Here is a 922,746-nt window from a genome sequence, read left to right as displayed (position 1 = left end):
AGTCTCACGCGGCTCGGCGACACGCTGCGCGAAGTGCGCCGCATCTCGCACGCGCTGCGGCCCGCTATGCTCGACGATCTCGGCCTCGCTGCCGCGCTCGAACAGCTGACGCGCGAACTCAGCGACCAAGCCGGCATGGGTATCGGCTTTTCGCAGACTGGCCAGACGAGCGCAACGCCGCTGCCGGATGCGGTCAACATCGTGCTGTTCCGCATCGCGCAGGAAGCGCTGACCAACGTCGTGCGTCACTCGCGGGCCACCCGCGCAACGCTCTCGCTCGACATCTCGGCCGATGCCGTCACGCTGTCGATGTTCGACAACGGTTGCGGCTTCGACGTCGCCTATGCATTTGCCGGTTCGCGTGGCGGCGTGGGGCTGCGCAACATGCGCGAGCGGCTCGAGCGGCTCGCCGGCACCTTGTCGCTGGCGTCGCAGGCGGGCCATACGATCCTCACCGCGCGCGTGCCGCTCGCAAATGGCGCGCAGCGTCTACCGGTCTGAAGGACATTCAACATGAACGACGTTTCATCCTCCCCTGCGCGTCTGATGCTGGTCGACGATCATCCGCTCGTGCGCGATGGTTTGCGTGCGCGGCTCGATGCGGTGCCGACTTTCACAGTTGTCGGCGAAGCGGGCAATGCCGACGAGGCGCTCGCGCTCGCCGCGCAACATGAACCCGATCTCGTCCTGATGGATGTCGGCATGAAGGGAATGAACGGTATCGAACTGGCAGCCGTCTTTCACGAGCGCTTCCCTGCGATCCGCGTGCTGATGCTCTCGATGCACGACAACGTTCAGTACGTGACGCAGGCAGTGCGCGCCGGTGCGAGCGGGTACGTGCTGAAGGACTCGCCGGCGACGGAGATCATCCACGCGATCGATGCGGTGCTGCGCGGCGAGCGGTTCTTCAGCACGGAACTCGGCGCGCGCATGATCCAGGCGTCCGCGATGCAGATGCCGGTCGAACAGCTGACGCCGCGTGAGCGCGAGATTCTCGACGCCCTCGCCGACGGCCTGTCGAGCAAGCAGATCGCGCAACGCAATGGGCTATCGGTACGCACGGTGGAAACGCACCGGCTCAACCTCAAACGTAAGCTCGATATCGAAGGACAGGCGGAGCTGATCAAGTTCGCGGTCGAGTACCGGCGCAAGAACTGACCCTGCGCGGCGAGTGGATCGCCGCACCGCTATCCCACCACATATGTACACGGAATGAATCGGCGCACGCGCATTCGCGTGACGCGACGTCATTTCGTGTTGTCCCGCCAGGCGCCGCGCTGCACTGCTCTAATGGGCACCCATAGATAGACGGATGCCATGGTTCGGCGGCACGGTGTTTCGAACGCACACACATGCGTCGAAGCATTTGCGAAAGGTTCGAGCGTTCGTAGCACGAGCAGCACGCACTCCCCGAATGACATGCGAAGGTCCGGTTTTTTTCGCCATTCATATCAGGAGGAGCACCATGGCCCACGGCAACGGAATCGGCTCGACGCCGTCCAGCCCTTCGTCCACTCATTTTCCGGCAACGGTCGATACAACGGCCGCAGCGTCGACGAGCCGCCCTGGCACGCCGTCACAGAGCCGGCTTTCGAAGGAGCACCTGCCGCTGGCGGGTGCTCCACCGCGAAGTGGCCCCGAAGGCGATCCGTCGCTGTCGCGCGTCTCGACCGGAACGCGACGACGTGCCTCGCTGGAGTCTCTTCACTCCCCCGCGTTGCGCGGGAGTGAAGAGGCACCGGGCGCGCAGTCGGGTGACGTTGTGGAGATGCAGCCCGTTTCGCGGCAACTGAGCGTGCGCTCGCTCCAGCCGGTGCAGCAGCAGTCGTCCGGTGCCTTGTCGAGCAATCGGGAGCGGGGCGATATCGAGAGCGCGATGGACCACCTCTCCAACCAGGCGCTACCACAGAACGTGGATTCACCCGCGCGTCTCTGGGACTATGTTAAAGCGGCACTGCCGGTGGCGGCCGGTGGCGGTGTCGGTGCAGCGATCACATTCGGTGCATTCCGAGGCGTCGGATCGACTATCGAGCACACGGTAAACCCGGAGTTCGGCCAGCAGGTGCTCAAACAAATGGAGGCCGTCTTGATCGGTGCCGGGTTGGGGGGCGTCGGCAATACGGTGGCGGCGGCAGCAGCGGCGCCCGCTGCAATCGCACTAATGTCGAAGACCCTGGGCACCGGCACGAAGTTGGCACCGGCAGACGCTGAGCTAATGGTGCCGCATGACGCCCCAAACCGTTCCGCGCAAATCGAGGCGATCCGCACGGCGCAGGACGCGGCGAAGTCGCAATATGCTGTCGACTCCTGGAGAAACATCGCGGCTGGCATCCTGTCCTTCGGCGGCCTCAATGCGGTACGCGGCGCGGTAACGGCAAACGCGGGGCTGTCAGCGGGCGCCGGCTATGCCGTAGCCATATTGACATCGCTTCTAGCCGGTGCCCTCACTCCGATTCTGATGCAGGCCCTCCAGGCCAATAGCCGGATCGAGATTGAGGGCCTGACGGCAAGTCGCAGTCGAAGCTGCTCTTCAAGCCGGGGGCGAATCCCACGCCGGACATTGGCGCCGCAGTCGAAGCGGCGATGGGAACCTTTAATGATGGTCGTGAGGGCCTACAGCAGGTCGCGCATGTGATCTCGCAGGTCACGCAACGAATGGGGATCGTCGGGGCTTCGACGGTTGGGTATGGCTTGATACAGTCCGCGATTCCCGCCGTTCGCGAAGAACTCATGAAGCGCGGTCAATCACGCGAAATGGCCAACATGAACGCCAATGCGATGATGGACGGACTCAGCTTCATCCCCGTCGTGATCTGCTACTTCACCTTGCTCGGCAAACTCGCCGGAACGCTACCGCAGCGAAACCGTGCACCCGCTACAGATGAACCCGCGGAACCCGCTTCCGCGCCTCGCTAGCCCATACCGCGATGCACGGCCGCGCCGCCTGGCGCGGCCGGCTCCGGGTTCTTTTCATCTGCTGTCGTTTCCGGGCGCGATTCGTTTCGTATTACGCGACACGAGCCGAGCCTTCGGCTGACACTTGCTTCTTTGGAGAAACATCATGCGTTCCAATTCGGTCCGCCAGCTCGCCGGTCGCCTCGCAACCGGTTTCGCCGAATCGACCACCAACGCGGCGAAGAACACAGGAACGCGTGGGCCGACGAGCCCTACGAGTCCGACCAGCCCAACGAGCTCGGTGCCGCCGCAGCTTGCCGGGATCTCCGGCACGGGCGCAGGCTTGCGCCGGATGTCGTCAAGCGCCCCACGTCCGATGTCCTCACTGCCGGGGTCGCCGAGGCAACCGTACGCGGCAATGGCGAACCGCTACGGCAAACTCGGACGTCTCAACGCCATGCCGGATCGCCCGGCACAGCCGACGTCCGAAAACGTGAAATGGGCCGCATCCAGCGAAACGCAGAAGTCGGCTGAGGCGGTCCGCAATGTGGTGGTAATCGGTTACGCGGAGGGCAACGAATTGCTGGCCGCGAAGACACACTATCCGAACGCCGCGGTCAAGGGCATCGAAACGGATTCGGAAGCGGTAGCCCACGCGAAGGGCGAGAAAAGCGGACTTGGCAACAACAAGGACATCGAAGTCACAGCCGCGATGGACTTCTCGAGTGCCGTCCTGAATGGGCACGTGAAGCCCGGCGAAGCCGATCGCATCGTGATGGCCTACGTGGCGCCTTACATGAACGACAACGAACTCGCGAACACCTTCACCCATGCTGCTCACGTGCAGAAGGACGGCGACAGATTTTCTCTGTCGACGTACGGCTCGCAGCACGCGTACACCGAATCAAAAGGCCTGAACATCCGGTCGGCGAGCGATCTGCTCGATATGGCGAAGGAAAACGGCTACGTGCTGGATCGGGCACAGGTACGTGTCGCGAGAGAAAATCCACCGGAGAACGATGCGCAAATCGTCACATCGCGGGAGAGTCTGATCAACCTCGACAAAACGATGGGCAAGCCCGGTCAGGCCGACGCGTGGCACACGATGGAATTGACCTTCAAGAAGGACGATAGCGTGCGGGACGAGTAATCTGCACCACGCTGCGCGAGCGATGCTCGCGCAGCAAACCGCTTGCGCTCACGCGCAATGCTTTAGCGCAACGCGTCAGCCCAGCGCTGCCCGCGCCGCCTTCACCGCCGCCAGCACCTGTTCCGGCGCCGTACCGCCCGGATGATTGCGGCTCGCCACCGACCCTTCCAGCGTCAGATACTCGAACACATCGTCGCCGAGCAGATGCGCGACGTTCGGTAGTTCGCTGCGCATTTCATCGAGCGTCAGATCGGCGAGATCGCAGCCGCGATCCACACAGATCCGCACCGCGTGCGCAACCGCTTCGTGCGCATCGCGAAACGCAAGACCGCGCTTGACCAGATAGTCGGCGAGATCGGTCGCCGTCGAGAAGCCCTGCAACGCGGCCGCGCGCATGGCCTGCGGCTTCACCGTGATACCCGCGGCCATCTCGGCAAAGATACGCAGCGTGTCGGCGACTGTATCGACGGTGTCGAACAACGGCTCCTTGTCTTCCTGATTGTCCTTGTTGTACGCGAGCGGCTGGCCCTTCATCAGCGTCAAGAGACCGATGAGGTGACCGTTCACGCGCCCCGTCTTGCCGCGCGCGAGTTCAGGCACGTCCGGGTTCTTCTTCTGCGGCATGATCGACGAGCCGGTGCAGAAGCGGTCCGCGAGATCGATAAAGCCGACGCGCGGGCTCATCCACAGCACGAGTTCTTCCGAGAAACGCGACACGTGCGTCATCACGAGCGCAGCGGCAGCGGTGAATTCGATGGCAAAGTCGCGGTCGGAAACCGCATCGAGCGAGTTGGTGCAGATGCCGTCGAAGCCGAGCGTCTTCGCGACCGCGTGACGATCGATCGGATAGCTGGTGCCCGCAAGCGCCGCCGCGCCGAGCGGCAGACGGTTCAGGCGCGCGCGGCAGTCGCGCATGCGACCGGTGTCGCGCGTAAACATCTCGACGTACGCGAGCAGATGGTGGCCGAACGTGACCGGCTGCGCGACCTGCAAATGCGTGAAGCCCGGCATGATCGTGCCGGCATGCTGTTCCGCGAGATCGATCAGCGCACGGCGCAGTTCGCCGAGCAGACCGACGATCCGGTCGATCTCGCCGCGCAACCACAAGCGGATGTCGGTCGCGACCTGGTCGTTGCGCGAGCGGCCGGTATGCAGGCGCTTGCCCGCATCGCCGATCAATGCGGTGAGGCGCGCTTCGATGTTCAGGTGCACGTCTTCGAGATCGAGTTGCCACTCGAACTCGCCCCGCTCGATTTCACCCTTGATCTGCGTCAGGCCGCGCTCGATGGCGGCGAGGTCGGCGGCGGCGATGATCTTCTGCGCGGCCAGCATCGAAGCATGCGCCAGCGATCCTTCGATATCGACGAGTGCGAGACGCTTGTCGAAGAAAACCGACGACGTATAGCGTTTGACGAGCTCCGACATCGGCTCCGAGAAGCGAGCCGACCAGGCTTCGCCTTTTTTGTGCAGTTGGGACGTCATGGTGATGAGCAGTGAACGTGCGGTGAAGCGGTTCGCGCGGGCCTAAGGCGCTCGCGAACCGGGGAAGTCGAGGATTTTAACACCCGGGGCCGTTGCCGCAGCCGCCGCGGCACTTGAGCCGGGCGTCACACCTCGCGCACCAGCACGACGAGCTTGAGGTCTTCGCGATGCGCAGGTTTGAACGTGATCTGGTCGTAGACGACGCGACCGTCGCGCGGATGATTGAATTCGCGCCGTCCGCCCTCGCGCTCGCCGACGTCCTGCGACGCCCAGAAGCGCGCGAACGCATCGCTAGCGGCGCTCAACGCGTCGATCAGGCCGCGCGTCGGCGCGTCGTTCAGATGGCGGATCGAATCGGCGCGAAATTCGGCAGCGAGCCGTCGCGCGCGCGTCTCCCAGTCGACGATCAGGTCGCGCGCACCCGGCTCGGTGAACGTGAAGCGCAGCAGGTTGCGATCGTGCGTGTCGTCGAGCCAGCCGACGAACAGGTCCGCCGCGCGCGCATTCCACGCCAGCGCATTCCACTGACGATCGAGCACATAGGCCGGTGTGTCGACGAGCTGGACGGTTTGCAGCAGCGTGTCGGGAGCGTCGGCGGCGCTCGGGTCCGGCTCGGCCGGATCGCGCTGCGCCGCGAGTTCGAACAGATATGCACGCTCCGCACGCGAAAGCTGCAACGCCACCGCGATTCGCGCGAGCGCATCCGCCGAAGCCGACACCGGCCGACCCTGCTCGATCCAGGTGTACCAGGTCGGGCTCACGCCGCACAGCTGCGCGACCTCTTCTCGCCGCAGACCCGGCGTACGGCGCCGCGGCCCCGGCGGCAAACCGACCGAGGCCGGCGACAGGCGCTCGCGATGCGCGCGGATGAAATCGCCGAGCGCGCGGGCAGGCGTCGCGTCGAGTGGGGGCGGTGGATCGGCGGGAGACGTTGTGTGGATCATCGGTCAGGCGCGCCGGCGGGGTGCGCGTGGGCATCGTGAGTGAGTGGGGTAGCGGGTGCACCAGTACCGGGATAACTGTATAGCTAGTACCAGTACTGATCTGGACTCCATTGTAGCCGCTGCTGTGCAATCCGCTTCGCCCTCTCCCGCAACCGAGCCGGCCGTGGGCCGAAGCGCGGGCCGCACCGCGCCCAAACGACGCACCGCCAGCCGGTCATCGGCCGCTAACGCATCGGCGATAATGACCCCATCGTCTCTCACCGTTCGCTCTGCTCCCCCGCCCATGATCGTCCGCCCGAATCTGCACTGGTTCCGCATGCTGCTCGCGTGGCGCGGCTCCGTTCTGCCGGAACTGCTGCCACGTCTCTTTCTGATTTTCTGCATCTCGGTGCTTGCTGTGGTCGCGCATACGCATCGGCTCGCGGTCGGACTCGAGCTGAGCCCCACGCCGTTCTCGCTGATCGGCATCGCACTCGCGGTGTTTCTCGGGTTTCGCAACAACACGAGCTACGACCGCTATTGGGAAGCCCGCAAACTGTGGGGACAGTTGCAGATCGACACGCGCTCGCTGACGCGTGAGGCGCTCACGCTGACGCGTAGCAATGCCAGCGCAGACGCTAACGCAGCCGAGGTACGTGAATTCATCGCCGTGCTGGGCGCACTACCGCATGCATTGCGGCACCAGCTACGCAGGACAGACCCGCGCAACGATCTCGCAGCCCGGCTACCCGCAGCGCTCGTCGAACGCGTCATGGCCTCGCGCTACCGTCCCGCGAAGTTGATGCTCTGGCTCGGAGAATGGGTGCAACGTCGCGCGCGCGAAGGCACGCTCGACCCGTGGGCCGTGCTGGCGTTCGATCGCAATCTGCATGGTGTGTCGGAGGTGATTGGCGGATGCGAGCGCATTGCCTCGACGCCGCTGCCGTTCGCGTACTCGGTGATGATCCACCGCACCGTCTATTTTTTCTGCGCGGCGCTACCGTTCGGCCTTGTCGACAGCATCGGCCTGTTCACGCCGGTGTTCAGCGTGTTCGTCGCGTATACGTTCATGGCGCACGAAGCGATTGCCTCGCAGATCGAAGATCCGTTCGGCACCGAAGACAACGATCTCGCGCTGAACATGCTATCCGCGTCGATCGAGGACGCGACGCGCGATCTGCTTGGTGAACCGTCGCTCGAAGCTCACCCGTCGGGGAAACCGGCCTTCGTGCTCGACTGACAACGGCATCGCACCGCTGCGTACACCGCGTACGCAGCTCAGTCGTTGCCGACCGTTTCCGACAGCCGCTTGAGCGTCGCAATCCGCGCACCGATGATATCGATCCGGCTATGCGCATCGATCACCGGCGTGGTCCCATCGCGGAACGCAACCCACGCGCGCTGCGCCTGCACGAGCGTCGCACGCGCGCCCGGCGGCATCCGCGCATTGAGCCGCCGGTAGTAGCGGTTCAGGTCGAACATCGCGTGTTCGCATTGCGCATCGGCAGAGCAGGCGCGCAGACGCGGCAGCGGATCGCCGCTGCCTTCACGCAGCGCCGCACGCCGCAACGCGAGCGCGCGGTCACGCACCGGTTGCAGTTGCATGTCGGCTTCAAACAGCACATACATCGTGCCGTGCGTCGTTTCGAAAACCGCGCGCTGCATCTTCGCTTCGGCATCGCGCCATTGCGTCCAGCGCTTCTGGCTCGTTTCCCAGCGCCTGTGCTGCGCGCCCGACGACTTCGCGAGCACCTGCTGATACGCCATATCGAGCGCAGCCTGCCACGCGGTGCGCGCCGTGTTCATGCACTGCACCTGCCCCGCCGTCGACGACATATCGCTGCGCGCAAGACACGTACGCATCGTGGCATCGATTGGATCGGCGGCGGCAACCTCTGCGCGGGCAACACGCGCGACCTGTGGCGCGGCGAACGCGGCTAGCGCGAGCACCGCCGCAACCGCAATCGACGCGAACTTCCGGTTCACCATCGTCAGCCGCGTACGCAATCGACGAAGTATTCGACGCGCCCGTTGATCGTCTCGCCGACAAGCCCGTGAATGTCCGTATGGAAACCCGGGAAGCGCTCGTTGAACTCGCGCGCAAAACGCAGGTAATTAACGATCGTGCGGTTAAAGCGCTCGCCGGGAATCAGCAACGGAATGCCCGGCGGATACGGCGTGAGCAGGATCGACGTTACGCGACCTTCGAGTTCGTCGATAGGCACGCGATCGACCTCGCGGTGCGCGAGCTTCGCGAACGCTTCGGACGGTTTCATCGCGGGTTCCATACTCGACAGGTACATCTCGGTGGTCAGACGCGCGATGTCGTTTGCACGGTAAACGCTGTGGATCTGCTCGCACAGATCGCGCAGGCCCATGCGCTCGTACGCGGGATTGTGCGCGACAAACTCGGGCAGCACGCGCCACAGCGGCTGGTTGTTATCGTAGTCGTCCTTGAACTGCTGCAGCTCGGTAACCATCGAGTTCCAGCGACCCTTCGTGATGCCGATCGTGAACATGATGAAGAACGAATACAAACCGGTCTTCTCGACGATGATGCCGTGCTCGGCCAGATACTTCGTGACGATCGCGGCCGGAATGCCGGTCGCGCCGAATTCGCCGTCCACGTTCAGGCCCGGCGTGATGATCGTCGCCTTGATCGGGTCGAGCATGTTGAAGCCTTCGGCGAGCGGACCGAAGCCGTGCCAGCGCTCGTTCGGCCGCAATATCCAGTCTTCGCGCGAGCCGATGCCTTCGTCAGCGAGTTCTTCCGGGCCCCACACTTCGAAGAACCAGTCGTCGCCGTACTCCTTGTCGACCTTGCGCATCGCGCGGCGGAAATCGAGCGCCTCAGCAATCGATTCCTCGACCAGCGCCGTACCGCCCGGCGGCTCCATCATCGCCGCGGCAACGTCGCACGACGCGATGATCGCGTACTGCGGGCTCGTCGACGTGTGCATCAGATACGCCTCGTTGAAACGATGGCGGTCGAACGTGCTGTTCTCCGAGTCCTGCACGACGATCTGCGAAGCCTGCGAGATACCGGCGAGCAGCTTGTGCGTGGAATGCGTCGCGAACACCAGTGCGCCGGTGCGCGGACGCCCCGCGCCGATGGCGTGCATGTCCTGATAGAACTCGTGGAACTCGGCGTGCGGCAGCCACGCTTCGTCGAAGTGCAGCGTGTCGAGCAGATCGCCGAGCAGGTCCTTGATCATCTCGACGTTGTAGATCACGCCGTCGTAGGTGCTTTGGGTGATCGTCAGGATGCGTGGCTTCGCATTCGGATTCTTCTCGAGCGCTTCGCGCGCGAACGGGTTCGCCTCGATCTTCTTGCGAATGTTCTCCGGCTTGAACTCATCGCGCGGAATCGGCCCGATGATGCCGAAGTGGTTGCGCGTCGGCGTGAGGAACACGGGGATCGCGCCCGTCATCGTGATCGCGTGCAGGATCGACTTGTGGCAGTTGCGGTCCACCAGCACGATGTCGCCCGGCGCGACCGTCGCGTGCCAGACGATCTTGTTCGACGTCGACGTGCCGTTGGTGACGAAGAACAGATGATCCGCACTGAAGATGCGCGCCGCGTTGCGCTCGGAGGCCGCGACCGGGCCCGTGTGGTCGAGCAGCTGGCCGAGTTCGTCGACGGCATTGCAGACGTCCGCGCGCAGCATGTTCTCGCCGAAGAACTGGTGGAACATCTGGCCGAGCGGATTCTTCAGGAACGCGACGCCGCCCGAGTGGCCCGGGCAGTGCCACGAGTACGAGCCTTCGTCCGCGTACTTGACGAGTTCCTTGAAGAACGGCGGCGCAAGCGCATCGAGATACACCTTGGTCTCGCGGATGATATGGCGCGCGACGAACTCCGGCGTGTCCTCGAACATGTGGATGAAGCCGTGCAGCTCACGCAGGATGTCGTTCGGAATGTGCCGCGACGTGCGTGTTTCGCCGTACAGGAAGATCGGGATATCCGAGTTGCGGCGGCGCACTTCGGTCACGAACGCGCGCAGGTCGATGATCGCCGACGCGAGTTCGGGCGTGTCGTCTTCGTTGCCGGGGTTTTCGATGAACGGCAGCAGTTCGTCGTCGTCGATGGAGAGAATGAAGCACGACGCGCGGCTCGATTGCTGTGCAAACGACGTGAGATCGCCGTAGCTCGTCAGCCCGAGCACTTCGACGCCTTCTTTCTCGATCGCTTCCGCGAGCGCCCGGATGCCGGAACCCGAGATGTTCTCGGAACGGAAATCTTCGTCGATGATGACGACGGGAAAACGAAACTTCATGGGCGATTCTCCAAAAAGAACGACCGCTGCTTGTGTTGCGCAGCGGTCACCCGGCAATCCGGTGAGTCAATGCGCTCGCGCGTCACGTTTTAGGCAACGTCACGCCACGTTGACCTTGATATTTGCCGCCGCGATCCGCGTACGACACCTCACAAATTTCGTCGCTTTCAAAGAACAGCACCTGCGCGACGCCTTCGTTCGCGTAGATTTTGGCAGGCAAAGGTGTCGTATTCGAGAATTCGAGCGTGACATAGCCTTCCCATTCCGGCTCGAACGGCGTCACGTTGACGATGATGCCGCAACGCGCATAGGTCGATTTGCCGAGGCAGACCGTCAGCACGCTGCGCGGAATACGGAAATATTCGACCGTGCGGGCGAGCGCGAACGAGTTCGGCGGGATGATGCAGACGTCGCCCTTGAAGTCGACAAACGACTTCTCGTCGAAGTTCTTCGGGTCGACGATCGTGGAATTGATGTTCGTGAAGATCTTGAATTCGTCCGCACAGCGGATGTCGTAGCCGTAGCTCGAGGTGCCGTAGCTGACAATCTTGCGGCCATCCTCGGACACGCGCACCTGATCGCGAACAAACGGCTCGATCATCTTGTGCTCTTCGGCCATGCGCCGGATCCACTTGTCGGATTTGATTGCCATAGAGTCGAGTTGAACGCTGGTTGGTCGCTACCGGCGGGTTGTGCCGGATCGCTACGGTGACGTGGGGACCGGCTGACGCGCCCGTGGGGCGCGGGTTGCCGGACGAAAGGCGGTTATTTTACGCGATCGGGAGAAAGCTGCTGCTCATCGGGCCGGCGCACCGGCTGGGCGCGCTACGTGGACCACTCGGACCACGCGGCACATCGACCGCGCTCACTGGCGGATGGCGCCGCACGCGAGCGCAGGACCCGCGCTGTGCTGCGGGTACGCGTAAGGATCGCCCGCATCGCGATGGACCAGCACGGAACGCTGCAGCACCGAGCGGATGCCGTCGAGCGACACGTCCGGCGCGACGATGAAGCCGGCCGCGACGCCGTTCGCATCCGCGTGGATGTTGCCGAGATCGCCCTCGACCCGGGCGCCCGCCTTCAGGCGCTCGGCTGCGGGCGAAAACACCGGGCCGGCCGCCGAACCATCCACTGAGTTGCAGTCGCCGCGCTCGTGTACCTGCAGCGCGTGGTCGGAGTTCGCGGGCAGGCCGGACAGATTGTAGGTAACCTGCACGCCATCCGAACGCTCGATAAAGGTCACCGTGCCGCGCGCCATGCTCCCCACGGTCGGCAGCAACTGGGCATCCGCGCGCTTTTCCTGCGGCCGCAGGAAAGTCGAGCAACCGCACAGTAGCAACCCGCTCGCGGCCATCACGATGAACGTATGTGTCGCGCGCCCGTCGATTCGTTTTCTCATGCAATCCTCTTGTCGGCCGCCGGCCGCCCCTGCGGCCAGTCTGCCGGACCTGACGAAGCCCACATGATACCGCGAGCGACGGCCCGGATTGACGCCTTCGACGACCGTGCCGAAGGCGCGCTCAGGTGTTCTGGATCACGATGTTCGGAAACTTCGAGGTCATGTCGCGCGCGCGCTCGGCAATGTGGATCGCAACCTTGCGCGCGATCGCCCCATAAACCCCGGCGATGCGGCCGTCCGGGTCGGCTGCGACGGTGGGCCGGCCCGAGTCGGTCTGCTCTCGGATCGCGATATCGAGCGGCAGGCTGCCGAGCAGTTCCACGCCGTATTCGCGCGCCATCCGGTCGCCGCCGCCGGCGCCGAAAACATGCTCCTCATGACCGCAGTTCGAGCAGATATGCGTGCTCATGTTCTCGACGATGCCGAGAATCGGAATCCCGACCTTCTCGAACATCTTCAGACCTTTCTTTGCGTCGAGTAACGCGATGTCCTGCGGCGTCGTCACAATCACCGCACCGGTGACGGGCACGCGCTGCGACAGCGTGAGCTGGATATCGCCGGTGCCGGGCGGCATGTCGACGATCAGGTAGTCGAGATCCTGCCAGTTCGTCTGCCGCAGCAACTGTTCGAGCGCGGACGTGGCCATCGGACCGCGCCAGACCATCGGATTGTCCTGCTCGATCAGAAAGCCGATCGAATTGGCCTGCATGCCGTGGCCGACGAGCGGAATCATCGATTTGCCGTCGGGCGATTCGGGGCGACCTTCTATGCCGAGCATCATCGGCAGCGACGGGCCGTAGATGTCTGCATCGAGTATGCCGACCGACGCGCCTTCACTCGCCAGCGCGAGTGCGAGGTTCACGGCGGTCGTGCTCTTGCCGACACCGCCCTTGCCCGACGCAACCGCTACGATGTTTTTCACGTTCGGCAGCAGTTTCACGCCGCGCTGCACGGTATGCGCCGCGATTTGCTGCGACACCGTCACACGGGCTTCAGCGACACCCGGCACGGCACGCAGTGCCTCGGTGACGAGCGCATTCAGCGCTTCAAACTGGCGTTTTGCCGGATAGCCGAGCACGAGGTCGACACCGACCGTCGAACCATCGATTGCCACATTGCGGAAATTTTTTGCCGCCGCAAACGGACGGCCAGTGTTGGGGTCGGCGACGGCCGCGAGGGCGGCGTCGACCAATGCCCGATCGATACTCATTGAAACTCCGTGGGAACGCTTGCGGCGCGGGGGAATCGAAGCTTCCGCCAGCCGCCGGAAATTGAAAGAAATTGTTAGTCGCCATTGCGCAAAACAGGCTTGCCAGGCACCCTTCGCCAGCAGCAAGCTATAGGGCCCTGCCCGGGTGCCTCGAGGCTTTGCCGCTGCAGGCTCAAGCCGTCATTGTAGTGGCTGCCGCGTGCTGCTGCCGGAAGACCCTGTTGCGTGGTGTGTCGACGGTCCGGCTTCTGTCGTCGTCGAGCCGTCTTACTCAAGAGAGGAATCAAAAATGAATGCAAAAATCATGACTCGCATGTCGGTACTCACCCTCGTCGGCGCGCTGCTTGCCGGCTGTGCCACTCCGCAGGGCACCAACACCGCGGTCGGTACCGGTGTGGGCGCCGGTCTCGGCGCCGGCATCGGTGCGCTGATTGGCGGCGGCAAGGGCGCGGCGATCGGCGCAGGCGTAGGCGCGGCGGCCGGCGGTATCACCGGCTACAACTGGCAGGCCATCCACAACAAGCTGACCGGCGCCACCGCCGGTACCGGCACGCAGATCACCGAGCAGCCGGACGGCTCGCTCAAGCTGAACATCCCGAGCTCGGTCACCTTCGACACCAACCAGTACACGATCAAGCCGAGCTTCGCGCCGGTGCTCGATCAGGTCGCACAGACGCTCAACCAGAATCCTGAAGTGATCGCCCAGGTGATCGGCTATACGGACAGCACGGGTCAGGCGGCCTATAACCAGACACTGTCGGTGAATCGCGCGACAAGCGTCACGACCTACCTCGTGCAGCGCGGCGTCGCGGGGGGGCGTCTGTCGGCAGATGGCCGCGGTGCGTCCAATCCGATTGCCGATAACAACACGGAAGCGGGTCGCGCGCAAAATCGTCGCGTCGAAGTCTATCTGCGTGCCACGGCACAGCACGCGCAGTAACGTGCGCCAGCAACTGGTCGAAAGAGGGGAATGATGGTTGTGGGCCCGGCTGATCGGGCCCGTAACGAGTGCAGTAACAAGCGCAGAAAAATCGCCGCGGACGAAACGAAAAATTTTTCGAACTCTTGCGATTTAGCCGTGTCTGTATTTACGGTACGTGGCTGGCGATGCCGCCGCGTCACCATTCTCCTCTTGTCGTTGTTGCTCCGGGGCCGAATCGCCCCGGTTTTTTTTGCCTGTCGTTTTTGCTGGTCTCCGGTCTTTCCGGTCGCTTCTCCCGCTGCACTTCCCCGCCGGTGTTTCCCGATTCCTCGCGCCAAGTCGCCGTTTTGTCACATCGCGCATACCGTGCGTAGTGCTACCGCGTGCTTTCGGCCCGCGGTGTCGTCGTAATCTCTACCAACCATAACGCGCGCCCGGACCCGGCGAGCCCCACCCGCGTTGTGCGGCCGCCCTGCTAGAATCGCTGTTTCGTCCCCCGCCAAGCCCCCGGAATATCCATGTCAGCCCCCGCCACCGGCCCCAGCGCCGTCGACGCGCCGTCAAAGCCCCGCCAGATCCTTGTCACCTCCGCGTTGCCGTACGCGAACGGGCAGATTCACATCGGCCATATGGTCGAGCATATCCAGACGGATATCTGGGTCCGGACGTTGCGCATGCATGGACACGAGGTCTACTACGTCGGCGCCGACGATACGCACGGCACGCCGATCATGCTGAGCGCAGAGCGGGAAGGCATCACGCCGAAGCAACTGATCGACCGCGTGTGGCAGGAACACACGCGCGATTTCGCCAGCTTCGGCGTGCAATACGACAATTACTACACGACCCATTCGGAAGAGAACCGTGTGCTGTCGGAGTCGATCTACACCTCGTTGCAGGCCGCCGGCCTGATCGAGGCGCGCGACATCGAACAGGCGTACGACCCGGTCAAGGAAATGTTCCTGCCGGATCGCTTCATCAAGGGCGAGTGCCCGAAGTGCGGCGCGAAGGATCAGTACGGCGATAGCTGCGAGGTCTGCGGTTCGACCTATCAACCGACCGACCTGATCAATCCGTATTCGGTCGTCTCGGGCGCGACGCCGATCCGCAAGGTCTCGACGCACTACTTCTTCCGCCTGTCCGATCCGCGCTGCGAGAATTTCCTGCGCGGCTGGGTCGGCGGTCTGGCGCAACAGGAAGCCACCAACAAGATGCGCGAATGGCTCGGCGATGCGGGCGACGCGAAGCTCGCCGACTGGGACATCTCGCGCGATGCGCCGTACTTCGGCTTCGAGATTCCCGGCGCGCCCGGCAAATACTTCTACGTGTGGCTCGACGCGCCGGTCGGCTACTACGCAAGCTTCAAGAACCTGTGCGAGCAGCGCGGCATCGATTTCGACGCATGGGTGCGCAAGGACTCGACCACCGAGCAGTATCACTTCATCGGCAAGGACATCCTGTACTTCCACACGCTGTTCTGGCCGGCCATGCTCGAGTTCTCGGGCCATCGCACGCCGACCAACGTGTTCGCGCACGGCTTCCTGACGGTGGACGGCACGAAAATGTCGAAGTCGCGCGGCACGTTCATCACCGCGAAGAGCTATATCGACACGGGCCTGAATCCGGAGTGGCTGCGCTACTACTACGCCGCGAAGCTGAACAGCACGATGGAAGACATCGACCTGAATCTCGGCGACTTCCAGGCGCGCGTGAACAGCGATCTCGTCGGCAAGTACGTGAACATCGCGAGCCGCGCGGCGGGCTTCCTGATCAAGCGTTTCGACGGGCGCATCCAGGACAGCGCGATGCGTCATCCGCTGCTCGACACGCTGCGCGCAGCGATTCCGCAGATCGCCGCGCATTACGAAGCACGCGACTACGGCCGCGCGCTGCGTACGACGATGGAACTCGCCGACAGCGTCAATGGATACGTGGATACCGCCAAGCCGTGGGATCAGGCGAAGGACCCGGCAAACGCGGTCGCGCTGCATGAAACCTGCAGCGTCAGCATCGAGGCGTTCCGTCTGCTGTCGCTCGCGCTGAAGCCGGTGCTGCCGAAGCTCGCGCAATCGGTTGAAGCGTTCCTCGATATCGCACCGCAGGTGTGGGCCGACGCGAATACGCCGCTCACATCGCAGCGTCCGATCAACGCATATCAGCATCTGATGACGCGCGTCGATCCGAAACAGATCGATGCGCTGCTTGCTGCAAACCGCGAATCGCTGCAAGCGACGGGTACGGCCACCGCTGCGGAACCTGCTGCTGCGTCCGGCGCGAAAGCGTCGGCAAAAGCCGCTGCGTCTGCCAAGACCGCCGCTCAGGCCGCAACGGACACGCCCGACGTCATCTCGATCGATGACTTCGCGAAGATCGATCTGCGCATTGCGAAGATCGTCGATTGCCGCGCGGTTGAAGGATCGGACAAGTTGCTGCAACTGACGCTCGACGTCGGCGAAGAGAAGACGCGTAACGTGTTTTCGGGCATCAAGTCCGCGTATCAGCCGGAGCAACTGATCGGCAAGCTGACCGTGATGGTCGCGAACCTCGCGCCGCGAAAGATGAAATTCGGTCTGTCGGAAGGCATGGTGCTCGCGGCTTCCGCGACCGATGAAAAGGCCGAACCGGGTCTTTACCTGCTCGAACCCAACAGCGGTGCGAAGCCGGGCATGCGGGTGAAGTAAGTCGCGTAGATCAAAGCGGTAAAAAAGCGGCGGGCTCTAAAAAAGCCCGCCGCTTTTTTTCATGGCTGCAACGACACTACCAGTGAAATCGATCGAAACGCCGCGTGTACAGCAGGTCGATACCCTGGAACGTCCCGCCATATGCGGCGATCGACCAGAAGCGCGTCAGGTTGACGGTTGCCTTGATCGCATTCGCCGCCGACTGCAGGCCCTGTTCGTAGCCGAGCACGAGCCATTCGCTGATCGCCTTCGACACCATCACGACCTGCGGGTCCGTCAATCCGACTTCGCTGCGCCCCACCGTCACCTCGTCGAGCCCGAACGTCTGCGCGATCCGCTTGCCGCTCACACTGCCGAGCAGCGCAAGCGCGGTCGTCATCGTGCTCTGCTGGCCGAGGTTGTTGCCCTGGTCGGTGCCGTGACCGAACAGCAGCCATGAGAGCTTTTCGTTGTCGGGCACGTTCGGCTCCGACACGAGCTTCGCGTTCGGCGCCTGGACCGTGCCGGTCACCTGCACGCCGGCTTCGACCTGCTGGTTGCGGCGCATCGCGAGAATGTTGATGCCGGGATTCGACACCGGTCCGTTGAACGTGAAGAAACCGTTCTCGATCGCCAGCTTGCGACCGAACGCCGTGTAGGTCGAACCTTCCGTCACACGCACATTGCCGACCGCGCGCAGCGGCTGGTTCGGCGCGCTCATCGCGGTGATCGTGCCGCGCAGGCCGAGATCCGCGCCCTGGCCGCGGAAGCGGAAGTTGTTGCCGAGATCGAGGTCGATGTTCGCGCGCGGCGCAAAACGGCCGACGGGCTTGTCGGTGGCGGCCACCGCATCGGGCTTCTTCTCGCCGCGCACCGTGCCATCCGCCCGCACGATCACGACATCGTCGCCGAGACTCGGCGAGGCTTCTTCGGGCAGATCGAAGAGCGCGTGGTCGACGTTAAATTTGCCGTTGATCGCCATGCCGCCCTGCGGTCCCGCATTCGCAACGCTCGCGCTACCAGACAGCGACAACTCGCGGTCCGGCGCCGCGAACAGTTCGAGCTTGTCGGCAACGATGCTCGCGGTGAGATCGGGTTCCGCGCCGTCGAGCCGCACGCGACCGGTCGCGCGCAGCGTACCGCTCGCGCCATGGAATTCGACCTGCTGGAAATCGACGAGATTTTCTGACAGCGCGATGCGGACCACGCCGCCCTTCAGTTGTACGCCCTGGTCGACGAGTGTTGCCGACAACCCATCGCCGGTCAGCGAGCCCGACAGGTTCGGTTTCGCCACCGTCCCGCCGAGCGCGAGCTTCAAGGCCAGGTGGCCATCGAGCAGATAGCTGGGCCCGAACAGTCCGCCCGTCGTCTTCAGCGACGGCAAGTCTGCGTCGACCTTGCCGGTGAGCGGCGCGTCGTCGTCGACGGTCAGTGCGCCATCGCGTAGCGCCAGCGCCGTGTGCGCGTCGGCATCGATGACGCCGAGCCGGCTCGCCTGCGCATGCACCGTTGCATTGACGCGATTGCCGCCGCTGAAGTCGGCACGCGCAGCGATATCGGTAATGCCCAGCGATGCAATGCCGCGGCCCACCTCGACCGTCACATCGCCACCGCGGCGCTTCAACTGGACGTGGCCGCTCGCCGTGTCGCCAAGCGCAAAGTCCCAGTCGCCGTCGAATACGAGGTCGGTCTTCACCGGCGACGCATCGCCGGTGATCTCTTCGCGCAGTGCCAGCAAGCGCGCGAGCGACACGTCTGTCAACGTGCCCGCCGAGCGGATGCGTCCGTGATCGAGTGCGAACGATTTCAGATCGAGCACCGCACCTTCGAGCGTGAGCCGCGTCGCGCCCAACGTCACCCGTCCGGCACCGGCACTCACCGTGAGCGGCGTTTCGAGATTCACCGCCGGCGTGCCGCGATTCTGCAGGCGCGTGACCGTGCCGTCCCAGCGCGTGCCGTCGCGTGCTTCGGTCAGGTGGCCGTTCGCGCCGAGTGTCAATTCGACGGTGCGGCCTTCCACCTTGCCGGACGCGGCGGCTTCGAGCGTGTGATTCGCGCGAGTGCCGCCGAGGCGCGCGGTCAGCGTCGCGAGATCGACACCGGCCGCGCTGAGATTGCGCGCGTCGGTGGTGAAGACGAGCGCGCCGTTTGCGCCATCGCGCAGCTCGGCATGGCCCTGCGCATGACCGAGCCGGGTCGTGCCGAACGCGACACTGTCCGCGTTGTAGTCGAGCACGACGTTCGGATGCGCAAACGAACCTGTCAGATCGCCGTTCGCGGCCACGACACCCGCGAGGCCGAAGCCGAGCCGTTCGAGTTGCGGCGCGTCGATGCGAAAGCGCAGCCGGTCACCGGGCGCGCCGAAGCTGCCCTGCAGATCCACCTGGTTGCCCGCCACCGACAGGTTCGCGCGGCTCGGCAACAGTCGCGTGCCGGCGAGTTGGATCGTGCCACCGCCGGTCAGCGGCAGGCCGTCGTAGACGCTGTCGCCGAGCTTGAAATCGGCCTTCGTCGTGAAGCCCGGGGCGAGTACGCCCGCTGCGTTCAGCGTGCCGGTGACGCGTGCTTCGATCTTGCCCGTCTGTGCTGGAGCTGCGCTGCGTTTTGCGGAGTTGGTGGCGGAGTTGGCAGCGCTCTTTGCCGCGGGTTTTGCCGCGGATTCCGCGCCCGATTTCGCGCCTGATCGCGCAACGGCCGGTGCGGCACGCGCCGGTGTCTGTACGGTCAGCGCGAACGGATCGAAATCGGTTAGCGCAGCCTTCAGGTTGTAGGTCGAATTCGCGTCGTGCTTGATCGCGCCGGACAGATCGATACGGCCCTTGCCCGCGCTGACCTTCACGTCGTTGAAGCTCATCCGCGCGGGGTCGAACGTTATCTTGCCTTGCGCGCGAAGTGCGGCCTTCGGGTCGGCGAGATCGAGCGTGATGCTCTGCACGTCGTCGTTCAGGCGGATGCCGACCGGGCCGCTCAACTGCGTCGCGCGCACGCTCGCTTCGAGCGCGTTCAGATCGAGGTTGGCCACCTTCAGATCGAACTGGCCGTACTTGCCCTTCAGCGCACCGCCACCGGTGATGGTCGCGTTCTTCACGAGCCGTACGTTCAGGTTCGACAGGCGCTGGCTTGCAGCATCGAGGCGAATGTCGGCATGCGCATCGATGAGGGGCAGCAGATGCTGGTCGATCGCGCCGGGCTTCGCGTTGACGATCGAGACGGTGCCGGCTACGGCGAAAGCGGGGGCGGTGTTGTTTGCCGCCGCAGCGGTCAGCGCTTTCTGGGCGACAGCCGGGCCGCTTGCCGTGCTTGCCGTGCTTGCCGTGCTTGCCGTGCTTGCCGTGCTTGCCGTGCTTGCCGTGCTTGCCGTGCTTGCCGTGCTTGCCGTGCTTGCCACCGCCGCCGAAGCAACAACCGCTTCCCCACTCGCCGGCTGCAACTCAGCCCGCACCGCGAGATCCGCCTGCGGCGCCCCCGGCGCAAATGCCTGCGGATTCACATGATCGAACGTCAGCGTCGCGCGTTGCAACGGTACCGCGGCGAACGGCGTCGCCTCCACATGCGCGTGCCCCGTGAGCTTCATCCCGCTCGCATCGAGTTCGGCGACGAGCGTTTCCAGCGATCCAGTCAGGTTGCCGCGCACCTCGACCGCTTCCTCGTTAACCTTGCCCGCATAACCGATCTCACCGGTTAGCGGAAACGGCCGCACACCGTCGAGCTTCGCATGCGCTGTCAGCGCGCCGAACGGCGTGTCGAGCCGCTCCACCGCCGCCTCGTGATGCCGGCCGTCGCTACGCCCATGAAACAACAGCCGGGAGAACTCGGTCGTCGATGTGCCTTCGTGCAGCAACAAGCGCTCGACGCGCAGGTCGCGCACCTCGAGCTGCATCGGCAGTTGCAGGTCCTGCGGCAACTTCGTCGGCTCCGAAGACGACGATGTCGACGGCACGAGCCGCGCGTCGATGGTGCCGATGTGCAGGTAGTCGATCGAGTAACGCCACGGCGCTCGCGTGAGCGCCCACTTGCCCGCCACACTGTCGACCTTGATGTCGGTGCCGTCGGCGCCGCGCCATTCGACATGGCGCAAGCGCACGCCGGTGGCGAGCGCCCCGCCGTCGAGCGTGCCGGACAACTGGCCGCCCAGCAGTCTCACCGCCGCGCGCCAGACGTAGCCGGTACCGCGCTCGGTTGCGAGCGCGCCGTACACCAGACCGACCGCGAGCGCCGCGAGCAACACCAGTACACCAACGGTCCACGCCAGCACCTTCCACAGACGCCGGCCGCGCGGACGCCCGGACGGCGGCGGCGTGCCAGCGCCGTCGGGCGAGGCGTCGTCCGGTGCGGGCTGTGGCGGGAGTGCGGAGGAATCCGTGGTCATGCTCGATACAGGCGAATGGGCGATGCAGTGGAGGAAGTCATCAGAAGGCAATCCCGAGCGTCAGATAAGGCCGCACGCTGCGGTTGCGAATGCCGTAGGCAACGTCGATGTTTACCGGTCCGACCGGGCTGCGCCAGCGCGCGCCCACACCGACACCGGAAAAGAAGACCTTTTCGGCCCATGTATCGGTGGCGGTGCCGATATCGAAGAACGTCGCGGCGCCCCAGTCGTGGCTGAACCAGTGCTGGTATTCGACGCTGCCCGTCATCAGATATTTGGTCGGCAGCGTCGAGCCGTCGACCTCGTCACCGATGCTCTGGAAGCTGTACCCACGCACCGAGTTCGAACCGCCCGCGCGAAACAGCAGCGACGCCGGCACGCCCGACGAACTGCCGCCCGTGAACACGCCGCCGAGTTCCGCGCGCAGCACCACGAGGTCGGTCTTGCCGATCGGCAGGTATTGCTGGCCACGCGCATAGCCGCGGACGAAGCTCTGTTCGGTTGCCGCACCCTTCACCGCAAACCCCGCTTCCGCGTGAATCAGGTTGCCGGAGCGCGGGAACAGCGGGTCGTCGGTATTGCGGCGCGTCCACGACCATGACGGTACGAGCGCGTGGCTCGTGGTCGGGTTACCGTTGTTCTGCTCGAGCCGGTCCTGGTAGTAGAGGATCGAGTAGGAATAGTCGATGTTCTGCGACGTGCGGGTTCGCTGCACACCGACACGCGCGCTATAGATCGTCGTGTCCGACACGTCGGTGCTGGTGTACGACGCGAGCACGCTGTTGGTCCACGCGCGCTCGCCGGGCGGCATCGACAGCTGGATCTGGCCGTAGCGCTGGATGCGGTCGACGCGCCCCTGGATCGAGAACGGATACGCATGGCCGAACGTGTCGAGGTACGAATAGGAACCCTGCACATGCGGACCGGTATCGGTCGAATAACCGACGCCGCCGCGCACGCTGTTGTACGGATACTCGCTGACCTTCACGTGGATCGGCGTATCGGCGGGTTTCGTGGGGTCGTTGTCGACGTCGATGGCAACGCTCGCGTAGTACGGCGTGCCCTGCAACTGGCGCTGCAGTTCGTTGATGCGCTGTACATCGTAGATCTCGCCGACCGACACCGGATTCACGTTATCGACGATCTTCTCCGGATAGCGCCGCGTGCCCGATACGTCGAGCTTGCCCATCGTGAACGTCGGGCCGCTGTCGTACAGGACGCTGAGCGTTGCGCGGTGCGTGCGCGGATCGATACGTGCCTCCGACTGCGCGATTTTCGCCCCCAGGTAGCGGCGTGCCTGCAGCGCCCTCAGCGACGCGCTCTTCGCATCGTCCCAGCCGGACTGCGAGAACGGGTCGCCTTCGCGCAGCGAAAAGGCGAAACGGGTGGCGTTTTCCTGACTCGGGTCTTCGGTCAGCACGGCGCCGCGAAACGTCAGTGTGATCGCCGAAACCGTCGTGCGCGGGCCGGGATCGACGCTGATCTTCACGCTTTTCTTGCCGTCGACCGTGCGTACGTCCGTCCGTACTACCGGCGAGAAATAGCCCTGCGTCGCGGTGAGATCGCGCACCTGCTGCGGCGTCGCGGTGACGAGAAACTGGAACTGGTCGTCGCTGATGTCATCGCGCTTCGCAAACCGTGCGATGTCCAGATGCGCTTCGAGCAGCTTGCGCAGCGAGCGCGGCGAGGTCTCGATGTCGACCTTGTAGGCGGCGCGCGCCGCGTGTGCGTCGCTGGCGGCAAACATGAATGCGAGGACCAGCAGGCATCCCGCCAACCACGCGCGCAACGGCCACGGCGCATGGCGCGCCGCTCCGCGCTGCCGCGGGCTGCCGTGACCGGGCCCCCAGCCAGGGCGGCGCACGTACGACGGTTCGATCGGACACCCCGCCAAACAGGACCTCCCAGGCCGTGGTTGATATGAATGGTTAATTCGGCGCTGCGAGCGTGGCCGAAGCTCGCTATTTGACCACATCGGCAGGGCCTGGCCTCCGCTGACCTGCGTGCGCTGCTCGCCTTGGACGCGCGCCCCCGGCCGATGTTCCGCAAATTCGACCGCGCGCTTTCGCATGCTGTAAAATTCCGCCACACCGCGCGAAAAGCCGCCGGGCAGACCTCCCGCCCCGCTGCCGCCCTCCTCTTTCACGGACGTCGAGCCATGTATCAATCGGACATCACCCAGTTTCTGAACCAGCTCAAAGAACAAAAGCCCGCCCTCGAAGCGGAACAGCGCCGTGGCCGTTCGCTGCTGTGGGACAAACAGCCGGTCGATCTCGACGAACGCGCGCACCAGCAAGCCTCGCGCGTAGAACAAACGCCTTACGTCTACTACCAGAACTTCTGAGCGTGACGACCGCCGACGAGGCCCGCCCGGCGCAGGATCAGTCCGACGCCGCGCTCGCTGCGCCCGTAACCGATACGACACCCGATACCGTCGACGGTATCGCGTTCGCGCGCCTGTACGGCGAACCGCTCTTCAAGCTCCCGCAAGACCTGTATATCCCGCCGGATGCGCTCGAGGTCTTTCTCGAAACGTTCGAAGGCCCGCTCGATCTGCTGCTGTACCTGATCCGCAAGCAGAACTTCAACGTGCTCGACATCCCGATGGCCGACGTCACCGTGCAGTACCTCGGTTACGTCGAACAGCTGCGCGAGTCGAATCTCGAACTGGCATCCGAATACCTGCTGATGGCCGCGATGCTGATCGAGATCAAGTCGCGCATGCTGCTGCCGGTCAGAAAAGCCGATAGCGGCGAGGAAGCGGAAGATCCGCGCGCCGAACTCGTGCGCCGTCTGCTCGAGTACGAGCAGATGAAGCTCGCGGCGCAGCGTCTCGACCAGTTGCCGCAGCTCGGCCGCGACTTCCTGCGCGCCGAGGTGTACATCGAACAGAGCATGACGCCGCGCTTTCCGGACGTGAACAGCGACGATCTGCGCGCGGCCTGGGCGGATGTGATCAAGCGGGCGAAGCTCGTCCAGCATCACCGCATCTCGCGCGAGGAACTGTCGGTGCGCGAGCACATGAGCACGATCCTGCGCCGGCTGCAGAATGCGCGCTTCATGGAATTCTCGGATCTGTTCGACACATCGCGCGGTGTGCCGGTGGTCGTGGTGAACTTCATCGCGATGCTGGAGCTGTCGCGCGAATCGCTGATCGAGATCACCCAGGCCGAACCGTTTGCGCCGATCTACGTGCGCCTCGCGTATCTGCCGGCATAACTACGGAGACCCGCCACCCCGCCCCGTGCGAGGAGTGCACCGCCGATCATGAAAATCATCAGCTCGATCCACGAATTGCGCGACCAGTTGCGCGGCCAGAACCGCACTGCGTTCGTCCCGACGATGGGTAACCTGCACGAAGGCCATCTTTCGCTGATGCGTCTTGCGCGCCAGCACGGCGATCCGGTTGTCGCGAGCATCTTCGTCAACCGGCTGCAATTCGGCCCGAACGAGGACTTCGACAAATACCCGCGCACGTTCGAAGAGGACGTCGAGAAGCTGCAGAAGGAAAACGTCTACGTGCTGTTCGCGCCGACCGAGCGCGATCTGTACCCGGAGCCGCAGCAATATCGCGTGCATCCGCCGCAGGATCTTGGCGACATCCTTGAAGGTGAGTTCCGGCCGGGCTTCTTCCAGGGCGTGTGCACAGTGGTGATGAAGCTGATGTCGTGCGTGCAACCGCGCGTCGCGGTGTTCGGCAAGAAGGATTACCAGCAGTTGATGATCGTGCGACAGATGTGCCACCAGTTCGCGCTCCCAACCGACATCATTGCGGCGGAAACCGTGCGTGACGCCGACGGGCTCGCACTCAGTTCGCGCAACCGCTATCTGCAGCCCACCGAGCGCGCCGAAGCACCGCAACTGGCCATCGCGCTGAACGGTGTGCGCACCGCGGTGCTGGCCGGCGATCGCGACTTCGCGAAGATCGAGCAGCAGGCGATGGCCACGCTCGCCGCACGCGGCTGGCAGCCCGATTACATCGCCGTGCGCAAACGCGTGAACCTGCAGGCACCCGCCGCGCATGAAACCGACGCACCGCTCGTCGTGCTCGCCGCCGCGAAGCTCGGTGCGACGCGCCTGATCGACAACCTCGAAATCTAAAACCCGCCTGAACCTCCCGCCGGCCCGGCGCGCCGCATGCGCCCGGGTCGCGACTACTTGTCCACGGAACGCCCGCCCATGCAACGCCACATGCTGAAGTCGAAGATCCATCGCGCCGCCGTCACGCACTGCGAACTGCACTATGAAGGCTCGTGCGCAATCGACGAGAACCTGCTCGAAGCCGCGAACATCGTCGAAAACGAACGCATCGACATCTGGAACATCAATAACGGCGAGCGTTTTTCGACCTACGCGATCAAGGGCGAGCGCGGCAGCGGCATGATTTCGCTGAATGGGTCGGCGGCGCGCCGGGCGCAACTCGGCGACCTCGTCATCATCGCGGCGTTTGCCACGGTCGACGAGGCGGAGCTAAAAGCGGGATGGAAACCGGACCTGGTGTTCGTCGACGGCGACAACCGGATCAAGGGCAGTCGCGACCACGTGCCGACGCAAACCTGGACCTGATGGCCTTGCGCGTCGGGCCGATCGTGGCCCGAACGCTTCACCGTGCCGCGCGTGGCGGCGTCAGGTTTTCTTGCTGGCCCAATCGATGATCGATTGCCACTGCTCCAGGTCCTTCTCGACCCGGCTCTTCGCCACGTCCCACAACGTAAGGCCGTGCGCGGCAAGCTGCACGTAGTTCTGCGTATCGCGCACAAAGCCGAGCACCGGCAGCTTCAGCCCCTCGACAAAACGATGCAACTGATCCGCCGAGCGCGTACGCGCATCGACGCGCATCCCGACCACACCGACCTCGATGCGGCCCTTCCGGATGGCTTTTTCTTTCGCGAGGTGTTCGAGAAATTCCTGAGTGGCGAGGATATCGAACAGCGACGGCTGCAGCGGCACGATGACCTTGTCGGCCAGATCGAGCGCAACGCCGAGGCGGTTGCCGTGCAAGCCGGCAGGCGTATCGATGATCGCGTGCTCGAGGCCCTTGGGCGGTTTGGCCGGCGCCTCGGGGTCGACCTCCCAGATTTCGATCGGCGGGAGCGTGGCGGGCCGCAGCTCGAGCCACGCATGCGCTGAATGCTGTTTGTCCAGATCCGCGAGCGCAACCCACTCGCCCGCGGCGGCGAAATAGCCCGCCAGATTGGTCGACAGCGTGCTCTTGCCCACGCCGCCCTTCGGATTCGCCACCACGATTACCGTCATGAATGCCCCCGGAAGATGGCTGGCGCAGCCAGCCGGTTTGCCGTTTCTTGCCGTCAAAAGTCGATCCAGCCGTTGATAATATCGGCAAAACCCGCCGCACCGAAACAAGAACGACCATTCGGTGTGCATTTCTTTCTACGAGGACACCAGACCATGACGAAGCTTCGCCCCGAATACACCCTCGAGCGCATGCAGGAACGCCAGCGCGGCACGCTCCCCGCGCTGATCGGTTTTCGGGCTATTTCGCTTGAAGAAGGCTCATTGAGCGCCGAACTGACGGTACGCCCCGACCTGCTGGCGCCGAACGGCTTCCTGCACGCGGCGACCGTGGTCGCCCTCGCCGATACCGCCTGCGGCTATGCGTGCCTCGCGCACCTGCCGGAGAAAGCTCAGAGTTTCACGACCATCGAACTGAAGAGCAATTTCCTCGGCACCGCGCGGGAAGGGACGATCCGGGCGGTGGCGAAGGGAGTCCATATTGGGCGCACCACGCAGGTCTGGGATGCGACGGTGTTGGACCCGAACGGCAAGACCATTGCGCTGTTTCGCTGCACGCAGATGGTGTTGTATTGAGGAGGGAGTGGCGCGGCGCCTTGTGCGCCTCGCCCAGGCAGCGACTCAGGGCGGGCCAGGCACCAGCAAGCTGATTCAGCGATCTCAGGCCACCGCAGGACGTGCCGCCTTCACCCCAGTGGTTGCGAAAAGACCGTTGCCCAGCAACGACTGCACCACCAGCGTCACCGCCCAGAACGCGGGATATTCCCAGCCGCCGTTCGGCGACGCGAAGCCCCAGCCGTTATGCAAATGGGCGGACATCGCACCGAGCATGAACGGCAGCAGCACCAGCGCGACCCAGCGCACCTGCACGCCGAGCAGCAAGGCGATGCCGCCGAACAGCTCGACAAACGCCGTCACGTAGCCCAGCCAGCCCGGCAGGCCCAGTGAAACGAAAAACTGCGCGGTGCCCGGCAGCGTGAACACAAAGATCTTTTGCAGGCTGTGGGCGAGATACAGCACCCCTAGCGCCACGCGCAGCAGCAGCGCGGCCGCATCGGTGGAACGGTTCGAATGCATGGCGACTCCTTGATGGGTTGAACGGACGGCAAGCAATGCCGTCGTTGGGTCGCACTATATTCGAACCATTGGAGCCGAAAAACGGGCTATGGCGCTTAGATTATTTCCTGCCAGGATTTAATCGATTCACCGATTCGTGGGCTCGCGCATCGACGCGAATAGCCGGGGCAGGTCCAGATGCGCCTCCAGCGTGTCGGCGAGGCGGTCCAGCGAGGCTTCCCGCAGCGCCGGATAGTCGATTTCCTCGGCGGCGCCGAGGCCGGCCCACGCGAGCAACGCCGCGCAGGCAGCCGGCGTGTCGAACAGGCCGTGGACATAGGTGGCGAGAATCTGGTCATCCGCAGAACGCGCGCCGTCGGGACGCGGCCCGGCAACGCTCGCGAGATGCAATGCCGGCGAGGCAAGCGCCGGCCCCTGTGTCTCACCCATGTGGATCTCGTAGCCGGCCGCAGCCGGCGCGCCCGGCAACGCCAGCGTGCCGGTTACGTTGGCGAGCGTTTTCTCGCGTGTCAGCGTCGTCGAAAAGTCGAGCCAGCCGAGCCCAGCCACTGTGCATGGCGCGCCCTCGACGCCATGCGGATCGGCCACTTCGCGCCCCAGCATCTGCATGCCTCCGCAGATACCGATCACCTTGCCGCCGTAGCGCAGATGCCGTTGCAACACCGCGTCCCAACCCTGCGAGCGCAGGAACGCGAGATCGCCCTGCACGTTCTTCGAGCCCGGCAGCACGATCAGATCGGCCGGCGGCGGCGTGCTGCCGCTGCGTACATAGTGAAAATCGACCTGCGGATGCGCGCGCAATGCATCGAAATCGGTGTGATTGCTGATATGCGGCAGCACCGGTACGACGACGCGCAGCACGCCGTTCGCCGTGCCCATGCCCGCGCCCGCGTGGGCGGCCCGCAATTCGCGCGGCAGCATGTCCTCGGCGTCGAGCGTGAGGCCATGCAGATACGGCAGCACGCCGAACACCGGCTTGCCAGTCTGCGCTTCGAGCCAGTCGAGCCCCGGTTGCAGCAGCCCGATATCGCCGCGAAAACGATTGATCACGAAGCCCTGCACTCTTGCCCGTTCGCTGGCCGACAGGCACGCAAGCGTTCCCGTCAGATGCGCGAACACCCCGCCGCGGTCGATATCAGCCACCAGTACCACCGGACAATCGACCGCTTCCGCAAAACCCATGTTCGCGATATCGCGATCACGCAGATTGATCTCGGCGGGACTGCCCGCGCCTTCGACGAAAATCGTCTCGAACCGCGCCTGCAGACGCCGATACGACGCGAGCACTGCATCGAACGCGACCGGCTTGTAGTCGTGATACGCGCGCGCATCGAGATTCATGCGCGCCTTGCCATGGATGATCACCTGCGCGCCGCGGTCGCTGGTCGGCTTGAGCAGCACCGGGTTCAGATCGGTGTGCGCGTCGATCCCCGCGGCGACTGCCTGCAATGCCTGCGCACGACCGATCTCGCCGCCGTCCACCGTGACCGCGCTGTTGAGCGCCATGTTCTGCGGCTTGAACGGCGCGACCTTCGCACCCGCGCGACGGGCGAGCCGGCACAGGCCCGCGACGAGTGTGCTCTTGCCGGCATCGGAAGTCGTGCCCTGGATCATCAGCGTGCCACTTGGCACGGTTGGCACGGTTGGCACGGTCAAACCTGCGGGCGATGGGGCGTCGGATAGCGCAGTCACGGGGTGGACCAGGTGGTAACGAGGTGAACAGGAAAGAGCGCGCATTATCCCATCGCGCGAGCCCGCGACGAGGCTGAACGCGAACCCAAGCCGGTACAATCACGCGATGATTTCCCTCGACCTTACCTTCGTGCTCGGCGGCGCCCGCTCGGGCAAGAGCGCGCACGCCGAACAGCTCGCGAGCGACAGCGCGCTCCCGGTCACCTACATTGCCACCGCACGCATCGCGGATGCCGAATTCGCCGAGCGGGTCGCGCATCATCGCGAGCGACGTCCTGCGCACTGGCGTCTGCTCGAAGCGCCGCTCGATCTGGCCGGCGCTGTCACCGCCACCGATGCGCCTGGGCAATGCATCCTGATCGATTGCCTGACGCTGTGGCTTGCGAACCTGCTGTGTCCACCCGACGGTACGCCCGCCCCGGATGACAGCGTGCAACGTTTCACCGCCTTCGAACACGCACTCGCCCACGCGGTGGGCAAGATCATCATCGTGAGCAACGAGATCGGCCTCGGCGTCGTACCGCTCGGCGCGGCGACGCGTCTCTATGTGGACGAACTCGGCCGGCTCAATCAACGGATCGCCGCGTTGAGTAGCGAAGTCACGATGATGGTCGCGGGCCTGCCGCTCACGCTCAAGACCGCACGCCCATGATCATGCTGTCGCTCCCGCTGACCGCCGCGCTCGCGACGCTTGCCGTCGCCATCGACCGCTGGACCGGCGAGCCGCGCACCGCTCATCCGCTGGTCGGTTTCGGCAAGCTGGCTGGCGCGCTCGAAGCGCGTCTGAACACCGGCCGGCGCGGCCGGCTCGCGGGGCTGCTCGGCTGGCTGCTCGCAGTCGCGCCGCCGGTGGCTATCGCCGCGTGGCTCGTCGCGGTGCTGCCGTTGCCGCTCGCGTGCGCGGTTCACGTCGCGCTGCTCTGGTTCGCACTCGGCGCGCGCAGCCTGCACGATCACATCGCGCCGATCGCCGCCGCGCTTGCGCGGCGCGATCTGGCGCAGGCGCGCGTGCTGACCTCGCGCATCGTGTCGCGCGAAACCGCAACCGCCGACGAAGCCGCGCTCGCGCGCGCCGCTGTCGAATCGGCGCTCGAAAACGGCAACGATGCGATCTTCGGCGCGCTGTTCTGGTTCGCGATCGCGGGTGGTCCTGGCGCGCTCGCGTTCCGTCTTGCCAATACGCTCGACGCGATGTGGGGCTACCGCACGCCGCGCTATCTGCGCTACGGCTGGGCCGCGGCACGCATCGACGATGTGCTCAACTGGATTCCGGCACGGCTGACGGCGACGAGCTACGCGCTGCTCGGCGACACGCGCACCGCGTGGCGCTGCTGGCGCGATCAGGCGCGGCGCTGGGACAGCCCGAACGCGGGGCCGGTGATGGCGGCGGGCGCGGGGAGCCTCAATGTGCGGATCGGTGGGGCGGCTGTGTATCACGGCGCGCTCGAGCAACGTCCGACGCTCGGCGCCGGCGAGCCTGCCGCGGCCCGACACGTTCCAGCCGCGCTGCAACTGGTTGAGCGCACTGTCACACTCTGGCTGGCTGTGTTGATTGTGCTGGCGCTGCTGAGTGTGCCGTTTCATGCGTAGAGAGATCGGTACTGCTACTTCGAACCCGGGTACCGTGCCGGGCGCGGTGACGCACGGCGGCAATCTGCACGAGGCTGCGCGCCTGTACGGCATTCCGTACGCGTCATGGCTCGATCTGTCGACCGGTATCAATCCGTACGGTTATCCCGTACCGCCCGTGCCGCCCGATGTATGGCGACGTCTGCCCGACGAAGGCGACGATTTCGCCGAATGCGCCGCGCGCTATTACGGCGCGCCGGACGCGGAGCATGTGCTGCCGGTGGCCGGCAGCCAGGCGGCGATCCGCGCGTTGCCTGCGTTGTTGTCTGCGTTGCTGCCTGCGCAGCCTGCTTCATCGCCCGGATCGCGACCCGAGTCGTCGACGCGCGCAACCGTCGGTATCGCGCCGCTCACTTATAGCGAATATGCGCCGGCGTTCGCACGCGCAGGCTACGCCGTGAGCCCACTCGACGTAGCGTGCGAGAACCTGCCCGACGCGCTCACCCACGCGGTCGTCGTCAATCCGAACAACCCGACCGCCGCGTATCTCGATGCGAAAAAACTTCTGCGCTGGCACGCGCAGTTGTCAGCACGCGGCGGCACGCTGATCGTCGACGAAGCGTTCGCCGATGCGATGCCGGATATCGCGCCGCGCGCATCGCTGGCCGATCGCGTCGCGTTGCCCGGTCTCGTCGTGCTGCGTTCGCCCGGCAAGTTCTTTGGCCTCGCGGGCGTACGCGCGGGCTTCGTGCTGGCTGCGCCGACGCAGCTTCGCGCATTGCGCGAAGCGCTCGGCGCATGGACGGTCAGCGGTCCCGCTCGTCACGCAGTAAGCGCAGCGTTCGCCGATCGCGCATGGCAACAGCAGATGCGCAACCGCCTCGCCGTAGACAGCGCACGGCTCGTCGATCTACTGCATGCGCATCGTCTGGTATCGCAAGCCACTCCGCTCTTCGCATGGACCGACGACGTGCGTGCCGCTGCGTTGCATCGTGCGCTTGCCGAGCGTGGTATCTGGACACGCCTGTTCGCGCAACCGGCCAGCCTGCGCTTCGGCCTGCCCGCCACACCCTCGGACTGGCAGCGTTTCGAGCGAGCATTGCAGGAGAGCATCGAAGCAATCGATGCGCTGCACAGTTGAGCGCACCGCAACCACCCTGCTCCCTACATTCATCGCAATGATCCGCTCCGTTCGTCTCGCCGCCGTATTTACTCTTGCCTGCGCGACCTTGCTGCCATTCAGCCGCGCTGCGCACGCGGCCATCGCCGTTACCGACGACAGCGGCGCAACCGTCACGCTCGCAGCGCCCGCACAACGCGTGATCAGTCTCGCGCCGCACGTCACCGAGCTGCTCTATGCCGCGGGCGGCGGCGCGAAGCTCGTTGGTGCGGTCACCTACAGCGACTACCCGCCCGAAGCGAAGCAGCTGCCACGCGTCGGCGACAACAAGGCGCTCGACCTCGAACGCATCGTCGCGCTGAAGCCGGACCTGATCGTCGTATGGCGGCACGGTAATGCACAAGTTCAGCTCGAGCGGCTGCGCGAGCTGCACATCCCGCTCTTTTTCAGCGAGCCCAAACATCTCGACGACATCGCGAGCACGTTGACAAAACTCGGCGTGCTGCTCGACACACAGCAAACCGCCGATGCAGCCGCAACTGCATTCCGCCAGCGCATTGCGCAGTTACGCACGCGTTACGCGACGCGGCCGCCCGTGAGTGTGTTCTACCAGGTGTGGGACAAACCGCTGATGACGCTCAACGGCACGCACATGATCAGCGACGTGATCGCGCTGTGCGGCGGGCGCAATGTATTCGGGCAATTGGAACCGCTGGTGCCGACCGTATCGACGGAAGCGGTGCTCGCGGCGAATCCTGAGGCAATCGTCACGGCGTCGCAAGGGGCGACCGCGCCGGACCATCCGTTGTCGCAACTCGACACATGGCGCGCGTGGCCGGCGCTGACAGCGGTCGCGCGCAACAATCTGTTTGCGATCGACGGCGATCTGATCAACCGGCCCGCACCGCGTATCGCGCAGGGTGCTGCGCAGCTGTGCGAGGATCTCGACACGGCGCGCTCGCGTCGACCGGCTGGAGCGGCCGGCAGCGTGCAATAACAACGTCTGAGCAACGCCGATACCTACCGCAAGCGCTGAACGCTTACGCGTTCCAGCGCACCAGCGTCCAGCGCCCGTTCGCTTCGTCGCGCCGCAGCCAGACGATGGCGGCCATCTCGAGCGCCCACTGCACGCAGCGCTCGACCGGCAGTTCCAGCGCAAGCGCCGTAGCGACACGCATGACGCCGGCGTGCGTCACGACATAGGCAACCGACGACGCTTCGCACGCAGCCACCGCGTCATCGAGCCACGCTCCGACGCGCGCCGCGAACTGCGCGACGCTCTCGCCGCCGTGCGGTCGCGCATGATCGAAATCGGCGGCCCATGCATCGAGTTGCGCGCGTTCGATCGCATTCCAGCGCTGCATTTCCCATGCGCCGAAGTTCATCTCTTCGAGACGCGTATCGATACGGCAGGCGCAGTCGAAGTGTCCGGCAAGCGAAGTCGCAATGCTCGCGCAACGCGTCAGCGGACTCGTGAATAGTGCGCGAGGATGCGGCGCGCGCAGCGCAGCCAGACGCGCGACAGCGGCTGCCGATGCAATTGCCGGCTCATGCGCGAGCGGCACGTCGGTGCGGCCGTAGCACACGCCCGCAGCAACGGAAACGGCCGCATGACGGATCAGGACGAGATCCATGCGAGCCCCGTCAGATAGATTGCCAGTTCGAAGATCTGCTGCGCGAAGCCGAGGCAGTCGCCGGTATAACCGCCGATGCGCCGTACCCAGTAGCGACCGATTAAAACGCGCAGCACGACAAGCACCGCGAGCATCGCAAGGCCGCAGCGCCAGTCCGGCCATAACAGCCACGGCAAACCGAACACGGCAGCCACGCCGAAGGCCACTACGCCCATGCGCTGCGCTACCGGTTTTGCCTTGCCTTCGGCGCGCACGTAATCGAGCGTCGTCAGATAGCTGATCGCGCCCGTGCGGCTCGCCGCGTGCGCGGCGATCATCAGCCACGCGGCACGTGCCGGCGGCAACGCCGCGAGCGCCTGCCATTTCAGCGTGAGCGCAAGCACGAGACCGATCGCACCAAATGCACCGATACGCGAGTCCTGCATGATGCGCAGCACATCGTCGCGGGTATAGCCGCCGCCGAACCCATCGCAGCAGTCCGCCAGCCCGTCCTCATGAAACGCACCGGTGACGACGAGCGTCGCGACCATCGACAGCAGCACCGCCACGCCTACGGGAAACAGATGCAGTGCCGCCAGATACACGAGCGCGCCAAGCGCCCCCACCATCGCGCCAACAAGCGGAAAATAGCGCGCCGCCGCATTCAGATAATGCGGCTCGTAGCCGACCCAACGCGGCACGGGCACGCGCGTGAAGTAGCCGAGTGCAGTGAAGAAGTAACGCAGTTCGGTCAACGGATGCATCGACGCCTGCCTCGGATAAGCGCTGCGTTCAGGGCCGGCGGGTGGCGACGCCGGCCGACTCAAAGCTCGCCATCTCGTTGACGATCGCAACAGCTGCACGCAGCAGCGGCACCGCGACCGCGGCGCCCGTGCCCTCGCCGAGCCGCATATCGAGCGCGAGCAGCGGCATCGCGCCGAAGTGATCGAGCATGCGCCGGTGCCCCGCTTCGTTCGACGCATGCGCAAACACGCAATACTCGCGCACGCCCGGCACCAGCGCATCGGCTACCAGCAGCGCGGCCGTCGCGATGAAGCCGTCGACGAGCGTCACCATGCGCGCTTCCGCCGCGGCCATGTAGGCGCCCGCCATCATCGCGATCTCGAAACCGCCGAACGTGGCGAGCACATCGAGTGGATGGATCGACGCCGGATAAAGCGCAAGCGCCGATGCGAGCACGTTGCGCTTTTTCGCGAGTCCGGCGTTATCGAGCCCGGTGCCGCGACCGACACACTCGTCGATCGATACGCCGCACAGCCGGCTCATCAGACACGCAGCCGACGACGTATTCGCAATCCCCATCTCGCCGAAGCCGATCACGTTGGTGCCGAGCGCCGCGTGGTGCCGCACGCGCTCGATGCCGGCCTGCACTGCTGCGATGACCTGGTCGCGCGTCATCGCGGGTTCGTGCATGAAGTTGCGCGTGCCGTATGCGACTGGAATATTGACGAGCCCTTCGCTGTCGGGCAACGGTGTTGCGATACCGGCGTTGACGATCTCGAGCGTCAGGTCGGCAACGCGGCTCAGCGCATTGATCGCGGCGCCGCCCGCGAGGAAGTTCGCGACCATCTGCGCGGTCACCTCCTGCGGATAGGGGCTCACGCCCTCGGCAGCAATGCCGTGGTCGCCCGCGAAGACGATCATGGTCGCGCGGGTCACGCTCGGCTGCGTGGTCTGCTGGATCAGCCCGATCTGCCGCGCGAGCGTCTCCAGGCGGCCCAGACTGCCGGGCGGCTTGGTCTTGGCATCGATGATCCGTTGAAGATCGTCGCGCAAAGAGGAATCGAGCGGCTCGACGACGGGCAAGACAAGAGGTGAAAAGATCATGTTGTCCGGTTGAAAGAAAAACCGTCTGCGCCGATCACCGCGATGAGGGCCGGGCGTTGTCGGACGAATAACGGGACTGTACCGCGGGGATCAGCGCTTCGTGCTCCCCTTCGCGAATCAATATCAGCGGGTAGCCGAACGCGCGGCTCGCCAGTTCGGGCGTCAACACATCGCGCGCGGCGCCGGCCTGCGCATGGCCATTGCCGTCGAGCAGCAACGCATGCGTCGCATAACGGCGCGCGAGGTTCAGGTCGTGGCACGAGAACACGACCGTGCGCCCGGCCTCGCGCGCCCACGCTGTCAGCACGTCGAGACACTCGATCTGATGATGCAGGTCGAGATGCGCAAGCGGCTCGTCGAGCAGCAGCAGGGGCGCATTCTGGCACAGCACAGCGGCAAGCGACACCCGTTGCCGTTCACCGCCCGACAAAGACAGCACGTCGCGCGAAGCGAGTGCGGTGAGTCCGAGCATCGCGAGTGCCGACTGTGCGGCGGCAAGATCGTCCGCGCGTTCCCAGCCCCAGCCGGCCAGGTGCGGAAAGCGATTCAGCATCACGATATCGAGCACGCTCGCGCTGAACGCGTCGTGCAGGCTCTGCGGCATCAGCGCGCGTCGTTGCGCGAGCGGTACGGCGGCCCAGCGATCGAGCGCCACGCCGTCGATCTCGACGTGCCCGGCGGCGGGCCGCAGCAAACCGGCCAGCACCGACAGCAACGTCGTCTTGCCTGCACCGTTCGGCCCGGCGATGCACCACAGCTCGCCGGGGCCGAAGGTCTGCGTGACGTCGTCGAGTAACACGCGCTCGCCGGCGCGCAGCGTCACGTGTTGCATCGCAAGCGTCGCTGCCTGCGGTGCATTCCTGGATGTCGCGTCGTGGCCGGTCATCCGCGCCGCCTGTGCAACAGCATCCAGAGAAACACCGGCACGCCGATCAGCGCGGTGATCACACCGACCGGCAGTTGCGCAGGCGCAATCGCCGTGCGCGCGACCAGGTCGGCGCCCATCACCGCGAGACCGCCGCCTAACGCCGCGGCGGGCAGCAACATCCGCTGATCGTTGCCGAACGCGAGCCGCACCATATGCGGTACCACCAGACCGACGAAGCCGATCGTGCCGCCCGTCGTCACGGCAGCAGCCGCGGCAAGCGACGCGACCAGATAGATGCGCAGGCGCAGCGGCACGACGGCGACGCCGAGCGCCTGCGCGGCCGCATCGCCGCGCAGCAATACGTTGAGTTGCGGCGCGGCGGGCACGATCGCGAGGAGTACGACGACGAGTGCGGCGAGCGCGGTCCACGGCATGCCGCCGCCGTTCAGATCGCCGGTCAGCCAGAACAGCATGCCGCGCAGACGGTTGTCCGGCGCGACGGTGAGCAGCAGCGTGATCGCCGCGCCCCAGCCCGCCGCGACCACGGCACCGGTCAGCAGCAGACGCGGCGATGTGTCCTGCGGTTCGCCGCGCCACAGTTCGCGACGGGCGAGACCGAGCACAAGCAGGATCGATGCAAACGCGCCCGCGAATGCACTTGCATCGACGAGCCATACTGCACAGCCGGCGCTCATCGCCAGCAATGCAAAACTCGCGGCGCCGCCGGACACGCCAAGCACATACGGCTCGGCAAGCGGATTGCGCAGCAGCACCTGCAACAGCGCACCGCCGAGCGCGAGCAGCGCGCCGCACGAGAACCCGGCAAGCGCGCGCGGCAGCCGCAGCGAGCGCACGATCTCGACACCGAGATCGGCGGGCACGGCGTGCGCAGGCAACAATGCGGCGAAGACACGGGCAGGCGGCACAGATACGCTGCCGAGCGACAGCGACGCGACGAACACGGCTGCCGTGCATGCGGCGAGCACGGCCCAGATGACGGCCGCGCGTTGCGCGCTCATGCGTCGAACGGTTCGCGTCGCGATGCGGTTCATCCGTGCAGCATGATGGAGGTGAACGGACTAATCGACGGCGTAGGGCTCGCAGCGCATACCGAGCTGCTGCCGCCCGCCAATCGAGAGACTCGCGAGATTCGTGTGACGGACGCCGCGCCGCGATGTGTTGTAGATAGAGGCGAGTTCATAGTCCTTGTCGAACAGGTTTCGAAAACTCCCCCTGTTTCCCGTTTAACTACGCACGATGCGAAAAAACGCGTGGGCGCCAAAGTGCCGCAAGTGTAGGAGCGCGTACGATGTCGCGTCAAGAAACGGCAATTGCGGTCGTACGTCGGGTGCCGCGGCGACTGAAAAACCGCCGGACATCGGCAAACAACATGACAAAACCCCGCGAAAAACCTGTAAAAAGCACGACTGTTACGTCTCGAAACGAGACAATTATCGGAACCCGCGGCATTCCGCGCTAAAATGTCCCGTCTTAAGAGGACGCAGCACATGCTCACCGAACTCGAAACACTCTCACAGAACATCGGCCGGCTGATCGCGGTCAGCCAGCGTCACTACGCGGCACGCCAGGCGCTCGAAGAGCAGCTCGCGCAGGCCCGCTCGGATTGCGACGCAACGCGCGCCGAACTCGAACACATGCGCGAAGAGCGCAACGCGCTGCAAGCCGAACGCGACGCGCTGTCGGCAAAGATCGACGACGCGCAGGTCAGGCTCAACGCGATCCTCGAAAAACTGCCGCGTGCCAAAGGTCAATCCGAGCAGGACAGTCAACTCGATCTGCTCGCCGCCGCGCAGCACGAGGAAGAAGAGACCCGCAGCGATGCGGCCCGCCACGGAGAAAATGCATGACCACGAAGCAGATCGAAGTCGCGATTCTCGGCCAGACCTATCGTCTCGCCTGCTCGCCGGAAACCGAAGCGGCGTTGCTCGAAGCGGTTGCGCGGGTCGATGCGGAAATGTCAAAAATCCGCACGCACAGCAATGTGCGCGGCATGGATCGCATTGCGGTGATGGCCGCGCTGTCGCTCGCATCGGAACTGCTGAAGCTGCAAGCCAGCGTGCGTCATGGAGAATCGTTTCCCGCCGAAGAAATCCGGCGTACAATGCACCAGATGAACGAGCAGCTCGATACAGTCATTGGCCAGTACGGCGTGCAGTAGTCGCAGCGTAGTCCGAGTCTGGCAAGCATCTCGATTCAAACGGTTTAGTGGGTTGGTGGAACATACCGGCCCAGTTGTTAGCTTCCCTGCCTGGTTTGCCAAGGTCATATATTCCTTGAACCAATGCCATGTGCACGGTTGTGGAAATTTGCAGCACGGGTGTGCGCGTCACTCTGTCTGATGTACCCGAAGTGCTGCTAACTGCGACCAATTCTGAATCTCCGGTTCAGGATGCCGGCCTAGCGGCTATGGCGGGGACTTATTCGAACGGCATCGGACACTCGTCCGGTGCCGTTTTTCTTTGCGCCGCAGTTTGTCTGGTCGCTGTCGTAGTCGCTTTCGTTGTGGTTCTCCCATCCACCCTCACGTTCCTTCGATTCATATGCGCTACTGGCTAATGAAGTCCGAACCGGACGAAGCAAGCATCGACGACCTCGCCCACGCGCCAAAGCACACGCTGCCGTGGACGGGCGTGCGCAACTATCAGGCACGCAACTTCATGCGCGACACGATGCAGCTCGGCGACGGCGTGCTTTTCTATCATTCGAGCTGCCCGGAACCCGGTATTGCCGGGCTGGCGGAAGTGTCGTCGACGGCTTACCCGGACCCGACCCAGTTCGATCCGAAGAGCCCGTACTACGATCCGAAATCGAAGCAGGAAGAGCCGCGCTGGGTGCTCGTCGACGTGGTGTTCAAGAAGAAGACCCCATTGGTCGCACTCGCCGCGCTGCGCGAGCACCCGGAACTCGCGCAGATGCGTGTGCTCGCAAAAGGCAACCGCCTGTCGATCACACCGGTGACGAGCGAGGAATGGCGTTTCATTCTCAAGCGGCTGATGTAAGGCCGTGCCGCCGTCTCAAGCGACGAAACTGAATGACGAAACTACCGGATGACGGGAACCTGTCGGTACGAATTCGCACCTAAGTGACTCGCAAGCGTCGTGCCATTCAGCGTGCCGGACCGCGTCTCCGTCACGGGCATGGAGTGCTACGCGAGCGTGCGCAGCGGCGACCAGCCGGCTGCGCACATACCCTGTTCACGCAAGGAGTCACACAATGACCAGAAAAACTACCATCGCGTTCGCGCTTGCCCTGGCTTCGGCCGCCCCGCTCATGCTGTCGCTCGTACCGTCCGCCGCGCAAGCCCAGGGCGTCGCGCCGTATCAGCCGTCGGGCGTGTTGTCGCTGAACGCGCAGGCCAGCGCCGATGTGCCGCAGGACGTGGTGAACATTACGCTGTTTTACGAGCAGGAAGCGAGCGACCCGGCGTCGCTCACAAACACGCTGAACCAGCATGCCGATGCCGCGCTGCGTCAGGCGAAAGGCGTCAGTGGCGTGACGGCGCGCACGGGCTCGTTCTCGATCAGCCCGTCGACCGATCGCAACGGGCATATCTCCGGCTGGCGCGGCCGCACGGAGATCATCCTCGAATCGCACGATTTCGCCGCGGCGTCGAAGCTCGCGGGCCAGATTGCATCGAACATGCAGGTCGGCGAGGTGCAGTTCTCGTTGTCGCCGGAAGCGCAGCGCGCAGCCGAACAGAAGCTTGCCGGCGAAGCAATCGCCTCGTTCCGCCAGCAGGCTACCGCCTCGGCACAGGCGTTCGGCTATAGCAGCTATACGATCCGTGAAGTCAATATCGGCCGCAACGGCGTGATGCCTCGCCCGATGATGATGATGGCCCGCGCCGCGAGCTTCGAGGCGAAATCCGATTCCGCGCCGGTGCCTATCGAGGCTGGGACGTCGACGGTTACGGTCAATGTGTCGGGGTCGGTGCAGATGAAGTGATGTCACCGGTCGCGCACACGGCGTTCACAACCGCGTGTGTGACGAAAAACGCCACGGTATGCCGTGGCGTCGCGTGACCGAAGTCCCTGTCTTGCATGCAAGACAGGGACTTTTAACTTTCAGGCTGCCCCCTCAGCGCGCCCCAACCACCTGCGATGCCGCCCGGCCGCCGCGCCGATAAGCCCAGACCAGCATCGCGATACCGGCGATGATCATCGGCAGCGACAGCCACTGCCCCATCGACAGCCCCAGCGCGAGCAGGCCGAGAAAGTCGTCCGGCTCGCGGGCGAATTCGATGGTGAAGCGCGCAAGGCCGTAGCCGATCAGAAACACCGCGGAAATCGCGCCAACCGGCCGCGGCTTGCGCGCGAAGAACCACAGCACGAGAAACAGCGCGATACCTTCGAGCGCGATCTCGTACAGCTCGGATGGATGACGCGGCAGCATGTGGTACTGCGCAAACACCTCGCCGAGATGCCACTGCGCAGCCTTCGCCGGATGAGCGGCCAGCCACGCGGCGTCTTCGTTGGCGGCGCCCGGAAACAGCATTGCCCACGGCGCGGACGGATCGGTCACACGGCCCCACAGCTCGCCATTGATAAAGTTGCCGAGGCGGCCCGCGGCCAGACCGGTCGGCACCATCGGCGCGACGAAATCGGTGACCTGCATCCACGTGCGCTTGCGCTGATACGCGAACAGCATCATCGCGAACAGCACGCCGAGAAAGCCGCCGTGGAACGACATGCCGCCTTCCCACACCTTGAAGATGTCGAGCGGATGCGCGAAGTACCAGCTTGCCTTGTAGAACAGCACATAGCCGAGCCGCCCGCCGAGTATCGTGCCGAGCACGCCGTAGAACAGCATGTCGTCGATGTCCTTCGCGGTCCAGCCTTGCGCGGCCACATACGGCAGGCGCAGGCGCAACCGTCCTACGACGATCGCCGCAATGAACGCGACGAGGTACATCAGGCCGTACCAGCGCACAGCGAGCGGCCCTAGATGGATGGCGACAGGATCGAAATTCGGGTGAATGAGCATCGTGTGGTGGTGGAGGTTCGGGTTCTTCGGAGTGCTGTCTGGGTTTTGCCGCGCTATGCCACTACGCCGTTATGCCGTTACGCCGTTACGCGACCGGATGAGCTACCGCCGCCGCATGGGCCCGCACGATCTCGATGAAACCGGCAAGCACTGGGCTGACTTCAGCCGTACGCCATACCAGTCCTGTTTCGATCGCCGGCACCGATTCGCGCAGCGGCCGGTACACAACGCCGGTGCGCCGCAGGTTACGCAGCGACTGCGGCACCATTGCGACGCCCATGCCCGCCGAAACAAGGCTCACGATCGTCTGCATCTGGATCGCCTCCTGGCCGATACGCGGCGCGAGGCCGGCCACGCCGTAGCAATCCATAATGATGTCATAAAAGCCTGGCGCCAAACGACGCGGGAAGACGACGAGCGGCTCATCGGCGACTTCGGTGAGGCTGACCGGCTGCCGATGCCATCCTGTATCGACGGCATCGGCACTCGCATCGGGCGCGGACAGGCGGCCGGCGGTTTCGTCGAGACGCGCCGCCAGCACCGATGACATCGCAATGACCAGCGGCTCGCGTACGATCGGCAGCCACGACAGTTGTGCGGCGTGGCGCGGCGGCAGCGGCGCGATGACGAGCCCCGCATCGATGCGGCCGGCGACGAGTTCCTCGATCTGCACGTCACTGGTCGCTTCGGTCAGCTGCAGCCGCACGCGCGGATGGCGCGCGCCGAAATCGCGCAGCAACGGCGGTAGCAGACCATAATCGGCGGTCGAGACGAACGCGAGCGACAGCACCCCCGCCTCGCCTCGCGCGAGACTCTGTGCGAACGGCCGCAGGCTCTCGGCGGCGGCCAGTAGCCGGCGCACTTCGGGCAGCAGATCGGCGCCCACCGGCGTAAGCTCGACGGAGCGCTTGGTGCGGGCGAACAGCTCGACGCCGAGCGTTTCTTCGAGTGCGCGGATCGCCTGCGACAGCGGCGGCTGCGTCATCGACAGACGCGCGGCGGCCCGGCCGAAGTGTTTCTCCTCGGCGACGGCGATGAAATAGCGCAACTGCCGCAGGTCAGGAGTAACAGCGGGGGTGACAACGGGGGTGGCAAATAACATCGATATCTTTTACGACCTATTAGATCGCTAATAATATATTAGACACGCATCTACGAACATCGCATTCTTGCGCGGAACACCGGCGCCCATGCCTCGTGGGTACCGATCAAAACAAACTGGATGGAGCTCCCCATGCCGTACAACCGTCGTTCGAAGAACATCACGCAAGGCGTCGCGCGGTCGCCGAACCGCTCGATGTATTACGCGCTCGGCTATCAGAAGGAAGACTTCGACAAGCCGATGATCGGTATCGCCAACGGCCATTCGACCATCACACCGTGCAACTCGGGGCTACAGCGTCTCGCCGACGCGGCGGTCGGCGCGATCCGCGACGCCGACGCGAATCCGCAGATCTTCGGCACACCGACGATCTCCGACGGAATGTCGATGGGCACCGAAGGCATGAAGTACTCGCTCGTCTCACGCGAAGTGATCTCGGACTGCATCGAGACCTGCGTGCAGGGCCAGTGGATGGATGGCGTGGTCGTGATCGGCGGCTGCGACAAGAACATGCCCGGCGGCATGATGGCGCTGGCCCGCCTGAACGTGCCCGGCATCTATGTGTACGGCGGCACGATCCGTCCGGGCAACTGGAAGGGCAAGGATCTGACCATCGTGTCGTCGTTCGAGGCGGTCGGCGAGTTCACGGCCGGGCGCATGAGCGACGAGGATTTCGAAGGCATCGAGAAAAACGCGTGCCCGTCGTCGGGTTCGTGCGGCGGCATGTACACGGCCAACACGATGAGTTCGTCGTTCGAGGCGCTCGGCATGTCGCTGCTGTATTCGTCGACGATGGCCAATCCCGACGAGGAAAAAGTGCATTCCGCAGCGGAATCGGCGCGCGTGCTCGTCGAAGCGGTGAAGAACGACCTGAAGCCGCGCGACATCATCACGAAGAAATCGATCGAAAACGCGGTCGCGCTGATCATGGCAACGGGCGGTTCGACGAACGCCGTGCTGCACTATCTCGCGATCGCGCACACCGCCGAAATCGAATGGACCATCGACGACTTCGAACGCATCCGTCGTCGCGTACCGGTGCTCTGCAACCTGAAGCCGTCGGGCCAGTACGTCGCGACCGATCTGCACAAGGCCGGCGGCATTCCGCAGGTGCTGAAGCTGCTGCTCGACGCGGGCCTGCTGCACGGCGACTGCATGACCATCACGGGCCAGACGATGGCCGAAGCGCTGAAGGACGTACCGTCGGTGCCGCGCGCGGACCAGCAGGTGATCTTCCCGATCGACAAGGCGCTCTACAAGGAAGGCCACCTCGCCATCCTGAAGGGCAATCTGGCCACCGACGGCGCCGTGGCGAAGATCACGGGCCTGAAGAACCCGGTCATCACGGGTCCGGCACGCGTGTTCGAGGACGAACAGAGCGCGCTCGCCGCGATCCTCGCGGACCAGATCAAGGCCGGCGATGTCGTCGTGCTGCGCTACCTCGGCCCGAAAGGCGGCCCCGGCATGCCGGAAATGCTCGCGCCGACCTCGGCGATCATCGGCAAGGGGCTCGGCGAAACGGTCGGTCTGATCACCGATGGGCGCTTCTCAGGTGGCACATGGGGCATGGTGGTCGGCCACGTCGCGCCGGAAGCGTTTGTCGGCGGCACGATCGCGCTCGTCGAGGAAGGCGATTCGATCACGATCGATGCGCATCAGTTGCTGCTGCAACTGAACATCGACGACGCCGAACTCGCACGCCGCCGCGCCGCATGGCAGCAACCGAAGCCGCGCTACACGCGCGGCGTGATGGCGAAGTACGCGGCGCTCGCGCTGCCGGCTCACAAGGGCGCCGTGACCGGTTAAAGGGCGCGAGGCAGGTGCCGTAAACGCAGAGGGGCGCACGGTTATCCGTGCGCCCCTCTGCTTATAATGCGTCCACCACACCACCCGCCCAACCGGGCCCCGTACCGGCAGAAACCAGAATGAGATCAACGATGTATGTGGCACTCGCTCTGGCGGCTGCCCTCGCAACCGCGACCGCAGGTGCCGCGCATGCGGAACCGGCCAGCGGTCTCGCGCTTGCCCAGCAGCAGAACTGCATGAGCTGTCATTCAGTGAAACGTCCGTTCATGGGGCCGGCGCTGCATGACGTGGCAGCGAAATATGTGGATCGCAGCGATGCGGCAAGCTATCTCGCGCACAAGATCCTTGAAGGCAGCACGGGCGTCTGGGGTCCGGTGCCGATGCCAGCCAATACGCAACTCACGCCCGATCAGGCGGCGAGCCTTGCCGGCTGGATCCTGACGCTGAAATAACCTTCGCGGTACAGCGGCGCAGTACGGTTGCGCAGTACGGCGGGACCCGGCGGCCGCTCAGCGGTGGTCCGCGCCGCGTCGCGCCATCTCATCCCTGACCGCGTCGCGTACCCAGCCGGTCAGCTCCGTTTCGAGCGCAAGCGCCACTTCGCGGGTGATCTGGTTCACGAGCCAGGTGGAGTGGTCCTGCAGCGCATCCCGGCAACGCGTCTCGATCACGCTGCGCCCTTCGCCAGTCAGATAGCTCGCGAACCGGCCACGCAGCCGCTCGGCCAGCGCCTCGGGGTCGTAACCGTGGGGATCGTGAGAATCGCGCAGATCGGCGGCGACCAGCGCGGGCGCCATCGACGGCGGCGGCACGAAGCTCGCCACCGGTGCGTCCGGCGCCGCAGTGGGCGTAGCACCGCCGCTGAGCGGGCCGATCGCCGATTCGGCGGCAAACCCGCCGTCGGCCTCGAATGGCGCATGTCCGGCCGGCGCCCATTGCGGCGCCCGTGCATGTGCGGGGTTGCCCGGCACCAGAATGTCGGTCAGAAGCGGGATCGAATGGTCGTCAAGATCGGACACGAGAGCACTCCGTCGAAAGATCGAGTGAGCCAGCGGCCCAGCTTCAGGCTGCCCGGCATGACCGGCGCACGATGTGCGGACCGGAACTCAACCGCCCTGCTTGTGATTGTTCAGAGCATAGCCGCGGTCGCGGTAGAAGCGGTAGCGCTCGCGGCCCGCCGCGAGTTCGTCGGGCGCATTGCCGACGATCTCCAGCAAGCGCTCGAAGCGCGCAAACTGCGCCGGCACCTCCGCCCCCAGATTCAGCAGCACCTGATGATGCGGTGCATCGTCGAGGTTCGAGGTCAGCACGATCGGTGTCTGCGCAACCACGGCCGCGCCGGCCATGCAGTGCGGCACGAAATCGAGCGGCGAAAACGTCCACAACTGCTCGTCGAATGCGTGCAGACGCGGCGGTTCGGCCAGCACGACGGTCGGCTGGCCGGCCTGATACGCCTTGCGTACAAGGCGGCACGCATACAGCAGCGCGTCGCCTACGTTCGTATGAAAGTCGATCCGCGTCATGGCCCGCTCCACCGCGGGGCAGGCGCCCCGCTGTTGCGCTGCTTCATTAAGCCGAGCGGTCGATCAGGAACTGCGTGAGAAGCGGCACCGGCCGTCCCGTCGCACCCTTCGCTGCACCGCTCTTCCAGGCCGTACCGGCGATATCCAGGTGGGCCCACGGATACGCTTCGGTGAAACGCGACAGGAAGCACGCGGCGGTGATACTGCCGCCCGGACGGCCGCCGATGTTCGCGAGATCCGCGAAATTCGACTTCAGCTGTTCGTGGTACTCCTCGTCGAGCGGCAGGCGCCATGCCGGGTCCGACGCTTCCTTCGAGGCATCGAGCAGTTCGCCCGCGAGCGCATCGTCCTTCGAGAACAGACCGCTGTTGTGATGGCCAAGCGCGATCACGCAAGCGCCGGTCAGCGTTGCGATGTCGATCACCGCCGCCGGCTTGAAACGTTCGGCGTAGGTCAGCGCGTCGCACAGGATCAGACGGCCTTCGGCATCGGTATTCAGCACTTCGATCGTGAGACCGGCCATGCTGGTGACGATGTCGCCGGGCTTCGTCGCGTTGCCCGCGGGCATGTTCTCGCAGGTCGGGATGATGCCGACCACGTTGATTTTCAGGCCCATTTCGGCGACTGCGCGCAGCGTGCCGAACACCGAGCCCGCGCCGCACATGTCGTACTTCATCTCGTCCATGCTTTCGCCGGGCTTCAGCGAAATGCCGCCGGTGTCGAACGTGATGCCCTTGCCGACCAGTACGATCGGCGCGGCCTTCGCAGCGCCGCCCTGGTACTGCATCACGATGAACTGGGGCGGTTCGACCGAGCCGCGCGTGACCGACAGGAACGAGCCCATCTTCAGCGCTTCGAGCTGCTTCTGGCCGAGTACGTCGACCTTCAGCTTCCAGTCCTTACCGAGCTTCTTCGCGGTGTTCGCCAGATAGGTCGGCGTACACACGTTGCCCGGCAGATTGCCGAGATCGCGCGTGAGGTCCATGCCGTTGGCGAGCGCGGCGCCCTGCTTCGCAGCAACCTTCGCAGCCTTTTCGTCGACGGTATCGACGCTGAACACGACACGCTTCAACGCGCGCGTGCTGTGGTCGGGCTTGCTCTTCATCTGCGTGAAGCGGTAGGTCTGTTCGCGCAGCGCGAGGATCGCAGCACGCACGGCCCAGTCGGCCGAACGTTCGAGCACCGGCAACTGCGCCAACGTGAAGGCGACCTGAACGATCTTCGTGCCGAGAATTGCGCGCCATGCGGCGCGTGCTGCATCGCCGTACGCTTTCTGGGTGAATTTGTCCTGCTTGCCGAGACCGACCAGCAGCACGCGGGACGCGCCAATGCCGGATACTTCGTGCAGAACCAGTGTGGTACCGCTCTTGCCGTCCATGTCGCCGGCCTTGATGATGCGTGTCAGCAGGCCTTTGGTGGCCGCATCGATTTCCAGCGCCGCGCCCGACAGCGTCTGCGATTCGAACACACCGATCACGATGCAATCCGATTTGCCGGTCGGGAACCCGGTTGACGAGCCTTTGCTCCAATCACAGGCTTTTATGCTAAAGTCCATCGCGCTTGTCCTCGGATAAAATCTGGGCTTAGGATGAAAGCCGCAATTATCCGCTATTTTTCCCGCGGCGGCTGCAAGGATGGTGCAACGGGTACCATCTGGAGCACGCCTTCTCGTCATCAACAATGATCTTCGAACGCTCCCTCCAGCGCGAACTCGCGTATACGGCTGGTGCCGTGTTCATGGTTCTGCTCACGCTCGTACTGACGACGATGATGATCCGCATCGTCGGCTTCGCGGCCTCGGGCGAAATCGATCCGCGCGACGTACTGGTCCTGATCGGCCTCACTGTGATCGGCTACCTGGCGATCATGCTCGTCGCGACCCTGTTCGTGTCGATCCTGTTCGTCCTGACGCGCTGGTACCGCGACTCCGAAATGGTGGTGTGGCTCGCGTCCGGCGTGAGCCTCACCCAGTTCATCAAGCCGGTCGGCGTATTCGCCACGCCGATCATCATCCTCATCATGTTCTTCGTGTTCGTCGGCTGGCCGTGGTCGAACCAGCAGAACAAGCTGATCCGCGCGCGTTTCCAGCAGCGCGACGAGGTCTCGTTGCTCGCACCGGGCCAGTTCCGCGAATCGGCAGTGAGTCATCGCGTGTTCTTCATCGAGAAGATGACGCAGGACCAGGCGCGCGTCGAGAACGTGTTTGTCACGAGTACCGAAGGCGGCAAGGTCAACGTCGTCGTGTCGAAAACGGGTCACACGGAAACGCATAAGAACGGCGACCGTTTCGTCGTGCTCGAGAATGGTCGGCGCTATGACGGCGAGCCGGGCCATCCGGACTTCCGCATCATGGAATTCGACCGCTACGGTGTGAAGATCGAGAGCCAGCCGGTCGTGAGCACGCCAAGTACAACGGGTACCCCCACCCTCGATCTGATCCGCGACCCGACCCGCGACAACCTCGCCGAGCTGGCGTGGCGCATCGGTCTGCCGCTCATCGCGATCAACCTGATGCTGCTCGCCATTCCGCTCGCCCACCAGAATCCGCGCCGCGGTCGCACCATCAACCTGGTGATGGCCGTGCTGATCTACCTGACGTACTCGAACCTGCTCAACGTCATCCAGTCGTGGATCGAGCAAGGCAAGATGTCGTTCGTCGTCGGGCTGATCGGGTTGCATATCGTGGTCGCCGCGATCGTCGTGTTCATCTTCTGGATGCGCGTGCGCAACCGGCCGCTGTTCACGTGGGCGATGTTCCGCCGTTCGTCACAGGGAGCGTGATCGATGCGGATCTATGAACGGTACTTCGCGCGCCAGATCTATCTCACCTTCGTCTTCATCCTGTTCGCGTTCTCGGGCCTGTTTTTCTTCTTCGACCTGATCAACGAACTGAATTCGGTTGGACACGGCAACTACAAGTTTACGTATGCGGTGCTGCGCGTCGCGCTGCAGACGCCCTCGCGTTTCTACGAAATCATTCCGGTCGCGGCATTGATCAGCTCGATCTATGTGTTCGCGCAGATGGCCGCGAACTCCGAGTACACGATCTTTCGCGTCTCCGGTCTCGCGACCAACCAGGCATTGCGCTCGCTGCTGAAGATCGGTATTCCGCTCGTGATCGTCACCTATCTGATCGGCGAAGTGGTCGGCCCGTACACCGACCAGTTGTCGGAACGCGTGCGCCTCGAAGCGCTTGGATCGTCGGTGTCGAGCAACTTCGAATCGGGCGTCTGGGTGAAGGACACGCTCACTGCACGCGCGGACGGCGAGCAGGTGACGCGCTTCGTCAACGTCGGCAAGCTGCAGCCGGACGCGACGATCAGCGACGTGCGCATCTACGAGTTCGATGCGAAATTCCGGCTCTCCAACGTGCGCATTGCGAAGAGCGGCAAGTATCAGCCGCCCGGCCACTGGCTGCTGAAGGATGTGACCGATACACAACTGATCGACGTTCCCCCGCCGACGGGCGCCGGCACCAAGCCGACCGATGCACTCAACCCGGTGTACCGCGCGGAGCAGGTCACAGTGCCGGAATACTCGCTGCGCTCGGAACTGACGCCGCAAATCCTGTCGGTGCTGCTGGTATCGCCGGAACGGATGTCGATGTTCAACCTGTTCCGCTATATCCAGCATCTGACCGAGAACCATCAGGATTCGCAGCGCTACGAGATCGCGCTGTGGCGCAAGCTGCTCTACCCGTTCGCAGTGTTCGTGATGCTGGTGCTGTCGCTGCCGTTCGCCTATCTGCATACGCGTGCGGGCGTGGTCGGCGTGAAGGTGTTCGGCGGGATCATGCTCGGGATGAGCTTCCAGCTCTTCAACACGCTGTTCTCGCACATCGGTACGCTGAACACGTGGCCCGCGCCGCTCACGGCGGCGACGCCGGGGTTGATCTATCTGGTGCTCGGTCTCGTCGGGTTGAAGTGGGTCGACCGGCATTAGGAGCGAAGCGATGAGCGCGCATGGCATCGTATTGTTTGGTCACGGCGCGCGCGATCCGCGCTGGGCGGAGCCGTTTGAGCGGCTGGCCGGAAAGCTACGAGCCCGGCACGGCAACGCTGGTCCGGTTTCGCTGGCCTTCCTCGAACTGATGACGCCCGACCTGCCCGCAGCCATCGCGGCGCAAGCCGCCGCTGGCTGCACGACGATCAGCGTCGTGCCGGTTTTCTTCGGCCAGGGCGGTCACGTGCGGCGCGATCTGCCGGTTATCGTCGATGCGTGCCGGGCTGCGCATCCGGGCGTGACGATACATTGCGCGACCGCTGCCGGCGAAGACGAAGGCGTGCTCGACGCGGTGGCGGACTACTGCGTGCGGCAGATTACCGGCGGCTGAATCCGCTGCGATAACTGCTTCGATCGATACAAAGCAAAACGCGCCTGCCGGCGCGTTTTTTTCATACGGTCTTGACGTCTTTAGTGTCAGGCGGCGTTCAGCAAATCGCCGTTCTGTTTCGGCTCGGCTTGCTGCGCGTCGCGCTCGCCGAATGCTGCGCCGATCATCAGCAGGCTCGGTTGAGCCGGATCGAGCCACGACTGTGCATCGCCGGCTGCGAGTGCTGCGAGCGTCAGCGTGAGCGAGCGTTCGCGCGACGTGCTGCATGCTTCGACGATCGCGACCGGGGTCGCAGCAGGACGTCCGGCGTCGATCAGTTCCTGGGCGATTTCCGGTGCGCTGTCGCGGCCCATGTAGAACACCAGCGAATCTGCATTGACGTGTTCGCGAATCGCCGCACTATCGGGCGCGCGACTGTGGGTGGCGAGCGCGACGCTGCGCGAGACGCCGCGCAGCGTCAGCGAACGCCGCAGCGTGGCCGCACCCGCCAGCGCCGCCGTGATGCCCGGCACCACTTCGTATTCGATGCCCGCGGCTTCGAGCGCACGCATCTCCTCGTCGGCACGACCGAACAGCATCGGATCGCCGCCCTTCAAGCGGACCACGACATCGTGCTCGAGCGCCGCATCGACGATCTGCTTGTTGATGAAGTGCTGCGCCGTCGAGCGCTGACCGCAACGCTTGCCGACCGCGATCCTGCGCGCATGCGCCGGCGCATGATCGAGCATCGCCGGTTCGACCAGCGCGTCGTGCAGCACGACATCCGCGATGCCCATGAGCCGTGCGCCGCGCACCGTGATGAGGTCCGCAGCGCCTGGTCCTGCACCGATCAGATACACCTTACCCATTTATTCCAATCCCACGTTCGTGCGGTTAATCCGCTTGATCCGCACTGTTGGCTGACCACGCGGCCCACTGCCGCGTAGCGTCTACGCCGAAAACGCACGAATCATACCGGCTGCAACCGTGTGATGCGTCGCTTCGTCGATCAGCACGAATGCGCCGGTGCCCGGATGCGTATCGTACACGTCGCAGACGAGCGGCTTCTGCAGCGTCACCGTCACACGGCCGATATCGTTCATCGCGAGATCGTGGCGATCGACTGCATGCGACAGCGTATGCACATCGAGCACCTCGCGGATCGCGCCGATTCGCGCGAACACCGTGTTGGTGGTCTGCTTCAGCAGGTACTTGCGTTGCGTGGACAGCGGCACTTCGTCGAACCAGCAGAGGTCGGCTTCGAGCTTCTTCGCGGGTTCGGGTACGGCTTCGAGTGCCGCGCCAGTCGCGCCTGCCACTGCGTAGTCCCGCAGCACGAACGTATCGCCACGCGACACATCGACATCTTCCGCGAGACGGATCGTCACCGTCTGTCCGGCAAACGCGCGATCCACCTGCGAGGTACCGCCCGGCACCGGCGCAATGATTTCGCTCACCGTTGCTTCGCGGTTCGCAGGCAGCACGACGATCGTATCACCGAGCTTCACTTCGCCAGACTCGACACGGCCCATATAGCCGCGGAAATCGTCAGCCTGGCTGCCGTCCTGGCGCGCCACCCACTGCACCGGGAAACGCAGCGCCTGGCCGGTCGGCTGTTCGACGGGCAAGGCTTCGAGCACGTCGAGCAGCGGCTCGCCCGCATACCACGGCATGCGTTCGCTGGCCGTGACGATGTTGTCGCCCTTCAGCGCCGACACCGGCACGAAACGCACATCGGCAAGACCCAGATGACGCGCGAGTTCGACATACGCATCGCGGATCTCGTTGAAACGCGCTTCGCTGTAGTCGACCAGATCCATCTTGTTGATCGCGACGATCGCGTGTTGTAGACCGAGCAGCTTGACGAGCGCGCTGTGGCGCTTGGTCTGCGGCAGCAGTCGCGCAACGCCGTTCTCGAACGTGACGCGCGTCGCGTCGACGAGAATGATCGCCGCATGTGCGGTCGACGCACCCGTCACCATATTGCGCGTGTACTGCTCGTGGCCCGGCGTATCGGCGATGATGAACTTGCGCTTGGCGGTCGCGAAGTAGCGATACGCGACATCGATCGTGATGCCCTGCTCGCGCTCGGCTTCGAGGCCGTCAGTCAGCAGCGACAGGTCGATCTCGTCGCCGACGGTGCGCTTGTTTTTCGCGCGCGACAACGCCGACAGTTGATCCGACAACACAGCCTTGCTGTCGTACAGCAGGCGGCCGATCAGCGTGCTCTTGCCGTCGTCGACACTGCCCGCAGTGATGAAACGCAGCACGCCGAGGTCTTCTGGTTGATGAATGCTCATGATTACCGGTGCCTTAAAAATAACCCTGCTTCTTACGCTGTTCCATCGCGGCTTCCGACGTCTGGTCGTCCATCCGCGTCGCGCCGCGCTCCGTGATTTCCGTCACGGCCGTTTCGGCGATGATCTTCTCGAGATCGTCGGCATCGCTTTCGACCGGGCATGTGCAGCTGATATCGCCAACCGTGCGGAAACGCACCAGCGCGGTTTCGCTAGTCTCGCCCGCGCGAATCGGCGTGAGCGGCGTGACCGGCACCAGCAGACCATTGCGACGCACGATCTCGCGCTGATGCGCGTAGTAAATCGACGGCAGTTCGAGCTGCTCACGCGCGATGTATTGCCACACATCGAGTTCGGTCCAGTTCGAGATCGGGAACACGCGCAGGTGTTCGCCTTGATGCAGGCGTGCGTTGAAGAGGCTCCACAGTTCGGGGCGTTGCGCCTTCGGGTCCCACTGGCCGAATTCGTCGCGGAACGAGAAGATGCGCTCTTTCGCCCGCGCCTTTTCTTCGTCGCGGCGCGCACCGCCGATCATCGCGGTATAGCCGTGCTGCGCGATCGTCTCGAGCAGCGTGACGGCCTGCGCGGCATTGCGCGAATCGGTTTCGCGGCGCAGACGCACAGTGCCGCGTTTGATCGAATCCTCGACATGACCGACCACCAGTTCCGCGCCGATTTCCTCTGCACGGCGATCGCGGAAGTCGATCACTTCAGCGTAGTTGTGTCCCGTATCGATGTGCACGAGCGGAAACGGCAGCGACGTCTTGCGGTTCGCACCGAGACCGAAGGCCTTCAGCGCAAGATGCAGCACGACCACCGAGTCCTTGCCGCCCGAAAACAGCAGCGCGGGCTTGCTGCATTCGGCGACCAGTTCGCGCAGGATGTGAATCGACTCGGCTTCGAGCCAGTCGAGGTGATCCATCCGGTTCGCGGTATTGGCAAGCGGAGCGTTCACAGTGGAATCGAGCGTCGTGCTCATGTTCAGGTCCTTCGTCGGTTCGCACAGCGGGGGTCACCCGCGGCGCGGAAATAATCTGTAATCTGGCCGGATCGGCGGCGAACAGGGCGATATTACGCGGATGCGGATTCGGTGCTCACCGCAATCGGAATCGTCGTGATGTGCAGCCCGCATTCCTTCGTATCGCGCGACTCCCACCACCAGCGCCCCGCCCGGCTGTCTTCGCCGGGACGAATCGCGCGGGTACAGGGTTCGCAACCGATGCTCGGGTAGCCGCGCGCATGCAGCGGATTGACCGGCACGTCGAATGCCTGCAGATACGCCCACACATCGACCTCGGTCCAGTCCGCGAGCGGATTGAACTTGGCGATGTTGCGCGCGCCGTCGTGTTCCTCTTCGTGTAGTTCCGCGCGCGTCACTGACTGCTCGCGGCGCTGCCCCGTCACCCACGCGCTCACATCCGACAGCGCGCGATTGAGCGGCTCGACCTTGCGGATCTCGCAGCAGCGCTTGCGCAGATCGATGCTTTCGTAGAACGCGTTGAGGCCGTTCTGCGCGACGTATTCGTCGATGGCATCCTGCTGCGGATGAAACTGCTCGATCTCGTAACCGTAGCGTTCGCGCACGCGATCGATCATGCCGAGCGTTTCCGCGTGCAGACGACCGGTGTTCAGCGAGAACACACCGATCGCCACGCCGCGCGAGAGGATCGCGTGCGTAAGTAGCATGTCTTCTGCGGCGAGGCTGCTGGCGAGCTTCACGCGAGTATGACGTGCCGCGATCGAATCGAGCAGTGTGTCGAGTCGCTCGATTTTCGCTGCAAGTTCTGGCGTGATGGACGGGTGGTCGGTGCTCATGCGGCCGCCTTCGAAGCTGCCGCGTCGCGCCGCCGGAACAGCGGTAGCGGATTGTCGAATGCGCCCTGGTACTGCACGGTGAATTCGTCGAACGCTTTCAGCGCGTCGTGAATGTCCTTGTCCTCGCGTACTGCGTATGCGTCGAAGCCGCAGCGGAACATGAACCTCAGCTGATCGCGCAGCACGGCGCCGATCGCGCGCAATTCGCCTTTGTATCCGTAGCGTTCGCGCAGCAGCCGCGCGATGCTGTAGCCGCGGCCATCGTTAAACACGGGGAAGTCCACCGCGAGCAATGCGACCTTGTCGAAATCGCCGGTGATGTCGGCGGGTTCGCTGTCGGGCGCGAGCCACACGCCGAGTTCCGTTGCGCTGCGCGTCGCGCTCAGCGCCTCGCGCGAGGCCTGCCACAGTACGAGCGGCACCACGATCTTGCCGGCCGGCAACGCGTCGAGCGCGGGCAACGTGCCGTCTTCAGCTGCACGCACGATGGTCCAGTCGTCGGAGACAATCGAGCGGTTCTTGATAATCGAAGCCATCTGCCTGTATTCCTTTTGTCTCGGGTTACGCGTGAGCCGGCTGACGCGATGCGTACACGCGTTCCTTGAACGGTGCGAGGCCGATGCGCTGATACGTATCGATGAAACGCTCGCCGTCGAGGCGGTGTTCCACGAACGTGTCGATCACCTTCGACACCACGTCCGGCATCTCTTCCGCCGAGAACGACGGGCCGATCACACGGCCAAGATGCGCACCGGTCGCGCCCGTGCCCTGCTCGCCGCCGAGCGTCACCTGGTACCACTCGGAGCCGTCCTTATCGACGCCGAGCACGCCGATGTTGCCGACGTGATGGTGACCGCACGCGTTGATACAACCCGAAATGTTCAGCGATATGTCGCCGAGGTCGTACACAAAGTCGAGATCGTTGAAACGCTCCTGAATAGCGAGCGCAATCGGAATCGACTTCGCATTCGCGAGCGAGCAGAAATCGCCGCCCGGGCACGCGATGATGTCGGTCAGCAAGCCGATGTTCGCCGTTGCGAAACCTTGCGTCTTCGCTTTTTCCCACAGTTCGAACAGATCGCGCTTCTTCACGTTCGCGAGAATCAGGTTCTGTTCGTGCGACACGCGGATTTCGCCGAGCGAATACTGATCGGCCCAGTCGGCGACCGCTTCCATCTGCGTATCGGTAGCGTCGCCGGGAGCGATCGTGGTCGGCTTCAGCGACAGCGTCACCGCCGCGTAGCCCGACACCTTGTGCGGCCGCACGTTACGCTCGACCCAACGCGCAAACGCGCGGTTTTCGAGCAGATGCTTTTCGAAGGTTGCTTCGGTGTCCGGCAGCTTGTCGTACTGCGGCGGCGCGAAGTACTGCGACACGCGCTCGACTTCAGCCTGCGTCAGCGTGGACGGGCCGTCCTTCAGGTGTTGCCATTCTTCCTCGACCTGCTGCGAGAACTTCTCCGGGCTCAGCGCCTTCACGAGAATCTTGATGCGCGCCTTGTACATGTTGTCGCGCCGGCCGTAGCGGTTGTACACGCGCAGCACGGCTTCGCAGTACGTAAGCAGATGCTGCCAGGGCAGATCCTCACGGATGATCGCACCGATGATCGGCGTACGACCCATGCCACCGCCAGCCAGAATGCTCGCCACCACTTCGCCGTCTGCGTTCTTCTTCAGATAGACGCCGAGGTCGTGAATCTGCACGGCTGCGCGGTCTTCTTTCGAACCCGACACGGCAATCTTGAACTTGCGCGGCAACCACGCGAATTCCGGGTGGAACGTCGACCATTGGCGCAAGATCTCAGCCCACGGACGCGGATCGACGACCTCGTCGGGCGCGACGCCCGCGAACTGGTCGGCGGTGATGTTGCGGATGCAGTTGCCCGACGTCTGAATGCCGTGCATCTGCACCGACGCGAGCTTCGCGAGCAGATCGGGCGTTTCTTCGAGCTTGATCCAGTTGTACTGGATGTTCGAGCGTGTCGAGAAATGGCCATAGCCACGGTCGTGCTCGCGTGCGATCTGGCCGAGCATGCGCATCTGGTCGCTGCGCAGGTTGCCGTACGGAATCGCGATGCGATGCATGTACGCGTGACGCTGCATGTACAGGCCGTTCTGCAGACGCAGCGGGCGAAACTCGTCTTCGCTCAATTCGCCGGACAGGCGGCGGCGAACCTGGTCGCGGTACTGCGCGACGCGTTCGTCGACGATGGTCTGGTCGTACTGATCGTATTGATACATTCGGGGACCCCAGTTCTCGTAACACGCGGCGTTCCGGTTACGCCGCGTCTGGATATCTGATTGGCCTCGCGCGCGGGCGATCGTTCAGAGCGATCGCTCATTTGCTAATGACAAAAACAGATAACCATATTGGAAAAGTTGGGGTAATCGTAATAAACTCGCTATATATTTCAAACGACTAAAAAATTCTTTTTATATGCGTAGGGGTTATAAATGAACCTGCACCAGTTCCGCTTCGTCCGCGAGGCCGTGCGGCAGAACTTCAACCTCACCGAGGCCGCCAAGGCACTGTATACAAGCCAGCCGGGCGTCTCGAAGGCCATCATCGAGCTGGAAGACGAGCTGGGCGTCGAGATCTTCACCCGACACGGCAAACGTGTGCGCTCGCTGACCGAACCGGGCCGGATTATCCTCGAGTCGGTCGAGCGCATCCTGCTTGAGGTGGAAAGCCTCAAGCGCGTCGGTAAAGACTTCGCGGCGCAGGACCAGGGCAACCTCGTGATCGCCGCCACCCACACCCAGGCGCGCTACTCGCTGCCGACCGCGATCGCCGAGTTCAAGAAGCGTTACCCCAAGGTGCACCTTTCAATTCTGCAAGGTAGCCCGACCCAGGTCGCCGAGATGGTGATCCACGACCAGGCCGACCTCGCCATCGCCACCGAGGCCATCGCTAACTATAAGGAACTGGTCTCGCTGCCGTGCTTCCAGTGGCACCACGTAGCCGTGATGCAGCCAGACCACCCGCTACTCGACCGCAAGCTGCTGTCGCTCGACGATCTGACACAGTACCCGCTGATCACCTACGATAACGCGTTCGCCGGCCGCACCAAGATCAACGAGGCGTTCCGGCTGCGCGGGCTGCAACCGGACATCGTGCTCGAAGCCATCGATGCCGACGTGATCAAGACTTACGTCGAACTCGGCCTCGGGGTTGGGATCATGGCCGACATCGCGTTCAACGCGGAGCGCGATAGGCATCTGCGGGCGATGCCGGTCGGTCATCTGTTCGGCAGCAATGTGACGCGTGTGGCGCTCAAGCATGGCGCGTATCTGCGCAGCTATGTGTATACGCTTGTCGAGCTGCTGTCGCCGGGGCTGAACCGCAAGCTGATCGAACAGGCGCTGAAAGGCGAGCACGAGACGTACGAACTTTGAGCGCGTGACCCTGAACACCAGATGAAGCGCTACACAAGCGCCGCCCGGACCACACCGCATTTCTCGCCACGGAGACCCTCGATGGACCCCAAGAAGAACCTGCGCCGCGCCATCGCGCTCGGCGCCCTGCTGATCGCCGGTGCCGCGCACGCGGACCTGAAAGTCGGCATCGACCTGTCGAGCACCGGCCCGGCCGCGACGATCGGCATTACGAGCAAGAACGCGATGCTGATGTGGCCGAAGACGATTGCCGGCCAGAACGCGCAGTACATCGTCCTCGACGATGGCTCGGACCCCGGCACCGCCGTGAAAAACATCCGTAAGCTGATCAACGAAGACCATGTCGACGTGATCGTCGGGCCGAACATCACGCCGGCCGCGATGGCCGCGCTCGATCCGGTCGCCGAAAACCAGACGCCGATGATCACGCTGATCGGCTCGGCCAGTGTCGTCGAGCCGCAGGAAGGCAAACGCGTGTGGGCGTTCAAGATGGCGCAGACCGACAGCGCAATGGCCGACGTGATGACGCGCTATATGGCCAATCACAACGTGAAGACGGTGGGCTTCATCGGCTTCGCGGACAGCTACGGCGATAGCTGGCTCAACGAGTTCACGAAGTTTGCAACGCTGCGGCACATCCAGGTGGTCGCCACCGAGCGTTTCAACCGGACCGATGCAAGCGTCACCGGGCAGGTGCTCAAACTGCTCGCGGCTAAGCCCGATGCGGTGCTGATCGCCGGGGCGGGCACGCCGACAGTGTTGCCGGAGCGCACGTTGATCGAGCGTGGCTTTAAGGGGCCGATCTATCAGACGCATGGCATTGCGACACCGGAATTCATCAAGCTCGGCGGTAAGGATGTCGAGGGGACGTTGTTTCCGACGCAGCCGGTCGTGGTCGCGCGGACGCTGCCGGCCGATCATCCGGCGAAGAAAGCGGCGCTCGCTTTCGTCGATGCCTACGAAGCGCAGTACGGACCTGGCTCGGTCACGCAGTTCGCCGGCGATGCGGCGGGTGTTTATCCACGGCTGCAGGATGCGGTTGCGCGTGCACTGAAAACTGCGCAGCCGGGTACGGTGGCGTTTCGTGTTGCGCTACGCGACGAGCTGGAGCATGCACATGAACTGGTCGTGCCGAATGGTGTAGTCAGTACCAGCGCAAAGGATCACGTCGGGCTCGATCAGCGGGCGAGCGTGATGGGTGTGATTCGCAACGGCAAGTTCACGTATCTGAGCCAGTGAGTTGTTGCTGGCAAAGTTGTTAAAGTAGCCGTCTCTCTTCCGTACTTCCGGTGTTCCTATGCGCACTACCCGAGCCATTCATGCCGTCGAGCGGTTAAAAACCCGCAGCGGCAATCCGCAATACGCGGCCATCAGTCTCGCGGGTGGCGTCTTTTTTCTGGTGGACCGTTCGAGCGGCGGTGAGGTGCGGCTTTGCGAACCGTTGCCGCTCGACGATTTCGTGAAGTTCGTCGATGGGGTCGGGCCTGCGAAGCCGCGCAAGGCGAGCAAGCTCGATATCGCTTTTGAAGAGCAGATCAGGAAGAGCAGGAAGTAGGCGTTCGTTGCTTCGATCGCCTAACGCTGCAGCCTGCCCTCGCGCTCAGCCCTTGAGTTGCGCCAGAACCCCCGCGATATCGCCCATCCCCCAATGCTCGACGATCAACCCATCGGCCACGCGAAAGATATCGCACGACGTGAACCTGAGTTTCTTGCCGGTGGGCGCAACGCCAAAGAAGACTCCCTCGTGCGTGCCTTCGTAGACGAAGCTTGCGGCGCACTTGTCCCCGTCGATCACCGTCGTCTCAATGGTGACGTTCAGATCAGGCAGCCCCGTCAACCGCGCGCGGAAAAAATTCACCGTCGCGGTTTTGTTGGAGACGCCGGCGGGCGGTGTCGCTGCGGCACTGAGCTGATGGTTGATGTAGTGCTCGGAGAAGAGCGCGGCGAACGCATCGATGTCGTGCGCGCTCAAGGTCCCTCCGAAGCGCGTCGCCACATTCTGCGTGGATTGTGCGTGCAGCGGTGTCATGACTGCGACAGCGGCGCCGGCCAGACTTCCTGAGATCAACGTTCTTCTGTCCATCGATACTCCTCGCTGAATTTAAACCGCCACCCAAGTCCCGCCGGCACCGTGACTCGAGATCACCGCGTCGATAAACTTCAATCCCGCCACACCATCGTCGACTGTGGTCAACAAGCGGCTCTCGACGGGCACGGGTAGCCCGTTATCGATCGCCTCGATCTGCAACGCAGCATCCTTATACAACTGCGCGAATGCTTCGAGATACCCCTCGGGATGCCCCGCCGGCACGCGTGTCGCATGCGCGGCCACCGCGCTCTTCACCCGCGCGCGCGTCAGGCGCTGCGCCGAACCGCCGAGCGGTGTGAACCACAAGTCATTCGGTTGCTCCTGATCGAACGCAAGATTCGCCTTCGTTCCATACACGCGCAAACGCAGCGCGTTCTCCGCACCGCTCGCCACCTGACTCGCCCACAACATACCGCGTGCGCCATCCGCATAACGCAGCATCGCCTGTACGTGATCGTCGATACGACGGCCGGGCACGAACGTATGCAGTTCGGCGGCGAGCGTTGATGGCGTCATGCCTGTGACGAACGCCGCAAGGTGATACGCATGCGTGCCGATGTCACCGAGGCACCCCGCCGGCCCCGCGAGGCTCGGGTCCGTGCGCCACACCGCCTGCCGATTCGCACCCGTCGCCTCAATCGGTTCGGCGAGCCAGTCCTGCGCGTACTCGACCTGTACGATGCGCACGGTACCAAGTTCGCCAGCTTCGATCAGCTCACGTGCATGACGCACGAGCGGATAGCCCGAATACGTATGCGTCAATGCAAACAAGCGTTGTTTGCTGCGCGCGAGCGCGGCCAGCGCTTCGCCCTCTGCGAGCGAGATAGCCAGCGGCTTGTCGCAGATCACGTGTATGCCCGCTTCGAGAAACGCGGTCGCCACCGGCGCATGCAGATGGTTCGGCGTGACGATCGCGACGGCATCGATACCGTCGTCGCGTGCTGCCTCGGCGCGTGCCATCTCGCACCAGTCCGTATAACTGCGTGCGATGCCCGCTTCCGCGGCGCTGCTCTGCGCGCGTTGCGGATCCGACGACAACGCACCCGCCACCAGTTCGAACCGGTCGTCGAGGCGCGCAGCAATCCGATGCACCGCGCCGATGAACGCGCCCTGTCCGCCACCCACCATGCCCAGCCGTAGCCTGCGCGTCATGCCATCCCCTTGTCGTGCGGTTCAAAGACCTAGCAGTTGTTTTACTTGCTGCGCATCGACACCGCTGCCCGCGAAATCATCGAACGCACGCTCCGCAACACGAATGATGTGCCGCCGGATAAATTCGGCACCTTCACGCGCACCGTCCTGCGGATGCTTCAACGCACATTCCCATTCAAGCACCGCCCAGCCCGGAAAATCGTACTGCGCGAGCTTCGAGAAGATCGCGCCGAAATCGATCTGCCCGTCGCCGAGCGAACGAAACCGGCCCGCCCGTTCGACCCAGTCGCTATAGCCGCCGTACACACCCTGGCGTCCGTTCGGCCGGAACTCCGCGTCTTTCACATGAAACGCCTTGATGCGCGGATGGTAGAGATCGATAAACGCGAGGTAGTCGAGTTGTTGCAGTACGAAGTGACTCGGGTCGTACAGGATGTTCGCGCGCGGGTGCTGCTTCACGGCATCAAGAAAACGCTCGAACGTCACGCCGTCGTGCAGATCTTCGCCCGGATGCAGCTCGTAGCAGACGTCGACGCCTGCGTCTTCGAACGCATCGAGAATCGGCGTCCAGCGGCGCGCAAGTTCATCGAAGGCGGCTTCGACAAGCCCGGCCGGCCGCTGCGGCCACGGGTACAGATACGGCCACGCCAGCGCCCCGGAAAACGTCACGTGCGTGCAGAGCCCGAGCCGTTGCGATGCCTTCGCGGCAAACTTCAGCTCGCGGATCGCCCACTCGGTGCGCGCCACCGGATTACCACCGACGCTCTTCGGTGCAAAGCCGTCGAACAGCGTGTCGTAAGCGGGATGCACCGCGACGAGTTGCCCCTGCAGATGCGTCGACAGCTCGGTGATCACGATGCCTTCGTTGTCGACCACCGCGCGTATGTCGTCGCAATACGTCTGGCTCGTCGCGGCCAGTTCAAGATCGACGAGACGCGGATCGGCAGGCACCTGGATGCCTTTATAGCCGAGACCCGCGGCCCAGCCCGCCAGATGCGCGAGACTGTCGAACGGCATCGCATCGCCCATGAACTGCGCGAGAAAGATCGCCGGCCCTTTGATTGTTTTCATGGTGCGTCCCCCGAGGAATGGATGCGGCGTACGCCGCATCGGTCAACCCATGCGTCGTTTGTTTAGAACGGCGAATCCGGGAAATAGAACTGCTGCGCGTTCTCTTTGGTGATCAGCACCGACGGAATGATCGTTGTCGACGGCAGCTTCTCGCCCTTCAGTCGCGCTTCAGCGGTCAGCTTGATCGCGTCGTAGATGAACTTCGGCGAATACGACACGTCAGCGTGAATCAGCGGATCGCCGTCTATCAGCTTCTTCACCATCACCTTCGAGCCCGCTCCGCCGAACACTTCCTTGATGTCGGTGCGCTTTGCCTGGTCGATGGCTTTCAGTACGCCGATCGCCATGTCGTCGTCGGCGGCCCAGACGGCGTCGATGTGCTTGAAGCGCGTCAGGTAATCCTGCGTCACCTTGAATGCGTCGTCGCGATTCCAGTTCGCGTACTTCGCGTCGAGAATCTTCATGTTCGGGTAGCTCTTCAGCACGGCCTCGAATGCGCCGTAACGTTCGTTGTCGAGCGTCGTCGGAATGCCGCGCAGCACGACCACGTCGCCCTTACCGTTGAGCGTCTTCGCCAGATACTCGGCGGGCAGCTTGCCGAACGCGGTGTTGTCGCCGGCCACATAGGCATCCTGCGCGCTCGTGTCGGTCAGCCCGCGGTCGACCACCGTCACGTACACGCCCTTCTTCTTGACCTGCGCGACCGGCTGCGTGAGCGACGCCGATTCGAACGGGAAGATCACGAGCGCATTGATCTTGTTCACGGTGACGAGATCCTGCAACTGGTTCGCCTGCTCCGGCGAGCCTGCCGCGGTCTTCACGATGACTTTCAGATCCGGATGTGCTTTCTCGAGATCGCTCTTCGCCTTGTTCGCCCACCACACGATCCCGCCGGTGAAGCCGTGATCCGCGGTTGGGATCGCGACGCCCAGCGTGACTTTCTCTTCTGCCTGCGCGCCGCCCGCGATGCCCAGCAACCCCAGCGCCAGCATGCCCGCGCCAACCGCCCGAATGACCTGCTTCATGTTGACTCTCCTGTCGTAGGCGTCTCGCGCCCCGTTGATTGTTGAACGACCCATCATGTTGAATATCGTCGTGCTGTTGCGTTACTTCTGTTGCGTTATCGTTGTTCTGTCTACTCGCTGGCCTACCCGTCACCGGCATGACACCAGACGGACGAATCTACTCATGTGCTAGCGCCGCCCGCGCTGCAGGAACGCGACGACGATGATCACCGCGCCCTGCACCGCCGCATTCAGATACACACTGATGATGCTGGTCAGGTTGAGAATGTTCGCGATCACCGACAACAGCACCGCACCGATCACAGTCCCGACCACGCGCCCTTCACCGCCCTTCAGCGCTGTTCCGCCGACCACCACCGCTGCAATCGCTTCGAGTTCCCACAACAGGCCGGTGGTGGGCGTTGCGGAACCGAGTCGCGGCACGTACAGCACGGTGGCCACGCCGACGCAGATACCGAGCAACACGTAGGTAACGATCTTCACCGCATCGACGTTGATCGCCGCATAGCGCGCCACCTGTTCGTTCGAACCGATCGCCTGCACATGCCGGCCAAAAGCGGTGCGGTTCAGGATCAGCGCGCCGCCGGCCGCAACGATGAGAAAGACCCAGATCGGTACCGGCACCCCGAACAGGCTCGCGTAATACACAGGGCCGTACAGATCGGACAATGAGTTATCGAGTGTCAATGCACCGCCATCAGCGAGCCACGTCAGCACCGCGCGAAAAATGCCGAGCGTACCGAGCGTGACGATGAACGGTTCGATCCGCCCTTTCGTGATCAGCAAGCCATGCGCGCAGCCGAACAACGCACCGAGCACCAGTGCACACACGATGCCGATCAGAACGATCGCGAGCGGCGCGAGCGCATGACCGGCCAGAGCGTTCATCAGCCAGATCATGCTGCCCGCGATCAGCGCCGCCATCGATCCCACCGACAGATCGATGCCGCCCGAGATGATCACGAACGTCATGCCGACCGCGATGATGCCGATGAACGACGTGCGCGTAAGCACGTTCATCATGTTGTCGAGCGTCGCGAAGTCGCGATTGAGCAGCGTGCCCGCGACGCACAGCAGGATGAGGCCCGCTAACGGCCCGAGGCCGTGCAAACGCCGCGCGAGCCGCCATGCGCGGCCGGACGGTGCGGCTTCAGTGGGTGCCGGTCGCATGAGCGATCAATTCCTCTTCGGTGAGATGGTCGAGACCGAGCGTCGTCTGCAGCGTGCCCGCGCGCATCACCGCGACGCGATGGCAGAGCCCGATCAGTTCGATCAGTTCGGACGAGATGACGATCACCGCACGCCCCTGCGACGCGAGCCGGTGAATCAGAAAATAGATGTCGCGCTTCGCACCGACGTCGACGCCGCGCGTCGGTTCGTCGAGTACGATCACGTTCGGATTGGGTTGCAGGAACTTGGCAAGCGCGAGCTTTTGCTGGTTGCCACCGGACAGCATGCGTGCGCGGCTACCGGGGTCGCCGGTACGAATGCCGAATTCATCGAGCGCATCCAGCAACGTCTTGCGCGCCGCTTTCAGGTCGATCAGCGGATGCGCGTAACGCTCGAGTGTCATCAGCGTGAGATTGTCCTGCAGGTTCAGGTTCACATGCAGCCCCTTGCCCTTGCGGTCCTCGCTCAGGTACGTGAGGCCGCGGCGCATCGCATCGCGCGGATTCTTCAGGTCCGCCGCGCGCCCTGCCAGCTCGATACGGCCTGCGCTGCGCCGGCGCAGTCCGATCAGCGCTTCGAACGCTTCGGTGCGGCCCGCACCCACGAGGCCCGCAAAGCCGAGCACTTCGCCGGCGCGCACCTCGAAGCTGAGGTTATCCACCCAGCCCGGCACGCTCAGGCCATCCACTTTCAGCGCAAGCGGCGCATCGGCGGGGACGGCGAGCTTGTCGGGAAACATGTCCGACACCTCGCGCCCGACCATCAGGTTCGCCATCTGCTGACGCGCAAGCCCCGCCGTTTCGCTGCGCGCGACGAAGCGGCCGTCGCGCATCACGATGACTTCGTCGGTGATGCGCTCGACCTCGTCGAGTTTGTGCGAGATGTACACGAGCGTCACGCCGTCGGCCTTCAGCTTCGTCATCAGCGCGAAGAGCCGGCCCGTTTCGGCAGGCGTCAGCGTCGCGGTCGGTTCATCCATGATCAGGAGACGCGCGCGCCGCGACAGCGCTTTAGCAATTTCGACCAGTTGCTTTTCTGCGACGATCAGGTCGCGCACTTTCGTATCGGGGTCGCGCGCGAGACCGACCTGCGCGAGGAACTGTTCGGCACCGGCACGCATCGCCGCATCGTCGACGAACCAGCCGCGCCGCTTCTCGTGACCGAGGTAGATGTTCTGCGCGATGCTCAGGTGCTCGGCGAGGTTGAATTCCTGGTGGATCAGCACAATCCCCGCGGCTTCCGCAGCGCGCGATCCGTCGAACTGCTGTGCATGGCCGTCGATAAACAATGCCCCCGCGCTCGCCGTTTCATAACCGGCGAGGATCTTCATCAGCGTCGACTTGCCCGCGCCGTTCTCGCCGAGCAAGCCATAGATCCGACCCGGCGCGAGATCGAAACTCACGCCGTGCAATACCCGCACCGGACCGAAGTCCTTGCGGATGTCGTCGAAGCGTACGGCGACGCTCATCGCTCGTGGCTCATCTTTCAGGCCTCATCTGTTTCACGCGCTCTTGCGCACGACGAGCCGGTGCGGCAGCAGCACGCCCGGCACGCTTGCGTGCGGATTCGCGAGCCGCTGCAACAGGAGACGCGCGGCGGTTTCGCCGAGTTCGCGCATCGGTTGGGCAATCGTCGTGAGCGGTGGGTCGACCTGCGCGGCCAGCGAGATATCGTCGAAGCCGACCACCGCGATGTCGTCGGGCACGCGCCAGCCTGCTTCGCGCAACCCGGCGATCACGCCGATCGCGAGCGTGTCCGACACCGCGAACACCGCGTCCGGCGGATCGGCCAGTTGCATCAGCGCGGTCGCCGCCGCGCCGCCCGCCGCGTAGTCGAGATTCGTAACGGTCATGCGCCAGCGCGGGTCGGGCGCAATGCCCGCCGCGCACAGCGCACCGAGGTAGCCGAGCTCTCGGTGCTGCGCGTAGAGATAGCTGTCGGCGGAATTGATCAGCCCGATACGCCGATGGCCGCGCGCGAGCAGGTGTCGTACCGCGTCGCCCGCAGCGGTGTAGTTATCGATACCGACGTACGGCACACCAACCGACGTATCGAATTCGCAGCACGCGACCCACGGCAGCGTGTCCGAGTCTTCCGCGAGCGCCTGATGAATCGCGGCCGGATCGAGACAGATCGCGCCGTCCGCGCGATGTTGCCGCAGCAGGTCGAAGTAACTGCGCTCACGCCCGAGGTCCGCACCGGTGTCGCACAACAGCATGAAGTAACCATGCTCATGCGCCACACTGTCGATGCCGCGCAAGATCTCCGCATAGAACGGATTGCCGATGTCGGGCACCATCGTGAGCAGCAGATGGCTTTCGGCGGTACGCAGGTTGCGCGCGAGTTCATTGACGCGATAGCCGCTCGCCTTGATCGCGGCGAGAACGCGATCACGCGTTGCCGGGCGCACGTTGTCGTGGCCGTTGAGCACGCGCGATACCGTCGCGACCGACACACCCGCCTGCTCCGCAACGCCGGCAATGGAATGGCGGCCGAATTCGGGTGCAGCGGTGGACAGATCCGCTTTTCCGGAGCGTAAGGCCTCGACCGAAGAGATTGAACGCGAGGAGCGCGATAGACGCGACGAAGTCGCCACTGCGGTACTCCAAAATGTAATCGATTACATTTTTGCCTGGCCGGCGCGTGCTCCGCAAGTACCATCGCCTAGGTATAAACACCGAGGCCGTGTGTCGGCAACCCGACAAGGCGTCCGCCCGGTTTGGTACAATCCTGCCGTTGCGCGCCACTGTCCACCGGCTTTCCCGGCTCCATCCAGCCAGACCGCCGCGCCCGCCACACGCCGCCCCTCCAGATCGGGCCGCATTCAACCTAAAACCGCCGAACCCACCATGAATATCGAGCAAGCGCGTTTCAACATGATCGAACAGCAGATCCGCCCCTGGGAAGTGCTCGACCAGGACGTGTTGAACCTGCTGTCGATCGTCAAGCGCGAGAACTTCGTTCCCGCCATTCATCGCGATCTCGCCTTTGTCGACTTCGAAGTGCCGCTGCCGGCCGGTCAGCACATGCTGGCGCCGCGCGTCGAAGCGCGCGTGCTGCAGGAACTGGCGGTGAAGAAGCACGAAAGCGTGCTGGAAATCGGCGCGGGTTCGGGCTACATGGCCGCACTGCTCGCGCACCGCGCGCAGCATGTGCTGACCATCGACATCGAACCGGAACTCGCCGGGCTCGCGAAGCAGAACCTCGCCGCGAACGGTGTGCTCAACGCCGAAGTCGCCACCGGCGACGGCGCACTGGGCTGGGCCTCGGCGGCACCGTACGACGTGATCTGCGTGTCGGGCGGCCTGCCGGTGCTGCCACAAGAGATTCTCGAACAACTGAAGGTGGGCGGCCGTCTGGCCGCGTTCGTCGGCACGGCGCCGGTGATGAAGGCACAGATCATCACGCGTATCGACGAGAAGCAGTACCGCGTTGCCGACGTGTTCGAAACCTATGTCGAGCCGCTGACCAACGCGGTGCAGCCGCCGCGCTTCAAGTTCTAAAGCCAAATCTGGCTTGGCCGGCCGCGTTCCGTCTGTTCGACACTGCGCGGCCGGCACACTTCACTTCTTTGCTTTACTACCTGCCCGTTCATTCCCCGCTCCGGATCAATCGATGCAAAACCTGACCGCCCCCGCCCTCGCCGAATGGCTCGCCGACAAGTCGCGTGCCGCGCCTGTCCTGCTGGACGTGCGCGAGCCGTGGGAAGTCACGACAGCGCACATTGCCGGCAGCGTGTCGATTCCGATGCGCGAGATTCCCGCGCGCAGCGAAGAACTCGAAGACGATGCGCAGATCGTCTGCGTGTGCCATCACGGCGCACGCAGCGCGCAAGTCGCGATGTTCCTCGAATCGCGCGGCTATCAGCACGTGTTCAATCTGCAGGGCGGCATCGACGCGTGGTCGCGTCAGGTCGACGCTTCGGTTCCTACGTACTAACTCACTCCGTCTCGCGCAATACCTCCGCAACCGTGCGGAAGATTTCGTCGATCTGCCCTTCCTCGATGATGAGCGGCGGCGAGAACGCAAGGATGTCGCCGGTATAGCGCGTCAGCACACCCTTCTGATAGCAGCGCAGGAACACTTCAGCCGCCCGTGCGCCGGGCGCGCCATCGCGCGGTGCGAGTTCCACGCCACCCACCAGCCCAAGGTTGCGCACGTCGATCACATGACGTTCGCCGCGCAGCCGATGAATAGCCTGCTCAAAGACCGGCGCCATGCGTGCCGCGCGTTCGAATAACCCCTCGCGTTCGTAGAGATCGATCGTGGCGCAGGCCGCGGCGGCTGCAATTGGGTGCCCCGAATACGTATAGCCGTGAAACAACTCGATGCCCGCGGGCGCCCCATCGACAATCGAATCGTGAATCCGTGCGCTCGCGGCAACGGCGCCCAGCGGAGCCGCGGCATTGTTGGTGCCCTTGGCCATCGTCAGCAGATCGGGCGTGACGCCGAAATACTGTGCGGCAAACGGCGTACCGAGCCGCCCCCAACCCGTGATCACCTCGTCGAAGATCAGCAGGATGCCGTGCTTCGTACAGATCTCGCGTAGCCGTTGCAGGTAGCCCTGCGGCGGAATCAGCACGCCGGTCGAGCCGGCCACCGGCTCGACGATCACCGCAGCGATCGTCGACGCGTCGTGCAGCGTGACGATGCGCTCAAGCTCATCCGCCAGATGCGCGCCCCACGCAGGCTGGCCTTTCGAGAACGCCGCCTCCTTGATATTCAGTGTGTGCGGCAAATGATCGACCGCAGGCAGCAGACCACCGGAAAACGTCTTCCGGTTCGGCGCAATCCCGCCGACCGAAATCCCGCCGAAACCCACCCCGTGATACCCGCGCTCGCGTCCGATAAAGCGCGTACGCTGCCCTTCGCCACGCGAACGATGATAGGCGAGCGCAATTTTCAGCGCGGTATCGACGGCCTCCGACCCGGAGTTCACGAAGAAGATGTGCTTCAGGTCGCCGGGCGTGTGCTTCGCGATCTTCGTCGCGGCTTCGAATGCCTTCGGGTGGCCCATCTGGAAGGTCGGTGCGAAGTCCATCTCCGCAGCCTGTGCCTGCACGGCGGCAACGATCTCGTCGCGGCAGTGCCCCGCGTTGACGCACCACAGCCCCGCCGTGCCATCGAGAATCTGCCGTCCGTCGTGCGACGTGTAGTACATCCCCTTCGCGCTCACGAGCAGGCGCGGCGCGCTCTTGAACTGTCGGTTGGCGGTGAACGGCATCCAGAATGCGGACAGATCGGGGGTGCTGGCGGAAGGCGTGGAACACTCGGTCATGTTTCATTCTCCTTGAAGTGGCGAAGGTCGAGAGTCGGTCTTCCAGTGTAGGCAGACGCACGCGCGTGCACAACGGGGCGGCGGCGATGCACCGCAGCCATTCATCGCGATCGATACACGCTTCGTTGCGGTGCGCACCGCGCCGCAACGAAGCGGCGCAATCTCCGCTGCACCAGTTTCGCGCCCAGCGCGCATCGAACCGCGCCGTGCACAGCCGCGTCGCCGCACGACTCGCACGTCTGAACCCCATCCACTCACGCTGGCATATGCCTTGCAGTAACGGTCCGGCAAGCCATGCGGCGCCACACATTTCACGCATGCCGCCGCCGTCGCGGTCGTCGCTGACGTCCATAACACTCAACCATCCATGGCAAGGGGAAATACATGAAACGTCGTAGTCTGCTGAAGCTCGGCTCCATGAGCGGCGCACTTGCGCTCGCGGGTCAAAGCCCGTTCGCGCGTGCGCAGTCGGGCACCGGCCCGATCAAGGTCGGCATCCTGCACTCCCTGTCGGGCACGATGGCGATCTCGGAGACGTCGCTGAAAGACACGGCGTTGATGACCATCGCCGAGATCAACGCAAGCGGCGGCGTGCTCGGACGCCAGATCGAACCGGTTGTCGTCGACCCCGCGTCGAACTGGCCGCTGTTCGCCGAGAAGGCGCGTCAGTTGATCACCCAGGACAAGTGCGCGGTCGTGTTCGGCTGCTGGACTTCGGTGTCGCGCAAGTCGGTGTTGCCGGTGTTCGAGGAACTGAACGGCCTGCTGTTCTACCCGGTGCAGTACGAAGGCGAAGAGATGTCGCGCAACGTGTTCTATACCGGCGCGGCGCCGAACCAGCAGGCGATTCCCGCCACCGAATATCTGATGAGCGCCGAAGGCGGCGGTGCGAAGCGCTTCTTCCTGCTCGGCACCGACTATGTGTATCCGCGCACGACGAACAAGATCCTGCGTGCGTTCCTGAAGTCGAAAGGCGTGCAGGACGCGGACATCCAGGAGGTCTACACGCCGTTCGGCCACAGCGACTATCAGACCATCGTCGCGAACATCAAGACGTTCTCGCAAGGCGGCAAGACGGCCGTGATCTCGACGGTGAACGGCGATTCGAATGTGCCGTTCTACAAGGAACTCGGCAACCAGGGTTTGAAGGCGACCGATGTGCCGGTCGTCGCGTTCTCGGTTGGCGAAGAAGAACTGCGCGGTATCGACACGAAGCCGCTGGTCGGCAACCTCGCAGCATGGAACTACTTCATGTCGCTGCGCAATCCCACCAACGAGAAGTTCAAGAAGCAATGGGCCGACTGGGTCAAGTCGCAGAATCTGCCGGGCGGTACGAAGCGCGTCACCAACGATCCGATGGAAGCGACTTGGGTCGGCATTCATATGTGGAAGCAGGCCGTCGAAAAAGCGAAGAGCACCGATGTCGACAAGGTGCGCGTCGCGATGATCGGACAGAAGGTCGCAGCACCGTCGGGCTTCACACTCGAGATGGACGGTAACCACCATCTGCACAAGCCGGTGATGATTGGTGAAGTGCGCGCCGATGGGCAGTTCAACGTCGTGTGGCGCACCAAGACGACGATCCGTGCGCAACCGTGGAGTCCGTATATCGCGGGCAATGCGGGCAAGCCGGATGTCGTCAGTTCGATCCCCGCGTTCTTGCGGCGCTCGCGTGTTGCGTAAATGAGGCGACGGTACGGCATCGGCTTTCAAAGCGATGCCGTACCGACTGCAGTGCAGTTTTATTTCTGAAGGCCACTATGGCGTTTCCTTTTTCAGGGCTGCTGCGCCGATCCGTCGGTACCGTCCTAATAGCGGTTCTCGCCAGCGCGCCGCTCGCCGCATTCGCGCTAACGCCAGCCGATGTCGCACCGCTCGCCGCCGACGACTTCGACGCGAAGTCCGCCGCGATCGACAAGCTGATCGCCACTCACGACGCAGCGTCGCTTGCACTGCTGAAAGCGCTGTCCGAAGACACCGCGCTCGCCACCGACGGCGGCGAAGTGCTGATCCTCGACGGCGACACCGCACACGATGCCGCGACCGGCAAGACCGTCGCCGCCGGCGATGCGCAGCCTGTCACGCTGAATAACCTGCTGCGCTCAAAGGTAACGGGCGCACTGTCGGGTCTGCAACTCGATTCGCCCGACCTCGAAACGCGCCGCGCCGCAATCGGTGCGCTGCTGAAAAACCCCGACCCCGCGATGAAGCCGCTGATCGACGCGGCCCGCGCGAAGGAAACCGATCCGACGCTGAAGAAGCGTCTCGACACGCTGTGGGCGATGACCGCCCTGCACAATCCCGATGTCGCGACACGGCTCGAAGCGGTCAAGCTCGTCGCCGCACGCCACGATCTCGACATGTACGAACTGCTGCGACCGCTCGTGGCGAAGAAGCCTGACGGCAGTTTTGCGGAGAGCGATGCGGGTATTCGTGCAGTTGCTCAGCAAGGCATCGATGCACTCGATTCGATCCAGCGCCGCAGCGAGATCGCCGGTACGTTGTTCGCGGGGCTGTCGCTCGGCAGTGTGTTGCTACTCGCGGCGCTCGGCCTTGCGATCACGTATGGCCTGATCGGCGTGATCAATATGGCGCACGGCGAATTCCTGATGATCGGCGCCTATGCGACCTATGCGGTGCAGAACTTCATCCAGCACCATGCGCCGGGTGCGTTCGACTGGTATCCGCTGTTCGCGGTGCCTGCTTCGTTCGTTGCCGCTGCGGTTGTCGGCATCGTGCTGGAACGGCTCGTGTTGAAACATCTGTACGGCCGTCCGCTCGAAACGTTGCTCACGACCTTCGGCGTGAGCCTGATCCTGATCCAGGCGACGCGCATGATCTTCGGCGCGCAGAACGTGCAGGTCGTCAACCCGTCGTGGATGAGCGGCGGCGTCACCGTGCTGCCGAATCTGATCCTGCCGTACAACCGCCTCGCCATTCTTGCTTTCTCGATGATCGTCGTCGGCATTGCGTGGGCTGTGCTGACAAAGACACGGCTTGGCTTGTTCGTGCGCGCGGTTACGCAGAACCGGCGCATGGCCGCCTGCGTCGGCGTGAAAACTGCGCGTGTCGACTCGTATGCGTTTGCGTTCGGCGCGGGCATCGCCGGGCTCGGCGGCTGCGCGCTGTCGCAGATCGGCAATGTCGGCCCCGACCTCGGCCAGAGCTACATCATCGATTCGTTCATGGCGGTCGTGCTGGGCGGTGTCGGACAACTGGCCGGTACTGTGCTCGGCGGGTTCGGGCTCGGGCTCGTCAGCAAGGCAATCGAACCGTTCTGGGGCGCCGTGCTCGCGAAGATCGCGGTGCTCGTGCTGATCGTGCTGTTTATCCAGAAGCGTCCTCAAGGCATGTTCGCCCTGAAGGGCCGCAGCGCGGAGGCTTGAGATGACTGCTGTCTCTACCTCGGCTTCTGCCTCCTCATCCTCTGCTGCGCTACCGGCGGCCACCGCCGCTGCTCGTGCGGTACAGAGCGGCTTCGCGCTCGGCCTGCCGCCGCGTCCCGCGCTGCTGTCGCGTCGCGCGTGGCTTGCATTAATCGCGCTGATTATCGTCATCGGGTTCGGCGTGCCATTCGCCGCGCTCGTACTGCCTGAATCGAGTGCGTTCCATCTGTCGGCGTATGCGATGACGCTTGCCGGCAAGTTCATGTGCTATGCGATTGCGGCGCTCGCGCTCGATCTCGTGTGGGGTTATTGCGGCATTCTGAGTCTTGGTCACGCGCTGTTTTTTGCGCTCGGCGGTTATGCAATTGGTATGTATCTGATGCGTGCGATCGGGCATGAAGGCAAATACGGCAGCGACCTGCCGGACTTCATGGTGTTCCTCGACTGGCATGCGCTGCCGTGGTACTGGCAAGGCACCGAACATCTCTGGTATGCGCTGCTGCTGGTGGTCGTGGTGCCTGCCGTGGTCGCGTGGGTGTTCGGCTTCTTTACGTTCCGTTCTCGTGTGAAGGGTGTGTATCTGTCGATCATCACGCAGGCGCTTACGTTCGCTGCGATGCTGCTTTTTTATCGTAACGAAACGGGCTTTGGTGGCAACAACGGCTTCACCGACTTCAAGCGCATCGGCGGTTTTCCGATCACTCATCCGGGCACGCGCACGGCGCTGCTGCTGATCACCTTTGCCGTACTCGTGCTCGCGTTTCTTGGCGCGCGCGCGGTCGTTACGTCGAAGCTCGGGCGTGTCGTCACCGCGGTGCGCGACGGCGAAACGCGCCTGATGTTTCTCGGCTATAGCCCGCTCGCCTACAAGCTGTTTGTGTGGACGGCGTCGGCAGTGCTGTGTGGCATCGCTGGTGCGCTGTATGTGCCGCAGGTCGGCATCATCAATCCTGGCGAGATGTCGCCGGGCAACTCGATCGAAATGGCGATCTGGGTTGCGGTGGGCGGGCGCGGTACGTTGATCGGGCCGATCATCGGTGCGTTTGCCGTGAACGGTGCGAAAAGCTTTTTTACGGCAAATTTTCCTGAGTACTGGTTGTTCTTTCTGGGTCTGATCTTCGTGCTAGTGCCGCTCCTTCTGCCGAACGGCATCATGGGATTGATCGAACTCGCGACGCGCAGGAGGACCCGCTCATGATTCAGGACCCGTTGGTGGTGGGTCTCGCGTTGCCGGAAGAACCCGCCGAGCGGTCGTTGAGTGGCGTGGCCGGCATGGGTCACGCGGTCGTGCCCGGTGAGATCGATGTGTCGCACGGCACGATTCTGTATCTCGAGGATGTGACCGTCAGTTTCGATGGTTTTCGTGCGCTTAATGCGCTGTCGCTGTCGATCGATGTCGGGGAATTGCGTTGCATCATTGGGCCTAACGGCGCGGGCAAAACCACGATGATGGATGTGATTACCGGGAAGACTTCGCCCGATTCGGGCAAGGTCTTTCTTGGGCAGACGATCGATCTGACGCGGATGAACGAGCCTTCTATCGCTCGTGCCGGGATTGGGCGGAAGTTTCAGAAGCCGACTGTGTTCGAGCAGCATCCGGTTTGGGAGAATCTCGAGCTGGCTATGAAGACGGATAAGGGGTGGTGGGCTTCTCTGCGGGCGCGGCTTGATCGTTCTGCGCAGGCGCTTATTGAGGAGACGCTTGCTGTGATTCGGTTGGAGAGTGAGGCACTTCGGTTGGCCGGTGAGTTGTCGCATGGGCAGAAGCAGCGGCTTGAAATTGGCATGTTGCTTATGCAGCGGCCCGCTTTGTTGTTGCTTGATGAGCCTGCGGCTGGGATGACTGACGATGAGACTATGGAGCTGGCTGCGTTGTTGAATCGTTTGCGTGGGTCCTGTTCCATGATGGTTGTTGAGCATGATATGGAGTTTGTTGCTGCTCTGGCTGGTGATACTGGGCGGGTTACTGTTATGGCTGAGGGGCGGGTTCTTGCTGATGGGACGCTTGATAGTGTTAAGAGGGATGAATCTGTGATTGAGTCGTATCTGGGGAGGTGATCGCTTTTTCCTTGGCCGGCGGCTCTTCGTTAGCGTCTCTCTTTTGCCTATGCAGGCGGCTGCGATTTTGCGCCTCGCGGCGCAGGCGTTGCCCCTGTGCGGGGCGGCACCTTCTTTCTTTGCCGCGGCAAAGAAAGAAGGCAAAGAAAGCCGCTCGAAACGTTACTTAGTCCTTTCCGTGTGTAGCTCTCGTGGCCCGCGCCTAAGTGTGGCCATCGCTCCGAAACGGTAGTGGTCCGAGACGAGATCATCCCTCGCACTTTTAACGACAGTGACAAGGCAGTCATTCATCCCACTCCACACTGTGTGTGTCGTGGTTGGGTAGTTCAGTAGCTTTGAAGCGCAGCCCTTGCTGGTTTGTCGTTGCTGGTTTGTCGTCGTCGCTCCGTTGTTGCTCCGCTCGTGTCTGGTTTTCGCTTGTGTAAAGGACTGTCATGCTTGAAGTCGAAGGTCTGAATCAATACTACGGTGGGAGCCATATCCTCCGCGATGTGAAGCTCTCCGTTCCCGATGGCAAGCTGACTGTGTTGCTCGGGCGCAATGGCGTCGGTAAGACCACGCTGCTGCGCTGTCTCATGGGTGTCGTCAACGCCCGCAGCGGGTCGATCGCCTGGCGCGGTGCGCCGCTCGCCAAGTTGCCGCCACATGCCCGCGTGTCGCAGGGTCTTGCCTATGTGCCGCAGGGACGCGACATCTTTCCGCGGCTTACCGTTGAAGAGAATCTGCTCGTCGGGGCCGCTAGTCGTAAAGCACCCTCGAAAATTCCCGAGCGTATCTATGAGCTCTTCCCCGTGCTCAAAGACATGCGCTCGCGACGCGGCGGCGATCTGTCCGGCGGGCAGCAGCAGCAACTCGCCATCGGGCGCGCTCTGATGAGCGAGCCGCAATTGCTCATTCTCGATGAACCCACCGAAGGTATTCAGCCGTCCATCATCCAGGATATCGGGCGCACCCTGCGACAACTCGTCGAGGAAATGGGACTCACCGTCCTCCTCGTCGAGCAGTACTACGACTTCGCTAAAGCTATCGCCGATCAATACTGGGTGATGAGTCGCGGAGAGATCGTCGCAGGTGGCGAAGGGAAGAATATGGACGCCGACGGTGTGCGCGAACTCATCGCGGTCTGAGTCTCGTCGCGATGCGGAGGCTCCGCTGATCTTGTATCGCTGATCTTGCATCGCCGAGGTTGAGTCGCTGAAGTTGGGTCGCTGGTATTAGTCGCCGCACGCGTTCGGACACGACACACTCCTTTCCTCGCCAGCCGTCGCCAGTCCACACGCGTGCTATTCTCGGCGCATCGTTGCGCCCCTCTCCCCTCGATCCGCATGTCGCTGCACGAACCTCACGCCACGCTGCACCCCGCGCACTCCGTCCCGCACGCCGAATGGCACGCGCGGCTGGAGCTCGGTTTCACGTTGCAGCAGGCACGCACGGCGCTTACGCATCGGTTGCATCGCGGTCCGTTGCGCGTGCAACGGCCGCTCTATCCCGAAGGCGATGCGGTTTGTCATGCGGTGATCGTTCATCCGCCAGGCGGTGTCGCCGGCGGCGATCGGCTCGACATCGATATCGCGCTTGCCGCCGGTACCCACGCCGTGCTCGCGACGCCCGGTGCAACCAAGTGGTACAAATCGAACGGGCGCGTCGCGCAGCAGCACATCGATATCCGCGTCGGCGCCGGCGCGAAACTGGACTGGCTGCCACAGAACAACATCGTGTTCGAACACGCTCACGCAGAACTCGGCTTCACACTCACGCTCGCCGAGAACGCCACCGCCATCGGTTGGGATGCGATGCAACTCGGTAGACAGGCTGCGGGGGAGCACTGGTCCGCCGGCACGTTGCGCAGCGATGCGCGCATTGTCGGCCCACATGGCGAGACGCTGTGGCTCGAACGCGCACGCGTCACCGCCGCAGATACGCTGCGCACCGCGCCTCAGGGCCTGGATGGTTTTCCCGCCTACGGCACGCTGTGGGCAATCGGTCCCGCCTGCGACGATACGCTCGCCGAATCGATCACGGCCACACTGCCCTTCGACGATACGATTCGCGCCGCCGCGACCTGCGTATGTCCGAACGTGCTGCTGGTGCGCGCGGCCGCGCGATCGATGGAGCCGCTTCAGCAAACGCTCACACAATGCTGGCTGCGTTTGCGGCCGGTCGTGCATGGTGTCGAGGCCGTACCGCTGAGACTGTGGTCGACGTGAATGATCAGCCACACTGCGATCACACGAGGTGACTGGCAATAGCGGCGATAAAAGCAGGCGCACCCTCGAGGTTCGGACCTTTGCGTACCTATCCTTGAAGTTCACACCTGGGTAACGGTCGGCTTCAACTTCACTGCTCAACGGAGTCCGGCGTGACGATCCGCGAGAATGTTCTCTTGACTGCGGTTATTCTCGCGCTGCTCCTCGCTATGTATGGCGTGATGTGGGTGAGCCTGATGCTCGGCTCTCTCCTATACGGTGCCGCGGCGCTCTTCGTGATTGCTGCACTCTGGGTAGGCGCGATCCTCACGCGCAATCACATGAAGAGACAGCGCATCGTGCGACACGGGACTCCCGGACGCGTGCGGGTTATCCGTGTCGAGGACGGCAGCCTCGCGGTTGCCAACGACTGGCCGTACTGCGTGCTGACAGTCGAAGTGCTGGAGGGTGGCCCGCGACGAACGATAACCATCAGCGAGACCTACCATTTCATGGAGGTACCGGAGATCGGCGACGAACTGGACGTACTGTTCGATACCCGATCGCCCGACCTCGCAATTATTCATCCGGACTAGCGGGTTTCCCAGGTCGGAAAGGCAGCGCTTCGCTCTCGTTGGGTCGAGAATCTCAAACGCACCATCAGAGTGCAATTCACCTCACGATCACGCATCGAAACGGTGCGCGTCGCCAACTGAGCCCCGCCTGACAACGCTGAGCCACAACGCCTTTCGCTTGGCATACGCCTTGCTCAATACAGCCCCACGCATCTGCCGCATCCGACGGCAGGCGATCCGCTCGCTGGAGACCTCCCGTCGATGAACCCGAATCAACCGCCGTCCCACCGCCGTATACCCAACACACGCCGCGCCTCGCTAGCTTCACTCCTGCTCGCTCCGCTCTTCGCGTTCACCACGTTCACCGCACCCGCCGCCCACGCCGATGCGCTCGACTCGATCGCGAAAGCCGGTGTACTGAAAGTCGCCGTGCCCGAAGACTATCCGCCGTTCGGCGCAGTCGGCCCCGATCTCAAGCCACAGGGCTACGACATCGACACGGCCGCGCTACTCGCGAAATCGCTGAACGTGAAACTCGAACTCGTGCCGGTGAACAGCGCGAACCGCATTCCGTATCTGCAGACCAACAAGGTCGATCTCGTCATCTCGTCGCTCGGTAAGACACCCGAGCGCGAGAAGGTCATCGATTTTTCGACCGCCTATGCGCCGTACTACCAGGGCGTGTTCGGCCCCGCCGACGTGAAAGTCGCCAGCCCCGCCGATCTGACCGGCAAGACCGTCGGCGCAACCCGTGGTGCACTCGAAGAAATCGCTCTCACGCAAATGGCGCCGAACGCCACGATCAAGCGCTTCGAGGACAACAACGCGACCATCGCCGCGTTCCTGTCCGGTCAGGTTCAACTGATCGCCGCAGGCAACATCGTCGCCGCCGCGATCCTCGCGAAGAATCCACCGCGTCGCCCCGAGCCCAAGTTCGTGATCAAGAATTCGCCGTGCTTCGTGGGTCTGAACAAGAACGAGCCGCGTCTGCGGCAGAAAGTCGATGCAGCGATCGCGCAGGCCAAGCAGGACGGCACGCTGAACACGATGTCGAAGAAGTGGTTCGGCGCCGCGTTGCCCGCCGACCTGTAAGCGTCCCGTTAAGCCAGCTTGCTATCTTCAGCACACCCTCCATTCCCCGCGCAGATTGCGACTGACCCGACCCGATGAAGCTAACCCCTCGCGAAAAAGACAAACTGCTGATCTTCACCGCCGCCCTGCTCGCCGAGCGGCGCCGCGCGCGCGGTCTGAAGCTCAATTACCCGGAAGCCATCGCGTTCATTTCGGCGGCGCTGATGGAAGCCGCGCGCGACGGCAAAACGGTCGCCGAGGTGATGTACTACGGCACCACGCTGCTCACTCGCGACGACGTCATGGAGGGCATCCCCGAGATGATCCCCGACATCCAGGTCGAAGCCACGTTCCCCGACGGCACGAAGCTCGTCACCGTCCATCATCCGATTCCGTAAAGGAGCGCCTCATGATTCCCGGTGAACTGCTCATCGACGATGGCGAACACGAACTGAACGTTGGGCGCGCAACCATCAGCGTCACGGTGTCGAACACCGGCGACCGGCCCGTGCAGGTCGGCTCGCACTATCACTTCTACGAGGTCAACCCGGCGCTCGCATTCGACCGCGAGGCCGCACGCGGCTTCCGGCTGAATATCGCCGCTGGTACCGCCGTGCGCTTCGAGCCAGGACAAGCGCGCACCGTCGAACTCGTTGCGCTCGCCGGCGAGCGCGTCGTCTACGGTTTCAACGGCAAGGTAATGGGCAAGCTGTGAGGCGGTAACGCCCCGCTCGCTCCACGCCGTCGAATCTTCATGCTTTCCTCCGGACCCACACCATGACATTACGCATCGGCCGCCGCGCATACGCGGAAATGTTCGGCCCCACAACGGGCGACCGCGTCCGCCTCGCCGACACCGAGCTACTGATCGAAATCGAACGCGACTATACGATCTACGGCGAGGAAGTGAAATTCGGCGGCGGCAAGGTCATTCGCGACGGTATGGGTCAGTCGCAACGCGTCGCCGCCGACGTCGTCGATACCGTCATCACGAATGCGGTGATACTCGATCACTGGGGCATCGTGAAGGCCGACATCGGTATCAAGGGTGGCCGGGTGGTCGGGATCGGCAAGGCGGGTAACCCGGACATCCAGCCCGGCGTGACGATTGCGATCGGTGCGGCCACCGAAGTGATTGCCGGCGAAGGGAAGATCGTCACCGCGGGCGGCATCGATACGCACATCCACTTCATCAGCCCACAGCAGATCGACGAGGCGCTCGCGAGCGGCGTGACGACGATGATCGGCGGCGGCACCGGGCCGGCTACCGGCACCAACGCGACCACCTGCACGCCTGGACCCTGGCATCTCGAACGTATGCTGCAGGCCGCCGACGGTTATCCGATGAATCTCGGCTTTCTCGGCAAGGGCAACGTGAGTCTGCCCGAACCCGCCGAAGAACAGATCGCCGCCGGTGCGATCGGCCTGAAACTGCACGAGGACTGGGGCACGACGCCGGCCGCGATCGACAACTGCCTGTCGGTTGCGGAAGCCACCGATACGCAAGTCGCCATCCACACCGACACGCTCAACGAAGCGGGCTTCGTCGAAGCAACCGTTGCCGCGTTCAAGGGTCGCACGATCCACACGTATCACACGGAGGGCGCGGGCGGCGGCCATGCGCCGGACATCATCAAGGTGTGCGGCGAGCCGAACGTGCTGCCGTCGTCGACGAATCCGACGCGCCCGTACACCGTCAACACGCTCGACGAACATCTCGACATGCTGATGGTCTGCCATCACCTCGATCCATCGATTGCCGAGGACATCGCGTTTGCCGAATCGCGCATCCGCCGCGAGACGATCGCCGCCGAAGACATCCTGCACGATCTCGGCGCGCTATCTATGCTTTCTTCGGATTCGCAGGCGATGGGTCGTGTCGGCGAGGTAATCATCCGCACGTGGCAGACCGCGCACAAGATGAAGGTGCAACGCGGCGCGCTGCCCGAAGACACTTCACGAAACGACAACTTCCGCGCAAAACGCTACGTCGCGAAGTACACGATCAATCCGGCGATCACGCACGGCATCGCACACGAAGTCGGTTCCATCGAACCGGGCAAGTGGGCCGATCTGGTGTTCTGGGAACCGGCGTTCTTCGGCATCAAGCCGGCGTTGATCCTCAAAGGCGGGATGATCGCGCTCGCGCAGATGGGCGACCCGAACGCATCGATTCCAACGCCGCAGCCGGTGCACTACCGCGAGATGTTCGCGACGCGCGGCGGTGCGCTCGCGCGTACGTCGCTGACTTTCGTGTCGCAGATGGCCGCCGCTGCGGACATCGCAGGCCGCTACGGGCTCAGCAAGCGGATCGTGCCGGTGCGCAACTGTCGCTCGGTGACAAAGGCGCATATGATCCACAATGCGTGGCAGCCGTCGATCAGCGTCGATCCGGAAACCTACCAGGTCATCGCGGACGGCCAGTTGCTGACTTGCGAGCCTGCTACCGTGCTGCCGATGGCACAACGTTATTTCCTCTTCTGATATGAGAACGCTCGATAAACGCATCGATCCGCACGTCAAGCTCGCCGCTGTGCTCGTGCAGCGCGCGCCGACGCTAACACTCGCCTACGACGAACGCTGCAAGAGCCGGCTGGCCGCGACGCTGGATAACGGCGACGAGGCGGCGGTGCTGCTGCCGCGTGGCACGATTTTGCGCGATGGCGATGTGCTGGTTGCTCAGGACGGCGGGCTCGTGCGTGTCATCGCTGCGCCGCAGGCGGTGCTGCGCGTCACCGCATCTGACCGCCTCACGCTGACGCGCGCCGCCTATCACCTCGGCAATCGTCATACGCCGGTCGAAGTCGCCATCGATGCACTGACGCTCGAAGCCGATCCGGTACTCGAAGACATGCTGTTACGGCTCGGCGCGCAGGTCGAACATGCGACGCTGCCGTTTCAACCGGAAGCCGGCGCCTACGGCGGCGGTCATCGGCATGGTCACGACGAGAGCTTCGCTGAAGACTACGCACTTGCACAGCAGGTGTACGGCGAGCATCACGGGCATGCACATGATCATGGTCACGATCATTCGGACGATCACGCCGCCGCGGACGACCACGATCACGACCATTGCCACGATCATGCGCACGGCGACGGTCCCGGGCATAGCCACAGCCACCACTCGCACCATGCGCATCGCTGAACTCACTGCGCTGCTGCATCTCGCGTCGCCCGCACTGCCGATCGGCGCGTTCAGTTATTCGCAGGGACTCGAAGCAGCGATCGAAGCACAACACGTAGTCGATGCCGACACTGCGCGCGACTGGATCGCGAGCGGGCTACGCGACGTGCTCGCGCGCGGTGAATTGCCGTTCCTCGCGCATCAGATGGAACGCTGGCGCACGCATGACGAAGCCGGACTCGCTGTCGCCAATAGCGACTTCCTTGCGAGCCGCGAATCGGCGGAGCTGCGTCGCGAGACCGAGCAGATGGGCTGGTCGTTGCGGCAGCTCTGCACATCGCTCGAATGGGGCGACGCTGCACGACGCGCGACGCTCGATCGGCTAATACCGATCGCACAGCCCACCGCGTTTGCATACGCAGCATTCACGCAAAACGCCGCCCCCGATGCGACGCTCGCCGCTTATGCGTTCAGTTGGGTCGAGAATCAGGCCGCCGCCGCGCTGAAGGCCGTGCCGCTCGGCCAGGTCGCCGGGCAGCGAATCATCGTCGCACTGCGCGAGGCGATCGACGACGCCGTCGCACGCGCACTCGCCACCACTCCCGACGACATCAATACGTTCGCGCCGCAGCTCGGTATCCTCTCGGCGCGCCACGAGTCGCAGTATTCGCGGCTCTTCCGTTCTTAAGCATTGCAGGTTCATCGAATATGAATACGCCTCACGCAGTTCACACGTCTCACGCCGCCCGTCGCACGAAGAAACTACCTCCGCTGCGCGTAGGCGTCGGCGGCCCGGTCGGCTCCGGAAAAACGACGCTGCTGGAAATGCTGTGCAAAGCCATGCGCGAGCGCTACGACCTCGTCGCGATCACCAACGACATCTACACAAAAGAAGACCAGCGCCTGCTGACGGTAGCCGGTGCACTGCCCGCCGAGCGGATCATGGGCGTCGAAACGGGCGGCTGTCCGCACACGGCGATCCGCGAAGACGCGTCGATCAATCTCGAAGCCGTCGACCGTATGCTCACGCGTTTCCCCGATGCAGACATCGTGTTTATCGAATCGGGCGGCGACAATCTTGCGGCGACGTTTAGTCCGGAACTGTCCGATCTGACGATCTACGTGATCGACGTCGCGGGCGGCGAGAAGATTCCGCGCAAGGGCGGCCCGGGCATCACCAAGTCGGACCTGCTCGTGATCAACAAGACCGATCTCGCACCGATGGTCGGCGCGAATCTCGACATCATGGCGTCGGATGCGAAGAAGATGCGCGGCGAGCGGCCGTTCGTGATGAGCAATCTGAAGTCGCTCGACGGGCTCGCTCAGGTGGTTGCGTTTATCGAGAAGAAGGGGTTGCTCAGTTCGCAATGAGTGCGTGCCATGACAAAACCTCCGACTTACCCGGCCTGCAGTAAGGTCTCGCGAAGTTCGGCCTTGATCCATTCCCGGAATGCCTGCAGCGCAGACCAATCTTCAAGGTTAGCCGGATAGACCATGCTGTGCGGCAAAGCAAGTTCGTGGGTAATCGAAACAGACGATATCTTCACCAGCCGACCCGCATCGAGTGCATCGCTGACATAGAGCACTCGGGCGATCGCGAGCCCCAGGCCCTGTTCGGCGGCCTGCAACATCAGCCCGATGTCGTTGAATGCCATGACCGGCTCCGGCTGCGCAATCAGTCCCGCGGCCGAAAACCAGCACCGCCATAACTCACGATCACCGAGCAAGGCAGCTTGCGTGAGCGCATCCGCGGGCTGTTGCGCCAGACGAGCGGCTGTCTCAGGCGAGGCTACGACTACCAGCCTCGTGGGTTCGTCATACAACGGCTCGCCGGTCAAACCGGGCCACGGCCCGGCAGCGTTGCGGATACCCGCATGAAAGCCTTCCCGCGCGATATCGACTGCGCGCTGGCTGGCATCGATATCAAGCGTAATGCGCGGATACCGGCTACGCCAACGCTCGATGCGCGGCAAAAACCAGCGATTGGCGAAAGTGGGCGACATCGCGATCCGCAAATGCGTCTCGGCTGCGGACGATGCTTTGGTCGCGTCCGCGATCCCCTCGTGAATGATGTCCAGCGCGGGCACGACCTTTTTCAGCAGTGCCTCGCCCGCCGGGTTCAACACCAGGCGGCGCGCATGTCTATCGAACAACTGAAACCCAAGCCGGGCCTCCAGCGCAGCGATCTGCTGGCTCAAGGCACTGTGCGTCAGGTGCAGCCTTTCGGCCGCGGCTCGCACGTTTTGTAGCTCGGCCACGGCAACGAAAGCTGGCAGGAGATTGAGGGGCATCCGCGTCATGGCTGGTAAGTATACGTGACCACCAGGGCGTGAATCGATTGATTTCATCGCTTGCGACTACCGGTTACGCTCGACGCATAGATAACAGTTCAACATTCAGTTGCACTCATGGAGCAGAGGTATGCCGGAAATCATGACTAGCGAAACCCGTTCGGATCAGCGACCGCAAACCCCATGCGGCATCAATCACATCGTGCTGGCGGTCAGGGATATCGAAGCGTCCCATCGCTTTTATGCCGACCTGCTCGGCTTTGTGCACGTAGGATCATCCAGCCGGCCGGACCCCGGTGGCCTACCTCCAACCCGGTTTTACAGCGGCAGGCGCGACCAGAAATTGCACCACCACGATCTCGCACTGGAACAGCAGGCAGAGGACTGGGACCGCCATGGCGGCAGTACCCTCGATCATTTCGCTATCGAATACCCGACACTGGACGCCTGGACCAAGCAGATTGAATTTCTGACAGCGAACGACATCGCACTTTCACGCAGGATTAAACGCGGCGTGACGTATAGCGTGCATCTTCGGGACCCTGATTCGAATATCGTGGAACTTGTATTCGAGTTGCCGCGTTCGGCTTGGGAAAACGATATTGAAGGCGCGCTGAATCGCGAGCCTGTCGCACTGTAGCGCACGTTGGCCTGCATCGATCGGGCTCGCACCGAGCACCGATCGAGCCGGGTTCATTCCGGCAGCAACGTAGTCAGCACATCCACCGTACGCGCAGTTGCACCGCGATGCCGCGCCGCGAACGCCGATGCCGCCGCACCCATCGCCGTACGGCGCGGCCGGTCGCGGAATAGATCGCGCAGCACGCGTGCGAGATCGGCGGGGTCCTGCACCTGCACGGCTGCACCGACTGCCACTGCATCCGCGGTAGCTTGCGTGAAGTTGAACACGTGCGGCCCAATCAGTACCGGCACACCCACCGCGCACGCTTCGATCAGATTCTGCCCGCCAAGCGGCAGCAGGCTTCCGCCGATAAACGCAAGATCCGACGCCGCATAGTAAGCAGCCAGCTCGCCCATCGAGTCACCGAGCAGCACCGTCACATCGGCCGGCAGCAGGTGGTCCGGCGTACGTCCGGCCACCACCGCGCTGTCCGGCGCCCACTCCGAGCGCCGCTCGCAGCGCAGTCCCTTCTTCGCGACCAGCGCCGCCACTTCGTCGAAGCGCTGCGGATGACGTGGCACGAGAATCAACAACGCGTCTTCCACCGCGAGCGCGGCAAACGCCTGCAGCACGAGTTCTTCCTCACCTTCACGCGTGCTGGCCGCGACCCATACCGGCCGCGTGCCGATCGCCGCACGCCACGCACGGCCGCGCACCGCGAGTTCCGGCGGCGCCGCCATATCGAACTTCAGGTTGCCGAGCACCGCGACGTTGCGCGCACCGAGCGCAGTGAGCCGCTCAGCATCCGACGGGCTCTGCGCAAGCACACGAGAAAAACCGCCGAACACCTCGCGCGTCGCACGGCCAAACTTCGCCGCGCGCCGATACGAACGGGCAGACATGCGCGCATTGGTCAGCACGAGCGGCACGTCGGCACGCCGGCACTCATCGATCAGCGCGGGCCACACCTCGGTCTCCATCACAAGACCGAGTGAGGGACGCCACGCGCGCAGGAAGCGCCGGATCGCACCCGGCATGTCGTACGGCAGAAAGCTACGCAGCACGCGGTCGCCGAAAATCTGTTCGCCAGTGGCGCGACCGCTTGGCGTCATGTGCGTGAGAAGGATGCGTGCGTCTGGGCGCGCTTGCAGCAACGCATCGATCAGCGGTTGCGCAGCACGCGTCTCGCCCACCGACACCGCATGCACCCAGATCAACGGCGCGTCGTCTTCCGGCAGGCGTCCTGGTGCATAGCCAAAGCGCTCGCCGATATGCTCGCGATAGCCGCGCTCGCGACGCGAGCGAATCAGCAGGCGCAGCACCGCAAGCGGCGCAACGATCCACCACAGCGCGTTATAGATCGGCCTCAGCATGTGCGCTCCGCGGGGAGGCATGCATACAGAAGACAGAAGACAGAAGAAGCGCGGCTCGCGCGAGCGGCGGCGCTCAAACGAGAGCCCTACCCTGCAGACGTTCGAGTATGCCAAGCGGTGCGCACTCGGGCTGCGCCATCGCCTTGACCGGCAGGAAGAAAGTTTGTTCGAGCATGAACTGACCGGACATCACCGCATGCGAAGTCTGATCCGAGAAGCAGACCCACACGCAACCGGGCGGAAACGGCATGGTCTCTTGCGGCGAGACCTTCTGATAATCGAGGTCGGCCTTCATGCCGTCGTGAAGATTCAGCATCAGATGATCGTATTCGCTACGACGCGATTTGGTAACGTGCAGCAGCTTCAGCAGCCATGCGGAGCCCGGCATCTGCGGCTTGATACGCGGCAGGAAACGCTGCGCCATATCCTCGAACGGCTCGCCGACACGCCACACACGCGGCGCGCCCTGCGGGTTCACGTTGGTGAAGACGCGCAAGATGCGCTCGCCGTAATTCGGCCGTGAAGGAAATGCATCGACGTGCAAACGGCTATCGTCCTTGCGCCACGACGTCTGCCGCGTTTCGACCTGATGCAAGCGCAAACTGGTCGGCGCAACGCGCAACTTGCCGTCGTATTCAGGGAATAGCCCATCGACGAGCGTGCGCGCATTGATCTGGTAACGCGCGATCAACGCACGCACCGCCGATTGCGTCACCGCGTCGCCCAGCACGCCATGCAGCGCGCCGCCGTTCGGCTCGAGGCTGATGTTCTTGCGCTTCGGATCGGCGAGCGCGGGATCGAGCAACGCCTGCTCGCCGCCTTCGATCGCGAAGGACAGATTCGGAAAGTACAGCACCTTGCCGCGTTCGACGCCGGCCAGCAGCGTCTCGCGCGGCACGGACAGGTTGTGTCCATGCCAGTCGCCGGTTGCCACTTCGATGATCTGGGATTCGTTCATGGTCGCCCTTGAAAACGGGTGCAGCGGTTGCGTGCGGCGCTAACGCCCGGAATGTCGCTCACAGCAGGCCAAAGCCCGACAGCGTCGCCTTCACCTGATCGAGCGTCGGCGGCTGGCCCGCGGTGCCGAGATTGACGACATTCGGCGACCAGTAGCCGCCGGTGCGCCACGCGGTGGCGAAATTGTACAACTCGACCGTCGGCCGCTTCAGTGCTGCGGCAATGTGCACAAGGCCGGTGTCGACACCGACCGTCGCAGCCGCACCGTCGATCAACCCGACCACCGCCGGCAGCGACAGTCGCGGCGGCACGATGGCAGCCGCGCCGAACTCCTTCGCGAGCCGTTCGCTCGTCGCGCGTTCTGCGTCGCTGCCCCACGGCAACACGATCGATGCGCCGCGCCGTATCAGCGCCTGCCCCAGTTCGATCCACGCGGCGTCGGGCCATTGCTTGTCGGCGCGCGACGTTGCATGGACGAATACGACGTACGGCACCGGCAGATTCAGCCCGGCTTCGCTGAGCGCGAGCGCGGCGCGGCGTGTGTCGATGCCGAAATCGATGTCGTCGGTGGGTTGGGGTGGCGGGTCGCCGAGTGCGGCCGCAACCAGTTGCCGGGTTCGCTCGACCACATGCGTGCGCGGCGCGATCGGCACGCGCTTGCGGTAAAAGAAGCGCACCGGCCATTCGTAGCCCGCGCCGTCGGTGCGGTTGCCGAGGCCGACCACCGGGCCGCGCGCCATGCCCGCGACCCACGCGGTCTTGATGAGCCCCTGGCAGTCGATCACGAGATCGTAGTGCTCCGCAGCGAGCGCCCGCCGGAACGCGCGGATCTCGCGCCAGTTGGCCGGCGAAAACAGCCGTTTGCGCCAGCGCCGCAGCGATACCGGAATCGCGCGGTGCACACCGTCGACGAACTGCACCAACGAGACGAAGCTCTCTTCGACCAGCCAGTCGATCTGCGCATCGGGATGCCGCCGACGAATGTCGGCGATGACGGGCATGTTATGCACGACGTCGCCGAGCGACGACACCCTTACGATCAGTATCTTTTGCACGCTCAAGAGTGGAACGCCGGCAATCCGGCCCGAAGATGCGTTGAAAGGACGCAATTTTAGCGCGCTGCGGACACCAGCCTTGCATAAAACGCATAAAAAACGCGGCGCCGGGGGTGCCCCCCGCGCCGCGTCGAACCGCGACCGGTACCTTAACGCCCGGTACCGCCGCGGTTATTGCCATCAAAACGGCAGTTTTGCGTCCGGCTTTTCCGCGAGAATCACGCGGCGGAAATCCTCCTGGATGCGCGAAAGTGCCGCGTCGTTATCGGCTTCGAAGCGCATCACGACGACCGGCGTCGTGTTCGACGAACGCGCGAGACCGAAGCCATCCGGATACTCGACACGCAGACCGTCGATCTTCACGACTTCGTCGGCGCCGGTGAACGTCGCGCTCTTTTGCAAACGCGCGATCAGCTCGAAGTTTTCGCCTTCTTCGAGTTTCAGTTGCAATTCAGGTGTGGAGTGCGAGTTCGGCAAGCTGTTCAGCAACGCGCTCGGATCGCTCACCTTCGAGAGAATTTCGAGCAGCCGTGCGCCCGTGTACAGGCCATCGTCGAAGCCGTACCAGCGGTCCTTGAAAAACACGTGGCCACTCATTTCACCGGCGAGCGGTGCGCCGGTTTCGCGCAGCTTTGCCTTCACGAGCGAGTGGCCAGTCTTCCACATCAGCGGCACGCCGCCCTTGTCGCGCACCCACTTCGCGAGATTACGCGTGCACTTCACGTCATAAATAATTTGCGCGCCCTTGTTGCGCGATAAAACTTCTTCGGCAAACAGCATCAACTGGCGATCCGGATAGATGATCTGCCCGTCCTTCGTCACGACGCCGAGACGATCGCCGTCGCCGTCGAACGCGAAGCCGATTTCCGCATCGGTTTCCTTCAACGCCTTGATCACGTCTTGCAGATTCTCCGGGTGCGCCGGGTCCGGATGGTGATTCGGGAACGTGCCATCGATCTCGGTGAACAGCTCAACGAGTTCGCAACCGAGCGCCTTGAAGAGTCGCGGAGCCAGACCGCCGGCGACACCGTTGCCGGTGTCCACGACAATCTTGATCGGCCGCGCGGGCTTGATGTCGCCGACGATGCGCGCCAGATACACATCCGCGATGTCGTAATCGGCGTAGCTGCCGCTGCCGGTTTCGAAGCGATTGTCGACGATGCGCTGATACAGCGCCTGAATCTGCTCGCCATAGATGGCCGCGCCGCGCAACACCATCTTGAAGCCGTTGTAGTCGGGCGGGTTGTGGCTACCCGTCACGACGATGCACGAATCGATGCGGCGTTCACCACCGGCCAGTGCGAGCGGCACGCTCGCGGCGAAATAGCCGACCGGCGTCGGCACCATGCCGACGTTCACCACATCGACACCCGCAGAGCGCAGGCCATCGGACAACGCGGCGATCAGCTCGGGCCCGGACAACCGGCCGTCACGCGCGACGACAACGGCATCGCCGCCCTGCGCGCGCACTTCGCTGCCGAATGCACGACCGATCGAACGGGCTGTGTCGGCGTCGAGCGTCTTGCCGATCACACCGCGGATGTCATACGCCTTGAAAATGGACTGGGAGATCATGGATAGGCTCACTTGCGTGCAAAGGAAATTTTGACCGGCGCGGCCGGCGGTGTCGGTAGACACCGCGTGGTGCGTTTGCCGGAAGCGATCGGAGGTCTACCTCTATCCAACCTTATAATTGCGGTTTTCAGATTACGCCATGCAGGTGCCTATTCTAATGCCTGGACGCGCTCCACTCATAACGTTGCCATCGGTCATGGCAAGGCGGGCCTGTTCCCGGACCCCTGCAAAGCAGCCCAGCGGCAGGCCAGGCACCGGATGCCGGCCGTGAGGCGCTTCGCCAATCCCGACGTCGCGCGGGCTCTCGCCAACATCGTCTGGCTTGGGCTCGAGCGGGTCACGCAGATCGTCGTCGCGATCGCGATCAGCGGCATGCTGGCGCGTTACTTCGGACCCGACGTGTTCGGCAAATGGCAATACGCGAACACGCTGCTGCTCGTGCTGTCGCCGATCACGTGGGTATGCGGCGCCGAAATTCTCGTGCCGACCATCGTGCACCGTCCACAGGAACAGCTGGGCACCGTGCTGGGCAGTGCGTTTGCGTTGCGCGTGACGGTGTCGGCGGGCGCGTTGCTGCTGACGTGGGCCGGTATCGCCGCGGGCTTCACCGATCCGCTCGTCGGCGCAATGCTCGCGGGTCTCGCGCTGACGATGCTGTTTCGCGAACCGCTCGTCGGTGTGATCAACTCGTGGCTGCAGAGCATGACCTACAGCAAGCCGCAGTTGCTCACCAGTATGACGACGGCGGTGCTGAAAGCGGGCCTCGTGTTCGTACTCGTGCGTGCGGCGGCAAGTCCCGCACGCTTTGGCTGGCTGTGGGCACTCGAAGCGGCGACGATCGGTATCGTGCTCGTGCTGTATTACGTGCGCCGTCATGGCTCGCTCGGATGGCGCGTCGACCGGTCGCTGTTCCGCCACTTCGCGACGGCGGGCACCGTGTTCTGGATCGGCCTGATCTGCATGTACCTGTTTCTGAAGCTCGACCGGTTGATGCTCGAACGCACGATTTCGTTTGCCGATCTCGGTCGCTATTCGGCCGCGCAGCAACTCAACGAAAACTGGATCACGCTCGCGTTGATGCTCGCACAGACTATCGCGCCTGCCTTCGTCTATCGCGTGCAGGACGCGGTGCAGCTTAAGCGCAACATGTGGCGGCTCACCGGTATGACCGCGGTGCTGATGATCGGCGGCGCACTGGTGCTGGACCTGCTCGCGGGCTTCATCATCCGTCGGGTGTTCGGGCCCGCATATGAAGGTGCCATCGATATTTTCCGCTGGGCCGTGTGGCTGTCCGTGCCCGCGGGCATCGAGGCGATCGGCAACCTGATCGTGCTGAAGTACCAGGCGAAGTTCGTGCTGCTGTCGAAGTGGCTGCTCGCGCTTGCCGTAGCGTTCGTCGTGAACCTGCTCGCGATTCCGCGGCTCGGCGCATATGGCGCGCTGGTTGGGCTCGCCGCTGGATATCTCGCAGCCGCCAGCGTGAATCTCTACTACATCCGCTTCAAGCTGCGCCCATGACGCCCACATCCTCTCCTTCCGGCGCACTAGACGACGTAGCCGTACTGATGCCCGCGTATAACGGCCACGCGGACGTCGAGCGCACGCTGGCGTCGTTCAGCGAGGACGCGCTGGTGCACGTGCTGATCGTCGACGACGGCAGCACGCCGCCAATCGTCGCGCCCACGCTACCGAACCTGTCAATCGAAGTACTGCGCATGCCGCAAAACGTTGGCATCGAACGCGCGTTGCAGGCGGGTATCGACGCACTCGCCGCGCGCGGCTACCGTTACGCGGCGCGTATCGACGCCGGCGATCTCACGGTGCCTGGTCGTCTCGCGAAGCAACGCAAGTATCTCGACACGCATCCCGAAGTGGCAGGACTCGGCATGTGGGCGCAGGTGGTGACGCGTACCAGCGCGCCGCTTTTCATGCTGACACCGCCCGCCACACCGGCTGGAATCCGTCGCATCCGTTTTTTGCGCGGCTGCTTCGTGCATCCTTCGATGATGCTGCGTATCAACGCAGTACAAGCCGTCGGCAACTATCGCGCGGCCTACCCCGCCGCCGAAGACCTCGATCTGTTTCTGCGGCTGATGGAACGCTACGACTGCGCGAATCTGCCCGAACTGGGCCTGTACTACGAGCTGAACGAAGGCGGTATCAGCGCGACGAAGCGGCGTCGGCAGATCGCGTCGACGTTGCGGCTGCAGATGCACTACTTCAACGCACTCAATCCGTACGACTGGCTCGGTCTCGCGAAGAATCTGCTGCACTTCGTTACGCCTTACCGGACGTTGCAGTGGGTCAAGCGCATGCTGTTTGCGCCGCGTGCGGGTACCTCGCAAGGGTCGCGTGAGTCGTGAATCACGTTCCCGCTCATCGCTCTCCCATTCCTTTAGATACCCGGCTTCGTCGCCCTGCATGAAATCCAGCCCCGCACCCACTCCTGTCGGTTCCGCACTGCGCATCAGCCTCGTCTGCAATACGGCGTGGGCCATCTATACGTATCGTCAGGGGCTGATCCGCACGCTCGTCGCCCGCGGTGTCGAAGTCACCGTGATCGCGCCACGCGACCGCACGTTCGAACCACTCGCGCAGATGGGCTGCCGCTGCGTCGATCTGCCGGTTGCATCGAAGGGTACGAATCCGCGCGACGACCTGCGCACGCTGTGGGCGCTGTATCGCCACTATCGCGCGATCCGGCCGCATGTCGTGTTTCACTACACGATCAAGCCGAATATCTACGGATCGATTGCGGCAAAGCTCGCGGGCGTTGCGTCGGTCGCGGTCACGACGGGGCTCGGTTATGTTTTCATTCAGTCGAGCCGCACTGCGCAGATTGCGAAGAAGCTGTACCGCTTCGCGTTCCGCTTTCCTCGCGAAATCTGGTTTTTGAATCGCGACGACATGGCCGCGTTTACCGATCAGCATCTGCTCGTGCACCCGGAGCGGGCACGCCTGCTGCACGGCGAAGGCGTCGACCTCGAGCAGTTCGCGCCGACGCCGATGCCCGAAAGCAATCAGGTCACGTTCATATTAATTGGCCGTTTGCTGTGGGATAAAGGCGTAGGAGAATATGTCGACGCCGCGCGGCAACTGCGCGCACGCTATCCGAATGCGCGCTTCCAGTTGCTCGGACCGGTTGGCGTCGACAACCCGAGCGCGATCTCGCGTGAAGAAGTGGCCGCCTGGGAGCGCGAGGGCGTCATCGAGTACGGCGGCGAAGCGCACGACGTGCGCCCGTTCATCGCCGCCGCCGATTGCGTCGTGCTGCCGTCGTATCGAGAAGGCGTGCCGCGTACGCTGATGGAAGCCGCGGCAATGGGCCGCCCGATCGTCGCAACTGACGTACCCGGTTGTCGCGAAGTGGTAGCGAACGGTATCAACGGATTGCTGTGCGAAGCAAAGAGCGCAGCGAGCCTCGCAGAGAAAATGGCACAGATGCTGGACATGAGCGGCGCCGCGCGCCGCGAGATGGGCGAACGCGGCCGGCAGAAAGTCGCGGCGGAATTCGACGAGCGGGCCGTCGTCGAGCGATATACAGACCTGATTCGAAACTTGACGGGCGTCTCACTCTAATGGAGCACAGCATGGCCACGAAGGGCACGATTCTGGTGACGGGCGGCGCGGGTTTTATCGGCTCGCACACGTGCGTCGAGTTGTTGAACGGCGGTTTTGACGTCGTGGTGGTCGACAATCTCGTGAACAGCAATCGCGAGTCGCTTGCACGCGTCGAACGGATTACCGGCAAACAGGTCGCGTTCTACGAAACCGATGCGCGCGACGAAACCGCGCTCCGTGCGATCTTCGATAAACATCCGATTACCGGTGCGATTCACTTTGCGGCGCTGAAGGCCGTGGGGGAATCGGTTGCGAAACCGATCGAGTACTACCGTAACAACATCGACAGTCTGCTCGTGCTGCTTGCCGTGATGAACGAGCGCAACGTCAGGCAGTTTGTGTTCAGTTCGTCGGCAACGGTGTATGGCGTGCCGCAAAGCTCGCCGATCGATGAATCGTTCCCGCTGTCGGCCACCAATCCGTATGGACAGTCGAAGCTGATCGCCGAGCAGATCCTGCGCGATCTCGAAGTATCGGATGCGAGCTGGCGCATCGCGACGCTGCGCTATTTCAATCCGGTCGGCGCGCACGAAAGCGGCCTGATTGGCGAGGATCCGTCCGGCGTGCCGAACAACCTGATGCCGTATGTCGCGCAGGTCGCGGTCGGCAAGCTCGCGAAGCTACGCGTGTTCGGCGGCGACTACGACACGCCGGACGGCACCGGCGTGCGTGACTACATCCACGTGGTCGATCTGGCGCGCGGGCACCTTCTGGCGCTCGATGCGCTGGTTGCGCGCGATGCGAGCTTCGTCGTGAATCTCGGGACGGGCCAGGGGTATAGCGTGCTCGACGTGGTGCGCGCGTTCGAGAAGGCGTCGGGTCGGCCGGTGCCGTACGAGATTGCCGCGCGGCGGCCCGGCGATGTTGCGCAGTGCTATGCGGACCCGGCGGCGGCGGAACGGATTATCGGCTGGCGGGCGGCGTTCGGGATCGAGCGGATGTGCGCGGATCACTGGCGCTGGCAGGAGCAGAATCCGCGGGGGTTTGCGTAGTCGTCACCCCTGCCCCGCCGGTTGCGCGAACTGCGCGATCACACGTTCGCGAATCGACGGCTTGATATTCGACTGCTCCATGTTGCCGCGATAGTGCGCGACGACGCGCGGGTTCATCACCTTGAACCACAGCGGCGGCACGTACGCGAACATGATCATCGTCGCGTAGCCGGACGGCAGTTGCGGCGCACCGTCGAAGTGGCGCAGCGCCTGATACGAGCGCGTCGGATTCGCGTGATGATCGGCGTGACGCTGCAACTGATACAGGAACAGGTTCGTCACGATGCGGTTGCTGTTCCACGAGTGCTCGGGCATACAGCGCTCGTAGCGCCCGCTCGCAAGACGCTTGCGACCGAGCCCGTAGTGCTCCAGATAGTTGACCACTTCGAGCAGCGACGCACCGTACGCGGCCTGGATCAGCAGAAACGGAATCACGTGTTTGCCGAACACCGCGACCATCGCGCCCCACAGCACCACGGTCATCGCCCATGAATGCAGCACCTCGTTGCGCCAGCTCCACGGCGACTTGCCGAGACGCTCGAGGCGATGCTTTTCGAGCCGCCATGCCGAGCCAATGCTACCGAGCACCGTGCGCGGCAAAAACGCCCAGAACGATTCGCCGTAGCGCGCGCTGGCCGGATCGGGCGGCGTTGCGACGCGCACATGATGGCCGCGGTTGTGTTCGACGAAGAAGTGGCCGTATGCAACCGGCGCAAGCGTGATCTTCGCGAGCCAGCGCTCGAACGGATCGGTTTTGTGGCCAAGTTCGTGCGCGGTATTGATCGACACGCCGGTGGCCGCACCGAGCGACAGCGCAAAGCCAAGGTAGTCGTACCAGGTCAGCGCATGCGTGCCGACGACCCACACCGCCCCGAAGAACGAGATGTACTCGATCAATGTCGCGAGGTAGACGATGCGCCGGTAGTAGCGCTCGCGTTCTAGTGTGGGGACGACTTCATCGGGAGGATTGCTGGGGTCGTCGCCGATCAGATAGTCGAGCACCGGGATGATGCCGAACACGAAGATCGGACCGAACCACCAGAAGATGTGCCAGCCGGTCAGCAGCGCGAGGTGCGCCGCGTGCAGCGGCAGCGTGATGGTCAGCGCGCCGAGAAGCCACAGGTAGCGCTTACCGTCAACCCAACGAGCCGGTGCCGCTTGCGTCGATGCCATAACGTCTCCCTCCTTGTTTTCGTCCCGCCCGGCGTACTCCGCAGGTTGCACTGCAGCGTCGCCCGGTCTGTTCCGATCTTCAAATTTATATAGCGCTGCGCGGGCCGGGCCAAGCGATCGCTCCAGGAGCGGGGCTCCAAACAGCGGCGAACCGGTGGAGGACGCCGGGGCCTGCTTTGAGTGCGTGAATGAAACAGGCGTATGACGGGCTGAAGTGGGTGCGAAATGGTGGAGCGGTGGGGCGTGGTCTGTCGGCAGCGCGTGTAGCCGTGGGTGGGAAGCGTCGTTGGCCGGTTTCGCGGCGGCGCACAATTCAAGTGCCGCGCTCATATGGCCGCTCATGTGCCCGCTTAGATCGCCCTGCTTATCATCCCATTCACGCACGCCTGCCGATAAACACATGCATCGCACGTTCACCCGCAACGTGACGTTTGCATTCGTAACCGAGCGCATGCATATCGATCCCGCCGAGCAGGCTTTCGCCGGAGCCCAACAAAACCGGCTGCACAGCCAGATGCAACTCGTCGATGAGACCGGCAAGCAGATACTGCCGGATCACCGACGCCCCCCCGCCGATGCGGATATCGCGCTCGCCCGCCGCCGCGCGCGCCTGCTCCAGCGCCGCGTGAATTCCTTCGGTAACGAAGCGAAACTCCGTGCCGCCCTGCATCGTGAGCGGTGCGCGCGCGTGGTGCGTCAGCACGAAAGTCGGCGTGTGATACGGCGGCTCGTCGCCCCACCAGCCTTTCCAGTTTTCGTCGGGCCACGGGCCGCGAACCGGTCCGAACATATTGCGCCCGAGTATCCACGCGCCCATACCGGACATGCTCTGCTCGGCCAGTTCGTTATCGATGCCGGTTTCTCCACCGTCGAGACCCTGCATCTTGCGCCAGACGCGCGTCTGAAAGAACCACGCCATCAACTCGGGACCACGTACGCCCAGCGGATTCTGCAGATCCTGGTTCGGCCCGGCGCCGTAACCGTCGATGGAAACAGCGAAGCTCATAACGCGCACTTTCGACATGATGTTCTCCGTGCCTGGACGGGCCACCTGTGAGCGGGCCTGCGTCTGGATAAGGGTAGTCTGCGCGCCGCAGGTTCGCCGCGGGCCGCCGCGTATGATCGCCGATTGTGCCGGGCGCGTCGATGGTGCGCTGCACATCGCCATGCCGCGGCGGGCGCCGCAAAACAGCGAGTTTTTGCGCGGATCAGATCGTATCGAATCCGTATAGCGATGCCGGATTGTCGACGAGTATGGTCCGTCGCACCGCTGGATCGGGTGCCCATCGCGACAGCAGGTCGAGCATTGCGTGGTCGTCGGGGACCGGCTTACGGTTCGGATGCGGCCAGTTGCTCGCCCACAGGCAACGCTCGGGATGCGCGGCCGCAAGCGCCTGCGCCAGCGCGCTGACGTCGTCGTAATGCGGTGGACCGACGCGCGACGTCTCATACGGCGCCGAGATTTTCACCCACGTGTTGCCGCCATCGAGTAACTCAAGCAGGCTGCGAAACGCTGCATGTTCCGGTGTGACCGGTTCGAGAAATTTGCCGGTGTGATCGAGCGACAACTTGCACGGCAGTGCGCGCAGTTTCGCCGCATAGTCCGGCAGCTCGCGCCCGTCGAGTTGCAGGTTAATGACCCAGCCGAACTCCGCAATCCGCGCGGCAAGTCCTTCGAGATCGCCCCACCCGAGCAGGCCGCCCGCGCCCGGAATCATCATGAAGCGCACACCACGTACGCCGGCGTCGTGCATTGCCTGCAGTTCCGCTGCAGGTGTATCGGGACGAATCACGACGATGCCGCGCGCGGCGCCATCGGCAAGCGTGAGCGCTTCGAGCAGGCAGCGATTGTCGAAACCGTAGCCCGTCGGCTGAACCAGAACCGCGCGCGTGAGACCGAGACTGCGCTGTACCGCCGCGTACTGTGCCCACGAAGCCTGCGGTGGAGCGAACGTTGCAGTGCCAGCAAGCGGGTAGCGTTCGAGTTCGTAGATATGCACGTGGCAGTCGCACGCGCCGGCCATCGGGTTCGAAGACGTCGTGCTCATTGGCGCGCTCCCTGCGCAGTGTTAGAAAAGCCAGTCAGGCGCGCGAGCCGCGTCGCGTGCTCCGCATTGACCGCGTGCGCAGGCAGCCGGCCCTCGACGAGCGCGCGGACCTGTTCGACGGTATCCATCGCTTGATGTTCGATTGCGGGTGGCGTGAGGCCGCCGACGTGCGGCGTCGCTACGACTTTCGGATGGGCCGCAAGCACTGCGGCCGGCATCTGGTCGGTCGCACGGCCGACATCGATGGCGGCGCCCTTGATAACGCTTCGATCCAATGCGTCGATCAGCGCGTCGTCGTCGACGAGTTCGCCGCGCGACGCATTGATGAAGAACGCCTCGGGCTGCATCCGCGCAAACGCAGCGCGGCCAAACAGATTCGCAGTCTCCGGCACGGCGGGTGCGAGGCAGACGACGTAATCGCTATGCACGAGCACGTCGTCGAACGAAGCCGCTTCGACATCCGTGTCGTCGATCGTCGCGTGCGGATCGTAGACACGCACCGACATATCGAGCGCTCGCGCGAGCCGCGCAAGACGTCGCCCGATAAAACCATAGCCCACGATGCCGAGCGTCGAGGCCCGCAACTCCCGTCCCATCGCAATCGCGGGTGCGCGCTGCTGCCAGTAGGCTGCCGCCGATGCACTAAGCCCGCGACTCAAATCGATCATCGCACCGACGACCCATTCCGCCACCGACGTGTCGAAGCCCGGCGTCGCTCGCGTAACGAGCACGCCGTGCCGGCTCGCCGCCTCGACATCGATGTTGCGGATATCCACGGCGACACGACAGATCGCGACGAGGTCCGGCAACCGCTCGAAGAACGCCGCGGGCGCCGCGGCGTCGCGACTCGCGACAACGATGTCATGTCCGGCCGCGACGTCGACAAACTCGTCGAGCGTGAGCAGCCGTCCGTGCGGATTGAGCGTCACGTCGCCGAGCGCGCGCAGTTGCGCAAGCGCGCGGGCGCCGTAGTAGTTTTTCAACGCATCGGGGGTATGCGTCAGATAGATCCGGGTCATAGCGTAGTGGCAGTCTTTCTGGCGCGAGCCGGCGCAGCAACCGACTGGCGCGCGATCAGAACGGGTTGAAAGAGAAAATCGGATGGCGGCAGATCCGGGTTGGTCGAGCGCTGGATGGCCCGCTCGACCATCGCATCGGCCATTTCCGCGAGCGGCATCGCCACCGACGTCAGCCCCGGATTGACGAACCCCGACACCTGCAGGCCATCCATGCCGATCACCGAGACGTCTTCCGGCACGCGCAGCCCGAGCCGCGTCAGGCCCGACATCAGGCCGATTGCGAGCATGTCGTTGACGGTCACGATGCCGGTCGGCATCGGTCGCAGCGCGGCGACCTGGCTCGCCATCGCGAAGCCGAGATCCGCCAGTTCGGAGTCGCCAAACGCTTCCGACACCTGCCCTTCGACCACGCTCGCCGAATAGGACGCGCCCGGGCACAAGGACACACGCTCGCGAAAACCCTCGATCTTCTCGCCACGGCTAACGGTCTTGCCGTGCGGCAGCAGAAACGCGAGCTGGCGGTGGCCGTGGCTAATCAGGTGATCGGCGGCAAGATAGCCGGCCTGATAGTTGTCGGGCGACATGTGATCGACGCGCGAGTGCGTATCGCCGCCCGCGCCGCGGTCGTAGCTGACCACCGCGAGGCCGCGCGACACCGCTTTTTCGAGGTGACGTTCGTCGTCGAGCGACGAAATCACGATCACGGCGCGCACGCCGAACGACAGCAAATCGTCGAACATGCGCGCTTCCTGCTGCTTGTCGCGATGCGTGTTGCCGAGCAGCAGCCGGTAGTTGAAGCGTCGCTGTGCAGCCGCTTCGATGTTCAGCGCGAGCTGGCCGTACATCGGATTGGCCGTGGAGGGCACCAATAGTCCAAGCATCGGTGTGTGGCCGGTTTTCAGCTGGCGCGCCACGCGGTTCGGACTGAACGACAGCGTGCGGATCGCGTCTTCGACACGCGACCATGTCTGGGCGCTCAGTTTGTCGGTACGGCCGTTCAGCACGTTCGATACCGAACTCGTCGATACGCCGGCGAGCGCGGCGACATCGTGAATCGTTGCCGTGGTCCTGTCGGTTGCCATAGGTTGTCTGTCTCTTTGCGTACGGGGTTTCCAGGTCAAGCCATGTTGAAATGCCGTGGCAGCCACAGCGAAATCGACGGCACCAGTACCAGTAACGCGAGCATCACGGCCAATAGTGCGAGGTACTTGAGCATGTGGCGCGCCACGTCTTCACCGCGCGTGCCTGTCATCGCGCAGGTTGCGAAAAGCCCGAGGCCGAACGGCGGCGCGAACAGGCCGAGCCCCATCGCGGTCACCGCGATCGTGCCGAAGTGCAGCGGATTGATGCCGAGTTGTACGGCGATCGGCACCAGCAACGGTCCGAAGATAATCAACGCGGGCGCGCCTTCGAGCACCGCGCCGAACACGATCATGATCAGCACCGACACACCGAGAAACGCGACGCTGCCGTAGTCGTGTGCAAGCGTCAGCATAGTGGCCGACAGCAGCGCTGGGATCTGCATGACGGTCAGCGCATAGGCAACGCCCGAGGCCGCCGCGACGATAAAGAGAATGCCCGCCGCCATCGATGAAGCACGCACAAACAAACGCGCGACGGAACGCACCGTGAGTTCGCGAAACGCAAGGCCACCTACGACAAGCGCGTACACCACCGCGAACGCCGATACCTCGGTCGAAGTAGCGACACCCGATGTCACGCCCTTGCCGATCATCACGACCATCACGAGTGCGACCAGCGCGCCGCCAAGCAACCGCAGCAACGGCGTACGCGCGGGAAACGCGGCGCGCGGATCGATCTTCTTGCCGAAGATCACGACCATCGTCGACAGCGCGAGCGCCATCACGATGGCAGGCACGATGCCCGCGAGAAACAGCCCGCCGATCGAGATGTCCGCGACAAAGCCGATGATGATCATGTTGATGCACGGCGGAATCGTTTCGGCCATCACCGCCGATGCCGCGAGCACAGCCGCCGTTTCGTTCGCATCCTGACGTGTGCGACGCACGGCCGGCACGACGATCCCGCCGACCGCCGCGATATCGGCAAGCTTCGAGCCCGACACGCCGGAGAAGAACGCGGTGGCAAGAATCGCAATCAGGTTCATCGAACCGCGCACGCGGCCGAAGATGCGCACCAGCAATTCGATCAAGCGCGCCGACATGCCGTTCGCTTCCATCAGCAGGCCCGCCAGCACGAAGAACGGAATGGCGAGCAGCACGAAGTGGTCGATGCCGGCCATCACCTGTTGCGAATAGATGATCATCGGCAGGCTCGGTTCGCTGATGAAGAACAGCAGTGCGGCGAGAGCAAGCACGAAGGCGATCGGTACGCCGACCGCGAGGCTGCCTGCAAAGCCCGCGAGCAGCAGTACCCACGGCGCAATTGCGTACGCGTCGAACAGCGTATTCCATCCATATACCGCAGCGACGATCGCGCAGCAGCCGGCTAGCGTGAACCATGTGCCCCGCGTTGCGCCGCGCACGGCGTTCGCGATGCCGACGGCCGTCATCAACAGTGCGCCCAGCAGCACCGGCAACACACCGATCCATTGCGGCAGGCCCATCGGCGTGGTGACGTTTGCCGCATCGCCGAGCAGTTGCCACGCCGACCACGCAAGCCCTCCAGCAGTACCGGCGACGATCCAGCTGCCGGTCTGCGTAGCCGCCCGCCGCCAGGCTGCGGGCAGCAAGCCGCGAAAGAAATCGATGTGCACATGCTGGCCGCGCGCGAGCACCGTCGCGCCGCCGAGAAACACCAGCATCACCATCAGGTCGCCCGCGATTTCCTCGGCCCAGTCGACCGGGTGATGAACGAAGTAACGCAGGATCACCGACACGAAGACGACCAGCACGTCGAGTGCGAGCACCACCGCGCACAGTCGCTCGACCAGAACGCACAGCGCGGCGAGCGTGCGGCCGACGAAGCCGCCTGCGCCGAAACTCCAGGTGCCCGACGTTGCGCCGTGCGTGCCGCTTGCCTCGCTCGCTTCGTCACGCAGGCCGACGCCGCGCATCTGACTCAGTGATTCGTTCATGTCCCGACTCCCGTGGTTATGCGCGAGTCTTGTCGATCGCGGCCAGCACCGGCGCGGTCACCGGATACGTGCGCGTGAACGGCACCCACAACTGATCGCGCATCATCTTGCGCACGGTGTCGCGCTCCGCGGTCGCCATCGGGTAGAAAGTCATGCCCTGCTTTTGCAGCGTCGCGAGCGCGTCGGCGCCCTTGGTGACGGCTTCCTTGCGCTGATACAGGCTCGCCTCGCTGGCTGCGGCACGAAACGGTTGTTGCAGCGGTGCGGGAATTTTCGCGAGACCACGCTTACCGATCACGACGATGCACGGACTGAACAGATGATTGGTCTGCCAGCTGTTCCGCACGACCTCGTTCAACTTGTTCGACAGCACGCTCGCCGCGTCGTGTTCGAAGCCCTCCACCACGCCGGTCTGCACCGCCGTGTAAACCTCGTTGAATGCAATCGGCGTCGGGATCGCGCCCATCAGCTTGAACGTTTCGACAAACGCCTGAGTGGGCAGCACGCGCAGCTTGACGTTCTTTAGCTGCGCGAGATTTTTGATCGCGGGCTTCGTGTACACGCTGCGACCGTTGAAGTGCGAGCCCCAGCCGATCACCGAACAACCGGTGCGCGTTTGCAACAGATTGTCGTAGACGCCGGCCACGCCACCGTCCACCGCACGGGCAACGTGCGCATAGTCGTCGAACAGAAAGCCGAGATCGAGCAGTGCGAGTTCGGGCAACGCGGTCGCCCAGATCGAACTGCCCGTAATCATCATGTCGATTGAACCGAGCCTGACCTGCTGCACGACGTCGGCTTCCTTGCCCAGTTGCCCGTTCGCGAAGAAGTCGACGCGGATCTGCTCGCCGACGCTTTTCTTCAGGTTCTCGGCGAAGCGCTGGTACCAGATGTAATGCGCGGAGTTACCGTCGGCCGTCATCGTCGACGAGAAGCGCAGCGCGATGGGCGCGCTCGCGCGGCCGATCGCCGGCACCGACAGCGCCGCGGCAGCGGCTGTCGCGCTCTGGATAAAACGGCGACGGGTGACCTGCATGACGGTGTCTCCTATGTTTTGTAAAACGTTCTACCAAACCGTTTGACTCATCATAGAGAGGACAGCGGGGGGCTTCAATGATCGAGGGTTAACACGGAATATGAGGGAATACCCCCAGTCTTTTCGTCGACGGAATCGTCCTGGATGGCCTCGCGCACCTCGGTCGTCTCACTCGCCTCGCTCATCGCCGACCCGTTCCCGCGCCTGAATTGCGCAACATCCCGTAGCGGCGGCGCCCCGAACAGCCGGCTGTATTCGCGGCTGAACTGCGAAGGACTGTCGTAACCCACCCTGATCGCCACCGAGCGGACATCCCCGCTGTGCCTGAGCAACAACCGCCGCGCCTCATGCAACCGCAGTTGCTTCTGATACTGCAGCGGGCTCAACGTCGTGACGTTCTTGAAGTGATGATGCAGCGACGACACGCTCATGTTGACCTGCTGCGCGAGCGTCTCCACCCGTAGCGGCTCGGTGTAGTGATGCTGGATCCATTCGATTGCCCGCGCGATCCGGTATGTCTGGCTGCCGGTCACGGCCACGTGTCGCAAGCGCGTTCCCATCTCGCTCGTCATCAACCGGTAGAGCAATTCCTTCTCGATGAGCGGTGCGAGGATCGGGATGTCGCCAGGAGTATCGAGCAATCGGGCGAGCCGTAGTGCGGTATCGAAAACGGGTGTCGACAACAGACCCACTGCGATCCCCTCTTCCGCCGGCACGGCCTCCGGCTCCGGCAGATGCAACTGCGCCGCCAGCTCGACGATGCGTTGTGGATCGAGTGCAAGCTTCATGCACAGATAAGGCTCGGCGGCGGACGCTCGGGTCACTTGCGACATCGTCGGCAGGTCGACGGACGTCACAAGGCAATGCAGGTGATCGTACTGATACGCGTGCCCCGCGACCACCACCCGCTTGGCGCCCTGGGCTGCGAACACGAATGCCGAGTGCGAAACGCCGCAGCCGAGATCGACGGGCGCCGAACAGCGGTAGAACGACAGCGAGGGAATCGCCGTCTGATGGCCGCCGTCGCAGGGCGCGAAGCGACCGATGAGCGCGGCCAGTTCGCGGCGGGCCGTTTCGCGCGATGCCGAAGCATCGAACCACGAGGCATTCTGTTCCATACGCATTGAAATCGGTTGAGGACATTGAGCATACTGAATCCCCAGCGGACCACCCGCATCCGCCCGCCGGATTTGCAGCATTGTTCAATATTTTTGCAGGATTGTGTAAGCACAACGGCGCGCCGTCCTTCACACTCCCGCCTACACCCGGCGCCAAGTCCGGGCTTTCCCCCACGGAGAGAGTTCATGTCCACATCGTTTGTCCTGAACGGCAAGAACATCACGCTCGATGCCGATCCCACTACCCCACTGCTCTGGGCGATCCGCGAGGACGCCGGCCTGCACGGCACGAAGTTCGGCTGCGGCATGGCGCAATGCGGCGCGTGCACGGTTCACCTGGAGGGCGAGGCCACGCGTTCGTGCGTGCTGCCGCTCGCTGCGGTGGCCGGCAAGCGCATCACGACGATTGAAGGCATTACCAGCGCGCCCGCCAAAGCGATCCAGGCCGCGTGGATCAAGCTGCAGGTGCCGCAGTGCGGGTACTGTCAGTCCGGACAGATCATGTCCGCGACCGCTTTGCTCGAACGCAATGCGACACCGACCGACGCCGATATCGACAGCGCGATGAGCGGCAACCTGTGCCGCTGTGCGACCTACAACCGCATTCGTGCGGCCATCCACGAAGCCGCCGCTACCTTGAAGGTCTGAGCCATGACGACCGATCTCGATCTCAAGGATGTGGTGCGCCCGTCCCGCCGGACTTTTCTGAAAGCAACCGGCACTGTCGCCGCAGTGGGTTTGATCGTTGGCTTCGAGTGGGTGGGCACCGGCCGCCGCGCACTCGCCGCCACGCTGCCCAACGCGGAGTTCGTACCGAATGCGTTCGTGCGCGTGGCGCCCGATAACAGCATCACGATCATCGCCAAGCACGTCGAAATGGGCCAGGGTGCGTACACCGGCCTCGCGACGATCCTCGCCGAAGAACTCGATGCGAACTGGCAGGACGTACGTGTCGAAAGCGCGCCCGCCGATGCGAAGCGCTACGCGAATCTCGCGTTCGGCACGATCCAGGGCACAGGCGGCAGCTCGGCGATGGCCAACTCGTGGATGCAGATGCGTGAAGCCGGCGCGAAAGCGCGTGCGATGCTGGTATCGGCTGCGGCCGCGCAGTGGCAGGTGCCCGCTACCGAATTGACGACGCGCGACGGCAGCGTTCATCACACGGCCAGTAACCGTACGGCGACGTATGGCTCGCTTGCGTCGGCGGCGGCCCGTTTGCCGGTGCCGGACAAGGTCACGCTCAAGTCGCCGCAGGATTTTCGTCTGATCGGCCAGCAGCTACCACGCGTCGACGTGCCGCCGAAAACCAACGGCACTGCGCAGTTCACACTCGACGTAACGTTTCCCGGCATGCTGGTCGCGCTGCTGCAACGGCCGCCGCTGTTCGGCGCGACGGTTAAATCGTTCGATGCATCGGCGGCGAAGGCCGTGCCTGGTGTCGTTTCGGTCGTGCAGGTGCCGGGCGGTGTCGCGGTGGTTGCGAAGGGCTTCTGGGCGGCGAAACAGGGCCGCGATGCGCTGAAGGTCGAGTGGGACGATACGAAGGCCGAGAAGCGTAGCTCCGACGCGATCATGAGCGAGTACCGGCAGCTCGCCGAAAAGCCAGGCGCATCCGCGAAGAAGGTCGGCGATGCGACGCAGGCGCTGGCGGGCGCGGCGAAGAAGGTCTCCGCGACCTACTCGTTCCCCTACCTCGCGCATGCACCGATGGAACCGCTCGATGCCGTCGTCAAGCTCACCGCCGACAGCTGCGAGATCTGGGCCGGCGACCAGTTCCAGACCGTCGACCAGGGCAACGCCGCGCGCACGGCAGGGCTCGACCCGCAGCAGGTGAAGATACACACGCTGTATGCCGGCGGAAGTTTCGGACGACGCGCGAACGTCTGGTCGGACTACATCGTCGAGGCTGTGTCGATTGCGAAAGCGCTCGGTGCAAACGGCACGCCGGTCAAGCTGCAATGGACGCGCGAGGATGACATCCACGGCGGTCTCTATCGGCCGATGTATTTCCACAAGCTCGACGCCGGACTGAGCGCCGACGGCAAGCTGGTGGGCTGGCGGCACAGGATTGTCGGTCAGTCGATCATCGCCGGCACGCCGTTCGCCGCCGGCATGATCAAGGATGGGATCGACGCGACGTCCGTCGAAGGTGCTGCGAACATCGCCTATGCGATTCCTAACCTCTCCGTCGAACTGACGACGACGAAGACCGGTGTGCCGGTGTTGTGGTGGCGCGTGGTCGGCAGTTCGCACACAGCGTTCGCGGTGGAGGCGTTCATCGACGAAGCCGCACACGCCGCGGGCAAGGACCCGTTCGTGTTTCGCCGCGATCTGCTTGCGGAAGAACCGCGTATGCGGGCCGTGCTTGAACTCGCGGCGCAGAAAGCCGGTTGGGATCCGGCTACGCCGTTACCGAAAGGACGCGGCCGCGGCATTGCAGTGGCCGAAGCGTTCAAGACGTTTGTCGCCCAGGTCGCGGAAGTCTCCGTCGACAAGGACGGCAACGTGAAAGTGGAGCGCGTTGTCTGTGCGGTGGATTGCGGCACGCCGATCAATCCCGACATCATTACCGCGCAGATGGAAGGCGGTATCGGTTTCGGCCTGGGCGCCGCGCTGCACAGTGCGATTACGTTGAAGGATGGTCGGGTCGAACAGAATAACTTCGACACCTACCAGGTGCTGCGGATGTCGGAGATGCCGAAGGTCGAGGTGCATATCGTGCAATCGGGCGAAGCGCCGACCGGTGTCGGGGAGCCCGGGGTTGCGCCGGTTGGGCCTGCGGTGGCGAATGCGATTTTTGCGGCTACGGGGAAGCGGATTCATGTGTTGCCGTTTCCGGGGGAGGCGGAGAAGAGTGCCTGATTGACTGATATGAGCATGTGCGCTGGCGCAGGTTTGGCCGGCGCCAGGGCAATTGTGCAGCAGGCTGCTGCACAATTGCCCTGGCGATGCAAACCCGCACCGCTGATACCTCCCCCACCTACTTCAACCACTGCCCAACCACCCCCTGATTCTTCGCGATCCACAACGCAGCCCCCTTCTCCGGCTGCGTATCACCGGCACTCCGAATCTCGTTCATCAGATCGCCGAGCGTCTGGTCGTCCATCTTCCATTGATGCAACCAGCGCGACACGTCCGGCCACGTAGCACTCAGGTTCGACGCAGCAATCGCATAGATCGCGTCCGGTGTACCGAACGTCCCCTTCGGGTCTTTCAGGTAATGCAGTTTCTCTTTCGCCCACACCCAGTGCGGATTCCACAGCGTAACGACGATCGGCTCCTGGCGCTTCCCGGCACGCTGCAGCGCAAGCAACATCGCAGCTTCCGACGAAGGCAGCACCGCGTAATCGAGCGCATAGTCGACCTTCGCTTTTGCGGTGAGCTTCATCAAGCCGCTGCCGGGTTCGATGCCGAAGATCGTCGGTTTGCCGTCATGGAGAAACTGGCCGCTGCTCGCGTTCAACTGATCGACGCTATCGATCTTCACGTAGTCCGGCACCGCGAGACCGAGCTGTGCCTTGTCGAACCACGGGCCGATCTTCTCCACACGCGTCTTCACGCTGTCGTACGGCGCGGCATCGGCGGAAGGTAACCAGACCTCGAACGTGAGATCGAGCTTGCGTTGCGCAACACCGCTGTAGATGATCGCCTTGTCGCCCGACTGCAGATTCACCGTATAGCCCCTCTGTGTGAGCAGTACCTTCCACAGATTCGCGACGGCGATGTTCTCCGCCCAGTTGTTGACGCCGATCGATATCGTGCGGTCGGCGGCAAACGAACCCGCAACCGGTATGGCGAGCAGATACAGTGCGAGCAGCGCTCGCCTGAACAGTGTGGTCATGATGATTTCCAGGAAAGGAACGCGCTCGCACGCGCCGTTAAGCAAGCAGACGCGCTTCGAACGGATAGTCGGACAGCAGCTCGACGCGGCCGTCGTCGCGCACATACACCTGCTCTTCGAGCTTCACGCCTTCGCCACCGTCTTCGTGACCGATGTAGCTCTCGATGCACAGCGTCATGCCTGGTTCGATCACACCGTCATAGCCTTTCGCCTCGTTGTCCTCGCGATGCACGATGTACGGATATTCGCCGGTCATACCGACGCCGTGTGCGAGCGCGAAGTAACGTCGTGCCTGATACGGCCCGGGGATCTTCCACGCTTTCGCAATGAACTCCTGAAACGTCGTGCCGGCACGTACGTTCTCCATGTTCGAATGCACCTGCTCGTAGGCGAGGCGATACAGGTTCTTCTGCGCGGCTGTCGCCGGTCCGTCGCCGCACAGGAACGTGCGTGAGAAGTCGGCGTAGTAGCCGAAGCGTCCCACCACATCGGTATCGAGACCGACGAGTTCCCCCGCCTGAATCTTGCGCGGGCTGCTTTCCTGGAACCAGGGGTTGGTACGCGGGCCCGAACTGATCAAACGTGTTTCGACATAGTCGCCGTCGGTCTCAATGATGTGTTTGTGCAGATGCGACCACAGCTCGTTCTCGCTGATGCCCGGCACCAGTGCCGCCTCGAGTTTGCGCACGCCCTCTTCGGCTGCGCGCAGCGACGAGCGGATCATCTTGATCTCGTTGGGTACCTTGATCGCACGCGCGCGTTCCAGTGGCTCCTGGGCGTCGGAGATCTGGTAACCGCGCGCTTGCAGTGCAAACGCCGCCGCCGAGGTCGCACTTTCGATTGCAAGGCGTTTGCCGCCACCCGATTGCCGCACCAGCTCATCGATTTCGTCGGCCCAGCGCTCGGTCACGCGACCGAGCATGTCGTCGCAGAAGTAATAGGAAATCGCAGTCGCCGGCCGCACTTCGTCGACGGTATCGAGACCGTCGGCCAGAAAATCGCAGCCGGCATACTCGAACAGCACGACCTTGCCTTCGGCCGGCACAAACACATAGCGCGCCGGATTGCGCATCGAGTAGACCTGCATGTTGCGCGAGCCTGTCGCATAGCGCATGTGAGTGGGATCGAACAACACGGCTGCGGTCAGGTCGCGCTTCTTTAGCTCACGGCGCACTGCAGCGAGCCGGTCGCGCTGGATCTGCGCGATCTCCTCTGCAGTCGGTTCGCAGTCTTCGGGAAGATGAGTTGGGCGAAGTAAGGTCATGGTGTCTGCGGGGGTTTATTTAATAAGGTGAAGGTCAGTCGACCAAGTTGTCCGCACGCACGAGCCGTTGCTCGGCTTCGAGATGCATTTCGGAAACGCGCCCGTAGAGCTGGCGCGTACGCTCCAGCCGCCCAATCACGCCAGGCTTCTTCGAGTACGCGAAGATCGCTGTATGACGTTCGATCGAACCCTCCACCTGCGTCACGCGATGCAGCGAGAACCGTCCCTTGAACAGTTGCAGGTCGCCCGGCTGCAGCGTGATCACGTTGATCGGTGCGCGCGTCTCGCCGCGCACGATACGTCCGACTTCGCCGTAGTTCTCTCCCTCCGGCGAGCGGATACCCGGGCAATATTCGAAATCGCCGCCGGCCTCCGGCTGCTGCGTCATCATCGACACGATGAATTCGTTCGTGTCGTAGTGCCACGGCTGCTGAGTGCCCGGCGGCATCACGTTCTGCACGAGCCCCGCATATGGGTCCGCGTATTCCCAGATGCGCGCTTCGTCAAGACATGCAGCAACGAAACGCTTCATCGCGTGTGCGACATAGATGCGATGAATGATCGCGTCGGCGGGAATCACATCGCGTGTGACGAAGCCGCTGGTGCGGTCCATGAAGACGCGCCGCGGATCGCCTTCGGGGAGAGAGGGATCGTCGGCAGTGAAATACGCGTTGACGCGGCGGCTCGAAAAGTAGGTCTTGTGGGCGAGTGCGACACCTTCGTCGCGCGCCTGGGCGAGTGCCGCCGGACGCAGAAAACCGTGCAACACGGCGCTGCCCGTTTCAGCAAGACGCGCACGACAACTCTCGATCAGCTCGCGCATGCGCGGACCGTCCGGTTCATGCAACGGAAAACGCTCGGCGTCGACGATATCGCCGAGATCGCTGCATTCGGCATCGGCAAGGGCAGGACTGACTGGCACGATATTAGCTCCCGGTTCCGGTATGGATGGCGGATCGATGAAGGGTGTGAGGTATCGCGAATCGCGATCCGTTAGTGACGCTTCATCTTTTGTTCGCCAATTTCTTCTGGAAAGCGAGTAATTCCGATGGCTGCGATGAGCGAACCCGATTGGTCACGGCTCAGTGCGCTCGACCCCGAACTGCTGCGCGCATTCGTTGCGGTGGTCGACAGCGGCGGCTTTACGGCCGCCGCGAAACAGCTGCACCGCACGCAGTCCACTATCAGCCTGCGCATTCGCACGCTCGAAGAGCGACTCGAGACGCACGTGTTTCTGCGCAATAGCCGGCGCCTGTCGTTATCGCGTGATGGGGAGAATTTCCTGATTCACGCGCGGCGCATTATTCAGGTGCAAAACGACGCTATCGCCGCACTGAATCGGGGCCGACGCGAGGGCGTGATCCGCTTTGGACTACCGGAGGACTATGCGGAATTGTGGCTACCCGATCTGCTAAAGAAGTTTTACGCGCTGCGGCCGGACGTGCGGCCGCATATTCATTGCCGGATGTCGCTCGAACTGCTCGAACGCCTGCAGGCAGGCGAACTGGATCTGGCGCTCGTCGTACGGCACGGCACGCAAACGGGCGGCCGGCATCTCGGTAGCGAAGACGTGGTGTGGGCCGCGCATCGGGACTTCGCGCTGGATAAAGCGGCGCCGGTGCCGCTCGCGTTGTTTCCCGAGACCTGCTGCTACCGGCAGCGCGGTCTAGAAGCACTGGCCGCGCTCGATCGTCCGTGTCACGTGGTCTATACGAGCCAGAGCCCGACCGGTATCAAGATCGCCGTGAATCATGGTGCCGCGGTGACGATCATCGATCGCTGCACGTTGCCGCCGAACTGGCGCGTGCTTGGCGAAGACGAAGGATTGCCGCCACTGCCGCCGGCCGATCTCGAACTGCATCGCTCGTCGGGGATCTGCGACCCGGCCGCCGATGAACTGGCGACGTTGATCGAGGGGATGATCGAGGAGCGACGGCGGTAACAGGACCATCGTCTGGCGTCACACGATGCCACGCTATCACCGCGACTCACCGCTTATTCACGGCACTCGATGTAGCCGCCGAATATGCCTCACGAATTAACTTACCCACATTAAAAAGGCGATGCAGCGATCTGATTTGCGCACGCAATCAGTCATCGTTCAAATTAAAATTAACAATCCTCTCGTCGATTACTATACTGCGGCAATCAGTCGACGCGATTAAAACGGTCTTATGCGCGAATCATAAAACCGCTTCACCTGTCGTGATCGCCTCAATCAAAAAACAAGGAGACGTAAAGGTGCCGCTCGGTACCGCCAACCTTCGCACGCGGGCTCGACCCAGCGCACGATCCACGCTGCGCGTCGTATTTCCCTTGGTTGCTCCTCTTTTCCCTGGCCGTTTATAAGTTCTCACCCCTCAATCAACCGGCAAGGAGAATCCTCAACGAACAATCAATTCCAATTCAAATTTTAATTTCCCCTGTCAGCGTATCGATTCGTCGATGCGTATTGTGTCAAACAACGCTCCCATGCCCGCCACCAAGAAAATAAATGTCCGTTCGCGCGCATGGAATCAGAAGCGAGGTATTTACTGTGCATAAAACCGATATCAGCTGGAGCTCCGAGAATGCGGATCAGTTCTGGCGCATGGCGGACACCCTGCAGGAACAGACTGTCGAACGTGCAGGCGAGCTTTTTTCATTCGTCGAAACCGCCAGCCCCGAGCAGCTCAACGCCATCCTCATCCAGTACCGCTACTTCACCGTCTACTACATTCCGGATATCGCGATCCTGGTTGCGCGCCTCAAAGACGGCAAGCTGCGCAGCTTCATGGCCGATGTCCTGTTCGACGAACTGGGCCGCGGCGATCCTGCCGGCGCGCATCCGCGGCTCTACGACGACTTTCTGAGAAGCCTGTGTAGCCAGAACGAAGAACTGGATACGCTGGCGCTCGCCGACAACATCGACATGCTCGACGGAACCCGGACAAAACTCGTCAACAACAACACGAGCAACGCCTATGCGGTCGGATTGCGCGGGATGGGTGGCGAATGTGTGTGCCAGATCTATCTGGCGAAACTGTACGAACACGTCATCAAGAATCCGTATGTCCAGCAGAACCGCGCGTCCATCGACTGGAAGTTCTGGGACCTGCATATCGGCGAGCACGATATCGAACACCGGCTCCGAACGCGCCAGCTCATCAACGAGGAAATCATTCAGCAAGGCGGCGACGCGGTGACGGACCTTGGTCGTGGTTACCAGGAGAGCATGACCTCGTGGGGACTTTTCTGGAGCAACATTTTTGCGTCCATTCGCTCCACCGACGTCAAACGCACGCGAGTCGCTCCCTCCTGCAACTTCCAGCTGCAAGCCGCGCCTGTCGGCGCAGCGGACAGCGTCGCGCTTTCCTAGATCTTCTACTGCGGAGCCCTCACATGAAACAGATTCACACGCAGTTCCATCTCGCCATACCCGTCACCGATCTCGAAGCATCACGACAGTTCTATCGCGACGTGCTGGGCGGACACGAAGGACGCTCTACCGACAACTTCATCGACTTCAACTTCTACGGCCATCATCTGGTGCTGCATATCGCGCCGCAAAGTTATGACCGGACGCCCGCGATGTTCGAATCGAAATTTCATAACGAGAAAGTCATCGTGCCGCACTTCGGTCTGAATCTCGACCGGCAAACGTGGGGCGACATGGCTGAGCGCATCAAGACGCAGAACTATCCGTTCTTCGATCCGCCGCACGTTCGCATGGCGGGCATGCCGGGCGAGCACGCGACGATGTTCGTCGTCGACCCTTCAGGCAATGCGCTCGAGTTCAAGGCGTTCAAGAACCACGATGAAGTGTTCTCGAAGATATTCGATCCTAAGACCAAGGATCTGAGTAGTCTTGAGACGGTGGTGGCGGACGCTAGTTATCAGGCTTAGTGGCCTGTATGTGATTGCTCGCGTGAACCGGGCCCGATGAGCCCGGTTCGCGAAGCGCCTCCTGCTTCGTCACCTCGTGCTGGAGATACGACACCACTGATACGGATAGACACCCCTGCCGATATGCGCAAGAAAAGTCTTACATGAGCCAACGTCAAGCAAAAAGCCGTAGTCAGCCAACGCCTGACCCGAATCGACGAGTTCCGCTGCATCCTTCGCTGCATCTGCCTGGCCGTCGGACCAGTAACCTGGGATTAGCGCGTACACAGGACCGCCTCGCTGCCGGACGATGTCGTGAATCTTGTTGTCGTACGCCGGTCGAGCCTGGGGAAACGCCGACCTGGTCGTTGCGAATGCGACCGTGTCGGGGAACATCGGCACCAGCCAGCCGAGCGGTGGATCGCCTGCGGTGAGCAGCACCGTCGTCGTCCGAGGTTCGGGAAGCGGTGGCACATCCACCTCGAACATCCTCTGCGCCCACGCATCATGCCCCCACGAGTGGGCGCCTCCAACCAGAACAACAGTCGTGCAGACCACCAGCAACGCCCTGGTCAAATGACGCGCGACGCGATAGGCAAACAACTGTGTGAGCAGAAGATAGATGAAGAGGGGAACACACAACTCGATTGCCACCAGATACCGCTGGATACTGAACAGCATCATCCACACGAGATACCCAATGGCAACATACGCGACAACGTAACGCGCGGCAGGGGCGAGGCTCGTCGTAAGCGCACCCTTGCGACTACGCACAAAAGCCACGATCACCCAACACCAGAAGATGACGTATGCAACGGCCCAGATGCCTTGATGTAGCCTTGCCTGCCCGACGCGGAAAGGGTTGAGTGAGAATACGAACGGAAAAATCAAGGCTTCCCAGAGGCTCTTGGGGAACCACCGCGTGTCGACCACTCCAACGCTCGACGTCAGTGCGCTTGGGAAAATGGAGCTGTATTGTGGATAAAGCGGGTTCCCATACAGGCGCCACATCTCCACGAACCAATACCCCCCCGTTGCCGCTATACCGAGAAGTACGCCAACCCCGAAGGTAAACGCGACGCGCAGACGAGCTGTCGCCGATATCGGCGCAAACAACAGTCCCACGCACAAAGCGACCGAATACACGACAGTCGTGAGCTTGAGTCCCGCCCCCAGCCCAGAGATGATCCCGCCGATTGCGATGACCAAAAGGACACGCGTCCTCACCTCGGCCAACCGCGGCCAGACCGTCATGACGACAAGCAGCGCCCCGAGGCTGAAGAGCGAAGTAGTGTTGTCGCCCATCGAGTTGCCTATGGCCGACATGAAGTTTGCGGTAAGGCAACCTGCGAGTGCGAGCCAGAATGACGTCCTGTTCCGCTCGTGTTCCGGCAGATCGACAAGCGTCAGACGGCATATTCCCAGGAGCACGACAAAGTTGAGACCGTGCACCACACCCATGATGAATCCCACCAGCATCGCCGGCAGGTGCATCGACATCAGGTAATACGGAACATCCAGCAACGGGTTGAAGTAACTCTGCATTCCCGCCGGCGCCAGATCGATCGCTATCTTTCCGTGGAGCAGCGCGAAAGCGTTATAAAGATGATAGTTGCGGATATCCCAGTTCGAATCCGCACCCTGCATTACTGAATAGACGCCGTATATCAACGGCACAATCCAGCACGCGATCAGTAGAGACCGACGGCTGTTCATCCGTGTCCGGAAGAGCCCGTTCCGGCATGCCGTGAAGTGTGTGTTCATCTGGTTTTACCGCAGTGATGTGTCGAACTATTTCTTGAATGCCCAGCGCTTCGCGGCAAAGAAGTTAACAAACAGTCCCGCGACCGACCCGCAAGCCACAGCAATCAGGGGAACAAGTCGCCAGCCATGCACGATGAGCACGACAGCCGAGTAAGTCGCGTAGTTCACGCTGGCGCCCCCGAGCATGGACAGAAGATAGCGCCACCATTCGACCCATGCGGACCTCTCGGCGCGCTCGCGAAAGGTATGCCGCCGGTTGATACGCCACGTTACCCAGACCGCTGCGATGAATGAAACGGCCCGCCCCGCGAACAGGCCAAGCCCACAGGCTAGCGCGAGGTAGAGAACGGACGCGTCGACAACGAAACCGATCACGCCGGCAATGGCAAACCGGATGAATTGACTGCCGATCACGAGCGGCCTGGCCCGGGAACAGCGAGGTAAGCCAGACGCTTGGCCTCGGCCCTTCCGTGCGTGACCGTGTCGAGGACCATGCCGCAAGTCAGCAGGATGCCGCCGAACAGCACGAGTGCCACGCACATCAATGCCGTGGGAAGGCGCGGCACGAGCCCGGTCTCCACGTACGTCTCCAGCAGCGGAATAGCCAGTAAGACCGAAACGAGCACACACAACAACGAGCCCGAGGCGAAGAAGGCAAACGGCTTTTCCGACTTCAGCAGCTTGACGATAGTGACGAGAATACGAAAGCCGTCCCGGTAAGTATTCAGCTTGCTGCACGAACCCTCCGGGCGCGACCGGTATGCTGTGACGACTTCGGATACAGGCATCCTCAGTTCCAGTGCGTGGACCGTTAGCTCGGTTTCAGTTTCGAAGCCAGACGCGTGCGCGGGGAACGACTTGACATAGCGCCGGGAGAAAACGCGAAAGCCCGAAAGCATGTCCGTAAATGTTCTGCCGAAAATCGACGAGACGCAGCGGGTCAGCGCAACATTGCCGAACCGATGACCGAATCGATAGGCACACTGCTCCTGGCTGATACGGGTTCCCACAACCATGTCCAGACTGTCGTCGATTAGCGCCGAAACCATCCTGGGTGCAACGCGAGCGTCGTAGGTATCGTCACCATCGACCAACACATAGATATCCGCATCCACGTCCGCGAACATGCGCCGAATGACGTTGCCCTTACCTCGCAGCGGAACCTTGCGTACTGTCGCACCAGCCGCCCGCGCCACTTCGATGGTTTTATCCGTGGAGTTGTTATCGAAGACAAAGACCTCTGCGCCTGGCAACGCCTCTCTGAAGTCGCGAATCACATTCGGAACGGTCAGGGCTTCGTTGAGGCAAGGAATCAGGACTGCGATTCGACAGGTGGACGATGCGGTCATTCTATTCAGGCGGAAGTACAAAAGTTGATCGGGCGAGGAGTGGATTTGCCAGCTCAGCCGCGATCGGTCACCACAGGAGACAACCCCATATTTCTCTCTGCCGGAGGCTTGCTTACAAACAGCAAGCAGTATAGGGATCGATCTGGCTGTGTGCAATGGAATCGGGATATCTGTCTGTGTGTCCAGGTAATCGCGTTCACATAGTGAGTAACAACGCCTTCTCACCGCGATTCGGCATTGCATCCTTCCCAACGCTTACAGCCGTCGAAAAATTTCCGAACCTTGATATTCGTAACGCCGTCTTGCGCCCGTTACGCAAACGAGTGCTCATACGCGTTCGATCCGCCGCTCCTGCACAATTCCTCCAACCCAATGACAAATCCTGTAAAGAACAGCGAGACGACAGTAACAAACCAACGAACACCATCGGCTATCGTGAGACTGCCCCTTCCTGCTACAGCGAGGTCAGACAGTCATCATGAAATCATTCCTCACCCCTTGTGTACTTGCCGCGGTGCTGAAGGTCAGTTCCGCTCCGGTGTACTCCGCGTTCCTGGCCTCGATCTCCACGCATAGCACGCTGACGGTCTCGGGTTACCGCGAGGCCAACGCGGTGTCCGACGACAGGCTTCATGCTTATTCGTCGCACATGGAAGATAGACCGCGCATTTGATCCCGCAACGCTCGCCGTCCAGTCGAGCATTTCGGGCGCCCTCGCCCGAACCATCACAACGCCGGTCTCACGCCGTCTGGTTTGAATCGCACATCGTTCGACACTTATCTTGACTCTGCGCAGCACCCTGCGAGGTTTTCGTCTGAAACCTCTGATTTCGCTCGTGCTGCTCACCGCAGGCTGGGTGCCGCCGGCTGTATATGCGCAACTGACGGGCACAGCTGCAGCGCCGGAATCCCTCGGTGGTCAATGGGACTTGCGTCTTGCGCCGCAGCTCGCCGAACACTCACTGCCCGCCAATCAGAAGGCTGCCACGCTGACATTGGGCAACAGCGAGACTGCTACGACTGACACCGATCTCGCGCTCAAGGGCAACGCGGAATTGCGACGCTACACGTCGGCGGTCAAGGGCGACTATGTGCATTACGCATTCGACAGCGACATGGCCGACGCGTACGGAGCCGTGCAGATCGTGAACGACGGCGACGTGTTTACGGGACCCGAGGCGCATCTGCGCGTAGATGCAAACGAAGGCTACATGACGGTGCCGAAGTATCGCTTCAGCCTGACTGGCGGTTGGGGCAGCGCGCAACGCATCGACCTGATCGACAACGAACGATCGGTAATACATGACGGGACCTACACCACGTGCCCGTGCGACGGCCAGCCTGCGTGGTACGTGAAGGCGTCGCAGTTCAATATCGACCAGGGCGCCGACGACGGCATCGCACACGATGGCGTGCTGTTCTTCCAGGGCGTGCCGATCTTCGCGAGCCCGTGGCTGTCGTTTCCGCTTTCCAACGATCAGCAAAGCGGTCTGTTACCGCCGACGTTTTCGATCGGTTCAACCAACGGCATCGATATAGCGTTGCCGTACTACTTCAACATCGCACCGAACTACGATCTCACGCTGACACCGCGCTATATGTCGAAGCGCGGCGAAATGTTGAGCGCCGACTATCGCTATCTAACTGCGAAGTCTTCCGGCACGATGGATGTCGCGTATCTGCCCGACGACGCGATCACGAAGACGAACCGTTACTCGATCGCTGTGGTGCAGAACTGGACGATCGCCCCGGGTCTCGCCGGGTACGTCAATTACAACCGGGTGTCGGATGCCTCGGTGACAACCGATCTTGCGTCGGGTACCGCCTTCCCCACCAGTTCGACCACGTTGTATCAGCAGGAAGCCGGGCTCACCTACAACAACGGACCGTGGTCCGTACTGGCACGCGAGCAACGCTGGCAGACGTTCTCGACCGACACGACGTATAACCGCGAACCGCAGGTAGACGTTCGCTACTCGCAATACAACGTGGATGGTTTCGACTTCGGTACCCAGGCCGATGCAACGCGATTTACGTTGCCGGGAACCGGTGTGACCGAAGGCAACCGTTTCACCTTCACACCGTATATCAGCTATCCGATCGTTCGGCCTGGCTGGTTCTTTACGCCGCAACTGAAGTGGCATTTCGTCGACTACGACCTGTCGTCGATAGGCAGCGATGCGCCGGCCGGGCAACCGAAGACCTTCAGCTTCAACGTGCCGACGTTGAGTCTCGATTCGGGCATGACCTTCGAGCGCAGTGTCCGGCTGTTCGGACACGCGTTCATCCAGACGCTGGAACCGCGGCTTTATTACGTCTACACACCGTATCGCAATCAGCAGTTCGCACCGCTGTTCGATACGGCGGAAGCCGATTTTGGGTTGTCCGAGATCTTCACCGACAACACGTTTGTGGGCGGCGACCGCGTAGCGGACGCGAGCCGTATTACCGCTGCGGTGACGAGCCGCCTGATCGATCCGTCGAGTGGCGACGAGAAGGCACGCTTCACCGTTGCACAGCTATACGATTTCCGGGCGCCGCAAGTGACGCTGGTAGACGGCGAGCCGATCTCCGACATGAGCCGGACCGGGATTATCGTGGGTGCGTCGTACAAGATCGGCCCCGGTTTCAGCGCCGAGCAGGCGGTCCAGTACAACGAAATCGAACACTACCTGTCGCGCGCGACCGTCGGGTTCGGCTGGGCACCCGCTACCCGCGAGGTGTTGAACTTCGCCTATCACTACACGCGCGAAGACGAGACACTCGATTACGAACCGGTCAACCAGTTCATCGTCTCGGAACAGTGGCCGCTCGCGCGCCAGCTGTCGAGCGTCGCGCGCATCAACTACGACATGGTCACGCACCGGTTGATTGCCGGCTTGCTTGGTCTTCAGTACGACGCCGATTGCTGGGCGGTCAGCATCGCGTTCGAAAAGTATACGAACGCGTCGAGTACGACCGAGCCAAGCACCGGCACCCGGGTTCTGATGCAACTACAGCTCAAAGGATTTTCAAAGATCGATAACGGGCTGCTCGATCAGTTTCGTGCGAATGTACCGGGCTATACGCCACTGCCGGCGAGCGACGCGCCCACGTCGCGCTTCTCGGACTATCCGTGACGGCGGTCGTACGTCGCACGAAGCTGTGTTCAGGTGGTGACGATTTCAGTCTGATGTTCGAGGGCCGGGTGTTGCCTGTACCCGATCGCACCCGCTTGCTCCGGCAACTTCGGCACTTTGGAAACCACCGGTTCGGAGTCGACGACCGACCGGTCAATGCGAAACACCGCTACGGCTTCCCGCAATACCTCCGCCTGCTCTTCGAGCGACTTCGCCGCGGCCGCCGCTTCCTCGACGAGCGCGACGTTGTTCTGCGTCACCTCATCGATCTGCGTGATAGCCTGGTTGACCTGCTCGATGCCGGCACTCTGCTCGCGCGCCGCCGCTTCGATTTCGGCCATGATGCTCGTGACCTGCTCCACCGCCTGCATCGCGTCTTTCATCGTGCCGCCCGCCTGCACGACGAGCGCTGCGCCCTGCGCGACCTGTGCGGCCGAATGCCCGAGCAGTTCCTTGATCTCTTTCGCGGCGGTTGCCGAGCGCTGCGCGAGACTGCGCACCTCCGATGCCACCACCGCGAAACCGCGACCCTGCTCGCCGGCGCGAGCGGCCTCGACCGCGGCGTTCAACGCGAGGATGTTGGTCTGGAACGCGATGCCTTCGATCATTCCGGTGATCTCGGTGACCTTGCGCGACGACTCGGTGATGCCGTCCATGGTTTGCGTTACGCGGTTGACGACCTCGCCGCCGCGCGTGACCGTATCGAGTGCGCCGTGAGCGAGACGACTGCCCTCCTTCGCGTTGTCGGCGTTCTGCTTCACCGTCGACGACAACTCCTCAATGCTCGCCGCCGTACGTTCGAGCGCCGCTGCCTGCTGCTCGGTGCGGCGCGACAGATCCAGATTGCCCGCGGCGATTTCCTTTACACCGTGTGCGATTGCGCCGGTACTGCCACGCACCTTCGATACCGTGTCGACCAACCCGTCGCGCATGTGCGCGAGCGCGCCGAGCAGTTGCCCCATTTCGTTGCGCGAACGCGTGCGGACCGAGATCGTCAGATCGCCTGCTGCAATGCTCTGGAAGTGCGCGATCGTGCGCTTGACCGGTTTGACCAGTGCCGCCGACATCATTGCGCGCGCAACCACACCAACCACGAGCGAGATCACGCCAATCGCTGCAAACAGCAGACCCGTGATGCGGAAGCGTTGGGCGATGTCGTCGGCGTCGCGCCGTTGGGCGTCGGCTTGCAGATGCTCGAGGGCATCGATCGCCTTCGCGTAGACCTTGTAGTAGCGATCGGCGGTTTCGCCCTGGATCGTGCGGAACGTGTTGAAGTCGTTGTCGACGAGCGCTTTGTGCTCGGGCTCGATTGCCTGCTTGACGAGTGCGTCGCGGGCCTGCGCAACCGCCTGGGCCAGCTTCTGCTCGTCGGCACTCGCGAACGGACCGCTCGCGTAGGTACCGAAGTCCTTGTTCGAATCGACCAGCATCGTGTGAGCGGCTTCGAGCAGTCCGTCGGTGTCCTTGCCGATGCTGAACAGCGTCTCGTAGCTGCCGAGCGCGAGACGCACCTGCAGCAGCTTCTCGGAGCTCGTCTTCAGCGACGCGAGCGCGGCCGAGCTGCGTTGCAGGTCGCGCAGGCCGTCGCTGGTGTGCTTCAGTGCGCCGTAGCCGACTCCGATCACCGTCAGCAGAAATGCGACGAATACGCAGATGATCAGGGTCAGGCCACCGCGAATGGTGAGGTTGTTGAGCATGATGGGTCCGTGGCGGTCTATCGGTTGCGTGCGGGGTGCGTGGTTGCCGGCGCGGCCTCCCTGAGCGGGATATCGGCGTTTGGGCGCGGTGGGTGTATAGGGGATATCCATGAGGGCGGCTGGTCTGCCTGCGTGCCGCCGGCACCTGTCGATCGGGGACTTGTCGGGATTCGTTTGTATAATCTGGCGTTTGCGTACTGGCCGGCCACATTCATGCTTAGTTTTGCGCTCGGATTTATCGTTTCGCTGCTGGTCACGCTGCTGATCGTGCGTTATGCGCATCTGCACGAAAAATTTTCGACCGACACCGATCTGGCCGGCGTGCAAAAATTCCACGTGCGACCCGTGCCGCGTATCGGCGGGACCGGCATCCTGATTGGGTTGATTGTCTCGGCGGTGCAGCTGCATCACACGTATCCAGCTGTTTCGGCGGGGATACTCGGCCTGGTGGCGTGCGGCATGCCGGCGTTCGCATCAGGCCTCGTCGAAGACCTGACCAAGCGCGTCTCGCCGCTCATGCGGCTCGTCTGCACGATGGTGGCAGCGGCGCTTGCCTACTTCCTGCTGCATATCGCCGTGACGCGAATCAGCGTGCCACCGCTCGATTTCCTGCTCACGTATGCGGTAATTTCCGGCGCGATCACCGTGCTGGCGGTCGCGGCGCTGGCTAACGCGATCAACATCATCGACGGCTTCAACGGGCTCGCCTCGATGGTCGCGTTCATGATGTTCGCGTCGCTTGCGTATGTCGCGTTTCAGGTATCGGACCCGATCGTGCTGTCCGCGTCGCTGATCATGATGGGCGCGGTGATGGGCTTCTTCATCTGGAATTTTCCGGCCGGGCTGATCTTTCTTGGCGACGGCGGCGCTTATTTCATCGGGTTCATGCTGGCCGAACTGTCGATCATGCTGGTGATGCGCAATCGCGACGTGTCCGCGTGGTACCCGGTACTGCTGTTCATGTACCCGATCTTCGAGACGTGTTTCTCGATCTACCGGAAGAAATTTATTCGGGGGATTTCACCGGGGATACCCGATGGTGTGCACCTGCATATGCTCGTTTATAAGCGGCTGATGCGCTGGGCGGTGGGCGTGCGGACAGCGCGGGAGTTGACGCAGCGGAATTCGCTTACCTCGCCTTATCTTTGGCTACTGTGTCTCGTGGCTGTGATTCCAGCGACGTTGTTCTGGCGGCATACGGTGCATCTGTTCGCCTTTGTGGTGGTGTTCGCTTTTACGTATGTCTGGCTTTACGTGAGTATTGTGCGGTTTCGGGTGCCAAGGTGGTTGGTGGTGCGAAAAAAGCGGGGGTAGCAACGAAAAAGGCGCGTGAGCGCCTTTTTGTTTATCGCTGTGAGCGGGGCCTACTCGTTACTTCAACGCGCGAATCCCCGTCACTGGCGTGATGCTCTGGAGCGGCGGTGCGAGCGTCGGTTGATACTCCGGCACCCAGCGCCGTAGGTCGCGACGAACCTCGTCGACGGTCAGCACGCGGTGCTGCATCAACCACGGCAGCAATTCGTCCAGCAGGTTGTCCGCTACTTCCCGTGCCTGCGCGATTCGCAGTTTGGGATGAGGTGTGCGAGTTGTCGTTTCATCGTCGGCGAGTAGCTCTTCGTATAGCTTCTCTCCGGGGCGGAGTCCGGTAAACACGATCCGGATCTGCTCTTCGCTAAATCCGTACAGCTTGATCAGGTCCCGAGCCAGGTCGACGATCTTGACCGGTTGCCCCATATCGAGGATGAAGATCTCACCGCCGTGCCCCATGCTCGATGCCTGCAACACCAGTTGCGAGGCTTCGGGAATGGTCATGAAGAACCGCGTGATCTCAGGGTGCGTGACAGTAACCGGGCCGCCCTTCGCGATCTGCTGCTGGAACTTCGGAATCACACTACCCGCGCTTCCCAGCACGTTTCCAAAGCGCACTGTCTCGAACTGCGTGCGCTGGCTACTTTGCTGCAGCGCCTGGCAGGCCATTTCGGCGAGGCGTTTGCTCGCGCCCATCACGTTCGTCGGGTTGACTGCCTTATCCGTCGAAATCAGTACGAAGTGTCGGACGTCATGGCGAATCGCAGCACGTGCCACACGGTAGGTACCAAGTACGTTGTTGCGTACCGCTTGCCACGCGTTCTGCTCTTCCATCAACGGAACGTGCTTGTAGGCCGCTGCATGAAACACGATATGCGGGGTGTGGCGCGACAGCACCTGGTCGAGCAGCAGCGAATCTTTGGCATCGCCAATGACCGGGATCACCGACACGCCCTGGTAGCGCTCGTGCAATTCCTCGGTGAGCTTGTACATCGCGTATTCGGATAGATCGTAGGCGATGAGCTGCGCAGGTTCGAAACGCAGGATCTGGCGGCACAGCTCCGAGCCGATCGAACCGCCGGCCCCGGTGACCATTACCACCCTGTTTCGCAGCAGTGCCTCGACGTGCGGTGTGTCGATCTTCACCGGATCGCGGCCCAGCAAATCTTCAAGGTCAATGTGTCGTACACGCGAGAGGAACGCCTGGCCCTGTGTCAACGTCGTCAATGCAGGCAGCACCATCGCGCGGACACCCGCACGGACGCACAGCGTGGCTACGCGTCGCTGTGCTTCGACGGTTGCAGAGGGGATCGCGATGATCGCGTACTCGGTTTTCATCGACTCCGCGAGTTGCGGAAGGTCGCTGATGGGCCCTAAAACCTTGTAGCCGTAGATTTCGCGGCCGTGCTTGGCTACGTCATCGTCCAGTAGACCGACGAGGCGCCATTCGCTCGAGCGCGACAGTTCGCGAGCGAGGCTTGCGCCGGCACGGCCTGCGCCCAGAACGATGACGGGTTTGCCTTGCGCGACGAGGCCACCGTATAGATAGAACTCTTTGGTCGCGCGGTAGAGGGCGCGAGAGCCGCCCATTGCCAGAAACAGCAGCAAGGGGGAGACGACCAGTACTGAGCGAGGAACGATCGGATGTGGCTGAACCATCACCAGAACGACCATCGCGATCAACGCACCCGACACGACTGCTTTGGAAATCCGCATCAGGTCCGGCAAACTTGCGAACACCCACATGCCGCGGTAAAGGCCGTAGATATGGAACATCACCGCATACACAGGCAGCACCCACAGCAACGAGTGCACCGCCCCCATTCGAAATTCGATCGGGATGACGCCGTTGAAGCGGATGACGTAGGCGACCAGCCACGCTGCGGCGACCGCACAGACATCGAAAAGGAAAGCGCTGAAAGACAGCCATGAGGCTCTGGATCTAAACATCAGCGTCATACCTCAGAGTGTTCGGACTGTGTTGACTGGAAACGACGCCAGCGGAAATCGACTGCCGCGCCCATCAAACACAAAGCAACGATCCATGTGGCAACGAGACTCCACTGGACAATCGAAGGTCGGTCGAGTGCATAAACAGCAAGCATTATGCCAACAACCATCACGAGATACCAAACACAAGCGGTGCCGGCGTGACCAATGCCGGAGCGCACCATACGTTGATAGTAGTGCTCCCGGTGCGCTTGCCAAAATTTCTTACCGCGCAACAAACGTCTTGTAAGGGTGATTGAAGCGTCCGTAATAAATGGCGAGAACACCAGTACCGGGAACCAGATCGGCCAGACGCCGTGAAGCCAGCCCCAGTAACCGAATGCGCCAGCCAGGAAGCCTGTGGAGATGGACCCTGCGTCGCCCAGGAAGATACGTGCGGGGTGGAAGTTGAACAGCAGGAAGCCGATTGCCGCTCCTGCTACCGCCGCCGATGCCAGCGCCAGTTCGGGTAGCGGATGGGCGCTGATCAACGCTGCAGCGGCATATCCGGAGAAGCCGAATAGTGTCATGCCGCCGGCAAGTCCGTCTGCGCCGTCCATGAAGTTGTAAAGATTGACTAGCCAGAGCATTAAAAATGACAAGGCGGCGAGCATCCACCACGAGACCGCTGCTGGGTAGAGGACAACGAGTCCCACTACTGCGATCAGGTGCGCGGCGAACCTGACCCGAGCAGGGAGCCCGCGGCGATCGTCGATCTGCGATATCGCTGCGAGGAAAGCCGTTGCGGCCGCCGCGAACCACAGGCTGGGCGCCGCGATCAATATTGCCAGCACAGATACCGGGACGATCCCCCAGCCACCCACTCGCGGCGTGGGGCGAGCATGCAGCGAACGGTCGTTCGGAATGTCGGTGGCGAGACGCCATGCCAGGCCGGTCTTGAGCAGCATGGACAGGATCAGGGCACATACGCATGCCGCACCAAGCGCGGCAAGTATTGCGCTGAGCTGAGGAGAGATCGCCATAAAAGCTTGTGTGGCCATGAACGGTCTCAATGTGTCGAGCGGTACCAGCGAGCTGTTGCAGCGAGCCCGTCGTCGGTTGAATAGCGTGGCTGCCAGCCAAGAACCGTGCGAATCCGTGTCGTATCAACCTGCAAACTTCCGATCAAACGATCGATCTGCGGCAAACGACCGGTCAGTCGGCCCGCCAGTTGAAGCAGGCCCACTGGCACGGGGAACAGACGCGCCGGCTTTTGCAAATGCCTGCCGAGCATGCGCGCGAGTTCCGCTACTGTCGAATCGTCGCTATCGGCAACATGAAAACACTGGTGAGCCGCCCGAGGGTCTGTGGCGCAGCACACAAGTGCATCCGCGAGATTGCCCACGTAGACGAGACTGCGCCTCGCTCTCACCGTACCCAGCGGCAAAGGCATGCCACGCCAGATACCGTCCATCAGACGCAGGAAATTCGCGCGTACCTGCGGGCCATACACCAGCGGCGGGCGCACGATCACAACGTCGAGCCCCGTCTCGTCGCCATAGCGGATCAGCGCCTGCTCGGCTTCCCGCTTCGATCGCCCGTAAGCGTCTTCGGCGCGCACGTCGTCGTCCTCGCGAAGCGGACGTCCGCCATCCGATTCAGCCACCGCCTTAATGCTGCTGACGAACACAAAGCGTCGCGCGCCGTTTTGCCGCGCCGCGGCCGCGAGTCGCAATGTACCTTCGACATTGGTCGCGCGGAACGCGGCGTCGGGATCGAGGGCATCGTCATGCATGACATGAACGCGGGCCGCAAGATGCACGACACAGTCCGGCCTCAACCCCTGAGGCCACACATCGGCCAGGCCGGCGAAATCCTTGCCGCCGTGAACCCATTCCGCTACGCCGTCCGCACAGCTGGCGGCGCGACGGACCAGCCCGGTCACGCTGCAACCTGCGTCAACCAGCGCGCGCGTCAACACTTGCCCGACGAAGCCGTTTGCGCCGCTCACCAGGACATGTGTCATAGGAGCTTCCAACCGAAACGGTTAAAGAACTTGACCGCTGATGCCGCGAACATCCTGATATGCGACGAACCTTTGCGCGCTGCGCCTCCACCGTGATGCTGCACGCGAACGGCGGGCAGATACGCGACACGCGCCACGTCGTGGGTGCGCAAACTCAAATCGTAATCTTCAAAGTACAGAAAATAACGTGGATCAAAACCAGCAAGTTTTTTCAACACGCTCGTTCGAAACAGCATAAAACAGCCGCTGACAATCGGCGGATCCCAAACGATGTCGCGTTCGTTAATGAGGTCACGCATTTCGTAGCGCGCCAGTCGCCGTGAGAAAAACCTGCGCACGCTGCCGGGCAAAAAACCGCGGATAAAAAGGTCGAGCACCGTCGGATACCGTCGGCACAGGTACTGAATGCTGCCCTCGTGATCGCCGATTCTCGGCGTGAGCAGACCCACCTCCGGGTGCTCGTCGAGGAACGCCATCGCCTGCACGAGCGAATCGCGCTCAAGGTCGATGTCGGGATTCAGCACGAGGTGATAGCGGCTGGCGGTGCGGTCGATCGCCAGGTTGTGCCCGCGCCCGTAACCGACGTTGCCGTGCCCCGCAATGACCGTGCATGTCAACTGGTGGGCACGTAACTCATCGAGCGAAGGGGTATCGTCCGGCAGGCCACCGTTATCGACAATATAGACGCCGATCGGAACACCGGGTTTCGCCACCCTCAGGGCGTCGCATGCGAGCGCGAGACTATCCAGCGTTTGCGCCAACTGCGCCGGGTCCGGTCGATATACGACCACAGACACGGACAGACCCTCGACTTCGGAAATCAGCGCACTAATATTCATGTAAACGAGGCAGCGTGCCTGGGTCGCGACACTTGTGTTTTTCGACGACGCGCTGGCGGAGACATCAGTCTCCTCAAAACAGGCGAGTCGGACAACCAGCTTTTCCTTTTGTTACGTGGGGAAACAACATCCGACCCTCCGTAAGCGTGCGTATTTTAGCCCATTGGGTGCATACGAAGATTCTCGCAACGAGGGCCTCGCCCGAACCGGGTGTGGGCGCCCCCGGTGGCCGGCAGTCGCGGATAGCAACAAGGCAACCTGCTAGACTGTCGGGCCGTCGGAGTAATGCCCGACTGGACTAGCGCGTGAAGGATGCGGTCTGGCACGCGTGATAAGAGTGAAGAGAGATGCCCTATGAAACAGCGAGCTTTATTCCTTGACCGGGACGGCGTGGTCAACGTCGATTCCGGATACACGCATCGGCAGGATCAATTCGAGTTCATCCCCGGAATATTCGAACTGGTAACCGAAGCGATGCGTCGGGAATACAAGACGTTTATCGTAACGAACCAGGCGGGCATCGGCCGGGGCTACTACACCGAGGAAGATTTCTGGACCTTGATGAACTGGGTGACTCAAAAGTTCGCCGAGGCAGGTGGACCGATAGAACGAGTCTACTTTTGCCCGCATCACCCGGAACATGGGGACGGTAAGTATCGTCAGGAATGTGCTTGCCGCAAACCCGCTCCGGGCATGCTGCTGCAGGCCGCGCGCGACTATGAAATAGACTTTGGCGAGTCTGTCTTTCTTGGCGACAAGAAGACCGACATGGATGCAGGACGCGCAGCCGGAGTGGCTACGTTGCTTTATATGGGCGATGAGTCGAACTACCAGCCGGCGATCAAGGTGGCGTCTCCGCTCGACGCCATTGCATATCTTCGTCTACCTGGCCGATAGACAGCATGGAAACTCGCGCCTCGACTCGCCCCCTTCTTACGATCGCTATCCCTACGTTCAACCGCGCCGCGTATGTTGAACTGTGTTTGCGCCAGTTCCTGCCGGACCTCGATCTGCTTGATGATGGTTCAGTGGAGATCGTTGTTTCCGACAACTGTTCCTCCGATCACACCGCGGCAACCGTAGAAGCGATCCGTCAACAAGGGTTGAACATCCGCTCGATACGCAATGAGCAAAACATCGGGTCCGATGCCAATATCGCGCAATGCTTCAATGTCGCCCAGGGACGCTACGTGCAGATTCTGGGCGATGACGATCTTTATCTTCCCGGGAAACTTCGACAAGTCGTTGATCTGCTACGAAGCAACGACTACGGCGTCGTTTGTTTGAAGGCGTATGGATACGAACACGATTTCGTCAAGGAGCGACCGACCGGAACCAGCGGCAGGCGTGATTTCACCGACATCTCGGACTTTCTGTATGAAGTCGGCTCGCTCGTCACATTCATATCCGCCTGCATTATCAACAAGGACCTGCAACGCGAGATCGATGCGCGAGTGTTTTGCGGAAGCAATCTGGTTCAGGTACACCTTGTCATCCTGCCAGCGCTTAGAGCAGGTCTGAACGCGTACGTCCTTGACTACATCCTTGCGTGCAAACGGGCCAACTCCGGTGGTTATGATTTTTCCGAGATTTTTGTCGAAAAATTTTTCGACATCCTGAAGTCGTATGAGCCAGCGGGATTGCAACCCGAGGCAGTCAATCGGCTGGGCAACAAGATGCTGATCAGCTATTACCCGTTCAACCTGCTAAGGCAACGCCTGTCCGGCGGCGGAAACGCGCCTGCGACGCTGCGACGCTTCAAGACACAGTTCGGCCATCGGGCGGCGTTTCTGTTTTTCTGCGCACCGATTATCGCCTGGCCCAAACCGCTTGCAATTCTGTGGGGATGGGGCGCCGTTCTTACGGGAAGGATATGGAATGGGGAGCTGAAGCGCGGGATGCATTTTGCGCGACACCGCCTGTCTTTGTTGATCAGTCGACCTTGAGGACCGTCCGGAACGAGGGCGATGCATGCCAGGCGCAAAGCCTCTCCGTATGACAATCTGCGGGACAAGTACCTTAATTGACGAACGTCGTCTTTCAACCTCCACCGTCGGTGAGCAGAAACCGCTGCAACCGACGACGAAATATAAGTCCCTTTCGAGCGCATTGCTCGTTTCAAAAGGCCACCGGCGACGACAACTTCAACCTTGGGGACGGGGATTGGTTATTTGCTCATGAACCTCGTTGAGTAGCGTCGCCAGGTATTTCGCATCGGCTTTTGCGCACGCTTCTGCTTCGTCCTTGTTGATGGGACCAAGCAGCTTGATAGCATCGCTTCTTAAAGCATCTCTAACAATATCGACTGCGATATTTACAGCCTGGCTTCCAACGAATTTTCCCATCTCGGAACTCTCCTTTGTGTACCGGACCATCCGGGCATCCGATTCTACTGCGAGTAAGACGATTAGCGACACTGCATAGTGAAAGACACTCCACAATGGCGGCAAATCGTAAGGAACCCGATGGGTAATCTGTTTTAGACAATCAGGCTCAAGCTGAGGGGGAATTTTCGCTGTTGTCGAGATCTTCGAATCAATACCAGTTCATCTTGTTTCCGTGGTGATCAAGCTGTCGCTTACGTGAAATTGCTCTCGAATCGATCGAAAAGAACCTTCAAGCTCACAGAATCGGCCTTGAGGTTTTAGCGTTTTGTCAATGCTGTATGACGCCGGTCATCGACCCGGACGTCTGTCGGTCATGGTGTTAGTATTCACGAACGCGTTTGTCGAATTCATCGGCTGCTTACTCGTCTGCCGGAACATCTGGGCATGTGCCGAGCAGTCCTTTTGAACCAACTTCCAGACTGGCAGGGATGACGAATCTCCATCTCGCAGGAATCTCGCTCCTCAGAAATCAAACTCACGGGCCCGATCTCGAGCACGCGCTCCGTCAACTTCACATCAACACATCGAACAGTGTTGTCGCCGGCAGGAATGTGACGGCCGGCTACGTGCGATCGTGGGGACTTCAGTCACCCGAGGGGATTGCGCCCGCGATCGCGCAGGATCCCATCTACAAAGAGAGCATGGAGTTGGCGCGGGGCTGGACCGTGGTCGACGAGCACAAGCTCATGAATCTGTTTCTGATCCTGAAGTATGGCCTGGCCGGTATCGAGGGCGACATCGTCGAATTCGGGAGCTACAAGGGTGGCTCGGCGATCTTCATGGCGAATATCGCGCGTCGGCTCGAGACGAAGGCCAAGGTCTATGCGCTCGATACCTTTGAGGGAATGCCTGAAACGGATACCGCACGCGACCTGCATATGGCGGGAGACTTCAAGGACAGCTCACTTGACGCGCTACGTACATTTGCGCAAGAGAATCAATTGGTCAATCTGATCCCTGTCCAGGGCTTGTTCGAGCAGACAGCGCCGGCGCTGCTCGAAAAGATCGACGCCGTCACTCTCGCGCATATCGATTGCGATATCTACTCTGCAGTAAAGTTTGCGACTGAGGTTGTGCGGCCGAAGATGCATGCCTCCGGTGGCTACCTCGCATTCGACGATCCCCTGCAAGCAACATGTCTCGGTGCGCTGGAAGCGGTCGAAGGAATGATTCAGGCGACAGGATTGCATGCGGAACAAGCCTACCCGCATCTCGTCTATCGTTTTCCGGCGCCGGCGATCAGTGCAGCAGGGGAATCCAGCGAAGAAGCGGTCAATACGACGCCCCTCAAAGAGACCCCATTTGCGAATGCACAGGCCCGTATCGATACCCTCGAGACGGCGTTGCGTGACAAGGAGGAAAGACTGCACGCCATCGACGAACAACTGTCCGCCCTGAACGGACAGCTTCATGACAAGGACGAGCAACTCCGCGCTCGCAACGGAAGAATCGATGAACTACAAGGCAGCGTCCTCGCGCTGCACGCGTCGACCAGCTGGCGCTTGACAGCGCCGCTGCGGGCGTTAAAAGCAGTTTTCACTGGCGGGCGATAATCGAACATAGAGGCCTGAGAGACTAGCGTTCGATCGCGTGTCGAGGTGGCTCAACCTGATTGATATGAGGCACCAGTCTTGCCCAGCCGCTAACGATTCGATACAACGGCTCATCTATGCGACGAGCCACCCAGGTCGTACAATCACGCAATATTGGCGAGCACGGCCCACATTACGCCGCCCGGAGTGGCACGATATGCCCCGCCACTAATTGTGCATGCGGTCAGTGGGCGCCCTGGAAGACGGCGAAACACAACAGACCCACTCTCCGCGTCAAAGCCTCCGGTGCCGCAACAGACCCTATGCGGGCGCAAGTTTTTGCGCTTTGACCCACTCTGATCCGAGAGCCACCGCACATTTTCTAACGACAACCGCGCAATCAACCAATGACTAATGCTATGACAAGCCCCTCCAGCCCCGTAGATATTCTACAAACCAATACAGCCCAATCCATCCGCGCGAAAGAAGCGCTGCTCAACGACGCGCGCTTACTCGAAACCTTTTCGAAAGCGGCATCGCATGTAATCGACTGCTACAAGGCAGGTGGTCGACTTTATATCGCTGGCAACGGTGGCTCCGCTGCAGACTCCCAACACCTCGCCGCGGAATTCGTCAGTAGGCTCGCGCGGGACAGAAATCCCCTCCCGGCAGAATCCCTGACAACAGATACGTCCATTCTTACCGCCATCGGTAATGACTACGGGTACGAACACGTATTTTCCAGACAATTGATCGCGAAGTTGAAGCCCAATGACGTGTTTCTGGGCATCACGACATCCGGAAAATCGAAGAACATCCTGTCTGCGTTGCAGGTGTGCAAACAGGCTGGAGTGAAGTCGATCGTCTTTACGGGCTTTGGTGGCGGCGAAGCCGCAACGCTCGCGGACTACGCATTGGTTGCTCCCGGCAGCCGCACGAGCACGATCCAGGAGTTGCATATCCTGCTGGCACACAGTGTGTGCGAAGCGGTTGAACTGGCGATGTTTCCCGTAGAAGCAGCGCACTGACTTTCATGCGCCGGCTTGCGGGCGTTGTCCGCAAGCCCACAAACCGTCCTGACGCGCTTCAGGCTCGGCGCCCTGACCGGAAACGATCGGGGCATCCCTCTCTTGCCCGGAAACGCTTCACCCCTGCTTGCCTCTGCGGTATGATCTCGGGTTAGCACGTGCATTGCCAGCGCACGTTTTGGTTAGCTCAGTTACACAATTTACAATATTTGCGAATCTTGGCCGCAGCGTTTTCAGCCCTATGCAGCAGGACGCTCATCGGTCGGGATGCCCTCCCCGATGTCAATCATCGCGCGTGTGCGTCAATATTGGACGGTGCAACCCGAACCAGTGCGCATGTCGCCGTCGTCAGGCCTTACCCCTGAACTCAAGGGCTTCGCCGCCTCGATAACCTGTAACTTCCTCGGTCATTTGCAACGATATCTAACGTTCCTTTGAGGCCCAGAACTCTAATCGTACAATCAGGCATCTTCTGATACGGCTTTATCACAGGGTGCCCGGTTTTTGAAACCACTATCGTCGCGCCGATCGTGACCACTTTTATTTTGGCGATGTGCATCGCTTGTTAGCGTGACCGGTCACTGCGGGACTGCCCCAAATCATTATTTCCGAGGAGCTGAGCCTAGATGAAAGTTGTACTGCTTGCAGGGGGTCTCGGGACCCGAATTTCGGAAGAAACGTCTGTCCGACCGAAGCCAATGGTCGAAGTCGGCGGCAAGCCGATCTTGTGGCACATCATGAAGATCTATGCCGCACATGGCTTGACTGATTTTATTGTTTGTTGCGGCTACAAAGGGTATCTGATCAAGGAATACTTCGCCAACTATTTCTTGCACATGTCCGACGTAACGATCGACCTGGCAAAAAACTCCCTGGAAGTCCATCAGAAAAAGGCCGAACCGTGGCGCGTGACGCTCGTCGACACCGGCGAGACAACGCAGACTGGCGGCCGTCTTCGCCGTGTACGCGATTATATCGACGGCGATTTTTGCATGACGTACGGCGATGGCGTTGGCTCCGTCAACATCACTGATCTGCTCGCCTTCCATCGCGCGCATGGCAAGCAGGCGACGATGACTGCCGTTCAGCCTCCGGGCCGGTTCGGAGCGCTTGAACTGAACGGCACACAAGTGCGCTCATTCGTCGAAAAGCCGACCGGCGACGGTGGCTGGATCAACGGCGGGTTCTTTGTACTGCAGCCGTCCGCTATCGATCTCATCGAAGCGGACGAAACGCTCTGGGAGCGGCAACCGCTCGAAGCCCTCGCGAAAAGCGATCAACTGCAGGCCTACTTTCATCCCGGCTTCTGGCAGCCCATGGACACACTGCGCGACAAAAACCACCTCGAAGAGTTGTGGACGTCGGGCAACGCACCGTGGAAAACGTGGGAGTGACGATGGTCGTTGATCCGGCGTTCTGGCAAGGCAAACGCGTGTTCCTGACCGGCCATACCGGTTTCAAGGGTGGCTGGATGTCGCTGTGGCTGGCGTCCATGGGTGCCAAAGTGGCCGGCTATGCGCTGCAGCCCAACACGCAGCCGAGTCTTTTCGACACAGCTGGTGTGCTCGCTACGCTTGAGCAAAATCACTTCGGCGATGTTTGCGACCGGGAGAAACTGACGGCCGCAATGGTCAAGTTCCGTCCCGATGTCGTAATTCATATGGCAGCGCAGGCTCTCGTGCGCTATTCGTATGCAGAGCCGGTTGAAACGTACGCGACCAATGTCATGGGCACCGTCCATGTACTCGACGCGATCCGGCAGTGCGACTCGGTGCGTGCCGCCGTCATGGTGACCTCCGACAAGTGCTATCAGAACAACGAGTGGCCCTGGGGCTACCGCGAAAACGAGCCGATGGGCGGACATGATCCGTACAGCAATAGCAAGGGCTGCGCGGAGCTGGTGACGGCCGCTTACCGCGAATCGTTCTTTCCGGCCGCACGTTATGCAGACCACGGTGTAGCCATCGCGTCTGGAAGAGCAGGCAATGTGATTGGCGGAGGCGACTGGTCTGCAGACCGACTGGTTCCGGATGCCATTGCTGCATTCCAGAAAGGCGTGCCGTTGATGATCCGCAACCCCGGTGCCGTGCGCCCGTGGCAGCACGCACTGGAACCCGTATCGGGCTATCTGGTATTGGCGCAGGCCCTCGCACAACAGGGTACTGCCTTCAACGGCGGCTGGAACTTCGGCCCCAACGATACCGACGCGCGCAGCGTGCGAGAAGTCGTCGAGCTCGTCATCGAGCAATGGGGCGAGTCGGCTCGCTGGCAACAGGATGGCGCAGAACAACCCCACGAAGCCAACTTCCTGAAGCTAGATTGCTCTAAAGCCAAACAATACCTGGGCTGGGTTCCGAGCTGGAATTTGCCCACGGCGGTTGAGGCAACGGTTGCATGGCATCGCGCGAAGACCGGCGGCGAAAACATGCAGCAAGTCTGCCTCGCGCAAATTCAACACTATTCAGTCGCGGCGCAACAACGCGCAGCGAACAAGTAATCAAGATTCCTACAAGGTCCTCCCATTATGGCTATCGAAATCATCGACTCCGGCAAACAGGCACAAGCCGAACTGCGCCGAAAGATCGCGGCACTGGTTGACGAATATGCTGCGCTTGCCTACGCAGACAAACCTTTCGTAGCGGGCCAGACGACCATTCCGCCGTCGGGCAAGGTGATTGGCGCACCGGAACTGCGCAACATGGTGGAGGCGTCGCTTGACGGCTGGCTGACAACCGGGCGCTTTAACGACGAGTTCGAAAAACGCCTTGCCCAATATCTCGGCGTCAATCATCTGATCACCGTTAATTCGGGCTCCTCTGCCAATCTGGTTGCATTCAGCACGCTGACATCGCCGAAGCTCGGCGAGCGCGCCATTCTGCCGGGCGACGAAGTGATCGGCGTAGCAGCGGGATTCCCGACTACGGTCAATCCGATTCTGCAGTTCGGCGCCGTGCCGGTCTTCGTCGACGTCGAACTCGGCACCTACAACATCGATGCATCGAAGATCGAGGCTGCGCTTTCCAGCAAGACCAAGGCCATCATGCTGGCCCATACGCTGGGTAATCCGTACAACCTCGGCGTGATCAAGGACATCTGCACGCGGCACAACCTGTGGCTAATCGAAGACTGCTGCGATGCGCTCGGCGCGACGTACAACGGGCAGAAGGTCGGCACATTCGGCGACATCGGCACACTGAGCTTCTACCCTGCGCACCACATTACGATGGGCGAAGGCGGCGCAGTGTTCATGAACGACCCCGATCTGAAGATGATCGCGGAATCGTTCCGCGACTGGGGCCGCGACTGCTATTGCGCCCCGGGCAAGGACAACACGTGTAACAAGCGCTTCTGCTGGAAGCTCGGGAATCTGCCGGAAGGATACGACCACAAATACACGTATTCGCATCTCGGCTACAACCTGAAGATCACCGACATGCAGGCCGCGTGTGCGCTTTCACAGCTCGACCGGATCGACGACTTCATCGCAAAGCGCCGCGCCAACTTCGATTTCCTGAAGGCGCGCCTCGCAAGCTGCGAAGAATTCCTGCTGCTGCCGCATGCCACGCCGAACTCCGATCCGTCCTGGTTCGGTTTCCCGATCACGCTGAAGGACAATGCTCCTGTTAGCCGCCTCGAGTTGCTGACTTACCTCGACCAGAACAAGGTCGGCACCCGCCTTCTGTTTGCGGGCAACCTGACGCGTCAGCCTTACATGCTCGGCCGGAATTATCGCGTGGTTGGCGATCTGACCAACAGCGACATCGTCATGAATCAAACTTTCTGGCTCGGCATTTACCCAGGATTGACGAGCGAGCACCTCGAGTACGTTGCAACGAAGATCGAAAATTATCTCGGCATCGGATTCTGAGTATGACGTCGCCCAATGAGATGCAGGCATCGCAGCGCCCGTTTTTTGAGATTGCAAGTTCCGACTTCGCAAGACTGACGGCGCATATCGATTGCCACGACATCGACGGCAAGACAATCCTCGTCTCTGGTGCGACCGGTTTTTTTGGTGCGTGGATCCTTGCGCTATTCGAATGGCTGAGAAAGACCCGCAACATGCAGTTCCGTGTGCTGGCCATCTCCCGCGACCCGCAGAGCTTCAAGCGCAAACATCCGTGGGTCGCGGACGCCGAATGGTTGCAGTGGATCGTCGGCGACATCCAGGACTTCGTTTTTCCCGAGCAATCCGTCGATTACGTCATCCATGCAGCGACCGACACGTCGGCGGCTGCAGGCAGGTCGCCGGCTCTCCTGCTGAACTCGATCGTGCGCGGCACCGAGCGCATCCTTGCATGCGCTAAAGCGTGCGGGGCAAAGCGCGTGCTGCTGGTAAGTTCGGGTGGCGCGTATGGCGGGCAGTCCGTCGACACACCGCGGTTGCTCGAGTCGTCAAGAAATGCGCCTTCGACGATGGAAGTCGGCAGTGCGTATGGCGAAGGCAAGCGCGTGATGGAGCTGCTCGGTGCAATCCATGCGCATGAGAACGCATGTGAAGTCGTGATTGCCCGATGCTTCGCATTTGTCGGTGCGGGTCTGCCTCTCGACGGACATTTTGCGATCGGCAACTTCATTCGCGACGCGCTGACGCAGGATCAAATCGTGATTCGCGGCGATGGCAAAGGCGTCAGGTCGTATCTCTACGCAGCCGATCTCGCGGTCTGGCTAAACCATCTGCTGTTGAACGGGCGCAATCGCGGCATCTACAACGTGGGCTCCGATCATGAAGTCACGATCGCCGAGCTGGCGCGCCAGGTGATTGCCACGCTGGCGCCCGCCAAGACAGTAATTGTCGAGGGTGCCAGCAACAGTCCAGGCGCCGGCAACCGATACATTCCGTCGATCGACGAAGCGCGCAGCGAACTCGGCCTCGACGTCTGGACCGCATTACCGCAGGCGATTCTCAACACTGCTCTTTGGTCTTCGAAAAACTCATGAAAGCGCTGATACTGTGTGGAGGACTAGGCACTCGCCTGCGTAGCGTGATTGGCGCATCGCAGAAGGCGGTAGCCGATATCGACGGGCGCCCGTTCCTTTCCTTTGTCATCGAACAGCTCGCCATGGCCGGCATTCATGACCTCGTTTTTTGTACCCATTACCAGTCCGAACAGGTCGAAGAGGTGGTGACGAACCTGCCCTCCGACCCTGCGCGCAAAGTTGCCATCGTGCGCGAGCCGTCCCCGATGGGAACCGGCGGCGCCATTTTGTATGCGCTGTCCGAGCTTCGGTATGAAGGCCCGTTTATCGCGCTGAATGCGGACACTTATCTGGACGCCACCGCCTATCGCGCCGCTGCAGAGGCTGCGCCGCCTTCGATCGTCGTGACCCCGATCGACGATTGCGAACGGTATGGCGCTGTGCAATTCAACGAGGACCGTCAGGTTCAGGCGATCACCGAGAAAGGCAAGACCGGTCCGGGGCTGATCAGCGCCGGCGTCTACGGTTTGCATACGCGCAATCTGTCCGATTTCCCTGTCGAGACGTTATCCATGGAACAGGTCATCATCCCTGCACTGATCGCGCAAAAGCTCCTGACAGCGCAGGTGTACGAGGGACCGTTCCTGGATATTGGCACGCCAGACAGCTTGAAACTCATTCGTGAACACGGTGTGCGGAAACTGTAATGAAAGACCACTTCAAAGATCTTGTTGTCAAACACGACCAACCCGTCGTCGACGCGATTGCCGCCATCGAACGTGGGCCGACGCAAATTGCGCTCGTGGTCGACGCCGAGAACGTCCTCGTCGGCGTCCTGACCAATGGCGATATCCGACGCTTCCTGGTGGGCGGTGGACAAACGTCGACCCCGGTTCACGAGTGCATGAACCGCAAGTTCCACGCCCTGCCCCACGGGACCTCGCGCGAAGAACTGTTGAAGCTGTTCGACATTGGCTATAACGCAGTGCCTCTGCTTGATGAACTCGGCAAGCTGGTGGAGTTCGCGACCCCGGATTTCTTTCCGCCCGCGAAAGAGGTGGCGGTGCTCTCGCGTGCCCGCGCGCCGGTCCGCATCAGCTTCTCCGGCGGCGGAACCGATCTCACGTATTACTTCATGAAGAACGGCGGTGTCGTTCTGAACGCGTCGATCGCGTTGTATGCACACGCAACATTGATCCCTTCCGCGGGTCCCGAGATCAATGTCATTTCTCATGACATCGATCGGCATGAACACTATCCGTCGCTGCGCGCTCTGCTGGACAACCCGGACAAAGGACTTCTGTCCTCGGTAGTTTCGGTCATCCGTCCGGACTTCGGCTTCGACCTGTTTGTGCACTCCGACTTCCCGGTGGGCTCCGGCCTCGGCGGCTCGTCAGCCGTGGCAACAAGCGTAGTCGCGGCATTCAACGAGTTGCGACTGGACAAATGGAGCACCTACGAAATTGCCGAACTGGCGTTCCAGGCAGAGCGGCTCTGCTACGCCATCTCCGGCGGCTGGCAGGATCAGTATGCGTCGGCCTTTGGCGGGTTTAACCTGATCGAGTTCGACGGCAAGCGCAATCTCGTGCATTCGCTGCGCCTCGAGCCGGCGACCAGCAACGAACTGGAAGAGTGCCTGGTGCTGTGCAATACCGGTATCGAGCACAACTCAGGCAAGATTCATAAGCAGCAACGCGAAGACTTCAATAACAATGTCGATCGTAGCCAGCAACTGCTCGACATGGTGGATTTGTGCCGGCGCATGCACAAGCATCTGATTCGTGGCGACCTCAACGATTTCGGCACCAGTCTGCATGAAGCGTGGACGATCAAGCACGGGCTATCTAGTGCGATCAGCGGCAACACGCTGGATACAATCTACAAAGCCGCGCTGGACGCGGGTGCATCAGGCGGAAAATTACTGGGCGCAGGGGGTGGCGGTTTCTTCCTGTTCTACGTGCAACCGCGCTTCCGCTCCGCGGTCAGCGCAGCGCTCAAGGCGCACGGCTGCACGCTGAGCACCATCCGTTTCGAACAAGAGGGCGTTACATCGTGGAGAACCAAAGTAGCATGAACGAATCGACATTCAAGATTGGCGAGTTCACTGTCGGGGGTCCGCGTACGTTCGTGATCTCTGAGATTGGCAACAATCATAACGGCAGCGTTGAGCTTGCGAAAAAACTGGTGGACGCATCGATCGAAGCCGGTGCGGATTGCGTCAAATTCCAGCTCAGAAACCGCGCCGCGCTCTACCGGACGGCACCTGGCGAAGAAGGCTCGGAAGATCTCGGCGTCGAGTACATTCAAGACCTTCTGAACAAGGTCGAGCTGACGAATGACGAGCACCGCGAGATGCGCGACTACTGCACGCAGAAGAATATCGCGTACATGTGCACGCCGTGGGACGAGCCGAGCGTCGATGTTCTGGCGGAGTTCGACGTGCCTGCGCTGAAGCTGGCATCGGCCGATCTGACGAACCCCTACCTGATCCGTAAGGCAGCCAGCCTGGGCAAGCCGCTGGTCCTGTCGACCGGCATGTCGTTTGAGCCGGAGATCGAGGCAGCCGCGAAACTCGTCAAGAGCCTTGGCGTGCCGTTTGTACTGCTCCACTGCAATAGCGCCTATCCCGCACCGGAAGGCGATATTCACCTCGGCTATATCAAGCGTCTGCAGGAAATTCACAGCGTCATCGGCTATTCCGGTCATGAGCGCGGTGTGGCTGTGACGATCGCGGCCGTCGCACTTGGTGCGAAGGTCGTCGAACGGCACATCACGCTCGACCGCAGCATGGAAGGCCCCGATCACGCGGCAAGTCTCGAACCCGCGGAATTCAAGTTCCTGGTGGATGGCATCCGGCAGGTCGAACAGGCATTGCCCTGGACCGGCCCAGGACGTCTCGCGAGCCAGGGTGAACTGCTGAACCGAGAAAATCTGAGCAAGAGCGTCATTGCCGCTCGCGCAATCAAGCACGGTGAGACGTTCACCGAAGAAAGCCTGCGCGTGGCGAGCCCAGGCCAGGGGTTGGCCCCTTACCGGTTGCCCGAGTTGCTGGGCAAAGTCGCGCACCGTGATATCCGTATCGGCGACTTCCTGTATGAGGGCGATCTGACTGCGCAGAAGACGGTCAAGCGCACGTATCAGTTCCCAGGGTACTGGGGCGTGCCGGTTCGTTATCACGACTTCGATCAGTATGTGAGCATGATCGATCCGGACCTCTGGGAATTCCACCTGTCGTATCGCGACATGTCGCTGACACCGTCGAAGTACCTGAAGGAAAGCAACTGCAAGCGCCTAGTCGTTCACGCGCCCGAACTGTTCGAAAACAGCGAGTTGCTCGACCTTACCGCCGACGACCTGGCCTATCGCCAACGCTCGATCGACAACCTCAAACGTGTGGTTGAAGTCACCGAACAGATTCGCAGCTTCTTCCCGGCGGCCGATTCGGCGCTGATCGTTGCGAACGTGGGCGGATTCTCGATGGACGCGCCCTTCCCGCTCGCGCATCGCGCCGAACTGTACGACCGCTTCGTCGAGTCATGCGCGAAAATCGATTTCGGTTCCACCGAACTGACGCCGCAAAACATGGCACCGTTCCCGTGGCACTTCGGCGGCCAACGCCATCAGAACATCTTTATGATGCCGGATGAGCTGGCTCAAAAGGCCAAGGAACTGAACCTGCGCCTGTGTACCGACCTGTCGCACCTGCAGATGACCTGCAGTCATTTCGGCCTGGACTTCCAGGACGCCCTGGCGAAGCTGCTGCCCCATAGCGTGCACCTGCACGTCGCTGACGCGCTCGGCGTGAATGGCGAGGGTGTGGTGATCGGCACCGGCGATGTCAACTGGCCGCAGACATGGAAGAAGATTTCGGCTTATCCGTCAGTCAGCTTTATCCCCGAAGTGTGGCAGGGCCACAAAGACCATGGTGCCGGATTCTGGCACGCGCTGGATTTCCTCACCAAGCTTAACTAGAACGCCATCATGAACGTCGCTGAATTTATTCTTGCCAACATCCAGAAGCTGGGCACCGATACCGCGTTTTGCCTGACCGGCGGTATGGCGATGCACATCAATCGCGCAGCCGATGCAGCGCCCGACCTGCGTGTGATTTATTGCAACCACGAGCAGGCAGTAGCCGCCGCGGCTGACGGCTATGCGAAGGCAAAGGACTACGTGACGCCGGGTCTGGCCATCGTGACATCGGGTCCGGGTGTGACGAACACCATCACGTCGGTGGCTTCCGCCTACTATGACTCGGTGCCGATGTTCGTGCTCGCCGGTCAGGTGAAGCGTGCCGACATCAACGGTCACGGTGTACGCAGCCGTGGCGCGCAAGAAACGCCCCACCTCGAGCTGATGCAACCGATCACGAAGTGTGCGTTCCGCTACGTGCCGTCGGAGATCGACGACACGACGCTGGCGACCAATCTGGCGCAGGCCGTTTCGGGTCGTAAGGGACCGGTGTTCATCGACATCCCTCTCGACGTTCAAGCCGAGACCGTGCCCGATGCAGAAACACGACTGGCGAACATTGCCGCACTGATCGCAGACGCGGTACACAAAGATCACGACGTGCCGGAAGCGGCGGTGTCGGCCATCATTTCTGCGTTGCAGGGCGCGCGTCAACCGGTGCTGGTGGTCGGCAATGCGCTACGTATTGCTGGCATCTCCCGTTCGTCGATCAAGCAGCTGGTTGAGAAGATCGGCGTGCCGACTCTGTTCACGTGGGCAAGCTTCGACCTGCTCGCGCACGATCACAAGCTGAACTTCGGCTGTGCTGGCGGCCTTGCACCGACGCATTCGAACAAGATCATGCAGTCGGCCGATGCAGTGATTTTCCTCGGTACGCGCCTTGACCTGCTGACCACTGCGTTCAATCCGCAGAACTACGGCAAGAACGCAAAGCGTATCGTCGTGGAACTGGACGAAAAGGAAATCGCGAAGAACGAGGGAATGACGAACACCACGTTCTTTAACGTGAACGTTGCGGGTGTCGTGGATGCCCTGTTGACTCGCGCACCGACGGTCAATGTCAAAGAGTGGCTGTCGAATTGCGAAACGTTGCAGGCGCAAGATCAGCAAGACGAACTGGCGGCATTCGGCAATCCTAGGCTGACGACGTATCAAATCTCAACCGTGTTGTCCCGGTCGCGTGTTGGCAAGTATGTGGTGCCTACCGCATCCGGCTATGCAATCGAAGGCATTGCGCGGTTCTTCAAGCCGACCGAAGGCGCGAGCTTTGCATGGGCCGGACATGTGCTCGGTTCGATGGGCCTGGGGCTGCCGACTGCAGTTGGGGCGGTGGCCGGGCTCAAGCAACCCGTGGTGTGCCTGGAAGGCGACGGTGGGTTGCTGTTGAACGTGCAGGAGCTCTTCACGCTTGCGGCAAATCCGGACCTTCCGCTTACCGTGATCGTGCTGAACAACCGCGGCTATCAATCGATCATGAAATCGCAAGCGCGTGCGTTCAATAAGGAATTTGGTGCGTCCAAGGCGTCTGGACTGTACGAGTTGCAATTCGATCTGCTGGCGAAGCTTGCAGGTCTGCCTTATGAGAAATGCGACACGCTGGAACAACTCGAAGCGAGTCTGAACAGTGGTGCTCCGCGTCGTCTGATCGATGTCTCGGTCGAAGAAGACGGTTACCGCGGCCCGGCTGTGATGACGAAGTTTGATGAGAACGGTAAGCCGTATTCGACGGATATCGCGGATGTGAGCTGGGCGCGGTAAGCGTCGAATTAAACATAGATTGAGGATGGCAGCATGGGAAGTCCGTTGGTTTCTTTGATTGTTCCGACAACAGGAAAGGAGAAGAATCTCTTTCGCTGCCTGAATTCGTTGGTCAACCACGCGCCACCCGCAATGTTGGCGCGTGCAGAGGTCGTTGTTTTTTTGAATCCCGATCCTCTATCCCCAATCGATTATCCTCGCATCGAGAGCCGCCTCGAAACCATCCGGGGGCGATTCCAGGAGTTGAAGATCGTGCGCTCCGAGCGTTTCGAACTTACGGCGGAGGAATCGGCCTACGCCGCATCCGCATACGCTCACGGCGACTTCATCTGGCTTGTCGGTGACAAGAGAATATTCCTCCCTGAAGGGCTGCGACGACTGGCAAGCTGGCTAGAAAATCCGACAGCCCCAGCGGCATACTTCAATTCAAACTGGATCGATCAAAACGGGAAGACCAATAGTCACCCGTCTACGCACATGTTGGCGAATCAGGGATTGATGCCATACAAGCGTTTCGTTATGAGTACCGGGATAAACTTCATCGCAACAGGCATGGGCACCTGGATCTTTGAGCGCAAACGCCTGGATCGCACGATATGGAAAGATATCATCGATAATTGCGGTCCTCACTTTTCGCATGTGACGACGACGTTGGCGACACTGCACGACGAGACGCTGCAGTATTTCTCATCCTATCTGTGTCAGATTGAAAGTAAGGCATATCACGCCGGTGACGATAGTGAGTGGAAACGATATTCGGGCCTTGCAAAGACCTATCGATTCTATGCGTGGACCTTTGGGTTAATCAGGCAATTTAGGTTCCTGATAGACAGAAACGCATACAGCTATGCTGATGTGCGGCGCTCAATGTGTTCGGAAGGCACATTGCTTCGTCGGCAGATCGATGAACTGTATTCTCATCTGGTAGCTCAGATTCGATATGGCTGGTTCAAGAAAGAAGAAAAAATGACCTCGGCTGAATTCGACGAGGCTTATGATTTTTTGTGTCGGACATGCCCTGAAAAAGCCATCGCTAACGAGATGCTGCGTGATTTGTATGCTGGTTGCGATTCCTTAACGGAAAAAGATTTTGTCAATAAACTCAGCCTTATATTCGAGGCAATTGGCGTAGATAGTCTCGCCCTTCGATTCGGCTCATTGATTGTCAATCAGATGGGTGACCGCTTTGTTCGACTGCATCCCCGTGGATATGTAGTGTCCAGTGTTAAAGATAATGATGATTATCTTCTCGCATACAAACTCATCGATGCACCAGCTATCGGCCCGGCGTGGGAAATTCTCAACCAGGAAGAAATGGACGTCTATGAATTGACTGAAGTGACAAAGTATTTCGGCGATATATATCCGATCAATGTTCTACCCGGCCGGCCGCAGACTCTCTTGAGAAAGCTGACTTCGACCATGGTTGTACGATTCTATCGTCATCGCATCGCGTTCAAAATTGCAGCAGCCCTGCCCGGAAAACTAAAAAGCAAACTGAAGGCCGCGTTGATTTGATGCGATGTAGAAAGTACCGCGCGCAATCGTCTTGGAATACGAATACCCAAGCATTGCCGATAGAGAATAGACAACTGGACCGTTCGCCATCTGAATGCAGCAGTGCCGGACCTACTTGCTGATTGACCGGCGAACGGCCAGGTTACGTTTTCATTAATCGTATCCATTCAACGACCTCAGAGGAAGCTTTAGGAAAGCCATGACACACCTCTCGTCGACTTCCTGCCGAAATCGTATGCAGTGGCGGCAAACATGTCATGGCGCTCGATTAGCGTAGTGGACTGCTCCTTCGTAACGAGCTGAAATGTTACGACACGAGGACAAGCACGGCTCCAGCTCATCGATCAAGTACGATTGATGAGGGGTGTTTTTGCCCCCGATCTGCGATCGTGCCCCGCGCATCTGATCAGGTTCTTACTGCATTTTGTAGGTCGGACTCCGGATGAGGCATACTTCGCGAAGATACTCAAGACGCAATCGATGACACGTCCACTTTGGCGGTTCCAGCTAAAAGCTGGGATCGCATCCGGACCCTGAGGCCTCTGCTAATTGCAGATCGATTTTTGTTAAATTGAAGCTCATCTTTAAGCGAAATGGAAAATCAAATATCGAAGCTTCCTCCATATGCGAGTGATACCTTTTTAACTCAATATGGTGAAAAAGTTGGGGATTATTTCTTTTCCCCTCTTCGAAAATATACATTTACTGAGCAAGGGATCAAGCGCTGGTACGCTCCACACCTGGCCAGCCGCCCTCAAGACGGAACCGGATTTGCGGCTACTAGCTTCGGGAGCGCGCTTACTACCTACGAGCTTGTCCCAATCCCACCTCATCGAACAGTGCTGGTTTCTCACGCGTTTGAAACAATGGCTGCTCGGGTTCTCATTTCATCGCCTGGCACTTACTTCGTAGCAATCTCGTTTACCCCCACGACATTTGAAGGGGAATACGTCGTCACGGTCTGTGCAAATGGGAAACGACTCTGGGAGGAGAGTATATCGGAACCTGCAGCGAACCCTAGATACTCAGCGTTCCTGAGATTAAGCACTGCAGGTTTTATTGATTTTTCGATAAACACTAAAAAGGAAAATCAAACCGTCTCATGTCGAAGCTTTATTCAATATACGATTATTAGATGTAATGAAGCGACTGGAAATCCGGAACTTAGATACGATGATCACGCCTCCGGTTTCGACGAACGTGAGATCATTGATTTTTACTCGAACACTACTTTTGTGCCTCGTGAAATTTCGCCACCTGAGGTCGAAGTAACCGAAAGAGTCGCCTTGTTCGAAAAGGAATGGACTCTGCCAATCGAATATATAAAATCGCAATTCCGGCGCTCCCCCAAGGAATTAATCGAGTTTATTTTAAAGAACGAGAAAAATGCATCTTTAAAATATTGCATTTTCATGATCCCACGCTCGGGATCTACGTTGCTTACCGAAATTCTGGCTGGCACGGGTAAGCTAGGGTTTCCTGGAGAGCATTTTGTCCCAGATGTGTTGAGAACTTTTTCTCTTGCATTCTCGGATATTTCCTCTTCATATGAAGATTTCCTCATGTCCAGATTACATTCGGAGAATGGGGCATTTGGAGTTGAAATTGAATCAGAGCGCTTTCAGGAGGAACCCGAGTTTTTCGCTTCCGTCAAAAACTGGCGACATATATATATCTGGAGGAATGATATCCTCGCTCAAGCAATCTCTTATCAAATATCGATAGAGACCGGCGTTTGGCACAATTTCTCCAATTCGCGACATGACGAGACGTTTCACTACATATCCAGGGATTCCATTTTAGATAAAATCAATTTTCTTTTGAATGCGGAGAAATTCTTTCTTGATTTTTTCAACAAGAACGGACTCTCTCCATACAAAATATCGTACGAAGAATTAATCTCCGATCCTATTCATCACGGGCGGAGCATTGCTGAATATATAGGAATTTCAGGCTCAAGCCTGGACGGTGCTGATCAAAGTAAATTTGTGCTTCAACCTACCGCGAAGGCACGCAATTTATACTATAAAGCTCTTGCAATCGTTGGTGGGGGCGAATTATGGGGCTACGATATTCACGAGGCAAACGGTCAGTATATGGCTGTCCTCCACGGAGTGGATCTTTCATTGTTGGACATCACAACTCAACGTGCCCCCATATTGTTCGTGTCAAACGACAGAAAGGAGTTGTGCGATAGGGTGAGTCGTTATGTGACGCAGCAGATGTCATCCTTACCTCCTCTTATCGACGGGGCGTAATCAGGCTTGACTCTGCGTCAATTGCGCGCCCTGAGATGCGCACTCGCTCGGCACGGTCGGTCTAGAACCTCGACACTCGAGGACTAGCCGACTATTCAGATGGATGCGCAAGCGCATGATAAGTGGGTGTACCGCGTCAATCATTGATGAGGGGGCCAGCGCGATGCACGGAAAATCCGGCCGCCGTTGGCTTTTCTCGCCCTAGACACGCTCTTCGCACGTACGACGGCGATGTTACTGTCGTGCACAAACGGCGCTCCCGCAAGATCGCGCTGGTAAATTCTCCTCCGGCTCCCTGTCGCGTTAGCAGAAACTCATTTGGCACTATAGAGTACCTGTTTCTTCGAGCGACCTAGACCAACCACAACGAGAAACCATTTACGTGACGGAAGCTCCACCCACAGATAAACCAAACGGGACAACAGCAGGCTACAAATCAAGAAAATCAATATTTTCAACGACGGATGAGATTCCATTCCAAATTTATGGAATACCGCGGCCATGACACCCAGAAGCAACGCGTGCGTCATATACAGTGAAAAGGACGCTTCTCCGATCTTCTCTATCAGGCCATGACTCAAAATGGTCCGCTTCCCCTTCAAATCATCTGTCGCACCTCCAATGATAATTGCCAGAAATGCGGGGGTGCACAAATCAATCATCACAATGGCGTTACGCACTTCGTTATGGTAAACATAGAAGAAGATTGGAACAAACAACATCAATTTTGTACCAGTGTTTGGTGAAAACTCAAACCCTCTTTGAATAAAGATAGCCGCAACAATCCCATAAATGAAGGTTGGCATGTATGCAATGGGATGATATTGCATAAAATCCAGCACCTGCGGGAACTGAAAGCTACTCGCAACAACACCAATCGTCAAATGCAGGAAATATAGCGCTTGCCCGATTCTGATTAAATTCTCTTCTTTTATACGATTCAGCCTCGATATAAACCATGGAGCCAATAGATAAAAGAAAAACTCTGCACTTAACGACCACGAAACTCCGTTCCATGACTGCCTTATCTCGGGGTGCCCCGGCACAAAATCATGAATCAGGAAAAATTGAGTAACCGTGCCGACTCGGGTCCCTATATAGCCCCCTAATGCATGGCCAAATATTGCAAAGAACGCGAGTGAAACCAACAAGGTAACGAGATGCAGCGGGTAGATTCGTGCAATGCGGTATAAAATAAATTCTCGATAGGATCTATCGGGAGAAAATGCCCACGTCAATACGAAACCCGATAATATAAAGAAATACGTGACCCCAAGCCAGCCGACGTTGCCGATGGGCACTAGTGCACCACCCCAAGTCAAGCAACCGTGGTGAACGGCAACTAACAGAGCTGCAACTCCGCGCCCTCCAGTCAGTGAGGGCAAATTTTTATAACCTCTACTCATATAAATCTTCGCCAGCAGTCATTTTCGCTCACTTAATATTGGCTATTAGCCTTCCAGCGGAACATCAATTTTCCATTCGAACTATCTGCGGCTCTTCACCACAGCGCTCTTTTCAACAGGCTCTAGATAGTCTTTTGCACACCTTCAATCCCATTTTCAATCTCACACAACATATATAACATCAAGACTGGCTCCGGTCTTTGCTATTCCCTATGACTGTTAGGCAACGGTAATGTCTGAGCATCGACGAGCATGTTGTCCCAGCTGGCGAGCGAATTGTAGTCCGGACGAAACGTACAGCTCGGCACCTATCAGCTTACTGTGCTTCGTACTAGCCATGCCTTCCTGCGGCAGAACCTATTGGTGCGGCCCAGCAGGCGAAGCCCGTGTGATGGAATGTAGCGCACCAAGACAGCCAACTATGCGATCGCCCATCAAACACGGCGTGTCTGCGCGACAAGATATCGACTCTCGCTGCCGGTGTTGATGTTGATGATGGCCACAATAAACCAGTATCGCCAGCGAACCAGACAGCGTTCCGCGCATGGCACAAATGTGAAATTGGACAAGCGCTCATTATAGGGCTGGTACCGCTTAGATCGAAAGTCCTCTATCACCGCAACAATCCTACACCGGTTGCGCGCAACCGCTGTCCATCACCCGGCAGTTATGCGCGATCTCCATACTTGAGTCATCCACGTCGAGAAGGTCGCGACACTACGACAATTCCGTGTTTAGCGTTCGTACATATTGAGCGTCGCGGTTCCCACCACTGGCCACGACACTTGCGCAAAAGGACTCCCGGGGACCGGCCGCCAGGGCGCCAGCGCTCTTGTTTAGGGTGTAGCCCACCATGTCAGCGACGGCTACAACGTACATGAACGATCCCTACATTGAGATCGAAGCAGTCTCGTAAGATACGCCCCCTGCAAGGGGTTACCGGCGACGGGCCCAAGTGCGCCGCTTATCGAATCGACGGCGTAGGTATTGATTCCACCTTGGACCAGATCGAAGGTCCCAGCGTGTACGAGTGTCCCAGCAGCGTTGACCTCGATGCTGGTGTACCCGATACCTTTTCCGATAGTCTCGATTGGGGTGAATGCGCCCGTTGTCTGATCGATCGACCAGGCGGAGATACCGTCATTGCCGGAACCTGGATAGCCGATGGTAATGCTACTCGCCGCATAGACGGTCCTGCCTATGGGGGTTAGCCGTGGTCGCACTAGCAGAGCCTGCTGCAAGCGCACTTATCCGGGGCATTAAGGATCCGGTCGCCGCATTGACTGCGTACCTGTAGATGTTTCCAACCGAAGCGGCTACGTAGATGAATTTCCGGTTGATTGAATTTGTCTGATTAATTTCACCGTTACACACGACGAGATCGAGAGAAAAACTGCGGCAACCGCGACACAGCCCGCGTGCGGCTATTTTTTTGCTGATGCAACACCACTTCCAGCGCACCGATAGGGATTGCAAAAAGATAACCCCAGATTACGTACACTCAAACGCAACATGAGGCGCGCCCACGGAGAACCAAGGCTTCACAGCACGCTGGTTCGTCGTGTGGCGACTGCTCGGCAAATAGCACAGCGCGCATGAGATGAGGGTTCGCGTGGAACACGTTTCGTGCTACGGTTCGGCAGAGAGATCTACATCTCAGAAGACGCATGAAATTTTACGAGGATGCAATTGATACCCCCAAATAAACCCAACTCACAGTGGACTGTCCTCGCTGGACTACGCTTTGTATTAGCCTTGTGCGTCGTTATAACGCATTCTGGTATCGTGGCCCCCGGATATTTCTTGTGGAGGCATGTAGGGAATACCGGATACCCCGCAGTATTCGGATTCTTCATGATCAGTGGATACAGCATCGCCGCGAGCCTTATATCGAAACCCAGCGGCTATTTCTGGCGCCGAGTGCGACGCATATATCCGACTTACATCGTTGCGCTTTTATTTTCAACAATTGTCCTGCTGCCACACCCGCTGCACCTTCCTCTGGGTCAAGTGATAGTACTAAGCAACTGGCAAACAATTCTCAGCAACGTCTTTATGATGCAGGGGACGCTCACTCAGTCGGTAAGCGGTGACGGCGCTGTCTGGTCGCTCTCTGTCGAATGGTGGTGCTACATGCTCGCCATAGTACTAATTCGATACAGCGTCAAATGGACATCCGTTCTGATCGGATTGTCTTTCGCCGCTTTGATGATCTATATGAGATCAAAGGGCTATTTGGTCGGTGATTCACATATGCCGCTTGGCTTGGATTTCCTCCTCCTTGCATGGGCATGGATGACGGGATTTTCATTTTACAGAGCGCCGACGAAAATCAATTTCGCGCTCATGCTGATTCTGCCAGTAATAATGTTTGATATGGGTGATCATCTGCCACTCGCATCGGTCACAGTTGCAGCTACAGCTGCGCTTGTTTATCTATCGAATGAAATTCACATCAAGAACGATAAAATAAATAAATGTATAAAATGGCTCGGTGATATGTCATATCCCTTGTACCTGCTACATCCGCCTCTTCTCTACTGGTTGTCTTCGGAAGCATCGATTCGAAATGGGAATGTTTTGATCATTTGCATCGTTTTAATTGTATCGATTTCTTATTATATTGGATCAACTCTAATGAATAAGATAGAGCCACAATTGAGGCATCTCATTTCGGGCAGCAGATCAGAAGTCTCTTCGAGCAGGACAGGTACCGTATGAGTATCCTGAAATTAATTGAATGTGACAGGTCTTAAGAATTGTATGGGCGGCCGGGGGATAAGGTTCAACCCGGTTTAGATATCCGCCGCACAGGTGATGCGGCGGACTCACATAGCAAGCAATGGCAGCGGCTAAAATCAATCAGACGATTCACCAAGCGTAATCTGCAAAACATGAGTGCATTCGCCGCAACCAAGGCAACACCAGCATCACTCAACCGCAGCAATCCTTCCATGCGCCATCGTGACGCGCCGAGTCGCAAGACGATCCGCCAACCCAGAGTCATGCGTCGCAATCACGAGGATTCCAGCATCGCTAATGAACTGCTCAAGACGTTGCTCCGCCTTGTGCTTAAAGTGTTCATCACCGACGCTCATCCACTCATCCATCAGCAAGACTTCGGGCTTGATGATCGTAGAAATCGAAAACGCCAGACGCAGCGTCATCCCGGACGAATACGTGCGCACCGGCACATTCAGAAAATCGCCAAGCTCGCTAAACTCCGCAATCTCGTCCGCTAGCGCTGCAATCTGCTTAGCCTTGAGACCAAGGAAGAGTCCGCGCAGATACATGTTTTCGTAGCCGGTGGACTCGAGATCCATACCCAGCATCGAATCCAGCAAACTGGTCACGCGGCCCTGCACGCGAACGGAACCTTCATCAGGGTGGTACACCCCTGCTAGCACACGCAGCAAGGTCGTTTTGCCCGCCCCGTTATCGCCAAGCAACGCTATCCGATCGCCCTCGGCAATCTCCAGATTGATATCGTGCAGCGCCTCTACGACGGTGTGCCCAGACTTGCCAACAAATTGACCGCCCGTCGCGGCCGCCATCACCGCACGCTTGAACGATCGCTGCTTCGCATCGTAAATGGGAAACCGTACGGTCACGTTCTCAAGAGAAATATGCATTCGAACGCTCCGTCAAAGCCAATATGTAACGCGATGCCGGAGCTTGCCGAGCATATACAGCGCCACCGCAATTCCAACCACTGCCATCCCCGCGGCGCGAAGCCAGATTGCAGGCGCCGGCATCATGCCAAGCAACGGCTCCCGCAAGAGTTCCAGAAGATAGAAGAACGGATTGAGGTGAATCAGGTGTTGCCGCGCGGGGGAGAGCTGTTCCGCCCTCCAGATAATCGGTGTGACGAAGAACATAACCTGCACCAGGTTACCGATCACCGGTTGCATGTCGCGGTACCGCGTACAAAAGATACTGGTGATGACGCCGATCCAGAAGATATTGGCCAGCACAAGAAGTACCGCGAATGGCAGAACCAGCAGGTTCGCATTCAGATGGACCGGCAAAATTGCCCAGACCACGACAAAGACGAGAATATTGTGCGCAAGGATGATCGAGTGTCGACACATCACCCGAAGCACGAACATGGAAAGCGGCAGCTTCATTTGCCGCAGATAATTCGTCGAATTCGAGAACGCCTCTCCGAAGTCGCTGATCTGCCCAGCAATGAAACCCCAAAAGATCAACCCAAGCGCAAGGTGGGGAATGAAGACCGCAGCGCTATATCCGAACAGCGCTCCGTACAACGGCCCCATAGCGCCGATCATGACGCCCATGCTAATGGTCAGCCAGAACGGCCCCAGCATCGAGCGGCGATAGCGCTGGCGAATGTCCTGCATGCCAAGGGCGAGCCACAGTTCGCGGCTACGGATACCATCACGGACGTCATTTAACGCGATCAAATACTTCACACTCGAGAACTCGAAAGATCAGCCTGCCAGGCTGTGTTGTTCAACTTTGAATGGAGCAAACAGAGCATGGCGTGTGCCACGCATTGACGTGCCGCCCGCCCTGACCTGCTGCAGTTGGCGACTGCGCTCCTTCGCTTGTCGTTCGTTGCTGCGGGCGCAGCAAGCCCGCTACTGCTACTTCTACGAACTGACCCAAAGGTTTGAAGCGGAGGCATTCTGAAAGAAAAGGCATCCCAAATTTATCGCCCGGGGAGTATCCCGCACATATATGGCATTGTCAACGCGTCGGGGTTGACCCGGACCGGGACGTTCGTGTAGCTACTACGTAAAGTCTGCCAGCGCGAGCGCGAGCAAAATCAGCCCGTGCAATTGATGCTTCCGACCGGATGACCGCACAATCAAGACTTGCCAAAAAGACGCAGCTGCGCGTACTGCAACAACATGATCGTCTTGGCATCAACAATCTCACCGCTCTCGATCATCGTCAACGCATCGTCGATTGATAGTTCGATCACGGAAATATCTTCGCCCTCTTCCAGTAGTCCGCCACCCGCTGCAATCCTGTCCGCCGGCGTATACGGTGCAACGAAACAATGCACCGTGTGGGTCATACAACCCGGCACCATCAACGCCTCGAACACCTTCTTCGCCGAAGCCACACGATATCCGGCCTCCTCCATGATCTCCTCGCGCACACGCTCTTCCGGCGAAACACCGTCGAGAAAACCAGCTGCCGCTTCGAGCGTGAATCCACTCGCCCCTTGCAGGTACGCGGGCAAACGGAACTGCCGCACAAGCACAACGGTACGGCGCTCAACGTCATAGAGCAGCCCTGCGGCCCCATCGTCTATGTGGTAGATCTCATTGGTGAGCTGCTGCGTGCTGCCGTCGCTGCGATCGTATTCGAAAGTCAGCTTTTCCAACCGTCGTCGTTCACTCGACAATGTCTCTCGTGCTATCACACGAACACGCTCGCGACCCGGCATCTTCATACTCCTGCATCAGTTTTGAATAGGTGACGCGCCTTCGCGCACCTGCTCACGCGTCACCGCGTTGCCATGCAAAGGCGCAACGCGTCGCGCCAATCCGGCGCGCGAACTCCGAATACGTCGGCGAGCTTGTCGTTCGAAAGGCGGGAATTGGCCGGCCTTATGGCTGCCGTGGGATAGGAAGCGGCAGGAATCGGTTTGACTAGCGGTTTCGTCGCCAGATCGGACAGTTCGAAAATGGCCTGCGCGAACTGATGCCAACTTGTCTCGCCCGATGCTGTCAGGTGATAGATGCCCGAGTATGACGACCACCAGTTATCCCAATCCGCTGCACTTCCTCTTACCGCCTGTGCAAGCACGTTCGAAGTCAGCGCGGCAATGGTGTTAGCCCATGTCGGAGCACCATATTGATCGTCCACCACGCTCAACTCGCTACGCTGCGCGCCGAGGCGCAGCATGGTTAGCAGAAAGTTCTTGCCGCGCGTCCCATACACCCAACTGGTGCGAAAGATCAGATGCGCGCAGCCGGACTCGATGATCGCCTGTTCGCCCGCACGCTTGGTGCGTCCATAAACGTTCTGCGGATTTGCCTCGTCCTGTTCGACATAGGCCGTGGTCTTCGTTCCATCGAAAACGTAGTCAGTCGAATAATGCACAAGCGCGGCGCCCAGGCGCTTTGCTTCCTCAGCCAGCACGCGGGGGCATCGACATTAAGCTGCGTTGCCGACACCACGTCGGCCTCGGCTTTGTCGACTTCAGTGTACGCCGCGGGGTTCACGATCAGCGCCGGCTTGAGTGTCCGCACGGTGTCGCGAATCTGCGCTGTATCAGCAAGATTCAGGCTGTTGCGGCCAGTCACAACGACTTTCCCCAATCCCTGCAAACTACGGACCAGTTCAAAGCCAACCTGGCCCGTCGAGCCTGTGAGCAAGATAACCCGTTCCTCACGCATCGACGTCGTCTCTTCAAGCATAGTGTTCGGCTTCTGCAAGCGTCTTACCCGCTGCGTCTTTTGCCGCTAACACCGGCTCACCGTCGATGGGCCATTCGATACCTACCTGCGCGTCATTCCACACGAGGCAGCGCTCGTACTCCGGGAGCCAGTAGTCCGTCGTTTTATAGAGGAACTCCGCGCGCTCGGACAATACGAGGAACCCGTGCGCAAATCCTGCTGGAATCCACAGCTGTCGCTTGTTCTCGGCGCTTAGTCGCACACCGGTCCATTTGCCGAAGTTTGGCGAACTTGCCCTGATGTCGACCGCGACATCGAACACCTCGCCAGCCACCACTCGCACGAGCTTTCCTTGCGGTCGTTCAACCTGATAATGCAATCCTCGCAGTACGTTCTGTGTCGATAGCGAATGATTGTCTTGCACGAAGTCCACCTGTTCACCGACGCCTTCGGCAAACTCCCGCGCGTTGAAACTTTCGAAAAAGAAGCCACGCGCATCCCCAAAGACTTTGGGCTCGATGAGTTTGACTTCGGGTAGCGACGTTGGGGTAACAATGATCTTCATGCAATGGGTTCCGAAAGCAGCTTGATGAGATATTTGCCATAGCCATTCTTGGCAAGCGGTGCTGCGAGCCGCTCCACCTGCGCCGCGTCGATCCACCGGTGCCGGTACGCGATCTCTTCGGGACACGCCACCACCAACCCCTGCCGTTTCTGCAAGGTTGCAATGAACGTTGCAGCCTCGATCAACGAATCGTGCGTTCCGGTATCAAGCCACGCATAGCCGCGTCCCATCATCTCGACACGCAACTTGCCCGCACTCAGGTACCGTGAATTGACATCGGTAATCTCGAGCTCTCCGCGCGGAGAAGGTTTGATATCTGCTGCAATATCGCAGACATCGTTGTCGTAGAAGTAGAGCCCCGTCACCGCATAGTTCGAGCGCGGCCGCGCGGGTTTCTCTTCAATGGAAAGCGCACGGAATTGATCGTCGAACTCCACGACGCCGTAACGTTCGGGGTCGTTGACATGGTATGCAAAGACTGTCGCGCAGTCGTGCGTAGCACTGGCAGCTGCGAGCTGTCGCGCCAGATCATGGCCGTGAAAAATGTTGTCGCCGAGTATCAGCGCGGACGGATCGGCACCGATGAACTCGCGCCCAATGATGAATGCCTGTGCAAGCCCATCGGGAGAAGGCTGTACCGCATATTGCAGGTTCATCCCCCATTGCGCGCCATCGCCAAGCATCGCCTGGAAGCGCGGCGTGTCTTCAGGCGTGGAAATAACGAGTACGTCACGAATGCCCGCGAGCATCAGCGTCGACAGCGGATAGTAGATCATCGGCTTGTCGTACACCGGTAACAGCTGCTTCGAGACGACATGTGTAATCGGATAGAGCCGCGTGCCCGATCCACCCGCGAGAATAATGCCCTTACGTGCCATGACTTTGCCTTTACGCGCGCTGCGCGTAGTTCGTCTCGACCCATTTGCGGTAGTCGCCAGATACCACTTCGTCGACCCACTCCTGATTGTCGAGATACCACTGCACTGTCTTTTTCAGACCGGTCTCAAAGGTTTCAGCTGGCTTCCAGCCGAGTTCGCGTTCGAGCTTGCGGGCATCGATTGCATAACGGCGATCGTGGCCCGGGCGATCGGTCACATACGTGATCTGATCGCGATACGAGCCCGCAGCCTTCGGACGAAGCTCATCGAGCAGGTCGCACAGGGTGTGCACGACTTCAAGATTCTTCTTCTCGTTCCAGCCGCCCACGTTGTACGTCTCGCCCGATGCGCCGCGCGCAAGAACCTCGCGGATCGCGCTGCAGTGATCGCCGACATACAACCAGTCGCGCACATTCTGACCATCGCCATACACGGGTAGAGGTTTGCCGCCCAGCGCGTTGGCGATGATCAGTGGAATCAGTTTCTCCGGAAACTGGTAGGGACCGTAGTTGTTCGAACAGTTCGTCGTCAGTGTCGGCAAGCCGTACGTGTGATGGTATGCGCGAACCAGATGATCGGAACCCGCTTTAGTTGCGGAGTACGGACTATTCGGCGCATAGGACGTCGTTTCCGAGAATTGCGGGTCGGTGCTCGACAGCGAACCGAACACCTCATCGGTCGACACATGCAGGAAGCGAAATGCCGCCTTATCATCGTCGCCTAGCGTATTCCAGTATGCGCGCGTGGCTTCAAGCAGCGTAAATGTGCCGACCACGTTGGTCTGCACGAAATCGGCCGGACCGTGAATGGACCGATCGACATGACTTTCGGCCGCGAAGTGCAGCACTGCACGCGGCTTATGCTCGGCGAATAGCGCATCGAGTGCTGCCCGATCACAGATATCAGCTCGCACGAAGATGTGTCGCGCATCACCCTGCCGCGGCTTTAGCGTACTCAAATTACCGGCGTAAGTCAGTTTGTCGAGGTTGACGACAGGCTCGTCCGATGTATTCAACCAGTCGAGCACAAAATTGGCTCCGATAAAACCGGCGCCGCCCGTTACCAGGATCATGGAATTCCTTTCAAGATATCCGGGATAGATGCAGCCGGAGCATGTCGTTCGGTTGCCTGGAGTGCGTGCGCATCATTCGACTCCTGACCCCGCCATACGAAACTGTTCACAACAAACAAGCATTCAAGCGCTTAAGTATCGGGCTCAATTATAAATCTGTGTGGGGTAAAAAAAAGACCCGTAACAACTTGCGACAACTTGACAAAATTACCCTTTGCCCGGCGACGATGAGTAATAATGTGCGCGTTGCTAAACTTCGCAACGTCATTAGACGCAGCGCTCGTGCGCGGCACTGATATCGCAAACAGCCCTGGCATCTTGTCGGCGATAATAGCGTCGTCATACACGTCAATGTGTTACCTCACGACTATGCCTGTCGTCACTGATCCGCCCACATAATGACCGTCGTTACTTCGCCGTCCCCGTCCCCCTCGCCTTCGGCGACCTACAAGGTTGCCACACCCAGTTCCAGCAACTCCTCGCAAAAACCGCCCCCCCCGCCAACACACCACTATGGTTTGCCGGCGACCTCATCAACCGCGGCCCCGAATCGCTCGCGACATTGCGCGCCGTAATCGCGCTGGGCGACCGGGCAGTCACGGTGCTAGGTAACCACGATCTGCACCTGCTGTCGGTCTCAGCGGGCATTCGCAAATCGAAACGAGGCGACACGCTCGACGACATCCTCGCCGCCCCCGACGCCGCCGATCTGCTCGACTGGATCCGTCATCGTCCGATCGCGCACTTCGAGCACGGCATGCTGCTGGTCCACGCCGGCGTGCTGCCGCAGTGGGACGTGACGCTAACGCTAGAACTCGCCGACGATCTGCAACGCGCGCTGCGCGCACCGGACTGGAAGGAAACGCTCGCAGGTCTCTACGGCAACGAGCCGAACCGCTGGACGAAGCATCTGAAAGGCACCGAGCGTCTGCGCATTACCTGCAGCGCGCTCACCCGGCTGCGCTTTTGCGACAAGGACGGCGTGATGGATTTCTCATCGAGTGGCGGACTCGATGCCGCTCCGGAAGGCTACATGCCCTGGTTCGACGTCCCGTCGCGCAAGACGGCCGACATTACGATGGTATTCGGCCACTGGGCCGCGCTCGGCCTGACCCTGCGCGACAATCTGGTCGGCCTCGATTCGGGTTGCGTGTGGGGCAATCGGCTTTCGGCCGTGCAACTGGCAAGAGACCCCAGCAAACGCACGGTCACGCAGGTGGATTGTTCGGCCTGCCGCTCGGAATCCGACGCGTCTTCGAAGTAGACATAACCGGCTCGCGGTTGCCGCAACCGTCGCTACGTCTGATCGACCGAACGAACCATCCACCGGATCGTCTCGACAAAATCAACCGGTTGAACCTCGGGCACGAGCTTGCGCAACCGCGCCACCGAACCAACCAGCAACTTCACTTCGTTATCCCTGACGAAAGCCGGGTTGACGCGAATCTCCAGGTCGTGCCCTGAAGCTTCGCGGACCATGTCCACGACATCGTGCAGCGTACGAGCATGCTCACTGCAAACGTTGACAACTTCCCCCGCCACCGCCGATTCAAGCAGCGCCCGATAGGTTTGCGCCACCGTCCGCACGTCGGAAAAGTCGCGCGCCACATCCAGGTTGCCGAGCTCGATAAAAGGCCGACGCTGCACGAAATGCTCGACGATCTTCGGCACCAGAAAACGCGGTGCCTGCCCCCGCCCCGTGTAGTTGAACGGCCGCGTCACGACGATCGGCAGGCGTTCGAACCACGTCCGCACGAGATGCTCCATCGCCAGCTTGCTCGCCGCATAGTGATTAACGGGCGCGGGAACCACGCTCTCGTCGATCACGCCGCCGGCGTTGCCATACACATTCGCGCTGCTCGCAATCAGTATCTTGTCCGGCCGTACGCCAACGTCCACGCAAGCCTGCAAAAGATTCAACGTACCGAGCACGTTGACGTTGTACATCTCCAGCGCATCATCGTGTGCAACGAAGCTGATAGCGGCGAGATGGACGATATGCGTGGGCCGTACTTCGCCGATCACGCGTCTGCAGTCGTCGAGCGACGTAATGTCGAGCACGTACTCGTTCGGACCCGGTGTCTCGTTGCCGGCAAGTGTGCCCACCACTTCAAATCCCGCGCGCTGCAATTCGTCGCGCACATACGCGCCAGTGAAACCGCGCGCCCCGGTGATCAGTGCGCGCCGGGGCGTCAGTTCGGAAGAAAAAGTCACTCGCTACTCCTCTGGCCCATGTTCGCAATCGCCCTCGCTGTGGGTCGATCGCGCGATGATCGAATCCTCGCTGTCGCGCGAGGCTAGTCCTTCTTGTAGACGTGCGTAGCCTGTTTCACCCCTTTCGGAAACAACCGCCGCACCATGCCACGCGCGGCCGCGTCGGCCTGCAGCACGACATCCTTGACCGGTTCGTCGGGCCGCCCGCGAAACGAGGTCGGATGAAAGTATTCATCATCCCCGACCGGATGATCGGAGAAGTAGTAATTCGACACGCAGCAACGCTGCTGGTCGGTCAGATTCTTCGAAACGGAGTGCCACGAATGCTGGTTAGTGACCATCACGACGAGCCGGTTGAACTCGCTCACGATCGTCGTCGGTTCGGCCTTCGTACCGTTGGGCCACACCTCGAGATTGCCGCCGTTGCCGGCCTGCCAGTCGGGCGAAACGTAATAGAGCAGGTTCAGCACGCGGTAACGCGCGCGATCCTTGTCATGCGAGTTGTCCAGATGCGGGTTCAGAAAATGACCGTTGCCCATCATCGAGATGCCGCCCGCGTACAGATGCTCGTCGGGATACAGCGAGCGTAAGCCGCTGATCTGCTGCACGAGCTCGACGACCGCGGGCTCCTGGAACGCGAAGATGATTTCTTCGAGCAGCGGCGCGTGCTGGTTCATCTGCGCCGTGACGTACTTCAATTCACGCAGGCTCTTGCGAAGCATCATCTTCGATGCATCCGGAAAAGCACGGCGGATCTCGCTGGCCAGTTCGACGGGCAGCAGGTCGTCGACAACGAAGAAGTGGATGGGAGCCGCGCGAAGCCACTGCTCATGTGCCTCCGCTACGACAGGCGCGAGGCGTTGCGCGATCAGCGCGCCAATTTCAGTTCGGTTCATGAGGGCCGGTCCGCTGTTCATATCGCCGGTAGTTTACTCGAACGAACAAACGGCGTTGCCGCCGCTCAGCTAGCTTCAGCTAGCCGTGCTCGACTGGAAGCAGTGGCGTACTCTGCGCGCCGCGCATGGCTTCGAGCGCACCGCGCACCGCCGCCTCCGCCTGCCCCGCCAGCACCCGCCGGTCTTCACCCGCCGCCAGCGGCGCGCCTACATAAACATGCGCAGTCAACGGCCCTTCGCGCAGCAACGCATTCAACGAATCAGCCAGCGTCAGGTCGTCGATATACGCAGGCGCAGTCGACTGCCGCCCCTGCGCATCCTCATACATCAGACACAGCGGCTGCACCGGTGCCGACGCGAGTACCGCCGCCTGAAACATGTTCGCGTGAAACGGCAGCAACCCGAGGCCATCGGACGTCGTGCCTTCCGGAAACACGCACATCAATTCGCCTGAACTCAGTCGATCGGCCAGTTCATGCATGATCCGCTTTGCATCGCTGCGCTTCTCGCGCTGGATGAACACCGTGCCGAGCTGTTGCGCCAGCCACCCCACCACCGGCCATTGACGGATCTCCGCCTTCGACACGAACGGTGTCGGCCGCCACGCATTGATCACGTAGATATCGATCCACGACACATGATTCGCGACCACCAGTGCGCCATGATCGAGCCGCGCGCCGTCGTTGTGCACAACGAGCCGCAAGCCCGCGAGCCGCAGCATCTTCAGCGACCATGCACGGTTCAACTCGAGCCGTTCGTCCGCGGATGCGCGCGGAAAACGCGTCGCCACCACGAACATCCCGACCAGTAGATGTACAACGAGTCGTGCCTTGCGAAACGCGAGTTTCATGCTGTGACGTGTTCTCTATCTATCCATTGAAGCGCGGCGCCCGTGCAGCATCAACGCTGCTCGAACGCCACATGCCCGGCCACCACGGTAGCGCGCACGCGCGCCGACAGTTCGTAGCCGAGGAACGGTGTGTTGTGCCCCTGGCTCTTCAGCGCCCGCGGTTCGACGCGCCAGTGCGCGTCGCGATCGAACACGCACAGGTCCGCAGCCGCGCCGACACCGATGCGCCCTGCGGCAAGCTTCAGCACGTCCGCTGGCGCAGTTGTGATCCGGTTCAGTGCCTTCGCAAGCGGCACGTGCGCTTCGTTCGCCCACTTCACGGTCAGCGACAAAAACAGCTCGAGCCCGGTCGCCCCCGGTGTCGCTTCGGCGAACGGCAGCAATTTCTCGTCATCGTCGACGGGTGTGTGGTCGGAGCAGATCGCATCGATCGTGCCGTCCGCGAGTCCCGCGCGGATCGCCTCGCGATCGCGCTGTTGACGCAACGGCGGGTCGAGCCGGAACTGCGCATCGAAGTAGCCGATGTCGACGTCGATCAGATGCACGTGGTTGATGGTCACATCGCAGGTGACCGCCAGACCCTCGGCCTTCGCTTCGCGCACGAGCGCCACACCCGCGGCCGACGATACATGCGACAGATGCACACGCGCACCCGTCACGCGAACCAGTTCGAAAATCGTATGCAGCGCGATCGTCTCCGCGGAAACCGGTACGCCGGACAAACCGAGCCGTGACGCCAGCGCGCCGCTTGCCGCAACGCCACCCTGCGCGAGGTACGCATCCTGCGGCCGTAGCCACACGGTATAGCCGTATGTGGTCGCATACTGCAGCGCGCGCAGCAGCACCTGCGTATCGACCACCGGCACATCGGCCTGCGAGAAACCGATGCAGCCTGCTTCGGTCAGCTCGACCATCTCCGTGATGGTCTGCCCTTTCAAGCCAACAGTAAGCGCGCCGAGCGGATACACATGCGCCTGATTCAGGTTGCGCGCGCGAAACTTCAGCATTTCGACAAGGCCTGGCTCATCGAGCACCGGGTCGGTATCGGGTGGGCATGCCAGCGTCGTCACGCCACCCGCAAGCGCCGCGGCCATTTCGGATTCGAGCGTCGCCTTGTGTTCGAAGCCTGGTTCGCGCAGCCGCGCCGACAGGTCGACGAGCCCCGGCGAAATATGCAGCCCGCGCGCATCGATAGTTTTCGCTGCATGGAAATCCGCGGGCGCACTGCCGAGCCCGACGATCTTGCCCGCCGCAATGAATATGTCCTGCTGCTGTTCGGTGCCGGCCGCCGGATCGATCAGCGTGCCACCCTGAATATGAATCTTCATGCGCTGCCTTTATTCTGCATGGTCTGTCTGATCTGCCACTCGCCGTACATGGGCGTTTAGTCGTGATTGCTAGCAACGATCCCCATCACCGCCATCCGCACGGCAATACCGAACGTCACCTGATTCAGGATCACCGATTGCGGCCCGTCCGCCACCTGCGAGTCGATCTCGACGCCGCGATTCATCGGGCCTGGGTGCATCACGATCGCATCGGGCTTCGCAAGCGCGAGCCGTTCAGGCGTAAGCCCCCAGCTCTTGAAGTATTCCTGCGCCGACGGCAGCAACGCGCCGCTCATCCGCTCGTTCTGCAGACGCAGCATGATGATCACGTCGACGTCCTTCAACCCTTCGTCGAGATTGTGGAACACACGCACGCCCATCTGTTCGAGTCCGCCCGGCAGCAACGTGCGCGGGCCGATCGCGCGCACTTCGGGTACGCCGAGCGTAGTGAGCGCATGAATATCCGAACGCGCAACGCGCGAATGCAGGATGTCGCCGACAATCGCCACGCACAGATTCGTGAAATCGCGCTTGTAGTGGCGGATCGTGTACATGTCGAGCAGGCCCTGCGTCGGGTGCGCGTGGCGGCCGTCGCCGGCGTTAATCACGTGCACGTGGGGTGCGCAATGTTCGGCGATCAGATACGGCGCACCGCTCGATGCGTGGCGCACGACGAACATATCCGCATGCATCGCCGACAGGTTGTTGATCGTGTCGAGAAGCGACTCGCCCTTGCTCGTCGACGAAGCGTTGATGTTCAGGTTGATCACGTCTGCCGACAGACGCTTCGCGGCGATCTCGAAGGTCGTGCGCGTGCGTGTGGAGTTTTCGAAGAACAGGTTGAACACCGACTTGCCGCGCAATAGCGGCACTTTCTTCACTTCGCGGTCGGTGACGCTGACGAACTGCTCGGCGGTATCGAGAATGTGATTGACGATTGCCCGCGGCAATCCTTCGATAGTCAGCAGATGTTTGAGCTCGCCGTTCTTCGTGAGCTGCGGGTTGCCTTTCAGGAAGCCGTAGCGGAACGGTTCCGCGGCGTCGCTGCTGGTGGAACCCTGGGTAGCGGTGTTCATGGGTGTGCCTGGGGTATATCGGGTGAATCAGGAATCGACGCGTGCCTCGGTGTGGAACGTGAAGCGCGGCGCGTCGTCGGTGCCGCCTTCGCCGCGTGCGAGCACGAGCGTCGTATGCGCCGGCACGTCGACCACGCCGCCGACAAAACGCGCCGCCACCGGCAACTCGCGCCCGCCGCGATCGGCGAGCACCGCGAGTTCCACCGATGCCGGCCGCCCGTAGTCATACAGCTCATTCAGCGCGGCGCGGACCGTGCGCCCGGTGTACAGCACGTCGTCGACGAGCACGATGCGTCGCTTGTCGACTTCGAACGGCAATGAAGTCGGGCTCGCCTGCGTATGCAGCCCCTTCTTCGCGTAGTCGTCGCGATGCAGCGCCACGTTGACGACGCCGAACGACGCGACCTTCAGGTCGCGCGCAAGGCGCTGCGCGAGCCACGCACCGCCGCTATAGATACCGGCCAGCACGACCTCGCCCGTACCCGCGGCCAACGCTTCGCCATACGCGGCACGAATCTGTTCGAGCACGGCGCTGTAGAGCGCTTCGGCGTCAATGGAACTCATGATCTTCGGAAAGCCCGTCTAGATATTGCTGGAGGATGATGCGTGCGGCCTCGGCGTCGACCAGCTCGGTGCGCGCGGTGCCGGCGCGGATGGCGGCTTCTGCTTCAACCGATGAATAGCGCTCGTCGACCCACGTCACCGGCAGATTGAAGCGACCGTTCAACTGATTGCCGAAGCGTTTGGCCTGCTGGGTCATTGCGTGGGGAGTGCCATCCTGGTGCATCGGTAGGCCGACCACCAGTGCGTCCGGTTTCCACTCGCCGATCAGCTTGCCAACGGCCTCAAAGCGATACTCGCGATTGCGGTTTTGCAGCACTACGAGGGATTGCGCGTGACGGGTCAGCGAATTGCCAACCGCCACACCGATGCGTTTTTCGCCATAGTCGAACGCAAGCAGCGTTGCCTCGCGTCCAGCCGCACTGCTCATGCGTGACCTGCTTCGCCCGAGAGCATCGACAGCGAAATGCCGAGCAGCGCGAGCGCGGCTTCGAGACGTTCTTCGGCGGGGACGTCGAAAACGATTTTCGGATCGGCTTCCACCGAGAGCCAGCCGTTCTTCAGAATCTCTTCCTCGAGCTGGCCGGCGCCCCAACCCGCGTGGCCCAGCGTGAGTAGAAAGCGCTGCGGGCCGCTGCCGCTCGCCACCGCTTCGAGCACGTCCTTCGAGGTGGTCATTTCGAGGCCACCCGGCACCGACATCGACGACGTGTACGTGTTGCCTTCCGCGGGATCGTGCAGCACGAAGCCGCGCTCGGTTTGCACCGGGCCGCCGAAGTAAACGGGGACATGCAGCAGGGGTTCGATTTCGAGCTTGAGGTCGATGCGGTTGAAGAGCGCCTGCAGATCGATGTCGGTCGGCCGGTTGATGACGAGGCCGAGTGCACCACGCTCGCTGTGATCGCAAAGGTAGACCACCGTTCCTGAAAACGTGGGGTCCGCCATGTTCGGCATGGCGATCAGGAACTGGTTGGTCAGATTGATGCGATCGGTACTCTTGGACATAGTTCGGATTTTAGCAAAGACGATGCGGGATGGCGGGCCTTCGGCACCCGCCGACCGCACAGGCGGATGGGGTTTGCCGCGATCCGGGAAATGCGGATCATGTTGCAACACTCTATCACGCGCCCAGCCCCGGCCGGCGGCCCTGTATCGAGCCGCGCGAAGTATGCGCAACCGGACAATCGCAAGCGGTGGGCAGCCGCGGGCACGCTAGGTGCCGCCGCGCTCGATTGCGTGTGTGAGTACGGCGAGCGCGGCGCTGCCGTCGGTGGGCGCGATGCCGGCGGCGATCTTGTGCAGGATCGCGCGCAACGCTTCGGCGGCCTGCTCCAGTGCGGGGGCATCGGGTGCTTCAACGATGGGATGCGCTGGGCGCGCCGCTGCGGTTTCGCTCGCGCTCGCATGTGCGCGCCGCCGCCAGGCTACGCCGAGCGCATCGGCCAGCAGGCCAATGTGGCCAAGCCCGAGGGCCGCCGCGGCCGCACCGAGCCGGTAGGCGGCGTCGCCCGCCTGCAGTGCCGCACTGGGGTCTGCCCGGTCGGGTTGCAACGCGGCACGCGCATGATCCGATAGTGCGGCAATCGCTGCGTCCGCGGTTTGCAGGAAGTCTTCAAACGCATGGGCGTTGACCGTCAGCACGCCGAGTTCGCGGGTTGCACCGTCGCCGCGCAACGCGGTTGCATCGGCGGCAATCGTGCCGGCTTCCCACAGTGCTTCCGATGCCTGCGTGCCCGCGACGTGCCAGTCGGTCGTCAAGCCGTAGTCGCGCAGCAGCGTGACGTGGTCCGCATCCTCCGCCGCAGCGCCGAACAGCGCGTAATCGCGCCACAGCAAGGCGAGCGCCAGGCGCACCAGCGAGCGCGGCGCGAGCACGATGCCGCGTGCGTGATCGGCGAGCGCGAGATTGCAGCGTGCATGGAAACGTCGCAGGTCTGCGTCGCCCGATACATGGGCGCTCGTGCGCAGCGCATCCGCGCAGGCGGCCGCGAGGCGCCAGAAATCGTAGGGATCGGGACCGGCGAGTTCGGTCAGGCACGCGCCGAGCGTATCGAGTGCGGCGCGGGTATCGGTGGCTCCGGCTGCCTCGGCTGTTTGTACCGCGGCGCCGGCCGGCGCACGTAGCACCGGCAGCAATGCCTGCTCGTAACGGGCACGCAGATGCGCGAGCCGGTCGGCGGGTTGCGGGCTGAAGGTTGCCGGCGGAATGGGGCGCCCGGCGAGCGCGAGATCCTCGAACGCAGCATTTACGCCCGGGGTGCGCTGCGCGAGCAGCAGATCGAGCGCGCGGTAGTGCGCAAACAGCGCCGGCGAACAGGACAACTCGCGCAGATTGCGCCGCTCGACGGCGACGCGGAAATTGTCGAGTGCAGCCGCGAAAACGGCCCGTGCACGCTGGGTGTTCGTCGGTTCGACGTGCGCCGCCGCGAGCGGCGACACCAGCACGAGCGTGTCGGTAAACCGTTGTGCCGCCAACCACCCTGCTTCGCGCAAGATCCACGCGGCACGCAGCAGCGGTGCCGCGAACTCGTCACCCCGCGCGAACGCGTGCGCGGCGTCGGCCAATGCGGCCTCCGCCGTCCGCACCGCGCCGCCGCGCGGATTGGGTAGCGCTTCGAACGACGCGGGGGAAACGGCAGGAGGGATCATGGGCAGGCTGCAGGAACGCTGACGGGCCGCAGCGCGGCCCGGGATCAGATCTGGACCATCTCGAAGTCTTCCTTGCGGGCACCGCATTCGGGACAGGTCCAGTTGATTGGGACGTCTTCCCAGCGCGTGCCCGGCGCGATTCCTTCATCCGGCAATCCGGCTTCTTCATCGTAAATCCAGCCGCAAATCAGGCACATCCAGCTCTTATGGTCCATTCTTGTATCGCGTCGAAAAGCACGTTAATTCGGGAGCCATGATGGTACCGTGTTGCCGCCCCACTGCCTAGCAATCGGCCCTCGGTTCCTGACGGCGTGAAAAAATGCCCTGCCGGCAGAATAGGCCGCATAATTGAGCCGACTGCCGAGTCGTTGCGCGCGTGGCGCGCGGCGGCTTCCGCCCGACAATCCGCTCACTCCTGCCCCCGATTTTCATGCCCAGCGAGACCCCTCCGATCGTCCTCACCTTCGGCCTTTCCGACCCAACGGGTGGCTCCGGCGTACAGGCAGACCTGATGACACTCGCCAGCATGGGCTGTCACGGCGTCACGGTACTCACCGGCTATACGGTGCGCGACTCCGCGAACTGCGACGAAGTCACCGGGCTCGACCCCGACATCGTCGCGACGCAGGCCCGCATGCTGCTCGAAGACATGCCGATCGCGGCGTTCAAGGTCGGCGCGGCGACGCGCGCAGAAGTGGTCAGCGCAATCGCCGAAGTGGTTGCCGACTACGACGACATCCCACTGATCCTCGCACCCGACTTCACGCTCGACGACGAACACGTACTCGCCGCCGACGACCTGCGCGAGGCAATCGCCGATCTGCTCGCCCCGCAGACCACGCTGCTGGTCGCCGACCACGCAACACTGCTCGCGCTCGCGCAACCGGACGGCGATGCCGAAGCCCCGAGTCTCGACGCGGCGATCTCGCATCTGCTGTCACAAGGTTGCGAATACATCCTTTCGACACAGACCGGCACGCACCGGCTCGTCAATACGCTCTTCAGCGAAGACGGCCAGTTGCGCGAAGATATGTGGGATCGTGGGCCGCATCGCCTGATGGGGCTGACCGACACGCTCGGCTCGGCGATCGCGGCACTGCTCGCGAATGGCCAGGACCCTGCCGAAGCCGTGCGCGAAGCGCAAGAGTATCTATATCAGGCAACCCTGAATGCGTACCGTCCCGGTATGGGTGCGTATCTGCCGGATCGCTTTTTCTGGGCTCGCGCCAGCGAGGATGAAGCGCCGGTGGCGAGCGCGAAGGATGCGCCGCCTGGGGAAGCGCGGCACTAATCTTTGCCGCCAACGCGAGCACGCGTGAGTGAGTGAGCCGGGCACATTCGTGTCGCGGCTCTTTCTTCATGGGTCTATTCAGACCGCAATTCATTACGCTCTATTGCAGACACGGGTCCGTTTCCGGGCGTCCCTACGCTGGGGTATTTCTTTATTCGTCGCGTCGCATGACCCGTGATCCGCTTACATCCACATAACTGACGGGCATCGACGGAGCATCGTCCCCTCGGATCATTGACAAGCGCCTGGCCAAAACGCCAACACCTTGCCGACGTTTGTCCATTACGTCTGTAATTTGCCGTTACAGCGCCGTCTATTTCAATGCGATATATAACTAAAGGGCGCGCGCGATTCTTCGCTTATTACGTGTCATACACGTGATTCGGGAAATATGTCCGCGCCCTCGCGACAAACAGGAGAAATGACCGGCTACAGGTTTTGTAGAAGAACCGGCAAGAGAGATAACCCAAATTGAAAACCCCTCACTTACACCCGTCGGCCGTCGAACCCCATTGTGAAAGCGGTGACACAGCACCCGAAGATGGAACGACTATTGTTGCCGCTCGCACCCAGCCCTTCCTGCAGCGCTTCAGTGGGATCATTACCAGCAACGAGAGAACCCAGGTGCTTGGACAGAAATCGATGACCGTGTGGCTCACGGGTTTGTCGGGAGCAGGCAAGTCCACGCTCGCATTCGAACTGGAACGCCAGCTCATGTCGGAGGGTCGCGCATGCTATGTGCTCGACGGCGACAGCGTCCGGCACGGCCTCACCAGCGATCTTGGTTTTAGCGCGGAAGACCGGCACGAGAATATTCGTCGGGTTGCGCATGTCGCACAGCTCATGAACGATGCCGGGCTGATTGTGATCGTCGCGCTGATATCGCCGATGCGGGAAGATCGCGCGATGGCTCGCGAGATTATCGGGCACGACAAATTTATCGAGGTGTACGTTGCCGCGTCGGTAAACGACTGCGAGCGCCGCGACCCGAAAGGTCTTTATGCGAAGGCACGCTCCGGCGCAATTCCATCGTTCACCGGCGTATCCGCGCCCTATGAGCCGCCAGTCGATCCTGACCTGACTGTGGACACGACAGCGTTGTCGAAGGCCAGCGGTGTTGCGCGCATCTTCGATTATCTGCAGGACCGGTATCTCTCGGCGCCCTGATCCACGCGTAACGAAGCAAGCATCGATGCAATAAAAAAACCCGCAATCGCTTGCGGGTTTTTCGTTTGGGGGACACGCCTCGCGGCGCGTCTCCCACATGCAATCCGGCAGAAGCCGAAATTACATGTCCATGCCCATACCGCCCATGCCACCCATGCCGCCACCACCAGGCATCGGTGCATCTTCCTTCGGCAGTTCGCAGACAGCTGCGTCGGTCGTCAGCAGCAGGCCAGCTACCGAAGCGGCGTTTTGCAGCGCCGTGCGCGTTACCTTCGTCGGATCGACCACGCCTGCATCGACCAGATCGACGTACTCGCCGGTTGCAGCGTTGTAGCCGTAGTTGCCCTTGCCTGCTGCAACTGCTGCCACCACGACGCTGGCTTCTTCGCCGCCGTTCGTGACGATCTGACGCAGCGGCTCTTCCATCGCGCGCAGCACGATCTTGATACCTGCGTCTTGATCGGCGTTGTCGCCCTTGATGCCGGCGATTGCCGAACGCGCGCGGATCAGTGCCACACCGCCGCCAGCCACGATGCCTTCTTCAACAGCTGCGCGGGTTGCGTGCAGTGCGTCTTCGACACGTGCCTTCTTTTCCTTCATTTCCATCTCGGTCGCAGCGCCGACCTTGATCACTGCCACGCCGCCGGCCAGCTTGGCCACGCGCTCTTGCAGCTTTTCACGGTCGTAGTCCGACGTCGCTTCTTCGATCTGCGTACGCACTTGCTTCACGCGCGCTTCGATGTTCGCGCCTTCGCCAGCGCCGTCGATGATCGTCGTGTTTTCCTTGCCCACTTCGATACGCTTCGCTTGACCCAGTTCGGCCAGCGTTGCCTTTTCGAGCGTCAGGCCGGTTTCTTCAGCGATGACTTGACCGCCGGTCAGGATCGCGATGTCTTCCAGCATGGCCTTACGACGATCGCCGAAGCCCGGAGCCTTGACAGCAACGGTCTTCAGAATGCCGCGGATGTTGTTCACAACCAGCGTAGCCAGCGCTTCGCCTTCGACATCTTCAGCGATGATCAGCAGCGGACGGCCAGCCTTGGCGACTTGCTCGAGGACCGGGAGGAGGTCGCGAATGTTCGAAACCTTCTTGTCGTGCAGCAGCACGAACGGGTTTTCGAGCACAGCAACTTGCTTGTCCGGGTTGTTGATGAAGTACGGCGACAGGTAGCCGCGGTCGAATTGCATCCCTTCGACAACGTCCAGCTCGTCTTGCAGCGACTTGCCGTCTTCGACGGTGATGACGCCTTCCTTGCCGACCTTGTCCATGGCTTCAGCAATGCGATCGCCGATCGACGTGTCGCTGTTTGCCGAGATCGCGCCGACCTGGGCGATTTCCTTGTTGGTCGTGCAGGGCTTGCTGATCTTGCGCAGTTCTTCGATCGCTGCGTTCACAGCCTTGTCGATGCCGCGCTTCAGGTCCATCGGGTTCATGCCCGATGCAACGTACTTCATGCCTTCGCGAACGATGGATTGTGCGAGGACCGTTGCGGTCGTCGTACCGTCGCCGGCGTTGTCGCTGGTCTTGGAAGCCACTTCCTTGACCATTTGCGCGCCCATGTTCTGGAGCTTGTCCTTCAGCTCGATTTCCTTCGCGACCGACACACCGTCCTTCGTGATCGTCGGGCCGCCGAAGCTGCGCTCGAGCACGACATTGCGGCCCTTGGGACCGAGCGTGACCTTCACAGCGTTGGCGAGGATGTTCACGCCTTCAACCATCTTGGCACGGGCGGAATCACCGAATACGACGTCTTTAGCTGCCATCTTCTAACTCCTTGAATTCTTGAAAATAACCGGGCGCGAAACTTACTTCTGCACCACAGCCATGATGTCTTCTTCGCGCATCACGAGCAGTTCGTTGCCATCGACCTTGACGGTCTGGCCAGCGTACTTGCCGAACAGGACGCGGTCACCGACCTTCACGTCGAGCGCGATCTGTGCGCCCTTATCGTCACGCTTGCCCGGGCCGACGGCCAGGATTTCGCCTTGATCCGGCTTTTCTGCTGCAGCTTCGGGGATCACGATGCCCGAGGCGGTTTTCGTTTCCTGATCCAGACGCTTGACGATCACGCGATCGTGCAAAGGACGAAGGTTCATACACACTCCTCTCTTGATTGAGACTGAAGAACGCTGAGAAAACCCGGCTGGCGGGCCAACCGGCGATGTTGTTAGCACTCTCGTGCGGTGAGTGCCAATTATATGGACGAGGGATGACAAATTCAAGAAGTGGGTGAAGTTGGGGTGGCGAGAATCGCGTTACTTTGGATTTCGCTCGCTTGAAATTGCACCCTGCACCGTAGCGAAACAGCAGGAATTCAATTAAATATCCTTTATAAACAGCAGGATAATCTCATCCTATCCCTACCCGACGTCACTCACTGGAGCCGACACCGGCCCCTCGCGCGCGCTGCCCCTATCTGAAGAACGCCCTATGACCAGGGAAATCCCCTAGTCAGCGAAAAAACGGCAAATCTGACCGGGCCCTTCGGCGGATAGCAGCTTCGATGGTGCGGTGCCGTCATGTTTCTGGGGCTATCGATAGCGGCCTGACGGCACATTAGCGGGCGGGGGCTTGAATCATGGTCACGCCATCGGCAGGTTCACTATTTCGCAGTGCAGATCGATCTGACCTTATCTGGTTCGCGCGCCTATCTGGAACGCATACCATTCCGCGTCAACGCTCAGAGACCCGGTTTCGTTAGAAAGGAGCACGGTAAGCAGCCTCACGGCTCTCCGGCATACCCCCGGGAATGGCAGTACATCGCCGCCCGCCTAGCATGTGCCCCCAAAGGAGAAAATCATATGAAGCGCTTCGTTCTGAGTACCGCGGTTCTCGCAGCGACCTTGTGCAGTTTCTCGACGTTTGCCCAAACCGCACCGAAGAGTACCGGCGACAGACACCCCAACCTGCGTGTCGCGCAGGGTCTGGTCGCAGAGGCGAGCACGCGAATCAACGATGCACAGAAGGCCAATGAATGGGACCTCGGCGGACACGCCGGAAAGGCACGTGCGCTGCTTGTCGAGGCTAGCGACGAACTCAAGAAAGCAACAGAAGCCGCGAACGCCCATCCGAACTGAGCCCTGCACAAGCGGACTTTCACAGCACGGGAGCAAGGAGGCGACGCTGGCCGCGCTGCGTCCTTGCTCCAAGGTTTCACGTGAGCTCCGTCGCTCGCCCAATTCGATGATCGCGCGTCGCTACGTGCTCCCCGCTTTATGAAGCGCATCGCCAATCTGCCGCAGCGCTTCGATAAGCGAGTCGACTTCGGTGGTTTGCGCAATCTGCTGGGTCGCCACGCCATAGCCGTACCCCGTCTCCAGATGTTTCACCAGCTCTGAAACGGGCAAGACTCCATTGCAGTCGAGCGCCTTCGCGAGAGCGAGGTAACCCCACATTACTGCCAGCACTTCACCTGATCGATCGTCCACGGGGCGTTTCCTTTATCTTGCTTGCGGGCATGACTACACGGTTAGCAGACCAGTCAAGGATGATCTCCCGGCGATTCGATCTTCGAACCGACGCCGCTCGCCGAAGCAGGTGCAGGAGCCGCCGCCTTGGGCGCCATCTGCTGACGACGCATCTGATCCAGATTGAACAGATTCATTGCGGGCGAGCCGCCCTCGGCAGGACCGAGCGGCATCGGCGGAACGACCGGATCGTCCTTGTCCTTGATCAGGTTGTTGTCCGACTTGTACGCGCCCTGCACACCCTGGATGTAGTCGTAACGGTTCTGCGTCACCGCCCGCGCAGTCGCGCTGTCGTTGATGATCACAGGACGCAGGAACACCAGCAGATTGGTCTTCGAGCGGGTCTTCGATTCCGAGCGGAACAGCTGGCCGACCCACGGAATATCGCCCAGCAACGGAACCTTGCTGTTGCTGACCGCGTAGCTGTCCTGCATCAGGCCACCGAGCACGATGATCTCGCCATCGTCGGCAAGCACCGTCGACTGGATCGAACGCTTGTTGAACGTCGGACCGTTCGGATTGGACGTCGGATCGGTCGTGCCGCTCACAACCGACGAGTCTTCAGTAGCAAGCTGCAACTTGAGGATCCCGCCGTCGGTGATCTGCGGTTTGATATCGAGCGTCAGGCCGACGTCCACGCGATCGACCGTGTTGAACGCCGAGGCTGTGCTACCGCTGGTGAGATTCGAATACGACCCGGTGGTGATCGGCACATTCTGGCCAACCACAATCTTGGCTTCTTCGTTGTCGAGCGTGACGAGGTTAGGGGTGGACAGCACATTGACGTCGCTGGACTGCGACAGTGCCTGCAACAACGCCCCGAGCCCCTGGACGCCGAGAAAGTTGTGCACCCAACCGATGTTGAGCCCCTGCGACAGGCTCCCCAACGACGACGCAAGACCACCGGTGGTCGCCGTCGCCGCGGCCGACGTCAGATTGATGATGCTGTTGGTGCCGCTCGCCGCGAGATTGGTGCCCGCAACGAGAGAGTTGTTCCCGATCTGCCACTGGATCCCGAGGTCGGCATTGTTGTTCGCCGCCAGTTCGACGATCAGCGCTTCGATGTACACCTGTGGACGCCGCGCGTCGAGCTGGTCGATCACTGCCCGCAGGTTGCGGTACACCGCGTCCGGCGCCGTGATGATCAGCGAGTTGGTGGCCGCATCGGCCTGGATCATGCCACCCTGCTGGTTGTCGTCACCCTTGTCCTTGTCGCCGCCAAGCAGCCCCGCGGCTGCCGTGCCGCCGCCGGTGGTCGAACTCGATGAGCCACTCGATGAAGACGACGAGCTACTCAGCCCCGAAGGCAGCGGCGGCGTGCCCGACGTCCCTGTCGAGAAACTGCCGCCGCCCGACGACGAGTTGCCGCTCTGGTTGAACGAGTTCGCATCGTTGGAACTGGCCGACGAACCGCTGTCGCCGCCTTTGCCCAGCATGCCGTGCAAGGTCTTCGCGAGTTTCACTGCATCCGCGTTGCGCAACGGTACGACGTGAATGTTGCCGGGCTGCGCGGTCGGCGCATCGAGCTTCTTCGCGAGCAGCTCCGCTGCATTGAGCCGCGCTGCATTCGATGCGCGCAATAGCAGCGAGTTAGTGCGGACGTCGGCCGTGACTGAAACCTTCAATGTCGTATCCGTACTACCGATCGCACCCGGATCGAGCATCTTCGACAGCGACTGTGCGGTGTCGAGTGCGTTCGCGTTATGCAGCGGTACAACATCCACCTGCTGACCCGCTGCCGAATCTATGCCCGCGATGATCTGCGCGATACGTCGCACGTTATCCGCATAGTCGGTGACGACGAGCGTGTTGTTCGCAGGGTAGGCGGCCACTGTGTTGTTCGGCGAGATCAGTGGGCGCAGTACCGGCAACAGATTGTTGGCCGATTCGTTCTTCAGCTGGAACACCTGCGTGATCACCTGGTCGCCGCGTGCCGAAGGTGCATTACCGACATAAGTCGGTACCCCCTGCAGCTTCGCATCGGCTTCCGGCAACACCTTCAATACGCCGTGATCCTGAACCAGAGAGAACCCTTGCATCCGCAACGCGGATTGCAATGTCTTGAGTGCCTGCTCTTCAGGCACCGGGTTCTCCGAAACGAGATTGAGTTGACCCTTCACGCGTGGATCGACAATGATCGTTTTACCAGTCGCCGCACCAATTGCTTTCGCCACCTGGTCAATGTCGGCGTTGACGAAATTGAGTGTCACCTGTGCGTGTCCGCTTTGCGCGGTAATCAGACCAGCTACGAACAACATCGAGGACAGGCCGCACAATATCTTACGATTTCTTCTCATGGGTGTAATGTCGATGCCTGCAAAAGTGCTTCAAAGTGTCATATATCGCTCGCTCCCCGACGATCTGAAATTCTTAACATTAATTACGTATTTGTTAGTTGTACTGCAATCTCCGTGTATACAAATTTTGCATGCGCTCCATCCCAAGTCAATCGATTAAGTTGAATGGGTAAGATCTTGGAATAAGTGATCGTTCTATGAGCGGGCGAGGAGATCCCACGCCTCACATTCGAGCGTAGGTTGATCGTCAGTTATGAAACGATTCGGCGCTGGTGCGATAGGCTCGACGCCGTTCGCGAGCGCCGCACACGTGAGGGTGATGGGGCATAGTCAACTAGAATGCGCCATGGCCTTATTCCTCAGCCTGCTGGCAGGCATCCTGTTTGTCACGATCGCGCTCGCTCTGCCTGGTCTGAGGCAATGGCGCGCGGCGAGACTGCTGCGTGCCCAGCAGCGGGCCTATAACAGGCAATTTCTGGCGACCCTTCCGCCCGAACGCATGGCGCGACACAAAGCGCACCTGGAGGCGCAGAAAAAAGCGGATCGCGCAGGCAACCGAGCGCTGCAGCTCACCTATTTACTCCAAGGCGCTGCTTGCCTCAGTTACTTCTACGTCTTCTTCTGGCTCGACGATCTCGCGGCACGTCTCATCACCTCTCGTGCCCAGGAGCTTCGCATCATGCGCATTTTGTTGCTGGAGTGCGCCCTCATGTTGCTGGCCGGAATCCTCTGGCTCCAGCTCAAAAATCGCAAACCACGCTCTTTCGTGGATCGCCTGAAACGTATCGGCATCGACTGCTTTGGGATGCTGCCGGTGATCTTCTTCACCGGGATTCCGCTCTATTCCGCGACGTGCGTCGTCCTTTTCCATGTGGCCACAAAACCTGAGACCATTGCCGGCACCGTGACTCGCGCCGGGCTGCGTCACGTCGGCAAAGTCACCAACGCTTACTACGCCGACATCGCCCCGCTAGACGGAAGCGACGAAGTCACCGCCAGATCCTACCGGTCGATCCACTCGTGGCTCACGGGCTATACGGTCCTTGTCAACCGCGAGTGCGCCATTCAGGACCTTCCCGTAGGGCTCCCGGTCGTTCTCCACGGCCGTCGTTCCGAGTTCGGGTTCGCTCTCGACGAAATCACCTCCACCGCGCCTTGCAGTCACGGTGGAGGATCATGACAGGGAGCAGGTACAGGCTCGCTTGACAATGCGGTGCGGTGAAGCGTATCAGCATCAATTGGCAACGACATTCAAATATGCCGTCGATACCGTAATGGCTACAGCGAGGCAGCCTGCTGCGCTATGTACTCTCTCATCCAGATCTGCGCGGGATGATGGTCGCTGCGACGATGCCAGATGAGGTCGAACACTATCTCCGGCAATGCAACCGGCGGAGGAAACAACACCAGGTTTCGGCTGGCCGGCGAACTCAGCGCGACCCGCTTCATCACGGTAGCGGCCATGCTCGTGCGCGCTACGACCCCAGGCACCGCAAACATGTGCGGCAACGTAAGTGCGAGACGACGCTTCTTGCCTTGCTGCGCCAGAACCTGATCAACAAGGCCATGCCGGTCTCCTTCCGGAGACGCAAGCACATGCGATAGCGCCAGGTAGGCTTTCATGCTCATCGCTCGGCGCGCCGACGAATGGCGCCTGGCGATGATCGTCACGAATTCGTCACGCAGGATGGGGCGTGTCTTGATTCGCCCGTCTGAACGCGTTGGCGGCACGCCGATAGCGGCATCGATGGTCCCCGCATCCAGCAGATCAACCGCATGATCCCGGTCGCTAAATGCATGTACGGTGATCGTGATACCGGGCGCCTCTTGCTCAAGCGACTGCAGTAAAGAAGGTAACAAGACAAACGCCGGGTACTCCGACATGCCAAGGCTGAAAGTCAACGATGCACTTTCGGGCAAGAACTCGGGCTTGCTCACGAGTGTGGCCTCGATCTCGCGCAGGGCGTGCGCGATCGGCCCGGCCAGATCACGCGCACGTGGCGTCGGCCGCAGCCCGTCCGCACCGCGGAGAAAAAGCGGATCGCCCAGCAGTTTGCGCAGCCTCGACAGGGCTGCGCTCATCGCCGGCTGGCTGACGCCGACCTGGACCGCCGCGCGGGTCACGTTCAGCTCGCCCATCAAGGCATCGAATGCGACGAGCAGGTTCAGATCGATTCCGTGAAAATCCATAAAACGAATAGAGATATATATAGGTTATTTGTTGGACGGATTTTAACGCAGTTCGCACAATGGGCTCTCCTCTCACGCAATCGATGACAACACCATGAACGCATCAGGTACCGACCTCTCTACACGGCTCCGCGTGGAACGCGCTGCGGTGGAAACCCTTTATCGCGCATTCAGCGAGAAGAATCCCGATCTCGTCGACGAAGTGCTCGCTTCCGACTGGGACGACATTCCGCTCGCGCCCGGTCAGCAGCCGGGACCCGAGGGCATCAAAGTCATTATTCGCAGTTTCACGCAGGCGTTTCCCGATCTTCAGATCGCGATTCACGACATGATCCAGGAGCCCGGCAGGATTGGCGTTCGCGCCGAGATCAGCGGTACCCATCGCGGCGAAATATTCGGCATCGCATCGACGGGGAAGGAAGTGAAGTTCCGCCTTCATGAGTTTCATACACTCGACGGAAAGCACATCACCACCACGTGGCATATGGAAGACTGGTTCGCCCTGTTCCTTCAGCTTGGCCAATTCCCTTCGCAAGCCTGATCAAACTATTTTCTGGAACGAACTATGAAGACAGTCTTCATCAACGCGTTCGGTGGCCCGGACGTCGTCACGCCTGGCGAAGCCGCTCTACGCGACCCGCAACCCCACGAAGTTGTTGTCCGTGTCGAAGCCGCGAGCGTTAACCCGCTCGACCTGAAGATCATCGCTGGCCACATGCAGCAGGTATTTCCCGTCCAGTTTCCGTATGCGCCTGGTACGGATTTCAGCGGCGTGGTCCAGGCTGTCGGCGATCAGGTGACCGGTTTCACACCGAGTGATCGTGTGGTCGGCCGCACTGCGCCAGGCGCAGGTGGCGCATTTGCGAAGGCACTCGTAGCCTCTGCCGCCGGGTTGTGCCTCATCCCGCTGGAGATGAGCTTCGAGCAGGCAGCGGCTCTCCCTACCGCTTTCGGCACGGCCAGCCAGAGTCTTTTCGACATCGGTCAGTTGCAACCGGGGCAACGGGTACTGATTCATGCCGCGGCCGGTGGAGTAGGTAGCGTGGCGGTCCAACTCGCCCATCACGCGGGTGCCTACGTCGTTGCGACAGCCTCAGGCCGCAACGTGGAGCTGGTCAAGAGTCTCGGTGCGAACGAGGTCATCGACTATCGCACGCAGGATTTCACGGCGATACGCGACATCGACCTGGTACTTGACACCATCGGTGGCGAAACGCTGGAAAGGTCGTGGTCGGTACTCGCTGCGGGCGGACGCATCGCGACTCTGGTGGAGTTCGGGATTCAAGCCAGAAACGGTCATGCAGGCGAGTCCGTGTTCTTTGCGGAAGCCGCTTCGTATCTGCGGGACGCCGTGCGCCTGTTCCAGGCGGACCAGCTACAGATCATCGTCGACTCGGTCTTTCCGTTTGACGAAGCGCGTTCCGCGCTAGAGAAGGTGGCCACCGGACACGCGCGTGGCAAGGTACTGATCGGAGTGGGCCACTAGCGGGCGTCGTGCAAAAACGGCGCCACCGTCGGTTCCGGGCGACGCGGATACGAGGTAGCGGCCGGCCAGTCTGGTGTAAAGCGTGGAGGCCGGCCGTTCTTTTACCCCTTAGTCCTGCCACGCGTGAGACTGGAACAGTTCTTCCAGCGGCGGCTGCGTGACGCTCGCCGTGTAATTCGTCATGGTCGATGCGGCGACCACGAGAATCACATCGAGTACACGCGATGCTTCGAAGCCTGCTGCGGTAAACGCAGCAACGTCCTCATCACTGACACGGCCGCGCTTTTCAATCAGCGTTCGTGCAAGGCGTGACAGGGCGGCGAGTTTGTCGTCCTGCGGCAGTCGACGCTCACGGATAGCCTGCACGTCGACCTCGCTCAAACCTTCCTTGAGTGCGAGAAACGAGTGGAAAGCGACCGGCCACGTTGCGGCATTTGTCACCGCATTGGTCAGCAGCAGCGTCTGAACTTCCGATTCAGTGAAGATGCCGCTGTGTGCCTGCTGGAACACCGCGACCAGCCCGTTGATCAACCTCGGTGACCCAGCAATCGCGCCGGCGATGTTAGGCACCATGCCGAATGCCTGAGCGAGACCATTCAGCGCGGGCTTCGATTGTTCGGGCGCGGAGTCGAGCGTGTAGATGGGAAATTGAGTCATGACGTTTCCTTGAAAGTTGGGTGTGTCGATGAGAATCATCAAACGACACGCACACTTTAGTGAGCCACGTCAGGCTCAACAATTACGCGCGAGGTAATAGCCGCCCTTACTGCGCATGCTGCAATTACCGGGGGAGGCATCATGATTACATCGCAGGTAATAGACATGCGATAGCGTCTTCTCCAACATAGCTTCTCAAGGAACACACGCCCCGAAACATTGATTCGACCAGGACGCAGAGGTAACCACCATGCCTATTCCATTAGACATCCCCCTGAAAATCGGCGCCCTCATCTTCCCGAACATGGATCAGTGCGACTTCACCGGTCCGTTCGAGGCACTCGCACGCGTGCCGAACTCGACGTTCTTCACGATCTGGAAAGAGATAGAACCGGTGCGCGATCTTGCCGGCATGAAGCTGCTGCCCGATACGACAATCGACGAAGCACCACAGCTCGATGTGCTGCTCGTGCCCGGTGGTCACGGCCAGGAAGCACTGATGCACGACGAAGCCGTGCTGTCGTTCATCCGCCGGCAGGCCGCCGGCGCACGCTACGTGTATTCGGTCTGTACCGGCGCGTTGCTATGCGGTGCAGCGGGGCTGCTGCAAGGAAAGCGTGCTACGACGCACTGGACCGCCATGAACGTACTGCCGCTGTACGGTGCGATTCCGAGTGAAGAGCGTGTGGTGATCGACAGTCAGTTCATCAGCGCCGGTGGCGTGACCTCCGGCATCGACGGCTCGTTGATCGTCGTGTCGCTGCTGCGTGGCGAGACGGTCGCTCAGGAGCTTCAGCTGTATATGGCTTACGATCCGAAGCCGCCGTTTCAGGCGGGGTCGCCCGCAACAGCGCCGGCAGCGATTCTCGAGACCGTCACGGAGCGGGCGCGGGGCATTACCGAGCAGCGCCTCGCAACGGGTCGAGCGTATCGGGCCCGTATGGAAAATGCCTGAGATCAACTTGCCGCAGCACTCCCCGCGCTCGTTCGCGTCATATCGATGCCGCGCCGTTCAGGGCTAAACAGAATCAGCACTGCGATAACTACAGCAACGATTCCAGTGACGAGTGCGAGCGCCAAACCATAGTTGCCACCGTGATTCACCGCGATTTGCGCCTGCAGCGCGGCGTTGCCGCTCGCCAGCAGATTACCGAGCTGGTAGACGAAACCGGGGAACGTCGCGCGTACTTCCTCGGGAGAAATTTCGTTCAGGTGAACCGGTATCACGCTCCATGCGCCCTGCTCGAAGATCTGCATCAGGACCGCGCCGATAGCGAGCGCGACTGCGCCACTCGAGAACGCCCACAGCGGCAATACCGGCAGCGCCATCAGCGCCGCGATGAAAATCGCCCGGCGGCGACCGATCTTTTCCGATCCCCAACCGAAAGCGAGACCACCGGCGATCGCACCGAGGTTCAGCGCGATCGAGATCCAGGTCACCATATGCGGAGCGAAATGATGCTGCTCACGCAGAAACGTGGGGTACATGTCCTGCGTGCCGTGCGAGAAGAAATTGAACGCGGTCATCAACACGACCGCATAGATCGACAGCTTCCAGTTGTGCTTGAGTGTCGACATGAGGCTCGGGCGCGGCCGCTTCGCCATCTGCTTCCAGCCTGGCGACTCCGGCACGTTCGAGCGCACATAGAGGACCAGCAAGGCAGGCAGTACGCCAATCATGAACATGCCGCGCCAGCCGATGTGCTGATACAAAACACCAAACACAACGGATGCAAGCAGATAACCGCTCGGATAGCCGGCCTGCAAGATACCCGACACGAGGCCGCGCGAACGGGTCGGCACGGTTTCCATCGTCAGTGCGGAGCCCACGCCCCATTCGCCGCCCATCGCAACTCCGAACAGCGCGCGAAGCACGAGCAGCGCGGTCAGGCTCGGTGCGAAGCCGGAGGCAAATTCCAGCAACGAGAAGCACGCGACATTGATCATCAACGTGGGACGTCGGCCGAAGCGGTCCGCGAGGTAACCGAAGATCAGGGCACCGATCGGCCGCATCGCGAGCGTCAGCGTCACCGCCAACGCGACCGCCGGGATGCCGGTATTGAATTCCGTCGCGATGTCCTTGAGGACGAACACCATCAGGAAGAAATCGAAGGCATCGAGCGTCCAGCCGAGGTAGGCTGCGATCGTCACATTGCGCTGTTCGCGGGTCCAGCTCATGTCAGTCGTCTCCAGGGGTATTTTCTTCGAACGGTTTGCAGCGGATTGTTGTGCGCTCACGCACGACATTGCGGCTGCGTGCTGTCATACCGCGCCGGTCGAAGCCAACCGGCATTCAGATCATATGCATGTGTTTCTTGAGGCGGGACCGGGATGACGGTCAGTCCTGCAGCGGACGACGAGCGCGCTGTTGACGTAAAGCGCGTGCTCCCGCGTATTGAATCGGGCAGCGCAGTTTCCAGAATTGGGGGACGTCAGTCCAACAAGAAAACAAATAGGCTGTGATCAGTTTTTTCTATCGCTTACGTACCACTCCCGATCACATTCTTTATGCTGGTAATCTCTGTTTGCCAACACTCAAATGGAGAACAATATGACGTCATCGAATACAAGAAAGCTGGCAGTTCTGCTCACCTCGGGCGCATTGATGCTGGGTCTCGCCGGGCTCGCGCAAGCCCAGGCCAGCGACAGTGCCGCCACCGACAGCACGTCCGCCTCGGCCCCTGCTACAAAAGCGCAGCAAAGAGCACAGAAAAAAGCAGCGCGAAAGGCGGCCCGCAAGCAGGCCCGTGCGAAAAATTCCGCCGAACTGAAAAAGCTGGAGAGCAACGGATACAACCCGGCCCAGAACGATCCGAACTATCCGCAGAACCTGCAAAACGCTGAGAAAAAGGCAAACGCAGCTCAAGCAGCGAGTCAATAACGCATCCCGGCAGCAACCGACCCGATGAACTGGGAGTGGCGCCATCGCGCCACTCCCAGGGAAATCCCTTAATACATACTCAGAAAACATAGACCGGGCACCATACCGGATCGCACAACCGCGTCCGTCGAGCAAGTAGCGGCAGACCTATAGCTGACGTTTATATTCCGCATTATTCTGGCGAGGCCGCAGAACGAAAGTCGCAAGCGAACGACCAGGCGACCGACCGCAGCACGCGTTGCCCCAGGCAGTGACACCCGATCAACCGAAACGCGGCGCAGAGCCCCACACATCGACAGGACCGGATGGACAACGCTCCCCGCTTCGAAGAAGAAAGCGACTACACATTAAAGCCGCATGAGCGGCCGTTGGTACTGGGCGGCCCTGCCAGCCCCGATCATCCGGCGGGAAGACGCTATGCCTACTTCGCAATCGGCTGCCTGATCTGCATCACCCAAGGCCTCGGCAACGGGCTGGTGTCGGTGAACCTGAATTACGCGCAGGGCACGCTCGGCCTCTACAGCGATGAAGCGACCTGGCTCACCGCCGCCTATTTCATGGTCTATGCGACCTCCAACCTGATCCTCGTGAAATTTCGCCAGCAGTTCGGTCTGCGGCGCTTCGTCATCTCCCTGCTCGTCACCTACGTCGTGTTCGCGATGCTGCATGTGTTCACGCGGGGATTCGCCTCGGCGGTGGTGGTGCGGGCCGTCAGCGCGATTTCCGCAGCGGGCCTTTCGTCGACGGGCATTTACTACATGATGCAGTCGTTCCCAGGGCCCAAGAAGATGCTCGGGATGCTGATCGGCATCAGCGTGCCCCAACTGGCGACACCGCTCGCGCGCGTCCTGTCGCCCGGGCTGCTGGAAACAGGCAACTGGCATCGGCTCAACTGGTTCGAACTGGGCATGGCGCTGGCGACGCTGGCAGCCGTGATGGCCCTGCCCTTGCCGCCCAGCGAGCGCCGCAAGGTCTTCGAGCCGGCCGACTTTCTGACTCTCGCCGTGCTGGGGACAGGACTCGCACTATTCGTGGCGATATTCTCCGAAGGCCGGATCGAATGGTGGACGGAGCGCGTCTGGTTGGGCTGGGCGCTCGTCGGCAGCATCGCCCTGATCACCGCGGGCCTGATCATCGAACACTTTCGCGCCAATCCACTGATCAATACGCGCTGGCTGGGTACCCGCGAAGTCGCCCGCATCATGCTGATCGCGGCGGCGATCCGCATTCTGCTCTCGGAGCAAACCTTTGGCTCGGTCGGTCTGCTCACGCTGTTCGGCATGCTCAACGACCAGATGATCACGCTCAATACGATCATCCTCGTGGCATCGATCGCCGGCATCGTCTTTAGCGCGCTGACGCTCGATCCAAAGAATCCCGGCAAACCGATCGCGGTTGCAGCCGTGCTGATTGCGATTGGCGCCTTCATGGATGCGGGCGCAACCAACCTGTCGCGGCCGGAGAATTTCTATCTCAGCCAGGGGTTGATCGGCTTCGCCTCGCTGCTGTTCCTCGGGCGCGCAATGGTGATCGGCGCCGCGCGCATGGTCGTGGGCGGCAGCCAGAATTATCTGGTGAGCTTCATCGTCGTGTTCAACATCAGCCAGAGCGTAGGGGGCGTTGTCGGCAGTACCTTGCTGGGCACGTTTCAGACGATTCGCGAACGGTTTCATTCGAACGAACTCGTTCAGTCAATCGTCATGAGCAATCCGGTGGTCGCCGCGCAGATGCACGCGGGTGCGGGGCAACTGTCGCAACGCGTGGCGCGCGAAGCCAATATTCTGGCCTACAACGACGTTTTCTTGCTGGTAGGTGTGCTGGCCAGCATGACTGTTCTTTGGGGTGTGGTAATCCAGTGGTCGATGTGGCGACGTCGCGAGGTCTCGCCGCTCATCCTTCTCCAGCAGCAAGTGATGAAAGCACAACAGGCGCAAGCTAACAGGAAGAGCCCGGAATGAACGAGCCTAAGAAAGAACTGCCGGCAAGCAACGCTCAGACGCAACCTGCTGCCCCTCCCGCTGCGGCGGCCGAGCCCAGCGGCTGGCATCCGCCGAAGAAAAGCCTGCTGACGATCATCATCATCGTAGTGCTCGCGCTGTGTGCGATCGGCGTGGTCCTGCGCGCGTGGCGTCTGCCGCCCTTTGCCGGGCCTGTCGAGGATACCGACAACGCCTATGTGCGTGGGTTCGTGACGACCATCAGTTCGCAGGTGAGCGGCTATGTCACGAGCGTGCCGGTCGACGATTTCCTCGAAGTGAAGGCCGGCCAGATTCTCGTCACCGTCGACGACCGCATCTATGCGGCGAGAGTCGCGCAAGCCCAGGCCAATCTTGAGGCGCAGCAGGCGGCATTCGATAATTCCGCGCAATCGCAACGCTCTCGCGAACTGGCGACACGCAGCCAGGACGCGAACATTGCCGCCGCGCGTGCACAGCAGGTCCGCGCCGAAGCCGACATGCGCCGCGCAGATGCACTCGTCAAGGATGGATCGCTTTCGAAACGCGAGTACGACCAGACGCGCGCCACATTGCTCGCGGCGCAGGCCGCGCTGCAACAGGCCGTCGCGGGCCGTTCGATCGGTACCGAAGACGTGCGCACCGTGCTGGTCGCGCGTCCGGGATTGAAGGCAGCGATCGATTCCGCCAAGGCGGCCCTGCGCAGCGCACAGGTCGATCTCGAGAACACCGTGATTCGCGCGCCCGTCGATGGACAACTTTCCGAAGTCGGAGTGCGCAACGGCGATTACGTCACGGCGGGCACGCAGATGATGTCGCTGGTCCCGCACTTTGTATGGATCGTGGCCAATTACAAGGAAGCGCAGACACATCGCATGCGCCCCGGCCAGCCCGTGACGTTCCGCGTCGATGCGCTCGGCGACGCGAAGCTGCATGGTCATGTCGAAAGAATCTCGCCGGCAACGGGATCGGAGTTCGCGGCGATCAAACCCGACAACGCGACCGGCAATTTCGTCAAGGTCGCGCAGCGCATTGCCATCCGCATCAGCGTCGATCCGGGACAGGAACTGGCGAAGCGGCTACGACCCGGCATGTCGGTCGAAACCGCGGTCGACACGCGCGATGGTGACAAATGAAGCGCCGCGTTCTTCGTTGCGTTTCTAGCTGCGTCCCTGGCCTCGGCGTTGCATTGCTGCTATCCGCTTGTGCGGGACCGCCGGTCAAAGTCTCCGCCGTGCCCGCCGTCGTCGAACCGGCGACATGGCAAGGCGATGCCGCGCAGACGATGTCGCTGGACAAAGACTGGTGGCGACAATTCGGCGATCCGGTATTGACCGCTCTCGTCGAGAAAGCGCTCGCCAACAATAGCGACATCGGCAAGGCAGTCGGCCGCGTGCGCGAAGCGCGCGCAGACGCAAGAATCGCGCGTGCCGCGTTGCTGCCGACACTCAACGCCGGCTTCGACAACGCCGGGCGCTCGCAGATCGTCAGTCCGTTTGGTACGCCGCTCCTGCTCAACACCGCGCAGTGGGAGCTCGACGCTGCGTGGGAGGTGGATCTGTTCGGCCGGCTGGCGGATCAACGCGCCGCCGCGCGTGACGCGTACCTCGCCAGCGCGGCAGCACGCGATGCCACGCGACTGTCGGTCGCGAGTTCGACGGCGAGCAGCTATATCACGCTGCTAAGCCTCGACGCACAGTTGAAAATTGCCGAGGCCACGCTAACCGCGCGCGCGAATTCGCTGCGCCTCGCCAAAACGGAATTCGCGAACGGCTATTCGTCGCGGCTGGAATTGCAGCAGGCGCAGTCGGAATACGATTCGACTGCGCAGCTGATCCCGCAGACCAAGCTCGCGATCACGCGCGCCGAAAATTCGTTGAGCGTGCTCATCGACGATCTCCCCGGCGATATCCCACGCGGCGGCGTGCTCGACAAGCTGACCGAGCCTGTCATTCCGCAGACCTTGCCATCCGGATTATTAAGGCGGCGCCCCGACGTCGCAGCAGCCGAATATCAGCTCGCCGCCGCGGACAAATTTCTCGCCGCGGCGCGCAAGAACTTCCTGCCGCAGTTCAATCTGGCGGCCTCGTTTGGTCGCTCCTTTGGTACCGAGCAGATTTACCCATTCAACATCTGGTCGATAGGCGGGAGCATTCTTGCGCCGCTGTTCGAAGGCGGCAAGCTGACTGCGCTCGCCGACAAGGCCGGTGCGCAGCGCGATCAGGCCGCCTTCGCCTATCGCGGCACGGCGTTGACTGCGATCAGCGAGGCCGAGAAAGCGCTGGCAGCAGTTCAGCGTCTGGATGAGCAACTGGTGCTGGCCATCGCCCAACGCGACTCCCTGTCTGAGCAGTTGCGGATCGCCACCAATCGCTATCGAGAGGGCTATGCGGGCTATCTGGATCAGCTCGACGCGCAACGCAATCTGCTCTCTGCGGAACTCGGTGTGGTGCAGCTTCGTGCCGATACGCTTGCGGCGCGCGTGACGCTGTATCAAGCGATGGGTGGTGGGTGGAGCGTCGAGATGATCGGTAAGGCGGATGCGGACTAGTTGACGCCTGCCACTGCGTTCTGATCTCGACGTTTCGGCCCGCTGCGCTGCGAGCTGTTAGAGATCGACAGTTATCGGCGCTCCGTCGACCAGAGAACAGCATGCGACGGCGAGTAAGCCGTTGCAGACGAACCCGAGATCTCGCCAAGATCGTTGATCCCGCTAGCGTTACTTCCGTCGCCACCAGGCAGCGTGCCCAGATCGGTCATCACGCCTCTCTCGTACAGAAACGCGTGCGAGTTTCCACTGGCGATGGACGACGATCCGACTATCTGACCGCGCTCGTTGATCGAGTGAGCCGTACTGCTGTTGCCGCCGGGTAGCGTGCCGAGGTCGATCATCACGCCCTTCTCGTACAGAAACGCGTGGTCGTTGCCGCCAGCAGTAGACGACGAACCAACCACCTGACCTCGATTGTTGATCGCGTAAGCGGCACTGCTGTTACCGCCGGGCAATGCGCCCAGGTTGGTCATCACGCCCTTGTCGAATAGAAACGCGTGCTGGTTGTTGTCGCTTGTCGTCGACCAGCCGACTATCTGGCCGCGATCGTTGATCGAGTTAGCCGAGCTGTAGAAGCCACCGGGAAGCGTGCCCAGATTGGTCACCACACCTTTCTCGAACAGAACGGCGTGCGACGCCCGGGTTGAATCGAACGAATAGCCGACGGCCGCGCCGCGATTGTTGATGCCGTAAGCGGTACTGTTGTCGCCTCCGGGCAGCAGGCCAAGGTCGGTCACGGCACCTTTGTCGAACAGCGCCGCGTGCGGGTACTCCGTTGCGATGAACGCGTAGCCGACCGCCTGACCACGCTCGTTGATCCCGTAGGCGCCGGCGCTGGTACCGCCATCGAACAGGCCGAGGTCGATCACCTTGCCGTGTTCGTACAACGTGGCGTGCTGCTCCCCGTTTGCGAGAATCGAGTAACCGACCGTCTGGCCGCGCTCGTTGATGGGGCCAGCGGTGCTGAGGTCGCTACCGGGCAGTGTGCCGAGATCCTTGATCGTGTAATTCTGATGGGCTGCGGCTGGCTGGAATGCAGCGATTGTGAGCAGAATGAAAGCAGTTAGCGTGCGGTGAACGTAATGCACATGGATCATTGGCTTGCATGCGGTTTGCACGGCGATCTCCTTTCCTGGGTGTGCCATGAACGGCGATACGACGCCGGTTCATGGGCTGCACAAAGCGGTATGGCTTGTGACGCGATGTCGGGTGGGGTCGACGGGGAATTGCGTCTTCTTGTGCGGGAAACTGGATATGCATGCAGCGAGAGGTCATCGACCAGTCTAGTCGATGGGATGGTTTCTTCAACCGATTAAATCGCGAGGCAAATTACTTAGCGCGCGCGATTATTGCAGCGACTACTCCACAGGCAACGCGACCGGGACACGCATCCTGTACAAGGAAAAGACCTGTATTGCGAGCGCACAAAGAATCGCGCTGCCATATGCGGCAAGCAGATTCAACCGTGTCAACGTCAGACTTAGTACATAGAAGAACACGGCGAAGCCCAGCAGTGCTGTCACGACGCCGCGCATCAACGGCCGCACGGCTGCGTGACCGATCATGCGATGACCGAATACCGCGAGGATGATGACCATGAACGGAAACGACGCGAGCACACCGCTCGTTTTAGGCCCGACATAAGGTGCGATCAACGTCACCCCGACCACCAGCGCAGCGATCAGCACCATGCGGGAAGGCAAATCCCACCACGGCGGATCGAGCCTGACGGTTCTAACGATGTGGTTGGGAATGAGGTTGAGCGCGAGCGTAACGGTCAGAATGGCGATCAGAAACAAGACCGTTTGCGGCAGCGCGCTCCATTGCAGAAGACCGGCCACGACGCAAAACGTCGCGCATGCGCCCGCGAGCGCCGCGAGCCATCCGCGCGGCGCCAGCCTGTAGTACGCAAAACAAAAGACCGCTTGCGCTGCCGTTGCGACCAGCGATCCCGCTGTAGCTTGCGCTGCAAAGGCAGGTCCATGCTCGAGAGCGAGGAACACCGAAATCGGCCCCGATGTGAGTGGCAATCCCACCAGCAATCCACCGATCGCTTCGCCCCAGCGACGCACCGCAATGGAAGCGGCCAGTAACAACAGCGGCGTAACAGCGAGCTTGAGAACAAGAAGATTCATGAATGACGGCACAACTCAGAGGATGTCGGCGTAGGGCAACGTACGCGGGTCGGTAGCTGCTTCGGAGTGGCTACGCTTCGATATTGAGGACAGCGCCTTCGGCTGACAAACCATTTGTCGTCATACAATGCGTGAGTACGACTCACGCATATGACTATTGTGTTCGATCGACTTCCACCCCTGCAAACGCTGCGCGCCTTTGAAGCAACCGGCCGGCTGTTGAGCATGACGCTCGCGGCCGACGAACTGCACGTCACTCACGGCGCAGTGAGCCGGCATATCAAGACGCTCGAGAGTCATCTCGGCACGCCGTTGTTCCAGCGCCTGACGCGGCGCATCGTCCTGACCGAAGCGGGCGCCGAATTCCTGCTGGCGGTGACTCGTGTGCTGGGAGAACTGACGAAGGAATCCGAACGCCTTCGTGCCCACGACAATGTTGCGCGCCTGAAGATCAACGCCAGCGTGTCATTTGCAAACAAGTGGCTCGCGCCGCGATTGCATCGATTGAAGGCGCTTCATCCGGAGCTCGATGTGCACCTCGATGTGACCGACACGCATATCGATCTGAACGACAGCGACGTCGATGTCGCTATCCGTTATGGAAGTGGTCGTTATCCGCGGGTTCTTGCCGAGCGGATTCTGGAAGAAACCGTGACGCCGGTTTGCAGCCCGGCTTATCAGGCGAAGATGGGCGGGCTGACTTCTGTCGCGAGTCTTGCGCGGTGTACGTTGCTACACGAGGACCGCATGCTGGCCAACTGGGAGCAATGGTTTGCACTGGCGAACGTGGACAGCGTTCGTAGCGATCGCGGTTCGGCCTACAGTCACGGGAGCCTCGCTATCGAGGCGGCGATTCGTGGCGAAGGCATCGCGCTTGGGCGTAGCGTGATTGTGGCTGACGATATTGCGGCGGGATATCTGGTTGCGCCTTTTCCGCAGTTCCGCCTCAAGGCCGAGCGCGGGCATGATCTTCTTTATCGGATCGGTAGTCGGGATGATGCGAAGGTGTGTGCGTTGCGCGACTGGCTGGCTGATGAAGTGCGGGTGTTTCTTGCGCGTGGGGGTTGATGGTCGGGCGAGCACTTCAAGATGCTTCGCACCTGCGGGCACTGCACCGACCGCGAGCCGGCGGTCGAACGTGATGAGCGCGCCATCGTGCGCCCGTGCAAGTGCGAATAGCCTGGTCGTCAGGTCATCTCATCGCGTAGCCGGTTGACAAGATCGAGCGTAACCGGCCGATAGCCGGCTATCGCGTGCAGCACCGGAGCCCGTTTCGTACCGCGGGCGACGCTACACTGGCAGGCAGTTGCAAGGCGGTCCGGGCGAGTTCCGACAATACCCGCCCGATGCTGGAGTGCTCACGCCTGGCACGCAAACGGACAATGGCAAGCACGTCGTCGTCGATATCGAGAGTAGTACGCATATTCATCGCCTTATCATCACACATGAGACATTGGGTGCTTCATTGTAACGGTGCCACCATCCGTAGAGAGTCGAACCAGAGTATCAATCCGATCCGACTTCAGAAACGAGGAAAAATGAGCGAAGCCCTGGAACATCATCTTGTTCAGGCCATACAAAGGAACCGATGGAACGCGCTCATTCTGAGTCGTGCGGCACAACTGGGCTTTGAAGACTGGTGGTTGACCGCAGGTTGTATTGCGCAGTCTGTCTGGAACGTCGCGTGTGATCGGGACATTCACGCGGGCATTCTGGATTACGACTTGTTCTACTTTGATCCGGATACATCATGGGATGCGGAGAACGAGGTTATCTCCGAGGCCGCGCGAATATTCTCTGACGTTCCTGTCGAAGTGCAGGTCCGCAATCAGGCGCGTGTTCCGCTGTGGTACGAGAAGAAGTTCGGAATTTCGTTTGGTTCAGTGCATCGGGCTTCGGATGGTATCGATCGATTTCCATGTGCCACGGTTGCTGTCGGAGTCAGGCTCCTGAACGAGAAGCTTGAGGTCTATTCGCCCTTTGGCCTGACATCTCTGTTCGAAGGCGTGCTGAAACCGAATCGCACGCTTCCCATACCGGATGTATACGAAGAAAAGACGAGGCGCTGGCAGCGCGAGTGGCCACATCTTCGGCGGGAACCCTGGTAGGCAATCGAGCTTGAGTCGCCCGCACGACGGCCTATAAAATGAATAAGCGTCTTACGGCCTGGAGGAGAACATGAAAATCACCGGTAGCTGCCACTGCGGCGCAATCGCCTACGAGGCCAACGTCGATCCGCAAAAAGCAGGTCTTTGCCACTGCACCGATTGCCAGACCTTATCGGGCGCACCGTTTCGCGCAAGCGTGCCCGCCTTGGCCGCAGACTTTCATCTCCTGCGCGGTCAGCCAAAAATCTACATCAAGACAGCGGCATCCGGGGCGAAACGCGCTCAAGCGTTTTGTGCTGAATGTGGCACACCAATCTACGCAGCAGCTGCCGAGAATCCTACTCAATACAATCTGCGACTCGGCGCAGTGGCGCAACGTGCGGAAATCCCGGCGCTAAAACAGGGATGGTGTGACTCGGCACTTTCGTGGGCTCAGAACATCGCGCCGCTACCAGGGCGCCCACAACAGTGATGCGCATTTGAGAACTCGTCATTCCAGATTCGTATGCCGGACACGCATGGACGCCTCATCGACATCAAGACGGCCCGCAAGCTGCGCAACGATGTACTCGCATAGCAGGAACAGGCCACCTTCATACGCGCTACCCATCGGAAGCGCCAGTGGTCCCGACGTATACGCCACCGGACGCGCCATGGTCCGGGCGGGTAAAACAATCGTTAGATCCGCGCAATGCCGCAACGGTGCATCAGGTTCCGCGGTGAACAGTACAGTCTTCGCGCCCGCCGCCTGTGCGATCCGCATCAGCGCGGCGACAGTGTCGAAGTGTCCAGGACCGGCGCTCGCGATGAAGAGATCTCCGCCTCCCACGGCAGGCAACGCCATATCGCCAACAGGCGTCGCGCGCAGCCCCAGATGAAACAGCCGCATGCTGAACGCCCGCATCATGAGCCCTTCCCTGCCGAGTCCATGTAGCGCGATAACGCCTGCTTGCGCGAGCAGACCACACAATGCATCGACGTCCTCTACCGCGACTGCTGCGACGACCGCCTGCAATTCACGGCACGCGTTCGCGGCCCATTCCGGTAGATCGACGGCAGGAACCTGACCGGTAGCAGTGTTCTTCATGGTGTCTACCTCTGAAGGTCAGGAATTGAACCCGGGCGATCGTATGCGACGCTACGCTACCCGTGCTCTGCTAAGCCAACGGAAAAACCAGATCCGCACGCGCCCGCGTCGACTCGATCAGCACCGCGTTAACCTCGTCAGTGTGCTGAACCCAGTTTCTTGCCGCAACTTCATCGCGACCAAACCGCATATGACGTTCAACAAGCCGCTGCCTGCGCAACTCCGGATCGACATCGACATACCACGCTTCATCGAGCAACGGCCGAACATCCTTCCAGTGACCGCGATCGAGCAACAGATAGTTGCCTTCGGTAATCACGAGCGGCGTATCCGGCATGACGGGAATCGCACCGGCGATCGGCTCTTCGATCTCACGACGAAACGTAGGCGCGTAAATCACTTCATCGGAGCGCTGGGCGCGCAGACGACCCAGCAGCGCAACATAACCCGCACTGTCGAACGTATCTTCCGCGCCTTTACGAGCAGCGCGGCCGAGCCGTTCGAGTTCGACGTTCGCAAGATGAAACCCGTCCATCGGCACGATAACCGCACGGTCACGCAGCGCTTCGAGAATGGCCTGCGCCACCGTCGATTTGCCCGCACCCGGTGCACCCACCAGTCCAAGAATACGGCGCTTGCCGTCGGCGACAAGCTGTTCCAGCCTTGCAATAAAACGATCTTCGATCATCGAGACAATGAGGTGTCGTGTTGAAAAACCGGCGCATCGTCCTAATGGTGCGCCCTCGCTTTAGCCGCAGCATTCACGCCGCCAGCGATAAATGCCCGTGCATGCGTGGCCAGATCCATGCCGTCGTCCCACAGGTTCCGCCAGATCGCCAGCGCGTTGGACAACTGCTCGTTCACGACGCTCGACGAAAAACTCTCGAACGTGATCACGCCCTGGTAGTCGATCATCGCGAGCGCATGGAAAAACTGCGTAAAGTCGATGGTACCCGAACCCAGATAGCCCCGGTTGCTCTCGCCGATATGGACATAACCAAGGCGTTTTCCGCACGCGAGAACCGGTTGCATGAAATCGGATTCCTCGATGTTCATGTGATAGGTGTCGAGATGCACGACGACGTTCGGTGCACCGACTTCATCGAGCATCGCAAGCGCTTGCGATGCAGTGTTCAGCAGATTGCTCTCGTAACGGTTCACCACTTCGAGACCGAGCGTGACGTTTCTCTTGTGCGCGAAGTCCGCCACGCGCTTTAACGCATCGACCGCATTGCGTCGCCCTTGCGCGGTAAGCGGCGCGGAATACTTCCCCATCGCGCCGTACAAGATGCCACCGAAGTAGTTGCCGCCGAGTTCGGCGGTAATGCCGATGCCCTCTTCGAGCAACGCTAGTCCGCGTGCGACGGAAGCTGGATCGTCGCTGGATACGTCGGCATCGAAGGTCAGGCCGCGCGAGCAGCCAAGCTGTAGACCGTGCTCCTGCAGCAGATCGCGCGTGAGCGCGAGATCCATGACCTTCGGCCCATGTAACGACAGTTCGACGAGATCGAACCCCGCGGCTTTAGTCTGGCTGATCACCTTGCGCGTCGACTCCGGCGTCAGATCGCCGGACCATACCAATGCATGCACGCCTAGCGTATTCATTGAGTCTTTCCTCCTGATGCGGTCACGCGTCGGCGGACCATGAATTGAATAGAACCGTGCGCCCACGCCCAACGGATGAGCATCACGGCAAGCAAAAACACACCCCATAGGGCCGTAGCAAGATGCTGGCTGGCACCAAGCAAATTGAGGCCGGACGCGATCGCCTGCAGGATGACGAGCGCAATCACCACCGGCACGACACGACCGAAGCCGCCGAACGGATCCACACGCCCGAGAAAACACGCGAGTACGGAGATCAGCAGGAACGCCTCGCCATGGCCGACCCGCACCGAATTGAAGCTGCCGAGCATCACGACGCCGGCGATGCCGCACATCAAACCCGAGAGCATGTAGATGCGCGTGACCGCGCGCGTCGTCGCAATGCCTGAGTAACGCGTGGCCTCCAGATTCGAGCCGATCATTCGCGTAGCGAAGCCGAGACGGGTGCGCGTCATGACGACGTGCCAGAGCGCTGCGCAACCGGCGAAAATCCATAGCGGCACCGGGACGCCGAGCAGCAACCCGTTGCCCAACGACAGCACGAACGGCGGGAAACCCGAAATATCGCCACCGTGCGTGAGAAATTCACCGAGGCCGCGCAGGAAGATCATCATCGATAGCGAAACGAGAATCGGACTTGCGCCGGTCCGCGCGATGATCGCGCCCATCACCCAGCCCGAAGCGGCGCCTGTTGCAAGCGCAGCGGCGATGCCGAGCACGATGGCGCCCGCGCCCGCATTCACTCCGCCATGCGAGTGCAGCACCCACGCCATCGCCAGACCGGCGATGTTGGCGGTAAAGGTCGCCGCTAAATTGAAACCGCCGGAAACCAGCGGCATCAACATCGCCAGCGTGAATAGCCCCAGCTCCGGTAGTTGAAAAGCCACCGAGGTGAAAGTATCGATAGAGAAAAAGCGCGGCGAGGCAAGACTCATCGCCACCACGACGAAGACGAGAAAGCCGAGCAAACCGACGACATCCGCAGGCACGTGCGGCACGAAGGAGCGTCGCGACGAAGAGGTACTCATGACGATGCCTTTGCACGCGGCAACATGAACCGCGATCCCGCGAGCTTCGCAAAACCGTCGCTCGACAATGTGATCGCAATCAGGATGATGGCGCCGATGATCATCTTGAACGCGTAAGGCGAGATGCCAAGAAGGTTCAGCCCGTTCGCGGTGATCGCGGTGAGCAGAATGCCAAGAATCGCGCCGAGGATCGTGCCTCGCCCGCCCCCCAGTCGGGCACCGCCGAGCACCACCGCTGCAAGCACCTCGAGCTCACGTCCGTACAACGCGTTAGGCACGACTTCCTGCACATAGTGAGCCTGCATCAACCCAGCCACACCGGCCATCATGCCGAGCCAGCCGAAGGCCACGTAGTGCATCGTGCCGAGGTTGATCCCGACACGGCGCGCAGCCTCCGGGTTATCGCCCATCGCGTAGAGTTGCCGCCCCGTGGTCGTGCGCCGAAGCAGAAACCAGGTCGCTGCGACCATGACGGCCATCACGGCGACGGGAAGTGCGAGGTCTGCCACACCGCTCGCGGTCTTCACCTGCACGAGTGAAACGCGGTTCATCCACCAGTCGGGCAGATCGTAGATCGACACGCCGCCGGTGACGAACATCAGACCGCCGAAAAATACATTGAAGGTGGCAATCGTCACCACGATCGAGACGATACGAAAGCGATAGATGAAGGTAGCGTTGATTGCGCCCAGCAGAAATCCGAAGCCGGCGGCCGCCACAAAACCAATCGCCCAGTTGCCGCCGCCGAGATGCATAACGGTCAACGCCGTGAGGTACTGAACCACAGACGCGCCCACCGCAAACGAAATGTCGATTCCACCGGCGATCAACACCACCAGCAGCCCAACAGCGAAGATCAGGTTGACCGCACTCTGGTTGAGCAGATCGAACAGGTTGGGCAGCGTAAGAAAGGTCGTCGTCGAAACGCCGAGTCCGATCGACACGACGGCGATGACGAGAATCAGCAGGGCTTCGGTTGAGCCGATCCCCCATTTGCGCAAATCAGGCATGGACGTCTCGCTCGATCTGATCGATGGTCGTGGCACCCGGCGCGTAGTGCGCGACGATCTGGCCATTGCGCATATGCAGCACACGGTCGGCGTTGAAATAGACCTCGGGGATCTCGTCGGAGATCAGCAGGATGGCCATGCCTTGTTCCGCAAGTTTGTGAATGATCGCGAAGATGCCGGCCCGCGCGCCGACGTCCACACCGACTGTCGGCGAATCGAGGATCAACAGCTTCGGGTTGGTCGCGAGCCACTTGGCAAGCACGACGCGCTGCTGGTTGCCGCCGGATAGTGTCGACACGGCGTCGTCCGGTTTGCCGATCTTGATCGCCAGCCGCTCTATCCAGCCGCGAATCAGATCGTCACGCTTGCGCGGCGCGATCAGGTGCGTGGCATCGAGCAGGCCGTCGAGTACCGCAGCCACGGTGTTGTCGCCAATCGATTGCTGCTGCACCAGGCCGAGCTGCAAGCGATCTTCGGAAACGTAAGCAATGCCCGCCCGAATCGCGTCGCGGTTAGAGCGCAGCGCTAGCGGCTTTCCGTCGAGAGCGATCGTGCCCGCATCAGGCCGCGTCATGCCGAACAGCGACAGCGCGAGCTCGGTGCGCCCTGCGCCGAGGCGGCCCGTCACGCCGACGATCTCGCCTCGCTTCACATCGAGCGACACCGAATCGTATTCGCCGCGCCGCGACAGATTGTCGATCCGCAATACAACCGGCGCCGCCGACAGATCCGTCGTGCGTACCGCGTAGTCGAAAGTGCGACCGGTCATGAGTTCCGTCAGCCGCGTTTGTGTCATACCCGCGGTCGGGAATGTGCCGACATAACGGCCGTCGCGCAGTACCGTCACACGCGTGCAGACGTCGAGCACTTCCGCGAGCCGGTGACTGACGAACACGACAGCGATGCCGTCGGCGGACAGACGCCGGACGATCTTGAGCAGCGCTTCCGTTTCGGCGTGACTCAGCGATGCGGTCGGCTCGTCCATGAAGACCAGCCGCGCATCGGCAACGAGCGCGCGGGCGATCGCCACGACCTGGCGCTGCGCAATCGACAGCGAGCGCACCGACCGGTTGAGCGCAATATCGACACCTAGCCGCTCGAGGATGCGGTGCGCCGCAATCTTCATCAGGCTGTAGTTAACGAGGCGCGGACGCGGACCGAGGTTCTGTTCGAAAGCGATATTCTCGGCAACCGTCATCTCGGGAAATAACGCGAGATCCTGCCAGATCACCTGGATGCCGAGGTCCCGTGCCTTCGCCGGATCCAGTCCTTCGATCGATTGGCCGTCCATCAGCATCGCGGCATCCGGCTCGGGTTGATAGACGCCGCTGATCACCTTGATCAGCGTGCTCTTGCCGCAACCGTTTTCTCCGGCGAGGCACAGCACCTCGCCGGGCATCACGTCGAACTTCACGGCCTGCAACGCTTTCACGCCGCCGAATAGCTTCGAAATGTTCTCGAGCTTGAGCAACGCGGTGCCTTCAGCATGGTCAGTGTCGACAACCGCTGGTACGTCGCTCGCATGACCTCGCTCAGACGAGCGAGGTGCCGTGGAAGCAGATGGATTCATCGATTGATTCCGCTCGGGCGACCCGATCAAAGGCCCGATTTGGCGAGCGCGTCGATGGTGTTCGCGTTGAGTTCCACCAACTGGTCGACGATCAGGTTATGACCATCGGGATGGACGACGCCGAGACCCGGGATAGTCATGCCGTCCTTGATCGGCTGACCCTTCGCCACCATCACGCCCAACGTCACGAACACTTCGCCGGCCAGCTCGGGGTTCCACATAAAGCCACCGGTCAAAACGCCGTCGTGCACGAGACGCTTGCCCTGCCCCGGCGAGAACGGCCCAAGCACAACGATCTTTCCTTGCTGGTGGTTTTCTGCAACTGCGCGCGCCGCTCCAATCGGGCCCTGGCTGCCGAAGGCGAGAATGCCCTTCAGGTCGGGATGGGCGCGCATCAGATCGAGTGCGGTCTTGCGCGATGCGTCGACATCTTCTGCCACGCCATAGCGGTCGCCGACCGGTTTCATGTCGGGATAGTTAGCCTTGAGGTACGCAATCGCCGCATCGGCCCATGCGTTGTGCAACGGCACCGTCAACGAGCCCACGAAGACCGCGTACTCGCCCTTGCCGCCCAGCGCGGTAGCCAGGCGCTTGGCATACGCTTCACCGAAGCCCTTCACCGATGCAAGTTCGAAATCCCAATCGGTGTTCTGCTGCTTCGGAGACTCGTGTGTGATCACCTTGATGCCTGCTGCACGGGCGCGTTGCAAGACCGGCTCCAGCACTTGCGCATCGTTAGGCACGACACCGATCACGTCGACGTGTTGCGCGATCAGATCCTGAATGGCCCGCACCTGCAACGCCGGGTCCGCACTGGTCGGCCCGACCATGAACGCCTTGACGCCGAGCTGATCGGCGCGCTTCTTGATCCCCGCTTCCATCGCGTTGAACCATGGAATTCCGCCGATCTTGACGACGATGCCGATGACCGGGTGATCGGGCGAAGCGCTTGCCACGCCGGTGCTTAACGCAAATGCCGCAAATGCAACGACGCCTGCGCACAGAATGCGCACGAGATTCTTTGACATGTCTCCTCCGCTGGACCACGGACCACGCGCTACGCTCGCCGGCCGTCCAAGTAGGGGTTATGAAAACGTACGGTCAGCTCGTTGCTGTAAACTTGCTGAATCCATTCAGCAATCGGCTGAAGTGCATGCTGTATCCATTCAGCACGTACGTCAACTAGGTGAATACCCGAAATGGATTGATCCGGCAGAAGCGCTACCGTCTGCCGGACAAGAACGAGATCGATCTCTGGAGTGAACCGCCGATGGCCCGCAACCCCACGAACCGCAAGTCCACGATCTACGACATCGCGAAGGCAACGGGTTCTTCGATATCCGCGGTGAGCATGGTGCTGAACGGCACCTGGGCGCGCTATCGCATCAAGGAGGAAACTGCGCAGCGCATCCTCGCGAGCGCGGCGCAGCTCGGCTACAACGTGAACATGAAAGCGCGCGGGTTGCGACTCTCGCGTTCCGGACTGGCCGGCATGATTCTTCCGCACTATCGCAATCGTTTTTTTGCGGGGCTTGCCGAGACTTTCGAAGACCATGCGCGCAACCGCGGGTTGTGCCCGATCGTGGTCAGTACTCAGCGCGATCCTGCTGTGGAAGCGAGCGTGACCGAGACGCTGATTTCGCAGCAGGTGGAGTTGCTGTTTATCGCCGGTGTGCGAAATCCGACGCCGCTCGATGCACTCTGCTCGGCAGCGGGGATTCCCTGCATCAACGTCGATCTGCCTGGCGAAGGTGCGCCTTCGGTGGTGTCCGACAATCGCGGCGGCGCTCGTGCGCTGGCAGACGTGTTGATGGACAAGATGAAGGCGCGCGGTAACGCGCCCGATGAACTGCTCTTTCTTGGCGGCGTGACCGACGAGTATGCGACGGATATGCGCATCGCCGGCTATCGCGATGCGTTCGAAGCGCGGGGCATCAGCCCGGCCGCCGATGCCGTGGAATGCTTCGGTTATGCCGCGTCGTCGGCGAGGCTTGCGCTCGCGCGCCGCTATGAGAGCCTGGGCCGGCTTCCCGCCGGCTTGCTGATGAATTCGATTACCGCGTTTGAAGGGCTGGTGCAGTTCGCGTCGAGTTTGTCGCGCGATGCCTGGCAATCGACGGTGGTCGGCTGCTTCGACTGGGATCCTTTTGCTGCGCATCTGCCGTTTGAGGTGACGATGATGCGTCAGGACGTGCAGAAGATTATTTCCGAGGCGTTCGCACTGGCCGACAAGCACGACGACAGGCATGACGCGACCGCGCACCCACTCGTCGTCGTGCCGACGGGTTTTGGACCGATGTCGGGTGAGGACGACCGGATGGTCGAGCCGGAGAGTGTCGGGAAGGTCAGCGTATCGGGTCTTTGAATGCGGCTACGCCGCTCGACGCTCGATCCAGTTACGCAAGTGGCCGGCCAGAACAGCACCGATGATCAGCGACACGTAGAGCACAAGGAGATTGTGACGCCAGGCATCGAGAGAGAGCCGATGCTCGACCAGTACCGCATCGGGCCGCGGAAGGATGACATGCGCTGCTTCGACCGCGCGGGTCATCTGAATGAATCCGACCGCCGACAACAGCGGCAGAAGAATCAGTACAGCAAGCAGTATCGGCTTCGCGCGACGCACCGTCTCGTGGTGTCGAAAGCGCAGCCACAGTCCAAGGCAACCGTGCACCCAGCCCGGGGCGAGCAGCGCAAGTTGCAAGCCTTGCGTGCCGCCCGTAATCAGCGATATCACGATCCGCTCATAGTTCGGTTCGAATCCATAGAGCGAGGCAGCAAGGCGCGTCGACACCGCATGGCCAATGAGCAGAAGCGGAAGACTTAGGCCGGCCCAAAGACGGACCCAGTCGGTGAGCGGCAGTGTCCAGTGGCGACGCCCGTACAGCGTATGCATAGCCAGTGAAAAATGCAGAGCAGCTGAGCCGTACAGCAGGATCGTTCCGGGCACGCTGTGCCAGAGTCGTATGGCAAGCGTCAGGCCCTGTCCGGCAAGTTCAAGCGACCAGATGCCGAGCGCGTGATTGACCAGATGGAGAAACACGTAGACGAGCATCACCACACCGGAGGTGAGCTGCAAACGGCGCAGTATCAGTTGCACTTGCGTTTCCTCCTGGCGGTGCGTGTGGGGAGAATACCGACTCTGGAGCGGCGTATGGTACGACATGCCCTGAGGAGACACGGGCTCGTTGCCGGATATTCCCGTGAAACGGGCAGCGACACTTTGTCGTCACGCGCGACGCTTTTCAAGGAAGATACGGCAGGCGCATGCCAAAGACCATGCGAGTCCGCCAAATAGAGGGCATACGAAGATGACAAAGCTTTCTACAATGAAACGCTGGGTGACTCTCGTGGCGATGCTGTCCGTCTCGCTGACAGTCGGTATCGTCCCGCCCAGTTCCGCATTCGCGCAAACCACACAGCACGCAGGTGAATCCATGACGAAAGTATTTGCGCCACACGGCACGCTACGCGCGTCGATCAATCTCGGGAACCCGGTACTGGCCAGTCTCGACCCGGCAACCGGCAAAGCGGTTGGCGTATCGGTTGATCTCGCCACCGAACTCGCTAGCCGTCTCGGTGTGCCGCTGCAACTCGTCGTGGTCAAGTCGGCGGGCGCGTCCGTCGATAACGTCAATCAAGGCAACGCCGACGTCGGCTTCTTCGCCGTCGATCCGAAGCGCGGCCAGGAAATCAGTTTCACGAAGCCGTATGTGTTGATCGAAGGCTTTTATCTGGTACGCGACACGTCGCCGATTACGACCAACGATCAGGTCGATCAACCAGGCATAACGGTCGCGGTTGGCACGGACAGCGCGTACGATCTGTTCCTCACGCGCGAATTGCATCACGCGAAGATCGTGCGGATTCCACTCTCGCCCGCTGTGGTGCAGGGATTTCTCGATCAGCATCTCGACGTGGCCGCAGGCGTCAAGCAACAGCTGGAAAGCGATGCCGCAAAGACCGGTGGGTTACGCATACTCGACCAACGGTTCATGGTGATTCGCCAGGCGATGGGCGTGCCGAAGGCAAGAGGCGAAGAAGCGGCCGCGTACCTGTCCGGGTTTGTCGAAGAGATGAAAGCATCGGGGTTTGTCGCGGCGTCGCTGGCGCGTCATCGGATTGCGGGTGCAATCGTGGCAAAAGGCGACGACTAACACGCTTCAAGGAGGAGACATGACACAGCCGGATTCAACCGGGAATCAGCCTGCATCTGAACTGATCGACCAGAAAATCGTCGAGCTCGGCGACTGGCGTGGAGCGACCTTGAGCCGGATGCGCGAGCTCATCAAAAACGCGGTCCCGGATGTCGTCGAAGAATGGAAGTGGCGCGGCACGCCGGTCTGGTCGCACGACGGAATCATCTGCACCGGGGAGTCCTACAAGGCGGTCGTCAAGTTGACCTTCGCCAAGGGCGCTTCGTTGAAGGACCCGGCCGGGCTCTTCAACTCGAGTCTCGATGGGAACACGAGACGTGCGATCGATATCCATGAAGGAGAAGAGATCGACGCGAAGGCGTTCAAGGCGCTTATTCTTGCTGCGGTCGCGCTCAATGCATCCGGTGCAAAGGCGAAACCTAAGCGTGCGAAGTGAGGTATGTGCACGAGGTGCGGTGTACATTTTCTGGAATGCGTTTACACCTTGTGTTTTGCGCGAGCTGGACCGGATGATTCGAACGCTGTCGAGTGATGACATATACAACAGCGCCCAGGCTTCCCCGAGGTGGAGTGAGCACCAGGCTGCATCTGGCGGTGGACGCGGCACGCAGGCCATTGCGATTGACCATCTCTACAATTTCTTAAGCCGCTCGGCGTCAAGCCAGCTGTTGCTCTGAATAATTTCGTCGACCACATCGAGCACGAGCCGCCGACCCTCACTAACCGCTGGCGAGTGTGAGCGCGCAGAATTTTCGCAGAGCGCCCACGTCATGTGGAGGCCTCGAATGGGGCTCCACGAAATCGAATCGTCCCAGTATGCATTGCCGCTAACTGCACAGCACGGCGACACCGTGTCCGCGATACCTTGACTCGCCAGCTCCATCGACAGATGCATCGCGTCCAGTTCGAACAGCAAGTTGAACTGGAGATTGCGACGAGCCATCGAATTCTCAATGGTTGTTCTGATGACGTTCTGCCTGCTGGCAAGAGCGAGTTTGCGATTGTCGAGTCGCGATAGCGGCACGGGCTTGTCTGGCCGTAAGCCGCTGTCTTTCGCTCCAACAAGAATGAGTGGCTCCCGTACCAGTGGCTTATGAACATAGCCCTGCGGTGGTGAACCTTCAAACGGGACTATCGCAAGGTCGAGCATTCCGGCATGCATGGCTTCACGCAACTCATGGCTTACACCCTCGTGGATGCGCAATCGTACGCCCGGGTATTGGGCGACAAGTCGCTGGATAAATTTCGTTGTGAAGAGATGTCGCCAGGACGGCGCAACGCCTAGAGAGAGCTGTCCGGCCGCGCGGTCACCCACCTGTTCAACCAGGGACGACAGTTGCCGAATAATCGGTCGCGCGCGTTCCTGCAGTAATTCACCGGCCTCGGTTAGCCGGACACCGCCTTTGGTGCGCGTGAAGAGGGTCGCACGCAGCTGATGCTCCAGCTGCCCGATGTGGCGCGACAACGCCGGCTGCGACAGTCGTAAGTCCGCTGCGGCCTTGTTGATGCTGCCAAGTTCCGCAACACGCAGGAAGTACTCGATGAACTGCGATTCCACTGCCGCCTCCCTAAATCCTGAGTTGATTAATCTCGATCCTTCTTACCCGAAAATTGGATAACACGTATTCTGCTTCAGCATTATCCGGATAACTATCGGATCGCTAGTATCGAATCTACTCCGCATCAAGAGACGAACCATGAACCCGGTCCACGCGTATCGCACGCCCCTCCCTCACGACGACCCGTCGCATCGACCGAACGCCACCATCGAACATCGCTTCGCTCTGCCGGCGGACATGGAATGAGTCTCGCGACCACGACACCGATGGACTGGCGCACGCATCGCGGGTTGGTCGCCCTCGCTGTCGGCTATCAATGGTTCTACAACGGCGCGAACTTCCTGGCGTTCAAGGTAGCCGGGAACGCCATGCATCCCTTGATGGTCGCAACACTTCGCTTCTCGCTCGCAGCGCTCTTCATGCTTCCGTTCGGAATTACGCGCTGGCGGCGCGCGCCTGCGTCAGCACGCGAGGTGGCGGGTGCCGCACTCATCGGCATCACGATGCTGGTTGCGAGTCAGGCGCTCGCCGTCTGGGGAACCCATTTTCTGCCAGCCGGCGTGGCTGCGATCTTCGGCTCATCTTCACCGCTCTTTCTGGCGCTCTTCGCATGGGCCGTTTTTCATCGGCCCCTGGCGGCTCGCCAGGTAGCCGGAGTCGCCGTCGGCATTGTCGGCCTTGCACTGATGGGCTGGACATCCGCAACCGGCAGCGACTTCCGCCCAATGGGCGCAGCGCTTGCACTGACAGCATGTGCGGCATGGGCAGCAGGTTCACTGCTGGCGTCTCGCGTGGCTTTGCCTCGCGACCCCGTGCTCAGTCTCACAGTACAACTCGTGTCGGCCAGCGTGGTCCTCAGCGCAATCGTCACGGTGTCGGGCATCGCAGCTACAACTCACCTCGCGAATGTTCCAGCGTCCGCGTGGGCCGCGATTGCGTTTCTCGTCGTAGCCAGCACGCTCATTGGCTACGCCGTGTTCCTCAAGCTCAATGCAGAAGTTTCATCAACCCTTGCAAACACCTTCAACTACGCCGCACCCGTGGTCGCGCTGGGTCTCTCGGCGGTCCTGCTACACGAGCCTTTGACCCTGGTGAAGCTGGTTTCGGGCGCGATAGCCTTGATGGGCGTCGCGCTAATGATTGGTGGCACGAAGCGCGTGTAATGCAGCGACTAAACCGGAGAATTCAACCATGACGAACTCGAATCGAACCACGCTAGTTTCGCGTACGTTCAGCATGATTGATCAAACGACGCACTTCCTCGAGTGCGGGCCGGCTAACGGACCGCTGATGATTTTTCTTCACGGCTGGCCGAGTATCGGCTTGATGTGGCGGGCGCAGCTGGACGCTTTCGCCGCTGATGGATGGCACTGCATCGCGCCCGATTTGCGCGGCTATGGTGGCTCGTCAGTTCCTTTGGTAAACACTGCCTACACCATAGAGGCAATCGTGGCAGACATGGTGGCGCTCCACGACCACCTTGGCGGCGAGCCCGCTGTCTGGGTCGGTCACGATTGGGGCAGCGTGGTCGCCGCCGAGCTAGCCGCCCATGAGCCTCGACGTAGCCGCGGCGTAGTACTGACTTCCCTCGCATATCAACCCGACGGACATGCCCTAAGCACCGTTGTCCCTCTGGTCGACCGCGCGATTTACCCCACTGAGCAGTATCCGGATGGTCAATGGGACTATTACCGCTACTACATGAACCACTTCGAATCTGCGGTCGCCGACCTTGATGCAGACCGGGTCGCATCGTTGGCTTCTATTTTTCAAAAGGGAAAACCAGACGGCGTTGGCAAGATATCGCCCAGCGCGGAAGTCACGAGAAAGGGAGGACGCTTCGGCGAAGCGCATCGTGCCCCTCCGACTCGACCTGATCCGGACATCTGGCCGCCAGCGGACTTCGAGGTGCTCGTCGAACGGTTCAACGTGCATGGTTTCCGTCCCGCATGCGCGTGGTACCTGAACGATGATGCCAATATTGCCTATGCGCGCAAGGCAGCCGATGGCGGCCGTCTGTCGCAGCCGGTGCTCTTCGTCAATGGTCATTTCGACCAGATCTGTACCATCGTCGGCAATCGTCAGGGCGAACCCATGCGGACCGCCAGCACAGACCTCTCCGTGATCGATTTGCCCGCCGGGCATTGGCTGCCCCTTGAGTGCAAGGCAGAGCACATTCAGGCTATTCGTTCCTGGCTAAAGACCAAAGCTCTGTGATGGCGTCAAAGAAGAAGCGGCGGGCGCAGTGCAAACGAGAAACCTCCGTCGCTTCACGGTTTATCCGTATCATCGCCAGGGTATGTGTCGTTTGCCACGAACGTACTGTAAAAGATCTACCTGACAGTCTCATTCCGTCGCGAAGAACACGTCCGTCCAAACGACTCTATCCACTGCATCTAACCCGATCGTGCCGACTGCTACAGACATTCGCCTCATCTGCGTGCCCTTGCGGGCCATCGCGCCTGCGTATCGAGTGAAGGGTCGACATTTCTCATGAGCACCACCGAGACCACCCAGAACGTCCCCGTCGACGCCACGCTCGATTCCACCGCGGCACGGCACGCTCCGCTGCCGCTTGCCCCCAAGATCGCGTATGGCGCAGGCGCGTTCGTCGACACGGTGACCAACAACGGGTTGACCGTGTTCGGGCTGTTCTACTTCACTAGCGTATGCGGCGTGGCTGGCGGCCCCGCGGGACTCGCACTGTCGGCCGGACTGGTCGTCGACGCGGTGCTGGACCCGCTAATCGGTTCCGTTTCCGACCGATGGCGCTCCCGGCTCGGCAGACGCCTGCCGTTCATGCTGCTGGGCCTGCCGCTCGCAATGATTGCATTCGTGCTGATTTTCTCGCTGCCTGCCGGCGTATCTGCCACGACGCTGTTCGTGATGCTGCTTCTGTTGTCGGTGATGCTGCGGCTGTCAGTGTCGCTGTTCAATCTGCCGTACCTCGCGCTCGGCGCGGAACTGACCGACGACTACGCGGAACGCTCGAAGGTCGCCGCGTGGCGCTGGGGTCTCGGCATGGTCGGTGCACTCGCCGCCGTGCTGATCGGTTTCGGTTTCTTCTTCAAGGGTGCGGGTGGCCTTTCGCATCGTGACGCGTATTCGCCATTCGCCTTGACGTGCGCCATCGTGGCAACGCTCGGTGCGCTGGTCGCGATATGGGGCAGCTTCAAGCTGCGGCATCGCGCGCATGTCGTTACCGAAGATCGTTCGGACTGGCTGCGTGCATTGCTCGCAGGCGTCGCCGAGATTTTTCGCAACCGGTCGTTTCGCATCCTGTTCGGTGCGTCGGTGCTGTTCTTCGCGGCGCAGGGCGTCGCGATGTCGCTCGGCCTGCATGCGAATACCTATTTCTGGCGACTTCATGCCGATAGCATCAAGCTCGTCACGGTCGCGTATTTTTGCGGGCTGCTGATCGGTGCGCCACTGATCGGCCTCGTCGCGCCACGCTTCGACAAGAAACGGATGCTGCTGCTCAGTGTGTGCGTCCTGATCGCCACGCAGACGTTACCTGCCACGCTGCGACTCGTCGGGTTGCTTGCGCTGGAGGGCCCGCCGCTCGTGCTGCTGCTCGTCGCGAATGCCGCGATCGGTGGGCTTGCTCTGACTGCCGCGGCGATTGCCGCTTCGTCGATGCTCGCCGACGCCGCCGACGAACACGAGTACCTGTTCGGTCACCGCCGCGAAGGGCTCTACTTTGCGGGCTGGTCGTTCGCCAGCAAAGTCGCGACGGGCGGCGGTGCGTTGATAGCAGGTCTGGTGCTGGAGTTCAGCGGATTGCCGAGTGGCGCTGCGGCGCAAGCAGGTGTCGAGGTCGCGTTGCGCCCGGAGACGGTCGCCGTGCTCGGCCTGGCCTATGGCCCTGGTGCCGCGCTCCTTTCCATTACCGGCGTGCTGCTCATGCTGCTGTACCGGCTCGATCGATCGGCGCATGCACGCATCCTCGAGCAACTGGCGCAACGACGCGCCGCCGGTTGACCGCGGTCTCGTCTCTCGTCGAGATCCGCAATCACACCTCCCAGCGGCGCGCCAGGTCTGCTTATATCCGCCCCAACAGCAGCAACACAACCAGGACGATCAGCACCACGCCTAACGTGCCGCTAGGCGCATAGCCCCAGGAACGACTGTGCGGCCAGGTCGGGAATGCACCGATCAATACCAGTATCAATACGACAATCAAGATTGTTCCCAACATGGCGTGCCTCCTTCCGGTTCGTTGTTCGAGCAACCCATCGCCGCTCTCCCCGGTCATCAGCAATCCTCGTGCCCCCTGCCCGGCCTACGCGCAAAACTCAACGCTGGGAACACTCCGTATCGATCCGACCGCCCACTGGTAAGCCACCAGAAGACTCAGGCACAATCGGCGTGAGAACCGACGCTCGAACCCGGATCGGTAGCGCCGCCATCGCCTTACCGGCATGCGCGGCGCATTCAAAATCCTGAGAGGAAAAATTCTTATGACGGCCAATGCCGCGCAATGCACCACGGCACATATCCTGATGCCGCTCCCTTCCCGCGATTCCGATCCGAGCGAAGTCGCCGTGAGCTGGCAGATTCTGCGGGCGCGTGGACACCGCGTCAGTTTCGCCACGCCGGACGGCCGCCCCGCCGAATGCGATCCGTTGATGATCGATGGCCGCGGCCTTGATCCGTGGGGCTGGGTTCCGGGCCTACGCTGCCTGCCGCTGGTCGGTTTGATACTGCGGGCGCGGCGCGACGCTCGCAACGCTTACGCGCAACTCCGCGCAGACACCGCGTTTCAAAACCCACTGCGCTGGGATGCAATCGACATCGCGAACTTCGATGGCCTGCTGCTGGCGGGTGGTCACCGGGCGCGCGGCATGCGCGAGTATCTTGAGAGCGAACAGTTACAGGCAGTCACCGCCGCGTGCTTTGCTGCGGAGATGCCAATTGCTGCGATCTGTCACGGCGTACTGCTGGCCGCTCGCAGCCGTCGCCCCGACGGACGATCGGTACTGTACGGATTGCGCACGACCGCCTTGACGTGGGCACTGGAACACAAGGCCGCATCGCTCACGCGATTCACCCGCTTCTGGGATCCCGACTATTACCGCACCTACAGCGAGTCGCCTGGTCAGCCCGCCGGCTACATGTCGGTTCAGCAGGAAGTGACGCGCGAGCTGGCCCGCCCCGAAGATTTTCTCGACGTACCACGCGATGCCCCCGACTATCGCAGCAAGACCGATGGCATTGCACGCGATAGCGACAGCGACGAGCGGCCCGCCTTCGTCGTGCGCGACGGCCGCTATGTATCGGCGCGCTGGCCTGGCGACGTGCATCGCTTTGCGCGAGAGTATGCCGAGCTGCTCGAAGAATGCGCGCTCACGAAAACGCAACCGAGAATTTCTTCTTGAACTCGCTAGGCGTCAACTGCACATTCTTTTTAAAGAAACGGCAGAAATACGCGAAGTCGTCGAAGTTGAGTTGATAGGCAATTTCGGCGACATTCAATTCCGACTGCGCCAGCAAGCGCTTTGCTTCCATGAGCACCCGGTCGTGGATCAACTGGGTCGCCGTGCGTCCCGTCGTCGCCTTGACTGCTTCGTTGAGTTTTCGATCGGTGACGAACAGCAGCGACGCATAGTCCTGCACCGAACCGAATTCGAGGTAGTGGTCCTCGATCAACACCTTGAAGCTGCGCGTCAGACTATAGCTGCGCGGCAGTACCGACTCCGTGGCGTGCGGCCGATGCAGTCGACGCAACCGGATCAGGAGAATCTGCAAGAACGAGCGCACGACATCGTAGCGCCAGCGCTGCTGGTTCTTGAACTCTTTCTCGAGTTCGAGCAAGAGCGGAAACAGCTCGGCATGCTGCTCGGGCGTGAGATACAGAACCGGGTCCGTGTGGGCAATATGGAAGAAAGGAGAATCGGCGGGCTCTTCCGCACGCGGAAATAGTTGCAGGAAAAACTCCGCGCTGAAATTGATCGCGTAACCGCTGGCGTCGATCGTCGACGTCCATCCGTGGATCTGCCCCGGCGAAATAAAGAAGACCGAATACGGCTTGATTTCGTAACTGTCGAAGTCGAGCACATGTCGGCCTTGCGCATTGCACATCCAGAGAATGTGGTAGTAGCTATGCCGATGCAGGAAGGCCCGCGGCAGTTCGTTGCGCCCCTCCAGCTTCACCAGGTCGAACAGGAAATCGCTCCCCGTCCCGCCAAAGTCGGAGACCTCGAAGTTTGGAGTGGCTTCAGGTTGGCGCCCCGCTTTCATGTCTGTCTCGCGAAGAAAAATCCAATAGAAAGTACGTTAAGTCCTACCGCACCGAGCGCTACGCTCAGTAGCATTTTCTTCACCTCGAAGCGCGCGCGAAGGCACTCGTCCCCACGACGATAGCGTTGCCGCGGCGTTCGCGCCCTCCCGTTTACCCTGATACGAGCTCATTCATGCTACTCGATGTTCGCACCTATACCGCAAGGCCTGGCGCACTGCACAAGCATCTCGCGCTCTATGCCGAGCACGGCTTCGACATTCAGCGCAAACATCTCGGGGAACCGCTCGCCTATATGGTTGCCGAGTCCGGCCGCCTGAACTGCTACACGCATATCTGGGTGTTTCAGGACGCGGCGGATCGCAGCGCGCGTCGCGCACAACTTCAGGCCGATCCGGACTGGATCGCCTATCTGGAAAGAAGCGCGCAGGCAGGTTATCTGGTTGCACAGGAAAACCAGTTGATGACGCCGGCTAAATTCGCGCCGCTACCGCGCTGACTTTCATCGCTGTTCACACATGACCGACGCCGCCAGGGCCCGACGACTATGAGGAGATAGCACGCCGGCATAGACGATAAAAACTGGAGGAGACAATGTTCCATCAAACCTACAACCCCGCTTACGGGTCGCTCCTGGTGTCGTCGTTATTCGCGGCGCTGCCCCTCGCTTCGATGTTTCTGATGCTCGGATGGTTGAGAATCTCACCGCATCTATCGGCGGTAATTGCGCTTGTGTTCGGCGGGATGGTTGGCGGTTTCGTCTACGGCATGCCGGTATTGACGATTCTCGACGTCGCGGCATACGGCGCGGTTTTTGGCCTGCTGACCGTGTGCTGGATTATCGTCAACGCGATCTGGCTGTACAACCTCACTGTTCAGTCGGGCCACTTCGCGATCCTGCGCGATAGCTTTGCTCTTGTCAGCGACGATCCGCGCATCCAGGCCATCCTGATCGCCTTCTGCTTCGGCGCTCTGATCGAGGCGCTCGCCGGTGCCGGTACGCCCGTTGCCATTGCCGGCGCGATGCTGGTCGCGATCGGTGTCAAACCGGTCAAGGCTGCAACGATTGCACTGGTCGCGGACACCGCACCGGTTGCATTCGGCGCGCTCGCCGTGCCGATCACGACGCTCGCCCAGGTCACCGGCATTTCCTTCGAAGAGATCGGCAAGCACGTTGGGCGGCAGACGCCTGTTGTCGCTGCGATCGTGCCGCTGGTGCTGATCTGGATCATGGACGGCAAACGCGGCTTACGCCAGATCTGGCCGGCCGCGATTGTGTCCGGGTTTGCGTTTGCCATTACGCAATGGCTTAGCGCCAGTTACTTTTCGATTGTCCTTGCCGACGTTATCGCTGCACTGGTTTCCGCCGGCGCCATCGTGATGTTCCTGAAAGCGTGGTCGCCTGTCAGGCTGCCCGCCGGTGCATTCGAGAATGCGGTAACTACGGCGCCCGTCGGTGCTGCGCTCAGGCATTCGCGCAAGGAGTTGATGACAGCGTACGTGCCGTATGCCCTGATCGTCGTCATTTTCGCCATTGCACAGTTTCCCGTCGTGCAAAAAATCCTGGCGACTGGCACGCTGAAATTCGCGTGGCCCGGTCTCGCGATTACGACAGAGGACGGCACCGCGATTAGCGTCGTCTTTACACTCAACACGTTTTCCGCCGCCGGCTCGCTGCTGCTGTTGTCGGGAATTCTCTCGGCATTCGTGCTGAAAATCCCCCTGCGCGCTTCCATCGACATCTATCGTCGAACCCTCGTGCAACTGCGATGGGCTTTTCCAACCGTACTCGGTGTCATGGCTCTTGCGTTTGTGATGAACTATTCTGGGCAAACGACTACGCTAGGACGATGGCTGGCAGGGACCGGTTCGGGATTTGCGTTTCTTTCGCCGGTGATCGGGTGGCTCGGTGTCGCGGTCACAGGTTCAGACAACTCGGCGAACGCGCTATTCGGTGCGTTGCAGGCTGCGGCGGCACACGAAACCGGCTTGTCGGCTGCGCTGCTCGCGGCGGCCAACGCGTCGGGCGGCGTACTCGGCAAGATGATCTCGCCGCAGAGTCTGGCGGTGGGCGCTGCGGCCGTGGGCATCATCGGGCAGGAAGGTCTGATCTTCCGTAAAGTAATCGGCTGGAGCATCGCGTTACTGACGGTCCTGGCCGCGTTGGTCTATCTGCAATCCACACCGGTGCTGGCGTGGATGTTGTGAACGATCGTCGCTTACCTCATTGCCCGATCGAGTCGGGCAACCTCGGAGCCGAACATGCAAGACTATCGAAAACTGTTTGATCTCAGCGGTAAGACGGCGGTCGTGATCGGTGCGGCATCCGGTATCGGCAAGGCCGCCGCGGAAGCGCTAGGCAGCCTCGGTGCCTATGTGGTTTGCGCCGATGCGGATATCGACGGCGCGAAGGCTACTGCCGATGAGATCAACAGTGTGAGCGAAGCAGAAGCAGTCGAGATCGATGCCGCCGATGGCAAGCAGATCGAAGCGCTGGCAGCCGATGTCGTGCGCGCACGCCGCGTCGTCGACGTTGCGGTGAGTACTCCCGCGTTGAACATCCGCAAGCTGATCATGGATTACACGGAAGAAGAATACGACCGTGTCATGACGCTGAACCTGAAAGGCACGTTCCACTTTCTGCGTGCTTTTGGACGTCCGATGCAGCAGCAAGGTTCGGGCAGCATCATCGCGTGTTCGTCGATGCGTGCGGTCACCATCGAGCCTGGATTGGGCATCTACGCCGCGTCCAAAAGCGGCATCGCGCAGATGGTGCGAGCGTTTGCCGCGGAAGTCGGACCCTACAACGTCCGCGTGAACGCCATCATGCCGAGCATCATCGAGACGAAGCTGACCGCGCCGATCAAGGAACGTGCCGACATCTACAACGTCTATGCGGCGCACACCGTGTTCAACCGTTGGGGACAGCCGTCTGAAGTGGGTGCGGCGATCGCTTTCCTTGCATCCGACGCGGCGAGTTATATCAGCGGCAGTTCGTTGTCGGTCGACGGTGGGTGGACAGCCGTCGATGGGCCGCCGACAGGTCTCACATCGACGAGGCCATCGACCTAAGCACGATGCTGAAGATCAGCGGAACACCACCGTCCGGTGCCCGTTGATAATCACCCGATGCTCCAGGTGCCACTTCACCGCCCGAGATAGCGCGACACATTCGACGTCGCGCCCGATCATCGTCAGATCGTCGGGGTCCATCGCGTGGTCAACGCGTTCGACGGCCTGCTCGATGATCGGTCCTTCGTCGAGATCGGTGGTGACGTAGTGGGCCGTTGCGCCGATCAGCTTGACGCCGCGATCGTAGGCCTGCTGGTACGGCCCTGCTCCCTTGAAGCTCGGCAGAAACGAATGATGAATATTGATCGCGCGGCCCGCGAGCTTCTCGCACATATCGGCGGATAGCACCTGCATATAACGCGCGAGCACCACGAGATCGATCGCCTGATCCTGTATCACGTCCCAGATCTTCGCTTCCTGCGCAGCCTTCGATTCAGGCGTCGCCTTTAGCAACGGAAAGTGATGATAGGGAATGTTGTAGCTCGCAGCCAGCTGATAAAAGTCCTTGTGATTCGACACGATCGCAGGAATTTCGATGTTCAGCTGCCCGGTGCGATAGCGAAACAGCAGGTCGTTCAGACAGTGGCCGAACTTCGACACCATCAGCAGCACACGTGGCTTGTGCGATGCGTCGCCAATCTGCCATTGCATCCCCCACCGTTGCGCAAGCGGTTCGAACTTTGCGCATAGATCGTCATACGTCGCATCGCTCGCGAGCAACTGGAAATGCGTGCGCATGAAAAATTGCGCAGTGCGCCGGTCGCCGAATTGCGCGGAATCGACAATGTTCGCACCGCATTCGAGCAGCGCCGCCGACACGGCATTGACGATACCCGGCTGGTCCGGACACGACAGTTTCAGGATGTAGCTGTTTGCAGGCGCGGCCATGAGCGGGTTCCGTTCGATCAGCTTTTCACGCGCTCGGAGCGCGGATCGTACGGTGCTTTCAGATGCACCGTGGCGGGCAGCAGTTCGCCTGCGAGATCGATCGTGTAGTGACCGCTGTTCAGGTAAGAGGCATCGGCGACACCGTCCGGATTGCTGATGTAGCCCATTGCTACCGGGCAGCCGAGCGTATGCCCGAACGCTGCGGAGGTGACGAAGCCGACCGGTTTGCCGTCACGCAGGATCGCTTCGCTGCCCCACACCATGCGATCGCTTGCGCCATCGACGGTGAGCACCACCATACGACGCCGCAGCGGTTCGTCGCGCAGTTTCAGCAACGCTTCGCGACCACGGAACGGAATGTCCTTGTTGAGCTTGCACGCAAACGACAGCCCTGCTTCGAACGGGTTGTAATCAGGCGTGAGTTCGCGGCCCCACGCGCGATATCCCTTCTCGATACGCAGCGAATCGATGGCGTAATAGCCCGCGTTGACGAGACCAAACGGCTTGCCTGCCGCATGCAGCGTTTCGTACACGCCGGCCGCGAATTCGACCGGCACGTAGAGTTCCCAGCCCAACTCGCCGACGTAAGTAAGGCGCGTTGCGCGAACGGTTGCATAACCGATATCGACCTCGCGGCTCTGGCCGAACGGAAAGGCTGCGGGGCTCCAATCGGCCTTCGATACGCTCTGCAACAAATCGCGAGCGCGCGGCCCCATCACCGCGAGCACCGCATACTGGCCCGTCACATCGACCAGCGTGCAATGCTTGTCGTGTGGAATCGATTTTTCGATGTAGTCGAAGTCGCGTGTGGTTTGTGCGGAGCCTGTGACGATCAGGTATTGATCGTCGGCAAGACGCGTCAACGTGAAATCGGATTCGTAGTTGCCGCGCTCGTTGAGCATGCCGGTATAGACGGTCGTGCCGACCGGCACGGCGACATCGTTAGCGACGATGCCTTGCAGTACCGCTTCGGCGTCGCGTCCCTTGACGAGCAGTTTCGAGAACGACGTCATGTCGAACAACGCGACGCCTTCACGGCACGCACGATGTTCCGCACCGCTCCACGGCAGCCAGTTCTGCTGGCCGAATCCGTATTCGACGCGCGCTTCGGCCGGGCTCGGCGCGAAGAAATTCGGGCGCTCCCAACCCATCTTGCTGCCGAAGTACGCACCCTCGTCGCGCAGCAATGTGTAAAGCGGCGAACGACGGAACGGGCGCGCGGTATCGAGTTCGCGATTCGGCCAGGGCATCGCGTAGTGCAGACCGAGCGTCTCCTTCACGCGGTCGTGCAGCCACGTGTCGTTGCCGTTGAATCGTGCGAAGCGACGGATGTCGACGGGCCACAGGTCCATCGTCGGTGAACCCGCGACGATCCATTCGGCAAGCGCCATCCCTGCCCCGCCCGCCGACGCGATCCCCATCGAATTGAAACCCGCGCCGACGAAGAAGCGTCGCAATTCAGGTGCTTCACCGAGGATGAAGTTGTTGTCCGGTGTGAACGATTCCGGCCCGTTGTAGAACTGCTTGACCTGCGCGGTTTCGAGCGCGGGAACGCGCTGCAATGCGTTTTCCATCAGGATCTGGAATTGATCCCAGTCGTCGGGCAGCAGCTGGAATTCGAAGTTTTCCGGAATGCCATTCATGCCCCAGGGCTTCGCGTTCGGCTCGAAGCCACCCATCACGAGGCCGCCCACTTCTTCCTTGAAATAGATGTAGCCGTCCGGATCGCGCATCACCGGCAGATCGGGATGCACTCCCGCGATGCGCTCGGTCACGATGTAGTAGTGCTCGGCGGAATGCAGCGGCACGGTCACGTCGCACATCCTGCCGATCGCCTTCGCCCATTGGCCCGCGCAGTTCACGACGATCTCTGCGGCGATGGTGCCTTCTTCGCCGTCCTTGTTGCGCCACGCGAGGCCGCTGACTTCGCGGCCCGCTTCAGCTTGCCGCGTATGGATCGCAGTAACGCGTGTGTTCTCGACGATGCGTGCGCCGCGTGTGCGTGCGCCGCGTGCGAGTGCTTGTGTGAGATCGGTGGGATTTGCCTTGCCGTCGCCGGGCAGCCAGACCGCGCCGAGCAGATCGTCAGTGCGCATCACCGGCCATAGATCGCCGGCTTCCTTCGGGCCGATCACATCACAGGCCACGCCGTAGGCGCGCGCTACCGCGGCAGTGCGTTTGAGTTGCGTCATGCGTTCGGCTGTGCGCGCAACCGATAGCGAACCGCATTGCTTCCAGCCGGTAGCGAGACCGGTGTCGGCCTCCAGCTCGGCATAGAGCGCAGTCGAATAGCGAATCAGTTTGGTCATGCTTTCCTGCGCGCGCAGCTGCCCGACGAGGCCAGCCGCGTGCCAGGTGGTGCCGCAGGACAGCTGGCCCTGTTCGAGCAGCACGACGTCGGTCCAGCCCAGTTTGGTCAGGTGATAGGCGACGGAGCAACCAATGATGCCGCCACCGACGATCACTACGCGGGCGTGCCGAGGAATATTTGTTGACATATGTGGATATCTGTCCGGTATTACGTGTGATTTTGCTACTCAATGTGGGTTTAGTGTGCCTTACGATGACGCAAAATGCAAGATAAAACCACAAATGCCACAGGAAAGCGGCCGGATTTCGGCTTACGGTCCTCGGAGTAAGATCATCATCGAATCCACACTCAGACCGTTGATTTACGTTGATTCGTGTTGATATAGGTAACCAACCTTACAACTCCCGCTTCCAGCACACATGCCTGTCGGGAAATTCGTGAGATCCAGCGCTGCCGGTCCGCCTGGTCAGACGGATCGAGCGCTGCCCGGAAACCCTTGCGTTTACTAGCTTTTCGGCCCACGCCACCTCAATTGTGAAGCGCCACCTGGCAAGATCTAACAATTTGCCGGGCCGATCTTGCGTTTCTTTGCAATCTTTCAGTTCTATCTCATTTATCTTTCGCAACTGTTACATCAACCAATGTTAATGAGATCGAGATGAAAGCCTTTTTGAACCGACTGATCGCCGTTGAAACAGCCACCGGCACGAACAACCAAGACGCGGCAACGACTCGCGGATTCATCCTCCGGAAATCGAATGGCACCTCGGTGTCAGCGCGCGTGCCGTTCGAGGCAAGCGTACTCGCCATCGTCGCCACGACACTATTCCTCGGGCTCTCCGTGCCCGCCCACGCCAATACCTACAAGTCCGTCGAGGACTGCGATTCAACCGGCACGGGCACTGTCGGGCGCTCCGGCGTACCCGGTGAAAGCGTACAACCCGTCAACGGGTCCGGGACCTATTCGAACGTAGCCGGCTGCAACGCGAGCGGCAACGATCAACTCGCCGCCACGGTCTATGGCTCGTATTCCCAGGTCACCGGCGAAGGCGGCTCGGCCTTTGGCTTCATGACCTCCGCAGGAAAATGGGGCACTGCGGCCGGTACCGAGGCGAATGCGTCCGGTACGGCAAGCACGGCAGTCGGCTTCGGCAGTGTGGCGAGTGCGACGAATTCTGTTGCGATCGGCGGGGCTGGCGGTGACGGTACGACGCCGCTGTCGGCTGCGGATTCGACGGTTGCTTCGGGTGAGGGCGCGGTTGCAATCGGTAGTAACGCAACGCGTGGGGCGCAGGCGAGCGCGGCGGATGCGATTGCTATTGGCGGTCAGGCGAGCGCATCGCAGTCGGCGGCTGTTGCAATCGGTCTGGGCAGCGCGGCAAACCACGCAAACGATGTCGCACTCGGCGCGGGCTCGACGACGTCGGCCGCTGTCGGTACGGCAAGCACGACGATCAACGGTACGAAGTACAAGTTTGCCGGTACGTCGCCGTCGAGCACGGTAAGCATCGGTGCGGCAGGCAACGAACGCACGATTACCAACGTTGCAGCCGGACAGATCAACGCAACGAGCACGGATGCCATCAACGGCTCGCAACTCAATGCGACGAATCAAGCCGTCACGGGCCTCGGCAAACGCATGACGACGACGGAAGCGAATGTCACGACGCTGCAAGGCAACGTGTCGACGAATGCATCGAACATCAACGGCTTGCAACAAAACGCATTGCAATGGAACAGCACACTGGGCGCCTATGACGCGAGCCACGGTAGCAGCGCACCGCAGAAGATCACCAACGTCGCGGCCGGCGCAGTCAATGCAACCAGCACCGATGCGGTCAACGGTGCACAGCTGAATGCGACCAACCAGGCCATCGATTCGGTCACGAACTCCGTGCAGAACATCAATAGCGGTGCGGGCATCAAGTACTTCCACGCGAATTCGACGCAACCGGATAGCAGCGCGACCGGCACCGATAGCGTAGCGATCGGCCCGTCGGCAAGCGCGACGGGTAACGGTTCGATCGCGACGGGTTCGAATGCGATCGCCAACGGCGATAACAGCATTGCGCAAGGCACCGGTGCGGTGGCTGGCGTGGCCGGTTCGAATGCGACCATGACTCATGATGTCGCACTCGGCTCGAACGCAAGCGCAACGGGCGGCTCGTCGCTCGCGCTCGGCGCGAATTCCAGCGTGACGACAGCGGGTGGCGTTGCACTGGGCTCGGGATCGATCGCGAATCGCGCAGCAGGAACGTTCACCGATCCGATTTCCGGCGCCAACTTCACCACGGCACTCGGTGCGGTATCGGTCGGTCTCGCCGGTTCGCTGCGCCAGATCACCAACGTCGCCGCCGGTACGCAGGCAACCGATGCAGTGAACCTGAGCCAGTTGCAAGCCGCAATGAGCTCGCTGTCGAACAGCATCAAGCCGGTTGCTCCGGCTGCATCGAATGGTGCAGGCAACAATGCTTCGTCCGCTGGCGGATCGTTGATCGCCGGCAATCCGTCTACCTATCAGGCACCGGTCGCGAATGCAGCCAATGCGACCGCGGCGGGAAGCGGAAGCGTTGCGTCGGGCACGGGCAGTACCGCGCTCGGTAACGGTGCTCACGCAAGCGGCACGAACTCCGTCGCGCTTGGCAACAACTCAGTCGCCTCCGAAGACAACACCGTATCGGTCGGCTCGGTGAGCAACGAGCGACGCATGACCAATGTCGGCAGTGGCGTAAGCGGCACCGATGCGGTCAACGTGAACCAGCTCAACTCCGCGCTTTCGCAGGCGAATGGCTACACGGACCAGCGCTTCGGACAATTGCAGCAGAGCGTCAACGACACGGCACGCAACGCCTACTCGGGCGTAGCGGCAGCGACTGCGCTGACGATGATTCCCGAAGTCGACAAGGGCAAGACCCTGTCGCTCGGCGTCGGCGTCGGATCGTATCGCGGCTATCAGGCAACGGCGATTGGCGGCACAGCCCGGATCACCGAAAACATCAAGGTGCGGGCCGGCGCGAGTTTGAGTGCGGGTGGTACGGCGTTTGGTGTCGGTGGGTCGATGCAGTGGTAAGTGCAGGCCATCACCCGGCTTACGGCTTAGGCCGCTTCCGGTGCGCCGTAGCAAACTTCGACACCCGCCGCGGCCAGCACCTGAGCCAGTGCCGGCGACGGCGCCTCGTCGGTGATCAGCAGATTCACCGCCTCCGCGCCGAACGCATGCACCAGTGCGCTGTGTCCAAACTTCGCGTGATCCGCGACGACCACGCGACGCTCCGCCTGCGCAAACGCGGCAAGCGAATACGCGACATCGGCGGGTTGGGCGTCCATAAAGCGGCCTTGCGCATCGATCGCAGTTACCGAGACGATCGCATAGCGGACATAGAACTGACGCATGAAGGCCAGCACGCTTTCGCCGAACGCCGCTGCGTCGTCGGCACGCAACTCGCCGCCGGTGATGAACACGCGATTGTCGTTGCGCGTGGCCAGCATGTGCGCGATCTCGGTGGAATTGGTGACGACGGTCAGACGCGAACGGGCGCATAACGCCTGCGCGACGTGGACGCAAGTGGTGCCGCCGTCGAGAATCAGTGAGTCGCCGTCGCGTACCAGTTCGCCGACCTGCGCGGCGATCACCCGCTTCGCCGCGTCGTTTTCCTGCATCCGGCGCTGGAACGGCGGTTCGTCGAGCCGGTCGGGCAACATGATGCCGCCATGGACCTTGACCAGCAGCCCCTCGGCAATCAACGGCTTGATGTTGCGCCGGATGGTCTCGTCCGATACGGCGAAAACTTCTGCAAGCTCGGTGATCGTGCAGGTCTGTTTCGCGCGCAGCATGCGCATGATTTCAGCTTTGCGTTGGGTCGAGAACATGGGGGCCGGCGGAAGATGCGATGGCGGCCAGTCTAGCAAAGGCGGCCATCGGACGATAGCCGTTCCCTCGCATTTCCAATCAAACCCATATTGGAATGACAGATACGCAGTGTGATCAGCCTAGATATAAAAAGGCCAAGACCTGGCGGTCTTGGCAAAGGTCCCGTCGAGGGTGCAAGCGGGACCTGAGAGACAACACCGCGTTTATAGGAACACTGCACTGGCTGCCGCGCCCCACGGGATCGCAGCAGCCAGTGTGTTATCAAGCGTGGTGAGTTGAAATCGGCCCCGCTTCTCCAGTCAGGTTGAGAACACTGTCGAGCCACGCGAGGAAAGTCGAGAACGTGAAGTCGGACCACTGCTCGGTCCGGAACGCCTTCATGACCGGCGTATCGGACGGGTCCTTCTGGTTGAGCAGGTCGTTGACGAAATTGCCGACGTCCGCGTTGATACCGTTCTCGTGAATCCCCGAGCCTGTGAAGCTGACCGCGGTGACCTGATGGTTGTCGATGAAGTCGTTACGCGCCCACGGCATGTAATAACCGAAATTCGGCAACGGGTTCAACGCCTGCTTGAGTCCATCCAGCTCGTTGTCGAACATGGCGAGCGACAGCGAGTCTTTAGTCGTGTCATCCGGCGCCGCGATGACCGCCGGCACGAACGCGCGGTAGTGATACGCCGCGATGATCTTGTCCTGCTGATACGACGCAAAGCCGAAACGGTCGTGCGGGAACGTGGCAGAGAGTGCCGCGTACGCACTACCCATATTGTTGGGGTCGAAGTTCTTGAGCAGCTTGCTGTTCACCGCAATCATGCTGCCCTGTCCCGTCAGGTTCCATTCGGTGCGAACCTTGTCGTATAGCCCCACCGAAGGATGCGTCGTCGGATCGGCATTGAACGGCGTGATGAATACGGTACCGGCGTCATCCAGCAGCGAGCTATGCAACTGCGGCTGCAGCGTATTGCGGATCGTCGCGTAGTTGGCGAGTGTGCCGTAGCCGCCCGCGCTCATGCCGTACACGAGCAAGCGGTTTGGTTTGCTCAACCCGTGATCGACGAGCCACTGGCTCACCGCCTGAATGTTCTTGGTTCCGCTGAAGTGCTGAATGCGCCAGTCGCCGGTTGGCGATGTGTAGTTGCGTACCGAGTTGCCCATGTGGATATCGCCGCTGCAATACGGAACATAGACCTGGGTCCAGTTCTGCGTTTCAACCGACGGCTCGCCGACCAGAATGTGCTCGAGGTCCATGCGTGTGAGCAGCGGCGATAGGAATGACGTCATCAGGCTTTCGTCGGCCGTACCGTTCACGTAGTTGTGCGGAATGCCGTCCGGATTGAAGCCGCCCAACCCTGCTTCGGCACCCGTCGACGTCTGCGTGCAGGTGCCGTAGTCCCAGCACGCGCCACCCGGCTGCATCATGAAAAGCACGCTGTCGGACTGCGCGCGGTTCACATAGAACCGCAGCGGCGTGCCATTGCCGCAGTTCGCGCCGGTGCTTTCGGGCAAGGTCACTTCGAACCACGAATAGTACGGAATGGATGGGTCAGGCGCAGTCGTGTCGGCCGCGTGACCGCTTGCCATTGCCATGCCGAACAAACCCGCTACGCCCAGTTGCTTGATGTATTTGAATGCGGACATTTCTCCTCCTTGTCGATGGATACAGGGTGTTCTTTCATTCGCAGCGGGCGAGCGGGCTACTGCGTGGTTATGTCGAATCGATGCGCGATAGCTCGGCTACCGCGCGTACGCCGGCGTCATATCAGATTGACGTTAAAGAGGCTCATAAGAAACCCGGCAACCGATGTCCACGCAAAGTCGGACGACTGATCGGTTCTGAATGCCTTCATCACCGGTGTGTCCAGCGGATCTTTCTGGTTGAGCAGGTTGTTGACGAAGTCGCCGACGTGGGCATCAATACCGTTCTCGTTGATGCCAGTGCCGGAGAACGTCACCGCCGTAACCGTGTGGTTGTCGATGAAGTCGCCGCGCGCCCACGGGATGTAATAACCGAAGTTCGTGAGCCCGTTCAGTTCTGTCTTGATCCCCGGCAGCTCTTCATTGAACAGCGCCAGCGAAGCCGCGGATTTCGATGCGATATCGGGCAACGCAGCGACCGTTGGATCGAACAGGAAGTAGTGGAACGCGGAGATCACCTTGTCCTGCTGGAAGCTCGCGTAACCCAGACGATCGTGCGGATACTTCTCGCTCAGTGCCTGATAGATGCTGCCCACATTGTTGGTATCGAAAGCCTTGCCCAGCATACCGCGCAGAGTCTTCAGGAAACCTGCTCCGCCTGCCCAGTTCCATTGCTGCCGGATGACGTTATAGATGCGAACGGAAGGATGTGTGGACGGATCGGCATTGAACGGCGTAACGAAAACCGTTCCCGCGTCATCGAGCAACGAGCTACTGGCCTGCGGCTGCAACGTGTCCCGAACCGGAGCGTAGTTGGTCAGTGCTCCATAACCACCCGCGCTAAGCCCCCACACCAGCAGGCGTTGTGGTTTCGCGAAGCCATGGGACGCAAGCCATTGCATGACCGCCTGAGTGTTTTTCACACCCGCGAAATGCTGCAGGCGCCAGTTACCATTTGGCCCGTTGTAGTTCTGGATCGCGTTGCCAGTGCTGATATCCCCACTGCAATAGGGTAGAAAAACCTGGGTCCAGTTCTGGGTTTCTACCTGAGGCTCACCTACCAGCCACGTGAGGAAGTTGATACGCGTCATGATCGGCGACTCGAAGGTCGACGTAAGCGACTCGACTGTCGTACCGTTCATGTAGTTGTGCGGGATACCGTTGGGATTGGATGCGCCGATCTTCGACTCTATGCCGGTCGTGTCGCCCGAGCAGGAACCATAGTCCCAGCACGCACCACCACCCTCGAAACCGATCAGCATATTGTCCGACTGCGCGCGATTGATATAGAAGCGCATCGGCGTGCCGTTGCCACAACTCGCACCTGTGTCCTCCGGCAGCGTCACTTCGTACCACGAGTAGTACGGAATCGATGGATCGGGCGTAGCCGGAGCGGTTGCTGCATGAGCGTTGAACACGGTCAAGCTCAACAAGAATGCGACGCACAGCCGCAAGATGAGGCGTATTGAAAGCATGTCTCTTCCCTGTTTATGGATGCGACTGTTCTAACGTCCTCTGACGGGACGCTATAGATGCGACTAAGCGACGTTCAGTTCGTACCGGACGGAGCGCCGCCGTCGTAGATCTGCGTGCGCAGCGTCTGCAAGCGCTGGCCGATGATCGTTTGCTGCTGGTCGGGATCGCGCACGGTTGCCTGCACCTGGTCGACGATCTGTTTGGCCTGCTGCGAGTAAGTCTGAAAACGCGGGTCCTGCGCAGGCGACGGGCCAACCGTCTGTTGCGCGTAGCTGTTCCACTGCTGCTGCATGTTCTGGATCGCGGCATCACGCGTAGCCGGATCGGGCTCGGCATCCATCAGCAGCGCCGCGCTCAGTGCTTCGGCCTGCACCGGAACGATCTCGTTGCGCGCAACGTGCTCGGGCAGTTCGCCAAGGATCTGTTGCGCGAGGATGCGTTTATCCTGGTCGGACATGTTCTTGCGATTAGCACCGTAGTCGGCAACCTGATCCTGGAAGCGCGCAAACGCGAGGATGCGTTGAACTTCCGCTTCAGCGTCGGGGCGGCCGGCCAGACTCTTGCGCAAGGCCGCGATATCGAGGCGCCGCTCCGCAGGGCCGGCTGTCGATGCTGCCTGTGTCTGCCCGGACGGCGCTGCCTGCTGCGTGGGCACGGCAGCACTGGCGGGCTGCGTAGCCGCTGCACTCGATGACGTGCTGTACCACCATGCCGCGGCGATGGTGCCGCTCACCAGTAGTACTGCCAACAGACTCCATGAAAGCCTCGATTTTTGCATCACGTCTCCCTGCTTTATTTTGCTTCTTTATGTTGCAATTTGTTGCATTATGCGGCAATAATAGACGGAAATATTCTGCGTGGCACGCCGAAATTTAGAGGTTGAGCACTATCGGCTATCCGGATGTGTGCTCGGTGACAATGCGTCACCGTGAAGTCGGGCGAGTCTGCGCAGCAATGTCATTTCGCATAACGATGGATCGCGCTGTCGTACCAACGATAGCCATCGCCGCGCAAACCACGCCCGACACTGAAGGATAGAAACAGCACGACACGCGAACAAGTGCACAGGTGGCCGTTCAATGGGTCCGATCCGGACAGCGTGTCATGCTGCGGCTGTTATCGCGAGCGCCCTGCATCTGCATCGCCGTAAATGCGCTTGCGCAGATCGCGCAAACGTTCATCGATCTGCACACGCTGCTCGGTTCGATCCGAAACACTCGACGTGACATCGGCGATCACCTGCCGGCTCGCTACCGCATACGACTGATCTTGCTGCTCACGTTGCGGAGACGGCGTCACAGGCGGCATCGCGATGTCACGCAACGTCTGGTGCAATGCGTCGCTGCGCGCGACGCGCTTCGTGGCATCCGGTTCCGCATCGGGCCATAGCATGTCGGCAAGATCCGACGCGTGGCGCGGATCGATCGTGCCCGCCTGCGCGCCTTGTTTAAGCTCGTCGATCAACCGCTGCGCTTCTGTACGACGTGCATCGGCAGACAACTGGCCGCGCTTGAGTCCATATGCTTCGAGTTGCGCCTGAAAATCCGCCGGCGTTGAGGACGACATGGTGTTCACCTTGCTGTTCTGCACTGAAGACGCATCGCCCGCCAGCGAACTGGCGGGCTGTTGCGCACTACTATTGTGGCCGCTGCCAGGACCGCTACTGAGCAGCACGCCAGACACCGCGGCACCCGCCACGACAATCGCAGCGGCCGCCCATAGCAAGTTCTGCCGGTTCATCGCTTACACCTGCCTCGCCTTGAATAGCGGATCGGTCACACTGGCGCTGCCCGTTTCGACATGGCCGGCAAGCCTTCTCAGGTAACCCGTCTCGACGTTCGTCGTGACGCTCAGGTCATACCATCCGCCGCTTGCCGACGTATTCCACTCCATTCTGCCGGTGCTCCCAGGCGCGATCTGGCCGGTACGTGTAGCGCCGCCATAAGCGTTGTCCACCACCGTCACGGTGCGCACGGTCTTGCCGGTATTGCGCGCCATGACGATCAGATTGCCATTGGGCAGATAGGCGACGGTGACTTCGAGCGTCGCCTGTCCCGTGACGTTGCCCGTGAACGCACGATAGAAACCGTTCGGCCCATACACCGACAGATCGTAGAGCCCCTGTGAATCGCGCACAGGCGACCACTGGTCCGCCAGCTGGTTGCCGCTCTGAATCGTATAGAACCGCGGACCATCGCTACTCTTTGCGTCGTTCACCTGGAACACCGCGGCGGAAACGCCTTGCGCGTTGCCTGGAATGGCCTTGCCGTTGTTGGTGAACGCAAGCTGGATCGTGCCGGCAGTCAGGTTCACCGCGGCTTCCGCAAACAGCTCGTACGGTACGGGCCGCGCTTTGCGCTGTCCTGGCTCCTGGACAGGCAACGGTGCGTTCTGCGCCGGATAGGAAGACGGATATGCGGGCGACGCGAAATAGAACTGTGTCCAGTACGCGTAGTCGAGCTGCGCCTCGGTGGCATTTGTGTTCAGCAGGTTCTGCGGTACCGATGCATCGGCGGTGCCAGCGAAATCGAATACCGATGTCAGATCGCCGCAAACAGCCCTGCGCCATGGCGTGATATTGCTTTCGTAGACGCTCGGATACTGACCGAGGAAGCGCTTTTCGATAAAGCGGATGACCGACGTGTGGTCGAACACTTCCGAACTGGTCCAGCCGCCCTTCGACCACGGCGATATCGCGAGCAGCGGTACGCGCGGGCCAAGGCCGATAGGCAGGCCCGACGTCTGTTCGATCTCGCCTTCGACGCTCACTGTCGACAAGCCCTTGCCGGCCTTCCACGGCGGTACCGGTGCCGTAACGTGGTCGTAGCCACCATCGCCTTCGTCGTAGCAGATCAGGAACACCGTCTTCGCCCATACGTCGGGATTGGACGTCAGCGCCTCGAGAATGCGCGAAACGTACTGCTCGCCAAACGACGGCCCCCACCACGGGTGCTCGGACGACGAAAACGGCGGAATGATCCATGACACCTGCGGCAGACGGTTGGCAAGCACATCGTCGCGCAGCGTCGAAATGCCGCGCACGCTCATCCCGCGTTGATACAGGTCCGACGTAGTCGCCGCGGATCTGAACTGCGAAAACCACGCTAGCGCATTGCAGTCGAAATTGTTCTTGTTGTCGATCCAGTTGTGGCTGGTCAGGAAGTTCGCGACTGCATTGTACGATCCGGCGCCGCCGTCCTGATAGATGCGCCAGTCGATACCGGCCTGTTGCAAACGTTCGGGAAACGTGTTCCAGGACACCGTCGTCCCCGTATCGCTCATGAAGTTGCTGGTCGCGACGTTCGTGCCGTCGCTATTCGGCGATGCGGTACCCGTCATCAGGTACAGGCGATTGGTATTGGTCGGCCCGAGCATCGACTGATGGTAGGCATCGCAAATCGTGAATGCTTCGGCGAGCGGATAGTAGTACGGCAGATCGGTGCGCTCGTAATAGCCGATCGCGGTCGGCCACTGCACCGCCATCCACTTGTCGCAGCGGCCTTCGTTCCACAGGTTGTGATACGAGGTCCAGTCGTGATAGTCGGACGACAGCCATTGCGCCGAAGTAGTCGACGTATCGAAGTGCCATGGCACGTAATCGCGTCCGTTGTACGCCTGATACCAGTTCAGCTTGCCGTCGGCGCGCAGCACCGTACGCGGATCGTTGAAGCCTCGAACGCCGGGAAACGAGCCGAAATAGTGGTCGAAACTGCGATTTTCCTGCATCAGGACGACGATATGCGCGACATCCTCGACGGTGCCCGTCACGCGGGCCGGTTCGATCGCGAGGGCGCGCCGGATGCTCTCCGGTATCGCGCCCGCTAGCGTTGCCGCGCCGGCCGTCTGTGCCGCGCGCTCGAGGAATGTACGTCTGCTTATCTTTGCCATGTAAAGCACCACCTTTGTAGGGTTGTTTCACCAGGGGTTTGCACAACGATGACAAGACAGGTATTCGCGTACCCGTCGTAACGGCAGCTTCTTCAGTGCAGGGCAATTCTGGAAGGCATGGGCCGCATGTCTTCCGCTAATCTAGCGACGCGATATGACAGGTATACGTTCTTTAAGACAACTCCGTTACGGATGCCTTAGTGGATGCATTAGCAGATGCGTAGTACATCGCGGATGCTAATTTTTGGCGGGCATATGACCTTCGCTGAAGCGACGCGGTCTGGTCCAAACGCGACATTGGATGTCATCCTCTAGTGTGACAAAGAGGACTTTGGCACAACGACATGATTATTAATTTTTTGTCCTATGCTTCTCAGTGTTGGCTTGAGCGCCTCGATGCTCATCCGACCACCAGAATCTGCCTGCAGACTAGCGGTCAAAATAACGCCTTGTGCTAGGCAACGGATGTAAAGCGTACCTGGGCAGATGAATAACGGCCAATTTCATTTGAATGGATCCGACATCATGCAAGCCAGATCTCCCCACATCATTTCGTTGCTCGCCGCTAAACCCGTCTTCGAAAGCGAGGACGGTTTCATCAGTGCGGTGGATGCAAGTGTCCTGCCTATTCTGAAGTGCCTGTCCATCAAGCGCATCGTTCTGAATCCGGGCGCGCTCCGCGAACCGCAGTGGAACGTCAACGCCAACCAGCTTGCGTACTGTGCATCGGGCACCGTGCTCGTATCGACCTTAGGAAACAGCGCATCGTTCTCGTCGTTCGTGGTGAAACCCGGTCAGATGTATCACGTTGAATCCGGCGCGATTTACCACATCGAGAACATCGGCCAGGATCCTGCCGAGCTGATCATCGCGTTGCGCAACGAGCGCCCTCAGCACTTCTCGCTGCATTCCACCTTCAATGCGATGACCAATGCGGTGTTAGGAAACACTTACGATCTGCCTGCATCCGCGTTTGCGGCATTCGATCGCTCATCGGCTAAACAGATTGTGCGTCGGCAAGGCAATGCCGTCGTGCCATCGACCACCGGATTACCCAATGCGCGTCTGTTCGATGTCGAAGGACAGCATGCGCCGCTCTCCTACAACTTTGGCTCCGCGCATCTTGCGCGCAAACAATACTGGGCGGCACTCGAAGACATCTCCATGTACTCGCTGCGTATCAAGGAGAACGGTATGAGAGATGTGCACTGGCACCCCGAGACCGCTGAAATGGGCTATGTCGAGAAAGGTAGCGCCAGAATGCGCGTGCTGGACCCCGATGGTTCGCTCGACGAGTACGAACTCAAGCAAGGCGATGTATATTTTGTCCCTCGTGCATATCCTCACCACATCGAAACGCTCGGTGACGATGGTTTTCACTTTTTGATTTTCTTCGACCAGCCCACGCCGGGAGATATCGGCTGCAGGACCAGCGTGACTGCATTTTCACGCGAGGTGATCGGAGCGACATTCGGTGTGCTCGAGCGTAACTTGCCGCAGTTTCCGTTTACGCCGTCCGATCCCTTGATGGTTGGCCGTCTGAATCCGCGCGATGCAGCAATGAATGCTTGAGTACAGGGGCGGTTGATAGCTGCCCCACCTTGCTATCGATCACAAGGAGTTCATCGATGAAAAAATTCGTGTTGTCTGTCGCAGCCGGTCTGCTGCTCGCGTCCAGCGCAATTACCAGCGCATTTGCCAGTCCCGCCGATGAAAGCGCGGTCAACGACGCGATGCAACGCTTGAGCGCAGCGATGATCGCGGGCGACGCACAACAGATGAAGGACGCGACCGCCGACACGCTATCGTACGGACACTCCAATGGACTCGTGCAGAACCAGACGGAATTCGTCACGACGATTGCGAGCGGACAGACAAAGTATCGGCGGATCGATCTGACGCAAAGCGTGACGGCCGTCACCGGTGATACCGCTGTGATGCGCGATCACTTCGCCGGTACGGTCGAGTCCGACGGCAAGGTGAGCGACGTCAACCTCAACGTCCTGCTCGTGTGGCAGAAGCAGCATGGCGCATGGAAGCTGCTGGCGCGCCAGGCATTTCATTGACGTCGCTACACGCGACATCTCCACACCGAGACCCCGGCTGGATCGATAGCAAACTGGCAGCGATCGCTTTCGTGCCGACCGTCATCTTCGTTGGCAAACTCAAGGCAGACGCTGCCCACGTTCACGCTGACGTAGCGTTCGCCGTGCCGTAACCCGACCGCGCCAATCACGCCTACGTGCACTCCGTTCGGCGATGGCACGATTGCATGCGACGACACTCGCCACATCACCTCACACCCCGACGGGATTGAACGATCGGCCGTTTCCAGCACGAATCCACCGCGGGCTTCAATCAACCCCGGCGCCTTGATCACGCCCTGCCCGACATTGTGCAAGCCTAGCAACTCGGCGACGCGCATCGTGGCCGGTTGCTCGAAGACCTGTTCGACTGGACCGCTTTGTAGAACGCGTCCGTGTTCGATTACCAGTACTTCGTCGGCGAGTAGCGCAGCCTCGTCGGGATCGTGCGTGACGATGACCGTGACCGCGGAGATTTCCCGCTGTAGATCGCGCAACGATTGCTGTAAGCGCCGCCGCCGCGGTGTATCGAGTGCTGCAAACGGCTCGTCGAACAGCAGCAACTGGTTGTGACGCGTCAGCGCGCGAGCGAGCGCAACGCGCTGGCGCTGACCGAATGACAGCTGATGCGGCAAACGATCGACCAGTGCAGCGAGACCAAGATGTTCGAGCCAGTACTGTGCGCTCGCTGTATCGGCATCGACGGGAAACGCGAGTTGCTGTGCGACCGTCATGTGTGGAAACAGGCCGTAGTCCTGCGGCATATAACCGATCTGCCGTCGCTCGGGCGGCTGCCCATCTAGATCGATTCCGCCGAGCGTCACCGCACCGCCCTCGTTCGGCTCCAGCCCGGCGATCAGGCGCAGCGCCATCGATTTGCCCGACCCTGAAGGACCGATGATCGCGAGTCGTCGTGTCGATGGTGCCCACGCGATGTCGAGACTGAACGTGCCGAGGTGTCTGGCTAGCTGCACAGCAAGCCGCAGATCGGGCGCAGCACTTGCGGTTGCCGAAGTCGCTGCGATGACTGGCGGTTCGTCGCCGTTGTCCATCTTTGCAAGTGTGCCTGCGCGATTGCCGCGACTATAGATCGATAGTGCGGCACACACTAAAGCGATCGCCAACGTCGGCAACAACAACGGCATCATCGCGGGCAGACCCTGACCGCCGAACACGACGTACGTGTAGACCGGCAACGAATACGGGTGATAGGCAACCATCACTGTCGCGCCGAATTCGCCAAACGCACGCAACCACGCAAGCGCGAGACCGGCACGTATCGCGGGCCATGCAACGGGGAGCATTACGCGGAAAAAACGGCTGCCTGCATGATGACCAAGCGTGGCCGCTACATCGTCGAACACGGGATCGACCGCGGCGAACGCCGAGCGCGCTGCCACGATCAGGAACGGCGCAGCAACAAACGTCTCGGCGAGGACAATGCCGGCAAACGAATCGGTCAACATGCCACCGAACACGCGACCGATCCAGCTATACGGCCCGAGCAGAAACAGCAGCAACACACCGCTCGTGAGCGGCGGCAACGCGAGCGGCAGTTGCACCACGAAACCGAGTAACGCCGTCCAGCGCGACGACGATCGCGCGAGCCAGTAACCGAGCGGCACGCCGCCCGCGAGGATGATCAGCGCCGCGACGCTCGCACTGGCGGCAGACACGCCAACGGCCGACCACGTCGCCCGCCAGTCGACGCTCGCCCAGTCCGCGTGACCGATCTGCGGAATGCTCGCGAGAAACGGCGCACACAGATAAACCGCGAGCAGCGCGGCGAGCCACAGCAAGGGCCGCGGCGCGGAACGCATCATTGCGCCGCGTCGATCACGGCCTGCAACGACGGCGGCACGGCGCGCGCATCGCCGGTCACCACCGGCTTGATCACGTCGACGCCATGTTCCTTCAGCAACGCACGCCCTTTCTCGCTCAACAGAAAATCGACGAAGCGCGTCGCGCCGGCGGCATTCGCCGCATCGCTCAAGATGGTCAGCGTATAGCTGGCCTTGGCCTGCAGTTCAGGCGCGGGACGGAAGGCGGGAATTTTCAGGTCCGATGTTTCGGTCGAATAGAAAAACCCTGCATCGAGCTGGCCCGATTGCAAACGTCCAACGAGCGTCTCTTCGGGCAGTACCTGCTCGGGGTTGTCGGGCGCTCCAAGCGTCTTCTCGACGAGATCCGGCTGATGATAAAGCTCGGCCGCCTTGTTCATCATCTCGACGGTAAACGCGCCCTTTGGATCGAGCTTCGGATCGGTTCGGCCGATACGGATGCCCGGTTCCTGCAGCACCTGGTCCCAGCGTTTCTTCTTGAAGTCGGCGGCGAAGCGGCTTTGCGGGTTGTAGCCGATCATCAGCGGCGATTCGGCGAAGCTCACATACCAGTTCACATGATCGCCGTTGGCCGCACCCATGAGGCTCGTATTCACCTTCGGGCTCGCGCTGATGAACACGTCGCCGCGGCGCAGCTTGCCCTTGATCTCGTTGGCGATCTTGTTCGAGCCGGCCGCATAGCCCTGGAAGTGCAGGCCGGTTTCCTTCTCGAACGCCGGACCTACGCTGCGCTCCATCAGGTTGACCAGCGAACCGGCGTACAGCACGTTGACCGTTGTATCGTCGGCAGCGTGGGCGCTCGCGCTCAACACACCTGTCAACACCGCACACGACAGCAGCAGCTTGCGAAACATGTCATTCCCCGTATCGTTATAACGGCCCATATATTACGACGAGCTGCGGGCTTTCTGCTTGAAGACGGGGGAAACGAAGCGTGGCGTTACTGGCCTGCGGAATCGTCCGGGTGCCAGGCGGTATAGAGGAAGGGTTTGGTCGCTGCGGCGGGGTTGGCGTTGGGGTTTGCGTTGGCCACGCTTTGAAAGTGCGCGTTGAACTGCTGCATCCGCTGGTCCACACGGCGCGCATATCCTCGTCCGCCGCCGCTATATCGATGTAGCGCGGCGCCGAGATCGCCGTCGGCGTCGTCGAGATAGCCGCGCAGTATCGCCGACCCAAGGTGCACATTGGTCGCGGGATCGGACAGATCGCCGGCGCGCGCAAGCAGTTGCGGATGCGCGGCCGGCAGTATCTGCATGAGCCCCCTCGCCCCGGCCACACTCACTGCGTGACGGTTGAAACCCGATTCGACCGCCATCACGGCCAGCAGTAAAACAGGTGACATGCCGTAGCGGTTCGCTTCGGTGAGCACGGCATGAGCGATCTTGATCGAATCGGCTCGCGTCACGCGAAACTGTGCACAAAGCGCGCTGACGATATCGTCCAGTTCGGGGGCAATCGGTGTCGCTGCGGCATCGGCCGCGCTATCGCTTGCAACCAGCGGAGCCGGGATCGACTGTGCGTTGGTAGCTGGCGAGAAACCGGCCAGCAAAAAAACGATCGTCACGAATGCAGCCTTGAGAACCGATGCCAGGCGCAAGCGCGCGCCGGCCATTCCGTTCAGTGCGTTGATTCCATGCATAGGGTTCGCCTTCTTCCGGATTCAGCGACTCTACGCAAGGCGGCATAGCGAATTTCGAAAGAAGTGCGAGTTTGGTGTAAAGCGGACGTAAACGAAAGTGCGCTGTAATCTGCGGTGCGGTCGCCCGGTCTATGATTCACGGGAGAATCTGAATCCCTCGAGTCTCGCCTACTGTGGAGAAGCAATGTCCGCTCATCAAACTACCGATCACGGAATCGTTACGGTCGCCAGCGGCCATTCGGTGCAGGAAACCGTCGCGAGGTTTGAATCGCTGATCAAGGCAAAGCAATTGACGCTGTTCGCGCACATCGACTTCAGCGGCGACGCGCAACGCGAAGGTCTTGCGATGCAACCGTCGCAGTTGCTCGTGTTCGGCAATCCGCGCGCCGGTACACCGCTCATGCAAACGGTGCCCACTGCGGCCCTCGATCTGCCGCTCAAGGTGCTGGTGTGGGAGGACGCGGAGAAACACGTCTGGGTCTCGTACAACGCGGCGCAATATCTGCAGCAGCGGCACGGCTTGCCAGATGATCTGGTGAAGCCGCTTAGCGGTGTGGCTGCGTTGGTGAGCGCTGCGGTCTCCAGCGACGCTATTTGATCGACTGGATCTGCGCCTGGCTCAACTCCCACGTATGCGGCGGCAGCGGAATGAAGTGCACGGTGTCGAGGTACGCTTCATTCGTTTCGGACGGCACGATCGACCACAGCAGGAATCTGCGTAACGCAGCGGCAGTCGTCGCGTCGGCTTGCTTCGTCGACACAATCGCGTACTCATAGTTGACGAGCGGATACGTACCCGGTGCAGGCGCAAACACGAGGCTCAGACGTTCATCGGCCGGCGTACGCGGACCGAGCGAAGCAGCTCCCGCAGTAATCGTCTCCTTGCTCGGCAAGACAAATTCTCCGGCACCGTTCTTGAGTGCCGCAGTGCCGAGTTGCGCCGCCGATAGTTTGTCAGTGAAGCTGACACCGACGTACCCAATCGACCCAGGCGTCGCCTGCAACGCCTTCACCATGCCATCGTTGCCCACCGCCGTCGCACTACCCGGCACGCTCGGCCACGCAATCGTCGTACCGTATCCGTGAGCGTTTTCCCAGTCGGACGTCGCGAACGACAGGAACTGCGTGAACACAAACGTATCGCCCGATCCCTCGGCACGATGAATCGGCACGATCGCCTGATGTGGCAATTTCACGCCCGGATTGAGCGCCGCGATCTGCGGTGCGTCCCAGTTGCGAATCGCACCTGAATAGATCGCGGCGAGCACCGTGCCGTCCAGCTTCAGATGCGTTGCGTTCAGCCCCGCCACGTTGTAGTTGACCGTCTGCGCCGCGATAGCGAGCGGCACGTTGATGACTTGCGGGTGTTGCCGCATTTCGACATCGGACATGTACGCATCGGATGCGCCGATCTCCACCTTGCCCGCCAGCACCTGCTCGATACCGTTGCCCGAACCGGTCGCACCCACGGTGATGTGCACGCCGGGATGTGTCTTCGTGTATGCATCGACCCACGTCGTAAAGAGCGGGTACAGCAGCGTCGAGCCGGTTTCGCGCAACGTGAGGTCTTGCGCGTGGGTCAACGAGCTTGTCATCAAGGTAAGCGCGGCCACGCACAACGGTGCCGCGACGAGTGGTCGCCAGCGTTGTTGCCAGGACAAGCGCAACGCGTGTTTCTTACGGTGGTCGGTCATCTATGTCTCCGTCGATACGCGAAAATCATCTCTTCTGCGAGAAGCCTGACGATGTGACTCAAGCGCGCCTAGCGCCCGATCTCGTCAAGACTCACCCCGTTCGTTTCGATGCGGTATAGCCACGTGACCACCGCGCCGAGAATCGACGTGCCCACGAGGATGTAGAGCAGCGGCGCCGTACCGATGCCCGTCAGCAGAATCGGAAACAGGAACGCAGTCGCGACCGCGCCGATCTTGCCGACCGCCGCCGCAAACCCCGCCCCCGTACCGCGAATCGCGGTCGGAAACACTTCACCGGCCAGCAGATAGGTCTGCGCGTTAGGGCCCAGGTTGGTCATGAAGTTGAACAACATGAAGCCCGCGAAGATCACCACCGTCTTGGTCGATCCTTCAAAGCCATCGGAAAACGAAGCAACGAGCAAACCCGCTGCGCAACCGATAAAACCGACCACCTGCAGCCAGATCCGCCCAACCTTGTCCGCGAGAATCACCGCGAACACAATGCCGACGATCAGCAGCATGGTGATGAGCGCAGCCCCTTTTGCGGCGAGGATGTCGTTGAGAATCAGATCGGTGATGCTGCGCACATGGTCGGGCTTGCTACCGAATGCCGCGGCAAGAATGGTCGGTGTAAAGATGCCGATGCCATACGTACCGAGATCCTGCAAAAACCACGGCACCGAAGCAAGGATCGTCGCGCGCCGGTTGCGCTTTGCGAACAACGCGAGAAAGCTCCCCTTGCCGCCGTGGCCGGCAGCGGCCAGTTCGACTTCACGCGATAACGCGATGCTCGTCGGATACTGCGGCGCGCGTACGAGCAGACGACGTGTGGCGGCTTCGGCGCGGTCGACGGCGCCACGAATATGCAGCCAGCTCGGGCTCTCTGTGATGAAGAAGCGACCAATGGTCACGGCGAGAGCCGGGATGATCGCCGTGCCGTACATCCAGCGCCACGCATCGAGATTCGGAATCGTCGACAGGACGAGGAAGCCCACCGCCGTGCCACCCAGCGCGCCTAACGCCTGGAAACCGAACGCAGCCAGCACGAGCTTGCCGCGCGCGCTGCTGGGAATACTTTCGGAGATGATCATGTGCGCGGTCGGATAGTCGCAGCCGAGCGCGACGCCGAGACCAAACAGACAGATCACCAGCGAAACGAAATTCGTGCAGAACACCAGCAGCACGAGAAACGCGACGAAGATGATCATCTCGACGATGAACATCCGCTTGCGCCCGAAGTAATCGGACATGCCACCGAGACCAACCGCACCGACCAGAATCCCCATCAAGCTGGCCGCGCTGATCAGGCCGTTCTGCGCGGCACCGATGCCGAACTCGCGCGAGATCAGCGGGAGCGCGACGCCCGTCATGAACACCACGAAGCCTTCGAAGAATTTGCCGGCGGCCGCGAGTGCCCAGATGCGCCACTGCATGCCGGTCATCGGTACCGTCGGGAGATGCGTTCCGTCGGGCCACATCGGGCGTTCGTCGATGTACTGCTGGACCGACTTCGTACTGCTGGGCCGCAAGCCTTGGGGATCTGCCGCGTCATGCATAACTCGCTCCTTGCTTGTGGGGTTGCTGCTGTCTTCGCGTTTGCTTTTCTGCCGACGGAGTGCGAGAGGCGCGCCTGAACGGCACACGGATCTGGAATCGGGGATCGGAGTGATGCGATGCCAGCGTACCTGCGACCGGCTTGTCGCTCTGGCATTGATCGGCCAGTCAGGCGGACATGCTGCCGATGGCGGATGTCGAATGCGTGACATCGGGCAAGAGAAGGCGGTGGTGCGGGTACGAAGGGAGCGTACCCGCGCGCGGAAGCGCTTGGATTAGCAATTACGCTTACAAGGCTTTCAATTCGCGCTCACCACGCGCACTACGAAACAAACGGAAACTTCACATCGCGAGCCGCTGCGAGCATCGACAGTGTGATCTTGCGCACTTCAAGCTTGCTCTGCGTAATATGCGCACGCAACAGGATGCTGGCCTCGGCCACCCTCGCGCGTTCGATCAGTTGCAGCATCTTCCCGTGTTCTTCGTAGGTTGCGCTGGTGCGATGCGGTTTCAGAAAATCGAGGCGTCGCACAATGCGAATCCGCTCGGTCACGTCGTTGTGCACCCGGAGCATTTCGCCGTTACCGGTCGCCGCCACGAGTTGCCGATGAAAATCCTCATCCATCGCGAACATCACTACCGAATCGCTTTCGCGCTGCTCGGGCTCGATGCACCATATCGCCTTGAGTGTATCGATGGCGGCATGCGGCGCATCGCCGGCGCCGAGGCGCTCGAGCGCAGCGAGTTCCAGCACGATACGCAGATCGTAAAGCTGATCGAGCTGATCGAAGTCGATCTGCGCAACCTTCCAGCCGCGCCGAAAACCGACCTCCAGATAACCCTCGCGTTGCAGCCGGAACAGCCCATCGCGCATCGGTGTGCGCGACACGCCGTAATACTGCGCGATATCGTTCTCGGAGAACCGGTCGCCCGGAAATAGCCGGAAACTGAAGATGTCGGTCTTCAGCCGCTGATAGACCTGCTCGGCCAGCGCGTTCGGTGCGTTCGGCACATTCGTCGCGTCAGACTCTGCGTCTGCCGGTGTCGTGTCGCTCGTCTCGTGTTCGGACATGGTGCGCGATCTCCTCGCCGGGTTTTCAGGGTTGATCATTCGGGAGCCGCAATCAGACTGACGTGCGCAGCCACGATCTTCCAGCCCGCGCCGGTTTCCTGCGGGGCACCGAGTCTCGCCCACGTCTGCATCTGCCTGCCGAGCAGCGGTGTCGCATCGCTCGTGAATTCGGTGCTGACTGTCGCATAGTCGCTACCGAACGTCGTCACTACCGTGCGATGCAACCGTCGCGAGACCGGCACCGGTTCGCAGTCTGCGCGCCACGCGCGGATCGCTTCACCGCCATGCTGAACTTCGGCAATGCCGTAACGCACGGTCTGCGGCGTATGCCAGAACAAGGCGTTCATCGTATCGACTTCGTGTGCAACGAGTGCGCGCTCGTAGTCGGCAAATGCCGCCGCCACTTCGGCGACGATTTCGGGGCGGTTCACATCCATGGTCATCGCTCCATCGTGAACGCCGCAAGCGGCGCTGTCCAGCCGACAATGCCGCCCTGCGAACGGATCATCTCGAGACTCGCCTGTTTGAACGCAGGAAAATAGCTTGCCGTTGCGTCTTCGACGAGTAGACAGGTGTAGCCGCGATCGTTGGCTTCACGCATTGAGGACTGCACGCACACTTCCGTCGTCACGCCCGCAAACACCAGATGCGTGATCTCGCGTGCGCGCAGTTCGTCGTCGAGCGTGGTCACATAGAACGCGCCTTTGCCGGGCTTATCGATCACGATTTCGCCCGCGGCCGGCGCGAGCGCGTCGACGATCGCATTGCCCGGTTCGCCGCGCACGAGAATGCGCCCCATCGGTCCCGGATCGCCGATTCGCATGCGTGGTGTGCCGCGCAGCCGCTTCGCGGGCGGACAGTCGGACAGATCCGGCGCATGCGACTCGCGTGTATGCACGATCGTCCAGCCGTCGGTCCGCGCGAGCGCCAGCAGTTCTGCAACGGCCGGCACGATCGCGGCAAGCAGCGAGACATCATTGCCGAGCGACTCGCCAAAGCCACCGGGTTCGATGAAATCGCGCTGCATGTCGATCACGATCAACGCGGTGTGTGACGCGTCGAATGCGAACGGTCCCGGTTGTGCGGCGATTTCGACGGTCATGGTTTAGCTCCGGAGTAAGCAGACGCACGTGACGATTGCGGCGCCACGGCGGCTCGCTCCGACGTATGCGTTGGCTCGCTGCTGTGCCCCGCCATGTGTTGACCCAACACCGCACGCTCGGCCTGCTCTGCCGGTGTTTCGAACACCAGTCGGCCTTCCGCCATCACCGCGATCCGGTCCGCGAGTTCGAGCAGCTCATCGAGATCTTCGCTAACGAGCAACACCGCCGCGCCTGCATCGCGCGCTGCGAGCAAGCGTGCATGAATGTCGGCCACCGACGCGAAGTCGAGACCAAACACAGGATTCGCGACGATCAACACGTCCACCGGTTGACCGAGTTCGCGCGCCAGCACCGCGCGCTGCACGTTGCCGCCCGAGAGCGTGCCGATCGCACGCTCGGGGACCGGCGGCCGCACGTTGAAATCGTGAATCCGGCGTTCGGCGCGTGCGCGCAATGCGGCGCGGTCGAGTCGCCAGCCGCCGCGGCGAACCGGCGCGCGATCGAAATCGCGCAAGGCCAGGTTCTCCGCAATGCTCATGCCGGCCACGCAGGCATTTTTCAACGGCTCTTCGGGGATCGCGAACACGCGCAGCGCAGTCATTTCTTCGCGAGTCGCGCGATACGGCCGGTCGGCGATCCGCATTTCGCCCGCTGCAAGGTGCCGTTGGCCGACCAGTGCTTCGACCAGTTCTTTCTGTCCGTTCCCCGATACTCCCGCGAGACCGAGAATTTCGCCGGCACGCACATCGAGCGTGACGTGTCGTACCGCTGTGTGGCCGCGATCGTCGTCGATCGAGACATCGCGCATCGCGAGCCGTACCGGTGCCTCGCGATCGACCGGTCGGCGTGCGGCGCGTTCTGGCGCGGCCGGCACATGCAACGGTGCTGAGCCGGACGACGCATCGGCGGTGCCCATCATCCAGTTCGCGAGTTGCTCGCGCCCAGTGTTCACCACCGCCGAGGTGCCCACGCAGCGCCCTTTGCGCAACACGGTCACATCGTCGGCGTACGCCATCACTTCGCGAAACTTGTGCGTGATCATCAACACGGTCAATTCGCAGCGCGTCGTCAACGCGCGCATCAGGCCGAGTACTTCATCTGCTTCCTGCGGCGTCAGCACCGAGGTCGGCTCGTCGAGAATCAGGAAGCGTTGTTGCAAGTACAACTGCTTCAAGATCTCGAGCTTCTGCTTTTCTCCCGCGGCTAACCCTGCGACCGGCGCATCAAGCGGCAACCTGAACGGCATGCGTTGCATGAACACGGTCAGTGCCGCGCGCTCGGTTTTCCAGTCGATCGTCCACGGCAGGCTACCGCGCGTGAGCAGCAGGTTCTCTTCTACCGACAACCCCGCGGCAAGCGTGAAGTGCTGATACACCATGCCAATGCCAAGTGCCTGCGCATCGCGCGGCGATGCAATCGCGACCTCACGACCGTCGACGACGATCTGCCCTTCGTCGAGCAACCCATACCCGACGAGTCCCTTCACCAGCGTGCTCTTGCCTGCGCCGTTTTCGCCGAGCAGTGCGTGTATCGTGCCCGGAGCGATCTTGATCGAGACGTCGTCGAGTGCGCGAAACGCGCCGAACGATTTCGACGCACCCAGCACTTCGATGCCCGCGGCGCCGGAACGCGCCGGCAACTGTCCGATGGCAGCCATGATCAGCCGCCGAGCGCTGCGAGCAGCGCTTGCGAATCGGACACCGTGCCGAACACACCGCCCTGCATCGTGATCATATGCAGCGCGGCAGCGTGATTGCTCTGGTCGGTCGCGCCGCAGCAGTCCGCCAGCACGGTGCATTCGAAGCCGCGATCGTTTGCTTCGCGCATCGTGGTGTGGACGCAGACATCGGTGGTGATGCCGGTCAGCACGAGATTCTCGATGCCGCGTGTGCGCAGGATCAGTTCGAGATCGGTGGCACAAAACGAGCCCTTGCCTGGCTTGTCGATCACGATCTCGCCGGGCAGTGGTGCGAGTTCGTCGATGATCTGCCAGCCCGGTTCGCCGCGCACGAGGATCTTGCCGCACGGACCCGCATCGCCGATGCCGACACCGTCGGTCCCCGCGCGCCGGCTACGCCAGCGTTTATTGGCGGGGAGATCGGAGAGGTCCGGACGATGCCCCTCGCGCGTATGAATGATCGTGAAGCCCTGTGCGCGCATCACCGCAAGCACACCGCGAATCGGTTCGATCGGTGCGCGCGTCAGCGACAGGTCATACCCCATCTTGTCAACGTAACCGCCGTAGCCGCAGAAATCCGTCTGCATATCGATGATGACGAGTGCAGTGTTCGCGGCTTGCAGATCGCCGTTATACGGCCAGGGGTACGGTCTGGCTTCGATGTATCGGTTCATGTTTATCGATCCTTGCGGAGAATCTCAGCGCGTCAGACTCAGCTCGCCCGGCGCGCCGGCAAGCGTGCGGTCCGGGCGACAGTTGACGATCATGATCAGCAGCGTCAGCACATACGGCGCCGCGTTGTACAGGTAGTAGCCACTCGTCACGCCGATCGCCTGCAGCGCGGGACCGAGCGCACCGGCCGCGCCGAACAGCAACGCCGCGTACAGACAGCGCAGCGGCTGCCAGCGCGCGAAGATCACGAGGGCCACTGCCATCAAGCCCTGCCCGCTCGACAGTCCTTCGTTCCAGCTGCCCGGATAGACAAGCGACAGATAAGCGCCGCCGACACCCGCGCAGAAACCGCCCACCGCGGTGGCCGCGATACGGATGCGTGTGAGCGGATAGCCCAGCGCGCGCGCCGCCTCCGCGTGATCGCCGACGAGCCGGAGCGTCATGCCCCAACGCGTATTGCGCAGTCCCCATTGCAAGACGAAGGCAAGCACCACACCGATCGCAAACAAGGGGTTGATGTGCAGCGCGTTGTGCAGTTGCGACGAGGCGGTCCAGCGACCGAAATCGAGCGACGCCAGCATCGGCGCCTGCGGTTCGATAAACGGCTTGCCGAGAAAGAATGCGAGACCCGTACCGAGCAGCATCAACGCAATCCCGAACGCGATATCGGACACGCGCGGCAACGAACACACAAGACCGTGCAGGCAACCGAACAGCAATCCGACCAGTCCCGCGGCAAGCACACCGAGCCACGCCGAACCGGACAGATAGCTCGCCGCATAGCCGCTCATCGCGCCGGACACGAGAATGCCCTCCAGCCCGAGATTCACGCGACCGCCTTTCTCGGTCAGACACTCGCCGAGACTCACGAACAGATACGGCGTGCTCACGCGAATCGCACCTGCGATCAACGACAACAGCAACACCACAAGCGGCGAATGCATGTCAGGCATGAGTCTTCTCCATCTGAACCGGTACCGCTGTCGCCGCCAGCGCCTGCAACTTCACGCGCCACGCGGCGAGCCGTCCGCCAAGCGCTTCCCACGCGAGCAAATTCGCGAACAGCAATCCCTGTAGAACCAGCGTGGTCGCATCGGGTAGACCGAGGCGCCGCTGCAACAAGCTGCCGCTCGCCTCGATACCGCCAACGATCACCGCGCAAACGACAATCGCCAGCGGATTCTGGCGCGCGGCAAACGCAACGAGAATGCCGCTATAGCCGTAACCGACGAGCAGAGCCGCATTCGCACTGCCTTGCACGGCTGCGACTTCGAACATACCGGCCAGACCGGCCGCCGCACCGCCGAGCACGCACGCAGCGAGCGCGAGTCTCGCGACCGGCAAACCAACGAGACGCGCAGCCCGCACGTTGCCGCCGACCACGCGCATCGCGAAACCGCGCGTGCTGTGCCTGACGAACACCCACGCCGCGACGCATGCGAGCACACCCCACAACAAGCCCCAATGCACATCGAGCCCCGGCAGCGAACCGATAGTCAGCGCATCCGGCACCGGCAACGTCGACGGTTTGTTCAGACTCGCCGGATCGCGCAACGGTCCTTCGACAAGAAACTTGAATAGCGCGATCGCGATATACGACATCAGCAGGCTGCTGATCGTCTCGTTGACACCGCGCCGGTGACGCAGCGCGCCGACTGCGCCGATCCATGCGCCGCCGGCCAGCATGCCTGCGAGCGCCATCAGCGGAGTCGCGACGAACCACGGCGTAGCGGTCGGCAACCACTGCGGCATCACGGCGGCCGCGAGCCCGCCAAGCGCAAGCGCCCCTTCGCCGCCGATCACAATCAGGCCAACCTGCGCCGGCAACGCCACGCATAACGCGGTCAGCATCAGCGGCGCAGCGCGCAGCAAGGTGCTCTGCCACGCAAACGACGAACCAAACGCGCCTTCGAAAATCAACCCGATCGCATCGAGTGCAGGCGCACCCTGCACGAGCAGAAACAGCATGAACAGCAGCAGCGTGCCGGTCAGCGCGAGCAAGGTCGGCAATGCGGGCAGCACGCCGAGAACCAGCCGCGCGGCATTTGCGTTGGTACTTGCGTTGGCATTTGCGTTAGTAAGCATCGACGCTCCTTGAGAAATGACACGCCGCAACGAAGCACATCAAATCTGCCCAACCACACCCGCCACGAGATAGTTCATGCTTTCGAGCACGTAGTCCGTCTGCACATGACTCACGCCATCGGCAATCGCAACACCGCCCTTGTTGTCCTTGACCGGTCCCTTGAAGATCACGAACTGACCGGCCATCATCTTTGCCTTGACTGCGTCGGCGTTCGACTTCGCTTCGGGCGTCACCTTCGTGCCATATGGCGACATCTTCACGAAGCCTTCTTTCAGGCCGCCGCGCAGGATGTTCGGTTGCGGCTTGCCCGCCTGTGCATTGGCGACGATGAGCCGGAACGGTGTCGCCCAGTCCCATTCCGCGCCGGTCAGGTAGCCCTTCGGCGCGAGCGCTGCCTGGCTTGCGTGATAACCGCAGCTCATTGCGCCGCGCTTCTCGGCAGTTTCGATCACGACCTTCGGACTGTCGACGTGGCAGGTCAGTACGTCGCATCCCTGATCGATGAGACTGTTGGTCGCTTCTGCTTCCTTGACCGGCATCGACCAGTCGCCGGTGAAGATCACGTGAGTCGTGATCGACGGATCGACCGATTGCGCGCCCAATGTGAACGCGTTGATATTGCGCAGCACCTGCGGGATCGGCTTCGCGGCAACGAAGCCGAGTTTCTTGCTCTTGCTCATATGGCCCGCGACGACGCCGTTCAGGTACTGGCATTCGTCGATATAACCGAAGTAGCTCACGATGTTCGGCGGGTTGCCCTGCTTCCACAGGCCGCCACAATGCGCGAAACGAACCTTCGGATACTTCGCGGCAATCTTCAGCACATGCGGATCGAAGTAGCCGAACGAGGTCGCGAAGATCAGCGTCGCGCCGTCCTGTTCGATCATCGCCTCCATCGACTTCTGCACCGCGATCGTTTCCGGCACGTTCTCTTCTTCGACGACTTTCACATTGGGCAGCTTCTTCACGACGTTCGCCGCCGCGGCTTCCGCCTGGTTGTAACCGTAGTCGCCGCGCGCGCCGACATAGATCGCGCCGACCGTGAGCGGACTCGCCGCGAAGATCGATTTGAAAGGCAGCATCGAGCCGAGCGTCAGCAGGCCTGCGTGCTTGAGGAAATCGCGACGATGGGTCATGGCGTGATCCGTTTCAGAGTGTTGGAGAAAGTTGGTTATTGAATCGGTGCAGCGACGCTGTCCAGATAGGCGAGCCATCCGCCGTGCGCGGTGATGTCGAGCGCACCGGCTTGATCGGCAAGCGCGGCCGGCTCGCAGATGAAACCCTTCACGCTGCGGCCGTCGGCAACCTGCACGGTGCCGATCCCGAGCGGTGCCGGAATCTGCGCGACAAACGAGCCGAAGTGGCGCAGCGGCACTTGCCATAGTTCGATGGCGATTGCATTTGTGTGTGCGGTGGCCACCGACATGCGCGCGAGTGCGGGCTTCGGTGGTGTCGTCCCGGCTAGTGCGAAGAGCTGATAGTCCGGTGTCGTGCGGGTCGCTTCGATAAATCGCGCCCCTGCTTCGTGCAATTGCCGGTTCAACGGCTGACCGCGCAGATGCGCGCCGACTACAGCAAGCACGACCGACGGCTCGCTGCTGGGCAACGGTTGCGATTCGATGCAGGCGGCTTCGTGCGACTCGGACTCGAAGAAACGCGCCTGAATGCGCGCACCCAATACCGCCAACCGATGATCCGCGCCGGCCGGTGCGATCAGCGTGACGCCGGCAGGCAGACCGTCGCCGCGGCGCACACACGGCACCGCTAACGCACACAGGTCCAGCAGATTGACGAAGTTCGTGTAGTAACCGAGCTGGCTGTTCAGTTCGATCGGGTTGGCCTGCACCGCGGCGATGGTCGGATGCGTTGGCGTGGTCGGGACGATCAGCACATCGATGTCATCGAAGAGCTTGTCGGCCTGCCGTTTCAATTCGGCGAGACGGTATTGCGCGTTGAACGTATCGACTGCGCTGTAGCGGTCCGCTTTCGCGATCACGGCGGCGACGACCGGGTCGATCGCATCGCGCTGCGCGTCGAAGAATGCGCCGATAGCCGCGCGCCTCTCCGCGACCCATGGGCCGTCGTAGAGCAACGCGGAGACTTGCGTGAGCGGCGTGAGATCGATGGGCAGCGGTTGCGCCTGCAACACCTCCGACAGTCCATCGAGCGACGCCTGAAATGCCTGAGCCGCCTCGCCATCGCCGAAGAACTCCGCACGCGCGGGCACGCCGATGCGCGGCGGCGCCGAAGTCGGAGCGAGCACGCTCACCTCGCGCGCGAAACTATCGGACGCGTCGAAGCGCGCGAGTTGTGCGAGGACGTGCCAGGCGTCGGCGACATCGTTGGCGAAAATCGATACGCAGTCGAGGCTTTTGCACGCCGGCACGACGCCGCGCTTGCTGACCAGCCCAAGCGTCGGCTTCAGGCCGACGAGTTCGTTAAAGCCTGCGGGCACGCGCCCCGATCCTGCCGTATCGGTGCCCAGCGAGAACGCGACGCAACCGCTCGCGACCGCGACCGCCGAACCCGAACTCGAGCCACCCGACACACGTTCGGGAAACTCCACCTGGCGCACCGCGCCGTACGGCGAACGCACGCCGACGAGACCCGTCGCAAACTGATCGAGATTGGTCTTGCCGACCAGAATTGCACCGGCCTCCAGCAGAAGCTGCACGGCAAACGCAGATTCATGCGGCGTATACGCGAACGCCGGGCAGGCCGCCGTAGTTGGCATGCCCGCCACGTCGATGTTGTCCTTCACCGCGAACGGCACGCCGAACAGCGGCATGAGTTCCAGCACCGAGACGCCCCCGGCGCGGTATAGCGCTTCGAGTTCTGCGGCGCGCGCGTATAGCGCTTCGGCGGCGACGCGTTGCGTCCATATCTCGGGCCGGTCGATCGACTCGATTCGCTGTAACACTGCCTCGACACACTGTGTCGGCGTGAGGGTGCCTTGCGCGTAGCGATCGCCTAGCGTTTCGATCGAAAGAGCGGCCCGGGTGTTGAGTTGATCGTTCATGAGTCCAATCTTGAATACAAGATTGGATGCGTATTGCAGAAAGCGTGCCATTGCGCATATCCGTGCGGCGATCGAGCGCGTCCGGTCTTATGCAGCAAGGCTTCTACGGCGTTTGTCTCAAGGGCTCAGTGGGCACCTGGCCCATCCTGACGAGGTCGCAGCAAGATCGACGAATGTGCATCGATCCCAACAACGGTGCGATGGGGCGCCACCATGGATCTTCCGTCGGAACGGGCACCGGCTACGTTAGGCCTAAGCGTGCCGCCGCGTTCTTTCAGGGTTAGTCCTGATAGAGATATCTCTTAGTAATAATATTATTCATCATCTAAATTCATTACCAAAACTTCCCTGCAAGCGCCTGCGGTTCTGGCGTAGCACTGTATCGTCCGTCCAAAGGACGTTCGGAATAAATTAATAATAATGACCCAGACCTCTTATTAGACGGGATCTCAGGAGATACAGGTGCGCAATTATCTGGTGCTGGCGGCAGCAGCGATGCTGGCCGCTTGCGGCGGCAATGGCGATTCGCCATCGGCCGTCTCGACATCAAACAAGCAGGTGTCGGTGGCCGCTAACGCGGCGGCTGCATCGGCTGCGGCGGCGTCGAATGTAGAAAGCGAATTCAAGGCGGCGCAAGGCGTTGCGCTCGGGATGAAGACCACCACGCCGCCGGTCGTGATCCGCGATCCCGACCAGAACCTGCCGCCGTACACACCGCCCCCGCCGCCCCCTGTGCTGTCGACTACGACGCTCAGCTTCGGCGACTTCACGAGCTATCTCTCGCCCGGTTCGACCCAGGGCTGGGCGCCGGGCACGACGAGCGGCAGCGTAACGATTCCCGCCCCCGCGACCAACGGTACCGGGGCCGGCGACAAGGCCGTCGCGCTCGCGAATACGTATACGACCGCCTCGTACGAAGCCGACGTGACGGTTACGCCACCGGTCGGCAACGGCCCGGCAAACGCGGGCTTTATCGTCCGCACGACCAACCCGACGGCCGGCGGCTTCGACAGCCTGACCGGTTACTTCATCGGTCTCGACACCGCCGCGCACACGCTCGTGGTGGGCCGCGAGAACAACAACTGGACCAACTTCATCGACTATCCGATCAGCACGATAGTGGGTGGCAGCACGCACCATCTGAAGGTCACGACGAGCGGCACGGCGATCACCGTCGATCTCGACCAGCAACGCGTGCTGAGCCTCAACGACGCGACCAACGCACTGCCTGCGGCGTTCGCGTCGGGCAGCTTCGGCCTGCGCCGCTTCGGTGTCGGTGCGACGTTCAGCAACATCACGATCAAGACGTACCCGACGGTCACCTCGCCGACCTACGATTTCTCGAAGGTGGTCGGCATGGTGTACTCGTCGTCGACCGCGGTGAACGCAATCGACTTCTGGCAGAACTACGATCCCGCCGTCGTGAACCGCGAACTGACCTACGCGCAGACGTACGGCATCAACACGATCTCGGTGTACCTGCACTACCTGGTATGGGCCAACGATCGTGTCGCGTTCCTGAGCAAGTTCGAGAACCTGCTCGAGATCGCCGCGCGTCACGGCATCAAGGTGTCACCGATCTTCTATGACGACTGCTGGAACCAGACACCGGAATACGGTCCGCAGCCCGCGCCGATCTGGGGCGTGCATAACAGCCGGTGGGTACAGTCGCCAGGTACACCGATCGAACAGGCGTACTTCCAGCCGAGTGCGTCGAATCCGAACGTGACGTACAAGGCGAGCCTCGCGAACTACATCACCGACTTCGTCGCGCCGCACCGGAACGATCCACGTATCGTCTTCTGGGAGCCGATGAACGAACCCGGTTGCAGCGGTAACGGCGCACTGCAGGAAACGCGTGCGGTGATGATGAACGACGCGCGCATTGCGATCCTGAATGCGGGCGCGACGCAACCGATCAACTCGCCGCAGGTGCAGGAAGACGAAGGCAGCTACTTCTCCGACTTCTACGCGTTCCACCCGTACAACAATCCGTACACCGGTCCGATCAACGGCAGCAGCGTCAATGCGTTGAACTCGGAAACGCTGCAACGCGGTTTTCCGGGGACGACCGGCCAGACGATGGCGGGTATTGTTTCGAACTACGGCGGCACGACGGGCTTCATCATCTGGGAGTTGATGATCGGTCGCACGAATACGCGCTTCCATTGGGGGCAAGTACCGAGCGCACCTGCTACCGTCGAACCGGCGACGCCGTTCCAGGGGACGATCTATCCTGACGGGCACCCGTGGTCGACGGCGGAGATGCAGGCGTTGACCGGTGGGTTCTATGTGAAGCTGCCTGTGCTGAATGTCGGGTACTACAACGATCCGACTTTCAATAGTGCTCCGGTGAAGACTTCGATTACGCCGTTGATCGACTTCGATCTGAATACTGAGCGCGGGACTGATTCGCCGGATGCTTCGGCGGGGGTGAATGCTACCGGCTATGGCGTGCGGTGGACTGGGGCAATCGAAGCTGCGGTTAACGGGCCGTACCGGTTCTCGATCAATAGCGATAACGTGGCGCGTCTGTGGATCGATGGCGTGGAGGTGATCAACAAGAAGAGTGCGTCGCTGTCGACGGTGAGCGGTACGGTCTGGTTGAAAGCGCGGCGACATGCTTCGATCAAGGTCGAGTATGTGCATAACACCGGCGCGGCGAGTATGCATCTGACGTGGTGGAGTCCGTTTGCGCGTAGGCCGGATGGGTTGCGGATTGTGCCTTCGGGTTCGCTTGTGTCTTCGGACTGAAGTGTCATCAGGTACTGCAGAAAGTGAGAACTGTGGCGGATAGGTGAAAAACCATCGCCACAGTTCGTGCAAAAATCCGTGCGGCCGATACTTCCTGCTGGAACCCGGCCGCCCGCCACTACCGGGCTCCTCTCATTCGCCGACGTTCGTCGCGAACTGCCTCTCTACCCTGCGCCGCCGATCGACGCTATCGCGCGGCGTCGTCGACTATATTTTTGTTCGCCTGCATCCGTCGATCCATCCGCTCCGTAGAGGTCAATGAGGACTCGCCGTCTCTCCGGAAGGTGATTTCGCTCTTCGTTGAAAGACGGTTTGTCTTCGCGCCTGCGATGACGGTTCGTGACAATGTTGCCGGCATTTGTTGTAATCGGTTTTGGTGCGAATCCGACCCGGGCCTTGATCGTCAGTCAGGTGGTACTCAGTATTGCGCTTCCGGTACCGATGGCGATGATCGTCTGGTTTTCGTCGAGCAGGCGATGACCACATGCGCAGACAGCACGCGCTTTGAGTGGCCACCACACGGCGACGTTGCTGTTATTCCCGATTACGCGCAGCCAACCCGCAGGGAGCGCGATGGACATGCAACGAAATGCAGCGACCGATGACGACCGTCTGTTGAACGGAGTTGAGGCCCATCGCCGCAATGAGCTGAACCGCCTGTTGCATGAGGCGGGCGAAGGCGACCAGGCAGCATTCGCCGCGCTCTATCAACGCACCTCCGCCAAACTGTTCGGCGTGTGCGTGAGAATGCTGCGCGATCGCGGTGAAGCCGAAGAAGTGCTTCAAGACGTCTATGTCACGGTATGGCGCCAGGCTGCAAGCTTCGACCCAGGGCTCGCCAGCGCCGTTACCTGGCTCGCGACCATCGCGCGCAACCGGGCCATCGATCGCTTACGGCGCCGCCGCGAGGAACCGCTGGACGCATCGATGGAAGAGGAACTCGCCGACGAGCATCCTTCGCCGGCCGCAATGGCAGAGCGCAGTCAGGAGAAGCGGCGCCTGGAACGGTGCCTCGACGCACTGCCCGCCCAGCAGGGAACCCTCGTACGAGAAGCCTTTTTTACGGGTGCGACGTATGCCGAACTGGCTGTGCGCCTGAGCGTGCCGCTCGGTACCATGAAAAGCTGGATCCGGCGTAGCCTGATTCAGCTCAAAACCTGCCTCGATCAATGAATACGCCCTCACACGATCCCGACGAACTGCGGTGCGCCGAGTATGCACTGGGCGTGCTCGACGCTGACGAGCGCAGGCAGATCGAGGAGGCGATGCAGCACGACCCCCGGCTCGCCGCGAACGTAGCGCGCTGGCAGGAACGCCTGGTGCCGCTGAGCGAGGATGTCGGCGAGATCGCGCCGGCGCCCTATGTGCTGGCGCGCATCCAGTCCGAACTCGGTTTCGCGTCGGCCGCGCCGTATCGGCCTCGCGCGAGGCTGTGGGACAACGTTCGCTTGTGGCGCTGGGTCGGTATCGGTTCGAGCGTCGCGGCTGTGGTGCTGGCAATCGTGGCCGTGGTGCCTGTCTGGCGTGGACCCGTCGCGGTGCCGGAGGTGCCGGGCAATAGCGGCTACCTGGTTGCGAATATCGGCCGTGAAGACGGTGGAGCAGGATGGACCGCTACCGTCGACGTTCAGCGTGCCCGCATGGTGATCGTTCCGGCGAGCGGCACGGCAGTCGCCGCCGGTCGTTCCACCGAGCTGTGGCTCATCCCGTCGGGCGCTCGACCTGTCTCGCTCGGTGTGATCGCCGCCGACCGGCCGACTATCGTCACGCTGCCGCCAGCCCGACTCGCACAACTGGACCCTCGGGCCATCCTCGCTGTGTCGCTGGAACCGTACGGCGGGTCGCCTACCGGACAGCCAACCGGGCCCGTGCTCGCGAAAGGGGGAATTGGTGGTGCATAAGCCGTTTCTGCGGCAACGCACTTCGCATGTCTGTGTATTTATCGAAGTACGTGCATCCGTCGGTTCGTTCGACCCGTATCTCCGATTGCTTCCAGTCCGGAAGCGTCGATCTTTCGGGGAGAACCGAAATGCAATCCTGTAACCAGATGAAGACCATCGGTGCGATGCTCGCGCTCGCACTGGCGTTGGGAACGGTCGTGCCCGCCGCGACGGCCGGATCGATGTCCACCGACAATACGGTAGAAGTCGGCGGCGCCGCGATGTACCCGTCGAAAAATATCATTGCCAACGCGGTGAATTCGAAAGACCACACGACGCTGGTAGCAGCCGTCAAGGCAGGCGGTCTCGTGGATACGCTGTCGGGCACCGGACCCTTCACGGTCTTCGCACCGACCAACGAGGCATTTGCCGCATTGCCGCCCGGAACCGTCCAGACGCTGCTCAAGCCGGAGAACAAGGCAACGCTCGTGAAAGTGCTCACGTATCACGTCGTACCGGGTCGCATCACCGCGCACGACCTCGCGATGGCAGTCGATCAGGGTGGCGGCAAGGCGAGCCTGAAAACGGTCGAGGGCGATTCGCTGATCGTCAGCAAGGACGGCAAGGGGTGGGCGATCACCGACGACAAGGGCGACGTCGCGCATGTGACGATTGGCGACGTGATGCAATCGAACGGCGTGATTCATGTCGTCGACACGGTACTGATGCCTTGACGTCGGTGTGAAAAGCTCGGCGAGGTCTATGGCTGACGTTACTCGCCCCACGAATCAGGGTTGACGTTTGCCACGACCACCGGCGGATTTGCCAGCCGGCTTACGTGAACCCGCAACCGGCTTGCTGGCGGGTTTGCTGCGTGGTTTTTGCACGCTGAATGGATTACCGCCGGAGAAGCCTGTGCCGCTTGTACTTTTACCTGCAGCCAGAACGCGCTGCGCCGCAGGCTTGCGTTTGTCTTCGCCACTTTGCACCCGCGGTTTTTTGCCAGGCACCTGCACAGCACCCGGCGCAGCTTGCAGCACCTTAGGCTTCTTAAGCTTTTTAGGCTTCTTGATAATCTCGCCTGTAGAACTAGTCTGCGGCACGCGATGCTCAGCTTCAAAACCCGGCTCCTCTTCCCGCCGCAACGTCTGCCGGATCAGCGCTTCAATCGCGGCCAGTTGCGGCGCTTCATCGGCACACACAAGCGACACCGCCACACCACTAGCACCCGCACGACCAGTACGGCCAATACGATGCACATAGTCTTGCGCCACGATCGGCAGATCGACGTTGATCACGAGCGGCAGGTCGTCGATATCGAGCCCGCGCGCAGCCACATCGGTGGCGACCAGCATCTGTACTTCGCCGGTCTTGAAGCGCTCCAGCGCACGCAGACGCGCGGGTTGCGGTTTGTCGCCGTGGATGGTGTCGACCGCATAGCCCGCTTCATCGAGCATGGCCGCCAGGTACTCCACGCCGTTGCGCGTTTTGACGAACACCAGCGCATGCTGCCAGTTGTTCTCCGCCACAAGGTGCATGAAGAGGTCAGGCTTGTTCTTTTTATCCACCGTCACCACCCACTGCTTGATCCTGCTGGCCGTGGCATTGGGCGGGCTGACGCTGATATGGACCGGGGCGCGCAAAATGCTCGCCGCCATGGCACGAATCTCATCGCTAAACGTGGCCGAAAACAGCAAGGTCTGGCGTTGAGTGGGTAACGCAGCAAAGACGGCGTTGAGTTCGCGTGCAAAGCCCAGATCCAGCATGCGATCGGCTTCATCCAGCACCAGCGTTTGCACCTGATCGAACTGCACTGCGTTCTGGCGATTCAGATCCAGCAAACGGCCAGGCGTAGCAACGAGCACATCGACGCCTTTGCGCAACGTCATCATCTGCGGGTTGATACTCACGCCGCCATAGGCGGCAAGAAATCGTAAGTCGAGCCCTTTGCCGTAATCGATAAAGCTTTGCAGCACTTGCTCAGCCAGTTCGCGCGTGGGCACCAGCACCAGAGCACGCGCTCGGTTGCTGAACACTGCCGGGCCGTGTTGCACCAGCCGTTGCAGCAGCGGCAGCGCAAAACCGGCCGTTTTACCCGTGCCGGTCTGCGCCGCAGCCATGACGTCCTTGCCATCGAGCACAACAGGAATCGCCTTGGCCTGCACCGGCGTAGGGGTCTGGTAATCGAGATCCTGCAGATTACGCAGCAACGGCTCGATCAGGCCAAGCGAGGCAAAAGACATGGGCGTTTTTCCGGGCTAAAACCGCGATTCTAGCGGTTACCGCGCTCAATGCCCGAGCGACGCCTCGACTGCCAGCGCGACGCCTTCCGCCGTCGCCGCCGAAAGCGTCCAGCCAAGGTGCCCATGTCCCGTGTTGTAGAACACGCCGCGCCGCCTGCCCGGTCCTACTTTGGGCAGCATGCCCGGCATCATCGGCCGCAGCCCCGCCCACGGCACGACGCGCGACGTCGACACTTCCGGAAAATGCCGACGCGTCCAGTTGATCAACGGCGCAATGCGTTCCGCGCGAATGTCGCGATTGAAGCCGTTGATTTCCGCTGTGCCCGCAACGCGAAAGCGATCGGCGCCCAAACGACTGGTGACGATCTTCGCGCCATCGTCGAGCAGGCTCACCCACGGCGCACTGCGGCGGCTGGTTTCATCGTCGAGACAGACGGTGATCGAGTAACCCTTCACCGGGTACACATTCACGTGATCGCCAAGCATCGCCGCAAACTGTCGGCTATGCGCGCCGGCACACACGATCACGCTGTCGTAGCGATCGCCGTTCGACGGTGCGTCCGGCTGCGTTGCAACGATTTCGAAGCGACCGTCGCTACGCTGCGTGATGTCGGCAATCTCCGTGTCATACAGAAAACGCACACCGTCGCGCACGCACGCGTCGCTGAGGCCGCGCGTGAATTTGTGAATGTCGCCGGTGGAATCGGACGGTGTAAAGAAACCGCCGTAGAAGTTGCTGGTTAGCGTCGGTTCGATCGCGTGGATCTCGCCATCGGTGACGGCACGACGATCGAGCCCGCCTTCACGCAGCAGCACGTTCACCTTCGACGCCGCTTCGAACCCGCGACGATCCGGATACAAGTGCAGAATGCCGCGCGTTTCCAGATCGAAATCGATGTGCTCGCGTTCGGCGATCGAGAAAAGAAACTCGCGCGCCTTGATCGCGAGCCTGACGGTCTCGACGGTATTCGCGCGATACCGTGGAATCTGCGCGAGAAACTCGGCCATCCACGAGTACTTGTGCCAGCTCGGTTTGAGGCTGAGCAGGAGCGGGGCATCCGCGGTGAACATCCAGCGCAGCCCTTTGAGCACGGTCGACGTGCTGTTCCACACTTCCGCGTTACTCGCGGACAACTGGCCGCCATTCGCAAACGAAGTTTCCATCGCGGCGTAGCGATGGCGCTCGATGAGGGTGACGTCGAATCCGCGTTTGCGCAGGGCGTAGGCAGTCGTGACGCCGGTAATACCGGCGCCGATGATGGCGATATGGTGCATGACAAGGTCCAGAAAGAGTTGAGCATCGCCGGTTGGCGTCGATGCCCCATCTGTCCGTGGACCTGAGAGTTTCTTCCCTGCCGTGGCGGCGCGGAAATCCCCTTCGGTGGGCGCGTGAACAACAGCGCCGCTCTCCAGATGTTCTTGCTGCGCGGTCCTGGGTGCCTGAGAGTTTCCGGGGCGGTTGCTCCGTCGGCGTCGTCCGTGAAAACCGGGCGATCTCTTCCGCGCTGCGTTGATGAACACCGGAACGTTATACAAAGCGCGGGGTTTGTGCAAGAGGGGCGCTTTGGCGGTGGCGTTTCTGACTAGGCGTTTTTGATCTTCGACAAGTCGATGTCGATAAGCATCCACGCACCGCCCTGGTAATCTGGATGGCTCAACCACTGCTCGAGCGCTGACGGTGCCGGAACCGGCTCACCATCTGCAAAATGAGCTTCCGCAGCTTCCTGTGCATTGGCCGGAATATCGGCCCAGTCGTCAGCGGCCGAATAGCAGCCGGGAAAGTCGGGAAACTCGATGCCGTGCGCGTGTTTCGCGTCGCCGGGCTGGATATAGGTGGGATACAGCACGATGCCCTCCTTGGCCTTGGGTCCAATCACTTCAGACCCGCATATTTCAGCAGTACACAATCACGAGAGCAAGCAGCGGCCCGCGATACACTTGCCACCTACGTATCCGCGCCCCCACCGATACCCATGCCCGCGTCGCCCCCCACCCCGCTCGACACGCTGCTGCGCGAAATCCGCGCGTGCACGGTCTGCGCCGCTCATCTTCCACACGGCCCGCGTCCGGTCGTAAGGGCGTCTACGAAAGCGCGCATTCTGATTGTCGGACAAGCACCCGGTGCCCGCGTACACGCGAGCGGTATCCCGTGGAACGACGCAAGTGGCAAGCGGCTGCGCACATGGCTCGACGTCGACGACACGACCTTCTACGATGAAACGCAGTTCGCAATTGTGCCGATGGGTTTCTGCTATCCAGGCAAAGGCAAGAGCGGCGACTTGCCGCCGCGGCCCGAGTGCGCGCCGCTATGGCTCGACAGGGTGCTTGCGTTGATGCCGCATATCGAGCTGACGTTGCTGATCGGCCAATACGCACAGCGGCATTTCCTCGCGGAGCGCCGCAAGGAATCGCTCGCCGACACGGTCGCGGCATGGCGCGACTATGCGCCAGCCGTCATCGCGTTGCCTCATCCGTCGCCGCGCAACGTGGCCTGGTTCGTACGACACCCGTGGTTCGATCGTGAAATTCTGCCGATGCTGCGCGCAAGAGTCGGCGAACTGCTGGCCGACGGCGCAACCGGGGCGCTGGCGCAGAGAGCGCGGTAAGAGCGGTAAGCGCGTAACGCACCGCAAGACGATACGAAAGTCGCCGCACCCCGCGCTTTACAACGCCAGCTTGTAACCCTCATGACTCGCAGTGAAACCAAGCCTGTCATAAAACCGCTGCGCGTCCGCCCGGCTCTTGTCGGTAGTCAGTTGAACGAGCCCGCAGTGGCGCGCCCGGCATTCTTCGATGGCCCATTCGATCATGCGCTGGCCAAGACCCGAAGCACGGCGATGCGCCGCGATGCGCACCGCTTCGATCTGCCCGCGCCACATGCCCGTCCGGGCGAGCCCCGGAACAAACGAAAGTTGCAGCGTGCCGATCACCTCGTTGCCGTCGACCACGACCACTAACCGCTGGTTCGTATCGGCTTCAATGGCGCGAAAAGCCTCGACGTACCGGCTGTCGAGCGGTTCGCCCAACACTTCGCGGTGACTGCCGATTGCGTCGTCGGCAAGCAACGCGACGATAGCGGGAACATCGGAGAGCAACGCCGAACGAAAAACAATAGATTCCACAACAACACCTTGTGACTGAAAAGAAGGGTTCAGCGCGTCGCGCCGCCCGCGTAATTGCGCTGTCCGCGCAAACGCTTCACGATCCGGCCAAACGCGTACCACTGTTGCGCAAGCAGACCCTCGCCATACGAACGGGCCGCACCGTGCGGCACCGGCAGCTGGTCGCGAATACCGGTTGGCTCGACGGTACGGTTCCACGACACCGTTCCGAACATCATGTCCCACCACGGAAACAGCACGCCGAAGTTGCAGCCGTAGCGCACGCCTTCGTGACCGTAGCCGATCGCATGATGCCGCCGATGAAAGATCGGGCTCACGATCACGCGTTCAAGCAGCCATCCATAAGGAAGCCGTGCGTTCACGTGCTGCACGCTCTGCATGAAGTTGCCGACGGCGACGAGCACCACGAACTGGGCCGGCTGCACGCCGATGAACAGCGAAATCGCCGCGAAGAACGCGGCCTGAATGATGTCGTCGAGGAAGTGATTGCGATCGTCGGCCCACAGCGACATCTGCTGCTGGCTGTGGTGCACGGCATGCAGTTCCCACCAGACGCCGAAGCGATGCTGCCAGCGGTGATACCAGTAGCCGAAGAAGTCGAGCACGATCAGGTAGATCAGGAACGACACGACCGGTTGATCGGTCACGCCGGGCCAAAGGCTGTCCACGTCGATGTTCGGCACGTTGTAGATCGCCATCAGGCTTTGCCAATGGTTAAACAGTGGCTGCAGCATGAAGAAGAACGCGATGTTGATGATGCCCAGCTTGGCGATCCACGTGTAGATCACGTCCGAGCGCAGTGCCTTGCGATCGGACCAGGCCTCGATGGGTCGCAGCGCTTCGAGTGGCCGCAGTGCGAGATAGGTAACGACGATTTCGAGCACGCCGACAATCACCCAGTAGAGCGCGTCATACGTATCCTCGTCGTAGCCCATCAGCCCGAAACGGTAGAAAAACGGCTGCACCACATCGACGTACAGCAGCGTTTGCAGTGCCGAGATGCCGTTGTCGAGTTGCCCGAGAATTTCGTGAATCATCGAAAACCTCTTGAATTGCGGGTGTTACTCAAAGCTACTGCCCAGACCAGTACCCAAAACCGGAAGCCGCCTCAGTCCGGGTTAGGCGCGTAAATCGGCGCACGGTTCGCAAAAAACAGTCCGTGCGGCGAACGTCCGACCGCAATGGTATCGATAAGTTTATGCGTCGTCAGGTCGATGATGCCCACATGCTTGGCGAAACGAAACGTGACCCACAGGTAGCGGCGATCGGAGGACAGCTCCATATCGTCGGGGCCTGGCATCAGGCCGGTGATGTCCGCGACTTTTGTCAGCGCGTTGTAATCGAGAATACTGATCGTGCTCTCCACGCGGTTCGTGACCGCGATGTGCTGGCCGTCATCGAGATTGCGGAAGTTGTGCGCGCCGCGCCCGGTCTGGATTCGTTTGACGACCTGCTGCTTGTGCCAGTCGATAACCGCAACGTCGTCCTCGCCGGTCATGCCGATCAGCAGATAGCGATCGTTGGGCGTCATCCACAGGCCGGCCGGCGTGTTGCCGATGTGCAGCTTCCACAGCACGGTCTGCGTCGGCAGATCGATCGCGGCGACTTCGCCGGTGTCCTGCAGCGTGACGAATACGGTGCGGTTGTCGGAGGCGAACGTCATGTGGCTCGGCGTCTTCGCGAGCGGCACGCGTTTCGCGAGCACGAGGTTCTGGCCGTCGTAATGGTAGATGTCGACCCGGTCGAGTCTGAGCCCGGCCGTGACGAACCACTTGTGATCCGGTGAGAAGCCAAGCTGATACGGGTCCTCGATATCTTCGAGGCGACGCTGCACCTTGCCCGTGTGCGGATCGAGAAACAGCAGGTCGTTGGACACCGAATCGGCGACGATCAGCGACCGGCCGTCGGGCGTGATCTGCAGATGGTGCGGTTCCTTGCCGGTCGGCTCCGTGCCGATGACCTTATGCGTGGTTTCGTCGATCAGGTTCAGTTGTGCTTCGCCGGAATCGAGCACGATGACGTTGTCGGCGGCATACGCGTGATCCGCTGTGACAAACAGGACGCAAAGCGATGCGGCCAGCGCAGCGGCCCTCTTGATCGAAACGATAGAAAATGACATGAAGATCGGGCTCGTGCGGAAGAGATAAGCGAATCGGAAACCTGCGGGCTAACTAACGCGAGCGAAAAGCGTTGGATGTCGGCGAAATCACGCGACGGCGCGACGGTGCCCTGGGGATCCCAGTGCTCCTCTAACGCGTGAACCCACGCCGCCGATGACACAAAGACCGCAACAAAACGCTGAATTCCCGCGAAATAACGGCTTCGTTTGGCCCAACACTCTACTACGCCGCGCCCGCAGTTCGCCTCGAACCCGCCCAAGCCGTGGTAACTTTGCTGCCTATGTACGGCTGGCCGTCTGGCCTCCAAACGGCTTACGCCGGTTCATCGTTTCATTGCTGCCCGGATACTGACGCTTCGACGCTTCGGCACCTCGACGCTCCACGGTTCCGCTCGATAACTCTTATATACCCAATCTCTTTGGGAAACGGCGATGCGACTTCATCTGTTAAAGGGTGTACTTCCTCTTGGCCGCGCGGCTGCACTGCGCGATGCGCTAGCGGGCATCACGCTCGCGTCGATGAATATTCCCCAGGTGCTCGGCTATGCCCGCATAGCCGGCATGCCCGCGGTAACCGGCCTGTATACGGTATTGCTGCCGATCGTCGCCTTCGCGATTTTCGGTGCCTCCCGCCACCTGGTCGTCGCCGCCGATTCCGCGACCGCAACCATCTTCGCGAGCCAGCTGTCCACCATGGCGCCGATCGCGAGCGGCGCATACGTCGCGCTGGCCGGCGCGGTGGCAATGCTGACCGCGGGGATGCTGCTGCTCGCGCGTATCTTCAAGCTCGGTTTTCTCGCCGATTTTCTGTCGCGCACGGTTCTGGTCGGTTTTCTGTCGGGCGTCGGTGTGCAGGTCGGCATCGCAATGCTCGGCGACATGCTCGGTGTTCCAGGACACGCGTCGCGCACGGTCACGCAGCTCGGGCTGATCCTGCTGCATCTGAACCAGATCAACCTGCCGACGCTGGCCATTTCGTTACTCGTCGTGATCTGCGTCCTGATCAGCAAGCGGTTTGCGCCGAAGCTCCCGGTGTCGCTCTTCGCGGTCATCGCCGGGATCGCCGCGAGTTACTTCTATGACTTTGCCGGCCACGGCATCTCGGTGATCGGACCGGTGGCGGGCGGCTTGCCGTCGCTGCATCTGCCGTTCGTCAGCTTGCGACAAACGCTCGACCTGTTGCCTGTCGCCGCGTCGTGCTTCGCGATGATCGTCGCGCAAAGCGCCGCAGCAGGACGTGTCTTCGCAGAGAAGTATCACGAAACCGTCGATGAAAACGCCGACATTCTGGGGATCGCCGTCGCCAATGCAGCGGCCGCCTTCACGGGCGCGTTTGTCGTCAACGGCAGCCCGACACAGACGGCGATGGCCGAGCGCGCCGGCGCGCGCAGCCAGTTCGCGCAAGTGGTGTTCGCCGCGGTCGTCGTGTTCGTGCTGCTGTTTCTGAGCGGATGGCTGCAGTACCTGCCGCACTGCATTCTGGCCGGCATCGTCTTTACGATTGCAATCGGGCTCGTCAACCTGAAAAGCCTGAGCGCGATTCGCCACGAGACCCCCAGCGAATTCACGCTGGCAGTCTTCACCGCGGCCGCCGTCGTGTTGATCGGTGTGGAACAGGGCATCCTGCTTGCCGTCGTGCTGTCGCTGCTGATACACGTGCGGCACAGCTACCGCCCACACACGATGATGCTGACACCAGGCCCCGATTCGCTGTGGGTGCCGGTGCCGGCCACGCCGGGCTGCGAGACGGCGCCGGGGCTGATCGTCTATCGCTTCGGCGCCGATCTGTTCTACGCCAACGATCATTTCTTCGTCGACGAAGTGCAGAGTCTTGTCGAGCGCGCGCCGGACCCGGTGCACACGTTCATCGTCGACGCCGGGGCGATTACCGATCTGGATTACTCCGCGGCACGTTCGGTCAGCGATCTGTGCGAGTCGCTCAAGGAGCGCGGCATCAAGGTCATCTTCGCGCGCGTGAACCAGTACTTGCGCTCGGACATGAACCGGCATGGCATCAGCAAAGTGCTCGGTGAGACGCAGATCTTCCGGACCATGCACGAAGCGCTGGATGCGGTCGGCATCAAGCCCACGATGGTGAAGACGCGCGAGGCATAGCATCGGTTCGGGCGCTATTCCATCACCGATAGCGCCACGTCCTTTTGCGACTCCAATACCTTGAGCCTGCCGAGCAGCGCCTCGCGAATCGAATCGTAAGCGGAGCGGCCTAACGGCAGCCGGAACGGTGGGTTCGGACTGTCGATCGCCGCAATCATCGCGTCGACAGTCTTTCGCGCGTCGCCAAAATGCGCGAAGTACCCGGTTGCGATCGCGCGCCGGATTTCGCCAGCAGGCGTGTCGTCGTAACAACTCATCGGCGTGGCGTGATCGAGACCGGCTCCAAAATTAGTCCGGGTCGGACCGGGTTCCACGATCAGGAAATCGATCCCGAAAGCAGCGACCTCTTTGGCGACGGACTCGACGAAGCCCTCGATACCCCATTTGGTCGCGTGATAAAGATTGAAAGCCGGGTACGCGACCTGCCCGCCTTCAGACGACACCTGGACGATGCGCCCGCCGCCCTGATTCCGCAAATAGGGAATGGCCGCGCGTATCACCTGAATCGAACCGGTCAGATTGGTCGCAATCTGACGTTCGATCTGCGTATCGGTCAGTTCCTCGGCGGCACCGAATAGCCCGTACGCGGCATTGCTGACCACCACGTCGATTCGTCCCATGCGTTCGAACGCCTGCGCAACCGTTTCCCTGATAGCTGCGACGTCAGTGACATCGCACCCGGTTACCTGCAACCGGTCGCGATAGCGCGTCAGCAGATCGTCGAGCGCACCGCTCTTGCGTATCGTCGCGACGACACCATCGCCACGCTCGAGCAGCCGCTCGGCGAGTCCGCGTCCAAGTCCGCTCGATGCACCGGTAATCAACCAGTTCTTTGCCATGCTCAGCTCCTGTTGAGTTCACATGGTCGATGCTAGAGCAGTATGATTGCGTTTAGAATCATCGCCAATCGGCATGAACCGGTGAGGAATTTTCACCAATGAATCAACCTACTCTGTCCGACCTCCAGGCATTCATGGAAGTCGCCGCCAGGCGCAGCTTCCGCCAGGCCGCCGACCAGCTCGGTGTATCCCGTTCAGCGCTGAGCCACGCCATGCGTGGACTGGAAAACGACCTGGGCGTGCGCCTGCTGCACCGGACGACGCGCAGCGTGTCGCTGACCGATGCGGGCGAGCGCTTGTTGAAACGGCTCAATCCGGTGCTAAGAGATCTCGATGAAGTGCTGGAGGATGTCGCGCAGATCGACGGGCACGTGAGCGGAACGCTCAGAATCAACGGCAACGAAGGGGCCATCAGGCAACTGCTGCAAACCGTCGTGCCACGCTTTCTTGCACTCTATCCGGACATCGAACTCGACCTCGTGGCAGACGGCAGGCTGGTCGACATCGTCGAAGAAGGATTCGATGCGGGTGTCCGGCTCGGTGAAGCCTTGCACAAGGACATGATCGCGGTCCGCGTCGGTGGCGATGTGCGGTTTCTGGCAGTTGCGTCGCCAGGCTACTGTCGCAAACATGGGCGGCCGGTCGTGCCGGAAGAGCTTCTGCAGCACCAGTGCATCCGGCAGCGTCTGCCGGGTGGGAAACGATATCGCTGGGAGTTTGCGCGTCATGGGCAGGAATTCACCATCGATCCGCCCGGCGTGCTGACGCTCAATAGCAATGCGCTGATGGTCGACGCAGCGCTCGACAGCCTGGGAATCGCTTACGTGCCGGAGCCTTACGTGCGCACCGCGCTTGCCCGTCGACGGCTCGTTGCCGTGCTTGAAGACTGGTGTCCAGTCATCCCTGGCCTGTTCCTCTACTTCCCGGGCAATCGTCACATTCCAGCGGGATTGCGTGCGCTCATCGACTTGTTGAGAGAATCGGCCAGCAGCCACGGTCCCGCAGACGCGACCCTTATCTAGTCGTCGGTGACGAACACCTGCACCGGCGTCTCGATCGGCAGCACGAAGCTGTCGATACGCCCAGCCCTGAGATCGAAGAGCAGCTGTTCGACAGCAGCGAGCGTGGCGCCCGACGCAGCCGCACTGCTGCCCGGCAGGCCGTTGCGAATTTCGAGGAGTCGTGCGACCGCTCGCCCCCTTAGCATGAACACGCGTTCCATCGATGCTCCCAGCATTGCCGCCGCGCGAAGGTCCTGCGGCGCGGCCTCGCTATTGAATCATGGGATCGAGTCGGGCGGTGGCGCAAAGCGACTGTCGCTCTGCGTGTTTTGCGGGAACGGATTGGCTTTCATCCGGATCGCCGCCTCCGAGTCCTTCTCGGCAAACAGCGCGACGCCGATCACACCGACATTGGCGACATCGCCATTCGACGTGTTCGCGACATAACTGTGCGGAACCGACGAAAAGCGGAATGCCGCCACTTCCCTTTCATTCTTCCGGAAGCCGTCGATTACCAATGTCTTGCCCGGATAGAGGATATATCCGCCTGTGTGATAACTGCCGGGCCGCCCCGAGATAACGTCGAGACCGTCCACACTGGAAACCACTTCATAAGGCGCCCGGCTCTTGTTATATAAAACCATCTCGTAGTGATCCCCGGCTTTCCCGACGATATTCCACCGTCCATTGCCGCCGCGCAGCAGATTCAGCGTGTTGTTGTTGCCGTCGCGAAACCGGAGATTGATCGCCCCGCTTGCCATCGAGAGACTGGCGCGCGAATCGCCGGCATTGCTCTTAATCGTGTCGTTGTAATAGATCGCCGTGATGTCGTCGGGGGTGTTGTTGTCGGCGCGCTCGAACTTGACGCTGTGGGTCACCGAGCTCACGGTCTCGCCCCAGGCGGTGCCGAGCCCGGGGCGATCGGCGGCGGCATCGGTCGGCGCCAGCGGCGATGCGGCGGACGGAAGACCGGCCTGGCTACAGGCGGCAAGCCAGAAAACCAGGGCAAGCATCAAAATGCGCTGAAGGATTTTCATTTTTAGATGACTTTGGGATGATGGTTAATCTGATTTTTCAAAATCTTCCGGTCATGCGAATATTATCGAACTGCCGATTTCACCCATACCGCTTCATCGATTTTGCCGCTTATTTCCACCTCGCGCAGTCTACCGTAAGCGATCTGTTATGTCCGCGTCGCCACGACGCAAAAGCCCGACAAGAGAAATATCCTTTCCGATGCGCTCGTGAGATATTCGCCATACTCGATTCACGCCACCCTCTCTTGTCCTGGTACGGAGTCCGTTAGTGCAACGACGTCAATTTCTACGTCACGCCGGCGCAACGCTGGCAGTCGCAACGACCGCCGTCACCGCATCGTGCGCGAGGCAGCCCGTGGCGCCCCCGCCCACGCGCACTCGCGACACCACCGCACCGCCGCTCACCACCCGCCTGCAGCCGGACGACGTCGTACTCGCACCGATCAGGGCGCAGGTCGACCGGATCACCGGCATCTATGTCTGCACGCGGCCGTTCCGCGCCGCCGGACCGCGCATCGAAATGGAACGTGTCGGGCACACGGCGATCGTGCACAACTACGGGCACGGCGGCAGCGGCTGGTCGCTGTCGTGGGGGTCGAGTGCGCGTGCGCTGCACATTGCGCAAACTACCGGCGTACGCAATCTCGGCGTGATCGGTTGCGGTGCGCTGGGCCTGACTTCCGCGTTGCTCGCGCAGCGGGCCGGGCTCACGGTGCGCATCTACGCGAAGGCTCTGCCGCCCGATGTCTATTCGATGCGCGCCTCCGGGCTGTGGACACCCGACTCGCGCATCTGCGACGCGCAGCATGCAGACAGCTTCGGTGCGACCTGGGAAGAGATGACGCGTGCGTCGTTCGGCATGTATCAAAGCTTGTTAGGCCTGCCCGGCCGACCGATCGAGTGGATCGACGGTTATTCGCTATCCGACACGCCGTTTAGCCAGCCCGGCGAAACCGTATCCGACGAGCCCGCGTACGGCGAACTCTACGACCGCGTGCGCGATCTCACGCCGCGCTCCGTGACCCTGGCGCCGGGAAGTTATCCGTTTCCGCAGCCTCATGTACGCCGCTACACGACGTTGATGTTCAACATCAGCACCTACGCACGCATGCTGATGGCCGATTTTCTCGCGGCCGGCGGCAAGATCGAGGTACGCGAGTTCAACGAGCCGCACGAACTGCTGAAGCTCCCCGAGCGCACGCTGATCAATGCAACGGGCTACGGCGCGAAAGCGTTGTTCGCCGACGATTCGATCGTGCCGGTACGCGGTCAGACCGCGCGGTTAATTCCACAACCGGAAGTGAAATACGGCTTGAGCACACGGCACTTCAGCGTGGTGCCGCGCAGCGACGGTGTGCTGGTTCAGGTACTCGGCGACACCGGCAACTACAACAACAGCGACGTCACGCCGGATCGCGCGGCATCCGAAACAGCGGTTCGACAGGTCGCGGAACTGTTCGAGCAGATGCAGCATGGAGCCACGGTGAAGAATCCATGAGCCGCGAGGAACCCACCTGGGGACGTGAGGCGACACGCTTCCCCGACACCGCCGTCGAATCCCCCAAAGCGGACCGCTACGACATCGCCTACGGTTCGGGGCTGTATCAACGGCGCGGCGAGTATCGCGCGCGCTCGTTCAGCGCGCGCGGCGCAATCCTGTTTACAGGCAGCGACGTGCGCATTCTCGCGCTGGCCCGGCGCATGTTCGGAGCCGATGTCGAAATCGATCTGCAGATGCCGCTGCGAGCCATCCACAACGTCGTCGTCACCGGCAGGCTCGTGCGCTTCGAAGCCGCTACCGAAACAGGCAAGGCCCGCGTGATCCTGATCCAGGCGCAGAGTCGGCCCGACGCGCGCGCAATCGCCGCGCAGTTGCCCAACACGATGACGCCCGGCTTCGCCGCCGCAGCCGAGACGCTGGAGCGCTTCCTCGACGGCGTGGAAACGCGTACCCCCTACGTCTGGGTAACGTGGGCAATCATCGCGCTCAATGTGCTCGTGTACGCGGTCATGGTGGGCAATGGCGCTGGCTTCCCGAACATCCGTAGCAGCGCGGCGCTCGCTTTCGGTTCCAATTTCGGCCCCAATACGCTCGACGGCGAATGGTGGCGGCTGATCACGGCGGTCTTCGTCCACTTCAGTCTCACGCACGTCGCCTTCAACATGATCGTGCTCGCCCAGGTGGGCATGATCGTCGAGCGCCTGTTCGGCAACCTGCGCTTCGCCGCGCTTTATCTATTCTCGGGGCTTACAGCGAGTCTGGTCAGCCTTTACTGGCATCCCAATCTCAACAGTGCGGGTGCGTCGGGGGCGATCTTCGGCGTGCTCGGCGCGTTGCTGGCGTATGTGATCCGCTATCGTTCGAGCATGCCAGCGACGATCCGCGCGCAGCGATTTCGCTCGGCCATTCTCGTGGTGGCGTTTGGCCTGTTCAACGGCCTCACGAATCGTGGCACCGATAATGCCGCGCATGTCGGCGGTCTCTGTGCGGGCCTGCTGATGGGCTGGTTGCTGGCTCAGCCCGTCGATCCCGCCGAGGCCCGCAGCGATCCACGCGATACCGCACTCCTCGCGGTATCGCTTGCCGCGTTCGTCTCGGCTGCGCTCCTTTTCCTCGCGGTACGCTCGAATACAAGTCCGGAGGCACGCGAGGAACGAGCCTTCGCGCTCGCGCTGCAGCAGCAGTCGGCTGCGGAACAAAAGGCGCTCATGGACCTGCAGAGCGTGGCGAAAATGGCGCACGTGCCAGCGCAGCGCACCGAGTTCGAAGCCAAGATACGCACTGCGCTCTGGCCGGAGTGGGATGCGCTGTATCAGCGGATCAACAACACGCCGTTGCCTCCGGGCTCGGCGCGCGAGCCACTGCGAGCCGCGTTGCTTCGCTACTACGACGACATGCGACACGCGATGCTCGGGCTCGCCGACGCTTCCACGACGCACGAAAGTATCGATTCGCCCCATGCGCAGAAGATCAAGGCCGTGCTCGAGGATGCGAGACGCGAGCATGCGCTGGTCGTGAAGCTGGCTGCGCGTCGCTGAGCGTGAGCCAAACAATGACCTTGCAGGAACGAAAGACGTGACGCGCGCACTCTTCATCTGTAGCCGGAACCGCTTGCGCAGCCCGACTGCGGAAGAAGTGTTCTCGAGCTGGCCCGGCATCGAGACAGATTCGGCAGGCCTCGCGCCCGATGCAGTGACCGTGCTGTCGATCGAGCAGCTCGCATGGGCCGATATCGTCTTCGTGATGGAGTCGGCGCACAAGGCCAGACTGTCGAAAGCCTTCGCTGCGCATCTGAAGAGCAAAAGACTGGTGTGTCTCGACATCCCGGACCGCTATACCTTCATGCAGCCTGAACTGATCGCGTTGCTGGAGCGAAAGGTCGGGAAGTTCCTGCGTTAGCACAAACCCGCCGCCGGCCGATCTATCATGTTCAGCAGCCGCAACAGGCACCTGAAAAACGCCGGCCACTTTCAGCGCTTCCAACGCCTCCCAGTCTTCCGAGGATCCACCCGACCATGAAAAAACTCATCAACGATGTCGCCTCCGTCGTACCCGAGATGCTCGACGGACTGGCCGCGCTGAACCCGAACCTGGCGTTGCTACAAGGCACCACGATCGTCGTGCGCGCAGACGCCGCAGCGGCTGCCGCGCGCGGCGAAGTCGCGCTGATTTCGGGAGGCGGCTCCGGCCACGAACCCGCGCACGGCGGCTATGTCGGCGCGGGCATGCTGAGCGCGGCGGTCGCGGGCGAAGTGTTCACGTCGCCATCGGTCGACGCGGTGCTCGACGCGATCCGGGCCGTGGCCGGCCCTGCGGGCGTGCTGCTCATCGTCAAGAGTTACACCGGCGACCGCCTGAACTTCGGTCTCGCCGCAGAAATCGCGCGCGCCGAAGGCATCGCCGTCGAAATGGCGGTCGTGGCCGACGACGTGGCGCTCTCGGCGGGCGGTGCGCACGCGGGGCGCCGTGGGCTCGCGGGGACGGTGCTGGTGCACAAGATCGCCGGAGCGGCCGCCGCCGAAGGCCGTTCGCTCGACGAGGTCGCGCGGGTCGCGCGCGCCGTCGCCGCGGAACTCGGCACGATGGGCGTAGCACTCACGTCCTGCACGGTGCCGGCCGCCGGCAAGCCAGGGTTCGAACTGGCCGGCGACGAGATCGAATGGGGTCTCGGCATTCACGGCGAACCCGGTGTGCAGCGCGGCACGCTCGAAGCGGCCGACCGGATCGTCGAGCGTCTGCTCGCACACATCGCCGACGATCGATCGCTACGCGCCGGTGACCGCGTCGCATTGCTCGTCAACAACCTGGGCGGCACGCCGTCGAGCGAACTGAACATCGTCGCCGGTGCAGCGTTGCGCTATCTCGGCGCGCGTCAGCTCCAGGTCGAACGTGCGTGGGCCGGTACGTTCCTGAGCGCACTCGAGATGGCCGGTGTATCGCTCACGTTGCTGCGCGTCGACGATCAACGGCTTGCATGGCTCGATGCCCCTGCGCTGACGAGCGCGTGGCCGACCTCAGGTGGGCGTGTGGCACGTGCTGCAACGAAGGCTGCCCCGGTCGCCCCGGCTGTGCCAACCGGCACGCACGTCGCCGGGCTCGCGCCCAGCTCGACCCTGCGTCGGGCCATCGAAGCGGTATGCGCGTGCCTGCTCGAGGCCGAGCCAGAACTGACCACGATGGATCAGCGCGTCGGCGACGGCGACCTCGGCATCAGCCTCGCGCGCGCGGCGCACGGCATCCTGGACGAGATCGACGGTTATCCGGCGGCCACGTCGCCGGGTGCGGTATTGCGTGCCCTGGCCGCGACGGTCAGACGCGTCGTGGGCGGCACCTCGGGGCCGCTCTATGCAGTGATGCTGATGCGCGCGGCCGCGGCACTGGATGCATCCTCCGCGGTCGGCGCCCCCGCTGCCGGCAACTGGTCGACGGCATTCACGGCGGCCGTCGATGGTGTAATGGAACTGGGCGGCGCCCATCCCGGCGACCGCACGATGGTCGACGCGCTGCACCCGGCGGCCGACGCGCTGCGGGCCGCGCTCGCGCAATCGCACAACAACGGCGCTGCGTTACAGGCCGCCGTCGATGCAGCCCGCACAGGCGCAGCAAGTACCGCTTCGATGCAACCGCGCCTTGGCCGCTCCAGCTACGTCGGCGATCGCGCATTGGGTTTTGCCGACCCCGGCGCGCATGCGGTGGCCCTGTGGCTCGCCGCCGTCCGCGACGAACTGGCCCGTCACTGACCGTTCATGCGACGCTTACACGATCCATGCGATCATGTGCGCACGTCATCGCATCGTAGCCATCGGGTCCCAGACCTCGAACGGCCGCGCCGCGAGCGTAACGCTGGCCGTGTCACCAGCCCGCTGGCCTGGGGCTTGCGCACCGACACTGCCTGTACCGTCATCGACTCCCTTATCGAGAGACACGTACATGAAGACAAAAACGATCGCACAGCTAGTCCTGGTTTCGCTGCTGGGAACAACCTCAGCCCTCGCCCAGCAACGTCCGGATGGTCCGCGGCAAGGCCCAGAGCACGGCGGCCCCCGCGGCGGCCATGGCTACCATGACGCCGATGTTCATAGAGAAGGCGGCCCTATTCCGCATAGCGACTGGCATCGCGGCGACCGCCTCCCGACCGAGTACCGGGACCGCAATTACGCAGTCGACGACTGGCGTGGCCATGGGCTACGCCAGCCGCCGCGCGGCTATCACTGGGTCGGGGTGAATGGCGACTACGTGCTGGCCGCCATTGCGACCGGCGTCATTGCGGACGTCCTGGTCTCCGGGCAGTAAGGCCGGAGACTAGCTAGTTCAGCCGATAGCGACGGACTGCCCACGACGGGCAGTCCGTACGCATTTTCTCCCACACGTACAGTCCCATCGGCATCGTCCGGTGAGCACCGCCACACACGACGCACTTCATGTCTAGCGCGCGCTCTGAAAAACCCTCGCTGGTAGACGCGCACGAAACGCAGCAATACAACCGTCGCGCTCGTCATCCTGCATTTCGTTGAGGCCGATTTTCACGCGCGTCGGTCTGGCAGTGCCGACAACGTTGTGCTTGCGGTAGTAGAGCGTCAGCAGTTTGCCTTTCTGCTCCACTTGCGTCACTTCGGAATAGAGCACCGAATGCCAGCCCACAGCCGGTGCGACCTTCGTTTCGAAGTGATCGTGACGGAAGGTCACGCGTGCGCTCTTCAATCTCCAGATACCGACCACGATCATCACGGCAGCCGACGTACCGAGACCGCCCAGGCCGGCGAGGCCATACAGATCGTCGAGCGCGATCACCAGAAAGATCGAGACGAGCAGCAGAACGCCGCCGAGCACGATCGTCGACGATGCACCACGCGTCGCGCGTACTTCCAGGATGTCGGGCATCCGGCCACTGTCGTTCATGGTCGCACCCGCGCTCGATCCGGCGTCATACGGACGGCGGCGCAGCGTCGCCGCCAGGCGCCAGCTTGCGGCGCGCGTCGAGATCGTTGCCTAGACTCTTGATCACGTTGCGGGCACCGATGATCGCAATCAGTCCCACCGGAATCACAATGATCGAACCGACGATCACCATGATCGCGCCAGGCTTCTTCTTTCCAGTAAGGATCAGGATCAAACCGGCCAGAGAAAGCGCCCAGAAAAATACCAGCACATAAACCAGGGCGCTTGTTATCGATGGGGGCAAACCCATGGCCGCCATGTCCGCAAAATCGGAGTAGGCCGCGTACGACATCAGCAGGTTCGCAAGCAGGCCAATCACCACGATCCACATAGCACTCTCCATTCCCGGTCTTATCGAATGTTCTTGCGAATCTCAATGCGGCTGCGATTGGCGGAGCAAATCTAGCATATCCATTGGGTGCTTCAAAGGTCCGAGCCGAGCCGCGGTCGTCCATTCTGTGCTTATTTTTGCAAACTTGTGATTTTGTGTATTTGAATTTATGCTCGTCGCAACCGACCGAGACCGAGGTACCCAGGTTCCCAGGTTATCGGATCCGCAAACGACGGGCGTCCGCTGTCTGCGCCGACCTTTTCCATGATTCCCATGAAGGAGACCACTTGATGAAACGCGTCGTACAACTGGCTGGCGCATGCCTCGCATCGCTTGCGCTGCTCGGCAGCGCCTATGCGCGGGACCCAGAAGCCTGCCGCAGCGTAACCTTCGGCGATGTCGGCTGGAGCGATATCGCCGCGACCACGGGCATCGCGAGCGCGCTGTTGCAGGATCTCGGTTACCAGCCGACCAAAACGATCGCGTCGCCGCCCATCGTCTTCGCCGGGATCAAGAAAAAGCAGATCGACGCGTTCCTGGGTTACTGGGACCCGAGCATGACATCGACGGTCGTGCCTTTCGTGCAGGCCGGTGCGCTGAAGGTGCTGGAACGACCGAACCTCGTGGGTGCGAAATACACGCTTGCGGTCCCCGCCTACGCAGCCGACGCGGGTCTGAAGAGCTTCGCCGACATCGCGAAGTTCCGCGATCAACTGGACGGCAAGATCTACGGAATCGGCGCGGGCAATAACGGCAACGCGCATGTGCAAAAGATGATCGACACCAACCAGTTCGGGCTGGGTGGTTTCAAGCTGGTGGAGTCGAGCGAGGCTGCGATGCTGGTGCAGGTCGGCAGGCAGATCCGCGATCACAAGATGATCGTGTTCCTCGCGTGGGAGCCGCATCCAATGAACGTCGACTACAAGATCGCCTACCTGAGCGGCGGCGACGACGTGTTCGGTCCGAACTACGGCTCGGCCAAAGTCTTCACGGTCGTGCCGACCGACTATATGCAGCGTTGCCCGAACGTCGGTCGGTTACTGACCAACCTGCAGTTCACCACCGACATGGAAAACCATCTGATGGTGCCGATCATGGATCATCAAGACCCGACGGTGGTTGCGCAAAGCTGGCTTAAGGGCAATCCGCGGGCGCTCGATGAATGGCTGGCCGGCGTGAGCGCGTTCGACGGCAGTAACGGGATCGCCGCGGTGAAGCACGCGCTCGGCGTGCAATAACGACGCAACATCTGCGCGATCAACACGCGCTGCCGCACCAAAAACCGAAGGGCTCGCAAGCGAGCCCTTCGGAGCAAATACTCACCGCTATCGCACCATCAACGGCGGCGCAACAGCCACATCAAATACGGACCACCGATCAACGTCGCCAGCACACCCGCCGGCATCTGCTGCGGGAACACGAGATTGCGCCCGAGCCAGTCGGCGACCACCATCAACAGCCCGCCGAGCATCGCCGCGATCAGCATCTGTGAGCGCGCGCGCGGAAAGCCGAGCAGCCGCGCAAGATGCGGTGCCATCAACCCGACGAACGACATCGGCCCCAACACCGTAGTCGCGCCCGCAGTCAGTATCGCCGCGATCACCAGCAGCGTGAGCCGCGCTCGCCGCGTGCCGACACCGAGCGCATCGGCGACGTTCGCGCCGAGCGGCAGGATATCGAGCCAGCGTCCGCAGAGCCACGCAACGGCGATGGCAAGCAACGCACACACGCACACGACGAGCGCAGTCGCCGGACTGACGAGGTACGTCGAGCCGTACATCAGCGTGCGCAACAACGTCGCGTAGCCACTGCCGCTCGCGGTCGCAAGAACGATCACCGATTGCGACAGCGCACTGAGCGCGACACCCGCAAGCAGCAGATGTCCCGGCGCGAACTGATTGCGTCGTCCGAGCATGACGATTGCGAGCAGAAACAGCAATGCGCCGACGCCCGCTGCGCCTAGCAGCCCGAGCGCCGACGGCGCGGGCATCAGTACGGCTCCCACGAGCGTGCCGAGCATCGCCCCGCCGCTCACGCCGAGCAGTTCGGGGCTCGCCATTGGATTGCCGGTCACGCGTTGCAGCAGCGTGCCGGCCAGCGCCAGCATCACACCCGCCGACACCGAGGCGACGAGCCGCGGCACGCGCCAGAATTCGACGCGGGCCCATTCGGCGGCGCCGGTCCAGTGCCAGCCGTGCAGCGTCTTCGCAAAGCGCAGCGACACGACGATCGCCACTACCAGCAGCGCCCCGAGCAGCAGGCCGAGCGGCAACGGTGCACGACGCGGCGCGGCTGCATCGGCGGCTACGGGGCGCGGACCTTCGATACGAAAGCGCCGCAGCAGCCACAACAACAACGGCCCACCGAACAGAGCGAACGCCGCACCGGTAGGTAGCAGTTCGCCGAACGCGCCGGGCAGGCACTGCACCGCCTGGTCGGCGAGCGCAAGCAAGGCCGCGCCGGTAAGCGGCGCCCACAGCAGTTGATCGCGCAGACGTCGCGCGCCCGCGAGCCGCGCGAGCGCCGGTCCCGCCAGGCCGATAAAGCCGATCACGCCGACGGCGCTGGCCACGAAAGCGCTGAGCACGACTGCGACTGCGAGCGCAGCCGGGCGTGCCCACGCAAGCGACAGACCGAGCTGCGACGCACTGCGATCGTCGAGCGAAAACAGCGTGAGCGGACGCACCAGCAGCACGACGCCGATTGCGCAGACAACAACGCGCGGCAGCATCCACAGCACGGTCTGCCAGCCGGTCTGACTGAGCGAACCGCCACCCCAGATGAATACCGCAGCAAGCGAACGCTCGAACATCACCGTGAGCAGCACCACGATCGCGCCGCAGTACAGATTCACGATCATCCCGGCCAGCACTACCGAAACAGCAGCGAAGCCCTTGCGCCAGGTCAGCGCCATCGTCGCGAGCATGGCAAGCGCGGCGCCCGCGAGCGCGATCGTGAAGCGCGCATCGGCGACGAGCGCCGGTGCCCACACGGCCGCGATCGTCAGCGAGAGATACGCCCCTGCAGATACACCTAGCGTCAACGGCTCGGCGAGTGGATTGCGCAGCACCTGCTGGAACACGACACCCGCAAGCGACAGCGCCGCACCCGCGAGCAATGAAATCGCGAGACGCGGCAGCCAGCTGTATTGCACGACGAGTTGCGGCAGCGTCGCAGCGGATGGATCGGCGAACGCGGACAGCATGCCGGACCATTGCGAGAACGGCAGGCGCACCGACAACGTATGAGCCGCAAGCAGCAACGCGAGAATGGCGAGCAACGCCGGCAGGCGCCACGGACGATGGGCAGCGGGAGCAGCAGATACGCCGGCCACGTGATTCATGAAGACACTCCTTGCAGCGCCTGCGCAAGCGCGGTCGCGAAGCGCGTCGCCGCCACGAGGCCGCCGGCAGTCGGAAACATGCCGATCTGCCGCACGCGATGCTGCGCGACGAACGGCAGCGAACGCCAGAGCGGACTGCGCGACAACTCCGCGAGGACACCAGGCGGCGTGCCGGACAATACGACCTGCGAGTCGGCATGTTGCGCGAGCGCGGCGAGATCGGTCTCGCCCATCCCGAGCGGATCGGTCGAACCCTGCCACGCGTTGACGAGCCCGAGTTCGCCCATCACACCGCCGAACAGACTGTGCGGACCGGCCACCGCCACGTGCCGGCCGTCGAGCGGCCGCAGCAGGTACAGCGGCCGGCGCACGTCGCGCGTCGTGGCGATAGCTTGCGCGGCTGTAGCGATCTGCTGGTCCGTACGCTGCAGCAGCACATCGGCTTCGGCGTCGCGGCCGAGCTTCGCGGCCAGTTGCCGCGTTGCCGTGCGCACCGTGGAATAGATATCGAGGCCCGGACCGAACATCGTCACCGTGAAGGTCGGTGCGACGCGCTCGAGCAACCCACGCAACGGCGCGTGCCACGGCGTCACGACGATCAGATCGGGCTTGAGCGCTTCGAGCACTTCGAAATTCGGCTGGAACAGCAGGCCGGTATCGACGACCGTCGCGGGTAGCGGCGGATTGCCGTCGAGCCGCGTGTACCACACGGGTCGCGACACGCCGACCGGCACGACATCGAGCGACAGCACGACTTCGATCAAGCCCCAGTCGAGCACGACGATGCGCGCGTTGCGCGGCAGTGCGGGCGACATCGTCGACGCCGCCGGCGTAGACGCAGCACTAGCCACAGACGAAACCGCCGCGGAGACCGCGGCAGAAGTCGACGCGGCAAACGCCACCGCGCCGAGACCGGCGAGCGCCTGGCGGCGCCCGCGGTTAACGCGTTTAAGCGACTTTCCGTTCAGCATGACGACATGGGCCGCCTGCCTTGCATGTGAATCGACAGCATCTGACCATCACCATTGATAACGCGCGGTGCCGAGAACCGTCCGCGTCGAACCCCAGAAACATACGGACGAGAGGTTACAGTAGGCGATGTACTCGCGGTTGAACAGGTTGTTGACGTTCAACGCGAGCGTCCAGTCCTTCAGCGTGTAGTGCGCGCCGAGATCGACGAGCACGCGCGACGGCACCTGGAACGAATCGAACTGGTCGCCCTCGCTCTGGCTCACATAGCGCACACCCGAGCCGAAGCCGAAGTTACGCAGCGGCCCTTGATGGAACGTGTAGTCGGCCCACAGCGCGGCGGTATGGCGCGGCGCATAGGTCGGGCGCTTGCCGTAGTTGGCCGTCGTGCTCTCGGTGACGATCTGGTTCAGGTACGAGTACGACGCGATCAGCTTCACGTTTTCGGTGACGTTCGCGTGCGCTTCCATTTCGATACCGCGCGAGCGCACCTGGCCCGTCTGGATCGAGAACTGCTGGTGCTGCGGGTCGGTCGTCGAGACGTTGTCCTGCGTCAGGTTGTACGCCGACAGCGAGAAGTAACCGTCGAATCCCTTCGGCTGATAACGCACACCGGCTTCGACCTGCTTGCCGGTGGTCGGCGTGAACGCCGCGCCGCTGTACGTCGAACCGAGGATCGGCTGGAACGACTTCGCGTAGCTGACGAACGGCACGATGCCGTTGTCGAACTCATACGCAAGACCGGCGCGGTACGTGAACGCGTGATCGTTTGCGTGATTGAGACCTGTCGGAGGGAACGAGTTGGCCGGCGAAGTGAACTGCTGGTTCGTGCCGACGAAGTCCTCGCGCAGGCCGACTGTGAGCACCCAGTTGCGATAGCGCGCTTCATCCTGCAGATAGAGACCCACCGTGCTCGACGACCAGTCGCCGCGCTGGTTGGCCGTGATCGTTTTCAGGCCCGAGACATTCGGATTGAAAATGTTCACCGTACCGGCAATGCCACCGCCGTAACTGTCGCCGAGCAACGTACGTTGATAGTCGAGGCCGAGCAGCACCGTGTGCTGAACCGGACCGGTCGCGAATTTCGCCTGTCCGTGCGTATCGACTTCGAACTGCGAGTAGTGCTCGTCGTCGGTATTCGACCACAGGTACACCGTGCGATTGTCGGCCGCGGGCGCGCTCGTGATCGAGGTCTGGTAGTAGCGCTCGTCGATGTGCAGATAGCGCAGGTTCTGCGAAATGCTGAAGGTGTCGTTCAGGCGCTGGTCGAACTGGTAGCCGAACCAGTACTGCGTGCGCTGCATGTCGTCGGTATTCGGATTGCCGAAGTACTGGCCCGGGCTGATGTGGCCGTTCGGGTTCGAGATGATCGTGCCGCTCGCGGTGACCGGATTGAACAGGCCGCCGTTCGGATCGCGCTGGAAGCTGCCTTGCAGCGTAAACGTCGTGTCGCGGTTCGGGCGCAACGTCACGGACGGCGCGATCGCGATTCGCTGGTCCTTGATCGCGCTGACCTGGGTTTCCGCCGTGCGGCCAATACCCGTCACGCGATACAGCACCGTGCCGGCTTCATCGACCGGACCGCTGAAGTCGAAGCCCAACTGGTAGTTATCGTGATTGCCGGCCTGCATCATCACTTCGTGATACGGCTCTTCGGTCGGCAGCTTGCTTACGTAGTTGACGAGACCGCCGGGGCTACCTTGCCCGTACAGCACCGACGCCGGCCCGTGCAGCACTTCCATGCGTTCGAGGAAGTACGGGTCGATACGCGGTGTCGCGAAGCGCGGCGACTGGTACAGATGCAGCCCGTCGAGGTACGAATCGAGATCGAAGCCGCGGCCGCGCAACTGGTCGAAACGCACGTCGGTGCCATCCTGGGTGTAGACACCCGCGCTGTAGCGCAGCGCCTGATCGATGGTCTGCGCGCCGAGGTCGTCCATCTGCTGGCGCGTAACGACCGAGATGCTCTGCGGATTCGTGATCAACGCGGAGTCGGTCTTCGTGCCGGTCTTCGAGCGTTTTGCGACGTAGCCGACACCGGGGCCTTGCGGGTTTTGCGCCGAACTATTGACCTTGATCGCCGGCAGCGTGTGCGAGTCCGTCGCAGTCGCCGACACGGACGAAGCACCCTTCGCCGGTGCCGGCGCGGTAGCGGCAGGCGCGACCTCCTGCGCCCGCGCGGCGAGCGCCATGACGCCGAGCATCAGCGCGACGTGACCCGGCCGCAAACGCAGCCCAAAAGACTTTCCGACCTGTTGCTTCCTCATTTTTTTTGACTTCCCCGATTGAACCGATAACGAGCCGGCAGTGCCGCCGATGAGAGTTTTCCGATGGGTTTTTGCGATAAACGCTGCATATTAATACAAACGAGAATCAATATCATTCAAAATCAATAAAACCCCTGAGGGCAGTACAGCAATTCGGGCAAACGCCCGCCAGGAAAGGGGTGGCGGCAAATCGGCGCTAGTCTGGAACGGGGCGGCGAACCCGCGTTCGCCACCCTTTCCCGTCTTTTTCCCGGTTCAGGAGAACCGTGCGACCAGCGCGTCGAGCAACGCCGGGTGATGGACGATGCTCGTGTGTGTCGCGTCGACCGGGTGGTCGACCGTGCGTCCCGTGGTCTGCTGCGCCCAGTCCATCCGGCGACGCGGATCGGCGGTATTGCGCAGCGCACGCCACACGTGCAGATCGGTGGCGACGTGCGGCAGCACGTGCTGCTCGAGCAGCTGCGTGTGCAGTGCGTCGGCGGCGAATGCGGCGCCGAGTAACGACGACGTTGCGTCGAGTGCCGCGCGTGCGTCGGTGGTCGCCGGATCGTCGTCGGGCGATGTGTCCGACTCCGCGTCGCGCTCCCAATGCGTCGCCGTATCGACGATGCCGACAAACGACACCTCGCGGCCACGTTGTGCGAGCAGCGCGGCCATGGCGATCGCGAGCCGTCCGCCAAACGACCAGCCTAGTAGCGCGACCGGGCCCACCGGCTGCACAGCTTCGACGCTTGCGACGTAATGCGCCGCGAGTGCCTCGAACGTGTTGCCGTGCCATGGCTCATCGCGCAAACCAGGTGCCTGGATCGCGTGCAGCGTGGCGCGGCCGTTGAGTGCGTGCGCGAGCGTCCGGTATTCGCCGATCATCCCGTGCCCCGGATGCGGACAGAACAACGTATGCGGTGCGCCGAGCGCGTTGAGCGGCACAACCGGCTGCAACGCGGTCCGCGACGAAGCGGTGCTGCGCAACCATTGCGCGAGTGCTTCCGGCGCGGGTGGTGCAAACGACGCCTCGAGCGACGCGCGTTCGATCCAGCTCGTCATCACACCATCGTTGACACTGCGTGGATCGATAGACAGCGGGATAGCCGGGCGTGTCGCCGGTTCGTCCGCGTTCGCGGCGGCTGCGCACAGATGATCGAGCGCCGCGGCAAGCGCTGCATCGAACGCCGCCACGAGTTTCGCGGCGAGCGCATCGGACACGTGTTGCGGCGCGTAGCCCCACGTCAACTCGAGCGAGTCGCCGGCAATCCAGCCGTTGACGTCGAGCGCGCGATCCGGCGGTAACGTCGATGCCGCGACCGCTTCGCCCGACGATTCGCCCGCAAAGTCGAAACGGCTCGCCGACTGGAACGTCTGGTCGAAGCGGCCCAGGTAGTTGAAGCTGATTTCGGGCACCGGCAGCGCGGCAAGCGCAGCGTGGCTCGCGGCATCCGCGCCGTTGAACAACAGCCCCCAGTTCAGGCCGCGCCGCGGCACGCTTGCGAGCCGCTCGCGCACGCGATGCAACGCTTCGCCAGGCTCACCGTGACACGGCAACGCAACCGGATACTGCGTCGTGAACCAGCCGACAGTACGACTCAGATCGACACCGTCGATCACGTCCTCGCGGCCGTGCCCTTCGAGTTCGACGAGCAGTTCGCTACGGCCCGTTTCGCTCCCGACGACGCTCGCCAGCACTGCGAGTAGTACTTCGTCGACGCGCATGCGGTACGCGCGCGGCGCCTCGCGCAGTAGCGTCGAGGTGCGTTCGGGCGATAGCTTCCACGATAGTGTTTTCTGCGGCGTGGCCGTTGGCGTAAGTGGTGCAAAGACGGGACCGCTGCGCAGCGACGGTGTATCGAGTGTGGCTTGCCACCACGCGAGTTCTGCGACGCGATCGGCCTGGCCTGCGTAGTCGTGCACGCGGCGTACCCATGCACTCCATGATGTCGATGGTGCGGGTAGTGCGACTGTCTCGCGACGTTCGGCCTGTGCGTACGCCGTCTGCAATTCCTCCAGCAGTACGCGCCACGACACGCCATCTACCGCCAGGTGGTGGATGGCCACCAGCAGCCGTGTTTCGTTTTGTGGCGCCTCGAAGTAACCGACACGCCACAGCGGACCTTCCGTCAGGCTCAGGCTCGACTGCACGCGTTGACCTGCTGCGTCGAGTTCTTCCAGCGAGTTCAGCGTCTCGCGATGGATCAGTGCGTGTTCCTGTGCGTTCTGTTCAACATCGGTTGCGGGAATCACCCGCTGACGCCAGCCCGCTTCCGTCTGCACGAAACGCAGCCGCAACGCATCGTGCCTTGCGCCCAGTGCGCTGACCGCCTGCTCCAGCGCCTGCGGATCAAGCTGCCCTTCCACCTTCAGCAGCACCGACTGGTTCCAGTGCGACTCGCCCTGCGGGTAGCGCTCGAAGAACCACTGCTGGATCGGCGTGAGCGGGAGCTCCGTGGTGATCTCTGCTTCGTCCTGTGCGCCTGCTTCGACCGCTTCGGCCCGCAACGCCAGCCGCTCCACCGTCGGATGCTCGAACACCTGACGCGGCGTGAGCTTCAATCCTGCCTCCCGCGCCCGCGCAATGATCTGCAGGCTCTGGATCGAATCGCCTCCCACCTCGAAGAAGTTATCCGTCACGCCCAGATCGTCGCGACCGAGTACCGCCGACCAGATCGACAGCAGGTTCGCTTCTGTCGTATTGCGTGCGCCCACCTGCTCGCGCTCGCGTGCCTGCGGTACCGGCAGCGCCGCGCGGTCGAGCTTGCCGTTGGGCATCGCCGGCAGCTTCTCCAGCACCGTCAGCGTCGACGGGACCATGTAGGCCGGCAGCTTCTGCTCCAGTTCGCGTTGCACCACGCCCGTGTCGATATCGCCTGCGATATAGCCAGCAAGCCGTTGCCGCTCGCCCGCTCCCGTGACGATCACCGCCGCCTCGCGCACACCCGCGCACTGGCGCATCACCGCCTCGATCTCGCCCAGTTCGATACGCTGCCCACGCAGCTTCACCTGCTGGTCCAGACGTCCGAGGAACTCCACCGTGCCGTCCGCCCGCATGCGACACAGGTCGCCACTGCGGTACTGCCGCGAGCCCGGCTCACCATACGGGTCCGGCACGAAGCGCTCCGCTGTCTGCGCTGCCCGTCCCAGGTAGCCGCGGGCCACGGTCGGCCCACCGATGCACAGCTCTCCAAGACCGCCCGCCGGTGCCGCATCGCCGAACGCATCGATCACGCGCGCCGTGCGACCCGGGTACGGTTTGCCAATCGGCACCGTCACCTGCTGTACATCCTCTGTCAGTGTTTCGCGGTACAGCGCGGCCACCGTCGTTTCCGTCGGTCCGTACAGGTTATCCAGCCGGATCCCGCCAAGCGGTCCCGACTGCCAGCGGCCCAGCGCATCGCCCGGTAGTGCTTCACCACCGACTGTCACCTGGCGCAGCGCCAGCGACTCGCGCGCCGGCGCCGAGCGCTGCCACTGCTGCCACAGCGCGGTCGGGATACGCGCAAACGTCACCTGACGCTGCACCAGACGCTCGCTCAGGCTCTGCAGATCCCATGGCTGGACGCCGCGCATTTCTACCGTCGCGCCCATGAGCAGGGCGGGCAGCGTTTCGTGCAGTGCCACGTCGAAGTTGATCGTCGACGAGTGCAGCACCGTATCGGCGGAGGTGATGCGGTATGTCTGCAGGAAGTCCTGCAGGTGGGTCCACAGCGAGCCGTGGCTGACTGCTACGCCCTTGGGTTTGCCGGTCGAGCCCGAGGTGTACAGCACGTACGCCAGCTGGTCCGGGTGCAAGGCAACCACAGGTGCAGCCGCAGGTACGCCATCGAGCGACACCGGCACCACTTCACAACCCGCCAGTACATCGGCTACCTGTCGTGCACTCGCGTCATCGGCGAGCACCTGCACGATCCCCGCATCCTCAATCATCTGCGCGAGACGCGCGGCCGGATACTCCGGGTCGAGCGGCACGAACGCGCCACCCGAGCGGATCACGCCGAGCAGCGCCGCGAGCATCGCCGGGCCACGCGTCACGCACAGGCCCACGCGTGTTTCGGCGCGCACGCCGCGCGCGACCAGGCGTGCAGCAATCGCACCCGACCATGCGTCGAGTTGCGCGTAGCTTAACGAGGCGTCCTCGCAGCGCACCGCGATTGCATCCGGTGAACGCGCTGCCTGCGCGCCCAACTGCTCGCCCAGCGAGGCAAACGCGTACTGCTGTGCGACATCCACTCCAGCAGAAGAACCCAGCGTCAGCGCCCCCACCCGCACCCCATCCCCCGCCGCCAGTTGCTCCAGCACCTCAACGTAATGCACCGACAACCGCTCGATCGTCGATCGATCGAACACATCAGTCGCATAGTTGAACATCAGCTTCAGCCCGCTGCGATCGTCGACCGCGTTCAGCACGAGATCGAAGCGCGCCGTGTCCGTACCGCCTTCTTCGGCTTCGACGGTCACACCAGGCATCGTCGCCGCAGCTTCATTGCCGCCCGCCTGCTCGAGATTGAACATCACCTGAAACAGCGGCGAACGGCCAAGGTCGCGCGCAATTTTCAGCTCGTCGAGGATGCGGCCGAATGGCACCGTCTGATGCGCCTGCGCGTCCAGCACGCGCGTATGCAGCGTATCCAGCAGCGCATCGAACGGCAGTGCGCCATCCACTTCCGCTTCGATCACCAGCGTGTTCACGAAGTAACCGATCAGCCCTTCGGTCTCGCTGCGATCTCGCCCTGCCGAAGGCACGCCGATCCGCACATGCCGCTGTCCTCCGTAGCGATGCAGCAGCACCGCATACGCGCCGAGCAGCAATGTGAACAACGTCGTACGCCGACCGCGCGCGCGTTCGCGCAACCGGCCCGCCAGCCATGCATCGACATCGATCCGGCAACGCCCGCCATCGATGCCGCGCACCGCATTGCGCGGACGGTCGAGCGGCAGTTCGAGCACCGGCCGGTCGCCGCCGAGCTGTTGCGTCCAGTACGCGAGATCGCTCTCGATCGTGTTGTCGAGCCATTCGCGCTGCCATGCGGCCACATCGCCGTAATGGATCGGCAGCGGCGGCAAAGCCGCAGCGAGATCCGCGGTGTCGCCCTGGCGCGCCGCGCGATACAACGCGACCAGCTCGCGCACCAGCAGCCCCTGCGACCAGCCATCCGACACGATGTGATGGGTGGCGATCAGCAACGCGTGACGCTCGCCACCGAGTGCGACGAGACTCGCGCGCAGCAACGGCCCGGCGGAAAGATCGAACGGTTCGCGTGCCAGCTCACGCAGCGTGTCGCGCAACGCGTCGGGATCGTCGAGCGCAATTTCACGCCAGCTGTAGCTGGCCGTCGCATCGATCCACTGCGATGCGACGCCCTGCTCTTCGACGAACCGCGCACGCAACGCTCCATGCCGCGCGACAAGCGCCGCCATCGCGCGACGCAACGCGGGCACATCGAGCGCCCCTGTCAGCCGCACCGCGCGCGCGAGGTTGTACGCGGGGTTCTGCGGATCGAGCTTCCACAAAAACCACAGACGCTCCTGCGCATGCGACAGCGGATAGCGCGATGCGTGACTGGAAACGAGCGGCACCACCGGCAAGCGCGCGGGATCGATGCCCTGCTGCTGCGCCTTCTCGCGAAAGAGACGTCGCCGGTCTTCCGGCAACGCCGCGTATTTCCGCGCGATTGCATAGGCGCGCTGCTGCGCGGACGCGTCGGCGGGCTGGTCCGGAGTCACGGAACTCGCGGAATTCGCAGAACCCGCGGGTTTCGCAGAATCCGCGTCGCCGGGCGTGCGGCGGTCAAGCGTCAAGGTTGTGTCACTCGGCATGGTTCGAAGCACATGCGGTACACCGCACGTGCGAAGTCAGTGGGTCGGATGGATGAAGCGCGTTTCGCATCGCTATGTGCGTCATGTCAGTCCAGTGCATCGAACAGATCGTCGAGCGCCTGCATGTCGGCATCGCTGCCGGCCTCGCTTGCACCCTGTTGAGTGTTCACGTCATGCGTATCGAGCAGCGCGCCGAGCGAAGCAGGCGTCGGGTGTTCGAACAGCAACTTGAGTTCGACCTTGCGTCCTGCGCGCTCCGATAAGCGCGCCACGACACGCACGGCCGCCAGCGAATGACCGCCAAGCGCGAAGAAATCGTCGTGCGCACCGACTCGCGCGACGCCCAGCATGTCGCCGAACAGTTGCGCGACGAGCCGTTCGCTGTCGCTGGCCGGTTCGACCCACGACGCGTCGCTCGCAACTTCGAGCCGCGCCAGCGCGTTGCGATCGAGCTTGCCGTTCGCGGTACGCGGCAGCGCGTCGACGCGATGCAGCGCCGCCGGAATCATGTACGTGGGCAGTCGTCCCGCGAGCATGCGGCGCCAGTCGTCGGGCAGCGCATCGCTCGCACTCACGACGTAACCGACGAGCCGTGCCTCCGCTCCGCCACTCGCCGCAACGAGCGTCACCGCCGCGTCGAGCACGCCTTCGTGGCTGCGCAACACCGCTTCGATCTCGCCCGGTTCGATCCGGTAACCACGCAGCTTCACCTGCTGGTCGACGCGGCCAAGACAGTCGAACGTCGCATCGGGGCGCTCGCGGCACAAATCGCCGGTGCGATACATGCGTGCACCCGGCGCGCCCCACGGATCGGGCACGAAGCGCTCCGCCGTTACACCCGGCCGGCCGAGATAGCCGCGCGCGAGATTCTCGCCGCCGATACACAGCTCGCCGGTGCCGCCCGAGGGCGTCGCCTGGCCGCTCGCATCGACGATGCGCAACGTGGTCGCGTGCAACGCACGGCCGATCGTCACCGGTGCGTGCGCGGGCACCCGGCCACCGGTCGACCAGATCGTCGTCTCGGTTGGACCGTACATGTTCCACACTTCGACGCCGCGCGCATTGAGCGCTTCCGCCAGATCGGGCGGCAACGGCTCACCGCTCGCGAGGCCCACCAGCTTGCCGCTTGCCGGACCTGTCCAGCCCGCTTCGAGCAGCAGACGCCAGCCGCTCGGCGTCGGTTGTAGAAACGTTGCGCCGCTGCTGTCGATCAGGCGCGCGAGCGCGGCACCGTCGCCAGTTGTTGCGGCATCCGCGAGTTCGATGCACGCACCGCTCACGAGCGGCAGACAGAACTCGTTCAGCGAAATATCGAACGATGCGGTCGTCACCGACAGCAGCACGTCGTCAGGTGTGAGCCCAGGCACGTGACCGACACTCGTGAGCAACCGGTCGAGCGCACCGTGCGGCACACCAACACCCTTCGGCCGACCGGTCGAACCGGACGTGTAAATCACGTACGCCAGTTGCTGATCCACGAACGGCAATGCAGCGGGGGCAACCGTAGCTGGCGGCACATCGTGCACATTGCCGACATCGATCGCGATGCGCCCGTCGAGCAACGCACCGAGCCGTTGCGTCCCATCGGCGTCGGTCAGCACGCGTGTGACGCCCGCATCGACGAGCATGTGCTGCAGACGATCGAGCGGGAACGCCGGATCGAGTGGCACGTAGACCGCGCCGCTGCGCCACACCGCAAGCATGCTGGCGAGCATCGCCGGCGCGCGACGCATGCACACGGCCACGCGTTCTTCACGCGCAACGCCGCTGTCGCGCAGTCGCGCATCGAGCGAGACCACCCAGTTCGCAAGCGATGCGTAATCGACCGACGTCTCGCCCTGACGCACCGCGATGCGTTGCGGCGTGCGGGCGGCCTGCTCTTCGAAGCGCGCATGCATCGGCTTGAACGTGTAGGCGGGCAGCGCCTCCGCTTGCATCGCATCGTGCGGCACCGCGAGATCGCCAAGCCGGCGCGGCGTGTCGTCGCTCAGTTGAGCGAGCAGCGCAACGTACTGCCGCTGCAACGCTTCGACCTGGGCGCGCGCCAGCCGTCGGTTGTCCCAGCCCCAATGCAGATCGAGCCCGTTCGACGGCAAGATGGTCAGCGTCAGCGGATAGTGCGTACGCTCCACGGCATCCACACCGTCGATGCGCAACGCGTCCTGCGCGGGCGTTCCCGAACGCGCGGCGACCGGGTAGTTCTCGAACACGACGAGGCTGTCGAACAGCGCATCGCCGCTGCGGCCCGCCCACTGCTGCAACGACGACAACGGCGTGTGCTCGACCTCGCGCATCTGCGTGTTGTAGTCCTGCAAGGAACGCAGCCACGCAGGCACGCTTGCATCGCCGGGCACGCCGATAAACACCGGCAGACTATTGATGAACAAGCCGAACATCTCGTCCGAACCCGCGAGTGCTGTGGGTCGCCCCGACACCGTGACACCGAACGCAACCGACCGTTTGCCGCCGAGCCGCGCGAGCAGCACGGCCCACGCGCCCTGCATCAGCGTGTTGAGCGTCACCTGATGACGCTGCGCGGCACGACGTACGCGCGCATCGAGTGCGGCATCGAGCGTCACTGTGAATTTCTGCTGCACGTTCGTCGCCGTCGTGTCGGCCTGCGGTGCGGCGAGACTACCGGTGAGCGTCGCGGCATCGTCGGCGGCCGCGAGACGTTCGATCCACCAGTCGCGCGGATCGGGTTGCTTCGCGAGCCATTCGACGTAGCGTCGATACGGCGGCGGCGATGCGGGCGCGGCCTTCGCACGGCTCGTGTCGGTGCGCTGCGTTCTACGCTCATAGTCGTCGAGCACTTCGGCGAAGAGCCGTGCGCCGCTCCAACCATCGGTCAGCACGTGATGATGCGTGCGCACCAGATCGTGGCCGCCATCGGGACGACGGAATACGTTGATGCGCATCAGCGGTGCGCGCGAAGGTTCGACGCCCGCGGACAGATCTTCTGCGCGCCATGCAGCGAGGCGCACGTCGTAGTCGGCGAGATCCGACACGTCGCTCCAGTCGTGCATCGCGAACGGCAGCACCGCCTGACGCTCGACGATCTGCAGCGCGTTGCCGCCATGTCGCCATTCGAAGCGCGTCCGCAGCATTTCGTGGCGCGCCACTGCGGCCTGCCACGCGTCGCGCAGTGCGGCTGCATCGAGCGGTCCGCGCAGTGTCAACTGCAGCTGATTCAAGTAGACGCCTTGCCCCTGCTGCAACTGGCTGTGATACAGCAGCCCCTGCTGCAACGGCGTGGCCGGGTAGATATCGGCGACCCCGCCAAGTGCGAGATCGAGCGACTGCAACTGCGCCTGGTCGAGACCGGACAGCGGGAAATCCGACGCGCTCGCGCCAGGTGCCGCCACGACGCAATGCGCGATCATCGCGAGCACTTCGCGATCGAACGCGGCAACGAGTCGTTCCACCGTCGCACGATCGATTCGCGCGGGATCGAAACGCCAGCGCAGCACCAGTTCGTCACCGCTGACAAGGCCGTTCAGATCGAGCGCGTAGTCGAGACGCGCGGCGGCGCCGAGGCTGCTGCCTGCCCGTTCGGCGCTGAACGCGAAGCGCGAATCTTCGTCGAGCGACTGGTCGAAACGGCCCAGATAGTTGAAGCTGACTGGCGCGCGACGCTGACCTTGTGCGGCATCGAGCCAGCCCCAATGCATGCCCTTGTTCGGCACCGCGCGCAGGCGCTCCTTCACTGCGACGAGCGCGGTCCCCGCGATGGCCTGTTTCGCCGGCAACGTCACCGGGAAGCGTGTCGTGAACCAGCCGACAGTGCGGCTCAGATCGACGCCGTCGATCAGATCCTCGCGACCGTGTCCTTCGAGTTCGATGGCGATTTCATCGAGCCCGCTCCAGGCGCCGAGCGCCTGCGCGAGTGCGGCGAGCAGCAGTTCGTCGGTGCGCGTGCGATAGGCGCGCGGCACGGTTTGCAGCAGTTCGCGCGTGCGGTCGGCGGCGAGCGTCCATTCGATCGTTTCGCTGTCGGCGATGCGCGTGTTGGTGGCAGGGAGCAACGGCAGATGCGCGGCGTCGAGTGCTTCCGATACCTGCTGCCATTTTTCAGCTTCGGCTTGTACCGCGGGTGTGTGTGCGTAGTCGTGCACGCGGCGTACCCATGCACTCCATGATGTCGATGGTGCGGGTAGTGCGACTGTCTCGCGACGTTCGGCCTGTGCGTACGCCGTCTGCAATTCCTCCAGCAGTACGCGCCACGACACGCCATCTACCGCCAGGTGGTGGATGGCCACCAGCAGCCGTGTTTCGTTTTGTGGCGCCTCGAAGTAACCGACACGCCACAGCGGACCTTCCGTCAGGCTCAGGCTCGACTGCACGCGTTGACCTGCTGCGTCGAGTTCTTCCAGCGAGTTCAGCGTCTCGCGATGGATCAGCGTGTGCTCTTCTGCTGCCGCTGCGGGAATCACCCGCTGACGCCAGCCTTCCTGTGTCGTTCCGAAGCGCAACCGCAACGCATCGTGTCGTGCACCCAGTGCGTTGACCGCCTGCTCCAGCGCCTGCGGATCAAGCCGCCCTTCCACCTTCAGCAGCACCGACTGGTTCCAGTGCGACTCGCCCTGCGGGTAGCGCTCGAAGAACCACTGCTGGATCGGCGTGAGCGGGAGCTCCGTGGTGATCTCTGCTTCGTCCTGTGCGCCTGCTTCGACCGCTTCGGCCCGCAACGCCAGCCGCTCCACCGTCGGATGCTCGAACACCTGACGCGGCGTGAGCTTCAATCCCGCCTCCCGCGCCCGTGCAATGATCTGCAGGCTCTGGATCGAATCGCCTCCCACCTCGAAGAAGTTATCCGTCACGCCCAGGTCGTCGCGACCGAGTACTGCTGACCAGATCGACAGCAATGAGGTTTCCGTTGCGTTGCGCGGTACGACCTGCTCGCGCTCTCGTGCCTGCGGTGCCGGCAGCGCCGCACGGTCGAGCTTGCCGTTAGGCATCGCCGGCAGTTTCTCCAGCACCGTCAGTGTCGACGGGACCATGTAGGCCGGCAGCTTCTGTTCCAGTTCGCGCTGTACGACGTCCGTATTCACGTCACCCGCGATATAACCCGCGAGCCGTTGCCGCTCGCCCGCTCCCGTGACGATCACCGCCGCCTCGCGCACGCCCGCGCACTGGCGCATCACCGCCTCGATCTCGCCGAGCTCGATACGCTGGCCACGCAGCTTCACCTGCTGGTCCAGACGTCCGAGGAACTCCACCGTGCCGTCTGCCCGCATCCTGCACAGGTCGCCACTGCGGTACTGCCGTGAGCCCGGTTCACCATACGGGTCCGGTACGAAGCGCTCCGCTGTCTGGGCCGCCCGGCCCAGGTAACCGCGGGCCACGGTCGGCCCACCGATGCACAGCTCTCCAAGACCGCCCGCCGGTGCCGCATCGCCGAACGCATCGATCACGCGCGCCGTGCGGCCCGGGTACGGTTTGCCGATCGGCACCGTCACCTGCTGTACATCCTCTGTCAGTGTTTCGCGGTACAGCGCGGCCACCGTCGTTTCCGTCGGCCCGTACAGGTTGTCCAGCCGGATCCCGCCGAGTGGCCCCGACTGCCAGCGGCCCAGCGCATCGCCCGGTAGTGCCTCGCCACCGACTGTCACCTGGCGCAGCGCCAGCGACTCGCGCGCCGGCGCCGAGCGCTGCCACTGCTGCCACAGCGCGGTCGGGATACGCGCAAACGTCACCTGACGCTGCACCAGACGCTCGCTCAGGCTCTGCAGGTCCCACGGCTGGACGCCGCGCATTTCTACCGTCGCGCCCATGAGCAGGGCGGGCAGCGTTTCGTGCAGTGCCACGTCGAAGTTGATCGTCGACGAGTGCAGCACCGTATCGGCGGAGGTGATGCGGTACGTCTGCAGGAAGTCCTGCAGGTGGGTCCACAGCGAGCCATGGCTGACTGCTACGCCCTTGGGCTTACCGGTCGAGCCGGACGTGTACAGCACGTACGCCAGCTGGTCCGGGTGCAGTGTCACAGCGGGCGAAACCACAGCGACACCGTCAAACGCCACCGGCACCACTTCACAGCCCGCCAGCACGTCAGCCACGCGTTGCGCACTCGCGTCGTCGGCCAGTACCTGCACGATCGCCGCATCCTCAATCATCTGCGCGAGACGCGCGGCCGGATACTCCGGGTCGAGCGGCACGAACGCGCCACCCGAGCGGATCACACCCAGCAGCGCCGCGAGCATCGCCGGGCCGCGCGTCACGCACAGGCCTACCCGTGTTTCGGCTCGCACGCCGCGCGCGACGAGGCGTGCAGCAATCGCACCCGACCATGCGTCGAGTTGCGCGTAGCTTAGCGAGGCGTCTTCGCAGCGCACCGCGATTGCATCCGGTGAACGCGCTGCCTGCGCGCCCAACTGCTCGCCGAGCGAGGCAAATGCATACTGCTGTGCAGCCTGACCTTCGCCCACCGAGCCTAGCGTCAGCGCCCCCACCCGCACCCCCTCTCCCGCCGCCAGTTGCTCCAGCACCTCAACGTAATGCAACGACAACCGCTCGATCGTCGATCGATCGATACGCTCGCCATCCCACGCCCATTCCAGCGAAATCCGTTCGCGCGGAATGATCGATAGCGCGAGCGGGTAATGCGTCGGATCGACCGATTCAGTCGCGCTCACACGCAGTGCGTCGTCTGCGCCGCGCGCAGCCGGATCGACCGGATAGTTCTCGAATACGACGAGGCTGTCGAATAGCGCATCGCCGCTACGGCCGGTCCACTGCTGCACGCGCGAAAGCGGTGTGTGCTCGTACTGACGCAGGTCGGTCAGATCGCGTTGCAGGGTGCGCAGCCAGTCGCCGACCTGCGCGTTCGGATCGACGTCGATCCACACGGGCAGCGTGTTGACGAAGAGACCCAGCATCTGCTCGACACCAGGCAGATGCGCGGGACGTCCCGCGAGCGTCGTCCCGTATGCAATGCCGCGGCGATGTCCGTAGCGCGCGAGCACCACAGCCCAGGCGCCTTGCATCAGCGTGTTCAGCGTCACCTCATGACGGCGCGCGACATCGGTGAGACGTTCGCCAAGCGATGTATCGAGCGCACGGCGTACCGCATGCGCGCCCGGTTCGATGACCGCGGGCGCGCCGAGGCTCGAGGTGAGCGTCGCCGGTTCTTCGATCTGTGCGGCGCGCTTGCGCCACCATGCTTCGGTAGCGGCATCGTCGGCCGATTGTTGCAGCCAGTCGACGTAGCGGCGATACGGAGCCGGTGCGACGAAGGTCGCCGGCGCAGGAGTCGCACCATCGGTCCGCGAACGATAGTCGCGCAGAATCTCGCCCAGCAGTTGCGCAACGCTCCAGCCGTCGAGCAGCAAGTGATGATGCGTCCACACGAGGTCGACCGTCTGCGCATCGCGGATAAACAGCGCAGTGCGCATGAGCGGCGCCACATCGAGCTCAATGCCGGCAGCGAGATCGCGCTCGCGCCACTCTGTCAGACGCGCGTCGTAGTCGGTTGCCGCCGACCAGTCGTGCACCGCGAACGGCAGCACGAGCCGACGATGCACGATCTGCGAGCCGGCCGAACTGCGAGTCGAGCCATGCCGCCACTCGAAGCGCGTACGCAGCACCGCATGACGCTCGAGCGCTGCCTGCCACGCGGCTTGCATTGCCGCGCGATCGAGCGGTCCCGACAATGTCAGACGCAACTGGTTCAGATAGGCACGCTGCTCCGGTTCCGCGAGTGCGTGATACAGCAGCCCGGTTTGCAGCGGCGTCGCCGGATAGACGTCCTCGATGTGCTCCGGCGTCAGACCGAGCGCACGCCACAGTTCGCTGTTCGCGCTGCGCTCGTCGTCGGGCAGCGCGGCAGTCGCGACCTGCGTCGACATCTGCGCGGCTTTCGCGAGTCGCTCGACGGTGGGCTCTTCGAATACCTGACGCGGCGTCAGATGCAGTCCTGCTTCGCGCGCCTTCGCGACAATCTGCAGACTCAGGATCGAATCGCCGCCGATCACGAAGAAGTTGTCGGTCACGCCAATGTCGTCGCGGCGCAGCACGTTGCGCCACACTGCGAGCAGCGTTTCTTCCGCGGGCGTGGACGGCGCGACTGCGGCGCTCGTCGTGGCCACCGTTTCCGGTGCCGGCAACGCACGCCGGTCGAGCTTGCCGTTCGGCGTCAGCGGGAAGCGCGCGAGCGCGACGAACGCGGACGGCACCATGTGCGCGGGCAATCGCGCGGACAGCCAGGTCTGCCAGTCTTCGGCGTTGCCCTGTGCGTCCAGATCCGGGTTGGTCGGGACCACATACGCAACCAGCCGACGATCGCCACCGGCCGTATCGAGCGCAAGCACCGCTGCCTCACGCACATCCGGATGCGCCAGCAGCGCCGCCTGGATTTCACCGAGTTCGATACGGAAGCCGCGAATCTTCACCTGATGATCGTTGCGGCCAAGATATTCGAGGTCGCCGTCCGCGAGACGCCGCGCAAGATCGCCCGAGCGATACAGCCGCGCGCCCGGCGCTCCGAACGGGTCCGGCACGAAGCGTTCGGCCGTCAGCGCCGCGCGGCCCAGATAGCCACGCGCGAGCCCCGCGCCGCCGACGTGCATCTCGCCGCTCGCACCGAGTGGCACGCGGTTCAGGTCGGCGTCAAGTACATGCAGCGTCAGATCGTCGAGCGCTGCGCCGATCACGCTGCGCGCATCGTGCAACGCGGTCGCGTCGATGTCGCGATGCGTGACGTGCACGGTCGTTTCGGTAATGCCGTACATGTTGACGAGTGCCGGCAGCACACCGCGTGCACGCGCCCCGTCGGCCCAGCGAGCGAGCGCCGCCGGATCGAGCCGCTCGCCGCCGAAGATCACGGCGCGCAGCGAATCGAGCGTATTGTTTTCGTCCTCGTGGATCAACTGCGTGAACGCGGACGGCGTCTGGTTCAGCACCGTCACGCGCTCATCGCGAATCAAGCGATGGAATGCGGCAGGTTCGCGCGCAGTCCAGTGCGGCACGATCACAAGACGACCGCCGTGCACCAGCGCGCCGAAAATTTCCCACACGGAGAAGTCGAACGCGTACGAGTGGAACAGCGTCCATACGTCGTGCGCATCGAATGCGAAGCGCGCCGCAGTGGCATCGAAAAGCCGCGCGACGTTGCGATGCGTGATGCCGACACCTTTCGGCAAACCGGTCGAACCCGACGTGTAGATCACGTACACAAGCTGCTCAGGATGCGGTGCACGGAAATCGGCGCCGGCGGATGCCGTGAGTTTCCTATCACGCAGCGCGTCTGCATCGAGCGTCGCATGCGCGGCGAACAACGCCGCGTGCTGCTCGAGGCTCGCTGCATCGGCGACGATCGGACCGAGCTGTGCATCGCTGACGATATGCGCGAGACGTTCGGCGGGATACGACGGATCGAGCGGCACGTAGGCCGCGCCCGCACGCAGAATGCCGAGCAACGCAGCGACGAGACCCGCCGAGCGCTGCATGGCCACACCGACACGCGTTTCCGCGTGCACACCCTGCAGCAGCAGTTCAGCAGCAATGGCGCGCGACCACGCATCGAGTTGCGCGTACGTAATCTGCGTAGCGCCGTCGCTGAGTGCAACCGCATCGCCATGCTGCGCCGCCTGCTCGATGAAGCGCGACACGATGTCGAGCGGGTCTTTCCGGTCGTGCACTACGGCCTGCGAATCCGCTTGTTCTGCCAGCTTGAACGATGCAAGCGGTGTATGCGGCGTAGCACTCCATTGCGTCAGCAAGCCGACGAAATTATTCGCAAGCCGATCGATCGTCGTCGCATCGAACACGTCCTGTGCGTACGTCAGCGTCAGGTCGAGCGCACCGTCATCCGCGGTTTCCGCGATGTTCAGCATCAGATCGAACTGCGCCTCGCCACTCTCGACCTCGCGCGGCGTGACGCGCAGCGCGTCGCCGAACAGCGTGCCGAAGTCATGGTGCTGCTGATGATTGACGAGCACCTGGAACAGCGGCGTCTGCGCGAGATTGCGCTCCGGCTGCACCGCATTCACGACGCTCGCAAACGGGACATCCTGGTTCGCGTGCGCAGCCAGCAGCCGCTCGCGCACGTCGTCGACGAGGCGCTCCGCGCGCATCTCGCCGTCCGGCGCCGTGCGGATCACCACCGTGTTGACGAAGAAGCCGACTACATCGGCGGCGCCCGGTGCATCGCGGCCCGCGAGCGGCACACCGACGCGAATGTCGCGCTGCCCCGAGTAGCGATACAGCAGCCCGTTGAACGCGGCCAGCAGGGTGATGAACAACGTCGTGCGACGTTCGCGCGACTGGGTACGTAGCGCGTTCGCGGTGTTTGCAGGCACACGCACGTGTGTCCTTGCACCGCGCACATAGCGACGCGCACCGCTACGTGTGCGGTCATACGGCAGCGCGAGCACGTCGTCACTGCCGGATTCGGCTGCCAACGCATCGCGCCAGTAGGCGAGCTGCGCGGCGTCGCGCCCATCGGCAAGACGGGCGGCCTGGGCGCGCAATACGTCGCGGTAGGCGGCATCCGCAGCAGTATTCGCCGCGTGGGGTTGCACTGCGCCGCTCAATCGACGGCGATACGCCGCGGCGAAATCCGCGAACAGAATACCGACCGACCAGTCGTCGCTGACGATGTGATGCAGCACCAGATGCAGCACATGACGATCCGCTGCGGTACGCAGCAGCGTCGCGCGAATCGGCGCATCGACGGTGAGATCGAACGGCTTGCGTGCGAGTTCGGCGAGCTGTGTGTCGAGTGCGGTCGCCACGTCTTGCTCATCGCACAGATCGGCGACCAGCAGCGCACAACGGCTCCCGGCACCAATCGTCTGATACGGCACACCCTGCGTTTCACCGAAGCGCATCCGGAGTGCCGGATGACGCGCGACCAGTTCATCGAGCGCACCTTGCAGCGCGGCCACATCCAGCGCGCCGTCGAATTGCAGCGCACCGTTCACGTTGTACGCGGCGCTGTGCGGATCGAGTTTCCACAGGAACCACAGTCGTGTTTGCGCCGCAGACAGCGGCAAATTGACAACGTCTTTCGTCGCGTCCGCGGCAGGCGCAACGATTGCGCTCGCTTCGCCGGTTCGTTGCGCATCGCGCACACTCGCCGCAAGATCCGCCAGCACCGGTTGCTCGAACACCGCACGCAGGGTCGGCGCATGGCCGAACGTCGCACGGATCGCCGAAATCACCCGCACCGCGAGCAGCGAATGACCGCCGAGCAGGAAGAAGTCATCGTGTGCACCGACACGCTCGACGCCCAGCACCTGCTGCCAGATCGATGCGAGCGCGGCTTCGGTGGCATCGCGCGGCGCAACGTACGGCGCGCCAGCCGCGCCATCTTCCGGCGCGGGCAACGCGCGCCGGTCGAGCTTGCCGTTCTGCGTCACCGGCAGACTGTCGAGCAGCACATACGCCGACGGCACCATATGCGCAGGCAGCGTGCGTGCGGCAAACGCACGCAGGGCATCCGCGGTCAGCGCGGAACCTGCGGCCGGCACGATCCACGTCACCAGGCGCTGATCGCGCACCAGCACGACAACGTTGCGCACGTCAGCATGCGTGCGCAGCACCGCCTCAACCTCACCCGCTTCGATCCGGAAGCCACGCACCTTCATCTGACTGTCGTTGCGGCCGAGATAGTCGATGTCGCCGCTCGCCAGACGTCGCGCGACGTCGCCCGAGCGATACACGCGCGCCCCCGGCGCACCGGCAGGATCGGGCACGAAGCGCGCGGCCGTCAGCCCCGGCCGGCCAAGATAACCGCGCGCGAGCCCCGCACCGCCGACATGCAGTTCACCGGCCGCACCGACCGGCACCGGCTCGCCGAACGGATCGAGCACCGTCAGCGTCAGGTCCGACAACGGACCGCCAATCACGCTCGGCGCCTCGGCACGCACGATATCGCCGCGCCCGAGGGAGCGGAACGTTACGTGCACTGTCGTTTCTGTGATGCCGTACATGTTGATCAGCGCTGGCACTGGAATGCCGTTTTCCTCGCGTGCCACGAACCAGTTAGCGAGCGCGGGTGGATCGAGTTTCTCGCCAGCGAAGACGACATAGCGCAGCGTTTCCATCGTTGCAAGCGGATCGCGCCGCGCAATCTCCGCATCGATCTCGCACAGCGGCATGAACGCCGACGGCGTCTGGTTCAGCACAGTCACGCGCTGCTCGCGCAGCAGGCGTTGCAACGCAGGTGCATCGCGCGCGATATCGTGCGGCACGACCACGAGCCGGCCGCCATGCGTCAGCGAGCCGAACAGCTCCCACACCGACACGTCGAACGCATACGAGTGGAACAACGGCCATACATCGGACGGCCCAAACGTGTAGAAGCGGTCGCCTGCGGTGAAGAGACGCGTCAGGTTGGCGTGCGTGATACCGACGCCCTTCGGCCGCCCGGTCGAACCGGACGTGTAGATCACATACGCAAGCTGCTCCGGATGTGGCACGCGGTCGATTGCGACGTGCGCATGCTCGCCGTTCCGATCCGCGGACACCGCGTCGATCAGGTCGATGCCCGGTACGAGCGCTGCGAAGCGCGCACGTTCCGCATCGGTGGTGACGATCGCATCGAGACCGGCGTCGAGCGCGATGTCGCGCAACCGGTCGTCCGGGTAAGCGGGATCGAGCGGCACGTAGGCCGCATCGGCACGCAACACGCCGAGAATCGCGGCGACGAGCGCGGGCGTGCGGCCCATGGCGATGCCGATACGGCGTTCGCCGTCGCGGCGCGTTTTCGTAACGACCGCCGCGCAGGCGCGCGCGATGCGCGCGGACCACGCGTGCAGTTCGCTATACGTCAGCGTCGATACGGCGCCGTCCGGCTGCGGGAACACCAGCGCCACCGCATCGGGCTGCGCGCCGACCTGCGCGGCGATGCGTGCGAGCGCGGGTTCGAAGGCGAACTGCGCGGGCGGTGCATCGGTGGAAGCTTCTACGTCAAGCGCGATGTCGCGCAGACGGATCGGCGTAGCGTGTGCATCGTGCGCTTCATGCGATGAAGTCAACGCCGCCGCGATCCGGTCGAGCGCGGCATCGACATGACGCGCAAGCCGCGCAATGCCGTCGGCCTCGATGCGTGTCGCGTCCCAGCGCCACTGCATCGTGAGACCGTTCGCACCGGCGGCCGCATCGCGTGGAGCGACGACGAGTGTCAACGGTAGATGTGTGCGGTCCAGCGCTTCGACTGCGCGTACACCGAGCGCCGCGTTCGCGGCATTGACCGCTTCGTCGAGTGGATAGTTTTCGAACACGACGAGGCTGTCGAACAGCGCATCGCCGCTCAAACCCGTCCACTGACGCAGGTTTGCGAGCGGTGTGTGCTCCACTTCGCGCAGCTCCGCATTGCGGTCCTGCAACGCGGCGAGCCACGTGGCGAGCGGCGCATCGGGCGCGACGTCGACCCACAGCGGCAAGCTGTTGATAAACAGGCCGACGATCTCCTGCGCGTCCGACAGATCCGCCGGGCGGCCCGATACGGTCGTGCCGAACACGACCTGCGGGCGACTCGCGAAACGCGACAGCACGAGCGCCCATGCGCCCTGCACAAGCGTGTTGAGCGTCACGCGCGCGCGGCGCGCCGCATGCAGCAGTGCCGCGTGACGCGTCGCACCGAGTTCATGCGTGAGCAGACCGGGGGCATGGTCGCTGTCTTTGTACCCGGCCGCGCCGGCCTTCGAGACCGCCGCATGGAAATCCGGACCGAGTGCGTCGACGAGCCGAGCGGGGTCGTCGAGTGCGGCGAGACGCGCGCGCCAGAAGGCGCCCGTGTCCGGTTGACTGCGCAGCCATTGCACGTAGTTCGCATACGGTGCGCCTGGCGTTTGATCGGGCGTCTCGCCCGCGACGATCGCACCGTACGCGCGTGCGACATCCGCAATCACCTGTGCGGTGCTCCAGCCGTCGGTCAGCGCGTGATGGTGTGTCCACAACAGATCGCAGGCGCCGTCGGCACGCGTGAACACGTCGACGCGCATCAGCGGTGCATGGACTGGATCGAAGCCGCGCGCGGCTATCGCATCGCGTGTGGCGGCGAAGCGTGTGTCGTATTCATCAGCGGCGAGTGCGATGGTGTCATGCACGTCGAATGCAATCGTTGCATTGCGTTCGACTACCTGCAGCGGTTCGCCGCCGGCCGGCCAGAAGAAGCGCGTGCGCAACACCGGATGCCGCGCGACGACCGTTTGCCACGCGCTTTGCATATCGTCGATACGTAGCGCGTCGAGTGTAAGCCGCAGTTGTCCGATGTACAGACCCGGCACGCTGTCGAGCATGCCGTGGAACAGCAAGCCCTGCTGCATCGGCGTCGCAGGATAGACAGCTTCGACGGTGTCGCGTGTCACGCCGGCTTGTGCGAACCATGCATCGTCGGGACGGGCTTGCGGTGCAGAAGGTGCAGCAACGGCAGGCGCCGCCGTCATCGGTTGCGCAATCCGCGCCGCCGCTTCGATCGTCGGATGCTCGAACATCTGCTTCGGCGTCAGTTTGAGCCCGGCGCGGCGCGCCTTCGCGATGATCTGCAGACTCAGGATCGAATCGCCGCCGATCTCGAAGAAGTTATCGGTGACGCCGATGTCGTCGCGCTTCAATACCTGTTTCCAGACGTCGGCAAGCGTGCGCTCCGCGTCGTTGCGCGGCTCGACATGCGTCGATGCGGCGACATCGTTCGTCGCCGCGGACGTGACCGTCCCTTCGGCCGGCAACGCCGCGCGATCGATCTTGCCGTTCGCCGTGAGCGGCAACGCGGCCAACACCATGATCGACGACGGCACCATGTAGTCAGGCAGATCGGCAGCGAGGGTTGCGCGCAACGTATCGCCGTCGAGCGGCACCGACGACGTCACGTAACCGACAAGCCGCAGCGGCGCGTCCTCGCTGTCCGCACGCGCAATCACGATCGCATCGCGCACGCCGTCCGCCTGGCGCAAACGCGCCGCGATCTCTTCGGGCTCCACGCGGTAGCCGCGAATCTTCACCTGATCGTCGATCCGTCCGAGGAACGCGTACTCGCCGCTCGGCAACCGGCGGCTGCGGTCGCCGGTGCGATAGACGCGCGTGCCGTTGCCTTCGGCATCCGGCACGAAGCGCTCGGCGGTCAGCGACGGCCGGTTCAGATAGCCGTCCGCGACACTCGCGCCACCGATGCACAACTCACCGGTCGCGCCCTTCGGCACGCTGTTGCCGTCCGCATCGACAACGCGCGCACGCACGTGCGCGAGCGGCGTGCCGAGCGGCAAGGTTGCCGAGCGGCTTTCCGCCCCGCTGCGCGTGAGTACACCGACTGCCGTTTCGGTCGGCCCATAGTGATTGATCAACCGGCACTCGGGCCGTAGTTGTGCGATGCGTTCCGCGAGGCGTGTCGGCGCAGCCTCGCCGCCGACCAGCAGACAGCGCCCCGGCAACACCGCTTCCGGCGACTGCGCCTGCATCAACGCGTCGAGATGGCTCGGCACGATCTTCAGCAGATCGATGGCCTGCGTCTGCATGTAGGTGGCGAACGCATCGGGATCGGCCGCAACCTGCGCGTCGATCAGATGCAGCGTCCAGCCATGCCATAGCGCGCCGAACAGCGCGGTGTGGCCGAGGTCGGCAGCGGGCGTCGACAGGTAAGCCGCGCTGCGGATGCCTTCCGGCAGCCGCTCGCTCACGCCTTGCAGATACGCGGACAGAGCACGATGGCTCAGCACGACGCCCTTCGGCCGGCCGCTCGAACCCGACGTGTAGATCACGTAGGCGGGCCACGCAAAGGCGCGCTCGTCGGCGGCATCCGCGGCGAAGGTGTGAGTGGCATCGGATTGCGACTCGCGGGTCGCTGCCGGATCGAGCGTGCGTACACCGTCGGGCAGCCAGCCTGCCACCGACGCGTCGCTCGCGATCACCGTCCGTGCGCCGCAATCCTCCGCCTGCCAGCGCAAACGCGCGGTGGGCAACGCCGGATCGAGCGGCACGTAGCAGGCGCGCACGCGCCACACGGCGAGAATGCTCGCGACGAGCGCCGCGCTACGCGGCAGCGCGAGCGCGACGCGCTCGCCGGACTGCGTGCCCGCGTCAGCGAGCGCAGCCGCGAGGCGGCCGGACCATGCCCATAGCGTCGCCCAGTCGAGCGTGCCGTCGGTGTCGACGAGTGCAGTCGTAGCAGGCGTCTGGACGGCAAGCCGCGCCACACGCGCGGGCAGAAAGTCGGTGTCGAAACGATAGTCTTGCATGATGTCTCTACTCTGGATTCCGGTGGGCCGGCGCCGGCCATGTCGGCCGTTCGCCCGGCGGCAACAGTAAAAGGGGGTTACGTCAGGACATGCCGAAGCTCGGCACCGGCAACGCGTCGGCGACGACTTCGTCGCCGTCTTCCGTATCGCGCAGCGTGAAATCGCCGAGTGCGCGCTGCGGCGTGTCGACCGCCTGCACGAGCAGGTCGGCGTAGTGCTGTGCAAACTGCACGATGAACGCTTCGTCGTACACGCCGGTTGCGTAGGTAAACGTGCAGTCGAGTCCGTGCGGACCGCGCGCCACATCGAGTGCCAGCTCGAAACGCACGTCGCTTGCATCGGCATCGAGCAGGCGGCATTGCACGCCGTCCAGATCGACCGATGCATCGAAACCGTCGTGCAGCATGAACTTCACCTGCGCGAGCGGATTGCCGGACGCGCGCCGTTCGAGCTGCAATTCGGCAACGATGCGATCGAACGGTACGTCGCGATTCGCCTGCGCAGCGATGCTGTCCGCGCGCACCTGATCGAGCAGCGTGGCGAACGGTTGCGCACCTGAGAGTGAAGTGCGCATCACCAGCGTGTTGACGAAGAAGCCGATCAGCCCTTCGGTCTCGAGCCGGTCGCGGCCGGCAACCGGTACCGCGACAGGCACATCGGTGGCGCCGCTGTAGCGGTACAGCAGCACGTCGAGCGCGGCGAGCAGCACCATGAAGAGCGTCGCGCCCGCTTCGCGCGCGAGCGCTTCGGCACGCGCCGCGAGCGGCGCGGGAATCCGCATCGCAACACGGGCGCCGCGCGCATCGTACGGGCGACTGCGGTCGTGTTCAGTCGGCAGATCGAGCACCGACGACAAACCCGCGAGGCGTTCGCGCCAGTAGCCGAGTTGCGCGTCGAGCAACGCGCTGCCCGCGCCGTCAAAACGCTCGCGCTGCCAGGCCGCGTAGTCGGCGTACTGGACCGGCAGCACCGGAAGATCGGCAGCTTCGCCGCGGCGTGCCGCGCGATAGCCCGCGGCAAATTCGCGCAGCAGCACGTCGATGGACCAGCCGTCCGACGCGATGTGATGCATGACGAAATGCAGTACGTGACGCTGTGGCGCCAGAGCGAATAGCGTGGCGCGCAATAGCGGACCGTGTTCGAGATCGAACGGTTCGCGCGCCCGCACGCGCAACTGCGTGGCGAGCGACGCGCGATCGGCTTGCTGTAGATCCACCGTTTCCCAGCGCCATGCAGCGGCGCTGCGTTCCGGTGCGAGGATCAGTTGACGCGGTACGTCGTCGATTTCACCGAAGCGCGTACGCAACATGCCGTGACGCTGCACGAGCGCATCGATCGAGCGTTGCGCGGCCTGCGCATCGAACGTGCCGTCGAGTTCGAGTGCGCCCGACACGTTGTACGCGGCGCTATCCGGATCGAGCCGCCACAGTACCCACAGACGCTCCTGCGGCAACGACAACGGCGCATCGCGCAGACCGCGTGCCGACAGCGCGCGCTCTTGCGAAATAGTAGTCGAAGTAGCATCGAGCGCCGCAGCGAATGCGCTGAGCGTCGGATGTCTGAACAGCAGATCGGGCGGCACGTCGCGCGACAGACGCTGCCGCAGTCGCGATACGACCTTCAACGCGAGCAGCGAGTGACCGCCAAGCTGGAAGAAGCTGTCGGTCCGGCTCACCTGCGCCACGCCGAGCAACTGCGACCAGACGTCGGCGAGTGCCTGTTCGGTTTCACCGTGCGGCGCCTCGTAACGACGAGCCGCATAAGCGTCGCCTTCCGGCGCCGGCAGCGCGCGGCGGTCGAGCTTGCCGTTCGGTGTCAGCGGGAATGCGGCGAGCTTCACATACGCCGACGGCACCATATATTCGGGCAACACGGCGCCTGCATGCGTACGCAGGCGTTCGGCGTCGACGGGCGTTGCGGCCGTTGTGTTGTGCGTCGGTTGTTCCGCCACCGTGTAGTACGCCACGAGTCGCTTATCGCCCGCGGTATCCTCGCGCGCGATCACGACGGCCTCGCGCACACCGTCGTAACGCGACAGCCGTGCCTCGATCTCGCCCAGCTCGATGCGGAACCCGCGCAGCTTCACCTGGTGATCGTTGCGCCCCAGGTACTCGATGTTGCCGTCCGGCAGGAAGCGCGCCAGATCGCCCGTGCGGTACATCCGCGCACCGGGTGCGTCGCTGAACGGGTCCATGAGGAACCGCTCCGCCGTCAGATCGTCGCGGTTGAAATAGCCGCGCGCGACCCCTGCTCCGCCGATATACAGCTCGCCCGACACGCCCACCGGCACCTGCTGGCCCGCGCCGTCGAGAACATAGATCTGCGTGTTCGCTATCGGCCGCCCGATCGGCGCCGATGCGTGCGTGTCGACGTGCCGCGAATTCACCAGCGCCGAGGTCGACCAGATCGTCGTTTCGGTCGGGCCATACACGTTCCACAACGATGCCACCTTCGGCAACAGGCGCTGCGCCAGTTCGCCGGGCAATGCTTCGCCACCGCACAGCGCCTTCAACTCCGGCGCACCGGACCAGCCGCTGTCGAGCAGCATCCGCCAGGTCGCCGGCGTCGCCTGCATGATCGTCGCGCCGCTTTCGCGGATTGCTGTGTCGAGCGCAAACGGGTCCAGCGCGGTGGCGCGATCGAGCAGAACGATTTGCGTGCCGCTGACGAGCGGCAGGAAGAGTTCGAGCCCGGCAATGTCGAACGCGAGCGTCGTCAACGCGACCATGCGCGCGGGTACCTCGGGGCGCAGTGCCTGCCGCATCGAATGCAGCAGATTCGCCACGTTGCGATGCTCGACCATCACGCCCTTGGGCTGCCCCGTCGAGCCCGACGTATAGATCACGTAAGCGAGATGCTCAGCGGTCAGGCCAGGGACGACGGGGTTATGCGTGGGCGCGTCGCCGGAAATGTCCGCATCGAGGTCGATCGCCGGTACCGCCTGTTCGCCGAGCAAGTCACGTGTATCGCGTTGCACGAGCACGGCCACCGGCGCGCTGTCGCGCAACGTATAGGCGAGCCGTTCGGCCGGGTACGCCGGGTCCAGCGGGACATAGGCGGCGCCCGCCTTCAGGATGCCGAGCAGTGCCGCGACCATCGTCGGACTGCGTTCCACGCAGATCGCCACGCGGCTGTCCGGCTGCACACCGCGCGCAATCAGCTTGTGCGCGATGCGGTTGGCCTGCGCATTCAGTTCGGCATACGTCAGGTGGCGACCTTCGTGCCCGAGCGCGATGGCATCCGGTGCTTCGGCTACACGCGCCTCGAACAGGCGGTGCAACAGTTCGTCCTGCGGCAAGTCCGCGGCCTCGGCGTTCCACTGCTTGAGCTGACCGGATTCGGCCGGTGTCGGCAACGCGAGCGAGGCAAGCGCCACGCGCGGATCGTCGAGCACCTGGTGCAACAGATGTTCGAACCGCGCGCCGAGCGCTTCGATTTCGCCGCGCTCGAAGTACGCGCGGTTATACGTGAAATGGATCCACGCCTGCTCATCGAAGCGGTTCTCGCGGATATTCAATGCGAGCGGCAACTGCTCGTGGCCGTTCGAACACCGGTAGCCATTCGCCCCGCTGCTGCCGAAGCGCAGATCGTGGTCATCGCGTTCGTACGAGACAGACAGGTCGAACACCTGGGCGCGCTGCGACTGTCGCAGGCCGAGCGACCGGTTCAGCTCGCTCACGGGAAACCGCTGATGCCGGTAGTCCTGCTTGAGCACCTGGGCGATCGAGCGCAGCAGCTCGTCAAAGCGCAGCGCGCCGTCGAACTGCAAACGCACCGGGCTCACACCCGTGAACATGCCGGCCGTCAGTTTCATTCTGGCGGTGGGGCGATTCAGGACCGGCACGCCGACAGCAAAATCGTCACGCTGCGCCGTGCGCGAAAAATAAACGTACAGCACGCCGAGCATCACATGGAACGGTGTCGATTCGCAGTTGCGAGCGAGCGCAATGATGCGCTCGTAGAACGCACGCGGCAGCGCCAGCGTGTGATAGCCGGCCGGCGCGGTCAAGCCGTTGAAGCGTTCGCGGTAGCGCGGCTCGAAAAGCGGATCGGGTACCGAACGATACTTGTCGAGCCAGTACGCACGGTGCCGTTCGAATTGTGGCGAAGTGCGCAGCGCAAGATCGTGTTCGATGAATTCGACGTAGGACGGAGTGTCCAGTGTGGGGACCTCGTTCGCTTCGAGCGCGCTGTAGATCTCCGCGAGCGAACCGGTGAGCAGCTCGATCGCCCAGCCGTCGACGATCAGGTGATGGAAATTCAGCACGAGACAGAAACACGCGTCGCCCAGCTTCGCCAGCTCGAAACAGAAGAGCGGCTCGCCGTTCAGCGGAAACGGCGTGGCCAGTCGCTGCGCGGCCCAGGCGCGGGCGGCGGCGTGCGGATCGGCGGCGGACGAGAAATCGTGCAACGGCACACGGACGGTGACCGCCTTCGCAATCGCCTGCTGCGGCACACCGTCTTCGTCGCGACCGGGTACGAGCACGAGGCGCAGCGTGTCGTGCGCCTGCACGAGCAGATTCACCGCGCGCTCGAAACGCGCTGCGTCGATGGGACCGTCGATCTGCGCATAGCCGCCGATCTTGTAGATCGGCGCGTTGCCGTGCACGGCCTGGTCGAACCAGATTTCGCGTTGCACGGCAGTCAGCGGATGAACGTCGCCCAGCAGGACTGTCTGGTTCACAGCACACGCTCCTTCATGCGAGGCGTCACAGCATCGTTCGCCGACGCACAGCCGGCCTTGCGGACCGCGCACTGCGTGCCGGCCCCACTGGCCTGCCGGCGCTGCATGTCGATCAGTGACATCGTTCTCTCCTCGTGTTCGTCGACCGTCGCGGCCGTTCCTCGCATCTGCGGCAGAACGGCGAAGGCGACAGGAAATAGCGCGCCCCGGCCACCGCAGAGGGTGGCGGGCGCTCAATCGCTCAAGTTGTGGGGAGAAAAACGGCGTCTTCTTTGAAACGCCTGATGCAGCAGGTACAACAGAAGCGGGTAGACCAGCGCCCGCGTGAAGCAGATATCAGTACGCGAAACTGATCGGCAGGCCGCCGCGCGGATGCGGCACGGTACCCATCGGCACACCATAGATCGCACCGAGCGTCTCGCCCTCGATCAACTGGGCGGTCGTGCCGCTCGCGAGCAGGCTGCCGCCTTTCAACGCGATCAGATCGTCGCAGAAGCGGCCGGCCATGTTGATGTCGTGCAGCACGACCACGACACCGAGGCCGCGCTGCTGGCTCAGATTGCGCACGAGATCGAGCACTTCGATCTGATGCGCGATGTCGAGCGCCGAAATCGGTTCGTCGAGCAGCAGGCATTCGCTGTCCTGCGCGACCAGCATCGCGATCCATGCGCGCTGCCGCTCGCCGCCCGACAGACTGTCGACGGTGCGATCCGCGAAGCGCAAGAGGTCGGTGAGCTGCATCGCTTCGTGCACCTTCTCGCTGTCGCGCCCCGTGAAGCGACCGAGCGCGCCATGCCACGGGTAGCGCCCGAGCGCGACCAGTTCGCGCACGGTCATGCCTTCGGCGGCCGGCGGCTGCTGCGGCAGATACGCGACCTTGCGCGCGAACGCGCGGTTGTCCCATTCGCGCAGCGAACGTCCGCCGAAGCGCACGGTGCCGCTCGCCGGTTCCTGCTGGCGCGCAAGCAGCTTGAGCAAGGTGGATTTACCGGAGCCGTTGTGGCCGATCAGGCCGCACACACGCTGCGTCGGCAGCGTGAGCGTGAGCGGATGCAGCAACGTGCGCTCGCCCACCCGGAACGACACGTCGTCGAGTTCGTACATCGGCACGGCAGTCGCGACGCCTGTTTCGGTGACGACTGCGTCGGCTTCGAGCAGCGATGGGTTTGCGTTCATGATGAATTCGTTCGGGTGGGGGCTTCAGGTCGCAGCTTCAGGCGCAGCAAACGCGCCGTGCCCGGCATGCGATTGCGTGGCACCGTGGTGGCCTGCCGCCTGCAGTTCGCTGCCGCTTCCCTGTTCGACCACCTGACCGAAATCGAGCTTGATATAGCGGTCGGCGAGATGGAAGTAGCGGTCGTCGTGGGTGATGACGAGGACCGTCTTGCCCTTCGCCTGCAGTTCGGGCAGCAGGCGCTTGTAGAACACTTCCTTGAACAGCGGGTCCTGGTCGGCGGCCCATTCGTCGAACACGTAGAACGGCCGGTTCTCGAGATACGCGACCAGCAACGCGAGCCGCTTGCGCTGACCTTGCGAGAGATCGATCGTCGAAAACGCGCCGTCCTTCACCGTGACCTTGTGATCGAGCTGCAGCTCCCGCAGCAGTTGCTGCGCGTGCTGATCGAGTCCGTCCACGCGCATGCCGAGCAGGTTGTCGAACAGATAGAAGTCGTTGAACACGACCGAGAAATGCTGACGATAGATGTCGCGATGCGCTTCGTCGACCGGCTTGCCGTTCAGCAGCACCTGCCCGCTTTCCGGCACATACAGGCCGACCAGCATTTTCGCGAGCGTGGTCTTGCCGCTGCCGTTGCCGCCGATCAGATACACGAGTTCGCCAGGACGGAACGCCAGGTTGATCGGGCCGAGCGTGAAGACCTCGTTTTCCTTTTCGCGGAAGTAGCTGTGCGTGGCGCCTTCGAGCGCAATGCTGTCGAATGAAGTGGCCGGTGCGGCGTCGAGCGTCTGTTCGATCGGCAGTTCCGCGTTGACCTGCTCGATGCGCTCGAGTGCCACGCGCGCGGACCCGATGTTCGGAATCGCCGAGAGCACGCCGTCGATCGGCGCAATCATGTAGACGAAGACGATCGCGTAGCCGGACATCACGTGCAGATCGACCGGCACGAAACGCCGCGCAAGCACGAAGATCGTAATGCCGATGAACGCGAACAGCACGAAACTGCCCCAGCTTGCCGCGGCCGCGTACAGCACGTAGCCACGCGTACGCTGCACGCGCACGGCTTCGACGTTGGTCGCGAGCGTGTCGTCGATGAAGGCCTGCTTGCGCGCACGATGCAGCTTCAGTTCCTTTGCACCGTCGAACAGCGCGCGGAAATACTTGACGAGGTCGTCCTCGCGACGCCGCGACGCGCGCAGATGGAACATACCGCGCGCATTCACAAGGCGAAAACCGAGCGCGCCGATGAAGATCGTCACGATAGCGGCAATGAGGATCGGCCACGACAGGTAGCCGAGATACACGAGACAGCCGAGGATCACCGCGCTTTGCATGGCCAGCGTCGGCATGCTCGTGAAGAAAATGACGATCTGGTCGAGATCCTGCGTAAGGATCGCGAGCGACTTCGCCGCACCCTGCTTCTCCAGATGCGGAAACGACGCTTCACCGAGGCGGTGGATCGTGTGCATGCGCAGTGTCGCCTTCGCTTTCTGACCGAGGTACATGAAGAGCGTCGCCGACAGCGTGCGCGTAACGAGCACGACAATCCCGATCACCAGAAACTGCAAACCGAGTCTGGTGATGCTGTCGGCGGGTGCGCTGAGCGCCTGGTTGATCAGCGCCAGCAGTGCCGCGTTGCCGAAGCCGCTGACAAGACTGGTCAGCAGTGCGACCACCAGCACCCAGCGTGAATGGCGGACCAGATACCAGAGCAGGGACATGAAATTCCTTTATGTGCTGCGACTACGTGACGCTAAAAAGCTTCTCAAGAGCGCCAATGGTAACGAAACGATGCGTTCACGACAATGACAATCATTCTTATTTACAGTGACCGTCGAGCCGTGGGGACGCGTTTTTCACGTGACGAAATGACCGCTACGTCCTATTCGTCGTTGTTGCCGTCGTGCCTGTCGAGAGCACCTGCGTGAGGCCGCTCGGCAGCGCGCCGCGCATCGCCATGTTCGAACACACCCGCGCGCTCGCCGGACACCACCGGCCGCCACGACGTGCCGGGTGCGTGGCTCGCCTCGGCTTCGGCGGACTGTTGCGCATGAGCGTGGGCATGCGGGTGCGGATGGGCATGCGGCAGATGCGGCGTGTCGCGGTGGCCATGCAGCGGCTGCGCGGCGTGTGCGGCGTGCGAGGTGTGAACCTGCGGCACCTGTAGCACCGGCTGCGCATGAGGCACGTGCGGAACCTGCGATACCTGCGCCGTCGCAGGAACAACGGCGTCTTTCTGCCTGCGCAAAAACGGACAACGATCGGCGGCAGCGGTGTTGTCGTCGGAGAGGAAGTACTGCTTCCACTCGAGGTTGCCCGGATCGCCGTAGAAGCCGAGGTCCGGATGCGCGGACACGTCATCCCACGTCTCGAGGCGCTTGCGCACCTGGTTGCGCGCCTCGCGGCCGATCACCTTGTTCGTGATCGTATCGACGAACACGCTACGCGGCTGAAACAGCAGCACCATGCCCGGCCCAAGATTGCGGCTGTGCCGCTCGTTGAACGACGGGCATGCGCACACGACGAACATCTGCACGCCCGCGAACGAAAACTCCCAGTCTTCGTGCGACGGTTCGGGCTGGTCCGCGGCGCTCGGGTCCGGGTCGACGTTATGCAGGGTCTGCAGGATGTTCCAGAACAGATCGTGATACGTGTCATGCGTGAGCGGCTGCGCGTCCGGCTCGAAAAACACCGCGATGTTGTTCTTCCGGTACTGCGGCAGCGACGCGAGTTCGGCGAACGTCTGCATCGTCGCGGGCAGCGTGCCGATGTCCTTGCCGTTCACGAACGCGTAGAACATCTCGCCGCGTTTTTCCGCCATCGTGCCGAAGAAACACGGGTACTCCGGATGCATTACCTGTTCGCGCAGCGTCTCGTACGACGCGTCGAGCCACGCGGGCAGCGTCACCGCGGCACCGGTCGCGCGGCCGTCGATGATGCGGCTTTTCCAGTCTTCGGCCACGAAGCCGTCGAAATTCGTCACGCCGACATTGCTTGATTCCATCGTCATCTCTCTCGTTCTCAGCCAACGGTTACGCATGCGCCGCGCGCATGCATAGGGCCCCGCGCACTCGGCTGGGGCAGTCGATACAGCACCTGTGGGGAGAACCGGCGCCTTCTGTCGAGGCGCATCGGAGAGAGGCGGCGTAGCGCCTCGTTCACAAAGCTTCAGGCAGCCGCTTCCGCGGGCTGCTCGAGTTCGGCGACGAGCGCCTGAACCCAGTCGTCCGGAATGATCGGCTGGTGATACGTACATTCGCCCGACACCACCGTCGACCCGTGCAGCCGGCCATCGGGAATCAGCACCATGTCGCCCTGGTTCATCTTCAACTGCATGCCGACGTTGCCCCAGAACAGCATCTCGCCTTCCTGGATCGTGACGAGCCGGTGATCGTTGTGCACGTGCGTCGTCGAACACATTTCGTGCGGCTCGATGAAGGTTTCGCGATCGATGTCGGGACACTCGGCATCGATGCGCGTGCTGATGCGCTGCGCGAATTCGACGTAGCGGCGAATCGACGACAACCAGCGTAGCTGTTCGCCGAGATCCCAGCGGCCGCGCTCCGCCAGTCGCTGTCCGGCAATCGCGCCCTGCACACATTGACCCGACGCGGCCGCGCCGAAGCGCTCGGCGATGCGCCGCTGCGCGTTCGCGAAACGCGCGACCAGTTCGGCCTTGCGTGCGGCGGCATCAGCGGGCTGGCGCGCGGCCGGTTGCAGATGCGCGCACGCCCGTTCCAGCGCGAGACCGAACGCGACCCATTCGGCTTCGGCCGCAAACACCGCGCCGATGAAACCGAACGCGCGGTCCGGCCGGCGCGCGAGCGCATACAGCAGGTTGCATTTCGCCATGCTGGTCGGCAGATAGAACTGCCAGTACGCATGCTGCTGGCGCGTCACGCCACAGGCGGCGGCAACCCGTTCGAGCAGCGCGTCGTCGGGCAGATCGCCCGTGAGCGACGGCCGCTCTTGCGGCGGCAGCATGTCGAAGAAACCGCTCGCCGCGGCCTGCGCGACCGCACGACGCTTCGACAGCGCGAGCGCCCAGCGCTGAACCATGATGAAGCGCAAGCCTTCCTCGAGGTAGTCGTTGCGCATCAGCCGGCCGAAGGTTTCGCTCCAGAACGCGGTTTCGTCGTCGACGATCTGCGCAAGGCGTGCGCTTGCCGACGACACGTCTTCGGTCCCATCGACGCCTTCGGCCAGGTATTCGAACGCATACGCTTCGAGGAACGGCGCGATCTGCGCGCCGAGCACTTTGGTGTCGTCGCGATAGAAGTCGGAGAAGTGCTGCCATTCGGCGGGCTCGCCGCTGCGCGGCAGACGCATCACGTCGAGCTCGTAAATCGACAGCAGGGTGCGGTTCGACGCGAGCGCCGGCAGGCGGCTCACGTTATGCGGCCGCACCGGCTTCATGAACTTCAGGAACTCGAAGTCCTCGGGACGCAGCGGGCGACGATGGTAGTCGTCGTCGAGCAGCAGTTCGTCGACAGTCGCGCTGCGGAACGCATGCGCGGCGGAGAACTGCTTGATGAGCGAGACGTAGTGTTCGCTCTGCCCGTCGAATGGCGAGAAGGCAAAGAGCGGTGGCAGTGATTGCGTCATGATCGGTCGATCCTTTTGCTGGGGTCCTGGCGTAGGAGGCATACGGAAGTGAATGGGGGCGCGGCGCGTACGGCATCCGGGGCGCGTCGCGCGACGGCGGTCAGCCGGTCATCGCGACCAGCACGCGCCGCTTGCCCGAGAACGGCGCGCGGCCATGCGACATCAACATGTTGTCGAGCAGCAGCGCGTCGGCGGGCTGCCAGTCGAACGACAGCATCGTGTCGCGATACACCGCGCGGATTTCGTCGAGCAATGCGAGGTCGATCGGCGTGCCGTCGCCGAAATACGTGTTACGCGGCAGGCGGTCTTCATCGACCACATCGAGCAGGGTTTCGCGCAAAGTCAGCGGCAGATTCGAAATGTGGAACAGATGCGCCTGGTTGAACCAGACCGTTTCGCCCGTCACCGGATGACGCAGCTCCGACTGGCACACCTGCTTCGTGCGCAGCGCGTCGCCGTCGTCGAGCCATTCGAGGTCGATCCGGTGCACGCGGCAATACGCTTCGACCTCGTCGCGATCGTCGGTGCCGAACACCTGCTCCCACGGCAGATCGAGTCCGTTGCCGTAATTGCGCACGTACATCACGCCGCGTTCGGCGAACAGACGCCGCAGCGCGGGATCGAGCCGCTCGTACACCTTGCGGCTATCGGCGATCGGCGTGGCCCCGCCCTGCTCTGCCGCGATTTCGCAGTAGAACCAGATCGTCGCGGGCCACTTGCGCGTGTACGACTGCTCGTTGTGCTGGTCGATCCATTGATCGGCTGGATACTCGGTCGACGAATACACGCCCTTCTCGACACGGCTGCGCGGCGTCGAGCCGAATTCGTACGTAAGCAGCGGCGAGCCGAAACTCGCGACGAAGCGGTCGAGGCCGCCCGCGCCGAGTGCGTCGAAGCCGCGCAGCAACACGCCGCCGTAAACCGGCTTCGCCCGTGCGGCGATGGCGTGGATCTGCGGCAGGCAGGTGTCGAGGCTGATGCGCTCCTTCGCGCTCACCACCAGTACGCGGGTGCCGTTTTGCTCGAGCACGCTTTCGCCGAGCACATCATTGCTGATCAATGCATCCATGCTTCGCCTTTGGTCGGTTGCGCAGGCGTGACGTGAATCGGTGGCGCAAGCGCGCCCGCGAGAGAAGTGGCAACGCACGCGAGGACCCGGTCCGGCGTGTCGTCGAGATAGAAGTGGCCGCCGTCGAACGTGTGCGTCGTGCACGGGCCGCGCGTTTCGTGCGACCAGGCCGCGACGTCGTCGGCATTGGCGGTCGCTCTATCGTCGCGACCGATCAGCACCGACACCGGACAGTCGAGCGGCGCGCGCGCGGCCTGCGCCACATGCCGCGGATGCAGCCCGCACAGATGGAAATCCGCGCGCATCGCCGGCATCACGAGGTCGAGGAAATCGCGGTCGGCGAGCAGCTCGGCGGGCGTGCCGCCGCGCTTGTGCAGCATGTCGACCATGAGGTCGTGCGGCGCATCGATCCAGTGCGTTTCGGTCTTGCGCCGCAGCGGCGCGACCGTGGCGGACGCACCGAACCACACCGGCGAACAGCCGTCACGCTGGCGCAGCGCGTGAATCAGTTCGAGTCCGACGAGCGCGCCCATGCTGTGACCGAATACCGCGAACGGACGCGCCGTATCGACGTGCCCGCGCAGATCCGCGCAGAGCTGGTCGATCAATGCAGGCCATTCGGTATGAGCGGGCAACATGCGGCGGGCGCCGCGGCCCGGCAATTCGAGCGTATGCACGCGCACCGACGACGGCAGACGCCGCTGCCATTCGCGATACAGCGCAATGCTGCCGCCGGCGTGCGCGAGACAGATCAACGTAACGGACGGCGTCACGGCGGACGGTCCAACGGTAACAGTCATCGGTCAGGCCGCCGGCGATCCCGAACGGGCGGCGGGGTTCGCATCGCTCTCGGCCATTGCCTGGCGCAGGCTGAGCGGACGCATGTCAGTCCACACCTCGTCGATCCACGCGAGGCATTCGTCCTTCTTGCCCGACTTGCCCGCTTCGCGCCAGCCGGCCGGGATGGCCTTGTAGTCCGGCCAGATCGAGTACTGCTCTTCGTCGTTGATCACGACGTGAAAATTGGTGTTCTCGTCACCCCAGCTCATTCGAACGCTCCGTAAATGTGCGAAATGCTATGCGAAATAAGTATCATTCAGCTTCTCATCGACTATGCCGCGCGACGGAAACGAGGCGGGCCGGTTAGCCCGGAAAACTCATGCATTCTCATGACCTGCCGCTATGCGGCTTGGTGCAAATGAGAATCATTGTTGTTTAAGACGCGTAAATTAGTGCCGCGCCAGACCTTTGTCAAGGAGTTTCAAGATAAATGGTGACAGGAAAAAGAACCTCGGCGAGTTCGTTCTAGCGCGATGAGAGATATGCCGCGCGGCTTTGAACGGTTATGCGCATTGAGCCCAACGGCGGGCGGAAAGCCGATAAACTCCGGCGCTGGCGTGGTCGATCCGACGACGCCGTGTCCGTTCTTCTTCGATGGCGAACCGCCGCATGAGCAACAACCGACGCAGTCAGCAGATCGACATCACCCGGGGCATCGCCATCCTCGTCGTGCTGTTCCATCACTTCAACATCGCGTACCCGTTGCGCGATACCTGGCTTGCGAGCACCTTCGGCTGGGATGCGGTACGCGCCGTCGCGCGCAACGGCAACTACGGCGTCACCGCGTTCTTCGTCGTGTCGGGTTTCCTGATCACGTCGAATGCGTTGCGTCGCTGGTCGTCGTTGCGCAATGTCGACGCGCGCACGTTTTACACGCTGCGCGCGGCGCGCATCCTGCCCTGCCTCGTACTGTTGCTCGTCACCGTCAACCTGCTCGCGTTCGCGGGCATCGAGATCTTCCAGAACCGGCCCGAGAACGGCGACATGCTGTCGTTCTGGCTCGTGAACTTCGCGTCGCTGACGTTCTGGATGAACGTGCTGATCGCACATCACGGCTGGTTCAACTACGCGCTCGGCGTGCTGTGGTCGCTTTCGGTGGAGGAAGTGTTTTACCTGTCGTTCCCGCTGCTGTGCCTGCTGTTACGCCGCGAGAAAGCGCTGTTCGTGTTCTGGACGCTGATCGTGATCGTCGGGCCGCTGTACCGCTTCGCGCATCGCGGCGACGAGGCGGGTTTTCTCTACGCCTACTTTGCATCGTTCGACGGCATCGCGATTGGCTGCTGTGCCGCGCTGCTCGACGCGCGCATCGTTCTGCAACGCAGTCATGCGTACTTGCTGCGCCTCGTCGCGCTGGTGGGCATGGTGGCGCTGTACCTGTCCGGGCCGATCGGCGAAACCCATGTGTTCGGTGTGACCGCGATGGCGCTCGGCACCGCCGTGCTGATGCTCGGTTCGCTCGACGAGCCGGCTGCTGTGCGCAACCGCCTGGACCCGCGTGTGTGGGCCGCCGCACTGCCTGCCTGGTTTGGGCGCCACAGCTACGAGCTGTACCTGTTCCATCTGATCGCGCTCGGGGCGCTGCGCACCGTCTATCCACCGCACCAGACGGCAGGTAACGACAAGCTGGTTCTGATGGCGCTGTTTTTCGCGCTCGCGGCTGTGCTGGCCGCGGCGATCGCGCGGTTCTATGCGGAGCCGTTGAACCGCTACTTCAGGCGTCGACTGGCCGGGCGGCCTGTCGGTAGCGCTGTGCGCGCGGGATAACGGTCGGCGTCTTTCACACCCGCCTTTCACACCCGCCTTTCACACCCGCCTTTCACACCCGCTTTTCACACCCTTACCCGCGCCCCATTCCTTCCACCCCGCAACACCCCGTAAGCCCCGCCAGACATCCCACGCTGTTCCCCCCATTCCATCGCAGCGGCATAACGATAATTCGATCCGGACGTGATCGAGCGACGCTGCATCGCGCAGCGCTCGACGTATCGAAGGCACTCTCTGCGGGCTTCAGGACATGCGGCGATCCATCGTTGTTTTATTCATCGTTTCCCTGCTGAACATGCAGGGCTGCGCCACGTCCTGGCAGACGTTCCTCGCGGGCAGCGCGGTCGGAGCGGTAGCGGCCGTGAGCAGTATCGCCTGCACCATCACCTGCCACTGACAACGCTGGAGCCACACGTCGATGCCATGCAGAGGCCTCACCCGGCCAGCCGGATCGAATTACTTGAAGCGGCCTTTAAACCCCTAAACGGAGCGATCAGCATGAGGACGAAAACCCTTATCGACACCACCGGGCAAGCACGCCTCGCCCGACATTCTCTCGGCGCCGCGGTGCTGCTGGCGGCGCTGTCGGCGGGCAGCTACGCCACGCTCGCACAGGCGGCGAGCTTTCAGTGCCCGAAGAATGCGTCGAGTTCCGAACGGCTCGTGTGCGGCGACCCGACGCTGTCGTCGCTCGACGACAAACTCGCCACCGTCTATCAACGCGCGAAGGATGCGACACCCGACCGCGATGCGCTCGAAGCGGACCGCGTGAACCAGTGGCAATGGCGTCAGCACAACTGCAAGGACAAGACCTGTGTGGTCAACTGGTACAACCGTCGCATCGGCGAACTCGAAGCCGACCTCAATGAAGGTCAGCAGGCCCAGGTCGTGGCACTAAAGACGAGCGTTGCCGAGCAGGACCTCGACCCGTCCGCGCGGGACGCGATCCTCAAGCTCAAGGCCGCCGACCGCGCCACGCTACACGCACAGCAGTAGGTTTTCAGCGTGCGGTGGGGGCGTCGCCCGCTCCCTCAGCGGTGGTGCGACAGGTGTCGGTGAGCCGGTGTCCTCGTCATCGGAAGCCATGAACCGCCAGCCGCGAGGATCTTCCCTCGCGGTCCCATCGCACGTGTTTTTAGATGACGAGCCGCGAGATCTTGGTCCCTTCGAGCGAGATGCCGGCCATCAGCCCTGCGTTGGTCAACACGAATGCCTCGACCGGACTGGCTGCCGTCGACGTATCGATGTTGCCGTTCGCACCGACCTTCACGACGGCGACCGTCGCATCGGCACCTGCTGCCCAGCCCTGGCTTTGCAGGAAACGATCGAGCGCTTCCTGGTTCATGAACGCGAAGATGATCGCTTTCGACTGCGCGCCGATCTGCAAACCAAACGACCCGCCCACCGTGGTGTAGTAGCTCGTCGTGCGGCCGTCCACGCGCAGCGCGCCCTCGCCGTATTGCCCGCCGATCCAGAAGCCGGCCGCAATCACCGAGGGGAACACGAGCACGCCGCGCGCCTTGCCGATCAGTTCGCGCGAGCCGTTGACCGAGTTGTAGAGACGCGCGAGCGTGGAGTCGATCCCCGTGTTGATCGTCGCGCGCTTCGCGGTGTCTTCGCTCGTGCCGTCGCGCGCGCTCAGCGACGTAGTCGTACAACCCGTCAGCGCAAGCCCGCCCGTTGCAAGAATTGCACTGCTGCCCGCGATGAATTGACGTCGACGCATGGTCTTGTTTCCTTTAATAAAGAGTTATCGCATTGAAGTCTGTTTTCGATTCGTCCGCAACCGGTTGGGTACACTCGGTTTCCCCGATATCATCGATAGCGGAGTATGCGGACTGTGCGTGACTCCGTCGACCCCGTTATGGACCGCGCCATGAGCATGAGGTTCGCGACGTTCAACTACCCGATGCAGGCACAGGAAGTGCAAAGACACCCAACACGCCGGACAAAATGGCAATCAAGCATAGAGCGACGGTGATCTGTCACGAGGCCGGCCATGTGCTGCTGGTCGCGCGGACATTGAGCCGCTGGGCGTTGCCGGGCGGCAGGGTCAAGCCTGGTGAAACGCTGCGCGATGCCGCGCTGCGCGAACTGCGCGAGGAAACGTCGCTGCATGCGACGAACGTGACCTATCTGTTCCAGTTCGGCGGCATCCGCACCCGGCACTACGTGTTTGTTGCGACGCTGCCGGGCGACGCCATCCCGAAGCCCGCCAACGAGATCGAACGCTGCGGCTGGTTTCCGGTCAGCCGCATCGCGTCGCTGCCCGCGAGCGTCTCGACCCGCGGCATCGTCCAGTTGATGGGGCACGCAATGGGACACGCGCACGCGTCGCTCAAACGGCCGCATGAAGGAATGCGGGCCGCCCGACGCCGACTGCGCAAACAGAACGCCGGCACGCTCGGGGCACACGAGCATGCGCCGACAAGGAAGCGCGGCCATGCCGTAAAACGCGGCAAGCAGTCGCTCCGATAAGCAAAACCCGCTCCTGGCCGGGTGGTACACTCCGTGCATCGCTTCGACTTTTACGTCGTATGAGTGTCGATTCCCGCCCTGTCGCGATTGCGCGCGGCACGCCGAAATCCTCTTCCCCTACCCCGTTCATCCCGGTTCGTTTCCAGAGGAAGCGACAGTCCGACAGCCCGGTCTCCTGGCCGCCGATTCAATCCCTGCGCTGCGCGATAGCGGGTTCGTTGCGTAACCCGCGGCACGTGCCGCCTGACCGATCCGTGCGCCGTCCGCCCGCGCCGCCCTGTCAAGCCGCCCGTTCATTGAAGGCGGCAGCGCTAACCCTGGACTTCATCATGAACGACACTGTCAGAACCTACCGAGGTCTCGAGATCCATCCACTCGTCTACCCTCACACGCCGCGCGGCGCGACCGGATCGTATGACTACGCTGCGGGCTTCGACGCCGCCGTGAAGATATGCCGCCGCGGCGACGACGATTCGCAGACCGCGAGCCGTGTGTACCCGATTCCGCAGCAGACACCGTTCTTGTCGGCGGGCGAGGCGCGCAAGGCGTCGACCGCGTACGCCGAGCGGCTGATCGACGGCGAAGTGGACGGGCAATCGGTCCACGACATATGTTGAGGTTCGCGCTGCCCAGCGAAACTCGCCGCGACACCAGAACAGGAGCCGCCCATGCAGCACCGTGAGCGCAGCCGCGACGATTACGCGGTGGCTGCGTCGTACAGACGCACGTCGAGCGGTTCCATTCCGACGCTAAAAGTAATCCGCCTGTCCGACAAACGCGTGATCTATCCGTTTCGCGGCTGCGCGGACATGCCGTTGTGCGCGGACGCGGAAAGCGCAATCAGTTTTGCCGAGACCTACGGGCGGCAACTGGTCGACGGCGACATCGCAGTGCCGGAATGAAACCGCGCTGCCAATGGCAGCGCGTGTCGACAGTCCTCATAGCCTCACTTCAGGACCCCGCTGCCTCGACATCGGCGGGCAGTTCCTCCTTCACTTCAGGCGGCCCCGTAAAGCGCGAGCGCACGCCAAGCCCATACCAGCACACCGCCATCGCCACCACCAGCGCGAAGCTGATATACAGCACCTTCTCGTTAGGCGGCTGGATGCCGACGTACACCAGCACGGCCCCGCCGAGCACCGCTAGCAGCGCCACCGGTTTCGACCAGACGCCGAGATTGAACGGCCCCTTGTGCACCCACGTGCGGCCTTCCGCGCTGAGCCCGGCGGCCACTGGCATCACATACGACACGTAGAGAAACACCGCGCTGCCCGTCGACAGCACCGCGAACGCATCGCCGTACAGCGTCACCGCGATGGCCAGCACCGCCGACACCCAGATCGCCGTGCCCGGCGTGCGATGCGTATCGTTGACGCGACGCAATGCACGCGATGCCGGCAAGCCGCCGTCGCGCGCAAACGCATACATCATGCGCGAACACGAGGTCAGACACGCGAGACCGCACAGGTAGTTCGACAGAAAGATGCCGATGCCGAGCGGCACGCGCAGCCACGTCGGCAGCGTGCCGAGCAGCGCGTTGAAAAAGCCGCCGCCGGCCTTCACGCCTTCCTTGATGTCGGGCATCACCAGCAGGAATGCGCAGACCATGATGTAGCCAAAGAGCGCGGACCAGCCTACCGAGCGCAACATCCCTTTCGGTACATTGCGCGCCGCGTCGTGGGTTTCCTCCGAGGTGTGCGCGGACGCATCGAAGCCGGTGATCGTATAGACGGTCAGCAGCAGACCGGACAGGAACGCCGAGACCATGCCTTCTTTCGGCCACGCACCGCCGTCGAAGCCGGTGTAGTTGGTGAAGTCGACGAGCCGCCCGAAATCGAACGGCGTCTTCGAAAAACCGAGCAGCGCCAGCGTGAGAATCACCGCGATCGCAAAGATCAGATAGCCGGAAATGTCGGTGAGCAGCGTCGTGATCTTGATACCGCTGTGATTGAGCCACGCCTGGCTAAACGTGATCACGGCAATGAAAGCGGTCTGATGCCAGAACGTCAGCGAGTCGGGATTGATGCCGAAGAGCGGCGCCACGAGCGTCTTGAAGAACGGATCGTAGACGCCGAAATTCACCGATGCGACGACGAAGATCAACCCGAGCAGGTTGAACCACGCAGTCGCCCAGCCCCAGCCCTTGTTACCGAGAATCGAGCTCCAGTGATACAGCCCGCCCGCCGTCGGGTACGACGACGCGATCTGCGCCATCGCGGCCGCCACGACGCCGGCAAAGAGAGCGCCAAGCGGCCAGCCGATCCCCACCGATGCGCCGCCCGCCGCACTCAGTGCCTGCGGAAACGCGGTAATACCGCCCGCGAGTATGCAGATGATCGAAAACGAAATCGCGAAATTGGAAAAACCGCCCATCCTGCGCGACAGTTCCTGCTTGTAGCCCATTCTTTGCAGTTGCCTGGCGTCGTGGTCGAGCGCGCCTGGCGCGTCGCCCTGCTGCAGAGGTTCCATGATTTACCTCGTGATCGGTTGGACTACCAAGATGGATGAACCAAAGGCCACTACCACTACCACTACCACTACGTGACCCGGCACTACGGCACTACTCGAACTTCGCCATCACATGACGCGCGCACGTATAGTCTTCGAGCGCATACACCGACATGTCCTTGCCGTAGCCGGAGCGTTTCATGCCGCCGTGCGGCATCTCGCTCACCAGCATGAAATGCGAGTTGATCCAGGTGCAACCGTATTGCAGTTCGGCGGCGACCTTGAACGCGCGGCTCACGTCGCGGGTCCAGACCGAACTGGCGAGACCGAAGTCGGAATCGTTGGCCCAGTCGATCGCCTGCGCGGGGTCGTCGAAGCGCGTCACCGACACGACCGGGCCGAACACTTCGCGCCGCACGATCTCATCGGCCTGTAACGCTCCGGCGATCACCGTGGGTTCGTAGAAGAACCCGCGCGACCCGGCGGCCTTGCCGCCCGCGGTCACTTCGATATGACTCTGGCTCGCCGCACGCTCGACGAAACTCGCGACGCGGCTGCGCTGGCGCTCCGAGATCAGCGGTCCCATCTCCACACCTTCGCTGTGCTGCTCGCCGAAGCGGATCGTGCTCACCGCGCTCGACAGGTCCGCGACGAGCTTCTCGTAGATCTTCGGCCCGGCATACACGCGGCACGCCGCCGTGCAGTCCTGCCCTGCGTTGTAGTAGCCGAACGTGCGCAACCCGTCGACCACCTGCTGCAGATCGGCATCATCGAACACGATGACCGGTGCCTTGCCACCCAGCTCGAGATGCGTGCGCTTCACGGTGCGCGACGCGGCCTCGAGCACTTTCTGTCCCGTCGATACGTCGCCCGTGATCGAGATCATTCGCACGTCCGGCTGCGAGATCAGCGGCGCGCCGACCGTGTCGCCGCGCCCGGTCACGACGTTGACCACGCCCGGCGGAAAGATCGCGGTGATAAGTTCGGCGAGCTTGAGTGTGGTGAGCGGGGTTTGCTCGGACGGCTTCAGCACAACAGTGTTGCCCGCTGCGATGGCTGGGGCGATCTTCCAGGCGGCCATCATCAGTGGGTAGTTCCACGGCGCGATCGAGGCCACCACACCGAGCGGATCGCGTCGCACCATGCTGGTATAACCCGGCAAATATTCACCGGCAAGCTGACCGTGCTGCGTGCGACAGGCTCCTGCAAAGAAGCGAAACACATCGGCGACTGCGGGAATTTCATCGCTGAGTGCGCCGACATACGGCTTGCCGCAGTTCAGCGATTCGAGCCTTGCGAATTCGGTGGCGCGCGCTTCGATTGCGTCAGCGAGCTTGAGCAGCAACGTCGCGCGATCCTTCGGCACGGTCTTCGCCCATGCGGGGAACGCCTGGCGCGCCGCGGCAACCGCTGCCTGCACCTGGTCGATCGATGCTTCGGCCACCCGCGCGATGGTCTCGCCGGTGGCGGGATTCAGGATGTCTTCCAGTTCGCCTTCGCCTGCGATCAGCGCGCCGCCGATCAATAGTCCGGTCTGTTCGAGTTGTTCCATGTGCCTGTCTCTCATGTCGAAGAAAGGAAGGAGCTGCGGCCGGCCGGCTGGCAAAAAACGTGACTGCCATTGCAAAGACGACCGCGAATGGAGCGATTCTAGGATCGCGATTTTTTTGAACGCCAGCCCGAAACGCAGATACGAGTCATCTGGAAAACCGAATTCGCGAAGGCATCCAGCGACATGCTGCGGTTGCAGCAACGCACGGCTTGCGGGATTACCCTCGAAAGCGCCGCAACACGCTGCGCTGTCTTCCGTCAAACAGAATGCAGTACGAGCACTATCGGAAAACTATATGGGGGATTTCGCGTGACTGCGCGTGTATTCGCGGGCGACGACGAGAAAATTCTGTGCCGTCTCGGACTGGGTGAGCCCGCGTCGCCATGCAATGCCGATGTCGATCTTCGGCATGTCCTCGGCGATATCGCGCACTTCGAGGCGATCGCCATCGAGCGACCATGGCCGGTACAGGATGTCCGGCAGGATCGCGAGACCCGCGCCGGTCGCGACCAGACTGCGCACGGCCTCGACCGACGCCGTGCGCATCACGACGTTCGGCTTGAGCCCGGCTGCGCGCCAGTAGGCGGTGGTGTTGTCTTCGAGTTCGTCGACCTTCAGCATGATCATCGCCTCGCTGGCGATGTCGCGCAGCGATACGCTTTCCAGCCTGCGCAGTGCGTGGTTGGCCGGCATCCACAGTCGCCACGCGGCACGGATCAGCGATTCGCTTTCGATTGTCTGAACGTTCTCGATGTTCGACGCGATCAGCACGGCGACATCGAGTTCGCCGTTCACGAGCAGGTGCTCGATATAGCTGCGCTGGTCTTCGGTGACGTTGATCTGTACCTGCGGAAATACGCGCCGGTAGTGATCGAGCAGATACGGCAGAAAGTAGCCGGTCATCATCGTCGTGACGCCGATGTTCAGGCGCCCTACCACCGTATCGGGCCGCGACGACATCGCCTGTTCGGCGTTGCGCACGGCGACGAGGATCTGCTGGGCGTGGCGCAGGAACTGGTGGCCCGCATGCGTGAGCACCATCCCGCGCGCGTGACGCACGAACAGCTGCGTGCCCACTTCGGTCTCCAGACTTTTGATCGCGTCCGTGATGACCGATTGCGAAATGTTCAGCGACTGCGTCGCGCCCGTGATCGATTCGGCTTCGGCGACCGCGATGAAATAGCGCACGCTTCGGAGTGACAGGGACATGGGCGTCGACCGGGGCAACGAAGCGCAAAGTATATCGGAGCCACCGGACTGAACTCCGGTGGCTCCGTCGTGCCTTCGTGTGCTCGTACGGTCACGCCGTCACTTACACACCGTAACGCGCAGCCGGCTTGCTACGCGACAGATTCGGCCCGAGCGCCGCACGCGCCGATTCGAACGCGGTCCAGTCGGCCAGTTCGGGCAGCGACGGAACGGTCGCGAGTTCGCCCTGATCGAAACCGGCGAGTGCCGCGTCGACGAGATCGCCGGCGCTCATCACGATTTCCTGCGGCAGGTTGTCGACCGGGTGGCCTGCCACGTCCCAGAACTCCGTGCGTGTCGCGCCCGGCAATACCGCCTGCACGCGCACGCCCTTGGCGCCGAGTTCGTGATGCAGCGACTGGCTGAACGCGAGCACGAATGCCTTGGTGCCGCCGTAGACGCCGTTGAGTACCTCCGGCGCCACCGCTACGATCGATGCGATGTTGACGATCGCGCCAGCGCCCCGCGCGACGAACTTCGGTGCGACCGCGTAGGTGAGCCGCGTGAGCGCGGTCACGTTCAGATCGATCATCGCTTCCATCTGGTCTGCATCGGACTGGAGCAGCGGCGCGGCGCCGCCGATGCCGGCGTTGTTCACCAGCAATGTGATGCTCGAATCCGTGCGCAGGATTTCCTCGATGCGACGTACGTCCTCGCGCTTGCCGAGATCCGCGGCGACAACTTCGATCGAGCGGCCGGTCGCGTCCGTCAGTCGGCTGGCCAGCGTGTCGAGCCGTTCACGGTTGCGGGCGACCAGGATCAGGTCGTAGCCGCGGCGCGCGAGACGGTCCGCATAGACCGCGCCGATGCCCGATGAAGCGCCGGTGATTAGCGCGGTGCCGGGGTGTTGCGTCGTGTTATCAGTTGTCGTGCTCATGTCTGTTCTCCAGTAGGGCCGACCGGTATCGGTCTGCATGAAACCGAGAATAGAGGCATAATCGAGCGGCACAAATGTCGTAGATGCCTCTTTTTAGGACATCGCTGGAGCAAACCCATGCTGCGTATCGGACTCGTGCTGTATCCCGGCTTTCAGGTGCTGAATCTCTCCGTCACGACGGTGTTCGAGTTCGCCAATATCACCGCCGGCGAAGCGTTCTACGACGTCGTGCTGCTGTCGCCACAGGGCGGCCCGGTGCTGAGTTCGGCGGGCTTTGCGGTGGCGACCCAGGCGTTCGACGACAGCCGCTTCGACACCGTGCTGGTGGTCGGCGACAACGACGTATCCGAGCCGCCACCCGGGCTGACCGCCTTCCTGCAACGGGCGGCGCAAACCTCGCGGCGCATCGGTTCGACCTGCACCGGCGCATTCAACCTGGCGCAAGCGGGTCTGCTCGACGGGAGACGCGCGACGACGCACTGGGCGTTCGCCGCGCAGTTCCGGCGCACCTACCCGGCGGTAAAACTGGAGGAAGACCGCATCTTCATCATCGACGGGCCGGTATGGACCTCGGCGGGCATGACCGCGTGCGTCGATCTCGCGCTCGCGCTCGTCGAAAAGGATATGGGCGCGGAGCTCGCGCGGCTCGTCGCGAAGAAGCTCGTGGTGTATCACCGGCGCGCGGGCGGCCAGTCGCAGTACTCCGCGCTGCTCGATCTCGAACCGCGTTCCGATCGCATCCAGACCGCGCTCGCCTACGCGAAGCAGCATCTGCATACCGAGCTGTCTGTCGAGCAGCTCGCGCAGGCTGCGCATCTGAGTCCGCGGCAGTTCAGCCGGGCGTTTCGCTCGGAGACCGGACAATCGCCGGGGAAAGCGGTCGAGCATCTGCGCATCGAAGCCGCGCGGCTGATGCTCGAATCGGGCCGGCATCCTATCGATGTGATCGCGCGCGACACCGGCTTCGGCGATCGCGAGCGGATGCGGCGTGCGTTTTTGCGTGCGTTCGGTCAGCCTCCGCAGGCTATCCGGCGTGCGTCGCGTACCGAGGATGAGCAACCCGCGTGAACGGTGCGCGCATCACGTGCGCGGTTCACGGAAATTCTCGCGGCTTGCCGATAGAATGTCGGCAGCCATGCGCGTTGCGCGTTGGAAGGGCCGTCGAACCAGTGAGAGCGTGATGCCGATTTACGACTATGAGTGCGCGGATTGCGGTGCCTTCGAGGTGATGCGTCGCATCGCGGAGCGCGATGATCCTGTCGATTGTCCGCAGTGCAGTGGTGCGGTCGAACGTATCCACACCGGTGCGCCGATGCTCGCCTCAAGCGACGGCAACAGCGACGGCGAGGGGGCGTACGGCATGCGACACCGCGCAGGATGCTCGTGCTGCTGACTACGCGAGCACCGCGCGTGGCAGAAATTACCGTTCTCGCAAACACCAGGGCCGCGCTGCAGGGAATCTACTTAATGTAGGGTCCCTATGTTCAGTTATGCCAACTCAGCGGATGATTCATGCCATAAATCAAGCATGAATGACGGGGTAAAAAATGCTGATCGCTTTTCTGATTGCTTCGCCAATTGGTATCCTGGCGCTCGTTGCATTCGCAACGTTCATCGATCCTTCCAGCGGCCATTTCCGCCGCCGATAAATCGCCTGTCCTGGCCGACCGCCGAGGTTTGCCGGCACCCCTCTCTACATTCAGCCGTGCGTCGGTAGCCGTAGATCCGGATTGCGCTGCACGAGCTCGCTAAACCAGTCCGCAAAAGCCCGCAGCCGAGAGCTGAGATTGCGCCGATGCGCGTAAAGAATAGATAGCGGCGTGGAAGGACAGCGATACGACGTCAGGATTTCCCGCAACGCACCTTGCTGGATTAACTCAGCCACCATGAAGCGCGACGGCTGGATAATCCCGTAGCCCTGCACACCGGCACCGATGTACACGTTGCCGTCGTTCACCGCGAGCACACTCTTCATCTGCACCTTGACGCTCTCGCCGTCCACCTCGTACTCGAACGGAAAGGTTCTGCCGCTGCGCGCGGACACGTAGTTCACTGCGCGATGCTGGTCGAGATCGTCGAGCGTCTCCGGTACGCCGTAGCGCTCGAGGTAAGCCGGCGAAGCGCACGTGACGATGCGCGAATCGCCGATGCGCCGTGCAACAAGACTCGATTCTTCGAGCGCACCCATGCGGATCACGCAGTCCACACCGTCCTGGATCAGATCGATGTTGCGGTCCGCGAGACCGAGCCGCACTTCGATGCCCGGATACTTCTGGTAGAAATCGCCGAGCGCGGGCAGCAACAGTACCCGCGCAAGCGTGCCCGATGTATCGACGCGAATCATGCCGGTTGGATTGTCGCGCTTGCTCGAGAGCGACGATTCCGCATCGACCACTTCCGCGAGAATCCGCACGCAGCGTTCATAGAACAGTGCGCCGTCTTCGGTGACGCTGACCTGGCGTGTCGAACGGTTCAGCAGCCGTACGCCGACGTGTTCCTCGAGTGCCTGGATCGTCCGGCTCACTTTCGCGCGCGGCAGGTCGAGCAGTTCGGAAACCTTGGAAAAACTATTCGCCTCGACGACGCGAGTAAAAATCTCCATTGCTTCGAAGCGGTCCATATCTATGCCCTGAAATTCCGGTTAATCACGAGCGTCTCCGGACGATGCGCGCAGGCGGATAGCCGTTGCCGGTCGACGGGGGGTGACAGAGACGTCAAGCTTACACGACGGGAGGGGGTGGATAGAACAGATGGCGTCTGGCTCGTTGGGGTATCCGGACATGGCGCGCACCGCGCGTTTGTCACACTACGATTTCCCCCCATGGCTACCCGTAGCGACGTATGGCAACATCGCGATGCTCTTTAAATCACGTCGGGCCTCGCACAAGCCCATATATCTCAGGAAAACTCATGTTCGACCACGTCAAATTCGGCGTCCGCGATTATCCCGTGAGCAAAGCGTTCTACCTCAAGGCCCTCGCGCCGATCGGCGTAGCAGTGATCGGCGAACGGCATGCGCCGCCGGAATACGGTGTCGAGATGAGCGCACCGGGTGAGTCATCGTTGTGTCTGTACCAGACTACGGAAAAACCGGCGCATCTTCATCTGGCGTTCGTCGCCGAGAATCGCGAGCAGGTCGATGCTTTCTATCGCGCGGCGCTGGAAGCAGGTGGGAAAGACAACGGTGCGCCGGGTCTTCGTCCGCAATACCATGCGAACTACTATGCGGCCTTCGTGTTTGATCCGGACGGGCATAACGTCGAACTGGTTTGCCACAAACCCGGCGCCTAGCCGCTCCATCGAGCGAATTCGGGCGGCTGCTTTGCGCAGCCGCCCGCCAGAAACAACCCTTCGACAGGCGCATGCGAATCGTCGCATATCGTAGCGCGCCCTCGCGGCGCTCTAACCGCCACTGGCGCCGGAATTCGCACGCTTCGTCGCAAGACGCTCGCAGGGAATCGGGCTATCGCACAGACTCCGGCCATCGAGTTATCTCGTCCCGCCAAGGAGTCCAGCATGCCTCCCCCTATCGCCGTGCATCTCGCCGCTGCGACCCTTTCTGTCATACTCGGCGTAGCTGTGCTCGTGCTCGAAAAAGGTACCGCGCGCCACAGGTTGCTGGGCCGCATCTGGGCAATGGCCATGTTCGTCACGGCGCTCAGTTCGTTTGGCATCCGGGTGTTGAATCCCGGCCATTTCTCCTGGACACACGCGCTGTCGCTGCTGACGTTGGTTAGCCTCGCACGTGCAATCTGGGCGATTCGGCGAGGTAACGTTCGCGGCCACAGAGCCGCCATGCGAGGCTTGTTTGTCGGTCTGGCGGTGGCCGGTATCGCGGCTGTAGCCACACCCCACCGTCTGCTGAACGTCATCGTCACTGGATGGATTGCATGACTCCCCGCAGCAACAGCAAGCCGCCAGGTGCATACGTCGATCTACCCGCCCGGCGAAGACAACTACTCGCCGGGTATGCGCGCGAGTTTATGCTGGTCGCAGGCGGCAATGCGTTGATCGCGGCGGGTCTTACTGGAGCCGGCGGTGGCCTTGATTTCGGTGAAAACCTGATCTTCAGCGAAGCGATCGGGCTGTCGATCATGCTGCTGATCCAGCTCGGCCGTTTTCTCCTCCAGCGTCGACACGCACTGACCGCGCCGCGACACGCCGTTCTGACGATCGCAGCGGTCGGTGGCGGCACGGCGATTGGAGTGGGGTTGGCTAGCGCACTGCTGGGCCTCGAGATCAACAAAACGTTTGCCACCCAGGGGCTAGCCATGACTGGCTGGATCGCGCTTGTGGCAACCCTGCTGGCCACCTGGTACGGCTGGTCGCGGGACAGGATCGCCGGTCTGAGTGAACAGGTGGTTCGCACTGCGCTATTGAAGGAAATCGCCGAAAAGAACGCACTGAGCGCCCGTTTGCAGGCATTGCAGGCACAGATCGAACCGCACTTTCTTTTCAACACACTCGCGACGCTCGACAGCCTGATCGCCTCCGATCCGCCCAAGGCAAGAGAGTTGCTAGGTAGCCTCAATCGGCTGCTGCGGGCAACGCTTGAAGCATCGAGAGCCGAGCGCGAAACGCTTGCGGACCAGTTCGCGGTACTCGAATCGATGCTCGGCGTGCAGGCAATACGGCTCGGCTCGAGGCTTTCCTATGTGCTCCATCTTCCTGCCGATTGTGCGAACCTGCAGGTCCCGCCGATGCTCCTGCAGCCGCTCGTCGAGAATGCGCTGAAGCATGGTATTCAGGTCGCGGTAGCCGGCGGCCGGATCGAAGTGCGCGCGATGCGCAGTGAACAACAAGTCGAACTGACCGTGAGCGACACAGGCCGCGGCTTCGGTGTGACTCCGGCCACGCAGGGCTCCGGCGTCGGACTCGCGAATGTACGCGACCGGCTTGCAGCGCTATACGGCGAGCGCGCGTCGCTGGTTCTCAGCGAGAATCTGCCGCACGGCGTCGTCGCCAGGGTCTTGCTTCCCGTAGACGACGATCCACGTAAAGAGGGGATGAATTCATGAGGGCTGGTCGAGCGCGGGCTCCGGCTTCGAACGATAGCGACATGACGCGCCCGGCTGCTGCATCCGACGCGCCGAGCGCGCTGATCGCCGAAGACGAACCGCTGGTAGCAGCCGCGCTTCAGCGGGAACTGGAGGCGGCCTGGCCCGAGTTGGAGATCGTCGCGACAGTCGGCAACGGCGAGGATGCAATCGAGCGAATCGTCGCATTGCGGCCAGACGTCGCGTTTCTTGACATCTCGATGCCTGGCGCAACGGGTCTCGACGTCGCGCGTGCGTGCGCAGCGCTCGCGGCGCCGCCGCAGATCGTATTCGTGACCGCCTACGACAAATATGCGCTCGCCGCATTCGACGCTGCGGCCATCGACTATCTTCTGAAGCCCGTCGATACCGCGCGGCTGACGCGCACTATCGAGCGGTTAAAGACGCAACTTCGGCACCCGGCATCAGCAGAAACATCCGGCGTCAACGTTCAGGCGGACCTGCAGCGCCTGCTCGGGCAACTTGAGCGGATTACGCTAAACCTCGACGGGAAGAAACGCACACAGGACGACGGCCACGGTGCACCGCTACGCTACCTGCGCGCATCCAGCGGCAACGACGTCCGGATGGTCCCGGTAGAGGATGTATTGTTTTTCGAAGCAGCGGACAAGTACGTCGTCGTCACGACGCGCAGCGGCGAGTTGCTGATCCGTTCGAGTCTCAAGGAACTGTGTACGCAACTCGATCCCGAGCGCTTCTGGCAGGTACACCGCGGCACCGTGGTGAATGTCGATCAGGTGGAGAGTGCGTCCGTCAGCGCGCTGGGGAAGACATCGTTGAAACTGCGTGGTCGTGGCGAAGCAATCGCGGTGAGCAGGCAATACGCACACCTGTTCCGGCAAATGTGACGCGGTGAACGCGCATCGGGTTGACACACCCGCAGCGGCATCGAGACTTTGCAACAAACTACCCGGCAATCAGCGCCCCTGCGCATGATAAGCACCCAGCCGCTCGATCAACCCGCCCACGTTCACATGGCTGAACACATCTTCTAGCGCGAGAAACGCCGCGCCGAAAAGCACGCTGTCCTTAGGCGGATCAGCCAGAACGATCTGCAGTTCGCGCGTGGCAAGCGGCAGGCATCGCTGGTAGACAAGTTCGCGAATACCTGAGAGCAGCACTTCCCCGCCCCGGGCGAGCGTGCCGCCCACCACGATCAAGCTCGGATTCAGAATACTGACCACGTCGGCAGCAACCTCACCGATGACGCGTCCTGCACCGCGAAGCAACATCAGCGCTTCGGGCTGCTGCGTTTCGACCAGCGAGATGACATCGCGCGCATTCTCCGCCTTGAAGCCTTGACTGGACAGATGCCGGGCAATCGCCCAGCCACCCGCGCGCGCTTCGACACAACCAAGCTTGCCGCAGCGGCACAAAGGCGCGTCGTCGGAATTGAACTGTATGTGGCCGATATCGCCGGCCGCACCCTGAGCGCCGCGAAAAATCTTGCCACCCGTCACGATACCGCTGCCTATGCCGGTACCGGCCTTGATGAAAAACATGTCTTCCACGTGCGGGAAGTTCTGGCGATGTTCGTAGATCGTCATCAGGTTCACGTCGTTTTCGACGTAGATCGGCGCGTCGAAGCGCTCGCGCAGCCAGCCGATGATGTCGAATTCGTCCCACAGATGCAGCACCGACGGCCCGACGATACGACCGCGTTTGAAATCGACCGGCGTGGGCAGGCTAAGGCTGATACCGAACAGCATCCCGTGGGTGGCACGAACCTTCTTCGCCAGTTTGTCGAACTCGCGGGCGATCTGCTCGAGCGTACTGGCCGGCCCATCCGAAGCACGAAACGGTACCGTGCTCTGCGCGATCACCGCGGGTTCGAGATCCATCGCGGCGAGATGAATATAGGTCTCGCCGATATTGGCGACCAGCAGGAAACCCGCCCGTTCGTTGATGCGTAACACGCGCGTCGGCCGCCCGCCGCTCGGGATGGTTTGCGCGGCTTCTCGCACCACGCCGGAGTCGATCAGGGCATTCAACCGAAGCGTGACGGTCACCCGCGACAATCCCGATGCATCGAGCAGCGCGGGACGCGACGTTGCCGCCCCGGTTGCGATCAACGAGAGAATTTCGCCGCTGTTCTCGAGCGCGGGACGCTCCGCCACGCTATTCACCTTCGACATTTCTTCCACGCTCCGAATTGGGTCACCTGCCCGGCCTAGGCCGCCTCCATAAGACCGGGGTATGTTTTGAACATTAATATACAAAACATATTTGACTTACGCCTAATTTATTGCTTAACTTGCCGTCAACAACACGATGCGGCGCGCCGCCATCATCGCAAATCTTGCGGCACGGAGACAAAGAGCATGACCGAGACTTATATCGTCGGACTCGACTACGGCACGAGCTCAGCCCGCGGCGTATTGCTCGACGCGGCGACCGGCGAGCAGATCGGCAGCCATATGCACGCCTACCGGCACGATGTCATGACGCGGAGCTTGCCCGACGGTACGCCGTTGCCCAGAGCCTGGGCCCTGCAGAACGCCGCGGATTATCTCGAGGCGGCGCAGGAAATCCTCAGCAAACTCGGGCGCGGTCGCAACATCGCGTCGATCGGGCTCGGCTTCTCCGCCAGTTCGCCCATGCCCGCGAGGCAAGATGGCACCGCCCTTTCCGAGCTGTATCCCGGCGAGCCTCACGCCTACGTGAAGCTATGGAAACACCACGCCGCACAACCGTACGCCGACGAGATCAACCGTCGCGGCGGGTCTTTTCTGCGCAATTTCGGCGGCAAGCTCTCCGGTGAATGGCTGCTGCCGAAGGCCGCCCAGATCGCCGACGAAGCACCGCACATCTGGGATGCCACAGATCGGTTCATCGAGTCGGGCGACTGGCTCGTCTGGCAGTTGACCGGCACGGAAGCGCGCAGCCTCGGCTTTGCTGCCTACAAGGCTCAATACTCCGCCATGGATGGCTATCCGCACGGGATCGTGCCTGGTCTGACGGACAAACTGGCGGAGCCGCATCGTATCGGCAGCGCGGCCGGCAGCCTGTCCGAAGGCTGGCGCCAGCTCACCGGGATCAGCGGCAACGCCGTCGTGGCGGTCGCGGTCATCGATTCTCATGTGGTCCTGCCGGCGGCCGGCGCGGTCTCGAATGGCTGCCTCGTCGGCGCACTCGGCACTTCAGCCGCCTATCTCCTGCTGAACGAGCGGTTCCAGCCGTTGCCACCCGGTATCGAAGGTGTCGCCAAAGACGGTTCGATTCGCGATCTCTGGTGTTACGAAGCGGGCCAGGCGGGTTTCGGCGATACGCTCGGCTGGTTCGTCAATGCGTTTCCGCGCGGCGCCGATTCAGCGGAGAGCTTTCGTCACTACAACCGCGAGGCCGCTCAGCTCGAACCGGGCGCGAATCATCTCGTGGCGCTCGACTGGTGGAACGGCAATCGCGTGCCGCTGGCGGATTCGAGTTTGAGCGGCCTGCTGGTCGGCCTCACGACAAATACGACCGCCGTCGATATCTATCGCGCACTGATCGAGTCATTGTGTTTCGGCGCGCGCGCGATCGTGGATCTCTTCGAAAGTGGCGGACTCGCGATCAATCGCGTCGTCCTCACGAGCGGACTCGCGCAGAACAATCCGTTTCTGGTCCAGACCATGGCCGACGTACTGGGGCGCGAAGTGGAAGTGCCGGACATTGCGCACGCAACGGCCGTCGGCGCGGCTATCCATGGAGCCGTTGCAGCCGGACTCGTCGCCGGTTTCGTGGCGGGCAGCGCGAAGTTTGGCGCGCAACGCTTCGAGCGATTCCAGCCCAACCCGAATTTCGCGGTGATCCATGCCGAACAGTACGGCCAATACCGCGAACTGAGCGCCGACGAAACGATCCTTCATTCGATGCGGGTCTTGAACGGCCTGAAAGACTCGTTGAGCGATCCAGCCTGCGAACACCTGGCCTTGAGCGGCCAGGAGCACTGATGTCGACACGCATACCGAAAGCAAGCGAAGCACCGATCGTCATTCACGAGCATTAAAGAAACAACCTAACGAGACAGACCCGAACCGTACAAGGTCGAACAGGAGGCGAACATGGAGTTGCATCGTAAAACCACACACAGGCCGCGTTATTTGCGTGCCCGCGCGGCGCTCACACTGCTGAGCCTGCTGATATCCGCTTCGTGGCACGTCGCTCATGCAGCCGACGCCCAGCCCACGATCGGAATCGTCGAGTTGCAGTTGTCCAATCCGTTCTTCGACAAGCTGGAAAAATCGGCGGTCGAAACCGCAACGAAACACGGCTGGAAAGTCATGACCGCCGAGGCAACGGTGGCCGGCGACTCGTCCACGCAGATCGCGGCGATCGAAAACATGATCAATCGCGGCGTGAAAGGCATTACGCTCGATAACGCCAATGCCTACGCGCTGGTTCCGATTGTCAGGAAAGCACGCGCCGCCGGCATCGTGGTCGTCACCGTGAACAGCTCCCTGAACCCCATGACCGCTGCAGACGCGTCGTTCGAAACGGACAACGTCACCGCCGGCAAACTGATCGGCCAGTGGGCCAAGGCCCGGATCGGCACGACTGCGCCTCACGTTGCCATGCTCGACTACGATCTCGCGGACCGAACCGCGAATGCACGCCACGTCGGTTTCCTGCAGGGCTTCGGCATTGCCGACGGTTCGCCGCAGATCGCCGGCACCGCGCTGACGTTGGGCAATGTCGAGACCGGTCAGGTGACGATGGAAAATCTTCTCTCCGCGCATCCGGACATCAATATTCTCTACACGATCAATGAGCCGACTGCGCAGGGCGCATCGCTCGCCATCAAGAAAGCGAAGCGCGACATCATCGTGACGTCGATCGATGGAAGCTGCTCGGGTGTACGCAGCGTGGCGAGCGGTCAGATCGGCGCCACGGTGATGCAGTTCCCGTCGAAGATGGGTCAACTGGCCGTCGAATCGATTATCCAGGCGGCCGGCGGAGGAAAGAAGCCGACTGGCTTCAACAATACGGGCACCGTGCTGATCACCGACCATCCCGTGCCGGGTCTCGATTCAAAAGATTCGAAATGGGGTCTCGCCAATTGCTGGGGAGGATGAGATGAACTCGAACCGTCATTCGAGTGGCGACCTTCCAGTGATCAACGAGCCCAGCGATCGCCGTAACGGGATGCGCGACGTCATGCGTACCCTGCTCGCGCAACCGATGTCGGGGCCGCTGTTCGCGCTGGTCGTCATCACATTCGTGTTCTCGGTGACGACCTCGACTTTTCTCAACGTCGGCAACATCTCGCTGCTGTTTCAGCAGTCGGTGGTGGTCGGCACGATTGCGCTGGGCCAGACGCTGATCGTGCTAGTTGCCGGTATCGACCTCGCGTGCGGAGCAATTCTGGTGCTCGGCACCGTCCTCATCGGGAGCCTCGCGGGGCACGGCGACATGGCGGCGATTGCGGCCGGTCTGGTCGTGTGTCTCGCGGCAGCGTCGCTCAACGGGCTCGTCATCACGCGTTTCAAGTTGCCGCCGTTTATCGTCACGCTTGGAACGCTGACCATTCTTGCGGCCGCCTCGCGTCTCTATACGCACTCGCAAAGCTATCCGGTCTCGTCCGATTTTCTGACCATTCTGGGTAGCGGATTCACAAGCGGCGTCGTGACCTTCACTTACGGCAGCCTGCTCTGGATCGTTCTGACGCTGGTGCTCAGCTATGTGATGAACCAGACAGCCTGGGGCGTGCGCGTGTATGCGATCGGCAATTCGTCGAGCGCTGCGAGGCTGAACGGTATCCACGTCGGGCGTATTACGTTCAGCGTGTATGCACTTGCGGGGCTGTTCTATTTCTTTGCTGCGTGGCAGGCGTTGGGCCGCACGCCCATTGCCGATCCAAGCGCTTATCAGACGGCCAATCTGGATGCCATTACCGCGGTTGTGATCGGCGGCACGAGCCTGTTCGGCGGGCGTGGCGGCGTAGCAGGAACGTTCGTCGGCGCGCTGATCGTGACGGTGCTGAAGAACGGCCTCACCCAGGCCGGCATCGACTCGCTGTATCAGCAGATCGCCACGGGCATTCTTGTGATCCTCGCGGTCGGCGTCGATCACTACCTGAGCAGGAGGAAACAATCGTGAATCCGCAAAGCTCAACGGTTCAGCTGGTCCTCCAGGCGAAAGGATTGACCAAACGATACGGCCACGTCGTCGCCATGGACAGCGCCGACTTCGAACTCGCACAAGGCGAAATCCTCGCGGTTGTAGGCGACAACGGCGCGGGCAAATCGAGCCTTATCCGTGCGCTCACCGGAGCGGTAAGTCCCGACAGCGGCGAGGTATTCATCGATGGCGAAGCGGTCCGGTTTCGCAGCCCGCTCGACGCGCGACTGGCAGGGATCGAAACCGTCTATCAGGAACTCGCGGTCGCGACCGAACTCGACATTACGCAAAACCTGTTTCTAGGCCGCGAGTTGCGCAAGCCCGGTGTACTCGGGACTCTCTTTCGCCAGCTCGACAAGGCAGGCATGCGCAAACAGGCCGCCGAGCACATGAAGAACCTCGGTATCCGCGTGCAGTCGATCCGGCAGAAAGTCGAGACGCTCTCAGGCGGACAACGGCAAGCCATCGCGGTTGCGCGGGCCGCAGCGTGGGGAAGAAAAGTTGTCATTCTCGACGAGCCGACAGCCGCGCTCGGCGTCAAGGAAACGCGACAGGTACTCGACCTGATCCTGAAGGTGCGCAGCCACGGGCTGTCGATCGTTCTGATCAGCCACAGCATGCCAAACGTGTTCGAGATCGCCGATCGCATTCACATCCACCGGCTGGGCCGGCGCGCCACCATCGTGGAGCCGAAGTCCACGTCGATGAGCGAAGTCGTCGCGGTCATGACGGGCGCACTCGATCCCACTGCCGTCAAGCCGGCCGTCTATTCCACACCATCGCTTGCAACGCTTTAATCGGAGAAGGAAAACATCGTATGTCCATACTGGATCGTTTCTCGATGCGCGGGAAAGTCTCCATCGTTACCGGCGGCAATCGGGGCATTGGCCGGGCAATTGCACAGGGGCTGGCCGAGGCCGGCTCTGCGATTGCGATCGCTGCCAGAGACGAGGAACAGAGCGCGATCGCCATCGGCGAGCTGCAAAAGCTGGGCGTGGAAGCGATCAGCGTCAAGGCGGATGTTTCGAATCGCGAAGAACTGGAAGCGATGGTCAATACGGTGACCCGTACCCTCGGACCCATCGACGTCCTCGTCAACAACGCAGGCATCGGCTTCCACGCTAACGCATTGACGTTGGAAGACGACGAATGGCAACGGCTTTTCTCGATCAATCTCGACGGTGTCTGGAAAGCCAGCCAGATCGTCGGACGACAGATGGTCAAGAACGGACGCGGCTCGATCATCAACATCGGCTCGATCTCGGGGCTCATCGTCAACCGGCCGCAATGGCACTCGCCCTATGGCATCGCCAAGGCCGCGGTCCACCATCTGACGCGTTCGCTCGCGGCCGAGTGGGCGCAATCGGGTGTGCGCGTCAATGCCATCGCGCCGGGCTATGTGAAGACCGAGATTGCCAGCACCGAGTACGAGGATTACCGGCACTACTGGCGCGACGAAGTACCGATGCAACGCTATGCGACGCCCGAAGAAATCGCACCGGTTGCGCTGATGCTTGCGAGCGACGCATCGTCGTTCATGACGGGCTCGGTTCTTGTTGTCGATGGGGGTTATACGCTCTGGTAATACAATGGCTCACTAACGGACGTTCGAAGGAACAGGTAGTGAACCGCACACACTCGTCGGCGCATTCCGATGCGCCTCGCGACGAAGGGCATCGACAGATCCTGGATACCCTTCAAGAACATGGCTGGTCGGAACAGGACAATTTTCTTCCCCATGATTTGACGCTCGCGCTCGCGCAGGAATGTGCCGGGCTTGCGGCGTCCGGGGCGCTCGCATTGGCGCGGGTCAGCCAGGGTGCGGCGCGTGCGCTTCAGCCCGAGATACGCGGCGACCGGATTCGCTGGCTGGACGCGGGACAATCCGCAGCCTGCGATCAATATCTTGCGATCATGGAAACGCTGCGTACGGCGTTGAATCGCAGGTTCTTCCTCGGACTCGAAGAATACGAAAGCCATTTCGCGTTCTACGCACCGGGCGATTCCTATCGACAACATCGCGATCAGTTTCGCCACGACGACAGCCGCATCGTGTCGGTTGTCGTCTATCTGAATGCCGACTGGCTGCCTCACCACGGCGGCGAATTGCGACTGCATCCGGAAGGCTCGAGCATGCGGGACATCTTGCCGGTCGGTAGCCGGATCGCGGTATTTCTGTCCGCCGATATGCTGCATGAGGTATTGCCCGCGACACGCGATCGCCTGTCGCTCACCGGATGGTTTAAACGCCGCACTTAATGTTCAGGAAATCATCCTCGTCCTGTAACGTGTCGACGGTACGCTAGACGCGATACAGAATGTGCCGGACGGTTTCGAGGGCGATTTCACCGATCACGGATTTCAGGAAACCTGGCTGGCCGACTATTCACGTGAATGATCAACATTCAGGAGAGGATGAGTCATGGTCGCAAGAAAACGCATTCATGCTGTGCTTCTCGCCACGTTTCTCGCCGCGGCATTCGCCACGATTGCGCCGGCCTCTCAGGCCGGAAACACCATCGGCTGGCTCGCGAACACCTACGGCACGCTGGCCGCTCAGGTGGGCAACACCGCACGTTCCATGTGGGTCGCGCCCGAGGGCGTTATCTATACGGCATCGATGTGGGACGAATACGAGGGCGGTGTCGCCATCTATCAGAACGGCCGCAGCGCCGGCTCGATCGGTATTCACGGCGAGTTCCAGGGCAGCGCGATTACCGGCAATGCCACATCGATTTTCGCGGCGCTCCAGTTCAGCACGGTGTACGGAAGCGGCGCTGTAGGGCGCTACAACCGCACGACAAAAGCGCGCGATGTTCTGATACACGTCAGCGCGACGACCAATCAGCAGAAGGTCGACACCATCACCGGACTCGCCACGGCGGGCACGCTCCTCTATGCGAGCGACTTCTATGGCAATCGTGTCCGCGTCTACACCACCGACGGTGTCTGGCAGCGCGACATCAACATCTCGGGCCCGGGCGCGCTCGCTGTGGATGGCACAGGCAACCTCTGGGTCGCACAGAAGAGCGAGGGTGCGATCGTCGGGTTCAGTCCTACCGGCGCCCTGCTGAACACCATCCGGATGTCGACCAGATCGCGGCCGTCGGCGCTCTATTTCGATGCGTCATCGAAGCAGCTCATGATCGGAGACGAAGGCCCCGACATGAACATCAAGCGCTACACGCTCGCGGGCACGCCGACGCTGGCCGGTACCTTCGGCGTTCAGGGCGGCTATCTCGACACCACGACAGGAATCAAAGGCCAGGTCGGTGCGAAGCGTTTCACGCGTGTCGCTGGCATCGGCAAGGACACTGCGGGCAACCTCTATGTGCTCAACAACCCGTGGGGCGGCGGCTGGGATCTCGCCCGCGACGGCGGCACCGACATTCATGCGTATAACAGCGCCGGCAACCTGCGCTGGACGCTTCAGGCCCTGAACTTCGAGGGCATCGCGACCCCAGACCCGGCCACGGACAGCACGCTGTTCTATGGCGGCACCAACATCTACAACGGCAGCGGCAGCGCCGGGGGCACCTTCGTCGCCAACACCGTCGATCCGTTCACCTACCCGACGGACCCGCGCATCGCCACCAACGGCGACCGGGATGAGCACTTCAGTCAACTTGCCGCTGTCGGCGGCAACCGGATCCTCGTGGTGTCCGGCCAGAACCCCGAGACGTTCTACTTCTTCCACTTCAACGCGGCGAATGGCGACATCGCCATTCCGGACGCCGTGCTTCCCAGTCCGGCGTTCAACGCGACCACATGGGTCAGACATGGATTCTGTCTGGATAGCAAAGGCGGTATATGGGTCGGTCTGGACAAGACCGGTTACATCGACCACTACCCGCTGACCGGCTTCGACGCCAGCGGCAAGCCGACATGGGGACCCGCAATCCGCTACGCCATTCCGAAGACCATCCAGCAGTTGACGCGCATCGTCTACCTCGCGGACAGCGACACGATGATTCTCGGCCAGGGCGTAACGGGAAGTACGGACTGGACCGCGATCGGCACGCGGATCGAGGTGTATCACGGCTGGAGCGCGGGCAACACCACGACGCCCAACCCGGTGATCACCCTTCCCCATGCCAACGCCAAGGCGATTGACGCAGCCGGCAACTATCTCTTCGTCGGCTACTGGTTCAGCAGTGGCGATGCCCTGTCGAACATCGACGCCATCAATCTCGCGACCGGCAAGCTCGACACGACGCTGACCAACCCCAGCCCCAGCACCGTAGACGCCAGCAGCGCCATCGATTCGATGTACGGCGTCAGGGCGTATCTACGAACGACCGGGGAATACGTGGTCACCAAGAACAACGTCAAGGGCGACAGCGTCACGGTTTATCGCTGGACGCCCTAACTCAAGAAATCCGCGCTGCCTGCCGTTATGCAGGCGTACTTCGTGGACAAGGGCCCCACGTCGGCAAGGTATTGCCCCACGGATGCGGAGAAGGCACATCCGCACCAACCCTATAAAAACGACTATCTGAGAGACCTCCATGAAACAGCCGGAAGAGTTGTTGCATACGGTTTATGTGAAGGCCGACAGGCTCATGATTATTGTCGTCTGGAGCCTGTTCGCGATTTCCTGCCTGCTGGCGATACGCGACTACAACCTGCGCGCCGTCCTGTCGATCGGATTACCTGTCGCCGCCGTTGCGTCGGGGCTGGTTTACTGGCGGCCAGGCACACTCGTCACACGCCTCTTTCTCGCTGCGAGTCTGATGACGTTCGCCGCGCTGCAGATTCATCAGGCACACGGTCTGACCGAATTGCATTTTGGCGTTTTCGTGCTGATGTCGTTCCTGCTGGCCTATCGGGACTGGCGGCCAATCCTCTGCGCCGCCGCTGTCATCGCGGTGCATCACTTCACGTTCAATTATCTGCAGCTGGCGGGACTGGACGTCTATTGCTTCACCGAACCCGCCTGGTCGATCGTGCTGTTGCATGCAGCGTACGTCGTGGTCCAGGCCGGCTTGCTGATCTTCATCGCGTTGCATATGAAAGCCGATGCGCAAACGGGCCGCGAACTCGCCGTGCTCGGCGAAAACCTTGCGCGGCAAACCGGTCGATTCGACCTGCGTCTTCCGCCCATGGAGCTCGCGGGAAGCAGCAGCCGCACGTTCAAGAACACGCTCCACGCGATCCACGATGCGATGCGGGAAATCACCCGGACGATCGATCAGATGGCGGCATCGTCGGACAACATCGCTGCCGAAAACCACATCCTGTCGCAGGAATTCACCACCCAGGCCGAAACGCTCAATGCGACCAACACGGCGATGGAGCAAATCGCACAACGGGTCAGGGAAAGCGCGGAGCATGCCGCATCGGCAAACAGCCTCGCGCGGCAAACGTCGAGCGCGGCGAAGCAAAGCGAACAGGTGGTCAGCGAGGTCGTTGACAAGATGGGCGAGATCGATCAGGCCGTGCACCGGATGGGCGATATGACCGCGATGATCGAGAGCATTGCGTTTCAGACGAACCTGCTCGCGCTTAACGCGTCGGTCGAGGCGGCCCGCGCGGGTAACCAGGGACGCGGCTTCTCGGTGGTGGCCGAAGAAGTTCGCACGCTCGCCCATCGGAGCGCGAGCGCCGCGCGCGAGATAAAAAGTTTGATCGTCGATTCGCTGCAACGGGTCGAGCACGGCTCGACGCTCGCGATACGCGCCGGCACGGCGATGCGCGACGTGGTGGGCGATGTGGAAGACGTCGCGAGGTTGATCGACCAGATCAGTACGTCGAGCGATGCCCAGAGTCACGATGTCGACCGGCTCAGCAAGGGCATGGGAACGATGGACACGATGCTCGGGCGCGATGTCGAACACGTGAAGGGAGTTGCGTCGGCGTCGGCGGGCTTGCGCGAGGAAGCGCGAACGTTGCGCAGGGCAATGTCGATTTTCCTCGTCGAGCAGGAAGTGAGCTAGACCTGTGGGTGGTCTACGCGCGCTGTGCGGTCTCATGCTTAGGCTTCATGCTTCGGTCTCGTAGTGCAGACCGTAGCCCCCGCTCGTTCGCCTGATTCGCGCGAAGCCCAGTTCGCCCAGATGCATGCCTGCGACTAGTAGCCCCTCCGCACTGACCAGATCCAGAAGCTGCGATCGCGTGGCGGCTGCCAGCGAAGCATCCTGATCGAACGCAATCGATACGTCTGGCCGCTCGATCTGGATGTGAGGAAAGTGAACGATATCTCCCCAGACAAGCAGGCTCTGATCGCGGGATTCGAGAAGATATCCGGTGTGTCCATCGGTGTGGCCCGGTAGCGGCAGCGCACGGATGCCGGGAAGCACGTCACCTTCATCGAAAGTGCGAAGCCTGTCGCGGTAGCCGTCGAACACCCGACGCGCGATCAGGAAGTTACCGCGCGCCCGCTCGCTGGCACGCGCCAGATTTCCGTCGTCCTGCCAGAACGCTAGCTCGCGCTGATGAACAACCAGCTCCGCATTCGGAAACGCGATGTGTCCGGCTGTGTCGACGAGTCCTCCAACATGATCAGGATGCGCGTGTGTGAGCAGGATCGTATCGATTCCGGACGGTTCGACACCCGCCAGCGATAAATTGCTTCTCAGCCGGCCGCCCCATTGCTTGATGCCACCCGCTCCACTGTCGATGAGCACTGTGTGCCCCGCTCCGCGTACGACGTAGCAGTTGATATGCACAGCGGAAGGCTCCTTCTGTCCTGCATCGCTTTGTATTCTCGCGGCCTCTTGTGGATCGATGTTCGAAAGAAAGTCGAGGCTAGCGGTGAGGTAGCCGTCGCTGATTGCCGTGACTGTGAAATCCCCGGTTCGCTGATCTGGAAAGACAACGTTGGACACTATGCTTCTCCCTAAAACTTTCTAACTTCGAGCGTGAATGTTCGACGCGCCATAACCAAAACAGCGGATGCGTGCCGTCAGCCCCGTGCAGCGCGCGATGGCATCCTCCAGGGCTTCCATGAACCTGTTCATGACCTCGGGCGTGCGAAACGTCTCAAGACGATATTGGACTTCCGCGAAGACCGGATGCCCGCGCCCATGTCGTACGTCGACAAAGATGACGTGAACGTTGTCGAGCTCCGCTGCAAGGACTCTCGTACAGAGTTTGGTGCAGTCGCTTGAAAGCTCGGCAAGCCTCTGGTCACACGGCATCTGCTCCATAGGAATATAGATAGTGACGTTGGGCATCGCGGACCTATTGCTGCTGTTCTGTCGAAACAGTGCGGGAGCGTGTCAGCTGTTCCGTCATCGGCGCATAGAGGTGAATGCCTTCAGGCACGCTCTCGATAAACGGAGCGTTGCGCCGAGGCAATGTTGCGATCCAGCGACGCTCCGGAAATTTCTCCAGCGCAACGGCATGCATGGCCAACGGTTCGAGACCCATCTGGGTCATGGGATCGGGACCGCTTGCGCCAAGCACGAGTAGTTCGTTTGCATTTATTGCCGGCGCAAGGCCGATATCGCTGTAGAGATTTCGATGCCAGTCGGTGATGTGTTGCTGCCACCTTGCGAAATTACCGCCGCCTTTCTGGCGATACTCATCTCCCGTCAGAACTTCGAGACCGTCGATCGTGTGGACCGCGAGGTAGAGCGGGCAACCCTCGCTTAGCGACTTGAAGCGCTGCGACGTGCGAAAGCCGCTAACCGAGATGAGCGCGGGCAGTTTTTCGAGGCTGTAGAAGTCGTTCCATTCGGCTTCGCTGCTGGAATCGGCGAAGCTGCATTCCACGGTGTAGATCATCGGATTGTCCTTCGTGACGGGTGAGCGTATTGCAGCAAATGACTCACGCTCATTGCATTGAGGTAATGCTAATCTGACATTTACCGCGTATATATCGATATAAAGTCAGCTTTCAGTGACGTTTTATCAAGCTGACGTCGAATGCATACCCACCGCAGAGACTCCAATGCGACGTAAGATTCCAAGCAATTCCGCGCTCATGGCTTTCGAGGCCGCGGCTCGACACGGCAGCTTCGCTCGCGCCGCCGAGGAACTCGCGCTGACCGAGGGCGCCATCAGTCGTCAGATTGGTCGACTGGAGGCGTTTTTGAATGTCACGCTATTCGAGCGCGTTGGAAATCGGGTTCGGCTAGCGCCCAATGGCACGCGATACGCGGTGCAGGTTCGCGAGACGCTGGACCGGCTGGAACGGGACAGCCTGTATCTGATGGGTCAGCCCATCGAGGGGGCGAGCATTGATATCGCCGCCATTCCTACCTTTGCTACGCGCTGGTTTATCCCCCGGCTAAAGCGCTTCCAGGACAAGCATCCGAACATTACCGTGCATATCGCCGAACGGATGGAGCCCTTCCTTCTCGCTGGTAGCGGTTTCGACGCGGCCATTCACTTTGAAAATCCTGCGTGGGCGGGTATGCATCTGCATCATCTGCTGGAGGAAGTGCTGGTGCCGGTCTGTAGTCCGGCGCTCCTCGCAGGCACCAATGCGAACGTATCGCTAGATGATTTGCCACGACTTCACCGGCGACAAAATCCCGACGCGTGGCAGCTTTATGCACAGGAGGTCGGTATCGAGTTGACCAATTCGGCAGTTGGCGCGCGTTACGATCTTCATTCCATGCTGATCGAAGCGGCGTTATCCGGTCTGGGTGTGGCATTGGTGCCGCGCCTTTACGTCGAGGCAGAACTTGAAGAAGGTCGTCTGGTTGCGCCATGGCCGGACGGCAAGGCGATTACCAAAAACTTCTGCCTCGTGCTTCCTGAGCCGATTGAGTTGAGTGAAGCGCCAGTGCAGGCGTTTGCTAGATGGATTCTTGAGGAAGCCCGGAGTTAGCGCCCTAAAGTAACGCCTGATGTCCGTCGCAAAACACGAAACGCTCCTGTTCACCCGAGAAGATCAATCGATGTTCGACAAGTATTTACAGCAGTGGGATCTGACGATAGATGGCGATCCGTTTGCTACACGCAGCGGCAACCTTCTCCCGGTACGTCAAGGCTGCGTACCTGCCATGCTCAAGATTTCGCAAGCAACTGAGGAGCAGGCGGGAAGCCGTCTAATGGTGTGGTGGAACGGTGACGGTGCGGCGCCTGTACTCGCTCACGACGACAAAGCGTTACTCATGGTGCGCGCGCAAGGCCTTGGCTCGCTCACACAGATGGTCAAGCTCGGTCGCGACGACGACGCGACGCGCATCTTGTGTACAGTCATCTCGCGCCTGCATGGACCGCGTGCCAAACCACTTCCCGCGCTGGTTCCGTTGACACAATGGTTCAACGCGCTGTTGTCCGGGACCACCGGGCGCGGTCGCATTTTCGGGCACTGTGCGCGTACGGCATCCGATTTGCTGGGCGCGCCGCGCGACGTTACGGTGCTACACGGCGACGTTCATCACGAGAATGTGCTCGACTTCGGACAGTCTGGCTGGCTTGCTATCGACCCAAAAGGTTTGCTTGGCGAGCGCGGTTTCGACTATGCCAACCTCCTTTGTAACCCTGACAGCAAGGCTGCCCTGGCGCCAGGTACCTTCGCGCGTCGCCTCGCGTTAATCGCTGAAGCCTCCAGTATCGAGCATCGTCGACTTCTGCAATGGGTACTCGCGTGGAGTGGGTTATCGGCAGTATGGATGCTCGACGATGGGGAAGACGCAGGCAGTAGGCTGGAAATAGCGAAACTCGCAGCATCTGCGCTTGGCATCGTCGATTGAGCATCGGGCTGGGGCATTTTTGGCAACTGCAACTGCAGATGGATCGACGGGTCGCAACGCGCAACGAACTCATCATTTTTTCGACCATGCTCTTAGCCGTACAATCTGGCAAAAATCGCAGCACCCCGGAGAAAGCAATGTTCACCGAAGCAATCAAGCGCATCTTATGGATTCTGGTTCCCGCTGCATTGATCACCTTCGTCATTCAGTACCGTGAAACCGGCAACGTGAGTGCTTTGGGAATCGTGGTGTACGTCATCGCGTTCCTGGCTACGACGATGGCCTTTGAAGGACTGAACGTGTTGTGGACACGGCGCTTCGGGACAAGCAAGGCCTCGGGCGCTGCGCGAGCCGCGGTCTGGTTCGCTGTGGCAGTCTGCATGTATTTGTTCTTTCGCCACTTCGACAAGGGATGATCATCCGTGGTCGTCGATCAACTCCCTGGCATATCTGGCAAGCGAGCGGTTGTACCTTGGCAGATGGCGAGACAATCTGTCGAGAGCGAGTGCAACCGCTTCTCGCTCGCGTCCGGTGTCTACCAGCGCCAGAGCGAGAAATGCGGCAACCGCGTCGTCCAGTTCGTCCGAACCCGCGTTGCGCTCCGCAGTAAGAAGGGCGACGCTCTCTTCGGCCTCACCGAGGTTACGCAGCGTGCTCGACAACTGGATGACGGCACGGCGACGCCGTATTCCAGCGAGCCCGGCAGCAAGCGCCTGCCGATAAAGCGGGGCAGCTTGCTGCTCGTGACCGGTCGAGTCGTTTGCCGATGCGAGTTCAAATAAGGCAATTGCATTGCCTGCAGGCAGTTCGTCGGTGAGCAGGCGCATTTTTTCGACGAAGTCATCGGGCGTGTAGCTGTCGATGTTGGCCCACAGACCGGCGATACGTTGCTCCCAATCGGGTTGGCCAGTTTTCTCGTCTGTCGTCATGTTTTGATTTCACCTCTTAGGGGAGAAGTAACTGCAACTACAGATCGTGCAAAAGCATCGCACACTTTCACTCATTGCCCGATAAGGCATTGCAGCAAATACCGGAATCGGTTATAAAAAAGCGTCTGGGCCACGAACCCGGACACTCTTTTTCCTACGCCTACCTTCGGAGGATGCTATGTCACCGTTAAACGTAACGACGCTCTAATCGCCGCAACAACCTCACCGTCTACCGATCATTCCCACCCCGAACGCACGCGTCATTGCGCGCAGCGTTATCCAGTTCCCCTTGCTGGTTCATCAGAGCTTTTTGCCACCGCTAGCGTGATGGCGAGCCCTATTCGCGTTCCGGACAAGCCGCAACTCGAAGGCATCGAAGCGCGATGGTCCGCGCAATGGGAAGCGCAGCACACGTATGCGTTCGATCGTAACGCCGGTCGTGAAGCAGTCTTCTCGATCGATACACCGCCGCCAACCGTGTCGGGTTCCCTGCACGTCGGTCACGTGTTCAGCTACACGCACACCGACATCATCGCCCGCTTCCAGCGCATGACGGGCAAGACCGTGTTCTATCCCATGGGTTGGGACGACAACGGACTGCCGACCGAGCGGCGCGTGGAAAACTTCTACGGCGTCATGTGCGATCTCGAGACCGCCTACGATCCGGACTATCGCGCCCCCGAACCCGACACCGTGCCGACGCGGAGATCGTCGTTCGCCCGCATCAGCCGGCGCAACTTCCTTGAGCTTTGTCATCGCCTGATCAAGCTCGATGAAGTGGCGTTCCGCGATCTGTTCACGCGCCTCGGCATCTCGGTCGATTGGAGCCTCACCTACGCGACCATCGACGAACGCGCCCAGCGCGCCAGTCAGCGTGCGTTGCTGCGAAATCTGAAACGCGGCGAACTTTATAGCCAGCAGGCACCGTGTCTATGGGACGTGACGTTTCAGACCGCAATCGCCCAGGCCGAACTCGAAGATCGCGACGCGGTTGGGGCTTATCACGATCTCCGTTTCATCGGCGCTAGCGGCCATGCAGTGACGGTGTCCACCACGAGGCCCGAATTGCTGCCGGCCTGTGTGGCACTGGTCGCGCATCCCGAGGACGAACGATTTCGCTCGCTGATCGGCAGTCTCGTTCACTGTCCGCTGTTCGGCATGGACGTTCCCGTGCTGGCACATCGGCTCGCCGATCCGACAAAAGGAACCGGCCTCGCGATGATCTGCACGTTCGGCGATCTGACCGACGTGATCTGGTGGCGCGAACTTCACTTGCCGACGCGCGCGATCATCGGCAAGGACGGTCGCTTGCAGCGCGATGTGCCTGACTGGCTCGCGTCGGAAGGAGGTCGCAACGCGTACTCGAACATCGCGGGCAGTACCGTTGCAGAGGCACGTCAACAGATTGTCGAGCTCCTGACTTCGAGCGGCGATCTGATCGGGTTGCCACGACCGCTCACGCACGCCGTCAAGTTCTTCGAGAAGGGTGAACGCCCGCTGGAGATCGTCGCAACGCGGCAATGGTATCTACGCAACGGCGGCCGTGACGCCGCGCTACGAGACGAACTTCTGGCGAGCGGCGAAGCGCTGGGCTGGTATCCCGGCTTCATGGGGAGCCGCTACGCGAACTGGGTCGGCGGTCTGAATGGAGACTGGCTGATCAGCCGTCAGCGCGTTTTTGGCGTGCCGATTCCGTTGTGGTATCCGCTCGATGCACAAGGACAGCCCGACTTCAGCGCGCCGATCTGTCCGGACGAATCTACGTTGCCGATCGATCCGCAGTCGCACGTGCCGCCGGAATTTACCGCGCGCGAGCGAGGCCAACCGGGAGGATTCATCGGCGACACCGACATCATGGATACGTGGGCGACCAGTTCCCTGACGCCGCAGATCGCGGCAGGTTGGGAAGAGACCGACAGTTGCTTCGAGCAGGTGTTTCCAATGGACCTGAGGCCACAGGCACACGACATCATCCGGACGTGGCTCTTTTCGACGCTCGTCAGATCGCATCTGGAAGCGCAGCAGTTGCCGTGGAAGCACGCGATGCTGTCCGGCTGGATTCTCGATCCCGATCGCAAGAAGATGTCGAAGTCGAAGGGCAACGTGGTGACACCAATCGCGCTGCTCGACGAATATGGATCGGACGGTGTGCGCTATTGGGCCGCGCTCGGTCGCCCCGGCATGGACGTCGCCTTCGACAAAACGCAGATGAAGAACGGCCGGCGACTCGCGTTGAAGCTACTGAACGTGTCGAAGTTTGCGCTCGGTTTTGCCGATGCCGCAGACACTGCCTACACCGCCGACGGCACGCTTACCGAAGCAACCGATCGCGCGATGATTGCGCGACTCGCGAAGGTCGTCGCGCTCGCTACCGCTGCGCTTGCCGCATTCGACTACAGCAAGGCGATCGAGCACACGGAGACCTTCTTCTGGTGGTATTGCGACGATTACGTGGAACTGGTGAAGAACCGGGCGCGCGGCACGGACATCGGTGCAGCATCGGCTCACCGGGCGCTAACGGAATCGCTGTCGGTCATCCAGAGGCTATTCGCGCCGTTTCTGCCTTTCGCTGCCGAGGAAAGCTGGTCGTGGTGGCAAGAGACCACGATTCATCGTGCTGCGTGGCCCGATGCCGCTGCACTTGAAGCACTCGCCGGACAGGATGCAAGCAGCGCCACGATCGATGTGCTTTCCGATGTCTTGCGCGAGATTCGTCGCGCCAAGTCGGAGGCAAAGGTGTCGATGAAGGCGGTCGTTGCTCATCTCGCCGTCAGCGATTCCGCGCAACGGCTAGCGTTGTTGGAACAAACGGAGAACGATCTGCGCGATGCGGGGCAGGTCGCACAGATCGAAATGATCGCATCTGAGACGTTTCAGGTCAGCGTCACGCTAGCCTGAACGACGGCGCGCAACGCGCACTCAACGCTCCCAAGGCGGCGCCTCAACGGGCGCCGCCGCCCGATACCGCCGCAACGCATCGTCAGCCACCTGCGCATCGATCGCACCGTCATCGGCCAACGCCCGCAACGCCGCGATCACAATCGAATACCGGTCGACCTCGAAGAACGCACGCAACGCCTCGCGCGTATCGCTACGACCGAACCCATCGGTGCCGAGCGTCACATAGCGATGCGGCACATACGCGCGAATCAACTCGGGCAACGCGCGCACGTAATCGGTCGCAGCGATCACCGGACCTGCGGCACCTGCCAGCGCAGCCGTCACGTACGGCACGTTTCCGCGTTCGCCAAGACGTACCTGCCGCTCGACGGCGATACCGTCGCGCTGCAACTCGGTGAAACTCGTCACGCTCCACACCGCGGCATCGATGGCCCATTCGTCTTTGAGGATCTGCTGCGCGGCAATCGCCTCACCGAGGATCGCCCCCGCGCCAAGCAGTTGCACCTGCGCATGTCCAGACGACGCAAGCGGATAAATGCCCTTCAGAATGCCTTCGCGCAGCACGGAAAGATCGCCATCCGGCGCCGACGGCTGCGCATAGTTTTCGTTGGTGACCGTCACGTAATAGAACACATCGCGCTGACGCTCGACCATCTCGTGCATCCCTTCGTCGACGATCGCCGCCAGTTCATACGCAAACGCAGGATCGTACGCACGGCAGTTCGGAATCGTCGACGCGCTCAGATGGCTCGTGCCGTCCTGATGCTGCAAGCCCTCGCCGCCAAGCGTCGTCTTGCCCGACGTCGCACCGATCAGAAAACCGCGCGCCCGCTGGTCCGCGGCGGCCCAGATGATGTCGCCGATCCGCTGGAAGCCGAACATCGAGTAGTAGACGTAGAACGGCAGCATCGGCAGATCGTGCACGCTGTACGCGGTCGCCGCGGCGATCCACGACGACATCGCGCCCGCTTCCGAAATGCCCTCTTCGAGAATCTGCCCGCGCGTATCTTCGCGGTAGTACAACATCGAGCCAAGATCTTCGGGCTCGTACAACTGGCCGAGCGGCGAGTAGATACCGACCTGGCGGAACATGTTCGCCATGCCGAAGGTACGCGCCTCGTCGGCGACGATCGGCACGACACGCGGGCCTAGCTCGCTGTCTTTCAGCAGCGCGGTCAGCATGCGCACGAGCGCCATCGTCGTGGACATCTCGCGGCCGTTTGCCTCCAGCGAAAATTGCCCCCAGGACGGCAGCGAAGGAACGGTCAATCCCTTCGACGCCACTCTCCGCCTTCTGGGCAGATAGCCTCCCAGGGCAGCCCGGCGCGCGTGCAGGTATTGCATCTCCGGGCTGTCTTCCGCTGGCTTGTAAAACTTCACCTGTTCGACGTCGTCGTCCGAGAGCGGCAACCGGAAGCGGTCGCGAAACGCCTTCAGATCGTCGAAGTCGAGTTTCTTCTGTTGATGGGTCGTCATGCGGCCCTGCCCCGACGCGCCCATGCCGAAGCCTTTCATCGTCTTCGCGAGCACCACCGTCGGTTGGCCGCGATGCGCGAGCGCCTGCGCATACGCTGCGTGCAGCTTGCGCACGTCGTGACCGCCGCGACGCAGCCGGTCGATGTCGTCGTCGCCGAGCGATGCGGCGAGCGCCGCGAGTTCGGGGTTCTGACCGAAGAAGCGCTCGCGGTTGTACGCGCCGTCGTTTGCGGAGAACGTCTGAAACTGCCCGTCGACGGTATGCGCGAACGCGCGCAATAACGCGCCACTGCGATCGCGCTCGAACAGATCGTCCCAGTCCGAACCCCACACCACCTTGATCACATTCCAGCCCGCACCGGCGAACTGCGCTTCGAGCTCGTCGATGATGCGGCCGTTGCTGCGCACCGGACCGTCGAGCCGCTGCAGATTGCAGTTGATCACGAACACGAGGTTGTCGAGCTGCTCGCGCGCCGCGAGCGACAGCGCACCGAGCGACTCCGGTTCGTCCATCTCGCCGTCACCGAAAAAGCCCCACACTTTGCGGCCTTCGGTGTGCGCAAGCCCGCGGTTCTGCAGGTAGCGCATGAAGCGCGCCTGGTAGATCGAGTTGATCGGGCCGATACCCATCGAGCCGGTTGGGAACTGCCAGAAATCCGGCATCAACCACGGATGCGGGTACGAACACAGCCCAGGACCTGCGATCTCACGCCGGTAATGTCGTAAATGCTCTTCGCTCAGAAATCCTTCGAGGTACGCACGCGCATACACACCTGGCGACGAATGCGGCTGAAAGTAGACGAGATCGCCGTCCGCGCCATCGTCGGCCGATGCGCGGAAGAAGTGGTTGAAACCCACCTCGAACAGATCGGCCGCCGACGCGTAGCTCGCGATATGACCACCGAGTTCGCCGTACGCGCGGTTCGCGCGCACCACCATCGCGAGTGCGTTCCAGCGCAGCGCTGCCGCGAGCCGCGCTTCGAGTTCGAGGTCGCCCGGATAGCGCGGTTGCTGCGTGACAGGAATCGTGTTCGCGTACGGCGTCGCACGCGAGCGCACCGGGCGCACGCCGAGCGACTGCGCATGGGCGGCCAGACGCTCGAACAGATACTGCGCGCGCTCCGGGCCGACATGCGCGATCACGCCGTCGAGCGCACCGAGCCATTCGGCGGTTTCCGCGGGATCGCTATCGTCTTCGGCGCCGGCAATACGCCGGATCGGGTCGCTGCCGCTGGATAAATCCGTCATCGTCGTATTCCGCAAAGGGCGTATTCAAGCCATCGAACATTCGAAATATGCTACCCGTCCGCTCGCAGAATATGCGTCTCATCTGCTTGTCAGAATGGCTTTCTATAGTGTATTTATTCCGGTTATCCGCCAATCAACAGAATATTTAGACTATGAACTCCCCTCGTCGGCTGGATCGTATCGATATTGGCATCCTGAGCCAGTTGCAGCAGAACGCCCGCATCACCAATGCCGAGCTGGCGCGCGCGGTGAATCTGTCGCCCACGCCGTGCTTCAACCGCGTGCGGGCGCTCGAAAAACTCGGGCTCTTCAAACAGCAGGTCACGCTGTTGAACCCGGAGCCGCTCGGGCTGCGCATCAACGTGTTCATTCAGGTCAGTCTGGAGAAGCAGGTGGAGGACGCGCTGCGGCGCTTCGAACAGGCGATCGGCGAGCGTCCCGAAGTGATGGAGTGTTATCTGATGACGGGCGATGCGGACTACTTGCTGCGCGTCGTCGTGCCCGACATGCCGACGCTCGAGCGTTTCATCCTCGATCAGTTGACGAAGATTCCTGGCGTGTCGAATATCCGCTCGAGCTTTGCACTCAAGCAGGTGCGCTACAAGACGGCGCTGCCGCTGCCGGCGTCGGGGCTCACGCTGATCGATCCGGACGATGTCGCGACCGACTGGCGTTGAACGCGCGCTGCGGCTTTAGTGGTTAGCGGTTGTCGGTAGCCGCTCGCGCCAGCGCCCGACCGCGTTGCACCGTGCGGTTGTACAACGCGCCGCCCGCCATCAGCACGCAGGTGCCGAGAAACACCGCACGCATGCCGAGATGACCGCCGACGAACCCGCCGAGCAGCGGCCCCACCACCTGCCCCGCGTACTGCGAAGAAGTCGAATAACCGAGCAACGTGCCGGCTACGCGATCGGGCACGTTGTGCCGGATCACGCTCGCGATGCACGGCAGCAACCCGCCCAGTGCGAGTCCCATCAGAAAGCGCAGCACGATGAGTTGCCACGCAGCGGTGACATACGCCTGTGGAATCAGCAACACGGCCGCCACCGCGAGGCAACCGACGATCACGTTCCAGTGCCCCACCCGGTCAGCGAGCTTGCCGAGCCGCGACGCGGACAGAATGCTGCCAAGCGCCGCGCCCGACATCACGAACCCGGCCACCATCGTGACGTGCTGCACGCTGACGAGCTGCGCGACGTAGACCGTGATGATCGGTTCGATCGACATGTTCGCGACCATCAGCAGCAACCCGGTGACGAGCATCGCGACGGCGGGGCGGCGATCGTCGACGGAAGCCCACGCGCCCTGCTGACGTTGCTTCGACGAACCGGCTGAACGCGGCGGACGCGGCGCCTCGCGGATCAGGAACGCCGTTGCGAGAAACGCGACAAAGATCGCGGCGCCGGCGGCGAAGAACGTTTGCCGGATGCCGATCAGCGGCGGCAGTATTCCACCGATCAGCGGGCCGACCAGGTTGCCGGCCATGATGCCCGACGCGAGCACGCCGAGCGCCCAGCCGGTGCGCCCCTTCGGTGTCTGTGTGGCGACCAGCACCGTCGAGCCCGATGCATAGCCGCCCAGCAACCCCGCGAGCAGTCGCAGCGCGGCCAGTTGCCAGACGTTGTGCGCCATGCCGATCAGCGACATCGCGACGGCCATGCCGAGGCTGGAGCGGATCAGCATCAGCTTGCGGCCGTAGAGATCGGCGAGCCGGCCCCACAGCGGCGCAACCAGCGCCGCACTAAAGAACGTCGCGCCGAACGCGATACCGGACCACTGGACGATCGCCGCATGATCGGTCACGCCGAGATGCTCGACGTACAGCGGCAGAAACGGCAGCAGCAAGGTCATCGCGACGATCGTCGTGAACGAGCCGAATACGCAGACGATCAGGTTGCGCTGCCAGTGCGGCGCGCCGCCGTCGTTGTTATCGGTGGCCTGCGCAATACTGCGGGGAGAGGGAGTCATCGTGAGGCCCTTGCATGATGCGGGCACGCGGTGCAGGCCCGGTCCCCGATCGTATAGGCGTTGCACAGGTGCAACCAGTTCACGCGCGATTCCGGTATCGGGACTACCCGGAAAAGGCGTTACAGCCCTACGGTTGCCCCGCGTCGGGGTACGTTGCGACCTCGTGAGGTAAACGCCCGGCTCAGCGATGCAGTTGCTGCGCGGCAATATCCTCGAGCGAACGGCCGCGCGTCGGCACGCCCATCAGCACCACGGCCAACGCGCCCACGAGCAGCACCGTCGTCGTCGCACCGAACACGCCCGCGAAACCGAACACCGGATACAGATAGCCGACGAGGATCGGCGCCGCAATCGCACCAAGCCGCCCGATCGACGAAGCGAGTCCCGAACCGGTTGCGCGCACATCGGTCGGAAACACTTCCGGTGTGTACGCATAGACGCCGGCATAGGTGCCGTTCATGAAGAACGACAGCAGCACACCTGAGGCCATGATGCCCGCATCGCTGCGCGTGAGCGCGAGACCGAGCGCCGACACACCGCCCAGCACCATATAGCTTGCGATGGTCGCCTGGCGGCCGATCTTCTCGTTAAGCCACGCACCTGAAAAATAGCCGGGAATCTGCGCGAGATACATCACGAGCGAATACGAAAAGCTGCGCGTGATCGTCATGCCGCTTTGCACGAGCAGGCCGGGAATCCATGTGAAGAACGCGTAATAGCTGAAGGTGATCGAGAGCCACATCAGCCAGGTCATCGCGGTGATACGCGCGAGCGAGCGCGACCACAGCGCCTTCACGTTCGCGACAACCGATGCGCGTTCGGCGGCGATCGGCACGGCGCCCTCGGTTATGGCGTCGGGCGGCAATGGGTCGAGATGGATGCCCTCGGCGAGCATCTCGGCTTCCGCGGCGGCGATGATCGCTTCGGCTTCGGCGTGTCGCCCGCACGCTTCGAGCCAGCGCGGCGATTCGGGCAGCGCACGGCGCCACCACAGCAGCATCACGATCGGCAGCGCGGTGATCACCATGACGACGCGCCACGCTTCAGAACCAAGCGGAATCACGAAATAGCCAAGCAGCGCAGCAGCGACGAAGCCAAATGAGAAGAACCCCGCGAGGCTGCCAGTGAACGCGCCGCGATAACGGCGCGCCACGAACTCCGACAGGAACGGCGCGACGATCGCGCTTTCCGCGCCGGTGCCGAGCCCCGCGACGATGCGCGTCGCGAGGAAGAACGGCCAGTCGTGCGCGGTCGCGCTGGCCAGCGACGCGACGCAGTAAATGACAAGCGCCCACATCATCACGTGACGTCGCCCGATCAGATCGCCGAGCATCCCCGCCAGCATCGCGCCGACGAAGTAACCGATAAACGTACCGCTACCGAGTACGCCGGTCTGCACGCTGGTCAGATGCCATTGCTGACGCAACACCGGCAGCAGGAACGCGAGCACCGCGGCATCCATCGCGTCGAAGGTGTAGCCAAGGCCACCCATCAACAGCAACCGACGATGAAAGCGCGCGAACGGCATGCGCTCGATACGGGCAGAAATCGAAGTCATGGCGGCCGCTCCCGGCTATCGACGGATCGTGACAGGCACACTGCGTTCACACGTGCCCGCGCAGTGTGCCCCCGTGTCTAGCCGTGCTGCAACTCGTCAAAATGAATGTGGCCGCCTTTCATCACGAACGGGATGTGTTCGCCTTGCCCGAGCAGGCAGTCGATCGATTTGAGCGGGTTGCCGTCCACGACCAGCACGTCGGCAAACGCGCCCGGCACGAGTTGCCCGAGCTTGCCGGTCATGCCGAGCACTTCGGCACCGATCAGCGTCGCGCTCGCGATCACCTCGCCGGGCGTCAGCACTTGCGCGCGCAGGCGGAACTCATCGCTCTGCAGACGCTGCGATTCGCCGAGCAGATCGGTGCCGAACCCCATTTTTACGCCGGCTCGCTTGAGTATTTCGAGCGAGCGCAAGCCCGCTTCGTGCACGTCCGCGACCTTCGCAATGCTCGCCTCCGGCAGGCCGTACTTCGCGCCTTCGCTTGCGAGCGCATCGTAGGTGACGAGCGTCGGCACGACGAACGCATCGTGTGCGGCGACGACGCGTGCGGTCGCGTCGTCGATCAGGTTACCGTGCTCGATGGTGCGCACGCCGCAGCGCACGGCGCGGGCAATCGCATCGGCGGTGTACGCATGCGCGAGCACATAGGTGTGACGCGCCTGCGCTTCGCCGACTATCGCGCGAATCTCGTCTTCCGAATAGCCCCATGCGCCCACCGGATCGGTCGGTGATGCGACGCCGCCGGACGCCATGATCTTGATCTGGTCGGCGCCCATCTGCAGCTCTTCACGCACGGCGCGACGCACTTCGTCGACGCCGTCCGCGACGCGTCCAAGTGCGCCGACCCGCACGCAGCAACCGCACGGTGCATCGGGCGCGATGTAGTCGCTACGTGCGCGTGGATCGCCGTGACCACCGGTCTGACTCAGCGCACGGCCGGAGACGAACATGCGCGGCCCTTCCGCGAGCCCGGTTTCGACGGCCTGCTTGAACGGATAACCGGCGCCGCCCGCATCGCGCACCGTCGTGAAGCCGCGGCGCAGCATCGCGCGCATCAGCGGTACGGCGCGCAGCGTAACGAGCACGTTCGGTAAGGTCGCGACGCGCGGCAGATTGAATTCGACGGCGACGACATGCACGTGCAGATCGATCAGGCCCGGCATGATCGTCTTTCCTTTCAGATCGACGACACGGGCACGACCGCTCGTAATAGGCCGGTCCGATACTTCGCGGATAAGCCCGTCTTCGACCAGTACATCGTGGCCGGGTAACAGTTCGGGTTGGGTGGGGTCGAGCAAGGCGCCGTTGCGGAACAACACGGGATCCATCGTGAGCCTCCGGAGAAAAACAGCACGACATATGAGGGCGCGTGGCGTGCGCCGCTATCTCGCATCGTACACAGACTGCGGGTTGAGATGCGGATGTCCGACGTGCTTTGTTTTACAGCGCAGCGCGCGGACCCATTCGCTTACGAACGGGTCACGCGCCGCGATCCATCGATTACCGGCTACGCGCCGGCGCCCGGTTATCGAGCTGCGGACGCACCGCTTCCCGCCCAAGCCGCGTGATCTGATACGGCCGACCATCGATGCTTGAAATCAGGCCACGGCGCTTCAGTTTCCGGAAAACAGAAGGCGTGCAATCGCTGAGCCTCAGCCCGTAACGGTTGAAGCAATCTACGTCGATGATCTGGTTATCGATACGCTGAAGGCGAATTTCGCCACCCTGCGCGAGTACGTGCAGAACACGTTGTTCCTGCCTGGAAATATTCATGTTGGAGCATAGGTTGTAACCGCGAACGCAAATAGCGCTGCCCGCTGTGCGCGGGCACGCTGCCAGGGTTCGGCTAACGCGGCTTCATTGAAACGAAGCGGTTAGCAGGCGGCTACAAGCTCCAACATAGTTCCTCGGACAATCCGCAATTGAAGTGCGGAAGGGTGAGATGAAGGCGGAATGCTACCTTCGGTTTGTCGTGTGGTCAAACGTACACTGTGGCGCGCGGCTCACGCAGCACGCGAAGCGTCGGTCCAACCCGCAAGCAGCGCATGCAGCTGGTTCATATCCTCGAACACCGCGACGGCGCCTGCCGCGCGCAGCGCATCTGGGCTTTGCTGCCCGACGACCTTGGGGCTGTAACCGAACACCGTCGCGCCGGCCGCGACGCCGGCGGTTATGCCGGTCGCCGTGTCTTCGACCACGGCGCAACGGGCCGGATCGACACCGAGCGCAGCCGCGGCTGCAAGATAAACATCGGGGTAAGGCTTGCTGCGCGCCATGTCGTGACCGCTAAACACGTGGCCATCGAAGCACTCGAGAATGCCGACCTTCGCCAGTTGCATTTCGACCTTGGGCTTGTCGGCGCCCGACGCCACGGCGATCCGTCCGCCCAGCGTACGGTGCAACGCGCGCACCGCAGCGGGTGCGCCACGAATCTCGACCAGATCGCGCTCGAGCGCTTCGTTGCGGCGCGCACGAAACTGCGCGAGCCACTCGGACGTGACGGCAAAACCGGTGTGTGCTTCGATTTGTGCCGCTTCGTCTCGCACCGTCTTGCCGACGAAAATGCGCATCGTCTCTTCGATGCCGATCGACCAGCCCAGTTCGTTGAGCATTTCGCTGATCACGCGGTTGGTGATCGGCTCCGAATCGACGAGCACGCCGTCGCAGTCGAAGATGACGGCATCAAAAGGGAAATCGGACATCGAACAGTAGCGAAGAGTGAGCGAAGCGCACAAGCATACCGCAGCGTCGCTCATTACATCGTTCACGCTGCCATTCACTTCAGATAGAACGCCCCCGGCAGCAGCGCGTCAGCGCTAGTCACCTCGACGGCGCCGGTCAGGTTGCTCAGCACGACAGTAAGCGCCGGCGTACCCAGTTCGATCATCACCTGACGGCATGCGCCACACGGCGCGATGGGATCGTCCGTCGCGCCGATCACAGCGATCGCATCGAACTGTCCGGGTTTGTATCCCTCGGCCACCGCTGCGAAAAACGCTGTGCGTTCCGCGCAGTTGCACAACCCGTACGACGCATTTTCGACGTTGCAGCCGTGAAAGATCCTGCCGTCTTTCGCACGCAGCGCAGCGCCGACGTGGAAATTCGAATACGGCGCATAGGCGCGCGTGCGTGCCTTGCGGGCTTCTTCGATCAGTTGTTCGTGGGTAGTCATAGCGACTCCTGAGTTCGGTTCATTGCGGCGCGGAAGGAGCATGAGGTGCAGGACGTGCGCTGAGGAACGACACACCGTCCGCAAACGGCGTGAGTCCGAACCAGTCGGCCAGACTCTGCCCGACATCCGCAAAACTCTCGCGCACACCGAGGCTACCCGGCGTCACGCGCTTGCCGTACACGAGTACCGGCACGTGTTCGCGCGTGTGGTCGGTGCCCGGCCACGTCGGATCGCAGCCGTGGTCCGCGCTCAGAATCACCACGTCGTCGTCCGCGAGCAAGTCGTAGAGTTCCGGCAACCGCGTGTCGAAGTATTCGAGCGCCGCCGCATAGCCAGGCGTGTTGCGGCGATGTCCGAAGTTCTGATCGAAGTCGACGAAGTTCGTCATCACGATGCTGAAGTCGGGCGTCTCGCGCACCGCATCGAAAGTCGCCTGCCACAGCCCGTCGAGTCCATGCGCCTTGATCTTGCGCGTGATGCCGACGTGCGCGTAGATATCGGCGATCTTGCCGATCGACACCACTTCGCCGCCTGCCGCAGCGAGTTTCTCCAGCACGGTCGCAGCGGGCGGCGGCACCGCCAGGTCGCGGCGATTCGGCGTGCGTGTGAAGCCGTGTTGCGCGTCGCCGGTAAACGGCCGCGCGATCACGCGGCAAATGTTGTAGCGGTCCACTTCCTCGCGTGCAATCTCGCACAGGTCGTATAGACGCTGCAGGCCGAACGTCTCTTCGTGGCACGCAATCTGGAACACGGAATCGGCGGATGTGTAGAAGATCGGCTTGCCGCTCGCGCGGTGTTCTTCACCGAGCGCATCGAGTATCGTCGTGCCCGACGCGTGGCAGTTGCCGAGATAGCCGGGCAATCCCGCACGCCGCACGAGCGCATCGAGCAGTTCGGGCGGGAAAGTATGAGTGGGTTGCTCGAAATAACCCCAGTCGAAGCGCGCCGGCACGCCTGCCAGTTCCCAGTGCCCCGATGGCGTGTCCTTGCCCGACGACAGCTCACGCGCCGCACCGTATGCGCCGATCAACGTCGGCGTAGCGGTAAAACCCGGCGCCAGCGCGCCGGTCGCCAGCTGATTGGCGAGGCCGATGCCGAGTTGCTCGAGATGCGGAATCCGCAACGGTCCGCTACGCCCCACCTCTGCCTCACCGCGTGCACAACTCGCAGCGATGTGGCCGAGCGTATCTGCACCGACATCGCCGAAACGCACAGCGTCCGGCGCGGCACCGACGCCAAGCGAATCGAGGATCAAAATGATTGCACGCATGACGACGTCCGTTGAACTAGTCGATCACATCGTACAGCGACGGCGGAACGTTCGCATCGGCGTCGGCGATCGTGCAGGCGGCGAGAATCTCGCTTGCCGCGCGCTGTGCCGCTGCGGTGTCGCGCGCGTGGACAAGCGCGAGCGGTTGCCCGGCTGAGACGCGCTCGCCCAGTTCGACGATATCCGTGAGCCCTACCTGGTAGTCGATCGTATCTTCGGGACGACGTCTGCCGCCACCAAGACCCACCACCGCGAGACCCATTGCACGACAATCGATCTGCGCAACAACACCCGCACGCGGCGCAGCCACCGGCAACACAACCGGCGCATGACCGAGCTGACGATCGTACGTCTCGAGCAGATCGGCGGGACCGCCTAGCGCCGTCACCATCTGCGCGAAACGCTCGGCGGCCGCGCCGGAATCGAGTGCGGCGATGAGCTTGTCGCGGCCTTGCGCGACATCGCTGGCGAGACCGCCGAGCACGAGCATCTGCGCAGCCAGCGCCAACGTCACCTCGTGCACGCGTGTGGGCCGCGTGCGACCGGTCAGGTAGTCGATCGAAAAACGCACTTCGAGCGCGTTGCCCGCGCACGGTGCGAGCGGCTGGTTCATGTCGGTCAGCACGGCCGTCGTCTTCATGCCCGCTCCGTTGCCGACCGCGACGATACTGCGCGCGAGTTCCACCGATTTCTCATAGCTCGGCATGAACGCCCCCGAACCGACCTTGACGTCCATCACGAGAGCGTCGAGCCCAGCCGCGAGCTTCTTCGAGAGAATCGACGCGGTGATCATCGCGACCGATTCCACCGTAGCAGTGACGTCGCGGATCGAATAAATGCGTTTGTCGGCGGGCGCCAGCTGCGCGGTCTGGCCGATGATCGCCACACCCACATCGCGCACCACTCGACGAAACGCGTCGGTGTCGGGCGTCACGTTGTAGCCGGGAATCGACGAGAGCTTGTCGAGCGTGCCGCCGGTGTGACCGAGCCCGCGCCCCGAGATCATCGGCACGTAACCGCCGCACGCGGCCACCATCGGTCCGAGCAGCAGCGACGTCAGATCGCCGACACCGCCGGTGGAATGTTTATCGAGTACCGGCCCCGGCAGCTCGAGATCGCGCCAGCCGAGCACCTGGCCCGAGTCGCGCTGCGCGAGCGTCATCGCCACGCGCTCGGCAATGCTCATATCGTTGAAAAAGACCGCCATCGCAAACGCCGCGACCTGTCCTTCGCTGACACTGCCGTCCGTCACGCCGCGCACGAATGCTGCGATCTCGGCTTCATTCAACGGCTGGCGGTCGCGCTTCTTGCGAATAATTTCCTGGGTCAGAAACATGTTGATTCACTTGCTCGAATGGATTGGACACTGCTCAGTGTAAGGACAGGAACGTGCCGGCGATGGCCGCGCTCATCAGGTTCGACAGCGTGCTCGCCGCGACGACGCGCAGGCCGTAGCGCGCGACTTCCGAGCGGCGCTCGGGCGCAACCGCGCTGAAACCGCCGGCAAGAATCGCAATCGACGAAAAATTGGAGAACCCGCACAGCGCGAACGTGACGATCGCGATCGTCTTCGGGTCGAGCACTTTGAGGCCCGCTGCGGCCACGTCGTGCGCGCTCCTCAGGTACGGCGACAGATCGACGTACGCAACAAACTCGTTGAGGATCAGCTTTTCGCCGATGAAGTTACCCGCGAGCGGCGCATCGTGCCACGGCACACCAAGTATCCACGCGAGCGGCGAAAACACGTAGCCGAGAATAAGCTGCATCGTGAGATCGGGGTGGCCGAAGAGCCCCGCGATTGCGCCGACAATCATGTTGAGCAGCGCGATCAGACCGATGAACGCAATCAGCATCCCGCCCACATTCAACGCAATGCGCAGGCCGACGGCCGTGCCGGACGCGACGGCTTCGATGACGTTGGCCGAGCGTCGTTCGTCGAAGCTCAGTTTCTCGGGGATCGGTTGCGGTGCTTCGGTCGTCGGAAAGATGATCTTCGCGAACAACAAGCCGCCCGGCACCGCCATGAACGAGGCGGCGAGCAGATAGTCGAGCCGCACACCAAGCCCGACGTAGCCCGCCAGCACCGAGCCGGCCACCGATGCCATCCCGCTCGTCATCACCGTGAACAGTTCGGCGCCCGTCATCTGCTTCGCGAACGGCTTGACGAACGCGGGCATTTCGCTCTGTCCGAGAAAAATTGTCGCCACCGCGGAACACGCTTCGATGCGGCTCACACCGAGCAGTTTTTCGAACAACCCGCCGAAGCCGTTGATGATCAGTTTCATCACGCCGATGTGATACAGCACGGCGATCAGCGCAGTGACGTAGATGATCATCGGCAGCACACGCAGCGCGAACACGAAGCCGTTGTCGCCGAACACCTTGAACATCTGGTCGCCGACCAGACCGCCGAACATGAACGTTACGCCGCGATCGCCCATCTCGAGCACACGGTTCACGCCGTGCGCGGCACCCGCGAGCGCCTCGCTACCGAGCGGCACGAATAGTACGAATGCGCCGATCGCCACCTGCACCGCGAAGGCCGCGATCAAGGTGCGCGGGCGAATGGCTCGCCGGTTGGCCGACAGCGCATACGCGATCAGCAACAGAAACGCCATGCCAGACAGGCTGCGGACGATATTCACGTTGGGCTCACAGGGATAGTTAGGTTGACTGCCGGACGAGGCGACCGGTGCAGGGGGAGTGTCGTTATGCTGTGTGCCACCTGGGCGAAGCAGCCGATTCCGGGTTTTCTGATAGTTACATAACAAAAAATGTTTCGAAATTCTCATCACGATTCGATGCAGTCACAATGCGGGTTTCCACCGAGCGGGCGCTGGGCAAACCGGGAGTGGCGCGATCGTGGAGGAAAGTGCGGCGACACGCAAATCGATGCGTATTGCATGGTGCGGGCGGGACGGACTGGCAGGAATATCGGTGGGGTTCGAAGCGGACGAGTGGAATTCGAAGGGGCGGTGCGCGTCGGCCGGGGGACAGCCGACGTGTTACGAAGCTAACGGACCCGAGCGGGTCCGGATGGAATGGCGGCTTTCGATGTTAACTTCATCGCGAGCGGGAGAGCGAACAAGAGCGCACAAATGCGCAAGACTCAGCGATCGAAAGCGGCAAGCTGCGCGACAGCCTGGTCCACTGCGGCCGAACGCGTCGCGCGCCGCTGCGCCGACGCCGCCAGCAGGCGTTCGACGACTTCCGGCGGCGCGACATCGGGCGAACCGGCGTTGAACGGCGGTGCCGGATCGTACTCGATCTGCAACTGGATCTGCTGCGCGATGTCGTCGCCGGCCAGCTCCGCCACGACGCGCAGCGCCATGTCGATGCCGGCCGTTACGCCGCCCGACGTGAACAGCTTGCCGTCGACCGTGAGTCGCTCCGTGCTCACTGTCGCGCCGAACTTCGCGAGCTGTTCCCGTGACTGCCAGTGGGTGCCCGCACGCCGTCCGCGCAAAAATCCGGCCGCACCGAGCAACAACGAACCGGTGCAGATGCCGAACACGTACTCGGCGCGCCGGGCCTTGTCGCGGACGAACTCAACGGTTTCGCGATCAAGCATCGCCACGTTCACGCCCGGACCGCCGGGCACCACCAGCAGGTCGTAATGCGCCGCTTCGGCGAAGGTGACGTCGGGCTGGATCACGAGGCCGCTGTCGCTGCGCACCAGCGCACGCGACGCCGCAACGAGTTCGGCTTTCCAGCCCGGCATGCGCGTCAACACCTCTTGCGGCCCGGTCAGGTCGAGCTGCGTCACGTTGGGAAACAGCAGAAAGCCGGCGGTGCGGACGGGGCTGGTTTGCGACATCGCGTTCATCCTTGAGGTTGGCGGTCCAAAGAACCCATTGGAGCATCTCCGCCGATGGCAAGAAAGACAACCAACCTTCAGTTTCTGCCAAGCACCCGTTAGGCTCGCGCCGCCGTCAGATTGAGCGCGAGCGCCTGCGCTACCTCGATGCCGTCGATGGCCGCCGAATAGATCCCACCCGCATACCCCGCGCCTTCGCCGGCCGGATACAGACCTTCGACGTTCATGCTCTGGCAATCATCCTTGCGGCGCACCCGGATCGGCGACGAAGTGCGCGTCTCGACGCCGGTGAGTACGGCGTCGTGCATCGCAAAGCCGGCAATCTTTCTATCGATCTGCGGCAATGCTTCGCGGATCGCTTCGATCACGTAGTCGGGCAGCGCCGTGCTGAGATCGGTGGGATGAACACCCGGCTTGTACGACGGCACGACGGAGCCCAGCGACGTCGACGGTCGGCCCGCGATAAAGTCGCCGACCAGTTGACCGGGTGCGTGATAGTTGCTGCCGCCTAGTTCGAATGCGCGCTCTTCCCATTTGCGCTGGAACGCGATGCCTGCCATCGGGCCGCCCGGATAATCTTCTGGCGTGATGCCGACGACGATGCCCGCATTCGCGTTGCGCTCGGCCCGGGAATACTGGCTCATGCCATTGGTGACCACGCGGCCCGGTTCGGACGTCGCCGCGACCACCGTGCCGCCTGGGCACATACAAAAGCTGTAGGCGGAACGTCCGTTACTGCAGTGATGGACCACTTTGTAATCGGCCGCGCCGAGCAGCTTGTGGCCCGCAAACGTACCGAAACGGCTGCGATCGATCACACCCTGCGGATGTTCGATGCGAAACCCGAGCGAAAACGGCTTGGCTTCGATATACACGCCACGATCGTGCAGCATCTGGAAGGTGTCGCGCGCGCTGTGGCCCACGGCCAGCACGACGTGGTCGCAGCGCAGCGTGTCGCCGTTCGAGAGCTTGAGCGAGCGCACCTTGCCCTGATCGATTTCGATGTCGTCGACCCGGGTTTCGAAGCGCACTTCGCCGCCCAGTTCGTGGATCGTGGCGCGCATCTTTTCCACCATGCTGACAAGGCGGAACGTGCCGATGTGCGGCCGGCTCAGATACAGGATGTCTTCCGGCGCGCCTGCCTTGACGAATTCTTCGAGCACCTTGCGGCCATAGTGATTCGGATCCTTGATCTGGCTGTACAGCTTGCCGTCGGAAAACGTTCCAGCGCCGCCTTCGCCGAACTGCACGTTCGATTCAGGATTGAGTACGCCCTTGCGCCACAGGCCGAAGGTGTCCTTGGTGCGCTCGCGCACGGCCTTGCCGCGTTCGAAGATGATGGGACGAAACCCCATCTGCGCGAGGATCAGCCCCGCGAACAGACCGCACGGTCCCATACCGATCACCACCGGGCGCAGGCGATCCGTGTGTTCGGGAGCCTGCGCGACGAAGCGGTACGTCATGTCGGGCGTTACCGCGCAATGCGGTTTGCCAGCGATCCGCTTGAGCGCAGCCGCTTCGTCCTTGACTTCGGCGTCGACGATATAGGTCAGCCGGATATCGGAGCGCTTGCGCGCATCGTGCGCACGGCGAAACACCGTGTAGCGGACGAGGCCGTCTGCCGCCACGCCGAGCTCCGCGAGGCGCGCGCGAACCGCGGCTTCGAGATCGGCTTCGGCATGGTCCAGAGGGAGTTTGACTTCGCTTAAACGTAGCATGTGTATTGGGGGCGGCCACCGCGGGAATCGCGGCGAAACCGTATTTTATAGGTTCGGCGGGTTTTCGAAGGGAAAGCGGCCGTACGACGCGGTGCACAGGCTTCAACGGCACCCTGAGTTGCAGCGAGAATAGATTCAATCTATCGATTCATAAGAAAACAAAATTATTTTTATACGCACGAGCTTCGTATAGTCCGGTTCACAGCGCGTTACTTCACTTCCACTGCCCGGGTCACGATGAAACTCCGCAAGCTCACTCCGCTGGCGATGTTCAGCACGCTCGCCGCCACCGCTGCTGCGCCGGCCTGCGCGCAAAGCAGCGTGACGCTCTATGGCCTGATCTCCGCGGGCGTGGGCTTCGCGTCCAACCAGGGTGGCAAGAACGCCTGGCAGGCGCTGAGCGGCACCAACCAGAACCCGCGCTGGGGGTTAAAAGGCAAAGAAGACCTCGGCGGCGGACTGAGCGCGATCTTCCAGCTCGAAAACGGCTTCAACGTCATGAGCGGCACGGCCTCGCAGAACGGCCGCGAATTCGGCCGCCAGGCATTCGTCGGGCTGTCGGACAAACACTACGGCACGCTGACTTTCGGTCGTCAGTACGACACGATCCACGACTACATCGGACCGGTGATCATCGCCAGCAACGGTGTGAACATCGGCGACAACGACAACGGCTATAACGACATCCGCGTGCAGAACTCGGTGAAGTACGTGAGCGCCGCCTATCGCGGCCTGAAGGCGACGGCGCAATACGGCTTCAGCAATACGGTGGGCTTCAGCAACAACAACGCGTACAGCTTCGGCGTCGGCTACGAGAACGGTCCGCTGCGCTGGAGCGCTGTCTACGCGCAGTACAACCATCCGTACAGCAGCACGAATCAGGACGGCGCAATCGCCAACGACTACGCATCGTCGCTGCTGATCTTCGACAAGAGCGCGACGAACCCGTCGGTATTCGCGAGCAAACAGCGCATTCTCGGCACCGGCGGCTTCTACACGATCGGCCGCGCGCAGTTCGCGGCGCTGTTTACCGATGTCCATTACGACTACCTCGACAACTCGCACCTGCATCTGCAGAACTACGGCCTGAACGTCGTCTACACGCTGACGCCGGCGCTCTTTCTCGGCGCTGCATATGGCTATACGGCCGGCAAGTACGACGTGATCGACACGCATCCGAAGTGGCATCAGGTCAATCTGCAGGCAGACTACTTCCTGTCGAAGCGCACCGATGTCGCGTTGACGGTGATCGGACAGCTCGCCGCCGGCGACGCGAAATACGCGCAGATCTTCGCCTATGCCCGCTCGACCAGTACGCGCCAGGTCATCGCGACGGTCGGCATCCGCCACCTGTTCTGACTATGAGCGATACTGACGACTTCCCGCGCCGTGCGTTTCTCAAAGGCTCGCTTGCGCTTGCCGCCGGCGCCCTGCTCCCCACTACTGCATGGGCCTCCACCATGAACCCGACTCCACGCCGCCCGGTCATCATCGACACCGATCCTGGTCAGGACGACGCGATTGCGATTCTCTTCGCGCTCGGCGCAAGCGACCGGCTCGATGTGCGCGCGCTCACGGCCGTTGCCGGCAACGTGCCGCTCGATCTGACCGAACGCAATGCGCGCATCATCCGCGACTGGGCCGGCCGCACGACGACACTGCCCGTGTACGCGGGTTGTCCGCGGCCGTTGGTGCGCGAGCTCGTCACCGCCGCCAACGTGCACGGCAAGACTGGCCTCGAAGGCGTCACGCTGCATGAGCCACTGGCGCCGCTCGCGCCCGGACATGCGGTGAACTATCTGATCGAAACCTTGCGCGCGGCCGCGCCGCATAGCGTCACGATCTGCTCGCTCGGTCCGCTGACCAACCTCGCCACCGCGCTCACCGAAGCACCGGATATTCGCGACCATCTAAGCGAAATCGTGCTGATGGGCGGCGCTTTCTTCGAGCGCGGCAACATCACGCCGGCCGCGGAATTCAACGTCTATGTCGATCCGCAGGCGGCGCAAATCGTCTTTTCGAGCGGCGTGCCGATTGTCGTGTTGCCGCGCGATGTCGCGGTCAAGGCGCCGATCACGCCCGCGCGGATTGCCCCGTTCCGCACGCTCGGCACGCGTTGCGGCACTGTCGTAGCGGACATCATGACCGCGGAGGTGGCGTATCAGAAGGGACGCCACGGCGTCGAAGAAGCGCCGATGTACGACCCGACCGCCACCGGCTATCTGATCGATCCGACGCTCTTCAAGGGCAGGCAGGTCAACGTGGAGATCGAGACGACCGGCGAATGGACGCTTGGCGAAACCGTCGTCGACTGGACTGGGCACAGCGGCCGCGCGCCGAACGCGCTGTGGATCAACGAAGTCGATGCGGACGGCTTCTATGCGGCGCTGCGCGCCAACATCGCCAACCTGCCCTAAGCGCGTTTCAGATATGCGCGGCGATCCACTCACGGCAGCCGCGCACATGCGGGCCGCGATCCTCGCCCGCCAGAGAAATCAGCGCAATCGCGCGCGCGACATGTGGCCGGTTGAGTCGCACCGCCACCAGTTCGGGGTCGTGCAGATGCGTCGTGTAGAGGCTCGGCAGTACCGCGATCGCGAGACCGTTGCGCACCAGCGCGTAGAGCGGCTCGGTGTATTCCATCCGGTAGCTCACGGTGAGCCGCAGGTTTTCCGCACCGCCGGTGCGCTGGAGCGCTTCGCTGACACTGCCGCGCACAAACACCGCGAGATCGCGCCCGACGAGTTTCGCCCACGCGATGGCCTTGTGCTTCGCAAGTGGATCGTCGCGCCGTACGACCACGACGATCTGGTCTTCGAACAGATCGTCGTACCGCAGCACCGGGTCGTCGGCACCCGGCTCATGCACACCGATGCCGAGATCGACGACGCCCTCGCGCACCGCATCGATCAGCGCGGTATTCGGCAGGTCGGTCAGCGTGAAGCGCAGGGTTCGCGCACGCGTGCCGAATGCGGTCAGCGCCGGTAGCAGGCGACCGGCCACTGAAGGGATCAGCCCGATGCGCACCGTTTGCACGCGGTCAGCGAAGGTGCGCGTCATATCGTCGAAAGTGCCGCGCGCCTGGTTGAGCAGGCGCTCGGCCAGCGGCAGCACGCTGGCACCAGCAGCGGTCAGTGTCAAACGGTGTGCGGACCGCGCGAACAGCGGGCCGCCGAGCAGGAATTCGATCTGCCGGATCGCGGCAGTCAGCGCGGGTTGCGTCAGCGAAAGCGACTGCGCGGCCTCGGTAAAACTGCGGGCATGCGCAAGCACGACGAAGTACTGGACTTGCCGCAGCGTCAGGGCCGGCAACAGAGACGAACGGTCGGACATGAGGCCTGCGCAGTCGGGACAGAATGCGTTGGAGTATAGAACGCGTCAAAGTACGGGATACAGGACAAATTAAATGCTGAACAAGGACTCGTCGATGTCATCGTCCGGCGCGATGTTTCACCGGAGCGGTAGCTCATGGCTCGAGCGGCGCTTCGCACTTGCCGCGCGCAACACGACCGCACGCACCGAAGTGCTCGCTGGCATCACATCGTTTCTCGCGGCCGCGTACCTGCTCGTCGTGATCCCTTCGCTGCTGGCAACGGGCGGCATGGAACGCGGTGCGACGACGACGGCGACGATCATCGTGTTCGTGCTGGGCACGGTGCTGATGGGGCTCTACACGAACCTGCCGTTTATCGTGGGGCCGGGGATCGGTGGATCAGTCGTACTGGGTGTAACGCTCGCCGCTACCGAACACGTCGCATGGCAGACCGGCCTCGGTATTGCGTTCATTTCGGGTGTGCTGTTTCTCGTCCTGACATTGGCCGGCGCACGCAGCCTGGTGGTCCGGCTGATCCCCGCGCAGATCAAGCTTGGGCTCGGCGCATCGATCGGTCTCTTCATCGCGTTGCTCGGCTTTCGCAACGCGGGCATGGTGATCGCCAACGCGAAGACCAACGCGCTCGCGCTAGGTGACTTCACGCGGCCCGGCACGCTCGTCGCGCTAGTGGGCCTCGCCGCCGCAGTCGTGCTGCAAGGGCGCCGCGTGCCCGGTGCGATCCTGTGGGCCATCCTGATCGCGGCTGCTGCGGGCATCCCACTCGGCGTCACGCATCTGCCCGCGTCGCCGATGGCGTGGCCGCATAGCATCGCGCCGGTCGCGTTCAAACTCGACATCGCGAGTGCGCTCACCGTGTCCGCGATTCCGTATCTGTTCGTATTCTTCGCGTCGGAGTTCTTTTCCACGCTCGGCACCACACTCGCGGTCGGCGCCAAGGCGCAACTGCTCGATGAACACGCGAACCTGCCCAACATCAACCGGCCGTTTCTCGTCGATTCGATTGCCGCAACGCTCGGCCCGGTGCTCGGCATTCCGGCGTTGACTGCGCTGGTGGAATCGGCGGCGGGCGTCGAGGCCGGCGGGCGCAGCGGGTTATCGTCGCTGGCGGCGGCCGCGATGTTCGCACTGATGCTGCTATTCGTCCCCGTCGCACTCGCCATTCCCAAGGAAGCGACCGCGCCCGCGTTGATCCTGATCGGCCTGTCGATGTTCGGCACGATCCGCCACACGCATTTCGACGATTTCACCGATGCGCTGCCCGTGCTTTCGATGGTGCTGCTCACGCTGATGTCGAACAGCTTCGGCACCGGCATCGCCGGCGGGTTGCTCTGCTACGTACTCGTAAAGCTGCTGGCCGGACGCTTTCGCGAGGTATCGTGGGGGCTCGTCGTACTCGCCGTGCCGCTCGGCTATTACTTCTGGACCGTCGTCAAACCGCATTGACTCAACGTGCCGTAACTGTTTCCCCCTTTGGCATGACCCGCACTACCGAGCACCATATCGACATGAACGAGACCCTGGGTAACGTGCCCGCATCGCGTAGTGGCGTCGCCATCACGCCCGCACACCGACACTTCTTTCGCGCGCTGCCGAAGGCCGAACTGCACTGCCATCTGCTCGGCGCCGTGCGACACGACACCTTCATCGCGCTGGCCGAACGGACCGGCGCGCCGATCGCGCGCAGCGAAATTGACGCGTTCTATACGCGCGGCGAAAAACCGGTCGGCGTATTGCGTGTGTTGCGCGCCCTCGACGAATACCTGCTTACGCGTGCCGACGACCTGCACCGGATCGCCTACGAATATCTGCAGGACGCGGCCGGGCAGAACGTACGGCATAGCGAGTTCTTCTGGAATCCGACCGGCACGGTGCGCGTCTCGAAGATCGCCTATGCCGACGCGCAGGCCGCGATCGTCGCGGCCATCCGCGACGCCGCGCGCGATTTTCGCATCAGCGCACGACTCATTCCGAGTATCGATCGCGAAGCGGACCCCGATGAAGCCGTCCAGGTTGTCGCGTGGATGAAAGCGCATCGGGCTGACGAAGTCGCGGGACTCGGCATCGATTACCGCGAGAACGATCGTCCGCCGGAACTGTTCTGGGAAGCGTATCGCGACGCGCGTGCGGCGGGATTCAGGACCACCGCACACGCGGGCGAATTCGGCATGCCTGCACGCAATGTGGAAACCGCGGTCGACCTGCTCCAGTGCGAGCGCATCGATCACGGCTACACGATCGTCGACGATCCGGCGCTCGCCGCGCGCTGCGCCGAACGCGGCATCGTGTTCACCGTGGTGCCGACCAACTCCTATTACCTTCGCACACTGCCGCCCGAACAATGGGCCGAGCTGCATCCGCTGCGCCGCATGGCCGCCCTCGGCCTGAAAATCCATCCGAACACCGACGACCCGACCTTGCACAAAGTCGACCCGGCCGGTGCCTGGCAACTGATGTTCGATCATTTCGGCTTCGGTATCGCGGATCTGCGGCGATTTATGTTCAACGGTATCGATGGCGCGTGGGTGGATGAATCGCAACGCGCGCAGTGGCGGACCGCGTGGGCGGCGGAGTTTGACGCGCTGGCTGCGGCGTTACCGTGAATCCGTAAAAAATTTTCCCCGCCGACCACAATATTCCCGCTCGCGAAACGTCTTCAGCCCCATGGAACCGCCGCGCACCCCGGACCCGATGGTCGAACGAGATAGCGAGATCACCGCCACCGTGGTGCGCGAGCGGGCTCGGCTCGGCAATTTCATCCGCCAGCGCGTGCGCGATCCGGGCGACGCCGAAGACATCCTGCAAGACGTTTTCTACGAATTCGTCGAAGCGTACCGGCTGCCCGCGCCGATCGAGCAGGCCAGCGCGTGGCTGTTTCACGTTGCGCGCAATCGCATCATCGATCGCTTTCGCAAGAAGAAGGAGCTACCGATTGCCGATATGGCGGGGAGTTCCGGCAGCGATGACGACGACAGCGAATATCGCCTCGATCTCGCGTTGCCGTCCCAGGAGGCCGGCCCCGAAGCCGTCTATGCACGCTCGGTGCTGCTGAAAGCGCTGCAGAACGCGCTCGACGAACTGCCGCCCGAACAACGCGAAGTCTTCGTTGCGCACGAACTCGATGGAAACAGTTTCAAGGAGCTGGCAGCCGCAAGCGGTGTCGGCGTGAATACGTTACTGGCTCGCAAGCGCTACGCGGTATTGCATCTGCGTGCGCGTTTGCAGTCCGTGTATGACGAACTGGATATTTGAAGGAGCAGGTCGATGAAATTCAGAATGAGATGTTTTGCCAAGGCACTACTGGTGCTGGTCGGCATCGCGGTGCTGGGATGGATGACGATGCTGCTATGGAACTGGGTGGTCCCCGCGCTGTTCGTGAGCGGCCGGATCATCGACTTCCCGCATGCGTTGGGGCTGCTGGTGCTGAGCCGTATCCTGTTCGGCGGATTCCGCGGACACGGTGGCTGGGGCGGTCGGCGGGCCTGGCGTCGCTGGGAGAAGATGACGCCCGAAGAACGCGAGAAATTCCGTCAAGGCACGCTGTCGCGCCACGACGATACGCCGCGAGACCCGACATGAGCGCCGCATCCCCTGCTGTCTGCAAGCAACCCGCGGGCGTCATCGTCCCGGTCGTCAACCTGAAGCGCTGCGAAGGCAAGGGCGATTGTGCCGAGGTTTGCCCGGAAAATGTCTTCGTCATCCGCCGCATCGACACGGCCGACTACGAGAACCTCGGCGCGATGAACCGATTCAAGTTGCGCGTACACGGCATGAAAGTCGCGTACACGCCGAACGCCGATGCATGCCGCTCGTGCGGCCTGTGCGTGACCGCGTGTCCCGAGCACGCCATCACGCTGGCGCGGATGAAGTGATCTGATCGGGCGCGCGGTCGGAACTACCGGGCCTCAGAACGATGCGCACGCATCGGTGAGCACCAGCCCGACCGACTCCTGATGGAACTGGTTGATATAGGCGTTGCGCACTTCCGATATGTGGTCGAGCGTGTCCTGTGTGCCGCTCGCCACGATCTGGATCACGAAGCTTTCTTCCTTCGTCACGTGGTTCTTGTCCTTGTCGAGCCATTGCCCCTGGGTTCTCCAGGTGGTGAAGCCATCGGGAAAGCGCGGCGTCACGACATCGGCGAGGAACTGGCGAATCTCCTTGTCGCTGACCGGCTTGCGGCCCTTCACATTGCGACCGAACAGCAGTTCGGCGGAAACTTCCTGGACACCGTTCACCCTCGGACACAGTTGCGCCGCCGACACCGGGTCGGACGCGCCGACCGGCGCGGCGGCCGCATTCGTAGTTTGCGTGTCCGCGCCCGCGGCGCCGGCTGCGCCGGCCTGGGTGCCGCCCAGCTGGCAAGCGGAGAGCGCGACGAGCGAGAGCGATGCGACAAGCATCTTGATCTGGAGAGTCTGCATGTTGCCCCCTGTTTTCATATAGGTGATAGATAAACCAGACGAGCGCCACCGGGATAAATTTGAAACGCCGATTGGCGGGCTGTACGGGTGGCGATCTGCGCGCACCCCGACGATAATCACGCCTTCGACGTTTCCGCTCTTATCCGCCATGACGACTACTGCCACTTTTGTGCCGTTCGCGCCGCTCGCTTCGCTCGCGCAAACCTTGCTCCAATACGTGAAGGACAACGACAACGACGGCGACGGCTCGCACGATGTTTCGCATCTGCAGCGCGTCTGGAAGAACGCAGCCACGATACAGGCCGGAGAAGGCGGCGATGCGGAAATCCTGCTGGCGTCGACAGTACTGCACGACTGCGTTGCCGTCGAGAAGAATTCGCCGTTGCGCGCGCAGGCCTCGCGGCTCTCCGCGGAAAAGGCTGCGCGTGTGTTGACGGCTCTGCGCTGGCCCGAGCAGAAGGTGCTTGCGGTCGCGCATGCGGTCGAGGCGCACAGCTATTCGGCGGGTATTGCACCGGTCTCGCTCGAAGCGAAGATCGTGCAGGACGCGGATCGACTTGATGCAATCGGCATGCTCGGTGCTGCGCGTTGCTTCTATGTGGCTGGGCGCATGGGTAGTGCGCTGTATGACTCTAACGATCCGCACGCGCAGGCACGACCTTACGACGATGCGCGCTACGCGATCGATCATTTTCATACGAAGCTGTTTAAACTCTCGGCGGGGTTTCAGACGGCTACTGGGGCGCGGCTTGCCGCGGTCAGGCAGGAACGGCTTAAGCGGTTTCTTGAGGAGTTTGCTGAGGAGATTTGAGGTGTGTGACGCGTTCACAGTCGTCGTCAAGATGAATGACAAGGTCGTGCCGCTTCCGGGCACAGTCTTTGGATAATTAGCATCACCTCCGCAGTAACCCCCTGTAAGCAATCCATCACAGCGCCACCCCCGGCCAGTAAGTAGCGAGTAAGTCGACCGACCCTACAGTCTCTCGCGTCGACGACTCCGGAACTTCACTGTGAACAGATTCATGCGCCACGCGCAACCGCTGCTACTTGCCGCCGCTTTTCTCTGGCTATACGCCGCACCGGCCCAGGCCGACGGACCCGACGCCTCAACGTCGGCGGCGGCAACATCGCCCCCGGTCGCCACCGACGACGACTCCGGCTTCACCGTCCTCAGCAACGCCACCAACGTCACACATTGGGGACTCGGCGCGGGCACCGGCTACCGGCAGCAGCCCTACACCGGCGACGGCGCGAAATTCACGCCGATTCCGCTCTTCTACTTCGACGACAAATGGGTCCATGCGCTCGGCACGACACTCGACCTGAAAATCGGCAAGTGGGCCGGCGTTGCCTTCAGCCTGCGCGGCAAATACGCGCTCGGCGACGGCTACGACGGATCGGATGCGCCGATCCTGAACGGCATGCAGGATCGCAAGGGTGCGTTCTGGTACGGCCCCGCGTTCTCGTGGCAAAGCACCTACGGCACGCTAACCGGCGACTTCCTGACCAGCGCGAACAAGGGGCAGCAGGCGCATATCGAGTTCGGCAAGTCGTTCCAGTACGGCAAGCTCGGAATCGAGCCACACGTCGGTGCCGAATGGTTGAGCCACACCTACGTCGATTATTATTACGGGGTTCGCGCATCGGAAGCGCAGCCCGGCCGGCCCGCCTACACCGGCACGTCGACCATCGACGTCTCGCTCGGCGCCCGCTTCAACTACAGCTTCACCACGCACCAGTCAGCCACCGTCGATATCGGCGTCGCGCGTCTGGGCGGCGGCATCACCGACAGCCCGCTCGTCGACAGGAAGTTCATTCCGCAGGCGACCGTCGGCTATCTCTATCGATTCAACTGAGCCGGTTCAATTGAGCAAAGCGCCATGTCGCGAGTCGCCCTGATCGAAGACCACGAACGCCTCGCCGCGATGGTGCGCGAGGCGCTATCGGGAGCGGGCATCGAGGCCGATCTGTTTCACAGTCTCTCCGAAGCCGAGTATGGCGTGAGTCTCGCGCACTACGCGGTGCTGATCGTCGACCGCGGTCTGCCCGACGGCGACGGACTCGCGTTGCTACGCTCACGGCGCGCCGCCGGCGACATGACGCCCGCCCTGATGCTGACGGCGCGCGACGCGCTGCACGACCGCATCGACGGGCTGGAGAGCGGCGCCGACGACTACCTGACCAAACCGTTCGCGATGAGCGAGCTGGTCGCACGTGTCCGCACGCTGATGCGCCGGCCACCGGCGCTGGCCGAGCTGGTGGTGTCGTTTGCCGACCTGACGATCGACCCCGCACAGCGTGCGCTCCGTTGCGGCGCCGATTCTGTCCTGCTCGCGCCGGCCGAACTGCAGATCATGCTGTGTCTCATCCATGCCGCGGGCGCACGGTCCGACACGGTGTGCTCGAACACGCAGCGTGGGGTCTCGGCGAAGCGGTCACGCCGAACGCACTCGAGGTCACGCTGCATCGCTTGCGCAAGAAACTGACGACACTCGGCGCGCTGACCCGGCTCGTCAACGTGCGTGGTACGGGGTTCGCACTGCATGCCGGCGCCGAAGCCTGAGGCCTCAGCCGCGCCGCCAACCCGCACGGACGACCGGTCCGCGCGGCCGTCTGCCGGTCCGCGTATCGTCGTGATGCTGCACCGCTGGGTGCACAGCCTGTCGGCGCGACTGTGGATCACGAGCGTCGTTGCACTGGCCGTGTGCCTGAGCCTGCTCGCCGCGCTCGTTCTGTACGCGGTGAATAATTTCCCGCAGCAGGTGATCGGCCAGCACGGGCAACTCGAAGCCGTGCGGCACCTTGCGGACGGACTCGTCTTCGATGCGGCGGGCCGCCCCGTGTCCGTGCAGCTCACCGATCCGCCCGCGTGGATGTTCGAGTCGTTGCCGACCGAAGTGAAGTACCGCGTGACAGATACGCACGGTACCGTGCTGCTCGCGTCGCCGGACGCGGGCGGCCCGCCTTGGCTCAACGTGCCGCGCAGCGGACATCCGCCGACAGTCGACGAAGCGACTATCGACGGTCGCCCGTTCTACGTCGCCACCCTGCAGATCGTGCACGCAGGCACCGTATTTCGCGTGCAGACCGCAATGAGCACGCGTCTGAACGCCATCAGCGTACAAGTAAAGATCAAACCATTCCCGCGCATCGTGAATGTGACGTTCCTCGCGGCGACGATCATCTTCGGGCTGTCGCTGACGATCACACTGCGCCGCATACTCCGGCCGCTGCGCAACGTATCGGATGCCGCGGCGCTCATCACGCCGCGCAACCTGACGACACGCCTGTCGACACGCGACATTCCCCACGAGATCCGCCCACTCATCGACGCGTTCAACGCGGCGCTCGACCGGCTCGAAAACGGCTTTACCGTGCAACAGCAGTTTCTCGCCTCGGCTGCGCACGAATTGCAAACGCCACTCACGTTGATTCGCGGGCAGATCGAGCTGCAGAGTGACATTCAGGGTAAGGAACCGCTGCTACAGGAGGTCGATCTGATGGCGCGGCAGGTGCGGCAACTGCTGCATCTCGCGGAAGTCAGCGAAGCGCAGAACTTCAGCTTCGGCGCGATCGATCCCGCCGAAGTCGCTCAGGACGTGCTCACGTATCTGTCGCGCAAGGCCGAAGCGCTGCATGTCGGGCTGCAACTGGAAGGCGCGGCCGCCACGCTGTCGATCTGGGCAGATCGCAGCGCGCTTTTCATCCTGCTGAAAAACGTGGTCGAGAACGCGATCAACGTATCGCCGGCTGGGAGCACGGTGCGCATGATTATCGACGGCCGCTCGATCCAGATCCGCGACGAGGGACCTGGCATCGACGACGCGCATCTGCCGTTTCTGTTCAAACGATTCTGGCGCGCGCCGGGCGCACGGCACGACGGTGCGGGGCTGGGTCTAGCGATCTGTCGTGAGATTGCAATCGCACACGGCTGGCGGATTGCGGTCAACCGGTTGGGGACGGGCACCGGTATCGTTGTGAAATTTTCGGACGACGTGTAGGCGCCGTCCAGGTCAACTCAGGACCTGCGCCTACGCAGTCTCCGCAGTAGCCCCCGCCTCTTCCAGCTCACGCACCAACGGCAACACGCGCTTGCCGAAATACTCGACCTCTTCGATGAAGTGCAGAAAGCCACCGAGCACGAGATCGACACCAATCGCCTTTAGCGCAACGATCTTGCCCGCGATCTGTTCTGGCGTGCCAATCAAGCCAGTCTTGAAACCATCGTTGTACTGCACCAGGTCTTCGAACTTCGAGTTCGACCACATGCCCTGCGCTTCCGGTGAAGCGCTGCCCGCCTGTTTGACCGCATGCCCGAACGCGTTCACGGCTTCGGTATCGGCATGTCGGACGATGTCGTGCAGCACCTGCTGCGCTTCGTCCTCGCTATCGCGCGCGATGATGAACGCGTTGACACCGAAGCGCACCGTACGTCCCTGCGCGGCCGCGGCGGTGCGTATCTCGTCGATCTGCGCGCGATGATTCTCAAGCGAATTGCCGTTCATGAAGTACCAGTCCGACACCGCTGCAGCCATGCGCCGCGCGGCTGCCGAATTGCCGCCCTGGAACACTTCCGGATGCGGTTGCTGTAATGGCTTCGGCTTGAGCGTGTAGTTGTTGAAGCGATAGAAATCGCCCTTGAACGTGAAGTCGTCTTCGGTCCAGACGCCCTTCACTGCGCGAATGAATTCCTCGGAGCGCCGGTAGCGTTCGTCATGTTCTAGCCAAGGTTCGCCGATCGCGGTGAACTCGCCCTTGAACCAGCCGCTCACCACATTGATCGCGACGCGGCCGCCGGTAAGTTGATCGATGGTGGCAAGCTGCTTCGCGACGACCGCCGGGTGCCACGGCCCTGGCAGAATAGCCGCGATGACTTTGAGCTTTTCGGTGGCGGCGAGCAGCGCGTGGCTGAACGCGACCGACTCATGCTGATACTCGGCGCCGTATCCCGCGGTAAAGCGGATCTGCGATAGCGCGTACTCGAAGCCGCTGCGCTCGGCGGTCTGCGCGAGCCGGCGGTTGTAATCGATATCCCAGCTCGTGCGCTGCTCGATCTTGCTGACCACGAGGCCGCCGCTGACATTCGGCACCCAGTAGGCGAATTTCACTGCGCGTTCATGATCGGTTGTCATCGGGTTTCCCTGCTGGCCCGCGAACGGACCTCCTGTTGAATGAAAACGGCTGCCGTATACCGTATCGGCGCCAACAGGTGCGGGGAAACAATAAAAACTGCTATGAATAGACGCTCGATCGGTTTTACGTTTTATTGCGGGTCGGCTTGCCGTCATGCGGCCCTATCTCGCGTACCGGCCAGTCGATCCAGCGATCAGGACGTTTGGCCTCATGCGCTTCGTTCTTCGGATAGCGGATGCGGTTTTCATCCTTAGGCGTTTCGCCGATCACCAGCAAACGGACTTCATGCTCCGTGTTGTTGAGGAAGGTATGGCAAATCCCGGTGCCGGCTGGAAACGCAACCGAATCGCCAGGCTTCAGTGCATGCAGATGACCGTCGATCCAGACATCCGGTGTGCCTTCGAGCACGTAGACGAACTCCTCTTCCGCGCTTTCCGCATGCGGGTACGAGGTACGACGTCCAGGCAGCAGCCGGTTGTGGTGAATCCCGATGCGCGTAAGTCCGAGCGCATTGGCAAGCGGTGCGCCGATCGCCATCAGCTCGGTATCGCCCGTGTAGTGCGAGTCGTCCGCGCCCTCCAGCTCGGTCCAATGACGAATGAAACTGGGTCGTTCCATGAAGTCTCCGTGACATTTTTATCGTGTGGGGTTCCCAGGCGCACTCGATTCGGCGCGCCGGTGTGCAGCAATTCTACTGCGGGCCCTATCGGGCAGATACGATGTTTGGTCCGCGCGATTCGTAGTGCGTCGCGTCTGGATGATGTAGAGGGTCTACATCGCTACTACGAGGGCGCAGCAAATGCTTGAGCGCAACTTATGCGCCGTTGGTTGCAACACCCGCTGCGGCCAGTTCAAAGGAGAACGTCGTGCCCGGACCCGCGCGTTCGATCAGGCGAATCTCGCTGCGATGCAACTGCAGCATGCGCTGCACGATCAGCAATCCCAGTCCGCCGCCACGATGCGCGCCGCCCGAGCTGAACGGCCGCTGAAAGAGGCCCTCGCGCAGCGCCTCGGGAATGCCCGGCCCGGTATCGCTGACCGTCACCGTCACCCTGCCTTCGCGGCTCGTGAGGGCGATATCGATCGTACCGTCGGCGGGTGTGTGGCGAATCGCGTTATCGAGCAGATTGGTCAGCACACGTTCGATCATGCCGAGATCGGCGCTGACGTTCGGCACGCGCTGCGGTACATCAGCGCGTAGACGGACATGGCGTGCCTCGGCAGGTAGTTCGAACTTCTGCAGCACGTCCTGCACGAGATCGACGAGCGAGAATTCTTCGAGCACAGGTTGCACGAAACCATATTCGAGCCGCGCGAGTTCGAACAGCGCCTGCGCGAGCGCACCGACCTTCACGCTCTGCGCGAGCGCGATGGCCAGATAGCGCTTGCGTTCGGTCTCGCCGAGCGTGTCGGACTTCAGCGACAGCGTCTCCAGATAGCCATGCAACGACGTGAGCGGCGTACGCAGATCGTGTGAAATGTTCGCGACCAGTTCGCGCCGCTGCTGGTCCTGGCGCGTCAGCGCGCGCCACTGTTCGCCGATGCGCTCGGCCATTTGCGCAAACGCCGTTTCGAGCACCACGATTTCGTCGCCGCGCCCGAGCGTCGATACGCGCGGCGTTCCCGCCGATGTAACAGCGACTGGTGGCACACGTGGCTCGCCGTCGGCATCGAAATGCCGCATCGCCTCGGTGAGCCGGCGCAACGGCCGCGTGATCAAACGGAACGCCACGAGCCCCGCGACGAGCCCGAGCAGTGCTACAAGCGCCATCGACCACAACGTCGTACGCAACACCGAACTGGCCGCGACGCGCGCCGCGAGTTCGTCGTGTGCCTCGCCGAGCAGCACCACGTAGATATAGCCGGCCGGCGCCTGCCCGTTCATGCGCAACGGGGCGGCGCTAAACACCTTGCGACCATCGACGCTGCGCGGATCGTCGCCGAGAATCGGCAGCGTATCGCCAGCGATAAAGCGCCGCAGCGGCTCGAGATTGACCTGTTCGCGCTTCAGATGACCAGGCGGCGCATCGTCTCCCTGCACATGACCTTCGCTGTCGAGCAGATACACCTCAACGCTCGGATTCACCACCATCAACTGGCTGAACAGGCGCCGCACCGCATCGGGACGCAGGCCGTTATCGTCCATCAGTGGCGCACTCTGCGCGATGTGCTGCGCGAGCCCACGCGACAGGCCCTGGACGACCTCTTTCTCGTGCAGATCGCTGGAACGGATCTGCAGCCATGCCGACGCACCGCAACACGCGAGCAGCAGCGCCGCGAAGACAATCGACAGCCGTTGGGTAAGCGTCAGATTCACGGCGCATCCTTCGGTGCGGCATCGGGTGCGTCTTTGGCGCCTTCTTTCGATCCAGCGGCGAGTTTGTAGCCGTGCCCCCATACGGTCAGGATGCAGACCGGCTGCGCCGGGTCCGCTTCGATCTTGGCGCGCAGCCGGTTGATATGCGTGTTGACGGTATGTTCGTAGCCCTCGTGCTGATAGCCCCATACCGCGTTCAACAGATCCATACGCGAGAACACCTTGCCCGGATGGCGCGCGAAGTAATACAGCAGGTCGAATTCGCGCGGCGTCAGCTCGATGCGCCGACCGTCGACGGCTACTTCGCGCGCGAGCGGATCGATGGTCAGACTGCCGAGTTCGAGCGTCCCTGCGTCGATGCGCGAATCCTTCGCCAGCGCATCGACGCGCCGCAGCAACGCCTTCACGCGCGCAACCAGTTCGAGCACCGAGAACGGTTTGGCGAGGTAGTCGTCGGCGCCGAGTTCGAGACCGAGGATGCGATGCACCTCGCTGGAACGCGCGCTCGTGATGATGATCGGCGTATAGCGCGCCATCGCACGGGCGCGCCGGCAAATCTCGAGACCGTCGACGCCAGGCAGCATCAGATCGAGGATCAGCGCATCCCAGCCGCCCTGTTCGAGCAGGCGCAGGCCCTCGTTGCCGTCCGCACTGTGGACGACCTCATAGCGTTCGTCGCGCAGGTGCAGGCTCAGCACGTCGGCAATGTCGACGTCGTCTTCGACGATCAGTACGCGCTTCGGTTGATCCATATGGGGGCCTTCGGGCGCGGCGCGAACCGCGCAGGAACAACGGGGACAGGCTGTCATTGTGCAGAAATTCGGCGCGCCGAAGTATCACATTTAATTTAACTTTCTGTGAGGACTTCGGTATCGCGCCGGGCATACGATGCCGACATCGACCCGCCGGGTCCAGCAAGGAGCGCATCATGCAAGGCAGGAGACGATTTCTGGTGTCAGGCGGTAGCGCCGCCGCAGCGCTGTTCGCCCTCACCCGCTGGCGTGGCCTCGCGGCCGCCCAGAACACCGCACCGGCAGCGGAAACCTTCACCGTGGTCCACACCGACGCCGAATGGCGCCGCGTGCTGACGCCCGCCCAGTACATGGTGCTGCGCCAGGAAGGGACCGAACGGCCGTACACCAGCCCGCTCAATGATGAACATCGCGCGGGCACGTTCGCTTGCGCGGGCTGCCGGCTCGACGCGTTCGCCTCGCGCACGAAATTCGACAGCCATACGGGCTGGCCGAGTTTCTGGGCGCCGCTCGATCATGCGGTCACGACGCGTGAAGACCGCTCGTTCGGCATGACCCGCAGCGAAGTGCATTGCGTGCGCTGCGGCGGGCATCTCGGCCATGTGTTCGACGACGGTCCGCGGCCGACCGGCCTGCGCTACTGCATGAACGGCGTCGCGCTGACCTTCACGCCGGCCGCTACCTGAAGCCCTGACTAAACCTCACACCCCGAACCCCGAACGGAACCACCATGCTCCTCATCGTCCTGGCCTACCTGGGAGGCGTCCTCACCATCCTGAGTCCGTGCATCCTGCCGGTGTTGCCGTTTGTATTTTCGCGCGCCGACCAGCCGTTCGTGCGCAGCAGCCTGCCATTGCTCGCGGGCATGGCGCTCACGTTCGCGCTCGTCGCGACGCTGGCGGCCGTCGGCGGCGGCTGGGTGACGCAGGCCAACCAGTACGGACGGTGGCTCGCCATCGTGCTGCTCGCCGTGTTCGGCCTGACGCTGCTGCTGCCGAAGTTCGCCGAGCGTCTGATGCGCCCGCTCGTGAACGCAGGTAGCCGGCTCACCGAGTTCGCTCAGGCTGACCGCAAGGCAAGCGCGGGGTCGTCGTTCCTGCTCGGCATCGCGACGGGTCTGCTGTGGGCGCCCTGCGCCGGCCCGATTCTCGGCCTGCTGCTGACGGGCGCCGCATTGCGCGGCGCGAGCGTCGGTACGACGATTCTGCTGGCTGCGTATGCTGCGGGCGCGGCGACCTCGCTGGCGGTGGCGCTGCTGATCGGCGGAAAGGTGTTTGCTGCGATGAAGCGCTCGCTGGGTGCCGGCGAATGGATCCGGCGTGGCATTGGCGTTGCAATGCTGGCCGGCGTCGCGGCGATCGCGCTCGGACTCGATACCGGCGTGCTGACACGGCTGTCGACGATCGCTACCGGTGGTCTCGAACAGCGTCTGGTGGACCGGTTGTCACCGAATGCGAATGCAGCGGGTGTGGTGGGGTCGGGTAATGCGGCGGATGGTGGTGCGATGACGGCAACGAACCCTGCCATGCAGCGTACCGCCGATGCCGACGGCAACAACGCGGCGAACGGATCGTCGGGAGCGATGATGCGTGCCGCCGATCCGGTCGCGGCCTCTGACGCACCGTTGCCTACGCTGCCTGTCGAAGGTGCGCTGCCCAGCCTCACGGGCGCCGTGCAATGGCTAAACTCGCCGCCGCTCACCACCCAGGCGCTGCGCGGCAAGGTCGTGTTGGTCGACTTCTGGACCTACTCGTGCATCAACTGCCTGCGCTCGCTGCCGTATGTGAAAGCGTGGGCGCAGAAGTACCGCGATCAGGGGCTCGTCGTGATCGGCGTGCATGCACCGGAGTTCGCATTCGAACGCAATATCGGCAACGTGAAGCAGGCCGCCCACGATCTCGGCGTCGACTACCCGGTCGCCATCGATAACAACTACGCGATCTGGCGCGCATTCGGCAACCAGTACTGGCCGGCGCACTACTTCATCGACGCGCAAGGGCAGATCCGCTATCACCACTTCGGCGAAGGCGACTACGCGCATTCGGAAAAAGTGATTCAGCAACTGCTCGCGGAAGCCGGACACGCCGGCGCGGAACACGTCGCAACAGGCCTGACCGGTAACGCGCAAGGTGTGCAGGCCGCTGCCGACGACGCCGACATGCAATCGCCGGAAACCTACATCGGGTACAACCGTGCGGAAAACTTCGCGTCGGCAGGAGGCGAAACGAAGGATCGTCCGCATACGTATGCCGCGCCTGCGCAGCCCGCGGTGAACGACTGGGGGCTGGCCGGCACGTGGAACGTCGGCGGCGAACACGCGACGCTCGATCACGCGAACGGCAGCATCGTCTACCGCTTCCACGCACGCGACCTGCATCTGGTGCTTGGCCCAGGCAAGGACGGCAAGCCGGTGCGGTTCCGCGTGAGCGTCGACGGCGCGGCGCCCGGTGCTGCACACGGCACCGACACGACCGCCGACGGCACCGGCACGGTGACGGAACAGCGTCTGTATCAACTGGTGCGGCAAACCGGCGATGTCGCCGACCACACGTTCACCATCGAGTTTCTGGACCCCGGCGTCGAAGCGTATGCGTTCACGTTCGGTTAAACGTCGCGCAGTACATTGATCACTCAAGGAGCAGCAATCGTGACCTCAACTTCTCTTAACCGTGCGCGTCGCTGGGTCCGTTCGCCGGGCGCCCGCATCGCCAGCGCACTTGCTGTCGCTATCGGCGCACTGGCCTGGCACGGCATGGCGAACTCCGTCGAAGAAGCGACGAAGATTCCCGCGCCCACCGTCGACGAACACGTCGCCGCGACGCACAGCGAAACGGCTGTGTTCGCGGGCGGCTGTTTCTGGGGCGTACAGGGCGTGTTTCAGCATGTGCGCGGCGTGACGCAAGTGACCTCGGGCTACTCCGGCGGCGCGGCCGACACCGCGCAGTACGAGACAGTGAGCGGAGGCGATACCGGGCATGCGGAGTCGGTACGGATCACGTACGACCCGACGCAGATCGCATACGGCCGTCTGCTGCAGATATTCTTCTCGGTCGCGCACAACCCTACCGAACTCGATTACCAGGGCCCGGATCACGGCACGCAATATCGTTCGGCGGTCTTTGCGGTCGATGCGGACCAGCGTCATATCGCCGAGTCCTACATTGCGCAACTGAATACCGCACATGCGTACGCGCAACCGGTTGTTACGCGCGTCGAGGCCTTCAAGGGCTTCTATCCGGCAGAGAGTTATCACCAGAACTACCTCACGCTGCATCCGGACCAGCCGTATATCGCGATCAACGATCTGCCGAAGGTCGGTTATCTGAAGCAGATGTTCCCGGCTGTTTATCGTACTCAGCCGGTGCTCGTTAAGACGTCAGGGTCTTAAGCGCGGCGGCCGCTGTGCTCCCGGCTTCCCGTTTGTTCTCTTGAGCAAGCTTGCGACACCCAGAAATGGGTGTCGCGCTTTTACGTGAATTTTGCAAGAAGACCGAAACTTTTTCGATGAATTGAGGCGCCATTCTCCATAAACTCTCCGAGCCTTCGGCAAACAATCAAGGAAATTCGTGGAGTATAAGAAAGTGAGAAGCAAGCTTGTTGGCGCAGCAACCTTGTCGGTCTTTGCAGTGGCGGCTCATGCGCAGAGCAGCGTCACCCTCTATGGTTTGATCGACACAGGTATCGTCTATACGAACAATCAAGGTGGCCACAACGCGTGGCAGGAACAAAGCAGCATGCTGTCGAACGAGGTATGGGGCCTCAAGGGCAGTGAAGATCTCGGCGGCAATCTGCATGCAATCTTCCGGCTCGAAAACGGTTTTAACATCCAGAATGGCCGACAAACCTACTCGGGCACGATGTTCGGCCGCCAGGCCTACGTTGGTCTGCAAAGCGACCAATACGGAACGTTGACGCTTGGTCGTCAGTACGACGCTGTGGTCGATAATCTCGGGGCGATTGCGTTGGCGAATAACGGCGATGGCAACAACCTGGCCGCGCATCCGTTCGACAACGACAATATCGACGATTCGTTCTATATCAACAACTCAGTCAAGTACGCGAGCCCGACGTACAACGGACTGCAGGCGGAGGCGCAGTACGGCTTCAGCAACGCGGCTGGCGGTTTCTCGAACAATCGCGCATATAGCTTCGGAGTGACCTATGGAAACGGCCCGATCAACCTGGCCGCCGCATACCTCCAGCTCAATAGCGGTGGTTTGACCGCAGGTGGCGCGCTGACGGACAACGACTTTGTGAGCTTCCCTGCAGCGCGCCAGCGCGTAATGGGGGTGGGCGGAAACTACACATTCGGTCCAGCCATTGTCGGTCTGCTATGGACGCATACCCTGTTTGACAATACCCAGCCCGGTGCAAACTCCACGATCGCGCAATCGTTCAACACGCTGCACTTCGACAACTATGAAGTCAACGTGCACTACTCGCTGACGCCTGCGATTTCGCTTGCCGGCGCTTACACGTTCACTCAAGGTGCGTTTAACACTGGCACAGGTTCGGTGGATCCGAAGTGGCATCAAGTAACGATGATGGCGGACTACTCGTTCAGCAAGCGCACGGATGTCTATCTCGAGGGCGTGTATCAACACGCGTACGGCGCCGCCGGCACTGCGTTCGAGGGCGCATATATCAATGGCTTGTCACAAGCCTCGACCGGCAATCAAGTTGCAGCGACTGTGGGCATTCGGACGCGCTTTTAGTATCCACGGTGCTTGTTTGAGTTAGAGACTGGCTCCGGCATCGGCGCATTACGTCGGACACCCGACTTCGATGCGCCGGTGTGCTTGTTGTCGTTCGTTTTCTGGCTATCCGAGCCCGTGCCGGATAGCCAGCGCGAGGCCCGCGGGATTGTCCCAGGCCATCGAGTGTCCTGCGTTTTCGACAATGGCAATGTTCACGCCTCCTGCTGGAAGACGCTCGGTGTCCGCGTCGGGCAACGAGCGTTCGCCAAACACAACCGTTCTCGGCATCGTCATGGCAAAGAGTTGCTCGCGCCAGCTGGGATCACTTCCTTCCACGAGCGACGCCGCGCCTCGATGCACTGCATAGGGGGCGCTGACCAGCATCGAAGCGGCCCAGATGTCGTCGCCATCTTTCGCGGATGCCGTTATCAGTTCTGCGTGCCCCGTCCACACATAGTCGGCCTCTGAGAACGTCGCGATTTTTCTGCTGTAGAACCCACCGCCGGGCTCCATATTGGGTTCGCTAAGCACCAGACGCCCTACACGCTCACCGAGCACGCGAGCCGCAGCGATGGCAACCGCGCCGCCCATGCTATGACCGAACAGGTTCAGCGCTGAAAGTGAAAGATGATCGGCGAGTGCCACGATCGTTTGTGCGTGGTCCTCGACGGTGTAGGCAAAGTCGGTCGGGCGGTCGCTAAAGCCATAGCCCAGCAAGTCGACCAGCAGCATTCGATGCCCTGCTAAAGCTGGGGCTGTCGCCACGCCTGGGTAATCGCAGGAGGATGCGCAGCCTAGTCCGTGGATGAACAGGGTAGGTGTTCCTGGCCCGGGGAGGTCGTGGTATCTGAGAGTTCCTTGAGCTTCATCTATAGCGAAGGTTTTCATTTTCGGTGTTCAACTTTTATATGCAGATGTGGTAGTGACAGCTCGTTAATGAAGCATTGGTTATGCGCCTTTAGTGAAATCTCCGCGCTCAGGCCGCATAGTTCACATGCGACGCATAAGTCGACGATATCGTCAAAAGAGTTTCACAGATCATTGGCACGCTATCCTTATTTTTTCTTCCGGAGACAGGATATGCGCAATCGATTGCTGTTGCTCTTGCTGTGTTTTCTTCCCGCGCTGGGATGGGCCGACGATCACAAACAACAAGATGGCCTCGCGGATACGACGGTGCTGATCGTACGTCACGCCGAAAAGCCTGACAGCGGTTCTGGATTGAGTCAGCAAGGCGAGCAACGCGCAGTGGCTTATGCGGACTATTTCGATCCACTGGAGCTAAGCGGCCAGCAGCTCACGCCGCAAGTACTGATCGCAACCGAGGACAGCAAGCACAGCGATCGTCCCCGTCTGACCTTGACGCCACTTTCGCAGCGCCTTCAATTGCCTATCCAGCAGAACTACAGCGACGATGAGGCGGACGATCTGGTGCAATCGCTTCATCAACAGAGCAGTGCGAAGGTCGTCTTGATCGCGTGGCATCACGGCGAACTCGGCAACATGATCGACGACTTCGGGGGTGACTCCAAAAAACTGCTCGGCCACAAACAGTGGCCCGGTAGTGTGTATAACTGGCTGATCGTGCTGCACTTCGATCACGATGGGCAACTGGATCAAAGCCAGCGAGTAGTGGAGCATTTGTTGCCTGGCGATCAGTGAGTCTGTCTTCACTGGTTTGACCGATTCTGCTTTATACCGGCGTGTGAGGCGCAAGCTTCGACGCCGGAATTGCGTCTTCCGCAGGTGGCCATTTATGCGGGCTCACGCGACCACGTGAAGTAAAGAAAGAGCCAGCAAGCGAGACCGCTCACCGCTCCAATGGGCACGACGAGCTGGACAAACGCATTAAATGTAAAGACTGCCCGCTCACTGGGAATCGAAGACAGAAGGGTCACACTCGCCCAAACGCACAGGAGCAGCGCGATGCCCATCGTTGTGAAATAAAGCCAGTGCGCCGTGCCGATTTTTTTGGCGATGATCATTCCGACAATGTAGAGCGGCAGCACCGGCAACGCGAAAAACAGAAGGCCAAACCAGGCAGCGCCCAGTTCAGCTAGCGCAAACTCAGCGATGCTATCGAAAATCCTGTGATTTGAGGCGCTGCCTGCGGTTTCGGCCATCAGAACAGGAAACAGTGCCATTGCGCCCGCAACCATGGAGATCAGATAGGCGATGGTTGACCGCCCAACTGTGATGAATTGCTTGTGCTTTGTCATTGCAATCTTGTTCCCAGTTTTCACGACACTCCGGCGATAGTCGGCGCTCCGAACCCTACTTGCCCCTATGTCGCTCGATCCCCGCGCGACAAATCCGCTCACACAACTCGGCAAACGAGATCCCACTAGCCCCCGCCGATTGAGGAAGCAAGCTCGTCGCCGTCATCCCCGGCAAAGTGTTCACCTCAAGACACCACAAGCGCCCGTTCGCATCGAGACGAAAATCCGCCCGACTATAGCCTTCCAGCTTTAACGCACGGTGCGCCCGCAGCGCTGCGTCTTGTGCGGTCGCGACGACGTGGTCAGGCAGATCGGCCGGAAATATTTCGCGAACTGCCCCGGGTTGGTACTTCGCTTTGTAATCGAAAATCGCGTCCGGTTCGATCACGATCTCTCCAACGGACAATGCCCGGTCACCGAGCACACCTACGGTCAGCTCCCTTCCCGCAATGAACTGCTCCAGCATGATCTCGTTGTCGAATTGAGAAGCGTGTTCGATAGCGGCACCAAGCGCATCGGGATTCCTGACCACCGACAAGCCGACCGTCGAACCTTGCCGATTCGGTTTAACAACCAGTGGATAGCCAATCTCCCGCAAGATCTCTTCTGGCGCGGATGGCGCCATCAACCAGCGAGGTGTCGCGATGCCAGCTGCGACGAACAGACGCTTCGACATGTCTTTGTCCATGGCGATTGCGCTGCCCAGATGGCCACTACCTGTATAAGCCATCCCAGCCATGTCCAGCATGGCCTGGATTGTTCCGTCCTCGCCGGTCCCGCCATGAAGTGCCAGAAAAACGACATCGACATCAGCAAGCGCGGCAGAGCGGATCAGACCTGCTTCGGCTGACCGAAGTACCGCGAGCGCATCGGATGCAGGTGGCACTTCGTCGACCCGCGAACTCAAGAGACGACCTTCCTCTTCGGCCGTCAAAAGACCTCGCGACGTTTCAATGGCAAGTACTTCATGCCCCACACTGCGTAGCGCATTGATGACCTGCGCCCCGCTCGCAATCGAGACTGCGCGCTCTTCGCTCGTTCCTCCAAAGAGCACCGCTACCTTGAGTTTCGTTTCCGGCATGTTGTTTCGGCTCACTCACATTTTGAATAGATTCGTGTGTTTCGCAAACTACCGTCCGGAGCCCGTCGCTCCTGCCGTAACACGCCTTCTAGTTGCATGCCGATGCGTTCGCAAACTCGAATGCTGCGTACGTTCAGATCGTCGCAGATTGCCTCAACACGCTTTGCGTCGAAACTGGCAAAGGCAAAGTTCACTAAAGCATCCGCGGCCTCGCTGAACAAGCCGCGACCCACAAACGAAGACCTACCCCAGAAACCGAGTTCAAAAGCGGGAACGGTCCATCTTGGCCGGTGAAGACCTCCGGCGCCCACGACAATGCGCGAGGTCTTATCGATAAACAAAAACGGGAAATCTTTTCTCGCCTGAAAACTCTCGGAGCCGGCAACGCAAAATGACTCCGACTCATCAACAGATGGCATTTCCATCGCCCAAGGCAAGGACGCGGGAAACTGCCTTAGGTCCGCTAACGCATCGACAACCGCATCGAACAGGTCGGGACCGTCCCCAGGTTGAGGGGATCGGATGATCAAGCGGTCTGTCTCAAGCACCGCAGGTAGATCTGGAATGGCCAATGTCATCGAGAACGCCGGAAAGATGCAGGTGCATCGAATTGTCGGCGATTCGGTATGCCTTGTCGACTGAACCGTTGAAAGCAAACAAGGCGGAATCGATGATGCGCTTTGCCGTTAGCTGTGCCATCCTGTCTTTGCGTGGGTACTCGTCTGTCTGGTCAGTATAAAAACGGATCAATCATGAACCTAAAATATCAAATCTTGCCTGCCATTCCCTTCATGTTTGCAGCTTGCGGCGGAGGCATTCAGACCGCACCTCCCGCGTACACCAACGCACCGAAGATCATCATCGATTCCGATTTCAATACGATGGGCGACGACGGTCAGCTCTTCGCGATGACGACCCAGTTGATGGGACAAGGAAAGGTGAACCTGCTGGGTCTCACGGTCGTAACCGGGAATGACTGGTTGCTCCAGGAGGAAGCCGGTGCGCTAAAGGCGGTAGAGCGGATGGGCGTACAGAACACCGTTGGCGTGTACGGCGGCGCGGATTATCCGTTGCAGTACAACGTCGCGAGTATTCGCGCACAACAGGCTGCCAATCCGCAAGGCTATTTCGGTGCATGGAGCCGACCGGAACCGACCACGCAGTCGCAGCTTGTCGCACCGCCGGACGGCTTTGCGACGTCCACCAAACTGCAGGCGCAAAGCGCCGCGGATTTCATGATCCAGACCATCAAACGCTATCCGAACCAGGTCACGATTCTCGAGGTCGGACCGCCTACGAATCTCGCCACGGCAATCACGAAGGCACCGGAGATCGTGCCGCTGATCAAGCAGATCGTCTACATGGGTGGTGCGATGGCGGTACCAGGCAACGCAAACGCGGTAGGGGAACTCAACTGGTGGTTTGATCCGCTCGCGGTGCGCACGGTTCTGCAAACGACGATCCCTCAGAGCGTCATTCCACTCGACGTGACGAACACCGTGCCGCTGACGCAAACCATCTACAACGAGATCGTGAACAACCCGAGCAAGCAGACGGCGGTGACGAAGGTGTACGGCACGATCAACGCGGGGGCGGTCGACGAGAACACCAATATTTACGACACCTTGACCATCGCCTACTTCCTGGATCCAACCTACGCCGTGCAGACGAAAAGCGCCTACCTCGATATCGACACGACGAGTGGCGAGGATCAGGGGCACGTGACGGTGTATCCGGATCAACCGGCTGCAGGGGCTTCGCCGCAGAAGATCACGTATGTCACGCAGTTCGACAACAACCGGTTCTTCAATCTCTATGTCGATTTGCTGACGCGGCCGGTGCCGGTTGTTACGGTTCTTCAGTAAGGGCGGCGTTGACGAGGCGGAGCAGTGGAGCTCAGGCAGGGCATCAGCGCGACATCTGTTCGATGCCCTGTTTCCAGCTCACTCTAGGGATGTAGCCAAGATCGCGACGCGCCTTATCGAAGCGAATCGTGAACGGCTTGCCGATCAATCTGAGCATCTGCCGGGTAATGGGCGGCTCGCCGCGAAGACGGAACAGACGCCAGACTCCAGCCATGAGACCCGCTATCGTCCACGCCATACGAAAAGACACTGACTTGTTCGAGGCCGTGACATTGCGGGTCGCAAGCAGGTCGCTCAAGATACTTTTCAACGTACCTGTCTCAGCGTCGGCGACGAAATACGCCTCGCCACCGCGGCCGTGATCGGCCGCGAGAATCAAGGCTTCGACAAGATTGTCGACGTGGCAGGTCGAGGTGGGTTGTACACCTTCGTCCACCCATTGCCAGTTCCCGGCCTTTACGGTTTCCACCATCTGATCGAGCATCGGCATGTCTGTGCCCCAGATCATCGGCGGTCGGATCGCGATTGTCTCAAGCCCTTTGCGTCGGCCGTTCGCAGCCAGCAACACCTTTTCCGCTTCCGCTTTGGATGACCCGTATGGCGCGAAACTCCGCGTCTGAAGAGGAAGACTTTCGTCCGCTTCCAGTATCGGCTCGGGGTCGCCCATCACGACCGCTGCGGCGCTCACCGCGATGACCTTCCGGACGGATCGACCTGTTGTTGCGGCCTCAACGATGGCTTGCATACCGCCGACGTTGACCTCGTCAAACGCTTTGCGCTCACCCCAAAGCTTGAAGTGCGCGGCAACGTGAAAAACTACCTCGCTGCCGGCCATTCCTTGCGACAGCGCTTTTACGTCGCCGAGCCCGCCAGGAACCGCAATCGCGCCGACCGCCCTGACTGCTGCCATCGCGGCTTCGCTTCTGGCCAGGGCGCGCACCTCCCAGCCTTGCGCGACCAGTGACTGGATCAGTCGCTTCCCTACAAACCCGGATCCTCCGGTAACAAAAGCCGTACGGTGTGTACTGTCGGCGTCATTCATCGCTGCCTCCCGTTGAGTGCATTGGCCGTAGTGTACACGAACAATTAACAACGAACAAATTCTGTATTTTGTTCGTTGTTCCAATTCACTGGAGGATGCGATATCCTCACGGCACTATGGACACGACAGACAAGACAGAACCCGGTGACGACGCGCTCACGACAGAGCGGATCCTCGATGCGGCCCGCACACATGTGCGGCGTTTCGGGGAGGCAAAGACGAACGTAGTAGACATCGCGCGCGTACTTGGCACATCGCACACCACGATCTACCGCCACTTCCGTTCCAAAGCGGAGGTCTTCGACGCAATCGTCACAGCGGCGATGCGCGATGAGGAAGAACTGGCGCGCTCGTTCACAGGCACGCCGCAGCCGGCCTCCGAACGGCTGACCGGATTACTTCTCGCACTCCACCGCCGCAAGCGCGAGCGGTTCGCCGACGACCCTGAGCTGTACCAGCTTTATCGGCGGGTCGTTGACGAGCGCCCGGACATCGTTCGTGACTACGCTGAGGCAATTACTCGCCTGGTGGTCGAGATTCTCGCGGACGGTGTGAGCCAGGAGGAGTTTCAGATCGACGACGTTCAGGCTGCAGCGGAAGTCGTTCGCGATGCCGTCACTGTGTTCGTGCATCCGGCACATGTTGAAGCCGCCGCGAAGGCCGGAATTTCGATGGAACCTGCGGCGCTTCGGGTAATAGCAACACTCATTCGAGCGTTCACGGCTGGCGTTTCGTTTGCAGAAACCGATTCGCAGGGCGGGAAAGCGAAGCGCCCGCGAAAGACTGCGGCTCGCAAAGGCGCGAAGCTATAGCGCGAGGACGTACACAGCGAGGCAGTCGCACGCGTGTCTTCGATTATTCGACGTGCAGCGAACCCGACATTTGCTCGTCGAGGGAAGTGTCCCAAAGCCGGACACTTCATCAGCCACTGAAACGTATCCCCCGGTTTAGCGTCAAGAATGCATGACATCGAATCCCCAGGAGACTGTCATGCAGACCAGCATTGCCGAACTACCCGTTCTCTATTTCGGAACTCCCGTGGCGTTGATTTCAAGTGTGAATCCCAACGGAGCGACGAATCTGAGCCCCATTTCTTCGTACTGGGCGCTATCGGACACGATCTTGATCGGCTTGAGTACAACCGGTCGATGCTATCGCAATGTGCTTCAACGCCCGGAAGCGGTGCTCAATCTTCCAGATGCATCACTGTGGAAGAACGTCGAAGCGATTGCAGCCACGACGGGCTCCGAGATCGTGCCCGACGACAAGCAACGCATGGGCTATCGATTCGAACGTGACAAGTTTCAATGCGCCGATTTGAGTACCCGGGCAAGCGAATGCGTAGCACCCGATCGGGTGGCGGAATGTCCGGTTCAAATCGAGGCGAAGGTTGTGCGCATTCACAAGATCGGGAGCGACGACGATCAGATGGTTGCCGCAGAACTGAAGGCTCTGCGTATCCACGTTCATACGCGATTGCTCACACCAGGTGGCCGGATCGATGTCGAGCGGTGGAAGCCGTTGCACTATGTCTTTCGACACTACTACACGCTCGGCGGTTGGCTGGGCAAGAACTTCAGAGCGTAGCAGGCCCGATACCCAGGTGGCGAGCACGCCTCAACCGCGAAGCGCCACAGTAGCCGCTACAAGCGCCGAAAAAACCAGCGCCGGCGCAAGATGCGCAAACGGCTCGCGGTTTCGTAGCAACGTGAAAAGCGCGCCGATCATGATCGCACTGGCCAGCACGAGGCCCAGAACCCTGGTTTGTTGCCCAAACAGAAGTGCCGCGCCAAGCAACTCAAGCGCGCCGCAAAGCCATCGAAACCATGCTGGGTAACCCCAGCGTGCGAAGTCGGACTTCACCGCGCCGCGTCCTGAGAGATTGATCGCCCCGGCGACCACGAACAGAACCGCGACGATCATCGCGAGAATCGATTCAAGAGATGCACTGTTCCACGCCATGATCATGCTCCGTCAATTTGCTGAAAGTGCTTTTGTACGGAGAGGTCCGCAATCAGACCAAGGCTGTGGGGCTTCCACGCAAGAACCTGCCGGGCATGCTGGCCGCTTACTGTCTGATCGAGCGCGAGCGCATCAGCGAACGGTCCAAACGATTGGCGAGCATCGTCGAGCGGCCACGGTTCGACACGATCGGCGCCGACCGAGACCCGAATCGCTTCACCGATTGCGGCAACGGCAACGGCATCTTCCGCAACGACGTTGAAGATCTGTCCAGCGACCCGATCGTCCCCGCTTGCCGCTCGCTCCACCGCGCTCACGTAGGCGGCGGCGAGATCATCGACGTGCACCGCAGGCCAGTGGTTTCGACCATCGCCGATCACCCTCACACTGCCGGTCTGACGCGCCATGCCGGCCAGCATGCCGAAGACGCCACCGCCGTAGCCGTACACCATCGCCGGCCTGAGGATCACTGCGCCAATCGAGCGACGTGCGGCCAGCGCCAGCACCTGTTGCTCCACTGCGGGCCGCCACGCGATGAGCGGCGTCGGGTTCAGCGCCGACGCTTCCGTCGCAGGTTCTCCGTCCGTATTGCCGTAGACCCAGGTGCCCGACGTATAGACAAACGCCGCGCCCGGACGCAAGTGCGCAAGTATCGCTAGAGCGGCGGCCTCATCAACAGCAGCGGCGGAAGCATCGTTGGTTGACGCGACGTGCACCACGCCATCGGCGGCACCGGCAGTTGCAGCGAACGACTGCGGCTCGCGCAGGTCGCCGGAATGCAGGGTCACCCCAAGACGGACCAGCGCGCCGGCGACCGCCGAGCTGTCCTCGCGCACCAGCGCCGTTACCTGATGGCCGAGGCTGATCGCCTTGCGTGCGACCGCTTGCCCGATAAAGCCGGTACCACCTGTCATGAACAGTTTCAAAGCGTTCTCCAATGATTAGCTGCGAAGTCGTTTCGTCATACAACGAGACTCATCAGTCTCGTTGTGGCGAATTTAAACGAGACTACCCAGTCTTGTCAACTACTCGACGATCTGCTATTTCTCTCGCATGGACACTTCTTCCCTCTCCGACCTGAGCCCGCTGCAATCCCGCAAGCGGTCTGCAATCCTCGACGGTGCAAAAGCCGTTTTCTTACGCGAAGGCTTCAGTCTGGCAACCATGGACGATGTCGCCGCGGCCGCCGGCGTCGGCAAACAAACGGTCTACCGCCACTTCAAGTCGAAGGAAGCGCTCTTCGTTGGGCTGGTGAGCGCGATGTGCACTCAGGAGGGTGCGTTGCTTGCCGGCGCTGTGGGCGAGCGATCCGAAGGCGCACCGGAAGGCGAATTGCGCGAGTTGGGATGGTTGCTGGCACGCAGCCTGATCACGCCGGATCTTTTGAGGCTCTACCGGGCCGTCGTTGCGGAGGCCGAGCGTCTTCCGGAACTCGGCCGGGTGTTTTACGAAAACGGTGCGAAGGTCGTGCGTGCCATCGCCGCACAGATTCTGCGCAAGCGATTTGACGAATCGACCGCGGCATTGCGGGCGGCGACGTTCGTTCAACTGGTGTTAGGCGACGCGTATCTGGAACTGTCGATTGGCTACACGGTGCCCGATGTCGAAGCGCGCTTTGCGCTGCAGATTGACGAGGCGATAGCGGCTGCGCTTCGCTAAGGAGGGCCGCAGAAGAAGCACTTCGAATTGGAGCTACAAATTATCGGTTGTTGCCGAGCAAAATATTGCTGTAGTGCAATCGAGCGACATAGATGGAAGCTTGCGAAAAGACGAACCCGCCCACTCCGCCGCCGACGGCTGCACCGAGCAAAGAATGACCCCAGAGAATCCCCAGATAGCATCCCAAGGCGGCGCACGCAGCGCAACCAGCCATGCCCATCCAGGTTTGCCAATGGTGGAATGTCGATAGATATGTCCGCCGCCATGCCAGGCGTCGCTCTTTGGCTGTGAGTTGCGAAAGTTCTGGAATGCTCTTGAGGGTCCAGTAGATAGCCATGCCTGCGTCCCCGAATGTTAAAAAACACTATACGAAGCGACGTTTCTATTGAGGCGAGTGTTCCGTCGCCGAAGTGTACATGACAGCAGATTTGCATCCTGTCTGCTAGCGAATAGCTGGATTGAAGGTCATCTCGCAGCTCCCCGCCACTGCCGCACTTCACCCCCCGCCCGCAAACCCCCGAGGCTCCATAAACGTATGCCTGAAGTACTCGCGCACCGCATGCATCGCCGGGCTCAACCCGGTACTTCTGCGCCATGCGAGCCCGACGCTCATCGGCGGCACCGGGTCGCGTAGCTGCACGGTCTCGATGCGCCTGCCCTCCAGCGACCACGGGCGATACACCATGTCCGACAGGATCGCCACACCGCTGCCATTCGCGACCATGCTGCGCACCGCCTCAACCGATGACGTGCGTAGCTTCACGTTCGGTCGGTACGGCGTCTCGTTCCAGTAGCGCAAAGCCGTAAAAGCCGCCTCGTCGACGGTCAACATCACGTAGGGCTCGGGAGCGACGTCGGCAAGCGTCACGTTCTCGCGTTTGAGCAACGGATGTTGCGCACACAACCACAGACGTCGCACCGAATGAATCACCGGCTCGAGTACCAGTTCGGGATTCGCCACGTTCGAGGTCAGCAGCACGGCCATGTCGTAGCGCTCCGCGATCAACCCCTCTTCGATCGACTCGCGGTTCAACTCGTGCAACTGGATGGTGAGCCGCGGATAAAGCGTGTTCAGCCGTTGCAGATGATGCGGCAGAAAATAGCCCAGCACGGTATAGCTCGCGGCGAGCGTGAGGGTACCCGTGAGCGTGCTTTCGAGGTTTGGCGTACGCATGGCCTCGTCCACCGACGACAGGATCGTGTACGCCTGGTTCAGAAAACGCTGCCCCGTCGTGGTCAAGGTCATCCCGGAAGCGGTACGCAAAAAGAGCTGCGTACCGAGGCTGTCTTCGAGGTCCTTGATGGCAGTGGTCACAGCCGACTGCGAAATCGTCAATTGAATGGCCGCCTGTGAGATCTGACCGAGTTCGGCCGTGGCGACGAAGTATTTCAGTTGCCGAAGCGTCAACGCCATAACGTCCACCTGAAAAAGTGATATTGCATCGCTCAATATCTTACCTTCGCAAGCGATCAAAAGCGTCCCTGGTCGCTCGGCCCTTAGCTCGCCTGCCCTATGTGCGATTTCCTCAGACCAGATACCACGGAGCCTCATCTAAAAAACAGATAACGAGCCATATAAAAATAGAACTATTTTGGCGACCGGTGAGCGGTTAACGTTCATCCGAGCAGATCGGGCAAGCGTCCTTTCTAGCCGGCAAGACTGTTGACCAGGAGGAAATTCCGTATGAAGAAGCGCAGCGTCGACCTGAATTCCGACATGGGGGAAGGTTTCGGCCCATGGAAGATCGGCGATGGCGTCGATGAGGACATCATGCCGCTCATCAGCTCGGCCAACATTGCGACGGGGTTTCATGCAGGGGACCCCAACATCATGGCGCGCACGGTGCAACTTGCGAAACAGGCAGGCGTCGGTATCGGCGCGCATCCGGGGTTTCGCGATCTGGTCGGCTTCGGCCGCCGCAACATCACCGAGACGCCGCAGGCGCTCGTCAACGACATCGTTTTTCAGCTTGGCGCACTGCGCGAATTCGCGCGCCTTTACCACGTCAGCGTGCAGCACGTGAAACCGCATGGAGCGTTGTACATGCTCGCCGCGCGCGACGAAGCACTCTCGCGCCTGCTGATCGAAACGCTCCAGGCGCTGGACCCCACGCTATTGCTGTATTGCATGGAAGCGTCGGTGACCTACCGGATTGCACGCGAACTCGGCCAGCCGGTGATCCGCGAGTTTTACGCGGACCGTGACTACGATCGCAGCGGTTCGATCGTCTTCACACGGCACGTCGCGCGACTCGATCCGGCGCACGTAGCGGCGAAAGTGCTGCGCGCCTGCGTGGAAGGACGGGTGACCACGGTCGATGGCGACGACATCGATATCGATTTCGACTCGGTCTGCATTCACAGCGACACACCAGGCGCATTCAAACTCGTCGAGGCTACGCGCGCCGCGCTGACAAGTCACGATATCCGTGTGGCGGCCCCGGTATACACAATCGCCCGCTAGTTCGAGCTACCCCCAAAAAAACAGAGGAGCCTACCCATGCCACTACACGACATCGTCAGCCCATTGCCTGGCACCTTCTATCGACGCGCCTCGCCGGAAGCCGCGCCCTACGTCGAAGCAGGTGTGTCGATCGAAAGCGGCGCGGTGGTCGGGCTCGTCGAGGTGATGAAGCAGTTCAACGAAGTCGAGGCGAGCATGGCTGGGCGCGTTGTCGAGATTCTCGTCGACGATGGCGAGCCCGTCGATGCAGGACAAGTCTTGATGCGACTCGAAGGATGAACACGATGACCCCGTCTAACACGGACCGATCCACAAACCCGTTCTATCAACCGAAGCGCATCCGCACGGTGCTGGTTGCCAATCGTGGCGAGATCGCGGTGCGCGTGATCCGCGCGGCGCATGAGCTCGGTATGCGGGCCGTCGCCGTAGTAAGCGATGCCGATCGCGAGAGCCTGGCCGCCCGCATGGCCGACGAGGCCATTCACATCGGCTCCGCGCATGCCGCAAAAAGCTACCTGAACCCCGCTGCGATTCTCGCCGCGGCCGAGCAGTGCGGAGCGGATGCCATTCATCCGGGCTATGGCTTCCTCTCCGAAAACGCGGCGTTCGCAGCTCAGGTCGAGAACGCCGGGATCATCTTCGTAGGCCCATCGTCGAACGTCATCGCCACCATGGGCGACAAGGCGAAGGCGCGAGAAACCGCGCAGCGCGCCGGCGTACCGACGGTGCCCGGTAGCAACGGTGTCGTCCTGTCTCTCGATGAAGCGCGCGAGATCGCGGCAAGAATCGGCTACCCGGTGATGATCAAGGCCGCAGCCGGCGGCGGTGGACGCGGCATCCGCGTGGCGCACGACGCCGCGCAACTCGACACTGAGCTGCCGCTTGCGCAACGCGAGGCACAGGCAGCGTTTGGCAACGGTGGGGTGTATCTCGAACGATTCATCGCGCGTGCCCGGCATATCGAAGTGCAGGTACTCGGCGACGGCGACAATGTCGTCCATCTGTTCGAACGCGAGTGTTCTCTGCAACGGCGGCGCCAGAAAATTCTCGAAGAAGCGCCGTCGCCGTCGCTCACGCCGGCAGTGCGTCACGCGCTATGTACGTCCGCGACGCGGCTTGCGAGGCAAGTTGGCTATCGCAGCGCGGGCACACTGGAATACCTGTTCGATGAAACACGCGATGAGTTCTACTTCATTGAAATGAACACGCGCATCCAGGTCGAGCATCCGGTCACCGAGGCCATCACCGGAATCGATCTCGTGCGGGAGACGCTGCGTATCGCCGACGGCGAGCCATTGCGTTTCACGCAGGACGACATCGCGATGCGCGGTGCCGCGCTCGAATGCCGGATCAACGCGGAGGACCCCGAGCATGACTTTCGTCCGTGCCCCGGTCGCATCGAGGAACTGGTCTGGCCGACAGGTCCCGGCGTGCGCATCGATTCGATGCTCTACCAGGGTTACGTCGTTCCGCCGTTCTACGATTCGTTACTCGCCAAGTTGATTGTGTTTGACGAGAGCCGGTCTGCCGCGCTCGCACGGCTTAAGCGGGCATTGAACGAACTGCGTATCGCGGGCATCAAGACCACCGCGACGCTGCACTGCGCGCTGCTCGAAGACGACGATATCCGCGCCGGGCGTTACCACACCAACTACCTGGAAGCGTGGATGACGGACTGGCGCGCCAGAACAGCGACAGCAGCCGGCGACGAGGAGGCCGCATGACGATCCGCTACACATTCGGTGGCGACGAGTTCATTTTCGTGGAAATCAGCGAAGACATGTCGCTCGAAGCGTTCTTCAAGGGCACCGCGATCACGCGCGAACTGCAGCGTCGCAACGTGGATGGCGTCACCGAAATCTGTCCCGCCAACGCGTCTTACCAGGTTCGCTACGATCCCGATGTAATCGAACCGGATGCGCTGCTCGCATTGCTCCAGCAAATCGAGGCCGAGGTCGCCGGCGCAACGGATCTGGACATGGCGACGCGTATCGTCGAAGTACCCGTGCTTTACAACGATCCGTGGACACACGAGACACTCATGCGCTTTCGCGAACGACATCAGGACCCGACCTCGACGGACCTGGAGTACGCGGCGCGGATCAACGGGAAGAAGGATGTCGACGACTTCATCGCGGCGCACTCCGGCTCGCCCTGGTTTGTCTCCATGGTCGGCTTCGTGGCCGGCTTGCCGTTCATGTTCCAGATGGTCGAACGCGCCCGTCAGTTGCAGGTGCCGAAATATCTGCGACCGCGCACCGATACACCGAGGCTGACGGTCGGCCATGGCGGCTGCTTCGGTTGCATCTACTCGGTGCGCGGCGCGGGCGGGTATCAGATGTTCGGCGTGACGCCCGCACCGATCTTCGATCCGGCACAACGTCTGGATTACTTGCACGACTTCATGGTGTTCTTTCGTCCGGGTGACATCGTCAAGTTCAAGCCGATCGATCGCGACACTTACGACAAAACCGTGATCGCGGTCGATGCAGGGACCTTTTCATTGCGCGTGCGCGACGTGAATTTTTCGCTCGCATCATTCATGCGCGACCCGGAGGCCTACAACCGCTCGTTGATCGAGGTGCTCAATGCCGACTAACCCGCTCTACGCCATCGAGGTCGTCAAACCCGGCCTCGCCACATCGGTGCAGGACACGGGCCGGCTCGGGTATTACCACGTCGGCATTCCACCGTCCGGAGCGCTGGATCAGTACGCATTGCGCGCCGCCAATCTTCTGGTGGGCAATCCCGAAGGCGCGGCCGTGCTCGAATGCACGCTACTCGGCCCGCAACTTCTGTTTCATGTGGACACGCTCATCGCCGTGACGGGCGCTGAGATGCAGCCCAAGATCGACGGCGTTGCCCACGCCTGCAACGTCGCGTTACGCATCAAGGCTGGCAGCACGCTGACGTTCGAATATGTGAAGGGCGGCGCGCGAGCCTGTCTCGCGGTGGCCGGTGGCATCGACGTACCGGTGGTACTCGGAAGCCGCTCCACTTACACACTGGGTGCGTTTGGCGGCCACGAGGGTCGTCGCCTGCAAAAGGGCGACCAGTTGCGGATCGGAAAAACGCGCGGCCCCGCTCGCGAAGGCACCGAGCTGCCCGAGAGACTGCGTACACCGCTCGCCCGCGAAGTCGAACTGCGGGTGCTGCCGGGTCTCTACTTTCATCGGTTGACGGACGAATCGTCGATCACGTTTTACGAGGACACGTGGACCGTTGCGCCCGAAGCGGACCGCATCGGTTACCGCTACAAGCAGGGCCGACCGCTCAAGTTCCGCGAGCGTGAACAGCCGTTCGGCGCCGGTTCCGATCCCTCGAACATCGTCGATGCCTGCTATCCGATTGGCTCGATTCAGGTCCCAGCCGGGCTCGAACCGATCATCCTGCATCTCGATGCGGTGTCCGGTGGCGGCTACGCCACGATCGGCACGGTCATCAGCGCCGATATGGATCTGATCGGGCAAATGCAGCCGAACCACCAGGCGCGCTTCCTGCCGGTCACCATGACGCAGGCGCTTGCTGCCCGTCGCGATGCTCAACTGCGACTCGCGCGGTTGCGCGAGGTGTTGCTGCGCTAGCGCATTCGTAGCGCGTTCGTGGGGCGGCGGTATCACGCGTCGACCCCACGATCTTCAGATGCAATTCCGTGAGTCGGGTCGCGCAGCGCCATGCGCCGCACGGGACGCATGCATTCGTCGTTTTGTACTGGTCCGTTGGTCTCTCCTTCATACGTCGCCATAGCGCCGGTCACGGTCGCTATCGCGACGCCGTTCCTAAAACCCGCAAGTGCACTGAGGAATACGATCATGGCTAACCTCGCGCAGGAACCCGCCACAAGCCAGCTCGATCTATCGACCATCGCCATACCCGAGCACGCCCGCATGCCGGCGTTCTCGCTCACCATGGCCTGGTGGGCAGTGTGCAGCGCAGTGTTTTACATCGTCGTCGGTGCGACGCTCGCGCTCAATTACGGCGCGCGCAATGCATTGATCGGGATGGCGTTGTCGGTCGTGTCGTACGGTCTCGTCAATTCGATCATTAGCCGCTATGCGGTTCGCACCGGCCTGTCGGTTGCGTTGTTTTCGCGCGTGCTGTTCGGCAGTGCGGGCGCCGCGCTCGCTACGTTGATCTTCTTCGCGACTGCGATCTATTACGCGGTATTTGAAGGATCGGTGATTGCCGTTGCGGCACACAGCCTGTTTCCGGTGCTCGACTACCGATGGGCGGCACTGCTCGTCGTTTGTTATAGCGTGCCACTCGTGTTCGGCAGCGTGCAGCACTGGCTCGACAAGTTCAACGGCGTTCTGCTGCCGTTCTATCTGCTCGGACTGATCACCGCTGTCGCGCTGGCCACCCATGAATACGGCTACAACGCAGCGTGGCTCGACTTCGGCCCGAAAGGCAATACGCCGGCCAATGGCTGGTGGAGTTGTTTTGTGTATTACATGGGTGTCTGGGTACTGATGATGTTCACCTTCGACTACGCCCGCTTCGGTCGCACGAAGGACGCGATCTACCACGGTCGCTTCAACTTTGGCATGCCGTTCTATCTGGTCACGTTCCTGCTGAATGGCGCGGTCGGCATCTATCTGGTCAGTACGATTCCCGGTCTCGGCACGCTCTCGGAGGTATCCGTCGTGCTTGCACTGCTCAAACTGATGGGGATCTGGGGTTTGCTGTTCGTATGGGTAACGCAATCGCGCATCAACACTGCAAACTACTATCTTGCGGCCATCAACATGCAGGCTTTCTTTCAGAAACTGGCAGGGCTTCGTGCGCCAAAGTTCGTGTGGGCACTTGTCGTCGGTGTGGTTGTTTATGTCTTGATGATGGCCGACGTGTTTTCGAAGATCCTGCAGGCGCTCGCGTATCAGGGGATTTTCGTGGTGGCGTGGGTCGGCGTGGCACTTGCACACATTCTTTCGACGCGTTACGACGAACTGATCGGTGGTGAAGTCGAATGCCGCGATTCGCATGTGCCCGCTTTTAATCCCGGTGGCCTGACCGCCTGGTTTGCGGGTGCGCTCGCCGGTCTGGTGTTGATGAATGTGCCGGGCACTGTGCAATCGTTTTCCGCGCCGGCGAGTTTTGTCGTGTCGTGGCTCGTGTATCGGGGCATGCTCAATTCGGCCAAGCGAACGTGGTTCGTGCGCGGCTAGCGCGCGGGTAGAAGCAGATAGAAGCGGGAGGTGGCGAGCCACCTTCCCGGACTTCGATCCGCGGTTTGCATGGGACGTTGGATTTCCTCATACCTATTAAAAATCGTATGCGATTTAATCTTATACGCTTGACATCGATGACTTCATTGTCCATTATTCGACGCATGCGATTACATCGTATACGAGTTAAAAGCTTCTTACCCCTCACTCACGAAGGAATCCATCATGACCAGGATCGAAAAAATCATTGTCTCAGGCAACAGCCATGCCACGATCAACCACGACCCCGATGTCGAGCACGGTGAACTCGGGGTTCTCGACCTCAAGCTATCGGCGCCCGATGGCGACGCCAGCGAGTTCATCGCCACCGGGTTGCACCCAAGAGCGGAGCAGCTGTTTTCGGGTGCATGGTCTGCCTGTTACATCAGCGCGTTCGAAATCGCCGCGTCGATGAAGAAGATTACGCTGCCGGCCGACTACTCCGTGGACATCAAGGTAAGCATTGGGGAGACGGGGACAGGATGGTGCCTTGGCGCCGGGTTCACCATTCGCGCGCCGGGTCTCGCGGCGGAAGTAGTCGAGGCACTCGCGCACCGTGCCCATCAGATCTGTCCGTACTCGAAGGCTGTGCACGGCAACATCGAAGTCACCCTGAACGTCATCACTGCATGATCGGGCAAGTAGAGCGGTTTCCGCCCAACGCAAGGTTCATTCTGCGCACTTAATATCGCATACGATTTAATCGGTAGAGATTTAAATTCATCTAACGTCCTAACGTCAACTCACGAAGGAATCCATCATGGAAAAGATCCAGAAAGTCCTCGCCGCAGGCAACTCCCACGCTACGGTCAATCGCGACCCGAATCTCCAACGTGGCGAGTTCGGCGTCTACGACCTCAAGCTGACAGCACCGGGCCTCGAAAACGTCGAGTTCATCGCCGCCGAGCCGCACCCGAAAGCCGAGCAGTTGTTTGCAGGCGCCTGGTCGGCCTGCTACACCACGGTGTTCGGAATTGCTGCCTCGATGAAGAAGGTCAAGCTGCCTGCCGATTACTCCGTGGACCTCCAGGTCAACATCGGGCAGACCGGTGCGGCCTGGTTCCTCGGTGCCCAGTTCACCGTTCGTGTCCCAGGAGTGGAAAAGGAGGTCGTCGAGGCAATCGCGCACCTTGCCCATCAGATCTGCCCGTACTCGAAATCCGTACACGGCAACATCGAGATCGAAACGAACGTCGTCGCGGCGTAATCCACGAGGGCATGTGCCTCGCCGACTGAGGCACGTGCCTTTCAATGAACACTCTGTTGCGATAAAATCGCACGCGATGTATTGTGCGATTTCCACAGAACGCGGTGCTCTAGCCAGAAAGGATACAAATGAAAACTGCAAACCAGGCACCGGCTACCGCCAGACCGCTTTCAGATTACCTGTGCTTCGCCGTCTATTCCGCGAACCTCGCATTCGGCAAGGCCTACAAACCGATCCTCGATGAACTCGGGATTACGTATACCCAATACATCACGATCATTGCGCTGTGGGAGGAAGAGCACCAGACCGTCAGCGGTCTAGGCGAAAAGCTGTTCCTCGAATCCAACACGCTCACGCCGATCCTGAAGAAGCTCGAGGCGTCGGGTTATGTCGAAAGGCAGCGCGACCCCGAAGACGAGCGTCAGGTGCGCGTCAGCCTCACGAAAAGCGGTCGAAAGTTGCGTGAGAAAGCCCTGACCATGGATCTCGCCAAGGCGACGGGCCTGACACCTGACGAGTTTGCGAAAGTGCAGCAAGCGATCGTGACACTGCGCGACAACCTCGTCAGGTCCGTGCAGGAAGGTTGATGAGCATCGAGTGGTCTGGATGACGCAATCTTGTCTGCGCGATGCTCAATTGAAAGCGCTGTGGCCGTGACGCAGTTGTCCTGCCACGCGACGTGCTTCAATCCTTATAGCCCGGATCCAGTCGGTCCAGCCGGCGCAGCAACGCGGGCCAGATAAGCGCACCGTCGTTACCTTTAGTCACCCGACGCACATCTTCCCGCAAACGCTCGCGCGCCGCGGGAGCCACGACGGCAAGAGCGGCTCCGCCCGATTGCGCCATGATCTGCGTCTCGCACGCACGCTGTAGCGTGTACATGCGCTTGAACGCGTCGGCCACTGTACGACCTACAGTGAGCAGACCATGGTGACGCAGCATCAAATATTCATTCTGGCCGAGACTCTTCACGAGGCGCGGCTTCTCGTCGTCGTGAAGAACCAGCCCTTCGTAATCGTGGTAACCGAGCGAGCCGAGCACGAGCATGGCCTGTTGAGAAACCGGCAGAAGCCCATCGCGCTGCGACGATACCGCGATGCCCGCCTGAGTATGGCAATGCACCACGCACTCGGCGTCGGGTCGATTCTCCTGAATCGCACTATGGATGACCAGTCCGGCAGGATTGACACGCAGCTCCCGAACAACCGCCTCGTCGCCGGAAAAATCGACCTTCACCAGATTCGATGCCGTGATTTCCTCGAAGGTGAGATCGAACCGGTTGATGAGGAATTGATGCCCCGACCCCGGCACGCGCACCGAGATATGCGTGAAGACAATGTCGTCCCATCCGTACAGATGAATCAGGCGGAAACAGGCGGCTAGATCAACGCGCAATTCGGCTTCGGTTTGCATGTTCGATGCTCCTGAATGACAGACGATTTCTAGCGCGGATTTAATGGCATGGATCGTTTCGCCAGGCGAAAGCAAGCGTTCCGCTCTACCGATTTTGTCTCTTGTAAATCATCAGACCTATCCTAGACTTGTTTCTAGCCACCTGCCTCAAAACCCGAATCAGTTCGCCTTTTCTTTTTCCGCTCGCGTGCATGCGCGATAAGCGGACGGCTCCGCTTTGCGTAGCGATACACGAAAGAACGCAACGCGCGAACCGATATGCGGCGCTCACAAGTCTCAGCTCACTCGCATCAGTCTGCGCCTCGACGAGGCCGCCTGGCCCGACGACCAGGATCTTTCCTCAACGGCTCCTTTCATTCGCACAGGAGACATCGTATGCAACCGCAACGCACATTACTGTGGATGGTTCTCGTCGCACTCGGACTATCAGGTGCCGCCACTGTGCAGGCCCAGACCACCGTGGTGGTTGACAATGGGCTGGGAACCCAGGTCTCCAGCCTTCAGACCGATCCAGGTCAGCCGGATAACGTGAACGTGCCCATCCTTGGGGGCGAGCTCCTGATGATCAATCCCAGTGGAACACTCACCGCGTTCAGCGATTTCGGCAACCCCGCCCAGGGCCCGATTGGCAGTGGCAATCTCGGCGGCACGGCCTGGGTGCCGTCTGGGCCGCCGGGTGAAGGTGGCGGCAGCGTGGCAGTCACGGATGCATTTGCGGGCAGCAACGGAGCGGGAGCCCTGTTTCTGGTCAACCCCAGCAACGGGCAGCGCACACTCCTGAGCGACTTCGGTAACGGCTGGCAGGGTCTCGGAGAAAACCCGGTAGGCGTCGCATACGTCAGGGGACCATCCGGGCAGGGCGGCACACTCTATGTCGCCGACAGGAACTCCGGCACGGGCCACAACGGTGCCATCTTCGCGGTCGATCCGGTTAGCGGGAATCGAATCTATGTGAGCGATTTCGGCAACGGCTCGCAAGGCGCGTTAGGCGTGAATCCCATTGCCATCGCTGCCGTACCACCCGGGGTGTTGAGCGTGTTCGGCGCGAGTGGGGGACTCGTCGTGCTGGATAACGATGCGGGCCTTGGGCGTGTGGGGGCGATCTTTACCGTGGACTTCCTCGGCAATCGCACCTATCTCAGCGACTTTAGTGACAGCACGCAGGGACTACCGATCCCTGGAGCGCAGGCCATCGCCGTAGTCCCCACCGTGCTGGGCACCTCGATCCTGGTGACGGACAATCTCGGTGGCACCAATAGTCAGGGCGCGTTGTGGCGTATCTCCAGCAGCGGTGTCCGCACGCTGATCAGCGATTTCGGCGTTAGGTCGCAGGGGCCCGAGGGAATCACGCCAAGCGGAATTGCGCCGACCACCGACGGTAGCGGAAACGTCCTTGTGACAGATGATTTCGGTGACCAGCTTCCGAGCCAGGCGCAAATATTTCTGGTGACGCCCGGCGGGCAGCGCACGATTTACAGCAGATGCGCCGTCGCCCGCCTCGCGCCATGCCGGGCCCCTATGGCGATTACCCAGTACTGAACTGGCGTCTGCCCATCCGCCTGCCCGTTGCCCGTTAAAACGCCACGATTACTCCATGAGCACAAAGCGAGGAGTTAAAACATGAACACGCACATCAGCCGGCCCGACGCGTCCAGACGCGCGCTATCCCTGTCTGGAATCCCAGTCCTCACGCTGGTACTGCTGTTGGGATTGATGGCGGGACACCCAGCATGGGCACAGGGGAGTCCCAAGGGACCCGCTGCGTGTACGACCTCGTCCGCCAAGGTGGCATCGCTGATATTCCCCCCCGGCGTTCTACTGGGGGGCGTCGCTGGCTATTGCCAGAAATCCCCGTCGCAGTGGTTCTGGCGTCTCGAGGGCGACTCAACCGTTGCGAGCCACCCCGCCCTCGCAATGTGGTCCCAGGTGCGGAACATATGTACGCAGGCGGGTGGGATATCCGGCACACCAGACGTGTTGTATACCCTCACCGTGCTTTGCAGATTCCCAGTCCCCAGTGAACGCGTCACTCAACTCACGCCTCGCGCGCAGCCGTAAATCGCGCCTTGATATAGCGAGGCGTCTCAAGCTCATCGACGATCGCCACGGCGAGGTCGGCTACCGAAATACCGGCCGGCTTGTCGCCGTCCATTAGCAGGTTCTCTGCGCCAAGACGATAGGCACCCGTGCGCTCGCCTTCTTCAAGGAATGCCGGCGGGCTCACGAACGTCCAGTCGAGCGTGGTGTTACTGCGCATCGTATTTAGCGCGTCGCGTGCCGCTCTCGCGCCAAGCTGGATGTTCGGCGGGACATGTGCGGTAAAGTCCTCCGTGTCGACGAGCTGGACACCAGGCGCGACAAAAAGACTACCCGCGCCGCCGACAATCACAAGACGCCGTACCCCACTCGCTTCCACGCCACGAACAATCGCGTCGTGCCCACGCAGGAAGTTATCGAACAGTTCCGTATCGTTCCAGCCGGGGTTGAACGCCGACACGACAGCATCGTGGCCGCGCACGGCGCTGGCAACCGACTCCGACGAGTAAGCGTCGCCGGTCACGACATCGAGGCCCTGCTGCGGCGCAATCCCCGCGCTCTTTCGAACCATCACCGTGACCTCATGCCCACGCTGCAGCAACTCCTTCTGCACGTGTTTGCCGACAAAGCCCGACGAGCCAATCAATGCAACTTTCATGGTCTTTCTCACAAGTAGAGATGAAAAGGCCATGCTACCGATCCATCTTCGACTTTAAAATACACTACAAACTACGATCTCTTTTAAGCCTGACTTCAAAATGAACGATCTACGCCAACTGGTGGTCTTCGCGGAGACGGTCTCGCACGGTTCGATGAGTGCGGCCGCGATACGGCTGGGGATGACGCCTTCGGCGGTCAGCCAGACCATCAAGGCACTGGAACGGCAGGCAGGCGTCACGCTGCTGCATCGTTCCACACGCAAGCTGACGCTCACCGAAGACGGCAAGCAGTGTTATGCGCACTGCCTGCAACTGATGGCGTCGTGGAAAGCGGCAAGCGATTCACTGAGCGAGGCTCGCGACGCCCCAACCGGCGAGTTGCGCATCGCCGCGCCCTTGGGCCTTGGGCCGTACATCGCGCCGGCGCTGGCGTCGGTCCTTTCCACCTGGCCGCAACTCCGCCTGCGCCTGTTGGCGAGTGACGATATGGTCGATCTGATCGATGCGCGCGTCGACCTCGCGATCCGGATCGGCAACATGGCCGACTCCGACTGGACTGCCCAGAAGCTCTGTGAACTCGAAACGATCTTGTGCGCATCTCCTGCTTATCTGGCGCGCAACGGCACGCCCAAGAATCCGCAGGAGTTGAGCGACCATCAATGGATAACCCTCGAGATGCAGGTTGAGGCTGCCCGCTCCGTCAGTTCTTCCGATGGTGCGGCGCCAGTCATACCCATGACGCTCGTCGGTGAGAGGCGGACGAAACAGACGGTGCAGGTTAGCGTGCGCGTGATCAGTACGACTCAACCCGCGGTTCAACAGATGTGCGAAGAGGGGCTGGGGATAGCATGTCTTTCGTATATCGAGGTGCTGAGTTCTCTCAAGCACCACAATCTGGTTCACATCTTGCCGAAGTGGGCACTGCCGACTCGCCCCGTAACACTGGTGACACCGCGCAAGGATGGCCAGCCGGCAAAGGTACGGGCCGCCGTCGAGGCGTTGCGGTCGTACTTCCGCGACCTCCCAACGGTGCGTCCATCCTCGGGTTGATCTCGCGCAGGCAAATGCACGAGCGGATAATCCACTGCTGCGGTGGTGGCGGCGGGCAGAAGACGTAACCCCGATTTGACGAAGCACTGGCTCCGATAGACGGTGGCCAGAGCGAACAAGGAAATCAACTTGATCCATGACGTTGTAATCGCCGGCGCCGGCCCGGTCGGCTTGTTTCTCGCGTGCGAGCTGCGCCTCGCGGGTCTCTCGGTGCTGGTGCTGGAGCAGGCCGCTAGTCCTGATTCGCCCTTGAAGCGCCTGCCGTTCGGCATGCGCGGCCTGTCGGTGCCGACCATCGAAGCCTTCTACCGTCGCGGCCTGCTGAACGACATCGCGATGCCGCAACGCGCGCAACCGGCGCGTCGTCAGGCTGGCCACTTCGCCGGCATCCCGTTTGACTTCGACAACATCGATACGTCGAAGTGGGCGTATCGCCTGCCCAGTCCCGCCGACACCAACATGGCCGCCGATATGGAGCGCATCGAATCCGCGCTCGCCGCTCGCGCAGCGTCGACAGGCGTCGAGATCAAACGGGGTTTCGGCGTCGAAGGCTTCGATCAGACGGACGAACAAGTGACTGTTCGCGCAGGTGGCGAGACTTTTCGCGCGCGCTGGCTGGTCGGTTGCGATGGCGGCCGCAGCGTCGTGCGCAAGGTGGGTGGCTTCGAGTTCGTGGGCACCGATCCTGAGTTCACCGGTTATTCCGTTCAAGTCGAGCTGGCCGATCCGGACAAGCTGAGCCTGGGCCGCCACTACACGCCGACCGGCATGTATTTCCAGTCGCAACCGGGGATCATCGCGATGGTCGCATTCGATGGCGGCGCGTTTCATCGAACCGAGCCGATCACGCTCGATCATGTACAGACGGTGTTGCGTCATATCTCCGGCGCCGACGTCACGTTGGCGGCCCTGCACCTTGCGACGACCTGGACCGATCGCACGTATCAGGCAACGGCTTACCGCAATGGGCGAGTGCTACTCGCCGGCGACGCCGCCCACATCCATTCCCCGTTAGGCGGCCAGGGGCTCAATCTCGGGCTCGGCGACGCGATGAACCTTGGCTGGAAGCTTGCCGCTACCGTTCGTGGCGACGCACCGGACGGCCTGCTCGACAGTTATGCGAGCGAGCGGCACGCGGTGGGCGCGCAGGTACTCGACTGGTCGCGCGCGCAGGTTGCGCTCATGCGGCCCAGCCGGAGTTCGCGCGCACTCGAAGCGATCGTCCGCGACCTCATCGACACACGCGACGGCGCCACCTACTTCGCCGAGCGCGTGTGGGGCGTTTCGCTTCGCTACGACCTGGGCGGCAACCACGCGCTGGTGGGCCGCAGCGCTCCCGATTTCGAGTTGCTCGATGGAGCAAAGCTCGGCGAGTTGCTCGCAAATGGAAGAGGCCTGCTTCTCGACTTCGACGCTCGCCCAGCGCTTGAAGCGCTGGCAAGCCGCTGGCGCGACCGGATCACGTACGTTGGAAGTGACGTCAAGAATCGACTCGGCTTGAGCGCGGTGCTCGTGCGTCCCGACGGCTTCGTCGCCTGGGCGTGCGATGGGAATGTGTCTCCCGATCGTGACGAAGCTGCACAGATCGCATTGCGATTATTCGGCGAACCGCGCGAATAACATCTGCGCAAACCCGCGCATCGATGCAATAATCACGACTCGCGCTCACCCCTGTCTCACCACCCCACGCTGTCCATGTCGCTTGTTCCGAAGGCTTTCATTGCCCCCATGATCGTTGCGTGTGCAATGTTCATGGAGAGCGTGGACGCCAACGTGATCGTCACCGCGTTGCCCGAGATGGCACGTGCATTCGGACGCGATCCAGTCACCCTGAAAATCGCCGTGACCAGTTATGTGCTGGGGCTCGGCGTGTTCATTCCCGTCTGCGGCTGGCTCGCCGACCGCTTCGGTGCCCGCACGGTGTTCCGCACGGCCATCGGCATCTTCGTCGCCGGTTCGCTGCTGTGCGCAGCCTCCACTTCGCTCTTCACCTTCACGCTTGCGCGCTTCGTACAAGGCGTGGGCGGCGCCATGATGGTGCCGGTCGGGCGGATCATCATCTTTCGCGTCGTCGATCGCTCGGAGTTCGTTCGCGCGATGAACTACCTGAGCCTGCCCGCGATGCTCGGGCCCGCGGCCGGTCCGCTGCTGGGCGGTTTCATTACGACTTACCTGCACTGGCGCCTGATCTTCTTCATCAACATTCCGATCGGCATTCTCGGCATCTACCTCACCAACAAGCACATCAAGAACACGCGCGAGCCGCACCCTGGGCCGCTCGACTGGACCGGCTTCGTTTTGTCGGCCGGTGGCGCATCGCTGTTCCTGCTCGGGCTTTCGCTGGTGGGCAGCGAACTCGCGTCCGGCGCGACCGCCACGGAGATGACGGTGCTCGGCGCCGTGATGCTCGGCCTGTACGTTCTGCACGCCCGCCGCGCGACGCTGCCGCTGCTCGACCTGCGCTTCTTCCGCGTGCCGACCTTTCAGGCAAGCGTGCTCGGCGGATCGCTGTTTCGTATCGGCCTCGGTGCGGTGCCGTTCCTGCTGCCGCTCATCTTGCAGGAAGGGCTCGGTATGAGCGCGTTCAAGTCGGGGCTCATCACGTGCGCATCGGCGTTCGGCGGCATGTTCATGCGTACGCTCGCCACCACCACGCTGCGCCGCTTCGGCTTTCGCACCGTGCTGATGTACAACGCCGCGTTCTCCGGCATCGCGATTGCCGCATGCGGCGCGTTCGTGCCGGGCACGCCCACCTGGATCATCTGGGTCGTCGTGCTGCTGGGCGGTTTCTTCCCGGCGTTGCAGTTCACCAGCCTGAACTCGATGACCTACGCCCAGATCGAGAGCCGCGACGTCGGCCGCGCGACCAGCCTCGGCAGTGTCGTGCAACAGATTTCGCTCGGCCTCGGCGTGACGATCGGCGGGATCGTGCTGCAGATCACACGCTCGCTGCACGGACATCCGGCCATCACGTGGTCGGACTTCTGGCCGGCATTCCTCGTCGTCGGCTTGTGCTCGTTCGCGTCGATCCCGGTCACGCGTCGGCTCGCGCACGATGCCGGCGATGAAATTGCGCGCGGCAGCCGGGGCCCGGCCCCGGCAAAGACCTAGCCGAACCTGCGTGTGGCCTCACTTCGGGCCTCACCACAAACATGCGCAACCGATATGTTTATCGGCATTTAATATTTAAGCTTTGCATGGCCCGGTGTTAACCTGCGAGGCAGTCGGCAGGTGCTCGGCGCTTCGCTCGCAGCACGCTGCCTGTTGCTATCCGTACGACGCCTCGCGGCGTCGGCGCGCAGACAAGGAGCCAGCGTGAGCGTCGAATTCATCGGCATGATCCAGCCGCAGAAAGTCTCGGAAACCCATCTGGCGCAAGGCCCCGCCCTCGACATCGATTATCTGCGCCAGTTCGCCCAGGCCCACGAAGCGGCCGGATTCGACCGCATTCTCGTGCCCTACCATTCGACTAGCCCGGACGCGATGCTCACGGTCGCGTATGCGGCGAGCGTGACCACACGGGTGCATTTCATGCTCGCGCACCGGCCCGGCTTCGTTGCGCCGACGCTGGCCGCGCGGCAACTCGCGACGCTCGATCAACTATCTGGCGGCCGGCTCGCGGTGCACTTCATCTCCGGCGGCAGCGACACCGAGCAACGGCGCGACGGCGACTTCCTCGCGCACGACGAGCGCTACGCGCGCACCGACGAGTATCTGCAGATCCTGCGCCGCGTCTGGACCGAAACAGCACCGTTCGATCACGAAGGCCGCTTTTATCGCTTCGAGAAAGCGTTCTCCGAAATCAAGCCGAAGCAGTCGCCCTACGTGCCGATCTATTTCGGCGGTGCGTCCGCACCCGCGCTCGAAGTGGCCGGGAAGCACGCGGATGTGTACGCACTGTGGGGCGAATCGAAACAGCAGGTGCTGGAGCAGGTCACGCGCGTACGTGCCGAAGCCGCGAAGCATGGCCGCAGCGTGCGTTTCTCGGTGTCGTTCCGGCCGGTTCTCGCTGCAACGGAAGCCGCCGCCTGGGAACGCGCCGAACACATCCTCGCCGAAACGCGGCGCCTGCGCGAAACCCAGGGGCTCGGCACGGGCGCACCGCTCGAAAGCGAAGGCGCGCGCCGGTTGCTAGCCGCATCGGGCTCGGGTGTGCGTGCGGATGAGCGGCTGTGGACCGCGGTCGCGAAAGAAATCGGCGGACGCTCGAATTCGACGGCACTGGTCGGTACACCGTCCCAGGTCGCGCAAACGCTCGCCGAGTATCACGAACTCGGCGTGACAACGTTTCTGATCCGCGGTTTCGATCCGCTCGAAGACGCTGTCGACTATGGCCGCGAACTGATTCCCGCGACTCGCGAACTCACGTCGCGCGTGCGCCACGCTGCCTGAACTCAAGGACATTCCACGATGAGCACCGCTATTTCCGCTGCGCCCGCTTTCGCTCCCACAGTCGCGCTACGCGATACACCGATACGCAAGTTCTGGTTCGACGAAGTGCCCACCGCACCGACACTCGCCGCCGAACGCCGCCACCGCCAGGAGCGACTCGCCGGCGCGTTCCGGTTGTTCGCGCGTTACGGTTTCGATCAGGGGCTCGCCGGTCATATCACCGCGCGCGATCCGGAATGGCCCGATCACTTCTGGGTCAACCCGCTCGGCCGCCACTTCGCGCGAATCCGCGTATCCGATCTGCTGCTCGTGAACAGCCACGGTGAGATCGTGGTCGGCGAAGGGCCGCTCAATCAGGCCGCGTTCGCGATCCACTCGGCGATTCACGAAGCGCGCCCCGACATCGTCGCCGCCGCGCACACGCATTCGCTGTACGGCAAGGCCTGGTCGACACTCGGCCGGACAATCGATCCGCTCACGCAGGACTCGTGCTCGTTCTACGAAGACCATGCACTGTTCGACGACTTCCAGGGTGTCGTGCTCGACACCAGCGAAGGCGCGCGCATCGCCGAAGCGCTTGGCTCGAACAAGGCCGTGATCCTGAAGAACCACGGCATCCTCACCGCGGGCCCGAGCGTCGGTGCCGCGGCCTGGTGGTACATCGCGCTCGACAACGCATGCCATACGCAACTGCTCGCCGAAGCGGCCGGCAAACCGCAACTGATCCCACACGACGTCGCTGCACTCACACATGAACGCGTCGGCCGTCCAGGCGGCGCGTACTTTTCATTCGAGAGCCTGTACGAAGGACTCGTCGAAGCCGAACCGGACCTGCTCGACTGATGACGATCGGCAAACTGCGGCACTTCGTCGGTGAAATCGCGGCGATCGTCGACACAGCACGCGCCGAAGCCGAGCTGATCGAACGAGGTTCGGCCGCGCTGCGCCAGCTCGTCGCCGTCGACGACTGGCTGCCCGATGCGTACGCACAACCATCGCCGGATCGCTATCAACAGTTCCTGCTATACGCCGATGCGCGGCAGCGCTTTTCGGTGGTCAGCTTTGTCTGGGGGCCGGGCCAGCGCACACCGGTTCACGATCATACGGTGTGGGGCTTGATCGGCGTGTTGCGCGGCGCCGAGCGCGCAACGTCGTATCGACGCGATGCGCATGGTGTATTGCACACCACCGGCGACGACGTCCTGCTCGAACGCGGTACCGTCGACGCAGTCTCGCCCGATCTCGGCGACATCCACCGCGTCAGCAACGCCTACGACGACCGCGTGTCGATCAGCATTCACGTGTACGGCGCAAATATCGGCGCGGTACATCGCTCGGTGTATCCGCCCGACGGGGCGCCGCCGAAGCCCTTCGTCTCCGGCTATTCGAACGACACCCTGCCCAATCTCTGGAATCTCAGCAAGGAAGCCCTCGCCACATGAGTTCATTTCCGCTGCGCACCGTTCATGACGTGCGCGAAGCCCTGCTCGCCCGACGCGAGATCGCCCTGCTCGACGTGCGCGAAGAAGATCCGCATGCGCAGAGTCATCCGTTGTTCGCTGCCAACCTGTCGCTGTCGAAGCTCGAACTCGAAGCGTGGACGCGTCTGCCGCGCCGCACGGTGCCGATCGTCCTGCTCGATGCGGGCGAAGGCTATGCCGAACGTGCTGCACAGCGTCTGAGCGAACTCGGCTATACCGACGTTGCGCTACTGGACGGCGGCTTGGACGGCTGGGTTCGCGCGGGCGGAGAAACGTTTCGCGACGTCAACGTGCCGAGCAAGGCGTTCGGCGAATTCGTCGAAGCGCAGCGGCATACGCCGTCGCTATCCGCGCAAGCCGTCGACGCGTTGCTGAAAAGCGGCGAAGACGTCGTCGTGCTCGATGCACGCCGCTACGACGAATATCAAACGATGAACATCCCCGGCAGCATCAGCGTGCCGGGTGCCGAACTCGTGCTGCGTGCCCGCGCGCTGGCGCCGAACCCGGCAACGCGTGTGATCGTCAATTGCGCGGGGCGCACGCGCAGCATCATCGGTACGCAGTCGCTCGTGAATGCCGGGTTGCCGAATCCCGTGGCGGCACTGCGTAACGGCACGATCGGCTGGACGCTCGCGGGCCAGACGCTCGAACACGGCAGCGCGCGCCAGTTCGAACCACAGGCCGGCCATGCCACCGACGATCTCGCGCAGTCCCGGCGCGCCTCACGCGCACTCGCCGATCGCGCAGGCGTAAGCCGGACGACACTCGCCGAAGCGGCGGCATGGAGCGCAGACGCGTCGCGCACCACGTATCGCTTCGACGTCCGCACGCCCACCGAATATGAAACCGCACACGCGCCCGGTTTTCAGGGCGCGCCGGGCGGCCAGCTCGTGCAGGAAACGGAGATGTTCGCGCCGGTGCGGGGCGCACGCGTCGTGCTGTTCGACGACGATGGCGTGCGCGCCAACATGACGGCGTCGTGGCTCGCGCAGATGAACATCGATGTGTACGTCGTCGACGAGGCGAGCCACGAGGCGTTGACCGAACATGGCCCCTGGCGAGGCCCAAAGCCACAACCGGTCGCGACGCAGACCGTCGCACCTGAGGTGCTGGCGACGTGGCTCGCCGATCCATCGAGCGGTACCGTCGTGCTCGACTTCACCTCCAGCGCGAACCATGTGAAAGCGCATATTCCAGGCGCATGGTGGACGCTACGTTCACGACTCGCCGGCGACGCTGCGGACCTGCGCGCGCTGCCCGATGCGAAACGCTATGTGGTGACCTGTGCGACCAGCGCACTCGCGCCGTTCGCGGCGCCGGAAATCGCCGCACTCACGGGCAAGCCGGTGCATCTGCTGGCAGGCGGTACGGCAGCGTGGATTCAGGCCGGCCTGCCGCTCGAGGCAGGGGACGCGCGGCTTGCGTCGCCGCGCATCGATCGCTATCGGCGGCCGTATGAAGGCACCGACAGCGCACACGAAGCGATGAATGCGTATCTGGAGTGGGAGTACGGTCTCGTCGCGCAACTCGAACGCGACGGCACGCATGGGTTCTTCGTGATCTGACGGCGGGCCTTGATTGCGGGCCGCGCGGACACACTCAGGCGGCGCGCGCCACCCGCGCCGCCTTGAAGCGCTGCTCGATACTCGCCGACAGCACCGCAAGCGCGGCCTGCAGTTTGCCGAGCGCGCGCGAGCGCACCATCCACACGGCAATTTCCGGCTTGAAGTCGCTCAGCTGGATCACGTCGAGTTGCGCCGCGTGCGGACTTGCGTGCAACAACGGCAACGGCACGAGACCGAGCCCCACACCTTCGGCCACCAGCCCCAGTTGCAACTCGGTGCCGAACGTTTCGAGGTTCAGTTTGAGCGTCAACCCCTGACTCGCGAGCGCATGCTGCAGCCCCGCGCGAAACCCGCAACCGTCCGGGTTCAACACCCACCCGAAGGCGTGACATTCCGCCAGCGAATACACGCGCCGCTTCAAGCTGCCCTTCTTCGCCACCACGGCAAGCTTCAACGCACCGAGCGCGTCGGCCTGCAACGTGTCCGGAAAACTGCGGTTTGCCGGCAACAGCATCACGGCCGCATCGAGCGTGCCTTCATCGAGTTTTTGCAGCAACTGCGCGCCCCACCCTGTGGATATGCGCGCCTGCAACTCCGGATGTGCGAGCTTCAGTTCGCGCAATGCGTCGAGCAGCGCGACGTCGGCAACCGTCTGCGCAACGCCGAGCCGCAATACACCGGCAAGCGGTGCATCGACTGCAACGAGTTCGCGCAGCACGTCCATCTCGCGCACGATCGCGCGACACTGTTCGTAGACCACGATCCCCATCGGCGTCGGCTTCAACGGTTTGGTATTGCGATCGAGCAGCTCGACGCCGAGCGCTTCCTCGAAGTTCTGCAAACGCCGCGTCACGGCAGGTTGTGTCAATTCAAGCGAACTGGCTGCCTGGTTGAGCGACTGGCAACGCACGACGGCGACGAACGCCTCGATGTCATCGAGCTTCATTGAATCGATTCTCTGTTGAAAAAAGCCGGCCGGATCGCGGCAATGCGAATGAGCGTACCGTACGCGCGGCGCGTTCGTCCAGAGAAGCGCACGCATCCGCGGCATTTCGTCTTTGCATATTTAGAAAGCAGAACAATGCGTTTGCCTTATAACGAGCGCGTACGTATCGTGGACTGCCTGTTTGTCCGCTCCTGTCTCTTCATCGGTTCTCTATGCGCGTTCTGCTCGCCTCCCTGTTGCTCGCCGTGCTGCCTTCCGTGCTTCCCGCGGCAAGTCACGCCGCTACCGAAACCGTGCTCAAGGTCGGCGACCAGCAACTCCAGACGCGCGGCGTGCTCGAAGCATCCGGCCAGTTGAAGGACGTGCCGTACAAGATCGAGTGGTACAACTTTCCTGCGGCGCAGCCGCTTGGCGAAGCGCTGAACGCGGGCGCGATCGACGTCGGCGGGCTCGGCGACGCGCCGCTGATCTTCGCGTATGCCGCCGGCGCGCGCGTGCGTGCGGTGGCCGCGACGCGTTCGCAGCCGGTCGATTTGGCAATCGTCGTGCCCGAGAATTCACCCATCAAAAGCGCCGCCGATCTAAAGGGCAAGCGCATCGCTACCACGCGCGGCTCGATCGGCCACTACCTCACCATTGCGACGCTCGAACGCGCGGGCATCAAGCTCTCCGATGTCTCGTTGCGCTTCATGCAGCCCGCGGACGCGAAGGCCGCGCTCGCTACCGGTAACGTCGATGCATGGTCGACGTGGGACCCGTACGTGGCCCTCGCCGAACTGCGCGACCACGACCGCAGCATTGCGAACGGCGTGGGCGTATCGTCGGGTCTGAGCTTCCAGGCAGCGACTGACGAATCGATCAAGGCCAAGCACGCGCAGATCGAAGACTTCCTGCACCGTGTGGCGATCGGGCAGCGCTGGGCGCTCGCGCATCCCGATGAGGTCGCGGCGATGCAGTCGCAGGTCACGGGCCTGCCCACCGACGTGCTGAAGACCGTCTATCAACGCGCACAGTTGCATCCGGTTGCCATCGACGACAGCCTGATCGCCGAACAGCAAAAAACTGCCGACCTGTACCACCGCGCCGACGTCATCAAGGCACCGTTGAACGTGACGCCGAGCTTTGACCGGCAATTTGGTTTTAGTGACCACTAGCAAGCACTGATGTGCCCTGATGCGTGCTGACGCTTCATGGTCGCACGCCCCTGGAACCACCGATGACCATCCGCCACCCCGACACCGCGCTATCCGATGTGCGACCCGACGCCGACGCGCACGCTGCGCTCGCGGACCTCGACAGCGCAGCCGCCGATGCATGGCTCTCCACGCTCAGCGATACATTCGCCGCAGGCGCCGCAGAACTCGACCGTGGCGCACTATTTCCGCACGACAATCTCGCGCGTCTGCATGGCGCCGGTCTTCTTGCGTTGACGGTGCCGAGTGCGCTCGGCGGTCGTGGTGCAACGCTCGCGCAGACGCTCAAGGTGATCCGCGCGGTGGCACGCGGCGAGCCGTCTACCGCGTTGATACTCGTCATGCAGTACCTGTATCACCTGCGTCTGCAAGCCAATCCGAACTGGCCCGTAGCGCTCAAAGAGCGCGTGGCGCGCGATGCCGTCGAGCACGGCGCACTGATCAACTCGTTGCGCGTCGAACCGGAACTGGGCTCGCCATCGCGGGGGGGTCTGCCTGCTACTGTCGGTGCGCGGACCGGTGACCATTGGGTACTCAACGGCCGCAAGATTTATTCGACCGGCAGTCCCGGCCTCACCTGGTTGGCAGTGTGGGGGCGCACTGACGAAATCACACCGCGCGTTGGAACGTGGCTCGTGCATCGCGATTCACCGGGCATCCGTTTCGGCGAACCGTGGAATCACCTGGGCATGCGCGCCACAGGCAGCCACGAAGTGATCTTTGAAAACGTACGCGTCCCATTCGATCAAGCCGTCGATCTACAGTTACCGGGACCCGGCATCGGCAGTCTCGATCCGCTCACCGCGGTGTGGATGAACGTGCTGCTGCCTGCTGTCTACGATGGCGTGGCACGCGCCGGGCGCGACTGGTTCGCACAATGGGCCGCTACGCGCGTGCCGTCCGGACTCGCCGCGCCGCTGTCGAGCCTCGATAGTTTCCAGCAGACGCTCGGACGCATCGATGCGTTGCTCTTCAACAACCGCGTGCTGCTCGATGCAGGCGCGCGCGGCGACATCGCGTCTACGGATGCGCCGGTTATCAAGTATCTGGTCAGCCGCCAGGCGATCGAGGCCGTCGAACTCGCACTGGAAGCGAGCAGCAATCCTGGCTTGAGCCGCAACAACCCGCTCGAGCGCCACTATCGCGACGTGCTGTGCGCACGCATCCACACGCCGCAGAACGACACCGTGCTCGGCAATCTGGGCCGCGCGGGTTTCGCGGCACGCTAACACTCTGCCGGAATCCGGCGCATTCGAAACAGGAGTCGAGATGATGAGCGTCGAATTCATAGGCTACGTGAGCCACCAGGAGTCGAGTGAGATCCGTCTGCCGCACGGGCCAGCAGTGAATCCGCCGTATATCGCGGCTGTTGCGCAGGCGCATGAATACGGCGGCTTCGATCGCGTGCTGATCGCGCATTCGAGCGCATCGCCGGATGGTTTTCAGATCGCATCGTTTGTCGCACAGCAGACGAAACGCCTCGGCATCCTGCTCGCGCACCGGCCCGGTTTCGTTGCACCGACGCTCGCCGCACGCCAGCTCGCGACGCTCGATCACTTCAGCGCGGGCCGCGCGGCCGTGCACATCATCTCGGGCGGCGACGACGTCGAGCAGCAGCGCGACGGCGATTTTCTGACGCACGACGAACGCTATCAGCGCACCGACGAGTATCTCGACGTCGTCAAGCGCGCATGGACCAGCGACACACCGTTCGATCACACCGGCACGTACTACCATGTGGTCGGCCATCGGTCGCAGGTACGGCCGCTGCAGCAGCCGCATCTGCCGGTGTACTTCGGCGGCTCGTCCGACGCGGCGATCGCGATAGCCGGCAAGCACGCCGACGTGTACGCACTGTGGGGTGAATCGCTTGCGCAGGTGGCCGAGACGATCGCACGCGTGCGCGCGGCGGCCGCGGTTTATGGGCGCGACAAACACATCCGCTTCAGCCTGTCGCTGCGTCCGATCATCGCGGCCAACGAAGAGGACGCATGGGCGCGCGCGGATTCGATTCTCGAACGCGCGAAGGAAGTCGTCACACGCTCACCGAATTTCACGCGTCGGCCGAAAGATCCACAGAATATCGGTTCGCAGCGCTTACTGGCCGAAGCCGCGAAAGGCACGATCGTCGATACGCGTCTGTGGACCGGCATCGCCGCACTGACGCGTGCCGCGGGCAATTCGACAGCGCTGGTCGGCACGCCGCAGCAAGTAACGGATGCGCTGCTCGAATATCGCAAGCTCGGTGTGTCGACGTTTCTGATCCGCGGTTTCGATCCGCTCGAAGATGCGCTTGCATATGGGCGCGATCTGTTGCCGCTCGTGCGTGCGGCCGTGGCGCAAGCCGATGCGCAGGTCTCATCGCGTGAAGTGGCAACGGCGTAAGCCGGAGTAATCTGCGGCAGGGTCGTAAAAAGACACGCGATTGGCAATAGCGCTAACATAGCGAACGGTTTGTGCTTACAGAAATTACATCGCCCCGTTCACTGTTTTCGTATATAGCCGATGGATCCATCCGCAACCTTGCTGTCGTCATCCGCGTCGGTGCTGCTCGTCGACGATCAACCGATCGTCGGCGAGATGGTCGCGCGAGCACTGGCAAACGAAAGCGATATCGAGCTTCATCTCTGCTACGACGGCCGCGAAGCCGTCTCGGTCGCGCGCGAACTCAAGCCTACGGTGATCTTGCAGGATCTGGTCATGCCTGGCGTCGAAGGACTCGACGTCGTACGTAGCTATCGCGCCGATCCTGCTACGGCGCACATTCCGGTCATCGTGCTGTCGTCGCGCGAACAACCGATCATCAAAAGCGCGGCCTTCGTTGCCGGCGCAAGCGACTACCTCGTCAAGCTTCCCGATGCGATCGAGCTGATCGCGCGGATTCGCTACCACTCGAACTCGTATATCGCGGCGCTTCAACGCAATGAAGCGCTCGACTTTCTATCGCACGACATGCGCTCGCCGCTTGCTTCGATCCTCGCATTGATCGAAACGCATCGCGGCAAACCGGAACCACAGCAGGCGCTGCTCGAACGCATCGCGTCGCACGCCAGCACTGCGCTGGCGCTCGCGGATGGCTTCGCTCATCTGGCGAGAGCGCAATCCGAATGGTTGCACGTCGAAGAATTCGATCTCGGCGATCTCGTTGAAGTAGCCGCCGACCAGTTGTGGGAGAAGGCGCAGGCGAGGCACTCGCGAATCTCGGTGAACATACCTGCGCAGGCGCATCCTTTTGTCGGCGACCGGTTGATGTTGACGCGCGCCGTGTCGAATCTCATCGACAATGCGCTCAAGTACGGGCCGGCTGGGTCGGAGGTACGTTGCACGCTTGCTGGATCTGAGGGTACCTGGTCGATCAGCGTCGAAGACGAAGGACCCGGTATTCCGGAAAGCGCACACGAGAAAGCGTTGCAGCGCTTCGGCAGATTGCCTTCGCATGTGGCGAGCAACGTCGACGGTTATGGGCTCGGTCTCGCCTTCGTCAACGTCGCGGCGATGAAACATCATGGGTCGGTGGCAATGCGGCGGGCGGACACGGGGTTTGCGGTGACGCTGTTGCTGCCGCGAACTGCTGCTGCGTAGCCGATACTGCTGCTAAGCGAGCACGTCCGAAAACACCCGTGCCGAAAACCGGTTTGAATCCGTCCCGCTGTTCAGCACACCGACCGTCTTCAGATCGTCCGCATAGAGCGCGATCTCTTTCCTGAACGCATCGCCAACCGGATGATGTTTGTCGGTATGACTCTTCAGCATCGCCGTGAGCTGCCCGACGTCCGCCGACGGCGCATACGCGGAGAATATCGCCGCCGCATCCGCCGGGTTGTTTGCTGTCCACTCAGTCGCCTCAAGCAACGCTTGAGTCAGCGCCTGCGCGGTCGCGCGGTCCTTGCGCACCAGCGTGCCACGCACACCGAGTACGCAACAGACGCGGTTCTGATATTCGCCGCACAGGTTGTTCGACACTTCGTATAAGTGATCGGATTCGCGCAGCGTCCAGATGGTCGGATCGCCATCGGCGATGGCGTGCACCTCGCCCTTCTTCAACGCAACGCCGAGCAGGTTGGCCGGATACTGGCGCCATTGCACCTCGTTGTCGGGATCGATGCCGATCTTCTTCAGCGTGATCGCAAAGAAATTCTTCGCGGGACTCGCCATGTCGCTGACGCCGACCGTGCGTCCTTTGAGCCCGGCCAGATCGACGATGCCCGACGTGCGCGTAGCGAGCAACCGCATGCAACCGCCATGAATGCCCGCGGTGAGTTTGACGTCGAAACCTTGTTCGAGCGGCTTGATCCAGCGCAGCGCCATGCCGACGCCCGCATCCGATTTGCCGGTGGCGATCGCTTCGAGCAGCTGATCGGTGGAACCGGCGAAGTTGATCAGCTCGACCTGCAAGCCGTGGCGTTTGAAGAAGCCCTGCTTCACCGCGACCGGTACCGGGGCGGTACAGATTGCGCCGGCGTTCCACGACAGCTTGAGCGGCTTGAGTGTGTTGTCGGCCGCATTGTCCGCGTACGCGAGTGGTCCCGACAGACCCAGCGACACACCGCCTAGTGCGGTTGCGCCCGCGGCCCACGCAGTTCTACGCAACCAGGCACGGCGCTCGGAGTTGATCGGTGTTGTATCGTCGAAAGTGTCCATGGTGCTGCATTCCCCTTTGTGTAGCGTTCTATGTTGTGACGTGCGGGCCGCTCATGCGTCGAGCCCAAGCTGCGCCAGCACCTGCCGGCGCAACGCCACCAGCTTCGGATCGTCGCGATGCCGCGGATACGGCGCGTCGTTGCGCACCTCAGTGAGGATGCGTGCCGGTCGCTCGCTAAGCACGATCACGCGGTTGGCCACGACGAGCGCTTCTTCGACGTCGTGCGTGACGAACAGCACCGAGAAACGCGCGGCCTGCCACAAGCGCACGAGCTCCCCCTGCATGCGGATACGCGTCAATGAATCGAGCTTGCCGAATGGCTCGTCGAGTACCAGTAGCGCCGGGTCGTTGACGAGCGCACGGGCGAGCGCCGCACGCTGCGCCATGCCACCCGATAACTGATGCGGAAACGCGTCGGCAAACTCAGACAAGCCAACCAGTTCAAGCGCGGCATCGATCCGTTCGTCGATGTTGCGTGAATCATTGTTATCGCTGCGCTTGCCGCCACGCCGCGCGCGCCGTTGCGCCTCAGGTCCGATACCGACGTTGCCGCGCACCGTGCGCCACGGGTACAACGTCGGGTCCTGAAACACCACGACACGCGAAGGATCGGGCCCGTCGATCGGCGCACCATCGGCGAGCAGGCTGCCGCGCGTCGGCTTGTCGAGCCCTGCGACCAGTCGCAGCAAGGTCGACTTGCCACAGCCACTCGCGCCGAGTAGCGCAACGAATTCACCCGGTTCGACGGACAGGTCGATGTCGTCGAGCACATCGAGCGCCGCACCGCGCAACGCAAACCGGTGGCTGACGTGGCGCACGTCGATACGTGCGCCGGCGCGTTGAGTCGCGGTCTTATCGCTGACCACAACGGAAGCGGAAGCCGAAGAGGAAGTCACCATTTGAGCAAACCCTTTTGCCACGCGAGCAAGCGGTCGCGCAACCGGAACAGCAGCGTGATCAGACCCGAGCACATCAGTGCCATCACGAGCAGTGCGGCGTACATGTTCGAGTAAGCGGCCCAACCTTGTGCCCATTGCAGATACCAGCCGAGCCCTGCTTTCACACCCATCATCTCGGCGACGATCAGCACCGAGAACGATGCACCAAGCCCCATGAACAACCCGACGAACACCGACGGCAACGCCGCGGGAATCGCCACCTTCAGGATCAGAAAACCTGGGCGTGCACCGAGCGTGCGCGCAACGTCGTAATACGCCGGGTTGACGCCGGCCACACCCGACCACGTCAGCACGGCAACCGGAAACGCAGTGGCCAGCGCGATCAGGAACACGCTTGCGCTAAAGCTCGACGGAAAGAAGAAGAAGGCGAGTGGCAACCAGGCGGTGGCGGGCAACGGCCCGATCAGCCGCAGCACCGGATGCAGCCAGTAGCCGACGGCGCGCGACCAGCCGATGCTCACGCCGGTGACGAACCCGGTCGCCGCGCCAATCACATAGCCATACGCGAGCAGCCCGAGCGAATGCGCGACACTCGATGCAAGGCGCGGAAAGTCGTCGAAGAACACTGCGATCAACGCTTGCGGCGGTGCGAAGAACGGGCGCGGCAACCATTCGAGCTTCGCGGTCGCTACTTCCCACGCACCGATGCCCAACGCAAGCGCGAGCAACCAGGGTGCCGCGACGAGCCACGTTTCGGCGTACGTGCGCTTGCTTTGCGCATCGTGTTTGCTGTCTGCTTCATTGGTACGTTCGGCCGCTATTACCGCGGCGCGCCAGCCCGCAATCCCAATCGATGCGGCAAGTACCGCCAGCACGAGCTTCAGAACGAGCAGCTCCTGCGTATACGGCCAGTCGTCGAGATTCGGCCACCACTGCGTGAGCGCAGCGCTACCGGCCCACGCGAACGCGGCCAGCGCAGCGATCCGCACGCGACGTGTCGTCTCGCGAGACAACACGATTGAACGCCGCGATGCGACCGGAGAATCGAGAAACTCGGATTGTGTGGACATGACGGTCGGAGTGGCTTCACGCCGCGGCGAGTTGAGTATCGGAGATCGATCGCACGTCGATGCGACGTGGCAGGATTGCGTCGCGATACGCGCTGTCGGCGACCTTTTGCAGCGACGCGATGTCGGTGGCGCTGACGAAGTGCTGCTTCAACGATGCGCGCGCGGTGATCTGCTTCGCTGCTGCAAGTGGTGCGCGGGTGAGCGACGCGTAGATCTGCGCATACGCATCGGGGTTCGCAAGCGCCCAGTCGCCGGCACGCTGAAAACGCAGCAGAACATCCGTGATGGCAGCGCGTTTGTGCGGGTCCGCGGCCGCGCTACCCGACGCCGTGATAAAGCCAAGCCCGCTATTGATACCGGTGCCGTCGCGCAGGATGCGCGCGCCGCGCTGCACGGCGATGCCGTAGTACGGATCGAAGGTGGCCCACACGTCGATCGCACCGGATGCGAACGCGGCGAAAGCATCGACGGGTAGTACGAAGCGCACCGATACGTCGTTGCGCGACAGCCCCGCTTCGGCGAGCGCACCATACAACTGGTACTGCGAAATGCTGCCGCGCGCCGACGATACGAACACCGTGCGCCCCTTCAGATCGGCAACGCTGCGCAGCTTCGAATTTTCCGGCACGAGGATGCCGAGCTGCGAGCCCGAACCGACGCGTGCCGCGACGATCTTCAGCGTCGGATCGCCGACCGCAGCGGCGAGCACCGGCAGGTCGCCGGCCGGCGCGAGATCGACAGCACCCGAGCGCTGCGCTTCGAACAACGGCGCCGCGCCCTGGAAGTTGGCCCAGTGAAATGCGTAAGGCGTGCCGTCCAGTACTTTTGCCGCTTCGGCGAGCGCACGTGTGCCGCCGGCTTGATCGCCGAGCACGAGCGTGACGGAGGAAAGATCGGTGGTCGCCGCGCGTGCGTCGGCGCTGGAGAATGCACCGAGGGCAACCGCTGCTGGTGCCGCGCCGAGCAGGCGTAGCGCGCGTCGGCGAGTCAACAGAAATTCGTGGTCGGGAACGGTCGTAAAAGCAGGAACGGAAGCGGCCATAAATCCTCGCGGGGCAATGTCATCGCACAGAGTAGCGAGCCATCGCGCCGTTGAGAATTATCCAATTCCGATATGTTTATATCGCTTTAATATTTATGCTTTGCATATTTTGAAATGCTGCTTCAGCGTCGGGATTGTCGTTGATGCTAGGGTAGGTGCGACTGCCGCCACAGTTGTGCGACTGAGAGTCGAAGTTGGTGCGACTGGTCTACATGGTCGTGTGGCGCCAGAATCGCGTCGTCTGCTGCACCTTGACCGAATCGGGCCGCATCGACCCTGTCTCCAGAATTAGCGACAATGGTGCCAGTATCCACAGCCTACTTACCCCAAGCTGCTACCAATCCATTCGGAAGAGCCCATGCGAGAAACAGACACAATCGCGCTAATCGTCGACCCCGATTTCGGTGCCTTAGTTGATGATATTGCCGCGAAGGTGGCCCATACGTGGATCGTTGACTCTGACGAGAACTGCGCAGCCGTCAAAGAGATCTGGCAATCATCAACGAGGCCGCTCGACCAGACGATGAAGAACGGAATCACGACTTTCCGCCGATACGGTGCGGATCGAGAAAGCTGGTGTGACGCTGTTCTGGATTCAATAGAAGACCACCACGATAGTCGCAGAGGAAATCCCGGTTACGCTCTGCTCGAGGTCTACGGAACACCTCTTACTGATCGACTCCGGAGCTCACTTATCGAATGCGGGTTCTCGACGTTCACCGCAACTGATTTCGGCTTCCGTGCTGAGAAAGTCGAGTAAACCGGCATTTCCTAGGTTAGGCATTCCATGCCGCGCGAATCCTATCTGCGACCTACAACGATAGCCTGGTGGTAAATAGCTCTCAGGCGAACGATCCGAATCGTAGCCCGCGACCGGCCGTTAATGAGAAAGCTGAAAGTCTGACGTGGGTCGACCTCAGCCCGCTGCGTGGGGCGGTACTCGGCCATCATGAGCCGCTCGTCGAGAGGTTTGGCTGGACATTCCAGCGGCGGAGGCAACTGGAAAGCGGTCACTCGTTTGGTATCATCAATCGACCTTAACCCGTTTTTCCCAATCAAAAATTCTGTGGCACGCGATCGACGTGCGGAGCTTTGCCTTCGCCAGGCAAGAAGATCGCACCCAGGAGGTGCGTAGGCTATACAAAATGCGCCAGAGAACATCGCCGACAGAACTCTCGCGTCGGTGATCTCCGATGACCTTTGCGTTTCTGTGCCGTTTATCGGACTTGCGAATGGCGCAGCGTGGGATGATTGTGTCGAATACTATTTTCGCTGCCCGAACGGCAATGAAAATTCTTCATTGCATGCGGAAACGTACCGCGGCAACGGTGGTTACTGCAAACCGCCAGGCGTCCATTTCACCGATTCCACCACTTGAGCGTTACTAACCATGACTACGACAGAACACCGTGTTGCGCTGTCCAGCCCCTTCCCTGTCGAACGATTGGCGTCGTTCGCAGATGGCAATGCCGGCGGCAATCCCGCCGGGGTTGTAATTTGCGAGGCGCTGCCGGATGCCGCCGCCATGCAGGCAATCGCAGCGGAGGTCGGCTATTCCGAAACGGCATTTGCTGCGCCGCTTGACGGTACCTGGCGGGTACGTTATTTCGCACCCGAAATCGAGGTTCCGTTCTGTGGACATGCGACCATCGCGCTGGGAGCTGCACTTGCTCGGCGTGAAGGAGATGGCTTGTTCCACCTGCGCCTCAACCAGGTGGAAATCACGGTCGAAGGAAGGCGGGACGGTGCAACATTGGTCGCCGCCTTACAGTCGCCGCCGACCCACAGTGAGCCAGCACCGCCTGATTTGGTACGCGATGCACTGGTACTGTTTGGCTATACGCAGGCGGACCTTGATCCGCGTCTACCACCTGCGATTGCGGAAGGTGGCGCGAAGCACCTCGTCCTTGCACTCGCCACGCGTACCCGCTTATCTGAAATGCATTATGACCTCGATGTCGGCCGCGAACTGATGCTTGCACATGGGTTTGCCACTATCGCGCTGGTGTACGCAGAGCACCAACGGTTGTTTCACGCTCGCAATCCGTTCGCTGCGGGCGGTGTGTACGAAGACCCTGCGACCGGAGCCGCAGCGGCGGCCCTAGCTGGCTATCTACGGGATGCAAGGTGGCTACGAGATGGAGCTGTCGACATCATCCAAGGCGAGGACATGGGGATGCCGAGCCGTATTCACATGGAGATTCCACCTGAAATGGGCTCCAGCATACGGGTGTCAGGCGCGGTTCGCTCACTGGATTAATGCGGCCCACGAGCATTATCGGCCGCTCTGGCACCACTGACGCAATTTGACCGATATCGATTGACTGCATCTCCACTGTCCCGGTATCAGTTCTGATCTAGACTGCGCGGCCGGTCGACCTCCGAAACCAGCCAGTCAATTCTCCGCTCGCGAGTGGCAACTTCGGGTCGATTTCGGCCGATCGACTCCGCGACATGCGACAACATTGACACGAGCGTAGACCAGTCGCACGAACTTTGGCGCTCCGCTCCAGCAAATGCGGCGCGGCTACGCGTAAGCCTTTGCATATGCAATGTGCGCGCTCGCGTTAGCCACGACGCCCCACGATAGCAATTCATGCAACTTGCGAAACGTCACCGCTTCTTCCCGCGCCCCTTCTTCGACTGTGCCGACACCGCCCCAACCGAGGCGCGCATCGTCACCGTGATCGGGAACTCGCGCACGATGTCGTTCGTGGTTCCGTAGCATTGGTTCAGCAGCCAGCGCACCGCGTTCTGCGTGAGCTCCGCCGTGGGCATGTGCACCGAGGTCAGCGCCGGCGACGAGTATGGCGCCGAATAATCGTCGTCGTAGCCGATCACCGAAACGTCCCCGGGTATCGACAGCCCCGCCTGCTGCAAACGGGCCAGCGCGCTCACCGCCATCGAGTCGTTCGCGCAGAACAACCCGGTAAACGACCGCCCGGTGTCGAGCAGCGTCTGTGCCGCGGCATAACCGCCTTCAGCCGAGAAGTCCGATTCGATCAACACGACATCCTCGCGCTCGATACCCGCGCGCGCCAGTTCCGCGAAAAATCCGTCAAGCCGGATCAGGTTGTCCGACGCGCTCGACGGCCCCGCGATCACCGCAATCTCGCGATGCCCGTGATCGAGCAGCGTGCGCGCCGCCAGTTCGCCGCCGCGCCGGTGGTCCGGGCAAAACGACGCATCGGGCAACTGTGCGAAGCCACGGTTGAGGAACGCCATCCGCGGATGCAACGCGTGCAGCATGATCAGATCTTCGTCATGCAGATCGTGGCTGATGACGACGACGCCGTCGCAATCGCGGGCAATCAGAAAGCGCACTGCCTCGATCGCCTGCTCGCGGGCCGACACCTCGCCGCAACCGGTCGCGACCACCACGTGACGATGCACGTTGCGTAGTTCGGTATCGGTCTGCTTGAGGATCGTGCCGTAGTACGGGCCGAAAAAAGTCGGCACGAAGATGCCGATCACGCCGAGCGAGCGCGTCGCCATCGCGCGACCGATCGACGAAGGCCGGAAGTTCAGCTCCGCGATTGCGGCCTGGACGCGCGCCACCGCATCGGCCGATACCGGTCCTTTGCCGGAAAGCGCGCGCGATGCGGTCGAGAGGCCGACGCCCGCGCGCTCTGCCACGTCTTTCAAGGTTGCCACGCACACTCCATCGGATCTGAACGCAACTAAAAACGCCGTCTATCGATGCATCGTGGCTACGCTACAGGCGCGCGCCACTGGCTTCGTCGAACAGCGAAATATGCGCGCCGTCGAACGAGAATCCGAACGCATCGCCGGAAGCGACGGGTGTCTTGTCCTGATCGATCGACGCGATCTGTATGCCATGATAGTCGAGCCAGATAACCTGATGGTTGCCCATCGGTTCGACGAGGGTGACGGCGCCGCGTTGCGTGCTGTTGGTGTCGTGGCCGTTCGCCCCGTTGATCGCAGCGTTGATCCGCACGTCTTCGGCACGCACACCGAGCACGCAAGGCAGATCTTCCGCAGGCGGACGCTCGAAGCGATACGCAGACACGTCGAGATCGAGCTGCGCCGTACGAAAGCGCACGCTATCGCCATTCCGCTGCAACCGGCCGTTCAACAGGTTCATCGCCGGCGAGCCCAGAAAGGTCGCGACAAACAGGTTATCGGGCCGCGCATAGACTTCGGCTGGCGTACCGATCTGCTGGATCACACCGCCGCGCATCACTGCCATTCGCGTGGCGAGCGTCATCGCTTCCACCTGGTCGTGCGTCACGTAGATCATCGTCGCACCGAGCCGCTGATGTAGCTGCTTCAACTCGCGCCGCAACTCGGTGCGCAGTTTCGCATCGAGATTCGACAACGGTTCGTCGAACAGGAACACATCGGCTTCGCGCACGATCGCGCGGCCGATTGCCACGCGCTGCCGCTGGCCGCCCGATAACTGAGCGGGCTTGCGACGCAGCAGCGGTCCCAGTTGCAGCATCTCGGACGCGCGATTGACGCGCCGTGCGATCTCCGCCTTCGGCGTACCGTTGATCCGCAACGCAAACGAGAGGTTGCGCTCGACGCTCATCGTCGGATAAAGCGCGTACGACTGGAACACGAGCGCGATGCGCCGGTCCTTCGGATCGGCCCACGTCATATCCTCGCCGCCGATCTCGATGCTGCCGCCGGCCACATCGATCAGCCCGGCAATACTGTGCAGCAACGTCGACTTCCCGCAGCCCGATGGCCCGAGCAGCACGACGAACTCGCCGGCCCGCACGTCGAGATCGAGCGCATCGATCACGGCGTTCGCGCCGAGCTGGATTTTCAGGTTGCGGATCGACACATTCGCTACGTTGGCCATGCCCTATCCCTTGACTGCGCCTGAAGCAATGCCGCGGACAAACCAGCGGCCTGAAATAAAGTAGATCGCGAGCGGCACCATCGACGTCAGTATCGTCGCGGCCATGTTGACGTTGTACAAACGCTCGCCGGTCGTCGTGTTGATGATGTTGTTCAGTTGCACGGTCATCGGCAGATTCTTCGTACCGGCAAACACGAGGCCGAGGATGAAGTCGTTCCAGATACCCGTCACCTGCATGATCAGCGCGACGACGATGATCGGCGTCGACATCGGCAGCATCAACTGGATGAAGATGCGCCAGAAGCCGCCGCCGTCGATGCGCGCGGCCTTGAACAGCTCAAGCGGAATCGCTGCGTAGTAGTTGCGGAACAGCAGCGTCATCACCGGCATGCCGAAGATCGTATGGATCACGATGATGCCCGGCAGCGAGCTGAACAGATGCACGCTTGCGAGCACTCGAACGAGTGGATAGATCATCACCTGCACGGGAATAAACGCGCCCATCATCAGCACCGCGAACAGCACACCGGCGCCGCGTGGCCGCCAGAACGATAGCGCATAACCATTCACCGCGCCGATGAAGATCGACACGATGGTGCTCGGCACGACGATGCGCACCGAGTTCCAGAAGCCGACGCGAATCCCGTTGCAGTCGAGCCCCGTGCAGGCCGATTGCCACGCGACGCTCCACGGTTGCAGCGTGAAATGCGCCGGCAGCGCGAGCAGATTGCCGAGCCGGATTTCTTCCATCGGCTTTACCGACGTCACGAGCATCACGTACAACGGCAACAGGAAGAACAGCGCTGCGGTAAGCAGAAACGCGTACACGCCGACGCGTGCCGGTGTGAAACGCGAACGGCGCCGCGCCGCAGTACGCGGCACGCTGGGAGTGGAAATCGTGGTGCTCATCAGACGTCCCTGCGCAGCGCGACACGGCTGCGTGCGTAGAAGATCGGCGCGAGTATTGCGAGCACGGTAGCGAGCAACACGATCGATGCCGCCGACGCGAGCCCGATGTTCGCGCGGCCGAACAGATAGTCCATGATGAACTTCGCCGGCACTTCGCTCGCGGTGCCGGGACCGCCTTGCGTCATCGCGACGACCGCGTCGTACAGCTTGACGACCATCACGAACAGCAGCACGAAGGCGGTGGACATCGACGGTCCGAGCATCGGTATGACGATGCTCGCATAGACGCGCCAGCGCGGAATCCCATCGATGCGCGCAGCCTTCCACAACTCATCATCGATACCGCGCAGCCCTGCGAGCAGCAGCGCCATCACGAGGCCGGACGCCTGCCAGACCGTCGCGATGACGAGCGTGTAGATCACGAAGTCCTGATCGACGATCCAGTCGAAGCTCGCGTGCACGAAGCCGAGCCGGTGCAGCACCTGCTGCACGCCCAGTTCGGGATTGAGGATCCATTGCCAGACGAGCCCGGTCGCGACGAACGACATCGCGTACGGATACAGGAACACAGTACGCAGCGCGCCTTCGGCGACGACACGCTGGTCGATGAAGATCGCGAGCAACAACCCGATCACCATGCACGCGACGATAAAGCACGCGCCGTACACGACGATGTTCTGCAGCGAAACGATCCAGCGGTCGTTCTCGAACAGCCGCACGTACTGCGTCACGCCCGCAAAGCCGCCCGACGGGAACGTACGCGAGAAACTGAGCGAAACGCGCGCCGTCCACAGCATCGTGCCGAGATACGCGAACAGCACGGTCAGCGCCATCGGCAGCAGTGCGACCCACGCGGCCCACGGCAAGCGCCGGCCGAGCGGCTTCGGGCCCCGCTGGATCGTCACGCTACTCATGGCGCGCTCAACCTCCGCTCTTCAGCGCACTGGCGAATGCCTTCTGCGCATCGTCGACGGATTCGTCCTTGTTCCAGAAGTTCGTGATCACGTCCGTCAGCGCGCCTTGCAGGTCAGGCGGAATCAGCATCTCTGGGTTCGGCAGCTGACGCGACTTGTCCTTCATGATCGCGATGCCTTCCTTCGCGCAGATATCGAGGCTGCTCGCATCGACGTCCGGGCGAATCGGGATCGAGCCTTTCTTCGCGCTAAACGCGACCTGCGCGGCCGGCGACGTCATCACCGTCGCGAGCAGTTGCTGCGCCTTGATCGTGTTCGGGTTGTCAGACTTCGGGAACACGAACACGTCGCCCGCCACCATGTACGGCGAATGCGGACCGAAGCCCGGGAAGCAGCCGAAGTCCTTGCCCGCCACCTGGTGCGCCGCCGAGAACTCGCCTTTCGCCCAGTCGCCCATGATCTGCACGCCGGCCTTGCCCGAGATGACGAGCGCGGTTGCGTCGTTCCAGTTACGCCCCGGCGAACCCGGATCGACGTACGCGTGCAGTCGCTTGAAGGCGGTCAGCACGTTCTTGAACGCCGCCGACTTCACCGCGTTCACATCGCGGTCGCGATAGACCTTCAGATACAAATCGGTACCGCCGACATCGGCAAACACCGCATCGAAGGTGATTTTTTCCTGCCACGCCTGACCGCCGAGCGCGAGCGGAATCAGACCGGCGGCCTTTAGCTTGTCGAGGTCGGCGAGGAACTCGTCGTAAGTTTGCGGTTCGCGCGCAATGCCGGCCTTCTGGACCGCCGCCTTCGAATAGAAGAACCAGCTCTGCATGTGGATGTCGACCGGCGCCGCGTAGAAATGGCCGTTCGCCTTGATGCTGTCGAGTATCGATTGCGGGAAAATCGCGTTCCAGTTTTCCTTTGCTGCAACCGAATCGAGGTTGTTCAGCAGACCCTGGTCGATCAGGTCGTGAAACTGCTTCGATGTGTTGAACTGGGCGGCGGTCGGCGCATCGCCGCCGACGATGCGGTTGATCGCCGTCGCACGTGCCTGATCGGCGCCGGCTACCGCGTTGTCGACCCACTGGCCACCGGCCTTGTTGTAGGCATCGGCGAACTGACGGATCGCCGCCGACTCTCCCCCCGAGGTCCACCAGTGAATCACGTTGGCCTTCAGCGGTGCATCGGCCTGTGCCACGATGCCGTGCAACATCAATGCAGCAACGACAGCCGTCACCGCACCCGCGAATTTTCTTCTGCTGTTCATTCCGTCTCCTCCAGGCTTCGTGCCCGAATGTTCAGTCGAGATGCCAACCAGCTCCAACAGACTCAGCCGCGCGCACGGCGCTCGGCAAGAAACTTCGCAATCAGCTCGCCGCTATGTTTGATCGTGCGTTGCTGCGTATCGTAGTCGACATGGACGACACCGAAACGCGGCGCGTAACCGTACGCCCACTCGAAGTTGTCCAGCAGCGACCACACGAAGTAACCGCGAATATCGACTCCCGCCTTGATCGCCTCGTCCACCGCGGCCATATGGCGCTTCAGGAACGCGATGCGCTGCGAGTCGTCGACACGCCCACCGACCACCGCATCGTCCGACGCCATGCCGTTCTCCGTAATATAGACCGGCGGCAGATTGGCATACGTACGATTGAAGCCGATGAGCAGATCGCGCAAGCCGTCCGGGTTCACTTCCCAACCGAGCTGCGTGCGTTCCACGCCTTCGAGCGGCACTTCCGTGAAACCGTGCGCACCATCGCTCTTGACGTTCGAGCGGAAGTAATAGTTTGCGCCGAGAAAATCCATCGACACCGAGATCGTCTCCATATCGCCTTCCAGCACGAGCGGCTCGGTGCCCGGCCACAGCTCGAACAGGTCTTCGGGGTAGCTGCCCTTGAGCAGCGGATCGAGAACCCACGCGTTGTGCTGTACCTCGAACAGATGCGCGGCACGCTGGTCGGCGGGGTGCTCCGAATTCGCGGTGCCTCTCCCGAAGTTCGCGACGAGGCCCTTCTGCGAGCGCGGATCGTTTGCACGCAGTGCCTGCACCGACAGCCCATGACCCAGCAACAGATGATGCATCGCCTGCGTCGCATAACGGCCATTCGTGCGGCCCGGCGCATGACGCCCTTCGGCATAGCCGAGATACGCGGAGCACCACGGCTCGTTGAGCGTGGCCCATGAATCAACCTGGCCTGTCAGTTTGCGGCTCGTCAGGTCGGCGTAATCGGCGAGACGGTACGCAGTGTCGCGATTGAGCCAGCCGCCGCGATCCTCGAGATGCTGCGGCAGGTCCCAGTGGTACAGCGTGACGAAGGTCTTGAGTCCCTTCTCCTTCAGCCGGCCGAGCAGTCGCTTGTAGAAGTCGATTCCCTTCGCGTTCGGCCGCCCTGCTTCGTCCATCACGCGCGGCCACGCGATCGAGAGACGGTACGCCTCGAAGTTCAGTTGTGTCAGCAGGTCGAGATCGCTCTCCCACCGATGATAGTGATCGCAGGCGAACTCGCCGGTCTGGCCGCCGACCACCTTGCCCGGCGTCGCCGAGAAGGTGTCCCAGATCGACGGCAAGCGACCGTCTTCGTGAATCGCGCCTTCGATCTGATACGAAGCCGTTGCCGCGCCGAGCAGGAAGTCCTTGCGCCACAGAGACGAATCGGCGGGCGGGGTGAAGGCGTCGGGTTGGGACGTTGCCGCGCTGCCTGCGTGCGGATCGGTGGGGGCGATGGTTGCGTCGTGTATCACAGGCTCTCCTGCGCGAAATCGTTGAACGGGAGTCACCGCACGGAACCGGTTACGGATGACAAAAAATGGCTGTGGAAGCGCTTCCACAAGAACAGCGTACGATAGCAGTGGCGAATTCGCCGCTGCTATCGGGGTTTGTCTGGATAGGGGATGACGCGTGCGGAAGCACGCGCTGCATTTACTGAAAGGATCTGCCAGACGAGCGTCAGAGCGCCGTCAGATGGCGGACGAAACGTCGCTCAAGCAGGCGGTCTCTGCACGACGACGCCATACCAGCCGAGCCCGCGATAACTCTCGTAACCGGGCGTCGCCGCGAACGAGACCGTGGTGCGCCCATCGGCCGCGCGATAGAAGCCGGTGCGATGGCCCTCGGTGACGAGGCGGAACTGTTCGTTGAGTCCATCCGCCTGATCCGAACTCGCGATGATGCGAAACGCGGAATCGACGATCATGCAGCGCGTGCGCTGCCATTCCTCGTCGGTAAGCCGCACGCCCTTGACGACCGCGGATGCCTGCGTGGCCCAGTCGAAGAAGATCACCAGCGCGCCGAGCGGTTGTCCGTCCACGGCACCGTGTTCGCGGATCGCGGTGGCGTAGGTGGCGACGTGGGCGTTTTTCAGCAGCGGCAACGCTTCGATGTCACCGGCGACGAAGTCCGCACCCGATGGCGTTTTCATCGCCTCCTTGAACCAGCGCGCGTCGGCAATATTGCGGCCCGCCACCGAGTAAGTCTGCGGCCGGCCGTTGGCGACGACCGTGCCCGATGCATCGACGATCCACAGGTCCAGGTACACGGTGTAGCTGTCGAGTATCACCGACAGCCGGCGCGACGCATGCTCGCGCTCCTGCCCGCCGCCTGTTGCGAGACAGTCGACCACGGCCGAATCGGTGGCCCACCAGCGCACGTCGCACGAGCGCTCGTACAGGTTGCGATCGACGATGTCGATCATGTTCAGCGCGAGATCGGCACAGCGCTGCCCTTCGTGCGAGCGCAGCCGCTCGATCATGCTGTCGCCGAGATCGGTCAGCTTCGACAGCGAACCGGCGAGTTCCTTGTTCAGCACCGTGGTGATGTCGGAGATACGCGCGGAGACATGCTTGACCTGGTTGGCGACGACCGCGAAGCCCTTGCCTGCATCGCCGGCGCGAGCCGCTTCGATCAGCGCGTTGAGTGCGAGGAAGGTGGTCTCGCGGTTGATGTCGTTGATGTCGGAGATTTTTCCGGTGGCCAGCTTCTTGACCTGATGAGTGAGTTCGACGATTTCTTGCGGATTCGACATGGCGCGGCCCCGAGTGGATAACTGGTTGTTTTCCACGTTGCAGCAAGTATCAGGCCGAGCGCGTGCTGGCATGGCGGCAGGCATCGGCTACGACGCAAACGTTTCGTATGTGCATTGCGCAGGTTTGCTCAAGCGCCCGGGCCGCTATGGACGGCACGCTGTAGCACCACCGATGTGCAGGTCTGCGCGATAAAGGTGACGCCGCCGCGGCGCGCCTGGATGACCGAATCTGCGCCACCACTCCGTTTTTTGATACCGTTCGTCAATCATTGCCATTGTTCAGGTCGTTCCCATGTCGCAACCCAGACCGCCTAACCGCGTCTTTCCCACCGGCGCCCCAGGCATCCAGACCCTGACGACGGTGATCATCAGCGTCGTGGTCGTGTGCGGGCTGTACTTCGGCCGCGCGGTGCTGGTGCCGATCACGCTCGCGGTGCTGCTGAGCTTTCTGCTCGCGCCGCTCGTCGGTGTGTTGCGGCGGCTGCGCATCGGCCAGGTTCCGTCGATCGTCGTCGCCGTGGTCATCGCGCTCGTCACGCTGCTCGCCGTCAGCACGCTGATCGCCGCGCAGTTCGCGCAGCTCGCGACCGATCTGCCGCAGTACCAGGTCGCGATCGAAGCCAAGATCGAAACCGTGCAGGAGAAGACCATCGGTCGCGCCGACGCGCTGCTGAGCCGCGCGTCCACCGCGCTGCAAGGCGTGATGCCGAAGGCCCGTCCGCAACACGGCGGCCGCGCGCAACGCCCGACCGCCGCCGCGCCGATGCCGGTCGAAGTGCACGAACCGATGCCCTCGCCGCTCGAACTGACGCGCCGCGTGTTCTCGCCGGTGGTCGGGCCGCTCGAGACGATGTTCATCGTGATCGTGGTGACCATCTTCATCCTGTTTCAGCGCGAGGATCTGCGCGACCGGTTGATCCGCCTGTTCGGTTCGAGCGACCTGCACCGCACGACGACCGCGCTCAACGACGCGGCCAAACGCTTGAGCCGCTACTTCGTCGCGCAGCTCGGCGTCAATCTCGGCACCGGCGCGGTAATCTCGACCGGCCTCGCGATCATCGGCGTGCCGGGTGCATTGCTGTTCGGCGTGCTGACCGCGCTGCTGCGCTTCGTGCCGTATATCGGCACGTGGATCGCGGCGATCCTTGCCACCGTTCTCGCGGCCGCGATCCAGCCGCAATGGACCATGGGCGTTCTGACTCTCGTGCTGTTCGTCGTGGTCGACATCGTCGCGGGTCAGATTGTCGAGCCGTTGTTGTACGGCCATAGCTCGGGGCTGTCGCCGCTCGCGGTGGTCGTCGCGGCAATTTTCTGGAGCTGGCTGTGGGGGCCGATCGGCCTCGTGCTGTCGACACCGCTCACGCTCTGTCTCGTCACGCTCGGGCGCTACGCGGACCGTCTCAAGTTCATCGCGGTGCTGCTTGGCGACCAGCCGGCGCTCACCCCTGCGCAGATGTTCTATCAGCGGTTGCTCGCCGACGATCCTCAAGAAGCCATCGATCAGGCCATGCGGCTGCTGCGCGACCTGCCGCTGATCGACTACTACGACAACGTCGCGCGCGAAGGTCTGCGGCTCGCGCGCACCGACACGCTGCGTGGCGTCTTCTCGCCCGAGCAGCTCGTGCGGATGAACGAATCGCTGCTCGATATTGTCGAGAGCCTCGAGGATATCGGTGGGGCGCCGGACGAACGCTTGAAGCTCGAAATCGCGGGCGCGGTGGAATCGGCTGGACCGGCGGCAGACGCCAATGCCGACGGAGCGCGAGAGCGCGAGCACGACCTCGCGGCTCTGATCGCGCCGGCGCGTGGCGCGAACGTGCTCTGCATCGCGGGCCGCGGCGCCTTCGACGATGCCGCTGTCGCGATCGCCGTGCAGTTGCTCACACGCTTCGGACTCGCACCGGCCGCCGCGACCTACGAACAGTTCCGCAAGCGTCACACCGATCCGGATGCCACCGGCGATGCGACGATCGTCTGCGTGCTCACGCTCGATGCGGCGGAAGCGCCGCTCTATCTGCAGAACCTGCTGCGCCGTGTGCAGGAACGCGCGCCTGCGGCGACGTTGATCGTCGGTGTGGGTGGGCCGGGAGAGAGTGTGGCGGGCGCGAGTGCCGATAGCGATGCGCGCAGCGCCGCGACGTTCCGCGATCTGGTGGGCCTGTGCCTGCTTGCGGGTGGGGTGGCGGCGCGGCCCTGAACAGAGCTCAACAAGCGGACCGCAATCGATGCGCCCGCCTTGCCGCGAATCACGCAACAAGGCACGATATGCCTCCCACCGCCCCTTCTTCTCAGGAGACCTTCCGTGAACGCCTCAACCGCCATTGCCGCTATCCTCGCCGCGCTGATGCTCGGCGCGATGAGCCCGGGTCCGAGTTTCATCGTCGTTGCCCGCAATGCGATCGGCGTGTCGCGTCGCGACGGGCTGGCAAGCGCGATCGGCATGGGGCTAGGCGGCGTGTGTTTCGCGGGGGTGGCGCTGGTCGGCCTGTACACGCTGCTGGAAGCGGTCGCCTGGCTGTATGCGGGGCTGAAAATCGCGGGTGGTTTATATCTCGTGTATATCGCGCTGAAAATCTGGCGCGGTGCAGCGGCGCCGTTTGTCTTCGACCGTACGGAGGCCGGTGCGCGCGGCAATCTGCGCAAGTCGCTGTGGCTCGGGCTGAGCACGCAGTTGAGCAACCCGAAGACGTCGATCTACTACGGCAGCATCTTCGCCGCGCTGCTGCCGCAGCATCCGCCGATGTGGTGTTACTTCGTGCTGCCGCCGGCAGTGTTCTGTATCGAGGCGGGCTGGTACACGATAGTCGCGCTGGGCTTCTCGAGCCGTCGTCCGCGCGAGTTGTATCTGAATTCGAAAGCGTGGGTGGACCGGATCGCGGCGACGGCGATCGCCGCACTTGGTCTGCGTTTGATGTTCACTGCTTTTAGACGCGGTATCTAACCAAGGCGATTGTGCGGCGTGTGGCGCGGCGCGTAGTCACGCGCCTTCTTTGATCGTGCAGAACGCCGCCGTTTCATAAGGCAGCGTGACGATGTCCTTGCCGGCAAGTTCCGGCTCCGCGGCAATCAGCGCGCGCACTTCGGCATCGATCTGCGCGCGTGCTGCTTCCGGAAGCGCCGCAATGAAGCTGGTCGAACGGACCCGCGCCACGATCACATCTTCGGGCGACCCGGTGTGACCGATCGAAAAATGCGCTTCCTGCAGCGTGCTGAAACCCGCAAACGGAAACACGCTGCGCCACGCACCCGTGTAGTAACGCGGCGTGTCGCCCTCAGCACGGTTGACGATGCGATCGAGCTGCGCCACCCAGCCCACGCGTGCATCGCGCAGATTCCACACGAGCCCTAAGCGCCCACCCGGCTTCAACACGCGATGAATCTCGGCGAGCGCCTCGCGGGTCGCGAACCAGTGGAACGACTGCGCGCACACCACGGCATCCACTGACGCATCGTCGAGCGGAATCGCCGCGGCCGTACCGGCCAGCGCTTCGACCTGCGGCAATGCCGCCGACAGCTTGTCGCGCATCTGCTCGACGGGCTCGACGGCGATCACCGTGGCGCCGGTTTCCAGCAGACGCGGTGTGAACTTGCCGGTGCCCGCGCCGAGATCGATGACCGTGCGGCCCGCTGCAAGGCCCAGCGTCTCGCGCAGCCAGCCGGCGACGGCCGGCGGATAGTCGGGACGACCGCGTACGTAGTTGTCGGCGGTCGTGGTGTAGCCCTGCGCAGCGGCGTGATGAACATCGCGATTCGATGGCGTCATGGTGTGCTTGTGCTCCTGCCTGATGGATGCCTTGCCGGATAGGGCGACGTGTGCGGCGACGATGCGTGCGCCGGAAACGGCACTAGCATACCCATGCGCGAGCTGTTCTACCATGCGGGCTTCGGAGATGAGTTAACCGTGGGCGCAGATCCATTCCTGATCGCGCTCAGCAACTGAAGTCCCTCGTGCAACCCGCCTGACAACGCTAAAGGAATCCGCCTCATGATCCGCCGATCTTCTCTTCGCGCTTTCGTGCGTCCGATGTTCGCTGGTGTGTTCGCGATAGCGACGCTGCAGGCGGTGGCTGCACCCGCGCCCGCAGCCGATGCGTTCACGTTGTCGTCACCGGGTCTCGCCGACGGCGCGACGCTCGATTCGCGTCATGCATCCAGCGCCAACCAGTGCGGCGGCGCGAATGTTTCGCCCGCACTGCAATGGCAGCACGTACCGGCAGGCACACGCAGTTTTGCGGTCACGATCTACGACCCCGACGGAGCGAAGGGGCTCGGGGTCGTCCATTGGGTGCAATACGGCATTCCGGCAACGCTGAATTCGCTCGATGAAGGACACCCCGCGCCGGAGGGTAGCGTCGGCGGTACGAATCGCACGGGGCATTCGGGCTACTACGGTCCATGCCCGCCGGTCGGGGAGATTGCGCATCACTACGTGGTGCAGGCATACGCGCTCGATCTTGCGCCCGACGCATTGCCGGCCGGACTCACGCGTGACGCGTTGCTGGCGGCGTTGAAGGACCATGTCCTTGCGGCGACGAGTATCGTGTTGCGCTACGGGCGATGACGCTGCGCATCGCAACCTGCCGATGCGCAGCGCCAGATGGTCAATACACTACTAGCGTCTAGTTAGACGTGTACGCGACATACGGGCCCGTACCACCGCCCGTCGACGCCGTCCCCGCAATACCCTGATAGACATTCTTGCCATAGAAGAACGGCATACCCAGATCGAGGCCGCTCGGCGCCGCCCCGGCGAGATTGTTGAACGCATAGTTGCCGGTGTTGAACAAACTGTCCGCGTTCGCAACGTTGAATTGCACGGTCGCCGATGTCGAGTTCGCCGCGGTCAGTACCGCGCTCATGGCCAGCGTGCTCGACGGAGTGAAGAAGGTGTTGCTGTCCGTCGATAGCGAAGGATCGTTGAAGAAGATGCCGTTCGAACCCGAATCGAGGAACGCACCCGATGAACCTGCCGGATAGGACGTGCCGTTGAAGGAGACAGCCATGTTGCCGTTGCCGTCCGTGGGCAGGATCGTCGCCCCCGTGCCGGCAAGCGCGTTGTTCGACTGCGTATCGATGCCGAACACGAGCGTGCCGGTTGCGGTGGCTGCGCCGGAATCCGGTACCTGTGCGAATTCGACGATCACGCCGTTGTTGTCGTTCGGAAACAGCACGACGGGGTTCGCGATGACCTGTGTGTTTGTCGGATTCGTCCGGGTGCAGCTGGTCCCCGAACACGAGAAATACGTGCCGGCGCCAAGATCGCTCTGCGCGGCGCCGATGCCGAGAATGCCGTTGGCCCCGAGCACCGAAGGCGTGTTGATGCTGGGGCCGGTCGTGCAACCACTCGGCATCGACGCGGCCAGCGACGAATCCTGAATGACCTGGATCGGCAGGTTCGTCGCGATTTCTCCCGACATCTTGATGTCGGCGGCACGCACAGTGCCCCACGTGTCGCCCGAACCGAAGCCCGTGCATTCAGCCATCGTCTGCGTCGTGGCAACGTTCGGCATGCCCGAGAGCGTGGCGCTCGGAATCTGCGAAGCGAAGATACGCAGCCCGTACGACCCCGTGTCGACCAGCACATTGTTGACCGTCGAACAGTTCGACGATGCATTGCTGTTCGCCGCGCAGATCGTCACGCTCACCATCGGATAATTCCGCACATTGCCGCCCGCGGGCGAGACGGTGATCTGCACCGTATTCGCCGCATTGGACGACGTGCCGGTTGAAGTACCCGTGCCCGTATTCGTACCCGAGTTACCCGACGACGAACTGTTATTACTCCCGCCGCCACCACCGCACGCCGTGAGCCCTGCACACAATCCCGCTACTGCGGCCAGCCAGATAATCTTGCGCATCATGTTTCCCCTGATCACTGGATGTCGTTAGCGCTCACGCCTGCCGGCAGAGCCGGCGGCAACCACGCGCGCCCTGCGAACGCGCCCATATGTCCGCCGCTCTGGACCACGAGGTCCGAGCTCTGCACGCTCGCTGCACCGAAGCCGGTGCCGTGCGCGGCCCGCGCGGTATTGAGAGATTGCACGTAACCCGGAAAGTACGTACCGAGCAGCGTGTCGAGTTCGGGAACCTGCGGTCCTTGCCATGCAACCGCGAACACATTGCCATTCGAGGCGAGGTACTCGCGCACGACGGTGCCGCCTGTCAGCGTGGTCGTATTGACCGTGTAGGGCGTCGCGTTCGCGCTCATGCGACGTGCGGCGAGCGTGGCGGAGGTGCCGGACGTAGCCGATGTCGAAGCGGTTGCGCTCGAGGTTGTGGCGCCGGCCGACCACGTGGGCGCGCCGCCAAGTTCGGCATGGGCGGGCAGTGCGGCAATCGCAGCCGCGACTGCCATCGCACTGCAAACGATGCGAAGGTTCATGTCTTCTCCAGACGTTCTCGATTGAATACCGATTGACCGGCAGGACTGCCCTGCCAGCGATGAAGAGTGTTTGGCATACGTGGCCGCGCAGGTCTCGTGGACCGCGACGCGAATACACGCAAATCGGTACGCGCAATTATCGGTGCGCCAAATGCCGACTTCAAACCGTGTATCCGATATTTTTATTACGAAATCATTACGCAACGCCGAAAAGGCATCACACCCAACGATACGTCGACACTCAAGCTGTCGATTCCATGCCAATCGAATGCCATTGAGTTTACGACGGAGCTTAGGAACCCCAAAGAGGGAATTCATTTCCTTCAGTTACCAAATGTAAGTCGAGAAAAGATTTCTCTGCAAAGCGACGGATTCCGGATAGCGCTGCGTATAAACGAAGCACAGCCCCAACCCGGCAGATCGATATCCGATTCCGCATAAACCGCGTATCGAGAAATCCGGGTACCTCGACCATACAATCGGCCATATCGAGCTATGAAAATCCGCACTCAGCAGTTGCAGCAAACGAACGTCCGGATGTCCGCCATTCTTGCCATCCTGATTGCCACGTGCAGTCTCGCTGCATGTGGCGGCGGCGGAGGCGACGACGACTCATCGCCACCGCCCACCAACCCCAACGCTCCGTCGATCAGCGTCTTCGCAGGGCAACCGGACAACCCGGGCTCGACAACCGGCGCGCTCGCCTCGGCCCTGTTCGACACGCCCGTGGGTCTCTTCGCGGACAACAGCGGCAACCTGTTTGTCGCCGACAACGGTAACTTCACGATCAGCAAGATCGCCAACGGTGCAGTCACGACGCTCGCAGGCACGGCCGGCGCGAACGGTTCCGCGGATGGCGTCGGCGCTGCCGCACAGTTCGGCGGCCCGGAGGAACTGGCCGTCGATTCCGCGGACAACGTCTACGTCACCGACGATGTGGCCGGTTCCGATTTCCTGGCCGTACGCAAAATCGCGGCGTTGGGTCAGGTGACGACCGTGATCGACCCTGCAACCGGCCAGGCGCTCCTGACCGACGGTAGTGCGGGCATTGCAGTCGACCAGCAGTCCAATGCCTATGTGTTCACGACGAACACGAGCACCGGCGCGAGCGTGCTCACGCAGATCACGCCCACGGGAGCGATCAACGTCATTCAACTGGTCAACTCGTCGGGCACGCCGATTGGTCTCATCGATCCTCAGGACATGACCGTCGACGGCACCAACCATCTGTATATCTCCGACGACGACACCAATGCGAACGGCGGCGTGCTCTACCAGGTCGCGCTGAACGGCACGACCGGTGTAGTGACGGCGCTCGCTGGATCGACGGCGACATCGGGCGCGACGGACGGACCGGGCAGTACCGCTACGTTCGACGGGCTCGGCAATCTCACCACCGATTCCGCAGGCAACGTCTACGCGAACGACGTCAACAACGGCACGATTCGCGAGATTTCGCCGGCGGGGATCGTCACCACGGTTGCCGGTATCGCGGGGCAATTCGGTCTGAACCTCGGGCAATTGCCGCAGCCGTTACCGACGATCGACGCACTGGCCATCGTCGGACAAACGCTCTATACGACCGCGCCGAATCGCAGCGTAGTGCTGCAGATTTCGCCGCTGCCCTAACTTTGAGGAACTGAAATGCGAATGCTAAGAACGTTGTTGCTCGTTAGCGTGATAGGTAGCGCTTTCGCGATGGTAAGCGGATGCACGGTGAGTCCTGTGACGGGACTCGTGTGTCCGCCCGGTACGCATCCGGGTCCTTATGGGCATCGCTGTTTTGCAGACTAGATTTCCTGAGTGCGTCGCGACGCATGCGCAAACACGAGTGCACTCAGCGATCTTCTTTTACCCAACCCGCACATTCGTAACAAAGTTTTTTCTCACGACGGATCGCCGGTTTCAGAGCGTTGAAGATCATGTGGACAGCTTGATCAGCGTCGTCTGCATCCAACGTTCGTTAGGAGAATAAATCGTGAAATCCAGACACATGTTGTTGCTTTCCTGCGCCGGCGCAATTGCGATGTTTGCGTCAACCAGTTCCTTTGCGTGGGTACACGTGGGCGTCGCAGTCGGTGTCCCCGTTGCGCCGGTGGTGGTCGCGCCCGCTGTCGTCGCTGTGCCGCCTCCGCCGCCCCCTGTCGTCGTCGCGGCGCCGGTCGTCGTAGGCGGCCCGGTGATCGCGGTCGGCTGGTACGGCGGTCGCTACTGGGACGGATATCGCTACTGGGATCGTGGCGGATGGTATGCCGCTCATCCGGGCTGGGGCGGTGGTTGGGGACCGGGCTGGCACCCAGGCTGGAGACGAACCGGCTGGCATCGCTGGTAAGCGAGCGACGGATTTTTTATTACCGCCCGTTTAACGCAACGTCACATACGACGTTCGCCCGTTCGTCATTACCCCTGGAAGTATCGAAATGAAAGTCAGAACCCTGCTTGCCGTGCTGAGCGCTGCGGCTGCGATCGCCAGTTTGAGCGGCTGCGTGGTCGTTCCCGCGCAGCCTGGATATGCGCCCTACTGGCATCCAGCGCATTATGACGTGTACGGGTACTACCACCCCGGACACTGGTAAACCGCACTATGCCCTCTGAATCGAACGTGACGAATCGTCTGCCGCGCGCCCTGGTCTGGTTGATCGGGGCCGCAGCAGCGTCCGTGATCGTGCTGTGTCTGGCCGGTACGTACACGTTGCTGGTTCTACCGGGCATGCTCACGCACTCCGCTTCGTCACACGCGCCTGCACCTGCATCGGCAACGATGTCCGGTGCGGCACCCGACGTCACGAACATGCCGCCACTGCCTGCAACCGCATCGGTGCCTGCACCCGTACCGTCAATAGCCACTTCGCCAACACCCGTGCGTAGCAAACCAGTGAGCCGGACGCCGGTACCCCGGCACGCTCAACACGTTGTCAGCCACCATCGAAAGCCAACGGTCCGGACTGTCGCTCCGACCGTAAAGCGGACCGCACCGAAAGCGCCCAACGCGCTGTGGTCGCCCGCTTATATCGACGACGACGGTTACTGGCATCCTGGTTACTGGACGACACCGGATGGAAGCGAAGTACAGCCTTGAACCGTAGCCCACTCCGTATGAGAGAGCGCTTTCAAAATGGCAACCCGGATACTTGTCGTCGATAGAAATGTCGAACTGTGCAAATCGCTTGGCGATTTTCTGGAACGCCATGACATCGAGGTCAGCACGCTACCGAATGCGGGTCTGCTCGAGCGGTGTCTGGAGCACAGCACACCCGATCTCGTGATACTCGATCACATGCAACCCGGTGGCGAGGGGTTGACGGCACTGGGCAATCTGAGAGCATCGGGTAACGAGATTCCGGTGATCATGCTGGCCGAGTCGGCCGACGATGTCGACCGCATCATCGGTCTCGAGATGGGCGCCGACGACTACATCGGCAAGCCGCTCAATCTGCGCGAAGTGCTTGCGCGCGTGCGAGCCGTGCTACGGCGAGCGGGTACGGCGCGGCCCGTTAGTGCCTTGCACGAATCGTGGCGCGTGGCGTTTGGCCCCTTCGCGCTCGATATCCGTTCGCGTATGGTGCATCACGACGAACAGCCGATCATGCTGTCCGACCGCGAATTCGAATTGCTGAGGATTTTCGTCAATCAGCCTATGCGTCTGTTCAAGCGGGAACAGTTAGCCGAGTTGATGTTCGGGCCGAAAGACGATCGCATGGCGCGAGGACTCGACGTCCTGGTGTGGCGACTGCGTCAGATGATCGAAGTGCGCCCTTCCACACCGAAGCTGATCCAGACGATTCGCGGCCACGGGTACATCTTCGTGCCCGACGGCGAGCAGTATGTGCCGCGGCCGCGTGAGGTCGTCGCTCGGGTGATGGATGAGCAACGCGCACGATAGCGCGCTCAAAACGTATCAATCGAGCAGCGAACCGCACACCCGCGCAACCGCATTCGATATTTCGCCACGCACCACCGCGCCACGCAGCGTATCGATATCGCCATGCACCCAGCGGTCGCTTTCGAGCGCCGCGGGCACATGAGCGCGCACGGCATCCCACGCGGCCCGCGTGCCCTGCCCAACCGGATAGCCCGCGAGATCGCGCTCGATCAGATCGAGCGCCTGGCACGCGAGCAGCATCTCGGCGGTGACGATCGTCTGCGTGTTCTCGACGATCGTGCGCGTGCGTCGTGCTGCGTAGCACGAGTTGCTGATGTGATCTTCGGTATTACCTTTGGCCGGCAGACTCGTTGCGCTCGAAGGCGAACAGAGTCCCATGTTCTCGAGCACGAGACCCGTGCCCATGCTTTGCACAACCGAGTAGCCGGAGTTCACACCCGGTTGCGTCGCGATCAACCCCGCTGGAATGCCGAAGTTGCATGCGGGGTCGACGAGGCGCGCACTGCGCCGGTCGCAGATCGCGCCGAGATCGGTCACGGTCAGTGCGAGCAGATCCATCGCTTGCGCTACGTATTGCCCATGAAAATGCCCGCCTGAGATGACGCGATAGGTGTCGTCGCTTTCGGGGAAGATCAGCGGGTTGTCGGTGGCGCTGTTGATCTCCGTCTGCAGAATGCCGTCGACGTAATCGAGCGCATCGAGCACCGGGCCATGCACTTGCGGCGCGCAACGCAGCGAGTACACGTCCTGGATGCGCGGTGCGAGGGGCGGTACGTGCGGTGCGCCGGCATCGGCGGGGTCGAGCCCTGGCGTGCCCCACAGCCGCACCTGGCGGGACGATTCGGTGCAACGCAGGCTACCGTCCACCACGCGACGCAGCGCCAGCGCAACGCGGAGCTGGCCCTTGTGCGGACGCGCCAGCATCACGCGCTCGTCGAAGCACGATAGCTCGCCGCGCAATGCCTCCAGCGACAACGCCAGCGAAACCGTTGCGTCATCGAGCAACGCACGCGCATCGTGTGCGGCGAGCACCGCGTAAGCCAGCGAAGCCGTCGACCCGTTGATCAGCGCGGACGCATCTTTGGCGAGCACATCGAAGGTGGGCGGCAAACCCGCGAGCGTGAACGCATCCGCGGCGGACATGATCTGCGAACGAAACTCGACGCGACTCTGCGGCAAGCCCATCATCGCGCCGCTCATCAACGCGAGCGGGGCGAGATCGCCGCTCGCACCGACACTGCCCTTCGCCGACACGACCGGTGTGATGCCGTGGTCGAGCATCGACATCAAGCGGTCGAGTACCTCGATCCGTACACCCGAATAATTGCGTGCGAACGCATTGACGCGCAGCGCCATCATCGCGCGCACGACTTCGTTCGGCATCGGCTCGCCTGTGCCGGCCGAGTGCGCGAAGATCAGGTTCCGTTGAAACTCCGCAATCGATGCGACACCGATGCGCCTGTTCTTCAATGCGCCGACACCGGTGTTGAAACCGTACATCAGCGGCGCGTCGTCGGTAAGCCAGTGGTCGTCGATGTAGCGACGCGTTGCTTCGAGCTGTGCACGCGCATCGTCGTGCAGCACGACGCGGGCGCCGTGCCGTGCGATCGCTACGATGTCCGCGGCGCGCACATTCGCGCCATCGAGTACCACTTGCTGCACAGCATTGCCTGTCATGGAACCGCCCTTTCGATATGTGTCTCAACGTGCGCTGCACGTGTCGGCTTTTTGTCGAACCCTGCCGCACCGATCGTGCCTGAACGCAGCGAGGCGTCAGCTTATCGCAGCGTTGCTGCGCGGTACCGGTACGGTCAGGCACGCGAACCGCCGATACAGATTGGTTCGCGTGCGATTCGGTTTGTGGGTTTGTACTGGCGGCAACAAACCGCCTTGTTATAGAGCTTCCCATAAGCCCGAGCATTGCTCACTTAAGCCTGAAACTTGCCCCACGGCAAGATTTGTTAGAACTCGTGCTCGTAGAGCCCCCTACCCGGCACATTCGAGTAATCAAAGAAGTTTTATTTTTGTTCGCCTCAAGCTAAATAGTAGAATAATTTTCGTTAGACCAAACCGAGAAAAATTACAATGCCGTGGATTGAAATGTCTCGCAATCCGGATGAGCGGCCGGAATTGTGGCGCGTAGGTCAGTGCTTATGGTCGCCTAGGCGGAACAAAATCGGTCGTCCTTGGGCATTCTGGGAAACCATGCGTGAGGTGCAACCCGGCGATACCATCTTTCACCTGTGTGGTGGATCAGGCAAGGCAGCTTTTGTGGGATTCTCAACCGCTGCGTCGAGCTGCTTGTCTATTGACGAGGGACCGGACGGCCCGCAAGAACTGTATAGAATTCAGCTGACTGACTTCGAATCGCTCTCAAGTCCTTTGCCGCTAGGTACGATATTCAGGGAAAACGAACACGGCTTGCGTGTATATTTCAACGAAAACCGCAATACTGAGTCGTCAAAAGAAAGGCTTTTCTACGTCGAACAAGCAGGACGACTGCAGTGCCTCAACGGCGCGTATCTTTCATTCCTGAGCGAGCGGCTATTAAGTCTTCTGCTCGGTATTGAAGCCAGCGCAACACCTTCGAGTTCAATCGCAGTTGCAAACTCGACGGTCACTGGCGTCATTTTGAGGGAAGCGGCGTCCCGTGTAGGACAACAAGGTTTCGCGCGAAACGTCAAACGGAACTACGGCTATCGATGCTGCTTCCCTAGTTGTGGCGCCGATGACAGACGATTCCTCGTCGCAGCCCATATAGCCCGATGGGCGGATCTTCCGCAGCTTCGTGGGGAAACGAGCAACGGGCTTTGTCTATGCGTGCTTCACGATCGGGCATTTGAAGTAGGCGCATTCACGTTTGATGCTAACGGGCGAGTGGTACTTCGTCGTAGTGAAAATTCAACATCATGGCTTACGTCAATCTTGGAGTCCGCCGTTGGAAAGCTGCTGGTACCGGGAACGATATCACCGTCGCCACGAGCATTAGCTCATCACTGGGTCACACACGGATATGATGTTCGGGATATGTCCAACCGACCGTAACTCAAATCGAAGCCGGAAGGGATGTGTAGTCGCTCGTTCAAACGATGTTCCATACATTAAAGGTGTCACCGCGATACGGTCCGAAATGGCTACAGCCGCTCTGCATCTGGAGGAAATGGTTGATGCGCCAATCACGCGATAGCGAAACTTGACGTTAATCGGAGTAATGTCCATCTACCCTGCGCAGCAATGGTCGTCGTGGTCTGTCGTCCTCGCTAAGCGTATTCTTGCGAGCGCTCCGCGCAAATTGCGCCGCTTTCGGTCAGGTATGAGAGGCGATGGATTCAGTCCTGTGCATGCATGCGCTCGAAGGGTTAGTTGAACGCAAACGCCTTAGGGCTAGCGAAACCGACAAAATGGCGTCCATGTGCTCTTCGGTCACGCCACGCTAGTCCCGCCTAAGTCAACATAGGTAACGTTAGCTATATGAGTGAACCAAATTTCCTTGATGCGTTTGGACTGAGTGTCAACGAAGTCATCAACATGCAAAGCTTGGCACACGCCCAGACCTTCAGTGACAAAGGACGGCTTGCTCGCTTCGCGACAGCTCAACGAACTCGCGAGGCCGGGGCCTACATTGCTCAACAGCTTTGGGAATGCAGGCAAATTCTCTCCAAGGTTGGTATATACAAACGTGTGTATTTGATCCAGCAGGAACAGGTGACGCAACCCACATGGGAACAAATTCTCGAACGAATATATGATGAACCGGTGGCGACGAGGAACGGGACAATCTGGCTCCTTTTCCACGCATGTCTGCAAGCAGAGAGAGATTTCTCTCTCGACGTTTGCCCCGCGCACTCACGCGAGGATGTTCTGACGGGGCGATTACTCGAAGGAATCAAGGCAGCGTGCACAATTTGGGCTGAAGCGTCATCATCCTATTTGAATCGCATAAAAAATACACTTGAGATCAGCAGTATTGATCTGACAGTTGGTGGCGGCGAACAAGAGACCGGTGGTGATTTCGCATTGATCTTAGATATCAAGGAGAATGCATCAAGCTTGGAGGATTCGGAACCTGACATCACTACACTCACCGGAGAGCGCCGCGGCGATGCGTTTGTGCCGCTTGTTTTTCAGGCTAAGCGCTACGTCGGTTCAAACGCAGATATTTCACAAAAGCACGATACCCGAGGCTATCAATTCAACAGCCTCCGGCAAGTAAACTGCGCTTCGAACTACATCTTCTACGAGAACGACAAAGAGCACATTTCTACTCCTGCGCTGCCGATGGTAAAACCTGTTTCCGCTTGCAAGGCGATCGAAACAAGTCGAGTCACCGGGGTTTTTTCAGAAAGTGTCGACTTCGCCACTTATATTTTGCGAGCTGCGAATGGGTTCAGTGACATCCCGGCGGCTCGCACTCGGGAGGATGCGCTAAACATGATCCTCGCCAATACCTCACCTAGCAACGTCAGTAGACTTACCATTCTTGGAAATACAAGTGATCTCAGCGCTAAATATCGCGATGCGCTCCGACAACTTCAGACCGAAATCAAGGAAGGAATACGTCAGGAATCACCCCAAGACGACCTTTCGGACGACACAAGACTGTCTTCGTTTGAACCTTGATCAGCAAATCTCATCCTGCCGACCCCCGGCACTCTGAAACACATCCCGCAGCCACTGCACGAACACCCGCACCCGCGACGATAGCTGCCGGTTGTGCGGATAAAGCACGGAGACCGGCATCGGCGGCGGCGGGCAATCGGCCAGCACGACAACCAGCCGGCCGTCGCGCAGCTCATCCGCGATCCGGTAGCGCGGTACCTGCACGAGCCCCAGTCCCGCGACCGCCGAGCCGGTATAGAGGTCCGCGCCCGTCACCGAGATCACGCCGCCCATCGCGACGTCCATCACGCGCCCGTCGACCACGAATTCGAGCGGCACGTTCTTGCCCGTGCCGCTCGATACATAGTTCACCGCACGGTGCGCAGTCAGCGCCGCCAGCTCCGTCGGCACGCCGAAGCGCGCGAGATACGCGGGGCTCGCCACCGTCACCTGCTCCATCTGCGCGACACGCACCGCTACCATCGACGAATCCTGCAGATACCCGGCCCGCAACACGCAATCGACACCCTCGCGTACCAGGTCGACGAGCCGGTCGTCCTCGCCGACCTGCAGCTCGATCTGCGGAAAGCGCTCGAGAAACGCCGGCAGCGCCGGCACGACGAAATGCCGCGCGAGCGTGCCCTGCAGGTTCACACGCAGCAGCCCTTTCGGCTCGACATTGCGAAACGATCCTTCCGCTTCCTCGAGGTCCGCGATCAGCCGGATGCAGCGGCGGTAGTACGCCTCGCCATCGGGCGTGAGGCGCACCGTGCGCGTCGTGCGTTCGAGCAGCCGCGTGCCGAGCCGCTGCTCCATGCGCTTGAGCAGGTTGGTGACGGTGGCGCGCGGGATCTGCAGGTCGTCGGCGGCCTGGGTGAAGCTTTGCCGGTCGGCGATCCGCACGAATGCCTGCATTTCCTGAAAGCGGTCCATCGGGGCGGCTCGCTCCTATTGTTAAAGTGAATGGAATTATAATAACAAAATTTACCCGATTATCTAATCGTCGATAAGCACGATGATTCGTTCACCCACCACCCACTTGAGAGGAAACGAATCATGAATACGCCCACCCAACCCCGCGTTGCCATCGTTACCGGCGCCTCGCGCGGCATCGGCGCCGCCGTGGCGCAGCGTCTTGCCGCCGACGGTTTCGCTGTCGTCGTCAACTACGCCGCCGGTGCGGCGAGCGCCGAAGCGCTCGTCGAGCAACTGCGCGCGAGCGGTGCTAAAGCGATCGCCGTGCAAGCCGATGTCTCGCGCAGCGACGATGTCCATCGCCTGTTCGAAACCGCCGAAGCGCAACTCGGCAAGATCGACGTGCTCGTCAACAACGCGGGCGTCCTGAAGACACTGCCGCTCGCCGACACCAGCGACGCGCTCTACGACCAGACCTTCGACATCAACGTGCGCGGCACTTTCAACACGCTGCGCGAAGCGGCGGCGCGTCTCACCGACGGTGGCCGGATCATCAACTTTTCCAGCACGACGCTGGCGCTGAATCTGCCGGGTTACGCGGTCTACAACGCGACCAAGGCTGCCGTTGAAGCGTTCACGCACGTCTTCGCGAAGGAACTGCGCGGCCGCAACATCACCGTGAATGCGGTGGCGCCTGGCCCGATCGCGACGTCGCTGTTTCTCGATGGCAAGACCGAGGCGCAGATCGAAACGTTCGCGAAGATGCCGCCGCTGCAACGGCTCGGCCAGCCGGACGACATCGCATCGGTGGTCGCGTTCCTCGCCGGTCCCGACGCGGGCTGGGTGAACGGCCAGATCCTGCGCGCGAACGGCGGCATCGCCTGAGCGCGGTCCGCCGCACAGCACCGACTACCGGCGAATCTCGCCGAACTCATCCAACGTAAAAGGAGCATCACCATGCAATCCGTCATTCTGGTTACCGGTGCAGGCACCGGCATCGGCAAACTGAGCGCACAGGCGCTCGCCGAAGCCGGCCATATCGTCTATGCAACGATGCGCGACATCGAAGGCCGCAACCGCGCACGTGCCGACGAAGTGCGCGCGCTCGCCGCGCAACGCAACATCGCGCTCTATCCGCTCGAACTCGATGTGCTGTCGCAAGCTTCCGCCGATGCCGCGGCCGCCGCAATCGTGCACGCCCAGGGACGCATCGACGTCGTGATGCAGAACGCCGGCCACCTCGTCACCGGTCCGACCGAAGCGTTCACGCCCGAGGAAATCGTCAAGGTGTTCGACACCAACGTGCTCGGCGCGCAGCGCGTGAACCGCGCGGTGCTGCCGTACCTGCGCGCCCAGGAAACCGGGTTGATGCTGTGGATCAGCAGCACGACGACGAAGGGCGGCTTCCCGCCGTTCATGGGGCCGTACGGTGCGGCAAAAGCAGCGATGGATTCGCTGGCCGTCACGCTCGCCTACGAGCTGGTGCGCTTCGGCATCGAAACGTCGATCGTGGTGCCGGGTGCCTTCACGCAAGGCACCGACCATTTCCCGAGCGCCGGCAAACCCGCCGATGCCGACACCGTTGCAGCGTACGCGCGCTATGACGGCGTGATGGACCGCATCGGCGAACGCCTCACCGCGCTCACGCCGCCCAACGCCGATCCGCGCGCGGTGGCCGACGAGATCGTGCGCATCGTCGGTCTGCCTGCCGGCACGCGACCGATGCGTTCGCTGATCGATTTTGTCGGGGATGGTGCAACCGAAGTGTTCGAGGTGTCGGAGCGCGTGCGCATCGACTTCGCGAAACGCATCGGCATGGGCGATCTGCTCGAGGCACGCGTGCAACGTTAAGCACGCAGCGCGCGGTTTTGCGACAATGGCGGACTTTCGCCGCGCCACCGGACGCGCGTTCGCCTGAGCGAACGCGCGGCTTCGGACACCGCACTTCGCAACCTGCATCCGACAACCGTCCGCGGTCCGCGCAATGGCCTTTCCCCACATCGAACTGCTGTACTCCGTCTCCGGTCTGGGCGTCGGATTCCTGGTCGGGCTGACGGGTGTAGGCGGCGGCTCGCTGATGACGCCGATCCTCGTGCTGCTGTTCGGTATCCACCCGGCCACCGCGGTCGGCACGGATCTGCTGTACGCCGCCGCGACGAAGGCGACCGGTACGCTCGTGCATGGACTGAAAGGCACCATCGACTGGCAGATCACGGCGCGCCTCGCAGCCGGTAGCGTGCCCGCCACGACGATCACGCTGATCGTGCTGCATCGCTATGGCATGGACACGCCTGGCGCCAGCCGGTTGATCCAGGTCGTACTCGGCGCGGCACTGCTGATTACTTCCGTGGCGCTGGTGTTCCGCCCGCAGCTTGCGGCGCTGGCCGCAAAGCGCGACCGCGCGCCGAGCCAGGGCCGCACGCTGGGCCTGACTGTGCTGACCGGCGCGGTGCTGGGCGTGCTGGTGTCGCTGACCTCGGTGGGAGCGGGCGCGATCGGCGTGACGGTGCTGTTGCTGCTGTACCCGGCACTGCCGACCACGCGCATCGTCGGCTCCGATATTGCGCACGCGGTGCCGCTTACGTTGCTCGCGGGCGCCGGGCACTGGCTTCTCGGTTCAATCGACTGGTCGATGCTGCTGTCGCTGCTGGTCGGTTCGTTGCCCGGAATCGCGGTGGGCAGCCTGCTGTCGTCGCGGGCGCCGGATGCGCTGTTGCGCAATATTCTTGCGGCAACGCTGACGCTGGTGGGGGTGCGGCTCGTGCTGGCGTAGTGGCGGGAGCGGCGCAGCCTACTTGAAAAACCGGCAGTTCAGATCGGTCTCGAACTGCCTGACCCAGTGGCCCGCTTCGTCGGCGAAATACGACTGCGCCCAGCCGCCCCGCCGGATCGTCACGAGCGGACGATGAGCCGCATCGTCCGGATCGGCGCCTGCAATCACCTCGAAGTGCGCGGGCGCAAATCCGTGCCGCGCGCAGACCAGTTCGAATGCCGCCCGTGCGCCGATCGGCAGGTCGGTGTAGCGCTCAAGTGCCCTTTCCATGACGTCCGCTCCCATTGCACGTTCACACAGTACGCCGGAAGCTGCGAAATTTGTGTGTCATCGGCCACGTGCGGACATCGTCGGCGTTTAAACATTCGCGACGCATCGACGCGAGCTTACGCGCCATAGAAAACGGGCCCCGGTGAAACACCGGAGCCCGTCTTGGGTTCAGCCTGTCTGTGCCCGCCGCACCCGCGCGATGCGCGAGCCGACGCGGACAAATGCTGGACGCTTACTGCTGCACAACCGACAGCTTGTTCGATACCGACGTCACGCCAGCCACGCCTTGCGCCGCAGCGCCGGCCTTGTCGATCTGGCCTTGATCGGGCACCGAGCCGGTCAGCGTGACAGCGCCGCCACGTGCACGCACGGAGATGTTCGACACGTCGACGCCTTGCGCCTTGCTGATCGCAGCGCGCACCTTGCGGCCCAGCTGGCGGTCAGCCTTCTTGACGGTTTTGGCGCTCGTCGTTGCAGCGGCCGGCGCCGCTGTCGTGTCCGCACCGCTTGCCTGCGCATACACGTTGCACGCCACCACAACGGCTACTACACCACTCAACGCCTTCAGAAAATCGACCGATTTCATGATTTCTCCTTTTGTACTTCGGTTTGGACCGCATCTACCCAGCGGCTTTGTTACGACTACCGGCGGCCCGAACGCGCGGCGCCTGCAAGGCGCGGCAGCGACGGCCGACTATGGCTGCGACACGGTGTGCGAGAGGCGAGAGGCTGCGGCCGCGCCGAACGCCATACGATGCGCCGGCCGACCTGCCGCGCGGACCTGCGACGCGCCCGGTTCTGCTTGTTCCTTGCCGGGTCGCGCCGGGAACCTTCAATCGCGGCAGCGATGCACAATTTAATCTAGCCGCGCGAGAAGCGCAAAGGGTTTAGTGAGCGGGTTTGCCCGCCACAGCCGTGAATCTCACCATCTGGTGCACTGCATCGCGGGCATCGACCAGAGGTGAAAACGTGGTCGTCGGCCGACATCCCCATGTCGACCGGCGCGCGCCGATTCACCATTTGTTACGGGTTTGTGACGCCGTGCCGCCGTACGCTGTAATCTCATGTACCATCGGCGCGAACCTGTCGTACAGCGCCGGCGGCCCGCGCCATACGGCTTTTAAGCGCCCGCTGCCTGTTGCTAGGACGTCATCGCTACCTATCCAATGAAACCTTCAAAAGGTCCCGACTCCGCTCCCAGGGCTTCGCGCAAGCCCCGCCTCGTCGCCCGCTTCGTGGCGATTTCCTGGCGCGATCTGGCCGTCTCGTTTGGTCCCATCCTGCTGGTTAGCGTTATCGCGATCTGGTTCGCCTTCCGGCTGATCCAGCCGGCGCCGCCCGACACCCTGACGATCAGCGCCGGCCCGCGCGGCAGCACGTTCTGGGTCGCCGCGGAGAAATACAAGAAGATCCTTGCGCGCAATCGCGTGACGCTCGTCGTGCTGACCTCCGAAGGCTCGCTCGATAATCTCAAGCGGCTGTCCGATCCCAACGCGGACACCGACGTCGGCTTCGTCCAGGACGGCATCTCGCCGTCGACGTCGCGCGACGGACTGGTGTCGCTCGGCAGCGTGGCGTATGTGCCGCTGGCCATTTTCTATCGCGGCCCGACGGTCGCGCGGCTCTCCGAGTTCAAGGGCAAGCGCCTCGCCATCGGCGCCGAAGGCAGCGGCACGCGCGAGCTGGCGCTTGCAATGCTGAAGGCGAACGGCATCACGCCCGACGCCGGTCCCACGACGCTGCTGCCGCTCTCCGGCGACGAAGCGGCCCAGGCGCTGATCTCCGGCAAGATCGACGCCGCGTTCCTGACCGGCGATTCGGCGCAACCGCCGGTGATGGGCAAGCTGTATCGCACGCCCGGTGTGCAGTTCTACAACTTCACGCAAGCCGACGCGTACACGCGGCGCTTTCCATACCTGACCACGGTCGACCTGCCGCCGGGCGCATTCGATCTCGGCAAGAACCTGCCGTCGGCGACGATCCACATGGTCGCGCCGACCGCCGAACTGGTCGCGCGCGACTCGCTGCATCCCGCGCTGTCGGACCTGCTGATCGAAGCCGCACGCGACGTGCACGGCAAGGCGAGCGTGCTGCAACGGGCCGGCGAATTTCCCTCGCAGCTCACCCACGACTTCCCGCTCAGCGACGATGCCGCGCGCTACTACAAGTCGGGCAAGAGTTTCCTCTACCGCGTGCTGCCGTTCTGGCTCGCGAGTCTCGCGGATCGTCTGCTCGTCGTGCTGGTGCCGCTCGTCGTCGTGCTGATTCCGGGTTTGCGGCTCGTGCCGTCGCTGTATGCATGGCGGGTGAAATCGCGCATCTATCGCTGGTACGGCGCGCTGATCGCCATCGAGCGCGGCGCGCTCAGCGAGACCTCGGCGGCCGAGCGTGACACGTTGCTGGAAAAACTCGACTCGATCGAGGAATCGGTGAACGGGCTGAAGATGCCACTCGCCTATGCCGACCAGTTCTATGTGCTGCGCGAACATATCGGTTTCGTGCGCACGCGGCTCTCGCGTGTGCCGCGCGATAACAGCGATAGCGGTGACGCCAGCGATACGGCCGGGCTGTCGGGGCCGTCTGAAGCCGGTCCTGGGGCCGATAACGCGAACCCGGCGGCGCCGACGCGATCCGCTTGAATCCGGCGCGTGGGTCTGGCGGACGGGTCTGGCGCATGGATCTGCCGCACGGGTCTGGCGTGTGCATCGTCGAACACCTGAGCAGCCACACGCACCCAACGCATGCGCGGCCCCCCGCACCCGACGCCGCCTTGCCAAAACCAGTGCAGCAGCGCCTTGCACCGCGTAAGATCGACACAGTTCCGGCAAGCCAGCAGCGACGGCCCGCCGGGACGAACGCATTCCGGGAGACATCCATGACCGATGGCATCGACGCCAGACAGCCGCTGTGGTTTTACGATTTTGTCTCGCCGTTCACGTACCTGCTGCTCGAACAACAGGACAAATGGCCCGGCATGCCGTTCGTGCCGGTGCCCGTCTCGCTGCACGACCTGTACCGCCACTGGGGGCAACGGGTCGCGGCCGAGATACCGGCCAAGCGCATCTACACGTACCGCCACGCGCTGTTTCGCGCGGACCAGCTCGGCATCCCGTTCCGCATGCCGCCCTCACATCCGTTCGATCCGACCCGGCCGCTGCTGCTCGCAATCGCTGCGCACGGCGACCTTGCTTTCGTGCGCGAAATTTTCCGCTTCATCTGGCGCGAAGGCCGCGATCCGTCGACTGACGAAGGCTTTGCGCTGCTGTGCGAGCGTGTCGGCGTGCCCGACGGCGCACAGCTGATCGCACGCGAGGAAACAAAGGCGCAATTGCAGCGCAATACCGCCGAAGCGATCAAGCTCGGCGTGTTCGGCGTGCCGACGTTCCGCATGAACGATCAGTTGTTCTGGGGGGAAGACGCGTTGCCGATGGTGTTGTACTGCGCACGTACGCCGAACTGGCTGGAATCGAAGGAAGTGAAGCGGATCAGTACGCTGCCGCTGGGCATCACCACGACCTCGAAGTCCTGATTCATCGACGCATCGACACGCCCCGTGATGCCGGCCATACCGCTCGCGCTATGCCGGCGCGCCTGAAACAGCCTAAGGTTATGGACTTCGCGACCCTGCGCGCGAACTGTCCGGCAAGCCGGTTACGCGCACCGCTTCATCCGGACCCGCCTTGCCCTGTTTGATCATGGACGACGATACCGCCGCCTCCCTCGATATCTGGCTCGTGCGCGTGCTGCGCACGCTGCTCGTCGAGCGCAGCGTCACGCAGACAGCGTTGCGCCTGAACCAGACGCAGCCGGCGATCAGCACCGCGTTGCGCAAGCTGCGCGAAACGCTCAACGATCCGATACTCGTGCGCGGCAAATCGGGCATGGTGCCCACCGAATATGGCGCGTCGCTGCTCGCCGCAGCTCAGCGCGCGTTGCGTGAGGTGGACTTCGTCGCGACGCCGCACGGCGATTTCGATCCGGCGCGCTCGCGGCGTACGTTTCGCGTCGCCGCACCGGACTATCTGAACGACTTCTTCATGCCGACGGTCATCGCGCAGTTCCGCGAGGCCGCACCGCATGCGCATCTCGAGATCGACTCGCTGAATCCGATGCTCGATCACACCGCTGCACTCGATGCCGGCGAACTCGATCTCGTGATCGGCAACTGGCCAAAACCCGATGCACGCTTTGCTCGCAGCGATCTGTTCTCCGATACGGTGGTCTGCATGATGCGCGCCGATCATCCGCTCGCGCAGACGCCGCTCACTCGCGATGCGTATCTCGCGGCTCCGCATCTCGCACCGACGCCGTATAGCGGCGGTCGCGGTGGCGCAATCGATATCGGCCTCGCGCGAGCGCATGCCGAACGGCATATCGTGACGACGTTGCCGTACTTCGGGCTCGTGCCGCAGGTGCTGTTGCAATCGGACCTGATCTTTACGACGACGCGGCGCTTCGCGATGCACTACGCGAACCTGTTGCCGCTCGCGGTCGTCGAGGCGCCGATTCCGTTTCCGCGGATCAAGTGTTATCAGCTGTGGCATCCGCAGCCGGACCGGCCGAGCGATATCGGCTGGTTGCGCGGTTTGATGGCGCAGGTGTCGGAGACGCTGATTGCGAAGGGGGCGCGGCGCAAGCGTGCGTCGGTTGTTTGATTCCGGGCACGTTAGACGTTCGCAGTGACGCCGTGTGACGACGCGCCTGGGTTAGCGTTGGCGCTAGCGTCGAACGCGGCACGCGCAGCCTCGCGCGTGCGGATTTGCAGCAACTCCGCACACACAGCCAACGCGATCGCATGCGGCGCCTTGTCGACGATCCCTGCCACGCCGATCGGACAGGTCATCTGCGCGAGCCGCCCGGGTTCGACACCACGCTCGATCAAACGACGCTCGAACTTCACACGCTTCGTCTTCGAACCGATCATGCCGAAGTACGTAAAGTCGCGACGCCGCATGATGCGCGTCGCAAGCGTGAAATCGAGTGCGTGGTTGTGCGTCATCACCAGGAAGTAGGCGCCTGCCGGCACGTTATCGACGATCGCATCGGGCGTGTCGGTGGCTTCGATCTGCACGTTGGCCGGCACCTCGTCGGGAAACAGCTCGTCGCGTTCGTCGACCCATTGCACGACACACGGCAACATGCCGAGCAGCGTGATGAGCGCGTGCCCGACGTGGCCCGCGCCGAACAACACGATGTGCATCGGTTTGCTCGGCTGCGACGGCGCACTACTACGACGTCCGATCCGCACCGGCGCATCAGCTGCGCTTGCAGACGATGAACGCAGACCGGCAATCATGCTGCCCTCGCCCGCGCCGCTTCGCGCACCGCACCGACCGCTCTAAGAATCTCCGCAGCGGTGGCCGGTGCGTTCAACGGCGGATTGACCGCATAGTCGGCGACACTCGCTACCGCATCGCGCACCGCGAAGAACACCGAGAAAGGCAGCAGCAGCGGCGGCTCGCCGACCGCCTTCGAGCGGTGAATGCTGTCCTCCGCGTTACGGTTCTTGAAGAGCCGCACGCGGAAGTCGGGCGGTGTGTCGTTGACGGTTGGAATCTTGTAGGTGGACGGCGCGTGTGTCATCAGCTTGCCGCCCGCGTTCCACCATAGTTCCTCGGTGGTGAGCCAGCCCATGCCCTGGACAAAGCCACCTTCGACCTGGCCGACATCGAGCGCCGGGTTCAGCGACGCCCCGACGTCGTGCAACGCATCCGCGCGCAGCACGCGCATCTCGCCGGTCAGCGTATCGATCACGACCTCCGACACCGCCGCCCCGTACGAGTAGTAATGGAACGGCCGACCCTGCAGTTTCGCCTGGTCCCAGTAGAGTTTCGGCGTCGCGTAGAAGCCATCGGACCACAACTGCACCCGCGCGAGATACGCCTTGGCAACCAGTTCGTCGAACGGCACGATCGTCCCGCCGACACTCACCGCGCCATTGCCGAAACGCACTTCGGCGGCGCTGACCTTGCCTTCCCCATAGCGCTCGGCGGCCAGTGCGGCGAGGCGTTCGCGCAACTGCCGCGCCGCATCCTGCGCGGCCTTGCCGTTCAGATCCGAACCCGTCGATGCCGCCGTCGCCGATGTATTCGCGACCTTGCTCGTATCGGTTGCGGTGACCCGTACGCGTGCAAACGGAATGCCGAGTTCGTGCGCAACGACCTGCGCGACCTTCGTGTTGAGCCCCTGGCCCATCTCGGTGCCGCCGTGATTCACGAGCACCGAACCGTCGGTATAGATGTGGACGAGCGCACCCGCCTGGTTGAAGTGCGTCACGTTGAACGCGATGCCGAACTTCACGGGCGTGATCGCGAGGCCCTTCTTCAGGATCTCATTGTTCGCGTTGAACTCACGAACCGCGGCACGGCGCGCGCGGTAGTCGCTGGTCGCTTCGATTTCGTCGAGCAGTTCGTGGATCACGTTGTCGTCGATGACCTGGCCGTACGGCGTCTGGTTCTGTTCGGTCTTGCCGTACAGGTTGCGACGACGCACATCGAGCGGATCGAGCCCGAGCGAACGCGCGACGTCGTCCATGATGTACTCGATCGCAAATGCACCCTGCGGGCCGCCAAACCCACGAAACGCAGTGTTCGACTGCGTATTCGTCTTGCCGCAGAAACCCGCAATCGATACATCCGGCAACCAGTACGCGTTGTCGAAGTGGCACACGGCGCGCGTCATCACCGGTCCCGACAGATCCGCCGAGAAGCCGCAGCGCGATGTCATATCGACCCCAACGCCTTCGATCGTACCGTCATCGGCGTAACCGACTTCATACGTGTAGTGGAAATCGTGGCGCTTGCCCGTGACCATCATGTCGTCGTCGCGATCGGGACGCAGCTTGACCGGACACAGCAGCTTCCACGCAGCGAGCGCCGCGCAGCACGCGAACAACCCCGACTGCGACTCCTTGCCGCCGAACCCACCGCCCATGCGCCGACATTCGACCAGTACGTTATGCGACGCGATACCGAGCGCGTGTGCAACGAGGTGCTGCATTTCCGTCGGGTGCTGGGTCGAGCACCAGATGTGCATGCCGTCGTCGTCCTTCGGCACCGCATACGAAATCTGTCCTTCCAGATAGAACTGCTCCTGACCGCCGAGCAGCATCTCGCCTGCATCGCGGTGTGCCGCGCGGGCGATCTTTGTGCCGGCGTCGCCGCGCGCGAGCTTCATCGGCGGCAGGACGCGTGAATCGGCGGCGCGGGCTTGCTGCGCGGTCATGATCGCGGGCAGCTCTTCGTAGACGATCTCCGCTCGACGCGCACCGAGGCGCGCCGTGTCGTGCGACGTCGCAACGACGATGAAGAACGGCTGGCCGACGTACTGCACGATCCCGTCGGCAAGAATCGGATCGTCGCCGTGGATGATCGGGCCGACGTCGTTGGCGCCGGGAATGTCTTCGGCGGTGAGCACGGCGATCACGCCCGGTGTCGCGCGCACGGCATCGAACGACATCGAGACGATCCGCGCGTGCGCTTTCGTCGACAGACCGAGCGCGGCGTGCAACGTGCCTGCGACGACGGGAATATCGTCGGTGTAGGTGGCGCGGCCGCTTACATGCAGGTGCGCGGATTCATGCGGACGCGACACGTGGACCTGCGTGAAGTCGTTGATCAGGTCGTCGAGATTCTGCGCGTCCTTCAGGAACGGCTCAGCTTGCTGGTTCATTCGAATGGTTCTCCGTACCTCGGTATTACTGTAGCCCGGCTGTGGCTCTCTTACGCACTCGCACCGGCGGCTTCGACGGCGCGCACATCGAGCGCGGCCTTCGGCAGCGGATTGTGCGGGCGCGTTTCGAGCCAGAAGCGGTACAACGTGTTTTTCGCGGCTTCGACGCGGTAGTCGCTGGTCGCGCGCATGTCGCTAAGCGGCGCGTAGTCTTTCGCGAGTGCGAGCATCGCGGCCTGCGCAGTGGCTTCGTGCCACTCGGCGTCGTTGAGCACCGCTTCCACGTGCGTCGCACGCTTCGGCGTCGCGGCCATGCCGCCGAATGCGATGCGCGGCTCGCGCACCGTGTCGCCATCTGCGATGAACGAAAACGCCGCGCACACCGCCGAGATATCGGAATCGAAGCGCTTCGACAGCTTGTACGTGCGGAACTGCAGATTCGCGCGCACACCGGTACGCGTCGGCACACGCAAGCCGACGACGAACTCGTGCGCCTCCATGTCTTTCTTCTGATACGCGAGGTACAGGTCTTCGAGCGGCATCTCGCGCTCGATCTCGCCGCCTCGCACGACAACCCGTGCACCAAGCGCGATCAGCCCCGGCATCGAATCGCCGATCGGCGAGCCGTTCGCAACGTTGCCGCCGAGCGTGCCCGCATTGCGGATCGGCAGCGACGCGAAGCGCTGCCACATTTCGTTCAATTCGGGGTAATGCCTCGCGAGTTCCGCGTAGGCCTTCTCGACGCTGACACCGGCGCCGATCTCGATCCAGCCGTCGGTCACCGCGATACGCTGCAGTTCGGCGATCTGCCCGACATACACGATGTCGCCCAGTTCGCGCATCTGCTTCGTGACCCACAGGCCAATGTCGGTGCTGCCCGCGAGTATCCGCGTAGCCGGTTGCACGCTCTTGATCTGCGCGAGCGCTTCGACGGTACGTGGTGCATCGAATTGCTGGCCGGCGTGCGCATAGTGGAACGTGTCGTGACGCTCGAGCGTGGCGAGCGTGCTCGCAAGTGCTTCGAGATCGACCGGTGCTTTCGGCGCGGGGGCTTCGAACATCTGCACGGCGGCATCGACGATCGGCCGGTAGCCGGTGCAGCGGCACAGGTTGCCGGTCAGCGCATTGCTGATTTCAGTGCGCGACGGCACCGTGCGGTTCGCGCAGCTCTGCTCGTGGCCATGCTTTTCGTACAACGACCACATCGACATCACGAAACCCGGCGTGCAGAAGCCGCATTGCGAGCCGTGGCATTCGACCATCGCCTGTTGAACCGGATGCAGCGAGCCGTCGGGCTGGCGCAGGTCTTCGATCGTGAAAAGCGCGCGGCCATCGAGCGTCGGCAGGAACTGGATGCACGCGTTGACCGCCTTGAAGCTCACGCCGCCCGCGGCGTTGCGCTCGCCGATCACGACGGTACAGGCGCCGCAGTCGCCTTCGGCGCAGCCCTCCTTGGTGCCGGTGCAGCGCGCGTCTTCGCGCAGGTATTGCAGCACCGTGCGGGTGACTGGCGTATTGCGGATCTCGCGGATCGCATTGCGGTGATAGAAGCGGATCGGCTGGCTCATGTTTCGTCTCGATTGTTCTGGCCTGCTGGGCCGTGCTGCGGGGACGGTTCGAACGCTATCACCTTCAATATTGGCAACCCATAGGCGCATCCGCATGCGGGATATATGGCTGGAGCGATAAATCTCGTGGTTCAGTGGCTTGATGACTTATAGAAGTAGCGTATTTTTGGACTATTTTTTGTATTTATATCTACAAAATGACATTTCCAGATCGACGGATGCTCGCGGAAATGCCCGCTGTGCGGCCCGATACGCGGTTTTCGCCGCTCTATACACATCCGACACCGTTTTTTGCGGGCCAAAATTATTAAGTGCTCGCTGCAAGAGAACCGGTTCCATGGGAAAATCACGCCTTCCCGCCGATTTCAAGTCTCGTTTTCCCCATGTCCGCCGACTCAATCACGCCCCGCAGCCAGTTCGCGACGACTCTGCAGATCATTCCGGTCGTCTTTTTCACCTTCATCTGCTACCTGACGATCGGCCTTCCGCTCGCGGTGCTGCCCGGTTACGTGCACAACGACCTCGGGTTCAGCGCCGTGCTCGCCGGGGCGGCGATCAGCGTGCAGTACCTCGCGACCCTGGCGTCGCGTCCGCTGGCGGGTCGCTCGGCCGATACGCTCGGGCCGAAGAAGACGGTGTCGATCGGTCTGCTCGGCTGCGGCGCGAGCGGCATCTTGCTGCTGCTCGCGGTGCTGTGCGGTAAGTGGACCGGCGTGAGTCTCACGTTGCTGGTGCTGAGCCGGCTCGTGCTCGGTTTTGGCGAAAGTCTGTGCGGGACCGGCGCGATTCTGTGGGGCATCGGCCGGGTCGGCACGACGAACAACGCACGCGTGATCTCGTGGAACGGCATCGCGACGTACGGTGCGCTCGCGATCGGTGCACCGCTCGGTGTCGGCATTGCGCATGGCATCGGTTACTGGGCGCTCGGCGTCGTCGTGATCGCGCTCGCAGCGCTCGGCTACTACCTCGCGCGGCCGATCGCACCGGTTCCTGTCGTGCATGGCGAACGGATGTCGTATCGCAGCGTGTTCAGCCGCGTGTTGCCGCATGGCATCGGGCTCGCGTTGGGGTCGGCGGGCTTCGGTTCGATTGCGACGTTCATCACGCTGTTCTACGCGGCACGGCAGTGGCCGAATGCGGCGCTGTCGCTGACGGTGTTTGGCACGCTGTTTGTCGGTTCGCGTCTGCTGTTCGCCAACACGATCAAGACGTATGGCGGTTTTCGCGTGGCGATTGCATCGTTTGCGTTCGAGTGCGCCGGGTTGCTCATGTTGTGGCTCGCGCCCGAGCCGCACATCGCGCTGCTTGGCGCGGCATTGACCGGTTTCGGTTTCGCACTGATCTTCCCGGCGCTTGGCGTCGAGGCCGTCGCGCTGGTGCCGCCGGCAAGCCGCGGCGCGGCGCTGTCGGCTTACTCGGTGTTCCTTGATTTGTCGCTGGGGATTACCGGGCCGCTTGCCGGTTATGTCGCCGGCGAGTTCGGGTATGGCTCGGTGTTTCTGTTTGCGGCGCTGGCGGCGGCCGGTGGTGTCGTGCTGTCGGCGATGCTTTATACGCGCAATACGAAAGTGCCGAATGCGCCTGCGGCGCTGTAGTACGTTTCTTTCATCGGCTCGCAGTCAATGCACTGCGAGCCGATCTTCTCTCTTGCTGTTCATGCAAGGACACAAGCGCTTGTCGCTGCAGATCGCAACAATCGCACGTGGGCTAATCCGCCCAGCTTAAAAAAACTTTAATCCAACGATCTCACTGTTTCAGACTGCGCCCCACTTCGCCACTCCATAATTTCCGCATCGGGACAGGTACCAGGAGTCGAGCGATGACGCGCCCCATGAGCATCGAAGTAATCAACCAGTACGGCACGAGCACAGTCCGCATCGCCATCGAGCAGGCCTCCGTGTTGCTCGAAGCAAGCGACGTCGATGCCGTTATCGAGCATCTCAGTCTGATACGTGCATCGATGAAACCCGAACTGCCTAAAGAGCCTTCGCGTTCGCACCAATATGTGATCGAGCTGGACCCGTGCTGGCACTCCGAGATGCATCCGATGTACGACGGCGCGGTGGTGTTTCTGCGTCATTCGGGTCTGGGCTGGGCCGGCTTCGCACTACCGACGCACAGCCTCGAGAAACTCCACGACGCGTTATCGAAGCATCTCGACACGCTCGCCGAAACGCATAGTCTGCCCAACTAGTTCAGGCATTCACGCCGCTGCGCAATGCAGGCGGCATGCGCATTCATCGCGATGCGCGACCCCTCTTCTCTCTCACGCGCGTGCATTCGCATGCGCGTCTCTGCGTTTGCTCCACCGCTTCGATACGCGTCGTTCGCCTCCGTCTTTCAAGGTTGCGAGTCGCCGCGCATATCCATTGCACATCCAACGCCCCACTCTCTTTCATTCTCACGATGAAGGCTTGTGAATCGTCAAATGAAAGGTCTCCTTTGCAATCTTCATGAACATTGCAGCAAGTTAAAAAAGGCTTAATCCACGTAGCGACTTTGTTTTACACGCCATCGCCGATCATCTACGCGTTGCCCTAACTCGCGCGAAATCATGAACCAACTCCAGGCGATGCGTGCCTTCATCCGCGTAGTCGATCTCGCCAGCTTCAATCTCGCGGCGCGACAACTGGGTATGTCGGCGGCTGCGGTGACGCGCAGCATCGGCACACTCGAAGCTCATCTGAACGTGCGTCTGCTCAACCGCACGACGCGCAGTCTGTCGCTCACCGACATGGGCAAGGAGTATCTGGACGGCTGCCGCGCGATCGTCGAAAAGCTCGACGAGGTCGAATCGAATCTCGTGCAGACCACACGCGATCCGTGCGGCACGCTGCGCATCGCGAGCACGATGACGTTCTCGACGACCAACCTCGGCATCCTGCTCGCGTCGTATCGGGCGTTACATCCACGCGTCAACTTCGACGTGACGACGTTCGACACGCATGTCGACATGATTGAAGGCGGCTTCGATGTCTGTTTCTCCGACGACCGACGCCTCGCAAGTTCGACGCTGGTCAGCCGCACGCTGACAACGGTCGACGATGTCGTCGTCGCATCGCCCGCGTACCTCATGCGTTGCGGCACGCCGCGCGATCCGTCCGCGCTGGCGCGGCACGACCTGCTCGCGATCTCGGATGGTCTGTCGCGCACGTGGGAATTTTCGGGCGTCGACGGCATTCAACGCGTCAGCGCCGGCAACGCACTCACAACGACGAGTCACGCCACCGCACGCGCTGCCGCACTCAACCACATGGGTATCGCGCTGCTGCCGCGACCACTGATCACCGACGATCTCGCGCACGGCGCGCTCGTGCCGGTGCTCGAACAGTTCGCGGTCAACGGCGGCGCGCATCAGGTGTCAATCCTCTACTCGGGCCGCAACTATCTGTCGATGAAGGTACGCAGCTTCATCGACTTCGTGGTCAACCGGTATCGCTCGCCGGACAAGGCAGTGACGCTGCGCGCCGTGGCCTGAGCGCGTGCAACGAACAGGCGCTATCGATGCCGAAAATTCTCACGATTGAAGACGATGAACTGATTGCGCACGACATCGTGCGCACACTCACCGCGGGCGGTTTCTCCGTCGATCTCGCGCGCACCGGCCGCGAGGGCATGGCCAAGGTGATGGGCGGAAGCTACGACGTCGTAACGCTAGACCGCATGCTGCCGGACCTCGACGGCCTGACGATCGTCGCAACGATGCGCGGCGTCGGCATGGAAACGCCGGTGCTGGTGATGAGCGCAATGTCCGATGTCGATCAGCGCATCAAGGGGCTGCGCGCAGGCGGCGACGATTACCTGACCAAACCGTTTTCACCCGACGAGATGTTTGCGCGCGTCGAAGTACTGCTGCGACGGCGCCCACGCGGCACGAAAACCGAAACCGTGCTGCGCAAGGATTCGCTCGAACTCGATCTCGTGCGTCGCCGGGTCACCTATCGCGAACGCGAACTCGATCTGCAGCCCACCGAGTTTCGCGTGCTCGAATTCATGATGCGTCATGCGGGCCAGGTGCTGACGCGCACGATGATCTTCGAAGCGGTATGGGGTTGCCGCTTCGATCCGGGTACGAACCTGATCGACGTGCATGTAGGGCGTCTGCGCAAGAAGGTCGATGTGCCGGGCGAACGCCCGATGATCCGCACGATACGCGGCTCGGGTTATCTGTTCGGTTGATTCGGGCATCGCCTCTCCCGGCGGCTTCCGGAATGTTCACGTTCCGATGCCGCGCGCAGCAGGCCAGGGCAGGACCGATGTTGCCTGAATGGCGCACGCTGGCTCGCACAACGCGAGGACCGCAACAGGCGTCAGCAGGAAACGAGCAGTGGCATGCGTATACGCGTCAGCAGATCATGCGTGACGCGGCCCAGCATCTTTTCCCACAGGCGGGGCCGGCCATGCGCGCCGCAGACGAGCAGGTCCGCGCCAACTTCGAGCGCCGCGTCCTGCAACAGATCGCCGAGTGCGCCGTTCGATGCCTGCAGCGGCCGATACTCGACATGCGCGGTATGTCGCCCAACATGATCGAGAATCGACGCCGGGTCGACCCGATCGGGATGCGCGAGGCGACTCGGTTCGGCCACGAAAACGGTCGTGCTCGCTGCCAGCTGCACGAGCGGCAATGCATCGGACAGCGCGCGCGCCGATGCGCGACTACCGTTCCACGCAATCGCGATACTGCGCCCGAGCGTATCGGGTACCGCTGCGGCCAGTTCTTGAGCCGGAACGATGACTAGCGGGCGCCCCGTCGTGAAGAGCATCGTTTCAGCAAACGAATAGTCGTCGGGGAGTGCCGCGTTGTCGAAAGGGTTGTGACCGATCACGGTCAGATCCGCGTAACGCGATTGCTGTGGCACGACCTTGCTGGCCATCCCGTCGACACTACGCCACGCGACATCGATGGCGAGGTTCTGCTGCAAACGCGAGAGCAACGCACGTAACAGGTCTGCGTTGCCGTCCAGTTCGCCGACGATGTCGCGTGTCAACGCATCGGTGCGTTGCCCCGAGGCGAGCCCGAGTTCGGCGGCGCGCAACCGATGCTGCTGCTCGATGCTGTATTCGCGCACGAACAGCGCAGTGAGTCGCGCGGCGTGCCGGTGCGCCAGATCGGCTGCGAGGCGCAGCCTTCGCTGGCCTGCATCGCTCGCGTCGACGTGCACGAGAATGTCCCTGAGTGCCATGTTTCGTTTTCCGTTTCAGTCGCTACGTCGGCTGCTTCGTTGAAATTCCGGCTGCGTTGTCGCGCGGTGAGCGCAGACCGATGGGGCTGAACGGAATGGTCTGATCGCGGGTGGGTAGATCGGCCGCGCTCCAGCCGCCGCCGAGTGCGCCGATCAGTGCGACTGCCGTCTGCAGGCGACGCGTCTCCACCTCGACCTCGGAAATCTGCGCAGTCAGCGCCGCGATCTGGGCGACCGTGACGTTCAGGTAATTGTCCAGACCATCTGTATAGAGGCTCATCGAAATTTTCTGCACCTTGAGCGCGGCCTGTAGCGCGGCCTCCTGCTGGTCGGCTTCGGTGGACAACTTGCTGGTGAGCACCAGGTCGTCCTCGACCTGCTGGAACGCGGCGAGTACGACAGCCTTGTATTCATCGCCCGTTTGCGCAAATTGCGACCAGCTCGCCTGCAGCTCGGCCTTTCTCAGACCGCCCTCGAACAGCGGCAGCATGGCCGACGCCCCGACGGCCCACAGCGAGTTGGGCAGTGCGGCGAGCGCGCCCCCGGTATCCTCGAAGCCGGCCATCGCATTGATACGAATGTTCGGATAGAACGCGGCCCGCGCAATGCCGATTGCCGAATTGGCTCCGGCCATCGCGCGCTCCGCTCCAGCGATGTCGGGGCGGCGCTGCAGCAGCTCCGACGGTACGCCGGCGGGAACGTCGGGCAACGTGATGTGGGAGTCGGTGCGAACCGGCAGCGTGAATGTCGTCGGATTCCGGCCTGCCAGTACCGCAACTGCATGTTCGAGTACCGCGCGCTGCGCCTGTACGTCGGTGTCCTGCGCCTGCGCAGCCGAAAGCTGGTTTTCAGCCCGGGCGACGTCGAGGCCGGACGAAATCTTGCCCGCATAACGCATCTGCGTAATCCGCACGGCGTTGCGGTACAGATCGATCGCGCGTACGTAGGCTGCGTGCTCGGTATCGAGACCGTGTGCCGCCATGTAGTCGTTCGCGAGTTCCATTTCGAGGCTCAGCTGCGCGGACGCAACGAGCGCCGCCTGGCCCTGCGCATACTGTGCTGCGCGTTTCTCGCTATTGCTTACCTCACCCCAGAAATCGGGTTCCCAGGATAGCGATGCGCCGTACCCGTTTGAAGGCTGCTGCAGCGGCCCCGTCCCGGTGTGAAACAACGTATGCAGCGACTCCTTGTTCTCACTGGTAAACGCGTTTGCATCGATCTGCGGGAAGAGTCCGGAGCGGGCTTCGGCGACCACGTCGCGCGCCTGCGTGTACGTTTCCTGTGCGGCTTTCAAGTCAGGATTGGCCGCCTCGAGTTCGCGCTCGAGCCGATCGAGTTCGGGGTCGGCAAACATCTGCCACCAGGGCCCGCGCGGAATCTGATCTTGCGGGGCGGCCTCGACGAACGGGCCGGCGCCGCGATAGTCCGCGGGCAGCAGCATCTGCGGTGCGTGATAGACCGGTGCCAGGTCGCAACCCGACAACGCCACGACAAGTGCCAGTCCGACGAAGTATCGGATACGTGAGAGTCGATGCATCATTTGTTCACGTCGTCGTGTGCCGCTTCCATCTTCGCGCGCTGCTCGTCACTGAGGTTGGCGGGAACCGGCGGTGGCGCGAGGCGTTGAGAGGACAGCGCAACGCCCGGTGTGCCCGGTACGACGCGCACTTTCTCGCCTTCGAGTATCCCCGCAGACGGATTGACGATGAGGCGGTCTGTCGGTTTCAGACCGCTGATCACCTGGACGGTCTGGCCGAGATTGAGACCGAGCTTGACGTTCTGCAGATGAACCTTGCCGTCCGCTCCGACAAGCGCAACCTGCATGCCCTCGGCGCGAAACAGCAGCGCCTGTTCAGGGACGATCAGGATGTGCGGATCCGACGGGATCACGAAGTGCACATCCGCATAGGTGCCCGGCCAGATCAGATGATCCGGATTCGGCACCAGCAGTTCCGTCACCACCGTCCGGGTCTGTGGATTGAACGCATTCGCTGTGGTGTCGAAGGTCGCCTGGAACGTGCGGCCCGGGTACTGCGGCAGCGACAACGCTGCGGTAAGGCCCGGTTTCAGAATCTGCGAATAGTCCTGCGGCACCGACACGAACACGCGCATCTCGTGAATATCGGACACGCTGAACAGTTCATCGGCGGCACCGCGCGCGCCGACGTCGCCACCCGCCGCGTTCACGTAGTTTCCTTCGTCGGTATTGCGCGACGTCACGATGCCGTCGAACGGTGCGACGATGTCCTTGAAGCCCTCCAGTACCTTGAAGCGCGCAACCTGATGTTGCGCCGCGCGCACCTTCGCTTTCTGTGCTGCCGCATTGGCAACCTGCACGTCGACTTCCTGCTGGGAAACCGCTTGCGTTCCCTCGAGCGCGGTCCAGCGTTTCGCGGTGACGTCGGCGAGATTGTAGTTCGTGCGCGCGACATCGAGATCCGCCTGCGCGCCTTCGTATTGCTCGTCGACGGTCGGCGCATCGATGCTGGCCAGCAGTTCACCGGCCTTCACCTGCGCGCCGTAGTCCTTGTACCACTTCTTCACGTAGCCGGACACCTGCGCATAGATCGGTGCCGAATACCATGCCTGGATGTTGCCGGGTAGCGTCATCGAGCGCGTCGGCGGTCCTGGCATCGGAAGGATCACCTGCACGGGGGGAACCGAGCTCTCGTTGGCGACGTCCTGCAATTCGACGACGTTGGCGTGCCGCTGCACGATCCCGAGCGCGACGAGTGCGGCGAGGCCGAGGGCAACGGCGATCCCGAGCACGCGCGCTTTGGGATAACGGGTGACAGGTGTTTCGCGAAAAGTGTTCATACGTGCAAATCCCGGTTTGCCCTGTGGTCGCGATGCATGAATGCAAAGACACACGGCACGAACAACAGGGTGGCGAAGGTCGCGACCAGCAAGCCGCCGATCACGGCGCGTCCAAGCGGTGCGTTCTGGGTGTTGCTAAAGGACATGGGCAGCATGCCGATGATCATCGCGAGAGCGGTCATCAGCACGGGCCGGATGCGTGCGTACCCGGCTTCGATCGCGGCGGCAATGGGGTCGCCGTACTGGGCCAGATGATCGCGTGCGAATGACACGACGAGGATCGAATTGGCGGTCGCCGTCCCCATACACATGATCGCACCGGTGAGCGCCGGCACCGACAGTGTGGTGTGCGTGAGAAACAGACTCCAGACGATGCCGGCAAGCGCACCGGGCAACGCCGTGATGATGATGAACGGATCGAGCCACGACTGGAAGTTCACGACGATCACGAGGTACACCAGCAGAACCGACAGTGCGAGCCCTGCGAGCAACTGCGTGTAGGCGCTGCTCATGGTCTGCGCCTGGCCGCGCAGATGCACGCTGGCACCGTGCGGAACCTGATCCTTCATCTCGTCGACGACCTTCTGAACCGCATCGTGTACGGCGCCGAGATCGCGGCGCTGATTGCTCACGAAGATGTCGATGGCCGGCAGGATGCTGTAGTGCGACGCGAGCAACGGCGTGCCGGTTTGTGTGATGCGGCTGAGCGCACCGAGCAGTTGCACGCCGTCGCCGCCCGGATCGCCGTTTCCTTTGTCGATCGGAATGGTTTCCAGATCGTTCATCGACGTGAGCTGATCTTGTGGCGTCTGCATGTTCACGAGATGCGACACACCGCTCGACGTGTCGAGCCAGTAGGTCGGCGCGGTCTGTCCGCTGCCCGACAGCGTGGCGAGCGCGTTGTTGGCAATGTCGGCTTCGGTAAGACCGATCCCCGAGGCGAATGAACGCGATGCGGCGATCTTTAGCGTCGGCTCGTTGAAGGCCTGCTGGATATGCACGTCGGCCGCGCCCGGAATGCTTCGGATGCGCGCAGCGAGCTTCTGCGCGAACGCGTAATTTGCGGCCTGACCGCGTCCCGCTACCTGCACATCGATCGGCGCGGGCAGACCGAAGTTCAGGATCTTCGCCGTGATGTCACCCGGCAGAAACGTGAAGGTCGTGCCCGGGAAGAGAGCGGGTAGTTGTCGACGCAACTTGAAGCGATAGTCGTCCACCGGCGAACGTTCGCTCTTCAGGCTGATCGTGATGTCGCAGTCTTGCGGTCCGATCGTGCCAGTCGAACTGTAGGCTTCGTTGATGCCGCTCGAAGGCAAGCCGCAGTTGTCGAGCACGTTCGTCACCTGGCCTGGCAGGATCTCGCGGATTTCCGCATTGACGAGCACCGCGAGCCTCGACGCTTCCTCGAGCCGCGTGCCGACCGGCGCACGCATGTGCATGTCGATCTCACCCGACTTGATGGACGGGAAGAAGTCTCGCCCGAGAAAGCCGATCAGACCGAGCGAACACACCGCGACAGCGAGGAACATCGCGATGAAGCGGCCGCGATGCGAGACGACTCCGGTCAGCACTTCCTTGTAGCCGTTGCGGAAACGGTTGAAGCGCTGCTCGAAGCCTCGCTGGAAGCGGGTGAACGGTCCTGGAATACCGACGTGGCCGCGTTTGTGCTGTTCGACCTGGCTGCGCAGAAGGTACGCCGCCATCGTCGGAACGAGCGTACGCGACAGGATGAACGAAGCGATCATGGCGAAAATGATCGCTTCGGCGAGCGGCAGAAACAGATAGCCTGCGACGCCGGAGAGCTGGAACAGCGGCAGCCACACGATACAGATACACAGCGTCGCGACGAACGTCGGCACGACGATCTGGTTGGCAGCCTCGATGATACCGGGCTCGAGTTCCGCGCCTGATTCCAGATGTGAATCGATGTTCTCGATCATCACGGTCGCGTCGTCGACCAGAATGCCCACCGCGAGCGCGAGTCCTCCCAGCGTCATGACGTTGATGGTCTGTCCGAGCCACGATAGCGCGAGGATCGAGCACAGGATCGCAAGCGGTATCGATGTCGCGACGATCAGTGTCGAGCGCCAACTGCCGAGAAACAGCAGCACGGTGAGCCCGGTCAAGATCGCGGCAGTGACCATCTCCTGCACCACTTCGCGAACCGAATCGCGTACGAAACCGGATGCATCGTTTAGGGTGGTGATCTTCACACCGGGCGGCAGCGTGCGGATGATGCCCGGCAGCGCCTTCTTGATACCGTCGACCACCGCGAGCGTCGAAGCATCGCCGCTCTTCAGCACCTGGATCAGCACTGCCTGCTTGCCCTTTACAAGCACCGCATTGATCTGCGGCGGAGAACCGCGATGGACGTAGGCGACATCGCGCAGATAGACAGTTGCGCCATCGACGGTCTTGATCGGCAGGTTGTTGAAGGTGGCGACTTCCACCGGGCTCGCGTTGGTCTCGACCATAAAGTCGAGTGCGCCGATCTTCTGGTCGCCCGCCGGGAGCACGACGTTCTGCGAACTGAGCGCGTGAGCAACATCGGTCGCCGACAGGCCGTGCGCGAGCAAGCTCGCCTGGTCGAGATCGATCTCGACGTTCAGCGAGGCACCGCCATAAGGTGTCGGAATCGCCGCGCCGGGTACCGCGACGAGTTGCGGGCGGATCAGGTTCGACGCCATGTCGTAGACCTGCGCCGCCGTCATGCCGGGGGCCGATACCTGAAGGTTCAGCACCGGCACCGAAGATGCGTTGTACGACATGATCTGCGGTGGCGTGATGCCTGCCGGCATCTGCTTCAGCACGGTCTGCGACGCGGCCGTGATCTGCGCCTGAGCTTCGGCGACATTGGTACCTGGTTGCAGAAACACCTTGACGATGCCGCGTCCGTAAAGCGACTGGCTCTCGATGTGCTCGATGTTGGCCACCGTCGACGTGAGCGAGCGTTCGTAGTAGTAGATCACGCGACCCGACATGTCCTGCGGAGACAGACCGTTATAGGTCCAGACAACCGCGACGACCGGTATACGGATGGCCGGGAAGATGTCGGTCGGAGTCTTGAACACCGCCATGCCGCCGAACAGCACGATCAGGATGCTCATAACGACGAAGGTCAACGGCCGGCGAAGCGCGACCTGGACGATTGCATTCATGTGGTGCCGTCAAGGAAATACGGAAACCCGGCTGGGCGGGCGGGACAAACATGTCCAGAGAAAATCTGCAGCGTGATCCATGGCGGCATTCTGCAGAGCCAGCACTAACAGTCGATCACCAGAAACATGAAACAACTTTTAAGCCTTGCGGTCCCGCGCGGACCTTGAGGCGATGAATGCAAACTAAAAGGCCTGAGTCCCATGCATATGGGACTCAGGCCTTGAACACTCGTGCTTTCGCAACCGCCGCATCCTGTGAGGCCGGTCCTGACGGCGCCTTTTTTCATGCGCGCCGCTACGCTCAGAACTTGTGTCGCATACCCACCGTGATCACGGCCTGATGGTTACCGGATGCCGCCGCGAGCGAATAGATCGACGCATTGCCCAGTACCGCAACGCCGTCGGCACCCGTCACGCGCTGATAAACCCCTTCCAGATAGACATCGGTGCGGCGCGACAGCGCGTAGTCCGCCTGCAGCATGAACTGATTCCACTTCGGCGATATGCTGCCGCCGCTGCCGCCGCCGAGATGACCGTCGGTAAACGTATACGAGCCGCCCACGTTGAACGCCGGTGTTACCGCATAGCGCGCGTTCAGCTCGTAGTTGTTGAACGTCAGATAGTCGCCGTTGATCGTCGAGTACGAGCCGCCTTGAGCCAGTTGATGCGGATCGTCGAGTGTCGTGCGCGTGAACACGAGGCCGACCGTCGCCGGGCCGAATACATAGCGCCCTGCTGCACCGAGAATGCGTTGCCGCACACCGGTCATCACTGCATCGTTGTCGCTGCTACTCAGTGCGCCACCCGTGTTGTCGGGTGCATTTATGCCGCCAGGCTGGTTACCCTGGAAGTACGCGAGCGCGAGATCGACGGGACCGCCCGACCACTTCGCACCGAAGCTGTACGCGTTGTTGTCGGCGAAACCGCCGGCCGCATTGCTAAACGCATAAGCGCCGCCCACGGAGAACCCGTCGTAGGTCGCGCTATGAAACTTCACCGCGTTGTTCATGCGGAAGTCGTTGTTCAGGTTGTCGTTGTCGAACGGATGATCGGCGATGTTGCCGCCGAATCCTGAGCCGGTCGCCGACAACGGTGCGACGAAATCGACCAGAAAGTCGTATTGACGACCCATGGTTAGCGTGCCCCACTGGTTGCTCGACAGACCGACCCACGCCTGCCGGCCGAACAGATCGCCGCCGTTGCCGAGCTTGCCGTTGTCGATGTTGAAACCGTTCTCGAGATCGAAGATCGCGCTCAGACCGCCGCCCAGATCTTCCTGACCGCGCAGACCCCAGCGGTCGGTGCTGACGTTACCGCTTTCCATCATCCAGTTGCTGTGCCCCGAGCCGCCTGCTGCCTTCTGGTTGCTGATGTAGTCGATGCCGGTGTCGAGCGTGCCGTACAGCGTCACGCTGCTTTGGGCGGTAGCGGCTGTGCTGACGGTCCCCACGAGCGCGAATAGTGTGATTGCCAATGCCTTTTTCATATGCGTTTCCGGGTGAGAGAAGCGATTGAGCCGCGCATCGCTCGTCATCCCACTCGCCGATGCCGATGCGCAGTCATCCTGCGCATCGCGCAGGTAGCCGCAATTTATGCGTACCCGGTGACGTGCCCATGATCGAAACAGGCAGTTTGATGAAACGGTTTTTAATCTTCTGACACGTTCCCTTTAAGGTCTTGAATACGTGGCCTCCGGCACGATGCAATAGATAAATTTCTTTTCATCCGCACACCATCGATCCGCTATACCCCGACGACTATTCTCTTAATCAACCGGTCTACGAAAGCCTGACAGCTTGCCGGCTAGGTTAGTTACCCTGACTATAAATGAGGATGCCTATTATGAAATCGTTGATGATCGCTATCGCCCTTGTCGGTGCTGCCAGTGCCACGTCCGCATTCGCACAGACGAACGTTCCCACCCAGCAACCGGCTGCCGCCGCTACTCAAGTCGCATCGGACAACACACAGGCCGCCGCGCAAGCCGGCCAGTGGGTGGCGCCTTATGGCCAGCCTATCGTCGGCAAGACGCGTGCGCAGGTCTACCAGGAGCTCGTGCAGGCAGAGAAAGACGGCCAGCTCGCGTATCTGAACTCGACGCTGTACTCGCACTGAAGTGGCATCGCGGAAGAACACGGCCCGGCATACCGCGTTGCGTAGCGCGCTCGGACAGTCGGTCCGCTACGCCATCGCCGCGTGCGCGGTCGGGCTGCTTCTGTCCGGCTGCGCAACGGGCACGACGCATAGCACGAACGAATGCGTCGGCCCGCCGGATTTCTGTACACCGTATTTCGGATCGTAGGGTCGCACAACAGAGAGAGCACATTACCCGTTAACGGGTAATGTGCTCTTTTTACTTTTCCGGATCGACGGCTTTAGAAGCTGTGGCGCATACCGATGCGGCCGACCACCTGCTTGCCGTCCGACGACGGATCGAAGCCGGCGATCTGCGCGACCGCTCCACCGGTTGCCCGTTGCAGCGCGGCGAGTGCGTAGACGGCGGTACGCTTCGACAGTTCGTACTCGACGCTCAGGTTGAGCTGCTCGTACTTCGGCTCCTGCCCGGTCGCATGATCGCGGCCATCGGTGTACGTGAAGCCTGCCGCGAGATTCAACTGGCTGGTCGCGGCAAAGGTGCCAGCAATTTCATAGTTCTGGAACTTCACGTCCTGCCCCGCATCGCCTTGCTGGAAGTCGACGTCGGAGAAATTGCCCATCGCCTTGAACGAGCCGAACGTATACGACGCGCCCGCTACGAAGATATTCTGGCTGCGCGCATTCTGCAGATACGTGCCATACACCGCGTTGGTGTAACCGGCACCGTTCTGGTAGCTCTGCACAGCTTCCTCGGGGTCGTTCACGCGCAGATAGCCGACGCCGATCGAGAACGATCCGTTCGTATAGGAACCCGCCGCGCTATACGCTGAATCGTTCGAGAACTGCCCAGCCTGGCCGCCGAACGAATACAGCGCCTCGCCGGTAAATCCACCGATAGTCGGGCTCGTGTACTTCACCGCATTGCTGATGGCGAAGCCGTTGTCGAGATTGTCCATGTCGTTCGGGTGCGAGAAGTACCAGCCGCCGTACGTGCTGTTGAGCGAATACGGCTCCAGCAGATCGACGACAGGGTCCCACTGGCGCCCGAACGTCACGGTGCCGCTCGTCGTGCTGGCTAAGCCAACGTAGGCATTGCGCGAGAACGCGAGACCGCTGCCGAGGCTGCCGTTCGTCGAGCTAAAACCGCTCTCGAGGTCGAACACCGCAGACAGGCCACCGCCAAGATCTTCATGACCGCGCACGCCCCAGCGGCTTCCGGCGCTCACACCGCTCGCCATCTGCCACAGGTGTGAACCATTCACGTTGCTCGCAAAATCGATGCCGGTATCCAGAATGCCGTATAGCGTCACGCTGCTTTGCGCATGCGCGGTACTGAACGCGCCGGCACAGACAAGTGCTCCCACGATGCACTTCATTTTCATTGCGACTACCTCCAGTTTAATAATTAGGGATGCCTGATCTGTCGATCCGTCTTTCATCCGGATTCGCGCTGCCAATATATCGACTCCATAATCGTGCGAGTCTGGAACTCAGTCTTTCAGTTTTTATGTGGGGAAATGCATAGCGCAGCGTTGACGTTCATGCAGGCGCATGCGTTGCCGGTGTGGTGCCGAGGAAGGGGAACAGCGGGGAAACTGCGCGAAGAAGGTGTGCGCCTAGCGCGGCCGGGTCGTGATCTGATAGCCGTAGCGGCTGACCGTTTCGATCTGCACGTCCGGCAGTTCGTTCACGAGTTTGCGACGTAGCCGCGACACCACCAGGTTGACGCTCGACGGATCGACGTCGTCTTTCTCGGGCCACGCGTAACGGATCAACTGATCGCGCGGCACTGGGGCGTTCACCTGGCGCATCAGGCATTCGAGCAGCAGGTACTCGCGCCGCGTGACGATCAGCCGGCGCGTGCCGTCGGTCAGCTCGCGTGTGAGCGCGTCGAGCGCGAGCGCGCCTGGGGCGGGCGGCCCGGACACTACGCCAGCGTTGACGCCCGCCGTGCGTTGCAGCGCCTGCATGCGCTCGTGCATTTCGATGAACGAATACGGCTGGCCGAAACATGCATCGGCGCCGGCGCGCAGCGCCTGGGCTCGCTGCTGCGAGCTTGCCACACCGAGTACAACAACGATCGCGGCGCCGGCGGCTGCCGCCGCGAACTGCGGCAGCATGTCGAGCAGCGCCGCGTACGATGCGGGATCGAGCGACATCATGACGATCGCGTCGAACGGTTCCTGTGCGGCGAGAAACGCACCGTCTCGCAGATCGTCCGCGCGCTGCAGGCTATGCGCGCTTTCCTGCAGCGCCTTGAAGAGCCATGCGGATTCGGGATGCGGTGCGGAAACGAACAGAATGCGCATTCAGCGAGCCATCGGAACGTGAGAGAAGTTTAGGCCGGTCATTCGAGCGTTTTCATCCAGCATTCGATCGTGACCCGCGTGCCAGGATCGGCGTTACCGATGCGCATCGTGAAGTCGTGCACATGCACGATCGCCGACACGATACTCAATCCGAGCCCCGAACCCGTGATATGGCGCGTACTCTCGCCGCGATAGAAACGCTGCAGCACTGCATCGCGTTCGTTCGCCGCAATGCCTGGGCCGTTGTCGACGATTTCCACCTGAGGCCCAAGCGGTGTCTGCGTCAGCACGACGCGCACCGTGCCGCCCGCCTCGGTGAACTTCAGCGCATTGTCGAGCAGATTGCTGAGCGCCTCGAACAGCAGCGCATGATCGCCGTGGATCGGCGCGACGGGCGATGCCTGCACGAGCAGTTCGATAGTGCGGCTCTCGGCGAGCGGCTCGTACAGTTCACCGACCTCGCGCACCAGCGTTTCGAGTTGCACTTCGCCAAAACCGCCGCGCCGTTGCAACGTGCCGATCTCAGAGATGCGCAGCATCGCGCGAAAGCGGTTGAGCAATCCATCGGTTTCGCCGCGGGCACGATCGACGAGGCCTGACAGCGCCGCTTCGTCGAGCTTGTCGGTCTGCTCGGCGATATGCGCGAGCAGCGTGCGCACATGCGCAAGCGGCGTACGTAGATCGTGCGCGATGCCGTCGCAAACACTTTTCACCTCGTTCATCAGACGCTCGACTTCGGCGAGCATATGGTTCACGAGGTGCGACAGCATGTCGATTTCATCACGCCCGCCGATCGGCAGACGCTGTCCAAGATCGCCCTGGGCGATCCGCTGCGTGACGCGGCGAATCGCCTTCAACCGGCGCATCTGCCGCACGCTCAAACCGAGACCACCGGCGATGCCCGCGGCAAGACAAAATATGCCGCCACCGACCAGCGCATTAATGATGGTTTCGCGAATATTCAGAATGTGCGTGAGGTCGCGCGCGACCACGAGCGTTTCGCCGCTCTTCATCCGCTCGGCCATCGCCCGTACGACCGGGGCATGCTGATCGCCTTCGATCACGAGCGTATGTTCGAGCGTCCTGCCGCGTCGGTGTCCCGCCAGCTCCGGCGGCAATTTCAGAATGTCGCCGGCGATATGCTGGCCATCCGCGGAGAAAAGACCGTAGAAGTTGGTATGCATCCGCTCATGCTCGAGCCGCCGATGGATCGCGTCGGCGAGTTGCTCCTGCGGCATCGAGTCGAGGTAGATGAGTTGCCAGTCCATCGGCACATCGGTTTCGCGCTCCATGTCGCCGGTAACAGCCCAGCCGATGAAGCCCAGCAGCAACATCACCGAGAGCGAGAAAATCACGGCGTAGACGGTGATCAGACGAAAGGTCGTCGAATGCCAACGATGCTCAAGGGCGGATTGCGCCGGCAAGGAATGGTCCGTCAAGGTAAGCGGCTCACGCGAGGATATATCCCGAACCGCGCACGGTTTGAATCATCGGCTTCGCGTCGGGAAGATTGATTTTTTTGCGCAGGCGGCCCATATGCACATCGATCAGATTCGTACCCGGATCGAAGTGATAGCCCCAGACCGCTTCGAATAGCATCGTGCGCGTGATGGTTTGCCCGGCGTGCCGCATCATGAATTCGAGCACCCGGTATTCGGTGGGCAGCAGCGCGATTTCCTCGCCGTTGTATTGCACCTTGCGCGAGATCAGATCGAGTTCGAGCGGGCCGACACGCAGCGACATCGCCGTTTGCGCCGTCGGCATCTGGCTGCGGCGCAGCAGGACTTCGAGGCGCGCGGTCAGCTCGTCGGGATCGAACGGCTTGGTCAGATAGTCGTCACCGCCGGCACGCAGGCCGCGCACGCGTTCGTCGACATCGCCGATCGCGCTTAACATCAACACCGGTGTCTGCACGCCGATACTGCGCATGGTGGTGAGAATGGTCAGACCGTCCACACCTGGCAACATCCGGTCGAGCGTGATCACATCGTATTCGTCGCTGATCGCGCGAACCATGCCGTCGCGGCCGTTCGCAGCCCAGTCGACTGTGAAGCCGCGATTTTTCAGTTGCCCGACAATTTCATTCGCGGTGATTTCATCGTCTTCGATCGTCAGTACTCTTGACATGATCATTCCGCACGCCGCAGCGATTTCAGCTTGCGTAGCTGATGGGTGCGACAGGTTGTCAGTAGACGGACATGATGCCATATTCGGCCTGCGGGCACAGTGCGCGACAGGCGGTCTTGCCTGTCGCAGGGCGGGAAACAAGCTTGCAGGCTACGCGCATCGCGCTAACTGCCGCGCATCGGCTTCATGAAAAAATATTTAAGTTTGCTGCGCGGAGGGGCCTGGGTTCAGCCCGGATTCGACCTGAACGCGCCGCCGGCCCCGTTTGCCTTATGGCACCGCCGCATCGCCAGCACGCTCGTTGCTGTGCCGGCGCAGGTAGCGGGCGTCGTTGTCCACGTGATGGGCACGCTCGATTCGGGCCTGTTCGAGCGTCGTATCGGCAATCGCGCCGCCCGTGCCCTGCACTTTCGCCAGCGCCGCCAGCGGCGTGGCAAACAATGCTGCCAATAACATCCATCCTGTCAGTCGTTTCATCGCAGCCCCCGCGTTCCAGTACATCGCCGGCGGATTCGCACGGTGCGCGTACCTGATACGCATCTTCCGCCTGATCGTAAAGATACGCCTGACTACCTGACTGTTCGGTGGCGGAAACATGAAGATCTGGTCATCCGTCTACGGCGCCGGTTCGATAAAACAATCTTCATCCGCGGTCTGTCGTTCCGATAGATGCGCCTGCCTATGCTTCCCCTCAACCGGTTGCGCGCCGCACGTTCGCGAACGCAGAGAGACCGGTGGCCGGCGCGGCGCATCGCCCCGCCGTTCACACCATCGAGAGGGAAATCATGAAACTGACCTGCCGCACGGCCGCCTGCACGCTGTTGATGCTCGTGAGCGCCTCCGCCTTCGCATCGTCGCGGCTCACGCCGCAGCAATGCAACGACTACCCGTTCAAGCCGTTAAGTGCACCCGCTACCCACGCGCAACTGATGAACGAACTGTCCGAACTCGAATCGGTCGGTTATGACCCGTCGGCCGGTGACGACGACAACTACCCCAACGACATCCAGCAGGCCGAACAAAAGTTGCAGGTTAAATACCACGAGGATTGTGGCGCCGTCGCGCCGCTTTCGACGGCGCAGTCGGCGAACCAGGGCTCAGCGAACTGAAGGCCGCGCGCCACCTGAGAGCGACTTCTCGAGCGCCGCCACACCTGCCGGCAGATCCACCGCGACGCCGAGATCCACCATCGTTCGGCCCAACGCGTGCAGTGTCCTGAACAGGTTATGTTCGCGGCACTGCTCGCCCATCTGACCGATCCGCACGATCGGCAAGCCAAACGAGCCGGATATTTCCACCTGATGCTGCCGCGAAATGTGGCCGCAGATGTCGCCGGGGCTCAGGCCCTGCGGCGCCTCGATGCCGACCACCGAATTGAGCCGGCAAGCTTGCGGCGTATACAGCGTGAGGCCGAGCGCGGTGATCCCCTCTTGCAGCGCCACCGAGCACTTCAGGTGACGCGCAAAACGCTTTTCGAGCGTCTCCGCGCAAACCAGACGTAGCGCCTCATGCAGCGCGAGCACACCCGATACCGGCGCCGTGTAGTGATAGCCCGCGTTGTGCCAGAAATTTTCGGCGAGCGATGCATCGAGGCACCAGTGCGCGTTCGGCTGCTCGCGATGCTTCACGCGCTCCCATGCCGCTTCCGAAAACGCGACCAGCGACACCCCCGGAATCGACGACAAGCCCTTCTGGCCGCCGGTAATCACCGCATCGATACCCCACGCGTCCATCTCGAGCGGCATCGTGCTGAGCGTACACACTGCATCGACGATAACGAGCGCGCCCGCCGCCTTCGCCAGTGCGGCGATGTCCTTCAGATGGTGGTTCCACACCGTGTTCGATGTCTCGCCCTGCACGATCGTCACGATCTCGGGACGCACGCGGCGCAGCGCCGCCTCGACCGTTTCGAGGCTCGCCACCGCACGGTCCTCGACGTCGAGGATCGAGACGTCGGCGCCGACGCGGCGGCCCATTTCCGCCATCCGCTCGCTGAAGAAGCCGTTCTTGATGCTAAGGACGCGCGTGCCGCTCCACGCCAGATTGGAAATCGCCATTTCCATCGCCGCGGAACCGGGACCTGCCACGCCGAGCACCCATTTCGAATTCGTCTGGAACACATAGCGCGCCATCGTCTTTACCTGCCCGACCACCTTCGCCATCGTGCCGCCCAGGTGATTGATGACGATCGTGTTGGCCTTCGCAACGGCCGCGGGAATCGGCACGGGGCCGGCGCCCATCATCAGCAACGGTTCTTCGGGGAGGATCGCGTCGAGCGACTCGACGTCCGGGCACGGTACGGAGAAAGACGGGGTGAGGGGCATAGTCGGTACGGATGAAATCGGCAAGGTCGGAAACTTCAGAGAATAGCGCAAGTCCGGCTTTGACCTTTGACAAACCGCCAGTCTCTCGTCGCCTTGAATTGTGCGACGTATTTTCGTCTTTCTCGCACGCAATACGGCATTCCGGGTTCGCCATTGTGACAAAAATACGATGCCACGGGGATAAATGCGCACCGGCTACCAAAGCAATTTACCGGGAGCGGTGGAAATAATGAAAGAAGCAAACCTGCTATGGAGTTTTTTAAGCGGATTGCGTAGGTAGAGGTTCAGTGAGATTTGGCGGGCACCATTCAAGTCGGGTTTATCGCACGCGAATAAGCGAGGTAACGCACCAACTGCGGCGTAGCGGAGGAATCGCAAGGCAGCATGCGGTTCTTCACGCGCTCAGGAACAATGCGGTGCGCGCCCATTGGTTGAATCGGCGAAGGCGCGGCGATCCACGCCGTCACTCCATTAATTGCATTGCGAATTATGCCGGATCGGTAGATTCAATTCCACGCAACCTCGGCCGTCTTTATACCTGGTAAAGCGCCGCAGTATTTTTTCAATAAATATTGAAATTCCAGACAACTGCCAATATGATTTTAATCCGGAATCGCAGTTGTCTGACTGAATGCTTCTCGACATCGGCTGACATGTTGCCGCACGGTTTAACTCTGGGCGGACGTGATACCCATCTACGAGGCGAAATTTCATGAACCAGATTCACGCAATGCGTGTTTTCGTCAGAGTGGCCGAAACCGAGAGCTTTCGCCGCGCCGCGCAGCAACTCGATGTGTCCAATGCGCTCGTCACGCGTTCAATCGCCATGCTCGAAGCGCATCTGAGTACCCGTCTCATCAATCGCACCACGCGCAACCTGTCACTGACCGAAGCCGGCGTGCGCTATCTGGAAGGCTGCCGCGGGCTGCTCGAAGAACTCGATCATCTGGAAGGCACGGTCGCCCATACCGAACGCGAACCCGGCGGTACGCTGCGCGTCGTCGTGTCCGGCACGCTGTCGCCGGCTGTGCTGACACCGCTGCTCGACGGCTACCGGCGCACGCATCCGCAGGTCCGGCTACGGCTCACGCTCGCCGATCGCCCCGTCGATCTGCTCGAAGACGGCTACGACGTCGGCATCGTCACGGCGTTCTCGATATCGGGCAAGGATCTGATCGAACAGCCGATCGGCACCAACACGCTGGTGCCGTGCGCCGCGCCCGGCTATCTCGCCGAACGCGGCGAACCGCGCTCGCCGCTGGAGCTCGCGCAGCATGCCTGCGTCGGGTTGCCGCCGGGGCAACGCAGCCCGACGTGGCACTTCGCCGGGCTCGACGGACGCTCGCTTCCAGTTACGCTGCACCAGGTCTACACGGTCAACAGCACGCTGATGGTCCGGCTCGCCGCGCTCTCGGGGATGGGCATCGCGATCCTGCCGGCGCAGCTCGTCGCGAGCGATTTTGCCGCGGGTACGTTGACACGCATCATGAGCGATTACACCGTCGACGATCCGGAAGCGAATCTCTCGATCGTCTATCCGGGGCGCCGCTTCCTCGCGGCCAAAACCCAGTCGTTCATCGACCACACGATCGAGTACTTCAGCCGCGACATCGCGCCGCTCCCGACGTTGATCGAGCGTATGCCGCAGCAGGCAAATGGGTGGAGCGTCGCGCCGCACGTGTAACGGTGGGCTTGCACAGCGGCTCGCGGGATCGCTGACGGCGTGCGCCGCCGGCCACGTTCCCACGTTCAGTTCGCGCCCGGGTCCGGCCGCAACGCGGTACGCGCATCGTCAGGCGCGCCGCATACTTCGCGCAGCAGCACAGCCTCGCGCTCGTGCACTTCGACCGGCATCCAGCGCGCGCCCGCCTCGGCAAGATAGCGCGTTCGATGCTGCCCGTTGCGAAACGCCACGACGCCTTCGTGGTCCAGTCCCAGCCAGCCGAAGAGCCCCGGCGCGCGCCGCTTCGTCACCGTCACATACGGCATCTCGGGGATGCGTTCGTTCTCAGGATCGAGAAACTCGCGGATGCCGCGCACCTTACCCGAGTGCCATTCGTTAACGGGCTTCAACACGTAGTCGGTGTTATCGCGATCCGCACACACCAGCAGTTTGCGCATGTCGACCAGCACGACCTGATGACGCGTGCCGGCAGCACCGAACACACGTTTCAGACGTACGTGGTCGTACCACCCATGCTCGGGCAGAGGAACGATCCAGACCGGTTCGGCCCCGGACGGCACAACGCTGGATGCGGGCGATGACATGGATACGGGCATGCAATGAGTTCGATCTGCCGGCGCGGAGCGCCAACGCGCACCGACGTCTAAAAAGCGCCTAAGCTACGAGTGCATCATGAAAGCCGCGTGACAGCGGCCGTGCAAACTGCGGGTGTTTCGCGCTCAGGCTTACCCCTTCGTACTGACGGCCAGACTGCCTCGCGAGTCATTTCGCATACGGTATGCCCGTTTTCGTTCCAACGATACTGCAATCGCATATCGCGAGTACGGATCGACATGGCAGCGGTGCAGCGAGATCGATGGAGAAACCGATGATCATGGAAACGTTCGGCGAGCATGTCCGGCTCGAAGCAGTCGATGCGGTCGATACGGTGGTGACGATCGTGCTCGAGCGTCCGGCGCGCCGCAACGCCGTGGATCGCCCAACCGCCGATGCACTGAGCGCCGCGTTTCGCCGCTTCGACACTAACCCTGCCTGGCACGCGGCGGTCCTGTTCGGCGCGGGCGGCACGTTCTGCGCGGGAGCGGATCTCACCGCGCTCGGCGACGACGCGCGTCGCAACGAACTGCATGCCGACGGCAGCGGCCCCGGTCCGATGGGACCGACGCGCATGACGTTCGGGAAACCGGTAATCGCTGCGATCGCCGGTCATGCGGTCGCGGGTGGGCTCGAACTGGCGGCGATGTGCGACCTGCGCGTCGTCGAGGACGATGCGGTGCTCGGCGTGTTCTGCCGGCGGGTAGGCATTCCGTTGATCGACGGCGGGACGATCCGGCTGCCTCGGCTGATCGGCCTGTCACGCGCACTCGATCTGATCCTGACCGGCCGCCCGGTCGACGCGCAGGAGGCGCTCGCGTTCGGCCTCGCCAACCGGGTAGTCGCGAAGGGTACGGCCCGGGCCGCGGCCGAACAGCTTGCCGCCGCGTTAGCCGCGTTCCCGCAGGCAGCGCTGCGGGCCGACCGCCGCTCGGCGTTCGAAAACAGCGCACTCGACGATCTGGCGCTCGCGCTGCAGCGCGAAGGCGCCGGCGGCTACGACGCGGTATTTGCCGAAGGAGCCGCTGGCGCCGCGCGCTTTGCGGCCGGGGCGGGTCGCCACGGCGCGGCCGTTCCGCCCTCTGCCCATCCCGCCGATCCCAGCCCCGACTAGAAATCTGCAGGAAAAACAACACTTCGCTTACACATCAGCAAGGCGATTTTGGGTTAGGTACAATCCCCTACTGCTTTACCCTGGCGCCCGCGTTTTCGGCCCGAAAACACGCGCCGCATGCGCCGCTCACCCGCCGCGCTCCTGTACCGATCCGTCCCATCATGCCTTTACCCCTGCTCGCCCTTGCCATCGCCGCCTTTGGGATCGGTACCACTGAATTCGTCATCATGGGGCTGCTACCCGACGTCGCGCGCGATCTCGCCGTGTCGATTCCGGCTGCCGGCATGCTGGTGTCGGCCTACGCGCTCGGTGTCACGATCGGCGCACCGATCGTCGCGATCGCGGTCGCCAACATGCCGCGCAAGAAAGCGCTGATGAGCCTGATCGGCGTATTCATTCTCGGCAACCTGCTGTGCGCCATCGCGCCCGGCTACGCGGTGCTGATGGTCGCGCGCATCGTCACGGCGTTCTGTCATGGCGCTTTCTTCGGCATTGGATCGGTGGTGGCGGCTGGGCTCGTCGCACCGAATCGCCGCGCACAGGCCATTGCGCTGATGTTCACCGGTCTCACGCTCGCCAACGTGCTTGGCGTGCCGCTTGGTACGGCGCTCGGCCAGGCCGTGGGCTGGCGCGCGACGTTCTGGGCCGTGACCGGCATCGGCGTGCTCGCTGCCGCGGCGCTCGCCGTGTGTCTGCCCGCGCGTATCGAAATGCAGAAGGCGAGCCTCGTACGCGAATTCAGCGTGCTGAAGAACCCGCAGGTGCTGATGGTGCTCGGCATCAGCGTGCTCGCATCGGCGAGTCTCTTCTCGACCTTCACCTACATCACGCCGATTCTCGAGGACGTCACCGGCTTCACGCCGCATGCGGTCACACTCGTGCTGCTGCTGTTCGGTCTCGGGCTGACGGTGGGCAGCACGCTCGGCGGCAAGCTGGCGGACTGGCGTTTGATGCCGTCGCTGCTCGCGTTCCTGATGGCGATCTGCGTGATTCTCGTGGTGTTCGCCGGGACGATGCATTCGCCGGTCGCTGCCATGATCACGATCTTCGTGTGGGGCGTGCTCGCATTTTCGATCGTGCCGCCGCTGCAGATGCTGATCGTCGATCGCGCGAGCCATGCGCCGAATCTTGCGTCCACGCTGAATCAAGGCGCATTCAATCTCGGCAATGCGACGGGCGCGTGGCTGGGCGGTATGGCGATCGGGGCGGGTATTCCGCTCACGTCGCTGCCGTGGGTCGGTGTGACGATGGCGTTGGCTGCGCTGCTGCTGACGGTGTTCTCGGTATCGCTGGAACGGCGTGCGCAGCGGTTGCCGGCGGGTTCGCCGGGCTGAAGCTCACTGAAGCGCGTCACACGCCTCGCGAGTCGAAACACCCGATTCCCCTCACTGCAACACGGGCCGACGCCGCTGCGCGACAACGCGCCGGTGTAGCATTCCCGCCGATGAAAGTCATCTTCACCCGCGATTTCCTCGCCCTCATTCTGAGCGTCGCCGTAGTCGGCCTGGGCAGTGGCGCCACGCTGCCGCTCACGGCGCTCGCGTTGACCCAGGCCGGCTACGGCACCGATGTCGTCGGTCTGCTGACCGCCGCGCAAGCGGGCGGTGGCCTCGTCGTCGTGCCGCTCGCAGGCTGGATCGCTGCGCGCTTCGGCGGCCGTCAGGTGATTGCGGGCGCGGTACTCGTCGTCGCAATCGCGACTGCGGGCATGCAACTCACGACCAACCTGTACGCCTGGGCTGTGTTGCGCATCGCTTGCGGCGCGGCGCTGATGCTGCTCTTCACGATCGGCGAGGCATGGGTCAACCAGCTCGCCGACGACACGACACGCGGTCGCGTCGTCGCCATCTATGCGACGACCTTCACGTTATTCCAGATGGCCGGGCCGGTGCTCGTGAGCCAGATCGCTGGATTCAATAGCGGACGCTTCTTGCTGTGCGGCGCGATCTTCCTGCTCGCGCTGCCGACGCTCGCGACGATCCGCGCCACCCCGCACACTGCCGGCGCACCCGAAGCTCACGACAGCTGGCGCCATGTGCTGCCACGTATGCCGGCCATCGTGATCGGCACTGCGTTCTTCGCGCTGTTCGATACGATCGCGCTGTCGCTGCTGCCGCTGTACGCGATGGCGCATGGCATCACGGTTGAAGTTGCCGTGCTGTTTGCGTCGGCGCTGCTGCTCGGCGATACGACGATGCAGTTTCCGATTGGCTGGCTCGCGGACCGGTTTGGTCGCGAGCGGGTGCATCTCGGCTGTGCCGCCGTCGTCGTGCTGTTGTTACCGTTGCTGCCGTGGGCGATCGGCTCGCTGTGGCTGTGCTGGCCGTTGCTCTATGTGCTCGGCGCCGCGGCGGGTGCGATCTATACGCTGTCGCTGGTGGCGTGCGGCGAACGCTTTCGCGGCGCCGCGCTGGTATCGGCGAGTTCGCTCGTCGGGGCGTCGTGGAGTGCCGCGAGTTTTGGCGGCCCGCTGATCGCCGGTGCGTTGATGAAGGGTATCGGCAACGATGCGCTGGTCGGCTTGCTGCTGGCTGGCGCGCTCGCGTTTGGTGGCGCGGCGTTGTGGGAAAGACGGCGTGCGGGAGTGCGGGTGGTGCGTTAGCGTACACGCGGGAAGCTGGAATCTGTTGCGCACGACCTCAGTGGTTGCGCGGTTGTGCGGATACCGCATCGCGCACAACGTCAATCACGCGCCGGCACAATCACACCACTACACGTTCCAAAGCCCACGCGATAACCCTCGCCCTGGCACCACCCAGCGAGCGTCAGTTCATCGCCGTCTTCGATAAACGTCCGCGTGCCGCCCTCTTTCAGTTCGAGCGGCTGCTTGCCGTTCCACGTCAGCTCGAGCAGGCTGCCATATGAATCGGCGGTCGGCCCGCTGATCGTCCCCGAACCCATCAGATCGCCCACCCGCGTATTGCAGCCCGACACCGTGTGATGCGCAAACTGCTGCGCCATCGTCCAGTACATGTGGCGAAAATTCGTGCGCGAGATCGTCGTCGCTTCGCGGGCGCGCTGCGGACGCAACCGCACTTCGAGTGCGATATCGAACGCATGCGCGCCGTCGTGCCGCAGATAGTCGAGCGGCTGCGGCACCTGTTCCGGCTGCGCGACGCGGAACGGTTCGAGCGCGTCGAGCGTGACGATCCACGGCGAGATCGTCGTCGCGAAGGTCTTCGCGTTGAACGGCCCGAGCGGCACGTACTCCCACTGCTGGATGTCGCGCGCACTCCAGTCGTTCAGCAGCACCATGCCGAAGATGTGCGCTTCGGCCTCGGCACACGCCACCGGTTCGCCGAGCGCATTGCCGCGCCCAACGATAAACCCGGTTTCCAGTTCGATATCGAGCTTGCGACACGCGCCGAACACCGGGCGCTCCACATCGGGCAACTTCAGTTGCCCATTGGGCCGCCGCACCGGCGTGCCGCTCACCACCACCGACGAAGCGCGTCCGTTGTAGCCGATCGGCATCTCCGACCAGTTCGGCAGGAGTGCATTCTTCGGATCGCGGAACATCGAGCCGACGTTCGTCGCGTGTTCTTTCGACGAATAGAAATCGGTGTAGCCGGGAATCTGCACGGGCAAGTGCAACGTCGCATCGGTTGCAGGCACGAGCGCGCGTTCGCGCAGTGCCGCGTCGTCACGCAGCGTGACCGTGTCGCGCGCGAGCAGGCTGGATAACTGAATCCGTACGCTGCGCCACGCATCGCGACCCAGCGCGATGAACGCGTTGAGCGAGTCCGAGCGGAACACGCTGGAAGCACCGGATTCGTTCGCCGACGTCGGCGGCAAAACAAGCAAGCCCGCTTCCTCCAACACCGCCAGATCGACGATGCGATCACCGATCGCGACGCCCACGCGCCAAACCGCATCGTGAGAGTCGCTAAAGATGCCGAACGGCAGGTTCTGGATCGAAAAGTCACAGGCTGGATCGTTCGCCGCTTCGACCCAGCTTCGGCGCGACGGATCGAGCGTCGCCTGCAGATCGCTCGATACGCTCATGGCTGCTCCGGGTTGAAGTGTTTCTGGATGCCTTGCCAGCACTCGAAGTAATCGGCTTGTAGCTGTGACGTTTCGAGCGCAAAACGGGTCGGGCGGATCAGCGTGCGGGTTTCGAACATGAACGCCATCGTGTCGCCGACCTTGTGCGGCTTCGACGTGTCGCTGTGCGACGCCTTCTCGAACGTATCCGCATCGGGACCGTGACCCGACATGCAGTTGTGCAGGCTCGCGCCACCAGGCACGAAGCCCTCCGCCTTCGCGTCGTACACGCCATGCACGAGACCCATGAATTCGCTCGCGACGTTGCGGTGAAACCAGGGCGGCCGAAACGTGTCTTCAGCTGCAAGCCAGCGCGGCGGGAAGATCACGAAGTCGATCGTATCGACACCGGGCGTATCGCTTGGCGAATGCAGGACGAGGAAGATCGACGGATCGGGATGGTCGTAGCTGATCGAACCGATCGTGTTGAAGTGACGCAGATCGTATTTGTACGGCGCATAGTTGCCGTGCCACGCGACGACGTCGAGCGGCGAATGGCCGATGTCCGCGCGCCACAAATGGCCGTTCAGCTTCGCGACGAGTTCGAAGTCGCCTTCGCGGTCTTCATAGGCGGCGTGCGGCGTGAGGAAATCGCGCGGGTTGGCGAGCCCGTTCGAGCCGATCGGCCCGAGATCCGGCAGACGCAACAGCGCACCGAAGTTCTCGCAGATATAGCCGCGCGCCTCGCCATCGGGCAGCGTCACCGTGAAGCGTACGCCGCGCGGAATCACCGCGATCTCGAACGGTTCGATGTCGAGCCGGCCGAGTTCGGTCGCAATCGCGAGACGGCCCTGTTGCGGCACGATCAGCAGCTCGCCGTCGCCGCTGTAGAAGTAGCGGTCCCGCATCGAGCGGTTCGCTGCATACAGATGGATCGCGCAACCGTTCATCGATTCAGCGGAACCGTTGCCCGCCATCGTCACCCATCCGTCGATGAAATCGGTCGGCGCGGTGGGCATCGGCAGCGGGTTCCAGCGTAGCTGGTTCGGCGGGGTCGGCGGTACTTCATGGAAGTTCGCCACGAGCCGGTCGGCGGGATGCGACGGTGACGGTGGCAGCGGCGTGAACGGCCGGTGCATCGCCGCCGGACGAATGCGGTACAGCCACGAGCGGCGGTTATGACTGCGCGGTGCGGTGAACGCGGTGCCCGACAACTGCTCTGCGTAGAGTCCGTAGGCGACACGCTGCGGCGAGTTGCGGCCCTGCGGCAGTGCGCCTGGCAGCGCCTCTGTCGCGAACTCGTTGGCGAAGCCCGATTGATACGTGGAGCGTTCGCCTGAGGGGGAATTCGTATCGTGAGTCATGTGTTTCTCCACCAATACCTGCCATGAATACCTGCCATGAACGCCTAAGCGGTTCGCGCCGACGCAACGCGGTGACCCCGCGTCGCGCCCGCAAGCACGACTACGAACAACGCCGAGCACAACACCGGCACCGCGGCCACGTGAAACAGCGCCGCATTCGACCAGTTCAGCGCGATCATCTGCCCACCGACAAGCGGCCCGATCACCGAGCCGATACGGCCGATGCCGAGGCTCCAGCCGATGCCGGTCGAGCGCAGACTGGTCGGGTAATAGTGTCCTGCAAGCGCATTGACCGCCGGCTGCCCACCGACTACACAGAAGCCGCCCGCGAACACCGCCACCAGCAGCCACGGCAGCGCATGCGCGACACTGCCGATCGCACCGACGAACCCAGCCGCGCACGCAAAGCAGACGAACAGCACTCGTACGAAACCAAACCGTTCGATAAACCAGCCGAGCGACAGCGTGCCGATCACCCCGCCGGTCTGCAGCACCGTGCCGACGATCACCGCGGTGGCTGGCGTGTAGCCCGCATCGCGCATCACGGTCGGCAGCCAGTTGGACAGGAAGTACAGATCGATCAGATTCATGAAGCTGATCGCCCACAGGATCAGCGTGACCGGCGTGCGGCCCGCGCGGAACAGCTCGGCGACCGGCGCGCCACCATCGGCTTTTTCGCGCACGACGATGCGCGTCTGCGCGTCGACGTGCAGGCTCGGATCGAATGTCGCGAGCCAGCGCCGGGCGCGCTCGGTACGACCTTTGAGTACGAGAAACTGCAGCGACTCGGGCAGCGCGGCGAGCATCGCGAATGCGAGCAGCAGCGGCACCGCACCGCCGACCCAGAACACCGCGCGCCAGCCAAACGCTGGGATCAACGCAGCGCTGACAAAACCACCGAGTGCCGCGCCAAGCGTGAAGCCACACGACACCAGCATCATTCGCTTCACTCGATGCGCAGGCGTGGAAAACTCGCCGACCAGCGCCATCGCATTCGGCATGATGCAACCGAGCCCAAGACCCGTTATAAAGCGCAGCGCGATCAGCGCAGGCACCGTCGATGCAAGCGGCGTCGCGATCATCGCTGCGGCGAAGAAGAACGTCGCGCCGATCAGTACCGGTCTCCGGCCGATCCGGTCGGCCAGCACCGACAGACCCAGCGCGCCGAGCAGCATGCCGAACAGACTCGCGCTGAACACCGGCCCGAGCGCCGCCTTCGATACGTTCCACTCGGCGATCACGCTCGGTGCGACGTAACCCATCGCCTGCGCATCGAAGCCGTCGATCACGAGACACAGTCCGCACAGCACAAGCAGCATGAGCTGGAACGCAGGGTGATGCGTTTCGCCGAGCACGCGCTCGACTTCGATCACATTCGACGACGCGGGTTGGGCGCTCATGGATAGTCTCCTCATCGTTATGGTGCCAGGCGGGTTGCCGGCAGTACCGGCTCGGGACATGAAGCGACTTTCCAGGCACACACGGCTCCGCTCTCGCCACACGCGTAATTTACGAATAGTAAAACTAATTACGTATAGTAAAACTATCGTAAACCCTGACCCGGTGCGCACCGACCCATATCGTTATGAGCATTTAGTTCATGCGCGCGCTACGCCGACTGCTAACATCGTTAAATGAGTGCGGCATGGCGCCGCAACCGACAAGAGACGCGTGCTTGCGCGCGACCTGCCCCGTTCATGATTCCCCCGACCATCTCCGACCTCGTTGCGCGTGCCGCCAGCCACCCGTTTCTCGGCGAGCATCTGGCACGCGGCACGGGCGAGCACAGCGACAGCGCGATCGCCCGCTTCAACGGTTTCCAGCTGGGCAGCACGTATGAGCCGATCTTCGATATCAGCGTGCATGCGTATGGACAGTCGCTCGGTTCGGCGCCGGAGCGTGCCGACCGGTTCGGCGACGAACTCGGTTTTCAGGCGGTGACGCAGCGCGTCGACGGCGTGCCGTTCGATGCACAGGACACCTTCGAGCGCATCGCCGACGACCAGGAACTGGTCGCGCTAGACCGCATGTCGCGGGCACTGCACGCAATCAATTTCTTCGGCGCACAGCGGCACGGACTACTGTTTCTACGGGTCCACGAACGGTTGCTGAAAAGCGTGAAGTACGACCACGGCCGGCATTTCTCGGCGGTGCTCGTATCGTTTGGATTGAACCCGTCACGCATCGTGATCGAACTGCCGGCGGCGGCGGTTGCGCATCGCAACTTCCTCGGCTATCTGACGCGCAGTTATCAACGCTACGGATTCAAGGTGGCCGGTAACCTGCCGAATGCCGGGCAGATTCTTTCGGTGTCGGACATGGCGCGGCTCGATTTCATCAAGATGGATGCGGGCTCGGCACTGCGCGACTCGATGGTGAAGCCGCTGGTCGGATATGCGAACCGGTTGCGCATTCCGTTGATCTTCAATCGCGTCGCTGATGAAGCGCAGTTTGATCTGTTGCAGCAATATGATGTGCGGTTTGTGCAGGGGCCGCTTTTTGCGGCACACGATCACGACCGCACGGCGTAAAGCGCAAACGCGCCGCCATTAGAGGCAACGCTAGGCCGTATCGCCCAACCTGCAAGCCAGCGCCTTCAACCGCGGCGCGACGCTCTCGCGAAACACCTCATCCCCCATCGACGATGCCGGCCCGCTGCAACTGAGCACCAGCCAGCGTCCATCGCGTGTCTCGCGAAAAGGCACCGCGACCGCGTTCACATCGTCATTCCACGCGCGAAACGAGAAGCAGCAGCGCGCGTCGGCAAACGCGTCGATCTCGAACTGCGCATCGGCCACGAGCGCGGCGCCGTCCGCGCCGGCCGCCTTCTTCAGCTCGGCGAGCAAGGCTGCGCGCGCATCGGCGGGCAGCACGGCGAGATAGGCACGGCCCATCGAACTGGTGAGCATCGACAGCCGCGAACCCGACGCGAGACCGAGCGTGAGCGCGGTCTCACTGCGGATCGTCTCGAGATAGATCATGTCGAGCCCATCGCGGCAACCGAGTGACACAGCCGCGCCCACTTCGCGTGCGAACGTGCGCATGTGCGGCCGCGCGAGTTCGAGCGTGTCGGTTCCCGACAGCAGTGCGAACCCCAGCGACAGCACGCCGGCATCGAGTGCGTACTTGCCGAGCGTTTCGTCGAAGCGCAGATAGCCGAGCACCGTCAGCGTGTACGCGAGCCGGTTCACGGTTGCCTTCGGCAGGCCGGTCCGCTCGACGAAATCGCGATTGCCGAGCATCGTTTCGCCGGGACGAAACGCGCGCAGCAGGTCCAGCCCACGTGCCAGGGCGGTGACGAATTTGCGTTCGTCGATGGAAATGGCGGGGGTGGATGAAGGCGTCATCGGATGGTACACTCGGGTCTAATTTGCAAAACATTGTTCCGCATAGCGGAACTAAAGTCAAGGAACAGGAGAGTCGCATCATGGCCGACGCCGCGCAGTTTCATTGGGAAGATCCGCTGTTGCTCGATCAGCAGTTGACCGGGGAAGAACGCATGGTGCGCGACGCCGCCCAGGCCTATTCGCAAGACAAACTGGCGCCGCGTGTGCTCGAAGCGTTCCGTCACGAGAAGACCGATGCCAGCATCTTCCGCGAGATGGGCGAACTCGGTCTGCTCGGCCCGACCATTCCCGAACAGTACGGTGGCCCCGGTTTGAGCTACGTGAGCTACGGGCTCATCGCGCGTGAAGTGGAACGCATCGACTCCGGCTATCGCTCGATGATGTCGGTGCAGTCGTCGCTCGTGATGGTGCCGATCTTCGAATTCGGCTCCGATGCGCAAAAGGAAAAATATCTGCCGAAGCTCGCCACCGGTGAATGGATCGGCTGCTTCGGCCTGACCGAACCGAATCACGGCTCGGACCCGGGCAGCATGGTGACGCGCGCGAAGAAGGTCGACGGCGGCTATTCGCTGTCGGGCTCGAAGATGTGGATCACCAACTCACCGATCGCTGACGTGTTCGTCGTCTGGGCCAAGCTCCAGGAGGACGGCAAGGACGCGATTCGCGGCTTCATTCTCGAGAAGGGCTGGAAGGGTCTGTCGGCACCGGCCATCCACGGCAAGGTTGGTCTGCGCTCGTCGATCACCGGCGAGATCGTGCTCGACGAAGTGTTCGTCCCCGCCGAGAACCTGATGCCGAACGTGAGCGGTCTGCGTGGTCCGTTCACGTGCCTGAATTCGGCGCGCTACGGCATTGCCTGGGGCGCGCTCGGCGCCGCGGAAGCCTGCTGGCATACCGCGCGGCAGTATGTGCTCGATCGCAAGCAGTTCGGCCGGCCGCTCGCTGCCAACCAGTTGATCCAGAAGAAGCTTGCCGATATGCAAACCGAGATCACGCTCGGACTGCAAGGCGTGCTGCGTCTCGGCAGGATGAAGGACGAAGGCACCGCTGCAGTCGAGATCACGTCGATCATGAAGCGCAATTCGTGCGGCAAGGCACTCGACATCGCGCGGCTCGCACGCGACATGCTTGGCGGCAACGGTATCTCGGACGAGTTCGGCATTGCGCGGCACCTCGTGAACCTCGAGGTCGTCAACACGTATGAAGGCACGCACGATATTCATGCGCTGATACTGGGGCGCGCGCAGACGGGGATTCAGGCGTTCTTCTGAGCAGCGTAGTCGCGATAGCACATCAAACAAAAACCCCGCATCCGCGGGGTTTTTGTTTCGTACCGGTTGCCGCGCGGCCAAGCCAGGCCGCGCCGCGCGAACCGCGTTACTTGTTCGGCTGCGGCGTGAGACGCAGATACGGGCGTATCGCCTTGTAGCCCTTCGGAAACCGCTGCTTGATTTCCTCTTCGTCCTTCAGCGACGGAACGATCACCACGTCGTCGCCCTGCTTCCAGTTGCCCGGCGTCGCGACCTTATGGTTGTCGGTGAGCTGCAGCGAATCGATCACGCGCAGCACTTCGTCGAAGTTACGGCCGGTGCTGGCCGGATACGTGATGATCAGGCGCACCTTCTTCTTCGGATCGATCACGAACAGCGAGCGCACCGTCAGCGTTTCGTTCGCATTCGGGTGAATCATGTCGTAGAGTTCCGAAACCTTGCGATCGCCGTCCGCGAGAATCGGGAAGCCGACGCTCGCCGCCTGGGTTTCGTTGATGTCCTTGATCCATTCCTTATGCGATTCCGCGCTGTCCACCGACAACGCAATCGTCTTCACATTGCGCTTTTCGAATTCGCCCGCGAGCTTCGCCGTCAGACCGAGTTCGGTCGTGCAGACCGGCGTGAAGTCGGCGGGATGCGAGAACAAAACGCCCCAGCTGTCGCCGAGCCATTCATGGAAACTGATGCGGCCGATGCTCGAATCCTGTTCGAAATCTGGTGCGATGTCGCCGAGACGCAGACTCATGGTGCAGCTCCTTGAAGTGAACGGACGAATTTGCGAATAGTACCCGCAAGCTTCGCAAAGAGTTGAAGCATACGGGAAGCCACGGTTCTGTTGAACAAACATCGCGTCAGAACTTTATGAGTTTTTGTAATTTTCGCCGGCGCGGGGGAAACTTTACGGGGCAGATCAACTCCATCAAGCTGCGGATCAACCGCCGTATCAATGCAACGACGCTGTAGGGGCGCTTTTTAGCAGCCGTCGTTCGCAGAAAACAGCAACGGGAACAGTTCGTGCATACCCCACCAGACAGTGCGTTGACCAGCGCACTCGCCAGCGGACGTTTCTTTGGTTACGATTCACGCGTGGCGTGATACGAAGGGAGCAGTCAATGTCGGAAGTCAACAAGGAGAGATTGATGTCGGATATCAAAGCCGTCCTCGCGGACGCTGAAGACCTGTTGAAGCAGGCCGCAAGCGCAACGGGAGAGCGCGCGTCGGAACTGCGCGAAACGGCGCTGTCGCGTCTGAAGCAGGCAAAGGAAAAGGCCGCCGACGTGCAGGTCGTCGTCGTCGAGAAAGGCAAGAAGGCCGCGCGCGCCACCGACGACTACGTACACGAACATCCGTGGGCGTCGATCGGCATCGCAGCCGGCGTCGGCGTTCTGGTCGGGTTGCTGATCAACCGCAAGTAAGCACGCGACAGCGTGCGGCGGCTGACGGCCGCTCACGGCAACTCACATACCAGTCGACCGGCGCGCGCCGGTCGACTCCTTCTGGTGCATCTGCACGCGCAACGCGCTTAGGCCATGACGATCGATACCCACACGCGCGCTGAGCACGGGCCATTGCGCCGCCTTCTCGGCTCCGTATTCTCCATCCTCCAGACGCGCCTCGAGCTGATCGGCATCGAACTGAGCGAGGAGAAAGACCGCCTGCTGGCGGTGCTCTTCCTCGGGCTCGCGGCCATGATGCTCGCTACCATGGCGCTGATCGCACTGACGGCGCTCGTGGCCATCGCTTTCTGGGACACCTGGCGCTGGCAGGCGCTCGCCGGCATTACGCTGGTCTATGCGCTCGCCGCGTTGTTCTGCGCATTGCGCGCACGCAGCGGTTTGCGCAACGCGCCGATCATATTCGAAGCGACGCTGAAGGAATTCGAAAAGGACCGCGACGTCTTCCGCAAGCAATAAAGCCGGCGAGTACGCCGCCCGCTTCCGTCATTTCTCCACCGCCATCGCTATCGAGATCTCATGAGCCAGCCCCGTCCGGACACCGCCTTTCGCAGCCAGCATTCCGGCGCAAAAGAATTGAGTTCGCCGCATCTGCGCGCACTGCGCAAGGAACTGCTGATCGTGCGCGCGGATATCGAACGGATGGAATTCGCCCAGGCAACGGTAGAACTACGTCAGTCGGTCTCGCATTTCAGCTGGCTCAAGTTTCTGCTGCCGGGCCTCCGCGGAATGAGCTGGGGCGCAGGCAAGAGTGCGAATGCGGGCATCGGCGCACTGCTCAAGCAGTATCCGTTGATCAGTTCGCTTGCTTCGCTCCTGCTCGCCAGACCGCTGCGCTCTACGCTGCTTGCCAGTGCGAAACCGCTGCTCAAATGGGGCGGACTCGGGTTTGCCGCGTGGGAGGCTTACCGCATATGGCAACAGATGAAGAGCGACGACGATACTGCGCCAGCGGCGAAATCCGGCCGCACGGGTCGCGGATCGTAACTCCGCTGAACGCTTAAGCAGCGCTCGTTCAACGCGTATTCCAGCATTCGTCTGCGGCGAGCGCTGTCGGATTGCTGCTGCGATTCGCACGCACGCCGGTCGCGTCGAGCACGAACGTGCCGCATGCATCGCCATGCATCGGACCATCCTCCACGGGTACCGCCTCCAGCGTATAGCCACCGTTCGTCGCATTGGCCGGCAGCACGCCAAGCCGATACAGCGCGGTGCCGAACTGCGGTGCGCGGTCAAGACCGACAGGCAACGCATTCCGCTCACCGCCCGCATCGTTCTCCACGAACTGGGCTGCGCGATACAGTGCGGCTGCGGCATCCGTTCGATGCGTCCGCGCGATCTGACTGCGATACGCCGGCACCGCGAAAACCGCGAGCGTCGCGGCAATAGCGAGCGCGATGACCAGTTCGAGCAGCGTGAAGGCGTGGATCCGTGAGGTCATAAGAAGGTTGTCTCGCCGTTCAAAAGGGACGTGCGACGACCTGCCGCCAGTGGCGCTCCGTGCGCCCGTCGTCGACCACGAGTGTCAGTTGCATCCATGCCTGCGATGCCAGCGTCGCGCCAAAGCCGCGCGCAGTGATCAGCCATGCGCGTGCCTCGGGGCGTGTTGCAAGCTGCCATCCTTCGATCAGACATTGCGGCGGTCGCACCGACCCGGGCCATTGCGCTACCGGGGTTTGCACGCCCGCCTCGAAGGTCGCGGCACGCCGCCAGCCCTCGGGTTCGCCCGCGACGTCCGGCAACGCAGTGGCCGTGTTCGCCAGCGTCATCTGCGCACATAGGGCGAGCGCCGCATCGGCAGCATGAAATGCCTGCAGATGGCCCTGCGTATTCGCGGTACCGCGTGCGCTCGCGAGCGACGTCTCGAACCACGCCGCCGATGTGACGAGCATCATCGACGACAGCATCAGGACGACAGGTAGTGCAACGCCATGCGACCGGCTACGCGCCCGGTAGCTTCGTCGCGTTCGGGTATCGCGTGTCATGACGGCCTGCGCGCCTGGTTGCGAACTGCGACGCGCCGCCAGAACGCCTGCCGCACACGCGTATCTGTCGCGAGCGTCGACACGCCGTCGCAATCGACATAGCGCGTGCGGCGCCCGAGCGGTGCGCCACGCACCAGCACACACAGGTCCACGGCGACGATCTGTTGCCATTGATCCCGCGCGATAGCGGAAGCATCGAGCGCGGTGTGCGCGTCCTTCAGCCAGTAGCGAACCCGCAATCCTTCGACACCTTCCACCAGCGGTTGCGCCACGCCCGGTCGGCCACTGCCGTCGCAATACAGTTCCGGTTCGCCGGCGCTGCCGGTTCTCGCATGGAAGCGGTTGACGATCGGTATGCGCTGCGGATCGCTTCCGGCTGCGTCGGTGGTCACGCTCTGGCCGAGACAGTCAGTGGGTCGACCGGTCGACGATGGCCATGTCGATATCGTGTCGCCGATGTAACGCACCGCGATGCCGTCCGAATGCGTGCTCACCGTTTCGCAACTGCGACTCTCGAAGCTGCCAACCGTGCGTGCGCCCGAGCAACCGAACAACCCGGCTGACGTATCGGCCGGCGCCATATCGGCGGGCACGAAGCCGGCCATGCGGACCTGCGCGGCGATCAGTGCGAGCGCGGTCGTTCCGGCGTCGTGTATCCGCAGCGCATCGGTTGCGCGCACGAACGCGACACGCTGTGAGCGGTACATGGAGACAGCGCCGGCCACCACGACGAGACCGAGTGCGGCGGCAATCATCAACTCCAGCAGCGTGTGACCGCGCGAGCGGAATCTTGCTACGGTCATCGGGTGAACGCGATCGCGACACAGGCGGTCCGCGGCGGTACCGCCATGCCGCCGCAAGACTCGGGCATATCAATTACCTCGCCACGCACCGAAGGCGCAGGCGGCAGCCATGTGACCTGTGCCACCGCGGCTCCAGCGCGTTGATCGCGAATCGACACCTCGCCCTGTGGGAACAAACGCGCAGCGAGCACCTTCCATTGCGACAACGCTGTGTCTTCAGGCACGTTGGCGCGCGCCGTTTCAGCCACCGCGTCCGAGATCATCGCCGCGTGTTCGCGCAGCGTGACCGCTTTCGCCTCACCCGCGGTCCACCATTGCGTGGCCGTCAAGCCGAGTACCGTGACGGCCATCAAGGCAACCGCCAGCATCACTTCGAGTAGCGAATTGCCGCGACATGCAGCGTGTTCGCGCCGGCTCATGATGCAGCTCCACAAGCACCGTCGGAAATACGCGGTCGACCGCCGGCGGCAATCCTGATGCAACGCCGCCAGTTGTTACCCTGAGTAGCGCGCAATATCGAACGCGGCGCGACATCGAAGTTGCGAAAGCCGCCGATCACCTGTCCCGCCGGCGGCGTGAACGTGAGATTGCTGAGGGTGCCGTTCACGCTCACTGCAGCGAGACCCGGCTGCACACGCAACGCGGACAGCACCGTCGAACCCGGTTGCTCGGCCATCACGGCCCAGCCGCACGACCAGTCCAGGGTACCGCTGCGGCAGGCTTCGCCGACCGGCAAACAGCGATGCGCGCTATCGATGCGACACACCGTGACGCGCACGCCGCGCCGCAGCGCTTCGCTGCGTGCGTAGGTGAGTGTGGAGAGCATCGCGCGCGCCCGGGCGTCGACCTGATCGCGCACGTGCCACGCGACAAACGATGGCGTAGCCAGAACCGCAAGCGCGGCAAGCAGCGAGACGACGACGAGCATTTCGGCAAGCGTGAAGCCGCCGTACGCTTGCGGCGGAAAAACATGGGGGGTCATGGGTCACTCACTCCTGACTGGTCCGAAGAACACAGTCAATCTAGCGACCCATGCGAAACGCGACAATCGACCGAACGGCCAGGTAGCGAGGGGGAGTGAGAGGAACTGAGCGGAACAGTCAGCGCTTGCGCGAAGACTTGACGGGAGCAGGAGGCGATGAAGCGCGGCGGAATTCCTCGATCACGTCCTCGAATTCGGACACGTCTTCGAAGCGTCGGTACACAGAAGCAAAGCGCACATACGCAATCGTATCGAGCGCACGCAACTCGTTCATCACGAGTTCGCCGAGCCGTTCGCTGCGCACTTCACGCTCGCCGCTGCCGAGCAGTTGATATTCGATGCGGGCGACTGCCGTATCGATTGCCTCGGCGGCGACCGGCCGCTTTCTCAACGCGAGCTGCATGCTCGCGACGATCTTGCGGCGGTCGAACTCCCTGCGGCTGCCATCCTTCTTGACGACCGCCGGCAACGCCAGTTCGGTCCGCTCGTACGTCGTAAAACGCTTGTCGCAGGCCGAACAGCGACGCCGCCGACGGATTGCCGCGCCGTCTTCCGACACGCGGGAATCCACGACCTGCGTATCGTCATGCCGACAGAAGGGGCAGCGCATGATCGCCTAGCGGTAAACCGGGAAGCGCTTCGTCAGGGCCGCAACCTGGGTACGCACGCGTTCGATCGTAGCGGCGTCTTCCGGATTGTCGAGCACATCGGCAAGCAGGTTGCCGACCTGCTCGGCTTCCGCCACGCCAAAACCGCGCGTCGTCATGGCCGGCGAGCCGAGACGAACACCGCTCGTGACGAACGGCTTTTCCGGATCGTTCGGGATCGCGTTCTTGTTGACCGTGATGTGCGCCGCGCCGAGCGCCGCTTCCGCGGCTTTACCCGTGATGTTCTTTGCACGCAGGTCGACCAGCATGACGTGGCTCTCGGTGCGACCCGACACGATACGCAGCCCGCGCTTTACGAGCGTTTCGGCAAGCACGCGTGCGTTGTCCAACACCGCCTGCTGATACGTCTTGAATTCCGGCGACAGCGCCTCCTTGAAAGCCACGGCCTTGGCGGCGATGACATGCATAAGCGGACCACCCTGGATGCCCGGGAAGATCGCCGAGTTGATCGGCTTTTCGTATTCGGCCTTCATCAGGATCACGCCGCCGCGCGGACCGCGCAGGCTCTTGTGCGTGGTGGTCGTGACGAAGTCGGCGTGCGGCACCGGGTTCGGGTAGACGCCCGCAGCGATCAGACCGGCGTAGTGCGCCATGTCGACCATCAGGTACGCGCCAACCGACTTCGCGATCTTCGCAAGACGTTCGAAGTCGATGCGCAGCGAGAACGCCGATGCGCCCGCGACGATCAGCTTCGGCTTGTGTTCCTGAGCGAGTTTTTCCGCGGCGTCGTAGTCGATGTCTTCGGCTTCGTTCAGACCGTAGCTGACCACGTTGAACCACTTGCCCGACATGTTGACCGGCGAGCCGTGCGTCAGATGGCCGCCGTGCGCGAGGCTCATGCCCATGATCGTGTCGCCCGGCTTCAGCATCGCGAAGAACACGCCCTGATTGGCCTGCGAGCCCGAGTTCGGCTGCACGTTCGCAGCTTCGGCGCCGAAGATCTGCTTCACGCGATCGATGGCGAGCTGCTCGACGATGTCCACGTATTCGCAGCCGCCGTAGTAGCGCTTGCCGGGATAGCCTTCGGCATACTTGTTGGTGAGTTGCGAGCCCTGGGCGGCCATGACGGCCGGGCTCGTGTAGTTTTCCGACGCGATCAGTTCGATGTGGTCTTCCTGACGGCGGTTTTCCTGTTCGATCGCCTTCCAGATTTCGGGATCGACGCTGGCGATAGTGCTTTCGGCTCTGTCAAACATACGGGTTCCGTTGAGTGAGTTCAGTTCAGGTTGACCGGATTGCGCGGGATAAGCGTAGCGGATACGCAGCGCTGCTGGCGGCTGGGCCAGCCTTGACATGGCGGAGAAGGAGCGCCGCACACGCGAGGCAGGACAGCCACCGGCGGCGCCAGACTACGACGCGCGGATCACGGCTGCCCAGGCGAACGGCAAAACGGCACCCTGCGCTTCACGGTGGGTTGTTCCACCTTTGAACCCAGAAGGGTTCTATCGCCAGTCACGCAGGATTGAGCGCGTTAGTTTATTGGAACCTGCACCAATAGGCAACAGCGGGCGAGCGCCAGCCGGCAACGCCCCATGCCGCTGCAAGCCCCACGGGACGGCGCTTCGGCGCCAGCGCACACGGCAGACGGGCCGCTCCTCGTCCTTGCCGCAGCGCCGCATTGGAAGTAGGCTGATGCCCTTTCCATCTTTCCGACCATGGAGCAGCAATGATCGTGTTCGTCACAGGCGCGTCCGCAGGGTTCGGCGCCGCTATTGCAAGGGCGTTCGTCAACGGCGGCCATCGGGTCGTCGCCACCGCGCGCCGCAAGGACCGCCTGCAAGCGCTCGCCGACGAGCTGGGCGAGCGCCTCCTGCCGTTCGAACTCGACGTGCGCGACCGCGCCGCCGTCGAAGCCGCGCCCGCCGCGCTGCCGCCGGAGTTCGCAGCCATCGACGTGCTGGTCAACAACGCCGGCCTCGCGCTCGGCCTGGAACCCGCCCAGCGCGCCGTGCTGGACGACTGGCAAACGATGATCGACACAAACTGCACCGGCCTTGTGCAGGTCACGCGGGCGCTGCTGCCGGGCATGGTGGAGCGTAACCGCGGGCACGTGTTCAACCTGGGTTCCGCGGCGGCCAACTGGCCGTATCCGGGCGGCAACGTCTACGGCGCGACCAAGGCGTTCGTGCGGCAGTTCAGCCTGAACCTGCGCGCCGATCTGACCGGCACCGCGGTGCGCGTCACCGATGTCGAGCCGGGGCTGTGCGGCGGCACCGAATTTTCAAACGTGCGTTTCCGCGGCGACGACCAGAAGGCGGCGAATGTCTACCAGAACGTCCAGCCGCTGACAGCCGAAGACATCGCGGAATCGATCTACTGGATCGCCACGCGGCCCGCCCACGTGAACATCAACACGATCGAGCTGATGCCGGTTGCCCAGTCGTTTGCGGGGCTGTCGGTTCATCGCGGCTGAGCGTTCGCGCCGCGCGTGCGTGTGGCGACCGGAAAAAGAACAAATCGTGACAAATCGCGAGGCGCGTCTGCGTTCCGGTAAAATGCGCGGCATGAATATGTCCAGCAGCCAGCCCGGCACGGAAATTGGCTTCACGTGGCCGATCCGGGTGTATTACGAAGATACCGATGCCGGCGGCATTGTGTACTCGGCGAATTACCTGAAGTTTTTCGAGCGTGCGCGCACCGAATGGTTGCGCGCATCCGGAATCGACCAGCGGCAACTCGCCGACGAAACCGGCACGATGTTCATCGTGTGCAGCACCGCGCTCAATTACCGGGCGCCGGCGCGGCTCGACGACCTCGTCACCGTGATCAGCAGGGTCGAGCGGCTTGGCCGCGCATCCGTCGATTTCGCGCAGGAAGCCTGGCGCGACGACACGCTGCTCGCCACCGGCAACATCCGGGTCGGCTGCGTCGAACGTGCTGCGTTCAGACCTGCCGCCATTCCTCCACCGGTGCTCGCCGCATTGCGGCGCGGACCAGCTACGACGACCGGCGTGTCAACGACAGACGACTGAACACCGTTGATACGTCGCCAGTGAACTCGTATCGATCAATGCCACACCAAGCATGGTTCGGCGAAGGATACGCCGAAGCTTCCGGTTTCCCGACCGCCAGCTTCGACGGGCCTTGCAGCCGGACGCCCCTTCCGGGACGTTACAACGAACCTCTATGAACACTACCCAAGATCTATCGATCGTATCCCTCGTTCTCAACGCGAGCCTGCTGGCCCAGGCCGTGATGGCGCTGCTGCTGCTGCTGTCGCTGTTGTCGTGGACATTCATCTTCCGCAAGTGGTTTGCGATCCGCCGCGCACGCGCGCAGACGGAGCGTTTCGAACGCGAGTTCTGGTCGGGCGGCGACCTGCAGGCGCTGTACCAGAGCGCCGCGAACAACCGCCACTCGATCGGCGCGCTCGAACGAATCTTCGAATCCGGCATGCGCGAATTCCTGAAGGGCAAGGAAAAACGGCTCAACGATCCGGGCGCGATCCTCGACGGTGCACGACGCGCGATGCGCGCCGCGTTCCAGCGTGAAATGGACGTGCTCGAAGCGAACCTCGCGTTCCTCGCATCGGTCGGTTCGGTCAGCCCGTATATCGGTCTGTTCGGTACCGTCTGGGGGATCATGAACGCGTTCCGCGGTCTCGCGAACGTGCAGCAAGCCACGCTTGCGAACGTCGCGCCCGGCATCGCCGAAGCGCTGACCGCCACCGCGATCGGCCTGTTCGCAGCGATTCCGGCGGTGGTTGCCTACAACCGCTACGCTCACGATATCGACCGCCTCGCGATCCGCTTCGAGACCTTCATCGAAGAGTTCTCGAACATCCTGCAACGCCAGGCGCACTAAGGAGCACACCATGGCCGGTTCCTCGTCATCCAGCATGCGCGGCAGCCGTACGCGCCGCGCGATGGCCGACATCAACGTCGTGCCGTATATCGACGTGATGCTCGTTCTGCTCGTGATCTTCATGGTGACCGCCCCGCTCGTCGCGCCGTCAATTGTCAATTTGCCGACCGTCGGTGGTGCCGCGCCCCAGCAGCAGACGCCGCCAGTCGTCGTCAACATCCGCGCCGATGGCAACATGAACGTCAAGTACAAGGACGATGGCGGCGCGACCCAGCAGGAAAGCATGACGCGCGCCGATCTGAATGGCTTCATCACCGATCGCGCGCAGACCCATCCCGATCAGCCGGTCGTGATCGCCGCGGATAAAACCGTGAAGTATGAAGTCGTGATGAACGTGATGTCCGACCTGAAGGCCCGCGGCGTCAAGCGCGTCGGGTTGCTCGTCAAATCGCAATGAAACGCCAGGAATCCTCGTACCCGCTCCAGCCGCCGCGTGAACGCGGCACAGGACGTGCTATTGCGCTAGCGGTGGTGATGCATCTGTTGCTCGGGTACTTCCTGTATCACGGCATCCAGTGGCAGAACAGCACGCCCGCAGGCGCCGAAGCCGAACTGTGGACCGAAGTGCCCGACACCGTATTGCCGCGGCCGGTCGTGACGCCGCCCATCAAGGTTGCTCCGCCGCCGGTCGACAACACGGAAGCGGACATCGCGCTGCAGGAAAAGAAACGCCAGCAACAGGAAGCGGCACGTCAGGCGCAGCTCGCCGAGCAGCAACGTCAGAAACAGCAGGCCGATCAGGAAGCGCAGGCGCAACGTCAGCAGCAGCTTGCTGCGCAGGCGGCACAACTGGCCGCGCAGAAAGCCGCCGATGCGAAGCAAAAGCAGCAACAGCAGCAGGCCGACAAGCTGCGGCAGCAACAGCTAGCTGACCAGCAGAAGCAGGATCAGTTGAAGCAGGCGCAGGCTGACGCGAAGAAGAAAGCCGATGCAGATAAGCTCGCGAAGGCCAAGACCGATGCGCAGCAGACGAAGAAGCTCGATCAGGAACGTCGTGCGCGGCTTGCACAGATGCAGGGGCTGGCCGGTGGCGGCGACGCTTCGAGCGGCGATGGCCTTGCGAAGAGCGGCACCGGCAGCGGCTCGGGTGGCACGGCTGCATCAGCGGGCTATGCGGAGAAGGTGCAGCGACGCGTACGACCTAACATCGTGTGGGCCGGCGATACACAGGGCCTCGAAACCGTGGTCGCAGTGCACTGTGCGCCCACCGGCACGCTGCTGAGCGCGACGGTGACGCGTAGCAGCGGCAATGCACAATGGGACGACGCGGCGTTGCGGGCGGTTCAGCGCTCCGATCCAATGCCGCTCGATACGAACGGCAAAACACCAGCGAGCTTTACGATTACATTGCGTCCGGCAGCCTGACAGCAGCCCGCGCCCCGGCCCACATGGCGTTCCGGGGAACGAATCGGGCGTTTGCAGGTCTGTCTGCTGTCGTAATCTGTTAGATCATCTGTTTTTTTTGGGAATCGATAAAGCATGAGTTTGATGACCAAGCTAGGCCTGCGAACACTGGTCGCGTCGTGCCTGATTGCGGCAGGAAGCGCTGCGCACGCACAGCTCAACGTGCTGGTAACCGGTGTCGGGTCGACGCAGTTCCCGATCGCCACCGCGAATTTTGCGAATGAGACGAATTCCCCTCAGCAGATCAGCACAATCGTGCGTCAGGATCTGCAACGCAGCGGCAAATTCACCAATATCGATGCAGGCAGCGCACCCATTTCCGAAAACGATTCAGTCGACCTCGGCAGCTGGAAGGCCAAGGGCGCGGACGCGTTCGTCGCGGGCAGCGTGAACCAGCTCGCGAACGGTCAATACGAAGTGCGTTTTAAACTGTACGACACCGTCAAGCAGCAAAGCCTTGGCGGTCTCGTGCTGGTGAGTCCCGCGAGCGGACTGCGCATGAGCGCGCACAAGGTTGCCGACTACATCTATGCGAAGCTGATGGGCTCGCGCGGCGTGTTTGCCACGCGCCTGTCATACGTGATCAAGACCGGTGGCCGCTACCAGTTGCAGATCTCCGATTCGGACGGACAGGACGCGCACATCGCGCTGTCGAGCCCCGAACCGATCATCTCGCCGGCATGGTCGCCGGACGGTACGAAGGTCGCATACGTATCGTTTGAAAAGAAGAAGCCGATCGTCTATATCCACGACCTGCCTACCGGTCGTCGCGTGATCGTCTCGGACCAGAAGGGCAACAACAGTGCGCCGGCATGGTCGCCTGACGGTCGCACGCTCGCGGTCGCACTGTCGCGCACCGGCAATACGCAGATCTTCGCGGTCAATGCGGACGGCAGCGGCCTGCGCCGGTTGACGCAAGGCACCTCGATCGATACCGAACCTGCCTTCTCTCCCGACGGACAATCCATTTATTTCACAAGCGATCGCGGTGGCGCACCGCAGATCTACCGCATGTCCGCCCAGGGCGAAAGTGCCGGCGGCGCGCAGCGCGTGACGTTCACGGGCAACTACAACACGAGCCCGCGCGTGAGTTCGGACGGCAAGCAGCTTGCCTATATCTCGCGCGTCGGCGGCGCATTCAAGCTATACGTGCAGGATCTGCAGTCCGGCGTTGCGACCGGGCTCACCGACACGACACATGACGAATCGCCGAGCTTCGCAGCGAATGGTCAGTACATTCTTTACGCCACTCAGGTGAACGGCCGTGGCGTGTTGGCGGCAGTGTCGACCGATGGTCGCACCCGGCAGGTCCTGTCCGTTCAGGGCGGTAGCGTACGCGAGCCGTCCTGGGGCCCGTTTATGCAATAACACACAAGGAGAGTTAAAAATGATGTCCAAACTTCGTATCGCATTTGCGGTCCTGATGGTCGGTGCACTGGCTGCGTGTCATTCGGGCGTGAAGCTCGACGACAACGCCAACAAGGGCGGCGCGGTCCAGACGCAACCGAACCCGACCGACGTGGCCCAGGTCAACGTCGACCCGCTGAATGATCCGAACAGCCCGCTCGCCAAGCGCAGCGTGTACTTCGACTTCGACGCTTACTCGGTGAAGGACGACTACCAGCCGCTGCTGCAGGCACATGCGCAATATCTGAAGAGCCATCCGGAACGTCACGTGCTGATCCAGGGCAATACCGACGAACGCGGCACGAGCGAGTACAACCTGGCACTGGGCCAGAAGCGTGCTGAAGCTGTGCGTCGCGCGCTGTCGCTGCTCGGCGTGCAGGATTCGCAGATGGAGGCTGTGAGCCTCGGCAAGGAAAAGCCGCAAGCGACGGGTCATGACGAATCGTCGTGGGCCCAGAACCGCCGTGCTGACCTCGTGTATCAACAGTAATCGCAACGGGTGATAAGCCGTATGACGCATCGTTTCTTCCGGCTGCGAATTGCCACAGCCGCGGCCGCCTGTGCAGCGGGCATGGTCCTCGTGACCGTGCCTGCGCACGCGGGCATCTTCGACGACGACCAGGCCCGTCAGGCGATTCTCGACCTGCGCACGAAGACCGACAGCCTGTCGAGCCAGTTGTCCGCTGCACAACGCACGATCCTCGATCAGTCCAACCGTCTCGACCAGCTCAACCAGCAGGTCGCGACATTGCGCGGACAGAACGAGGACATGGCGAACCAGCTGACGACACTGCAGAAGCAGCAGAAGGACTACTACACCGACCTCGATGGCCGGCTGAAGAAGTTCGAGCCGCAGCAGCAGACAGTCGACGGCGTGCAGGGTACCGTGCAGCCCGGTGAAACGGATGCGTTCAACGCGGCGTCACAGCAGTTCCGTGCCGGCGACTTCAAGACCGCGGCCTCATCGTTTCGCAGCTTCATCGCGAAGTATCCGCAGAGCCCCTACCAGCCGACTGCGCAGTTCTGGCTCGGCAACGCGCTGTATGCATTGCGCGACTACAAGGGATCGACGGCGACGTGGATGGGTGTCGTGAAGAATTACCCGCAGCATCCGCGCGCGGCGGACTCGCTGCTGGCAATTGCGAACAATCAGCTCGAACAAGGTCAGAAGGCTGCGGCAAAGAAGACCCTCGAGCAGATCGTCGCGCAATACAGCGGTTCGGACGTTGCGCAGTCGGCGCAGGACAAGTTGTCGCAGATCAAGTAGGAGGCGCCTGCTGTGGCTGGCCGGGTTTGGTTTGTATCATCGGCCGGTTGCAGGAAAGCGCAACGCGTAGTGCTGGACGTCATCAACACGCGCGCCTCTCGCTGAAATGCCCGGAGCATGTCGTTCATGCTTCGGGCTTTTCTTATTGGATTTCGGTGGTCTTCGCCGAGGGTCCGGTTGACACTTCAGCGTAGCGCCCGCTATAATTCCGCTTCTCTTTTTGGGTCGTTAGCTCAGTTGGTAGAGCAGCGGACTTTTAATCCGTTGGTCACGTGTTCGAGTCACGTACGGCCTACCAAAAGATTCAAGGGCTTAGCTTCGGCTAGGCCCTTTTCATTGCTACGCAATCCCGCCTCCGCTCCGCAATCGTCATCGGCGAAGCACAGTCTCGCCTCACAAGCCCAAGTCGGCTCACTTGCCACGCGACGAGTAGTCGGTCAGCGCGACCTTACGGCTGCTTGAGCGCCAAAAGTGTCCTAACCAACGCGTGGTATTTCTGTGGACGGGTTCCGCTCCCCAGTGGCCAAGGCATCTGCCGCTGCTGCATCGGCATTCTTAAGCGCATCGCCTTGCCGATGTTGCAACATCTCATAGATGTCCCTTTGCGCCTTCTGATACGGGCTACGTTCCCAGTTCGTTTGCGAGAGCGTCGACGAGGACTCGTCAGACGCCCTCGCTTTCGAGTCGACAGGGTGAGACTTCACTGAACCTTACCCTGCGGACAAGCCTCCCGCGCAGCCCGAACCCCCTCCGCGTAAGCCGCCTCAAACACACCAGCCTTCATCCCCGCACCAAACTGCGCCTGCAACCGCTCGCGAGACCATTTGCCATTCCCCGCCGCTGCCGCCAGCAAATCGAACGCAATGGCCTGGGAGGGGTCCTGCGCATTGAACTTCCCTGAGCTATAGCTCGTGGCAAGTAATCCAGCCGCAAACGGATCGCACTGCTCCGCCGCATCTTTCAGATGATCCAGAGCGTCGTCCTTCCAGCGCTTGACGTCCGGACTTTCCGGATCGCTTCCCACCGCCGGAATTTTCCCCGTCCCGTCGGGCCCTTCCAGAAAGAAATCGACCTGCGCGCCCGCTTGACCTGTGCGTGCAGCAAGCGCGAGAAATTTCAGACGCTCCTGGACTTCGGCAGGTGTGACCGCCGCGCATAAATGCGCTGCGTCGAGCTGTGCAGCAGACACAGACGCCGCAGATGAAGCATGCTCGCCCTGCTCCACATCGCGTTGACCAGAACCGGCTGCACAAAGCGACTCGGCCAGATAGACCTTATAGGCAGCAGCCGCGTCACCGAGACGCGCAGCACCTTCGTACTGCGCAACGTACTGCGCGACAGTTTTACCGCCCAGATCGACTATCCGCCCGCTGCTGCCGATTAAGGACGGCCGCGCCTGATCAGCAGTTCCTGTCGCACCGGAAGGATCAAACTGCGAAAAAACCGAAGCACCGCCCGCACTGCTTCGCGAGCCACCAGCCGACGTAGCAGCCAGCGCCAACGGCGCTGACCCATGAGCGGTGTAATAGACAGCAGCCAGGACCATGCCCGTGAATCCAGCAGCAACCAGTAGCGTACGCGTCGGGTTCATGAGGATGGCCTGACCTTGCGCCCGTCGTTTACTGCCAGAGATAGCAGTACGTTTCGTTGCTCTCGAGATTGTTGCCCAGCGCCGGCTGCGACAGATCTTTGGTCCAGCCGTTCGGATCGGTCGGCGTCGGCGTATCGCCGCAATTCGTGTGGACCCAGTGAATCCCAACGTCACCACCGGTATAAAGCTCGCCACACAGTTCAAGCTGATCGCCGACGAGAATCTGGTTCAACGGCGACGGCACGCTAGCCTGATTTTTTTGATAACCGTTGGCGAACACGTCGTCCATTGCAACGTCGTAGACCTGGCCGTCGGTCCCTTGCAGACTCACGTGCGTGTGGTCCAGGTAAATACCATCGAGCTTCGATCCCGCTTTATACGTGGGCGCAGTCAGAACCGTACCGGTCAGCAAGGTACCCCCTTGACATACGTCGGCGGCCAGCACGGGAAGGGATGCAACGGACAATGCCAAAGCAAGAAGAATGTTCTTCAATTAAACCCCCTCTAGGTTTGAATGGAATGTGCGACGTGGAATCTTCCCGCATCGTTAAGATGCAATGCTTGCAATTGAATAACGAGCAACGCTCGTCAAGATTCCATTTTCCAAGATACACAACCGACGATGACTAAGGAATGAAATTCTCGTAGATAGGTGCTTTTAGATGCGGTGATTCTTCCTGATTCAGGTTTATCTCAGCTAGCCACACGCTTGAACGACATGCACTTAATTTGAGTTTCCTTTGAGTATTTGTCTTTTAGCGAATTGCATGTAAACCCGGCTAAAAACAAGAAGAACCGCTTCCTTTAAGCATCAGTTTATGCAGGACGCAAAGCTGAAGAATCGTGCACCTGCTTAAACGACTAAAGGATTCTTGGGTACGCTCAGCAAAACCATGCGCAGTGGCTAGGTATCTGGCGCGTGCGCTAAGAGATCATTTTTTGGGAGCATCGACTCTTAGGCTCCACTTTCTTGTGTCTTAACCTTAAGCGTAGGCACGACGCACTGACAGGAAGCCGCAAGCATCTGCGGCCTCCAACGCTATAGCGTTTCGATCCCGATCAATCGGTTCCAAATTTCGTCGAACGCGGACCGTACAACAAGCCGTTCGGCGGCCCGGCAGACAATAGTCGCTGGCTCGTCAACGCTGCGACATCGACACTGTCATCGCTCAGCGTATGCGCAATCTGTTTGACGGCTGCCTGCGCCATCATCACGATCAGTCCTAATCCGCCACCCACGTTGAGATTGGCATTGGCGCCGACCTCCTTGCCTGTCGCTCGCCCGGTTCCCTGCCACAACACATCGCCCGTTTTCAGATCGATGAGTTTCGCCGATGCCGAGACGACCGTTGTGCTGTCCAGCACGGTATAAACCGAACCATACTGCGTCACCGTCATATACAGCGCTGCGTCGGCGCCGAAGATGTCGTGAAGCTTCGCGGGTGCGACCTGCTGGATGTCCGTCGCCGCGGTCAGACCGTTGTGCTTGAACGTCTCTTCCATCGGTGCGACCGGAATCACGTAGTACCCAGACTCGGCAAGCGGCAACGTCACTTGCGACAGTACCCCGTACGTCGCGTTCACGTCCGCCGTGTTGTTGATCGGCGGCAGTACCAGCACGGAACGCGGCTGGCTCTTCTTGAATGCGGTGTAGTCGGGACGCTGCGCGGGCCCCGCGCATGCAGCGAGCAAGGTCAGCACAGCAGCAGCCGACAGAAGCTTTAGTGAAATGAGTTTGAACATGGCAGCGCTCTTATTGTTGTGCGGATTTTTTCAGCAAAAAATCCATATAGGTCGACGATTCCGGGAACGACTGCTTTTCCGCCTCGAACTCGCTCGCGGCCTGCTGATCTTTCCCGACGCTCGCGTACAGCATCCCGAGGTGCGCATGAAATCCGGGCGGCGGCCGATTACCCTTCCCGCGGATCTGCTGCAGCGATTTCTCCAGTACGTCGATCTGCGCCTGCGGATCGGTTTTCCCCTTGAAGTATTCGTAGACCTGCGGTTGATAACCATCCCATTGATACAGCGGCGGAGTCGAACGGTTAGTGGCGCACCCGGTTAGCAAAACGCTCGCTGCAACGAACGATAGCCACGCGCCTTTAGTAGAAACACTGGTCTGCATGTTGTTCTTGAATTAAATGATTGAGAAAGTGCGTACGGCGGAATTACTTCGGCGTATTGAGCGCGCCGGCGTCGACCTGTTCGACAAGATGGTTAACCGCTTCCTGGATTGCCAGATCGAGCACCTTGCCGTTTAGCGTGGAGTCGTAGCTGGCGGTTCCACCGAAGCCGATAATCTCGCGATTCGACAAGCTGTATTCGCCCGCGCCCTGACTCGACAGGACGACTTCGGAGGTCGTCGTGTTGACGATGTTGAGGTTGACCTTCGCGTAGGCGACCTGCTCTTTACCGCGCCCGAGGATGCCGAACAGTTGCTGGTCACCCACTTCCTTGCGTCCGAACTCGGTGACATCTCCGGTCACGACGAAATTCGCACCTTTTACTGCCTGAGCCTTTTTCAGGAACCCCGCTTCCTGCTTGATCTCATCAAGATTGTCGCGATCCAGCACATTGAAGCGACGGCTTTGCTGCAGGCTGGTGATCAAAATCGTCTTCGCCTGGCCGCCGAGACGATCGATACCGTCGGAGAAAATGCCGCGCATATAGCTTGACCGGTTATCGAACTTGCCCACTGCAATTTCGGTTGGCTTGCCGGCAAACGGTGTTTGCGCGCTGCTGATAACCGGTACCGGTAGTGATCGCGATGCTTCGGTCGCGCAGCCACTCAAGGTAATGGCAATCGCCGTTGCCGAAATCAGGGTGCTGTAAGTGCTAGTTATTTTCAAAGGGATCTCCTTGCTAAATCTGCGCACTGCTAAAGCGCACGGGTTCGGATCGCTCGTGACCTTCGCTGTCCGATGCGCCACAAACAACCCGACGTGATTGTTAAACCGGCTTGAGATGTCGATTCAGTCCGAAGACCGTCTACCGACGTTTTTCAGGCTGGTGAAAGGTAACCGAAATGCGCGCTATCGCGTTGTGAACAATTGCAAAATGCGCGGCAGGCGCGGTGAGCCCGCGGATTGAGGGAAAGCGGGATCGTGAGGTATCGGGCGTCAAGGGCGCAACAACCCGCTCGCACACCACCGCACGAGCGGCACACAAGCGGCACGCAATTGAAGGTCTGAACTTACTGCTGTTGCGAGCCCTGCTGATGCGCCTTCACCAGGTCGCCCATGCTATCGAAGCGAAAATCGAACGTCGGCTGCGTTCCCGGATTCAGCGTTGCGCCGAACCCCTGCTTCGCGTGCCGGCGATTAATCCAGCACGATGCGAGGCCCAGTTCATTCGCGGGCTTGTGATCGTGGAACAGACTCTCCGCCGTATGCAGGATCTTTTCTTTGCGAATTCCGCGATCGCCGAGTTTTTCCAGCAGGTATTCGAAATTGCGTAGCGATGGCTTGTAGGACCCGACGTCCTCGGCTGTGATCACCCCGTCGAATTCCACCTGCAGTTTTGCATTGCTATAGGCAAAGCTCTCGTTATCGATGTTCGACAGAATGACAAGCTTGTAGTGCTTCTTCAGATATTGCAGCGCGCCCGGTGAATCTTCGAATGCCGGCCAGTTCTGTATCGACTTGCCGTATGCGATGCATTCGGCAAGCGTGGCAGCGACCTGCCATTCCTCGGCTAGCCGTTTGTAGACGATCGCGAGCAGTTCCTGGTATCGCTTCGCAGGGGTGTAGATCTGTTGCGACGCTTCGTGCCGCGCGTGCGCTTCGAGCACCTGATCGCGCGTCAGAGGCCGCTTGACGCGTTCCAGAAGAGGCCGCAGCCCATCGAGGATGCCAGTCTCCCAGTCGATCAAGGTTCCGTAGCAGTCGAACGTCAGCGTATCGAAGTCGGCGAGATTCATACCAGGTCCGTCCAGTTGTTCGCAGGATCCGTCCATGATAGCCAACGCCCGCGCTCTGCGCCGATCTCTAGACCACAACCACCGTCGCGCCCGCACTTTCAAGACGCTGTCTCGCGAACTGCGCCTCGTCGGTCGATGCATAGTCCTTTAGCTTCTGCGGCGCGGATTCGACAAGGTCCTTCGCATCTTTCAAATCCAGCCCAAGAAGTTCGCGCACCTCCTTGATCACGCTGATCTTGTTGCGCCCGGCGCTCATCAGGATCACCGTATGACCGCTCGCCGGTCCGGTAGTCGTGAAACGGGTCACCTTCGTGGTCACGAACGGTCCAGCCGATTTCAGCGCTTCAGAGGGATCGCCGTAACCCATTTCGATCGGGTCGATTGCGATGGTCTTCGGGTCGTTGGGATCGACCCGCAGCGGCAGTTCCGCACCGGCGTGCGCGATACGCGCGGCCTTCTCGGGCGTCGACAAGGTAGTAGTCAGTTCCGCGCGATACGGCCAGCCACCCTGAGGCGTGACCTCGATCTCGAGATTCCATTTGCTGAGGCCGCGCGACTCGAGCAACGGATTGCCCAGCGGCATGATTTCCGCCGACTTCACGACGCCCTTCGCCTTGTCGCCAGCCCGCAGGATCTGCGGCCAAAGCACCAGCGGATCGAGCCGGTTCGCGCCTTCGGGCGGCGTCTGCCCACCGGTCAGCGATGTGGGTGCAAGCGAGACCTTCGACGGATCGTCCGAATCGAGCACGACGTAAAGGCGGTCGCCGCGCGTCACCGATGCCCCTTCCGGCACACTCATCGTCACCCGACGCTTAGGCGCACCGATCGCATCGAGTTCGAGCTGCGCCTCCGGGCTGCCCGTGAACGACAACACCGACAGCACTTCTGCCACACCAAGCATCGATCTATCGACCGATGTCTCGCTGCTGGACTCCTCACCCTCAGAAGTCCCCAATGACCTCGCTTTCGCGAACAGATCGGCAACCGCCGCCGCACTGAGCCCCGCGCCTGTCGTCGTCCCCGACGCAGATGCCTTCGCGAGCGCGTCGGCAACCGCTGCGCTGACTTGCGACTGAAACGCGCTGTTCTTGCCGAAACTGGTATTCACCACCGACTCGAACTCGCGCTCTCTCGCGCGCGTCCGTTTTGTCGAGCGCCGGACCGACAGGAAAATTGCCAGACCGACGACAGCCAGAACCACGACAACTACAAGCGCTTCCATGCCGCACCTCGAACGTTATTGGAGAACGGCGTGCGACCGCGCCGTGCATTGAATGTATCGATGTTTCCCCCGGTGCTGCACGAAGCAACACCGCTCGCGTGCCATCCGCCGTTACCCGCGACGCGCTACCCAGCGCGATCGTGCAACACCGCTTCCCGGCTACGCAGTGTCTGCTGGAGCGCAGTCAGCCCCTCCTGCAGTTCGATGAGATGCTCGAGCATCCAGACGCCCGTGCGCCCATCGGTCAGCGCGTTCAGCAGCGCGCACTGGCCCACGAGCCGCTCGTCCCAACCGATCAGCGCCTCAAGCGTGCCCGCTTCGTTGCGATAGCGCTGCGTCATGCGATCGTTCTCGGGCACCGGCTGCGCCTGCAGCCGGCCGCCGATCACACCGATATCCGCCGCGAGCCGCTCGAGCTTGCGCGCATCGGCGGCGAGCGCCGGGTCGGGAAACGGCTTCTCGCGCGTCGGTGTCGGAAAGAACTCGCGACGGTACGCGGCCTCGGCGGCCTCTACCGTCGCGCGCGCGGTGCCGAGCAGCCAGCCCGCCTTGCTGCGCACCAGTTGATCGTCGGCGCGCAGCTGGTTCTCCTTGCGATAGAAGTTGTAGCCCCAGCCGTGAAACAGATTGATCGCGGCCTGCCGCAGCGCCCCTTCGTCGTAGAAGTCCTGGCTCATGATCAGGTGGGTCCTGTCAGTCCCGTGCCGGCCGTCACCGGATAGATCCCGGTGGCCGGACTGCCGATCTGGAAGGGCAATCCCGCAGCCGCATTGGGCGCGGATACGAGGCCCTTCTCGGCCATGCGCAGCGCGAGGTAGTAACGGACCGCTTCGATCGGCGTAAGGCCGATTGCCTGTAGCGAGATCAGTTCGCGCATCCGTTCGTCCTTCGGCACGATCAGCACCTTCAGGTCGTTCAGCATGATGCCGAAGATGCGCAGGAAATCGGCCAGATGCGTCTTCACCGATTCGCGGATCTCGTTGATGTGTTCGTTGATGTTTTCCATCTTCGTGACCTGCACGATCTGGTTGATCGCCTGCTCGATCGCCGGGCTCGCGTAATCGGCGACTTCCTGCGTATCGATCACATGGCCGTTGAACGGCAGATGCGTAATCAGATCGAGCGCCGCTTCCTTCGAATCGATATGAATGTAGTAATCGACCTGATACGCCATTTCGGCCATTTCCGCGCTGGTCGCAACACCCTGGCTGCGCACCAGCAGTTTGGAACGGTTCACGTAAATGACTTCGAAAATCCACGGCGATGCGCCGCCGAAAAAACCCTGCGCAATCGAGCCCAATATCGGTTTATCGGGTGTGGTCAGCGCATATTGGCCGGTTTCGTAAACATTCAAAACCGCACCGCGCGATTTGAGCACGCAGAAATGATTGCTTTCGACGGTGAGCAGCGAGCCGGACACAATGCTGTCGTCGACGATCTTGACAGCGAGACTGCGTGTGCCGAGCATATCGGTGCCGTCGCGCTGCAGCGACGTGATGACCTGCCTCGTAATTGCCATGCGTTCCTCCGTGGTATTCAGATATATGCGCATCGGGTGACGCTAAAGATAGTCGATCCGTCAGTGCTTATCCAGCGCTCATCTGTAGCATTCAATGTCATTACAAAATCGATCCGGCGATTTTTAGAAAATCGTTCTGAAACCAGGCTCATACGCTTGAGTGTTGTTTCATGAAACAGACACGTCCCGGCAGTTCCCACATCGTTGCGCGGACAATCAATCTAGAATCGACCCGGTGACAGAGCGCACCGGCTGCGCACCTCTCCCCTTCCTCCGGAGCTTTTTCATGCGCTACACCTACACCGCCACCGACACCGGCTTCGTCGCACTGGTCGACGGCTACCGCGTGTGCATCGTCGGCGGCCCTTCTCCGATTGCGGATCATGTGGACTATCGCTGGACCATCGAGGAAGACGACGCCGAAGACGACGAACAGGCGTTTGCGTCCGCGACCGGCGAAGTGCTCGCCAGCGGCGAGACCGTCACGCCGCGCCAGGCCGACGCCCAGATTGCCGCGTGGCTCGATGCTTACGGTTGAGCGCCGGAATCGTCTGCACCCTGTCGCGCCGCAGGCCGCCTGCATTCACCTTCAGCCAACACCATAGCGCCAGGGAAAGTCCCAGCGACGAGAACTATTGACGCCAAATTGTTCACAGGAGAACATCAGATTCATCAATAAATACATACAAACCCGTTTTGGGGCGGTTTGCCACGTCGTGCGCCGACCCTGGCGCCAGGCGCCGCTAGCAGGTAATCAGGAGACGAGGAATGAGAACCAGAGTTGCCTGCAGCACGCTTGCCGTCGCGCTGTTATGTCTCGGCATGGCGAGCTTTGCCGGCGCACAGACGGCGACCCGCGACACATCGTCGGTGAAGATCGCGCTGTCCAACAACTACGCGGGCAACAGCTGGCGTCAGATGATGCTCAAGAGCTGGTCGAACGTCGCCGATGCCGCGGTCAAGCAGAAGATCGTTGCAGCCGCACCGACTTTCACCACCGCGGAGAGTCAGGCAACCGAGCAGGTTCAGCAGATGCAGAACCTGATCCTGCAAGGCTTCAAGGCGATCGTCGTCGATGCCGCTTCGCCTGCTGCGCTCAATGGCGTCATCAAGCAGGCGTGCGGTGTGGGCGTCACGGTGGTGTCATTCGACGGCATTGCTACCGAACCCTGCGCATACCGGATCGCCGTCGACTTCCGCAAGCTCGGTTCGATGCAGGTCGACTACCTGGCGAAACGCCTGAACGGCAACGGTAACCTGCTAGAAATTCGCGGCCTGGCCGGCGTGTCGGTCGACGACGAGATTCATGCGGGCATCGTCGACGAGCTGAAAAAATATCCGGGTCTCAAGCTGGTCGGCTCGGTGCATGGCGACTGGACGCAGACGGTGGCGCAGAAACAGGTCGCCGGCATTCTGCCGACGTTGCCGAAAATCGATGCGGTCGTCACTCAGGGCGGCGACGGTTTCGGCGCGGCGAAGGCGTTTGCAGAAGCGGGACGTCCCACGCCAATCATCATTCTCGGTAACCGTCAGGAAGAACTCGCGTGGTGGGCGCAGCAACGCAAGAGCGGCTATCAGACGATGTCCGTGACGATCCCGCCAGGTGCGTCGACGTTCGCGTTCTGGGTCGCGCAGCAACTGCTCGCGGGCAAGAAGCTGCCGCACGACATCCGCATGCCGCTGCTCGAAGTCAAGGCGGAAGAACTCGATGCGGTCCTCGCGAAGACGCCGCCCGGCTCGCTCGCCAACAAGGAATACACGCGCGACGAAGTCATCAAGATCGTCGAGGCTCAATAGCACACCGCCCACTGACGACGGAGAACACACATCGTGGTCGCTGACAGTCGCCCGGGCGTCGCACTGATCGGTCTCGCCGGCATCGGCAAGACCTTTGGGCAGGTCAAGGCACTGAGCGGTATCGACTTCATCTTTCGCAGCGGCGAATGTGTCGGCATCGCCGGACACAACGGCGCGGGCAAGTCCACGCTGATGGCGGTACTGGCCGGTGTCTACACACCCGATGAAGGCACGCTGTCGGTACATGACCGCCCCGTTGCGCACTACGACGCCAACGCCGCACGCGAAGCCGGTGTCCGCTGCGTTTTTCAAGAGCTGTCGCTCTGCGCGAATCTCTCAGTGACCGAGAACATGTGCATCCTGCATCCCGAACTCAAGGGATACGGCTGGCGCAAGAAAGCGACCGCGCTGATGCGCGAACAACTCGATGAAATCTTCCCCGGTCATGGATTGAACGGCGCTGAGCTGGTGGCCGATCTGACGCTCACGCAGCGCCAGATGGTCGAGATCGCGCGGGCGTTCACGGTCGTGCGCGCACCGGTGAGACTCGTGATTCTCGACGAGCCGACGTCGAGTCTCGATGGACATACTGCCGCACAGTTGCTGACGTTCGTTCGAGCAGTCGCGCAGCGAGGCATTACCTGCATTTTGATCAGCCATATGCTCGGCGAGATCGAACGCGTGGCCGACCGTGTGCTCGTGATGCGCGACGGTACGACTGCGGCGCTGCTGCCGCGCGCAGGGCTCACGCAGGAAGCCATCGTTCGCGCGATGGGGCAGCACGTGGAAGCCGATCCTCAGACACGTGCAGCGAATCGCGCGCCACGCGAGGCCGCGCACTTCACCTGGCACATCGGCCCCGCTGCACGACGCTCGACGATCGAAGCCACACGCGGCGAGATCATCGGTTTTGCCGGTCTCGCGGGACAAGGCCAGACCGAAGCGCTGCTGGCCATCTATCGAAGCGCCACGCGACGCGGTGCGCAACAGCGCGTCGCCTTCGTCGCAGGCGACCGCGCAAGCGACGGTGTGTTTCCGCTCTGGTCGATCAGCGAGAACCTGGTATTGCGTTGGCTCAACGGAGCGCAACCAGGACGGCGCAAGCGCCTGTTCGTCGACGCAAATGGCGCACGCGCGCTCACTAGCGACTGGCAAACGAAGATCGGGATTCGCGGTGCGGCAATGAACGCGGGCATCCTTTCTCTCAGCGGTGGCAACCAGCAGAAAGTGCTGTTCGCCCGCGCCCTGGCTTCGGACGCCGACCTGATCCTGATGGACGATCCCACGCGCGGCGTCGACATCGGCACCAAGCACGACATCTATCAACTCGTGCGCAGCGAAGCGGCACGCGGGCGCACGTTCATCTGGTACACCACGGAAAACGACGAACTTGCGCACTGCGATCGTGCGTACGTGTTCCGTTCCGGTCGCGTCAACCGCGTACTCGATGCGCAAGAATGCGATGAAGAAACGCTGCTCGCCGCCAGTTTCGAGGAGCGCGCTGCATGAGCCGCGTGGCATCGTCCGCCGCAATGTTGCGACAGGTACCGCTGCGCGCCCTGCTGCCGCTGTTTTCGCTGATTGCGATCCTCGTACCGATCTTCATCCTGCAGCCCGCTACGTTTAGCTATTTTGGCCTTGGCCTGCTGCTCAACCTCGCGGTGCCGATCGTCTTTGCGACGCTCGCACAACTGGCCGTCATCACCGTCAACGATCTCGATCTATCGATCGGTTCGTTCGTGAGTCTCACGGCGTGTATCGGTGCGACGCTGCTCGTGCGCGAACCGTGGCTCGGCGTTGCCGCACTGGCCGGCTGCGTGCTGCTGTATGCCGCGATAGGCGCACTGATCGAGTACCGTCAGATACCGTCGATCGTCGTCACGCTCGGCCTGTCGTTCGTCTGGACCGGGCTCGCGGTGTTGCTGCTGCCTTCGCCCGGCGGGACAAGTCCCGCGTGGCTCACCAGTCTCATGACATTCCAGACGCCGCTGATCGCGGCACCTGTCGTGTGGTCGGTGGCGATCGCGCTCGTCGGGCATCTGCTGTTGATGCGTTCGTCGGCAGGCGTACGTGTGCGGGCCGCCGGCGGTAATCCGCGTGCGATGAGCCGCTTCGGCTGGTCGATGATCAAAAGCCGCGCGATCCTGTACGGCATCGCCGGTATCTTCGGCGTGCTGGCGGGACTCTCGCTGCTCGGCCTCACCACTTCCGCCGACTCCAATCTCGCACTCCGCTACACGCTGCTCTCGATCGCGGCCGTGATACTCGGCGGCGGCGAGTTCGTCGGTGGCCGCGTCTCGGTGTGGGGTGCCGTGCTCGGTGCGATCACGCTGACCATCGCCGCGTCGTTCCTCGCCTTTCTCGACATCGCGCCCGACTGGCAGGTCGGCATGCAAGGCGCGATCCTGATCGTCGTGCTGTCGCTGCGCGTCGTACTGCAACGTCGGGGAGACCGCCGATGAATGCGCCGTCGCCATTGCAGTCCGAAGCCGCTGCCGCCCCCGTGTCGGGCCTCGTAGCAAGCGGTGGGCGCCTGCGAGTGTTGCGCGCACCATGGGCATGGTCGTTCGCCGGTGCGGCGATTGTCGGCGTGGTCATTGCGAGCGTGTTCGGCTTGTCGATCGCCGGCAATGTCGTGCTGACGGCCCTCGTGTTCGGTACGTTCATGGTGCTGGTCGGTCTCGCGCAGATGCTCGTCATCACATCGGGGCCGGGCAATATCGATCTGTCCGTGCCATCGGTCATCGCGCTCGCCGGCATGATCGGCATGCACGTGATGGCTTCGAGCGGTGTCGTTGCCGGTTTCGCTGCGGCAGTTGCGTCCGGCATCGCAGTAGGGTTCGCGAATTATCTGTTGATCCGCACCCTGCGCATTCCGCCGATCATCGCGACGCTCTCGTCGAGTTTCATCGTGCAGTCGCTTGCGATCACACAGAGCCACGTCATGAACGCGCCGCCCGCCGCACTCGAAGCGTTCGCCAACGGGCGCCTGCTCGGCGTGCCGCATCTCGCGTTGATTGCCCTAGTGCTGTCGGTGGCGATCGCGATCCTGCTGCATCTGAGCGTGTTCGGGCGCGGTCTTTCCGCCGTCGGCCAGAATCCGCGTGCTGCGTGGCTCGCCGGTGTCGGCGTAGAAAAGATGCGCTGCGCGGTCTACCTTCTATCGGGTGCGATCGCCGCGTTCACGGGCGTGCTGCTCTCAGCGGTGTCGGGCGGCGCGACGCTCGACATGGGCGTCGAGTACATGCTGATCTCGATTGCGGTTGTCGTGATCGGCGGCACACTGGTAACCGGCGGGCGCGCGACCGTGACCGGTGTATGGGGCGCGTCGATGTTCCTGTTTCTCACCAATGCCGTACTCAACGCACTCGGTGCGGGCGCGGGCATACGCTCGATCGCCTACGGTGTGTTGATCATCGCTGTGGTCGTCGCGGCCGGCGGCCGCACCGCGCGCTGATTACCCCGACTGCTTTTACAACGGACGATAACCGCCATGCATGCACACGATTTCGAAATTCACGACGCCCGGTTTCGCGCGCTGCTGCTACCCGATGCACCGCTCGAGAAGCTCTACGGCGATTGTCTGTGGGCCGAAGGTCCGGTCTATTTTCCGGCCGGTGACTATCTCGTCTGGAGCGACATTCCGAACAGTCGCATGCTGCGCTGGGTACCGGGCATGGGCGTCGGCACGTTTCGCGCGAATTCGAATTTTTCCAACGGCAATACGCGCGACCGCGATGGCCGGCTGGTGACGTGCGAACACCGCACGCGCCGCGTTACCCGCACCGCGCACGACGGCACCATCACCGTGCTGGCCTCGGCCTACCATGGCAAGCGACTCAACTCGCCAAACGATGTCGTGATCAAGTCCGACGACACGATCTGGTTCACGGACCCCGACTACGGCATTCTGAGCGATCGCGAGGGCGGTATTGCGGAAAGCGAGATCGGTCGTTGCAATGTCTATCGCATCTCGCCTCATAACGGCGAAGTCACGCTGGTTGCCGACGATTTCGTCAAGCCGAATGGTCTCGCGTTTTCACCGGATGAGTCGCGCCTCTACATCGCCGATTCGGCTGCCTCGCATATCGAGGGCGCGCCGCACCACATTCGCGTCTTCGATGTGGTCGATGGAAAACTGCGCAATGGCCGCGTGTTTGTCGAGATCGCGCAAGGTGTGCCCGACGGCATGCGCATCGACGAACATGGCAATGTGTGGACCAGTGCGCACGACGGTGTGCATTGCTATACGCCCGACGGCGAACTGCTCGGCAAGATCCTGACGCCTGAAGTGGTTGCGAATCTGACGTTCGGCGGTGCGTTGCGCAACCGGCTGTTTATTACCGCCAATACTTCGTTGTATTCGCTGTCTGTAGCGGTGCGACGGTTTGATTCATCGTAAGCGGGTAGTGTCTCCAGTCGCTGCGAGACACCACCCAGTCAATCTGCACACACAGCATTCACACGCAATTCACACGCGACTTATGCGCCGCGCGTCAGCTCCGCATCGATCGCTTCGATGAGACGCGGATCGTCGGCGGTAATGTCCGGCGCAAAACGCCCGATCACGCGGCCGTCGCGGCTCACGAGAAATTTCTCGAAATTCCACAACACATCGGGGCAGGGTTCGGCGCAATACCGTAGCCCTTCAGCCGCTCGCGAAACGGACCGTCGCCCGATGCATCCGGTTGCGCCGCGGTCAGTGCGCCATACAGCGGATGCTGGTCCTCGCCGACCACGGAGATCTTCGAGAACAGCGGAAAGGTCACGTCATACGTCGTGCTGCAAAACTGTTTGATTTCGTCGTCGCTGCCCGGCTCCTGCCCCTTGAAGTTGTTGGCCGGAAACGCCAGCACTTCGAGACCTGCAGCGCGCTTCTGTTCGTAGAGCTTCTCGAGCCCGTCGTATTGCGGCGTCAAACCGCATTTCGACGCAACGTTAACCACCAGTAGTGCGCGACCCTTGAACTGGTCGAGCGTGAGTTCGGTGCCGTCGATCGACTTCACCGGAATGTCATAGATAGCTTCGCTCATGGTGCTGCTCTCTCCTGGACTGAAATATCGCCGGATCGGCGGATGTTCACACGCGGGTTGCAGCGCAGTGGCCGCGGAGTAGTACGTTGCCTCGCAGCCACGGTCGGCAGGATCGATGATGCCACGCCGCCGTGAATCCTTCAGACGGCGCAACAGCAGCTCGACTCAAATCAGATCAGAACCGGTGACGAATACCGACTGCGGTTACTTCCTGGCTGTTGGTCCCCGAATTGACACCGAAGTCGCCGACCGATGCCTGCGCGCTCACCACCGCACCCGATGCATTGAGCGTCTTGCCGCTCGCCTTCTGATAGCCAAATAGCGCATACAGTTCGGTGCGCTTCGATAACGCATAGTCGGCGCCGAGATTGACCTGGTGATAATGCGCCGAAGTCGGGCCGGTCAACGCCGTGTAGTTGTAGCCGATACCCGCACGCGCCGCCGCCGTGAACTGATAGTTGAAGAACGCCGAGCCGCTGTTGAACTTCGCATTCTCATGGAACACCGATGCCGAATCGCTGCCGTACTGCGTGTTCGAATAGGCGGCGCCGAGCGTCGCCGCGCCGATCGCATACTGCCCGCCCACGCGCACGATCTGAATCGATTTCGCGCTCGCAAAACCTTGATTGATCACCGTGTTGAAGAGACTGTCGGAGCTGCTGCTCCAGGTGCGCAGACCGTTAGTAAGTGTGTTGCCGCCGTTGGCGTAGAAGTAACCCGCGCCGAGCGCGAGCGGCCCGTTCGTGTACGCCGCGCCGAAGCTGTAGGTGCGCCCGCTGCCGGTTGCACCGGCCACGCCACCCAGGCCGTACAGCGCCTCGACCTGAAAGCCTGCATACAACGGGCTCACATACTTGACCGAATTGCTGACACGCAAGCTGTTGTCGTAGTTGTCGAGGTCGCCCGGCGTGCCGAACGCACCGCCGAAGTAGTTGTCTTCGGTGAGGCCCTGTACGAGATCGACGATCGGGTCGTACTGGCGGCCCAGCGTGACCGTGCCCCACTGGTTGCTCGACAGGCCGACCACCGCCTTACGTCCGAACTCGCGTCCGCCCTGGCCGAGCGCACCGGTACCGACGTTGAAGCCGTTCTCAAGCTGGAACACGGTCGACAATCCGCCGCCGAGGTCCTCGGTACCTCTGAGCCCCCAGCGGCTGCCGGACATGTTGCCGCTGCTGAACTTGACGAGTGTCGACTGGTTTGTGCCGTTGCTGCCCTGCGCGTTGTGCACATAGGCAATGCCGGCATCGACGATGCCGTACAGCGTTACGCTGCTCTGCGCGTGCGCAGTGGCGGAAAGCAGCAGCGTGGCAGGTAGTGCGAGCGAAGTGATGCGCTTCATGACCGGATTCCCGTAGTTGTCGTCGTTAGTCTGGATATCGGCACGAACGATAAGGGAATCGCAGGGAGCGGAGAACAAACGAATTCTTAGATCGTTATCACGCGCCAGACCGCTTGACAGGCGGCACATGTTGATCGCAGACCTCACCCGCGCGACAATCCCGCAGCCGATAGCAAACTGTAGGGTTCGTCGCAGTTACCATGCATCTTTTGCGCGAAGCGAAACACGGGGTGTCGCTTTGTTCGCCATCTTCGAGGTAGACCATGACCCGACCCACTGCCCGCAGAATCGCGGCCTTCACACTTGGCGTTCTCATGATGCCGGGGCCAGGCTTTGCCACGACCGTTGCTGCGAGTGCGCAGCTCGCGCCTTCATCCGTCAATCTCGTGGCATGGCCGCGTATGTCCGCGCGCGATTTCGGCTGTTACATGGAGAAGACCTTCGGTCATCGCGACAAGCGCTTCAACTGCGCGATGAAGCGTTATAGCAATCAGGGGGATCCATGCAAGAACACGCGGGCCTACTACGAAGGGCCGACCTTTCCTGACTCGCTGGCCGCGCGGGTGCATCCGCTCGCAACGCATGTCGAACTGAGCTGGGAACATGGCGAGCTTCAGCAAGTGAGCGTCACGTTGCGAGGAACGTTTGCTGAACCGATCGCGCGCCGCGCATTCGGCCTTCCCGACGCACAGGCGGCTTCGCTACCGGTCAATGTGATGAGTACGGATATCCAGCAGCCGGGTAAGGGGCTCACGGATGTGTCTCTGACCGGCTTCGATCATATGGGTGCGGGGGATGTCGATTGTGGCGGCTAGAACCAGGCCGTAGGCCCAAGCAACACTCGCTTGCCCGATTGCCGCTGCAGCGTCGCCGGCACCAGGATCATGACCGTCGCGATCCGCAGCATCGCGCCGACAATCCACAAGGAAACCGGGAACGTAATCGCAGCGACAAAGAACAGCAACCCTTGCGTACCGAAGAAAAACGTCGCCACCTGATACGGCACGAGTAGAACCGGCACGATCGCCATCACGATGCGCGTATGCCAGATCGAGAAAGCGCTCTTCTGCTCGTACATGTCTTCGAATATTTCGAAGAGCCTGTCGTCACAAACGATTGCGTTGCCCGACGCATCGAAGGCCCGCTCGACGAATGTCGAGTGCTTGATGAAGCGGCGCAGATCGAAATACGAAAAGCCTAGCCAGTAGCCCGTCAACGCCGCGCCCAGGGCGAGACCCACGAGGTGCGCGCGATCCGGCATCGGTGCGAAGGCGAAAAAGAAGAAGTAGAACGTGACGCCGAACAGCGCGTAGATCGACAGCGCGCCGAGCAGCTTCACGATGCCCACCACCACGAGGCTCGTCGAACGACGAAACATCAGCAGCATCAGCAGCGGTCCGCCCAGGCACACCGCTGCGATCGCAATACTGATCCGTCCGGGCAGCAGCGACATACCGAGATCGCACCAGTAAGCGAAGTAGGCGAGCACGATCGCAAAGACGTTGAGAATCGCACCCGATACGACCGTTCGAAGCACGGCCGCCCGTAGCGAATATGACGTCTTCGTGGCTCCCGCGCTATGCGTCACGGCACCCTCAGATCCGGGAAATGTCGGATTGTACGGTCGGCATGGCAGATCGCGTCAGGAGTCGTGTTCCTGCCCGCTGTGCTCGAGCGCTTCGAGAAAGCTCGCGCACCACCAGTGCACATCGTGTTCGCGAATCCGCTGCGTGAGCCGCGTATGCCGGTTGATGCGTTCGTCGAGTGGCATCGTCAGCGCGCGCTGGATCGCCTGCGCGGTGCCTTGCGCGTCGTAGGGATTGACGAGCAACGCGTCGGTCAACTGTTCGGCTGCACCGGCAAAGCGCGACAGCACGAGCATGCCAGGATCGGCCGGGTCCTGCGCCGCGATGAACTCCTTCGCGACGAGGTTCATGCCGTCGCGCAGCGGCGTGACGAGCGCGACGCGGCTCGCGCGGTACAACCCCGGCAGACGCTTGCGCGCAACATTGCGGTGAATGTAGCGCACCGGCATCCAGTCGAGTTCTCCGTAGTCGCCGTTGATCTCGCCACACAGGCTGTCCATCTGCCGGCGCAGATCGTCGTAGGCACCGACGTCCTCGCGGCTTGGCGAGGCAATCTGGATCAACGTCGCGCTGTTGTGATTCTCCGGATATTGCGCAAGCAGTTCGCGAAACGCATGCACGCGCTGCGGCAAGCCCTTCGAATAATCGAGCCGGTCGACACCGATCAACAAACGTCGCCGTGAATACTCCTCGCGCATGCGCACGAACATCTCGCGCCCTTCCTTCCCTTGTGCGAGCCCCGCGAATTCGTCGACATCGATACCGATCGGATACGCGCCCACACGCAGCGTGCGCTGAAACGCCCGCAGACGACCCGGCTCCAGCCGGTGCGCCTGAGCTTCCGATTCGACGTAGTGCGCGAAATGCGTGACGTCGGCTTCGGCCTGAAAACCCACGAGGTCGTAAGCGAACAGCGAGCGCATCAACCACTCGTGCTCGGGAATCGCCGCCATGATGAGCGGCGGCGGCATCGGAATATGCAGGAAGAAACCGATGCGGTTCGTGCATCCCATCGCGCGCAGTTCGGCCGCGAGCGGAATGAGGTGGTAGTCGTGAACCCAGATGAGATCGTCGGGCCGCAACAGCGGCATCAGCTTGCGCGCAAACAGCTGGTTGACGCGCCGGTAGCCGGCCGCGAAGCGGACATCGAAGTTGGCGAGGTCGAGCCGGTAGTGAAACACCGGCCACAAAACATCGTTTGCGTAGCCGAGATAGTAGGTTTCGTAGTCGCGCTGATCGAGATCGAGCGTGGCGAGCGTAACGCTGCCTGTCGTCTGTACGCGTACATCGGGTTGGCCGGCTGCTGCGTCCGTCTCGCCGCGGATTTTCCCGCTCCAGCCGAACCATAAACCGCCGGTCTGCTGCAGGCTTTCCCGCACCGCGACTGCCAGCCCGCCCGCTGCGGTCTTGCGCGGGTCGGCAGTGCGGTTGGAAACGACGACCAGACGGCTCATCGAGCGAATGGCCGCTGGACTAGCTGTTCACTACGTCCTTGAATGCCTTGCCCGGGGTGAACTTCACTGTTTTTGCCGCGGCGATGTTGATGGTGGCGCCCGTGGCGGGGTTACGCCCGGTTCTCGCAGCACGCGAGCCCTGGCTGAAAGAACCGAAGCCGACGAGCTGTACACCGTCACCCGAGGCAACCGCCTGGGTAATGGCGTGAATTACCGCATCGATGGCTTCTCCGGTGGACGATTTGCTCGCACCTGTGGACGCTGCCACAGCGTCGATCAGTTCCTGCTTGTTCATGGAATCTCCGTGGTGGTCATGTTCGGTTCAATGGCAATCCGCTGCCAGGACACCCTTGATCTGCGGTGGCGCCTGCGCTCTCAGACGCTGGGCAGAGACAGAGCCCGTCCATACCGTAACCCAACCGGCCTGCATTGCACAAGCCTGAGGATCGTGGCAAGGACGCCAGCCCTACCGCCAGGATCGGCCTCCGGCGGGCTTTTCGCCGGGTTCCGACTGGCTGCCGCAAAGCCTGCGCGGCGTCGAATCATACGGCATGTTGGGCTATATACCATGCGATTTCGATGAGATTTCGCAGGATTTGCGTGCTGGATGCACGTCGAGCCGGGCGCGCCCTGGCAGTCCGCGCACCGCCTGGAAGCGCGGATTCGCCGGTCGTTGCGCCTGTCGAAGAGCCAGAACCGATCGCCTACTTCGCGACGGTTTCGCCTTCCCACTTCGCATCGGCGTGCGCCGGATCGTGCGGCAGGATCAGGTGAGCGGGCATGCTGCGCTGCGCCCGGCGTGCAAGCCAGAAGTAAAGGAGCGCGGGTACGACAAGCCCGACGATCCACGAAATATCCGTGCCGCCGAGCCGGTCGACGAACGGTCCGGTATAGAAGCCGCTCGATATGAACGGCAGTTGTACGACCACGCCGATCACATAGACGGCGATCCCGGTCGCGTTCCAACGGCCGTAGCGTCCGTTCGGATCGTATAGCGCGGGCACGTCGTAGCGGTCGCGTGTGATGAAGTAGTAGTCAACGAGATTGATCGCGCTCCACGGCGTGAAGAACGCGAGCAGGAACAGGATGAACGATGAGAACTCTTTCAGGAACGCGTGACGCCCCGCGAGCGCGAGCCACATCGCCGCGCCGATCATCACGACGACATACGCGAGCCGCCCGCGTTGCGAAAAGCGGTTGTCGCCACGAAAACCGCTGACGATCGTCGCCACCGACATCACGCTGCCATACGCGTTGAGCGTCGTGATCGTGATCTTGCCGAACGCAATCGCGAAGTACAGCAGCGCGGCGATCGCGCCTGTCGCGCCGAGCCCGACGACGAACGACACCTCATGCCCGGAGAACTGCTTGCCGGCGAGCGCCGCGGCAAACACGCCGAACGTCATCGAGGTCTGCGCGCCCAGCACCGAACCGGCGCCGATCAGCCAGAACGTCTTGCGCGGAGAAGTCGTGCGCGGCAGATAGCGCGAGTAGTCGGCGACATAAGGACCGAATGCAATCTGCCACGACGCCGACAGCGAGATGGCCAGCAGGAAGCTGCTGATCGAGAAATGACGGATCGCTAACAGTTGCCCGACGTCGTGCCCGATCAGCAGTTGCGCGAACAGGTACACGAACGCGATCACACCGATCACGCTCGCAATGCGCCCGACCGTATGAATCAGCCGGTATCCGAACACCGTGAACGCAACGATGACCGCCGTGAACAGAACAATTCCGGCCTCGTCGCCCACATGCAGCAGTTGCGCGACGGCCTGGCCGGCGAGAACCGTTCCGCTCGCCGAGAAGCCGACGTACATCAGACACACGAGCACGATCGGAATCACTGCGCCATACACGCCGAACTGCACGCGACTCGAAATCATCTGCGGCAGGCCGAGTTGCGGGCCTTGCGCGCCATGCAGCGCCATCACCGCGCCGCCGAGTACCTGGCCGAGCAGCAGTCCCACCAGCGACCAGAACACATCGCCACCCAGCACCACAGCGAGAGCGCCGGTAACGATCGCGGTGATCTGCAGGTTGGCTGCAAGCCACAGCGTGAACTGGCTGATCAGATGGCCATGACGTTCGGCATCGGGAATGTAGTCGATCGTCCGACGTTCGACGACGGTGCGCTCCTGCGCTTCGTGGGTGGGTGCAGCCATGACAGTCCTTTCGAGTGCGGCGGTTTCGAAACGACTGACTGTATGTGGTCAAATTTGTATAGACAACTATTTTCTGCGCCGAATTCACAAACGTTCAAAGTCCAACGTACCGACGATGCCTAAAATCGGCACGCCGCACGCGTGAAATGTTTCGCGCCATCGGTATCGCGCAAACAGGCACGCATCCGGAACACCTCATGTCGAACCACGTAACGCCCACCGCATCCACCGTCGCTCCCATCGCACAACGTCCACGCTGCAACCCGGATAGGCTTGCCCGTCTTCAGGCGGCCGCTGCCGCGCACGGCGGCGCATGTCTCGACGAGGTGTGTGCGAAGCTGCAGGCAAAGTATCGCTTTCGCTGCGCCAAGGGACACGAGTGGCTTGGGTGGGGCCATCTCGTGCTGGTCGGTAAGTGGTGTCGACTCTGCGCCAACGAACGTCAACGTCGCACGATCGAAGACATGCACGAAGCCGCCCGTCGACTCGGTGGCCAGTGTCTGAGCACGGAGTACCTGGGCCACGCGGCGAAGCTCACCTGGAGGTGTGAATTCGGCCACGTCTGGCACGCGACACCACGAACAGTCCAGCAACGGGGCACGTGGTGCCCGCATTGCACGCGGTTACGCCGGCGTGCCGCTTTGCGAGAAAGCGCTCTTTCCGCGCCACAGACCAATCAACCCGCGGAACCCAGCAAGGTCTTCGGCTCGAGATAGGCCTCGAGTCCGAACGCTCCATACTCGCGGCCAATCCCCGACTGCTTGTGACCGCCGAACGGCGCCAGCGGATCGTGATGCACACCGTTAATCAGCACACGTCCCGCGTCTAGCCGCGATGCCACGCTACGTGCACGCGCCGGGTTCGACGAGAACACGCTGGCCTGCAGACCATAGACGGTATCGTTGGCAATCTCGATCGCTTCTTCCTCCGAGCGATACGCGAGGATCGACAGCACCGGCCCGAAGATTTCTTCGCGGGCGATCGTCATGTCGTTGGTGACGTGCGCGAAGACTGTCGGCTTCACGAAGTAGCCGCGCGTCAGTCCATCGGGGCGTCCCGCACCACCTGCAATCAAGGTCGCGCCCTCTTCTTCACCGACCCGGATGTAGTGCTGCACACGCTCGTATTGCTTGCGGTTGACCATCGGCCCGATCGTGGTAGCCGGATCGTACGGATCGCCCGACTGGATCGCAGCGATCAGCGTCCTGACCCGCTCGATCACTTCGTCGAGCCGCTGCTCCGGTACCAGCAGACGTGTACCCGCAATGCAGGCCTGACCGCTGTTCATGAACGCGAGACTGAGGGCAAGCGGCAACGCTTCGGCGAAGTTCGCATCGTCGAGCAGCAGCGTCGGCGATTTGCCGCCCAGTTCGAGCGTCACGCGTTTCATCGTCTCGGCACCCGTGCGCAGGATCGACTTGCCGACCGCCGTCGAACCGGTAAACGAAATCTTCGCGATCTTCGGGTGCGCGGCCAGCGTCGCGCCCACCACACTACCCAACCCATTCACGACGTTGAACACACCGGGCGGCAAGCCGGCTTCGTGCAACGCTTCGATCACGATCTGCGTCTGCAGCGCGCTCATCTCGCTCGGCTTGATGACCGTCGTGCAGCCCGCGGCGATCGCCGTCGCGAGCTTGTTGCAGATGAAGCCGGCGTTGGCGTTCCACGGTGTAATCAGGCCGACCACGCCGACCGGCTCCATCACCACCTCGGCCGTACTCACGCGCCGCGTGAATTCATAGGTCTCGAGTGTGGTCGCCATCGAGAGGAACGCCTCCGCGGCATAGCGCGTGCTCCACTGCGCACGCGCTTGTGGCGCGCCGTATTCCTCGATGGTTGCTGCGTTCAGATCGTCGCTGCGCGCCATCAGCGCGTCGTGCAGCCTGTGCAGCATCGCAATGCGTTCGCTGCGGCTGGTGCGTGAAAACGCCGGGAACGCGCGCACGGCCGCGTCGACTGCATTTTGGGTGTCGATTTCGTCGCCGAGCGTCACCTGGCCGATGACGGCTTCGGTCGACGGGTTCACGAGATCGAAACGCTCGCTCCCGTGCGGTTTCACGAACGCGCCGTCGATATAGATCGTGTCGATGAGCTTCACTTTGTTGCCTCCGTGGCCTTGCGGCCGATTTCAGTGAAGCCAGTCTAGACTTCGACCATTGATTTGATAAGCTACACAAATCCGCATGAGCCATTTTGGAAATCGGGACAATGCATCGCTCAGGCCTGACCGAACTCGAAGCCGTGCTGGCCGTCGCCAGGCTCGGCAACTTCCGCGCGGCGGCGACCGAACTCGGTATGTCGCCTTCCGCGCTGAGCCAGGCGATCGCCGGCATCGAGGCGCGCCTTAACGTGCGGCTGTTCCATCGCACGACGCGCAGCGTCGCGCTGACCGAGGCCGGCGAGCAGTTCGTCGGCAAGATCGCGCCGGCGCTGTCCACGATCCGCGATGCGATCGACGCGGTGAATTCGCATCGGCAGACGCCATCGGGCACGCTGCGCATCAACATGGCCGCGAGTGCGGCACACCTGATCCTCAGGCCGGTCGTGCTGGAATATCTGCGCCGTTATCCGGAGATGAAGGTCGACATGGTGACCGAGGGACGGCTGATCGATATCGTCGCCGGCGGTTACGATGCGGGCGTGCGATTCGCCGAGACGGTTCCGGGCGACATGATCGCCGTGCCGCTCACCACCGAACTGCGCTTCGCCGTGGTGGGCAGCCCCGCCTATTTCGAGCGATACCCACGGCCGCGCACCCCCGACGATCTGCGCAACCACGCACGTATCCGCTCGCGTATGCCGGGCGGCGGGCTGTATCGCTGGGAATTTGCGTGGAAAGGCGAGGTGCTCGATGTCGACGTGAACGGCCCGCTCACGCTCGACGAATCGACGCTGATGCTTGAATCCGCTCGCGCGGGTGTGGGCCTCGCGCATCTGGCGGAATGGCACGTCGCCCGCGATATCGAGCAGGGACGTCTTGTACGCGTGCTCGAAGACTGGACACCGACGTTTCCGGGGTTGAGTCTTTACTATCCGGGTCGTCGGCATGTACCCGCGGGGTTGCGCGCGTTTGTCGATCTGATACGAGAAGTCGGGCCGGTCTCTTCGTCGCACGAACACGCATGAGGCGCTCGTTACGCTTCTTCCGCGAAGCCGGCTATCCGGCGCTAACCGGTCAGCCCTTGCGCTGATCGCTCGCAGACGCAGGCTTACGCAGCATCTTCCACAGCGCCCCAAGCACAACCGGCACGACCGCCGCACCGATACCGACCAGCACGATCACATTCAGGTACTGACGAATAAACGGAATATTGCCGAAGAAGTACCCGAGCAGCACGAGCAGCAGCACCCAGAACAGCGCACCGGTGACATTGAACAACTGGAAGCGGCGCACCGTCATCGCAGATGCACCCGCGACGAACGGCGCAAACGTGCGCACCACGGGAATGAAACGCGCCAGCACGATGGTCTTGCCGCCGTGCTTCTCGTAGAAGTTGTGCGTCTTCTGCAGCGCCGCGCGGTCGAGGAATTTCTCCAGCACCGGAATGTGCGAATTGAATACCTTCGGCCCGATCGCCCGTCCAATCAGATAGTTGACGGTATTGCCGGTGACCGCCGCTACGAGCAGCAGGACGATCAGAAGCCCAAGGCTCATTTCGCCGCTCGCGCAAAACGCTCCGCCGATAAACAGCAGCGAATCGCCAGGCAGAAACGGCAGCACCACCAGCCCGGTTTCGCAGAACACGATCAGGAACAGCACCGCATACACCCACGCGCCGTATTGATTGATGAAGACTCCGAGAAACTTGTCGATGTGCAGGACAAGGTTCACAAACTGCAGCAGCGTATCCAAGGAACGTCCCTTATGAGCGGATGAGGTGACCGGCCCGCGAGCATGAAAACACGCGGGCGGCGAAGGCGCGCCCGATACTGCGGCGCCAAGCCGGAAAATTGACCGCGCCATGATACCGAAAGTGCCTGGCCGCAATAAAAATATGGTGTGACCACCGCGGCGGCGCCGCCCCGGAGCGTCAGCGGGAAGTGCGGCAAATCGCTATAATCCGTCCATGTCCGAGTTCTCAGAATTCTCCGAAAAAGCCGCCGAAGCCACCGGCTCCACCGCAGCGCAGCCGTCCGAGAGCGCCGCGCCGCGCCGCTTGCGCACGATCCAGCCGCTACCCGATCAGTTGATCAGTCAGATCGCGGCCGGCGAAGTGGTGGAGCGCCCGGCATCGGTCGTCAAGGAACTGCTCGAAAACGCTATCGATGCCGGTGCGAGCACCCTGCGCATCCTGCTCGACGAAGGCGGCGTCAAACGCATTTCGATCACCGACGACGGCTACGGCATCCCCGAAGCCGAACTGCCGCTTGCGCTGATGCGCCACGCGACCAGCAAGATCCGCTCGCTGGCCGAGCTTGAATCGGTTGCAACGCTCGGGTTTCGCGGGGAAGCGCTGGCTTCGATTGCATCGGTGGCGGAGATGTTCATCACGAGCCGCACCGCCGATGCGCCGCACGCGGTACGCATCGATGCGCAAACCGGCGTGCTCGCGCCCGCGGCCGGCACTCAGGGCACGACGATCGAAGTACGCGAGCTGTACTTCAACACGCCCGCGCGCCGCAAATTCCTGAAGAGCGAGCAGACCGAACTCGGTCATTGCCTCGAAACGATTCGCCGCTCGGCACTCGCGCGGCCCGACGTCGCGATCTCGGTGCTGCACAACGGCCGCGCCGTCGAACACTGGAACGCAACCGATCCCTCCGGGCGCGTCGCGAAGATTCTCGGTGAGACGTTCGCGACCGCGCATCTGCCGCTCGACGAATCGGCGGGCCGCTCGCCGTGTATGGCTGCGCGGGGTTGCCCACCGCGAGCCGCGGGCGCGCCGATCAGCAATATTTCTTCGTCAACGGACGCTTCGTGCGCGACAAGCTGCTCACGCATGCCGTGCGGGCCGCCTATGAAGACGTGCTGCACGGCGACCGCTATCCGTCCTATGTGCTGTTCCTCGACATTCCGCCCGAAGCGGTCGATGTGAACGTGCATCCGTCGAAGATCGAAGTGCGTTTCCGCGATTCGCGCTCGATTCACCAGTTCGTGTTTCATGCGGTGCAGCGCGCGCTGGCGCGGCATGCGGGGGCATCGCCAGAGACGACTGCGGGTGGGCATGCTGCGCATATCGCGCCGGTTGGCGGAGCGCCTGGTACGTCTGGCGCCTTCGGCCCAATGCCCACCGGTTTGCCCGGCACGGGGTTCGGCAATCGCGGCGACAGCGGTAGTGGTGGTGCCGACGCCGGCAACACCTGGCTCAGACAGGCGCGGATGACGCAGGGCACGCTACCGGTTGCGCAGCCGCTCGCGCTTTACGATGCGCTGTTCGGTCGTCGCGACACCGGTGCCGGCACCCCGCAAGGCTCGACGACGCTCGAAGCCCGCGAGGGAACGACGACGCCGTTTGCTGCGCCCACAACGTTCGGAACGCCCGCAGTACACACCTTCGCCGACGACGAGCAACCGCTCGGCTTCGCGCTCGGCCAGATCCATGGCATCTACGTGCTAGCGCAAAACGCGCAAGGGCTCATCATCGTCGACATGCACGCGGCGCACGAACGCATTCTCTACGAGCAGTTCAAGAACGCGCTCGCCGATCGTACGATTGCGGTGCAGCCGTTGCTGATCCCGCTATCGATGCCCGCCGACGCCGTCGAAATCGGCATCGTCGAGGAAGAGCGCGAGACGCTCGATGCGCTCGGCTTCGATCTCGCGGTGCTGTCTCCGACGTCGCTCGCGATCCGCGCCGTTCCCGCGTTGCTGAAGGATGCCGACCTGCAGGCGCTCGCGCGCGCGGTGCTCACCGATCTGCAGGCGTACGGCGGCTCGCGTGTGCTGACCGAGCGCCAGCATGAGTTGCTCGGCACGCTCGCGTGCCATCACGCGGTGCGCGCGAACCGGCGCCTCACGCTCGACGAGATGAATGCGCTGTTGCGCCAGATGGAAGCCACCGAGCGCGCGGATCAGTGCAATCACGGGCGGCCGACATGGTATCAACTGACGCTGACCGACCTCGACCGCCTGTTCATGCGCGGGCAATGAGCGTGCTGCGTTGTTTGCTACGTCGAAGAGCCAGCCTGCGATGATGTCCGCCTCCCCCCTCGCACCCATTCCCGTTGCGTGCCTGCTCGGGCCGACCGCCTCCGGCAAGACCGCGGCCGCGCTCGCTTACGCGGCGCGGCGGCCGGTCGAGATCGTCAGTGTGGATTCGGCGCTCGTCTATCGCGAGATGGATATCGGCACCGCGAAGCCCGATGCCGACGAACGTGCCCGCGTGCCGCATCACCTGATCGACATCGTCGATCCTGCCGATGCCTACTCCGCCGCCGATTTCCGCACCGACACGCTGCGCCTGTGCGGCGAAATCGCGGCACGCGGACGCATGCCGTTGCTGGTGGGCGGCACGATGCTGTACTACCGCGCGTTGACGCAGGGACTGAACGAACTGCCCGCCGCCAACCCTGAGGTGCGCGCCTCGCTCGATGCCGATGCGGCCCGCGAGGGTTGGCCCGCGATGCACGCGCGGCTCGCCACAATCGATCCCGAGACCGCCGCGCGGCTCGCGCCGAACGACTCGCAGCGCATCCAGCGTGCCCTCGAAGTCTTCCTGCTGGCCGGCCAGCCGATGTCGGCGCTGCTAGCCGCGCCGTCGCGTGAAGACACAGCGGCATCGGCAGCGACGCACTGGCGCTTCGTGCCGGTCGCGCTGGAGCCGTCGGATCGCAGCGTTCTGCACGAACGGATCGCGCGCCGCTTCGATGCGATGCTCGCGAACGGTTTCATCGATGAGGTGGAACGGCTACGCGCCCGCGGCGATCTGCATGCGGGCCTGCCGTCGATGCGTTGCGTCGGCTACCGGCAGGCCTGGGAGTATCTGGACGGCGCCGTAGATTACGCGACGATGCGCGACAAGGGCGTCTTCGCTACGCGGCAGCTCTGCAAGCGGCAGTTGACGTGGCTGCGCTCGATGCCGGAGCGTATCGTCGTCGATTGCTGTGCCGACGATGCTGTCGAGCGTGCGTTGACTGCGCTGGAGCTGGCGGTCGGCTGACGCTGCGGGTTTGGCGTGGGAGGGTGTGCTGCGGGAAACAACAACCGGCAACGCATGAAACGTTGCCGGCAAACCTACGTCGCTACTTCAAACAACGACCGTCTGCGCTTCACCTTCGCGGCTCTCGCGCACGGTACCGATCTTCCAGACCTGTTCGCCGGCAGCGGACAGCAGCCCGATGGCCGTTTCGGCATCGGCAGCAGATACAACCACCGCCATCCCGATCCCGCAGTTAAACACGCGATGCATCTCGGCATCCGCCACACCGCCGTGCTTCTGCAGCCACGAGAACAGCGGCGGCAGCGGCCATGCGCGATGGTCGAGCTCGGCGGTGAGGCCGGTCCTCAACACACGCGGAATATTTTCGACGAGACCGCCGCCGGTGATGTGCGCCATACCCTTCACCGCGATCTGCTGCATCAGCGCGAGCAGCGGCTTCACATAGATGCGCGTAGGCGCCATCAGCGCATCAGCGAGCGTCCGGCCGTCGAAGTCAGCGTCGAGGTCCGGCTGCGCACGCTCGATGATCTTGCGCACCAGCGAAAACCCGTTCGAATGAATGCCACTCGACGCGAGCCCCAGCACGACGTCGCCGGGAGCGATCGTGCTGCCGTCGATGATCTTGCTCTTCTCGACCGCACCGACCGCGAAGCCCGCCAGGTCGTATTCGCCATCCGGGTACATGCCCGGCATTTCGGCCGTTTCGCCGCCGATCAGCGCGCAACCCGCATACTCGCAGCCTTGAGCGATGCCCTTGACGACCGTCGCCGCCGTACCAACGTCGAGCTTGCCGCAGGCGAAGTAGTCGAGGAAGAAGAGCGGCTCGGCGCCCTGCACGAGGATGTCGTTGACGCTCATCGCGACGAGATCCTCGCCGACCGTGTCGTGGCGGTTCAGGTGAAACGCGAGTTTCAGCTTCGTGCCGACGCCGTCGGTACCGGACACGAGCACCGGCTCGCGATACTTCTTCGGCACCTCGAAAAGCGCCCCGAAGCCGCCGATGCCGCCCAGCACGCCGTCGCGCATCGTCTTTTTGGCAAAGGGCTTGATGGCGTCGACAAGGGCGTCGCCCGCGTCGATGTCCACGCCGGCGTCGCGATACGACAAACCTTGGGCGTCAGAGGCGGATTTCGGTTGATTCATGGGGAAGCGCGAGAAGGTCGGTAAAATGCGATTTTACCCGATGCGGACCGGTCGGCTGGAATTTGACTGCGGGTTAGTCCGGTTGCCGGCCAGCGGTCAGCCTGGCTGTCGGCCCGGCGGCCGCCCGCGCGACGTACCGCAACCGCGCCCGGCTGTCGCCCTATCTACCCGCTCAGTTGCCTGCGCAGCTGTCCATGCAGTTGCCCAATCACCAGGGAAATACGCCTTGCAGCAAAACTCTCCGCTTCTGACCCAGTACCAGCGCCACGTCTTCATCTGGCTCGCCATCGCGCTCGGCACCGGCATCCTGCTATGGCTGCTGAGCCCGGTGCTGACCCCGTTCCTGCTCGGCGCGATCCTCGCGTACATCCTGCAGCCGGGCGTCGCGTGGCTCGTGCGACGGCGGGTGCCGCGCGGTCTCGCCGCCCTGCTGATGATGCTGCTGTTCGCGCTGCTGATCACCCTCCTCGTCCTGCTGATCCTCGCGGTCGTACAGAAGGAAGGGCCGCAATTGCGCCAGCAGGTGCCTGGCTTTTTCACCCACCTGCACGACTGGGTGCAGCCGAAACTCGCGGTGCTCGGTCTGGCCGATTCGCTCGATTTCGCGAGCATCCGCGATCTCGTGATGGGTCAGCTCGAAGGCAGCGCGAAGACCGTCGCCCTGTATGCGTGGACCTCGGTGCGCACCAGCGGCAACGTGATGATCACCGTGATCGGCAACGTCGTGATGGTGCCGCTCGTGCTGTTCTATCTGCTGTACGACTGGAACGACATGCTGCGGCGCGCCCAGAATTTCGTGCCGCGTCGCTGGCTCGACAAGACGCTGCAACTCGCCCACGACATGGACCAGATGCTGTCGCAATACCTGCGCGGCCAGTTGCTCGTGATGGCCGTGCTGGCCGTGTTCTACGCGCTCGCGCTGTGGATCGCCGGCTTCGAGATCGCGCTGCCGGTTGGCATCTTCACCGGCATCGCCGTGTTCATTCCGTACATCGGCTATGCCACCGGTCTCGTCCTTGCGCTGCTCGCCGCGCTGCTGCAATTCGGCAACTGGTACGGCTTCGGCGCGGTGGCGGTGATCTACGGTATCGGCCAGGTGCTCGAAGGCTTCTTCCTGACGCCGCGCCTTGTCGGTGAACGAATCGGTCTGCACCCGCTCGCCGTGATCTTCGCCCTGCTCGCATTCGGTCAACTGTTTGGCTTTTTCGGCGTGCTGCTCGCGCTGCCCGTCAGTGCGATCCTGTCGGTCGCAGTGCGCGAGCTGCGGCTGAGCTACCTGTCGAGCACGCTCTACAAGAACAACTGATTGTTTTCATTTTCAGCCCACCCCTACGCACCCGACCTATCGTGCTTCGACAGCTGACGCTCGATCTCGGCACTCCGCCGCCATCGACATTCGACAACTTCTTCGCCGGTGCGAACGCCGAGCTGGTGACGCGCCTGCGCGAACTGGACGGCGCACTCGCGGCCGGCCCGGTCGCCGATCGCACGTTCTATGTGTGGGGCGAAGCCGGCAGCGGCCGCACGCACCTGCTGCAGGCGTTCATCCACGAAGCGGCGCCCGGGCATGCGCGCTTCGTCAGTCCGCAGAGCAGCCTCGCGGCGTTTGCGTTCGATCCGCGGGTCGCGCTGTATGCGGTCGACGATTGCGATGGGTTGTCGGCAGCGCAGCAGATCGCGCTCTTCAACCTGTTCAACGAAGTGCGCGCGCAGCCTTCCAGTGCACTCGTCGCCGCGGGCAACGCCGCGCCGATCGGCCTTACTGTGCGCGAAGACCTGCGCACGCGGCTCGGCTGGGGGCTCGTGTTCCATCTTGCGCCGCTGCCCGACGAAGGCAAGGCGGCAGTGCTGAAACACGCGGCGCGCGAACGCGGCATCGCGCTCGCCGACGACGTGCCCGCCTACCTGCTCACCCATTTCCGCCGCGACATGCCGAGCCTGATGACGCTGCTCGACGCGCTCGACCGCTTCTCACTCGAGCAGAAACGCGCGGTCACGCTGCCGCTGCTGCGCACGATGCTGGCTTCACCCTCCGGGGCCGAAGACCTGCGCGCGGCAGCCTCGCCCGCTGCCGGTAGCCGCTTCAAGTAAAATGTGCCCCCATGGCTAATCTCGCACTCTTCGACCTCGATCACACGCTCATCCCCACCGACAGCGACCACGAATGGGGCCGCTTCATGGTCAAGCTCGGCATCGTCGACGGTGCCAGCTTCGCGCGTGAAAACGACCGCTTCTATGCCGACTACAAGGCCGGCAAGCTCGATATCCATGCCTATCTGGTCGCCATGCTGACGCCGCTGGCCGGGCGTTCGCGCGCGCAACTGAAGGAATGGCACGACCAGTACATGCATGAAGTGATCCGCCCGGCCATCGTGCCGGCCGCCATGGAACTCGTGCGTCAGCACCGCGATGCCGGCGATCTGTGCTGCGTGGTCACCGCAACCAACGAATTCATCACCGCGCCGATCGCCGAAGTGTTCGGCGTCGACAACCTGATCGCCTGCGAAGTCGAAACCGTCGACGGCGATCCGCACTCGGCCTACACCGGCCGCCCCACGGGCACGCCGAGCTACAAGGAAGGCAAAATCCTGCGCACCGAGGCATGGCTCGCATCGCTTGGCAAGACATGGTCCGATTTCGGACGCAGCTACTTTTACAGCGATTCGCATAACGACATCCCACTGCTCGAACGGGTGACCGACCCCATCGCGACCAACCCTGACGATACGCTGCGCGCCCACGCGCAGGCGCACGGCTGGCGCATCCTGGAACTCTTTCAATCCACGTGATCAAGAAACTCATTCGCAAGCTGTTCGGACAGGACACGACGCCCGCCGACGCATCCCCGGCGGAAGCCGCCGAGACGTCCACGGCGCCCACGAAAACGCGTCGCAAGCCAGCGGGTAAAGCCGCGCCGGCCAAGCGCGACCCGGACGTGCCCGTCATCATCCCGTCCGAGATTCACGGCATCGATCCCTCGCTGATCTCGAAGAACGCGATCCGCGTCACCGACGGGCTGCAACAGGCCGGGTTCCGGGCGTTTATCGTCGGCGGTGCGGTGCGTGACCTGCTGCTCGGCATCGCGCCGAAAGACTTCGACGTCGCCACCGACGCGACACCCGACGAAGTGCAGAAGCTGTTCCGCCGCGCGCGCATCATCGGCCGGCGTTTTCAGATCGTGCACGTGCAGTTCGGCCAGGAAATCATCGAGACCTCGACGTTCCGCGCACTGGTCGACCCGCCGGCCGCCGACGCTCCGCCGCAGAAACGCCTGCGCCGCGACGAACTCGATCGCCGCACCCATGCCGTCGACGCCAGCGGCCGCGTGCTGCGCGACAACGTGTGGGGCGAGCAACACGAAGACGCGACACGCCGCGACTTCACGATCAACGCGATGTACTACGACCCCGCCACGCAGACGGTGCTCGACTATCACAACGGCATGGCCGACATGCGCGCGCGCCTGTTGCGGATGATCGGCGACCCGGCCACGCGTTACCGCGAAGACCCGGTGCGGATGCTGCGCGTCGTGCGCTTTGCCGCGAAGCTCGGCTTCGAGATCGAAGATTCCACGCGCGCACCGATCAAGGCACTCGCCGACCTGATCAACAACGTGCCGGCCGCGCGCCTGTTCGATGAAATGCTCAAGCTGCTGCTCTCGGGCCACGCGTTCGCGTGCCTGCAGCGGCTGCGCCAGGAGGGCCTGCATCACGGCCTGCTGCCGCTGCTCGACGTCGTGCTCGAACAGCCGCAGGGCGAGAAATTCATCACGCTCGCGCTCACCAACACCGACGACCGCGTACGCGCCGGCAAACCGGTCTCGCCCGGTTTTCTGTTCGCGACGCTGCTATGGCACGACATGCAGCAGCGCTGGCAGCAATACGAAGCAAACGGCGAGTATCCGGTGCCCGCGCTGCACCGCGCGATGGACGACGTGCTCGACATGCAGACCGAAAAACTCGCGATTCATAAGCGCTTCTCGTCCGACATGCGCGAGATCTGGGGCCTGCAGTTGCGCCTCGAAAAACGCTCGGGTCGCGGCGCCATCAAGCTGCTGGAACACCAAAGATTTAGAGCGGGGTATGATTTCCTCCTGTTGCGCTGCGAATCCGGCGAACTCGACGAGTCGGTGGGGGCGTGGTGGACGGAGTTCATCGAAGGAGACATCGCCGCGCGCGAGGCATTGCTCACGCAGGGCGGGAAGGACCGGGCACCCAAAAAACGACGGCGGCGCGGTGGCGCCAGAAACCGCAATGAGGGTGGCGGAATGGAGGGCGGTACGACAGCAGGTACTCGCGCAGCAAACGACGTGAGCCCCGGCGGCGGCGCTCACGAGGATTGAGGCGGCACCGGCACTCGCCGTCGAACGAAAGTCGTAGGAAGTTATGCCATGACGGTTGCTTATCTCGGCCTCGGCGCGAATCTCGGGGACGCGCGCCAGACCCTGAAAGACGCAGTGGTGTGCCTTGCACAGCAGCACACCATTGCCGTGCTCGCGAAGTCGAGCCTCTATCGCACCGCCCCGATCGACGCGGGCGGCGACGATTACTTCAACTGTGTCGTGCAGCTCGACACGACGCTCCCCGTGCGGCATCTGCTCGCGCTGTGCCACAAGATCGAGCATCACTTTGGCCGCGAGCGCCCGTTTCGCAACGCGCCGCGCACGCTCGATCTCGACATCCTGCTATACGGCGAGCAATCCATCGAAGAACCCGATCTGATCGTGCCGCATCCGCGGCTCGTCGAGCGCGCGTTTGCACTGGTGCCGCTCATTGAAATCGCCCCGCAGCTGATCATCCCGCAGCACGGCCGCGCGGACACGTTCCTCGCCGCGGTGGCCGATCAACGCATCGAAAAGATGAAGAACCCGTGTCAGTGCCCGATGCTTGGCGCGAGCGCCGACAAGGGCGAGCGCCTGTGAGTCCGTCTTCCCCTTCTTCCATCACTCGCCGGATAAACCGCCGATGAGCACACCGCTGACCGTCACCGCCCCCGTTCTGCGTCCGCCGTTCCGCTATCTGGCGATCGAAGGTCCAATCGGCGTCGGCAAGACCTCGTTGACGCGGCGACTCGCCGAACGCTGGTCGATGCGCACGCTGTTCGAACGGCCGCAGGACAACCCGTTCCTCGAGCGCTTCTATCGCGACACCGCGCGCTATGCGTTGCCGACGCAGTTGCATTTCGCGTTGCAGCGCGCCCAGCAGGCGCAGGAAATCGCCGCTGCGCACGCAAGCGGCGTCGCGCTGGTGGCCGACTTCATGACGCAGAAGAACGACATCTTCGCGCGGCTGACCTTGCCCGACGACGAATGGAATCTGTATCGCGCGCTCTCTACGCGCATCGATGCGCACTCTTCCGCAAGCGAAGGAAATGCGCGCGGCGCGCTCGAAGGAAGCGCCCGTACGGCGCCCTCACCCGATCTGGTCGTCTATCTGCAGGCAAGCCCCGAGGTGCTGTTCGCGCGCATCCAGAAACGCGCCGTACCGATGGAGCTGCAGATTCCGGATGCCTATCTGCGCGCGCTGTGCGATGCGTACAACGACTTCTTCTACCACTACGACCGCACGCCGGTGCTGACGGTCAACGCGGAACATCTGAACCCGCTCGACTCCGATGCGGACCTCGCGCTGCTGGTCGAACGTATCGAGACGATGCGCGGACGCAAGGAGTTCTTCGTGAAGGGCACCTCGCTATAAGCGACGTCGCGCCAGACACCGCGCATCCGCACGACGACTTTTCAACGCACCTCCACTGGATTATTCATGACCTATCTGCAGGAAGCGGCCCGGAACGCGATCACGGTCCCGAAGCTTCAGGCGATGCGCGACGCCGGCGAAAAAATCGCCATGCTCACGTGCTATGACGCGAGCTTTGCCGCGCTGCTCGACCGCGCGGGCGTCGACGTGCTGCTGATCGGCGATTCGCTCGGCAACGTGCTGCAGGGACATGCGACGACGCTGCCGGTTTTGCTCGACGACATCGCGTATCACACCGCGTGTGTCGCGCGTGCGCGGCCAGCGGCGCTCGTCGTCGCGGATCTGCCGTTCGGTACCTACGGCACGCCTGCCGATGCGTTCGCTAGCGCGACGCAGGTGATGCGCGCCGGTGCGCAGATGGTGAAGCTCGAGGGTGGGGAGTGGCTTGCGGAGACCGTGCGGTTTCTGATCGAACGCGCTGTGCCGGTCTGTGCGCATGTCGGGCTTACGCCACAGTCCGTGCACGCTTTTGGCGGCTTCAAGGTGCAGGGCAAGACCGAAGCCGGCGCGAGCCAGTTGCTACGTGATTCGCGGGCGTTGCAGGATGCGGGCGCGCAACTGGTCGTGATCGAAGCGATCCCGACGCTGCTCGCCGCCGAAGTCACGCAGCAACTGCGCATTCCGACTATTGGCATCGGCGCTGGTGTCGACTGCTCCGGTCAGGTGCTCGTGCTGCACGACATGCTGGGGATTTTCCCCGGCAAACGGCCGCGCTTCGTGAAGGACTTCACGCAGGGGCAACCGGGCATCTTCGCCGCCGTCGATGCGTATGTGCGTGCGGTGAAGGATCGGTCGTTTCCGGGCCCTGAACATACGTTTTGAGCAGTGGTGTCTGCTGCGTTTGCGGCAGGGCGCCGCCGGTTACGCACTCGTCACACCGACGGACAGTGGGCCGCACAATGCGTTGCCGGGCACTAGCGCGTCGGGGTGAAGCAGGTCCCCGGCCGTTTCCGTTAGGTCGTTGCCGGTGCGCTGACAATGCGAGCCGGCAACACACCACGCAATGCATTACTGAGTATCAGCGCGTCGGCACGCAGCAGGTCTGTGCGTGTGAGCACGCGCTCCGCCGCGCGAAGCGTCGGGTCTTCGAGTAACACTGCGCGCATCACACCTGGCAACACGCCCGAATCCAGCGGCGGCGTCCACCACGCCCCATCGAGCTTCACGAATACATTCGTACGGCCACCTTCGGTCAACTCGTCGCGCTCGTTGAAGAACAGCGTGTCGAATGCGTGGTGCGCTTCCGCTTCGCGCCAGCCACGATCGTAGTCCGCGCGGCGTGTCGTTTTGTGACGCAGCAATGGGTCGTCGGCCTGCGTCGCGGCGAATCCGCGCTCGGGCGCGAGCAGCACGCCGACCTCGCCGGCGGGCAACACCGCGAGTGGCGCAGCGACGATCTGCGCGTCGCCGCTCTTGCCAACCGCGAGCCGCACGCGGTGCTCGACACCCGGTGGCAACGCAACGCGTTGCGCCTCGAGCTGCTCTCGCACTGCGTCGACGTCAAAGGGAAAATCGAAGTAGCGCGCACTCGCGGACACGCGCGCGAGATGGCGTTCGAGGTGGCGAATACCGTCCTCGTGCGTCGCGTACATCGTCTCGAACAGCTCGAAGCCGGGATCGGCTTCCGTCAGGAAACGGGCTTTCAACTGACACTCCTCGTATTCGTCGGCGGCGACACTGTCGAGCACGATGCCCGCACCGACGCCCATGGTTCCATGGCGCTTGCCGGTGCGATCGGCGGCCTCGAGCGTCAAGGTGCGAATCGCAACCGACAGGCAGAAATCACCACAAAGCTCTTCTTCGACTGAATCAGGCACAGGTGCATCGAGCCAGCCGATCGCACCTGTGTACAACCCACGCGGCGTCGTTTCGAGCGTGTCGATCAGCTGCATCGTACGGTGCTTCGGCGCACCCGTGATCGATCCGCAAGGAAACAGCGCGCGCAGCACATCGGCGAACGACGTGCGTGAACGCAATGCAGCCGTCACCGTCGACGTCATCTGCCACACCGACGCATACGGCTCAACCGAGAACAGCGCCGGCACCCGCACCGAACCGATGTGCGCGACTCGCGACAGATCGTTGCGCAGCAGGTCGACGATCATCACGTTTTCGGCGCGGTTCTTCGGATCGCTGGCTAGAAAGTCGGCGGCGCGTCGGTCGAGCAGCGGATCGGCGGCACGCGGCGCGGTGCCCTTCATCGGGCGCGCGAGCAACGTCGTTCCCGTCTTGCCGACGAACAACTCCGGCGAACACGATAGCACCCAACGGCCATCCGGCAATGCAATCAGCGCGCCAAACGGCACCGGCTGACGGTCGCGCAGACGCCGGTAGAGCGCGAGCGGCGCACCGAACACATCGAATGCAAGCCGGTAGGTGTAGTTGACCTGATACGAATCGCCGTCACGCAGCGCCGCGTGGATCGCTTCGATCGCGGCGGCGAACTGCTCGTTATCGACGCTCGCCCGCAGGTTCGCCGTGCCAGCCACCGACGGCTGCGTTGCGCCGCCGTCGCGCTGCGCGAGCCATGCATCGGCGGCTTCGCGCGACAGCCTGGCGCATCGTTCGAACAATAAAAAACGCAGCGGGGCGTCGCCCCGCTGCGTTGCTTGAAACTGCGCACTACCAGTGTCGGTATGGATACCGGCCAGGCCGTGGCCAAACTCATAGTCCGCGAGCACGACCACATGCAAGCCCGCCCGCTGATCCGCTACGACATCGGCCACAACCGCATCGAGTTGCGCGGCATCGGTACACACACGCTCGCGCACAAACCCGGTGTACAAACGGGTCGACGGACAAAGCGCCGTCGCCTCGCTATCGTCAAGCAACGCGAATACCGCATCACGTTCTTCAGCCGCCATCTCGACCACCGGCATCAAACCGCCATCAACCACAGCACATCAATCGAAGAAGCTCTTCACCCGATCGAACCAGCTCTTGCTTTGCGGGCTATGACGCGCGCCGCCTTCGACCAGTGACTTCTCGAACTGCTGCAGCAGTTCGCGCTGCTGGTCGGTGAGCTTGACCGGCGTTTCGACCTGCACGTGCACGTAGAGATCTCCGGCGATGCTCGAACGCAGCCCCTTGATGCCCTTCGCACGCAGACGGAACGTCTTGCCCGACTGGGTACCCTCGGCCACCGTAAAGGTCGCGCGGCCCGCCAGCGTCGGCACTTCGATCTCGCCGCCAAGCGCCGCGGTCGTGAACGGAATCGGCATCTGGCAATGCAGATCGTCGCCGTCGCGCTCGAACACCGAGTGCTGCTTGATGTGGATCTCGACATACAGGTCGCCCGACGGGCCACCGTTGATACCCGGCTCACCGTTGCCCGCGGAGCGGATGCGCATGCCGTCGTCGATACCCGCCGGGATCTTCACTTCCAGCGTCTTGGTTTCCTTGGTCTTGCCGGCGCCATGGCAATGCGTGCAAGGCTCGGGAATATAAGTGCCGGTGCCGTGGCACTTCGGGCAGGTCTGCTGGATGCTGAAGAAGCCCTGCGACATGCGCACCGCGCCGGAGCCGTTACAGGTCGGGCAGGTTTCGGGCTTGGTACCGGGTTTCGCACCCGAGCCGTGACAGATCTCGCACGACACCCAGCTCGGCACGCGAATCTGCGTGTCGTAGCCATGAGCCGCCTGCTCGAGTGTTATTTCCATGCTGTAGCGCAGATCGGCGCCGCGATACACCTGCGGGCCCGCACTACGACCGCCGCGTGCACCACCGCCCGCGGCCTGGCCGAAGATATCGCCAAAGATATCGCCGAATGCATCGGCAAACCCGCCGAACCCCTGCGCACCTGCACCGCCCATGTTCGGATCGACGCCGGCGTGGCCGTACTGGTCGTAGGCCGCGCGCTTCTGCGTGTCCGACAGCATTTCATAGGCTTCCTTCACCTCTTTGAAACGCTCTTCCGAATCCTTGCTGTCCGGATTGCGGTCGGGGTGATGCTTCATCGCCAGCTTGCGATAAGCCTTCTTGATTTCGTCGTCGCTCGCGTTCTTCGCGACGCCCAGAACCTCGTAGTAATCCCGTTTCGCCATATCGTTTCAGCGCCAACCGCGCGGTGCAGCGCAGCGGCTCCTGTTGAATGCTGGAGTCTCTCGACTCGTTCCAGGCGCTGCGCACCGTGCCGTTTGCACGGCATGCACAGCGTCCTCCATAAAACAAATGTGCCCGGGGAGCCGGAAGGCTCGCCAGGCGTAGTCACCGTTCATGCGCCGGATGGGCGCAGACCGTTTTGTAGCCGGCCGGGCGCGGCATGGCTGCGCCCGGCGTTACGGTTAGAGACAACCCGGCTTAGTCCTTCTTCACTTCCTTGAACTCGGCATCGACGACGTCGTCTTCCGGCTGACCGGCACCACCTGCCGACGCACCCGCACCTGCCGCACCCGCTGCCGCGCCTGCGGCACCCTGGGCGGCCTGCATGTCGGCGTACATCTTTTCGCCGAGCTTCTGCGATGCCGTTGCCACGACTTCGATCTTCGCGTCGATTGCAGCCTTGTCGCTCGCACCGCTCTTCAGCGTCTCTTCGAGGTCCTTCAACGCGGCTTCGATCTTGTCCTTCTCGCCGGCTTCGAGCTTGTCGCCGTATTCCGTGAGCGCCTTCTTCGTGCTGTGGACCAGTGCATCACCCTGGTTGCGGGCATCGGCCAGCTCGCGCAGCTTGTGATCTTCTTCGGCGTTCGCTTCGGCGTCCTTCACCATCTTCTCGATCTCGGCTTCCGACAGACCCGAGTTCGCCTTGATGACGATACGGTTTTCCTTGCCGGTCGCCTTGTCCTTCGCGCCGACGTGCAGGATGCCGTTCGCGTCGATGTCGAAGCTCACTTCGATCTGCGGCACGCCACGCGGCGACGGCGGAATACCTTCGAGGTTGAACTCGCCCAGCAGCTTGTTGCCGGCTGCCATTTCGCGTTCGCCCTGGAACACCTTGATCGTCACGGCGCCCTGGTTGTCGTCGGCCGTCGAGTACACCTGAGCGTGCTTCGTCGGGATCGTCGTGTTCTTGTTGATCATCTTCGTCATCACGCCGCCGAGCGTTTCGATGCCGAGCGACAGCGGAGTCACGTCGAGCAGCAACACGTCCTTACGATCACCCGACAGCACCTGGCCTTGAATCGCGGCGCCAACGGCAACGGCTTCGTCCGGGTTCACGTCACGGCGCGCGTCCTTGCCGAAGACTTCCTTCACCTTGTCCAGCACCTTCGGCATACGCGTCTGACCGCCAACGACGATCACGTCGTCGATGTCGCTCACCTTCACGCCAGCGTCCTTGATCGCGACACGGCACGGTTCGATCGTGCGTTCGATCAGGTCTTCGACCAGCGCTTCGAGCTTCGCGCGGGTGATCTTCAGGTTCAAATGCTTCGGACCCGAGGCGTCGGCCGTGATGTACGGCAGATTGATTTCGGTTTGCTGGCCCGACGACAGTTCGATCTTGGCCTTTTCAGCGGCTTCCTTCAGGCGTTGCAGCGCGAGCACGTCCTTCGACAGATCGACGCCTTGCTCTTTCTTGAACTCGCTGATGATGTAATCGATGATGCGCTGGTCGAAGTCTTCACCGCCGAGGAACGTATCGCCGTTCGTCGACAGCACTTCGAACTGCATTTCGCCGTCAACGTCGGCGATCTCGATGATCGAGATGTCGAACGTGCCGCCGCCCAGGTCGAACACGGCGATCTTGCGATCGCCCTTTTCGGCCTTGTCGAGACCGAACGCGAGCGCGGCTGCGGTCGGCTCGTTGATGATCCGCTTCACTTCCAGACCGGCGATGCGGCCGGCGTCTTTCGTGGCCTGGCGCTGGCTGTCGTTGAAGTACGCGGGAACCGTGATCACGGCTTCGGTGACCGGCTCGCCGAGGTAGTCTTCAGCGGTCTTCTTCATCTTGCGCAGCACTTCCGCCGAGATTTGCGGCGGGGCGAGCTTCTGGTCATGGGCTTCGACCCAAGCGTCGCCGTTCTCTGCCTTGACGATCTTGTACGGCATCAGGCCGATGTCCTTCTGCACTTCCTTTTCTTCGAAGCGACGACCGATCAGGCGCTTCACGGCAAACAGCGTGTTGCGCGGGTTCGTGACGGACTGGCGTTTAGCCGGTGCGCCGACCAGCACTTCGTTGTCGTCCATGTAGGCGATGATCGACGGCGTCGTACGGGCGCCTTCCGAGTTTTCAATCACCTTGACCTGATTGCCTTCCATCACCGCCACGCACGAGTTCGTAGTGCCGAGGTCGATGCCGATAATTTTGCCCATTTTTACCAATCTCCTGTATTTCGATCGCTGCGGAACGCCTTGTGCCTGCTGGCTTTACGGCCGATTCCGCCTCCAGATTCATACCTGCACCCAAGGTGAGTGCATCCGCATCGTTTTCAAGACCTTTTACGCGATACGGTCTTTAAATATTTTCAATCGCCAGCCGATGCCAACCGGTTACTTCGGCTGCGGCTGGGCAACGGTGACGAGCGCCGGCCGCAGCACGCGGTCCGCGATCACATAGCCCTTTTGCAGCACGGCGACGACGGTGTTCGGCTCCTGCTCGGCCGGCACCATCGAAATGGCCTGGTGACGGTGCGGGTCGAACTTCTCGCCGACCGGGTTGAGCGGCACGACACGGCCTTTCTCGAGCGCGCCGGTGAGCTGGCGCAGCGTCAGTTCGACGCCCTCGCGCACCTTCACGAGGTCATCCGACGAATGCGTGAGTGCCGCTTCGAGGCTGTCGACCACCGGCAGCAGGTGTTCGGCGAAACTCTCGATCGCGAATTTGTGCGCTTTCGTGACGTCTTCCTGCGCGCGGCGCCGCACGTTTTCGGTCTCGGCTTTGGCCCGCAGGAAGCTTTCCTGGAGCTCGACGATCTTTGCCTGGGCTTCGGCCAGTGCGGCTTCGGCCTCGCCGGCCGAGCCTTGAGCAGCGGCTGCGTCCTGCTGCAAGGCGGCGTCTGCGGCTTCGTCCAGCTTCGCCGGGTCGGCGGACGCCGGATTCTGGCCTGTCGGGTTCTCTTGCGTGTTTTCCATGTCGCTGAAAGTCGTTAGAAATATAAAAACGGAAGCCAAAAAACCAGGCGGGGGCGTGTCGCTCGCGTCCGGCGCATTGTCATGTTGCTAATGCGCGACGCGCAACGACCTGTCCCCCGCTCGCTAGCAGTGCAAATAGGTGCGAAAACGCCGTTTTCAAGCCTTCCGGGACGGTTTTTGCACCGCAGTCGTGCTGCGGAAACGCCCGGTTACAACCATTACCCAGCCTTCATCAGATTGAGATTGAGCGGCATTTCCGAGTGGCCTAAACTCCATTCAAGCGTCAGAAAAGGCAGGTTTACCCTGAGCTTACGCGAGCCCATCACCGTCCGTCCCAATTGCCTGTTTCCATCCTGTGTTCAGGGGGTACCGTGAAACTGACCTTTGCAATATCGGCGGTCGCCTTGGTACTCATCGCGGGGACCACGACCATCTGCATGTCCGGGGCCGTCAACGAGAGCACGACCGAATATGGCGGCGTGCACGCGACGATGGAAAAGCTGTTCAATCCCCACCTGAAAGTCTGTCGATAATGCGCCGGTCGCGTTTCGTCGGCCGGCCCTGCAACGCCTCTGCCGGCTCCCGGTACGTCTTGCGGCGTTCCAGCTCCTGCTGCCGTTTCGCCTTGCTGTCCGCGGTTTCCGCGTAGAGCGTCTGGGCTACGCTGGCCGGCCCGCGCACGTCGCACAGGCCCAGCACCTCCACCTGCCACACCATCCGTTCGATCTCGATCTCAACCAGATCGCCGACGCGCACGTCTCTGGCCGGCTTGACCGTCGCGCCGCCAATCCTCACCTGTCCTTTCTCGACCGCCGTGGCCGCGAGCGAACGCGTCTTGAAGAAGCGCGCCGCCCATAGCCACTTGTCGATCCGCAGGCGTGCGCCTGCGTCGGTTGAAATGCGGTAGTTCATCGGTTGCTCCTGGTCGCAGCGGCACCTGCCGGCGAGGCGCTGCGAAATTCAGGTGCCGGGCCTGTTGTCCAGCCCGGCGACGCAACGGCAGCGCTCATGCCGCCGCCGCGCCGTGGGTGTGCGGCGCCTGCACCGGCCAGCCCTGCAGATTGATCGCCACGATTTCGCCAAGCGCCGCGATCCACGCCGGCGCCGTATTGACGCAGGGAATGCGGTGAAACTCCTTGCCGCCCGCGTGCACAAACTCGTCGCGAACTTCGATGCCGATTTCCTCGATGGTTTCGAGGCAATCGGCGGTGAAGCCCGGACAGAACACGTCCGCCCGCCGCACGCCCGCCGCACCCAGTTCCTTCAGCGTCGGCGCGGTATATGGCTGCAGCCATTCGGCCTTGCCGAAGCGCGACTGGAAGGTCACCCGGCATTCGACCGAGCTCAGCTCGAGCGCCTGCATCAGCAGCGCGCCGGTTTGCTGGCATTGCTCGTGGTACGGATCGCCGAGATCGAGCGTGCGTTTGGGCACACCGTGGAAACTGAGGATCAGCTTGTCGCCGGCAGCGAAATCCGGGCGGCCGTGCGCGTGCCAGTAATGCTGCACCTGGGCCGCGAGCGCCGCGATGTACGCGGGATGATCCGCGTACTGGCGCACGGTACGGATCTCGGGCTGGTTGCGCATGCGTCGCAACGCTGCGAACGCGTCATCGAAGGCAGTAGCGGTCGTCGACGACGAATACTGCGGATACATCGGCATCAGCAGCACGCGTTCGGCGCCGGCAAGCTTCAACTGGTTCAGCATCGCCGGAATGCCCGGCGTGCCGTAGCGCATCGCGTACTCGACGATCGTCGTATAGCCGTTCGCCTGCAGCAACTGACGCAACGCGTCGACCTGCTTCTCGGTGTGCACGCGCAGCGGCGAGCCCTCCGGCATCCAGACCGCCGCGTATTTCTTCGCCGACGAAACGCCACGAAACGGCAAGATCAGCAGACGCAGGATGATCTGCCACAGCACGGCGGGAATCTCGACGACACGCGGATCGGACAGAAACTGCGCGAGGTAGCGCCGCACCGCGCGGGGCGTGGGCGCATCGGGGGTGCCGAGATTGATCAGCAGCACGCCGACGCGATGTGCCGCGGCAGGCTGCGAAGGCCGCTCGAGATCGAAACGCATAGGCAACGGGTCGGCGCGCGGGGCGCGGAGTGAGAGGCGAAAGCGGCCATTATAGCGGCGCGGCTCGCCGGACCAACCCGCAACCGCCGCGCTTACCGCGCCCGTTGGCCATCCGGCCGATTGGTGGCGCGGAAGCCGGCGCGGCATCATCCACCATTGCAAGGGAAGACTGCGGAAACCGCCCTACTGCTGGCTGAGCGTCAGCGAGAGCAGCCGCGCGGTGATGTCGACGATCGGGATCACGCGGCTGTAGGCCATGCGCGTCGGCCCGATCACACCGAGCGTGCCGACGATCGTGCCATTCACCTCATACGGCGCAGTGACGACGCTCATTTCCTCGATCGGCACGAGGTTCGATTCGCCACCGATGAAAATCTGCACGCCCTGCGCGTGACTCGAAACATCGAGCAACTGAAGGAGGCTGGTCTTTTGGTCGAATATATCGAACAGCTTGCGCAGCCGCGCCATGTCGGACGACAGGTCGGCCACTTCGAGCAGGTTGCGCTCGCCGGAAATCAGCACGGTTTCGCCGGTATCGGTGTCGTCGGTGCTCGCGGTGACCGCAGCGTGCATCAGCGTCGTCATGTCGCCGCGCAGCGCATCGATCTCTTCGCGCAGGCGGCGGCGCACCTCGTCGAAGGAGAGACCGGCGAAATGCGCGTTGATGTAGTTGGACGCTTCGGTCAGCTCGGACAGCGAGAAATCGCGCTGCGTCGCCATGATGCGGTTCTGCACATCGCCTTCGGGCGTCACGATGATGAGCAGGATGCGCTTGTCCGACAGACGCATGAATTCGATCTGCTTGAACACGTGACTGCGGCGCGGCGTCAGCACGACGCCGGCAAACTGCGACAGGCTGGACAACACGCTGGCCGCGGCCGCGACGATCTTTTGCGGCTCGCCGGCCTGGAGCGTGGTCTTGACAGTGCGGGTAACGGCTTCTTCGTCGGCGGCGGACTCCATGGTCAGCATCGTGTCGACGAAGAGCCGGTAGCCGCGCGGCGTTGGAATCCGGCCCGCCGACGTATGCGGGCTGATTACGAGTCCCAGTTCCTCGAGGTCGGACATCACGTTGCGGATCGTCGCGGGGCTCAGTTCCAGCCCGGAGTAACGCGACAGCGTGCGTGAGCCGACCGGCTGACCTTCGGCGATGTAACGCTCGATCAGCGTTTTGAGGAGGGTTTGTGCGCGGGGATCTAGCATGACGAAAAATTTTAGCTCAATGGCGCTACAAACGATATGACCGGGATGTCGCCATCTATCCCAGCCGGCTTTGTCGCCCGTCAGCAGTTGCATGGCAGAGGTGCCGCCGCGCGCCCGATGCGGTCCTGTCATCGGCGCTTCACCATTCTAACGACAATCCTGTCCATGCAAGCCCGCTTTCGGTCCCGGCGCGCCGCCAGGATTGGCCACGGTTCTTTTCGACACCTACCTATGGTGTAATGCCGGCATGCAAGTTACCACCCAGTTCAAGACCGTCGCGCTCATAGGGCGCAGCAACACGCCCGGCATCGGCGAGCCGCTGACGAAGCTCGCCGCCTGCATCGAGAAGCGTGGCTTCGAGGTCGTGTTCGAAGCGGACACAGCCGCCGAGATCGGCGCGTCCGGCCACCCCGCGCTGCGGCTTGCCGAGATCGGCGCGCGCGCGGACGTCGCGGTCGTGCTCGGTGGCGACGGCACGATGCTCGGCATCGGTCGGCAACTGGCGCCCTACCGTACCCCGCTGATCGGCATCAACCACGGCCGGCTCGGCTTCATCACCGACATCCCGATTTCCGACATGTACGAGGCCGTCCCGCAGATGCTCGCGGGCAGCTTCGAGCGCGAAGAACGCACGCTGCTCGAAGCGCGCATCATGCGCGCCGGCGAACCGATCTATCACGCGCTCGCGTTCAACGACGTTGTCGTGAATCGCAGCGGCTTCTCGGGGATGGCGGAACTGCGCGTCTCGGTGGATGGGCGCTTCATGTCGAACCAGCGCTCCGACGGTCTGATCGTCGCGACGCCGACCGGCTCGACTGCGTATGCGCTGTCGTCGGCGGGACCGATCCTGCATCCCCAGTTGCAGGGCCTCGTGCTCGTGCCGATCGCGCCGCATGCGCTGTCCAACCGGCCGATCGTGTTGCCGGACGACTCGAAGGTCGGCATCCAGATCATCTCGGGCCGCGACGTGAATGTGAACTTCGATATGCAGTCGTTCACCGCGCTTGAGCTGAACGATACGATCGAGGTGCGCCGCTCGCGCCATACGGTGCCGTTCCTGCATCCGGTCGGGTATAGCTATTTCGCGACGCTGCGCAAGAAGCTGCACTGGAACGAGTACCCGTCGCACGAAGACGATCCTGAAAACTGAGCTGAGAACTGAACGCTCGCCTCGCCCGTCACCGCCTGCCAACCAGACCACCTCCATGCTTCGCCATCTCTCGATACGCGACTTCGTCATCGTCGCCGCGCTCGATCTCGAATTCGACAGCGGCTTCACGGTTTTCTCGGGCGAAACGGGCGCGGGCAAATCGATCCTGATCGATGCGCTAGCGCTCGCGCTCGGCGCACGCGGCGATGCGAGCGTCGTGCGCACCGGTGAAGCGCGCGCCGATATCACCGCCGAATTCGACACGCACGGCGAAGTCGAGCAATGGCTCGACGACCAGGCGCTCGGCACGACTGGCGATGCCGCCGGCAACACCGTGTTGCTGCGGCGAGTGCTCGATGCAAACGGTCGCTCGCGTGCGTTTGTCAACGGCACGCCGGCCACGCTCACGCAACTGCGCGAACTCGGTGAGATGCTGGTCGATATCCATGGGCAGCATGCACACCAGTTGCTGATGCGGCCCGATGCGCAACGTCAGTTGTTCGATACGCACGCCGGCCTGCTCGAAACGGCCGCCGTCGTGAATCGCGCATGGCGCGGCTGGCGCGACGCCGCTCAGGCTGTCGAACTCGCGCAAACCCGCGATCGCGAACTACAGCTCGAACGTGAGCGCCTCGCCTGGCAGCTCGCCGAACTCGACAAGCTCGCGCCGCAGCCCGGCGAATGGGAAGACGTGAATGCCGAGCATCGGCGGCTGTCGCACTCGGCGAATCTGATCGACGGCGTACAGGGTGCGCTCAATGCGCTGTCCGAATCCGACGAGGCGATGCTTTCGCAGCTCGGCACGATCGTCTCGAAGCTGCGCGATCTCGCGGAGATCGACCCGGCGCTGAATGATGCGCTCGCCGCGCTCGAGCCCGCCGAAATCCAGTTGCAGGAAGCTGCCTACTCGCTGTCGCATTACGCGCAGCGGCTCGAACTCGATCCGGACCGGCTCGCCCAGGTCGAAAAGCGGCTCGAAGCCTTGCACTCGGCGGCGCGCAAATTCCGCCTTCAACCGCAGACACTGCCCGAAGAACACGAAGCACGTCGCGCGCAACTTGCCGCGCTCGACGCGGCCGCCGACATCGACAGCCTGCGCGCCGCCGAAGCAAAAGCGAAGGAAGCATATCTCGCCGATGCGCGGCAATTGTCGAAGGCCCGCGCGAAGGCTGCGAAGGCGCTCGGCGCCGCGGTGACGACCGGGATGCAGGAACTGTCGATGGCGGGCGGCAGCTTCGAGGTCGCACTCGTCGCGTTGCCGGAAGGCGGGGCGCACGGACTCGAGCAGGTCGAGTTTCGTGTCGCCGGTCATGCGGGTGTGCCGCTGCGGCCGCTCGCCAAAGTTGCATCAGGCGGCGAGCTCGCGCGGATCAGCCTCGCGCTCGCAGTGATCGCGAGTGCCGCGAGCCCGACGCCGACCTTGATCTTCGACGAAGTCGATACCGGGATCGGCGGTGGGGTTGCCGAAGTGGTCGGGCGTTTGCTGCATCAGCTCGGGCGCGATCGCCAGGTGTTGTGCGTCACGCACCTGCCGCAAGTCGCGGCGCGCGGCGATCATCATTTCCAGGTGGCGAAGGCATCGAGCGGCAAGAGCGGTACGGTCAGCACCGTCACGCCGCTCGACAAGACGAGCCGAATCGAGGAAGTGGCGCGGATGCTTGGCGGTCTGGAGATCACCGCCACTACGCGCAAGCACGCGAAGGAAATGTTGACGGCGTAAGGCGAGCGCATGGCGTTGCACGTCATGCGCCAACCGCGCGTTAGCCCAACACTCGCTAACCCACAGCTTCAAGGTGCTAACCGCGGCCGTAGCAGATCGCGCACTAGCCGCGCCTTAGCCAAACACCCGCTGCCAAAGCTTCAGCACGACATCGCGCTCCCCGCCACCGCATCCGGATCGACCCGCGCCTTCTCCATTCCGTCGAGCCGCAACCGGTGCTGCATCTTCCGGTACGTGCGATACGCGGCGCCAACCGTTTCGGCCTCGTCCTCGCTCATCAGCCCGAAGCGCGACACTTCGCGCAGCAGCGCAATATTGCCGGTGTTGCGGATCAGCTCCGGGTCGCTTGCCGCATGTAGCAGCACCCAGTACTGCACAAGGAATTCGATATCCACCATGCCGCCGCGGTCGTGCTTCAGGTCGAATAGCGGCGAACGATTCGGATGCCCGACTGCGACGCGCTCGCGCATATCGACGATCTCGCGCGCAAGCGGTGCAGCTTCACGCGGTGTGGTCAGCACCTGCTCGCGAATCGCCTCAAAGCGCGCGCCGATCTCGGCATCGCCGGCGCAATAGCGGGCCCGCGTCAACGCCTGGTGTTCCCAGACCCACGCGGTATTCGCGGCATCGCCCTCGCGCAGCTGATAGCGGCGAAATGCGTCGAGATCGGTGACGAGCAAACCCGACTCGCCGTTCGGCCGCAACCGCAGATCGACATCGAACAGCGTGCCCGCGCCAGTCGCCATCGTGAGCCAGGTGATCAGACGGCGTGTGAAGGTCGCGTAGACATCGGCGGCGGCATCGTCGGTGTCGTCGTACAGGAAGATCAGGTCGAGGTCCGACGCGTAGCCCAGCTCTTTGCCGCCGAGCTTGCCGTACGCAATCACCGCGAAACGCGGCACCTCACGATGACGCTTCGCGAGCTGCGCCCAGACCGCTTCGAGCGTCACGTCGAGCACCGCATCGGCGAGTTCGGACAGCCGGTCGCTGACGTGCTCGACGCTGAGTTTGCCCGCCAGATCGATCAGCAGGATGCGGAACACTTCGGCCTGGTGCGCATGACGCAGCAGATCCATCTGATGCTCGACACCGTCGGCGGCTGCGAGATGCGCGCGCAGCGTCCGCTTGAATTCGGGCCAGTCGAATGGACTCGCGATCGCTTCGTCGTCGAGCAGTTCGTCGAGCAACTGCGGATGGCGGATCAGATAACCCGCCGCCCAGTGCGACGCGCCGAGCACCGACAACACGCGATGCAACGCGCTCGGATATTCGGTCAGCAGCGCGAGATACGCACCGCGTTTGCTCACCGCTTCGAGCAGATCGAAGAAACGCGCGACTGTGTCGCCGCGCCGCTCGGGCGGCTCGAGCGTGCGCGCTGCCTCGAGCGCACGCTGGGCGACGATGTCGAAGCGCTGCCGGCTGCGCTCGGCGAGCCCCGCATAGCGCGACGACTGCCACATGGCGCGCAGCCGCGCGAGCAGCTCGGCCGGCTCCGTAACACCCAGTTCGACGAGACGGGCTTCGAGCGCTTCACCGGCGCTGTCGTCGGCAAGCGCACTGCTCCATACCCACGCAGCCGCACCGTCTTCGCGCACGGCGCAGCCACGATGACCGGTCACCTTGTCGGAGAAGATCTGGTCGAATTGATGCTCGACGCGATCGCGCTGCGCGTTCAGCTCCACCATCAACGCGGCGTAATCGTCGAAGCCCATCGCGGCGGCGAGACAGGCGCGTTCGTCGGGATCGACCGGCATCGCGTGTGTCTGTGCGTCGTTGCGATACTGCAGCCGGTGTTCGAGTTCGCGCAGAAAGCGATACGCGTGCGATAACTCATCGCACACCGCCGGCGCGATCAATCCGCGCACGTTCGCATAGCGCAGCACGGCGAGCGTCGGCCGCACGCGAAACCCTGTGTCCTGACCGCCACGAATCAACTGAAACACCTGCGCACTGAACTCGATCTCGCGAATACCGCCGCGGCCGAGCTTGATGTCGTCGGCCTTGTCGGGACGCATCGACGCGCGGCGCTGCGCTTCCTGGCGAATCTGCACGTGCAGCGCGCGAATCGCGCCGATCACGCCGAAGTCCAGATACCGGCGATAGATAAACGGCAGCGTGAGGGCGGCAAGTTGCTTCGCGAGACGCCGCGCAGATTCGCTGCGGCCTTCCGACACGAGCCGCCCCTTGATCCACGCATAGCGCTCCCACTCGCGGCCCTGCACGTAAAAATACTCTTCGAGCATGCCGAGGCTACACACGAGCGGTCCCGAATCGCCGTTCGGACGCAGCCGCATGTCGACGCGAAACACGTAGCCGTCGGCGGTGACTTCGGCGAGCGCGCCGATCAGGCGCTTGCCGACGCGCGTGAAAAACTCCTGCGTCGCGATCGGTGCGCGCTGGCCGCCCGCGGTTTCGCCGTCGTCCTCGTAGACGAAGATCAGGTCGATATCCGACGATACATTCAGCTCGCGCCCGCCCAGCTTGCCCATCCCGACGACGCCGAGCGTCAGCCGTTCGCCTTGCGGTCCGCGCGGCTCGCCATAGAGCGCTTCGAGATCGGCGGACACAACGGCCAGCGCGCGCTGGATCGTCACCTCGGCGAGATCGGTCATCGTGCCTGTGACTTCGGCGACATCGGCAGTGCGGGCAAGATCGCGCTCCATCACGGCGCAGAACACCTCGGTGCGCAACTGCCGCAAGGCCCGTTTCAGTGCATCGTCGCCGCTCGTGGCGCCCGCCACACAAGCCGCCGATTCGGCGCACAGCGCGTCGAGCCGCGCATCGATCCGTTCGCGCGTGAGCGGCGTCGCGGCCAGCGCTGCAATGCGCGCCGCGAGATCCGGACGCGCAGCGACGGCCCGTGCAACGTAATGTGAATAGCTGGAACTCAGCAGGGTTACATCAGTCATCAAAGGTCTGGCTCGCTCGTTGCTATGTCCCGTAGACCGGTCCCGGATATCCCCGGCGCATCATGGTTCGCACCCGCAACATGGGCTGCAAACCGGTATGGGCAAGGGTTTGCAGGAAGTTCGAGGGTACCGGCCCGTGTGTTACATTTCGTCGTCTGACAGCAAAACTACCATACCCGCCAACCGCCGCAGCATGTCCGAGCGAAACGACTCCGCCGACCCGCACAATGCTGGAAATACCAGGCCGGCCGGCGGACACGACCATGTGGTTCTGCGCCATACGCTGCGGGTGGTGCTGGGCATCGCGCTCGTCGTTTATTTCATCGTGGCCGCGCTGGTGCTGGGTCTGCGTTACGGCGTCCTGCCGCACGTCGACTCGTTCCGGCCGCGCATCGAAGCACTCGTCTCCGACAAACTCCACACCGAAGTCCGCATCGGCAAGCTGGCGCCGCACTGGCTGGGCTTCCAGCCCGGCGTCGACGTCACCAATCTCACCATTCGCGATCGCGACGGTAACGTTGCGCTAACGGTCCCGCACGCTACCGCCACGGTGTCGTGGCGCTCGCTCGTGCAGCTCACGCCGCTGCTTTCGAGCCTGATCGTCGACAAGCCGGACGTCCTCGTTGCGCGCTCTGCGGACGGCACGTTGTCGGTGGCCGGGGTGCCGATGCCGAGTACGCACACCGGCAATGACACGTTCACTACCTGGCTGCTGCGCCAGCAGGCGATCGTCTTGCGCGGCGGCACGCTGCGCTGGCGCGACGCGCGCCACGACGCACCCGAGCTGACCCTGCAGGACATCCGACTCGCCATTCTGAACGACGGCTACGACCACCGGATCGCGCTGCAGGCGCCCGCCGAAGGCACCGTGCTGCACGGCCCACTCGATTTCCGCGCGCAGTTCCGGCATGCGCGGATGGAGCCGATAGGTAAGCCGGTCAACTGGAGCGGCACGGCTTACGTGTCGACCGGTCCTGTCGATCTGCCTACACTTTCCCACTACATCGATTTCCCGATCGAGACTTTCGCGGGCCGCGTCGACAACGCCATCTGGATCGCGTTCGGTCAGGGGCGCATGAAATCGGCCAGCGGCGAATTGTCGGGTACCGACGTCTCGCTGCGGGTACGCCCCACCCAACCGAAGCTCGAGATGCCGGAGGCGCGCTTTTCCTGGTCGCTCGACGCCCCGGCGCGCGGCGACTACACGCTGATGCTGCGCAACCTGCGCGCGGAACTCGGCCAGCCGCCGCTCGACGACGGCACACCGCTCACACGCACGCTCGCGCTCACCACGCTGACCGGCCACTACCGGATGCCGAGCGTGCAGCACGGCCAGCTGGTCAGCGTGGCCGGCGATCGCGTCGACCTCGGCATCCTCGCGGAATTCAGCCGCGCGCTGCCACTGCCGCGGCGTCTGCTGAACGAACTCGTGCGGTTCAATCCGCGTGGCCAGGTCGCCAATTACGAAATGAAGATCGAGCGCGCCACGCCGGAAGGTGGGGAAGCCGCGAGCGAACGCAGCGCGACCGGCGCCGAACCGATCGTGCGTTACCGGTTCAAGGGCGACCTGCAGGGCATCAGCGTCGCCGCGCAGGAACCGCCGCCGGGGCTCACCGCGCTGAACCACCCGCGCGCCGGGATCCCCGGTTTCGAGAATCTGTGGGGCAGCGTCGACGCCGACGAAACCCACGGCTCGGTTACGCTCGACACCGCCAATGCAGCCGTTACGCTGCCGGGCGTGTTCGACGACCCGAGACTCACGTTCGATCGCCTGCAGGGCACCGGCACCTGGACCGTGAACCCGGCCGTGCCCGGCGAAACGCACAAGCCGTTCGCCATGTCGGTGTCGTCGCTTGCCGTGCAGAACGCGGACCTGCACGGCAAACTCGTCGCTAACTATTCGAACCCCGGCCACGGCCGCGGCACACTCGATCTGAAGGCCGACATCGATCATGCTCAGGTGTCGCGCGTCGTGCGCTATCTGCCCACCAGCATCAGCGAAAAACTGCGCATCTATCTTGGCCACGCGTTGCAGGCCGGAACCGCACAGAACGGCACGATCGAAGTGCACGGCGACCTGACGCAGTTTCCGTATTCGCGCAATCCTTCTGCTGGGATCTTTCATATCGTCGCGCCGTTCAAGGGCGGCACCTTCGACCCATCGCCATACCCGCCGAAGAAAATGAAGGACGGCACACCGAGCGTGTGGCCCGCGCTCGAAGGCATCAATGGCGTGTTCGAGCTGAAGGAGAACCTGTTGCGCTTCGACATCGACCGCGCGAAGTACCGGCGCGTCGCGTTGAACAAGGTGACGGGCCGCATCGACGATCTCGGTACAAAGACGTCGAGCCTAGTGATCGCCGGCGACGGGCGCGGTCCGCTCGCCGACCTGCTCGATTATGTGAACAGCAGCGCGCTCGGCGGCATGTCGAAACACGTGGCCGAAAAGATCCATGCCGACGGTCCCGCCACGCTCGCGTTGAAACTCACGGTGCCGCGCACGCCGAAGCCGCACATCGCCGTTGAAGGAACGGTCGGCTTCCAGAACAACCGCCTCGCGATGAACAACGTGCCGCCGCTGTCCGACCTGCGCGGCAAGGTTCATTTCACCGAGCACACCGCCGCGCTCGACAGGCTGTCGGGCCGGTTTCTCGGCGGCGACGTGCGGGCGAACGGCGGCCTGAAGCAAAACGGCAGCTATGCGCTCGACGTCGCGGGCCACATCGCCGTCGATGCCGCGCGTGGTCTCGATCTGCATGGTCCCGCCGCGCAGGTGTTGACGCGGATGACGGGTAGCGCGCCGTACGACCTGAGTGTGCAAGGCAGCAAGGGACGTCTACCCGAGGTCACGGCGAATTCCGATCTGACCGGACTCGCGCTGAACTTTCCCGCGCCGCTCAACAAACCGCTCGGCACACCGATGCCGTTGCACTTCACGCTGCAACCGCAGTCCGCGGTAGCGTCCGCCGAGCCGGCAAGTGCAGCAAGCGCGGCTGGCACGACCACCACAACCGGCCAGCAACGCGCCGACCTGACATTCGGCCCGATCGCCGCAACCTATCTGCTGCAGCTCGCACCGCACGAAAAACCCACCGTCGTGCGCGGCGCGATCGGCGTCAACCGGCCCGCCGAGCTGCCGTCCGAAGGCGTCACCGCCGCGGTCGACATCGACGCCCTCGATGCCGACGCATGGCGCACATTCGTCACCGACATGCGCCACGGCAACGACGGCACGCAACCTGGCGTACCGTCGGCGAGCGTCGCGCAGTTCCTGCCGAACCGCTTCGCCGTACACATCGGCACACTCACGCTGCTCAAGCGCCACTGGGAAAGCGTGGTGGTCGGCGCCTCACACCTCGACAACAAGTGGCAGGCCAACATCGCGTCGAACCAGGTGTCCGGTCACGTGTCGTGGCTGCCTGGTGCCAGCAAGGATTCGCCGGGCACGCTGCAGGCACGCCTCGCACGCCTCGTCATTCCCTCCGCGTCGGAAAACGATCTGCTCGGCCAGGCGATCTCGGCGCCGGCGCAGAACATGCCGACGATCGATCTGGTCGTCAACGAACTGATCGTGCGCGGCCGCAACTTCGGCCGGCTCGAAGTCGATGCGCACAACAGCGACGAAGACGGCGTGCCGGTGTGGCAACTCGATACGCTCGAAGTCAGCAATCCGGCCGCGAAGCTGACCGCGACCGGCAACTGGCGCACGTCGCGCCGGCTCGGTTCGAACGCCGACGAGGACACACCGCGCCGCACGGTGTTCGACTTCAAGCTCGACATCAAGGACGCGGGCGAACTGCTCGAGCGCGCGGGACTGCCGCGCACCGTCAAGGGCGGTTCGGGCGTGCTGGCGGGCAAGGTTGGCTGGCGCGGCGGCCCGACTGCAATCGATTACCCGACGCTCAACGGCAACCTGTCGCTCGATTTGCATCACGGCCAGATCCTCAAGGTCGATCCGGGCGCGGCGAAGCTGCTCGGCGTGCTGAGTCTGCAAAGTCTTGCGCGCTTCGCGACGTTGAACTTCAAGGATGTGATCGGCAAGGGCCTGCCGTTCGAAAGCATCAAGGGCACCGGCGAGATCAACAACGGCATCGGTCGCACCGACAACTTCGAGATGATCACCGCGCCGGCGCGCGCCGATATGCGCGGCACGGTCGACCTCGCGCACGAAACGCAGAATCTGAACGTCCACGTCATCCCAACGGTCAGCGCGGGCGCCGCCGCCGTAGCGGTCGCCGTGATCAATCCGTTGCTCGGACTCGGCGTGCTGGCGGCGGATCTGGCGCTATCGCATTCGATCGGCAAAGCCTTCGCACTCGACTACGCGATTACCGGTTCTTGGTCCAAACCGCATGTCGAGCGGGTCCATGGCGATCGGGGTAAGATGGACGCACCCGCTTCTGCGGCGACCGCTCCTTGAACCCTTGTTCCATGCGGCGCGGCGCCGAGGCGGCCAGTCTCGTTCTCGCCCGCGGCACGCGCTATCAGCGCCGCGGCCCTGCCCGGAACCTTTCGACAATCTCATGAGCGATCAACACGCCCATTCCCCATCCGAAGCCGCGTCGTCCACCCGCGTTGCCGCGTTGCAAATGGTGACGACGCCCGATCGCGAGCGCAATCTCGCCGAAGCCGAACGCCTGATCGCCGAAGCCGCCGCCGATGGCGCGCAGCTCGTGCTACTGCCCGAATATTTCTGCTTCATGGGCTTCAAGGACACCGACAAACTGTCGATCCGCGAAGCATATCGCGACGGCCCGATCCAGCGCTTTCTCGCCGACGCCGCGCGCCGGCATGGCGTGTGGGTGATCGGTGGAACGCTGCCGCTTACTGCGCCGGAACCGGAGCGCGTACTGAATACCACGCTCGTGTTCGATCCGCAGGGGAACGAAGCGGCGCGCTACGACAAGATTCATCTGTTCAGTTTCGAGAAAGGCGCCGAATCGTTCAACGAGGCGCGCACGATCCGTCCCGGCGACAGCGTCACGACCTTCGAAGCCCCGTTTGGCCGCGTCGGCCTGTCGGTGTGCTACGACCTGCGCTTTCCCGAGCTGTATCGCAAGCTCGGCGATTGCGCGCTGATCGTCGTGCCGTCGGCGTTCACTTACACGACCGGTCGGGCGCACTGGGAAACCTTGCTGCGCGCACGTGCGGTCGAAAACCAGTGCTACGTGCTCGCGGCTGCGCAGGGCGGCACGCATGAAACCGGCCGCCGCACGTGGGGCCACAGCATGCTGATCGATCCGTGGGGCGAAATCGTCTCGGTACGCGAAGAAGGTGCCGGAGTGGTCGCGGGCAATATCGAACGTGCGCGCATCGACGAAGTCCGGGCGAGCCTGCCCGCCTTGCGTCACCGCGTGCTTGCCTGACAAGTCCGATACAACCATTGAAATCCGGCCCATTCGAACCATCTGATAACCTATCCGCATCGAATATGCGTATCGAATGACAATGGCAACTGCGGACAACCGCAGCAATCCGAACCGCCAGCTCGCGATATCCCCAAACTTACGACCCGATCTAATCGACTCACATCCGCATGAACATCATCGAACCCGGAATTCGTAATCTCGCGACCGCGAAGGACGTGCTTCTGACGCCCTACGGTCTCGACGAGTCCCTGCTCACCCGCACGCTCGCCGAGATTTTCACGCACCGCGTCGACTACGCAGACCTGTACTTCCAGGCGACCCGCAGCGAGGCATGGAGCCTCGAAGAGGGCATCGTCAAGTCGGGCAGCTTCAGCATCGACCAGGGCGTCGGCGTGCGCGCCGTGTCCGGCGACCGCACCGCCTTCGCCTATTCCGACGATCTCTCGCCCGAAGCTATCCGTCAGGCTGCGATCGCGACGCGCTCGATCGCGAAGGCCGGCGGCGGCAAGCAGAAGGTGAAGGTCGCGTCGTCACTGACAGGCATCGCCGGGCGCGATCTGTACCTGCCGTCCGACCCGCTGCATTCGCTCGATGCGACCGCCAAGGTCAAGCTGCTCGAACGTGTCGAACAGATCGCACGCAGCCGCGATCCGCGCATCACGCAGGTCATGGCAGGGCTCGCCGGCGAATACGACGTCGTGCTGGTAGCGCGTAGCGACGGCGGTTTTGCCGCCGACATCCGCCCGCTCGTACGCGTATCGGTCACGGTGATCGCCGAACAGAACGGCCGCCGTGAAATTGGCAGCGGCGGTGGCGGCGGGCGCTTCGACTACGGCTATTTCACCGACGCGATCCTGTCGAAGTATGTCGACGACGCGGTGCACGCAGCGCTCGTCAATCTCGACGCGCGGCCCGCACCGGCCGGCGCGATGACCGTCGTGCTCGGGCCAGGCTGGCCCGGCGTGCTGCTGCACGAAGCGATCGGTCACGGGCTCGAAGGCGACTTCAATCGTAAGGGCTCGTCGGCGTTTGCTGGGCGCATGGGCGAGCAGGTCGCCGCGAAGGGTGTCACGGTCGTCGACGACGGCACGCTGCCCAATCGCCGCGGCTCGCTCAATATCGACGACGAAGGCAATCCGACGCAGTGCACGACGCTGATCGAGAACGGCATCCTGAAGGGCTACATCCAGGACACGCTGAACGCGCGTCTGATGAAAATGCCCGTCACCGGCAATGCGCGCCGCGAATCGTACGCCGCACTGCCGATGCCGCGCATGACCAACACCTACATGCTCAACGGCGACCGCGATCCGCAGGAAATCATCGAATCGGTGAAGAACGGCCTGTATGCGGTCAACTTCGGCGGCGGTCAGGTCGACATCACGAACGGCAAGTTCGTGTTCTCGGCCTCCGAGGCGTACATGATCGAGAACGGCAAGATCAGCTACCCGGTGAAGGGTGCGACGCTGATCGGTAGCGGCCCGGAATCGCTGAAGTACGTGACCATGATCGGCAACGACATGGCGCTCGATTCCGGCGTTGGCGTGTGCGGCAAGGAAGGCCAGAGCGTGCCGGTCGGCGTCGGCCAACCGACGCTGCGCATCGAGAAGATGACTGTGGGCGGCACGGCCTGAGCTTCGCCCAATCCGCACATTTCTTGCGCAACTTAAGAGAAATGTGCGGATTATCCGCATTTTCATGTCCCCCGGCTTGCCAGTTGCCCAAGGCCGGGTTATAAAGCACGACACCTTTTTCAGATCACCGAGCACCTTTCACGCCATGTCCGCCAAGTTTTACTTTTATTTTTTCTGGCATCTCAGACCGCTGGCGGATCGAGAGGGGTGTTAGTGCACGTAAGGCACCCGAAATTCCCGAAAAAACCGCCAGCGAGTCTGGCGGTTTTTTTTCGCCTCTCGCTTCTATCCACCTAACCCTTTTAACTAGCCTGACGAGTTTCCGCTGCGGTCCGCTATCCACCGCGCGAGCACGCTACAAGTCGAATCCTGGAGAAAAACCATGCCCCCGCACAACACCGACGATGTCCGCATTCGAGAGCTGAAAGAGCTCACACCGCCCGCCCATCTGATTCGCGAGTTCCCCTGCGACGAGCCGGTGTCGAACCTGATCTATAACGCTCGCCGGTCGATGCATCGCATCCTGCACGGGATGGAAGACCGGCTGATCGTGATCGTCGGGCCGTGCTCGATTCACGATACGAAGGCCGCGCTCGAATACGCCGGCCGCCTCGTCGAGCAGCGCACGCGTTTCGCCAGCGAACTCGAAATCGTGATGCGCGTGTACTTCGAGAAGCCGCGCACGACGGTGGGCTGGAAGGGTCTCATCAACGACCCGCACATGGACAACAGCTTCAAGATCAACGACGGCCTGCGCACCGCGCGCGAGCTGCTGCTGCACATCAACGAGCTTGGGTTGCCGGCCGGTACCGAGTACCTCGACATGATCAGCCCGCAGTACATCGCCGATCTGATCTCGTGGGGCGCGATTGGTGCGCGGACCACCGAATCGCAAGTGCACCGCGAGCTGGCTTCCGGGCTTTCGTGTCCGGTCGGCTTCAAGAACGGCACCGACGGCAACGTCAAGATCGCCGTCGATGCAATCAAGGCGGCGTCGCAGCCGCACCATTTCCTGTCGGTGACGAAGGGTGGCCACTCGGCAATCGTGTCGACGGCCGGCAACGAGGACTGCCATATCATTCTGCGCGGCGGCAAGACGCCGAACTATGACGCCGAAAGCGTCAACGCAGCCTGCGCCGACATCGGCAAGGCCGGCCTCGCCGCGCGCCTGATGATCGATGCGAGCCACGCGAACAGCTCGAAGAAGCATGAGAACCAGATTCCGGTGTGCGCGGATATCGGCCGCCAGATCGCTGCGGGCGATGAGCGGATCATCGGTGTGATGGTCGAGTCGCATCTCGTCGCGGGACGCCAGGATTTGCAGGAAGGCTGCGCGCTCACATACGGCCAGAGCATTACCGATGCGTGTATCGGTTGGGATGAAACGATCGGCGTGCTCGAAGGGCTGGCCGATTCGGTGAAACAGCGGCGCGTTGCGCGCGGCAGCGGTAACTAAGATCGGGCAGTCGCAACTGGGACTCAACTGCGGCTGTTGAGACCCGGTAGCGGCAACCCAGTGCGGGCCGCGCGACAGCTAAAACGAAGCTGGTCTCGCACAGGCACTCGCGCACACGGATCGCCGTGCAGCGCGCGTGCCGCGTGCTTCTTCAGTAGCGCATGCTCAACCGATAGAACGATCCCGCCGCCAGAGCACATCGCTGCCGCCACCGCTCCGGTTCAACACACGCGCAAGCACGAACAGCAAATCGGACAGCCGGTTCACATACTGTCGTGGCGCCGCGTTAATCGTTTCATGTTCGCCGAGCGCGACGATCGTGCGTTCAGCGCGCCGGCACACCGTGCGGCAGACATGTGCAAGCGCCGCGGCCCGCGAGCCTGCGGGCAAGATGAACTCCTTTAACGGCGGCAGCGTTGCGTTGTAGTGCGCAAGCCAGTTGTCCAGTTGCGCGAGATGCGCCTCGGCGATCACCGTGTGCCCCGGTATGCACAGCTCGCCACCCAGATCGAAGAGATCGTGCTGGATCGCGGTGAGTGCGGCCCGCACGTCGTCGGGCAGCGCTTCGCACAACAGCACACCCAGATTCGAATTGAGTTCGTCGACGTCGCCGATCGCCGCGATCCGCGCGTCGTCCTTGCGCACCCGCCGGCCGTCGCCGAGCCCGGTGCTGCCGTCGTCGCCGGTGCGGGTGGCGATCTTGCTCAAGCGGTTGCCCATGATGGAGTCCCATTCAGTCGGTCGGTCGCAGCGCGTGCAGTGCGCACCCGCTGATTGAAGCCATGCGCCGCGGCAGCAAGCCAGAAAGCCCGCGCGGTCGATCGCAGCATTATAGGTGCCGGTGTTACCCTGCGCGCCCATCACGCCCACCACAGACGATCGGCGTAAAATGACCCGCAACCATAAGACACATCGCCCGCTTTCAGGAGACATGCGTGAACCATCCCGTGCCGCCGGCACCTTTGCGCCGCCCGTTCCCCGCCGAGCTGCTCGCCTCGCTAAAAGCCGCGTTCGGCGAGCGTGTCTCGACCGCCGAGGCGGTCCGCACCCATCATGGCCGCGACGAGTCGCCGTTCGATCCGCAATTACCCGATGCCGTCGTCTTCGCGAATCACACCGAAGACGTGCAGACCGTGGTGAAGTTGTGCGCGCAACATGACACACCGATCATTCCGTACGGCAACGGCTCGTCGCTAGAAGGCCATCTGCTGGCCGTGCACGGCGGCGTGTCGATCGACCTGTCCGCGATGAACCGCGTGCTGTCGATCAACGCCGAAGACCTCACCGTCACCGTCGAACCCGGCGTCTCGCGCAAGCAGTTGAACGAAGCGCTGCGCGACACGGGCCTGTTCTTCCCGATCGATCCGGGCGCCGATGCAAGCATCGGCGGTATGTCGGCGACGCGCGCGTCGGGCACTAACGCCGTGCGCTACGGCACGATGCGCGAGAACGTGCTCGGCCTGAGCGTGGTCCTCGCCGATGGCCGTGTGCTCCATACCGGCACGCGGGCGCGTAAATCGTCGGCGGGTTACGACCTCACGCGTCTTTTCGTCGGCTCGGAAGGCACGCTTGGCGTTATCACCGAAATCACGCTGCGGATTTATCCGCAGCCGGAAGCGGTGTCCGCCGCAGTCTGCGCATTTCCGTCGATGGGCGATGCGGTACGCGCAGTGATCGAAACGATCCAGATGGGTGTGCCGATCGCGCGCGTCGAATTTGTCGATTCACTCGCGATCCGCTCGATCAACAAGCATGCACAGATGACACTGCGCGAAGCGCCGACGCTGTTCTTCGAGTTTCACGGCACGGAAGCCGGCGTCAAGGAGCAGGCGCAACAGGTCCAGGACATCGTCGCGCAGCACTCGGGCGAAGACTTCGAATGGGCGACGCGGCCCGAAGATCGCAGTCGTCTATGGAACGCACGACACAACGCGTACTTCGCGATGCTGCAACTCAAGCCAGGTTGCCGCGCGGTGACCACCGACGTCTGCGTACCGATCTCGCGACTCGCCGAATGCGTCGTCGAAACCGAGCGGGACCTGATCGCTTCGCCGCTACCCTGCCCGATCGTCGGTCACGTCGGCGACGGCAATTTTCACGTCGCTATCCTGATCGATCCGCACAAGCCCGAAGAACTCGCCGAAGCCGAACGTCTGAATCACCGCATCGTGCAACGCGCGTTGCGCATGGACGGCACCTGCACCGGGGAACACGGCGTGGGCCTGCACAAGATGAACTTCCTGCTCGAAGAACACGGGCCCGTCGCAATCGAAACGATGCGCTCGATCAAGCACGCGCTCGATCCGCACAACCTGATGAACCCCGGCAAGATTTTCTCGTGGGCCGCCTGACCTATGACGCAACGGAGCGTGTCGCAGATGAAAGAGGTCGCAGCAGGAGGAGACATGAACGCACCCGCCGAACTCTCGGCTGAAGTGCTCGCGCAACGCCAGCGCGAAGTCGTGCAGGCGTTGATGGCCGTACTGCCGACGCACTGCCTGCTCTATCGCGAAGAAGACACAGTGGCCTACGAGTGCGACGGCCTTGCCGCTTACCGTCGCCTGCCGCTCGCCGTGGTGCTGCCGGAAACGGAATCGCAGGTGCAGCGCATCGTGCAGATCTGCAAGCGGCTCGACGTGCCGATCGTGCCGCGCGGTGCGGGCACCGGGCTGTCGGGTGGCGCGATGCCGATACGCCATGGCGTGGTCGTGTCGCTGGCGCGCTTCAGGAAGATCGTCGAAGTCGATTCGTACGCGCGTATCGCCACCGTGCAACCGGGCGTGCGCAATCTCGCGATCTCGGAAGCGGCCGCGCCGTATGGGCTCTACTACGCACCCGATCCTTCGTCGCAGATCGCCTGCACGATCGGCGGCAACGTGTCGGAGAATTCCGGTGGTGTGCATTGTCTGAAGTACGGTCTCACCGTGCATAACGTCCTGCGCGTGCGCGCGGTGACGATGGAAGGCGAGATCGTCGAGTTCGGTTCGCTGAGCCCGGACGCGCCTGGGCTCGATCTGCTTGCTGTGCTGATCGGTAGCGAAGGCATGTTCGCGATCGTCACCGAAGTCACCGTGAAACTGATTCCGAAGCCGCAAACCGCCCAGGTCGTGATGGCGAGTTTCGACGATGTCGTGAAGGGCGGCGATGCGGTTGCCGGCATCATCGCGGCGGGCATCATTCCCGCGGGCCTCGAAATGATGGACAAACCGGCGACGCGCGCCGTCGAAGGTTTCGTCAACGCAGGCTACGATCTCGATGCCGCGGCGATCCTGTTATGCGAGTCGGATGGAACACCCGAAGAAGTCGCCGACGAAATAGTCAGGATGACGGCGGTACTACGTGAGCATGGTGCGACACGCATCCAGATTTCGCGCTCGGAAAGCGAGCGGCTGCGCTTCTGGTCCGGACGCAAGAACGCGTTTCCAGCCGCCGGACGCATCTCGCCGGATTACTACTGCATGGACGGCACGGTGCCGCGTCGCAGCATCGGACCGCTGCTCGCGCGCATCGAAGTGATGGAAGAAAAGTACGGCCTGCGCTGCATGAACGTGTTTCATGCGGGCGACGGCAACATGCATCCGCTGATCCTCTTCAACGGCAACGATCTCGACGAATGGCACCGCGCCGAGGCGTTCGGCGCCGACATTCTGGAGACCTGCGTCGAGCTGGGCGGCACCGTGACCGGCGAACACGGCGTCGGCATCGAGAAGATCAATTCGATGTGCGTGCAGTTCTCGCCCGAAGAACGCGATGCGTTTCACGCGGTCAAGCGTGCCTTCGATCCCCCCGGCCTGCTCAATCCCGACAAGGGCATCCCGACGCGGGCGCGCTGTGCCGAGTACGGCAAGATGCATGTGCGCGGCGGCCTGCTGCCGCATCCCGATCTGCCGCGTTTCTAGCCTGCGCGCGCGAGTCGTCCACTGGCAAGCGCGCTCCGCGGGTCATCCCTGGTGCGTGCTCGCCGGCGCGAAGACCCTTGCCGTCGCGTCTTTCCCCGCTTCGCGCTACGGGTCCGCTCCGGGTTGCCAGAGTGGCGCCGACCGGTACAATCGAGCGAAACACAACGAAGCAGGACACCATGGAAGAGGACGACATCGTCGCCAACTGGTCCGAGCGCATCCGCTCGGCCACTGCCGCCGGACGCGCACTGCGCATTCGCGGCGGCGGCACGAAAGACTGGTACGGCCAGACGCTGGAAGGTGAAATCCTCGATACGCGCGCCCACCGCGGCATCATCGCCTACGACCCGGCCGAACTCGTCATCACCGCACGGGCCGGTACCCCGCTTCTCGAGATCGAAGCAACGCTTGCCGAGCATGATCAGATGCTGCCGTTCGAGCCGCCTCATTTCGGCGCGCAGGCTACGTTCGGAGGCTGCATCGCAGCGGGTATCGCCGGGCCGCGGCGCCCCGCTACCGGCGCACCGCGCGACTTCGTGCTCGGCGCGGTCGTGATGAACGGCCACGGCCAGGTGCTGCACTTCGGCGGTCAAGTCGTGAAGAACGTCGCCGGCTACGACGTGTCGCGCCTGATGGCCGGCTCGCTCGGTACGCTCGCGCTGATCCTCGAACTATCGGTGAAGGTGTTGCCGCGGCCGAAGGTCGAAGCCACGCTCAAGTTCGACATGAACGGCACCGACGCCGTACGCAAGCTCAACGAATGGGGCGGCCGGCCGCTGCCGGTCACAGCCAGTGCGTGGCGCAACGGCACGCTTGCGCTGCGCCTCGGTGGGGCGGAAGCTGCCGTGAAAGCGGCGAAGTCCGTGCTGGGCGGCGAAGTAGTCGACGCAGTCGAAGCCGAACGTTTCTGGAGCGGTCTGCGCGAGCAGACCGATCCGTTCTTCTCGGCTATCGCACCGATGGCCGCACTCTGGCGTCTCGCACTCCCAACCATCACCGAACCGCTGCAACTGCCCGGTGCCCAACTGATGGAATGGGGCGGCGGTCAGCGCTGGTGGATCACCGACACCGACGCGCAAACCGTACGCATGAGCGCGAAACAGGCCGGCGGCCACGCGACGATCTTTCGCACCGGTCACGGCTATGACCGCAGCGCAGGCGTGTTTACACCGCTGCCCGCACCGTTGATGAAAATCCATCGTGGTTTGAAAGCCGCTTTCGATCCAGCCCGCGTCTTCAACCGCGGCCGTCTGTACCCCGACTTCTGAACCACACGATGCAGACGAATCTTGCGGACTTCATGCGCAACACACCGGATGGCGAAGAGGCCGATGCCATCCTGCGCAAGTGCGTGCATTGCGGTTTCTGCACAGCGACCTGTCCGACCTATCAGTTGCTTGGCGACGAACTCGATGGGCCGCGCGGCCGCATCTACCTGATCAAGCAGCTGGTGGAAGGCGCGCCCGCTACGCGCAGTACGCAAACTCACCTCGATCGCTGTCTGACGTGCCGCAGCTGCGAAACAACGTGTCCGTCCGGCGTGCAATACGGACGGCTCGTCGAGATCGGCCGCAAGATCACCGAAGAGAAAATTACGCGGCCGATCGGCCAACGCGTGATGCGCCGGGTGCTGGCGAGCTTCGTGCCGAACAGCGCGCTGTTCACGCCGACGATGCGGCTCGGTCAGCATGTGCGTCGGCTGCTGCCGAAGAAGCTGCGCGACAAGGTACCGGCGCGACAACGCATGCTCGAATGGCCGACCACCACGCATACGCGCAAGATGCTGATGCTCGCGGGCTGCGTGCAACCGTCCATGATGCCGAACGTCAACATCGCGACCGCACGCGTGCTCGACGCGCTCGGCATTCAAACCATCGTTGCGCCCGAAGCGGGCTGCTGCGGCGCGATCCGTCTGCATCTCGGCTACACCGACGAAGCGCTCGACGACATCCGCGCGAACATCGACGCATGGTGGCCGTACGTCGAGCAGGGCGCGGAAGCGATCGTGATGAACGCGTCGGGCTGCGGCTCCACCGTGATCGAATACGCACACCTGCTGCGCGACGATCCGGCCTATGCCGCCAAGGCGAAACGCATCGTCGAGTTGACCCGCGATATCGCCGAAATCCTGCCCGATTTCGAAGAACCGCTGATCGCCCTCACCCGCCGCCGCGCAGTACATACCGTCGCGTTTCACCCGCCGTGCACGCTGCAGCATGGTCAGCAGATACGCGGCAAGGTCGAGCAACTGCTCGAAGCGCTCGACATCGAGGTGCGCCTGCCCGCCGACAACCACCTGTGCTGCGGCTCCGCAGGTACCTATTCGCTCACGCAGCCAGCGCTGTCGTACACGCTGCGCAACCAGAAGCTCGAAAAGCTGAATGCGCTCGAACCGCAGATGATCGTATCGGCGAACGTCGGTTGCATTTCGCATCTGCAAAGCGGCACGTCGATGCCGGTCGCGCACTGGATCGAACTCGTCGAGCACATGCTGTCAGCGTAGCCACAACATATCGACGCCGCCACCTGGCCGTTCGGCCGATCGCGTTCATGGCGGCGGCGTCCGTATAATCGACGCATTGTTCCGTCGACCGCGTCCGTCATGCCCGATCTCGCTCACAACCTCGAAGCCGTCCAGCAGCGCATCGCGCGCGTCGCGCAGCAGGCCGGCCGCGAACCGCGCAGCATCGCGCTGCTTGCCGTGTCGAAGACCTTTCCCGCCGAAGACGTCCGCGCCGCCCACGCCGCAGGCCAGCGCGCGTTCGGCGAAAACTACGTGCAGGAAGCGTCGGCCAAGATCGAGGCGCTCGCCGATCTGCGCGCGTCGCTCGAATGGCATTTCATCGGCCCATTGCAATCGAACAAGACGAAGCCGGTGGCGCAGCTGTTCGACTGGGTGCATTCCGTCGATCGTCTGAAGATCGCGCAGCGTCTGTCCGAACAGCGCCCCGATACGCTCGCGCCGCTCAATGTCTGCCTGCAGGTGAACGTGAGTGGGGAAGAATCGAAGAGCGGTGTGGCGCCTGCAGAAGCAGCGGACGTCGCGCAGCAGATCGCCGCGCTGCCCAGGCTGCGGCTGCGCGGGCTGATGTCGATTCCCGAACCCGCCGGTAGCATCGATGAACAACGCGTGCCGCATCGGCTGCTGCGCGAACTGTTCGAGCAATTGCGCGCGGGTGGCCTCGATCTCGACACGCTATCGATGGGCATGTCCGCCGATCTCGAAGCCGCCGTGCTGGAAGGCGCCACGATCGTGCGCGTCGGTACCGCGATTTTCGGCGGACGCGATTACTCTCACTGACCTTTCCTCTTCGTCCTTACCCTCATCATGAAAATTGCCTTTATCGGCGGCGGCAATATGGCTGCGGCGCTCATCGGCGGTCTGATCAAGCGTGGTGTCGCGCCCGCCGATCTCTACGCGGTCGATCCCAACGAAGATGCCCGTACGCGCACCACGCAGCAGTTCGGCGTGCGCACCGGCGCTACCGCCGATGCATCGCTCTCGTCGTATGACGCGATCGTGCTCGCGGTCAAACCGCAGGTCGTCAGAAGCGTTGCGCAGGCACTCGCGCCGTATCTTGGCTCGAGCCAACTCGTCATCTCGATCGTCGCGGGCATTCGCTCCGCCGATCTGTCGCGCTGGTTGAACGGTCACGCGCGTATCGTGCGCACCATGCCGAATACGCCTGCGCTGATCGGCATGGGTGTCACGGGTCTGGTGGCGACGGCCGGCGTCGACGAAGCGGGCCGCGCGCTTGCTGGACAGGTGTTGGGTGCGGTCGGCCAGACGGTGTGGTTCGACGACGAAGCGAAGATCGATGCGGTGACCGCGATCTCGGGGAGCGGTCCAGCCTACGTGTTCTATTTCATCGAGGCGTTGCAGGAAGCGGCGCGTCAGCTGGGCATGGACGACGAACAGGGTCGCGCACTCGCAGTGGCGACATTCACGGGTGCCGCGCAGCTTGCCGCGCAATCGTCCGAGTCGCCTGGCGTGCTGCGCGAACGGGTGACGTCGAAAGGCGGTACGACGGCTGCTGCGCTCGCCGCGTTCGATGCGAACGGCGTGAAGGATGCGATCGTGCGTGGCGCATTGGCTGCCGATGCACGAGCGAAAGAAATGGGTGATGAATTCGGCCGGCAGTAGTCGGCCGCAATGCCGGCGGCGGATGCACGAATCAACGAGATGTGCGACGAATCCGGCCGGCAGTAGATCAGAAAACGGCGGCAGCGTAATGCGCAGCAATCCCGGCAAACAGCGCGCCGCCCAACCAGTTGTTATGCCTGAACGCCGCGAAGCACTGCATCCGGTCGCGGCCGCGGATCATCGTGTAGTGATAGATCGCGCACGCCACAGCCGCGGCCCAGCCGAGCCAGTACAGCACGCCGAAGTGCAGCGTCGCCCCGATCCCCGCATAGATGCCGAGCGTCCCCGCATAGCAGAGCATCACGGCCAGCACGTCGAAGCGGCCAAACGTCAGCGCCGAAGTGCGAATGCCAATCTTGATGTCGTCGTCGCGATCGACCATTGCGTACTCGGTATCGTACGCAACAGACCAGAACACGTTGGCCAGCAACATCACCCACGCGAGCGTCGGCACATGGTTCTGCACGGCCGCAAATGCCATCGGAATGCCGAAGCCGAACGCGATGCCGAGATACGCCTGTGGGATCGCGAAGAAGCGCTTCATGAACGGATACGATCCGGCGACGAACAGCGCCGCCACCGACAGTTCCTTCGTCAGCGCATTGAGCGGCAGGATCAGCAGGAAGGCGAGCAGCGAGAGTCCCACGGCCAGCGCAATCGCTTCCCACGCCTTGATCTTGCCCGAGGTCAGCGGCCGGTTGGCCGTGCGCTTCACATAGCGGTCGAAGTCGCGATCGGCGTAATCGTTGATCGCGCAGCCGGCCGAGCGCATCAACAACGTACCGATCACGAAGATCACCAGCAGTTGCGCCGACGGACGGCCGCCCGATGCGATCCATAGCGCGTTGAGCGTCGGCCATAGCAGCAGCAGGCTGCCGATCGGCTTGTCCATGCGGACGAGCCGTAAATAGAGCGGGAGTCGGGCGAACATGATGGTACGGTCTGAGGCGATGCCCGTATTCTAGAGCAGGCACGCACCGCGCTGCCGTACCTCAGCAGCACGGTGGCGCGAGGTGCGAACTCAGGCCAGCATCGCGCGCAGCATCCACGCGGTTTTTTCGTGCGTCTGCATGCGTTGCGTCAGCAGATCGGCGGTCGGTTCGTCGTGTGCCGCTTCGGTTGCCGGGAAAATTGCGCGCGCCGTACGCACGACCGCTTCCTGACCTTCCACGAGCTGGCGAATCATTTCTTCCGCAGCCGGCACACCATCCGCTTCAGGAATCGACGACAGTTTCGCGAATTCCTTGTAGCTGCCCGGTGCAGCCACGCCGAGTGCGCGGATCCGTTCGGCGATCGCATCGACGGCGAGCGCGAGTTCGTTGTACTGCCCTTCGAACATCAGGTGCAGCGTGTTGAACATCGGACCCGTCACGTTCCAGTGGAAGTTATGGGTCTTCAGATACAGCGTGTACGTGTCGGCCAGAAGACGCGACAGGCCATCTGCAATTTTCTTGCGATCCTTGTCGCTGATGCCGATATTCACGTGCGGTACGGTGGTGCCTTTCTTGGCCATGATGACTCCCTTGAAGAGTGATACGAACCGGTTAGCGGATGCCGGACTGCCTTGCTGCGGCGACTCCGGACATTTAAACGTCCGACAGTTTAGCGTAGAAGCACGGCGCTTTTGCGTGCTGCGGCGGCGCGCCGCGTCACTCGCAGGTCGTCAGGTCATGCACCGACCAGATGCTGCAGACCATGTGCAAAGATCACCGCGAAGCCGCTACCGACAATCGCGAATCCCATGATCTTCTGCACGAGCGCAGTGCGGCGCATTGCGACTGCCTGCTGCGCAAATCCCGTGCCGCTGGTGCTCATCATCGTCATCAAGTGGCTCATGATCGTTCTCCTTCGTTTCATCTGCAAAACCGGCGAGGCGCCGCAGCGCCCCACCCTGCACAGCCACGCCGCCCGGCAATGACCTTGTGCTGCCGTAGCGGCCTGCGGCCTGCGCGCTACGGCTACTGCGCCGCCACCGCTTCGTCGAGCTTCACGAGCGCGGCGACGACACCTTCTGCATACGCCGGATCGATGCGGCGGAAATGCTCGACCTGCCGTGCAACGATTTCATCGGGCACGCCCTTGATCGACCGCGCGATATTCGCGAACAGACGCTGGCGATGCGCCGCATCGAAGAGCCGGAACAGCGCGGCCGGCTGGCTGTAGTAATCGTCGTCCTCGCGATGATCGTAGTGATCGACCGTGCCGGCCGCGAGCGGCGGCTCGATCGCATTGCGGTCCTGCGCGAAGTCGCCGTAGCGATTCGGCTCGTAATTCGCCGTGCCGCCGAGGTTGCCATCGGTACGCATGCCGCCATCGCGATGGAACGAGTGATGGAACGGGCAGCGCGACGCATTCACCGGAATCTGGTGATGATTCACGCCGAGCCGGTAGCGCTGCGTATCGCCGTACGAAAAGAGCCGCCCCTGCAACAGCCGATCCGGCGAGAAACCAATGCCCGGTACGACGTTAGCCGGCGTGAACGCGGCCTGCTCGACATCCGCGAAATAGTTCTGCGCGTTGCGATTCAACTCGATCGTGCCGACGTCGATCAGCGGATAGTCCTTGTGCGGCCACACCTTCGTGATGTCGAACGGGTTGTACGGCACCTTCGCTGCATCGGCTTCGGGCATCACCTGAATGCGGAACGCCCACTTCGGGAAACGGCCTTCATCGATGCTCGTCACGAGATCGCGTTGCGCGCTTTCGCGATCGCCCGCCACCACCTGCGCCGCTTCGGCGTCTCTGTAGTTCTCGAGGCCGTTGAGCGACTTGAAGTGGAACTTCACCCAGAAGCGCTCGTTATTCGCGTTGAGGAACGAGAACGTATGCGAGCCGAAACCATGCATCTGCCGGTAGTTCTTCGGAATCCCGCGATCGCTCATCAGGATCGTCACCTGATGCAGCGACTCCGGATGCCGCGACCAGAAATCCCATGCCGCGATGTTGTTGCGCAGGTTCGTGTACGGATCGCGCTTTTGCGTGTGAATGAAATCGGGAAACTTCAGCGGATCGCGAATGAAGAACACCGGCGTGTTGTTGCCGACCACGTCCCAGTTGCCTTCTTCCGTGTAGAACTTGATCGAGAAGCCGCGCACGTCACGCTCGGCATCGGCGGCACCGCGCTCGCCGGCTACCGTCGAAAAGCGCATGAAGAGCGGCGTTTCCTTGCCGACTTCGGCGAACACCTTCGCCTTCGTGAAACGGGAGATGTCGTGCGTGACCTTCAGCGTACCGAATGCGCCTGAACCCTTCGCGTGCACACGGCGCTCGGGAATCACCTCGCGATCGAAGTGCGCGAGTTTTTCGAGCAGCCACACGTCCTGCAATGCGACCGGGCCACGTACGCCGGCGGTCAACGAATTCTGGTTATCGGCGACGGGCGCGCCGGCCGCCGTGGTGAGTTTGCGTTCGGACATCCTGAACTCCTGGGTATCGGGTATCGGGTCTTGAAAGAAGCGGGGCGTAACGGCGGCAGGTGCGGCTCAGGCCATTCAGGCAGACAGCGCGCGGTCGACCAGCAGTGACAGCGCAACCGTGCGCGCGCCGGATAGCGGCGCGGCAAAGCTGGCGGCCGGCTGGGTCTGCGGGAGCGAGGATTGGGGCTGTTGCGATTGAGGCTGCGTCATGAGTTCCTCCAGGGGCTGGGGATCGGTTGATCCATAGAGGACACTATAACAAATACTATCGAATATCGTTGTTTGATTAATTTTATCTATTCAATAGGTGCTGCGTCGAAAGGTTGTCCTGCGCCGGGCGGGGCGGCGCGGGTTTGTCGCCCCGCTCCACCCCGTGCGCAGCGCCCGGCGTCAGTTCACCGCGACCGGCAGATCGAGTTTCGCGACGCCCGCAAGATTACACGCCGCGATGGCATCGCTAATAGCCTCGATGGCGGGCATCCGTGTGAAGCTCTTGCGCCACGCCAGCACGACCCGGCGATCCGGCACCGGATCGTCGAACGCCACGTAGGACAGCAACCCGGAGTCGACGCCGCCGGCATGCGGCTTCACTTCGTGCACGGACATGCGCGGCAGCACGGTGATGCCGACGCCGCTCGCCACCATATGCCGGATCGTTTCCAGCGACGACCCTTCGAAGGTCTTCTGGATGCCGTCGGCGTTCTGCGAAAAGCGCATCAACTCGGGGCACACGCCAAGCACGTGGTCGCGGAAACAATGGCCGCTGCCGAGCAGCAGCATCGTTTCCTGCTTAAGGTCGCTGGCGTCGATCTTGGCGCGCTTTTCCCACGCGTGGCCGGACGGCAGCGCGACGACGAACGGCTCGTCGTACAGCGGCCGCAGCATCAGACCAGTTTCGGGAAACGGCAGCGCCATGATCGCGACGTCGATCTCACCCTGCTTGAGTAGCTCGATCAGCTTGAGCGTGTAGTTTTCCTGCAGCATCAGCGGCATCTGCGGGAAGCGCTGGATCATCTGCTTGACGAGTGTAGGCAGCAGATACGGCCCGATCGTATAGATCACGCCGAGCCGCAACGGCCCGACCAGCGGGTCCTTGCCCTGCTTCGCAATCTCCTTGATCGCGAGCGTCTGTTCGAGCACGCGCTGCGCCTGCGTGACGATCTGCTCACCGATCGGCGTCACGCTGACTTCGCTCGTGCCGCGCTCGAAGATCTGTACGTTCAGCTCGTCCTCGAGCTTCTTGATCGCCACCGACAAGGTCGGCTGGCTGACGAAACACGCCTCGGCGGCACGGCCAAAATGCCGTTCGCGGGCAACCGCGACGATGTATTTCAATTCAGTGAGCGTCATTGGGGACCAATCAATATAGTGAAGTCGATAGGTTTCTGTTATACACCCATGGGGCCAATTCGCCAACTTCATCGTCGGATCAGCATATTTGGGTGCCTGGAGATGCCCGGATATGCCCCGGGAACCCGCTCCCGCTAAGCCTTCAGATACTGCTCCCGCGCGCCGAGCCAGCGCGCCAGATGCTGCGTGACCGCCTCCGGATAACTGTCGAGCAACCGCGCGGCAGCCTCCCGCGCCGGCTCGATCAGCCAGCCGTCCTGTTCCAGATCGGCGAACCGCAACATCGCGGCGCCCGACTGCCGGGCGCCGAGAAATTCGCCGGGACCGCGAATCTCCAGGTCGCGACGCGCGATTTCGAAGCCGTCGGTGGTTTCGCGCATTGTCTGCAGGCGCGAGCGCGCAGTCTGCGACAGCGGCCCCGTGTACATCAATACGCAGACCGATGCCGCGCTGCCGCGTCCCACCCGGCCGCGCAACTGATGCAACTGCGCCAGACCGAAGCGCTCCGCGTGCTCGATCACCATCAACGACGCATTCGGCACGTCGACCCCGACTTCGATCACGGTCGTCGCCACCAGCAACTGGACTTCGTTGCGCGTGAACGCTTCCATCACAGCCGCTTTCTCGGCGGGCGCGAGCCGGCCGTGTACGAGCCCGACCTTCAGTTCGGGCAGCGCCGCGACCAGCGTTTCATAGGTTTCCACGGCGGTTTGCAACTGCAGCGTCTCGCTTTCCTCGATCAACGGGCAGACCCAGTACACCTGACGCCCCGTTAGCGCCGCTTCGCGCACCCGGCCGATTACTTCCTCGCGGCGCCCGTCGGCGACGAGTTTTGTGAGGACCGGCGTGCGGCCGGGCGGCAACTCGTCGATCGTCGAGACGTCGAGATCGGCGTAGTAGGTCATCGCCAGTGTGCGGGGGATCGGTGTCGCGGACATCATCAGTTGATGGGGCTGGAAGTCGCGTGCGCCATCTGCTGCGTTCAGCGCCTTCGCGCGCAGCGCGAGCCGCTGCTCGACGCCGAAGCGATGCTGCTCGTCGACGATCACGAGCCCGAGGCGCGCGAATTCGACCGCGTCCTGAATGATGGCGTGCGTGCCGATCACGAGCTGCGCCGTGCCGAGTGCGGCCGCTTCGAGCGCGGCGCGCTTGTCCTTGGCCTTGAGGCTGCCGGCCAGCCACGCTACCTGCACGCCGAGCGGTTCGAGCCAACCGCGCAGCTTGCGGGCGTGCTGCTCGGCGAGGATTTCGGTCGGCGCCATCAGCGCAGCCTGGTAGCCGGCATCGATTGCCTGTGCGGCGGCGAGCGCCGCCACTACCGTCTTGCCGCTGCCCACATCGCCTTGCAGCAGCCGTTGCATCGGATGCGACAGCGTCAGTTCGTGTCCGATCTCTCCGACCACACGCTGCTGTGCGCCCGTCAGGCCGAACGGCAATGCAGCGGAAAGCCGCGCGTATAGCGATGCCTCGTCGTTCGCTGCAGCTCGCGGCATGACCGGTGCCGCACGCGTGCGGCGTTCTTCGTGCGCGCGCTTGAGCGACAGTTGTTGCGCAAGCAGTTCCTCGAACTTGATACGCAGCCACGCTGGATGCGTGCCGTCTATCAACGCGGTTTCGTCGGCATCGACGGCCGGGTGATGCAGCGTACGCACCGCGTCCATCAGCGGCGGCACACCGAGCGGGTCCATGTAAGCGCGCGCGACCGGTTCGGGTAGCAGCTCGGGCAACGCGGTACGGGTCAGCGCGTTATCGATTGCCTTGCGCAGGTAGGCCTGGGTCACGCCTGCCGTGCTCGGATAAACGGGCGTCAACGCCTGCGGCAGCGGCGCGCCCTCTTCGACCGGACGCACGGCCGGGTGCACCATCTCCATACCGAAGAAACCGCCGCGCACATCGCCACGTACGCGGAGCCGCTTGCCGATCGCCATCTGCGTGACCTGCGAGCCGTAGAAGTTGAGAAAGCGCAGCACGAGTTCATCGCCGGTGTCGTCGCGCAATTTGACAAGCAACTGGCGCCGCGGGCGGTACGCGATCTCGTTATCGAACACGACGCCTTCGGTTTGCGCGACGCCGCCCGGCAGCAGTTCGCCGATCGGCGTCAGGGTGGTTTCGTCTTCGTAACGCATCGGCAGATGCAGCACGAGATCGATGTCGCGCGTCAGCCCGAGCTTCGCGAGCTTGTCGGCGGTTTTGACTAGCGCGGGCTTTTTCGTATCGGCTACGCCGGATGCACCGGATGCACCGGCCGTATCGGCGCCGCTCGCCTTCCGGCCGCGCGTCGCGCGGCGCGGCGGCTCGGCATTCGCATCGTCGGGTTCGGCAGGCGGACGGCGTTCGGACAAGGGCATGAGTCGCTTCGCAAGTACAATATCGGCTTTCAACGGGTTCAACGGCTCCAGCGGCCGCCTTGCAGCGGCGCAGGCCGGGTTGCAGTCACCGCTGCCGCCGCGGTGACAACGTCCCGCAATCATAGCCGCTCGCCGCCTCGCGGCGGCCCGATCCGCTCTCCAGTTTCTCGTTCCGTATCCGTTCAGTCCGCATGTTCACGCTTTCCGATTTCGATTTCGCGTTACCGCCCGAGTTGATCGCGCAAACCGCGTTGCCCGAGCGCAGCGCAAGCCGCCTCCTCGAGGTGGACGGCACGCGCACGCCGGCCCATTTCACCGACCGTGGTTTCGCCGAGTTGCCCAACTGCATCGCGCCCGGCGACCTGCTGGTGTTCAACGATACCAAAGTGCTGAAGGCACGCTTTCTCGGCCAGAAGGCCAGCGGCGGCAAGATCGAGGTGCTGATCGAACGGCTGACCGGCGAGCGGACCGCGCTCGCGCAGATTCGCGCGAGCAAGACCCCGGTGGCAGGCACGACGTTGCGTCTTGCCGATGCATTCGACGTCACCGTCGGCGAACGCGTCGAGCCGTTCTACACGCTGCACTTTCCCGCCGACTGCCTGACGCTGATCGAGCAGTACGGCCGCCTGCCGCTGCCGCCGTATATCGAACACGATCCGGACGCAACCGACGAAACCCGCTATCAGACCGTCTTCGCACAGAACCCCGGTGCGGTTGCCGCGCCGACCGCGGGCCTGCATTTCGACGACGCGCTGCTCGCGCGGCTCGACGAGCGTGGCGTCGAACGCGCGACGCTGACGCTGCATGTCGGCGCGGGCACGTTCCAGCCGGTGCGGGTCGAGAATCTCTCTGAACACAAGATGCACAGCGAGTGGTACGCACTGCCGCAAACACTCGTCGAGCAGATCGAAGCCACGCGCCGGCGCGGCAATCGCGTGATCGCGGTCGGCACGACATCGATGCGCGCGCTCGAAGCCGCGGCGCGCGACGCCGAAGCCGCCGGCCGGCCGCTCGCGGCGACCAGTGCCGAGACCGATATCTTCATCACACCAGGCTATCGTTTTCGCGTGGTCGACCGGCTCGTGACAAATTTTCATTTGCCGAAGTCGACGCTGCTGATGCTCGTGTCCGCGTTCGCCGGCATCGAGACGATTCGCGCGGCGTATCGTCATGCGATCGAGGAGCGGTATCGCTTCTTCAGTTACGGCGACGCGATGCTGCTGACCCGCACCGACGACGCTGCGCAAAACTGACGCCAGTCCCATGCAAAACCGTATTCCTGCAGCACAGGAGCAATCCATGACCGACGCTCGCCCCACGCCCACCGCCGGCGACACGCACACGCCACCGCAAGGCGGCCTCGCGTTCGAACTGCTCACCACCGACGGCGCCGCACGCCGCGGCCGGCTGACGCTGAATCACGGCGTCGTCGAAACACCGATCTTCATGCCGGTCGGCACCTACGGCACGGTCAAGGCGATCCAGCCGCGCGAGCTCGAAGAAATCCGTGCTCAGATCATCCTCGGCAATACGTTTCACCTGTGGCTGCGTCCCGGCCTCGAAACGATCGCCGCACACGGCGGCCTGCACGGCTTCATGGGCTGGAAACGGCCGATCCTCACCGATTCGGGCGGCTTCCAGGTCTTCTCGCTCGGCGATCTGCGCAAGATCACCGAAGACGGCGTCACGTTTGCGTCGCCGATCAACGGCGACAAGCTGTTTCTGTCGCCGGAAGTGTCGATGCAGGTGCAGAAGGTGCTGAACTCGGACGTCGTGATGCAGTTCGACGAATGCACGCCGTACGCGACGAACGGCGTGCCGACCTCGCACCAGGACGCCGCGGACTCGATGCGTATGTCGATGCGCTGGGCCCAGCGTTCAATCGATGAATTCAGACGGCTCGACAACCCGAACGCGCTGTTCGGCATCGTGCAGGGCGGCATGTTCGAAGACCTGCGCGACGAGTCGCTCGCGGGTCTCGCCGAGATGGACTTTCATGGCCTCGCAATAGGCGGGCTGTCGGTCGGCGAACCGAAGGAAGACATGATGCGCGTGCTCAACCACATCGGTCCGAAGCTGCCCGCGCACAAACCACATTACCTGATGGGCGTCGGTACGCCGGAAGATCTGGTTGCCGGCGTGGCGGCCGGCGTCGACATGTTCGATTGCGTGATGCCGACGCGCAATGCGCGCAACGGCTGGCTGTTCACGCGCTTCGGCGACATCAAGATCCGTAACGCCACGCATCGCAATTCGCTGCGCCCGCTCGACGAACAATGCGGCTGCTACACCTGCCGCAATTTCTCGCGCGGCTATCTGCACCATCTGCACCGCGTGGGCGAAATTCTCGGCGCGCAGTTGAACACGATCCACAACCTGCACTACTACCTCGAACTGATGGGCGAGATTCGCAGCGCCATCGAAACCCACACCTTCGATGCTTTCCGGATCGCCTTTCACGAGAATCGCGCGCGCGGCGTCGAGGAGGCATCGGCTGCGGCTGCATCGTCATCTGCGCGCAAAACATTACAATAGCCTTTCGCAATTGGCCCAGGCTGCTGCCGTCGGTGGTAACAGCTTGATCGCAAAGCCCATTTGGGCGTGCCGTCGCGTGAAGTGCCGGTGGTAGAATGACCGGCTGATTTTTTTGATCGTTATAACGGAGAGACCAACGTGTCGTTCATTTCCAACGCCTTCGCTCAAGGCACAGGTGGCACAGAATCGAGTCTGATGAGCTTCCTGCCGCTGATCCTGATGTTCGGCGTGCTGTACTTCATCATGATTCGCCCGCAAATGAAGCGCCAGAAGGAGCATCGCAACATGCTGGCCGAGATGGCGAAGGGCGATGAGGTCGTGACGAACGGCGGCATCGTCGGCAAGGTGACGAAGGTCGGCGACGCATACGTCGGCGTCGAAATCTCCGAAGGTACGGAGATCACCGTGCAAAAGGCATCGGTGACCACGATTCTCCCGAAGGGCACGATCAAGTCGCTGTAAGACGGCTCTCCCCCGCGTCCGGCCAGCCCGGCAGGTGCGTGAAGCACGATCGTCATCGATGCTTCGCCGCCGCGCCCACCGCCGGACGCTGCACTTCCAAGCCAACCTTCCCGTTGGACCACCCCCATGAATCGTTACCCCCTCTGGAAATATGTCGTGATGCTGGTGGCACTCGTCATCGGCCTCGTGTACACATTGCCCAACTTCTTCGGCGAAGCGCCCGCGGTACAGGTGCTGAGCGGCAAGGCAACGGTCAAGCTCGATTCAGGCACGCTCGCACAGGTCGAAGCCGCGCTCGCCGCGAACCAGATCAAGCCTGACGAAGTCACGTTCGACAACGCGGTGGCCAACGCCAACATCCGCGTGCGCGTCGGCGATACCGACACGCAGCTGCGCGTGAAAGACCTGCTGCAGAAGGCGCTGAACAGCGATCCGAGCGATCCGCAGTTCATCGTCGCCCTGAACCTGCAAAGCGCGTCGCCGCACTGGCTCACCGCGCTGCACGCACTGCCGATGTATCTCGGTCTCGATCTGCGCGGCGGGGTGCACTTCCTGCTGCAGGTCGACATGGCCGGCGCACTGAACAAGAAACTCGACTCCGATGCATCGGATGCGCGCACGCTGCTGCGCGACAACAACATCCGCGACGGCGGTGTGAACCGCGTCAACCAATCGGTGGTGGTGAATTTCAGCGACCAGAGCGTCGCCGACAGCGCCAGCGCGCAACTTGCCAAGGGCGTCAGCGAACTCCAGTGGGTCACGCAGCCGGCTGCAAGCGGCGGCTACCAGGTGGTGGGGACCTTCTCGCCGGCCGTGCAGAAAACGGTGCAGGACGCCGCGCTCAAGCAGAACATCACGACGCTGCATAACCGCGTGAACGAACTCGGCGTGTCGGAACCGGTGATCCAGCAACAAGGCTCGGACCGCATCGTCGTCGAACTGCCGGGTGTGCAGGATACGGCCAAGGCGAAGGACATCATCGGTCGTACGGCGACGCTCGAAGCGCGCCTCGCCGATCCGGTCAACCTGCATCCGAATCCGGGCGACCCGGTGCCGCCGGGCGACGAACTGTTCACGCAAGGCAACCAGGTACCGGTGCTGCTGCGCAAACAGGTGATCTTCACCGGCGACCGCATCATCGACGCGTCCGCCGGCTTCGACGAACATCAGCGGCCGTCGGTCAACATCCGTCTCGACTCAGCAGGTGGCCGTGCGATTCGCAGCGTATCGCGCGACAACATCGGCAAGCCGATGGCGATGGTGTTGTTCGAGAAAAACAAGGGCGAAGTGCTGACGGTCGCGACGATCCAGTCCGAACTCGGCGACCGCTTCCAGATCACCGGTCAGCCCACACCGCAAGCCGCCACCGATCTCGCGCTGCTGCTGCGCGCCGGTTCGCTCGCGGCTCCGATGGACATCATCGAAGAACGCACGATCGGCCCGAGCCTCGGCGCCGACAACATCCGCAAGGGCTTCCATTCGGTGGTCTGGGGTTTTGCCGCGATCGCCGTGTTCATGATCGCGTACTACATGCTGTTCGGCGTGATCTCGGTGATCGGTCTGTCGGTGAACCTGCTGCTGCTGGTCGCCGTACTGTCGATGCTGCAGGCCACGCTGACGCTGCCCGGTATCGCCGCTATCGCGCTCGCGCTCGGTATGGCGATCGACGCAAACGTGCTGATCAACGAACGCGTGCGCGAAGAACTGCGCCACGGCGCGCCGCCGCAACTGGCTATCCAGAACGGCTATGCGCATGCATGGGCGACGATTCTCGACTCGAACGTGACGACGCTGATTGCCGGTCTCGCGCTGCTCGCGTTCGGTACGGGTCCGGTACGCGGCTTCGCGGTCGTGCACTGTATCGGCATCATCACGTCGATGTTCTCGGCGGTGTTCTTCTCGCGCGGTCTCGTGAACCTCTGGTACGGCGGCAAGAAGAAACTGAAGTCGCTTGCAATCGGCCAGGTATGGCGTCCCGATGCGGTCGCGGTCGCCGTCGACGGTGCCGCTGCTTATCTGGAAAGCAGCGACGCCGACACCAGCACCGCGCAGGCAATCAGCGCTACCGCCACCGCCGCCAAGGCAAAAGCACCGGCACGCCCCGGCAAGCCGGTTGTACGCCGTCGCGACGCGGGCAGTACGCCGCGCAAACCGGGCTCGTCCCGCTGAGTCCCGGAGAAACACACCATGGAATTTTTCCGCATCCGTAAAGACCTGCCGCTCATGCAGCGGGCGTTGCTGTTCAACACGATCTCGCTGCTCACGTTCGCCGCGGCCGTGTTCTTCCTGCTGCATCGCGGGCTGCATCTGTCAGTGGAATTCACCGGCGGCACCGTGATCGAGGTGCAGTATCCGCAGGCAGTCGTGCTCGAACCCGTGCGCGCCACACTCGGCAAGCTCGGCTACGCCGACGCGCAGGTGCAGAACTTCGGCACCTCGCGCGACATCCTGATCCGCCTGCCGGCCAAGCAGGGCCTCACGTCCGCACAACAGAGCGACCAGGTGATGGGCGCGCTGAAGGGCGCCGACGCGCAGGCAGAGTTGCGCAGTGTGCAGTTCGTCGGCCCGCAGGTCGGCAAGGAACTCGCCACCGACGGTCTGCTCGCGCTCGCCTGCGTGGTGATCGGCATCGTGCTGTACCTGTCGTTCCGCTTCGAGTGGAAGTACGCGGTGGCCGGCGTGATCGCCAACCTGCACGACGTGGTGATCATTCTCGGCTTCTTCGCGTTTTTCCAGTGGGAGTTCTCGTTGTCGGTGCTCGCCGCGGTGCTGGCGGTGCTCGGCTACTCGGTGAACGAATCGGTCGTTATCTTCGACCGGATTCGCGAGACCTTCCGCCGCGAACGCAAGATGACCGTGGTCGAAGTCATCAACCACGCAATCACCAGCACGATGTCGCGCACGATCATCACCCACGGCAGTACGCAGATGATGGTGCTGTCGATGTTCCTGTTTGGCGGTCCGACGCTGCACTACTTCGCGCTGGCGCTGACGGTCGGTATTCTGTTCGGTATCTATTCGTCGGTGTTCGTCGCGGCCGCGCTCGCGATGTGGCTCGGCGTGAAGCGGGAAGACCTGCTGAAGGAAAAGAAGGAAAGCCACGATCCGAACGATCCGAACGCGGGCGCGCAGGTTTAAGCGCTGCGATGCGATCTATCTGAGGCTGCAAGGCTAAAACGCAAAGGCCGGTTCATTCGAACCGGCCTTTGTCGTTTACGGCGCCCTGCCCGACTAGTTGAATCCCAGCTTGCGGCGCGCTGCAATCAGCGCAACCAGACTCACCAGCGCGGCAAAGATCATGTAAAAGCTCGGCGCGACTTTCGTATCGGCTGCGCGAATCAGCCACGCGATGATGAACGGCCCGAATCCGCCGAAGATCGTCACCGCGATGTTATACGCGAGCGACATACCGGTCGTGCGCGTCTGCACCGGGAAGATTTCCGACAGCAGGCCGGGGAGTGCCGCGAAGTAACCGGTCATCAGAAAACCGAGCACGACCTGCACGATGATCAGCGCACCGAAGGTCGGATTCGCGACGAGCCACGCGAACGCCGGATAGATCAGCACGAGCAGCAGCACCGCCGATATCAGCATGATCGACGTGCGTCCATAGCGATCCGACAGATGTCCGACCAGCGGCGAAAACACGAGCTGGATCACACCGGTCAACGCGATCGCCTGGAACGCCACCGACGGCGCGAGCCCCAGCTGCTTGACGCCATACGTCGGCATGAACAGCACCAGATACGTCGACACGGTGCCGAGCACCACGATCCCGATCGCGATGAGAAGCCGCAGCTTCTGACTCGCGAACGTGTCGCGCAGCGGGGTATCGGTGGTTTCGGCGGCGAGAAATTCGGGCGTTTCGTCGAGCTTCGTGCGGATGTACCACGCGATCGGGCCGATCAGCAGCCCGAAGAAGAACGGCACGCGCCAGCCCCATGCGACCATCTGTGCAGGCGACAGTTCACCGGTCAGCACCGCGCCGAATCCGGCTGCGAGCAAGGTGGTCAGCCCCTGGCTCGCGACCTGCCAGCTCGCGAAAAATCCGCGCCTTCCCGGCACGTGCTCGGCCAGAAACGCAGTCGCGCTGCCGAACTCGCCGCCCGCGGAAAAACCCTGCATCAGCCGTGCGGCGACGAGGATCAACGGAGCGGCGACGCCGATGGTCTCGTACGTCGGAAGGATGGCGATGATCAGCGTGCCGATCATCATCAGCAGGATGGACAGCGTGAGCGCCGCCTTGCGGCCGACGCGGTCCGCGTACGCGCCCAGCACGACCGCACCGAGCGGGCGCATGAAGAACGACACGCCGAACGTGCCGAGCGTGAGCAGCAGCGAGACTGTGTCGTTGCCGGTCGGAAAGAAAAGCTTCGAGATGATGACGGCGAAAAAACCGTACACCACGAGGTCGAACCACTCCAGCGCGTTGCCGATCGACGCGGCGACCACCGCGCGCCACGTGCCGCGGCGCACCGCCGCAGGGTTTGCTGCTGTCGTTGCACTCATGCAGATCTCCGTCGCGCGCGAATTATGTAGTGCGGGCGGTCAAGATCGCCTCGCGGGCCGCGACTGGTTGCACGCACAACAGTCGGGCGTCAACGCACTATTTACCGCAAAAATTAAAGCTGCGCGAGTACTTCCTCATATCCACCTGTCTCCGGAGAAGTCATAAAAAAACCGCTTCGGCGCCACAGCGCTCGAAGCGGTTTCGGCACAAAGCCGTCCTGCGACTTACTGCTTGATGCCTTCAGCCTGGATATGCAGCTTCGTTGCCATCTTGAAACCGTACGTCTTACCGTAGTCGACACCGAAGTCGTCGCGGTTAAACGTGCCTTCCGCTTCGACGCCGCACACTTCGCGCTTGAGCATCGGATGCTGGATGCACTTGAACGAATCGATCTCGAGGTTCAGCGGCTTGGTCACACCATGCAGCGTCAGCGCGCCGATCACTTCGACAGGCTTGTCGCCGTCGAAGCGGATCTGTGTGCCCTTGTACGTTGCCGTCGGGAATTTCGCGACGTCGAAGAACTTGTCGCTGACCAGTTCGGCGTCGAGCTTGGCATTGCCGATCTGCACCGACGAGAGATCGACCGTTACGTCGACCGTGCCGGTCTTCGCTGCGCGATCGAGCGTGACCGTGCCCGAGCTCTTCGTGAACTTGCCGCGCCACACCGACAGGCCACCGAAGTGATCGGCCTCGAAGCTCGGGGCGGTATGCGACGGATCGAGCTGATAGGTATCAGCAGCAGATGCGCCAAACGACAGCGACGCCGCGAGTGCGCCAGCAGCGATCAAGAGGGTCTTTTTCAAGTGATGCTCCTTCTTTGATGAAAGCGCACCGCGTGTAGTGCGGTGCTTTCGGTTATAGCAAACGACTGCGCTTACTTATGTGCCGCGACGATATGAAACTTGATCGTCACCGCGTCGGCGACCACCGACGTGTCCTTCCACTCGCCCGTCCCGATGTCGAACTGCGAACGCTTGATCGGCAGCGAACCGTCGAAGGTCTGCGTCGCGCCCTGCTGCGTGACCGTCACGGGTACGACCACGGTCTGCGACTTGCCCTTGATGGTCAGCTTGCCGGTCACCTTGAACTGATTACCGCCGGCCGCCGCGATCGCGCTGGAAACGAACGTCGCGCTCGGATAGGTCTTCGTGTCGAACCAGTCCTTACCGCGCACCTGGTCGTTGTAAGACGCGTCGCCGAGATCGTAGCTGCCGACGTCGATCGTGAACTGCGCACTGCCCGCCGCCGGCTTGGCCGGATCGAACGATACCTGGGCGGTGAATTTAGTGAACTTGCCTTCCACCGGCACGTTCATCTGCGTCGAGATCGCGGTGATCGTGCTCTTCGTCACGTCGACCTGCGCATACGCGCTGCCGGCAGCGGTCAATGACGCGGCGGCAAACGCCGCGAGCATGTATCGATAAAACGAAACCTTCATGGTCGTCCTTATTTGAGGAAAGGGATCATCCGCGACAACAGCCCGTCGCGGTCCAGCCATTGATGTTTGAGCGCCGCGCCAACGTGCATCACCACGAGTGCGAGCAGTCCGTAATTCAACGTCACGTGGATGGTTTTCAGCAAAACCTTCAAAGCGGGATCGGGGGCGATCAGCCGGGGCAGCGGTATCAGGCCGAGATACACGACCGGCACGTTCGCCGCCGAGCTGTACAGATAGCCCGACACCGGAATCGCCACCATCAGCACATAGAGCAGCCCGTGCACCGCGTGCGCGGCACCGCGCTGCCACATCGGCGTCTCGCGCGGCAGCGGCGGCGCTGCATGGGTTGCGCGCCACAGGATGCGCAGCACGGCCAGCGCGAACACCGTCACGCCGATCCATTTATGCCACGAGAAATAGCGCAGCTTGGTCGGCGTAAAACCGGGGATATCGGTCATTACCCAGCCGAGCGCGAAACCGCAGACGATAAGCAGCGCAATCAGCCAGTGAAACGCAATCGCTGTGCGCGTATACGACTCGCGTGAGGCGAATGAAGGGTCGTGAGGCATGGCGGCTCGAGGCAGGCTAAAAGAGTTGAACGATTCAGCAGGTACTGTTATTCCCGATGCGCGACGCATGGGTCAGGCACGCAACGTGCACTAAGGCCGCCATGCTACCGCAAGCCGTAAAAGCCGGTATGTACCAAAAACGCCGCCGTAGCGGCGTCCGGCAAGCCGCAGCGGAACTGGAACGATGAGGGAGGTCCACTGTCCGAACCGGGTCGGTCTGCAAAATTACCGAAGGAGAGCCAGCAAAAAAGTTTCGCTCACCCGCCGCAAATGCCCGCCACAGGCGCGTTTGGTACTATTGCCCCACTGCTTGCCGGAGATCCCGGCAGCGCGTGTCCCCATTCACGTCGTTTGCCTTTCAGCCCGCATGGAACATGACCAACACCTGATTGCGTGCCACGAGTGCGACACACTGTTTCGCAAACCGCGGTTATCCGGCCGCGCCACCGCGCGCTGTCCACGTTGCGGGGCAACACTGTACCGGGGCGTCTCGGGCCGGCTCGACAGCATCACGGCACTGACCATTGCCGCGCTGATCACGTTCCTGATCGCGCAGGGCTTTCCGATCGTCGAACTCGAAACCAACGGCATCACGTCGCAGACGAGCCTGTTCGGCGCGCTCGTCGCGCTGTGGGACGAAAACATGCAGATCGTGGCCGTCATCGTGTTCTGCGCGACGACGCTGTTTCCGCTCACCGAACTCGTCGCACTGCTCTACATCCTCATCCCGGTGCGCCGGGGCCATGTGCCGCCGGGCTTCAACCTGGTGCTGCGCGCGATCCAGTTCGTGCGGCCGTGGGGCATGATCGAAGTGTTCATGCTCGGCGTGCTGGTGACGATCGTGAAGATGGTCAGCCTCGCGCGCGTGATGCCCGAGGCCGCACTATTCGCGTTCGGTGCGTTGACGCTGATGCTCGCCGTCGTCGTCACATTCGATCCACGCACGCTGTGGGACGTCGTCGACGATCTGCGCGCACGCCCCGCGCCGCGCCGCAAACGGCCGGTCCATCCGGGTCGTCCTGCGGTAACGAACCGCCCGGCCAGCGCAAGCGCGCCAGCCACGCCGCGCCAGGGATGAGCCGCCGATGAAATACCTCACGGCGTCGCGCGCCGGTCTGGTCGCCTGTCACGCGTGTGGACGCGTGTCGCAGCGCGTGCGCTCGGTGGTCCCGCAACACTGCCCGCGTTGCGGCGCGGTCCTGCACCGACGCAACCCCGATAGCCTGATGCGCACGTGGGCGCTGCTGATCGCCGCCGCGTTGCTGTATATTCCGGCGAACCTGCTGCCGATCATGCACACCTCGTCGCTCGTCGGCTCCGAGGACGACACGATCATGAGCGGCGTGGTCTTCTTCTGGACCTCGGGCGACTGGCCGCTTGCCGTCATCGTGTTCGTCGCGAGCATTCTCGTGCCGATGCTGAAGCTGTCGGTGCTGCTACTGCTCACCGTCACCGCGCAGCGCCGCTCCACCTGGCGGCCGCACGAGCGCACCAAGCTGTACCGGATCGTCGAGCGCATCGGCCGGTGGTCGATGCTCGACGTATTCGTGATTACGCTGACGGTCGCGCTCGTGCGCTTCAAGTCGCTTGCCGTGATCACCGCAGGGCCGGGCGCACTGGCGTTCGGCTCGGTCGTGATCCTGACGATGCTGGCCTCGATGCAGTTCGATCCGCGTCTCATCTGGGACCACATCGATAACGCAAAACGGCCCGACAACACCAACGCTAACGCCGCCGAACGCCGTACCGGAACTACCGCTCAGGACCCCAACCATGACTAGCCCGCAAGGCCCCATCGTTCCGCCCGACCTGCCTGAGCCCGACATCGAGCCGCGCCGGACCTGGCTGCCGTCGCTCGTCTGGGTCATTCCGCTGATCGCCGCGCTGATCGGCATCGCGCTCGTCGTCAAGTCGGTCGTCGACCGCGGGCCGACCATCTCGATCCTGTTCAGCTCCGCCGAAGGGCTCGAACCCGGCAAGACCAAGGTCAAGTACAAGGACGTCGACATCGGCGAAGTGAAAACGATCAAGCTGATCAACAATCACACGCAGGTAGAAGTCGTCGTGCAGCTCACCAAGGAAGCCGAAGACTTCGCGGTGAAGGACACGCGTTTCTGGGTCGTGCGTCCGCGGGTCGGCACGAGCGGCGTCTCGGGCCTCAATACGCTGCTTTCCGGCGCTTACATCGGTGTCGATGCGGGTCACTCGCAGGACACGCAGAAGCTCTATACCGGCCTCGAAACGCCGCCGCCTGTCACCGGCGATCAGCGCGGCCACCGCTTCACGTTGCGTGGCGAATCGCTCGGCTCGATCGACATCGGTTCGCCGGTTTACTACCGGCGTGTGCAGGTGGGTCAGGTGGTCGGCTTCTCGCTCGACAAGGAAGGCACCGGCGTCACGATCCAGGTATTCGTCAGCGCGCCATACGATCAATACGTCGGCACGAATTCGCGCTGGTGGCATGCGAGCGGTGTCGATCTGCGGCTCGATTCGAGCGGCTTCACGCTGAACACGCAGTCGCTCGCGACCGTGATTACCGGCGGCCTCGCGTTCCAGTCGCCGTCGGGGCAACCGATCGGCCAGCAGGCAGTCGACAACGCCACGTTCCGCCTCGGCGCCGACGAAGCCGACGCCATGCGCGAGCCGGACGGCCCGCCGGTGCGTGTCGTGATGAACTTCAACCAGTCGCTGCGCGGGCTGTCGGTGGGTGCACAGGTCGACTTCCGCGGCATCGTGCTCGGCCAGGTGACCGCGATCGGCGTCGAATACGATCCGAAGGCGCGCAACTTCACGATGCCGGTCACGATGAACCTGTATCCGGACCGCTTGAGCAAGCGCGCGGGCGGCACCGTGCCCGCGGCGGGCACACCGGCGAGCCGCGATCTGTTGCAGCGTCTCGTGCAGCACGGACTGCGCGGCCAGTTGCGCACGGGTAACCTGATCACGAGCCAGCTGTATGTGGCACTCGATCTGTTCCCGAAGGTTGCGCCTGCCACCATCGACGTGTCGCGCGATCCGGTCGAGATACCGACCATCCCGAACACGCTCGACGAACTGCAACTGCAGGTCGCGGACATCGCGAAGAAACTCGACAAGATACCGTTCGACGAGATCGGCACGAATCTGAACAGCTCGCTGAAAAACGCCGACCAGTTGTTCTCGCGACTCAACACCGAAGTGGTGCCTGAGGCGCGCGACACGCTGTCGGCCGCGAAGCACACCTTCAGTTCGGCAGAAGCAACGCTGCAGCAGGATTCGCCATTGCAGTCCGACGTGCACCAGGCGTTGCAGGAACTGACCCGCACGCTGCAGTCGCTGAACGCGCTGTCGGATTATCTGGAGCGTCATCCCGAATCGCTGTTGCGCGGCAAACCAGGAGATAAACCATGACACAAACCTGGCTTCCCGGCCTGTTCTCGAGTTCGTCACGTTCGCTGCGCACGGTCGGCGGTATCGTGGCCTGTGCGGGACTGGTAGCGCTCGCCGGCTGTTCGTCACCGCCAAGCCGCTTCTATACGCTCGGCTCCGACGCGACCACGGCGCCCGCTCGCAGCGCGATGCACGCGCCGTTTCTGATCGAAGTACCGCCCGTCGATGTGCCGGCACAGGTCGCAAAGACATCGTTCGTCGTGCAGACCGGCGCGAACCAGGTCGACGTGCTCGAGCAGACGCGCTGGGCGTCGCTGCCCGGCGACGAGATCCGGCGCGCGCTATCGGTCGATCTGACGCAGCGGCTCGGCACCATCGACGTAGCCGGCACCGCGTATCCGGACGGCGTACCCGTATACCGGGTCAGCGTGAATGTGCAGCGTTTCGAATCGTGGCCCGGTTCGCATGCGCTGATCGACGCGGTGTGGAGCGTGCGCGCAGTGCGCACGCAGGCCGTGATGACCTGCCGCAGTGTGGTCAGCGAACCGGTGACGGGTGGCTACGACGCGCTCGTCGACGGTCACCGGCGCGCGGTGCGGGACATGTCCGCGCAGATCGCCACGGCCGTCGGTGCGCTAGCGGCTGCGCCGCAGCCGCGCGCTGCGTCTGCTTCAACGTCAGCGTCAGCGAAGAAAGGCGCGGCGGCACCGGCCAACGTGCAGCCCGTCACAGTGCCGTGCCCGCTGCCTGCGTCGACCGGTGCGTCGGCGGACACAGCTCACGGGGTGAGTGGCTAGGAAGGGTCCCGGGGCACCGGCGAGCGCACCGTTCGCCCGCCCCCACCGCCCACCATGCTCGACACGCTCTGACCCATGTTTCGTTCCCTCAAGACGTTCCTGAAAAAATGGCGTGCCTCGCGCAACGGCGGCCATCAACTCGATGCGCTGCTCGCGATCGCGGACATGAATGCGCCCTACGCCGAGCGCAGCGAATGGCTGATCGAACTCGCGCACTGGCTGCATCGCGGTGGCAGTCTGCAGACCGACGCATCGGCTACCTCCGAGATCGCCGACGACGAGTCGCGCCCCATCCCCGCGCATACGCGCGTGCGCTACCTGCTGCACGTGCTCGATCGCAACCCTGCGTGGAAGACCAACGTCGCGGGTATCCTGCGTGCCGTGCTGCGCGAAAGCGACGGCATCTCGCTGCTGTGCGACGCCGGTATGCCGGTGCATTCGGGTTTCTTCGGCGCGCTGTTCGAGCGCGCGCAATCGTCGTTGATTCCACCCGCGCCGAATCGCCGCGAACTGTCGGCGCTGTTCACGCTGATGTTCAGGTCGCAGCAGGACGCCGAATGGATTTCGTCATTGCCTGCCGATCTGCTCGCGCGCATTCGCGATCTGTTCGACTACGAATCCAGCGAGGCAAACCTGCAGCCCGGCGGCGCACTGTCGCTCGATCTGCTCGCGGCGATGCATAACCTGACCTGCCAGATCAGTTCGACGGGGTTGTCGCAGACGGTCCGCAGTCGCCTGGGCGAGACCGATACGCCCGATGCGCTCGACGTTCGCAAGGCACTCGAAAAGCAGCCGTTCTACCGGCTCACCCGCGCGATGCTTGCGGTCGAGGCCGCACATCACGCCGTCGAGGCAAGCACCGACGGCGAGAACCCGGGCACAGGCACAGAAGCAGTCCGGCTACTGCACGAAGTCAACTATCTACGCATCCTGCTCGACGAATGCCGGATCGCCACCGACAACGTCTTTTCGCACCTCTACCGCAACGGCGTAAGTGTCGACATCGTCTTCCAGGTCGAGCGGATGCGCATGCGCATCGTGCGCGCCGAGTTGCTGCTCGATGCCTGGATGGCCGCCGACGACCTGCACGCGGGCGCACGCCTCGTCGCCGAACTCGTCAACGCGAATCACGCAAGCCAGAGCGTGGCGCATCTGTTGCGCAGCAATTTCTCGCTGCTCGCACGCAAGGTCGTCGAGTACAGCGCGGACACCGGCGAGCACTACATCGCACGCGATCGCGCCGAGTATCTGAAGATGCTGCGTATGGCGGCCGGCGGCGGCCTCGTGACCGTCGTCACGGTCTGCGTGAAATTCGCGATCACGGGAGCGCATCTGCAATCGATGTTCGAAGGACTGCTCGCCGGCATCAACTACGCGGCGAGCTTCCTGCTGATGCACTTCCTGCACTTCTCGCTCGCCACCAAGCAGCCCGCGATGACGGCGCCGACGCTCGCGCGCGAACTCGATGGGACCGGCACGCGCGAGGGGATGGATAACTTCGTCGCGTCGGTGGTTGCGCTGATCCGTACGCAGTCGGCGGCGGTGTTCGGCAATGTCGCGGTCGTGTTTCCCGTGTGCCTCGTCGTGCAGCTGTTGTGGCACGGCATCTTCGGCGCGAACCTGATCTCGCCGGAAAAAGCCCACGCAACATTGCATTCGTTCTCGCTGCTCGGCCCGACGCCGTTCTATGCGGCGCTGACCGGCGTGCTGCTGTGGTCGTCGAGCCTGCTCGCGGGCTGGGCCGACAACTGGTTCGTGCTGCACCGGGTCGGCGACGCGCTCGCCTACAACCGGCGGCTGCGGATGACACTCGGCGTCGCGGGCGCCACGCGGCTCGCGGGGTTCTGTCGCTCGAATGTCGCCGGTGTGATCGGTAACCTCACGCTCGGCCTGATGCTCGGCCTCGTTCCGGCAATCGTCACGGCACTCGCCTTCGGGTTCGAAGTGCGGCACGTCACGCTCAGTTCGGGTTCGATCGGCGTCGCGCTCGGTGTGCTCGGTAAAGGCGCATTCCATACGCCCGAGCTGTGGTGGGCACTGGCCGGCACATTCAGCATGGCGGTGCTGAACGTCGCTGTGAGCTTTGCGCTGGCGTTCCTGATGGCGGTGCGTTCACGCGACTTGCGCGCGAAGGACGTGCGCTCGCTGCGCGGGGCGTTCTTGCGGCATGTGCTGCGCCATCCGCTCGATCTCGTCTGGCCGGTGCGGCGTTCGCGCGAGGCAGGCTAGCGGTTAGTCCGCCCTGGGGCGCCCTGCGCCCGTATCCCTGACATATCGGCAGAAGCGCACCAGGCTCGTGCCGCGCCGGCAGGGTCGCATACCCGCTACGCGCCCAGCCCGCCCACCCCGACCGCGTACAATAGCGCCTTATTCAACGCCTCCCGGCACGCTCAATGTCCTTCGAATTTTTCCTCCCCTGCCCGCGCGGCCTCGAAGCCGCGCTTGCCGCCGAACTCGCCGAGATCGCCGCACGCCACCTGAACGGCGCGCCTTTCACGGCCGGCGCCCAGGTGCCGGGCGGCGTGCACTTCCGCGGGGGCTGGGCCGCGGGTATGGCGGCGAACCTGCATTCGCGCCTTGCGAGCCGCGTACTGCTGAAGCTCGCGCACCAGCCGTACCGTAGCGAACAGGACATCTACGCGCTCGCGCTCGAACAGCGCTGGGAGCAGTGGTTCTCGGCCAACGAAACGCTGCGCGTCGACGTGACGGCGATCAAGTCGCCGCTACGCAGCCTCGAATTCGCGACGCTGCGCGTCAAGGACGCCATCTGCGACCGCCTGCGCGAAGTCAGCGGCGAACGGCCGAACGTCGATACCGCCGCGCCCGACGTGCGCGTCTTCGCTTTCCTTACCGCCACCGATTGCACGCTGTACCTCGACACATCCGGCGAACCGCTGTTCAAACGCGGCTGGCGGCTCGACAAGGGCGCGGCTCCGCTGCGCGAGAACCTCGCCGCGGGCATCCTGCGTCTGACCGGCTGGACGCCCGGCACGCCGCTCTACGATCCGATGTGCGGCAGCGGCACGTTCCTCGCGGAAGCGGCGCAGGTGGCACTGAACGTAGCCCCGGGTTCGGAGCGCCGCTTTGGCTTCGAGAAACTGCGCCAGTACGACCGGAGCGTGTGGCAAGGTCTGAAGGCCGCCGCGCTCGATGCAAAGAAGGCGGCCGCGTCGTCGCGCAAGGATCTGCAGATTTTCGGCAGCGACATCTCTGGCGACATGCTCGACAAGGCTCGCGCGAATTTTCAGCGTGCCGGCTTGCCCAGCATCGTGCTCAAACAGGTCGACGCGCGCGGCATGAGCGCGCCGATTGCGACGCCTGGCATCCTCGTCGCGAATCCGCCGTATGGCGAACGGATCGAAGTGCGCGGCCGTGGACCACGCGGTGAAATCCGCGAAACCGGGCGTGACCGGCGCGAAGACCGTGATTCGCGCGAAGCACGTGATACCCGCGATTCCCGTGACGACGACGGATTTCGCCGCGTCCATACCGACGCACCGCCGGACAGCGAGTTTTTCAAGGCACTCGGCGATTCGCTGAAGCAGCGCTTCACCGGCTGGCACGCCTTCATCCTGACCTCCGACCGCAAGCTGCCCGGCCAGTTGCGACTGCGCGAGTCGACCAAGACGCCGCTCTTTAACGGTGCGCTCGAATGCCGGTTGTTCCGCTTCGATCTGATCGCCGGCAGCGTGCGGCAACGCCCGGCTGGCGACACGCCAGCGGCCTGAAAACGGCACCACAGAACGCCGCTGTATCACCCGATGCACGGCTCACCTTCTGCTCGATGGCACCGAGGCTACTGACAGCACGCTGGCAGTAGCCCGGTCGCACACTCCTCTCCATGCCAAGCGGTGTCGCCGACACCGTCCACGGCCCACTGCGATCCCGCAACGTCGCATGGGATCGGAGTAAGCGCTGAAGCGCTAACTCCGGTCAACACAGGAGAGAGTCATGTCAACGAGCACCGCAACAGAAGCTGCAGTAGCAACAGCCGCCGCGAGCCGCGTCATCGCCTGGTTCGAAATCCCGTCCACCGACTTCAATCGTGCGACGCGCTTCTATGAGGCCGCGCTCGACACGCAGCTTCAGCGCGAAGTGATGGGCGGCGTGCCGATGGCCATATTCGGCCACGAAGAAAGCGCAACGGGCGGCTGCATCGTCTACAACCCGCGTGAAATCAAACCCGTTTCGGATGGCGTGCTCGTGTATCTGAACGCGGAGCCATCGGTGCGGGAAGCACTCGAGCGCGTCGAGCGCGCGGGAGGCAAGAAGGACGGCATGGCGGTCGAGTTGCCGAACAACTTCGGCTACGTTGGCTTTTTCATCGATACCGAAGGCAACCGCGTCGGCCTGCATTCGTTGAAGCTTGCCTGAAGAAGCGTTGGTTGCAGGGCCCGGCGTGGCGCTATCATCGGAGGACTGTTCACTCGCTCCTGTCCCTCCGATGACGCGTCGCGCCGACCGCTTGTTCCAGATCGCCGAATTGCTGCGCGGCCGCCGCCTGACCACGGCGCAGCAGCTCGCCGACTGGCTCGGCATCTCGCTGCGCACTGTCTATCGCGATGTCCGTGACCTGCAGCTGTCGGGCGTGCCGATCGAAGGCGAAGCGGGCATCGGCTATCGGTTAAGTCGCGCGGCCAGTCTGCCGCCGCTTACGTTCACCGCCGAAGAACTGGCCGCGCTCGCAGCCGGCGCGCGGATACTCGAATCATGGGGCGGTGCGAGCTTTGCGGGCGGCGCGCGCAGTGCGCTCGCGAAGATCGCCTCGGCAATGCCCGCCGACAAGCGCGCAGCACTCGAACGCCTCGCGGTATTCGCACCGTCGTTTCATGTCGAACAGGAATTTTTCGTGAAGGTGGATGCGCTGCATCGTGCGGTCGATTCGCGCCACGTAGTGAGCTTCCCGTATCGCGACCGGCTCGGTGCGCACACGGAACGGCGCGTGTGGCCGCTCGGGCTCATCTATCTGGGTGGACGCTGGATGGTCGGCGCGTGGTGCGAACTACGCGAAGACTTTCGCAACTTCGACATCGCCCGTATGGGCGGCGTGGCGCTGCACGAGACCTTTCCGGACATGAGCGGCCGGCGCCTCGCCGATTATCTGCGGCACATCAACGCACCGAACGAGCCGGTGATACGCTGACGTGCCGCACTTACCGCTTTACTCGACCGCTTTAACCATATCCTCGATGACCTTCTTCGCATCGCCGAAGACCATCATCGTCTTCTCCATGTAGAACAGGTCGTTGTCGAGGCCCGCGTAACCCGCGGCCATCGATCGTTTATTGACGATCACCGTGCGCGCCTTGTACGCCTCGATGATCGGCATGCCCGCGATCGGCGACTTCGGGTCGTTCTTCGCCGCCGGATTCACCACGTCGTTCGCACCAAGCACGAGCACGACGTCGACCTGACCGAACTCACTGTTGATGTCCTCCATCTCGAACACGAGGTCGTACGGCACTTCGGCTTCGGCGAGCAGCACGTTCATGTGCCCCGGCATGCGCCCCGCCACCGGATGGATCGCGTAGCGCACGTCGATGCCCTTCGCGATCAGCTTGTCGGTGAGCTCCTTCAGTGCATGCTGCGCACGCGCCACCGCAAGTCCATAACCCGGCACGATCACGACGGTTTCTGCGTTGCCGAGCATGAACGATGCGTCGTCGGCGGAACCGGACTTCACCGGCCGCTGTTCCTGCGCACCGGCCGCCACCGCGCCCGGTTCGGCGCCGAAGCCGCCCAGCAGCACGTTGAAGAACGAACGGTTCATCGCGTGACACATGATGTACGACAGGATCGCCCCCGACGAGCCGACCAGCGACCCGGCGATGATCAGCATCGGGTTGTTCAGCGAGAAGCCGATCCCCGCCGCAGCCCAGCCCGAGTACGAGTTCAGCATCGACACGACCACCGGCATGTCCGCGCCGCCGATCGGGATGATGATCAGCACCCCGAGCGCAAACGCGATCACCGTCATGATGATGAACGGCAACCATGCCTGCGTCAGGAAGAAGATCACGCCGAAGCCGACCATCGCGATCGCGAGCATCAGGTTCAGCAGATGCTGCCCCGCGTAGACGACCGGCGCGCCCTGGAACAGGCGGAACTTGTACTTGCCCGACAGCTTGCCGAACGCGATCACCGAGCCGCTGAACGTGATCGCCCCAACGAACGTCCCGATGAACAGCTCGATCCGGTTGCCGTACGGCAGGAAGCCAGGATAGGGGGCGTCTTCGAGGCCGATCCCGAAGGCGGCCGGTTCGCAGACCACCGCATACGCGATACAGACCGCGGCAAGACCGATCAGCGAGTGCATCGCCGCGACGAGTTCCGGCATCTTCGTCATCTCGACGCGCGCGGCGACGAACGCGCCGATCGCTCCGCCCACTACCAGCGCGCCCAGCAGCAGCGACAGCCCGAGCGTGAGGTTCGAGCCGAGCACCGCGGCCTGTTTGACGATCAGCGCAACCGTGGTGAGGATCGCGATCGCCATTCCGGTCATGCCGAACACGTTACCGGCGCGCGCACTCTTCGGATTCGACAGCCCCTTGAGCGCCTGGATGAAACACACCGATGCGACGAGGTACAGCAGCGTAACGACGTCGATACTCATTTACGCACCCTCCTTGGCCGCGCTGGCGAGCTTCTTCGGTTCCTTCTTGCGGAACATCTCGAGCATTCGTCGTGTGACAAGGAAGCCGCCGAACACGTTGACGGCTGCTAGCAGCACCGCCAGCGTGCCAAAGAACTTGCCCGGCCCGCCGATGGTAAGCCCGGCCGCCAGCATCGCACCGACGATCACGATCGCCGAGATCGCGTTGGTCACGGCCATCAGCGGGGTGTGCAGGGCCGGCGTCACGTTCCAGACGACGTGATAGCCGACGTAGATTGCCAGCACGAAGATGATCAGGTCGATCACGGTGTGGTTGATGACTTCCATCGCCGCTCCTCTTTATGGTTTGCGCGTGACGGCGCCGTCGCGGGCCAGCAGCGTGGCCGCGACGATGTCGTCCGCGAGATCGATGTTCAGGGTGCCTTCTTTCGTGACGATCAGCTTCAGGAAATCGAGCAGGTTGCGCGCGTAGAGCGAGGATGCATCGGCGGCGACCATCGACGCCAGGTTCGTGTAGCCGACGATCTGCACACCGTGCTTCGTCACGACCTGGTCCGCCTCGGTGAGCGGACAGTTGCCGCCACGTCGGCCTTCGTACTCCGCGCCGCGGCCGGCCGCGAGATCGACGAGCACGGAGCCGGGCTTCATCGCCTGGACGGTTTCGACGGAGATCAGTGTCGGTGCGGGACGCCCTGGGATCAACGCGGTGCTGATGACGATGTCGGCCTGCTTTGCGCGTTCGTGGACGAGTGCGGACTGGCGCGTGAGCCATGACGCAGGCATCGGCCGCGCATAGCCGCCGACGCCTTGCGCGGCATCACGTTCCTCGTCGGTTTCATACGGCACGTCGAGGAATTTTGCGCCGAGCGATTCGATCTGCTCTTTCACGGCCGGGCGCACGTCCGAGGCTTCGATCACCGAGCCGAGACGCTTCGCCGTGGCGATCGCCTGCAGACCCGCGACACCCGCGCCAAGGATCAGCACGCGGGCGGCCTTCACGGTGCCGGCAGCGGTCATCAGCATCGGCATGAAGCGCGGATACAGCGTTGCGGCGAGCAGCACGGCCTTGTAGCCCGCGATATTCGCCTGCGACGACAGCACATCGAGGCTTTGTGCACGCGTGGTACGCGGCGCGGCTTCGAGCGCGAACGCAGTCACGCCGGCCGCAGCAAGTTTCGCGGCGTTGTCGGCATTGAACGGATCGAGCATGCCGACGAGTACGGCGCCGCGTTTGAGCTGCGGGAGTTCGGCTTCGGTGGGGGACTGGACCTTGAGGACGAGATCGGCGCCGAATGCGGCGGCTACATCGACGATCTCGGCGCCGGCAGCGGTAAAGGCTTCGTCGGGAAAGCTGGCGCCGTTACCGGCACCGCTCTGAACCGTGACCCGATGGCCCTGCGCGACGTATTTCTTCACGGTCTCGGGCGTCGCGGCGACGCGGGTTTCATGCGCGCGCGTCTCGGCTGGCACTCCGATGTGCATCGTTGAATCCTCCTCGACCTTCCTGTGAATTGCCGACGAGGCCCGCCGGCTTGCTGGTGCAACGGCTACGGGTGTCCACTTTAACCGAAATTCCAGCCCCGGCCGGCGGCCTGGGGTTTCTCTTGGCATGGGGTTTATGCCAATCGGCTGGGTTTGGGTTTTTGCCCGAGTGTCGGCTTTGTTTTTGCCCGGGCGACCTGGCCATCCGGCCGTCTGGCCAGGCCGTCCGTGCCAGGGCAATGTTGCAATCCGCCCACAGCTGCGGCGGGCGCGCTTCCGGAAGATCGCCCGCCGTCGTCTGGACGACCGATATCCAACGTATACTTTCGCCGGATTCCATACGAGGCAGATGTGATGAAACTCATCGGTTCGCTGGCGAGCCCGTTTGTCCGCAAGGCGCGGGTCGTACTCGCCGAAAAGAAGATCGACTACAAGCTGGTGCTCGAGAACGTCTGGGCACCGGATACCACCATTCACACCTTCAATCCGATCGGCAAGGTGCCGTGCCTGATCATGGAAGACGGCGAGGCCGTGTTCGATTCGCGCGTGATCTGCGAGTACGTCGATACGCTGTCGCCGGTCGGCAAGCTGATTCCGCAGTCGGGCCGGGAACGTGTCGAAGTGCGCTGCTGGGAGGCGCTCGCGGACGGGATACTCGAAGCAGCGGTGCTGATCCGCCTGGAAAATGTGTTGCGTCCTGCCGACCGTCGCGACGATGCGTGGCTCGTCCGCCAGCAGCGCAAGATCGATGAAGGTCTGGTTGCGATGACGCAGGGGCTCGGCAGCAAGACGTGGTGCGCCGGCAATCACTACACGCTGGCGGATATCGCGCTCGGTTGCGCGCTGGGTTATCTGGACTTCCGGATGCCCGAGATCAACTGGCGCGAAGCACATCCGAATCTCGACAAACACTTTCAGAAATTGGCGCAGCGCCCGTCGTTCATCGATACCTTCCCGTCAGATTGAAGCCGTCGCCGCAGCATGACCGTTGCGGTCACGCTGCGGCCGCTCGTCGCTGTGCGGGGAAAACCGCCTGAGAGCGAACTCAACGCCGCAGGCGATTTTCCCGTGTTGCCGAATTAACGCTCAGGCCGTTGCAGTTTCGAGCGCCGGCGCAAACGAATCGCTGCGCGCCACCGGCCACCACTTCTCGTAGAGCGAGAACCGGTAATTGCCATTGATCAGATCGTTCGGCTCGAGATACTTGAGCAGATCGGACATCAGACGCACTTCATGCGACGACACGCGCCGCACGATGTGATGCGCCCGCAAGTCCGACGGATGATGCAGACCCGCTGCCTGAATGATTTCCTGCAACGCATGCAGCGTGTTGTGATGGAAGCTGAACACGCGGTCCGACTTGTCGGGCACGACGACCGCGCGCTGGCGCACCGGGTCTTGCGTCGCGACGCCGGTCGGACAGCGGCCCGTATGACAGGTCTGCGCTTGAATGCAGCCCACGGCGAACATGAAGCCGCGCGCCGCGTTGACCCAGTCCGCGCCGATCGCGAGCGTCTTGGCGATATCGAAAGCGGTGATCATCTTGCCGCTCGCGCCGATCCGGATGCGATCGCGCAACCCCGCGCCGACGAGCGTGTTGTGCACGAGCAGCAGCCCTTCCTGCAGCGGCACGCCGATGTGATCGGTGAATTCGAGTGGCGCCGCGCCGGTGCCGCCTTCCGCGCCGTCGACAACGATGAAGTCCGGCAGGATGCCCGTTTCCAGCATGGCCTTCGCGATGCCGAAAAATTCCCACGGATGGCCGATACACAACTTGAAGCCGGTCGGCTTGCCGCCGGACAGACGCCGTAGCCGCTCGACGAATTCAAGTAACCCGCGCGGTGTCGAGAACTCCGAATGTGTAGCGGGCGAAATGCAATCGCGTCCCATCGGCACACCGCGCGTTTCGGCGATTTCGGGCGTGATCTTCGCGGCCGGCAGCACACCGCCGTGCCCGGGCTTCGCGCCTTGCGACAGCTTCACCTCGATCATCTTCACCTGCGGCTCGTGCGCCTGCTTCGCGAATTTGTCGGGGTTGAAGCTACCGTCGTCGTTACGGCAACCGAAGTAGCCCGACGCGATTTCCCAGATGATGTCGCCGCCGTGCTCGCGGTGATACTTCGACATCGAGCCTTCGCCCGTGTCGTGCGCGAAATTGCCTTTCTTCGCGCCGAGATTCAGCGCCATGATCGCGTTCGCCGACAACGAGCCGAAGCTCATCGCGGACACGTTGAAGATCGACAGCGAATACGGCTGCTCGCGCGTCCCGCCCACCAGGATACGAAAATCGTGACCGTCGATTTTGGTCGGCGCAAGCGAATGGCTGATCCATTCGTGACCGGTCGCTTTCACATCGAGTTCGGTGCCATACGGACGGCTGTCGACTTCGTTCTTCGAGCGTTGATAGACGATGCTGCGCTGTACGCGCGAGAACGGTTTTTCGTCGGTGTCGTCCTCGATGAAGTACTGACGGATCTCCGGACGAATGAACTCGAACATGAAGCGGAAGTGGCCCCACAGCGGGTAATTGCGCAGAATTGCGTGGTGCTCTTGCGTCAGATCGAAAATGCCGAGCCCGACCAGCAGCACGGGCACGATGATCCAGAACCATGACAGGTGATGCAGCGAGGCAAGCGCCCCGCAGGCGACGACCAGTAGCACCGCGCACCACATGGCCAGATAGCGTCGATAAAACATGGGGGCTCCGTTGCAGTGAGTCCCCGCGGCGGGATCGTCAGGTTCGGGTACGGCAGGGATCCGTTGCGGGGTGGGACGAACGACTGCTCATTTTGTTGTGAAGGTGCAGCGTACCGCAGATGCGCGCGGCACGCCGTTAAGCTGCCGCGCACGAAACTTCCTGAAGCTCAGCGCGCGGTCAATAGCGCTGCTTGCTGCGGCCGGCGTACAGCAGGTTGCGCCGTCGTTGCATGCTCGATGATGCCGCCGCCGAGGCACACGTCGCCATCGTAGAGCACCGCGGATTGCCCCGGTGTGACAGCCCACTGCGGATCGTCGAAATGCAGTTCGAAGGTGCGGCCGCTATCGTCCGCTGCGCCGAATGTGCATGCCGCGTCGGCCTGGCGGTAGCGCGTCTTGGCACCGCACGCGAAGCCTTCCGCGGGCGCATGGCCTGCCACCCAGCTCGTGTTGCCGGCGACGAGCGTACGGCTCAGCAGCCACGGATGATCGTGGCCCTGCACGACGTACAGCGTGTTCGACACCATGTCCTTGCCGGCGACGAACCACGGTTCGCCGCTGCCGTCTCGGCTACCGCCGAGGCCGATACCCTTGCGCTGACCGAACGTATAGAACGCGAGACCGATGTGCTCGCCGACCAGCTCGCCGTCGGGGGTCTTCATCGGGCCTGGCTGGGTCGGTAGATAGCGGTTCAGGAAATCGCGGAACGGTCGCTCGCCAATGAAGCAGATGCCCGTCGAGTCTTTCTTCTTGGCGTTCGGCAGACCGATCTGTTCGGCGATCTCGCGGACCTTCGTCTTCGGGATTTCGCCGAGCGGAAACATCGTGCGCGACAGTTGCGCCTGGTTCAGACGGTGCAGGAAGTACGACTGGTCTTTCGTGAGGTCCTTCGCTTTAAGCAGCTCATGGCGACCGTCGATTTCGCGCACGCGCGCATAGTGGCCGGTAGCGATGGTTTCCGCACCGAGCGACATCGCGTGATCGAGGAACGCCTTGAACTTGATTTCCGCGTTGCAGAGCACATCGGGGTTCGGGGTGCGGCCGGCCGAGTACTCACGCAGGAATTCGGCGAATACGCGGTCCTTGTATTCGGCGGCGAAGTTTACGGCTTCGACGTCGATGCCGATCAGGTCGGCGACGGAGACGACGTCGATCCAGTCTTCACGGGTCGAGCAGTATTCGCTGTCGTCGTCATCTTCCCAGTTCTTCATGAAGAGACCGACGACGTCGTACCCCTGCTCCTTGAGCAGCCACGCGGTGACCGACGAATCGACGCCGCCCGACATGCCTACTACGACTTTCTGCTTGCTCATGGGTTGCCTGACTTGCTTGATGCGGAGGGCGCGACCGCGTGCGTGTGGACGAGATCGAGCGGAAAACGCCGGCCCGCGAGGTAGTCGTCGACGCAGCGCATCACGAGCGGCGTGCGATGCCGTTCGGGACAGGCGCGGAGCTCGTCGGCGGTCATCCACAGAGTGCGGACGATGTCCGGATCGAGTGCTCGTTCATCCAGCGCTTCTGCAGCCTGCCCGCAGAATGTGAAGCGCAGGTACGTGGTGCCTGTGCTGTCGCTGCTGCCTGCTGTCGGCTCGAAGTGCGTCATGTAGATGCCGACCAGTGCGTCGGGCGCGAACGGATGCGCCGATTCTTCTAGCGTCTCGCGGGCTGCTGCTTCGACGAGCGTTTCACCTGCTTCGAGGTGACCGGCCGGCTGGTTGAGCCGCAGCCCAGCGGGCGTATGTTCCTCGACCAGCAGGAAGCGGCCATCGCGCTCGATGACGGCGGCGACTGTGACGTGGGGGGCCCATGTTTCCATGGGGGCGTATTTTACAGGGTTTGGGGTTTTGGCTCAGGGGGCGGTTTTTTTTTGCGGTTTGGCCCTGCGCGGGGGCGGGGTGGTGGCTCCTGGCTGGTTTGTTTGCCTCTCCGGCGGATTTTCGTTAGCGCCTCGCGGCTGGTCCTTGTTTGCCTGTGCAGGCGGCTCTCCGTTAGCGCCTCGCGGCGCAGGCGTTGCCCCTGTGCGGGGCGGCACCTACTTTCTTTGCGCGGCAAAGAAAGTAGGCAAAGAAAGCCGCTCGAAACGTTATCGAGTCCTTTCCGTGTGCAGCCGAAGTGGCCCGCATCTAAGTGTCGCCCTCGCGGTGACCCGGCAGTGGTCCGAGACGAGACCATCCCTCGCACCCCCAACATCAGTGACAAGGCCGTCATTCACCCCGCTCGCACTACGTGCTCGCGGTTGGGTGACCACCGCGGAAACCCGGCCCAAAGAGCGCGACGTCAAAGCCGAAGGCGAACGCTGAAGGACGGTTCCAGGCGCACGCGGACCGCGATGTTGGCAACGAATTTAAGATGGCAAGTTGAAGGGTAACAAGCAAGCCTGAAGTCGAAGACGGAACGAGGCGCCAAACGAAGACGGAGAGGGTTATGCCCATCGGCGGCGAAGCCCGCCGGAACGGATGATGGCCTTGTCACTGTCGTTGAATGTGCGAGGTGTGATCTCGTCTCGGACCACTGCCGCGTCAATGCGAGGACGACACTTAGATGCGGGCCACGACGGCTGCACACGGAAAGGACTCGGTAACGTCTCGAGCGGCTTTCTTTGCCTACTTTCTTTGCCGCGCAAAGAAAGTAGGTGCCGCCCCGCACAGGGGCAACGCCCGCGCCGCGAGGCGCTAACGGAGAGCCGCCTGCCCAGGCAAACAAGAACCCGCCGCGAAGCGCTAACGAAAAGCCGCCGGCAGAGGCAAACAAGAACCAGTGGCGAGGCGCCAAAACAAAGCCCCCGTCCCAGGCAAAAGCACGACTAGCCGCGCGGCGGCAACAGGCACCGCCGCCAGCGCCCGGCAGCCCCTGAACGACCAGCGCATAGAGCGCTACAATCGCACGATGAACAAGCTCACCGAACTCCAGGGCGACCCGACGCCCGCCGCGCCCCCGGCCATCGACCTCTACCGCGCCCGCCGCGAACGCGTCCTCGCCGCACTACGCGCACAAGGCGGCGGCGTGGCCCTCGTGCCAACCGCACCCGAGGCGATCCGCAACCGCGACGCGGAATACCCGTACCGCCACGACAGCTACTTCTATTACCTGACCGGCTTCACCGAACCCCAGGCGACACTCGTCCTCGACGCAAGCGCACAGCCGGGCGAACCGGCGGCGATCCTGTTCTGCCGCGCAAAAAATGTCGAACGAGAAATCTGGGAAGGTTTCCGCTTCGGCCCGGAAGGCGCACGCGAAACTTTCGGCTTCGACGCAGCATTCGCCATCGACGACATCGATACCGAACTGCCCCGCATCCTCGCCGACAAACCCGCGCTGCACTACGCACTCGGCGCCTCGGCGGAACTCGACACGAAGGTACGCGGCTGGCTCGACACGGTGCGCGCGCAGAGCCGCAGCGGAACCGCCGCACCGGTGAGCGCACACGACCTGCTGCCGCTGCTCGACGACATGCGGCTCTTCAAGGACACCCACGAACTCGCGATCATGCGTCGCGCCGGGCAGATCTCCGCGCTCGCGCATCGCCGCGCGATGGCGGTATGCCGCCCCGGTGTGCACGAATACGAACTCGAAGCCGAACTGCTTTATACATTCCGCCGCTATGGCGCACAGGCGCCGGCGTACGGTTCAATCGTCGCGGCCGGTGCGAATGCGTGCGTGCTGCATTACGCCGCGGGCAACACGATCGCGCGGGACGGCGACCTGATCCTGATCGACGCCGCGTGCGAACTCGACGGCTATGCGTCGGACATCACGCGCACGTTCCCCGCGAGCGGCCGGTTCTCGCCCGCGCAGCGCGAGCTGTACGACATCGTGCTCGCCGCGCAGCAGGCTGCCGTCGCCGCGACCCGTCCCGGCGTCACCTTCGATGCGCCCCATCAGGCGGCTGTGCGGGTGCTCGCGCAAGGGTTGCTCGATACGGGCATCGTCGATCGTCAGCGCTATGCATCCGTTGATGACGTGATTACCGAACGCGCATACGCACGCTTCTACATGCACCGCACCAGCCACTGGATCGGCATGGACGTGCACGATTGCGGCGACTATCGCGAGCGCGGCGCCGAACGCGATGAACAGGGTGCGCTGCCATGGCGCACCCTGCAGCCGTCGATGGCACTGACCATCGAACCCGGTCTCTACATCCGCCCCGCCGACGATGTCCCCGAGCAATACTGGAACATCGGCATCCGCATCGAAGACGACGCAGTCGTTACCGCCGACGGCTGCGAGCTGCTCACGCGCGACGTCCCCGTCACCGCCGATGAAATCGAAGCGCTGATGCAGGAAGCGCGCGCAGCGGCGGGTGCTAACCACCAGCAGCCATGAGCGAAGTGTCCGCAGCCCCCTCTTCCGCCACGGCCAGCACCCCATTCGATTACGACGTGACGATCGTCGGCGCCGGTCCGGTCGGTCTCGCGCTCGCGGGCTGGCTGTCGCGGCGTAGCGCGACACAGGCGTTGTCGGTGGCGCTCATCGATGCGCGCGAACCGGAACACGCGCGCTCCGATCCGCGCGCGATTGCCGTCTCGCACGGCAGCCGGATGATTCTCGAGCCGCTGCGCTGGCCCGACGATGCAACCGCGATCCAGCGCATTCACGTATCGCAGCGCGGTCACTTCGGGCGCACGCTGATCGATCACAAGGAACACGGTCTGCCCGCGCTCGGTTATGTGCTGCGCTACGGCTCGATTGTCGGCGCGCTCGCCGATGCGGTCCGGCCGACCGCAGTGCACTGGCTCACGTCCACCGCCGCGCAAACGCCGGTGCAGGAAGACGATGGCGTAACGCTGCCCATCACCGGCGCGCACGGCTCACGCAACTTGCGCACCCGCATCCTCGTGAATGCCGAAGGTGGCTTGTTTCACGAACAAGGAGCACGCGACGCCGACAGCGGCAGTTCACGCGACTACGGACAAACGGCACTCGTCGGGACTGTCAGCGTCTCGGCTCCGCAACGGCACGTCGCGTGGGAACGCTTCACACCGGAAGGGCCGATCGCGCTACTGCCGATCGGCGGTGCGCGCGGCGCGGAGTTCGCGCTCGTCTGGTGCTGTGCGCCCGAACTCGCCGCACGCCGCGCACAGTTGCCCGACGACGCGTTTCTACGCGAACTCGGCACGGCATTCGGCAACCGCATGGGACGTTTCACGCAAATCACCGGCCGTGCTTCGTTTCCGCTCGGACTCAATGCAGTCGATACGCTCGTCAAGGGCCGCATCGTCGCGGTGGGCAATGCGGCGCAGACGCTGCATCCGGTGGCGGGCCAGGGGTTGAATCTCGGTCTGCGCGATGCGCACGCGCTCGCGGATGCCTTGTCGCTGCACGGCGCAACGCCGCTCGCGCTCGCCACCTTCGCGCAGCGTCGCGCGCTCGACCGGCGCCTCACGATCCGCGCCACCGACACGCTCGCCCGCGTCTTTACCGTCGATTTCGCACCGTTCGCCACACTGCGCGGCCTCGCGCTCACCGCGCTTGAATTTGCGCCGCCAGTAAAGACCGCCCTCGCCCGCCAGATGATGTTTGGCCAGCGCCGCTGAACGCACGAGCGCTCATAGCCCACGCATCCGGGTCCGCATGTTGGTCTATGAGCGCGGGCACTTTCATAGAAGATTTAATGGGTTACAGCAGACTCAAGGGGTTTGCCAGGAATCCGTTAACGGTAAAATGGCGGTTTTCCCTCGCAAATTGTCAATTCGTCCGCGCAGCGGACGGCTTTTGCGCTCCTTTTTTTCGACTCGCCCGATGCCTACTCTCGGCTCCCACAATCTGCGCAACAACCTGTTCGTCGCCCCGATGGCCGGCGTGACGGACCGGCCGTTCCGCCAGCTCTGCAAGCGGCTGGGCGCGGGCTATGCGGTGTCGGAGATGGTCGCGTCGAATGCGCAGCTGTGGAAGAGCGAGAAAACCATGCGCCGCGCGAATCACGCCGGCGAGGTCGAGCCGATCGCAGTGCAGATCGCGGGGGCCGATCCGGCCATGATGGCCGAAGCGGCCCGTTACAACGTTGCGAACGGCGCGCAGATCATCGACATCAACATGGGCTGCCCCGCGAAGAAGGTGTGCAACGTCGCCGCTGGCTCCGCGCTGCTGCAGAACGAACCGCTCGTGCAGCGCATCGTGTCCGCGGTGGTCGACGCCGTGGGCATCGGCCCAGATGCCGTGCCGGTCACGCTGAAAATCCGCACTGGCTGGGATCGCGACAACCGCAACGCGCTGACAATCGCGCGCATCGCCGAAGAAGCCGGCATTTCGATGCTCACGGTGCACGGCCGCACGCGCGCCGACCTCTATCGCGGCGATGCTGAATACGACACGATCGCCGCCGTCAAGGCCGCGGCGCACATCCCCGTGGTGGCGAACGGCGATATCTCGACGCCGCAGAAAGCGCAGGCCGTGCTGGCCGCCACCGGCGCGGATGCAATCATGATCGGCCGCGCGGCCCAGGGGCGCCCGTGGCTATTCCGCGAAATCGAGCATTACCTGCGTACCGGCGAGCTGTTGCCGGCGCCGCGCGTGGTCGAAATCCAGCAGATCATGAACGAGCATCTTGAAGATCACTACGCGTTTTACGGTGAATTCACCGGTGTCCGTACTGCGCGCAAGCACATCGGCTGGTACACTCGCGGCCTTTCTGGCGCCAACGTGTTCCGGCATCGCATGAATACGCTGGACACGACGCGCGAACAACTGCTCGCCGTCAACGAATTTTTCGACGCACAGAGCGCGCTTTCCGAGCGCCTCGTGTACGTCGACGACGACGTGAACAACGACGGCGAGCCGGACCATACCGACCGACTGGCAGCATGAGCAAGCACAACATCGAACAATGCGTCCGCGATAGCCTGGGGATGTACTTCCAGGATCTCGACGGCTCCAATCCGCACGACGTCTATGAAATGGTGATGGCGTGCGTCGAAAAACCGATGCTCGAGGTAGTACTCCAGCAGGCGGGCGGCAACCAGTCGCTCGCCGCCGAGTATCTCGGCATCAACCGCAATACGCTGCGCAAGAAGCTGCAACAGCACGGCCTGCTGTAGCGTCGCGCGCCCCGCCTCGTCCCTTTTCGGCTCCCCGTCCCCACCATGATCAAGCAAGCGCTCATCTCCGTTTCCGACAAGTCCGGCATCGTCGACTTCGCGAAGTCGCTGTCCGCTCTCGGCGTCAAGCTCCTGTCGACAGGCGGCACGGCAAAACTGCTCGCGGATGCGGGCCTCGCGGTCACTGAAGTCGCCGACTACACAGGATTCCCGGAAATGCTCGACGGTCGCGTGAAGACGCTGCACCCGAAGGTGCACGGCGGCATCCTCGCGCGCCGCGATCTGCCCGAGCACATGGCGGCGCTCGACAAGCACGGCATCCCTACCATCGACCTGCTCGTCGTGAACCTGTACCCGTTCGTGCAAACGGTGTCGAAGGAAGAGTGCTTGCTGGAAGACGCGATCGAGAACATCGATATCGGTGGGCCGACCATGCTGCGCTCGGCTGCGAAGAATCATCGCGACGTGACGGTCGTGGTCGATCCGGTCGACTACGCGAAGGTACTCGACGAAATGCGCGCGAACGCGAACGCGGTGAGCTATGCGACCAACTTCCGGCTCGCCACGAAAGTATTCGCGCACACCGCGCAGTACGACGGCGCGATCACGAACTACCTGACAAGCCTCACCGACGAACTGCAACACAAGTCGCGCAACGCGTACCCGGCTACGCTGAACCTCGCGTTCGACAAGGTGCAGGACCTGCGCTACGGCGAAAACCCGCATCAGGGTGCGGCGTTCTACCGCGACCTCGCAGCACCGGCGGGCGCGCTTGCTAACTACCACCAGTTGCAGGGCAAGGAACTGTCGTACAACAACATCGCCGATTCCGACGCAGCATGGGAATGCGTGAAGACGTTCGACGTGCCCGCCTGCGTGATCGTCAAGCATGCGAATCCGTGCGGTGTCGCAGTCGCCGCAGGTGCGCACGAAGCGTATCTGAAGGCGCTGCAGACGGACCCGACTTCGGCGTTCGGCGGGATCATCGCGTTCAATCGCGAAGTCGACGAAGCGGCTGCGCAAGCCGTGGCGAAGCAGTTTGTCGAAGTGCTGATCGCGCCCGCTTTCAGCGCTGCGGCAAAGCAGGTGTTCGCCGCGAAGCAGAACGTCCGCCTGCTCGAAATCGCACTCGGCGACGGTCACAATGCGTTCGACCTGAAGCGTGTGGGCGGCGGCCTGCTCGTGCAATCGCTCGATGCGCGCAACGTGCAACCGGACGAACTGCGCGTGGTCACGAAGCGCCAGCCTACTCCGAAGGAAACGGACGATCTGCTGTTCGCCTGGCGCGTGGCGAAGTACGTGAAGTCGAACGCGATCGTGTTCTGCGGCAATGGCATGACGCTCGGCGTCGGCGCCGGCCAGATGAGTCGTGTCGATTCGGCTCGGATTGCTAGCATCAAGGCGCAGAACGCGGGGTTGTCGCTGGGCGGTTCGGCGGTGGCGTCGGATGCGTTCTTCCCGTTCCGCGACGGCCTCGACGTCGTGGTCAACGCAGGCGCGACCTGCGTGATCCAGCCGGGTGGTTCGATGCGCGACGACGAAGTGATCGCCGCCGCCGATGAACACGGCATCGCGATGGTTTTGACGGGTGTGCGGCATTTCCGTCATTGACGACATCACTGAGCACGTAACCGGGTTTCCCACGTCCATGCACGGGTAGCCACCTACCCTGCGCGAATGGCACGATGAACACGGCCGGCCGGGCTGCACGCCCCGCCGGCCGTTTTTCATGCGATTCGTTGTAGTATCGCAAGCAGTCCTTTCCCAGCGCATTTCATGAGAATTCTCGGCATCGATCCAGGTTTGCGCGTGACCGGCTTCGGCGTCATCGACCAGTCCGGCCATCAGCTTGCGTATGTCGCGAGCGGCGTCATCAAGACGTCGGACGCGGACCTGCCGTCGCGCCTCGGCACGATCTTCGAGGGCATCTCGACATTGATCCGCCAGCACGCGCCCGATCAATCCGCAATCGAAAAAGTCTTCGTGAACGTCAATCCGCAGTCCACCTTGTTGCTCGGCCAGGCGCGCGGCGCGGCGATCTGCGGGCTCGTCGCGGGCGGCGTGCCGGTGGCCGAGTACACCGCCCTGCAGTTGAAGCAAGCGGTGGTCGGCTACGGCCGCGCAACGAAGGAACAGATGCAGCACATGGTCGTGCGCCTGCTGAACCTGTCGGGCCTGCCGGGCACCGACGCCGCCGACGCGCTCGGCATGGCGATCTGCCACGCTCACAGTGGCAACACGTTGAGCACGCTGGGCGGCCTCGCGCCGGCGCTTGCCAAAAAAGGCCTGCGCGTGCGGCGCGGGCGCCTTGTCGGCTAACCTGCGCGCTGCGCTACACTCGCGCTTTCTCAATCGGTTGAACCCGCCATGATCGGTCGCATTGCCGGCGTCCTGCTGGAAAAAAATCCGCCTCACCTGCTGGTCGATTGCAACGGCGTCGGCTACGAAATCGACGTGCCGATGAGCACGTTCTACAACCTGCCTTCCACCGGCGAGCGCGTGGTTCTGCTGACCCAGTTGATCGTCCGTGAGGACGCGCATCTGCTGTACGGTTTCGCGACCCTGCAAGAACGCACCACGTTTCGCGAACTGCTGAAGATCAGCGGCATCGGTGCGCGCATGGCGCTGGCCGTGCTGTCGGGCATGAGCGTGCACGAGCTGTCGCAAACCGTCACGCTGCAGGACGCCGCGCGTCTGACACGCGTACCGGGAATCGGCAAGAAGACCGCCGAGCGCCTGCTGCTCGAACTGAAGGGCAAGCTCGGTGCGGATCTGGGCGCGATGGCGAGTGCAGCATCGGCTTCGGGCCATGCACCCGATATCCTGAATGCACTGCTGTCATTGGGTTACTCCGAGAAAGAAGCGCTGGCCGCAATCAAGAACGTGCCGGCCGGTACCGGGGTTTCCGACGGCATCAAACTGGCGCTGAAGGCGCTCTCGAAAGTCTGACATCCGGCTTCGCCGCGTGCCGTGGATAGAGCTCCACATGCCGCCGCGCGGCCCACACCCTGACCGATCGACCGTGTTGGCCTGGTTAGCGGGTTGGCCGGGTTTGCGATAGCGCGGCGCGCGGTACAATCCCCACCATGATTGAAACCGACAAACTCGCCGCCGAACGCATCATCGCCGCCACGCCCGTGTCGCCGAACGAGGAGGCGTTCGAGCGTGCGCTGCGTCCGAAGCAGCTCGACGAGTACATCGGGCAGGAAAAGGTGCGCGGTCAGCTTGAAATCTTCATCGAAGCAGCCCGGCGCCGCTCGGAATCGCTGGATCATGTGCTGCTGTTCGGGCCGCCTGGCCTCGGCAAGACCACGCTCGCGCACATCATCGCGCGGGAAATGGGCGTGAACCTGCGGCAAACCTCCGGGCCCGTGCTCGAACGCGCAGGCGACCTCGCCGCGCTGCTGACCAATCTCGAAGCCAACGACGTGCTGTTCATCGACGAAATCCACCGGCTCTCGCCGGTCGTCGAGGAGATCCTGTACCCGGCACTCGAGGACTACCAGATCGACATCATGATCGGCGAAGGTCCGGCCGCGCGCAGCGTGAAGCTGGATCTGCAGCCGTTCACACTGGTCGGCGCGACTACCCGCGCCGGCATGCTGACCAACCCGTTGCGCGACCGCTTCGGGATCGTCGCGCGTCTCGAGTTCTATACCGCCGAACAACTCGCACGCATCGTCACGCGCTCGGCTTCGCTGCTCAACGCGCAGATCCATCCGGACGGCGCCTTCGAGATCGCGAAACGTGCGCGCGGCACGCCGCGTATCGCGAACCGCCTGCTGCGGCGCGTGCGCGACTTCGCCGAAGTGAAGGCCGACGGCAACATCACGGCGAAGGTGGCGGATGACGCACTGGTGATGCTCGACGTCGACCCGGTCGGCTTCGACCTGATGGACCGCAAGCTGCTCGAAGCGATCCTGCACAAATTCAACGGTGGCCCGGTGGGCGTCGATAACCTCGCGGCCGCGATCGGTGAAGAGCGCGACACGATCGAGGACGTGCTCGAGCCGTATCTGATCCAGCAAGGCTTCCTGCAGCGCACCCCGCGCGGGCGCGTCGCGACGCTGCTGACGTACCGGCACTTCGGCCTCGCCGCACCCGATGCGTCGAATCCGTTGCCGGGTCTGTGGGAAGCCGGCGAAACCTGAGCCGCGCATAGGGTCGCAAGGAGCCTTCCGCAATGTCCGACCCAGCCAGTCGTCAATCTGAACCCCGCATCGGCCTCGGCGCATCGCTTGCCCGACGTGTGCGTATGGCGATTGTCGACGGTGTGACGCAACTCACGGTCGCGAGCGGCCCGCAACTCGATTTGTCGTCGCCGCCCGGCGACCCCGGCTTGTTTGGGTCCGACGCGGTGTGCTGGAAAGTGCATGCCGACTTCACATCGATGATGGCAGGCGGCGTCAGCGCACTACTGCTACAGGCGCTGCATCCGCTCGCACTCGCGGGTGTCTGGGATCATTCGACGTTTCGCACCGACATTCTCGGGCGACTGCGCCGCACCGCAACGTTTATTACCGGCACGACGTACGGCAACCGGCGCGATGCGCTGGCGCTGATCGAACGGGTGCGGCAGATTCATCTGGGTGTGACCGGCACCGCGCCCGACGGCCGGCCGTATCGCGCCAGCGACCCTGCGCTGCTTACCTGGGTCCACGTAGCCGAGGTGTCGAGCTTTCTCGCGGCATACCTGCGCTATGTGAATCCGACGCTGCCCGCCGAAGCACAGGACCAGTATTTTGCGGAAACCGCGCGGATTGCAGCGATGCTGGGCGCAGCCGACGTGCCGCAGTCGCGCGCGGCCATCGAAGCGTATCTGCTGAACATGCGCCCGGTACTCGAAACCGGGCCGCGCACCGACGAAGTCGTGCGGATTCTGATGAACGCCCGTGCGCCCAGTGCCGCGATGCGGCCGGCCGGCGCGCTCATGCTGAACGCAGGCGTGGACCTGCTACCGGACTGGGCTCAGCAAATGCTCGGCTTCGACACGCTTGCAGGCGTACGTCGCGCGATGGTTCGGCCCGGCGTCAAACTCTTTGCGCCCGTGCTGCGCTGGGCGCTGAACAACGGTGCGTCGAAGCGCGCACGACGGCGCGCCGCCGCGCAGCCTGATTGAATCGGCTGAATCAACGTCCTGGTTCGGGCACCCTGCGCAAACCGTCGTCCTCGCTGCGCGCATCCAGATGCGCAACATCCGCCCACGACAGCACCGTCGCCTTGCCACCGTCCATCTCCACCACGTTGATACTCGTGTTCAGCAGCGCGTAGCTGCGCGGCATATCAAGCGTCATGCCGTGTGCAAATCGGTACACGCAATCGAGCACGCCGCCGTGCGCGACGCACGCAATCCTGCCCTGCGGATGCGTCGCGACGATCGGCTCCAGCGTGTGCAGGACGCGGTGATAGAACTCGCGTTGGGACTCGCCTTCGGGCGGTGCGAAACCGGCGTCGCGGGTTTGCCAGTGCGCGTACTCGTCGGGAAAGCGCTCGGCGATCTGCTCGCTGTCGTAGCCCTGAAACGCGCCGTACGAGCGCTCGCGCAAACCTTCGTTCAACTGCAGCGGCAGGCCGAGCGCGTCGGCAATCGGCTGGGCGGTCTGTTGCGCGCGCAACAGGTCGCTCGAATAGATCGCATCGAGACGTGCGCCATGCTCTGCCTCACGCGCAAGGCGCTGCGCCAGTCGCCCGGCCTGCTCGATGCCACTCGCCGCGAGCGGGATATCAATGTGGCCCTGGATGCGTTTGATACGGTTCCATCCGGTCTCGCCGTGCCGGATGAAGAGAATCTGCGTGGACATGTCAGTGCGCACCTGTGGTCGGGTCTGGCAATGCCGGACGCGGTTGGGTTGTTGCGAAGCGGAGGGGGAACAGCGAGCCGCTATTGTCGCAAAAGCGACGGCGAAAAGTCAGACGCGGGTCAGGCGTGTGTTTGCAGCCAGAACGTGACGGGGCCGTCGTTGACGAGCGATACCTGCATGTCGGCACCGAACTCACCGGTCTCGACCACCGGATGCTTCGCACGTGCGGCCGCCACAAAATAATCGAACAACCGCCGCCCTTCGTCGGGTGCGGCGGCTGGGGTGAAGCTCGGACGCAGGCCGCTGTTGGTATCGGCGGCGAGCGTGAACTGCGATACCAGCAGCAAGCCACCCGCGCGCCCCGCGCCGTCGATGTTCTGCACCGGCAAATTCATCTTGCCGGCCGCATCGCTAAACACGCGATAGCCGAGCAGCTTGGTCAGCAGACGATCGGCGGCGGCTTCGGTGTCGCCGCGCTCGGCACAGACTAGCGCCAGCAGGCCCGCGCCGATTGCACCTGTCACGCGGTCAGCGACGCGTACTTCGGCGCGCGTCACCCGCTGGATCAACGCGATCATGCGCGCAGCTCCGGTAAGCGTACCGTCACCCGTTGAATCGACGCAATCATGTGCGCAGCCTCGACAGGCGTACCGTCACGCGGTCAGCGTCACGCGTGCGAAGCGGCGCTTGCCGACCTGCACGACGTATTCGCCAGCCTCGACCTTCAGCGCCTTGTCGGAGATCGTCGCACCGTCGATTTTCACGCCGCCCTGCTCGATGTTGCGCAACGCGTCGCTCGTCGACGGTACCAGGTTCGCCTGCTTCAACAACTGGCCAATGCCCAGCGGCGCACCCGCCAGCGTGACTGACGGGATATCGTCGGGAACGCCACCCTTCGCGCGGTGATTGAAGTCTTCGAGCGCGCGTTCGGCATCGGCCTGCGAGTGGAAGCGCGTCACGATTTCCTGCGCGAGCATCACCTTGAAGTCGCGCGGATTGCGACCGGCTTCGATTTCGCCGCGGAAGCCGGCAATCTCGTCCATAGGACGGAACGACAGCAGTTCGAAGTAACGCCACATCAACACGTCCGAGATGCTCATCAACTTGCCGAACATGTCGTTCGGTTTCTCGCTAATGCCGATGTAGTTGTGTTTCGACTTCGACATCTTCTCGACGCCGTCGAGCCCTTCGAGCAGCGGCATCGTCAAAATGCACTGCGGCTCCTGACCGTATTGCTTCTGCAACTCGCGGCCCACCAGCAGATTGAACTTCTGGTCCGTACCGCCTAGTTCGAGATCGGCGTTCAGCGCGACCGAATCGTAGCCTTGCATCAGCGGATACAGAAGCTCGTGGATCGAGATCGGCACGCCGCCCTGGAAACGCTTCGTGAAGTCTTCACGCTCGAGAATTCGCGCGACCGTGTAGCGCGACGCCAGCTTGATCATGCCGTCGGCGCCGAGCGGCATCGACCATTCGCTGTTGTAGCGGATCTCGGTCTTTTCGCGATCGAGCACCAGCGCGGCCTGATCGAAGTACGTCTTCGCGTTCGATTCGATCTGTTCGCGCGTAAGCGGCGGACGCGTCGCGTTGCGGCCCGACGGATCGCCGATCAGCGACGTGAAGTCGCCGATCAGGAAGATCACCGTATGGCCGAGATCCTGCAACTGACGCATCTTGTTCAGCACGACGGTGTGGCCGATATGGATGTCGGGCGCGGTCGGATCGAGACCGAGCTTGATGCGCAGCGGCGTGCCGGTGGCGGCGCTCTTTGCGAGCTTCTGCGCGAACTCTTCTTCGATCAGCAGTTCGTCGACGCCGCGCTTCGTGACGGCAAGCGCGTGGCGGACTTCGTCGGTGATCGGGAACGCGGCGCTGGGTTTGGACGTGGACTCGGTGCTCATGCTGGATACGGAAGGTCGCAAAAGGAGAGATTGTCCCATAGATAGCGCGGCGAGCGTCCCAACGCGGAAGCGCGTGGCCTGGCCCCTCGTTTGCGCGGATAATCTGCTACAACATACAACGTTCGCAACGACCACCGAGAGGAGCAAAACGTGGCGCAAGACACGGTAGACGGCGTGTACTTCGGATTGATGTCGGGCACGAGCATGGACGGCGTGGACGGCATCGCCGTCAAGTTCGCCGCGGGCAAACCGCCGGTCGTGCGCGCCGAAGCGTTCGTGGGCTTTTCGGCGGGCCTGCGCGACGCGCTGTTCGAACTGCAGCAACCGGGCGACAACGAAATCGAGCGTGAAGCGCTGGCCGCCAATGCGCTCGCCGCACGCTACGCGGTCTGCTGCCACGAGTTGCTGCGCGGCGGCAACCTGACCGCGAGCGAAGTGCGGGCGATCGGCGTGCATGGACAAACCGTGCGGCACCGTCCGGAAAAGGGCTACACGCGACAGATCAACAACCCAGCGTTGCTCGCCGAAATGGCGCACATCGACGTAATCGCCGACTTCCGCAGCCGCGACGTCGCGGCCGGTGGCCAGGGCGCACCGCTCGTCCCGGCGTTTCACGCGACGGTGTTCGGCGCGAAGGGCGAAACGCGGGTCGTCTGCAATCTCGGCGGCATCAGCAACATCACGATACTCGGCGCATCGGGCAACGTGCGCGGCTTCGATTGCGGCCCGGCGAACGCGCTGCTCGACGAATGGGCGCACCGGCATCTCGGCAAACCGTTCGATGAAAGCGGACATTTCGCAGCGAGCGGGCAGGTGCATCGGCCGCTGCTGCATGCGCTGCTGGACGAGCCGTTCTTCGCGGAAAAACCACCGAAAAGCACCGGCCGCGACCTGTTCAACCCCGCATGGCTCGATGCGAAGCTCCAGCCGTTCGCGTCACTCCCCGCCGCCGATGTCCAGGCGACGCTCGCCGCATTGACTGCGGTGACGGTTGCGCGCGAGATCGAGCGACATGCGCCGGATTGCCGGGCGGTCTACGTGTGCGGCGGCGGCGCTCGCAATCCTGAGCTGCTGAAGGCTCTGCAGAGTGCGCTGGAAGAAAGCGGCGTCAGCGGCATACCGGTCCTGACCACCGAGGCACTCGGCGTGCCGCCGCATCAGGTGGAACCGCTCGCGTTCGCCTGGCTGGCGATGCGCTGCGTCGCGCGCCTGCCGGGGAATGTGCCGTCCGTCACGGGTGCGGCGGGTGAACGGATACTCGGGGCGATCTATCCGCATTGAGTGCGTGCGCATGCATGGCGCAGGTAGCACAACAAAGAGAAACGGGGCCGAAGCCCCGTTTCTCTTTACAACCATACCGGTAGGTAAAACCAGTCGTTCAGACCGAGAACGACGAGCCGCAACCGCAAGTCGTCGTCGCATTCGGATTCTTGATCACGAACTGCGCACCGTTGATGTCGTCCTTATAATCGATTTCAGCGCCGACCAGATACTGGTAGCTCATCGAATCGATCAGCAGCTGCACGCCGCTCTTGTCCATCACTGTATCGTCTTCGTTGACCGCTTCGTCGAAGGTAAAGCCGTACTGAAAGCCCGAGCAGCCGCCGCCTTGCACGAACACGCGCAGCTTCAGGTCCGGATTGCCTTCTTCTTCGATCAGTTGCTTGACCTTGTCAGCCGCGGCGTCGGTAAAGACAAACGGACCCGGCATCTCGGCCACGGGGGTGTCGGTGACTGCGTTCATTCGAACTCTCCAAAAAATGCTGCTAGCCGCTATTGTAGGGCTGATCCCAATATCGTGCTGAAGCCCATGAAATCAACAGGTTCTTCAGGGGTATTGCGACCGGCGAAGCTTTCCGCACGCTTGCCGCAAGAACAAAAAAACCGCCTTTGCGGATGCGCAGGCGGTTCTTTTTCGCAGCGGTCCCGCCCGAAAGCGGAACCGGCTTCCCGAAACGATTAACGCTTCGAGAATTGCTTCCTGCGGCGTGCCTTGTGGAAGCCGACCTTCTTACGTTCGACTTCACGGGCATCGCGCGTCACGAAGCCGGCCTTCGACAGTTCCGGCTTCAGCGTTGCGTCGTAGTCCATCAGCGCGCGGGTGATGCCGTGGCGAACCGCACCGGCTTGACCCGTTTCACCGCCGCCCGTCACGTTGACCTTGATGTCGAACGTGCCGGTGTGGTTCGTGAGTTCCAGCGGCTGGCGCACGATCATCAGCGACGTTTCGCGCGAGAAGTAGTCGGCGATGGGCTTGCCGTTCACCACGATGTCGCCCTTGCCTGCCTTGATAAAGACACGTGCGACGGCGCTCTTGCGGCGGCCCGTTCCGTAATTCCAGTTACCGATCATCTGGGCTCCCCTTAGATCTCAAGCGCTTTCGGCTGTTGCGCCGAATGCGGGTGCGTTGCTTCGGCGTAGACCTTCAGCTTCTTGATCATCGCGTAGCCGAGCGGGCCCTTCGGCAGCATGCCCTTGACCGCTTTCTCGAGCGCGCGGCCCGGGAAGCGTTCTTGCATCTTGCCGAACGTCGTTTCATAGATACCGCCCGGGTAGCCCGAGTGGCGATAGTACTTCTTGTCCGTGGTCTTGTTACCCGTGACCTTGAGCTTGCCGGCGTTGATAACGATGATGAAATCACCGGTGTCGACGTGCGGGGTGAACTCGGGCTTGTGCTTGCCGCGCAGACGGCGTGCCACTTCGCTGGCGACACGTCCGAGAACCTTATCCGTCGCGTCAATCACGTACCATTCACGCGTCACCTCATGGGCTTTTGCGGAAAACGTCTTCATGATCGATCCAAAATAAAAATGCTGTGCCCTGTGTTTTTTTCCTGCTTAGGTGTGTAGCGCATCGAGGCGCTGTGCAGGCTCTCCCTGTTCTTCTCCCGCGGGCATATGCGGAAAAGCCCTGAATTATAAAGGAAATCTAGTGGCCAAGTCAAAATGTCGGTGGATCGGGGAACTGGGCGGGTAAAAAGACGGGCAAAAAAAACCCGAACTCGCGGTTCGGGTTTAATCCACCAAAGGAGGAGGGTGGAGGAGACATGCTGAGGTTGTCAGACGTCGACGACCAATGAGATGCAGTATATGAACAGACCTTGTGCGACGCAAGAACGGTTGCATTACGAAAAGTGATTTCATCATTTGAAAAATACGTAATATGCGCGTCACACGGAAAAATTCCTTTAAAAACAGTCATCCGTGCTTCATCACTGCCTTTTAAGAAGACCCAGAGTAGAGGAATGTCCCTAAAAATTGTCGGGCAATCCCTTATGCGCCCAGCATGCGGCAACGCAACACACAAGGCCCTCAGCGCCGATCCGACATGCCGGATGACCTCGGGCAGACCCGTAAACGAAGGACTACAATGCCGTCTCGAATGTAAGCAAAGCGAGCTGGAGTACAGGCATGGAATGCAAAGTAAGCTGGATGGGGCCGGATGGCATGGCGTTCGCGGCGGAGACCGGTAGCGGTCATCTGGTCGCAATGGATGGTGCGCCGGAAGGCGGTGGCCGCAATCTCGCGCCGCGCCCGATGGAAATGGTCCTGCTCGGAACCGGCGGTTGCACGGCGTACGACGTCGTAATGATCCTGAAGAAAAGCCGTCAGGAAATTGCCGGTTGCTCGGTCACGCTCAAGGCCGAGCGCGCGAGCGAAGACCCGAAGGTGTTCACCAAGGTCCACTTTCACTTCACGGTAACGGGCAAGAACCTGAACCCCGCAACCGTCGAACGCGCCATCAACCTGTCGCACGACAAGTACTGCTCCGCGTCGATCATGATCGCGAAGACGGCCGAACTGACGCACTCGTTCGATATCGTCGCAGGCTGAGCCGACGTTCGGGGCATCGCGCCCGCCACAAGGAAGTCACAAGGAAAAATGCCGGCGTCCATCACTGGACGCCGGCATTTTTTGTTTAGTGGCAAAGCGAGCCGATAAGCCGGATTCTGTGCACGCCCGCATCCGAAGATACCAACGCGTGGCAGTCATTCCTCTAGGCGCGCCATTACTGACGCGCTCAAGCTTCCTACCCGCAGACGTGACGGGGGCCCCATCCTGCATCTCGAAGATGCTAGCCTGCCTACTTGGAATTGCTCCGGGTGGAGGTTACCGTGCCGGTCTGCCTCGCAGCAGCCGCGGTGCGCTCTTACCGCACCGTTTCACCCTTACCTGATCCCGGCTTGCGCCGGGCCATCGGCGGTTTGCTTTCTGTTGCCCTGTTCCGCGTGTCACCACGGATGGCCGTTAGCCATCACCCTGCCCTGTGGAGTCCGGACTTTCCTCGCCCTTCCCGGTCGAAACCGGAAAAGCCGCGACTGCCTGGCTCGCTTTGCTGGGCGCGATTCTAGCATCGCTGGATCGGGTGCGCCGGCCGTGGCGGAACACCGACACGTCGTCGTAGAACGACGGTTCCTCGTTTTCGGGCCACCAGCCGGGGATACCGAGTACCGGCAAGGGCGCAAATGCCTGACTGCTTAGCGGCTCATCGGTGGAGAATTCGCGGCTGACCGTGTCGTCGAGCCAGGCGCTGCGGCGCTCGTCGGGCCACGCGAAATACTCAGGCGGTACGTCGACGATCCACGCATGCGCGGTGCAGGCCTTGAACGGCGTAATCAGTTTTTCTAGCAGCGCGTGTCCGAAGCAACGCGCCTCGCAGCGCTGTCCCCACGCGTCCCGGTTCGCGACGAACAGGCGCTGCCAGTCGAATGCGCGCAATGCTGCGCTCAGCGCCGGATCGGCGGTCGCGAACAGCACGGCGTTTTCATCGAAGAGCGTTAGTGCGTCGCGAGTACTGCCACGCGTCGGTCCGCGGCCCATCGAGCCCACCGCTGCCGAACCACGCGCTGTCTGCGCTGCCTTCATCCGTGGAAATTGAAACCACGATAAAGCGTTGAAGAAATCGTGCAGGTTGTGTCGCGTGGGTACGCAGCCGGTCGCGCCGATATGGGCTTCGTACGCGGTATGCGCGGGCAATTCGGATTGCGCGACGAACGCGAGCTGCCTGCCATCGAGCACTGTATGCCGCGATAGCTGCGCATCTGCGTTCATAGCGTCGAGCAAAGCGGCCTCGCTGGTCAGTGCCGCCTGTTGCCAGCGTCTACCGCGTACTGCGAACGGTGCAAACCAGGGCATCGACCAGTCGATGTCGGCAAAGCCCGGCACCTTGCGCACGACCGAAGACACAGCGCCGCGCTCCGCCGTTAGGCGAGGCGCCAGCCGATCGCCTCGCCGCCGCGCAACGGCACGACCGGCGTCTCGCCGACCGTGATTTCGTCGGGCAGCGTCCATTGTTCGCGATGCAGCGTCACCTGTTCGGTACTGCGCGGCAAGCCGTAGAAGTCCGCGCCAAAGAAGCTCGCGAAGCCTTCGAGGCGCGCCAGCGCGCCAACATTGTCGAACGCTTCCGCGTACAGCTCGAGCGCATGCAACGCGGTGTAGCAGCCCGCGCAGCCACATGCATGTTCTTTGAGCCCCTTCGCATGCGGCGCGCTGTCGGTGCCGAGGAAGAAACGCGGATTGCCCGACGTCGCCGCTTCGACCAGCGCCACGCGATGCGTCTCGCGCTTGAGCACCGGCAGGCAGTAGTAATGCGGCCGAATACCGCCGAGGAAAATCGCGTTGCGGTTGTACAGCAGGTGATGCGCGGTAATCGTCGCGCCGAGCAGTCCGGGCGCCGCATTTTCACCATTGATATAGTCGACTGAGTCCTTCGTCGTGATGTGCTCGAACACGACCTTCAGTGCCGGGAAGTCGCGCCGCAGCGGCGTCATCACGCGATCAATGAACACTTTTTCCCGATCGAACAGATCGATCGACGCATCGGTGACTTCGCCGTGCACGAGCAGCGGCATACCGGTTTCCTGCATCGCCTCGAGCGTCTTCGCGCACTTCGCGATGCTCGTCACGCCGGCGTCCGAGTTGGTCGTCGCGCCCGCCGGATAAAGCTTCACGCCATGCACGACCCCGCTTTCACGCGCCCGGCGGATCTCGTCGGCGGGCGTGTTGTCGGTGAGGTAGAGGGTCATCAACGGTTCGAACTTCACCCCCGGCGGAATCGCCGCGACGATCCGTTCGCGATACGCGAGCGCTTGCGCCGTGGTCGTCACCGGCGGCCGCAGGTTCGGCATGATGATCGCGCGGCCGAACTGGCGCGCGGTATGCGGCAGCACCGCCGCGAGCATCGCGCCGTCGCGTACATGCAGGTGCCAGTCGTCGGGGCGGGCCAGCGTCAGGGAATCGATAGGAGCGGTAGAAGCGGTCATGGCGAGAAGGATGGCGTTCACCGCGTGGCCATGCGACGTGGACAAACTGCAACATGACGGATCGCACTCCCGTCAATTTTGCTATTTGCTTATTTGCCGCGCCTGGCTCGGTGATATGCTTGGAAAATCATCATTGTAACGGGTCGATCCCGTTCACAGGCCCCGCCTCAGCATCATGTGCCAACTCCTCGGAATGAACTGCGCCGCGCCGACGGACGTCACGTTCTCCTTCACCGGCTTCGCAGCGCGCGGCGGTGTCACTGACCACCACGCCGACGGCTGGGGCATCGCGTTCTTCGAAGACAAGGCCTGCCGCCTGTTCATCGACCATCAGTCGTCGGCTACGTCGCCGATCGCGGAGATGGTCAAGCGCTATCCGATCAAATCGAAGAACACGATCGCGCACATCCGCAAGGCGACCCAAGGCCACATCCTGCTGGAAAACTGCCACCCGTTCATGCGCGAACTGTGGGGACGCCACTGGATCTTCGCGCACAACGGCGACTTGCAGGGCTATCAGCCGTTTCTAACCGGCGTTTATCAGCCGGTCGGCACTACCGATAGCGAACTCGCGTTCTGTGCCTTGCTGCAGGGGTTGCGCAAGCAGTTTCCCGGTAGCCAGCCGCCGCTCGACGAACTCTTCGCCGCGCTCGAAACGCTAACGCGCGAAATCACGCAGTTCGGCGTGTTCAATTTCCTGATGTCGAATGGCCAGGCGCTGTTCGCGCATTGCTCGACGCATCTGCATTACCTCGTGCGCCGCTGGCCGTTCTCGACCGCGCATCTGGTGGACACGGACGTATCGATCGATTTCGCGAAGTACACGACACCGGAAGACCGCGTTGCGGTCATCGCGACGCAGCCGCTCACCGACGACGAAGTGTGGACCGCCTTTGAACCCGGCGATCTGCTGATGTTCCAGCACGGCGAAGTGATCGGCCGCGTGAATGTGCCGGTGCCGCCGGCCGTGCTCGAAAAAGCGCGCAACCCGGCATGCGACGCATCTGCGTCGGCGACCATGATCCGTGAGCCGGTCGCACTCGATCTCGAAGCGGACGACGCGGCGGCATTCGAATCCTGACGCGCAGACTGCGCTATATCCGTTACGACGACAAAAAAGCCGCTTCCCAAGAGAAGCGGCTTTTTTTATGGCCTTGCACGCTATCGCGCCGTTCGACGCGACACCACACTTAATGCAGAATCTTCGCCAAAAACTCCTTCGCACGATCCGACTTCGGATTCGCAAAGAACTCTTCCTTGCGATCGTCCTCGACGATGAACCCCTGGTCCATGAAGATCACGCGATGCGCGACCTTCCGGGCAAAGCCCATCTCGTGCGTCACGCACATCATCGTCATACCTTCCTGCGCGAGTTCGACCATCACGTCGAGCACTTCGTTGATCATTTCCGGATCGAGTGCCGAGGTCGGTTCGTCGAACAGCATCGCGATCGGATCCATCGACAGCGCCCGTGCAATCGCCACGCGCTGCTGCTGACCGCCCGACAGTTGCCCCGGAAACTTGTCCGCATGCGCACGCAGTCCCACGCGATCGAGCAGCTTGAGCCCCTTCGCCGCCGCTTCATCCTTCGAACGACCAAGCACCTTGATCTGCGCCAGCGTCAGATTCTCGGTAATCGACAGATGCGGAAACAGTTCGAAATGCTGGAACACCATGCCGACTTTTGCGCGCAGCTTCGACAGGTTCGTCTTCTTGTCGCCGACCGATTGTCCATCGATCAGGATCTCGCCTGACTGAAACGGCTCAAGCCCGTTCACCGTTTTGATGAGCGTCGATTTACCCGACCCCGAAGGTCCGCAAACCACCACCACTTCACCCTTTTTGACTTCCGTCGTGCAGTCGGTCAGTACCTGGAATTGACCGTACCACTTCGAGACGTTCTTGATAGAAATCATCGTGCGACCTTTTTCTGAAGACCTTTGACAAGGCTCGACGCAATCACGCAAACCACGAAATAACACGCGCCCGCGAACAGTACCATTTCGACATTCACACCGTCACGGTCGCCAATATTCGTAGCGGTACGGAAGAAGTCGGCGAGGCTGATCACGTAGACGAGCGACGTATCCTGGAACAGCACGATGGCTTGCGTGAGCAGCAGCGGAACCATCGCGCGGAATGCCTGCGGCAGCACCACGAGGCGCATGGCCTGGCTGTAGCTCATGCCGAGCGCGAACGACGCATTGACCTGACCGCGCGGCACCGCCTGAATTCCCGCACGAATAATTTCCGAGTAATACGCCGCTTCGAACAGCGAAAACGCCACCATCGCAGACGCGAGGCGAATATCGATGTCCGGCGAAAGACCCAGCACGTTTTGCAGCACCTGCGGCACGATCAGGAAGAACCACAGCAGGACCATCACGAGCGGGATCGAACGAAACACCGTGACGTAGCCCTTCGCGAACCACTCGAACGGCTTGAACGACGACAGCCGCATGATGGCGAGCACCGTGCCCCAAACGATACCGATCACGATGGCGAGCAAGGTGATCTGGATCGTGACGATCGCTCCGGTCCACAGCGTCGGCAAGGCGCCCGGAATACCACTCCAGTCGAAATGATGCATCACTTACCTCCGATATAGCCGGGCAGACGGCTCTTGCGTTCGACCCAGCGCATGAGCTGCATCACGACGAGATTGATGATCACGTATGCGACCGTGACCGCAATGAACGACTCGTAGGTCTGCGCGGTGTAGTCGACCAGCTGGCGAGCCTGCGCGGACAGATCGAGCAACCCGATCGTCGACGCAACCGCCGAGTTCTTGAAGATGTTCAGGAACTCCGACGTGAGCGGCGGCACGATGATCCGGTACGCAACCGGTAGCAACACGTAGCGATAGGTTTGCCATTGCGTGAGGCCCATCGCGAGGCCCGCGGCACGCTGGCCGCGCGGCAGTGCGTTGATCCCCGAGCGCACCTGTTCGCACACGCGCGCGGCGGTAAAGAGACCGAGGCAGATGATCGCCGAAGAAAAGAACTGCGCGTTGGGCGGCAGTTGCTTGAACCAGGTACCGATCGAAGCAGGCAGCAGCTCCGGTATCACCAGATACCAGATGAAGAACTGCACGATCAGCGGAATGTTCCGGAAGATCCCGACGTAGAGGGTGCCGATGCCGGACAGCCATTTGTTCGGCACGGTGCGTAGCACCCCGAACAACGACCCGACAATCAACGCGATCACCCATGCCGCCAGCGACACCGTGATCGTCACCCAGAAGCCGGAGATCAACCAGCCGAGATAGGTAGTCGGCTCGCCGGTGGAAACCGGACTTAGCAGAATGTCCCAGTTCCAGTGATATGACATAACGAAGACTCCACAACAAAAAGAAACGGAAGAAGCGCGCGGCCTCTTCCGTTTCGTTCAGCGTACTGAACTGACCAACTAGGGTTTAATCGATTACCTTGTCGTTCGGGCTCTTGAAGAGCGCCTTCATGTCGTCGCTTTCCGGGAAGTTCAGGTTGAGACCCTTCGGCGGAATCGGCGTTTCGAACCACTTCTTGTAGATCTGGTCCGCTTCACCCGAGGTTTCGACCTTCGCGATTGCGTCGTCGACCACCTTCTTGAACTCAGGATCGTTCTTGCGCATCATGCAGCCGTACGCTTCATGCGATTGCGGCGTACCGACAATCACGAAATCGTTCGGCGACTTCGACTTGGCGCGTTCGCCTGCGAGCAGTGCATCGTCCATCATGAATGCAGCGGCACGGCCCGTTTCGAGCGTCTGGAACGACTCGCCATGATCCTTCGCGCTGATGATGTTCATGCCCAGGCTCTTGTCCTGGTTCATCTTGCGCAGCAGCCGCTCGGACGTGGTGCCTGCCGTCGTGACGACGGTCTTGCCCTTCAGATCGGCGAAGTCCTTGATGCCCGAATCTTTGCGCGTCATCAGGCGCGTACCGATCACGAAAATCGTGTTCGAGAATGCTGCCTGTTGCTGGCGCTCGAGATTGTTCGTCGTCGAGCCGCACTCGATGTCGACCGTACCGTTCTGGACCAGCGGAATCCGGTTCTGCGACGTGACCGGCGTGAACTTGACCTTCAAGTTGGGCAGATTAAGCTTCTGCTTCACTGCTTCGACAACCTTCATCTGGAACTCATACGAGTAACCGATGACGTTCTGCTTGTCGTCGTAATACGAGAACGGAATCGACGATTCGCGGTGGCCCAGCGAAATGACCCCCGTATCCTTGATTTTCTTCAGCGTTCCGGCTTCCTGTGCGTGTGCACCCACCGTAAACAGCCCCAGGGTGGCGAGCAGCAGCGCAGCTTTTTTAACCTTCATGTGTGATCTCCTTGGCATAACCGCGCCAGTTTAGCAAAGTAACCAATATGAAAGTAATTGTTGTAAACCATGTCGGCTTCGACAGCTTGTCGTAGTGCTTTGGTAATGCGCAGGTATAAAAAAGCGGGCGGCATCGCATGGATGCCGCCCGCCGGTACTGCGCGCGGTCTTGTCGACCGCGTCTGAACCTAGAGAACCAAGCCGGAAATCAGCCTGGATGCAGGTCGATCAAGGGTACAGTCCGCGCATTTCGCGCGCCTGCAGGATCCGCTTACACGCGACGATAAACGCCGCCGTGCGCACCGACACCTTCTGTTCGCTCGATACCTGCCACACCGCTGCAAACGCTTCGCGCATCACGCGTTCGAGGCGCTGGTTGATCTCGTCCTCGGTCCAGAAGAAGCTCGAGAAATCCTGCACCCACTCGAAGTACGACACCGTCACGCCACCCGCATTGGCCACCACGTCCGGAATGACGAGGACGCCCTTGTCGTGCAGGATGTCGTCGGCGGCGGTCGTGGTCGGGCCGTTGGCGCCTTCCACGATGATCTTCGTGCGGATCTTGTGCGCGTTCTTTTCGGTGATCTGGTTTTCGAGCGCGGCCGGAATCAGGATGTCCGTTTCGATGGTCCAGAATTCGTCGTTCGCGATCGGATCGGCACCGGCAAAACCGCCTACGCCACCGGTCTTCGCCACGTGTTCGAGCAGCGCGGCCGAATCCAGCCCGGTCGATTTGTACAGCGAACCCGTGTGATCCTGCACCGCGACGATCTTCGAACCGGCTTCCTGGAACAGACGTGCAGCGATCCCGCCGACGTTGCCGAAGCCCTGCACTGCGATGCGTGCGCCTTCGATGTCGAAGCCGATGCGGCGCGCCGCTTCACAGCCGACGACGAACACGCCACGACCCGTCGCTTCGCGACGACCCAGCGAACCACCGAGCGTGATCGGCTTGCCCGTCACGACGCCCGTGGCCGTCTGGCCCTGGTTCATCGAGTAGGTGTCCATCATCCACGCCATGATCTGCTCGTTCGTGTTCACGTCCGGCGCAGGAATGTCGGTGTTCGGTCCGATGATGATGCCGATTTCGCTGGTGTAGCGACGCGTCATACGCTCGAGTTCGCCACGCGACAGCGTGCGCGGATCGACGCGGATACCGCCCTTCGCGCCGCCGTACGGTACGTTCACCGCCGCATTCTTCACCGACATCCAGGCCGACAGCGCCATCACTTCCGACAGCGTGACATCCTGGTGATAACGCACGCCGCCCTTGCCCGGACCGCGCGACACGTTGTGCTGCACGCGGTAGCCTTCGAAGTGCGCAACGGTGCCGTTATCGAGTTCGATAGGGACGTCGACGATCAGGATCCGCTTCGGGCGCTTCAGCGTTTCGAGCCAGCGCGACAGCGGGCCGAGATACGGCGCGACGCGGTCGACCTGCCGCAGATAGTTACCCCACGGGCCGAGATTGTCGCTATTGAGGTAGGACGGGACGGACTGCAAAGATGATGCGGACTGCGGTTGTGATGACATGAACGCTCCAGCGTCGATCGGGTGCGCACATTGTCGAAAAACGCCGTTGTGAAATCCAATGCCGTTTGTTCATCCCGTTATGCTTTTCACGCATAACGTCGAAAAAGTCGAAAAAAGCGGTCGCGAAACGGTATGGCCGCAATCGCACTCAGCCGGTACGCTCCGTCAGTTCCGCGCTCACGATATCCCACAGCTTGCGGATTAGCACATGGCGCGGATCGTCGCCCTGCACCGCCATCTTGTCGCGATACAGGCGGATTTCCATCGTCAGTGTGAACTGGCCTTCAGCGACGCCGCGCGTCGCGCGATCGAGCCGGACGAGACGCCCGTCGGCGGTCGCGTCCTCGACCGCGCTGTGCGGCAGGAAGGCGATGCCGTGCCCGGCCAGCGCCATGGCCTTTAACCCTTCGGCCATATCGGTTTCATACACGCGGTCGAGATAGAGCCGCGCCGGCGCGTTGGCGATGATTACCTCGGTCATCCGTCCGAGGTACGCATTCGCCGTGTACGACAGATACGGCGCCGGTGCATCCGGCGTACCTGGCAGCGTGTAACGGGGCCGCCCGGCGCGCGAAGCCGCCGAAAACGGACTGATTGTCTCGATGCCGATGGTCAGCATGTCGTAGCGCGCAGGGTCGAGAGCAACCGGGTGGCTCGGATGGTGATAACCCATCACGAGGTCGCAGCCGCCTTCCACCAGCGAGAGCACCGCGTCGTGCACGTTCAGCGCGCGCAGCCGCGTGTGAACCGGGCCAAGGCGCGATTCGATGCGCTGCAGCCAGCCCGGAAAGTAGGTGAGCGAAAGCGTGTGCGGCACGGCGAACTCGATGGTCGCCGCGGGCGTTCCGGTATGCCCGCGCAGCAGCGTGCGCGCTTCGTGGAACTGCGAGAGCATCGCCAGCGCCTGCTCGTAGAACACCTGCCCGGCCCCCGTGAGCCGCGTCGGATAGACCGAACGATCGATCAGTTCCGTGCTGAGCCACGCTTCGAGCGCCTGGATGCGGCGCGAGAACGCCGGCTGCGTGACATGGCGCAGTTCCGCCGAGCGGCTGAAACTGTGGGTTTCCGCAAGCGAAACGAAGTCTTCAAGCCATTTCAGTTCCATGGGACCTTGGGCGGCGGGCAGTAAGTAGCGGCATTCTAGCGGCGCGGCGCGATTCGGGCGGCGCCGCGCAGGTACAAAGCGGGGCCTCGCAGGGCCGCAGCCCGCACGGTGGTAAAATTCGCGGTTCTTCCGATCTTCACCCTCCGGTCCGCCCCATCATGTCCGACACCCGCCCCGACACCCTGTTCGCGCTTACCGCGCTGTCCCCGCTCGACGGCCGCTATGCGTCGAAAACCGAAGCCCTGCGCGAGTGGCTCTCGGAGGCTGCGTTCATGCGCCATCGCGTGACCGTCGAAATCCACTGGCTGATCGCGCTGTCGCGCGCCGGTCTCGCCGAAGTGCCGCGTTTCTCCGATGCGTCCGAGCAGTTCCTGCTGCAACTCGTCGAGCGCTTCACCGCACACGACGCCGCGCGCATCAAGGACATCGAGCGCGTGACGAATCACGACGTAAAAGCGGTCGAATACTGGCTGAAGGAATCGGTGAAGGGCCAGCCCGAGCTGGAACGCGCAAGCGAGTTCATCCACTTCGCGTGTACGTCGGAAGACATCAACAACACGTCGCACGGCCTGATGCTTGCCGGTGCGCGCGAACACGTCATGCTGCCTGCACTGCGCTCGGTGTACGAACGCCTCGTCAAGCTCGCGCACCTGCACGCCGAACAGCCGATGCTGTCGCGCACGCATGGTCAGCCTGCCAGCCCGACGACGCTCGGCAAGGAAATCGCTAACGTCGCCGCGCGGCTCGAACGTGCAATCGAACGCATCGCCAAAGTCGAACTGCTCGGCAAGATGAACGGCGCGGTCGGCAACTTCAATGCGCATCTGTCCGCGTATCCGGAGTTCGACTGGGAAGCGTTTTCGCGCGATGTGGTCGAGCAGCGCCTGAAGCTGAAATTCAATCCGTACACGATCCAGATCGAGCCGCACGACTACATGGCCGAACTGTTCGACGCCGTCGCGCGTGCGAACACGATCCTGCTCGATCTCGACCGCGACGTGTGGGGCTACATCTCGGTCGGCTATTTCAAGCAGAAAACGAAGGCCGGTGAAATCGGTTCGTCGACGATGCCGCACAAGGTCAATCCGATCGACTTCGAAAACTCGGAAGGCAATCTCGGCCTCGCGAACGCAACGCTGCGGCACCTCGCCGACAAGCTGCCGGTGTCGCGCTGGCAGCGCGATCTGACCGACTCGACGGTGCTGCGCAATATCGGCGTCGCGTTCGGTTACTCGCTGCTTGCCTACGACGCGTTGATCCGCGGTCTCGACAAGCTCGAAGTCAATCCGCAGCGTCTGAACGACGATCTCGACAACTGCTGGGAAGTGCTTGCGGAGCCGGTGCAGACGGTAATGCGCCGCTACGGCATCGAGAATCCGTACGAGCAGTTGAAGGAACTGACGCGCGGCAAGGGCATTACGCGCGAAGGGTTGCAGACGTTCATCGGCGGTTTGCAGATTCCCGCCGATGCGAAAGAGCGTCTGCTTGCGATGACGCCGGCGTCGTATGTCGGCAAGGCGATTGAACTCGCGAAGCGGATCAAGTAACGGTCGTTCTTCGGCATGAGCGGTGGCGGCTTTAAGTAACGTAACGCACACGCCGCCGGCAATAAAAAAGGCGCTTCCTGAAGTGCACCTCAAAGTTGGACATTGATCCATGCTTTGAAGGTGCAGTTCAGGAAGCGCCTTTTCTTCGTGCGCCCGATGCGCTGCCTGCCGCGCTACCGCTAGCTAGTTACGCTCCATCGCGCGTCTTCAGTTGCGCGAGCACCTCGTCGACGATCTGTTCCGGCGTCAGATCGATGCTCACCGTGATTGCTTCTTCAGCGTCCGGTTCTTCTAAAGTATCGAGCTGGCTTTGCAGCAGCGACGGATCGAAGAAATGACCGGTGCGCGTCTTCAACCGTTCGCGCAGCGTTTCCAGCGAGCCATGTAAATACACGAAAACTACGTCGCGATCGCCATTGCGCAGGATGTCGCGATACGAGCGCTTCAGCGACGAACACGTGAACACCGCCGTCTCGCTGGCCCGCTGCTTTTCCTCGATCGCTTCGCGGATCGTGCGCAGCCACGGCCAGCGGTCTTCGTCGGTCAGCGGAATGCCGTGATGCATCTTCTCCTTGTTGGCGGCGCTGTGAAACGCGTCGCCATCGGTGAAGTCGCAGTGCAGGCGCTCCGCCAGCATCTCGCCGATGCGCGTCTTGCCTGCGCCCGACACGCCCATTGCTATCAAGATCATCTACTGCTCCTTACAGGACCGCCGCGAGAGCGAACGTCAAACCGAGTCCCATCACCGAAATGATGGTTTCGCAGAGCGACCATGTCTTGAAGGTCTGCCCCACTGTCATGCCGAAGTATTCCTTGACCAGCCAGAAACCGCCGTCGTTCACGTGCGAAAAGATCAGCGAGCCGCAACCGGTGGCCAGCACCAGCAGTTCCGGGCTCACCTGCGCGCCGGCCGCCGACGCGATCGGCGCGACGATACCGCACGCGGTCGTCATGGCAACCGTCGCGGAACCGGTTGCGAGGCGGATCAGCGCAGCGACGAACCAGCCGAACAACAGCGGCGACAGATGCGCGTTCGTCGCGACTTCGACGATCTCTTTCGAAATGCCGCTGTCCATCAGCACACGGCCAAAGCCGCCGCCTGCACCGACAATCAGTGTAATCCCCGCGATTGGCGCGAGACAGTCGCCGCAGAATTTCTGGATCTGCTCGCGATTAAAGCCGCGCTTTGCACCGAAGGTCCAGAAGCTCACGAGTACGGAGATCAGCAGTGCGACGTCGGAGTTGCCGACGAATTTCAGCAGATCGTTCGGCAGGGTCTTCGGTGCCGAAACAAGATCGGCCCAACTGCCGATCAGCATCAGGATCACCGGCAGCAGGATCGTGAAGAGGGTGACACCGAAGCTTGGCAGCGTGCGCTTTGCGGCCGGCTTCCCATCGTCTTTTGCGTCACTCTTCGCATTGCTCTTTGCGCCGTCCTGCGAGCTCGAATCAGTGAACTGCGCCGCGAGCGCATTGTGTTCCGGCAGCTTGATATAGCGGTGTATCAGCAGCGCGAACAACGGACCTGCGACAATCGCCGTCGGAATACCGACGATCAACCCATACAGAATGGTCTTGCCGATGTCCGCGTGATACGCCTGCACCGCAAGCATCGCGGCCGGATGCGGCGGAATCAGTCCGTGCACGACCGATAACCCCGCGACCATCGGCAGCCCGATCAGCAGCAGCGATTTACCAGTGCGCTTCGCAACGTTGAACGCGATCGGGATCAGCAGCACGAAGCCGACTTCGAAGAACACCGGCAAGCCGACGATCACCGCGACGCACACCATCGCCCAGTGAATATGCTTCTCGCCGAACCAGTCGATCAGCGTCGTCGCGACGCGCTCCGCGCCACCCGATTCGGCCATCATCTTGCCGAGCATCGTGCCGAGGCCGACGACGATCGCGATGTGTCCGAGCGTATTGCCGTTGCCGGTTTCGAACGACTTCACGATCTGGCTCATCGGCATGCCGACCGCAAGCCCGAGCAGTAGCGAGACGATGATCAGGACGAGGAAGGGATACACCTTGTAGCGCGTGATCAACAGGATCAGCGCCGCGATGGCGATCAAGGCGTAAACGAGCAGCATGCTGCCGTGAACTGCGTCCATGAGTGAAGCGCCTCCTCTGCGTTATCGATATGGATGCAACGCGCGGGCATCCTGCGTGGCAACTCGACGCAGCGCCGATGAAATCGCCGCGTGGTCGCTGAATTCTACTGTTTGTTGTGGTGGATGGCGCGCGAACATTGCATTGGATGCGGGCTGACGTCGCTGCAGTGCAGCGCACGGCACAGTGCAGCCGTTACCCGAACTGCTGAATCGAATTGCGTACGGCGTGGCGCCACAACAGCACAGAGCCTCGCCACACAGCCTGTCGGCTGCATCGGCGAGGCTCTGTATGCAAGCGTCGTTCCCGCTAGCTTCGATCCGTACGCACGTCTACGTTCAACGCACAGGCGGCGCCAGTTCGCTGGCCGCGCGTGCGAGGCGCGTGACTTCCGCCCAGTTCTGCGCAGCCACGGCGGACTTCGGCGTCAACCACGAGCCACCGACGCACACCACGTTCGGCAACGCGAGGAAATTCAGCGCTGATTCCGCAGTGATGCCGCCCGTCGGGCAGAACTTCAACGTCGGAAACGGACCGTGAAACGCTTGCAGCATCGGCACGCCGCCCGCCGGTTGCGCAGGGAAAAACTTGACGATCTCGTAGCCGAGTTCGAGCGCCGCGATGATGTCAGTCGGCGTCATGACACCGGGCAGCAGCGGCAGACCCGCATCGAGCGCGGCCTGATGCATTTCCTTCGTCAGACCCGGCGACACGCCGAACTGCGCGCCCGCTTTCTTCGCGAGTGCGCATTGCTCGGGCCGCGTGATCGTGCCGACACCGACGACGATATCGTCGGCGAGTCCGCTCGCGCGTTCGATTGCTTTCAGGCCCGCTTCGGTACGCAGCGTGATCTCGAGAACCTTCACACCGCCAGCATGCAGCGCGCGCGAAACGCTTTCGCCCTGTTCCGCCGAATCGAATGCGAGGACCGGAATGACCGGGCCGAGGCGCACGATGTCGCTTACTGTTTTTGTCGTCATGGTCATGCTCCTTGTTTCTGCAATTCTTCGAGGGTGTGATGGATCTCGGGGCGCTCGCCGACCAGCGGGCCGAATACCGATGCACCCAGTTCCGCCGGCGCCGCCGCCGCGCGAAACACACCGTACAGTTCCCGGCCGAAGCCGACTTCGTTGCCCGCCTGATGTACCGGTTCGGCTTCCGGACGCGCGGCCCACTCCGTTGCATCGATATCGATGTCCAGCACGCCGGCTTCGGCGTCGATGACGATCGTGTCGCCGGTACGCACCTTGCCGAGCGGCCCTTGCAGCAGCGCTTCGGGCGACACGTGGATCACCGCGGGCACCTTGCCCGACGCGCCGGACATACGCCCGTCCGTGACGAGCGCGACATGGAAACCCTGATCCTGCAACACACCGAGCAGCGGCGTCAAACGATGCAGCTCCGGCATGCCGTTTGCACGCGCGCCCTGGAACCGCACGATCGCGACGAAGTCGCGCTTCAGCTCGCCGTTATCGAATGCTTCCTGCACCGCTTCCTGCGAATCGAATACGATCGCGGGCGCAGTCACCTTGCGATGCGCCGCGGCCACCGCCGAAATCTTGATCACGCCGCGCCCGAGCTTGCCCTGCATCAGACGCAAACCGCCGTCCGCCTGGAACGGATCTTCGATGCCGCGCAGCACGGTCGTGTCCTCGCTCTTCGGTGCGCCGTCGACCCACGTCAACTGGCCATCGAGCAATTTCGGTTCCTGCGTGTAGTGCGACAGGCCACGACCCGCGACCGTCGTCACGTCTTCATGCAGCAAGCCGCCTTCGAGCAGGTTGCGCACGAGGAACGCGACGCCGCCCGCCGCGTGGAAATGATTCACGTCGGCCTTGCCGTTCGGGTAAATCTTCGCGAGCAGCGGCACGGTCTGCGACAGTTCGTCGAAGTCGTCCCAGTCGATCATCACGCCGGCGGCCCGCGCAATCGCGACGAGGTGCAGCGTGTGGTTGGTCGAGCCACCGGTTGCGAGCAACGCGACGATGCCGTTGACGATCGCCTTCTCGTCGACCACGTGGCCGATCGGCGTGTAGTGGCCACGTTCGACAGTCAGATCGAGCACGCGGCGCGCCGCGGCAGCCGTGAGTGCGTCGCGCAGCGGCGTATGCGGATGAACGAAGGCCGAACCCGGCAGATGCAGGCCCATCACTTCCATCAGCATCTGGTTGCTGTTCGCGGTGCCGTAGAACGTGCACGTGCCGTGGCCGTGATATGCGGCAGCTTCGGCTTCGAGCAGCGCGTCGCGGCCGACCTTGCCGGTCGCGAACTGCTGGCGGATCTTCGCCTTGTCATCGTTCGACAGACCGCTCGCCATCGGGCCGGCCGGTACGAAGATCGTGGGCAGGTGACCGAACTGCAATGCACCGATCAGCAGGCCCGGCACGATCTTGTCGCAGATGCCGAGACACAGCGCGGCATCGAACATGTTGTGGGTCAGCGCAATCGCCGTGCTCATCGCGATCACTTCGCGCGAGAACAGCGACAGCTCCATGCCCGCATTGCCTTGCGTCACGCCGTCGCACATCGCGGGTACGCCGCCTGCGAACTGCGCGACGCCGCCGTTTTCGCGCGCGGCCTGCTTGATGAGATCGGGATAGTCCTTGTACGGCGCATGCGCCGACAGCATTTCGTTATACGAGGAGACGATGCCGATGTTCGGCGCGCGAATGGCCTTGATCGTGAGTTTGTCGTTGCCTTCGAGGCCCGCGAATCCGTGTGCGAGGTTCGCGCACGAGAGCGCGCCGCGCGCCGGGAACTTGCCCTGCGCCGCATCGATACGGGCGAGATAGGCTGCGCGCGTGGGCTTGCTGCGCTCGATCACGCGTCGCGTGACCTTCATCAAATGCGAATGCGGGGAAACCATCGAATCTCCTTCGTCTTCTGGCGGGGACGTGATGCACAGGTAAGGCGTGGCCGGGTGGTCCCGGCATCTTGATTCGAATGTTAGTAGAAAAACTACACGCCTGCAACGCGAATTCTGCTCCTGGTCGCCGCACTCTCTTTTCGCCTAAGCCCAACACACGCGGCGCTTACGGCTTTTTCCCATGGGGCATAGGGAATACACCTACGCCGAATATGTAGTATTTGTACAAACCGGCGAATCCGCTATAGTCCACGGATCTTTCAGCATAGTGCGAGTTTTCCGATGATGCTGTCCCAGGTAGAAGCGATGCGCGACCAGTTGCGGCCGTCCGAGCGCAAGCTCGCCGATTACGTGCTCGAAGCGCCGCGCGAGGTGCTCGATCTGTCGATGACGGAAGTGGCACAGCGTGCCGGCGTGAGCCAACCGACCATCGCGCGCTTCTGTCACGCGCTCGGATTTTCGGGCTTCCGCGAATTCAAGATCCGCCTCGCGCAAGGCGTCGCCGCCGATGTACCCGCTGTCTACCGCGACGTGCGCCCCGACGAACCGGTGCCCGGCGTAGCGGCGAAGGTCCTCGACCGGACGATCGGCGCGCTGATCCAGGTGCGCAACAATCTTTCGTCGGATGCACTCGCCGATGCGATCGCGCTGCTCGCGGGCGCGCGGCGCATCGAGTTCTACGGTGCGGGCGGCTCCGGCATCGCAGCCCAGGACATGCAGCACAAGTTCTTCCGGCTCGGCATGCCGAGCGTCGCGTATTCGGACCCGCAGACGTATCTGATGTCCGCGGCGCTGCTCGGTCCTGGCGACGTCGTCGTCGCGATCTCGAACACCGGGCGCACACGTGACATCGTCGACGCGGCGAAAGCGGCGCTCGACGGCGGCGCAAAAGTGATCGCGGTCACGCACGGCAATTCGCCGCTCGCACGGCTCGCATCGGTCGGACTGCATGCGAACGTCGATGAAGACACCGACGTGTTCTCACCGATGACTTCGCGAACGTCGCATCTCGCGATCGGCGATATTCTCGCGGTCGGCGTCGCGCTGCAGTGCGGGCCGGCGTTGACTGAAAAACTGGCGGGAGCGAAGGACCTGATTACGCGCAGGCGTATTGGTCCGAAGGAGTGAAGCGGAGGCGCGCAACGCTTGCTGGCGTTGCGGCATGTTGCAGGCAAGAGGCCGGCGGGGCCGGCCGCCTCAAGCCGCTCAGAACGGCTTGATCACCACCAGCGCAACGGCTGCTAGCAACCCAAGCACAGGCAGCTCGTTATACATGCGATACCACTTGTGCGAGCGACGGTTTTCGCCGCGCTCGAAAGTCGCGAGCAACCTGCCGCAATACGCGTGATAGATCACGAGCAGCGCGACAACACCGACCTTCGCGTGAATCCAGCCCTGCCCGCGTCCAACGCCGATCACGAGCCACAACCACAGTCCGCACAGCAATGCAGGCACCGCGATGAACGTCATGAAGCGAAACAGCTTGCGCGCCATGATGAGCAGACGCTTGATCGCCGCGGGCTCCGTCTCCATCGCAAGGTTCACGAAAATGCGCGGCAGGTAGAACAATCCGGCAAACCAGGCAGCCACCAGAACGATGTGAAACGTCTTGACCCAGAGCATCGGCGGTCCTCGATGAGATGTTGTTGCCTTGTGGCGACCGGCGCGGCCGCCCGCGGCATGATTGACTGCGGGTACGAGAAGCAGATCGCGCGCTAATGCAATCAACGCAATGAATGCAGCGTGCGCGCGGTTTTACAGGCGATCTATTGCCGCCCTTCGCCATGCCCAAGCACGACGTATTTCAGCGAAGTCAGCCCTTCGAGTCCGACCGGTCCGCGCGCATGCAGCTTGTCGTTCGAAATGCCGATCTCCGCGCCGAGACCGAACTCGAAGCCGTCGGCAAAACGCGTCGACGCGTTGACCATCACGCTCGCCGAATCGACTTCGCGCAGGAAGCGCATCGCGCGGTCGTGATCTTCGGTAACGATCGCGTCGGTGTGCGCGGAACTGTACGTGTTGATGTGATCGATCGCCGCATCGAGTCCATCGACGATCTTGATCGCGAGCACTGGCGCGAGATATTCGGTGCGCCAGTCTTCTTCGGTGGCATCGACGAGCGGGCCGATCTTCGCCGCTTCGAGTACCGCGCGCGCCGCCGGATCGACGCGCAGCTCGACCTGCTTGTCGCGATACAGCGTGCCGAGTGGCGGCAGTATTTCCTTGGCGATACCGCGGGCGACAAGCAGCGTTTCCATCGTGTTGCAGGTGCCGTAGCGATGCGTCTTCGCGTTATCGCACACGGTCAGCGCCTTCGTGAGATCCGCGCGATCGTCGACATACACGTGGCAGATACCGTCGAGATGCTTGATCATCGGCACGCGAGCTTCTTCCATCAGACGCGCAATCAGGTTCTTGCCGCCGCGCGGCACGATCACGTCGACGTATTCGGTCATCGTGATCAACACGCCAACGGCTGCGCGGTCCGACGTTTCCACAACCTGCACCGCGTCCTGCGGCAGGCCGGCTGCTTCCAGCCCTTCGCCAATCAGCTTCGCGAGCGCCGTATTGCATTCGAGTGCTTCGGAACCGCCGCGCAGGATCGTCGCGTTGCCGGACTTCAGGCACAGCGCGGCCGCATCGATCGTTACGTTCGGACGCGATTCGTAGATGATCCCGATCACGCCGAGCGGTACGCGCATCTGGCCGACCTGGATGCCGCTCGGACGATATTTGAGGTTGGTGATTTCGCCAATCGGGTCGGGCAACGCAGCCACCTGGCGCAAGCCTTCGATCATCGTCTTCAGCGCCTTGTCGGACAGCGTGAGGCGATCGATGAACGCGGCGTCGAGCCCTTTCTCGCGGGCCCGCGCGACATCGCGTGCGTTGGCGGTTTTGAGCAGCGCGGCATCGCGCTCGATGGCGTGTGCGACCGCGTCGAGCGCGGCATTCTTCGCCGCCGTCGACGCCCGTGCCATCGCACGCGATGCGTGGCGGGCGCGGCGGCCGAGGTCCGTCATGTACTGATCGATATCCATCTTCGTGATTCTCGGGTGCCCACGCGAACCGCAAACTGCAAATTGCGGCCGGCGCGGCGTACTGCGGGGTTGAGCAGGAGATGCGTCGATTGTAAGTCTTGTGGCGCGGGTTTGTCAGCGGCCGCTCCGTAGTGTCGGGCTGACTTGTTCGTACTGCCGCAGGAGGTTGCGGCAGGCGTGCTACGACGCGTCGGCTAACCCGCGCGACGCGCCGGCGCACCGCCCGATGGTGCATTGCGCGGCGCGGCAACACTCATCGCCAGTTCGAACAGCCCGTCCCATGGATCAGGCGGCGGATTGTCGCGCGGCTGGCCCGGCGTGTTGCCCGACAGTCCCTTCACCTGCCTGTCGAGCCGAGCGGCAAGCGCGAGGCCTTTTTCCAATGCGGGCTCTGTGATGCGCGACAGCGCCGGTCCGACGAGCCGTTCGCGCGGACCCCAGACACGGTTCTCGCGCAGCAGCATCGCGAGCGGTTTGCCCGCAGCGACACCGCGCTTGATGCGCAGCAGCGTGCGCACTTCCTCGACCACGGCCCACAACACCAGCACCGCCGCCTCGCCTTCGCCGCGCAGACCGTCGAGCATGCGCGAAAGCCGCCCGACGTCGCCGGCAAGCATCGCTTCGTTCAGCTTGAATACGTCATAGCGCGCCACGTTCAGCACGGCATCGTGAACCTGCTCGAAGCTCAACGCACCGGCTGGATAGAGCAGCCCGAGCTTCTGGATTTCCTGATGCGCGGCGAGCAGATTGCCCTCCACACGCTCAGCGATAAATTGCAGCGCGCGTCGCCCGTCTTCCCCGGCTGCCATCCGCTGCCCCTGCTGCGCGAGCCGCTGGCCGATCCAGTTCGGCAACTGCGCGCGTTCGATCGAATCGACCTTCAATGCGACGCCTGCTTCGGACAGCGCCGTGAACCAGCCGGCCTTCTGCGTCGCGGCGTCGAGCCGTGGCAGCGTGACGAGCGTCAGCACTTCGTCATTCACCGCGGCAGCAAGCGTCTTCAGCGCATCCGCGCCTTCCTTGCCTGGTTTGCCCGATGGAATCCGCAGTTCGACGAGTTGCCGGTCGCCGAACAGCGACATCGACTGGCTCGCGCCTAGCAGCGAACTCCAGTCGAAGCCACGCTCGACGGTGAACACCGAGCGATCGGTGAAGCCGGCCGCGCGCGCCGCCGCACGAATGCGGTCGCACGCTTCCTGCGCGATCAGATGCTCATCGCCGTACACGACGTAGAGGCCCGCGAGTCCTTTCGCGAGGTGTGTGTCGAGCGAGTCGAGTCGCAGTTGCATGACTAGATGCCGGTGAAAATCGTCATGCCGTTCACAGCGGCGGCGGCGGCAGCGGTGCGCGCGGCGAGACACCCGGCACCTGCTGGCCAGGGCCGGGATGCAGCGTGTGCACGACCGAGAGACGGCGCATCAACTGGTCGACGGCGTCGTTGCGCATGTCGGCGATCAGCAGGTCGTATTCCGCCGACTTCGCCTGCGAGTACTGGTCGCTATAGGTCATCGCACGGTTCAGCGCGATCGCGCTAGGTGGAATGAGCAGCGTGCCGTCCGCGCCCACGAGCGAGTAGTTCAGCGTGTAGTTGATCTGGTATTCCTCGACAACGCCCAGCGAATTCAGCGTCAACACGCTGGTGCCCTGCCCTTCCGACAGCCGCAGCGTCGCGTCGGCGTTGGCTGCGTTGTTCACCACCACCGTGTCGCTGCCGCCTTCCACCATCCGCGTGAGGCGCGCGACACCGGCTGGCGCTCCGCCGGCGACCGCCAGGCGCTTGAACGCATAGTCCTGCTGGCCGCGCAGCTGAAAACCACACGCGGACAGAATCAGCGCACTGCACGTCAGCATCAGAAACGATTTGCGAATCACATTAGCTCCCTGGTTCGCAGTAAATCCCGCGGTGCGTCGATATCAAACGACGATGTTCACGAGCCGGCCCGGCACGACGATCACCTTCTTCGGCGGCTTGCCTTCGCTGAACTTCGCAACCATCTCGTGCGCGAGCGCTGCCGCTTCGATCGCTTCGCGCGGCGCATCCTTCGCGACCGTCACAGCGCCGCGCACCTTGCCGTTCACCTGCAGCACGAGCTCGATCTCAGTTTGCTCGAGCGCCGCTTCGTCGACCTTCGGCCACGGTGCGTCGAGCAGCGAACCGAATTCGTCGGCATAGCCGAGTTCGCGCCACAACTGGAACGTGACGTGCGGCACGACCGGGTACAGCACGCGCAGCAGCACGCTGTAGGTTTCGCGCAGCACGGCGGGCTGCGCGCCCTTCGCGCCTTCGAGTGCGTTGAGCATCTTCATTGCCGCCGAGACCACTGTGTTGTACTGCAGCCGCTGATAATCGAAATCGGCCTGCTTCAGCACGCTGTAGATCTCGCGGCGCACGGTCTTGTCGACATCGCCGGGCGCATGCGCGGCCGCCGACGAACCGCCGCGCAGCACCGCTTCGTTGCTCTGTCCAAACGACCACACGCGACGCAGGAACCGGCTCGCACCCTCGACGCCCGCACCCGACCACTCGAGCTGCTGCTCCGGCGGCGACGCGAACATCGTGAAGAGGCGCGCGGTATCGGCGCCGTACAGGTCGATCAGGATCTGCGGATCGACGCCGTTGTTCTTCGACTTCGACATCTTCTCGATGCCGCCGAGCACCACAGGCTGACCGTCCGCGTTGAGCGTCGCACCGACCGGGCGCCCCTTGTCGTCGTGCGTGACGACGACATCGGCGGGATTGAACCACGCCTTCTTGCCGGCATCGTTCTCGCGGTAATAGGTTTCGTTGAGCACCATGCCCTGCGTAAGCAGGTTCTTCGCCGGCTCGGCGAATTTCACGAGGTTCATGTCGCGCATCACCTTGGCCCAGAAGCGCGAATACAGCAGATGCAGGATGGCGTGTTCGATGCCGCCGATGTACTGGTCCATCGGCATCCAGTAGTCGGTGCGTTCGTCGACCATGGTCTTCGCATCGGGCGCGGCGTAACGCGAGAAGTACCACGCGGAATCGACGAACGTGTCCATCGTGTCGGTTTCGCGTTTGGCCGGCGCGCCGCACTTCGGACACACGCAGTTCACGAACGCTTCGGACTTCGCGAGCGGGTTGCCGGTGCCATCCGGCACGAGGTCTTCCGGCAGCACGACGGGCAGATCCTGCTCCGGAACCGGTACGTCGCCGCATGTGTCGCAATGGATGATCGGGATCGGCGTGCCCCAGTAACGCTGGCGCGAGATACCCCAGTCGCGCAGACGCCAGGTGACCTGCTTGTCGCCGAGGCCGAGCGCTTTCAGATCGGCGGCTACGGCATCGATGGCCTGCGTGTAGTTCAGGCCGTCGTACTTGCCGCTATTCACGCAAACGCAGCCTTCCTTGCTGCCGTACCACTCCTGCCAGGCGTCGGCGGAAAACGACTCGCCTTCCACCGCTACCACCTGCTTGATCGGCAAACCGTACTTCTTCACGAACGCGAAGTCGCGCTCGTCGTGCGCGGGCACGCCCATCACCGCGCCTTCGCCGTAGCTCATCAGCACGTAGTTGCCGATCCACACTTCGACGCGTTCCTGCGTCAGCGGATGCGTGACGTAAAAGCCGGTACCGATACCCTTCTTTTCCATCGTCGCAACGTCGGCTTCCGCGACACCGCCGCGCTTGCACTCTTCGATGAATGCCTGCAGTTCCGGCTTGTCCTGCGCAAGACGCGTGGCGAGCGGATGCTCGGCGGCGACCGCGCAGAACGTGACGCCCATGATCGTGTCGGCCCGTGTCGTAAATACGCGCAGCAGCTTTTCCTCACCGTCGATCTCGTACGGGAAGCCGAAATTCACGCCGTAGCTCTTGCCGATCCAGTTCTGCTGCATGACCTTCACGCGCTCGGGCCAGCCGAGGCCTTCGAGGTCGCTTAGCAGCTCGTCGGCGTACTGCGTGATGCGCATGTAGTACATCGGGATTTCGCGCTTCTCGACCAGCGCGCCGGAGCGCCAGCCGCGCCCGTCGATCACCTGTTCGTTCGCGAGCACGGTCTGGTCGACCGGGTCCCAGTTCACAGTGCCGGTCTTCTTGTACGCGATGCCCTTCTCGAGCATCTTCAGGAACAGCCACTGGTTCCACTTGTAGTACGTCGGGCTGCAAGTCGCGACTTCGCGCGACCAGTCGATGGCGAGTCCCATCGACTGCATCTGCCCCTTCATGTACGCGATGTTGTCGTAGGTCCAGCGCGCGGGCGGCACACCGTTCGCCATTGCGGCGTTTTCGGCGGGCATGCCGAACGCGTCCCAGCCCATCGGCATCAGCACGTTGTAGCCGTTCATCCGCAGATAGCGGTACATCACGTCGTTGATCGTGTAGTTGCGTACGTGTCCCATGTGCAGCTTGCCCGACGGGTACGGCAGCATCGACACGCAATAGAACTTCGGCTTGCTGGCGATTTCCGTCGTCTTGTAGGCGTCGCTGGCGCGCCACTCGGACTGCGCGGCAGATTCGACGTCGGAGGGAACGTATTTTTCTTGCATGGTGTGATGGATCGCTGGGTTCGATGCTTTCGCACCGGACGTGGTGCTCTGCGTAACGAAATGTCGTCGGCTCCCCGTGAATGGGGAAAGCGCTGATTATACCGTCCGACGGGGTCTACACCGTGGGTTGCGCACGGCCGGTGCCGTACCGCGGGCGCGGCGGCAAATACCAGACAGCTGCGGGGCCGGGCGGTTACGGCGTGACGGCCGCCGACACCGCGTGCATCAAGGCTTCTGTCCCGGCGGCGGCGGATCGGTCACGAAACCCAGCCGCTCGAGCCCCGCCTGCTGCGCGGCGCCCATCACCTGCGCGATCACCTCGTAGCGCGTGTCGCGCGACGCCCGCAGATGGATCTCCGGCTGGTCCGTGCTACGCCCGGCCTGAACCAGTTGCGCGCGCAGCTGGTCGAGCGCGACCGGGTTGCCGTTCCAGTACAGCTTGCCCGCGGCATCGATCGAGATGGAAATGGTTTGCGGCGTCTGGCGCGCTGAATCGGCGGCGACGCGCGGCAAGTCGAGCCGGATGGCGTGCGTGAAAAGCGGCGCAGTGATGATGAAGATGACGAGCAGCACCAGCATCACGTCGATCAGCGGCGTCATGTTGATGTCCGCCATCGGCGCGGCCTGCTGCTTCTTGTCGAATCCGCCGAATGCCACGTCGTCCTCCGCCTGCCGCGCTGCCGGGATGCGTCAGTTCGCCGGCGCGCACACGTACGCGTGCAGGTCGTGCGCGAAGCCGTCGAGTTCCTCGGACAGTTGCCGCACCATCCGTCCGAGCACGTTGTACGCGAGCACCGCGGGAATCGCGACGACCAGACCGAACGCGGTCATGATCAGCGCCTCGCCGACCGGGCCCGCGACGTTTTCGATCATCGCCTGGCCGCTCGAAGCAATGCTGCCGAGCGCGTGATAGATGCCCCAGACCGTGCCGAGCAGCCCGACGAACGGCGCGGTACTGCCCACCGAGGCGAGCAGCACCTGGCCGAATTCGAGCCGGCGCTGCGATGCGTTGAGCGCTTGCCGCAGCGCGCGCATCACCCGCTCGCTACGATCGACGCGCGCCAGCAGCATGCCGGGAATATCGGCTTCGGCGGCCTGCAATGCGGCTTCGGCAAGCGGCGTGAAAACCCGCTCGCGATCGGCGCGACGCAGCACGTCGACGCCGTCAGACAGCGTCGGCGCCTGCCAGAACTTCGCGATTGCGCGCGGCCCCTGCCGTTTCGCGCGGCCAAGCATCCAGCTCTTGACGATCAGAAAGCACCAGCTCGCAACCGACATGGCCAGCAGCACATAAGCGACGGCATGCGTGATCGCGTCGCTGGTTTGCAGGTAATGGATGATGCCGGTGCTTGCCATCGGGCCTCGCTGTCTGGATGAAGCGCGGCGGCGGCCGTGCGCCGCCGGCTGCCGGAAAATGCCCGCCGTGCTCAGCGCAGGCCGAGTACGTCCTGCATGTCGTAAAGACCGGTGGGATGGTCGCCGAGAAAGCGCACGGCGCGCAATGCGCCTTGCGCATACGACAGACGGCTCGCGGACTTGTGCGTGATCTCGATGCGCTCGCCGATACCGGCGAACAGCACCGTGTGATCGCCGACGATATCGCCGCCGCGGATCGCGGAAAAACCGATGGTTGAAGGATCGCGTGCGCCAGTCACGCCTTCGCGGCCATAGACCGCACAGTCGTCGAGATTGCGCCCGAGCGCATCGGCGATGACTTCGCCCATCATGAGCGCCGTGCCCGACGGCGCGTCGACCTTGTGACGGTGGTGCGCTTCGATGATCTCGATGTCGTAGCCGGTCGCGAAATGGCGCGCGGCAAATTCGAGCAGCTTCAGCGTCACGTTGACGCCCACGCTCATGTTCGCCGCGAAGACGATGCCGATCTTGTCGGCGGCGGCATGCAGCTGCGCTTTCTGCGCGTTATCGAAGCCAGTCGTGCCGATCACGAGTTTCACGTTGTGACGCAGCGCGGCCTCGATGTGCAGCATCGTGCCTTCGGGACGCGTGAAATCGATCAGGTAGTCGGATTCGGCCAGCACCCGGTCGAGGTCGTCGGTCAGCACGACGCCGGTCTGCTTGCCGAGGAACGCGCCCGCGTCCTGGCCGAGCTGCGGCGAGCCGGCACGGTCGAGCGCACCGGAGAGCGTCGTGGCGGAATCGTTCAGGACTGTTTCGATGAGCATCTGGCCCATACGGCCCGATGCACCGGCGATGGCAATCTTCATGAGTAACCCGCGAAAGCCTAGTTGCTTGTTCCCGACGTGGGCGCCGTCAACGGTGCGTTCAGCGTCGGACCACCGCTGCTCGAACCGGTCGGACCCACCGGGTTGTCCTGCGGCACGCCCTGGACGGTCGGCGGCGGCGGACGGTGGAACTGGAACTGCGGCTGCCCCGGCGCCGTTGCGCCTTGCGGCACGCCGCCGTTCGACTGCGGTACGCCTGCGCGCACCGTGGGCCTTTGAGACGGCGTGTCCGGCGCGCTAGTCGCACGGTTCGCGGCTTGCGCGGCCTGTGCGTTGGCATCGACATCGGTGGCGACAGGCGCGGCGGCGGCTGCAGCCGTGTCCGACGCTGCTGCTGCGGACGGCGCGCTGGCCGCGCTAGCCGCTGCTGCCTTGTATTTCTTGCCCAACCTGTCGCCGTCGATCTCCGCCAGCAGTTCCAGATTAGACGGCAGATCCTCGCCGCCCGACCAGCTCGCGACGTTATCGCCCGCAAATATCACGACGAAATCGCGCTGCTGGACGATCGACGTCGAGCCGCGCTTGAAGTAGAAGACGTAGTCCCAGCGGTCGGCATGGAACATGTCGGCCAGCAGGGGCGTGCCCAGCACCTGGCGAACCTGCGCCCGCGTCATGCCGACCTGCATCTGCGCCGCGGCTTCCTTCGATACGAAGTTGCCTTGCACGACCGTGATGCGATACGGTGTGATGCGTTGCGCGATGCGCTGCGTCAGGTTGTCGTAGGTAGAACATCCGACGAGTACGGTCATAACCGCAACTGCCGCAACCGCGCTCAAGGTACCCCGCATGCGGCTCCCCCGGTAGATCGATAAAGATTTAGAAATCATTTCACTCATCACCGTGCGGGCTCGATGACAAGCCGCGCGAGTTTCATTCCGCCGAAGATGGCCTTGAACCGCAAAAACACATTACTATTGGAGCCGTGCATTGTACTCTAGGGATCCCTTGTCATGACCAATCCGACCGATCTCAAGAATATCGGGCTCAAGGCGACCCTTCCGCGCCTCAAGATTCTGGAGATTTTCCAGCATAGCCCAGTCCGCCATCTGACAGCAGAAGACGTCTACCGGAACCTGCTTCACGAAGAGCTCGACATCGGTCTCGCCACGGTTTACCGCGTGCTTACACAGTTCGAGCAGGCGGGGCTGCTGTCGCGCAGCAACTTCGAATCCGGCAAAGCCGTGTTCGAACTGAACGAAGGCACGCATCACGACCACCTGGTGTGTCTCGACTGCGGGCTCGTCGAAGAGTTCTTCGACGCGGAGATCGAAAGCCGTCAGCAGGCCATTGCGAAAGAGCGTGGCTTCAAGCTACAGGAACACGCGCTTGCGCTGTACGGCGCCTGCATAAAAGAGAATTGCCCGCATCGCAAGCATTGAACCGTCGTCGCTCTTAGCCTCGATAAGCCCGATAAAAAGCCGCTCCGAAGAGCGGCTTTTTGACGTGCTACGACACCGACAATCCGCTTACTTCGCGTTCGCCAGCGCAACCGCCGTGTCGAGCATGCGGTTCGAGAAGCCCCATTCGTTGTCGTACCAGCTCGACACCTTCACGAGACGACCCGACACCTTCGTCAGCGTAGAGTCGAATGTCGACGAAGCCGGGTTGTGGTTGAAGTCGATCGAGACCAGCGGCGCCGCGTTGTAGCCGAGGATGCCCTTCAACGAACCTTCCGACGCTTCCTTCATGATCGCGTTCACTTCTTCGACCGTCGTGTCGCGCTTCGCGATAAACGACAGATCGACGATCGACACGTTGATCGTCGGGACGCGGATCGCGTAGCCGTCGAGCTTGCCATTCAGTTCCGGCAGCACCAGGCCGACTGCGGAAGCAGCACCCGTCTTCGTCGGAATCTGGCTGTGCGTGGCCGAGCGCGCGCGGCGCAGGTCTTCGTGATACACGTCGGTCAGCACCTGATCGTTCGTGTACGCGTGGATCGTCGTCATCAGGCCGTTTTCGAGGCCGATCTTGTCGTTCAGCGGCTTGACGAGCGGCGCGAGGCAGTTCGTCGTACACGATGCATTCGAGATCACCGTGTGTTCGGCCTTCAGCACATGATGGTTCACGCCGTAGACGATCGTCGCATCGACATCCTTGCCGCCCGGTGCCGAGATGATCACCTTCTTCGCGCCGCCCTTGATGTGGGCGCTAGCCTTTTCCTTGGTCGTGAAAAAGCCCGTGCATTCCAGCACGACGTCGACACCGAGTTCGCCCCACGGCAGTTCGGCCGGGTTGCGGTTGGCGAGCACGCGGATCTTGTCGCCGTTCACGACGAGGTACTCGCCATCCACTGCGACTTCGCCAGGGAACTTGCCGTGCGCCGTGTCGTATTGCGTCAGGTGAGCATTGGTCTTCGCATCACCGAGGTCGTTGATCGCCACGATCTGAATGTCGTGCTTCTTGCCGTTTTCATAGAAGGCGCGCAGCGTGTTGCGGCCGATCCGGCCGTAGCCGTTGATTGCGACGCGAATCGTCATGGTCTATCTCCTGATGGCTGAAAAAAATACGTTCGATCGGTCCTGCGGGGCAGGCGCCGCGGCGTGAAGCACGCCGCGTGCGTCTCGACAATGTCGATTAGCCCAGTGCAGCCTTCGCCGTCTCGACAACATGCTCGACGGTGAAGCCGAAATGCTTGAACAGCACGCCAGCCGGGGCCGATTCGCCGAACGTGTCGATACCGACCACGCCGCCTTCCAGACCCACGTACTTGCGCCAGAAATCCGTCACGCCGGCTTCGATCGCCACGCGGCGTACGCCCTTCGGCAGCACGCGTTCGCGGTACTCGGCATCCTGCCGGTCGAACACGGTGGTAGCCGGCATCGACACGACACGTGCCGCAATGCCGTCGCGCGCGAGCGGCTCGACCGCTTTCAGCGCGAGTTCGACTTCGGAGCCAGTCGCGATCAGGATCACCTTGCGCGCGACGATCTCGTCGTCCCAGTCGCGCAGCACGTAGCCGCCCTTCGCGACGTTCGCGATCTGCGCATCGGTGCGCGCCGAGAACAGCAGGTTTTGACGCGTGAAGATCAGGACCGACGGACCGTGATGTTCGACAGCTTGCGTCCACGACACCGCTGTTTCGACCGTATCGGCCGGACGCCACACGTCCAGATGCGGAATCAGCCGCAGGCTCGAGACGTGTTCGATGGACTGGTGGGTCGGGCCGTCTTCGCCGAGGCCGATCGAGTCGTGCGTGAACACGAAGATAGACGGTGCCTTCATCAGCGCGGCCATACGCAGCGCGTTGCGGCTGTAGTCGGAGAACGTCAGGAACGTGCCGCCGAATGCCTTGTAGCCGCCATGCAGCGTAATGCCGTTGAGCCCGGCGCTCATGCCGAATTCGCGCACGCCGTAGTTGACGTGGTTGCCCCACTGGATGCCGCTTTCGCCGTCATGCGCCGCGCGCACCGGCTTCGAGGCCTTCCAGTTGGTGAGGTTCGAGCCGGTCAGGTCGGCCGAACCGCCGAGCAGTTCCGGCAGCACCGCAGCCAGCGCTTCGATGGTTTGCTGCGACGCCTTGCGCGACGCGACCGTTTCTGCGCGTTCGTTGGCGGCGGCGATGATGGCTTGTGCTTTCTCTGCCCAGTCGGCGGGCAGTTTCTTGCCGGTGCGGCGCGTGAATTCGGCCGCTTCCTGCGGATACTTTGCCTTGTACTGCGCGAATGCGTCGTTCCATGTGGATTCGAAGCGTTGACCCGCTTCCTTCGCGTCCCACGCGGCATAGACTTCCTGCGGAATCACGAACGGCTCCCACTTCCAGCCGATCGCCGCACGCGTCTTCGCGATTTCTTCGGCGCCGAGCGGCGCGCCGTGCGCGTCGTGACTGCCGGCCTTGGTCGGTGCGCCTTCGCCGATCACGGTCTTGCAGCAGATCAGCGTCGGCTTGTTCGATTGCTTCGCTGCAACGATTGCCGCGTCTACCGCGTCGACATCGTGACCGTTCACGTGCGGGATTACATTCCAGCCGTACGCTTCGAAACGCTTGGGCGTGTCGTCGTGGAACCAGTTGACGACTTCACCATCGATCGAGATGCCGTTGTCGTCGTAGAACGCGATCAGCTTGTTCAGCTTCAGCGTGCCAGCAAACGAACAGGCTTCGTGCGAGATGCCTTCCATCAGACAGCCGTCGCCGAGGAACACGTACGTATGGTGATCGACGATCTTCGCATCGGGCTTGTTGAATTCGGCGGCGAGCAGTGCTTCGGCGAGTGCCATGCCGACCGAGTTGGCGAGACCCTGGCCGAGCGGACCCGTGGTGGTTTCGACGCCCGGCGTGATGCCGTATTCCGGGTGACCCGGCGTCTTCGAATGCATCTGCCGGAAGTTCTTCAGCTCTTCGATCGGCAGGTCGTAGCCGGTCAGGTGCAGCAGCGAATACAGCAGCATCGAGCCGTGACCGTTGGACAGCACGAAGCGATCGCGATCGGTCCAGTTCGGGTTGGCCGGGTTGTGGCGCAGATGACGCGACCACAGTGCCACGCCGATCTCGGCCATGCCCATCGGCATGCCGGGGTGACCGGAATTCGCTTGTTGAACGGCGTCCATCGCGAGCGCGCGGATCGCGTTGGCCATCAGGGAGGTGGGAGCGGGAGATGGGGTCGTCATGTCGAGTCCGGAGAACGGGTCCAAAAAGCGGGGCGCGGGCGGTGTCCGGAAGCTCGACGGCAGTCCGCTGGCGCGCACGGTGCGGCGCCTGAAGACGCGAGACGGGCAGAGCAAACGGACGGGGCTGCAAAGCGTGTCATTCTAGCAGATCGTTCGCTGCGAACCGGGACGGGTGGGGGCTGGGCGAGCCGCGGTGGCAGGCACGTACTGCAAGCCTCGGCTGTGAGCGTCGGTTGCGCTTTGGTAGCGCTTTGGTAGCGCTTTGGTAGCGCTCTGACCGCTGCTCAGCCGTGAGTTTGCCGCGATTCGGCTTGCAATCCGCGGCACTATAATCCGCCCGTCGAAACGCCGCGCCCTTGCGCCTCGCCGCCGTGAACCCTCCTCTGCTGTTCCGCCCTTCGCCCGATGCCGTCTACGGTTTTCCAGACGCACGCTGCATCGAGCGAGTCGATTCGCGCTATCAGCACATCGAAGTCTGGAACACGTCGGCGCTCGGCCGGTTGTTCACGCTGGACGGTCGACCGATGACATCTGCCGGCGACGAGTTCATCTATCACGAATGCATGGTTCATCCAGCGGCGCTTGTGCATCCGGCGCCCCACGCGGCGCTCGTGCTCGGCGGCGGCGATGGCGGTGCGGCGAAGCAACTGCTGAAGCATCCCGGCATCGAGCGGATTGTCGTCGCCGAACTCGACGAGGAAGTCGTCCGCCTGACTCGCGAGCATCTGCCCGACGTGCATGGCGGCGCGTGGGACGATCCGCGCGTCGAACTCGCGATCGGCGATGCGGCGGTCTTCGTCGAGCAGTCGCATGAGCTGTTCGATCTCGTGGTCTTCGATCTGACGCCGCCCGACTCGCCCGCAGCCGGCCTGTACACGCGAAGCTTCTACACCGCGCTCAAACGCACGATGGCGCCGCAAGCCGCGCTGTCGATCCATCTCGGCGCTCCGTACTTTCACGCCGCGCGCATCGAGACCCTGCTCGACGATCTGCGCGCGTCGTTCGCGGTGGTCCGCACGATGGCGGCATTCGTGCCGCTCTACGGCTCGCTGTGGCTGATGGCAACGGCAAGCGACACGCTCGACCCCACCGCGCTCACCGCCGAACAAGCGGCCGCCCGGCTCGCCACGCGAGGCATCGCCGGGTTGAAGTGGTACGACCCGGCACTGCACGCCGCATTATTTGCAGAACCTTACGCAGTGCGCGATAAACTAAGCGGAGTCTTACAGCCATCGCGGTGACGTTGGCGGACGTTGCCGCAGCCGGCCATCGACGGTCATCGCGCGACAGCCGTCCGACCGGTGCACTGCATGGACGCCCCCTGGATACGGAGAATTTGATGACCGCGCCTCGCCCAGCCGGTGTGCCCTGGTTGACCCCTTACATGACGGTGCGCGATGCACGCTCCGCGATCGCGTTCTACGAAGCGGCGTTCGGTTTTGCGCTACGCGACAGCGTGCAGGACGAAGGCGTGATCATGCACGTCGAGATGACCTGGCAAGATCAACTGATCGTGATGTTCGCACCCGAAGGCGCGTTCGGCTCGACAGCGAAGACGCCGAAGAGCGCAGGCGCAATCGCACCGCAATCGTTCTATCTGTACGTCGACGATGTCGATGCGGTTTATGCCAGGGCGCTTGCTGCCGGCGCGAAGTCCCTCAGCGAGCCGCAGGACCAGTTCTGGGGCGACCGTTTTGCCCAGATCGAAGATCTGGACGGCTACCGCTGGGCACTCGCCCGGCGCCTTTCGTGAATTTATGAGCGTTGCATCAATGCCCCGTTTTTTCGTCGGCAAATCGTTTCAGTCCGGCGATGTCGTATCGCTTCCCGACGATGTCGTCCGTCATATCCAGGTACTGCGTCTGCAGGCCGGCGGCCCGCTCGCGCTATTCAACGGCGAAGGCGGCGCGTATCAGGCTGAGTTGATCGAGGTGGAGCGCCGCTCGGCATCGGTGAAGATCGGCGCATTCGACGCCGCGGAAGCGGAGCCGCCGTATCGGTTGACGCTTGCGCAGGGCATCGCCGGTGGCGACAAGATGGACTGGCTGATCGAGAAGGCAGTCGAGCTCGGTGCCTCGAACTTCGTACCGCTGACAACGACACGCAGCGTCGTCCGTCTTGCCGGCGAACGTGCACAACGACGACTTGCGCATTGGGAAGGCATCGTTCGGGCGGCGTGCGAGCAGTGTGGGCGCAACCGGCTGCCGGCTGTCGCGCCAGTTCGCGAATTCACCGCGTGGCTCGACGCGCTGAGCACAACGCCCGCCAACGGCGAATCGCGGCTGCTGCTGTCGCCGCGCGCAAGCATCGCGTTCACCGCATTGCCAGCCGAGCCACCGCGCGGCGAAACGATCGTACTGATCGGCCCGGAAGGCGGCCTGTCGATCGAAGAAGAGGAAGCTGCTACGGCCCGCGGGTTCACCGCCGTCGCACTCGGACCACGCGTGTTGCGCACGGAAACCGCCGGCATCGCGGTGCTCGCCGCGCTGGCCGCACGTTGGGGCGGATGGTGATTGCGGTTAGTTCGCTTGTCGCTTATCGCTGCACGTAGAAAAGCACAGGGCCCGCCAGTTGGCGGGCCCTGTGCTTCCTGTCTGCGGTATCGAACGACGCTCGCGTCATCCAGTCACGCCTGCTGTCAAATCGCGAGGCGCTCAGGCAAACGAATAGAACACCCGGAACGCGACCTTCCGCTCGGCCCAGAATTCGGCGGCTTCACGGAATACGTCGAGCAGCGTTTCGCGACCTTCCTTGTCGAATTTCTGCGCCACCGGCAGTGCCTCGAGCACGATCACGAAACCAGGCTGCGTGCCGGCCTTTTGAACCAGGTCGGTCAGGCAGTCAAAAAGCGCGTCGTAGTTCTTGCCGAAATGCTTCGGAAACAAAAACGACGTCGCAATCGTTTCGAGCACTTCCTGCTTCGATTGTGCGCACGCGCATTGCGCATACAGAAAATGCTGACCGAGCTGGTTCGCCTCGTCGGCCAGATCCTGCACGCGAAACGCGCGGATCGACTGTACGATGTTCGGTCGTACGGTCTTGAAAAGACTCATGGGCTCCTCATTCGATGAAAGCACCGTGCTGGCTTCGCTCTGGTTGTCCCCGTCGTGACCGGCGGCGCGCATCTGCATGACGCGCTGGAACAGATTGCCGTCGCCGGCCGCGAAAAGATCCGTCGCGACTCCGGTGTCGTGCGCGTAGACGTTGTCGCTCATGCCGTTCATCCCAATATCATTCAACAATACGTTTAAAACTGGTGTAGTGGTCGTCGGAGTAAAAACAATTATCGGTCTGCCTGAGCGGACCGCCACAGACGATGCGCCGCGCACCGCGGTTGCGCGCACGGGGCGTAGGAACGGTGTATTCGTGGTAATAGCCGCGCCGCTGCGGCGTCAGCAACCGCTCGTAGTTGCCGAATACGATGCCGTCCTTCTCATACGGATAAGGCCCGCCTGCCGCAATCAAGTTCAATGTATTGACTGCCTCGCGGGGCAGTTGCGCCACCGCGACGGTACCCTGCGCCTGAATCCCGGCTGGAACCGCATAGTCTCGCGCCAAAGCGCCTTCGACTAGCCCCCCGCACAGACTGACCGTCAGGGCGGCGTTGAGCACGCCGTTGCGGAGCCACTTGCGTGCCATGAATCAGGATTCCCGTTGTTGAATCACGAGTTCGACGACCATGAAAGCCGTAAGGGTATCGCTAATAGCCTTTGGAATCAATGTTCGTGCGCCGTATGCAAGGTTCCTTTGGCACAGAAAAGCCTCGTAAAACGGTAGTTTTGACGACTTTTGACAAATACCCTATCTGGATCAAGATAAAATTAACCCAATGACGCGTCGAAAGGGCCTCGCACAAAGGTTTTTCCCTCTCGACTGTCAGGGCCACCCGGAGCTGGCGCTGCAGCGCCGGAGCCATTTTCGGGCGACATTCCCCTGTTCGCCCAAAGGCGTGCCGTGGCAGGCACGCCTTTCTTTTTTATCCGGGCGAAATTTCTACGGGAAATTAGCGCGCGGCGCTCACATCCGCGACCAGCAGTGCGGTCATGTTGACGATCCGGCGGACCGTCGCCGACGAAGTCAGCACATGCACCGGTTGTGCCGCGCCGAGCAGCATCGGGCCGATTGCGATGTTGTTGCCGGCGGCCGTCTTCAGCAGGTTGTACGAGATATTTGCCGCGTCGATGTTCGGCAGCACCAGCAGGTTCGCGTCGCCTTCGAGCGTCGATTCCGGCAGCACTTCACGACGCAGGTTTGCATCGAGCGCGACGTCGCCGTGCATTTCGCCGTCCACTTCCAGATCCGGCGCGCGCTCGCGCAGCAACGCCAGCGTGTCGCGCATTTTCTGCGCGGACGGCGCGTGGCTCGTGCCGAAGTTCGAATGCGAGACCAGCGCGATCTTCGGTTCGATGCCGAAGCGGCGCACTTCTTCGGCGGCCATGATGGTGATTTCGCAGAGCTGTTCCGGCGTCGGATCGACGTTCACGTGCGTGTCGACGAGGAAGATCTGCCGGCCTGGCAGCACCAGCGCGTTCATAGCCGCGTAGACGCTGCAGCCTGCGCGCTTGCCGATCACCTGGTCGACGAAGTGCAGATGGCGATGCGTCGTGCTGATCGTGCCGCAGATCATCCCGTCGGCTTCGCCCTTCTTCACCATCATCGAGCCGATCAGCGTCGTACGGCGGCGCATTTCGAGCTTGGCCATCTGCTCGCTGATGCCCTTGCGCGCCATCATCTTGTGATATTCCTGCCAGTACGCGCGATAGCGCTCGTCGTGATCGGTGTTGACGACCGTGTAGTCCTGGCCGGCTGTGAGCCGCAGTCCATAACGCGTCATGCGTTGTTCGATCACCGACGGACGGCCGATCAGGATCGGCTTCGCGAGCTTCTCGTCGACGATGATCTGCACCGCGCGCAATACGCGCTCTTCTTCGCCTTCCGCGAACACGATGCGCTTCTTCTCCGGCTCGACGCTGCGCGCGAGCTGGAAGATCGGCTTCATCGTCGTGCCGCTGTGATAGACGAACTGCTGCAGATGTTGTTCGTACGCATCCATGTCTTCGATCGGCCGGGTCGCCACGCCCGAATCCATCGCGGCTTTCGCCACAGCCGGCGCGATCTTGACGATCAGGCGCGGATCGAACGGCTTTGGAATCAGGTATTCCGGCCCGAACGACAGATCCTGAATGCCATACGCGGTCGCGACGATATCGCTCTGCTCCTGGCGCGCCAGCTCGGCAATCGCATTCACCGCGGCAATTTCCATCTCGCGCGTCACCGTCGTGGCGCCCGCATCGAGCGCACCGCGGAAGATGAACGGAAAACACAGCACGTTATTGACCTGATTCGGATAGTCCGTGCGGCCCGTTGCGAGCACGGCATCCGGGCGCACTTCGAGCGCCAGTTCCGGCAGGATTTCCGGCGTCGGGTTCGCGAGTGCGAGGATCAGCGGCCTGGCGGCCATTCCCTTGACCATCTCCGGCTTCAGCACACCGCCCGCCGACAGCCCCAGGAAAATATCCGCGCCGCCAATCGCTTCGGCGAGCGTGCGCGCGTCGGTCTCACGGGCGAAACGTTCCTTGTCCGGGTCCATCAGTTCGACGCGGCCTTTGTAGACGACACCAGCGAGGTCGGTCACCAGAATGTTTTCGATCGGCAGGCCGAGATCGACGAGCAGGTCCAGACACGCAAGCGACGCAGCGCCTGCGCCCGATGCGACCAGCTTCACGCTCTTGATGTCCTTCTGAACCACTTTCAGACCGTTGGTGATCGCCGCCGCGACGACGATGGCCGTGCCGTGCTGGTCATCGTGGAAGACCGGAATCTTCATGCGCTTGCGGCACTCGCGCTCGACGATGAAACAGTCGGGCGCCTTGATGTCTTCAAGGTTGATCCCGCCGAACGTCGGTTCGAGCGCGGCGATCACGTCGACCAGCTTGTGCGGGTCCGACTCGTTCAGCTCGATGTCGAACACGTCGATGCCGGCAAACTTCTTGAACAGCACCGCCTTGCCTTCCATCACCGGCTTCGACGCGAGCGGCCCGATGTTGCCGAGGCCGAGCACCGCGGTGCCGTTCGTCACGACGCCGACCAGGTTGCTGCGCGCGGTGAAGCGGGCAGCGTTCAGCGGATTCTCGACGATCGCCTCACACGCGAAGGCGACGCCCGGCGAATACGCCAACGCGAGATCGCGCTGGTTGATCATCTGCTTGGTCGGCGCGATCGCGATCTTTCCCGGAGTGGGAAACTCGTGATAATCGAGTGCGGCTTCGCGGAGTTTGCTATCGGTGGGATTGGACATGAGGCGGGCTTCGAGGTGCGGATTAGAATGGATATTCGACGGCATTGTAGCCCCAATCTCCGGCCCAATTCCGTCGGAAAGGGTACAACTGCCGCACCCGAAATAACTCTGAAGAAACCGCCACAGTAGCCGCGCAACCGCGCTGTTTGCCTGGTTTTACCGTGCAGTACGCGCTACCATGCGCGCTTTTAACCGCATTTGCCTTCGCTTTCGCGTACGCCGGACATCGCCATGCTCTCCGAGTTTTCGTTGATCGACCGCTTCTTTGCCCGGCGTGCCGCGGCTGGTGCGCCGCGCGCCGACGTGCCGCTCGGCATCGGCGACGACTGTGCGCTACTCGCACCGCGCGCTGGCGAGATGCTGGCAATTTCGACGGACATGCTGGTGGAAGGGCGCCATTTCTTCGCCGATGTCGATCCGCACGCGCTGGGTCACAAGGCGCTGGCGGTCAACCTGTCGGACCTCGCGGCGATGGGTGCGCGGCCGCAGGGGTTCACGCTGGCGTTCTCGCTACCGCAAGCGAGCGAAGCGTGGCTCGAGCCATTCAGCAACGGCCTGTTCGAACTGGCCGAGCGATTCGATTGCCCGCTGATCGGCGGCGATACCACGGGCGGGCCGCTCAATCTGTGTTTGACCGTGTTCGGTTCGGTGCCGCCTCAGCATGCGCTGCGGCGCGATGCGGCCCAGCCTGGCGATGACATCTGGATCTCGGGCGTACTTGGCGATGCGCGCGCTGGTTTGGGTGTGTTGCGTGGCGAATGGCAGACGAACGACGCCGATGCCGCACTTTTCCGTCACGCAATGGAGCGACCCGAGCCGCGTGTCGCGCTCGGTCTCGCGTTGCGCGGCATCGCGCACGCGGCGCTCGATCTGTCCGACGGGCTCGCCGGCGATCTGCTGCATATCCTCGAGCGCTCGCAGGTCGGTGCGACCGTCGATGTCGACGCCGTACCGCGTTCCGCCGCATTGCGCCAGTTCCCCGCCGACATACAGCGGCGCTGCACGCTCGCCGGTGGTGACGACTACGAACTCTGCTTTACTGCTCCGCAAGCAGCGCGCGCGGCGGTTGAAGCCGCGGGCCGCGAGGCCGCCGTAACCGTGACGCGCATCGGTACAATAACCGCTCTTCAAGCGGTTGCAGGCGCACCTGCAACCGCGCCCGCGATCGCCTGGCGCGACGCAACCGGCACACCGCTCACCCTGACGTTGCAAGGCTTCGATCATTTCCATGCAGACTGAACCCCCGCTCGTCCCCACCGACGATCTCCCCGGCGGCTCCGGCCCGAACCCCGGCAAGCCGGGACCGCGCCGAGCGAACTCCCGCTTCATGCTGTCGCACCCGCTGCATATCCTGTCGCTCGGGTTCGGCAGCGGGCTCTCGCCGATCATGCCCGGCACCGTCGGCACGCTGTTCGCATGGGCCTCGTTCGATGCGTTCAGTCGCTATCTGACGGTGATCGACTGGGGCCTGCTGATCGTCATCGGATTCTTCGCCGGCATCGCCATCACCGGTTTCACCGCGAAGCGGCTCGGCACCGACGATCCGTCGCCGGTCGTCTGGGACGAAATCGTCGCGTTCTGGCTCGTTCTACTGATGGTGACACCCGTCACGTTCATTGGGCAGTTGTGGGCGTTTGTCGTGTTTCGCTTCTTCGACATGGTGAAACCACCGCCCATCGGTTATTTCGACCGCAAGCTGAAAGGTGGTTTTGGCATCATGTTCGACGACCTTGCCGCCGCGTTCTACACGTTGCTCGTGATTGCGCTGTGGCGCATGTCGGTCTGACCGACACCCGTTACCGGACCCCCGCATGCCTACCGATTCCGTCGTCCATCAGCTCGCCATCCGCGTCGGCAACCGGCTGCGCGACGGGCGCCTGATGCTCACCACCGCTGAATCCTGCACCGGCGGCATGGTGGCCACCGCGATCACCGATATTTCCGGCAGCAGCGGCTGGTTCGAGCGCGGCTTCGTCACCTATTCGAACCAGGCGAAGAGCGAAATGATCGGCGTGCCGGCCGAGCTGATCGACCGTCATGGTGCAGTCAGCGAGCCGGTTGCGCGTGCGATGGCGGAGGGTGCGCTGCGCAACAGCCGCGCGCAGGTCGCGCTATCGATTACCGGCGTCGCCGGGCCGGGCGGCGGTACGGAAACGAAGCCGGTCGGGATGGTGTCGTTCGGCTGGAGCAACCGTCTGCATACCGCCGTCGAAACCGTCGTGTTCAAGGGCGGTCGCGAGCAGATCCGCGTGCAGGCTGCCGCGCATGCGTTGCGTGGCGTGCTTGCGCTGCTCGACGAGCAGGAACGCTGAAGCGCCGCTCGTCGTCTCTTAGTATTCTTGTTGTGTGACTTCCGCCGGCCCTTGCTGCGGGCCGCCACCTTGGCCTCTCTCACGACTCCCATGCAGACCAACGATCTCGACCGACACGCCTTGATCCGCCGCTTCGACCTGAAGCCGCATCCGGAAGGCGGCTTCTTCAGCGAAACCTATCGGGCCGCAGACGGCGTGCATCGCGAAGGCTCAAACGAGCGGCGCTCGGCATCGACGGCGATCTACTACCTGCTATGCGACGGCGCCCATTCCTCGTGGCACCGCATTCGCTCCGACGAAGTCTGGCATTTCTATGCCGGCGAACCGCTCGACGTGCATGTACTCGATAACGCCGGACAGCTCACCACGCATCGGCTCGGCAATGCGCTGACGCATCCGGACACGGTGTTTCAGGCAGTGGTGCCGGCTGGGTTGTGGTTTGCCGCGGAATGCGTGGATCCGGCGAGCTTTGCGCTCGTCGGTTGTACGGTGGCGCCTGGGTTCGAGTTCAGTGAGTTCGAACTGGCCGATGCAGAAGCGCTGCGGCAGGCGTGGCCACAGCACGATGCGCTCATCGCGCGGCTTGGGCCGCGTTAACGCTTGGTTGTAACGCTGAGCCGTTGCGCTGAGCTTTAACGCAGGGCATCTGCGCGGGAATCGGCCGCGCCAGCCGCATAGCCGACGCGTAACCCGATGTACCGCTTCAGCGCGATGCGTTGATCGTATCGCGCGTCAGTTGCGCGGCAGCCGCAGCAGCCTGCGCAAAATCGTCGCCCTTGCCCGCATAGATGATTGCGCGCGACGAGTTGATCAGCATCCCCGCCCCCGACGCGGTGCGCCCTGCGCGCACGGTCGCTTCCACATCGCCGCCTTGCGCGCCGATGCCGGGAATCAGCAGCGGCATATCGCCGACAATCCCACGCACGACTTCGATTTCCTTCGGGAACGTCGCGCCGACTACCAGCCCAAGCTGCCCGCTAGCGTTCCACTTCTCTGCCGCAAGCTGCGCGACCACCTGATACAGCGGGCGCCCCGCCGTGTCGAGAAACTGCAGATCGGAGCCGCCCGCATTCGATGTGCGGCACAACACGATCACACCCTTACCGTCATGCTCAAGATACGGCTCGATCGAATCGAAACCCATGTACGGATTCACCGTGACCGCGTCCGCGCCGTAACGCTCGAAGACTTCGCGTGCGTACTGCTCAGCGGTGCTGCCGATATCGCCGCGCTTCGCGTCGAGCACAACCGGCAAGCCCGGATGATGCGCGTGAATGTGCGCGATCAGTTGTTCGAGTTGATCTTCGGCACGATGTGCCGAGAAATAGGCGATCTGCGGTTTGAACGACGAAGCGTAAGGCGCAGTCGCGTCGACGATCGCGCGGCAGAAATCGAAGATCGCATCGGCCCGGTTCGCGAGCGCGCCGGGAAACTTCGCGGGATCGGGATCGAGACCGACGCACAGCAGCGAATTCGTGCGCTGCCAAGCGTCGTTGAGCGTCTGGATGAAAGAAGGCATGGGGAGGGCTCGCGGCGGAATGACGGGTAGGGGCTGTATTTTACCCGGCCCGCGTCGCGGCCCAGCGAAGATGCGGCGCGCGTTAACTGCGAGCTGTCAGTTGTCCGTGTGCGCTTGCCGCTTCGCGCGACCGCCGGCCGTCGCCGTCGCGCGTAATCCGATCGGCTCAACCGTAAAGCGGAACTCGCGCCTGAGTCGTGCGCCGCGTGCGAGCAGGGTCATGCCATGCTCGGTTGCGCCACCTGGCAAGTTGGCTGCATTGATCGGATGATCGACCGGTTCGAAGCAGAAGAACGTCTCGCCGGGCGGCGTGTACAGCACGTAGTAATCGGTATTCGCCGCCACTGTCAGCGACAGCCGCCGCTTCGGCCATGCAACAGTCGCCTGACCGCTCCAGCCCGTGAAAGCATGATTGACGACCGCACCGGGTAGCGGATACGCGACGCCGAACTGCCACGCAGGCGGCACCGGTACGTGGCGCACGGGGAGCCAGTCGTCGCCGGATAGCCAGAGCCCCCCTGCCGCAGCCGACAACACCGTATCGTCATCGCGCACGAGAAACGGATGGATGCCGAGACCGAACGGCAACGCATCGCGTCCGACGTTTTCGATTTCCAGCGCGATCGCGAGCGTCGAGCCTTCGAGCGTATAGGTTTGTACCGCGCGATAGGCGTACGGCTTGCCGTCGCTGCGGTCGAGCGTCAGCCGCACGCTTTCGTCGCTCGCTGCATCGACCTGCCACTGCGCGAGCCAGCCGTCGCCGTGAATCGGCAGCGCTTCGGCCGCGCGATTGCGCGGCACGTCGATCACGCGCCCTGCCACGCTGAAGCGTCCGCCGCCCAGCCGATTCGAAAACGGCAGCAGCGGATAGCAGGCGAGTTCGTTGGGATCGGTGTCGGCGGTGACGTGCCGGCAACGGCGAAAGATCGGCACGGAGTTGCCGTCGCTGCGCCAGTCGAAGCGCGTCACGCCGCCGCCAAGTAGCGGCGCGACATCGAGACGCAGATGCGCATTGGCCAGCGTCACGCCCGCGATATCGCTCTCGATGCCAGCGCCGATCGCGACCGCCGACGTGCTGGGTCCGGGAAGCACCGGATGTGAAGTAGACGCGAGCCGCGCGCGACGCAGCCGCGACGACGGTGAAGTAGACGGGCCGGCAGGATTCGCGACTGTCATATCAGGCTCCATCGAGAGGCGTAGAACACGGCAACCGTCGACGACGGCTGCGTCTGCGGGCGGCTCGTCTACGTTGCCGCCTCTTCAGGTCTGTACTGCGTGCGCTGCTACGAAACGTACTACCGTACTCGTACTACCCGGAGAACGACACGTTACTGCGGCGACGTCCACGTGCCGCGCCAAACGCACTGCGCGGGCGTCCCCGAAAAACTGCGTCCGGCAAGCCGCGTCGCGCAGGTGTTGCGACGAATACGCCACCGGCCCGCGAATCGACAGCGAGCGCTGCGGCATCGAGACCGATGCGCGCACTGGTGATATACAGCGTGCCGAGCCGCGGACCGCCGAACGCAACGCAACTCGGTTGCACGGTCGGCACGGCAACGCGTGCGGTTTCGACACCGTGCGCGTCGTAGCGCACAACCCGGCTACCGCCCCACTGCGCATTCCACAAACCGCCGTCGCTATCGACCGTAGAGCCATCAGGCTCGCCCGTCATATCGCTCAAGCGCACGAATACATGATCGTGCGACACCTGGCCCTGCGCGCTGTAACGGCACGTGCGAATCTCGCGGGTCGGCGAATCGCAGTAGTACATCGTCGCGCCGTCCGGACTGAACGCGATGCTGTTCGAGATCGCCGGCGCGGGCAACGGCAAACGCTCCAGCGTTAAATCGTGATTCAGCCGGTAGAAACCGCCTACCGGTCGCACCGGTGTGCTCTCGTCTTTCGTGCCGAACACGAAGCGCCCCTGACGATCGCAACGACCGTCGTTCACGCGCGTGTTCGTTCCCGGCTCGACGTCAACGATATGTTGAATCTCGCCGCTGACGAGATCGAAGAACGCAAGATGCGTAGCGAGGCCGAGCAGCAGCACATGCTCATCGGCACACAACGCGAAGGTGGCAAGCCGCTCGGGCATCGACCACGACGTGCTGCTGCCGTCGCGCGGATCGTAGCGCCACAGTCGCGCGCCTTCGATATCGGTCCAGTAGAAGCGACCGCTGCGCGCACACCACGTCGCACCCTCACCGAGCGTGCATTTCGCGTCGACGAGCAGCGCCGCGCGATACGTATGCGCCGTTGCGCTCACGCCCAGCCTCCATCGACGATCACGTCCTGCGCGGTGATCATGCGGCTGTCGTCGGCGGCGAGGAACAGCGCCATGCGCGCGAGATCGGCGGGCAGCAGTTCAGCGTCGATGCACTGGCCTTCCTTGATCGCGCGACGCCCGGTGTCATCGAGCCACAGACGCTTCTGTTTCTCCGTCATCACCCAGCCCGGCACCAGCGAATTCACGCGAATACCGTACGGTCCGAGATCACGCGCGAGTCCACGCGTGAGCCCCTGCACCGCCGATTTCGACATCACGTACACCGGGTAACCGCCGTTCTTCAGCATCCAGCTGATCGAGCCGAGATTGATGATCGCGCCGCTGTGCGCAGCCTTCATGTCTTCGATCACAGCTTGCGCCGCGAAGAACTGATGGCGGATGTTCACGGCGATGCCCGCATCGAACGATTCGGGCGTGACTTCGGCGACCGTATGACGACGATCGTTGGCCGCGTTATTGACGAGCACCGCGATCGGGCCGAGCGCCGCCTTCACGTCGGCGATGCCTTTTCTCAAGGCATCGATATCGGTCAGGTCGCACGTCAGGAACAGCGGCTTGTGACGCGCATCGCCGAGCCGGTCGGCCAGTGCTTCGCCGGCACCCGCATCGATATCGAAGAACGCGACGCGCGCGCCCTGCGCGACGAAATGCTCGACGAACGATTCGCCAATGCCGGTCGCGCCGCCGGTGATCAACACCGTGCGATCGACGAGGCTCGGATAGCGCGCGTACAGGTCGTCGGCCTGACGGGCGGTTGCATTAGCCGGAGAAGACATCGTTCGGTTCCTTCGTAAGCTTTGGGAATGAATCTTAGTCGCGCGAGCCGCGGTTCTTCAACTGGTCGAGCAACACGGCGGCCAGCAGGATCGCACCGCGCACCAGGTACTGGTAGAACGCGTCGATGTTCATCAGGTTCATCACGTTCTCGACCGTGCCCATGATCAGCACGCCGATCACGACACCCGAGATCGTCGCACGCCCGCCGAGCAGTGACACGCCGCCCAGCACACACGCCGAAATCACGTTCAACTCGAAGCCTTCGGCGGCGTTCGGCTGCCCCGACGTAATACGCGAAGCGAGAATCACACCGGCCAGCGCGGTCACCGCGCCCTGCACGAGGAAGATGTAGACGCGTGTGCGCTCGACGTTGATACCGGCCAGGCGCGATGCCTCCGGATTACCGCCGATCGCGAGCGTATTACGGCCGTACACGGTCTGGTTCAGCATCACGCCGAACACGATGAAGCACAGCAGCGTGACCCAGATCGGCAGCGACACGCCGAACATCGTCAGGCCGCCGAGCGCGATAAACGTATCCGACGACACGCCGACCGCCTGGCCGTGCGACACGATGAAGCCGAAGCCGCGCACGATTTCCATCGTCGCGAGCGTCGTGATCAGCGCGTTGATGCGCAGATACGCAATCACCGCGCCGTTCACGAAACCGATCACAGCACCCGCCGCGACCGCCGCAATGATCGCGATAAACGTATTGCCGGTCGCGTTGAGCACCATCGCGCACAACACACCAGCAAACGCAACGGTCGAGCCCACCGACAGATCGAAGTCACGCGATGCGAGACAGAACATCATCGTGCAGGCAACCATACCGATCTGCGAAATCGACAGCGCGAGGCCGAGCATGTTTTCGATCGAGAAGAAGTGATCGACGGTCAGCGACATCGTGATGAACATCAGCGCGAAGATGACGATCAGGCTGTACTCGGTGACGTGTTGCCACCACTTCTGCCGGTCGTTGCCCTGCGGAATCAGCGCTTCGGTCGCGCTTGCGGCGGCCTGTTGCGCGAGGTTTTCTCTAGCTTGCATGTCAATACTCCTCCCGTTCCCCACGGGTTGGACTTCAGATTCAGGCCGCCTGAGCGGTTTCGGGCGCGGTCGAGCTTTGCGGCAATGCAAGGCCCAGCACCGACTGTTCGGTCGCTTCGCCGCGCGCGAGCTCCCCGGAAATGCGGCCCTGGCGCATCACGACGATGCGGTCCGAGACGCCCAGCACTTCCGGCAATTCCGACGAAATCATCACGATCGCGCAGCCACGCTCCGCGAGCTGATAGATCACGTTATAGATTTCGTGCTTCGCACCGACGTCGATACCGCGCGTCGGTTCGTCGAGGATCACCACTTTCAGATCGGGCTCCGCGAGCCAGCGCGACAGAATCGCTTTTTGCTGGTTACCGCCCGACAGGAAGCGGATTTTCTGCCGCCGACCGGGTGTCTTGATCTTCAGCAGCTTGATGAAGCGGTCCGCGGTGGCGGCTTCCTTCTTGCGGTCGAGAAACATGCCCGCGCGCAGATAGTGGCGACGGCAACTGATGTTGATGTTCTCCGACACGCTCGCCATCGCGACGATGCCCTCTTCCTTGCGGTCTTCGGGGCACAGCACGATGCCGTGACGGATGGCCTCGCCGGCACTGCGTACCTTGATGGGCTTGCCATCGAGTTTCAGTTCGCCGCCTTTCTTGCGATCCGCACCGTACACGAGGTGCATCAACTCACTACGGCCCGCGCCGACCAGGCCGAAAAAGCCGAGGATTTCGCCGCGCCGTACTTCGAAGCTGGTTGGCTCAGCCAGCGCATGGCCAACGATCGCCTGCGCCGAGAAGCGCACTTCACCTAGCGCCCGCGGCGTGTAGTTGTAGATGTCCGAAATCTCGCGACCGACCATCTCACTCACGATAGTGTCGCGCTTCACGTCTACGAGACTCGGGTGCGATGCGACCTTGCGGCCGTCGCGGAAAATCGTGCACGCGTCGCACAGCTGATAGATCTCGTCCATACGGTGCGAGATGTAGATCAGCGCGCGATTGTCCGCACGCAGATCGCGCACGAGCTTGAACAGCACTTCGGTTTCGCTGTGGGACAGCGAGCTGGTCGGCTCATCGAGTGCGATGACGCGCGCGTTACGCAGCAGCGCCTTGCAGATCTCGACCATCTGCCGCTGCGCGATCGACAGCTTGCCGAGCTTCGCATCGGGATCGAGCGCCACGCCCATCGCGGCGAGCCGTTCGCGCACGAAGCGCTTTGCTTCGCGCTTGTTGACCCAGCCGAGCGAATTCGGCAGCTGACCGAGCAGCAGGTTTTCCGTGACGGTCAAATCCGGCACGTACTGCAATTCCTGGTGAATCACCGCGATACCGGCTGAAATCGACGCGGCTGCGCTCGAAAAGCGCACCTCATTACCGTCGATCAGCACGCGGCCCGAATCCGGTTGATACTCGCCGCCGAGAATTTTAAGCAGCGTCGATTTGCCGGCGCCGTTCTCACCCATCAAGCCGTGCACCTGCCCTGCGTACACGTCGAACGACACACCGTCCAGCGCACGCACGCCTGGAAACACCTTGCCGATCTCATCAAAACGTAGCGTCGCTGACACTTCGCCTCCTGTTGCATCCATACGCCGCCGGAGTCCGGTCACGCAGATTGTCTGCGCGGCCGGCGACGGCCTGTCTCATCCTGCGTGCGCGCGGCGCGAACCTTCGTTCGTACCGCGCGCAGGCCTGCACTGCTTAGCCAGCGGCGAGACGCATCGCGCATCTGCCACATACCATCGCTTACTTCGACGCGAGGCCCATCTTCTCGCGCACGTCGGCGACGTTGTCACGCGTGGCGAGCATGCCTGTCGTCAGCGTGAGCAGCGGCGGTTCCTTGCCTTGCGTGACCCAGTCGTACATCAGCGTCGAGGTTTCTTCGCCATGGCGCTTCGGGCTGATGATCACGGTGCCGTAGAAGCCCGTCGGCGAGCCCTTCTTGAACTCGTTGAGCGCCGAATCCGAACCGCCGATGCCGATGCCGATCATGTTGTCGGCCTTGAAGCCGCGGCTTTCTGCTGCACGAACTGCACCAAGCACACCTTCGTCGTTCAGCGCGTAAGCGACCCAGTGCTTGAACTGCGGATTCTTCGTCAGCGCGATGTTGGCTGCGTTGAACGCGTTTTCCGTGTCCGTCTTCGCCTGCGGCGCTGCGATCACGTTAGCCTTCGGGAAACCGGCGGCAACCAGTGCATCGGTCGCCCCGCTCGTGCGGTCATGTGCAGTGGGAAGCTGCTCGTACGTCACGTCGATCGCGCCGACATCCTTCATGTCCCAGCCGCGCTTCTTGATTTCCGCAGCCAGACCGTCGCCGACCTGCTTGCCGATGTTGTACGCCGAGATACCCATGTGCGGCACGCTCGCGATCGGGTTGCCCGAGCCGTCGACGAGGCGGTCATCGACCGTCATCATCTTCAGGCCGTCGGCCTTCGCTTTCGCGACGATGCCCGGTCCGAGCTTGACGTCGGGCGTGCAGATCACGAAGCCCTGGGCCTTTTGCGCGGCGAGGTTATCGATTGCGCTCATCACCTTTTCACCGGACGGTGCGCCGATCTTCACGAGCGTAAAGCCCTTTTCCTTCGCTGCGATTTCAGCGAACTTCCACTCGTCCTGGAACCAGGGTTCTTCCGGTTGCTTCACGAGGAAGCCGATCTTCACCGGGTCTGCGGCCTGCGCGACCGGTGCGTTGAAAAGCACTCCTGTCGCCGCGGCGGCCAGCGTGAGGAAAATTCTACGTTTCATGATGCGTGTCTCCTGACTAATTGGTAACGAGAAGGTATCGGCCGCGTCTTCTTGTTGCCGGTTCGACACACGCGGCCCGTGCGTTAAACCGGTTCACACTTTTTCTACTACGCCTGCCGCGCGCTCTCCCGTGTTCGTTGCGCGCGTCCTGCCCTGTTGCATTCTCGCGTCTCAGTCGTGATACAGCGCCGAGCGCCCGCCATCGACCGTGATGCAGCTTGCGTTGATAAACGGTGCCTCGTCCGATGCGAGAAAAACCGCGGTCATCGCGACTTCTTCCGGACGGCCGATGCGCTTCATCGGTTGCAACGCGAGCGTTGCTTGCTGCGCAGCGGCCGGATCGGGTTGCGCATTCCACCAGTCGCGCGTTAACTGCGTTTCGACGTAGCCCGGCGCGATCGCGTTGACGCGCACGTTGCGCGGTGCGTACTCGATGCCAAGCGCACGCGTGAGGCCGAGCACACCGTGTTTCGCTACCGGGTACGGAAAGCACCCCGGAATGATCTTGAACGCATGCGTCGACGCAATATTCACGATGCTGCCTGCGCCGCGTTCGACCATGCCCGGCAATACCGCGCGGCAACCGTTCCACACACCGTCGAGATCGACAGCGAAACAACGGCGCCAGTCTTCGTCGGTCATCGTCAGCGGATCGCAGAACACGTTGATGCCGGCGTTGTTCACCAGGATGTCGAGTGGGCCGAATGCGCGCTCGGCTTCGCTGACTGCGTGCTGCACCGACGCCGATTGCGTCACGTCGGTCTGCACGGCGAGCGCGCGTGCGCTGTGCCGCGTTTCGATTTCCCGCGCGGTACGCTGCGCAGTCTCGAGATCGAGTTCAGCGAGCACAACCGCCGCACCTTCGCGCGCAAACGTATCGGCAATCGCCGCACCGATGCCGCGACCGGCACCGGTGATCAGCGCGACTTTGCCGGTCAGTCGATTCATGACTTCGCACCCGCCCTGGCAGCACGCAATCCATCGACGAACGCTTTTGCGTGTGCCGCCGTCGTCGCTGCGCTCTGGCCTGGCTTATACAGCGCGGAGCCGAGCCCGAAACCATTCGCGCCTGCCGACAGGAACGGCCCCATGTTGTCCGGCGCAATTCCACCGACCGGTACCAGCGGCACCTCGGCGGCGATCACCGCGCGCCATGCCTTGACCACGTGTACGCCGAGCTGCTCGGCGGGAAACATCTTCAGCACGTCGGCGCCGTTTTTCAACGCGATGAATGCTTCGGTCGGCGTCGCGACGCCCGGCGCGCATGCCATGCCATGTGTTTTCGCTGCCGACACGACTTCGGGATCGCTATGCGGCATCACGATCAGTTCGCCGCCTGCGGCCTTCACGTCGTGTACGAAGCTCGCATGCAACACGGTCCCCGCACCGACGATCGCATCGACCGGCAACGCTTCGCGGATTGCCGCGATGCTGTCGAACGGTCGCGGTGAGTTGAGCGGCACTTCGACGATGCGAAAGCCGGCTTCGTAGAGTGCGCGTGCATGCTCCACGGCATCGACGGGTGTCACGCCGCGCAGGATTGCGATCAGCGGACACGCTTCGAAGGCCGCCATCAGACCCGTGTGCGGCAGATACGGTGCGGGCAGATTGATGTGGGGTTGCATGTCGGTTCCTTTGAATGTCGTCGGGTCGTTTGCGCTGCCGTTAGCCGGCGTGCGCAGCGTGCGCCGCGCCCGCAACCGGTGCGACGAGGCCTGCTTCGCTAGCGATACGCCAGAGGCCGCGTTCGGTGGCCTGCTTCACCAGCACCGCTTCATGGCAGCCGAACTGTTCGAGCGCGAGACGGTAACGTTCGCACAGCGCCTCGTTACCGATCAGCCGCAGCGGTCGACCGGCGAGTGTCGTGTGTTGTTGCGCAAGCACGGCTTCGAGACCCGCGAGTTCGTGACCGATCAGCAGGCCGGACAGATAGTCGGGTTGCTGGTCGCCGGCGAGCTGCCCGGTCAGACCGAGCGTGCGGGTGCTGAACACGGTGGCAAGCAAACCGGCTTCGCCTCGTTGCCGCGCGATATTCACGCCGCGCACGAATGCATCGGTATCGGGGTAGTCCGGCGTCTTCATCGTGCGACCGAGAATCGTATGCTCGGACAGCGCCGCGAATACTTCACCGGTCATGAACGTATGAAACCGTTCGATCCTGCCGTCCTGCACGACGACCCACTTTGCGTGCGTGCCGGGTAGGCCGACTAGCGTGCGGGTTTCACTATCGCTGTCGTCTGCAAAAGTCGCGTCACCGGAAAGTGCACCGTAAATCTGCGTTTCCTCGCCGCGCATCACGTTCGGCAGTTCGCCGCGCTCGAGTACGCCGGGCACGATATGCAGCGTCGTGCCACGCGCGGACTGCACGCGGACGATGCCGGCTACCAATGCATCCGCAGCAGCGGGCGCGTCGACATACGGCGCTTCCACCCACCCCTGTGCACTACCGACCATCCCCGCCGCGATCACCGGCAGCGCAGGTGCAGCTTCGAGCCACGCGCCGCACACTGCATCGAACGCCGCGTCGAAACCGCCGGCGCTCGCCGCATGCGGCAGATTCATGATGCCCGCGCCCGATGCCTGCGTCGCCAGCACCTCGCCGTCTGCATCGAACAGGTACGCGCGCAGCGATGTGGTGCCCCAGTCGAGCGCGATCAATGCGGCACGCGCGGCAAGCTCACGGCTGGAATGGGCGCCGACGTCGTCGGCGGGTGCGAAAGGGACGGCAATTGCGTCTGTCGCCGTACCGTCTGCCGGCACGGGTGAACCCGATCTTGTCATCGTTTGATCCTGCGTGTGACGGGTTGCGGCGCACGCCAGCCGAGCTCTTCAGAGATCGCGCGCGCTTCGCGTTGCAGGACCGGAATCAGTTCGTCCATGCGTTCGAGCGACATGTAGGGAATCGTGCTCGCCACCGACACCGCCGCGACGATCGCACCCGACGCATCGCGCACCGGCGCGGCGACACAGCGAATCGACGCTTCGTTTTCTTCGAGATCGAACGTGAAGCCGCCTGATGCGTAGTTCGTCATGCGCTGCATGAAGGTCGGCGAATCGGGCCGGTTGTCGGGCTTGAAGCTGACGCTGGCAAGTGCGCGACGCGACGCATCGAAGAGCGATTGCCATACCTCCGGTGCGAGGTCGAGCATCATCGCCTTGCCGATGCCCGTGGACGCCAGCGGCATCCGGTGGCCGACGCGCGAACGCATTTCGAGGCCGCGTGTACCGGGAATCTTGTCGATGTACAGCACATCGTCGCCGTCGCGCACGCCGAGGTGGATCGTGTCGAGCGTCTGCTCAGCCAGCGACTCGAGATGCGGACGCGCGACCGCGGTGAGCGGCATCTGTTCGAGCGCGATCGTGCCAAGTTCGATCAGCTTCGGGCCGAGCAGATAGCCACCCTGCACCTGACGCAGATAGCGCGCCTGCACGAGGCTGCTGACGAGCCGGTGCGTCGTGCTACGCGTCGTCCCGAGTGCGGCGCCGAAGGTACGCAGATCGCGCACGCCCGCGGCAGCGGCTTCGAGTATCGCGAGACCGCGCAACAACGTCTGCGTGCCGGCCTGCTGCGGCGTGATGTCGAGCAGCGTGCTGGGCAGACCGATCGAGTCGGCGGGATCGTGCGGGGCTGGTGTGGCAGACGTCGCCTGGGGGGCAGTCGCGCTGCTGCGTGTGCGGGACGGCAGGTCGGGCTGCACGCGTACTTCCTGTCTCGAGGTGAACGGCATGGCCGGGTTGTCTCCGTGTTTGCTGCCTCTGCCGCATGGCGATGTGTCCTGCGGCGGGCTTGCTGGTTCGGATTGTAGGACGGAGTTTTCAGAATCTCCAATATGTGAGTGTTCGATTCATATATTGGGATATTATGAATTCGATTGCGCCGTGTAGACGAGCGATTCGCCGGGTCGTTATAGTGGTTCGGTTTCGAAAAAGGGGAGCATCACGCGGCTGTTCGCCGCGATGCATTCGATACAACGACAGCATAAGAACGATCCGGAGAACCAGATTGCTGCATCGACACCTGATCACAACACTGATGGCGGTCCTGCTTCCGGTTTCGGCCGCCTACGCGAGTGGGGACATGTCCTGCGATCCCATCAGCGCACTCAGGCAGCCCAGTTATATGTGCGGGGGCGTGCCGATTTTGAGCCCGGGCAACGACACCCGGATCAATGCGATGCTGCTGATGGTCGACAGCAGCAGACTCTCGCCAGTCTTCCCCGATCCCAAAAGCGTCCCGCTCGCTGACAGGACGAATCAGCTGGTCGTCCCGTTTGCGTATGACTTCTCTGGATGGATCAACATCGGCCAGAAGATGCCGGACACTTCGAGCGACACGTCGGACGGCGCCAGCCCGTCGAATCTCTACGCGGATGGCGAGGGCAGCATCTGTCTTAGCGACGCGTCGGGAAGCGCAGCGTTTAACGACGCGGTGCACGCTGCGAAGGACCTTCCCGCTGACGACGCCACGCGTTTGATCGCGGGCCGCGCGGCTTTCGAGTGCGCTGCTGGCAAGACCGGCACTGTGTGGACGAAACCATCGGATCTCAAGTCCGCGCTCGGGCGTCAGTTCGCGACCTATGTCGACGGCGCGTACGCGTTCTACGAGAGCAATTTCGTCTCCGCCTCGAAGGCATTCGCCGATGCATCGCACAGCACCAATCCGTGGCTAAGGGAAACTGCGCTCTACATGGCCGGCCGTGCACAACTGAACGCCGCTCAAGCGGGCGCGTTCGACGCGAACAGCTACGCGCTGGATAGCACCAAAGTCAACAAGCTGGAACTCGGCGCAGCCGACACGGTGTTCCGCGCCTATCTGAAGGTCTATCCACGCGGCCGTTACGCGGCGTCAGCGACAGGACTGCAACGTCGCGTCGCGTGGCTCGGCAGCAATACCGCGCAGCAAGCCGCCCTCTATAGCAAGGCATTTGCGAACTGGTCGCCGTCGACGTCCAACGTACCGCTCGTGCAACTCGCAAACGAACTCGACAGCAAGCTGCTACAGACGTCTAACCTGGACACCAGGCAACTGGAGTCACCATCGGTTCTCGCGATCGTCGACTTGATGCAGATGCGCACATCGGGAGGCGACTCCGAATCGAGCCGACAAAAATCACTGACGCTCAATGAGTTGCAGGCGCAGAAGCCGCGTTTTGCCAGTGCACCGGCGCTATACGATTATCTGGTTGCCGCCTGGTACGTGTACCTTGGCCACAAGCCGGAGCAGGCGCTCGCCTTGCTGCCGCAAGCGCCCGCCGCGTCGCTCGACTACTTCGGTCTGAGCCAGCAGACACTGCGTGGTTTCGCGCTCGAAGACAGCGGCCAGGCGGATCAGGCGCGGCAACTCTGGGCTGAACTGATCCCGCTTGCGAAATACCGGTTGCAGCGCGAGGCGCTGGAGCTTGCACTCTCAATCAATCTCGAGCAGGCGCGCCTCCTCGACCGTGTATTCGCCGACGATTCACCGATTCAGAACGCAGCGATCCGCGCCATCCTGTTGTATCGCGGGGCGGACGCAGACCTGCTGCGCGCGCAGGCGCAAAACACCGCGACCAGTCGCGCACTGCGCGACATCGCGCTGTACACGCTGCTGTACAAAGAATTGACGCGCACGCATTACGCCGACTTCATCGCGGACCTTGCATTGATTCCGGCCACGCCGTCCGATGCGCTGAAACCGTTTGCGCTATCTCGCCTTGCCAATGATGGTGGTTACGCGTGCCCATCCGTACGCGACATCGCGACGACGTTGCAGCAAGACCCCGGCGACGCGAAAGGTCTGAACTGTCTGGCTGAGTTCGTCCGAACCTATCCGGCCGCTGGGGGACTGGACGAATATCCGGTTGTGACCGTCGTACCTCCAGCGCCCGCAGGGACCGAGAACGTGCCGGTAACACTCGGCAGCGTGCCGTCGCAATTCCCAGGCGGAAGCTATCAACGGATGTCGAGTTACCAGAAGGTGATCGGCACCGCGCAGGCACCAAGCGACGATCGAGCCTACGCGCTATATCGCGCGATCAACTGCTTCGCCCCCGGGGGTTTCAGTGAGTGCGGCGGCAACGACATTCCGAAAAGCGCGCGCAAGCAATGGTTCACCACATTGAAGTCCGAGTATCCACGCAGCAAGTGGGCACAGTCGTCGAAATATTACTGGTGAACCGGACATGAAGCGGTTGTTCTGCGCCGGCTTGCTGCTGTGTGCGCGGCTCGCATTTGCCGGCACAGTCGACGCGGCACAATATGACGCATTCTGGCTATGGGCCGGCGTGAAGCCTCAGCCCGTGCTGCACGACGCGCGCACCGTCTACGTGCTGCAAGGACAGATCGAAGCGTCCCCACAGGACGACGCGCAAGTGCGCCTCATCGCGCAGGGTGTGTCATTGCCGGCATTGCCGCACGCGGACGTCTGGCTCGTCTACCGGGCGCATACGTTGCGCTGGACGCCACGCATCGAGCACATCATGCTGGCGCAACTTGCCCGCTGGCGCGCGTCGGGCCGCACGATTACTGGAATTCAGATCGACTTCGACGCGCGCACACACCATCTCCAGGAATACCTCGATTTCCTGCGGAGCCTGCGCGAGCGGTTACCCGCCGATTGCCGGTTGAGCATCACCGGTCTGCTCGACTGGAGCAGTCGCATCGGCGTCGATCAGGTGAACCAGTTGAAGCGGATCGTCGATGAGGTGGTTGTGCAGACGTATCAGGGTCGTCACACGATTGCCGATTCCGACAGGTACTTGTCGCGTGTCGAACAGCTGCAGTTGCCATTCCGGATCGGCCTGATCCAGGGCGGTGAATGGGACGCACCGCGCTATCTCACCGAAAACCCGTGGTTTCGTGGCTACGTCGTATTTCTACGCAACGGATAACGCGGCGACGGGATCAAGGCTCCGACCGCCCCCATCAGGCTCCCGCAGCCGCCTTATACGCAACACAATCCACCTCGACCTTGCAATCGATCACCATGCTCGACACGACACACGCGCGCGCCGGCGGGTTCTCGCCAAAGTACTCGCGAAACACCTTGTTGAACGAAGCGAAATCGCGCGGATCGTCGAGCCACACGCCGCAGCGCACGACATGCTCCGCGCCGTAGCCCGCTTCCGTCAGGATCGCGAACACGTTCTGGATCGCCTTGTGTGATTGAGCGACGATACCGCCGTCGATCACTTCGCCGTTTTCCATCGGCGTCTGGCCCGACACGTACAGCCAGCCATCGGCTTCGACTGCGCGCGCAAACGGCATGTGCTGTCCGCCCGTTCCTTTACCGCCTTCCACTCCATATCGCTTCATCGTTTCACTCCTCAAGTTCATGACAAGGTGCGCGCGGATCGATCCCCGCGCACCGTTTTGATTTCAGAATGCGCCGTGCGCATCGCCGCGCGACGCGGCACCGCGCGCAACGAAATGCCCCGCGCGTTCGCCGGTCGGCTGGCCGTCGCGATACGACAGCACGCCGTTCACCCACACCGCGTCGATGCCGTCGGCGGCTTGCTGCGGCTTTTCGAACGTCGCCGTATCGCGTACCCGCGCCGGATCGAACAACACCAGATCCGCGTGATAGCCGACCTGCACTTCGCCGCGCTGCGCGAGCCCGAAGCGCCGCGCCGACAAGCCGGTCATCTTGCGCACGGCTTCTTCGAGCGGGATCAACGCTGCATCGCGTGCGTAGTGGCCGAGCACGCGCGGAAACGCGCCCCACAACCGCGGATGCGGCAGCGGATCGTTCGGCAGGCCATCGGAACCAACCATCGTCGCGGGATGCGCGAGGATGCGACGCACGTCGTCTTCCGACATGTTGTGATAGACCGCCCCGGCCGGCTGCAGACGTTTCGCTGCTTCCTGCTGCGTCACGCCCCACTCCGCTGCGATGTCCTTCACGAGCTTGCCCGCTGCCTCGGGATGCGGCTGCGACCATGTGATGGTGATGTCGATATCGCCCGTCACCTGTCTCAGGTCGAGCGTCGTCGAACTGCGGTTGTACGGATAGCAATCGCAACCGATCGGCTGCAACCGGCGCGCGCCTTCCAGCGATTCGAGCACTTCGCGGCTGCGCCCCCAGTTCGACGGCCCCGCGCATTTCAGATGCGAGATCACGACCGGCACATGCGCGTGCTTGCCGATGCGGTATGCCTCGTCCATTGCATCGAGGATCGCGTCGAACTCGGTACGCATGTGTGTCGTGTACAACGCGCCCGCTGCCGCGAGCGGCTCGGCAAGCGCCATCACTTCTTCGGTCGGCGCGGCGAATGCGGAGCTGTACGCGAGCCCCGTACTCAGACCGAGCGCGCCATGCGCGAGCGCTTCTTCGAGCTGCGCACGCATGCCGTCAATTTCGCTTTGTGTCGCCCCGCGGTCGAGCCTGTCCATATGGTTGCTGCGCAGCGCCGTATGGCCGATCAACGCACCGACATTGACCGCGGGCCGCGCTGCATTCACCGCTTCGACATAAGCGGCAAACGTCGGGTAGCTGAACGCATCGCGCTCGCCGAGCAGGCTCATCGGATCGGGCGGCTCGCCTTTCAGCGAGACCGGCGACGCGCTGATTCCACAATTGCCAACGATCACCGTCGTCACGCCCTGGGTGATTTTCGGCAGCATCTGCGGCGAGCGGATGACGTGCGTGTCGTCGTGGGTGTGGACATCGATGAAGCCCGGCGCAACCGCGCGGCCGTTCGCTTCGACGACCTCTTCCGCGAGCCAGTTCGACAGATTGCCGATCGCGGCGATGCGACCGTCGCGCACCGCAATATCGCGTTCGACCGGCGGCGCGCCGGTACCGTCGTACAACTGCGCACCGACGATCAATGTATCGGCAGCTTCGGGATGCGAGTGCATGAATCAGTCTCCTATTGGTTGTCGGTCGTCGCCGCCGCGATGCGCATCGAGCGCATGCTTCATGCGACGCAGCAGTTCGCGGCTCTCGTCACCGAGACTGACGGCGAGTTCGGTGACGAGCACGTCGAGTGCCATCATCATCGCGTAGCGTGATGACGACGGCTTGTAGATGAAATCGGTTTCGAAGGCGACGATCGGAATCAGCCAGTCCGCGAGCTTTGCAAGCGGCGAGGCTGGCGCGGTCAACATGATCAACGTCGCACCGTAGCTGCGCGCGATCCGGCAGCTCTCGACAATCTCAGGCACGCGGCCCGTCGCGGACAGTGCGATCACCACACATTCGCGCGACACCGTGCTGGCCACCATCCGCTGCAGCAACCCTTCCTGGTAGGTTGCGACCGGGCGGCCGAGGCGCACGAGCCGGAAGCGCATTTCATCGGCGAGCGCGGTCGAGCCACCGCCCATGCCGAACACGTAGATCATGCGCGCTTCGCGTAACGCCGCTGCGGCCTGGGCAAGCGGTGCCTGGCGCAGCAACGCGTGGTTGTGCGTGAGCGCCGTCTGCACTTCGTCGAAGACGCGCGTGGCGAGCGGCTCGGGGGCATCCGCGGATGCGCCGGCTTTCAGAAAACGCTGCCCGACCGCGGCCGCCTGCGCAAGCCGCAGCTTCAGTTCGCGCACGTCGCGGCACCCGACCGCCTTCGCAAAGCGCGTCACGGTCGCAACGCTCACCTCCGCCTGCTGCGCAAGCGCACCGATGCTCGCGCGCGACGCGCCGGTCAGATCGTCGAGAATCAGCGCCGCCACCTTGCGCTCGGCCGAACGCAGATCGGGCGCGCATTCGGCGATACGCGCGACGATATCGAAGGCGAGTGGTTCGGTCGTTGAATTCATCGGCAAGGCCGTGGGTGGGGTACCACGAACGCTGGTACTAAATAACATTTCGCAGATCATCGTACTTTCTGTACCATATTAAAGTCAACTTCGAATCGATTTAACTGGATGATGGAGCCGGATTACATGAAAGTTACAAACTATCAGGGCGCGACGATTGATCCTTATAGCAAGGGCTTGGGCATGGTTCCCGGTACCAGCATCCAGTTGACGGATGCCGCGCGTCTCGAATGGAATCTGCTCGACGAAGACGTCAGTCTGCCGGCCGCGGTGCTGTATGCGGAGCGTGTCGAACACAACCTCAAATGGATGCAGGCGTTCGTCGCGGAGTACGGTCTCAAGCTCGCACCGCACGGCAAGACGACGATGGCGCCGCAGCTGTTTCGCCGGCAGATCGAAACGGGTGCGTGGGGTATCACGCTCGCTACCGCGCATCAGGTGCGGGCCGCGTATCGCGGCGGCGTATCGCGCGTGCTGATGGCGAATCAACTGGTCGGCAAACACAACATGCTGATGATCGCGGAGCTGTTGAGCGATCCGGACTTCGAATTCTTTTGTCTCGTCGATTCCGTCGATGGTGTCGAACAACTGGGCAAGTTCTTCGGCTCGGTGGGCAAGTCGCTGCAGGTGCTGCTCGAACTCGGTGTACCGGGCGGTCGCACCGGCGTGCGCGACGAGGCGCAGCGCAACGCGGTGCTCGACGCGATTGCGCGTTATCCGGATGCGTTGAAGCTCGCCGGCGTCGAACTGTATGAAGGCGTGTTGAAGGAAGAAGATGAAGTGCGCGCGTTTCTGCGCAGCGCGGTAACGACGACGCTCGCACTCGCCGATGCCGGTCGTTTCGCGCGCACGCCGGCAGTGCTGTCGGGTGCGGGATCGGCGTGGTACGACGTGGTCGCGGAAGAATTTTCGAAGGCGTCGGATGGCGAGCGCATCGAGATCGTGCTGCGCCCCGGCTGCTATCTGACGCACGACGTCGGCGTGTACCGGAAGGCGCAGACCGATATCTTCGCGCGCAATCCGGTGGCAAAGAAAATGGGTGAGGGGTTATTGCCGGCGTTGCAGTTGTGGGCCTACGTGCAATCGATTCCCGAACCCGATCGCGCGATTATCGGTCTCGGCAAGCGCGATTCCGCCTTCGATTCGGGCATGCCGGAGCCGGCGCGCCACTATCGGCCGGGCACCGGTGGGCAGCCGCGCGACATCGCCGCGAGCGAAGGCTGGGAAATATTCGGGCTGATGGACCAGCATGCGTATCTGCGCATTCCGGCAGGCGCCGATCTGAAAGTCGGCGACATGATCGCCTTCGACATCTCGCATCCGTGCCTGACGTTCGACAAATGGCGTCAGTTGCTGGTTGTCGATCCGGCTTACCGCGTGACGGAAGTGATCGAGACGTTTTTCTGACGCGTCGCGCGTCTGCACGGCGAAGCTCGCCTTAGACGGTGAGCCACGCGGCTCAGCTCTCGTCGGCCTCTGCAGGCACTGTCGCGGCGACCTCGCCGATGCGTGCCTCAAGCATCTTCAACGCGCCGGACAGCGCAACCACCGCATCGTCCGGCAGTGCCCCCATCGTGTCGTCAAAGAACGCCTGCCGCTGCGGCATGCTCGCTTCCGTGACGGCGCGCCCTTCGTCGGTGAGCTTCACGTTAGTGACGCGGTTGTCGCGTGTGTCCATGCTGCGCGCGATCCAGCCCATCTGTTCGAGTGTCTTGAGCTGACGCGTGAGCGCACCCGGGTCAATGTGCAAGCGCTCGACAAGCCGCTTCTGGGACGATTCCCCGTCCTGCTCGTGTAGCGCGAGCAGAATCCGCCAGCGCGGCATCGGATGGCCGACGTACTGTTCGAACGCCGCCATGAACGCGCGATACGTGCGGCCGAACTGCTGAACGATGGCGACGCGGTCGTGTACTTCCATAAGAATCTGCCTGGGCGAAATCGGTGTATCAGTCCACGTGAACCGTCGGTTCAACCTGGCGATGCAGCTTGATGGGCGGCACGCGCCGGCTCTGCCAGATCGACACGACGGCGATCACCGCGGCCAGTGCGAGCCCGACATGGATCGCACCGACGAGCGCTTCGCGCGCCGACTCCAGCAGCATGCCGCCATTGTGTCCGGCATGCGCGAGCTGGCCGAGCAAGGTCTGCTGCTCGTCGTGATTGATCAGGATCTGCGGGTCGCCGAGATCGCTGCTCCATTGCATCGCGTGATCGCTTTCCAGCGCGTTGCGCACACCGCTCGCGTACATGTGCGTGACGAGCGTACCGGTAAGCGCTGTGCCGAGCATCCCGCCGATCATCCGCAGCGATTGCAGCAGCGCAGTCGCGATGCCGAGGTGTTCGCGGCCCGCGGTCTGCTGCGCGAAGATGGTGAGATTCGGCATCACGAAGCCGAGCCCCAGGCCGCCGATGATCATGAACGACATGAGTAGCCATTGCGGCATCGAGCGCGTCGCGACGACGACGCCGAGGCACGCGATCGCAACGAGCGCAAAGCCGATAAACAGCATCAGATTCGGATTGCGCACCCGCGACACGATCCGGCCGTTCGCGATACTCCCGATCGTAATGAACACGACGAGCGGCGTGATGACGAGACCCGCCTCTTTCGGCGACATGCCGAACCCACCCTGAAACAGCAGCGGTGCGTAAAACAGCATCGAGAACATCGTGAAGCCGCCGAGCACCGAGAGCGTAAACAGCGCGGACAGACTGCGATTGCGGAACATATCGATGGGCAGGATGGCTTGCGGGAACGACTTTTCCCAGCGCCACAAACCGTATGCGGAGGCAACGCTGACTGCGAGCAGCGCCGCCGTGCCGACCGACACACCATGCTTCGGCAGCATTTCGACGAAGAGCTGCAGGCAACCGAGCACGGCGGCGATCAGCAAGGCACCGGGCCAGTCGAGCCGCATCTTGTCTTTATGCTCGATGTGCCGCAGATGCGGCAGATAACGCCAGACGAAAAACAACGAGAGCAGACCGACAGGCAGATTCACGTAGAACACCGAGCGCCAGCCGGAGTACTGCGTGAGAAAGCCACCCAGCGACGGTCCGACCGCATTCGCGATGCCGAACGCCGAACTCATCATCACCTGCCAGCGCAGACGCACCACCGAATCGGGGAACAGGTCGGGAATGCACGCGAACGCGGTGCCGACCAGCATGCCGCCGCCGATCCCTTGCAACCCGCGCGCGAGCACGAGGAACAGCATGCTGTTGGCGGCGCCGCACAGCACCGACGCACCGGTGAACAGGACGATCGACGCAATCACGAACGGCTTGCGCCCGTAATAGTCGCCGAGCCGGCCGAAGATCGGAACGGTGATGACGGAGGTGAGCAGATAGGAGGTCGCGACCCACGCGTAGAGATCGAAGCCTTTCAGCTCGGACACGATGGTGGGCAGCGCCGTGCCGACCACGGTCTGGTCGAGCGCGACGAGCATCGTCACGAAGGAGATGCCGAGCATCGCTAGTAGCGATTCACGGAACGGTAAAACTTGCCCACTCGAGTGGTGGGCCGCGGTATGGACAGCCATTTTTGATCGCGCAACAGTTGACTCGTCAAACGATGGGGAATCATACCATAGCGGGAAGTTCTAAACTGGCTCGGGTCGGCGGTTAAAGTCGGCCAATCCGTGCCTGCAACGTTTGCAACGATGACCGGGAGGTCCATGGAGTCGAATCCGCTCGCCACACCCGTCCTGTCACCCGACGATCTGAACGCGCTGCGGCGCGCGAAACACGAGCTCGAAAGCCCCGCGCTGACGATGAAGCTCGCGAGTATTGTCGGTGCGCCGCTGGAAAAACTGCTGGCGCGGATGCCCGCGTTCGCCAACGAGAAGGTCGGCGATGCGACCCAGCTCGCGTTGCGCAAATGCCTGCAACTCGCGTTGCGCACGCTTAACCGGGCGGACCCGGCGGCTGCTTCGGCTACGCCGGATAAGCCAAGCAACCTGCTGCACAAGTTCGCGGTCGCGACGACCGGCGCGGCGGGCGGCGCGTTCGGCCTGTTTGCACTACCGGTCGAATTGCCGGTCACGACGACATTGATGTTTCGCTCGATCTGCGACATCGCGCGTAGCGAAGGAGAGGATCTGTCGTCGGTGGAAACGCAGTTGCAGTGCCTGACCGTGCTCGGCATGGGCAGCGCATCGAAGGCCGACGACGATGCCGATTTCGGCTACTTCATCATGCGCGGCGCGCTGGCGCAGGCGGTGTCGAAGGCATCGTCGGAGATTGCGAGCAAGGGGTTTGCCACGCACGGTTCGGCCGCTTTGCTGCGGCTCGTGAACACGATTGCCGCGCGCTTCTCGGTGCAGGTCAGCGAGCAGGTCGCGGCAAAATCGATTCCGGCGATCGGCGCGGTACTGGGCGCGATGGTCAACACGGTCTTCATCGATCACTTCCAGCAGGTCGCGCACGGCCACTTCACCGTGCGCAGGCTGGAGCGTCAGTACGGCACGGAAACCGTCGAAGCCGCGTATCAGACGATCGACATTTCGCTCGCCGACTGAGCGGTCTCTACGCGCGTGACCTGACGCACGAAATCGGCCGCACGATCGAGTGCGCGACGAGCCTCGGGAATAAACGGCGTCCAGATCTGCCAGACGTGCGGCATCTTCGGCCAGATTTCGAAGTCGACGGTCACGCCGACTGCGCGAGCGCTGTCGGCGACCCGGCGCGAATCGTCGAGCAGCACTTCAGTGCTCGCAGCCTGCATGAAGAGCGGCGGCAAGCCGTGCAGGTCGGCATACAGCGGCGATGCATAGGGATTCGTGGCGGGCGTATCGCCGAGATAGAGCTTCGCTGCGCGGCCGATTGCCGGACCGCTGAACATCGGGTCGGCGCCGTCGTTGGTGCGGATCGTCGCGCCTGTCGCGGCGAGATCGGTCCACGCCGAAAACAGGATCGCGCCGGCCGGCAACACATCGCCGGCATCGCGCAGCGCGACGAGCGTCGCCAGTGCGAGTCCGCCGCCCGCGGAGTCGCCGGCAATCACGATCGACTCCGGCGACGTGCCCTGCGCAACCAGTTGGCGATAGGCCGCGAGCGCATCGTCGAGTGCAGCGGGAAACGGATGCTCTGGAGCCAGGCGATAGTCGAGCGAGAACACGCGCGCATCGGTGCGTGTGCCCAACCCGAAAGTGATGGCACGGTGCGTACGCGGCGAACAGAAGTAATACCCGCCACCGTGCAGATACAGGATGACAGGCGCCGTCGGCGCCGCGCCTGCCCGCTCGAACCATTCGCCATACAGCGGCGCATCGCTGGGACCGTACTGCTCGCGCAACGTCCAGCCCGCCGGCACGCGCGGCACCCGCGCGCCTTTGTTCATCACGGCGCGCGCAGCCTCTGCATTGACTGTCGTGCGTAACGTGTGCGGACGGAATTTCCTGCGTATGAACCAGCAGGCGATCGTGCTTTGCCAACTCATTGGAACGTGCTCCTCGGACGGCGAGGCCGTCATGGTACGTGCGATCGGCAACGCACCGCTCGATGGGCCGCTCTAAATGCAGCGGCCGTGAAGTCGACTAGTTGGCAGGCAGGACCTGCCCGCGAATTTCACCCGACGGATTCTGCGCCGTGTGCACATTGAAGTACCACTGGCCGGCCATCAGATCGGCGGCCTGCTGATCGGTCAACGTCGCTGCGCCCTTGATCGGACTGGCGAGCGCGTTCTTGTCGATCGGCACCTGAACCTTGGCGTTCTGTCCGACCGGCGCAGGCCCGTGGAAATGCGCCATCGTCGCGGGGCCCGTCAGGCCTTCGTAAGTCGCGGTCCATTGCAGCGCCTTCGTCGACGTATCGAATGATGCATTCAGCATGCCGTGCCCATGACTCACACGCGGCGGCACTTCGCTGGACGGCTCGAGATCGGCCTTGAGCGCCACCGTATCGGCAAACGCCACGCCCGTTGCGAGCGCCCACAACACGACAGCCAGATTCAATTTGCGTATCGCAATCATCTTTTTCTCCGGACTCGTATCGCACCGCACAAGCGGTTGCCCGCGCGGGTGAACACATACTAGGGCAATTTCAGACCCGCCGCGCGGCTCGATCGAGCCTGCGCAAAGGCATGCGGTAATGCAAATTCCCGCTGCCTGACGACGATACCCTCCACATTCTCCAATAGAGAATTGCGCGATTCGCACTGAATGCCATGGCAAACCCCTGCTAGGCTACGCATGCGAGAAGTGACTCCTTCATCGAAGGATGTCTCCAAGTTTAAACGCGGCTTCGGCCGCGTTTTTTTTCGTTATGCGAGCGACGTTGCCTGCGCCTCGATGTCGTCCAGCAGCGCGTTGCAGGTATCGAGTAGCGCGAGCCCATCGGCGCGCAGAGATTCGATGGGCTTCGTCACAATATCGCGCCGGTACGCTTCGAGCACGTCGAGTAGCGGCGGATATTGCAGCACGCTCGCGGCACCCGCGACGCGGTGGTGCCACGCCAACAGACGCTCTACATCGGGATCGTCGAGTAACGGATGCAGCGCGCGCATGTCGTCGCGTACCGCTGAGACGAACGCCTCCAGTAGCGTCTTCACTGTGGTTTCGCTGCCCCACAATTCTGTCATGTAGGTCAGATCGATGGGCGCACTCGGCCGAGGCGCTTCTTGCGCCGGCGGTGCGGACGATGCGTATGCACCAGGCTCGCCGAACCATTTGCCCAGATGCTCGCGCAAGGCGGCGAGGCGCACGGGTTTGACGATGCAGTCGTCCATGCCGGCTTCACGACACAGACGTGGATCGTCGGGGCCGGTGTTCGCCGTGATGCCGAGAATCTTCGTTCGTCCCGTTACGCCGCACGCGTTCCACTCGTTCTCGCGTACCCATCGTGCCAGGCCGTAGCCCGATAGCCCCGGCATGTGGCAATCCGAAATCAGGCAACCGTAGTGAGTTTGCTTAAGTGCGGCGAGCGCCTGCGTACCGTCGTCCACGACATCGCAGGCAAAACCGAGCGACGCCAGTTGATGACGGATCAGCGCCTGGTGAACCGGATCGTCTTCGGCGACAAGCACGAGCGTTCCGCGGGCGATCGCCAGCTCGCGATCGGGCAACGCGGGTATGTCATCAACGGATAAACCAGCGAGCGTAGACGACGGAGATGCCAGTCGATCATCCCCCAGCACATCGGGCAGGTAGCATTGCCCTTCGACCGGCAGGACGACGCGCAATGTCACGCAGGTACCGACACCGGGAGCGCTACGCAACTCAAGCGTGCCGCCCATCAGATGCACAAGCCGTCTGCAGATCGCAAGACCGAGACCCACACCACCGAAGCGGCGGCTCGTCGACGGCTCGGCCTGCACGAACGGCTCGAAGATCTGCATCTGCACATCCGGCGCGATGCCGATGCCGGAGTCCGTCACCGCGATTTCGACGATCTGGTGCTGGGCGTCGGCATAGGTAGCCGAGACATCCACTTCGATGCGGCCGCTAGACGTGAACTTGATCGCATTGCCGAGCAGGTTGAGAAGAACCTGCCGCAACCGGGCTCTGTCGCCGCGCAATGTCGCCGCAAGATCAGAGGCGATGTTCATCCGCACACTCAACCCCTTCTCGTGCGCGCGGGTCACCATCATGGTCACCGTGCTGTCGATCAGTTGCCGCAGGTCGAGCGGTTCGGATTCGACGGTGAGGTGCCCTGCTTCGATTCTCGAGTAGTCGAGCAGGTCGTCGAGAATCTGCAGCAACGTGATTGCCGAGACGTTGATCGTGCCTAGCATCTCGCGCTGTTCCGCAGTAAGCGGCATACGCTCCAGCATATCGACGAGACCCAGTACGCCGTTCATCGGGGTGCGCAATTCATGGCTCATCGTCGCGAGAAAGTCGTCCTTTGTTTGCGACGTGGTCTGGACGAGATCGAGTTGCGACGTGAGCTGCCGCTCATGCTGTTTGCGCTCAGTGATTTCACGCCGCAACAGGTGGAGCTTGCGCAGCGCAATCGGTAGCGCGGTGCTGAGCGCGAGCAGCAACGGCAGCAGGCACAGCGTGTAGATACGCCACCGGCCGTCGTCGCCGGCTCGAACAGTCGTGACCATCGAAGCACGGGCATCACGCTTGTACATCCGCAGCGTGCCATCCGCGACCACGCGTTGCGCGCTTACGGCAAACACCGGCAGGTGGCAATCGTCACAGCGCCGGTTGATCGTCGGACGATCGGTGTTTCGTGTGCCTGCGTCGTCGACCGTCGTCGCCGTGTGTATCGATGGAAATGCGCCGGTTGTCCGCTCAACGCTCCGGCGTGGGTCGCCCGTCGCCTCGGCAATATCGCCGGTCAAGAACACGAACGCCATTGTCAGAATGCGCAACAGCGATTGCGACATACCTGATAGAAGCGACACGCCGGCCACCCGTGCCCGAATCACACCAGATGCGCCCAAACCCAGATCACCGGCCCACGCGACCCGCATCGAACCCGCGCCCTCAATCAGCACTCCCTTTTCCACACCTGCCATAGAACCTCCATTCAGCGCTTTGCAGCGGCACCGTCCCCACGCCTGCCGCCAGCGACAGACGGGTATGCGGTTCCGTCTACCCAGAACTAATAGGAAGAATCGCAAATGGCAATCTGTGTGTCGTATCCGTCGATGCCCGATTCACAGCGTGTTGTTTATCGACGCAAATCGTTACGCCAAACCTATCTGATTCGCATAACCGATCAGTTCAGCGTCGGTCTCAAGACCAAGCTTGCGCATCGCATTACGCTTCTGCGTGCTGACCGTTTTCACGCTACGACCCAAAGTCGTGGCGATCTGCGACACGCCAAAACCGCGCGCGTAAAACTGGAACACCTCCCACTCACGCACGCTCAGCATTCCGACACGCGGCTGTGGCGACGCGTCGTCCGACTCCGGCACGAGCTGTACGCGTTCAGACAGATAAGGCGTGCGGGTTCTGGCCGCTTCGATCGCATCGATCAGTTCATGCACGGTATCGCGCTTGTCGACGATCGCGCTCACGCCAAGCACCAGCAGCCCGCTCAACACGGGCGGATGGCGCAGCATCGTGAGCACGACGACCGGTGGGCAAGCGGGATCGCGCAAGATCCGGCGCAGTAGCGAAACCGCACTGCTTTCGCCGTTGGCACCCGGCATACCGATATCGGCGACGATCACGTCGCAACGGCAGGTATCGTAGAGCTCGGCGAGCGACCCGGCATCGCACGCGGTGCCGACCAGCGACATATGTGGAGCGGTGGAAAGCAGATGGTGTACGCAAGCGCGAATAGCGCTGTGATCGTCGGCAACGATGACACGGATAGGCTGTTTCATTTGATTGTCGTTATACCCATGACGTCCCTGCACCAGGTGGGGTGCATCCCCGGGACGTATAGAACTCACGGTGTCGCGTCTTTACGATGCGGGCCGTCGACGGGCCTGCACGCGGCGACCCCGCGTCGTCAGCTCGCGCTGTGTGTTCGTAGCGGCGAGTCCGTGCAGAAGCGTGCGGTATCGGCTAACTCGTCGATATAAGACAGTTCTGAATTCGCGTTGAGCCGAGATAGCCCGACATGAAAGACATCAGGAAATTCCGTAGGCGCGCACGTAGATGAACAGCCCGGCATCGTTGCTCACGCCGAACTTGATCATCGCATTGCGCTTTTGCCGGCTGACGGTACGAATATCGCGTTTGAGCGTACGCGCGATTTCGGAGATCGACTGACCGCCCGCGAAGAGACCGACAACTTCCATCTCGCGCGGCGACAACCGGCGTATCGGCGCGAGGCCGACTGGGTCGCCACTCGCGGTGGCGAGTGCATCGAGTATCGGCTGGCCAACGTAAGGACGGCCATACCCGGCGCAGCGAATCGCCGCAACCAGATCTTCCATCGATTCAGTCTTGTTGAGCATGCCGGTCACACCGTGCGACATGATCGCGCGCAGGATTGCGGCATTCGTGAGAGCAGTCAGCACGACGATGCGCACCTGCGGCCAGTCGCGACACACGCGCCGCACGAGGCGCAGACCGTCCTCCGCGAGCGCGCCGGCCTCGGGCATCGTGAGGTCGGTAACCAGTACGTCGCAGGGTGTGGTTTTCAACAGGGCGATCAGCGTCGTGGCGCTGTCGGCTTCGCCGACGATCTCGATGCCCTCCTGCGCGGCGAGCGAGGCCCGAATTCCCAGCAGCACGAACGGATGATCGTCCGCAACGATGACGCGAAGGTTCCCCATGTTTTTCTCTTAGTACCTTACTGACGCAAAGCGCGCCGCACAGGCGGCGCGCTTTGCCATCAGATCACCACCTTCGGCCTGCAGAAATAGGAGATGTCTGAATCAGTTGGGTATTTCGAAGAAAAACGTGACGATACTTTTGGACGGACAGCATCGCTCGCCCTGCGGCGGACGATGCTGCGTGTTCAAGCGTGAGCCGTGCTTGTCTCGCGCACCGCGACTGCGCGCGGAAACACCGGCAGCGCAATCAGCGCAAAGAGACTCGCGACTGCCCACACCACCGGCCACGACGTGATGGACAGCAACACCGGAATGGCGAGCGGCGTCAGGAACAGCATGATGAACACGCAGGTGTTGCCCATTGCGAGTGCGGTACCGGCGCGACTCGTGCCGGCAAGCGTCGCGAGTTCCGTGAACGCCACACCGTGCCATGCCGACGCGCATACGCCACCGGCCACGATCATCGCCGCGCACACCACGACCATCGCTGCATGCTGCATGCCGACCGCGGCCGATATCAGCGCGAGCGCAGCAAACAACACCGCAGTAACGAGACTGCATGCCCGCATATAGGCACGGCGGTTGCCCTTACGATCGGTCCAGCGGCCGCTCAGGACACGCGCGATCGCGGCGCCCGTCTGCACGGCCACCATCGTCGCGCTGATCGTGACGATGCTCGCATGACCGAAGTCGTGCAGAAAGACCGTCGCAAACGTGACGACCGCCAGTTGCGGCGCGCACAACATGCCAGCCGCAATCGCCACCCGCCATACGCCGACGTTACGCAGCGGCGAAGCCGACACGGCCGGTGCGGTGTCCACGCGGCGACGTTGCGTGGTGCGTGCGGCGTCGGTTGCGTCGGTTGTGTCGGCAGCTGGGGGCTCATGCAGCCAGCGCCATGCGAACCCTGCAGTTACCGCGCACAGGATCGCCAGCAGACCAAAGACCGCGCTGAAGCCGAGGTGCACGGCAAGCACCGGCAACACCAGCGCGCCGAGACCGCCGCCGGCGGGCACCGCTGTCTGGCGGATGCTCATCGCGAGGCCGCGCTCGCCTTCGCGAAACCACGCCATCACGGCGCGCCCGCTCGAACCGTTGACACTGCCGCCCAGCAGTCCGACCAGCAGCAACCACAGCGCCAGCGCGGACACGCCAGGTACCGACGCCGCGCCAGGCACGACGAACAGCGCCATCGCGGCAAGCGCCAGCGCCGTCGCACCGAGCCCGAGCAGCAGTACGCGCCGGTCGCCCCAGCGGTCGGTCAGCAAGCCCCACGGCAATTCGCTGATCGCGATGCCGAGCCCAAGCATCCCCAGCACGAGACCAAGGCCGCCATTGCCGAGGTGATAGCCCGAGCGCAGAAAGACCGCAGTGGTCGGAATGCCGGAAAACGCGGCCGAAAAGCTCGCGTTCGCGGCAAAACCCACGCCCAACACCTTCCACCGATGATTGCTGGTAAGTGCGCCGGCCCTTGAGCGGTTCGATTCCATGACGATTGCCTCCTGTTTCGATGATCGATGGCGTTATCGTAGGGATGGACCTATCATCGGAAAAGCGGGAAAATAGGATACCTTCCATCGGATATTCCGAATCATGAGCCAGCGTGGATTCGATCTGAACCAGTTGCGGACCTTTGTCGCCGTGGCCGAGGCGGGCAGCGTGTCGGCGGGCGCCGAGCGGGTTTTTCTGTCGCAGTCGTCGGTAAGCGAGCAGCTCAAGAAGCTCGAGGAGCGCGCGGCCCAGCCGCTCTTCGTGCGCAGCAAGCAGGGCGTGACCGCTACTCCGGCGGGCGCGAAGCTGCTCGATCACGCGCGCCGCATTCTGGCGATGAGCGAGGCGGCGCTCGAAGACCTGCAAGGCCGCTCGCTCGACGGCGAACTGCGCATCGCGATCACCGACTACTACCGTCCGCACGACATCGCCCGCGTGCTAAAGGCTTTCTCCGAACAGCATCCGCGTCTGCGGCTGCACGTGACGGTGATGCCGAGCGCGACCATCGACAGCAGCGCCGAAGACAACACGACCTACGATATCGGCCTATCGCTGCGGCTCCTTACGCCCGGCCGCGGACATGCGTCGGGCGGCAGTGCACACGCGCGTAGCACGGTGGTCCGCCGCGAGAAGTTGTTGTGGGTCAGTGCGGCAGATACCGATCCGCGTGCGGTACGGCCCTACCCGCTGGTCTTGCTGCCCTCGAGCTGCCAGTTGCAACGTTTCGTCGTGAAGCTGCTCGATGAACGTAAGGTGCCGTATCTGATTTCGCATTCGGCATCGGGGGTGGCCGGATTGCTGCTCGCGCTGAAAGCGGGACTGGGCATTTCCTGTCTGAACGAATCGTCGCTTGGCGCGGGTGTCGTGGCGTGTGCCGCGGGTAGCGGGTTGCCGGCGTTGCCGTCGGTGGAGTTTCATCTGCTACCTGGGCGGCCTGGCGAAAGCGCACTGGTCACCAATGCACGCGATGCGTTGACGCGGCTTTTTAGTTGAGATCATCGGACGGGGGTCTTTCACGATTAGCCATTCGGACGACCCCTCGCCGTCATCTTTTCAACAAGCAGCGCGGGCATACTTCACCCGATCGATAACGGCGGAGGTGAAGGATGAAGGTCAGCGTTCGGAGCTATGTTTCCCCGACACTCGTACTGCTTGCGTTCGACTGGCCCGAAGGCCATACGCGCAGCGACTTCCTCGGCTTTGCGATCCGGCGCACACCGGGATTCCTGAGCGTTAGCGGACATACGCGCGAAGCCAGCAGCTGGCTGCCGAACCGAGTGACCTTCGCGGGCCCCGCCGCCGACCCGCAACACGATGCGCCGACCACCGAAGCGCCGATCCAGAAATTCATGTGGTGGGATGCGCGTATCGATCCTCCAGACCGGCAAAAGACCTTCACCTACGATGTCTATCCGGTGGTGGGCACGCCGGCCGCACCGCAGCGGCTCGAGGGCGATGTCGGCCATTGTTCGGTGACGCTGCCCGCGCATATCGAGGACGGCATCGGTACGTGGTTCAATCGCGCCGTGGTGAGTTCGCAGGCATTCGCGCACCAGGTGGCGGCGATGCGGATTGGTAAGGGCGACGTGCCGTCGGCAGAACAGGCGCTACGTCTGCGCACCTGGCTTGCCAACGATCTGGAGCAGGTGTTCGAAACCGTCTTCGCCGGCGCAGCGCGGGCGGCATCGGCGGTGTATCACCTGACCGACACGCTATGGGCGCTTCCCGCATTCGAGGTGTTCGGCAACGCGCACGGCAAGGACGCGCTCGCGGTGGTGTACGACGCACATCGGGTCGAGATGAAGGGCAAGCCATCGGAGCCGTCGCCGAACCAGCCCGCTATCGATGCGCTGCGCGACATCGCGCGTTGTCTGCCGCGCGACAAGACGCACATCATGCACGACAAGTTCATCGTCGCCGGCGATGCGCACGCGGGCACGGCGCCCTCGCGCGTGCTGACCGGCTCCGCCAACTTCACCACCGAAGGCATCACCGAACAGGCGAACGTGCTGCATCTGTTCGAATCACCGCAGCTGGCGCAGTTCTATAGCGATCGCGCCGCAGCGCTGTCGAGCAACCCGACGATCGCAGCCACCGCACAACTCACGCCGGGATGGTCGGACAGTGTGACCGTGGGAAGCGCAAAGGTGCGCGTCTGCTATTCGCCCGAACCGAAAGACCGGCGCACGCAGATCGACACGATCGTGGCCGCGATCGGCCGCGCGAAACACTCGGTCATGTTCTGCCTGTTCATGCCGACAGACGCGCCGTTGCGCGATGCCTGCTTCAGTGCCGGCGCCCGCGACCTGATGATGTTCGGGCTCGTCAATCACATCAGCGCGACATCCGCCGTTGCGGCCGAGGCTGCGCAGCGCGAGGGCAAGATCGTCGGCACGACGCAACTGGCGAATCTGGAGCTGTATCACCGCAGCCGCGACGAACGCGACGTCATCGACGCAAACTACTTTTCACCTGCTACCGCGCCGGAGGGTTTCACGCCGGAAATGCAGGTGTTCCCCGGTGAGAAGGCACCCCCATACGCACCGGTCATCGTGCACCACAAGTTTCTCGTGATCGACGCGGAAGGCACCGATCCTATCGTGTATTCGGGCTCGGCCAACATGAGCCAGAACTCGGAACACTACAACGACGAAAACCTGCTGGAGATTCGCGACAAGCGGATCGCTGGTATCTATCTCGCGGAATTTCTACGTTTGTATGAGCACTACCGGGCACGTGCAATCGCCATCGAAGAACAACGCCAACACGGCACGCGCGAACGGCTGATCCTGCAGCCGGACAACCGCTGGTCGGCGAAATATTTTGTCGACGGCAGCCCGGAAGCCAAGGCGCGTGTAGCACTCGCGAACGAGGCTGGATAGCGGAAATAGCCGCCATCATTTCGATTGCAACGCGCAATTGTTATGTTATAACATCTTGTAAAAATTTCGTTCGACCTCGTTTCATGACATCGCGATGAGCCGCCCGGGCATCGCGCTGCCGTCGCACGCCCGCATTTTCTTTCCACCCGCTCCGAACCAGAAAAATGAACCATCGCACGTTGATTGCGCGCGCCAGCATGCTGCTGTTCGCTCAGGCATTTTCCGCTCATGTTTTTGCCGCCGGCACCCCCGCCGAACTCGCTGGGACCGTCACAGATGCGCAAGGACACGGCGTCGCCAATGCACAGGTATCGATTCAGGATGCCAGCGGGAATACAGTCGGCCATACGCAAACCGGCAGCGACGGTCGCTTCGGTCTACCTGGCGTCGGAGCCGGTACTTACTCGGCAACTATCGATGCAAAGGGCTTCGGCAGTACTACCAGCATCGCGACAGTCGAAGCCGGGCAGGCGCCTCATCCGCTGAACGTGGTGCTGAAACAGGACGCCACGCTCGACGTCACCGTCAACGCGCAGCGTCTCGATCGTGCGCGCAACGGCTTGTTGCCGGAAGTCGGTGCCAGCGTGTACCGGATCACGCAGGCCGACATCGCGACGCTGCCGCAGGGCGCTAACACGCCGCTCAACCAGGTGCTGCTGCAGGCACCCGGCGTGGCCAACGATTCCTACGGCCAGCTTCATGTACGCGGCGACCACGCAGACCTGCAATACCGGATCAATGGCATTGTCGTGCCGGAGCCCATCAGCGGTTTCGGCCAGTCGTTCGATACGCGCATCGTCGACCAGGTGAGCCTGATTACCGGTGCACTGCCGGCACAGTACGGCTATCGCATCGCCGGCGTCGTCGACATTCGCACGAAATCCGGCGACACCGGCAACGGCGGATCGATCGATGTCTACGGCGGCAGTCGCCAGACGTTGAAGACCAGCGCCGACGTCTTCGGTTCGCAGGGACCGTTCAGCTACTACTTCACGGGCTCGCTCGGCGTGAACAACCTCGGTATCGAATCGCCAACCGCCGATGGCAGTCCGCCGCACGATCACACGCGGCAAGGCAACGGGTTCGGCTACATGTCGTACCTGATCAATCCGCTCACACGCGTAAGCCTGATGTTCGGCACCGCGAGCAACCAGTTCCAGATTCCGAATACGCCAAACCTGCCGACTCAATTCACACTGGACGGCCGCACGTCGTTCAATTCAGCCGATCTCAACGAGACCCAGTCGGAGCTGAACAACTTCGCCGTGCTGGCATTGCAAGGCACGAACGGCGGTGCGCTCGACTATCAGGTCGCGCTCTTCACACGGTACACGCGGACCCAGTTCAATCCCGATCCGATCGGCGATCTGATGTTCAATGGCGTCGCGTCGAAGGACTTCCACAGCAATCGCGCGAACGGCGTGCAGGCGGATACGACCTGGCGTCTGAACGATACGCACACGGTGCGCGCGGGGCTCATGTTCCAGCAGGAACACGCCGTGTTCGACGACAGCGTCTCTGTCTTCGCTACGAATGCCGACGGCGGTCAGTTATCCGACGTGCCGTTCACGATCAACGATTCGAGCCACAAGACCGGCTACCTGTATAGCGCCTACGTGCAGGACGAGTGGAAGTTGACGAGCCAGCTCACGTTGAACTACGGGCTGCGCTACGACCGTATGGACGAATACGTGCAGGCGAGCCAGTTGAGCCCACGAATCGGGCTTGTGTACCAGCCGACCAATGCGACCACGATCCATGCGGGCTACTCGCGCTATTTCACGCCGCCCGCGTTCGAACTCGTGTCGAATTCGACGGTGAGCCTGTTCAACGGTACGACGAACCAGAGCCCGACGTCGCAGAACAACCCGGTCAAGCCCGAACGCAGTCACTATTTCGACATCGGCGTCACGCAGCGGCTCACGCCTGCCTTGACTGTCGGGCTCGACGCGTACTACAAGAAGGCGTCCGATCTGCTCGACGAAGGGCAATTCGGATCGGCGCTGATCTACACGCCGTTCAACTATCAGTACGGTCACGTGTACGGGCTCGAATTCACCACGAGCTACCGGCAGGACAACGTCTCCGCCTATTTGAACATTGCGTATAGCCGAGCGCAGGGCAAGAACATCGAGTCGGCGCAGTTCAATTTCGGGCAGGACGAACTCAACTTCATCGCGAGTAACTCCGTCTTTCTCGATCACGATCAGCGCGTGACGGCGTCGTTCGGTGGCTCGTACACGCTTGGCCAGACTACGCTGACCGCTGACGGCATTGTTGGCAGCGGACTGCGCAGCGGCTTTGCGAATACCGACAAGCTTCCCTGGTATGCGCAGATCAATCTCGGCGTGATCCAGCACCTCAATGAACCGTACATCGGCAAAGTCGATGCCCGTCTCGTGCTTGTGAACGCATTCGGGCGCGTGTACCAGTTGCGCGACGGCTCCGGCATCGGCGTCGGCGCACCGCAGTACGGTCCGCAGCGCGCGATCTATGCGGGCATCACGAAACACTTCTGACGCATCGCGCGCAAGGACTAAAGATGAATGACTGGACAAGTCTCGCCGATGCGTTGCGCCTCGGCGGCTGGGTGATCTATCCGTTGACGCTGCTCGCCGTGCTCGCGCTCGCGATTGTGCTCGACCGCGCATACGCGCTGTGGCGTTTCGCGCGCATGTCTGAATCGAACCTGGCGGGAGACGTGGAGAACCATGCGGGCTACGCGCGCCTCGCCAGCATCCACGAGGCACTGCCGCAGCGACACGCACTACGTCGCATCGGCCGGCTGTTCGATGGCCGTGCGCCGCTCTGGCAAATCGAAGCGCGGCTTCAGACCGCTGCCACCGCAATAGAACGCGACATGAGCCGCGGCCTCTGGTTGCTCGAAACGATCGTCACGGCTGCGCCGCTGCTGGGGCTGCTCGGGACGATCGTCGGCATGATGCATTCGTTCCGGTTGATCGGTGGCGACGGTCTGGTCAATCCCGCCGGCGTTTCGGGCGGCGTCGCACAGGCGCTGATCGCGACCGCGATCGGCCTCGTCATCGCACTGCTCGCATTGTTCGCGTTCAACTATCTGTCGCGCCGTATCGACCGGCTGATGGATGAGCTCGAATCGTTCTCGAACGAGTGCCTCGGCGAAATGCGTCTCGTGGAGGAGCGCAACGCCGATGTCCATCTGGCGGGACAACCGGGCTCGGCGCGGTCATGAAGCTGCGTCGCACGCGCGCATCAAAGCGCGGTCGCATCGAGATCATTCCGATGATCGACGTGATGTTCTTCCTGCTTGCGACGTTCATCCTGACATCGCTGGCGATGCAACGGCTCGACGCCGTGCGCGTCGATCTGCCGCAAGGCCGGGCGCAACAGATGTCCGCGGACGGACCGCTGACACTCGCCGTCACGCGCACCAACCAGATCTACATCAACCGTCAACCGGTGCGGCTCGATCAGGTGACGCAGGCGGTCGCGAAGCTGCTGCAGCGCGACGGCAACGTTATCGTCGCCGCCGACGACGCGGCGTCGCACGGCATCGTCGTGCAGGCGATGCTGGCCGCGCGTCAGGCAGGTGCCGAGCATTTCCTCGTCGCCGTGCATCGTGAATAGCGGTATGCGGTACATGCTCGCGGTGATGGACCGATCGGGCGCACGTTTTGCCGGTGCGTTCGTTGTTGCGGCAATCGTGTGGACGTTGCTGCTGATGCGGATCGGTGGATGGCTCGGCGACGACGCGAAATCCGTCACGCCGCCGCCCGCGCTGCAGATGCAACTGGTCGAACTACCGCCGGCTCCATCGCCATCGCCTGCGCCGTCTCCCGTTGAATCGCCGCCCCATACGACCGCGCCCCACCCATCGCAGCCTGCAGTACGCGAGCTTGCGGTGGCACATCGTTCGCGGACGGAGGCGCCTGCGGAGCCTGCCCCATCGCCAGCGCCGGCGGCCGCAGCCACTGAGGCACCCACAGCACATGCACCCAGCGCCGCTCCAACCCAGCCCATCGCCGCTGCCGCTGCCGCCACCGATACTCCGAAACCAACCGGTTTCGCCGAAGCACGCCTGCTATCGCAACCGTTGCCCGAACTACCCGACGATCTGCGCGAAGTCGCCTATCAGACAGTAGCAATTGCGCGCTTCGCGGTTCACGTCGATGGAACCTGCGATGTGGAGTTGATCAAGCCGACACAGAATCCACGCCTCAATCAGATTCTGCTCGAAGCACTACACAACTGGCGCTTCTTCCCTGCGCTAGACAACGGACATCCGGTCGAAAGTCGTCGCGACGTGCGGGTGCATTTCAACGTGCAGTGATCGTGCGGGTACGGGCTTTGATAAACCCGCGTAGCGATCTTCCAGAATTCCAGAGACCGGCCGTTCGCTCAAAGGAGTGCCCGACGACCAGACCCTGCACTCGCAGGAACACATGCACCTGGTCGCAGTTCGCCGAGGGCGCACAGGTTCCCGATGCCCGTGACGCCGAAAGGTGAGAATGTCCGATCTGGCATCGTGGGCGTTTTCTGCATGTCAGGCACGTGAAAGATTCGCACCATTGCTAGATGCCCGGACGCTGGCGTATGCGATCGCCCTGCTGACGCGGGCTCATCTACGGTCACCAATGTTAAGGATAGCCGGCAGGCGAGCTAGAACCCGCAGCCGACATGGCGAATCGAAACACAATCGGAAATTCTTTGCCGGTTTGCGAAGCTCACCTGGTGGCTCGCCAATCTGCGCGTTACTCTCTCGATGGAATCGCTAGATCCACGTCACATCTCCTGGCTGAGCTTCGCCGCTCAAGCGCGACAATCTGGAGATAAAACCGATCGGTAGCGATTTTCCGGGTAACGTTGCGTCAATGCTCGACCCGGAATATCGCTGAGGAGAATGCCCATGTCGACACCCACCTCATCTCCGATAACGAACGCTCGCGCCCTCGACCCAGACCTCACCGGGCTGGCGGAAACCGTCGCGCGATATCGCTCCGCCGATGATCAGATACATGCGCTAGAGGCGCAGGTACTACGGCAATTTGCGGCAATCCATGAGACGCGCGACGTAACGGCGAAAAAGGACGCATTCTGGTCGATGACCCGCGAGATGCTTCAGCAAAGTCAGCGGCTCATCTCTCAGGAGAGTTGGGCGGTACTCAATACGCTCGGCGGAAGCGATCTCTTCTGGAACCCGAGTTGGCCGTGGGTTGAGAAGGCGAGCAGCGAGATCGGACCGCCGTCGTTTGCCAGCCCCGAAGATTGCGATCCCACAGTGCGTGCGAGGCACGAACTGCGCCTGTTTAACCTGGTACTGGCCACGGTGGACCACGTCTTGTGGAGCATCGCGCCCAACGAGTTCACCGACCCAAGGCGCAGTTACGACGTTGAGCTGGACGGAGCCTATCCGTTCCGCTGGCTCGATGGCGAGCAGGCCGCTGTGACGATCGATGCGGATCCCGCTAACGATCTCAGTCAGGCTCAATCCGATCGGATCAAGCCCTACGTCGATCCGGCGTCGTCCAACGCGGATCGCGCGAGTTTGTATGCCGGGAATCTCTATTGCCGGCCAATCATCGAAAGCGATTTGCTTCAGCCGCAGGAACGCGCACTGATGGGTCAATGGGGCGTGTTTGCCAGACACCACATTGCCGAAGGCACTTGCATAGGCGTCTATGGCGGTACGTTGCTGGACAGCGAGAGCCTGATCATGTTGTCGGACAAACGCTATCTCGCGAAGGTGACCGCTCCCGGTGGACCCGACTATTTCGTGAATGGGGAAAATATCCTGAGCCTCATGAACACGATGCTGCTGTTCGACGACACAGGACGAGCTGTCGCCCAGGATACCCGGCCTCATAACGTGCATGCGCAGTCGTTCAGGTGCCAGACAGCGAACGGGATACCGCTTTCGCTCGTCGCTTTCTTCGCAGCGAATGAGATCGAAGCGGATGAGGAGCTCCGATGGAACTACGGGTACGACGACGTCGCGCTGATCAGACACGGGCTACGTGACGTCGCTGCCTGACGACGTCGTTTGCGAAGTGCGTAATCCGACGTCAAACCGCGACCAGCTTTTCGATCCCGACTTTGGGTGCCTCTACCTCACCAAACACGAACCCCTCATAATCGCGCGCCAGAACGCCATCGCAGAAAGCCATATACGAGTCGAATCCCTCGAGATCCAGCAACACCACGCGCGGCTTACCTGGCACGTTGGCACCGACGTACCATGAATTGCCGCGATGGATCAGCGACCCTTCCGCGATGGCAAGAATCCGTGTGGTCCATGCAGCCTGGGCCGCGTGGGTCGGCTCGACGACCGGTCTGCGAGCACGCCGCGCGCGTTCGACGAGCTTCGCGACCAGGTCGACCTGGTGCTCGTCGCACGGAATCGCACTACTCAGCGATGCGGTACTGCCCGGGCCCGCGATATTGAACAGATTCGGAAAATCGGCGCTCATCAGACCCAGATACGTCTGCGGTCCTTCGTGCCATGCGGTTCGCAAAGACTGACCGTGCCGGCCGCGAACATCGATGTTCAGCAAGGCCCCGGTCACCGCATCGAATCCCGTTGCAAACACGATCATGTCGAGTTCGATTTCGACACCGCCTACGACGATGCCGCGTTCCGTCATCGCTTCGATCGGCCCTTCCCGAAGATCGACGAGCGAGACGTTGTCGCGATTGAAGGTTTCGAAGTAACCGCTATCTGCACACAGGCGCTTGGCGAGGATCGGATGATCGCGCGGAACAAGTTTGTCCGCGATGGCGGGATCGTTGATCTTCTCGCGAATCTTCGCGCGCACGAATTCCGATAACGTGGCGTTAGCTTCATCGTTCGTCAGTAGATCGCTGTAGGACGTGTAGTAACACAGCCCGCCCGCTTCCCAGCGCGCTTCATACTCACGCCGACGCTCGTCGGTCGACACCGACAGCGCCGAGCACTGAAGCGGCTGCCGGGGCTCGCCGCCCACGCAGACGAAACCGCCAAACGAGCGCCACTCCATGTCACGCAATGCCGCGTAGTTCGCTTTCATGTGCTTCTCATACGCAGCATCCATCGGGCGATTGCGAAGCGGAATGCTGTAGTTCGGCGTGCGCTGGAAAACCGTCAGGTGGCTGGCCGATTGAGCGACGACTGGAACCAGCTGGATCGCCGACGAGCCGGTACCAATCACGCCAACCCGTTTGCCGGCAAACTCGATCGCCTCATGTGGCCAGCGCGACGTGAAGTGGCTCTCGCCCGCGAAGCGCCCGTATCCGGGGATGTCGGGTACCTTCGGCGCAGACAGGCAACCGGTCGCCATGACGCAGAAGCATGCCTGGAATGTTTCTCCCGTCTGTGTCTCGACCGTCCATTCAGCACGTGCTTCGTCAAAAACGACTGAATCGATACGCGTATCGAGCTGGATGTGTTCATGGAGCGCGAAGCGTTGCGCGACATGATCGAGGTAGCGCAGCAGTTCAGGTTGCGAAGCGTAGCGTTCCGACCATTGCCATTCCTGCTGAAGTTCGTCTGAGAACGAGTACGAGTACTCGAAGCTCTCGATGTCCACACGAGCGCCGGGATAGCGGTTCCAATACCAGGTTCCACCGATACCGCCGGCCGCATCGAACAGGCGCGCGGTCAATCCAGCTTTCATGGCGCGATATAGCATGTACAGACCGGCGACACCCGCTCCAACGATGACCATGTCGTAGCGTTGTTCTTCCTTAGCGATAGTCAGCATGTTGATCCTTCAATGTTGAGAGACGAGCGGCACGTCGCAACCGCCCAAGGTCAGTCGTAGACGCGCGTACCGACACGCACGGTCGGCCTCGACCACTTGCGGCCGTACGCCATCATCATCAAGAAGCTGAGAATGAAGCTGACACCACCCACCGTCAGCAGGCCGAGTTCGCCGAGTACGGGCAACAGGTTGGTCAGGAAGCCCGTCACTACCCATGCAATCGCCATCACCGATCCGGCGACGCCGAGTGCCCAGCCTTGCCGCTCGACGGCGACAGCGTCCGAGTAAGCGGTGTACATCGTCGTGTAGGCGACCATGTCGAAGCAGCCCACCACCATGCCAAGCGCCCACAGCATGCCTTCGTGTGGCAGCAGCGCCGAGAGAATCTGTCCGATGCCGGCAATCAGCAGCCCGGTCTTCGCGATGTCGACGACGCCCCACACCTTCAACATCAGCCGGACGACGACCATCAGCCCGAATACAAAGCAGATACCAATCAGGCCGCTGAACAGACCCAGTTGCGAGCTGGTGTACTGGAACCGGGTCTGCAGCACCAGCATGATGGTCTGCAGATAGAGGCCGTAGCCGACCTGCATCAGGAAGAACACGACGGAGAGAAACGCCACGCGATGGTGTTTGCCCGCTTCGTAGATGATGCGCAGCGGCAGCAACAGATCGATGCGGGCACCGCCTTTGGGTGCGACGGCGTCGCGATAGAACCAGAAGGTCCAGAGGCCGCACACGACCGACAGCGCGGCGACGAGCAGAAACGGCGTACCGTAGTTGAAGAACGGCGCGATCGTCCGATCCGAGGTCACACCACCGAGCACCGGCCCGACGATGACGCCCGCACTGAACGCGATTGACATGATGCTCATGTTGTACGCCTTGGTCTCCGGCGTACTCACATCGGTAATGGCCGCTTGCGCGATGCCCTGGCATCCTGCCATCAAGCCACTCAGACCACGTCCGATGAGAAGGAGCGCAATGCTCGGCATCAACGCGCCCACCGCCATCAACAGATAGCTGAGCGCCAGACCGAAAACGCACAGCAGCAGAATTTTCCGGCGCCCATATCCGTCAGACAGTTCGCCCATCAGCGACGAACCAAAGAACATGCACAGTGGATAGACGCCATATCCGAGTCCGAGGTAGAAATTGCGCAGATGTTGATTGGCGTCTGCGCTGATAATTCCTGAGTGAGGATCGGAGAAAATGGCGGCCATGATCGGATAGACCAGACCAAATCCCATTGCATCGATCGCGATCGCGAGCAGGCATGGGCCTAATGACTTCAAATTTAATTTCGACATGCGGGACCTCTACCGATTGAACTTGGTGCCCACAGTAGCCGACGGTCTCACTTGAGAGTAGATTCGCGCTTTCAATCTCAGCTATCAGAGATACTGATGAATGACAGGTTCGTTACGATGCTCAAAAAACCGCTGGGAAAATCATGGATTTGCTAGCCGCAATGCGTATTTTTGTGCGGGTTGTTGAGCGAGGTAATCTATCGCGAGCCGCGAAAGATCTTGGTCTGGGCCAACCGGCAGTCAGCGACCGGATAGAGCGCCTTGAGCGGCATCTCGGCGTCAAGCTCCTGCTGCGAAGTACACGTGCCCTATCCTGCACGGACGAAGGCTCGCTTTTCTATCAAAAGAGCAAGGTCGTTCTTGACGCGGCCGACGAGGCGCAAGCGGCTGTGACAGTCGGCAATAAGATAGTCAGGGGACGAATACGGATTGCAGCGCCTCATGGGCTCGGGGATGTTGTTTTACCCGACATCATTGCAATCATTCGGGATCAAAACCCTGAACTGCATATCGATTTAATACTGAATGACGAGGTAACCGATCCGGTCACGGAAGGAGTGGATATATCGCTGCGCCTCGGTCAAATGGGAGATGGAAATTTTGTGGCGCGGCGCCTCGGCCATATCCGCCGGGTTCTCGTGGCCTCTCCGGAATATGTTGAGAAGCACGGTCTGCCCAAAGAACCGACCGAGCTGGTTGGACATCCCTTTATTCGCGTTGCTGGACTCTTCGGCGATGGACAACTTCATCTCCTGAATCGACACAAAGCAGTACGACCGACTCCTATCAATATCGTCGCTTCAGTCAGCCATTGGGGCCCGGTGTATCAGCTACTGCTCAACGGTGTCGGGATTGGGGTGCTTCAGGAAATCGTATGTCTCGACGCACTGAAGACCGGGAAGCTAATCAGGTTGTTGCCGAACTATCTTGTCCCCGGATTTGACTTGCATGCGCTACTTCCTGTCGCACGACCCGTTCCCACGAAGACACAACTTGTCGTGAAGATGCTGGAGGAACATTTGCCGCAGACAGTCACCGCCGAGCCGGCGTCAGCATAGGCAAAGCCCAAAACCTACACCAACCGCAAATAAATCAACTCACGCTTGATATACGCATAGAACACCGGCGCAGCGATCACCCCCGGAATCCCAAACCCAGCCTCCATCACCAGCATCGCGACCAGTAACTCCCACGCTCGCGCCTCGATCTGCCCACCCACAATCCGGGCATTCAAAAAATACTCGAGCTTGTGAATCACGATCAAAAAGCCCAATGACGTAATCGCCGCCGGAAAACTCACCGACAACGCCACCGCGACAATCAACGTATTCGAAATCAGATTGCCGATCACCGGCAGCAATCCGACGATAAACGTCACCATCACCAGCGTCTTCGATAGCGGCAGCTGCGCATGCATCAACGGCAGCAGCACGAGCAGGAACAAACCGGTAAACACCGCGTTCAACAGCGAAATCTTGATCTGTGCGAAGACGATGCGGCGAAACGCATCGGCGAACCGGCTCACGCGCGTGACGAAGGCCGTCGACAGAGGCAGCCGCTGCGATTGCTTTTGCGCACCGACCGCGATGATCGCGCCAATGATCATGCCGATCAGCACATGCGTGAAGACCCGCGCGGCACTCTTGCCGCCCTGCTGCAACTGGCTCGCATGCGTCTGCATCAGCATGGTTGCCTTCTGTCTCATCTGGTCGGTGTCGACCGGCAGGTAGGTGGCAACGAATTCCGGCAAGCGGCCGCGCGCCTGGTCGATAAGTTGCATCGCCTGGTCGAGCAGCGCCTGCACGCTGGGCACATCGTTCTCGAAGTGCCCGATGATGCCGAGCGTAAATCCAGTCAGCCCGCCGACAATCACCACCGACAACAGCACCACCGACAGCCAGCGCGCCCGCTTGCTCGACATATGTCGCTCGATACGCGGGGCTATCGTGTGAACGAGTTGATAGACAAGCATGCCCGCGAGAAGCGCACCGAGCAGCTTCAGGTACAGCACGGCCCACATCGCGAACAGCGCGACCACATAGCTGCCGACTTCGACCGCCGACAGCTTCGGCAGGCTCATATCGCTCGTCAGCCTGACCTGGCGTGGGCGCAGGTCCTGCACCTGCCCTTCATCGGGCGCCTCGTTACGCTTGGTCATGGCTCCTTCCAGTCTCCAGCTTCAGGTTTGCGCGAATCTTATTGCTGGGTAGCCGCTGCGCGCTTCAGCAACGGCGCCAGATATCGGCCGGTAAAACTTGCCTTCGACTTCGACACCTGCTCCGGCGTGCCTTGCGCGATGATCTGGCCGCCCCCGCTCCGCCTTCCGGACCGAGATCGATGACCCAGTCGGCGGTTTTGATTACATCAAGATTATGCTCGATGATCACGACCGTGTTGCCCTGATCGCGAAGCCGGTGAATCACTTCCAGCAGCAGCGCGATGTCGTGAAAGTGCAGGCCGGTAGTCGGTTCATCGAGTATATATAGCGTGCGACCGGTATCCCGCTTGCTCAGTTCCAGCGAAAGTTTGACCCGCTGCGCTTCGCCGCCCGATAGCGTCGTGGCCGACTGGCCGAGGCGGATGTAGCCGAGCCCCACGTCGAGCAGCGTTTTCAGCTTGCGCGCGACGACCGGTACCGCACGGAAGAATTCGTACGCGTGTTCGACGGTCATGTCGAGCACTTCGCTGACGTTCTTGCCCTTGTACTGCACTTCGAGCGTTTCGCGGTTGTAGCGCTTGCCGTGGCACACGTCGCACGGCACGTACACGTCCGGCAGAAAGTGCATCTCGACCTTCAGCACGCCATCGCCCTGGCACGCTTCACAGCGGCCGCCCTTCACGTTGAACGAGAAACGGCCCGGGTCGTAGCCGCGCTCCTTTGCGGCCGGTACACCCGCGAACAGTTCGCGGATCGGCGTGAACAAACCGGTGTAGGTAGCCGGATTCGAGCGCGGCGTACGACCGATCGGCGACTGGTCGACGCTGATCACCTTGTCGAAATGCTCGAGTCCTTCGATCGATTCATACGGCGCAGGCTCAGTCGAAGAACCGTACAGGTGATGCGACACCGCGTGATACAGCGTGTCGTTGATCAACGTCGACTTGCCCGAACCGGACACACCTGTCACGCAGGTGAGCAGGCCTACCGGCAGATCGAGCGTGACGTGTTTCAGGTTGTTGCCGTACGCCTCGACGATGCGCAGGTGACGCTCGTCGGGCGTCTTGCGCTCATCGGGGTATTCGATCGTGCGCGCGCCGGACAGGTACTGACCGGTCATCGATGCATGATCGGCTTCTACCTGCTTCGGCGTACCTTCAGAAATGATCATGCCGCCGTGTTCGCCTGCGCCCGGCCCCATGTCGACTACGTAATCGGCCATCCGGATCATGTCTTCGTCGTGCTCGACGACGATCACCGAATTGCCGAGGTCGCGCAGGTGCTTGAGCGTCGAGATCAGGCGGTCGTTGTCGCGCTGATGCAGACCGATCGACGGTTCATCGAGAACGTACATCACGCCGGTCAGGCCGGAGCCGATCTGCGAAGCAAGACGGATGCGCTGCGCCTCGCCGCCGGATAACGTTTCCGCGCTGCGATCGAGCGACAGGTAGTCGAGCCCGACGTTGTTCAGGAACGTGAGCCGCGCGACGATTTCCTTGATGACCTTGTCGGCGATCTCGCGCTTCGAGCCTTCGAGCCGCAGCATCTGGAAGTAGCCGAGCGTATCGCGCAGCGGCATGCCGCTGACTTCGAAGATGCCGCGTGCGTCGCCGCCCCCGCCGATGCGCACGAAGCGCGCCTCGCGGCGCAGCCGCGTGCCTTCGCACGCCGGGCAGGCCTGGTTGTTCTGGTATTTCGCGAGCTCTTCGCGCACCGCGACCGAATCGGTCTCGCGATAACGCCGCTCGAGGTTGGGGATGATCCCTTCGAACACGTGCTCGCGCACCGATGTGCGGCCACGCTCGTTGATGTACGAGAACGGAATGGTCTGCTTGGCCGAGCCGTACAGCAGGATCTTGCGAATCTTTTCCGGCAGGTCTTCGAATGCGGTATCGATGTCGAACTCGTAGAACGCCGCAAGACTTTGCAACATCTGGAAGTAGAACTGGTTGCGCCGGTCCCAGCCTTTCACCGCGCCCGCCGCCAGCGACAGCGACGGGTGCGCCACCACTCGTTTCGGATCGAAGAACGTGATTTGCCCGAGCCCGTCGCACTCGGGGCACGCGCCCATCGGGTTGTTGAACGAGAAGAGCCGCGGCTCCAGTTCCTGCAGCGAATACGAACAGATCGGGCACGCGAACTTCGAGCTGAACAGATGCTCGACATCGCTGTCCATTTCGAGCGCGATGGCGCGGCCGTCGGCAAGGCGCAGCGCGGTTTCGAACGATTCCGCGAGACGCTGCTTCATGTCCGCGCGCACTTTCAGACGATCGACCACGACGTCGATCGTGTGCTTGTCGTTCTTCTTCAGCTTGGGCAGCGTCTCGACTTCGTAAATCTTCGCGACGCCTTCATTGGCCGTGCCGCCGCCCGAACGCACCCGGAAGCGCACGAAACCCTGCGCCTGCATTTCCTCGAACAGCTCGACGTGCTCGCCTTTGCGGTTGGCGACCACCGGCGCGAGGATCATCAGCTTGGTGTCTTCCGGCAGCGCGAGCGCCGCGTCGACCATCTGCGACACGCTTTGCGCTTCGAGCGGAATGTCGTGATCCGGGCAGTAAGGCGTACCGACGCGGGCGTACAGCAGCCGCAGGTAGTCATGGATTTCCGTGACAGTGCCGACCGTGGAGCGTGGGTTGTGCGAGGTCGCCTTCTGCTCGATAGAAATAGCCGGCGACAGCCCTTCGATCAGGTCGACGTCCGGTTTTTCCATCAATTGCAGGAATTGCCGGGCGTACGCGGACAGGCTTTCGACGTAGCGCCGCTGGCCTTCTGCATAGAGCGTGTCGAACGCCAGCGACGATTTTCCCGAGCCGGACAGCCCGGTAATCACGATCAGCTTATGGCGCGGCAGGTCGAGGTTGACGTTCTTCAGGTTGTGGGTACGGGCCCCACGGATACGGATTTGTTCCACGCATTTATTCCTGAACTGGCGGAAAGAGGAGGAAACCAAACCTGCTACTATAACGACTTTTCCAGACCGCCGTTACGGCGTCCTGACGGCGCGTGAAGGCGCGACGCAGGCGGCGCGGCAACGGCCCAGCGTCGCGCGCAGGTTTCGTGATCGGGGCGTTCCACCGGTAGTTGCGGTCATTTCCCGCGACTGCAAGGTAGCGGCGGGTTCGCAGCCGAAGCGTCGCTCCGCACGCTGCCCGATCATCCGAAAATCGTCCCCGATGTCCACCAATCCGACCGCTCTCTCCTCACGCATGAGCGCGCCCGAGTTGCGCGCGACCGTGTCGCTGGCCGCGATCTTCGCGCTGCGCATGCTTGGCTTGTTCATGATCATGCCGGTCTTCTCGATCTACGCGAAGACGATTCCCGGCGGCGACAACGTGCTGCTCGTCGGTATCGCGCTCGGCGCGTACGGCGTCACGCAGTCGATGCTGTACATCTTCTATGGCTGGATTTCCGACAAGGTGGGCCGCAAGCCCGTGATCGCCACGGGCCTGCTGATCTTCGCGCTCGGCAGTTTCGTCGCGGCGGGTGCGCACGACATGACGTGGATCATCGTCGGGCGGGTGATTCAGGGGATGGGCGCGGTTTCTTCAGCGGTGCTGGCGTTCATCGCCGACCTGACCGCCGAGGAACATCGCACGAAGGCGATGGCGATGGTCGGCGGAAGCATCGGCGTGTCGTTCGCGGTAGCGATTGTCGGTGCGCCGATCGTGTTCCACTGGGTCGGCATGAGCGGGCTGTTCACGATTGTCGGTGCGCTGTCGGTCCTCGCGGTCGGCGTCGTGCTGTGGATCGTGCCCGATGCGCCGCGGCCCGTACACGTGCGGGCGCCGTTCGCGGAAGTGTTGCATAACGTCGAACTGCTGCGACTCAATTTCGGCGTGCTGGTATTGCATGCCACCCAGACCGCGTTGTTTCTCGTCGTGCCGCGCATCCTCGAAGCGGGTGGCTTACCCGTTGCGTCACACTGGAAGATTTATCTGCCGGTGATGGGCCTGTCGTTCGTCATGATGGTGCCGGCGATTATCGCCGCAGAAAAGCGCGGAAAAATGAAGGTCGTCCTCGTTTCGGCGATCGCTCTTATCCTGATCGGCCAATTGCTGCTCGGCGCCGCTCCGCATACGATTCTGAGCGTGGCCACTATCCTTTTCGTCTATTTCCTGGGCTTCAATATTCTCGAGGCGTCGCAGCCGTCGCTGGTGTCGAAGCTCGCACCGGGTACGCGCAAGGGCGCGGCCGTGGGCGTGTACAACACGACGCAGTCTATTGGGCTCGCGCTCGGCGGCGTGGTGGGTGGGTGGCTGCTCAAGGCGGACGGGGCGAGTGTGGTGTTTTACGCGTGTTCTGCTCTGGTGTTCTGCTGGCTTATAATCGCCGCAAATATGCAGCCGCCGCGCAAGGCGTAACAGAACTTACCGGGCCGCCGGCTGTGGTTTTTTCCGCTGCCGGCGACCTGTCAACAGGCGGCCGCGACGCGAAAACCGCGCAGCGCAACGCCGCCCGAAACGGAATCAGGATCAACAGGAGAAACTCATGGCATCCGTGAACAAGGTCATTCTCGTCGGCAATCTCGGCGCCGATCCGGAAGTCCGTTATCTTCCGAGCGGCGACGCGGTGGCGAATATCCGCCTTGCTACGACCGACCGCTATAAGGAAAAGGCGTCCGGCGAAATGAAGGAAGCCACCGAATGGCATCGCGTGTCGTTCTTCGGGCGGCTCGCGGAGATCGTGTCGGAATATCTGAAGAAGGGCTCGTCGGTATATATCGAGGGCCGCATCCGTACGCGTAAGTGGCAGGCTCAGGACGGCACCGACCGTTACTCGACGGAAATCGTGGCTGACCAGATGCAAATGCTGGGTGGGCGCGGCGGTGCAGCCGGTGCGGGCGATGACGGCGGCGCCAGTTATAGCCGCGGTGAGCCGTCGGAGCGTAGCTCGGGTGGTGGGCGTGCTGCATCGTCGGGTGGTGGTGGCGCGGCGCGTAGCGGCGGCGGCGGTGGATCGAGCCGTCCGAGCGCGCCGGCGGGTGGCGGGTTTGATGAGATGGATGACGATATTCCGTTCTAACCGGAATATTTCAATTCGCTGTAAAGCAGGCCTCGGCTTCTTCTTTCAAATCTAGTATTTGGAAGATGAATTCGGGGCTGTTTTTTTGCCGCCAACGAAACACCGCGCAGAACGCACGAAGGGCCGGCTTCCCAAGTGGTCACCCAACTGCGAGCACGTAGTGCGAGTGGGATGAATGACGGCCTTGTCACTACCGTTGGAAGCGCGAGGGATGATCTCGTCTCGGACCACTACCGCGTCAGCACGAGGGCGACACTTGGGCGCGGGCCACTTAGGTCACACGCGGAAACGACCCGCTATCGTCTCGAGCGGCTTTCTTTGCTTACTTTCTTTGCCGCGCAAAGAAAGTAAGTGCCGCCCCGCACAGGGGCAACGCCTGCGCCGCGAGGCGCCAAAACAAAGCCGCCGGCACAGGCAAAAGACAGCCGCCGGCCAAGGCAAAAAACCTACCGGAATACAACGGTCTTAGTCCCGTTGATCAAAATCCGATTCTCCACATGCCACTTAACGGCACGCGCCAACGTCACACACTCCACATCACGCCCAATAGCCGTTAATTGCTCCGGCGTCATACTGTGATCCACCCGCTCCACTTCCTGCTCGACAATCGGCCCCTCATCGAGATCGGTAGTCACATAGTGCGCAGTCGCACCAATCAACTTCACACCACGATCGAACGCCTGGTAATAAGGCTTGGCCCCCTTAAAACTCGGCAGAAACGAATGATGAATATTGATCGCCCGGCCAGCCAGCCGCTCGCATAACTGCGGCGACAAAATCTGCATATACCGCGCAAGCACGACCAGATCCGCACGCTGCTCTTCGATCACTTCCAGCACACGCGCCTCCTGCGCAGCCTTCGCATCAGGCGTGCCGCCCAGCAGCGGAAAATGATGAAACGGAATGTCGTAGCTCGCAGCCAGTTGATAGAACTCTTTGTGATTCGAAATGATCGCGGGAATCTCGATCGACAGTTGCCCCGTGCGATAGCGAAACAGCAGATCGTTCAGGCAATGCCCGATCTTCGACACCATGATCACCACGCGCGGTTTCACCGTCGCGTCATGCAGTTCCCAACGCATCTCGAACTGCTGCGCGAGCGTATCGAATGACGCACGCAGTACATCCAGCCCAGGATCGCCGCCCACCTGCTGAAAATGCACCCGCATGAAGAACTCGCCAGTACCGCTATCGCCGAACTGCGCCGAGTCGAGAATATTGCTGCCCAGTTCGAACAGAAAACCCGATACCGCATGGACGATGCCCGGCCGATCAGCACACGAAAGTTTGAGAATGAAGCTGTGATCGGTCGACATGCGCTGGGGGCTCCCTGGGTTAATCGTTGACTGATTTCAATGTTCGATGGATAGCGTGCATTCAGCGCAGCACCGGCGGCGCAAATACCGCGTCGATACCCGTGCAGGCCTCTTCGTCGATCCATCGGCGGCGTAGCAGGCAGTCGAGCGTTGCAAGACTCGCGTCGACTGTCATCGCGCCCTCTTCGATGCTGCGTGCAACGTCGTCGATGCGCGCGAGCCGGTGCTCGCCCACTTCGCCATCCTGATTGCGCGGCGTAAAGCCGGCCGGTAGTGCGAGGTCGTAAATAAAGATCTGCTCGGCCTGGGTGCCTTCCGGCAGCGACTGCAGCACGTGGGCCGTGCGGCCCGGTGTCGCGCGCGCGGCGATGTCTTCGGGAATGCCCGCTTCTTCCCAGCATTCCTTGACGATCGTCTCGCGAATCCCGAAACCCCAACCGATACCACCCGCCACGACGTTGTCGAGCATGCCCGGATCGGTTGCCTTCGTGTCGCTGCGCCGCGCGATCCACATCTGTGGCGCGCCGTCTGCGTATTCTACGACGCCGTTCAGATGCACCGCATACGTCATCGTGCCGAAGAAGCGCGACGCCGCGCGTTCGATGTACGCGAGCGGCGGCGCATCGAATGCATTGCGGATCGCGTAAGTTTCGTCGCGCCAGCCAGGAATCCGGCCATCCGCAGCCAACGCGCCGATTACCGCGCCGAGGGCTGCGCTGCGTTCGTCGGCGGTCGTGAATTGCGGCGCAAGCACGATGCGCGTTGCGTCGATCTCGAACACATCGGGCCAGCGCGTCAGCAGCGGTACGTCGGTTGCGCGAATCCAGCCGACCTGCTGCGTGTCGATCCAGAACGGTCGATGCGCAGCCGGATCGAAACGACGTGCATCGGCAATGCAGGGCAAGCTCATGCGAACTCCTTGTGTCGGTACGCCGTCTAGTCGCGCAGCGCCACGCGGATGCCGATCGCGATGAAGGTCGCACCGGCAAGCCGGTCGAGCCACACGCCGACACTCGGCCGGCGCCGCAGCCAGCCGCCGATCATCCCCGCACACACGCCGAAGATCGAGAACACCACGACCGTCTGCAGCATGAACAGCAAGCCGAGTTCGAGCATCTGCAGCGTGACGCCCTGCGAGCCGTGCGGATCGACGAACTGCGGCAGGAACACGATGAAGAACAACGTGACCTTCGGGTTCAGGATGTTGCCGAGCACGCTCTGGCGAAACACTGTCGAAAGCGGCTGCGGCGGGCGCTCATGAGCGGTGGAAAGCCCGCGACTACGCAGCGCCTTGATACCGATCCACACCAGATACGCAGCACCTGCGAGCTTGATGATCTCGAACGCCACCGGCGACGAGCGCAGCACCGCGGCGACGCCAAGCGCGGCTAGCGTGGTGTGGAACGTGAGGCCGGCAGCAAAACCGAAGGCAGCAACGAGGCCGGCGGCGCGGCCCTGCGAAATGCCGCGCGCAAGCACCTGAAGATTGTCCGGACCGGGCGCAAAAGTGATCGCAACCGAAGTCGCGAGAAACAGCAGGAAATTGGGCATGGTCGATAACCTGAGCGAGTTGAACGGCGTTGAACGAAGTTGAACCGGCGCGACCTAGTGGCCGCCGAATTCCGTGACGGTATAGAGCGGCAAACCCGCTGCGCGCAACCGGCCGGAACCACCGAGGTCCGGCAAATCAATGATCGCCGCGCCTTCCACCACGACGGCGCCGAGCCGCTCAAGCAGTTTCTTGCCGGCCATCATCGTGCCGCCCGTGGCGATCAGATCGTCGATGATGACGATGCGGTCGCCGGAACCGCACGCGTCCTCGTGCATCTCCACGGTCGCCGCACCGTATTCGAGATCGTACGATTCGGACACGGTCCGGTACGGCAGCTTGCCGGCCTTGCGGATCGGGATGAAACCGAGGTTCAGCTCATACGCGACGATCGGCCCGATGATGAAGCCGCGCGCATCAAGACCCGCGATGTAATCGAGCTTCGCTTCGATATACCGCTGCACGAACAAGTCGACCAGCACGCGCAGCGCCTTCGGGTGCTGTAACAGCGGCGTGATGTCGCGAAACTGCACGCCCGGCTGCGGCCAGTCCGGCACCGTGCGAATCTGGCTGTTGACGAAGCCGGCTGCGTCGAACGGCGGGTTCGCTGGCACGTTGGACATGATGTCTCCCTGACGATTTCGCTGTGCGCCCCAAGGGTCGCGAAGGGGCTTCGATTGCTGTGAACTCAGGCGGTCGTGGCGCCGGCCCGCCGATGCTTCGACAGACGCTCTTCGGCCTGCGCCAGCGCCTCCGGCAAGCCGCGCAGCACGACGATATCGCTCGCTCGCAGCTTGGTGGACGGGTCCGGCTCGACGCCGCGAATGCCGTGGCGGCGAATCGCCGTCACTTCGACGCCGACATCGAACAGGCCCAGCTCGGCGAGCGTGCGGCCCACCGCATCCGCTTTTTCGTCGACCGGCACCGATTGTAGCCGCACCTGTTCGTGGCCGTCGTCGTCTTCGACGTCGTCGGCACCGTGAAAATAGCCGCGCAGCAGGCTATAGCGTTCGTCGCGCATTTCCTCGACGCGACGCACGACGCGCCGCATCGGCACACCCATCAGCACAAGCGTATGCGACGCGAGCATCAGGCTGCCTTCGACGATCTCCGGAATCACCTCGGTCGCGCCCGCTGCCAGCAGTTTCTCGAGATCGGCGTCGTCGACGGTACGCACGATCACGGGCAGCGTCGGTTCGAGTTCGTGGATGTTGTGCAGCACGCGCAGTGCCGACGGCGTGTTCGCATAGGTGATCGCGATCGTCGCCGCGCGATGAATACCGGCTGCAAGCAGCGACTCGCGCCGCCCCGCATCGCCGAACACCACCGATTCGCCGGCCGTCGCAGCCGCGGATACACGGTCGGGGTCGAGATCGAGCGCGACATACGAGAGCCCTTCGTGTTCGAGCATACGCGCGAGGTTCTGCCCCGAACGGCCATAACCGCAGATGATCACGTGACCGCTCTGCTTGAGGCTTTGCGTCGCGATGCGCGTCATCTGCAACGACTGCTGCATCCATTCCGTCGACGACAGCCGCAGCACGATGCGATCGGCGTTCTGGATCAGGAACGGGGCGGCGAGCATCGACAGCAGCATCGCGGCGAGAATCGCCTGCAACAGCGTCGCGTCGACGAGATGCTTGTCGAGAATCAGGTTCAGCAGCACGAAGCCGAATTCGCCGGCCTGCGCGAGCCCGAGGCCGGTGCGCATCGCCACGCCCGGTGTCGCGCCGAACAGGCGCGACAGCGCGGTGATCATCACGGTCTTCAGCAACAACGGCCCGACCAGGAAGCCGAGCACGATGAACGGGTGTTCCCACACCACGCGCGGATTGAGCAGCATGCCGGTCGTGACGAAGAAGAGCCCGAGCAGCACGTCGCGAAACGGCTTGATGTCCTCTTCCACCTGGTGGCGATACGGCGTCTCGGCGATCAGCATGCCGGCGATAAACGCCCCCAACGCGAGCGACAGGCCGAATTTATCGGTAATAAACGCGGCGCCGAGCGTGACGAGCAGCAGGTTCAGAATGAACAGTTCCTGCGAGCGCCGCCGCGCGACGACGTTGAACCAGCGCGTCATGAACTTCTGCCCGACGATCAGCAGCAGCGCCAGTGCCACGACGATCTTCACCGATGCGAGCCCGAGCGCCGCGACCAGATCCTTCGAATCGCCACCGAGCGCCGCAATGATGATCAGGAGCGGCACCACGGCCAGATCCTGGAACAGCAGCACGCCGAAAATATTACGACCGTGCTCAGTCTCGATCTCCATCCTCTCGGCGAGCATCTTGCTGACGATCGCCGTCGACGACATCGCGAGCGCGCCGCCCAGCGCGATGCTCGCCTGCCACGTGATGTGCACCCAGCGCTCCAGCACGAAGCCGAGCGACACCGCAACCGCGATGGTGCCGAGCACCTGCAGCAGCCCGAGACCGAACACGAGCCGGCGCATCGAGCGCAACTTGGCCAGCGAAAATTCCAGCCCGATCGAAAACATCAGGAACACGACGCCGAATTCCGCGAGATTCTGCGCGCCCACCGAATCCGGCACGACGCCGGTCGCATGCGGCCCAACGACAATGCCGACGCTCAGATAGCCGAGCATTGGCGGCAGATTCAGGTAACGGAACACGACGACGCCCGCCACTGAAGCCAGCAGCAAAAACAGCGTCATTTCGAGCGGGGAAATCATCGGCAGAAACGCATCGGAAAAGCGTCCTCGTTCGTCAGCGGAACCGGCGCGCGGGCCCGGTGCGAGGGCATGCGCGGCAGGGTCGAGAGGCCCCTGAGGGCAGCCGCCAGGCTGGTCCGGCCCGGCGCGGCGAACATACGCCTTTGCTATACTCCGCGAATGATAGCGAAAATCAATGGCGACCGGGCACTTGCGCTCGCTCGCGACGTGCTCGACATCGAAGCGGACGCCGTGCGCGCGCTTCGCGATCAGCTCGACGAAGGCTTCGTCGAAGCGATCGACCTCATCCTGAGCTGCCGCGGCCGGGTGGTCGTCTCGGGCATCGGCAAATCCGGCCATATCGCCCGCAAGCTCGCGGCGACCTTTGCCAGCACCGGCACGCCGGCGTTCTTCGTCCATCCCGCCGAGGCCAGCCACGGCGATCTCGGCATGATCACCTCTGAAGACGTATTCGTCGCGATGTCGAATTCCGGCGAATCCGAAGAGCTGGTCGCGATCTTGCCCACCATCAAGCGGCTCGGCGTGAAGCTGATCGCCGTGACCGGCCGCCCTCAGTCGAGCCTCGCGCAGCTGGCCGACGTGCACCTGAACGCGTTCGTATCGAAAGAAGCGTGTCCGCTGAATCTCGCGCCCACCGCCAGCACCACAGCGGCACTTGCGCTCGGCGATGCGCTTGCGGTCGCGGTGCTCGATGCGCGCGGTTTCGGCGTCGACGACTTTGCGCGTTCGCATCCGGGCGGTGCGCTCGGCCGGCGCCTGCTCACCTACGTACGCGACGTGATGCGCACCGACGACCAGATACCGAAGGTCACCGGCGCGGCCACCGTGCGCGATGCACTGTTCCAGCTGACCGCAAAACGCATGGGGATGACCGCGATCGTCAACGATCACGATCACGTGGAAGGCATCTTCACCGACGGCGACCTGCGCCGTGTGCTCGAACGGGACGGCGATTTCCGCGAACTACCGATCGCATCGGTGATGACACACGCGCCGCGTACCATCGGGGCGGACCACCTGGCTGTGGAAGCCGTCGAACTGATGGAGCGCTACCGCATCAACCAGATGCTGGTCGTCGACGACGCTGGCAAACTCATCGGTGCGCTCAACATGCACGACCTGTTCTCGAAGAAGGTGATCTGATGGCTTCCTCGCCTGCCTCCACTCCAAGCGCCACCGAACGCGCGAGCCGCGTCAAGTTGATGATTTTCGACGTCGACGGCGTGCTGACCGACGGCGGCCTGATGTTCACCGCGGAAGGCGACACGATGAAGTCGTTCAACTCGATGGACGGCCACGGCGCGAAATTGCTGCGCGAAGCCGGCATCGACACGGCGATCATCACCGGCCGGCAGTCGGGCATCGTCGCCGTGCGCGCGAAGGAACTGCGAATCAAACACCTGTATCAGGGCGTCGAGCACAAGCTCGTCGCGTTCAACGAGTTGCTGAAGGAAACCGGCATTGCGGCCGAAGAATGCGGCTATATGGGCGACGACTGGCCCGATCTCGCCGTGATGCTGAAAGTGGGCTTCGCGGCCGCACCCGCCAACTCGCACCCCGAGATCCTCGCGCGCGCGCATTGGGTCAGCAAGGCACGCGGCGGCCACGGCGCGGTGCGCGAGCTGTGCGACACGCTGCTGCATGCGCAACAGCGCTACGATGCGCTGCTGAAAGCCGCGTGCGAAGGGTGAACGGATGAACCGGTTTCGTCTGACCTCGCTGCTGCCGCTCGTCGCCATGGCCGCCCTCGCCGGGATTACGTGGTGGCTGCTGCAGGCCACCCTGCCACCGCCGAATGAAGGCCTGGTACGCCCGAAAACGCATACACCCGACTACTTCGCCGATAATTTCTCGGTTTCCGAACTGGATCAGTCAGGAGCAACGCAGTATCGCCTGACGGCGAAGCACCTGATCCACTACGAAGACGACGAGGACAGCGATCTGACGTTGCCGGCCCTGCGCGCGTTCCAGCCGGGCAAGCCGATCGTCACGGCGACCGGCGATACCGGCACGGTCAACGGCGACGCGTCGATCGTCAATCTGTACGGCAACGCGCAGATCCTGCGGGCCCCCGGCGACGGCGACCCGCAGATGCAGGCCAATTCCGAACATTTCCGCGTGCTCGTGAACGACGATGTGATCGAGACCGAAAAGCCGGTTAAACTTCAGCGCGGCCTGTCTGTAATGACGGCCAGCGGCATGAACTACAACAACGTCACCCGGGTCATACAGCTCTTCGGCAACGTCCGCGGCGCGATCGCCCCGTCAGATTCGTCCGGCGGCTCCCTGAGGCAACCCGGGTAATCCATTCCAGGCGTGACTGCATGAACGAATCGCTCCTCCGTTTTGATACCGGCTGTCCGCGCACGCTGGCCTCGTCCCTCGCCGCATGGCGCGCCGGGCTAGCAGCGCTGCTCGTCGCGCTGCCGCTGGCCGGCTTCGCGCCGCTCGCGCACGCCGAACGCGCCGACCGCGACAAGCCGATGAACATCGAATCGGACAACATGACTTACGACGACCTGAAACAACTCACCATCTTCACCGGCCACGTGGTCGCGACGAAGGGCACGATCGTCATCAAGGCCGATCGTGTCGAGGTGTCTCAGGACCCGCAGGGCTACCAGTACGCGACTGGTACGTCGACCGGCCAGAACCTCTCCTATTTCCGGCAGAAACGCGAAGGCGTCGACGAATACATCGAAGGCACAGCCGAGCGGATCGATTACGACGGCAAGCAGGATCTGACCACACTGACGACGCGCGCCACCGTGCGCCGTTTGCAGGGTCTGTCGACGGTTATGGACGAAGTGCACGGCAGCGTGATCACCTACGACGGCCAGAACGACTTCTACACCGCAAAGGCCGGCAAGGATGTCGCCGGCCCGGGCAATCCGAATGGCCGCGTGCGCGCGATGCTGTCGCCGCGTAACGGCGGCCCCGCGCCGCTCACCGGCGCTTCCGCCACCCTCGTGCCCGCCACGCAATTCCCGGCACCCGGAGCGACCCAGCCGTGAATACGCCCACGCTCCCCCATCGCAAGCCGGCCGGCACCAGCAGCTCGCTGGTCGTGCGCAACCTGAAGAAACGCTACGGTTCGCGTACGGTCGTCAAGGACGTATCGCTCGACGTGAAAAGCGGCGAAGTGGTCGGCCTGCTCGGCCCGAACGGCGCCGGCAAGACCACGTCGTTCTACATGATCGTCGGCCTCGTGCCGCTCGATGCCGGCGAGATCGATCTCGACGGCAAGTCGATCAGTCTGCTGCCCATTCACAAGCGCGCCTCGCTCGGTCTGTCGTATTTGCCGCAGGAAGCTTCGGTGTTCCGCAAGCTCAGCGTCGAGGAAAACATCCGCGCGGTGCTGGAGCTGCAAACCGACGACAACGGCAAGCGCCTCACCAAAGATGCGATTTCGCAGCGCACCGAAGCGCTGCTCGACGAACTGCAGATCGCGCATCTACGCGAAAACCCTGCGCTATCGCTGTCAGGCGGCGAACGCCGGCGTGTGGAAATCTGCCGCGCGCTCGCAACGAACCCGAGCTTCATCCTGCTCGACGAACCGTTCGCGGGCGTCGATCCGATCGCGGTGCTGGAAATCCAGAAGATCGTGAAGTTCTTGAAGCAGCGCAATATCGGCGTGCTCATCACGGATCACAACGTGCGCGAGACGCTCGGTATCTGCGATCACGCATACATCATCAGCGACGGCAGCGTGCTGGCCGCCGGCGCGCCCGGCGACATCATTGAAAACGAAAACGTTCGGCGCGTCTATCTAGGCGAACACTTCCGCATGTAACTGCGCGGGCCCGTCTACCAGGCGCGGCAGTGCGACGCACTGTCGCGCCTGTCCCTTCGTCTGGTCTCCGGTTATTTCTGACGAGCTGCCCCGCGGCGCGCCCTGTCGCACCGAAACCGGGCACACGCGTTTTCGCGAATGTCGCAAGGTATCGCGGTCGTGGCAAACTCTTTACAATGAATCTCACATTGCCATGAAAGCCAGCCTCCAACTCCGCCTGTCGCAGCATCTTGCGCTGACACCTCAACTGCAACAGTCCATCCGGCTGCTGCAGCTGTCGACGCTCGAATTGCAGCAGGAGGTGGCAATGGCCATCGCGCAGAATCCGTTGCTCGAGAACGAGGACGACTGGATTGCCAGTCCGTTGCGCGTCGCGGCAGATGGTTCGCTGATCACGCAGACGCAGAGCACATCGGCACCGGAATCGATGAACGGCCCCTCGTCATCGACCTCGTCCACTTCATCGAGCGAGCGTAGCGACGATGGCGAACCACGCGGCGTCGACGAATACAACGGTCTCAGCAACGACAGCAACTCCGACGCAAGCCAGTGGAATCTCGACGATTACGGCCGCTCGGGCAACGCATCCGACGACGACGACCTGCCGCCGCTGCAAATCCACGAATCGAGCACTTCGCTGCGCGATCATCTGATGGCGCAGTTGCGCGTTACGCAGGCAAGTCCACGCGACCGCGCGCTCGTTACGTTCCTCATCGAATCGCTCGACGACGACGGTTATCTGACCGCAACGTTCGAAGAAATACTGACCGATCTACCCGAAGAACTCGAAGTCGATGTCGACGAACTGAATGCAGCGCTCGCGTTGCTGCACAGTTTCGATCCCGCCGGAGTCGGTGCAAGGTCGGCATCGGAATGCTTGCGCCTGCAACTAGTTCGACTCGTTGCGACACCGATCCGTACACTTGCAATCGATATCGTCGCGCATCACCTGGAGTTGCTGGCCGCACGCGATTTCACGCGGCTGCGCAAGCAGTTGAAAGCCAACGACGACGACCTGCGCGACGCTCACGCACTGATCCGTTCGCTCGAACCGTTCCCCGGTGCAGCGTATGGCAAGGCCGAAGCGGATTACGTGGTGCCCGACATCATGGTGCGCAAAACCGCACAAGGATGGCAGGCCGAACTGAATCCTGAAGTCGTGCCGAAACTGCGTATCAATCATCTGTATGCGAACATCCTGCGCAATAACCGCAGCGATCCTGGCAGCGGTTCACTGCGCCAGCAACTGCAGGAAGCACGTTGGCTTATCAAAAATATTCAGCAGCGTTTCGAGACGATCCTGCGGGTTGCGCAGGCTATTGTCGAACGTCAGAAGAATTTTTTTGTGCACGGCGAAATTGCCATGCGCCCCTTGGTTTTGCGGGAAATAGCTGATACGCTGGGGTTACACGAGTCGACGGTTTCGCGTGTAACAACCGGCAAGTACATGCTTACCCCGTTTGGGACGCTTGAATTTAAGTACTTCTTCGGATCGCACGTTTCCACCGACACCGGGGGCGCGGCCTCTTCAACGGCCATTCGCGCACTCATCAAGCAACTGATAGGAGCGGAAAACCCGAAATCTCCTCTTTCAGACAGCCGCATAGCCGAACTGCTGGCAGAGCAGGGTTTCGTGGTCGCACGGCGTACCGTCGCGAAGTACCGCGAAGCGCTCCGAATTCCAGCGGTGAATCTGCGCAAGTCTCTGTAGCCTGCTGCGTGGTGCGGCGGGCATTTTCCGGCCGCCCCGCTGTATGCGGAGCAGGTTGGCCGATAGGACCCGTTAGCAGTCAGTCATCGGGGACGACGAAACGGGCGACAGATCGACCAGCGCTCCCGCAACATGCGGACAAGCGGCCACTAGCTTGGAGAAGCACTATGAATCTGAAGATCAGTGGACACCATCTCGAAGTAACGCCTGCGTTGCGAGAATATGTGATCACCAAACTGGATAGGGTGCTACGGCACTTCGATCAGGTGATCGACGGCAGTGTGGTCCTCTCGGTCGACAATCATAAGGAAAAGGACAAGAGACAGAAGGTTGAAATCAACCTGCATCTGAAGGGCAAGGATATATTTGTCGAGAGCGCGAACGGCGATCTGTACGCTGCGATCGATCTGATGATCGATAAGCTCGACCGCAAGGTGGTACAGCACAAAGACCGCCTGCAAGGCCACCAGCACGACGCGATCAAGTATCAGCCGCTGGCGCCGCAAATCGATGTGCCGCCGCAATAATAGGCAAGATTAGAGGGTTTACCTCACCCCGGAAGAGACCGCCCGCAAGGGCGGTTTTTTGATTCCGCGGCCGCTTTATCAAGGCCTTCCACAGGCGTTCTCGCTATGCACAGCAACGATTGCGCGCCGCACCATCTACAGCAACCCTGTTCTATAATGTCCCGGTTACTTCCGGTCGTACTATGTCGGGGTCGCTCAGCCGGAGTTCCGCGCCTTCAGGCCCAATCGCACGTCATTGCGAGCCTGCGTCGGGCGCAGAACGCCACTCAAATGCCACAGCGAGGAGAATCCAGGCCACGTTTTCGCCTGCCAACATGAATCGTTTAGCCAAATTTCTTCCCCTCGAGAACGTCGTCCTCGGCCTCACCGTCACCAGCAAGAAACGCGTCTTCGAGCAAGCGGGCCTGATTTTCGAAAACCAGAACGGTATCGCCCGCAGCACGGTCACTGACAATCTGTTCGCGCGCGAGCGCCTCGGGTCGACCGGACTCGGCGAAGGCGTCGCGATTCCGCACGGCCGGATCAAGGGTCTGAAGCAGCCGCTGGCGGCGTTCGTGCGCCTCGCCGAACCCATCCCGTTCGAATCGCCGGACGGCCAGCCGGTATCGCTGCTGATCTTCCTGCTGGTGCCGGAGCAGGCCACCCAGCAGCATCTCGAGATTCTCTCGGAGATCGCTCAATTGCTATCCGATCGCGGCACACGCGAACGCCTGCATACCGAAGAAAACCGCGAGGCATTGCACCAGTTGCTGACTCAGTGGCAACCTTGATGCATTATTGGCAGCCCGCAGTCACGCGGGCGACGCTTCTTGCCGCACCCGGCGCAGTCTGGCCGGAATCGCCGCGCTAACGCGGCGGGCTGCACGAAGCGAGCAGCCGCCACGGCCCCCACTGGAGTCACGGACTCATGGACACGTCCAGCATCAACGCCCAAAGCATCTTCGACGACAACGCCGCCATGCTGAAACTCAGCTGGCTGACGGGGCATGAAGGCTGGGAACGCGGTTTTTCCGCTGAAACGGTCACCACCGCGACCTCGAGCGCCGACCTCGTCGGCCACTTGAACCTGATCCACCCGAACCGGATCCAGGTACTTGGTGATGCCGAAACCAACTACTACCAGCGCCAGAGCGAAGAAGACCGGTCGCGCCATATGGCCGAACTGATCGCGCTGGAACCCCCGTTCCTCGTCGTCGCCGGCGGTGTTGCCGCGCCGCCGGAACTGGTGCTGCGCTGCACGCGCTCTTCCACGCCGCTCTTTACGACGCCGATGTCGCCGGCGGCGGTGATCGATAGTCTGCGACTCTACATGTCGCGGATTCTCGCGCCGCGCGCCACGTTGCACGGCGTATTCCTCGACATTCTCGGGATGGGCGTGCTGCTGACCGGCGACTCCGGCCTCGGCAAGAGCGAACTCGGTCTCGAACTGATCAGCCGTGGCCACGGCCTCGTCGCCGACGATGCGGTCGATTTCGTACGCCTCGGGCCGGATTTCGTCGAAGGTCGCTGCCCGCCGCTGCTGCAGAACCTGCTCGAAGTGCGCGGCCTTGGTTTGCTCGACATCAAGACGATCTTCGGGGAAACCGCGGTGCGCCGCAAAATGAAGCTGAAGTTGATCGTTCAACTGGTCCGGCGTCCGGACGGCGAATTCCAGCGTTTGCCGCTGGAAAGCCAGACCGTCGATGTGCTCGGCCTGCCGATCAGCAAGGTCACGATTCAGGTCGCGGCAGGCCGCAACCTCGCGGTGCTGGTGGAAGCGGCGGTGCGCAATACGATCCTGCAACTGCGCGGTATCGATACGCTGCGCGACTTCATGGATCGTCAGCGTCTCGCGATGCAGGACCCGGACAGCCAGTTCCCCGGCAAGCTGATCTGACGGGCTTCTGCGGGGTACCGGCGCGGAGAGCTGATGCTATGATGAAACGAACGGATTTCACGACTCCATGCGCATTATCCTGATCACCGGCATTTCCGGCTCCGGCAAATCGGTTGCACTGAACGCGCTCGAAGACGCGGGCTATTACTGCGTCGACAACCTGCCGCCGCGTTTCCTGCCCGAACTCGCGGCTTACCTCGCCGACGACCGGCAAGACAAACTTGCCGTCGCCATCGATGCGCGCTCCAGCGCGTCGCTCGACGAAATGCCCGCCATCATCCGCGATCTCGCCCGCGAACACGATGTCCGTGTACTGTTCCTCAACGCCAGTACGCAGTCGCTCATTCAGCGCTTTTCCGAAACGCGGCGCCGCCATCCGCTGTCGGGGTCGACCGCGCACGACGCCGACGTCGGTCTGCTCACGTCGCTCGGCGAAGCAATCGAGCGCGAACGCGAACTGGTCGCGGGTCTCGCCGAGTTCGGTCATCAGATCGATACGAGCAACCTGCGCGCTAACGCACTTCGAGCATGGGTCAAGCGCTTCGTCGAACAGGAGCGCAACGGCCTTGCGCTCACGTTCGAATCGTTTGGCTTCAAACGCGGCGTGCCGCTCGATGCCGATTTCGTCTTCGACGTACGTACGTTGCCCAATCCGTATTACGACCGCGAGTTGCGCCCGCTCACGGGTCTCGACAAACCGGTCATCGATTTCCTCGACGCATTGCCGGTCGTGCACGACATGATCGACGACATCGAAGCGTTTCTCGTGAAATGGTTGCCGCATTTCCGCGACGACAATCGCAGTTACCTCACGGTCGCCATCGGGTGCACCGGTGGACAGCACCGTTCGGTGTTCATCGCGCAGACGCTCGCCGCGCGTCTCGCGAAAGCGGCAAACGTAATCGTGCGGCACAGGGACGCGCCGATCGATGTCGGCGAATCGTCGAAGCTGATCGCTTAACCGGCCGTATCGCGCGGCCCTAACCGAAGCGTTGCGCCATGCCTACCCCTGCCGTGCTTGCCGACTTGCCGCTCTTTCCGCTGCATACGGTGCTGTTCCCCGACGGGCTGCTGCCTCTCAAGATTTTCGAAGCGCGTTATATGGACATGGCGCGCGACTGTCTGCGCGCCAAAACGCCGTTCGGCGTGTGTCTGCTGAAAAGCGGCGGCGAAGTCGCGAAGCCCGATGAACCGTCGGTACCTGAAGCGGTCGGCTGCCTCGCTGAAATCTCGCAGTGCGATGTCGAAACCGTCGGCGTGTTGCTGATCCGCGCGCGCGGTACGCGGCGCTTCCGGTTACTGTCGCATCGCGTGGAAACGGGCGGTTTGCTGGTCGGCATGGCCGAGCCGCTCGGCGACGATATGCCGCTGGAAGGAAACGAACAACTGGCGAAATTCGGCGCGTGCGCGGAAGTGCTTGAACGCATCATCGCGACAATCCGCGAACGCGATGCCGACAGCCTGCCGTTCGCGGAACCGTTCAGACTCGAAGATCCATCGTGGGTCTCGAACCGTCTGGCCGAAGTGCTGCCGATCGCGCTGCGCGCACGGCAAAAGCTGATGGAACTGCAGGATGCGGGAGCGCGTATCGACGTGGTTCATCACTACATGCAGCAGCATCAGTTGCTTTAATTCCGCGCTTCGCACTTCACGTTACAACAACGATCCCTGCAAGCCATCGAGCAGCTTGCGAACCGGCGCGGGCACACCGTACGCATCAATATCGCGTAACGAGACCCACGCGGTTTCTGCATCGCCCGCGGTAACGGTAACGCTAGTGCCACGTCCCAGTTCCGCAATGCGCGGCTCGATGTCGAGCTTGAAATGCGTGAACGTGTGCGTAAGCGGCGCGAGCGGCGACACACCGCCGTTCGCGCCGAATGCATGCGCGCGCTCGACGAGCGCGGTTTCATCGGCGGCTTCGGGCAGGCTCCACAGGCCGCCCCAGATACCCGAAGGCGGACGCTTCTCCAGCATCACGGCATCGCCGTCGCACAGCACCAGCATCCATGTGCGTCGCGTCGGCACGGTTTTCTTCGGGCGCGCGGCGGGCAACTCGCGCTGACGTCCGGTCGCATTCGCAACGCAGTCGGCTGCGAACGGACACCGTCCGCATTCAGGTTTGCCGCGCACGCATAACGTCGCGCCGAGATCCATCAAACCCTGCGTATAGGCGCTTACGTCTGCGTCATTGGTACTCGATGGCAACAGCGATTCGGCGAGCGTCCACATCGCGTTCTCGACGCGCTTCTCGCCAGGAAATCCTTCGACACCGAACACGCGCGCCAGCACGCGCTTCACGTTGCCGTCGAGAATCGTTGCCCGCGCACCGAATGCAAACGAGGCGATCGCCGCCGCCGTCGACCGACCGATGCCGGGCAATTCCGCGAGCGCTTCCACCGATGCAGGAAACGCGCCGCCATGCTGCTCGACGACCGCCTGCGCACAGCGATGCAGATTGCGCGCACGCGAGTAGTAGCCGAGCCCGGCCCACAACGCCATCACATCGTCGAGCGGTGCGGCGGCAAGTGCGGCGACGTCCGGAAAACGCGCAAGAAAACGCGCGTAATACGGAATCACCGTCGACACCTGCGTCTGCTGCAACATGATTTCCGACAACCAGATGCGATAGGGATCGCGCGTGTTTTGCCAGGGCAGGTCATGACGACCGTGCTGGCGCTGCCAGGCAATCAGGCGCGCGGCGAAACCGGCACGCACCGCCGGTGCGGGCAAAACCGCGGCATTGCCGGAAGCATCGGCGGCGGCAGACGAAGCGCGTCGCGAAGAGGACGAAACGTACATGGATAGTGAGCGCCTAGCGCTGGCAGGTCGGGCAGTAGTAAGTGGAACGCTGCCCCTGCACGATCTGTTTGATCGGCGTTCCGCACACGCGGCATGGCAGCCCCGCGCGATCATAGACGAAATAGTCGAGCTGGAAGTAGCCGCTCTCTCCATCGCTGCCGACGAAATCGCGCAACGTGCTACCGCCCTTTTCGATCGCGGCCGCGAGCGTCACGCGCACCGCATCCGCAAGCAAACCGTAACGCACCAGCGAGATGCGGCCGGCGGGCGTGGTCGGACGGATACCGGCGCGAAAGAGGCTTTCGGAAGCGTAAATATTCCCCACGCCCACGACCACCTCGCCGGCCAGCAGCACCTGTTTGATGGACACCTTGCGCCCGCGCGTCTCGCGATGCATCAGCGCACCGTTAAACGCCGAGGCGAACGGCTCGATGCCGAGCCCCGCCAGCAAAGGATGGCCGAGCACATCGCCGTCGGCGCGCGCGTGCCACAGTACAGCTCCGAAGCGGCGCGGATCGCGATAGCGCAAAATGAACTCGTCGAAAATCCAGTCGATGTGATCGTGCTTCGCGGCGGCGGGTGGGTGCGGCATATTGCGCATGACCCGCAGCGTGCCGGTCATGCCGAGATGCACGATGAACCAGCCGTCGTCGACTTCGAACAGCAGGTATTTGCCGCGCCGCTCGACTTTGTGGACGATGCGGCCGCGCAAGGTCGCGGCGAGTCCCGCCGGGATTGGCCAGCGCAGCGCGGGCGTGCGCACGTCGACGCGTTCGACGCGGCGGCCGGCCACATAGGGTTCGATTCCTCGACGGGTAACTTCAACTTCTGGCAACTCTGGCATGTCTAACTGGTCTGCAACTTGCGTGAGTGGTTGTGCGCGTATTGTAGCGAGCGCGTTACAATCGTCCGAAACATTGAACGGATTTCCATGAACCTGTCCTTCGTGAAGCTGCTTTCGATGAAGCGCGCCGCTCGCGCTTCGCATCTGCCGCACGCCGTCTCCCCGCGCCGGCTACTCGGCGCCGCCGTACTCGCTGCCTGGACGCTTGTCGCGCTGCCCGCGCACGCGCAGGATCCGTCGCCGGATTCCGACGACTCATCGGTGACGCTGCCCGACGCGCTCGGTCCGCAAACGTCCGACGAAGCAAAGGATCTGCCGAGCATCGCGCTGAATAGCCAGATCGTCTTCCAGGTGCTCGCAGCCGAAGTCGCGTTACAGCGGAACCAGCCGGCGCCGGCCTATCAGACATATCTCGCGCTGGCGCGCGACACGCACGACCCGCGCATGGCGCAACGCGCGACCGAAATTGCGCTGGCCGCCCAGAGCCCGTCCGATGCGCTTACCGCTGCGCAGTTGTGGCAACAATACGCGCCCAGCTCGGAACGTGCGGCCCAGCTCGACGCATCGCTGCTCGTGCTGTCCGGCAAGCCCGACGACGCCGAGCCGCTACTGGCCCGCGAACTCGCCAAGATTCCCGCCGACAATCGCGGCAACGGCATTCTCGCGTTGCAACTGCTGCTGTCGCGCGGACCGAATCGTGTCGGCGGTCTGCATGTGCTGCAGGATCTGCTCAAAAACGATCTGAACCGGCCCGAAGCGCAGCTGGCGATCGCTCGCCAGCAACTCGTCGCGGACGACGCACCGGGCGCGCGCAAATCGCTCGAACAGGCGCTCACGCTCAAGCCCGACTATCTGCCCGCCGCACTGACGCTGACGCAGATGGGTCCGGACGAACGCAAGGAAGGCACCGCGTCGATCGAAAAGTACGTTCAGCAGAATCCGAAGTCGCATAATGCGCGCCTCGCGCTCGCCCAGGTCTACCTGGCAAGCAATCGTCTCGACGACGCGCAGAAGCAGTTCGAGATCATGCACAAGGACAATCCGAACGACCTCACGCCGTTGATGGCGCTCGGCCTCATCAAGATCCAGCAGAAGCAACCCGCCGAAGCCCAGACGTATCTGACGCAGTATGCGCAGAAAGCCGAAACCACGCCGGGCGCGGATGCGGGCCAGGCGTACATCTATCTCGCGCAACTCTCGCTCGAGCAGAAGAACGACGCGGCAGCAAGCGGCTGGCTCGACAAGATTTCGCCGGCCAGCCAGCAGTACTTCCCTGCGCAGGTCACGCGCGCGCAGCTGCTGGAAAAAGAAGGCAAACCGGACGATGCGCGCAAGCTGCTCGCCGGCGTCCAGGCGACGGACCCGCGTGACCAGGCGTTGCTCGCGCGTACCGATGCGGCGATCCTGTTCGATACGAAACGCTACCCGGAAGCCGAGACGCGACTCGCCCAGGCCACCGCCGATTTCCCGGACGATCCCGATCTGACCTACGACTACGCCATGGCCGCCGAAAAGAACGGCCACTACGAAGTGATGGAAGGCCAGTTGCGCAAGCTGATCCGCTCGCAGCCGGACAACCCGCAGGCGTATAACGCGCTCGGCTATTCGCTTGCCGATCGCAATCAGCGTCTGCCGGAAGCAGACAGGCTGGTGGAGAAAGCGTCGGCGCTCGCACCTGACGACGCGTTCATCATGGACAGCGTCGGCTGGGTGAAGTACCGCCTCGGCGACACCGCCACTGCAATCAAGCTGCTGCGCAAGGCTTACGATCTGCAGCCGAATGCGGAAATCGGCGCGCATCTCGGCGAGGTACTGTGGCAGACCGGCGCTCAGGATCAGGCGCGTGCCGCATGGCGCGAAGCCCTAAAGCTCGAACCGGACAACGACACACTCGTGAATACACTCAAACGCCTTCAGGTGAACAATCTCTGATGCCGGCCTTTCTTCAACCGCCGCGCCGCGCTTCGTTCGGCCTCGCGCTCTGCGCGGCGGCCGTCGTTGCGCTGTCGGGCTGCGCGTCGGTGCAGCCGCGGGGACCGTCCACGTCGAACGCGGCCACCGCGCTCTCGACGCAAACCACCCGCGCCTATCACGGCCGCTTCGCCGTTCAGTACGACGACCAGAACGGCCAGCAGCGCAACGCGTACGGCAATTTCGACTGGCAGGAAACCGGCGACACCGTCACCGTGCAGTTGCGCAGTCCGCTCGGCCAGACGCTGGCGATCATCACTTCGTCGCCGGCTTCGGCATCGCTCGAGCTGCCGAATCGCGAGCCGCTCACCGCCGATAACGTCTCCACACTGATGCAGAACGCGATCGGCTTCGCGCTGCCGGTCGAAGGGCTGCGCTACTGGCTGCAGCCGTCCGTCGCGCCAACGTCGCACGCCACCACTGTCCCGGACCCGCAGCAACCCACGCGGCTCAAGGAAATCGAGCAGGACGGCTGGACCATCGATTACGTGGCCTACGCGGACGCCCCGGCCACCGGGCTGAAACGCGTCAATCTCGCCCGCCAGGACCCGCCGCTCGCCATCAAGCTCGTGCTGGACCAGTAACCGCCCGTATTTCACCCCGCTCATGATCGAAACGACCGATTCGCTGCGCGACTGCCTCGCACCAGCGAAACTGAACCTGTTCCTGCATATCACCGGGCGGCGCCCGGACGGCTACCACGCGCTGCAGACCGTCTTCCAGTTGCTCGACTGGGGCGACACGCTGCACTTCACGCACCGCGCCGACGGCCAGATCGTGCGCCGCACCGCCGTCGCCGACGTCCCTGCCGAACACGACCTGACCGTACGCGCCGCCACGCTGCTAAAAGCCCATACGGGCACCGGCGCAGGCGTCGACATCGAGATCGACAAGCGCCTGCCGATGGGTGCTGGGCTCGGCGGTGGCAGCTCCGACGCCGCAACGACGCTGCTCGCCCTGAACCGCCTCTGGAAACTCGACCTGCCACGCACCGAACTGCAGACGCTCGCGCTTAAGCTGGGCGCGGATGTGCCGTTCTTTGTCTTCGGTAAAAACGCGTTCGCCGAGGGTGTCGGCGAAGCCTTACAGGCGGTACAATTGCCGCCGCGTTATTTCCTCGTCGTGACCCCGCAAGTACACGTTCCGACAGCGGTGATTTTTTCCGAGAGAGCGTTGACAAGGGATTCAAAACCCCTCACAATTGCGGACTTCCTTGCACGAGACAGTTGCAAAACAGGTTGGCCCGACAGTTTCGGCCGAAATGACATGCAACCGGTTGTCGTGGGAAAATACGCGGAAGTTGCGCAGGTGCTCAGGTGGTTTGATAACATCGCACCCGCGCGGATGACCGGATCGGGCGCTAGTGTCTTTGCAGCGTTCCAGAATCAGCGCGAAGCAGAACTGGCACAAGCCAGACTGCCAGCCGGCTGGAACAGCGCAGTCACCGCAAGCCTGGATACGCATCCACTCTTTGACTTCGCGTCATAAAGTTTTGCGTCGTCGGATAGTCCTACACATCCGGCGAAGCTCAAAGTTAGTGTAGGGGAGTCGCCAAGTTGGTTAAGGCACCGGATTTTGATTCCGGCATTCGAGGGTTCGAGTCCTTCCTCCCCTGCCAAAAATTCTCGCATTTCCTCGCCCCCAGCCTGACACAGGTGCACGATGAGCAGCCATGACGGCCTGATGGTTTTTACTGGCAACGCTAATCCCGAGCTTGCACAGGAAGTCGTCAAAATCCTCGGTATTCCACTCGGCAAGGCGATGGTCAGCCGGTTTTCGGATGGCGAAATCCAGGTCGAGATCCAGGAAAACGTCCGCGGCAAGGACGTCTTCGTGCTGCAGTCCACCTGCGCACCGGCGAACGACAACCTGATGGAACTGATGATCATGGTCGATGCGCTCAAGCGCGCATCCGCAGGCCGGATCACCGCAGCCATCCCGTACTTCGGCTATGCCCGCCAGGACCGCCGGCCGCGCTCGGCGCGTGTCGCGATCTCCGCGAAAGTCGTCGCGAACATGCTGGAAATCGCGGGCGTCGAGCGGATCATCACGATGGATCTGCACGCTGACCAGATTCAGGGTTTCTTCGACATCCCGGTCGACAACATCTACGCGACGCCTGTGCTGCTCGGCGATCTGCGCAAGCAGAACTACGAAGATCTGCTGGTCGTATCGCCGGACGTCGGCGGTGTGGTGCGGGCCCGGGCGCTGGCGAAGCAACTGAACTGCGATCTCGCGATCATCGACAAACGTCGGCCGAAGGCGAACATCGCCGAAGTGATGAACATCATCGGTGAAGTGGATGGCCGGACCTGCGTGATCATGGACGACATGGTCGATACGGCCGGCACGCTGTGCAAGGCTGCGCAGGTACTGAAAGAACGCGGAGCGAAGCAGGTGTTTGCGTACGCAACGCACCCGGTGTTGTCGGGTGGTGCAGGCGAGCGTATTGCCGCATCGGCGCTCGACGAACTGGTCGTCACCGATACGATCCCGCTCGGCGAAGAAGCACGTTCTTGCGCGAAGATCCGCTCGCTGACAAGCGCGGGTCTGCTGGCCGAGACGTTCTCGCGGATTCGCCGCGGCGACTCGGTGATGTCGCTGTTCGCAGAGAGTTAAAGCATTTGCCGGCATGCAGCGGGTTCCCCGCTGCATGCCGGCACAATCGGCATGAACGGACGAAGGTTCATGCCGCTTAGTTTGGGGTCGCGAGCCGCAAGGCGAGTGGCCCCGTTTTACTGCCTGGTCGCGGGCAGCTAATGGAGAAACAACATGAAAGTAGTCGCTTTCGAGCGCAATCTGCATGGTACGGGTGCGAGCCGCCGCCTGCGTAACACGGGGAAGACCCCGGGTATCGTTTATGGCGCTGGTGCTGAACCGGAACTGATCGAGATCGATCACAACGCGCTGTGGCACGCGCTGAAGAAAGAAGTCTTCCACTCGTCGATTCTCGACCTGGAAGTGGCTGGCAAGGAACAACAGGTTCTGCTGCGCGATGTGCAGTACCACCCGTTCCGTCAGATCGTGCTGCACGTGGATTTCCAGCGCGTCGACGCGAAGAAGAAGCTGCACACCAAGGTGCCGCTGCACTTCATGAACCAGGAAACCAACCCGGCTGTGAAGCTGTCGGGCGCGGTCATTTCGCACGTGCTGAACGAAGTCGAAATCGAGTGTCTGCCGGGCGATCTGCCGGAATTCCTCGAAGTCGATCTGGCGACAATCGAAGCCGGTCATTCGCTGCACGCGAAGGACATCGCACTGCCGAAGGGTGTCGCGCTCGTCGCGCACATTGAAGCAGAAAACCCGGTGATCGCCGCGGCGACGATTCCGGCTGGCGCCGTCTCGGACGACGCAGCTACAGGTAGCGCAGCTGCAGCAGGCGAAGGCGAAACACCCGCCGCCTGATCCAGTACAAGCTAGCGATCCTCTCGATCCGTTTCCATGAAACGGACGACGTAACCCGCCGAGGTTCGCCCCGGCGGGTTTTTTTTCGCCTCTTTTTTCGCTCATGCTTTCATCATGATCAAGCTGATCGTCGGGCTCGGCAATCCGGGCGCAGAGTACACCGCGACGCGACACAACGCCGGCTTCTGGCTGGTCGATCAACTCGCCCGCGAGGCAGGCACGACACTGCGCGACGAGCGGCGTTTTCATGGCTTCTATGCGAAGGCCCGGCTGCATGGCGAAGAGGTGCATCTGCTGGAACCGCAGACGTACATGAACCGCTCGGGGCAATCGGTCGTGGCGCTTGCGCACTTCTTCAAGATCCTGCCTGACGAGATTCTCGTCGCCCACGACGAACTCGATCTGCCGCCCGGTACCGTGAAGCTGAAGCTCGGTGGTGGTAGCGGCGGCCATAACGGGCTCAAGGACATTTCCTCGCACCTGACGACGCAGCAGTACTGGCGTTTGCGTATCGGCATCGGCCATCCGCGCGATCTGATTCCCGAAAGTGCGCGCGCCGGCGCGAAGCCGGATGTTGCGAACTTCGTGCTGAAGCCGCCGCGCAGGGAAGAGCAGGATGTGATCGATGCATCGATCGAGCGCGGCCTTGCGGTGATGCCGCAGATAATCAAAGGCGAGTTAGAACGCGCGATGATGCAGTTGCATCGCAACGCTTGACTGCGTTCTGCCGTTTTGGATGTGTGAGCCTTTTTGCGGGAGGTTCGTTTGAGCCGTTACTGGAGTGACATCGTTCAGCGCCTGACGCCTTATACGCCGGGCGAGCAGCCTGCGCTTGCGCATCCGGTCAAGCTGAACGCCAACGAAAACCCCTATCCGCCCTCGCCTCGTGTACTCGACGCGATCCGTGAAGAACTCGGCGCGACTGGCGATTCACTGCGGCGCTATCCGGATGCGACTGCACGCAGGCTACGTGAAGCGGTCGCCGCTCACCACGGCATTCGGCCTGAACAGGTGTTCGCTGGCAATGGTTCCGACGAAGTGCTGGCGCTCGTGTTTCAGGCGTTGCTAAAGCATGCTCACCCTATCCTGTTCCCCGACGTCACCTACAGCTTCTATCCGACCTACGCACGGCTCTATGAGGTCGAGTATCGTACGGTGCCGCTCGATGCCGATTTCACGCTGCGCCTCGACGGCTACGCGATACCCAACGGCGGCGTGCTGTTTCCGAACCCCAATGCCCCTACCGGACGACCGCTGTCGCTCGCGGAGATCGAGCGGTTCGTCGCGGCGAATACGGAATCGGTCGTGGTGATCGACGAAGCGTATGTCGACTTCGGCGCGGAATCGGCGGTGTCGCTGATCGACCGGTATCCGCAGTTGCTTGTCGTGCAGACGGTGTCGAAGGCGCGTTCACTGGCGGGCATGCGCATCGGCCTTGCGTTCGGCGATCCGCTGCTGCTCGATGCGCTGAATCGCGTGAAGGACAGTTTCAACTCCTACCCGCTTGATCGGCTCGCGCAGGCTGCGGCGACGGCCGCGTACGAAGACGGTGAATGGTTTCGCGACACGTGTGCGAAGGTGATCGCGAGTCGCACGCGTCTATCAGCTGGATTGAGCACGCTTGGCTTCGAGGTCGTGCCGTCCGCTGCGAACTTCGTGCTCGCACGGCATCGCGCGCACGACGCAGCGACGCTCGCCGCGCAACTCAAAGAAAGGGAAATTTTCGTGCGGCACTTCAAGTTGCCGCGTGTCGATCAGCATCTACGCATCTCGATCGGCACCGACGCCGAATGCGACGCGCTGCTCGATGCACTGCATGACGTGCTTGCCGTTTAACGGCTTGCTCACGCAATCGCGCGATTGAGCGGTTGAACGATTGCGCAACGATCTGATCGCAACAACATAACGGCAACCCGGTGCGACGCGGCGCACCGGCCGAATCGGCTAAGAAGCCTTCGCCGCCAGCAACGCGTGATACTTCGCCATCAACCCATCCGGCGTCTCGACATGCTGCGGATCGCGCGGAATACACTCGACCGGGCACACCTGCTGACATTGCGGCTCATCGAAATGGCCGACGCATTCGGTGCACTTGCCCGGGTCGATCACATAGATTTCCGCGCCCATCGAAATTGCGTCGTTCGGGCACTCGGGCTCGCAGACGTCGCAGTTGATGCACTCGTCGGTAATCATCAAGGCCATACTTCTCTCACTTCACGCCGGCACACAGCCGGCTTTCGTTCCGTCAAGCCGCCAGTTTACGCTGGTTACGACTATGCCGCCGGGCAGCTCAGCCGCCACGCTGCTTTTCGAGCACGGCGACCTTTTCCTGCAGTCGCTTCTCGACGGACGGAAAAACGAACTTGCTGACATCGCCGCCCAGTTGCGCGATTTCGCGGACGATCGTTCCGGAGATGAACTGATACTGGTCGGACGGCGTCATGAACATCGTTTCGACATCGGGCAACAGATAGCGATTCATGCCGGCCATCTGGAATTCGTACTCGAAGTCCGAGACCGCGCGCAGACCGCGCACGATAACCCGCGCATTGTTGTTGCGGACGAAGTCTTTCAGCAGTCCCTTGAAACTCATCACCTGCACGTTCGGATAATGGCCGAGCACCTCGTGTGCGATGTCGAGACGTTCCTCCAGCGTGAAAAACGGCTTCTTGTTGCGACTGTCCGCGACGCCCACCACCAGCGTGTCGAAAATGCTCGACGCGCGCCGCACGAGGTCTTCGTGACCACGCGTCAATGGATCGAAGGTACCCGGGTACACGGCGACTACCATGAGGCTTCTCCTGTCTTCAGACAAATGGGCACGCCAATGCGCGTCCGCTGAACGCGCCTGCCGCCGATCGCACCGGTAACGGTAAACCGTCCGGTGCTGGTTTTGGAACGCGCATTATTCCTCATTTTCGCGCGCATGGAAAAACTATCGAACGATGATCGTCCATAGACTGTTGACTCCACCCACTCCAACATAAAAATCATGCTAATTGGTTATGCACGGGTATCAACGAGGGACCAAGACACGCGCGCGCAAATCGACGCGCTAGAAAAAGCAGGATGCGAAGAAATACACGACGAAAAACGTTCCGCAGCCACCCGCAGACGGCCTGTGTTCCACGGAATCATGGCGACCATCAAACCCGGTGACACTTTAGTCGTATACAAGCTCGACCGCATCGCCCGTTCCCTGCGCGATCTACTAAACATTCTGGACGAACTCACCGCAGCGGGCGCCGACTTCAAAAGCCTCAGCGAGACCATCGAAACAAAATCGCCAGCCGGACGAATGATGCTCCAGATGCTCGGCGCGTTCGCAGAATTCGAGCGTGAAATCATACGCGAACGCACAACTGCCGGCATTCACGCTGCCATCAGAAGAGGGGCAAAGGTTGGCCGACCGAAATCGCTGACCAGAGAGCAGGAAACCGAATTACTGAAATTATGGCGGGCAAACACCTTCAGTAAGGCCGCGCTCGCCAGACGATACGGAACGCACCCTCGGACCATAGACAGGACAATCGAACGCTCTCGAATACAGCTCAGGCTTCCACTGTCGGCCTAGACCTCTTCAACCGGCGGCTCCAACCTAGCGTTTGAGAAAGCGCTAACCTTCGACCGGAAGCGTGCGTATGAGGGAAGATTTTGAACCGGTCCACCCGGGTCAAGATCAAGCGTCAACCGCGCTCGCATGTCAAAAAAACGCTTCTTGAATTTTTGAAGTCGCCGGCCTTCCACTTCACTGGCCTCGCACAAGGCATCAAGCAAGACCGATTTCGCATCCACGATACCTTCCAACTGCCGCATCGCGGGAATCGCTTGCAAAGCACCAACGTGCCCACTATTTCCCGCCACCCGCTTTATGGCATCGTGGTCAGCAAGCAGCCACGTCTCCAGCATCGTTACCGGGATTATCGGTATTATCCTTTCGGCCGCTACTACCCCTTCAACGCCGGCCCAAATCTCTTGCTCTCGCACGTCGGCACCTGCGTTATCAGCATCTCGATGTACGAAAATGACGTCTACGTTAGGATAAAACTTCAACAGTACCGTCAATTTCTCCCGGACAGTTCTTCCGACGCCGCCCCCCAAAACACTGAGGTCGGGCGCCTCTCCGCTCGCCTCCGCAAAACCTTCGCAAATAAATATGGTCTCGATATGCTCGACCAGCCGCAAGTCCGAAGAGCCTTCCCCGGTCAGAATAAAGCTTATCTTCATTTTATTTTTACGCAGCCTCACTCTTCAAAATCAATCCCAATCTGACTATTCGGCGGAAGACTCAGGTATGCGATGATCGAGCCCTTATCGATACACTCCGCGCCAGCCCTAGCCCGCCAACTATCTCGCAAACTCTTACAGCGAATCGTTGACGCAGGTTTGCCATCAGGACCGACGACCTTCACTACATCCGCATAGATAAGATCATCGGGTGCTTCCAATTTCACCAGTACAGGCGAATGCGTCGCGATCAAAATCTGCCGCATCGGATTGTCATCATCACTCGGTGCATGCGCATCAACCGCGAGCTCTTTTAACAATTCCAGCATGGCACCCATTTTCGCTGGATGAATTCCGTTCTCAGGCTCTTCAAAGCAGAGCAATCCCTTGAAGTCAGGGTCCTCCGCCACGATACACAGTGAAAGAAATCTCAACGTGCCATCCGACAGTGCCCGAGCAGGCAAAAACGCGCCCGAACGTTCTTTGACCTCCACAGTCAATAGCTGACGAACGGAATCGACGTCCACCCGCAAATCGGTCGTAGGCACTATTCTCGACAACCTGCTCGCGACGCGCGAATAGACATTCGAATCACGCCGATACAGCCTATACAAGGTAGCTGCGAGCCTACCCCCGTCCGAACCAACACTGCCTTCCTCGTGTACTTTGTTCGATCTACGCATCGCGCGCGGCTCAAGCGACAAAAAGCGCCAAGATTGCATCTCTCTGCGCGCCGCTAGCACGGTCGGCCAGACGGAACTATTTGTGTTCGCGACCACCGTTTTCGGAATATTTTTTGCGGGAATCGCCTGCGGTTTGCCACCACTACCCGCGTCCTGGTGCAGATGGATCTCGATAATCCCATCATGCAACACGTTAGTCGAAATGAAGCCTTTGCCCTTGCGCTTGTTCACTACAACTTGATTGCGAAAATCCGACACGCTCAACGGAAAACGCAAGGAGTTCGTCGCTTCGCCCTTCTTGATAGCCGTCAACGCTTCTCGAACCAAATAGATCCCCAACGACGCTGACGCTTCATCTATCGGACTTCGCGCGAGCTCCACCTCGTACCGCAAAAACGTTGAGGTCGCCGTCGCGACACGCCCAAAGTCATCCACCAAGTCAAACGGCACGATCATCTCGACCGCCAGCGTCAGACGATCAACGCGAAATTCGCCATTCGTCCAGAAAATGTCCAGCGGGTCCGAAGAATCGGAGTCCCGCACAGCCAATGCAGCCTCGATAATTGGCTTGTCGCTCAACAACGATAGAAATCTGATGGCGTCGAATATATTCGACTTGCCGACGCCGTTGAGCCCGGCCATACAGTTGAACGGACCAAACGATACCGAAAAATCGAGAAGATTCTTGAAACCGTTCGCCTCGAGCCTTGTCAGCATATGTGGTTTATCCTCAAGCGGTTAGGCACGATTGTAGCCCAGCCCTCACCGCTCACCCGCTTTTACACAACATCAACCGACCTGCACTACTGTTCCCGAGTCGAGAGCCAGAAACACCCTAACTCCTGCCGCCAGAACGTCTGACACCGGTCCAGTGTTGCGCCAACGCGCTTGGCCGCCGCAAACGCGATCTTCAACGCCTGCACGGGATCATCCGACAGAATGTGATCGATCGGCATGCGCTCCGGCACCACCACACCACGACTGGTCCAGTAGCGCTTTTCGTTCATCGCGTGCTCTGAAAAGCCCTTCGTGATGTACTTGGCGAGATAGGCCGCCAGCTTGTGCCGCAGCCCCCTTTCCTTGAACGGGTTGCGCACATGGATATTGCCGTTATCGAACCCGACGATGCTTTTCCAGATCGAGCGCAGCACACGGTAGTTCTGCCGCCCGCAGACGGCTATGTGAAGGTGCCAGGCGCCCCGCTTCTGCCGTTCCGCTACGGCCACGTACGGGAAACCGCCAAGTGCCCCGAGACGACGCCGTAGCAAGTCGAAATCACGCTTCAGACGGGCTTTATCCTGCATGTTCTCGCGGTACGTCAACGTAATCATCCGGTCCGCACCTATCGCCTTGCAGCGAAGTCGAACCTGCTGCTTTGCCCGCTTCGCCGCGTCCATCAAATTGTCTTCGGTGTTCTCGGACTCACCGCGTTTAGCTTTCGGCATCGCACTGAGACGTTGAGCGCCCAGGTAGCGATCAAACCGCGTTGCCGTGATTTCCACCTGCCCATCACCGAAGTTACGGCCACGAATCACCCACTCACGCCGGAACGCCGAGAAATCCCCTATACTTTCGTCGTGCATTGCAAATATCCCTTGTGATGCGCGGTTTCACCAAGCCCACACCGTTGCTGCGATGTGGGCTTTTCTTTTTCCTGCAACCACCCTTCCCTACCCCCACCTACTCACTGTGTCCCGGTCTGCGCCGTTGTCAGCGGTGTTTCTACGTTAAGTGTCCCTGATTCAAGTTTAGGGCCGCGCTTCGCGCGCCCCACCGCTGCGGCCCACGGGCTCGCTTGCGGCGCGGCGCACGCGCGCCTCACTCACAAGCCACAGCGGTACGCCAACGCCCTACAACAGCGGCTTTGCAGTGAGGGGTTGCCCGTCCAACCGCAATGCCTTCGTTTCCCCGCTCCCGGTCGTACCCGCTACTCGGTCCGGCGGGCCGCGCTGAGCCGCGCGATAACCGCCAGCACTTCGCAAACACGCCACAACGGTCCATCGCTCCGACAACGTGCCGGACACTCCTGACGCTAGACGCCAACCACACCGTGACCCGGCAGCCGCGAACCACCGCCGGCGAGTCACAGAGAACCGGTAAGGCTGTGACTCGCTGGTGCCGGGCAGCGATCGAGCAGTCACGCTGTGACCACGCGATCGCCAGTGCGCCCAGCTCGGTCACATCGAAGCGTGACCAACCAGGCACCGACGACGGCAGCTCAGTCACAACGACGCCACCGTGACCGAGCTGGAGTCAACGACGCCGGCGGAGTCACGCTTGCGCTGTGCCCGTTTGCGACATGCGACACCGGCATACAACGCACCACCCGACACCGGCCGCGCACAACCGCACAGACACAGCCGAACATCGCCAGCTCGACCCAGCTCAGTCACTGCGCACGCAAGAAAACGAGCCATTGGAACAGGAACGCCGTTACCAACCGCCCGATACCGGGCCGAAAGCGTGAACGACGGTAGCTCAAACGAACCCGGCAACCCTTGCAGCTCACAGAACGTCGCCCAATCACGCCGGGCAGTCCGGCCACTCTCCGATGCGAGACACGTCGCTTCGCCGCCTCTACGCGCACCAGCTGCACGCGGCAACACCAGTTGCACGCCGTCAACGTGACCGAACTGGAAGTGACGTAAGCGCCGCTGCGACAAGCCCACATCGCGCGCATCAAGGTCTATCCGCTGAAAACCGTAACCGTCGATCCTCACATCCGGACATCCCGGCACGTTCTCCAACAGCCACCACGACGGTCGCGCCTGTTCGACCACACGACGAAACTCGCCAAGCATGCGAAGCCCATCGCCGGACGGCTCGCTACGTCGCGCGCGTGAGAAATCCGGACAGGGCGAGCCACCTATGACCCCATCGAAGCGGCCCGCAGGCGCATCGAAACGACACACATCACCGCCGAAAATGAGATCCGGGCCTCGAACAACACAAAAGCCCTCATGCTCGAAGCCGCGCCCGAGCAGATCAATACCGGGAAAGAGGGAAAGGACGAGCTGCATCATATTTTCTGGACCTGCAACACCAGCACGACCTCAGTGCGCCCCTTCAACGTCCCATGCCCCCCGAGGAACGCCGGTAGAAACCGCTCGCGACTGTTCGATGCAGTGTCCGAATCCTGTATCAATCCGCCGAGTACCACGACCTCACCGTCGCGCAGATTCGCCACCGTCTGCAACGAACGCGTGTTCTTTGTGGGCGAGCCGCTGACGCCTGTTGTCGTGCTGACGAAGCTCGATATTTCCTCATCCACGCTCAACTGAATCACGTCCTCCATGACGAGCGGCGTCACGTTGAAAATCACGCCCGCATCCTGATACTCAATCGACTGCACAGGCGTGCCGCTCACCCCCTGATAGCTCACGCTCGATACGGTCGGCACCTGTTGCCCGACGTTGAGCCTGACCTGTTGACCGGAGACACAGCGTACGTTCGGCGATGAGACCTGCCTGAATCGTGAATCAGCGTTCAACGCAGAGATAGCGAAACTCAACCGGCCAGCACCAAACTGCAACGCGTTCGAGTCAGCCACCGTCGACCCCTCACCGACCTTTACGCCAACGCCGAGCAGCTTCGATGCGATGCTGAATCCCGAATTGGTGTTGTCGGTGTCGCTGACCTCATACGCCCAGCCACGCACCACCACCTCGCCGGCCACCGTATCCAGTTGCGGCAACAGCGCCTTGACCTGTTCAACCTGCGCCGCCGTGCCCGCAAACACGAACTGATCGGCTACGGCCGCAGTAGCAGCCTGAGACACAACCGGAGGGACTGGAGCAGCCACAGCAGACGAACCGACAGGCGCAGATGCAGGAGAAGACATCGGCGCAGGCGAAGGCATTACCGCCCGCGAGGCGCCATCGAATAGCGGTAGCACAAGATTCGACAGATACGCCGCACTACGATGCCGCGGCTGATACACATACGTCGCCCGGTCAGCGGGACGCGCAACGTCGATTTTCTTCGAGATGAAATCAACACCATCCCGCGTATCGACGGCGAACCCCTGAGAATCGAGAAAGGTCTTTACGAACGCACGCAGATCGCCCTTGCTGCTATCGAACTGGAACGACACGACGCGGCTATCCTGCAACACGTCGGACGAAATCACGTGCGGCACGTGCAGCGCATCGCCGTACACCAGGTCGACCACCTGACCCACATTCACAAACCGCAGATCAAACACACCGTTACGTACACGAGGTAATGCAGCAATCGGCGGAACTGGCGTAACAGATCCACCCGGCAACGGCGGTAACGTCGGCACCTCCGCATGCACAACACCGACCCATCCAAAAACGAGCCAGCACACTAGACGCCTCATTTGCGCTCCCCGACGAGTCCGCCAACACCCCCACCACCAGCCGGACTTGCACCCGCGATAGAGCCGGTCCAGGACGCTACCCGCTCCCCGTCGACCACGCCTGTTGTGCGCAACCCATCGCCCTTGAACCCGCTCGCATCAACGAGACGCAGCACGCCTTTTCCATTCGCTAGCACCACGAACGCAAGACCGCCTGACACGTACCGCCCCGCAACCCGCCAGTTATCCGACGCAGCGCCAGCAGCAGCACCATGCGCCCCCGCCGAAGACGCCGCAGCCGTTGACACCGACGCACCATGCGCACCAGCACCGAACCCGCCGTTCAGACTCTTGACACCGTAATACGCCCCCGCCACCACTACCGCGAGCGCAACGGGAATCAAAAACAGTGCTTTAGGAATAACCGCTTTCGGCTTCGTATGGACTTCTGCACTCGTGTAGAGCTTGAACACGTCGCGCGGATATTTCCACATCGTCTTCACCGCATCTTTCAGACTGCCGATGTTGTGACAATGGTCCCATTCGTACAGCATCGCGCGGTTCAGACCGAACAGCTTGCGCACGTGCACGTGACGCCCGACGAGATCGCGCACAGTCTTGTTAATGCGCTGCGGATGCTGCGTAATCAGCACGAAATCGACGCCCATATGTCGATGCACGTGCAGCTTCTCAACGTCCTCACCAGGCTTGACACTCACCGACGTCGGGGGCCACACGCGCTGCGCTTCATCCACCACAATCAGATCGAGCGGCACGACGTGATCGAACCACTTGCGCAACCACGGTTCGTCAACGTCAACATGATCGAGCGCAAGGTCTTTCACGCCATCAACCAGTAACCGGCGACCGGCGTTCACCTCACGCCGCAGCGACGACACCGCATACAGCGACTTGCCGCTACCGGGCACACCGGTTATCAACGTGATCGTCATTTGATGAAGAACCTTTTGGCAGCGCTGAATCCCACCATCGCCACACGGGCCGAGACAGCACCGAGGATGTACGAGACGCCCTGAAAAACACCGCCCATCGCCAGCACATTCGCCAGATCGGCCGGAATACCCGACACGCCTGTCGTGATCCAGCTAACAAGCTGACTAAACGCCGCATCGACACCAACGACGGTCAGCACACCCACCCCGAGCGCCACCAGTGCCTGAATCAGCAGCGGCCCCGCAAGCGACATCAACCACGCAGCTAGTCCCGTCATGATTTAAGCCCCGCACCAAAAACCAGCGCCGCAATAATCCCGCACATCGCAAGCAGAAATGGCCTCACACGCGTCATGAAGTCGCATTCCGTCTGATACGAAAAGGAAATGTCGTTACCGAAGACAGACACGGAAACAGGCGACGGACACACACCATCGGATGCACCCACCGTTACCGGCGAAACGGACACCGAGCCACTACTCGACGGCAGGTCAGGCGCACTGGCAGACCCCGGCGTTTGACATGCAATGATCGAAGGAAACTCATCACACAGCCCCGGAGCATTCGACGGCGACGTACCGGACGCACCACTCGCCGGACCCGTACCGCCCGAAGGCGTACCCGTCGTGACCGGAATCGCGTACGGATTGCCGCCACCAGTCGGAGCCGTTACAGGCGCAACAGCAGTACCAACCGTAGGCCAACCGGCCGCAGTATCAGGACCGTTCGCTGTAGTGATATCACCCGAAGTAATCGGCGCAGTAGACGGATACGGCACGCCCTGATAACCCGGCTGCTCCGACGCCTGCTCCCACAACGCGTTAGCAAGATCAGCAACAACCTGCGGTGAAAGTGGCTTCGCCAGATCAGCGGCAGGGATAGCGGCGATAGCAGCGTCAACAGACATAGGAGGCGGTGCAAGAGAAGCCGCATACGCGCCAGGCGGCTGCAAATTCGACGGCGTACCGTTCATCCCCTGAGCAAAGTAACTCATGCCCGTCTGATCCGCACTAACGCCGTCAAGATCGTGACTCGAAAAAACACACCCAACGTTATCGAAACTCGCCGTAACGCGACTCTCATCACACGGACCAACGAACTGCATATGGATATCACCGTACGGAGAACACGTCTGACCAGCAGGACACGTACCAAAACGCTGCTTTTCATAATCATCATGATCAGTCCACGTCTTTGCATAAGTCGCAGCAGCATCGGCCAGACTAGCGAAATCCTCCAACTTCATCTGTTTCGCAACATCCGGATCGGAACTCAACGGGTCCGTCCACACTTCCAACTCGTAAAACTGCCAGTGACCACCCACATTAGACGCACCACCTTTACTCAACACGGTCACCAAACCCGCATGACTCAACGCCCACGCCGTCAACGTATCGTCACCAAGGTCCGTCGACACCGCCATAAGCCCCAACGGCCCGACAATCTTCCCGACCAGCCCCATCCACGACGCAGCAGCACTCGCAGCGGCGGCCTCCGACATAGCCGCGTACGTCGCCGCAATAGTCGACTGCTCCGCGTCAGTAAAACCAAGCTCCGCCAGCTTCAACGCAGTCCCCTTGCTAATCAACTGCGCTATCACCGAATTACCACCACCCGCTGTCTGCGCATACGCCACCGACACAGGCGCACAAAACAACGTTACCCACATCAACAACGGAACGAACAACGCAGACACGGCACCCATACAACCCCCGAACCGTTCAAAGAAAAAGAATCAACCCAACTGACCACAACGTCACCACCACAATCAACAGCGGTATCCAGAAGCCCATCGCGATCACCCTTCCGCCGATGAATTGAAGAAATTGCGCAGCACCCGAAAGCCAAACGCGATCGCCATCGCACCCAGTACCGCCGCACCTATCGCAAAGCCCGCCACCGTGCCATCCGCCGACGAGCCGGACGAGCCACCATCGACACGCAACAGCGCCATCGCGTCGCCGTTCACGTCCTCACCGCACGACACCGGAACACCACTCACCCGCACATAGTCGACACCAGCGACACCCGCAATCCCGCACACCACAACGCCAGGGCCGCCGCTATCAAAAGCAGGACCTGACGACGGAGGCGAACAGTCACCGCAAGGAACCGAAGACGCGCCGACAGGCGCACAATCGGCGCACGGAGTCTGTGCAGCCACCGACATCGCGAACAACACCAGCGCCACGAACACAACACCACGCAGACCCCGCATCACGACCCCCGCAAGAACAAAAAAGGGCGACGCCCACAACAGACGCCGCCCGCACTGCTACCGCACGATCAACGACCCAGGAACGAGCGGACCATCTTGATACCCCACGCCACAGCAACCACGCCGAGGACCGCACCACCCACCGCCACGATGGCCGGAGCCACGTTATTGATGGACGACACAATCGCCGTGGTATCGAACGTCGCACCCGACCCGGTCGGAGTCTGTGCAAAAGCACCGACCGATGCACCAGCCGCCGCCACACCGACAGCGGCACGCTTCGCCGCACCCTTTACCGCCGACATCACTTCTTTCATCTTCAACATTTTTTTCTACTCCCTGATTTAGCCCACGAGTTAGGAACCGTCCGGCCGGGCCAGATTCGGACGATTCGACTTCTTTGGCGGATCACGGCGACCCAACACGGTCCCCACGAACGCCACACCCTTGCAGATCAGATACACGGCCAGCATCACGTTCAGCAGCATCAACTCAGCCGTGATCCTGTCCAGCGCATCAAACGGAATGCTTTGCATCTCCCCTCCAGATCAACCGCGCACTACGCGGTAACACCGGCACCCGGTTTCGCCTTCGCGCCCTGCATGCCGAACGGCACCAGTGAGACAACGCGCGGTTCGAGCTTGCCCTCCATCGACTTGAAGAACGAGAACTCCGCGAGATAGTCGCCCGGTGCGGAATCCTTCAACACATCCGGCAGGTTGATCGTGCCGACGACGATTTTCTTGCCCTCTGTGTCCTCCTGTTCGAGGATGCACTGCGCTTCGTGCATCGCCCACGGACGCCCCGTCTTGTTCGAAACGCCCGAGCGGTGTGCAACTTCAAGAATCGTCAGTTTTTGCTTGTTCATATCGATCACCTTTGATTAGTAGTGCTATTTGCACTGGATAAACCCATGAAGGGAAAACAGAGCCGCGAACTCGCCGCGACCGGAACGCTTACCGCGTCATTGCCTTAACGTCACTACACGCACCGCAACCACCCGCACGGTCGACACCGCACCATGCGCACAACTCGTCAACAACTTCGACGGGCACCGAACAGAAATCACGACGGCGCACTTCCACCGCACACCCGCGCGAAGGGTCGCCAGTCCGACCATTGAACAGGTCAGGCGTGACGTGATCGGCGAGGCATCTGGACATGTCGATTAACTACGGAAAGGATTGAACGGTGCACCGACTTCAACGGGCACCAGGGTAAGGAAATTGGGTTGACGACCCTGCCGGTACAACTCAGTGCGGGCCTTGTCTCGCGCGCTTTCGCCATCGCGTGCGCGGACTTCGACGGTTGCAACACGCGTATGCGCATGCTGCGTGTAGGCGTGAACTCGATATGCAGGCACCGCTACCCCCGTAACGTTGGCTTACAACCCTTGGGTAATGCTGGGTTTACCTTTTGGCCGGGCCTGGATACACTCAAATCAGAGTAACACCAAGCCGAGTTACACCAAATGGTATAAGTCGGATGTTACACCAATCCGTATAGCCGCAAATAGGAGTTTTCAATGAGCTACCAAGAACTGATAAGCAAAGCACTCAAGGGACGCTCGGTGAACAGCGTCGCGAAGATCCTCGGGATACCCCAACCATCGCTCGATCGCTACGTGAAGGGGACGCAAATCCCGAACTATGACGTCGCCTTCAGGATGGCCGAAGAGGCTGGCGTACCACCCGGCGAAGCCTTCAAGATGCTAGCGGACGAAGCCAAACGGAGGAAAGAAGAGGGTCAAAAACCCTCATTTTCGCGTTGCAGCAAATGATAGTGAACCGCCCCCGCCTTGCCGTGGCGCACGACGCGCCAGCCGTTGAGCGCATCGGTTTGCGCGACATCGAGAGGTTCGCCCGCCTCGACGTAGAGCATTCCACCTGCCGCAACGAGCGGCACGGCTAGTGCAAGCGCCCGGCCGAGCAGGTCGTCGCCAAACGGCGGATCGAGAAACACGACATCGAATGAGCCCGGCGCGAGGCTTGCCGCGAGACGCAACGCGTCGGCTTCGACGATTTCGATCGTCGTGGCAGAGAGGCGCGTCTGATTGGCGCGCAGTTGTGCCGCGGCGCGCGCATGGCGCTCCACCATCAACACCCGCGTAGCGCCGCGCGACGCCGCTTCGAAGCCCAGCGCACCGCTGCCGGCGAACAGATCGAGACAGCGCTGGCCGTCGAGACGCTGACCAAGCCAGTTGAACAGGGTTTCGCGAACACGATCGGGCGTAGGCCTCAGCCCGTCGAGATCGAGCACGGGCAGCGGCGAACGCTTCCAGTCGCCCCCGATGATGCGGATCGCATGCGTCTTGCCGCGACCGGAAGAAGCGCTCTGCGCGTGAGAAGGGGAGGAACGGGACATGCAGATTCGGTGTGAATGGATGGAACGGTGCAGCGCGTACGCGCACCGGAGCGCCAACGTTACCACACGGCCTTCGTGGGCCGGGGCCGCGGCGTCGACGTACAGATATCGCACTGCCTCGGAGGCGGGCAACCCCACACGCAGGCGCGCCGCAAGGTCGCTGCCACAACGCGGTAGGGCATGCCTGATAAAATGTGCGGTTTTCGCGCCTTGCCTTCCACGCCTTGCATCCCGTATGGCGTGCCGCTTCGCGCCGTTGGGCCACGCCAGAACATGTTCAGCTTTTTCAAACGATTCAAGGGCTCGAAAGCGCCTGATGCCGCGGTAGAAGAATCAGCGGAGGCGCGGGAGTCTGCGGTGCCCGAGGCGCCTGCAGCCGCACGGCCGTCGGACCCGGCGCCACGGCCGGCCGCCGCACCTGCACAGCCCGCGGCTTCCGCACCAGTCGCCGCCGCCGAAGCTCGCAAACCCGAACCCGAGTTCGAATCCGAACCTGAGTTCGAGCCAGAACCCGACGAGACCGCCCTCGAAGCCGTCGAAATCGTTCCGCCGCCCGTACCCGAGCCCGCCGCAAAGAAATCGTGGCTCACGCGCCTGAAAACCGGTCTGTCGAAAACGAGTTCGAGCCTGACCGGCATTTTCGTCGGCGCGCGCATCGACGAGGACCTGTACGAGGAACTCGAAGCCGCGCTGCTGATGTCGGACGCGGGGGTCGAAGCCACCGAATTCCTGCTTGAATCGCTGCGCGAAAAAGTACGCGCGGAAAGGCTCACGGATCCACAGCAAGTCAAAAGCGCGCTGCGCACGCTGCTCGTCGATCTGTTGAAGCCACTCGAAAAATCACTGATGCTCGGCCGCGCACAGCCGCTCGTGATGATGATCGCGGGCGTGAACGGTGCCGGCAAGACGACCAGCATCGGCAAGCTCGCCAAGCACCTGCAGCGCTTCGATCAATCGGTGCTGCTCGCCGCCGGCGACACCTTCCGCGCCGCCGCGCGCGAACAGCTCGCGATCTGGGGCGAGCGCAACAACGTGACGGTCGTCTCGCAGGAAAGCGGCGATCCGGCGGCGGTGATTTTCGATGCGGTCGGCGCGGCACGCGCGCGCAAGATCGATGTGCTGATGGCCGACACTGCGGGCCGCCTGCCGACGCAGCTCCACCTGATGGAAGAACTGCGCAAGGTGAAGCGCGTGATCGGTAAGGCACTCGACGGCGCGCCGCACGAAGTGCTGCTCGTCATCGATGCGAATACCGGGCAGAACGCACTCGCCCAGGTGAAAGCCTTCGACGACGCGCTCGGCCTCACGGGTCTGATCGTCACGAAGCTGGACGGCACGGCGAAGGGCGGCATCCTCGCGGCGATCGCGCGGCAACGCCCGGTGCCGGTTTATTTCATCGGCGTCGGTGAGAAGGTTGAAGATCTGCAACCGTTCAGCGCGGAAGAGTTCGCGGACGCGTTGCTCGACAACTGACCAGCTAGCTATCACGCTCGCTGCAACACGACAGCGACTGCATGCGAAAAGGGCAGCTCACGATTGAGCTGCCCTTTTCGCTTTTACATCGCTCACATCATTTAAACCGTCGTACAACCGTCGCTCACTCCGCGTCCGGCTGCGCACCGGGTGCCGCCCGCGCAAACGCCTCAAGGCTCGCCGCATGATCGGCAATGCGGTGGATCGTCGGGAATGGCACCGTGTCGATCTTGAAGCGCCGCGCGTTGAACACCTGGGGAACGAGACACGCGTCGGCCATCGTCGGCGTATCGCCGAAGCAGAACGTGCCTGTGCGCGTATCGCTTGCCAGATGCTCTTCCAGCGTCGCGAAACCCGCCTCGACCCAGTGCCGGTACCACGCGTCCTTCGCCTCCTCTTCCACCCCGAGCGTGTGCTTCAGATACCGCAGCACGCGCAGGTTATCGATCGGATGAATTTCGCAGGCAATCTGCAGCGCGATCGAACGGACATATGCGCGATCGCGCGATGCAGCGGGCAACAGCGGTGGCTGCGGATGCGTCTCCTCGAGATACTCGATGATCGCCAGCGACTGCGTCAGCACGTCGTCGCCGTCCACCAGCGTCGGCACGACGGCGTCGTGATTCAGCTTGCGGTATTCCGGCTTGAACTGCTCGCCGCCGTCGCGCAGCATGTGAATCGGCGCGTAGTCGTACGGCAGGTTCTTCAGACTCAGCGCGATCCGCACACGGTACGATGCGGAGCTGCGGAAATAGCTGTAAAGCTTCATGCTCCGTGTCTCCTCCACGCGCGGCTCAGACCACGCGCACGCTGAATTCGCCGATCCCGGCCACGCCACCCTTCATCCGGTCGCCCTTCACGATGGGGCCGACGCCTTCGGGCGTGCCGGTGAAGATCAGATCGCCCGGTTGCAGCTCGAACAGCGTGGACAGATAGGCAACCGTCTCGGCCACCGACCAGATCAGTTGCGACACGTCGGAACGCTGGCGGTCTTCGCCGTTGACGGTCAGCCAGATCTCGCCGCTACCGATGTGCCCGACCTCGGACACCGGATGAATCGGGCCCAGCGGCGCCGAATGATCGAAGCCCTTGCCCGTATCCCACGGACGGCCGAGCTTCTTCGCTTCGCCTTGCAGGTCGCGGCGCGTCATGTCGAGCCCGAGCGCGTAGCCGTACACGTGATCGAGTGCGCTATCGACGGGAATGTCCTTGCCGGCCTTGCCGATCGCAGCGACCAGTTCCATTTCGAAGTGCACGTTCTTCGATTGCGACGGGTACGGAAATTCGCCGGTCGCACCGGGCGCGACATACACGACTGCGTCCGCGGGCTTGCAGAAGAAGAACGGCGGCTCGCGGTCGGGATCGTGTCCCATTTCACGCGCATGAGCCTCGTAATTGCGGCCCACACAGTAGATGCGGCGCACCGCGAACTGATCGCCGGTCCCGGCAACCGGCACCGCGACAACCGGCGCCGGGGCAAACACGTAACTCATCCCATTCTCCGTTCTGGACAGGGCGCCGCCCGCGCGGCGCCGGAAGTAGCGAGTGTAACGCGCGGGCTGGGGCGGTGTCGGCGGGGCGGGCAGCGAAGCGGCGGGTGTGACACCACCGCTGGCCCGACGCACGATGGCCCTACAATGCAGGTTCGCTCCCCTTGCCGACCGCGCTACGCCGCTGCACGCCACCCATGACCGACTCCTCCGCTACCGCCGCCTCGTCCGTGTTTCCGTGCGCCCGCTTCATCAAGGAGATCGGTCGCGGACCGAACGGCGCACGCGCGCTAACGCCCGAGGACACCCATGCGCTCTACAGCGCGATGCTCGACGGCCGCGTGGGCGATCTGGAGTTGGGCGCGGTGCTGCTCGCCTATCGCGTGAAAGGCGAAACCGCCGACGAACTCGCCGCGATGCTGGCCGCGGCGCACGCATCGTTCGAGCCGGTCCGGGTCGTACACGGCACACACGGAAACTATCGACCGGTGTCGATTCCCAGCTACAACGGTGCGCGCAAGCAGCCGAACCTCGTGCCGCTGCTCGCGCTGCTGCTCGCCCGCGAAGGCGTGCCGGTCCTCGTGCACGGGGTCGTCGAAGATCCGGGTCGCGTCACGAGCGCCGAGATTTTCGCGCAACTGGGTATCGCGGCGGCACAGTCGCACGGCGACATCGAAAGCGGACTCGCTGCGCGGCGCGTCGCGTTTGCCCCGACTGCGGTACTCGCACCGAAGCTCGCGCGGCTCCTCGCGTTGCGCGCGCGCATGGGCGTGCGCAATTCGACGCATACGCTCGTGAAAATTCTCCAGCCGTTTGCACCCGTCGGCTTGCGGCTCGTCAACTACACGCACCCGCCCTACCGCGAAAGTCTCACGCAGTTGTTCAGCACGCACCTGGATGCCGCCGCGGGCGGCGCGCTGCTCGCGCGCGGCACGGAAGGCGAAGCGGTCGCGGATACGCGTCGCCAGGTGCAGGTGGACTGGTTACACGACGGAGTCTGCGAAACGCTGCTGGTGGCCGAGCGTTCGTCGCCCGACGCGCCTGCTGTGGCGCTCCCCGAAGCACGCGACGCCGCGACGACGGCTGGGTGGATCGATGCGGTACTGCGCGGCGACGCGCCGGTGCCCGATGCGATTGCGCGGCAGGTGGGCGTGATCGTCGAGATTGCGGGTAAGAGAACGGAGTAGGCGCCAGCAGCGCGAGGGGTCCAAGGCTCAGCCAGGCATCATTCGATCGCACACCGCGTTGCCTGCCAGGCGACGAGCCGCCACTGCCCGCCTTCCTGCGTATGGATCGCGGTGTACGCGATCGGAAACAGCAGCGCGCCGTTATTCGCTTCCATCTCGATCAGCGCGCGGCCAGTCACGACGCAGGTGTCGCCGACCGGCAGAACGTCCTGCGACTGGATCTCGATCTGCCGGTAGCGTCGGCGGCCCGCGGTGATCGCGTCGATGAACTGCCGCTTGGTCTCGCGCTTGCCGTTCGTGTGCACGTAGCTCACGCCGTCCGAAAGCAGCGAGTCGAGCAAAGGCCCGTCGCCGTCGACCATCGCCCGAAAGCGGTCGCGTTCAAGTTCGCGAATCGCCTCGATCATTTTTGCCGCCATTGCTCAGCCCCTTTACACCGACTTGAGCCTGCACGCGGCCGCGGTCGTCAGAAGTTATATTGCAAATATAGCTGGCTGAAATTTATACCAGGATTGGGCTCTTTGATACCGCCGTTCGATACGTGCTGAAACCGGTAGCCCGCCTGATACTGCTGATGATTGCCGAACTGCGCGCCCACACCGACCATATCGGCGAACTGGAACGCCGACCCGAGGTTGTAGCGACGGGAGATCGTGGGGCTCGTCAGCAGCCGGATGCCCGAGCCCGCTTCGAAGAATGGGCGGATGGTCCCCGAACCCTTGATGAAGCGAAATACCGGCGTGAAGCCGAATTCGCCGATGTTCTCGTGGACGTTGCCTTCGTCGGTGTGCCACCACGCCGCGTGCGCCTCCGCCACCACCGTGAAATGCCAGTCGCCGATATACCACCAGGTCAGACCGGGGTCCCACACCCCGCCCAGGTCGAGCTTATGGACATGATGGTCGGCGGTGCCGCCGGCGATCTGAATGCCGAACTGATTGCCGGATTGATCGGCGCACGCCGCGCCGGATGCTGCCAATAGACCGCCAAGCAAGGTAATTTTGAGTGCCAGTGCGTGCGCCGCATCGTTCTTCTTCTTCATCGAACACCTCTAAATGCCCGGTCGAACTCGAAATCGTCGAGTGGAAGGAAGCCGTTATCCTGAAGCAGGCCATAAGTAAGAGATCATCTGAGGAATGCCAAATCTGGCAAATAGCTACCTCAAATTCCGAAAAAATCGCTCTTTCTACAAGGCTGGCCGTGCTCCGCGGGTAGATCCTACGCCCATCGCGCGAATGCTGCAGTGAGGGTACAAGAGGGGTATAATGCTATTAGAATATGAATTCCAATAGGCGGAATGGAACCTTGAAGACCCCACACACTCTAAGTGTTAGCACTCCGTTATTGAGAGTGCTAACATCCCGCGTGGAGTCGTATTCGGACTACGCTTTTTTGCTGATTTCAAAGGAGTTTCCTACGTGAGCAACGCAATGACCCTTCCGAGTACTCTGAGCCCGTCGTCGGCTAAGGCCGCTCCGGCAGGTGCACTGGCGCTCGCGCAATCTTCGCTGCTGCCCGGCCAGCTGGGCAACATCGACGCCTACATCCAGGCCGTGAACCGGATCCCGATGCTGACGCCAGCAGAAGAACGCCAGTTCGCCACGGAGTTCCGGGAACAAAACAATCTGGATTCCGCCCGTCGTATGGTGCTGTCGCACTTGCGGCTCGTCGTGTCGATCGCGCGCAATTATCTTGGCTACGGCTTGCCGCATGCCGACCTGATCCAGGAAGGCAACATCGGCCTGATGAAGGCCGTGAAGCGCTTCGATCCGACGCAGAACGTACGGCTGGTGTCGTACGCCATGCACTGGATCAAGGCGGAGATTCACGAGTACATCCTGCGCAACTGGCGCACGGTGAAGGTCGCCACCACGAAGGCGCAGCGCAAGCTGTTCTTCAACCTGCGCAGCCACAAGCAGGGGTTGCAGGCGTTCACGCCGGAAGAGATCGAAGGTCTCGCGAAAGAACTGAACGTGAAGCGCGAAGAAGTCGCCGAGATGGAAACGCGCCTGTCGGGTGGCGACATCGCACTGGAAGGCCAGATCGAAGACGGTGAAGAGTCGTACGCGCCGATCGCCTACCTCGCCGATTCGCACAACGAGCCGACCGCCGTGCTGGCCGCGCGTCAGCGCGACAAGCTGCAGAGCGACGGCATCGCCGCCGCGCTCGACTCGCTCGACGCCCGTAGCCGCCGCATCATCGAAGCACGCTGGCTGCACGTCGAGGACGACGGCTCGGGTGGCTCGACGCTGCACGATCTTGCCGCCGAATTCGGTGTTTCCGCCGAGCGCATTCGCCAGATCGAAGCCAGTGCGATGAAGAAGATGCGTGGTGCGCTGAACGAATATGCGTAACGACGCATAGCGCATGAAAATGGTCTGGCGCCGCAAGGTGCCGAGTCGGAGCCCTGCCCTCGAAAGACGGCAGGGCTTTTTTCTGCGCACGTTGATTGCACTGGGTGAGTACGCGTGGCTACGCATAACGTATGGCCACGGTCTGGCGCCGCAGGGTGCTGAACCGAAGCCTCGCCCTCGAAAGGCGGCGCGGCTCTTTTTGCGTACGTCAATTGAACTGAGCTGCCGACGCAGCAGACTTCACCAGTACCCGTATTGCACAATCTCAGCCGACAAAAAAACGCTGCCTCGCAAAGGGCAGCGCTTTTTCGTATCGCCGCGATTCACGCATCGTGCGCAAACCGCTTGAGCCTCTAATCACTATCGCGTCATGCAGGCAACGGTGTTGCACCGCTCGCGCCATCCACAGCAGGCAGCCGCGCCGTCAGTTGCTGCGCGTAGCGCTGCGCCGCGTCGCCGACAACGATGTGGAACGTATCCGCCGATACCCACGCCACATCGAGCGCCGCAAGCCGCTGCCGATCCACCGACGACGGATCGCGCACCACGATCCGCAGCCGCGTAGCAGCCACCGCATCAAGCGACACGATATTCGTCGCGCCGCCGAACACCGCCAGCCAGCGTGTCGGGTCGGGATCGAGCGGGCCGCTGCCGGCTGCTTGCGCCACCGGTGCAACGGCAGCACGCGTCGCGGTCGCGGCCGCTGCCGCCGCGGTGCTCGCCGGCTGCGCACCGAGGTCCGCCGCACCACCACCTTGAGCAAGCGTCGCCCGAATCTCGTCGGCAATGATGTCCGCTTCCGGCCCGATGATCACCTGCACGCTGTTACCGCCGCGCTTCAGCACGCCACGCGCACCGATCGTCTTCAACTCGGGCTCAGACACGTGCGCCGGGTCGACCACCGACAGACGCAGCCGCGTCGTACACGCATCGACGAGCGTCAGATTAGCCGCGCCACCGAGCGCGGCGATGTAGCGCGCCGCACGCGGCACGCTCGCCCCCGCGGTCGGTGCAACGTAACCACCGGTCGTGAACGAATCGACCTGTGCTTCGGCCGATGCCGGCTCACGCCCCGGCGTCGCCATGTTGAACTTGCGGATAAAGAAGCGGAACAGGCCGTAGTACACCACCGCATACACGATGCCGATCGGAATCGCGAGCCAGCCCTTCGTCGACAGGCCGTAGTTCAGCACGTAGTCGATCGCACCCGCCGAGAACGTGAAGCCGAGCTTGATGCCAAGCGCCGAACAGATCGCCATCGACAGCCCGGTCAATACCGCATGGATCACGTACAGCACCGGTGCGAGGAACATGAAGCTGAACTCGATCGGCTCGGTCACGCCGGTCAGCAGCGACGTCAGCGCCATCGAGAACAGCAGGCCGCCGACCACCGCGCGACGCTCCTTCGGCGCTTCGTGGAACATCGCGAGACACGCGGCCGGCAGACCGAACATCATGACCGGGAAGAAGCCCGTCATGAAGCCGCCCGCAGTCGGGTCGCCCGCGAAGAAGCGGTGCAGATCGCCCGTCACCGCGACGCCGCCCGGCGGCGTGAACGTGCCGAACACGAACCACGCCAGCGAATTGATGATGTGATGCAGGCCAGTGACGAGTAGCAACCGGTTCAGCAGGCCGAACACGAATGCGCCGAGCGCGCCGGCGGTTGTGAGCCAGTGACCAGCGCTGTCGATCGCACCTTGAATCGGCGACCACACGTAGCCGAACACAATGCCGAGTGCGAGACACGCCACCCCCGTCACAATCGGCACGAAGCGTTTCCCTCCGAAGAACGCGAGGTAGTCCGGTAGCTTGATGTCCTTGTAGCGGTTGTACAGCATCCCCGCCACGATGCCCGCGATGATCCCCGACAGCACGCCCATGTTCAGCTTGTCGTTGATGTCCTTCATCACCGCGATTTCGACCAGATAGCCGATCGCACCGGCGAGCGCCGCAACGCCGTTGTTGTCCTTCGCGAACCCGACGGCCACACCGATCGCGAACAGCAGCGGCAGGTTGTCGAAGATCGCGCCGCCCGCGTCGGCGATCATCTTGATGTTGAACACATCGGGCTGGCCGAGGCGCAGCAGCAGGCCGGCCACCGGCAGCACTGCAATCGGCAGCATGAGCGCGCGGCCCAGCCGCTGTACCTTCAGAAACGGATTTCCATCCATTGGTCTCTCCAATCCTCTTCTCGTTGTCGAATCGTCGTTAAGTCGTTGCTTGACGTATTGATGCGAAGCCTGTCGCGAACGCTGCCGGACCTAGTCCAGCGGCCAGACTTCACGGCTTACTGCTCTAACTGCCTGCGCCGAATCGAGTGCGAGCGCATCCTGCGCGCGCTGCCGGCACAGCTGATAGTCGAGATTGCGCACACGCGCCTTGATGCCCGGCACGGCGACCGGATCCACCGACAGTTCGGTGATGCCGAGGCCCACGAGCAGCGGCACGGCGAGCGGATCGCCGGCGAGTGCGCCGCACACGCCGACCCATTTGCCATGCTTCTGCGCGCCCTGGACGGTCGTCGCGATGAGCCGCAGCACGGCTGGGTGCAGACCGTCGGACTGCGCCGCGAGATCGGCCTGGCAGCGGTCCATGGCGAGCGTGTACTGCGTGAGATCGTTGGTGCCGATCGACAGGAAATCGGCGTGCTGCGACAACTGGTCGGCGAGCAACGCAGCGGACGGCACCTCGATCATCACGCCCACTTCGATCGGCTCGGTGCGGCCGCTTTCGCGCGCGAGTTCGTCGATACGCGCGCGCAAGCGTATGAGTTCGCCAGCGTCGGTCACCATCGGTAGCAGGATGCGCACTGCGCCGATCGGCCGCACGGCCAGCAGGCCGCGCAATTGATCGTCGAGCAGATCGGGGCGCACCTGCGCAAGGCGGATGCCGCGCAAGCCGAGCGCGGGATTCGGTTCAGGCGGCAGCGTCAGGTAATCGACTTCCTTGTCGGCGCCGACATCAAGCGTGCGGATGATTGCCGTGCGACCGTTCAGCGCATCGACGATCGATTGATAGCTGTCGCGATGTTCGTCGACGCGCGGCGCCGTCTGGCGATGAATGAACAACAATTCCGTGCGCAGCAGGCCGACGGCATCGGCGCCGTTGTCGACAGCGGCCTTCGCGTCGTCGAGCGTCGCGATGTTCGCGGCGATTTCGACTGCGTGGCCATCGCGGGTCGTGACGGCTTGCTGCGACACGCGACGGTTCGCTTCGCGTACGTCGGCAAGCCGTGTGCGCTCGAGTCGCGCGCGTTCGACGTCGAGCGCGCTCGGCGCATATTCGAGCCGGCCCGCCGATGCATCGACTACCACCTGGGTGCCGTCGGGAATCGCGAGCAGCGTATCGCCGACCGCGACCAGCGCGGGAATGCCGATCTGCCGCGCGATGATCGCCGCATGCGAGGTCGCACCGCCCCGTGCCATCACGATTGCAGTGACGCGCGTGCGATCGAGCGACGACAGGTCCGACGGCGTGAATTCTTCCGCTACGAGCACAGCCTCGTCGGGCAGCGTTCGCGCGGCGCTGTTCGTATAACCAAGTGCGCGCAGCACGCGCTTCTCGATGTCGCGCAGATCGGCGGCGCGCTCGGCGAGCAATGCGTCGTCGAGCTTCGCCAGCACCGCGATTTGTGCGCGGATCGCCGAACGCCACGCAAAACCGGCGCTCTTGCTTAGGCTGATCAAATCGCGTGCTGCATCGATCAGCGTCGGGTCCTCGAGTAGCACACGGTGCACAGTGAAAATGCCCGCTTCGCCGACCGCACCGCGTTGCGATGCGTCGCGTACGGTCGTGTTCAGTTCTGCATCGACGGTGGCGAGCGCCTTGTCGAGCAGACGGCTCTCCGCTGCTGACGTGCCGCTCGCCTGTTCCGGCGGATCGAGGTCTGCGTCGTCCCAGCGCACGAGCTTGCCGACTGCGACACCAGGCGCTGCACAGACACCGGCCAGCGTGTTGGGTGCAAGCACTGCACCGCCACTAGCTGCGGCGACAAGAGGCGCTGGCGAGCTATGCCGCGCCGGCTTCTCTTCAACTTCGCCATGCGCTTCGCGCAGCAACTCGCGCGCGACCGCTTCCACCGCAGCATCGGCTTGTCGACCGATGCCGAGCAGTTCGATCGTGGCGCCTTCACCGGCACCAAGACCGAGCAGACCGACCACGCTTTCGACTGGCGCCTTACGACCGTCATAGCGCACTTCGACACGCGCATCGAAACCGCGCGCAGCTTCACGCGCACGTGCGGCGGGCCGCGCATGCAGACCGCCGGCGTGCGCAAGCGTCACATGACGACGCGCTTCATCGACCACAACACTCGCTTCGCGCGAAGCATCCGCGGCGGCACCTTGACGGGCACGCAGCACGAGCAGCGGCGTTTCGCCTGCCACCACCATGCCACCAGCCGCGCGCTCGACCACTTCGAAGGCATCCGAGTTAGCGATCGCCACCACCGACACAAGGCTCGGTGCCGCACACGCAATCTGATCCTGATCGAACTCGATCAGGACATCGCCGGCACGCACTTGCGCGCCCTGTTCGATCATCGGTGCAAAGCCCTTGCCGTTCAGCTCGACCGTATCGATACCGATGTGCAGCAGGATTTCAGCGCCATCGTCGGTGCGCAGCGTGACCGCGTGGCCCGTACGCGCAAGATGCGTGACGGTCGCATCGCACGGCGCGACAAGCTTGCCGACGAGCGGATCGATCCCGATGCCGTCGCCGAACATGCCGCCCGAGAACACCGGGTCGGGCACGTTCGCGAGCGGCACGACAGGACCGGTCAGCGGCGCAAGCAGGACTATATGGCCTTGGGCAGGGCTCATCAAACGTGACTCCTCGACACGACGCATCTGGTTTCTCGATCAGTGAGTTTCGGTGACTTTGTTCAGATGGCGCGGCGCGTCGGGATTGCGTCCGCGTGCGGCGGCGAGCGCCGCGGCCATCACGTAGAAAGAAAGGATCGTGGCGATCGGATCGAGCGCCGGGTGTGCGGTCTGCACGACGGGCAGCGTCGCTTCGGCGACGTCGTCGGGGGCCGCGAGCAGCACGCGGGCGCCGCGTGCTTTCATGTCGCGCGCGAGCTGCACGAGCCCTTCCTGTTCCGGGCCACGCGGTGCGAACACGAGCAGCGGGTAGTCGCGATCGATCAGTTCCATCGGACCGTGCCGCACTTCCGCGCTCGAAAACGCTTCAGCCTGAATGCCCGAGGTTTCCTTCAGCTTCAGCGCGGCTTCCTGCGCGATCGCGAGACCGAGACCGCGACCGATCACGATCATCCGCTCCACACCACGCAGCTCTACGACCGCGCTCGACCAGTCGAGCGTACCTGCTGCACGCAGCGCATCGGGCAACGTACGCAACGCGCCGAGCAGCGCTTCGTCGCGCTGCCAGTGAGCGACCAGTTGCGCGGACAACGACAGCATCGCGATGTAGCTCTTCGTCGCGGCAACGCTCAATTCAGGACCAGCGGACAGCGGCAGATCCCATTCGCATGCCGCGGCAAGCGGCGAACCCGGTGCGTTCGCTGCGGCGACGGTCAATGCGCCGGCATCGCGCAGCGCAACCATCGTGCCGATCAGATCGGGGCTCTTGCCCGATTGAGAGAATGCAATTGCGAGCTGACCGCGCACACGCAACGGCGCCTGCTGCAACGTCGCCACCGACATCGGCAGCGAGGCAACCGGCACGCCTAAGCGGCTCATCGTTAGGCTTGCGAAATAGCTCGCGGCGTGATCGGAACTACCGCGCGCCACCGTGAGCGCGACATCGCGCGGCGCTTCGGCAAGCCGTGCCGCGAGTGCTTCCACACGCGACGTATCGGCGAGTTGCGCGGCGACCGCATCGGCGGACGCCAGCGCCTCTTTAAGCATATTCGACAATCGATTCTCCTTCGACGTAAGTCGCAGTCAGTGCCAGTTCGCGATCGAACACGACGACGTCGGCCCACGCACCACGCGTGAGACGGCCGCGGTCTTCGATGCCGAGATAATCGGCGGCGTAGCGCGACAGACGGTTTGAAACGTCGGCCATCGGCAGGCCGAGCGAGACGAGGTTGCGCAGCGCCTGATCCATCGTCAGCGTGCTGCCGGCAAGCGTGCCGTCGGCGAGACGCACGCCGCCGAGACACTTGGTGACGTGCTGGCTGCCCAGGCGATATTCGCCGTCGGGCATGCCGGTTGCCGACGTGCTGTCGGTCACCACGTAGAGACGCGGAATCGCACGCATCGCCGCACGAATCGCGCCCGGATGAACGTGCAGCAGATCGGGAATGATCTCTGCGTACTCGGCATGCGCGAGCGCCGCGCCGACGAGACCCGGGTTGCGGTGATGCAGCGGCGACATCGCGTTGAACAGATGCGTGAAACCGCAGGCACCGTGCTTCAGTGCCGCGACCGCATCGTCGTAAGTTGCAAGCGAGTGGCCGAGTTGCACGCGCACGCCGCGCGCCGCCATCTCCGAGATGATCTCAATGTGACCGGCAATTTCCGGAGCGAGCGTGACGACACGGATCGGTGCAATCGACAGATACTTCAGCACTTCGTCGAGCACCGCCGACACCGCCGCGTCCGGCTGCGCACCGAGCTTGCCGGGATTGATATACGGTCCTTCGAGATGCACGCCGAGCACGCGCGCGCCACCCGACGTGCGCTTGCGCGTCACTTCACCGAGACCGGCGACCACGTTCATCAACTCGTCGCGCGGCGCGGTCATCGTCGTCGCGAGCAGGCTCGTCGTGCCGTAACGCGCGTGCGTGCGGGTGATCGTTTCGATTGCGTTGCCCGCTTCCATCACGTCGGCACCGCCGCCGCCGTGCACGTGCAGATCGATGAAGCCCGGCAGGATGTAGGGCGCGTCGTTGTTCGCGGGATCGACGGCTCGGCCCGTCAACGACGTGATGCGGCCGTTCTCGCATTCGAGCTTGCCGTGAATCCAACCATCGGGTGTCAGTATGTTTCCGGTCAGCATGAGTCTCTCTGATGATGCGTAATGCAATGCATGACTGTTCGGCGCGGCCCAGTGTTCCGCACCCTCGACGAAAAACTCGCCGCTGCTAGCTGCGCAGTTCTGCGACGAAGTCGTAGTAGTCGTCGCGGCAATAGGTGTCCGTTAGTTCGATCGCGCGCTGGTCGGCGCTATAGCCGATGCGCGTGATGACGAGCAGCGCCGAGCGCGGCTCCATGTCCATCAATGCGGCGATCTCGCTGGTCGCGTTGACCGCGCGGAAGTGCTGCAGCGCGCGCACCACAGAGGCACCGCGCTGCTCGAGATAACCGTACAACGACGCACCGACCGCCTGCGGGTCCGGCACGATCGACACGGGCAGCGTCGAATGCTCGACCGCCATCACGATGCCGTCCGCGCGCCGCAGCCTCCGCAGGCTCGCGACCGTCGCACCTGGCGACAGACCGAGATGGACGATCTCGTCGCGATTCGCCGGCCGCACGTCGCGCTCGAGCCAGATCGAATCGGGCCTGAAGCCGCGTTGCTCCATCTTTTTCGTGAAGCCGGTGAGCCGCGACAGCGGATCTTCGACACGCGGCGTAATAAAACTGCCGGCACCGCGCGCGCGCCGGATCAAGCCCTGCTCGACCAGCAGCTCGATGGCCTTGCGCGCGGTAATGCGCGATACGCCGATCGCATCGGACAGCGTGCGCTCCGACGGCAGCGCCTCGCCTGCCGACCAGACGCCGCAATGGATCGCGGTCGCGAGATTGCGTGCGAGCTGCAGGTAGAGCGGCGTGAGGTTGCGCGCGTCGGGCACGAGCGCGGACCAGCGTGTTTCCATGGGGCTCCGGCAAATCCGTCCAGAAGAGCGTGGCCGAGAGGCGAGCGCAGAAGCTCACCCGGGTTCTTCAAATTCGAGCCCATTATATAACCACAATAATACCAGTCAACGAACTGGTATCTATTTCGTGGAAACGATCGAGAGCCTTGCTGGACGGGCCGTTTCGGGCCATAGATGGCCTTCTGGGTGAGGTTCAACGTGCCCAGGATTTACCCGTATTCAAGCCATTTGAAAGGACCAATACTGCGAAGTGGTCCGCACCTATGCGCGATGCGCGCACCAGTTGAGATACCTTTCCAATACCAGTTGCTGCAAAGCCATGAAATATCGGTCGTTTTAACAATCGCGTGCAATGCAATATAGTGCTGCCTTAATCCGCATGATTCCGGGGGCACGCGTTTGAACGATTCGGCAGCGCAGCGGCGCGCTGAGGCCGTCCGCCACTTCAACCGTTTCTACACGCAGCACATCGGCGTGCTGCACGACCATCTGCAGAAAAGCGTCTTTTCGCTCACCGAGGTTCGTGTCCTGCACGAACTCGCGGGCGGACATGCGCAGACTGCGGCGGTGCTCGCCCGCAATCTCGGGCTCGATACCGGCTATCTGAGCCGGCTGCTCACCAGTTTCGAACGTCGCAACCTGATCACGCGTCGCCCGTCCGACACCGACGCGCGCCAGTCCCTGCTGTCGCTGACCGAGGAAGGACTCACTGCCTGGCAACCGCTCAATGCGGCAGCAGTCGCGGAAGTGTCGGCGTTGCTGATCCAGTTGTCGGCCGCTTCGCAGGAACGTCTGATCGACGCGATGAAGCAGATCGAGTGGCTGCTCGATCCGCAGCTTCGGCACCGCGCCGTCACACTGCGCCCGCCCACCGCGGGCGAATACGGCTGGCTCGTGCATCGCCAGGCGCAGTTGTTCACGAACGAATATGGCTGGGACGCTTCATTCGAAGGATTGCTTGCGAAGATCGCCGGCGACTTCACGCGGCATCGCGATCCGTTGCGCGAAGCGGGCTGGATCGCCGACCAGGAAGGCGTGATCGTCGGCTCGGCGCTCGTGGCGTGCGTATCGACGACCGTTGCGCGCGTGCGGCTGTTTTATGTGGAGCCGGAGGTGCGGGGCGCCGGCGTCGGCACACAGTTGATCGACGAGTGCGTGCGCTTCGCGACGCGGGCCGGTTATGCAAAGCTGCTGCTGTGGGCCACCGCCGATATGCGCGACGCGCAGCGGCTCTGCGAGCGCAAAGGCTTCATCTGCGCATCGACGATACCGGAGCGGCGCTTCGGCCACGATCTCTCGATCGAGCAGTGGGAACGTAGCCTCTAGCACGCGCTCGAAGCGCGCAAGAAAAAGGCGCCACGGTTTCCCGTGGCGCCTCGCATTCATCGCTGCCGGTAGCGTCAGGCGTCGCACATTAGAACGACGGCACCACCGAACCCTTGAACTCCGTCTTGATGAACTGGCGCACATCTTCCGATTGATATGCGGCCACCAGCTTCTTCACCCACGGCTTGTCCTTGTCCTGCGTGCGCACGGCGATCAGGTTCGCGTACGGGCTGTGCACGTCTTCAAGTGCGATCGCATCTTTGGTCGGCTGCAGGTTGGCGGCAAGCGCGTAGTTGGTGTTGATCGCAGCGACGTCGACGTCCGCCAGCGAGCGCGGCAGTTGCGCCGCATCGAGTTCGATCAGTTTCACTTTCTTCGGATTCTCCGCGATGTCGAGCGGTGTCGCGCTGCTGCCGCTCGTACCTGCGCCCGCCTTCAGCTTGATCACGCCCTGCGCCTGCAATAACAGCATTGCGCGGTTCTCATTCGACGGATCGTTCGGCACCGCGACCTTCGCGCCCTGCGGCAAGTCCTTCAGCGACTTCAGTTTCTTCGAATAGATGCCGAGCGGCGAAATGTACGTCAAACCCGCGTTGACGATCTTGTAGCCGCGCTGCTTCACCTGGCTGTCGAGGTACGGCTGATGCTGGAAGCTGTTCGCGTCGAGATCGCCGGCGTCGAGTGCGGCGTTCGGTTGAACGTAGTCGTTGAACTCGATGACCTTCACGTTCAGCCCTTCGCGCTTCGCGACCTTCTGGACTACTGCCCAGATCTGCGCGTCGGGTCCGCTGATCGTGCCGACCTTGATGACTTTATCGTCGGCGTGCGCGCCGGCGCTGGTAATAACGGCCGCAACTGCGACCACTGCCGAGAGGGCTTTGAGGATATTTCTGCGCTGCATGTCTTTCTCGCTTTTTCCGCTCGATGTCGGATTCGGGTGAAAGCTGGCGGCGCTGTCCCGTCGCCAACTTGACCGCAAATGGTCTCATACGCGTCGCGGGAAGTGAAATATCGCGATCGTATATGGGTATGCGCTATGGCCGGCGTGGGTTTGCCAGCTTCGGCGCCGGCGGTATCTGCTCGGTGCGTGGATACAAGCAACGGCAAGGGCGCTGAACGATAATGTGCGTCTGCGGATTTGCCCGCTCGCCCGCTTTCTTCTTTATCGCGAGGAACACCATGTACGTTATTGAAATTACCTACACCGTACCGCTCGAACGTGTCGACGATGCGCTCGAAGCTCACCGCGCGTTTCTCGCTCAGCACTTCGAAGCAGGGGTTTTCATCGCTGCGGGGCCGAAGGTGCCGCGCAACGGCGGCGTTATCGTTGCAGCAGGAATCGAGCGCGACAAGCTCGACGAGATTCTCGCGACCGATCCGTTCGCACAACAACAACTCGCGCGTTACGACGTGACGGAGTTCAAGGCGACACGGCTTGCGGCAGGATTGAATCTACCGCTACCGGCGTAGACCTCGCCATCAGCTCAGCGATCGATCAACCCAGCAGCAACTTGAGATCGTGCACCCACGGCGCAGCGCCCTGGCCGTCGCGAACAAAGAGACGCAGCTTGCCCTCCGGATCGAAGACATAGCTCGCAGCCGTGTGATCCATCGTGTAGCTGTCGGGTGTCTTGCCCGGCACCTTCGCGTAGTACACGCGGAAGTCCTTGGTCACCTTGACGAGTTGCGCATCGTCCGTCGGACGCAGACCCACGAACGTCGGATTGAATGCGCTCACGTATTGCCCGAGCAAAGCGGCGGTGTCGCGTTGCGGATCGACGGTGACGAACAGCACCTGGACACGTTTTGCCTCGTCAGGGCCGAGTTGCTGTAGCGCCTGCGACAGTTCGGCCATCGTCGTCGGACATACATCGGGGCAATGCGTATAGCCGAAGAACAGCACGACGGCTTTGCCCTTGTAGTCGGCGAGCGTGCGAGTCTTGCCGCCCGTGTCGGGCAACGCGAAATCGCTACCGAACTGCGTATTGCCGGTGAGGTCGAGATTCTCGAACGCCGGTTCCTTGTTGCAACCAGAAACGAGCGCCGCACCGCCGAGTACACAGGCGATCAGGGCGACGCGCGACGCGCGCGCAAGCCGGGAAGTAAGCATGGTGTTACGCGCCGATCAGGACGCGCGCATAGTGGTCGATCAGCAGCGCGGCGAACAGCAGCGACAGGTACACGATCGAATAGCGGAAGGTCTTGCGCGCGAGCGCGTCCGAATACTCGCGATAGATCTTCCACGCGTAAGCGAGGAACACGGCGCCGAGCAGCACGGCCGAGACGAGATACACGATGCCGCTCATTCCGGAGACGAACGGCATCAGCGTGACGGCAAACAGGATCACCGTGTACAGCAGGATATGGAGCCGCGTGTACTTCTCGCCGTGCGTGTTCGGCAGCATCGGCAGACCGGCGTTTTCGTAGTCTTTGCGGCGATAGAGCGCGAGCGCCCAGAAATGCGGCGGCGTCCACACGAAGATGATCAGCACGAGAATCCACGCATCGCCCGGCACCGCGCCGGTCACCGCGGCCCAACCGAGCGCCGGCGGCATTGCGCCCGACGCACCGCCGATCACGATGTTCTGCGGCGTAGCCGGTTTGAGCAGCAGCGTATAGATGACCGCATAGCCGACGAAGGTGGCGAGCGTGAGCCACATCGTGAGCGGATTGGTGAAGGTGTAGAGCGTCCACATGCCCGCACCGCCGAGCACTGCGGAAAACGTAAGAATCTGCACCGGGGTGATTTCGCCGCGTGCGGATGGCCGCCATGCGGTACGACGCATCATCGCGTCGATCTTCTGTTCGACGAGACAGTTGATCGCGAACGCCGCGCCCGCCAGCAGCCAGATACCGACCGTACCGCCGATCAGCACGGTCCACGGCACCATGCCTGGTGTCGCGAGGAACATACCGATCACCGCGCAGAACACAGCAAGCTGCGTGACACGCGGCTTGGTCAGCGCGATGTACTGGGCGATCCGGCTACCGGGCGAATGGGGGAGAGTTGTGCTGTCCATGTGGGTCACGCTGGCGCGGCATCGCGCGCGGGCAACACGGCGCGGCCGGGACGGCTATAAGCGGTTCGAAAGTTTAGCATAACGAGTAGCAGCAACAGGATTGCGGCACCGCCGTTGTGCGCGACTGCGATCGGTAGCGGCCATTGAAGCACGATATTCGACAGACCGGTGGCGAATTGCACGGCAACCACGAGCAATACACCGTTCGCGGGGCGCCGTAACGAGTCGAAGCGGCGCAGCTTCAACGCGAGCCAGACCAGATACGCGATGACGACGATGGCGAAGGTGCGATGCGTCCAGTGGATCGCGACGAGTGCGTCCTGGGTGATCACATCGCCATCGCCGGTCATGCCGAGTGCGCGCCACAAATGAAAGCCGTGGCCGAAGTCCATCGACGGGAGCCACTGGCCGTTGCAGGTCGGGAAATCGGTGCAGGCGAGCACTGCGTAATTCGTGCTGACCCAACCACCGAGTGCGATCTGCACGATCAGCAGCACCAGCCCGGCGAGCGCCGCAGCGCGCCAGCGTGAGATTTCCGGCTCATAGACGGGCAATGGTGTCATCCGTGCGGCAAGCCATCCGAGTCCGCCCAGAAGTGCGAGCCCGAGCAGTAAGTGTGTTGTGACGATCACCGGCTGCAGCTTCATCGTGACGGTCCACGCGCCGAACGCGCCCTGCACGAGAATCAGCAGCAGCAGCGACGTCGGCCACCACGGCGATACGTGCAAAGGCCGGCGACGCAGCCGCGCACTCCACGCGATCAGCGTCTGCGCGATGATCAGCACACCGATCGCCATCGCGAAGTAGCGGTGAATCATCTCGATCCACGCCTTGCTCATGCTGACGGGACCCGTTGGCAGCGCCGTGTGCGCAGCCGTGATCGCCGCATGCGCGATGAACGGCGACGACGTGCCGTAGCAGCCTGGCCAATCGGGGCAGCCGAGCCCGGAGTCGGTCAGCCGCGTGAAGCCGCCGAACATCACGAGGTCGAGCGTCAGGAACGTCGTGACCCACACGAGCTTGCGGAATTTGTTGTCGTCGGCCTTGACCCACACATACGACAGCGGCAACAGCGCGATGCACACGCCGATCAAGCCCAGTTGCAGTACGAACATCTGTCTACCCTTCTCGCAATACGTCACACCTGTCGCGCGCTTCGCACTTGCTACATGCGTACATCAACCGATGCTCGACCACTTCAGCAGCTTCGTAATGTCGCCCTTGATCTTGCTCGGGTTCGGATCTTTCGGGAAACGCATCATCAGATTGCCGTTCGGATCGACCACGTAGATGTGATCGGTCAGCTTCGTGCCGGCATCAACCGGCAGCCATGCGGCGATCGCCGCCGGATCGGCTACCAGCATGCCGGTCTCCGGATACGCCTTCTGGATCACGTCGGGCACCGGCTTCGCATCGGTGCGCAGCCAGACGCTGACCACGCGTTCGCGTTCGCCGCCCTGCGCGACGCGAATCTGCCGCATGAAAAAGAGCTTCGTCACGCACGCCTTGTCGCAATCGCTGCTGTCGACGGCGATCATCAGCCAGCGGCCATGCATCGAAGCGAGCTTGATCGGCTTGCCGTCCTCGCCGGTCACCACGAGCGACTCCGGAATCGGCCGTTGCGGGTCGATCAGTGTGCCGTAGCTGGTCGTGCCGCCAGTCGGTTTGATCACGTAGTAGGTGAAATAGGACGCGACGACAGGCGCCGCGCATATCACGGCGAGCAGCAGCAGCATCCAGCGACCGCGCCGCCATGAGCCTGCCGGCTTGCTGCGTTGCGCGGCGTTTGCCGCAGGTTTGCCGGACTGCGGCGAACGGGAAGTTTGTATCGACACTGCTGTCCTCTTTCAATAATGATCCGGCGCGTCACGCACCGGACAACTGCTCTTTCTTCGCCGCGCGCCGCGCCGCGTACAAACCAAACACAAGCGCCGCGATCGCCATGCCCCACCACTGCAGCATGTAGCCGTAGTTGCGCTCGACCCCGGTGGTCGGCGCGGGCCAGTCGCGCACGAGCCGGTCGCCGTCGTCGCTCACCTGCTGGATCACGAACGGCTGCAGCGGCAGACCTGTTTCCGCCGCATACGCCGCGACGTCGAGATTCTGCCGAATCACCTGATGCGCGGCCGATCCGCCTTGCCCCAACTCGAACGCCTTGCTCGCATCGGCACGCGCAATGCCTTCGATCTCGATCTCGCCCTTCGGCGTGTCGTACGGCTCGATTGCCGTGCGCTCGCTAGCATTGCGAGGCAACCAGCCGCGATTGACGAGCACGTAGCCGCCGCCCGCGAGTTTAAAGGGCATCACGACATAGAAGCCCGCCTGATCGTTATACGGCCGATTATCGAGGTAGACGACCCGTTCCGGCACGAACTGCCCAAGCGCGCGCACCCGATGAAACTCGATGTCCTTCAGCGCGACCGGTGCGCCACCGATCGTCTGCGCCGGCGCATGTTCGAACTGCTCGATGTGCGCCTGCAGCGCTTCCTTCTGATGCGCGCGATCGCGCTGCCAGAAGCCGAGCCGCACTGTCAGCGCGACGACCACGAGAATCAGCAGGGCCGGGAGCCAGCGGATCTTCATCGGGCCTGCCCTACGTGCGTCACGTGCCTTACGCGCCCTGCCTGCATACGGCGGACAATGCGCGGTGCGATAATAAGCACGTCGCTCCGGCGCTCTCGATTCATAGTGGGTTTCATGCACATACTCGTTCCTATCGCCTTTGCCCTGATCATTGCCAGCATGGCCTCGGCGCTCTACTTCATGATGCACGACCGCGGTCAGACGAAGCGTATGGTCTGGTCGCTGGCGACCCGTGTGGGCCTGTCGATCTCGCTGTTCCTGTTCATCCTGTTCGCGCACTGGATGGGCTGGATTCAGTCCACCGGCATTCCGATCGGCCGCTAGGGCTGTTCGCATCGCTCGCAGTGCAGCGCAACGCCGATACGTCGCGCTACGCGACTCTACGCTGCGTTAAAGACCCACACCTGCGACAGCATGTCGCGCCTTACGCGGCCCTTCACGTAACAGGCAACGCGCTCGCCGCGCACACTATCGCCCCATCAAACAAAACGCCGCCCTGACACGGTCGAGGGCGGCGATGAGTCATTCCTGCATCCTTGTACTGCGCTCAGCAGCTTTTACCGCCGCGGCGCAACGTACTGCAGCGCGCGCCGGCCACTGCATGCGCGCGGCCGGGCCAACGTTACAGCCAGTAGACGACGACGTACAGCCCGAGCCACACGACGTCCACAAAGTGCCAGTACCACGCGGCGCCTTCGAATGCGAAGTGATGATCCGCCGTGAAGTGCCCGCGGATCAACCGCACCAGCACGACCGTGAGCATCGTACCGCCGAGGAACACGTGGAAACCGTGAAAACCGGTGAGCAGGAAGAACGTCGAACCATACACACCCGATGCGAGCGTCAGGTTCAGCTCGTTATACGCGTGGAAGTATTCGAAGCCCTGCAGGAACAGGAAGCAGACGCCGAGCAGGATGGTCGCCGCCAGCCACACGATCGCCTTGTTGCGATGATTTTCGCGCAGCGCATGGTGCGAGACCGTCAGCGTCGCACCCGATGACAGCAGCAGCGCCGTGTTGATCGTCGGTACCGGCCACGGTGTCATCGACTTGAAGCTCGACACGAGCGCAGCGGGCCCGTTGTTCGGCCACACCGCCGAGAAGTCCGGCCAGATCAACTTGTAGTCGAGGCTGCCGAGTTCATGCAGCGCGATCTGGCGCGCGTAGAACAGCGCGCCGAAGAACGCGCCGAAGAACATCACTTCGGAGAAGATGAACCAGCTCATGCTCCAGCGGTACGACAGATCGACGCGCTTGCCGTACATCCCGCCTTCGGACTCGGAGATCGCATCGCCGAACCAGTGATACAGCACATACAGCAACCACAGCAGACCGGCGAGCGCGGTGAGCGGCGCCCACGTTTCACCGTTCACCCATGCCGCCAGCGAACCGAGAATGACCAGCAGCCCAAGGGCTGCGGTGATCGGATGCCGCGACGGGTGCGGTACGAAATAGTACGGGCTCTCGTTTTGACCGCTCATGCTTGATTCTCCACTTCAGTCCAGTTGTTCCGGAAGCTCCGGCTGTATCTTATACGGCGCCCAGGTGCTGCGCCGTTCACGCTTATAACTGCTTCATCCCACCACGGCGCGCACGATCAGAATCAGCGCACCGATAAAGATTGCAGCGCCGATCAGCGCAGCGAGCACGACATGCAGCGGGTTCAGCTCCGTTGCGTCCGCTTCGAGATCGCGCCGTTTGCGCACACCCAGAAACGACCACATCACGGCCTTCATCGAACGGCCGAAGCTGCTTTTGCTGCGCCCGCTGTCGTCTCCCATCTGTCTCGCCTCGCTTTTGCTTTGTTCCGCGTCCGCTCAGGCGGGATTCGCCGCCGTCCCGCGCACAACCGGCGCAGGCGTATTCAATTCGAAGAACGTGTAGGACAGCGTGATCGTCTTCACGTCCTTCGGTAATTTCGGATCGACGACGAACACCACAGGCATCCGTTTCGTCTCGTTCGCAGTCAACGTCTGCTGCGTAAAGCAAAAACATTCGATCTTCTTGAAGTACTCGGTCGCCTGCTTCGGCGCGTAGCTCGGAATGGCCTGCGCCTGAATCGTGCGCGCCTGCTCGTTCGAGACTTCGTATATCACCGTCGTCACTTCGCCAGGGTGCACATCGAGGCTGCGCTGCTCCGGCCTGAAACCCAACGGACCGCGCGCGTTCGCATCGAATTCGATCGAGATCGTGCGGCTCATGTCCACCTGCGTGTTCTTCGCTTCGCGTGCGGTGGCATCGCGCTGCACGAGGTTGTTGATGCCGGTGATCTGACAGATCGCGCGATACATCGGCACCAGCGCAAACCCGAAGCCGAACATCAGCGCGGCAACCACGACGAGCTTCACCAGCATCGAACGGTTAAAAGAGCGATCGGCCTCGGCCGGGTCCTGCGTCGACATCGAACGTCCTTAACGAACTTACCTGCGAAACCAACACGCGAAAACTTCGCCAATGCGTCAGGCGAAAAACACCTGCCTGATGAAGATACCCACAAAAAAAGCGGCGGCAACACCGAGCAGTATCAAGCCCAGCCGTTTGTTGCTCGCACGGATCTGTTCCGGCGTACGCCCTTTTTGTGGATTCCCGCTCATGCTGGACTGCCTTGTTGCTTCATTCATGCTGCTTCATTCATCGATAACGGCGCCATGTTTGCGCGGCGCTCCGGTCAGACTCACAGCGGGACCGGAACGCCGCGCGGGAATACGGCTTACTCGACTGTCGGCGGATGCTCGAAGGTATGGAACGGGGCCGGGCTCGGCACCGTCCACTCGAGACCTTCCGCGCCGTCCCACGGCTTGTCGCCAGCCTCTACGAGACCGTGACCGCCGCGATAGGCCGGCAGCGCAACCGCGAACAGGAAGTACACCTGTGCGAGACCGAAGCCGAACGCGCCAATCGTGATGACCTGGTTCCAGTCGGTGAACTGCGCCGGGTAATCAGCGTAACGACGCGGCATCCCGGCGAGCCCGACGAAGTGCATCGGCAGGAACGCGAGGTTGAAGAAGATCATCGACGCCCAGAAGTGGATCTTGCCGCGCGTCTCGTTGTACATCCAGCCGGTCCACTTCGGCGCCCAGTAGTACCACCCTGAGAACAAGCCGAATAGCGAGCCCGCCACCAGCACATAGTGGAAGTGGGCGACCACGAAATAGGTACCGTGATACTGGATGTCGAGCGGCGCCATCGCGAGCATCAGCCCCGTCAGACCGCCGAACGTGAACACGAACAGGAAGCCGACCGCGAACAGCATCGGGGTTTCGAAGGTCAACGAACCACGCCACATCGTCGCGACCCAGTTGAACACCTTCACGCCCGTCGGCACAGCGATCAGCATCGTCGCGTACATGAAGAACAGCTGGCCCGTCACCGGCATGCCGGTCGCGAACATGTGGTGCGCCCAGACCATGAACGACAGGATCGCGATCGATGCCGTTGCGTACACCATCGAGCTATAGCCGAACAGCGGCTTGCGCGCGAACGCCGGGATCACCTGCGAGACGATCCCGAACGCCGGCAAGATCATGATGTACACCTCGGGGTGACCGAAGAACCAGAAGATGTGCTGATACATCACCGGGTCGCCGCCGCCTGCCGCGTTGAAGAACGACGTACCGAAGTGGCGGTCGAACAGCACCATCGTGATCGCCCCGGCCAGAACCGGCATCACGGCGATCAGCAGATAGGCGGTGATCAGCCAGGTCCACACGAACATCGGCATCTTCATCAGCGTGAGGCCGGGTGCGCGCATGTTCAGGATCGTCACGACGATGTTGATCCCACCCATGATCGACGACGCACCCATGATGTGGATCGCGAAAATCGCGAAGTCCATACCCGGGCCCATCTGCGTGGAGAGCGGTGCATACAGCGTCCAGCCCGCAGCGGTCGCGCCGCCCGGTGCGAAGAACGAACCGACCAGCAGGACGGCTGCAACCGGCAACAGCCAGAAGCTGAAGTTGTTCATCCGCGCAAAGGCCATGTCCGATGCGCCGATCTGCAGCGGGATCATCCAGTTCGCGAAGCCGACGAACGCCGGCATGATCGCGCCGAAGACCATGATCAGCCCGTGCATCGTGGTCAACTGGTTGAAGAACTCGGGACGCATGATCTGCAGTCCGGGTTCGAACAGTTCCGAGCGGATCAGCAGCGCCATCACGCCGCCGGACAGGAACATGATGAACGAGAACAACAGGTACAGCGTACCGATGTCCTTATGGTTGGTCGCGAACAGCCAGCGGCGCCAGCCATGGGGCAACTCGTGCGCATGGTCGCCGTGCACGTGCTCGTGACCCGCGGCTACATCGTGTCCGATGCTAGACATGACAATCTCCTAAAACGAATACTGCTGCGGCTGTGTGCGTATGCATCAGGCGGCCGGGCTGATCTCAACACGCCGGGCTTCTTTCGCGTCGCTACCGCCCGTGACGGTTTCCGGCTTCTTCAAGATGATGTGGTCTTCGGCGATACCGGCCGTTTTCAATGCATCGCGCACGGCTTGCGCGCGATGCTTCGAGAGTTCGGCATTGGTCGCGGCCGAGCCGCTCGCATCGGTGAAACCCGACAATGTGAGCTTCGCATCCGGATGGGCTTTCGCGTAGGCCGATGCGGCATCGATCGCCGCTTTCGCGTCGGCCGGCAGCGTGCTCTTGCCGATGTCGAAGTAGATGCTGGCGGGCAACGCGGCTTGCGAAGCTGCTGCGCTATCCGAGGCACCCGACGCGGCCGGCGCTGCAGTTGCCCCCGATGCCGCGGCATCCGCGCCGCTCGCCGCTGCTGCACCGCTTGCCGCAGTAGCATCGCTTGCACCGGCTGCTGCGCTCGCGAGATGGTCGCCGCCTTCGGGCATCTTGCCGTTACGGGCATCCGCGACCTGCTTCGGCTGGAGAATGTCGCCTGTGTGGTTGCCCCACGAGTTACGTTCGTACGTGATCACCGAAGCGATCTCGACGTCGTTGAGCGTGTTGCCCCATACCGGCATCGCACCCTTGCCGTGCAGCACGATGCTCACGTGCTGCGCAATCGGGCCGTTGGCAATCTTGCTGCCGTCGAGCGCCGGGAACGCGCCCGCGCCCTTGCCGTTCGGCTGGTGGCAGACCGCGCAGTTCGCCGTGTACACCTTGCCGCCACGATCGAGCAGTTCGGCGAGCGTATAGGTCTTGTTCGGATCGTCAGCGGCGGCGGCCATCAGCTTCTTCTGATCGTCGACCCACTTCGCGTAGTCGTCGGCGGACAGCACTTCGACGACGACCGGCATGAACGCGTGTTCCTTGCCGCAAAGCTCAGTACAGAAACCGCGGAACGTACCGGTCTTGTCAGCCTTGAACCACGTGTCGCGCACGAAGCCCGGAATCGCATCCTGCTTCACGCCGAACGCCGGGACGTACCACGAGTGCACGACGTCGTTCGCTGTGGTGATGATGCGGATCTTCTTGTCGACCGGGACGACGAGCGGATGATCGACTTCCTGCAGATAGGTATCGCTGATCGGCGATGTGCCGTCCGTTTCGCTACGCGGCGTGGACAGCGTGGACAGGAAGTTGATCCCTTCGCCCGGACCCTTCACGTAGTCGTAACCCCACTTCCACTGGTAGCCCGTGACCTTGATGGTGAGGTCGGCGTTGGTCGTGTCCTTCATCGCGACGACGGTCTTGGTGGCGGGCAGCGCCATCAGCACGACGATGATGAACGGGACGATCGTCCAGATGATTTCGACGGTGGTGCTTTCGTGGAAATTGGCCGCCTTGTGGCCTTTCGATTTGCGGTGCGCAAAGATCGAATAGAACATCACGCCGAACACGCCGATGAAGATCACCGTGCAGAGGATCAGCATGAACGTATGGAGGCCGTAGAGCTCCTCGGCGATCTTCGTGGCGGGCGCCTGGATATTGATCTCGTTGACGCGGGGACCGCCGGGACTGTCGCCTACCGCCAGGGCCGCGCCGGCGAAGAGCAATCCGCCACACGCCAGCACGCCCGAGAGGGCTCGCTTGATTGTTTTCATAGCTTCCTTACCCAAAATTTCCATTCAAACCCTCGACCCCGCAGGAAGGTTGTGCCGCGCCTCCTCGCAACGGCACGGCTCGCCGTATCAGCAACGCCTGAGCCACATACGCAGCTCGGCGGCGAACTGCGCGCGCCGATACTGCGCCAGATGCAGCCCGATCGTGATCGTCTCTCCACGCGACACCAGCTTGATGCGGTCCCGCGGCGTTGCGCCCGGCTCAATCCTCACCCAGCGCGGATTGAATTCGAACTGCGTGACCCGCTCGGCGCTGACCTGTTCGACGACGAGCCGGTTGGGAAACAGCCGGATGCGCTCGTAGTCGACAGCATGGCGCGCGTATATTGCAAAAGCCACTCCAACCGCCAGCAAATCGATACCGGTAAACGGCAACACCAGCCAGGCGCCGCGCAAGACCAGTACCAATGCAATCAACAACGAGAACGCCGCAAGCGACATATAGAAACACACGAACTGCCGTGGCGATACCGAACAGTTGCGCTTCATGAGCCAGTCTCGCAGGACCGGCTCAGAATCTGTCAGCAGATCTGTAGCATCCATCGCTGTCTCCTGCGAACCGGCGCCGACTGCTGCAAGCACCGCCAGCGGCAAGGCATACCGCCCTTCGGCGCTGCGGGCCTGCCGCTCAAGTGTGGGAACCCCGAGCGACAAACTGACGCATTATAGGCGGGTTCAATGGCATCCACAAGCAAGCGTCTATCGGCTCGCAAGCCAGGCGCGACAAGCCTCTGCGCCATTTCGACGCAGTCTTGCAAGCGCTTTTTGGCCGCGAATTCCAGACATAACAGATGCCCTCTTTACCGCTTCAACGATTCTTCCCCAAGCCTCGCCCGATGTCCTCGAGACGAACGATGCCGTGTCCTTCGGCCGTGGTGCGCGGCACGGCTTTCCATGCGTGGCCGTAGATCACTTCGAAGGTGAGCGCGATCGTGCCGTCGGGGCCGCGGCGCGCTTCCAGCGCGGCCAGCAGCGCGCGATGCAGACGGCGCGCGGCCTGCGGCGATGCGTCATCGCGCACGAACGGGTAGGCGCCCCAGCGACGGACGTCGGCGAGCAGCGACTCCGGCGAACGATAGGTGATGGTCAATGTTTCCTGGTCCATCACCGGAATCTCGAAGCCGCTTTCCACCAGCATGTCGCCGAGATCGTGCATGTCGACGAAATCGATCACGTGCGCGCGCGCGCCGAGTCCGTGCGCGGCATCGACCTGGGCGTATGCACTGCGCAATTCTTTCAGTGTGTCGGGACCGAGCGTGCTGAACATCAGCAGGCCATTCACCTTGAGTACGCGTTGCCACTCAGGGAAAACCAGATCAGGACGTGAGTGCCAGTGCAGCGCGAGATTGGACCAGACGAATTCGAACGCGCCTGCGGCGAACGGCAGCGCGGAGAAGTCAGCCTGCGCGAAGCGCGGGCCGCGGGTACCGAGCGCCCTGCCGATCGACGCCGGCAGGAAGCGGCGCCAGCTCGTGTCGCCGCCATCGTGATCGAGCGCGCGGCTCAGCATCGCATGCGACAGATCGGTGCCGAACACCGGTGCTTCGGGAAAGCGCTCGCGCAGCGCGGGCAGGTCCTCGCCCGCGCCGCAGCCGGCGTCGAGCACGCTGGCCGGATTGATCTTGATGTAGTCGAGACGCTCGCGCATGCGCTGGGCGATCTCGCGCGGGAGAAAGGCGACGTCGTCGAAGGTGGCGGCGCGGCGGTCGAAAATCCGCCGCAGGCGCCGGGAATCGTAGGCCGGACGGCTGGATTTTGCAGGCTGTGGGGGCATGGGAGTCGTACGGGCGAAGTGTGCGAAGTATACTCGCTCGCTCCTATCCGTTCAGCGCAGGAGGCCTTCGCGGGCGGTCCAGTCATGCCATTGCCGGCTTTGTCATCCGTTTCTCCATCGCTGAACCTGCGGGTTGCGCGTATCGCGCGACGCGTGGGCACCGCGTTGCCGTCCCTCGCCCACGCGCTGCTACCCAATCTGTGCGCGTTATGCGGCAATTTGTCGCAGCAGGTGATCTGTACCGACTGCGACGCCGCTTACTGGAATGAAGCACGTCTGCGCTGCCGGGTCTGCGCGGTACCGCTCGGACGATTCCGGCATGCGGCGACAGCCGGCTATCGGTGTGGCGACTGCGTCGCGGAACCACCGTCGTTCGATGCGACGTTCGCGCTGGCCGACTATCGGCCGCCGCTCGATGCGCTCGCCACTGGTCTGAAGTTTGGCGCCCGGTTGATGCTCGCGCGGGAATTCGCGTCGCGCCTCGCACGCGTGGCCGACGACGCGCTCGAAGCGACCGCCCGGCCCGACCTCGTGGTGCCGGTACCGCTCGCGCGGCGGCGGCTGGTGCAGCGCGGCTACAACCAGGCGTGGGAAATCGCGAAGCCGTTCGCCCGCGCGCTGCAGCTGCCCGCCGATCCAACGCTGCTGGTTCGCACGCTCGATACCGCGCCGCAGTCGCGACTCGATCGCGCTGCACGGCATCGGAACGTCGGGACAGCATTCGTCGTGACAAAGCCAGTGAGCGGTCTGCACGTCGCGGTCGTCGACGACGTGATGACGAGCGGCGCCACACTCGATGCGCTCGCGCGCGCGCTCAAGACAGCAGGTGCGCAACGCGTGACCGGCCTCGTTGCGCTACGCACACCGCAAGACTAGTCCTCCAACGCTTTCTATCTGTTCCCAGCTACCGCCATGTTCAACGTCGTTCTTGTCGAACCGGAAATTCCGCCCAATACCGGCAACGTGATTCGCCTGTGCGCCAACACCGGCGCGCGGCTGCATCTGATCGAGCCGCTAGGCTTCCCGCTCGACGACGCAAAAATGCGTCGCGCTGGCCTCGACTATCACGAGTACGCGCAGATGCATGTTCATGCGAACTGGTCCGCGTTCCTCGCAACCGAGACACCCGACCCCGCACGCATGTTTGCGTTCACGACACGCGGCGCCGGGCGTTTTCATGCGCATGCGTTCCTGCCTGGCGACTGGTTCGTGTTCGGCGCGGAGACGCGCGGTCTGCCCGATGCGGTGCTCGACGGCTTTGCGAACGAACAGCGCGTGCGCCTGCCGATGCGACCAGGCAACCGCAGCCTGAATCTGTCGAATACGGTGGCGATCGTGGTGTTCGAAGCGTGGCGTCAGGCGGGCTTCGAAGGGGGCGAGTGAGGGCGCGTGGCTTCGGCGAGATAACGCGGTGCGTGCGCATCGCGTCGTTGAAGCACGCGATGCTCATGCACCTGCACCTGATATGAAGATCAACAGCAGTTCACGGCCTCAATTCCAGCCGATGAACCGCACTGCCCGGCAGAAACGGCGTCGCCTCGCCATGCACCCAGGCTTCATGCCCCGCGAGAAAGTACGGCGACATCGGATGCCCCGACTGTCCGCCCGGCATCTCGAAGATGCCATCCTGCTCGCGTCCCGGTGATACGACCATCCGCTCGGATGCGCCGAATGTCGGCGACTGCACGCGCGGCATGTAGAAGTCGCCCGGCAGTTCATCGTGCGGCGCGCTGAGCGAGTCGCGTACCCACGGCAGCCACGCCGGGATCATCTGCGCGAACGGGTGCGCGATCGCCGAGCGATTGCGCTCGCCCCAGCGGGCGTCCTCGACCTTCGTGCCGGCCGGCAACTGACCGATCGTATGGTCGATACGGTCGAGCATGAAGGCACGCCAGTCGGCGAAGCCGTCCGGCACCCAGGCGTGGTGAGCCGCGAGCGCCTCCATCACCGCCTCGTGACGCGAACTCGCGGCGCGATAGCCAAGCTTCGGGTCGGTTGCCTTGAGCGTCGCGTCGAGCTTGCCGAACCACGCGTCGAAGAGCGAAAAGTAGAACCCGCGCACCAGCCGGTAGCCCGTCCCATCGACGTCCGCGCGGCCGTTCCACTGCTCGATCGCTTGCCGAAATGCGGCGCGTTGCGGATGGTCCTTCAACGCGTCGGCATCGAGGGCGTCGAGGGCGACGTGGCGCCAGGTTTCGATCCACAGCGCGCGGTCGTCGGTCTGGATCGCCAGCAGGTCGCGCTCGCTCGCGTGGGGCAGCGCGAGCAGATCGTCGCGGATCTGCGAGGCACGTGCGCCAAGGTCGGTGCCGCCGTCGCCATACAGCGCCGCCTCGTCGAGCGGCAAGGTGCGATTGTTCGCGGTCCACAGGCGCCCGAGCGGCGGATCGATTCGCGACGGATACGCGTCCGGTGCCAGATAGCCCTGCCAGCCGCGATAGGTAGCCGAATCGAACGGCAGATCGCTAAGCGGTCCGTTCGGTAGATCGGTCGCTGTGTCACGGTGCGGCACGGGTCCGGCAAGCGTCCAGCCGATCTTGCCGTGCGCATCCGCGACGGTGAAATTCTGCGTAGGAATCCCGCTGATTTGCGCGACATGCAGCGCATCCGCGACACTCGTGGTCCCTTCGAGCTGCTGCAGGTTCATGTTGATCGCCTCGCGATCGTGCGCGACCCAGCGCAGCGCATAAGCATGCGAGCCGACGACGATCTGCGGTCCCCATTGCGTCTCGATCACCGGCAGGTCGACCGGTGCAGCACCTTTAACTGCGATGCGCTCATGGTAGACAGTCGAGCGCGCCCAGCTGCCGTCCGCGACGCGGTATTGCAACGGATCGGCGGGATTGCGCTGCAGTTCGATCAGATCGATGTAGCGGCCGTAGCTATCGGTGAAGCCCCACGCGATCTGCCCGTTGCTACCGGCGATCACGAGCGGCACACCGGGCAGGCTGACGCCCGTGACATGACGCATCTGTCCATCCGGTCCCGGCCACGTCATCGATAGCCGGTACCAGATGTTCGGCAACGACAAGCCGAGGTGCATGTCGTTAGCGAGCAGCGCGCCGCCGTGCGCACTGTGCGCGCCGTCGACGGCCCAGTTGTTGCTGCCGATCATCGAGCGGTTGATCATCGCGCCGTCTTCCACCGAACCGGCTTCATGCGCTGCGACGCTCGCCGGTTTCGACGTGGACAACCAGTCCGGGCGCGTTGCGGGCGGGCTCACGAGCGCGTCGTGTGCAGGCACAGCGACATCGAACGGCGCGTCCCAGTGGCTGGTTGCGGGAAGCATGAAGGCAAACAGATCCGCGGGTATGCGCTCGCGCAACGCGGCACGCGACAGGATGCGGTATTCCTCGTCGCCCTGCAGATCGAAGTACATCGTATAGACAGTGAGCAGCGTGTCCTCGGGACGCCACGCCGCGGGCTGCGTGCGCAGCAGCCAGTATTCGAACGGGCGCGAAGCCAGCGACTTGAGCCCGTCGTTGACGCCCGCCGTGTATTGATCGACCAGTTGCCGCTGCTCGGGAGGCAGCGCGGCAATCAGCGCCTGTGCGCGTTCGCGAAAGCGGTGCAGCCGGTTGCGGCGATCGAGTGGCAGCGCGGCCGGACCGATCAGTTCGGACATCTCGCCCGCGGCGACACGGCGCAGCAGGTCCATCTGGAAGAAGCGATCCTGCGCCTGCACGAAGCCAATACCAAAGGCCACGTCAGCGCGCGTGCGGCCCTGTAGTGTCGGCACACCGAGCGCATCGCGATTAATCGTCACCGGCGCGGAGAGCGTCGAGACCACATGGGTTCCATCGAGCTGCGGGAGGCTTGCACGCAAGGTCGCCCAGGCGGCGATTGCGATGACCGCAACAAGCGCGATCAAGATGCAGAACAGTGTGATCAACCAGGCGGAATACCGCCTTCTTAAGCGAGGACTCGGAGGATTCATTGCGAAAAACAGGAGGTTCTTGTCGCCGATCGGTCAGGGGTGTCGATCGGGCCAAAGGATACACACCGATAGTACGGTGTTATGAACCTACCGCGGCACGATGACATTCGAGAGTCCGGGTCATGCAGCCATGCCGCATAAGCCGCGGACCTCCTTACTCGGCCTTCGCGTCGCGCCGCAACAGCGCACTGACCGCATCGCGCGGTGCGACGCCTTCGAACAGTACCGCGCACACCGCCTGCGTGATCGGCATGTCGATGCCGTGCGCATTGGCGATGGCTAGCACGGCCTGCGCGCAGCGCACGCCTTCCGCGACGTGGCCGAGGGTGCCGAGAATCGCGTCGAGCGGACGACCCGCCGCAAGCTGCATACCGACTGTCCGGTTGCGCGAGAGATCGCCGGTAGCGGTGAGAATCAGATCGCCGAGCCCGGTCAGACCGGTGAACGTTTCCGTGCGGCCGCCGAGCGTCGCGCCGAGACGCGACATTTCCGCCAGACCGCGCGTGATCAGCGCCGCGCGCGCATTGAGCCCGAGGCCCAGACCGTCGGCAATGCCGGTGGCAATAGCCAGCACGTTCTTGACCGCGCCGCCCACTTCGACGCCGACGACGTCGTCGCCGGTATAGATGCGCATCGCGCCGTGATGAAACGCAGCGACGGTGCGCTCGCGACACTGCGCCGACGTACTCGCCACCGTCAATGCAACGGGCAAGCCCTGCGCCACTTCGCGCGCGAAGCTCGGACCCGACAGCACGCCGTTACTCGGATGACCGGCAAGCTCTTCTGCCACGACCTGATGCGGCAAACGCTGCGTGTCCGCATCGAAACCCTTACACAGCCACACGATATGCGCCGGTACCGCCGCCGCATCGCGCATCGCGCGCAGCAGTCCGCGCAGCCCCGCAACCGGCGTCGCGACGACACACAACGCGTCGTCAGCGGCGCCGTGCGCGAGCGCGGCGGCAAGCTGCGTTTCGTAGCGCAGCGCGCGCGGCAAAGCAACGCCCGCTAGATAGTGGGCGTTTTCATGTGCTGTGGAGAGTTCGGCGACGAGCGCGCTGTCGCGCGCCCAGAGCACCGCATCGTGCCGCGCGGCCAGATGGCCGGCGAGTGCGGTGCCCCATGCACCGGCGCCGAGGACGGCAACCTTCATACCCGGCACCGTGCGCGAGCGTCAGTGTTTCGCGGTGCTTTGCGCCGCGCTTTCCTGCGACGCAATCTGCGCGAGACGCTGCTCGTAGAGCGCCTGGAAGTTGATTTCGGCGAGATGGATGGGCGGGAAACCTGCGCGGGTGATCGCGTCGGCGATGTTCGAGCGCAGATACGGGAACAGGATGGTCGGGCAAGCGATGCCGACGAGCGGATCGACCTGTTCTGCCGGAATGTTGCGGATGTCGAAAATGCCAGCCTGCTTCGCTTCGATCAGGAACGCGACCTTGTCCGAAACCTTGGCGGTCACGGTGCCGGTAACGAGGATTTCGAACACGCTTTCTGCGAGGCGTTCGGCCTTCACGTCGACTTCGACCTCGACCGACGGCATTTCCTGTTCGAGGAAGATGGCCGGCGAGTTCGGTTGCTCGAGCGACATGTCCTTCAAGTAGACACGCTGGATGTTGAAGAACGGCTGGTTATTCTCGTCGGACATGATTAAGTGATTCCCTGAATGTAGTTGCGGCGGGCCATGTTTCCATGGTCCGCCAGTTCGGTGTACTGCTACGCCGCCCCGTTACGGGGCCCGACAGGACCGGCTCTCGCGCCGCGCCGCCGGGTCGTCTGGCACCGCGTCGACCGGACGCTTAAGCGGCGACTTCCAGCAGCGGCGTCAGACCGCCCTTGCGGTCGAGCGCGGAAAGATCATCGTAACCGCCCACATGTGTGTCGCCGATGAATACCTGCGGCACCGTACGCCGGCCGGTACGCGTCATCATTTCTTCGCGCCGGGTCGGATCCTTGTCGATGAGCACTTTTTCAACATGCTCGACGCCGCGCGACTTTAAAAGACGTTCGGCCATCTGGCAATACGGACACACCTGCGTGCTGTACATGATCACTTTGTTCACTTTGCAGCTCCTTGCTTCACGACCGGCATGCCGGCCTGCTGCCAGGCGTTGAGACCGCCCTGCAGAACATGGACTTCGGCGTAACCCGCATCCTGCACGACGCGCACCGCCTTGTTCGACTGCTGGCCAGTCTGACACACCAGCAGCACCGGATTGTTCTTGTTCTTCACAAGCTGGCCAACCTTCGCCTGCAATTCGGCAAATTCGACATGGCGTGCCGACGGCAGATGACCGGTCGCGAAATCCGCCGCCGAACGCAGATCGACGACCACGGCGTTGCGCCGGTTGATCAGCTGCGTGGCTTCGCCGGCGGTAACGCCGCCGCGGCCACGGCGGCTGAGCGCCGGCCACAGGAGCAACCCACCAGAAATGAGGACGATCGCGATGAGTACAAGGTTTGTGTAATCGGTGAAAAACTTCACGGAAAATCCGCCGAAAAAGAGAGAAATCGAAAAGGAGAATCCAGCCATTATAAAATAACCGCCTGTCGCCGATACGACCGTCCGCTTTCGGCACCTCGGCCCGACGCTTTACCGCTTCCTTACTACCGACCGGCACCATGTACAAACTCGTTCTCATCCGCCACGGCGAATCGACGTGGAACAAGGAAAACCGCTTCACCGGCTGGGTCGACGTCGACCTGACCGAGCAGGGTAACCGCGAGGCGCAGCAAGCCGGCGTCCTGCTGAAGGAATCGGGCTACACGTTCGATATCGCCTACACATCCGTGCTGAAGCGCGCGATCCGTACGCTCTGGCACGTGCAGGATCAGATGGACCTGATGTATCTGCCGGTCGTGCATTCGTGGCGTCTGAACGAGCGCCATTACGGCGCGCTGTCGGGGCTGAACAAGGCCGAAACCGCGGCGAAGTACGGCGACGAGCAGGTGCTGGTCTGGCGCCGCAGCTACGACACGCCGCCGCCCGCACTCGAACCGTCCGACGAGCGCACCGCCTACGCCGACCCGCGCTACACGAAGGTGCCGCACGCCGATCTGCCGCTCACCGAGTGCCTGAAGGACACGGTCGCACGCGTGCTGCCGATCTGGAACGAATCGATTGCGCCGGCCGTCAAGTCGGGCCGCAAGGTGCTGATCGCGGCGCACGGCAACTCGCTGCGCGCGCTGATCAAGTACCTCGACGGTATTTCGGACAACGATATCGTCGGCCTGAACATTCCGAACGGGATCCCGCTCGTCTATGAACTCGACGAGAACCTGAAGCCGCTCACGCACTACTACCTCGGCGACCAGGAAGCGATCGCGCAGGCGCAGGCCGCGGTCGCGAAGCAGGGCAAGGCGGGTTGATCGCGAGGCGCGGCGGCTCGCCGTACACCGCCGCGCCACCCGCCCGACCGTTACCGCACATTTCTTTGGCACAACCGCGCCCGAAGCCCGAACCACCCTCGACAGCGACTGTCGAACCGCGATTGCGTCACCGCTCACAGCCTGGGCAGGTGTGCAGTTATACTTGTCCGTCGCTTTCTACCTGACGCTGCCACGCGCTCCCGACTGCCCCACTCTATGCGAAAGAATCTGAAAAACATCGGCCTGATCGCTGCGGGCCTTGCCACCGGCGTGTTTGCCACGCTGCAACTGTCCGCCTCCGCCCAGCAAGCCGCCTCTGCCCCGCTGCCGCTCGACCAGCTCCGTCTCTTCGCCGAAGTATTCGGACAGATCAAGCATGAGTACGTCGAACCGGTCGACGACAAGAAGCTGCTTACCGCGGCGATCAAGGGGATGGTCGCGAGTCTCGATCCGCACTCGTCGTATCTCGACAAGACCGATTACCAGGAACTGCAGGAGCAGACCAAGGGCCGCTTCGCGGGTCTCGGCATCGAAATTTCATCGGAAGACGGGCTGATCAAGGTGATCTCGCCGATCGAGGACACGCCCGCGTTCCGCGCCGGCATCCGTCCGGGCGATCTCATCACGCGCATCAACGACAAGCCGGTCCGCGGCATGACGCTCGACCAGGCGGTCAAGCAGATGCGCGGCGACCCGGGCACCAAGGTCACGCTGACCATCTTCCGCAAGACCGACGACCGCACGTTCCCGCTCACGGTGACACGCGCGATCATCAACGTGCAAAGCGTGAAGATGAAGATCCCCGCGCCGGGCTACGGCTATATCCGCATCACGAGCTTCCAGGAACGCACGACGCCTGATCTCGCCGCCAAGCTCAGGGACCTCGCGCGCCAGCAGCCGAACCTGAAGGGCCTGATTCTCGATCTGCGCAATAACGGTGGCGGTCTGCTGCAAAGCGCGGTCGGCGTGGCCGGTGCGTTCCTGCCGCCGGATTCGGTCGTCGTCTCGACGAACGGCCAGATCCCGGATTCGAAGCAGGTGTATCGCGACAACTACGATAACTACCGCCTGCCTTCGTTCGACAGCGATCCGCTGAAGGATCTGCCGCCAATCTTCAAGACCGTACCGATGATCGTGCTGACCAACGCCTACTCGGCGTCGGCCTCCGAAATCGTCGCGGGTGCGCTGCAGGATCAACACCGTGCGCTGATCGTCGGCAAGACGACCTTCGGTAAGGGTTCGGTGCAGACGGTCCGCCCGATGACCGCCGACACCGCCCTGCGCCTCACCACGGCGTACTACTACACGCCGAGCGGTCGTTCGATCCAGAACAAGGGTATCCGCCCGGACATCGCGGTCGATCAATACGCGGAAGGCGATCCGGACGACGCACTCGTCACGCGCGAAGTCGACTACTCGAACCACCTTGCGAACACGCAGGATCCGAACGAGAAGAAGGAAGAAGACCAGCGCGAACAGGAACGCATGGACCAGTTGCGTCTGCTTGAAGAGCAGAACGACAAGAAGACGCCGGAGCAACGCCAGAAGGACCGCGATCGCAAGCCGATCGAGTTCGGTTCCACCGACGACTTCATGCTGCAACAGGCGCTGAACAAGCTGGAAGGCAAGCCGGTGCAGGAATCGAAGTCGGCCATGGAACGCCGGCTCGCGCAGAACAAGCCGGCCCAGTCGGCTTCTGCGCCAGTCGCCGTGAAGCCTGCGCTGCCGGTTACGCCGGGAGCAGCGACGCCCGCGTCGGCACCGGTGCCGGCCTCGCAAGGCAAGTAACGCTTCAGCCTGCCGTGTCTTCGCAGCGCACGCTGCGAAGACACTTCTCCCGCGCGACTAGAATAACGATAACGACAACGCGCCCCGCCATGAACGACGATCAACTCCTCCGCTATTCCCGCCACATCCTTGTCGACGAACTCGGCATCGAGGCGCAGCAGCGCTTTCTCGATGCGCACGCGATCGTCGTCGGTGCGGGCGGGCTCGGATCGCCGGCAGCGATGTATCTGGCCGCAGCGGGTGTCGGACAGCTCACGCTCGTCGACGCCGATACCGTCGATCTGACCAACCTGCAACGCCAGATCCTGCACGTCACGGCGTCGGTGGGACGCAGCAAGGTCGAGTCAGGACGCGATGCGATCGGTCAGTTGAATCCGGATGTCGTAGTGAACGCGGTAACGGCGCGAGCAGACGATGCGTGGCTCGACACAGCCGTGCCGCATGCCACTGTCGTGCTCGACTGCACGGATAACTTCGCGACCCGCCACGCAATCAATCGCGCGTGCGTCGCGCATCGCGTGCCGCTCGTGTCGGGCGCGGCGTTGCGCTTCGATGGTCAGATCAGCACGTTCGATTTCCGCGACGACGCATCGCCGTGCTACGCGTGCATCTTCCCCGAAGATCAACCGTTCGAAGAAGTGGCGTGTTCGACGATGGGGGTCTTTGCGCCGACGGTCGGCATCATCGGTGCGATGCAGGCCGCCGAGGCCCTGCGCGTGATCGCCGGGGTCGGCACGACGCTCACCGGCCGGCTGATGATGCTCGACTCACTGCGGATGGAATGGAACACGATGCGCATCGCGCGGCAACCGGATTGCCCGGTGTGCGGCGGACGGCATCGTATCGCCTGAGGGTTGCGCGCGAGAGGTTTTGCGCAAAACGCGTACTCAGATTTCCGCGACCCGCTTCAGCGCCGCCTGCACTTCTTCCGGTTCGAACGAGGCCAGCACATCGGCCACCGGCTTCTCGAGCGTCTTCAGGTGGGAGCGCAGCACTTCCTGCTTGACGACCAGCAACTGGCTCGGATGCATCGAGAACTCGGTCAGCCCCATGCCGAGCAGCAGACGCGTCAGCGCCGGGTCGCCGGCCATTTCCCCGCACACCGACACCGGTACGCCGGCGCGCTTCGCTTCGCGCAGCGTGAACGCGATCAGATGCAGCACCGCCGGATGCAGCGGATCGTACAGATGCGCGACCGCGTTGTCCGCACGATCGATGGCGAGCGTGTACTGGATCAGATCGTTGGTACCGATCGACAGGAAATCGAGCCGCTTCAGGAACAGCGGCAAGGCGATCGCCGCAGCCGGAATCTCGATCATCGCGCCGACCTGCACGTTCGGATTGTAGGCAAGACCCGCGTCATCGAGCTGGCGCTTGGCTTCGCGGATCAGATCGAGCGTCTGGTCGATTTCCTGCGCGTGCGCAAGCATCGGAATCAGAATCTTCACCGAACCGAATGCCGACGCCCGCAGGATCGCGCGCAGCTGCGTGAGGAACATCTGCGGCTCGGACAGGCTCCAGCGGATTGCGCGCAGACCCAGGGCCGGATTCGCCGCGGTCTCATACCCGTCGCCACCGCTGATCGATTCGAGCGGTTTATCCGCGCCGACATCGATCGTACGGATTGTCACCGGCAGGCCGTTCATCAGCTCGACCGCACGGCGGTAGGCGGCGAACTGCTCTTCCTCTTCAGGCAGGCGGTCCTTCGTGTTCATGAAGAGGAATTCGGTGCGAAACAGCCCGACGCCCATCGCGCCGGCTTCGACGGCCGCGATTGCGTCGTCGGGCAGTTCGATGTTCGCGCACAGTTCGATGCGCGTGCCGCACAGCGTCTGCGTGGGCGAAAATTTCAGGCGCTGCAGCTTGCGCTGCTCGAGCGCTTTCTCGCTCTGCCGATACGAATACTCTTCGAGCACGATCGGCGCCGGATCGACGATCACGATGCCATGATCGCCGTCGACGATGATCAGATCGTCCTGGCGAATCAGCGCACTCGCGTGCTGCACGCCGACCGCAGCCGGAATGCCAAGGCTGCGCGCGACGATCGCCGTATGCGACGTACGGCCGCCCAGGTCCGTGACGAAGCCCTGAAAGGTCTGCGTCTTGAACTGCATCATGTCGGCAGGTGCGATGTCGTGCGCTACGACGATCATCTCGTCGCAGCTGCCATGCACGCCGTCGAGCGGCGACGGCGATGCGCCGGCAAGCGCTTTCAGTAGCCGCTCGACCACCTGCTCGATGTCGGCCTTGCGTTCGCGCAGGTACTCGTCTTCGATATCGTCGAAGTGACGCGACAGACGTTCGAGCTGCTCAGTCAGCGCCCATTCGACGTTATAGCGGCGCGTGCGGACGAGATCGATGGTTTCCTGCACGAGCATCGCGTCGTTCAGGATCATTGAATGGACGTTGATGAACGCACCCATTTCGCTGGGCGCGTCGGCGGCGAGATCCGCGCGCAGCGCGTCGAGTTCGACATGCACACGTTGCTGGGCCGAGCGAAAACGCTCGATCTCGCCTTCCATCTGGGCGGGTTCGATCAGGTAGTGGTCGACGTCGAGTGCAGCCGGGGCGATCAGATAAGCCCGCCCGATGGCGATACCGCGTGACACGGGAATTCCATGCAGCGTGAAAGACACGCGCACCTCCTCTAGTTGTGTAATGCCGCGGCAAACCGCTGCAGAGCTAGCTCTCAGACCCCGGCGGCCATTATAAATTCCGCAGCCCGTTCATGCGTGCGTTGCCGATGTGCGGCGCAACATCGCAGGTTGCGCAAAAACCCGCGTAATAGCGCTAAAAAGACCATAAAAAAAGCCGCGGCAGGCCGCGGCTTTTCTTGCGTAGTACACGCATCGAGACCGGCGGATTACTGGCCCTCGCCGAACTTGTCGGCAATCAGCTTCAGTAGCGCGTCCATCGCATCTTTTTCGTCCGTGCCTTCGGTTTCGATCAGCACGGTACTACCGATGCCTGCTGCCAGCATCATCACGCCCATGATGCTCTTCGCGTTGATGCGCCGACCGTTGCGGCTCATCCATATTTCCGACTGATAGTTGCCTGCCAGTTGCGTCAGCTTGGCCGAGGCACGCGCATGCAACCCCAGCTTGTTCACGATGGTCGTTTCCTGTTGCAGCATGTAATCGTCCGAAGCGCAGGTTGTATTGTTAAAAACGAAATGGTGACGGTACTACGGGGTGGTGCTTTTCTGTGCGATCGCGGCCTCGGGCTGCGCAGTCGCCACACAGTCGCACGGGCTGCCCATCGAAGCCGCGGCCGGTGTGCCCGGCGTGATCGCGTGAATGCCCTTGGTCGCGCCGGCGAGCGCCTTGTCGACGAGCGTGTCGAGCGGCGTGGCGCGATAACAGACGGCGCGCACCAGCATCGCCAGGTTCACGCCGGCCAGCACACGCACGTCGGGCAGCGACGCGAGATTGCCGGCGATGTTCGACGGCGTCGCACCGAACATGTCGGTCAGCACGAGCGCGCCGTTCTCTTCCTTGAGCCGGTCGATCTCCGCATGCGCGAACGCGACGACATTGGTCGGATCGCAGTTGGGCATCACATCGATCACACCGATGCGTGCGGGTAGCCCGCCGTAAATATGAGCGACACACTCGCGTAACGCGGAAGCGAGCGGAGCGTGCGCAATGATCAGAATGCCTGCCATATCGGTTTTGCAGCTAAAACGGCCTGATTCGCGGTCCAGACGCGTTGCCCGGCAGCGCGCCTGTTTGCCTTTGTTCGCCCTTCCGACCGGCCGATGATCGAATGGGCCCGAACGCGTCGCGCCACGGGCTGGGCCCATGGGCAACGGCACGGCAACCATGCCCGATATCCTGTGCCGGGTGCGTCGTCAGCGTTTTGTCAGATGACGCAGGTTCCGGAGAGCGGGCATTGTACCAGTCCATTTTCGCGCTTCTTCAGCGTTCGTGCCCGGCACGCGTTCGGTTTCGTGCAACGGGCGCGTCTCCTGCAGCGATACTCAACCGACCGCGCGCTCCAGCGCGTCAACCAGCATCGCCGCCACATCGAAGCCGGTCTGATCCATGATTTCGCGAAAACACGTCGGGCTCGTGACATTCACTTCCGTCAGCCAGTCGCCAATTGCATCGAGCCCGACCAGCAGCAGGCCGCGCGCGGCCAGCACCGGGCCGAGCGCCGCGGCGATTTCGCGGTCGTGCGCGGTGAGCGGCTGAGCGACGCCGAGTCCACCCGCTGCCAGATTGCCGCGCACCTCGTTACCTTGCGGAATGCGTGCGAGCGAATACGGCACCGGCTCGCCGCCGATCAGCAGGATGCGCTTGTCGCCGTCCTTGATGTCGGGGATGAACTTCTGCGCCATCACCGAGCGCGCGCCATCCTCGCTGAGCATCTCGATGATCGAGCCGAGATTCATGCCATCGGCCTTCACGCGAAACACGCCCATGCCGCCCATGCCGTCGAGCGGTTTCAGGATCACATCGCCGTGTTGCTCGTGGAAGGCACGCAGACGCGCCGCATCGCGCGTAACGAGCGTCGGTGCGACGAACTGCGGAAACTCGCCGATCGCGAGCTTTTCCGAATGATCGCGAATCGCCTGCGGCTTGTTGAAGATGCGCGCGCCGCCACGTTCAGCGAGTTCGAGCAGCCACGTCGACGTCACGTACTCCATGTCGAACGGCGGGTCCTTGCGCATCAGTACGGCGCCGAAGCGCTTCAGCGAGCGCACCTCGGACCGCTCCGCCGCATACCACGGCGAGCGGTGTCCGTCGGTCTGGTCGCCGACAATCGCAAAGCGCCGCACGTTCGCCTCGACGTCACCGCCGGTCCACGCCAGATCTTCCGGCTCGCATGCATACAGCGTATGGCCGCGCTTCGCGGCCTCGGCCATCATCGCGTAGGTCGAATCCTTGTAGATCTTGAAGCGGTCCAGCGGATCCGCGATAAAGAGAATGTCCATGAAGTCCCTGTTGCGGCCTCGCGGGCCTCGGCGTTGAATATCGACTGCACTGCAGATTGCGCGGCGGAATGGACTACCAACCGCAGCGCAGATTGCAGCGCGACCTTTAAACCTGAATCGCTTCCGGATCGGTTCGTTCCAGTTCCACCGATGCCGCCAGCAACCCGAGCCGCGCGACCACGCCGTACATATAGAAGCGGTTAGGCGGTGCGGCGCCGGGTTTCGCGTGCGCATCGGGCAACGCGGTATGTTCGAAGCCGAGCGGCACGAAGTGCATGCCGGGCGCGTTCAGGTTCTGATCGCGCTCGCGGCTGCCGTGCACGCGATAAAAACCGCCGACCACATAGCGGTCGATCATGTACACCACCGGTTCGGCCACTTCTTCGCCGATCCGCTCGAACGTATAGACGCCTTCCTGCACGATCACGTCGTGCACATCGAGCCCATCTTTCGCGCTCGACATCTTCGTGCGTTCGCGGCTCGTCAGCGCAGCGACTTCCGATGCATCGTGCACGGTCATCACACCCTTGCCGTCGGTACCGGCATCGGACTTGACGACGACATACGGCTTTTCGGAAATGCCGTACTCGCGGTATTTCTTCGCGATCTTCTTCAGCACGCCGTCGATAGCGTCGGCGAGCGCGGCCTCACCGGTACGCGCCTCGAAATCGACGTCTTCGACATGCGCGAAATACGGATTGATCATCCACGGGTCGATTTCGACCATCTTCGCGAACTTCTTCGCGACCTCGTCGTAGCACGAGAAGTGCGTCGACTTGCGGCGCACGGCCCATGCCGCATGCAACGGCGGCAGCAGGTACTGCTCGTGCAGATTTTCGAGCACCGGCGGAATGCCGCCGGACAGATCGTTGTTCAGCAGAATCGAACACGGATCGAAATTCTTCAGACCGAGCCGGCGAGCGGAACGCTCAAGCGGCTCGAGCACGATTTTCTGACCATCGGACAACGCGATCGTGACCGGACCGACGATGGTTTCATCGAGCGTTCCGAAACGGACGTGCAGGCCCGCCTGGCGCATGATGGTCGCAAGTCGTGCGACATTCTCCAGATAAAATGCGTTACGCGTGTGACGCTCCGGAATGACCAGCAGATTCTTCGCGTCCGGACAGATTTTTTCGATCGACGCCATCGCTGCCTGCACGGCGAGCGGCAGCACCTCCTGCGGCAGATTGTTGAATGCTCCGGGAAACAGGTTGGTATCGACCGGCGCGAGCTTGAAGCCCGCGTTGCGCAGATCCACCGAACAGTAGAACGGCGGCGTATGTTCCTGCCATTCGAGCCGGAACCAGCGTTCGATGGCAGGCGTAGCGTCGAGAATCCGCCGCTCGAGATCGAGCAGTGGACCGTTCAACGCGGTGACTAGGTGCGGAACCATTGAGCACTCACGGGCTAAAGGAGCGATTGTAGAGGGAAGCGGGGGCATTTGCCCCTTGCATGTTGGGATGATCGCGCAAGACGCAAGCCCGGGGCCACCCTCCTGCAAACAAGGTTTTATATCGGCCCGATAGCGGCGCGTTATCGGTGGGGAACTGTCGGGAAGGGGGTTATCCGGCCAGTTGTGCTGCCGGCCGGGGCGTTGCAGCCGCCCATGTCACCGAGCCGCCGTATGCCGCGCCCATACCGCCGTCTATTCGATTGTAGGTGCTGCGACGTAGCGGGGACGGCCTTCTTTTGCGGCTTGCCGGGCTGTGCGATGGACGAAAAAAAGCCCGCCGGATGGCGGGCCAGGTCGCTGCCTGAATCGTCCGGCAGGGTCTCGCATGCCGGACGACTGCTGTTGCTCTTACGAAAACTTATTCGACATGCTCGCCGTGCAGCACGATGTCGAGACCTTCGCGTTCCTCTTCTTCCGTCACGCGCAGACCGATCACCATGTCGATCACCTTCAGCAGGATGAAGCTCACCACGCCGCTGTAGATCAATGTGGTCAGCACGCCCTTGGCCTGCAGGATCACGCTGCCGTCCGCACCGCCGATGTCCTTCACCGCAAACACACCGGTCAGCAACGCACCGACAATCCCGCCGATGCAGTGCACGCCGAACGCGTCGAGCGAATCGTCGTAGCCGAGCTTGTGCTTGAGCCACGAGGCCGACCAGAAGCAGATCACGCCGGCGACCAGACCGATCACGAGCGCCCCGATCACACCGACGAAGCCCGATGCCGGCGTAATCGCCACGAGTCCGGCCACCGCGCCCGACACGATACCGAGCACCGACGGCTTACCCTTCGCGATCCATTCGGCAAACATCCAGCCCAGTGCAGCCATTGCGGTCGCGACCTGCGTCGTCAGCATGGCGAAGCCGGCACGGCCGTCAGCCGCAACAGCCGAACCCGCGTTGAAGCCAAACCAGCCAACCCACAGCATCGAGGCACCAACCAGTGTCAGCACGAGGTTATGCGGCGCCATCACGTCCTTGCCATAGCCAACCCGCTTGCCGAGCACCAGACAGCACACGAGGCCAGCCACACCAGCGTTGATGTGCACCACCGTGCCGCCCGCGAAGTCGAGGATGCCCTCGCTCGCCAGCCAGCCGGTCGGTTCCCACACCATGTGCGCGATGGGCGAGTAGACGATGATCGACCACAGGCTCATGAACACCAGCATCGCGGAGAACTTCATGCGATCGGCGAACGCACCGGTGATCAGCGCCGGCGTGATGATCGCGAACGTCATCTGATAGACGAAGTAGACCGACTCCGGAATCGTCGTTGCCAGATGGCTGACGGTCAGCGTCGTGGCCTTGTCGCCCTTGATGTAGTTCATGCCCGCCAGGAACACGCGCGAGAAGCCGCCGAGGAACGAACCGCCTGGCGTGAACGCGAGGCTGTAGCCGATCACAGTCCAGATGATGGTCACGACGCAGGTGATCGCGAAGCTTTGCATCAGCGTCGCCAGCACGTTCTTCTTGCGCACCATGCCCGCGTAGAACAATGCGAGGCCAGGGATCGTCATGAACAGCACGAGCGCGGTGGAGGTCAGCATCCACGCGGTGTCGCCCGAGTTGATCTTCGACGAATCGACCGAGTACGGCGCGGTCGGCGCAGCAGGTGCGGCTGCAGCGGCAGCCGAAGCAGCCGATGCGTCAGGCGCGGCGGCAGCGCTTGCCGCTGGAGCAGCGGAAGCGTCGGCGGCAGGCGCCGAAGCGGCGGCGGCTGCCGACGCGTCCGGTGCCGGCGCGCTCGCCGTCGTATCGGAGGCGGCCGCCGATGCGGCAACCGGCGCCGAAGCGTCGTCCGCCACCGCGGCCCCGATACCGCCCGCGACCAGCGAACCGGCCATCAGCAAGGACATCAATAATTTGCGCATCTCTGTTTCCTCTTCTCTTGTCGCTGTTTTTTTACAGGGCGTCCGCGCCGGTCTCCCCGGTGCGGATCCGAATCACTTGTTCGATCGGGGTGACAAATATCTTCCCGTCGCCGATTTTCCCGGTGCGTGCCGCACGTTCGAGTGCCTCGATCGCCTGGTCGACGAGGTCGTCCGAGACCGCGGCCTCGATCTTCACCTTCGGCAGGAAATCGACGACGTACTCCGCGCCCCGATACAGTTCGGTATGCCCTTTCTGACGCCCGAAGCCTTTGACTTCCGTAACCGTGATCCCGGAGACGCCGATGGCCGACAAGGCTTCGCGCGCCTCATCGAGCTTGAACGGCTTGATGATTGCGGTAATGAGTTTCATGACATCCTCGCTTTTAGTTGCGTAACCCTTGCTAACCCGTAACCCTTGCCTGACCTGCTGGTAACCCGTATGCGTGGTGCGTCGACAGGGCAATTGCTTTCGAACTGCCTCCATTGCGCCGCCGGGCAACCCGGCAGTGCGCGCGGGGCAGTAACAGCAACTCGCATGCCATGTGTGTGGCAGACTGTCGCGCTGCGTGCGCTGCGGGGCTGCTTCGCGGGCTCGGCCGGATGGCTAACGTAGTCGGGGCGCGGTGGCATGCCGCGTGGATCGTTGCTAGAGTGTTTGCAAGCCCGAAGCGTGATCGAGGTGTGATGGCACGCACCAAACGCGTTCATCGGACGGACGCAGAGCTCGATCGATGCACCACATTCGCTCACGCGCCATCGCGGAGCACAGCGGTAACGAAACATGCACAGTCTTTGTGCAATCAAGGGAAACACGATGAAACAACCCAACGATGTCTTCAACGATCTGCAGGCGCGCTTTAGCGATCTGCTCAAGAACTCGCCGGCGAAGGATGTCGAGCGCAACGTCAAGGCCGTGCTGTCGCAGGGCTTCTCGAAGCTCGATCTGGTGACGCGCGAGGAATTCGATACGCAGACCCAGGTGCTGGTACGCACGCGGGCCCGGCTCGAAGAACTCGAGCGCCGCGTCGCCGAGCTCGAACAGAAGCTGCCCGTCACGCAGTCTTCCTGAGCCCGGTCTGACCTACGCATCATCGGCAGGCGCGCCGTGACGTCGTCAGTGTATTGAGGAAGGGGCGCTACGCTACATAGCGCGCCTTCGACGGGAGAAAACATGTCGCTTGCCGTGGTGCGCAGCCGCGCGCCGGCCGCTGGCCGCGCGCCCGAAGTTACCGTCGAGGTTCATCTCGCCAACGGGCTGCCTTCTTTTTCGATCGTCGGCCTGCCGGATCTCGAGGTCCGCGAAAGCCGCGAACGTGTGCGAGCCGCGCTGCAAAACTGCGGGCTCGACTTTCCGGTGCGCCGGATCACAGTCAACCTCGCGCCCGCCGATCTTCCTAAAGAATCCGGCCGTTTCGATCTGCCGATCGCGCTCGGCATCCTCGCGGCCAGCGGACAGATTCCTGCCGAATCGCTGCTCAATCGTGAATTCGCCGGCGAGCTGTCGTTGACCGGCGCCTTGCGCCCGATGCGCGGCGCCTTCGCGATGGCATGCGGCACGGCACGCGATCTGGGCGATCAGCACGCAGACAGCGCGGACACAGCGCCAAGGCGCACGCCCGAACTCTATCTGCCCGCCGCGAGCGCGGCTGAAGCGGCGCTGGTGCCCGGTGTGGCCGTCTATGGCGCGCCCGACCTGCCGTCGCTGTGCGCACATCTCGCAGGTGTCGAGGACGGACGGCTCTCGCCTGTCCAGCCGCCCCCTTTCGTCGACGCGATGTCGTCCGCCACCCTGCCTGACATGCTCGACGTCATCGGTCAGCGGGCCGCACGCCGCGCGCTCGAAGTCGCCGCGGCAGGCGGACATCATGTGCTGATGGTCGGGCCGCCAGGCGCGGGCAAGTCGATGCTCGCGGCCCGGCTGCCCAGCCTGCTGCCACCGATGACCGACGACGAGGCGCTCACCTCCGCCGCATTGCTGTCCGCTAGCGCCGCCGGCTTCTCTCCGACGCACTGGCGCCGTCGCCCGTTTCGCGCGCCGCATCATTCGTCGAGTGCCGGGGCGCTGGTCGGCGGGCGCAATCCGCCGCAGCCTGGCGAGATCACGCTCGCGCATCTCGGCGTGCTGTTTCTCGACGAATTGCCCGAGTTCGATCGTCACGTGCTGGAGACGCTGCGCGAACCGCTGGAAGCCGGCCGCATCACGATCTCGCGCGCAGCCTGGCAAGCGGACTTCCCCGCTGCGTGCCAGCTGGTCGCCGCGATGAACCCCTGTCCTTGCGGCTGGCGCGGCGATCCGAATGGGCGTTGCCGCTGCACGCCGGACATCGCCGCGCGCTATCTGCGCAAGCTGTCCGGACCGCTGCTCGATCGTATCGACATCCAGATCGAGATTCCCGCGCTGACGCCCGCCGAATTGTCGGCACGCGCGTCGACCACCGGTGAGGCGAGCGCACCGATCGCGGAGCGCGTTCACGGCGCACGTAAGCGCCAGCTCACGCGCCAGGGCAAGACCAATCGCGAGCTAAGCGGGCGCGAAGTCGACGAGGTGTGCCGGCCGGATGCCGCCGGCGAAGCGCTGCTGCGCGACGCCGGCGAGCGTTTCGGCTGGTCAGCCCGCGCTTACTACCGCGTGCTGAAAGTGGCCCGAACGATTGCCGACCTCGCGGGAAACGATGTACCCAATGGGGGGCAGGTCGCCGAGGCCGTGCAGTATCGGCGCGTTTTTTCCGCGCGATGAATGGTCAAGAAAGGCAAAAAATGGCCTGTCAAGACTTGACTTATACACACAGAAGAGCTTCGGATAGATTTCGATACAATTGAAAGGATTGTGTCGGGTCAATCTTTTAACACATTGATTTTATTTAGTATTTTTTATTGCCATGTTCGCGGGCAAATTAACGGACCCCCACCGGACGGGCATTCGAGCGAGGTTTGCGAGAGTTTTCAACAAAGTTATCCACAAGTCCTGTGGGTAACCTAAAAACCCTCATTAAATCCGTCTATTAGAGCGATAACCTGCGAAGGAACTTTCAGTAGCGGTCACTCTGGAGAGTTCGCAGAACGCGCATTTCGTCGGTGAACTACCGTCAATCGAGCTTGAACGACTGGAAAAACTGATCGATCTGCTCCGGCGCCGGGTTTTTGCTCCCGATAATCGCCGCCTGGTAGACATGCCGGCCGCGTGCCACCAGTCGCGCGTGCATCGTGCGCGGCTCCTGGTTCGCGCCTGCCTTGCCGCTGAACGTCATCTCGATGCCGGGCACCTGGCCGCCTGCTGCGAGGGGAATCTGCGTGGCGTGTGCATCGGGCGTTGCGCCGAGGTTGCGCGCCAGTCCCGCACGCAGGAATTCGAGCGCGGCGCGCTGCACCTGCGGGTCGTCGCTGGGCAGCGTCACGCTGCCGACGGCGAACACGGTGTGATCGGCCTCCGCAATCTGCATCGCCATCTTCATCGGCGTTCCGGCGATATCGATCTGCCGCTCGTCGTTGCTGGGCTTGGCCGGTAGATCGACGGAATAGCCCTGCGCGTCGTTCGCGACGGTGCGCCAGTCGTAGGTTGGCGAGCAGGCGATCAGCGCGGCGCCCGTCACGGCAACGCAGGCCGCCGAACGCAGCACCGTACCCGCGCCGGAAGAAGCAGCGCGCGAGGCATGACGGCGAAACGCATGAACGAACGGAAAAAGGCGCGAAGCCAGGTAAGAAGCCAAGTAAAAAGCGAGCCGGAACATAAGACCTGAAAGCCGATAGACAGAAACGGAAAGCCGCATTATCCGCTCGTGGGCACGTCGATGCTGCCCAACACGATTGAGGCTACAATACCGACCACCCCACGCTGTTTCAGCGCAATGCGCTTCCTGAGGTCCTGTTCATGAGCCCTACTCCTGTTTCCCGACGCGCCAGTCCGCTGCGCTACATCGCGGCAGTCGTCGTCGCTGGTGCGATTGCGGTCGCTGGCTATTTCGCGTTCGGCAGCCAGCAGCATGTTCCGGATGCGTCGTTCACGTTGCTGTCCGGCCAGAAGGTCACGACCTCCGACCTCAAGGGCAAGGTCTATCTGGTCAACTTCTGGGCGACCAACTGCGATACCTGCATGAAGGAAATGCCGCAGATGGTGAACACGTACAACCGCTTCAAGGGCCAGGGCCTCGAGTTCGTTGCGGTCGCAATGAACTACGATGCGCCGATGTACGTGACGAACTACACGCAAACGCGTCAGTTGCCGTTCAAGGTGGCGATGGACGACGGCTCGGCGGCGAAGCAGTTCGGCAATGTGCAGTTGACGCCGACCACGTTCGTGGTCGACAGGAACGGCAAGATCCTCAAGCGCTATGTCGGCGAACCGCAGTTTGCCGAGCTTGATGAGTTGCTCAAAAAGGCGCTGAACGCGGCCTGATTTTCCCCCTCGTTTTACTCAATTTGCGGCTTCAGCGCACTTCGCCGAAGCCGCAAATCACGCAGCCCCTTCAGCTCCCCCAGCCTCAACGTTCTCCTTCTCCACGCGCCGCCAGGCCGTATCGTTTGATCTTCTCGTAGAGCGTCGCCTTGCCGAGTTGCAGCCGGTCTGCCGCGAGCGCAACCGCGCCGCCCGCCTGATCGAGTGCCTGCGCGATCGCCGCCCGTTCGAACTGTTCGACCCGCTCCTTTAGCGGCTGCACGGCGTCGTCGTCGGTGGACGATAGCGGCGCGTGCTCATCCACAATGCCGAGCACGAGCCTGTCGGCAGCATTGCGCAACTCGCGCACGTTGCCGGGCCAGTCGCGCTGCATCAACGCGCTACGTTGCCGGTCCGTCAGCAGCGGCGCGGGTCGCTCGTAACGCACCGCGGCGTCGAGCAGGAAATGCTCGAAGAGCGGCACGATGTCCTCTCGCCGCTCCGCGAGCGGTGGCAGCGCGATCGTCACGACGTTCAGCCGGTACAGCAAGTCGCGCCGGAAGGTGCCGCTCGCCACGTGCTCGGTCATCTCGCCCTTGGCCGCGGCAACGATGCGGCAATTCACGCGAATCGGCTGATTCGAGCCAAGCCGTTCGAGCACACCATCCTGCAACACGCGCAGCAGCTTCACTTGCAACGCGAGCGGCATGCTCTCGATTTCATCGAGAAACAGCGTGCCGCCCGACGCATGTTCGAGCTTGCCGATGCGGCGTTTGGCCGCACCGGTAAACGCGCCGGGCTCGTAGCCGAACATCTCCGACTCGAACATCGGCTCGGGCAACGCGCCGCAATTCACAGCGATAAACGGCTTGTCGCGACGCGGCGACAGTTCGTGCAGACTGCGCGCGATCAGCTCCTTGCCGGCTCCGGTATCGCCGTTGATCAGCACCGACGCATCGGTCGGCGCAACGTTCGCGATGAGCCGGCGCACCTGCTCGATGGCCGGACTGCGTCCGATGATGCGTGGCGCCACCGACTGCTGCCCAGCCAGCTGACGACGCAGCGCGAGATTCTCCAGCACGAGGGTGCGACGTTCGAGCGCGCGCCGCACGGTTTCAATCAGGCGTTCCGACGCGAACGGCTTCTCGATGAAATCGTAAGCACCGTCGCGCATCGCCTGCACGGCCATCGATATATCGCCGTGTCCAGTGACGAGGATCACCGGCACATCGGGTGCACGCTCGCGGCATTGCGCGAGCAGGTCGAGCCCGCTCGCGCCCGGCAGACGAATATCGCTGACGATCACGCCGGCGAAATCCGCGACGATCAGCCGTGCCGCCGCTTCGACCGAGGCAAACCCGACCACGTCGAAGCCCGCGAGCTGCAGGCTCTGCACGCTTGCCCGCCGCACGAGTTCATCGTCTTCGATGTACAGCACCTGCAAACCGTTGTTCACCATGATCGTTGTCACCTGAAATCAGGAGCCCGCGACAAGCGGGTCTGTGGCCAGCGCGCGGGCGCGGCGCAACGTAAGGACAAATTGCGCGCCGCCATCCGGAGCGTTGCGCGCGACGAGCGAGCCGCCGCAGTCGCGTGCAATCGACGACGAGATCGCGAGTCCTAACCCGAGCCCTTGCCCCATCTCTTTCGTCGTGAAGAACGGTTCGAAGAGACGCGGTAAAACGTCGTCGGGAATGCCGGGGCCGTTGTCGCGCACGGCGATCGACAGTGTGCTTTCCGCCGCCTCGATATCGATGACGATGCGTGGGGACGTCACACCGCTGGTTGCATCGAGCGCGTTGCCGAGCAGGTTGATCAATACCTGTTCGAGACGCAATTCGTCGCAATGCGCGACCAGTTGTTCGTTCATGTGCGTGGAACTGCCGCCGATATCGAACGGCGTGAGTGCCCCGTCTGCGGGTCCCGCAACACGATTTCGACACCCACACCGAGCAGGCGCTTTTGCAACAACGCGAGCACGTTGCTCAAAGCACGCGCAACCGGTGCACGCGCACTGCGCGGCCGCGCCCGCCCAACGAACAGCTTCAACTGATTCGTGATCTTGCCCATGCGCTCGGTCAGCGACGCAATCGCTTCGAGATTTTCGCGCGCCGATGCGTGGTCGCCGCGTTCGAGCAGCACGCGCGTGTTGTCCGAGAAACCGCGCAATGCGGCGAGTGGCTGGTTCAACTCATGTGTGATACCCGCGGCCATCTGGCCCAGCGCGGCCAGCTTGCTCGCCTGCACGAGTTCATCATGTGCCGCGCGCAGCTCCTGTTCGGCGCGCGTGCGCTCGCCGACTTCCTTCGTCAATTGTTCGTTGGCTTGCGACAGGTCGGCGGTGCGCTCCGCGACGCGCTGGTTCAGTTCCGCATACGCCTTTTGCAGCAACGCGCGGCTACGGATCATTTCGCGCACGCGCGCCCGGCGCATGCGCCAGTAGAACGCAAACAGACACAAGGAGATATAACCGAAGCCGGTCACGACAGTCGCGTTGCGCGCATCGCGGTCGACGGGATCGACGGGTGCCATCGTGATCAGATGCCAGTCGGGTTCGCCGAGCGCGCGCCGCGACGCGAGATAGCGCGGCGCATAGCGCCCGCCACCGATTCGCACGATCTGCGCATCGCCTTCAAGCGTCCGTTCGATCGTCACGGGTAGCGGCGCGATTTGCTGCTGCGCATACTGGCGTGTCTGCCAGATCGACTCGGCCACCGGCCCCGACAACGGCCGCACCGTGTGATATTTCCACGCGGGTACCGACGAGAGAAACACGACACCGTGATCGTCGGTGACGATCAGCGGCTCGGACGCGTCGGCGCCCTGAAACCATTCGAGGTTCAACTTGACGACCGCAACGCCGACGATCTTGCCGTCGCGATAGACAGGCTGCGAGATGTAGTAACCGGGATCGTGAGAAATCGTGCCGATGCCGAAGAAGCGGCCGACGCCGCCCTTCACCGCCACATCGAAGTACGGCCTGAAGCGATACTCGACACCGACAAAACTCTCGGCGTCGTGCCAGTTGCTGGCTGCAACGCAGATACCGTCGGCTCCGATGACGTAGGTCGCGGTAGCGCGTGCGTGCCGGTTCAGATCTTCGAGGTAGCGATTAGCGCGGTCCACGCGCGAGGGATTCGGCTCGGCCAGCACGTCCTGCACAAACGGGTGTTCGGCGAGCAGATAAGGCAGCGATTCGTAGCGTTCGAGTGTGCTCTTCAGCGCGCTTGTCGTGCGGTCCGCGCGCACAGCGGCGTTGCGCCGCAGGTTGTCGATGCCGCGCTGCCACGTGAAGCTCCACGTGAGCCCGCTCGCCGCCACGAGCCCGGCAGCGAGCACGAAGAAAATCAACAGACGGCGCGTCAAGGTGGCGGTGTCCGGTCGGTGGAAGTCGACCATTGTGGCATAGGCTGCCGCACCATCGTCCGCCGCGCGGGACGGGCCCATTCGAGGCCGGCGCCGCCCCGCGCGTTTCATCGCGTCATGCGCCGGCGGTTTCGTTGACCCGCACCTCGCCGCGCAGTGCGGCGTTCAGCTTCGAGCGGTCCAGTTCCTTCTCCCACGCCGACACGACAACCGTCGCCACGCCATTACCGACGATGTTCGTCAGCGCGCGGCACTCGCTCATGAAGCGGTCGATACCGAGGATCAGCACCATGCCCGACAGCGGAATGGTCGGCACCACGGCAAGCGTCGCGGCGAGCGTGATGAAGCCCGCGCCGGTCACGCCGCTCGCGCCCTTCGACGTCAGCATGGTCACCGCCAGCAGCGTCAGTTGCTGTGTGAGCGTGAGATCGGTGTTGGTGGCCTGAGCGATGAACAGCACCGCCATCGTCATGTAGATGTTGGTACCGTCGAGATTGAACGAGTAGCCGGTCGGCACGACGAGACCCACCACCGAGCGCGAACAGCCGAGCTTCTCGAGCTTGAGCATCAGTTGCGGCAGCGCGGCTTCGGAAGAACTCGTGCCGAGCACGATCAGCATTTCTTCCTTGATGTACGCGACGAAGCGCAGGATGTTGAAACCAACCGCGCGCGCGATGATGCCGAGCACCACCACTACGAAGACGATCGACGTCAGATAGAACGTACCGATCAGCTTCAGCAGCGGCACCAGCGACCCCACACCGTACTTGCCGATCGTGAACGCCATCGCACCGAACGCACCGATCGGCGCAAGCTTCGTGATGATGCGCACCACACCGAACAGCACCGTCGAAATCCCTTCGATGAAGTCCGTCACCACCTTGCCGCGCTCGCCGAGCGTAGCCAGCACGCTACCGAACAGCATCGCCACCAGCAGGATCTGCAGAATCTCGCCCTGCGCGAAGGCCGACGAAATCGTGTCGGGAATGATGTGCATCAGGAAGTCGACGGTCGTCTGGCCGTGCGCCTTCGCGGCGTACGAGGCGACCGCCTTGGCATCGAGCGTGGTCGGATCGACGTTGAAGCCGACACCGGGCTTGAGCACGTGCGTCGCGATCAGGCCGAGCAACAGCGCGAACGTCGAGACGATTTCGAAGTACAGCAGCGCCTTGCCGCCAACCCGGCCCACCTTCTTCATGTCCTGCATCCCCGCGATGCCGGTGACGACCGTACAGAAGATGATCGGACCGATCACCATCTTGATCAGCTTGATGAACGCGTCGCCGAGCGGCTTCATGTCGACGGCAAATGCCGGCGAGAAGTGACCGAGCACGACGCCGATGATGATCGCGGCGATCACCTGGACATAGAGAATTTTATAAAAGGGTTTCTTCACGATGGTTCCTGCAATGTGGATGAGCCGAAGCAGAGGCCTGCCACGCTGCGCATCACGCGAACGAATCAACGCACGCCTGTGCACGGCAGTCGGGCCGCGACAAGACGATGGTTCTAGCGATACCGGGAAGTGAATTTGGACATCGGTTGTCTCCTTGCTTTAGTTTGTCGGGCCTTGGCGGCCGCCTACGCTTTTTGCAAGGGTGATGCCAGCTTGATGATGTGCCGTTGGCTTTGATTTATATGGTTTTTTTTGTGTCGACTCGCGTGCGCCGTCCGGGTTTCCGGAAAACCGGAACGTGAGCGTCGGAGAATCCGGACGATGTGGGCCCTGTGCCTTTCGTCGTCACTCGGCGAAAAAAATGCCTTTCTCGCGGGAGAAAGGCATTTCAGGGAGATCTCAGCGACTTTATTTTCGTGTGAGCCCGGAGGTCGGTCCGAACCCACAGCGGGATGTTAGGAGGTTTCCTGCGGCGGGTCTTATAACTATTGTTAAACCGCCGCGACGCTCACGCGCCTTCTTCTAGCACCAGCAGATTGTCGTGCGAGAACCCCAGCGCAACGGGCTGCCCCCGTTCCGGCAGGCAGCGATTCGGATCGTTGAACACATCGAGTGAAATCACCGCATCCTTCACACGCGTCCTGATCCGCACCACCGCGCCGAGAAAATTCACTTCTTCGACCGTTGCGTTCAGCGTGTTGCGTCCCGGTGCTGCCGGCTCCAGCACGATCGCTTCGGGCCGCAACGCGAGCAGGCGCTGCTTGCCTGCATCGTTAGCCGGCAGTTCGCGCGAAGTCGTGAGCTCCTGCCCGTCGACTGCCATGCGCCCCTTCGCCGGATCCACCACCTGACCCGACAGAATATTCAGCGTCCCGACAAACGATGCAACGAAACGCGTGCGCGGATAGTTGTAGATCTCCGACGGCGTGCCAACCTGTTCGACGCGCCCCTCGTTCATCACCACGATGCGATCGGAGATCGACAGCGCTTCTTCCTGATCGTGCGTGACGAAGATCGACGTGATACCGAGTTCGCGCTGCAACGCGCGGATGTCCTGACGCAGCGAAATGCGGATCTTCGCATCGAGCGCCGACAGCGGTTCGTCGAGCAGCAGCACCTGCGGCTTGCCGGCCAGTGCGCGAGCCAGCGCCACACGTTGCTGCTGCCCACCCGACAGCTGCCACGGATAACGCTCGCCAAGCGAAGGCAGGCTGATCAGCTTCAGCATCTCCTCGACGCGCGCGCGGATCTCGTCCTGCGGCCGGCGCGCAACGCGCAGACCGAAGCCGATGTTGTCGGCCACCGTCATGTTCGGAAAGAGGGCATACGACTGGAACACCATACCGACCTTGCGCTGCCGCGTCCGCAGATGCGTAACGTCGCGCCCATCAAGCTTTATCGTGCCGCGTGTCGGACCTTCGAAGCCCGCGATCATGCGCAGCACGGTCGTCTTGCCACAGCCCGACGGCCCAAGAAACGTGATGAACTCGCCGCGCTCGATCTTCATGTCGAAGTGATGCAGCGCGATGTTCGTCCCAAAGGACTTGTGCAGGTTGTCGATCTCGAGAAATGCCATGATGCGTCGTCCCAGTTCTTCAGGTCTTCTGTCCGGCCAGCGAGCGCGCCGAACCGAACACCTGGATCAGCCCCATCGAGGCCCACGTGACGACGAACGCGATCACCGCGAGCGCCGACGGTTCATATGCGCGATTCGCACCGATCAGTTGCAGGTACGGTCCGAACGCGGGCCGGTCGAGCAGGCTCGCCAGCGTGAATTCGCCGATCACCACAGCAAAGGTGAGAAACGCGCCCGAGAGAATGCCCGAGCGGATGTTCGGAAAGATCACCTTGAAGAGGATCGTCGTCCAGTTCGCGCCTAAGCATTCGGCGGCTTCGGTCAGTGCGCGGATATCGACCGCGCGTAGCCCCGCATCGACGGCGCGGTACATGTACGGCAGCGACAGCGTGACGTAGCCGAGTACCAGCAATAAGTCCGTCGCGCGTTCGTTGCCGGTGAGCGGCAGGATCGAACTGCTGTTGTAGATGCGCAGATAGCCGAACACGATCACGATGGCCGGAATCACCAGCGGCAGCAACGTGATGAACTCGACGAGCGGGCGCAGTTTAGGCAGGCGCAACTGCACCCAGTACGCGGTCGGCACGACGAGCAGAATGCCGACGATGATCGTCAGCACCGCCATCAGCATCGAGTAGCCGAACGACGCCTGGAAGCGCGGATCGGCGAGCACCACGCGGTACGCGTCGAAGCTGTAGGTGCCGCGGCGCATGCGCAGGCTGAATTCGAAAGTGGCGATCAGCGGAATCAGAAAGTACAGCGAACCGACGATCATCGCGGTCCATGCGCCTACGCGCGACTGGCGTTTCATCGACGGCCCCTTTCGGCGCGCGAGCGCAGCCAGATGTAGCCGCCGTTCGACAGGCCGGTGACGAGGATCATCCCGAGTGCGAGTGCGTAGCCGAGGTTCTGGTTATGCAGCACGTCGCCGCGAATCTGCGCGTACAGCAGGATCGTCACGATGTTCAGCGAGCTGCCGGTCAGCGCATACGCAGTTGCGACCGCGCCAAACGAGTTCGCGAACAGCAGCAGCGCTGCGCCGAGCACGCTCGGCCACAGCACCGGCAGCGCAACGTAGCGCCAGTACTGCGATGGTGTGCCGCCCAGACAGTCGCACGCTTCGCGCCATTCGCGCTTGAGGCCATCGAGTGCCGGAGTGACGATCAGCACCATCAGCGGAATCTGGAAGTACAGATAGGTCAGCGTGAGGCCCCAGAAGCTCAATACGCTAAAACCCGTCGAATACAGGTTGAAGTCGAGATACTTCTTCAGCAGCATTGTGACTAGCCCGACGCGACCGAGCGTACAGATAAACGCGAACGCCAGCGGCACGCCGGCGAAGTTCGACGCGACGCCGGAGAACGTCATCAGCGTCGGACGAATCCACGAAGGCAGCTTGCCTTGCACTGCTGCCCACGCGAGCAGCGAACCGATGAACGCGCCGCCAAGCGCCGATGCGGCGCTTACCTTGACGCTGATCCAGTACGCGTCGAGCACGCCTGGCTGCAGCAACTCGCGAAAGTTCTCGAGCGTGAAATGGCCTTGCGGATCCTGGAATGCGCCGACGATCAGGAAGCCGGTCGGCAGGATCAGAAACAGCACCGCGAAAATGAAGAACGGCATGACGCCGATCCAGCTCCAGAGCGGCGACGCGCGCCCTGGACCGTTGACCTGCGGCGTCGGACTCGGCACGGGCGGAACCAGTAGGTCCGCGGGCCCGGCTCCGGCCTCGGATGAAGCGCTCATAGCTCACCCCGAAAGGGCTTACGGGTTAGCGTGCAAGAGTGACTGCACATCGCCCGCGGCTGCCATGCGCTGCGCGGCTCGCCGACAGCGCGAGCCTGCGTTCGCAAGACAGGTCGATGCATCTGACTGATGCGTTTGCCGGTACCGGGCACGGACACCCGGTACCGCTCCTGCTTTTACCTGACGGGGCTTACTTCACGTTGGCGCCGACCGCCGTATCCCACTGCTTCGTGATCGTGTCCTTGTACGCGTCCTGCTGCGACAGCGTCGGGAACACCGCGTTCTTGTACGCGCTAGCCGGCGGCAGCTTGTCGAGCAGCGCTTGCGGGACTTTCTTGGCGGCAACCAGCTCGTTGTAGCGGATCGGATGGCAGTAGCCGGCCAGCCAGCCGATCTGGCCTTCGTCCGAATAGAGGTATTCCATCCACAGCTTCGCGGCATTCGGATGCGGCGCATACGCGCTGATCGCCTGTGCGTAGACACCGGCAACCACGCCCGTCTTCGGCACGACGACCTGGACCTTCGGATTGCCCTTCAGCGTGTCGCGATCGGCGAGCGCGTTGTAGTCCCAACGCACGATGATCGGCGTCGTCCCTTGCGCAAGCGATGCGGCCTTGCCGATCACCGGTACGAAGTTGCCGCGCTTGTTCAGTTCGGCGAAGAATTTCAGACCGGCATCGGCGGCTTTCGATGCATCGCCCTTTGCCTGCGACAGACCAGAAGCGTAGATGCCCTGGATCGCCTGGTTCGCCGCGCGCGGATCGCCGGCCAGCGACACGGCGTTCTTGTATTCGGGCTTGAGCAGGTCCGACCAGTCGGTCGGCACCTTGTCGATCATGTCCGCGTTGACTTCGAACGACAGCACACCGTAGTAATCGCCGTACCAGTAACCTTCCGGATCTTTCGATTCGGCCGGAATCGAGTTCCACGTCGATACCTTGTACGGCTGCAACAAACCTTGCGCCTTGGCGGTCGGTCCGAACGACAGGCCGACGTCGATCACGTCCGGCGCTTGCGGCCCTTTGTTGCCCTTGTTCGCCTTGATCGCTTCGACTTCATCGCCGGAACCCGCATCCGGATTCAGCTCATTGATCTTGATGCCGTATTTTTTCTGAAAGCCCGCGATCAGCGCGCCATAACCGCACCAGTCGTGCGGCAGGGCAATCGTGGTCAACTGACCTTCCTGCTTCGCGGCGGCCACCAGCGCGTCGGACGGCGCAGCGAACGCAACGCTCATACCCCCCGCCGCGACGCCCGCAACGGCCGACAGCGAAACAAAACGGCTTAACTTCGTGCGGTTCATGGTGTTCCCATCCTCTGCCGAAAATTGCTACGTTGATGAATGTGTCCGGACTTCGCGCCTTCACGCAACGGCGCGCGCGTCGCCAGCGATGATATCGATGCGATCGGTACAGATCATGTCGACGCCCCAGCGCACGAGCTCTTCCGCGCGCGCCGGATCGTTGACGGTATAGGTCAGTACGCGCAGGCCCGCCGCGTGAATCGCCTTGACCTGCTCTTCTGTGATCCGCTTGTGATCCGTATGCAGCGATACGCAATCCAGTTCGCGCACGATGCGCAGCCAGTCGTCGGGCAGCGCATCGAACAGCATGCCGCGCGGTAATTCCGGAACGGCATCGCGTGCGGCGGTGAGCGCTTCGATGGAGAACGACGACAGCAGCGGCGGCAGCGTTGCCGATTGCCACAACGTGCGCGCAGCCTGCGCGACGAGCGTCCCGGTCAGCGCGTCGCGCCCGTGGCACGGCTTGATTTCGATGTTGGCGGCTATGCCCTCGCGCGCGCAGCGCGCGGCGACGTCGGCCAGAGTGGGCAGCCGCGTGCCGGCAAAGTCCGGTCCGTACCACGAGCCGGCGTCGAGCGCGGCGAGTTGCTGCCAGCTATGTTGCGCAGCAGCGCCGTGGCCGTTGGTCGTGCGATCGAGCAGATCGTCGTGCAGCAGGAAGACGGTGTTATCCGCGGAAAGCTTCGCGTCGAACTCGATCATCCGGTAGCCGTAACGGATACAGGCGTCGAATCCTGCCAGCGTGTTCTCGGGCGTCAGCGATCCGCCAATCCGGTGAGCAACGCGCGCCGGATAAGGCCACGTGCCGCGTGCATCCTGCGTGCTCTCCTCTTTCACGTCCCGTCACCCTTTTCAATGAGCTTGATCGACCCGTCGGCCCCGCCGCTGCCAGCCTCCTGCAGCCGCCGGCCAGGCGCCGCGCTGCAGTGCACCTAAAGCGTTCGTGCGCACCGGTACAACCGGTGGCCCCGCCGATCGCCATCGCAGTATGTCCAGCTAAAACGACACGCAGTTTACCGAAAGCGACATCGATTGTTCGAAAGCAGACACATCCCTTCCTTTCCGAACATCCGATTTTCGAAATGCGCACCGAATCGCCAATCTGCGAAGGCTAAATTCAAATACACAACTATGCAAGCTGCCAAAAAAATACAACACGCGGCGGATAAAATAGTACGCTCGACATCTGTCTGACATACCCGAATGGCAGTGATAGGTATGCGCAGCACGCTTAATCTTCCTAACTTTGCGCCGGGATCCAAGGCATGTGGCAGAAAGACCGTCATCAACGAATCCGCGCCCTGCTGTCGACGCTGCAACGGGTATCCACCGAACGCATCATGGCGGACCTCGATGTTTCGCGCGAAACCGTGCGGCGCGATCTGCTCGACCTCGAAGCGTTGGGCGAGCTGCGGCGCGTACATGGCGGCGCGGTACGACCCGGTGACGAAGCGCCGATCGCGGAGCGCGCGCATACCCACGTCAAGTCCAAGAACGCGATCGCAAAAGCGGCAACCGGAGTGATCGCAAGCGGCCAGACGCTCTTCATCGATGCGGGCACCACCACTGCGCTACTCGCCGAAGAACTGGCGAAGCTCGCCAATCTGACCATCGTCACCAACTCGATCGATGTCGCGCTGAAGCTGCGCGGCTCTGCCGAACCGGCGGAAATGTCGAACGAAGTCATCCTGCTGGGCGGCTCGATCAGCGAACGCGCGTTCGCCACCACGGGCGCGACGACGATACTCGACATCCGACGCTATCGCGCCGACGTCGCGCTGCTGTCGCCAACCGGCGTCGACGTGCGCAGTGGTGCGACGAACTTCGATCACGCCGAATCGGAAGTCGCGCGTGCGATGGTGGACTGCGCGGACAAGATCGTGATCCTCGCGGACTACAGCAAGATCGGCCAGCGTAGCCGCGTGTCGTATTGCCCCGCCGAACGTATCGACGTGCTGATTACCAACAGCAAGGCGACTGACGTGCCCGACTTCGCACCGCTGAAGAAGAAAGTGCGCAAGGTGATCATCGCCTGAGCGCGACGTACAGGTAGCTCATTCCTTCACGTGCATCGTGTCGAGCGCGCGCTTGCGCAACCGCGTTTCGCGCAGGGCGCCTGCTGCGTCGAGCACCGGGTAGGCCGTCGAACAGAACAGCGAGTTGAGCCGCTTCATGTCGCTGATCAGGTCCAGATGCAGCGCACTGGTTTCGATGCTGCGCAGCGTCTGCCCAGCTAGCCGGTCGACGTGCGCATACGAATAGGCGCGTTCGAGATCGCGGAAACGTTCCTTCTCCGCCAGCAAACGCTCCGCACAGCGCAGGTCGTTGTTCAAAAACACCGATAGCCCAAGCTGCAGATTGCTGACGAGCCGCGTATGCAGGTCCTCGAGTTCGCCGAGCCCTTCCTCCGAAAACGACAGACGATGCGAGATCTTTTTCTCTTCGATATCGCTGACGATGCGCTCGATGATGTCGCCCGCGTGTTCGAGGTTGATCGTCAGCGCGATGATGTCGGTCCAGCGACGGCTATCGGGCTCGTCGAGCTGTTCGCGGGAAATTTGCGCGAGGTAGGTCTTCACAGCTGCATAGAGATGATCGATGTCGTCGTCCATGCGGATCGTTTCGCGCGCTTTCTGCAGGTCGTTGTGGTGCAGCAGCTCGGCGACGTTATCGAGCATCGCGCGAACGATGTCGCCGACACGCAGCACTTCACGGGCAGCGTTTGCGAGCGCGAGGCTCGGCGTAGACAGCGCGGCCGCGTCGAGATGCAGCGGACGGATCTCGCCGTTCGGCACGGCACGATCGGGCAGCAGGCGCTCGCAGATGCGCCCGACCGGATCGATCAGCAGCAGGCACGCGCAGCAGCGCAGCGTGTTGTAGATCAGGTGAAAGCCAACGGTCGCTTCGCGCGGATTGGCGATCAGCACCGGCAGCCCGCGCGCGAGCAACGGCGCGAACGGCAGGATCAGTAGTGCGCCGGCGAACTTGAACGCGAGGCTGCCGAGCGCAAGGCGTCGCGCCGCGGCGTTCTGCGCCAGCGTACCGAACAGCGCCAGCATGCCGCTACCCAGATTCGCGCCGATCACGAGGCACAGCGCGACCTTCAGCGAGATCACGCCTGAGGATGCAAGCGTCGCCGTCAGCAGCACCGCGGCGAGGCTCGAGTACGAGATCATCGCGAATGCCGCGCCGACCAGCGCATCGAGCATCGTGTCGCCGGTCAGCGCGCCGAACATCACGCGTACGCCGGCGCCGCTCATCATCGGTTGGGCGGCTTCGACGATCAGATGCAGTGCGAGCAGGATCAGGCCAAGGCCGATCGCGGTCCGGCCCACCTGGCCGAGACGCGTCTGCTTGCGCGACAGGAACACCGGCACGCCAAACAGCACGAGGATCGGCGACAGCCAGGACAGATCGAGCGTCAGCACACGCGCCATCAGTGCCGTACCGACGTCCGCGCCGAGCATGATCGCGAGGCCGGATGCGAGCGGCAACAACCCCTGGGCCGCAAACGACATCACGATCACCGCGGTCGCATTGCTGCTCTGCACGAGACTCGTCACACCGATCCCGGCGAGAAACGCCTTCAGACGACCATCGGTACTACGCCCGAGCACGCGGCGCAGATCGGCGCCGAGTACGCGAAGGATGCCGGTGCGTACGATATGCGAGCCCCACACGAGCAGGGCAACCCCGGACAGCAGATTAAGAAGAATCAACATGGCTGACTACGCTTTCGATACCTTCGGCCACAACGGTCTCCGGCGGCCGGCTTGAAGCGACCCGGCGTTTATGACAGTAGTGTTGCACATTTTTGCCATATTGTAATTTTGTGCATTTAAATATAGGATCGCCACGGCGTGCGACGGGCACGCTATATCGTCGGTAACGCGGCGCGATGCCGCGCCGACTGACCACTGCTGGGGAGAGAAGTAATGAGCCGCAATCTTGCGCTGTTCGATCTGGACCACACGCTGCTGCCGCTCGACAGCGACCAGTCGTGGGCGCATTTCATCGCAGGGTTGGGGATCGACGGGGCGCAGCAGCACGCCGATGAAATCGACGCGTACTACCAGCAATACGTGGCCGGTACGCTCGATATGAACGACTACCTGAACTACACGCTTGCGCCGCTAGCGCGTCATTCGCGCGCGCAGCTCGATGCGTGGCATGCACAGTTCATGGAACAGGTGATCGTCCCGGCCATCCGTCCTGCCGCGCTTGCGTTGCTGCGCCGGCATCTCGATGCAGGCGACCTGTGCTGCATCGTGACCGCGACCAACGTGTTCGTCACGGCGCCGATCGCCAAGGCGCTCGGCATCGAACACCTGCTCGGCATTGAGATCGGCACCGAGGGCAACGACCCGGCCGCGCGCTATACGGGTGCCGCGACCGGTATACCGAGTTTTCGCGAAGGCAAGATCGTGCGCACGAACGAATGGCTCGCATCGCTCGGGCACACGCTGAAGGACTTTCCGAAGAGCTACTTCTATAGCGACTCGATCAACGATGTGCCGCTGCTCGAACGCGTTACCGATCCGGTCGCGACGAATCCGGACGACCGGCTGCGTGTTGTGGCGAAAGAACGCGGCTGGCCGGTGCTTGAGCTATTCGGTGCTGCCTGATCCGGCGCGTGAGCGAGTGCGTGACGTTGTAGTTGCGTGATGTCGCAGTTGCGCGATGTTACGCACGCCCTTTCCACGGCACGAGCCGACGTTCAAGCGCACGCATCCCGAGATCGAAGATCCACGCGATCAGACCGATTAGCACAATCCCCATCACGACGACATCGGTGCGCAGAAAGCTCGATGCGTTGAGCACCATCTGTCCAAGCCCCGCGGTCGCCGCGACCATTTCCGCGGCGACAAGCGTCGTCCAGCCGAAGCCGATTGCGATACGCAGCCCGGTCAAGATCTCGGGCAGCGCCGCCGGCAATACGACGTGGCGCACGACCTGCGCAAAGCGGCCGCCGAGCGAATACGCGGCATGAATCTGCTCGACGGTTGCGCTGCGCGCTCCCGCGCGTGCGGCCATCGCGATCGGCGCAAAGCAGGCCAGATAGATGACGACGATCTTCGCGGTCTCGTCGATACCGAACCAGATGACGACGAGCGGCAGGTAGGCGAGCGGCGGCAGCGGCCGGTAGAACTCAAGCGGCGGATCGAGCAGCCCGCGCGCGATCCGGCTCACGCCCATCAGGATGCCGACCGGTACCGCGGTTGCCGCGGCCAGCGCGAACGCGCCGAACACGCGCAGCGCGCTCCACGCCAGATGCTCCGATAACGGCAGACCGCCTTGAATGCGGCCGTGCCACGCATCGATAAACGCGGCCCATACTGCTTCGGGTGTAGGCAAAAACAGCGGCGGCAACCAGTGCAGATGCGTGGCGAGCCACCACAGCGCGGCCAGCGTCGCCACCGAGGCCGCGCTCAACGCGGCAGTCGGTCCTTCGCCGGGCATGCGCCATGCGCGTGCGGAACGCCTTGCACGTGTGGTGGGCGTAGCAGTGCGAGTATGTCGCGATGCATGCGACGTGTTGACGTAGACAGCGGGTTCCAGCGCGGGCTGGTTGAGTGAATCGCGCGATGCCGTCATGACACACTCTCCTGCGGCGCACGTTTGTGTAAATGGCGAACCAGTCGTTCACGCCATTCGATGAAATCCGGCGCGGACTTCACCGCGCGCGCATCGCGCGTTTCGACGAAGCGCCGCGCGAACGGCAATGTCCACGTCTGCGCAATGCGACCCGGGCCGGGCGTCATCACGACGAGACGCGTCGCGAGAAACAGCGCTTCTTCGACACTGTGTGTGATGAAAAACACCGTCTTGCCGGTTCGATCCCACACGTCGAGTACGAGCTCCTGCATCGACTCGCGTGTCATTGCGTCAAGCGCGCCCATCGGTTCGTCCATCAACAGCACCTGCGGATCGCTCGCAAGCGCACGCGCAATACCCACCCGCTGCTGCATGCCACCCGAGAGCGCATACACACGCGAATGCGCATACCGCTCGAGCCCGACAAGTGCGAGTACCCGACGCGCAATACGCTCGCGCTCGGCCTTCGGCACCCGCTGAAAGCGCAGCCCGAGCGCGACGTTATCGAGCACGTCGAGCCACGGCATCAACGCGTACTTCTGGAACACGACACCGCGATCGGCGCCAGGTCCTTCGACCGGTTCGCCGTTCAGCAGAATCTCGCCTTCACCGGGCGCAATGAAACCGGCGATGCAGTTGAGCAACGTCGTCTTGCCGCAGCCCGACGCGCCGAGCGCCACGACGAATTCGCCGGGTTCGATATGCAGGTCGACGTCCTGGAGCGCGACGGTCGGCGGTGTGCCGCGCGCACCGGGATAAGCCACCGATAGATGCCGGATTTCGAGTCCGCTCATGTCATGCCCGGCTCAAGGCGTCGCATGTTGCACGAACTGCGGATCGACGCCCACCGAATAGTCGGGCAGCACGTTCTGAATCGTGCCCTGCGCTTTCAGGAAAGTCGCGGTTGCCGCCAGCGATTTCGCCGCGCCCGACTGCGCGCCGCCACCGAGCCATACGTTCGATGCCTGCTCGGCCGGCGTCGGAAACGCGTAGAGCGCGAGGCTCGCGGGCACGTCCTGCGCGTTGGCGCCGGACTCCTTCGCGACCGCGACTACCTGCGGCGATGCGGCATTCCACGCAGCACTGTGCGCACGATAGTCCGCATCGGTCGAGGCGAGCACCTTCACGAAGCGCGCGACGAAGTCCGCGTTATCGCGAGCGAAGCGCCGATCGACGACAAAGCCATCGAAGGTTGCCTTGCCCGTCTCGCGAGCGACCTGCCCCGACGTGATCAGCACCTTGCCGTTCTGCTTCACCTTGGCGAGCACCGGATCCCAGATGTAGGTCGCGTCGATGTCGCCGCGCGCCCATGCCGCCGCGACTTCAGGCGGACGCAGGTTGACGATCTTCACGTCCGAGGGATTGACGCCGGCATTCTGCAGCGCGACGAGCGTATGGAAATGCGAAGTGGACACGAACGGCACACCGATCTTCTTGCCCTTGAGCCCCGCGATGCTCGATACCCCCGAACCATCGCGCGCGACGAGCGCCTCGGCATCGTTGATGTTGTCGAGAATCCAGAACAGCGAGATGTCGACGCCCTGCGACAAGCCGGCCGCGATCGGGCTCGAACCTGCTTCGCCGAGTTGTACCGAGCCCGACGCGAGCGCGCGGATCACATCGGCGCCGCTGCCCAGCTTGCGGTAGGTGACCTTGTAGCCGGTGGCTTTCTCGACGGCGCCGGTGGCCTGCGCATAGCGCCACGGCACGACCATGTCCTGATAGGCAATGACGACCTCGCGCGTGTCGGCGTGCGCGGTGTTGGCGAGCGACGCCGACAGCGCTAAAGACGCCAGTGCAGCCGCGAGCGGACGAAGGAATCGGTTCATCTGGAAGCCCCGTTGGATCAGGATGTCTAAAAGGCTTCCGACTATAGGGAGTTTGCCGACGCGCGGTTCTAATTAATCCGCGATTGCTAATGACGGCGTTCGAGCATTGCTTTTCGCGTTGGGGTGGATGGTCGCGAGGGCGGCGGCGTATGAATGGCCCTATGCGGCAGACGATGCGATGCGGGTTGCATGTCCCGAGAGCGCGACGAGCCATGGATGTCGGCGTGATCGTAGAAACACGCGAAGTCGTCGCGTAGCCCACTGGTTCGCGTGACGCGCGATTACTTCGGTTTGCACGCGAAATACACTCACCACGCGAAGTAACGTGATCCATCCCTAAACGCCACTCGCTCGTACTATGAGAACAGAACGATCCTCGAGCCTGCCCGATCTCAATCTGCATCGGGGAAACGAATCGACGGGAACGGCTCCGCTAACGACGCAGAACCAGCAGCAGACACAGCGCGCATTGATCGAGGGCGCGCCGCGACCTATGGAGAACAGGCTACCGCCCGGCGATCGACGCCGCCGCGCATCCTTGCCGGCAGTTGTCACGGCGACAACAACGCCTGCCGCGGAGACCATCGCGGAGACCACCGCGGCGCCCGCCGTGGAGAGCGAAGAGCAGCGCACTGCCCGCGAACAGGGCATTCGCGACCAGCTCACCCGCTATTTCGAGCCGCACTATAAGGGCGGCGAAGCGGGCGGCGATGAATCGAACCGTGCGGATCTCAATGCTTTAATCGAGAACCGCGTGGCTGGACTTCTGGAAATGGGCGAGTCAGACGCAACGATCCAAAAGACATTCTCGAAGGGAGACTCGTTTGGCACGACGAGCGCAGTCGCAAAGGGTGCCATAGGCTCAGCCGCGTTCGGCACGGCGTCGCGCCTGCTCGATACGAAACCCGAGATCGGCAATACGATCGTGTCGGGCCTCAACGTGCTGCCGGGCGTCAAGAACGCGCCCGACTCTTTCAAGGGTGGTGTCGCCGCGGGTCTCTTTTCGGGCGCCATGGACCATGTCAGCGGAGAGGCGCTCAATCCCGCAATGGAAGCGCGGGGTGGCATTGACTGGTTGGCGCCCGATCGGGACAGGCTCGACCCGGTCATGCAGAACGCGCTGGACGCGGCAACGCCCAGCATGCTGGGAAAGATGATCCGCAAAGCTGGCACGATCCAGTCATTCACGGCACGCAACGCCGTGGAACTCGCCGTCGTTCCGGGGATCGCCGCTGCGGGCTTCCCCGGGGCCGCGGCAACGGTTACGTCGGGGATAGCCGCTCTCGGCTCGATGGCCGCCGGCGCGGCCACCAGTGCGGGCGACCGCTACGTCGCAAAGAGGGACCATCTCATCGGCCCGGAATACCTGCTGGCGCGAGACGACTGGCGAGAACAGTACACCGCGCTCAAGGCCGCGACGTGGAAGGGCGAGGCCGCGAACGGTGCCGGCCGCGTCGCGGACGCTCTGACCAGGATTCCCGCAGCGATCATCGCCGCACCGCATACGTACACGACGGCGACCAGTGTCGCGACTAACGTCGGTGCGCTCGGACTCGGCCTCGGTTTCGTCAGCCTGGCGACCACGGCCACGGGTGCGCTTGCGCGGAGTCAGGGCGCGAGCGAAGGGGTCGCCGAGTTCGCCGAGCAAGCAGTACACCTTGGAACGTCAGCGCTTGTGTTCGGGTCGTGGACCACGCTCGCGGAGGGCACCGAATCGGCCGTGGGTGCCATTCGCGGCGGATTGAACGCGGTGAGCGATCTCGCACGCAGAGGTGTATCGACGTCGGTACTGAAGAGCGCAGAAGTAGTGGGCGATGGCTCCGATATAGCCGCGAAGAAGGTGGTGGAAGGCGCCGATTACACGGGCAAGAAACTCGTGAGCGCGGGCAACGCCGTCGTCAGGGGCGGCGAGCAGGCGATAGAAAAGACCAGCGCTTTTGTGACCGAGGTGAGACCGATGGTGACCGGCGCAATGAATAATCTGGGCGAACGGATGGCCAACCTCCGTCGCAGACAAGTCCCCGCTGCGGGGGACCTGGAGAATCAGCAAACCGAGGCGCACCCCCTCGGCACTATGCCTGGAGCGTTTCCGGAGTAGCGGGATATCGCGCCCATCGGGAGCAATCCGTAAAGTGCAGATGGCCGGGGTTGGCCCCCGGCAGCGAATCAACCCATCTCGCTGCCGGTAATCTTCACTTACTTGTGCAGATCTACGACACCCGCCCCATGTGCCTGCAAATCGGCGTGATAGCTCGAGCGCACCATCGCACCGACCGCAGCATGCGTGAAGCCCATCTTGTACGCCTCTTCCTCGTACATCTTGAACGTATCCGGATGCACGTAAGCACGCACCGGCAGATGGTGTTCGGACGGTTGCAGATACTGGCCGATCGTCAGCATATCGACGTCGTGCGCGCGTAGATCGCGCATCACCTGAAGAATTTCCTCTTCGGTTTCGCCAAGGCCGACCATCAGGCCGGACTTCGTCGCGACATCGGGATGCAGCGCCTTGAAGTCCTTCAGCAGCTTCAGCGAATGCGCGTAGTCGGAACCCGGGCGCGCTTCCTTGTAGAGACGTGGCACCGTTTCGAGGTTGTGGTTCATCACATCGGGCGGCGCGGCGTTGAGAATTCCCAGCGCGCGGTCCAGACGGCCGCGGAAATCGGGCGTGAGAATCTCGATGCGCGTTGCCGGCGACTGCTCGCGCACCTGGCGAATACATTCCACAAAGTGACCCGCACCGCCATCGCGCAGATCGTCGCGATCGACGCTCGTAATCACCACGTACTTCAGTTTCAGCGCCGCGATCGTGCGGGCGAGATTGACGGGCTCGTCGGTATCGAGAGGATCGGGGCGGCCGTGGCCGACGTCGCAGAACGGGCAGCGGCGCGTGCACTTGTCGCCCATGATCATGAACGTCGCCGTGCCCTTGCCGAAGCATTCGCCGATATTCGGGCAGCTTGCTTCCTCGCACACCGTGTGCAGGTTGTGCTCGCGCAGGATCTGCTTGATTTCGGAGAAGCGCGAGCTACCGGTCGCGGCCTTCACGCGAATCCATTCCGGCTTTTTCAGCTTTTCGATCGGGATGATCTTGATCGGGATGCGCGCGGTCTTGGCCTGTGCCTTCTGTTTCGCCGTGGCGTCGTAGACAGCGGGAGCGTCGGTGGGGCGGCAGTAGCGCCGGCGAGGTTCGCGGTAGCGTCAGTCATTCGTTCGATCCAGTCAGGCGGTGACGGCACCGGCCTGCGGTTGGGCGGCTGCGGTGCTGCCGTCGAGGTTTGCGGTAAGGCGGGCTGCAAGGGTGCCGGCTACGTCGTTCCAGCCGGCAGCGACGCCGAGCGTCGCCATATCGACTGTTTCGAGCCCGGCGTAACCACAGGGATTGATAGCCAGAAACGGCTGCAGATCCATCGCGACATTCAGGCTGACGCCGTGATAGCTGCAGCCGTTGCGGATCTTCAGCCCGAGGGCGCCGATTTTCGCGCCGCCATGCGGCCCTGCGTGCGGGCCGGGCGCCACATAAATGCCGGGCGCGCCCGCCTTGCGTTCTCCGGCGAGATTATACGCCGCGAGGGTATCGATCACGGCCTGCTCGATCCGTGTGACCAGTTCGCGCACCATCAGCTTGCGCCGTCGCAGGTCCAGCAGCAGGTATGCGACAACCTGCCCCGGCCCGTGATACGTGATCTGCCCGCCCCGATCCACCTTGACGAGCGGAATGTCGCTGTCGGCGGCGAGCAGGTGGGCGGGGTCGCCGGCCTGGCCGAGCGTGAAAACCGGGAGATGTTCGACGAGCCAGATTTCGTCGGGGGTGTCGGCGGTACGCTCGTCGGTGAACGCGCGCATGGCCGCGAAGCTGGTTTCGTAGGCTTCCACGCCGCGCCAGCGCAGCACCGGAGCCGGAACGGCAAGCGCCGTCTGGACGTTCGCGCTGGCGGCGTCAGGGGCAATCGGGCTGGGAGAGGGGGAGGAAGGCAAAACCGGCGAAGCGCACATAGTTTCGGCAGTTTACCGAAAACCGTGGCACCTCGCCGGAGGCACGCCATATCGCTACGGAACGTCCGGGCCGGTTCAAGTCGGTTCAGACCGGCTCAAACCGTGCGCCAGCCGTCCCGCTGCAGATGCATCGTCAGCCGCTCGACGATCCGCCCCAGCCAGCCGCGTACGCGCTGGTCGCAGCGACCGGGTACCGAAAAGGCGACGTTCGCAGCCAGGTCGCTCTCGGCGCTGAGCCACAGCCGCTCGCCGCTGCGCAGCCGCAACGTATGGCCCGGCTGGAGCCAGTAGTCCCGGGTGTCGTCGCTGCGCGTCACCCAGACAGGGCCGCCGCTAATCGCCAGCCGCGTGCTGCGCGTGACCCGCATCGGTACGGTTTCGCCGGACTTGATTTCGAACACGATACTAGAGGAAATTTCTCGCATGACAGACTCCGCAAAGGCTCGTTGACTGACTACAATCCTAGGCGTAACAAGGGATTGCGCATAACGATCAATTCTCACGGCTATGTGAGCCAGATTGCGATGGACCGACCACCATGGACCTACGACAGCTCCCCGCGCTGAACGCCATCAAGGCATTCGAGGCCGCCGCCCGGCACGAGAGCTTCTCGCGCGCCGCCGACGAGCTCTTCGTCACCCACGGCGCCGTCAGCCATCAGATCCGCGCGCTCGAAGCGGAGCTCGGCATTGCGCTGTTTTCCCGCGACGGCAAGCGCGTCCAGCTCACCGATGTCGGGCGACGCTACGCGACCCAGGTGCGCGCCGCGCTGACGGCCCTTGTCGACGCGACGCAGGCCATCCGCGGCGGCGACCGCGAGCGGCGGCTGGTGGTATCGATGCTGACGTCGTTTGCCGCGCGCTGGGTAACGCCGCGCCTCGGCAGCTTTATCGAAGCCAATCCGCAGTGGGACCTGGAGTTGCTGTCCACCAACGCGCTCGCCGATTTCACGCGCGACGACATCGACGTGGCAATCCGCTTCGGCTACGGCAAATATCCGGGGTTACACGCTGAATTGCTGCTGGAGGAGGTGTTCTTTCCCGCGTGCTCGCCGACCTTCAACGGCGGCAAGCTGCCGAAAGTCCCGACGGATCTCGCGAAATTTCCGCTGCTGCGCTCAGACGACGAGTTGTGGCGCCCGTGGTTCGACGCGGCGGGTTTGAACGACTGGCCGGAGCCCAAGCGCGGGGTGCTGTATGAGGATTCGTCGAACCTGCTGCAGGCTGCGATCGAAGGTCAGGGCACTGCGCTCACGCGGCGCTCGCTGGCTATGCCCGAGGTTGCCGCTGGCCGGCTGGTACGGCTCTTCGACATCGACGGGCCGAGCCCGTGGCAATACTATTTCCTCTGCCAGCCGCAGATGCTGCAGACAGCACGCGTGATGGCGTTCCGCAACTGGGTATTCGAGGAAGTCAGACGGTTCCGGCAACTCTTCGAGCGCGCCTGTCAGGAAGGTCCGCAGAAAGCGGTGAAGGGCGGAAAGACCGGCAAAGCGGAAAAAGCCGCCCGGCCGTCGCTGCAGGTCGAGCCCTGAACGGCTGTTCCGCTCAGAGCACGACCTTGACCATCGGGTGTCCGGTCAGCGCGCGGTAAATGTCGTCGAGCTGTTCGCGATTCACCGCCCGCACCGTCACCGTCAAACCGGTGTAGTTACCGCCGCTCGACGGCCGCACCTCGATGCGCTCAGCGTCGACACTGTTATCGAACTGACGGATCACCGTCACGATCGTCTCGGCGAACTCGGGATGCGACTTGCCCATCACCTTGATCGGGAAATCGCACGGATACTCAATGAGTGATTCTTCGTTCACAGGGCTCATCCTTGACTCCTTGAAACACCGCGCACGGCGTAACCCGACGACGCGCGCGGCGCAACCCGGGACGCCGCGGGTCTTACTTCTTCTTGTTGAACATCAGCATCAGCGAATCCCACACGCGACCCGCTACACCCGCCTGCGGCACTGCTTCGAGCGCGACGACCGGGAATTGCGCAAGCGTCTTGCCGTTGGCGACGAGCTGCACGTTGCCGACCTGCTGGCCGTCCGTGAGCGGCGCGATCAGCGGCGAATTCAGCGTGACCTGCGGCTTCGCCTTGTCGGCGGCGCCCTTCGGCAGCGTGAGGAACTGGTCGCTCTTCACACCAACCTTCACCGTGTCCTGCGCACCCTTGTAGATACGCGCCGTTTCGATCGTCTGGCCGGCCTTGTACAGCCGCACCGTGTCGTACGCGCTATAGCCGTAGTTCAGCATCTTCAGGCTGTCCTGCACGCGGTCGTGTTCCTTCACCTCGCCCATCATCACGGTGACGAGACGGCGCGATGCATCGGGCGTGCCCGGCAGCGAACGCTTCGCGGTCGCGATCAGGCAGTAGCCGGCGGCTTGCGTGTGACCGGTCTTCAGGCCGTCGACAGTCGGATCGATCCACAGCAGACGATTGCGGTTCGGCTGCTTGATCTTGTTATAGGTGAATTCCTTCACCGAGAAGATGCTGTAGTAGTCGGGGAAATCGCGAATGAGGCGCGTGGACAGCAGCGCGAGATCGCCGGCTGTCGTGTAGTGCTGCGCGTCGGGCATGCCGTTCACATCCGCGAAATGCGTATGCGCCATGCCGAGGCGCTGCGCCTCCGTGTTCATCATGTTGACGAACTGCGATTCGCTGCCGCCGACCAGTTCGGCGAGCGCGATCGCCGCGTCGTTACCCGACTGGATGATCATCCCGTAGACGAGATCGTGCACCGTGACCGGCTTGTTCGCTTCGATGAACATCCGCGATTCGTCGTTGCGCACGCGGCGCACCGCTTCGCTCGGCATCACCGTCTGATCCATCGAAATCTTCTTCGTCTGCAGTGCTTCGAAGACAAGGTAGGCCGTCATCAGCTTGGTCAGCGACGCGGGTTCGACGCGCTCGTCGGGGTTGCCCGATGCCAGCACCTGGTTGCTGGTGGCATCGACGAGTACCCACGAACGCGCGTTCACCGCCGGCGGCGGCACCTGCGCGAAGGCCGTGCTCGCGACCAGCGTAGCGGGCAGCAGCACGCCAAGCGTGACGGCACGGCTGAGGGAAGACGGAACGAGGGAGGACAGTGACGAAGAGCCGGGAGTGGAAAAACGCATAGGATCGATTCGGGCAGGGTGAGCTTCGTGCACACAAGGGCACACGCGCAGTGCATGGTTGGGTAGAGCCGGTCGGCAAGCGCAGCGCCGCAAAAACTGTGCGGCGCCCATTGGACTTGCGGCCACGCGATCGGTTCGCGCAGATGCCGGGCATCCGGCGCTGCACGTGCTCTATCGGGCCCGCGCACTACCGGATGGGCGGCGCTGCGCCCAAAAAAGAGCGCTCATTATACGCGCCGCCGTATCGACCGATTCGGGTCGATCAGGGAAAACCGCGAGAAAACAGCGTACATCATGCGAGAAACGGGTTCATCCCGCCAGTGCAATCAGTGCCACGCGTCGACGATGATGCGCTTCAGAATATGCAGCTTGCGATGCAGAAAATGCTCGGCACCCGGAATCACGACGACCGGCAGTTCCTGCGGCCGCGCCCAGTCGTACACCGATTGAATCGGCACCGTATCGTCGGTTTCGCCGTGAATCACGAGCGTATTTTCCGGCACTCGCGCGACTTCCCAGCGACTCGCCGCCGTGCCGACAAACACCACTCTTTCGATCTCCTTGCCGGCCTCGCGCAGTTGCTGCACGACATGCGACAGCACGAACGTGCCGAATGAAAAACCCGCGAGTACGAGCGGCAGATCGGCGTAACCCGGTTGCGCGCGCATGTGATCGAGCACCGCGAGCAGGTCGTCGCGCTCGCCGTGGCCGTTGTCGTGCTCGCCTTGCGTTTGCCCGACACCGCGAAAATTCGAGCGGTACGTGACGTAGTCGAGCTGCACCAGCGTACGTGCAAGCGTCTGCGCGACCTTGTTGTCCATCGTGCCGCCGAAGAGCGGATGCGGATGCGCCACCAGCGCGATGCCGCGCGGTGCGGCGCCGGCTTCGCGCACGGCGTCGGGCAGATCGAGCGCGACCTCGATCTTGCCGACCGGACCGTCGATCAGGAAATTCTGCGTGTGAACGTTCATCGTGTGGCTTACCGGTCGATCAACAGCCGTTCGACGATCTTGCCGTTCGCGAGATGCGAATCGACGATCTCATCGATGTCGGCCTCGTCGACGTACGTGTACCAGATGCCTTCCGGATACACGACGATGGTCGGACCTTCCTCGCAGCGGTCGAGGCAGCCGGACTTGTTGATTCGCACCTGCCCCGGACCCGCGAGGCCCAGTTGCTTGACGCGTTTTTTCGCGTACTCCTGCATCGCCTGCGAGTTGCAGTTCGCGCAGCTCGGGCGTTCTGCGCCGGGATCGCGCTGATTCAGACAGAAGAAGACGTGGTGCTTGAAGAACGAGTCCATGATGGGCCGGAAGTTACGCGCAAATGTGGGGACCGCTGCGGCGCGACGATGCGATACGTTGCACGCGCGCTGCGCACGGCTTGTTGTGCGGTCGATTATAACGAGCGCGGTGGACGCTCGCAGCCGGGAGGTGCCGATCGCCCCGCGACCCGGCGCGGCGGTGGATCCCTACGGTTGCTCAGCGGCCGGCACGCCGCCGTGTGAGCCACGCCCGTTCCGCCGAAAACGCGAGCCACACGAGCATCGCATACGGCCACGTCCACGCGAGCCAGCGTGCGAGTCCATTGAAGTGCAGATAGCGGCCCTGGCGCCAGTCGGCAAGCACGACATCGAAGTACGGATTCACCGGCAGGAGATTCACGCACACCAGCGCGAGGACCAGCGCGCATGCGGCGAGCGTCGCCCGCAACGTAGGCGGCAGAACGAGCGCCAGCAGCGCCGCCACGGTACCGGCCACCAGCCCTGCCAGCGCGCCGGGCGTTGCCCAGTCGAAGGCGAGACCGGACTGCGATTGCAGGAACGTCGCGCCGGCCTTCACGAACAGCGTCAGCGCAATCAGGCCGAGCATCAGGCGCACGCGCGGTGCGCGCGGCCGGATCGGCAGCGATGCGAGCGCTGCCGCCGCAAACAGGTTCAACGCGGTGACGACGGCTTCCCACACGTCGTCCGGCATCCACGTGGCGAGCAATCCGGGCCATGCGGCGACGTGCCACGAAGCCGGCGTCCAGGCGAGCAGCGCGTCCTGCATCGTCGCATCGAAGTTCAGCCACAACACGCGCGGCCAGTCGCCAATGCCGAACAGCAACGGCGCGGGAAACATCGTGGCGAACGGCCATAACCCGGTAAGCGCGACCAGCGCCGCCGCATCGCGCTCGAGCCACAGAAAGCGCAACCGGCGCAATGCGCCGCGATCGAGCAGCGCGCCGGTCGCGGGCGCCATCAGCGCGGCACCGAGCAACGCGCCAAGCGCATTCGCCGTGAGATCGAGGTTCGATGCGACACGTGTCGGCAGATAGGTCTGCACTGCCTCCATCACGCTCGATAGCAACGCGCCCAGCGCAAACCCGAGCGCGATGGCCGATGCGCCACGTCGGCGCGGATAGATCGCGAGCACGACGAGCGCACCGAACGGCATGTAGCCGAGCACGTTCGTCACGACGTCGAAGGCGGTCAGATAGCGGGGAAGCGGATCGTTCAGATAGTCGAACGGACCGAGGCCGAGCGAGCGCCAGCCGGAAAACGGATACCACGACCCGTAGACAATCAGCGCCGCATACAGCCCCAGCGCCTGCCGCGCGAGCGCAGACGGGCGGCGCTGCCACGGCTTGTCGCTCATGCTGCGCTCCAGGGTCCGCGCGGCGCGCCGCTCACGACGCGCCGCTCATCGCCGCTCGCTCATTGCGCGGCCACCAGCGGCTGCACGCCGAGCCATGCGGCAATCTGCGCGATCAGATCGTTGCTCGCTGCGGCGAGCGCGGCGGCACCGCCGGCGGCATCTGGTGAGCTAGCGGGCGCGCGAGCGACGAACGTGTGCTGCCCGATCACCTTGCCGTTCTGGATCAGCGTCGCGCGTGCCGTGACCGCGCCGTGACTTTGCGCCTGTCCGTCGAAGACCTGCTCGAACTCCTCGAGATCGATCTTCAGCACCGGCGCGCGCACCCCGTCCGCGCCGGTCAGCACGGTGCCGCGCGACGACAGCGCAGCGCGTAGACGCTGGGTCAGCAGTTGCGCGGGCGCCATCGTCCAGTGGCTGTTCGAATACGACGAGAGCCGCTGTGCGTCGGCATAGCCGAGGCGATAGACGAGGTGGTCGGAATCGAGTGTCTGCGGTGCGGTGACCTCGAGCACCTTGATGGCGGGCAGCGTGCCAGTGGTGATTGACGGCGTGGCCGGGCCGAGGTCGTAGCGGAAATCGGCGACTGCAGCCGGTGTGCTGCAGCCCGCGAGCAGACTCACGGCGAGCAGCGCAGACAACACAGCACCGACGCCGGCGGAAAAGGAGCGGTCAAGCAAGCGTGACATGGCAGAGTCCTTTGAAATCATTGCGCCGCCGCAGGCACGCGCGATGCCGGCCAGCTAAAGCCTGGCTCGCCGGGGCCCGGTGCAGACGGCGCCGTGCCGAACAGCACACTGCGCGGGTTGTTGCTAAACGCATCGGCGGCGCGATCCACCGAGCGCGCCGCCGACCGCACGTCTTGCGACAGCGAATTCACGCGCGGCAGCGTCTCGTAGCTGACCCGCGCGGACAGATCCTGCAGCGTGCTATCCATCGACGACAGCGCGATACCCGCCTGCTGCGCCGCCGTGCCGACCTTGTTGAGCGGGCCGTCCGAGCGGTTCAGGCTCGTGATCAACTGGTTGGTCGAGGCGAGTGTGCTGTCGAGTTGCGTCAGCGTGCCGGGCAGCTTGCTGACCGTCGGGCCCATCTGCTGGCTCAGCGTCGTCACGCCGTCGGCAGCGTGCTGCAGGCTCGCGGCCGTGGCGAGCAACTGGTTGCGCATGTCGTCGGAGAGCATTGCGTCGACGTCGCCGGCGACCTTTTCGAGCTCCCGCAGCAGCACATCGCCGCGCTCCTGCAACTGGTCGAGCAGGCCCGGATGCATCGGCAGCTGCGCCACGTCCTTTACCGTCGAAGGCAACGGCGCGGGATCGTGGCCCGTATCGTCGAGCTGGATGAACGCAATACCCGTCACACCCTGAAAGCCGAGGCTGCCGAACGTCGAGCGCGTGATCGGCGCATTCTTGTCGACCACGATGCGGATCACGATCTGCCCCGGATGCGAGCGATCGAACTTGATGGTCTGCACCTTGCCGACGTCGAGCCCGCGATACCGCACGGCGGCATCGGTATAGAGCCCGGTCACATTGGTCCGCGCGATCAGGTCGTACGGAATGCGCACCGACCTGTCGACGTTGAACAGAAACGCCGCCACGGCGATCGCGACCAGCAGCGCGACGGTGAAGAGCCCGGCCCAGAAGGCGTGCGATTTGTTTTCCATGGTCAGGTTCCCTGGTTCACAGCGGTAGCTCGGACGACGCCGGCTCGAGCGCGGCCGGCGGCAGCTTCGCACGGCGCTCGGGCGGCAATGCCTGCAGCGCGCGGCGGCCGCGCAGGCCGAGGAAATATTCGCGGATGAACGGATGATCGACGTTCGCGGCTTCTTCGACGGGCGCGGCGACGAGCACCTTGCGGTCCGCGAGCACCGCCACGCGGGTCGACAACGCGACCATCGTATCGAGATCGTGCGTCACCATCACGACCGTGAGACCGAGCGCGCGATGCAGCGTGCTGATCAGTTCGACGAATTCGTCGGAGGCACGCGGATCGAGCCCGGCGGTCGGTTCGTCGAGAAACAGCAACTCGGGTTCGAGCGCGATGGCGCGCGCAATGCCGACGCGCTTGATCATGCCGCCCGACAGCGCGGCCGGCATCTTCGATGCGTGCTTGCACGGCAGACCGACCATCTCGAGCTTGAGCATCACGATATCGCGCAGCAGGTCGTCGGGAATCTTGCCGAGTTCGCGCAGCGGTTGCGCGATGTTGTCGAACACCGACAGCGACGAGAACAGCGCGCCCTGCTGGAACAGCATGCCGGAGCGGCTGCGCATCAGGTGGGCGGCCTCGGGGTCGATCTTCGAGGTGTCTTCGCCGAACACCAGGATGGTCCCCGACGAAGGCCGCTCGAGCCCGAGGATCTGCCGCACGAGCGTGGTCTTGCCCGAGCCCGAGCCACCGACGATCGATACGATCTCGCCGCGCTTCACGTCGAAGTTCAGATGCTGGTGGACGATGTTGCGGCCGTAGCGCTTGGTGAGGTCGCGCACCTCGATCACCGGTTCGGCGATCGAGGGTAGCGGCTGGCCGCGCACGGCGGAAGTGAGTGGCGCGATCATCCGAGCCCCACGTTCTGGAACAGGATCGCGAACACCGCATCCGCGAGAATCACGACCGTGATCGACGACACGACCGAAGTCGTCGTCCCCTCGCCGAGACTCTGCGAGTTCGCCTTGATGCGAAAGCCAAAATGACAACCGACAATCGCGATCAACATGCCGAACACGACGCCCTTGCCGAGGCCGATCCACAGGTTCGCGACCGGTACGACACCCGGCAGCGCGCGCACGAAATACGACATGTCGATGCCGAGCACGATTTTCGCGGCGAGCGCGCCGCCGGTGAGCGCGATGATGTTGGTCCACATCACGAGCAGCGGCATCGCGACAGCGAGCGCGACGACGCGCGGCAGGATCAGCCGCAGACCGTGCGGGATGCCCATCACGCGCATCGCGTCGAGCTCTTCTGTGACGCGCATCACGCCGATCTGCGCGGTGATCGCCGAGCCCGAGCGCCCGGCGACGAGAATAGCCGACAGCACCGGCCCCAGTTCGCGGATCACCGACAGCCCGAGAATGTTCACGATGTACTGGTTCGCGCCGAACAGCCGCAACTGCTGCGCGGACAGATAGCTCAGCACGATGCCGATCAGGAACGCGACGAGCGCGGTGATCGGCAGCGCCTTCGTGCCGGCGCCATAGACGTTCGCGGAAATTTCGGTCCACGGCGTGATCTTCGGATTGCGCGCGATGGCCAGCAGGTCGAGTACGACACGACCGAACATCGCGATGCCGCCCGACAGATGCTCGAAGAACGAGAAGAGCGACAGGCCGAGGCGCGTGAACGGATCGATGCGCGGCACGGCCTCGACCGGTTCTCGGCCGGCGTCGAGTAGCGCGATGCGCTCGAAGATATCGCGCTGCGTGTCGTTCAGCTCGGCGAGTTCCGGCGGCAGCCGGTGGCCCCAGATGCGCCACAGTGCCTGGCCGCCGACGTGATCGAGCCGCTCGACGCGCGACAGGTCCCATTGCACGACCCGCTCCGCGCTACCCGCCAGCGCGCGCAGACGCGGCACCACGTGGCTGCGCGAGCGCGCCAGCGCGAGCGCCGTCCACTGGCCGGAGAGACGGACCACCTTGCCCTGGTTGCCCGCGGTGATGTCGAGGCCGGGGGGAGTGTCGAAGTTCAAGGGTGCGTGGAAGAAAGTGGTTATGGGTTCGAGGCAGCGGCCCGGGTGTCCGCGCCCGGGTTAGCGGCCATTGTAACGAACGCAGCGCGTCGAAAGCGTGGCCGCGCCCGCGGTTGGTCCCTATGGCTACAATACGGGCCATGAACGCTCCCACAAAACCCTCCAGCGGCGCTCCGGCAGACGACTGGCGCATCGACCGGGCCCGCGCTGTCGCGCTGTTCGGCACGCATGCGCAAGACTGGCCGATCGAGATCGTCGAAGAAACCGGTTCGACCAACGCCGACCTGATGGCCACCGTCAAGGCGCTGCCGCGCAAAGCTGGCGCGCTCGTCCGGCCGATCGTGCGGGTCGCCTATCTGCAGACCGCCGGCCGTGGCCGGCGCGGTCGCACGTGGTACGCGGAACCGGGCAATGCACTGCTGTTTTCGGTCGCCTGCGTGCTGCCGCGGCCGCTCGAAGGGCTCGCGGGGTTGAGCCTCGCGGTCGGCGTCGCGCTGGTCGACGGGTTGCGCTCGCTGCCGCTCGGTCCGGCGGCCGGCCAGATCGCCCTGAAGTGGCCGAACGACGTGCTGTTCGAAGGCGACAAGCTGGCCGGCATCCTGATCGAAACCGCCTGGAGCACCGACGATGCCAGCGCGGTCGTGATCGGCATCGGTACCAATGTGAAGGGCGCGGACGCGCTTGCCGCGAAGGTGGGTGCGCTCAATGCTGGCGTGCCGGCGCAGGTGCGTGGCGCGGCGCCGACCGCGCTGTCGCGCGCGTTGCCGACTGCCAATCTCACCGATACGCTCGCCGCCGAACTGAATGCACTCGAACCCGCGCTGCAGCGCTTCGCGACCGACGGCTTCGCGCCGTTCCGCCAGCGCTGGAACGGCTGCCACGCGTACGCGGGCCGCGAAGTAGTGTTGATCGAACAGGGCAAGGAAATTGCGCGCGGCGTGGCGGCGGGTGTCGATGAAAGCGGCCAGTTGCTGCTCGACACCGCGAGCGGCCGCGAAACGATCGCTACCGGCGATGTGTCGCTGCGGCTCGCCAGCGACGGTGCCGCATGAGCGACGCGCTGTTTTTGCTGATCGATGCTGGGAATAGCCGGGTGAAGTGGGCGCTGGTGCGGGCCGACGGCACGCAAGTACAGACCGGCACGTTCGAACATCGCAAGGCGCAGGCCGAGGTCGACGAAACCGCGGATGGCCCTGACTGGTCGCAGCTTCCGGTACCGCGCGGCGCGTGGCTGTCGAACGTCGCGGGCGCCGCGGTCGGGCAACGTATCGACGCATTGCTCGATGCGCACTGGCCCGCTCTGCCGCGTACGACGATCCGCGCGGTCGCCCGGCAATGCGGCGTGACCAATGGCTACACGACACCGTCCGCGCTTGGCAGCGACCGCTGGGCCGGCTTGATCGGCGCGCACGCGGCGTTTCCCGGCGAACATCTGTTGATCGCGACGTTCGGCACTGCGACGACACTCGAAGCGCTGCGCGCGGATGGGAGCTTCGTCGGCGGTTTGATTGCGCCCGGATGGTCGCTGATGATGCGCTCGCTTGGCGAGCACACCGCCCAGTTGCCGACGCTCGACATCCCGTCCGCGCAAGGTTTGCTCAAGGGTGAGAACGGCTCCGGCCCGTCGTTTGCGAGCGATACACTGCGTTCGTTGTCGGCCGGTTGCGTGCTGGCGCAGGCGGGGTTGATCGAGCGGGCGTGGCGCGACTTGCAGGCCGCGTGGCAGGTGCCGGTGCGGCTCGTAGTGGGCGGCGGCGCAGCGATCGAAGTGACAGGCGCGCTGCAGGTGCCGCATACTCGCCATGACACGCTCGTGCTGTCCGGCCTCGCGTTGATCGCCGCCGACGATGCCGCGCGGACCGCATCACCCGTACCATCCCCCTGACCCGCACGCGCCCGATGAACGCAGCCTCATCCTCTCGACGGAGACTTCGACCATGCTGCGCTGGCTGATCGCCATCCTGCTTCTTGCCAATGTGCTCGCGTTCGTTGCGATGCGAGGCGTCTTCGGTCCGTTGCCGGCTGCCGGCATACGCGAGCCGAATCATCTGAACCGGCAGATTCACCCCGACTGGCTCAAGGTTCGCGCGTTGTCGGCCGCGGATGCGGCGGACCAGGCGGTAGTGGGCGGGCCGGCTCCCGCTCCGGCGATCGCGGCGTCGGCGCTCGCGCAATAAACTGGGCTACTGCGGCGTTACTTTCGCACCGGGCGCACTGCATCCGCGTTACCGCCGCACCACCGGCGCGCGATTCCCCAGACGAAACGAGCGCGTCAGCCCTGAGCGCGGACTTTCTTCAGCAACGACGTGGTCGAGCGATCGTGCTCGAACGGAATGGCGAGCGCGCTGCCACCCCAGCCGCGCACCAGCGCCGATTCAGGCAGCGCGTCCATGTCGTAGTCGCCACCCTTCACGAGCACATCCGGGCGCAGCGCCTCGATCAATGCCACCGGCGTCTGCTCCTCGAAACACACCACCCAGTCGACGCTTTCCAGCGCCGCGAGCAGCGCCATGCGGTCGGCTTGCGCGTTGATCGGCCGGTCGTCGCCCTTGCCGAGCATGCGCACCGACGCATCGCTATTCACACCGACGATCAGACACGCACCGAGCGCCTTCGCATCGGCGAGATACGTGACGTGCCCGCGGTGCAGGATGTCGAACACGCCGTTCGTGAACACCACCGGGCCGGTTAGCGACGGGCGCAGTTGTGCGAGCGCGTCGCGGGTTGTGAGCTTGCGTTCGAAAATGACAGGCATGGGAATCGGGCTAATGAAGGTGAATGACGGGTAAATATCGGACGAATGAGGAAATCGGGAAATCACGAAGCGGGCACGCCGGCAGAAAGAAAAACGGCCCGGCAGGTTTGCGCCTGTCGGGCCGTTTCGTGTCCGTTGCCGGTTCGGGCTTCTGATTCCTGCTACCGGCTACCGGCGCAATCAGGCCGGTTGTTGCTGCACCGAACCTTGCTCGACCTGCAGACGGCCGACCACTTCCTTGCGGTAGCGATTCAGTTCCTGCGCGGTGTTGAAGGTGCGTTCGAACAAGATAGACAGGTTGTGCAGGATGCGCTCGACGACCTTCTTCTCCCAGCCGTCGTCGAAGCGGATCTGCTCGTCGAGCCAGCGTTCGAGCCATTCCGGATCGGGCAGGCGCGACTGGATCGTGTCGCGCGGGAACAGCGCCTGGTTCACGTGCAGGTTGGTCGGATGCAGCGGCTTTTCGGTGCGGCGGGCCGACGCCATCAGCACGCCGATCTTCGCGAATGCCGCACGCGCGACGTCGCCGAAGTTCGTCAGTGCCTTCTTCATGTAGCGCAGGTAGGCACCGCCGTGGCGCGCTTCATCGCGCGAGATGGTTTCGTAGATGTGCTTGATGACCGGCTCGGTGTGCCATTCGGCGGCCCGGCGATACCAGTGGTTCAAACGGATCTCGCCGCAAAAGTGCAGCATCAGCGTTTCGAGCGGGGGCGCCGGATCGAACGTGAACCGCACCGCATGCAGTTCTTCCTCGGTCGGCACGAGTTCCGGCTTGAAGCGCCGCAGGTACTCCATCAGCACCAGCGAATGCTTCTGCTCTTCGAAGAACCATACGCTCATGAAGGCGGAGAAGTCGCTGTCGTGGTGGTTGTCGCGCAGGAACATTTCCGTCGCGGGCAACGCCGACCATTCGGTGATCGCGTTCATCTTGATCGTCGCCGCCTGCTCGTCGGTGAGCAGCGAAGCATCGAACGAGTCCCATGGAATGTCCTTCTCCATGTCCCATCGAACGGACTCGAGCGATCTGTAAAGTTCCGGATAAAGCATGGTGTTCATATTCCCACCCCTGTTTCTGCGCGTTACGACGACTGTTGAATCTGGTTACTGTTTCGGCTGACGCACGAAAACCGCTTGTTCACGTGCTCAATGTTCGATTTTACGCGGCAATCGGACGCTCAGATGCACGCGTATCGCAAAGAAACGTCTGGAAACGATTATGCGTTTGCGAAAAAAGCCGGTTTTTGCGCGGGGCGGCGACCGCCACGCGGTCAGCCGTGGGTGGAGAACTACCTTGCCTGGGCCGACAAACGGGCGATTCGTGGGTTGTTTTCTGTGCGCCCGAACATTCTGAAAGCTCGTTGCATGATAGCACGCGAACTTGACAAAACCTGGTCGCGTCCGGGACGGTCCGGCTCACCGCCGGATGCAGGATGGAAAAGCCGTCTGCCGCGTCGATCCGGGGCGACATCCCGATTGTGTCAGCGGCCGGCGTGCCCGCTTGTGCCCGCCTGTTCGATCCATGCAGCCACTTCATCGCGCCGGGCAAGCGCGTCGCGCCGGCCGAGTTCGATCAGCTCGCTCGTGAATTCGCTTTCGAACAGCAGATAACTGGCAAACGACGCGCCCGATGCCCGGTTGCCGCCGACCGCGCCGAGCAGCCCACGCACCGTCAACGGCAAGCGCTTTAGATGGCGTGCCGCGATCAGCTCGATACGTTCGCTCGGCGCGATCGCGAGCACGTCCACGTGGCGCCAGCCGCTTTCGGGTTCGACGGCGTGCGGTAGCTGCAGGACCATCCGGTTCACGTGCTCGATCCGTTCGATGTCCGCGCCGATCGCATCGAGAAACACGCTCGCGAGCACCTGCTGGCCGATCTGCGCCAGCGACGGATAGTTGTCCTGCTGCTCGATCGCCGGCACTTCGGGGCGCGGCGTGGCCGCACCGATCACGACGATGCGGTCGGCGCCGAAGTGAATCGCGGGGCTGAGCGGCGCGATCTGACGCACCGAGCCGTCGCCGAAATATTCGTGACGACCGTCGATTTCGAGTGACACAGCCGGAAACACATACGGAATCGCCGACGAAGCGAGCAGATGCGCAGGCGTCAGTTCGACCATCCGCGCGGTGCGTTGTGCGCGCCGCCATGCGTGGATCGGCTCGCTGGCCTGATAGAACGTGAGGTGTCGCCCCGACGAATAGCTGAGCGCCGTCACCGACAGCGCATGCAGCGCACGCGATTCGAGCATCTGGTCGATGCGGTGAAAGTTGAGCGTTTCATGCAGCAGCTTCGCGAGCGGTGCGTTGTCGAAGAGCGCACGCGGCGAGCGGCGCGCAGCCCAACCGAGCGTCATTGCCGCCAGCCAGCGCGCCCCGGCTCCGACCACACCAGGCCAGTCGGTGCGATACACGTGATTCGCGCGCATGCCCGACCACACGTCGACGAGCCGTTCGGCGCCGCGCGCGAAATCGTCGGCGTGGCTCGCAATCGAAGTCGCATTGATCGCCCCCGCCGATGTGCCGCACACCACGGTGAACGGCGACGCGCGCTGCGCGGGCGCGACCTCGCGGGCAATGCTCGCGAGTGTCTGCAATGCGCCGGCCTGATAGGCCGCGCGCGCCCCGCCGCCCATCAGAACCAGTGCGAGTCGCATGAGGTACGCATCGGGTTGTCGGTGATGGTGGTGTTTTACTCGGGCTGCGGCGGGGTTTTCTTCGCGCGCGAGGGGCTCGACGCCCGCTTCGCCGCCGGTTTGCGCTTCGCGGCCGGCTGCTTCGCTCCAGCTGCCTTAGGCGCGGCAGCGCCCGCTGGCGCATCGGGCGCTGCGCCTGGCTGCGTCATCGCGAACTGCGCAAGCTGATTGAACTGCGATTGCAGCAGGTTCCACCAGCCGGACGTATCGAACGCGGGTGCGCCAGTTTCTGCACCGGCGGTCGATGCCGAAGCTGCTTCCTCTGGCGCCGGGGCCGCTTTCGCGGCGGGCTCAGCCGGCTTGCTGCCCGACGCGGCTGCCGCCGCTGCCGCCGAGAACGCAAACGGCGACGACGCCGCCGACGACGTCTCCTTCGGTCCCAGCGGCGCCTGCGCAAACGCGCCGAACGCGCGCAGCGTTGCGAGCGTCGCGCGCTGCACTTCGAGCGCCTGGATCGCCGACTGCAACATGTTCAGGTTCAGCTTCAACCATTGCTCGACGGCACGCATGTCGGTGATGCGTTTGTCGAGTTCTTCGACGTTGGTCAGCGGCGCCATCATGTCGGACATCATCGACAGCGACGGTCCGAAGCCTTGTGCCGCGCCGGGCTGACCGCCCGCGAACGGCGTGAGACGCATCATCTCCCACATCCGGTCGAGCATGCCGGCCGGGGGAAAACCTGGGAAGCCAGGAAAAGGCGGCGTGGTGCCGGATTGATCGGTCATATAACTTTCTCCTCACACCGGAAACGATTGAAGCGCGGCGGCCCGCTCACGGACAGGATGCGCTTCGTCTGATCATACCGCGCGGGCCGTGCTGCGCGCCGCGCTCCGCAACACGGTCGCGACGCACAGGCGAAACCGCATCAGAACGGCTCGCCGCCCGGAAAATCGGCGGGGCGACGCTCGCGCAGCGAACTCACGCCCTCGCGCACGTCCGGCCCCGCGAAGCCCATGAATTCAAGTGCCAGCGAGGTATCGAAGGTCGGTCCTGCCAGCCGCAGCCAGTTGTTCAGCGCGTACTTAGTCCAGCGGATTGCCGTCTGCGAGCCGTACGCGAGCTTTTCGGCGATCTCGAACGCGGTGGACAGCAAGGCACTTTCATCGACGGCGCGCGACACGAGGCCGATGCGCTCCGCTTCTTCGCCGCTCACCGGCTCGCACAGCAGCAGGTAGTACTTGGCCTTCGCCATCCCGCACAGCAACGGCCAGACAATCGCCGCATGGTCGCCCGCCGCGACGCCGAGGCGCGTATGACCGTCGATGATGCTTGCCGTTTTCGCCGCGATCGAAATATCGGCGAGCAGCCCCGCGACGAGACCCGCGCCGACCGCCGGCCCATGCATCGCCGAGACGATCGGCTTGCTGCAGTTGATCACGTTGTAGACGAGATCGCGGGCCTCGCGCCAGACGCGCGTGCGGACATCGAAGTCGGTCGCCATCTGCTCGACAAGGTCCAGATCGCCACCAGCCGAAAAGCCCTTGCCTTCGCCGCGAATCAGCGCGACGCGGGTCTCGTTGTCGCGATCGATGTCGCGCCAGATGTCGGCCAGTTCGCGATGCATGCGCTCGTCGGCGGTGGCGAGACCACTGCGATTCGCGCCCGCGCCGTTCATCACGATTTCGAGGATGCCGTGCGGATGACGGCGCAGTTGCAGCGACTCGTAGTGCGCGTAGAAGGCGGGGTTGCGGTCGGGCGCATCGGGCGATGCCGCTGGCTCCGGTGGTTGATTCGACATGGCGGTTTTCCGTGATCGAGGGTTGCGTGCCGGCGGTATCCGGGTCGATGCGGTTGAATGTGGCTTATTGCAGCTCAATGCGGTTGATACACCCACTTGCCGTCGCGGATCTGCACCATCACCCGTGCGCGCTGATCGAGCCCAAGGTGATCGGTCGTACTCATGTTGACGACGCCGTTGGTATCCGCGAAGCCGCGTGTCGCTTCGAGTGCGTCGCGCAGTGCGTGGCGGAATTCGGGTGTGCCGGGCGCCGCGCTCTTCAACGCGATCGGCACGGCGTTCGAGAGCAGCATGCTGGCATCCCACGCATACGAGCCGAACGCCGACACGCTGCCGCGCCCGCGCAGCGCTTCGAAGCGGCCGATGTAGTCTAGCGCGAGACGCTTGGCCGGGTGATCGACCGACAGTTGCGCGGCGACCAGCACCGGGCTTGCGGGCAGGAATGTGCCGTTGCAGTCGCTGCCGCACACGCGCAGGAAGTCGTTATTGCCGACCCCGTGATTGTGATAGATCTTGCCTTTGTAGCCGCGCGCGATCAGCGTCCGCGGCGGCAGCGCGGCCGGCGTCCCGGCCGCGCCGACCACGACTGCATCGGGATTCGTGGCCATGATCTTGAGGATCTGTCCGGTCACGCTCGGATCGGTGCGATTAAAGCGTTCGCTCGCCACCACGCGGATGTGATGCAGATCCGCGAACTTCGCGACCTCGGTATAGAAGGTCTCGCCGAGCGCGTCGGCCTGGCCGATGTAGGCGATCGTCTTCACACCGTGATCGCTGGCGTGTTCGGCGATCGCCGAGGCCATCATCGCGTCGGTCTGTGGTGTCTTGAACATCCAGTGGCGTTTTGCATCGACGGGTTCGATGATCTTCGCGGACGATGCCAGCGAAATAGCCGGCGTCTCGCCCTCCGCCACTACGTCGATCATCGCGAGCGAGTTCGGTGTGATCGACGAACCGATGATCGCGTCGACATGATTCTCGGAGATCAGCTTCTTGGTGTCCTGCACGGCCTGCGTCGTGTCCGATGCATCGTCGAGCACGATGTATTCGACCTTCTGGCCGGCCAGTTCTTTAGGGAATAGCGCGACGGTGTCGCGTGCAGGAATGCCAAGCGATGCGGCGGGTCCGGTCAGCGATAGCACGAGTCCGATTTTTACCTGGGCGAGTGCGAGTGCGGGCAAGCCGACTGTGAGTAGCGGCACGCAGCGCAACCAGCGGCGTAACGACGTGCTCGCCGAAGCTTCGGTTGATAGCGATATGCCCCGGGCACGCCGGGTCGTCATGTCGAACGGGCGCAAGCGCAGCATGGAAGTCTCCTGATGGTTCTTGTTGTTGGCGATGTTGTTCTCTATGCCGGCCGTCTGTTGCGTACTGTCGTTGTCGTACGGCGTGACGTCGTGCGACACGGTGCGCGTCCGGCGCGTGCGTCAGCCAGTGTAGCGGCGCACCGGCAGCCCGGCATCGGGCGAAACCCTTTCGGATCGGCGCGGCAGGCCGCGCAGCCGGGGGCGGTATTTCGGGCAGTCAAGCGCGTGCAGTCTGGTGCCTGCCGATGCGGTTAAACGCGCACCGTCCACCGATTCGGCGCATGCAGTCGAACCGTTCAGTACGCGCCATCGTTACGTTCAGCGCGCCCCGTCAGGCGGTGCAATCGCCTGATCGATCGCACCGAAGATCGATTTGCCCGCCTCGTCGAACATCTCGATCTTCACCGTATCGCCGTACTGCATGAACTCGGTCTGCGGTGCGCCGTGTTCGATGGTTTCGAGGCAGCGCTTCTCGGCGATGCAGCAGTAGCCGCGCTTCGCATCCTTGTTCGAGACCGTGCCCGAGCCGACGATCGTGCCCGCGCGCAGATTGCGCGTCTTCGCCGCATGCGCGATCAGCTGGCCGAAGTGGAACACCATGTCCGTGCCGGCGTCAGGCTGGCCGACTTTCTTGCCGTTCCAGTGGACGATCATCGGCCGGTGCACGCGGCCTGCGCGCCAGTGCTCGCCGAGTTCGTCGGGCGTGACGGCGAGCGGCGCAAACGATGTCGCCGGCTTGCTCTGGAAGAAGCCAAAACCCTTCGCGAGTTCGGCGGGGATCAGGTTGCGCAGCGAAACGTCGTTCACGAGCGTGACGAGCCGCACACCTTTCAGCGCCTGCTCGGGGGTTGCGGCCATCGGCACATCGCCGGTGATCACCGCGACTTCCGCTTCGAAATCGATGCCATAGGCTTCCGAGGCGCAGATCACGTCGTCGCGCGGCCCGATGAAATCGTCGCTGCCGCCCTGGTACATCAGCGGGTCGGTCCAGAACTCGGGCGGCATCTCCGCCCGCGTGCGCGACGCACGAGTTCGACGTGGTTCACATACGACGAGCCGTCGGCCCACTGGAACGCGCGTGGCAACGGCGCCATGCAGTTTTCGGCATCGAACGGGAACGTGTTGCGCGCGCGGCCCTGGTTCAGCGCGTCGTACAGATCGAGCAGTTGCGGCGCGTAGAAGGTCCAGTCGTCGAGTGCGCGTTGCAGCGTCGGCACGATCGCGTCGGCAATCGCCGCGGTGTGCAGGTCGCGGGATACGACGATCAGTTGACCGTCGCGTGTGCCGTCCTTCAGCGAGGCAAGTTTCATAGGGAAATGAGCGGTATGGATGACGATAGAAGGAATCTATTCTACGATGGTGAATCGGCGCGACCCAAACGCGCGTTTTTCCACCGCTGTATATCACGTGCCTTCGCGGCTCGCGCCTGCTCCCGCTCATGCCGTCATCCACTCGTCCACGCACTGCCCGTCGCAACGCCGCCGATGCTATCGATCCGCCGGCTATGCCCGCGGCCGCCGATGCCCTGGAGCCATTCGAAGCCGACGACGACACGCCGGACGCCGGCGAAGAGAAACTGCGCTCGGGCATCCAGTCGATCGAAGTAGGCTTCCGGCTACTCGACGTGCTGACGCACGAACCACGCGCGATGATGCTGCGCGACCTCGCGCAACGCGCGGGCATGAGCCCGGCGAAGGCGCATCGCTACCTCGTGAGTTTTCTGCGGCTCGGCGTGGTCGCACAAGACCCGCTGTCGGGCCGCTACGAACTCGGTGGTTTCGCGTTGCAACTGGGACTCGCGCGGCTTGCGCGGGTGGATGGCGTGAAGCTTGCGCGTGTCGCGCTCGCCGAACTGCGCGACCGGCTCGACATGACGGTCGGCATCGCCGTATGGGGCAACCAGGGGCCGACGGTCGTGCACTGGATGGAATCGAGCTACCCGGCGAAGGCATCGCTGAAGCTCGGCGACGTGATGCCATTGCTCGGCTCAGCGACCGGCCTGCTGTTCGCCGCCTATCTGCCACGCAGTAAAACCGCTGCGCTGATGGAGCGCGAACTCGCCGGCGCGCAACGGTTCACACAGGCCGACACACCGCGCACGCCGGCAGAAGTAGAGCGCGCGCTCGATGAAGTGCGCGCACATGGCGCGGCCCGTGTCGAGGGCATGCTGCTCGCGACGATCCACGCGTTCTGCATGCCGGTGTTCGATTCGACCGGCGAACTCGCACTGGGGCTGATCGCGCTCGGTCATGAGGGCGCGTTCGACATTCGCTGGGGTGGTGCCATCGATACAGCGCTGCGCGAATGCGCGGACAGACTGTCGTACGAGCTGGGGTATAGTCCGACGCCGCGCTGAGGCGAGTTTCACGGGGCGTGTTGGCCTGTTGCTTCGCGTGGGCCCGGAACATCGCGGGTAACGGTACAGTCGAACCCCGCAGGCGCGCTGGCTCATCGATTGCGTGTACGGTATCGACCGAAGCCACTCGCCGCCCGATTCCTCACGAGTTATTACCGCCCACCTATCCCGTCCTGCATGTCGTCATCTGCGCTCCGTCGCGGTCCGAACCGCCCGCCTCGTCCGAATCGTCCGCCAGTAGCCGCGGCACGGTCTAGCACGCGCGCAGGGCGCTGGATCGCGGTGTTGATCGCCGTGCTGTGCCTGCACTGGATCGCCGCAGAGTGGATCGAGCGGAATCGGCAAACATTCCAGCCCGCCGACGCCGCACACGCGCCGGTCGAAATCGCGCTGCTACAGCCCGAGCGCATCGAGCAAAAGCCGGCCGCCGAACCGGCTGCTGCCGCACCGAAGCCTGCACCGGTTCAACGCGCCCGTCCCCATGCATCGCAAGAACATGTGCTGACGGCTACACAACCCGACGCGAAGGCGCCAGTCGCAGCGTCAGCGCCCGCAGTGCCCGAGGCGGCAAGCGCTGCGAGTGCGACAGCAGCTTCAGGCGCAAACGGCAATGCGGCCGCCACCGGCGCCCCCGCACCGAGCGCCGCTAGTGCCGCGCAGGCAACGCCCGGCGTGAAGTTCTCGGTACCGCCGTCCAGCGACATGCAGTACGACACGTTTTACAACGGCGTACGCAACCAGCCCGGCACGATCCACTGGACCAGCGATAGCCAGCACTATGAGATCGTCGTCTCGATGCCAGTACCGTTTATCGGCCCGTTCACCTATTCGAGCCACGGCCGGGTCGATGCATTCGGTCTCGCGCCCGATCAGTACATCGAAAAACGCGGCCGGCGCCCCGAAGACGTAACGATCTTCAATCGCACCGACAAGCAGATCGCCTTCACGCGCACACCGACAACGCTCGCGCTGCCCGATGGCGCGCAGGACCGCTTCAGCATGGTGATGCAGCTTGCGAGCCTCGTGCGCGGCGACCCCGATGCGTACAAGCCTGGCGTCACGCGGCAGTTCTACGTCGCGGATAACAACAGTGGCGAGATCTGGCCGATCGAAACGATCGGCGACGAGACAGTGCGCACTGCACAGGGCTTCGTCGGTGCGCGGCACTTCATGCGACTGTCGCGTCACGCCGGCGATGAGCGGCGCATCGACGTATGGCTCGCGCCGTCGCTAGGCTGGTTGCCCGTGCGGCTCGTGCAGACCGAACCGAACGGCACGCAGATCGAGCTGGTCTGGCGCGGCAAGCTTGGTGCGCCCGATGGCGATGCGGCCGGCGGCGCAGCTTCACCGGCGCCTGATGTCGGCGGGGCGAGCGGGGCGAACGGGGCAAACGGGGCAAACGATCTCGCCGCACCTCAACCCGACGCCGCTGCCGGGAGCGCTGGTAGCGCTGCCACGCCGGCTTCGTCGTCCATTGTCGCGCCCGCTACATCTCCAGCTGGATTATCCGCTGTCCCACCTGTTGCCTCCCCCGCCCCTCCGGCGACTGCTTCACCGGACGCGTCACCCGCAACGCCACCCGTCGCTTCACCTGCGCCTGCACCGGCCCCTAACGTACCCTCGGGCAACAGCGCGCCAAGCCCCTGAACCTCACCGGGTCTTACACAGATCGCTGAAACTTCCTCGTGAGGCATCACTCGCATCCACCAGGCGCACGTCCAGCGACGCCGCCACGACGTCTATCGCACGCCGCGCCGCAAGGCACCGCTGGCCCGCTTCGTGCGACGGTATATCTCGCGACATTGCGTCATTCAACGCATCTTCACCGCATCACGACTAACGGAGCCCGCATGCAACTGAACATCGACGGCATCGACACACGTTATGTACTGAGCAACGAGGGCGGCGGCCCCTGGCTGACGTTCATCCATCAACTGGGCGGCGATCTGTCCATCTGGGATCAGATGGCCGGTTACTTTCGTGACGACTACACGGTGCTGCGCTACGACGTGCGCGGCCATGGTGCAACCGCGGTCACGGATACCCATTTCGGCGTCGCGGATCTGGCACACGACCTAGCGTCGCTACTCGATGCGCTGGGTGTAGCGCATACGCATCTGGTCGGTATATCGATGGGCGGCATGATCGCGCAGCAGTTCGCACTCGATTACCCGCAGCGCGTCGACACCTTGACGCTCGCCGATACGTCCGCGGGCACGCCGCCCGAGGGCCGCGCGGTCTGGGACCAGCGTGCGGCCTCGGCACGCAACGACGGCCTTGCAGCACTCGCCTCTGCGACAATCGGTCGCTGGCTCACGCCGGACTTCCAGCAGGCGCATCCCGAAGCAGTCGAGCAAGATCCGCGAAGTGCTGCTGCAAACGTCGCCACAAGGCTATGCGCGTGCATGCGAAGCACTGCGTGATTTCGACGTGCGCGACCGGCTCGCCGCACTGCGCATGCCGACGCTCACCATAGCCGGTCGACACGACACGGGCACGCCGCCAGCTGCGACGGCGGCGATCGCCGAGGCGATCGAAGGGGCTCGGTACGAATTGCTCGATGCCGCGCACCTTGCACCGATCGAGCAATCACAGCGATTTGCTGCCATGCTTGAAACGTTTCTACAAAGCCCTGTCTAACCTTCAGGTCCGGAAATTTTTACTAGCGTTGCCCGGACCCACCCCTTGAATTCCACACCATATGCTCCATGTATGGCGCAGGAACGGCCTGGAGCCCACGGAAAGAAGGAGTGTCGCCATGCAAATGATCTACAACAGCCCCAATTATTGTGTTGTCGAGTTTCCGCCTGAAGATGGCCATCTCGCCATGCGCTCAGGCGGTTATGAGATCGTCGACAAGAATATGCAACGCGAGATCTATATCGACGGCGCCATGGCTGCGCGCTTTCGCGAACATGTACAGAAGCTGATCCAGGAAGAACCGTCGCTGGACGAAGTCGACGAGTTCCTCGGGCAATTCGATAGTCTGATGAATCAACCGGTCGTGCTTCACTAACCCACGCCCCGGCGACACGTTACTCAAAAGTCCTGTCCGGCTTCGTGCCGGACAGGACTTTTTCTTTGTCCTTGCGAAACAGATCTTGCTCGCCCGCACGGGGCGCTTTTCAGCCCGGTGGCCACACGCAGCGCCACCAGGCGGCTGCGGCTACAATGACGGGTTCCCGAGTCCCATCAGGCGCAAGCCGCTTTTGCCACGCGCTTTTGCCATTATTTCGCCATGAACCAGCCTGCTTCCTCCGCCGTTGCCGCCCGCACCCATGCGCTCGCTCGTGTCTACACGCGCGGCGCAACGCTGCCCGCGCTACTCGAGTCGCGCATCCTGATCCTCGACGGGGCGATGGGCACGATGATCCAGCAGTACAAGCTCGGCGAAGCAGCGTATCGCGGCGAGCGCTTCAAGGACTACGGGCGCGACATCAAGGGCAATAACGAACTGCTGTCGATCACGCAACCGCAGGTCATCGGCGAGATTCACGAGCAGTACCTCGCGGCCAGCGCCGACATCATCGAGACCAACACGTTCGGCGCGACCACCGTTGCCCAGGCCGACTACGGCATGGAGAACCTCGCGTACGAGATGAACCTCGAATCGGCGAAGATCGCCCGCGCCGCGTGCGAGCGTTACTCTAGCGCGGACAAGCCGCGCTTTGTCGCCGGCGCGATCGGCCCGACGCCGAAAACGGCCAGCATCTCGCCCGACGTCAACGACCCGGGCGCGCGCAACGTGACCTTCGACGAGCTTCGCACCGCTTACTACGAGCAGGCGAAAGCGCTGCTCGAAGGTGGTGTCGACCTGTTTCTCGTCGAGACGATCTTCGACACGCTGAACGCGAAAGCGGCGCTGTTTGCGCTCGACGAACTGTTCGAAGACACCGGCGAAATCCTGCCGATCATGATCTCCGGCACCGTCACCGACGCATCGGGCCGCATCCTCTCCGGCCAGACCGTCGAGGCGTTCTGGAATTCGCTGCGGCACGCGAAGCCGCTCACGTTCGGGCTGAACTGCGCACTTGGTGCGGCGCTGATGCGCCCGTATGTCGCCGAGCTCGCGAAGCTCTGCGATACGTATGTGTCGTGCTACCCGAACGCCGGCCTGCCGAATCCGATGAGCGACACCGGCTTCGACGAAACGCCCGCCGACACCTCCGGGTTGCTGAAGGAGTTTGCCCAGGCCGGGCTCGTCAACATCGCGGGCGGCTGCTGTGGGACGACGCCGGAACATATCGCGGCGATCGCGAAAGCACTCGCCGACATCAAGCCGCGCAGGTGGCCGAATCACTATCGCGACGCGGCCTGAGCCGCGCGGCTGACCCACGCTCCTGCACCGCTCCATAAAAAAGACAACGCCATGACCGATCACACCCTGCGCCTGTCCGGCCTCGAACCGTTCAATGTCACGACCGGCACGCTCTTCATCAACGTCGGCGAACGAACCAACGTCACCGGCTCGAAAGCGTTCGCGCGGATGATTCTCAACAGCCAGTTCGACGAAGCGCTCGCGGTTGCGCGTCAGCAGGTGGAGAACGGTGCGCAGGTGATCGACATCAACATGGACGAAGCGATGCTCGATTCGAAAGCGGCGATGGTCCGCTTCATGAATCTGATCGCGTCGGAACCGGACATTGCGCGCGTGCCGGTGATGATCGACTCGTCGAAGTGGGAAGTCATCGAAGCGGGTCTGAAATGCGTGCAGGGCAAGGCGATCGTCAACTCGATCTCGCTGAAGGAAGGCGAAGACGCGTTCCGTCACCACGCGAAGCTGATTCGCCGCTACGGCGCGGCGGCGGTCGTGATGGCTTTCGACGAAAAAGGCCAGGCCGATACCTTCGAACGCAAGACCCAGATCTGCAAGCGCTCGTATGACTTCCTCGTCAACGAAGTCGGCTTCCCGCCCGAAGACATCATCTTCGATCCGAACATCTTCGCGATTGCGACCGGGATCGAAGAGCACAACAACTATGCGGTCGACTTCATCAACGCGACCCGCTGGATCAAGCAGAACCTGCCGTACGCGAAGATCAGCGGCGGTGTGTCGAACGTCTCGTTCTCGTTTCGCGGCAACGACCCGGTGCGCGAGGCGATCCACACCGTGTTCCTGTACCACGCGATCCAGGCCGGCATGGATATGGGTATCGTCAACGCGGGCCAGCTCGGCGTCTATGCCGATCTCGACACCGAACTGCGCGAGCGCGTCGAGGACGTCGTACTGAACCGCCGCGACGACGGCACCGACCGTCTGCTCGAAATCGCCGACAAGTTCAAGACCGGTGCCGCGAAGAAAGAGGAAAACCTCGAATGGCGCAACCAGCCCGTCGAGAAACGTCTGTCGCATGCGCTCGTGCTCGGCATCACGACCTTCATCGTCGAGGATACCGAAGAGGTCCGCGCGAAGATCGACGCGGCCGGCGGCCGGCCGATCAACGTGATCGAAGGGCCGTTGATGGACGGTATGAACATCGTCGGCGACCTGTTCGGTCAAGGCAAGATGTTCCTGCCGCAGGTGGTCAAATCGGCGCGCGTGATGAAGCAGGCCGTTGCGCATCTGATCCCGTTCATCGAGGAAGAAAAGCGGCTGCTCGCCGAAGCCGGCGGCGACGTGCGCGCGAAAGGCAAGATCGTCATCGCCACCGTGAAGGGCGATGTGCACGACATCGGCAAGAACATCGTGTCGGTCGTGCTCCAGTGCAATAACTTCGAAGTGGTCAACATGGGCGTGATGGTCCCGTGCAACGAGATTCTCGCGAAGGCGAAGGTCGAGGGCGCGGATATCGTCGGGCTGTCGGGGCTGATTACACCGAGCCTCGAGGAAATGGCCTACGTCGCCTCCGAAATGCAGCGCGACGATTACTTCCGCATCAAGAAGATTCCGCTGCTGATCGGCGGCGCTACGACCTCGCGCGTGCACACCGCTGTCAAGATCGCGCCGCATTACGAAGGCCCGGTGGTGTATGTGCCGGATGCGTCGCGCTCGGTATCGGTTGCATCGAGCCTGCTCTCCGATGAGGGCGCGGCGAAGTATCTGCAGGACCTGAAATCCGACTACGACCGCATCCGCGACCAGCACGCAAACCGCAAGGTTCAGCCGATGGTCACGCTCGCCGAGGCGCGCGCGAACAAGACGAAGGTCGATTGGGCCGGCTACCAGCCGGTCAAGCCGAAATTCATCGGCCGGCGCGTGTTCAAGAACTTCGATCTGAACGAACTCGCGAACTATATCGACTGGGCGCCGTTCTTCCAGACGTGGGATCTCGCCGGCCCGTATCCGGCCATCCTCAACGACGAGATCGTCGGCGAATCGGCGCGACGCGTGTTCTCCGACGCGAAATCGATGCTGTCGCGGTTGATCCAGGGCCGCTGGCTCACTGCAAACGGCGTGATCTCGCTGCTGCCCGCAAACACGGTCAACGACGACGACATCGAGATCTACACCGACGAATCGCGTACCGAAGTCGCGCTGACATGGCGCAACCTGCGCCAGCAGAGCGTGCGACCGGTGGTGGATGGCGTGATGCGGCCGAACCGGTCGCTGGCCGATTTCATCGCGCCGAAGGATTCGGGCGTGGCCGATTACATCGGCATGTTCGCGGTGACGGCCGGCCTCGGCGTCGACGTGAAGGAAAAGCAGTTCGAGAAGGATCACGACGACTACAGCGCGATCATGCTGAAGGCGCTCGCCGACCGCTTCGCCGAAGCGTTCGCCGAAGCGATGCATGCGCGTGTGCGCCGCGACCTGTGGGGCTACGCCGCCGCCGAAACGCTCTCCAACGAAGAGCTGATCGGCGAGAAATACCGCGGCATCCGGCCCGCGCCGGGCTATCCGGCCTGCCCGGACCATCTCGTGAAGCAGGACATGTTCACTGTGCTGCGCGCCGAAGAGATCGGCATGAGCGTGACCGAATCGCTAGCGATGCTGCCCGCTGCTAGCGTCTCCGGGTTCTATCTCGCGCATCCGGACAGCACGTACTTCTCGGTGGGTAAGATCAACCAGGATCAGGTTGAAGACTTCGCGCAGCGCATGGCGCTGTCGAAAACGGATGCGGAACGGGCGCTCGCGCCGCTGCTGTAAAGCTTCAACGGATGGGCAACATATCGGATGTGTAAGGCTGAATATTTCTCGCAGCACGAATTTCGGTTTTGTAAGCTGAAGCAGCTGTGCCCGCCGGACGCGGGGTCAACAACGCGCCGGCTTCATCGACTTGCAACCGTCACGGAGAAAAATCGTATGAAAAAGCTGACGCTGTTACTGACTGCATTGACGCTGGCTGCGGGCTCGTCGCTGGCGCTCGCCCAAACCGCCGCGCCCGCCGAAGCGAGCGCGGTCAGTTCATACTCGCCGCCCACCCAGAAGCACGTGAAGAAGGCGAAGAAGAAAAAGGTGAAGAAGGGTGCGTCTGCGCCGGCCGCTACGCCGGAAGCGGCCAGCCAGTAATCAAGACACGTGCAATGCACCGTTTGGTTTGCGGCGCATTGCAGACCTGCAGAAACGACGGAGCCCGCTTATAGCGGGCTCCATGTCTTTGGTGCACTCGATGCGCGCGGTTATTTATCCAGCGCTCGCCAGGCCGCGGGATTCTTTCCGGGCCTGGTCAATGCCAGCACCAGCACCGCGGGTCACCACCCGATAACCGTTCAGATGCCCCAGAGCACGTCGTTGTTTTCCTGCTTCGCGAGGCGCAGCATATCGAGGAACGGGTACGCGCGCTGCGCGAGACCGATCGGGATTTCATGATGCTCGTGGCCTTCTTCACCTTCGTGGAAGTGCCCGTCGTGTTCGGCGCGCTCCTGCTTGTCGGTGACGATGGCCGACTCGAGCTTCGCGATCGCCGCATCGAGTTCGTCGTGCATGATGACACCGCGTTCGCCAAGCGGTTTGCCGACGATACCGACGAGATACTGTGCGAGATTTTCGAGCATCACGACGTCCGGGGCGGCGCGACATTTGAAAGTAACCAGCATGGCAATTCCCTTTTCGTTATGTTGGATTCGCGTACGAAACGACATAGAACGGTGATTCATACGGTTTCGTTGGCAAGGCCGGCGCGCGCCGGCTGCCACGGCCCTTGATCGGGCATCGATCCAGTGGACACTCAATGGACATATTAGCACCTGCTAAAATCCGTCTAGACCGAAAAAGCACCTCCCGACGCGCCGGACCCGTTTGCCGCTCTGCCCGCTCCCGCCTCCCCGATCGCCGCCTGCGGCCGTGGCGACGACCGCAGGCCGATGAACGATCCACCGCAGGCGAAACGAACCATCCGCCGCGAGCGGACCAGCCGCCTGCCGTGGCCGAACTACCATCCGGCGCCTCGGTCGCCTTACTGCACTGCCTCACTGGACTCGCAACAAGCATGCTGCCCGCACAAAAACTGACTCTCGAAACACTGCTCGCCGACATCGTCAAGCAGGTCGCCCAGACTACCCAGGCCGCCCAGGGCCAAGCCGATGCCGCGTTCGTCGCGCCCGCCATCACGCTCGAACGCCCGAAAGTCGCCGCGCACGGCGATGTCGCGTGCAACGTCGCGATGCAGCTCGCCAAGCCGCTGCGCGCCAATCCACGCCAGCTCGCACAACAGATCGTCGACGCGGTGCTCGCGCACCCGCAGGCTAAAGGTCTTGTGGACGGCGCCGAAGTCGCCGGTCCTGGCTTCATCAACCTGCGTCTTGCCGCCGCTGCAAAGCAGGCCGTAGTCGGTGCTGTATTCACCGAACGCGACGCCTTCGGCCACTCGCAGCGCGAAGCGGGCAAGCGCGTGCTGATCGAATTCGTCTCCGCCAACCCGACCGGCCCGCTGCACGTCGGCCACGGTCGCCAGGCGGCGCTCGGCGATGCACTGTCGAACGTACTCGCGTCGCAGGGTTACGCCGTGCATCGCGAGTTCTATTACAACGATGCGGGCGTGCAGATCCAGACGCTCGCCCTGTCGACCCAGGCGCGCGCGCGCGGCCTGAAGCCCGGCGATGCAGGCTGGCCCGAGTCGGCCTACAACGGCGAATACATCGCCGACATCGCGCACGACTATCTGAACGGCGAAACCGTGGCAGCCAAGGACGGCGAACCAGTGAAGGGTGCCGGCGACATCGAAAACCTCGATGCGATCCGCCGTTTCGCGGTCGCGTATCTGCGCCACGAGCAGGACATGGACCTGCAGGCATTCGGCGTGATCTTCGACCAGTACTTCCTCGAATCGTCGCTGTACACGCAAGGACTCGTCGAGAAGACCGTCAATACGCTGATCGCCGCGGGCAAGACCTACGAGCAGGAAGGCGCCCTGTGGCTGCGCACCACCGACGACGGCGACGACAAAGACCGCGTGATGCGCAAGACCGACGGCACCTACACGTACTTCGTGCCGGACGTCGCCTATCACGTCGCGAAGTGGGAGCGCGGCTTCACCAAGGTCATCAACGTGCAGGGCTCGGACCACCACGGCACGATCGCGCGGGTGCGCGCGGGCCTGCAGGGGCTCGGCGTCGGTATTCCGAAGGGCTATCCCGACTACATCCTGCACAAGATGGTCACGGTGATGCGCGACGGCCAGGAAGTGAAGATCTCGAAGCGGGCCGGCAGCTATGTGACGGTGCGCGACCTGATCGAATGGTCGGGTGGCGCTGCGCAAGGTGCGGAAGCCGCACCGGATCTGCTCGACGAAGCGACCATCCGACGCGGCCGCGATGCGGTGCGCTTCTTCCTGATCTCGCGCAAGGCCGACACCGAGTTCGTCTTCGACATCGATCTCGCGCTCAAGCAGAACGACGAAAACCCCGTGTATTACGTCCAGTACGCACACGCGCGGATCTGCTCGGTGATCAACGAATGGAAGTCGCGCTTCAACGCGGACGAGGCCGTGCTGCCCACCGTGGACGTCACGCCGCTCGTCAGCGACCAGGCGATGGCGCTGCTGCAGAAGCTCGCCGAGTACCCCGACATGCTCGCGCACGCCGCCGACGAACTCGCGCCGCACGCGGTCGCGTTCTATCTGCGCGACCTCGCGGGCGAATTCCACTCGTTCTACAATGCCGAACGCGTTCTCGTCGACGACGAAGCGCTTCGCAATGCCCGCATCGCGCTGCTCGCGGCGACGCGCCAGGTGCTCGCCAACGGTCTGGCAGCGATCGGCGTCTCCGCCCCCGCAAAGATGTAGGCATTGCGCAGCGGGATGCGTGCAGCCGTCGTTATAATCGACGGCCGTTCCACGATTCTTTTCGCAGGTGATTCAAACGATGGCAAAACCGCGCCGCACTACGAAGCAGTCGAAACAAACCGGGGGCACTTTTCTCGGTATCGTGCTGGGCCTGATCGTCGGCCTGGCGATCGCGGTGGTGGTCGCGCTCTACATCACGCGCGCGCCAACGCCGTTCGTCGCGAAGGTCGCGCCGGCCGCCGCCTCGGACGCGGGTGCGAGCCAGCCGCAATACGACCCCAACCGGCCGCTGCAGGGCAAGACGCCGGGCGTCGCGGTGCCGCAAGCCGCCCAGCCGGCGCCGCCGAATACCGCACCGGGACAGTCGACCAACCAGACGCAGTCGTCCGGCATGCTCGAAGAACCGCAGATCGTCGAAGTGCCGCCGGCGGCCAGCAACGGCGTCGCTGTCGCGCCCAAGCCCGCGCAGGACAACAGCACGCAGACGAAGAAGCCGCAGGGTGCTTCGGCACCGGCCACGGCCAACGCGGCAAACACCGCGCCGAAGCCAGGCTCTACGGCCAACGCAGCCAATGCGGCCAACGCCAAACCGGCAACGGGTACATCGAACGCCGCAGCCGACGCGAATACCGGCTACTTCCTGCAGGTCGGCGCGTACAAGACCTCCGCCGATGCCGAACAGCAGCGCGCGCGTCTCGCGTTCCAGGGCTTCGAATCGAAGGTGACGCAGCGCGATGCGGGCGGCATCACGTACTATCGCGTGCGCATCGGTCCGTTCTCGAAGTTCGACGACATGAATTCGGCGCGTCAACGGCTGTCCGATGCGGGCGTCGATACCGCCGTCATTCGCTTCACCAAACAGTAAACCAGCACACTGCGCCGCCGCTGAACCTTCGGTGCGCGGCGCAGGTCTGAATCACGGCAGAACGGCGCCGTAGCCTGTACGATGGCGCAGATCGCTGGGTCACCCGGGTCGCACAACTTTCGTAGTGGCGACGTACGCTACGGCAAGCCGCCGTCGCACGTCGCCGTTATTTCCGCCTTATCAGGTCCACACGACATGAAAAAACTGCTTGGCATTCTCTTCATCTCCGTCGGTATCGTCGCGGGCGCTGCCCACGCGTCGCCGGCCGCACCGGTCGCAGGCAAGGACTACAAGGTACTCGCCGCGCCGCAGCCGGTCGAAGTGCCGGCCGGCAAGATCGAAGTCACCGAATTCATGTGGTACGGCTGCCCGCACTGCAACGAGTTCGACCCGTTCCTCGAAGCATGGGTGAAGAAGCAAGGTCCGGACGTCGTATTCAAGCGCGTGCCGGTTGCGTTCCGCGACGACTTCATTCCGCATTCGAAGCTGTACCACGCTGTCGATGCACTCGGCCTCGCACAGCAGCTGACCCCGGCCATCTTCAACGAAATCCACGTCAACCACGATTACCTGCTGACGCCGGAAGATCAGGCCAAATTCCTCGCCACCAAGGGTGTCGATCCGAAGAAGTTCAAGGAAGCGTACAACTCGTTCTCGACGCAGACCGCGCTGGCGCGTGACAAGAAGCTGCTCGACGACTACAAGATCGACGGCGTGCCGACGCTTGCAGTGCAGGGCAAGTACGAAACCAGCCCCGCCATCACAAACGATCTGCCGGGCACGATTCAGGTGCTCGACTACCTGGTCGCCCAGGTTCGCGCGAAGAAGATGTAATCCCCAAAGGCGCCGGAATGAGTACACCTCTGAAGGTTTTCATTACCGGCGCATCGAGTGGCATTGGCCTCGCGCTCGCCGCCGAATATGCGCGGCGCGGCGCGATCCTCGGCCTGGTCGCCCGTCGCGGCGACGCACTCGCCGCGTTCCAGCAAGCCCATCCCCAGACTTCCGTTTCGATCTATCCCGCCGATGTCCGCGACGCCGAAGCGCTCGCCTCGGCCGCCCAGCAGTTCATCGATCAGTACGGCTGCCCCGATGTCGTGATCGCCAACGCCGGTATCAGCCGCGGTGCGGTCAGCGGTCGCGGCGACCTGCGGACCTTCCGCGAAGTCATGGACATCAACTACTACGGCATGGTCGCCACCTTCGAACCGTTCGCAGCCGCGATGAGCGCTGCGCGTACCGGCACGCTGGTCGGTGTCGCGAGCGTCGCCGGGGTGCGCGGGTTGCCGGGCTCGAGCGCGTACAGCGCATCGAAGGCCGCGGCGATGAAGTATCTCGAAGCGCTGCGCGTCGAGATGCGGCCGCGCGGCGTGGCCGTCGTGACGATCGCGCCCGGCTTCATCCGCACGCCGATGACCGATCACAATCCGTACCGGATGCCGTTTTTGATGGACGCCGATCGCTTCGCCAGGAAAGTGGCCGATGCGGTCGCACGCAAGGTGTCGTTCGCGGTGTTTCCGTGGCAGATGCGCGTGGTCGCGATGCTGCTGCATGTCACGCCTCGCTGGCTCTACGACCGCGCGTTCGAAAAAGCGCCGCACAAGCCGCGCGCCGAAGACTGACGGACTGTGAAGGACTGACCGTTAGGCCGATAAACGCACGCAGCCGAAGCGAGCCGCGTGTCGAAGCGAGCCTTCTGTCACGGTGCGCGTGTCGTGACCCGGTGCGCGGCGGCGTGGCCCGTCCATATGCATATGCGGTTTAAGTGGTTGTCGGCGCAACTCCCCTTCGATAAGCTTTCTCCCAGGCGGGATGCGAAACGCAACGAATCGCAACGAAAAGCAGACAGGCACTGCACGCATCGCCCGCATCTCGATCGAATGCCCGGCCAGGGTTGTCGCTGCCGGAACGAAGACGAACTGCCTCGAACTGCCTGATACCACGCCTGTTTTGGGAGATCTTATGCGCTTCAAACTGCTCGCCGCCGTTGTACTTGCCGCGGCACCCGCGCTCGCGCTGGCCAAGCCGCTGACCGTCTGCACGGAAGCGAGCCCGGACGGTTTCGACGTCGTCCAGTTCAACTCGCTCGTCACCACCAACGCCTCCGCCGATGTGATCTTCAACTCGCTCGTCTCCTACGACGAAGCCGCGAAGAAAGTCGCGCCCGCGCTCGCCGACAAGTGGGATGTCAGCGCCGACGGCCTCACGTACACGTTTCATCTGCGGCCGGGCGTAGCGTTCCAGATCACCGATTACTTCAAGCCCACCCGCGCGCTGAACGCCGACGACGTCGTGTTCACGTTCACCCGCATGATCGACGACAGCAACCCCTGGCACAAGGTCACGGGCGCGAGCGGATTTCCTCATGCGCAGTCGATGGGACTCGTGAAGCTGATCAAGTCGGTATCGAAGGTCGATGACAGCACGGTCAAGTTCGAGCTGAACGAACCGAACGCGACCTTCGTGCCGATCCTGACCATGGGCTTCGCATCGATCTACTCGGCCGAATATGCGGACCAGTTGCTGAAGGCAGGCAAGCAGACCGACCTCAACGCGAAGCCGATTGGCACCGGGCCGTTCGTGCTGAAGAGCTACACGAAAGACGCGATCATCCGTTACGACGTGAACCCGACCTACTGGGGGCCGAAGCCGAAGATCGACCGGCTCATCTACGCAATCACGCCCGATGCCACCGTGCGCGCGCAAAAGGTGAAGGCCGGCGAATGCCAGATCGCGCTGTCGCCGAAACCGCAGGACATCGCCGAAGCGAAGTCCGACAAGTCGATCAAGATTGAACAGACGCCCGCGTTCATGACCGCGTTCGTCGCACTGAACACGCAGAAAAAGCCGCTCGATAACGCAAAGGTGCGCCAGGCGCTGAACCTCGCGTTCGATCGCACGACGTATCTGAAGACCGTGTTCGACAACACGGCGACGCCCGCAACCAATCCGTATCCGCCTAACACGTGGAGCTATGACAAGGCGATCCAGCCATGGCCGTACGATCCGGTGCAGGCGAAGAAGCTGCTCGCGGAAGCAGGCCTGCCGAACGGTTTCGAAACGACAATCTGGGTGCGCCCGAATGGCAGCGTGCTGAATCCGAGCCCGAAGGTCGGTGCGGAACTGCTGCAGGCCGATTTCGCGAAAATCGGTGTGAAGGCCGACGTGAAGGTGATCGAGTGGGGCGAGCTGATCAAGCAGGCAAAGCAGGGGCAGCACGACACGCTGTTCATGGGCTGGGCCGGCGACAACGGCGATCCGGACAATTACCTGTCGCCGCTCTTTAGCTGCAACGCGGTGAAGTCGGGTATCAACTTCGCGCGCTACTGCGATCCGCAGCTCGACAAGCTGATCACCGACGGCAAGGCAACGGCCGACCTCGCGAAGCGTACGAAGGCATATGAAGCCGCGCAGAAAATCATTCACGACCAGGCACTGTGGATTCCGCTCGGCTATCCGACGGCCACCGCGTTGACGCGCACGAACGTTAGCGGGTATCAGGTGAGCCCGTTTGGGCGGCAGAATTTTGGGGCGGTCAGCGTGCAGTAACGTAGCGGTAGTTGTCACGGCATTGCGTGGCAGAAAAGCAGAAGGCCCGATTGCTCTCAATCGGGCCTTCTGCTTTTTTCACCGCGGCTTGCTCAGCAATCTGACAACGCCGCGTCGCGCAAACTACGCCGTAAAGCGGATCACGCCATCGGCATCGTTGGTTCGCTTCAACTCGCCCGCCAGCCACAACAAATGCAAATGTGCGAGCGCTTCACCTAGCGCAAAAGTCATCTGATGAATATCGAGTTCGCGCTTGAACATCAGCGGCACGATGTCCGCGGCACTTTGCGGTTTCGCCGCGCAGGCTTCACGCACCTCGGCGAGCCGTGCATCGTGGTGATCGCGCAACTGCTTAATGCGCGTGTGCACTCCGCGAAAAGGCTTGCCGTGCGACGGCAGCGCGAGCGTATCGGCGGGCATCGTTTCATAACGACCGAGAGACTGCAGATACAACGCGAGCGGATTGCCTTCCGGTTCGATATCGAACACCGACACATTGGTCGAAATGCGCGGCAACACCATGTCGCCGGAGATCAGCACACCCGCCGCTTCGCAATGTAGCGCGCAGTGTTCCGGCGAATGTCCGAAGCCGGTCACGACACGCCACGAACGCCCACCGATCGAAAGCACGTCACCCTCACGCATCCGCCGATACTGCCCCGGCACCGCGGGCACCAGGTTTCCGTAATAGCTCTTGCGATTACGCAACGCATCGAGCGATGTTTCGTCGGTGAGCCCGTGGCGCGCGAAGTGCCTCGCCGCACCTTCGCCGCCCGCATTCGAGCCATCGCCGGCGGCCATCACGCGACCCAGCATGTATTCGCCGAGCGACATCCAGAGCCGCACATTCCAGCGCTGCCGGTCGCCGCCGTTGCACAGCCAGTGCGCGAGGCCGAGGTGATCGGGATGACAGTGCGTGACGATCACGCGCAGGATCGGCAGGCCGTCCAGCACGGTGTCGAACACGCGCTCCCAGTTCGCCTTGATGGTGTCCGACGCGATCCCGCAATCGACCGCCGTCCAGCCCTGCTGTCCATCGATTTCATCGCGCAACAGCCACAGGTTGATGTGATCGAGTGCGAACGGCAGCGGCATGCGCAGCCACAGCACGCCGGGCGCGACCTCGTGCGCAACGCCGGGCTCGGGCAAGGTATCGGCGAACGGGTAGTCGAGTTGATGTTCGAGTGCGTTCATTGCGGGTGTCTTTGTGTGGTGTAGTTGCGCTTCGTTCAAGTTGACGATAACGTAAACGTCGATTCTATCGTTCAATCCGCTTTCGTGCGCAGCCACGGCGGTCTACGAGATGCCCCAATGGATACCCAGTACACGATCACCGAGCTTGCCCGCGAATTCGACGTTACGCCGCGTGCGATCCGTTTTTACGAAGACCAGGGTTTACTCTCACCCAGTCGAGAAGGATCGAGCGGCTTGCGGCGCGTCTACTCAGGGCGCGACCGCACGCGTCTGAAGCTGACGCTGCGCGGCAAGCGCCTTGGTTTCACGCTGTCCGAAATCCGCGATCTGCTCGATCTCTACGATTCGCCGACCGACACGCTTGCGCAATTGAATGCGTTCCTCGCCACGGTCAAGCGCCATCGGGACGTACTCGAACGTCAGCGGGAAGATCTCGATGCGACGCTCGAAGATCTCGCGCAGTACGAAGCGCAGGCGCGCGCACTGCTCGACGGCGACACGCGGGAAAAAGACGACGCGCAACCGGTGGCGACGAAACCGCAGGCGAAACCGGCGCGGCATACAGCCTGAGGCAATACGCGAGTGGATTCACGACGAAAGATTTTTTCGCACGGAGATTCCTGCACAACGCGGCGATTAATCGCTGCGTTGCACGGAGTTAGCAGGAACCGCTGCGAACGCCGCTCAACGTGCTGATGCAACGGCAAGCGCAAACGCGGCGAGCGCGGCATGGCAGGATCGCCCGGACGATACAATCGCGAGTGGCGTCACGACACTGGATGAATGCACGGTCACCATGAATCACTTTCCTAAACTGCTGTCGTCGCAAATCGGTTTCGACCTCGCGCAGACGATGCTCGAAGGTTTCGACCGGCACTACCGCATCTTTCGGGAAGCGGCGATCCACGCCAAGACGCTGTTCGAGCGCGCCGACTGGCACGGGCTGCAACGACTTGCCCGCGAGCGCATCACGTCGTATGACGAGCGCGTGAAGGAATGCGTGGAGTTGCTCGAAGACGAATACGATGCGGAGAACATCGACGACGAAGTCTGGCAACAGATCAAGCTGCACTACATCGGTCTGCTGACCACACACCGTCAGCCCGAGTGCGCGGAAACGTTCTTCAATTCGGTGTGCTGTCAGATCCTGCATCGTTCGTACTTCAACAACGATTTCATCTTTGTGCGGCCGGCTATTTCGACCGAATACATCGAGAACGACGAGCCTGCCGCGAAGCCGACTTACCGCGCGTATTACCCGGGTAAGGACGGGCTCGAAGCGACGCTCGAGCGCATCGTCACCAACTTCCAGCTGGAGCCGCCGTTCGAGGACCTGCAACGCGATGTCGGTTGTGTGATGCAGACGGTGCGCGATACGTTCGGTGAATTCAACGAAGCCGCCAACTTCCAGATTCATGTGCTGTCGTCGCTGTTCTACCGGAACAAGGCGGCGTACATCATCGGACGCATTATTAACGGCGATCTCGTGCTGCCGTTTGCGTTGCCGGTGCATCACGTGTCGCCGGGCGTGCTCGCGCTCGACACCGTGCTGCTCAAACGCGACCAGTTGCTGATCATCTTCAGCTTCTCGCACTCGTACTTTCTGGTCGACATGGAAGTGCCGTCCGCATTCGTCGAGTTTCTCGGCTCGATCATGCCGGGCAAACCGAAGGCGGAAATCTATACGTCGGTGGGCTTGCAGAAGCAGGGCAAGAACCTGTTCTATCGCGACCTGCTGCGTCACCTGTCGCATTCGAGCGATCCGTTTATCATCGCGCCCGGCATCAAGGGGCTCGTCATGCTCGTGTTCACGCTGCCGTCGTTTCCCTATGTGTTCAAGCTGATCAAGGACAGCTTCCCGCCGCCGAAAGACACCACGCGCGAACAGATCCAGGAGAAGTATCAACTGGTGAAGCGTCACGATCGTCTGGGACGCATGGCCGACACGCTCGAATATTCGAGCGTCGCGCTGCCGGTATCGCGTCTCGACGAAGCGCTCGTGCGCGAACTCCAGAAAGAAGCGCCGTCGATGATCGAGTACGAGGGCGACAACCTGGTCATCCGCCATCTGTACATCGAACGCCGCATGGTGCCGCTCAACCTGTTCCTGCAGAACGGCACCGACGAGGACGTCGAGCACGGCATCAAGGAATACGGCGACGCGGTGAAAGAGCTGATGCAGGCGAACATCTTCCCTGGCGACATGCTGTACAAGAATTTTGGCGTGACACGGCACGGCCGCGTGGTGTTCTACGACTACGACGAGATCGAGTATCTGACCGACTGCAACGTGCGCGCCGTGCCGGCGCCACGCAACGAGGAAGACGAGTTGTCCGGCGAGCCGTGGTACACGGTCGGCCCGCACGATATTTTTCCCGAAACCTACGGCACGTTCCTGCTCGGCGATCCGCGGGTACGCCAGTACTTTCTCAAACATCACGCCGATTTCTTCGAACCTGCGCTGTGGCAACGGCACAAGGAGCATCTGATGAAAGGCGAACTGCCCGACTTCTTCCCTTACGACCGCGGCGTCCGCTTTCGCGTGCGCTACCCGGAGCGCTTCACAGCAGCGACAGCAGCCGACACAACCGCGCAGCCGCCGGACCGCGCTGCGCGTGCGGCCTGACGACATCATGCGAAGCCAGGCCGAAGCCATCCGCCACGATTCAACCGATACGCCGGCCCATAACCGCGTTGAAGCGACATAAAAGCACATGAACTCAAACCCGAACCAGCCGCACCCGCTCGCGCATCTATTCGACAACAACGATGCATGGGTCAAACGCAAGCTCGCTGAAGACCCCGAATTTTTCTCGCGACTCGCCGACCAGCAGACCCCCGAATACCTGTGGATCGGTTGCTCCGATTCGCGCGTGCCGGCCAACCAGATCATCGGTCTGCCGCCCGGCGAAGTGTTCGTGCACAGAAACATCGCGAACGTCGTCGTGCACTCGGACCTGAACTGCCTGTCGGTGATCCAGTTCGCCGTCGATCTGTTGAAGGTCAAGCACATCATGGTGGTCGGCCACTACGGCTGCTCGGGTGTCGGCGCCGCGCTGCACGGCCGGCGCATCGGACTTGCCGACAACTGGCTGCATCACGTGCAGGACGTGCGGACCAAGCACGCGGCGCTACTCGAGGAATGGCCGATCGGCGACGCGCGGCATCGCCGGCTCGTCGAGCTGAACACGATCGAGCAGGTCGTCAACGTGTGCCGCACCACCATCGTCAACGATGCATGGGCGCGTGGCCAGGACCTCACCGTGCATGGCTGGGTGTATGGCGTACATGACGGCCGCGTGCGCAATCTCGGCATGACAATCGCGAGCCTCGACGATCTCGATCCCGCTTACAAGCAATGTGTGGCCGCCGCGTCCGCGGGCCGCGCGCATTCGACCGACAACGACGTGGTCGCCGCCGATGCAGCGAAGCTCGGCGACGTGCCCGCTGTCGTCGCAGGTGTTATCAAGGAGCTGAAACATGAGTGAGACAAACGCAACTTCGCGCGATCCGATCGTGATCGTTTCCGCTGCCCGCACGCCGATGGCGGCGTTTCAGGGCGACTTCGCGACGCTGACTGCGCCGCAACTGGGTTCGGTGGCAATTGCCGCTGCGCTCGAACGCTCCGGACTGAAGCCGGAACAGATCGACGAAGCGGTGATCGGTTGCGTGCTGCCCGCCGGCCTCGGCCAGGCACCCGCGCGGCAAGCCGCGCTCGGTGCCGGCCTGCCGCTGTCCACCGGCAGCACGACGGTCAACAAGATGTGCGGCTCCGGCATGCGCGCAGCGATGTTCGCGCACGACATGCTCGCGGCCGGCTCGATCGACGTGATCGTCGCGGGCGGTATGGAGAGCATGACCAACGCACCGTATTTGCTGCCGAAGGCACGCGGCGGTATGCGTATGGGCCACGGTCAGGTGATCGATCACATGTTCTACGACGGCCTCGAAGACGCGTACGAACGCGGCCGCCTGATGGGCACGTTCGCCGAAGAATGCGCGGCGTCGTTCGATTTCACGCGCCAGGCGCAGGACGCCTTTGCGATCGAATCGCTGCAGCGTGCGAAACGCGCGAACGAAGATGGTTCGTTCGCATGGGAAATTGCGCCAGTGAAGGTCGAGAGCCGCAAGGGCGAGGTCACCATCGAGCGCGACGAGCAGCCGTTCAAGGCCAACCTCGACAAGATTCCGACGCTCAAGCCTGCGTTCAGCAAGAACGGTACGGTAACGGCAGCCAACTCGTCGTCGATCTCCGACGGCGCCGCCGCGCTCGTGATGATGCGCGAGTCGACCGCACAAAAACTCGGCGTGACGCCGCTCGCCCGCGTCGTCGGCCACTCGACGTTCGCTCAGGAGCCGGCGAAGTTCACCACCGCACCGGTCGGCGCGCTGCGCAAACTGTTCGAGCGCAACGGCTGGCGCGCGGATCAGGTCGATCTCTACGAAATCAACGAAGCATTCGCGGTCGTCACGATGGCCGCGATGAAGGAACACCATCTGCCGCACGACCGGGTCAACGTGAACGGCGGCGCGTGCGCACTCGGTCATCCGATCGGCGCATCGGGTGCGCGTATTCTCGTCACGCTGCTCGGCGCACTACGGCAACGCGGGTTGAAGCGCGGCGTGGCGAGCCTGTGTATCGGTGGCGGCGAAGCGACGGCGATGGGCATCGAGCTGCTGTGAGCGCAGCCACGACGAACCGTATGAGGTGAGTGCATGAAAACTGCGTTGATCGTCGGGGCGTCGCGCGGCATCGGCCGCGAGTTCGTCCGCCAGTACCTGCACGCGGGCTGGCGCGTGCTCGCCACCGCGCGCGACGACGACGCGCTCGATGCGCTCGCCGCGCTCGGCGCGCAGACCTTTCCGCTCGACGTCACCGAGCCTGACGAAATCGCTACGCTCGGCGACAAGCTCGCCGCCGAGCGGCTCGACGTCGCGCTTCTCGTGTCGGGGGTGTACGGGCCGCGCACCGACGGCGTCGAAACGATCACGTCTGAAGACTTCGATCACGTGATGATCACCAACGTGCGCGGGCCGATGCAGTTGCTGCCGGCGCTGCTGCCGCGCGTCGAAGAGGCGGACGGCGTGCTCGCGGTGCTGTCGAGCAAGATGGGCAGCATCACGGAAGCGACCGGTACGACTGGCTGGTTATATCGTGCGAGCAAGGCGGCGCTCAACGACGCGTTGAAGATCGCTTCGCTGCAAACACGGCGCGCGGTTTGCGTCGCACTGCATCCCGGCTGGGTGCGCACCGACATGGGCGGCTCGCAGGCGGCGATCGATCCGGAACACAGCGTCAGCGGTATGCGCAACGTACTCGCGCAGGCCGCGGGCGCGCATGCGACATTCAACGGCCGCTTCTATCAGTACGACGGCACGCCGCTCGAATGGTGAGCTTTTCACCACCGACCTCACGGCCGTCCGCGTGCCCCTGCGGCGGCGCTACACCCGGCCAGCGTAGCGGCACTGCCGCGCCGCCGTTCGCGCAATGCTGCGGCCGTTTCATCGATGGCGATGCAACTGCGCCGGACGCGCTGACTTTGATGCGCTCGCGATACAGCGCCTACGTGCTCGGCGCGACTCAATATCTGCGCGCAACCTGGGCGCCACACACCTGTCCCGCCGACCTCGATGCCTCCGAAGCATCTAACGCATCCAACGCCACACGCTGGCTTGGCCTGCAGATCAAGCGCTTCACCCCACTCGATGCAACCCATGCCGAAGTCGAATTCGTCGCACGATACAAGATCGGCGGTCGCGCGCACCGGCTGCACGAACTGAGCCGCTTCGTTCGCGACGACAGCGGCTGGCGCTACGTTGACGGCGACATCCGCGAAGACTGACACAGCGACGCGATATCGTCGGGCTGCGTGTGTCGCAGCTCGCCTCCTGGTTACCACCCGTTACATAAGCCCCTTCCGACGCCTCCTTCACGTAGTGTTCAGGTGTTGGCCGCACGCCACATGGTTTTCCCGTCATCGCCGCGACACTTGGTCCTGCGCCTCTGCACGGCGCCTTCCGGGCGCCACCTGGCGGTCATTCCAGCGCGACGTGCCACTCGGCAATTTTTTCGCTGCGGGCTTGTCCCGAATTGCACAAACCAAAATTGTCGTGCCAGTATCGCTCCACAGGTTGTGCAGCGTTACGTCGCGAGGAGCGGCTCAACACCGTCCTCGTGCGATACCGAAGTGCAGATCCGGTATCGCGTAGCGCTCATCTTCGGCGCGTGGGGTCGCGTCGGTCGACAGACGGTTCACTCGTTGCGATCTCCAGCAGCGTGCGCGTGCAAGCGCTCATGCATGTCAGTGGCTTGTTGTTGTCAAACGGCGCTGTAACGAGTCCGTAAGGCGATCCGGTTGCATGACCTCGGGCGAAGGGCTTCAAGGCAGATCTTCAAGGTGGGCGTAGCAGATGGCGTTCAGAAGGGTTCAGGCGGGATGTAAGGCGGTCTGTGCATGTGCGGCGCTCGTTGCGCTCACTGCGTCGTCCGCACACGCCGATCCGCTCTTCGCTTCATCGACGAATGCGCCAGTCAAACCGGATAAGCCGGTTAATTCAGCGTCCGCTCAACAACCGGTCGGCCCGCTCTCCAGTGCGCAGGTCCAGCGTCTCTCGCTCGAAGACGACGCATGGCTGCCCAGCGCGCGCCTCAACCAGCAGATCCTGCGCATCCCGACCGATTCCTCCGGCGACATCACGCTCGAAACGACCGTCTACAAGCCGGACGGTGCGGGTCCGTTCCCGATGATCGTCTTCAATCACGGCAAGATGCCCGGCGACCCGCGTAACCAGGCGCGCAGCGATCCGCTGCCGTTCGCGCGCGAGTTCGTGCGCCGTGGTTACGTCGTCGTTGCACCGAACCGGCGCGGCTTTGCAGAATCGGGCGGCGTCTACGAGCAGGACGGCTGCGATGTCGAACGCAACGGTATCGGCCAGGCCGCCGACGTTGCCGCGACCATCGACTACATGTCGAAGCAACCGTATGTCGACGCACAGCACATCGTCGTGGCCGGCACCTCGCATGGCGGCCTCGCGACGATCGCCTACGGTGCGCAGGCTGCATCCGGCGTGCGCGCACTGATCAATTTCTCGGGCGGTCTGCGCCAGGATGCCTGCAACGACTGGCAGGGCAACCTGACGCAGGCGTTCGGCGCTTACGGCGAGAAGACGCATGTGCCGTCGCTGTGGCTCTATGGCGACAACGATTCGATCTGGCCCGCCGCGTTGATCACGAAGATGTACACCACGTACACGACGGCGCTCGGCCCCGATGTGCGGCACGGTGTCGGCTCGACGATGATCGACTTCGGCACGTACAAGGACGATGCGCACCGCCTGGTCGGCGATCGTGACGGCGTGCGCGTATGGTGGCCCGCCGTCGAGAGCTTCCTTGCGCGCGTCGGTATGCCGACCAGCGTGCAGTATCGAGTGGAAGAGGCGCCCGAGCCGAAGCCAACCGGCTTCGCATCGGTCGAGGCAATCGATGCCGTGCCGTTCGTCGACGAAGGCGGCCGTGCGGGTTATCGCAACTTCCTGCATCAATATCCGAGTCGCGCGTTCGCAGTCTCCAACTCGGGGGCGTGGTCGTGGGCCGAAGGCGGCGACGATCCGAAGGCAGTGGCCATCTCGAACTGCCAGAAGCACAGCAACGATCCGTGCCGGCTGTATGCGGTGAATGACGTTGTCGTGTGGAAGGACACGTCGGCCACGGCATCCGATCCAGGTGCGGTCGACCCCGCCGTGCATAAGCCCGCGCTCGCGAGCCGTTAGTTTTCGTCGTAGCAATCTTCGGCGCGTGGTCGCGCATAGTTACGCGTGATCGTTGCCGCATCGGGTGGTTGAATTCCGCACAGCCGCTCCCGCTTACCGGTTCTCACCTCATCCTCCCCACCGCATCCCCCACGGCGCTATGCGAAAGAAATCGCATCGCGCCCGCTCCATGCCTCTCGAATTCACCTGCTGCGCCCCCGTTCTGACCCAAAACCCTCTATTCCCCCCATCCATCACCCGATTTTTTTAGTCACCCCCCACTACTTTGCCGTCGTCATCTGCGCTCTTTTCTGCCCTTCTGGCGCGATCGGCTCCGTGCTGTCGAAAACGCCCGCTAACGCCCGTCCAGCATGGCTCAGCGGCCTTTTTCCGGGGTAGTGCATCGGGCCCGTTAACACGCTAATCTCCGCCTGGAATGGCGAACGGCACCACCCGGCAACCTGTATCGAGCCTCAGATTGCGCACCTGAATCGCACCGCGCTTCACCTGAGCGCTGCGCAATCCCCGTTCGCCTGCTTCAATGTCCCGGAGTCCGTGTGAACCCATCCGCATCAACCGAAGACTGGGTCGCCCGCAGCCTGCGCGCTGTCTGGCACCCCTGCACGCAGATGAAACACCACGAGCGCCTGCCGCTCGTGGCGGTTTCGCGCGGCGCCGGCGCGTGGCTGTACGACCGCGACGGACATCGTTACCTCGATGCGATCAGTTCGTGGTGGGTCAATCTGTTCGGCCACGCGAATCCGCGCATCAATGCCGCGCTGAAAACGCAGCTCGACACGCTCGAACACGCGATGCTCGCCGGTTGCACGCACGAGCCCGCCGTCGAACTTGCCGAGCGGCTCGGCGCGCTGACTAACCACACGCTCGGCCACGCGTTCTTCGCGTCCGACGGCGCCTCAGCCGTCGAGATCGCATTGAAGATGAGCTTCCACACCTGGCGCAATCGCGGCTTCGATGAGAAACGCGAATTCGTGTGCGTCGCGAACAGCTATCACGGCGAAACGATCGGCGCGCTCGGCGTCACCGATGTCGCGCTGTTCAAGGACGCCTACGATCCGTTGATCCGACATGCGCACGTGGTCGCTTCGCCCGATGCGCGACACGCCCAGCCTGGCGAAAACTCGGAGGATGTCGCTCGCCGCGCGCTTGAGGGCGTGCGCGCGCTGTTCGAAGCGCGCAGTACGAAGATCGCCGCGCTGATCGTCGAGCCGCTCGTGCAATGTGCGGCTGGGATGGCCATGCACGATGCGTCGTATATCGCCGGTTTGCGCGCGTTATGCGATCAATACGGCGTACATCTGATCGCCGATGAAATCGCAGTGGGATGCGGGCGCACCGGCACATTCTTCGCGTGCGAACAGGCGCAGGTGTGGCCGGATTTTCTGTGTCTGTCGAAAGGTATCAGCGGTGGCTATCTGCCGTTGTCGATCGTGCTGTCGCGTGACGAGATCTATGCGGCGTTCTACGACGACGACACCGCGCGCGGCTTTCTGCACTCGCATTCGTACACGGGCAATCCGCTCGCTTGCCGCGCGGCACTCGCGACACTCGATCTGTTCGCCAGCGACGATGTGCTCGCAACCAACGCACGCAAGTCGGCAACGCTGCGCGCAGCACTCGCACCGCTCGCCGAACATCCGCAAGTGCGCAACCTGCGTCAATGCGGAACGATCTTCGCATTCGATGCCGCACTCGACGACCCGAACGCCGCGAAAACATTCTCGCGCCGCTTCTTCGAAAACGCGCTGCAACGCGAACTGCTGCTACGTCCGATCGGCACGACCGTGTACCTGATGCCGCCGTACATTCTCGACGACATCGAACTCGGCCTGCTCGCCGAGCGCACGCACGAAACGTTCGATGCAACACTGAAGGAGACCCGCTGATGCATCTGCTCACTACCCTCGAACAGGGCCTGAAGGACATCGATGCGCGCGGCCTGCGCCGCCGTCGGCGGATTGCGGATACGCCGTGTGCGGCGCACATGACTGTCGATGGCCGTGAAATCGTTGGCTTTGCGAGCAACGATTACCTTGGCCTCGCGGCGCATCCGCAGCTCGTTGCGGCGCTTGCGGAAGGCGCGCAACGCTATGGCGCGGGCAGCGGTGGTTCGCACCTGCTCGGCGGTCACTCGCGTGCGCATGCGCAACTCGAAGACGATCTCGCTGCATTTGCCGGTGGCTTCGTCGATGCGCCGCGTGCGCTGTACTTCAGCACCGGCTATATGGCGAATCTGGCCACGCTGACCGCGCTCGCGGGTCGCGGCACCACGCTCTTTTCCGACGCGCTGAATCATGCGTCGCTGATCGATGGTGCGCGGCTGTCGCGCGCTGAAGTGCAGATTTATCCGCACGCCGACACCGATACGCTGAGCGCGTTGCTCGATGCATCCACGGCCGAAACGAAACTGATCGTGACCGATAGCGTGTTCAGCATGGACGGCGACGTTGCACCGTTGGCACGGCTGCTCGAACTGGCCGAGCGGCACGGCGCGTGGCTCGTCGTCGACGATGCGCATGGCTTCGGCGTACTCGGCCCACAGGGACGCGGCGCGATTGCTCAAGCGGCATTGCGTTCGCCGCATCTGATTTCGATCGGTACGCTCGGCAAGGCGGCTGGTGTGTCGGGTGCGTTCGTCACTGCGCATGCAACGGTGGTCGAATGGCTCGTGCAACGCGCGCGGCCGTATATCTTCACGACTGCATCGACGCCCGCTGTTGCACATGCGATGTCGGCGAGCGTGCGTATCATCGCGGGCGCTGAAGGGGATGCGCGCCGTGCGCATCTGCAGCAGTTGATCGAGCGTACCCGCGCCATGCTCAAAACGACACCGTGGCTGCCGGTCGATTCGCATACCGCTGTGCAGCCGTTGATTATCGGCAGCAATGAAGCTGCGCTTGCTGCGGCCGACGCACTCGATCACGCGGGACTGTGGGTGCCCGCGATCCGTCCACCGACTGTGCCGGTCGGCACGTCGCGCCTGCGTATTTCGCTGTCGGCTGCGCATTCAAATGAGGATCTCGACCGTCTCGACGCAGCACTCACACGACTCGGCACCACCATGGTCGCGGAGGCTGCATGAGCGCGCTGTCGCTGTTCGTCACCGGCACCGACACCGAGATCGGCAAGACGCTGGTTTCCACTGCGTTGCTGCGCGGTTTCGTGCGCGCGGGACTGCGCGCCGCGGCAATGAAGCCGGTCGCAGCAGGCGCGTTCGAAGTGGATGGTGTCTGGCATAACGAGGACGCCGATCAACTCGACGCCGCCGCGAACGTGCTGCTGCCGCCCGCGATCCGCACGCCGTATCTGTTGAAAGAACCTGCCGCACCGCACGTCGCCGCCGCACTCGAAAACGTGACGCTCGACGTCGCACGCATCGTCGAGTGTCATGCGCAGGCGTCACGCACCGCGGATGTGGTGGTCGTCGAAGGGGTCGGTGGTTTTTGCGTGCCGCTTACCGACACGCACGACACCGCTGATCTGGCGCGCCTGCTGGACCTGCCCGTGGTGCTCGTGGTCGGCATGCGGCTCGGCTGCATCAGCCATGCATTGCTCACCGCCGAAGCAATCACCGCACGCGGCCTGCGCATCGCGGGCTGGGTCGCGAATCGTGTCGATCCGAACATGCGCTTCGCCGACGAGAACATCGCCGCGATTCGCGAGCGGCTCGAACATCGATACGACGCACCGCTGCTCGGCACCGTACCGCATCTAAACCCCACGTCCGCCGATGTCGCAGCGGAACATCTCGACATCGCCGCACTCCTGCACACGCTGCGCACGTTATGCACGTTACGCATCGCACAGCACCCGACCCGACTCCCCGTCATTCATTCATGAGGATCGACGACATGACTTCACTGCATACCGGTTCGACAACTACCCCCGCACCTGCCGTCGCAGCGACAGCTTCAGAAGCCACGGTCGCGCGCTGGCGCATCGCCGACATCGTCGCGTTGTACGAACTGCCGCTCAACGACTTGCTGTTTCGCGCGCAGCAAACCCATCGCGAGCACTTCGATGCCAACACCGTGCAACTCTCGACACTGCTGTCGATCAAGACCGGCGGTTGCGAAGAAGACTGCGCGTACTGTCCGCAATCGGTTCACCACGACACGGGCTTGAAAGCGGACAAGCTGATGCCCGTCGACGACGTGCTCGCAGCCGCACGCGTTGCGAAAGAGAACGGTGCCACGCGCTTCTGCATGGGCGCCGCATGGCGCAATCCGAAAGACCGCCACCTCGAGCCGATCAAGGACATGATCCGCGGTGTGAAGGCAATGGGCCTCGAAACCTGCGTGACGCTCGGCATGCTCGAAACGCACCAGGCAGAAGGTTTGCGCGAAGCCGGGCTCGACTACTACAACCACAACCTCGATACGTCGCCGGAGTTCTACGGGCAGATCATCTCGACGCGCACCTATCAGGACCGTCTGGACACGCTGGAGCGCGTGCGCGACGCCGGCATCAACGTGTGCTGCGGCGGCATCGTCGGACTCGGTGAATCGCGTCGCGAACGGGCTGGGCTGATCGCGCAGCTTGCAAACATGGACCCGTACCCCGAGTCGGTGCCGATCAACAATCTCGTGCAGGTGGAAGGCACGCCGCTCACCGGTACCGAGGCGCTCGATCCGTTCGAGTTCGTGCGCACGATTGCGATTGCGCGCATCACCATGCCGCGCGCGATGGTGCGACTGTCGGCAGGACGTGAGCAGATGGACGAGGCGTTGCAGGCGATGTGCTTCTTCGCCGGTGCGAATTCGATTTTCTACGGCGACCAGTTGCTCACGACGAGCAACCCGCAGGCGGAAGCGGACCGGAAGCTGCTCGAGCGTCTTGGCATGCGTGCCGAAGCCGCGCAGCAAATGCCGCTCGATTCGCACGGTTGCGAACATGCCTGCGACGGTCATGCGCAATCGGCTGCGAACTAAGGCTGCGCAAGTTCACTGACCGACTGATCGACTGACGCCGGAAATACAAAGGCCGCCCGATAGCACTATCGGGCGGCCTTTGCTTTACAACGAAACCCGCGCTTCTTACTTCCGGTCGACGACGATCTGATCGAAGGTCCCGCCGTCGGAGAAGTGCGTCTGTTGCGCCTTCTGCCAGTTGCCGAACATCTGCTCGACAGTGAAGGTTTTCAGCGGTTTGAATTCGCTCGCGTGTTTCGCGAGCACGCTCGCATCGCGCGGCCGCAGATGATGTTGCGCGATGATCTCCTGCGCGGCCGGCGTGTACAGATAGTCGAGATACGCCTGCGCTTCCTTGCGCGTGCCGCGCTTGTCGACGACCTTGTCGACGATCGTCACAGGCGGTTCGGCCAGCAAGCTCACCGACGGGTACACCGCCTCGAAGCTACCCGCGCCCACGCCCGTTTCGATCAACGCGACTTCGTTCTCGAACGTCACCAGCACGTCGCCGATACCGCGCTGCGTGAACGTCGTGGTCGCGCCGCGGCCGCCGGTATCGAGCACGGGCACGTTGCGGAAGATCGCCTTTTCGAAGTCTTGCGCCTGCGCATCGGTGGCACCGTGCTGCTTGCTGTAGCCCCAGGCGGCCAGGTACGCGTAGCGGCCGTTGCCCGACGTCTTCGGATTGGCGATCACAACCTGCACACCGGGCTTCGCCAGGTCGTCCCAGTCCTTGATGTGTTTCGGATTACCCTTGTGCACGAGGAACACCATCGTGGTGGTGTACGGCGCGCTGTTATCGGGCAATCGCGCGCGCCAGTTGGCGGGTACGAGCTGGCCGCGCTCGGCGAGCAGGTCGATGTCGTTGGGCTGGTTCATCGTGACCACGTCTGCCTGCAGGCCCTGCAGTACCGACAGCGCCTGCGCGCTCGACGCACCATGCGACTGGCGGACCGATACGGTCTCGCCGCTCTTCTGCTTGTATGCGGCAATGAAAGACGCGTTGATGTCCTTGTACAGTTCGCGTGTGACGTCGTAGGAGACGTTCAGCAGCGACGTATCGGCATGCGCATTCGATACGCTACCGAGCGCGAGCATAAACGCCGTAACGCCGGCTGTGAGCCAGCGCAGATTTATTCGATTTCCTCGATTCCCCGAATTGCCTGTCATTGTGTCTGCGCCCCGTCCGTGATGAATGCGTGATGCCGCTGCTGCGGTTCAAAGCCGGATTCTAGCGGATCGGACTACATGCGACCGGCGCGGCACGATCGAACGATTAGAACGACGATCGACTATCCGCGCGGCAATGTCATCAAACGAAGGCGTGCGTAGCAGGTTCGATCGATTCTTCGCGAAAGCGCAATGGCGCAGCGCAATGCACGAGCGTATCGATGAAGTATTTGGCGCGCGGCCACGGACCGTAGCCCGCCGCAGTGTTGATATGGCCCGCGTCGCCGAGATTGACGAACGCGCTGCCGAAACGCTGTGCCAGTTCGCGGGCGTCGGCGAGCGGCATCCATGGGTCGGTGTCGCTGCCGATCATGATCGACGGCACGCCGATACGTCGTGCGTCGAAGTTACCCGCGAAGGTGAATTTCGCGGGGCTTGCGGGCGCGACGAACAGCACGCCGGCGACATCGGCTGCGTGCGTTGTCTGCTGCAGCACATGCGCGGCAACCAGGCACCCAAAGCTATGCGCGGCCAGCACGAACGGGCCGCGCTCGCGGGCGAGCAGCTCGCGCAACGACTGGGCCCACTTCGCGAGATCGGGGGCATCCCAGTCCGCCTGCTCGACGCGCAACGAACGCGCAAACTGCCGCTCGAGCCACGTCTGCCAATGCGCGCCCTCGCTGCCATGTAGACCCGGTACGGTTACGACGCGGGGTGGCCATGTCGATTTGCTGCATGAGAACATGATTTTCCTCGCTGACGGAACCCGATAAATCATTGTGGACGCCGGATCCGCGCTTCTGAACCAATTTTTCGTGCTTTGTTTATGGGCTAAAGATTCGCAATCGCCCGCGAGACTGCGGGCGTAGTCGCTCCGGCGCACGGCGCCGTCGGCAAGAAAGTAGAATGAGGCCTATCCGCCCACGCAATCGCTAACGCAATCAATCCGCCAGCCTGTGAAAATCCTCTTCTATACGCCGCTCACCGACGCCGCCGCGTGGCTGCACGATCTGACTCGCGCGCTGCCGGGCGCCGAGCTGCGCGAATGGCAGCCGGGCGACACAGCCCCCGCCGATTTCGCCGTGGTGTGGCGTCCGCCGCGCGAACTGTTCGCGCCACGGGCCGGCCTGCGGGCCGTATTCAATATGGGCGCGGGCGTCGACGCGATTCTCGCGCTCGAACGCGAACACCCGGGCACACTGCCGCGCGACGCCCTTCTGGTGCGCCTCGAAGACACGGGCATGGCGCCGCAGATGGTCGAATACACGCTGCACTCGGTGCTGCGCTACCTGCGCCGTTTCGATGAGTACGCCGCCCTGCAGGCACAGCGTCGCTGGCAGATGCTCGATCCGCATCCGCGCGAGACATTTACGGTCGGGGTGCTTGGGCTCGGTGTGCTCGGCACCCAGGTCGCTCAGGCGATTGCGGCGCTCGGCATCCCCGTGCGCGGCTATAGCCGCAGTGCAAAACAGATCGACGGTATTGCGACCTTCGCGGGTGAAGCGCAGCTCGGTGCGTTTCTCGACGGTGCGAAGGTGCTCGTGAATCTGCTGCCGCATACGCCCGACACTCACGATGTCCTGAACGCCCGCGTGTTCTCGCAACTCGCGCGCGGCGCGTATCTGATCAACGTCGCGCGCGGTGCGCATCTGGTCGAGCAGGACCTGCTCGATGCGCTCGCGAGCGGCCAGATCGCGGCGGCCACGCTCGATGTGTTTCGCGAGGAACCGCTGCGACCCGATCATCTGTTCTGGCAGCATCCGCGCGTCACGATCACGCCGCACAGTTCGGCGCTGACGCTGCGTGAAGAAGGTATTGCACAGATTGCCGAGAAGATCGGTGCGCTGACGCGTGGTGAAACAGTCGGCGGTCTCGTCGATATCGCGCGCGGCTACTAACGAACACACGTACTCAACACCCATTGCAGAGGCCGCCTCAGGCGGCGAGGAGACACCCCATGACATTGCCTCAAGCAGTCAAGATCGTCGAAGTCGGCCCGCGCGACGGCTTGCAAAATGAAAAGGACTTCGTCCCGACCGCGATCAAGATCGAACTGATCAACCGGCTTTCGGCGGCGGGCTTTCGCAACGTCGAAGCCGCATCGTTCGTCTCGCCGAAATGGGTTCCGCAGATGGCCGACGGCGCCGAAGTGATGGCCGGCATCGCGCGTCGGCCGGGCACGCTGTATTCGGTGTTGACGCCGAATCTGCGTGGCCTCGACGGTGCGCTTGCCGCGCACGCGGATGAGATCGTAATCTTCGGTGCTGCGAGCGAAGCGTTCTCGCAGAAGAACATCAATTGCAGCATTGCGGAAAGCATCGAACGTTTTGTGCCGGTTGCACAGGCTGCCAAGGAAAAAGGCCTGCGCGTGCGCGGCAGCGTGTCGTGCTCGCTAGGTTGCCCGTATCAGGGCGACGTGCCGGTTGCATCGGTGGTCGATGTGGTCGAACGTTTTGCGGCGCTCGGTTGCGATGAGATCGACATCGCAGACACGATCGGTGTCGGCACGCCGAAGCGCACGCGCGAAGTCTACGAGGCAGTGACCAGAGTGTTCCCGCGCGAACGTCTGTCCGGGCACTTTCACGACACCTACGGCCAGGCGCTCGCCAATATTTACGCGGCGCTGCAGGAAGGTATCGAGATTTTTCATGCGTCGGTGGCGGGGCTGGGCGGCTGTCCTTATGCGAAGGGCGCGACCGGCAACGTCGCAACCGAAGACGTGCTGTACCTGATGAACGGCCTCGGCATCGCAACCGGCGTCGATCTCGCGCAGGTGGTCGCGATCGGCGATTTCATCTCGACGTCGATCGGCAAGCCGAACGTGTCGCGCGCGGGCAAGGCGCTGCTTGCCAAAGCGCGCAGCGAAGCGCAGACCTGCGTCTGACACCGTTGCCCTGAAACTCATCCGAACGACCATGACAGATAACGCATCGCTTCAGACTCCCCACCCTGACGATCTCGACGCGCTCCCCGACGCCGCACGTCGTGTCGCGCTACTGCTGCGCGAACGCGGCCACGCAGGTCACGTCGTGATGCTTGCGGAGACCGGCAAGACGTCGGCGGAAGCAGCGGCTGGCCTCGACTGCACCGTCGCGCAGATCGCCAAGTCGATCCTGTTTCGTCGCAAACACGACGATGCACCCGTGCTCGTCGTCGCGAGCGGTGCGAACCGCGTCGACGAACAGAAGGTCGCCGCGCAGGTCGGCGAGATCGGTCGTGCCGATGCGAAGTTCGTGCGCGAGAAGACCGGTTATGCGATCGGCGGCGTGTGCCCGATCGGTCACGCGACGCCGCCCGTCACGCTGATCGATGCCGACCTGCTCGCACTTGACAGCCTGTGGGCCGCGGCAGGTCATCCGCATGCGGTGTTCAACCTGTCGCCGCAGCAACTGGTCGAACTGACCGGCGCGCCCGTCGCCGACGTCGCCTTGCGCGAATCCGCATGACACACGACACCGCGTCCGTCCCGTCACCGTGCATCGACGTGTGCAGGATGAACGCTGCGACCGGCTGGTGCGAAGGGTGTCTCCGAACGATTGACGAAATCGCCGGCTGGTCGTCGTTCGACGACACGCGCAAGCACGCGGTGTGGGATGCGATCGAAGCGCGTCATACGCAGTTGCTCACAGCGCAGCGGGAACGGCCATGAAAGCCGCCGCATTGCAGATCGTGATGCGCTCACAACCGGAGCCCCGCTCGCCATGATCGCGCTACCTGCATCGATACGCGTATTCGAGCGCGGCTGGCTCTCGTCGAACAACGTGCTGCTGGTCGACAACGCGTGTGCTGCGCTCGTCGATACCGGTTACGCGACACACGCGCCGCAAACCGTCGCGCTGGTTCGCGAGGCACTCGGCGCGCGGCCGCTCGATCTGATCGTCAACACGCATCTGCATTCGGATCATTGCGGCGGTAACGCGCTATTGCAGGCGACTTGGCCGTGTCGCACCGAGATCCCCGCGCAGGAAGCCGACGCGGTTCGCAACTGGGACGAGGTGCGCCTCACCTATCGCGCGACGGGTCAGACCTGCGAGCGCTTCACGTTCACCGGTACGCTATCGCCCGGTATGCAGGTCACGCTCGGCGCGCTTGAGTGGACCGTGCTCGGTGCACCCGGCCACGATCCACATTCGCTGATGTTGTATTGCGCCAGCGAGCGTGTGCTGATCAGTGCCGACGCGCTGTGGGAAAACGGCTTCGGCGTGATTTTTCCGGAACTGAACGGCGACAGCGGTTTCGCGGAACAACAGGCGGTGCTCGATCTGATTGCGACGCTCGATATCGATGTCGTGATTCCCGGTCACGGTGCGCCGTTCACCGATGTGCAATCCGCACTCAAGCGTGCGTGGTCGCGCGTCGCATGGCTGCGCGCCGATCCTGCGCGCAACGCGAAGAACGCGCTGAAGGTGCTGATCGTGTTCAAGCTGCTCGAAGTACGTGTCATGCAGTTCGACGCGCTCGTCGCGATGCTCGACGATGCCACTCTGATGCGCGCAGCGGTATCGATGCTTGGAGCGCGCAACGAAACACCCACATTGCTGCGCGAACTTGTCGGCGAACTGGCGCGAGCGGACGGCCCGCTGTCGATAGACGGCGACTGCATCCGCGCCCGCAGCGCGTAAATTCCAGTTCACCAAAAAAGAAAGCCGTTCCCCAGAAATGGCGAACGGCGTAATTTGGTCGACGTGATCAGCGTCGATTCGGATCATACTCGCGCGTACCTTTCGAACGCATCGGTGATTTCCCTACAGAAGCTTGACGGCGTTTCGTAGTCTTCTTACGAGCCGTTGCCTCAATGTCGCCGGCGGCGCCGCCATGTTGCGCAATCCGTAGCAACAACGGCTTACGATACCAGCCGACGCTGCGGCACGATACGCCAGCCCAGATTGACGCCCGCCGCGGCGAGCAGGATCAGCAGCGCGCCGAGCAGTTGCACCCACGCGAGCTTTTGCCCGAATGCGACCCGGTCCACGATGATCGCCACCACCGGATAAATGAACGACAGCGCGCCGGTCATCGCGGTCGGCAGCTTCTGGATCGCGCCGTACAGCAGCACGTACATCGCGCCGGTGTTGACGACGCCGAGCGTCACGAGTTGCAGCCAGTGCACGCCGCTCGTAGGCAGGTTGTCGAAGTGGACGAACGGCGCGAGCGCCAGCACGCCGAACGCACCCTGTATCAATGCGAGCAGGTGCGGCGGCGTGCCCTTCAGGTGTTTGGTAATGATCGACGAGATTGCATACAGGAATGCAGCAGCGACCGCATACGCCACGCCTTCCAGATACTGGCCGGGCACCGCGAGCACCGCCGGTTCGACCTTGACGACGAACACGAGACCGATGAATGCGATCACCAGCCACGCAATCGCCGACGGCGTGACGCGTTCGCGGAACACGAAAGCGCCGAGCGCGACCAGCATGAACGGCTGCGTGTTGTAGACCGCGGTCGCCATCGAGATCGACGCGCGCGAATACGCGGCGAACAGCAGCGCCCAGTTGGCAACGATCGCCGCGCTGCTCAGCACGGCCAGCCCGATGATGCGCCAGGAGAACAGCTTGCGCCGGAACAGTCCCAGCGCGCCGCAGACGATCGCCATCGTCGCGGCGCCGAACAGGCAGCGAAAGAACACCACGTTCGATACAGGTTGTTGCGACGACACGACCAGCCAGCCGATCGTGCCCGACATCAGCATCGCGATGCTCATCTCGGCGGCGCCGCGGCGGATTTCATTGGAAGCCATGTTTCGATCCTCGGATTAGCGAATTCAATGAGGAAAGTTTAAGTGCTGCAACTGCGCATTTACATGGCTAAACTATGGATCATCGGCACGATCGCCTAATAAGCGAAGGCAAAAATGAACAAGCACCTTGCATCGCTCAATCTTCCTGTTCCACTCGACGATACCGACCGCGCGCTGCTTGCCGCACTCGCTGAAGACGCGCGTCAGCCGGTCAGCGAACTTGCACGGCGTGTCGGCTTGTCGGCGCCGAGCACCGCCGATCGTCTGCGGCGGCTCGACTCACAAGGGGTGATCGAGCGCTTCACAGTGCAGCTCGATCCGCGCGCGCTCGGCTACACGCTGCAGGCCATCGTGCGCGTGAAGCCGCTGCCCGGTCAGTTGCACCTGGTGGAAGACGTGCTGCGACGCATTCCCGAGTTCGTCGAATGCGACAAGGTCACCGGCGACGACTGCTTCATCTGCCGCCTGTATCTGCGCTCGATCGATCAGCTCGACGAGATTCTCGCCAAGGTGACCGAGCGCGCGGAAACCAGCACGGCGATCATCAAGTCGACGCCGATTGCGCGGCGGCTACCGCCGCTGGGTTGAGCGCGCCGGCTGTTATAGCTATAGCTACTGCTACTGCTCGACCGCTTCGAAGAACGCCAGCATCTCCGCGACGAGTGCGTCCGGCGCTTCTTCCGGAATGTAGTGCCCGCACGGCAGCGGCCGCCCACCGACGTCGCGGGCCACGCGCCGCCATTCGTCGAGCGGCGTGAAGCACTTTTCGATCACGCCGTACTCTCCCCACAGCACGCGCAACGGACACGCCACCTTGTTGCCGCGTTCGATGTCGGCGCGGTCGTGCTCGAGATCGATCGTCGCCGACGCGCGGTAGTCCTCGCACATCGAGTGCACCGCGCCCGGCTGTCGCAACGCGGTGCGATACGCCGCGAGCGCTTCGGGCGCAAACGGCGTGAGCCCCGCGTGACGGCTGCACAACACGCGATCGACGAAGACGTCCGGATTCGCGCCGATCAGCGTTTCCGGCAGCGGCTCCGGCTGGATCAGGAAGAACCAGTGGAAGTACAGCGTCGCGAAGGTGCGATCGGTGGCTTCGTACATCGCGAGCGTCGGCGCGATGTCGAGCAGCATCAACCGTTCGACTGCATCCGGGTAGTCGAGCGCCATCCGGTGCGCAACGCGGGCGCCGCGGTCGTGCGCACAGACCAGAAAATGCTCGAAGCCGAAATGGCGCATCACGGCGACCTGATCGGCGGCCATCGTGCGTTTGGAATACGGTGCGTGAGTGTCGTCGGTGGGCGGTTTGGACGATGCGCCATAGCCGCGTAGATCGGTCGCGATGACCGTGAAATGCTGCGCCAGTTGCGACGCGCAGCGCTGCCAGATCAGATGGGTCTGCGGACTACCGTGTAGCAACAGCAAAGGCGGACCTGCACCGCCCTTCACCCCATGGATGTCGACGTCGCCCACGGCGACGCGAAAGGGCGTGAAAGCCTCGAAGGACATATCGGGTCTCTTGTCGTTGTAGGTCAACGCATTGTAGGAGCCCGGTGTGACTGTGCGACACCGAACCCACCGACAACGCGTAGACACTGAACACTCCTTCCAACCCGAAGCTGCACATGCAAAAGTGGCGTTTCGCCTATAATCGAACGATCGTTCTTAAATTTACCGGACTGGATGAACGGGCCTTTACGGTTGGCCACGTTTGTTTTCCGGTACCTCGCTACACTCATCCGTGGGCCGCATAGCCCGCATCAGCTTGTGCAACTGCACTTATCAGGAGACCCGCATCATGGCTCTGCCCGCCGTCCTGCAAAACCTTGCGTTGCCCGTCGTCGCTTCGCCGATGTTCATCGTCAGCTACCCCGAGCTGGTGCTTGCCCAGTGCAAGGCCGGTATCGTCGGCTCGTTCCCTGCGTTGAATGCGCGCCCGGCAGAACTGCTCGACGAATGGCTCACGCAGATCCAGGCGTCGCTCGCCGCGCACAAGGAAGCGCATCCGGATGCCGTGATCGGGCCGATCGCTGTGAACCAGATCGTGCATCAGTCGAACACGCGGCTCGAGCACGATGTGCGCGTGTGCGTCGAGCACAAGGTGCCGATCTTCATTACGAGTTTGCGTGCACCGGCGCGGGAAATCGTCGATGCCGTGCATAGCTACGGCGGCATCGTGCTGCACGACGTGATCAATATTCGCCATGCACAGAAAGCGCTCGAAGCGGGCGTCGACGGGTTGATCCTGGTGGCGGCGGGTGCCGGTGGTCACGCGGGTACGACTTCGCCGTTTGCTCTCGTGGGCGAAGTGCGGCGTATGTTCGACGGTCCGATCGTGTTGTCGGGTGCGATCGCGAACGGCGGGTCGATTCTTGCCGCGCAGGCGATGGGCGCCGACCTCGCCTACATGGGCACGCGTTTCATCGCGACGAAAGAAGCGCACGCTGTCGATAGCTACAAGCATGCGATCGTCAACGCAAGCGCGTCGGACATCATCTACACGAACCTCTTCACCGGTGTGCACGGTAACTACATCCGCGAGAGCATCGTCAACGCCGGGCTCGATCCGGACGCACTGCCCGCTTCCGACAAAACGGCGATGAACTTCGGCAGCGACAAGGCGAAGGCGTGGAAGGACATCTGGGGTGCGGGCCAGGGCGTCGGCCTGATGAGCGACGTGCCGAGCGTCGACGAACTGGTGGCGCGTCTCACGCAGGAGTACAACGATGCGCGTGCGCGGCTTTCGATCGGGCGCTGAGGCGCTTTGACGTAGCGGCCCGTTTGTTTGCTTGCTTGATTGCGCTAACGCGCGGCCAGTGCGCAAATTTCTTCGGCAGAGGGCCACAGGTTCTCACTGCCGAACCGCGCCGCAACAAAATCGACAAACGAGCGCACCTTCGCCGACAGATGTCGGCGGCTCGCATATACGACATGGATGGGCAGCTCGTGCGGCGGCATTTCATCGACGAGCAACGGCACGAGCCGGCCCGCCAGCAGATCTTCGGCGATCACCTCGGTGCCCAGCTGCGCGATGCCGGCGCCTTGCAACACGGCGACGCGCATCGCTTCGAGGTGGTTGACGATCATGTTGCCGGTCAACTGGATACGCGCGCCGCTGGCGATCGTCGTAATGAACTCCTGAGCCGACACGCCGGCGTACTGGATGAAGTTGTGGCGCTGGAGATCGGTAGCACTAGTTGGTGTGCCATGACGGCGCAGATACTCCGGCGATGCGCACAACACGAGGTGCGCCGTCGCAATCTGCCGCGCAATCAGCGATGACGATTTCAAGCCGGTCGGCGATGCGCGGATCGCTACGTCGAAACCTTCGTCGATCAGCTCGACGACGCGATCCGACAGCGTGACTTCAACGGTGACCTTCGGATATTGCCCGGCGTAGTCGGCGATCGCGCTCATCAGGTGACGCAGCCCGAACGCGGAAAGCGACGATACGCGCAATCGTCCCTGCGGCACGACGCTCGCCGCACCGACAACCTGCGCTGCTTCTTCGAGTTCGGTCAGCGCCTGACTCAGGCGCTCGTAGTATTCGCGGCCGGCTTCAGTGGGCGCGACGCGCCGGGTCGTGCGGTTCAGCAGGCGGGCGCCGAGCTGCTGCTCGAGGTGCATCACATGCTTGCTCGCCATCGCCGCCGACATCTCCATGCGCTCCGCCGCACCGATAAAGCTTCCCACTTCGACGACGTGCCGAAACACTTTCATGCTGACGAGGGTGTCCATAGGAATCGCTCACGATGAGAATCAATCGGGTCGATTTTACGGGCTTTGTCAAATGGGGATGGCGAAAGGGGGGCGTTTGGGAGGTGCCCGAACACTTATGAGTCGCTGACCGCCCCCCTCTTCCGGATGCGGGCGATCTCCTGGGGATTGAACTCCGGCGCCCTCTCGATGCACAGATCGTCGTACTCACGCATCGTTTTCTTCTCGATGACCTCTGCACGATGCAGGGCGGAAGCCGCGCTGTGAATCGCTTCTGATGCATCGCTTTTGAAGCGAGTCTTAGTCATTGCAAATCTCCATTCACTACTTCAACGCCAACATCCTATCAAGGCCAACGCTCTTCGCCTTAGCGAAGTCACGAGCTAGCTCTTGAAATCGCGCAGTTCGCGAGACCCATCCCTCGCCTTCGTGCGGATCAGCCCCTCCACTTCTGCTGATCCGCCCGGCCCGCACAACCCCTAAAACTTCGCCCGAACCCCCACCCCAAACGTATCCCCAGTCGACTGGCTACTAATGTGGTCGTTCATATACGCCGCATACACATCCGTGCGCTTCGACAACGGATAGTCGTAGCCGAGCGCCCACGTCTGATGCGTCTGGTCGAGCCCACCTTTGTCGCGCGAATAGGCGTACGACGCCATCACGGTACCCGTACCGAGCGGCACACTGACGCCGCCTTGCGCGGTATTCACGTGCCAGTTGCCGAACACGTCGCGAACATTCTTCGTGTACATGTACTGACCAAAGAACTTCACGTACTTGAGGTCGTACGAGAGGCCCAGTTGCGCGACGCTCTGACTCTTCAGGCCGGTGACGAGACTGTTCAGTTCGCTCGGATCGGCGGGAACGCTCGTGTTGAAGTTCACGTACTGATACACCGCGGTCGCCGCAAACGGACCATGGAAATACAACGCCTGCGCACTCCACTTCTTCAGGCTGTTGTCCGACGCGTTGTTGCCGAAGCCGTACATCACAGCCCCGCTCAAACCGTTGAAGTTCGGTGTCTGATACTGGATCGCGTTATCCCAACCCGAATCGCCGACCACGCCCTGGTCCGTCGTGTAGGTCGGGAACGTGCCGAGGCCGAGGAACACGTGATACACCATCGGCGAGAACGTATACGAGTCGATGAACGGATTGAACAGGATCGTCGACACGAACAGTTGCGTGGTCAGACGGCCGGCCGTGACGGTGCCGTAAGGCGACTCGATGCCGACGTACGAGTTACGCGCAAAGAAACGGTCGCCAGGGAAACGGCCATACTGGCCGTTCTGCGCGAGGAAGAAGTCTTCGAGTGTGAAGATGGCCTTGTAGCCGCCGCCCAGGTCTTCGCTGCCCTTTATGCCCCAGTACGAAGTCGACATCCCGCCGCCGCCGACCACCCACGAACGCTGGTTGCCCGGGAATTTCTGCGAGCCGACCCATTCGTCGACCTGACCGTAAAGCTGCACGCTCGATTGCGCGAACGCCGACGATGCGCCCGCCAGTAAACCTGCCACGACGATCGCCTTCAAGGACGTTTTCAGCACATCGCTGACCATTGTTGTTCTCATGGATTCTCCAGTCTTTGTCAAAAGTGAGGTGGCTGTGCGGCGGGGAGCTCACGCGAACCGTTGTTGCCTGCTGCTTGTTGGTATCCGGTCGATCGTCGAGCCAATCAGGGCTCAACCATGTTTGCGGACCATTTTTATGGACAAAAATATGTACGGTTATTGCCGGTATAGCGTTCTGATTAGTTTTTACTGATATCGACCTGATAACGGGTCGAGTGAAACAGGACAAACTGCACTGCCACAAACCGTTTTATCGACTGCTCATGCCCGGTACGGCTAAAGCGGCGGATTCAACCGGGCGTAATCCGGCGCGCGGATGATGCACTGCCGCACGCCTCTGACAATTGGATGACGAACCCCTTCTTGCGAGCGAGCAATTTCAAAAAAGTGTGGTGTGCATACGTCACTTATGGACGTGCGAAATCGCGCCACCAGGCGGTGACGGAGCAAAAGGAAGAGGAAAAAGCGGCTGGGTTACCGCAGAGCCCGCTCAGTTGCGATAGGGCGACGCGCCGGGGCGCGAGAGGTCTTCGGGCGGTCGGGGTGGCGGCCGGCTAAAACCGCGCTCTTCGTTATATCGCGCGACGTCTTCGCGGATCGAGCCGGCCCGGACCATGGTCGAATTGCCGGACTGGCGCGGCACCGGCCGCGTTTCGGCGCTTACCGGTGTGATCGCGCCGGCATACTGCGGCGCGGCGCGCGGGGCCATGCGCGGAATGCCGCGGAAACCATTGCCGCCGGGCATCACACCCGGGCCACGCGCCACATTCATGACACGGTCGGGACGATTGCCGTAGTTGCTGAAGCTACGGGCATCGGGGCGTCCGCCGCCACCGAACGACCGCGGCGCGAAATGAGCAAAGTGCCCGCCGCCACCACCGCCGCCGAAGCCGCCACCGAAGCCGCCGTGCCCCATCATCACGGGTCTCGCTTGGGCGAACGAAGCCAGGACGACGAGAATCGCGCCCAATAACCACTGCTTCGCTGTTGACGATGCTGCTTGCACGGTAATCCACCTGCCCGACGACCCGCCCAGACCCGCCGCTCGGACGACAACGGAATCTGTCCGGGGAAATCACATCCGATGCGCATTTTTCGCATCCGCAGCTATCCCCGATGGCCCTGTACAGTAATTTATGGGTCCCCCTAAAACGTGTCGAGCCAAAAAGTGTTATGCCCGCCGAACGGTTGTAACACCGTGTTACTGCGGCGTTCCGGCGAATAATCCGGCGAATAACCGCCCGGGAAAACAATCGTTGAATAGACGGAAAAAACCCTCATCGCTTTTTAACCAGAAACGTTTCCAGCAAAAACTACGGCGGCATTTTTAGACCAGATCGAAAGATAAGAGCGCGACCGTCGATACCGACAGGAAAGACCCGTCTCATGCCAGCAATTCATCAATCAATGTCTCAAATGAATTTGCATTTTCAATCGCTTTGCCGGGACAATAGCCGCACCTGAGCGTGCGTAGCACGCGTCGTCGCGTTGCCAGGACACCGCGGCGATTCAAGCACTACCGTATCGAGATTCCGAAGATGGCCCGCCCGAAACTGCTTCCCGACAACTTCACGCTGTGCCTGATCGGCACCGTGATCTTCGCCAGCCTCCTGCCCGTACACGGCCAGGCCGGTGTCGCGTTCAACTGGCTGACGAACGTCGCGATCGGCCTGCTGTTCTTCCTGCACGGCGCCAAGCTGTCGCGCGAAGCGATCGTGGCGGGAGCGACGCACTGGCGCCTGCACCTCGTCGTACTGCTCAGCACGTTCGCGCTGTTTCCGCTGCTCGGCCTCGCGCTCAAACCGCTCCTTTCGCCGCTCGTTACGCCCGCGCTCTACGCCGGGGTCCTCTTCCTCTGTACGTTGCCGTCGACGGTGCAGTCGTCCATCGCGTTCACGTCGATCGCCAAGGGCAATGTGCCCGCCGCGGTGTGCAGCGCGTCCGCATCGAGCCTGCTCGGCATCTTCATCACGCCCGCACTGGTCGGAGTGGTTGTCACTAACCAGTCTGCCGGCGGCACATCGCCGTGGCATACGGTGTGGAACATCGTGTTGCAGCTGCTTGTGCCGTTCATTGCCGGGCAGTTGCTGCGGCCGCTGATCGGCGACTGGATCGAGCGCAATCGCGGCGTACTGAAGTTCGTCGACCAGGGCTCGATCCTGCTCGTCGTGTACGGCGCCTTCAGCGAAGCAGTGAATGAAGGCTTGTGGCATCACATTCCGCTCAGCGCGCTTGGCGGGCTCGTCGTGGTCAATGCAGTGCTGCTCGCGCTGGCGCTCGCCCTCACGATGTTCGTCAGCAAGCGGCTCGGCTTCAACCGCGCGGATCAGATCACGATCGTGTTCTGCGGATCGAAGAAGAGTCTTGCCGCCGGTGTACCGATGGCGAAGGTCATCTTCGCGTCGCATGCGGTCGGTGCCGTCGTGCTGCCGCTCATGCTGTTCCACCAGATCCAGCTGATGGTGTGCGCCGCGCTCGCGCAGCGCTGGGGCGCGCGCGACACGAGCGGCGAAGGACGCGCGGCCGCGCAAAAAAGCGGCCCCGCGGCGGTGGCGCGGCGTTGATGCCGCGCCGGATGCGAACCGGATGTTCATGAGCGCAGACCTTCCTGTGCGTGATCGACGAAAGCCGCCCCGTGCGGCTTTTTTCTTGCGGACGATCATTTCACCCACAAAGGCGCGGACTGTCGCTTAGGCCGGATGGGCTAGATCGCGCGACTCGTTACGTCGCACTACCCAATCGGCAAATGCACCGCCGCAGTGCCACGCTTCATCAAAGATTCACTTAATTCGCCGCCATCCCCGCCGATAAGCCGAACGTCCACCGTTTTTGGCTCTTTGCGATGTCCTCGCGCCCGTCTTTCCGTTCCGTTGCGCCGAGCGAAGCAACCCTGATCGCGCAATGCGCAACGCCCAATCCCGGCAACGTCACGTCATTCGCGTTGCCACCCGCGCTTCAACTTCCCGCACACACATGACCCGCCTTACCGTCAAAACCCGTCTGTATCTGCTGATGTCCGTCGTCGTTCTCGTTCTGGTCGCCGCCGGCGGCATCGGTCTGTATGGCGTCGCGCGTACCGATGCCGCGCTCGAGCAGGTCTTCGAAGGCCGCGCGAAAGCGCTGCAACGCATCTCGTCGATCGACGATCTCGCTGCGCAAACGCACTACGCGATCAGCGATGCGGTGCTCGATCCGGCGGCGGCAAAAACATCGGCGGTGGTCGATGCCGCGTCGCGCAATATCGCGAGCATCGACCGCTGGCTCGGCGAATATCGCGCGTATCCGCTCGACTCGCAGGAACGCGCGCTCGCGAACCGCTTCGCCGACGACTGGACCACGTTGCGCGACAAAGGCATCGCGCCGACGGTGGCTTTTCTGAAGGCGAACAATCTGTCGGAAGCGCAGTGGGTCGTCACGCAGGCGCTCGAACCGGCGGCGCAGCGCGTGAAGCGCGAGACCTCCGCGCTGCGGCAACTGCAGGTCGAATCGGCGCAACGCGAATACGATCGTGCGCAGAGTGTCGCGCGTACCGTGCAGGTGCTCGTTGCCGCGTGCATTGCGCTTGGCGCGATCGTCGTCGGCGCGTTGTGCTGGACGATGGCGCGGTCGTTGTATCGACAGCTCGGCGGAGAGCCCGCGTATGCGGCGGCGATCGCTAACGCAATCGCCCAGGGCGATCTCGCGATCGACGTGCGCATAGAACACGCTGCGCACGGTACAACCCACAGCGTGCTGCACGCGATGCTCGCGATGCGCGACCGGCTCGCCGCGATGATCGGCGCAATCCAGCATGCGGCGCACGGCATCTCGCACGCGACCGGTGAAATCGCCAACGGCAATCACGCGCTCTCGCATCGCACCGACGAGCACGCCGCCGGCATCCAGCAAACGGCAAGCAGCATGGAACAGCTCGCCGCGACCGTGAAGGCCAACGCCGATCACGCGCGCGAAGCGAACGTGCTGGCACTGCACGCATCGTCGAAAGCGGAAGACGGCAACGAAGCCGCCGTCGAGGCGATGAACCGCATGGAATCGCTGAGCGAACGGTCGCAGAAAATTCGCAGCATCACCTCGGTGATCGAAGGCATAGCGTTTCAGACCAACCTGCTCGCGCTGAACGCAGCCGTCGAAGCAGCTCGCGCCGGCCAGTCGGGTCGCGGCTTCGCAGTCGTCGCGCAGGAAGTGCGGGCGCTCGCGCACCGCAGCTCGCAGGCGGCCAAAGAAATCTCCGCGCTGATCGCCGCGGTGACCACGGAGGTCGAAACCGGTACCGAAACGGTTCGCAAGGCAGGCAGCACGATCGTCGAAATGCTCGGCTCCGTGCAAAGCGTGGCGGCGCTGATCGACGAAATCTCGCATGCCTCCGACGAACAGAGTTCGGGCATCGAGCAGATCAACCGGGCCGTCTCGCAGATGGATCAGATGACGCAGCACAACGCGCTGCTCGTGCAGAAAGCGGCCTCGGCAGCCAACGCACTCGCCGACGAAGCGTCCGTCCTGCGCGAAGCCGTGGCGATCTTCCGGGTCGGTGAAGCACCGGCCTTAACACTCGTTTAGCGAATTTTACTAAACAGCACATTTATCATAGAAGAGCCTGTATACGGGTATCTACGCGTATTGATCAAGTGGTTTAAGGGGTTTTCTGTCGACGTTTTACTATACAATCCTCGACACCTGAAACCGCTGCGGCGCACCCGCGTCTGCCCTGATCGATGACCACCACCATTCGCGATGTCGCCCGTGAAGCAAGCGTGTCGATCGGCACGGTTTCGCGCGCGCTGAAAAATCAGCCCGGCCTGTCGGACGCGACCCGGGTGCGGGTCGTCGAGACTGCGCGCCGGCTCGGTTACGACGCAGCGCAGTTGCGCCCGCGCATTCGCAGGCTGACGTTCCTGCTGCATCGTCAGCACAACAACTTCACGACCACACCGTTCTTCTCGCACGTGCTGCACGGCGTTGAGGATGCATGCCGCGAACGCGGAATCGTGCCGTCGCTGCTCACCGCGGGCCCGACCGAAGACGTCGCTCAGCAAATGCGTGTGCACGCGCCCGATGCGATCGCCGTAGCCGGTTTCGTCGAACCCGAAACGCTGGCAACGCTCGTCGCAATGCAGCGGCCGCTCGTGCTGATCGACTTGTGGGCGCACGGCCTGCGCTCGGTGAATCTCGACAACGCGGCCGGCGCCGCGCTCGCGATGCAGCATCTGTTCGAACTGAAGCGCAAGCGCATCGCGTTTATCGGCGGATCGCTTGCGCACTTCAGTATTGCGGAGCGTGCACTCGGCTACCGGCGCGCGTTCTTCGAAGCGGGCCTGCTGTTCGACCCGTCGCTCGAAGCACCGATCGACGCCGGCCTCGATCCGGACACGGGCGCCGCGCTCGCCATGCAGCGTCTGCTCGACGCATCCGGTCCGCGGCCCGACGCCGTCTTTGCCTATAACGACGCAGCAGCGCTCGCTGCGCTGCGCGTCTGCCTTGCACGCGGGCTGCGCGTGCCGCAAGACATTGCGATCATCGGCTTCGACGACATTCCTGCTGCCGCACACGCCACACCGCCGCTGTCCACCATCGCGGTCGACAAGGAAGCGCTCGGGCGACGCGGCGTCGAACTGCTGCTTGCCGACACGCCACCCGAACTCGAAATCCGCTTACCCGTCCACCTGATTACCCGCGCCAGCACTTCAGTGAACAAGCCATGACGCAGACCGACACGCTTCAATCCACCCCTTCCGCGGACGCACCGGTAGCCGTGCCGCCCGTTGCAAGTTTCCGCGAGCGCGGCTTCCTGCTGTCGCACATCGAGGACACGTTGCGCTTCTACGCGCCGAACGTGCTCGATTCGACCGGCGGTTTCTATCACTTCTTCCGCGACGACGGTTCGATCTACAACCGCACGACGCGGCATCTGGTCAGCAGTTGCCGCTTCGTCTTCAACTACGCGATGGCGTATCGGCAATTCGGCGATCCGCAGCATCTCGAGTACGCGCGTCACGGGCTACGCTTTCTGCGCGAAGTGCACTGGGACCCGCGGCACGAAGGCTACGACTGGGAACTCGAATGGCGCGACGGCGAGAAGCACACGCTCGACGGCACGCGCCACTGCTACGGCCTCGCGTTCGTGCTGCTCGCCTACGCGCATGCGGCAATGGCCGGTGTCGAGGAAGCGAAACCGCTAATCGCTGCCACCTTCGAATTGATGGAGAAGCGCTTCTGGGATGCTGCTGGCGGTCTCTACGCCGACGAAGCGACGGCCGACTGGCAGGTGAGCGGCTATCGCGGGCAAAACGCGAACATGCACACCACCGAGGCGCTGCTCGCCGCCTATGAAGCAACCGGCCACCTCGTCTATCTCGACCGTGCGGAACGCGTCGCGTCGAACATCACGCTGCGCCAGGCGAAGCTGTCGCAGGGACTTGTGTGGGAGCATTTTCATGCGGACTGGTCGGTCGACTGGCACTACAACGAGGAAGACAGTTCGAACATCTTCCGTCCGTGGGGCTTCCAGCCTGGTCACCAGACCGAATGGGCGAAGCTGCTGCTGATCCTCGAACGTCACCGGCCGCTGCCGTGGCTGCTGCCGCGCGCCATCGAACTCTTCGACGCCGCGATGTCGCGCGCATGGGACAACGATCACGGCGGCCTGTACTACGGCTTCGGACCGGACGGCACGGTCTGCGATCACGACAAGTATTTCTGGGTGCAGGCCGAGACGTTCGCGACCGCCGCGCTGCTCGGCAAACGCACCGGCAACGAACGGTTCTGGGACTGGTACGACGAACTCTGGCGCTATAGCTGGAGCTATTTCGTCGATCACCAGTACGGCGCGTGGTACCGCATCCTCACGTGCGACAACCGCAAGTACAGCGATGAAAAGAGCCCCGCCGGCAAGACCGATTACCACACGATGGGTGCCTGCTACGAAGTACTGATCCATGGGCTGGACGGCGCCTCGGCTGCGTCAGATACGCCTGTCGCGACCCTCTCCGCACGGTGAACCGCATGACCGATCCGACCACATTGCCCCAGTTCGTCTCCGCAGGCGACATCCTCACCGACCTCGTCCGTACCGATACCTCGAACTGGCTGTCCGTGCCCGGCGGCGCAGGCTGGAACGTCGCGCGTGCCGTTGCACGGCTCGGTGTGCCGACCGGTTGCGCGGGCTCGCTCGGCACCGACTATTTCTCCGACCAGATCTGGAACGCGAGCGTCGCGGCCGGACTCGACATGCGCTTCCTGCAGCGCGTCGATCGTGCGCCACTGCTCGCTATCGTTCACGAAACCCATCCGCCCACCTACTTCTTCATGGGCGACAACAGCGCGGATCTCGCCTTCGATCCATCGCAGTTGCCCGACGGCTGGATGAAGCAGGTGAAGTGGGCGCACTTCGGCTGCATCAGCCTCGTGCGACAGCCGCTCGGCGAAACGCTGGCCACGCTCGCCGCCACGCTGCGCGCCGGTGGCGTGAAGATCAGCTTCGATCCGAACTACCGCAACCTGATGGCGCATGGTTACGAACCGACGTTGCACCGGATGGCCGCGCTCGCCGATCTGATCAAGGTTTCCGACGAAGACTTGCGCCTCATCTTCAAGACCGACGATGAAACGGCCGCGCTCGCGCAACTGCGCGCGCTGAATCCGACGGCCGTCGTGCTGGTCACGCGTGGCCCGGAAACGGCGACATTGATCGACGGCGCTACGATCGTCGAGGCAAAGCCGCCGCGCGTCGAAGTTGCGGATACGGTCGGTGCCGGCGATGCGTCGATCGGCGGGCTGCTGTTCAGCCTGATGGCTTCGCCGCAACGTCACTGGAACGAGCATCTCGCGTTCGCACTCGCGGCCGGTGCCGCGGCTTGCCGTCATTCGGGTGCGCATTCGCCGTCGCTTGACGAAGTCGTCGCGCTGCTGCCTCAGGGCGGCGCATAGCCTTAATATGGGCCGCGCCGCCTCTGTGCGGGCGGCCCGAAAAACCTTACGAAGTTACCCCCGGTCGACGCCGAATCATCGTGCTAGGATGGATCTTCCCCTCGCAGGAGATGCATCATGGACGACATCATCTATACCAAAGGGATCTACACGGCCACTGCAACGGTGCGTCCGTTAGACGACGGCAAGTATCACGGCATCGTGTCGCTCGCACGCGATGCAGGTGACGGGCCGGAGAACACGGTCTACGAAGTGGAGGCGAGCTCGCCCAGCCCGGAAGAAGCCTTCGAAGAAGCGAAGGCGCTCGCCCATCGCATCCTTGGCGAGATTGATCTGTAGTTTGCGAACCGTACCGCAATCCGCGGGCACGTCGCGCCGCTCTTTTCCTACGTTGCTGGAGGCCCAGATGGCTGAACAGCTCTTCCTTTACGGCGTCTATACGATCCACGTGCGCCCGCTCGAATTGCAGGGCTCGCACTGGGACGCCGAATACGAGATCCGACATCGCAACAAGGCAGTGAAACCGTGGACCACGGTCGGCGGCGACGCCGGCTATCTGGATCAGGCCGATGCGATCGAATCCGCGCATCAACAGGCTGTTGGGGATATCGAGCGCGGTGCGGGTATTCCGAAGCCGCGCGGCTTTCCCTGACCTGACGACCGACGCGGCGTGGCGTGGCGCATGACCGATGGCAACTGCCGTAGCGGCTGTGGACACGCGTAGCCGGCGTGCTACGCTGTGCGCGTTTTCATTTTGACGGGAACGCGATGGCTACAGGCTCAGACGATCGCCGCTTCGACGCATCCGCGTCCGATACCGCCGATGCACCGATGCGCCGCCGCGGGCGCCGGCTGAAGCTGGACGATCGCGTCGTGTTCGCCCAGGGCCTGCCGATGCCGCTCTGGCAGGACCTCTACTACCAGGCGCTGCGGGCCAGTTGGCCATCGTTCTTCGTCTCGCTGGCGGTGCTGTTTCTGCTGCTCAATACCGCGTTCGCTTCGCTCTACATGCTCGGCAGCACGCCGATCGCCAACCAGTTTCCGAAGGGCTTTGCCGGCGCGTTTTTCTTCAGCGTCGAAACGCTGGCGACCGTCGGTTACGGCGACATGCATCCGCAGACGATCTACGCGCATCTGGTCGCGACCGTCGAGATCTTCATCGGCATGTCGGGCATCGCGCTGGCGACCGGGCTGATCTTCGCGCGTTTCTCGCGCCCTCACGCGAAGATCATGTTCTCGCGCTACGCGATCGTGCGGATGCTCGACGGGAAGATGACGCTCGTCGTGCGGGCGGCGAACGGGCGGCAGAATGTGATTGCGGAAGCGCACGCAAGGCTGCGGTTGATGCGTGTCGAAGTTACGCCGGAAGGCTATCGGTCGCGCAAGATTCGCGATCTTGCGCTGATACGCGACCAGCATCCGATCTTCCAGCTTGGCTGGAGCTTGATGCATATCATCGATGAAACGAGTCCGCTGTATGGGCAGACGGCGGAATCGCTGGCGGCTTGCGATGCATCGTTATTGGCGATCATCGAAGGCTCCGACGAAACCACCGCGCAGACGATGCAGCAACGCAAATCGTGGCCGGCTGCGGATATTCGCTGGCAGTACCGCTATATCGACTTGATGCACGATGAAGATGGGGTGAGCTATATCGACTACTCGCAGTTCGATGAGGTCGTGCCGCTTGAGCCGCATGAGATGATTCCGGCGGGGGTGGGGGCGGATGTGCAGCGGGGGTGATGTGTATGCCTGTTACTGCAGGTAAATGGAGCCGCTGGGCTTGCCGGGCGCAGCGTCAACCAGGTGAAGAGGAAATGGCGATTGACTAAGTTCGACGCCGAATGAACACCCGGCTTATGCCGCTGGCTTAATCCAAGCAGTTGTGAAGCCAAGCTCCCGCAGCATTGTGAAAGTGTTGCAGACTGAAACACCATTGTCGTGACACGCGTCCGGCACCCGACGATTCGCTCGCTTTTTGGCTGGCGCAGACACTTCGATCGACACCACGACTCGATTGTCGCGGTCTGCTGCGGCGTACGCTATCAGGAAGGGATCTCTCCCGACTGCTTCAAGCTCGGTTTCGTCGAGATCAGGTGCATAGCCCTTTGCCATGACAGCAGCAACGATTTCCGGGACAGCATCTTCTTCCAAAACGAGCTTCTCATAAACGTCTGCGCGATTGAGCCAACTCACCAAAGCGTCTTTTTTGACTTTGCCTCCGCCGTCGCGCACTTCCTCCAACGTCTCAATCGGCATCTTTACGTGCCCGCGCTCGGCCATGTGCAGCAGCCATTCCCAGAATACCGGCACCATCTCCATTGAGTAATAGTCGCGATTGGCAGTAATCAGTACGTTAGCGTCAAGGAGATATAGCTTCATGTAACCTCTACCAACGCCTGCACATTGGTCGGTCTAACCCCCAAGATGCGGCCCGCTTTGGTCGGCGTCACAAAGCCCTCTGCAATCGCTCTACGTGTGAACTCGACAAGCGCGTTCCCTACCCGGTGTCGTTTCACCACGTAGTAGTTCGGACCTCCTGCTGCGTCTGCTGCCTGCTCCTTCTTCCTGGCTCGTTCTGCCTCCCAGCTCCGGCGAAACTCTTCCGTAAGATCCAACCACTGCTTGCGATCTATCTGACGGCGTTTCAGCAATCGATAGACAACGAGGGCACGACTCACCTTACGTCGGCTCGCAAAGGCGCTGATGACCGAAATCACTTCCTGCCGGTCGCCGCCTAATTGCCGAAGCTCATCTAGTTCGGCCTCAGGCAGAAGAATTTCACTTGCGATGTCATTGCAGAACTGTTCGATCTTCTGCTCGAAATCCGCTCCGCTCAAACCGGTACGTCCAAGCCAGATATGCGCCAGCTCGTGGAGCAGAGTGAACGACCATGCTACTTTCGCGTCCTGATCGTTGACAACGATGAACGGCGCCACTTTTTCAGCCAACGCGAAACCTCTGAAAACATCCGTGCCAAGTGCTGTGTGATGCGTGCCCAGGTTGCCGATCAGAAGTACGAAGACGCCAAGTTTCTCGGTTAATTCGCGTATGTAGCTAAACGCTTCTTCGACGGTTTTTTTACGTCGAAACTCGTTCAGATCAAACGAGAGCCGTTTGCAGATCAACTTGGCTGCAAAGTCCACAGGTTGCGCCAATGTGATACTGCCGACGAAATTCAAGGGCTCCGCCTCTTCCACGTCTTCGAGAATCGATCTCACCAGACGTTGGCGGACGAATACATCTCGAACGAGGGCATCCAGCTTAGGGGCGCTTTCGTACCCACGGTCTCCGGGAAGCGTTCGGAAGTCTTCGCCCCGTTCGCTTTTCACTGGGGGTTGCTGGAGATAGAACGTAAGGAGCGATCGGCGATAGACCTTCGCCATCTTGAGGAGCAGCGGTCGGCTCGGCGCCTTTGTACCCTGCTCATATTCTCCGAGTACCTCAGGTCCACGTTGTCGAGCGCCACCGAGCTGCAACGCTCTGGCTGCCTCGTCGATGCCGAGGCCAGCAGCTTCTCTAGCCCATACGAGGATTTGTGGGTTGACCTGCGGCATCCTGATTGAATCCGGTACTTAGTTAGACACGCCATTATAGGCGTACAGTGCCGAACACTTTCGGCCCCGACTCCCCGCAATCACCGCGTAACTTTCAACGCCGCCAGTTCCCGCTGCTCAACCGCCACCGCCCGCGCATGACCATCGCGCGACACCGCCCGCTCGACAAAATCGCCGATCCGCCCTTTCGGTTCCAGCAGCTTCGCAGCAAACGCAATCTGCAACGTCCCGGCAAGCAACAGATCGGCAGCGGTGAAGCGTTCGCCGAGCAGCCATTCGCCCTCTTCGAGCGCACCGTCGACCGCGTGCCTCACCCGATCGAAATCACCCCAACCGAAGCTGAACGTATTGCCGGAAGCGCCGGTAATCTTCTCAGCCATCGCCGGCTCGAGACAGCCCGGCGTAAAGAACAGCCACTGCAGGAAACGACCGCGCAACGGATCGTCGAGCGTCGCGCCAAGATTGGCGGCAGGAAAGCGGTCGGCAAGGTACAACAGCACCGCACCTGATTCAGCGACGCGCACGCCATGGTCGTCGAGTGCGGGCAGCTTCGTCATCGGGTTAACGTCGCGGTAGTCGGCGGTGCCCTGCTCGCCGGCGCGGATGTTCACGTGGACCAATTCGTAGCGTGCACCGATCTCTTCGAGCATCCAGAGTGCGCGAAACGCGCGGGTCTTCGGCCAGTAATAGAGTTTCATCTGACGGCTCCCGGATGCGGAAAGGAAGCTGTCAGCGTACAGCAATGCACCGGCGGCGGGCGTGTTATCGACGGTGCCCACGCACCCGATCAGGGTGCCCGGTAGAACTCACTCAAAAAGCCGACTAAACACCGCGTGCGTCGCGCATTCAGACGGACAGCGCGGCAAGTTAGCAAAAATATTCTCCATTCGGCGCGAAAAAATAGAGTCTCTTTCGCCACGCCCGGGATCGCCCGGCGTGGCGAATGCATAACAGGAGACTCCACAATGACCGCCCGCCTGCCCGTCGACGGAACGCCCGCCCTCTCGGATTACCGTCTGTCGGACAACCTCACCGCTACGCGCGGCCGCATCTTCCTCACCGGTACTCAAGCGCTTGTGCGTCTCGCTTTGATGCAGCGCGACGCCGACCGCGCGCGTGGCCTGAGCACAGCGGGCTTTATCAGCGGCTATCGCGGCTCGCCGCTCGGTATGGTCGACCAGCAGTTGTGGAAAGCGAAGAAACTGCTCGACAGCCACGACATCCGCTTTCTTCCTGCAATCAACGAAGAACTCGGCGGCACGGCGGTGCTCGGCACACAGCGCGTCGAAGCAGACCCAGAACGCACCGTCGAAGGCGTGTTCGCGATGTGGTACGGCAAGGGACCAGGCGTCGACCGCGCCGGCGATGCACTGAAGCACGGCAACGCATACGGCTCGTCGGCACACGGCGGCGTACTCGTAGTAGCCGGCGACGACCACGGCTGCGTGTCGTCATCGATGCCGCATCAAAGCGACTTCGCGATGATGGCGTGGCACATGCCGGTCGTGAATCCGTCGAACGTCGCCGACATGCTCGAATTCGGTCTGTACGGCTGGGCGCTGTCGCGCTACTCGGGCGCGTGGGTCGGCTTCAAGGCGATTTCGGAAACCGTCGAATCGGGCTCGACCGTCGATCTCGATGCACTGCGCACCACATGGGATGTCCCGAGCGGTTTCGAGCCGCCCGCGGGCGGCCTGCACAACCGCTGGCCCGACCTGCCGAGCCTCACTATCGAAGCGCGCCTCGCCGCGAAGCTCGACGCGGTACGGCACTTTGCGCGCACCAACAGCATCGATAAATGGATCGCCCCGAGCCCGCACGCAAACGTCGGCATCGTCACGTGCGGCAAGGCGCATCTCGACCTGATGGAAACGTTGCGCCGGCTCGACGTGACGGTCGCGGACCTCGAAGCGGCAGGCGTGCGGATCTACAAGGTCGGCCTGTCGTTCCCGCTCGAAATGACGCGTATCGATGCGTTCGTCGCAGGGCTCTCCGAAGTGCTGGTGATCGAGGAGAAAGGTCCGGTCATCGAGCAGCAGATCAAGGACTATCTGTACAACCGCCAGGAGGGCGCGCGTCCGGTCGTGATCGGCAAGCACGCGCAGGACGGTACGCTGCTGCTGTCGTCGCTGGGCGAACTACGCCCGTCGCGCATCCTCCCCGTGTTCGCGAACTGGCTCGCGCGGCACAAGCCCGCGCTCGATCGCCGCGAGCGTGTGGTCGATCTCGTCGCGCCGCAAATCCTCTCGAACGCCGCCGATGCAGTGAAGCGCACTCCGTACTTCTGCTCGGGTTGTCCGCACAACACCTCGACGAAGGTGCCCGAAGGCTCGATCGCGCAAGCCGGCATCGGCTGCCACTTCATGGCGTCGTGGATGGAGCGCGACACGACGGGCCTGATCCAGATGGGCGGTGAAGGTGTCGACTGGGCCTCGCACTCGATGTTCACGAAGACGCCGCACGTGTTCCAGAACCTCGGCGACGGCACTTACTTTCACTCGGGCATTCTGGCGATCCGCCAGGCGGTCGCGGCGAAAACCAACATCACGTACAAGATTCTCTACAACGATGCGGTCGCGATGACGGGCGGACAGCCTGTGGACGGTAGCATCTCGGTGCCGCAGATCGCGCGCCAGGTCGAAGCGGAAGGCGTGTCGCGCTTCGTTGTTGTCAGCGACGAGCCGGAAAAGTACGACGGTCATCACAATCTCTTTCCGCTGGGCACGACGTTCCATCACCGGCGCGAACTCGATACGGTGCAGCGCCTGCTGCGCGACATCGGCGGTGTCACCGTGCTGATCTACGACCAGACCTGTGCCGCCGAAAAACGTCGGCGCCGGAAGAAAGGCGAGTTCCCCGATCCCGACAAGCGTCTCTTCATCAACGAAGCCGTCTGCGAAGGTTGCGGCGATTGCGGCGTGCAATCGAACTGCCTGTCGGTCGAGCCGGTCGAAACGCCGCTCGGCAGAAAGCGCCGCATCGACCAGTCGTCGTGCAACAAGGATTACTCGTGCGTGAACGGCTTCTGCCCGAGCTTCGTGACGATCGAAGGCGGCAAGCTGAAGAAAGCCGCGGGCGTCGCGTTCGACGTGGAAGCGCTGGCCAAGCGGGTCGATGCGCTCACCGTGCCGACGCCGCAACTCGACGCTGCACCGTATGACATCCTGGTAACGGGTGTCGGCGGTACCGGCGTCGTGACGGTGGGCGCATTGATCAGCATGGCCGCGCACCTCGAAGGCAAGAGCGCGTCGGTACTCGACTTCATGGGCTTTGCGCAGAAGGGCGGTTCGGTGCTGTCGTTCGTGCGCTTCGCTGCGCGCGACGAATGGCTGAACCAGGTGCGCATCGACACGCAACAGGCCGACGTATTGCTCGCCTGCGATATGGTGGTCGGCGCGGGCGCCGACGCGTTGCAAACCGTGCGTCATGGCCGCACCCGCATCGTTGTGAACACGCATGCGATTCCGAATGCGACGTTCGTGCAGAACCCCGACGCCAACCTGCACGCAGACGCGTTGTACGAAAAGATGCGCCACGCGGCCGGCGACGAACGCATGTCCGCCTGCGATGCGCAATCGCTGGCCACGCGCTTTCTCGGCGACACGATTGGCGCGAACATCCTGATGCTCGGCTTTGCGTGGCAACTCGGGCTCGTGCCGGTCTCGCTAGGCGCGTTGATGCGCGCAATCGAACTCAATAACGTGGCCGTGCCGATGAACCAGCTCGCGTTCGCAGTCGGCCGTCTCGCTGCCGCCGATCCGGCAGCGCTCGAAACGCTGTGGCAGGCGCGTCATTCGGCCAAACCGGCGGTGAATCTCGACACGCTCGACCAGTTGATCGCCGATCGCGAAACGCGTCTCGCAACCTATGGCGGCGCAGCGTACGTGAAGCGTTATCGCACGCTCGTCGATGCGGCACGCAAGGCCGAAGGCGGCGCCAACGACGACCGTATCGCACGCGCCGTCGCGACCACGTTCTATCGTCTGCTTGCTGTGAAGGACGAGTACGAGGTCGGTCGCCTGCATACGGACAAGGCGTTTCGCGAAGCACTCGAAGCGCAATTCGAAGGCGTAGCGGGTAAAGATTTCGGCGTGAAATTCAATCTCGCACCACCGGGACTTGCGCGTTCGAAGCACGGTGAAGTGCCGCGCAAATTGACGTTCGGACAGTGGATGTGGCCCGTGCTCGGCATGCTTGCAAAGTGGCGTGGACTGCGCGGCACGATGCTCGATCCGTTCGGCAAATCGCTTGAACGGCGCATGGAACGCGCGCTTGCTGGCGACTACGAAAACACCCTGCTGCGAGCCTTCGCCGTGTTGCAGCCCGATACCGCCGAAGTCGTCGCGAAGCTCGCCGATCTGCATGCACGTGTGCGCGGTTATGGCCACGTGAAGCTTGCGAATCTCGCGGGCGTGAAGCGCAGCGAGCGCGATCTGGCTGCGCAGTTGCAGATCGATGCGGTGACGTCAGCGGTGGTTCAGCAGGCGCTCGCTGAGGTGAAAGGCGCGGGTACGTTGCGTGGTATTCCGGTGGTTGTGGCGAAGTAACCGCGAAGGCGTGCGCCGTGCAACCCATGGCGCCCGCTTTCATGTGATGTTAATCAGGCTAACGCGTCGAGCAGCACCCTGACGCGCGCCACCTGCAGCGGATCGACCGGCGCAAGACCATTGCCGCCGATCCGCACGCCCGAACCGAAGTGCACCGCCGCGACACCGGTCGCGCGCACGAAACCGGCAATCGCATCCACAGTCAGCCCCGCGCCCGCAAGCACCGTGCAGTGCGATCCCGCTGATTGCTGCACGAGCAGCCGGATCGTATCGGCGGCATCCAGTACCGAAGGTTTGCCGCCCGATGTCAGCACGTTCGTCACGGCTTCGAAGCCGAGCAGCGTATCGAACGCTTCGTGAAGATCGCGCGCTTCGTCGAACGCGCGATGAAACGTAATAGCCAGATCACCGGCGACATCGATCAACCGCGCCAGCCCCTCGCAATCGATCTCACGCGCCTCGGTCAACATACCGGTCACGATGCCATGCGCGCCTGCTGCAACGATCGCGCGAACGTCGCGCGTCATCACGGCAAGATCGTGCGCATCGAAAACAAACGAACGGCTATGCGGGCGCACGATCACGTTCACCGGAATCGGCACGGCGTCGACTACCGCTTCGATCAATCCGATGCTCGGCGTGAGACCGCCTTCGCCCATCGCGGTAACGATTTCGAGCCGGTCGGCACCGGCCTGCGCGGCGAGCCGCGCGTCGGCGACGGCCGTCGCAATGACTTCGAGCAGAACAGGGGAAGCGGGCATGGTGGATCGTCGTCTTCGAAACAGAAAGACGACATGATCTCAGATGCGCTCCTCATCGAGCCAGTCGATATCGCCGCACAGCACGCAGGTCTCGCCGCCGATCCGCGTCACCACCGACAGCGTCACGCACGGCATCGCCTCGTTGATCGACAGATACGGCCGCGTCACATGCACGCGCTCGGGCGCCGCGATCGCCGCACGGAAGTACGGCCGACGCAGCCAGTTTGCGCCCTGTGCATCGGCGAGCGGCAGAAAACGCGTCTCGTGCGCGGCACGGTCCGCGCGCAGCACGACGTTGCTCCCCGACTGCCGGCCGTTCGCATCAAGCAGGAAGCAGCGTGCCGCGTGGTCGAGCGCGAGAAAATTCCAGCACACCTCGTCGAGCGCTTCGCCGGCACTCAGACGCTCGGCGGCCCGTTCGAAAGCGCGTACATACGGCGCGAGGCGCGCCGCGTTCTGCCGCTCGCGCGCTTCGGTCTGTATGCGGTGGCGATCGGTCAGCTCGCCGATGCACTGCGCGGCCTGCACGCTGTCCGCCACACCGGGATTCGGTCGGCCGAAGAAAAAGCCCTGCACGAAATCCGCGTTGCACGCGAGCGCCATCTGCGCTTCATGCTCGGTCTCGACACCTTCGATCAACACGAGCTTGCCCGCTTCGTGCAGCAGCGCAACGAGCCCAGGCAGGATCGCCGCCATGTCCGCGCGATGCGCGGCGTGCGACAGCATGACCCGGTCGAGCTTCACGATGTCGGGATTCAACTGCCAGATGCGTTCGACGTTCGAGTGTCCCGCGCCGAAATCGTCGAGTGCGATCAGGAAGCCGCGCTCGCGGAACTGCCGCACGGCATCGGCCAGACGTTCGATGTCTTCGGCCCGTTGCTCGAGCACTTCGAGCACGATACGGCGCGGCGAGATATCGAGCCGCCGCAGATTCGCGAGCAGCGCGGCCGAATGATAGGGATCCGTGAGCGCACCGGGATGCACGTTGAGAAACAGCCACTCGCGCTCGGCACCGAGCACCTTGAAGTTTTCGAGGTGCAGCGCCTGGGCGAGCCGGTCCACCTGCAGCACTTCGCCAAGACGCGCGGCCTGGCCGAACACATCGAGCGGCGACACGGGGCGATCGAGTGCATCGTGCGCGCGCAGCAATCCTTCATAACCGACTGCCCGCATATGCGACAGACTGAAGATCGGTTGAAATACGCTGGTCAGCGTGAGCTCGCCGTGGTGCACCGAGTAGCGTTCGAACCCCGAGGTCACCGAAAGCTCGAAGCCGTGCGGCCCAACGGCCGTCCTTTCCTGTTGCGCAATCGTCATGCATTCCTCTCGAGCGAGAGCAGCGCCGATGCAGTCCGCATGAAACGGGGCACGGCGTCTGTTCTCGAAATGTGCGTCATCGATACAGGTTAAGCAAGCTCCATGCGCACAGCGGACCACGCGTTGGCGAAATTTGCAATGAAGCCTGCACCGACCGTAAGGTTCGTGCGTCGCGTGAGGGCGTTCACTGCACCGCAACAGTGCGCAACGATTATTGTGGTCCGTATGCGCGTTGTTCGCTTCCGTGATCACCGGGCTGTGACGCCATGTGTGTTTTGCACCGGACCGCCGTCGCATCGGGCTACACTGCCTGCTCCATCGCCTTTCAATTTCACTGGCCGCCCGCGCGCGGCGTTCCGTTAAACGGTCGCTTCCGAATTCGCCCATGGAAATTGTCTTTACCGTTCTGATCCTGCTGCTGGCGGTCGCCGTCTCCGGCATCGCGGTCCGGCTCTTACCGTTTTCGCTGCCGCTTCCGCTGGTGCAGATCGCGATCGGCGCCGTGCTCGCGTGGCCCGTACTCGGCCTGCATGTCACGTTCGATCCCGAGATCTTCATGCTGCTGTTCATTCCGCCGCTGCTGTTCGCGGACGGCTGGCGCATCCCGAAGCGCGAATTCTTCATGCAGCGTCGCGCGATCCTGATGCTCGCGCTCGGGCTCGTGTTCATGACGGTGTTCGCGGTGGGCTACTTCATCCATGCACTGGTGCCGGAGATTTCGCTGCCGGTTGCCTTCGCGCTCGCCGCAGTGTTGTCGCCAACCGATGCAGTGGCATTGACCGGTATCGCGGGCAAGAACAAGCTTCCGGCACAACTGATGCACATCCTCGAAGGCGAAGCGCTGATGAACGACGCGTCGGGTCTCGTCGCGCTCAAGTTCGCAGTCGCGGCCGCGCTGACCGGCGTGTTCTCGTTACGCGAAGCGTCGATCAGTTTCGTGTTGATCGCCTCCGGCGGACTCGCGACGGGCATTGCCGTCACCTGGCTCTTCAGCTTCATATCGGCGCATTTTCTGAACCTGGCGGCTGAAGGCGACCCGGCGCCCGGCGTGGTCATGACACTGCTGATTCCGTTCGCCGCCTATCTGTTCGCCGAGCACTTCGAGTGTTCGGGCATTCTCGCGGCTGTCTCGGCGGGCATGATGATGAACTACACGAAGCTCGCCGAGGCCGCCGCTGTCGCGACGCGCATGCGCATGGCGAGCACGTGGACGATGATCGATTTCGTGTTCAACGGCATGGTGTTCATTCTGCTCGGGCTGCAGTTTCCGCACGTGCTCGGCCGCGCGCTGCTCGATGCGCATCACACCAGTAACGCACAGGTGTGGAAACTGCTCGGCTATGTTGCGGCGGTAGCGCTCGCGCTCTACGCGATGCGCTTCGTGTGGGTGTGGCTGTTGCGCTGGTTTGCGAGCCGCGGGGCGGCGAAACGCGGTGTCGAAAGCGCGGTGCCGGGGCTGCGCACCGTCACGGTGACGACGGTGGCCGGTGTGCGCGGGGCCGTGACGCTGGCAGGCGTTCTGTCGCTGCCGGTCGCGCTCGACGACGGCTCTGCGCTGCCGGGGCGCGACACTGCGATCTTCATCGCATCGGGCGTCATACTGCTGTCGCTGCTGGTGGCGGTGATCGCGTTGCCGCTGCTGCTGAGCGGCTGGCGGCGCGGGCGCGATCCGAATGCGGCCGAGGAGCGCCTCGCGCGTACGCGCGGCGCGCAGGCGGCCATCCGCGCGGTCGACGATCTGCATGAAACCGCTACCGCCGATCTCGACGAATCGGCGGCGGCTTACTGCACCGACGTCACCGCGCGCGTGATGGACATCTACCGGCGCCGGCTCGCCACGCTCACCGACGAAAAGGAAACGAGCGAAGCCGCGCGCACGGCCGAAGCGCTTGAGTTCCGTATGAAGCTGACCGCGATGCGCGCGGAACGCGCGACGCTGCTCGGGTTGCGCAGCACGCAGGAGATCAACGACGAAACGTTGAACAAACTGATGCGGGAAGTGGACCTCGCGGAAACGGCGCTGACGAGCCGTAACCGCGGTAAAGGCTGAACGATGTAGTGCGGTCCGTCACACGACGGAGTCCTGCGCAGGCTTACGACGCAGCAGCGCATACAGCACGATCGCGCCGAACGTCGCCGTCCCGATACCACCGAGCGCGAAGCCACCCAGCTTCAACGAGAAATCTCCCGCGCCGAGCACGAGCGTGACCGCGGCCACGATCAGGTTGCGGTTGTCGGAGAAGTCGACCTTGTTGACGACCCAGATGCGCGCACCCGTCACCGCGATCAGCCCGAACACCACGATCGACACCCCACCGAGCACCGGTCCCGGAATCGTCTGGATCACCGCGCCGAATTTCGGCGAGAAGCCGAGAATCAGCGCGATCACCGCAGCGACGACGAACACCAGCGTCGAATAGATTTTCGTCACGGCCATCACACCGATGTTTTCCGCGTAGGTCGTGACACCCGTACCGCCTGCGAAGCCGGACACGACCGTTGCAAGGCCATCGCCGATAAACGCCCGGCCGACATAGCGATCGAGATTGTGGCCGGTCATCGCGCTGACTGCCTTGATGTGTCCGAGGTTTTCGGCGACGAGGATCACGGCGACCGGGGCGAGCAGGGTCATCGCCTGTGCGTTGAACACCGGTGCCGTGAAATGCGGCATGCCGAACCAGGCGGCCTGCGCGACGATCGAGAAATCGATGGGCTTGCCGAAACCGAGGCCGTTCGTCACGACCGCGTAGATCGCGTATGCGATCAGCAGGCCGACGAGAATCAGCAGACGTTGCAGCATGCCGCGTGCAAACACCGCGACACCGCCCACGCACAGCACGGTTACGAGCGCCATCCACGATTCGAACGCGCTGCCGCTTACGCCGTGCACGGCGATCGGTGCGAGGTTCAGCCCGATCACCGCGACGATCGCCCCGGTCACGACCGGCGGCAGCAAGGTTTCAATCCACGTCGTGCCGATCGCCGACACGATCGCGCCGATGATCGCGTACACCACGCCGCACGCGATGATCCCGCCCAGCGCGAGCCCAATGTTCGCGTTCGGGCCGTGTCCCGCATAGCCGGTGATCGCAATCACGAGCCCGATGAACGCGAAGCTCGAACCGAGATAGCTCGGCACCCTGCCGCCTACCATCACGAAGAACAGCAACGTGCCGATGCCCGACATGAAGATGCACAGGTTCGGATCGAAGCCCATCAAGAGCGGGGCAAGCACCGTCGAGCCGAACATCGCGACGACGTGCTGGATGCCCATGGCGACCATCTGCGGCCAGGGCAGCCGCTCGTCGGGACCGACGATGCGGCCCGCGGCGGCATTGGGTTGTGCGCGCCAGCGCGGGAAATAGGTATTGGCCACGGCGGGAGGTCTCCTTTTTATACGCGGGATGATCCTGGGCAGCGTCGTGAAGACGGCGCTGTTCTGAATTACGCGCGAGTGTACGGAGTGAGAATGGTGCTGACAAGCTGGGGGGAATCGGGTTGATGTCCTGGGGATGTGGGGGTTTCTGGTCGGTGGTGGCGGTGGTTTGCAATGACTGCGCTGCGGTGTTTCAGTGTGTTTTCCTGTGTGCGTTTCGGCGTGCGTTTTGGTGCGCCTCTCAACGCACGTCGAACGCACCGTCCGCCAGCCGTCCCGCATGCTCCCGCACATCGGCCGGCCACACTGCAATCAGCTTGTCGAAACGTGCGCGGTCATTCGCATACAGCGCTCGCGTCGCCTCTTCGTAGCCAGGCAGATTGCCGGCCAGCGCAGTCATGAACCGGTAGGCCGATTCCTGCGCAGCGCGCCTGCGGTCCTTGTCTTCGCTCGCGAGCCGCGCGGCATCGACGAGTTTGCGCAGCGCCACCGATGCGCCGCCCGACTGCTCATTGAGCCAGTCCCAGTGACGCGGCAGCAGCGTGATCTCGCGCGCCACCACACCGAGCTTCGGCCGGCCGCGGCCGCGCGGTGTCGCGTCGGCGGGCTCCTGATCCGCGTTTGCGGACGACTCGACCTCCGGCTCCGTGCCGGCGAGTCTTGCGCGCACGTCGTCGACGGTGCCGCGCAGATCGAACTCGACGGGCTCGCTGGTCAGGTCATCGAAGACCAGGATGGGCGGCTGCTCACCCTGCTCGCCCATCTCTGCCAACCGTTTCAGCGCAACAGCCACCTCTTGCCGGCTGCCCGCCGCAACCCTTCGCACGCCTTCGAACGCCGTACACGTTGTTACCTGTCGATTCACGTACCGCTCCTTTAGCCATCGATTGCGCCGAATTATACCCGGGTATAAAAAAGATGCCATAGCAATTTGTGTCGACGACCGGCACGTGCAGCGTTGCATCGACCAGGAAGTAGCTGGTGCTGGCCCCAGCGCGCCTCCACCGATTGGCTCTAAAACCGCACTCGCGATGGCCGTATGCTGTTGACGCACGACCGCACATCCCGCTTCGCGGGCCTTCAGGCGGTCTCATGCGGCGAGCCGATGGCACGGTCTCAATGAAACCGTCCGCCGGTTCGCCGACACACCACAAGGAGCTACGCTTGAAACCGCTGCAAAACGAATACGGCCAGTCGATCGGCGCGCCTGTGCCGAACTGGCAAGGCGCACGGACGCCCGCACACGTCACGCTCACTGGGCGTTATGCGCGTCTCGAACCGGTGAACGTCGAGCGTCACGCGCGCGACCTGTACGAGGCGCACGCCAAAGCCGCTGACGGGCGTATCTGGACCTACCTCGCCGCGGGCCCGTTCGATTCGTTCGAAGCCTGGAAGGCGCACTTCACGAAGATGACCACGCTCACCGATCCGCTGCATTTCGCGGTGATCGATCTGGCGAGCGGCAAGGCGGTCGGCACGCTGGCGCTGATGCGCATCGATAGTGCGAACGGTTCGATCGAGGTCGGCCACGTCACCTACTCGCCACTGTTACAGAAGAGCCGCACCGCAACCGACGCGATGTATCTGACGATGAAGCACGTGTTCGAAGACCTCGGCAACCGCCGCTTCGAATGGAAATGCGACGCGCTGAATGCGCCGTCGCGCGTCGCCGCCGCGCGGTATGGGTTCACGTACGAGGGGTTGTTCCGGCAGGTGGTCGTCTACCGGGGGCGCAACCGCGACACGGCGTGGTTCTCGATCATCGATCGCGAGTGGCCGGCCATCCGGCAAGGCTTCGAGGATTGGCTCGCCGCCGATAATTTCACTGCCGAAGGACAGCAGGTCGCGCGGCTCGCTGATTTGATTGCGGCGCGGCGTTCTGCTGCGGACGATACGGCCGATTAACCAGCAACGGTCTGCGCAGCGAACGCTGCGCAGACCGTTTCGCCGCAAAGGGTTTCTTCTCGTACTTCCCTCTCTGTTCTCTGTCCAGCGGCGTTCTGCTGTTGCGCGCCTCACCACGCACTGCGCACCTCGTACCGTTTCGCGGCAATATCGGCATGTCCTATGATGGGCAAGCACGACATTGCGCCATCGCGCAACTCAAACACGAAAGGAGACACCAATGGACCTGCATCTACGAGGAAAAGTCGCCGTACTAACCGGCGCCAGCGTCGGCATCGGACTCGCGGTAGCCGAGAGCTTCGCAGCAGAAGGCGTGAACCTCGTGCTCGCCGCGCGCACCGCCGACCGCCTCGAAGCCGCCGCCGCACAGATCGCGACGCAGCACGGCGTGCAGACCGTCCCGGTCGCCTGCGATGTCGCGACGGTCGAAGGCGTCGACCGCCTCGTGCAGGCAACCGTAGACGCATTCGGCGGCACGGACATCCTGTTCAACAACGCAGGCACCGGCAGCAACGAAACGATCATGAATGCGCCGGACGAAAAATGGCAGGCGTACTGGGACCTGCACGTGATGGCCGCCGTACGGCTCGCGCGCGGTCTCGTCCCGTCGATGAAGCAGCGCGGCGGCGGTGCGATCCTGCACAACGCATCGATCTGCGCCGTGCAGCCGCTCGGCTACGAGCCAATCTACAACGTCACCAAAGCCGCATTGATGATGTTCTCGAAGAATCTCGCGAACGAGCTGATCGGCGACAACATCCGCGTCAACACGATCAACCCGGGCCTCGTGCTGACACCCGACTGGATCAAGACGGCGAAGCAGCTCACGAGCGATTCGGGCGGCGACTGGGAAGGTCACCTGCAGCAGGTCGCCGACCATCACGCGCCGATCCGGCGCTTCGCCACGCCAGCCGAGCTGGCGGACTTCATCGTCTTTCTGTGCTCGGAGCGCGCGAGCTATAGCGTCGGTTCGACGTACTTCGTCGACGGCGGGATGCTCAACACGGTGTGAGCGACGGGCCTTCCATGTGGATGTCTTCGGGCTCCAGCGCGAACAGCTGTGAGTCCGGCTGCTGGCTCACCACGAAGCCGAGGCGCAGATAGAAATCTATCGTGCTCACGGAAGGCGTCGCCGACACGTAGAGGCGCCGCGCGCCGACCTGTGCCGCATGCGCCTGTGCCGCGCGATACAACTGCATGCCCGCGCCGCGGCCGCGATACGCGCAGCTCACGTGCAGGAACTTCAGTTGCAGCATGTCTGCGTTCGCACCGAGCCGCCGACTATCGATGATCGTCGCGCCAATCAGCCGCTCGCCATCGAAAAGACCCGCGCACCACCCACCACGGTCGCAGCAATCGAGCAGTATCGGCGTGTAATGCTCCGCCTCGCCTTCGGGCCAGCCGTGCATGTCGTAGAACTCGGGGTAACGTTCCAGCCGCCCGTCTTTCAAACGGTACAGATGGTGGATCACCTCGCTGCGATCGATGGTCCAGACCCGCACCAGTTCCTCGCGTTGCAGTTCGCGGAGAGTGAAAGAAGGTGGTGTGAGAGAAGCACGGGTCATGAATTCAAGCGGCGTCGGATGCCGGAAAAGATGCCTTAGAAAGGCGCTGAAAAAATATGCGCAGCGTCTGCTGCGGGAGCGCAGGATAGCATTTGCGTGTGGCTACCCGTTGTACGCCAGCGTAGTACGCTACGACAATCATGGGCCGCATGTCCATCATTGCCCTCATCCGACTGTCTCCATCCCGTTCCATCAATTCGACGAGTGTATGAAAGAGGACATCACACCGAGAAATATCGTCAGCATCATCGCCTGGATTGTCATCGCCATCGTGATCGTGGTTATCTTCGCCCGTATGGGAGTCGGTCTGATCGTCTACGCCGACGACCTGGCGAGAGAACTCCTCGCGGACTATGGACTGCAGGGTTGGGCGTTGGTCGCCATACCGCTGTTGTGCTGTTTCGTCGCGGGATGGCTCGCATGGCGCTATCTTCGCGGCAGCCGCCGCTTCTTCGCACTACTCGTGTGTGCGGGCTTGATCGGCGACATCGCGTTACGCGTCGTCGCGCCCAACGTCGAAGGACTGGTTCGAGAATTCGGACAACCTGCTTGCCATACAAGCAAGGTCGACGCGTATCGAAGCAGATGCTCATTCTGAACGCGGCACCCAGACGGGTCACCGCCATTCAACCAAGCGGACAGTAACGACCTCGGCTACCATGTGCGCGTCGACCCACTACGCTCTGCGCGCCATCGCGCCGTTCCACCGCCATCGCCCGTCATGTCCACCTTCCCGACACCGGCCGAACTCAGGCTGATGCTCCCGTTCACCGCTCCGGCCAGGCCGTGGCGACTGGTCCGCTATGCGTGCGTCGACTGGCTCGTCATTGTCGCGTGCTGGATCGCGATGAGCCGCTTCGCGCATCCGCTCGTCTATGTCGCGGGCGTGCTGCTGATCGCGGGACGGCTGCAGGCGCTCGGCGTGATCCTGCATGACGCATGCCATCTGCCGTCGCGCCGCCGCACGTTCCCGCTCGTTGTCGTCGAGGCGCTGGCGGGCTGGCCGATCGGTTCGACGGTTGCCGCGATGCGCTATCACCACCTGCGCCATCACCGTGCGGTATGCACCCCTGAAGATCCCTATCTGCATCGGCTCGCCGCCCACGGCGGCTGGGTCAAACGCGCGATGATGGTACGCGGTGCGCTGCTGCCGATCTGGTGGCCGCTACGCGCGCTGATGGCGCCGCTCGCTCTGGTCTGGCCGGCCTTTCGTCCGTGGTACGCACGCGGCTTCATGCAGGACCGCTCGAAGCACGATCTGCGCCGTCATCCCGAGGTCCTTGCGTGCATCCGCGCCGACCTGCCGCACTGCGCCGCCTATCTGCTCGCGATCGCCGCAGTGCTGGTCTGGCATCTGCCGTTCTTTACGTATTACGGCTTGCCGTGGATCGTCGGCGGCATCATGAACGCGAACCGCGTGCTGATCGAACACGATCACGTCGAATCGGGCGAACGCACGCAGGAAGCGGTCTGGGCCATGACCCATACGTGGCACTACGGCTGGGCCGGCAAACTGATCCTGTTCCCGCGCAATATCGGCTTTCATCAGGTGCACCATGTGTACCCGGCGCTCGCGCTCGAACATCTGCCGGCTGTGCATCGCTTCCTGCTCGATCGGTTGCAGGCCGCGGCGCGCGACCGGGCCAACCCCGCCACATCCAGCAACCACCCCGCCTAAAGCTCGAAGCGCATCGGCTTCTCGCCGCGCTGCGCCTCCGGCAGACTCTCTCCACGCCGCACCGCGGCAAGCAGCCTCTCGATACCCACATGCACGACATCGGCGCGCACGTTGTGCACCTCGAATCCCGGCGCATTGTCGAGCCCCTCGCGATGCGCGCGCATGATCCGTACGTCCTGCTGGATCACGATGTGCGTGTACAGATGCAGCAGCGGTCGCAACGCACGCAGCACCCAGCGCGGCAGCGGAAAGCGGTACGCGATGTAGGTATAGACGCGCGACGAGCGTGCATCGATTGGCGTGATCTGGCTCACGATCAAAAAACCCGACAGGCTGCCCCATCGATAGTCGCAGCGCGTCACGTTGGGCGCGAAGAAGCGGTCGGTGTGCACGAGCGGCTCGTGATGCGGATTGGTCAGCCAGTCCATCATGCCGATCTTGTCCGAGCCGTCGTGATACGTCACCTCGACGCTCTGTGCGTTGAGCGCGACCGTGGCTTCCATTGCTTTGCCGCGGCTCGAACGGAAAATGCCGTCGTGGACGAAGACGGTATGCGGCACGTCCATGAAGTTCTGCGCGAGCATGCCGATATCGCCGTCGAACGTGTTCACCATGTAGTACGACTGCCACGGCTTCTCGCAATGGAACGGCATGCGGAAGATCGGCACGGAGTCAGCCACTGCGCTGTCGTCGCCGCGATAGACCCAGATCAGGCCATCCTGCTCGCGCACCGGCAAACGCCGCTGGCGAAACGGGTAGTCGCCGGGCGTCGCAGCGGGCTGTGCACCGTCGATAGTCGGAATGTGCACCACCTGCCCTTGCCCGTCGTAGCGCCAGCCGTGATACGGACACACGAGGCAATCGTCCGCGAGCTTGCCGGCCGACAGGCGCGTGCCGCGGTGCACGCACTGGTCGATCAGCGCAACGACTTCTCCGCTGCGCTGACGAAACAGGACAACGCCCAGCCCGAGAATTTTTACGCCGCGCGGTTTGCCGTTGCGCAGTTCGCTACCAGTACACGCGACGAACCACTGGTCGTGCAGACCATCGGCGGCGGCCTGATCGACGACGTTTGGCGTTTGGTGAGATTCGGCGGTCGACATGATGTCAGCGCTGCGTCAACGCGAGCAACGCGTCGGCGGTCACGAGGCGGTTGACGAGCGCGCGCGGTTTCACGTCGCCGGCACGGACGCCGGTCTGCTCGGCCGCCTGTTGCAGCAGGTCGGCAAGTCGCGCAGGCGAACCCGCGAGATGCCGCACGCGCACCGGTCCTAACTGTGCGAAACGGCGCGCATGCGCATAGTGGAACGAACGCGCAAGACCGCTTTCGACGGCCACACTCAACGCGTCCCGATCGCACGGTACCTCGCTCGCGACGAGCAGCACATAGTGCGGTGGGTCCGCTGCCGCGCACGGCACGAGACATGCACTGTCGCCCGCCGCGATGCATGCGGCAAGCACCGACGCGACACCGGCTTCATCGAGCTTCTCGCCGACCAGATCGCTGTGCGCACCTACCCTTCCAACGAACTCGATACGCGGCGTACGGTCCGTCATGCAGACTACTCGCACGCGATCGCCGAGCGCATAGCGGTACAGGCCGCCGCCGGTCGTGACGACGATCTGCACGATGTCGCCCGGTGCGAGTTCGTGCGTTTCGCGCACGGTTCCGTCATCGAAAATGCATTCGAAGTAATGCCCCGCGACCGCAAGCGGACACCCTTCGTCATCGCCGAACGGCACGCTCACTATGGCTTCGGTGGCGAACAGGCTTTTCGGTAACCAGCGTGCTTGCGGAAAGCGGGCCTGCAACGTAGCTGCATAGTCGCGGCTCGGTCCGTCCATCCAGCAACTCACTGCGGCCAGTCGCGGCCATAGCGCGTCGCAGGACCCCGCTTCGAGCGCATGCCGTAACGCCGCGCGGCGCGGCGCGGGCAGTGCCGCTTCGAGCCATGCGAGCGTGTCGCGATGCGTGGGATCGTCGGCATCGAACAGCGGGCGCAGCAGGCTCGTCAGGAACGTCGGGCTCCATACGCTGATGAACGCCAGGTCGGCGGCTTCGATGAGCGCAAGCAGGGTCTGCCTGCGCCACGCGGACGTGTCGTCGCTCGCATCGCTCGCGAGCCGCGGAACGATCAGCGTCGCAGCGAGCCCCGCAACGATGCTGCCGTCGAGGTACGCGAAGTCGCTCTCCGAACCGATCGGGATGCCGTTCGGCGCGCGGCCCGGTGCCTGCAGCGGCGGCGATATCGACCAGTAGGCACGGCCTTCGCCGATCTCCGGCACGCGGCGGTAGAGGTCGGCCAGCCAGATCGTCAGCGCATGCTGAAGCTCGCCGAGAAATGCAGCCGTGTAGGGAATCCGCTTCTGCTGCGCGCTATTGCCGCTCGTGCGCTCGAAGAACAGCGGCGGCTGCGCGGTGAGCACCGGCTGGGTGTCGCGCTGCGCCCGTTCGATCCACGGTTCGAGCTCCGCATAGCTGTGCACGGAGACGCGCTCGCGATACTGCGCGGCGTCGGCGATCTGCGCAAAGCCGTGCGCGCGGCCAAACGCCGTGTCGCGATTCGTGTCGAGGATCTGCGCGAGTCGTTGCCGCTGCGTCGCGGCCGGATCGTCGAGCACGCGCTGCCACGCGGCGAGCGTCGGAGCCGCCGCGTCGGCAAAAGTTCGCCACGCGTCGCGCGTGCCGCTCACGGGCGGGTTCATCAGAAGTAGGTCTTGTCGAGTTGCCGGAGATCGCCCGGCAGTCGCTGCGGCGGCACGAAAATCTGCAGCCAGCCGAACCACAAGGGGCGCGTTTCGCGTGCGTTCGACAGCATATGCAATTGTTGCCAGCGCAAATGCGGCTGCCGGTGGTGTGTGAGGTTGTAGTTGAAGTTCAGGAACGCCCAGCGCACGAGAAGCGGGGCCCGCATGTTATAGGTCCCCTCGACAACATCGAGCGGTGCGCGCATGTGATTGACCCACTGCAGCGACGACCACGAAAACGCGAATGCGACATACGCGATCGCGACGACATGCAATTGCCAGTGCAGCAGCCAGCCGCACAGCAGCCACGCGGCCACACTCGCGATCACTTCGAAACGGATGCGCTGAAAATCGCGCAGTGAAAAATCCTTGAAGGCCGCGGCGTAGGTATTGTCTTCACCGCGCTTCGCCCAGCGGTTCGCGAAGCCTGCGGGCAGTAACACGAGCACGACACTGCCGACAAATCCGCCTAACCAGATACCGCCTAGCACCGCGGCATAGTATTCGATCCGTTTGCGCACTAGCGACTCGCCCGCCGTGGCGAAATCCGCGCGCTCCGAGCGCGTGCGGTTGCGTACGTGATGCCCGAGATGGTTGATATGGATCAGCGTACCGGAGGCACCGAACATCGTGGAAGCCCACCACCGCATCATATAATTCACGGACGCGACGCGATGTGCAGAGCCATGAAACGACTCGTGCATCATCGAGAACACGCCCTGCATGATGAGGCAGAACGGAATCAGCGCCAGCCACTTCAGCGGTCCGGCGGCGGTGTTCGAGAGCCACGTCAGCATGCCGGCCCATGCGGCGCTTTGCAGCACCAGCACGAAAAGATTGGCCAGGTCGAGGCGGGCGGTTCGCATGACGCTATCCGGCTCGTTCGATGTGCGCATACAGGAGATCCAGACGGGATGTACGCGAAGGATACATCGGATGCCTCGGGTTTATCCAATCGGCAGCGACGCCCGGTCGCTTCGCGTTTGCTGAACGCTCGTGGGACTGTTTTCATGGCGTTCTTCGTCCGCGTGTCGGGACGTACTGGAACGTCTGCCCTGCCGACCACGCCTTTCTCCGAAGTTGCAATCGAACCATGACGCCGTCGCTCGCGTGGACACCGCACGGCTTCGACGACTGGCGTCGTCATTTTCCGTCGACGCCGTTTGCGCAACCGGCTGGCGAGCTCGACTGGACTGCGCGTTTTATCGCGTGCTGGGAGCGCCCTGCGCTGCGGTTGCCGCGCGACACCGTCGTCGTACTCGTCTCGGGGCTGTACTCGGAATGGCTGCCACGCTGCCACCGTGACGCAGCCCGCGCACTGCGCGGCGCGGGCTATCGGGTGTTGCGGATACCCGTGCGGTCGTCGCGCGGCGTGATGACGCAGGCGACGCACATCGGCGCAACGTTGCGCGCGCATCTGTCGGACGGGCAGCGTTTTATCGCGCTCACGCACAGCAAGGGCGGTATCGATACGCTGGCCGCGCTCGCGGCCGACCCTGCACTGTGCGAACGATGCGATGGCATCGCGTTGGTTCAGCCGCCGGTCGGGCCGGCATTGGTCGTCGATGAGATACTGGGTTGGGGGCCGGCGGAAGCGATGTCGACAACGCCAGGCACCCGGAGCCCGGCGACGCAGGCGCCAGCAACTCCGGCCAGCACGTGCCCGACGACATCCACTTCGCCAACGCCGCGCACAGAGAGACCCTGGCACGACCGCATCGGCCGCCCGTTACTACGCAGCCGCTGGCTCGCCGACGGCACACGCGATATCAGCAGCCGGCGCGACCCGCGCGTCGCCACGATGCTCGCGAACCTGCCACATGGTCTGCACAGCGTGCATGCGATCAGCTGGTCGATCGAGCGCAGTTCGCGCTTTGATACGTTTCACGCACGGCTCGACGCCCGCCGGCCCGGCTGCGCGCACGACGGCCAGTTCTACCTCGAAGATCAGGCGCTTGCGGGCCTGCCGCAGATCTGTCTGCCGCGGCTCGATCATGGTCAGCCGGTGCTCGGCGGACTCGGTTTCGACTCTGGACGCTTCTGGCTCGCGCTCGCGGATCTGCTGCATGCGAGCCGGCCCACATCGGCAGGTGAACCGTACCGTTCAAACGAGGTAGATTTCGAAGCCGGGGATGCAGGTATCCGGGCAAGCAGCTGAGTCGCGGCCGAGTGCCGGCGCAGCACCCGGACCCGACAGTGTGTACAGATCCATCGGCACACGCGTGTAGCGATAGCGCGCCACGGCCGGCCACAGCGGATCGTCGTCATACAGGCACAGTTGCATCAACGCATAGCGGCTGCGCACCTGCAGCCACGCAGCATCGAGCAACACGGCGAACACCGCCGGGTCGCGCTGCCGCGCCTGCAGATGCGTCAGATACACATCCTTCAGCACCTCCCCGGCCGCTGCGATCCGCGGACGACCGAACACCGGTGCCACCGCGTTGAACGCCACACGGATCGCCTCGATAGAACGCGGCAGACCTTCCAGCACGATCCGCTTGATACGCCCCGCGTCCCAGGGCGCAACGCAACCGAGCAGATTGTCATGGGCGTCGAGCGCCAGCAGAAACGATTCGATGCCGAAGTCCGGCCAGCTCTGCAGCCGGCGCGCGAACTCATCGGTGGAGAAGACGCAGCCGAACGGCTGACCCATCGATTCAGCGTCGAGAAAAGCACGCAGTGCATCGGCATGACGCGGCTGCGCCTGCACGACACGCACACCCGGCACGGCACGCGGTGCGCTGCGCAGCCCACGCTGGCCATACACCGACACGTTGCTGTAGCCGCGCCAGTGTTCGAATCCAAGCCGTCCCGCCCGCCGCGCGCCGAGCAGCGATTGCGTAGCGAGCCGGTTGTCGCGGATCATCGCGCAGTACGCGTATCGCACTCCGGCCTCGTGTTCGAGATCGGCAAGACGGCGGCGTACCTCGTCCGTCCAGTTGCGCGACAGATGCCGGTCCGGCATCACGCGCAGATCGCCGAGATAGGCGACCGGTTCGACACGCTTCGCCAGATAACCGTCGCGCACGACCAGACTCGCGATGCCCTTCAAGTCCCCCTGCGCATCCTCTGCAATCCATGTGCGGTGATCGTCCGCATGACAGCGATGCAGCGCGAAGTAATCGGGTGAACGATCGAAGCGCAGCGGCAGCGCGCCCTGCATCGGATGCCGTGCGTGGAAGTCGAGGATGCGCAGGTTGTCCCCGGTCTGCGCGCGCCGGATCAGCATTGCTCGGCCTGGACGCCGCTGAAGAGGCGCTGCGCCATCGGCCGCAGGTTGGCCGGTGCGAGTTCGCACAGGCAGACGAGTTCGTCGCCGCGCGCGTAGTGCGGATTGCGCGCGAGGAAATACGCCACGTCCGGCAACCGGCGATGCGCCTCCGACACTTCTGCCAGCTCTGGAGCAAGCCGGCCCTGCGGACGCTCGAACGACAGCACGCCGCTATCCGCGCCATACGCGGCGCCGAAACGCTCGCGTGCAAGGTAGTCCATCAATGCCGCGGTAGTCGCGGGCGTTTCGGCGTCGACACGCGGCGCGTAGTCGCACGCAAACGCACGCAGATACCGATACGTGCGATGCCCCTTGCAGATCAGAAACCAGTAAAGCGGCACGTCGGGAGATTGCCGGTAGAGCTCGCCGGCAAGACGTATCCACGTGAAAGCAAGTTGCTGGCTGCCCCAATGCTGCGGATCGATGATCGTATCGCCGGAAAACACAACGCGTAGCGGCTTGTCACGCCAGGTCGTGGTGTATAGCTTGAGTGTCGAGAACCCTTGAATCGAATCGTCGTCGCGCAGCACGACGCAGTGGGTTTTGTCCGCGAGGTCGCGGTCGAACAGATCGCGCTGCGCATCGCAGTACGAAGCGGCGTAGAGCATGAACATGCGGTCGATGTCATGTGTGCTCAAGGTGCTGCACTCGACGGGCGTAGCGCGAAGGCGCATGGGTGGCTTCTGCGTGGCTGAACACGTTGTTATGATACTCGACCCGTTCCGCGCATTCGCCGCCCATGCAGACACTGTCGTCCAGCTCCACAGATAGCGCGCTCATGGCGAGGCCACTGAGGTGGCTCGTCGCCTATCTGTGCGTATCGGGCGCGCTGTACTTTCTCGTCACACATGTCGCGCTCGGCACCGTGCGCCTCATCCAGCCCAGTGCGATCGATGCCGCCGTGCCGATCCTGCCCGCTACCGTCCCGCTGTATCTGAGCTACCTGCTCGTGATGCCCGTACTGGTCTGGCTCGGCCGGGCACGTCCGTGGTTGCTACCCGCGTTCTTCGCCGGTGCACTCGCAACCGGCATCTGTCTTGTGTTCCATCTGTTCTGGCCAACAGAGATCGTGCGGCCTGCCGCCGATACAGGATGGCTTGCGTGGCTGCACCGGATCGACTCGCCGCTCGCGGCGTCTCCCAGCGGGCATGTTGCGCTGCCGGTGGCGATTACGATCGTGCTCGCGGCACAGCGACAGCGGATCGCTAGCGTGTTCGCGGTGTGGAGCGTCGTGTTGATAGCGACCGTGCTGACGACCGGGCAGCATTTCCTTGTCGATACATTATGGGGCTGCGCGGTCGGCCTGCTGGCCGGCGCAGTGACCGTCATGCTGGCGCGCTCGCGCGTGAATCTGCGCTCGATGGCAATGATCCTGCTCGAATGGCTGTGCATCGTCGTCACCTTGCGATTCGCGCTTCTGCTCGGCAACGGCTGGTACGATGCGCTCGCCGTTGTCGTCATTGCGACACGCCAGCACGCGCTCTTCATCCTGTATCACGACGCCACGCACTACCACCTCACGCGACGCCGCAGCCTCAACGACTTTCTGATCAACGTGGCGATCGGCGTGCCCGGTACCGTGCCGGTCGAGTTCTACCGTCCGCTCCATCTCGCGCATCATCGGCATGTCGGCACAGCGCTCGACCCCGAGCGCCGCTTTCTCTATCAGAATCAGTTATGGCAATTCCGGCCGCTAGACACGGTGCCGCTCGTTCGGCAACTGCTTGGCGACGCGCTCTTTATCAACACGTTGCGCACGATGCGTGCTTACCGCGCAGCCGGCGGTAAGGCTCCACGACCGACCATGCCGCTCATTGCGGCGCTTCTGGTGTGGACCGCAGCGGGCGCAGTGCTCGTGTGGCTATGCCCCGTGCGTACGTTGATCATCCTGGCCGTGTTGTGGTTCGGACCGCTCTTCACGATCGGCGTACTGCTGCAAAAGCTACGCAGTTTCGCAGAGCATAGTGGTGGCCCGGGTGCGACGCCGGGTTGGCTCGACTGGACCTACTCCTGGCGGGTCAGCTGGCTCGGCCGGATCTTCGTCTGGCCGTATCACATCAACCTGCACCTTCAGCATCACCGCAACCCGGATGTCGCGTGGCATGGGTTGCCGGAGCAGATGCGCGACGACGATCTCACGCTGCCCGGGAGGCATCTTGGCGGATTGCTGTGGGCGCGCGCCGCTCGACGGAACGAAACGTAACGGCACGTGCGTGGGTTTCCTTTCCGTGACGCGACGCGACGCGCCTCAGGCTCGCCGGTCAATATGCAGGTTCGCTACGCCTGCGACTCGAGAGGTTGCGTCGTCACCCGCAGCCCACGCGCCGGCATGAAATACCACACGGCGCACGCCACCTGCATCACGATCAGCACCGCCCAAACGCTCTGATGCGCAACGGGCGGATAGTGACCGTCGTGCGCGGGCCAGTGACCGAGCGCCGCGCCGATCACGACCTGCAGCACGAAGATCGCGAGAAAGATCACCAGCGTAAAAGTCGTGTTGACGCGACCGACCATCCGCACCGGAAAGTGCCGCGCGAGCACCGTATAGGTCAGGATGCCCGTGCCGCCGAGCGCACCGTAAGCGGCCCACAACACCGGTTCGGGCAACGGCACGCGTGCGGCGATCGCCGCCTGCACGAGCACGAACGACAGCATCGTCAGGCCGGAAAACATCTGCACGCTAACGCCGCGCCGCTCGAGCGTGCGAGCCAGCGCACCGAAACCGACATTGCCGACGATAAACGCCGCCCCCAGCACCGACACGAGAAACGCGGCGCCTGCAGCCGCATTGCCCGGCGACGCCGGCATCACGACATCGCGCAGAAACGCGCCGACCCACAGCGACTGCATGGCATAGAACACGCTCTGCGTGAGCCCGGAGAACATGGCCAGCTTCCAGAACGCGCGACTCTTCAGGATGTGCAACGTGCCCTTGAACTGTTCGAGCACCCCGGCCTGGCGATGCGTGTCGCGCACGTTCGGTGCGAACACATACAGGTTTGCCGCGACGATCGTCGTGAAGATCGCGAGCCCGATGCAGATGGTGCGCCAGCTCGCCACGGTGAGCAGCCACGACAGCGGCGTGCCGACCACGACGCCGCCCAGCCCGCCGACCGCCATCACGAGACCGTTGACGAGCGTCAATTGCGCCGCCGGAAAATGCTGCGCGGTCGCCTTGAACGCGCCGCCCAGGCATACCGATACGCCGACGCCGATCAGGGCGCGGCCGATCATCATCGTCGGTAGCGTGTGTCCGATGCCGAAGATCAGCACACCGACGGCGGCGATCAGCATCACGCAGGCGGTCACGCGGCGCGGTCCGAAATGATCGAGCAGCACGCCCGCCGGAATCTGCGCGCCGGCAAAGCCGAGGAAGTAGAGGCTCGTCAGTGTGCCGAGATCGGTGGCGGAGAAACCGAGGTCGTGCATCAGGAACGGCGCGAAGCCGAGATTCACGCCGCGGTACAGGTACGAGACGAAGTACGCGAGCGCAAATACCGCGAAAACGCGCAGTCTGGTGGAGGTCATGAAGCGGACAGCCCTGGTGGAATAGCAGGGTTCGATTATTCGCGACTATCGTGAGCGGAGCCAGCGAGAGATTTCGACGACGATTGTGAGTAGAATTTGACGTCATGCCGACTCCCATTCCTCCGCTACAGGCCCTGCGTGCGCTCGAAGCGGCGGCACGCCGCCGCAGTTTCAGCCGTGCTGCCGAAGAACTTCATTTGACGCACAGCGCCATTAGCCACCATCTGCGGGGGCTCGAAGCGCAGCTCGGCGTCGAGCTGTTCCGCCGGGCCGGCGCGCGCATGATCCCGACAGCCGCCGGTGCCCAACTGGCGGATCGCGTGCGTCACAGCCTCGACGACCTGAGCGAGGCGCTCGATGCCGCGCGGCGCGGTGTCGGCGCGGCAGGCGTGACGCGGCTCGAACTGAGCGGGATGTCCGACTTCCTGTCGGTCTGGCTGATTCCGCGGCTCGGCGACTTCTATGAGACTCATCCGCTGATCGACCTGTCGCTGCACATGCACGCGAACGTTGTGCCGCCCGATCCGTATTCCGTCGATATCGGCATCTGGCACCGGCGGGTGGACGAACCGGGGTTCGTCGCCCGCAAGCTGCTCGACGACCAGGTGGTCGCCGTGTGCAGCCCGACGCTGCTCGCGCGCTATCCGGCGTTTCGCATCGAAGACCTGCCGGAGATGCCGCTGCTGCGCTTCTCGCGGCGCTCGTGGCGCGACTTCTTCGAGGCAGCCGGCATCGCCGCTGACGAACCCGACCGCGGGCCGATGTTCGACGACGCAGGCTTGCTGCTGCAGGCGACCGTCGCCGGGCAAGGCGTCGCGACCGCGCGCCTGCAACTGGCGCGCGCGTTTCTCGAGCGCGGCGAACTGGTCCAACTCGGTCACGTGAGAATCCCCGCTTCGCTCGACTACTACTTCACCTGGCGCGAGGGGCATCCGCGGGAAGCGACGATCCAGCAGTTCTATCGCTGGCTGAAAACGCAGCTCGCACGCTGAGGTTCGCCGGACCGCAAGTCCATCGCGAGCCGCTTGATACGTACCCGCGCTACCCGTAGTGGCCTTATTGACAATGATTCTCATCTTCAATAAAGTCACCGGGCTTTACTTACATCTACCATTCAGCCTGCGCAGCAGGTTACTGCGCAAACCGGATCACTCCTTTGCCGCGTCCGTACCCGATCTTGTTCTGCTCGATGGCATCCGCGGCGTCCGCTACTTCTGCGACCTTAGCGATATCCACTTTCACGTCGCCTCGCGCGACCATCGCCACGATGTCAGCGAGTTGCGCCTGGTCGGGGCGCATCTGGAACCACACGCCGTTCTTGCCGGGCGGGATCTGCGCGAGGATATCCGGCGCGGCCGTGCTGACGATCCTGCCTCCCGCACGCAACACCTGCCACGAATCGGCTAGTGCCGCGCCGCCGACGAGATCGAGCACGAGGTCCACATCCGCGACATGTTCGTGAAATGCGATAGTCCGGTAGTCGATCACGTCGTGCGCGCCAAGCGAGCGTAGATAGTCGGTATGCACACCGCGCGCAGTAACCACCACGCGCGCGCCGGCTCGCCGCGCGAACTGCACCGCGAATCCGCCTACACCACCCGCCGCACCGTGGATCAGCACAGTTTGACCAGCCGTCAATCCGCCCGCATCGAACAACGCCTGCCAGGCAGTCAGCGCAGTTACGGGGATAGCGGCCGCGTGTACGTCGTCCAGATCTGCTGGCGTCGGTGTGAGGTTAGCGGCAGAAATCGCGACCCGATCTGCGTACGCACCGAGCCCACCCATCGCGCCCATCACGCGATCGCCAATCGCAAAACCGGTCACGCCTGCGCCGAGCGCGATCACTTCACCGGCAAGTTCGCTACCCAGCGTGACAGGAAACGTCAACGGAAACGCGCCGTGCAGCAGACCGTCGCGGACTTTCCAGTCGAGACCGTTGACGCCCGCCGCATGCACACGAACGACCACATCGCCTGCGGCAGCAACTGGCTCGGCAATCCGATCGATCTGTACCGCGTCACTACCGCCATAAGCATGAATACGAAGCGCGCGGTTCGTCGCGTTGCCGGCGTCGAGTGCCGGGTAATCGATGTAGCCGTCAGGACCGGGCGAGTAAAACGTATTCCGGTCCGCTGCGTTGAGCGGAGCGTCCGCGAGAAACCGGTGCGGCAGATCGGGGTTCGCCAGATACAGGCTGCCGAACACGACAGCATCCGCCGTCCCTTCCGCGATCGTGGCCTTGGCGGTCTCTTTCGTCAACGCGCCGCCGCGCAAATAAGCGCCATCGAACAGCGGCTGCAACACACCGTGATAGTCGAACCCGCTCTTCGACCACGCGACGTGCAGATAGGCCAGCTTGAGCGGTGCAAGCTGTTCCACCAGGTAGCGATAGGTCTCCTGTGGCGCGGCATCGACGATGTCGTTAAAGCCCATCTCCGGCGAGATCTTGATGCCGACGCGGTCGCTGCCTGCTTCTTCAGTCATCGCGGCGAGCACCTCCAGAATGAAGCGCGCGCGATTCGCCAGCGAGCCGCCGTACTGGTCCATGCGCTGATTCGTGCCCGACGACAGGAACTGCTCCGGCAGATACCCGGACGCGGCATGCAGTTCGACGCCGTCGAAGCCGGCATCGAGTGCGTGACGTGTGGCACGCCGATACTCATCGACGACACCAGCAACCTCTTCAGTCGACAACGCACGCGGTGTGACGAAATCCTGCTGCCCCGATGCGGTCCATACCTGGCCGGCTGGACGAATCGCGGAAGGCGCAACCGGCGTGGCGCCGTCAGGCAGCATATCCGGATGCGAGATGCGCCCCGTATGCATGAGCTGCAGAAAGATACGGCCGCCTTTCGCGCGTACTGCCGCGGTGACCGCGCGCCATGCATCGATCTGCGCAGCGGAGTGGATGCCCGGCGTGCGGACGTAGCCCTTGCCCATCGGCGACGGGTACGTGCCTTCCGTGATGATCAATCCCGCATCGGCGC

The 922,746-nt window shown here is 62.6% G+C and carries 827 protein-coding genes, 2 tRNA genes, 2 other RNA genes, 13 pseudogenes and 2 riboswitches (2 of these 846 cut by a window edge); of the genes and pseudogenes, 394 read left to right on the top strand and 450 right to left on the bottom strand.

Features of this window, described 5'->3' with window-relative positions:
* From FNZ07_RS18835 to FNZ07_RS18815, 5 genes are all read left to right on the top strand, one after another.
* A protein-coding gene (locus tag FNZ07_RS18835; protein WP_091010860.1) for a cache domain-containing protein crosses the window boundary here: on the top strand, positions 1-501 show its final stretch. 897 nt of this gene lie to the left of the window's left edge; 501 of the gene's 1,398 nt are visible here — the last part of the coding sequence; the start codon falls outside the window, past its left edge; it ends in the stop codon at positions 499-501.
* A 12-nt stretch (positions 502-513) separates the two neighbouring features.
* A complete protein-coding gene (locus tag FNZ07_RS18830; protein WP_091010859.1) occupies positions 514-1,158 on the top strand; it encodes a response regulator in 645 nt (214 codons plus the stop codon).
* 307 nt (positions 1,159-1,465) lie between these two features.
* A complete protein-coding gene (locus tag FNZ07_RS18825; protein WP_144269479.1) occupies positions 1,466-2,635 on the top strand; it encodes a hypothetical protein in 1,170 nt (389 codons plus the stop codon).
* Positions 2,636-2,730: 95 nt separating this feature from the next.
* Entirely contained in the window at positions 2,731-2,916 is a 186-nt protein-coding gene (locus FNZ07_RS33680) for a hypothetical protein (protein WP_170275792.1), read from the top strand.
* Positions 2,917-3,061: 145 nt separating this feature from the next.
* A complete protein-coding gene (locus FNZ07_RS18815; RefSeq protein WP_091010857.1) occupies positions 3,062-4,045 on the top strand; it encodes a class I SAM-dependent methyltransferase in 984 nt (327 codons plus the stop codon).
* Positions 4,046-4,120: 75 nt separating this feature from the next.
* Here FNZ07_RS18815 and argH read toward each other — a convergent pair whose 3' ends face one another.
* Together argH and FNZ07_RS18805 are read right to left on the bottom strand one after the other, a co-directional pair.
* Complete coding sequence (gene argH / locus FNZ07_RS18810; protein ID WP_091010856.1) at positions 4,121-5,527, bottom strand: argininosuccinate lyase; 1,407 nt, start codon at positions 5,525-5,527, stop codon at positions 4,121-4,123.
* A 125-nt stretch (positions 5,528-5,652) separates the two neighbouring features.
* Complete coding sequence (locus FNZ07_RS18805; RefSeq protein ID WP_407670632.1) at positions 5,653-6,471, bottom strand: helix-turn-helix transcriptional regulator; 819 nt, start codon at positions 6,469-6,471, stop codon at positions 5,653-5,655.
* A 283-nt stretch (positions 6,472-6,754) separates the two neighbouring features.
* On the opposite strand from FNZ07_RS18805, the gene FNZ07_RS18800 reads away from it, so the two are divergent.
* Positions 6,755-7,690, top strand: coding sequence for a bestrophin family protein (locus FNZ07_RS18800; protein ID WP_091010855.1), 936 nt, complete (start codon positions 6,755-6,757; stop codon positions 7,688-7,690).
* 38 nt (positions 7,691-7,728) lie between these two features.
* Here the strand turns inward: FNZ07_RS18800 and FNZ07_RS18795 are convergent, their stop codons facing one another.
* From FNZ07_RS18795 to apbC, 5 genes are all read right to left on the bottom strand, one after another.
* Complete coding sequence (locus FNZ07_RS18795; RefSeq protein ID WP_091010854.1) at positions 7,729-8,439, bottom strand: lysozyme inhibitor LprI family protein; 711 nt, start codon at positions 8,437-8,439, stop codon at positions 7,729-7,731.
* A 2-nt stretch (positions 8,440-8,441) separates the two neighbouring features.
* A complete protein-coding gene (locus tag FNZ07_RS18790; protein WP_091010853.1) occupies positions 8,442-10,727 on the bottom strand; it encodes an arginine/lysine/ornithine decarboxylase in 2,286 nt (761 codons plus the stop codon).
* 82 nt (positions 10,728-10,809) lie between these two features.
* Positions 10,810-11,379: a dCTP deaminase gene (gene dcd / locus FNZ07_RS18785; RefSeq protein WP_091010852.1), complete on the bottom strand. Its 570-nt coding sequence runs from the start codon at positions 11,377-11,379 to the stop codon at positions 10,810-10,812.
* Positions 11,380-11,592: 213 nt separating this feature from the next.
* The gene (locus FNZ07_RS18780) at positions 11,593-12,126 is read right to left on the bottom strand and encodes a superoxide dismutase family protein (protein WP_091010851.1); all 534 of its coding nucleotides are present in this window, start codon (positions 12,124-12,126) and stop codon (positions 11,593-11,595) included.
* Positions 12,127-12,247: 121 nt separating this feature from the next.
* A complete protein-coding gene (apbC, locus tag FNZ07_RS18775; RefSeq protein ID WP_091010850.1) occupies positions 12,248-13,336 on the bottom strand; it encodes an iron-sulfur cluster carrier protein ApbC in 1,089 nt (362 codons plus the stop codon).
* Positions 13,337-13,625: 289 nt separating this feature from the next.
* On the opposite strand from apbC, the gene FNZ07_RS18770 reads away from it, so the two are divergent.
* Positions 13,626-14,276, top strand: a complete 651-nt coding sequence (locus FNZ07_RS18770; RefSeq protein ID WP_091010849.1) for an OmpA family protein — start codon at positions 13,626-13,628, stop codon at positions 14,274-14,276.
* 500 nt (positions 14,277-14,776) lie between these two features.
* Complete coding sequence (gene metG / locus FNZ07_RS18760; protein ID WP_091010848.1) at positions 14,777-16,939, top strand: methionine--tRNA ligase; 2,163 nt, start codon at positions 14,777-14,779, stop codon at positions 16,937-16,939.
* 76 nt (positions 16,940-17,015) lie between these two features.
* Here metG and FNZ07_RS18755 read toward each other — a convergent pair whose 3' ends face one another.
* Both FNZ07_RS18755 and FNZ07_RS18750 read right to left on the bottom strand, forming a co-directional pair.
* Positions 17,016-21,287 carry a translocation/assembly module TamB domain-containing protein gene (locus FNZ07_RS18755; protein WP_091010847.1) on the bottom strand — a complete coding sequence of 1,424 codons (4,272 nt, stop codon included), beginning with the start codon at positions 21,285-21,287 and terminating at the stop codon, positions 17,016-17,018.
* Positions 21,288-21,327: 40 nt separating this feature from the next.
* The gene (locus tag FNZ07_RS18750) at positions 21,328-23,034 is read right to left on the bottom strand and encodes an autotransporter assembly complex protein TamA (protein ID WP_091010944.1); all 1,707 of its coding nucleotides are present in this window, start codon (positions 23,032-23,034) and stop codon (positions 21,328-21,330) included.
* 411 nt (positions 23,035-23,445) lie between these two features.
* Here FNZ07_RS18750 and FNZ07_RS18745 point away from each other — a divergent pair, with 411 nt between their 5' ends.
* From FNZ07_RS18745 to panD, 4 genes are all read left to right on the top strand, one after another.
* On the top strand, positions 23,446-23,631 hold the full coding sequence (locus FNZ07_RS18745) for a DUF3460 family protein (protein WP_091010846.1): 186 nt from the start codon (positions 23,446-23,448) through the stop codon (positions 23,629-23,631).
* A 2-nt stretch (positions 23,632-23,633) separates the two neighbouring features.
* Positions 23,634-24,506 (top strand): segregation and condensation protein A, encoded by an 873-nt coding sequence (locus FNZ07_RS18740; protein ID WP_091010845.1) that lies wholly within the window; start codon positions 23,634-23,636, stop codon positions 24,504-24,506.
* Positions 24,507-24,554: 48 nt separating this feature from the next.
* The gene (panC, locus tag FNZ07_RS18735) at positions 24,555-25,388 is read left to right on the top strand and encodes a pantoate--beta-alanine ligase (RefSeq protein ID WP_091010844.1); all 834 of its coding nucleotides are present in this window, start codon (positions 24,555-24,557) and stop codon (positions 25,386-25,388) included.
* A gap of 78 nt (positions 25,389-25,466) precedes the next feature.
* Complete coding sequence (panD, locus tag FNZ07_RS18730; protein WP_091010843.1) at positions 25,467-25,853, top strand: aspartate 1-decarboxylase; 387 nt, start codon at positions 25,467-25,469, stop codon at positions 25,851-25,853.
* A 60-nt stretch (positions 25,854-25,913) separates the two neighbouring features.
* Here the strand turns inward: panD and FNZ07_RS18725 are convergent, their stop codons facing one another.
* A complete protein-coding gene (locus FNZ07_RS18725; RefSeq protein WP_091010842.1) occupies positions 25,914-26,543 on the bottom strand; it encodes a ParA family protein in 630 nt (209 codons plus the stop codon).
* 153 nt (positions 26,544-26,696) lie between these two features.
* Here FNZ07_RS18725 and FNZ07_RS18720 point away from each other — a divergent pair, with 153 nt between their 5' ends.
* Positions 26,697-27,116 carry a PaaI family thioesterase gene (locus FNZ07_RS18720; protein ID WP_091010841.1) on the top strand — a complete coding sequence of 140 codons (420 nt, stop codon included), beginning with the start codon at positions 26,697-26,699 and terminating at the stop codon, positions 27,114-27,116.
* A gap of 84 nt (positions 27,117-27,200) precedes the next feature.
* Here FNZ07_RS18720 and FNZ07_RS18715 read toward each other — a convergent pair whose 3' ends face one another.
* Together FNZ07_RS18715 and FNZ07_RS18710 are read right to left on the bottom strand one after the other, a co-directional pair.
* Positions 27,201-27,617 carry a DoxX family protein gene (locus tag FNZ07_RS18715; protein WP_091010840.1) on the bottom strand — a complete coding sequence of 139 codons (417 nt, stop codon included), beginning with the start codon at positions 27,615-27,617 and terminating at the stop codon, positions 27,201-27,203.
* Between the two features lie 126 nt (positions 27,618-27,743).
* On the bottom strand, positions 27,744-29,231 hold the full coding sequence (locus FNZ07_RS18710; RefSeq protein WP_091010839.1) for a cobyric acid synthase: 1,488 nt from the start codon (positions 29,229-29,231) through the stop codon (positions 27,744-27,746).
* A gap of 184 nt (positions 29,232-29,415) precedes the next feature.
* Between FNZ07_RS18710 and cobU the strand changes: the two genes are divergently transcribed.
* From cobU to FNZ07_RS18690, 4 genes are read left to right on the top strand one after another with little or no spacing between them, the layout of a single operon-like run.
* Complete coding sequence (gene cobU, locus FNZ07_RS18705; RefSeq protein WP_091010838.1) at positions 29,416-29,961, top strand: bifunctional adenosylcobinamide kinase/adenosylcobinamide-phosphate guanylyltransferase; 546 nt, start codon at positions 29,416-29,418, stop codon at positions 29,959-29,961.
* Positions 29,958-30,899 carry an adenosylcobinamide-phosphate synthase CbiB gene (gene cbiB / locus FNZ07_RS18700; RefSeq protein ID WP_091010837.1) on the top strand — a complete coding sequence of 314 codons (942 nt, stop codon included), beginning with the start codon at positions 29,958-29,960 and terminating at the stop codon, positions 30,897-30,899. The genes cobU and cbiB overlap by 4 nt, the downstream gene beginning before the upstream one ends.
* Positions 30,892-32,019 carry a threonine-phosphate decarboxylase CobD gene (gene cobD / locus FNZ07_RS18695; protein ID WP_091010836.1) on the top strand — a complete coding sequence of 376 codons (1,128 nt, stop codon included), beginning with the start codon at positions 30,892-30,894 and terminating at the stop codon, positions 32,017-32,019. Before cbiB ends, cobD begins: the two co-directional genes overlap by 8 nt.
* Positions 32,020-32,056: 37 nt before the next feature.
* Positions 32,057-32,995 carry a cobalamin-binding protein gene (locus FNZ07_RS18690; RefSeq protein WP_091010943.1) on the top strand — a complete coding sequence of 313 codons (939 nt, stop codon included), beginning with the start codon at positions 32,057-32,059 and terminating at the stop codon, positions 32,993-32,995.
* A gap of 43 nt (positions 32,996-33,038) precedes the next feature.
* Here the strand turns inward: FNZ07_RS18690 and cobC are convergent, their stop codons facing one another.
* From cobC to FNZ07_RS18665, 5 genes are read right to left on the bottom strand one after another with little or no spacing between them, the layout of a single operon-like run.
* Entirely contained in the window at positions 33,039-33,632 is a 594-nt protein-coding gene (cobC, locus tag FNZ07_RS18685; protein WP_091010835.1) for an alpha-ribazole phosphatase, read from the bottom strand.
* Positions 33,617-34,375, bottom strand: coding sequence for an adenosylcobinamide-GDP ribazoletransferase (locus tag FNZ07_RS18680; protein ID WP_091010942.1), 759 nt, complete (start codon positions 34,373-34,375; stop codon positions 33,617-33,619). The genes cobC and FNZ07_RS18680 overlap by 16 nt, the downstream gene beginning before the upstream one ends.
* Before the next feature lie 28 nt (positions 34,376-34,403).
* Positions 34,404-35,459 (bottom strand): nicotinate-nucleotide--dimethylbenzimidazole phosphoribosyltransferase, encoded by a 1,056-nt coding sequence (cobT, locus tag FNZ07_RS18675; protein WP_091010834.1) that lies wholly within the window; start codon positions 35,457-35,459, stop codon positions 34,404-34,406.
* A gap of 34 nt (positions 35,460-35,493) precedes the next feature.
* Positions 35,494-36,345, bottom strand: a complete 852-nt coding sequence (locus FNZ07_RS18670) for an ABC transporter ATP-binding protein (RefSeq protein WP_091010833.1) — start codon at positions 36,343-36,345, stop codon at positions 35,494-35,496.
* Entirely contained in the window at positions 36,342-37,346 is a 1,005-nt protein-coding gene (locus FNZ07_RS18665) for a FecCD family ABC transporter permease (protein ID WP_245811431.1), read from the bottom strand. Before FNZ07_RS18665 ends, FNZ07_RS18670 begins: the two co-directional genes overlap by 4 nt.
* A 489-nt stretch (positions 37,347-37,835) precedes the next feature.
* Here FNZ07_RS18665 and FNZ07_RS18660 point away from each other — a divergent pair, with 489 nt between their 5' ends.
* The 5 genes from FNZ07_RS18660 to FNZ07_RS18640 all read left to right on the top strand — a co-directional run bounded on the left by FNZ07_RS18660 (position 37,836) and on the right by FNZ07_RS18640 (position 40,293).
* Complete coding sequence (locus FNZ07_RS18660) at positions 37,836-38,195, top strand: ATPase (protein ID WP_091010831.1); 360 nt, start codon at positions 37,836-37,838, stop codon at positions 38,193-38,195.
* Complete coding sequence (locus FNZ07_RS18655; RefSeq protein ID WP_091010830.1) at positions 38,192-38,506, top strand: cell division protein ZapA; 315 nt, start codon at positions 38,192-38,194, stop codon at positions 38,504-38,506. The genes FNZ07_RS18660 and FNZ07_RS18655 overlap by 4 nt, the downstream gene beginning before the upstream one ends.
* Before the next feature lie 80 nt (positions 38,507-38,586).
* Positions 38,587-38,768: non-coding RNA, 6S RNA (gene ssrS / locus FNZ07_RS18650), on the top strand.
* 120 nt (positions 38,769-38,888) lie between these two features.
* Positions 38,889-39,347: an EVE domain-containing protein gene (locus FNZ07_RS18645; RefSeq protein ID WP_091010829.1), complete on the top strand. Its 459-nt coding sequence runs from the start codon at positions 38,889-38,891 to the stop codon at positions 39,345-39,347.
* Positions 39,348-39,561: 214 nt separating this feature from the next.
* On the top strand, positions 39,562-40,293 hold the full coding sequence (locus FNZ07_RS18640; protein ID WP_091010828.1) for an SIMPL domain-containing protein: 732 nt from the start codon (positions 39,562-39,564) through the stop codon (positions 40,291-40,293).
* A 132-nt stretch (positions 40,294-40,425) separates the two neighbouring features.
* Here the strand turns inward: FNZ07_RS18640 and lgt are convergent, their stop codons facing one another.
* Positions 40,426-41,331 carry a prolipoprotein diacylglyceryl transferase gene (gene lgt / locus FNZ07_RS18635; RefSeq protein WP_091010827.1) on the bottom strand — a complete coding sequence of 302 codons (906 nt, stop codon included), beginning with the start codon at positions 41,329-41,331 and terminating at the stop codon, positions 40,426-40,428.
* Positions 41,332-41,416: 85 nt separating this feature from the next.
* Positions 41,417-42,433 (bottom strand): LysR family transcriptional regulator, encoded by a 1,017-nt coding sequence (locus FNZ07_RS18630; RefSeq protein WP_091010826.1) that lies wholly within the window; start codon positions 42,431-42,433, stop codon positions 41,417-41,419.
* Positions 42,434-42,565: 132 nt separating this feature from the next.
* Between FNZ07_RS18630 and ilvD the strand changes: the two genes are divergently transcribed.
* Positions 42,566-44,239 carry a dihydroxy-acid dehydratase gene (gene ilvD / locus FNZ07_RS18625; RefSeq protein WP_091010825.1) on the top strand — a complete coding sequence of 558 codons (1,674 nt, stop codon included), beginning with the start codon at positions 42,566-42,568 and terminating at the stop codon, positions 44,237-44,239.
* Between the two features lie 119 nt (positions 44,240-44,358).
* Positions 44,359-44,691: a c-type cytochrome gene (locus tag FNZ07_RS18620; protein WP_091010824.1), complete on the top strand. Its 333-nt coding sequence runs from the start codon at positions 44,359-44,361 to the stop codon at positions 44,689-44,691.
* A gap of 57 nt (positions 44,692-44,748) precedes the next feature.
* Here FNZ07_RS18620 and FNZ07_RS18615 read toward each other — a convergent pair whose 3' ends face one another.
* From FNZ07_RS18615 to FNZ07_RS18605, 3 genes are all read right to left on the bottom strand, one after another.
* A complete protein-coding gene (locus FNZ07_RS18615) occupies positions 44,749-45,258 on the bottom strand; it encodes a DUF2486 family protein (RefSeq protein WP_091010823.1) in 510 nt (169 codons plus the stop codon).
* A gap of 87 nt (positions 45,259-45,345) precedes the next feature.
* A complete protein-coding gene (locus tag FNZ07_RS18610) occupies positions 45,346-45,762 on the bottom strand; it encodes a DNA polymerase III subunit chi (protein ID WP_091010822.1) in 417 nt (138 codons plus the stop codon).
* A gap of 46 nt (positions 45,763-45,808) precedes the next feature.
* Positions 45,809-47,317 (bottom strand): leucyl aminopeptidase, encoded by a 1,509-nt coding sequence (locus FNZ07_RS18605; protein ID WP_091010821.1) that lies wholly within the window; start codon positions 47,315-47,317, stop codon positions 45,809-45,811.
* 125 nt (positions 47,318-47,442) lie between these two features.
* Here FNZ07_RS18605 and lptF point away from each other — a divergent pair, with 125 nt between their 5' ends.
* The 3 genes from lptF to FNZ07_RS18590 are packed head-to-tail and all read left to right on the top strand — an operon-like array spanning position 47,443 to position 50,095.
* Positions 47,443-48,543: an LPS export ABC transporter permease LptF gene (gene lptF / locus FNZ07_RS18600; protein WP_091010820.1), complete on the top strand. Its 1,101-nt coding sequence runs from the start codon at positions 47,443-47,445 to the stop codon at positions 48,541-48,543.
* Positions 48,544-48,546: 3 nt separating this feature from the next.
* The gene (gene lptG / locus FNZ07_RS18595) at positions 48,547-49,704 is read left to right on the top strand and encodes an LPS export ABC transporter permease LptG (RefSeq protein WP_091010819.1); all 1,158 of its coding nucleotides are present in this window, start codon (positions 48,547-48,549) and stop codon (positions 49,702-49,704) included.
* 10 nt (positions 49,705-49,714) lie between these two features.
* A complete protein-coding gene (locus FNZ07_RS18590; RefSeq protein WP_091010818.1) occupies positions 49,715-50,095 on the top strand; it encodes a sirohydrochlorin chelatase in 381 nt (126 codons plus the stop codon).
* Positions 50,096-50,181: 86 nt separating this feature from the next.
* Here the strand turns inward: FNZ07_RS18590 and cobA are convergent, their stop codons facing one another.
* The 6 genes from cobA to FNZ07_RS18560 form a co-directional block, all read right to left on the bottom strand.
* The gene (cobA, locus tag FNZ07_RS18585) at positions 50,182-50,943 is read right to left on the bottom strand and encodes a uroporphyrinogen-III C-methyltransferase (RefSeq protein WP_091010817.1); all 762 of its coding nucleotides are present in this window, start codon (positions 50,941-50,943) and stop codon (positions 50,182-50,184) included.
* A gap of 81 nt (positions 50,944-51,024) precedes the next feature.
* Positions 51,025-52,377: a sulfate adenylyltransferase subunit 1 gene (locus FNZ07_RS18580; RefSeq protein ID WP_177228267.1), complete on the bottom strand. Its 1,353-nt coding sequence runs from the start codon at positions 52,375-52,377 to the stop codon at positions 51,025-51,027.
* Positions 52,378-52,387: 10 nt separating this feature from the next.
* The gene (cysD, locus tag FNZ07_RS18575) at positions 52,388-53,350 is read right to left on the bottom strand and encodes a sulfate adenylyltransferase subunit CysD (RefSeq protein WP_091010815.1); all 963 of its coding nucleotides are present in this window, start codon (positions 53,348-53,350) and stop codon (positions 52,388-52,390) included.
* Positions 53,351-53,442: 92 nt separating this feature from the next.
* Positions 53,443-54,186, bottom strand: coding sequence for a phosphoadenylyl-sulfate reductase (locus FNZ07_RS18570; RefSeq protein WP_091010814.1), 744 nt, complete (start codon positions 54,184-54,186; stop codon positions 53,443-53,445).
* A complete protein-coding gene (locus tag FNZ07_RS18565) occupies positions 54,183-54,722 on the bottom strand; it encodes a DUF934 domain-containing protein (RefSeq protein ID WP_091010813.1) in 540 nt (179 codons plus the stop codon). The genes FNZ07_RS18570 and FNZ07_RS18565 overlap by 4 nt, the downstream gene beginning before the upstream one ends.
* A 25-nt stretch (positions 54,723-54,747) precedes the next feature.
* On the bottom strand, positions 54,748-56,427 hold the full coding sequence (locus FNZ07_RS18560; RefSeq protein WP_091010812.1) for a nitrite/sulfite reductase: 1,680 nt from the start codon (positions 56,425-56,427) through the stop codon (positions 54,748-54,750).
* A gap of 213 nt (positions 56,428-56,640) precedes the next feature.
* Here FNZ07_RS18560 and FNZ07_RS18555 point away from each other — a divergent pair, with 213 nt between their 5' ends.
* The 3 genes from FNZ07_RS18555 (at position 56,641) to FNZ07_RS18545 (ending at position 59,137) form a co-directional block, all read left to right on the top strand.
* On the top strand, positions 56,641-57,582 hold the full coding sequence (locus FNZ07_RS18555) for a CysB family HTH-type transcriptional regulator (protein ID WP_091010811.1): 942 nt from the start codon (positions 56,641-56,643) through the stop codon (positions 57,580-57,582).
* Between the two features lie 81 nt (positions 57,583-57,663).
* Complete coding sequence (locus tag FNZ07_RS18550) at positions 57,664-58,821, top strand: ABC transporter substrate-binding protein (RefSeq protein WP_091010810.1); 1,158 nt, start codon at positions 57,664-57,666, stop codon at positions 58,819-58,821.
* A 58-nt stretch (positions 58,822-58,879) separates the two neighbouring features.
* Positions 58,880-59,137: a hypothetical protein gene (locus FNZ07_RS18545; RefSeq protein WP_091010809.1), complete on the top strand. Its 258-nt coding sequence runs from the start codon at positions 58,880-58,882 to the stop codon at positions 59,135-59,137.
* Positions 59,138-59,182: 45 nt separating this feature from the next.
* On the opposite strand, the gene FNZ07_RS18540 is transcribed toward FNZ07_RS18545, so the two are convergent.
* From FNZ07_RS18540 to FNZ07_RS18510, 7 genes are all read right to left on the bottom strand, one after another.
* A complete protein-coding gene (locus FNZ07_RS18540) occupies positions 59,183-59,665 on the bottom strand; it encodes an ester cyclase (protein ID WP_091010808.1) in 483 nt (160 codons plus the stop codon).
* 18 nt (positions 59,666-59,683) lie between these two features.
* Entirely contained in the window at positions 59,684-60,823 is a 1,140-nt protein-coding gene (locus tag FNZ07_RS18535; RefSeq protein ID WP_245811430.1) for a Gfo/Idh/MocA family protein, read from the bottom strand.
* A gap of 21 nt (positions 60,824-60,844) precedes the next feature.
* Positions 60,845-61,894: a sugar phosphate isomerase/epimerase family protein gene (locus FNZ07_RS18530; protein WP_091010941.1), complete on the bottom strand. Its 1,050-nt coding sequence runs from the start codon at positions 61,892-61,894 to the stop codon at positions 60,845-60,847.
* 62 nt (positions 61,895-61,956) lie between these two features.
* Positions 61,957-62,919, bottom strand: a complete 963-nt coding sequence (locus FNZ07_RS18525; RefSeq protein ID WP_091010806.1) for a substrate-binding domain-containing protein — start codon at positions 62,917-62,919, stop codon at positions 61,957-61,959.
* A gap of 168 nt (positions 62,920-63,087) precedes the next feature.
* Positions 63,088-64,089, bottom strand: a complete 1,002-nt coding sequence (locus tag FNZ07_RS18520; RefSeq protein WP_091010805.1) for an ABC transporter permease — start codon at positions 64,087-64,089, stop codon at positions 63,088-63,090.
* Positions 64,070-65,557 carry a sugar ABC transporter ATP-binding protein gene (locus FNZ07_RS18515; RefSeq protein WP_091010804.1) on the bottom strand — a complete coding sequence of 496 codons (1,488 nt, stop codon included), beginning with the start codon at positions 65,555-65,557 and terminating at the stop codon, positions 64,070-64,072. Before FNZ07_RS18515 ends, FNZ07_RS18520 begins: the two co-directional genes overlap by 20 nt.
* Positions 65,558-65,590: 33 nt before the next feature.
* On the bottom strand, positions 65,591-66,607 hold the full coding sequence (locus FNZ07_RS18510) for a LacI family DNA-binding transcriptional regulator (protein WP_245811446.1): 1,017 nt from the start codon (positions 66,605-66,607) through the stop codon (positions 65,591-65,593).
* A gap of 331 nt (positions 66,608-66,938) precedes the next feature.
* Here FNZ07_RS18510 and FNZ07_RS18505 point away from each other — a divergent pair, with 331 nt between their 5' ends.
* Complete coding sequence (locus FNZ07_RS18505) at positions 66,939-67,592, top strand: protein-L-isoaspartate O-methyltransferase family protein (protein ID WP_091010802.1); 654 nt, start codon at positions 66,939-66,941, stop codon at positions 67,590-67,592.
* A gap of 112 nt (positions 67,593-67,704) precedes the next feature.
* On the top strand, positions 67,705-68,028 hold the full coding sequence (locus FNZ07_RS18500; RefSeq protein ID WP_091010801.1) for a rhodanese-like domain-containing protein: 324 nt from the start codon (positions 67,705-67,707) through the stop codon (positions 68,026-68,028).
* A gap of 1 nt (position 68,029) precedes the next feature.
* On the opposite strand, the gene FNZ07_RS18495 is transcribed toward FNZ07_RS18500, so the two are convergent.
* A complete protein-coding gene (locus FNZ07_RS18495; RefSeq protein ID WP_091010800.1) occupies positions 68,030-69,367 on the bottom strand; it encodes an omega-aminotransferase AptA in 1,338 nt (445 codons plus the stop codon).
* Between the two features lie 384 nt (positions 69,368-69,751).
* Between FNZ07_RS18495 and urtA the strand changes: the two genes are divergently transcribed.
* The 14 genes from urtA to ureG all read left to right on the top strand — a co-directional run bounded on the left by urtA (position 69,752) and on the right by ureG (position 83,138).
* Entirely contained in the window at positions 69,752-71,050 is a 1,299-nt protein-coding gene (urtA, locus tag FNZ07_RS18490) for an urea ABC transporter substrate-binding protein (protein ID WP_091010799.1), read from the top strand.
* 77 nt (positions 71,051-71,127) lie between these two features.
* Positions 71,128-72,753, top strand: coding sequence for an urea ABC transporter permease subunit UrtB (urtB, locus tag FNZ07_RS18485; protein WP_091010798.1), 1,626 nt, complete (start codon positions 71,128-71,130; stop codon positions 72,751-72,753).
* A 1-nt stretch (position 72,754) separates the two neighbouring features.
* The gene (urtC, locus tag FNZ07_RS18480; protein ID WP_091010797.1) at positions 72,755-73,951 is read left to right on the top strand and encodes an urea ABC transporter permease subunit UrtC; all 1,197 of its coding nucleotides are present in this window, start codon (positions 72,755-72,757) and stop codon (positions 73,949-73,951) included.
* Between the two features lie 74 nt (positions 73,952-74,025).
* The gene (urtD, locus tag FNZ07_RS18475) at positions 74,026-74,811 is read left to right on the top strand and encodes an urea ABC transporter ATP-binding protein UrtD (RefSeq protein WP_372342566.1); all 786 of its coding nucleotides are present in this window, start codon (positions 74,026-74,028) and stop codon (positions 74,809-74,811) included.
* A gap of 434 nt (positions 74,812-75,245) precedes the next feature.
* Positions 75,246-75,938: an urea ABC transporter ATP-binding subunit UrtE gene (gene urtE / locus FNZ07_RS18470; protein ID WP_091010795.1), complete on the top strand. Its 693-nt coding sequence runs from the start codon at positions 75,246-75,248 to the stop codon at positions 75,936-75,938.
* 198 nt (positions 75,939-76,136) lie between these two features.
* A complete protein-coding gene (locus FNZ07_RS18465; protein ID WP_091010794.1) occupies positions 76,137-77,018 on the top strand; it encodes an urease accessory protein UreD in 882 nt (293 codons plus the stop codon).
* 152 nt (positions 77,019-77,170) lie between these two features.
* Entirely contained in the window at positions 77,171-77,593 is a 423-nt protein-coding gene (locus FNZ07_RS18460) for a hypothetical protein (protein WP_091010793.1), read from the top strand.
* Between the two features lie 240 nt (positions 77,594-77,833).
* Positions 77,834-78,664: a transporter substrate-binding domain-containing protein gene (locus FNZ07_RS18455; RefSeq protein ID WP_091010792.1), complete on the top strand. Its 831-nt coding sequence runs from the start codon at positions 77,834-77,836 to the stop codon at positions 78,662-78,664.
* A 74-nt stretch (positions 78,665-78,738) separates the two neighbouring features.
* A complete protein-coding gene (gene ureA, locus FNZ07_RS18450; protein ID WP_091010791.1) occupies positions 78,739-79,041 on the top strand; it encodes an urease subunit gamma in 303 nt (100 codons plus the stop codon).
* An 11-nt stretch (positions 79,042-79,052) separates the two neighbouring features.
* Positions 79,053-79,358 carry an urease subunit beta gene (locus tag FNZ07_RS18445; protein ID WP_091010790.1) on the top strand — a complete coding sequence of 102 codons (306 nt, stop codon included), beginning with the start codon at positions 79,053-79,055 and terminating at the stop codon, positions 79,356-79,358.
* 62 nt (positions 79,359-79,420) lie between these two features.
* On the top strand, positions 79,421-81,127 hold the full coding sequence (gene ureC, locus FNZ07_RS18440; RefSeq protein WP_091010789.1) for an urease subunit alpha: 1,707 nt from the start codon (positions 79,421-79,423) through the stop codon (positions 81,125-81,127).
* A 1-nt stretch (position 81,128) separates the two neighbouring features.
* Complete coding sequence (gene ureE, locus FNZ07_RS18435; RefSeq protein WP_091010788.1) at positions 81,129-81,788, top strand: urease accessory protein UreE; 660 nt, start codon at positions 81,129-81,131, stop codon at positions 81,786-81,788.
* On the top strand, positions 81,775-82,455 hold the full coding sequence (locus FNZ07_RS18430; protein WP_091010786.1) for an urease accessory protein UreF: 681 nt from the start codon (positions 81,775-81,777) through the stop codon (positions 82,453-82,455). The genes ureE and FNZ07_RS18430 overlap by 14 nt, the downstream gene beginning before the upstream one ends.
* A gap of 20 nt (positions 82,456-82,475) precedes the next feature.
* The gene (ureG, locus tag FNZ07_RS18425) at positions 82,476-83,138 is read left to right on the top strand and encodes an urease accessory protein UreG (protein ID WP_091010784.1); all 663 of its coding nucleotides are present in this window, start codon (positions 82,476-82,478) and stop codon (positions 83,136-83,138) included.
* Between the two features lie 26 nt (positions 83,139-83,164).
* Here the strand turns inward: ureG and FNZ07_RS18420 are convergent, their stop codons facing one another.
* The gene (locus FNZ07_RS18420; protein ID WP_091010782.1) at positions 83,165-84,115 is read right to left on the bottom strand and encodes a LysR substrate-binding domain-containing protein; all 951 of its coding nucleotides are present in this window, start codon (positions 84,113-84,115) and stop codon (positions 83,165-83,167) included.
* A gap of 73 nt (positions 84,116-84,188) precedes the next feature.
* Between FNZ07_RS18420 and FNZ07_RS18415 the strand changes: the two genes are divergently transcribed.
* The gene (locus tag FNZ07_RS18415; protein WP_091010780.1) at positions 84,189-84,698 is read left to right on the top strand and encodes a VOC family protein; all 510 of its coding nucleotides are present in this window, start codon (positions 84,189-84,191) and stop codon (positions 84,696-84,698) included.
* Between the two features lie 53 nt (positions 84,699-84,751).
* Here the strand turns inward: FNZ07_RS18415 and waaA are convergent, their stop codons facing one another.
* The 4 genes from waaA to FNZ07_RS18395 form a co-directional block, all read right to left on the bottom strand.
* On the bottom strand, positions 84,752-86,053 hold the full coding sequence (gene waaA / locus FNZ07_RS18410; protein ID WP_091010779.1) for a lipid IV(A) 3-deoxy-D-manno-octulosonic acid transferase: 1,302 nt from the start codon (positions 86,051-86,053) through the stop codon (positions 84,752-84,754).
* A gap of 73 nt (positions 86,054-86,126) precedes the next feature.
* Positions 86,127-87,011, bottom strand: a complete 885-nt coding sequence (locus tag FNZ07_RS18405) for a Kdo hydroxylase family protein (RefSeq protein WP_091010777.1) — start codon at positions 87,009-87,011, stop codon at positions 86,127-86,129.
* Between the two features lie 58 nt (positions 87,012-87,069).
* Entirely contained in the window at positions 87,070-88,071 is a 1,002-nt protein-coding gene (gene waaC / locus FNZ07_RS18400; protein ID WP_091010774.1) for a lipopolysaccharide heptosyltransferase I, read from the bottom strand.
* Positions 88,072-88,245: 174 nt separating this feature from the next.
* Positions 88,246-89,640, bottom strand: coding sequence for a phosphomannomutase/phosphoglucomutase (locus tag FNZ07_RS18395; protein WP_091010772.1), 1,395 nt, complete (start codon positions 89,638-89,640; stop codon positions 88,246-88,248).
* 258 nt (positions 89,641-89,898) lie between these two features.
* Between FNZ07_RS18395 and FNZ07_RS18390 the strand changes: the two genes are divergently transcribed.
* The 4 genes from FNZ07_RS18390 to galE are packed head-to-tail and all read left to right on the top strand — an operon-like array spanning position 89,899 to position 94,253.
* Entirely contained in the window at positions 89,899-91,158 is a 1,260-nt protein-coding gene (locus tag FNZ07_RS18390) for an oligosaccharide flippase family protein (RefSeq protein ID WP_091010769.1), read from the top strand.
* Positions 91,155-92,003, top strand: a complete 849-nt coding sequence (locus FNZ07_RS18385) for a glycosyltransferase (protein WP_091010766.1) — start codon at positions 91,155-91,157, stop codon at positions 92,001-92,003. The genes FNZ07_RS18390 and FNZ07_RS18385 overlap by 4 nt, the downstream gene beginning before the upstream one ends.
* Before the next feature lie 58 nt (positions 92,004-92,061).
* Positions 92,062-93,219 (top strand): glycosyltransferase family 4 protein, encoded by a 1,158-nt coding sequence (locus tag FNZ07_RS18380; RefSeq protein WP_091010764.1) that lies wholly within the window; start codon positions 92,062-92,064, stop codon positions 93,217-93,219.
* An 11-nt stretch (positions 93,220-93,230) separates the two neighbouring features.
* Positions 93,231-94,253: a UDP-glucose 4-epimerase GalE gene (galE, locus tag FNZ07_RS18375; RefSeq protein ID WP_091010760.1), complete on the top strand. Its 1,023-nt coding sequence runs from the start codon at positions 93,231-93,233 to the stop codon at positions 94,251-94,253.
* A 3-nt stretch (positions 94,254-94,256) separates the two neighbouring features.
* On the opposite strand, the gene FNZ07_RS18370 is transcribed toward galE, so the two are convergent.
* The 8 genes and pseudogenes from FNZ07_RS18370 to FNZ07_RS18335 form a co-directional block, all read right to left on the bottom strand.
* Positions 94,257-95,426: an alkane 1-monooxygenase gene (locus tag FNZ07_RS18370; protein ID WP_091010758.1), complete on the bottom strand. Its 1,170-nt coding sequence runs from the start codon at positions 95,424-95,426 to the stop codon at positions 94,257-94,259.
* 376 nt (positions 95,427-95,802) lie between these two features.
* Entirely contained in the window at positions 95,803-96,450 is a 648-nt protein-coding gene (locus tag FNZ07_RS18365) for a dihydrofolate reductase family protein (RefSeq protein ID WP_091010755.1), read from the bottom strand.
* Between the two features lie 184 nt (positions 96,451-96,634).
* Positions 96,635-97,474, bottom strand: a complete 840-nt coding sequence (locus tag FNZ07_RS18360) for an amidohydrolase family protein (RefSeq protein WP_091010752.1) — start codon at positions 97,472-97,474, stop codon at positions 96,635-96,637.
* On the bottom strand, positions 97,471-98,493 hold the full coding sequence (locus FNZ07_RS18355; RefSeq protein ID WP_091010750.1) for an NAD(P)-dependent oxidoreductase: 1,023 nt from the start codon (positions 98,491-98,493) through the stop codon (positions 97,471-97,473). The genes FNZ07_RS18360 and FNZ07_RS18355 overlap by 4 nt, the downstream gene beginning before the upstream one ends.
* Entirely contained in the window at positions 98,490-99,575 is a 1,086-nt protein-coding gene (locus FNZ07_RS18350) for a LacI family DNA-binding transcriptional regulator (protein WP_091010747.1), read from the bottom strand. The genes FNZ07_RS18355 and FNZ07_RS18350 overlap by 4 nt, the downstream gene beginning before the upstream one ends.
* 35 nt (positions 99,576-99,610) lie before the next feature.
* Positions 99,611-101,551, bottom strand: coding sequence for a TRAP transporter large permease (locus FNZ07_RS18345; RefSeq protein ID WP_245811429.1), 1,941 nt, complete (start codon positions 101,549-101,551; stop codon positions 99,611-99,613).
* 16 nt (positions 101,552-101,567) lie between these two features.
* Positions 101,568-102,587: a TRAP transporter substrate-binding protein gene (locus tag FNZ07_RS18340; protein WP_091010744.1), complete on the bottom strand. Its 1,020-nt coding sequence runs from the start codon at positions 102,585-102,587 to the stop codon at positions 101,568-101,570.
* Positions 102,588-102,763: 176 nt separating this feature from the next.
* Positions 102,764-103,705, bottom strand: a pseudogene (locus FNZ07_RS18335) (AraC family transcriptional regulator N-terminal domain-containing protein); the annotation flags it as partial.
* A gap of 186 nt (positions 103,706-103,891) precedes the next feature.
* On the opposite strand from FNZ07_RS18335, the gene FNZ07_RS18330 reads away from it, so the two are divergent.
* Together FNZ07_RS18330 and FNZ07_RS18325 are read left to right on the top strand one after the other, a co-directional pair.
* Positions 103,892-104,353: a (2Fe-2S)-binding protein gene (locus tag FNZ07_RS18330; protein ID WP_091010739.1), complete on the top strand. Its 462-nt coding sequence runs from the start codon at positions 103,892-103,894 to the stop codon at positions 104,351-104,353.
* 3 nt (positions 104,354-104,356) lie between these two features.
* On the top strand, positions 104,357-106,567 hold the full coding sequence (locus tag FNZ07_RS18325) for a xanthine dehydrogenase family protein molybdopterin-binding subunit (protein ID WP_091010737.1): 2,211 nt from the start codon (positions 104,357-104,359) through the stop codon (positions 106,565-106,567).
* A 118-nt stretch (positions 106,568-106,685) separates the two neighbouring features.
* On the opposite strand, the gene FNZ07_RS18320 is transcribed toward FNZ07_RS18325, so the two are convergent.
* Genes FNZ07_RS18320 through FNZ07_RS18310 form a run of 3 tightly spaced genes read right to left on the bottom strand, consistent with a single transcriptional unit; the run spans position 106,686 to position 109,732 of the window.
* On the bottom strand, positions 106,686-107,546 hold the full coding sequence (locus tag FNZ07_RS18320) for a glycine betaine ABC transporter substrate-binding protein (RefSeq protein WP_170275790.1): 861 nt from the start codon (positions 107,544-107,546) through the stop codon (positions 106,686-106,688).
* 37 nt (positions 107,547-107,583) lie between these two features.
* A complete protein-coding gene (locus FNZ07_RS18315; protein ID WP_091010733.1) occupies positions 107,584-108,810 on the bottom strand; it encodes a M24 family metallopeptidase in 1,227 nt (408 codons plus the stop codon).
* A 34-nt stretch (positions 108,811-108,844) separates the two neighbouring features.
* Complete coding sequence (locus FNZ07_RS18310) at positions 108,845-109,732, bottom strand: HalD/BesD family halogenase (RefSeq protein WP_211367974.1); 888 nt, start codon at positions 109,730-109,732, stop codon at positions 108,845-108,847.
* A 135-nt stretch (positions 109,733-109,867) separates the two neighbouring features.
* Between FNZ07_RS18310 and FNZ07_RS18305 the strand changes: the two genes are divergently transcribed.
* The 3 genes from FNZ07_RS18305 (at position 109,868) to FNZ07_RS18295 (ending at position 112,695) form a co-directional block, all read left to right on the top strand.
* Positions 109,868-110,752 carry a LysR substrate-binding domain-containing protein gene (locus FNZ07_RS18305; protein WP_245811428.1) on the top strand — a complete coding sequence of 295 codons (885 nt, stop codon included), beginning with the start codon at positions 109,868-109,870 and terminating at the stop codon, positions 110,750-110,752.
* A gap of 648 nt (positions 110,753-111,400) precedes the next feature.
* Positions 111,401-112,168, top strand: coding sequence for an iron-containing redox enzyme family protein (locus FNZ07_RS18300; RefSeq protein WP_170275789.1), 768 nt, complete (start codon positions 111,401-111,403; stop codon positions 112,166-112,168).
* Between the two features lie 23 nt (positions 112,169-112,191).
* Positions 112,192-112,695: a VOC family protein gene (locus FNZ07_RS18295; RefSeq protein WP_091010725.1), complete on the top strand. Its 504-nt coding sequence runs from the start codon at positions 112,192-112,194 to the stop codon at positions 112,693-112,695.
* Positions 112,696-112,764: 69 nt separating this feature from the next.
* Here FNZ07_RS18295 and FNZ07_RS18290 read toward each other — a convergent pair whose 3' ends face one another.
* The 3 genes from FNZ07_RS18290 to FNZ07_RS18280 form a co-directional block, all read right to left on the bottom strand.
* Positions 112,765-114,390, bottom strand: coding sequence for a hypothetical protein (locus FNZ07_RS18290; protein WP_091010722.1), 1,626 nt, complete (start codon positions 114,388-114,390; stop codon positions 112,765-112,767).
* Positions 114,391-114,465: 75 nt separating this feature from the next.
* The gene (locus tag FNZ07_RS18285; RefSeq protein WP_407670624.1) at positions 114,466-114,852 is read right to left on the bottom strand and encodes a GtrA family protein; all 387 of its coding nucleotides are present in this window, start codon (positions 114,850-114,852) and stop codon (positions 114,466-114,468) included.
* Positions 114,849-115,787, bottom strand: a complete 939-nt coding sequence (locus FNZ07_RS18280) for a glycosyltransferase family 2 protein (protein ID WP_091010938.1) — start codon at positions 115,785-115,787, stop codon at positions 114,849-114,851. Before FNZ07_RS18280 ends, FNZ07_RS18285 begins: the two co-directional genes overlap by 4 nt.
* A 478-nt stretch (positions 115,788-116,265) precedes the next feature.
* Between FNZ07_RS18280 and FNZ07_RS18275 the strand changes: the two genes are divergently transcribed.
* Positions 116,266-116,460: a hypothetical protein gene (locus FNZ07_RS18275; protein ID WP_143098046.1), complete on the top strand. Its 195-nt coding sequence runs from the start codon at positions 116,266-116,268 to the stop codon at positions 116,458-116,460.
* A 109-nt stretch (positions 116,461-116,569) separates the two neighbouring features.
* Positions 116,570-118,906, top strand: coding sequence for an LPS-assembly protein LptD (locus FNZ07_RS18270; RefSeq protein WP_407670623.1), 2,337 nt, complete (start codon positions 116,570-116,572; stop codon positions 118,904-118,906).
* Between the two features lie 29 nt (positions 118,907-118,935).
* Here FNZ07_RS18270 and FNZ07_RS18265 read toward each other — a convergent pair whose 3' ends face one another.
* Positions 118,936-120,603 carry a methyl-accepting chemotaxis protein gene (locus FNZ07_RS18265; RefSeq protein ID WP_091010719.1) on the bottom strand — a complete coding sequence of 556 codons (1,668 nt, stop codon included), beginning with the start codon at positions 120,601-120,603 and terminating at the stop codon, positions 118,936-118,938.
* Positions 120,604-120,816: 213 nt separating this feature from the next.
* Here FNZ07_RS18265 and FNZ07_RS18260 point away from each other — a divergent pair, with 213 nt between their 5' ends.
* Complete coding sequence (locus FNZ07_RS18260; protein ID WP_091010936.1) at positions 120,817-121,917, top strand: MraY family glycosyltransferase; 1,101 nt, start codon at positions 120,817-120,819, stop codon at positions 121,915-121,917.
* A gap of 57 nt (positions 121,918-121,974) precedes the next feature.
* On the opposite strand, the gene FNZ07_RS18255 is transcribed toward FNZ07_RS18260, so the two are convergent.
* The 4 genes from FNZ07_RS18255 to FNZ07_RS18240 are packed head-to-tail and all read right to left on the bottom strand — an operon-like array spanning position 121,975 to position 126,705.
* Positions 121,975-123,861 carry a polysaccharide biosynthesis protein gene (locus tag FNZ07_RS18255; RefSeq protein WP_091010935.1) on the bottom strand — a complete coding sequence of 629 codons (1,887 nt, stop codon included), beginning with the start codon at positions 123,859-123,861 and terminating at the stop codon, positions 121,975-121,977.
* Between the two features lie 5 nt (positions 123,862-123,866).
* Positions 123,867-124,883 carry an MraY family glycosyltransferase gene (locus FNZ07_RS18250; RefSeq protein ID WP_177228265.1) on the bottom strand — a complete coding sequence of 339 codons (1,017 nt, stop codon included), beginning with the start codon at positions 124,881-124,883 and terminating at the stop codon, positions 123,867-123,869.
* Positions 124,884-124,909: 26 nt separating this feature from the next.
* A complete protein-coding gene (locus tag FNZ07_RS18245; protein ID WP_091010715.1) occupies positions 124,910-125,866 on the bottom strand; it encodes a UDP-glucose 4-epimerase family protein in 957 nt (318 codons plus the stop codon).
* A complete protein-coding gene (locus FNZ07_RS18240) occupies positions 125,863-126,705 on the bottom strand; it encodes a glycosyltransferase family 2 protein (RefSeq protein ID WP_091010713.1) in 843 nt (280 codons plus the stop codon). Before FNZ07_RS18240 ends, FNZ07_RS18245 begins: the two co-directional genes overlap by 4 nt.
* A gap of 354 nt (positions 126,706-127,059) precedes the next feature.
* Here FNZ07_RS18240 and FNZ07_RS18235 point away from each other — a divergent pair, with 354 nt between their 5' ends.
* Both FNZ07_RS18235 and FNZ07_RS18230 read left to right on the top strand, forming a co-directional pair.
* Positions 127,060-127,602, top strand: coding sequence for a D-glycero-alpha-D-manno-heptose-1,7-bisphosphate 7-phosphatase (locus FNZ07_RS18235; protein WP_091010711.1), 543 nt, complete (start codon positions 127,060-127,062; stop codon positions 127,600-127,602).
* A gap of 5 nt (positions 127,603-127,607) precedes the next feature.
* Positions 127,608-128,651 carry a glycosyltransferase family 2 protein gene (locus FNZ07_RS18230; protein ID WP_091010709.1) on the top strand — a complete coding sequence of 348 codons (1,044 nt, stop codon included), beginning with the start codon at positions 127,608-127,610 and terminating at the stop codon, positions 128,649-128,651.
* A 198-nt stretch (positions 128,652-128,849) separates the two neighbouring features.
* On the opposite strand, the gene FNZ07_RS18225 is transcribed toward FNZ07_RS18230, so the two are convergent.
* Complete coding sequence (locus FNZ07_RS18225) at positions 128,850-129,050, bottom strand: hypothetical protein (protein WP_143098045.1); 201 nt, start codon at positions 129,048-129,050, stop codon at positions 128,850-128,852.
* Between the two features lie 470 nt (positions 129,051-129,520).
* Between FNZ07_RS18225 and FNZ07_RS18220 the strand changes: the two genes are divergently transcribed.
* The 12 genes from FNZ07_RS18220 to FNZ07_RS18165 all read left to right on the top strand — a co-directional run bounded on the left by FNZ07_RS18220 (position 129,521) and on the right by FNZ07_RS18165 (position 146,078).
* Entirely contained in the window at positions 129,521-130,645 is a 1,125-nt protein-coding gene (locus FNZ07_RS18220) for a TylF/MycF/NovP-related O-methyltransferase (protein WP_091010703.1), read from the top strand.
* Between the two features lie 398 nt (positions 130,646-131,043).
* Entirely contained in the window at positions 131,044-131,652 is a 609-nt protein-coding gene (locus tag FNZ07_RS18215) for a D-sedoheptulose-7-phosphate isomerase (protein WP_177228263.1), read from the top strand.
* Positions 131,653-132,278: 626 nt separating this feature from the next.
* Complete coding sequence (gene rfbF / locus FNZ07_RS18210) at positions 132,279-133,046, top strand: glucose-1-phosphate cytidylyltransferase (protein ID WP_091010699.1); 768 nt, start codon at positions 132,279-132,281, stop codon at positions 133,044-133,046.
* Positions 133,047-133,048: 2 nt separating this feature from the next.
* Positions 133,049-134,149 (top strand): CDP-glucose 4,6-dehydratase, encoded by a 1,101-nt coding sequence (rfbG, locus tag FNZ07_RS18205; RefSeq protein ID WP_170275788.1) that lies wholly within the window; start codon positions 133,049-133,051, stop codon positions 134,147-134,149.
* 27 nt (positions 134,150-134,176) lie between these two features.
* Complete coding sequence (rfbH, locus tag FNZ07_RS18200; RefSeq protein WP_091010697.1) at positions 134,177-135,520, top strand: lipopolysaccharide biosynthesis protein RfbH; 1,344 nt, start codon at positions 134,177-134,179, stop codon at positions 135,518-135,520.
* A gap of 2 nt (positions 135,521-135,522) precedes the next feature.
* Positions 135,523-136,593 (top strand): NAD-dependent epimerase/dehydratase family protein, encoded by a 1,071-nt coding sequence (locus tag FNZ07_RS18195; protein ID WP_091010695.1) that lies wholly within the window; start codon positions 135,523-135,525, stop codon positions 136,591-136,593.
* Positions 136,590-137,279, top strand: coding sequence for a sugar phosphate nucleotidyltransferase (locus FNZ07_RS18190; protein WP_091010693.1), 690 nt, complete (start codon positions 136,590-136,592; stop codon positions 137,277-137,279). Before FNZ07_RS18195 ends, FNZ07_RS18190 begins: the two co-directional genes overlap by 4 nt.
* Positions 137,279-138,646 carry a GHMP family kinase ATP-binding protein gene (locus FNZ07_RS18185; protein ID WP_091010689.1) on the top strand — a complete coding sequence of 456 codons (1,368 nt, stop codon included), beginning with the start codon at positions 137,279-137,281 and terminating at the stop codon, positions 138,644-138,646. The genes FNZ07_RS18190 and FNZ07_RS18185 overlap by 1 nt, the downstream gene beginning before the upstream one ends.
* Complete coding sequence (locus FNZ07_RS18180) at positions 138,643-140,544, top strand: N-acetylneuraminate synthase family protein (protein ID WP_091010686.1); 1,902 nt, start codon at positions 138,643-138,645, stop codon at positions 140,542-140,544. The genes FNZ07_RS18185 and FNZ07_RS18180 overlap by 4 nt, the downstream gene beginning before the upstream one ends.
* 9 nt (positions 140,545-140,553) lie before the next feature.
* Positions 140,554-142,302, top strand: coding sequence for a thiamine pyrophosphate-binding protein (locus FNZ07_RS18175; protein ID WP_091010685.1), 1,749 nt, complete (start codon positions 140,554-140,556; stop codon positions 142,300-142,302).
* 33 nt (positions 142,303-142,335) lie between these two features.
* Positions 142,336-143,820, top strand: a complete 1,485-nt coding sequence (locus tag FNZ07_RS18170) for a hypothetical protein (protein ID WP_143098044.1) — start codon at positions 142,336-142,338, stop codon at positions 143,818-143,820.
* A 593-nt stretch (positions 143,821-144,413) separates the two neighbouring features.
* A complete protein-coding gene (locus tag FNZ07_RS18165) occupies positions 144,414-146,078 on the top strand; it encodes a Stf0 family sulfotransferase (protein WP_091010681.1) in 1,665 nt (554 codons plus the stop codon).
* A gap of 314 nt (positions 146,079-146,392) precedes the next feature.
* Here FNZ07_RS18165 and FNZ07_RS18160 read toward each other — a convergent pair whose 3' ends face one another.
* Positions 146,393-147,484 (bottom strand): acyltransferase family protein, encoded by a 1,092-nt coding sequence (locus tag FNZ07_RS18160; RefSeq protein WP_091010679.1) that lies wholly within the window; start codon positions 147,482-147,484, stop codon positions 146,393-146,395.
* Positions 147,485-149,167: 1,683 nt separating this feature from the next.
* Between FNZ07_RS18160 and FNZ07_RS18155 the strand changes: the two genes are divergently transcribed.
* Positions 149,168-150,205: an acyltransferase family protein gene (locus tag FNZ07_RS18155; protein ID WP_091010676.1), complete on the top strand. Its 1,038-nt coding sequence runs from the start codon at positions 149,168-149,170 to the stop codon at positions 150,203-150,205.
* Positions 150,206-150,414: 209 nt separating this feature from the next.
* Here the strand turns inward: FNZ07_RS18155 and FNZ07_RS18150 are convergent, their stop codons facing one another.
* The 7 genes and pseudogenes from FNZ07_RS18150 to rfbB all read right to left on the bottom strand — a co-directional run bounded on the left by FNZ07_RS18150 (position 150,415) and on the right by rfbB (position 156,373).
* Positions 150,415-151,116 (bottom strand): ABC transporter ATP-binding protein, encoded by a 702-nt coding sequence (locus tag FNZ07_RS18150; protein ID WP_091010674.1) that lies wholly within the window; start codon positions 151,114-151,116, stop codon positions 150,415-150,417.
* Positions 151,117-151,128: 12 nt separating this feature from the next.
* On the bottom strand, positions 151,129-151,917 hold the full coding sequence (locus tag FNZ07_RS18145) for an ABC transporter permease (RefSeq protein ID WP_091010672.1): 789 nt from the start codon (positions 151,915-151,917) through the stop codon (positions 151,129-151,131).
* Positions 151,918-152,315: 398 nt separating this feature from the next.
* On the bottom strand, positions 152,316-152,840 hold the full coding sequence (locus tag FNZ07_RS18140; protein ID WP_245811427.1) for an NUDIX hydrolase: 525 nt from the start codon (positions 152,838-152,840) through the stop codon (positions 152,316-152,318).
* 122 nt (positions 152,841-152,962) lie between these two features.
* Positions 152,963-153,858: pseudogene (gene rfbD, locus FNZ07_RS18135) on the bottom strand (dTDP-4-dehydrorhamnose reductase).
* Between the two features lie 13 nt (positions 153,859-153,871).
* A complete protein-coding gene (gene rfbC / locus FNZ07_RS18130; RefSeq protein ID WP_091010668.1) occupies positions 153,872-154,423 on the bottom strand; it encodes a dTDP-4-dehydrorhamnose 3,5-epimerase in 552 nt (183 codons plus the stop codon).
* Positions 154,420-155,301, bottom strand: a complete 882-nt coding sequence (rfbA, locus tag FNZ07_RS18125) for a glucose-1-phosphate thymidylyltransferase RfbA (protein WP_091010666.1) — start codon at positions 155,299-155,301, stop codon at positions 154,420-154,422. Before rfbA ends, rfbC begins: the two co-directional genes overlap by 4 nt.
* Positions 155,302-155,311: 10 nt before the next feature.
* Complete coding sequence (gene rfbB, locus FNZ07_RS18120; protein ID WP_091010664.1) at positions 155,312-156,373, bottom strand: dTDP-glucose 4,6-dehydratase; 1,062 nt, start codon at positions 156,371-156,373, stop codon at positions 155,312-155,314.
* A gap of 385 nt (positions 156,374-156,758) precedes the next feature.
* Between rfbB and FNZ07_RS18115 the strand changes: the two genes are divergently transcribed.
* Entirely contained in the window at positions 156,759-157,637 is an 879-nt protein-coding gene (locus FNZ07_RS18115) for a symmetrical bis(5'-nucleosyl)-tetraphosphatase (protein ID WP_144269477.1), read from the top strand.
* Between the two features lie 32 nt (positions 157,638-157,669).
* Here FNZ07_RS18115 and FNZ07_RS18110 read toward each other — a convergent pair whose 3' ends face one another.
* The 10 genes from FNZ07_RS18110 to FNZ07_RS18065 all read right to left on the bottom strand — a co-directional run bounded on the left by FNZ07_RS18110 (position 157,670) and on the right by FNZ07_RS18065 (position 166,162).
* Positions 157,670-158,587: an NAD-dependent epimerase/dehydratase family protein gene (locus FNZ07_RS18110; protein WP_091010659.1), complete on the bottom strand. Its 918-nt coding sequence runs from the start codon at positions 158,585-158,587 to the stop codon at positions 157,670-157,672.
* Between the two features lie 83 nt (positions 158,588-158,670).
* Entirely contained in the window at positions 158,671-159,483 is an 813-nt protein-coding gene (locus FNZ07_RS18105) for a 2OG-Fe(II) oxygenase (RefSeq protein ID WP_091010932.1), read from the bottom strand.
* A gap of 79 nt (positions 159,484-159,562) precedes the next feature.
* Positions 159,563-160,333, bottom strand: a complete 771-nt coding sequence (locus FNZ07_RS18100) for a lysophospholipid acyltransferase family protein (RefSeq protein WP_091010657.1) — start codon at positions 160,331-160,333, stop codon at positions 159,563-159,565.
* Positions 160,334-160,383: 50 nt separating this feature from the next.
* A complete protein-coding gene (locus FNZ07_RS18095) occupies positions 160,384-161,661 on the bottom strand; it encodes a dihydroorotase (RefSeq protein ID WP_091010654.1) in 1,278 nt (425 codons plus the stop codon).
* Between the two features lie 56 nt (positions 161,662-161,717).
* Positions 161,718-162,737, bottom strand: a complete 1,020-nt coding sequence (locus FNZ07_RS18090; RefSeq protein WP_091010652.1) for an aspartate carbamoyltransferase catalytic subunit — start codon at positions 162,735-162,737, stop codon at positions 161,718-161,720.
* Positions 162,738-162,764: 27 nt separating this feature from the next.
* The gene (gene pyrR / locus FNZ07_RS18085) at positions 162,765-163,301 is read right to left on the bottom strand and encodes a bifunctional pyr operon transcriptional regulator/uracil phosphoribosyltransferase PyrR (RefSeq protein ID WP_091010651.1); all 537 of its coding nucleotides are present in this window, start codon (positions 163,299-163,301) and stop codon (positions 162,765-162,767) included.
* On the bottom strand, positions 163,288-163,728 hold the full coding sequence (gene ruvX, locus FNZ07_RS18080; protein WP_091010648.1) for a Holliday junction resolvase RuvX: 441 nt from the start codon (positions 163,726-163,728) through the stop codon (positions 163,288-163,290). Before ruvX ends, pyrR begins: the two co-directional genes overlap by 14 nt.
* A complete protein-coding gene (locus tag FNZ07_RS18075; protein WP_091010646.1) occupies positions 163,725-164,303 on the bottom strand; it encodes a YqgE/AlgH family protein in 579 nt (192 codons plus the stop codon). The genes ruvX and FNZ07_RS18075 overlap by 4 nt, the downstream gene beginning before the upstream one ends.
* Positions 164,304-164,510: 207 nt before the next feature.
* On the bottom strand, positions 164,511-165,947 hold the full coding sequence (locus FNZ07_RS18070) for a hypothetical protein (RefSeq protein WP_091010644.1): 1,437 nt from the start codon (positions 165,945-165,947) through the stop codon (positions 164,511-164,513).
* 44 nt (positions 165,948-165,991) lie between these two features.
* On the bottom strand, positions 165,992-166,162 hold the full coding sequence (locus tag FNZ07_RS18065) for a rubredoxin (RefSeq protein WP_091010641.1): 171 nt from the start codon (positions 166,160-166,162) through the stop codon (positions 165,992-165,994).
* A gap of 215 nt (positions 166,163-166,377) precedes the next feature.
* Between FNZ07_RS18065 and FNZ07_RS18060 the strand changes: the two genes are divergently transcribed.
* Together FNZ07_RS18060 and cysC are read left to right on the top strand one after the other, a co-directional pair.
* The gene (locus FNZ07_RS18060; protein WP_091010640.1) at positions 166,378-167,238 is read left to right on the top strand and encodes a hydroxymethylpyrimidine/phosphomethylpyrimidine kinase; all 861 of its coding nucleotides are present in this window, start codon (positions 166,378-166,380) and stop codon (positions 167,236-167,238) included.
* Positions 167,239-167,862: 624 nt separating this feature from the next.
* A complete protein-coding gene (gene cysC, locus FNZ07_RS18055; protein WP_409373399.1) occupies positions 167,863-168,405 on the top strand; it encodes an adenylyl-sulfate kinase in 543 nt (180 codons plus the stop codon).
* Between the two features lie 120 nt (positions 168,406-168,525).
* Here the strand turns inward: cysC and groL are convergent, their stop codons facing one another.
* Both groL and groES read right to left on the bottom strand, forming a co-directional pair.
* Complete coding sequence (gene groL / locus FNZ07_RS18050) at positions 168,526-170,169, bottom strand: chaperonin GroEL (RefSeq protein WP_091010636.1); 1,644 nt, start codon at positions 170,167-170,169, stop codon at positions 168,526-168,528.
* 42 nt (positions 170,170-170,211) lie between these two features.
* Complete coding sequence (groES, locus tag FNZ07_RS18045) at positions 170,212-170,502, bottom strand: co-chaperone GroES (protein WP_007178996.1); 291 nt, start codon at positions 170,500-170,502, stop codon at positions 170,212-170,214.
* A 705-nt stretch (positions 170,503-171,207) separates the two neighbouring features.
* On the opposite strand from groES, the gene FNZ07_RS18040 reads away from it, so the two are divergent.
* A complete protein-coding gene (locus tag FNZ07_RS18040; RefSeq protein WP_091010634.1) occupies positions 171,208-171,483 on the top strand; it encodes a hypothetical protein in 276 nt (91 codons plus the stop codon).
* Positions 171,484-171,603: 120 nt separating this feature from the next.
* On the opposite strand, the gene FNZ07_RS18035 is transcribed toward FNZ07_RS18040, so the two are convergent.
* Together FNZ07_RS18035 and gspD are read right to left on the bottom strand one after the other, a co-directional pair.
* Complete coding sequence (locus tag FNZ07_RS18035; RefSeq protein WP_143098043.1) at positions 171,604-171,834, bottom strand: hypothetical protein; 231 nt, start codon at positions 171,832-171,834, stop codon at positions 171,604-171,606.
* A gap of 53 nt (positions 171,835-171,887) precedes the next feature.
* The gene (gene gspD, locus FNZ07_RS18030; RefSeq protein WP_091010629.1) at positions 171,888-174,170 is read right to left on the bottom strand and encodes a type II secretion system secretin GspD; all 2,283 of its coding nucleotides are present in this window, start codon (positions 174,168-174,170) and stop codon (positions 171,888-171,890) included.
* Positions 174,171-174,516: 346 nt separating this feature from the next.
* Here gspD and FNZ07_RS18025 point away from each other — a divergent pair, with 346 nt between their 5' ends.
* On the top strand, positions 174,517-175,350 hold the full coding sequence (locus FNZ07_RS18025; protein WP_143098042.1) for a hypothetical protein: 834 nt from the start codon (positions 174,517-174,519) through the stop codon (positions 175,348-175,350).
* Between the two features lie 98 nt (positions 175,351-175,448).
* Here the strand turns inward: FNZ07_RS18025 and FNZ07_RS18020 are convergent, their stop codons facing one another.
* Entirely contained in the window at positions 175,449-176,360 is a 912-nt protein-coding gene (locus FNZ07_RS18020) for a LysR family transcriptional regulator (protein WP_091010625.1), read from the bottom strand.
* A gap of 94 nt (positions 176,361-176,454) precedes the next feature.
* Between FNZ07_RS18020 and FNZ07_RS18015 the strand changes: the two genes are divergently transcribed.
* Both FNZ07_RS18015 and FNZ07_RS18010 read left to right on the top strand, forming a co-directional pair.
* The gene (locus FNZ07_RS18015) at positions 176,455-176,901 is read left to right on the top strand and encodes an ester cyclase (RefSeq protein ID WP_091010623.1); all 447 of its coding nucleotides are present in this window, start codon (positions 176,455-176,457) and stop codon (positions 176,899-176,901) included.
* 24 nt (positions 176,902-176,925) lie between these two features.
* Positions 176,926-177,846, top strand: coding sequence for an NADP-dependent oxidoreductase (locus FNZ07_RS18010; RefSeq protein WP_091010621.1), 921 nt, complete (start codon positions 176,926-176,928; stop codon positions 177,844-177,846).
* A gap of 108 nt (positions 177,847-177,954) precedes the next feature.
* Here FNZ07_RS18010 and FNZ07_RS18005 read toward each other — a convergent pair whose 3' ends face one another.
* On the bottom strand, positions 177,955-178,503 hold the full coding sequence (locus FNZ07_RS18005; protein ID WP_091010618.1) for a carboxymuconolactone decarboxylase family protein: 549 nt from the start codon (positions 178,501-178,503) through the stop codon (positions 177,955-177,957).
* Between the two features lie 250 nt (positions 178,504-178,753).
* Here FNZ07_RS18005 and FNZ07_RS18000 point away from each other — a divergent pair, with 250 nt between their 5' ends.
* Complete coding sequence (locus FNZ07_RS18000) at positions 178,754-179,458, top strand: DJ-1/PfpI family protein (RefSeq protein ID WP_091010616.1); 705 nt, start codon at positions 178,754-178,756, stop codon at positions 179,456-179,458.
* 2 nt (positions 179,459-179,460) lie between these two features.
* Here FNZ07_RS18000 and FNZ07_RS17995 read toward each other — a convergent pair whose 3' ends face one another.
* Positions 179,461-180,681: an MFS transporter gene (locus FNZ07_RS17995; protein ID WP_091010613.1), complete on the bottom strand. Its 1,221-nt coding sequence runs from the start codon at positions 180,679-180,681 to the stop codon at positions 179,461-179,463.
* A gap of 373 nt (positions 180,682-181,054) precedes the next feature.
* Here FNZ07_RS17995 and FNZ07_RS17990 point away from each other — a divergent pair, with 373 nt between their 5' ends.
* From FNZ07_RS17990 to FNZ07_RS17975, 4 genes are all read left to right on the top strand, one after another.
* Positions 181,055-181,384, top strand: a complete 330-nt coding sequence (locus tag FNZ07_RS17990; protein WP_091010610.1) for a hypothetical protein — start codon at positions 181,055-181,057, stop codon at positions 181,382-181,384.
* Positions 181,385-181,689: 305 nt separating this feature from the next.
* On the top strand, positions 181,690-183,342 hold the full coding sequence (locus FNZ07_RS17985) for an MFS transporter (RefSeq protein WP_091010608.1): 1,653 nt from the start codon (positions 181,690-181,692) through the stop codon (positions 183,340-183,342).
* Positions 183,339-184,475, top strand: a complete 1,137-nt coding sequence (locus FNZ07_RS17980) for an HlyD family secretion protein (protein ID WP_091010606.1) — start codon at positions 183,339-183,341, stop codon at positions 184,473-184,475. Before FNZ07_RS17985 ends, FNZ07_RS17980 begins: the two co-directional genes overlap by 4 nt.
* Before the next feature lie 98 nt (positions 184,476-184,573).
* Positions 184,574-185,890, top strand: coding sequence for an efflux transporter outer membrane subunit (locus FNZ07_RS17975; protein ID WP_245811425.1), 1,317 nt, complete (start codon positions 184,574-184,576; stop codon positions 185,888-185,890).
* A 71-nt stretch (positions 185,891-185,961) separates the two neighbouring features.
* Here FNZ07_RS17975 and FNZ07_RS17970 read toward each other — a convergent pair whose 3' ends face one another.
* Together FNZ07_RS17970 and FNZ07_RS17965 are read right to left on the bottom strand one after the other, a co-directional pair.
* Positions 185,962-187,008: an HAF repeat-containing protein gene (locus tag FNZ07_RS17970; RefSeq protein ID WP_245811424.1), complete on the bottom strand. Its 1,047-nt coding sequence runs from the start codon at positions 187,006-187,008 to the stop codon at positions 185,962-185,964.
* 240 nt (positions 187,009-187,248) lie between these two features.
* On the bottom strand, positions 187,249-188,025 hold the full coding sequence (locus tag FNZ07_RS17965) for a hypothetical protein (protein ID WP_091010598.1): 777 nt from the start codon (positions 188,023-188,025) through the stop codon (positions 187,249-187,251).
* A gap of 150 nt (positions 188,026-188,175) precedes the next feature.
* On the opposite strand from FNZ07_RS17965, the gene gcvA reads away from it, so the two are divergent.
* The 3 genes from gcvA to FNZ07_RS17945 all read left to right on the top strand — a co-directional run bounded on the left by gcvA (position 188,176) and on the right by FNZ07_RS17945 (position 190,605).
* Positions 188,176-189,093, top strand: coding sequence for a transcriptional regulator GcvA (gcvA, locus tag FNZ07_RS17960; RefSeq protein ID WP_245811423.1), 918 nt, complete (start codon positions 188,176-188,178; stop codon positions 189,091-189,093).
* A gap of 470 nt (positions 189,094-189,563) precedes the next feature.
* Complete coding sequence (locus tag FNZ07_RS17950) at positions 189,564-190,133, top strand: nucleotidyltransferase family protein (protein WP_091010594.1); 570 nt, start codon at positions 189,564-189,566, stop codon at positions 190,131-190,133.
* Positions 190,134-190,203: 70 nt separating this feature from the next.
* Complete coding sequence (locus tag FNZ07_RS17945) at positions 190,204-190,605, top strand: GFA family protein (RefSeq protein ID WP_091010592.1); 402 nt, start codon at positions 190,204-190,206, stop codon at positions 190,603-190,605.
* A gap of 18 nt (positions 190,606-190,623) precedes the next feature.
* Here FNZ07_RS17945 and FNZ07_RS17940 read toward each other — a convergent pair whose 3' ends face one another.
* The 7 genes from FNZ07_RS17940 to FNZ07_RS17910 form a co-directional block, all read right to left on the bottom strand.
* The gene (locus FNZ07_RS17940) at positions 190,624-191,220 is read right to left on the bottom strand and encodes a phosphoheptose isomerase family protein (protein ID WP_211367968.1); all 597 of its coding nucleotides are present in this window, start codon (positions 191,218-191,220) and stop codon (positions 190,624-190,626) included.
* A 70-nt stretch (positions 191,221-191,290) separates the two neighbouring features.
* Complete coding sequence (locus FNZ07_RS17935; protein ID WP_091010589.1) at positions 191,291-191,908, bottom strand: nucleoside/nucleotide kinase family protein; 618 nt, start codon at positions 191,906-191,908, stop codon at positions 191,291-191,293.
* 41 nt (positions 191,909-191,949) lie between these two features.
* Positions 191,950-192,825 carry a sugar phosphate isomerase/epimerase family protein gene (locus FNZ07_RS17930; protein ID WP_091010587.1) on the bottom strand — a complete coding sequence of 292 codons (876 nt, stop codon included), beginning with the start codon at positions 192,823-192,825 and terminating at the stop codon, positions 191,950-191,952.
* Positions 192,822-193,853: an ABC transporter permease gene (locus tag FNZ07_RS17925; protein ID WP_091010585.1), complete on the bottom strand. Its 1,032-nt coding sequence runs from the start codon at positions 193,851-193,853 to the stop codon at positions 192,822-192,824. The genes FNZ07_RS17930 and FNZ07_RS17925 overlap by 4 nt, the downstream gene beginning before the upstream one ends.
* Positions 193,850-194,863, bottom strand: a complete 1,014-nt coding sequence (locus tag FNZ07_RS17920; RefSeq protein WP_091010583.1) for an ABC transporter permease — start codon at positions 194,861-194,863, stop codon at positions 193,850-193,852. Before FNZ07_RS17920 ends, FNZ07_RS17925 begins: the two co-directional genes overlap by 4 nt.
* Positions 194,856-196,433 carry a sugar ABC transporter ATP-binding protein gene (locus FNZ07_RS17915; protein ID WP_091010581.1) on the bottom strand — a complete coding sequence of 526 codons (1,578 nt, stop codon included), beginning with the start codon at positions 196,431-196,433 and terminating at the stop codon, positions 194,856-194,858. The genes FNZ07_RS17920 and FNZ07_RS17915 overlap by 8 nt, the downstream gene beginning before the upstream one ends.
* A 26-nt stretch (positions 196,434-196,459) precedes the next feature.
* Complete coding sequence (locus tag FNZ07_RS17910) at positions 196,460-197,461, bottom strand: substrate-binding domain-containing protein (protein WP_091010580.1); 1,002 nt, start codon at positions 197,459-197,461, stop codon at positions 196,460-196,462.
* Between the two features lie 158 nt (positions 197,462-197,619).
* On the opposite strand from FNZ07_RS17910, the gene FNZ07_RS17905 reads away from it, so the two are divergent.
* Positions 197,620-198,798, top strand: a complete 1,179-nt coding sequence (locus FNZ07_RS17905; protein ID WP_245811422.1) for a LacI family DNA-binding transcriptional regulator — start codon at positions 197,620-197,622, stop codon at positions 198,796-198,798.
* 6 nt (positions 198,799-198,804) lie between these two features.
* On the opposite strand, the gene FNZ07_RS17900 is transcribed toward FNZ07_RS17905, so the two are convergent.
* A complete protein-coding gene (locus tag FNZ07_RS17900) occupies positions 198,805-199,533 on the bottom strand; it encodes a hypothetical protein (protein ID WP_245811421.1) in 729 nt (242 codons plus the stop codon).
* 337 nt (positions 199,534-199,870) lie between these two features.
* On the opposite strand from FNZ07_RS17900, the gene FNZ07_RS17895 reads away from it, so the two are divergent.
* The gene (locus tag FNZ07_RS17895) at positions 199,871-200,590 is read left to right on the top strand and encodes an ABC transporter substrate-binding protein (RefSeq protein ID WP_245811420.1); all 720 of its coding nucleotides are present in this window, start codon (positions 199,871-199,873) and stop codon (positions 200,588-200,590) included.
* Between the two features lie 19 nt (positions 200,591-200,609).
* On the top strand, positions 200,610-201,026 hold the full coding sequence (locus tag FNZ07_RS17890) for a DUF1801 domain-containing protein (RefSeq protein WP_091010576.1): 417 nt from the start codon (positions 200,610-200,612) through the stop codon (positions 201,024-201,026).
* 195 nt (positions 201,027-201,221) lie between these two features.
* On the opposite strand, the gene FNZ07_RS17885 is transcribed toward FNZ07_RS17890, so the two are convergent.
* Complete coding sequence (locus FNZ07_RS17885; RefSeq protein WP_091010574.1) at positions 201,222-202,148, bottom strand: LysR family transcriptional regulator; 927 nt, start codon at positions 202,146-202,148, stop codon at positions 201,222-201,224.
* Between the two features lie 243 nt (positions 202,149-202,391).
* On the opposite strand from FNZ07_RS17885, the gene FNZ07_RS17880 reads away from it, so the two are divergent.
* From FNZ07_RS17880 to FNZ07_RS17870, 3 genes are all read left to right on the top strand, one after another.
* The gene (locus FNZ07_RS17880) at positions 202,392-203,312 is read left to right on the top strand and encodes a DMT family transporter (RefSeq protein WP_091010571.1); all 921 of its coding nucleotides are present in this window, start codon (positions 202,392-202,394) and stop codon (positions 203,310-203,312) included.
* Between the two features lie 28 nt (positions 203,313-203,340).
* Positions 203,341-204,366, top strand: a complete 1,026-nt coding sequence (locus FNZ07_RS17875) for an alpha/beta hydrolase (RefSeq protein ID WP_091010569.1) — start codon at positions 203,341-203,343, stop codon at positions 204,364-204,366.
* Positions 204,367-204,642: 276 nt separating this feature from the next.
* Positions 204,643-206,130, top strand: coding sequence for an MFS transporter (locus FNZ07_RS17870; protein ID WP_091010567.1), 1,488 nt, complete (start codon positions 204,643-204,645; stop codon positions 206,128-206,130).
* A 61-nt stretch (positions 206,131-206,191) separates the two neighbouring features.
* On the opposite strand, the gene FNZ07_RS17865 is transcribed toward FNZ07_RS17870, so the two are convergent.
* Positions 206,192-206,347 (bottom strand): DUF3309 family protein, encoded by a 156-nt coding sequence (locus FNZ07_RS17865; protein WP_091010927.1) that lies wholly within the window; start codon positions 206,345-206,347, stop codon positions 206,192-206,194.
* A 262-nt stretch (positions 206,348-206,609) separates the two neighbouring features.
* On the opposite strand from FNZ07_RS17865, the gene FNZ07_RS17860 reads away from it, so the two are divergent.
* Positions 206,610-207,527, top strand: a complete 918-nt coding sequence (locus tag FNZ07_RS17860) for a type 1 glutamine amidotransferase domain-containing protein (protein ID WP_091010565.1) — start codon at positions 206,610-206,612, stop codon at positions 207,525-207,527.
* Here FNZ07_RS17860 and FNZ07_RS17855 read toward each other — a convergent pair.
* Positions 207,496-208,389: a helix-turn-helix domain-containing protein gene (locus FNZ07_RS17855; RefSeq protein WP_091010563.1), complete on the bottom strand. Its 894-nt coding sequence runs from the start codon at positions 208,387-208,389 to the stop codon at positions 207,496-207,498. The genes FNZ07_RS17860 and FNZ07_RS17855 overlap by 32 nt on opposite strands.
* A 173-nt stretch (positions 208,390-208,562) precedes the next feature.
* On the opposite strand from FNZ07_RS17855, the gene FNZ07_RS17850 reads away from it, so the two are divergent.
* From FNZ07_RS17850 to FNZ07_RS17840, 3 genes are all read left to right on the top strand, one after another.
* Positions 208,563-208,886, top strand: a complete 324-nt coding sequence (locus tag FNZ07_RS17850; RefSeq protein WP_091010561.1) for an NIPSNAP family protein — start codon at positions 208,563-208,565, stop codon at positions 208,884-208,886.
* A 95-nt stretch (positions 208,887-208,981) separates the two neighbouring features.
* Entirely contained in the window at positions 208,982-210,595 is a 1,614-nt protein-coding gene (locus FNZ07_RS17845; protein ID WP_091010559.1) for an L-lactate permease, read from the top strand.
* A gap of 54 nt (positions 210,596-210,649) precedes the next feature.
* Positions 210,650-211,459, top strand: coding sequence for an SDR family NAD(P)-dependent oxidoreductase (locus FNZ07_RS17840; protein WP_091010557.1), 810 nt, complete (start codon positions 210,650-210,652; stop codon positions 211,457-211,459).
* Positions 211,460-211,474: 15 nt separating this feature from the next.
* On the opposite strand, the gene purU (FNZ07_RS17835) is transcribed toward FNZ07_RS17840, so the two are convergent.
* Together purU (FNZ07_RS17835) and FNZ07_RS17830 are read right to left on the bottom strand one after the other, a co-directional pair.
* On the bottom strand, positions 211,475-212,347 hold the full coding sequence (gene purU / locus FNZ07_RS17835; protein ID WP_091010553.1) for a formyltetrahydrofolate deformylase: 873 nt from the start codon (positions 212,345-212,347) through the stop codon (positions 211,475-211,477).
* Positions 212,348-212,364: 17 nt separating this feature from the next.
* On the bottom strand, positions 212,365-214,845 hold the full coding sequence (locus FNZ07_RS17830) for a GcvT family protein (RefSeq protein WP_091010550.1): 2,481 nt from the start codon (positions 214,843-214,845) through the stop codon (positions 212,365-212,367).
* 471 nt (positions 214,846-215,316) lie between these two features.
* Here FNZ07_RS17830 and FNZ07_RS17825 point away from each other — a divergent pair, with 471 nt between their 5' ends.
* A complete protein-coding gene (locus tag FNZ07_RS17825) occupies positions 215,317-217,728 on the top strand; it encodes a YadA family autotransporter adhesin (protein WP_091010547.1) in 2,412 nt (803 codons plus the stop codon).
* Positions 217,729-217,754: 26 nt separating this feature from the next.
* On the opposite strand, the gene FNZ07_RS17820 is transcribed toward FNZ07_RS17825, so the two are convergent.
* The 6 genes from FNZ07_RS17820 to FNZ07_RS17795 form a co-directional block, all read right to left on the bottom strand.
* On the bottom strand, positions 217,755-218,528 hold the full coding sequence (locus tag FNZ07_RS17820; RefSeq protein ID WP_091010545.1) for a DeoR/GlpR family DNA-binding transcription regulator: 774 nt from the start codon (positions 218,526-218,528) through the stop codon (positions 217,755-217,757).
* A 262-nt stretch (positions 218,529-218,790) separates the two neighbouring features.
* Positions 218,791-220,167 carry a pectin acetylesterase-family hydrolase gene (locus FNZ07_RS17815; protein WP_091010542.1) on the bottom strand — a complete coding sequence of 459 codons (1,377 nt, stop codon included), beginning with the start codon at positions 220,165-220,167 and terminating at the stop codon, positions 218,791-218,793.
* Positions 220,168-220,283: 116 nt separating this feature from the next.
* The gene (locus FNZ07_RS17810) at positions 220,284-221,639 is read right to left on the bottom strand and encodes a pectin acetylesterase-family hydrolase (protein ID WP_091010540.1); all 1,356 of its coding nucleotides are present in this window, start codon (positions 221,637-221,639) and stop codon (positions 220,284-220,286) included.
* A gap of 74 nt (positions 221,640-221,713) precedes the next feature.
* Complete coding sequence (gene plcR, locus FNZ07_RS17805) at positions 221,714-222,418, bottom strand: phospholipase C accessory protein PlcR (protein WP_091010538.1); 705 nt, start codon at positions 222,416-222,418, stop codon at positions 221,714-221,716.
* A gap of 338 nt (positions 222,419-222,756) precedes the next feature.
* Positions 222,757-223,380 (bottom strand): phospholipase C accessory protein PlcR, encoded by a 624-nt coding sequence (gene plcR / locus FNZ07_RS17800; protein ID WP_091010536.1) that lies wholly within the window; start codon positions 223,378-223,380, stop codon positions 222,757-222,759.
* Positions 223,381-223,383: 3 nt separating this feature from the next.
* Positions 223,384-225,528 carry a phosphocholine-specific phospholipase C gene (locus tag FNZ07_RS17795; RefSeq protein WP_091010533.1) on the bottom strand — a complete coding sequence of 715 codons (2,145 nt, stop codon included), beginning with the start codon at positions 225,526-225,528 and terminating at the stop codon, positions 223,384-223,386.
* Between the two features lie 525 nt (positions 225,529-226,053).
* Between FNZ07_RS17795 and FNZ07_RS17790 the strand changes: the two genes are divergently transcribed.
* Positions 226,054-227,100 carry a cupin domain-containing protein gene (locus FNZ07_RS17790; protein ID WP_091010530.1) on the top strand — a complete coding sequence of 349 codons (1,047 nt, stop codon included), beginning with the start codon at positions 226,054-226,056 and terminating at the stop codon, positions 227,098-227,100.
* Positions 227,101-227,156: 56 nt separating this feature from the next.
* Positions 227,157-227,594, top strand: a complete 438-nt coding sequence (locus tag FNZ07_RS17785) for a nuclear transport factor 2 family protein (protein WP_091010527.1) — start codon at positions 227,157-227,159, stop codon at positions 227,592-227,594.
* Positions 227,595-227,599: 5 nt separating this feature from the next.
* On the opposite strand, the gene FNZ07_RS17780 is transcribed toward FNZ07_RS17785, so the two are convergent.
* From FNZ07_RS17780 to FNZ07_RS17770, 3 genes are all read right to left on the bottom strand, one after another.
* Complete coding sequence (locus FNZ07_RS17780; RefSeq protein ID WP_091010524.1) at positions 227,600-229,435, bottom strand: ABC transporter ATP-binding protein/permease; 1,836 nt, start codon at positions 229,433-229,435, stop codon at positions 227,600-227,602.
* A complete protein-coding gene (locus FNZ07_RS17775; protein ID WP_091010521.1) occupies positions 229,432-230,307 on the bottom strand; it encodes an extracellular solute-binding protein in 876 nt (291 codons plus the stop codon). Before FNZ07_RS17775 ends, FNZ07_RS17780 begins: the two co-directional genes overlap by 4 nt.
* A gap of 86 nt (positions 230,308-230,393) precedes the next feature.
* Positions 230,394-231,092, bottom strand: a complete 699-nt coding sequence (locus FNZ07_RS17770; protein WP_091010519.1) for a lytic transglycosylase domain-containing protein — start codon at positions 231,090-231,092, stop codon at positions 230,394-230,396.
* 184 nt (positions 231,093-231,276) lie between these two features.
* Here FNZ07_RS17770 and FNZ07_RS17765 point away from each other — a divergent pair, with 184 nt between their 5' ends.
* A complete protein-coding gene (locus tag FNZ07_RS17765; protein WP_091010516.1) occupies positions 231,277-231,690 on the top strand; it encodes a DUF302 domain-containing protein in 414 nt (137 codons plus the stop codon).
* Here the strand turns inward: FNZ07_RS17765 and pstS are convergent.
* The 11 genes from pstS to atzF all read right to left on the bottom strand — a co-directional run bounded on the left by pstS (position 231,683) and on the right by atzF (position 243,970).
* The gene (gene pstS / locus FNZ07_RS17760) at positions 231,683-232,786 is read right to left on the bottom strand and encodes a phosphate ABC transporter substrate-binding protein PstS (RefSeq protein WP_091010514.1); all 1,104 of its coding nucleotides are present in this window, start codon (positions 232,784-232,786) and stop codon (positions 231,683-231,685) included. The two genes, FNZ07_RS17765 and pstS, sit on opposite strands and share 8 nt — an antisense overlap.
* Positions 232,787-232,854: 68 nt before the next feature.
* A complete protein-coding gene (locus FNZ07_RS17755; protein WP_211367965.1) occupies positions 232,855-234,342 on the bottom strand; it encodes an MFS transporter in 1,488 nt (495 codons plus the stop codon).
* A gap of 320 nt (positions 234,343-234,662) precedes the next feature.
* A complete protein-coding gene (locus FNZ07_RS17750) occupies positions 234,663-235,412 on the bottom strand; it encodes a GntR family transcriptional regulator (RefSeq protein ID WP_091010512.1) in 750 nt (249 codons plus the stop codon).
* Between the two features lie 35 nt (positions 235,413-235,447).
* Positions 235,448-235,849 (bottom strand): oxalurate catabolism protein HpxZ, encoded by a 402-nt coding sequence (gene hpxZ / locus FNZ07_RS17745; protein WP_091010509.1) that lies wholly within the window; start codon positions 235,847-235,849, stop codon positions 235,448-235,450.
* Between the two features lie 2 nt (positions 235,850-235,851).
* A complete protein-coding gene (locus tag FNZ07_RS17740; RefSeq protein ID WP_091010505.1) occupies positions 235,852-236,514 on the bottom strand; it encodes a cysteine hydrolase family protein in 663 nt (220 codons plus the stop codon).
* Positions 236,511-238,172, bottom strand: coding sequence for an ABC transporter ATP-binding protein (locus FNZ07_RS17735; RefSeq protein WP_091010502.1), 1,662 nt, complete (start codon positions 238,170-238,172; stop codon positions 236,511-236,513). The genes FNZ07_RS17740 and FNZ07_RS17735 overlap by 4 nt, the downstream gene beginning before the upstream one ends.
* 2 nt (positions 238,173-238,174) lie before the next feature.
* The gene (gene biuH, locus FNZ07_RS17730; RefSeq protein ID WP_091010500.1) at positions 238,175-238,867 is read right to left on the bottom strand and encodes a biuret amidohydrolase; all 693 of its coding nucleotides are present in this window, start codon (positions 238,865-238,867) and stop codon (positions 238,175-238,177) included.
* 24 nt (positions 238,868-238,891) lie between these two features.
* Positions 238,892-239,818, bottom strand: coding sequence for an ABC transporter permease (locus tag FNZ07_RS17725; RefSeq protein ID WP_091010498.1), 927 nt, complete (start codon positions 239,816-239,818; stop codon positions 238,892-238,894).
* A complete protein-coding gene (locus FNZ07_RS17720) occupies positions 239,811-240,950 on the bottom strand; it encodes an ABC transporter permease (RefSeq protein ID WP_091010496.1) in 1,140 nt (379 codons plus the stop codon). The genes FNZ07_RS17725 and FNZ07_RS17720 overlap by 8 nt, the downstream gene beginning before the upstream one ends.
* Positions 240,951-240,989: 39 nt before the next feature.
* Positions 240,990-242,087 (bottom strand): BMP family ABC transporter substrate-binding protein, encoded by a 1,098-nt coding sequence (locus tag FNZ07_RS17715; RefSeq protein ID WP_091010494.1) that lies wholly within the window; start codon positions 242,085-242,087, stop codon positions 240,990-240,992.
* A 35-nt stretch (positions 242,088-242,122) separates the two neighbouring features.
* Positions 242,123-243,970, bottom strand: a complete 1,848-nt coding sequence (gene atzF / locus FNZ07_RS17710) for an allophanate hydrolase (protein ID WP_091010925.1) — start codon at positions 243,968-243,970, stop codon at positions 242,123-242,125.
* Between the two features lie 462 nt (positions 243,971-244,432).
* On the opposite strand from atzF, the gene FNZ07_RS17705 reads away from it, so the two are divergent.
* The 5 genes from FNZ07_RS17705 (at position 244,433) to FNZ07_RS17690 (ending at position 249,338) form a co-directional block, all read left to right on the top strand.
* The gene (locus tag FNZ07_RS17705) at positions 244,433-246,724 is read left to right on the top strand and encodes a PA14 domain-containing protein (RefSeq protein WP_245811418.1); all 2,292 of its coding nucleotides are present in this window, start codon (positions 244,433-244,435) and stop codon (positions 246,722-246,724) included.
* A 345-nt stretch (positions 246,725-247,069) separates the two neighbouring features.
* Positions 247,070-247,204 carry a divalent metal cation transporter gene (locus FNZ07_RS33675; protein WP_170275787.1) on the top strand — a complete coding sequence of 45 codons (135 nt, stop codon included), beginning with the start codon at positions 247,070-247,072 and terminating at the stop codon, positions 247,202-247,204.
* Positions 247,205-247,297: 93 nt separating this feature from the next.
* Positions 247,298-247,897 (top strand): sigma-70 family RNA polymerase sigma factor, encoded by a 600-nt coding sequence (locus FNZ07_RS17700; protein WP_091010492.1) that lies wholly within the window; start codon positions 247,298-247,300, stop codon positions 247,895-247,897.
* A complete protein-coding gene (locus tag FNZ07_RS17695; protein WP_091010489.1) occupies positions 247,894-248,625 on the top strand; it encodes an anti-sigma factor in 732 nt (243 codons plus the stop codon). The genes FNZ07_RS17700 and FNZ07_RS17695 overlap by 4 nt, the downstream gene beginning before the upstream one ends.
* Before the next feature lie 221 nt (positions 248,626-248,846).
* Positions 248,847-249,338, top strand: coding sequence for a fasciclin domain-containing protein (locus FNZ07_RS17690; protein WP_235851444.1), 492 nt, complete (start codon positions 248,847-248,849; stop codon positions 249,336-249,338).
* Between the two features lie 54 nt (positions 249,339-249,392).
* Here the strand turns inward: FNZ07_RS17690 and FNZ07_RS17685 are convergent, their stop codons facing one another.
* The 3 genes from FNZ07_RS17685 to FNZ07_RS17675 form a co-directional block, all read right to left on the bottom strand.
* On the bottom strand, positions 249,393-250,847 hold the full coding sequence (locus FNZ07_RS17685; protein WP_091010485.1) for a DEAD/DEAH box helicase: 1,455 nt from the start codon (positions 250,845-250,847) through the stop codon (positions 249,393-249,395).
* A gap of 45 nt (positions 250,848-250,892) precedes the next feature.
* Positions 250,893-252,122, bottom strand: a complete 1,230-nt coding sequence (locus FNZ07_RS17680) for a D-amino acid dehydrogenase (RefSeq protein ID WP_091010483.1) — start codon at positions 252,120-252,122, stop codon at positions 250,893-250,895.
* Between the two features lie 40 nt (positions 252,123-252,162).
* A riboswitch (glycine riboswitch) is annotated at positions 252,163-252,270 on the bottom strand.
* Positions 252,271-252,430: 160 nt separating this feature from the next.
* Entirely contained in the window at positions 252,431-252,694 is a 264-nt protein-coding gene (locus tag FNZ07_RS17675) for a type II toxin-antitoxin system HicB family antitoxin (protein WP_091010481.1), read from the bottom strand.
* A 126-nt stretch (positions 252,695-252,820) separates the two neighbouring features.
* Between FNZ07_RS17675 and FNZ07_RS17670 the strand changes: the two genes are divergently transcribed.
* Complete coding sequence (locus tag FNZ07_RS17670; RefSeq protein WP_091010479.1) at positions 252,821-253,453, top strand: uracil-DNA glycosylase family protein; 633 nt, start codon at positions 252,821-252,823, stop codon at positions 253,451-253,453.
* Positions 253,454-253,510: 57 nt separating this feature from the next.
* Here the strand turns inward: FNZ07_RS17670 and FNZ07_RS17665 are convergent, their stop codons facing one another.
* The 3 genes from FNZ07_RS17665 to FNZ07_RS17655 form a co-directional block, all read right to left on the bottom strand.
* Complete coding sequence (locus tag FNZ07_RS17665) at positions 253,511-253,969, bottom strand: GNAT family N-acetyltransferase (protein ID WP_091010478.1); 459 nt, start codon at positions 253,967-253,969, stop codon at positions 253,511-253,513.
* Positions 253,970-253,998: 29 nt separating this feature from the next.
* The gene (locus tag FNZ07_RS17660; protein ID WP_091010475.1) at positions 253,999-255,006 is read right to left on the bottom strand and encodes a sterol desaturase family protein; all 1,008 of its coding nucleotides are present in this window, start codon (positions 255,004-255,006) and stop codon (positions 253,999-254,001) included.
* Positions 255,007-255,077: 71 nt separating this feature from the next.
* Complete coding sequence (locus FNZ07_RS17655) at positions 255,078-256,088, bottom strand: YncE family protein (RefSeq protein ID WP_091010472.1); 1,011 nt, start codon at positions 256,086-256,088, stop codon at positions 255,078-255,080.
* A 432-nt stretch (positions 256,089-256,520) separates the two neighbouring features.
* Between FNZ07_RS17655 and FNZ07_RS17650 the strand changes: the two genes are divergently transcribed.
* Complete coding sequence (locus FNZ07_RS17650) at positions 256,521-258,203, top strand: SulP family inorganic anion transporter (protein WP_091010470.1); 1,683 nt, start codon at positions 256,521-256,523, stop codon at positions 258,201-258,203.
* 14 nt (positions 258,204-258,217) lie between these two features.
* Here FNZ07_RS17650 and FNZ07_RS17645 read toward each other — a convergent pair whose 3' ends face one another.
* Positions 258,218-259,042, bottom strand: a complete 825-nt coding sequence (locus FNZ07_RS17645; RefSeq protein WP_091010467.1) for an SDR family oxidoreductase — start codon at positions 259,040-259,042, stop codon at positions 258,218-258,220.
* A 98-nt stretch (positions 259,043-259,140) separates the two neighbouring features.
* On the opposite strand from FNZ07_RS17645, the gene FNZ07_RS17640 reads away from it, so the two are divergent.
* Entirely contained in the window at positions 259,141-260,064 is a 924-nt protein-coding gene (locus tag FNZ07_RS17640; protein ID WP_091010465.1) for a LysR family transcriptional regulator, read from the top strand.
* Here FNZ07_RS17640 and FNZ07_RS17635 read toward each other — a convergent pair.
* A complete protein-coding gene (locus tag FNZ07_RS17635) occupies positions 260,061-260,264 on the bottom strand; it encodes a hypothetical protein (RefSeq protein ID WP_143098041.1) in 204 nt (67 codons plus the stop codon). The two genes, FNZ07_RS17640 and FNZ07_RS17635, sit on opposite strands and share 4 nt — an antisense overlap.
* A 57-nt stretch (positions 260,265-260,321) precedes the next feature.
* On the bottom strand, positions 260,322-261,056 hold the full coding sequence (locus FNZ07_RS17630; protein WP_245811416.1) for a hypothetical protein: 735 nt from the start codon (positions 261,054-261,056) through the stop codon (positions 260,322-260,324).
* Positions 261,057-261,348: 292 nt separating this feature from the next.
* Between FNZ07_RS17630 and FNZ07_RS17625 the strand changes: the two genes are divergently transcribed.
* From FNZ07_RS17625 to FNZ07_RS17605, 5 genes are all read left to right on the top strand, one after another.
* Positions 261,349-262,578: an FAD-dependent oxidoreductase gene (locus FNZ07_RS17625; protein ID WP_091010457.1), complete on the top strand. Its 1,230-nt coding sequence runs from the start codon at positions 261,349-261,351 to the stop codon at positions 262,576-262,578.
* Positions 262,575-264,119, top strand: a complete 1,545-nt coding sequence (locus tag FNZ07_RS17620; RefSeq protein ID WP_091010455.1) for a rhomboid family intramembrane serine protease — start codon at positions 262,575-262,577, stop codon at positions 264,117-264,119. Before FNZ07_RS17625 ends, FNZ07_RS17620 begins: the two co-directional genes overlap by 4 nt.
* A 37-nt stretch (positions 264,120-264,156) precedes the next feature.
* Complete coding sequence (locus FNZ07_RS17615) at positions 264,157-264,480, top strand: low molecular weight protein tyrosine phosphatase family protein (protein WP_091010450.1); 324 nt, start codon at positions 264,157-264,159, stop codon at positions 264,478-264,480.
* 116 nt (positions 264,481-264,596) lie between these two features.
* Positions 264,597-266,321, top strand: a complete 1,725-nt coding sequence (gene dhaK / locus FNZ07_RS17610; RefSeq protein ID WP_091010448.1) for a dihydroxyacetone kinase subunit DhaK — start codon at positions 264,597-264,599, stop codon at positions 266,319-266,321.
* Positions 266,322-266,511: 190 nt separating this feature from the next.
* Positions 266,512-266,874: an RcnB family protein gene (locus FNZ07_RS17605; protein WP_091010446.1), complete on the top strand. Its 363-nt coding sequence runs from the start codon at positions 266,512-266,514 to the stop codon at positions 266,872-266,874.
* Positions 266,875-267,006: 132 nt separating this feature from the next.
* Here FNZ07_RS17605 and FNZ07_RS17600 read toward each other — a convergent pair whose 3' ends face one another.
* Together FNZ07_RS17600 and FNZ07_RS17595 are read right to left on the bottom strand one after the other, a co-directional pair.
* The gene (locus FNZ07_RS17600) at positions 267,007-267,480 is read right to left on the bottom strand and encodes a hypothetical protein (RefSeq protein WP_091010444.1); all 474 of its coding nucleotides are present in this window, start codon (positions 267,478-267,480) and stop codon (positions 267,007-267,009) included.
* Between the two features lie 25 nt (positions 267,481-267,505).
* Positions 267,506-267,850 carry a hypothetical protein gene (locus tag FNZ07_RS17595; protein WP_091010442.1) on the bottom strand — a complete coding sequence of 115 codons (345 nt, stop codon included), beginning with the start codon at positions 267,848-267,850 and terminating at the stop codon, positions 267,506-267,508.
* A gap of 290 nt (positions 267,851-268,140) precedes the next feature.
* Between FNZ07_RS17595 and FNZ07_RS17590 the strand changes: the two genes are divergently transcribed.
* Complete coding sequence (locus tag FNZ07_RS17590) at positions 268,141-269,088, top strand: choline ABC transporter substrate-binding protein (RefSeq protein WP_091010440.1); 948 nt, start codon at positions 268,141-268,143, stop codon at positions 269,086-269,088.
* Between the two features lie 98 nt (positions 269,089-269,186).
* On the opposite strand, the gene fhuB is transcribed toward FNZ07_RS17590, so the two are convergent.
* From fhuB to FNZ07_RS17525, 14 genes and pseudogenes are all read right to left on the bottom strand, one after another.
* Positions 269,187-271,193 (bottom strand): Fe(3+)-hydroxamate ABC transporter permease FhuB, encoded by a 2,007-nt coding sequence (gene fhuB, locus FNZ07_RS17585; RefSeq protein ID WP_091010438.1) that lies wholly within the window; start codon positions 271,191-271,193, stop codon positions 269,187-269,189.
* Positions 271,190-272,164, bottom strand: coding sequence for an ABC transporter substrate-binding protein (locus FNZ07_RS17580; protein ID WP_091010436.1), 975 nt, complete (start codon positions 272,162-272,164; stop codon positions 271,190-271,192). Before FNZ07_RS17580 ends, fhuB begins: the two co-directional genes overlap by 4 nt.
* A gap of 48 nt (positions 272,165-272,212) precedes the next feature.
* Entirely contained in the window at positions 272,213-274,429 is a 2,217-nt protein-coding gene (locus FNZ07_RS17575; protein ID WP_245811415.1) for a TonB-dependent siderophore receptor, read from the bottom strand.
* 255 nt (positions 274,430-274,684) lie between these two features.
* Complete coding sequence (locus FNZ07_RS17570) at positions 274,685-280,234, bottom strand: non-ribosomal peptide synthetase (protein WP_144269476.1); 5,550 nt, start codon at positions 280,232-280,234, stop codon at positions 274,685-274,687.
* An 86-nt stretch (positions 280,235-280,320) separates the two neighbouring features.
* A complete protein-coding gene (locus tag FNZ07_RS17565) occupies positions 280,321-296,409 on the bottom strand; it encodes a non-ribosomal peptide synthetase (RefSeq protein WP_144269475.1) in 16,089 nt (5,362 codons plus the stop codon).
* A gap of 82 nt (positions 296,410-296,491) precedes the next feature.
* Positions 296,492-301,093 carry a non-ribosomal peptide synthetase gene (locus FNZ07_RS17560; protein ID WP_143098040.1) on the bottom strand — a complete coding sequence of 1,534 codons (4,602 nt, stop codon included), beginning with the start codon at positions 301,091-301,093 and terminating at the stop codon, positions 296,492-296,494.
* Positions 301,090-301,215 (bottom strand): hypothetical protein, encoded by a 126-nt coding sequence (locus FNZ07_RS34300; RefSeq protein ID WP_281250531.1) that lies wholly within the window; start codon positions 301,213-301,215, stop codon positions 301,090-301,092. Before FNZ07_RS34300 ends, FNZ07_RS17560 begins: the two co-directional genes overlap by 4 nt.
* A gap of 214 nt (positions 301,216-301,429) precedes the next feature.
* The gene (locus tag FNZ07_RS17555) at positions 301,430-302,269 is read right to left on the bottom strand and encodes an ATP-binding cassette domain-containing protein (RefSeq protein ID WP_091010431.1); all 840 of its coding nucleotides are present in this window, start codon (positions 302,267-302,269) and stop codon (positions 301,430-301,432) included.
* Positions 302,270-302,293: 24 nt separating this feature from the next.
* Positions 302,294-303,991: a cyclic peptide export ABC transporter gene (locus tag FNZ07_RS17550; protein WP_091010429.1), complete on the bottom strand. Its 1,698-nt coding sequence runs from the start codon at positions 303,989-303,991 to the stop codon at positions 302,294-302,296.
* A gap of 506 nt (positions 303,992-304,497) precedes the next feature.
* Positions 304,498-305,274, bottom strand: a pseudogene (locus FNZ07_RS17545) (YqcI/YcgG family protein); the annotation flags it as partial.
* 164 nt (positions 305,275-305,438) lie between these two features.
* Positions 305,439-306,875 (bottom strand): cupin domain-containing protein, encoded by a 1,437-nt coding sequence (locus FNZ07_RS17540; protein ID WP_091010427.1) that lies wholly within the window; start codon positions 306,873-306,875, stop codon positions 305,439-305,441.
* Between the two features lie 100 nt (positions 306,876-306,975).
* The gene (locus FNZ07_RS17535) at positions 306,976-307,944 is read right to left on the bottom strand and encodes a TauD/TfdA family dioxygenase (RefSeq protein ID WP_091010425.1); all 969 of its coding nucleotides are present in this window, start codon (positions 307,942-307,944) and stop codon (positions 306,976-306,978) included.
* Positions 307,932-308,744: a thioesterase II family protein gene (locus FNZ07_RS17530; RefSeq protein WP_091010423.1), complete on the bottom strand. Its 813-nt coding sequence runs from the start codon at positions 308,742-308,744 to the stop codon at positions 307,932-307,934. The genes FNZ07_RS17535 and FNZ07_RS17530 overlap by 13 nt, the downstream gene beginning before the upstream one ends.
* Before the next feature lie 3 nt (positions 308,745-308,747).
* Positions 308,748-308,993, bottom strand: a complete 246-nt coding sequence (locus FNZ07_RS17525; RefSeq protein WP_091010421.1) for an MbtH family protein — start codon at positions 308,991-308,993, stop codon at positions 308,748-308,750.
* A gap of 400 nt (positions 308,994-309,393) precedes the next feature.
* Here FNZ07_RS17525 and FNZ07_RS17520 point away from each other — a divergent pair, with 400 nt between their 5' ends.
* A complete protein-coding gene (locus tag FNZ07_RS17520; protein ID WP_091010922.1) occupies positions 309,394-310,548 on the top strand; it encodes an acyltransferase family protein in 1,155 nt (384 codons plus the stop codon).
* A gap of 498 nt (positions 310,549-311,046) precedes the next feature.
* The gene (locus tag FNZ07_RS17515; protein WP_091010416.1) at positions 311,047-311,544 is read left to right on the top strand and encodes a lysozyme inhibitor LprI family protein; all 498 of its coding nucleotides are present in this window, start codon (positions 311,047-311,049) and stop codon (positions 311,542-311,544) included.
* A 139-nt stretch (positions 311,545-311,683) separates the two neighbouring features.
* Here FNZ07_RS17515 and FNZ07_RS17510 read toward each other — a convergent pair whose 3' ends face one another.
* Positions 311,684-312,274 (bottom strand): BPSL1445 family SYLF domain-containing lipoprotein, encoded by a 591-nt coding sequence (locus FNZ07_RS17510; protein ID WP_091010414.1) that lies wholly within the window; start codon positions 312,272-312,274, stop codon positions 311,684-311,686.
* A 227-nt stretch (positions 312,275-312,501) separates the two neighbouring features.
* Here FNZ07_RS17510 and FNZ07_RS17505 point away from each other — a divergent pair, with 227 nt between their 5' ends.
* The 3 genes from FNZ07_RS17505 to FNZ07_RS17495 all read left to right on the top strand — a co-directional run bounded on the left by FNZ07_RS17505 (position 312,502) and on the right by FNZ07_RS17495 (position 313,928).
* Positions 312,502-313,026, top strand: a complete 525-nt coding sequence (locus tag FNZ07_RS17505) for an NUDIX hydrolase (RefSeq protein ID WP_091010413.1) — start codon at positions 312,502-312,504, stop codon at positions 313,024-313,026.
* Between the two features lie 329 nt (positions 313,027-313,355).
* The gene (locus FNZ07_RS17500) at positions 313,356-313,643 is read left to right on the top strand and encodes a hypothetical protein (protein WP_091010410.1); all 288 of its coding nucleotides are present in this window, start codon (positions 313,356-313,358) and stop codon (positions 313,641-313,643) included.
* 51 nt (positions 313,644-313,694) lie between these two features.
* Complete coding sequence (locus FNZ07_RS17495; RefSeq protein WP_091010408.1) at positions 313,695-313,928, top strand: DUF6723 family protein; 234 nt, start codon at positions 313,695-313,697, stop codon at positions 313,926-313,928.
* 49 nt (positions 313,929-313,977) lie between these two features.
* Here FNZ07_RS17495 and FNZ07_RS17490 read toward each other — a convergent pair whose 3' ends face one another.
* The 4 genes from FNZ07_RS17490 to FNZ07_RS17475 form a co-directional block, all read right to left on the bottom strand.
* Positions 313,978-315,495 (bottom strand): amino acid permease, encoded by a 1,518-nt coding sequence (locus FNZ07_RS17490; RefSeq protein WP_091010406.1) that lies wholly within the window; start codon positions 315,493-315,495, stop codon positions 313,978-313,980.
* A gap of 91 nt (positions 315,496-315,586) precedes the next feature.
* A complete protein-coding gene (locus tag FNZ07_RS17485) occupies positions 315,587-317,026 on the bottom strand; it encodes a gamma-aminobutyraldehyde dehydrogenase (RefSeq protein WP_091010405.1) in 1,440 nt (479 codons plus the stop codon).
* A gap of 291 nt (positions 317,027-317,317) precedes the next feature.
* Positions 317,318-318,235: a LysR family transcriptional regulator gene (locus tag FNZ07_RS17480; RefSeq protein ID WP_091010403.1), complete on the bottom strand. Its 918-nt coding sequence runs from the start codon at positions 318,233-318,235 to the stop codon at positions 317,318-317,320.
* A gap of 103 nt (positions 318,236-318,338) precedes the next feature.
* Positions 318,339-319,151 carry an SDR family NAD(P)-dependent oxidoreductase gene (locus FNZ07_RS17475; RefSeq protein WP_091010400.1) on the bottom strand — a complete coding sequence of 271 codons (813 nt, stop codon included), beginning with the start codon at positions 319,149-319,151 and terminating at the stop codon, positions 318,339-318,341.
* 117 nt (positions 319,152-319,268) lie between these two features.
* On the opposite strand from FNZ07_RS17475, the gene FNZ07_RS17470 reads away from it, so the two are divergent.
* Positions 319,269-320,219, top strand: coding sequence for a GlxA family transcriptional regulator (locus tag FNZ07_RS17470; RefSeq protein ID WP_091010398.1), 951 nt, complete (start codon positions 319,269-319,271; stop codon positions 320,217-320,219).
* Between the two features lie 112 nt (positions 320,220-320,331).
* Positions 320,332-320,544 (top strand): FmdB family zinc ribbon protein, encoded by a 213-nt coding sequence (locus FNZ07_RS34545; RefSeq protein ID WP_091010921.1) that lies wholly within the window; start codon positions 320,332-320,334, stop codon positions 320,542-320,544.
* Between the two features lie 306 nt (positions 320,545-320,850).
* Here FNZ07_RS34545 and FNZ07_RS17460 read toward each other — a convergent pair whose 3' ends face one another.
* Entirely contained in the window at positions 320,851-321,771 is a 921-nt protein-coding gene (locus FNZ07_RS17460) for a LysR family transcriptional regulator (RefSeq protein ID WP_091010395.1), read from the bottom strand.
* A 290-nt stretch (positions 321,772-322,061) separates the two neighbouring features.
* On the opposite strand from FNZ07_RS17460, the gene FNZ07_RS17455 reads away from it, so the two are divergent.
* From FNZ07_RS17455 to FNZ07_RS17440, 4 genes are all read left to right on the top strand, one after another.
* Positions 322,062-322,442 (top strand): VOC family protein, encoded by a 381-nt coding sequence (locus FNZ07_RS17455; protein WP_091010392.1) that lies wholly within the window; start codon positions 322,062-322,064, stop codon positions 322,440-322,442.
* Between the two features lie 225 nt (positions 322,443-322,667).
* Entirely contained in the window at positions 322,668-323,045 is a 378-nt protein-coding gene (locus FNZ07_RS17450; RefSeq protein ID WP_091010390.1) for a DUF2306 domain-containing protein, read from the top strand.
* A complete protein-coding gene (locus tag FNZ07_RS17445) occupies positions 323,042-324,169 on the top strand; it encodes a sensor histidine kinase (protein ID WP_170275786.1) in 1,128 nt (375 codons plus the stop codon). Before FNZ07_RS17450 ends, FNZ07_RS17445 begins: the two co-directional genes overlap by 4 nt.
* 41 nt (positions 324,170-324,210) lie before the next feature.
* Positions 324,211-325,056 carry a LytR/AlgR family response regulator transcription factor gene (locus FNZ07_RS17440; protein WP_091010385.1) on the top strand — a complete coding sequence of 282 codons (846 nt, stop codon included), beginning with the start codon at positions 324,211-324,213 and terminating at the stop codon, positions 325,054-325,056.
* A 69-nt stretch (positions 325,057-325,125) separates the two neighbouring features.
* Here FNZ07_RS17440 and FNZ07_RS17435 read toward each other — a convergent pair whose 3' ends face one another.
* On the bottom strand, positions 325,126-326,343 hold the full coding sequence (locus FNZ07_RS17435; RefSeq protein WP_091010382.1) for an ROK family transcriptional regulator: 1,218 nt from the start codon (positions 326,341-326,343) through the stop codon (positions 325,126-325,128).
* A gap of 186 nt (positions 326,344-326,529) precedes the next feature.
* Here FNZ07_RS17435 and FNZ07_RS17430 point away from each other — a divergent pair, with 186 nt between their 5' ends.
* The 8 genes from FNZ07_RS17430 (at position 326,530) to FNZ07_RS17395 (ending at position 336,243) form a co-directional block, all read left to right on the top strand.
* On the top strand, positions 326,530-328,140 hold the full coding sequence (locus FNZ07_RS17430) for a ribulokinase (protein ID WP_091010380.1): 1,611 nt from the start codon (positions 326,530-326,532) through the stop codon (positions 328,138-328,140).
* Positions 328,141-328,251: 111 nt separating this feature from the next.
* Complete coding sequence (locus tag FNZ07_RS17425; protein ID WP_091010378.1) at positions 328,252-329,262, top strand: substrate-binding domain-containing protein; 1,011 nt, start codon at positions 328,252-328,254, stop codon at positions 329,260-329,262.
* A gap of 1 nt (position 329,263) precedes the next feature.
* On the top strand, positions 329,264-330,286 hold the full coding sequence (locus tag FNZ07_RS17420; protein WP_211367959.1) for an ABC transporter permease: 1,023 nt from the start codon (positions 329,264-329,266) through the stop codon (positions 330,284-330,286).
* Between the two features lie 44 nt (positions 330,287-330,330).
* Positions 330,331-331,104 carry an ATP-binding cassette domain-containing protein gene (locus FNZ07_RS17415; protein WP_372342561.1) on the top strand — a complete coding sequence of 258 codons (774 nt, stop codon included), beginning with the start codon at positions 330,331-330,333 and terminating at the stop codon, positions 331,102-331,104.
* Between the two features lie 20 nt (positions 331,105-331,124).
* On the top strand, positions 331,125-331,892 hold the full coding sequence (locus FNZ07_RS17410; protein WP_091010374.1) for an SDR family NAD(P)-dependent oxidoreductase: 768 nt from the start codon (positions 331,125-331,127) through the stop codon (positions 331,890-331,892).
* A 38-nt stretch (positions 331,893-331,930) separates the two neighbouring features.
* A complete protein-coding gene (locus tag FNZ07_RS17405) occupies positions 331,931-332,566 on the top strand; it encodes a 2OG-Fe(II) oxygenase (RefSeq protein WP_091010371.1) in 636 nt (211 codons plus the stop codon).
* 163 nt (positions 332,567-332,729) lie between these two features.
* On the top strand, positions 332,730-334,676 hold the full coding sequence (locus tag FNZ07_RS17400; protein WP_091010369.1) for an SMP-30/gluconolactonase/LRE family protein: 1,947 nt from the start codon (positions 332,730-332,732) through the stop codon (positions 334,674-334,676).
* A gap of 139 nt (positions 334,677-334,815) precedes the next feature.
* The gene (locus tag FNZ07_RS17395) at positions 334,816-336,243 is read left to right on the top strand and encodes a methyl-accepting chemotaxis protein (protein ID WP_091010366.1); all 1,428 of its coding nucleotides are present in this window, start codon (positions 334,816-334,818) and stop codon (positions 336,241-336,243) included.
* A 45-nt stretch (positions 336,244-336,288) separates the two neighbouring features.
* Here the strand turns inward: FNZ07_RS17395 and FNZ07_RS17390 are convergent, their stop codons facing one another.
* From FNZ07_RS17390 to FNZ07_RS17380, 3 genes are read right to left on the bottom strand one after another with little or no spacing between them, the layout of a single operon-like run.
* Positions 336,289-337,134, bottom strand: coding sequence for an MBL fold metallo-hydrolase (locus FNZ07_RS17390; protein WP_091010364.1), 846 nt, complete (start codon positions 337,132-337,134; stop codon positions 336,289-336,291).
* 21 nt (positions 337,135-337,155) lie between these two features.
* Positions 337,156-337,482 carry a hypothetical protein gene (locus FNZ07_RS17385; protein WP_091010362.1) on the bottom strand — a complete coding sequence of 109 codons (327 nt, stop codon included), beginning with the start codon at positions 337,480-337,482 and terminating at the stop codon, positions 337,156-337,158.
* Positions 337,483-337,489: 7 nt separating this feature from the next.
* Positions 337,490-338,035, bottom strand: coding sequence for a sugar ABC transporter (locus FNZ07_RS17380; protein WP_091010360.1), 546 nt, complete (start codon positions 338,033-338,035; stop codon positions 337,490-337,492).
* A 166-nt stretch (positions 338,036-338,201) separates the two neighbouring features.
* Between FNZ07_RS17380 and FNZ07_RS17375 the strand changes: the two genes are divergently transcribed.
* From FNZ07_RS17375 to FNZ07_RS17365, 3 genes are read left to right on the top strand one after another with little or no spacing between them, the layout of a single operon-like run.
* A complete protein-coding gene (locus tag FNZ07_RS17375; protein ID WP_091010358.1) occupies positions 338,202-339,086 on the top strand; it encodes a LysR substrate-binding domain-containing protein in 885 nt (294 codons plus the stop codon).
* 19 nt (positions 339,087-339,105) lie between these two features.
* Positions 339,106-339,957: an aminoglycoside phosphotransferase family protein gene (locus tag FNZ07_RS17370; protein WP_408474815.1), complete on the top strand. Its 852-nt coding sequence runs from the start codon at positions 339,106-339,108 to the stop codon at positions 339,955-339,957.
* Positions 339,954-340,373 carry a hypothetical protein gene (locus FNZ07_RS17365; protein WP_091010356.1) on the top strand — a complete coding sequence of 140 codons (420 nt, stop codon included), beginning with the start codon at positions 339,954-339,956 and terminating at the stop codon, positions 340,371-340,373. The genes FNZ07_RS17370 and FNZ07_RS17365 overlap by 4 nt, the downstream gene beginning before the upstream one ends.
* Here FNZ07_RS17365 and FNZ07_RS17360 read toward each other — a convergent pair whose 3' ends face one another.
* Positions 340,374-340,886, bottom strand: a complete 513-nt coding sequence (locus FNZ07_RS17360; RefSeq protein ID WP_091010354.1) for a tetratricopeptide repeat protein — start codon at positions 340,884-340,886, stop codon at positions 340,374-340,376.
* Between the two features lie 327 nt (positions 340,887-341,213).
* On the opposite strand from FNZ07_RS17360, the gene valS reads away from it, so the two are divergent.
* On the top strand, positions 341,214-343,784 hold the full coding sequence (valS, locus tag FNZ07_RS17355; protein WP_091010352.1) for a valine--tRNA ligase: 2,571 nt from the start codon (positions 341,214-341,216) through the stop codon (positions 343,782-343,784).
* A gap of 21 nt (positions 343,785-343,805) precedes the next feature.
* Here the strand turns inward: valS and mdeB are convergent, their stop codons facing one another.
* On the bottom strand, positions 343,806-346,511 hold the full coding sequence (gene mdeB, locus FNZ07_RS17350; protein ID WP_091010350.1) for an alpha-ketoglutarate dehydrogenase: 2,706 nt from the start codon (positions 346,509-346,511) through the stop codon (positions 343,806-343,808).
* 152 nt (positions 346,512-346,663) lie between these two features.
* Here mdeB and FNZ07_RS17345 point away from each other — a divergent pair, with 152 nt between their 5' ends.
* Positions 346,664-347,188, top strand: coding sequence for an Lrp/AsnC family transcriptional regulator (locus FNZ07_RS17345; protein WP_091010349.1), 525 nt, complete (start codon positions 346,664-346,666; stop codon positions 347,186-347,188).
* Between the two features lie 22 nt (positions 347,189-347,210).
* Here FNZ07_RS17345 and FNZ07_RS17340 read toward each other — a convergent pair whose 3' ends face one another.
* The 11 genes from FNZ07_RS17340 to FNZ07_RS17290 form a co-directional block, all read right to left on the bottom strand.
* A complete protein-coding gene (locus FNZ07_RS17340; RefSeq protein ID WP_091010347.1) occupies positions 347,211-348,479 on the bottom strand; it encodes an MFS transporter in 1,269 nt (422 codons plus the stop codon).
* Positions 348,480-348,660: 181 nt separating this feature from the next.
* On the bottom strand, positions 348,661-350,037 hold the full coding sequence (locus tag FNZ07_RS17335; protein ID WP_091010345.1) for an MFS transporter: 1,377 nt from the start codon (positions 350,035-350,037) through the stop codon (positions 348,661-348,663).
* Positions 350,038-350,114: 77 nt separating this feature from the next.
* Complete coding sequence (locus FNZ07_RS17330) at positions 350,115-351,365, bottom strand: metal-dependent hydrolase family protein (RefSeq protein ID WP_091010343.1); 1,251 nt, start codon at positions 351,363-351,365, stop codon at positions 350,115-350,117.
* Between the two features lie 172 nt (positions 351,366-351,537).
* Positions 351,538-351,810, bottom strand: coding sequence for a YjhX family toxin (locus FNZ07_RS17325; RefSeq protein ID WP_091010342.1), 273 nt, complete (start codon positions 351,808-351,810; stop codon positions 351,538-351,540).
* A gap of 230 nt (positions 351,811-352,040) precedes the next feature.
* Complete coding sequence (locus FNZ07_RS17320) at positions 352,041-352,739, bottom strand: HAD family hydrolase (protein WP_091010918.1); 699 nt, start codon at positions 352,737-352,739, stop codon at positions 352,041-352,043.
* 74 nt (positions 352,740-352,813) lie between these two features.
* The gene (locus tag FNZ07_RS17315) at positions 352,814-353,209 is read right to left on the bottom strand and encodes a cytidine deaminase (RefSeq protein WP_091010340.1); all 396 of its coding nucleotides are present in this window, start codon (positions 353,207-353,209) and stop codon (positions 352,814-352,816) included.
* Positions 353,210-353,228: 19 nt separating this feature from the next.
* Complete coding sequence (locus FNZ07_RS17310) at positions 353,229-354,479, bottom strand: phosphopentomutase (protein ID WP_091010338.1); 1,251 nt, start codon at positions 354,477-354,479, stop codon at positions 353,229-353,231.
* A 16-nt stretch (positions 354,480-354,495) separates the two neighbouring features.
* Complete coding sequence (gene deoA / locus FNZ07_RS17305; protein ID WP_091010336.1) at positions 354,496-355,815, bottom strand: thymidine phosphorylase; 1,320 nt, start codon at positions 355,813-355,815, stop codon at positions 354,496-354,498.
* A gap of 34 nt (positions 355,816-355,849) precedes the next feature.
* Positions 355,850-357,124, bottom strand: a complete 1,275-nt coding sequence (locus FNZ07_RS17300; protein WP_091010334.1) for a NupC/NupG family nucleoside CNT transporter — start codon at positions 357,122-357,124, stop codon at positions 355,850-355,852.
* A gap of 464 nt (positions 357,125-357,588) precedes the next feature.
* A complete protein-coding gene (locus FNZ07_RS17295; RefSeq protein WP_091010332.1) occupies positions 357,589-358,296 on the bottom strand; it encodes a DJ-1/PfpI family protein in 708 nt (235 codons plus the stop codon).
* Positions 358,297-358,394: 98 nt separating this feature from the next.
* Entirely contained in the window at positions 358,395-360,014 is a 1,620-nt protein-coding gene (locus FNZ07_RS17290; protein ID WP_091010330.1) for an NAD(P)/FAD-dependent oxidoreductase, read from the bottom strand.
* Between the two features lie 237 nt (positions 360,015-360,251).
* Between FNZ07_RS17290 and FNZ07_RS17285 the strand changes: the two genes are divergently transcribed.
* Together FNZ07_RS17285 and FNZ07_RS17280 are read left to right on the top strand one after the other, a co-directional pair.
* Positions 360,252-361,373, top strand: coding sequence for a porin (locus tag FNZ07_RS17285; protein WP_091010329.1), 1,122 nt, complete (start codon positions 360,252-360,254; stop codon positions 361,371-361,373).
* Positions 361,374-361,375: 2 nt separating this feature from the next.
* Entirely contained in the window at positions 361,376-362,431 is a 1,056-nt protein-coding gene (locus FNZ07_RS17280; RefSeq protein WP_091010327.1) for a nucleoside hydrolase, read from the top strand.
* A 7-nt stretch (positions 362,432-362,438) separates the two neighbouring features.
* On the opposite strand, the gene FNZ07_RS17275 is transcribed toward FNZ07_RS17280, so the two are convergent.
* The gene (locus FNZ07_RS17275) at positions 362,439-363,347 is read right to left on the bottom strand and encodes a LysR family transcriptional regulator (protein WP_091010325.1); all 909 of its coding nucleotides are present in this window, start codon (positions 363,345-363,347) and stop codon (positions 362,439-362,441) included.
* 94 nt (positions 363,348-363,441) lie between these two features.
* Here FNZ07_RS17275 and FNZ07_RS17270 point away from each other — a divergent pair, with 94 nt between their 5' ends.
* From FNZ07_RS17270 to FNZ07_RS17250, 5 genes are all read left to right on the top strand, one after another.
* Positions 363,442-364,791: an NCS2 family permease gene (locus FNZ07_RS17270; protein ID WP_091010917.1), complete on the top strand. Its 1,350-nt coding sequence runs from the start codon at positions 363,442-363,444 to the stop codon at positions 364,789-364,791.
* Between the two features lie 62 nt (positions 364,792-364,853).
* Positions 364,854-365,948, top strand: coding sequence for an adenosine deaminase (gene add / locus FNZ07_RS17265; RefSeq protein ID WP_091010322.1), 1,095 nt, complete (start codon positions 364,854-364,856; stop codon positions 365,946-365,948).
* 61 nt (positions 365,949-366,009) lie between these two features.
* Complete coding sequence (locus tag FNZ07_RS17260) at positions 366,010-366,597, top strand: RNA polymerase sigma factor (RefSeq protein WP_177228262.1); 588 nt, start codon at positions 366,010-366,012, stop codon at positions 366,595-366,597.
* 12 nt (positions 366,598-366,609) lie between these two features.
* Positions 366,610-366,924: a hypothetical protein gene (locus FNZ07_RS17255; RefSeq protein WP_091010317.1), complete on the top strand. Its 315-nt coding sequence runs from the start codon at positions 366,610-366,612 to the stop codon at positions 366,922-366,924.
* Positions 366,921-367,217 (top strand): 4Fe-4S dicluster domain-containing protein, encoded by a 297-nt coding sequence (locus FNZ07_RS17250; RefSeq protein ID WP_091010315.1) that lies wholly within the window; start codon positions 366,921-366,923, stop codon positions 367,215-367,217. Before FNZ07_RS17255 ends, FNZ07_RS17250 begins: the two co-directional genes overlap by 4 nt.
* Before the next feature lie 33 nt (positions 367,218-367,250).
* Here FNZ07_RS17250 and FNZ07_RS17245 read toward each other — a convergent pair whose 3' ends face one another.
* Positions 367,251-367,769: a DUF3574 domain-containing protein gene (locus FNZ07_RS17245; protein ID WP_245811413.1), complete on the bottom strand. Its 519-nt coding sequence runs from the start codon at positions 367,767-367,769 to the stop codon at positions 367,251-367,253.
* A gap of 148 nt (positions 367,770-367,917) precedes the next feature.
* Here FNZ07_RS17245 and FNZ07_RS17240 point away from each other — a divergent pair, with 148 nt between their 5' ends.
* The 4 genes and pseudogenes from FNZ07_RS17240 (at position 367,918) to FNZ07_RS17225 (ending at position 371,770) form a co-directional block, all read left to right on the top strand.
* Positions 367,918-368,580, top strand: coding sequence for an HD domain-containing protein (locus FNZ07_RS17240; RefSeq protein ID WP_091010314.1), 663 nt, complete (start codon positions 367,918-367,920; stop codon positions 368,578-368,580).
* A gap of 199 nt (positions 368,581-368,779) precedes the next feature.
* Positions 368,780-369,625, top strand: coding sequence for a MipA/OmpV family protein (locus FNZ07_RS17235; RefSeq protein WP_245811412.1), 846 nt, complete (start codon positions 368,780-368,782; stop codon positions 369,623-369,625).
* A 24-nt stretch (positions 369,626-369,649) separates the two neighbouring features.
* Positions 369,650-370,332, top strand: a pseudogene (locus FNZ07_RS17230) (response regulator transcription factor).
* Complete coding sequence (locus FNZ07_RS17225; RefSeq protein WP_322788632.1) at positions 370,313-371,770, top strand: ATP-binding protein; 1,458 nt, start codon at positions 370,313-370,315, stop codon at positions 371,768-371,770. Before FNZ07_RS17230 ends, FNZ07_RS17225 begins: the two are co-directional and overlap by 20 nt.
* 30 nt (positions 371,771-371,800) lie before the next feature.
* On the opposite strand, the gene sfnG is transcribed toward FNZ07_RS17225, so the two are convergent.
* From sfnG to FNZ07_RS17205, 4 genes are all read right to left on the bottom strand, one after another.
* Positions 371,801-372,901, bottom strand: a complete 1,101-nt coding sequence (sfnG, locus tag FNZ07_RS17220) for a dimethylsulfone monooxygenase SfnG (RefSeq protein ID WP_091010309.1) — start codon at positions 372,899-372,901, stop codon at positions 371,801-371,803.
* A 124-nt stretch (positions 372,902-373,025) separates the two neighbouring features.
* On the bottom strand, positions 373,026-373,520 hold the full coding sequence (locus FNZ07_RS17215; RefSeq protein ID WP_091010308.1) for a cupin domain-containing protein: 495 nt from the start codon (positions 373,518-373,520) through the stop codon (positions 373,026-373,028).
* A gap of 196 nt (positions 373,521-373,716) precedes the next feature.
* The gene (locus tag FNZ07_RS17210) at positions 373,717-375,219 is read right to left on the bottom strand and encodes a sensor histidine kinase (protein ID WP_091010306.1); all 1,503 of its coding nucleotides are present in this window, start codon (positions 375,217-375,219) and stop codon (positions 373,717-373,719) included.
* On the bottom strand, positions 375,216-375,971 hold the full coding sequence (locus tag FNZ07_RS17205; RefSeq protein ID WP_091010305.1) for a response regulator transcription factor: 756 nt from the start codon (positions 375,969-375,971) through the stop codon (positions 375,216-375,218). Before FNZ07_RS17205 ends, FNZ07_RS17210 begins: the two co-directional genes overlap by 4 nt.
* A 176-nt stretch (positions 375,972-376,147) precedes the next feature.
* Here FNZ07_RS17205 and msrB point away from each other — a divergent pair, with 176 nt between their 5' ends.
* The 4 genes from msrB to FNZ07_RS17185 all read left to right on the top strand — a co-directional run bounded on the left by msrB (position 376,148) and on the right by FNZ07_RS17185 (position 380,686).
* Positions 376,148-376,657: a peptide-methionine (R)-S-oxide reductase MsrB gene (gene msrB / locus FNZ07_RS17200; RefSeq protein WP_091010303.1), complete on the top strand. Its 510-nt coding sequence runs from the start codon at positions 376,148-376,150 to the stop codon at positions 376,655-376,657.
* Positions 376,658-376,701: 44 nt separating this feature from the next.
* Positions 376,702-378,579, top strand: a complete 1,878-nt coding sequence (locus tag FNZ07_RS17195) for a cytochrome c biogenesis protein DipZ (protein ID WP_091010301.1) — start codon at positions 376,702-376,704, stop codon at positions 378,577-378,579.
* A 39-nt stretch (positions 378,580-378,618) separates the two neighbouring features.
* Positions 378,619-379,359: a peptide-methionine (S)-S-oxide reductase MsrA gene (gene msrA, locus FNZ07_RS17190; protein WP_407670602.1), complete on the top strand. Its 741-nt coding sequence runs from the start codon at positions 378,619-378,621 to the stop codon at positions 379,357-379,359.
* 193 nt (positions 379,360-379,552) lie between these two features.
* Positions 379,553-380,686, top strand: coding sequence for a porin (locus FNZ07_RS17185; protein ID WP_091010914.1), 1,134 nt, complete (start codon positions 379,553-379,555; stop codon positions 380,684-380,686).
* 105 nt (positions 380,687-380,791) lie between these two features.
* Here FNZ07_RS17185 and FNZ07_RS17180 read toward each other — a convergent pair whose 3' ends face one another.
* Complete coding sequence (locus FNZ07_RS17180; RefSeq protein ID WP_091010298.1) at positions 380,792-381,556, bottom strand: alpha/beta fold hydrolase; 765 nt, start codon at positions 381,554-381,556, stop codon at positions 380,792-380,794.
* Between the two features lie 153 nt (positions 381,557-381,709).
* Here FNZ07_RS17180 and FNZ07_RS17175 point away from each other — a divergent pair, with 153 nt between their 5' ends.
* Positions 381,710-382,330, top strand: a complete 621-nt coding sequence (locus FNZ07_RS17175; RefSeq protein WP_211367956.1) for a hypothetical protein — start codon at positions 381,710-381,712, stop codon at positions 382,328-382,330.
* 92 nt (positions 382,331-382,422) lie between these two features.
* On the opposite strand, the gene FNZ07_RS17170 is transcribed toward FNZ07_RS17175, so the two are convergent.
* Genes FNZ07_RS17170 through FNZ07_RS17160 form a run of 3 tightly spaced genes read right to left on the bottom strand, consistent with a single transcriptional unit; the run spans position 382,423 to position 384,546 of the window.
* Complete coding sequence (locus FNZ07_RS17170) at positions 382,423-382,887, bottom strand: hypothetical protein (protein ID WP_091010295.1); 465 nt, start codon at positions 382,885-382,887, stop codon at positions 382,423-382,425.
* Positions 382,888-382,942: 55 nt separating this feature from the next.
* Positions 382,943-383,968, bottom strand: coding sequence for a D-alanine--D-alanine ligase family protein (locus tag FNZ07_RS17165; protein WP_091010293.1), 1,026 nt, complete (start codon positions 383,966-383,968; stop codon positions 382,943-382,945).
* Positions 383,969-383,979: 11 nt separating this feature from the next.
* Positions 383,980-384,546 (bottom strand): GNAT family N-acetyltransferase, encoded by a 567-nt coding sequence (locus tag FNZ07_RS17160; RefSeq protein WP_091010292.1) that lies wholly within the window; start codon positions 384,544-384,546, stop codon positions 383,980-383,982.
* 174 nt (positions 384,547-384,720) lie between these two features.
* On the opposite strand from FNZ07_RS17160, the gene FNZ07_RS17155 reads away from it, so the two are divergent.
* Positions 384,721-385,833: a nucleoside hydrolase gene (locus FNZ07_RS17155; RefSeq protein WP_170275785.1), complete on the top strand. Its 1,113-nt coding sequence runs from the start codon at positions 384,721-384,723 to the stop codon at positions 385,831-385,833.
* 43 nt (positions 385,834-385,876) lie between these two features.
* Here the strand turns inward: FNZ07_RS17155 and FNZ07_RS17150 are convergent, their stop codons facing one another.
* Positions 385,877-386,875, bottom strand: a complete 999-nt coding sequence (locus FNZ07_RS17150) for an NAD-dependent epimerase/dehydratase family protein (RefSeq protein WP_091010290.1) — start codon at positions 386,873-386,875, stop codon at positions 385,877-385,879.
* Positions 386,876-386,991: 116 nt separating this feature from the next.
* On the opposite strand from FNZ07_RS17150, the gene FNZ07_RS17145 reads away from it, so the two are divergent.
* Positions 386,992-387,687, top strand: coding sequence for a TetR/AcrR family transcriptional regulator (locus tag FNZ07_RS17145; RefSeq protein ID WP_091010288.1), 696 nt, complete (start codon positions 386,992-386,994; stop codon positions 387,685-387,687).
* 178 nt (positions 387,688-387,865) lie between these two features.
* Complete coding sequence (locus FNZ07_RS17140) at positions 387,866-388,462, top strand: flavin reductase family protein (protein ID WP_091010286.1); 597 nt, start codon at positions 387,866-387,868, stop codon at positions 388,460-388,462.
* Positions 388,463-388,492: 30 nt separating this feature from the next.
* Here the strand turns inward: FNZ07_RS17140 and FNZ07_RS17135 are convergent, their stop codons facing one another.
* On the bottom strand, positions 388,493-388,837 hold the full coding sequence (locus FNZ07_RS17135; RefSeq protein ID WP_245811411.1) for a DoxX family protein: 345 nt from the start codon (positions 388,835-388,837) through the stop codon (positions 388,493-388,495).
* A 2-nt stretch (positions 388,838-388,839) separates the two neighbouring features.
* Positions 388,840-389,763 carry an NAD-dependent epimerase/dehydratase family protein gene (locus FNZ07_RS17130; protein ID WP_091010283.1) on the bottom strand — a complete coding sequence of 308 codons (924 nt, stop codon included), beginning with the start codon at positions 389,761-389,763 and terminating at the stop codon, positions 388,840-388,842.
* A 127-nt stretch (positions 389,764-389,890) separates the two neighbouring features.
* Here FNZ07_RS17130 and FNZ07_RS17125 point away from each other — a divergent pair, with 127 nt between their 5' ends.
* A complete protein-coding gene (locus FNZ07_RS17125) occupies positions 389,891-390,496 on the top strand; it encodes a TetR/AcrR family transcriptional regulator (protein ID WP_091010281.1) in 606 nt (201 codons plus the stop codon).
* Between the two features lie 40 nt (positions 390,497-390,536).
* Here FNZ07_RS17125 and FNZ07_RS17120 read toward each other — a convergent pair whose 3' ends face one another.
* The gene (locus FNZ07_RS17120; RefSeq protein ID WP_091010279.1) at positions 390,537-390,833 is read right to left on the bottom strand and encodes a hypothetical protein; all 297 of its coding nucleotides are present in this window, start codon (positions 390,831-390,833) and stop codon (positions 390,537-390,539) included.
* Positions 390,834-390,992: 159 nt separating this feature from the next.
* Positions 390,993-391,910, bottom strand: a complete 918-nt coding sequence (locus tag FNZ07_RS17115) for a LysR family transcriptional regulator (RefSeq protein ID WP_091010277.1) — start codon at positions 391,908-391,910, stop codon at positions 390,993-390,995.
* Between the two features lie 270 nt (positions 391,911-392,180).
* Here FNZ07_RS17115 and FNZ07_RS17110 point away from each other — a divergent pair, with 270 nt between their 5' ends.
* The 9 genes from FNZ07_RS17110 to FNZ07_RS17070 all read left to right on the top strand — a co-directional run bounded on the left by FNZ07_RS17110 (position 392,181) and on the right by FNZ07_RS17070 (position 399,958).
* Positions 392,181-392,960, top strand: coding sequence for a 5-oxoprolinase subunit PxpA (locus FNZ07_RS17110; RefSeq protein WP_091010275.1), 780 nt, complete (start codon positions 392,181-392,183; stop codon positions 392,958-392,960).
* 36 nt (positions 392,961-392,996) lie between these two features.
* On the top strand, positions 392,997-393,239 hold the full coding sequence (locus FNZ07_RS17105; protein ID WP_091010274.1) for an acetyl-CoA carboxylase: 243 nt from the start codon (positions 392,997-392,999) through the stop codon (positions 393,237-393,239).
* A 5-nt stretch (positions 393,240-393,244) separates the two neighbouring features.
* Entirely contained in the window at positions 393,245-394,684 is a 1,440-nt protein-coding gene (locus FNZ07_RS17100; RefSeq protein ID WP_091010912.1) for an acetyl-CoA carboxylase biotin carboxylase subunit, read from the top strand.
* The gene (locus FNZ07_RS17095) at positions 394,681-395,559 is read left to right on the top strand and encodes a 5-oxoprolinase subunit B family protein (protein ID WP_091010272.1); all 879 of its coding nucleotides are present in this window, start codon (positions 394,681-394,683) and stop codon (positions 395,557-395,559) included. The genes FNZ07_RS17100 and FNZ07_RS17095 overlap by 4 nt, the downstream gene beginning before the upstream one ends.
* A complete protein-coding gene (locus FNZ07_RS17090) occupies positions 395,549-396,544 on the top strand; it encodes a 5-oxoprolinase subunit C family protein (RefSeq protein WP_091010270.1) in 996 nt (331 codons plus the stop codon). The genes FNZ07_RS17095 and FNZ07_RS17090 overlap by 11 nt, the downstream gene beginning before the upstream one ends.
* Positions 396,545-396,772: 228 nt before the next feature.
* The gene (locus FNZ07_RS17085) at positions 396,773-398,125 is read left to right on the top strand and encodes a purine-cytosine permease family protein (RefSeq protein WP_091010265.1); all 1,353 of its coding nucleotides are present in this window, start codon (positions 396,773-396,775) and stop codon (positions 398,123-398,125) included.
* Between the two features lie 225 nt (positions 398,126-398,350).
* A complete protein-coding gene (locus tag FNZ07_RS17080; RefSeq protein ID WP_091010264.1) occupies positions 398,351-398,797 on the top strand; it encodes an Ohr family peroxiredoxin in 447 nt (148 codons plus the stop codon).
* Between the two features lie 127 nt (positions 398,798-398,924).
* Positions 398,925-399,371 carry an OsmC family protein gene (locus tag FNZ07_RS17075; protein ID WP_091010263.1) on the top strand — a complete coding sequence of 149 codons (447 nt, stop codon included), beginning with the start codon at positions 398,925-398,927 and terminating at the stop codon, positions 399,369-399,371.
* 128 nt (positions 399,372-399,499) lie between these two features.
* A complete protein-coding gene (locus FNZ07_RS17070) occupies positions 399,500-399,958 on the top strand; it encodes a MarR family winged helix-turn-helix transcriptional regulator (protein ID WP_091010261.1) in 459 nt (152 codons plus the stop codon).
* Between the two features lie 97 nt (positions 399,959-400,055).
* Here FNZ07_RS17070 and FNZ07_RS17065 read toward each other — a convergent pair whose 3' ends face one another.
* Positions 400,056-400,784 carry a class II aldolase/adducin family protein gene (locus FNZ07_RS17065; RefSeq protein ID WP_091010259.1) on the bottom strand — a complete coding sequence of 243 codons (729 nt, stop codon included), beginning with the start codon at positions 400,782-400,784 and terminating at the stop codon, positions 400,056-400,058.
* Positions 400,785-401,159: 375 nt separating this feature from the next.
* Here FNZ07_RS17065 and FNZ07_RS17060 point away from each other — a divergent pair, with 375 nt between their 5' ends.
* Complete coding sequence (locus FNZ07_RS17060) at positions 401,160-402,323, top strand: hypothetical protein (RefSeq protein ID WP_091010257.1); 1,164 nt, start codon at positions 401,160-401,162, stop codon at positions 402,321-402,323.
* Between the two features lie 496 nt (positions 402,324-402,819).
* Here FNZ07_RS17060 and FNZ07_RS17055 read toward each other — a convergent pair whose 3' ends face one another.
* Positions 402,820-403,479: an NAD(P)-dependent oxidoreductase gene (locus tag FNZ07_RS17055; protein ID WP_091010256.1), complete on the bottom strand. Its 660-nt coding sequence runs from the start codon at positions 403,477-403,479 to the stop codon at positions 402,820-402,822.
* Positions 403,480-403,579: 100 nt separating this feature from the next.
* Between FNZ07_RS17055 and FNZ07_RS17050 the strand changes: the two genes are divergently transcribed.
* From FNZ07_RS17050 to FNZ07_RS17020, 7 genes are all read left to right on the top strand, one after another.
* Positions 403,580-404,530: a LysR family transcriptional regulator gene (locus FNZ07_RS17050; RefSeq protein WP_091010254.1), complete on the top strand. Its 951-nt coding sequence runs from the start codon at positions 403,580-403,582 to the stop codon at positions 404,528-404,530.
* Between the two features lie 129 nt (positions 404,531-404,659).
* Entirely contained in the window at positions 404,660-406,150 is a 1,491-nt protein-coding gene (locus tag FNZ07_RS17045; RefSeq protein ID WP_091010252.1) for an FAD-dependent monooxygenase, read from the top strand.
* A gap of 75 nt (positions 406,151-406,225) precedes the next feature.
* Positions 406,226-407,641: an MFS transporter gene (locus FNZ07_RS17040; protein ID WP_091010250.1), complete on the top strand. Its 1,416-nt coding sequence runs from the start codon at positions 406,226-406,228 to the stop codon at positions 407,639-407,641.
* 204 nt (positions 407,642-407,845) lie between these two features.
* Positions 407,846-408,922: an LLM class flavin-dependent oxidoreductase gene (locus tag FNZ07_RS17035; protein WP_091010248.1), complete on the top strand. Its 1,077-nt coding sequence runs from the start codon at positions 407,846-407,848 to the stop codon at positions 408,920-408,922.
* An 18-nt stretch (positions 408,923-408,940) separates the two neighbouring features.
* A complete protein-coding gene (locus tag FNZ07_RS17030) occupies positions 408,941-409,765 on the top strand; it encodes a class II aldolase/adducin family protein (protein ID WP_091010246.1) in 825 nt (274 codons plus the stop codon).
* The gene (locus FNZ07_RS17025; protein WP_091010244.1) at positions 409,765-410,364 is read left to right on the top strand and encodes a cysteine dioxygenase family protein; all 600 of its coding nucleotides are present in this window, start codon (positions 409,765-409,767) and stop codon (positions 410,362-410,364) included. The genes FNZ07_RS17030 and FNZ07_RS17025 overlap by 1 nt, the downstream gene beginning before the upstream one ends.
* Entirely contained in the window at positions 410,361-411,968 is a 1,608-nt protein-coding gene (locus tag FNZ07_RS17020; RefSeq protein WP_091010242.1) for a rhodanese-related sulfurtransferase, read from the top strand. Before FNZ07_RS17025 ends, FNZ07_RS17020 begins: the two co-directional genes overlap by 4 nt.
* Before the next feature lie 34 nt (positions 411,969-412,002).
* Here the strand turns inward: FNZ07_RS17020 and FNZ07_RS17015 are convergent, their stop codons facing one another.
* Entirely contained in the window at positions 412,003-412,914 is a 912-nt protein-coding gene (locus FNZ07_RS17015; protein ID WP_091010911.1) for a LysR family transcriptional regulator, read from the bottom strand.
* A 212-nt stretch (positions 412,915-413,126) separates the two neighbouring features.
* Here FNZ07_RS17015 and FNZ07_RS17010 point away from each other — a divergent pair, with 212 nt between their 5' ends.
* The 4 genes from FNZ07_RS17010 to FNZ07_RS16995 all read left to right on the top strand — a co-directional run bounded on the left by FNZ07_RS17010 (position 413,127) and on the right by FNZ07_RS16995 (position 417,689).
* Entirely contained in the window at positions 413,127-414,068 is a 942-nt protein-coding gene (locus FNZ07_RS17010; RefSeq protein WP_091010241.1) for an ABC transporter substrate-binding protein, read from the top strand.
* Positions 414,069-414,130: 62 nt separating this feature from the next.
* Positions 414,131-415,336 (top strand): acyl-CoA dehydrogenase family protein, encoded by a 1,206-nt coding sequence (locus FNZ07_RS17005; RefSeq protein WP_091010239.1) that lies wholly within the window; start codon positions 414,131-414,133, stop codon positions 415,334-415,336.
* A 43-nt stretch (positions 415,337-415,379) separates the two neighbouring features.
* Entirely contained in the window at positions 415,380-416,492 is a 1,113-nt protein-coding gene (locus tag FNZ07_RS17000) for an LLM class flavin-dependent oxidoreductase (RefSeq protein ID WP_091010910.1), read from the top strand.
* A gap of 120 nt (positions 416,493-416,612) precedes the next feature.
* Complete coding sequence (locus FNZ07_RS16995) at positions 416,613-417,689, top strand: hybrid sensor histidine kinase/response regulator (RefSeq protein ID WP_091010237.1); 1,077 nt, start codon at positions 416,613-416,615, stop codon at positions 417,687-417,689.
* Between the two features lie 12 nt (positions 417,690-417,701).
* On the opposite strand, the gene FNZ07_RS16990 is transcribed toward FNZ07_RS16995, so the two are convergent.
* Genes FNZ07_RS16990 through FNZ07_RS16975 form a run of 4 tightly spaced genes read right to left on the bottom strand, consistent with a single transcriptional unit; the run spans position 417,702 to position 421,760 of the window.
* Positions 417,702-418,748 carry an ABC transporter substrate-binding protein gene (locus FNZ07_RS16990; RefSeq protein ID WP_091010235.1) on the bottom strand — a complete coding sequence of 349 codons (1,047 nt, stop codon included), beginning with the start codon at positions 418,746-418,748 and terminating at the stop codon, positions 417,702-417,704.
* Positions 418,749-418,799: 51 nt separating this feature from the next.
* The gene (locus FNZ07_RS16985; protein WP_091010233.1) at positions 418,800-419,648 is read right to left on the bottom strand and encodes an ABC transporter ATP-binding protein; all 849 of its coding nucleotides are present in this window, start codon (positions 419,646-419,648) and stop codon (positions 418,800-418,802) included.
* On the bottom strand, positions 419,642-420,718 hold the full coding sequence (locus tag FNZ07_RS16980) for an ABC transporter permease (protein ID WP_091010231.1): 1,077 nt from the start codon (positions 420,716-420,718) through the stop codon (positions 419,642-419,644). Before FNZ07_RS16980 ends, FNZ07_RS16985 begins: the two co-directional genes overlap by 7 nt.
* Positions 420,719-420,734: 16 nt before the next feature.
* Complete coding sequence (locus FNZ07_RS16975) at positions 420,735-421,760, bottom strand: ABC transporter substrate-binding protein (protein WP_091010229.1); 1,026 nt, start codon at positions 421,758-421,760, stop codon at positions 420,735-420,737.
* Between the two features lie 358 nt (positions 421,761-422,118).
* Here FNZ07_RS16975 and FNZ07_RS16970 point away from each other — a divergent pair, with 358 nt between their 5' ends.
* Both FNZ07_RS16970 and FNZ07_RS16965 read left to right on the top strand, forming a co-directional pair.
* On the top strand, positions 422,119-422,520 hold the full coding sequence (locus FNZ07_RS16970) for a hypothetical protein (protein ID WP_091010227.1): 402 nt from the start codon (positions 422,119-422,121) through the stop codon (positions 422,518-422,520).
* A 630-nt stretch (positions 422,521-423,150) separates the two neighbouring features.
* Complete coding sequence (locus tag FNZ07_RS16965) at positions 423,151-424,020, top strand: PhzF family phenazine biosynthesis protein (protein ID WP_091010225.1); 870 nt, start codon at positions 423,151-423,153, stop codon at positions 424,018-424,020.
* 353 nt (positions 424,021-424,373) lie between these two features.
* Here the strand turns inward: FNZ07_RS16965 and FNZ07_RS16960 are convergent, their stop codons facing one another.
* The 7 genes from FNZ07_RS16960 to FNZ07_RS16930 all read right to left on the bottom strand — a co-directional run bounded on the left by FNZ07_RS16960 (position 424,374) and on the right by FNZ07_RS16930 (position 432,433).
* Positions 424,374-425,414, bottom strand: a complete 1,041-nt coding sequence (locus FNZ07_RS16960) for a LacI family DNA-binding transcriptional regulator (protein ID WP_091010223.1) — start codon at positions 425,412-425,414, stop codon at positions 424,374-424,376.
* A gap of 61 nt (positions 425,415-425,475) precedes the next feature.
* Entirely contained in the window at positions 425,476-426,588 is a 1,113-nt protein-coding gene (locus FNZ07_RS16955; RefSeq protein WP_091010221.1) for an ABC transporter ATP-binding protein, read from the bottom strand.
* A 3-nt stretch (positions 426,589-426,591) separates the two neighbouring features.
* Complete coding sequence (locus FNZ07_RS16950) at positions 426,592-427,497, bottom strand: carbohydrate ABC transporter permease (RefSeq protein ID WP_091010219.1); 906 nt, start codon at positions 427,495-427,497, stop codon at positions 426,592-426,594.
* Positions 427,497-428,411, bottom strand: a complete 915-nt coding sequence (locus FNZ07_RS16945) for a carbohydrate ABC transporter permease (RefSeq protein ID WP_091010217.1) — start codon at positions 428,409-428,411, stop codon at positions 427,497-427,499. The genes FNZ07_RS16950 and FNZ07_RS16945 overlap by 1 nt, the downstream gene beginning before the upstream one ends.
* A 7-nt stretch (positions 428,412-428,418) precedes the next feature.
* Complete coding sequence (locus FNZ07_RS16940; protein WP_091010215.1) at positions 428,419-429,675, bottom strand: ABC transporter substrate-binding protein; 1,257 nt, start codon at positions 429,673-429,675, stop codon at positions 428,419-428,421.
* 62 nt (positions 429,676-429,737) lie between these two features.
* Entirely contained in the window at positions 429,738-431,150 is a 1,413-nt protein-coding gene (locus FNZ07_RS16935; RefSeq protein WP_407670640.1) for a GH1 family beta-glucosidase, read from the bottom strand.
* A 242-nt stretch (positions 431,151-431,392) separates the two neighbouring features.
* Positions 431,393-432,433: a methyl-accepting chemotaxis protein gene (locus tag FNZ07_RS16930; RefSeq protein ID WP_170275784.1), complete on the bottom strand. Its 1,041-nt coding sequence runs from the start codon at positions 432,431-432,433 to the stop codon at positions 431,393-431,395.
* A gap of 292 nt (positions 432,434-432,725) precedes the next feature.
* On the opposite strand from FNZ07_RS16930, the gene FNZ07_RS16925 reads away from it, so the two are divergent.
* Positions 432,726-434,630 carry an AI-2E family transporter gene (locus FNZ07_RS16925; protein ID WP_091010209.1) on the top strand — a complete coding sequence of 635 codons (1,905 nt, stop codon included), beginning with the start codon at positions 432,726-432,728 and terminating at the stop codon, positions 434,628-434,630.
* 105 nt (positions 434,631-434,735) lie between these two features.
* On the top strand, positions 434,736-435,374 hold the full coding sequence (locus tag FNZ07_RS16920; protein ID WP_091010207.1) for a LysE family translocator: 639 nt from the start codon (positions 434,736-434,738) through the stop codon (positions 435,372-435,374).
* 36 nt (positions 435,375-435,410) lie between these two features.
* On the opposite strand, the gene FNZ07_RS16915 is transcribed toward FNZ07_RS16920, so the two are convergent.
* Positions 435,411-436,196 carry a class I SAM-dependent methyltransferase gene (locus FNZ07_RS16915; RefSeq protein ID WP_091010909.1) on the bottom strand — a complete coding sequence of 262 codons (786 nt, stop codon included), beginning with the start codon at positions 436,194-436,196 and terminating at the stop codon, positions 435,411-435,413.
* 222 nt (positions 436,197-436,418) lie between these two features.
* Between FNZ07_RS16915 and FNZ07_RS16910 the strand changes: the two genes are divergently transcribed.
* Complete coding sequence (locus FNZ07_RS16910) at positions 436,419-436,994, top strand: YbhB/YbcL family Raf kinase inhibitor-like protein (protein ID WP_091010206.1); 576 nt, start codon at positions 436,419-436,421, stop codon at positions 436,992-436,994.
* Positions 436,995-437,052: 58 nt separating this feature from the next.
* Here FNZ07_RS16910 and FNZ07_RS16905 read toward each other — a convergent pair whose 3' ends face one another.
* Positions 437,053-438,294, bottom strand: coding sequence for a DUF3443 family protein (locus FNZ07_RS16905; protein WP_245811410.1), 1,242 nt, complete (start codon positions 438,292-438,294; stop codon positions 437,053-437,055).
* Positions 438,295-438,305: 11 nt separating this feature from the next.
* Complete coding sequence (locus FNZ07_RS16900) at positions 438,306-438,815, bottom strand: DUF2844 domain-containing protein (protein ID WP_091010204.1); 510 nt, start codon at positions 438,813-438,815, stop codon at positions 438,306-438,308.
* Between the two features lie 495 nt (positions 438,816-439,310).
* Here FNZ07_RS16900 and FNZ07_RS16895 point away from each other — a divergent pair, with 495 nt between their 5' ends.
* The 5 genes from FNZ07_RS16895 to FNZ07_RS16880 all read left to right on the top strand — a co-directional run bounded on the left by FNZ07_RS16895 (position 439,311) and on the right by FNZ07_RS16880 (position 442,698).
* The gene (locus tag FNZ07_RS16895) at positions 439,311-440,444 is read left to right on the top strand and encodes an NHL repeat-containing protein (RefSeq protein WP_143098039.1); all 1,134 of its coding nucleotides are present in this window, start codon (positions 439,311-439,313) and stop codon (positions 440,442-440,444) included.
* A gap of 349 nt (positions 440,445-440,793) precedes the next feature.
* Positions 440,794-441,147: a hypothetical protein gene (locus FNZ07_RS16890; RefSeq protein WP_407670595.1), complete on the top strand. Its 354-nt coding sequence runs from the start codon at positions 440,794-440,796 to the stop codon at positions 441,145-441,147.
* Positions 441,148-441,235: 88 nt separating this feature from the next.
* Entirely contained in the window at positions 441,236-441,391 is a 156-nt protein-coding gene (locus FNZ07_RS33670; RefSeq protein ID WP_170275783.1) for a hypothetical protein, read from the top strand.
* An 8-nt stretch (positions 441,392-441,399) separates the two neighbouring features.
* Positions 441,400-441,894 carry a hypothetical protein gene (locus FNZ07_RS16885; protein ID WP_143098038.1) on the top strand — a complete coding sequence of 165 codons (495 nt, stop codon included), beginning with the start codon at positions 441,400-441,402 and terminating at the stop codon, positions 441,892-441,894.
* Between the two features lie 36 nt (positions 441,895-441,930).
* Positions 441,931-442,698, top strand: a complete 768-nt coding sequence (locus tag FNZ07_RS16880) for a response regulator (protein WP_091010199.1) — start codon at positions 441,931-441,933, stop codon at positions 442,696-442,698.
* A 15-nt stretch (positions 442,699-442,713) separates the two neighbouring features.
* On the opposite strand, the gene FNZ07_RS16875 is transcribed toward FNZ07_RS16880, so the two are convergent.
* Positions 442,714-444,375, bottom strand: coding sequence for an HAL/PAL/TAL family ammonia-lyase (locus FNZ07_RS16875; RefSeq protein WP_091010197.1), 1,662 nt, complete (start codon positions 444,373-444,375; stop codon positions 442,714-442,716).
* A gap of 408 nt (positions 444,376-444,783) precedes the next feature.
* Between FNZ07_RS16875 and FNZ07_RS34540 the strand changes: the two genes are divergently transcribed.
* Both FNZ07_RS34540 and FNZ07_RS16865 read left to right on the top strand, forming a co-directional pair.
* Positions 444,784-445,743 (top strand): HNH endonuclease, encoded by a 960-nt coding sequence (locus FNZ07_RS34540; RefSeq protein ID WP_091010195.1) that lies wholly within the window; start codon positions 444,784-444,786, stop codon positions 445,741-445,743.
* A 426-nt stretch (positions 445,744-446,169) separates the two neighbouring features.
* Positions 446,170-447,318 carry a hypothetical protein gene (locus FNZ07_RS16865; RefSeq protein WP_143098037.1) on the top strand — a complete coding sequence of 383 codons (1,149 nt, stop codon included), beginning with the start codon at positions 446,170-446,172 and terminating at the stop codon, positions 447,316-447,318.
* On the opposite strand, the gene FNZ07_RS16860 is transcribed toward FNZ07_RS16865, so the two are convergent.
* A complete protein-coding gene (locus FNZ07_RS16860; protein WP_091010191.1) occupies positions 447,319-448,230 on the bottom strand; it encodes a LysR family transcriptional regulator in 912 nt (303 codons plus the stop codon). It lies immediately after the preceding gene.
* Positions 448,231-448,353: 123 nt separating this feature from the next.
* On the opposite strand from FNZ07_RS16860, the gene FNZ07_RS16855 reads away from it, so the two are divergent.
* The 3 genes from FNZ07_RS16855 (at position 448,354) to FNZ07_RS16845 (ending at position 450,985) form a co-directional block, all read left to right on the top strand.
* A complete protein-coding gene (locus FNZ07_RS16855; protein WP_091010189.1) occupies positions 448,354-449,097 on the top strand; it encodes an SDR family oxidoreductase in 744 nt (247 codons plus the stop codon).
* A 72-nt stretch (positions 449,098-449,169) separates the two neighbouring features.
* A complete protein-coding gene (locus FNZ07_RS16850; protein ID WP_091010187.1) occupies positions 449,170-450,063 on the top strand; it encodes an SDR family NAD(P)-dependent oxidoreductase in 894 nt (297 codons plus the stop codon).
* Between the two features lie 133 nt (positions 450,064-450,196).
* On the top strand, positions 450,197-450,985 hold the full coding sequence (locus FNZ07_RS16845; protein WP_091010185.1) for a sulfite exporter TauE/SafE family protein: 789 nt from the start codon (positions 450,197-450,199) through the stop codon (positions 450,983-450,985).
* 18 nt (positions 450,986-451,003) lie between these two features.
* Here FNZ07_RS16845 and FNZ07_RS16840 read toward each other — a convergent pair whose 3' ends face one another.
* A complete protein-coding gene (locus FNZ07_RS16840) occupies positions 451,004-451,255 on the bottom strand; it encodes a hypothetical protein (RefSeq protein WP_091010182.1) in 252 nt (83 codons plus the stop codon).
* A gap of 232 nt (positions 451,256-451,487) precedes the next feature.
* Positions 451,488-451,841: a BON domain-containing protein gene (locus FNZ07_RS16835; protein WP_091010180.1), complete on the bottom strand. Its 354-nt coding sequence runs from the start codon at positions 451,839-451,841 to the stop codon at positions 451,488-451,490.
* 580 nt (positions 451,842-452,421) lie between these two features.
* Here FNZ07_RS16835 and FNZ07_RS16830 point away from each other — a divergent pair.
* The 3 genes from FNZ07_RS16830 to FNZ07_RS16820 all read left to right on the top strand — a co-directional run bounded on the left by FNZ07_RS16830 (position 452,422) and on the right by FNZ07_RS16820 (position 455,910).
* A complete protein-coding gene (locus tag FNZ07_RS16830) occupies positions 452,422-453,894 on the top strand; it encodes a TAXI family TRAP transporter solute-binding subunit (protein WP_091010178.1) in 1,473 nt (490 codons plus the stop codon).
* Between the two features lie 236 nt (positions 453,895-454,130).
* Positions 454,131-454,784, top strand: coding sequence for a 2-hydroxychromene-2-carboxylate isomerase (locus tag FNZ07_RS16825; protein WP_091010176.1), 654 nt, complete (start codon positions 454,131-454,133; stop codon positions 454,782-454,784).
* A gap of 166 nt (positions 454,785-454,950) precedes the next feature.
* Positions 454,951-455,910 carry a LysR substrate-binding domain-containing protein gene (locus tag FNZ07_RS16820; protein WP_091010173.1) on the top strand — a complete coding sequence of 320 codons (960 nt, stop codon included), beginning with the start codon at positions 454,951-454,953 and terminating at the stop codon, positions 455,908-455,910.
* A gap of 11 nt (positions 455,911-455,921) precedes the next feature.
* Here FNZ07_RS16820 and xdhC read toward each other — a convergent pair whose 3' ends face one another.
* From xdhC to xdhA, 3 genes are read right to left on the bottom strand one after another with little or no spacing between them, the layout of a single operon-like run.
* On the bottom strand, positions 455,922-456,551 hold the full coding sequence (gene xdhC / locus FNZ07_RS16815; RefSeq protein ID WP_091010171.1) for a xanthine dehydrogenase accessory protein XdhC: 630 nt from the start codon (positions 456,549-456,551) through the stop codon (positions 455,922-455,924).
* On the bottom strand, positions 456,548-458,926 hold the full coding sequence (gene xdhB / locus FNZ07_RS16810) for a xanthine dehydrogenase molybdopterin binding subunit (RefSeq protein ID WP_091010169.1): 2,379 nt from the start codon (positions 458,924-458,926) through the stop codon (positions 456,548-456,550). The genes xdhC and xdhB overlap by 4 nt, the downstream gene beginning before the upstream one ends.
* Positions 458,927-458,976: 50 nt before the next feature.
* Positions 458,977-460,494: a xanthine dehydrogenase small subunit gene (gene xdhA, locus FNZ07_RS16805; protein WP_091010167.1), complete on the bottom strand. Its 1,518-nt coding sequence runs from the start codon at positions 460,492-460,494 to the stop codon at positions 458,977-458,979.
* 383 nt (positions 460,495-460,877) lie between these two features.
* Here xdhA and FNZ07_RS16800 point away from each other — a divergent pair, with 383 nt between their 5' ends.
* The 4 genes from FNZ07_RS16800 to FNZ07_RS16785 all read left to right on the top strand — a co-directional run bounded on the left by FNZ07_RS16800 (position 460,878) and on the right by FNZ07_RS16785 (position 464,673).
* Complete coding sequence (locus FNZ07_RS16800; RefSeq protein ID WP_091010166.1) at positions 460,878-462,089, top strand: MFS transporter; 1,212 nt, start codon at positions 460,878-460,880, stop codon at positions 462,087-462,089.
* 224 nt (positions 462,090-462,313) lie between these two features.
* The gene (locus FNZ07_RS16795) at positions 462,314-462,688 is read left to right on the top strand and encodes a hypothetical protein (RefSeq protein ID WP_091010164.1); all 375 of its coding nucleotides are present in this window, start codon (positions 462,314-462,316) and stop codon (positions 462,686-462,688) included.
* A gap of 360 nt (positions 462,689-463,048) precedes the next feature.
* On the top strand, positions 463,049-463,972 hold the full coding sequence (locus FNZ07_RS16790; RefSeq protein ID WP_091010162.1) for a LysR family transcriptional regulator: 924 nt from the start codon (positions 463,049-463,051) through the stop codon (positions 463,970-463,972).
* Between the two features lie 26 nt (positions 463,973-463,998).
* The gene (locus FNZ07_RS16785; RefSeq protein WP_091010160.1) at positions 463,999-464,673 is read left to right on the top strand and encodes a response regulator transcription factor; all 675 of its coding nucleotides are present in this window, start codon (positions 463,999-464,001) and stop codon (positions 464,671-464,673) included.
* Between the two features lie 131 nt (positions 464,674-464,804).
* Here FNZ07_RS16785 and FNZ07_RS16780 read toward each other — a convergent pair whose 3' ends face one another.
* The 5 genes from FNZ07_RS16780 to FNZ07_RS16760 all read right to left on the bottom strand — a co-directional run bounded on the left by FNZ07_RS16780 (position 464,805) and on the right by FNZ07_RS16760 (position 473,138).
* Positions 464,805-465,677 carry a universal stress protein gene (locus FNZ07_RS16780; RefSeq protein WP_091010158.1) on the bottom strand — a complete coding sequence of 291 codons (873 nt, stop codon included), beginning with the start codon at positions 465,675-465,677 and terminating at the stop codon, positions 464,805-464,807.
* Between the two features lie 22 nt (positions 465,678-465,699).
* Entirely contained in the window at positions 465,700-467,217 is a 1,518-nt protein-coding gene (locus FNZ07_RS16775; protein WP_091010156.1) for an efflux transporter outer membrane subunit, read from the bottom strand.
* Positions 467,214-468,494 (bottom strand): efflux RND transporter periplasmic adaptor subunit, encoded by a 1,281-nt coding sequence (locus tag FNZ07_RS16770; protein ID WP_091010154.1) that lies wholly within the window; start codon positions 468,492-468,494, stop codon positions 467,214-467,216. The genes FNZ07_RS16775 and FNZ07_RS16770 overlap by 4 nt, the downstream gene beginning before the upstream one ends.
* Positions 468,491-471,652 (bottom strand): efflux RND transporter permease subunit, encoded by a 3,162-nt coding sequence (locus FNZ07_RS16765; protein ID WP_091010152.1) that lies wholly within the window; start codon positions 471,650-471,652, stop codon positions 468,491-468,493. The genes FNZ07_RS16770 and FNZ07_RS16765 overlap by 4 nt, the downstream gene beginning before the upstream one ends.
* Before the next feature lie 301 nt (positions 471,653-471,953).
* Positions 471,954-473,138: a porin gene (locus FNZ07_RS16760; RefSeq protein ID WP_091010907.1), complete on the bottom strand. Its 1,185-nt coding sequence runs from the start codon at positions 473,136-473,138 to the stop codon at positions 471,954-471,956.
* A 356-nt stretch (positions 473,139-473,494) separates the two neighbouring features.
* Here FNZ07_RS16760 and FNZ07_RS16755 point away from each other — a divergent pair, with 356 nt between their 5' ends.
* Positions 473,495-473,767, top strand: a complete 273-nt coding sequence (locus FNZ07_RS16755; protein ID WP_091010150.1) for a DUF4148 domain-containing protein — start codon at positions 473,495-473,497, stop codon at positions 473,765-473,767.
* Between the two features lie 260 nt (positions 473,768-474,027).
* On the opposite strand, the gene FNZ07_RS16745 is transcribed toward FNZ07_RS16755, so the two are convergent.
* The 5 genes from FNZ07_RS16745 to FNZ07_RS16725 form a co-directional block, all read right to left on the bottom strand.
* Positions 474,028-475,125, bottom strand: a complete 1,098-nt coding sequence (locus tag FNZ07_RS16745) for a porin (RefSeq protein ID WP_091010906.1) — start codon at positions 475,123-475,125, stop codon at positions 474,028-474,030.
* 240 nt (positions 475,126-475,365) lie between these two features.
* Complete coding sequence (locus tag FNZ07_RS16740; protein WP_091010146.1) at positions 475,366-476,058, bottom strand: winged helix-turn-helix transcriptional regulator; 693 nt, start codon at positions 476,056-476,058, stop codon at positions 475,366-475,368.
* A gap of 38 nt (positions 476,059-476,096) precedes the next feature.
* Positions 476,097-477,392, bottom strand: coding sequence for a HAMP domain-containing sensor histidine kinase (locus tag FNZ07_RS16735; protein WP_091010905.1), 1,296 nt, complete (start codon positions 477,390-477,392; stop codon positions 476,097-476,099).
* Between the two features lie 115 nt (positions 477,393-477,507).
* Entirely contained in the window at positions 477,508-478,185 is a 678-nt protein-coding gene (locus tag FNZ07_RS16730) for a response regulator transcription factor (protein ID WP_091010904.1), read from the bottom strand.
* Positions 478,186-478,455: 270 nt separating this feature from the next.
* Positions 478,456-478,662: a hypothetical protein gene (locus tag FNZ07_RS16725; protein WP_143098036.1), complete on the bottom strand. Its 207-nt coding sequence runs from the start codon at positions 478,660-478,662 to the stop codon at positions 478,456-478,458.
* A 308-nt stretch (positions 478,663-478,970) separates the two neighbouring features.
* On the opposite strand from FNZ07_RS16725, the gene FNZ07_RS16720 reads away from it, so the two are divergent.
* Positions 478,971-479,294, top strand: a complete 324-nt coding sequence (locus FNZ07_RS16720) for a DUF4148 domain-containing protein (protein ID WP_091010141.1) — start codon at positions 478,971-478,973, stop codon at positions 479,292-479,294.
* On the opposite strand, the gene FNZ07_RS16715 is transcribed toward FNZ07_RS16720, so the two are convergent.
* The gene (locus FNZ07_RS16715; RefSeq protein WP_091010139.1) at positions 479,283-480,509 is read right to left on the bottom strand and encodes a pyridoxal-phosphate-dependent aminotransferase family protein; all 1,227 of its coding nucleotides are present in this window, start codon (positions 480,507-480,509) and stop codon (positions 479,283-479,285) included. The two genes, FNZ07_RS16720 and FNZ07_RS16715, sit on opposite strands and share 12 nt — an antisense overlap.
* Positions 480,510-481,221: 712 nt before the next feature.
* On the opposite strand from FNZ07_RS16715, the gene FNZ07_RS16710 reads away from it, so the two are divergent.
* Positions 481,222-482,193, top strand: a complete 972-nt coding sequence (locus tag FNZ07_RS16710; RefSeq protein ID WP_091010137.1) for a LysR family transcriptional regulator — start codon at positions 481,222-481,224, stop codon at positions 482,191-482,193.
* Positions 482,194-482,258: 65 nt separating this feature from the next.
* Here the strand turns inward: FNZ07_RS16710 and FNZ07_RS16705 are convergent, their stop codons facing one another.
* Entirely contained in the window at positions 482,259-482,789 is a 531-nt protein-coding gene (locus tag FNZ07_RS16705) for a plasmid fertility inhibition factor family protein (protein ID WP_091010135.1), read from the bottom strand.
* Between the two features lie 272 nt (positions 482,790-483,061).
* On the opposite strand from FNZ07_RS16705, the gene FNZ07_RS16700 reads away from it, so the two are divergent.
* The 3 genes from FNZ07_RS16700 (at position 483,062) to FNZ07_RS16690 (ending at position 486,503) form a co-directional block, all read left to right on the top strand.
* Entirely contained in the window at positions 483,062-483,901 is an 840-nt protein-coding gene (locus FNZ07_RS16700; protein ID WP_091010134.1) for a crotonase/enoyl-CoA hydratase family protein, read from the top strand.
* Between the two features lie 161 nt (positions 483,902-484,062).
* Positions 484,063-485,235, top strand: a complete 1,173-nt coding sequence (locus FNZ07_RS16695; protein ID WP_091010132.1) for an MFS transporter — start codon at positions 484,063-484,065, stop codon at positions 485,233-485,235.
* 110 nt (positions 485,236-485,345) lie between these two features.
* Positions 485,346-486,503 carry an MFS transporter gene (locus tag FNZ07_RS16690; protein ID WP_091010130.1) on the top strand — a complete coding sequence of 386 codons (1,158 nt, stop codon included), beginning with the start codon at positions 485,346-485,348 and terminating at the stop codon, positions 486,501-486,503.
* Between the two features lie 80 nt (positions 486,504-486,583).
* Here the strand turns inward: FNZ07_RS16690 and fahA are convergent, their stop codons facing one another.
* The 3 genes from fahA to FNZ07_RS16675 are packed head-to-tail and all read right to left on the bottom strand — an operon-like array spanning position 486,584 to position 490,649.
* The gene (fahA, locus tag FNZ07_RS16685) at positions 486,584-487,906 is read right to left on the bottom strand and encodes a fumarylacetoacetase (protein WP_091010129.1); all 1,323 of its coding nucleotides are present in this window, start codon (positions 487,904-487,906) and stop codon (positions 486,584-486,586) included.
* Positions 487,903-489,249: a homogentisate 1,2-dioxygenase gene (gene hmgA / locus FNZ07_RS16680; protein ID WP_170275781.1), complete on the bottom strand. Its 1,347-nt coding sequence runs from the start codon at positions 489,247-489,249 to the stop codon at positions 487,903-487,905. Before hmgA ends, fahA begins: the two co-directional genes overlap by 4 nt.
* A 44-nt stretch (positions 489,250-489,293) precedes the next feature.
* On the bottom strand, positions 489,294-490,649 hold the full coding sequence (locus FNZ07_RS16675; RefSeq protein ID WP_091010125.1) for an MFS transporter: 1,356 nt from the start codon (positions 490,647-490,649) through the stop codon (positions 489,294-489,296).
* 297 nt (positions 490,650-490,946) lie between these two features.
* Between FNZ07_RS16675 and FNZ07_RS16670 the strand changes: the two genes are divergently transcribed.
* The gene (locus FNZ07_RS16670) at positions 490,947-491,780 is read left to right on the top strand and encodes an EAL domain-containing protein (RefSeq protein WP_091010124.1); all 834 of its coding nucleotides are present in this window, start codon (positions 490,947-490,949) and stop codon (positions 491,778-491,780) included.
* A 30-nt stretch (positions 491,781-491,810) separates the two neighbouring features.
* Here the strand turns inward: FNZ07_RS16670 and FNZ07_RS16665 are convergent, their stop codons facing one another.
* A complete protein-coding gene (locus FNZ07_RS16665; protein ID WP_091010122.1) occupies positions 491,811-492,596 on the bottom strand; it encodes an IclR family transcriptional regulator in 786 nt (261 codons plus the stop codon).
* 80 nt (positions 492,597-492,676) lie between these two features.
* On the opposite strand from FNZ07_RS16665, the gene FNZ07_RS16660 reads away from it, so the two are divergent.
* On the top strand, positions 492,677-493,867 hold the full coding sequence (locus FNZ07_RS16660) for an acyl-CoA dehydrogenase (RefSeq protein ID WP_091010121.1): 1,191 nt from the start codon (positions 492,677-492,679) through the stop codon (positions 493,865-493,867).
* Between the two features lie 106 nt (positions 493,868-493,973).
* Here the strand turns inward: FNZ07_RS16660 and FNZ07_RS16655 are convergent, their stop codons facing one another.
* Positions 493,974-494,612 (bottom strand): peroxiredoxin, encoded by a 639-nt coding sequence (locus FNZ07_RS16655; RefSeq protein ID WP_091010119.1) that lies wholly within the window; start codon positions 494,610-494,612, stop codon positions 493,974-493,976.
* 367 nt (positions 494,613-494,979) lie between these two features.
* On the opposite strand from FNZ07_RS16655, the gene FNZ07_RS16650 reads away from it, so the two are divergent.
* From FNZ07_RS16650 to FNZ07_RS16640, 3 genes are all read left to right on the top strand, one after another.
* A complete protein-coding gene (locus tag FNZ07_RS16650; protein WP_091010118.1) occupies positions 494,980-495,282 on the top strand; it encodes a DUF883 family protein in 303 nt (100 codons plus the stop codon).
* A gap of 114 nt (positions 495,283-495,396) precedes the next feature.
* Positions 495,397-495,780 (top strand): phage holin family protein, encoded by a 384-nt coding sequence (locus FNZ07_RS16645; protein WP_091010116.1) that lies wholly within the window; start codon positions 495,397-495,399, stop codon positions 495,778-495,780.
* Positions 495,781-495,840: 60 nt separating this feature from the next.
* Positions 495,841-496,308: a DUF3318 domain-containing protein gene (locus tag FNZ07_RS16640; protein WP_091010114.1), complete on the top strand. Its 468-nt coding sequence runs from the start codon at positions 495,841-495,843 to the stop codon at positions 496,306-496,308.
* Between the two features lie 28 nt (positions 496,309-496,336).
* Here FNZ07_RS16640 and FNZ07_RS16635 read toward each other — a convergent pair whose 3' ends face one another.
* From FNZ07_RS16635 to glyA, 7 genes are all read right to left on the bottom strand, one after another.
* A complete protein-coding gene (locus FNZ07_RS16635; RefSeq protein ID WP_091010112.1) occupies positions 496,337-496,762 on the bottom strand; it encodes a type IV pilin protein in 426 nt (141 codons plus the stop codon).
* Positions 496,763-496,781: 19 nt separating this feature from the next.
* A complete protein-coding gene (locus tag FNZ07_RS16630) occupies positions 496,782-497,306 on the bottom strand; it encodes a hypothetical protein (RefSeq protein WP_245811409.1) in 525 nt (174 codons plus the stop codon).
* The gene (locus FNZ07_RS16625) at positions 497,303-498,109 is read right to left on the bottom strand and encodes a PilW family protein (RefSeq protein WP_091010110.1); all 807 of its coding nucleotides are present in this window, start codon (positions 498,107-498,109) and stop codon (positions 497,303-497,305) included. Before FNZ07_RS16625 ends, FNZ07_RS16630 begins: the two co-directional genes overlap by 4 nt.
* Complete coding sequence (locus tag FNZ07_RS16620; RefSeq protein WP_091010108.1) at positions 498,106-498,528, bottom strand: type IV pilus modification PilV family protein; 423 nt, start codon at positions 498,526-498,528, stop codon at positions 498,106-498,108. The genes FNZ07_RS16625 and FNZ07_RS16620 overlap by 4 nt, the downstream gene beginning before the upstream one ends.
* Positions 498,525-499,091, bottom strand: a complete 567-nt coding sequence (locus FNZ07_RS16615) for a GspH/FimT family pseudopilin (protein WP_091010105.1) — start codon at positions 499,089-499,091, stop codon at positions 498,525-498,527. The genes FNZ07_RS16620 and FNZ07_RS16615 overlap by 4 nt, the downstream gene beginning before the upstream one ends.
* A 118-nt stretch (positions 499,092-499,209) precedes the next feature.
* The gene (gene nrdR, locus FNZ07_RS16610; RefSeq protein ID WP_091010103.1) at positions 499,210-499,701 is read right to left on the bottom strand and encodes a transcriptional regulator NrdR; all 492 of its coding nucleotides are present in this window, start codon (positions 499,699-499,701) and stop codon (positions 499,210-499,212) included.
* Between the two features lie 6 nt (positions 499,702-499,707).
* Positions 499,708-500,955, bottom strand: coding sequence for a serine hydroxymethyltransferase (gene glyA / locus FNZ07_RS16605; protein ID WP_091010101.1), 1,248 nt, complete (start codon positions 500,953-500,955; stop codon positions 499,708-499,710).
* Between the two features lie 168 nt (positions 500,956-501,123).
* Positions 501,124-501,225: riboswitch (ZMP/ZTP riboswitch) on the bottom strand.
* Between the two features lie 200 nt (positions 501,226-501,425).
* Here glyA and ydfG point away from each other — a divergent pair.
* The 9 genes from ydfG (at position 501,426) to FNZ07_RS16560 (ending at position 507,999) form a co-directional block, all read left to right on the top strand.
* Positions 501,426-502,172, top strand: coding sequence for a bifunctional NADP-dependent 3-hydroxy acid dehydrogenase/3-hydroxypropionate dehydrogenase YdfG (gene ydfG / locus FNZ07_RS16600; protein WP_091010099.1), 747 nt, complete (start codon positions 501,426-501,428; stop codon positions 502,170-502,172).
* An 82-nt stretch (positions 502,173-502,254) separates the two neighbouring features.
* A complete protein-coding gene (ybgC, locus tag FNZ07_RS16595) occupies positions 502,255-502,731 on the top strand; it encodes a tol-pal system-associated acyl-CoA thioesterase (protein WP_091010902.1) in 477 nt (158 codons plus the stop codon).
* A gap of 154 nt (positions 502,732-502,885) precedes the next feature.
* Positions 502,886-503,563 carry a protein TolQ gene (tolQ, locus tag FNZ07_RS16590; protein ID WP_091010097.1) on the top strand — a complete coding sequence of 226 codons (678 nt, stop codon included), beginning with the start codon at positions 502,886-502,888 and terminating at the stop codon, positions 503,561-503,563.
* A 10-nt stretch (positions 503,564-503,573) separates the two neighbouring features.
* Entirely contained in the window at positions 503,574-504,020 is a 447-nt protein-coding gene (gene tolR, locus FNZ07_RS16585) for a protein TolR (protein WP_091010093.1), read from the top strand.
* Entirely contained in the window at positions 504,017-504,988 is a 972-nt protein-coding gene (tolA, locus tag FNZ07_RS16580) for a cell envelope integrity protein TolA (protein WP_091010091.1), read from the top strand. The genes tolR and tolA overlap by 4 nt, the downstream gene beginning before the upstream one ends.
* Positions 504,989-505,102: 114 nt before the next feature.
* Positions 505,103-506,395, top strand: coding sequence for a Tol-Pal system beta propeller repeat protein TolB (tolB, locus tag FNZ07_RS16575; RefSeq protein WP_091010090.1), 1,293 nt, complete (start codon positions 505,103-505,105; stop codon positions 506,393-506,395).
* 19 nt (positions 506,396-506,414) lie between these two features.
* Positions 506,415-506,924 (top strand): peptidoglycan-associated lipoprotein Pal, encoded by a 510-nt coding sequence (pal, locus tag FNZ07_RS16570; RefSeq protein ID WP_091010088.1) that lies wholly within the window; start codon positions 506,415-506,417, stop codon positions 506,922-506,924.
* A gap of 21 nt (positions 506,925-506,945) precedes the next feature.
* Positions 506,946-507,701, top strand: coding sequence for a tol-pal system protein YbgF (gene ybgF, locus FNZ07_RS16565; protein ID WP_091010086.1), 756 nt, complete (start codon positions 506,946-506,948; stop codon positions 507,699-507,701).
* Positions 507,702-507,923: 222 nt separating this feature from the next.
* Positions 507,924-507,999, top strand: a tRNA-Lys gene (locus tag FNZ07_RS16560).
* Between the two features lie 402 nt (positions 508,000-508,401).
* Here the strand turns inward: FNZ07_RS16560 and FNZ07_RS16555 are convergent.
* From FNZ07_RS16555 to FNZ07_RS16515, 9 genes are all read right to left on the bottom strand, one after another.
* On the bottom strand, positions 508,402-509,292 hold the full coding sequence (locus tag FNZ07_RS16555) for a hypothetical protein (protein ID WP_143098035.1): 891 nt from the start codon (positions 509,290-509,292) through the stop codon (positions 508,402-508,404).
* 28 nt (positions 509,293-509,320) lie between these two features.
* Positions 509,321-509,785, bottom strand: a complete 465-nt coding sequence (locus FNZ07_RS16550) for a hypothetical protein (protein ID WP_177228261.1) — start codon at positions 509,783-509,785, stop codon at positions 509,321-509,323.
* Between the two features lie 566 nt (positions 509,786-510,351).
* Positions 510,352-511,035, bottom strand: a complete 684-nt coding sequence (locus tag FNZ07_RS16545) for a DUF799 domain-containing protein (protein WP_091010083.1) — start codon at positions 511,033-511,035, stop codon at positions 510,352-510,354.
* A gap of 10 nt (positions 511,036-511,045) precedes the next feature.
* Positions 511,046-511,417 (bottom strand): DUF4810 domain-containing protein, encoded by a 372-nt coding sequence (locus tag FNZ07_RS16540; RefSeq protein WP_091010081.1) that lies wholly within the window; start codon positions 511,415-511,417, stop codon positions 511,046-511,048.
* 43 nt (positions 511,418-511,460) lie between these two features.
* The gene (locus FNZ07_RS16535) at positions 511,461-512,135 is read right to left on the bottom strand and encodes a CsgG/HfaB family protein (protein WP_372342571.1); all 675 of its coding nucleotides are present in this window, start codon (positions 512,133-512,135) and stop codon (positions 511,461-511,463) included.
* 350 nt (positions 512,136-512,485) lie between these two features.
* The gene (locus tag FNZ07_RS16530; protein ID WP_091010077.1) at positions 512,486-513,211 is read right to left on the bottom strand and encodes a haloacid dehalogenase type II; all 726 of its coding nucleotides are present in this window, start codon (positions 513,209-513,211) and stop codon (positions 512,486-512,488) included.
* A gap of 67 nt (positions 513,212-513,278) precedes the next feature.
* The gene (locus FNZ07_RS33875; protein WP_211367953.1) at positions 513,279-514,433 is read right to left on the bottom strand and encodes a ribosomal protein L7/L12; all 1,155 of its coding nucleotides are present in this window, start codon (positions 514,431-514,433) and stop codon (positions 513,279-513,281) included.
* A gap of 125 nt (positions 514,434-514,558) precedes the next feature.
* Positions 514,559-515,110: a hypothetical protein gene (locus FNZ07_RS16520; RefSeq protein WP_091010076.1), complete on the bottom strand. Its 552-nt coding sequence runs from the start codon at positions 515,108-515,110 to the stop codon at positions 514,559-514,561.
* 2 nt (positions 515,111-515,112) lie between these two features.
* Positions 515,113-515,952, bottom strand: a complete 840-nt coding sequence (locus FNZ07_RS16515) for an SPFH domain-containing protein (protein ID WP_091010074.1) — start codon at positions 515,950-515,952, stop codon at positions 515,113-515,115.
* A gap of 286 nt (positions 515,953-516,238) precedes the next feature.
* On the opposite strand from FNZ07_RS16515, the gene FNZ07_RS16510 reads away from it, so the two are divergent.
* The 6 genes from FNZ07_RS16510 (at position 516,239) to FNZ07_RS16485 (ending at position 522,151) form a co-directional block, all read left to right on the top strand.
* On the top strand, positions 516,239-516,490 hold the full coding sequence (locus tag FNZ07_RS16510) for a hypothetical protein (RefSeq protein WP_091010072.1): 252 nt from the start codon (positions 516,239-516,241) through the stop codon (positions 516,488-516,490).
* A gap of 230 nt (positions 516,491-516,720) precedes the next feature.
* Positions 516,721-517,749, top strand: a complete 1,029-nt coding sequence (locus FNZ07_RS16505) for an ABC transporter substrate-binding protein (RefSeq protein WP_091010070.1) — start codon at positions 516,721-516,723, stop codon at positions 517,747-517,749.
* A gap of 33 nt (positions 517,750-517,782) precedes the next feature.
* Positions 517,783-519,258, top strand: coding sequence for a sugar ABC transporter ATP-binding protein (locus FNZ07_RS16500; RefSeq protein ID WP_245811408.1), 1,476 nt, complete (start codon positions 517,783-517,785; stop codon positions 519,256-519,258).
* Positions 519,255-520,211, top strand: coding sequence for an ABC transporter permease (locus FNZ07_RS16495; protein ID WP_245811407.1), 957 nt, complete (start codon positions 519,255-519,257; stop codon positions 520,209-520,211). Before FNZ07_RS16500 ends, FNZ07_RS16495 begins: the two co-directional genes overlap by 4 nt.
* Before the next feature lie 14 nt (positions 520,212-520,225).
* Positions 520,226-521,206, top strand: a complete 981-nt coding sequence (locus FNZ07_RS16490) for an ABC transporter permease (RefSeq protein WP_407670639.1) — start codon at positions 520,226-520,228, stop codon at positions 521,204-521,206.
* A 36-nt stretch (positions 521,207-521,242) separates the two neighbouring features.
* A complete protein-coding gene (locus tag FNZ07_RS16485; protein WP_091010064.1) occupies positions 521,243-522,151 on the top strand; it encodes an SMP-30/gluconolactonase/LRE family protein in 909 nt (302 codons plus the stop codon).
* Between the two features lie 181 nt (positions 522,152-522,332).
* Here FNZ07_RS16485 and FNZ07_RS16480 read toward each other — a convergent pair whose 3' ends face one another.
* Both FNZ07_RS16480 and FNZ07_RS16475 read right to left on the bottom strand, forming a co-directional pair.
* Positions 522,333-522,782 (bottom strand): glutathione peroxidase, encoded by a 450-nt coding sequence (locus tag FNZ07_RS16480; RefSeq protein ID WP_322789496.1) that lies wholly within the window; start codon positions 522,780-522,782, stop codon positions 522,333-522,335.
* A gap of 175 nt (positions 522,783-522,957) precedes the next feature.
* Positions 522,958-524,124, bottom strand: a complete 1,167-nt coding sequence (locus FNZ07_RS16475; RefSeq protein ID WP_091010061.1) for a porin — start codon at positions 524,122-524,124, stop codon at positions 522,958-522,960.
* A 263-nt stretch (positions 524,125-524,387) separates the two neighbouring features.
* Here FNZ07_RS16475 and FNZ07_RS16470 point away from each other — a divergent pair, with 263 nt between their 5' ends.
* Positions 524,388-524,939 carry a hypothetical protein gene (locus FNZ07_RS16470; protein WP_143098034.1) on the top strand — a complete coding sequence of 184 codons (552 nt, stop codon included), beginning with the start codon at positions 524,388-524,390 and terminating at the stop codon, positions 524,937-524,939.
* Here the strand turns inward: FNZ07_RS16470 and FNZ07_RS16465 are convergent.
* The 4 genes from FNZ07_RS16465 to FNZ07_RS16450 all read right to left on the bottom strand — a co-directional run bounded on the left by FNZ07_RS16465 (position 524,936) and on the right by FNZ07_RS16450 (position 529,329).
* Positions 524,936-525,661, bottom strand: a complete 726-nt coding sequence (locus FNZ07_RS16465) for a hypothetical protein (protein WP_091010059.1) — start codon at positions 525,659-525,661, stop codon at positions 524,936-524,938. The two genes, FNZ07_RS16470 and FNZ07_RS16465, sit on opposite strands and share 4 nt — an antisense overlap.
* Positions 525,662-525,766: 105 nt before the next feature.
* Positions 525,767-527,164, bottom strand: a complete 1,398-nt coding sequence (gene otsA / locus FNZ07_RS16460; protein ID WP_091010057.1) for an alpha,alpha-trehalose-phosphate synthase (UDP-forming) — start codon at positions 527,162-527,164, stop codon at positions 525,767-525,769.
* A 19-nt stretch (positions 527,165-527,183) separates the two neighbouring features.
* Positions 527,184-527,459: an HU family DNA-binding protein gene (locus FNZ07_RS16455; RefSeq protein ID WP_091010055.1), complete on the bottom strand. Its 276-nt coding sequence runs from the start codon at positions 527,457-527,459 to the stop codon at positions 527,184-527,186.
* Positions 527,460-527,868: 409 nt separating this feature from the next.
* Positions 527,869-529,329 carry a purine-cytosine permease family protein gene (locus FNZ07_RS16450; protein WP_091010054.1) on the bottom strand — a complete coding sequence of 487 codons (1,461 nt, stop codon included), beginning with the start codon at positions 529,327-529,329 and terminating at the stop codon, positions 527,869-527,871.
* Between the two features lie 197 nt (positions 529,330-529,526).
* On the opposite strand from FNZ07_RS16450, the gene FNZ07_RS33665 reads away from it, so the two are divergent.
* A complete protein-coding gene (locus tag FNZ07_RS33665) occupies positions 529,527-530,045 on the top strand; it encodes a zinc-ribbon domain-containing protein (protein WP_143098033.1) in 519 nt (172 codons plus the stop codon).
* Here the strand turns inward: FNZ07_RS33665 and FNZ07_RS16440 are convergent.
* Entirely contained in the window at positions 530,006-531,430 is a 1,425-nt protein-coding gene (locus FNZ07_RS16440) for an aldehyde dehydrogenase family protein (RefSeq protein WP_091010052.1), read from the bottom strand. The two genes, FNZ07_RS33665 and FNZ07_RS16440, sit on opposite strands and share 40 nt — an antisense overlap.
* Before the next feature lie 110 nt (positions 531,431-531,540).
* Between FNZ07_RS16440 and FNZ07_RS16435 the strand changes: the two genes are divergently transcribed.
* Positions 531,541-532,458 carry a LysR family transcriptional regulator gene (locus tag FNZ07_RS16435; RefSeq protein WP_091010050.1) on the top strand — a complete coding sequence of 306 codons (918 nt, stop codon included), beginning with the start codon at positions 531,541-531,543 and terminating at the stop codon, positions 532,456-532,458.
* Between the two features lie 49 nt (positions 532,459-532,507).
* Here the strand turns inward: FNZ07_RS16435 and FNZ07_RS16430 are convergent, their stop codons facing one another.
* Positions 532,508-533,185 carry a DedA family protein gene (locus tag FNZ07_RS16430; RefSeq protein WP_170275780.1) on the bottom strand — a complete coding sequence of 226 codons (678 nt, stop codon included), beginning with the start codon at positions 533,183-533,185 and terminating at the stop codon, positions 532,508-532,510.
* A 214-nt stretch (positions 533,186-533,399) separates the two neighbouring features.
* Between FNZ07_RS16430 and mutL the strand changes: the two are divergent.
* The 3 genes and pseudogenes from mutL to miaA all read left to right on the top strand — a co-directional run.
* A pseudogene (gene mutL / locus FNZ07_RS34535) lies at positions 533,400-534,101 on the top strand (DNA mismatch repair endonuclease MutL); the annotation flags it as partial.
* 71 nt (positions 534,102-534,172) lie between these two features.
* Positions 534,173-535,423, top strand: a complete 1,251-nt coding sequence (locus tag FNZ07_RS34530) for a DNA mismatch repair MutL family protein (protein WP_409373398.1) — start codon at positions 534,173-534,175, stop codon at positions 535,421-535,423.
* Positions 535,424-535,466: 43 nt separating this feature from the next.
* The gene (gene miaA / locus FNZ07_RS16420) at positions 535,467-536,432 is read left to right on the top strand and encodes a tRNA (adenosine(37)-N6)-dimethylallyltransferase MiaA (RefSeq protein ID WP_091010899.1); all 966 of its coding nucleotides are present in this window, start codon (positions 535,467-535,469) and stop codon (positions 536,430-536,432) included.
* A gap of 87 nt (positions 536,433-536,519) precedes the next feature.
* Here miaA and purM read toward each other — a convergent pair whose 3' ends face one another.
* Positions 536,520-537,575 (bottom strand): phosphoribosylformylglycinamidine cyclo-ligase, encoded by a 1,056-nt coding sequence (gene purM, locus FNZ07_RS16415; protein WP_091010045.1) that lies wholly within the window; start codon positions 537,573-537,575, stop codon positions 536,520-536,522.
* Positions 537,576-537,801: 226 nt separating this feature from the next.
* Between purM and FNZ07_RS16410 the strand changes: the two genes are divergently transcribed.
* From FNZ07_RS16410 to panB, 7 genes are all read left to right on the top strand, one after another.
* The gene (locus FNZ07_RS16410; protein WP_091010043.1) at positions 537,802-538,881 is read left to right on the top strand and encodes an AI-2E family transporter; all 1,080 of its coding nucleotides are present in this window, start codon (positions 537,802-537,804) and stop codon (positions 538,879-538,881) included.
* 41 nt (positions 538,882-538,922) lie between these two features.
* A complete protein-coding gene (gene hda, locus FNZ07_RS16405) occupies positions 538,923-539,666 on the top strand; it encodes a DnaA regulatory inactivator Hda (protein ID WP_091010042.1) in 744 nt (247 codons plus the stop codon).
* Between the two features lie 11 nt (positions 539,667-539,677).
* Positions 539,678-540,364, top strand: coding sequence for a histidinol-phosphatase (locus tag FNZ07_RS16400; RefSeq protein ID WP_091010040.1), 687 nt, complete (start codon positions 539,678-539,680; stop codon positions 540,362-540,364).
* Positions 540,361-541,917 carry a polynucleotide adenylyltransferase PcnB gene (gene pcnB, locus FNZ07_RS16395; protein ID WP_091010038.1) on the top strand — a complete coding sequence of 519 codons (1,557 nt, stop codon included), beginning with the start codon at positions 540,361-540,363 and terminating at the stop codon, positions 541,915-541,917. Before FNZ07_RS16400 ends, pcnB begins: the two co-directional genes overlap by 4 nt.
* A gap of 48 nt (positions 541,918-541,965) precedes the next feature.
* The gene (gene folK, locus FNZ07_RS16390) at positions 541,966-542,496 is read left to right on the top strand and encodes a 2-amino-4-hydroxy-6-hydroxymethyldihydropteridine diphosphokinase (RefSeq protein ID WP_091010036.1); all 531 of its coding nucleotides are present in this window, start codon (positions 541,966-541,968) and stop codon (positions 542,494-542,496) included.
* A 43-nt stretch (positions 542,497-542,539) separates the two neighbouring features.
* On the top strand, positions 542,540-543,271 hold the full coding sequence (locus FNZ07_RS16385; RefSeq protein WP_091010034.1) for a deoxynucleoside kinase: 732 nt from the start codon (positions 542,540-542,542) through the stop codon (positions 543,269-543,271).
* 66 nt (positions 543,272-543,337) lie between these two features.
* Positions 543,338-544,153, top strand: coding sequence for a 3-methyl-2-oxobutanoate hydroxymethyltransferase (panB, locus tag FNZ07_RS16380; protein WP_091010032.1), 816 nt, complete (start codon positions 543,338-543,340; stop codon positions 544,151-544,153).
* A gap of 131 nt (positions 544,154-544,284) precedes the next feature.
* On the opposite strand, the gene pabB is transcribed toward panB, so the two are convergent.
* From pabB to hrcA, 7 genes are all read right to left on the bottom strand, one after another.
* Positions 544,285-546,195 carry an aminodeoxychorismate synthase component I gene (gene pabB / locus FNZ07_RS16375; protein ID WP_091010898.1) on the bottom strand — a complete coding sequence of 637 codons (1,911 nt, stop codon included), beginning with the start codon at positions 546,193-546,195 and terminating at the stop codon, positions 544,285-544,287.
* Between the two features lie 39 nt (positions 546,196-546,234).
* Complete coding sequence (gene dnaJ, locus FNZ07_RS16370) at positions 546,235-547,374, bottom strand: molecular chaperone DnaJ (protein WP_091010030.1); 1,140 nt, start codon at positions 547,372-547,374, stop codon at positions 546,235-546,237.
* A gap of 256 nt (positions 547,375-547,630) precedes the next feature.
* Entirely contained in the window at positions 547,631-549,583 is a 1,953-nt protein-coding gene (dnaK, locus tag FNZ07_RS16365; RefSeq protein WP_091010028.1) for a molecular chaperone DnaK, read from the bottom strand.
* 177 nt (positions 549,584-549,760) lie between these two features.
* A complete protein-coding gene (grpE, locus tag FNZ07_RS16360) occupies positions 549,761-550,342 on the bottom strand; it encodes a nucleotide exchange factor GrpE (RefSeq protein WP_091010026.1) in 582 nt (193 codons plus the stop codon).
* Positions 550,343-550,846: 504 nt separating this feature from the next.
* A complete protein-coding gene (locus tag FNZ07_RS16355; RefSeq protein ID WP_091010022.1) occupies positions 550,847-551,254 on the bottom strand; it encodes an RNA-binding S4 domain-containing protein in 408 nt (135 codons plus the stop codon).
* A 94-nt stretch (positions 551,255-551,348) separates the two neighbouring features.
* Positions 551,349-552,419 (bottom strand): ferrochelatase, encoded by a 1,071-nt coding sequence (gene hemH / locus FNZ07_RS16350; protein ID WP_091010897.1) that lies wholly within the window; start codon positions 552,417-552,419, stop codon positions 551,349-551,351.
* A gap of 183 nt (positions 552,420-552,602) precedes the next feature.
* Complete coding sequence (gene hrcA / locus FNZ07_RS16345) at positions 552,603-553,622, bottom strand: heat-inducible transcriptional repressor HrcA (RefSeq protein WP_091010896.1); 1,020 nt, start codon at positions 553,620-553,622, stop codon at positions 552,603-552,605.
* Between the two features lie 247 nt (positions 553,623-553,869).
* Here hrcA and FNZ07_RS16340 point away from each other — a divergent pair, with 247 nt between their 5' ends.
* Positions 553,870-554,772, top strand: a complete 903-nt coding sequence (locus tag FNZ07_RS16340) for an NAD kinase (RefSeq protein WP_091010021.1) — start codon at positions 553,870-553,872, stop codon at positions 554,770-554,772.
* A gap of 55 nt (positions 554,773-554,827) precedes the next feature.
* A complete protein-coding gene (gene recN, locus FNZ07_RS16335) occupies positions 554,828-556,492 on the top strand; it encodes a DNA repair protein RecN (protein ID WP_091010019.1) in 1,665 nt (554 codons plus the stop codon).
* 114 nt (positions 556,493-556,606) lie between these two features.
* On the opposite strand, the pseudogene glnE reads toward recN, so the two are convergent.
* A pseudogene (gene glnE / locus FNZ07_RS16330) lies at positions 556,607-559,401 on the bottom strand (bifunctional [glutamate--ammonia ligase]-adenylyl-L-tyrosine phosphorylase/[glutamate--ammonia-ligase] adenylyltransferase).
* A gap of 193 nt (positions 559,402-559,594) precedes the next feature.
* Between glnE and FNZ07_RS16325 the strand changes: the two are divergent.
* From FNZ07_RS16325 to aroG, 4 genes are all read left to right on the top strand, one after another.
* Positions 559,595-563,821, top strand: a complete 4,227-nt coding sequence (locus tag FNZ07_RS16325) for a YhdP family protein (protein ID WP_091010015.1) — start codon at positions 559,595-559,597, stop codon at positions 563,819-563,821.
* A 103-nt stretch (positions 563,822-563,924) separates the two neighbouring features.
* Positions 563,925-564,767, top strand: a complete 843-nt coding sequence (locus FNZ07_RS16320) for a carbon-nitrogen hydrolase family protein (RefSeq protein WP_091010013.1) — start codon at positions 563,925-563,927, stop codon at positions 564,765-564,767.
* A 170-nt stretch (positions 564,768-564,937) separates the two neighbouring features.
* Entirely contained in the window at positions 564,938-566,404 is a 1,467-nt protein-coding gene (gene tldD / locus FNZ07_RS16315) for a metalloprotease TldD (protein WP_091010012.1), read from the top strand.
* A 382-nt stretch (positions 566,405-566,786) separates the two neighbouring features.
* The gene (gene aroG, locus FNZ07_RS16310) at positions 566,787-567,860 is read left to right on the top strand and encodes a 3-deoxy-7-phosphoheptulonate synthase AroG (protein WP_091010010.1); all 1,074 of its coding nucleotides are present in this window, start codon (positions 566,787-566,789) and stop codon (positions 567,858-567,860) included.
* A gap of 165 nt (positions 567,861-568,025) precedes the next feature.
* On the opposite strand, the gene FNZ07_RS16305 is transcribed toward aroG, so the two are convergent.
* Entirely contained in the window at positions 568,026-568,580 is a 555-nt protein-coding gene (locus tag FNZ07_RS16305; RefSeq protein ID WP_091010895.1) for a cob(I)yrinic acid a,c-diamide adenosyltransferase, read from the bottom strand.
* A 215-nt stretch (positions 568,581-568,795) separates the two neighbouring features.
* Here FNZ07_RS16305 and FNZ07_RS16300 point away from each other — a divergent pair, with 215 nt between their 5' ends.
* The 6 genes from FNZ07_RS16300 (at position 568,796) to proC (ending at position 575,903) form a co-directional block, all read left to right on the top strand.
* Positions 568,796-570,211 (top strand): FAD-linked oxidase C-terminal domain-containing protein, encoded by a 1,416-nt coding sequence (locus FNZ07_RS16300; protein ID WP_091010008.1) that lies wholly within the window; start codon positions 568,796-568,798, stop codon positions 570,209-570,211.
* A 54-nt stretch (positions 570,212-570,265) separates the two neighbouring features.
* Positions 570,266-571,759, top strand: a complete 1,494-nt coding sequence (locus FNZ07_RS16295; RefSeq protein WP_091010006.1) for an FAD-linked oxidase C-terminal domain-containing protein — start codon at positions 570,266-570,268, stop codon at positions 571,757-571,759.
* 179 nt (positions 571,760-571,938) lie between these two features.
* On the top strand, positions 571,939-573,027 hold the full coding sequence (gene glcE, locus FNZ07_RS16290; RefSeq protein ID WP_091010004.1) for a glycolate oxidase subunit GlcE: 1,089 nt from the start codon (positions 571,939-571,941) through the stop codon (positions 573,025-573,027).
* Between the two features lie 8 nt (positions 573,028-573,035).
* Positions 573,036-574,262: a glycolate oxidase subunit GlcF gene (glcF, locus tag FNZ07_RS16285; protein ID WP_091010003.1), complete on the top strand. Its 1,227-nt coding sequence runs from the start codon at positions 573,036-573,038 to the stop codon at positions 574,260-574,262.
* Positions 574,263-574,361: 99 nt separating this feature from the next.
* Positions 574,362-575,060: a YggS family pyridoxal phosphate-dependent enzyme gene (locus FNZ07_RS16280; protein ID WP_091010001.1), complete on the top strand. Its 699-nt coding sequence runs from the start codon at positions 574,362-574,364 to the stop codon at positions 575,058-575,060.
* A 27-nt stretch (positions 575,061-575,087) separates the two neighbouring features.
* A complete protein-coding gene (gene proC / locus FNZ07_RS16275; protein ID WP_091009999.1) occupies positions 575,088-575,903 on the top strand; it encodes a pyrroline-5-carboxylate reductase in 816 nt (271 codons plus the stop codon).
* Between the two features lie 67 nt (positions 575,904-575,970).
* Here the strand turns inward: proC and ubiA are convergent, their stop codons facing one another.
* From ubiA to recG, 7 genes are all read right to left on the bottom strand, one after another.
* Positions 575,971-576,834, bottom strand: coding sequence for a 4-hydroxybenzoate octaprenyltransferase (ubiA, locus tag FNZ07_RS16270; protein ID WP_091009997.1), 864 nt, complete (start codon positions 576,832-576,834; stop codon positions 575,971-575,973).
* A 90-nt stretch (positions 576,835-576,924) separates the two neighbouring features.
* Positions 576,925-577,416 (bottom strand): Dps family protein, encoded by a 492-nt coding sequence (locus tag FNZ07_RS16265; protein WP_091009995.1) that lies wholly within the window; start codon positions 577,414-577,416, stop codon positions 576,925-576,927.
* A 155-nt stretch (positions 577,417-577,571) separates the two neighbouring features.
* Positions 577,572-577,739, bottom strand: a complete 168-nt coding sequence (locus tag FNZ07_RS33660; RefSeq protein ID WP_170275760.1) for a hypothetical protein — start codon at positions 577,737-577,739, stop codon at positions 577,572-577,574.
* A gap of 122 nt (positions 577,740-577,861) precedes the next feature.
* Complete coding sequence (locus FNZ07_RS16260; RefSeq protein WP_091009993.1) at positions 577,862-579,319, bottom strand: catalase; 1,458 nt, start codon at positions 579,317-579,319, stop codon at positions 577,862-577,864.
* Positions 579,320-579,394: 75 nt separating this feature from the next.
* On the bottom strand, positions 579,395-579,529 hold the full coding sequence (locus FNZ07_RS34295; protein WP_281250530.1) for a hypothetical protein: 135 nt from the start codon (positions 579,527-579,529) through the stop codon (positions 579,395-579,397).
* A 180-nt stretch (positions 579,530-579,709) separates the two neighbouring features.
* Positions 579,710-580,669, bottom strand: a complete 960-nt coding sequence (locus FNZ07_RS16255; protein ID WP_091009991.1) for a LysR substrate-binding domain-containing protein — start codon at positions 580,667-580,669, stop codon at positions 579,710-579,712.
* Positions 580,670-580,803: 134 nt separating this feature from the next.
* Positions 580,804-583,017 carry an ATP-dependent DNA helicase RecG gene (gene recG, locus FNZ07_RS16250; protein WP_091010894.1) on the bottom strand — a complete coding sequence of 738 codons (2,214 nt, stop codon included), beginning with the start codon at positions 583,015-583,017 and terminating at the stop codon, positions 580,804-580,806.
* A gap of 191 nt (positions 583,018-583,208) precedes the next feature.
* On the opposite strand from recG, the gene queA reads away from it, so the two are divergent.
* From queA to secF, 5 genes are all read left to right on the top strand, one after another.
* Positions 583,209-584,270 (top strand): tRNA preQ1(34) S-adenosylmethionine ribosyltransferase-isomerase QueA, encoded by a 1,062-nt coding sequence (gene queA / locus FNZ07_RS16245; RefSeq protein WP_091009989.1) that lies wholly within the window; start codon positions 583,209-583,211, stop codon positions 584,268-584,270.
* Positions 584,271-584,316: 46 nt separating this feature from the next.
* Positions 584,317-585,552 carry a tRNA guanosine(34) transglycosylase Tgt gene (gene tgt / locus FNZ07_RS16240; RefSeq protein ID WP_091009986.1) on the top strand — a complete coding sequence of 412 codons (1,236 nt, stop codon included), beginning with the start codon at positions 584,317-584,319 and terminating at the stop codon, positions 585,550-585,552.
* A gap of 138 nt (positions 585,553-585,690) precedes the next feature.
* A complete protein-coding gene (yajC, locus tag FNZ07_RS16235) occupies positions 585,691-586,014 on the top strand; it encodes a preprotein translocase subunit YajC (protein WP_091009984.1) in 324 nt (107 codons plus the stop codon).
* A 126-nt stretch (positions 586,015-586,140) separates the two neighbouring features.
* The gene (gene secD, locus FNZ07_RS16230; RefSeq protein WP_091009983.1) at positions 586,141-588,183 is read left to right on the top strand and encodes a protein translocase subunit SecD; all 2,043 of its coding nucleotides are present in this window, start codon (positions 586,141-586,143) and stop codon (positions 588,181-588,183) included.
* Positions 588,184-588,201: 18 nt separating this feature from the next.
* Positions 588,202-589,152, top strand: coding sequence for a protein translocase subunit SecF (gene secF / locus FNZ07_RS16225; RefSeq protein ID WP_091009981.1), 951 nt, complete (start codon positions 588,202-588,204; stop codon positions 589,150-589,152).
* A 93-nt stretch (positions 589,153-589,245) separates the two neighbouring features.
* On the opposite strand, the gene FNZ07_RS16220 is transcribed toward secF, so the two are convergent.
* From FNZ07_RS16220 to FNZ07_RS16205, 4 genes are all read right to left on the bottom strand, one after another.
* Positions 589,246-590,523, bottom strand: coding sequence for an MFS transporter (locus FNZ07_RS16220; RefSeq protein WP_091009980.1), 1,278 nt, complete (start codon positions 590,521-590,523; stop codon positions 589,246-589,248).
* 225 nt (positions 590,524-590,748) lie between these two features.
* Complete coding sequence (locus FNZ07_RS16215; RefSeq protein ID WP_091009978.1) at positions 590,749-591,327, bottom strand: YceI family protein; 579 nt, start codon at positions 591,325-591,327, stop codon at positions 590,749-590,751.
* Between the two features lie 71 nt (positions 591,328-591,398).
* Positions 591,399-591,962, bottom strand: a complete 564-nt coding sequence (locus FNZ07_RS16210) for a YceI family protein (RefSeq protein ID WP_091009976.1) — start codon at positions 591,960-591,962, stop codon at positions 591,399-591,401.
* An 8-nt stretch (positions 591,963-591,970) separates the two neighbouring features.
* A complete protein-coding gene (locus FNZ07_RS16205; RefSeq protein ID WP_091009974.1) occupies positions 591,971-592,531 on the bottom strand; it encodes a cytochrome b in 561 nt (186 codons plus the stop codon).
* Positions 592,532-592,898: 367 nt separating this feature from the next.
* On the opposite strand from FNZ07_RS16205, the gene FNZ07_RS16200 reads away from it, so the two are divergent.
* The 8 genes from FNZ07_RS16200 (at position 592,899) to FNZ07_RS16165 (ending at position 601,840) form a co-directional block, all read left to right on the top strand.
* Complete coding sequence (locus FNZ07_RS16200; RefSeq protein WP_091009972.1) at positions 592,899-593,609, top strand: paraquat-inducible protein A; 711 nt, start codon at positions 592,899-592,901, stop codon at positions 593,607-593,609.
* A 7-nt stretch (positions 593,610-593,616) separates the two neighbouring features.
* Positions 593,617-594,312, top strand: a complete 696-nt coding sequence (locus tag FNZ07_RS16195; protein WP_091009970.1) for a paraquat-inducible protein A — start codon at positions 593,617-593,619, stop codon at positions 594,310-594,312.
* Complete coding sequence (locus FNZ07_RS16190; protein WP_091009968.1) at positions 594,305-595,921, top strand: PqiB family protein; 1,617 nt, start codon at positions 594,305-594,307, stop codon at positions 595,919-595,921. Before FNZ07_RS16195 ends, FNZ07_RS16190 begins: the two co-directional genes overlap by 8 nt.
* The gene (locus tag FNZ07_RS16185; RefSeq protein ID WP_091009967.1) at positions 595,918-596,697 is read left to right on the top strand and encodes a PqiC family protein; all 780 of its coding nucleotides are present in this window, start codon (positions 595,918-595,920) and stop codon (positions 596,695-596,697) included. The genes FNZ07_RS16190 and FNZ07_RS16185 overlap by 4 nt, the downstream gene beginning before the upstream one ends.
* A gap of 75 nt (positions 596,698-596,772) precedes the next feature.
* Positions 596,773-598,926 (top strand): site-specific recombinase, encoded by a 2,154-nt coding sequence (locus FNZ07_RS16180; RefSeq protein ID WP_091009965.1) that lies wholly within the window; start codon positions 596,773-596,775, stop codon positions 598,924-598,926.
* Positions 598,927-599,090: 164 nt separating this feature from the next.
* Entirely contained in the window at positions 599,091-600,425 is a 1,335-nt protein-coding gene (locus FNZ07_RS16175) for a THUMP domain-containing class I SAM-dependent RNA methyltransferase (protein WP_091009963.1), read from the top strand.
* 223 nt (positions 600,426-600,648) lie between these two features.
* Positions 600,649-601,071 carry a VOC family protein gene (locus tag FNZ07_RS16170; protein ID WP_091009962.1) on the top strand — a complete coding sequence of 141 codons (423 nt, stop codon included), beginning with the start codon at positions 600,649-600,651 and terminating at the stop codon, positions 601,069-601,071.
* Between the two features lie 70 nt (positions 601,072-601,141).
* On the top strand, positions 601,142-601,840 hold the full coding sequence (locus tag FNZ07_RS16165) for a helix-turn-helix transcriptional regulator (protein ID WP_091009961.1): 699 nt from the start codon (positions 601,142-601,144) through the stop codon (positions 601,838-601,840).
* Positions 601,841-601,858: 18 nt separating this feature from the next.
* Here the strand turns inward: FNZ07_RS16165 and FNZ07_RS16160 are convergent, their stop codons facing one another.
* The 3 genes from FNZ07_RS16160 to FNZ07_RS16150 are packed head-to-tail and all read right to left on the bottom strand — an operon-like array spanning position 601,859 to position 604,792.
* Positions 601,859-603,310, bottom strand: a complete 1,452-nt coding sequence (locus FNZ07_RS16160) for an NAD(P)(+) transhydrogenase (Re/Si-specific) subunit beta (RefSeq protein ID WP_091009959.1) — start codon at positions 603,308-603,310, stop codon at positions 601,859-601,861.
* Entirely contained in the window at positions 603,311-603,637 is a 327-nt protein-coding gene (locus tag FNZ07_RS16155; RefSeq protein ID WP_091009957.1) for an NAD(P) transhydrogenase subunit alpha part 2, read from the bottom strand. It abuts the gene before it with no gap.
* A gap of 12 nt (positions 603,638-603,649) precedes the next feature.
* The gene (locus FNZ07_RS16150) at positions 603,650-604,792 is read right to left on the bottom strand and encodes a Re/Si-specific NAD(P)(+) transhydrogenase subunit alpha (protein ID WP_091009955.1); all 1,143 of its coding nucleotides are present in this window, start codon (positions 604,790-604,792) and stop codon (positions 603,650-603,652) included.
* Positions 604,793-605,146: 354 nt separating this feature from the next.
* On the opposite strand from FNZ07_RS16150, the gene FNZ07_RS16145 reads away from it, so the two are divergent.
* Positions 605,147-605,758 (top strand): glutathione S-transferase C-terminal domain-containing protein, encoded by a 612-nt coding sequence (locus FNZ07_RS16145; RefSeq protein ID WP_091009952.1) that lies wholly within the window; start codon positions 605,147-605,149, stop codon positions 605,756-605,758.
* A gap of 120 nt (positions 605,759-605,878) precedes the next feature.
* On the opposite strand, the gene FNZ07_RS16140 is transcribed toward FNZ07_RS16145, so the two are convergent.
* The 3 genes from FNZ07_RS16140 to FNZ07_RS34115 form a co-directional block, all read right to left on the bottom strand.
* Positions 605,879-607,489, bottom strand: coding sequence for an FMN-binding glutamate synthase family protein (locus FNZ07_RS16140; protein ID WP_091009951.1), 1,611 nt, complete (start codon positions 607,487-607,489; stop codon positions 605,879-605,881).
* Between the two features lie 167 nt (positions 607,490-607,656).
* Positions 607,657-608,802 (bottom strand): tRNA 2-thiouridine(34) synthase MnmA, encoded by a 1,146-nt coding sequence (gene mnmA, locus FNZ07_RS16135; RefSeq protein ID WP_091009949.1) that lies wholly within the window; start codon positions 608,800-608,802, stop codon positions 607,657-607,659.
* Positions 608,799-609,305: an NUDIX hydrolase gene (locus FNZ07_RS34115; RefSeq protein WP_091009948.1), complete on the bottom strand. Its 507-nt coding sequence runs from the start codon at positions 609,303-609,305 to the stop codon at positions 608,799-608,801. Before FNZ07_RS34115 ends, mnmA begins: the two co-directional genes overlap by 4 nt.
* A 1,070-nt stretch (positions 609,306-610,375) precedes the next feature.
* Here FNZ07_RS34115 and FNZ07_RS16125 point away from each other — a divergent pair.
* From FNZ07_RS16125 to FNZ07_RS16085, 9 genes are all read left to right on the top strand, one after another.
* The gene (locus tag FNZ07_RS16125; protein ID WP_091009946.1) at positions 610,376-611,815 is read left to right on the top strand and encodes an aminopeptidase P N-terminal domain-containing protein; all 1,440 of its coding nucleotides are present in this window, start codon (positions 610,376-610,378) and stop codon (positions 611,813-611,815) included.
* Positions 611,812-613,026: a UbiH/UbiF/VisC/COQ6 family ubiquinone biosynthesis hydroxylase gene (locus FNZ07_RS16120; RefSeq protein ID WP_091009944.1), complete on the top strand. Its 1,215-nt coding sequence runs from the start codon at positions 611,812-611,814 to the stop codon at positions 613,024-613,026. The genes FNZ07_RS16125 and FNZ07_RS16120 overlap by 4 nt, the downstream gene beginning before the upstream one ends.
* A gap of 205 nt (positions 613,027-613,231) precedes the next feature.
* Complete coding sequence (gene dusB, locus FNZ07_RS16115; RefSeq protein WP_091009942.1) at positions 613,232-614,296, top strand: tRNA dihydrouridine synthase DusB; 1,065 nt, start codon at positions 613,232-613,234, stop codon at positions 614,294-614,296.
* Positions 614,293-614,526, top strand: a complete 234-nt coding sequence (locus FNZ07_RS16110; protein ID WP_091009940.1) for a Fis family transcriptional regulator — start codon at positions 614,293-614,295, stop codon at positions 614,524-614,526. Before dusB ends, FNZ07_RS16110 begins: the two co-directional genes overlap by 4 nt.
* Positions 614,527-614,571: 45 nt before the next feature.
* A complete protein-coding gene (gene purH, locus FNZ07_RS16105; protein WP_091009938.1) occupies positions 614,572-616,137 on the top strand; it encodes a bifunctional phosphoribosylaminoimidazolecarboxamide formyltransferase/IMP cyclohydrolase in 1,566 nt (521 codons plus the stop codon).
* A 165-nt stretch (positions 616,138-616,302) separates the two neighbouring features.
* Entirely contained in the window at positions 616,303-616,845 is a 543-nt protein-coding gene (ruvC, locus tag FNZ07_RS16100) for a crossover junction endodeoxyribonuclease RuvC (RefSeq protein WP_091009936.1), read from the top strand.
* A gap of 48 nt (positions 616,846-616,893) precedes the next feature.
* Positions 616,894-617,475 (top strand): Holliday junction branch migration protein RuvA, encoded by a 582-nt coding sequence (ruvA, locus tag FNZ07_RS16095; RefSeq protein ID WP_091009935.1) that lies wholly within the window; start codon positions 616,894-616,896, stop codon positions 617,473-617,475.
* A 137-nt stretch (positions 617,476-617,612) separates the two neighbouring features.
* Positions 617,613-618,677, top strand: a complete 1,065-nt coding sequence (gene ruvB, locus FNZ07_RS16090; protein ID WP_091009933.1) for a Holliday junction branch migration DNA helicase RuvB — start codon at positions 617,613-617,615, stop codon at positions 618,675-618,677.
* A 32-nt stretch (positions 618,678-618,709) separates the two neighbouring features.
* Positions 618,710-619,645, top strand: coding sequence for an oxygenase MpaB family protein (locus FNZ07_RS16085; RefSeq protein ID WP_091009931.1), 936 nt, complete (start codon positions 618,710-618,712; stop codon positions 619,643-619,645).
* A 10-nt stretch (positions 619,646-619,655) separates the two neighbouring features.
* Here FNZ07_RS16085 and FNZ07_RS16080 read toward each other — a convergent pair whose 3' ends face one another.
* The 3 genes from FNZ07_RS16080 to tyrS form a co-directional block, all read right to left on the bottom strand.
* Complete coding sequence (locus tag FNZ07_RS16080; protein ID WP_091009929.1) at positions 619,656-620,327, bottom strand: histidine phosphatase family protein; 672 nt, start codon at positions 620,325-620,327, stop codon at positions 619,656-619,658.
* Positions 620,328-620,446: 119 nt separating this feature from the next.
* Positions 620,447-620,905, bottom strand: coding sequence for a D-aminoacyl-tRNA deacylase (dtd, locus tag FNZ07_RS16075; protein WP_091009927.1), 459 nt, complete (start codon positions 620,903-620,905; stop codon positions 620,447-620,449).
* 75 nt (positions 620,906-620,980) lie between these two features.
* Entirely contained in the window at positions 620,981-622,228 is a 1,248-nt protein-coding gene (gene tyrS, locus FNZ07_RS16070; RefSeq protein ID WP_091009925.1) for a tyrosine--tRNA ligase, read from the bottom strand.
* A 150-nt stretch (positions 622,229-622,378) separates the two neighbouring features.
* On the opposite strand from tyrS, the gene FNZ07_RS16065 reads away from it, so the two are divergent.
* Positions 622,379-623,509 (top strand): anhydro-N-acetylmuramic acid kinase, encoded by a 1,131-nt coding sequence (locus FNZ07_RS16065; RefSeq protein ID WP_091009922.1) that lies wholly within the window; start codon positions 622,379-622,381, stop codon positions 623,507-623,509.
* Between the two features lie 97 nt (positions 623,510-623,606).
* On the opposite strand, the gene erpA is transcribed toward FNZ07_RS16065, so the two are convergent.
* The 3 genes from erpA to rplM form a co-directional block, all read right to left on the bottom strand.
* Positions 623,607-623,972: an iron-sulfur cluster insertion protein ErpA gene (erpA, locus tag FNZ07_RS16060; protein WP_091009919.1), complete on the bottom strand. Its 366-nt coding sequence runs from the start codon at positions 623,970-623,972 to the stop codon at positions 623,607-623,609.
* A 215-nt stretch (positions 623,973-624,187) separates the two neighbouring features.
* Positions 624,188-624,580: a 30S ribosomal protein S9 gene (rpsI, locus tag FNZ07_RS16055; RefSeq protein ID WP_091009916.1), complete on the bottom strand. Its 393-nt coding sequence runs from the start codon at positions 624,578-624,580 to the stop codon at positions 624,188-624,190.
* Positions 624,581-624,591: 11 nt separating this feature from the next.
* Positions 624,592-625,020 (bottom strand): 50S ribosomal protein L13, encoded by a 429-nt coding sequence (gene rplM / locus FNZ07_RS16050; RefSeq protein WP_075158980.1) that lies wholly within the window; start codon positions 625,018-625,020, stop codon positions 624,592-624,594.
* A 618-nt stretch (positions 625,021-625,638) separates the two neighbouring features.
* Between rplM and FNZ07_RS16045 the strand changes: the two genes are divergently transcribed.
* Positions 625,639-626,061, top strand: a complete 423-nt coding sequence (locus FNZ07_RS16045; RefSeq protein WP_091009913.1) for an OsmC family protein — start codon at positions 625,639-625,641, stop codon at positions 626,059-626,061.
* 89 nt (positions 626,062-626,150) lie between these two features.
* Here the strand turns inward: FNZ07_RS16045 and rnpB are convergent.
* The 3 genes and pseudogenes from rnpB to pyrC all read right to left on the bottom strand — a co-directional run bounded on the left by rnpB (position 626,151) and on the right by pyrC (position 628,493).
* Positions 626,151-626,562, bottom strand: an RNA gene (gene rnpB, locus FNZ07_RS16040) — RNase P RNA component class A.
* A gap of 96 nt (positions 626,563-626,658) precedes the next feature.
* Positions 626,659-627,279 (bottom strand): annotated as a pseudogene (locus tag FNZ07_RS16035) (DUF3025 domain-containing protein); the annotation flags it as partial.
* Positions 627,280-627,431: 152 nt separating this feature from the next.
* Positions 627,432-628,493 carry a dihydroorotase gene (gene pyrC, locus FNZ07_RS16030; RefSeq protein WP_091009910.1) on the bottom strand — a complete coding sequence of 354 codons (1,062 nt, stop codon included), beginning with the start codon at positions 628,491-628,493 and terminating at the stop codon, positions 627,432-627,434.
* 175 nt (positions 628,494-628,668) lie between these two features.
* Here pyrC and FNZ07_RS16025 point away from each other — a divergent pair, with 175 nt between their 5' ends.
* A complete protein-coding gene (locus FNZ07_RS16025) occupies positions 628,669-629,574 on the top strand; it encodes a class II glutamine amidotransferase (RefSeq protein WP_091009907.1) in 906 nt (301 codons plus the stop codon).
* Between the two features lie 109 nt (positions 629,575-629,683).
* Here the strand turns inward: FNZ07_RS16025 and FNZ07_RS16020 are convergent, their stop codons facing one another.
* The 6 genes from FNZ07_RS16020 to FNZ07_RS15995 all read right to left on the bottom strand — a co-directional run bounded on the left by FNZ07_RS16020 (position 629,684) and on the right by FNZ07_RS15995 (position 635,440).
* The gene (locus tag FNZ07_RS16020; RefSeq protein WP_091009904.1) at positions 629,684-630,409 is read right to left on the bottom strand and encodes an amino acid ABC transporter ATP-binding protein; all 726 of its coding nucleotides are present in this window, start codon (positions 630,407-630,409) and stop codon (positions 629,684-629,686) included.
* Positions 630,406-631,083 carry a glutamate/aspartate ABC transporter permease GltK gene (gltK, locus tag FNZ07_RS16015; RefSeq protein ID WP_091009901.1) on the bottom strand — a complete coding sequence of 226 codons (678 nt, stop codon included), beginning with the start codon at positions 631,081-631,083 and terminating at the stop codon, positions 630,406-630,408. The genes FNZ07_RS16020 and gltK overlap by 4 nt, the downstream gene beginning before the upstream one ends.
* On the bottom strand, positions 631,083-631,823 hold the full coding sequence (locus tag FNZ07_RS16010) for an amino acid ABC transporter permease (protein ID WP_091009899.1): 741 nt from the start codon (positions 631,821-631,823) through the stop codon (positions 631,083-631,085). Before FNZ07_RS16010 ends, gltK begins: the two co-directional genes overlap by 1 nt.
* Before the next feature lie 85 nt (positions 631,824-631,908).
* The gene (locus FNZ07_RS16005) at positions 631,909-632,802 is read right to left on the bottom strand and encodes a glutamate/aspartate ABC transporter substrate-binding protein (protein WP_091009897.1); all 894 of its coding nucleotides are present in this window, start codon (positions 632,800-632,802) and stop codon (positions 631,909-631,911) included.
* Positions 632,803-633,030: 228 nt separating this feature from the next.
* On the bottom strand, positions 633,031-634,335 hold the full coding sequence (locus FNZ07_RS16000) for a Glu/Leu/Phe/Val family dehydrogenase (RefSeq protein WP_091009895.1): 1,305 nt from the start codon (positions 634,333-634,335) through the stop codon (positions 633,031-633,033).
* A 148-nt stretch (positions 634,336-634,483) separates the two neighbouring features.
* Complete coding sequence (locus FNZ07_RS15995) at positions 634,484-635,440, bottom strand: LysR family transcriptional regulator (RefSeq protein ID WP_091009892.1); 957 nt, start codon at positions 635,438-635,440, stop codon at positions 634,484-634,486.
* 158 nt (positions 635,441-635,598) lie between these two features.
* Here FNZ07_RS15995 and purB point away from each other — a divergent pair, with 158 nt between their 5' ends.
* The gene (gene purB, locus FNZ07_RS15990; protein ID WP_091009889.1) at positions 635,599-636,987 is read left to right on the top strand and encodes an adenylosuccinate lyase; all 1,389 of its coding nucleotides are present in this window, start codon (positions 635,599-635,601) and stop codon (positions 636,985-636,987) included.
* Between the two features lie 187 nt (positions 636,988-637,174).
* Here purB and FNZ07_RS15985 read toward each other — a convergent pair whose 3' ends face one another.
* The 4 genes from FNZ07_RS15985 to edd all read right to left on the bottom strand — a co-directional run bounded on the left by FNZ07_RS15985 (position 637,175) and on the right by edd (position 641,965).
* Positions 637,175-637,678, bottom strand: coding sequence for a gluconokinase (locus tag FNZ07_RS15985; protein WP_091009887.1), 504 nt, complete (start codon positions 637,676-637,678; stop codon positions 637,175-637,177).
* A gap of 10 nt (positions 637,679-637,688) precedes the next feature.
* Complete coding sequence (locus FNZ07_RS15980) at positions 637,689-639,101, bottom strand: GntP family permease (RefSeq protein WP_091009884.1); 1,413 nt, start codon at positions 639,099-639,101, stop codon at positions 637,689-637,691.
* Positions 639,102-639,437: 336 nt separating this feature from the next.
* Entirely contained in the window at positions 639,438-640,079 is a 642-nt protein-coding gene (gene eda / locus FNZ07_RS15975; RefSeq protein ID WP_091009882.1) for a bifunctional 4-hydroxy-2-oxoglutarate aldolase/2-dehydro-3-deoxy-phosphogluconate aldolase, read from the bottom strand.
* Between the two features lie 2 nt (positions 640,080-640,081).
* Positions 640,082-641,965, bottom strand: a complete 1,884-nt coding sequence (gene edd, locus FNZ07_RS15970; protein WP_091009880.1) for a phosphogluconate dehydratase — start codon at positions 641,963-641,965, stop codon at positions 640,082-640,084.
* A 282-nt stretch (positions 641,966-642,247) separates the two neighbouring features.
* On the opposite strand from edd, the gene FNZ07_RS15965 reads away from it, so the two are divergent.
* Complete coding sequence (locus FNZ07_RS15965; protein WP_091009878.1) at positions 642,248-643,093, top strand: MurR/RpiR family transcriptional regulator; 846 nt, start codon at positions 642,248-642,250, stop codon at positions 643,091-643,093.
* A gap of 78 nt (positions 643,094-643,171) precedes the next feature.
* On the opposite strand, the gene FNZ07_RS15960 is transcribed toward FNZ07_RS15965, so the two are convergent.
* The 9 genes from FNZ07_RS15960 to FNZ07_RS15920 all read right to left on the bottom strand — a co-directional run bounded on the left by FNZ07_RS15960 (position 643,172) and on the right by FNZ07_RS15920 (position 652,543).
* Positions 643,172-643,588, bottom strand: a complete 417-nt coding sequence (locus FNZ07_RS15960; RefSeq protein WP_091009875.1) for a CopD family protein — start codon at positions 643,586-643,588, stop codon at positions 643,172-643,174.
* Positions 643,589-643,731: 143 nt separating this feature from the next.
* Positions 643,732-645,003 carry a glutamate-5-semialdehyde dehydrogenase gene (locus tag FNZ07_RS15955; RefSeq protein ID WP_091009873.1) on the bottom strand — a complete coding sequence of 424 codons (1,272 nt, stop codon included), beginning with the start codon at positions 645,001-645,003 and terminating at the stop codon, positions 643,732-643,734.
* A gap of 194 nt (positions 645,004-645,197) precedes the next feature.
* On the bottom strand, positions 645,198-646,292 hold the full coding sequence (gene holA, locus FNZ07_RS15950) for a DNA polymerase III subunit delta (RefSeq protein ID WP_091009870.1): 1,095 nt from the start codon (positions 646,290-646,292) through the stop codon (positions 645,198-645,200).
* Positions 646,293-646,323: 31 nt separating this feature from the next.
* Positions 646,324-646,875, bottom strand: a complete 552-nt coding sequence (locus FNZ07_RS15945; protein ID WP_091009867.1) for an LPS-assembly lipoprotein LptE — start codon at positions 646,873-646,875, stop codon at positions 646,324-646,326.
* A 42-nt stretch (positions 646,876-646,917) separates the two neighbouring features.
* Complete coding sequence (leuS, locus tag FNZ07_RS15940) at positions 646,918-649,512, bottom strand: leucine--tRNA ligase (protein WP_091009864.1); 2,595 nt, start codon at positions 649,510-649,512, stop codon at positions 646,918-646,920.
* Between the two features lie 225 nt (positions 649,513-649,737).
* Complete coding sequence (locus FNZ07_RS15935; protein ID WP_091009861.1) at positions 649,738-650,169, bottom strand: ExbD/TolR family protein; 432 nt, start codon at positions 650,167-650,169, stop codon at positions 649,738-649,740.
* Positions 650,170-650,202: 33 nt separating this feature from the next.
* Complete coding sequence (locus FNZ07_RS15930; protein ID WP_091009858.1) at positions 650,203-650,868, bottom strand: MotA/TolQ/ExbB proton channel family protein; 666 nt, start codon at positions 650,866-650,868, stop codon at positions 650,203-650,205.
* A gap of 71 nt (positions 650,869-650,939) precedes the next feature.
* Entirely contained in the window at positions 650,940-651,737 is a 798-nt protein-coding gene (dapB, locus tag FNZ07_RS15925) for a 4-hydroxy-tetrahydrodipicolinate reductase (protein WP_091009855.1), read from the bottom strand.
* Positions 651,738-651,754: 17 nt separating this feature from the next.
* A complete protein-coding gene (locus FNZ07_RS15920) occupies positions 651,755-652,543 on the bottom strand; it encodes an outer membrane protein assembly factor BamE (RefSeq protein WP_091009853.1) in 789 nt (262 codons plus the stop codon).
* Positions 652,544-652,705: 162 nt separating this feature from the next.
* Here FNZ07_RS15920 and fur point away from each other — a divergent pair, with 162 nt between their 5' ends.
* Positions 652,706-653,134 (top strand): ferric iron uptake transcriptional regulator, encoded by a 429-nt coding sequence (fur, locus tag FNZ07_RS15915; RefSeq protein WP_091009850.1) that lies wholly within the window; start codon positions 652,706-652,708, stop codon positions 653,132-653,134.
* An 87-nt stretch (positions 653,135-653,221) separates the two neighbouring features.
* Here fur and gap read toward each other — a convergent pair whose 3' ends face one another.
* Both gap and tkt read right to left on the bottom strand, forming a co-directional pair.
* Positions 653,222-654,232, bottom strand: coding sequence for a type I glyceraldehyde-3-phosphate dehydrogenase (gene gap, locus FNZ07_RS15910; protein ID WP_091009847.1), 1,011 nt, complete (start codon positions 654,230-654,232; stop codon positions 653,222-653,224).
* A gap of 97 nt (positions 654,233-654,329) precedes the next feature.
* Positions 654,330-656,360 carry a transketolase gene (gene tkt / locus FNZ07_RS15905; protein ID WP_091009844.1) on the bottom strand — a complete coding sequence of 677 codons (2,031 nt, stop codon included), beginning with the start codon at positions 656,358-656,360 and terminating at the stop codon, positions 654,330-654,332.
* 371 nt (positions 656,361-656,731) lie between these two features.
* Here tkt and speE point away from each other — a divergent pair, with 371 nt between their 5' ends.
* The 3 genes from speE (at position 656,732) to FNZ07_RS15890 (ending at position 658,873) form a co-directional block, all read left to right on the top strand.
* Positions 656,732-657,601, top strand: a complete 870-nt coding sequence (gene speE, locus FNZ07_RS15900) for a polyamine aminopropyltransferase (RefSeq protein WP_091010893.1) — start codon at positions 656,732-656,734, stop codon at positions 657,599-657,601.
* Positions 657,602-657,699: 98 nt separating this feature from the next.
* Complete coding sequence (locus FNZ07_RS15895; RefSeq protein WP_091009841.1) at positions 657,700-658,113, top strand: VOC family protein; 414 nt, start codon at positions 657,700-657,702, stop codon at positions 658,111-658,113.
* A gap of 19 nt (positions 658,114-658,132) precedes the next feature.
* The gene (locus FNZ07_RS15890; RefSeq protein ID WP_091009838.1) at positions 658,133-658,873 is read left to right on the top strand and encodes a 16S rRNA (uracil(1498)-N(3))-methyltransferase; all 741 of its coding nucleotides are present in this window, start codon (positions 658,133-658,135) and stop codon (positions 658,871-658,873) included.
* 141 nt (positions 658,874-659,014) lie between these two features.
* Here FNZ07_RS15890 and FNZ07_RS15885 read toward each other — a convergent pair whose 3' ends face one another.
* The 3 genes from FNZ07_RS15885 to FNZ07_RS15875 all read right to left on the bottom strand — a co-directional run bounded on the left by FNZ07_RS15885 (position 659,015) and on the right by FNZ07_RS15875 (position 662,703).
* Complete coding sequence (locus tag FNZ07_RS15885) at positions 659,015-659,584, bottom strand: barstar family protein (RefSeq protein ID WP_170275779.1); 570 nt, start codon at positions 659,582-659,584, stop codon at positions 659,015-659,017.
* A 7-nt stretch (positions 659,585-659,591) separates the two neighbouring features.
* Positions 659,592-659,999, bottom strand: a complete 408-nt coding sequence (locus FNZ07_RS15880) for a ribonuclease (RefSeq protein ID WP_091009835.1) — start codon at positions 659,997-659,999, stop codon at positions 659,592-659,594.
* A 364-nt stretch (positions 660,000-660,363) separates the two neighbouring features.
* A complete protein-coding gene (locus FNZ07_RS15875) occupies positions 660,364-662,703 on the bottom strand; it encodes an NADP-dependent malic enzyme (protein ID WP_091009832.1) in 2,340 nt (779 codons plus the stop codon).
* A gap of 186 nt (positions 662,704-662,889) precedes the next feature.
* Between FNZ07_RS15875 and thiL the strand changes: the two genes are divergently transcribed.
* The 4 genes from thiL to FNZ07_RS15855 all read left to right on the top strand — a co-directional run bounded on the left by thiL (position 662,890) and on the right by FNZ07_RS15855 (position 665,567).
* Positions 662,890-663,897, top strand: coding sequence for a thiamine-phosphate kinase (gene thiL, locus FNZ07_RS15870; protein WP_091009831.1), 1,008 nt, complete (start codon positions 662,890-662,892; stop codon positions 663,895-663,897).
* Positions 663,887-664,444, top strand: coding sequence for a phosphatidylglycerophosphatase A family protein (locus tag FNZ07_RS15865; protein WP_177228260.1), 558 nt, complete (start codon positions 663,887-663,889; stop codon positions 664,442-664,444). The genes thiL and FNZ07_RS15865 overlap by 11 nt, the downstream gene beginning before the upstream one ends.
* A gap of 25 nt (positions 664,445-664,469) precedes the next feature.
* Positions 664,470-664,970: a CinA family protein gene (locus FNZ07_RS15860; RefSeq protein WP_091009825.1), complete on the top strand. Its 501-nt coding sequence runs from the start codon at positions 664,470-664,472 to the stop codon at positions 664,968-664,970.
* A 90-nt stretch (positions 664,971-665,060) separates the two neighbouring features.
* Positions 665,061-665,567, top strand: a complete 507-nt coding sequence (locus tag FNZ07_RS15855) for a cupin domain-containing protein (RefSeq protein ID WP_091009822.1) — start codon at positions 665,061-665,063, stop codon at positions 665,565-665,567.
* Between the two features lie 106 nt (positions 665,568-665,673).
* On the opposite strand, the gene pyrF is transcribed toward FNZ07_RS15855, so the two are convergent.
* From pyrF to FNZ07_RS15800, 11 genes are all read right to left on the bottom strand, one after another.
* Positions 665,674-666,489, bottom strand: a complete 816-nt coding sequence (gene pyrF, locus FNZ07_RS15850) for an orotidine-5'-phosphate decarboxylase (protein WP_091009820.1) — start codon at positions 666,487-666,489, stop codon at positions 665,674-665,676.
* Between the two features lie 96 nt (positions 666,490-666,585).
* The gene (locus FNZ07_RS15845; RefSeq protein ID WP_091009818.1) at positions 666,586-667,665 is read right to left on the bottom strand and encodes an aldose 1-epimerase; all 1,080 of its coding nucleotides are present in this window, start codon (positions 667,663-667,665) and stop codon (positions 666,586-666,588) included.
* A gap of 133 nt (positions 667,666-667,798) precedes the next feature.
* A complete protein-coding gene (locus FNZ07_RS15840; RefSeq protein ID WP_091009815.1) occupies positions 667,799-668,755 on the bottom strand; it encodes an SMP-30/gluconolactonase/LRE family protein in 957 nt (318 codons plus the stop codon).
* Positions 668,752-669,552: an SDR family NAD(P)-dependent oxidoreductase gene (locus FNZ07_RS15835; RefSeq protein ID WP_091009812.1), complete on the bottom strand. Its 801-nt coding sequence runs from the start codon at positions 669,550-669,552 to the stop codon at positions 668,752-668,754. Before FNZ07_RS15835 ends, FNZ07_RS15840 begins: the two co-directional genes overlap by 4 nt.
* A gap of 34 nt (positions 669,553-669,586) precedes the next feature.
* Positions 669,587-670,603, bottom strand: a complete 1,017-nt coding sequence (araH, locus tag FNZ07_RS15830) for an L-arabinose ABC transporter permease AraH (protein WP_091009809.1) — start codon at positions 670,601-670,603, stop codon at positions 669,587-669,589.
* Positions 670,604-670,643: 40 nt separating this feature from the next.
* On the bottom strand, positions 670,644-672,167 hold the full coding sequence (araG, locus tag FNZ07_RS15825) for an L-arabinose ABC transporter ATP-binding protein AraG (protein WP_091010891.1): 1,524 nt from the start codon (positions 672,165-672,167) through the stop codon (positions 670,644-670,646).
* 178 nt (positions 672,168-672,345) lie between these two features.
* A complete protein-coding gene (locus FNZ07_RS15820) occupies positions 672,346-673,344 on the bottom strand; it encodes an arabinose ABC transporter substrate-binding protein (protein ID WP_091009807.1) in 999 nt (332 codons plus the stop codon).
* Positions 673,345-673,515: 171 nt separating this feature from the next.
* A complete protein-coding gene (locus FNZ07_RS15815) occupies positions 673,516-674,292 on the bottom strand; it encodes an SDR family oxidoreductase (RefSeq protein ID WP_091009804.1) in 777 nt (258 codons plus the stop codon).
* Positions 674,289-674,969, bottom strand: coding sequence for a 2-dehydro-3-deoxy-6-phosphogalactonate aldolase (locus tag FNZ07_RS15810; RefSeq protein WP_091010890.1), 681 nt, complete (start codon positions 674,967-674,969; stop codon positions 674,289-674,291). The genes FNZ07_RS15815 and FNZ07_RS15810 overlap by 4 nt, the downstream gene beginning before the upstream one ends.
* Positions 674,970-675,009: 40 nt before the next feature.
* Entirely contained in the window at positions 675,010-676,125 is a 1,116-nt protein-coding gene (locus FNZ07_RS15805) for a 2-dehydro-3-deoxygalactonokinase (RefSeq protein ID WP_091009801.1), read from the bottom strand.
* The gene (locus FNZ07_RS15800) at positions 676,122-677,072 is read right to left on the bottom strand and encodes an IclR family transcriptional regulator (protein WP_245811406.1); all 951 of its coding nucleotides are present in this window, start codon (positions 677,070-677,072) and stop codon (positions 676,122-676,124) included. The genes FNZ07_RS15805 and FNZ07_RS15800 overlap by 4 nt, the downstream gene beginning before the upstream one ends.
* Before the next feature lie 260 nt (positions 677,073-677,332).
* On the opposite strand from FNZ07_RS15800, the gene FNZ07_RS15795 reads away from it, so the two are divergent.
* Both FNZ07_RS15795 and FNZ07_RS15790 read left to right on the top strand, forming a co-directional pair.
* Positions 677,333-679,498 (top strand): hypothetical protein, encoded by a 2,166-nt coding sequence (locus tag FNZ07_RS15795; RefSeq protein WP_091010889.1) that lies wholly within the window; start codon positions 677,333-677,335, stop codon positions 679,496-679,498.
* A 7-nt stretch (positions 679,499-679,505) separates the two neighbouring features.
* Positions 679,506-680,213 (top strand): DUF3142 domain-containing protein, encoded by a 708-nt coding sequence (locus FNZ07_RS15790; protein ID WP_091009798.1) that lies wholly within the window; start codon positions 679,506-679,508, stop codon positions 680,211-680,213.
* Between the two features lie 34 nt (positions 680,214-680,247).
* On the opposite strand, the gene FNZ07_RS15785 is transcribed toward FNZ07_RS15790, so the two are convergent.
* The 3 genes from FNZ07_RS15785 to FNZ07_RS15775 form a co-directional block, all read right to left on the bottom strand.
* A complete protein-coding gene (locus tag FNZ07_RS15785) occupies positions 680,248-680,637 on the bottom strand; it encodes a RidA family protein (RefSeq protein ID WP_091009795.1) in 390 nt (129 codons plus the stop codon).
* A 63-nt stretch (positions 680,638-680,700) separates the two neighbouring features.
* Positions 680,701-682,182: an N-acyl-D-amino-acid deacylase family protein gene (locus FNZ07_RS15780; protein WP_091009793.1), complete on the bottom strand. Its 1,482-nt coding sequence runs from the start codon at positions 682,180-682,182 to the stop codon at positions 680,701-680,703.
* A gap of 3 nt (positions 682,183-682,185) precedes the next feature.
* Entirely contained in the window at positions 682,186-683,076 is an 891-nt protein-coding gene (locus FNZ07_RS15775; protein ID WP_091009790.1) for a MurR/RpiR family transcriptional regulator, read from the bottom strand.
* Positions 683,077-683,202: 126 nt separating this feature from the next.
* Between FNZ07_RS15775 and FNZ07_RS15770 the strand changes: the two genes are divergently transcribed.
* Entirely contained in the window at positions 683,203-684,483 is a 1,281-nt protein-coding gene (locus FNZ07_RS15770) for an amino acid deaminase (protein ID WP_091010888.1), read from the top strand.
* Between the two features lie 52 nt (positions 684,484-684,535).
* Here the strand turns inward: FNZ07_RS15770 and FNZ07_RS15765 are convergent, their stop codons facing one another.
* Together FNZ07_RS15765 and FNZ07_RS15760 are read right to left on the bottom strand one after the other, a co-directional pair.
* Positions 684,536-684,994, bottom strand: coding sequence for a MarR family winged helix-turn-helix transcriptional regulator (locus FNZ07_RS15765; protein ID WP_091009787.1), 459 nt, complete (start codon positions 684,992-684,994; stop codon positions 684,536-684,538).
* A gap of 28 nt (positions 684,995-685,022) precedes the next feature.
* A complete protein-coding gene (locus FNZ07_RS15760; RefSeq protein WP_091009784.1) occupies positions 685,023-686,618 on the bottom strand; it encodes an MDR family MFS transporter in 1,596 nt (531 codons plus the stop codon).
* Between the two features lie 135 nt (positions 686,619-686,753).
* On the opposite strand from FNZ07_RS15760, the gene FNZ07_RS15755 reads away from it, so the two are divergent.
* The gene (locus FNZ07_RS15755) at positions 686,754-687,596 is read left to right on the top strand and encodes an EcsC family protein (protein ID WP_091009781.1); all 843 of its coding nucleotides are present in this window, start codon (positions 686,754-686,756) and stop codon (positions 687,594-687,596) included.
* Here FNZ07_RS15755 and FNZ07_RS15750 read toward each other — a convergent pair.
* The 6 genes from FNZ07_RS15750 to FNZ07_RS15725 form a co-directional block, all read right to left on the bottom strand.
* On the bottom strand, positions 687,566-688,516 hold the full coding sequence (locus tag FNZ07_RS15750) for an alpha/beta hydrolase (RefSeq protein WP_091009778.1): 951 nt from the start codon (positions 688,514-688,516) through the stop codon (positions 687,566-687,568). The genes FNZ07_RS15755 and FNZ07_RS15750 overlap by 31 nt on opposite strands.
* 97 nt (positions 688,517-688,613) lie before the next feature.
* Entirely contained in the window at positions 688,614-689,048 is a 435-nt protein-coding gene (locus FNZ07_RS15745) for a CHRD domain-containing protein (RefSeq protein ID WP_091009775.1), read from the bottom strand.
* 290 nt (positions 689,049-689,338) lie between these two features.
* On the bottom strand, positions 689,339-691,540 hold the full coding sequence (locus tag FNZ07_RS15740) for an ATP-binding protein (RefSeq protein WP_091009772.1): 2,202 nt from the start codon (positions 691,538-691,540) through the stop codon (positions 689,339-689,341).
* A 171-nt stretch (positions 691,541-691,711) separates the two neighbouring features.
* Positions 691,712-692,356 (bottom strand): response regulator transcription factor, encoded by a 645-nt coding sequence (locus FNZ07_RS15735; RefSeq protein ID WP_091009770.1) that lies wholly within the window; start codon positions 692,354-692,356, stop codon positions 691,712-691,714.
* 249 nt (positions 692,357-692,605) lie between these two features.
* Positions 692,606-693,256 (bottom strand): response regulator, encoded by a 651-nt coding sequence (locus FNZ07_RS15730; RefSeq protein WP_245811405.1) that lies wholly within the window; start codon positions 693,254-693,256, stop codon positions 692,606-692,608.
* A 185-nt stretch (positions 693,257-693,441) separates the two neighbouring features.
* Positions 693,442-694,746: an MFS transporter gene (locus FNZ07_RS15725; RefSeq protein ID WP_091009767.1), complete on the bottom strand. Its 1,305-nt coding sequence runs from the start codon at positions 694,744-694,746 to the stop codon at positions 693,442-693,444.
* A 103-nt stretch (positions 694,747-694,849) separates the two neighbouring features.
* Between FNZ07_RS15725 and FNZ07_RS15720 the strand changes: the two genes are divergently transcribed.
* From FNZ07_RS15720 to FNZ07_RS15690, 7 genes are all read left to right on the top strand, one after another.
* On the top strand, positions 694,850-695,740 hold the full coding sequence (locus FNZ07_RS15720; RefSeq protein WP_091009764.1) for a LysR family transcriptional regulator: 891 nt from the start codon (positions 694,850-694,852) through the stop codon (positions 695,738-695,740).
* Positions 695,741-695,853: 113 nt separating this feature from the next.
* The gene (locus FNZ07_RS15715; RefSeq protein WP_091009761.1) at positions 695,854-697,629 is read left to right on the top strand and encodes a phospholipase D-like domain-containing protein; all 1,776 of its coding nucleotides are present in this window, start codon (positions 695,854-695,856) and stop codon (positions 697,627-697,629) included.
* A gap of 164 nt (positions 697,630-697,793) precedes the next feature.
* Positions 697,794-700,148: a TonB-dependent receptor gene (locus FNZ07_RS15710; protein WP_091009759.1), complete on the top strand. Its 2,355-nt coding sequence runs from the start codon at positions 697,794-697,796 to the stop codon at positions 700,146-700,148.
* A gap of 23 nt (positions 700,149-700,171) precedes the next feature.
* Positions 700,172-700,840 carry a MotA/TolQ/ExbB proton channel family protein gene (locus tag FNZ07_RS15705; protein ID WP_091009756.1) on the top strand — a complete coding sequence of 223 codons (669 nt, stop codon included), beginning with the start codon at positions 700,172-700,174 and terminating at the stop codon, positions 700,838-700,840.
* A complete protein-coding gene (locus FNZ07_RS15700) occupies positions 700,837-701,235 on the top strand; it encodes an ExbD/TolR family protein (protein WP_091009754.1) in 399 nt (132 codons plus the stop codon). Before FNZ07_RS15705 ends, FNZ07_RS15700 begins: the two co-directional genes overlap by 4 nt.
* A 4-nt stretch (positions 701,236-701,239) precedes the next feature.
* Positions 701,240-701,938, top strand: coding sequence for an energy transducer TonB (locus FNZ07_RS34290; RefSeq protein ID WP_281250529.1), 699 nt, complete (start codon positions 701,240-701,242; stop codon positions 701,936-701,938).
* Positions 701,939-702,514: 576 nt separating this feature from the next.
* Complete coding sequence (locus FNZ07_RS15690; protein WP_091009751.1) at positions 702,515-703,639, top strand: SET domain-containing protein; 1,125 nt, start codon at positions 702,515-702,517, stop codon at positions 703,637-703,639.
* 31 nt (positions 703,640-703,670) lie between these two features.
* Here the strand turns inward: FNZ07_RS15690 and FNZ07_RS15685 are convergent, their stop codons facing one another.
* Both FNZ07_RS15685 and FNZ07_RS15680 read right to left on the bottom strand, forming a co-directional pair.
* Positions 703,671-705,344, bottom strand: a complete 1,674-nt coding sequence (locus FNZ07_RS15685; protein WP_091009748.1) for a flavin-containing monooxygenase — start codon at positions 705,342-705,344, stop codon at positions 703,671-703,673.
* 50 nt (positions 705,345-705,394) lie between these two features.
* Positions 705,395-706,657 carry an MFS transporter gene (locus tag FNZ07_RS15680; RefSeq protein ID WP_091009745.1) on the bottom strand — a complete coding sequence of 421 codons (1,263 nt, stop codon included), beginning with the start codon at positions 706,655-706,657 and terminating at the stop codon, positions 705,395-705,397.
* A 143-nt stretch (positions 706,658-706,800) separates the two neighbouring features.
* On the opposite strand from FNZ07_RS15680, the gene FNZ07_RS15675 reads away from it, so the two are divergent.
* The gene (locus FNZ07_RS15675) at positions 706,801-707,715 is read left to right on the top strand and encodes a LysR family transcriptional regulator (RefSeq protein ID WP_091009744.1); all 915 of its coding nucleotides are present in this window, start codon (positions 706,801-706,803) and stop codon (positions 707,713-707,715) included.
* A 14-nt stretch (positions 707,716-707,729) separates the two neighbouring features.
* On the opposite strand, the gene FNZ07_RS15670 is transcribed toward FNZ07_RS15675, so the two are convergent.
* Both FNZ07_RS15670 and uvrA read right to left on the bottom strand, forming a co-directional pair.
* A complete protein-coding gene (locus FNZ07_RS15670) occupies positions 707,730-708,815 on the bottom strand; it encodes an AI-2E family transporter (RefSeq protein ID WP_091009741.1) in 1,086 nt (361 codons plus the stop codon).
* A gap of 38 nt (positions 708,816-708,853) precedes the next feature.
* Positions 708,854-711,729: pseudogene (gene uvrA / locus FNZ07_RS15665) on the bottom strand (excinuclease ABC subunit UvrA).
* Positions 711,730-711,991: 262 nt separating this feature from the next.
* Between uvrA and FNZ07_RS15660 the strand changes: the two are divergent.
* On the top strand, positions 711,992-713,179 hold the full coding sequence (locus tag FNZ07_RS15660; RefSeq protein WP_407670637.1) for an MFS transporter: 1,188 nt from the start codon (positions 711,992-711,994) through the stop codon (positions 713,177-713,179).
* A gap of 127 nt (positions 713,180-713,306) precedes the next feature.
* A complete protein-coding gene (locus tag FNZ07_RS15655; RefSeq protein WP_091009728.1) occupies positions 713,307-713,840 on the top strand; it encodes a single-stranded DNA-binding protein in 534 nt (177 codons plus the stop codon).
* A gap of 446 nt (positions 713,841-714,286) precedes the next feature.
* On the opposite strand, the gene purU (FNZ07_RS15650) is transcribed toward FNZ07_RS15655, so the two are convergent.
* From purU (FNZ07_RS15650) to FNZ07_RS15630, 5 genes are all read right to left on the bottom strand, one after another.
* The gene (gene purU / locus FNZ07_RS15650; RefSeq protein WP_091009725.1) at positions 714,287-715,156 is read right to left on the bottom strand and encodes a formyltetrahydrofolate deformylase; all 870 of its coding nucleotides are present in this window, start codon (positions 715,154-715,156) and stop codon (positions 714,287-714,289) included.
* A gap of 61 nt (positions 715,157-715,217) precedes the next feature.
* The gene (locus tag FNZ07_RS15645; protein ID WP_091009722.1) at positions 715,218-716,066 is read right to left on the bottom strand and encodes an NUDIX hydrolase; all 849 of its coding nucleotides are present in this window, start codon (positions 716,064-716,066) and stop codon (positions 715,218-715,220) included.
* 26 nt (positions 716,067-716,092) lie between these two features.
* The gene (locus tag FNZ07_RS15640) at positions 716,093-716,707 is read right to left on the bottom strand and encodes a LysE family translocator (protein ID WP_091009719.1); all 615 of its coding nucleotides are present in this window, start codon (positions 716,705-716,707) and stop codon (positions 716,093-716,095) included.
* Positions 716,708-716,761: 54 nt separating this feature from the next.
* A complete protein-coding gene (locus tag FNZ07_RS15635; RefSeq protein WP_091009715.1) occupies positions 716,762-717,328 on the bottom strand; it encodes an adenine phosphoribosyltransferase in 567 nt (188 codons plus the stop codon).
* Between the two features lie 65 nt (positions 717,329-717,393).
* A complete protein-coding gene (locus FNZ07_RS15630) occupies positions 717,394-719,397 on the bottom strand; it encodes a monovalent cation:proton antiporter family protein (protein WP_091009712.1) in 2,004 nt (667 codons plus the stop codon).
* Positions 719,398-719,556: 159 nt separating this feature from the next.
* Between FNZ07_RS15630 and kdsD the strand changes: the two genes are divergently transcribed.
* From kdsD to FNZ07_RS15575, 11 genes are all read left to right on the top strand, one after another.
* Positions 719,557-720,540 (top strand): arabinose 5-phosphate isomerase KdsD, encoded by a 984-nt coding sequence (kdsD, locus tag FNZ07_RS15625; RefSeq protein WP_091009709.1) that lies wholly within the window; start codon positions 719,557-719,559, stop codon positions 720,538-720,540.
* On the top strand, positions 720,540-721,088 hold the full coding sequence (locus FNZ07_RS15620; RefSeq protein ID WP_091009706.1) for a KdsC family phosphatase: 549 nt from the start codon (positions 720,540-720,542) through the stop codon (positions 721,086-721,088). Before kdsD ends, FNZ07_RS15620 begins: the two co-directional genes overlap by 1 nt.
* Positions 721,089-721,092: 4 nt before the next feature.
* Positions 721,093-721,701: an LPS export ABC transporter periplasmic protein LptC gene (lptC, locus tag FNZ07_RS15615; protein ID WP_091009704.1), complete on the top strand. Its 609-nt coding sequence runs from the start codon at positions 721,093-721,095 to the stop codon at positions 721,699-721,701.
* Positions 721,702-721,721: 20 nt separating this feature from the next.
* A complete protein-coding gene (lptA, locus tag FNZ07_RS15610; protein WP_091009701.1) occupies positions 721,722-722,411 on the top strand; it encodes a lipopolysaccharide transport periplasmic protein LptA in 690 nt (229 codons plus the stop codon).
* The gene (gene lptB, locus FNZ07_RS15605) at positions 722,408-723,190 is read left to right on the top strand and encodes an LPS export ABC transporter ATP-binding protein (RefSeq protein WP_091009698.1); all 783 of its coding nucleotides are present in this window, start codon (positions 722,408-722,410) and stop codon (positions 723,188-723,190) included. Before lptA ends, lptB begins: the two co-directional genes overlap by 4 nt.
* Positions 723,191-723,383: 193 nt before the next feature.
* Complete coding sequence (locus tag FNZ07_RS15600; protein ID WP_091009694.1) at positions 723,384-724,901, top strand: RNA polymerase factor sigma-54; 1,518 nt, start codon at positions 723,384-723,386, stop codon at positions 724,899-724,901.
* 167 nt (positions 724,902-725,068) lie between these two features.
* The gene (gene hpf, locus FNZ07_RS15595; RefSeq protein WP_091009691.1) at positions 725,069-725,428 is read left to right on the top strand and encodes a ribosome hibernation-promoting factor, HPF/YfiA family; all 360 of its coding nucleotides are present in this window, start codon (positions 725,069-725,071) and stop codon (positions 725,426-725,428) included.
* A 314-nt stretch (positions 725,429-725,742) separates the two neighbouring features.
* Entirely contained in the window at positions 725,743-726,198 is a 456-nt protein-coding gene (gene ptsN, locus FNZ07_RS15590; protein ID WP_091009688.1) for a PTS IIA-like nitrogen regulatory protein PtsN, read from the top strand.
* A gap of 137 nt (positions 726,199-726,335) precedes the next feature.
* Positions 726,336-727,304 (top strand): HPr(Ser) kinase/phosphatase, encoded by a 969-nt coding sequence (gene hprK / locus FNZ07_RS15585; protein ID WP_091009686.1) that lies wholly within the window; start codon positions 726,336-726,338, stop codon positions 727,302-727,304.
* 67 nt (positions 727,305-727,371) lie between these two features.
* Positions 727,372-728,265, top strand: a complete 894-nt coding sequence (gene rapZ / locus FNZ07_RS15580; protein WP_091009684.1) for an RNase adapter RapZ — start codon at positions 727,372-727,374, stop codon at positions 728,263-728,265.
* 38 nt (positions 728,266-728,303) lie between these two features.
* Entirely contained in the window at positions 728,304-728,936 is a 633-nt protein-coding gene (locus FNZ07_RS15575; RefSeq protein ID WP_091009681.1) for an LON peptidase substrate-binding domain-containing protein, read from the top strand.
* A 21-nt stretch (positions 728,937-728,957) separates the two neighbouring features.
* Here FNZ07_RS15575 and mutY read toward each other — a convergent pair whose 3' ends face one another.
* Positions 728,958-730,106, bottom strand: a complete 1,149-nt coding sequence (gene mutY, locus FNZ07_RS15570) for an A/G-specific adenine glycosylase (protein ID WP_091009678.1) — start codon at positions 730,104-730,106, stop codon at positions 728,958-728,960.
* Between the two features lie 13 nt (positions 730,107-730,119).
* Positions 730,120-730,950 carry a bifunctional DNA-formamidopyrimidine glycosylase/DNA-(apurinic or apyrimidinic site) lyase gene (gene mutM / locus FNZ07_RS15565; RefSeq protein WP_091009675.1) on the bottom strand — a complete coding sequence of 277 codons (831 nt, stop codon included), beginning with the start codon at positions 730,948-730,950 and terminating at the stop codon, positions 730,120-730,122.
* Between the two features lie 87 nt (positions 730,951-731,037).
* On the opposite strand from mutM, the gene FNZ07_RS15560 reads away from it, so the two are divergent.
* The 8 genes from FNZ07_RS15560 to hisC all read left to right on the top strand — a co-directional run bounded on the left by FNZ07_RS15560 (position 731,038) and on the right by hisC (position 738,162).
* Positions 731,038-732,882 carry a tetratricopeptide repeat protein gene (locus FNZ07_RS15560; protein ID WP_091009672.1) on the top strand — a complete coding sequence of 615 codons (1,845 nt, stop codon included), beginning with the start codon at positions 731,038-731,040 and terminating at the stop codon, positions 732,880-732,882.
* Positions 732,882-733,505, top strand: a complete 624-nt coding sequence (lolB, locus tag FNZ07_RS15555; RefSeq protein WP_091009668.1) for a lipoprotein insertase outer membrane protein LolB — start codon at positions 732,882-732,884, stop codon at positions 733,503-733,505. The genes FNZ07_RS15560 and lolB overlap by 1 nt, the downstream gene beginning before the upstream one ends.
* 22 nt (positions 733,506-733,527) lie before the next feature.
* Positions 733,528-734,409, top strand: a complete 882-nt coding sequence (gene ispE / locus FNZ07_RS15550; RefSeq protein ID WP_091009665.1) for a 4-(cytidine 5'-diphospho)-2-C-methyl-D-erythritol kinase — start codon at positions 733,528-733,530, stop codon at positions 734,407-734,409.
* Between the two features lie 53 nt (positions 734,410-734,462).
* Positions 734,463-734,539: transfer RNA gene (locus tag FNZ07_RS15545), tRNA-Gln, on the top strand.
* Between the two features lie 44 nt (positions 734,540-734,583).
* Entirely contained in the window at positions 734,584-735,540 is a 957-nt protein-coding gene (locus FNZ07_RS15540; protein WP_091009663.1) for a ribose-phosphate pyrophosphokinase, read from the top strand.
* A 153-nt stretch (positions 735,541-735,693) separates the two neighbouring features.
* A complete protein-coding gene (locus FNZ07_RS15535; RefSeq protein ID WP_091009660.1) occupies positions 735,694-736,326 on the top strand; it encodes a 50S ribosomal protein L25/general stress protein Ctc in 633 nt (210 codons plus the stop codon).
* 114 nt (positions 736,327-736,440) lie between these two features.
* Positions 736,441-737,043 (top strand): aminoacyl-tRNA hydrolase, encoded by a 603-nt coding sequence (gene pth / locus FNZ07_RS15530; protein ID WP_091009657.1) that lies wholly within the window; start codon positions 736,441-736,443, stop codon positions 737,041-737,043.
* A 48-nt stretch (positions 737,044-737,091) separates the two neighbouring features.
* Positions 737,092-738,162 carry a histidinol-phosphate transaminase gene (hisC, locus tag FNZ07_RS15525; protein WP_091009654.1) on the top strand — a complete coding sequence of 357 codons (1,071 nt, stop codon included), beginning with the start codon at positions 737,092-737,094 and terminating at the stop codon, positions 738,160-738,162.
* Between the two features lie 108 nt (positions 738,163-738,270).
* Here the strand turns inward: hisC and FNZ07_RS15520 are convergent, their stop codons facing one another.
* Together FNZ07_RS15520 and coaD are read right to left on the bottom strand one after the other, a co-directional pair.
* Positions 738,271-738,528 carry a YfhL family 4Fe-4S dicluster ferredoxin gene (locus tag FNZ07_RS15520; protein WP_091009651.1) on the bottom strand — a complete coding sequence of 86 codons (258 nt, stop codon included), beginning with the start codon at positions 738,526-738,528 and terminating at the stop codon, positions 738,271-738,273.
* Positions 738,529-738,616: 88 nt separating this feature from the next.
* A complete protein-coding gene (gene coaD, locus FNZ07_RS15515; RefSeq protein WP_091009648.1) occupies positions 738,617-739,117 on the bottom strand; it encodes a pantetheine-phosphate adenylyltransferase in 501 nt (166 codons plus the stop codon).
* Between the two features lie 201 nt (positions 739,118-739,318).
* On the opposite strand from coaD, the gene FNZ07_RS15510 reads away from it, so the two are divergent.
* Positions 739,319-739,900 (top strand): recombinase family protein, encoded by a 582-nt coding sequence (locus tag FNZ07_RS15510; RefSeq protein WP_091009645.1) that lies wholly within the window; start codon positions 739,319-739,321, stop codon positions 739,898-739,900.
* Here FNZ07_RS15510 and FNZ07_RS15505 read toward each other — a convergent pair.
* From FNZ07_RS15505 to FNZ07_RS15450, 12 genes are all read right to left on the bottom strand, one after another.
* Entirely contained in the window at positions 739,897-740,553 is a 657-nt protein-coding gene (locus tag FNZ07_RS15505; protein ID WP_091009643.1) for a hypothetical protein, read from the bottom strand. The genes FNZ07_RS15510 and FNZ07_RS15505 overlap by 4 nt on opposite strands.
* Before the next feature lie 17 nt (positions 740,554-740,570).
* Entirely contained in the window at positions 740,571-741,953 is a 1,383-nt protein-coding gene (locus FNZ07_RS15500) for an AAA family ATPase (protein WP_091009640.1), read from the bottom strand.
* Between the two features lie 86 nt (positions 741,954-742,039).
* The gene (locus FNZ07_RS15495) at positions 742,040-742,819 is read right to left on the bottom strand and encodes a rolling circle replication-associated protein (RefSeq protein WP_091009637.1); all 780 of its coding nucleotides are present in this window, start codon (positions 742,817-742,819) and stop codon (positions 742,040-742,042) included.
* A gap of 639 nt (positions 742,820-743,458) precedes the next feature.
* Complete coding sequence (locus tag FNZ07_RS34525) at positions 743,459-744,256, bottom strand: DNA cytosine methyltransferase (RefSeq protein WP_407670636.1); 798 nt, start codon at positions 744,254-744,256, stop codon at positions 743,459-743,461.
* On the bottom strand, positions 744,256-745,578 hold the full coding sequence (locus FNZ07_RS15485) for a type II secretion system protein GspD (RefSeq protein ID WP_091009631.1): 1,323 nt from the start codon (positions 745,576-745,578) through the stop codon (positions 744,256-744,258). The genes FNZ07_RS34525 and FNZ07_RS15485 overlap by 1 nt, the downstream gene beginning before the upstream one ends.
* The gene (locus FNZ07_RS15480) at positions 745,575-746,510 is read right to left on the bottom strand and encodes a zonular occludens toxin domain-containing protein (protein WP_091009628.1); all 936 of its coding nucleotides are present in this window, start codon (positions 746,508-746,510) and stop codon (positions 745,575-745,577) included. Before FNZ07_RS15480 ends, FNZ07_RS15485 begins: the two co-directional genes overlap by 4 nt.
* On the bottom strand, positions 746,507-746,788 hold the full coding sequence (locus FNZ07_RS15475; protein WP_091009625.1) for a DUF2523 family protein: 282 nt from the start codon (positions 746,786-746,788) through the stop codon (positions 746,507-746,509). The genes FNZ07_RS15480 and FNZ07_RS15475 overlap by 4 nt, the downstream gene beginning before the upstream one ends.
* A complete protein-coding gene (locus FNZ07_RS15470) occupies positions 746,785-748,215 on the bottom strand; it encodes a virulence factor TspB C-terminal domain-related protein (protein WP_091009622.1) in 1,431 nt (476 codons plus the stop codon). The genes FNZ07_RS15475 and FNZ07_RS15470 overlap by 4 nt, the downstream gene beginning before the upstream one ends.
* Positions 748,216-748,308: 93 nt before the next feature.
* Positions 748,309-748,554 carry a hypothetical protein gene (locus tag FNZ07_RS15465; RefSeq protein WP_143098031.1) on the bottom strand — a complete coding sequence of 82 codons (246 nt, stop codon included), beginning with the start codon at positions 748,552-748,554 and terminating at the stop codon, positions 748,309-748,311.
* 242 nt (positions 748,555-748,796) lie between these two features.
* Positions 748,797-749,054: a major capsid protein gene (locus tag FNZ07_RS15460; RefSeq protein WP_245811404.1), complete on the bottom strand. Its 258-nt coding sequence runs from the start codon at positions 749,052-749,054 to the stop codon at positions 748,797-748,799.
* Positions 749,055-749,084: 30 nt separating this feature from the next.
* Positions 749,085-749,264 (bottom strand): hypothetical protein, encoded by a 180-nt coding sequence (locus tag FNZ07_RS15455; RefSeq protein WP_091009617.1) that lies wholly within the window; start codon positions 749,262-749,264, stop codon positions 749,085-749,087.
* Positions 749,265-749,287: 23 nt separating this feature from the next.
* On the bottom strand, positions 749,288-749,596 hold the full coding sequence (locus FNZ07_RS15450) for a cellulose synthase (RefSeq protein ID WP_091009613.1): 309 nt from the start codon (positions 749,594-749,596) through the stop codon (positions 749,288-749,290).
* A gap of 657 nt (positions 749,597-750,253) precedes the next feature.
* On the opposite strand from FNZ07_RS15450, the gene FNZ07_RS15445 reads away from it, so the two are divergent.
* Positions 750,254-750,508, top strand: coding sequence for a helix-turn-helix domain-containing protein (locus FNZ07_RS15445; protein ID WP_091009610.1), 255 nt, complete (start codon positions 750,254-750,256; stop codon positions 750,506-750,508).
* Here FNZ07_RS15445 and rsmD read toward each other — a convergent pair.
* Positions 750,475-751,092 (bottom strand): 16S rRNA (guanine(966)-N(2))-methyltransferase RsmD, encoded by a 618-nt coding sequence (gene rsmD, locus FNZ07_RS15440; RefSeq protein WP_091009608.1) that lies wholly within the window; start codon positions 751,090-751,092, stop codon positions 750,475-750,477. The two genes, FNZ07_RS15445 and rsmD, sit on opposite strands and share 34 nt — an antisense overlap.
* Before the next feature lie 273 nt (positions 751,093-751,365).
* Between rsmD and ftsY the strand changes: the two genes are divergently transcribed.
* The gene (ftsY, locus tag FNZ07_RS15435; RefSeq protein WP_091009605.1) at positions 751,366-752,565 is read left to right on the top strand and encodes a signal recognition particle-docking protein FtsY; all 1,200 of its coding nucleotides are present in this window, start codon (positions 751,366-751,368) and stop codon (positions 752,563-752,565) included.
* 124 nt (positions 752,566-752,689) lie between these two features.
* On the opposite strand, the gene maiA is transcribed toward ftsY, so the two are convergent.
* On the bottom strand, positions 752,690-753,334 hold the full coding sequence (gene maiA, locus FNZ07_RS15430; RefSeq protein ID WP_091009601.1) for a maleylacetoacetate isomerase: 645 nt from the start codon (positions 753,332-753,334) through the stop codon (positions 752,690-752,692).
* A 25-nt stretch (positions 753,335-753,359) separates the two neighbouring features.
* Complete coding sequence (locus FNZ07_RS15425) at positions 753,360-754,058, bottom strand: fumarylacetoacetate hydrolase family protein (protein WP_091009598.1); 699 nt, start codon at positions 754,056-754,058, stop codon at positions 753,360-753,362.
* A gap of 194 nt (positions 754,059-754,252) precedes the next feature.
* Between FNZ07_RS15425 and ybiB the strand changes: the two genes are divergently transcribed.
* Complete coding sequence (gene ybiB / locus FNZ07_RS15420; protein WP_091009595.1) at positions 754,253-755,242, top strand: DNA-binding protein YbiB; 990 nt, start codon at positions 754,253-754,255, stop codon at positions 755,240-755,242.
* A gap of 38 nt (positions 755,243-755,280) precedes the next feature.
* Here ybiB and FNZ07_RS15415 read toward each other — a convergent pair whose 3' ends face one another.
* Together FNZ07_RS15415 and FNZ07_RS15410 are read right to left on the bottom strand one after the other, a co-directional pair.
* Positions 755,281-755,661 (bottom strand): nuclear transport factor 2 family protein, encoded by a 381-nt coding sequence (locus FNZ07_RS15415; protein ID WP_091009592.1) that lies wholly within the window; start codon positions 755,659-755,661, stop codon positions 755,281-755,283.
* Positions 755,662-755,708: 47 nt separating this feature from the next.
* Positions 755,709-756,284, bottom strand: coding sequence for an acyloxyacyl hydrolase (locus tag FNZ07_RS15410; protein ID WP_091009589.1), 576 nt, complete (start codon positions 756,282-756,284; stop codon positions 755,709-755,711).
* A 376-nt stretch (positions 756,285-756,660) separates the two neighbouring features.
* Between FNZ07_RS15410 and rpoH the strand changes: the two genes are divergently transcribed.
* Positions 756,661-757,596: an RNA polymerase sigma factor RpoH gene (gene rpoH / locus FNZ07_RS15405; protein WP_091009586.1), complete on the top strand. Its 936-nt coding sequence runs from the start codon at positions 756,661-756,663 to the stop codon at positions 757,594-757,596.
* 368 nt (positions 757,597-757,964) lie between these two features.
* Here rpoH and nagE read toward each other — a convergent pair whose 3' ends face one another.
* From nagE to FNZ07_RS15380, 5 genes are all read right to left on the bottom strand, one after another.
* Entirely contained in the window at positions 757,965-759,767 is a 1,803-nt protein-coding gene (gene nagE, locus FNZ07_RS15400; RefSeq protein ID WP_091009583.1) for an N-acetylglucosamine-specific PTS transporter subunit IIBC, read from the bottom strand.
* A 90-nt stretch (positions 759,768-759,857) separates the two neighbouring features.
* On the bottom strand, positions 759,858-762,443 hold the full coding sequence (gene ptsP, locus FNZ07_RS15395) for a phosphoenolpyruvate--protein phosphotransferase (RefSeq protein ID WP_091009580.1): 2,586 nt from the start codon (positions 762,441-762,443) through the stop codon (positions 759,858-759,860).
* Between the two features lie 12 nt (positions 762,444-762,455).
* A complete protein-coding gene (locus FNZ07_RS15390) occupies positions 762,456-763,463 on the bottom strand; it encodes an SIS domain-containing protein (RefSeq protein ID WP_091009577.1) in 1,008 nt (335 codons plus the stop codon).
* Positions 763,456-764,559 (bottom strand): N-acetylglucosamine-6-phosphate deacetylase, encoded by a 1,104-nt coding sequence (nagA, locus tag FNZ07_RS15385; RefSeq protein WP_091009574.1) that lies wholly within the window; start codon positions 764,557-764,559, stop codon positions 763,456-763,458. Before nagA ends, FNZ07_RS15390 begins: the two co-directional genes overlap by 8 nt.
* An 85-nt stretch (positions 764,560-764,644) precedes the next feature.
* Positions 764,645-765,379, bottom strand: coding sequence for a GntR family transcriptional regulator (locus FNZ07_RS15380; protein WP_091009571.1), 735 nt, complete (start codon positions 765,377-765,379; stop codon positions 764,645-764,647).
* Between the two features lie 399 nt (positions 765,380-765,778).
* On the opposite strand from FNZ07_RS15380, the gene FNZ07_RS15375 reads away from it, so the two are divergent.
* The gene (locus FNZ07_RS15375; RefSeq protein WP_091009568.1) at positions 765,779-766,705 is read left to right on the top strand and encodes a bifunctional helix-turn-helix transcriptional regulator/GNAT family N-acetyltransferase; all 927 of its coding nucleotides are present in this window, start codon (positions 765,779-765,781) and stop codon (positions 766,703-766,705) included.
* An 88-nt stretch (positions 766,706-766,793) separates the two neighbouring features.
* Here the strand turns inward: FNZ07_RS15375 and FNZ07_RS15370 are convergent, their stop codons facing one another.
* On the bottom strand, positions 766,794-767,606 hold the full coding sequence (locus FNZ07_RS15370) for a MetQ/NlpA family ABC transporter substrate-binding protein (protein ID WP_091009566.1): 813 nt from the start codon (positions 767,604-767,606) through the stop codon (positions 766,794-766,796).
* Positions 767,607-767,884: 278 nt separating this feature from the next.
* Here FNZ07_RS15370 and FNZ07_RS15365 point away from each other — a divergent pair, with 278 nt between their 5' ends.
* Entirely contained in the window at positions 767,885-768,175 is a 291-nt protein-coding gene (locus tag FNZ07_RS15365) for a YciI family protein (RefSeq protein WP_091009563.1), read from the top strand.
* 25 nt (positions 768,176-768,200) lie between these two features.
* On the opposite strand, the gene FNZ07_RS15360 is transcribed toward FNZ07_RS15365, so the two are convergent.
* The 5 genes from FNZ07_RS15360 to FNZ07_RS15340 all read right to left on the bottom strand — a co-directional run bounded on the left by FNZ07_RS15360 (position 768,201) and on the right by FNZ07_RS15340 (position 772,308).
* Positions 768,201-768,815 carry an SCO family protein gene (locus FNZ07_RS15360; RefSeq protein WP_091009560.1) on the bottom strand — a complete coding sequence of 205 codons (615 nt, stop codon included), beginning with the start codon at positions 768,813-768,815 and terminating at the stop codon, positions 768,201-768,203.
* 4 nt (positions 768,816-768,819) lie between these two features.
* Entirely contained in the window at positions 768,820-769,725 is a 906-nt protein-coding gene (gene cyoE, locus FNZ07_RS15355) for a heme o synthase (protein ID WP_091009557.1), read from the bottom strand.
* Between the two features lie 5 nt (positions 769,726-769,730).
* Positions 769,731-770,840, bottom strand: coding sequence for a COX15/CtaA family protein (locus FNZ07_RS15350; RefSeq protein WP_091009554.1), 1,110 nt, complete (start codon positions 770,838-770,840; stop codon positions 769,731-769,733).
* Positions 770,841-770,903: 63 nt separating this feature from the next.
* Positions 770,904-771,560 carry an SCO family protein gene (locus FNZ07_RS15345; RefSeq protein ID WP_091009551.1) on the bottom strand — a complete coding sequence of 219 codons (657 nt, stop codon included), beginning with the start codon at positions 771,558-771,560 and terminating at the stop codon, positions 770,904-770,906.
* Between the two features lie 31 nt (positions 771,561-771,591).
* Positions 771,592-772,308, bottom strand: coding sequence for an SURF1 family protein (locus FNZ07_RS15340; RefSeq protein ID WP_091009547.1), 717 nt, complete (start codon positions 772,306-772,308; stop codon positions 771,592-771,594).
* A 114-nt stretch (positions 772,309-772,422) separates the two neighbouring features.
* On the opposite strand from FNZ07_RS15340, the gene FNZ07_RS15335 reads away from it, so the two are divergent.
* Positions 772,423-772,632 (top strand): twin transmembrane helix small protein, encoded by a 210-nt coding sequence (locus FNZ07_RS15335; RefSeq protein ID WP_091010884.1) that lies wholly within the window; start codon positions 772,423-772,425, stop codon positions 772,630-772,632.
* Positions 772,633-772,930: 298 nt separating this feature from the next.
* Here the strand turns inward: FNZ07_RS15335 and FNZ07_RS15330 are convergent, their stop codons facing one another.
* The 8 genes from FNZ07_RS15330 to FNZ07_RS15300 form a co-directional block, all read right to left on the bottom strand.
* Positions 772,931-773,788 carry a cytochrome c oxidase subunit 3 gene (locus tag FNZ07_RS15330; RefSeq protein ID WP_091009544.1) on the bottom strand — a complete coding sequence of 286 codons (858 nt, stop codon included), beginning with the start codon at positions 773,786-773,788 and terminating at the stop codon, positions 772,931-772,933.
* Positions 773,789-773,881: 93 nt separating this feature from the next.
* On the bottom strand, positions 773,882-774,088 hold the full coding sequence (locus FNZ07_RS15325) for a DUF2970 domain-containing protein (RefSeq protein WP_091009540.1): 207 nt from the start codon (positions 774,086-774,088) through the stop codon (positions 773,882-773,884).
* 36 nt (positions 774,089-774,124) lie between these two features.
* Positions 774,125-774,709, bottom strand: a complete 585-nt coding sequence (locus FNZ07_RS15320) for a cytochrome c oxidase assembly protein (RefSeq protein ID WP_091009535.1) — start codon at positions 774,707-774,709, stop codon at positions 774,125-774,127.
* A gap of 57 nt (positions 774,710-774,766) precedes the next feature.
* Positions 774,767-774,901, bottom strand: coding sequence for a cytochrome oxidase small assembly protein (locus FNZ07_RS33655; protein WP_091009532.1), 135 nt, complete (start codon positions 774,899-774,901; stop codon positions 774,767-774,769).
* Between the two features lie 116 nt (positions 774,902-775,017).
* Complete coding sequence (gene ctaD, locus FNZ07_RS15315) at positions 775,018-776,631, bottom strand: cytochrome c oxidase subunit I (RefSeq protein WP_091009528.1); 1,614 nt, start codon at positions 776,629-776,631, stop codon at positions 775,018-775,020.
* A 45-nt stretch (positions 776,632-776,676) separates the two neighbouring features.
* Entirely contained in the window at positions 776,677-778,335 is a 1,659-nt protein-coding gene (coxB, locus tag FNZ07_RS15310; RefSeq protein WP_091009525.1) for a cytochrome c oxidase subunit II, read from the bottom strand.
* Between the two features lie 63 nt (positions 778,336-778,398).
* Entirely contained in the window at positions 778,399-778,872 is a 474-nt protein-coding gene (locus FNZ07_RS15305; protein WP_170275778.1) for a DUF2244 domain-containing protein, read from the bottom strand.
* A 265-nt stretch (positions 778,873-779,137) separates the two neighbouring features.
* On the bottom strand, positions 779,138-780,103 hold the full coding sequence (locus FNZ07_RS15300) for a methyltransferase domain-containing protein (protein WP_091009521.1): 966 nt from the start codon (positions 780,101-780,103) through the stop codon (positions 779,138-779,140).
* 84 nt (positions 780,104-780,187) lie between these two features.
* Between FNZ07_RS15300 and FNZ07_RS15295 the strand changes: the two genes are divergently transcribed.
* Positions 780,188-780,979, top strand: a complete 792-nt coding sequence (locus FNZ07_RS15295) for a ComF family protein (protein ID WP_091009519.1) — start codon at positions 780,188-780,190, stop codon at positions 780,977-780,979.
* Positions 780,980-781,015: 36 nt separating this feature from the next.
* On the top strand, positions 781,016-781,486 hold the full coding sequence (trmL, locus tag FNZ07_RS15290; RefSeq protein ID WP_091009516.1) for a tRNA (uridine(34)/cytosine(34)/5-carboxymethylaminomethyluridine(34)-2'-O)-methyltransferase TrmL: 471 nt from the start codon (positions 781,016-781,018) through the stop codon (positions 781,484-781,486).
* A 100-nt stretch (positions 781,487-781,586) separates the two neighbouring features.
* Here trmL and FNZ07_RS15285 read toward each other — a convergent pair whose 3' ends face one another.
* From FNZ07_RS15285 to FNZ07_RS15265, 5 genes are all read right to left on the bottom strand, one after another.
* Positions 781,587-784,040 carry a penicillin acylase family protein gene (locus FNZ07_RS15285; RefSeq protein ID WP_091009513.1) on the bottom strand — a complete coding sequence of 818 codons (2,454 nt, stop codon included), beginning with the start codon at positions 784,038-784,040 and terminating at the stop codon, positions 781,587-781,589.
* Between the two features lie 154 nt (positions 784,041-784,194).
* Positions 784,195-785,193, bottom strand: coding sequence for an NAD(P)H-dependent glycerol-3-phosphate dehydrogenase (locus FNZ07_RS15280; protein ID WP_091009510.1), 999 nt, complete (start codon positions 785,191-785,193; stop codon positions 784,195-784,197).
* A gap of 21 nt (positions 785,194-785,214) precedes the next feature.
* Entirely contained in the window at positions 785,215-785,685 is a 471-nt protein-coding gene (secB, locus tag FNZ07_RS15275; protein ID WP_091009504.1) for a protein-export chaperone SecB, read from the bottom strand.
* A 151-nt stretch (positions 785,686-785,836) separates the two neighbouring features.
* A complete protein-coding gene (grxC, locus tag FNZ07_RS15270; protein WP_091009499.1) occupies positions 785,837-786,100 on the bottom strand; it encodes a glutaredoxin 3 in 264 nt (87 codons plus the stop codon).
* Positions 786,097-786,522 (bottom strand): rhodanese-like domain-containing protein, encoded by a 426-nt coding sequence (locus tag FNZ07_RS15265; protein ID WP_091010882.1) that lies wholly within the window; start codon positions 786,520-786,522, stop codon positions 786,097-786,099. The genes grxC and FNZ07_RS15265 overlap by 4 nt, the downstream gene beginning before the upstream one ends.
* Before the next feature lie 137 nt (positions 786,523-786,659).
* Here FNZ07_RS15265 and gpmA point away from each other — a divergent pair, with 137 nt between their 5' ends.
* The 3 genes from gpmA to FNZ07_RS15250 all read left to right on the top strand — a co-directional run bounded on the left by gpmA (position 786,660) and on the right by FNZ07_RS15250 (position 790,045).
* Entirely contained in the window at positions 786,660-787,406 is a 747-nt protein-coding gene (gpmA, locus tag FNZ07_RS15260) for a 2,3-diphosphoglycerate-dependent phosphoglycerate mutase (RefSeq protein WP_091009496.1), read from the top strand.
* Between the two features lie 216 nt (positions 787,407-787,622).
* Entirely contained in the window at positions 787,623-789,194 is a 1,572-nt protein-coding gene (locus tag FNZ07_RS15255; RefSeq protein ID WP_091009493.1) for a S41 family peptidase, read from the top strand.
* 89 nt (positions 789,195-789,283) lie between these two features.
* Complete coding sequence (locus FNZ07_RS15250; protein ID WP_091009490.1) at positions 789,284-790,045, top strand: HesA/MoeB/ThiF family protein; 762 nt, start codon at positions 789,284-789,286, stop codon at positions 790,043-790,045.
* 36 nt (positions 790,046-790,081) lie between these two features.
* Here the strand turns inward: FNZ07_RS15250 and ptsP (FNZ07_RS15245) are convergent, their stop codons facing one another.
* From ptsP (FNZ07_RS15245) to FNZ07_RS15215, 7 genes are all read right to left on the bottom strand, one after another.
* Positions 790,082-791,830, bottom strand: a complete 1,749-nt coding sequence (ptsP, locus tag FNZ07_RS15245) for a phosphoenolpyruvate--protein phosphotransferase (protein ID WP_091009487.1) — start codon at positions 791,828-791,830, stop codon at positions 790,082-790,084.
* A 227-nt stretch (positions 791,831-792,057) separates the two neighbouring features.
* Positions 792,058-792,327, bottom strand: coding sequence for an HPr family phosphocarrier protein (locus FNZ07_RS15240; RefSeq protein ID WP_091009484.1), 270 nt, complete (start codon positions 792,325-792,327; stop codon positions 792,058-792,060).
* 51 nt (positions 792,328-792,378) lie between these two features.
* Positions 792,379-792,858, bottom strand: a complete 480-nt coding sequence (locus FNZ07_RS15235; RefSeq protein ID WP_091010881.1) for a PTS sugar transporter subunit IIA — start codon at positions 792,856-792,858, stop codon at positions 792,379-792,381.
* A gap of 315 nt (positions 792,859-793,173) precedes the next feature.
* Positions 793,174-794,130, bottom strand: a complete 957-nt coding sequence (gene gshB, locus FNZ07_RS15230) for a glutathione synthase (protein WP_091009481.1) — start codon at positions 794,128-794,130, stop codon at positions 793,174-793,176.
* A gap of 106 nt (positions 794,131-794,236) precedes the next feature.
* Positions 794,237-795,526 (bottom strand): glutamate--cysteine ligase, encoded by a 1,290-nt coding sequence (gene gshA, locus FNZ07_RS15225; RefSeq protein ID WP_091009478.1) that lies wholly within the window; start codon positions 795,524-795,526, stop codon positions 794,237-794,239.
* Positions 795,527-795,944: 418 nt separating this feature from the next.
* Complete coding sequence (locus FNZ07_RS15220) at positions 795,945-797,459, bottom strand: ammonium transporter (RefSeq protein ID WP_091009475.1); 1,515 nt, start codon at positions 797,457-797,459, stop codon at positions 795,945-795,947.
* Positions 797,460-797,490: 31 nt separating this feature from the next.
* Complete coding sequence (locus FNZ07_RS15215; protein WP_091009470.1) at positions 797,491-797,829, bottom strand: P-II family nitrogen regulator; 339 nt, start codon at positions 797,827-797,829, stop codon at positions 797,491-797,493.
* Positions 797,830-798,273: 444 nt separating this feature from the next.
* Between FNZ07_RS15215 and FNZ07_RS15210 the strand changes: the two genes are divergently transcribed.
* On the top strand, positions 798,274-798,528 hold the full coding sequence (locus tag FNZ07_RS15210; protein ID WP_091009467.1) for an accessory factor UbiK family protein: 255 nt from the start codon (positions 798,274-798,276) through the stop codon (positions 798,526-798,528).
* 102 nt (positions 798,529-798,630) lie between these two features.
* A complete protein-coding gene (locus tag FNZ07_RS15205) occupies positions 798,631-800,196 on the top strand; it encodes a YifB family Mg chelatase-like AAA ATPase (RefSeq protein WP_091009465.1) in 1,566 nt (521 codons plus the stop codon).
* Between the two features lie 349 nt (positions 800,197-800,545).
* On the opposite strand, the gene FNZ07_RS15200 is transcribed toward FNZ07_RS15205, so the two are convergent.
* Positions 800,546-801,166: a hypothetical protein gene (locus tag FNZ07_RS15200; protein WP_245811403.1), complete on the bottom strand. Its 621-nt coding sequence runs from the start codon at positions 801,164-801,166 to the stop codon at positions 800,546-800,548.
* A gap of 161 nt (positions 801,167-801,327) precedes the next feature.
* On the opposite strand from FNZ07_RS15200, the gene FNZ07_RS15195 reads away from it, so the two are divergent.
* Positions 801,328-801,852: a TlpA disulfide reductase family protein gene (locus FNZ07_RS15195; RefSeq protein WP_091009462.1), complete on the top strand. Its 525-nt coding sequence runs from the start codon at positions 801,328-801,330 to the stop codon at positions 801,850-801,852.
* An 85-nt stretch (positions 801,853-801,937) separates the two neighbouring features.
* Here the strand turns inward: FNZ07_RS15195 and FNZ07_RS15190 are convergent, their stop codons facing one another.
* The 9 genes and pseudogenes from FNZ07_RS15190 to ugpQ form a co-directional block, all read right to left on the bottom strand.
* Positions 801,938-803,287, bottom strand: a complete 1,350-nt coding sequence (locus FNZ07_RS15190) for a sigma-54-dependent transcriptional regulator (protein WP_091010879.1) — start codon at positions 803,285-803,287, stop codon at positions 801,938-801,940.
* Between the two features lie 21 nt (positions 803,288-803,308).
* Positions 803,309-804,001, bottom strand: a complete 693-nt coding sequence (locus FNZ07_RS34520; protein ID WP_409373405.1) for a sensor histidine kinase — start codon at positions 803,999-804,001, stop codon at positions 803,309-803,311.
* A gap of 713 nt (positions 804,002-804,714) precedes the next feature.
* A pseudogene (locus FNZ07_RS34515) lies at positions 804,715-805,230 on the bottom strand (two-component sensor histidine kinase); the annotation flags it as partial.
* Positions 805,231-805,312: 82 nt separating this feature from the next.
* A complete protein-coding gene (locus tag FNZ07_RS15180) occupies positions 805,313-806,593 on the bottom strand; it encodes a dicarboxylate/amino acid:cation symporter (RefSeq protein ID WP_091010878.1) in 1,281 nt (426 codons plus the stop codon).
* A gap of 508 nt (positions 806,594-807,101) precedes the next feature.
* Complete coding sequence (locus FNZ07_RS15175; RefSeq protein WP_091009458.1) at positions 807,102-808,169, bottom strand: ABC transporter ATP-binding protein; 1,068 nt, start codon at positions 808,167-808,169, stop codon at positions 807,102-807,104.
* A 19-nt stretch (positions 808,170-808,188) separates the two neighbouring features.
* Positions 808,189-808,980 (bottom strand): ABC transporter permease, encoded by a 792-nt coding sequence (locus FNZ07_RS15170; RefSeq protein ID WP_091009454.1) that lies wholly within the window; start codon positions 808,978-808,980, stop codon positions 808,189-808,191.
* Entirely contained in the window at positions 808,977-809,915 is a 939-nt protein-coding gene (locus tag FNZ07_RS15165) for an ABC transporter permease (RefSeq protein WP_091009451.1), read from the bottom strand. The genes FNZ07_RS15170 and FNZ07_RS15165 overlap by 4 nt, the downstream gene beginning before the upstream one ends.
* A gap of 190 nt (positions 809,916-810,105) precedes the next feature.
* On the bottom strand, positions 810,106-811,218 hold the full coding sequence (locus FNZ07_RS15160) for an ABC transporter substrate-binding protein (RefSeq protein WP_091009448.1): 1,113 nt from the start codon (positions 811,216-811,218) through the stop codon (positions 810,106-810,108).
* A gap of 60 nt (positions 811,219-811,278) precedes the next feature.
* Positions 811,279-812,055 (bottom strand): glycerophosphodiester phosphodiesterase, encoded by a 777-nt coding sequence (gene ugpQ / locus FNZ07_RS15155; RefSeq protein ID WP_091009445.1) that lies wholly within the window; start codon positions 812,053-812,055, stop codon positions 811,279-811,281.
* A gap of 428 nt (positions 812,056-812,483) precedes the next feature.
* Between ugpQ and FNZ07_RS15150 the strand changes: the two genes are divergently transcribed.
* A complete protein-coding gene (locus tag FNZ07_RS15150; RefSeq protein ID WP_091009442.1) occupies positions 812,484-813,254 on the top strand; it encodes a DeoR/GlpR family DNA-binding transcription regulator in 771 nt (256 codons plus the stop codon).
* An 18-nt stretch (positions 813,255-813,272) separates the two neighbouring features.
* On the opposite strand, the gene FNZ07_RS15145 is transcribed toward FNZ07_RS15150, so the two are convergent.
* Entirely contained in the window at positions 813,273-814,940 is a 1,668-nt protein-coding gene (locus FNZ07_RS15145) for a Na/Pi cotransporter family protein (RefSeq protein WP_091009439.1), read from the bottom strand.
* 213 nt (positions 814,941-815,153) lie between these two features.
* Between FNZ07_RS15145 and FNZ07_RS15140 the strand changes: the two genes are divergently transcribed.
* On the top strand, positions 815,154-815,843 hold the full coding sequence (locus FNZ07_RS15140) for a histidinol-phosphatase (protein ID WP_091009436.1): 690 nt from the start codon (positions 815,154-815,156) through the stop codon (positions 815,841-815,843).
* A 58-nt stretch (positions 815,844-815,901) separates the two neighbouring features.
* On the opposite strand, the gene FNZ07_RS15135 is transcribed toward FNZ07_RS15140, so the two are convergent.
* Genes FNZ07_RS15135 through tauA form a run of 3 tightly spaced genes read right to left on the bottom strand, consistent with a single transcriptional unit; the run spans position 815,902 to position 818,642 of the window.
* Positions 815,902-816,813 (bottom strand): ABC transporter permease subunit, encoded by a 912-nt coding sequence (locus FNZ07_RS15135; protein ID WP_091009433.1) that lies wholly within the window; start codon positions 816,811-816,813, stop codon positions 815,902-815,904.
* Positions 816,810-817,607, bottom strand: a complete 798-nt coding sequence (locus FNZ07_RS15130; protein WP_091009429.1) for a taurine ABC transporter ATP-binding protein — start codon at positions 817,605-817,607, stop codon at positions 816,810-816,812. Before FNZ07_RS15130 ends, FNZ07_RS15135 begins: the two co-directional genes overlap by 4 nt.
* 12 nt (positions 817,608-817,619) lie before the next feature.
* Positions 817,620-818,642: a taurine ABC transporter substrate-binding protein gene (gene tauA / locus FNZ07_RS15125; protein WP_091009426.1), complete on the bottom strand. Its 1,023-nt coding sequence runs from the start codon at positions 818,640-818,642 to the stop codon at positions 817,620-817,622.
* A 358-nt stretch (positions 818,643-819,000) separates the two neighbouring features.
* Here tauA and FNZ07_RS15120 point away from each other — a divergent pair, with 358 nt between their 5' ends.
* Positions 819,001-820,740, top strand: a complete 1,740-nt coding sequence (locus FNZ07_RS15120; RefSeq protein ID WP_091009422.1) for a hypothetical protein — start codon at positions 819,001-819,003, stop codon at positions 820,738-820,740.
* A 98-nt stretch (positions 820,741-820,838) separates the two neighbouring features.
* On the opposite strand, the pseudogene lipA reads toward FNZ07_RS15120, so the two are convergent.
* From lipA to FNZ07_RS15105, 3 genes and pseudogenes are all read right to left on the bottom strand, one after another.
* Positions 820,839-821,851, bottom strand: a pseudogene (gene lipA / locus FNZ07_RS15115) (lipoyl synthase).
* Positions 821,852-821,864: 13 nt separating this feature from the next.
* Entirely contained in the window at positions 821,865-822,638 is a 774-nt protein-coding gene (lipB, locus tag FNZ07_RS15110; protein WP_091009417.1) for a lipoyl(octanoyl) transferase LipB, read from the bottom strand.
* A gap of 95 nt (positions 822,639-822,733) precedes the next feature.
* Complete coding sequence (locus FNZ07_RS15105) at positions 822,734-823,063, bottom strand: DUF2917 domain-containing protein (protein ID WP_091009412.1); 330 nt, start codon at positions 823,061-823,063, stop codon at positions 822,734-822,736.
* Positions 823,064-823,176: 113 nt separating this feature from the next.
* Between FNZ07_RS15105 and FNZ07_RS15100 the strand changes: the two genes are divergently transcribed.
* Positions 823,177-824,172 (top strand): transcriptional regulator GcvA, encoded by a 996-nt coding sequence (locus FNZ07_RS15100; protein ID WP_091009409.1) that lies wholly within the window; start codon positions 823,177-823,179, stop codon positions 824,170-824,172.
* Between the two features lie 13 nt (positions 824,173-824,185).
* On the opposite strand, the gene FNZ07_RS15095 is transcribed toward FNZ07_RS15100, so the two are convergent.
* The 9 genes from FNZ07_RS15095 to FNZ07_RS15055 all read right to left on the bottom strand — a co-directional run bounded on the left by FNZ07_RS15095 (position 824,186) and on the right by FNZ07_RS15055 (position 832,079).
* A complete protein-coding gene (locus tag FNZ07_RS15095) occupies positions 824,186-824,458 on the bottom strand; it encodes a DUF493 family protein (protein ID WP_091009406.1) in 273 nt (90 codons plus the stop codon).
* Positions 824,459-824,531: 73 nt separating this feature from the next.
* Positions 824,532-825,752 (bottom strand): D-alanyl-D-alanine carboxypeptidase family protein, encoded by a 1,221-nt coding sequence (locus tag FNZ07_RS15090; RefSeq protein ID WP_091009401.1) that lies wholly within the window; start codon positions 825,750-825,752, stop codon positions 824,532-824,534.
* Positions 825,753-826,078: 326 nt separating this feature from the next.
* Entirely contained in the window at positions 826,079-826,723 is a 645-nt protein-coding gene (locus tag FNZ07_RS15085) for an alpha/beta hydrolase (RefSeq protein WP_091009398.1), read from the bottom strand.
* Positions 826,724-826,731: 8 nt separating this feature from the next.
* The gene (locus FNZ07_RS15080) at positions 826,732-827,055 is read right to left on the bottom strand and encodes a (2Fe-2S) ferredoxin domain-containing protein (RefSeq protein WP_091009393.1); all 324 of its coding nucleotides are present in this window, start codon (positions 827,053-827,055) and stop codon (positions 826,732-826,734) included.
* Between the two features lie 178 nt (positions 827,056-827,233).
* Positions 827,234-828,391: a VanZ family protein gene (locus FNZ07_RS15075; RefSeq protein WP_091009390.1), complete on the bottom strand. Its 1,158-nt coding sequence runs from the start codon at positions 828,389-828,391 to the stop codon at positions 827,234-827,236.
* 59 nt (positions 828,392-828,450) lie between these two features.
* Positions 828,451-829,077 (bottom strand): ABC-type transport auxiliary lipoprotein family protein, encoded by a 627-nt coding sequence (locus FNZ07_RS15070; protein WP_091009387.1) that lies wholly within the window; start codon positions 829,075-829,077, stop codon positions 828,451-828,453.
* Positions 829,078-829,094: 17 nt separating this feature from the next.
* On the bottom strand, positions 829,095-830,054 hold the full coding sequence (locus FNZ07_RS15065) for an MlaD family protein (protein WP_091009385.1): 960 nt from the start codon (positions 830,052-830,054) through the stop codon (positions 829,095-829,097).
* 16 nt (positions 830,055-830,070) lie between these two features.
* Positions 830,071-830,949, bottom strand: coding sequence for an ABC transporter ATP-binding protein (locus tag FNZ07_RS15060; protein ID WP_091009382.1), 879 nt, complete (start codon positions 830,947-830,949; stop codon positions 830,071-830,073).
* Positions 830,946-832,079, bottom strand: coding sequence for an MlaE family ABC transporter permease (locus FNZ07_RS15055; RefSeq protein WP_091009379.1), 1,134 nt, complete (start codon positions 832,077-832,079; stop codon positions 830,946-830,948). Before FNZ07_RS15055 ends, FNZ07_RS15060 begins: the two co-directional genes overlap by 4 nt.
* Positions 832,080-832,219: 140 nt before the next feature.
* Between FNZ07_RS15055 and FNZ07_RS15050 the strand changes: the two genes are divergently transcribed.
* The 3 genes from FNZ07_RS15050 to FNZ07_RS15040 are packed head-to-tail and all read left to right on the top strand — an operon-like array spanning position 832,220 to position 834,256.
* On the top strand, positions 832,220-833,131 hold the full coding sequence (locus FNZ07_RS15050; RefSeq protein WP_091009376.1) for a biotin--[acetyl-CoA-carboxylase] ligase: 912 nt from the start codon (positions 832,220-832,222) through the stop codon (positions 833,129-833,131).
* Positions 833,128-833,964, top strand: a complete 837-nt coding sequence (locus tag FNZ07_RS15045) for a type III pantothenate kinase (protein ID WP_091009374.1) — start codon at positions 833,128-833,130, stop codon at positions 833,962-833,964. The genes FNZ07_RS15050 and FNZ07_RS15045 overlap by 4 nt, the downstream gene beginning before the upstream one ends.
* 52 nt (positions 833,965-834,016) lie before the next feature.
* Entirely contained in the window at positions 834,017-834,256 is a 240-nt protein-coding gene (locus FNZ07_RS15040; RefSeq protein WP_091009370.1) for a hypothetical protein, read from the top strand.
* A 95-nt stretch (positions 834,257-834,351) separates the two neighbouring features.
* Here FNZ07_RS15040 and rfaE2 read toward each other — a convergent pair whose 3' ends face one another.
* From rfaE2 to FNZ07_RS15005, 7 genes and pseudogenes are all read right to left on the bottom strand, one after another.
* On the bottom strand, positions 834,352-834,834 hold the full coding sequence (gene rfaE2, locus FNZ07_RS15035; protein WP_091009366.1) for a D-glycero-beta-D-manno-heptose 1-phosphate adenylyltransferase: 483 nt from the start codon (positions 834,832-834,834) through the stop codon (positions 834,352-834,354).
* 180 nt (positions 834,835-835,014) lie between these two features.
* A complete protein-coding gene (locus FNZ07_RS15030) occupies positions 835,015-835,890 on the bottom strand; it encodes a ferritin family protein (RefSeq protein WP_091009363.1) in 876 nt (291 codons plus the stop codon).
* Between the two features lie 422 nt (positions 835,891-836,312).
* Complete coding sequence (locus tag FNZ07_RS15025) at positions 836,313-837,485, bottom strand: patatin-like phospholipase family protein (RefSeq protein WP_091009360.1); 1,173 nt, start codon at positions 837,483-837,485, stop codon at positions 836,313-836,315.
* A 35-nt stretch (positions 837,486-837,520) separates the two neighbouring features.
* Positions 837,521-838,249: a PhaM family polyhydroxyalkanoate granule multifunctional regulatory protein gene (locus tag FNZ07_RS15020; protein ID WP_091009357.1), complete on the bottom strand. Its 729-nt coding sequence runs from the start codon at positions 838,247-838,249 to the stop codon at positions 837,521-837,523.
* 140 nt (positions 838,250-838,389) lie between these two features.
* Positions 838,390-839,262, bottom strand: coding sequence for an enoyl-CoA hydratase/isomerase family protein (locus tag FNZ07_RS15015; protein ID WP_091009354.1), 873 nt, complete (start codon positions 839,260-839,262; stop codon positions 838,390-838,392).
* A gap of 74 nt (positions 839,263-839,336) precedes the next feature.
* Positions 839,337-840,569: an ABC transporter substrate-binding protein gene (locus FNZ07_RS15010; RefSeq protein WP_091010877.1), complete on the bottom strand. Its 1,233-nt coding sequence runs from the start codon at positions 840,567-840,569 to the stop codon at positions 839,337-839,339.
* Positions 840,570-840,887: 318 nt separating this feature from the next.
* Positions 840,888-841,879: pseudogene (locus tag FNZ07_RS15005) on the bottom strand (fumarylacetoacetate hydrolase family protein).
* 194 nt (positions 841,880-842,073) lie between these two features.
* On the opposite strand from FNZ07_RS15005, the gene FNZ07_RS15000 reads away from it, so the two are divergent.
* From FNZ07_RS15000 to FNZ07_RS14970, 7 genes and pseudogenes are all read left to right on the top strand, one after another.
* Positions 842,074-842,925, top strand: coding sequence for an IclR family transcriptional regulator (locus FNZ07_RS15000; protein WP_245811438.1), 852 nt, complete (start codon positions 842,074-842,076; stop codon positions 842,923-842,925).
* Between the two features lie 177 nt (positions 842,926-843,102).
* Entirely contained in the window at positions 843,103-844,572 is a 1,470-nt protein-coding gene (locus FNZ07_RS14995) for a DUF3108 domain-containing protein (RefSeq protein ID WP_091009345.1), read from the top strand.
* 203 nt (positions 844,573-844,775) lie between these two features.
* A pseudogene (pcaD, locus tag FNZ07_RS14990) lies at positions 844,776-845,565 on the top strand (3-oxoadipate enol-lactonase).
* Positions 845,566-845,683: 118 nt separating this feature from the next.
* Positions 845,684-845,941: a BTH_I0359 family protein gene (locus tag FNZ07_RS14985; RefSeq protein ID WP_091009340.1), complete on the top strand. Its 258-nt coding sequence runs from the start codon at positions 845,684-845,686 to the stop codon at positions 845,939-845,941.
* A gap of 222 nt (positions 845,942-846,163) precedes the next feature.
* Positions 846,164-847,243, top strand: a complete 1,080-nt coding sequence (locus tag FNZ07_RS14980) for a homocysteine S-methyltransferase family protein (protein ID WP_091009336.1) — start codon at positions 846,164-846,166, stop codon at positions 847,241-847,243.
* Between the two features lie 51 nt (positions 847,244-847,294).
* Complete coding sequence (metH, locus tag FNZ07_RS14975) at positions 847,295-850,012, top strand: methionine synthase (protein ID WP_091009333.1); 2,718 nt, start codon at positions 847,295-847,297, stop codon at positions 850,010-850,012.
* Positions 850,013-850,168: 156 nt separating this feature from the next.
* Positions 850,169-850,375 carry an acid-shock protein gene (locus FNZ07_RS14970; protein ID WP_091009330.1) on the top strand — a complete coding sequence of 69 codons (207 nt, stop codon included), beginning with the start codon at positions 850,169-850,171 and terminating at the stop codon, positions 850,373-850,375.
* A gap of 200 nt (positions 850,376-850,575) precedes the next feature.
* Here FNZ07_RS14970 and FNZ07_RS14965 read toward each other — a convergent pair whose 3' ends face one another.
* Positions 850,576-850,902: a DUF1840 domain-containing protein gene (locus tag FNZ07_RS14965; protein ID WP_091009327.1), complete on the bottom strand. Its 327-nt coding sequence runs from the start codon at positions 850,900-850,902 to the stop codon at positions 850,576-850,578.
* A gap of 392 nt (positions 850,903-851,294) precedes the next feature.
* On the opposite strand from FNZ07_RS14965, the gene argS reads away from it, so the two are divergent.
* The 5 genes from argS (at position 851,295) to FNZ07_RS14940 (ending at position 857,502) form a co-directional block, all read left to right on the top strand.
* Positions 851,295-853,088, top strand: coding sequence for an arginine--tRNA ligase (gene argS / locus FNZ07_RS14960; RefSeq protein WP_091009325.1), 1,794 nt, complete (start codon positions 851,295-851,297; stop codon positions 853,086-853,088).
* A 79-nt stretch (positions 853,089-853,167) separates the two neighbouring features.
* Positions 853,168-853,953: an SPOR domain-containing protein gene (locus tag FNZ07_RS14955; protein ID WP_091009322.1), complete on the top strand. Its 786-nt coding sequence runs from the start codon at positions 853,168-853,170 to the stop codon at positions 853,951-853,953.
* A gap of 195 nt (positions 853,954-854,148) precedes the next feature.
* Entirely contained in the window at positions 854,149-854,787 is a 639-nt protein-coding gene (locus FNZ07_RS14950) for a thiol:disulfide interchange protein DsbA/DsbL (RefSeq protein WP_091010876.1), read from the top strand.
* A 17-nt stretch (positions 854,788-854,804) separates the two neighbouring features.
* Complete coding sequence (locus FNZ07_RS14945; RefSeq protein WP_091009317.1) at positions 854,805-855,575, top strand: SDR family oxidoreductase; 771 nt, start codon at positions 854,805-854,807, stop codon at positions 855,573-855,575.
* Positions 855,576-855,915: 340 nt separating this feature from the next.
* Positions 855,916-857,502: an ABC transporter substrate-binding protein gene (locus FNZ07_RS14940; RefSeq protein ID WP_091010875.1), complete on the top strand. Its 1,587-nt coding sequence runs from the start codon at positions 855,916-855,918 to the stop codon at positions 857,500-857,502.
* A gap of 123 nt (positions 857,503-857,625) precedes the next feature.
* Here the strand turns inward: FNZ07_RS14940 and FNZ07_RS14935 are convergent, their stop codons facing one another.
* Positions 857,626-858,696 carry an MBL fold metallo-hydrolase gene (locus FNZ07_RS14935; RefSeq protein WP_091009314.1) on the bottom strand — a complete coding sequence of 357 codons (1,071 nt, stop codon included), beginning with the start codon at positions 858,694-858,696 and terminating at the stop codon, positions 857,626-857,628.
* Positions 858,697-858,813: 117 nt separating this feature from the next.
* Here FNZ07_RS14935 and FNZ07_RS14930 point away from each other — a divergent pair, with 117 nt between their 5' ends.
* The 11 genes from FNZ07_RS14930 to bioB all read left to right on the top strand — a co-directional run bounded on the left by FNZ07_RS14930 (position 858,814) and on the right by bioB (position 871,397).
* Positions 858,814-859,266 (top strand): MerR family transcriptional regulator, encoded by a 453-nt coding sequence (locus FNZ07_RS14930; protein ID WP_091009310.1) that lies wholly within the window; start codon positions 858,814-858,816, stop codon positions 859,264-859,266.
* 226 nt (positions 859,267-859,492) lie between these two features.
* A complete protein-coding gene (gene aceK, locus FNZ07_RS14925) occupies positions 859,493-861,322 on the top strand; it encodes a bifunctional isocitrate dehydrogenase kinase/phosphatase (protein ID WP_091009307.1) in 1,830 nt (609 codons plus the stop codon).
* An 88-nt stretch (positions 861,323-861,410) separates the two neighbouring features.
* Entirely contained in the window at positions 861,411-862,184 is a 774-nt protein-coding gene (can, locus tag FNZ07_RS14920) for a carbonate dehydratase (protein WP_091009303.1), read from the top strand.
* Positions 862,177-863,379: an acetyl-CoA C-acetyltransferase gene (locus FNZ07_RS14915; RefSeq protein ID WP_091009300.1), complete on the top strand. Its 1,203-nt coding sequence runs from the start codon at positions 862,177-862,179 to the stop codon at positions 863,377-863,379. The genes can and FNZ07_RS14915 overlap by 8 nt, the downstream gene beginning before the upstream one ends.
* Before the next feature lie 33 nt (positions 863,380-863,412).
* On the top strand, positions 863,413-864,090 hold the full coding sequence (locus FNZ07_RS14910) for an SDR family oxidoreductase (RefSeq protein ID WP_091009297.1): 678 nt from the start codon (positions 863,413-863,415) through the stop codon (positions 864,088-864,090).
* Positions 864,084-864,539, top strand: coding sequence for a YchJ family protein (locus FNZ07_RS14905; RefSeq protein ID WP_091009294.1), 456 nt, complete (start codon positions 864,084-864,086; stop codon positions 864,537-864,539). The genes FNZ07_RS14910 and FNZ07_RS14905 overlap by 7 nt, the downstream gene beginning before the upstream one ends.
* Before the next feature lie 568 nt (positions 864,540-865,107).
* Positions 865,108-866,466: a dienelactone hydrolase family protein gene (locus tag FNZ07_RS14900; protein WP_091009291.1), complete on the top strand. Its 1,359-nt coding sequence runs from the start codon at positions 865,108-865,110 to the stop codon at positions 866,464-866,466.
* Positions 866,467-867,002: 536 nt separating this feature from the next.
* Complete coding sequence (gene bioA / locus FNZ07_RS14895; protein WP_091009289.1) at positions 867,003-868,352, top strand: adenosylmethionine--8-amino-7-oxononanoate transaminase; 1,350 nt, start codon at positions 867,003-867,005, stop codon at positions 868,350-868,352.
* On the top strand, positions 868,352-869,548 hold the full coding sequence (gene bioF / locus FNZ07_RS14890) for an 8-amino-7-oxononanoate synthase (RefSeq protein WP_091009286.1): 1,197 nt from the start codon (positions 868,352-868,354) through the stop codon (positions 869,546-869,548). Before bioA ends, bioF begins: the two co-directional genes overlap by 1 nt.
* Positions 869,545-870,306 (top strand): dethiobiotin synthase, encoded by a 762-nt coding sequence (bioD, locus tag FNZ07_RS14885; RefSeq protein ID WP_091009283.1) that lies wholly within the window; start codon positions 869,545-869,547, stop codon positions 870,304-870,306. The genes bioF and bioD overlap by 4 nt, the downstream gene beginning before the upstream one ends.
* A gap of 11 nt (positions 870,307-870,317) precedes the next feature.
* On the top strand, positions 870,318-871,397 hold the full coding sequence (bioB, locus tag FNZ07_RS14880) for a biotin synthase BioB (protein WP_091010874.1): 1,080 nt from the start codon (positions 870,318-870,320) through the stop codon (positions 871,395-871,397).
* A 105-nt stretch (positions 871,398-871,502) separates the two neighbouring features.
* Here the strand turns inward: bioB and FNZ07_RS14875 are convergent, their stop codons facing one another.
* Positions 871,503-872,474 (bottom strand): sulfate ABC transporter substrate-binding protein, encoded by a 972-nt coding sequence (locus tag FNZ07_RS14875; RefSeq protein ID WP_245811401.1) that lies wholly within the window; start codon positions 872,472-872,474, stop codon positions 871,503-871,505.
* A gap of 214 nt (positions 872,475-872,688) precedes the next feature.
* Positions 872,689-873,291 carry an RBBP9/YdeN family alpha/beta hydrolase gene (locus FNZ07_RS14870; RefSeq protein ID WP_091009276.1) on the bottom strand — a complete coding sequence of 201 codons (603 nt, stop codon included), beginning with the start codon at positions 873,289-873,291 and terminating at the stop codon, positions 872,689-872,691.
* Positions 873,292-873,502: 211 nt separating this feature from the next.
* Here FNZ07_RS14870 and FNZ07_RS14865 point away from each other — a divergent pair, with 211 nt between their 5' ends.
* From FNZ07_RS14865 to FNZ07_RS14845, 5 genes are read left to right on the top strand one after another with little or no spacing between them, the layout of a single operon-like run.
* Entirely contained in the window at positions 873,503-874,444 is a 942-nt protein-coding gene (locus FNZ07_RS14865; protein ID WP_091009274.1) for a 2-hydroxyacid dehydrogenase, read from the top strand.
* Between the two features lie 59 nt (positions 874,445-874,503).
* On the top strand, positions 874,504-875,430 hold the full coding sequence (locus FNZ07_RS14860) for a hydroxymethylglutaryl-CoA lyase (RefSeq protein ID WP_091009272.1): 927 nt from the start codon (positions 874,504-874,506) through the stop codon (positions 875,428-875,430).
* 31 nt (positions 875,431-875,461) lie between these two features.
* The gene (locus FNZ07_RS14855) at positions 875,462-875,992 is read left to right on the top strand and encodes a YbaK/EbsC family protein (RefSeq protein WP_091009269.1); all 531 of its coding nucleotides are present in this window, start codon (positions 875,462-875,464) and stop codon (positions 875,990-875,992) included.
* A complete protein-coding gene (locus FNZ07_RS14850) occupies positions 875,989-876,195 on the top strand; it encodes a DUF1289 domain-containing protein (protein ID WP_091009267.1) in 207 nt (68 codons plus the stop codon). The genes FNZ07_RS14855 and FNZ07_RS14850 overlap by 4 nt, the downstream gene beginning before the upstream one ends.
* 52 nt (positions 876,196-876,247) lie before the next feature.
* Positions 876,248-877,168 carry an MBL fold metallo-hydrolase gene (locus tag FNZ07_RS14845; RefSeq protein WP_091009265.1) on the top strand — a complete coding sequence of 307 codons (921 nt, stop codon included), beginning with the start codon at positions 876,248-876,250 and terminating at the stop codon, positions 877,166-877,168.
* 221 nt (positions 877,169-877,389) lie between these two features.
* Here the strand turns inward: FNZ07_RS14845 and FNZ07_RS14840 are convergent, their stop codons facing one another.
* Positions 877,390-878,286 (bottom strand): DMT family transporter, encoded by an 897-nt coding sequence (locus FNZ07_RS14840; protein ID WP_091009263.1) that lies wholly within the window; start codon positions 878,284-878,286, stop codon positions 877,390-877,392.
* Between the two features lie 114 nt (positions 878,287-878,400).
* Here FNZ07_RS14840 and FNZ07_RS14835 point away from each other — a divergent pair, with 114 nt between their 5' ends.
* Positions 878,401-878,874: an Lrp/AsnC family transcriptional regulator gene (locus FNZ07_RS14835; protein WP_091009260.1), complete on the top strand. Its 474-nt coding sequence runs from the start codon at positions 878,401-878,403 to the stop codon at positions 878,872-878,874.
* Between the two features lie 30 nt (positions 878,875-878,904).
* Here the strand turns inward: FNZ07_RS14835 and FNZ07_RS14830 are convergent, their stop codons facing one another.
* The gene (locus tag FNZ07_RS14830; RefSeq protein WP_091009257.1) at positions 878,905-879,795 is read right to left on the bottom strand and encodes an alpha/beta fold hydrolase; all 891 of its coding nucleotides are present in this window, start codon (positions 879,793-879,795) and stop codon (positions 878,905-878,907) included.
* A 289-nt stretch (positions 879,796-880,084) separates the two neighbouring features.
* Here FNZ07_RS14830 and FNZ07_RS14825 point away from each other — a divergent pair, with 289 nt between their 5' ends.
* Positions 880,085-881,044: an NAD(P)H-dependent flavin oxidoreductase gene (locus tag FNZ07_RS14825; RefSeq protein ID WP_091009255.1), complete on the top strand. Its 960-nt coding sequence runs from the start codon at positions 880,085-880,087 to the stop codon at positions 881,042-881,044.
* A 44-nt stretch (positions 881,045-881,088) separates the two neighbouring features.
* Here the strand turns inward: FNZ07_RS14825 and FNZ07_RS14820 are convergent, their stop codons facing one another.
* From FNZ07_RS14820 to FNZ07_RS14805, 4 genes and pseudogenes are all read right to left on the bottom strand, one after another.
* The gene (locus tag FNZ07_RS14820) at positions 881,089-882,024 is read right to left on the bottom strand and encodes a LysR family transcriptional regulator (protein WP_091009252.1); all 936 of its coding nucleotides are present in this window, start codon (positions 882,022-882,024) and stop codon (positions 881,089-881,091) included.
* 98 nt (positions 882,025-882,122) lie between these two features.
* Positions 882,123-882,311 (bottom strand): annotated as a pseudogene (locus tag FNZ07_RS14815) (helix-turn-helix domain-containing protein); the annotation flags it as partial.
* Positions 882,312-882,482: 171 nt separating this feature from the next.
* The gene (locus FNZ07_RS14810) at positions 882,483-883,577 is read right to left on the bottom strand and encodes a porin (RefSeq protein WP_091009249.1); all 1,095 of its coding nucleotides are present in this window, start codon (positions 883,575-883,577) and stop codon (positions 882,483-882,485) included.
* Positions 883,578-884,067: 490 nt separating this feature from the next.
* Positions 884,068-884,583, bottom strand: coding sequence for a hypothetical protein (locus FNZ07_RS14805; RefSeq protein WP_091009246.1), 516 nt, complete (start codon positions 884,581-884,583; stop codon positions 884,068-884,070).
* Between the two features lie 532 nt (positions 884,584-885,115).
* On the opposite strand from FNZ07_RS14805, the gene FNZ07_RS14800 reads away from it, so the two are divergent.
* From FNZ07_RS14800 to FNZ07_RS14765, 8 genes are all read left to right on the top strand, one after another.
* Positions 885,116-886,141, top strand: a complete 1,026-nt coding sequence (locus FNZ07_RS14800; RefSeq protein WP_091009243.1) for a bile acid:sodium symporter family protein — start codon at positions 885,116-885,118, stop codon at positions 886,139-886,141.
* Between the two features lie 409 nt (positions 886,142-886,550).
* Entirely contained in the window at positions 886,551-888,134 is a 1,584-nt protein-coding gene (locus FNZ07_RS14795; RefSeq protein ID WP_091009240.1) for a methyl-accepting chemotaxis protein, read from the top strand.
* A gap of 155 nt (positions 888,135-888,289) precedes the next feature.
* Positions 888,290-889,276, top strand: a complete 987-nt coding sequence (locus FNZ07_RS14790; RefSeq protein WP_091009237.1) for a LacI family DNA-binding transcriptional regulator — start codon at positions 888,290-888,292, stop codon at positions 889,274-889,276.
* Complete coding sequence (locus FNZ07_RS14785) at positions 889,273-890,571, top strand: AGE family epimerase/isomerase (RefSeq protein WP_091009234.1); 1,299 nt, start codon at positions 889,273-889,275, stop codon at positions 890,569-890,571. Before FNZ07_RS14790 ends, FNZ07_RS14785 begins: the two co-directional genes overlap by 4 nt.
* A 5-nt stretch (positions 890,572-890,576) precedes the next feature.
* Entirely contained in the window at positions 890,577-891,500 is a 924-nt protein-coding gene (locus FNZ07_RS14780; RefSeq protein ID WP_091009232.1) for a carbohydrate kinase family protein, read from the top strand.
* A 117-nt stretch (positions 891,501-891,617) separates the two neighbouring features.
* Positions 891,618-891,839 carry a hypothetical protein gene (locus tag FNZ07_RS14775; RefSeq protein ID WP_091009229.1) on the top strand — a complete coding sequence of 74 codons (222 nt, stop codon included), beginning with the start codon at positions 891,618-891,620 and terminating at the stop codon, positions 891,837-891,839.
* 67 nt (positions 891,840-891,906) lie between these two features.
* Positions 891,907-892,152, top strand: a complete 246-nt coding sequence (locus FNZ07_RS14770; protein ID WP_091009224.1) for a hypothetical protein — start codon at positions 891,907-891,909, stop codon at positions 892,150-892,152.
* A 116-nt stretch (positions 892,153-892,268) separates the two neighbouring features.
* Positions 892,269-893,243 carry an ion channel gene (locus FNZ07_RS14765; protein ID WP_091009221.1) on the top strand — a complete coding sequence of 325 codons (975 nt, stop codon included), beginning with the start codon at positions 892,269-892,271 and terminating at the stop codon, positions 893,241-893,243.
* A gap of 114 nt (positions 893,244-893,357) precedes the next feature.
* On the opposite strand, the gene FNZ07_RS14760 is transcribed toward FNZ07_RS14765, so the two are convergent.
* From FNZ07_RS14760 to FNZ07_RS14750, 3 genes are all read right to left on the bottom strand, one after another.
* Entirely contained in the window at positions 893,358-893,882 is a 525-nt protein-coding gene (locus tag FNZ07_RS14760) for a DUF4411 family protein (RefSeq protein ID WP_091009218.1), read from the bottom strand.
* The gene (locus FNZ07_RS14755; RefSeq protein WP_091009215.1) at positions 893,879-895,057 is read right to left on the bottom strand and encodes an ImmA/IrrE family metallo-endopeptidase; all 1,179 of its coding nucleotides are present in this window, start codon (positions 895,055-895,057) and stop codon (positions 893,879-893,881) included. The genes FNZ07_RS14760 and FNZ07_RS14755 overlap by 4 nt, the downstream gene beginning before the upstream one ends.
* Positions 895,058-895,137: 80 nt before the next feature.
* Positions 895,138-895,755: a glutathione S-transferase family protein gene (locus FNZ07_RS14750; protein WP_091010873.1), complete on the bottom strand. Its 618-nt coding sequence runs from the start codon at positions 895,753-895,755 to the stop codon at positions 895,138-895,140.
* A gap of 267 nt (positions 895,756-896,022) precedes the next feature.
* On the opposite strand from FNZ07_RS14750, the gene FNZ07_RS14745 reads away from it, so the two are divergent.
* On the top strand, positions 896,023-899,604 hold the full coding sequence (locus tag FNZ07_RS14745; RefSeq protein ID WP_091009211.1) for an indolepyruvate ferredoxin oxidoreductase family protein: 3,582 nt from the start codon (positions 896,023-896,025) through the stop codon (positions 899,602-899,604).
* Positions 899,605-899,657: 53 nt separating this feature from the next.
* On the opposite strand, the gene FNZ07_RS14740 is transcribed toward FNZ07_RS14745, so the two are convergent.
* Both FNZ07_RS14740 and FNZ07_RS14735 read right to left on the bottom strand, forming a co-directional pair.
* Complete coding sequence (locus FNZ07_RS14740; protein WP_091009208.1) at positions 899,658-900,365, bottom strand: copper homeostasis protein CutC; 708 nt, start codon at positions 900,363-900,365, stop codon at positions 899,658-899,660.
* 39 nt (positions 900,366-900,404) lie between these two features.
* Positions 900,405-901,682, bottom strand: a complete 1,278-nt coding sequence (locus tag FNZ07_RS14735; RefSeq protein ID WP_091009205.1) for a sensor domain-containing phosphodiesterase — start codon at positions 901,680-901,682, stop codon at positions 900,405-900,407.
* A 385-nt stretch (positions 901,683-902,067) separates the two neighbouring features.
* Between FNZ07_RS14735 and FNZ07_RS14730 the strand changes: the two genes are divergently transcribed.
* Positions 902,068-903,732, top strand: coding sequence for a Na+/H+ antiporter (locus FNZ07_RS14730; RefSeq protein WP_091009202.1), 1,665 nt, complete (start codon positions 902,068-902,070; stop codon positions 903,730-903,732).
* Positions 903,733-903,750: 18 nt separating this feature from the next.
* Here the strand turns inward: FNZ07_RS14730 and FNZ07_RS14725 are convergent, their stop codons facing one another.
* Both FNZ07_RS14725 and FNZ07_RS14720 read right to left on the bottom strand, forming a co-directional pair.
* Positions 903,751-905,058: a solute carrier family 23 protein gene (locus tag FNZ07_RS14725; protein ID WP_091009199.1), complete on the bottom strand. Its 1,308-nt coding sequence runs from the start codon at positions 905,056-905,058 to the stop codon at positions 903,751-903,753.
* Between the two features lie 241 nt (positions 905,059-905,299).
* A complete protein-coding gene (locus tag FNZ07_RS14720) occupies positions 905,300-905,923 on the bottom strand; it encodes a DUF2239 family protein (RefSeq protein WP_245811400.1) in 624 nt (207 codons plus the stop codon).
* Between the two features lie 299 nt (positions 905,924-906,222).
* Here FNZ07_RS14720 and FNZ07_RS14715 point away from each other — a divergent pair, with 299 nt between their 5' ends.
* Both FNZ07_RS14715 and FNZ07_RS14710 read left to right on the top strand, forming a co-directional pair.
* Positions 906,223-906,963, top strand: a complete 741-nt coding sequence (locus FNZ07_RS14715) for a GNAT family N-acetyltransferase (protein ID WP_091010872.1) — start codon at positions 906,223-906,225, stop codon at positions 906,961-906,963.
* A gap of 220 nt (positions 906,964-907,183) precedes the next feature.
* Positions 907,184-907,975: an SDR family NAD(P)-dependent oxidoreductase gene (locus FNZ07_RS14710; protein ID WP_091009193.1), complete on the top strand. Its 792-nt coding sequence runs from the start codon at positions 907,184-907,186 to the stop codon at positions 907,973-907,975.
* Here the strand turns inward: FNZ07_RS14710 and FNZ07_RS14705 are convergent.
* Positions 907,962-908,528, bottom strand: a complete 567-nt coding sequence (locus tag FNZ07_RS14705; RefSeq protein ID WP_091009190.1) for a GNAT family N-acetyltransferase — start codon at positions 908,526-908,528, stop codon at positions 907,962-907,964. The two genes, FNZ07_RS14710 and FNZ07_RS14705, sit on opposite strands and share 14 nt — an antisense overlap.
* On the opposite strand from FNZ07_RS14705, the gene FNZ07_RS14700 reads away from it, so the two are divergent.
* Both FNZ07_RS14700 and FNZ07_RS14695 read left to right on the top strand, forming a co-directional pair.
* Entirely contained in the window at positions 908,527-909,126 is a 600-nt protein-coding gene (locus FNZ07_RS14700; RefSeq protein WP_143098029.1) for a hypothetical protein, read from the top strand. The two genes, FNZ07_RS14705 and FNZ07_RS14700, sit on opposite strands and share 2 nt — an antisense overlap.
* 123 nt (positions 909,127-909,249) lie before the next feature.
* Entirely contained in the window at positions 909,250-910,206 is a 957-nt protein-coding gene (locus FNZ07_RS14695; RefSeq protein WP_091009184.1) for a fatty acid desaturase, read from the top strand.
* Here FNZ07_RS14695 and FNZ07_RS14690 read toward each other — a convergent pair.
* Genes FNZ07_RS14690 through FNZ07_RS14680 form a run of 3 tightly spaced genes read right to left on the bottom strand, consistent with a single transcriptional unit; the run spans position 910,203 to position 913,820 of the window.
* Complete coding sequence (locus tag FNZ07_RS14690) at positions 910,203-911,309, bottom strand: aromatic ring-hydroxylating oxygenase subunit alpha (RefSeq protein WP_091009181.1); 1,107 nt, start codon at positions 911,307-911,309, stop codon at positions 910,203-910,205. The genes FNZ07_RS14695 and FNZ07_RS14690 overlap by 4 nt on opposite strands.
* Positions 911,310-911,313: 4 nt before the next feature.
* Positions 911,314-912,912, bottom strand: a complete 1,599-nt coding sequence (locus FNZ07_RS14685; RefSeq protein WP_091009179.1) for a GH3 family domain-containing protein — start codon at positions 912,910-912,912, stop codon at positions 911,314-911,316.
* Entirely contained in the window at positions 912,912-913,820 is a 909-nt protein-coding gene (locus FNZ07_RS14680) for a fatty acid desaturase (protein WP_245811399.1), read from the bottom strand. Before FNZ07_RS14680 ends, FNZ07_RS14685 begins: the two co-directional genes overlap by 1 nt.
* A 227-nt stretch (positions 913,821-914,047) precedes the next feature.
* Between FNZ07_RS14680 and FNZ07_RS14675 the strand changes: the two genes are divergently transcribed.
* Positions 914,048-915,112 (top strand): hypothetical protein, encoded by a 1,065-nt coding sequence (locus tag FNZ07_RS14675; RefSeq protein WP_245811398.1) that lies wholly within the window; start codon positions 914,048-914,050, stop codon positions 915,110-915,112.
* Here the strand turns inward: FNZ07_RS14675 and FNZ07_RS14670 are convergent.
* Together FNZ07_RS14670 and FNZ07_RS14665 are read right to left on the bottom strand one after the other, a co-directional pair.
* Positions 915,059-916,186: a hypothetical protein gene (locus tag FNZ07_RS14670; RefSeq protein ID WP_091009173.1), complete on the bottom strand. Its 1,128-nt coding sequence runs from the start codon at positions 916,184-916,186 to the stop codon at positions 915,059-915,061. The genes FNZ07_RS14675 and FNZ07_RS14670 overlap by 54 nt on opposite strands.
* A complete protein-coding gene (locus FNZ07_RS14665) occupies positions 916,180-916,902 on the bottom strand; it encodes a hypothetical protein (protein ID WP_091009170.1) in 723 nt (240 codons plus the stop codon). The genes FNZ07_RS14670 and FNZ07_RS14665 overlap by 7 nt, the downstream gene beginning before the upstream one ends.
* A 104-nt stretch (positions 916,903-917,006) precedes the next feature.
* Here FNZ07_RS14665 and FNZ07_RS14660 point away from each other — a divergent pair, with 104 nt between their 5' ends.
* Positions 917,007-918,431, top strand: coding sequence for a fatty acid desaturase (locus FNZ07_RS14660; RefSeq protein WP_245811397.1), 1,425 nt, complete (start codon positions 917,007-917,009; stop codon positions 918,429-918,431).
* A gap of 74 nt (positions 918,432-918,505) precedes the next feature.
* Here the strand turns inward: FNZ07_RS14660 and FNZ07_RS14655 are convergent, their stop codons facing one another.
* Positions 918,506-919,759, bottom strand: coding sequence for an MFS transporter (locus FNZ07_RS14655; RefSeq protein WP_091009164.1), 1,254 nt, complete (start codon positions 919,757-919,759; stop codon positions 918,506-918,508).
* Positions 919,760-919,863: 104 nt separating this feature from the next.
* Between FNZ07_RS14655 and FNZ07_RS14650 the strand changes: the two genes are divergently transcribed.
* Positions 919,864-920,751 carry a LysR substrate-binding domain-containing protein gene (locus FNZ07_RS14650; RefSeq protein ID WP_091009161.1) on the top strand — a complete coding sequence of 296 codons (888 nt, stop codon included), beginning with the start codon at positions 919,864-919,866 and terminating at the stop codon, positions 920,749-920,751.
* Between the two features lie 139 nt (positions 920,752-920,890).
* Here FNZ07_RS14650 and FNZ07_RS34390 read toward each other — a convergent pair whose 3' ends face one another.
* Positions 920,891-922,746 carry the 3' portion of an oxidoreductase gene (locus tag FNZ07_RS34390; protein WP_091009159.1) on the bottom strand. Its footprint extends 142 nt past the window's final position, so only the last 1,856 of its 1,998 coding nucleotides appear in the window; its start codon lies beyond the right edge, outside the window — the gene reads right to left on this strand; the stop codon is at positions 920,891-920,893.

This window comes from Paraburkholderia megapolitana, assembly GCF_007556815.1.
Taxonomy (GTDB): domain Bacteria; phylum Pseudomonadota; class Gammaproteobacteria; order Burkholderiales; family Burkholderiaceae; genus Paraburkholderia; species Paraburkholderia megapolitana.
The sequence above is the reverse complement of the archived record's forward strand: the minus strand, read 5'-3'. Positions and strand labels throughout refer to the sequence as shown.

Excerpts from the sequence above, each read along its gene's own strand:
- FNZ07_RS18830 (WP_091010859.1), top strand. The coding sequence starts at position 514 with ATGAACGACGTTTCATCCTCCCCTGCGCGTCTGATGCTGGTCGACGAT.
- FNZ07_RS18825 (WP_144269479.1), top strand. The coding sequence starts at position 1,466 with ATGGCCCACGGCAACGGAATCGGCTCGACGCCGTCCAGCCCTTCGTCC.
- FNZ07_RS33680 (WP_170275792.1), top strand. The coding sequence starts at position 2,731 with ATGAAGCGCGGTCAATCACGCGAAATGGCCAACATGAACGCCAATGCG.
- FNZ07_RS18815 (WP_091010857.1), top strand. The coding sequence starts at position 3,062 with ATGCGTTCCAATTCGGTCCGCCAGCTCGCCGGTCGCCTCGCAACCGGT.
- argH (WP_091010856.1), bottom strand. The coding sequence starts at position 5,527 with ATGACGTCCCAACTGCACAAAAAAGGCGAAGCCTGGTCGGCTCGCTTC.
- FNZ07_RS18805 (WP_407670632.1), bottom strand. The coding sequence starts at position 6,471 with ATGATCCACACAACGTCTCCCGCCGATCCACCGCCCCCACTCGACGCG.
- FNZ07_RS18800 (WP_091010855.1), top strand. The coding sequence starts at position 6,755 with ATGATCGTCCGCCCGAATCTGCACTGGTTCCGCATGCTGCTCGCGTGG.
- FNZ07_RS18795 (WP_091010854.1), bottom strand. The coding sequence starts at position 8,439 with ATGGTGAACCGGAAGTTCGCGTCGATTGCGGTTGCGGCGGTGCTCGCG.
- FNZ07_RS18790 (WP_091010853.1), bottom strand. The coding sequence starts at position 10,727 with ATGAAGTTTCGTTTTCCCGTCGTCATCATCGACGAAGATTTCCGTTCC.
- dcd (WP_091010852.1), bottom strand. The coding sequence starts at position 11,379 with ATGGCAATCAAATCCGACAAGTGGATCCGGCGCATGGCCGAAGAGCAC.
- FNZ07_RS18780 (WP_091010851.1), bottom strand. The coding sequence starts at position 12,126 with ATGAGAAAACGAATCGACGGGCGCGCGACACATACGTTCATCGTGATG.
- apbC (WP_091010850.1), bottom strand. The coding sequence starts at position 13,336 with ATGAGTATCGATCGGGCATTGGTCGACGCCGCCCTCGCGGCCGTCGCC.
- FNZ07_RS18770 (WP_091010849.1), top strand. The coding sequence starts at position 13,626 with ATGAATGCAAAAATCATGACTCGCATGTCGGTACTCACCCTCGTCGGC.
- metG (WP_091010848.1), top strand. The coding sequence starts at position 14,777 with ATGTCAGCCCCCGCCACCGGCCCCAGCGCCGTCGACGCGCCGTCAAAG.
- FNZ07_RS18755 (WP_091010847.1), bottom strand. The coding sequence starts at position 21,287 with ATGACCACGGATTCCTCCGCACTCCCGCCACAGCCCGCACCGGACGAC.
- FNZ07_RS18750 (WP_091010944.1), bottom strand. The coding sequence starts at position 23,034 with ATGTTTGCCGCCAGCGACGCACACGCGGCGCGCGCCGCCTACAAGGTC.
- FNZ07_RS18745 (WP_091010846.1), top strand. The coding sequence starts at position 23,446 with ATGTATCAATCGGACATCACCCAGTTTCTGAACCAGCTCAAAGAACAA.
- panC (WP_091010844.1), top strand. The coding sequence starts at position 24,555 with ATGAAAATCATCAGCTCGATCCACGAATTGCGCGACCAGTTGCGCGGC.
- panD (WP_091010843.1), top strand. The coding sequence starts at position 25,467 with ATGCAACGCCACATGCTGAAGTCGAAGATCCATCGCGCCGCCGTCACG.
- FNZ07_RS18725 (WP_091010842.1), bottom strand. The coding sequence starts at position 26,543 with ATGACGGTAATCGTGGTGGCGAATCCGAAGGGCGGCGTGGGCAAGAGC.
- FNZ07_RS18720 (WP_091010841.1), top strand. The coding sequence starts at position 26,697 with ATGACGAAGCTTCGCCCCGAATACACCCTCGAGCGCATGCAGGAACGC.
- FNZ07_RS18715 (WP_091010840.1), bottom strand. The coding sequence starts at position 27,617 with ATGCATTCGAACCGTTCCACCGATGCGGCCGCGCTGCTGCTGCGCGTG.
- FNZ07_RS18710 (WP_091010839.1), bottom strand. The coding sequence starts at position 29,231 with ATGATCCAGGGCACGACTTCCGATGCCGGCAAGAGCACACTCGTCGCG.
- cobU (WP_091010838.1), top strand. The coding sequence starts at position 29,416 with ATGATTTCCCTCGACCTTACCTTCGTGCTCGGCGGCGCCCGCTCGGGC.
- cbiB (WP_091010837.1), top strand. The coding sequence starts at position 29,958 with ATGATCATGCTGTCGCTCCCGCTGACCGCCGCGCTCGCGACGCTTGCC.
- cobD (WP_091010836.1), top strand. The coding sequence starts at position 30,892 with ATGCGTAGAGAGATCGGTACTGCTACTTCGAACCCGGGTACCGTGCCG.
- FNZ07_RS18690 (WP_091010943.1), top strand. The coding sequence starts at position 32,057 with ATGATCCGCTCCGTTCGTCTCGCCGCCGTATTTACTCTTGCCTGCGCG.
- cobC (WP_091010835.1), bottom strand. The coding sequence starts at position 33,632 with ATGGATCTCGTCCTGATCCGTCATGCGGCCGTTTCCGTTGCTGCGGGC.
- FNZ07_RS18680 (WP_091010942.1), bottom strand. The coding sequence starts at position 34,375 with ATGCATCCGTTGACCGAACTGCGTTACTTCTTCACTGCACTCGGCTAC.
- cobT (WP_091010834.1), bottom strand. The coding sequence starts at position 35,459 with ATGATCTTTTCACCTCTTGTCTTGCCCGTCGTCGAGCCGCTCGATTCC.
- FNZ07_RS18670 (WP_091010833.1), bottom strand. The coding sequence starts at position 36,345 with ATGACCGGCCACGACGCGACATCCAGGAATGCACCGCAGGCAGCGACG.
- FNZ07_RS18665 (WP_245811431.1), bottom strand. The coding sequence starts at position 37,346 with ATGAGCGCGCAACGCGCGGCCGTCATCTGGGCCGTGCTCGCCGCATGC.
- FNZ07_RS18660 (WP_091010831.1), top strand. The coding sequence starts at position 37,836 with ATGCTCACCGAACTCGAAACACTCTCACAGAACATCGGCCGGCTGATC.
- FNZ07_RS18655 (WP_091010830.1), top strand. The coding sequence starts at position 38,192 with ATGACCACGAAGCAGATCGAAGTCGCGATTCTCGGCCAGACCTATCGT.
- FNZ07_RS18645 (WP_091010829.1), top strand. The coding sequence starts at position 38,889 with ATGCGCTACTGGCTAATGAAGTCCGAACCGGACGAAGCAAGCATCGAC.
- FNZ07_RS18640 (WP_091010828.1), top strand. The coding sequence starts at position 39,562 with ATGACCAGAAAAACTACCATCGCGTTCGCGCTTGCCCTGGCTTCGGCC.
- lgt (WP_091010827.1), bottom strand. The coding sequence starts at position 41,331 with ATGCTCATTCACCCGAATTTCGATCCTGTCGCCATCCATCTAGGGCCG.
- FNZ07_RS18630 (WP_091010826.1), bottom strand. The coding sequence starts at position 42,433 with ATGTTATTTGCCACCCCCGTTGTCACCCCCGCTGTTACTCCTGACCTG.
- ilvD (WP_091010825.1), top strand. The coding sequence starts at position 42,566 with ATGCCGTACAACCGTCGTTCGAAGAACATCACGCAAGGCGTCGCGCGG.
- FNZ07_RS18620 (WP_091010824.1), top strand. The coding sequence starts at position 44,359 with ATGAGATCAACGATGTATGTGGCACTCGCTCTGGCGGCTGCCCTCGCA.
- FNZ07_RS18610 (WP_091010822.1), bottom strand. The coding sequence starts at position 45,762 with ATGACGCGGATCGACTTTCATACGAACGTAGGCGACGCGCTGCTGTAT.
- FNZ07_RS18605 (WP_091010821.1), bottom strand. The coding sequence starts at position 47,317 with ATGGACTTTAGCATAAAAGCCTGTGATTGGAGCAAAGGCTCGTCAACC.
- lptF (WP_091010820.1), top strand. The coding sequence starts at position 47,443 with ATGATCTTCGAACGCTCCCTCCAGCGCGAACTCGCGTATACGGCTGGT.
- lptG (WP_091010819.1), top strand. The coding sequence starts at position 48,547 with ATGCGGATCTATGAACGGTACTTCGCGCGCCAGATCTATCTCACCTTC.
- FNZ07_RS18590 (WP_091010818.1), top strand. The coding sequence starts at position 49,715 with ATGAGCGCGCATGGCATCGTATTGTTTGGTCACGGCGCGCGCGATCCG.
- cobA (WP_091010817.1), bottom strand. The coding sequence starts at position 50,943 with ATGGGTAAGGTGTATCTGATCGGTGCAGGACCAGGCGCTGCGGACCTC.
- cysD (WP_091010815.1), bottom strand. The coding sequence starts at position 53,350 with ATGAGCACGACGCTCGATTCCACTGTGAACGCTCCGCTTGCCAATACC.
- FNZ07_RS18570 (WP_091010814.1), bottom strand. The coding sequence starts at position 54,186 with ATGAGCACCGACCACCCGTCCATCACGCCAGAACTTGCAGCGAAAATC.
- FNZ07_RS18565 (WP_091010813.1), bottom strand. The coding sequence starts at position 54,722 with ATGGCTTCGATTATCAAGAACCGCTCGATTGTCTCCGACGACTGGACC.
- FNZ07_RS18560 (WP_091010812.1), bottom strand. The coding sequence starts at position 56,427 with ATGTATCAATACGATCAGTACGACCAGACCATCGTCGACGAACGCGTC.
- FNZ07_RS18555 (WP_091010811.1), top strand. The coding sequence starts at position 56,641 with ATGAACCTGCACCAGTTCCGCTTCGTCCGCGAGGCCGTGCGGCAGAAC.
- FNZ07_RS18550 (WP_091010810.1), top strand. The coding sequence starts at position 57,664 with ATGGACCCCAAGAAGAACCTGCGCCGCGCCATCGCGCTCGGCGCCCTG.
- FNZ07_RS18545 (WP_091010809.1), top strand. The coding sequence starts at position 58,880 with ATGCGCACTACCCGAGCCATTCATGCCGTCGAGCGGTTAAAAACCCGC.
- FNZ07_RS18540 (WP_091010808.1), bottom strand. The coding sequence starts at position 59,665 with ATGGACAGAAGAACGTTGATCTCAGGAAGTCTGGCCGGCGCCGCTGTC.
- FNZ07_RS18535 (WP_245811430.1), bottom strand. The coding sequence starts at position 60,823 with ATGACGCGCAGGCTACGGCTGGGCATGGTGGGTGGCGGACAGGGCGCG.
- FNZ07_RS18530 (WP_091010941.1), bottom strand. The coding sequence starts at position 61,894 with ATGAAAACAATCAAAGGGCCGGCGATCTTTCTCGCGCAGTTCATGGGC.
- FNZ07_RS18525 (WP_091010806.1), bottom strand. The coding sequence starts at position 62,919 with ATGAAGCAGGTCATTCGGGCGGTTGGCGCGGGCATGCTGGCGCTGGGG.
- FNZ07_RS18520 (WP_091010805.1), bottom strand. The coding sequence starts at position 64,089 with ATGCGACCGGCACCCACTGAAGCCGCACCGTCCGGCCGCGCATGGCGG.
- FNZ07_RS18515 (WP_091010804.1), bottom strand. The coding sequence starts at position 65,557 with ATGAGCGTCGCCGTACGCTTCGACGACATCCGCAAGGACTTCGGTCCG.
- FNZ07_RS18505 (WP_091010802.1), top strand. The coding sequence starts at position 66,939 with ATGAATATCGAGCAAGCGCGTTTCAACATGATCGAACAGCAGATCCGC.
- FNZ07_RS18500 (WP_091010801.1), top strand. The coding sequence starts at position 67,705 with ATGCAAAACCTGACCGCCCCCGCCCTCGCCGAATGGCTCGCCGACAAG.
- FNZ07_RS18495 (WP_091010800.1), bottom strand. The coding sequence starts at position 69,367 with ATGACCGAGTGTTCCACGCCTTCCGCCAGCACCCCCGATCTGTCCGCA.
- urtA (WP_091010799.1), top strand. The coding sequence starts at position 69,752 with ATGAAACGTCGTAGTCTGCTGAAGCTCGGCTCCATGAGCGGCGCACTT.
- urtB (WP_091010798.1), top strand. The coding sequence starts at position 71,128 with ATGGCGTTTCCTTTTTCAGGGCTGCTGCGCCGATCCGTCGGTACCGTC.
- urtC (WP_091010797.1), top strand. The coding sequence starts at position 72,755 with ATGACTGCTGTCTCTACCTCGGCTTCTGCCTCCTCATCCTCTGCTGCG.
- urtD (WP_372342566.1), top strand. The coding sequence starts at position 74,026 with ATGGGTCACGCGGTCGTGCCCGGTGAGATCGATGTGTCGCACGGCACG.
- urtE (WP_091010795.1), top strand. The coding sequence starts at position 75,246 with ATGCTTGAAGTCGAAGGTCTGAATCAATACTACGGTGGGAGCCATATC.
- FNZ07_RS18465 (WP_091010794.1), top strand. The coding sequence starts at position 76,137 with ATGTCGCTGCACGAACCTCACGCCACGCTGCACCCCGCGCACTCCGTC.
- FNZ07_RS18455 (WP_091010792.1), top strand. The coding sequence starts at position 77,834 with ATGAACCCGAATCAACCGCCGTCCCACCGCCGTATACCCAACACACGC.
- ureA (WP_091010791.1), top strand. The coding sequence starts at position 78,739 with ATGAAGCTAACCCCTCGCGAAAAAGACAAACTGCTGATCTTCACCGCC.
- FNZ07_RS18445 (WP_091010790.1), top strand. The coding sequence starts at position 79,053 with ATGATTCCCGGTGAACTGCTCATCGACGATGGCGAACACGAACTGAAC.
- ureC (WP_091010789.1), top strand. The coding sequence starts at position 79,421 with ATGACATTACGCATCGGCCGCCGCGCATACGCGGAAATGTTCGGCCCC.
- ureE (WP_091010788.1), top strand. The coding sequence starts at position 81,129 with ATGAGAACGCTCGATAAACGCATCGATCCGCACGTCAAGCTCGCCGCT.
- FNZ07_RS18430 (WP_091010786.1), top strand. The coding sequence starts at position 81,775 with ATGCGCATCGCTGAACTCACTGCGCTGCTGCATCTCGCGTCGCCCGCA.
- ureG (WP_091010784.1), top strand. The coding sequence starts at position 82,476 with ATGAATACGCCTCACGCAGTTCACACGTCTCACGCCGCCCGTCGCACG.
- FNZ07_RS18420 (WP_091010782.1), bottom strand. The coding sequence starts at position 84,115 with ATGAAATCAATCGATTCACGCCCTGGTGGTCACGTATACTTACCAGCC.
- FNZ07_RS18415 (WP_091010780.1), top strand. The coding sequence starts at position 84,189 with ATGCCGGAAATCATGACTAGCGAAACCCGTTCGGATCAGCGACCGCAA.
- waaA (WP_091010779.1), bottom strand. The coding sequence starts at position 86,053 with ATGCTGAGGCCGATCTATAACGCGCTGTGGTGGATCGTTGCGCCGCTT.
- FNZ07_RS18405 (WP_091010777.1), bottom strand. The coding sequence starts at position 87,011 with ATGAACGAATCCCAGATCATCGAAGTGGCAACCGGCGACTGGCATGGA.
- FNZ07_RS18395 (WP_091010772.1), bottom strand. The coding sequence starts at position 89,640 with ATGATCTCCCAGTCCATTTTCAAGGCGTATGACATCCGCGGTGTGATC.
- FNZ07_RS18390 (WP_091010769.1), top strand. The coding sequence starts at position 89,899 with ATGCCGGCCGTGAGGCGCTTCGCCAATCCCGACGTCGCGCGGGCTCTC.
- FNZ07_RS18385 (WP_091010766.1), top strand. The coding sequence starts at position 91,155 with ATGACGCCCACATCCTCTCCTTCCGGCGCACTAGACGACGTAGCCGTA.
- FNZ07_RS18380 (WP_091010764.1), top strand. The coding sequence starts at position 92,062 with ATGAAATCCAGCCCCGCACCCACTCCTGTCGGTTCCGCACTGCGCATC.
- galE (WP_091010760.1), top strand. The coding sequence starts at position 93,231 with ATGGCCACGAAGGGCACGATTCTGGTGACGGGCGGCGCGGGTTTTATC.
- FNZ07_RS18370 (WP_091010758.1), bottom strand. The coding sequence starts at position 95,426 with ATGGCATCGACGCAAGCGGCACCGGCTCGTTGGGTTGACGGTAAGCGC.
- FNZ07_RS18365 (WP_091010755.1), bottom strand. The coding sequence starts at position 96,450 with ATGTCGAAAGTGCGCGTTATGAGCTTCGCTGTTTCCATCGACGGTTAC.
- FNZ07_RS18360 (WP_091010752.1), bottom strand. The coding sequence starts at position 97,474 with ATGAGCACGACGTCTTCGAACCCGATGGCCGGCGCGTGCGACTGCCAC.
- FNZ07_RS18355 (WP_091010750.1), bottom strand. The coding sequence starts at position 98,493 with ATGACCCGGATCTATCTGACGCATACCCCCGATGCGTTGAAAAACTAC.
- FNZ07_RS18350 (WP_091010747.1), bottom strand. The coding sequence starts at position 99,575 with ATGGCAACCGACAGGACCACGGCAACGATTCACGATGTCGCCGCGCTC.
- FNZ07_RS18345 (WP_245811429.1), bottom strand. The coding sequence starts at position 101,551 with ATGAACGAATCACTGAGTCAGATGCGCGGCGTCGGCCTGCGTGACGAA.
- FNZ07_RS18340 (WP_091010744.1), bottom strand. The coding sequence starts at position 102,587 with ATGCAGGTCACCCGTCGCCGTTTTATCCAGAGCGCGACAGCCGCTGCC.
- FNZ07_RS18330 (WP_091010739.1), top strand. The coding sequence starts at position 103,892 with ATGTCCACATCGTTTGTCCTGAACGGCAAGAACATCACGCTCGATGCC.
- FNZ07_RS18325 (WP_091010737.1), top strand. The coding sequence starts at position 104,357 with ATGACGACCGATCTCGATCTCAAGGATGTGGTGCGCCCGTCCCGCCGG.
- FNZ07_RS18320 (WP_170275790.1), bottom strand. The coding sequence starts at position 107,546 with ATGACCACACTGTTCAGGCGAGCGCTGCTCGCACTGTATCTGCTCGCC.
- FNZ07_RS18315 (WP_091010733.1), bottom strand. The coding sequence starts at position 108,810 with ATGACCTTACTTCGCCCAACTCATCTTCCCGAAGACTGCGAACCGACT.
- FNZ07_RS18305 (WP_245811428.1), top strand. The coding sequence starts at position 109,868 with ATGAGCGAACCCGATTGGTCACGGCTCAGTGCGCTCGACCCCGAACTG.
- FNZ07_RS18300 (WP_170275789.1), top strand. The coding sequence starts at position 111,401 with ATGGCGGACACCCTGCAGGAACAGACTGTCGAACGTGCAGGCGAGCTT.
- FNZ07_RS18295 (WP_091010725.1), top strand. The coding sequence starts at position 112,192 with ATGAAACAGATTCACACGCAGTTCCATCTCGCCATACCCGTCACCGAT.
- FNZ07_RS18290 (WP_091010722.1), bottom strand. The coding sequence starts at position 114,390 with ATGAACAGCCGTCGGTCTCTACTGATCGCGTGCTGGATTGTGCCGTTG.
- FNZ07_RS18280 (WP_091010938.1), bottom strand. The coding sequence starts at position 115,787 with ATGACCGCATCGTCCACCTGTCGAATCGCAGTCCTGATTCCTTGCCTC.
- FNZ07_RS18275 (WP_143098046.1), top strand. The coding sequence starts at position 116,266 with ATGAAATCATTCCTCACCCCTTGTGTACTTGCCGCGGTGCTGAAGGTC.
- FNZ07_RS18265 (WP_091010719.1), bottom strand. The coding sequence starts at position 120,603 with ATGCTCAACAACCTCACCATTCGCGGTGGCCTGACCCTGATCATCTGC.
- FNZ07_RS18260 (WP_091010936.1), top strand. The coding sequence starts at position 120,817 with ATGCTTAGTTTTGCGCTCGGATTTATCGTTTCGCTGCTGGTCACGCTG.
- FNZ07_RS18255 (WP_091010935.1), bottom strand. The coding sequence starts at position 123,861 with ATGTTTAGATCCAGAGCCTCATGGCTGTCTTTCAGCGCTTTCCTTTTC.
- FNZ07_RS18250 (WP_177228265.1), bottom strand. The coding sequence starts at position 124,883 with ATGGCGATCTCTCCTCAGCTCAGCGCAATACTTGCCGCGCTTGGTGCG.
- FNZ07_RS18245 (WP_091010715.1), bottom strand. The coding sequence starts at position 125,866 with ATGACACATGTCCTGGTGAGCGGCGCAAACGGCTTCGTCGGGCAAGTG.
- FNZ07_RS18240 (WP_091010713.1), bottom strand. The coding sequence starts at position 126,705 with ATGAATATTAGTGCGCTGATTTCCGAAGTCGAGGGTCTGTCCGTGTCT.
- FNZ07_RS18235 (WP_091010711.1), top strand. The coding sequence starts at position 127,060 with ATGAAACAGCGAGCTTTATTCCTTGACCGGGACGGCGTGGTCAACGTC.
- FNZ07_RS18230 (WP_091010709.1), top strand. The coding sequence starts at position 127,608 with ATGGAAACTCGCGCCTCGACTCGCCCCCTTCTTACGATCGCTATCCCT.
- FNZ07_RS18225 (WP_143098045.1), bottom strand. The coding sequence starts at position 129,050 with ATGGGAAAATTCGTTGGAAGCCAGGCTGTAAATATCGCAGTCGATATT.
- FNZ07_RS18220 (WP_091010703.1), top strand. The coding sequence starts at position 129,521 with ATGACGAATCTCCATCTCGCAGGAATCTCGCTCCTCAGAAATCAAACT.
- FNZ07_RS18215 (WP_177228263.1), top strand. The coding sequence starts at position 131,044 with ATGACAAGCCCCTCCAGCCCCGTAGATATTCTACAAACCAATACAGCC.
- rfbF (WP_091010699.1), top strand. The coding sequence starts at position 132,279 with ATGAAAGTTGTACTGCTTGCAGGGGGTCTCGGGACCCGAATTTCGGAA.
- rfbG (WP_170275788.1), top strand. The coding sequence starts at position 133,049 with ATGGTCGTTGATCCGGCGTTCTGGCAAGGCAAACGCGTGTTCCTGACC.
- rfbH (WP_091010697.1), top strand. The coding sequence starts at position 134,177 with ATGGCTATCGAAATCATCGACTCCGGCAAACAGGCACAAGCCGAACTG.
- FNZ07_RS18195 (WP_091010695.1), top strand. The coding sequence starts at position 135,523 with ATGACGTCGCCCAATGAGATGCAGGCATCGCAGCGCCCGTTTTTTGAG.
- FNZ07_RS18190 (WP_091010693.1), top strand. The coding sequence starts at position 136,590 with ATGAAAGCGCTGATACTGTGTGGAGGACTAGGCACTCGCCTGCGTAGC.
- FNZ07_RS18185 (WP_091010689.1), top strand. The coding sequence starts at position 137,279 with ATGAAAGACCACTTCAAAGATCTTGTTGTCAAACACGACCAACCCGTC.
- FNZ07_RS18180 (WP_091010686.1), top strand. The coding sequence starts at position 138,643 with ATGAACGAATCGACATTCAAGATTGGCGAGTTCACTGTCGGGGGTCCG.
- FNZ07_RS18175 (WP_091010685.1), top strand. The coding sequence starts at position 140,554 with ATGAACGTCGCTGAATTTATTCTTGCCAACATCCAGAAGCTGGGCACC.
- FNZ07_RS18170 (WP_143098044.1), top strand. The coding sequence starts at position 142,336 with ATGGGAAGTCCGTTGGTTTCTTTGATTGTTCCGACAACAGGAAAGGAG.
- FNZ07_RS18165 (WP_091010681.1), top strand. The coding sequence starts at position 144,414 with ATGGAAAATCAAATATCGAAGCTTCCTCCATATGCGAGTGATACCTTT.
- FNZ07_RS18160 (WP_091010679.1), bottom strand. The coding sequence starts at position 147,484 with ATGAGTAGAGGTTATAAAAATTTGCCCTCACTGACTGGAGGGCGCGGA.
- FNZ07_RS18155 (WP_091010676.1), top strand. The coding sequence starts at position 149,168 with ATGCAATTGATACCCCCAAATAAACCCAACTCACAGTGGACTGTCCTC.
- FNZ07_RS18150 (WP_091010674.1), bottom strand. The coding sequence starts at position 151,116 with ATGCATATTTCTCTTGAGAACGTGACCGTACGGTTTCCCATTTACGAT.
- rfbC (WP_091010668.1), bottom strand. The coding sequence starts at position 154,423 with ATGAAGATCATTGTTACCCCAACGTCGCTACCCGAAGTCAAACTCATC.
- rfbA (WP_091010666.1), bottom strand. The coding sequence starts at position 155,301 with ATGGCACGTAAGGGCATTATTCTCGCGGGTGGATCGGGCACGCGGCTC.
- rfbB (WP_091010664.1), bottom strand. The coding sequence starts at position 156,373 with ATGATCCTGGTAACGGGCGGCGCCGGTTTTATCGGAGCCAATTTTGTG.
- FNZ07_RS18105 (WP_091010932.1), bottom strand. The coding sequence starts at position 159,483 with ATGAACCGAACTGAAATTGGCGCGCTGATCGCGCAACGCCTCGCGCCT.
- FNZ07_RS18100 (WP_091010657.1), bottom strand. The coding sequence starts at position 160,333 with ATGAAACTCGCGTTTCGCAAGGCACGACTCGTTGTACATCTACTGGTC.
- FNZ07_RS18095 (WP_091010654.1), bottom strand. The coding sequence starts at position 161,661 with ATGAAGATTCATATTCAGGGTGGCACGCTGATCGATCCGGCGGCCGGC.
- FNZ07_RS18090 (WP_091010652.1), bottom strand. The coding sequence starts at position 162,737 with ATGAACACCGCTACCCAGGGTTCCACCAGCAGCGACGCCGCGGAACCG.
- pyrR (WP_091010651.1), bottom strand. The coding sequence starts at position 163,301 with ATGAGTTCCATTGACGCCGAAGCGCTCTACAGCGCCGTGCTCGAACAG.
- ruvX (WP_091010648.1), bottom strand. The coding sequence starts at position 163,728 with ATGAGCAGTGCGGCTGGACGCGAGGCAACGCTGCTTGCGTTCGACTAT.
- FNZ07_RS18075 (WP_091010646.1), bottom strand. The coding sequence starts at position 164,303 with ATGTCCAAGAGTACCGATCGCATCAATCTGACCAACCAGTTCCTGATC.
- FNZ07_RS18070 (WP_091010644.1), bottom strand. The coding sequence starts at position 165,947 with ATGATCCCTCCTGCCGTTTCCCCCGCGTCGTTCGAAGCGCTACCCAAT.
- FNZ07_RS18065 (WP_091010641.1), bottom strand. The coding sequence starts at position 166,162 with ATGGACCATAAGAGCTGGATGTGCCTGATTTGCGGCTGGATTTACGAT.
- FNZ07_RS18060 (WP_091010640.1), top strand. The coding sequence starts at position 166,378 with ATGCCCAGCGAGACCCCTCCGATCGTCCTCACCTTCGGCCTTTCCGAC.
- groL (WP_091010636.1), bottom strand. The coding sequence starts at position 170,169 with ATGGCAGCTAAAGACGTCGTATTCGGTGATTCCGCCCGTGCCAAGATG.
- groES (WP_007178996.1), bottom strand. The coding sequence starts at position 170,502 with ATGAACCTTCGTCCTTTGCACGATCGCGTGATCGTCAAGCGTCTGGAT.
- FNZ07_RS18040 (WP_091010634.1), top strand. The coding sequence starts at position 171,208 with ATGAAGCGCTTCGTTCTGAGTACCGCGGTTCTCGCAGCGACCTTGTGC.
- gspD (WP_091010629.1), bottom strand. The coding sequence starts at position 174,170 with ATGAGAAGAAATCGTAAGATATTGTGCGGCCTGTCCTCGATGTTGTTC.
- FNZ07_RS18025 (WP_143098042.1), top strand. The coding sequence starts at position 174,517 with ATGGCCTTATTCCTCAGCCTGCTGGCAGGCATCCTGTTTGTCACGATC.
- FNZ07_RS18020 (WP_091010625.1), bottom strand. The coding sequence starts at position 176,360 with ATGGATTTTCACGGAATCGATCTGAACCTGCTCGTCGCATTCGATGCC.
- FNZ07_RS18015 (WP_091010623.1), top strand. The coding sequence starts at position 176,455 with ATGAACGCATCAGGTACCGACCTCTCTACACGGCTCCGCGTGGAACGC.
- FNZ07_RS18010 (WP_091010621.1), top strand. The coding sequence starts at position 176,926 with ATGAAGACAGTCTTCATCAACGCGTTCGGTGGCCCGGACGTCGTCACG.
- FNZ07_RS18005 (WP_091010618.1), bottom strand. The coding sequence starts at position 178,503 with ATGACTCAATTTCCCATCTACACGCTCGACTCCGCGCCCGAACAATCG.
- FNZ07_RS18000 (WP_091010616.1), top strand. The coding sequence starts at position 178,754 with ATGCCTATTCCATTAGACATCCCCCTGAAAATCGGCGCCCTCATCTTC.
- FNZ07_RS17995 (WP_091010613.1), bottom strand. The coding sequence starts at position 180,681 with ATGAGCTGGACCCGCGAACAGCGCAATGTGACGATCGCAGCCTACCTC.
- FNZ07_RS17990 (WP_091010610.1), top strand. The coding sequence starts at position 181,055 with ATGACGTCATCGAATACAAGAAAGCTGGCAGTTCTGCTCACCTCGGGC.
- FNZ07_RS17985 (WP_091010608.1), top strand. The coding sequence starts at position 181,690 with ATGGACAACGCTCCCCGCTTCGAAGAAGAAAGCGACTACACATTAAAG.
- FNZ07_RS17980 (WP_091010606.1), top strand. The coding sequence starts at position 183,339 with ATGAACGAGCCTAAGAAAGAACTGCCGGCAAGCAACGCTCAGACGCAA.
- FNZ07_RS17965 (WP_091010598.1), bottom strand. The coding sequence starts at position 188,025 with ATGAATCTTCTTGTTCTCAAGCTCGCTGTTACGCCGCTGTTGTTACTG.
- gcvA (WP_245811423.1), top strand. The coding sequence starts at position 188,176 with ATGACTATTGTGTTCGATCGACTTCCACCCCTGCAAACGCTGCGCGCC.
- FNZ07_RS17950 (WP_091010594.1), top strand. The coding sequence starts at position 189,564 with ATGAGCGAAGCCCTGGAACATCATCTTGTTCAGGCCATACAAAGGAAC.
- FNZ07_RS17945 (WP_091010592.1), top strand. The coding sequence starts at position 190,204 with ATGAAAATCACCGGTAGCTGCCACTGCGGCGCAATCGCCTACGAGGCC.
- FNZ07_RS17940 (WP_211367968.1), bottom strand. The coding sequence starts at position 191,220 with ATGAAGAACACTGCTACCGGTCAGGTTCCTGCCGTCGATCTACCGGAA.
- FNZ07_RS17935 (WP_091010589.1), bottom strand. The coding sequence starts at position 191,908 with ATGATCGAAGATCGTTTTATTGCAAGGCTGGAACAGCTTGTCGCCGAC.
- FNZ07_RS17930 (WP_091010587.1), bottom strand. The coding sequence starts at position 192,825 with ATGAATACGCTAGGCGTGCATGCATTGGTATGGTCCGGCGATCTGACG.
- FNZ07_RS17925 (WP_091010585.1), bottom strand. The coding sequence starts at position 193,853 with ATGAGTACCTCTTCGTCGCGACGCTCCTTCGTGCCGCACGTGCCTGCG.
- FNZ07_RS17920 (WP_091010583.1), bottom strand. The coding sequence starts at position 194,863 with ATGCCTGATTTGCGCAAATGGGGGATCGGCTCAACCGAAGCCCTGCTG.
- FNZ07_RS17915 (WP_091010581.1), bottom strand. The coding sequence starts at position 196,433 with ATGAATCCATCTGCTTCCACGGCACCTCGCTCGTCTGAGCGAGGTCAT.
- FNZ07_RS17910 (WP_091010580.1), bottom strand. The coding sequence starts at position 197,461 with ATGTCAAAGAATCTCGTGCGCATTCTGTGCGCAGGCGTCGTTGCATTT.
- FNZ07_RS17895 (WP_245811420.1), top strand. The coding sequence starts at position 199,871 with ATGACGAAAGTATTTGCGCCACACGGCACGCTACGCGCGTCGATCAAT.
- FNZ07_RS17890 (WP_091010576.1), top strand. The coding sequence starts at position 200,610 with ATGACACAGCCGGATTCAACCGGGAATCAGCCTGCATCTGAACTGATC.
- FNZ07_RS17880 (WP_091010571.1), top strand. The coding sequence starts at position 202,392 with ATGAGTCTCGCGACCACGACACCGATGGACTGGCGCACGCATCGCGGG.
- FNZ07_RS17875 (WP_091010569.1), top strand. The coding sequence starts at position 203,341 with ATGACGAACTCGAATCGAACCACGCTAGTTTCGCGTACGTTCAGCATG.
- FNZ07_RS17870 (WP_091010567.1), top strand. The coding sequence starts at position 204,643 with ATGAGCACCACCGAGACCACCCAGAACGTCCCCGTCGACGCCACGCTC.
- FNZ07_RS17865 (WP_091010927.1), bottom strand. The coding sequence starts at position 206,347 with ATGTTGGGAACAATCTTGATTGTCGTATTGATACTGGTATTGATCGGT.
- FNZ07_RS17860 (WP_091010565.1), top strand. The coding sequence starts at position 206,610 with ATGACGGCCAATGCCGCGCAATGCACCACGGCACATATCCTGATGCCG.
- FNZ07_RS17855 (WP_091010563.1), bottom strand. The coding sequence starts at position 208,389 with ATGAAAGCGGGGCGCCAACCTGAAGCCACTCCAAACTTCGAGGTCTCC.
- FNZ07_RS17850 (WP_091010561.1), top strand. The coding sequence starts at position 208,563 with ATGCTACTCGATGTTCGCACCTATACCGCAAGGCCTGGCGCACTGCAC.
- FNZ07_RS17845 (WP_091010559.1), top strand. The coding sequence starts at position 208,982 with ATGTTCCATCAAACCTACAACCCCGCTTACGGGTCGCTCCTGGTGTCG.
- FNZ07_RS17840 (WP_091010557.1), top strand. The coding sequence starts at position 210,650 with ATGCAAGACTATCGAAAACTGTTTGATCTCAGCGGTAAGACGGCGGTC.
- purU (WP_091010553.1), bottom strand. The coding sequence starts at position 212,347 with ATGGCCGCGCCTGCAAACAGCTACATCCTGAAACTGTCGTGTCCGGAC.
- FNZ07_RS17830 (WP_091010550.1), bottom strand. The coding sequence starts at position 214,845 with ATGTCAACAAATATTCCTCGGCACGCCCGCGTAGTGATCGTCGGTGGC.
- FNZ07_RS17825 (WP_091010547.1), top strand. The coding sequence starts at position 215,317 with ATGAAAGCCTTTTTGAACCGACTGATCGCCGTTGAAACAGCCACCGGC.
- FNZ07_RS17820 (WP_091010545.1), bottom strand. The coding sequence starts at position 218,528 with ATGTTCTCGACCCAACGCAAAGCTGAAATCATGCGCATGCTGCGCGCG.
- FNZ07_RS17815 (WP_091010542.1), bottom strand. The coding sequence starts at position 220,167 with ATGTCCGCATTCAAATACATCAAGCAACTGGGCGTAGCGGGTTTGTTC.
- FNZ07_RS17810 (WP_091010540.1), bottom strand. The coding sequence starts at position 221,639 with ATGCTTTCAATACGCCTCATCTTGCGGCTGTGCGTCGCATTCTTGTTG.
- plcR (WP_091010538.1), bottom strand. The coding sequence starts at position 222,418 with ATGCAAAAATCGAGGCTTTCATGGAGTCTGTTGGCAGTACTACTGGTG.
- plcR (WP_091010536.1), bottom strand. The coding sequence starts at position 223,380 with ATGAACCGGCAGAACTTGCTATGGGCGGCCGCTGCGATTGTCGTGGCG.
- FNZ07_RS17795 (WP_091010533.1), bottom strand. The coding sequence starts at position 225,528 with ATGGCAAAGATAAGCAGACGTACATTCCTCGAGCGCGCGGCACAGACG.
- FNZ07_RS17790 (WP_091010530.1), top strand. The coding sequence starts at position 226,054 with ATGCAAGCCAGATCTCCCCACATCATTTCGTTGCTCGCCGCTAAACCC.
- FNZ07_RS17785 (WP_091010527.1), top strand. The coding sequence starts at position 227,157 with ATGAAAAAATTCGTGTTGTCTGTCGCAGCCGGTCTGCTGCTCGCGTCC.
- FNZ07_RS17780 (WP_091010524.1), bottom strand. The coding sequence starts at position 229,435 with ATGATGCGTTCCGCGCCGCGGCCCTTGCTGTGGCTCGCCGCGCTGCTC.
- FNZ07_RS17775 (WP_091010521.1), bottom strand. The coding sequence starts at position 230,307 with ATGTTTCGCAAGCTGCTGCTGTCGTGTGCGGTGTTGACAGGTGTGTTG.
- FNZ07_RS17770 (WP_091010519.1), bottom strand. The coding sequence starts at position 231,092 with ATGCATGGAATCAACGCACTGAACGGAATGGCCGGCGCGCGCTTGCGC.
- FNZ07_RS17765 (WP_091010516.1), top strand. The coding sequence starts at position 231,277 with ATGTCCGCTCATCAAACTACCGATCACGGAATCGTTACGGTCGCCAGC.
- pstS (WP_091010514.1), bottom strand. The coding sequence starts at position 232,786 with ATGACCGACCACCGTAAGAAACACGCGTTGCGCTTGTCCTGGCAACAA.
- FNZ07_RS17755 (WP_211367965.1), bottom strand. The coding sequence starts at position 234,342 with ATGCATGACGCGGCAGATCCCCAAGGCTTGCGGCCCAGCAGTACGAAG.
- FNZ07_RS17750 (WP_091010512.1), bottom strand. The coding sequence starts at position 235,412 with ATGTCCGAACACGAGACGAGCGACACGACACCGGCAGACGCAGAGTCT.
- hpxZ (WP_091010509.1), bottom strand. The coding sequence starts at position 235,849 with ATGGATGTGAACCGCCCCGAAATCGTCGCCGAAGTGGCGGCGGCATTT.
- FNZ07_RS17740 (WP_091010505.1), bottom strand. The coding sequence starts at position 236,514 with ATGACCGTCGAAATCGCCGCACAACCGGGACCGTTCGCATTCGACGCG.
- FNZ07_RS17735 (WP_091010502.1), bottom strand. The coding sequence starts at position 238,172 with ATGGCTGCCATCGGACAGTTGCCGGCGCGTTCCGGCGCCGCGGGCATC.
- biuH (WP_091010500.1), bottom strand. The coding sequence starts at position 238,867 with ATGAACCGATACATCGAAGCCAGACCGTACCCCTGGCCGTATAACGGC.
- FNZ07_RS17725 (WP_091010498.1), bottom strand. The coding sequence starts at position 239,818 with ATGCCTGACATGCATTCGCCGCTTGTGGTGTTGCTGTTGTCGTTGATC.
- FNZ07_RS17720 (WP_091010496.1), bottom strand. The coding sequence starts at position 240,950 with ATGCTTACTAACGCAAATGCCAACGCAAGTACCAACGCAAATGCCGCG.
- FNZ07_RS17715 (WP_091010494.1), bottom strand. The coding sequence starts at position 242,087 with ATGACCCATCGTCGCGATTTCCTCAAGCACGCAGGCCTGCTGACGCTC.
- atzF (WP_091010925.1), bottom strand. The coding sequence starts at position 243,970 with ATGAACGATCAACTCAACACCCGGGCCGCTCTTTCGATCGAAACGCTA.
- FNZ07_RS33675 (WP_170275787.1), top strand. The coding sequence starts at position 247,070 with ATGTTGCCGGCATTTGTTGTAATCGGTTTTGGTGCGAATCCGACCCGG.
- FNZ07_RS17700 (WP_091010492.1), top strand. The coding sequence starts at position 247,298 with ATGGACATGCAACGAAATGCAGCGACCGATGACGACCGTCTGTTGAAC.
- FNZ07_RS17695 (WP_091010489.1), top strand. The coding sequence starts at position 247,894 with ATGAATACGCCCTCACACGATCCCGACGAACTGCGGTGCGCCGAGTAT.
- FNZ07_RS17690 (WP_235851444.1), top strand. The coding sequence starts at position 248,847 with ATGTCCACCGACAATACGGTAGAAGTCGGCGGCGCCGCGATGTACCCG.
- FNZ07_RS17685 (WP_091010485.1), bottom strand. The coding sequence starts at position 250,847 with ATGTCTTTTGCCTCGCTTGGCCTGATCGAGCCGTTGCTGCGTAATCTG.
- FNZ07_RS17680 (WP_091010483.1), bottom strand. The coding sequence starts at position 252,122 with ATGCACCATATCGCCATCATCGGCGCCGGTATTACCGGCGTCACGACT.
- FNZ07_RS17670 (WP_091010479.1), top strand. The coding sequence starts at position 252,821 with ATGCCCGCGTCGCCCCCCACCCCGCTCGACACGCTGCTGCGCGAAATC.
- FNZ07_RS17660 (WP_091010475.1), bottom strand. The coding sequence starts at position 255,006 with ATGATTCACGAAATTCTCGGGCAACTCGACAACGGCATCTCGGCACTG.
- FNZ07_RS17655 (WP_091010472.1), bottom strand. The coding sequence starts at position 256,088 with ATGTCATTTTCTATCGTTTCGATCAAGAGGGCCGCTGCGCTGGCCGCA.
- FNZ07_RS17650 (WP_091010470.1), top strand. The coding sequence starts at position 256,521 with ATGCGACTTCATCTGTTAAAGGGTGTACTTCCTCTTGGCCGCGCGGCT.
- FNZ07_RS17645 (WP_091010467.1), bottom strand. The coding sequence starts at position 259,042 with ATGGCAAAGAACTGGTTGATTACCGGTGCATCGAGCGGACTTGGACGC.
- FNZ07_RS17640 (WP_091010465.1), top strand. The coding sequence starts at position 259,141 with ATGAATCAACCTACTCTGTCCGACCTCCAGGCATTCATGGAAGTCGCC.
- FNZ07_RS17635 (WP_143098041.1), bottom strand. The coding sequence starts at position 260,264 with ATGGAACGCGTGTTCATGCTAAGGGGGCGAGCGGTCGCACGACTCCTC.
- FNZ07_RS17630 (WP_245811416.1), bottom strand. The coding sequence starts at position 261,056 with ATGCTTGCCCTGGTTTTCTGGCTTGCCGCCTGTAGCCAGGCCGGTCTT.
- FNZ07_RS17620 (WP_091010455.1), top strand. The coding sequence starts at position 262,575 with ATGAGCCGCGAGGAACCCACCTGGGGACGTGAGGCGACACGCTTCCCC.
- dhaK (WP_091010448.1), top strand. The coding sequence starts at position 264,597 with ATGAAAAAACTCATCAACGATGTCGCCTCCGTCGTACCCGAGATGCTC.
- FNZ07_RS17605 (WP_091010446.1), top strand. The coding sequence starts at position 266,512 with ATGAAGACAAAAACGATCGCACAGCTAGTCCTGGTTTCGCTGCTGGGA.
- FNZ07_RS17600 (WP_091010444.1), bottom strand. The coding sequence starts at position 267,480 with ATGAACGACAGTGGCCGGATGCCCGACATCCTGGAAGTACGCGCGACG.
- FNZ07_RS17595 (WP_091010442.1), bottom strand. The coding sequence starts at position 267,850 with ATGTGGATCGTGGTGATTGGCCTGCTTGCGAACCTGCTGATGTCGTAC.
- FNZ07_RS17590 (WP_091010440.1), top strand. The coding sequence starts at position 268,141 with ATGAAACGCGTCGTACAACTGGCTGGCGCATGCCTCGCATCGCTTGCG.
- fhuB (WP_091010438.1), bottom strand. The coding sequence starts at position 271,193 with ATGAATCACGTGGCCGGCGTATCTGCTGCTCCCGCTGCCCATCGTCCG.
- FNZ07_RS17580 (WP_091010436.1), bottom strand. The coding sequence starts at position 272,164 with ATGCTGAACGGAAAGTCGCTTAAACGCGTTAACCGCGGGCGCCGCCAG.
- FNZ07_RS17575 (WP_245811415.1), bottom strand. The coding sequence starts at position 274,429 with ATGAGGAAGCAACAGGTCGGAAAGTCTTTTGGGCTGCGTTTGCGGCCG.
- FNZ07_RS17570 (WP_144269476.1), bottom strand. The coding sequence starts at position 280,234 with ATGCCGAGTGACACAACCTTGACGCTTGACCGCCGCACGCCCGGCGAC.
- FNZ07_RS17565 (WP_144269475.1), bottom strand. The coding sequence starts at position 296,409 with ATGCAAGACTATCGTTTCGACACCGACTTTCTGCCCGCGCGTGTGGCG.
- FNZ07_RS34300 (WP_281250531.1), bottom strand. The coding sequence starts at position 301,215 with ATGTCACTGATCGACATGCAGCGCCGGCAGGCCAGTGGGGCCGGCACG.
- FNZ07_RS17555 (WP_091010431.1), bottom strand. The coding sequence starts at position 302,269 with ATGAACGCAAACCCATCGCTGCTCGAAGCCGACGCAGTCGTCACCGAA.
- FNZ07_RS17550 (WP_091010429.1), bottom strand. The coding sequence starts at position 303,991 with ATGTCCCTGCTCTGGTATCTGGTCCGCCATTCACGCTGGGTGCTGGTG.
- FNZ07_RS17540 (WP_091010427.1), bottom strand. The coding sequence starts at position 306,875 with ATGACGCAATCACTGCCACCGCTCTTTGCCTTCTCGCCATTCGACGGG.
- FNZ07_RS17535 (WP_091010425.1), bottom strand. The coding sequence starts at position 307,944 with ATGGATGCATTGATCAGCAATGATGTGCTCGGCGAAAGCGTGCTCGAG.
- FNZ07_RS17530 (WP_091010423.1), bottom strand. The coding sequence starts at position 308,744 with ATGACTGTTACCGTTGGACCGTCCGCCGTGACGCCGTCCGTTACGTTG.
- FNZ07_RS17525 (WP_091010421.1), bottom strand. The coding sequence starts at position 308,993 with ATGAGCTGGGGTGACGAGAACACCAATTTTCACGTCGTGATCAACGAC.
- FNZ07_RS17520 (WP_091010922.1), top strand. The coding sequence starts at position 309,394 with ATGAGCAACAACCGACGCAGTCAGCAGATCGACATCACCCGGGGCATC.
- FNZ07_RS17515 (WP_091010416.1), top strand. The coding sequence starts at position 311,047 with ATGAGGACGAAAACCCTTATCGACACCACCGGGCAAGCACGCCTCGCC.
- FNZ07_RS17510 (WP_091010414.1), bottom strand. The coding sequence starts at position 312,274 with ATGCGTCGACGTCAATTCATCGCGGGCAGCAGTGCAATTCTTGCAACG.
- FNZ07_RS17505 (WP_091010413.1), top strand. The coding sequence starts at position 312,502 with ATGGCAATCAAGCATAGAGCGACGGTGATCTGTCACGAGGCCGGCCAT.
- FNZ07_RS17500 (WP_091010410.1), top strand. The coding sequence starts at position 313,356 with ATGAACGACACTGTCAGAACCTACCGAGGTCTCGAGATCCATCCACTC.
- FNZ07_RS17495 (WP_091010408.1), top strand. The coding sequence starts at position 313,695 with ATGCAGCACCGTGAGCGCAGCCGCGACGATTACGCGGTGGCTGCGTCG.
- FNZ07_RS17490 (WP_091010406.1), bottom strand. The coding sequence starts at position 315,495 with ATGGAACCTCTGCAGCAGGGCGACGCGCCAGGCGCGCTCGACCACGAC.
- FNZ07_RS17485 (WP_091010405.1), bottom strand. The coding sequence starts at position 317,026 with ATGGAACAACTCGAACAGACCGGACTATTGATCGGCGGCGCGCTGATC.
- FNZ07_RS17480 (WP_091010403.1), bottom strand. The coding sequence starts at position 318,235 with ATGTCCCTGTCACTCCGAAGCGTGCGCTATTTCATCGCGGTCGCCGAA.
- FNZ07_RS17475 (WP_091010400.1), bottom strand. The coding sequence starts at position 319,151 with ATGAGCACGACAACTGATAACACGACGCAACACCCCGGCACCGCGCTA.
- FNZ07_RS17470 (WP_091010398.1), top strand. The coding sequence starts at position 319,269 with ATGCTGCGTATCGGACTCGTGCTGTATCCCGGCTTTCAGGTGCTGAAT.
- FNZ07_RS34545 (WP_091010921.1), top strand. The coding sequence starts at position 320,332 with ATGCCGATTTACGACTATGAGTGCGCGGATTGCGGTGCCTTCGAGGTG.
- FNZ07_RS17460 (WP_091010395.1), bottom strand. The coding sequence starts at position 321,771 with ATGGACCGCTTCGAAGCAATGGAGATTTTTACTCGCGTCGTCGAGGCG.
- FNZ07_RS17455 (WP_091010392.1), top strand. The coding sequence starts at position 322,062 with ATGTTCGACCACGTCAAATTCGGCGTCCGCGATTATCCCGTGAGCAAA.
- FNZ07_RS17450 (WP_091010390.1), top strand. The coding sequence starts at position 322,668 with ATGCCTCCCCCTATCGCCGTGCATCTCGCCGCTGCGACCCTTTCTGTC.
- FNZ07_RS17445 (WP_170275786.1), top strand. The coding sequence starts at position 323,042 with ATGACTCCCCGCAGCAACAGCAAGCCGCCAGGTGCATACGTCGATCTA.
- FNZ07_RS17440 (WP_091010385.1), top strand. The coding sequence starts at position 324,211 with ATGACGCGCCCGGCTGCTGCATCCGACGCGCCGAGCGCGCTGATCGCC.
- FNZ07_RS17435 (WP_091010382.1), bottom strand. The coding sequence starts at position 326,343 with ATGTCGAAGGTGAATAGCGTGGCGGAGCGTCCCGCGCTCGAGAACAGC.
- FNZ07_RS17430 (WP_091010380.1), top strand. The coding sequence starts at position 326,530 with ATGACCGAGACTTATATCGTCGGACTCGACTACGGCACGAGCTCAGCC.
- FNZ07_RS17425 (WP_091010378.1), top strand. The coding sequence starts at position 328,252 with ATGGAGTTGCATCGTAAAACCACACACAGGCCGCGTTATTTGCGTGCC.
- FNZ07_RS17420 (WP_211367959.1), top strand. The coding sequence starts at position 329,264 with ATGAACTCGAACCGTCATTCGAGTGGCGACCTTCCAGTGATCAACGAG.
- FNZ07_RS17410 (WP_091010374.1), top strand. The coding sequence starts at position 331,125 with ATGTCCATACTGGATCGTTTCTCGATGCGCGGGAAAGTCTCCATCGTT.
- FNZ07_RS17400 (WP_091010369.1), top strand. The coding sequence starts at position 332,730 with ATGGTCGCAAGAAAACGCATTCATGCTGTGCTTCTCGCCACGTTTCTC.
- FNZ07_RS17395 (WP_091010366.1), top strand. The coding sequence starts at position 334,816 with ATGAAACAGCCGGAAGAGTTGTTGCATACGGTTTATGTGAAGGCCGAC.
- FNZ07_RS17385 (WP_091010362.1), bottom strand. The coding sequence starts at position 337,482 with ATGCCCAACGTCACTATCTATATTCCTATGGAGCAGATGCCGTGTGAC.
- FNZ07_RS17380 (WP_091010360.1), bottom strand. The coding sequence starts at position 338,035 with ATGATCTACACCGTGGAATGCAGCTTCGCCGATTCCAGCAGCGAAGCC.
- FNZ07_RS17375 (WP_091010358.1), top strand. The coding sequence starts at position 338,202 with ATGCGACGTAAGATTCCAAGCAATTCCGCGCTCATGGCTTTCGAGGCC.
- FNZ07_RS17370 (WP_408474815.1), top strand. The coding sequence starts at position 339,106 with ATGTCCGTCGCAAAACACGAAACGCTCCTGTTCACCCGAGAAGATCAA.
- FNZ07_RS17360 (WP_091010354.1), bottom strand. The coding sequence starts at position 340,886 with ATGACGACAGACGAGAAAACTGGCCAACCCGATTGGGAGCAACGTATC.
- valS (WP_091010352.1), top strand. The coding sequence starts at position 341,214 with ATGGCGAGCCCTATTCGCGTTCCGGACAAGCCGCAACTCGAAGGCATC.
- mdeB (WP_091010350.1), bottom strand. The coding sequence starts at position 346,511 with ATGACGGATTTATCCAGCGGCAGCGACCCGATCCGGCGTATTGCCGGC.
- FNZ07_RS17345 (WP_091010349.1), top strand. The coding sequence starts at position 346,664 with ATGAACTCCCCTCGTCGGCTGGATCGTATCGATATTGGCATCCTGAGC.
- FNZ07_RS17340 (WP_091010347.1), bottom strand. The coding sequence starts at position 348,479 with ATGACTCCCTCTCCCCGCAGTATTGCGCAGGCCACCGATAACAACGAC.
- FNZ07_RS17335 (WP_091010345.1), bottom strand. The coding sequence starts at position 350,037 with ATGACTTCGATTTCTGCCCGTATCGAGCGCATGCCGTTCGCGCGCTTT.
- FNZ07_RS17330 (WP_091010343.1), bottom strand. The coding sequence starts at position 351,365 with ATGGATCCCGTGTTGTTCCGCAACGGCGCCTTGCTCGACCCCACCCAA.
- FNZ07_RS17325 (WP_091010342.1), bottom strand. The coding sequence starts at position 351,810 with ATGAATATTTCCAGGCAGGAACAACGTGTTCTGCACGTACTCGCGCAG.
- FNZ07_RS17320 (WP_091010918.1), bottom strand. The coding sequence starts at position 352,739 with ATGTCCGATTTCCCTTTTGATGCCGTCATCTTCGACTGCGACGGCGTG.
- FNZ07_RS17315 (WP_091010340.1), bottom strand. The coding sequence starts at position 353,209 with ATGACTACCCACGAACAACTGATCGAAGAAGCCCGCAAGGCACGCACG.
- FNZ07_RS17310 (WP_091010338.1), bottom strand. The coding sequence starts at position 354,479 with ATGCGTGCAATCATTTTGATCCTCGATTCGCTTGGCGTCGGTGCCGCG.
- deoA (WP_091010336.1), bottom strand. The coding sequence starts at position 355,815 with ATGTTTCTGACCCAGGAAATTATTCGCAAGAAGCGCGACCGCCAGCCG.
- FNZ07_RS17295 (WP_091010332.1), bottom strand. The coding sequence starts at position 358,296 with ATGTCGCAAACCAGCCCCGTCCGCACCGCCGGCTTTCTGCTGTTTCCC.
- FNZ07_RS17290 (WP_091010330.1), bottom strand. The coding sequence starts at position 360,014 with ATGCTACGTTTAAGCGAAGTCAAACTCCCTCTGGACCATGCCGAAGCC.
- FNZ07_RS17285 (WP_091010329.1), top strand. The coding sequence starts at position 360,252 with ATGAAACTCCGCAAGCTCACTCCGCTGGCGATGTTCAGCACGCTCGCC.
- FNZ07_RS17280 (WP_091010327.1), top strand. The coding sequence starts at position 361,376 with ATGAGCGATACTGACGACTTCCCGCGCCGTGCGTTTCTCAAAGGCTCG.
- FNZ07_RS17275 (WP_091010325.1), bottom strand. The coding sequence starts at position 363,347 with ATGTCCGACCGTTCGTCTCTGTTGCCGGCCCTGACGCTGCGGCAAGTC.
- FNZ07_RS17270 (WP_091010917.1), top strand. The coding sequence starts at position 363,442 with ATGTCATCGTCCGGCGCGATGTTTCACCGGAGCGGTAGCTCATGGCTC.
- add (WP_091010322.1), top strand. The coding sequence starts at position 364,854 with ATGAACGAGACCCTGGGTAACGTGCCCGCATCGCGTAGTGGCGTCGCC.
- FNZ07_RS17260 (WP_177228262.1), top strand. The coding sequence starts at position 366,010 with ATGGAACCGCCGCGCACCCCGGACCCGATGGTCGAACGAGATAGCGAG.
- FNZ07_RS17255 (WP_091010317.1), top strand. The coding sequence starts at position 366,610 with ATGAAATTCAGAATGAGATGTTTTGCCAAGGCACTACTGGTGCTGGTC.
- FNZ07_RS17250 (WP_091010315.1), top strand. The coding sequence starts at position 366,921 with ATGAGCGCCGCATCCCCTGCTGTCTGCAAGCAACCCGCGGGCGTCATC.
- FNZ07_RS17245 (WP_245811413.1), bottom strand. The coding sequence starts at position 367,769 with ATGCAGACTCTCCAGATCAAGATGCTTGTCGCATCGCTCTCGCTCGTC.
- FNZ07_RS17240 (WP_091010314.1), top strand. The coding sequence starts at position 367,918 with ATGACGACTACTGCCACTTTTGTGCCGTTCGCGCCGCTCGCTTCGCTC.
- FNZ07_RS17225 (WP_322788632.1), top strand. The coding sequence starts at position 370,313 with ATGCCGGCGCCGAAGCCTGAGGCCTCAGCCGCGCCGCCAACCCGCACG.
- sfnG (WP_091010309.1), bottom strand. The coding sequence starts at position 372,901 with ATGACAACCGATCATGAACGCGCAGTGAAATTCGCCTACTGGGTGCCG.
- FNZ07_RS17215 (WP_091010308.1), bottom strand. The coding sequence starts at position 373,520 with ATGGAACGACCCAGTTTCATTCGTCATTGGACCGAGCTGGAGGGCGCG.
- FNZ07_RS17205 (WP_091010305.1), bottom strand. The coding sequence starts at position 375,971 with ATGGATCAACCGAAGCGCGTACTGATCGTCGAAGACGACGTCGACATT.
- msrB (WP_091010303.1), top strand. The coding sequence starts at position 376,148 with ATGCAAGGCAGGAGACGATTTCTGGTGTCAGGCGGTAGCGCCGCCGCA.
- FNZ07_RS17195 (WP_091010301.1), top strand. The coding sequence starts at position 376,702 with ATGCTCCTCATCGTCCTGGCCTACCTGGGAGGCGTCCTCACCATCCTG.
- FNZ07_RS17180 (WP_091010298.1), bottom strand. The coding sequence starts at position 381,556 with ATGAAAACCTTCGCTATAGATGAAGCTCAAGGAACTCTCAGATACCAC.
- FNZ07_RS17170 (WP_091010295.1), bottom strand. The coding sequence starts at position 382,887 with ATGACAAAGCACAAGCAATTCATCACAGTTGGGCGGTCAACCATCGCC.
- FNZ07_RS17165 (WP_091010293.1), bottom strand. The coding sequence starts at position 383,968 with ATGCCGGAAACGAAACTCAAGGTAGCGGTGCTCTTTGGAGGAACGAGC.
- FNZ07_RS17160 (WP_091010292.1), bottom strand. The coding sequence starts at position 384,546 with ATGACATTGGCCATTCCAGATCTACCTGCGGTGCTTGAGACAGACCGC.
- FNZ07_RS17155 (WP_170275785.1), top strand. The coding sequence starts at position 384,721 with ATGAACCTAAAATATCAAATCTTGCCTGCCATTCCCTTCATGTTTGCA.
- FNZ07_RS17150 (WP_091010290.1), bottom strand. The coding sequence starts at position 386,875 with ATGAATGACGCCGACAGTACACACCGTACGGCTTTTGTTACCGGAGGA.
- FNZ07_RS17145 (WP_091010288.1), top strand. The coding sequence starts at position 386,992 with ATGGACACGACAGACAAGACAGAACCCGGTGACGACGCGCTCACGACA.
- FNZ07_RS17140 (WP_091010286.1), top strand. The coding sequence starts at position 387,866 with ATGCAGACCAGCATTGCCGAACTACCCGTTCTCTATTTCGGAACTCCC.
- FNZ07_RS17135 (WP_245811411.1), bottom strand. The coding sequence starts at position 388,837 with ATGGCGTGGAACAGTGCATCTCTTGAATCGATTCTCGCGATGATCGTC.
- FNZ07_RS17125 (WP_091010281.1), top strand. The coding sequence starts at position 389,891 with ATGGACACTTCTTCCCTCTCCGACCTGAGCCCGCTGCAATCCCGCAAG.
- FNZ07_RS17120 (WP_091010279.1), bottom strand. The coding sequence starts at position 390,833 with ATGGCTATCTACTGGACCCTCAAGAGCATTCCAGAACTTTCGCAACTC.
- FNZ07_RS17115 (WP_091010277.1), bottom strand. The coding sequence starts at position 391,910 with ATGGCGTTGACGCTTCGGCAACTGAAATACTTCGTCGCCACGGCCGAA.
- FNZ07_RS17110 (WP_091010275.1), top strand. The coding sequence starts at position 392,181 with ATGAAGAAGCGCAGCGTCGACCTGAATTCCGACATGGGGGAAGGTTTC.
- FNZ07_RS17105 (WP_091010274.1), top strand. The coding sequence starts at position 392,997 with ATGCCACTACACGACATCGTCAGCCCATTGCCTGGCACCTTCTATCGA.
- FNZ07_RS17100 (WP_091010912.1), top strand. The coding sequence starts at position 393,245 with ATGACCCCGTCTAACACGGACCGATCCACAAACCCGTTCTATCAACCG.
- FNZ07_RS17095 (WP_091010272.1), top strand. The coding sequence starts at position 394,681 with ATGACGATCCGCTACACATTCGGTGGCGACGAGTTCATTTTCGTGGAA.
- FNZ07_RS17090 (WP_091010270.1), top strand. The coding sequence starts at position 395,549 with ATGCCGACTAACCCGCTCTACGCCATCGAGGTCGTCAAACCCGGCCTC.
- FNZ07_RS17085 (WP_091010265.1), top strand. The coding sequence starts at position 396,773 with ATGGCTAACCTCGCGCAGGAACCCGCCACAAGCCAGCTCGATCTATCG.
- FNZ07_RS17080 (WP_091010264.1), top strand. The coding sequence starts at position 398,351 with ATGACCAGGATCGAAAAAATCATTGTCTCAGGCAACAGCCATGCCACG.
- FNZ07_RS17075 (WP_091010263.1), top strand. The coding sequence starts at position 398,925 with ATGGAAAAGATCCAGAAAGTCCTCGCCGCAGGCAACTCCCACGCTACG.
- FNZ07_RS17070 (WP_091010261.1), top strand. The coding sequence starts at position 399,500 with ATGAAAACTGCAAACCAGGCACCGGCTACCGCCAGACCGCTTTCAGAT.
- FNZ07_RS17065 (WP_091010259.1), bottom strand. The coding sequence starts at position 400,784 with ATGCAAACCGAAGCCGAATTGCGCGTTGATCTAGCCGCCTGTTTCCGC.
- FNZ07_RS17060 (WP_091010257.1), top strand. The coding sequence starts at position 401,160 with ATGCAACCGCAACGCACATTACTGTGGATGGTTCTCGTCGCACTCGGA.
- FNZ07_RS17055 (WP_091010256.1), bottom strand. The coding sequence starts at position 403,479 with ATGAAAGTTGCATTGATTGGCTCGTCGGGCTTTGTCGGCAAACACGTG.
- FNZ07_RS17050 (WP_091010254.1), top strand. The coding sequence starts at position 403,580 with ATGAACGATCTACGCCAACTGGTGGTCTTCGCGGAGACGGTCTCGCAC.
- FNZ07_RS17040 (WP_091010250.1), top strand. The coding sequence starts at position 406,226 with ATGTCGCTTGTTCCGAAGGCTTTCATTGCCCCCATGATCGTTGCGTGT.
- FNZ07_RS17030 (WP_091010246.1), top strand. The coding sequence starts at position 408,941 with ATGAGCACCGCTATTTCCGCTGCGCCCGCTTTCGCTCCCACAGTCGCG.
- FNZ07_RS17025 (WP_091010244.1), top strand. The coding sequence starts at position 409,765 with ATGACGATCGGCAAACTGCGGCACTTCGTCGGTGAAATCGCGGCGATC.
- FNZ07_RS17020 (WP_091010242.1), top strand. The coding sequence starts at position 410,361 with ATGAGTTCATTTCCGCTGCGCACCGTTCATGACGTGCGCGAAGCCCTG.
- FNZ07_RS17015 (WP_091010911.1), bottom strand. The coding sequence starts at position 412,914 with ATGAAGCTCGATGACATCGAGGCGTTCGTCGCCGTCGTGCGTTGCCAG.
- FNZ07_RS17010 (WP_091010241.1), top strand. The coding sequence starts at position 413,127 with ATGCGCGTTCTGCTCGCCTCCCTGTTGCTCGCCGTGCTGCCTTCCGTG.
- FNZ07_RS17005 (WP_091010239.1), top strand. The coding sequence starts at position 414,131 with ATGACCATCCGCCACCCCGACACCGCGCTATCCGATGTGCGACCCGAC.
- FNZ07_RS17000 (WP_091010910.1), top strand. The coding sequence starts at position 415,380 with ATGAGCGTCGAATTCATAGGCTACGTGAGCCACCAGGAGTCGAGTGAG.
- FNZ07_RS16995 (WP_091010237.1), top strand. The coding sequence starts at position 416,613 with ATGGATCCATCCGCAACCTTGCTGTCGTCATCCGCGTCGGTGCTGCTC.
- FNZ07_RS16990 (WP_091010235.1), bottom strand. The coding sequence starts at position 418,748 with ATGGACACTTTCGACGATACAACACCGATCAACTCCGAGCGCCGTGCC.
- FNZ07_RS16985 (WP_091010233.1), bottom strand. The coding sequence starts at position 419,648 with ATGGTGACTTCCTCTTCGGCTTCCGCTTCCGTTGTGGTCAGCGATAAG.
- FNZ07_RS16980 (WP_091010231.1), bottom strand. The coding sequence starts at position 420,718 with ATGTCCACACAATCCGAGTTTCTCGATTCTCCGGTCGCATCGCGGCGT.
- FNZ07_RS16975 (WP_091010229.1), bottom strand. The coding sequence starts at position 421,760 with ATGGCCGCTTCCGTTCCTGCTTTTACGACCGTTCCCGACCACGAATTT.
- FNZ07_RS16970 (WP_091010227.1), top strand. The coding sequence starts at position 422,119 with ATGCGAGAAACAGACACAATCGCGCTAATCGTCGACCCCGATTTCGGT.
- FNZ07_RS16965 (WP_091010225.1), top strand. The coding sequence starts at position 423,151 with ATGACTACGACAGAACACCGTGTTGCGCTGTCCAGCCCCTTCCCTGTC.
- FNZ07_RS16955 (WP_091010221.1), bottom strand. The coding sequence starts at position 426,588 with ATGGCCAACGTAGCGAATGTGTCGATCCGCAACCTGAAAATCCAGCTC.
- FNZ07_RS16950 (WP_091010219.1), bottom strand. The coding sequence starts at position 427,497 with ATGAGCACCACGATTTCCACTCCCAGCGTGCCGCGTACTGCGGCGCGG.
- FNZ07_RS16945 (WP_091010217.1), bottom strand. The coding sequence starts at position 428,411 with ATGAGTAGCGTGACGATCCAGCGGGGCCCGAAGCCGCTCGGCCGGCGC.
- FNZ07_RS16940 (WP_091010215.1), bottom strand. The coding sequence starts at position 429,675 with ATGAACAGCAGAAGAAAATTCGCGGGTGCGGTGACGGCTGTCGTTGCT.
- FNZ07_RS16930 (WP_170275784.1), bottom strand. The coding sequence starts at position 432,433 with ATGTCGAATCCGCAAGAAATCGTCGAACTCACTCATCAGGTCAAGAAG.
- FNZ07_RS16925 (WP_091010209.1), top strand. The coding sequence starts at position 432,726 with ATGTCGCAACCCAGACCGCCTAACCGCGTCTTTCCCACCGGCGCCCCA.
- FNZ07_RS16915 (WP_091010909.1), bottom strand. The coding sequence starts at position 436,196 with ATGACGCCATCGAATCGCGATGTTCATCACGCCGCTGCGCAGGGCTAC.
- FNZ07_RS16910 (WP_091010206.1), top strand. The coding sequence starts at position 436,419 with ATGATCCGCCGATCTTCTCTTCGCGCTTTCGTGCGTCCGATGTTCGCT.
- FNZ07_RS16905 (WP_245811410.1), bottom strand. The coding sequence starts at position 438,294 with ATGATGCGCAAGATTATCTGGCTGGCCGCAGTAGCGGGATTGTGTGCA.
- FNZ07_RS16900 (WP_091010204.1), bottom strand. The coding sequence starts at position 438,815 with ATGAACCTTCGCATCGTTTGCAGTGCGATGGCAGTCGCGGCTGCGATT.
- FNZ07_RS16895 (WP_143098039.1), top strand. The coding sequence starts at position 439,311 with ATGAAAATCCGCACTCAGCAGTTGCAGCAAACGAACGTCCGGATGTCC.
- FNZ07_RS33670 (WP_170275783.1), top strand. The coding sequence starts at position 441,236 with ATGAAAGTCAGAACCCTGCTTGCCGTGCTGAGCGCTGCGGCTGCGATC.
- FNZ07_RS16885 (WP_143098038.1), top strand. The coding sequence starts at position 441,400 with ATGCCCTCTGAATCGAACGTGACGAATCGTCTGCCGCGCGCCCTGGTC.
- FNZ07_RS16880 (WP_091010199.1), top strand. The coding sequence starts at position 441,931 with ATGGCAACCCGGATACTTGTCGTCGATAGAAATGTCGAACTGTGCAAA.
- FNZ07_RS16875 (WP_091010197.1), bottom strand. The coding sequence starts at position 444,375 with ATGACAGGCAATGCTGTGCAGCAAGTGGTACTCGATGGCGCGAATGTG.
- FNZ07_RS34540 (WP_091010195.1), top strand. The coding sequence starts at position 444,784 with ATGCCGTGGATTGAAATGTCTCGCAATCCGGATGAGCGGCCGGAATTG.
- FNZ07_RS16865 (WP_143098037.1), top strand. The coding sequence starts at position 446,170 with ATGAGTGAACCAAATTTCCTTGATGCGTTTGGACTGAGTGTCAACGAA.
- FNZ07_RS16860 (WP_091010191.1), bottom strand. The coding sequence starts at position 448,230 with ATGGACCGCTTTCAGGAAATGCAGGCATTCGTGCGGATCGCCGACCGG.
- FNZ07_RS16855 (WP_091010189.1), top strand. The coding sequence starts at position 448,354 with ATGAATACGCCCACCCAACCCCGCGTTGCCATCGTTACCGGCGCCTCG.
- FNZ07_RS16850 (WP_091010187.1), top strand. The coding sequence starts at position 449,170 with ATGCAATCCGTCATTCTGGTTACCGGTGCAGGCACCGGCATCGGCAAA.
- FNZ07_RS16845 (WP_091010185.1), top strand. The coding sequence starts at position 450,197 with ATGGCCTTTCCCCACATCGAACTGCTGTACTCCGTCTCCGGTCTGGGC.
- FNZ07_RS16840 (WP_091010182.1), bottom strand. The coding sequence starts at position 451,255 with ATGGAAAGGGCACTTGAGCGCTACACCGACCTGCCGATCGGCGCACGG.
- FNZ07_RS16835 (WP_091010180.1), bottom strand. The coding sequence starts at position 451,841 with ATGAAATCGGTCGATTTTCTGAAGGCGTTGAGTGGTGTAGTAGCCGTT.
- FNZ07_RS16830 (WP_091010178.1), top strand. The coding sequence starts at position 452,422 with ATGAAACCTTCAAAAGGTCCCGACTCCGCTCCCAGGGCTTCGCGCAAG.
- FNZ07_RS16825 (WP_091010176.1), top strand. The coding sequence starts at position 454,131 with ATGACCGATGGCATCGACGCCAGACAGCCGCTGTGGTTTTACGATTTT.
- FNZ07_RS16820 (WP_091010173.1), top strand. The coding sequence starts at position 454,951 with ATGGACGACGATACCGCCGCCTCCCTCGATATCTGGCTCGTGCGCGTG.
- xdhC (WP_091010171.1), bottom strand. The coding sequence starts at position 456,551 with ATGATTGCCGGTCTGCGTTCATCGTCTGCAAGCGCAGCTGATGCGCCG.
- xdhB (WP_091010169.1), bottom strand. The coding sequence starts at position 458,926 with ATGAACCAGCAAGCTGAGCCGTTCCTGAAGGACGCGCAGAATCTCGAC.
- xdhA (WP_091010167.1), bottom strand. The coding sequence starts at position 460,494 with ATGAGCCAGCCGATCCGCTTCTATCACCGCAATGCGATCCGCGAGATC.
- FNZ07_RS16800 (WP_091010166.1), top strand. The coding sequence starts at position 460,878 with ATGTCCGCCGACTCAATCACGCCCCGCAGCCAGTTCGCGACGACTCTG.
- FNZ07_RS16795 (WP_091010164.1), top strand. The coding sequence starts at position 462,314 with ATGACGCGCCCCATGAGCATCGAAGTAATCAACCAGTACGGCACGAGC.
- FNZ07_RS16790 (WP_091010162.1), top strand. The coding sequence starts at position 463,049 with ATGAACCAACTCCAGGCGATGCGTGCCTTCATCCGCGTAGTCGATCTC.
- FNZ07_RS16785 (WP_091010160.1), top strand. The coding sequence starts at position 463,999 with ATGCCGAAAATTCTCACGATTGAAGACGATGAACTGATTGCGCACGAC.
- FNZ07_RS16780 (WP_091010158.1), bottom strand. The coding sequence starts at position 465,677 with ATGGCACTCAGGGACATTCTCGTGCACGTCGACGCGAGCGATGCAGGC.
- FNZ07_RS16775 (WP_091010156.1), bottom strand. The coding sequence starts at position 467,217 with ATGATGCATCGACTCTCACGTATCCGATACTTCGTCGGACTGGCACTT.
- FNZ07_RS16770 (WP_091010154.1), bottom strand. The coding sequence starts at position 468,494 with ATGAACACTTTTCGCGAAACACCTGTCACCCGTTATCCCAAAGCGCGC.
- FNZ07_RS16765 (WP_091010152.1), bottom strand. The coding sequence starts at position 471,652 with ATGAATGCAATCGTCCAGGTCGCGCTTCGCCGGCCGTTGACCTTCGTC.
- FNZ07_RS16760 (WP_091010907.1), bottom strand. The coding sequence starts at position 473,138 with ATGAAAAAGGCATTGGCAATCACACTATTCGCGCTCGTGGGGACCGTC.
- FNZ07_RS16755 (WP_091010150.1), top strand. The coding sequence starts at position 473,495 with ATGAAATCGTTGATGATCGCTATCGCCCTTGTCGGTGCTGCCAGTGCC.
- FNZ07_RS16745 (WP_091010906.1), bottom strand. The coding sequence starts at position 475,125 with ATGAAGTGCATCGTGGGAGCACTTGTCTGTGCCGGCGCGTTCAGTACC.
- FNZ07_RS16740 (WP_091010146.1), bottom strand. The coding sequence starts at position 476,058 with ATGCGCATTCTGTTCGTTTCCGCACCGCATCCCGAATCCGCATGGCTC.
- FNZ07_RS16735 (WP_091010905.1), bottom strand. The coding sequence starts at position 477,392 with ATGTTGCTGCTGGGCTTCATCGGCTGGGCTGTTACCGGCGACATGGAG.
- FNZ07_RS16730 (WP_091010904.1), bottom strand. The coding sequence starts at position 478,185 with ATGTCAAGAGTACTGACGATCGAAGACGATGAAATCACCGCGAATGAA.
- FNZ07_RS16725 (WP_143098036.1), bottom strand. The coding sequence starts at position 478,662 with ATGAAACGACTGACAGGATGGATGTTATTGGCAGCATTGTTTGCCACG.
- FNZ07_RS16720 (WP_091010141.1), top strand. The coding sequence starts at position 478,971 with ATGAAACTGACCTGCCGCACGGCCGCCTGCACGCTGTTGATGCTCGTG.
- FNZ07_RS16715 (WP_091010139.1), bottom strand. The coding sequence starts at position 480,509 with ATGCCCCTCACCCCGTCTTTCTCCGTACCGTGCCCGGACGTCGAGTCG.
- FNZ07_RS16710 (WP_091010137.1), top strand. The coding sequence starts at position 481,222 with ATGAACCAGATTCACGCAATGCGTGTTTTCGTCAGAGTGGCCGAAACC.
- FNZ07_RS16705 (WP_091010135.1), bottom strand. The coding sequence starts at position 482,789 with ATGCCCGTATCCATGTCATCGCCCGCATCCAGCGTTGTGCCGTCCGGG.
- FNZ07_RS16700 (WP_091010134.1), top strand. The coding sequence starts at position 483,062 with ATGATCATGGAAACGTTCGGCGAGCATGTCCGGCTCGAAGCAGTCGAT.
- FNZ07_RS16695 (WP_091010132.1), top strand. The coding sequence starts at position 484,063 with ATGCCTTTACCCCTGCTCGCCCTTGCCATCGCCGCCTTTGGGATCGGT.
- FNZ07_RS16690 (WP_091010130.1), top strand. The coding sequence starts at position 485,346 with ATGAAAGTCATCTTCACCCGCGATTTCCTCGCCCTCATTCTGAGCGTC.
- fahA (WP_091010129.1), bottom strand. The coding sequence starts at position 487,906 with ATGAGCGTATCGAGCGATCTGCAGGCGACGCTCGATCCGTCGCGCCGA.
- hmgA (WP_170275781.1), bottom strand. The coding sequence starts at position 489,249 with ATGACTCACGATACGAATTCCCCCTCAGGCGAACGCTCCACGTATCAA.
- FNZ07_RS16675 (WP_091010125.1), bottom strand. The coding sequence starts at position 490,649 with ATGAGCGCCCAACCCGCGTCGTCGAATGTGATCGAAGTCGAGCGCGTG.
- FNZ07_RS16670 (WP_091010124.1), top strand. The coding sequence starts at position 490,947 with ATGATTCCCCCGACCATCTCCGACCTCGTTGCGCGTGCCGCCAGCCAC.
- FNZ07_RS16665 (WP_091010122.1), bottom strand. The coding sequence starts at position 492,596 with ATGACGCCTTCATCCACCCCCGCCATTTCCATCGACGAACGCAAATTC.
- FNZ07_RS16660 (WP_091010121.1), top strand. The coding sequence starts at position 492,677 with ATGGCCGACGCCGCGCAGTTTCATTGGGAAGATCCGCTGTTGCTCGAT.
- FNZ07_RS16655 (WP_091010119.1), bottom strand. The coding sequence starts at position 494,612 with ATGAGTCTGCGTCTCGGCGACATCGCACCAGATTTCGAACAGGATTCG.
- FNZ07_RS16650 (WP_091010118.1), top strand. The coding sequence starts at position 494,980 with ATGTCGGAAGTCAACAAGGAGAGATTGATGTCGGATATCAAAGCCGTC.
- FNZ07_RS16645 (WP_091010116.1), top strand. The coding sequence starts at position 495,397 with ATGACGATCGATACCCACACGCGCGCTGAGCACGGGCCATTGCGCCGC.
- FNZ07_RS16640 (WP_091010114.1), top strand. The coding sequence starts at position 495,841 with ATGAGCCAGCCCCGTCCGGACACCGCCTTTCGCAGCCAGCATTCCGGC.
- FNZ07_RS16635 (WP_091010112.1), bottom strand. The coding sequence starts at position 496,762 with ATGACCTCACGGATCCACGCCTTCACGCTGCTCGAACTGGTCATCGCG.
- FNZ07_RS16630 (WP_245811409.1), bottom strand. The coding sequence starts at position 497,306 with ATGACACGCGATACCCGAACGCGACGAAGCTACCGGGCGCGTAGCCGG.
- FNZ07_RS16625 (WP_091010110.1), bottom strand. The coding sequence starts at position 498,109 with ATGACCGTAGCAAGATTCCGCTCGCGCGGTCACACGCTGCTGGAGTTG.
- FNZ07_RS16620 (WP_091010108.1), bottom strand. The coding sequence starts at position 498,528 with ATGAGCCGGCGCGAACACGCTGCATGTCGCGGCAATTCGCTACTCGAA.
- FNZ07_RS16615 (WP_091010105.1), bottom strand. The coding sequence starts at position 499,091 with ATGACCCCCCATGTTTTTCCGCCGCAAGCGTACGGCGGCTTCACGCTT.
- nrdR (WP_091010103.1), bottom strand. The coding sequence starts at position 499,701 with ATGCGCTGCCCCTTCTGTCGGCATGACGATACGCAGGTCGTGGATTCC.
- glyA (WP_091010101.1), bottom strand. The coding sequence starts at position 500,955 with ATGTTTGACAGAGCCGAAAGCACTATCGCCAGCGTCGATCCCGAAATC.
- ydfG (WP_091010099.1), top strand. The coding sequence starts at position 501,426 with ATGATCGTGTTCGTCACAGGCGCGTCCGCAGGGTTCGGCGCCGCTATT.
- ybgC (WP_091010902.1), top strand. The coding sequence starts at position 502,255 with ATGCGCGGCATGAATATGTCCAGCAGCCAGCCCGGCACGGAAATTGGC.
- tolQ (WP_091010097.1), top strand. The coding sequence starts at position 502,886 with ATGAACACTACCCAAGATCTATCGATCGTATCCCTCGTTCTCAACGCG.
- tolR (WP_091010093.1), top strand. The coding sequence starts at position 503,574 with ATGGCCGGTTCCTCGTCATCCAGCATGCGCGGCAGCCGTACGCGCCGC.
- tolA (WP_091010091.1), top strand. The coding sequence starts at position 504,017 with ATGAAACGCCAGGAATCCTCGTACCCGCTCCAGCCGCCGCGTGAACGC.
- tolB (WP_091010090.1), top strand. The coding sequence starts at position 505,103 with ATGAGTTTGATGACCAAGCTAGGCCTGCGAACACTGGTCGCGTCGTGC.
- pal (WP_091010088.1), top strand. The coding sequence starts at position 506,415 with ATGATGTCCAAACTTCGTATCGCATTTGCGGTCCTGATGGTCGGTGCA.
- ybgF (WP_091010086.1), top strand. The coding sequence starts at position 506,946 with ATGACGCATCGTTTCTTCCGGCTGCGAATTGCCACAGCCGCGGCCGCC.
- FNZ07_RS16555 (WP_143098035.1), bottom strand. The coding sequence starts at position 509,292 with ATGAACCCGACGCGTACGCTACTGGTTGCTGCTGGATTCACGGGCATG.
- FNZ07_RS16545 (WP_091010083.1), bottom strand. The coding sequence starts at position 511,035 with ATGTTCAAACTCATTTCACTAAAGCTTCTGTCGGCTGCTGCTGTGCTG.
- FNZ07_RS16540 (WP_091010081.1), bottom strand. The coding sequence starts at position 511,417 with ATGCAGACCAGTGTTTCTACTAAAGGCGCGTGGCTATCGTTCGTTGCA.
- FNZ07_RS16530 (WP_091010077.1), bottom strand. The coding sequence starts at position 513,211 with ATGAATCTCGCCGACTTCGATACGCTGACGTTCGACTGCTACGGAACC.
- FNZ07_RS33875 (WP_211367953.1), bottom strand. The coding sequence starts at position 514,433 with ATGGAAGCGCTTGTAGTTGTCGTGGTTCTGGCTGTCGTCGGTCTGGCA.
- FNZ07_RS16520 (WP_091010076.1), bottom strand. The coding sequence starts at position 515,110 with ATGAGCCAGGACTTCTACGACGAAGGGGCGCTGCGGCAGGCCGCGATC.
- FNZ07_RS16515 (WP_091010074.1), bottom strand. The coding sequence starts at position 515,952 with ATGGCAATTACGAGGCAGGTCATCACGTCGCTGCAGCGCGACGGCACC.
- FNZ07_RS16510 (WP_091010072.1), top strand. The coding sequence starts at position 516,239 with ATGCGCTACACCTACACCGCCACCGACACCGGCTTCGTCGCACTGGTC.
- FNZ07_RS16505 (WP_091010070.1), top strand. The coding sequence starts at position 516,721 with ATGAGAACCAGAGTTGCCTGCAGCACGCTTGCCGTCGCGCTGTTATGT.
- FNZ07_RS16495 (WP_245811407.1), top strand. The coding sequence starts at position 519,255 with ATGAGCCGCGTGGCATCGTCCGCCGCAATGTTGCGACAGGTACCGCTG.
- FNZ07_RS16485 (WP_091010064.1), top strand. The coding sequence starts at position 521,243 with ATGCATGCACACGATTTCGAAATTCACGACGCCCGGTTTCGCGCGCTG.
- FNZ07_RS16480 (WP_322789496.1), bottom strand. The coding sequence starts at position 522,782 with ATGAGCGAAGCTATCTATGACATTCCGGTGAAGTCGATCGACGGCACC.
- FNZ07_RS16475 (WP_091010061.1), bottom strand. The coding sequence starts at position 524,124 with ATGAAGCGCATCACTTCGCTCGCACTACCTGCCACGCTGCTGCTTTCC.
- FNZ07_RS16470 (WP_143098034.1), top strand. The coding sequence starts at position 524,388 with ATGACCCGACCCACTGCCCGCAGAATCGCGGCCTTCACACTTGGCGTT.
- otsA (WP_091010057.1), bottom strand. The coding sequence starts at position 527,164 with ATGAGCCGTCTGGTCGTCGTTTCCAACCGCACTGCCGACCCGCGCAAG.
- FNZ07_RS16455 (WP_091010055.1), bottom strand. The coding sequence starts at position 527,459 with ATGAACAAGCAGGAACTGATCGACGCTGTGGCAGCGTCCACAGGTGCG.
- FNZ07_RS16450 (WP_091010054.1), bottom strand. The coding sequence starts at position 529,329 with ATGGCTGCACCCACCCACGAAGCGCAGGAGCGCACCGTCGTCGAACGT.
- FNZ07_RS33665 (WP_143098033.1), top strand. The coding sequence starts at position 529,527 with ATGTCGAACCACGTAACGCCCACCGCATCCACCGTCGCTCCCATCGCA.
- FNZ07_RS16435 (WP_091010050.1), top strand. The coding sequence starts at position 531,541 with ATGCATCGCTCAGGCCTGACCGAACTCGAAGCCGTGCTGGCCGTCGCC.
- miaA (WP_091010899.1), top strand. The coding sequence starts at position 535,467 with ATGTCCGCCTCCCCCCTCGCACCCATTCCCGTTGCGTGCCTGCTCGGG.
- purM (WP_091010045.1), bottom strand. The coding sequence starts at position 537,575 with ATGAATCAACCGAAATCCGCCTCTGACGCCCAAGGTTTGTCGTATCGC.
- FNZ07_RS16400 (WP_091010040.1), top strand. The coding sequence starts at position 539,678 with ATGGCTAATCTCGCACTCTTCGACCTCGATCACACGCTCATCCCCACC.
- folK (WP_091010036.1), top strand. The coding sequence starts at position 541,966 with ATGACGGTTGCTTATCTCGGCCTCGGCGCGAATCTCGGGGACGCGCGC.
- FNZ07_RS16385 (WP_091010034.1), top strand. The coding sequence starts at position 542,540 with ATGAGCACACCGCTGACCGTCACCGCCCCCGTTCTGCGTCCGCCGTTC.
- panB (WP_091010032.1), top strand. The coding sequence starts at position 543,338 with ATGACCTATCTGCAGGAAGCGGCCCGGAACGCGATCACGGTCCCGAAG.
- pabB (WP_091010898.1), bottom strand. The coding sequence starts at position 546,195 with ATGGCGGCTGAAGAACGTGATGCGGTATTCGCGTTGCTTGACGATAGC.
- dnaJ (WP_091010030.1), bottom strand. The coding sequence starts at position 547,374 with ATGGCGAAACGGGATTACTACGAGGTTCTGGGCGTCGCGAAGAACGCG.
- dnaK (WP_091010028.1), bottom strand. The coding sequence starts at position 549,583 with ATGGGCAAAATTATCGGCATCGACCTCGGCACTACGAACTCGTGCGTG.
- grpE (WP_091010026.1), bottom strand. The coding sequence starts at position 550,342 with ATGGAAAACACGCAAGAGAACCCGACAGGCCAGAATCCGGCGTCCGCC.
- FNZ07_RS16355 (WP_091010022.1), bottom strand. The coding sequence starts at position 551,254 with ATGAACTACCGCATTTCAACCGACGCAGGCGCACGCCTGCGGATCGAC.
- hemH (WP_091010897.1), bottom strand. The coding sequence starts at position 552,419 with ATGCGTTTCGATCTCGAGCGGCCTTCGCAGCCTGCCGCGGCACATCGC.
- hrcA (WP_091010896.1), bottom strand. The coding sequence starts at position 553,622 with ATGCTAGATCCCCGCGCACAAACCCTCCTCAAAACGCTGATCGAGCGT.
- FNZ07_RS16340 (WP_091010021.1), top strand. The coding sequence starts at position 553,870 with ATGCAAGTTACCACCCAGTTCAAGACCGTCGCGCTCATAGGGCGCAGC.
- recN (WP_091010019.1), top strand. The coding sequence starts at position 554,828 with ATGCTTCGCCATCTCTCGATACGCGACTTCGTCATCGTCGCCGCGCTC.
- FNZ07_RS16325 (WP_091010015.1), top strand. The coding sequence starts at position 559,595 with ATGTCCGAGCGAAACGACTCCGCCGACCCGCACAATGCTGGAAATACC.
- FNZ07_RS16320 (WP_091010013.1), top strand. The coding sequence starts at position 563,925 with ATGAGCGATCAACACGCCCATTCCCCATCCGAAGCCGCGTCGTCCACC.
- tldD (WP_091010012.1), top strand. The coding sequence starts at position 564,938 with ATGAACATCATCGAACCCGGAATTCGTAATCTCGCGACCGCGAAGGAC.
- aroG (WP_091010010.1), top strand. The coding sequence starts at position 566,787 with ATGCCCCCGCACAACACCGACGATGTCCGCATTCGAGAGCTGAAAGAG.
- FNZ07_RS16305 (WP_091010895.1), bottom strand. The coding sequence starts at position 568,580 with ATGGGCAACCGCTTGAGCAAGATCGCCACCCGCACCGGCGACGACGGC.
- FNZ07_RS16295 (WP_091010006.1), top strand. The coding sequence starts at position 570,266 with ATGAACGCACCCGCCGAACTCTCGGCTGAAGTGCTCGCGCAACGCCAG.
- glcE (WP_091010004.1), top strand. The coding sequence starts at position 571,939 with ATGGAAGAGGACGACATCGTCGCCAACTGGTCCGAGCGCATCCGCTCG.
- glcF (WP_091010003.1), top strand. The coding sequence starts at position 573,036 with ATGCAGACGAATCTTGCGGACTTCATGCGCAACACACCGGATGGCGAA.
- FNZ07_RS16280 (WP_091010001.1), top strand. The coding sequence starts at position 574,362 with ATGCCCGATCTCGCTCACAACCTCGAAGCCGTCCAGCAGCGCATCGCG.
- proC (WP_091009999.1), top strand. The coding sequence starts at position 575,088 with ATGAAAATTGCCTTTATCGGCGGCGGCAATATGGCTGCGGCGCTCATC.
- ubiA (WP_091009997.1), bottom strand. The coding sequence starts at position 576,834 with ATGTTCGCCCGACTCCCGCTCTATTTACGGCTCGTCCGCATGGACAAG.
- FNZ07_RS16265 (WP_091009995.1), bottom strand. The coding sequence starts at position 577,416 with ATGGCCAAGAAAGGCACCACCGTACCGCACGTGAATATCGGCATCAGC.
- FNZ07_RS33660 (WP_170275760.1), bottom strand. The coding sequence starts at position 577,739 with ATGAGCCACTTGATGACGATGATGAGCACCAGCGGCACGGGATTTGCG.
- FNZ07_RS16260 (WP_091009993.1), bottom strand. The coding sequence starts at position 579,319 with ATGTCCGAACGCAAACTCACCACGGCGGCCGGCGCGCCCGTCGCCGAT.
- FNZ07_RS34295 (WP_281250530.1), bottom strand. The coding sequence starts at position 579,529 with ATGACGCAGCCTCAATCGCAACAGCCCCAATCCTCGCTCCCGCAGACC.
- FNZ07_RS16255 (WP_091009991.1), bottom strand. The coding sequence starts at position 580,669 with ATGACGCTCACTGAATTGAAATACATCGTCGCGGTTGCCCGCGAACGG.
- recG (WP_091010894.1), bottom strand. The coding sequence starts at position 583,017 with ATGCCCTTGTCCGAACGCCGTCCGCCTGCCGAACCCGACGATGCGAAT.
- queA (WP_091009989.1), top strand. The coding sequence starts at position 583,209 with ATGTTCACGCTTTCCGATTTCGATTTCGCGTTACCGCCCGAGTTGATC.
- tgt (WP_091009986.1), top strand. The coding sequence starts at position 584,317 with ATGACCGACGCTCGCCCCACGCCCACCGCCGGCGACACGCACACGCCA.
- secD (WP_091009983.1), top strand. The coding sequence starts at position 586,141 with ATGAATCGTTACCCCCTCTGGAAATATGTCGTGATGCTGGTGGCACTC.
- secF (WP_091009981.1), top strand. The coding sequence starts at position 588,202 with ATGGAATTTTTCCGCATCCGTAAAGACCTGCCGCTCATGCAGCGGGCG.
- FNZ07_RS16220 (WP_091009980.1), bottom strand. The coding sequence starts at position 590,523 with ATGAGTGCAACGACAGCAGCAAACCCTGCGGCGGTGCGCCGCGGCACG.
- FNZ07_RS16210 (WP_091009976.1), bottom strand. The coding sequence starts at position 591,962 with ATGAAGGTTTCGTTTTATCGATACATGCTCGCGGCGTTTGCCGCCGCG.
- FNZ07_RS16205 (WP_091009974.1), bottom strand. The coding sequence starts at position 592,531 with ATGCCTCACGACCCTTCATTCGCCTCACGCGAGTCGTATACGCGCACA.
- FNZ07_RS16200 (WP_091009972.1), top strand. The coding sequence starts at position 592,899 with ATGGAACATGACCAACACCTGATTGCGTGCCACGAGTGCGACACACTG.
- FNZ07_RS16195 (WP_091009970.1), top strand. The coding sequence starts at position 593,617 with ATGAAATACCTCACGGCGTCGCGCGCCGGTCTGGTCGCCTGTCACGCG.
- FNZ07_RS16190 (WP_091009968.1), top strand. The coding sequence starts at position 594,305 with ATGACTAGCCCGCAAGGCCCCATCGTTCCGCCCGACCTGCCTGAGCCC.
- FNZ07_RS16185 (WP_091009967.1), top strand. The coding sequence starts at position 595,918 with ATGACACAAACCTGGCTTCCCGGCCTGTTCTCGAGTTCGTCACGTTCG.
- FNZ07_RS16180 (WP_091009965.1), top strand. The coding sequence starts at position 596,773 with ATGTTTCGTTCCCTCAAGACGTTCCTGAAAAAATGGCGTGCCTCGCGC.
- FNZ07_RS16175 (WP_091009963.1), top strand. The coding sequence starts at position 599,091 with ATGTCCTTCGAATTTTTCCTCCCCTGCCCGCGCGGCCTCGAAGCCGCG.
- FNZ07_RS16170 (WP_091009962.1), top strand. The coding sequence starts at position 600,649 with ATGTCAACGAGCACCGCAACAGAAGCTGCAGTAGCAACAGCCGCCGCG.
- FNZ07_RS16165 (WP_091009961.1), top strand. The coding sequence starts at position 601,142 with ATGACGCGTCGCGCCGACCGCTTGTTCCAGATCGCCGAATTGCTGCGC.
- FNZ07_RS16160 (WP_091009959.1), bottom strand. The coding sequence starts at position 603,310 with ATGAGTATCGACGTCGTTACGCTGCTGTACCTCGTCGCATCGGTGTGT.
- FNZ07_RS16155 (WP_091009957.1), bottom strand. The coding sequence starts at position 603,637 with ATGGAAGTCATCAACCACACCGTGATCGACCTGATCATCTTCGTGCTG.
- FNZ07_RS16150 (WP_091009955.1), bottom strand. The coding sequence starts at position 604,792 with ATGCACATCGGAGTGCCAGCCGAGACGCGCGCGCATGAAACCCGCGTC.
- FNZ07_RS16145 (WP_091009952.1), top strand. The coding sequence starts at position 605,147 with ATGAAACTCATCGGTTCGCTGGCGAGCCCGTTTGTCCGCAAGGCGCGG.
- FNZ07_RS16140 (WP_091009951.1), bottom strand. The coding sequence starts at position 607,489 with ATGTTTTATCGACGCTATCTGGCCATGTGGTGCGCGGTGCTACTGGTC.
- mnmA (WP_091009949.1), bottom strand. The coding sequence starts at position 608,802 with ATGAGCAAGCAGAAAGTCGTAGTAGGCATGTCGGGCGGCGTCGATTCG.
- FNZ07_RS34115 (WP_091009948.1), bottom strand. The coding sequence starts at position 609,305 with ATGGAAACATGGGCCCCCCACGTCACAGTCGCCGCCGTCATCGAGCGC.
- FNZ07_RS16125 (WP_091009946.1), top strand. The coding sequence starts at position 610,376 with ATGAACAAGCTCACCGAACTCCAGGGCGACCCGACGCCCGCCGCGCCC.
- FNZ07_RS16120 (WP_091009944.1), top strand. The coding sequence starts at position 611,812 with ATGAGCGAAGTGTCCGCAGCCCCCTCTTCCGCCACGGCCAGCACCCCA.
- dusB (WP_091009942.1), top strand. The coding sequence starts at position 613,232 with ATGCCTACTCTCGGCTCCCACAATCTGCGCAACAACCTGTTCGTCGCC.
- FNZ07_RS16110 (WP_091009940.1), top strand. The coding sequence starts at position 614,293 with ATGAGCAAGCACAACATCGAACAATGCGTCCGCGATAGCCTGGGGATG.
- purH (WP_091009938.1), top strand. The coding sequence starts at position 614,572 with ATGATCAAGCAAGCGCTCATCTCCGTTTCCGACAAGTCCGGCATCGTC.
- ruvC (WP_091009936.1), top strand. The coding sequence starts at position 616,303 with ATGAGAATTCTCGGCATCGATCCAGGTTTGCGCGTGACCGGCTTCGGC.
- ruvA (WP_091009935.1), top strand. The coding sequence starts at position 616,894 with ATGATCGGTCGCATTGCCGGCGTCCTGCTGGAAAAAAATCCGCCTCAC.
- ruvB (WP_091009933.1), top strand. The coding sequence starts at position 617,613 with ATGATTGAAACCGACAAACTCGCCGCCGAACGCATCATCGCCGCCACG.
- FNZ07_RS16085 (WP_091009931.1), top strand. The coding sequence starts at position 618,710 with ATGTCCGACCCAGCCAGTCGTCAATCTGAACCCCGCATCGGCCTCGGC.
- FNZ07_RS16080 (WP_091009929.1), bottom strand. The coding sequence starts at position 620,327 with ATGTCCACGCAGATTCTCTTCATCCGGCACGGCGAGACCGGATGGAAC.
- dtd (WP_091009927.1), bottom strand. The coding sequence starts at position 620,905 with ATGATCGCGTTGATCCAGCGGGTGACGCGCGCCGAAGTACGCGTCGCT.
- tyrS (WP_091009925.1), bottom strand. The coding sequence starts at position 622,228 with ATGAGCACCGAGTCCACGTCCAAACCCAGCGCCGCGTTCCCGATCACC.
- erpA (WP_091009919.1), bottom strand. The coding sequence starts at position 623,972 with ATGAACGCAGTCACCGACACCCCCGTGGCCGAGATGCCGGGTCCGTTT.
- rpsI (WP_091009916.1), bottom strand. The coding sequence starts at position 624,580 with ATGATCGGTAACTGGAATTACGGAACGGGCCGCCGCAAGAGCGCCGTC.
- rplM (WP_075158980.1), bottom strand. The coding sequence starts at position 625,020 with ATGAAGACGTTTTCCGCAAAAGCCCATGAGGTGACGCGTGAATGGTAC.
- FNZ07_RS16045 (WP_091009913.1), top strand. The coding sequence starts at position 625,639 with ATGGAATGCAAAGTAAGCTGGATGGGGCCGGATGGCATGGCGTTCGCG.
- pyrC (WP_091009910.1), bottom strand. The coding sequence starts at position 628,493 with ATGACCGCTTCTACCGCTCCTATCGATTCCCTGACGCTGGCCCGCCCC.
- FNZ07_RS16025 (WP_091009907.1), top strand. The coding sequence starts at position 628,669 with ATGTGCCAACTCCTCGGAATGAACTGCGCCGCGCCGACGGACGTCACG.
- FNZ07_RS16020 (WP_091009904.1), bottom strand. The coding sequence starts at position 630,409 with ATGATTTCTATCAAGAACGTCTCGAAGTGGTACGGTCAATTCCAGGTA.
- gltK (WP_091009901.1), bottom strand. The coding sequence starts at position 631,083 with ATGCATCATTTCGACTGGAGTGGTATTCCGGGCGCCTTGCCGACGCTG.
- FNZ07_RS16010 (WP_091009899.1), bottom strand. The coding sequence starts at position 631,823 with ATGTCATATCACTGGAACTGGGACATTCTGCTAAGTCCGGTTTCCACC.
- FNZ07_RS16005 (WP_091009897.1), bottom strand. The coding sequence starts at position 632,802 with ATGAAGGTTAAAAAAGCTGCGCTGCTGCTCGCCACCCTGGGGCTGTTT.
- FNZ07_RS16000 (WP_091009895.1), bottom strand. The coding sequence starts at position 634,335 with ATGTCATCACAACCGCAGTCCGCATCATCTTTGCAGTCCGTCCCGTCC.
- FNZ07_RS15995 (WP_091009892.1), bottom strand. The coding sequence starts at position 635,440 with ATGGAACTGAAATGGCTTGAAGACTTCGTTTCGCTTGCGGAAACCCAC.
- purB (WP_091009889.1), top strand. The coding sequence starts at position 635,599 with ATGTCCGACACCCGCCCCGACACCCTGTTCGCGCTTACCGCGCTGTCC.
- FNZ07_RS15985 (WP_091009887.1), bottom strand. The coding sequence starts at position 637,678 with ATGATCTTGATAGCAATGGGCGTGTCGGGCGCAGGCAAGACGCGCATC.
- FNZ07_RS15980 (WP_091009884.1), bottom strand. The coding sequence starts at position 639,101 with ATGGACGCAGTTCACGGCAGCATGCTGCTCGTTTACGCCTTGATCGCC.
- eda (WP_091009882.1), bottom strand. The coding sequence starts at position 640,079 with ATGACGACAAAAACAGTAAGCGACATCGTGCGCCTCGGCCCGGTCATT.
- edd (WP_091009880.1), bottom strand. The coding sequence starts at position 641,965 with ATGGTTTCCCCGCATTCGCATTTGATGAAGGTCACGCGACGCGTGATC.
- FNZ07_RS15965 (WP_091009878.1), top strand. The coding sequence starts at position 642,248 with ATGATGCTGTCCCAGGTAGAAGCGATGCGCGACCAGTTGCGGCCGTCC.
- FNZ07_RS15960 (WP_091009875.1), bottom strand. The coding sequence starts at position 643,588 with ATGCTCTGGGTCAAGACGTTTCACATCGTTCTGGTGGCTGCCTGGTTT.
- FNZ07_RS15955 (WP_091009873.1), bottom strand. The coding sequence starts at position 645,003 with ATGGATATCGATCAGTACATGACGGACCTCGGCCGCCGCGCCCGCCAC.
- holA (WP_091009870.1), bottom strand. The coding sequence starts at position 646,292 with ATGCAACTGCGACTCGACTCGCTCGACACACACCTCGCGAAAGGACTC.
- leuS (WP_091009864.1), bottom strand. The coding sequence starts at position 649,512 with ATGCAAGAAAAATACGTTCCCTCCGACGTCGAATCTGCCGCGCAGTCC.
- FNZ07_RS15930 (WP_091009858.1), bottom strand. The coding sequence starts at position 650,868 with ATGGCAAGCACCGGCATCATCCATTACCTGCAAACCAGCGACGCGATC.
- dapB (WP_091009855.1), bottom strand. The coding sequence starts at position 651,737 with ATGAAGATTGCCATCGCCGGTGCATCGGGCCGTATGGGCCAGATGCTC.
- FNZ07_RS15920 (WP_091009853.1), bottom strand. The coding sequence starts at position 652,543 with ATGCGGGGTACCTTGAGCGCGGTTGCGGCAGTTGCGGTTATGACCGTA.
- fur (WP_091009850.1), top strand. The coding sequence starts at position 652,706 with ATGACCAATCCGACCGATCTCAAGAATATCGGGCTCAAGGCGACCCTT.
- gap (WP_091009847.1), bottom strand. The coding sequence starts at position 654,232 with ATGACGATTCGCGTCGCAATCAACGGCTACGGCCGGATCGGCCGCAAC.
- tkt (WP_091009844.1), bottom strand. The coding sequence starts at position 656,360 with ATGACGACCCCATCTCCCGCTCCCACCTCCCTGATGGCCAACGCGATC.
- FNZ07_RS15895 (WP_091009841.1), top strand. The coding sequence starts at position 657,700 with ATGACCGCGCCTCGCCCAGCCGGTGTGCCCTGGTTGACCCCTTACATG.
- FNZ07_RS15890 (WP_091009838.1), top strand. The coding sequence starts at position 658,133 with ATGCCCCGTTTTTTCGTCGGCAAATCGTTTCAGTCCGGCGATGTCGTA.
- FNZ07_RS15885 (WP_170275779.1), bottom strand. The coding sequence starts at position 659,584 with ATGAACGGCATGAGCGACAACGTCTACGCGCACGACACCGGAGTCGCG.
- FNZ07_RS15880 (WP_091009835.1), bottom strand. The coding sequence starts at position 659,999 with ATGGCACGCAAGTGGCTCCGCAACGGCGTGCTCAACGCCGCCCTGACG.
- FNZ07_RS15875 (WP_091009832.1), bottom strand. The coding sequence starts at position 662,703 with ATGCCGTCGAATATCCATTCTAATCCGCACCTCGAAGCCCGCCTCATG.
- thiL (WP_091009831.1), top strand. The coding sequence starts at position 662,890 with ATGCTCTCCGAGTTTTCGTTGATCGACCGCTTCTTTGCCCGGCGTGCC.
- FNZ07_RS15865 (WP_177228260.1), top strand. The coding sequence starts at position 663,887 with ATGCAGACTGAACCCCCGCTCGTCCCCACCGACGATCTCCCCGGCGGC.
- FNZ07_RS15860 (WP_091009825.1), top strand. The coding sequence starts at position 664,470 with ATGCCTACCGATTCCGTCGTCCATCAGCTCGCCATCCGCGTCGGCAAC.
- FNZ07_RS15855 (WP_091009822.1), top strand. The coding sequence starts at position 665,061 with ATGCAGACCAACGATCTCGACCGACACGCCTTGATCCGCCGCTTCGAC.
- pyrF (WP_091009820.1), bottom strand. The coding sequence starts at position 666,489 with ATGCCTTCTTTCATCCAGACGCTCAACGACGCTTGGCAGCGCACGAAT.
- FNZ07_RS15845 (WP_091009818.1), bottom strand. The coding sequence starts at position 667,665 with ATGACAGTCGCGAATCCTGCCGGCCCGTCTACTTCACCGTCGTCGCGG.
- FNZ07_RS15835 (WP_091009812.1), bottom strand. The coding sequence starts at position 669,552 with ATGTCTTCTCCGGCTAATGCAACCGCCCGTCAGGCCGACGACCTGTAC.
- araH (WP_091009809.1), bottom strand. The coding sequence starts at position 670,603 with ATGCAAGCTAGAGAAAACCTCGCGCAACAGGCCGCCGCAAGCGCGACC.
- FNZ07_RS15820 (WP_091009807.1), bottom strand. The coding sequence starts at position 673,344 with ATGAAACGTAGAATTTTCCTCACGCTGGCCGCCGCGGCGACAGGAGTG.
- FNZ07_RS15815 (WP_091009804.1), bottom strand. The coding sequence starts at position 674,292 with ATGAATCGACTGACCGGCAAAGTCGCGCTGATCACCGGTGCCGGTCGC.
- FNZ07_RS15810 (WP_091010890.1), bottom strand. The coding sequence starts at position 674,969 with ATGCAACCCCACATCAATCTGCCCGCACCGTATCTGCCGCACACGGGT.
- FNZ07_RS15805 (WP_091009801.1), bottom strand. The coding sequence starts at position 676,125 with ATGACAAGATCGGGTTCACCCGTGCCGGCAGACGGTACGGCGACAGAC.
- FNZ07_RS15800 (WP_245811406.1), bottom strand. The coding sequence starts at position 677,072 with ATGCCGTTCACCTCGAGACAGGAAGTACGCGTGCAGCCCGACCTGCCG.
- FNZ07_RS15790 (WP_091009798.1), top strand. The coding sequence starts at position 679,506 with ATGAAGCGGTTGTTCTGCGCCGGCTTGCTGCTGTGTGCGCGGCTCGCA.
- FNZ07_RS15785 (WP_091009795.1), bottom strand. The coding sequence starts at position 680,637 with ATGAAGCGATATGGAGTGGAAGGCGGTAAAGGAACGGGCGGACAGCAC.
- FNZ07_RS15780 (WP_091009793.1), bottom strand. The coding sequence starts at position 682,182 with ATGCACTCGCATCCCGAAGCTGCCGATACATTGATCGTCGGTGCGCAG.
- FNZ07_RS15775 (WP_091009790.1), bottom strand. The coding sequence starts at position 683,076 with ATGAATTCAACGACCGAACCACTCGCCTTCGATATCGTCGCGCGTATC.
- FNZ07_RS15770 (WP_091010888.1), top strand. The coding sequence starts at position 683,203 with ATGAAAGTTACAAACTATCAGGGCGCGACGATTGATCCTTATAGCAAG.
- FNZ07_RS15765 (WP_091009787.1), bottom strand. The coding sequence starts at position 684,994 with ATGGAAGTACACGACCGCGTCGCCATCGTTCAGCAGTTCGGCCGCACG.
- FNZ07_RS15760 (WP_091009784.1), bottom strand. The coding sequence starts at position 686,618 with ATGGCTGTCCATACCGCGGCCCACCACTCGAGTGGGCAAGTTTTACCG.
- FNZ07_RS15755 (WP_091009781.1), top strand. The coding sequence starts at position 686,754 with ATGGAGTCGAATCCGCTCGCCACACCCGTCCTGTCACCCGACGATCTG.
- FNZ07_RS15750 (WP_091009778.1), bottom strand. The coding sequence starts at position 688,516 with ATGAGTTGGCAAAGCACGATCGCCTGCTGGTTCATACGCAGGAAATTC.
- FNZ07_RS15745 (WP_091009775.1), bottom strand. The coding sequence starts at position 689,048 with ATGATTGCGATACGCAAATTGAATCTGGCTGTCGTGTTGTGGGCGCTC.
- FNZ07_RS15740 (WP_091009772.1), bottom strand. The coding sequence starts at position 691,540 with ATGGCAGGTGTGGAAAAGGGAGTGCTGATTGAGGGCGCGGGTTCGATG.
- FNZ07_RS15735 (WP_091009770.1), bottom strand. The coding sequence starts at position 692,356 with ATGAAACAGCCTATCCGTGTCATCGTTGCCGACGATCACAGCGCTATT.
- FNZ07_RS15730 (WP_245811405.1), bottom strand. The coding sequence starts at position 693,256 with ATGGGGAACCTTCGCGTCATCGTTGCGGACGATCATCCGTTCGTGCTG.
- FNZ07_RS15725 (WP_091009767.1), bottom strand. The coding sequence starts at position 694,746 with ATGGAATCGAACCGCTCAAGGGCCGGCGCACTTACCAGCAATCATCGG.
- FNZ07_RS15720 (WP_091009764.1), top strand. The coding sequence starts at position 694,850 with ATGAGCCAGCGTGGATTCGATCTGAACCAGTTGCGGACCTTTGTCGCC.
- FNZ07_RS15715 (WP_091009761.1), top strand. The coding sequence starts at position 695,854 with ATGAAGGTCAGCGTTCGGAGCTATGTTTCCCCGACACTCGTACTGCTT.
- FNZ07_RS15710 (WP_091009759.1), top strand. The coding sequence starts at position 697,794 with ATGAACCATCGCACGTTGATTGCGCGCGCCAGCATGCTGCTGTTCGCT.
- FNZ07_RS15705 (WP_091009756.1), top strand. The coding sequence starts at position 700,172 with ATGAATGACTGGACAAGTCTCGCCGATGCGTTGCGCCTCGGCGGCTGG.
- FNZ07_RS15700 (WP_091009754.1), top strand. The coding sequence starts at position 700,837 with ATGAAGCTGCGTCGCACGCGCGCATCAAAGCGCGGTCGCATCGAGATC.
- FNZ07_RS34290 (WP_281250529.1), top strand. The coding sequence starts at position 701,240 with ATGCGGTACATGCTCGCGGTGATGGACCGATCGGGCGCACGTTTTGCC.
- FNZ07_RS15690 (WP_091009751.1), top strand. The coding sequence starts at position 702,515 with ATGTCGACACCCACCTCATCTCCGATAACGAACGCTCGCGCCCTCGAC.
- FNZ07_RS15685 (WP_091009748.1), bottom strand. The coding sequence starts at position 705,344 with ATGCTGACTATCGCTAAGGAAGAACAACGCTACGACATGGTCATCGTT.
- FNZ07_RS15680 (WP_091009745.1), bottom strand. The coding sequence starts at position 706,657 with ATGTCGAAATTAAATTTGAAGTCATTAGGCCCATGCCTGCTCGCGATC.
- FNZ07_RS15675 (WP_091009744.1), top strand. The coding sequence starts at position 706,801 with ATGGATTTGCTAGCCGCAATGCGTATTTTTGTGCGGGTTGTTGAGCGA.
- FNZ07_RS15670 (WP_091009741.1), bottom strand. The coding sequence starts at position 708,815 with ATGACCAAGCGTAACGAGGCGCCCGATGAAGGGCAGGTGCAGGACCTG.
- FNZ07_RS15660 (WP_407670637.1), top strand. The coding sequence starts at position 711,992 with ATGTCCACCAATCCGACCGCTCTCTCCTCACGCATGAGCGCGCCCGAG.
- FNZ07_RS15655 (WP_091009728.1), top strand. The coding sequence starts at position 713,307 with ATGGCATCCGTGAACAAGGTCATTCTCGTCGGCAATCTCGGCGCCGAT.
- purU (WP_091009725.1), bottom strand. The coding sequence starts at position 715,156 with ATGTCGACCGATCACAGCTTCATTCTCAAACTTTCGTGTGCTGATCGG.
- FNZ07_RS15645 (WP_091009722.1), bottom strand. The coding sequence starts at position 716,066 with ATGAGCTTGCCCTGCATTGCCGATGCACGTCGTTTCGATCCGGCTGCG.
- FNZ07_RS15640 (WP_091009719.1), bottom strand. The coding sequence starts at position 716,707 with ATGCCCAATTTCCTGCTGTTTCTCGCGACTTCGGTTGCGATCACTTTT.
- FNZ07_RS15635 (WP_091009715.1), bottom strand. The coding sequence starts at position 717,328 with ATGTCCAACGTGCCAGCGAACCCGCCGTTCGACGCAGCCGGCTTCGTC.
- FNZ07_RS15630 (WP_091009712.1), bottom strand. The coding sequence starts at position 719,397 with ATGATTTCCCCGCTCGAAATGACGCTGTTTTTGCTGCTGGCTTCAGTG.
- kdsD (WP_091009709.1), top strand. The coding sequence starts at position 719,557 with ATGATAGCGAAAATCAATGGCGACCGGGCACTTGCGCTCGCTCGCGAC.
- FNZ07_RS15620 (WP_091009706.1), top strand. The coding sequence starts at position 720,540 with ATGGCTTCCTCGCCTGCCTCCACTCCAAGCGCCACCGAACGCGCGAGC.
- lptC (WP_091009704.1), top strand. The coding sequence starts at position 721,093 with ATGAACCGGTTTCGTCTGACCTCGCTGCTGCCGCTCGTCGCCATGGCC.
- lptA (WP_091009701.1), top strand. The coding sequence starts at position 721,722 with ATGAACGAATCGCTCCTCCGTTTTGATACCGGCTGTCCGCGCACGCTG.
- FNZ07_RS15600 (WP_091009694.1), top strand. The coding sequence starts at position 723,384 with ATGAAAGCCAGCCTCCAACTCCGCCTGTCGCAGCATCTTGCGCTGACA.
- hpf (WP_091009691.1), top strand. The coding sequence starts at position 725,069 with ATGAATCTGAAGATCAGTGGACACCATCTCGAAGTAACGCCTGCGTTG.
- ptsN (WP_091009688.1), top strand. The coding sequence starts at position 725,743 with ATGAATCGTTTAGCCAAATTTCTTCCCCTCGAGAACGTCGTCCTCGGC.
- hprK (WP_091009686.1), top strand. The coding sequence starts at position 726,336 with ATGGACACGTCCAGCATCAACGCCCAAAGCATCTTCGACGACAACGCC.
- rapZ (WP_091009684.1), top strand. The coding sequence starts at position 727,372 with ATGCGCATTATCCTGATCACCGGCATTTCCGGCTCCGGCAAATCGGTT.
- FNZ07_RS15575 (WP_091009681.1), top strand. The coding sequence starts at position 728,304 with ATGCCTACCCCTGCCGTGCTTGCCGACTTGCCGCTCTTTCCGCTGCAT.
- mutY (WP_091009678.1), bottom strand. The coding sequence starts at position 730,106 with ATGTACGTTTCGTCCTCTTCGCGACGCGCTTCGTCTGCCGCCGCCGAT.
- mutM (WP_091009675.1), bottom strand. The coding sequence starts at position 730,950 with ATGCCAGAGTTGCCAGAAGTTGAAGTTACCCGTCGAGGAATCGAACCC.
- FNZ07_RS15560 (WP_091009672.1), top strand. The coding sequence starts at position 731,038 with ATGAACCTGTCCTTCGTGAAGCTGCTTTCGATGAAGCGCGCCGCTCGC.
- lolB (WP_091009668.1), top strand. The coding sequence starts at position 732,882 with ATGCCGGCCTTTCTTCAACCGCCGCGCCGCGCTTCGTTCGGCCTCGCG.
- ispE (WP_091009665.1), top strand. The coding sequence starts at position 733,528 with ATGATCGAAACGACCGATTCGCTGCGCGACTGCCTCGCACCAGCGAAA.
- FNZ07_RS15540 (WP_091009663.1), top strand. The coding sequence starts at position 734,584 with ATGAGCAGCCATGACGGCCTGATGGTTTTTACTGGCAACGCTAATCCC.
- FNZ07_RS15535 (WP_091009660.1), top strand. The coding sequence starts at position 735,694 with ATGAAAGTAGTCGCTTTCGAGCGCAATCTGCATGGTACGGGTGCGAGC.
- pth (WP_091009657.1), top strand. The coding sequence starts at position 736,441 with ATGATCAAGCTGATCGTCGGGCTCGGCAATCCGGGCGCAGAGTACACC.
- FNZ07_RS15520 (WP_091009651.1), bottom strand. The coding sequence starts at position 738,528 with ATGGCCTTGATGATTACCGACGAGTGCATCAACTGCGACGTCTGCGAG.
- coaD (WP_091009648.1), bottom strand. The coding sequence starts at position 739,117 with ATGGTAGTCGCCGTGTACCCGGGTACCTTCGATCCATTGACGCGTGGT.
- FNZ07_RS15510 (WP_091009645.1), top strand. The coding sequence starts at position 739,319 with ATGCTAATTGGTTATGCACGGGTATCAACGAGGGACCAAGACACGCGC.
- FNZ07_RS15505 (WP_091009643.1), bottom strand. The coding sequence starts at position 740,553 with ATGAAGATAAGCTTTATTCTGACCGGGGAAGGCTCTTCGGACTTGCGG.
- FNZ07_RS15500 (WP_091009640.1), bottom strand. The coding sequence starts at position 741,953 with ATGCTGACAAGGCTCGAGGCGAACGGTTTCAAGAATCTTCTCGATTTT.
- FNZ07_RS15495 (WP_091009637.1), bottom strand. The coding sequence starts at position 742,819 with ATGCACGACGAAAGTATAGGGGATTTCTCGGCGTTCCGGCGTGAGTGG.
- FNZ07_RS34525 (WP_407670636.1), bottom strand. The coding sequence starts at position 744,256 with ATGCAGCTCGTCCTTTCCCTCTTTCCCGGTATTGATCTGCTCGGGCGC.
- FNZ07_RS15485 (WP_091009631.1), bottom strand. The coding sequence starts at position 745,578 with ATGAGGCGTCTAGTGTGCTGGCTCGTTTTTGGATGGGTCGGTGTTGTG.
- FNZ07_RS15480 (WP_091009628.1), bottom strand. The coding sequence starts at position 746,510 with ATGACGATCACGTTGATAACCGGTGTGCCCGGTAGCGGCAAGTCGCTG.
- FNZ07_RS15475 (WP_091009625.1), bottom strand. The coding sequence starts at position 746,788 with ATGACGGGACTAGCTGCGTGGTTGATGTCGCTTGCGGGGCCGCTGCTG.
- FNZ07_RS15470 (WP_091009622.1), bottom strand. The coding sequence starts at position 748,215 with ATGGGTGCCGTGTCTGCGTTGTTCGTTCCGTTGTTGATGTGGGTAACG.
- FNZ07_RS15460 (WP_245811404.1), bottom strand. The coding sequence starts at position 749,054 with ATGTTGAAGATGAAAGAAGTGATGTCGGCGGTAAAGGGTGCGGCGAAG.
- FNZ07_RS15455 (WP_091009617.1), bottom strand. The coding sequence starts at position 749,264 with ATGCAAAGCATTCCGTTTGATGCGCTGGACAGGATCACGGCTGAGTTG.
- FNZ07_RS15450 (WP_091009613.1), bottom strand. The coding sequence starts at position 749,596 with ATGAACAAGCAAAAACTGACGATTCTTGAAGTTGCACACCGCTCGGGC.
- FNZ07_RS15445 (WP_091009610.1), top strand. The coding sequence starts at position 750,254 with ATGAGCTACCAAGAACTGATAAGCAAAGCACTCAAGGGACGCTCGGTG.
- rsmD (WP_091009608.1), bottom strand. The coding sequence starts at position 751,092 with ATGTCCCGTTCCTCCCCTTCTCACGCGCAGAGCGCTTCTTCCGGTCGC.
- ftsY (WP_091009605.1), top strand. The coding sequence starts at position 751,366 with ATGTTCAGCTTTTTCAAACGATTCAAGGGCTCGAAAGCGCCTGATGCC.
- maiA (WP_091009601.1), bottom strand. The coding sequence starts at position 753,334 with ATGAAGCTTTACAGCTATTTCCGCAGCTCCGCATCGTACCGTGTGCGG.
- FNZ07_RS15425 (WP_091009598.1), bottom strand. The coding sequence starts at position 754,058 with ATGAGTTACGTGTTTGCCCCGGCGCCGGTTGTCGCGGTGCCGGTTGCC.
- ybiB (WP_091009595.1), top strand. The coding sequence starts at position 754,253 with ATGACCGACTCCTCCGCTACCGCCGCCTCGTCCGTGTTTCCGTGCGCC.
- FNZ07_RS15415 (WP_091009592.1), bottom strand. The coding sequence starts at position 755,661 with ATGGCGGCAAAAATGATCGAGGCGATTCGCGAACTTGAACGCGACCGC.
- FNZ07_RS15410 (WP_091009589.1), bottom strand. The coding sequence starts at position 756,284 with ATGAAGAAGAAGAACGATGCGGCGCACGCACTGGCACTCAAAATTACC.
- nagE (WP_091009583.1), bottom strand. The coding sequence starts at position 759,767 with ATGGATGGAAATCCGTTTCTGAAGGTACAGCGGCTGGGCCGCGCGCTC.
- ptsP (WP_091009580.1), bottom strand. The coding sequence starts at position 762,443 with ATGCGTCGTGTCGAGGAGTCACGTTTGATGAGCCCTGCCCAAGGCCAT.
- FNZ07_RS15390 (WP_091009577.1), bottom strand. The coding sequence starts at position 763,463 with ATGCTTAAAGAGGCGCTGGCGTCCGCCGATGCGGTCGCCGCGCAACTC.
- nagA (WP_091009574.1), bottom strand. The coding sequence starts at position 764,559 with ATGCTGACCGGAAACATACTGACACCCGATGGTTGGATTCACGGCAAG.
- FNZ07_RS15380 (WP_091009571.1), bottom strand. The coding sequence starts at position 765,379 with ATGGAAACACGCTGGTCCGCGCTCGTGCCCGACGCGCGCAACCTCACG.
- FNZ07_RS15370 (WP_091009566.1), bottom strand. The coding sequence starts at position 767,606 with ATGCAGCGCAGAAATATCCTCAAAGCCCTCTCGGCAGTGGTCGCAGTT.
- FNZ07_RS15365 (WP_091009563.1), top strand. The coding sequence starts at position 767,885 with ATGTACGTTATTGAAATTACCTACACCGTACCGCTCGAACGTGTCGAC.
- FNZ07_RS15360 (WP_091009560.1), bottom strand. The coding sequence starts at position 768,815 with ATGCTTACTTCCCGGCTTGCGCGCGCGTCGCGCGTCGCCCTGATCGCC.
- cyoE (WP_091009557.1), bottom strand. The coding sequence starts at position 769,725 with ATGGACAGCACAACTCTCCCCCATTCGCCCGGTAGCCGGATCGCCCAG.
- FNZ07_RS15350 (WP_091009554.1), bottom strand. The coding sequence starts at position 770,840 with ATGTTCGTACTGCAACTGGGCTTGATCGGCGTGTGCATCGCGCTGTTG.
- FNZ07_RS15340 (WP_091009547.1), bottom strand. The coding sequence starts at position 772,308 with ATGAAGATCCGCTGGCTCCCGGCCCTGCTGATTCTCGTGGTCGTCGCG.
- FNZ07_RS15335 (WP_091010884.1), top strand. The coding sequence starts at position 772,423 with ATGCACATACTCGTTCCTATCGCCTTTGCCCTGATCATTGCCAGCATG.
- FNZ07_RS15330 (WP_091009544.1), bottom strand. The coding sequence starts at position 773,788 with ATGAGCGGTCAAAACGAGAGCCCGTACTATTTCGTACCGCACCCGTCG.
- FNZ07_RS15325 (WP_091009540.1), bottom strand. The coding sequence starts at position 774,088 with ATGGGAGACGACAGCGGGCGCAGCAAAAGCAGCTTCGGCCGTTCGATG.
- FNZ07_RS15320 (WP_091009535.1), bottom strand. The coding sequence starts at position 774,709 with ATGTCGACGCAGGACCCGGCCGAGGCCGATCGCTCTTTTAACCGTTCG.
- FNZ07_RS33655 (WP_091009532.1), bottom strand. The coding sequence starts at position 774,901 with ATGAGCGGGAATCCACAAAAAGGGCGTACGCCGGAACAGATCCGTGCG.
- ctaD (WP_091009528.1), bottom strand. The coding sequence starts at position 776,631 with ATGTCTAGCATCGGACACGATGTAGCCGCGGGTCACGAGCACGTGCAC.
- coxB (WP_091009525.1), bottom strand. The coding sequence starts at position 778,335 with ATGGAAATTTTGGGTAAGGAAGCTATGAAAACAATCAAGCGAGCCCTC.
- FNZ07_RS15305 (WP_170275778.1), bottom strand. The coding sequence starts at position 778,872 with ATGGATGCTACAGATCTGCTGACAGATTCTGAGCCGGTCCTGCGAGAC.
- FNZ07_RS15300 (WP_091009521.1), bottom strand. The coding sequence starts at position 780,103 with ATGCCCCCACAGCCTGCAAAATCCAGCCGTCCGGCCTACGATTCCCGG.
- FNZ07_RS15295 (WP_091009519.1), top strand. The coding sequence starts at position 780,188 with ATGCCATTGCCGGCTTTGTCATCCGTTTCTCCATCGCTGAACCTGCGG.
- trmL (WP_091009516.1), top strand. The coding sequence starts at position 781,016 with ATGTTCAACGTCGTTCTTGTCGAACCGGAAATTCCGCCCAATACCGGC.
- FNZ07_RS15285 (WP_091009513.1), bottom strand. The coding sequence starts at position 784,040 with ATGAATCCTCCGAGTCCTCGCTTAAGAAGGCGGTATTCCGCCTGGTTG.
- FNZ07_RS15280 (WP_091009510.1), bottom strand. The coding sequence starts at position 785,193 with ATGAAGGTTGCCGTCCTCGGCGCCGGTGCATGGGGCACCGCACTCGCC.
- secB (WP_091009504.1), bottom strand. The coding sequence starts at position 785,685 with ATGTCCGACGAGAATAACCAGCCGTTCTTCAACATCCAGCGTGTCTAC.
- gpmA (WP_091009496.1), top strand. The coding sequence starts at position 786,660 with ATGTACAAACTCGTTCTCATCCGCCACGGCGAATCGACGTGGAACAAG.
- FNZ07_RS15255 (WP_091009493.1), top strand. The coding sequence starts at position 787,623 with ATGCGAAAGAATCTGAAAAACATCGGCCTGATCGCTGCGGGCCTTGCC.
- FNZ07_RS15250 (WP_091009490.1), top strand. The coding sequence starts at position 789,284 with ATGAACGACGATCAACTCCTCCGCTATTCCCGCCACATCCTTGTCGAC.
- FNZ07_RS15240 (WP_091009484.1), bottom strand. The coding sequence starts at position 792,327 with ATGCTGCAACAGGAAACGACCATCGTGAACAAGCTGGGGTTGCATGCG.
- FNZ07_RS15235 (WP_091010881.1), bottom strand. The coding sequence starts at position 792,858 with ATGGCAGGCATTCTGATCATTGCGCACGCTCCGCTCGCTTCCGCGTTA.
- gshB (WP_091009481.1), bottom strand. The coding sequence starts at position 794,130 with ATGGACATTCTCTTTATCGCGGATCCGCTGGACCGCTTCAAGATCTAC.
- gshA (WP_091009478.1), bottom strand. The coding sequence starts at position 795,526 with ATGGTTCCGCACCTAGTCACCGCGTTGAACGGTCCACTGCTCGATCTC.
- FNZ07_RS15220 (WP_091009475.1), bottom strand. The coding sequence starts at position 797,459 with ATGCGCAAATTATTGATGTCCTTGCTGATGGCCGGTTCGCTGGTCGCG.
- FNZ07_RS15215 (WP_091009470.1), bottom strand. The coding sequence starts at position 797,829 with ATGAAACTCATTACCGCAATCATCAAGCCGTTCAAGCTCGATGAGGCG.
- FNZ07_RS15210 (WP_091009467.1), top strand. The coding sequence starts at position 798,274 with ATGAAACAACCCAACGATGTCTTCAACGATCTGCAGGCGCGCTTTAGC.
- FNZ07_RS15205 (WP_091009465.1), top strand. The coding sequence starts at position 798,631 with ATGTCGCTTGCCGTGGTGCGCAGCCGCGCGCCGGCCGCTGGCCGCGCG.
- FNZ07_RS15195 (WP_091009462.1), top strand. The coding sequence starts at position 801,328 with ATGAGCCCTACTCCTGTTTCCCGACGCGCCAGTCCGCTGCGCTACATC.
- FNZ07_RS15175 (WP_091009458.1), bottom strand. The coding sequence starts at position 808,169 with ATGGCATTTCTCGAGATCGACAACCTGCACAAGTCCTTTGGGACGAAC.
- FNZ07_RS15170 (WP_091009454.1), bottom strand. The coding sequence starts at position 808,980 with ATGAAACGCCAGTCGCGCGTAGGCGCATGGACCGCGATGATCGTCGGT.
- FNZ07_RS15165 (WP_091009451.1), bottom strand. The coding sequence starts at position 809,915 with ATGAGCGCTTCATCCGAGGCCGGAGCCGGGCCCGCGGACCTACTGGTT.
- FNZ07_RS15160 (WP_091009448.1), bottom strand. The coding sequence starts at position 811,218 with ATGAACCGCACGAAGTTAAGCCGTTTTGTTTCGCTGTCGGCCGTTGCG.
- FNZ07_RS15150 (WP_091009442.1), top strand. The coding sequence starts at position 812,484 with ATGTGGCAGAAAGACCGTCATCAACGAATCCGCGCCCTGCTGTCGACG.
- FNZ07_RS15145 (WP_091009439.1), bottom strand. The coding sequence starts at position 814,940 with ATGTTGATTCTTCTTAATCTGCTGTCCGGGGTTGCCCTGCTCGTGTGG.
- FNZ07_RS15140 (WP_091009436.1), top strand. The coding sequence starts at position 815,154 with ATGAGCCGCAATCTTGCGCTGTTCGATCTGGACCACACGCTGCTGCCG.
- FNZ07_RS15135 (WP_091009433.1), bottom strand. The coding sequence starts at position 816,813 with ATGACGGCATCGCGCGATTCACTCAACCAGCCCGCGCTGGAACCCGCT.
- FNZ07_RS15130 (WP_091009429.1), bottom strand. The coding sequence starts at position 817,607 with ATGAGCGGACTCGAAATCCGGCATCTATCGGTGGCTTATCCCGGTGCG.
- tauA (WP_091009426.1), bottom strand. The coding sequence starts at position 818,642 with ATGAACCGATTCCTTCGTCCGCTCGCGGCTGCACTGGCGTCTTTAGCG.
- FNZ07_RS15120 (WP_091009422.1), top strand. The coding sequence starts at position 819,001 with ATGAGAACAGAACGATCCTCGAGCCTGCCCGATCTCAATCTGCATCGG.
- lipB (WP_091009417.1), bottom strand. The coding sequence starts at position 822,638 with ATGTGCGCTTCGCCGGTTTTGCCTTCCTCCCCCTCTCCCAGCCCGATT.
- FNZ07_RS15105 (WP_091009412.1), bottom strand. The coding sequence starts at position 823,063 with ATGCGAGAAATTTCCTCTAGTATCGTGTTCGAAATCAAGTCCGGCGAA.
- FNZ07_RS15100 (WP_091009409.1), top strand. The coding sequence starts at position 823,177 with ATGGACCTACGACAGCTCCCCGCGCTGAACGCCATCAAGGCATTCGAG.
- FNZ07_RS15095 (WP_091009406.1), bottom strand. The coding sequence starts at position 824,458 with ATGAGCCCTGTGAACGAAGAATCACTCATTGAGTATCCGTGCGATTTC.
- FNZ07_RS15090 (WP_091009401.1), bottom strand. The coding sequence starts at position 825,752 with ATGCGTTTTTCCACTCCCGGCTCTTCGTCACTGTCCTCCCTCGTTCCG.
- FNZ07_RS15085 (WP_091009398.1), bottom strand. The coding sequence starts at position 826,723 with ATGAACGTTCACACGCAGAATTTCCTGATCGACGGTCCGGTCGGCAAG.
- FNZ07_RS15080 (WP_091009393.1), bottom strand. The coding sequence starts at position 827,055 with ATGGACTCGTTCTTCAAGCACCACGTCTTCTTCTGTCTGAATCAGCGC.
- FNZ07_RS15075 (WP_091009390.1), bottom strand. The coding sequence starts at position 828,391 with ATGAGCGACAAGCCGTGGCAGCGCCGCCCGTCTGCGCTCGCGCGGCAG.
- FNZ07_RS15070 (WP_091009387.1), bottom strand. The coding sequence starts at position 829,077 with ATGTCACGCTTGCTTGACCGCTCCTTTTCCGCCGGCGTCGGTGCTGTG.
- FNZ07_RS15065 (WP_091009385.1), bottom strand. The coding sequence starts at position 830,054 with ATGGAAAACAAATCGCACGCCTTCTGGGCCGGGCTCTTCACCGTCGCG.
- FNZ07_RS15060 (WP_091009382.1), bottom strand. The coding sequence starts at position 830,949 with ATGATCGCGCCACTCACTTCCGCCGTGCGCGGCCAGCCGCTACCCTCG.
- FNZ07_RS15050 (WP_091009376.1), top strand. The coding sequence starts at position 832,220 with ATGAACGCTCCCACAAAACCCTCCAGCGGCGCTCCGGCAGACGACTGG.
- FNZ07_RS15045 (WP_091009374.1), top strand. The coding sequence starts at position 833,128 with ATGAGCGACGCGCTGTTTTTGCTGATCGATGCTGGGAATAGCCGGGTG.
- FNZ07_RS15040 (WP_091009370.1), top strand. The coding sequence starts at position 834,017 with ATGCTGCGCTGGCTGATCGCCATCCTGCTTCTTGCCAATGTGCTCGCG.
- rfaE2 (WP_091009366.1), bottom strand. The coding sequence starts at position 834,834 with ATGCCTGTCATTTTCGAACGCAAGCTCACAACCCGCGACGCGCTCGCA.
- FNZ07_RS15030 (WP_091009363.1), bottom strand. The coding sequence starts at position 835,890 with ATGAACACCATGCTTTATCCGGAACTTTACAGATCGCTCGAGTCCGTT.
- FNZ07_RS15025 (WP_091009360.1), bottom strand. The coding sequence starts at position 837,485 with ATGCGACTCGCACTGGTTCTGATGGGCGGCGGGGCGCGCGCGGCCTAT.
- FNZ07_RS15020 (WP_091009357.1), bottom strand. The coding sequence starts at position 838,249 with ATGACCGATCAATCCGGCACCACGCCGCCTTTTCCTGGCTTCCCAGGT.
- FNZ07_RS15015 (WP_091009354.1), bottom strand. The coding sequence starts at position 839,262 with ATGTCGAATCAACCACCGGAGCCAGCGGCATCGCCCGATGCGCCCGAC.
- FNZ07_RS15010 (WP_091010877.1), bottom strand. The coding sequence starts at position 840,569 with ATGCTGCGCTTGCGCCCGTTCGACATGACGACCCGGCGTGCCCGGGGC.
- FNZ07_RS15000 (WP_245811438.1), top strand. The coding sequence starts at position 842,074 with ATGCCCGCGGCCGCCGATGCCCTGGAGCCATTCGAAGCCGACGACGAC.
- FNZ07_RS14995 (WP_091009345.1), top strand. The coding sequence starts at position 843,103 with ATGTCGTCATCTGCGCTCCGTCGCGGTCCGAACCGCCCGCCTCGTCCG.
- FNZ07_RS14985 (WP_091009340.1), top strand. The coding sequence starts at position 845,684 with ATGCAAATGATCTACAACAGCCCCAATTATTGTGTTGTCGAGTTTCCG.
- FNZ07_RS14980 (WP_091009336.1), top strand. The coding sequence starts at position 846,164 with ATGAACCAGCCTGCTTCCTCCGCCGTTGCCGCCCGCACCCATGCGCTC.
- metH (WP_091009333.1), top strand. The coding sequence starts at position 847,295 with ATGACCGATCACACCCTGCGCCTGTCCGGCCTCGAACCGTTCAATGTC.
- FNZ07_RS14970 (WP_091009330.1), top strand. The coding sequence starts at position 850,169 with ATGAAAAAGCTGACGCTGTTACTGACTGCATTGACGCTGGCTGCGGGC.
- FNZ07_RS14965 (WP_091009327.1), bottom strand. The coding sequence starts at position 850,902 with ATGCTGGTTACTTTCAAATGTCGCGCCGCCCCGGACGTCGTGATGCTC.
- argS (WP_091009325.1), top strand. The coding sequence starts at position 851,295 with ATGCTGCCCGCACAAAAACTGACTCTCGAAACACTGCTCGCCGACATC.
- FNZ07_RS14955 (WP_091009322.1), top strand. The coding sequence starts at position 853,168 with ATGGCAAAACCGCGCCGCACTACGAAGCAGTCGAAACAAACCGGGGGC.
- FNZ07_RS14950 (WP_091010876.1), top strand. The coding sequence starts at position 854,149 with ATGAAAAAACTGCTTGGCATTCTCTTCATCTCCGTCGGTATCGTCGCG.
- FNZ07_RS14945 (WP_091009317.1), top strand. The coding sequence starts at position 854,805 with ATGAGTACACCTCTGAAGGTTTTCATTACCGGCGCATCGAGTGGCATT.
- FNZ07_RS14940 (WP_091010875.1), top strand. The coding sequence starts at position 855,916 with ATGCGCTTCAAACTGCTCGCCGCCGTTGTACTTGCCGCGGCACCCGCG.
- FNZ07_RS14935 (WP_091009314.1), bottom strand. The coding sequence starts at position 858,696 with ATGAACGCACTCGAACATCAACTCGACTACCCGTTCGCCGATACCTTG.
- FNZ07_RS14930 (WP_091009310.1), top strand. The coding sequence starts at position 858,814 with ATGGATACCCAGTACACGATCACCGAGCTTGCCCGCGAATTCGACGTT.
- aceK (WP_091009307.1), top strand. The coding sequence starts at position 859,493 with ATGAATCACTTTCCTAAACTGCTGTCGTCGCAAATCGGTTTCGACCTC.
- can (WP_091009303.1), top strand. The coding sequence starts at position 861,411 with ATGAACTCAAACCCGAACCAGCCGCACCCGCTCGCGCATCTATTCGAC.
- FNZ07_RS14915 (WP_091009300.1), top strand. The coding sequence starts at position 862,177 with ATGAGTGAGACAAACGCAACTTCGCGCGATCCGATCGTGATCGTTTCC.
- FNZ07_RS14910 (WP_091009297.1), top strand. The coding sequence starts at position 863,413 with ATGAAAACTGCGTTGATCGTCGGGGCGTCGCGCGGCATCGGCCGCGAG.
- FNZ07_RS14905 (WP_091009294.1), top strand. The coding sequence starts at position 864,084 with ATGGTGAGCTTTTCACCACCGACCTCACGGCCGTCCGCGTGCCCCTGC.
- FNZ07_RS14900 (WP_091009291.1), top strand. The coding sequence starts at position 865,108 with ATGGCGTTCAGAAGGGTTCAGGCGGGATGTAAGGCGGTCTGTGCATGT.
- bioF (WP_091009286.1), top strand. The coding sequence starts at position 868,352 with ATGCATCTGCTCACTACCCTCGAACAGGGCCTGAAGGACATCGATGCG.
- bioD (WP_091009283.1), top strand. The coding sequence starts at position 869,545 with ATGAGCGCGCTGTCGCTGTTCGTCACCGGCACCGACACCGAGATCGGC.
- bioB (WP_091010874.1), top strand. The coding sequence starts at position 870,318 with ATGACTTCACTGCATACCGGTTCGACAACTACCCCCGCACCTGCCGTC.
- FNZ07_RS14875 (WP_245811401.1), bottom strand. The coding sequence starts at position 872,474 with ATGCTCGCGCTCGGTAGCGTATCGAATGCGCATGCCGATACGTCGCTG.
- FNZ07_RS14870 (WP_091009276.1), bottom strand. The coding sequence starts at position 873,291 with ATGTTCTCATGCAGCAAATCGACATGGCCACCCCGCGTCGTAACCGTA.
- FNZ07_RS14860 (WP_091009272.1), top strand. The coding sequence starts at position 874,504 with ATGACATTGCCTCAAGCAGTCAAGATCGTCGAAGTCGGCCCGCGCGAC.
- FNZ07_RS14855 (WP_091009269.1), top strand. The coding sequence starts at position 875,462 with ATGACAGATAACGCATCGCTTCAGACTCCCCACCCTGACGATCTCGAC.
- FNZ07_RS14850 (WP_091009267.1), top strand. The coding sequence starts at position 875,989 with ATGACACACGACACCGCGTCCGTCCCGTCACCGTGCATCGACGTGTGC.
- FNZ07_RS14845 (WP_091009265.1), top strand. The coding sequence starts at position 876,248 with ATGATCGCGCTACCTGCATCGATACGCGTATTCGAGCGCGGCTGGCTC.
- FNZ07_RS14840 (WP_091009263.1), bottom strand. The coding sequence starts at position 878,286 with ATGGCTTCCAATGAAATCCGCCGCGGCGCCGCCGAGATGAGCATCGCG.
- FNZ07_RS14835 (WP_091009260.1), top strand. The coding sequence starts at position 878,401 with ATGAACAAGCACCTTGCATCGCTCAATCTTCCTGTTCCACTCGACGAT.
- FNZ07_RS14830 (WP_091009257.1), bottom strand. The coding sequence starts at position 879,795 with ATGTCCTTCGAGGCTTTCACGCCCTTTCGCGTCGCCGTGGGCGACGTC.
- FNZ07_RS14825 (WP_091009255.1), top strand. The coding sequence starts at position 880,085 with ATGGCTCTGCCCGCCGTCCTGCAAAACCTTGCGTTGCCCGTCGTCGCT.
- FNZ07_RS14820 (WP_091009252.1), bottom strand. The coding sequence starts at position 882,024 with ATGGACACCCTCGTCAGCATGAAAGTGTTTCGGCACGTCGTCGAAGTG.
- FNZ07_RS14810 (WP_091009249.1), bottom strand. The coding sequence starts at position 883,577 with ATGAGAACAACAATGGTCAGCGATGTGCTGAAAACGTCCTTGAAGGCG.
- FNZ07_RS14800 (WP_091009243.1), top strand. The coding sequence starts at position 885,116 with ATGGCCCGCCCGAAACTGCTTCCCGACAACTTCACGCTGTGCCTGATC.
- FNZ07_RS14795 (WP_091009240.1), top strand. The coding sequence starts at position 886,551 with ATGACCCGCCTTACCGTCAAAACCCGTCTGTATCTGCTGATGTCCGTC.
- FNZ07_RS14790 (WP_091009237.1), top strand. The coding sequence starts at position 888,290 with ATGACCACCACCATTCGCGATGTCGCCCGTGAAGCAAGCGTGTCGATC.
- FNZ07_RS14785 (WP_091009234.1), top strand. The coding sequence starts at position 889,273 with ATGACGCAGACCGACACGCTTCAATCCACCCCTTCCGCGGACGCACCG.
- FNZ07_RS14780 (WP_091009232.1), top strand. The coding sequence starts at position 890,577 with ATGACCGATCCGACCACATTGCCCCAGTTCGTCTCCGCAGGCGACATC.
- FNZ07_RS14775 (WP_091009229.1), top strand. The coding sequence starts at position 891,618 with ATGGACGACATCATCTATACCAAAGGGATCTACACGGCCACTGCAACG.
- FNZ07_RS14770 (WP_091009224.1), top strand. The coding sequence starts at position 891,907 with ATGGCTGAACAGCTCTTCCTTTACGGCGTCTATACGATCCACGTGCGC.
- FNZ07_RS14765 (WP_091009221.1), top strand. The coding sequence starts at position 892,269 with ATGGCTACAGGCTCAGACGATCGCCGCTTCGACGCATCCGCGTCCGAT.
- FNZ07_RS14760 (WP_091009218.1), bottom strand. The coding sequence starts at position 893,882 with ATGAAGCTATATCTCCTTGACGCTAACGTACTGATTACTGCCAATCGC.
- FNZ07_RS14755 (WP_091009215.1), bottom strand. The coding sequence starts at position 895,057 with ATGCCGCAGGTCAACCCACAAATCCTCGTATGGGCTAGAGAAGCTGCT.
- FNZ07_RS14750 (WP_091010873.1), bottom strand. The coding sequence starts at position 895,755 with ATGAAACTCTATTACTGGCCGAAGACCCGCGCGTTTCGCGCACTCTGG.
- FNZ07_RS14745 (WP_091009211.1), top strand. The coding sequence starts at position 896,023 with ATGACCGCCCGCCTGCCCGTCGACGGAACGCCCGCCCTCTCGGATTAC.
- FNZ07_RS14740 (WP_091009208.1), bottom strand. The coding sequence starts at position 900,365 with ATGCCCGCTTCCCCTGTTCTGCTCGAAGTCATTGCGACGGCCGTCGCC.
- FNZ07_RS14735 (WP_091009205.1), bottom strand. The coding sequence starts at position 901,682 with ATGACGATTGCGCAACAGGAAAGGACGGCCGTTGGGCCGCACGGCTTC.
- FNZ07_RS14730 (WP_091009202.1), top strand. The coding sequence starts at position 902,068 with ATGGAAATTGTCTTTACCGTTCTGATCCTGCTGCTGGCGGTCGCCGTC.
- FNZ07_RS14710 (WP_091009193.1), top strand. The coding sequence starts at position 907,184 with ATGGACCTGCATCTACGAGGAAAAGTCGCCGTACTAACCGGCGCCAGC.
- FNZ07_RS14700 (WP_143098029.1), top strand. The coding sequence starts at position 908,527 with ATGAATTCAAGCGGCGTCGGATGCCGGAAAAGATGCCTTAGAAAGGCG.
- FNZ07_RS14705 (WP_091009190.1), bottom strand. The coding sequence starts at position 908,528 with ATGACCCGTGCTTCTCTCACACCACCTTCTTTCACTCTCCGCGAACTG.
- FNZ07_RS14695 (WP_091009184.1), top strand. The coding sequence starts at position 909,250 with ATGTCCACCTTCCCGACACCGGCCGAACTCAGGCTGATGCTCCCGTTC.
- FNZ07_RS14690 (WP_091009181.1), bottom strand. The coding sequence starts at position 911,309 with ATGTCGACCGCCGAATCTCACCAAACGCCAAACGTCGTCGATCAGGCC.
- FNZ07_RS14685 (WP_091009179.1), bottom strand. The coding sequence starts at position 912,912 with ATGAACCCGCCCGTGAGCGGCACGCGCGACGCGTGGCGAACTTTTGCC.
- FNZ07_RS14680 (WP_245811399.1), bottom strand. The coding sequence starts at position 913,820 with ATGCGAACCGCCCGCCTCGACCTGGCCAATCTTTTCGTGCTGGTGCTG.
- FNZ07_RS14675 (WP_245811398.1), top strand. The coding sequence starts at position 914,048 with ATGACGCCGTCGCTCGCGTGGACACCGCACGGCTTCGACGACTGGCGT.
- FNZ07_RS14670 (WP_091009173.1), bottom strand. The coding sequence starts at position 916,186 with ATGCTGATCCGGCGCGCGCAGACCGGGGACAACCTGCGCATCCTCGAC.
- FNZ07_RS14665 (WP_091009170.1), bottom strand. The coding sequence starts at position 916,902 with ATGCGCCTTCGCGCTACGCCCGTCGAGTGCAGCACCTTGAGCACACAT.
- FNZ07_RS14660 (WP_245811397.1), top strand. The coding sequence starts at position 917,007 with ATGGCGAGGCCACTGAGGTGGCTCGTCGCCTATCTGTGCGTATCGGGC.
- FNZ07_RS14655 (WP_091009164.1), bottom strand. The coding sequence starts at position 919,759 with ATGACCTCCACCAGACTGCGCGTTTTCGCGGTATTTGCGCTCGCGTAC.
- FNZ07_RS14650 (WP_091009161.1), top strand. The coding sequence starts at position 919,864 with ATGCCGACTCCCATTCCTCCGCTACAGGCCCTGCGTGCGCTCGAAGCG.